Origin of the sequence: Nocardioides panaciterrulae (genome assembly GCF_013409645.1) — a bacterium.
In the GTDB taxonomy this organism is placed as follows: Bacteria; Actinomycetota; Actinomycetes; order Propionibacteriales; family Nocardioidaceae; genus Nocardioides; species Nocardioides panaciterrulae.
The window spans coordinates 619,159-1,519,715 of sequence record NZ_JACCBG010000001.1 but is presented as its reverse complement, the minus strand read 5'-3'; the positions used below and the strand labels follow the sequence as shown (position 1 = coordinate 1,519,715).

Sequence of the window (900,557 nt, the reverse complement as noted above, 5' to 3'; positions counted from 1 at the left end):
GCGAAGCCGCCCTTGGCCGCGCCGCGGTTCAGCGCCTCGATCGCGTTGGCCGACAGCGAGCCGAAGCTCATCGCGGAGACGTTGAGCAGCGCCATGTCGTAGGGCTTGGTGCAGTCCGGGCCGCCGATGCGCACCCGGGGCGGCTCCTCCATCTTCTCCACCGGCGCGGTGGAGTGCACGAGGTACTCGTAGCCGAGGGCGTAGAGGTCCCGCTCGGTGCCGAACGGCTGCTCCTCCTTGATCCCCTTGGCCCGCTGGTAGATCGACGAGCGGGTGTCGCGGTCGTAGGGACGGCCGTCGAAGTTGCGCTCGATGAAGTACTGCTGGAGCTCGGGACGGATCCCCTCCAGCAGGTAGCGCATGTGCCCGAGGACCGGATAGTTGCGCAGGATCGCGTGCTTCTTCTGCAGCAGGTCGTAGACGCCGACCAGCAGCAGCAGCACGAGGACGGCGAGCAGGGCCCACCAGCCGGGGCCGCCGACGGCCGCCGCCAGCGTGGCCAGCGCACCGAGGACGACGAGGACACCGATGATGAAGAATCGCAGCACGACGCATTGATACCCCCGCGCGGGGCTACGGCAAACGGTTCGCAGCAGACCGGTCCGGTGCGTGAGGATGACCCGGTGCTGCCCACGACGATCCCCCACGGCCAGACCGCCCGGCGCCTGGAGTGGGCCCACCTCCCCCCGCACCTGCGCACGCTGGTCGAGCGGCACACCGGCTCGCCCGTGGTCTCGGCGACCTCCCGGACCACGGGGTTCACGCCCGGCCTGGCCTCGGTGCTCGCCTGCGACGACGGCAGCATGCACTTCGTGAAGGCGGCCTCGCGTCGGGCCCAGCGCGCCTTCGCCGAGGCCTACCTCGAGGAGTCCCGCAAGCTCGTGGCGCTCCCCGCCGAGGCGCCCGCCCCCCGGCTGCTCTGGCAGCACGTCGACGAGGACTGGGTGGTCCTCGGCATCGAGCACGTCGAGGCCGGCCATCCCGGACGGCCCTGGCGGCAGGCCGATCTGGACCGGTCCCTGGACATGCTCGAGCTGAGCGCCTCGGTGCTCGACGCGCCCCCGGAAGGGTTGCAGCTGGACGACTTCGCGGCCGAGTTCGCCGAGTGGCCGTCGTACTGGGAGCACCTGCGGACCAGCCGCCCGGACCTGGCGCACCTCGAGGAGGCCGCCGCCCTCGCCGCCGGCTTCGCCGAGGTGACGGCCGGGTCCGCGGTCGTGCACACCGACGTCCGCGACGACAACATCCTGCTCTGCGCCGACGGGCGCACGCTGCTGTGCGACTGGAACTGGCCGGTCGCCGGCGCCCCCTGGATCGACAGCCTGCTGCTGCTGATCGGTCCCCGCGGTGACGGCCTGGACGTCGAGCGGGTGCTGAGCGAGCGCACGCTGCTGCGCGACGTGCCGGCCGAGCACGTCGACGTGCTGCTGGCGCTGGTCGCGGGCTACTTCCTGCGGTCGGCCGAGCTGCCGGTCCCCACGACCTCGCCGTACATCCGGGCCGCGCAGCGGTGGCAGAGTGAGGTGGTCTGGCAGTGGCTGTCCGAACGACGGGGCTGGTCGTGACCGGCGGCCCCGCGCCGGCCCGGATGCTGGCCGCAGCCGCCCGCAGACTCGATTTGGGCGTCTGACGAGCCCGCTGCTAATCTTTCACGTCGCGTGTCTGGCGCCAGCAGTCCTGGCTGGAGCGCCGACTGCACCAAGACTCAGCCGTACACCACCCCATACCTACGACGAAGGTTCAGTAGTGGCGAACATCAAGTCCCAGATCAAGCGGAACACGCAGAACGAGAAGCGTCACGAGCGCAACAAGGCCGTGAAGACCGGCCTGAAGTCGGCCGTGCGCAAGTTCCGCGAGCTGGCCGAGGCCGGCGACAAGGACGCCGCGCTCACCGCCGGCCGCGTCGCTTCGCGCAAGCTCGACAAGGCCGTCTCCAAGGGCGTGATCCACCAGAACCAGGCCGCCAACCGCAAGTCGGCGATCGCCAAGAAGGCCGCCTCGCTCTGAGACCAGCCTTGTCAGGCGCCGTCCCCTCGGGGCGGCGCCTTTCGGCATTTCGGCACCCGGGCGTCCGCCCGGTCCGGCGGGGGCTCAGCGCTGGTCGCGGAGGCCGGTCACGGTGAGGACCAGCCGCTCCAGCGTGTACGCCGGGTCGGTGGCGGCGCCCTTGATGTCGGCGTCGGCGCGGGCCACGGCCCGGATCGCGTGGCCGATCGCCGCGTCGGACCAGCCCCGCGACTGGTCGCGGATGGCGCGCACCTTCCACGGCGGCACCCCCACCTGGCGGGCCAGGTCGGCGTCGCGCATGCCCCGCGGCGCGGCCTTGTAGCGCGCCACCCCGCGCGCTCCCCCGGCGAACGCCGAGGTGACCAGCACCGGCGCCGTGCCGGCGTCCAGGGCCCAGCGCAGCTCCTCCAGCGCGGCCTCGGGGCGGCCCGAGAAGGCGGCGTCGGCGACCGCGAAGGACTTGGCCTCGGCCCGGCCGCCGAAGTACTGCTTGATCTTGGCGTCGGTCAGCGCCTGTCCGGGGAAGTCGCTGGCCAGCTGATCGGCCGCGGCCGCCAGCGACCGCAGGTCCTGGCCGACGGCCTGCACCAGCGACGACGCGGCCTCGTTGTCGATGGTGCAGCCGTGGCTGCGGACCTCGGCGGCGACGAACGCGGGGAACTCCGAGGCCCGCAGCTCCCCGGACTTCGACTCGGTGACGCCCGGAAGCTTGCGGAGCTTGGTCAGCACGCCGCTGCCCTTGGGGCCGCCGCCGTGGACCAGCACCAGCGCGACCTCCTCGGCCGGCGCCCCGGCGTACCGGAGCAGGCCGTCGACGGACTCCTCCGGGAGGTTCTCCAGGCCGCGGACGACCACGCACCGGATGCTGGAGAACAGCGACGGCGCGGCGAGCTCGCCCAAGGTCGCCAGCGACAGCTCCGAGGCGGAGGTCTCCGACAGCTCCGCCTCCGCGTCGTGCTCGCGCACCGCCGCACGGACCGCGACGACGGTGCGCTCGTTGAGGAACTCCTCCTTGCCGGTCACCAGGGTGACCCGACCGAGGACGTCTGCTGCGCGGGGGTGGGAACGGCCTGCCATGGTGCCCACAGCCTCCCACAGCGCACCGACACCCGGTGCGCTGCCCGACCGGGCTCTCAGCGGCGGGTCTGCCAGCCCAGGACCCCCCGGTGGACCACCACCGCCAGGTCCCCGTCGAGGTCGGTGCGCAGCACCCGCGCGCCGGTCCCCGCGAGTGCGGCGATCGTGCTGGCTGCGGGATGGCCGTAGTCGTTGTCCGCGCCCACCGAGACCAGGTCGAGGCGGGCGCCGAGCGAGAGCAGGAACGGCAGGTCCTGGTAGCGACTGCCGTGGTGCGGCACCTTGAGCACGTCGACCTGGAGCCCGGGGAGCATCGCCGCGAGCCGGGCCTGGCCCTCCGGCTCGACGTCACCCGCCAGCAGCAGCCGCATCCCGCGGACCGCGACCAGCAGCACGACACTGGCCTCGTTCGCGGTGCTGCCGTCGCCGGGGCCCGCGACCGGGGAGTCGGGCAGCGGCCACAGCACCTGCAGGGTGACGTCCCCGATCCGCCGGGTCACGCCGTACGGCGCGGCGAGGGGCGTCAGCCCCGCACCGGCGGCCGCGTCCGTCACCTCGCGCACGCCCTGCGGCGGGTCCTGCAGGCGGGTGGTCTCGACCGCACCGACCGGGTGGCCGTCGAGGACGCCGGAGATCCCGTCGACGTGGTCGGCGTGGAAGTGGGTGAGCAGCAGCAGCGGCACCCGGGTGACGCCGAGCCGGTCCAGGCACCGGTCCACGGGCGCGGGGTCGGGTCCGGCGTCGACGACGACCGCCGCCCCGGGGGCGGCGTTCAGCACCAGGGCGTCGCCCTGCCCCACGTCGCACGCGACCAGCACCCACCCCGCCGGCGGCCAGCCCGCCGCCCACGGCGCCGGCAACCGGCCCGCGACCGCCAGCACGAGCACCACGCCGCAGGCCACGCCGGTGGAGCGTCGGCGCAGCAGCACGGGGGCCACCCCGGCCAGCACCAGGCTGCCGACCGAGAGCACCGCCAGGGCCACCGCGCCGGTCCCCCAGTCGACCGTCGCCGACGGCAGGCCAGCGCCGTGATGGGCGACCAGCACGATCCAGGCCACGCACCAGGAGGCGAGGGTGCCGGCGACCCGGCCGAGTGGCGCCCACGCCAGGCCGAGCAGTCCGCCGGCCAGGCCCAGCACGGTGGCCGGGCCGACCGGCGGCGCGGCCGCGAGGTTGGCGGCGACCGCGACGAGGCTGACCTGCCCCGAGATCGCGGCGACCAGCGGGGTGCAGGCGAGCTGCGCCGCCGCGGGCACGGCCACCGCCTCCGCGATCCAGCGCGGGAGCCAACAGGCGAGCGCGTCGCGCCAGCCCGGCGCGAGCAGCAGGATGCCGGCGGTCGCCAGCACCGACAGGGCGAACCCCGGCGCCACCGCCAGGGCCGGATCCACGAGCAACAGCACCACCAGCGCGACGCCGAGCGCCCGGGTCCCGCGCTCGCGGCCGTCGACCCCCATCGCCACGAGACCGATCGAGCCCATCACCGCCGCGCGCAGCACGCTGGGCTCGGTCCGGGCCAGCAGCACGAAGCCTGCGATGCCGAGGGCCGCGACGACCTGCAGCCACCGCCCCCGCACGTGCAGCCAGCGCGCCACCACCAGCACGAACCCCACCAGCAGGGTGAGGTTGGTCCCCGACACCGCCATCAGGTGGGTCAGCCCGGTGGCGCGGAAGTCCGCGGCCAGGTCGGTCGCGACGCCCTGGTCGTCCCCGTCGACGAGCGCGGGCACGAGCGCCCGCTGGTCGGGTGGCCGGCCGGCCACCGAGGCCCGCAGCGAGGCGCGGACCGCCGCCGCGCCGCGCCACCACACGTCCGGGGCGGCCACGACGCTCGGCCGCCCGGCGGCCAGCAGCAGCGCCGCCGTGTCCGGCCCGTCCGACGGTGCCAGCCGCCCGGTCGTCCGGACCTGCGCCCCCAACGGCAGGTCCCGCCAGCCCTCGTGGCCCAGCACGACGACCGGGGCACCCAGCGCGTACGTCGTGCCGCGTCCGGTGATCCGGCGGACCCGCAGCCGGACCAGCACCTGGTCGCCGAACCGGCCCGCGACCACCCGGGCGTCGCTGGTCACGGTCCCCTCGAGCGTGACCACGGCCCCGTCGGCGGCCAGGGCGGCCACCGGGCTGGCACGGACCTGCTCCTGGCGCACCAGCGCCGAGGCCGCGACGGCGGCGGCGACGAGCAGCACGGCCGCACCGGTCCGGACCGGCCGGCGCGACAGCCCGCGACGGACGAGCAGCCAGCCGGCCAGCAGGGCCAGCCCGGCCGCGAGCAGCACCGGCCCCCCGGCGTACCTGCCGAGCAGCCCGCCCGCCCAGGCCGCGAGGCCCAGCAGCGGCATCCGCAGGTCGGGCCGCCGGCGGGACCGCGGGTCGGGGGCCGGCGCCCGCACCTCACACCGTCACCAGCGGCGCGAGCTTGCTCAAGGTGGCCTCGCCGATGCCGTCCACCTCGAGCAGTTCGTCGACCGAGCTGAAGCCGCCGTGCTGGTCGCGCCAGGTCAGGATCGACTGGGCGGTCACGGGCCCGACCTCCGGCAGCGCCTCGAGCTCGGGCTCGGTGGCGGTGTTGAGGTCGACGAGCGGGGTGCCAGGGGCGCCCGGCGTGGGCGCGGGCAGCGGAGCGGCCCCGGCCGGGGCCGCCACCGCTCCCGGCGCGCCGACCAGGATCTGCTCGCCGTCGACCAGCACCCGGGCCAGGTTCAGGCCCGAGAGGTCGACCCCGGGCCGGGCTCCCCCGGCCTTCCGCAGCGCGTCGACCACCCGGGCCCCGGCGTCCAGCACCGCGATGCCCGGACGCCGGACCCGGCCCGCGACGTCCACCGTGACCGTGGCGGGTGAGGCCGTGGTGTCGGCGGCCGGAGACGCCGCAGCTGCGCCGGGGCCGGCGGCCGCGCCGGGGCCGACGGCCAGCGTAGAAGCCGACTGGGACGCCGACAGCGACGCCAGGGCCGCCGGACTCGCGACCAGCGGCGCGACCACCTCGTGCGGTCGCCCGCGCACCACCCACCAGCAGGTCACCGCGAGTCCCAGCGAGACCAGCACGGCCACCACCGCGACCTGCGAGGCGCCGATCGCGACCCGGCCACGCAACGTGTCCGGCAGCACGTCAACGGTCAGCCGGCGCGGTCGCCTCGAAGCGTGTCGGCCGGGCACCGGCACCAGCGACGTCGCGAGCTCGTCCGGGCCGGGGCCAGCGGGTGGCCGGTCGGCGGGTGGCGGGTCGGCGGGTGGCGGGTCGGCGGGTGGCGGGTCGGGGGGCGGGACCGCGTACAGCCCGGGCCGGGGGCGCGCCGAGATCCGGGTGTGCGCCGCGGTCCAGCCGTCGTCGTCCCAGCCGTCGTTGTCCCAGCCGGTGTCCGGACCGTCCGCGAGCCCCGACTCGAGGTCCGACTCGGGCTCCGGTTCGGGCTCACGCACCGCCGCGAGCTCGGCGCTCAGCAGCGCCAGGCGGCGGGAGACGGCTTCCTGGTGGTCGGTGCTTGGGCGACGGCGCATGCCGGGGACGGTAGGCGGGGTCGGCCCCGCCGGTGCCTGGCCCGCAGCCCCTTGTGGAGACCCCTGACGGGAGCCCGGCCTGTGGGTGAGAGCCGGGCCGCAGGCCGGCAGCCGGTGGCGTGGGACGCCGACGGGGGGACACCGGCGCCGCGGGACGCGGGCGCCGAGGGACGCCTGGCATCGAGGGACGCGGGCGCCGAGGGACGCCTGGCATCGAATGGCGGAAGGCTGCAAGCCGGCGGCCCGAATTTCTGCGGTCTGTCGCCATTCCGCAGACCCGTCCCCCAGGCCCCGACCCGGCCCCGCGGGACGCCTGGCATCGAATGGCGGAAGGCTGCAAGCCGGCGGCCCGAATCTCTGCGGTCTGTCGCCATTCCGCAGCACGGTCCCCCCCCAGTCCCCGGACCGGCCCCCACGGGACGCCGGCATCGAATGGCGGAAGACTGCAAGCCGGCGGCCCGAATCTCTGCGGTCTGTCGCCATTCCGCAGACCCGTCCCCCAGGCCCCGGCCCGGCGCCGCTCAGGCCCCCGCAGACCCGCGCCGGGACCTGCCGATGGGTGGGCCCTCAGAGCCGCGGCGCGACACAGACCGCCAGCATGCCCGGGCCGACATGCGCGCCCAGGACGGCCCCGAGCTCGCCGCACCAGATCTCTCTGCCCCCGAGGTTGCCCAGGAGCCGGGCCCCGAGGTGGTCGGCGAGCTGGCCCGCGCGGTCGGGGCTGGCCAGGTGCGCCACGCAGACGTCCACGGACTGATCGCCCGCCGCCTCCACCGCGAGCTCCTCGAGCCGGGCGAGCGCCCGGGCCGAGGTGCGCACCTTCTCCAGCATCGCCACCGACCCGTCCTGGATCTGCAGCAGTGGCTTGACCGCCAGCGCGCCGCCGAAGAGCGCCGCGGCCTTGCCGATCCGGCCGCCGCGACGCAGGTACTCCAACGTGTCGACGTAGAACAGCGACCGCGTGGCCGCAGCCCGGGCCCGCGCCGCCTCCGCCGCGTCGTCGACCGAGCCGCCCGCGTCGAGCGTGTCGGCCGCCGCGAGCACCGCGAAGCCGGTGGCCACGCCCACCTGCCGGCTGTCCACCGGTACGACGGGGACCGACGCCTCGCGGGCCGCCAGCTGGGCGGACTCGAACGTCCCGCTCATCTCGGCCGAGAGGTGGATCGAGAGCACCTCGGTCGCCCCGGCCGCGGCCGCGGCCTCGTAGGCCTCCAACATCCGGGCCGGCGACGGACGCGAGGTGCTGACCGGCTTGAACGAGCGCAGCGCCTCCGCGACCAGCTCCGGGGTGGCGCCGTCGGCGCCCTCGTCGAGCACCTGCGCGCCGATCACGACCTGCAGCGGCACCACGGCGATCCCCCGCTCGGCCGCCACGCCCGCGGGGAGCATGGCGGTGGAGTCGGTGACGATCACGGCCGGCATGGCGCCAGAGGCTACCCGCCGGTCCGCGGGGGTACGGCGTCGCGTCCGCGGGGGCACGGCGTCGCGTTCGCGAGCGCCCGCGCAGGGAGAGTCGTAGGCTGCGCCCACCGCCGGCGCGCCGCCGGCGGACGGGGGAAGGAGTCCGGATGCCGGCGTACCACTCCACGTTGCGTTGGGGCCCCGCACCGGGGGTGCCCGGCGCGGCGGACGACCTGCGGCCCGAGCTGTCCGACGTGCGCCGCTACGGCCGCATGCTGATGCACCGGTTCGTCAGCCAAGCCCGGGCGGCCGAGCAACCGAGCTTCCGGTCGATGATCGGCGAGCACCTCGGCGTCCCCCTCGACGATCTGCCCGTCGTGGAGGAGCACTGGCCGGCCTACGAGCACGTCAACGTCCAGGCGGCGGTCGATGCCTGGCTCGCCGACGCGGGCCGCACCCACCGGCTGGTCGGACTCGCCGACTACCGGCACCGTGGCCCGTTCGGCCTCGCCGACCTGCTCGGGCAGGACGGGTCGGCCCGCTTCAACGCGCCGCGCCCGGGCAACGTCACCCGGACCAGCCTGCCCAGCGGGCCGGCGGGCGAGACCCGCGACTGCCTGCGGGCGGCGCTGGTGCTCGTCGAGGACGGCGCCGACCGCATCGCCTTCCTGTTCCGTGGCGCCGACCCGGACGGCGAGCGCAGCGGCGTCCTCGTCGAGGCGGTGGCCACCCGCCCCGAGGCGGCGCGTGACCTGGTGGCGTCGCTGCGCACGCTCGCCCTCGACCTGAACGTCTATCGCGGCCAGGTCGTGTCCTTCGGCCGGAGCATGTTCGGCGAGCGGTCCTCGCTGCTGCGCTTCCACCCCCGGCCCCGGATGCGCGCCGAGGACCTGATCCTGCCTCCTGACACCTTCGCCGACGTGCGCCGCCAGGTGGTCGGGGTGGCCCGCAACAGCGACCGGCTCCGCGCCGCCGGCCAGCACCTCAAGCGTGGCCTGCTGCTCTACGGCCCGCCGGGCGTCGGGAAGACCCACACCGTGCGCTACCTGGTCGGTGAGCTGGAGGGCACCACCATCGTCGAGCTCACCGGCGAGACCCTGGGCGCGATCCGCGACGCCTGCTCGATCGCCCGCGCGCTCGCCCCGGCGATGATCGTGGTCGAGGACGTCGACCTCATCGCGCAGCAGCGCGACCACTACGGCGGCGAGACGCCGCTGCTGTTCACGCTGCTCAACGAGATGGACGGCCTGGCGGAGGACGCCGACGTGGTCTTCCTGCTGACCACCAACCGGGCCGACCTGCTCGAGCCGGCGCTGGCCTCCCGGCCCGGCCGGGTCGACCAGGCGGTCCACATCGACCTGCCCGACCGCGACGCCCGCCGCCGTCTCGTCGAGCTCTACCGCGGCTCGCTCGACGTCGACCTGGGCCGGGTCGAGGACGTGCTGGACCGCACCGACGGCGTCACCGCCTCGTTCCTCAAGGAGCTGCTCCGGCGCGCCGCCGTCGTCGCGGCGGACCGCGACGCGCAGGCGTCGGCCGACACCGTCCTCGCGGTGTCGGCCGACGACCTGTCCAGCGCGCTCGACGAGCTGCTCGACACCCGCAACCAGATGACCCGGGCCGTGCTCGGCTACCGCGAGGAGCCGCGACGCCGGGACTAGCGGCTCGGTCGCTAGACGACGACGTTGACCAGCTTCGGCGCGCGCACGATCACCTTGCGCACCGGCCGGCCGTCGACGGCCTTCACGACGGCGGGGTCGGCCATGGCCAGCGCCTCCAGGTCGGCCTCGCCGATGTCCGGCGAGACCTCCAGGCGCGCCTTCACCTTGCCCTGGATCTGGACCACGGCGGTGACCGAGTCCTCGACCAGCAGCGCCGGGTCGACGGTCGGCCAGCCGGCCCGGGCGACGGTCGGCTCGTGGCCCAGCCGCTCCCACATCTCCTCGGCGGTGTACGGCGCCACCAGCGACAGCAGGACCGCCACCGCCTCGGCCGCCTCGCGGACCGCGGGGTCGGCGGGACCGCACCCCGCGTCGATCGCCTTGCGGGTGGCGTTCACCAGCTCCATCGTGCGGGCGACCATGACGTTGAACCGGTGGCTCTCCACCAGCACCTCGGCCTCGCGCAGCGTCTTGTGCGTGACCTTGCGCAGCGCCAGGTCACCGCCGGCGGGATCGGTCCCGGGCTCGCTGGTGACGTCGCCGCTCAGCCGCCAGGCGCGCTGCAGGAAGCGCGCCGAGCCGCCCGGCGAGACGTCCGCCCAGTCGATGTTGTCCTCCGGGGGGCTCGCGAACACCAGGGTCAGCCGGACCGCGTCGACCCCGAACTCCGCCAGCTGGTCGCCCAGGTTGACGCCGTTGCCCAGCGACTTGCTCATCTTGCGGCCGTTGTTGATGACCTTGCCCTGGGACAGGTACGCCGAGAACGGCTCGTCCCAGCTCACCAGGCCCATGTCGCGCAGCGCCTTGGTGAAGAACCGGGCGTACAGCAGGTGCAGCACGGCGTGCTCGTCGCCCCCGACGTACAGGTCGACGGGTCCCCACTCGTCGGCCAGCGCGCGGTCGAAGGCCTGGGTGTCGTCGTGCGGGGAGACGTAGCGGAAGAAGTACCAGGACGAGTCCACGAAGGTGTCCATGGTGTCGGTGTCCCGGGTCGCCGGGCCGCCGCACCGGGGGCAGCTGACGTTCACCCAGTCGGTGGCCGCACCCAGCGGCGAGGTGCCCTTGGGCTTCAGGTCGGCGCCGCGCAGCTCCGGCAGCTCGACGGGCAGCTGGTCCTCGGGGACCGGCACCTCCCCGTCGACCGGGCAGTGGATGATCGGGATCGGCGCACCCCAGTAGCGCTGGCGCGACAGCAGCCAGTCGCGCAGCCGGAAGTTGACCGTGCCGCGGCCCAGCCCGCGGCGCTCCAGGAACGCGATGGTCGTGGACTTGGCCTCGGCCACGCCCATGCCGGACAGGTCGATCTCGTCGTTGGCCGAGTTGATCGCCGGGCCGTCGCCGGTGAACGCGTCGCCCTCCCAGCCCTCCGGCGGCTGGACGGTGCGCACGACCGGCAGGTCGAACGCCTTCGCGAAGTCCCAGTCGCGCTGGTCCTGCCCGGGCACCGCCATGATCGCGCCGGTGCCGTAGTCGGCCAGCACGTAGTCGGCGGCGTACACCGGGATCCGGGTGCCGGTCAGCGGGTTGGTGGCGTGCACGCCCAGGAAGACGCCGGTCTTGGGCCGGTCGGTGGCCAGGCGGTTGATCTCGGTCTCCTTGCGGACCTCGACCAGGTAGTCCTCCAGCGCCTGCCGCTGCTCGTCGGCGACCAGCTCGGAGGCCAGCGCCGCGTCGGCCGCGACGACCATGAACGTGGCGCCGAACAGCGTGTCGGGACGGGTCGTGTAGACCGTCAGCGGCTCCTCGCGGCCCTCCACGACGAAGTCGACGTGGGCGCCCTCGGAGCGCCCGATCCAGTTGCGCTGCGCGTTGACGACCTTGTCCGACCAGGTCGGCTGCAGGTCGTCCAGGCAGTCCAGCAGCTCCTGGGCGTACGCCGTGGTGCGGAAGTACCACTGCGTCAGCTCACGCTTGGTGACCTCGGCGCCGCACCGCTCGCAGGCGCCGTCGACGACCTGCTCGTTGGCCAGCACGGTCTGGTCGTTGGGGCACCAGTTGACCGGGCTGTTCTTGCGGTAGGCCAGCCCCCGCTCGTGGAACTTCAGGAACAGCCACTGGGTCCACCGGTAGTACGACGGGTCCGAGGTGTTGAACCGTCGCGACCAGTCGAAGCTCACGGCGTACCGCCGGAAGGACTCCAGCTGGGTGGCGATGTTGCCGTAGGTGTAGTCCGCCGGGTGCGCGTCGTTGCGGATCGCGGCGTTCTCCGCGGGCAGCCCGAAGGAGTCCCACCCCATCGGGTTCAGGACCTCGTAGCCGCGCTGCCACCAGTAGCGGGCGATGACGTCGTGCAGCGCCGTCACCTCGGCGTGACCCATGTGCAGGTCACCGCTGGGGTAGGGGAACATCGTCAGCGCGTACTTCTTCTCGCGCGGGCTGTCGTCGTGGGCCCGGAACGGCTCCAGCTCGTCCCACACCGCACGCCACTTGGTCTCGACGGCCTCGGTGTCGTACGTCGCGCGCTCGTCCCCGGCCCGGCCCTCGTCGGCGTTGCCTGCCTGCTCGCTCATCTGGTTCTCTCCCACGTCTGGTCGGTGATCTGGCTCCGGGCACAAAAAAGCCCCTCGGGCACGAGGGGCAGCCGCGTCGATGTGTGCGTCCCGACGCGGCTAGGTAAGGAGCAGGATCCTCCGCATGGGACCCATGGTACCGCCCCCGTAGGGTGACGGGCATGACCGTCACCGATCTGTTCAGGCTGGACGGCAAGGTCGCCGTCGTCACCGGTGCGTCCAGCGGGCTGGGCGTCGCCTTCGCGCAGGCGCTCGCCGAGGCGGGCGCCGACGTCGTGCTCGGCGCCCGCCGCGTCGACCGCCTCGAGGACACCGCGAAGCTGGTCGAGGCCGCGGGCCGCCGCGCGCTGGCGGTGGCCACCGACGTCGCCGACCCCGACTCGTGCACGGCGCTGGTCGAGGCCGCGGTCGCCGAGTTCGGTCGGGTCGACGTGCTGGTCAACAACGCGGGCATCGGCACCGCGGTGCCCGCGACCCGGGAGACCCCCGAGCAGTTCCGGTCGGTCATCGACGTCAACCTCAACGGCTGCTACTGGATGGCGCAGGCCTGCGGTCGGGTGATGCAGCCCGGGTCGAGCATCATCAACATCAGCTCGGTGCTCGGGCTGACCACCGCCGGGCTGCCGCAGGCGGCGTACGCCGCGTCCAAGGCCGGGCTGATCGGCCTGACCCGCGACCTGGCCCAGCAGTGGACCGGCCGCAAGGGCATCCGGGTCAACGCGATCGCGCCGGGCTTCTTCGAGTCCGAGATGACCGACCAGTACCCGCCCGGCTACCTGGAGTCCCAGGGCCCGCGGATCCCGGTCGGGCGCAAGGGCGACCCCGTCGAGCTCGCCGCGGCCGTGGTGTTCCTGGCCTCGGCGGCCGGCGGCTACGTCACCGGCCAGACCCTCGCCGTCGACGGCGGCATGACCATCACCTGACCGACCCTCCGGTCGAACCGGAACATGTTCTAACGTCGTTCCCATGGGCTCCCCGCGCGTGGTGGTGATCGGTGCCGGCTTCGGCGGCCTCGGCGTCGCCCACGCCCTACGGGAGGCGGGCGTCACCGACGTGACCGTGCTCGAGCGCGCCCCGGAGGTCGGCGGGGTCTGGCGCGACAACACCTACCCCGGCGCCGCGTGCGACGTGCCCACGCCGCTCTACTCCTGGTCGTGGGCGCCGAACCCGGACTGGGGTCGGCGCTACGGCACCCAGCCCGAGATCCTGGCCTACCTGCGCCGGACCGCGGACGAGGCGGGCCTGATCGACCTGGTCCGCACAGGGGTCGAGGTCAAGGCGGCCGAGTACGATGAGTCGCGGCGCAGGTGGCGGGTCACGACCGGCGACGGCGAGACCATCGAGGCCGACGTGGTGGTCTCGGCGGTCGGCCAGCTCTCCAACCCGGTGGTCCCCGACATCCCGGGCGCCGCCACGTTCGCCGGTCCGGCGTTCCACTCGGCGCACTGGCGCCCCGACGTCGACCTCACCGGCAAGCGGGTCGCGGTGGTCGGCACCGGCGCGAGCGCGATCCAGCTCGTGCCCGGGATCGTCGACCGGGTCGCCGGGCTGACGGTCTTCCAGCGCTCGGCGCCGTACGTCGTCCCGAAGCCGGACCAGGCCTACGGGCCTCGCCACCACCAGCTGTTCCGCCGTCGGCCGTGGACCCAGCAGCTCGAGCGCCGCACGGTGTTCTGGCTCTCCGAGCAGCTGAACGCCGCCCTCGGCGGCGACTCGTGGCTCTCGACCCCGCTGACGACGCTGCTGCGCGGCGCCTGGCGGCTGAAGCTGCGCCGGCAGGTCCGCGACCCCGCGCTGCGGCGCCGGCTGGTGCCCGACTACCCGATCGGGTGCAAGCGGCTGCTGTTCTCCAACGACTGGTACCCCGCGCTGGACCGCGACCACGTCGACGTGGTGACCGACCGGGTCACCGGCATCGAGCCGGGCGGGCTGCGCACCGCCGATCGACGGCTGCACGAGGCCGACGTGATCATCTGGGGCACCGGCTTCGCGGCGACCGAGTTCCTCGCCGGCGTCGAGGTGCGCGGGGCCGGCGGCACCGACCTGCACGAGGTGTGGGCCGACGGCGCTCGGGCCCACCTGGGCCTGACCGTGCCCGGCTTCCCCAACCTGTTCTGCGTCTACGGCCCCAACACCAATCTCGGCGGCAGCTCGATCATCGGCATGATGGAGGCGCAGGCCGGCTGGATCGCGCAGGTGGTCCGCCGGGTCGCGGACGGCGGCGCACGCCGGGTCGCCGTCCGCGCCGAGGTCGCGGACGCCTGGGACCGTGAGATGCAGTCGCGGCTGTCCCGCAGCGCGTGGGCCGGCTGCGACAGCTGGTACCGCGACGGCACGCGGATCACCACGAACTGGCCCGGTCTCGTGCAGGAGTACGTCGAGCGCACCGCCGTCGTGGACTGGTCGGAGCTGGAGGAGATCGGCTAGCCGATCAGCACTGTTCCTGGCACCCTCATGGAGCACGCCGCTTCGAGTGCCGCCCCTGACGGGCCGCCGGCCGGATCTGCTCGGTCACGGGGCCGTGCCGTCGGCGGCCGCCAGCGCCTCGTCGAGATGGGCCAACAGGTCGGCGGGGTCGTCGTAGACTGCGACCGCCCCCGCCTCGAGCAGCTCCTGGCGGCTGTAGCCGCCGGTGAGCAGCCCGATCGTGGGCAGGTCGGCACGGCTGGCCGCCTCGACGTCCCAGACCGCGTCGCCCACCATCACCGCCCGGGAGCCGCGCACCTTCTTCAGCGCCTCCTCGATCAGCTCGGGGTCGGGCTTGGACTCCCCCGCGTCCTCGCTGGTGGTCCAGGCGTCGGCATGCTCGCCGGCGTGCAGCAGCCGCAGCGGGTGCTCGGCGTGCTTGGGGATGCTGGAGCTGGCCAGCACCACCTCGGGCCCGGCCGCGCCGATGGCTGCCAGCAGCTCGCGCGCGGCCTCGAAGAGGGTGGTCTCCTCGATGATCTCGTCGTACTCCTGCTCCCACCGGGCCCGGATGTCGTCGCCGTGTGCGGCCTCGACGTCGTCGCCTGCTGCCGCCGCGACCAGCCGGTCGCCGCCCATGCCGAGGCAGCGGTGGATGTCGCGGGTGGGCACGTGCGCGTCGACGTACGCCGCGAACGCCCGCTGCCACGCGATCGTGTGATGGTAGTTGGAGTCGAGCAGGGTGCCGTCGATGTCGAACACCACGGTGTCCAAATGGAGTCATCTCCTTCAGGGTCGTCTGGTCACCCGTGACCATTCGGAGCCGGTCGTATTCCTCTACTGCGCGCCGACCACGGTCCCTAGCGTCGTGCCAACTCCACGACACCGGAAGCCGTGGCGACCAACGGGAGACGAGGAGACCCATGTCCATGACTACTCCAACAGGAACGACTCCGACCACCCAGGCCCCTGACCAGGCCAAGCTGGAGGCCCTCGTCGGCCAGGCCGTGACCGACATCGGGGCCGCGATGAACGGCGCCCTGGTGCTGCTCGGCAACGACCTGGGCTTCTGGTCGGCGCTCGCAGAGTCGGGTCCGACGACGCCGGCGATGCTGGCCGACCGCACCGGCGTGCCGGAGCCGTACGTCGACCAGTGGCTGGCCGCGCAGGCCGCCAGCGGCTACGTCGAGTACGACGCGGCCGCCCGCACGTTCGCGCTCGGCCCCGAGCAGTCGCTGGTGTTCGCCGACACCGAGAGCCCGGCGTACATGAGCGGTGGCTACCACATCGTCCGCTCGATCTACGAGGACCTGCCGAAGATCGAGGACGCCTTCGTCTCGGGCCGCGGGTTCGGCTGGCACGAGCACGACCAGGAGCTCTTCCTCGGCACCGAGCAGTTCTTCCGGCCCGGCTACCGCACCTACCTGACCGAGTCCTGGCTGCCCGCGCTCGAGGGCGTCGACGACAAGCTGCGTCGCGGCGCCAAGGTGGCCGACGTGGGCTGCGGCCACGGGGTCTCGACGGTGCTCATGGCCCAGCAGTACCCGGCGTCGACCTTCCACGGGTTCGACTACCACACCGGCTCGATCGACCGGGCCCGCCAAATCGCCCAGGACGAGGGCGCCGCCGGCAACACCGCGTTCGACGCCGCCTCGGCCGCGGACTACCCCGGCGCCGGCTTCGACCTGATCTGCTTCTTCGACTGCCTGCACGACATGGGCGACCCGGTCGGCGCCCTCCGGCACGCCCACGAGGCGTTGGCCGACGACGGCACCGTGATGCTGGTCGAGCCGATGGCGGCGGACTCGAGGGAGGCCAACATGAACCCGGTCGGGCGGGTCTACTACGCCGCCTCCACCATGATCTGCACCCCGTCCTCGCTCGCCCAGGACAACGGGGCGGCGCTGGGCGCCCAGGCCGGCGAGGCCCGGCTGCGCCACGTGGCCGAGGAGGCCGGCTTCACGCGGTTCCGCCGGGCCACCGAGACACCGGTGAACATGGTGCTCGAGATCCGGCCCTGACCCCGGCGCGCCCAGCTCACCGCCCCTCATCGAGGCCGACACCCCCACGGGTGTCGGCCTCGGTGCTTGACAGGACGGCCGACACCGCCTTTTATTTGAGGTGAATCACCTCTCATATTTCTAGGAGATGCCATGCCCCGCTCACGACTCCTCGCTGCCACCGCCGTCGGTGCCGCGGCCCTGATGGCCCTGGCCGGCTGCGCGAGCAGCTCCGGCAGCAGTGGCGGAGGAGGCGGTAGCGACTCGGCCAAGGTCGCGATCCTGACCTCGAAGACCGGCCCCCTGGCCGAGTACGGCCAGGAGTACATCAACGGCTTCAAGGCCGGCCTCGACTACGCGACCCAGGGCACCGGCAAGGTGGACGGGCGCACGATCGACGTGACCTACGCCGACGACCAGGGCAAGCCCGAGACCGCCGTGTCGCAGTTCAAGGACCTCGTCGGCAAGGGCTACCAGGTCATCGGCGGCACCGCGGACTCCGGCATCGCCCTCCAGCTCGCCCCGCTGGCCGAGCAGAACAAGGTCCTCTACGTCTCCGGCCCCGCGGCCGTCGACTCGCTCACCGGGATCAACGACTACACCTTCCGCAGCGGCCGCCAGACCTACCAGGACGTGGCGACCGCCGGCGCCTCGGTCGGCGACGTGCAGGGCAAGAAGATCGTGGTCTTCGCCCAGGACTACGCCTTCGGCCAGGCCAACGAGGCGGCGGTCAAGAGCGTGCTCGGCGCCCAGGGCGCGGACGTCAGCTCGATCATGGTGCCGCTGTCCGCCACCGACTTCACGCCGTTCGCGCTCAAGGCCAAGCAGGCCGGCGCCGACCTGCTCTTCGTCGCCTGGGCCGGCGACACGACCGGCGCCATGTGGCAGGCCCTCGACCAGCAGGGCGTCCTCGGAAGCACCACGGTCGTGACCGGCCTGGCCACGACCGCGTCGTACCAGATCTACGGCCCGGCGAGCAGCAAGATCGACTTCCTGTCCTACTACTTCAGCGGCGCTCCCGACAACGACGTCAACGCCGCGATGGTGGACGCCCTCCAGAAGCAGGGCGCCCAGGCCGACCTGTTCAGCCCCGACGGCTTCGTGGCCGCGCAGATGATGGTCCACGCGCTGCAGAGCGGCGACGACGTCGACGGGATGATCAAGTCCCTCGAGGGCTGGACCTTCAACGCCCCGAAGGGCCAGGAGACCGTCCGCGCCAGCGACCACGCGATGCTCCAGCCGATGTTCCTCGCGAAGCTGACCAAGAAGGACGGCCAGTGGGCGCCCGAGCTGGTCAAGACGCTGCCGGCCGACCAGGTCGCCCCGCCCGAGGCGGGGAGCTGACCGCGAGCAGCGGCCGCACCGGCACCGCCCTCGAGGTCGAGGGTCTGTGCTTCGCCGTCGGCGGAGCACGGATCCTCGACCAGGTGGAGCTGTCGGTGCCGGCCGGAGAGTTCCTCGGGGTGATCGGCCCCAACGGAGCCGGCAAAACCACCCTGTTCAACTGCGTGTCCGGCCTGGTCTCCCCCACCGGCGGGTCGATCCGCGTCGACGGGCACGACCTGACCCACGCGCCGGTCCACCAGCGGGCCCGGCGCGGCGTCGGCCGCACGTTCCAGACCTCGAGCGTCTTCCCGGCGCTCTCGGCGCTGGAGAACGTCCGGCTCGCGGTCCAGGCCCACAGCGGCGGCAGCCTGCGCCTGTGGGGCTCCACCCGGGGTTCGGTACGCCGGGCCGCCGAGTGCCTCGACCAGGTCCGCCTGGGCCGCCGGGCCGAGCACCCCGCCGGGTCCCTCTCGCACGGTGACAAGCGCAAGCTGGAGCTGGCGATCGTGCTGGCGACCGAGCCCCGCCTGCTGCTGCTCGACGAGCCGATGGCCGGCCTCGGTGTCGAGGACGTGCCCGAGCTGGTCGCGGTGATCCGCGACCTCCACCGGGGCCACGGCATCACCGTGCTCATGGTCGAGCACCACATCGAGGTCGTGCTCGGCCTCGCCGACCGGGTCGCGGTGCTCCACCACGGCCGGATGGTCGGAGTCGACACCCCCAGCGCCGTCATGGAGGACCCCCTCGTGCAGTCCGCCTACCTCGGAGAGGCCCTGTGAACACCCACCGGAGCGCCGACGCTCCCCCGCTGCTGACGCTGCGCGACGTGCACGTCGAGGTGGCCGGCTCGAAGATCCTGCACGGGATCTCCTTCGAGGTGGCCGCGACCGGGGTCACCGCCCTGCTCGGCCGCAACGGGGTCGGCAAGACCAGCACCCTGCTCGCGACCATGGGCCTGCTGCCCCGCACCGGCGAGATCGGCTTCGACGGCCGTCGCATCGACCGGGAGCGCACGCACCGGATCGTCCGGTCCGGGATCGGCTACGTGCCCGAGGACCGGGAGGTGTTCGCCGGCCTGACCGTCACCGAGAACCTCCGGCTCGCCGAGCGTGGCCCGCAGCCGCGCTACGACGTCGTCTACGAGCTCTTCCCCGAGCTGGACAAGCGCGGCCGGCAGGCCGCCGGCACGCTCTCCGGCGGCCAGCAGCAGATGCTGGCGCTCGGCCGGGTGCTGCTGGCCGACAACCGGCTGCTGCTCGTCGACGAGCCCACCAAGGGGCTGGCGCCGCAGGTGGTGCAGCAGGTCGCGGTCGCCCTCGAGCGGGTCGCGGCGCACACGCCGGTGCTGCTGGTCGAGCAGAACCTCGCCGTCGTACGCCGCCTGGCCCTCCGAGCCGTGGTGCTCAACCAGGGCCGCGTCGTCCACGACGGCGACGCCCGCGCCCTGCTCGCCGACGCCGCGCTGACCCAGCGGCTGCTCGGCGTCTCGACCGGAGAGGCGGCCTGAGTCGTGAGCACCGTCATCGTCCTGGCCTTCACCGGTCTCGGCCTGGGAGCGCTCTACTTCCTGATCGCCTCCGGTCTGTCACTGATCTTCGGCCTCATGCACGTGCTGAACTTCGCGCACGGCGCGATCCTCGGCGTGGGAGCCTACGTCGGCTGGTGGGCCGCCAGCCACGTCGGAGGCGGGCCCGGCCTGCGGCTGCTCCTGGCCGTGCTCGTGGGCATGGCCACCTCCACCGTGCTCGCCGCGCTTCTGGAGCTCGTGCTCGTGCGGCGGCTCTACGACCGCGAGATCGCCCAGGTGCTGGTCACCGTCGGCGTCGGCCTCGCGCTGGTCGCCCTGCTCCAGGGCATCTGGGGCACCGACCCGCGCAGCTACCCCGTGCCCGGCTGGATGCGCGAGACCATCCACGTCGGCGGCGCGGCCATCCCCCAGGGCCGGATCGTGGTCATCGTGGTCGGCGCGCTGGTGCTCGCGGCGTTCGTGCTGTTCCTGCGCCACACCCGCTACGGGCTGATCGTCCGCGCCGGCGTGGAGAACCGGGCCATGGTCACCGCGCTCGGCATCGACGTGCGCCGCGCCTTCACGCTGGTCTTCGCGCTCGGCGGCGCCGCCGCCGGCCTGGCCGGCGCCCTGGCCGGGGCCTACTTCGGCACGGTCACCCCGCAGCTGGGCTCCTCGCTGCTGATCTACGCCTTCATCGTCGTGGTGATCGGCGGCCTCGGCTCGGTCACGGGCTCGGCCATCGCCGCGGTGCTGGTCGGCCTGCTCCAGCAGTTCACCAACTACTACGCCGCGAGCGGCCTCGGCGACCTGTCGGTCGTGCTGCTGCTCGCCGTCGTCCTGCTGCTGCGGCCGCAGGGACTTCTCGGGAGGCCGGTGTGATGACACGACTTCGCAACCCGTTGGCGGGACTGGTGCTGGTGGTGCTGCTCGCGGTGGCGCCGTACTCCGTGCTGCAGGTCCCGGGCGTGCTGCCCGGACCGCTCAACTCGCCGGGCACCCTGCAGGTACTGGCCATCTGCCTGGTGTTCGCGGCCCTGGCGCTCTCCTACGACCTGCTGTTCGGGTTCACGGGGCTGCTCTCGTTCGGGCATGCGCTCTACTTCGCGATCGGGGGGTACGTCACCGCGATCGCGGTCAGCCGCTGGCACTGGGGGCTGGTGCCGTCGGTGCTGGCGGCCCTGCTGGTGACGCTGGTCGTCGCCGCGCTGTCGGGCGCGGTCAGCCTGCGCGTGCAGGGCATCGCCTTCGCGATGGTGACCCTGGCGTTCGCCCAGGCCGGCTCGGTGCTGGTCGTGCAGGACCCGCTCGGGGTGACCGGCGGCGAGCAGGGCCTGGGCCTGGACGCCTCCGGCCTGCCGGACCTGTTCGTCGGGGTCGTCAACACCCGCTACCTCTACTGGCTCGCGCTCGCGCTCGCCGTCGTGGTCTACCTGGTCGTCCGGGTGGTGACGCAGTCCCCCGCCGGACACGTCTGGTCCGCCATCCGGGAGAACGAGCTGCGCGCCGGCGTGCTGGGGCTGCGCACCTACGCGTTCAAGCTCGCGGCGTTCGTGATCGGCTCGGTGCTGGCCGCACTGTGCGGCGCGGTCTACGTGATCGTGGTCGGCGGCGCCAGTGCCGGCGTCACCACCGCGGACTTCACGCTGAGCCTGCTGGTGATGGTGGTCCTCGGCGGCTCCGGCGTGCGCAGCGGCGCCATGCTCGGCGGCTTCGCCTACATGCTGCTGGACCAGCGGCTGGGCAGCCTCGCCGGCGCCCAGAGCATCTCCGCGCTGCCGGCGGTGCTGGAGGTGCCGCTCTCCCAGCCGCTCTTCCTGCTCGGCGTCCTGTTCGTGCTGGTCGTGATGTTCCTCCCCGGCGGGCTGGCCTCGCTGCCGCGGCTGCTGCGCCGGGGCGGGGCCCGGGAACGGGGCCGGGTTCGCGAACCGGGGGCCGAGGCGGTGTGATGGAGACCATGGACGTCCCCCTGCTCGCCCCGGTGGGCCATCCGGATGCGGTGGCGCTCACGGACGGCACCACGAGCCTCACCTATGCCGAGCTGGTCCGCCGGTCCGCCGCGCTGGCCGCCGCGCTGGCCGACGCGGGGCTGCGGACCGGCGACCGGGTCGCCACGCTCGGCGCCAACAGCATCGCCCAGGTCGTGCTGTTCCACGCCTGCGCCCGGGCCGGGCTGGTGCTGGCGCCGCTCTCCTGGCGGGCGGCCCCGTCGGAGCTGGCCGCGATGCTCGAGGACGCCGACCCGGCGCTGCTGGTCGCCGACCTGCAGCACCAGGACCTCGCCGCGCGGGCGGCGGCGCTGCTCGACCGGGCGCCCACCCCCGCACTGATGGGCCCCGGCGGCCTGGAGCACGAGGTGCCCCGGGTCCGGCCCACGGGGGCGAGCGGGGCCGAGACCGGCGACGCGGTGCTGCTGCTCTACACCTCCGGCAGCAGCGGCCGGCCCAAGGGCGTGCTCCTCGGCCGGTCCGCCTGCCGGGCCACCACCGAGGCGCTGGCCGCGCGCTTCCCGCTGACCGCCGAGGACGTGGTGCTGCTGGTGCTGCCGCAGTTCCACGTCGCGGCCTGGAACGTCCAGACGCTGCAGGCACTCGGCGTGGGCGCCCGGGTGGTGGTGGTGCCCGACTTCGACGCCGGCACGGTCCTCGCCCTGCTCCAACGAGAGCGCGTCACCGCGATGATGGGCGTCCCGACGACCTACCAGATGCTCGCCGAGCACCCGGCGTTCCCGAGCTGCGACCTCTCCCGGCTGCGCCTCGCGGTCGTCGGTGGCGCACCCGTCGACCACCGGCTCTCCGAGGCGTGGGGCCACCACGGCGTGCGCATCTGGGCCGGCTACGGCCTGACCGAGGCCGGCCCCAACGTGCTGTGCGAGCCCCCGTCGGCGACCGCACCCACGGGCTGGCTGGAGCCCTACCCGGGTGTCTCGGTCCGACTGGACGAGCGTGGCCAGCTGCTGGTGCGCTCGCCGGGGCTCTTCCACGGCTACTGGCGCGACCCCACCGCCACCGCGCGCGCCTTCGTCGACGGCTGGCTGGCGACCGGCGACCTGGCCGACGAGCGCGACGGCCGCTTCCGGCTCCGCGGCCGCAGCAGCGAGAAGTACATCACCGGCGGCGAGAACGTGCACCCCGCCGAGGTGGAGCGGGCGCTGCGGCTGCTCGACGCGGTCGCCGAGGCCGCGGTGGTCGGCGTCCCCGACGAGCGCTGGGGCGAGGCGGGCCTGGCCTTCGTCGTACCCGCGCCGGGGCACGACCCGCGGCCCGAGCAGCTGCGCCGGGAGCTGCGCGAGCACCTGGCCGGCTTCAAGGTGCCCCGCGACATCGTGGTCGTGCCCTCGCTGCCCCAGACTGCCACCGGCAAGATCGACAAGCGATCGCTTCGTGCCCAGGCCGAGGAGCAGCAGTGACCGAGCAGAAGCACGAGCCGCGCACCGACAAGGGCACCCAGACGCGTCGACGGCTGCTCGAGGCGGCCGAGCGGATCTTCGCCGAGCGCGGCTACCACGACGCCTCGATCGTGAAGATCGCCGAGGCGGCGGGCGTCGCCGGCGGCACGTTCTACATCTACTTCAAGACCAAGCAGGAGATCTTCGACGAGGTGGTGATCGACCTCAACCACCGGGTGCGGCAGGCGATGGCCGAGGCCAGCTCGCGGGGCACCACCCGCTCGGAGGCGGAGCGGCTCGGCTTCGAGGCGTTCTTCCGGTTCACCGGCGAGCACCCGGCGCTCTACCGGATCATCCGGCAGGCCGAGTTCGTCTCCCCGCACACGCTGCGGTTGCACTACGAGCGGATCGTCGACGGATACGTCGAGGGCCTGACCCGGGCCACGGCGGCCGGCGAGATCGCCGACCTCGACCCCGACGTGGTCGCCTGGGCGCTGATGGGCGCCGGCGAGCTGATCGGGATGCGCTACGTCCTCTGGGACGACCAGCGGCGCATCCCCGACCACGTCCTGGAGGAGACCATGCGCTTCGTCCGTCGCGGACTCGGGGCGGCGGAGCACGAGCAGGAGGAGAACCCCATCCCATGAGCACACCCACCCCCACGTGGCCGGACCTGACCGGCCGGCGCGCCCTGGTCACCGGCGGCGCCAGCGGCATCGGCCGCGCCTGCGCCGAGCGACTCGCGGCCGCCGGCGCGGACGTCGTGGTCTGCGACCTCGACGGCGACGCCGCCAAGGCCGTGGCCGAGCGGATCGACGGCGAGGCGTGGGTCGCCGACCTCGCCGACCTGGAGTCGCTGGACCGGGAGCTGGCCGAGCGCGACCTCGCGATCGACGTCCTGGTCAACAACGCCGGCGTGCAGCACGTCGCGCCGATCGAGGACTTCCCGCCGGACCGCTTCGACCTGATCACCCGGCTGATGCTGCAGGCCCCCTTCCGGCTCGTCCGCGCGGTGCTGCCGGGGATGTACGCCCGCGGCTGGGGCCGGATCGTCAACATCTCCTCGGCGCACGGGCTCGCCGCGTCGCCCTTCAAGTCGGCCTACGTCTCGGCCAAGCACGGCCTGGAGGGCCTCTCCAAGGTCACCGCGCTCGAGGCCGGCGACAAGGGCGTCACCTCGAACTGCCTCAACCCCGGCTACGTGCGCACCCCGCTGGTGGAGAAGCAGATCGCCGACCAGGCCCGGACCCACGGGATCAGCGAGGCCGACGTCGTGTCGAAGGTGATGCTCGAGCTGCCCTCGGTCAAGCGACTGGTCGAGCCCGAGGAGGTCGCCGAGCTGGTGGCGTTCGTGTGCTCGCCGGCCTCGGCCAGCATCAACGGCGCCTCGCTGACCATGGACGGCGGGTGGACCGCACGATGACCCGCAGCTACGAGCCGTTCGACGTCGCGGTCGCCGGCGGCGACCTGCACGCGGGCCGGTGGGGCCGGGGCTCCGACGGACCGGTGGTGCTGGCGCTGCACGGCGTCACCTCCAACCACCTCGCGTGGTCGGCCGTCGCCCGGCACTCGTCGTACGACGTGGTCGCGCCGGACCTGCGCGGCCGGGGGCGCAGCAACGGCCTGGCCGGCCCGGCCGGGATGCACGCCCACGCCGCCGACCTGGCCCTCCTGCTGGACCACCTCGAGGTCGAGCAGGCCGTGGTCGTCGGGCACTCCATGGGCGGCTTCGTGGCGACCACGTTCGCCGCGGAGCACCCCGACCGGGTGGCCTCGGTGCTGCTCGTCGACGGCGGCCTGTCGCTGCCCCCGATGCCACCGGGCCTCTCCCCCGAGGAGACCGTGGCCGCGGTGATCGGCCCGGCGGCGCAACGGCTGTCGATGACCTTCGCCGACACCGAGGCCTACCTCGACTTCTGGCGCCGGCACCCCGCCCTGGGACCGGACCTGTCGCAGGAGGTCGCGGACTACTTCGCCTACGACCTGGTCGGGGACCCACCGGAGTGCCGTTCCTCGGTGACGGTGGAGTCGGTGCGCGAGGACTCGATCGACCTGCTCGACACCGCCGCGATCGACGCCCGGGTCGGCAAGCTCGCCACGGGCACGGTCTTCCTCCGTGCCCAGAACGGGATGATGGGCGAGCCGGGCGGCCTCTACCCCGCGGAGCTGGCGCGGCAGCACGCCTCGTCGTACCCGAACCTCGACGTGCGCGACGTCGCGGGCGTCAACCACTACACGGTCGTGATGGGCGACCAGGGCGCCGCGGTGGTCGCCGCCGCGATCGAGGAGTCCGCCGGCGGCGCGCGGTGACCGGCGACGGCCTGGTGGTCGAGGTCGCGGACCCCGGTCGCGCCGACACGTTCGTCCGCCACGACGGCAGGGAGACCGGCGAGCCGGTCGTGCTGGTGCACGGCAACATCTCCAGCTCCCTGTTCTGGGCGGGCACGCTGCGGGCGCTGCCCGGGCGCTTCCGCGGGCTGGCCCCGGACCTGCGCGGGTTCGGCGACACCGAGGCGCTGCCGATCGATGCCACCCGCGGCGTGCGGGACTTCTCCGACGACCTGCACGCGGCCCTGGCCGCGCTCGGCATCTCGCGGTGCCACCTGGCCGGCTGGAGCATGGGCGGCGGCGTGGTGATGCAGTACCTCCTCGACCACCCCGGCGAGGTGGCGAGCCTGACTCTGGTCAACCCGGTCTCGCCCTACGGGTACGGCGGGACCCGCGGCGCCGACGGCGCCCTGATCGGCGCCGACGGCCGGGGCGCCGGTGGCGGCACGGTCAACCCCGACTTCGTGCGCGCCCTCGCCGACGGCGACGCCGGCGACTCGCCGTCCTCGCCGCGGTCCGTCATGAACGCGCTCTACTTCGCCTCTCCCCCGCCCGGCGTCGACGAGGACGCCCTGGTCGCGTCGATGCTGACCACCCGCGTCGGCGACGACTTCTACCCCGGCGACTCCGTCGCCGCCGACGGGTGGCCGATGGTCGCACCCGGCCGGCGTGGGGTGCTCAACACGATGGCGCCGACCTGGTTCGACACCAGCGGCATCGTCGGGGTCGACCCGAAGCCGCCCGTGCTGTGGGTGCGCGGCGGCCGGGACCTGATCGTCTCCGACACCGCGGCCCTGGACCTGGCGGTCCTGGGCCGCGGCGGGGCGATCCCCGGATGGCCGGGCGAGGAGGTCTTCCCGGCGCAGCCGATGGTCGCGCAGACCCGCTCGGTGCTGCGCAGCTACGAGGCGGCCGGCGGCGACTTCACCGAGGTCGTGCTCGCCGACTGCGGCCACTCCCCGCACCTGGAGGACCCGGCCGCCTTCCAGGAGCTGTTCTTCGACTTCCTCGCCGCGAGCTCGCGCTAGGGCCCGTCGGACGCGAAGGAGCCGCGGACCGGAATCGGTCCGCGGCTCCTTCTCATCGGTCTCGGTCAGCTCTCGAGGCTGTCCATCACGTCCTGGTGGTCCTTCTCCCAGGCCTGGACGGCCTGCTCCTCCTTGCCCTTGCCGTACTTGTTCACGACGAGGTCCTCGAGGCTGCCGTACTGGGCGTCGTCGAGCTTGAGCCTGCCCATCATCGCCGCGACCTTGGGGAAGTCGTCGCTGAAGCCCTTGCGCCCGAGCTCGTGCAGCCCTTCGGCCTCGCCCAGGGCGCCCTTGGGGTCGTCGAGGGTCTTGACCGGGAAGGCGTTGTTGGCCCAGAAGGGCTTCCACAGCGTGACCACGATGTCCTGGTGGCTGTCGGTGGCCTTCTTCAGCTGGGCGAGCATGGCCGTGGTCGACGAGGTCACCAGCGAGTAGTCGTCGGTGAGCCCGTACTGCGGCATCACCTGCTCCTTGGTGGTCTTCGTGAGGCCGGCGCCGGGCTCGATGCCGATGATCTTGCCGTCGAACTGGTCGGCCTTCCCCGGCAGGTCGGCGATCGAGTCGATGTCGGTGTACTCCGGCACCGCGAAGGTCAGCTTGGCGCCGTCGTAGTAGGTGCCGAGGTCCTCGATGTTGTCGCCGTACCGGTCCATGTAGGACTTGTGCGTGACCTCCGGCCACGCCGAGGGGTAGACGTCGACGTCACCCTTGGCGAGCCCGGCGTACAGCGGCGCCGCGTCCGAGATCTCCTTGATGTCGACGTTGTAGCCCTTCTTCTCCAGCACGTCCTTCCACAGGTACGCCGTGCTGAGGCCGTCGGTCCACGAGGGGATGATCCCCAGCGTGATCGACTTGTCCCCGGCAGCGCTGGCGCTGTCGCTGCTGCTGCCGCATCCGGTGGCCACCATGGCGATGCTGGCCAGGGCCACCAGGGCACTTCCGACTCGTCTCTTGCTCCACGTGCGCGTCATTCGTCGTCCTCTCTCGTCCTTCGTCTCTGTGTTCAGTTGTGCTGCGGCGGTCGGCCGGTGGCCGGGGCGCCGCGGCCCCGAGATCGTGGGGTCAGGCGGCGGCGGGCGCCTTCTCGGCCTGGGCCGGACGGTCCGCTGCCGGGCTGCGGCGTCCGCGCAGCAGCGAGCCCAGGCTCCGGCGGCTGCGCCGGTCGCGGCTGAGGCCGGCGGTCACCCGGTCGAGGTAGATCGCGAGCACCACCACCGAGAGCCCGGCCTCGAACCCGAGCCCGATGTCCAGGGTCGAGATCGAGCTGGTCACCTGGCCGCCGAGCCCGGCGGCGCCGACGAGTCCGGCGATCACGGCCATCGACAGGGCCAGCATGATCACCTGGTTGACGCCCGCCATGACCGTCGGCAGGGCCAGCGGCAGCTGCGTCTCGCGCAGGATCTGGCGCGGGGTGGCGCCGAACGCGTGCCCGGCCTCGACGACCTCCTGGTCGACCTGCCGGATGCCCAGCTCGGTCAGCCGGACGCCGGGTGGCAGCGCGAAGATCACGGTGGCCACCAGGCCCGGCGCCTGGCCGATGCCGAAGAGCATGACCACCGGCACCAGCCACACGAAGGCGGGCATGGTCTGCATCAGGTCCATGACCGGCCGCACGACCCGGCTGAGGCCGTCCCACCGCGCTGCGGCGACGCCCAGGGGCACGCCGATGACCAGGGCCATCAGGGTGGCGAAGAAGACGAGCGCGAGGGTCTGCATGGTCGCCTCCCACTGGTCCATCCCGATCACCAGCGTCAGGCCCACCAGCGAAGCGATCCCGACCTTCCAGTCGGCCACGAGCCACGCCAGCAGCGCCAGGGCCACGACGAGCACCAGCGGGGCGGGCGCGTCGAGCAGGTCGGTCAGCGAGGTCACCGCCGACTCGATGAGCTGCGCGACCCGGTCGAAGAAGCTGCCGAAGCTGTCCAGGATCCAACCGAACGCGGACTCGGTCCAGTCACCGACCGGGATCCTCGGCACCCCGGACACCGTCTCGAAGACCGTCATCGGGCCACCTCCACTCGCTCGTCGTCGACCGGGCCGCGCGGCGCCGGGATCATGGTCACGTCGGGACTGCTCCCCGCGCCGAGTGCGTTGAGCAGCGTCACGCGCGGGATCACCCCGAGCAGCCGGTCCTCCTCGCCGACCACGGCGAGCGGGACCGGGCTGTCGGCCGAGGCCGCGAACAGGTCGGCCACCGCGGTGTCCGGCCCGACGGTCGCGGCGGGCTGCAGGATGCCGGCGAGGTCGTCGCGCCCCGCGCGGACCGCGTCGGCCGTCGCGTCGTCGGTGACGACGCCGCGCAGACGGCGGTCCCGCCCGACGACCATCAGCGACGAGACCTGGTGCTCGCGCATCAGCCGGTGCGCCACCCGCGGCCCCTGGTCGCCGCCGAGCACCGCCACCGGCGGCTCCATCACCGACGACGCCGTGAGCACCCGGCTGCGGTCGACGTCCTGCACGAACTGGGCGACATAGTCGTTGGCCGGGTCGTTGAGGATCTGCTCGGCGCTGCCGACCTGGACGATGCGGCCGTCGCGCATCATCGCGATCCGGTCGCCCAGCCGCATCGCCTCGTTGAGGTCGTGGGTGATGAACAGGATCGTCTTGTCCAGCCGGTGCTGGAGCTCGATGAGCTGGTCCTGCATCTCGCGCCGGATCAGCGGGTCGAGCGCGCTGAACGCCTCGTCCATCAGCAGGATCTCGGTCTCCGAGGCCAGCGCCCGGGCGAGGCCGACGCGCTGGCGCATGCCACCGGACAGCTCGCCGGGCAGGGAGCCTCCCCAGCCGCCGAGTCCGACCAGCTCGAGCGCCCGCTCGGCGCGCTGCTGGCGGTCGGCGCGGTTCACGCCCTGGACCTTGAGCGCGTACGCCGCGTTCTCGCCGACCGTGCGGTGCGGCAGCAGCGCGAAGTGCTGGAAGACCATGCTCACCCGGTCGCGCCGCAGCTCGCGCAGGCCGCGCCGGTCCAGCCCGGTGACCTCGCTCCCCGCGACCCGCATCTGGCCGGCGGTGGGCATCAGCAGGCCGTTGGCCATCCGGATCAGCGTCGACTTGCCGGAGCCCGAGAGCCCCATCACGACGAAGATCTGCCCTGCCTCGACCTGGAACGACGCGTCGATGACCGCCGCGGTCAGGCCCTCCTCGCGGAGGTCCTCGCGGCTCTCTCCTCGCCGGAGCCGCTCGACGGCACGGTCGGGCCGCCTTCCGAACACCTTGTAGATCTCGTGGGCCTCGAGAAGGGCCACACGCCTCACTGCTCCTCGAACCGGGGACGCCGGCCCTGGTGCCGGCATCGCTGTCCGCGGTCGACTCGACCGCGGCACCGAGCGGCGCAGCCAGCCTGTGCAGCACGTCCGGTCAGGAGTGCACGAGGGGCCGCGGAGGGGGACGCCACACGCGTCACTCCCGTCGCCCGGCTTGAGAACCTAACGAAGGTCGGAGTGGGACCTCAAACCGCGCGGTAACGGGACGATCACGATGCCGGTGGACGTGACCGAGGTCATGCTCCGAGCCGCTCCTCGACCCAGTCCCAGTCGAGCCGCTCCTGCTCGAGCCGGACCCGGTCGCCGAGGCGGTCGGTGACCAGGTCGTCGTAGAGCTCGTGCTCCTCGGCCGTGAGCCGACTCAGGAGCGGCCTGGCCGGCCGCTCCTCGACGCCCCACCGGTCGCGGTGACCGAGAAGGGTCTGGCGGTCCATCAGCACCGAACGGGCCTGCGGGAGCCAGGCGCGGAAGCGGTCGAGGATGGCGAACCCGTGGGTGTCGAGGTCCCCCCAGTAGCGGACGTCGACCTCCGCCAGCCAGAGCAGCCGGCCGACGCGGTCCACCTCGAACCCCTTGCCCCACAGCACCACCCCTCCCGGCGGGACCGGCACGCTGAGGTAGCTGATCTCGTTCTCGACGACGAGGGCCGTGGTGGGTCGCAGCTCCAGCGCCGCGAGCTCCTCCGCCCGGACGGCCAGCTCCGTGAGCGACTGCGGGAGCCCCACCAGCTCGGGCGAGGGCCGCAACCGCACCAGCTCCGGCTTGCCTCGCAGCCCCAGGGCCTCCAGGAAGCCGGAGGCCGTGCCGGGGACGCCGAGCAGCGCCGCAAGTGTCCTGCGGTGCCGCTCGGCGAGCTTGGTGTCGACGCCGGGGGCGCTGATCTCGCGCAGGTAGCGGCCGGAGCCACGGTGCTCGTCAAGCCACGAGTACGCCGCGAGCAGCGCCGGCCACTGCTCCGCGACCGCGAGGGCCTTGTGCGGGTTCGCCACGACCCACGCCTCGACCGGCGCCACCGGCGCGACCAAGGCGAGGATCGACGCGAAGCGACGCACGTCATCGGCCACGCCCAGAAGTCCCCACGCCTGCTCGTAGGCGGAGACGATCGCCCGCGCCGGGACCTGGTTGCGGCCGAAGTGCCGGCCCCCGACGGTGGTCCACTCCAGGGTGTAGCGCGCGTCGTCACGGCGACCGGCGTCCAGCCGCGCGGCCCAGCCGCGCACCTCCTCGAGGTCGTCCCCGATCTCGGACGGCCGGGGTCCCCGCAGCGGCACCTCGACCCTCGGGAACGGCTCCCCGGCGGCGTACGCCCTCAGCAGGCTGCCGTCGGCCCACCGCCGGCGGACCTGGGCGGCAACCTGATCGGGCGTGGTCCACCGAGCGCTCACCGGTGCCGCCCGTCGCGCCGCTCGCGGTAGTCATCGATCGTCATCGTCTGCAGCCGCGAGCACGTGCCGGTGGGGTTGTCGACGTAGCCGATCGCCCTCACGTAGGGCTCGATGACGTGCACCTTCTGCAGCGGGGTGACGATGAGCAGCTGCAGGCCGAGCTTGGCGAACAGGCTGAGCGCGAAGCGGGAGGACACGTCCGACCCGCGGCCGAAGGCCTCGTCGATCACGGCGAAGCGGAAGTCCCGGGACTTAGTCGCCCCCCACTCCAGGCCGAACTGGTAGGCGAGCGACGCGGCCAGGATGGTGTAGGCGAGCTTCTCCTTCTGGCCCCCGGACTTGCCGTCGGAGTCGGAGTAATGCTCCCACTCCTCGTCGGTCTCCAGGTCGCGCTCGGAGGCGGAGAAGACGAACCAGTTGCGCACATCGGTCACCCGGCGGGTCCAGGCCCGGTCGGAGTCGGCGTAGCCCTCGCGGCCCCGGAACCGCTCGATCATCCGCTTGACCTCGAGGAACCGCTGCTCGGAGTAGTGGTCGTCGACGCCGGAGATGGTGTCGTCGGTGGCGTTGCGCAGGTCGGCCCGGAACGTGGCGACGTCCTGGTTGTTGGTCGGCTGCTTCTCCAGGCGGATGAACCGACCCGGGTTGTAGGGGATCGCGCCGAGCGCCTCGTTGATCCGTGCGACCCGGTCGCCGATCTCCTCGGCCTGCCGGCGCAACCAGCTGTTGAACTGCGCCAGCTCGCGGATGGTGTTGGTGTTGAGCTGCTGCTTGAACTCCTGTTCGAACTGCGGCAGGTCATCACCGGCGACCCGCTCGTGGAACGCGAGGAAGTCCTGGCGCGAGTCGACGGTCGCGTCCATGTCCGCCCGCAGCTCGGGCCAGCGCCGGAGCACCTCGCTCATGTGGGCCGCGAGGCTCTGCCCGAAGCCACCGAGCTCCCTGGTCAACCGCTCGATGCGCCGGTGCAGGTCCTCGGTCAGGGCGTCGCCAGCGCGGCCGCACTCCGCCGAGCTGGTGGGCACGGCCTTCCCGAGGCGACTGAGGAGCGCGGCGTACGACTCGCGCGCTGCGTTGAGCACCGCCGCCGGGTGGTGGGCCACCGCCTCGTCGTCCCGCGCCTTCTCGTCCACGCAGCGACGCCGCTCGGCGTCCGAGGTGGCCAACCGCCCGGTGAGCAGCTCGATCCTGGCGCCGACCTCGGCGGTGCGCCCGGCATTGTGGTCGAGCGCCTGCTTGATCTCCGCCAGCCTCGAGGACCCGGCCTCGAGCCGAGCCCGCTCGGCGTCGGCGGCGGCGCCACGCTCCTCGGCCCCGGCGACGTCCAGGTCGGCCCAGGACTGGTACCCGTCGAGCCGGGCGAACGCCTCGCTGCGTCGCTGGACGGTCTCCCGCGCCTCGCCGACCCGAGTGAGCTCCTCCTCGCTCGCGTCGCGCGCGGCCTCGAGCTCGGCCAGCTCGACCCGGAGCGCGGCGATCTTGCGCTCGTTGGCCCAGCCGAGCACCCAGCGGCGCGGGTCGTCGACGCGGTGGCGGTCGTCCTTCTCGTGGCGCTCGCCCGAGCGGACCTGCCCCTCGCGGGTCACCGCACGCCGCTCGGCCCGGAACTCCTCCAAGGTCTCGGCGCACCGGAAGCTCGCCCGGTTGGTGACCTCGTCGAGGAGGTAGTCGCGGAACGGCCCCTCTTTGACCTGGAGGCAGTCGGCGAGCATGAGCGCGTCGCTGCCGGCGCGCTGCAGCGGCACCCGCCGCGCGGATACCCGCTCGTGGACGAGCTTCGCCCCCACGGTTCGGCCGTCACGGCGGCTGGAGGTGAGCCGGCGGGCGTTGACCCATCCTGTGACGGCCTCGTAGTGCTCCTGGGGCACCAGCAGGGACAGCGCGAACCCGCGCAGCACCCGCTCCGCGGCGCCGCGCCACTCGGCGTGCTCCTCGGCGACGTCGAGGAGCTCGCCGGGGTAGGGCAGCTGCTCGGGAGACAGCCCGAGATCGGCGCAGAGCTGCGTGCGCAGTTCGACCTGCTCGGTGGGCAGGTTGTTGGTGCGCTGCTCCAGGCTGGCCAGCTCGTCGCTGACCGCGTCCCGTCGTGTGCCGGTCTCCCTGACCTGCCCGATCAGCTCGGCGAAACGGGCGTCCAGCGCCCGCTTGTCGCCGGCCAGCTGCGGTCTCGCGTCGGCGACCAGGGCGGCCAGCGCGCCGAAGCCGACGGCGTCACGCACCTCGCCCAGGTCGGCGTCGGCGACCGCCGCGTCGAAGAGGGCGCGACGACGGCGCCGCTCCTCCGCCAGGCTGCGCGCCTCCCGGGCGATCCGCTCGAGCTCGCCGACCCGGTCGCCGCCTGCGCGCTCGCGCTCGGCAATCAGCGACTCCCGCTCGCCGGCCAGGGCGGCGAGCTGCCGCTTCGCCTCGTCCTGCTCGCCGAGCAGCCGCTCCCCGTCGCCCTCGAGCGAGACGATCTCCTCCCCGAGCAGCCGCGAGCGCGTCTCCGCGATGAAGAGCCGCACGGCGCCCCGTTGGCGTTCCAGGTCCTCGCGCTCGGCCAGCGCGGCGTCGTACCGCTGCGACGTGGCCACGATGGGGGCCAGCGCCTCGAGCTGCTCCCGGGCCCGCTTGACCGCGTCGTGGGCCTTGGTGAGGTCCTCGAAGTGGCCGATGATCTCGCGGACCCGGTCGGTCGCGTCCGACGGCTCGAGCATGTGGTCGCGGACGAAGTCGTTGAGGTTGCCGACCGACTTCATCGACACGGTCTGGTGGAAGAGCTCGAGCGCCTGCTCGGAACGGATGCCGAGGAGCCGCCGCAGGGACGTGGAGTACTTCGGGAAGTCGTCGAACAGCTCCGCTCCGCCGGCCCGCAGCCGCTTGCGCAGGTCGCGCAGGTCGGCCCCGAAGTCGGCGAAGTCCACCGCGACGGTGAGCTCCTTGGTGGCGGTGACGTAGAAGCGGTACGGCTGTCCGCTGCTCTCGCGCTGCTGGAAGACCTGCGCCAGCGTCACGGTCTCGTCGTAGCCGTCGTTGGTGAAGACCCCGAGGACGACGGAGTAGGTCCTCGCGTCCGTGCGCAGGCCGATGGCCCGGGACCGGCCGGAGGCCTCCATCCGCTCGGACTTGTAGTGGCCCTCCACGTAGGAACGCAGCGTGCGCTCCCTGGCCTCGGCGCCGGCGGCCTTGTTGTAGGAGATCTTGTGCGCCGGCATCAGCAGCGTCGTGAGCGCGTCGACGAGCGTGGACTTGCCCGAGCCGATGTCGCCGGTGAGCAGCGAGGTGTCCGCGCCGGGGGTGAGCCGCCACACCTGCCGGTCGAAGGTGCCCCAGTTGAACACCTCGAGGTGGTGCAGCCGGTAGCCCGCACGGCCGGAGTCGGCGAGCTCCACCGCCGAGAAGAGCCCGTCACTCATCGTCGCCTCCGGTCCCGGCGTACTGCCGGAGCTTGCCGGCGAACCCGGAAAGGGTCTCGGCGTCGACGTAGGCCTTGAGGATCCGGCGCACCTCCCAGTGGTCGGCCTGGCCGCGGAGGGCCCGCAGGAAGCCCAGCTCGGCGGCCTTCCCGATGGTGCGCTCGGCCTGGTCGACCAGACGCGCCTCGTTGGAGGAGTCAGTCTGGAACGTGCGCAGCATCTCCACGATCTGGTCGCGGGTGAGGACCAGGCGCCCCTCGCTGCCAGAGGTCTCGAACTCCAGCAGGCGCTTGCGGAGCAGGACGAGAAGGAGGGAGACGTTGTAGGTCAGCGCCCGGCGGCGCACCAGCCGCGGGAGCGCCTCCTCGCCCTCCACCTCCGGGCGCGACCGGAGGTAGGCGTAGCCCTCGGCGTCGTCGACGACGACCTCGACCCCGATGGTCGCGAAGTGGTCGCGTACGCCGCCAGTCGAGCGCTCCAGCGTGAGCCAGGTGTCCTCGTCGGCCTCGCGGTAGACCACGCCCTGCATCAGTCGGATGATCGCCGACCCGACCGCGTGCTCGTCGCTCATGTTCGTCTCACCGTCACCTTCGGCAGCCGGGCCCGCTTGAGCCGGTCGGGGTCGGCCGGGTCCGGGTAGTCGAGGAGGGTCTCCTCGGTGTCGTCCATCTCGATCTTCAGGTCGTCGTCGGCCAGGGCGAGGTAGCCGACGATCTCGGCGGCCCCCTGCTCGATGGGGTACATCTCGAGGATGTCGGACAGCAGGGCCGAGGACCGCTCGGGAAGCACGGCTCGGATGTTGCCGGCCAGCCGGACCTGGTCGACGAAGGCCTGGGTGAAGAGGAGGTCCGCCGCGAGCTCCTCCTCGGTGGCGGGCGGGATCAGGCTCTCGACGTCCGCGGCCGCCGGCGGCTCGTAGAGCGGCCGCTCGAAGGGCAGCACGATCCCGAGCCCGGGCACCTCGACCTCCAGCCCGAAACCCGGGGGGTCGTCGCGGACCTCCAGCGCCGTGGTCTCGACGGCGCGGACCAGATCGAGCACGCGACGGTTCTCCAGCCACACCTGGTCGTCGAGGAAGCGGCGCAGCTGCTCGGAGATCTGCCGCACGGTCCGGTGGGCGCGCTCGGCAGCCTCCGCCCAGTCGTGGTGGATGCTGCGCAGCCGCCGGTCGGCCTCCACCATGCTCAGCCCCGCCACGCGCCCGAGAAGGTCGGACAGCTCGTCCTGGCGCGCCTCGGAGAGCAGGAAGTCGTAGAAGGCCTGGAAGCTGCGGCCCTGGTCGGAGCCGGCGATGTCGGAGCGGGACCCGACCAGGTCGGCGAGCAGCTCGCCCTTGGAGCCGTCCCAGGCGGCGATCCGCTCGCGGGCGGCGCGGTCGAGTAGCCGGAAGTTCTCCTCGACCTCGCGGAAGTCGGAGAGCAGCTCGCGAGCGGTCCCGGCGAACTGCTGGTAGCGGTCGCGCACCCCGGTCTCGTCGAGCACGGCCATCTCACCGGCCTCGACCGCAGCGATCTCGGTGTCGATCTCCTCGCGCCTGCGCCGCAGCTCGGCCAGCCGCGCCTGCGGATCGGCTTCGGTCCCGTGCACGATCTGGCGCAGCAGCTCCACGACCGTTTGCAGCCGTGACTCGGTGCCCACGAAGGCTCGGCCCCGCAGCGACTCCACCCAGGCGTACGCCTTCTCGAACGCCGGCGTCACCTCGTAGTGCACCTCGTCGTCGCCGGCCGGGTAGAAGCGGCGCAGGTAGCCGGCCTCGGTGGCCGACCAGTCCTCCAGGTAGGCGCGTGGAGCCTTCGGGAATCGGGCCTGCTCGCGCCCGTCAGAGAGCGCGGCGTCGAGGGCGTAGAGGTGGTCGTCGAGCGCCGCCGCCACCTCGCTGCCCGGACACGCACCCCGGTTGCCCTCGACGAAGTAGGTCCCGAGGAAGGACAGGATGAGGGTGCCGTTGCCGGCCCGCAGCAGCCGCCAAGCGGGATGCCGCTCCCGCAGCGCGTCGATCGCGTCGTGCTCCACCGCCTCCACCTTTCCCAGGACGGGTCGCCAGCCTAGGCAAGGGCACCGACGCTGCACGCGCGGCCCTGCTGCCCGGCGCGCCGCAGCGACCGCGTTCGGGAGCCAACCGATCGGTTGGGCGTCGACGCGGAACCGTGGGTGAGATGCAGAGAGGCCGGCGCCATCGGCGCCGGCCTCTCATCGGGGTGGAGCTGAGGGGACTCGAACCCCTGACCCTCTGCATGCCATGCAGATGCGCTACCAGCTGCGCCACAGCCCCATTGCGTTCCCCGGCGCTTCCGCCCAGGTGAGCAACGCGCTGAATACTAGCCAAACGTGCTGCCGGAGTGAAATCCGGGGGGCCCTACGGCGTGGCCGGAAGACCGCCGGCGGTCTCGTTGTAGGAGCTCAGCCGCACGCGGCCGCTGCGGTGCTCGGTGAGCGTGGCCCAGCCGCAGTTGTCCATGTGCAGCAGCGCCGCCTCGGCCTCCGGCGGCAGGCCGAGCAGCGCGAGGAGCGACACCTTCAGGCACGCCCCATGCGCCACCACCACCCCGGTCTCCCCGGTCCCGAGGGCGGCGAGGCACTCCCGCAGCGCGGGCACCATCCGGGCGGTCACGTCCGCGTCGGACTCCGCCCCGGGCACCACGTCCCAGGAGAGGTGCGCCTGCCACCGGTCGTGCTCGGCCGGGTGCTTCTCGGCGAACTCGGCCATCGTCAGGCCGGCGCGGAGACCGACGTCGTACTCCCGCAGCCGCGGGTCGGTGGCCGCGACCAGGCCGGTCGCGGCCTCGACGTACGACGCGGTCTGGCGGGCCCGGGTGAGGTCGCTGGTCCACACCGCCGTCGGCCGCAGCGCCGCGACGTAGGGCGCGGCCGCGGCGGCCTGGGCGTGCCCGGCCTCGTCGAGCGGCACGTCGCTGTGGCCCTGGGCGCGGCCCTCGAGGTTCCAGGCGGTCCGGCCGTGGCGCAGCAGCACCAGCCGGCGTGCCCCTCGGGTCTCCGCGATCTCGACCGCGGACCGCTGGTCGGCCGAGCTCACCTCCGGCTGCCCGCGCTCAGCCGCGGCCGCCGGACGTCACGTCCGCCGGCAGCTCGATCACGGGACAGTCGCGCCAGAGCCGCTCGAGGGCGTAGAACTGCCGCTCCTCCTCGTGCTGGACGTGCACCACGACGTCGCCGTAGTCGATGAGGACCCAGCGGCCCTGCCGCTCCCCCTCACGGCGGATCGGCTTGGCGCCGACCTCGCGCAGCTTGGCCTCGATCTCGTCGACGATCGCCTGGACCTGGCGCTCGTTGGAGGCGGAGGCGAGTAGGAAGGCGTCGGTGATGGCGAGCTGCTCGCTGACGTCGAAGGCGACGATGTTCGTCGCCAGCTTGTCGGAGGCGGCGTGCGCGGCGACGCGGACGAGCTCGAGGGCGTGTTCGGTGGCGGTCATTCAGGCTGCTCCGGTTTGGGCGGGTAGAGGTGGTGCTTGGCGATGTACTGGACGACGCCGTCGGGCACGAGGTACCACACCGGCTCGCCTCGGCGGGTCCGGTCGCGGCAGTCGGTCGAGGAGATCGCCAGCGCAGGGATCTCCACCATGGTGACCCGGTCGGCCGGGATCGACGCAACCGTGGCGGCGTCCAGCCCGTAGCCGGGCCGGGTGCAGCCCACGAACTGGGCGAGCTCGAAGAGCTCCTCGGCGTCACGCCAGGTGAAGATCTCGGTCAGCGCGTCGACGCCGGTGATGAAGTAGAGCTCGGCGTCCGGCATGGCCGCATGCAGGTCGCGCAGCGTGTCGATCGTGTACGTCGGACCCGAGCGGTCGATGTCGACGCGGGAGACATTGAACCGGGGGTTGGCCGCGGTGGCGATTACCGTCATCAGGTAGCGGTGCTCGGCCGGGGAGACCTCCCGGTGGGACTTCTGCCAGGGGTCACCGGTGGGCACGAAGACGACCTCGTCGAGGTCGAACCACGCCTGCACCTCCGAGGCGGCCACCAGGTGGCCGTTGTGGATGGGGTCGAACGTGCCGCCCATCACCCCCACTCGGCGCGGGCCGGGAACGCGTGGCTCCTCCACCGGGACCGGTGTCGCGCTCAGCTGTGCTCGCGTCCCGCGCCGAACATCAGGAGTCCGAACAGCATGACGAGGAGGATGAGCAGGGCGATACCGCCGACGAGCCAGTGGTTCATGGCCGACAGCCTACCGGGACGCAGGCACACTCCGGCATCCGCTCGGGCCGCCCGCTCAGCGGCATCGGCTCAGCGCACGTGCCCGTCGCCGGTCACGACGTACTTGGTGGAGGTCATCTCGGGCAGCCCCATGGGGCCGCGGGCGTGCAGCTTCTGGGTGCTGATCCCGATCTCGGCGCCGAAGCCGAACTCGCCGCCGTCGGTGAACCGCGTGGAGGCGTTGACGAGCACCGCCGCCGAGTCGACCTCGGCGACGAACCGCCGGGCGGTCCCCTGGTGCTCGGTGACGATCGCGTCGGAGTGCTGGCTGGAGTAGCGACGGATGTGGCGCAGCGCCTCGTCGAGGTCGGGGACGACCCGGGCGGAGATGTCGAGGGAGAGGTACTCCTCGCCCCAGTCCTGCTCGGTCGCGGGGACCACCCCGTCGTACGCCGTGAACGCGTCGTCGCCGTGGATCCTCACGCCCGCGTCCTGCAGGGCGGCGACCACCCTGGGCAGGAACGCGTCGGCGACCTCCGCGTGCACCAGCAGCGACTCCGCGGCGTTGCAGACGCTGGTGCGCTGGGTCTTGGCGTTCACGACGATCGCCAGCGCCTTGTCGAGGTCGGCGTGCTGGTCGACGTAGACGTGGCAGTTGCCGACGCCGGTCTCGATCACCGGCACCGTGGACTCCTCCACGACGCTCCGGATCAGCCCGGCACCGCCGCGCGGGATCAGCACGTCGACCAGGCCGCGGGCGCGCATCAGCGCCTTGACGCTGTCGTGCGAGTCGCCGGGCACCAGCTGGACCACGTCCGCGTCGAGGCCGGTGGCGACGGCGGCCGCCCGGAGCACCTCGACGATCGCGGCGTTGCTGGACCGGGCACTGGAGCTGCCCCGCAGGAGCACGGCGTTGCCGGACTTCAGGCAGATGCCGGCGGCGTCCGCGGTGACGTTGGGTCGCGCCTCGTAGATCATCCCGACCACGCCGAACGGCACCCGGACCTGGCGCAGCTCCAACCCGTTGGCGAGCGTCCCGCCGCGCACCACCTCCCCGACCGGGTCCGGCAGGCCGGCGACGTCGCGCAGCCCCTGGGCCATGGCGGCCAACCGGTCGGGCGTGAGCCGGAGGCGGTCGACGATGTTGACCGGGGTGCCGGCCTCCTCCGCGCGCCGGACGTCCTCGGCGTTGGCGGCCAGCACCGCCGCCTCGGCGCCCAGCAGGCCGTCGGCCATCGCGTGGAGGGCCGCGTCCTTCCGGGCCCGGGTCGCCAGTGCCAGCCCGTGGCTCGCCCCGCGGGCCCGGCGGGCCGCCTCGAGCACGTCGTTCCGGGTGTCCTCACCTGCCATGCCTGTGAGCCTAGGCGAGCCGGAGGTCACGAGTTGGCGTGTCTTGCGCCGAAGGCAACCATCCGCGCCTCCGCCGCGTCCTAGGCTCCGCAAGCACCTGCTCGCACCCATCGTCTCGAAGGACAAGCCCGTGCCTCGTCACTCATGGCGCAACGCCACTCGCACTCTCGGTCTCGGGCTTGCCGCCTCGCTGACCCTCGCCCCGCTGGCCCTGCTCCCCCAGGCCGCCGACGCCTCCGCGGGCACCTCGCCCGCGGCCGGCACGACCGCCGCGACCGGTTCGCCGCTCCGGCTCTGGGCACCGGACAAGGTGACCGCCTACACCTACGGCAGCAAGCGCGTGTGGACCGACTTCGGACTGCGCGTGATCGCCCAGGGCGTGCCGTTCGAGCTGTGGTCCACCCGCGCCGACACCTACGACGGGCCGATCACGACCGTCTGGCGCTCCGCGGACGGCGACAAGACCCTGGACGCGGGCGTGATGAACAGCTTCAACGGCCTCGCGCACTTCATCCACGTCACGATGACTCCGGTCAAGGGCGGCGACGTGACCACGCTCGACAAGACCGCGTGCCTCAGCGGCTGGTCGGAGCGGGTGCAGCCGGACGCGCCGGCGACCTCGCCGTACCCCAAGTCCTGCTGGTACAACCCGTTCACGCTGGGATCCGTCCAGGGCATCCAGGCGGGCTGGGCGACCCCGATCCTCGGCCAGACCCGGCCGATGCGGCTGCCGCTCGGCAAGTACGACGTGACCGCCAGCATCAACCAGAAGTACGTCGACGCCTTCGGCCTCGACGCGGCCGACGCCTCGACGTCGTTCCGGCTCGTGGTCGACGCCGGCGACGGCGGCAACTACCGCCGCTTGGCCCAGCAGCACGCGCGTCGTACCGCCGGGGACCCGGCCGTCCGGACCACCCAGCACGCCCGGGTCGCCCGCCCGGCGGCCCACCGGCCCACCGGCGCCGCCACCACTCCCGCGGACGGCCCGCGTCCGGACCTGCGGCCGCTCCCGGCCTGGGGCATCCAGGTCTCTCGCAACGGCCACTTCCTGCAGTTCGCCGCGACGGTGTGGAACGCCGGCGACAGCCCGCTGGTCGTCGACGGCTTCCGCAACGGCCAGGAGAACATGGACGCCTACCAGTACTTCTTCGACGGCGACGGCAACCAGGTCGGCTACCAGCCGGTCGGCTCGATGGAGTGGGACGCCCGCCCCTCGCACCACCACTGGCACTTCGAGGACTTCGCCCGCTACACCCTGGTGACCGCGGACGGCGCCGGCGACATCAGCGAGAAGGTGCGCTCCAAGAAGGAGGCCTTCTGCCTGGCCAACACCGACGCCGTCGACCTCACCGTCAAGGACGCCGACTGGAACCCGGAGAACACCGACCTCTCGACGTCCTGCGGTGACCTGAGCTCCCTGTCGATCCGCGAGGTGCTGGCCGCCGGCTGGGGCGACACCTACGCGCAGTACCGCGCCGGCCAGTCGTTCCGGCTCACCGGGCTCCCGTCCGGCAAGTACTTCATCGCGGTGACGGCCAACCCCGACGGTCACCTCATCGAGTCCGACACCTCCAACAACCAGGTGCTGCGCGAGGTGGACCTCACGCGCCACAAGGACGGCACCTACACGGTGACGGTGCCGCAGGTCGGCAACGTCGAGGAGTCGACCCGGGGCTTCTGACCTCTCGTCCCGACTGGGACCAGTCTGCCGGCCGCGACCCTGCCCCCGGGTCGCGGCCGGTGGTGCGTCCGGGCGTGTTCGGGTGGTCGAGGTGCGAGGAGCGCCAGCGACGATCCTCGAGACCGCCGTCGGCGGCTCGCTGGCCGTGGGTGGTTGCTGTCTTGGCAGTTATGCGGGTACGGCGCCGCGTGGGGTCGCGGTCGCTGCCCGGCTCACGGTCGTCCGGGAGGTTCGGCGGCCGGTCCTAGGTCCGCTCCGGGGTGTACGCACGTACGTACAAGACCCCCGCCGCGCCGTTATGGAGAGGCTCTCGAAGCCGTTATCGCTTCGCGACCTGAGGCCTGTGAACAACCGCCTCTGACGGGGTCGGAGTGTCGGTGGCCTCTGGTTGGGTCAAACCATGGAGCAGCTGCCACCCCTCGCACCGACCGGTGCCGCCGGCGTGGTCGCGGCTGCCAACGTACTGGTCGGGCAGCTCGACGCGCGGTTGTGGGCGGCGAGCCCGGCCGAGGAGATCGTGGAGGCGGTCCACGAGGCGGAGCGGCTGCGCGCCCATCTCGCTGCGCTTGAGGCGTCGCTAGTGGCCGAGGTGGAGGCCCGCAAGATCGCCAAGCAGACGCTGGCCTGGGGATCGACCGCCGACTGGTTCACCCACGCCGCCGGCCAGCAGCGCACGATCGGGCACCGCACGGTCCGCCAGGCCCCGGTGCTCGTGGGCGAGCGGACCGCGACCCATGCCGCGTTGAGTCGTGGGGAGGTGTCGCCGGAGCAGGCGGCGGTGATCGTGGACGCGGTCGACGCGCTGCCCCACGACGAGGCGCTGCGCGCTCGCGCCGAGCAGGTGCTGCTGGCGGAGGCCACCCGGCTGGATGCCACCGCGCTGGCCGTGGTGGGCAAGAAGATCGCCGCGGTGGTCGACCCAGACGGCGAGGAACGCCGCCAGCAGCAGAAGCTCGACCGCGAGGAACGTGCCGCCCACCTGCACCGGTTCCTCTCGATCACCGACGACGGTGCGGGTGGGGCGTGGTTGAAGGGCCGCGGGACCGTGGAGGACGCTGCGGTCCTCAAGGCCGCCCTGCTGCCGCTGACCAAGCCCGCCCCCGCCCTCGACCCCGACCACCCCGACGAGCAGGTGCAGACCGACCCGCGTGACCACGGCACCCGGATGTGGGACGCCCTGGTCCAGGTCGCCCAGCACGCGCTGGGCACCGATCTGCCGCCCGAGTGCCACGGCGCCCGGCCCCGGCTGGCGGTCACCACCGACCTGGAGTCCCTACGCACCCAACTGAGACCACCGGCCGGGCGGATCGACTGGACCTGCCTCGGCGAGACCGACCCCACCGCCGCGGTGCTGGCCGGCTACCGGTGCCCCGGCGGGGTCACCGAGGATGGCGGCCACCTCTCACCCGGGGCGGTGCGGCGGCTGGCTTGCGACGCCGACGTGATCCCCGTCGTGCTCGGCACCCGCGGGCAGGTGTTGGACGTGGGCCGGGCCAACCGGCTGGTCACCGCCGCGTTGTGGACCGCCCTGGTCTGCCGCGACGCGCACTGTGCGTTCCCGGGCTGCACCCGGCCACCGGTGATGTGCCAGGCCCACCACATCCACCACTGGGCCGACGGCGGCCCCACCTCCCTGCCCAACCTGGTGCTGCTGTGTGGCCACCACCACCGGGTCCTCCACCACACCCCCTGGCAGGTCCGCCTCGACCCCACCGACCGGCGACCCGAGTTCAGACCCCCACCCAGACACGGCGTCGAACAGGCGTGGATCAGGTCACGACCGCGACGGGAGTGAGTGGGCCGCCCATGCCTGGAACCCGCCCTCGAGATCGGTGGCGTCGACCAGTCCGAGCTGCCGGAGCGTGTGTGCCGCCAGGCTGGAGCTGTAGCCCTCGTTGCACACCACCACGACCTTGCGACCCGCCCGCGCCTCGGGGATCCGGTGGGGGGAAGTCGGGTCCAACCGCCACTCCAGCACGTTCCGGTCGATCACCACGGCCCCTGGCAGCTCGCCGTCGCGCTGGCGCTGCTCGACCGGGCGGGTGTCGACGACCAGCGCGCCCGCGGCGAGCTCGCCCTCCAGCTCCGCCGGCGCGACCCGCTGCATGCCCCGACGACACCGCTCGAGCAGGCGCTCGATGGCTGATCCGTCATCCACGCGTGGACCCTAGCCCGCCCTCCGCGGCCGCCGTTTGCCTGCCTCCCCCGTCGGGTACCCGGACGCCATGGCCGACGACCTCGCGGCGTACCGCCGCAAGCGCGACACCGACCGCTCCGGCGAGCCGTCCGGACGGGGCAGCGGCGGCTCGGAGGACGGCCCGGTGTTCGTCGTCCAGCGCCACGACGCCTCGAGCCTGCACTTCGACTTCCGCCTCGAGATCGGCGGGACGCTGGTCTCGTGGGCGGTGCCCAAGGGGCCCTCGCTGGACCCGCGCGACAAGCGGCTGGCCACCCGCACCGAGGACCACCCACTGGACTACGCCGACTTCGAGGGCCGGATCGACCAGGGGTACGGCGCCGGCACGGTCGTGGTGTGGGACACCGGGCACCTGGAGAACCTCACCGAGAAGGACGGCGCCCCGCTGGCCCTGGAGGACGCGCTCGCCGGCGGCCACCTCAAGGTCGCCCTGCACGGGCAGAAGCTCACCGGGGCCTTCGCGCTGACCCACACCAAGATGGGCGGCGACGACAGCAACTGGCTGCTGGTCAAGGTCGACGACGAGGGCGCGGACCGGCGGCGCAAGCCGGCGAAGACCCAGCCGGAGTCGGTGCTGAGCGGGCGGACCAACGAGGACCTCGAGGAGTAGCAGTCCTCACGTGAGCGCGGCGAGCCGCTCTCGCGCGCGGCCGAGGCCCTGTGCGTGCCGTCGCAGGTCGGCCCACGGGTCCGGGCGCTGCGCCAGCCGGCGGCGCACCGACCCGATCGTGTGCTGGTCGGGCTCGACCCGTGACAGCTCCGACCACTCCAGTGGCGTCGAGACCGGGGCGCCCGGCCGCGCACGCACGGCGTATGCCGGGACCGCCGTCTGCCCGTAGCCGTTGCGCAGCACGTCGACGAACACCCGGTCGCCGCGCCTGTCCTTGCGCTGCTCCAGCGTGAGCAGGTCCGGCTCGCGGGCGACCAGCACCGACGCGACCGACCTCGCGAAGTCGCGCACCTCGTCGAACCCCTCCTGCGCGCGCAGCGGCACCAACACGTGGTAGCCGCGCGAGCCGGTGGTCTTGAGGTACGACGTGAGCCCGAGCTCGTCGAGGATCTCCCCTACCAGCCGGGTCGCCCGGCGGACCTCCGCCAGCCCCTCCACCGAGGGGTCGAGGTCGAAGACCAGCTGGTCGGGCCGGTCCAGGTCGCCGACGCGGCTGAGCCACGTGTGCGGGGTCAGGCACGCCTGCTGGGCCAGGTAGACCAGCGTGCGCACGTCGTCGACCACCACCTGCCGTTGTCGCCGCTCGGCGGTCACGACCTCCACGGTGGCCACCCGGTCCGGGAAGTGCGAGGGGACCTTCTTCTCGTAGAACCCGGGGCCCTCGATGCCGTCGGGGAAGCGCTGCATGTTCACTGGCCGCTCCCGCAGGTGCGGCAGCATCACGGCCGCCATGTCGGCGTAGTACCGGGCCAGGCCCTCCTTCGTGACCGCCGCCCCGCGGTCCCCCGCCGGGAACAGCTCCTTGTCCGCGTGGGTGACCTCGACGCCCTCGACCTCGCCGCTCACCGCGCCTCCCGGACGACGTCGCGCGCCGGCTTGTCGGTCCGCAGCCCAAGGTAGCGGGGGTGCCGCAGCTGGCCCGCCCTGGTCCACTCGGTGAACGCGATCTCCGCGACCAGCTCCGGCTCGGCCCAGTGCACGCCCGCGCGCGGAAGGGCGCCGCGGGTGCAGGGCGGGTCGTCACGCTCGAGCGGGACCAGGCGCTCGTGCAGCTCCCGCAGCACCTTCTGGGAGAAGCCGGTGCCGACCTTGCCGGCGTACACCAGGTCCGTCCCGTCCCAGTGGCCCAGCAGCAGCGCACCCAGCGCCACCCGCGAGCCCTCCGGATCGGTCCAGCCGACCACGACGAGCTCCTGGCCGGCCTCGCACTTGAACTTCAGCCAGCGGTCCGTCCGACCCGTGGCGTACGCCGCGTCCGCGCGCTTGGCGATCAGGCCCTCCCAGCCCCGGCGGCAGATCTCGGAGAACCACTCCTCCCCCGCGTGCACCCGGTGCGGGGTGTAACGCACCGGGTCCTCCCACGTGAGCAGCGCGCGCAGCCGCCGCTTGCGCTCCAGCAGCGGCAACCCGGTCAGGTCCTCCTCGTCGGCCTGCAGCAGGTCGAACGCGTAGAGCCACACGGCCACCCCGCTGCGGCGCGCCTTCGCCGCGGAGCTGACGTGGATCCGCGGCTGCAGCCGCGCGAAGCTGGTCCGCGACCCTTCGAAGGCCACGATCTCGCCGTCGACCACGAAGTCGGTCGCGGCCTGCTGCTCCAGCGCCTCGGCGACCTCGGGGAACGCGACGGTCACGTCGCGTCCGGACCGGGAGTAGAGCCGCGTCCCGCGGGAGTCGCGGACGGCGAGGCACCGCTGGCCGTCCAGCTTGCGCTCGTAGATCCATCCCGGCTCCCAGAACCGGTCGTGGCTCAGCGTCGCCAGCGCGGGCTCGGGCACGGTGCTCATGGGTGTCCCTTACCCACCCGCACCCGAAAATCACCGGGACGTCATGCGGGTCGAGGTCCGAAGACCAAGATCCGCATGACGTCCCGGCGGGTGAGCAGTGGTCAGCCCTTTGCCCCTAGTTCTTGCGCCGCGTGACCTCCTCGGTCAGCGCGGGGAGCACCTTGTGCAGGTCACCGACGACACCGAAGTCGACCAGCTCGAAGATCGGCGCCTCCTCGTCCTTGTTGACCGCGACGATGGTCTTGGAGGTCTGCATGCCGGCGCGGTGCTGGATCGCACCGGAGATGCCGTTGGCGACGTAGAGCTGCGGCGAGACGGTCTTGCCGGTCTGGCCGACCTGGAAGGAGTGCGGCATCCAGCCGGAGTCGACCGCGGCGCGCGAGGCGCCCACGGCCGCGCCGAGCGCGTCGGCCAGGCCCTCGACCGGCTCGAAGTTGCCGCCGGTGCCGCGCCCACCCGAGACCACGATCGCGGCCTCGGTCAGCTCCGGGCGTCCGCTGGCCTTGCGCGGCTGGGAGGCCACGATCTGCGCCCGCTTCGCCGCGTCCGAGACGGTCGCGGCGAACTCCTCGACCGTGCCGGCGCCGTCGGCCTCCTCCGGGGAGGCGGCGTTCGGCTTGACCGTGATGATCGGCGTGCCCTTGGTGACCTTCGCCTTGACCGTGTAGTTGCCCGCGAACACGCTCTGCGTGGTGACCGGCGTGTCACCGTCGGCCTCGACGTCGACGGCGTCGGTGATCAGGCCCGACTCGAGCTTGATCGCCAGCCGGCCCGCGATCTCCTTGCCCTCGTAGGAGGAGGTGATCAGGATCGCGGCGGGCGAGGTCTTCTCCGCGAGCTGTTGGAGCGCCTCGGCCTTGGGGGCGACGAGGTAGCCCTTGATCTGCGCGTCGTCGACGGCGTAGACCTTCTGCGCGCCGTACTTCTTCACCTTCTCGGCGACCTCGCCGGCCTTCTCGGCCGGGCCGAAGAACACCGCGGACGGCTCGCCGAGACGCCCGGCGATCGTGAGGAGCTCGTACGTCGGCTTGCGGACCGCACCGTCGACGTGGTCGACGACAACCAGGACTTCAGACATCTTGCGATCAGCTCCTCAGATGAACTTCTTGGAGGCGAGGAAGTCGGCCAGCGCCTTCGCGCCCGAGCCGTCCTCGTCGGTCACGATCTCCCCGGCGGAGCGCGGCGGCCGGGCGGCGGTGTCCTCGACCTGCGTCCAGGCCACCGACAGGCCCACCTGCTCGGGGTCCACGCCGATGTCGGAGAGCGACCAGGTCTGGACCGGCTTCTTCTTCGCCGCCATGATCCCCTTGAACGAGGGGTAGCGGGCCTCGCCGGTCTGGTCGGTCACCGAGAGCACCAGCGGCATCGTGCCGCCGATCACCTCGGTGGCGGTGTCGCCGTCGCGCTTCACGCGGACCTGGTCGCCCTGGGTCTCGATGACCGAGGCGAAGGTGACCTGCGGCAGGTCGAGGCGCTCGGCCAGCATCGCCGGCACCACCGAGCCCGAGGCGTCGGTGGAGGCCATGCCGCACACGACCAGGTCGACGGGCTTCTCCTCACCGAACTTCTCGATGGCCTTGGCCAGCACCAGCGAGGTCGCGACGTAGTCCGACCCCGCGATCGCCTCGTCGGTGACGTGGACGCCCGCGTCGGCACCCATCTGCAGGGCCTTGCGGACCGCGTCGGTGGCCTTCTCCGGACCCACGGTCAGGGCGGTGACGGTGGTGTCGTCACCGGCCTTCTCCTTGAGCTGGAGCGCCTGCTCGACGGCGTACTCGTCGAGCTCCGACAGCAGCCCGTCCACGCCCTCGCGATCGACGGTGTTGTCCGACTCGAACTGCCGGTCGGCAGTGGAGTCGGGCACGTACTTCACACAGACAACAATGTTCATGGTGGTGTGGCCGCTACGGCCCCTCCTGTGCACTCGGTGTGTGTGGCGAGGTTACTAGTGGGTCAATCTCGGGAGAACCGCCCGGGGCGGTGGGGTCAGTCACAACCGGCCCGGCCCCCGGCCGGCCCCGGCCGGCCCTGGGTGGGGGTCAGGGACGGACCACGCGGTCGAGGATGCGGCCCACGACCAGCCACGCCACGGCCGCGAGCCCCCAGTTGACCAGGGCGTTCTTGGTCGCGGCGTCGTGACCGGTGAAGTGCTTGATGCCGGCGGTGCGGGAGAACACCTCGACGTCGAGCTTGTCGGCGACGTCGAGCACGAACTGCACCAGCGCGTTGTGCGGGTTGGCGTCCACCGCGATCAGCAGCGCCCCGACGGCCAGGAACAGCGCGGCCAGCGCACACAGCAGCCACAGCAGGCGCGCCACCTGGACCCGGACCTTCGCGACCCGCGCCCCGGACGACGACCGCCGATCGGCCCTCTCCGACACCTCGGCCCTCCGCTTCATCAACGCCCCCTGAAGACGGCCTTGCCAGGCCCGTCCTCGACGAAGGATCGCATACCGGTGGCCCGGTCCTCGGTGGCGAACAGGGCGGCGAACTGCTGCCGCTCGATCTCCAGGCCGGTCTCGAGGTCGGTCTCCAGGCCGCGGTCGACGCACTCCTTCGCCGCCCGGATCGCGTACGACGCGGCCCCGCTGAACTGCGTGGCCCACGCCACCGCCTCGTCGTAGACCCGGTCCGCGGGGAGCACCCGGTCCACCATCCCGATCGCGAGCGCCTCCTCGGCCTTCACGAACCGGCCGGTGAAGATGATGTCCTTGGCGCGGCTCGGGCCCACCAACCGGCCCAGCCGCTGGGTGCCGCCGGCGCCGGGGATGATCCCGAGCAGCACCTCGGGCTGGCCGAGCACGGCGTTGTCGGCGACGAACCGCACGTCGGCGGCGAGGGCCAGCTCGCAGCCGCCGCCGAGCGCGTAGCCGGTGACCGCCGCGACGACGGGCTTGGGGATCCGGGCGACCGCGGTGACCGCCGCCTGCAGCGGCCCCGACCGCTTGACCATGTCGATGTGCGACATCGTCGCCATCTCCTTGACGTCGTTGCCGGCGGCGAAGACCCGCTCCCCGCCGTACAGCACGACGGCCTTGACGTCGTCGCGCTCGGCGGCCTCGGCGGCCGCCTCGCGCAGCTCGTCTTGGACCTGGATGCTGATCGCGTTCATCTTCGGCCGGTCGAGCCGGATCGTGCCCACCCCGTCGGCGACCTCGAGCCGCACAAACTCACCCATCGGGTCCTCGCTCCTTCGTCTGACGATCGGGGCCGCCGGCGGGCGGGCCCACCCGGCATTATTCACAGCCACGCCGCGGCCAAACCGGCGGTGCGGCCGGGGGCACCCGATCGTGGAGAATGGGCCGGGTGACCCCAGGGATGTGGAGCCACCTCGGCCAGACGGCCTCGGTGTGGCCGGGCCGGAACTACCCGCTCGGCTCGGACTGGTCGGAGGAGTCGACCAACTTCGCCGTCTATGCGCCGGCGGCGACCCGGGCCTGGGTGTGCCTCTTCGACGAGGACGGTGTGGAGTCCCGGCACCAGCTCACCGAGCGGTCGCTGGGCATCTGGCACGGCGCGCTGCCCGGGGTCGCGGTCGGCACCCGCTACGGCTACCGGGTGGCCGGCCCGTGGGCACCTGCGGAGGGGTTGCGGTTCAACCCCGACAAGCTGCTGCTCGACCCCTACGCCCGGGCGGTGTCGGGCGAGCTCTCCCCGCACCCGTCGGTCTTCGGCTACGTCCCGGACCGGCCGGAGGAGCCCAACCGCGAGGACTCCGCGCCGCACGTGCCGCGCAGCGTGGTGGTCCACGACGACTTCGACTGGGGCGGCGACCGGCCGATGCGCCGCCGGTGGCGCGACACCGTCATCTACGAGATGCACGTCAAGGGCATGACCGCGCTGCACGACCGGGTGCCCGAGCAGCTGCGCGGGACGTACGCCGGCCTCGCCGTCCCCGCGGTGACCGACTACCTGCGCGAGCTGGGCGTGACGGCGGTCGAGCTGCTGCCGGTGCAGCAGTTCGTCCCGGAGACCGCGCTGGTCAGCCGCGGGGCCACCAACTACTGGGGCTACAACTCGATCGGCTACTTCGCCCCCCACCACGCCTACTCCTCCGCCGGGGACCGCGGGGGGCAGGTCACCGAGTTCAAGCAGATGGTCCGGGCGCTGCACGAGGCCGGCCTCGAGGTGATCCTCGACGTGGTCTACAACCACACCGCGGAGGCCGGCCGGGAGGGCCCGACGCTGTGTTTCCGCGGCCTCGACGACCGCGGCTTCTACAAGCGGGTGCAGCCCGCCCTGGACCCGAAGACCGGGACGCCGGTCTTCGACGACACCTACTGGGACGTCACCGGCTGCGGCAACACCGTCAACTCCTCCGACCCGCTCGCGCTCCGAATGATCCTCGACTCGCTGCGCTACTGGGTCACCGAGATGCACGTGGACGGCTTCCGCTTCGACCTGATGTCCGCGCTCACCCGGACCGGCGACGAGGTCGACATGGACTGCGCGCTGCTGATCGCCATCGGCCAGGACCCGATCCTGCGGCACGTGAAGCTGATCGCCGAGGCGTGGGACGCCTCGATGGACGGCTACCTGGTCGGCGGCATGCCGCCGCCGTGGGTGGAGTGGAACGACCAGTACCGCGACACCATCCGCGACTTCTGGCGCGGTCACTCTTCCGGCGTCCACACCGTCGCCACCCGGCTGGCGGGCTCCTCGGACCTCTACGCCGACGACGGCCGCTCGCCGTACAACTCGCTGAACTTCGTGACCGCCCACGACGGCTTCACGCTGCGCGACCTGGTCTCCTACGACCGCAAGCACAACGAGGCCAACGGCGAGCACAACCGCGACGGCGCCGACCACAACCGCTCCTGGAACCACGGTGTCGAGGGCGAGACCGACGACCGGGAGATCGTCGCGCTGCGCCGTCGGCAGGCGGCCAACCTGATGGCCACCCTGTGCCTGTCCAACGGCGTCCCGATGATCACCGCCGGTGACGAGCGCGGCCGCACCCAGCGCGGCAACAACAACGCCTACAGCCAGGACAACGAGATCTCCTGGATCGACTGGAGGCCCGACGACGCCTGGCTGGACGTCTACGAGGTCACCCGGGAGGCCCTGCGGCTGCGCCGCGAGCACCCGGCGCTGCGGCAGCGCCACTGGTTCGAGGGCCGGCCGGCGATCCTGGGCGGCCCGAAGGACCTGACCTGGCTGCACCCGAGCGGCCGGGAGATGACCGCCGACGACTGGCACGACGAGAGCCTGCGGGTCGTCGCGATGTTCGTGTCCGGCAAGCCGCTGCGCTCCCCCGGGCCGCGCGGCGAGCAGCAGGTCGACAAGTCGTTCCTGATCTACCTCAACTCCGCGGCCGACCCGGCGGCGCTCGAGATCCCCGAGAACGTCTGGGTGCAGGCCGGCGAGGTCGTGCTGTCCACCGACCCCGCGCTGCCGGCGGGCACCTCGGTCAAGGCCGGGGACCGGATCACCGTGGCCTCGCGCAGCGTCGTGGTGATCCGCGAGACCTGACCGGCCCCGCCGCACGCAGAAGGCCGGTCCGGACCCTGGGGTCCGGACCGGCCTTCGTGCGTGCTCATCCCGTCGTACGACGGGCCGTGGTCACGGCAGCGCCACCACGCCGAGCTCGGCGGCCGAGGTGAGCAGGTCGTTGCGCGGGATCACGCGGACCGTGTAGCCGAACGGGCCGCTGTGGTCGAGGGTGACGTCCCCGTCGAAGCGGTGCCGTCCGCCCTCGTAGCTCTCGGCGAGCGTCAGCGACTCCGCGACCGTCCCGGTGAGCTGGTCGGCGCTGTCGATGCGCCCGTGCAGCAGCTGCACGTCGACGTCGTCGGCCGAGAGGTCGCCCAGCGCCACGAACGCCCGGGCGCTCATCACGTCGCCGACCTCGGGGGCGTCGCCGACGCCGCTGCTCTCCACGTGCTCGACCCGGACCGCCGGCCAGGCGCCGCGCACCTTCTTCTTCCACGCGGCGAGCTCGGCCGCGCCGTGGAAGTCGGAGTTCAGGCGACGGGCGTTGCCCGCGGCCGGGGCGTAGAGCTCGCGCACGTAGTCACGCACCATCCGGGTCGCCAGCACCTTGGGGCCGAGCGACTTCAGCGTGTGGCGGACCATCTCCAGCCAGCGGGTCGGCACCCCCTCGCCGTCGATGTCGTAGAACCGCGGCGCGATCTCGTTCTCGATCAGGTCGTAGAGCGCGGTCGCCTCGAGGTCGTCGCGACGGTCGGGGTCCTCGACACCGTCGGCGGACGGGATCGCCCAGCCGTTGTTGCCGTCGAACCACTCGTCCCACCAGCCGTCGAGGATCGAGAGGTTCAGCCCGCCGTTCAGGGCGGCCTTCATGCCGGAGGTGCCGCACGCCTCGTAGGGGCGCAGCGGGTTGTTCAGCCAGACGTCGCAGCCCGGGTAGAGCGGCTGGGCCATCGCGATGTCGTAGTTGGGCAGGAAGACGATGCGGTGGCGGACCTCCGGGTCGTCGGCGAAGCGCACCATCTCCTGGATCAGCTTCTTGCCCCCGTCGTCGGCGGGGTGGGACTTGCCGGCGATGACCAGCTGCACCGGGCGCTCGGGGTCGAGCAGCAGGCGCTTCAGGCGCTCCGGGTCGCGCAGCATCAGCGTGAGCCGCTTGTACGACGGGACGCGACGCGCGAACCCGATCGTGAGCACGTCGGGGTCCAGGGCGTTGTCGATCCAGCCCAGCTCGGCCCTCGCGGCGCCGCGCTTCTCCCACGACGCGGTCAGGCGGCGGCGGGCGTCCGCGACCAGGTGCTCACGCAGCCGGCGCTTGACCGCCCAGACCTCCGCGCCGGGGATCTTGTCGACCGTGGCCAGGAAGCTGTCGGGGACGTCGCTCTCGCGGTCGGCACCGTGGGCCACGGCGAGCTCGAAGACCTCGCGCGCCACCCAGGTCGGGGCGTGCACCCCGTTGGTGATCGAGCCGATCGGCACCTCGGCCTCGTCGAAGGCGGGCCACAGGCCGTTGAACATGCCCCGGCTGACGTGGCCGTGGAGCTGCGAGACGCCGTTGGCGCGCTGGGCGAGCCGGAAGCCCATCACGGCCATGTTGAAGACCGACGGGTCGCCGCCCTCGTAGTCCTCGGTGCCGAGCGTGAGGATCCGCTCGACCGGGACACCCGGGGTCGCGCCGGCCTCGCTGAAGTGCTGCGCGACCAGGGTGCGCGGGAAGCGGTCGATGCCCGCCGGCACCGGCGTGTGGGTGGTGAAGACGGTGGAGGCGCGGCTGACCTCGAGCGCGGTGTCGAAGTCGAGGCGGGGCCCGGTCTCCTCCACCGTGAGCTCGCGGATCCGCTCGAGGCCGAGGAACCCGGCGTGGCCCTCGTTGGTGTGGAACACCTCGGGGGCGGGGGCCCCGGTGATGCGCGAGTAGGCGCGGAGCGCCCGCACGCCACCGACGCCGAGCAGCAGCTCCTGGCGCAGCCGGTGCTCGCTGTTGCCGCCGTACAGGCGGTCGGTCACGTCGCGGTAGTGGTCGGGGTTGCCCTCGACGTCGGAGTCGAGCAGCAGCAGGGGCACCCGGCCGACGTGGGCGACCCAGATGCGGGCCAGCAGGTCGGGGCCGTCGGGCAGCGCGATGGCGACCAGGGCCCCCGAGCCGTCCTGCTCGCGCAGCAGCGAGATGGGCAGCCCGTCGGGGTCGAGCACCGGGTAGGTCTCCTGCTGCCAGCCCTCGCGGGAGAGCGACTGCTCGAAGTACCCGTGGCGGTAGAGCAGGCCGACCCCGGTGATCGGGATGCCCAGGTCGCTGGCCGCCTTCAGGTGGTCACCGGCCAGGATGCCGAGGCCGCCGGAGTACTGCGGCAGCACCGCGGTGATGCCGAACTCCGGGGAGAAGTAGCCGATCGCCCGGGGACCGCCCTCGCCGGCCCAGCGCCGCTGGAACCAGCGGTCGCCGGTCAGGTAGCGCTCGAGGTCCTCCCGGGCCTCGCCCAGCCGCCGCAGGAAGCCCTGGTCGCCGGCCAGCTCCTCGAGCCGGGACCGGCCGACCGCACCGAGCAGCTTCACGGGGTCGCGCCCCGTCGTGTCCCACAGGACCGGGTCCACCGCCGCGAAGACGTCCTGCGTCTCCGGGTGCCAGGACCACCTCAGGTTGCCCGCCAGGTCCCCCAGCGCGGCCAGGGCCGGCGGCAGGACGGGGCGGACAGTGAATCGTCGAATTGCGCGCACCGGAGGAAGGTAGCGCGATTTCTTGGATCGATCCAAGGTTTCGCCGCACCTGTGACCCGGCGTGATCCGCACAACATCCCGGCGGCGATCCCCCGAGTCCCTCAGACCGGTGGGCCGCGAGAGGTGTGGCGACCGCCCGCAGCGGGCACGGTGGCGCCAGGTGGACTCGGACGGGCAGCCCACCTGGTGGTCGCCGGTACCTCCCCCGCTTGCGCGGCCGGGAGCGATTCGAAAGTGTGGGGACATGGTCGGACGCATTCCCGTCATGAACGTCATGCCCGTGGTCGATCTGGGTCGTCAGCCGGCCAAGGCGGCGGTCGGCGAGCCGTTCCCGGTCTCGGCGACGGTCTTCCGCGAGGGCCACGACAAGCTCGGCGCCGAGGTGGTCCTGACCGGTCCCGACGGGCGCCGCCGCGACCCCGTTCGGATGGTCAAGCACCCCGAGGTCCCCGACCGCTACGAGGCCTGGGTGACCCCCGACGCCGGTGGTGCGTGGACCTTCGAGGTGCAGGCCTGGTCGGACCCGGTCGCGACCTGGCAGCACGCCGCCGGGCTGAAGATCCCCGCCGGCGTCGACGTCGAGCTGATGTTCACCGAGGGCCGGCTGCTGCTCGAGCGGGTCCGCGACCAGCTCGACCCCGCCGGCCGCGCCGAGGCCCGGCAGGTGCTCGAGGGGGCGCTGGACGCCGCCGCCGACCCCGACCGGCCGACCGGCGCCCGGTTGGCGGTGCTGCAGGACCCCCGGCTCGTCGAGCTGCTCGCGGCGAACCCGCTGCGCGAGCTGGTCACGGTCGAGGGGCCCTACCCGGCGTACGCCGACCGGCCGCGCGCACTGTTCGGCAGCTGGTACGAGTTCTTCCCCCGCTCCGAGGGCGCCACCCTGGACCCGGCGAGCGGCAAGGTCACCAGCGGCAGCTTCCGCACCGCGGCCAAGCGGCTGGACGCCGTGGCCGCGATGGGCTTCGACGTGATCTACCTGCCGCCGGTGCACCCGATCGGCGAGGTCAACCGCAAGGGCCCGAACAACACCCTGACGCCCGGTCCCGAGGACCCCGGCTCGCCCTGGGCGATCGGCTCCCGGCACGGCGGCCACGACGCGATCCACCCCGAGCTCGGCACCTTCGAGGACTTCGACGCGTTCGTGGCGCACGCCCATGAGCTCGGGCTGGAGGTGGCGATCGACCTGGCGCTGCAGGCCGCGCCCGACCACCCCTGGGTGACCTCGCACCCCGAGTGGTTCACCACCCGCGCCGACGGCACCATCGCGCACGCCGAGAACCCGCCCAAGAAGTACCAGGACATCTACCCGGTCAACTTCGACAACGACCCGGTCGGCATCTGCCGCGAGGTGCTGCGGGTGGTCCGGCTGTGGATGTCCCACGGCGTGCGGATCTTCCGCGTCGACAACCCGCACACCAAGCCCGTGGCGTTCTGGGAGTGGCTGCTCAAGGAGGTCCGCCGCACCGACCCCGACGTGCTGTTCCTGTCCGAGGCGTTCACCCGCCCGGCGATGATGCACGCGCTGGGCGCGGTCGGGTTCCACCAGTCCTACACCTACTTCACCTGGCGCAACGCCAAGTGGGAGCTCGAGGACTACCTGCGCGAGCTGGCGAGCGAGTCCGACCACCTGATGCGACCGAACTTCTTCGTCAACACCCCCGACATCCTGCACGCCTACCTGCAGTACGGCGGCCCGGCCGCCTTCAAGATCCGCGCGGCGATCGCGGCGACCGGCTCGCCCAGCTGGGGCGTCTACGCCGGCTACGAGCTCTACGAGCACGTGGCGGTCAAACCGGGCAGCGAGGAGTACCTCGACTCCGAGAAGTACCAGATCCGGATCCGGGACTGGGACGCCGCGGAGCGGGAGGGACGCACGCTCGCGCCGTACCTCACCCGGCTCAACGAGATCCGGCGGCAGCACCCGGCGCTGCAGCTGCTGCGCAACGTGCACGTCCACCACAGCGACGACGAGAACGTCCTGGTGTTCTCCAAGACCCGGCAGCTCGACGACGGCCGGCGCGACACCGTGGTCGTCGTGGTCAACACCGACCCGCACGCCGCCCGCGAGACCACGGTCCACCTCGACCTGCCGGCCCTGGGCCTGGCGTGGGGCGACTCGTTCGTCGTGCACGACGAGCTGACCCACGACGACTGGAGCTGGAGCCAGCACAACTACGTGCGCCTCGACCCGGCGCACGAACCCGCGCACATCCTGACCGTGAGGAGCCCCCGTTGACGGACGTCTCGACCAGCCAGACCCCTGCCGGCGACACCGAGACCGACCCGTTCCCCGACACCGTCGGCAGCACGCCCGACTGGTTCAAGACCGCGGTCTTCTACGAGGTCCTGGTGCGGTCCTTCCGCGACTCCAACGGGGACGGCACCGGTGACTTCCGGGGGCTCACCGAGAAGCTCGACTACCTGCAGTGGCTCGGGGTGGACTGCCTGTGGGTGCCGCCGTTCTTCACCTCGCCGCTGCGCGACGGCGGCTACGACGTCGCCGACTACACCAACATCCTTCCCGAGTGCGGGTCGGTGGAGGACTTCCACCACTTCCTCGACGAGTCCCACAAGCGCGGCATCCGCGTGATCATCGACTTCGTCATGAACCACACCAGCGACCAGCACCCCTGGTTCCAGGCCAGCCGGGAGGACCCCGACGGGCCGTACGGCGACTTCTACGTCTGGTCCGACACCGACGACCTCTACCAGGACGCGCGGATCATCTTCGTCGACACCGAGCCGTCGAACTGGACCTGGGACCCGGTCCGCCAGCAGTACTACTGGCACCGGTTCTTCGCCCACCAGCCCGACCTCAACTTCGACAACCCGAAGGTCCACGACGCGATCTTCGAGGCGCTGGCGTTCTGGCTCGACATGGGCCTCGACGGGTTCCGCCTCGACGCGGTGCCCTACCTCTACGAGCGCCCGGGCACCAACGGCGAGAACCTGCCGGAGACCCACGAGCTGCTGAGGAAGGTCCGTCGCTTCGTCGACGAGAACTACCCGGGCCGGGTGCTGCTGGCGGAGGCCAACCAGTGGCCGGCCGACGTCGTGGACTACTTCGGCGACTTCGAGTCCGGCGGCGACGAGTGCCACATGTGCTTCCACTTCCCGGTGATGCCGCGCATCTTCATGGCGGTGCGCCGGGAGTCCCGCTTCCCGATCTCGGAGATCCTGGAGCAGACCCCGCCGGTCCCCCACGGCTGCCAGTGGGGCATCTTCCTGCGCAACCACGACGAGCTGACCCTGGAGATGGTCGCCGACGAGGACCGCGACTACATGTGGGGCGAGTACGCCAAGGACCCCCGGATGAAGGCCAACATCGGCATCCGCCGGCGGCTGGCGCCGCTGCTCGACAACGACACCAACCAGATGGAGCTGTTCACCGCGCTGCTGCTCTCGCTGCCCGGCTCCCCGGTCCTCTACTACGGCGACGAGATCGGGATGGGCGACAACATCTGGCTCGGTGACCGGGACGGCGTCCGGACCCCGATGCAGTGGACGCCGGACCGCAACGCCGGCTTCTCCTCGGCCACCCCCGGCAAGCTGCACCTGCCGGCGATCCAGGACCCGGTCTACGGCTACCAGGCGGTCAACGTCGAGGCGCAGCTGGAGAACTCCTCCTCGCTGTTGCACTGGACCCGGCGGATGATCCAGGCCCGGCGCCGCCACGACGCCTTCGGGCTCGGCTCGTTCGTCGACCTGGGGGGCTCGAACCCGAGCGTGCTGTCCTACGCCCGCGAGCACGAGGGCGACGACGGGCGCCGCGACGTGATCATCTGCGTGAACAACCTCTCCCGGTTCCCGCAGCCGGTCGAGCTGGACCTGCGCCGCTGGGAGGCGATGGTGCCGGTCGAGCTGCTCGGCGGCGTGCCCTTCCCCCCGATCGGCGAGCTGCCGTATCTCCTCACGCTGGGTGGGTACGGCTTCTACTGGTTCAGACTGACCGCACCGGAGACCGACGAGGGAGCTGCCCTGTGACGCCTGCCGACCAGACACCCGAGGCCCGGCCGCTGGAGCTCCTGGCGGCCTACGTGGGGAAGGCACGCTGGTTCGGCGGCAAGGGACGGCCGTTCCGCGTCACCGGCAGCCGCCGGCTCGGCGAGGTCCCGGGCTGCGTGCCCGAGGGCCCGCGGGTCGCCCTGGAGCTGGTGACGATCGGCTACGACGACGGCGGCCCGGAGGACTACTACCAGCTCCCGCTGGCGTTCTACGCCGAGCCGCAGGAGCGGCTGGAGCACGCGCTGGTCGGGGCCTGGACCGACGAGGAGTTCGGCCCCAGCCACGTCTACGACGCGGTCCACGACCGCGAGGCGATGGCCTGCTGGCTGCGCTCGTTCGCCGACCCGCCCGAGGGTCCCCTGCGGTTCCACCGGATGCCGGGCCACGAGCTCGACCTGGAGAGCCGCTCGACGCTGTTCAGCGGCGAGCAGTCCAACTCCTCGGTCGCGTTCGGCGACGACTCCCTGCTCAAGGTGTTCCGCCGGATCACCCCGGGGGTCAACCCCGACATCGCCGTCCACGAGGTGCTCACCCGCGCCGGCAGCGAGCACGTGCCGGCCCTCTACGGCTGGCTGGAGTGCCCGGCGCTGGGCGCCGAGGGCGAGACCGGCGACGACGTCCTGCACCTGGCCATGCTGCAGCAGTTCCTGCGCACCGCCACCGACGGCTGGGAGCTCGCGCTGGCCAGCGTGCGCAACCTCTTCGCCGAGGGCGACCTGCGTGCCGACGAGGTCGGCGGCGACTTCGCCGGCGAGTCCGCCCGGCTGGGCCAGGCGCTGGCCGAGGTCCACCACAGCCTGGCCGAGCACTTCGGGACCGAGCGGCGCACCCGGGCGGACCTGGTCGGGCTGGCCGACGCCATGGACCGGCGGCTCGACGAGGCGCTCCCCGTCGTACCCGGCCTGGAGCCGCACGCCGCGGACCTGCGCCGCGCCTTCGACGCACTGCGCGGGCTCGACGAGGTCGTGGTCCAGCGCGTGCACGGCGACCTGCACCTGGGCCAGACGCTGCGCACCGTGCGCGGCTGGAAGATCGTCGACTTCGAGGGCGAGCCCGCCAAGCCGCTGACCGAGCGGATGCTGCCCGACTCGCCCTGGCGCGACGTCGCCGGCATGCTGCGCTCCTTCGACTACGCCCCGCGGGTCGTGGAGCGCACCTGGGACGACGACGGCGACGGGGCCACCGAGCAGCGCGCCTACCGGGCCGCGGAGTGGGCCGAGCGCAACCGCACCGCCTTCCTGACCGCCTACGCCTCCGGGCGGGACCTGACGTCGGCCGAGGAGACGCTGCTCGCGGCGTACGTCGCCGACAAGGCCGTCTACGAGACCGTCTACGAAACGCGCAACCGTCCGTCCTGGGTGGGCATCCCACTCGAGGCCGTCGCGAGGATCGGAGTGTCATGACCAGCACCCCCACCGTGAAGCCCGTCCCCGTCGAGGAGCTCGACCTGCTCGTTCGGGGCGCCCACGGCGACCCCCACGGCGTGCTCGGGGCCCACCCCCACGACGGCGGCGTCACCGTCCGTGTCCTCAAGCCGCTCGCCTCGCGCGTCGTCGTGCTCCACGACGGCCCCGAGGGCCGCGTCGAGACCCCGCTGCACCACGAGCACGAGGGCATCTGGTCCGGCGTGCTGCCGATGGCCGAGGTGCCCGACTACCGCCTCTCGGTGGCCTACGACGGGGAGCCGCACGAGCTCGACGACCCCTACCGCTTCCTGCCCACGCTGGGCGAGGTCGACCTGCACCTGATCAACGAGGGCCGGCACGAGCGGCTCTGGGACGTGCTCGGCGCGCACGTGCAGCACTACCGCACGCCGCTGGGCGAGACCATCAGCGGCACGTCGTTCGCGGTCTGGGCGCCGTCGGCGCGCGGCGTGCGGGTGAAGGGCTCGTTCAACAGCTGGGACGGCCGCGAGCACCCGATGCGCCAGCTCGGCAGCTCCGGGGTGTGGGAGCTGTTCGTCCCGGGCGCCGGCAGCGGCACCGGCTACAAGTTCGTGATCCTCGGCGCCGACGGCCAGTGGCGGGAGAAGGCGGACCCGATGGCCTACCACACCGAGGTGCCGCCGGCGACGTCCTCGGTGGTCTTCGAGTCCTCCTACACCTGGGGCGACGAGGAGTGGATGACCGCCCGCCCGACCAGGCAGCCCGTCCACGAGGCGATGTCGGTCTACGAGCTGCACCTGGGCTCGTGGAAGAAGCACCACGGCGGCGGGCTGTACTCCTACGCCGACCTGGCCGACCACCTGGTGCCCTACCTCACCGACCTCGGGTTCACCCACGTGGAGTTCCTGCCGGTGATGGAGCACCCGTTCGGCGGGTCCTGGGGCTACCAGGTCACGTCGTACTTCGCCCCGACCGCGCGGTTCGGCGACCCCGACGGCTTCCGACTGCTGGTCGACCGGCTGCACCAGGCCGGGATCGGCGTGATCGTGGACTGGGTGCCGGCGCACTTCCCCAAGGACGAGTTCGCGCTGGCCCGCTTCGACGGCACGCCGCTCTACGAGGACCCCAACCCCTCGCGCGGGGAGCACCCCGACTGGGGCACCTACGTGTTCAACTTCGGGCGCCGCGAGGTCCGCAACTTCCTGGTCGCCAACGCCCTCTACTGGCTCGAGGAGTTCCACGTCGACGGGCTGCGGGTGGACGCGGTCGCCTCGATGCTCTACCTCGACTACTCCCGCGAGCCCGGCCAGTGGACGCCGAACGTCCACGGCGGGCGGGAGAACCTCGAGGCCATGCAGTTCCTCCAGGAGATGAACGGCACCGTCTACAAGCGGGTCCCCGGCGCGATCACGATCGCCGAGGAGTCGACCTCCTGGGAGGGCGTCACGCGCGCTACCTCCGAGGGCGGCCTCGGGTTCGGCTTCAAGTGGAACATGGGCTGGATGCACGACTCGCTGGCCTACATGCAGCACGAGCCGGTGCACCGCACCTACCACCACGGCGAGCTGACGTTCTCCCTCGTCTACGCGTGGTCGGAGAACTACGTGCTGCCGATCAGCCACGACGAGGTGGTGCACGGCAAGGGGTCCCTGCTGCGCAAGATGCCCGGCGACCGGTGGCAGCAGCTGGCCAACCTGCGTGCCTACTTGGGCTTCATGTGGGCCCACCCGGGCAAGCAGCTGCTGTTCATGGGCGCGGAGATGGGCCAGGAGTCGGAGTGGGCGGAGGCCCGCGAGCTGGACTGGTGGCTGCTCGACCACCCCGAGCACCGCGGCGTGCAGTCGCTGGTGCGCGACCTCAACCGCGTCTACGCCGAGACGCCGGCCGCGTGGTCGCGGGACAACGAGCCCGGCACGTTCCAGTGGATCGACGCCAACGACGCCAACCGCAACGTCTTCTCGTTCATCCGCCGCGGCTCCTCGGGCCCGGACCTGGTCTGCGTGTCGAACTTCGCCGCGGTCCCCCACGAGGGCTACCGGCTGGGGCTGCCCTCCGCCGGGGTCTGGGAGGAGGTCGTCAACACCGACGCCGAGTCCTACACCGGCTCCGGGGTCGGCAACATGGGCGCGGTCACGGCCGTCGAGGGCGACTGGTCGGGACAGCCGGCGTACGCCGAGCTCGTCGTACCGCCGCTGGCCACCGTGTGGCTGCGCCGGCGGGACTGACGCCCGTCCGGCCGGGCGCCCGCGGGCTCGTTAGGGTGGAACCGTGACCGACCAGCCCACCACCGTCTCGACCGTGGCCGACGGCGTCGCGCGGATCGAGTGGGTCCCCGACCTGCACGACGAGGGGTTCACCGCCGCGGTCGACGTCGTGCGCCGAGAGGTCGAGGGGGCGCTGGCCGCGCACCCCCGGGTCGAGGCCCTGGTCTCCCCCGACGACGAGCTCGGCCAGCGGGTGGCCACCTGGGCCGGGCTGCGGCGCGAGGGCGTGATGCGCGGTGTCACCGTGGCCGGCCGGACCGTCGACCGGATCGTCTACGCCCGGCTCGCCACCGACGCCCCCGCGCACGAGCCGGAGGGCTTCCGCGCCCTGCTGAACTCCTTCCTGCCCCGCAAGCGCGCGATCAGCCAGATGCTGCTGCGCGACCACGACGACCGGGTGCTGCTGTGCCAGCTGACCTACAAGCAGGACTGGGACCTGCCCGGGGGCGTGGTCGAGGTCGGCGAGTCACCGCAGCTGGCCGTGGCCCGCGAGGTCGAGGAGGAGCTCGGGCTGGTCATCGAGGCCGGCAACCTGCTGCTCACCGACTGGCTGCCGCCGTGGAGCGGGTGGGACGACGCCCTGTGCCTGGTCTTCGACGGCGGCGTCCACGACCCCGCGCTCCTGGAGCGGGTCGTCAAGCAGACCCGCGAGATCAGCGCCGCCGAGTTCTGCACGATCGAGCAGGTCGAGAAGCGCTGCGCCGACTTCACCGCGCGCCGGATCCGGTCGGCGCTGGGCCGCGTCGCGGGCGGATCCGGGGCCGCGACGTACACCGAGTCCGGGATCTAGTCCCGCAGGCCCCTGCCAAAAACGGCGCGAACCGGGTACAGATGCCCTGTGAGCACCTACGTCTTCGACTTCGCGCAGGGGAACAAGGACCAGAAGGAGCTGCTCGGCGGGAAGGGGGCCAACCTCGCCGAGATGACCAACCTCGGGCTGCCGGTCCCGCCGGGGTTCACGATCACCACCGAGGCGTGCAACGCCTACCTCCGCGCCCAGGACCTGCCCGACGGGCTCGCCGAGGAGATCGACGAGCACCTCGCCCGCCTCGAGGAGGCGATGGGACGCCGGCTCGGTGACCCGACCGACCCGCTGCTGGTCTCGGTCCGCTCGGGGGCGGCGCACTCCATGCCCGGGATGATGGAGACGGTCCTCAACGTCGGCCTGAACGACGAGTCCGTGCACGGCCTGGCCACGCAGAGCGACGACGAGCGGTTCGCCCTGGACTCCTACCGCCGGCTGCTCGGCATGTTCGGCACCACCGTGCTCGGGCTCGACGACGAGCTCTTCTCCGAGGAGCTCGACCGGGCCAAGGACCGCCGCGGCACCACCGACGACCTCGGGCTCGAGGCCGACGACCTGCGTGACCTCGTCGAGGCCTACCAGAAGCTCATCGCGGAGCACGCCGGCCGGCCGTTCCCCCAGGACCCGCGCGAGCAGCTCGAGCTGGCGATGCGCGCGGTGTTCGACTCCTGGAACACCGACCGCGCCGTGCTCTACCGCCGCCAGGAGCGGATCCCGGAGGGCGGCGGCACGGCGGTCAACATCCAGGCGATGGTCTTCGGCAACCGCGGGATGGACTCCGGCTCGGGGGTCGCCTTCACCCGCGACCCCGCGTCCGGCGCCCAGGGCGAGTACGGCGACTACCTGCAGAACGCCCAGGGCGAGGACGTGGTCGCGGGCATCCGCAACACCGTGGCGCTGGCCGACCTCGAGGAGATCGACAAGTCCTCGCACGACGGCCTGCTGGCGATCATGAAGACCCTCGAGGACCACTACCGCGACATGTGCGACATCGAGTTCACCATCGAGCGCGGCAAGCTGTGGATGCTGCAGACCCGGGTCGGCAAGCGCACCCCGGAGGCGGCGTACCGGATCGCGGTCGGCATGGCCGACGAGGGCCTGATCGACATGGACGAGGCGCTGGGCCGGGTCACCGGCGCCCAGCTCGCGCAGCTGCTGTTCCCGCGGTTCGACCCCGCCGCGGAGCGCACCCTGCTCGCCAAGGGCATGAACGCCTCCCCCGGCGCCGCGGTCGGCAAGGCGGTCTTCGACTGGGACACCGCGGTGGAGTGGGCCGAGCAGGGCGAGGACGTGATCCTGGTCCGCAAGGAGACCAGCCCCGACGACCTGCACGGGATGATGGTCGCCAAGGGCATCCTCACCAGCAGGGGCGGCAAGACCTCGCACGCCGCCGTGGTCGCGCGCGGCATGGGCCGCACCTGCGTGTGCGGCGCGGAGGCGCTCGACGTGGACGCCAAGAGCGGCCAGTTCACCGTGCGCGGCGGCAAGACCGTCCGCGAGGGCGACGTGATCTCCATCGACGGCAGCACCGGCGAGGTGTTCGACGGCGCCGTCCCGGTGGCCGACTCCGCGGTGGTGCGCTACTTCGAGGGTGAGCAGCTCGACCACCCGGTCGTGGACGCGGTCCGGCGGCTGATGGAGCACGCCGACGGCGTACGCCGGCTCGCGGTGCGCGCCAACGCCGACACCGCCCCCGACGCCGCCCGGGCGCGCCGGTTCGGCGCCCAGGGCATCGGGCTGTGCCGCACCGAGCACATGTTCCTCGGCGAGCGGCGCGAGCTGGTGGAGAACCTGATCGTCGCCGACGACGCGAAGGGGCAGCACAAGGCGCTGCAGGCGCTGCTCCCCCTGCAGCGGCAGGACTTCACGGAGATCCTCGAGGCGATGGACGGCTTGCCGGTGACGATCCGGCTGATCGACCCGCCGCTGCACGAGTTCCTCCCCGACTTCACCGAGCTCTCGGTGGCCATGGCTCTCGCCGACACCCGCGGCCACCGCAAGAAGCGGGAGCGCAAGCTGCTCGAGGCGGTCCGGCGGCTGCACGAGCAGAACCCGATGCTGGGGCTGCGCGGCGTGCGCCTGGGGATCGTCATCCCCGAGCTGTTCACGATGCAGGCCCGGGCGATCCTGGAGGCGACCGCGGCCCGGCTCGAGCAGGGCGGCGACCCCCGGCCGGAGATCATGATCCCGCTCGTGGCGTCGGTGCGGGAGCTGGAACTGGTCAAGCGCCGGATCGAGGAGGTGGCCGCGGTGGTCGAGGAGGAGACGGGCGTGAACGTGTCCTTCCGGGTCGGCACCATGATCGAGCTGCCGCGGGCCGCGCTCACGGCGGACCAGATCGCCGGCGCGGCCGAGTTCTTCTCCTTCGGCACCAACGACCTGACCCAGATGACCTGGGGCTTCTCGCGCGACGACGTCGAGGCGTCGTTCTTCGGCCCCTACCTCGAGCAGGGGGTCTTCCCGGTCTCGCCGTTCGAGTCTCTCGACGTCGAGGGCGTCGGGGCGCTGGTGCGCACCGCGGTCGAGAAGGGCCGCGAGGTGCGCCCGGACCTGCACCTCGGCATCTGCGGCGAGCACGGCGGCGACCCCGCGTCGATCCACTTCTTCCACGAGGTGGGGCTGGACTACGTCAGCTGCTCGCCGTTCCGGGTGCCGATCGCCCGGCTCGAGGCCGGGCGCGCCGCGCTGGGCGGCGCCAGCTGAGCACGCCCCGGGCACCGGGTTTCGACGCGCACGTCGCGACCTCGCAGGCTCGGTCGCGGTGCTTGCTCAACCTGGTCGAGCCCACGCGGCCGGCTCGTGCCTCGCCGGCCGCTGCTCGCCTCAGAACAGCGCAGAGGCGAGGTTCTGACGGCCGCGGAGGACCCGCGGGTCGTCGTTGCCGACCGCCCCGAAGAGCGCGAGCAGGTGCTCGCGCGCCTGGTCGCGGTCGGCGCCGGAGGTGCGCCGGATCACGTCGACCAGCCGGTCGAACGCGTCGTCGACGTGGCCGCCGAGCATGTCGAGGTCGGCGACCATGGTCTGCGCCGCGACGTCGTCGGGCCGGGCGGCGGCCGCCTCCCGCGCCTGCTGCAGGTCCACGCCGCGGGTGCGCAGGAGCACCTTGGCCATCGCCAGGCCGGCGGCGGCCTCGGTGTCGGCGGGGTTGGCGTCGACGAGCTTCTGGTACTCCGCGACCGCGCGGTCGATGTCGCCGTCGCCGAGCGCGTCCTGCGCCGCGGCGTACCGCGGGTCGACCGCCTCGCCGTCCTCGCCCGCTGCCTCGGGAGCCGCGGACCGGGGCTGGTGGCGCCCGGCCATGCCCTGCGCGGTGAGCTGCTGCAGGACGGTCGTGAGCGCGGTGCGCAGCTCCTCCAGCGGGAGCACGTCCTGGAACAGCGGCGCCGGGCGCCCGTCGAGGACCGCGACCACCAGCGGGATGGAGGGGATCTGCATCGCCTGCGCGATCGAGGGCGCCGCGTCGATGTCGACGAGGCCCGCGAGGAAGCGGCCCTCGAACTCGTCGGAGAGCGAGCGCAGGTCGTCGGCGAGCTGGCCGCTCTCGGGCATCCGGGTGCGCGAGTAGAACACCAGCAGCACCGGCGCGGTCATCGACGCCTCGATGGTGGCCTGGAAGTTCTGCTCGTCGATGTCGACCGAGTACGCCGTACCGCCGCCGGTGGGGGCGGTCCCGGGGGCACCGGTCGGGCCCGCGGCGGGGCCGCCGGCTGAGGGCGGCGACTGGGCGGGGCGCTTGAGGGCCGAGAGGTCGATCGCGCCGGGGCGGCTGAACGGCTGCTGGGTCATGACCGCAATCCTAGAGACCTGGCCGGCGGCCCGCTCCGGGGCGTCGTCCCGACCCCCGGCCGAGCCGTCCTCACTGGGTGTGTCCCTATTGCCGTGGTGGGCTGTGTCGTCACCGTGCGGGGCATGTCCTATCCAAGTGACCTGACCGACGAGCAGTGGGAACTGCTGGAGCCGGTGTTCCACGCGCCGGGCAAGCGGGGCCGCAAGCATGCCGATGATCTGCGTGCCGTGGTGGACGCGATGTTGTACATCGCGCAGACCGGTTGCCAGTGGCGCTATCTCCCGCAGTCGTTCGGGCCGTGGACCCGGGTGTGGTCGCAGTTCCGCCGCTGGTCGCGCAATGGCACGTGGGCGCGTGCGCTGACGGTGTTGCATGCGGCCGCGCGTGAGGCGGGTGGTCGGGCGGAGGAAGTTCCCTCGATGGTGGTGATCGACACGCACCTGGCCCGGGGCGCTTCGAATGGTGGGTTCACCTTCCACGACCGTGGCGGACCGTACGGCCGCACCAACGGTGCCAAGCGCGTCGTGGCCGTGGACGTGACCGGTCTCCCGGTGGGCGCGCTGGTCGTGCCCGCTTCTACCCACGAGAATCGAGCCAGCGAACTGATGCTGGGGCACCTGGCCGAGCAGGGCGTCACTGGCCGGCTCGAGCTTGTTCTGGTGGACCGCGGCGTCACCGCGGCGGCCGCCCGCAATATCGGGAAGCGCCACGACCTCGAGGTCCGCCGCGTCGGGTGGGACGACAAGCAGCCGGTCTTCCGACCCATCCGACACGCCTGGCGCGTCGAGGTCGCGCACGGGCGCCTCGGCCGCTCGCACCGCTTGGCGAAGTCGTTCGAGAACACCACCACCTCGGCGACCGGCTGGCTCCAAGTGGCCTGCATCGCGACAACGTTGCGTCAGCTCGCCCGGTCGAGAGCCCGTGAGCCGCGAGTCGGGGTCGCGGCATGAGGCAGGGGTCGGGCACGACTCGGTGGTGGGTTTCGGCGTGGACGACAGCAACCCGCCTGCACCTTGCCGGCCGGCACCTTAGGCTCCGACCGTGATGGAGGTTAGGGCCGCGTGTGCTCGGGAGCGCGTCGTCGTGGCCGAGACGTTGGCAACGGCGTTCGCGGCCGACCCAGTGGTCCGGTGGCTGCTACCCGCCGGGGACCGCGACGTCCGGATGTTCCGAGCGCTGGCCGCACACGTTCATGCCGCTCCCGGATGCGCGGACCTGGCGTGGGAAGACGGCGAGTTGAGGGGTGCGGCGTTGTGGGACCCACCGGGGCATCGCGTGTCGTACGGTCGGCGGCTGGCGGGGTTGGCGACGTTGTTCCTCGCGATGGGCCCCGGCATCCGCCGTGGTGCCGTGCTCGAGGCGGCCTTCGCGCGGGCCCGGCCACCCTGAGCGTTCTGGTACCTCGCCCAGCTGGGTGCCTCCACGCCCGGACGGGGCGCCGGGTCAGCGCTGCTGGAGCACCGCCTGGCGAAGATCGAGGGGCCGGCCTACCTGGAGAGCAGCAACTTCGCGAACCTGCCCCTCTACCAGCGGTTCGGGTTCGAGGTCGTCGAGGAGATCCGTCTGCCAGACGATGGACCGACGCTGTGGACCATGCTGCGTTCGTGAACCGACACCGGAGACGGATCGCACTGTGGGTCGCCTGCGGTGTCGGTGGTGCGGTGCACCATCGGTCGCATGCCGATCCCCGCTACCGTTGACGAAGCCGTTCTGGTCTCGCGCACCGGTGTGCGGTTGACCCGGTCCACGACGTTCCGCTTCACCCTCGACGTCAACCAGGCCCAGCATCGAGCGCTGCTGGCGCACGCGGGCGCGGCGCGGTTGGCGTTCAACCATCAGCTGGCGCGCGTGCGGGCCAACCTGGACCAACGCGCCGCCGAGCGCAGCTATGGGCTCGCCGAGGGTCAGCTCACGCCGGCGCTGTCGTGGTCGAAGGTCGCGTTGATCAACCACATGAACGCCTGGAAGGACGGCCGCGATGCCTCGGCACCGGTCAACCCCGACGGCACACGGGGGCTGGCCTGGCGGGGCGAGATCTCTGCGGACGTGTTCGAGTGCGCGAGCGTGAACGCAGCGCAGGCCCTGAAGAACTGGGCCGACTCCCGCCAGGGGACCCGGGCCGGGAAGGCCGCTGGGTTTCCCCGGTTCAAGTCTCGACACAAGACCGCCCCGGCGTTCCGGCTCCGCGCCAAGTACACCGAAGGCGCCGCCTCGCCGGTCCGGCCGACCGGTCCGCGGGCCATCCGGTTTCCCAAGCTCGGCGAGCTCCACGTGCGGGAGAGCACCAAGCAGCTGCGGCGGATGTACGACTCGGGCCGGTTCCACGCCTACGCCGCGTCCTTCCGGTTCGAACGCGGCCGCTGGATCGTCGCGGTCACGGGTGTCGCTGCCGACTTCCACCACGCCCGCCGCGACATCCGGGACCGACATCAGGCAACGGTCGGGGTCGATCTCGGCGTCAAGGTCCTGGCGGTGATCGCCGACGAACACGGCCGAGTGCTGGCCGCGGTGGAGGGGGTGAAAGCACTCCAGCACGCCCAGGCACGCCTGAAGCTGGCCAACCAAGCCTTCGCGAGAACCAAGCGAGACTCGGCCGGCCGGCGCAAGGCAGCACGACGCCTGGGACGGGTCCACGCCCGCGTCGCCCACCTGCGCCGCAACCTCCTCCACGAGCTCTCTGCGGCCATCGCCAAGGGGCACGCGGCGGTGGTCATCGAGGACCTCAATGCCGCCGGAATGGTCAGCAACCGCATGCTGGCCCGAGTCGTCTCCGACGCCTCCTTCGGGGAGCTGCGGCGGCAGATCGAGTACAAGACCGCCTGGTACGGCACCACCCTCACGATCGCCGACCGCTGGTACCCCTCGTCCAAGACCTGCTCCGGCTGCGGTCAGGTCAAGACCGACCTGACCCTGACCGACCGGGTCTACACCTGCCCGGACTGCGGCCTGGCCATCGACCGCGACGTCAACGCCGCCATCAACCTCGCCCGCTATACAGGACCAGCCACCGCAGCACCGCCGCTACCTGCGGCCGCCTGACACCCCGCACGGTGTCCGCACCCGGATGGACCGGGACGTAGAGCCGACCGCCACCCCGCACCACCAAGGGGCCCTGGGCCGGAACCGAGACAAGACCCACCACCAAGGAGTGGCAGGCGCTCGGACGGCAACCAACAGCCACCGCGCCCTGTGCGTCGCTGGCCAAGGGAAGCCGGTGAGCCCGAATAGGGACACACCCAGTCACAGCAGCGTGTCGGTGCGCAGCGCCCGCCTCCGGTCCGGCTCGAGCCGGTAGTGCAGCGCGACCGCCTCGGCCGACCATAGCCGGAGCCGGTGGTCGCAGCGGAGCACGCTCTCGGGGTCGACGTACACCTGGAAGTCCTCCCGGATCGGCAGCGTCGCCGCGAACGCGCTGCCGCCGTCCTGGACCACGACGTAGGCGCCGTGGCCGCCGAACCCCTCCCCGGGCGAGCGGAGCCACAGCGAGCCGTTCGCGCCGACCTCCGGGCGCAGGAACACCTGGACGTTGCCGTGCTCCAGCGGGAAGGCCACGTGCACGGCGGGCCGGTCGGCGCCGGGGAGTCGGCGGTGGGAGTAGCAGCCGCTGTAGACGTACTCCCCCGTGGCCCGCAGGGTGCGGAGCCAGGCGGCGGCGACCTGGGCGCCGCGGGCGTCGGTGATCAGCGAGACCCGGCTCTCCATGCCCCGGGCCACGTCCAGCGGGCGCGTCGGCAGCGCGAGCTGCTCGACCCGCCGACCGAAGAGCCGCGAGACCAGCTCACCGCCGGGCCAGAAGGCGGCCCGCCAGCCGGTCCACACCTCCATCCGCCAGTCGGAGGTGTGCTCGTAGAAGTCGCGGACCTCCGGTGCCAGCGCGGCCGAGTCGAAGCCCGGCCCGTCCAGCGCGGCGAAGTGCGGGACCAGCCCCGCGCCCGGGACGTCCTCGTGCACCTGGCCGCCGGAGCGGGCCGCCTCGTCGGCCAGCCACCCGTCGCGGACGACCGGGCCCCGCGAGACGGGTCCCGCCAGCCAGGCGTGCTCGCCGGCGAGGTCGACGCGGCGGCCGACGGCTCGCCACCACTTGCGGGTCAGCAGGTCGATTCCGGGGCGCACCCGGACACCTTAGGAGCCGTTGGCCGGGTCAGAACCGCGCGGGTTCGCGGTACTCCCCCCACTCGGCGCGCAGCGCGTCGCAGATCTCGCCGAGGGTCGCCTCGGCACGGACCGCCTCGAGCATCGAGGAGATCATGTTCTCCTCGGTCCGCGAGACCTCGACCATCCGCTGCACGGCCGCGCGCGCGGCCGCGTCGTCGCGGGACTCGCGGCGCCGGGCCAGCTCGCGGACCTGCTCGACCTCGACCTCGTGGGAGACCCGCAGGATCTCCAGGTCGTGGGTGACGGAGTCCTCGTGGCAGTTGACGCCGACGATGCGCTTCTCGCCCTTCTCCAGCGCGGTCTGGTACTGGAAGGCGGCCTCGGCGATCTCGGACATGAACCACCCGTCCTCGATCCCGCGCAGCAGGCCCTGCGTGACGGGCCACTCGGCCCGGTCGATGGTCGCGCCCGTGGAGCGTCGCATCGTCTCGGCCAGCCGGTCGGTGTCGGCGTGGGTGAGGGTCGAGCCGCCCATGGCCAGGATCTTGTCGAAGATCGCGTTGGCCTCGGCCTCGATGCGGTCGGTGAGCGCCTCGACGTACCACGAGCCGCCGAGCGGGTCCGCGACGTTGACGGCGCCGGTCTCCTCCATGATCACCTGCTGGGTGCGCAGCGCGATCTCGGCGGCCTGCTCGCTGGGCAGCGCAAGGGTCTCGTCGAGCGCGTTGGTGTGCAGCGAGTTGGTGCCGCCGAGCACCGCGGAGAGGGCCTCGATGCCGGTGCGGACCACGTTGTTGTAGGGCTGCTGCGCCGTCAGCGAGACGCCCGCGGTCTGGGTGTGGAAGCGCAGCCACTGGGCCTTCTCGGTCTTCGCGCCGTAGACGTCGCGCATCCAGCGCGCCCAGATGCGGCGGGCGGCACGGAACTTCGCGATCTCCTCGAAGAAGTCCACGTGGGCGTCGAAGAAGAACGACAGGCCGGGTGCGAAGACGTCCACGTCCAGGCCGCGGGAGAGCCCCAGCTCGACGTACCCGAAGCCGTCGGCGAGGGTGAAGGCGAGCTCCTGCGCGGCCGTCGAGCCGGCCTCGCGGATGTGGTAGCCCGACACCGACAGCGGCTTGTACGCCGGGATCTCCGCGGCGCAGTACTCCATCAGGTCGCCGATCAGCCGCAGGTGCGGCTCGGGACCGAAGAGCCACTCCTTCTGTGCGATGTACTCCTTGAAGATGTCGGTCTGCAGGGTGCCGTTGAGCTTGCCGGTGTCGACGCCGGCCCGCTCGGCGGCGACGATCATCATGCAGAAGACCGGGACGGCCGGGCCGCTGATCGTCATCGACGTGGTGACGTCACCGAGGTCGATCCCGTCGAAGAGGACCTCCATGTCGGCGGCACTGTCGATCGCGACGCCGCAGTGGCCGACCTCGCCGAGCGCCTTGGGGTCGTCGGAGTCGCGGCCCATCAGCGTGGGCATGTCGAAGGCCACCGACAGCCCGCCGCCGCCGCGGCCCAGGATCATCTTGTAGCGCTCGTTGGTCTGCTGGGCGTTGCCGAACCCGGCGAACTGACGGATCGTCCAGGTCCGTCCCCGGTAGCCGGTGGGGTACAGGCCGCGGGTGAACGGGAACTCGCCCGGCCACTCCGAGTCCTCGGTGCCGTAGGCCGGCTCGAGCTCGAGCCCGCTCAGCGTGGTGAAGTCCGCCTCGCGGACGCGGGACTTCTCGTAGCGGGACTGCCAGCGCGAGCGGGCGGTGCCGCGGCTCTCCGCGGCGGCGTCGGTCTGGTTCTCGGTCTCGGCCATGTCCTCGATAGTAGGACGTCCTACTAGTTGAGAGAAACCCGCGCCGAGTCGGCGCTCGTTGACACCCCAGGGCACACCGAGTCGGCGCTCGTTGACACCCCGGGGGCACGCCGAGTCGGCGCAGGTTGACGCCGCAGCTCCGCGGCGGCGTCTTCCCCGGAGCCCTGCCCGGCTCAGAAGTCGCCGGCCGCGCGACGCACCGGCGCCAGCAGCGCGGACAACCGGCCCAGCTGCTCCTCGTCGAGCGCGCCCAGCGCGAAGTCGGCGGCGACCAGGTCCGCGGTGGCCCGCTCGACCAGGGCCCGGCCGGCGGCGGTGATCTCGGCGAGCACCGCGCGGCCGTCCTCGGGGTGCGGCAGCCGCTCGACCAGGCCGTCGGCCTCGAGCCGGCGCACGATCGAGGTGACCGAGGTGGGGTGCACCTGCAGCCGCTCCCCCATCTTCCCCAGCGGCAGCGAGCCCCGGGACGAGAAGACCAGCAGCACCAGGGCCTCGTACCTCGCGAACGTCAGTCCGTGCGGCCTGAGGAGCCCGTCGAGCTCGGCCAGCACCAGCTGCTGCACCCGCATCAGCGAGGTGACCGCGTGCATCGCCGGGACCCCCTGCCAGCGCTGGCCCCACTGGCGGGCCGCCTCGTCGATGGGGTCGAACGGCAGCCGGGACATGGGCGGCAGCCTAGTGGTGAGACCGGCGGCCGGGGGGCAGCGAGGCTGCGCGCGGGTGGCTGCAGGAATCCCCGGCCAGCCGGGTGTTCCTACGGTTGATGGGCGTTGCAACGCCCCTCAAGCGAGAGATTCCCCGGTCAGCCGGGGATTCCTGCAGCGGCTCAGTTGAGGTGCCGGGGGCCGCGCAGGCCCGAGCGCTGCACCACCCGCTGGATCGCGAGGTCGCGCTCGTCGGGGCGGCCGACGTACCGGATGTCGCGCAGCCCCTGGTCCTGGGCGGCGGACTCGAAGACGAAGTGGCCGAAGCCCAGCAGCCGGCCGTGCAGCGGCCGGACCACGGTGATGTCGAGGATCCTGTGCAGCGGCATCGTCGCGAGCCGCCGGGAGAGCACCCCGTGCACCCGGAAGACCCGCATGTTCGTGATCACGAACCGGTCCTTGTGCTCGCGGGCGTAGCACCAGGCGGCGTGGGCGAAGAGCGCGAGCGCGAGCACGAACGGCACCGTCGAGAGCGCGGCCGGCACCACCGCGGTGGCGCCGATCAGCAGCACTGCGACAGCGCTCTCGAGGACCGGCAGGGTGTACGCCGCCCAGTGGTGATGCACCACGTCGACGATGACCTCGCCCTCCTCGCGGAGCAGGTGCCGACCGATGTCGAGGTCGGCGGGGCGGGCCAGTCTCACCGGGATCCCATCCGTCGGCCCCTCAGTTCAGCTGGTTGATGAAGCGGATCACGCCGCGGAAGAGCGAGCTGAGCGCTTGCCACGCGCTGCCGCCGGCGGCCTTGGCGGACACCGCGAACCCGTGGGGGTCCTGGAACATCCAGAACCCGAGGAACACCACCACCAGGATGAGGAGCACCTTCTTGGCGTTCATCGCAGACTTCTCCATCGATCGGCCCCCGAGCTGGTCTGGACCTGTGTAACAGGTCTGGACCGGCGGTGGGCCGAGGCGCGCCCGGGCCCGGCGGTGTGACCCGGGCCACGCGGCGTCACGTCACTCGGTGAACGCCTCGAGCAGCTCGTCGGCCGCGGTGTAGGGATCGGACTTGCCGGTCGCGACCGCGGCGGCCAGCTCGTCGAGCTCGGAGCGGCCGTGCACGTCGCCCCACCGGGAGCGCAGCGCGGTCACCGCGATGGCCTCGATCTCGTCGCGCGCCCGGCGGGTACGCCGCTGCTCGAGCTCGCCGGCGGACTGCAGCCAGTCGAAGTGCTCCTCGAGCTTCGCGACGACCTCGTCGAGCCCCTCGGCGCGCTGGGCGACGGTCTTCACGATCGGCGGCCGCCACGCCCCTTCCGGCCGGTCGGCCAGCGCCAGCATCGAGCGCAGGTCGCGGCGCACCTGGTCGGCCCCGTCGCGGTCGGCCTTGTTCACGACGTAGAGGTCGCCGATCTCGAGGATGCCGGCCTTGGCCGCCTGGATCCCGTCGCCCATGCCGGGCGCCAGTAGCACCACGGTGGTGTCGGCGAGCCCGGCGATCTCCACCTCGCTCTGGCCGACCCCGACGGTCTCGATCAGGATCACGTCGCAGCCGGCGGCGTCGAGCACGCGCAGGGCCTGCGGGGTCGTCCAGGACAGCCCGCCGAGGTGGCCGCGCGAGGCCATCGACCTGATGTAGACGTCCCGGTCCAGGGCATGGTCCTGCATCCGCACCCGATCACCGAGCAGCGCCCCGCCGGAGAACGGGGAGGACGGGTCGACCGCGAGCACGCCGACCCGTCGGCCGTGCCGGCGCAGCTCGGTGACCAGCGCGCTGGTCGAGGTGGACTTCCCGACGCCCGGCGAGCCGGTGATGCCGATGATCTGGGCGTGCCCGGTGTGCGGCGCCAGCGCAGCCATCACCTCGCGCAGCAGCGGGGACTCGTCCTCGACGAGCGAGATCAACCGGGCCACGGACCGGGGGTCACCGTCGCGGGCGCGGGCGACCAGGTCGGGGACCGAGGCCGCGGCGCGGCGCCGGCCCCCGCCGGTCGGGGTCGTGGTCGGCACTCAGGCCTTGGGCACGCGCACGATCAGCGCGTCCCCCTGGCCGCCACCGCCGCACAGCGCGGCGGCGCCGACGCCACCGCCGCGGCGCTTGAGCTCCAGCGCGAGGTGCAGCACGATCCGGGCCCCGGACATGCCGACCGGGTGGCCGAGCGCGATCGCGCCGCCGTTGACGTTGACCCTGCCCTCGTCCAGCCCGAGCTCGCGGGCCGAGGCGATGCCGACGGCGGCGAACGCCTCGTTGAACTCGACCAGGTCGAGGTCGGCGGGCTCGATGCCCTCCTTGCGGCAGGCCTTGGCGGTCGCGGCGGCCGGCTGCAGCTGCAGCGTCGAGTCGGGGCCGGCCACCTGGCCGTGGGCGCCCACCTCGGCGAGCCAGGTCAGGCCCAGCTCCTCGGCCTTCGCCCGGCTCATCACCACGACCGCGGCGGCGCCGTCGGAGATCTGCGAGGCGGAGCCGGCCGTGATGGTGCCGTCCTTGCTGAACGCCGGGCGGAGCTTGCCCAGCGACTCCGCGGTGGTCTCACCGCGGATCCCCTCGTCGGTGGAGACGACGACCGGGTCACCCTTGCGCTGCGGGATCGAGACCGGCACGACCTCCTCGTCGAAGACGCCGTTCTTCCACGCCTCGGCGGCCCGCTGGTGGGACCGGGCGGAGAACTCGTCCTGCTCCTGGCGGGTGAGGTTCGCCGCGGCCGCGTTGCACTCCTCGGTGAGCAGGCCCATGGCCTGGGCTGTGGCCTGGTCCCACAGCGCGTCGTAGGCCATCGAGTCGACCAGCTTCACGTCGCCGTACTTGAAGCCCTCGCGCGACTTCGGCAGCAGGTGCGGCGCCTGGGTCATCGACTCCATGCCCCCGGCGACGACGATCTCGCACTCGCCGGCGCGGATCAGCTGGTCGGCCATGGCGATGGCGTTGATGCCGGACAGGCACACCTTGTTGATGGTGATCGAGGGGACGGTCATCGGGATGCCTCCGGCGACCGCCGCGGTGCGCGCGGGGTTCTGGCCGGCGCCGGCCTGGATGACCTGGCCCATGACCACGTAGTCGACCTGGTCGCCGGACACGCCGGCCTTCTCCAGGGCGCCCTTGATGGCGACCCCGCCGAGGTCCGCCGCCGAGAGGTCCTTCAGCCCGCCGAGGAGCCGGCCGATCGGGGTGCGGGCCCCGGCGACGATGACGGTTCCGCCAGTGTTTGCTGACATGGGAGGTGCCTCCAGATCGACGTGCCTGCGGGGTGGCCCGGACGCAGCCCGGGCCTCATGGCGACCTTACCCACGCGGACCGACCCGCCGGGAGTGGGTGGGGGCCTGGGAACCCTGAGGAGAAGGTCACACGTCCTCGCCTCCCGGGCCCCGTCGTACGACGATGTCGGCCATGACGTCCGACACGAGCACGCAGGTCCCCACCCACCTGTTCACCGCCATCGACCACGTCGGCATCGCGGTGGCCGACCTCGACGCGGCGATCGCGTTCTACCGCGACACCTACGGCATGCGGCTGGCGCACGAGGAGACCAACGAGGAGCAGGGCGTCCGCGAGGCGATGATGGCCGTCGGGGACTCGGGCTCCTGCATCCAGCTGCTGGCGCCGCTGACGCCGGAGTCGACGATCGCGAAGTTCCTCGACCGCTCCGGCCCCGGCATCCAGCAGATGGCCTACCGGGTCGCCGACCTCGACGCGGTGTGCACCGTGCTGCGCGAGCGCGGCCTGCGGCTGCTCTACGACGAGCCGCGCCGCGGCACCGCGGGCTCGCGGATCAACTTCGTCCACCCCAAGGACGCCGGCGGGGTGCTCGTCGAGCTGGTGGAGCCGGCCGCCGGGCACTGAGCCCCCGACCCCCACCCCGGCGGCTCGGGCCGTCGCTCAGTCGACCTGGCCGGCGACTCCGCCCGGCGCCGGCATCGTGGCGAGCGCCGTCCAGTGGTGGATGCTGGCCAGGTCGCCCATGACGTCGTGGATGTTCTCGTACGCCGCGCGAAGCTCGGGGTCGTGCGAGTCGCGCAGCGGCGCCAGCAGCAGCATCGCCCGGCACACCCGCCGCGACGCGTCGTGCAGGCTGCTGTCGACCCGCTGCGAGGCCAGGTCCCGCAGCGGCGGGTCGCCCAGCGTGAGCGGCCCGGGCCGCGTCGCCGCGCCGGCCCCCCGGCGGCGCGGGTGGATCTCGATGCTTGTCATGGTCCCCCCTGAGAAGCCATCGCCGTCTCCCTCCAGCGGAACGGCGTACCCGGGAACCGTAGGCGTCGACGGCTCGGAGGGCACAGGGACCAAAGGCCCCTGCCGGGCTGCCCGGAAGGGCAGGTGGCGCCCCGCCCCCGAGGCGCCACCGAGTCCCACCGGGCCGGACCGAGCCAGATAGGTCACACATGCCTGACAGCGCGGGCTACTCCTGAGTAGATTTCCGAGCCATCCGGCCGGCCGACCCCCTCAGGAGCCCCCCGTGCAGCAGATTCTCGACGCGATCCTCGCCGGGGACACCCCGGCGGAGGACTTCGCCGCCCTCCCCCTGCCCGAGTCCTACCGCGCCGTGACGGTGCACAAGGACGAGGTCGACATGTTCGAGGGGGTCCCGACCAAGGACAAGGACCCCCGCCGGTCCCTGCACGTCGAGGACGTGCCGCTGCCCGAGCTCGGGCCGGGCGAGGCCTACGTCGCGGTGATGGCCAGCGCCATCAACTACAACACCGTGTGGACCTCGATCTTCGAGCCGGTCTCGACCTTCGGGTTCCTCGAGCGCTACGGCCGGCTCTCCCCGCTGGCGGCGCGCCACGACCTGCCCTACCACGTCGTCGGCTCCGACCTGTCCGGCGTGGTGCTCAAGACCGGGCCGGGCGTGCACTCCTGGCAGCCCGGCACCGAGGTGGTCGCGCACTGCCTCTCGGTGGAGCTCGAGCACCCCGACGGCCACAACGACACGATGCTCGACCCCGAGCAGCGGATCTGGGGCTTCGAGACCAACTTCGGCGGGCTCGCGCACATCGCGCTGGTCAAGGCCAACCAGCTGATGCCCAAGCCCGCGCACCTCACCTGGGAGGAGGCGGCCTCCCCCGGCCTGGTCAACTGCACCGCCTACCGCCAGCTGGTGTCCAAGAACGGCGGTGACATGAAGCAGGGCGACAACGTGCTGATCTGGGGCGCCTCCGGCGGCCTCGGCGGCTTCGCCACGCAGTACGCCCTCAACGGCGGCGCCACGCCGGTCTGCGTGGTCTCCAGCGACGACAAGGCCGACATCTGCCGGTCGATGGGCGCGGAGCTGATCATCAACCGCTCCGAGGAGGGCTACCGGTTCTGGAACGACGAGGGCACCCAGCAGAACCCGCGCGAGTGGAAGCGGTTCGGTGCCAGGATCCGCGAGCTCACCGGCGGCGAGGACATCGACATCGTCTTCGAGCACCCCGGCCGTGAGACCTTCGGCGCCAGCGTCTACGTCACCCGCAAGGGGGGCACGATCACCACCTGCGCCTCCACGTCGGGCTACATGCACGAGTACGACAACCGGTACCTGTGGATGAACCTCAAGCGGATCATCTCCAGCCACTTCGCCAACTACCGCGAGTCGTGGGAGGCCAACCGCCTGATCGCGAAGGGCCGGATCCACCCGACCCTGTCGAGGACCTACGGCCTCGACGAGGTGGGCCAGGCGGCCCTGGACGTCCACCGCAACGCCCACCAGGGCAAGGTCGGCGTCCTCTGCCTGGCCCCCGAGGAGGGCCTCGGCGTCCGGAATCCGGAGATGCGCGAGCAGCACCTGACGGAGATCAACCGGTTCCGCGGCGTGTGAGAGACCGATCACCTGCCCCATCCACCCCGGTTCGCGGTAAAGCCGCGCGCCGGGGTGGGTTGTTCCGGGGTGATCATGGAGACTGGCCCCCAACCACGATGCTTCATCCCGGGAGAGGTGCCCCCATGAGCGACCAGGGTCTGTCCATCTTCGACGACGAGCCCGAGAAGGCCTCCCACGACGACGACGCCACCCAGGTCATGCCGGCGGTCGGGAAGGCCGACGAGACGACCCCGGAGAAGTCGGCACCGCGGGCCGATGACCGGTCCGGCGGCACTCCGCCTCCGGCCGGCGCGCCCGCGGCCGCCAAGGCCACGCCCGGTCCGGTGGTGCCGCCCGCCGCCCCGCCCGTGGCCCGGGCCACCGCCCCGTCCGCCCCCTCGTCGGCCGCCCCCTCGTCGGCCCCTTCGTCGACCCCGTCCTCCGCCTCGGTCGTGTCGGCGGGTCTGCCGGCCGGCCCCGCCGGCGGCGCGGTCGGCTTCCCCGTCGTACGCCGCGGCGGCTACGACCGCGACGCGGTCGACGCCCGGGTCCGCCAGCTCGCCACCGAGCGCGGCGAGCTGGGCGGGCGCCTCGAGGCCGCCGAGCGGCGCATCGCGGAGCTCGAGCCGCAGATCGAGTCGCTGAAGCAGGAGCTCGAGGAGAACAAGAACCCGTCGTACGCCGGGCTGGGTGGTCGCGCGAGCGCGATGCTGCGACTGGCCGAGGAGGAGGCCGCCGAGGTCCGCGAGACCGCGCAGCGCGAGGCCGCCGACATCCGCACCCAGGCCGCCCGGGACGCCCGGGCGATCCGGGCCGAGGCCTCGAGCGAGGCCGAGGACATGCGCATCGTGCAGCTCAAGGAGCTCGACGAGAACCGCAGCCGGCTGATGGCCGACGCCGAGCAGGAGCGCGCCACCTCGCGCGCCGAGGCCGAGGACCTGCTGGCCTCCGCCAAGCGCGAGGCCGACCAGATCCGGCTGGCCGCCCAGCAGGAGACCAACGAGCTGCGGATCTCGGCGCGGCGCGAGGCCGAGCAGGCGCGCGCGTCGGCCGACCGTGAGGTGCAGGAGGCGCGCCGGGCGCTGGCGGTGGAGAAGGAGCGGCTGGCCCGCGAGGCCACCGACCACCACACCAACGCGGTCGGGGAGACCAAGCGGCTGGTCGAGGAGGCCGAGCAGCGGGCCGGTGCGGCCGAGCAGCGGGCCCGCGACGCCTCGAACCAGGCCAACGAGCTGCGCCACCACACCCAGCAGGAGGCCGAGGCGCTGTTGGTCCGGGCGCGCCGCGAGGCCGAGCAGATCGTCGCCTCCGCACGCACCCAGGCCGAGGCGATCACGTCCACCGGCAACGCCGAGGCCGAGCGCCAGCTCGCCGCCACCCGCGCCGAGCTGGACCGGATGACCCGGCGCCGGGACGCGATCAGCGCCCAGCTCGCCTCGCTGCGCGACGTCTTCTCCGGCTTCGGCGAGGACGAGGAGAACTAGTGAGTCCGGACTCGGCCGCGGCCGCCGACGAAGCGGCCGTGGCCGAGCCCCGGCGCCCCGCTGATGATGCGGCCGGCGGCGTGGTCAATGCCGCAGACGGCGGCGCCGCCGGGGCCGACCCGGCGCCGGGCGCCGACACGTGGAGGTCCGACCCCGACCAGGACCTCGGTGAGCCGGGGGCGCCGTTGTCGAAGCGGTCGCCGTTCCTCATCGGCTTCTTCGCCGGGCTCGGCCTGTTCCTGGCCTGGTGGCTGGGCGGCCTGATCATCTCGATCGGCTCGGTGCTGATCCAGATCCTGGTGGCCCTGTTCCTCGCCGCGGGCCTCAACCCCGCCGTCGAGCTCTTCGAGCGCCGCGGACTCAAGCGCTCGTGGGCGGTACTGACGGTCATCGTGGTCGTGGTGGCGGCGCTGGCGCTGTTCCTCGTCGCGTTCGTCCCGGTCATCAGCGACCAGGTGGCGGCGATCACCGCCAACGCGCCGGACTGGCTGGACTCGCTGCAGCGCAACCGGCAGATCCAGAACTTCGACCAGCGGTACGACGTGATCTCCAAGGTCAAGGCCTACCTCGCCGACGGCAAGTTCGCCAGCAGCCTGTTCGGCGGCGTGCTCGGCATCGGGCTGGCCGTGCTCGGCGTGCTCGCGAACACCTTCGTCGTGACGGTGCTGACCCTCTACTTCCTCTCGTCGCTGGAGAAGACCAAGAACGCGCTCTACCGGCTCGCGCCCGCCTCGCGCCGCGGCCGGGTCAGCAAGCTCGGCGACGAGATCATCCGGGGCGTCGGCGGCTACGTATCCGGCGCCTTCGTGGTCGCGCTGTGCGCCGGGATCAGCTCGCTGGTGTTCCTGTTCGTGGTGGGCCTGGGTCAGTACGCCGTGGCGCTGGCGTTCGTCGTGGCGCTGTTGGACGTGATCCCCATGATCGGCGCCACGCTCGGGGCGGTGATCGTCACCGCCATCGGCTTCGCCACGGACCCGACGATCGGCCTGGTCTGCATCATCTTCTACGTCGTCTACCAGCAGCTCGAGAACTACGTGATCTACCCGCGCGTGATGTCGCGCTCGGTCGACATCCCGGGCGCGATGACCGTCATCGCCGCGCTGATCGGTGCGGCCCTGCTCGGCGTAGTGGGCGCCCTGCTGGCGATCCCCACCGCGGCCGCGATCCTGCTGCTGACCCGCGAGGTGTTCGTCCGGCGCCAGGACGCCCGCTAGCGATCCGTCCCGTCCCTCCGGTCGGCCCAGTCGGTCGGCCCAATCGGTCGGCAGCAGGCCGGCTCAGCCGGCCGCGGCCGCCGTACGCCGCTCCCCCAGCTTGACCACGACCACCCCGACGAGGATGAACGCGCCGCCGACGAACTGGACGCCGCGGGGCAGCTCCCCCAGCAGCAGCCAGGCGAAGACCAGCGCGAAGAGCACCTCGAGCAGCGCCACGAACGACGCCAGCCGGGAGCCGAGCCGGCGCGAGGCCGCGATGCCGCTGACGTAGGAGACGGCCGCGGTCACCACCCCGAGGCCGAGCAGCGGCACCCAGAACGGCACCGACGAGCCCTGGTAGGCGACGGCGGCGGTGGAGACGTGCATCGGCACCACGCCGGCCAGGCCGGCGAGCACCAGCGCGGCCGCCCCCAGCGTCAGGCCCGAGCAGGCCAGCGCCAGCGGCGGCAGACCGTTGGACTCGCTGGCCGAGAGCACGAAGTACGTCGCGGCGCCGACCATCGCGCCCAGCGCCCAGGCCACGCCGACGACGCTGAGGTCGGCGCCGGAGAGCAGGTCGAGCACCAGCACCAGGCCCAGCGCCGCGACCAGCGCGCCGGCGAGCGTGAGGACGCCGGGCCGGTGGCCGTGCCGCAGCCACATCCAGCCGATGACCGCCACGGGGGCGGTGTACTCGATGAGCAGCGCGACGCCCACCTGCATGTGCACGACCGCGTTGAAGTAGGCGAGCTGGCAGCCGGCCACCGCCACCAGTCCGTAGCCGGCGACCAGGCCGGCGTTGCGGCGCAGCAGCCCCCAGCGACCACGCAGCGAGAGTGCCGCCGGCGCCGCGAGCACCGCGGCGGCCACCAGCACCCGGATCGCGACCGCGGCGCCCGCCGACCAGCCGGCGTCGAGCAGCCCCTTGGCCAGCGACCCCGACAGGCCGAACGACGCGGCGGAGAGGACCGCGAACCCCAGCCCCGAGGCGAGCCGGGACCCGGCCGGCCCCGGGGCGAGCCTCCCGACGTCATCGGCCATCGTGGTCATGGCTGATGACACTAGGCCGCAGTCGTGTAATCTGTCAATGTGCCGTTCGCTCATGACACCGAGTCCTCACTGCTGGCCGCGGTCGCACTGGTCAACAGCGCGGTGGCGCCGGACACCCTGACCACGGTCGAGGCGCTCGACGAGTTCTACCGCGAGCACGCCTACACCGGCCGCCACACCGGCGACCGGGCCGAGCTGGAGGAGGTGCGGGCGCTGCGTGCCCCGCTGCGCACGCTGCTGACCAGCGGCCGCGACGACGCCGTACCGCTCGTGAACCGGCTGCTGGCCGCCGCATGCGCGGTCCCGCGCCTCGTCCGCCACGACCAGCAGGACTGGCACCTGCACGCCACGGACCCCGAGGCGCCGCTGGCGACCCGGATCGCGGTCGAGACCGCGATGGCGATGATCGACGTGGTCCGCGCCGACGAGACGTCCCGGCTGGGCGTGTGCGCCGACCCGGACTGCGACGGCCTGGTGCTCGACCTGTCCCGCAACCGGTCGAGGCGGTTCTGCAGCACCGCCTGCGGGAACCGGAACGCGGTCGCGGCCTACCGCGCGCGCCGGACGGGGACGCCTCAGCCCTGAGCGCCCCCGGCGCTGCGCTGCGCCGGACCGGGCACGGGCTTGTCCTGGTAGGCCGCGAGGTTGTGGGCGTTGTAGGCGCTGGTGTCGGCGGTCTCCATCGGGCCGTCCCACTCCGTCGGCAACGGCACGGCGACGTCCGGGGCGACCCGGCGGACGATCTCGTCGAGCACCCGCTCGGCGTCGCCCACCCACAGGTGCTTGCTGCCCTCGAACGGCACCACCTCGGCCTGCGGGATCGCCCGGAAGCGCTCGGCCGCCTCGGCCGGGCGCAGGTAGTCGTCGTGCTCCGGCACGAACGCGCTGACCGGCTTGCCGGAGTCGGCCCACTGGGTGAGGTGCTCGGGGTCGCTGAACCGGAGCGGGGGGCTGAGCAGGATCGCCCCCTGGACCAGCGGGTCGTGGCCGTGCATCAGCGCCAGGTCGGTGCCGAAGGACCAGCCGACCAGCCACACGTTCGGCAGGTCGTGGAACTCGGCGTACTCGATCGCCGCGGCGACGTCGTACTGCTCCCCCACGGCGTTGTCGAAGGACCCCTCGCTGGTGCCCTGCTCGCTCCAGGTGCCACGCGTGTTGAACCGCAGCACCGCGACCCCGGCCAGCGCCGGCAGCCGGAACGCCGCCTTGCGGTAGACGTGGCTGTCCATCATCCCGCCGTGGGTCGGCAGCGGGTGCAGACAGATCAGCGTGGCCACCGGCTCGCGGTCCTGCGGGACGGCCAGCTCGGCGACCAGCTCCAGCCCGTCCGCGGTCTGGAGGGTGACCGGTTCGCGACGGGCCGGCAGCACGGAGTTGGCGCGGATCTTCTGGCTCACGCGAGCAGGCTACCGAGCCGTCCCCAGCGCGCCGAGTCGGCGCTCGTTGACACCCCGCACCACGCCGAGTCAGCGCTCGTTGACGCCCGCGAGGGATGCCGGCGTCAACCTGCGCCGACTCGGCGGGGCACCGGGTCAGAAGTCGAACATGTCCCCGATGTCGCCGAACGCGTCGCCGATGCCGTCCCCGATGTCGCCGATCCCGTCCCCGATGTCGCCCAGGCCGTCGCCGATCCCGTCCCCGAGCGCGCCCAGGCCGTCGCCCATCGCGTCGAAGCCGCCCAGACCCCCCAGGCCGCCGAACATCATGCCCATGAACATCATGTCCATCACGCCGGTCCGGCCGAAGTAGCCGGCGGCGTAGGGCTGGTAGGCACGACCCCCCTGCCAGTACGGCACCCGCTGGGCGCCGACCATCACCTGGCGCACGTCGGGCTCGGCGCCGGCGCGCACCCGCTCGGCGTCCAGGGCGCACGCCGGCACGTCGCGCGGCGCGCCGCCCGCAGGCGCCCACGACACCTCGGCGACCGAGAGGCCGTGGCGCGGGTCGAAGAAGCACGGCGGGCGTCGGGTGGGCAGGGGCTCACCGTCCACCCGGGCCCGCACGCAGGCCATGGCATAGCGGCCGTCCTCGAGGATCTCGGTGACGTGCCGGATGTCGTCGGGCTGGGTGAGGTGCTGGGCCGCGGTCTTCGCCGACTCGTAGGCGTCGAGGGCGCGCTGGTAGTCCGAGTTCGCGCCGGCGTCGAGGGGCCGCCCGGCGAGGTCGAGGTCCAGCGACTGAAGCTCCTCCCCGAGCGCGGTGATGTCCTCGAAGGCCAACTTGCGCACCGGCTCGAGCTCGGCCTGCCGCTGCGCCAGCGCGCGCTCCTTGCCCCGCCGGCTGGAGACCACCGCGGCGATCACCACCGCGACGAGCACGACCAAGACGACCCAACCTGCCATGGGGCCAGGATACGGACCGCGGGTGAGCCGCCTGCCTCGTGGCGGCCGTCGACGCTGCGTGGCAGCCTCGGGGCCATGACCGACTTCCAGGTGACCTTCGACGCGCGTGATCCCCGGGAGCTGTCCCGCTTCTGGGCGGCGGTGCTGGGCTACGTCAACCCACCCCCGCCGGGGCACACGCTGGCCGACGGCGAGGACCCGTTCGACGCCTGGGAGGCGTTCCTGGCGGCGGCCGGTGTCCCCGAGGACCGGCGCAACAGCGCGTCGGCCGCCGAGGACCCCGAGGGCCGGGGGCCGCGGCTCTTCTTCCAGCAGGTGCCGGAGGCCAAGGCGGCCAAGAACCGGGTCCACCTCGACGTACGGGCCGCGCCCGGCCTCCAGGGCGCCGCGCGGATGGCCGCGCTGGAGGCCGAGTGCGAGCGGCTGGTCGGGCTCGGCGCCACCCGGGTCGAGCGGCACGAGCCGGCGCCGCCGATGAGTCTGGGGTTCCTCGTGATGCGCGACCCCGAGGGCAACGAGTTCTGCCTGGACTAGGGCCCCGGGGGGCTCAGGCGTGGCGGTAGTCCCGGAAGCCGCGACCGGTCTTGCGACCGAGGTAGCCCGCGGTGACGAGGTGCTCGAGCAGCGGCGCCGGCGCGAAGCCCGGCTCGCGGAACTCCAGGTAGAGCTCGCGCTCGATCGCCAGCGAGACGTCGTTGCCGACCACGTCGAGCAGCTCGAACGGCCCCATCGGCAGCGCACAGCCCTGCTTCATGGCGACGTCGATGTCGTCGGCCGTGGCGTAGTGCGCCTCGAGCATCTTGACCGCGTCGTTGAGGTAGGGGAACAGCAGCGCGTTGACGATGAAGCCCGCCCGGTCGCCGCAGGAGACCGCCACCTTGCCGACCGCACCGCACAGCGCCTGCACCGTCTCGGTGACCTCGTCGGCGGTCGAGACCGTGGAGACGACCTCCACGAGCTGCATCACCGGCGCCGGGTTGAAGAAGTGCATCCCGATGACGTCCTGGGGCCGCTTGGTGGCGCGGGCGCAGGAGATCACCGGCAGCGAGGAGGTCGTGGTGGCCAGGATCGCGCCGGGCTTGCAGATCTCGTCGAGGTTCTCGAACAGCGTGGTCTTGATGTTGAGGTCCTCGGCGATCGCCTCGACCACGAGGTCGGCCGAGGAGAGGTCGTCGAGCGAGGTGGTCCCGGTCAGCCGCCCCAGCACGTCGGCCTTCGCGGACTCCTCGAGCTTGCCGCGCTGGATCGCCTTGTCCAGGGAGCGCTCGATGGTCGCGCGCACGCCGTCGACCTTGTCGGCGGACCGGCCGACGTAGAGCACGTCGTACCCGGCCTTGGCGAAGACCTCGACGATGCCGGTGGCCATGGTGCCGGTGCCGACCACGCCGACCTGGCGGATGTCGTGGCGCAGCTGCGGGAGCTGGTCGGGCGAGGGCGTCCTGTCGTCGGCGACGACGACCGGGCTGTCGGGGCCCTCGTAGGTGTAGAAGCCGCGGCCGGTCTTGCGGCCGAGCATGCCGGCGGTGACCATCTGCTTGAGGATCGGCGCCGGCGCGTGCAGCCGGTCGCGGCCCTGGCGGTACATCGTCTCGAGGATCTCGTACGCCGTGTCGAGGCCGATCAGGTCGAGCAGCGCCAGCGGGCCCATCGGGTAGCGGCAGCCGAACCGCATCGCGGCGTCGATGTCCTCCCGCGAGGCGTAGTGCCCCTCGAACATCGCCACCGCGTGGTTGAGGTAGCCGAACAGCAGCGTGTTGGCGATGAAGCCGGCCTTGTCCCCGCAGACGACGGGGTTCTTGCCGAGGCTGCGCACGAGCGCGACCACGTCGTCGAGCACGGTGGGCTCGGTGACCACCGTGCGCACGATCTCGACGAGGTTCTGCACCGGCGCCGGGTTGAAGAAGTGAATGCCCACGACGCGACCGGGGTGGGCGTTGGCCGTCGAGATCTCGGTGACCGAGAGCGAGGAGGTGTTCGTCGCGAGCACCGCCTCGGTGGAGACGATCGACTCCAGCTCACGGAAGATGCTCTTCTTGATCTCCAGCGACTCCACGACCGCCTCGACGACCAGGTCGGCGTCGGCGAGGTCCTTCATCTCGGTGGTCAGCGTGATCCGCCCGAGGATCTCGGCCTGCTCGGCCTCGGTGATCTTGCCGCGCTTGACCGCGCGTCCGGTGGAGTGCTCGAGGTGCTCGCGACCGCGCCGCAGCGCGTCCTCGCCGACCTCCACCCCGACCACGGGGACGCCGTTGCGGGCGAACACCTCGGCGATGCCGGCGCCCATGGTGCCGAGGCCGACCACCCCGACGGTGCGGAACTCGCGCCCGGAGACGGGCGCAGCGGAGTCGGTGCCGGGGGCTGGGGAGGGCGCGCTGGAGGTCATGGTCGCATGGTGTCACGCGCCACTTCGCAGCTGCACCGTGAGTTAGTTCACCCGTGGGTAACGGGCCGGGTCACCGGCGTCGCAGGGGGCGCGCCATCACCACACGCACCCCGTTCACGTCCAGGCCGAGCTCGACCTCGTGGTCGTGCAGGCGCTGCTGCCACGGGGCGAGCGGGCCGGCCTCCCGGTAGCCCAGCCGCCGGTAGAACGGCCCGTTCCACGGCACCTCGCGGTAGGTGCAGAGGCTCAGCTCGTCGTACCCGAGCCACCGGGCCTCCTCCTCGGCCGCCGCCACCAGCGCGGCACCGGTGCCGCGGCGCCCGTGCTCGGGCCGCACGGAGAGCTGCTCGAGGTGCGCGTGCCCCTCCACCTCGCGGACGTGCGCGAAGCCCACCACGGTGCCGCTGCCGGTCTCCTCGGCGACCAGCAGGAAGATCCCGTCGAGGTCGCGGTCCCTCCCCGAGCGGGCGGGCTCGACCAGCACCGGCGCGAGCGCCGCCCCGAACAGCTCCTCGAACAGTGGGGCGCCGGAGTCCTCCACCGCCGCCAGGTGGCGCAGGTCGGAGGGCCGCGCGAGGCGGATCCGGACGGCGTACGACGGGGTGCTCACCGCGGGCTCCGGGCCCCGCACGGGCGGTCGTCGGCGTCGTGGCTGATCTGCGGACCGGCGAGCACGAGGGCCACCGTAGACTCCCCGCCCGTGAGACTCGTGGTGGCGCGCTGTCAGGTCGACTACGCGGGACGGCTGACCGCCCACCTGCCGATGGCGAACCGGGTGCTGATGATCAAGGGCGACGGCTCGGTGCTGGTGCACTCCGACGGCGGCTCCTACAAGCCGCTGAACTGGATGTCCCCGCCGTGCACGCTGCGCGAGGGCACCGCCGAGGACGGCCGGATCGAGTGGACGGTCACCAGCCGGAGCTCCTCGAAGGGTCCGGACGACACCCTGCGCATCCTCATCGAGGAGGTGCACCACGACTCCTCGCACGAGCTCGGCGTCGACCCCGGGCTGCAGAAGGACGGCGTGGAGAAGCACCTGCAGGCGCTGCTCGCCGAGCACCCCGCCACCCTGGCCCCGGGGCTGACCCTGGTGCGTCGCGAGTTCCCGACCGCGATCGGCCCGGTCGACCTGATGTGCCGCGACGCCGCGGGCCTCAGCGTCGCCGTCGAGATCAAGCGTCGTGGCGAGATCGACGGCGTCGAGCAGCTGACCCGTTACCTCGACCTGCTCAACCGCGACCCCGCCCTGGTCCGCAAGGGCCCGGTCCGGGGCATCTTCGCCGCCCAGGAGATCAAGCCGCAGGCCCGCGTGCTCGCCACCGACCGGGGCATCGCCTGCGCGGTCGTCGACTACGACGCCCTGCGGGGGCTCGACGATCCGACGACTCGTTTGTTCTGACGGGTGGGGTGGCCGCCGTCTTCCACAGAGCACCCTGGCCGAGGTCGTTCGGCGGCTTCCAGAGTCGTCGTGAGCTTGCGCGTTCGCCGGCGCCTGGCCTCCGCTGACGTGCCGGTCACCAGGCCAGCGCGGCGGCCTCGTCCGGCGCGGACGCCGGCGCCCCGAGGTGGCAGCCGAGCTCCAGCAGCCCCGACTCCCCCGCCGGCGTGAGCCGGAGCGCCCGGGAGTCCGCGGCCCGGCGCACCATCCACCCGGCGTCCAGCAGCGCGCTGGTGACCGAGGCCGCCAGGCTGCCGGCCAGGTGGGGGCGACGCTCGGTCCAGTCCAGGCAGGGCCGGGCGAAGCTCCGCCGGCGGGCGCGGGCGGCCACCACGTCCACGCCGAGGGCCGCCAGGCCGACCTCGCCGGCCGGCGTCACGTCGTACGCCCCGGTGAGCCACTCGCGCTCGACGAGCACGTCGTGCAGCGCGACCCCGCACCGGCCGGCGAGGTGGTCGTAGCAGGTGCGGGCGAAGCCCAGGGCCCGGGCATGGCCGGACTGCCGCAGGCCGGCCGCCGGCCGCGGCGGGGCGACGTGCGAGAGCGCCTCGAGCGCCGCGCCCACCTCCGGCCCCGCGATCCGGTAGTAGCGGTGCCGGCCCTGGGCCACCACCTCGACGAGACCGCCGTCGAGGAGCCGGGCGAGGTGCTCGCTCGCGGTCGACCGGCCGACCCCGGCGATCCGCGCCAGCTCTCCGGCCGCGAGGGCGCGCCCACCCATCAGGCCGTCGAGCATGCGGGCGCGGCTCGGATCCCCGATCAGGGCACCGACGGCAGCGAGGTCGACGTCGTGCATGCGGTGAGGGTACGACGCGCACGCTTCGGCGACCGCCGACATGTCGCGGACCTAGCGTCCTCGCCATGCAGCAGAGCAGCACGATCACCGAGAACCCCGGGGCCCTCGTCGAGTCCGCCGTCGACCACTGCCTGGACGTGGCCGCCACCTGGCTGGCCTGGGACGGGCGGCCGCGGGTCAGCGAGGACGGCGACCGGGTCTACACCCCGCACAAGGCCGTACGACGGATCGCCGACCACCTGATCGACCACCTGGCCGAGGTCGAGGCGCTGCTGGCCGGCGTGGACACGATGCCCGACGGCTGGCACGCGAGCCTGGTGACCCTGGAGTCGGACTGGGCCCGCTTCACCGAGCAGGACCTCACCGAGGCCCGCCAGCGGCTGCGCCGCCTCGCCCGGACCTTCTCGCTGCGGCTGGCCGCCGCCGGCCCGGAGACCTGGGACCGGACCCGCGGCGAGAACTGGTCGCTGCGCCGGATCGCCTAGCACGTCGCCGGCATCGGCTGGTACGCCGACCAGGTCGGCCGGCTCTGATCCGGCCGATGCGACCGGCCGCCTCCGACCGGCCACGTCTGACCGGGCCGATGCGGCACCATGGCCCGGTGAGGATCTTCCACGTGGCCACGGTGTCGGACTGGGAGCAGGCGAGGCGGGAGGGCAGCTACACCACCTCCACGCTGGGCCGGACCCTGGCCGAGGAGGGCTACATCCACGCCAGCCGCTCCGACCAGTGGCAGGGGGTGCTCGCGCGGTTCTACACCGGGGTGGCCGAGCCGCTGGTGCTGCTGGAGATCGAGACCGACCTCCTCGACGTGCCGGTGGTCGAGGAGCCGCCCGCTCCCGGCGTCACCGAGACCTTCCCCCACGTGTACGGCGCGATCCCGGCCGCCGCCGTGACGCGCGTCCGCCCGCTCCCCTGACCCGGTCGGGCGACCGGCGAGGAGCGGGCGGGCGAGGAGCGGGCGAACCCGTCGCGAGGTCAGGCCGCGTCGGCGAAGCTGTCGTGGTGCGGTCGGCCGCCGAGGAACGCCACGGCCACCAGCGCGGCCACCAGGGCGGCGATGCCGCAGACGAGGAACCCGATCGAGTAGGCGTTGGACAGCGCGTGGAAGGCCACGTCCTTGAGCGGGTTGAACGGCTGCGTGGTCCCGTCCGGCAGGACGATGTGGCCGGGCACGCCGTTGGCGCCCAGCGGTCCCGAGTTCACCGCCGCCACGGCGCCCGCGACCTCGGGGCGCTCGGCCGCCGGCACGTGCGACGGCGCCGCGTTGAACGCCTTCAGCGCAGAGGCCAGGGCCGGGTTCGCGGCGACCTTCGCCGAGATCTCGTTGGCCGCGCGGCTCAGGGCGATCGCACCGATGACCGCCGGGCCCAGCGTGAGCCCGAAGTCGCGCAGCATGCTGGTGGCGCCGCTGGCCATGCCCGACTTCGAGGTGGGCACGCTGTTGACCGCCACGACGGTGATCGAGGTGACCGCGAGCTTGAAGCCGATGCCGACGAGCAGCAACGGGACCGCGATCTTCGCGATCGACATGTCGGTGGCCGGGATCCGCGAGAGCCACAGGTCGTCGAGGCCGATCAGCGCCATGCCCGCCGCCAGCGTCCAGCCGGGGTTGTGCCGCTCGATCATCCGCGCGCTCACCGGGAACAGCACGACGCCCATGATGTTGAGGCAGACGAAGCCGATCGACGTCTTCAGCGGCGAGTAGCCCTGGATGGCGGACAGCCGAATGCTGGTCGAGTACGCCGTACCGAGGTAGGCGAACATCCCGATCACCGTGACCACCGCGGTGGCGACGAAGATCCGGTTCGAGAACAGCTCGAGCTGCAGCAGCGGGGCCGCGCTGCGCCGCTCGACCAGCACGAACACCACGAGGAAGACGACGGCCACCACGAAGCCGCCGATGACCTTCGAGGTGCCGAAGCCGGAGTCGGCGCCCTGGATCACGGCGTAGAGCAGCGCGAACAGCGCGATGGCGACCGTGACCTGCCCGGGCCAGTCCAGCGAGCGGCCCACGGGCGAGGAGGACTCCTGGGCCGCGACCAGCGTGACGATCATGCTGACCAGGGACAGCGCCGCGAGCGCGAGGAAGGCGTAGCGCCAGGAGGACTCCGGGCCGCCCGAGTGGTGCAGCTTGGCGAGCAGGCCGCCCAGGACCGGGGAGATGAAGCCGGCCGCGGTCAGCGCGGCGGCCCACACCGAGATGGCGCGGGCGCGCTCGCGGACGTCGTGGGTGCCGGCGGCGAGCATCGCGACCGACGTCGGGAAGATCGCCGCGGCCCCGATGCCGGCGATCGCCTGACCGGTCCACAGCACCGCGATCCGCACGTTGTGCGAGGCCTCCGGGCCGGGGGTGAAGAACGCGATCACGGTGCCGAGCACCATCAGCAGCGCGCCGATGGCGAGCAGCCGCTTGCGGCCGAAGAGGTCACCGACCGCGCCGAAGCTGAGCTCCAACAGCGTGATCGGGACCAGGAACGCATCGGAGATCCAGGTCAGCTGGGTCGAGGAGGTGTTCAGGTCCAGCTGGAACATGCCGTTGAGCACGGCCGGGATCGAGAGCCCGACCTGGGCGACGGCGACGGCCAGCGCGGCCGCGGTGAGGGTTCCGGGCGTGAGCCGGTGCCGGGCACCGCTCCCGCGCGCGGGGTGTTGCTGGGACGTCGAGGTGCTGCTCATCGGGAACCTCCGGGCGGACGGACTCTTCACAAACGAGTGAAGGCAATCACATCCGGAGCGAGATGTACAGGTTTCCTGATGAATATTCCGTCAGGAATCCTGTCCACTCTCGTGGGCGTGCAGCGACTCCCGGCAGGAGATGACGGCCGCCCGGAACCGCGCGACCTCCTCGGGGTCGAGGCCCTCGAGCATCTGCCGCTCGATCAGCCGCACCTGGTCGCGGTAGTCCGCGAGCAGGGTCCGACCCGCCGGGGTCAGCGCGAGCACCAACCGCCGCCGGTCGGCGGGGTCGCGGTGCCGTTCGATGAGGCCGTGCGCGAGCAGCGCGTTGACCATGTCGGCGGCGCTCTGCGCGGTCACGAAGGAGTGCCGGGCGAGCCGGGCGGCGGTGAGCCCGGGGTGCGCCTCGAGCACGGTCATGGCGGTGTACTGCAGGGCGGTCAGCCCGGCCGGCCGGACCATGTCGTCGAGCCGCGCGCGCACCGCCAGCTCGACCTGCTTGATCAGGTAGAGCAGGGTCGGCTCGGTGCGCCGGGCCGCGTCGGGAGCCGTGCGCTCGGGAGTGGGGGTCACCGTCGTCCTCGGGGGTCAGGCAGCCGCGCTGCGGCTCGGACCTGCATGGTACGGCGGGCGCGGGCGCCCGCGGGACCCACCGGCCCCCTCGCGCTCACGGGCCCCCTCGCGCTCACGGGCCACATCGCACTCACCGGCCCCATCGGGCTCACCGGTCCAGGCCGAGGACCCGGACCGCGTTGCCCTTGACGATCCCGGGCAGGACCTCCTCCTTCAGGCCCAGCTCGGCGAAGTCCGACATCCACCGCTCGGGCGTGATCAGCGGGTAGTCGCTGCCGAAGAGCACCTTGTGCCGCAGCTGGCCCCCGGCCGCGCGCACCAGCTCCGGCGGGAAGTACTTCGGCGCCCAGCCGGAGAGGTCGATGTAGACGTTGGCCTTGTGCGTGGCCATCGAGATCGCCTCGGCCTGCCAGGGCACCGAGGGGTGGGCGAGGATCACGGTGAGGCCGGGGTGGTCGGCGGCCACGTCGTCGAGCAGGATCGGGTTCGAGAGCCGCAGCTTCAGGCCCCGCCCGCCGGGCAGCCCGGCGCCGATGCCGTTCTGCCCGGTGTGGAACAGCGCCGGGACGCCGAGCTCCTCCAGCGCCGACCAGAGCGGTGCGAACGCGCGGTCGTCCGGCGCGAAGTCCTGCAGGCTCGGGTGGAACTTGAAGCCGCGGACGCCGTACTCCTTCACCAGCCGCCGCGCCTGCTCGACGGCCGCGCTCCCCCGGTGCGGGTCGACCGAGCCGAACGGGACCAGCACGTCGGCGTGCTCCGCGCACTCGGCCGCGATGTCCTCGCTGGAGAGCGGCCGATGACCGGTGGCGGTGCCGGCGTCGACGGTGAACACCACCGCGGCCATCCCCGCGGCGCGGTAGCGCTCGGCCAGGTCCGCGACCGTCGGGGTCCGGTTGTCGGTGGCGCGGAAGTACGCCGCGGAGGCGTCCATCAGCTCCTGGTCGAGCGAGAGGTGGCCGTGGCCGTCCTGCTCCACGTGCACGTGCATGTCGATGGCGCTGAGGGCGTCCAGGTCCAGCCGCGGCTCGTAGCGGGTCATCGCGGTCCTTCCGTGTGATCGGGGCCGAAGAGGGCGCGCACCCGGGTCCGCACCAGCTTCCCCGAGGCGTTGTGGGGCAGCTCGTCGCACAGCACGACCGAGCGCGGGATCTTGTAGCGGGCCAGCCGGCCGTCGAGGTGGTCGAGCAGCTCGGCCTCGGTCAGCCGGGCCCCGGCCCGGGGCACGACCACGGCGCGGCCGACCTCGCCCCAGGTGGGGTCCGGGACCCCGACCACGGCGCACTCGGCCACGTCGGGGTGGGTGTGCAGCGCCCGCTCGACCTCGGCGGGGTAGACGTTCTCGCCGCCGCTGATGAACATGTCCTTGAGCCGGTCGACGATGTAGAGGTAGCCGTCGTCGTCGACGCGCGCGACGTCGCCGGTGCGCAGCCAACCGTCCTCGTCGAGCGCGGCCCGGGTGGCCTCGGGCTGGTTCCAGTAGCCGGGCGAGACGTTGGGGCCCTGCACCTGCACCTCGCCGGTCCGGTCGTCCGCGTCGGAGGTCGGGACCACCCGGACGTCGCTGAAGAAGCAGGCGGTGCCGGCCGACCCGAGCTTGCGGACGCCGTCCGCGGCCCGCAGCATCGTCGCGCCCGGCGAGGACTCGGTCAGGCCGTAGCCCTGGATGATCATCAGGCCCCGCTCCACCCAGGTGCGCAGCAGCGACTCGGGGATCGGGGCGCCGCCGCTGAGCGCGTGGCGCAGGCTGCCGAGGTCGGCGCCGGCCCAGCGCGGGGCCTGCGCGAGCGCGAGGTACATCGAGGTCACGCCGAACAGCACGCTGACCGCGTGCTGCTCGATGAGCGCCAGGCACCGGTCCGCGTCGAACTTCGCCTCGACCAGTGCGGTGCCGCCCTTGAGCAGGGTCGGCAGCAGCACCTGGTTGAGCGCGGCGGTGTGGAACAGCGGCGCGGTGACCAGCGAGACCTCCTCGCTGCCGAGGTCGACGTCCACGAGCAGGTTCATGACGTTCCACGTCACGTTGCCGTGGGTGAGCATCACACCCTTCGGGCGGCCGCTGGTGCCCGAGGTGTACTGGATCATGAACAGGTCGTCGAGCGTGATCGGCTCGTCGAGCTCGTCGGCCGGCTCCGCCTCGAGCGCGGCCAGCCCGGTCCCGCCGTCGGAGCGGAAGCCGAGACGCTCGACCTCGAGCCCGGCCACCGCGATCTCGGACCCTCCCCCGAGGCCGCCGTCGACCAGCAGCAGGCGGGCGCCGCTGTCGCCGAGGACGTGGGCGAGCTCCGGCGCGGCGAGCCGGGTGTTCAGCGGCAGGAACACCGCGCCGAGCCGGGCGGTGGCGAACATCGCGACGACGAGCTCGACGCTGTTCAGCCCGAGGAAGGCGATCCGGTCACCGCGCTGCACGCCCCGGGACCGCAGCCCCCAGGCCAGCCGGTGCGAGCGGTCGGCCAGCTCGGCGTACGTCGTGGTCCGACCGTGCTGGACCAGCGCGGCCTTGTCGGGGGTCATCCTGGCCCGGCGCGCGGGCCAGGAGCCGAGTCCCTGATCGTGCATGTCCCCGCCTCACTCGCCGGCGGTGCCGACGTCGTCGAGCCCGTGCCGGGCCTTGATGTCCCTCAGCTCGAGCAGCGCCCGGTCCCGGCGCGCGGTCAGCTCCTCGGCCGGTGTGCCGTCGAGCTCCTCGTGCACGCCGGCGACGAGCCGCGCCACCAGCTCCGGGGTCAGCTCCGGGGAGCCGAGGTCGGCCCACCACTCGACCATCGGCGGCCCGAGGTGGGCGAGCACGTGCCCGAGCCCGCCCTCGCCGCCCGAGAGGTGCTGGGTCGCGACCGGGCCGAGCAGCGCCCAGCGCAGCCCCGGGCCGGCGCTGATGGCCGTGTCGAGGTCGGCCACCGAGACCGCACCCTCGGCGACGAGGTGGTAGGCCTCGCGCCACAGCGCGGCCTGGAGCCGGTTGGCGACGTGCCCGGGCAGCTCGCGGCGCAGGTGGATGGGCTGGCGTCCGATCCGCCGCAGGAACGCCATCGCGGCCGCAACGGCCTCGTCCGAGGTCAGCCGGCCGCCGACGACCTCCACGAGCGGCACCAGGTGGGGCGGGTTGAACGGGTGCGCGACCAGCACCCGCTCCGGGTGCCGGCAGGCGTCCTGGAACGAGCTGGGCACCAGGCCCGAGGAGCTGCTGGTGAGCAGCACGCCGGGCCCGGCCGCCGCGTCCATCTCGGCGAACAGCGCGCGCTTGGTGGCCAGCCGCTCGGGGCCGCACTCGATGACCAGGTCCGCCAGGGCGGCGGCCTCGCCGGCCGACCCGGCCAGCCGCAGCGCGTCCTGGTCGACCGTGCGACCGAGGTCGCGGGCGCGGTCGGCGACGGTGCGGCGCAGCCGCTCCTCGGCCCCGGCGGCCGGGTCGGCCGCGACCACGTGCAGCCCGTGGCCGAGCAGCAGCGCGGTCCAGCTGGCGCCGATCGAGCCGGCGCCGACCACCGCGACGGTGCGCACCTCGGCGGCGGGGATCATCGGACCGCGCCGTTCCGGCGCCGGGCGGCCAGCTCGACGAAGGGGTCCAGCGCGTCCGGGTCCGCGAGCGCGTCCCGGCTCGCGACGTCCCCGAGCGGCACGCCCTGCAGGATCCGCTTCACCGGCAGCTCCAGCTTCTTGCCGGTGAGGTTGCGCGGCACCGCCGGGACCCCCACGACGTCGTCGGGGACGTGCCGCGGGGAGAGCGCCGCGCGCAGCGCCCCCGCGACCGTGCGCCGCAGGTCGTCGTCGAGCGCCGCCCCGGGGGCCAGCTGCACGAACAGCAGCAGCTCGCCGTTGCCGCCGTCGGCGTCCTCGAGGTGCACCACCAGGCTGTCGGCGACCTCGTCGAGCTCCTCGACGACCCGGTAGAACTCCGCGGTCCCGAGCCGCACCCCGCCGCGGTTCAGCGTCGCGTCCGAGCGCCCGGCGACGTGGCAGCGGCCCCGGTCGTCGAAGACGATCCAGTCGCCGTGCCGCCAGGTGCCCGGGTAGTGGTCGAAGTACGCCGCCCGCAACCGGCTGCCGTCCGGGTCACCCCAGAAGGCCACCGGCATCGACGGCATCGGCGCGCTGATCACGAGCTCGCCGAGCTCGCCGACCACCTCCCGGCCCCGCTCGTCGAAGGCGTGGGCGTCCACGCCGAGCGCACGACCGGAGATCTCGCCCGCCCACACGGGCAGGAGCGGGTTGTTCTGCACGATCCCCGAGCAGACGTCCGTGCCGCCGCTGCCGACGTTGAGGAACACCTCCTCGCCCAGCTGCCGGCGGACCCAGTCGTAGCCCTCCGGCGGCAGCGGCGCCCCGGCGGAGACGACCGTGCGGATCCGCAGGTCGCGCCCGCGCAGGTCGACCCCCGCGGCCCGGCAGGCCATGAGGAAGCCGGGGCTGGCGCCGAAGAAGGTCACCCCGGTCTCCTCGGCCAGCCGCCACTGCCACTCCAGGTCGGGGTGGGCCGGATCGCCGTCGAGCATCACGATCGAGGATCGCACCAGCAGGCAGGAGACCAGCGCGTTCCACATCATCCAGGCGGTGGTGGAGAACCACAGCATCCGGTCCTCCGGACCCAGGTCCCAGGACAGCGCGTGGTTCTTCAGGTGCTCCAGCAGGATGCCGCCGTGGCCGTGCACGATCGCCTTCGGCTGCCCGGTGGTGCCGGAGGAGAACAGGACCAGCAACGGGTGGTCGAAGGGCACCGGCTCGAAGACCAGCTCGCGCGCGGGCGCCGCGGCCAGCAGGTCGCCCCAGCCGAGGGCGTCCGGCACCCGGTGCCCGCCGTACTCGATGTCGACCACACGGGCGCCGGGCAGCCCGGCGCGCACCTCCGCGACCTGGTCGCGGCGGTCGACCACCTTCGCGCCGTAGCTGTAGCCGCCGGCGACGAGCAGGACGCTCGGCTCCACCTGCGCGAACCGGTCCAGGACGCTGCGCGGACCGAACTCCAGCGCGCAGCTGGCCCAGGTCGCCCCCAGGCTCGCGGTGGCCAGGAACCCGACCAGCGCCTCCGGCACGTTCGGCAGGTAGCCCACCACCCGGTCCCCGCGGCGCACCCCGAGCTCGAGCAGCGCCGAGCGGGCCCGGGCGACCGCGTCGCGCAGCTCGCCGAAGGTCAGGTCGACGTCGGCGCGGGTCTGCGACCGGCCGAGCACCGCGACCCGGTCGCGGTCCTCGTCGGTGCCGAGCGCGTGCTCGGCGTAGTTGAGCAGCGCGCCCGGGAACCAGCGCGCGCCGGGCATCTCGCGGCTCTCGAGCACCGCGCTGGCGGGCGCGTGGGCGCGCACCCCGAAGAACTCCCAGAGCGCGGACCAGAAGCCCTCGAGGTCGTCGACCGACCACTGCCAGAGGTCCTCGTGGCCGGCGAAGGACAGCCCGCGCTCGCGCTCGAGCCAGGCGAGCAGCCCGCCCACGCGAGTGCGCTCGCGCACGTCGGCGGGCGGCGCCCAGACCAGGTCGCCCCGGGCGACCGGCGCCGCCGGGGTGGGCGAGGTGGGCGGGGTGCCTGGCGTCATCGGTCGGTCACCTTCCCGGCGCGGCCCTCGAGGAAGTCGGCCATCCGGCCCTTGGCGTCCTCGGTGCTCTGGGCGAGGGAGGCGATCAGCGCCTCGAGCAGGTAGCCCTCGCGCGGGTTCGCCTCGGCGATCCGCGGCAGCGCCTGGACGACCGCGAAGTTCGTCTGCGGGGCGTTGCCGGCGATCCGCTCGGCGAGCTCGAGCGCCCGCTCGCAGGCGCCGCCGGCGGGCACGACGTACTGCGAGAGCCCGATCGCGGCCCCGTCGCGGGCGTCGTAGCGCCGGCCGGTGAGCATCATGTCGGCCATCCGGGCCACCCCGATCAGCCGCGGCACGCGGACGGCGGCGCCGCCGCCCACGAAGATCCCGCGCTGCCCCTCGGGCAGCGCGTAGAACGTCGTCTCGTCGGCCACCCGGACGTGGGCGGCCGCGGCCAGCTCCAGGCCGCCGCCGACGACCGCGCCGGAGAGCGCGGCCACGACCGGCACCGGGCCGAGCTCGATCTTCTCGAAGACCCGGTGCCACATCCGGGAGTGCAGGACGCCCTCGAACGCGTCCCGGCTGCGCATCTCGTTGAGGTCCAGCCCCGCGCAGAAGTGGTCGCCCTCGGCGCGGATCACCGCGGCCCGCACCTGCGGGCCGAGGCCGTCGAAGAAGGCCTCGATCCCGAGGATCGTCCGGTCGTCGAGCGCGTTGCGCTTCTCGGGCCGGGCCAGCGTGAGCACGGCCACCGCGCCGCGCTGCTCGGCGCGCAGGGTGGGCGGCAGGGTGGGCGGCTGGTTCGACGGCTGGTTCGACGGCTGGTTCGACGGCTGGTCGCCGGTGGATGGAGGCGTGGGCATCGAGCCACCCTTCGTCGCGGCGCGGTCGCACCGCGCTAATCAACAGGTTTCCTGATGATTATACGGCTGGCCTTCCGTGTGGCAAGGCCCCCTCCCCACCGGACGCGGCGGCGCCCTGCGGAGGAGCCCTCAGCCCGGGTCGCCGACCAGCCCCACCACGTCGTCGGCACAGCCCCAGCTCAGCGTGACCCCGGCGCCGCCGTGGCCGTAGCAGTGCACGACGTGGCCGCTGCGCTCCAGCCGCACGGCCGGGCGGACCGGGCGCAGGCCGACCTTGTGCCGCAGCACCCGCGCCCCGCGCAGCGCCGGCACCAGCCGGCCGGCACGCTCGAGGATGTCGCGCGCGTCGTCCGGCGAGGGCGTGCGGCTCCACTCGCCCTCCTGGTCGGTGCCGCCGAGGACGATGTCGCCGGAGCGCGGCACGACGTAGGTCGGCCCGGCCCCGTCCAGCCACCACCGGTCCAGCCCGACCTGCTCGACGTAGAGCACCTGGCCGCGCACCGGCACCACCGAGCGGTCCGAGCCGAGCAACCGGGACCCGAGGCCCGAGCAGTTCACCACCACGTCGGCGCCCTCGGGCAGCGCCGCGAGGTTGAGCCGGGTGAGGGTGCCACCGAGGTCGAGGACCCGCGCGGTGAGCCAGCGCAGGTAGAGCGGCATCTCCACCACCGGCGCGGTGAACGTCCAGCCGTCGCGATAGCCCTCGGGCAGCGAGGTCTCCCGGTCCAGGCCCGGGACCGCGTCGCGCCACCAGGGCTCGGGCCGGTGGTCGGTGAAGACCTCGGTCCCCACCAGCAGGCGGACGCCGGCGTCCGGGGACCCGCCGTACTCCACCGGGGCGCCGAGCGCCTCGAACACGGCGTACGACGTCCGCGCCCAGGCCGTGACCCGGTCCTGCGGAAGCGCCCGGTAGGGGTACCAGAGTGCCGCCGCGACCGCCGAGGTGCTCTCGAGCGGGAGATCCCGGCCGACGACGTCCACCCGGTGCCCGGCCTCCAGCAGCCGCACCGCGCAGGTCAGACCCACGACGCCGGCTCCGACCACGATCACCCTGCCCATGCAGGCAGTCTGGCCGATCGACCCGGGTCAGCACGGACGGTCGGGGGCATAACCCGGACATACCGCGGGTATGACATGCTTCCGACCCACTGTTGACACCAATTCAACAAGGAGCCGACGCGTGCGCCGACCGACCCGTTCCACCCTCCCGGCCCTCACCGCCGCCACCGCGCTGGTCGCCGGCGCGCTGACGGTCCTCTCCCCCGCCGCCGCCACCGCGAGCCCCCGGACCGGCGTGATCAGCCGGCCGGTGCGGATCGCGGTCGAGAACACCAACGCCACCGCGGCCGCCTGCGTCCCCGACGACGGCTCCTACACGCTGCACGCGCGGCTGGTCGGCCCGCGCCGCGAGGTGCTGGGCTCGAACCTGCCCCGCGTGAACGTGCTCGTGCACGACCTCGCCACCGGCTCGTGGTTCTGGAACCTGCGCCGGCACCCGGCGTACGACTACGCGGGCCGACTGGCCGCCCACGGCGAGACCTCGCTGGTGCTGGACCGGCTGGGCTACGGCGCCAGCCGGCTGCCCGACGGCGACGCGACCTGCCTGGGCGCGCAGGCCGACATGCTGCACCAGGTCGTCCAGCACCTGCGCTCGGGGCACTACCGCTTCGCCGGCAGCCGGGCGGCCACGCCGGCCGCCCAGCACGTCGTGCTGCAGGGCCACTCGGTGGGCGCCGCGATCGCCGAGCTCGAGGCGGGCACCTTCGACGACGTCGACGGGCTGGTCCTGATGTCGTGGACCGACGACGGCGCGTCGCAGCGGGCCGTCGACGAGGCCACCCGGCAGTCCAGCGTCTGCGTGCGGGGCGACGACTACGTGCGGGCCGGCCGCAGCCCGCGCGACTACCGCAGGCTGCTGTTCGTCACCGCCCCGGCCGGCGTCCAGCGCAGCGCGCTCGCCCACCGCGGCGCCGAGCCGTGCGGCGACCCGCTCAGCCTCGGGCCGGTGCTGGCCGCCTCTGCCCTGACCACGCGCGAGGTCGAGGCCCCGGTGCTGCTGCTGTTCGGCAGCAGGGACGCGCTGACGCGCCACGGCGCGCCCCGCCGGCAGCGGTTCAGCTCCTCGGCCTCGGTGACCTCGCACGTCGTCCGCGGCGCCGGCAGCGCGCTCCCGCTCGAGCGCTCCGCCGGCCGCACCCGCGCCCTGGTGCGGCACTGGCTGGCCGGCCTGCCCGGCTGAGCTCGCGCCTGCGGGGGGTCGCGGCGCCGACCCTCCCCCGAACAATTGCTCGAACTTCGGGGGTTACCGGCCGGTAGACGGCCTCAACTCCAAACAATTGAACGCGACATGCGGCCTCGGTCCGGACCCCGAGCACACCGGGGCCGGCGTTCAGGGGCCGTCCCAGCGGGTGACCCGCCAGCCGTCGGCGTCGGCGTCGAAGCCGAGCACGGCGCAGTTGGGCAGGCTCACGCCCCAGCCGCGCGAGCGGGGCAGGCCGGCGAGCTGCGGCAGCGTGGCCAGCATCGCGCCGCCGTGGCTGACCACCAGGGCGGTCTCGCCCCGGTGCTCGTCGGCGATCTCCCCGAGCACCGCCTCGACCCGGGCGACCACGTCGGAGATCCGCTCGCCGCCCTCGATCGCGGCGGACTCGTCCCCCTCCACCCAGGCCCGGAAGACGCCCTCGAAGTAGCCCTTCTCGTGCACGGTCGTGCCCGCGAGCGCGCCCACGGAGTACTCCCGCAGCCCCTCGCGCACCACCACGTCGGTCCCGAGCACCCCCGCGACGATCTCCGCGGTCTGCACCGCGCGCGACAGCGGGCTGGTCCACACCCGCGCCACCCGCTCGCCGGCGAGCGACGAGGCGAGCTCACGCGCCTGCTTGCGACCCAGCGGCGTGAGGCTGCCGCCGTGGTCGGAGCAGAGGTCGGTCTCGTACTCCGCGTCACCGTGCCGGGCGACCAGCACCCGGGCCGGGCAGTGCAGCGAGCTCATGCCTCCGACGCTACCGCGCGGGCTCCGCCCGGATCCACGTCAGTCGAGATCGTTGGCGCGGCGGATGACGTCGACGATGCCGCCCATGATCTCGGTGAGCCCGAAGTCCTTGGGGGTGTAGACCGCGGCCACGCCGAGCTCGCGGAGCCGACGCGCGTCGGAGTCGGGGATGATCCCGCCGACGATCACCGGCACGTCCTCGAGCCCGGCCTCGCGGAGCCCGTCGAGCACCGCCGGCACCAGCTCCATGTGCGAGCCGGACAGGATCGAGAGCCCCACGCAGTGCACGTCCTCGGCCACCGCGCCGGAGACGATCTGCTCGGGCGTGAGCCGGATGCCCTGGTAGATCACCTCGAAGCCGGCGTCGCGGGCTCGTACGGCGACCTGCTCGGCGCCGTTGCTGTGCCCGTCGAGGCCGGGCTTGCCGACCAGCAGCCGCAGCCGGCCGCCCAGCTCCTCGCCGGTCGCCCGGACCCGCTCGCGCACGGCCGCCAGCTCGGCCCCCGACTCCCCGGCGGACCGGGCGCCCACCGCGCCGCTGACCCCCGTGGGCGCACGGAACTCGCCGAACACCTCGCGCAGCGTGCCCGCCCACTCGCCGGTGGTGGCGCCGGCCCGGGCGCAGGCCAGCGTCGGGCCCATCAGGTTCGTGTCGGTCTTGGCGGCCGCGGCCAGCGCGGCGAGCGCCGTGGCGACCTCGGTCTCGTCGCGCTGCTCCTTCCACGCGCGCACGCTCTCCAGCGCGGCCCGGGCGGCCTCGGGATCGGCGGCCTGGATCGCGGCATCGAGGTCGGCGGTCAGCGGCGAGGGCTCGGTGGTCTCGAAGCTGTTGAGGCCGATGATCTTCTCCTCGCCGGACTCGATCCGCGCCCGGCGCGCGGCGTGGGCCGAGACCAGCTCCTGCTTCATGTAGCCGGAGTCCACGGCAGCGATCGCGCCCCCCATCGCCTGGACCCGGTCGATCTCCGCCTTCGCCCCCGCGATCAGCTCGGCCACCTTGGCCTCCACGACCGGCGAGCCGTCGAAGAGGTCGTCGTACTCCAACAGGTCGGACTCGAAGGCCAGCACCTGCTGCAGGCGCAGCGACCACTGCTGGTCCCAGGGCCGCGGCAGCCCGAGCGCCTCGTTCCACGCCGGGAGCTGCACCGCCCGGGCGCGGGCGTTCTTCGACAGCGTGACGCCGAGCATCTCCAGCACGATCCGCTGGACGTTGTTCTCCGGCTGCGCCTCGGTCAGCCCGAGGGAGTTGACCTGCACGCCGTAGCGGAAGCGGCGCATCTTGGGGTCCTGGACCCCGTACCGCTCCCGGCTGATCTCGTCCCACAGCTCGACGAAGGCGCGCATCTTGCACATCTCCTCGACGAAGCGCACGCCGGCGTTGACGAAGAAGGAGATCCGGCCGACGACCTTGTCGAAGTCCTCCTCGGCCACCTGGCCGGAGGCCTTGACCGCGTCGAGCACCGCGATCGCCGTGCACATGGCGTAGGCGAGCTCCTGGGTCGGCGTCGCTCCGGCCTCCTGCAGGTGGTAGCTGCAGATGTTGATCGGGTTCCACTTCGGGATCCGGTGGAGGGTGTAGGAGATGACGTCGACGATCAGCCGCATCGAGTGCTCGGGCGGGAACGCGTAGGTCCCGCGGGAGAGGTACTCCTTGATGATGTCGTTCTGGGTGGTGCCGGCCAGCTGCGCCGCCACCTCCTCGGGGGTCGGGCCGCCCTCGTCCGATCGAGCCTGCTCCTCCGCGACGACCTGGTAGAGCGCCAGCAGCCACATGGCGGTGGCGTTGATCGTCATCGAGGTGTTCATCTCGGTCAGCGGGATGTCCTCGAAGAGGCGGCGCATCTCGCCCAGGTGCGGCACCGGTACGCCGACCTTCCCGACCTCCCCGCGCGCCAACGGCGAGTCCGGGTCGTAGCCGGTCTGGGTCGGCAGGTCGAAGGCCACCGACAGGCCGGTCTGGCCCTTGGCGAGGTTGCTCCGATAGAGCGCGTTCGAGGCCGCGGCCGTCGAGTGGCCGGCGTAGGTGCGCATCACCCAGGGACGGTCCTTGGTCGTCATGGGTCGAGACTAGGACCAGATCTACCGGGAAGTAACCGCCCGTCCGTGTGGCATGTCCGACACCCGGCGGCTGCCGGGAACGTCCGATCAGGCCTCAGGCCGGCTGGGCCACGCGCTCGACCTCGACCACCCGGATCAGCCGGGACATGTGCAGCAGGCGGCGCACGGCGGGGCCGCAGCCGCGCAGGGTCAGGTGGTGCCCCGCGCGCGAGGCCTCCAGCGTGGCCGCGCCGAGCACCTTGAGCGCGGTGCAGTCCACGCTGGTCACCTCGGACAGGTCCACGACCACGTCGTCGTCGGTCGCGGAGAGGAGGTCGTAGAGGGCGTTGCGGACCTCCCACGTGCTGCGCACGTCGAAGTCCCCGCTGAGCACGAGCGTCGACCCGTCGGTCATGATGTCCATCGGCTGTCCCTCCCCCGGAGCCCAGAGAAACCCCGGATGTCGGTGGCGACGACCTGCCGCTGCGGCGTCTCTGTACCCACTAAGACGCCGGAGCAGTACGTCAGGTTGCGTGCCGGGGCGAAGTTTCTCGGAGTTTCCTCATGTCACGGCCGCACCTCGCGTCACGGCCCTCCCTCTGTTACCCGCTGCGGCGGGGGTCATGCCTCGCCCGAGCCGCGGTGGCGCAGGTCACCCGCGCCCGGGCGAGGACGTCCGTGGGCCCCGCCCTCTACGCTCGGCCCATGGTCAACCTCACCCGGATCTACACCCGCACCGGCGACCACGGCGAGACCCGCCTGGGCGACATGAGCCTCACCTCCAAGAACGACCTGCGCCTGCACGCCTACGCCGACGTCGACGAGGCGAACGCGCACCTCGGCGTCGCCCTGGCCCAGGGCGGTCTCGAGGACGAGGTGGTCGCGCTCCTGACCCGGGTCCAGAACGACCTCTTCGATGTCGGCGCCGACTTCTGCACGCCGGTGGTGGCGGACCCGGAGTTCCCGCCGCTGCGCATCGAGCAGGCCTACGTCGACCGACTCGAGCAGTGGTGCGACCAGTACAACGCCGACCTGCCGAACCTCCGCTCGTTCATCCTCAACGGCGGGACGTCGGGCGCGGCGCTGCTGCACGTCGCGCGCACCGTCGTACGACGGGCCGAGCGCTCGGCCTGGGCGGCCTTCGCCGAGCACGGCGAGACCATGAACGAGCTGGCGATCACCTACCTCAACCGGCTCTCGGACCTGCTGTTCATCCTCGCCCGGCACGCGAACCGCGAGCAGGGTGACGTGCTTTGGGTACCTGGCGGCGAGCGGTAGCCCCCAGCGGACGCTCGCACCACTAGGGTTGTGCCATGAACAATCGTCGACTTCCCGCCGTTCTCGGAGCCGGCCTCCTCGCCCTGGCCCTCACCGCCTGCGGTGGTGGCGGGGGCAGCACCACCTCGAGCGGGGCCAAGCTGGTCAACAGCGGCACGCTGACCGTCTGCTCCGACGTGCCCTACCCGCCGTTCGAGGACTTCGACAAGTCCGCACCCACCGGCTTCAAGGGCTTCGACGTGGACATCGTCTCCCAGATCGCCAAGGGCCTGAACCTCAAGCTGACGATCAAGGACTCCTCCTTCGACGCGCTCCAGAGCGGCCTCGCGCTGAACTCCGGGCAGTGCGACCTGGCCGCCAGCGCGATGACGATCACCGCGGACCGCAAGAAGAACCTCGACTTCAGCGACGGCTACTACAACTCCAAGCAGTCGCTGCTGGTGCCGGACGGCTCCTCGATCAAGACCATCGACGACCTGTCCGGCAAGAAGGTGGGCGTCCAGCAGGGCACCACCGGCAAGACCTACACCGAGGACAACGCGCCCAGCGACGCGCAGATCGTGACGTTCCCGAGCGACGCCGAGATGTACCAGGCCATCAAGGCCGGCCAGGTCGACGCGCTGCTGCAGGACCTGCCGGTGAACCTCAACCACCAGCAGGCCGGCGGCTACCAGATCGTCCAGACCTACGACACCAACGAGCAGTACGGCCTGGCGATGAAGAAGGGCAACACCCACCTGGTCGACGACGTCGACAAGCAGCTGCAGAAGATGCACGACGACGGCACCTACGACACGCTCTACAACAAGTACTTCTCCACCAAGTGACCCGTCGACCGGCCACGGAGGAGCACTCGTGAAGCGCAGCACCCGGCGCCGCCTCAACCGCGGCGTGTTGTACGCCGTCCTGCTCGCGGTGGTGGTCGGCCTGATCCTCGGCGTCGACTGGCACACGGTCCGGGCGAACTTCTTCAGTCCCGGGGCTCGCGACAACTGGCACGACCTGATCACGGTCGGGGTCAAGAACACCCTGATCTACACCTTCATCGCGTTCGCGGGCGGCCTCGTGCTGGCGCTGGTGCTCGCGATCGCCAAGCTGTCGCCGGTCGCGCCGTACCGCTGGCTGGCCACGGCGTACATCGAGTTCTTCCGTGGCCTGCCGGCGCTCATCGTGATCCTGGCGATGGGCTTCGGCGTGCCGATCGCCTTCCAGTGGACCCCGCCGGGCGGCGTGATCGGCGCCGGCCTGCTCGGCCTGCTCCTCGTCGCCGGCGCCTACATGGCGGAGACGATCCGGGCCGGCATCCAGGCCGTCCCCAAGGGGCAGACCGAGGCGGCCCGCTCCCTGGGCATGGGCGGCGCCCGCACCATGGTGTCGATCGTGCTGCCGCAGGCGTTCCGCATCATCATCCCGCCGCTGACCAACGAGTTCGTGCTGCTGATCAAGGACACGGCGCTGCTGTTCGTGCTCGGCGTCACGTTCCAGCAGCGCGAGCTCACCTCCGTGTCGCGCGACTTCATGACCAGCGGGGCCACGGCGGGCACCGCGACCAGCCTGCTCCAGGCCGCGATCCTGTACCTGATCATCACCCTGCCGCTCACCAGGTTGGTGGCGTGGCTCGAGAAGAAGCAGCAGAGGGCGCGATGAGCATCGACAGTGGACGGGCCGGCGGTCCGGTGATCGAGGTCTCCGGCCTCCACAAGTACTTCGGCGACAACGAGGTCCTCAAGGGCATCGACTTCCACGTCGACCGCGGTCAGGTGGTCTGCGTGATCGGGCCGTCCGGCTCCGGGAAGTCCACCCTGCTCCGGTGCGTGAACCAGCTCGAGGCGGCCACCTCCGGGTCGATCCTGGTCGAGGGGATCGACGTGTGCGACCCCGAGACCGACCTCGACGAGGTCCGCAGCCGGATCGGCATGGTCTTCCAGTCCTTCAACCTGTTCCCGCACATGACCGTGATGCGGAACCTGTGCATCGCCCAGCAGCGGGTCCGCGGCCGGAACAAGGCGCAGGCGGTGGAGGTGGCCCGCGCCAACCTGGCCAAGGTCGGCCTGGCCGGCAAGGAGGACGCCTACCCCGCCCACCTCTCCGGTGGCCAGCAGCAGCGCGTGGCGATCGCCCGGGCGCTGTCGATGGACCCCGACATGATGCTGTTCGACGAGCCGACGTCCGCGTTGGACCCGGAGCTGGTCGGCGACGTGCTCGCGGTGATGAAGAACCTCGCCTCTGAGGGCATGACGATGATGGTCGTGACCCACGAGATGGGCTTCGCGCGCGAGGTCGGGGACAAGCTGGTCTTCATGGACGACGGCGTCATCGTCGAGGAGGGGATCCCCTCCGAGGTCCTCGCCAACCCGCAGCACGAGCGTACCCAGGCGTTCCTCGCCAAGGTGCTCTAGCCGGGCCGAGGTGCCCCAGCCGGGCCAGGGTGCTCTGGCCGGGCCGGGCGCACCGGCGCGGCGGTTGAATGGGGGCATGTGGCCCACCGACGCCGACGCGCTGGTCGACCGCCAGCGGGAGCTCGCGACGCTGACGCCCGCGCCCTGGCGGCCGGGTGTGGGCGCACTGGTCTCCGCCGGCTGCTGGGCGTGCTTCCGGCGCGGGGTCTCGGGGCCGGGCCGCGCCGGTGACCTCGCGTGGGGCGCCGCCGTGCTCCTCGAGGAGCTGCGACCGGTCGCCCGCCGGGTCGCCCCGGGCGCGGCGCGGGCGGGCTACGTCCCGGGGCTGCTGGCGCTGCGGCTGGGCCCGCTGCTGAGCGGCCTGGTCGGCCTGCTCCCCCGGCGCCCCGAGGTGCTGCTGGTCGACGGGACCGGCCGCGACCACCCCCGCCGGGCCGGCCTCGCGGTGCACCTGGGCGCGGAGCTCGACGTCCCGACCGTCGGCGTCACGCACCGGCCGCTGCTCGCCGAGGGCGGGTGGCCACCGGACGTGCGCGGCGCCACCAGCCCCCTGCTGCTCGACGGCGACGTGGTCGCCGCCTGGGTGCGCACCCGCGCCGGGACCCGCCCGCTGGTGGTGCACCCCGGGTGGCGCACCGACCCGGACACCGCGGTGGCGGTGGTGGGGCGATTGGCGGTGCGGCGTACGCCGGAGCCGCTGCGCGCCGCCCGCCAGGCGGCCCGAGAGGCCCGCGCCGCTGCCTCCCTCGGCTGATCCGGCCGGCCGACTCTGCCGCTGGCCCCGGCACCCCCTCCCCGCCGGCGAGCGGCTCGGCCCGGGATCAGGCCTCCACCACGGTCCGGGTCGCCGCCCTGCTCGGCCGGACCGCGGCGACGGTCAGGGCGGCCGGGGCCATCAGCAGGGCCACCGCCAGCAGCGAGTCCAGCGTGCCGACCCGGTCGCCGAGCTGGCCGAGCAGCGGCGGGCCGGCCAGGAACGCGGCGTACCCGATCGTGGAGACCACACTCACTCGCGCCGCGGACCGGGCCGGGTCGTCGGCCGCCGCGCTCATCCCGACCGGGAAGCCCAGGGAGGCGCCCAGCCCCCACACCACGATGCCGAGGCCGACGAGCGCCCAGTTCCCGCCCGCCACGACCAGCACGATGCCGGCCGCGGCCGCGACGGCCGTGGTCCACAGGACGGGGGCGCGCCCCCACCGGTCGAGCAGGACCGGCCCCAGCAGGCGCCCGACGGTCATCGCGGTGACGAAGACCGAGTAGCCGACCACGCCCACCCAGTGGGCCGCGTCGTACCCGTCGATGATCGCCAGCGAGAGCCAGTCGTTGGCCGACCCCTCCACCGTGGCGAAGGCCAGGACCATCACGCCGATCGCGAGCGTGCGCGGCTCCCGCCAGGCCGAGCGCGAGCGGACCGCGTGCTCCTCGACCGGGACCGGGGGCAGGAACGCACGTCCCAGCCGGACCAGCAGCCCCAGCGCGACCACCCCGGCGAGCCCGACGTGCAACGGCAGCGGTACGCCGAGCGCAGCCATCGGGATGCCGAGCGCCGCGCCCGCGATGCTGCCCAGGCTCCAGGCCGCGTGGAAGCGCGGCATGACGGTCCGGGCCATCCGCCGCTCCACCTCGGCGCCCTCGACGTTCATCGCCACGTCCCACACGCCGGTGCCCAGGCCGTAGCCGAAGAACCCCACCGCCGCGGCCGCGACCGACCCCAGGACCGACACGCCCAGGGAGAGGCCCAGCAGCCCCACGGCGGTCGCGAGGCCACCGAGGCGGACGACGTTCACCGCGCCGAAGCGCTCGATCAGCCGGCCGGCCGAGGGCAGCGCCAGCACCGAGCCGGTCGCGATCGCGAGCAGCAGCAGACCCAGCGCGCCGTTGTCCAGCGCCAGGCCGGAGCGCAGGTCGGGGATCCGCGAGACCATCGAGGCGAAGCAGAACCCGTTGAGGGCGAAGGTCAGCGCGACGGCGTTGCGCGCGGCGGTCACCTCAGGCACGCCCCCAGTCCACAGCACCGGCCCCATGCGTGCCAAAGCGCCGCTCCAAGTCGACCTCAAGCCGCCCCGAAGCCCCCGCGCGCACGGTGGACGCGATCCACCGGACCGAGGCGACGAGGAGGCCTCCCATGACCGCGACACCCGACCGGGCACGTCCCGCCCGGGCCACCGCCCGGACCCCCGCCTGGGCCACGGGCCGGACAACGGGCCGGCCCGTCCCCCACCCGGCCTGGCCGCGACAGCTGCAGCTCCCCGGCCAGGCCGCCGCGCCCGAGGGACCCGTCGACCTGGCCACGATGTTCCTGATGCACCACGCGTTCCGCCGCGACCTGGCCGCCTTCGCGCAGGCGGTGCCGCACACCCCGCTCGAGGACCGGGCCGCCTGGCTCGCCCTGCTGCGCCGGTGGGAGGTCTTCGCGGGCGCGCTGCACCACCACCACCGGGGGGAGGACACCTGGCTGTGGCCGGCGCTGCTGGAGCGCGCCGACCGCGACGAGCAGGCGGTACTGGCGGCGATGGAGGCCGAGCACGGCGAGATCGACCCGCTGCTCGAGGCCTCCCGACGTGGGCTGGCGCTGCTGGCCTCGGGCCGGGGGCGACCCGACGACCGGGCGGCGCTCGGGGTGCGGCTGTGCGCCGCCCGCGAGAGCCTGGCGCGCCACCTGGCCCACGAGGAGCGCGACGCCCTGCCGATCCTGCAACGCCGGCTCAGCGCCGAGGAGTGGCGCGACCTCGAGGTCCGCTTCGCCGACGGACTGCGGCCGCGCGACCTCCTGGACCTGGTGCCCTGGGCGGTGCAGGGGCTCCCCGAGGACGGGCTCCGGGAGTTCCGCCGCCGGGCAGGGTGGGCCCACCGGGTGGTGTGGCGGCTGACCCGCCGCCGGTTCGAGCGGCTGGACCGGCGGGCGTTCCGGCACCTGCCGCCGGGCCCTCAGAACGCGTGCCGCTGACGCAGCTCGGTGAACCACGCCGCGAAGACCGGGATCTCCCACCGCTCGGCCAGCGCCGAGGCCGCGTCCGCGTGCCGGGTGGCGATGCCGGTCTCCCCGGTCGCCGCCGCCGCCATCGCGAGGTAGGCGTCGACCGGGCCGTTGGCGAGCGCGGAGCCGGCGCAGCAGGTCATCCCGGCGAACGGTGCCAGGCGGGGATAGGCGCCACCGCCGAGCTCAGCATCGCCGAGGTGCAGCGCCAGCTCGGCCGCATGGCACCAGGCCAGCATCGAGATCTCCGTGTCGTGAGCCAGCGGCGCCCCGTGCTCGGCGTAGTACGCCCGGGCCCGGTCGTGCTCCCCCGCCCGCCACAGGAAGACCGCCACGCTCGCCGCGAAGGGGTACGGCGTGGCGTCGAACTGCTCGAGGGCCGGCACCATCTCCAGCGGCCTGCCCTGCCAGAGCCGCAGCGAGATCAGCGAGCCCACCAGCGTCTCCTCGGCGTTGCTGTGGGCGATCCGCCGTCCGACGGCCCGGATCCGGTCTAGGGCGCGGTCGCACTCCTCGAACCGGCCCGCCATCGCGTCCCACGGCAGCTCCAGCCCGTCGAGCACCAGCTCGCCGAACAGGATCCGCAGCCGGGCCGCCTCGGCGCGGGCCGGCTGCGCCGCCGCCCGCATCTCGTGCGGTCGGCCCAGCTCGCTGAGCACCGCCGCCCGCAGCGTCGCCGAGACGACGAACGCCCGGTCGTCGCCGGTGCTCCGGGCCAGCTCCATCGCCTCCGTGGCGTGCACCAGCCTGGCCTCCGCGGTCTGCGGCACCCACAGCGCGACGAACGCGATCTGGTGGGCGTCGAGCCGCAGGGCGGGCTCGCCGAGCCGGCCGGCCATGGCCAGCGCCTCCTCGACCAGGGCCTGCCGCTCCTCGAAGGACACCTCGTTGAACAGCTCGTTGGCCAGCGCCAGCATCGTGCGGCAGCGCAGCTCGCTGTCCTCGCCCGGCAGCCGCTCCAGGCTGCTCCGCAGGGCGCCCACGACCGTGTCGTTGACCTCGCCCGGGCCCGCGGAGCGCCAGAGCACCCCCTGGCTGGTCGCGATCGCGGCCCGGGCCACCGCCTCGGGGTCGTGCAGCTCAGTGCCGACCTCGATGGCGTCCTCGACCGCCCGCACCAGCGCCGGCAGCTGGGCCGCCCACCGCCAGGCCTCGATCAGGGTCAGCAGCAGGTCGTAGCGGTCCCGGGCGGTCGCCGCGGGGTCCTCCCGCTGCGCCTCGAGGGCCCGGGTGAGCAGCTCGCCGGCCTCGTCGTGGGCGTGCAGCCGCCGGGCCACCTCCGCCGCCGCCAGGGCCGCCCGCCAGGCCCGGTCGGCGTACGCCGGCCCCGCGCCCAGCCAGTGCCGGGCCACCTCGGTCTCGCGGCCCGGCGTGCCACCCAGGACCTCGGCGACCCGGGCGTGCGTGCGGGCCCGCCGGGTCGCCGACGTGCCGGTCAGCAGCGTGTCGCGGACCAGCGCGTGGGCGAACCACCAGCGGTCGACGCCGTCCTCGCGGACCAGCCCGGCCACCTGCGCGGGCTCGACGACGTCGAGCAGGTCGTCCTCGTCGATCCGGGCCGCACGCGCCAGGGTCCGGGACTCGAACTGCCGCCCGATCACCGCCGCGGTGCGCAGCGCGGCGACCGTCTCCTCGGGCAGCCGGGCCAGCCGCCGGCCGAGCACCTCCGAGACCGCCGTGGGCGGGTCCTCCCCGGCCAGCAGCGTGTCGAGGTCGGTGCGCTCGCCGGCGAGCCGGGCGAACTCGACGAGGAAGAAGGGGTTCCCGTCGGTGCGCTCGCGCAGGTCCCGGGCCTGGTCCTCGGTGACCGTGGTGCGGGCCAGGCTGCCCACGACCCGGGCCGCGGACTCCGCTTCCAGCCCCCGGAGCTCCAGCCGGACGGCGTGCCGCCGGGCCAGCGTCTCCACCACGTCGGCCAGTGCGCCGGCCGGCCGGGGGTGGTCGCGCCACGTGGCCAGCACCAGCAGCCGCTCGTCCTCGGCGGTCTCGGCGAGCAGCCGCAGCACCCGCAGCGTCGAGGCGTCGGCCCAGTGCAGGTCGTCCAGGACCACCAGCAACGGCTCCTCGCGCGACGCGTCCCGCACCGCCCGGGTGATCCGCTCCCAGGCCCGGAACTGGCCCCCCTCGTCGGTGTCGGGGCGGTCCCCGACGACGTCCCCGCCCAGGGGCGCCAGGACGCTCGCCCAGGGCCACAGCGGAGGCGCGCCGTCGTCCTGGGTGCACCGCCCGACCAGCACCCGCACCCCGCGGGCCCGCGCCCGTGCGACGAGCTCGGCGGCGAGGCGGCTCTTGCCGATGCCGGGCTCACCGGTCAGCGCGGCGTACGACGGGGTGCCCACCTCGGCGTCGGCCAGCGCGCCCAGCAGCCGGGCGAGCTCCCGGTCGCGGCCCACCATCGGCCACGGCGCGACCTGCTCGGGTGGCTCGCGTGGCTCGGGTGGCTCGGGTGACTCGGCCGGCCCGGCCGCGGCCGGCGCCGGCCCTACGCTCGGCTGCGCCGCCGGCGGGAGGCGGCCCGGAGGCGGGGCGACCCAGTCCAGGGCGGGGTCCTGGCGCAGCACCGCGGTCTGCAGCTCCCGCAGCTCGGCGGACGGCTCCAGGCCGAGCTCGTCGTCGAGGACCTCGCGCAACCGGCGCAGCACGTCGAGGGCCTCGGCCTGCCGGCCGGCCCGGGTCAGCGCCAGGGCGCGCAACGCCCACAGCCGCTCGCGCAGCGGATAGGCCGTGGTCAGTGCCTCCAGCTCACCGGCGACCGTGGCGTGCAGGCCCAGCGCGAGCCGGGCCTGGGCCCGGTCCTCCAGCGCGACCGCGCGCAGCTCCTCCAACCGGGCACGCTCGGCGACCGCGGCGTCGGCGTCGCCGAGCTCGGCGTACGGCGTGCCCCGCCAAGCGGCCAGGGCCCGGTCGAGACGGGCGCTCGCGTCCTCCAGCTCCCCGGCCGTGAGCGCGCCGTCCTCGCGCCGGCCCAGCGGCTGGAGCCGCAGGTGCTGGGCGGTGACCGTCCGTTCGAACCGGGCCGCGTCGACGCACTCCCCCGGCATCCGCAGCGCGTAGCCCGGGGCCACCGTGACCAGCACCGTGGCCGGGGCCCGGCGCGGCCGGTCGGGCTCCAGCACCCGGCGCAGGCCGGACACGTAGGCCTGCAGCGTCGCGGTCACCCCGCCCGGCGGGTGGTCCCCCCAGAGCAGGTCGACGATGCCGTCGACCGAGACCGGCCGGCCCTCCGAGAGCGCCAGCGCCGCGACGAGCGCGCGCTGCTTGGGGGTGCCGAGGTCGACCGGGGCGCCCTGCAGGGTCACCTCGACCGGGCCGAGCACTGCGACCTCCACGGCCGCAGCATAGGGACGCCGGGCCGGGGCTCGCGTCCCCTTTCCGGGGCACGCGGGCGAGGCGTGGCCGGCGCTCCAAGTCGGCCCGAAGTCGGCTCCAAGTGCCGCGCGGCACGGTGTGGTCACCGAGAAGGACCACCCCGAACCAGGAGCCACCATGAGCCTCAGCATCGACCACGACACCGACCGCACCGCCGCCGCCGCCCTGCGCGGGCTGCTGGACGGGCGCGTCCACCTGCCCGGCGACCCCGGCTACGATGCCGCCCGGGTGCCGTGGAACGTCGCCGTCGACCAGCGGCCCGCGGCGGTCGCGTTCCCGCGCACCGCCGACGAGGTCGCCACCGTCGTCCGCGCCGCCGCCGAGAGCGGCCTGCGCGTCGCGCCCCAGAGCACCGGCCACAACGCCGGCCCGCTCGCGGCGCGCGGACTCGACGACGTCGTCGTCCTCCGCACCTCCGAGATGGCCACCGCGGTCGCCGACCCCGCCCGCGGCATCGTCCGCGTAGAGGGCGGCGCGATCTGGGAGCCGGCCGTGGAGGCGGCCGCCGCGCACGGCAAGGCCGTCCTGCACGGCTCCTCCCCTGACGTCGGCATCGCCGGCTACTCCCTCGGAGGCGGCATCGGCTGGTACGCCCGCAAGCTGGGCCTGGCCACGAACAGCCTGACCGCGGTGGAGCTGGTGCTGGCCGACGGCACCTCGGTCCGAGCCGACGAGACCACCGACCGCGAGCTGTTCTGGGCGGTGCGCGGCGGCGGCGGGAGCTTCGGCGTGGTCACCGCGCTGGAGTTCCGCATGTACGACGTGCCCACCGCCTACGCCGGCATGCTGGTCTGGGACCTGACCCGGATCGAGCCGGTGCTGCGGGAGTGGGCGGCCTGGGGTCCGGGGGCGCCGGACGAGGTCACGACCTCGTTCCGGGCGATGCGCATCCCGCCGATGCCGGACGTCCCCGAACCCCTGCGCGGGCGCCGGCTGGTCATCGTCGACGGCGCGGTGCTCGGCTCCGACGAGCGCGGTGAGGAGCTGCTCGCCGGCCTCCGGGCGCTGCGGCCGGAGATCGACACCTTCGCCCGGGTGCCGGCCAAGTCACTGGTCCGCCTGCACATGGACCCCGAGGGCGGCGCCCCGTTCGCGTCGGACTCCGCGATGCTCGGCTCGTTCCCGGACGCCGCGGTCGACGCGTTCGTCGCGGAGGCGGGTCCGGACGCGCAGACCACGCTGCTGCTGGCCGAGCTGCGCCAGCTCGGCGGCGCGCTGGGACGCCCGCACCCGGGCAGCGGGGTGCTCTCGCACCTCGAGGCGGACTTCCTCGCCTTCGCCGGTGGCATCGCCGCCACACCCGAGATGGGTGCGCAGGCCCATGCCGACGCGGTGCGGCTGGTCGGGGCGCTCGCGCCGTTCGCGAACGGCCGGCAGTACCTCAACTTCGCCGAGAACCCGGTCGACCCGCGGTCGGCGTACCGTCCCGAGGCCTGGACCCAGCTCGCCGGCATCCGCAGCGCGGTCGACCCGCACGGTGTCTTCGCCGCCAACCACCCGGTGCCGCGGCTGTTCGAGGACGGCCGCCCGACCGCGTGACCCGCTCGGCCTGCGCCCCCGCGTCAGTACGACGCGCCGGGCGGGCCCGCCTCCAGCCAGGACTGGAAGCCCATCAGCGACGAGGGGTTCATCGCGAGCTCCACCTCGCCGGTGGGCGTCGCGCAACGGATGACGACGTGGTCGGGGTAGAGCGACATCTGCTCGACCCCCTCGGGGTCCCGGCGCCCGGTGTAGCTCAGCGTGGAGCGCTCCCAGACCCGTTTGGGCCGCGGCGACAGCGAGAAGATGCGGAACCACTCCAGGCTCTCCCCGGAGTAGCGACCGAGCCCGAGAAGCCAACCGCGCCCGGCCCTCTCGGGACGGACGCGGTAGCTGACCTCGAAGGTGCCGCCGTTGCGCGACAGCACGCGCCGTCGCGTGATGAGCGCGACCCCGTAGAGCAGGACGAGCACGAGCAGGGCACCGGCAGAGTCGAGCAACCACTGCCAGACCGCCATCCGTGCTCCCTCCTCGAAGGAGCACACCCTATCGGGCGCCGGACGCGCGGAAGGCCCCGGGTCGCCCCGGGGCCTTCCACCTGTCCGCAGTGCTGGGGACGGGTCGTTCAGGAGGCCTTCTCGGCCGCCCGGATCCTCGCCTCGGCACGTTTCGCGCGCGTCGCGGCCTCGTCGTCGTCGCCGTCGGCCTGGGCGGACTCCAGCTCGACCCTCGCCTTCTCGACGTCGATCTCGTGGGAGAGGACCGCGTGCTCGGAGAGCACCGACACCCGGTTCGCCGCGACCGAGATGAAGCCCCCGTCGACGGCGGCGACCAACCGGTCACCGTCCACCGGGGAGATCTCCACGACGCCGGGCACCAGGAGGGACAGCACCGGCGCGTGGTTGCGCAGCACGCCGACGTCCCCCTCCGTGGTCCGTGCGATCACCATCGTCGCCTGGCCCGACCACACGGTGCGGTCGGCGGCGACGAGCTCCACCTGGAGCTGATCGTTCTCTGCCATCTCAGGGACCTCAGAGGTTCTTCTGGATCTCGGACCACTTCTTCTCGACGTCGTCGAGACCGCCGCACATGAAGAAGGCCTGCTCGGCCACGTGGTCGTACTCACCGTCGGCGATCTTGTTGAACGCCTCGATGGTGTCCGAGACCGGGACGGTGGAGCCCTCGATGCCGGTGAACTGCTTGGCCACGTAGGTGTTCTGGGACAGGAACCGCTGGATGCGGCGCGCCCGGGACACGATGATCTTGTCCTCCTCGGAGAGCTCGTCGACACCGAGGATCGCGATGATGTCCTGGAGCTCCTTGTTGCGCTGCAGGATCTGCTTGATCCGGATGGCGCAGTCGTAGTGCGCCTGCCCGATGTACTGGGCGTCGAGGATCCGCGAGGTCGACGTCAGCGGGTCCACCGCGGGGTAGATGCCGAGCGAGGCGATCTCTCGCGAGAGCTCGGTGGTCGCGTCGAGGTGGGCGAACGTCGTGGCCGGGGCCGGGTCGGTGTAGTCGTCGGCGGGCACGTAGATCGCCTGCATCGAGGTGATCGAGTGACCGCGCGTCGAGGTGATCCGCTCCTGCAGCGTGCCCATCTCGTCGGCCAGGTTCGGCTGGTAGCCCACCGCGGACGGCATCCGACCGAGCAGCGTCGAGACCTCCGAACCCGCCTGGGTGAACCGGAAGATGTTGTCGATGAACAGCAGCACGTCCTGGCTCTGCACGTCGCGGAAGTACTCCGCCATGGTCAGCGCCGAGAGGGCGACGCGCAGCCGGGTGCCCGGCGGCTCGTCCATCTGGCCGAACACGAGGGCGGTCTGGCCGATGACGCCGGCCTCCTCCATCTCCACGATCAGGTCGTTGCCCTCACGGGTGCGCTCGCCGACGCCGGCGAACACCGACACGCCGCCGTGGTCCTTGGCGACTCGCGCGATCATCTCCTGGATGAGCACGGTCTTGCCGACGCCCGCACCGCCGAACAGGCCGATCTTGCCGCCCTGGACGTAGGGCGTGAGCAGGTCGATGACCTTGATGCCGGTCTCGAACATCTGGGTCTTGGACTCCAGCTGGTCGAAGGCCGGGGCCTTGCGGTGGATGCCCCACCGCTCCTTGACATCGAGGTGCTCACCCGGCTCGAGGTTCAGGCAGTCACCGGTGGCGTTGAACACGTGGCCCTTGGTCACGTCGCCGACGGGCACGGTGATCGGCGCACCGGTGTCGCTCACCTGCGCGCCGCGGACCAGGCCGTCGGTCGGCTTCAGCGAGATGGCGCGGACCATGCCGTCACCGATGTGCTGGGCGACCTCGAGCGGGAGCGAGGTGGTCTCGCCACCGAGGGTCACCTCGGTCTCGAGCTTGTTGTAGATCGCGGGCATCTGGTCCCTGGGGAACTCGATGTCCACGACGGGGCCGATGACCCGCGCGATCCGACCGACGCCAGCGGAGCCGGTCCCCTGGGTCTCTTCAACAGTGGCAGTCATCTCTCACTCACTCCCGGCTTGGGCGTCGGCCAGCGCGTTGACGCCACCGACGATCTCGCTGATTTCCTGGGTAATGCCGGCCTGACGGGCCTGGTTGGCGATTCGCCTGTACTTCTTGATCAGCTCGTCGGCGTTGTCCGTCGCGGACTTCATCGCCTTCTGGCGCGCGGCGAGCTCGGAGGCGGCCGCCTGCAGCAGGGCGAAGAAGATCCGGCTCTGGACGTACTGCGGCAGCAGTCCGTCGAGCACGTGCTCGGGCGACGGCTCGAACTCGTAGAGCGGCAACACCTCGTCCGACGCGGGCTTCTGCTCGCCCTCGACGACCTCCAGCGGCAGCAGCCGCACGGCGGTCGGCTCCTGGACGAGCATCGAGCGGAACCGCGTGTAGACCAGGTGCACCTCGTCGACGGCCAGCTCGCCCTCCTCGTCGAGGAACGCCTCGATCAGGGACTTGCCGATGTCGTGGGCGACGTCGTACGACGGCTGGTCGGAGAACCCGGTCCACGACTTCACCACGGGGCGCTGACGGAACCGGTAGTACGCCTGGCCCTTGCGGCCGCAGAGGTAGGTCTGGATCTCCTTGCCCTCCTCGCGGAGCTTCTCCGCGAGGCGCTCACCCTCCTTGAGCACGCTGGAGGAGTAGGCACCCGCCAGCCCGCGGTCGCTGGTCACGATGAGCACGGCGGCGCGCTTGGGCTCCTCCGGCTCCCGCGTCAGCGGGTGGTCGACGTTGGAGTACGTCGCCACCGCGGAGACGGCTCGGGTCAGCTCGCGGGCGTACGGCGCGGCCGACTGCGCCCGCTGCTGCGCCTTGATGATGCGGGACGCAGCAATGAGCTCCATGGCGCGCGTGATCTTCTTCATCGACTCCGTCGACTTGATCCGCGCTCGGTACTCACGCAGCGAAACGGCCATGCGTCAGCCCCGCTTCTGCTTGACGATCTGCTCCTGGTCCTCGTCCTCCAGCGCCGCGGCCTCGGGCTCGTGGCCGACCTTGATCGAGCCACCCTCCGAGGTCTCGAACTGGTCGAGGAAGGAGTCGTAGGCGGCCTCGAGCGACGACGCGGTGTCGTCCTCGAACTTCTGCGTCTCGCGGATCGCGGCGAGGATGCCCTCGTGCGAGCGGCGCAGGTAGTCGAGGAACTCCTGCTCGAAGCGGAGCACGTCCTGGGTCGGGACCCGGTCGAGGCGGCCGGTGGTGCCGGTCCACAGGGAGACGGTCATGTCCTCCAGCGGGTACGGCGAGTAGGCCGGCTGCTTGAGCAGCGCCATCAGCCGCTGACCGCGGTCGAGCTGCTGGCGGGAGGCCGCGTCGAGGTCGGAGGCGAACATCGCGAACGCCTCCATCGCGCGGAACTGCGCCAGGTCGACCTTGAGCGAGCCGGTGACGGCCTTCATCGCCTTGGTCATCGCCGAGCCACCCACGCGCGAGACCGACACACCGACGTCGATCGCCGGGCGCTGGTTGGCCGCGAACAGGTCGGACTGCAGGAAGATCTGGCCGTCGGTGATCGAGATGACGTTGGTCGGGATGAACGCCGAGACGTCGTTGGCCTTGGTCTCGATGATCGGCAGGCCGGTCATCGAGCCCGCTCCCAGCTCGTCGTTCAGCTTCGCGCAACGCTCGAGCAGGCGGCTGTGCAGGTAGAACACGTCGCCGGGGAACGCCTCGCGGCCCGGCGGGCGGCGCAGCAGCAGCGACACCGCGCGGTAGGCGTCGGCCTGCTTGGACAGGTCGTCGAAGACGATCAGGACGTGCTTGCCGTCGTACATCCAGTGCTGGCCGATGGCCGAGCCGGTGTACGGCGCGAGGTACTTGAAGCCCGCGCTGTCGGAGGCGGGAGACGCCACGATCGTGGTGTACTCCAGCGCGCCGGCCTCCTCGAGGGCGCCGCGCACCGAGGCGATGGTCGAGCCCTTCTGGCCGATCGCGACGTAGATGCAGCGGACCTGCTTGGTCGGGTCCCCGGAGTCCCAGTTCTGCTTCTGGTTGATGATGGTGTCGATGGCGATCGTCGTCTTGCCGGTCGCCCGGTCACCGATGATCAGCTGGCGCTGGCCGCGACCGATGGGGGTCATGGAGTCGATCGCCTTGATGCCGGTGGCCAGCGGCTCGTGCACCGACTTGCGCTGCACCACGGAGGGAGCCTGCAGCTCCAGCGCGCGCCGCTCGGTGGACTCGATGCTGCCGAGGCCGTCGATCGGGGTGCCGAGCGGGTCGACCACGCGGCCCATGAAGCCGTCACCGACCGGGACCGAGAGGATCTCACCGGTGCGGCGGACCGTCTGGCCCTCCTCGATCTTGTCGAAGTCACCGAGGACGACGACACCGATCTCGCGGGTGTCCAGGTTCAGCGCGATGCCCAGGGTGCCGTCCTCGAACTCGAGCAGCTCGTTGGCCATCGCCGAGGGCAGGCCGGCCACGCGGGCGATGCCGTCGCCGGCCTCGGCGACCGTGCCGACCTCTTCCTTCTTGGCCACGTCGGGCCGGTAGTCCTCGACGTACTTGGCCAACGCGTCGCGGATCTCCTCCGGACGAATCGAAAGCTCCGTCATCTTCTTGTGCCTTCTCTCGATGGGTCTGTGGTGGTGGGTGCGGCCTCAGCCGGCGAGGCGGCGGCGCGCTTCGTGGAGGCGGCTGGCGATCGTGCCGTCGATGAGGTCGTCGCCGACCTCGACCTGCAGACCACCGAGGGTGGAGGGGGCCAGGACGATGTCGAGGTGGACCGGCTTGCCGTACTGCCGGGCGAGCACGTCACGCAGCCGGGACTGGGCCTGCTCGTCCAGGGGGCGGGCCACCCTGACCACGGCCACCGTGCGACCGCGCGACTCGGTCGCGATCCGGGCGAACTCGTCGAACGCCTGGCGGACCGTGCCGTGCTCTCCGAGGACCGCCTGCTCGGCCAGCTTGACGGTGCCGGCGCAGGCCTTGCCGTCGAGCAGCCCACGCAGCAGCGCCTGCTTGTCGGCGGCCGACCGGGCACGGTCGGTCAGCGCCTCCCGCAGCTCCGGGTGCTCGGCGATGACCTGGCCGAACGAGAACAGCTCCCCCTCGAGCCGGTCGGCCTCGCCGTTGCGGTCGGCCGCGCGGGCCACCGCGACGACGCCGAGCCGCTCCAGGGCGACGACGAGGTCGGTGCTCGCTGCCCACCGCATCGCACCCCCGGCGGCCACCAGGTCCGTGGCCGCCTTGTCCAGGTGCTTCTCGAACAGGCCCCGCATCAGGTCCGAGCGCGCCTGCAACGGGGTGGTCGGGTCGGTGGCGGCCCGGCGCAGCGTCGGCCGGACGCGCAGGACCGAGACCGTCGCGAACAGGTCGTCGGCGAGCCTGTCGGCGTCCGCGCCCTCCTCGACGGCGGCCGCGAGCTGCGCACCCAGCCGCTGGTAGGACTCGGCGGAGGAGCCACGCATCAGCTGGCCCCGGCCGTCTGGTCGAGCTCCTCGAGGAACCGGTCGACGACGCGACCCTGGCGGGCCTCGTCCTCCAGCGCCTCCCCCACGATGCGCCCGGCCAGCGAGGTGGCCAGCGAGCCGACCTCGTTGCGCAGGGACACGACCGCGGCCTTGCGGTCGGCCTCGATCTGGGCGTGGGCGTGCTCGACGATCCGCTGGGCCTCGGCCTGGGCCTGCTCGCGCAGCTCGGCGATGATCCCCGCACCCTGCTCACGCGCCTCCTCGCGGATGCGCGCCGCCTCGTGGCGGGCGTCGGCGATCTGCGCCCGGAACTCCTCCTCGGCCTCGTGGGCCTCGGACTTGGCCTGGTCGAGATCCGCGAACTGCTGGCGGATCGCCTCCTGACGAGCCGTCATCGCCTTGTTGATCGGCGGGATGACGAACTTGGCCAGGATCCAGACCATGATCGCGAACGCGAACAGCTCGACGAAGAACGTCCCGTTGGGAACGAGGAAGTTCTGCTGCTCCATAGCGACGATCGCTTGGGTTGCCATCGGTTGGTTCCTTTGCTCTGGGGCGGCGCTACGAGGGGTGCCCGGTGACTCGGCGGATCAGGCGAGGACGAAGACGAACAGCGCCATGAACGCGAGGTTGATGAAGAACATCGCCTCGACCAGGCCGACCGTCAGGAAGAAGATCGTCTGGAGCCGGCCCTGGGCCTCGGGCTGCCGGGCGACGCCCTGGATGTAGGACGAACCGGCCAGACCGTCACCGATACCGGCGCCGATGGCGCCGCCGGCCAGGGCAAGGCCACCACCGACGAACGCGCCGGCGGTCTGGACTGCGGTGTCGCTAACTGCCATTGAACTGCCTCTCTTGGGTGTACGCCGATCCTCGGCGCAACTGGTTACCTCTGGTGCGTGCTGGCCGGCTGGCTCAGCGCGCGGGAACGGGGGTGGGGATGGTCTCGGCCGCGGTCTTCCGGGTGCCGGTGTCGGCCGCGGTGTCGTCGGTGTCGTCGGTGCCGTGCTCGTCGTGGCCCGCACCGGCCATGCCGAAGTACAGCACGGTCAGCAGCGCGAAGATGAACGCCTGGATCCCGCCGATGAACATGTCGAACAGCTTCCAGACCAGGTTCGGAAGCCAGGACGCGTAGAACGGGATCAGCCCGATCAGCGCCAGCATGATGCCGCCGGCGAAGATGTTGCCGAAGAGTCGCAGCGCGAGCGTGATCGGCTTGGTCAGCTCCTCGAGGATGTTCAGCGGCAGCAGCACCGGGAACGGCTCGACGAAGTGCTTGAAGTAGCCCTTCACGCCCTTCTCGCGGATGCCGTAGACCCACACGCCGACCATCGCCATGATCGCCATCGCGTAGGTCAGGTTGGTGTCCGCGGTCGGCGCCGGGAGCAGGTGCAGGTGCTTGTTGATCTCGGTCGGCAGGAGCTCCAGCCAGTTCGCGATCAGGATGAAGAAGAACAGCGCCACGGCCAGCGGCACCACGAAGGGGTGCACCCGACCGAGGTTGTCCTCGACCTGGGTGTTCACCTCGCCGACCACGGCCTCCCAGACCAGCTGGACCTTCGAGGGCACGTGGTCCTCGGGGCGCTTGGTCAGCGCCGCCCGGGCCCAGAAGCCGAGGATCAGCACGATCGCGCCGGCGACCAGCGTGGAGATGATGGTGTCGATGTTGAACGTGATCCCACCCCAGGTCCGGGTGGTGTGCTCACCGATCTTGATGTCGGCGAGCGGCAGCAGCAGGCCGGTCACGGCTTCTTCAACTCCTTCAGCAGCGGGAGCGCCGTCATCACCAGGGCGATGAGGCGGAACAGGGCCAGGCCGAGCAACAGCCCGATGCCGTCCGGCCAGAAGGCCACGGCGATCCCGACCGCGATCACGGTCAGGACCAGGAGGCGGACGAAGGTGGCCGACGCGAGCTTGCCACGCGTCATCTCCTCCCCCGACCGGATGATCTTCAGCAGCCACCGCTCGGTGGCCAGGTGGTTGAGCAGGCCGAGCACGATGCCGGCGGTGATGCAGCCGGCCAGCGTCCAACGGTCGAGCTGCCCGAGGATCCAGTAGCTCGCGACGACCAGGACCAGGGCCACACCGATGGTCTTGCGCTGGTCGCGCAGGACGGTCCCGAGCAGCGAGCCGCGGCCGGCGGAGCCGCTCGTGGCGGCCGTCGTACCTGACGTGGTGTCGGGGGTGGTGTCTGGGGTGGTCATCGTGGTGCTCGTGTCCATGGGGGTTCCGGTGGTGTCGAGGGGGCGGGTCATCGGGGCTCAGCCCCGAAGTGCCGACCTGACGCGCAGCCAGAAGCCGACCGCACCGGCGACGATGCCGAGCGCGATGCCCACGAGGGTGAAGACCGGCGAGGTGCCGGCCGCGTGGTCCACGAGCAGGCCGAGGACCGTGCCCGCCACGACTGCGCCCGCGAGCAGACCCCCGAGCCCTGCGAGGTCGCGACCACGCAGCGTGTTGTCGGAGTGCTCATCGACCATCCACCCAAGTCGCTTTCATCGGCAGGCTTGATGACGCCAGCGCGGGGGGCACCCTGCAGGACCCGATCCGGGACGTCCGACGACGGCGTGAAACTACCACAGCGGGCCCGCCTCACGAACCCGGGGACCGAGGCGGTCCGGGCGTCTCCACCGGGGATCCGGAGGATGTTGGTGCGAGGCGCGGTCGTCATGTTCGGCGGCCGATCTGTCAGGGGTGGTCGGTGCTTGTGAAAACTAGCACAAAGTCCCCACCGGGCAGTAACCGGCGGCCTCGGGGGTGGGGCCTCCGGGGGCGCGGTCGGTGCAGGAATCCCCGGCCAGCCGGGGATTCCCTCGGTTGTCAGCCGTTGCAACGCCCATCCAGCGAGGGAAGGGGCTGACAACCCCGGCCGCCGTCGGCGGGTCAGGGCCGCGCCGCGCTCCCGCCGGCGGGGTCGGGGAGCCGGTGGACGCGCGGCAGGAGGAACGTCACGGTGATCGTGAGCACCGCCAGCGCGGCGAGGCCGCCCCACATCCACGGGCCCGTGTAGAGGCTGACCAGCACGGTGCCGAAGGCCACCAGGCCGGCCCACATCCACATGATCACGACCGCGCGGCGCTGGGAGTGCCCGATCTCCAGCAGCCGGTGGTGCAGGTGTTGCTTGTCGGGGGCGAAGGGTGATCGGCCGGCGCGGGTCCGTCGTACGACGGCGAGGACCAGGTCGAGCAGCGGCACCACCATGATCGAGATCGGCAGCGCCAGCGGCAGCAGGGTGGGCACCAGGCTGGCCCGCGAGCCCGCCGCACCCTGGCTGATCTCGTTGCCGGCGAACTGGCCGGTGAGCGTGACCGCGCTGGCGGAGAGCACCAGCCCGATCAGCATCGAGCCGCTGTCGCCCATGAAGATCCGCGCGGGATGGAAGTTGTGGGCCAGGAACCCGGCGCACGCCCCGGCCAGCGCGACGCTCAGCAGGGCACTGGTGGTCGCTCGCGAGGTGTCGTTGAAGCGCGTGAGCTGGTAGCAGAACAGGAAGAACGCCACCGCGCCGATGCCCACGACCCCCGCCGCGAGCCCGTCGAGGCCGTCGACGAAGTTCACCGCGTTGACCGTCGCCACCACGATGAAGCCGGTCAGCAGCGCCCCCTGGGAGGCGTCGAGGGCGAACTGGGTCCCGTCCGGGGTCGGGAAGAAGACGTACTGGATCCCGAAGACGATGAGGAAGCCGGCGGCGAGCACCTGGCCGCCGAGCTTGGTGAGCGCGTCCAGCTCGAAGAGGTCGTCGAGGACCCCCACGGCGCAGATCAGCGCTCCGGCGATCAGCACCACCCCGGCGTCGCGGAAGACGAACGGGCCGCTGCGCGAGAGGAACGGCAGCTGCCGGGCGACGACGTACGCCGCGACCAGGCCGCCGAGCATCGCCAGCCCGCCGAGGTACGGCACGGGCCGGGCGTGCACGTCGCGGTCACGGACCCTGGCCACCGCGCCCGTGCGCAGCGCGATCTCCCGCGCGATCACGGTCAGCAGATAGGTGACCGTCCCCGCGACCAGGAACACCAGGACGTACTCGCGCACCGGCCCTCGGCCCCTCTCAGCCCTCGTCCGTGAGCGCGGCGCCGAGGGGCTCCAGCACCGCGTTGAGCTGCTCCAGCGACAGGGCGCCGCGGCGCAGGACCCGGCCCCGCTCCCCGGTCACGTCGATGATCGTGGAAGCCTCACCGCCGGGCGACTCCCCGGCGTCGACGACGACCTCGACGGCGTCCCCCAGCATCTGCTCGGCCCGGTCGGCGTCGGTTGCGGCCGGCATCCCGGTGAGGTTGGCAGAGCTGACCGCGAGCGGGCCGGTGCGCTCGAGCACCTGGAGGGCGACCGCGTGGTCCGGCATGCGCACCGCCACCGTGCCCCTGGTGTCCCCCAGGTCCCACTGCAGCGAGCCCTGCTGGTGGCACACGAGCGTGAGCGGTCCCGGCCAGAACTCCTTGATCAGCGCGCGGGCCCACGACGGGATGCGGACCGCGAGCGCGTCCACGGTCGTGGCCGCGCTGACGAGCACCGGAGGCGGCATCTCCCGGCCGCGGCCCTTGGCCGCCAGCAGCGCGCGCACGGCGGCGGGGTCGAAGGCATCGGCGCCGATGCCGTAGACGGTGTCGGTGGGCAGCACCACGAGCTGCCCTTGCTGGACGGCCAGGGAGGCCGCGGCCACCGCCGCCTCCCGCTCGTCGTCGGTGCCCGTGGGGTAACGCTTGCTCACGATCGCCCTTCCTGCCTCGGCTCGGCCCTCGTCCGCAATCTAACGGTCCCGGGTCACGGCGCCTTCGCCGCCTCGGTCGGGCCGGCGAGCCGCGCCGTCGTGAACCGCGGCCGTCCGGCCAGGTCGGGGTGGTCGCGCACCTCGGTCCAGCGCCCGGCCGCCGTGAACACCGCGGGCGCGGAGTCCCCCTGCACGTCGGCGTGCTCGAAGCCCACCACTCCCCCCGGCCGCAGCAGCCGCGCCGCCCGCCGGGCCAGCACCCGGATCGCGTCGAGGCCGTCCTCACCGGAGAACAGCGCGAGGTGCGGGTCGTGGTCGCGTGCCTCCGGCGCCACCGACTCCCAGGCCTCCAGCGGGATGTACGGCGGGTTGCAGGTGATCACGTCGACGGTGCCGGCCAGGTCCTCGAACGCGGTCGCGAAGTCCCCCTGCCGGAGATCCACCCCGGTCCCGGCGAGGTTGCGGACCGCCCAGGCGTGCGCCCGCTCGTCGAGCTCGACGGCGTGCACGCTCGCCCCGGGCACCTCGTCGGCGATCGCCTTGGCGATCGCTCCGGACCCGGTGCACAGGTCCACCACCACGGCGGGCGGCGGGAGGTGGCTCGCGCGCTCGACCGCCCACCCGGCCAACAGCTCGGTCTCGGGGCGGGGTACGAAGACCCCCGGGCCGACCCGGAGCTCGACGTGGCGGAACGCCGCGGTCCCGGTCAGGTGCTGCAGGGGTTCGCGCGCGGCCCGGCGGGCCACCAGCGCGGCGTACTCCTCCCGGCGGCCGGCGGGCACGTCGTCGACCAGCACGAGCCGCCCGCGGGTGGTGCCCAGGACGTGCGCGAGCAGCTCGGCGGCGTCGTGCTCCGGGCTGGGCACGCCCGCCTCGCGCAACCGCTCCACCGCCTCGGCGACCAGCCGGCGGCGGCTGCTCATGCCCGGCTCACTGCTGGGCCGCGTCGAGCGCCGCCGCCAGGTCGGCCTCGAGGCACGAGTCGAGGACCGGCTGGAGGTCGCCGTCGAGGACCTGGTCGAGGTTGTAGGCCTTGTAGCCGGTGCGGTGGTCGGAGATCCGGTTCTCGGGGAAGTTGTAGGTGCGGATCCGTTCGGAGCGGTCCACGGTGCGCACCTGGCTGCGGCGGGCGTCGCTGGCCTCGGAGGCGGCCGCCTCCTGGGCCGCGGCCAGCAGCCGCGCCCGCAGGATCCGCATGGCCTGCTCGCGGTTCTGCAGCTGGCTCTTCTCGTTCTGGCAGCTCACCACGATGCCGGTCGGCAGGTGGGTGATCCGGACCGCGGAGTCGGTCGTGTTCACGCTCTGGCCGCCGGGACCGCTGCTGCGGAAGACGTCGATGCGCAGGTCGTTCTCGTCGACCGCCACCTCGACCTGCTCGGCCTCCGGCAGCACCAGCACGCCCGCCGCGCTGGTGTGCACCCGACCCTGCGACTCGGTCACGGGCACCCGCTGGACCCGGTGCACGCCGCCCTCGAACTTCAGCAGCCCGTACGGCGCCTCCCCGGGCTCGGGCGTCCCCTTGGCCTTGACCGCGACGGTCACCGACTTGTAGCCGCCCAGGTCGGACTCGGTGGCGTCGAGCACCTCGACCTTCCAGCCCCGGCGCTCGGCGTAGCGGGTGTACATGCGCAGCAGGTCGGCGGCGAACAACGCCGACTCCTCACCGCCCTCGCCCGACTTGACCTCGAGCAGCGCGTCCTTCTCGTCGACCGGGTCACGGGGGACCAACAACCGGCGCAGCCGCTCCTCGGCGGCGTCCAGGTCCGAGGCGATCGTCGCGGCCTCCTCGGCGAACGCCGGATCCTCGGTCGCGAGCTCGCGGGCGGCGTCGAGGTCCTCGCCCAGGCCCTGCCACCGGCGCCAGGCGGTGAGCACCGAGGTCAGCTGCGCGTAGCGCTGGTTGAGCTGCTTGGCCAGCCGCGCGTCCGCGTGCGTCTCGGGCGCGGCGAGCCGCTTCTCGAGCTCGGCGTGTTCCGCGGCGAGCCCCTCGACGGCCTCGAACATGAGATCCTCTTCTCCCTCCGGCGGCGCAGGTCCCGAGACGAGCCGAGACAAACGACGAGCGCCGGCCCCCACGACGAGGTGGGGACCGGCGCTCGACGGTGGCTACTTCTTGTTGCCGGCAGCCTTGGCGTAGCGGGCCTCGAAGCGGGCGACGCGGCCGCCGGTGTCGAGGATCTTCTGCTTGCCGGTGTAGAACGGGTGGCACTGCGAGCAGACGTCGGCGTGGATGGAACCGGAGGTCGCGGTGCTGCGGGTGGTGAACGTGCTGCCGCAGGTGCAGGTGACCTGGGTCTCGATGTAGTCCGGGTGGATTTCCTTCTTCATGTGCTGTCCTCTCTCAGGGCCGCCGGGTCGCACGCGGAGGTCGCGGGCGTGAACCGGAGCCGGCAGGTAATTGTGCCACCAGCAGGAACGCGAGGGTAATCGCCGGCATTCCCGGGTCGTGGCCCGCGGGTCAGGCCCGGGAGATGCCGAGCAGCGCCTCGACCCGGGCGCCGAGCTCGCGGGGGCTGAACGGCTTGGTGATGTAGTCGTCGGCGCCACAGTCGAACCCGCTCTCGACGTCGGACTCCTGGGCCCGGGCGGTCAGCAGGATCACCGGGAGGCCGGCGAGCGCAGGGTCGGCCCGGATGGTCCGGATCGCCTCCAGGCCGGAGACCCCCGGCATCATCACGTCGAGCACCGCGAGATCGGGTCGTGAGGCCCGGCAGGCCTCGACGGCCGCTCCCCCGTCGGCCACCGCCACCACGTCGTGGCCCAGGGTCGACAGCTTGAACTCCACGAGCTCGCGGATGTCCACGTCGTCGTCGGCCACCACGATTCTCGCCACACCAGTCCCTCTCCGCGTGCCCTGCCGTGCAGGGGCCAACAGTAGCGCCGGCCCCGCCCCGGCATGCGGGAAGCCGGACGCTCCGTGTCCGGAGTCGCCCGGCTTCCGCGGCCGCGTCGTCCGGGGTCAGTCGCCCTGGCCGGGGGCGGTGGGCGTGGTCTTCTGCACCTGCATCAGGAACTCGATGTTGCTCTGCGACTTCCTGAGCCGCTCGAGCAGCAGCTCCAGCGCCTGTTGCCCGTCGAGCCCGGAGAGCACCCGACGCAGCTTCCAGACGACCGCGAGCTCCTCCTTGCTCATGAGCAGCTCCTCGCGGCGGGTCCCGGACTGGACGGCGTCGATCGCCGGGAACAGCCGCTTGTCGGCGAAGTCCCGACGCAACCGGATCTCCATGTTGCCGGTGCCCTTGAACTCCTCGAAGATCACCTCGTCCATCTTCGAGCCGCTCTCGATGAGCGCGGTCGCGAGGATGGTCAGCGAGCCGCCGTTCTCGATGTTGCGCGCCGCGCCGAAGAACTTCTTCGGCGGGTAGAGCGCCGCCGAGTCGACGCCGCCGGAGAGGATCCGTCCGCTCGCGGGCGCGGACAGGTTGTAGGCCCGACCGAGCCGGGTGATGCCGTCGAGCAGCACCACCACGTCGTGCCCGAGCTCGACGAGCCGCTTCGCGCGCTCGATGGCGAGCTCGGCGACCACCGTGTGGTCCCCGGCCGGACGGTCGAACGTCGAGGAGATGACCTCGCCCTTGACCGAGCGCTCGAAGTCGGTGACCTCCTCCGGACGCTCGTCGACCAGCACCACCATCAGGTGGCACTCGGGGTTGTTGGCGGAGATCGAGTTCGCGATCGACTGCATGATCATCGTCTTGCCGGCCTTGGCCGGGGAGACGATCAGGCCACGCTGGCCCTTGCCGATCGGCGCCGCGATGTCGATGACCCGGCCGATCAGGTTGTCGTGACCGGTCTCGAGACGCAGCCGTTCGGAGGGGTAGAGCGGCGTGAGCCGGGAGAACTCGACCCGGTGCTTGGCGGTCTCGGGATCGGCCCCGTTCACGCTCTCGATGCGCACCATGGGATTGAACTTCTCCTTGCGCTCCCCCTCCCGGGGCTGGCGCACCTCACCGATGATGGCGTCACCACGGCGCAGGCCGTACTTGCGCACCATCGAGAGCGAGACGTAGACGTCGTCCGGGCCCGGCAGGTAGCCGCTGGTCCGCACGAACGCGTAGTTGTCGAGCACGTCGAGGATGCCGGCGGCCGGCACCAGCACGTCGTCCTCGAGGATCGTGGTGTCGGGCTCGCGCTGACCGGTGCTCCCGGTGGGGCGGCCGGCACGGTCGGGCACCCGGTCGCGGTCGCGGCCGCGCCGGCGACGGTTCCGGCGGCTGCCGCCCTCGCCGTCGTCGCCCCGGTGGTCCTCGTCCCGGTTGTCGTCACGACGGTTCTGGTCGCCCCGGTTCTGGTCGGCCCGGTTCTGGTCGGCCCGGTTCTGGTCGGCCCGGTGCTGGTCGCCGCGGTCCTGCTTCTGCTGGTCGGCCCGGTTCTGGTCGCCGCGGTTCTGCTGGCGGTCCGGCTTCTGGTCGGTGCGGTCCTGCTTCTGCTGGTCGCCCCGGTTCTGGTCGCCCCGGTTCTGGTCACCGCGGTCCTGCTTCTGGTCGGCCCGACCCTGCTTCTGCTCGGCGCGGCCCTGCTGGTCGCCGCGCTGCTGGCGCTCGCGGCCCTGCTTCTGGTCCCGGTCCTGCTTGTCGCGGTCCTGCTTGTCCCGGTCCTGCGTGGCACGGTCCTGGTCATCGCGACGCTGGTCGTCGCGGCGCTGCTCGTCGCGCTCCTGGCGGCTGCGTGCCCGGTCCTCGGTCGCCCGCTCGTCACGCTGCTCCCGGCCGGCCTCGCCGCGCCCCTCGGGCGCCTGCGGCGCCCGGCCGTCGCCACCTTCGGCAGGGGCCGGGGCCTTGGCCTCGCGGCCGGCGCTCGTACGCGCCTCCCGAGCGGAGTCCGGTGCCTGGGCGGAGTCCGGTGCCTGGGCGGAGTCCGGGGCCCGGTCGGCGGTCGCCTGGGCTCGGGAGGATCGCCGGGCCGGCGCCGCGCCGCCCTGGGCGGCCTTGATCGCCTCGACGAGCTGGGCCTTCTTCATGCTGCCCGCGCCGGGGATGCCCATGCCGGCGGCCATGGACTTCAGGTCCGCGATCAGCATCGAGCTGAGTCCACCACCGCGCTTCTTCGGAGCAGACGCCCCGGGCTCGGGAGCGGCGGAGGATTCGATGGTTTCCGTCACGTGAGGTCCTTCCCACGTATCAGTGCCGAACCGACCCCACGGGCCGTCGGCTGCTGGTCATGACCCCCTTCCCGCCGGGACTCCACGAGGAGTGCGCTAGGCGGACGTGCGGGACGAGACCCGCACCGGAAGGGGGAGAGATCGCACCGGAGAGCTGGAGTCTGCTGGTGCCACGCCGAGAACTCTGACGCACCCGCAGGTTATCACCCGGGCCGCGCCGATGTGGCATCGGGCACGTTTTCGCGGAGTGTCCCGGGGCGGCCCAGGTCTTCCGAAGGCCCAGAGCTTCCGAAGGCCTAGAGGCTGCGGATCCCGTCCCGGTCGACCGCGAGGTGGTGGGCGTGCCAGCCCTCCGGGCTTCGGGCGAGCAGCCGCTCCGCCGAGACCGGCGCGGCTCCGGGGCCGTCGGTGAACGCCAGCACCGTGGGACCGGCACCGGACACCACGGCCGCGACCTGATCGGCCCGCAGCTCGTCGACCAGCGCGAGCGACGCGGGCATGGCCGCGCGGCGGTACTCCTGGTGCAGGTAGTCCCGGGTCGCGCGCCACAGCTGCTCGGGCTGCCCGGCGAGCGCGGCGACCAGCAGCGCCGTACGTCCGGCGTCGGCCGCCGCGTCGGCGTGCGGCACCCCGCTCGGCAGCAGGCCGCGCGCCACCTCGGTGGAGACCGGCGTCGGGGGCACGAAGACCACGGTGCCGACCCGGGGGTCGACGGCCGAGGCCACCGACCAGAAGCCGTCGTCGTCCCGGCCGGAGATCGTGAACCCGCCGAAGAATGCGGGGGCCACGTTGTCGGGGTGGCCCTCGAGCCGGGCGGCGAGGTCGAACAGCGCGTCGTCGCCCACCAGCAGCGAGCCGCCGGCCACCAGCCCGCGGGCCAGGCTCACCCCGGCCACGATCGCCGCGGAGGAGGACCCCAGCCCACGCGCGTGCGGGATGACGTTGCGGCAGCGCAGCCGCAGCCCGGGCGGCGCAGCGCCCATGACCTCGAAGGCCGCGCGCATCGCCCGCACCACCAGGTGCGACTCGTCGCGCGGCACGTCCTCGGCCCCGGCGCCGCGCACCTCGACCTGCAGGCCGTCGGCGACGACCTCGGCCTCGAGCTCGTCCCTGAGGTCCAGGGCGAGGCCGAGCGAGTCGAAGCCGGGCCCGAGGTTGGCCGAGGTGGCGGGGACCGAGACCCGGACCGGGCCCTCGACGAAGGTGACCATGGTTTCCCCCGGCGGGCTCAGTCGAGGCCGGCCGCGCGCGCGGCGGCCGCGACCTCGGCGTCGACCACGGTGTCCACGATGCTGCCCCCGCCACTGGCGAAGCCCTCGAGGGCCGTGACGGTGTCCTTCAGCCCGTGGCCGGTGACCGTGACCACCACGCTGCTGCCCGCGTAGGACTCCCCCGCCTCCAGCTCGGCGAGCATCCCGGCCACGCCGGCCGCCGAGGCCGGCTCGACGAACACGCCGTCGTGGCTGGCCAGCGCGCGCTGCGCCTCGAGGATCTGCTCGTCGCTCACCGCGGCGAACCGCCCGCCCGACTCGTCGCGCGCCGCCACCGCGAGGTGCCATGAGGCCGGGTTGCCGATCCGGATCGCGGTCGCCTTCGTCTCCGGGTCCGGGAACGGCTCACCGGTCACCAGCGGGGACGCGCCGGCGGCCTGGAAGCCGCGCATCACGGGCCGCCGGGAGGCCAGCCCGAGGTCGGCGTACTGCCGGTAGCCGAGCCAGTACGCCGCGATGTTCCCGGCGTTGCCGACCGGCAGCAGGTGGAAGTCGGGAGCGTCCCCGAGGAAGTCGACGATCTCGAACGCGGCGGTCTTCTGGCCCTCCAGCCGCACCGGGTTCACCGAGTTCACCAGCGCGACCGGGTACTCCTCGGCCAGGCCCTTGGCCAGCCGCAGGCAGTCGTCGAAGTTGCCGCGCACCATGATCACCCGGGCCCCGTGCATGATCGCCTGCGCCATCTTGCCGGCGGCGATCTTGCCCTCCGGGACGAGCACCAGCGGCTTGAGCCGGGCCTTCGCGGCGTAGGCGGCCATCGACGCGGAGGTGTTGCCGGTCGACGCGCACACCACCGCCTCGGCGCCCTGGTGCCGGGCCACCGAGATCGCCGCGGTCATCCCGCGGTCCTTGAAGGACCCGGTGGGGTTGTCGCCCTCCACCTTGAGCCACACCTCGGCGTCGGTGAGGCCCGAGAGCCACTCCGAGTGCACCAACGGGGTGCCGCCCTCCCGCAGGGTGATCGCGGGGGTGCCGGCGGGGATGTCGAGCAGCGCGCGGTACTCCTCGATGACGCCGCGCCACTGGTGGGTGCGCGCCGGCGCCCCGGCCGGGTCGCGCCGGTCGGTGCTGGTACCCGGGCTGGTCCCCGTGCTGGTCGCCGTGCTGGGTTCGGCGTTCACTCCTGCTCCCCCTCCACCCGCATCACCGAGGTGACCTCGCGGACGATGTCCATGTCCCGCAGGTGCGCGACGGTGGCGCTCAGCTGCGCGTCGGTGGCCTCGTGGGAGACCACGACGAGCTGGGCGTCGAGGTCGCGTCCCTCCTGGCGCACGGTCTGGATCGAGACCCCGTGCTCGGCGAAGGCCGTCGCGACCGCGGCCAGCACGCCGGCCCGGTCGTCGACGTCGATCGCGACGTGGTAGCGGGTGCGGGTCTCCCCCATCGGCAGCACCGCCCGGTCGGCGTACGCCGACTCGCCGGCTCCCCGGGCGTCGGCCAGCCGGTTGCGGGCCACCGTCACCAGGTCGCCGAGCACCGCCGAGGCGGTGGGCGCGCCGCCCGCGCCGGGGCCGTAGAACATCAGCTGCCCGGCGGCCTCGGACTCCACGAAGACCGCGTTGTAGGCCTCGCGGACCGAGGCCAGCGGGTGGGACCTCGGGATCATCGCCGGGTGCACCCGGACAGAGACCGCCTGGTCGCCGCTGGCGCCGGTGCGCAGCTCACAGATCGCGAGCAGCTTGACGACGCTGTTCATCTCCCGCGCCGACTGCACGTCGGCGGCGGTCACCTCCGAGATGCCCTCCCGGTAGACGTCGGCGGCGGTGACCCGGCTGTGGAAGGCCAGCGAGGCCAGGATCGCTGCCTTCGCGGCAGCGTCGAAGCCCTCCACGTCGGCGGTCGGGTCCGCCTCGGCGTACCCGAGGTCCTGGGCCTCCTCGAGCGCCTCGGCGAAGCCGGCGCCCGAGGTGTCCATCTTGTCCAGGATGAAGTTCGTGGTGCCGTTGACGATGCCGAGCACCCGGGTCACCCGGTCGCCGGCCAGCGACTCGCGCAGCGGGCGCAGGATCGGGATGGCGCCGGCGACCGCGGCCTCGTAGTACAGGTCGCGCCCGGCCTTCTCGGCGGCCTCGAACAGCGTCGGGCCGTCCTCGGCCAGCAGCGCCTTGTTCGCGGTGACCACCGAGGCGCCGTTCTCCAGGGCGGCCAGGATCAGGCCGCGGGCCGGCTCGATCCCGCCGATCACCTCCACGACGAGGTCCACGTCGGGGCGCGCCACCAGGCCGGCCGCGTCGGTGGTCAGCAGCCCCGCGGGCACCTCGACCTCCCGCGGCGCGTCGAGGCGGCGTACCGCCACGCCGACGAGCTCGACGGGTGCGCCCACGCGGGCGGTGAGGTCGCCGGCCTGCTCGCGCAGCAGCCGCACGACCTGCGAGCCGACCGACCCGCAGCCGAGCACGGCCACCCTCAGTGCCTCACCTGGGAAGGCCTTCGATGCCGCGCTATCCACTGACCACTCCCACGTCCGTCGCCAACAAGTCGTCCACACTCTCCCTCCGCACGACCACGCGCGTCTGCCCGTCCCGCACAGCGATCACCGGCGGGCGCGGCGCATGGTTGTAGTTCGAGGCCATCGACCGGCAGTAGGCGCCGGTGCCGGGCACCGCCACCAGGTCGCCGGGGGCCACATCGGCGGGCAGGAACTCGTCCTTCACCACGATGTCACCGGCCTCGCAGTGCCGACCCACCACCCGGGCCAGCGTCGGCGGCGCGGCAGAGGCACGGGAGGCCAGCGTGCAGGAGTAGTCGGCGTCGTAGAGGGCGGTGCGGATGTTGTCGCTCATGCCGCCGTCGACGCTGACGTAGGTGCGCCGCGCACCGCCGTCGAGCGCGACCTCCTTGACCGTGCCGACCTCGTAGACCGTGCACGTCGAGGGCCCGACGATGGCCCGGCCCGGCTCGATCGAGAGCCGCGGCACCCCGATGTCCAGCGCCCGGCACTCCTGCTCGACGATCTTCGACATCTCCGTCGCCAGCTGCGCGGGGTCCGCGGGGTCGTCCTGGGTGGTGTAGGCGATGCCGAAGCCGCCGCCGAGGTCCATCTCGGGCGGCACCACGCCGAGCTCCGCCGCGATCCGGGCCTGCAGCGCCAGCACCCGGCGCGCGGCGACCTCGAACCCCGAGGAGTCGAAGATCTGCGAGCCGATGTGGGAGTGCAGGCCGAGCAGCTCGAGCCCGTCGGCGGCCAGCACCCGGCTCACGGCCTCCAGCGCGTCGCCGCTGGTGATCGAGAAGCCGAACTTCTGGTCCTCGTGCGCGGTCGCGATGTACTCGTGGGTGTGGGCCTCCACCCCGGCCGTGACCCGCACCATCACGCGGGCGGTCGCGCCGGTCTCGGCGGCGAGCTGCGCGAGCCGGTCGATCTCGACGAACGAGTCCAGGATGATCCGGCCGACGCCCAGCTCCAGGGCGCGCCGCAGCTCGGCGACGGTCTTGTTGTTGCCGTGGAAGCCGATCCGCGCCGGGTCGAAGCCGGCGCGTTCGGCCACCGCCAGCTCACCGCCGGTGCAGACGTCGAGGAACAGGCCCTCCTCGTCCACCCAGCGCGCCACGGTGGTGCACAGGAAGGCCTTGCCGGCGTAGAACACGTCGTACGCCGCGAAGGCGTCGCGGAACGCGCGGGCCCGGTCGCGGAAGTCGGCCTCGTCGAGGACGTACGCCGGGGAGCCGTGCTCGGCCACCAGGTCGGGCAGGGCGACCCCGCCCACCTCGAGGACGCCGTCGACCTTGCGGGCCGTGGACGACCACAGCTGCGGGACCAGCTCGTCGGGGTCGGTGGGCTGGCGCAGCCAGGACGGCGCGCGCAGCGCTCCGTCGGCGTGCGCCCAGCCGGCTTCGTGGGCGTGGGGCATGGTCAGTCCACCTCGTGCATCCGGGTCACATCCGCTCGGGCGCCGAGACCCCGAGCAGGCGCAGGCCGTTGGCGAGCACGATGCGGGTGGCGTCGACCAGCAGCAGGCGCGCCCGGTGCAGGTCGGTGGCCTCCTCGTCACCCATCGGCAGCACGCGGCAGTTGTCGTAGAAGCGGTGGTAGGCGCCGGCGGTGTCCTCGAGGTAGCGGGCCACCCGGTGCGGCTCGCGCAGCGTCGCGGCGCTGGCGACCACGCGCGGGAACTCGGCCAGCGCACGCAGCAGGTCACCCTCCTTCTCGTGCCCGAGCAGCTCGGGGTGGGAGGCGGGCTCGAGGCCGAGGTCGGCGGCGTTGCGCAGGATCGAGGACACCCGGGCGTGGGCGTACTGCACGTAGAAGACCGGGTTGTCGCTGGACTGGCGCGCCCACAGGTCCAGGTCGAGGTCGATCGTGGAGTCGCTGGTGTAGCGGGCCAGGGCGTAGCGGGCGGCGTCGACGCCGATCGCGCCCACCAGGTCGTCGATGGTGACGACGGTGCCGGCACGCTTGGACATCCGGACCGGCTCGCCGTCGCGGAGCAGGTTGACCATCTGGCCGATCAGGATCTCCAGGTTGCGGCCCGGCTCGTCACCGAAGGCCGCGCACATCGCCATCATCCGGCCGACGTAGCCGTGGTGGTCGGCGCCCAGCATGATCAGGCACCGGTCGAAGCCGCGCTCGCGCTTGTCGAGGTAGTAGGCCAGGTCGCCGGACAGGTAGGCACCCTGGCCGTCGGACTTGATGACGACCCGGTCCTTGTCGTCGCCGTACTTCTCGGTGGCGAGCCACAGCGCGCCGTCCTGCCGATAGGTGTTGCCGAGCTCGCCGAGGCGCGCGACCGCGCGGTCGACGGCCCCGCTCCGGTGCAGCTGGTCCTCGTGGAAGTAGACGTCGAAGTCCACGCCGAAGTCGTGCAGGCTGGCCTTGATCTCCGCGAACATCATCTCGACGCCGACGGCGCGGAACGTCTCGAGCGCCTCGTCGGGGTCCTGGTCCAAGACGTCGGGGTGCTGCTCGAGCACGGCCTTGGCGATGTCGTCGATGTACTGCCCGGCGTAGCCGTCCTCGGGGACCGGCTCGCCGTTCGCGGCCGCCCGGAGCGACCTGCTGAACCGGTCGATCTGCGCGCCGTGGTCGTTGAAGTAGTACTCGCGGGTGACCTCGGCGCCCGTCATCGTGAAGATCCGGCCGAGCGCGTCACCGACCGCGGCCCAGCGCACGCCCCCGATGTGGATGGGCCCGGTGGGGTTGGCGGAGACGAACTCGAGGTTGACCCGCTCCCCCGCGAACGCCTCGCTCGCGCCGTACGCCGGGCCGGCCGCCACGACCTGCGCCGCCACCGCGCCCTGGGCGCCGGCCTCGACGGTGATGTTGAGGAAGCCCGGCCCCGCGATCTCGACCGCGGCGATGCCCCCGACCGCCTCGAGCCGCCCGCGGACGAGCTCGGCGAGCGCCCGCGGGTTGGTGCCGGCCCTCTTCGCCAGCTGCAGCGCGACGTTGGTGGCGTAGTCGCCGTGACCCTTCTGCCGCGGGCGCTCCACCGTCACCGTCGCGGGAACCCCGTCCGGCAGGGTGATCGCACCCTCGTCGGACAGGGCCGTCAGGACGTCGACGACCGTGGTGGAGAGCTGCTCGGGAGTCACCGACCCACCCTAATGGCCGGAGCCTTCCCGACCCGAACCGATCTCCCGCCTCGGAACGCGCTGCCCCGGCAGCCGGTTTCGCCCTGCGCCTCCCCGGCCTGTAAGGTCATCCGCACTGAGCCCCCGTAGCTCAGGGGATAGAGCACCGCCCTCCGGAGGCGGGAGCGTAGGTTCGAATCCTACCGGGGGTACCACTGCAGGAGGCCCGGGTCGTCGACCCGGGCCTCTTCGCTTCTCTCGGACCCGGCCGGGACGCGATGCGCGGCACGGGGCCCGGGTCACCCCCGGGTCAGCAGTGCTCGAGGGTGGCGTCCTTGCGGGCCTCGTCGCCGTAGCGACGAGCCTGGGAGGTGTACGGCAGGACGACGCTGGCCCCGCCGATGGTGCCGATCCCGCCCTGGACCACGCAGTTGGTGATCTTCGAGGGCTCGACCTGGGACAGCGCCTGCGCGAGCTCGTACAGCTGGGCCGGGCCGAGGTCGGTGTGCATGTGCTGCATCGCGGTCACCACCCCACGCTCGATGAAGCCCGGCGCCGACGCCCGGGCGCGGACCTTGGCCTGGATGCCGCGGAGCACCCGCTGCTGGTTGGCGGAGCGGTCGAAGTCACCGCGGGGCAGCGAGTGGCGGATCCGGGAGAACGCCATGGCGTCGTAGCCGTTGAGATGGATCCGGCCGGCGTCGAAGCCCTTGGGCCGCAGCGCGGAGTCGCTGAACGCCCGCGGGTTGTTCACCTCGATGCCGCCGATCGACTTGACCATCGCGATGAAGTAGGGGAACCGGGTGACGAAGACGTAGTCCGGCCGGATGCCGACCAGGTTCCCGACCGTCTGGCCGAGCAGCTGCGGGCCGCCGAAGTACAGCGAGGAGTTGATCTTGTTGTAGCCGTGGCCGGGGATGTCCACCCAGGAGTCCCGGGGGATGCCGATGTCGGCGGCCGCATGGGTCCTGGTGTCGATGCCGACCAGCTGCAGCGCGTCACCGCGGCTGTGGGTCATGTCCTCCCCCGGCCGGGCGTCGGAGCCGACCGCGAGCACCCAGACCACGTCGGGGCCGACGTCGGCGCCGTCGGCCTGGTGCACCTTCACCAGCTCGAACCGGGTGGAGTTCACCGCGGAGTCCGGGACCACGAGGGCGGCGATCGCCAGCACCAGGCCGAGGGTGAGCAGCCGCAGCCCCCGGCGGGCCAGGGTACGGGTGCGGGTGCGGGTCGGGGCGGTCATCGGCCGTCTCCCTTCGCGTGGTGGCGGGGCTTCTTCCCCTGGTGCTTGTCCTGGTGCTTGCCGCCGTGCTCACCCCCGGGGGTCCGGTCGTGCCCGCGCGACTTCTCGCGCGACTTCTTCCGGGCCAGCTCGGTGGGCGTGCCCTTGGCCACGTCGTAGCCGAACACCTGCCACCCGTGGGGGCCCGGGGTGAGGAACAGCCGGCCCCGGACCTCGACGTGCCGGCGGGCGTGGCCGCTGGTACTGAAGGCCAGGCGGAACCGCGCCGTGACCGCGGCCGCGTGGTGCCGCGGCGCGAGCACGTCGAGCCAGACCAGCTTCTGGGTCGGGGTCACCGCGTCGATCCGCTGGCCAAGCGGCTGGTTGGTCATCAGCGCCCGGTCGCGGTGCGCCTCGGCGCGCGCCCCGGCGGTGAAGCCGGGGAAGGCGTCGGAGAAGTCGCGGCGCGGGTAGTCGCCACCGACGTACGCCGCGCTGAACCAGCCGTCCACGACCTTCCCGACATGGCGCTGGACCCGCTGGCGCGCCGGAGCGGGGAGCTTCCCGACCACGTTGACCACCGAGACCCTGGTGCGGACCGGGCGGGGGGCCGGCGAGGCGGGGCTCGACGCGCTCGACGACGGTGGCCGCGCCGCCGGCTGGGCGTCGCCGCCGTCGGACGTGCAGCCCGTCGCGAGGCCCGCGAGCAGCATCAGGACGGTCGGCGCCAGGAGGCGTCGCCTGGGGTCGCTCATGGTGGGTCAGGCTCTCATGTCGCGCGGGAGGGGCAACACCCCGTCCATAGGTCGCCCTAGTCTCGGCATTCGCTGGGCGAGGGGACTAGCCTTGTCGACTGGAAAGACCACCACTCCACGCGCGCGCAATCCGGAAGAGGCGAACCAACCCGTGCCGCAGCCCTCAGGCAGCCAGTCCCCCGATCAGCCCACCGCCGACTTCGGCGCGAACGAGTGGCTCGTCGAGGAGATGTACGACCAGTTCCAGAAGGACCCGGGCAGCCTCGATCCGGCGTGGAAGCGATACTTCGAGACGCACGGCAACGGCTCCGCCGGCGCCGCCAACGGGAAGGCGGCCGCGGCGGCCGCGCCCGCCCCGAAGGCCCAGGCCGCGCCGGCGCCCGCCCAGAAGTCGACCGAGAAGCCGGCCCAGAGGTCGACCCAGAAGCCAGCCGAGAAGCCGGCCCCGGCCGAGCAGTCGAAGGCGGACACGAAGACCCCGGCGCCGGTCGCCAAGCCGCGCCCCCAGGCGCAGGCGGCGGAGCCCGCCAAGGGCACCAGCAAGCCGGTCCCCAAGGACTCCAAGCCCGCCGCCCCGGCCGCGGCCAGCGACGAGCCCACGTTCACCGTGCTGCGAGGTGCGCCGGCGCGCACCGTCCAGAACATGGACGCCTCGCTGACGGTGCCGACCGCGACGTCGGTGCGCTCGGTGCCGGTCAAGCTGCTGTGGGACAACCGCACGGTCATCAACAACCACCTCGCCCGCGCGCGCGGCGGCAAGGTCTCCTTCACCCACCTCATCGGCTACGCGCTGGTGCAGGCGGTGAAGTCGATGCCGGAGATGAACGTTGGCTTCGACGTCGTCGACGGCAAGCCGAACCTGATCACGCCGGCCCACATCAACCTCGGCCTGGCCATCGACGTCCCGAAGCCCGACGGCAGCCGGCAGCTGCTGGTGCCGAGCATCAAGGCCGCCGAGACCATGGACTTCGCGGCCTTCTGGACCGCCTACGAGGACATCGTCCGCAAGGCCCGCGACAACAAGCTCGGCGTGACCGACTTCCAGGGCACCTCGATCTCGCTGACCAACCCCGGTGGCATCGGCACCAGCCACTCGGTCCCGCGCCTGATGAAGGGCCAGGGCGCGATCATCGGGGTCGGCGCGATGGAGTTCCCGCCCGAGTGGCAGGGCGCCTCGGCCGACGCGATCGCGCGCAACGCGATCAGCAAGGTCATGACGCTGACCTCGACCTACGACCACCGCGTCATCCAGGGCGCCCAGTCGGGTGAGTTCCTCAAGCGGCTGCACCAGCTGCTGCTCGGCGGGGACGACTTCTACGACGAGATCTTCCGCTCGCTGCGCATCCCCTACGAGCCGATCCGCTGGGCCAGCGACATCGCCACCTCCCACGACGACGAGATCAGCAAGCAGGCCCGGATCCTGGAGCTGATCCACGCCTACCGGGTGCGCGGGCACATGATGGCCGACACCGACCCGCTGGAGTACCGCCAGCGCAGCCACCCCGACCTCGAGGTCGAGTCGCACGGGCTGACCCTGTGGGACCTCGACCGTGAGTTCGCCACCGGCTCGTTCGGGGGCTCCGGCCGGCCGTTCATGAGGCTGCGCGACATCCTGGGGATCCTGCGCGACTCCTACTGCCGCACCACCGGCATCGAGTACATGCACATCATGGATCCCGAGCAGCGCCGCTGGATCCAGGAGAGGGTGGAGCAGCCGCACACCAAGCCGCCGCGCGAGGAGCAGCTCCGGATCCTGCTGAAGCTGAACCAGGCCGAGGCGTTCGAGACCTTCCTGCAGACCAAGTTCGTCGGGCAGAAGCGGTTCTCGCTCGAAGGTGGCGAGACCACGATCCCCGTCATCGACGAGATCTGCGAGGCGGCCGCCGAGGCCGACCTGGACGAGGTCACGATCGGGATGGCCCACCGGGGCCGGCTCAACGTGCTGGCCAACATCGTCGGCAAGAACTACTCCCAGATCTTCCGCGAGTTCGAGGGCAACATCGACCCGCGGACGGTCCAGGGCTCCGGCGACGTGAAGTACCACCTCGGCGCCGAGGGTGCGTTCGAGGCCGGCTCCGGCGACACCATCAAGGTCTCGGTCGCCGCGAACCCCTCGCACCTCGAGGCCGTCGACCCGGTCCTGGAGGGCATCTCCCGCGCCAAGCAGGACGTCCTCAACCGCGGCGCGGCGTACCCGGTGCTGCCGCTCCTGGTGCACGGCGACGCGGCGTTCGCCGGCCAGGGCGTGGTCGCGGAGACGCTGAACCTCTCCCAGCTGCGCGGCTACCGCACCGGTGGCACGATCCACCTGGTCGTCAACAACCAGGTCGGCTTCACCACCTCCCCGGGCTCCTCGCGGTCCTCGCTCTACTGCACCGACGTGGCCCGGATGGTGCAGGCGCCGATCTTCCACGTGAACGGCGACGACCCCGAGGCCTGCATCCGGGTGGCGCGGCTGGCGTTCGAGTACCGCCAGGCGTTCAACAAGGACGTCGTGATCGACCTGGTCTGCTACCGGCGCCGGGGCCACAACGAGGGCGACGACCCGTCGTACACGCAGCCGCTGATGTACGACCTGATCGAGCAGAAGCGCTCGGTCCGCAAGCTCTACACCGAGTCCCTGATCGGTCGTGGCGACATCACGATCGAGGAGGCCGAGCAGGTGCTGCGCGACTACCAGCAGCAGCTGGAGCGGGTCTTCACCGAGGTCCGGGAGGCCAGCAGCCAGCCCTCGGAGTGGACGACGGTGCCGGACTACCCGGAGAAGCCGGCCGGCGAGGCGAAGACCGCCATCTCGCTCGACATCATGAAGCGGATCTCCGACGCCTACGTCACCCCGCCGGAGGGCTTCACGGTCCACCCGAAGGTGATGCCGCAGCTGCAGCGCCGCGCCGCCGCGATCACCGACGGCCCGATCGACTGGGGCACCGGCGAGATCCTCGCGTTCGGCTCCCTGCTCATGGAGGGTCGTCCGGTCCGCCTCGCGGGGCAGGACTCGCGCCGCGGCACGTTCGTCTCGCGGTTCGCGACGATCATCGACCGGGTCAACGCCGACGAGTGGACCCCGCTGGCGAACCTCACCGAGGACCAGGCGAAGTTCTACGTCTACGACTCGCTGCTCTCGGAGTACGCCGCGCTCGGGTTCGAGTACGGCTACTCCGTCGCCCGGCCCGAGGCGCTGGTCCTGTGGGAGGCCCAGTTCGGGGACTTCGTCAACGGCGCGCAGACCGTCATCGACGAGTTCATCACCTCCGGCGAGGCCAAGTGGCGCCAGCAGTCCGGTGTGGTGCTGCTGCTCCCCCACGGCTACGAGGGCCAGGGTCCGGACCACTCCTCGGCGCGGATCGAGCGGTTCATGGCGATGTGCGGCGACGAGGCGTTCACGGTCGCCCAGCCGTCGACGCCGGCGTCGTACTTCCACCTGCTGCGTCAGCACTCGCTCGGCGAGGACCACAAGCCGCTGATCGTGTTCACCCCGAAGTCCATGCTGAAGCGGAAGGAGGCCGCGTCCCGGCCGGACGACTTCACCACCGGCTCGTTCCGTCCCTTCGTCAGCGACGACGGGGCCGACCAGGGCAAGGTCGACACGCTGCTGCTGTGCTCGGGGCGCGTCACCTGGGACCTGATGGTGGAGCGGAGCAAGCGCGAGGACGGCGAGCGGTTCGCGATCGCGCGGGTCGAGCAGCTCTACCCGCAGCCGATCGACGACATCAAGTCCGAGGTCGCCCGCTACCCCCACCTCAAGCAGGTCCGCTGGGTGCAGGACGAGCCGGAGAACATGGGCCCGTGGCCGTACTACGCGCTGAACGTCTGGCCCGGGATCGACGCGCAGGTGCAGGCGATCACCCGCCGGGCCTCGTCCTCGCCCTCGGTCGGCACGGTCAAGCGGCACCAGGAGGAGCAGAAGGACCTGGTCGCCCGCGCGTTTGCCTGAGGGGAGCCGTCCGAGGAACGAGGACGGGTCCCACCTCAGGCAGGTCGAGGGAGCACGCGACCGAGCCTGCGTGGTCGCGACCGCGGGTCGAGACCCAGTGAGAGAGGCAGGGCGGCAACCGATGTACTTCACCGACCGCGGGATCGAGGAGCTCGAGAAGCGCCGGGGTGACGAGGAGGTCACCCTGGCGTGGGTGGCCGAGCGCCTCCAGGAGTTCACCGACACCCACCCGGAGTTCGAGACCGCCGTCGAGCGGTTCGCGACCTGGCTGGCCCGGCTGGACGACCCCGAGGACTGAGCGCGTGCCCTACCCCCCGGCCCCCTGGCCGCTGCAGGGCCAGCTGTGGCTGTCGCTGTTCCGGCTGCCGGTGGCGGTCGACGCCGAGCGTCCGGCCGGCCTGTACGGCGCGGCGTTCGTCAGCTACGAGCCCGACAGCCCGCTGACCTACGCCGAGCTACTGGTGGCGCGCGCCGTGGACAGGCGGATCCGGATCACCGACATCTGGGTCGACTCCCCCGACTCCATGGCCGGCGGCCGGGAGCTGTGGGCCATCCCCAAGGACCTGTGCGACTTCCGGCTGGACTCGGGCCACACCGGACCGGCGTCGCGGACGGAGTGGACCGCCACGCGCGGGCGGCGGCCGATCGCCGAGGCGGCGTTCACCGACCTCGCGCGGGCCGCGCCGCGCGTCCCGTTCCGCGCCGAGCTGCGCCAGCCGCCGCTCGGACCCGGCCGGCCCGAGGGGTGCGCCACGATGCGGGGCACCGCGAAGATGCTGCCGTGCCGGGCCCGGTGGCACTTCCCCTCCGACGGGCCGCTCGGGTGGCTCTCGGGCGCCCGGCGGCTGGCGTCGGTGCGGATGTGTGACTTCCGGATGTCCTTCGGCTGACTGAGGATTCCCTTCGCAGCCGCCCGAGGGCCGCCGCCACCGGGCCGCGAACGAGTACACATGTTCACCGACTACGATCGGAGGCATGGCCGGCCTCGTCGTACCACCTCCCGGACCGGAGGCCGGCGCCCGGGGCGGGACGCGCCTCGAGCGCAAGGGACGCACCCGCCGGGCGATCCTCGACGCGGCGCTGATGCTGTCGGAGGACAGTGGCTTCGGGGCGCTGTCGCTGCGCCAGGTGGCCAAGGAGGTCGGGATCGTGCCGACCGCCTTCTACCGGCACTTCGACTCGCTGGAGGCGCTCGGCCTCGCCCTCGTGGAGGAGTCCTTCGAGTCGCTCCGGGCGATGCTGCGCGACATCCGGCGCGGAGACCCGTCGTACGCCGACGTCGTCGACCTCTCCATCGACACCCTCGTCGAGCACGTGCACCGGCAGCGCACGCACTTCCTCTTCATCGCGCGCGAGCGGGCCGCCGGGCCGCCCGCGGTGCGCGAGGAGGTACGCCGCGACATCGAGCTGTGCGAGCACGACCTGGCCACCGACCTGGCCGCGCTCCCCGGCACCGACGCCTGGTCGGCCGCCGACCTGCGGATCCTGTCGAACCTCATCGTCACCGCGATGGTCGCCACCGCCGAGGCGATCCTGAACGCGACCGACCCCGCCGAGGAGCAACGGGTCGTCGGGACCGCCCGCACCCAGCTGCGGATGGTGCTGATCGGCGCGCTGAACTGGCGCTCGGGCAGCTGACCGCGCCGGCGACCGGGCAGCGCCCGGCCGCCCCGGCGCAGACCGCCCCGCTCAGGGGCCGGGACTGACCTGGACGTCCGGGATGGTGGCGTCGCGGGGCAGGTCGAGGACGTGCAGGATCGTCGCGGCGACGGTGCCGACCTCGATCCAGTCCGACGCGTCGTACTCCTTGCCCTCCTGGGCGTGCACCTTCTGCTGCATGGGCGTGGCGGTGCGCCCCGGGTAGACCGTCGTCACCCGCACGCCCTGCGGCCGCTCCTCCCCGCGCAGCGCGTCGGCGAGCGCCCGCAGCCCGAACTTCGAGGCGGCGTAGCCCGACCAGGTCGGGCTGGCGCTCAGCCCGGCGCCGGAGTTCACGAACACCACCGTCCCACCGGCCGCGCGGAGCGCGGGCAGCAGCGCCCGGGTGAGCAGCGCCGGAGCGGTGAGGTTGACGTCGAGCTGCTGCTGCCAGGCCTGCCGGTCGAACGACGTGACGGGCGCGAGGTCGACCACGCCGGCGGCGTGGACCAGCGAGTCGACCCGCTCCGGCAGCCGACCGGCCGCCAGACCGGCCTCCAGGGCGGACTCCAGGCCGCCGGGGTCGGCCAGGTCGGCGACCAGCGTGCGAGCCCCGGCGAACTGCCCGGCGAGCTCGACGGCCCGCTCCTCGCTGCGCGCGAGCAGCCACAGCTGGTCGCCCCGGGCCTGGAGCCGGGCGGCGAGCTCCGCACCGATGCCGGACCCGGCCCCGGTGAGCACGTGCGTCCGGGGCTGGCCCGCCGTCATCGGGTGAAGACGATCTTGCCGAACACGTCGCCCTCGGCCATCGCCGCGAAGCCCTCGCGGGCCCGGTCCATCGGGAGCACCCGGTCGACCAGCGGCCGGGCGCCGGTGGCGTCCAGCATCGTGACCAGCGAGGCCAGCTCGGCCCGGGTGCCCATCGTCGAGCCGATGACCTGCAGCTGCAGGAAGAAGATCCGGGTGAGCTCGGCGTCGTCGACCTTGGGGCCCGAGGTGGTCCCGGAGATCACGACCTTGCCGCCGGGACGCAGCGAGCGGATCGAGTGCGACCAGGTCGCGCGCCCGACCGTCTCCATCACCGCGTCGGCCTTGACCGGGAGCCGGGCCCCGGACTCGAAGACGTCGTGAGCGCCGATCTCGAGGGCGCGGGCGCGCTTGGCCTCGTCGCGGCTCGTCGCGAGCACCCGCAGGCCGCCGGCCCGGGCGAGGGTGATCAGCGCGGTCGCGACGCCGCCTCCCGCCCCCTGCACCAGCACGGTGTCGCCCGCCTTGAGGCCGCCCTGCACGAACAGCATCCGATAGGCGGTCAGCCACGCCGTGGGCAGGCACGCGGCCTCCTCGAACGACAGCGACTCGGGCTTCGGCACCACGTTCCCCCGGGGCACGACGACCTTGTCGGCGAACGTCCCCTGGAAGCGCTCGGAGAGCAGCGACCGCTTCGGGTCCAGCGTCTCGTCACCCGACCAGGCCGGGTCGCTCACCACGGCGTGGACGACGACCTCGTTGCCGTCCTCGTCGAGGCCGGCCGCGTCGCAGCCGAGGATCATCGGCAGCGCTTCCTCGCGCAGCCCGACGCCGCGCAGCGACCACAGGTCGTGGTGGTTCAGCGAGGCGGCCTTGACCGTGACCGTGGTCCACCCGTCGGGGACGTCCGGGTCGGGGCGCTCACCCACCACCAGGCCGGAGATCGGGTCGTCGGAGGAGAACTTCTCTGCGTAGACGGCGAACATACCCGTCAACGTACCCACTGCGCCCCGGTCGCAGGCGACCGGATCGCCACCGGTCGGGTCGGGTCAGCGCCGGGTCGGGTCGGGTCAGCGCCGGGCGACGCCGCCGCGGCGCGCCGCGTCGGCGACCGCGGTCGCCACCGCCGGCCCGACCCGGGGGTCGAACGGCGAGGGGATCACGTAGTCCTCGGTGAGGTCGTCGCCGACCAGCCGCGCCAGGGCGTCGGCGGCGGCGAGCTTCATGCCCTCGGTGATCGCGGTCGCGTGCACGTCGAAGGCGCCCCGGAAGATGCCCGGGAAGGCCAGCACGTTGTTGATCTGGTTCGGGAAGTCCGAACGCCCGGTGGCGACGACCCGGGCGTGCCGGCGCGCCACGTCGGGATGGACCTCCGGGATCGGGTTGGCGAGCCCGAAGATGATCGCGTCCGGCGCCATCGCCGCCACGTGCTCCTCCGGCACGGTGCCGCCGGAGACCCCGATGTAGACGTCCGCGCCGACCAGCACGTCGGCGAGCGAGCCCGAGCGGCCGTAGTGGTCGGCGGTGTCGACCGCGAGCGCGCGCTTGACCGGGGTCAGGTCCGGGCGGGCGGAGCTCAGCACGCCCTTGCGGTCGGTGACCGCGAGGTCCTTGATCCCGGCCTCGAGCAGGATCCGGGCGACGGCGACGCCGGCGGCACCGGCACCGGAGATGACCACCCGGGTCGTGCCGGGGTCGCGGCCGGTGAGCCGCAGGGCGTTCTGCAGGGCGGCGAGCGCCACCACGGCGGTGCCGTGCTGGTCGTCGTGGAAGACGGGGATGTCGAGCCGCTCCTTGAGCCGCTGCTCGATCTCGAAGCAGCGCGGCGCCGAGATGTCCTCGAGGTTGATCCCCCCGAAGCTGGGCGCGAGCCGGACGACGGTCTCGATGATCTCCTCGGTGTCGGTGGTGTCCAGGCACAGGGGCACCGCGTCCACGCCACCGAACTGCTTGAACAGCACCGCCTTGCCCTCCATCACCGGCATGGCGGCGGCCGGACCGATGTCGCCGAGCCCCAGCACGGCAGTGCCGTCGGTGACGATCGCGACGGTGTTCGGCACCCAGGTGTAGTGCTGGCTCAGGCTGGGGTCCGCGGCGATCGCCTCGCACACCCGCGCGACGCCCGGGGTGTACGCCAGCGACAGGTCGTCCGGACCGGTCAGCGACACCGTCGGGCGCGTCTCCATCTTGCCGCCCGCGTGCAGGTCGAAGACCGGGTCACCGGAGCGCGGGGGCCGGCCGGGCTGCTGTTCCTCGGACGCCATGGTCCGGAGTGTGGCACAGGAGGCGAACCGCCCCGGCTCACCGTCCAGCCGGGAAGACGAGGCGCGGCGCGGGCCAGATCCTGGCGAGCACCACCGCGTCCACCCGGTCCTCCGCGACCGGTCCCCGGTGCCGGGAGTCCACTCCCTCCGCGGGGTTGTCGCTGAGCAGCCACCAGGCCGGCTCGCCGGTGCGGGTCGTACGCCGTTCGACCGCGCGCTTGACCGCGAGCGTGCCGTCGGCGAACCGGGCCACCACCAGCGCACCCGGGCGGACCCGCGCGTCGTACCGCACCAGCAGCAGGTCCCCGGCCGCCAGGGTCGGCGTCATCGAGGCACCGCGCACCCGCGCGAACCCGAATGGCGCGCGCCGGCGTGGGTACGAATCTCCCCCATATGGACGGCTCGGCACGCGGAGTAGTGTCGCAGTCGACCGTCGTACCCCCTCAGAGAGGACACTGGATGTTCGCGCGACTCATCGCTCCCACCGTCGAGGTCTCGGCCCACTGCGACCTGCCGTGCGGTGTCTACGACCCGGCCCAGGCCCGCATCGAGGCCGAGTCGATCAAGGCGATCATCGCCAAGGTCGCCGACAACGACGACCCCGACTTCCGCACCCGGGCGATCGTCATCAAGGAGCAGCGCTCCGAGCTGGTCAAGCACCACCTGTGGGTGCTGTGGACCGACTACTTCAAGCCTCCGCACTTCGAGAAGTACCCGCAGCTGCACACGCTGGTCAACGAGGCCACCAAGCTCGCCGGCGCGAGCGGCACCAAGGGTGAGCTCGACGAGGGCGTGGCCGACCAGCTGCTGGCGAAGATCGACCAGATCGCCGAGATCTTCTGGGAGACCAAGAAGGGCTGAACGAAGCGAAGCCCTTCGATGTCTCAAGGGAGGCTGAGCTTGCGAAGCCTCCACCGCTCGCCGCAACCACCGGCGCGCCAATCGCCGACTGAGCCTGCGAAGTCGGCGTAAGCCGAAAGGCGAAGGTCTGGCAGCGAATGGTCGTGCGGGGATCAAGGGCTGAGCACGGCATCACGCGACACGCGTGTGCGGGGGTCGGTCACCGGGTACACACCCGGTGACCGGCCCCTACTAGTCTTCGCACCGCGACTTGATCCCATGGAGGACGACACGATGTCTATGAGCGGGCCAACCGGACCGGCGACCATGAAGCCGAGCGACCGGGCCGACGTGGAGCTCCGGGTCCCGGCCGACAGCGCCTACGTCTCGGTGCTTCGGACCACCACGGCCGGGCTGGCGGCCCGGCTGGACTTCCCGATCGACGACATCGAGGACCTGCGCATCGCGGTGGGCGAGGCCAGCGCCATGGTGCTGCCCGAGGCCGACGAGGCCGGGGACCTGCTGTGCGGCTTCTACCTGCGCCCCGGTGAGCTGACCGTCAGCGTCGGGGTCTCCACCACCCGCTCGGTGCCCCACCCCGACTACGACAGCTTCGCCTGGCAGGTGCTCACCACGCTGGCGACCGCGGCCACGGCCAGCACCGACAACGGCCGGTTCACCGTCACCCTGACCATGCAGCCTGGGGCGCCGGAGCACACTTACTGACATGGCGCTCGACCATGCGCAGGACGAGAAGCCCGCGGACGCACGGACGTCCGCGGTGGAGGCCACCCGACGCCGCAGCGCGGAGCTCTTCGTGGACCTGCGCGACGAGGAGGCCGCCACCCCCACCCGGGAGCGCGCGCGCGAGGAGCTGGTGCACCTCCACCTGCCGCTCGTCGAGCACTGCGCCCGGCGGTTCCGCAACCGCGGCGAACCGTTCGAGGACCTGGTCCAGGTCGGCACCATCGGCCTGATCAAGTCGATCGACCGCTTCGACTCCGGGCGGGGCGTGGAGTTCTCCACCTACGCCACGCCGACGATCATCGGCGAGATCAAGCGCTACTTCCGCGACAAGGGCTGGGCGATCCGCGTGCCCCGGCGGCTGCAGGAGCTGCGCATGCAGATCGGCACGGCGACCGCCGAGCTGACCCAGAGCCTGGGTCGCTCCCCCACGCCTCGCGAGCTCGCCGAGCGCATCGGCTGCACGGTCGAGGAGATCGTCGAGGGCATCGAGTCCAGCAACGCCTATGCGACGCTGTCGCTGGACGCGAGCGACAACGACGAGGACGGCGCCGCGACCATGCTCGACGCCATCGGCGTCGACGACCACAACCTCGAGCACGTCGAGATCCGCGAGTCGATCAAGCCGCTGCTCGACCGACTCGCACCGCGGGAGAAGAAGATCCTGCTGCTGCGCTTCTTCCGGAACATGACCCAGTCGCAGATCGCCGACGAGATCGGGGTCTCCCAGATGCACGTCTCCCGGCTGCTGAACCGCACGCTGGTGGAGCTGCGGACCTCGCTCGAGGAGTCCTCCCGCTCCTGACGCCCTCCTGACGCCCTGCTGGCACCGGGGCGGCAGGGCCGCGGTCAGTCGCGGGGCCGGTCGGCGAGGGCGTCGATGCTGGCCGGGTGCAGGATGCCCGCCAGCGCGATCACCCCCACCACGCCGACCCCGATCGCCGCCCAGTCCGCGCCGCCACTGTGCAGGCTCCAGGCCATGCCCAGGGCGATCAGCTGGGAGAGCACGATCGGGCTGCGCGCCCAGCTGCGCAGCCGGCTCACCGACCATGCCGACCACAACAGGAACACGCCGTAGAGCAGGAAGAAGGCAGAGGTGGTGAGGCCCAGGCCGATCCGGTCGGTGGAGAAGCTCGCGATCTCCAGCCCCGCCAGCACCAGCAGCATCAGCCCCTCGACCGCCACCAGCGACGCGGCGACGAGGAGGGGCGGGGGCGACTGGTTGAACTGGCTGCCGTCAGGCCGGGGATCCACGGCGCCAGCGTAGGAGACGACCCCCGGCCGACCGGCCCGGGGAGGGCGTCAAGCACCCGCCGCTGTGACGCTTGTGACCAAACAGACCCGGCCCCAGGGCTTGTTTAACGGTCCAAAGATTGCCACGCTAGTCGACGCGCTGCGTGAAGGCCTTCACCCACATCGCCTCACCGCGCTCCCGCAGGGCTGTGATCATTCCTGGCCTGTTCGAACCCACACGGAAAGAGGGATCACCCAGCCATGGATTGGCGCCACCGTTCCGCATGCCTCGACGAGGACCCGGAACTGTTCTTCCCGATCGGCAACACCGGTCCGGCCATTCTCCAGATCGAGGAGGCCAAGCAGGTGTGCCGTCGCTGCGAGGTGCGCGAGCAGTGCCTCGCCTGGGCGCTCGAGGCTGGCCAGGACCACGGCGTGTGGGGCGGGCTCAGCGAGGACGAGCGCCGCGCGCTGAAGCGCCGCAACGCCCGGGCCCGCGTGCGCACCGCCTGATCCCCCGTCCCGGGTCCGGGGCGCGCGGTCACCAGCCTCAGTCGAGGGGGACGTCGAGCGAGGCTCGTGTCCCCCGTCCACCGGGCGCCGGCCCCAGCTCCAGCTGTCCCCCCAGCTCGGACTCCACGAGGGTCCGCACGATGGACAGCCCCAGGTTCGTCGACCCGTCGAGGTCGAACCCCTCCGGCAGCCCCTGTCCGTCGTCCTCGACGCTGACGTGCAGCCGGCCCACCAACCGGCGCGCGGTCACCACGATCTCGCCGCGCCGCGCCTCTCCGGCCCGGTCCTCGGGATAGCCGTGCTCGACCGCGTTCTGGAGCACCTCGGTGAGCACCATCGCCAGCGCGGTCGCGACCTCGGACGGCAGCACGCCGAACGAGCCGACGCGACGGACCAGCACCGGCTTGCCGACCGCGCTGACCTCGGTGACCATCCGTCCGAGCCGGTCGGCGACCTCGTCGAAGTCGACCTGCTCCTCGACGGCCTGGCTCAGCGTCTCGTGGACGAGGGCGATCGAGCCCACGCGGCGCACCGCCTCCTCGAGGGCCGCCCGGGCCGACTCGGAGTCCATCCGCCGCGCCTGCAGCCGCAGCAGTGCCGCCACCGTCTGCAGGTTGTTCTTCACCCGGTGGTGGATCTCGCGGATCGTGGCGTCCTTGGTCACCAGCTCCCGGTCGCGGCGACGCAGGTCGGTGACGTCGCGCACCAGGACCAGCGCACCGATGTGGTCGCCCTGGGGCCGCAGCGGGATCGACCGGACGATCAGCGACACCTCGTCGGAGCCGATCTCGGTGTCGCGGTGCGCGCGCCCGCCCAGCACCGCGCTCAGCGTCTCCTCGTCGGGCCGTCGCCGCGGCGGCACCAGCTGGCGGGTCAGCTCGGCGAGGGACAGCCCGGCCAGGTCGCCGGAGAGCCCCAGCCGGCGGTAGACCGACAGCGCGTTCGGGCTGGCGTAGACCACGCGTCCCTGGGCGTCCACGCGTAGGAAGCCGTCGCCGACCCGCGGGGAGTCCGCGTGGTCGCTGCGTGGTCCCTGATCCGGGAAGTAGCCGTGGGCGATCATCTGGGTCAGGTCGGCCGCGGTCTGCAGGTAGGACAGCTCCAGCCGGCTGGGGGTGCGCACGCCCAGCAGGTTGGTGTTCCGGGCGACCACCGCGATCACCCGGGCGCCGCGGCGCACCGGGATCGTCTCCACCCGCACCGGCACGTCGTCGCGCCACTCGGGGTCGCCCTCGCGGACCAGCCGGCCCTGCGTCCAGGCGGCGTCGAGCATCGGCCGCCGGCCGGCCGGCACGAACGTGCCGACCACGTCGTCGACGTACGCCGTGGGCCCGGTGGTGGGCCGCATCTGGGCGCCCGCCCAGAAGCCCTGCCCCTCCCGGTCCGGCAACCACAGCACGAGGTCGGCGAAGGACAGGTCGGCGATGATCTGCCAGTCGGCCTGGAGCAGCTGCAGCCAGGCGACGTCGTCGACGTCGAGGTCCGTGTGGCTGCGGACCAGCTCGCTCAGGGACGGCACGGACAAGATCTATCACCCGGGACCTCGGGGAGCGGCCGGCGCTCGGGCTTTGGCAGGATGGAGGCCATGTCGGGGTCGTACTGGAGCCAGGTGCACGCGGGCGGCCTCGCAGTCCCGACGGACCGCCCCCTGGACGACCTCACCGCCGAGCTGACCCGGATGCTCGGGTCGGCCGACCCGGCCGACCGCGACGGCACCGCCTACCCCACGCTGGCGACCTGGATCGACCGCGGCGTCTACGACGACCTGCTCGCCGGCCTCGGCGACGGCATGGCCGCCGGCCTGCAGGTGGGCCTCGGGGAGCGGGGCACCGACTCGGTCTTCCGCCGCAGCTTCTCGGTGCTGGTGCTGGCCGAGTGCATCGCCCGCGACAACGGCCGCCCGCTGCTCCCCGGCGGCAAGATCCTCGAGTGGGGCGACCGGATCGCCACCTGGCTGCTGCGCGAGCGCGACCTGCGCGGCCACGTGACCGGCAGCGGCTGGGCGCACGCGGTCGCCCACGGCGCCGACGCGCTCGGCACGCTCGCGGAGTCACCGCACCTCAACACCCCCGAGCTGACCGTGGTGCTCGACGTCATCGCCGACCGGGTGCTGCTGCCCGTCGACACCCTGTTCACCTCCGGCGAGCCCGACCGGCTGGCCCGGGCGACCATGAAGGTGCTGCGCCGCAACCTGGTGCCCGAGCGGGTCCTCGAGCCCTGGATCGCCCGGGTGGCGGCCGCCGCCGGCACCCGGGCGTCCTACGACGATCGCGACCCGTTCCTGGTCGGCGGCAACGCGCAGGCGTTCCTGCGCGCGCTCCACCTGCAGCTCGCGCTCGGCCCCCGGCCGCCCGAGGTCCGCGCGGACCTGCTCCTGGTGCTGGTGCAGGCGCTGAAGGCCACGAACCCCGACTTCCTCCTGCCTACGCCCGGGTAACCACGCCGAGTAACCTGCCCGCATGAGCGACGCCGGAACCCGCACGGACGACGGATCGACCCCCAGCGAGGGCCCGGGCGACTCCCCCGACGGCACCTCGGGCGGCACCTCAAGCGGCAGCGGGGCGTCGGCGGCCGGGACCCTCAGCGGCCATGCCGGGGACCTGGCGGTGGCGGTGGCCCGCGCCCACGGCGTGGAGACGATGTTCACGCTCTCCGGCGCCCACGTCTTCCCGATGTACGACGGGGCCGTGAAGGCCGACCCGCCGCTGCGGCTGCTCGACGTGCGCCACGAGCAGACCGCCGCCTTCGCCGCGGAGGCCACCGGGAAGCTGACCCGGGTCCCCGGGCTGGCGGTGCTGACCGCCGGACCGGGCGTCACCAACGCGGTGAGCGCGATCGCCCAGGCGCAGTTCTCCGGGTCGCCGATGGTGGTCCTCGGCGGGCGCGCCCCGGCCAACCGCTGGGGCAGCGGCAGCCTGCAGGAGCTCGACCAGCCGCCGATCATCGGGCCGGTGGCCAAGCAGGCCCGCACGCTGCACCACGCGGGCGACGTGCTCGCCGGGGTGCACGAGGCCTTCACGCTGGCCGGGTCCGCCCACCGCGGGCCGGTCTTCGTCGACGTGCCCATGGACGAGCTGTTCGCCCCGGCCGCCGGGGTGGTGCCCAGCCCCGGGGCCGACCCAGCGGCCGCCGGGGGCGCGGAGCCGGACCCGGACGCCCTCACCCGGGTCGCCGAGCTGCTGGCCGGCGCCCGGCGCCCGGTGCTGGTGCTCGGCACCGACGTCTGGGCCGACGGCGCGGAGGAGGCCGCGCTGCGCCTCGTCGAGGAGGCGGGCCTGCCCGCGATCACCAACGGGATGGGCCGCGGCGTCGTGCCCGGCGGCCACCCGCTGCTGGTCACCAAGGCGCGTGGCCGGGCGCTCGGCGGCAGCGACCTGGTGGTCGTGGTCGGCACCCCCCTGGACTTCCGGCTCGGCTACGGCACGTTCGGGGGCAAGGACGGAGGCACTCCGGCGCCGGTCGTGCACGTCGCCGACTCCCCCGGCCAGGTCGCGACGCACGCCGACCTCGCGGTGTCGCTGGCGGGCGACCTCAGCCGGTGCCTCGACGGCCTGCTCGCGGCCCTGGACCGGGTCGACCGCCGTCCCGACTGGTCGGCGTGGGTGGACGACCTCCAGGGCGCGGTGGCGGCCGCCACCGCCCGCGACGCCGAGCTGCTCGCCGCCGAGGCCGATCCGATCCACCCGGCCCGGATCTACGGCGAGCTGGTCCCCCGCCTCGCCTACGACGCGGTGGTGATCGGCGACGGGGGCGACTTCGTCAGCTTCGCCGGCAAGTTCGTCGAGCCGCGCCGGCCCGGGTGCTGGCTCGATCCCGGCCCGTACGGGTGCCTGGGCGCCGGGCTGGGCGCCGCGATCGCGGCCCGGCTGGCCCGCCCCTCGGCCCAGGTCGTGCTGCTGCTCGGCGACGGGGCCGCGGGGTTCTCGCTGATGGACGTCGACACGCTGGTCCGCCACGGGCTGCCGGTGGTGATGGTGCTGGGCAACAACTCCGCGTGGGGCCTGGAGAAGGGGCCCATGCAGATGCTCTACGGCTACGACGTGGCCGCCGACCTGGCCCCGCGCACCGCCTACGACGAGGTCGTGCGCGCGCTCGGCGGCGCCGGCGAGACGGTCACCGACCCGCGCGGGATCGGTCCGGCGCTCGATCGGGCCTTCGCCGCCGACGTGCCGTACCTGGTCAACGTGATCACCGACGTGGGGGCCGCCTACCCTCGCGCCACGTTCGGAATCTGAGGGCCCGCACCCGACCGTCGGCCCGCGAAGGAGAGTCATGCGTCTGCGCCGCGCCACCCCCCGCGACTACGAGGCCGTCGGCGAGGTGACCGTCCGGGCGTACGCCGACTTCACCCTCGGCCCCGACGACCCCTACCTCGACCACCTGCGCAACGCCGCCGCACGCGCGCTGGAGGCGGAGCTGTGGTTGGCCACCCCCGACGACGGCGACGAGGTCCTCGGCACCGTCACGCTGTGCCGCGAGGGCTCCCCCTGGCAGGAGCTGGCCGACCACGACGAGGGCGAGTTCCGGATGCTCGCCGTGGCGCCCTCCGCCCGCCGCGCGGGCGTGGGCGAGGCGCTGGTGCGCCTGGTCCTCGACCGGTTCCGCGAGGAGGGCGCCCCCGCGATCGTGATGTCGAGCCTGCCGGAGATGGCCGACGCGCACCGGCTCTACGAGCGGCTGGGCTTCGTGCGGACCCCGGAACGGGACTGGCGGCCGGTGCCCCACGTCTCGCTGGTCGCGTTCCGCAAGGAGCTCGGCGAGTGAGCGGCCCGGAGCCGGCCGAGGCGGTCCTGCGGTTCACCGTGGGCCCGGACGACACGGCCGCCGCGCTCGGCTCGGGCAGCCTGCCGGTGCTCGGCACGCCGCGGCTGCTGGCGTGGTGCGAGGCCGCCACCTGCGCGGCCCTGGAGCCGACCCTCCCGGAGGGCTCCACCAGCGTCGGCACCCGGATCGCGCTGGAGCACACCGGGGCCAGCCCGGTCGGCCGGGAGCTCGAGGTGTCGGCGTCGCTGTCGTACGCCGACGGGCGGCTGCACCGCTTCACCGTGGCCGCCCGGCACGTCGGCGGGAGCGGTGCCGGCCGGGTGGTGGCCACCGGCGAGATCACCCGGGTCGTCGTGGACGCGGAACGGTTCCTCGGCCGGCTGTGACCGAGCCGGATTTCGCCTCGCCCCACAGTTTTGAGAGGATGGCCGACGGACCCTCGTTCGGCACGACCCGCGGGGGGCACAGACCGCGATCGAACCGGAGGACATCATGGGCAAGACCGGCCGCAAGCGCCGCGCTCGCAAGAAGAAGGGCGCGAACCACGGCAAGCGCCCGAACGCCTGAGCGCAGCTGCCCGACCCCTGGTCAGGCAGCAAGCACAGGAGCCCCCGACCGGTCGGTCGGGGGCTCCTGTGCATGTCGGGACCGTCTCCGGGGCCCGGGTCCGGAGACCGGCTCGCGCGGATCCGCGCGCTAGCCCTCGGTGATCCGGACCTGGACCTCACGGATCCGCAGCATCACGCGCTCCCGCAGCTCCCGGGGCGCGGCCTCGGAGCAGGACCGGGCGACCACGGCCTTGACCGTGCGCTGTAGGTCGTACTTCTCCAAGCAGGGGCTGCACTCGTCGAGGTGCAGCCGGACCGCCGAGCAGTCCGCCTCGTCGAGCTCGTTGTCGAGGAGGTAGACGATCCGCTCGAGGAAGTCCACACAGTCCTCGCCGGGGTGCTGATGCTCGCTCACGACTTGCCTCCCTCGTGGCCGGCCGACAGCAGGTCGTTGGTCCGCACGTAGTCCGAGAGCATGTCCCGCAGCTGCCTGCGGCCCCGGTGCAACCGGGACATGACGGTGCCGATGGGGGTCTCCATGATCTCGGCGATCTCCTTGTAGGCGAATCCCTCGACGTCCGCGAGGTAGACCGCCAGCCGGAACTCCTCGGGAAGTCGCTGCAGCGCGTCCTTGACCTGCGAGTCGGGCAGGTGCTCGAGCGCCTCCATCTCCGCCGACCGCAGCCCGGTCGAGGAGTGCGACTCCGCCCGCGCGAGCTGCCAGTCCTCGACGTCCTCGGCCATCGACTGCTGAGGCTGGCGCTGCTTCTTGCGGTAGGTGTTGATGAAGGTGTTGGTCAGGATCCGGTACAGCCACGCCTTGAGGTTGGTGCCCGGGCGGAACTGGTGGAAGGACGAGTAGGCCTTCGCGAAGGTCTCCTGCACCAGGTCCTCGGCGTCCGCGGGGTTGCGGGTCATCCGCATCGCGGCCGAGTAGAGCTGGTCGAGGAACGGCAGCGCGTCACGCTCGAAACGGGCCGAGCGCTGCTCGTCGGTCTCCGTGGCGGGGTCCACGACCTCGTCGGGGATGTTCAGGGAGTCAGTCATCGCATCCCAGTCTAGGGACCCAGCGGGCGTGGGTGCAGGTTCGAGAGTGGCAAGCACGTCGTTCCCAACACGACGCGGGGCCGGGTCATTCCCCGCTCACCCGCGCACCGCTCCGGCGGCGCCGCCGGCCGGGCCCTCACCGACGACCTCGCGCACCAGCCACTCCAGGGTCGCCTCCACCACGATCCCGAGCGCCTCGTGCTGGGTCACCTCGCCGCGCACGGGCACCTTCAGGCCGTGGTCGGCGTTCGGCACGACCGCCAGGTCGACGTCCGACGGGAACTCCTCGGGGCGGCCCATCACGTCGTTCTCCCCCTGCACCACCAGGGTCGGGACCCGGGCGGCCCGCAGCTCCTCGAGGCGCGACTTCTCGGGGTGGCCGACCGGGTGCAGCGGGAACGACAGCGCCAGGCACCCCGCCGCGCCGAGCTGGCGCGCGCAACGGGCGGCCGAGCGGGCGCCGGCCGAGCGGCCGCCGACGACCAGGGGGGTTCGGGTGCGTAGCCGGTTGGCGGCGGCGACCAGGGCGTCGTCGAGCGACGAGGGCCGGGTGGCCACCCGCTTGCCCGCGACCTTCCAGGGCTGCTCGAGGCGGACCACCGTGATCCCGTGCCGCGGCAGGTTCCCGGCGAGCGCCTCGAGGTCCGCGGTGTCGATGCCCGCCCCCGCGCCGTGGCTGAGGAGCAGCGTGGCCACCGGGTGCCGCGAGCGGCTGGTGACCAGCCGCGCCTCGCCGTGCGGGGTGGGGACTCGGAGCTCGGTGGTCACGCCATCGCCTCCTCGGGCGGGATCGGCTCGATCAGCTGGGGGCCGTTGTTGCGCACGTTGCTGACCGCGGTGGACACGGGGAACGCCTCGAGCCGGCCCGGGGCGGCGGGCACGAGCAGGCCGAGCAGGTCGTCGCGGTCCGCGACCGTCGGGTCCAGCCAGCGGTCCCAGCGCTCCCGCTCCACGGCCAGCGGCATCCGGTCGTGGATGCGGCCCACGGCGTCCTCCGCCTGGGTGGTCAGCACGGTGCAGGTCCAGCGGTAGCGCTCCGGGTCGTCGTCCGCCCGGGTGGGGTCGCGCCAGATCTCGTACAGCCCCGCCATCGCCAGCACCCCGCCGTCGGTGGGACGGATGAAGAAGGGCTGCTTGCGCGGCTTGCCGGCCAAGGTGTGCTGCTCGGTCGGGTACCACTCGAAGTAGCCGTCCGCGGGCAGCAGGCAGCGACGCCTGGCGAAGGCCCGCTTGTACGCCGGCTTCTCCGCCACGGTCTCCATCCGGGCGTTGATCAGCCGGTTGCCGATGGACGGGTCCTTCGCCCAGGACGGCACCAGTCCCCAGCGCACCACCCGCAGCTGCCGGGCCGCGGGCTCGGGCGGGCCGTCGCCGGGCGCGCGAGGCGGCCGCTCGACCACGGCGTACACCTCCTTGGTGGGCGCCACGTTGTAGTCCGGCTCCAGCGGCGCGGCGACCCGGTTCTCCTCGATCTCGAACTCCTCGACGAGGTCCTCCGGGCGCCGGCTCGAGGCGTAGCGACCACACATGCCAGGAAGCCTAGGGTGTGGCGGCGACGCGCGTCCCACTTCGCGGTCTCCCGCGGCCGGTGACGCATCGTCGTGAGGGGAACGGGGTAGAACTAGAGCCATGACCCTGAGCCGAACGATCGCCCGCCCGATGCTCGCGTCCATGTTCGTGGTCGGCGGCGTCAACGCCCTGCGCAACGCGACGATGCTGGCCGGCAAGGCCGGACCGATCACCGAGAAGGTGGTGCCCATGGCCCGCAAGGCCGTGCCCCAGCTGCCGATCCCGGAGGACCCGGTGACGCTGGTGCGGATCAACGCGGTGGCCCAGCTCGGCGCCGCCGCCGCCCTGGCCACCGGCCGCGCGCCCCGGCTGTCCGCCCTGGTGCTGGCCGCCTCGCTGGTCCCGACGACCGCCGCCGGCCACCGGTTCTGGGAGGTCGAGGACAAGGGGGACCGCGCCCAGCAGCAGCTGCACTTCTTCAAGAACGTCTCGATGCTGGGCGGCCTGATCATCGCCGCCGGCGACACCGACGGGAAGCCCGGCGTCGCGTGGCGCGCCCGCCGCGCCGCCCGGGACGCCCGCCGCGAGGGCCGGCACTTCGCACAGTCGGCCCGCCGGGAGGCGAAGCTCGCCAAGGCGAAGGTCGGCTGACGCGCCGCGCCCGGCTCGCCCCGCAACCCTCTAGGCTGGCGCGGTGAGCCAGCCCCGGAGTGAGCCCTGCACCGGGTCGGGCGTGCCCGACCCCTGGCCGGCGCCGCGCGTGCGGGAGCCGGTCGACCTGACGGTGGCGCTGCCCGGCAGCAAGTCGCTCACCAACCGTGCGCTGGTGCTGGCCGCGCTGGCCGACGGCCCGTCCACCGTCGGGGGCGCGCTGCGCTCGCGCGACACGACGCTGATGGCCGCCGCCCTGACCGCGCTCGGCTCCTCGGTGGACACCTCGGGCGCGGACTGGCGGGTCACCCCGGGCCGGTTCGACCGGGACGCGGCCGTCGACTGCGGCCTGGCCGGCACGGTCATGCGCTTCGTGCCGCCGGTCGCGGCGCTGTCCACGGCCCGGGTCGCCTTCGACGGCGACCCGCACATGCGCAGCCGCCCGATCGGCGAGGTGCTCGCCGCGCTGCGCGGCCTCGGCGTCCGCATCGAGGACGGCGGTCGCGGCGCGTTGCCCTTCGTCGTGCACGGCAGCGGTTCGGTGGCCGGCGGCACGGTGGTCGTCGACGCCTCGGCCTCCTCGCAGTTCATCTCGGCGCTGCTGCTCGCGGGCGCCCGCTACGAACGCGGCGTCGACGTCCGCCACGACGGCAAGCCGGTGCCGTCGCTGCCCCACATCGACATGACGGTGGCGATGCTGCGCGAGCACGGCGTCCAGGTCGACGATCCCGCCGCCGGCGGCGGCGCGAACCGGTGGGTGGTGGCCCCCGGGCCGATCCGCCCGGTCGACCACCGGATCGAGCCCGACCTGTCCAACGCGGCGCCGTTCCTGGCGCTCGCCGCCGTGTCCGGGGGCTCGGTCGTCGTGCGCGACTGGCCGCGGCACACCACCCAGGCCGGCGACGCCCTGCGCGAGATCCTCGCCCGGATGGGCTGTCGGGTCGACCATGTCGAGGAGGGCCTCCGGGTCACCGGCCCCGACGCCCTGGAGGGCATCGACGTCGACCTGCACGACGTGGGCGAGCTCGCACCCGCGGTGGCCGCGCTCTGCGCGGTGGCCTCCTCCCCCTCCCACCTGCGCGGCATCGCCCACATCCGCGCCCACGAGACCGACCGGCTGGCGGCGCTCGCGGCGGAGCTGGGCGGGCTCGGCGCCGACGTGACCGAGCATCCCGACGGCCTGAGCCTGCGGCCCGCCACCCTGCACGGCGGGGTCTTCCACACCTACGCCGACCACCGGATGGCCCATGCCGGCGTGATCGTCGGCGCGGCCGTCGACGGCGTCGAGGTCGAGAACATCGCCACCACCGGCAAGACCTTCCCCGACTTCGCCGGCCTCTGGTCCCGCCTCGTGGAGCCGGCGGGGGCCCGCGGATGAGCGGCCGGTACACCGAGCACGACCACGAGCACTACGAGCGTCCCCGCCGCCACACCCGCCCCCGCACCAAGGAGCGTCCCAGCTACGAGGACGCCGTCGACGGCGTGGTCGTCACCGTCGACCGCGGCCGCTACACGCTGCTCGTCGACGACGCCACGGTGATGGCGATGAAGGCGCGGCCGCTGGGGCGCAAGGGGGTCGTCGTCGGCGACCGCGTCCGCGCGGTCGGCGACACCTCCGGCGCCGACGGCTCGCTGGCCCGGATCGTGGAGGTGGCCGAGCGCCGGACGGTGCTGCGGCGCACCGCCGACGACGACGACCCGGTCGAGCGGGTCATCGTCTCCAACGCCGACCAGCTCGTGGTCGTCACCGCGCTGGCCGACCCCGAGCCCCGGCCGCGGCTGATCGACCGCGCGCTGGTGGCGGCGTACGACGCGGGCATGCAGCCGCTGCTGTGCCTGACCAAGTCCGACCTGGCCGACCCCGAGACGCTGCTCTCGACGTACCGCTCCCTCGGCGTGCCGTGGGTGGTGACCCGCAAGGGCGGCGACCTCGACGCGCTCCGCGAGCGGCTGCACGGGCGGACCAGCGTGCTGCTGGGCCACAGCGGCGTCGGCAAGTCGACGCTGGTCAACGCGCTGGTGCCGGCGGCCGACCGCCAGGTGGGCGTGGTGAACGCGGTCACCGGGCGAGGCCGGCACACCTCGACCTCGGCGTTCATGCTGGCGCTGCCCGACGGTGCCGGCTGGATCGTCGATACCCCCGGCATCCGGTCCTTCGGGCTCGCCCACGTGCGGCCCGGTCAGCTCATCGGAGCCTTCCCCGATCTCGACGAGCTGACCGGGGAGTGCTCCCGCGGCTGCACGCACGGCGCCGGCGAGCCCGAGTGCGGGCTCGACCTGGCCGTCGCCTCCGGCGCGGCCGACCCGGACCGGGTGGAGTCGTTCCGCCGGCTGCTGGCCGCGCGCAGCGAGCCGGCGTACTGACCCCGCTCCCGGCCGGCTCCTGCGCGCACCCTGAGACCGCCGCCGGACACGCTGCCCGTGGCCGGCGGCTGCCGCACGGTCGTGGGGCATAGCCTGTGGCCCATGCCGACCCCGGGTGCGACCGACTACACCGACGACCTGCGCCTCGCGCACCTCCTGGCCGACGACGCCGACTCCATCACCACCGACCGGTTCAAGGCGCTCGACCTGCACGTCATGACCAAGCCGGACCTGACTCCCGTCACCGACGCCGACCAGGCGGTCGAGCAGAGCATCCGCCGTACGCTCTCGCGGGTGCGGTCGCGCGACGCGGTCACCGGCGAGGAGCAGGGCACCAGCGGGCACAGCCAGCGCCGATGGGTGATCGACCCGATCGACGGCACCAAGAACTTCGTCCGCGGCGTGCCGGTCTGGGCCACGCTGATCTCGCTGGTGGTCGACGAGACGGTGGTGCTCGGCGTGGTGTCGGCGCCGCTGCTGCAGCGCCGCTGGTGGGCCTCCCTCGGCAACGGGGCCTGGACCGGTCGTTCGCTGCTGAAGGCGACCCGCTGCCAGGTCTCCGACGTGCGGCGGCTCGAGGACGCGTCGTTCGCCTACTCCTCGCTGTCGGGGTGGGACGAGCGCGGCCGGCTCGAGGACTTCGTGTCGCTCACCCGGCGCTGCTGGCGCACCCGGGCGTACGGCGACTTCTGGTCCTACATGCTGCTCGCCGAGGGCGCCGTCGACCTGGCCGCCGAGCCCGAGCTCGAGGTCTACGACATGGCCGCGCTCGACGTGATCGTCCGGGAGGCCGGCGGCCGCTTCACCTCGCTGGCGGGGACCGACGGGCCGTTCGGCGGCAACGCGCTGGCCTCCAACGGGCACCTGCACGAGGCTGCGCTCGGCTTCCTCGGCACGCTGCCCCACGACGACGACGACCCCGACTCGCGGCCGCACCGGCCCGGCTCGGTCTCCGACCTGCGCGACCGCCGGCCGCGCTGACCGGCGCGCCCGCGTCCCGGCGACCCTGACCCGTCCCTCGTTCCGGTGAGGCGGGCGTGTTCCTGCGCCTCGGGCCGGCCGCGCGAGTAGCGTCGGAGGCACACCCACTCGCACCTGACCAGGCGGAGGTAGCGCGATGCGGATCGGCGACGTACTCAAGGCCAAGCCCCGTCACGACGTGGTCACGATCGCCCCGGACGCCGGGGTGCGTGAGCTGATCGCCCTACTCCACGAGCACAACGTCGGCGCGCTCATCGTCAGCGGCGACGGCAGCACGGTGGAGGGCATCGTCAGCGAGCGCGACGTGGTGCGCCACCTGCACCAGGACGGCACGGTCGTCAACAACACGGTCCGGGCGATCATGACCGCCGAGGTCGAGACCTGCCACCGGGACACCTCTCTGGAGGACCTGATGAAGACCATGACCGAGCACCGGGTGCGGCATGTGCCGGTCGTCGAGGGCGACCGGCTGGTCGGCATCATCAGCATCGGCGACGTGGTCAAGCACCGGATCGACCAGCTGCAGTTCGAGCGCGACCAGCTCGACAACTACCTGCACCGGGCCTGAGCCGCCCCGCGCCGGCAGCTCCACTCCCCCGGTCGCCGGCGACCGGCCCCTCGTTAGGGTGGCCCGACCAACCCCCTGCGAGAGGACAACATGGACAAGCCCGAGATCGACTTCCCCGACTTCGAGCCGCCCGCCGACCTGGTGGTCACCGAGGTCACCGAGGGTGAGGGCGCCGAGGCCACGGCCGGCAGCACCGTCTCGGTCCACTACGTCGGGGTCGCGCACTCCACCGGCGAGGAGTTCGACGCGTCCTACAACCGGGGCGAGCCGCTGCGGTTCCGGCTCGGGGTCGGCCAGGTCATCGCCGGCTGGGACCAGGGCGTCCAGGGCATGAAGGTCGGCGGCCGCCGCCAGCTGGTCATCCCCCCGCACCTCGGGTACGGCGACCGCGGGGCCGGCGGGGTCATCAAGCCCGGCGAGACGCTGATCTTCGTGGTGGACCTGCTCGGCGTGAGCTGAGCGCCACCCCGCTCCCCGGCCCGCTCGGGCTCCGGCCTGTGGGCCGGGAGAGGGCGCCGGGGCGACGCGCCGGGACGTTATCCGGACCGGGGGCTGCGGCCCCCGATTCCTCTGACGTCCCGGCGTTCGTCGTTCGCGGTGTCGTCGTAGGCGCGGCGTCATTGGCGCCGTCGTCGCGCGGCCGGTCTCACCAGGGCAGGTCGTCGCCCGCGGACTCCTCGGCGACGCGGGCCGCCTGCCCGGCCAGGCCGACCACGTCGCCCAGGACCAGCTGCCGGCCGCGCCGGGTCTCGACCTCGCCGTTGACCGTGACCGCGCCGTCGGCGATCAGCGGCTTGGCCTCCGCCCCGGACTCCACCAGGTTGGCCAGCTTCAGGAACTGGCCGAGCCGGATGGAGTCGTCGCGGATCGGGACGTCGAAGGGGGTGCTCACCCGCCCATTGTCGGTCACGGCACCCGGTCCGGCCCACGGGCCCGCCCGGGCGGTGAGCTGTCCACCGATTCCTCGCCGGCGACGGTGGACCACCCACCGCCCGGGCGGAAACGTCAGCCCAGCAGCACCGAGCCGGTGTGGATGAGCACGCCGACCAGGCCGCCGACGATCGTGCCGTTGATGCGGATGAACTGCAGGTCGCGGCCCACGTGCAGCTCGATCTTCCGGGCCGCCTCGCGGCCGTCCCAGCGCTGCACCGTGTGCGTGATGACCGCGGTGATCTCGCGCCCGTAACGGTCCACCGCGAAGACGGCGACATCGGCGGCGAAGCCGTCCAGCCGGTCGCGCAGCTCCTCCTCGGCGTCCAGACGCGTCGCGAACCGGCTCAGCTCGGTCAGCATCCGCTGCCGCACCGCCCCCTCGGGGTCGCCCAGCGAGGTGAGCAGCACGCGGCGCAGCGCGTTCCACAGCGAGATGCTGGACTCGATGACCTGCGGGTGGTCCAGCAGCCGCTCCTTGAGCCGCTCGGTGCGCTCCTGGGTCCCGGGGTCGGAGAGCAGGTCGTGGGCGAGCTGCGCCAGCACCGAGTCGAACGCCTGGCGGGCGTGGTGGCGGGGGTCGTCGCGGATGTCGCCCACCCACCGGACCAGCTCGAGGTGGATGCGCGCGGTGACCGCCTCGTTGAGGCGGGTCGGGGCCCACCACGGCGCCCGCTCGCCGAGGATCTCGATCACGGTCTCGGGGTTGCGCTCCAGCCAGGCGTGCAGCTCGGCCAGCGTCAGGTCGACCAGGCCGTGGTGCAGGTCGTCGCGGACCACCTCCTGCAGCAGCCCGCCCAGCAGCGGGGCGATCGGCTCCTCGCGGAACCGCGGCACCAGCGCCTCGGTGACCAGCTCCGCGATGTGCTCGTCACGGACCTTCGACAGCCCGATCGACGCCACCTCGGAGGCCTCGTCGACCACGCGACGCGCGTGGGCGGGCTCGGAGAGCCACCGACCGACCCGACGCGAGATGGACGCCGCGGCGATCCGGTCGCGGATGATGTCCTCGGCGAGGAAGTTCTCCCCGACGAAGTCCTCGAGGCTGCGACCGAGCTCGTCCTTGCGCCGCGGGATCAGCGCCGTGTGCGGCACCGGCAGCCCGAGCGGGTGGCGGAACAGCGCGGTCACCGCGAACCAGTCGGCGATCGCACCGACCATGGAGGCCTCCGCGCCGCTGTTGACGAAGCCCCAGAACCCGTCCCGGTCCAGGGTGGCGACGTACACCACCGCCGCCAGCGCCAGCAGCGAGACGGCCAGGGTCCGCATCCGGCGCAGGCCGCGCCGGCGGTCCTCGTCGGCGGCCGAGTCCAGCCGGGGACCGCCGGGCGCGGAGGAGGTGCCGGTCGAGGTGCCGGTCGAGGGGCCGGTGGGCAGCGTCGAGGTCATCGCGGCCAAGTGTCCCCCACCCGGGTGACGGGGTGCCGGACCAGGGACCCGGGCGTGCCACAATCCCCGCATGTCCCGGACCGTCATCACCTTCGGCACCTTCGACGTCTTCCACGTCGGCCACCTGAGGGTCATCGAGCGTGCCGCAGCCCTGGGCGACCGGCTGGTCGTCGGCGTCTCCGCCGATGAGCTGAACCTGCGCAAGAAGGGCCGCGAGCCGGTCTTCAGCCAGGCTGAGCGGCTGGCCATCGTCGCCGCGCTCAAGCCGGTCGACGAGGTCTTCGTCGAGGAGAGCCTCGAGCTCAAGCGCGAGTACATCGTGAAGTACGCCGCGGACGTGCTCGTGATGGGCGACGACTGGTCCGGTCGATTCGACGAGTTCCGGGACGTCTGCGAGGTGGTCTACCTGCCGCGGACGCCGGCGATCTCCACCACCGCGCTCATCGAGAAGATCTCCGCGACGGGCTGAGCCCGGACTGGACGGGGCGGTGCCGGCCCGCACCGTTAGGGTGGTCCGGTCCGGCACACTCGACCCGGCTGGGGGAACCCTCGTCATGCGCCGTCCGATCCTCGCCGCCGTCCTCACGGTGGCCGCCGCCCTGTCCGCGATCCCACCGGGCGCGGCCGAGGCTGCGCCCACCGCTCCGGCGGCCCGCCGGGGTGCCGCGGTGGCCGTGGGCGCGCGACTCCCCGACACCTCCTCCCCCCACGCTCGGGCCGCCCTCGCGAGGGCGCAGCAGGTCCTCGCCGGTACGGCCGCCCCAGCCGCCGGGTCCGCCGCCGGGTCCGCCGCCGGGTCCACCCCGCACCGGATCGAGGGGACCCTGGCCATGCGCGACCTCTTCGCGGCGCTGCCCGGCCTCAGCGGCGGGGACCGGCGCCAGGCGCGCGCGGTGCTCGCCCGGCCGACCAACGGCAGCAACGACATCTACGGCGACGGTTACCGCACCAAGGCCAAGCACCGCTGCGCCGGCCACTTCTGCATCCACTGGGTGACCAGGACCTCCGACCGGGCCAGCAACGCGTGGGTCACGCGGACCCTGCGGACCATGAACGACGTGTGGCGGCTGGAGGTGGGCGAGCTCGGCTACCGCCGCCCGGTCCGCGACGGCCACCACGGCGGCAACAACAAGTTCGACGTCTACCTCAAGGACGTCGGCGCCAACTACCTCTACGGCTACTGCGCCCCCGAGTACCTCAAGCCCCACCACGAGCGGGAGGCCTCGGGCTACTGCGTGCTCGACAACGACTTCGCGCGCAGCCAGTTCCGGGCCAGGCCGGTCGACAGCCTGCGGGTGACCGCGGCCCACGAGTTCTTCCACGCCGTGCAGTTCGCCTACGACTACCAGGAGGACCAGTGGCTGATGGAGGCCACCGCCACCTGGATGGAGGAGCGGTTCGCCGACGGCGTCAACGACAACCGGCAGTACCTCAAGTACGGCCAGGTGAACCGGCCCGCCGGCCCGCTGGACTACTTCGACCCACAGGGCTTCAACCAGTACGGCAACTGGCCGTTCTTCGAGTACCTCAGCAGCCACTACGGGCTCAAGACCGTCCGCCAGATCTGGACGAAGGCCGCCGAGGCCCCCGACCGGCGTGGCGGCGGCCTCTACTCCACCCAGGCCGTGGACGCCGTCCTCGCCCGCCGCGGCGGCTTCCCCGAGGTCTTCACGACGTACGCCGCCGGCAACGTCGAGTCCGGGAGGACCTACGCCGAGGGCAGGCACTGGCCCAAGGCGGCGATCACCCGGACCTGGACCCTGCAGCAGGACGCCCCCACCGCCCAGCACACGTTCACGGTCCGCCACATGGCCTCGCGCAACGCCGTGCTGAAGCCCGGCAGGTCGCTGGACGGCGCCGGCTGGAAGGGCAGGATCACGATCGACGGGCCGATCGCGGACAGCCAGCCGCGCGCGTACGTCGTGATCCGCTGGACCCACGGCAAGGACACCCGCGAGGCCATCCCGCTGGACGCCAGCGGTCACGGCGAGCTGAACTTCCCCTTCGGCACCGAGAACGTGCACCGGGTGGCGCTGAGCCTCGTCAACGCCTCGACCCGGTTCGACTGCCAGCAGCAGACGACCTACTCGTGCAGCGGGGACCCGGTCGACGACCACGACCAGTTCGACGTGACGGTCTCGGCCACCCCCGGTTCCTGACCCGCCCGTCGCCGCCGGCCGGTGACGCGGGGCCGGTCAGTGGCGCTGCGGTCGGTCAGTGGCGCTGCGGCGCCCGGGCGGCGTACAGCTGGTCGGGACTGGCGACCCAGCGCCGGCTGCGGCCGGTCGGCGAGGAGCGCCGGTCGAGCTCGTCGAGCAGGGCGGTGCGCACCCGGACGATCCGGGCCTTGGTGGCCAGGTCGGTCGCCTGCTGCAGCGCGAGGTAGCTGGACTCCCACGCGAGCGAGAGGTCGTGGTCGCTGATCCGGGAGGCGAACGCCGGCCGGCTCGGCAGGCCCTGCGCCGCGAACTCGCCGTACCGGTGCTGGAACCAGGCCACGCACCGGGGCGCGGCGACGAGGAACAGCAGGATCGGCACCAGCCCACCGGGTCCCAGCGGAGCGAGCAGCCCGACCGCGGCCGGGACACCGACCCCGGCCCGGGCCGCCCAGGCGCAGATCCAGGCCGGACCGCCGCCGTCCTCGGCGGCGTAGAGGTACGCGTAGAGCGCGCCGATGCCGGCCATCGGGATCCCGACCGCCAGCACCTGCGCGACGCCCAGCCGGGCCATGGCGAGGGGCAGGCCGATCGCCACCAGGATCAGCGCGGTGGTGCCCCACCACAGGCGATAGGTCCTCATGGCAGCCTCTTCACGACAGGGACAGGGACGACACCAGGTCCAGGACGACCCGGACGGCCTGGACCATGACCTGGCCGACGGCGAAGCTCAGCGACAAGGCGAGCACCACCAGACAGCCCATCGTGAGGACGGTGAGGGCCACGGGACGACGCTCGCCGAAGCTCGGGCGACCCGTCCGGCCGCGTCGGTCCAGCGGGTCGGGCAGGTAACGGGGTCCGGCGGACAGGTCAGCGGTCATGGTCGGCACCTCCTCGAGGCCTACCGTCCTGCCCCCGGGCCGCCCGCGGTCAGGGCCGGAGGTCCCCGCCGCGCGGTGCCGTGGTCCCCGCTGACCCGGGGTCGGCCCCGCGGGCCGCCCGGTTCGTCCCGGTGGTGCGCGCGCACGTGTGTGAGCCCACAAACGTGGCGCAAACATCGCGACGAGGGCCTTTCGTCACTGTGCTGGACCGCGTCCGCCGGGTTGGCTTCTGGCATGGCCGTCCGCCCCCTGTCCGTCGAGCCTCCTGCCCAAGACGCCCGCGCTCCGATCCTCGTCGCCGTCGACGACGAGGCGGTGCCCGCGCTCGCCTACGCCGTGCCGGCGGCGCGCCGAGCCGGTTGCGGGCTCCACCTCCTGCACGTCATCCCTCCCGGCGCATCACCCCAGGCCTGCGACCGCGGCGAGCGGTTGCTCCAGGCCGTCGCCGTGAGCGCCTCGGCCATGGCCGAGGGACTGCGCGTCACCACCGAGCTCGCGCATGCCGCACCGGTCACCGAGGCGATCCTGCGGCGCGCCACCGGCGCTCGACAGCTCGTGCTGCAGTGCCGAGACGAGCGCGAGGACAGCACCTGTGCGCGGCTCGCCTGCCACGCCCCCTGTCCCGTCGTGCTCGTCCCCCGCCCCGGCGCCCGGGAGGTCGCGTCTCCGCCGCCGGCCCGGTTCGAGGTCGCACCCGCGGTGCCGGAGGCCCTGCCGTGACCAGGTCGCGGGCGGTGGGCAGCGACGTCGTGGTCGGGGTCGACGGGTCGCCCGACAGCCTCCGGGCGCTGCGCTGGGCGGTCGAGGTGGCCGCGAGCCGCGGCTGGTCGGTCGAGGTCGTGACCGCCTGGCCCCACGACGCCCCGGTGTTCCTGCACGACGTGCCGGGGCACTACAGCGACGCGCGGGAGCGAGCCCGGAGCGCCCAGCAGCGGGTGGTCGGCGAGGTCACGTCCGGTCGCGCGGCCCCGCCGAGGATGAGCCTCACCCTGGAGAACGCCCGGCCCGAGCGGCTGCTGGCCGAGCGGTCGCACGACAGCCGGCTGCTGGTCCTGGGCGCGACCGGCCGCCACGGCCTGGCCGACCGGTGCCGTGAGCGGGGCACCTGCCCGGTCGCGGTCGTCCGCGAGGCCGGCGAGCCCGAGGTGCTGCCCGCGCTGGCGCCCGCCCGGGGATGATGCGCGCCTGGTCGGTGGCGACCCCGGCCCCCATCACGAGCCGACCGGTCGCGCTGGGCGAGCGCGAGGTGCCGGAGGCGGGCGCCGGTGAGGTGCGGATCCGGGTGCGCGCCTGCGGCGTCTGCCGCACCGACCTGCACCTCGTCGAGGGCGACCTGGCCCCGCGACGTCCCGGGGTCGTCCCGGGGCACCAGGCCGTCGGCGTGGTGGACCGCAGCGGGCCCGGGGCAGCACGGTTCGCGCTCGGTGACCGGGTCGGCGTCGCCTGGCTGCGCCGGACCTGCGGGCGCTGCCGCTGGTGCCGCAGCGGCGCCGAGAACCTGTGCCCCCGCTCGGAGTACACCGGGTGGGACGCCGACGGCGGGTTCGCCGAGTACGTCGTTGCCCCGGAGGCCTTCGTGCACCGGCTTCCCGAGGGCTACGACGACGTCCACGCCGCGCCGCTGCTCTGCGCCGGGATCATCGGCTACCGGGCGCTGGCCCGGGCGGCGCTGCCACCGGGCGGCCGACTCGGGCTCTACGGCTTCGGTTCGAGCGCGCACCTGACCGCCCAGGTCGCCCGGGCCGCTGGCGCCGAGCTCTACGTGATGACCCGCGGCGCCCGGAACCGGGCCCTGGCCGAGGAAGTTGGCGCCAGTTTCGTCGGTGACGCCGCGGCCCGGCCGCCCGTGCCGCTGGACTCGGCGATCGTCTTCGCCCCCGCCGGCGAGCTGGTCCCGGTCGCCCTCGAGGCGCTCGAGCGTGGTGGCACGCTGGCGCTCGCCGGCATCCACATGACCGAGGTGCCGGCGCTCGACTACCAACGGCACCTCTTCGGCGAGCGGGACCTGCGCACGGTCACCGCCAACACCCGTCGCGACGCCGATGAGCTGCTGCGGCTGGCCGACCGGCTGCCGCTGCAGGTGCACGCCACGGCGTATCCGTTCGACCAGACCGACCGCGCTCTGGCCGACCTGGCCGCGGGTGCGGTCAGCGGCTCGCTCGTCGTGACCCTGCCCTGACCGGCTCCGGTCAGAACATCACCATCGACTCGGGCGTCGTGGTGTCGGAGGTGCTGTGGTGGTGCCGGCGTCGGATGCCGTGGGCGTCGGTCGGGTTGGCGAGCAGCACCGGGCACCCGGCGTCGCGCAGCACGGCACGGGCGACGGGACCGAGGTGGGAGCCGAACGGCACCAGCGGGTCGTGCCGTCCGACCACCAGCAGCGTCGACTCCCGCCCCGCGTCCAGCAGCGCGTCGGCCGGATGGGCGTGGCGGGCCTCGATCTCGACGGGGACCCCGCGGACGGCGTCCCCGAGGCCCGCGACCACCGCCTGGATCTCCTCCCGCGCGCGGTCGGCCCACGCGGCGTTCTCGACCCGGCTGGTGATGACGTCGTCGTAGACGCTGGGGAACCACCAGGTGTGCAGCACGTGCAGGGACCCGTCGCGGGACCGGGCCTCGGCGGCGGCCGTGGCGACCACGGGCGCACACCGGCCCGGGACGTCGACGCCGACCGTGACCACCGGCCGCCCATGGTTGCGCTCCACCGCCGCCTCCGACCAGCCGGCCGGCACCGACACCACCGGCACGTGCGCGTGCGAGGCCACCCCGCTGGAGATCGAGCGGGTCACGCTGCGGATCACCCGGGAGACGTCGCGCCGTTGCATGACGACCGCCCGGGCGGTGCCCTCGGTGGCCTCCAGCAGGGTCGACACGACCGGGCCCCGGAGCAGCGCGCTGGTCAGGGGGGCCCGCCCCCCGAGGAGGTCGCCGGCCCGCTCGACCGCCGCCTGCAGCAGGTCGTGCCCGACCTGGTCGACCTCGGTGTAGTCCAGGAGGGCCGACTCCGGGCCCGTGGGACCGGGGTGGAGGACGTGGATCAGGTGCAGCCCGCACCCCTCGCGCAGGGCCTGCTGCGCGGCGTACTCCAGGGCACTGTCGGCGGGCTGGTTGCCGACGGCGACGACGACCGGCCTCGCGGTCGACGGCGTGGCGTCGGGCCCGGACTCGGCCTCGGACTCGGACTGGGCCATGGCAGACCTCCTGAACGGGTGAGAGTGCCCCCACCCTCACCCCGGCCACCCGGATGCCCAAGGGACGAACGTCCGCCGCTGAGCGGTCCGAGGCCCCTGCGTGCACCCCCGCGCACCCGGGAGGCTGGGGGCGACGACGTCCCCGACCGGAGAGGCTGCGATGCGAGCGCTGCGCCTGAAGTCCTGGAAGAGCGAGCCCGTCCTCGAGGACCTGCCGGTCCCCGACCCCGGTCCCGGGGAGGTCCGCGTCCAGGTCGGGGCCGCCGGCGCCTGCCACTCCGACCTGCACCTGATGCACGACTTCGAGGCGGGCCAGCTGCCCTGGGACCCGCCGTTCACGCTGGGTCACGAGAACGCCGGCTGGGTGCACGCGGTGGGCGCCGGCGTCCGGGACCTCGAGCCGGGCCAGCCCGTGGCCGTGGTCGGTGCCTGGGGGTGCGGCACCTGTGCCCGGTGCCGGGACGGGCTCGAGACCTACTGCGAGCGCCCCGACCTCGCCCCGGTCCGCAGCGGTGGCGGTGGCCTCGGGCTGGACGGCGGCATGGCCGAGTTCCTGCTGGTCCCGGCCGCGCGGCACGTGGTCCCGCTGCCGGACGGGCTGGACCCGGTGGCCGCCGCGCCGCTCACCGACGCCGGGCTCACGCCGTACCACGCCATCCGCCGCTCCAACGCCAAGCTGGTCCCGGGCGCGACCGCGGTGGTCATCGGCGTGGGCGGCCTCGGCCACCTGGGGGTGCAGATCCTGCGGGCCACCACCGCCGCGCGGATCGTCGCCGTGGACGCCCGGGAGGCGGCCCGGGACCTCGCGCTGTCCTCGGGAGCCGAGCTGGCCCTCCCGCCCGGCGAGCAGCTCGTCGACCAGGTCCGGGAGTTCACCGGCGGCGTCGGCGCTGACGTCGTCCTCGACTTCGTCGGCTCCGACGACACCCTCGCCGCGGCCGCGCACTGCGTCCGTCAGCTCGGCGACCTCACCCTGGTCGGCATCGCCGGCGGCACGCTGCCGGTCTCGTTCTTCTCGTTGCCCTACGAGGCGAGCGTGCAGACGACGTACTGGGGCAACCGGCGCGAGCTGGCCGAGGTGCTCGACCTGGCCGCCCGCGGACTGCTGCACGCCGAGTCCGAGCTCTACACGCTGGAGGACGCCGCCCAGGCCTACCTCGACCTGCGGCACGGCACCGTGCGCGGCCGGGCCGTGGTGGTGCCGCACGACAGCTACCGCCCGTGACCACACCGCAGACCAGGGCCGCAGTCCAGGGGCCGCAGACCAGGGCCGTGACCGCGCGCAGCCAACCGAGAGGACCGGGAGCATGACCACCAACAAGGCCGTCGTGGTGTTCGAGTCGATGTTCGGCAACACCGAGAAGCTCTCGCGCGAGGTCGGCGACGGGCTCGCCTCCGACGGGTGGCAGGTCGTGCTCGCCGACGTCAGGCACGTGCGCCCGGAGGACCTCGCGGGGTGTCGCCTGCTGGTGCTCGGGGCGCCCACGCACGCGTTCACGCTCAGCAGGCCCAGCACCCGCGCGGACGCCGTACGCCAGGGGGCACCGGAGTCCCGGGCGGAGCTGGGCGTCCGTGAGTGGCTGACCTCCCTCGACGTGCTGTTCCCGGTCGTGGGCGCGCGACCGAGCGTCGCGGTCTTCGACACCCGCGCCGACCGCGCGCAGCACTGGCCGGGCTCGGCGGCGCGCAAGACCGCGCGCGTGCTGCGCTCGCACGGCTTCCCCGTCCTCGACCGCCCGGTCAGCTTCTACGTCAAGGACGTCAAGGGGCCACTCGTCGACGGCGAGCGCGAGCGCGCTCGGGCCTGGTCACAGCACCTGCTCGAGCTGCTGCGCGCCGAGACGGCCCGCTCGGCCTGAGCGGACCGCCGCCGGTCACGGCTCCTCGATGACGTGGACGGCGGCCTCCTCCGCGCTCGCACCGGCGCCGTCGATGCCCTCGTCCTCGGCCACCAGCCCGTCGTGGTCCTCGTGGGTGCCCTCGTCGGGAGCGAGCAGCCGCCCGGCTCGCTCGTCGCCCACCTCACCGCCGACCGGCCCGTCCACGACGTCCGCGTCCCGCTCGTCGTCAGCCTGCTCCCAGACCTCCGGCTCCTCCTGGCGGAGCCGCTCGTCGAGCGTCTCGCCCTCGATCTCCTCCAGGGGCGTCACACCCTTCGCGGTGACCCCGCGTGGCCGCTCGGCGGGCGAGATGCCCTCGTCAAGCACGTCGTCCACCCCCCGGTCGTCGAGGGTGTCCTGGGGCTGCAGCTGGTCTTCGCTCATGTCTCTCCGGTTGCCGCCGGGTGGGCCGTTCAAACCCGTGGGTGGGGTCACGTTGTCCGGGGTCGATGCGGAATGGCGACCAACCGCAGAAATCCGGCCCGCCGTCCTGCAGCCTCCCACCATTCACCACCCCGACCCGCCCACCGGGGCTGAGCCCGACCGCGCGACCCCGGGGGGGGTGGGATCACCTCGTCCCGGGTCGATGCGGAATGGCGACCAACCGCAGAAATCCGGCCCGCCGCCCTGCAGCCTCCCACCATTCACCACCCCGACCCGCCCACCGGGGCTGAGCCCGACCGCGCGACCCCGGGGGGGGGTGGGACCACCTCGTCCCCGGGTCGATGCGGAATGGCGACCAACCGCAGAAATCCGGCCCGCCGCCCTGCAGCCTCCCACCATTCACCACCCCGACCGGCCCCCGGCCGGCCACAGCCCCCTGCCAGCCTCAGGTCACCGCACGACGACGGCGTGCTCGCCGGCCGGCACCAGCTCCCCGATCACGGGGTGGCCGGGCAGCTCGCCGGCGACCAGGAGGCCACCGGAGGTCTGGGCGTCGGCGAGGAGCAGCAGCTCCTCCTCCGTGACCGAGCCGGAGGTGGCGACGTGCGGGCGGACCCAGTCCAGGTTGCGCCGGCTCCCGCCGGGCACGAAGCCCTCGGCCAGCGAGGGGCGCGCGGCTTCGAGGTAGGGCACCGCGGCCGCGTCGAGGACGGCGGAGACGCCGCTGGCCCGGCAGAGCTTGTACAGGTGCCCGAGCAGGCCGAAGCCGGTCACGTCGGTGGCGCAGGTGTGGCCGGCGCGGCGGGCGGCGAGCGAGGCGTCCCGGTTCAGGGCGGTCATCGTGGCGACGGCGTCCGCGAACACCTCGCCGGTCGCCTTGTGCCGGTTGTTGAGGATGCCGAGGCCGAGCGGCTTGGTCAGCGTCAGCGGCACCCCCGCGACGCCCGCGTCGTTGCGCAGCAGCCGGGCGGGATCGGCGATCCCGGTGACCGCGAGCCCGTACTTCGGCTCCGGGTCGTCGATGCTGTGCCCGCCGGCCAGGTGGCAGCCGGCCTCGGCGCACACCGCCGCTCCCCCGCGCAGCACCTCCGCGGCCAGCTCGAACGGGATCCGGTCGCGCGGCCAGGCCAGCAGGTTCACCGCGACCACGGGGTCGCCGCCCATCGCGTAGACGTCGGAGAGCGCGTTCGCCGCGGCGATGCGCCCCCAGTCGTAGGCGTCGTCGACGACCGGGGTGAAGAAGTCCGCGGTCGCCACCACCGCCCGGTCCTCCTGGATGCGTACGACGGCACCGTCGTCGCCGTTCTCGAGCCCCACCAGGAGGTCGTCGCCGGAGGCGCCGCCGAGCCCGGCCAGCACCCGCTCGAGCTCGCCCGGCGGGACCTTGCAGGCGCATCCCCCGCCCGAGGCGTACTGCGTCAGGCGGACCGTCCCGGCCAGGGCCCTCATCTGGTCACTCGTCACGTGCTGCTCCCCTCGCTCGACCCGCTCCAGCATGCCCGCCGGCCGGTGAGGGTATCGACGCGGGGGTGAGGTCCGGCGCTCGGCCGCCGGACCGCCCAGGACCTGCTGAGGGCGGCCCCTCCACCGAACGGTGGCGACCCGCGCCGCCCACCGCCCGGCGGCTCAGGCAGTGGGGCTGCTCGACCCCGTGACCCCGCCCGTGACCTTGCGCTGCTCGGCCGCGCGCTTCTCCAGCCGCTCGCGCTGCGGCACCACGACGTACTTCGGGTCGCGGGCCGAGGCCAGGCCGGCCTCGAAGATCCCGAAGCGGAGCGTCACCGAGCCCGCGACGTAGGCCGCACCGGCGACGGCGCGCGCGAACCGGGACCGGCGTCCCAGCAGCGAGAGCCCGACCCCGGTGACGGTGAGCGCGCGGGCCGTCTTCATCAGCCGGCCGGACTTCCCCTGCTCGTAGGGCTCGGCCAGCATCCCGAGGCGGCGGTTCATCAGCTCCACCCCGGCGAGGTCGATCGCGGCTCCGGCCAGCGCCATCCGCTTCGCCGGCCCGCTCTGCGAGACCGGCGCGAGCGCCATCGCCAGCCCGCCGGCCGCGGCGGCCCCGGAGCCGCCGAAGATGAACGGCATCTCCCGGTGCCCCTCGTGCCAGGCCGGGACGGCGGTGTTCGTGATCAACGCCGCGGTGTAGGTCGCCAGCGGCGGCCCGAACGCAGCGGCGCCGACGCCGGAGAGCCGGCCGAGCCGCGGGAGCCGGCCGGTCAGGTGCGAGCCGAGGGCAGCGGTCGACAGGGCCGAGAACGGCGCGAGGATGAACGACCCGACCGAGAGCGGTGAGGTGATCTTGAAGACCCGCAACATGTTGAGGAACCGCTCGGGACGCCCGAGGTCGTGGACCAGGAAGACCGTGCCGATCCCGGCACCGGCCGCGGCCGCACCGCGGGCGACCCGCTCCAGGGCAGGCAGGTCCTGCAGCGCGGCCCCCTCCGCGAGCAGCGACGAGCCGCCGGCCAGCCCTCCGAGGAAGAGGTAGAGCGGCACGTCGGGCGTCTTCCACGTCGGCGTCTTGAGGATCTGGCGCCCGTAGTAGGACTCGAACTCCGCCTCCGGCACCATCGGCGTCTCGCCGCGGCCACCGCCGCCTCCACCGCGCGGGCTCATCGGCGCCTCACTTCTTCCTCCCGAGGAACGACGCGACCCCGACCCCGACGAGGGTGGCCGCCGCCGCTCCGACGTGCTTCCAGATCGACCCGAGGTCCCGGGTGGTGACCACGGGGTCGGGCGGCAGGCCGTAGACCTCCGGCTCGTCGAGCAGCAGGAAGAACGCCCCGTCGCCGCCGACGCCGTCGTTCGGGTCCGCGCCGTAGAGGCGGGCCACGTCGACGCCCTTGGCGTGCAGCTCCGCGACCCGCTGGTCGGCACGCTCGCGCAGCTCGCTCAGCTCGCCGAACTGGATCGACTCCGTGGGGCACGCCTTCGCACAGGCCGGGGACTCCCCCACCTTGAGCCGGTCGTAGCACAGCGTGCACTTGAACGCCCGACCGTCCTCCTTGCGCAGGTCGATCACGCCGTAGGGGCACGCCGAGACGCAGTAGCCGCACCCGTTGCAGACGTCGGGCTGCACGACCACGGTGCCGAACTCGGTCCGGAACAGCGCACCGGTGGGACACACGTCGAGGCAGGCGGCGTGGGTGCAGTGCTTGCACACGTCCGAGGACATCAGCCAGCGCACGCCGTCCGCACCCGACGCGGTCGCCTGGTCGTCGCCGGCCGGGGCCGGCGGGCCCATGCCGGGCATGCCCAGCTCGGTGGCCGCGCCGCCGCCGGCCGGTGCGGTGACAGGCTGCTCGACGAACGCCACGTGCCGCCAGGTGCTCGCGCCGAGCGCCTCGGTGTTGTCGTAGGACATGCCGGTGAGCAGGTAGCCGTCCTCGGGGACGTCGTTCCACTCCTTGCACGCCACCTCGCAGGCCTTGCAGCCGATGCAGACCGAGGTGTCGGTGAAGAACCCCATCCGGGGCGGGTGCGCGTCGTAGCCGGCGTCGCGCTGGACGTCGTCCAGCGGACCCCACAACGAGCGGTCGAGGGAGCTGGTCACCGGTCGGTCCCTCCGTCGGTCGGATCGGTCATGTCGATGCCTGCACGCCGCCGGTAGTCCTCGACGTACGTCGTGAGCGCCGGCCCGCGCGGACGCCGGCCCGGCCGGATGTCACAGGTGCCCACCTTGTCCTGGATGTAGACGTTGGGGTCCATCGTCACGTTGACCAGGTCGTTGGGCGAGTCGCCCTGCGTGATGCCGTTGCGCCCCCAGTGGTACGGCAGGCCGACCTGCTCGACCCACTGGTCGCCCAGCCGCAGCGAGCGCAGCCGCTCGGTCACCAGCACCCGCGCCTCGATCGCCGTGCGACCGGTCACGATCGTCGCCCAGCCGCCGTGCTCGAGCCCGCGCTCGGCCGCCAGCCGCGGCGAGACCTCGCAGAACGGCTCGGGCTGCAGCTCGGTGAGGTACGGCAGGGTCCGGCTCATGCCGCCCGCGGTGTGGTGCTCGGTCAGCCGGTAGCTGGTGAACACGTACGGGAACACCTCGCTGAAGCTGGGGTTGATCGGGTTCGACGCATCGGACAGCTTGCGCCGCGAGGGGTTGTTCTGCTGCCCGTAGAGCGGGTTGCGCACCGGCGACTCCGGCGGCTCGTAGTGCGTGGGCAGCGGGCCGTCGGCCACCCCCAGCGGCGCGTAGAGCCACGCCTTGCCGTCGGTCTGCATGACGAACGGGTCCTTGCCGCCGATCGCGTCGGGGCCCCGGGCGTCGTCCGGCGGCACGTAGTCCGGAGGACGGTCCACGATGAAGTCGGGCACGTCGGAACCGGTCCACTTGCCGGCCTCCGCGTCCCACCAGACGTACTTCTTCCGCTCGCTCCACGGGGTGCCGTCCGGGGCCGCCGAGGCGCGGTTGTAGATGATCCGGCGGTTCGCCGGCCACACCCACCCCCACTCGGAGGCCACGTAGTCCTGCTCCCAGTGCGGCTTGCGGCGCCGGGCCTGGTTGACCTCGTCGGCGTAGACCCCGCAGTAGATCCAGCAGCCGCAGGCCGTGGACCCGTCGTCCTTGAGCTCGGTGTACGCCGACAGCGCGCTGCCGTCCGGCCCGGTGCCGTTGATCTCGCGCAGCACCGCGTGGCCGTCGGTCTCCCCGTCCTCGGTCATCGGGTAGTCCCAGACCAGGTCGAGCAGCGGCCGGTCCATCTCGTCGGTGGAGCCCGCCAGCTTCGCCCGGATCCGCTTGCCCAGCTCGTGGTAGAAGTCCAGCTCGCTGCGGCAGTCCCCCGGCGGCTCGACGGCCTTGTCGCGCCACTGGAGCATCCGCTGGGTCTGGGTGAACGAGCCCGCCTTCTCCACGTGCGAGGCCGCGGGGAGGAAGAAGATCTCGGTGCCGATCTCCTCGGTGACCAGTTCCCCGGTCTCGATCTCGGGGCCGTCCTTCCAGAACGTCGCCGACTCGATCATCTGCAGATCCCGGACCACCAGCCAGTCGAGGTTGGCCATGCCGAGCCGCTGCATCTTGCCGTTGGCCGAGCCCACCGCCGGGTTCTCCCCGACCACGAAGTAGCCCTTGCAGCCGCCGTCGATCATCGACTTCACCGTGGTGTACGTCGACGCGTCGCCGGTCAGCCGCGGCAGGTAGTCGAAGCAGAACTCGTTCTCCGGCGTGGCCGCGTCGCCCCAGTAGGACTTCAGCAGGCTGACCATGTACGACTTCATGTTCCCCCAGAAGCCGGTCGCGCCGGCGTCGGAGGCGACGTACTCCTCGAGGTCGTGGTGCATTCCCGCATGGGGCATCGGCAGGTAGCCCGGCAGGATGTTGAACAGCGTCGGGATGTCGGTCGAGCCCTGGATGCTGGCGTGCCCGCGCAGCGCCATGATGCCGCCGCCCGGCCGGCCGATGTTGCCCAGCAGCGTCTGCAGGATCGCGGCGGAGCGGATCATCTGCGCGCCGACGGTGTGGTGGGTCCAGCCCACGGCGTAGCAGAACGCACCGGTGCGCTCCCGGCCGCTGTTGGAGGTCAGCGCGTCGGCGACCGCCCGGAACTGCTCGGGGCTGATGCCGCACACCTCCTGCACCATCTCGGGGGTGTAGCGGGCGAAGTGGCGCTTGAGGATCTGGAAGACGCACCGCGGGTGCTGCAGGGTCTCGTCGCGGATCGGCTTGTTGGCCAGGGCGGGGCCGCCGGAGCCGTGCGACTCCGACTTCGCCGCCTCGTGCGCCGACTTGTGGTTGTCCTGTTCGGCCCCCGGGTCCGGCTCCTCGTCCGGGCCGGCGTCCTGGGCGGGGTCTCGCTGGCCGGCCGACGGCGCGGCCTTGGCCCCTTCGTACTGCCAGGTCTTCGGGTCGTAGTGGTTGCGCTCGGAGTCGAACCCGGAGAACAGCCCGTCGAGCTCCTCGGTGTCCTGGAAGTCCTCATCGACGATCGAGGCCGCGTTGGTGTACGCCACGACGTACTCACGGAAGTCGAGGTCGTTGCTGAGCACGTGGTTGATCAGGGCACCCAGGAACGCGATGTCGGACCCGGCCCGGATCGGGACGTGCAGGTCCGCCACCGCCGAGGTCCGGGTGAACCGCGGGTCGACGTGGATGATCGTGGCGCCGCGGCGCTTGGCCTCCATCACCCACTGGAAGCCCACGGGGTGGGCCTCCGCCATGTTGGAGCCCTCGATCAGGATGCAGTCAGCGTTCTGCAGGTCCTGGAGGAAGCTGGTGGCACCACCACGGCCGAACGAGGTTCCCAGACCGGGAACCGTGGAGGAGTGTCAAATACGGGCCTGGTTCTCGATCTGGATCGCACCCATCGCCGTGTAGAGCTTCTTCATGAGGTAGTTCTCCTCGTTGTCGAGGGTCGCTCCTCCGAGGCTGGCGATGCCAGTGGTCCGGCGGGTACGACGGCCTTGGTCGTCCTCCCACTCCCAGAACTGCTTGCGGGTCTCGATGACGCGGTCCGCGATCATGTCCATCGCGGTGTCGAGCTCGAGGTCCTCCCACTCGGTGCCGTGCGGGCGCCGGTAGCGGACCTTGGTGACGCGGGTCGGCGAGGTGACCAGCTGCTTGCTGGCGCTGCCCTTGGGGCACAGCCGGCCGCGCGAGATCGGGCTGGCCGGGTTGCCCTCGATCTGGGTGACCTGGCCGTCCTTGACGTAGACCTTCTGCGCGCAGCCCACGGCGCAGAACGGGCAGACGGAGTCCACGACCTTGTCGGCCTCGACCGTCCGGGGCGAGAGGTGCTCGCTGCGGGGGGACATCGCCGCGCTGCCGCGGCCCAACCGGTCCTCGCCGGTGGCCTGGCGAACCAACGGCCAGGAACCGATGAACGTCTTGACACCCACCTGGTCAGTCCTCCGTCCGATCCAGCCGGGCCGATGTCCGGGCTGCTGGTTCTCACCGTAACCACACCACGGCGATCCAAACCCGACCGGGTCGAGATTTGTCTGCGCCCGCGCAGAAACCCCGCGCAGAGACCCACGCAGAGCCCGGGCAGAACTATGTCGGCGCGCCGTCGGGACGGGCGACCCTACGGCGCTCCCCCGCACCCGCTAGGTTTCTCCGCGGAGGCGTTTCTCGTCTGGTGACGGGCGCGGTCCTCAAAACCGTAGGGGCCCGGTATCCGGGTCCGGCGGGTTCGATTCCCGTCCGCCTCCGCCAACGGATCCTGAGTGCCGAAGGAGTCGCCCATGGGCGCCGGCCACGACCACGGGAGCGTCGGCCTCGCCGATCACCGGGGCCGCCTGGTCACCGTCCTCGCCATCACGATCACCGTGCTGGTGGTCGAGGTCGTCGGGGCGGTCGTCTCCGGGAGCCTCGCGCTGCTCGCGGATGCCGGGCACATGCTCACCGACGTCGCCGGCCTGACGATGGCGGTGCTCGCGGCCGCGCTCGCCCGCCGGCCCGCCACCGACGAGCGGACCTGGGGCTACCGGCGGGCCGAGGTGCTGGCCGCCGCCGCGCAGGCCGCCGTACTCCTCACCGTCGGGCTGTTCGTGCTGGTCGAGGGCGTCAAGCGGCTCCTGGCCCCGCCCGAGGTCGCGCCCACGGCGATGGTCGTCTTCGGCGTCGTCGGGCTGGTCGGCAACCTGATCAGCCTCGTGGTGCTGCTGGGAGGCCGCGGCGCCGACCTGAACATGCGCGCGGCCTTCCTCGAGGTGCTCAACGACGCACTCGGCTCGGTCGCCGTGCTGCTGGCCGCGGCCGTCATCGCCCTCACCGGCTGGCTGCGCGCCGACGCGGTCGCCTCGTTGGTGATCGGCGTGCTGATCATCCCCCGGACGGTGCGGCTGCTGCGCGACAGTGTGGACGTGCTGCTGGAGTCGACGCCCAAGGGACTCGAGCTGACCGAGGTGCGGCAGCGGATGCTCTCCCTGGCCCACGTCCACGACGTGCACGACCTGCACGCCAGCCAGGTCGCGACCGGGCTTCCGGTGCTCACCGCCCATGTCGTCGTCGACGACTCCTGCTTCCTCGACGGCCACCTCGGCCCGATGCTCGACGAGCTGCAGCACGTCCTGGACACCGACTTCGACGTCGAGCACTCGACGATCCAGTTCGAGCCCGCCTCGCACGCCGACCACGAGCACGCCACCCACGCCTGAGCAGTCCACGCCCGAGAAGTCCACGCCCGAGAGGCCCACGTCTGAGAGGGGGGTGAGGCGGACGTACCGAAGGACCCGTCTCCTGGCCGCCCTGGCCCTCGCGGTCGCCGGTGCCGCGGCCGTGGCGACCACGCCCGCGGAAGCCCCCTCCCCCGGCCTGGACTACGTTGCGCTGGGCGACTCCTACAGTGCCGGCCCGCTCATCCCGCGGCAGCGCCTGGAGGCGGGCCTGTGCCTGCGCTCGGACCACAACTACCCCTCCCTGCTGGCCCGGCGGCTGCACGTGACGTCGTTCCGGGACGTGACCTGCACCGGTGCCGAGAGCAAGGACCTGTCCCGGCCGGTGCACACCGGTCTTCCCGGGCCGCCGTCCCCGCCGCAGCTCGCCGCGCTGGACCGCGGCACCGACCTGGTGACGCTGGGCATCGGCGGCAACGACGACGGGTTGTTCTCCGCGCTGTTCCGCACCTGCCCCCGCCTGGCCCGCCGCGACCCCGACGGGGCCCCCTGCCGCGACGCCTACACCGACGACGACGGCACCGACGAGCTCGCCGCGAAGGTGGACCACGTGCGGGCGCACCTGCGGACGCTGCTGCGCCGGATCCGCGCCCGGGCGCCGAAGGCCGAGGTGTGGGTCGTCGGCTACCCGCGGGTGCTGCCGGCCGACGGCACCTGCCGGGCGATCCCGCTCGCCGCCGGGGACTACCGGTGGGCGGACCGGATCGAGCGCACCCTCAACACCGCCCTGCAGTCGACGGCGGCGCTCGACGGCGCCCACTTCGCCGACACCTACGCCGCCTCGACCGGGCACGACGCCTGCGCGGGGCCGGACGCGTGGATCAACGGCTCGGTCGAGAGCCTGCGCCGGGCCGCGGCGTACCATCCGCTGCGCTCCGGCATGGAGGCCGAGGCCCGGTTGCTGCAGGGGCTGATCGGCACCGGCGACGGGGCGGCACCGGCGCTCGGCGCCTCCGGCTAGAGTCCCGGAACGTGACGGGAGCTGGGGCGGCAGAGGATCCGCGACGTCGGACGCCGCGCACCGACGCCGTGCTCGCCGACCCGGCGGTGGCCGCGGCCGCCGAGCGGCTGGGGCGCGCCCGCACCAAGGCGGTCGTGACCGCGGTGCTGGACGCCTGCCGGCGGGGTGAGGTCGCGCCCGAGGACGTCGTCGGCGCCGTCCGTGACGCGCTCCCGGCCGGTGCGTCCTCGCTGCGCCCGGTGATCAACGCGACCGGCGTGGTGGTGCACACCAATCTGGGTCGGGCGCCGCTGTCCGCCGCCGCCGTCGAGGCGCTGGCGGCGGCCGCCGGGACCACCGACGTCGAGCTCGACCTGGCGACCGGGAGCCGCGGGCGCCGGGGCGCGGGCGCGCTGGCCGCGCTGGCCGCGGCCGTCCCCGACGCCGGCGACGTGCACGTCGTGAACAACGGGGCCGCCGCGCTGGCGCTGGCCACCAGCGCCCTGGCCCACGTCGCCGACGGTCCGGGCCGGGAGGTCGTGGTGGCCCGGGGCGAGATGGTCGAGATCGGCGACGGGTTCCGGGTCCCCGACCTGGTCGAGTCCGCGGGCGCACGGCTGCGCGAGGTCGGCACCACCAACCGGGTGCACGCGCGGGACTACGCCGACGCGCTCGGCGAGCGGACCGCGTTCGTGCTCAAGGTGCACCCGTCGAACTTCCGGGTCGAGGGGTTCACCTCCAGCGTCGCCGTCGACGAGCTGGCCACCCTCGCCGCCGCGCGCGGCGTGCCGCTGGTCGTCGACATCGGCTCGGGGCTGCTCGCGCCGCATCCCCGGCTGCCCGAGGAGCCGGACGCGGCGACCGTGCTGCGCGCCGGGGCCGACCTGGTGACCGCCTCGGGCGACAAGCTGCTCGGCGGCCCCCAGGCCGGCCTGCTGCTCGGCCGCGCCGAGCTCGTGCACCGGCTGCGGCGCCACCCGCTGGCGCGGGCCCTGCGGGTCGACAAGCTGACGCTGGCGGCGCTGGAGGCGACGCTCAGCGGCCCGGCCACCCCGGTGGCGACCGCACTCGACGCCGAGCCGGGCGAGCTCCTCGCCCGGGCGGAACGGTTGGCCGCCGCGATCAACGCCGCCATCGACTCCGCCGTCAACCCTGCCGTGGCCGCGGCTCCGGAGCCGGCCCAGGAGCCGGCCTCCGGCGCACCCCGCAGGCGGAGCGCCGAGGCCGTGCGGTCCCAGGCGGCGGTCGGAGGCGGGGGCGCGCCGGGGGTGGTGCTGCCCAGCGCCGCCGTCGCCCTCGACGCCCGCCTGGCCGGGCCGCTGCGCGCCGGACGGGTCCCGGTGCTCGGGCGGGTCCACGAGGGGCGCCTGCTGCTGGACCTGGTGGCCGTGCCGGCCGAGCAGGACGACGCCCTGCTCGCCGCCGTTCTCGCCGCCCTGGGCGCGGCCGGTCCCGACCTGCCCGGCGCGGTGCCCGGCGCGGGGCGGCCCACGGACGGGACCCGCTGAGGTGCACGTCGTCGCCACCGCCGGCCACGTGGACCACGGCAAGTCCACGCTTGTCAGGGCGCTCACGGGCAGCGACCCGGACCGGCTCGAGGAGGAGCGGCGCCGCGGGCTGTCGATCGAGCTCGGCTACTGCTGGACCGAGCTGGTGGCGCCCGACGGCCGGAGCCTGGGCGACGTCGCCTTCGTCGACGTGCCGGGGCACTCCCGCTTCGTCTCCACCGCGCTGGCCGGCGTGGGCCCGGTGCCCGTCGCGATGCTCGTGGTCGCCGCCGACGACCCGTGGATGCCGCAGGCCGCCGAGCACCTCGCCGCGCTCGACGCGCTCGGCGTGCGGCACGGCGTGCTGGTGGTCACCAGGTCCGACCTCGCCGACCCGGCACCTGCCGTGGCGCGCGCCCGCGAGGAGCTGGCCCACACCGGGCTGCGCGACGCCCCGGCGGTCACCGTCAGCGGCCGCACCGGTGCCGGGCTGGACGATCTCCGGGCCGCGCTCGCCGGCGTGCTCGAGTCGGTCCCCCAGCCCGACCCGGAGGCCGCCGTACGACTCTGGATCGACCGGCGGTTCACCGTGCACGGCACCGGCACCGTGGTGACCGGCACCCTCCCGGCCGGCACCATCCGGGTCGGCGACACGCTGTGCGTGGGCGACGAGCCGGTGCGGGTCCGCGGCCTGGAGTCGCTGGGCCGCCCCGTCGAGTCCGTCCGGGGGGTGGCCAGGGTCGCCGTCGACCTCGGCGGCCGGGCGCCCGAGGCGATCAGCCGCGGCACCGTACTGGTCAGCCCCGACGCGTTCGAGGCCGTGACCACGCTCGACGTCCGGCTGACCGGGGACCTCACCCAGCGCCTGCCCGAACGGCCGGTGCTGCACGTCGGCGCGGCGATGACCACGGTGCGCGCGCGGCCGCTCGGCGACCGGCACGCGCGGCTGGCGCTGGAGCACCCGCTCCCGCTCCGGCTGGGCGACCGGGCGCTGCTGCGCGACCCCGGCAGCCGGACCGTGTGGGGGGTCCGGGTGCTCGACCCGGCGCCCCCGCCCCTCGGCCGCCGGGGCTCGGCCCGCACCCGCGCCGCCGCCCTCGCGTCGTACGACGGCGCCCTGGCCGGGCAGCTGGCCGCGCGCGGACTGGTGCGCGCCGACCTGCTGCGCCGCATCGGCGTGCCGACCGAGCCGCTCCCCGCGGGATCGGTGCGCGCGGGCGACTGGCTGCTCTCCCCCGAGCGCGCGGCCCGGCTGCGGGCGGACCTGGTCGCGGCGGTCGACCGACTCGCCACGCCGCTGCAGCCGGGCGTGACCCCGGCCGCGCTGGCCCACGAGCTCGACCTGCCCGACGCCGCCCTGGTGCCGCCGTTGGTCGCACCGCCGCTGCGGATCGAGGAGGCCCGGGTCCGACGGGACCGCGCACCCGGCCTGCCCCCGGCGCTGGCCCGTGCGGTCGAGGGCCTGGCCGCCGACCTGCGTGACGCTCCGTTCGCCGCCCCGGACGCCGGCCGGTTGGCGCAGCTCGGCCTGGACCCGAAGACGGTGGCCGCGCTGCACCGCACCGGCCACGTGCTGCGGGTGGCGGAGGGTGTGGTGCTGCTGCCCGGCGCCGACGAGGAGGCACGGGACGTGCTCCGCGGGCTGCCGCAGCCGTTCACGACCAGCCAGGCCCGTCAGGCGCTCGGCACCAGCCGCCGGGTGGCGCTGCCGCTGCTCGCCCACCTCGACCGGACCGGTCGCACGCTGCGGCTGCCCGACGACCGGCGGCAGGTCCGCGGCTGAGCGGTCGGGCTACGCCGGCGGCGGCCTTGGTGGCCGGTGGCCGCCCGAGGGCTACCCCTTCGCGGTTGAACATACATTTGTTCAACCGGCAGCGGCACCTCCCCCGGAGGGGCCCGGCAGGACGACATCGGTTCCGGCTGCCCGGGCGACCAGGCGCCCAAACGACCGGGCGGTCGGACGGTCGGGCTAGGTCATCACAGCCGCGCCGGGCCAAATTGGCGAGCGAGGTCGTCGAAGCCGCTGACGACGAGGTCCGGCTTCCGGAAGTACGACGGGTAGGGCGTCCCGGTCCGGTCGACCCAGCAGGTCCGTAGCCCGGCCCGCGCGGCTCCGTCGAGGTCCCAGGGGTGCACCGCGACCAGCATCGCGTCGGCGGGTGCGACGCCCATGACGTCGCAGCCGTAGGCGTAGGCGGCCGGGGCCGGCTTCCACACGCCGGCGTCCTCGACCGACAACATCGCCTCGACGTGCCCGTCCAGGCCGGCGCTGCCGAGCAGCTGCCTCGCGACCGTCGCCGCCCCGTTGCTCAGCGTGGCGACCCGCAGTCCGGCCGCGGCCAGGTCCGGCAGCCCCGAGCGGACGTCGGGGTGTACGTCCAGCGAGGTGAAGCTGCTCATCACGTGCTCGACAGCCTCCTCGAGCGGCCGGTCCAGCGTCAGGCCCGCGAGGTGACCGCGCAGGCAGTCGGCGCCGATCCGGGCGAACGGCGCCGAGACCCCGGCGACCGCGAGGGCGAAGCCGTCGCGCAGCACCCCGGCGAACCAGGTCCCCGCCAGCGCCGGAGGCGCCCCCACCTCCGCGAACCTGTCCTCCATCGGTCCGAGGTCGGAGACGGTCTCGTTGACGTCGAGCAGCAGCACGGCCGGGCGCGGGACGGTGGTGGTCATCCGGTCACTGTAGGCAGGCGTCCCAGGGTCACCGCTGCGCGCGGTCCAGGGTCACCGCTCCGCGCGGTCGCGGGCGCCGGCCTCGCCACGCAGGTCGGCGGTGGCGATCACCCGCTCGAGGTCGGTGGTCGAGAGCACGGCCACCGGTTCGTCGCCCGACGGGCCGCCCAGGACCACCCAGGAGGTGGGCGCCTCGCCGCGGTGCGCCACGCCCGGGGCGCCGAGGGCGGCGCTCACCCGCTGTGCGGCCTCGACGACCTCGTCCTCGGGGTGCAGCACCGGCAGCGCATCGGCCGGCACCATCAGCTCGCCGACCCGCACGTCGCCCCGGCGGTGCTCGGGGACCGCGCCGGCCCGGGCCAGCACCAGCGTGCCGAGGTAGCGGCCGTCGGCGACCACGGGGTAGGCCGGGTGGTGGCCCAGCTCGTCGAGGTGGGCCGCGAGGTCGGCGACCGTCCTGTCGGGGCGCAGGCACACCGGCGGCGCGGTCATCAGGTCCCGCACCCGCAGGCCCGTGAACGCCTGGGTCGCCCGCGCGGACATCACCTCCGCCCGGACCGCCTGCAGCAGGAACCAGCCGATCGCGACGAACCACACCCCGCCCACGGTGTCGCCGACCAGGGCCACCGCCACCCCCAGCGAGATCAGCATGATCGCGAAGACCCGGCCGGCGCCGGCCGCCCGGATCGTGGCCCGCTCCCGGTCCCCGGACCGCCGCCACAGCCACGAGTGCAGCAGCCGGCCACCGTCCAGGGGCAGCGCGGGCACCAGGTTGAAGACCAGGAGCAGCCCGTTGATCCGGGCCAGGTAGCCCAGCACCCCCACCCACGGGTCGGCCAGCCCGGCCACGTCGCCGACGAGGGCGAGCAGCCCGAAGAACAGCATCAGCACGAACGAGGCCAGCGGTCCCGCCGCGACGATCCGGAACTCCGCGCCGAAGCTGGGCACCGGCTCGTCGGCCTGGGACACGCCCCCGAAGAGGAACAGCGTGATGTCCTTGACGTGCACGCCCTCACGCATCGACTGCAGCGTGTGGCACAGCTCGTGGACCAGCAGCGAGGCGAACAGCAGCAGGGTGCCGACGGCCGCCATCGCGACGTACTCCCCGGCCGGGCGGCCCGGGTAGGCGTTCGGGAAGAGCACGGCCGCCAACGACCAGAAGACCAGGGCGACGATCGCGAGCCAGCTCCAGCCGATCCTGATCGGGACACCACGGACCCGGAAGACGACCACGCCCCCACGCTAGGAACGCGTGGGGGCGTGGACACGGGTCCACCGACACCACCGCGGGGACCTTGGGCCCGCGGCCGTCCAACCGCCGGTCAACCACCGGTCGAACCACCGGCCGGCCGCTGGTCGGTGCGGCCGCTGCTACGGCTGGAAGACGACCTTGATCGTGCCGTCCTGCTTCTTCTGGAAGTTGTCGTACGCCGTGGGTGCCTCGGCCAGCGGCACCCGGTGGGTGGCGAAGTCCTCGGTGCCCAGCGGATCGGCGTCGTCGGTCAGCAACGGCATGATGTCGTCCACCCACCGCTTGACGTTGGCCTGGCCCATCCGCAGCTGGAGCTGCTTGTCGAACATCGTGAGCATCGGCAGCGGGTCGGACTGGCCGCCGTAGACCCCGATCAGGGAGACGGTGCCGCCGCGCCGGACCGCGTCGATGGCGGTGTAGATCGCGGCCATCCGGTCCAGGCCGGCCTTGTTCATGATCGGGGCGGTGAGCCGCTTGGGCAGCGCGTTGAAGATCCGCTGGCCGAGCTCGGCGACCGGCGAGCCGTGCGCCTCCATGCCGACCGCGTCGATGACCGCGTCGGCGCCTCGGCCCTGGGTGCGCGAGCGCACCTCCTCGCCGACGTCGTCGACCTCACGCATGTCGAGCACCTCGACCCCGCGGCCCGCCGCCCGGGCCAGCCGCTCGGGGACCCGGTCGACCGCGAGCACCCGGTAGCCCTGGTGCCGCGCGATCCGGCAGGCCATCTCCCCGATGGGTCCGAGCCCGAGGACCAGCAGCGTGCCGTCCTTGGGGACGTCGGCGTAGACGAAGGACTGCCACGCGGTCGGCAGCACGTCGGAGAGGAACAGGAACCGATCGTCCGGCGGCCCCTCGGGCACCTTGATCGGCATGAACTGCGCCTGCGGGACCCGCAGGTACTCCGCCTGCGCGCCGGGCACCTCGCCGTAGAGCTTGCTGAAGCCGAAGAGCGCGGCGCCCATGCCCTGGTCGCGCACCTGGGTCGTCTCGCACTGGGTGTGCAGGCCCTGGGCGCACATCCAGCAGTGCCCGCAGCAGATCTGGAAGGGCACCACCACCCGGTCGCCGATCTTCAGGTCGCCGACCTCGGAGCCGACCTCCTCGACGATGCCCATGGGCTCGTGGCCCAGCACGTCGCCCTCCCCCATGAAGGGGCCCAGCGTCTCGTAGAGGTGCAGGTCCGAGCCGCACAGTCCGCTGGAGGTGATCCGGACGATCGCGTCGTTCGACTCCTTCAGGACCGGGTCGGGGACCTCTTCGACGCGGACGTCGCGTCGGCCGTGCCAGGTGACCGCCTTCATGCTCACTCCTCGGTGCCGGGAACGGTGGAGTGGGTCCGTACCCGGTCAGCCGGTGGGCATGTCCCCGCGGTGCCAGCGCGGATAGACGGTCAGCCGGCCCAGCAGCACGGCGAGCCCGGCCAGCACCACGCCGGCGCCGACGTCGGAGACGAAGTGCCAGCCGAGGTAGACGGTCGCGATCATCACCAGGACCAGGTAGACCGTCAGCGCCACCGACAGCCACCGGCGCCGGTAGTAGAGCATCATGAACAGCACCATGCAGGTGAAGCCCACGTGCAGGCTGGCGAAGGCCGAGATGCTCGCGAACGCGTCGGACGCGGACGGGTCGGCCAGCAGGTGCGCGCGCTGCGCGAGGTACTCCGCCTGGGTGCTGGTGATCGAGGTGTGCGGCAGCCCGGCGAACTCGCGCGGCGCGGAGGCGAACGGGCCCAGGGTCGGGATCAGGTAGTAGGAGCCGACCCCCAGCACCCAGACCCACAGGGAGGAGGCCAGGAACACGTAAGCCTCGCGGATCCGCGGGACGAACGCCAGCGAGCCCATCACCGACAGCGGCACCAGGTAGGTGAACGCCTTGTAGACGACCACCAGGACGTACGCCCAGGCGTGCGTGCCCAGCAGGTCGTGCAGCAGCACCGCCGGGCTGTGTCCCCCGAACAGGTCCCGGTCCCAGCGCAGCATCTGCTGGTCGCGGACGGTGTTGAAGGCGTCCCAGCTCTTCAGGTTGCGGTAGCAGATGTAGACCGCGTGGTAGGCGACCAGGCCGGCCAGCGCCAGCGCCAGCCGGCGGTTGGTCCAGCGGGCCCGCCAGACGGCGGGCAGGCCGCGGACCAACCGCGGGAGCGAGGCCTGCGGCCGCTTCGTGCGCCAGCCGCGCCAGGCCGCCTCGAGCACCGAGAGCACCGCCAGCAGCACGACCGCGCTGAGCAGGCGGCCGCGGAACATCTTCCCGTCCGGGTCGCGCAGCGGGATCCCGACGTGGTGGGACCACCAGGCGGTGATGACCGCGAAGACCACCACGATCACCCAGATGCCCGCCGCCCAGCGGACCCCGTCGGACTCCTCGGACCGGTGGCCGGAACCGGTGTCCGACGTCGTGGTGAGCGAGGTCGAGGAGGTCACGAGGCATCGTAACAACGCGATGAGTCGGCCTCCGGTAGGGCTTCGTGACACGATTTGTCCCAGAAACCGGACAGCACGGGACCAGACAGCACGGAACCAGACAGGGGGGTGCACATGGCGGCCAGCCAGCTGCTCACCCGCGAGCCGGCGGCGCCGGCGCCGGAGCGCCGACCGCTGGTGTCGCGCCACCCCGTGCTGGTGACCACGCTCGTCGCCGCCGCCCTGCACGTGCTCTGGTGGGCGCTGCTGGCCACCAGCGGCGGGGACATCGCCGCCCAGGACGCCTGGGCGGAGTTCGCGCGCGCCCATCCCGACAGCGCCTACAACCTCGCGTGGTACGGCGGCATGCACCCGGTGTCCTACAGCGTCCTGTCCCCCTACGTCATGGCGGTGCTGGGCGTCCGCCCCACGATGATGCTCGCCGGCACCGTCTCGTCGGGGCTGCTGGCGCTGCTGCTCGTGCGCAGCCGGGCCGTGGCCCGGCCGCTGTGGCCCGCGCTGTTCGGGGCGGCGGCGTTCGCGGGCAACGCGGTGTCGGGCCGGGTGACCTTCGGCCTGGGGCTGATGTTCGGCCTGGCGGCCGTCGCGGCGGTCTTCGTGTGGCCGCAGCGCTGGCGCACGCCGGCGGCCCGGCACCGGTGGCCGCGGGCCGCGGTCGTGGGCCTGCTCGCCGCCGCGGCGACCACCGGCAGCCCGGTCGCCGGGCTCTTCGTCGGCATCGTCGCGGCCGCGCTCTGGCTGGGGCGGCGCCGGGCGGCGTCGCTCGCGATCGGGCTGCCGCCCGTGGCGGTCGTCGCGCTGTCGGCCTGGCTGTTCCCGTTCTCGGGCCAGCAGCCGATGCCCTGGGCCTCGATGATCCTGCCGCTGGCCTTCGCGGCGGCGGTCTTCCTGCTCTCCCCCTCCTGGTGGCGCACCGTGCGCCTCGGCGCCGTGCTGTACGCCGTGGGCGTGGTCGCGGTGTGGGTGATCCCCTCCCAGATCGGCACCAACATCACCCGGCTGGGGCTGATCTTCGGCGGCGTGCTGGTGGTGGCGGTGGCCGTGCGGCGGCCGGCCGAGCCGTTGCGGGACCGGTGGCCGGCGGCCCTGCACGCCGACCCCCGCCGGGTCGCGGCGGTCCTGGCGGCGGCGGTGCTCACCTCGGCGATCTGGCAGGTCGCCACCGCCACCCGAGACGTGGTCGGTTCGCGCCCGGCCGCCGCCTGGACCGTCGACGTCCACCCGCTGCTGCGCCAGCTCGCGGCCCGGCACGCCGGCGACGCCCGGGTCGAGGTCGTCCCGGCGGCCAGCCACCGGGAGTCGTCCGCGCTGTCGCCGTACGTCAACCTGGCCCGCGGCTGGAACCGGCAGGCCGACGCCGAGCGCAACCCGCTGTTCTACGCCGACGGTGCGCTCACCCCCCGGTCCTACCGGCACTGGCTGCACCGGTGGGCGGTGCACTTCGTCGTGCTGTCCTCCGGCGAGCCGGACCAGGCGGGGCTGGCCGAGAACGCCCTGGTGGCCCGCGGCCTGCCGTACCTGCGCAAGGTGTGGTCCGACCCCAGCTGGAGCCTCTACGCGGTCCGCGAGCCGACGTCGCTGGTGCAGTCGCCGGCGGTGGTGACCTCGTTCGACGCCGCGGAGGTGGTGCTGTTCATGCCCCGCGCCGGCGACGTGCTGGTGCGGGTGCCGGACTCCCCCTGGCTCAGCCTCGTGGACCAGGCGGGCGAGCCGATCCCGGCCCCCGCCGCGACCACGCCCGGCGGCACGCCGGTCAACACCGACGGCTGCCTGAGCCAGGCCGAGCCGATGCGTCCCGACCACGCGGTGCAGTGGACGGTGCTGCACGCCCCGGCGGCGGGGACCTACCGGATCGCGGCGCCGTACAAGCTGCCCCGCGGCACCGCCTGCCCCGACGAGCTGCTCGGCACGTCCGGGTGACCCCGGGCGGCCCCAGGGTGAGCCGCGAGTGAGCCGGGCCCGCGCGGCCTACGCCGCGGGCCGGATGGGACGGAACGGCTGCAGGTCGTCGGCGCCGGGGCGGACCACGCCCCACGACGACTCGGGGACCTCGTGCCACGCGTCGGGCAGGTCCCGCAGCGGCTCGGAGACCACCAGGCGGCTCTCGTCGCCGAGCTCGCGCAGCACCTCCAGCTCCGGGTGCAGGGCCCGCAGCTCGGCCACGCCGGTGGAGTAGAACAGCGATCGGGTGCGGCCCGCGGTCGAGTAGCGGAAGCACCACATCGAGGAGCCGTCGGTGGTGGCCACGGTCATCTGCACCGGGTCGGCCACCCCGTGCCGTGCGGCGACGTCCTCGACCAGCCCCACGGTGCGCTCGACCGCGCGCACCGGGTCCTCGGCCAGCCCGAAGGACAGGGCCAGGAAGAACAGCGTCTCGGAGTCGGTGGACCCCTCGAGGTCCGAGAAGAGCGCCGGCTCGATGGCCAGCACCAGGTCCCGCTTGAGCAGGCCGAAGTCGGCGATCGAGCCATTGTGCATCCACAACCACTGGTCGTGCCGGAACGGGTGGCAGTTGCTGCGCTGGACCGCCGAGCCGGTCGAGGCGCGCACGTGGTCGAAGAAGAGCCGGGTGCTGACCTGGCCGGCCAGCTCCCGCAGGTTCCGGTCGTTCCACGCCGGGTCGATGCTCTTGAACACCGCCGGGCGCGGCCCGTCGCCGTACCAGCCGATCCCGAACCCGTCACCGTTGGTGGTGGTCGCGCCCAGCCGCGAGTGCAGGCTCTGGTCGATCAGCGAGTGCTGCGGCCGGAACAGCAGCTCCTCGACGGGCAACGGGTCACCGAAGTAGGCCATCCACCGACACATGCGACCACGCAACCGCGAGGACGGGACGGCGGCATCATCCCGCGAGGACGATCCGCGCACGGCGGCCGGATCCCTAGCGTGGGAACCGTCAGCATCGCCTGAGGACACCGAGGAGATGGAGCCGTGACCGCGACCGAGACCGAGATCCACGGACCCGTGGACTTCGCGCTGCTGGAGTTCCCCCGCGACCGCCTCACCGGCGAGGCCGCGCAGGCCCTGATGGACCTCGTGGACGCCGGGACGATCCGCCTCTACGATCTCGTGGTCCTGGCCAAGGACGACGACGGGGGCGTCGAGGTGCTCGAGCTGACCGACCCGGCCGGGCCGGCGGCGGGGTTCTCGTACTTCGCCGGCGCCCGGTCCGGCCTCCTGGGCGACGACGACGTCGCCGAGGCCGCCGGCGCCATGGACAGCGGCACCGTCGCGGCGCTGCTGATCTATGAGAACACCTGGGCGGCCCCCTTCGTGGCCGCCGCCCGGCGCAGCGGCGGTGAGCTGATCGCGAGCGCCCGGATCCCGGCGACCGACGTGATCGCCGCCGTGAACGCTCTCGACGCCAGCGCCTGACCCGCACCCGAGGAGGACCGCCATGCCCGGACTCGTCCGAGGAGTCGCCCGAACGGCCGTGGTCGCCGGCACCGCGACCGCCGTCAGCGGCCGGGTGCAGCGCCGGCAGGCCGAACGCTTCGCCGGACGCGACGCCCAGATCGCCGCCGAACGCCAGCAGGCCTACGAGCAGCAGGCCTACCAGCAGGCACCGCCACCGCCACCGCCGCAGGCGCCCGGGCCGGACCTGGTCCAGCAGCTCAAGGACCTCGCTGCCCTGCGCGACCAGGGCGTCCTCACCGAGGAGGAGTTCGCCCAGCAGAAGGCCCGGATCCTCCAGGCGTGAGCGCGAGCTCGCCGAGTGCGATCATGAGCGACGACGTCATCGTGCGCGCCACGGGGGTGCACAAGACGTACGACACCGGACGGGTGCAGGTCGCGGCCCTCAACGGCGTCGACCTGGAGCTGCGGCGCGGCGAGATGGTCGCGGTCATGGGGCCGAGCGGCTGCGGCAAGACCACGTTGCTGAACTGTCTGTCCGGCATCGACGAGATCGACTCCGGCCAGGTGCTCATCGAGGGCGTCAGCCTGGCCGACCTGCGCGACCGCGCACGTACCCGCTACCGCGCGGAGCGGATGGGCTTCGTCTTCCAGTTCTACAACCTGATGCCGGTGCTCTCGGCCGTCGAGAACGTGGAGATGGCGCTCCTGCTCGCCGGACGGCGGCCCGCCGAGGCGCGTCGCCGGTCGCTCGAGGCGCTGGGGCTGGTCGGGCTCGCGGACCGCGCCGACCACGTGCCCGAGGAGATGTCCGGCGGCGAGCGGCAACGGGTCACCATCGCCCGTGCCCTGGTCAACGACCCGGCCATCGTCTGGGCCGACGAGCCGACCGGCGATCTCGACAGCGAGACCGCCGACGACGTCACCACGCTGATGCGGCGGCTCAACCGCGAGCGGGGGCTGACGTTCCTCATCGTCACCCACGACATCGCGGTGGGACGCCGCACCGACCGGATCCTGCGGATGCTCGACGGCCAGGTCGTCGACGAGCAGGTCACGGACGCGCGCTTCAGTGAGGAACCGGCGAGGGAGGAACCGGCGAGGGAGGACCAGGGTGTACGCGCGAGTCACGCAGATTGAGATCGACACGATGCGCATCGACACGAGTACGGCGGTGCGGCTCTACGAGGACGAGGTCGTCCCCGAGCTGAGACGTCAGCCCGGGTACGCCGGCGTGCTGGTGCTGGCCAACCCTGAGGGCACCGGCGCCGTGGTCACGTTCTGGGACACCGCCGAGGCCGCGGAGACCGCCGGCGGCACCGGCTTCTACGCCGAGGTGCTCGAGAAGTTCACGACGATCTTCCGGTCCCCGCCGGGACGCGGGCGCTACGAGGTCGCGTTCGCCGAGCTGCCCACGGCGGGCGTACCGGCGCCCCACCCGTGAGCACGCTCTTCGGTGCCCCGGTCGGCACGCTCGCGGTCGTCCTCGGCGTGCTCGTGGTGCTGGTGCTCGCCGCGGTCGCCGTCCTGGCGAGCCGCCGCGTGGTGCTGCTCAAGCTGGGGGTCCGCAACCTCACCCGGCGCCGCGGCCGGTCGGCGATCATCGTGAGCGGGCTGATGCTCGGCACGATGATCATCGGCGCGGCGCTGGGCTTCGGGGACATCATGGCGAGCACCGTCCGCACCGCGGTGATCAGCCAGCTGGGGCAGACCGACGAGCTGGTCTCGGCCCGCAGCGGGTCCACTCCCGACGTGGCGACGCTGGGCGAGGCGGGCACGCCGCGCTACCTGGGCGCGGGCGAGGCGCGCGCGGTGGTCGCGGCGGCGCGGCGCGTGCCCGGGTGGACGGAGCCGCCCCCGGGATCAGCGAGAGCGTCGCGGTCCAGGACCCGGCCAGCCGCACCAACGAGCCCGCGGTGCGCCTGTTCGCGACCGATCCGAGCGCGATGTCCGGCTTCGGGCACCTCACCGACTCCTCGGGCCGGCAGGTCGGCCTCGGCGACCTGCCGGCCGGCTCGACATGGATCAACGCCGAGGCCGCCGCCGACCTGCACGCGAGCCGGGGCGACCGGCTGCTCGTCTTCGCCCGCGGACGCCAGGTCTCCCTGCGGGTGGCCGGTGTCGTCGGCTACGACGGGACCGGCACGGAGGACTCGGCACTGCTGATGCCGCTGAACCGGGCCCAGGCCGTGCTCGGGGTCGGCGACCGCGTGCAGCACGTGCTGATCTCCAACGACGGCGACGCGGTCAGCGGTGCCGACCTGACCGACCGGGTCCGCTCGGCGCTCGCCCCGACGGCCCGCGCGCTGGGGCTCAGGGTCGAGCCGGTCAAGTCCGACGGGCTCCGGCTGGCGGACCAGCAGGGCGCGACCTTCCTCTCGCTCTTCTCCACCTTCGGCACCTTCACGATCAGCGCCGGCATCCTGCTGATCTTCCTGGTCTTCGTGATGCTCGCCGCCGAGCGCCGGGGGGAGATGGGGACCGCGCGCGCCATCGGCACCCAGCGGCGGCACCTGGTCGAGATGTTCGTCTTCGAGGGGGCGGCGTACGACGTCCTCGCCGCGGCCGTCGGGGCGGTGCTGGGACTGGGCCTGTCCCTGCTGATGGTGCGTGGGATCGCGGGTGCGCTGGCCGACTCCGGAATCGTCGAGATCCGCTATCGGCTCACCTGGACCAGCCTGGTGGTGGCGTTCTCGCTCGGCGCGCTGCTCACGCTCGCGGTGGTCGCACTGGCCGCGTGGCGGGTCAGCCGGCTCAACATCGTGGCCGCGGTGCGGAACCTGCCGCAGCCGCCCCGCCGGCGCCGGCGGCGGTCGGGCTGGCTGCTGGCCGCGCTGCTGCTGCTCCTCGGGGCGGCGCTCGTCGCCGGGGCGTACGCCTCCCACAGCGCGGTCCAGCTGCTGGTCGGCGGCTCGGTCGCCCTGGTCGCCCTGGTGCCGGCGATCCGGTCGCTCGGCGGTGGCGAGCGGCTCGCCTACAGCGTCGCGGGGCTCGGTGTGCTGGCGTGGAACCTGCTGCCGTTCAGCGTCTACAAGGCGCTGGTGCCTGACCTGCGGATGGGCTTCGACGTGTTCGTGCTGGTCGGCCTGCTGCTGGTCGCGGGCGCTACCTGGGTGGTGGTCTACAACCTGCACCCGGTGCTCGACGGGCTGATGTGGGTCTTCGGTCGGTCCCGGCGGGCGGCGCCGGTGCTGCGCACCGCGATCGCGGCGCCGCTGCGCAACCGCTTCCGCACCGGCGCGACGCTCGGGCTGTTCACGCTGGTGGTGTTCACGCTGGTGACCGGCGCCTCGATCTCGGCGTCGTTCCTGGCGACGATCGACGACGCCGCGACCTTCGGGGGCGGGTACGACATCACCGCGCAGACCTCGCCGTCGAGCCCGGTGCACGACATGGGCCGGGCGCTCCGCACCGCGCCGGGGGTGGGCGCCGGCGACCTCACGGCCTACGCCGGACAGTCGTTCGTGCCGGTCGACGCTCGCCAGGGCGGCGCCGGACCCGGGTCGGGCGCCGGATCATGGGAGGGGTACGTCGTCCGCGGGCTGGACGACCGGTTCCTCGCGGACACGACGTACGGCTTCGCCACCCGCGCCGCGGGCTACGACTCGGACCGCGCGGTGTGGAACGCCCTCGCCCGGCACCCGGGCCTGGCCGTCGTCGACTCCTACTCGGTGCCGCGCCGGGCGAACTGGGGCACCGCGGTGGTCTCGGACTTCCGGTTGCACGGCTTCGCCCTCGAGGACCAGGGGTTCACCCCCGTGCCCGTCGAGGCCCGGGACACCCGCACCGGTCGGGTGCTGCGACTGCGGGTGGTCGGAGTGCTGGCCGACTCGGTGCCGCTCGCCATGGTCGGGCTCTCGACCGCACAGCGGACGCTCGCTCCCCTCGGCGCCGCGGCCGCGCCGAGCGTCTGGTACTTCCGGGTGCGGGACGGCGTCGATCCCGTGAGGGCGGCCGACCGGCTGGAGTCGGCGTTCCTCGACAACGGCATGCAGGCCACGGCGGTGAGCCAGTCGCTGCACGACGCGGTCTCGTCCTCGCTCACGTTCCAGTACCTCATCCTCGGCTTCCTCGGGCTCGGCCTGGTGATCGGCGTGGCCGCGCTGGGGGTGATCAGCGCCCGAGCGGTGGTGGAGCGTCGCCAGCAGATCGGGGTGCTGCGCGCGATCGGCTTCCAGGCCCGGATGGTGCAGGCGAGCTTCCTGGTCGAGTCGCTGTTCATCACGCTGCTCGGCGTGGTGATCGGGACCCTGCTGGGACTGTGGGTCGCCTTCAACGTCGTCCGGGACACGGCCGGACAGCCCGGCTGGGAGCGCCTGACCCTCCAGCCGCCCTGGCCGGCGCTCGCGCTGATCCTGTTCGTCGTGGTCGCCTGCTCGGTCCTGACGACCTGGCTGCCCAGCGTCCGGGCCTCGCGCACCTGGCCGGCCGAGGCGCTGCGCTACGAGTGAGCCGCTCCCTGTCCGGAGGGGCGGATCACCCTTCGGGGACGACGCGCCGGACGCGCGAGGTGAGCAGCGTGGAGTCATCACCTCTCCTGCCGAAAGGACCGCACCGTGTCCCCCTCCGCGTCGTCAGCTCCGTCCGACTACCCCCTCATCGCCGACCACGGCCTGATCGGCGACCTCCAGACCTCCGCCCTGGTCGCCACCGACGGGACCATCGACTGGTTCTGCGCGCCCCGGTTCGACTCCCCCAGCATCTTCGGCTGCCTGCTCGACCACGCCAAGGGCGGGCACTTCCGCGTCCGCCCGGCGGTCGAGGAGGTCACCACCAAACAGCTGTACTTCCCCGACACCGCGGTCCTGGTCACCCGGTTCCTCACCGAGGGCGGCGTCGGCGAGGTCGTCGACTTCATGCCGGTCTCCGAGCCGGGCACGGCCACCGACCGGCACCGCCTGGTCCGGATGCTGCGGTGCGTGCGTGGCCGGATGGGCTTCGACATCGAGGTCGCCCCCCGCTTCGACTACGGCCGGGAGGCCCACCACACCCGGCTGCTCGACGACGGGATCGTCTTCCAGGGCCACACCACCGCGATCACGCTGAACCTGGTCCGCCAGCCCGGCGACGAGCAGCTCGGCCAGCTGCAGGTCGACGCCGAGGGCGACGTGCACGCCCACCTCGAGCTCACCGCCGGCCAGGTGCGGGGGGTGGTGCTGGAGACCGGCACCGCGGTGCCCGTGCGCCGGATCCACACCGACGAGGTGCGGGCACTCTTCGACGAGACCGTGCACTTCTGGGAGTCCTGGCTCGCCCAGTCGACCTACGAGGGCCGGTGGCGGGAGACCCTCAACCGCTCGGCCATCACGCTGAAGCTGATGACCTACGCCCCCACCGGCGCGATCGTGGCGGCGCCGACCGCGGGCCTCCCCGAGCAGGTGGGGGGCGAGCGGAACTGGGACTACCGCTACACCTGGGTGCGCGACGCGTCGTTCTCGGTCTACGCCCTGCTGGGGCTGGGATTCACCGACGAGGCGGTGGCCCTCGGGCACTGGCTCGCCGACCGGGTCGAGGAGCAGGCCGGTCGCGACGGCGCCGGACCGCTGAAGATCATGTACCGCGTCGACGGCTCCAGCGACCTCTCCGAGGAGGTCCTCGACCACTGGGAGGGCTACCGCGGGTCCTCCCCGGTGCGCGTCGGCAACGGCGCCGCCGACCAGCTCCAGCTCGACATCTACGGCGAGGCGGTCGACAGCATCTACTTCGCCGCCCGGCGCGGGCTGCAGGCGGGACACCGCGGCTGGCAGAAGCTGTCCGAAGTCATCGACTGGGTCAGCGAGCACTGGGACCAGCCCGAGGAGGGGATCTGGGAGACCCGCGGCGGCCGCCAGGACTTCACCTACGGCCGGCTGATGAGCTGGGTGGCGCTCGACCGCGGCATCCGGCTGGCCCAGGAGAACGGTCGACCGGCGCCGGTCGACCGCTGGCGCACCGAGCGCGACGCGATCTACAACCAGGTGATGGACCGGGGCTTCAGCCCCGAGCGGCAGGCGTTCGTGCAGCACTACAAGACCCAGGTGCTGGACTCCGCGCTGCTGCGGATGACCACGGTCGGCTTCGTGGCCCCGAACGACCCGATGTGGCTGTCCACGCTGGCCGCGATGGACGAGGAGCTGGTCACCGACAGCCTCGTCTACCGCTACGACCCGGAGGCCTCCCCCGACGGCCTGCGCGGCTCGGAGGGCACGTTCTCGCTGTGCACGTTCGCCTACGTCGACTCCCTGGCCCGGGCCGGGCAGGTGGACAAGGCGCGGATCACCTTCGAGAAGATGCTGACCTACGCCAACCACCTCGGGCTCTACTCCGAGGAGATCGCGCTCAACGGCGAGCAGATCGGCAACTTCCCCCAGGCCTTCACCCACCTGTCGCTGATCGACGCCGCGATCACGCTGGACAAGGCGCTCGACCGGGCCCAGGAGCACCACCCGGTGTCGGCGTGAGGCGCCGGGGCCGGTGTGAGGCGGGCCGGGGTCCGCGCTGGACCGGCCGTCAGGTCTCGACGACCTCACCCTTGCGCACGGTCACGCTGACCTGCGGCAGCGGCTTCGGCGCCGGGCCGCCGGTGTTGTCGCCGGTGGCCAGGTCGTACGTCGAGCCGTGGCACGGGCACTTCAGCTCGCCCCCGTCCGGGGCGACCGTGCAGCCCATGTGGGTGCAGATCGCGGAGAACGCGACGATCTGCCCCGCCTTCGGCTGGCACACGAGCACCGGCTTGCCGTCGGGGCCGGTCGCCGAGACCGCTCCCCCGACCGGCACGTCGGCCACCCTGGCCAGCGCGCCGCCCGGGGCGCCCGCGGACCCGCCCGCGGACCCGGTCGCGCCGGCGGAGCCCGTCGTACCGCCGGATCCGGAGCCGCCGCCGCAGGCCACGAGCACCGAGGCACCGAGCGCGGTGCCGGCGCCGGCTGCCAGGACCCGGCGCCGGCAGAGCCCGCCGTGCGCCGCCGGGCCGCCCGGCGCCCGGTCCTGCGGGCCATGCTGGAGGCCGTGCTGCGGGCCGTGCTGGGGGTCGTCCTGCTCCATCGGGATCATCGGCTGGTCTCCTCGTGAACGCGGCCCGCGCCTGCCGCGGGCCGCCTCGTTGCCACTGCATACGGCCCTCTCGACGTTCGGGTTCAGGACGTCGGTGAACCGGGCGGCGCTCCGCGTCGTGAACCTGTCATGAGGACGACACGACTGCTGCTGCGAACGCTCACCGCCGCCGGGGTGCTGACCTCGGCATGGGTGCACTACAAGCTCTGGAACGACGGGTTCCGCGAGCTGCCCCGGATCGGCCCGGCCTTCATGGTCAACGCGGTCGCCGGGCTGGTCATCGGCCTGCTGCTGCTGGCCTGGTGGCGGTGGGTGCCGCCACTGCTGGCGATCGGCTTCGGCCTCTCGACGCTGGGCGCGTTCGTCACCTCGGCGACCGTCGGCCTGTGGGGCGTGCACGAGCTCTGGACCGGCACCTGGGTCACCACGGCCTGGGTCGCGGAGGTCGTGGCCGTGCTCGGCGGCGCGGCGGTGCTCCTGGTGGAGCACCCGTGGCGCTCCGCCGGCTGGCACCAGCGCCGCGCCGGTGGTCGGGCGCAGCACGGGCTCTCGCTGCGACGTGCGCACGTCGAGTGAGGCACGGTGCCCGGGGTCGCGCGGTCCACGATCCGTGCGGACCTGCCGATCCGAGGGCGTTCGAGCGCGAGCACGCGGCTGGTTACTGCGCTTTGGTCTCGTCGGGTTTGCCGAGCGTGCGGCCCGCGTCTCGTACGACGTCGCGTAGGAAGCTGTACTGCGTGGTGACGAGCTTGTCGGCCATGTCCAGCGCGGCGTCGATGACGGTCTGGCGCCGGGACGGGCGGTCCCCGATCGACGGAATCACCTCGTCGACCGTGTCGACGAACCGCCGCACGGCCTCGATCGCGGCCCGCTGACCCTTCTCGACCGACTTGAGCACCTCTTCGGAGAGCTCTGCCGCACTGGCGACCGTCGTGCTCGGCGCGGGTGTCGGGCTCTTCTTCGTTCCGGCGCCGGTGCTCGCTGCGGGTGCACCGGCGCTCTTCGCGGTCTTCGCGCTCTTCGCGCTCTTCGCGGTCTTCTCAGCCATGATCGCCCTCCTTGTGGGTGAGGTAGGCCCCTCGCCACAGGGTGGCCCGCGGCGGAATGCCGGAACACCGGCGTTGGTAGCGGACGGCTGTGACTTCGGACCTGCCGGTCGCGTGCGCCGCGGCGATCCGTCGCTGCTGACGTTCGGCGCAGAAAACGGAATGGAGTCGCTGCGTCCGACGTGCGAGGATCCCTGCAGAGGCGCCGCCCAGCGCCCAGCCCACGCGTCGGCCCCAGTCCGAGCGAAGCGGCGAAGGGGAGCAGATCCTCGGGCGATCACACGGCACACGTCGAACCACACGCGGTGCGGCGGCGGACTGGGGACGCGACGCACGCGAGGTGAAGACAGTGACCAGGCATCGTGACTTCAAGCGGCTCGTCCGCGCGCGGATGGCCCGGACCGGTGAGCCCTACACGGTTGCCCGCGCGGCCATCGAGCAGCAGGCTCCGCCGAGCGGGACGCCGTCACCCGGTTCGGCCGACCAGACGGCGTACGACGCGGCGCGGCGCGACCAGCTGCGGCTCGTCGGCCGCTTGTTCACCGACGGGCGCCTGGCGCAGATCCCGGCCAAGCGCAAGACCAGGGCAGCGGCGCTGCTCGAGGTGCTCTCCCGTTTCGAACCGGGCCGAATCTACACCGAGGCCCAGGTGAACGAGATCCTGCTCAGCGTGCACGAGGACTTCGCGTACCTGCGCCGCGAGCTGGTGAACTACCGCTACCTCGAGCGGGCCGACGGTCGCTACCGCGTGGTCGAGCAGGTCCCCACCCGGGCGCCGATCGAGAGGCAGGAGATCCCGGACTGGGAGGCGTTCTGGTTGCCGGCGTTCCTGGAGGGGCGAGCCGGAGCGGAGTCCGTCGCCGGGCCACTCGGAGGCTCTGCCGTCAGGTGAGGACGCCGGACACCGCAGCTCGCGGGCGTCCGGCCTCCGACCGTTCGCCCATGTCGTCGTCTGGAGCGCGGGCTCAGGTGGCCAGCCGCAGCACGGGTTGCCCCTGCGCCGTGCGCACCTCGACCGAGGCGATGTCCGCGGCCGCGGCCGAGGTGGCCGCGGCCAGCCGCATGGTCCGGCCCGGCAGCGCGTGCCAGGTCGCGATCTGCTCGGTGCGCCCGTCGCGCGTGTGGACGACCAGGGAGTACGTCGTCCGGGCCCCGGAGCCGCGCTGGCCGCCCGCCTGCTCGGCGTAGCTGCAGGTCAGGTCCAGGCGGGTGCCCCACGGCACGGGGGTGAACGCGACGTCGGCCTGCATGCCGGTGTAGGCGACCGGCTGCATGGGCCGGCCAGCCGCGGCGCTGACCGTCGGCGTCGGCCCCGGTGTGCCACCGCCGCCCTGGGTGGCGTCGACCGCGACCGCTCCCAGCGTCACCACCACGGCCGCAGCGGCGGCGGCCAGGACGCCGGCGGTCATCGTGCGGCGACGCCGGGAGCGGCGTACCTCGCCCACCAGGGCGGGCAGCAGCGTCTCGGGCACCTGCTCCTCGTCGTACGGCTCCTCGAGCACCGAGGGGTCCACCCGGGCCAGCAGGCCGGGCAGGCCGGCCAGCTCCTGGACCGCGTGGGCGCAGGTGGGGCAGGTGTCGAGGTGCTCCTCGTACTCCCGGCGCTCGATCGGCGACAGCGCGCCCAGCACGTAGGAGCCGTCGAGGTGGCCGAAGTCGCAGCTCATGCCCCCACCCCCATCTCCTCCAGCGCCAGCTTCAACGCCCGCAGCGCGTAGTGGGTGCGGGACTTCACGGTGCCCTCGGGGATCCCGAGCCGCCGGGCGGCCTCCGAGACCGGGGCACCACGGTAGTAGCACTCCTGCAGGACGGCGCGGTGCTCCGGGGAGAGCCGGGTGAGCGCCTCGGCGACCAGCCAGGACTGCAGCAGCTGGTCGGTCCGGTCGACCGGGTCCCCCACCTCGGGCACCTCGGCGACGCTGAGCTCGCCGTGGGCCTTCCGCGATCGCCAGTCGTCGATCACGATGTTGCGCGCGACCGTGAACAGCCAGGCCCGCACCGAGCCGCGGCTCTGGTCGAGCACCGGGAAGTGTCGCCAGGCGCGCAGCATCGTCTCCTGCACGACGTCCTCGGCCCGGGCCCGGTCGTGGCCGGTCAGGCGCACGCAGTAGCCCCACAGCGCCCCGGCGTGCTCGTCGTGGAGCTGCTGCATCAGTGCGACCTGGTTGCCTGCCACCGGACCTCCGGTTCCATTCTGCGCCTCGACGAGGCTCAGCGGTCCTGTCCTGCCTGGATCGCCGAGAAGCGGTCGGCGCGGTCGTCGCGGCCGTGGTGGTGGCCGTGGTGATGGCCGTGGTGATGGTGGTGGTGCGGCTCGCGGTGGTGGCCGTGGTCGTCCGCGGCCGCAGCGCTGGTGGTCGTCGCGGCGGAGAGAGCCAGCGCCAGCGCCGCCCCGAGGCCGAGCATCTTCTTCGTCATGGTGTGCCTCCTTGCCGGAGACACGGAGCCGGGGGCGCACCGGTTCAACCGCCCCGCCATCTGTCGCGGGAACGAGCCCGACGGCGCCCCGGGCCCTCAGCGGCAGATCCGGTGAACGCGGTTGCCCGGCGCCCGGCCGATCAACAGGGACGTCCGGTCAGGACGGGGAGGGACCCGCGCGCAGGACGCCGACGAGCGCGACCAGCGCCGCGGTGAGACCGGCGTCGTCGACCTCGGCGTTCAGCCCCAGGCGTACGCCGAACGCGGCCTCGCTGCGTTCGGTCACGAAGTCGTCGCCGGGCGCGACCAGCACCTCGGCCTCGCGCGCCGCGGCGACGAACGACCCGGTCGACCACGGCTCCGGCAGTGGCAGCCACAGGTGCGGGGACGACGGCTCGCCGACGACGTCGAGGTCGGCGAGCAGCTGCCGGGCGAGTCCGTGCCGCGCCCGGGTGGCCTCGACCCGCGCCCGCACGACCCGGTCGGCGGTCCCGTCGCGGACCCACCGGGCCAGCACCTCGCCCAGCAGCGGCGCGGTGAGCCACGTCGAGGACCGCAGCGCGGCGGCCAGTCGGGGGTAGGCGGCCTCGGGGGCGCTCAGCACCCCCACCCGCAGGCCGAGCGCGAGCACCTTCGCGGCACTGGCGACGTGGCAGGTGCGCTCGGGGGCGAGCGCGGCCACCGGGTCCGGCCGGTCGGGCGCGAGGAACGCGAGCGGGTCGTCCTCCAGGATCCAGACGTCGCGGCGCCGGCAGGCCTCGGCCAGCTCCGCGCGGCGCGGCGCGGGCGTGGTCCGGCCGGTCGGGTTGGCCAGCGTGGTCTGCAGGTGCACCACGGCCACGTCCCGCTCCGCGCAGGCCTGCTCGAGGAGGTCCGGGCGCATGCCCTCCTCGTCGTCCGGCACGACGACCAGGCGCACGCCGAGCTGTCGCGCGGCCGCCACCAGACCCGGGTTGGTCAGCGGGGTCGTGGCGACCGCACCGCCCGAGGGCACCAGCGCCAGCAGCGCCAGGCTCAGGGCGTGCTGCGCCCCCGCGGTCAGCAGCACCCGGTCGGGGTCGGGCGCGAACGACCCGTGTGCCACCCAGCGGGCGGCGGCGGCCCGATGGGCGGGTGCGTCCGCGCTGCGCTCGGTGTCGGTGACCGCCGCGAGCGCGAGGGGGTCCGCGGCCAGCTCCCCGAGGGTGGCCCCGAGCAGCTCGGCGGGCACGAGACCACCTCCGATCGGCGGGTGCAGCGCGGCCAGGTCCGCGGGTCCGGAGCCCGTCGTACCGATGCCGAAGCCACCGCGGACGAACGTGCCGCGCCCCACCTCCCCGCTGACCAGACCGCGACGCTCGGCCTCGGCGTAGCCGCGGGCCACCGTGCCGATCGTGACCCCGAGGGCCCGGGCCAGCGCGCGGTGCGTGGGCAGCCGGTCGCCGACCGCCAGTCGGTCGCGGGCCAGGTCGGCGGCGATCGCGTCGGCGAGCGCGACGTAGGCCGGTCGGTCCGGCGTCAGCGGTCCCGGCTGCCAGGCGTTGTCCATGCTCACACCCTCGCGTCATTCAATCGCCTTATTGACACCCTCATTGTTGCATGTCTTAGGGTATCAATCTAGAGGAGCGACCAGGAGGCGGCGTCATGGAGGACCGGATGGAGCAAGTGGCACGACTGAGGTGGCGAGGCGGGTTCGGCCGCGTGTGGGGCTCGATCGCGGTGAGCCTGTTCGGCACCCAGGTCTCGCTGCTGGCACTGCCGCTGACCGCGCTGGCGGCGCTGGACGCCTCCCCCAGCCAGGTGGCGCTGCTCGCGGCCGCGGGGACCGCGCCGTTCCTGCTGTTCGGGCTGCCCGCCGGCGCCTGGGTGGACCGCTTCTCGCGGCGGGGGCTGATGGTGACCACCGACCTGCTCCGCGGTGCCCTGCTGGCCAGCGTGCCGCTGGCCTGGCTGGCGGGAGTGCTCACGCTCGCCCAGCTCTACGCGGTCGCGTTCGGGGTGGGGTCGCTGAGCGTGTTCTTCGACGTGGCCGCGCTCTCGGTGCTGCCCGCGCTGGTGCCGCACGGCTCGATCGCGACCGCGAACGGCCGGCTCGAGGGTGCGCGCGCCCTGTCCCAGACCTCGGGCCCCGGCTTGGGCGGCCTGCTCGTCCAGGTGCTCACCGCGCCGCTGGCCGTCGCGGTGGACGCGGTGAGCTACCTGGGCTCCGCGCTGCTGCTGCGCGGGCTGCCGCACCTGCCCCCGGTCGCGGCACCGGTGCGCGAGCGACTGGTCTCGCAGGTCTTCTCGGGCCTGCGGTTCTGCCTGGCCCACCGGTTCATCCGACCGCTGGCGCTGGGCGCGGCGTGGATGAACTTCTGGGTGGAGGGGCTGCTCGCGGTCCTGGTGACCTGGGCCGTCCGCGACCTCGAGCTCGGTGCCGCGACGGTCGGGCTGGTGCTCGCCGGCAGCAACGTCGGCTACCTGCTCGGCTCGATGGCGGTCCCCCGGCTCAACGCACGGATCGGCGTCGGCCCGACCATCGTCGTCGGCGCCGCCCTGCAGGCGGGCTTCGCGCTCACGGCGTTCGCACCGCACCCGTACACCCTGCTGTGGCTCACCCTGGGTCTCGCAATCAGCGCCGCCGGCACCGGGCTGTGGAACGTCGACGCGGTCAGCCTGCGCCAGGCCACGACCCCACCGGCGATGCAGGCGCGGATGAACGCCAGCAACCGGTTCCTCATCTGGGGCACCATGCCGCTCGGCGCCGCCGCGGGGGCCACGATGGCCGGCGCGATCGGGTTGCACGCGACGGTCGCCGTCTGCGCGGTCCTCGCCCCGACCAGTGCGCTGCCGGTGCTGTTCTCCGCGGTCCGGGGCGTGCGGTCGATGCCGTCGTACGACGACCTCCCGACCCCGCTCGCTCCGCCGGCGAACGACATGCCCGGAGCGCCGGTCGTGGCCTCGTTGGTCGACTAGCCTCGGGGCCGGGCGTGAGGGGTCGCCGGCGGCGGCGCCCCTCCGGACCCGATCAGCCCCTCGCCAGTCGACCAACGGCCCTGTGCCTCGGTGAGCCCGTCCCGGAGCCTGACGCCATGACCGAGCGCACCGCACCGTCCGGCGTGAGCACGCTGGAGGACCCCATCGCCTGGTTCGCGGACCTGGCCCTCACCGACGTCCCCCGGGTCGGCGGCAAGGGCGCCAACCTCGGTGAGCTCACCCGGGCCGGAGTGCCCGTGCCGCCCGGCTTCGTGATCACCGCCGGGGCCTACCTCGACGCCATGGACGCGGGCGAGGTGCGGGCGCGGCTGCTGGACCGCTCGTCGACCGCGGACGTCGACGACCTCGCGGCCCTGACCGAGGCCGCGGCCGAGCTGCAGGAGCTCGTGCACCAGGCCGGGCTGCCGGCGACGCTGCACGAGCGGCTCCTCGCGGCGTACGACGGCCTGGGGCGACCACTGGTCGCGGTCCGGTCCTCGGCGACCGCGGAGGACTCCGCGTCGACCTCGTTCGCCGGCATGAACGAGACCTACACCGACGTCCGCGACGGCGATGAGCTGGCGCGGCGGGTCGTGGACTGCTGGGCGTCCCTGTGGTCCCCGCGCGTGGTGGCCTACCGGAGCACCCAGGGGCTGGACGTGGAGCCCGCGATCGCGGTGATCGTGCAGCGGATGGTGCCCTCCGACGTCTCCGGCGTCATGTTCACCGCCGACCCCGCCACCGGCGACCGGGACAAGCTGGTGATCGAGGCCGCCTACGGGTTGGGCGAGGTGGTGGTCGGCGGCCAGGTCGAGCCGGACACCTACGTGTTGTCGAAGGCCACCCGGGCGGTCCTCCAGACCCACGTGGGCACCAAGGCCGAGAAGGTGGAGCGCGGTCCCGACGGTCGCGACCGGCGGCTCGTCGTACCCCTGGAGGAGCAGGCCCGCCGGGTGCTCGACGACGACGTCCTCCAGCAGCTCGCCGACCTCGCGATGGACATCGAGCGGCACTACGGCTCGCCGCAGGACGTGGAGTTCGCGCGCGCCGACGGCCAGACCTGGATCGTCCAGTCGCGCCCGATCACGACGCTGGGGCCGACCCCCGAGACGGCCGTGGGCGAACCGGCCGGGGCGTCCGGCGACCTGCTGCTGACCGGGCTGGCCGCGGCGCCGGGCGTCCGGTCCGGGCCGGTGCGGATCCTGCGCAGCGTGGCCGACGGGGCGCGGCTGCAGCCGGGCGACGTGCTGGTCGCGACGATGACCAGCCCCGACTGGGTCCCGACCATGCGGCGGGCGGCGGCCCTGGTCACCGACGGCGGCGGGGTCACCTGCCACGCCGCGATCGTCGGGCGCGAGCTGCACCTGCCGACGGTGGTTGCCACGCGGACCGCGACCACCACGCTCCGCGACGGCGAGGTCGTGACCGTCGACGGCGCGCGCGGCGTCGTCCTCGCCGGCCGGACCGCGGCCGCGACGGCGGTGGCCCACGGGCCCGCCGCCACGGCCCCGGTCGCGGCGGCCGCCGGCGAGCCCACCGGCACGCTGCTCTACGTGAACCTGGCGATCGCCGACCACGCCGAGGAGGTGGCCGCGATGCCGGTCGACGGGGTCGGGCTGCTCCGCGCGGAGTTCCTGATCACCGACGCGCTGGCCGGCGAGCACCCCAAGCAGCTGCTGGCGGCCGGGCGCCGCGAGGAGTACGTCGAGAAGCTGGCGGCCTCGGTGCTGCGGATCACCCGGGCCTTCGTGCCCCGGCCGGTCGTCTACCGGGCCGTGGACTTCCGCACCAACGAGTTCCGCGGCCTGGCCGGCGGTGAGCAGTTCGAGCCGGTCGAGGCGAACCCGATGATCGGCTACCGGGGCGCGTACCGCTATCTGCGCGACCCGGAGATCTTCGGCCTCGACCTCGACGTGATCTCGCGGGTGCGCGAGCAGACGCCGAACCTGCACCTGATGATCCCGTTCGTGCGCACCCGCTGGGAGCTCGAGGCCTGCCTCGAGGCGGTCGAGGCGCACCCGCTCGGCCGCGACCGGGGCCTGCACCGGTGGGTGATGGCGGAGGTCCCCTCGGTCGCCTACCGGATCCCGGAGTACGCCGCGCTCGGGATCGACGGGGTCTCGATCGGCTCCAACGACCTCACCCAGCTGGTGCTGGGGGTGGACCGCGACTCCGAGATCTGCGCCGAGCTGTTCGACGAGTCCGACGAGGCCGTGCTCGACACGATCAGCCGGATCATCGGCGCCGCGCGCGACGCCGGTCTCACGTCCTCGCTGTGCGGGCAGGCCCCCTCGAACCGGCCGGAGTTCGCCGAGTTCCTCGTCCGCGCCGGCATCACCTCGATCTCGGTGAACCCCGACGCGGTCGAGCGGGCGCACCGGGCCGTCGCCCGGGCCGAGCGGCGGCTGCTGCTCGACCAGGTGCGCCGCTGACGAGCCGCCGAGTCGGCGCAGGTTGACGCCCGCGGGCGTCAACCTGCGCCGACTCGGCGTGTCTCCTGGGACTCGGCGGACTCCTGGGTCAGGGCACGAACGGGACCAGCGCGACCGCGACGAACAGCAGGCTCAGGTACAGGTTCGAGAAGTGGAACAACCGCATCGGACGCAGCACCGCCAGCGCGTCGGACCCGCGCGAGCGCCGGAGCAGCAGGAGCGCCTCGCCCACGAAGGCGGCGCCGAGCACCAGCGCGATCACCGGGTACACGAATCCCGTGTGCGCGACCGGCCACAGCTCCACGGACGTCGCCACGGTGAGGACGGCGTACCCGACGACCTGCCGGGCGACCGCGCGCGCGGGCGCCACCACCGGCAGCATCGGCACCTGCGCCGCGGCATAGTCCTCGCGGTAGCGCAGTGCGAGCGCCCAGAAGTGCGGGGGCGTCCAGAAGAACACCACGACGAACAGCACCACCGGCGGCCAGGCCAGGCCGTCGCGCACCGCGGTCCAGGCGATGAGCGTGGGCACGCAGCCGGCGGCCCCGCCCCAGACGATGTTCTGGCTCGTGCGGGGCTTGAGCCAGATCGTGTAGCCCACGACGTAGAAGGCATTGGCCGCCAGGGCGAGCAGTGCCGACCACCAGTTGACCAGGACCGCGAGCACGGCGGTCGACACGACCCCGAGCGCGAGCCCGAACACCAGGGCCGAGCGTCGGGTCACGACGTCGCGCGCCAGCGGCCGCCGCCGGGTCCGCCTCATCCGCGCGTCGATGTCCGCGTCGACCACGCAGTTGAGGGCGTTGGCGCTGCCCGCCGACAGGGTGCCGCCGACCAGGGTCGCGACCACCAGCCCCAGGGGCGGCACCCCGTCGCTCGCCAGGAACATCACCGGCAGCGTCGTGAGGAGCAACAGCTCGATGATGCGCGGCTTGGTCAGCGCCACGTAGGCGCCGACCACCTCGTGCAGGCGACCTGCTCCGGACGTCCCGGCGGCCAGCGACAGCGTCATGAGGAGCCCCCCAACCGGCGGAGGACCCGCCGCAGCACGTCGGCGTCCACCGGCCCCACCACCCGCGCGGCGACGCGTCCCCGCTCGTCGAGGAAGAGCGTGCTCGGGACAGCGTTCTGCGGCAGCATTGCCAGGCTCGCCAGCAGGGTGCCGTCGGCGTCGGACAGGCTCGGGTACGCCGCGCCCCGGGAGGCAGCGAACGCCCGCGCGGCGCCGCGATCGTCGCGCTCGTCGATCCCGAGCACCCTCACCCGCGAGCTGGCCCGCGCGAGGACCGGCATCTCCCGCCGGCAGGGATCGCACCAGGAGGCCCAGACGTTCACCGCCACCGGACCGTGCCCGAGCAGGTCCGCGAGGTCGAGCTCGTCCCCGGTCAGCGTGGTGCCGCGCAGCTGCGGAGCCGCGGCCCGCTCGCCGGCCGGGAACACCTCCGCCCCCGCCCCGAGCGCCGAGTGCGACGCCGGCGTCTCGAGCCCGGCCGAGCAGGCGGTGCCCCCGGCGAGGGCTGCGGCGAGGGCTCCCGCGAGCACCGTCACGCGCACGAGCCGTCTCATGACGCTCCTCCGAGCAGCCAGTCGACCACCTCGGTCACCTGGTCCGGTGTCCAGGCGCCGGGGTCGGTGGCCGAGACGTTGCGATGGCCGAGCCGGTCCATGAAGCGGTAGATCCGGCCCGGAATCGCCGAGGCCGGCACGTTCCCGTAGCCGTCCATCTCGTAGCGGAAGCGCTGGTCCCCGTCGATGAAGATCAGCTCGTCCGTGTGCGCGATGTCGGTGGTCAGCGGGACGCCGGTGACCCAGTCCCGCGGAAAGGGACGCTCGATCGGGGTCCGGTGGCGCCAGACCCCGAGCGTGTCCCACAGGCCGTCGACGACCCGGCGCGATCCGGTGAGCAGGGTCCAGTTGGGCAGCGCGCCGAACTGCCGCTCGTAGGCCCGCAGATGACGCACGTCGTCCCGGCCCGGGTCGACGGTGAGGCTGAGGAACTGCACCCGGTCCCCGCGCAGCGAGGCCTCGAGCCGGCGCGCCGCCGTCACCATGCTGGCGGTGACGATGGGGCAGGACTCCTGGCAGAGGGTCATCACGTCGGTGAGCACCAGCACCTTGCCGCGGAAGGCGTCCAGCGTGGTCGGGCGACCGCGGCTGTCGGTCAGCGGCGCGGTGAGCACGCTCGCGGGCACCGGTGCGTCGAGCGAGGTGCCGGCGTCCGGCATCGCGCCTGCGGCGGCGGCCGGCGCACCCTCCTTCGCCGAGCAGGACGCCAGGCCGAGCACCAGGATCGCGGCCAGCAGCATCGTCAATGTGGGCGTTACGCGGAGCCTGGAAGCCGCGTAGCGTCGATGGACGTGAGCGAAGCGCTGCACCTGGCCCGGAGCTGGGAGCCCGCGCCCCTTCCGTGGCTGCTCGTGGTCCTCACGGCCGTGGCGTACGTCGTCGCCGCGCGCGGTGTCACCCGCCGGGTTCCGCAGCACCCCTGGCCGGCGCACCGGACCGCCTGCTTCCTGGCCGGCCTCGGCGCCGCCGCGCTCGCCGTGGTCGGTCCGCCCGGCGCCTGGGACGACGTCTTCTTCTTCGCCCACATGACCCAGCACCTGCTGCTGACCATGCTGGCTGCGCCACTGCTGGTCCTGGGGGACCCGGTGCTGCTGACGATGCGCGCCAGCCCCGGCCCCGTGCGCCGCGGCCGGTTGGTGCCGATCCTGCGCAGCGACGCGGTCCGGGTGCTGACCCATCCGGTCGTCGGTTGGTGCTGCTTCGTGGGGGTCATGGCGCTCAGCCACGTGCCCCGCGTGTACGACGTGTTCCTCGCCCACCCGGTGCTCCACGACTACGTCGAGCACCCGCTCTACCTGGCCGCCGGGCTCGTGTTCTTCCAGCCGCTCCTGTCCCCCACGATCGGCGGTCGCCTCGTGCCGCACTGGGTGCGGCTGGTCTCGCTGTTCACCGTCATGGTGCCGATGGCGATGACCGGCTTCTTCATCTTCGCGGCGCCACACCTGAGCTACCCGTTCTACGCCCACGTGGCACGCCCCTTCGGGCCCGGCCCGCTGGCGGACCAGCACCTCGGCGGGATCCTGATGTGGTCCACGTCGATGGTCCTGAGCGCCGCGTGGCTGGTGGTGGCCGGCAACGGCTGGCTCGCGGCCGAGGACCGACGTACGCGGCGCGCCGACACCGGCCACGCCGCGCTGGCCCGGGGTATGAGCCCGTGAGTGGCCCCCCGGGCACCTCGTCGAGGCTGCGGTCCAGGGCCGCGGTGCGCTACCACCTGGTGTTTCTGCCGGCGGTCTGTCTCTGTCTCGCGGCCGGCTGGTTCGAGCTGACCCGTGCCCGGCACGGCCACCAGATCGCCTGGGCCTACTGCGTGGAGTGGCCGATGTTCGCGGTCGTCTTCGGCGTCATGTGGTGGCACGTGGTGAGCGAGCGCGAGAGCCGCCGCCCGAGCCCTCCCCGGCCGCACACCGAGCGCGACATCCCCGCCGACGACCCCGGCCTGCAGGCCTGGCGCGACTACCTCGACGCGTTCGAGCATGACGACGACGGCACCGACCGTGCCCCGGGGTCGGGCTGATCCGGGGCGAGCGGGCAGCCGACGGTGCCGTTGGCGACGGTCACCGTCAACGCCCCGACGAGGGAGGCGACGCTCACCCAGGCGAACCAGATCCCGACGATCCGGACGTGCCAGTCGCGGGCCCCGCGCGTCACCCGCCGATGCACCCGGATCACGATCCCCAGGCCCAGGAACACCGTGGCCAGCAGGTGGAAGACGTTGGCGGCGGCGAGCACCCACACGGCCGAGGAGTAGGCGTTGTCGCTGACGTGGAACGGGAACCGGAGCATCTGCACGACGCTCAGGACCAGTGCGACCGCCATGCCGACCAGCGCGGCGACGCCACCGTTGAGGAAGTGCCGCCGTCCGGGCTCGTGCGCCTCGAGACCTGCGCGGTAGGCCAGGTACGACGCGATCATCACGACCGTCACCACCCACGGCCACCACAGCGACGCCACCCCGGTCCCGCCCGGGTGGAACGAGGCCTGGGTGTCGACTCCCCGCAGGTACAGGAACGCGAAGGACAGCGCGACGACGAACGAGGCGTCCGCGACGATCAGCAGCAGCGCGCCGGTGCGCCACCGCTCCCCGAAGTCCTCCGGCTCCTCGGGGGCGAAGGCTTCCTTGTTGACCAGGGACTCGGTGCTCACGTCCTCGCCTCCTCGCCAGTACCGCCGCCCTGCCCGGGGCCCTGCCCGGGGCCGGCGCCGGCCGCGACCGGCGCCGGCGCGCGGGCGGGGGCGTCGCGGACCGGCTCGCCGTACCCGTAGGCGTCCTCGGTGACCACCGGGAGCACCGCGAAGTTCTCCAGCGGGATCGGGTTGGGCACGGTCCACTCGAGGGTCTTGGCCCCCCAGGGGTTCATCGAGGCGGGCTTGCCGTGCCGCCAGGAGGCGACCACGTCGTACAGCAGGACCAGCATGCCGACGCCGATGAAGTAGGCGCCGATCGTCGAGATCAGGTTGCCCGTGTGGAGCGACGCGCCGTAGTGGACCACCCGCCGCGGCTGGCCCTCCAGGCCGACCATGAACATCCCCAGGAACGTGACGTTGAAGCCGATCTGCACCAGCCAGAAGGACACCAGGCCGGGGGTGTCACCGAGCATCCGGCCGGTCATCTTCGGGAACCAGTAGGCCAGGGCACCGATGGCGCCCGTCAGCCCCGCCCCCATCAGCGTGTAGTGGAAGTGCGCCGTCACGAACATCGAGCCGTGCAGCTGGTAGTCCAGCGGCACGTCCGAGAGGTAGATGCCCGTGATCCCGCCGATGATGAAGTTCCAGAGCATCGCGTAGGTGCACATCATCGGGAACGTGGCCCAGATGCGACCGCGCCACAGGGTGCCCAGGATCACCAGGAACAGACCACCGGTCGGGATGGAGATCAGCTCCGTGGTCAGCATGAACGGGCCGTTGAGGTCCGGGGCCCAGCCCGAGGCGAACATGTGGTGGGCCCACACGGTGACGCTCAGACCGACGATGGCGATGATGGACAGCACCGCGATCCGGAAGCTGTACAAGGGCTTCCGGGCGAAGACCGCCGTCAGCTCCATCAACGCCGTGACCGCCGGGATGAGGATCACGTAGACCTCGGGGTGGCCCATCAGCCAGAAGAGGTTCTGGTAGAGCCAGGGCTGGCCGCCGAGGCTGGGGATGTAGAACCCGCCGCCCATCAACCGGTCCACCAGGAGCAGGATCTCGGCGGCCATGAACATCGGGAACGCCGGGAGCGCCAGCACGACGCTGGCCAGCACGCCGTACACGAAGATGGGGGTGCGGGTCCAGGTCATGCCCCGGGCCCGCATCGTGAGGATGGTCGTGGTGATGTTCGCGCCCGCCACGGCCGTGGAGACCGCGAAGATCAAGATCGCGACCATGTAGGAGTCCACGCCGGCCGGCCCCTGGTCCGCGATCGGCGTGTAGCCCACCCACCCCATCGGGATGCCGCCGAGGAACGCGGCCGAGTACAGCACCGGCAGCATCGCGAAGAGCAGCCACAGGCTGAGCGCGTTCAGGCGGGGGAACGCCATGTCCCGGGCGCCGATCATCAGCGGCACCACGAAGTTCCCGAACGGCCCGGTCACCATGATGATCGTGGCCAGGATCATCGTCAGCCCGTGCAGCCCGACCAGCGAGTTGTAGGTCTGGGGCCCGAGGAAGCCCGAGTTCGGCGAGATCAGGTCGGTGCGGATCAGCATGGCCATCGTGCCGCCGGCCCCGAGCATCACCATGGTCAGCACGAGGTACTGGATGCCGACGACCTTGTGGTCGGTGGTGAAGCGGAAGTAGCGGCCCTCGCCCTGGTCCTTGCCGGCGAGGAACAGCTCGTCGGCATGGGTCAGGTCGCGGCCGAGCAGCCAGCGCACCGGCCCGGTGAACGCGCCCAGCCCCGCCATGAACCCGACCGCCCAGCCGACCATGGTCGCGGTCGCCCGCACGTCGACCTCGTGCACGGCGTCGCCCGCGAGCCAGTCGGCGAGCAGGTTGGCGGCCAGCGCGAGCACCACGCCGCCGAGGATCCCGGTCCCGACGTTGAGACGACGCATGATCCCGCCGTCGGGGCCGCCGGTGACCGGGTCGGTCTGGTAGGTGTCGGCGACGGTCATGAGCTGCCCCCTCGGGTCGCGGCCCACGTGGCGAAGTCGTCGGACGAGACGACATGGGCATCGGTCTCCATGTCGGCGTGGAGCAGGCCGCAGAGCTCCGCGCACTTCACCTGGTAGACCCCGATCCGGTCCGGCGTGGTCCGGGTCGTGGTGGTCATCCCCGGGTTGGCGTCGACCTTGATGCCCATCGACGGCACCCAGAAGGAGTGGATCACGTCGTCGCTGGTCACCTTGAACACCACCGGGCGGTCGACGGGCAGGTAGAGCTGGTCGGTCTCGAAGCCGCCGTTCTCGGGGTAGGTGAAGGTCCACACCCACTGCTGGCCGGTCACGTCGATCTCCATCGGCGTGGCCGCACTGGCGCTGGCGGGTGAGTCGACGCTGCTGAGCGCGGCGAGGCCCCAGATCAGCAGGAACAGGCACAGCGCGGACGAGACGAACATCCACAGGCCGGTCGACCAGCCGTGACCGCGCAGCGGCGGCCCGTCGGGGTCGCCGGCCGACCAGGGACCCCTGCGGCGCCAGCGCCACAGGCTGTAGCCCGCGAGCGCCCAGACCAGGGCCGCCACCGGCGCGGAGGCGACGGAGAACACCACGAACGTGCGCTCGACCTCGGTCATGGTGTCGGAGGCGGCGACGCCCATCAGGTGGCGGGGCACGATCAGCGCGAAGACCACGCCCAGGATCGTGAAGACGGCCCACAGCAGGGCGATGACGCGGACGTCGCGGTGGTTCCACCAGCGCGGTCGCTTCTGGATCTCTTCGGTGCTTGACACGCGGCGCCCTCCCTTGCGACCCGTCTCGCACGAACTGCGTGGATGAGGCTCAGGTCACGGTCAAGGTCCCCGACATGTAGCCACGGGTGGACATCGGTCCGCCGAACTTGGCGTAGGTGCCGTCCCCGCACGGGAACTCGCAGTTCCACACGTACTTCCCGGGGCCCTTCGTGCGGAACGAGAACGTCACCTCGATCGGCTTCGGGTAGTCGCTGCCGGCTGCCGGTGGCGCCTCGTCCGGCACCGCGGGCAGGGGCACGCTCACGAAGAGCGGGTCCTGGGCGGTCGGGGCGGCGTGGATCGTGAAGGTGTGGCCGACGGCCTCGGGATCCACCCCGGTCACGGTCTTGCCGTCGACGGTCTCGCTCCCGCCGACGGTGCCGTGCACCCGGGCGAACCAGGGATTGGTGATGGCCTCCCCGCCGTCGTACTGGCTGATCGTGACGGTCACCAGCGAGTGCCGCGGCACGTTCAGGGTCGTCGTCGGCCCGTAGCTGACCCAGTCCGGCTCGGCGCCGCCGTCCTTGCCGTGCTCACCGGCCATGCTGTCCGGGTAGGTGGCCAGGTGCAGGTAGACGTGGTGGCTGTCCGCGGCCCCCTGGTGCGGGACCGCGACGGCCGCGGGCGACGGCTGCTGGTGCAGCAGCCAGCCGATCAGCGCCACGAACGCGGCACCGAGCAGAATCGTCAGCGCAGGACCGAGCAAGCGTCTCATGGTGACCCACCCTCGGGACCTCGGCACGAGGTCCCCACTGCTCGGTCTAGGGCGCACCTGCCCCGACTGTCAACGCAATTGCGAGCCGCTCCCCAATTTCGGTCGCCCGGACGCGACCTCACGTGCGGCGCGCGCCGGCGGGTGGATCGTCCAGCGCCCGAGACGGACCGACAGCCAGCCGATGAACAGCCCGGCGATGTCGTCGACCGCGAAGTGCCAGCCCAGGTAAATGGTGGCCACGATCGTGCCGATCAGGAAGACCGTCATGGCCCGGGTGGACCGGCGCATCCCGTAGTAGCGGAACATCAGCAGGATCGTGGTCGTGACGCCCACGTGCAGGCTGGCGAACGCCGAGATCTGCGCGAACGCGTCCGGGGCGTGCGGGTGCGCCAGCAGGTCGTTGCGCTGCGCGAGGTACCTCGCCTGGGTGTCCTGGATCATCATGTGGGGCAGGCCGCTGAAGTCGCGCGGCGCCGCGTTGAACGGCCCGAGCGTCGGGATCGCGTAGTACGACGCGGTGCCGAGGATCCAGATCCACAGCCCCGACGCGACCCCGACGTACGCCTCCCGCATCCGCGGGGCGAAGACCAGGGCCGCCGGGATCGCCAGCTGCTCGAGCGTGGGGAACGACTCGTACCAGACCATCAGCACCCAGGCCGCCGCGTGCTGCCCGAGCAGGTCGTGGAGGAGGACGGCCGGGCTGTGGCCCAGGAAGAGCCAGTGGTCCACGGATTCGAGCATCTGGTCGTGGGGCGCGATGAAGACGTCCCAGCTCTTCAGGTTGTGGTAGCAGAAGTAGACGAGGTGGTACGCGAGCACGGCGAGACCGGCCAGGAGGAGCCGTCGGCGCGTCCACCGCTCGCGCACGGCCGTCACCAGCGCGGTCGCGCTCCAGCCGCGACGGGGCACCCGGGTGGCGGCCTCGATGAGGACGAACGCGGTGAAGGCCACCAGCGTGTAGGCGATCTTCGACCGCAGGATGTGCCCGTGCGGGTCCTTCAGCGGGATGCCGACGGCGGAGGACCGGACCAGCGTGATGACCCCGAACACGACCATGACCGCCCAGACCCGGAGCACCCAGGAGGGCAGCGCCTCGCGGTGGGTGGCCTCGGTGTCGGGGTCCGGCTGCGTGCGCGTCGCGGTGTCCGGGTGCAGGTCGGGCATGCGGTGGTCGTCTCCGTTCGGGCGGGTGAGGTGCCCGTCGATTCTGCCGAGCCGCCATGAAGGCTGGGTGAAGCCCCCCGAGTCGGCGCAGGTTGACCGCTCCGGGTGTCAACGAGCGCCGACTCGGCGGGCTCCGGGTGTCAACGAGCGCCGACTCGGCGGGGGCCCGGTGTCAACGAGCGCCGACTCGGCGGGCTCAGGCGTCGGTGAGGGCGTGGATCGCCGACAGGTGGGTCTCGGGGTGCTTCGTGATGACCAGCAGCGCGTCCATGTGCGGCTCGAGCCCGGTGACCTTGTCCAGCGGGACCCCGATGACGAGCTGGAAGCCGAGCCCCTTCCAGGCCCGTACGGCACGGCCCGCGAACTCCGAGTCGGCCTTGACGAAGCCCTCGTCCAGGAACACCGGGGCGAAGCGGGGCCGGGAGCGCATCTCGTCGCCGAGCCGGAACCGCAGCGCCGAGCCCACGATGAACGCGACCAGCTCCTGGGACTCCCCGCCACTCTTCTCGCCGAGGGTGCGGTAGGTCGCCTTCAGCTCGCCGGTGAGCCGGTCGTAGCGCTCGGCACTGATCTCGACGTGCCGGCGCACGTCGAGCAGCCGGTCGCGGTCGGAGCCGCGCTCACCGTCGTACCCGTGCTCAGGGCGCCGCAGCTGCTCCATGAACCGCCGCAGCTGGGCGAAGCGGGCCTCCATCTGCTCCTCGGTGAGGTCGCGACCGGTGCCCCTCGAGAGCTCGCGCAGCTCACGGACGAACACCTGCACGTGGGCGGGCGCCAGACGCCGCAGCCGGATCCGCAGCCGGTCCTTCGCGGCACCGAACTCCAGCCGGCGCAGGATCGCGTTGATCGGCTCGAGCCGGTCCTCGATCTCCTCGACCGACGCCGACATCGCGCCGGCCAGCGGCACCAGGTCCTGGCCGCTCCACTCGGTGAGCCGGCGGCGCCACTCGCTGCGGCGCTGGGCCAGGCCGGTGGCCTCGATCTCGGCGAGGATCCGCGCGTAGTCGGCCACGGAGTCCGAGGTGGTGCCGAGGTTCGGGTCCTCCCACTGGAACTGGTAGCTGCGGAAGATGTTGCCCAGCTCCCGGTCCACCTGCTCCACCTCGACCTGGGCGCCGGCGACCGCCTCGTTGAGCCGGACCTGCAGACGGCCCGCGTTCTCGTGGAAGCGGCCGAGGTCCTCGGGGTCGTCCGGAGCGGCCGCGACCGCGAACTCCTCGTCGAGCCGGGCGGCCTGCTCCTCGGTGAGCACGACCCGGACCGTGCCGATCCGCTCCAGCTCGTCGTTGACCTGGTCCTCGGCCTCGACCAGCTCGCCGTGCTCGGCGTCCAGCCGGCGCCGCTCCTCGTCGAGCTGGTAGCGCTGGCGGCGGGCGGTCTCGAGGGCGGCCTCGAGCCCCGCGATCTGCTGCTCGATCGTCTCGAGCCGGTCGTCGGCGGAGAGGAGGTCCTCGCGCCGCCGCTCCAGCTCGGCGATCCGGGTGTCGCAGCTGACCACGTCGAGGTCGTCGAAGCCCTGGCTGCGCACCGCGTCGTACGCCGTCCGCCGCTGCTCCAGCACCCGGGTCGCGGCCTCGACCTCGGCCAGCCGCCGGTCGAGCCCGGTCAGCGCCTCCTCGATCCCGGCGAGCTCCTGGTCGAGCTCGGCGAGCGCGTCGGCGTTGCTGAAGCCGATGATGTTGCGCTGCTCGCCGCGGCCGTGCGAGCCCCGCCGGCCCGACCGGGTCTGGCCCGCCGCGGTGACCCGGTAGCCGCCGTCGCCGAGCTCGTCGGCGGACTCCACGCACAGCGCGTTGCGGGCCGGCTCGGCGACGTGCCGCTGCACCCAGCCCCGGAACGGCGAGTCGCGGAACAGCAGCTTGCCGGCCACCCGGTCCGGGTCGGTCGTCGTCGGCCCGTCCAGCTCCAGCTCGGCGCCCTCGAAGGTCAGCCGGCCCCGCAGCCGCAGCGAGTCGATCGCCGCCGAGAAGTGCTCGAGCCGGTCGGCCGGCACCAGCAGCAGCCGCGCCGACCCGGCGAGCACGGTCTCGATCGCGAGCCGCCACCGGGACTCGGCCGGGGCGACGTCGATCAGCTCGGCGACGAACGGCAGCTCCTCCAGCGACAGCCCGCTCGCCCGCGCCACCTCGGCGCGCAGCGCGTGCAGCCGCTCGGGCACCCGGCCGGCGCGGCCCTCGAGCGAGCCCCGCTCGGCCTCCAGCTCCTTGCGCCGCGCGAGCAGCGGGTAGCGCTCGCCCATCACCTGATCGCGGCGGGCGACCAGGTCGGCCGCCTCCTGCGCGTGGGCCGCGAGCCAGGCCTCGGCCCGCGCCCGCAGGGCGGCGAACTCCTCGCGCGACGCCAGCGCCTCCTCGGCCCCGCCGTCGGCGAGCGGGGCGAGCCGCTCCAGCAACGAGTCGCGGCGGGCGGCCCGCTCCTCGCGCAGCACCCGCTCCCGCTCGGCGTCGACGCCGAGCCGCTCGAGGCTGGCACCGCCGGCGGCCCGGTGCTCCTGCTTGGCGGCCTCGAGGTCGGCGGCCAGCGCGGTCTCGGCGCGGGCGCTCGCCTGCAGCTCGTCGGCCACCCGCAGCCGGCCCCGTCGGTTGGTGTCGACCGCGGCGCCCAGCAGCCGGGCATGGGTGCGCAGCAGCCAGAGCCGCACCGGCGTGTCACCCGTCGAGGTCACCCCGAAGGCGTCGAGCTCGCGGGTCCGGGCCTGCGCCACCGTCTTGCGCTGCTGCAGCCCGGTGATCGGCGCCAGCAGGTCGAGCTTCTGCTCCTCGGTGCGCATCGCGGTGTACGCCGACTCGAGGTCGTCGAAGTGCTCGATCGCACGGTCGGCGGCCGCGAACGTCGCCGGCCGCTCGAGCACCATCTCCTTGTAGAGCTCGTCGACGCTGCGCACCTGGTTGCCGGCCTGGATCCGGGCCAGCAGCCGCAGCGCCTTGGCGCCGTCACCGTTGGCGCCGATGCCGAGCCGGGCGTGCAGGACGGCCGCGAACTCGGCGTACGTGCGGTGCACGCGGAGGCCCGGGTAGAGCTTCTTGAGGGTGTTGGCGTGGAACCGGTCGGGTACGGCGGCCTCGAGTCCGGCGAGGTCCACCAGCGCGTCCAGGGTGGCCAGCTGCATCTGCACGTCGCCCGAGCGGGTGGCCCGGCGCGGCACGTAGTAGGTGCGCAGCACGGTGAAGCGGCGCTGCTGGTCGTTGACGAAGGTCATCGCGACCGCGCCCCAGGTGTCGACGTTGCGCCCGCGCAGCAGCCGCTCGACCGGTCGCCCGGTGCGGGGGTCGTCGACCACGTCGACCGCGCCGCGCAGGTAGGACAGCAGGTTGCGCTGGCCGACGCCCCGGGCCCGGCCGGCGACCGCGTCGTTGGAGGCCCCGTTGAACTTGGTGTCCGAGGGCATCATCAGCGCCGTGTAGGCGTCGAGCACGGTGCTCTTGCCGACCCCGGACGCGCCGGACATCATCGTCGCGTCGCCGTGCAGGTCCACGCGCGCGCTCCCGGAGAACCCACCCCAGTTGACCAGCTGCAGCAGCTCGGCCCGCCACTGCAGGGTGTCGTCGGCCGGCGTCGTCACGCTGCCGTGGTCGAACAGGCCCTCCCCCGGCGCGGCGTCGCCGTCCGGGTCCGGGGCGGTCTCCGCGCCGTCGGACGGCCCGGACGGCCCGAACGGCCCGGTCTCGAGGTCGGTGCTCACGGCTGCTCCTCCGGGTCGTTCTCGTGCGGCTCGACCTCGCCCTCGAAGCCGGCGAAGAGTGGGTCCTCGGCCGCCTGGGCGGCGGGGTCGTTGGTGCGCCGCAGCCCGTCGAGCAGCTCGCGCAGCAGCTCCAGCGGCAGCAGCGACTCGATCGCCTCGGAGACCTCGAACCGGTCGTCGGTCGGCGACCCGATGAGCAGGCCGGCCTTGTTGATGCTGCTCACGGCGTTGCGGGCCCGTTTCTCGTCCCCGGCGACGTCGGTGGCGTGCGTGGGACGGAAGCCGGCCACGTGGCGGACCACGTCCTCCCGGTCGACGTGGACGCGCTGCTCGCCCGCGGCCGTCGCCGCGCGGAACCGGTCGCGCAGGTGCACCAGCACGATCGTCTCCTCCCGGCTCCACGCGGTGTCGTGCAGCAGCGTGGGGAACCGCGGTCCGGTCTCAGGGGTCGCCTGCCGCTTCCAGGCGACCTCGCGGACCGGGTCGACCTGCAGCTCGAGGAACAGGTCGTTGAGGCGTGAGCGGAGCACCCGCTCGTTGGCGACCAGCGCCTGCCAGTCGCGGGGGTGGGTGCGCGCGCTGATGAAGCGCTGCTTGAGCAGGGCGACCAAGGCCCGGCGCTCGGCGAGCTCCAGGCTGCCCTCGTCGCCCTCGAACAGCGAGACCGAGGCGGTGGCCTCGCGGGTGGGGTCGTCGTCGTCGAGCGCGGTGAACTCCCCCGCGACCGGCTCCCCCTGGATCGGCTCGGTCTCGGTCAGGTCGGTGCTCATCGGGTCTCCTCCGGCGCGAGCTCGGGGTCGGACGGGTCCGGGACGGGCGGGTCCGGCAGGGCGAACCGGGGCACCGCGAAGCTCCGCGCGGAGCCGTCGGCGCGCACCGCGCGGTAGTGCTCCAGCGCCGGCTCCGCGGTCAGGTCGTGGTCGGCGGCGAGGTGCAGCAGGCCGAGGATCTCCACGGGCCGCCGCAGGGACGAGTCGAGGCTGTCGAACAGCTCGCCCAGCGAGCTGGCCGCGTCGGGCGAGCGCAGCGCGGCGTCCAGCCGCTCCCGCAGCGCCGGGAGGGACGGGCCGCCCTGCGCCAGGAGCTCGGCGTACGACGGGCTCTCGGACTCCGCCCGGGGAGTGTCGGCGAGCCGGGCCGGCCCGAGGTCGTCGGCAGGGTCGTGGAACCGCTCGCGCAGGTGGTCGACGTCGACGCGCGCCGGCAGCAGCGGCAGGCCGATCGTGGAGCGCGGGCCGGAGGCGGCCATCCAGGTGGTCAGCTCCGACTCGATCTGGCGCAGCGTCTGCTCGAGCTCGCGGTCGCGGGCCCCGTCGTGGGAGACGATGTACTCCTTGAGCGTCGAGGTCACCCGGGACCGCTGGGAGAGCACCCGGTCCAGGCCGTCGCGCACCAGCCGTACGGTGCCGCGCAGCTCGGCGCGGTCGGCGTCGGCGAGGATCGCCTCGGCGAGCGGGTGGTCGAGCAGCGCGTTCATGTCCTCGCGCAGCTGGGCGACCATCGCGTCGTCGCGGAGCAGCGCGAACGCACCCTCGAACGCGCGCCCCTCCGGGGTGGCCGTCATCAGCGCGTCGGCGCGGGCGAGGTAGTCGTCGATGACCTCGCCCGCGGGACGGTCCTCGGCACGGAAGGACGCCAGGATCTCCGAGCGGATCTCGGCGAACCGCTCCTCCACCCGCGCGAAGTCGCTGGGCAGCGCCGAGATCAGCGACTGCAGCTCGGTGAAGCCCTCGAGCATGTAGTCCTCGCTCAGCAGCGCGAGCTCCTCGCCGTCGACCAACCGGTCCCGCTCGGCCGTGAGCCGGCCGATCTCGGCGTTGAGGATCGCCACCCGGGTGCCGCGGTCGGGGTTGGCCTCGCCGTTGAACCGGCGGACCGTGGTCAGGATCGTCGCGATCCGGTGCTCGCTGAGCGTCGCCCGGTCCCGGGAGAGCGTCTTGACCAGCTCGAGGGCCTGCTGCGCGTGCGAGGTGAGCGTGTAGACCTCCTGGCCGCGCTCGTCGAGCGCCCGCACCAGCCACTGACCGCGCATCCAGCGCTGGCACAGCTCGCGTCCGGTGCCGGAGGGCAGCTCCTTCTCCCCCGCCAGCCGGAGCTCGGCCAGGTGGTCGTCGACGACCGCGTGCAGCCGCGCGGTGGGGATCGGCCGGTTGTCGCGACCGAACGCGGACCGGAAGACCGCGATCACCACCGGCGCCTGACGCTGGTGCAGCAGCGTCAGCGTGGGCTGCTCGAACGCGCCGCGCACGCGCGCGAGCTCGCCCGCCACGTCGCTCATCGCTTCCCTCCCACCACGCCGGCCGCCCTCCGGGCACAGCGGCCAGACAGCATGCCACCGACCGCCCGGCCCGCTCGCGGCCGGGTGGTCGCTGGGGCGGGCGAGGCTGCGGGAATCCCCGGCCAGCCGGGGATTCCCTCGGTTGGGGGCCGTTGCAACGCCCCCCAACCGAGAGAACACCCTGACAACCCCCAGCGGATCGACAGGGCAAACCGAATCCGGCTCGGGCCCGACCGCCGCGGCGAGGGGCGGGGTCAGGGCGAGGTCAGGGCGTCAGGGTGGCAGGGCCGGGCTCGTGGCCGGGGAGCACGGCGGTGCGCAGGGCCGGCGGCACCGCGAACAGGGTGTACCCCTCCCCCTGGTGCAGCACCGGCAGCCGGCGCAGCACCGAGCGGGTCCGCGGGCTCAACCGGTCGGCCCCGGGCCGGGCGACCACCGTCGTGCCGCCTGAGAGGAGGTAGCGGCGCAGGGCCCGCTGCCAGACCCCGTTGTGCGCGCGCGGCACGTGGTGGCCGTCGCGCTGGATGCTCGCGGAGTCGTAGGTGATCCCGCTGACGTCGACCGGCACCGGGCAGTCCCGCGACAGGTTGCGTCCGAGCCGGTCGAGCAGCACCAGCATCCCCGGGGAGTCCGAGGTCACGCACCGGCTGGTGGCGGTGAGCGCCTGCAGCTCTCCGCCCGGCAGGGGTACGCCGGGGGCCGCCCGCGCGTCGACGAGCACCAGCGGCAGCAGGCCGACGCCGAGCACCGCCAGCGCACCCGCCCGGGCGGTCGGCGCGACCGCGGGGCGGGCGAGGCGGAGCCACCCCAGGGCGTCGCCGACGGTCGCGACCGCCGCCGCGACCACGAGCGCGAGCGCGGGGACGACGTACGCGGCGTAGAAGGAGAAGAACGGCGGTCCGGCGAGCAGCACCGCCAGCTGGAGGCCGAGCAGGCCGACCGCCCACCGCCCCAGCGGTCGTCGCCCGACCAGCGCCAGCGCCACCAGCAGCAGCATGACGACCTCGGTCAGCGCGGTCGTCGCGGACGACGAGGTGCCGCCCAGCACCTCGGCCAGCCGCTCGGTCACGGGCACCGGTGCGCGGGTGCGGCCCAGCTGGTCGAGGACCACCATCCGGGTCATCGGTCCGGGCGCCGCCAGCCAGAACGGGAGGTAGAGCGCGAGCGCGGTCCCGACGGCCGCCAGCCCCACCCGCCGCGCGGCGACCGGCCCGAGGCTCCGGCGGCACCACCACCAGATCACCGCCACCGGCACCACCGCCCAGATCTTCACTGCCAGCGCGAACCCGAGCGCGCCCCCGGCGACCAGGTGCCCTGGCCGGGACCTCGCGCCGAGCGGGCCGGCCAGCAGCGCCAGCGCCAGCAGCACCCCCAGGCTCAGCAGCGGCTCGAGCCGGGTGGTCGTCTCGGTCTGCGCGGCCGCGGGCCACAGCGCGTAGAAGAACCCCGCCGCCCCCGCCGCGACCAGCCCGAACCGGCGCGCGGCGACCACGACCAGCCCGGCGTTGAGCGCGCCGAGCAGCATCCAGGCCAGCCGGGCGACCTCGAAGCCGAGCAGGTCGCTGGTCAGCCGTCCGAAGGCCGCGAACGGGGTGAGCGCGACGACGATGCCCGGCGGGTGCAGCAGCAGGAAGTCGCGGTACGGCAGCCGTCCCCAGACCAGGGACCCCGCGGCGGAGTAGTAGACCCCGTCGTCGTAGGACAGCATCCCGCCCAGCCCCGCGCCGCGCAGCACCATGAGCAGCCGGACCACGACGGCGGTGGTCGCGACGACCAGCGACAACAGCAACCACCACCGTGCACCCGCTCCCACCTCTTCAGTGGACGCATCGGACCGGGCGTGGTCTCAGGGTCCAAGGTCACGCCGCGGGTCCCCCGGGCGGTTCTCACAGCCGGCACACAGGCGGGCTTCATGGTCCGCCAAGTCCGTCCCGCGAATGTCTACCTCAGACACAGACCCTGGGAGAGACCATGAACGACACGACGTCCGGCCCGGCGCCGGTGCTGCCTCCGGAGGCGCCGCGCGATCCGGCTCGCGGTGTCGGCAGGGGCCACGGTACGTCGTTGCGCAGCTGGCTCGCCGGCGGCGCCGCCGCGCTGGTGGTGGCGGGACTCGGTGGCCTCTGGGTGAGGCCGCGACCCCCGAGGGTGACGGCCTCCCGGCGTACGTCCACCAGGACGGGCAGCGCGACTTCTCGCCCCAGGTCCGGCAGGACCCGACCCAGCAGCAAGGCCCGCAGGAGGGTCAGGACCAGCAGCAGGCGCCGGGCGTCGGCGAGGGCAGCGACACGTGACGGCGGTGGTGTCGGGCACCACCGCGTCCCGGGCCCGGCCGGTCCCCACCGGCCTGCGGGCCCGGCGCGACGCGACCGTCCGGCTCGCCGCCGGCAGCCTGCTGTGGCTGGCGCTGCTGCTGGTGACCTACTGGTGGGTCGCCGGCGGCGGGGTGCAGGGCCTGGGCGGCCGGGCCGACCGCCTCACGTCCGTGGGCCGGATCACCGGCCTGGTGGCGTCGGTGCTGCTGCTCGCGCAGGTCCTGCTGATGGCGCGGGTCCCGGTGCTGGAGTCCGCGTTCGGCCAGGACCGGCTGGCCGCGATCCACCGGGTGGTCGGCTTCACCTCGTTCAACCTGATGCTCGCCCACCTGGTCGCCATCACCTGGGGGTACGCCGGCGGCCGACTGGCCGGGACCCCTGCGACCGCGTGGGACCTGACCATCAACTACCCCGGCATGCTGCTCGCGGTCGCCGGCACCGGCTGCCTGGTGATGGTGGTGGCCACCAGCGTCCGGCTCGCGCGCCGGCGGCTGCGCTACGAGTCCTGGCACCTGCTCCACCTCTACGCCTACCTCGGCGTCGGGCTGGCCCTGCCGCACCAGCTCTGGACCGGCAAGGAGCTGATGTCCTCCCCCGCCCGGTCGCTCTTCTGGTGGTCGGCGTGGGGGGCCACCGCGGCCGCCGTGCTCGTGTGGCGGGTGGCGCTGCCCGGCTGGCGCAACCTGCGGCACCGGCTGCGGGTGGCGTCGGTGGTCGCCGAGGGGCCGGGCGTCGCCTCGGTCTACCTCACCGGGCACCGCCTCGACCGGCTGCCCGTGGAGGCCGGCCAGTTCCTCGGCTTCCGCTTCCTGGGCCGCCCCGGCTGGACCCGCGCCAACCCGTACTCCCTCTCCGCGGCCCCGGACGGACGCAGCCTGCGCATCACCGTGCAGGCGGTCGGCGACGGCAGCGCGGCGAGCTTCCGCCTGCGGCCGGGCACCCGGGTCCTCTTCGAGGGGCCGTACGGCCGGCTCGGCGCCCGCGCCCGCACCCGGCACAAGGTCGCGCTGATCGGTGCCGGCGTCGGCATCACCCCGCTGCGCGCCCTGGCCGAGGGGCTGGCCTACCGGCCCGGCGAGGCCGTGCTGCTCAAGCGCTACACCACCGAGGCGCTCTTCTTCGACGAGCTCGAGCACCTGGCCCGCGAGCGCGGGCTGCGGGTGCTGTACCTGCCCGGCCACCGCCGCGGGCCCCACTCGTGGCTGCCGCACGGCGTCGGCGAGGTCTCCGACCTCGACGCGCTGCGCTACTGGGTCCCCGACATCCACGAGCGCGACGCGTTCGTGTGCGGCCCGGCGGCCTGGACCGAGCTGGTCCGCCGGGACCTGCTCGCGGCCGGCCTCTCCCCCGACCAGATCCATCTCGAGACCTTTGCGTGGTGACCCCTTGAAGCGAATCGTCCTGTGGTTCCTGTCCACCGCCTCCCTCGTGGTGCTGCTCTTCGGCTATCACACCTCCACCTCCTCCACGCTGGCCACCGGCGCGTCGACGTCGATCGTGACGGGCGGCAGCGGCTCGACCGGTACGACGAGCTCGGGCGGCGCGGGCGGCACGGGCGGCGGCTCCGGCGGCGGCGCGGGCGGCACGGGCGGCGGCTCCGGCGGCGGCTCGGGCGGCGGCTCGGGGTCGGGCGGCTCCGGCTCCGGCTCCGCGACCAGGGCACCCTCCACGACCCCCACCACGACCAAGGCCACCGGCGGCGTGGCGATGACCGCCTGGGGCCCGGTCCAGGTGCAGCTCACGCTGCGGGGCGGCACGATCACCCGGGTCGGCGTCCTGCAGCACCCGACCGGCAACCCGCGATCCGACGAGATCAACGCCTACGCCCTGCCGATCCTCATCCAGGAGACCACCGAGGCCCAGAGCGCCGACATCGACATGGTCAGCGGCGCGACCTACACCAGCACCGGCTACCTGCAGTCGCTGCAGAGCGCGCTCGACCAGGTGGGCGCGTGACCGAGGTGACCGGCTCCCGGCCCCTGGTGCGCCGGGTCGAGCACGTGATGGGGATACCGGTCAGCCTCGCGGTGCGCGGTCGGTCGGCCGACGACCCCGCGCTGGCCGACGCCTGGCAGCAGGCGGTCGCGACGCTGCATGACGTGGACCGCGTGTTCAGCACCTACCGGCCCGCGTCGTACGTCTCCCGGCTCGGCCGCGGCGAGATCGGCGTGGAGGAGTGCCCGCCCGAGGTGGCGGAGGTGCTCGCCCTCGCCGAGCGCACCCGGGTGGAGTCCGGCGGCGCCTTCGACGTACGCCGTCGTGACGCCGAGGGGCGCCCGGTGCTCGACACCGACGGCGTCGTCAAGGGCTGGGCGGTGGAGCAGGCGGCCCGGGCGCTCGAGACGCTGGCCGGCGACTTCTGCCTGTCCGCCGGGGGTGACCTGGTCTGCCGGGTCGCCGACCCGGCGCGGCCGCCGTGGCGGATCGGCGTGGAGGACCCCGCCGACCCCAGGCGGCTGGTCGCCCGGATCCCGGTCCGCAACGGCGGCGTGGCGACCTCGGGGTTCACCCACCGGGGCACGCACATCGTCGATGCGCGCACCGGGCTGGTGCCGGTCGGTGTCGCGTCGGTGACCGTGGTCACCGCCTCGCTCACCGACGCCGACCTCGACGCGACCGCGGCGTTCGCGCTCGGCCCGGAGGCCACCGGCTGGCTCAGCTCCCGGCCGGGCCGCACCGGGCTCGTGGTGGGCACCGACGGCAGCCGGACCGTGGTCGGTCAGGCGGACGGCCAGACCGGCCCCATCTCGTAGGCCGGTCTCGTAGGCCTGGCTCGGCGCAGCTCGGCGCAGCTCATGGTGCTCGCGGGGCGTCCGGCCGAACCCGGGTCCGGGCGAACCTGGGTCCGGGCCACCTGCGCCGGCGCTTCGCGGTCGATCCGACCTGCCAGGCGGGTCCGACCGCAGACCGCTCAGTGCGTCGCGGCCGCCGGCGGCACGACGCAGCTCGCCGTCACGGGCGCCCCCTCGCAACACGGGCGGATGTGCCCGCACCGGTCGCAGCGCGAGTGCGAGGTCTCCCACCGCATCGTCGCGCCGCAGTTGTCGCACTGCATGTCGGGAGTCGCCACGGGTCTTGCCCCTTCGGGTCGGGTGCGGCCCAGCCTAGGAGCCGTGGGCCGGCCCCGGGGCGCAGAAACGCCGCCGGAGTCCTCACGCCCCCGACGACACCTCCCCACGCGCCGGTGCGGCAGGGTTGACCGCATGCAGTCCCCTGCCTACTTCTTCCGGCTCGACGGCAGCCGCTTCCGGGCGACCCCGCACACCAGCGGCGCCTGGTCGGAGACCGAGCAGCACATCGCGCCGATGACCGGCCTGTTGGTGCACGAGATCGAACGCGCCGTCGGCGACGACGGCCTGGTGCTCGGCCGGCTCACCCTCGACATCCTCGGCGTGGTGGAGGTCGACGAGTTCGAGGTGGCCGTCGAGCTGATCCGGCCCGGCCGCACGATCGCGCTGGTCGAGGCGCGGGCCACCCGGGCGGGGCGCACCGTGGCGATCGCGCGGGCGTGGCGGCTGGTCCCCGGGGACACCACGGCCGTCACCGGAGGCGAGCCGGTCGCGACACCCTCGCCGGCACAGGTGCCGCCGTGGGACATGACCTCGGTGTGGCCCGGCGGCTACATCGCCTCCCTGGAGGTACGACGCGAGCCGGACGCCGAGCCGGGCCGGGCGCTGGCCTGGGTGCGCAGCCCGGTCGAGCTCGTGGCCGGGGAGCCGGTCAGCGACCTGGCCCGCTGGGTCGGGCTGATCGACACCGCCAACGGGCTCTCGGTGCGGGAGTCGCCGCAGAAGTGGCTGTTCCCCAACGTCGACCTGACCCTGCACCTGCACCGCCAGCCGGTCGGGCGCTGGGTCGGCTTCGACGCCGCGGTCGTCTTCGGAGCGCAGGGCCTGGGGCTCACCGAGACGGTCCTCCACGACGAGACCGGCCCGGTGGGCCGGCTGGCGCAGCTGCTCACCGTGCGCGCCCGGACGGACGGGCCCGGGTGACCGGCCGGCCGGCCGGGACGGGCCGCGAGGACGAGGCGATCCTGGCCGCCGAGGGGCGCCGCCTGCTCGGGTTCGCCGCAGGCTCGGTGCTCGAACCGGCCGGGTTCGGCTGGCTCGACGAGCGCGGCACGCCGGTCCCGGGATCGCCGCTCCCGACCTGGATCGCGGCCCGGATGACCTACGTGTTCACGCTCGGCGCCCAGCTCGGGGTGCCCGGTGCCCGGGAGACGGCGGAGCACGGGGTGCGGTCGCTGCTGACGGCGTACCGCGACCCGGTGCACGACGGCTGGTTCGAGTCGCTGCGGCCCGACGCCGCTGCCGCGGCGGATGCCCGCAAGACCGCCTACACCCATGCCTTCGTGGCGCTCGCGGCCGGCTCCGCCACGGCGGCCGGCGTGCCCGGCGGACGCGACCTCCTCGACGGCGTCGCCGGCGTGCTGCGCACCCGCTTCCTGGACGCGCGAGGCCGGGTGGTCGAGGAGTACGACGAGGCGTTCACGGCGAGCGAGTCCTACCGGGGCGCGAACGCCAGCATGCACATGGTGGAGGCGCTGCTCGTGCTGGGCGACGTCGAGCCGGACGCCGAGTGGCACCGGCTCGCGCTCGGCCTCGCCGAGCACCTGGTGCACGGGGTCGCCCGGGCGCACGGCTACCTGCTGCCCGAGCACTTCTCGGCGCAGTGGCAGCCGCTTCCCGACTACAACGCCGATCACCGCGACGACCCGTTCCGGCCCTACGGCTGCACCCCCGGCCACCTCCTGGAGTGGTCACGGCTGCTGGTGCAGCTCGAGGCGTCGGTCGCCGGGGCGCCGGGCTGGCTGCTCGAGGACGCGCGGGCGCTGTTCGACACCGCCGTGCGGGTGGGCTGGCAGGTCGACGGGCGGCCGGGGTTCGTCTACACCGTCGACTGGGAGGGCCGCCCGGTGGTCCGCACCCGGATGCACTGGGTGGTCGCCGAGGCGATCGCTGCGGCGGCCGCGCTGCACCGGCGCACCGGCGAGCCCGGCTTCGGGCGCTGGTACGACGAGTGGTGGCGGTTCGCCCGGGAGCACCTGGTCGACCTCGAGCACGGCAGCTGGCACCACGAGCTCGACCCGGCCAACCGGCCCGCGGCCACGGTGTGGCGGGGCAAGCCGGACGTCTACCACGCCTTCCAGGCCACCCTGCTCCCCCGCCTGCCGGCGGCGCCGGCGGCCGCGGCCGCGTTGGGACCGCTCCCGGACTGACCCCGCCCGGCCCGGCCCTGACGCGGCCCGGCCGGGTGATCAGCGCCAGCCGAGCTCCGGGGCGAGGTGGCGCAGCACGCTGTCGAGGACGTGGACGTTGTAGTCGACCCCGAGCTGGTTCGGGATCGTCAGGAGCAGGGTGTCGGCCGCGGCCACGGCCTCGTCCTCGGCCAGCTCCGCGACCAGCCGGTCGGGCTCCCCGGCGTAGGACTTGCCGAAGCGGGCGAGGCCGCCCTCGAGCCGGCCGACCTGGTCCTGGCTGTGGGTGTCGTGCCCGAAGTAGGCGCGGTCGGCGTCGCTGAGGATCGGGAAGATGCTGCGGCTGACCGAGACCCGCGGCTCGCGGGCGTGACCGGCCTCCTTCCACGCGTCCCGGAACCGCTGGATCTGCTCGGCCTGCAGCTGGTGGAACGGCACGCCCGTGTCCTCGGTGAGCAGCGTGGAGCTCATCAGGTTCATGCCCTGCTGCGCGGTCCACTCGGCGGTCGCCCGGGTGCCCGCTCCCCACCAGATCCGCTCACGCAGCCCGGGTGAGTGCGGCTCCAGCCGCAGCAGCCCCGGCGGGTTGGGGAACATCGGGCGTGGGTTGGGCTCGGCGAACCCCTCCCCCTCGAGCAGCCGCAGGAACAGCGCCGCGTGGTCGCGGGCCAGGGCGGCGTGGTCGGAGCCCTCGGCCGGCACGTAGCCGAAGTGGCGGAAGCCGTCGACCACCTGTTCCGGTGACCCGCGGCTGATGCCGAGCTGGAGCCGGCCGCCGGCGATCAGGTCCGCGGACCCGGCGTCCTCGGTCATGTAGAGCGGGTTCTCGTAGCGCATGTCGATGACGCCGGTCCCGATCTCGATCCGGCTGGTGCGCGCACCGACCGCGGCCAGGAGCGGGAACGGCGAGGCGAGCTGGCGCGCGAAATGGTGCACCCGGAAGTACGCCCCGTCGACGCCGATCTCCTCGGCGGCGACGGCGAGGTCGATCGACTGCAGCAGCGCATCGGACGCCGAACGCGTCTGCGAGTGCGGCGACGGCGACCAATGGCCGAACGAGAGGAACCCGATCTTCTTCATGCCTTCTCCAACAATCATGCCGCCCGATCCTTCCCGAGGGCCGCTCACGCGGCCCACGGACGCCGGCGCCAGCACGGCCGGGCCCCACCGGTGTCCCCACCTGTCGAGAGTTGTGCGGCGGTGCGATGAGTTCGGGGCGCCAACCGGGTCGAAGCGACATGAGCCTCACGACCGCGCATGTCTCGATCTCCCTCGACGGCTTCGTCGCCGGCCCCGACCAGAGCCGGGACGACCCGCTCGGTCGTGGCGGGATGTTGCTGCACCAGTGGCACTTCGACGCCGACCTGCCCGGCCACGAGGTCGACGCGCGGTGGACGGCACGCCTGTTGCGGCCGCGCGGCGCCTACGTCATGGGCCGCAACATGTTCGGTCCGGTGCGCGGGCCGTGGACCTCCTGGGCCCGCGAGCACGGCGGTGACTGGCGCGGCTGGTGGGGCGAGGAGCCGCCGTACCACGCCCCGGTGTTCGTGCTGACCCACCACGCACACGAGCCGATCCAGATGGCGGGCGGCACGACGTTCCACTTCGTCACCGACGGGTTCGCCGCGGCGCTGGCGCTGGCCCGGGAGGCGGGCGGCGGCGACGTCGACATCGCCGGCGGGGCCTCGGCCGTCCGGCAGGGGCTGGCGAGCGGCGAGCTCGACGAGCTCACCCTCGACATCGCCCCGGTGCTGCTCGGCTCCGGGGAACGGATCTTCGACGGCCCCGCCGACGTCGCGCTCGAACCCCTCGAGGCCGAGCACTCCCGCTGGGCCACGCACGTGCGCTACCGCGTCCGTCGCGCCGGCCCGGTCACTGACCGCTGAAGAGGTCCAGGTCCTCCCACACCGGGACGGACCGCTCCTCGGGATGGCTCGTCACAGCGCCCGCGAAGCCCGGCCCGGCGTCGGGGGTGATGCGCTGCTTCCAGGACGCGGCGGCGGCATTGGCCAGGCGGTCGGCCGCCTCGTTCAGCGGGTGCCCGGAGTGTCCCTTCACCCACTTCAGCTCGACGCGGCGACCGGTCATCGCCGCGTCCAGCGCCTGCATGATCTCCACGTTGAGCACCGGCTGGCCGTCGCCCTTGCGCCACCCGCGGCGCTTCCACCCGGCCATCCACTTGGTGACCGAGTTGATGACATAGGTGCTGTCGCAGTAGACGAGGAGGTCCTCGGCGAGGTGGGCGGTCTGCTGCAGCAGGTCGAGGAGGGCGGTCAGCTCGGCCTTGTTGTTCGTGCCGTGCGCCCAGCCACCGCTCGCCCAGCAGCCGTCGTCGACGAACCACGCCCACCCTGCGGGCCCCGGGTTGCCGAGCGCTGAACCGTCCGCCGCCGCGATGATCGTCACGCACCGCATCCTTCCATCCCGCCCACCCGGGTCGCTCCTCGGCGAGCCTCAGGCCGGCGGCAGGGGTCCGGGGTCGGGCGCCGGGTCCGGGATGCCGGCCCGGGGCACGGCCGGGTCGGCGGCGTGCGCCGCCGCCTCGAAGTAACGCAGCAGCTCGACCGGGAACGGCAGCACCAGCGTCGAGTTCCGCTCGGCCGCGACCTCGACCATCGTCTGCATCAGGCGCAGCTGCAGGGCGCCCGGGGTGGCGGTCATCGCCGCCGCCGCCTCCGACAGCTTCTTCGACGCCTGGAACTCGCCGTCGGCGGTGATCACCCGGGACCGGCGCTCCCGCTCCGCCTCGGCCTGGCGCGACATCGACCGCTTCATCGACTCGGGCAGCGCCACGTCCTTGATCTCGACCCGGTCGATCTCGATCCCCCAGGGCGCGGCGGGGCTGTCGAGCATCACCTCGAGGCCCTGGTTGAGGCGCTCCCGGTTGGACAACAGGTCGTCGAGCTGGCTCTTGCCGATGATGGAGCGGAGCGAGGTCTGGGCCACCTGGGAGATCGCGTACTGGTAGTCCTGCACCTCGACGACCGCGCGGACCGGGTCGGTCACTCTGAAGTAGACGACCGCGTCGACCCGGACCGTCACGTTGTCGCAGGTGATGCCGTCCTGGGCGGGGACCGGCATGGTCACGACCTGCATGTTGACCCGCCGCATCCGGTCCGCGAACGGCACCAGCAGCGTGGGACCCGGCCGCCTCACCTGCTGCTGGGCGCGGCCCAGCCGGAACACGACCCCGCGCTCGACCTGCTTGACCACCCGGAAGCTCGACGCCGCGCCCGCGACGACGAGCGCGACCAGGACCAGCAGCACGACGAGCAGGACGCCCATGACGACCTCCGGCGAGGAAGGAGCCCCCGACGACATCGAGCGTACGCCCCGCCAGCGGCCGGTGCGGCCGGCCGCGGACCGAGCGGCGGCCGGGACGCTCAGCGGCCCGGCACGACCAGGCGCTCGTCGGGGACGACCGCGACGCCGAGGATCTCGATCATCGCCTCGGGCTGCCACAGCGCGGTCGTCCCGATGCCGGCCATCGCCGGGTAGACCGGACCGGCCAGCTCGCGCCAGACGGCACCGATCTCCCGGCCGTGCGCCTGGTAGTCGGGGATGTCGGTCAGGTAGATCGTGAGGCTGACCAGGTCCTCCGGGACGCCGCCGACCTCGGCGAGCGTCGTCAGCACGTTGCCGAACGCCTGCCGGAACTGCTCGACGATGCCGCCCGCCACGATCCGCATGTCCGCATCCAGCGCGGTCTGGCCGCCGAGGAAGAGCGTGTTGCCGCTCAGGGTGCCGTGGGAGTACCCGCTCGGGGCCGGGAGCGAGGGCGGGTTGACGGGGATCGGGGCGGTGTCGACGGCCATGGGAAACGGACTCCTCGGGGACGGGCTGCGGGGTCCGGCTCAACGTAACATCTATTGACATATCCCGCACGAACGTGAAAGTTATGCAATATCCAACGTCGGCCCCGAGGAGAGTGCGATGCAGTTCGCGACCGTGACGACCGAGGGCGGCGGCCGGTCCGCAGCCGTCCTGGACGGCTCGGACTGGCGGGCGCTCCCCGCCCCGGACCTCTCGGCGCTGCTGGCCACCACCGCCCTGCGCGACGCGGCCGGTCTCGCCGGCGAGGTGCTCGCGGGCGCCGAGCCGACGCTGCCGCTCCCCGCTCCCGGCAAGGTCATCTGCTGCGGGCTCAACTACGCCGACCACATCGCGGAGACCGGCCGGGAGCTCCCCCGCCACCCCACGCTGTTCCCCAAGTACGCCGACACCTTGGTCGGCCCGGCCGACGACCTCGAGCTGCGTGAGGGGCTGCAGGTCGACTGGGAGGTCGAGCTCGCCGTGGTCGTGGGGGCGACCCTGCGCGAGGCCGACCGCGACGCCGCCCTGGCGGCGATCGCCGGCTACTCGGTCGCCAACGACATCTCCGTGCGTGACTGGCAGTACCGCACGATCGCCTGGTTCCAGGGCAAGGCCTGGGACCGCTCCACGCCGGTCGGGCCGGTCGTCGTCACGCCCGACGAGCTGGACCCCTTCGCCGGGGTCGAGGTCATCTGCCGCGTCAACGGCGAGGAGGTCCAGCGCGCCAGCACGAAGACCCTGGTCTTCGACGCGGCCGACCTGCTGGCCTACATCTCCACGTTCACCACGCTCCGGCCCGGCGACCTCGTGCTGACCGGGACCCCCGGTGGCGTGGGCATCGCCCGCGACCCCCAGCGCTTCCTCGAGGACGGCGACGTCGTCGAGACCGAGATCCCCGGCATCGGGGTCCTGCGCAACACCGTCCGTCTCGCGCCCGCGCGACACACCCCTGTCCACCCCTGAGCAGCACCGACCTGCCCCGAGCCAGCACCGAGCCAGCACCGAGCCAGCACCGAGCCACGGACCCCGTCCGGAGGAGTGACCATGGAGCCCGACCTCAGCAAGTACGCCCTCGAGGGCGACAACTCGATGTACGCCACCGGCAGCGGCCTGGTGGTCCCGGTCGTCACCCGCGGCGGGCACGAGCCGGACACGACCGGGCAGTCCGGGGGCGCGACGCGCATCTCCGGCGTGAGCGTGCAGCACACGCCCGCGACCAGGCTCTGGTTCGGCAAGGTCAGCAACGAGGCCGGCTACCGCTCGGTCCCCCACCACCACGGCGAGGCCGAGACCGGCGGCTATGTGCTCTCCGGACGGGCCCGCATCTACTTCGGTGAGAGGTTCGAGGACTACCTCGACATGGAGGAGGGCGACTGGGTCTTCGTCCCGCCGTTCATGCCCCACGTCGAGTGCAACCTCGACCGCAACCGGCCGCTCACCTGGATGACGGCCCGCACCCCGGAGAACATCGTGGTCAACCTCCCGCAGGTCGACGACACGGTGCTGCCCGACTGGCTCGGCCGCGCATGAGCGCCGCGACCAGCAGCGTCTTCACCGACGCGGTCACGCTCAAGCCGGTCGACGCCGAGCACCACGACCTCGCCTTCACCGCGGTCACGCAGCCGTGCCCGTGGCCGAAGGCGTACGGCGGGGACCTGGTCGCCCAGGCGGCCGCCGCGGCGATGCGCTCGGTGACCGACGGCAAGCACCTGCACTCGATGCACTCCTACTTCATGCGGCCCGCCGACATCGGCGCCGAGGTCCGCTACGAGGTCGAGCTGCTGCGCGACGGCCGGGGCTACAGCACGCGCCAGGTGCGGGGCTACCAGAACGGCAAGACCGTCTACGTCTGCCTGGCGAGCTTCGCCGCCGGCGAGGCCGGGGGCAGCTTCGCCCCGGGGCCGCCCCGGGACCTGCCCGGCCCCGACGAGCTGCCGAGCGCGGAGTCCTACCTCGCGGACCGCACCGGCGGGACGATGACCGAGCAGTCGAAGGCCTACTGGTCGCACGGGCGCAGCTTCGACATGCGGCACGTGCCCGGACCGGTCTACCTCGAGGTCGAGGGCGGGGCGGTGCCCCACCAGGCCCTGTGGGTGCGCCCGTTCGACGCGCTGCGGCCGGTGGACGGGCTCACCGACGCCCAGCGCGACCTCGCCGCGCTCGCCTACGTCTGCGACTACACGATCCTCGAGCCGGTGCTGCGCACCCTCGGCCTGCCGTGGGCCGCGGAGGGCCTGATGACCGCCAGCCTGGACCACGCCATGTGGTTCCACCGCACCCCGGCGCCGGGCGCACTCGACGGCTGGCTGCTCTACCTCCAGGAGGCGGTCGCCGCCGCCGACGGTCGCGGCACCGGCCTCGGCCACTTCTTCACCCCCGACCACACCCACCTGGCCACGGTGGTCCAGGAGGGCCTGGTCCGCCACACCGACGGAGCCGGGGGACGACGATGAACCTCTCCCCCACCGGCTACGCCGACACCTTCGCCCGCGACAACCTGCCCCCGGCCGACCAGTGGCCGGTGCTGGAGTTCACCACCCCGGACCTGCAGTACCCCGACCGGCTCAACGCCGCCACCGAGCTCATCGACGTGCCGGTCGCGACCTTCGGCGCCGACCGGCCGGCGCTGCGCACGCCGGACGGCGAGGTGTGGACCTACGGCGAGCTGCGGCGGCGCGCCAACCAGGTCGCGCAGGTGCTGGTCGAGGACCTCGGCCTGGTCCCGGGCAACCGGGTCCTGCTGCGCTCCCCCAACAACCCGTGGACCGTGGCCGCCTGGCTCGGCGTGCTCAAGGCGGGCGGCATCGCGGCCACCACGTTCGCCGCGCTGCGGGCCCGGGAGCTCGGCCCGATCGTGGCGAAGACCGCCCCGAGGTTCGCGCTTGTCGACCATCGGTGCGCCGCCGACGTCGAGGCGCTGCGCACCACGGTCGCCCCGGGGCTGGAGATCGTCTGCTTCGGCGGCGGCGGCGAGGCCGACCTGGTCGTGCGCGCGGCCGCCAAGTCCGGCGAGTTCACCAACGTGGAGACCGCCGCCGACGACGTCGCCCTGTTCTGCCCGACCTCGGGGAGCACCGGGATCCCCAAGATCACGACCCACTTCCACCGCGACGTCCTGTCCATCGACAACACCTTCGGCAAGCACGTGCTGCGCCTCGAGCCGGACGACCTCGTCGCGTGCACGGCGCCGTTCGCCTTCACCTTCGGCCTCGGGATGCTCGTCGTGTTCCCGTTGCGGGCCGGGGCGTGCGCGCTGCTGACCGAGGCGGCGACGCCGGCGCAGATGGCCGACGTCGTCGCCGCCTCCGGCGTGACGGTGCTGGCGACCGCGCCCACGGCGTACAAGCAGGTCATCGCCGGCGGCAAGACGCACCAGCTCGCGGGCCTGCGGGCCGCGGTCAGCGCCGGCGAGCACATCCCTCGGCAGACCTGGACCCGGTTGCGCGACGAGATCGGCCTGCGGGTCATCGACGGCATCGGCGGCACCGAGGTGCTGCACATCTACATCTCCGCCGCCGGGGACGACATCCGGCCGGGCGCCACGGGCCGGCCGGTGCCCGGCTACCGGGCCACGATCCTCGACCCCGACGGGGAGGAGCTCCCGCCCGGCGCGGAGGGCCGGCTCGCGGTGATCGGGCCCGTCGGCTGCCGCTACCTCGACGACGAACGCCAGCGCAGCTACGTCGTGAACGGCTGGAACGTCACCGGAGACACCTTCACCCGCGACGAGGACGGCTACTTCTACTACGCCGCGCGCACCGACAACATGATCGTCTCCTCCGGCTACAACATCGGCGGCCCGGAGGTCGAGGCCGCGATCGACGAGCACCCCGACGTGGTGGAGTCGGCCGTCGTCGGCGAGCCGCACCCGGAGCGCGGATCGATCGTGTGCGCGTTCGTGGTGCTGCGCGACGGGGTGACCGGCGACCAGACCAAGGCCAAGGAGATCCAGGACTTCGTCAAGCGCACGCTGGCCCCCTACAAGTACCCGCGCGACGTGCGCTTCGTCGACGCGCTGCCGCGCAACTCCAGCGGCAAGCTGCAGCACTTCCAGCTCCGCAAGCAGGTCGAGGGCGAGTCCGCCCGCGCCGCCGGCGCCTGAGAGAACCCGAGAGAAGAGGACGTCCGATGAGGATCGCGATCGCCGGCGGCGGGCCCGGTGGGCTCTACCTCGCCGCCCTGATGAAGGGGCTCGACCCGAGCCACGAGGTCACCGTGTGGGAGCGCAACGCCCCCGACGACACCTTCGGCTTCGGGGTGGTGTTCTCCGACGAGACCCTCGGTGGCATCGAGAACGCCGACCAGATCGTCCACCGGCAGATGGAGGCCGGCTTCGCCCGCTGGACCGACATCGACGTGGAGTTCAACGGCCAGCCGTTCACCATCGGCGGCCAGGGCTTCGCCGCGATGAGCCGCAAGGAGCTGCTGCGCATCCTGCAGCGGCGGGCCGCCGACCTGGGCGTCACGGTGCACTACCGCACCGAGGCCCCCGACCCCGAGCACCTGCAGGCGGCCTACGACCTGGTGGTCGCCGCCGACGGCCTGAACTCGACGATCCGGTCGCGCTACGCCGAGGCGTTCGGGCCGTCGCTGGACCGGCGCCGCAACAAGTACATCTGGTTCGGCACCGACCTGGTCTTCGAGGCGTTCCAGTTCTTCGTCAAGCAGACGCAGTGGGGCACCATGCAGATCCACGGCTACCCCTACTCCGACTCCGGCTCGACCTTCATCGTCGAGATGCACGAGGACGTGTGGCGTCGCGCCGGCCTGGACCGCACCGAGGACGAGGTGTTCCCGCCGGGCGTCTCCGACCAGTACGCCGTGGAGCGGGTCCAGGAGATCTTCGCCGCCGAGCTGCGGGGACACCAGATCCTCACCAACAACTCCAAGTGGCTCAGCTTCAGCACCGTCCGCAACCAGCGCTGGCACCACCGCAACCTGGTGCTGCTCGGCGACGCCGCGCACACCGCCCACTTCTCGATCGGCTCCGGCACCAAGCTGGCCATGGAGGACGCCCTGGCGCTCGCGGCCTGCCTGCACGAGCAGCCGACCGTCGAGGCCGCGCTGGACGCCTACGAGGCCGAGCGCCGGCCGGTGGTCGAGTCGACGCAGCGGGCCGCCCAGGCGTCGCTGGAGTGGTTCGAGAACATCGGCATGTACGCCGAGCAGGACCCGGCCCAGTTCGTCTTCAACCTGCTCACCCGCTCCCGCCGGATCACCTCGGCGAACCTCAGCGAGCGCGACCCCGGCTTCGCAGCGCTGATGGAGGCGGAGTTCGCCCGCCACCAGGGCGCGGCCGAGGTCGCGCCGGCGATGTTCCAGCCGGTCTCGATCGGCGAGCTGGCGCTGCGGAACCGGATCATCGTCTCCCCGATGGACATGTACAGCGCCGAGGACGGGGTGCCCGACGATTTCCACCTGGTCCACCTCGGCTCCAAGGCGCTCGGCGGGGCCGGGCTGGTGATGACCGAGATGGTCTGCGTCTCCCCCGAGGGCCGGATCACGCCCGGCTGCACCGGCCTGTGGAACGACGAGCAGCGCGACGCCTACCGGTCGATCACCGACTTCGTGCACCACCGCAGCGACGCGCGGATCGGGCTCCAGCTCGGCCACTCCGGGCGCAAGGGCTCGACCCGGTTGATGTGGGAGGGGATGGACCAGCCGCTGCCCGAGGGCAACTGGGAGGTGATCGGGCCCTCGGCGATCCCCTACGGCGAGGGCTGCCACGTGCCGCGGGAGGCGACCCGTGCCGACCTGGACCGGGTCGTCGCGGAGTTCGTGGCCGCGGCCCGGCGCGGCGTCGAGGCCGGCTTCGACCTGATCGAGGTGCACGCGGCCCACGGCTACCTGCTGTCCTCGTTCCTCTCCCCGGTCTCCAACCGGCGCACCGACGAGTACGGCGGCCCGCTGGAGCACCGGCTGCGCTTCCCGCTGGAGGTCTTCGACGCGGTCCGGGCCGCGGTGCCGGCGTCGATCCCGGTGACGGTCCGCATCTCGGCGACCGACTGGGTGCCCGACGGCAACACCGAGGACGACGCGGTCGAGATCGCGCGCGCGTTCGTCGAGCACGGCGCCGCGGCGATCGACGTCTCCTCGGGACAGGTGACCAAGGACGAGAAGCCCGCGTTCGGCCGCTCCTACCAGACCCCGTTCGCGGACAAGATCCGGCACCTGGTGGCGCAGCCCGCCGGGGTGAAGGTGATCGCGGTCGGCGCGATCTCGTCGTACGACGACGTGAACTCGATCCTGCTCGCCGGCCGGGCCGACCTGTGCGCGCTCGGCCGGACCCACCTCTACAACCCCCAGTGGACCCTGCAGGCGGCGGCCGAGCAGGACTACCGCGGCCCCGGCGCGCCGTGGCCGGACCAGTGGGCCGCCGGACGACGCAAGCCCCCGAGCTCGCGCACCGACAAGGTCCCGCCGCGGCTCTCGCTGCTGCGGGAGGGCACCACCGACGAGGTGCACCTGCGCTGGTCGCCGGGCCGGGCCGCGGTGACGGCGTGAGCGAGGCCGGCGGCCCGGTCGGCGTCTTCCGCACCCGGGTCGAGTGGGTCGACACCGACGCCGCCGGGATCTACCACAACAGCGCGGTGCTGCGCTTCGTGGAGGCGGCCGAGGCGACGCTGATGCGCGAGCGCGGCCTCGACGACTACTTCCCCGGGGCGCCGCGGGTGCGCTATGAGGTGGACTACCGGGCGCCGCTGTTCTTCGGCCAGCAGGTCACCGCGACGGTCGAGCTGAGCCGACTGGGCGGCTCCTCGATGACCTTCGACTTCGAGGTCTGGGGCGAGGAGTTCGGGGGCCGGCCGCGGGTGCGTGCGGCGGCGGGACGCTATGTCACCGTGCACGTCGAGGGCGCCCACGCGGGCGGGGACACCCGCAGCCGGCCCTGGCCGCAGGCGTGGCGGCAGGCCCTGTCCGCGGCGGGTTCGCCGGCCAGCGGTCGCTAGGGACTCCGGCACAATGGGCGGGGTGACCAAGCCCCCGGAGGAGCGGAGCCCCCAGAGCTCGCAGCGCTCGCAGCGCACGCGGACGGCGCTGGTCACCTTCCTCGGCGCGGTCGTACGCCGGATGGGCGACTGGATGCCGATCGCCGGCACCGTGGAGCTGATGTCGCAGGCCGGGCTCGACGCCCCGAGCGTGCGGACCGCGGTCTTCCGCCTCAAGCAGCGCGGGTGGCTGGCGTCCGAGGCGCGTGGCGGCCTGCGCGGCTACGCGCTGACCCCGGTCGCACTCCGGGCGCTGGCGGCCGGCGACGAGATCATCTGGCACGCCCGCCAGCCCGCCGACCTCGCCGACGGCTGGTGCGTGGTGAACTTCTCGGTCCCCGAGTCCGACCGCGCCAAGCGCTACCAGCTGCGCTCGCACCTCGCCTCGCTGGGCTTCGGCAACATCGGCACCGCGATGTGGATCGCGCCGGTTCGCATGCGGGCCGCGGCCGAGCAGGCCGTCGCGGAGCTCGGCCTCGACAAGTACGCCGCGATCTTCGTCGGCGACTACGTCGGGGGGCAGGACCTCAGCACGCTGCTCTACGGCAGCTGGGACCTGGCCGCGATCGACGGACGCTACCGGGACTTCCTGACCCGGTTCGGTCCCGAGGCGGACCGGTGGGAGGGCGGCGTACGCGTCGATCCCGAGCGGGCCTTCGTCACCTACCTCGAGGCGGTCGACCACTGGCGCAAGCTGCCGTTCCGGGACCCCGGCCTGCCGCGCGAGCTGCTGGCCGAGGACTGGAGCGCCCCGGAGGCCGGCGCGCTGTTCGAGCGGCTGGTGGCGCGGCTCGAGGGCCCCGCCCTGGCGCACGCCGCGAGCTGCTGGACCCCCTGACCTGCCCGGACAGGCGCAGCAGATCACGATCGCCAGCGTTCGTGCGCCGTTCACCGATCCCACACTCCTCGGCCTCCTGGCTCCAGCACGGTGCGCATGCAGCACCGACAACTCGGAGAGAGGAACCAGATGCGCACCATCTCGCGCAGGGCCCGGTGGACGACCGCCGTGCTCGCGGCCACCGGCACCGTGGCCGCACTGGCGGGGGTCACGACGGCCCCCGCCGACGCCCACGCCGACCAGCGCCACGGGGGCGGCCGGTCGGCCCACGGGGCGACCACCACGCCGATCAAGCACCTCGTGGTGATCTTCGGGGAGAACGTCTCCTTCGACCACTACTTCGGCACCTACCCGCAGGCCGCCAACACCGACGGCACGCCGTTCCACGCCCGCCGCGGCACCCCGCAGGTCAACGGCCTGCGGCAGCACGGGCTGCTGACCCACAACCCGAACCACTTCGACGACGGCAGCACCGCCAACCCCGACCGGCTCGGCCCGGCCCAGGCGGTCACCTGCGACCAGGACCACGGCTACTCCGACGAGCAGAAGGCCTACGACGGCGGTGCGATGGACCTCTTCGTCCAGCACACCGACAAGGAGACCTGCGACTCCTCGATGTACACCGAGCCCGGCCTGGTCATGGACTACTACGACGGCAACACCGTCACCGGCCTGTGGAACTACGCCCAGCGGTTCGCGATGAGCGACAACTCCTACAACACGACCTTCGGGCCCTCCACGCCCGGCGCCCTGAACCTGGTCTCCGGCCAGACCGGCGACGCGGTCAACCACGCGACCGCGGGCCGTCCGGCCGGCACCGTGCCCGAGGGACCGGTCACCACCTCCGAGACGTACGGCGTGCGCAACCCCGACGCCACCGGGACCGGCACCGTCGTCAACGACCCCGACCCGTACTTCGACAAGTGCTCGAACGCCAAGTACGACACCGTCGAGATGAAGGGCCGCAACGTCGGCGACCTGCTCAACGACAAGGGCGTGAGCTGGGGCTGGTTCGAGGGCGGCTTCCGTGACTGCACCGCCCAGCACGCCAACGTGGCGGGCGTGACCAGCACCGACTACATCCCCCACCACGAGCCGTTCCAGTACTACGCGAGCACGGCCAACCCCGAGCACCTGCCGCCGGCGTCGGCCGCGGAGATCGGCCACGACGGCCAGGCCAACCACCAGTACGACATGTCGGACTTCTACACCGCGCTGGACGACCACCGGCTGCCGGCGGTGAGCTTCCTGAAGGCCCCCGGCTACCAGGACGGGCACGCGGCGTACTCCGACCCGCTGGACGAGCAGCGCTACGTCGTCCACGTGATGAACCGACTCCAGCACTCGCCGCAGTGGCGCTCCACCGCGGTCGTGCTGGCCTACGACGACAGCGACGGCTGGTACGACCACCAGCCCTCGCCGATCGTGAACATGTCCTCCTACGCCGACGACGCGCTCAACGGCCCCTCGGCGTGCACCGGTACCCCGGCCGGCAGCACCGACGCGATGCTCGACGGCTTCCAGGACCGCTGCGGCTACGGCCCGCGCCTGCCGCTGCTGGTGCTCTCGCCGTACGCCCGCCGCAACGCCGTCGACCACCAGGTGACCGACCAGTCCTCGATCCTGCGCTTCGTCGAGGACAACTGGCTCGGCGGCATGCGCATCGACGGGTCCTACGACCGGCTCGCCGGCTCGCTGGACGGGATGTTCGACTACCGGCACCCGGTGGTCAAGCCACTGCTGCTGGACCCGCGCACCGGCGCCCCGCGGAACCAGGGCCACCACGGCCACCGGCATCGCCACTGACCGCCGCGCCGGACAGACCGACGGGCGCCACCCACTCGGGGGTGGCGCCCGTCGCCGTTCGCGGGCCGGGGCCGCCGGTCACAACAGGTCGGGGTGCTCGCGCAGCCAGGCGTCGAGCACCCGGTAGGCCTGCCGCCGCGGCTCGGACAGCGACAGGAAGACGTCGTGGCGCGCGTCGGCGATCGGCACCACGCTGGTGCGGTCGCCCAGGCAGCCGGACCAACGCGCGATCTGGCGCACGTCGAGGACGGTGTCGGCGCGGTCGCTGGCCGGACTGTGGGTCCGCGAGTAGTGCGTCTTGTCCGAGCGCAGCACCAGCGAGGGCACGCCGACGTCGAGCCCGCGGTGCAGCCGGGCGTGGCCACGGCGTACGGCGGCCAGCCAGCCGATCGTGACCGGGAAGCCGGTCAACGGCTTGAGGTCGAGGTCGTAGTCCCACTCGCCCTTCGCGCTGACATGGAGCGAGTCGCCGTAGACGGTGGACTCGGGCAGGTCGAGCGGCCGCAGCGGCCGGACCCGGGAGAGGCCGCGCACCGCCCAGGTGCCGGGGCCGCGCATCATCGGCTTGCCCTGCAGGTCGAACCACGGGCTGTTGAGCACCAGTCCGGCCACCGGCCCGACCCGGCCGCCGCGGCGCCGCCGGTCCAGCCACAGCGGGGTGACCAGCCCGCCGGTCGAGTGGGCCGCCACGACCACCGGCGTGTCCGGGTGGTCGGCCGCGAGCGCGCCCAGCGCGAGCTCCAGCTCCTCGTCGTACAGGCCGAGGTCGGAGACGTAGTGCGCGGTCTGGCCGGGCTGCCGCGCGCGGCCGCACTTGCGCAGGTCCAGGGCGTAGAACGCGAGCCCGCGCTCGGCGAAGAAGTCGGCGAGATCGGTCTGGAAGAAGTAGTCGGAGAAGCCGTGCACGTAGAGCACCGCGCCGGTGACCTGCTCGCCCTCGCGCACCGTGCGCCGGACGAGCACGGCACGGGCGTCGCCCTCGCCGTCCGGGTCCGGGCCCAGGTCGAAGGTGAGCTGCTCGTAGCCGTCGCCGAGCCGGTCGGGCTCCCAGGCGGCCGCGGGGCGCGAGCCGGAACCGGAGCCGGCGGTGGAGGTGGAGGTGGAGGTCGTCACAGCGGCCACTATCGCACCGAGGGCCAGCGGCGCCCGGCCTCGCCCGGGCATGCCCCCTCGCCGGTCGGGTACCGGACCTGCCCCGGCCAGGCCGCTCCCCGGCCACGCCGGAGCACGACCGGAAGCCAACCGGAAGGAGCCATCATGCCCGGCGAGAAGAAGCCCGGTCCCTCGGTGAAGGACGACGAGCTCTACGAGAAGCTCCGCGACGAGGGCGAGAGCAAGGAGAAGGCGGCGCGCATCGCCAACTCGGCCGCCAACCGCTCTCGCACCCAGGTCGGCCGGGAGGGTGGCGAGTCGCGGTCCTACGAGAAGTGGACCGTCGAGGAGCTCCACGAACGGGCCGCCGAGCTGGACATCGAGGGCCGCTCCTCGATGAACAAGGACGAGCTCATCGAGGCACTGCGCGATCATTGACCGGGGCGGGAGGCACCCGCCCTGAGTCCATCGGGGTCCATCGGGCGCGGCCCGCCGGAGGAGGCATCGACATGGCCCGGCTGATCTACTCCGCGCTCACCTCGCTCGACGGCTACGTCGAGGACGCGGACGGGGGCTTCGACTGGGCGGCCCCGGACGAGGAGGTGCACACGTTCGTGAACGACCTCGAGCGCGGGGTCGGGACCTATCTCTACGGGCGCCGGATGTACGACGTGATGCGGGTCTGGCAGGACCTCGGGACCCCCGACCGGTCCGCCCCGGTCCGGGACTTCGCCGAGATCTGGCGAGCTGCGGACAAGGTCGTGTACTCCCGGAGCCTCTCGGCTCCGTCGACTCCGCGGACCCGGCTCGAGCGGGACTTCGACCCGGCCGTGGTGCGACGGCTCAAGGAGGCCGCGTCCCACGACCTCTCGATCGGCGGCGCCCGGCTCGCCGGCCAGGCGATCGCCGCGGGCCTGGTCGACGAGTGCCACCTCTTCCTGAACCCGGTGCTGGTCGGCGGCGGCGAGCGGGCCCTCCCGGACGGCGTGCGTGCCCGCCTCGAGCTGGTGGACGAACACCGCTTCGACAGCGGTGTCGTCCACCTCCACTACGCCCTGGTGCCCTGACGGGGCTCAGGGCACCAGCAGGGTGCTGTCGCGCAGGTCGGTGATCGCCATCGATCCGGGGGCATGGCTGATCGCGAACGGCGGCCGGGAGGCCATCACCGCGGCCTGCGGGGTGACCCCACAGGCCCAGAACACCGGGACCTCGCCGTCCCGGACCTCGACCGGGTCGCCGAAGTCCGGCGCCCCGAGGTCGGTGATGCCCAGCGCGGCCGGGTTCCCCACGTGCACGGGCGCACCGTGCACGGCGGGGTAGCGCGAGGACACCCGGACGGCCGTCGCCACCTGCTCCGCGGGCACCGGCCGCATCGACACGACCAGCGGACCGCCGAGCGCGCCGGCGTCACGACAGGGCACCGACGTGCGGTACATCGGCACGTTGCAGCCGGCCTCCACGTGGCGCACCGGCACCTCGGCCTCCAGCAGCGCGGCCTCGAAGGAGAAGCTGCAGCCGATCAGGAACGCCACGAGGTCGTCGCGCCACCAGCCGGTCACGTCGGTGGTCTCCTCGACGAGCTCGCCGTGCTCGAAGACCCGGTAGGCGGGCAGGTCGGTGCGCAGGTCACCACCGAAGATGCTGGAGGCGAACTCGCCGGGCTCGGTCACGTCCAGCACCGGGCACGGCTTGGGGTTGCGCTGGGCGAACAGCAGCACGTCGTAGGCCTGCTCACGCGGCACCGCGATCAGGTTCGCCTGCGCCCAGCCGGCCGACCAGCCGGCCGTCGGGACGTTCAGGCCGGCCCGGAAGCGTTCCCGCGCCTCGGACGGGAGGAGCTCGGAAGGGTTCATCTCATCTCCTTGAAGTGGATCGTCTGGCCGGGTCGGACCTGTGCGGCCCGCCCGAGGTCGGTGGTCACGACCACGCCGAGGACCGGGTAGCCCCCGGTCACGGGGTGGTCGACGAGAAACAGGGTGGGTTGACCGGTCGGCGGCACCTGCAGCGCGCCCGGGACCATGCCCTCGCTGGGCAGCTCCTCGGAGCGGACCCGCTCGAGCGCCGCGCCGCGCAGCCGCATCCCGACCCGGTCGCTCTCGTTGGTCACCTCGTACGGCGCGGCCGTGAGCCGGTCGAACGCCTCGTCGGTGAACCAGTCCGCACGCGGACCGCGGACGACCCGCAGCTGCACCTCGCCCGAGGGCGGGTCGGGGACGGGCGCGAGGTCCACGGTGGGCTGGCGGCGTGGACACGGCCCCACCGGCAGCTCGCTGCCCGGCGCCAGCACCTCCGGGCCCAGGCCGGCGAGCACGTCGGTGGACCGTGACCCCAGCACCGGGGCGACGTCGACGCCGCCGCGGACGGTCAGGTAGGTGCGCAGCCCGGTCGCCGGCGCGCCGAGGCGCAGCTCGGCCCCGTCGGGCAGCAGCACGGGGCTGTTGCTGCCCACGCACCGGCCGGCGACGGTGGCCGGACAGCGGGCGCCGGTGAGTGCCACCAGCAGGTCGCCGTGCGCTCGCACCGCGAGCCCGCCGTAGGTCACCTCGATGCCGGCGCTGTCGTCGTCGTTGCGGAGCAGCCGGTTGCCGAGCCGGAGCGACGCGGCGTCCGCGGCGCCCGAGCGCCCGACCCCGAGCGCGGCCTGTCCCGGCCGGCCCAGGTCCTGCACGGTGGCCAGTGGGCCGGTCTCCAGCACCTCGAGGCTCTTCATCGCGCCTCCCGGAACCGGACCCGGACGCCTGCGGTGAGCACCGCCGGCGGCGTGCGCCGCAGGTCCCAGACCGGGTCCAGCGCGTGGCCGATGAGCTGCCAGCCGCCGGGCGACTCCCGGGGGTAGACCCCGGTGAACTCCCCGGCGAGGCCGAGGGCGCCCGCGGGGACCCGGGTGCGCGGGTCCTCCCGCCGCGGCACGTGCAGCCGGTCGTCCTCGCCGACCAGGTAGCCGAACCCCGGCGCGAACCCGCAGAAGGCGACCGTCCACTCCTGGCTCGTGTGCGCCTCCACCACGCCGCGCTCCCCCAGGCCGGTCAGCTCCCCGACCTCGGCGAGGTCGGCGCCGTCGTAGCGCACCGCGACCTCGACGTGGCCGGCGTCCGGCCGCGCACCGGGCCGGGGGGTGGTCGCGCGGACGGCCGCCGCGACCGGCGCGAGGTCGGTCCCGGGGTCGACGCGCAGCAGCACGGTGCGGGCCGCGGGCACGATCTCGGTCACGCCGGCGGGCGGCCGCTCGACGAACGCGGCGTACGCCGCGAGCACCTCCTCGAGGCTGGCCACCTCGACGAGGAGCCCGGCGTCCCCGCAGGGCAGCACCCTCATCCGGCGCCGCCGGTGAAGGGTGACACGGCCACGCCCGCGGACTCCAGCGCCGACCGGACCGCCCGCGCGACCTCGACCGCGCCGGGGGTGTCGCCGTGCACGCACAGCGAGCCCGCCCGCGCCGCCACGACGCTGCCGTCGACCGCCACTACGTCCCCGGTGGTGGCCATCCGCACGCACCGGGCCGCGATCTCCTCCGCGTCGTGGAGCACCGCGCCCTTCTCCCGCCGGGAGACCAGCGTCCCCTCCGGGGTGTAGGCCCGGTCGGCGAACGCCTCGGCCACGGCCGCGAGCCCGGCCTCGCCGGCGAGCGCCAGCCACCTCGAGCCGGGCAGCCCCAGCACCGGCAGCGCGGGGTCGTAGCGGACCACCGCCTCGACCACCGCGGCCGCCTGCTCCTCGTGGTGGACGATCGCGTTGTAGAGCGCGCCGTGGGGCTTGACGTAGGCCACCGAGGTGCCGGCGACCCGCGCGAACGCCTCCAGCGCGCCGATCTGGTAGAGCACGTCGTTGGTCAGGTCCTCGGCCGGCATGTCGATGAACCGGCGACCGAAGCCGTGCAGGTCGCGGTAGCCGACCTGGGCGCCGATCGCGACGCCGCGCTCGGCGGCCATCTCGCAGACACGGCGCAGCACCGTGGGGTCACCGGCGTGGAAGCCGCAGGCGACGTTCGCGCTGGTGACCACCTCCAGCAGCGCCTCGTCGTCGCCGAGGCTCCACTGTCCGAGGCCCTCGCCCAGGTCGGCGTTCAGGTCGATGCGCATCTCAGCTCCAGAGGGCCGCGATGCCGCCGAGCGACCTCCAGCCCAGGTAGACGGTCAGAACCCAGGCCGCGACACCCAGCACGAGCAGCCAGCGGGGGTAACGGTAGCCCCCGAGCAGGTCGGGGCGGCGCGCCGCCACCCACATCAGCACGCCGAGGCCGACCGGGAGGATCAGCCCGTTCAGCGCGCCGGCGAGCACCAGCAGGGTCACCGGAGTCTGGCCGACGATGAGGAAGACCGCGAGCGAGAAGATGATGAAGCCGACCACGACCAGGTTGCGCCGGCGCGCGAGGCCCTCGGAGAAGGTGGTCAGGAACGACACCGAGGTGTAGGAGGCGCCGATCACCGAGGTGATGCTGGCCGCCCAGAGGATCACGCCGAACAGGTGCAGGCCGGCCTGGCCGAGGGCGTGCTGGAAGGCCGAGGCGGGCGGGTTGCTCTGGGCGAGCGTGACGCCGCCGGCGACGACACCGAGGACGGCGAGGAAGAGCAGCGCGCGCATCACCCCGGTGACCACGACCCCGGTGGTCGAGGTGCGGGTGATCTCGCGGACGTGTTCGCGTCCGGAGATGCCGGAGTCGACCAGCCGGTGGGCACCCGCGTAGGTGATGTAGCCACCGACCGTGCCGCCGATCAGGGTCGTGATGATCAGGAAGTCGGCGTGGTCGGGCAGCACCGTCTGGCGCAACGCCTCGCCCACCGGGGGCTGGGACTTGAACGCGACGAACGTGACCATCACGATCATCAGCAGGCCCAGGACCACCACGATCCGGTCCACCGCGACGCCGGCGCGCTTGCTGAGGAAGATCCCGATCGCGATCAGCGCGGAGACCGCGCCGCCGATCTTGACGTCGGCGCCCATCATCGCCTGGGCCCCCAGCGCGGTGCCGCCGATGTTCCCGACGTTGAAGACGAGCCCGCCGAAGACGACCAGCGCGGCCAGCACGTAGCCACCGCCGGGCACCACCCGGTTCGCCAGGTCCTGGGCGCGCAGGCCGGACACGCCGATCACCCGCCAGACGTTGAGCTGGACGGCGACGTCCACGAGCACCGAGATCAGGATCGCGAAGGCGAAGGCCGCCCCGAGCTTGGCGGTGAACACGGTGGTCTGGGTGATGAAGCCGGGCCCGATGGCGCTGGTCGCCATGAGGAACATCGCGCCCAGCAGCGCGCCGCGGCGGTGGCTCCTGCCCCGGTCCGACCGTGACCCGGCCGGGTCCTCACCCCCGTCGGGGGCGACCCCGTCGGCGACCTGTGGTGCGGCCGATTCGCTCATTTCCTGCTCCTCCTGGATGTGGCCCCGCTCACAGCACCCTAGGGATTGTTCAACAATCCCGCAATACCCTGTTCCCCTAGGATGGGGGCAGACCTGGGAGGACGGGGGCCGCGTGATGACGCAGTGGCTGGAGGGGCTCGCCGCCCGGCGGGCGGACATGGGCCGGTCGAGCACCGCCGGCCGGGTCGCGGACGCGCTCCGCGAGGACGTCATCGAGGGCCGGCTGCTGCCCGGGGTCCGGTTGTCGGAGGAGGACATCGGCGCCGCGCTCGGCATCTCTCGCAACACCCTGCGCGAGGCGTTCCGGCTGCTCACCCACGAGCGACTGCTGGTCCACGAGTTCAACCGCGGGGTGTTCGTGCGCCGGCTGACCACCGAGGACGTGCGCGACCTCTACCGGGTGCGCCGGGCGTTGGAGGCGGCCGCGTTGCGTGCCGCCCCGGGCGCGCCGCCGGAACGGCTCGAGGCGGTACGCCGGGCCGTGGAGGACGGCGAGCGGGCGGCGGTCGCCGGCGACTGGACCCTCGTGGGGTCCGCCAACATGCACTTCCACCAGGCGCTGGCCGGCCTGCTCGACAGCCCTCGCCTCGACGAGACCATGCGCCAGCTGCTCGCCGAGCTGCGCCTGGTCTTCCACGTCATGGCCGACCCCCGGGCCTTCCACGAGCCCTACCTGCAGGGGAACCGCGAGATCCTCCGGCTGCTGGAGGAGGGCGACACCGCCGCCGCGGAGCGGGCGCTCGCCCACTACTTCGACGTCGCCGAGAAGCAGCTGCTCGACGCCATGGGCTGAACCGGGCCCGGAAACGCCGCGGAGGCCCCCGCAGCCGGGCTGCGAGGACCTCCGGGGCTGGGCGGGGCCGGTCAGCCCAGCGTGGCGGTGTCGATCACGAACCGGTAGCGGACGTCGGAGGCCAGCACCCGCTCGTAGGCGTCGTTGATCTTGTCGGCGCCGATCAGCTCGATCTCGGCGCCGAGGTGGTGCTCGGCGCAGAAGTCGAGCATCTCCTGGGTCTCCGGGATGCCGCCGATCATCGACCCGGCGTACGAGCGCCGGGCCCCGATGAGCGAGAACACGTTCAGGCTCAGCGGCTCCCCCGGGGCGCCGACGTTGACCATCGTGCCGTCCACGGCGAGCAGGCCGAGGTAGGCGTCGACGTCGATGCTGGCGCTGACGGTGTTCAGCACCAGGTCGAAGCTGCCGGCGAGCTGCTCGAAGGTGGCCGGGTCGCTGGTCGCGAAGTAGTGGTCGGCGCCCAGCCGCAGCCCGTCCTCCTGCTTCTTCAGCGACTGCGAGAGCACCGTGACCTCGGCGCCCAGCGCGTGCGCGATCTTGACCGCCATGTGGCCGAGCCCGCCGAGGCCGACGATCGCGACCCTCTTGCCCGGGCCCGCGCCCCAGCGGCGCAGCGGCGAGTAGGTGGTGATGCCGGCGCACAGCAGCGGCGCGGCGGCCGCCAGGTCGACGCCCTCGGGGACCGAGAGGACGTAGTCGGCGTCGACCACGACGTGGGTGGAGTAGCCGCCCTGGGTGATGGTGCCGTCGCGGTCGACGGCGCCGTAGGTGCCGACCATCCCCTCCGCGCAGTACTGCTGGTCGCCGTTGCGGCAGTTGGTGCACTGCCCGCACGAGTTGACCATGCAGCCGACGCCGACCCGGTCGCCGACCTGGTGGCCGGTCACGCCGGACCCGACCTCGGCGACCAGGCCGACGATCTCGTGGCCGGGGACCAGCGGGTAGGACTGCGGTCCCCAGTCGCCGCGCACGGTGTGGATGTCGGAGTGGCAGATCCCGGCGTACTTGACCTCGATCAGCACGTCGTTGGCACCGACCTCGCGGCGCTCGATGACGGTGGGGACGAGGGGCTCGCCGGCGGCGGGGGCGGCGTAGGCATGGACGGGCATGGGGACGGGCATGGAGGTGCTCCTTGCGTTTGGGGATCCGTGTCAGGTCAGGCGTACGCGCCGCGCACCCTGCGCGGGCCGCCCACGTGGCCGGGGGCCGTTGGCGGGGGCCCGGGTGGCCCTTCGGGCCGGGCGCGGGGCCGGCGGACCGGCGCGTACCCATCCGGTCGGACAACACCGCGAGCCCGGCAACGATTCCCACGGTCGGCGGCGGCCGGGCACGGTTTCCGGTGGCGGTCGAGCGGGTACCTGCCAGCCACCCCCGAGTGCAGAGGAACCGCCATGTCCACCGACGCGATCGTGCTGCTGAAGCAGGACCACCAGGAGATCAAGAAGGTCTTCACCGCCTTCGAGAAGGCCGGCGAGAACGCCCACGCCGAGAAGGGCCGGCTCGTGAACAAGATGATCGAGCTGCTCACGGTGCACACCTACATCGAGAACGAGGTGATGTACCCCCGCGTGCGCGAGCTGCTCCCCGAGGTCGAGGACGACGTGCTGGAGTCCTACGAGGAGCACCACGTCGCCGACGTGCTGGTCATGGAGCTGGCGGCGATGAAGCCGGACGCCGAACGGTTCACCGCGAAGACCACCGTGCTCATCGAGAACGTCCGCCACCACATCGACGAGGAGGAGGACGAGTGGTTCCCGAAGGTGCGCTCCGGTCTGGGCCGCAAGGCCCTGCAGGAGATCGGCGCGGAGATGGAGGAGGCCCGCAAGAAGGCGCCCCGCTCCCCTGCGCAGCCCAGCGCCCTGAAGAAGACCATCGACGCCGTCATCTCCTGACGACCGGGGAGCCGGCGTGGTCGACCGCTACCCGCCCCGCCGGTGGGTGAGCCAGAAGGCGACCACCACGGCGATGGCCACGATCGTGAGCGCGATCGGGTTGGCGACGAAGGGCGGGTGAGCGCCGGGCAGGTGATGCATGTGGACGCCTCCGGGGAGGGCAGGCAGTGCGCCTTGCCCGAGGACCGCAACGTACTGGAGCCCCGGCCCCCCACCCCGGCCGGCCCGGCCCAGCCCCGTCCGCACCACTCCGGTCTCCTGTGAATGTGCGAGCCACGGCGGATCGGGTACAAAGCGGGAATGCCTGACGATGCGACCGACCACTTCGTGCGCGTCCGGGGCGCCAGCGAGCACAACCTGCGCAACGTCGACGTGGACATCCCCCGCGACGCGATGGTCGCCTTCACCGGCGTCTCCGGGTCCGGCAAGTCCTCGCTCGCGTTCGGGACGCTCTACGCCGAGGCGCAGCGACGCTACTTCGAGTCGGTCGCGCCCTACGCCCGCCGGCTGCTGCAGCAGGTCGGGGCACCTCACGTGCAGGAGATCACCGGGCTGCCGCCGGCGGTCGCCCTGCAGCAGCGCCGCGGGGCGGCCACGTCCCGATCCTCGGTCGGCACCATCACGACGCTGTCCAACCTGCTGCGGATGCTCTACTCGCGGGCGGGCGACTACCCCACCGGGGCCGGCCACCTCGCGGCCGAGGCCTTCTCACCCAACACCGTGGCCGGCGCCTGCCCGCGCTGCCACGGCCTGGGCGTCGTGCACGACGTCACCGAGGAGCTGCTCGTCCCGGACCCGTCGCTGAGCATCCGCGAGGGCGCGATCGCGGCCTGGCCGGGAGCCTGGCAGGGCGTCAACCTGCGCAGCATCGTCGCGGGCCTCGGCATCGACGTCGACAAGCCCTGGCGCGGGCTCAGGAAGAAGGACCGCGACTGGCTGCTCTTCACCGACGAGCAGCCGTCGGTCCTCATCAAGCCCGAGCGTGATCGCATCGACTACGGCTACTACGGGAAGTTCTGGAGCGCCCGCAAGCACGTCATGCACGTCCTCGCGGACTCCAAGAGCGAGCGGATGCGCGAGCGGGCCCTGCGGTTCGTCGAGGACGCGCCCTGCCCCCAGTGCCACGGCAGCGGGCTGCGACCCGAGGCTCTCGCGGTGACCTTCGCCGGTCGCTCGATCGCGGAGGTCAACGACCTGCCGCTGGCCGAGGTCGTCGCGCTGCTGCGACCGGTCGCCGACCTGCCCGAGGAGACCAACGAGGTCGCGGTGCGGATCTGTGCCGACCTGGCCGCCCGGATCGAGGTGCTCCTCGACCTGGGCCTGGGCTACCTCAGCCTCGGGCGGAGCTCGACCACGCTGTCCCCCGGTGAGGCGCAGCGGCTGCGGATCGCCACGCAGCTGCGCTCCGGGCTGTTCGGCGTCGTCTACGTCCTGGACGAGCCCTCCGCGGGCCTGCACCCGGCCGACGCGGAGCCGCTGCTCGACGTGCTGGACCGCCTGAAGGCGTCCGGCAACTCGCTGTTCGTCGTGGAGCACGACCTCGACGTCGTACGCCGCGCCGACTGGGTCGTCGACATCGGCCCGGGGGCGGGCGAGGGCGGCGGGCAGGTGCTCTACAGCGGTCCGGTCGCCGGTCTCGCGGAGGTCGAGGCGTCGGCCACCGGGCGCTACCTCTCCGGCCGCGCCGAGCCGATCGAGCACCGCGGCCGCACCCCGCAGGGCTGGCTGCATCTGCGGGGCGTCACCCGTCACAACCTGCGCGAGGTCTCGGTCGACGTGCCCCTCTGCGTCATGACCGCGGTGACGGGAGTCTCCGGCTCCGGCAAGTCGACGCTGGTCACCCAGGTGCTGGCCGAGGTCGTGGGCCGACACCTCGGGCAGACCGGCGACGACCCGGACGAGGCGCAGCTCGAGGTCGACGTCCAGGACGCCTCCGGTCTCGAGGCCTTCGACCGGCTCGTCCGGGTCGACCAGCGGCCGATCGGTCGCACGCCACGGTCCAACCTGGCGACGTACACCGGGATGTTCGACACGGTGCGCAAGCTGTTCGCGGCGACGGAGGAGGCCCGGGCGCGCGGCTACACCGCCGGCCGGTTCTCCTTCAACGTCGCGGAGGGCAGGTGCGAGACCTGCCAGGGCGAGGGGTTCGTCGCGGTCGAGCTGCTGTTCCTCCCCGGCGCCTCCGCGACGTGCCCGACCTGCCACGGCTCTCGCTACAACGCCGAGACGCTCGAGGTGGCCTACCGCGGCAAGGACATCGCGGAGGTGCTGGCGATGTCGGTCGACGAGGCCGCGAAGTTCCTCCTCGACGTGCCGGCCGCCGTGCGGAGCCTCGAGACGCTCCGCGAGGTGGGGCTGGGGTACCTGCGCCTGGGCCAGCCCGCGACCGAGCTCAGCGGTGGCGAGGCCCAGCGCATCAAGCTCGCCACCGAGCTGCAGCGCGCGCGACGTGGCCATGCGCTCTACCTGCTCGACGAGCCGACCACCGGGTTGCACCCGGCCGACACCGCGCTGCTGCTCCACCAGCTGCACCGACTCGTCGACGCGGGCAACACGGTCGTCCTGGTCGAGCACGATCTCGACACGATCGCCTCCGCGGACTGGGTCGTCGACCTCGGCCCGGGCGGCGGTGACGCCGGCGGGCGCGTGGTCGCCGCCGGTCCCCCGGCCGAGGTCGCCCGGGCCGCGGACAGCGCCACCGCGCCCTACCTCGCCCGGCGGCTCGACCGGGGCTGACCTACACCCCGCTCACCGCCGGGGGCGCAGTCACTGGTTCTGGGCCACGTAGCGCTCCGGATCCTTGTCGGAGGAGTCGATGCCGCCGGCGTGCTTGGCCTCGAAGACCAGGAACTTCACCGCGAGCTCGTGCCGCATCCCCAGGTCCGCGTGACGACGGAAGTCCGCCAGGTCCTCCCGCTCCTCCTCCGCCATGTGGTCGCTGTTGGCCAGGCGGGCGTCGATCACCGCCTTCCACCACGCATCCGTGCCCGGCCGCTCGGCGTTCGCCCGCGCCACGGCGTCGCGGATGTCGTTGTGGTCCCCGATGGCGTCCTCGGTCTCCTCCGCTGCGCTCTCCGCGCCGCCGGCGCCGCGGCCGACCCGCAGGACCTCCGGGTAGAAGATCTCCTCCTCGGCCGCCGCATGCACCTCCAGGAACCTCGCCAGCTGGGTCCAGACGGCGCCGAGCGAATCCGAGTCCCCGGGATCGATCTCGTCGAGCAGCGCGAACATGCGCCGCTGCTGATGGTGCTGGGACAAGATGTGCTCGGTGATGTCCATGACGCTCCCTTGCTCTTCGAGTGAGTCGCTCCAGCACCAGTGGTTCCCCGGTTCGACGACCGCCACACCGGGGAGGGCCGGTGGTCCCAAGGTGAGCGGACCGACACGCTGATCTACGGGTCGAATCGGAGGCCGGTTCAGGCCCGGGCTGCCGGCCACGCGGTCTCGCCCAGCCGTTCAGGATCGCGGAGCCTGCGCCGCCGGATCATGTGCACGAGCACCAGCACCGACACGAGCGCGGCGTACACGCACCACAGGGAGGCGAACACGCTCTGGTACAACACCGCCGCACCCACCAGGCCCACCAGGTTCAGCACTCCGAAGACCACGATCGAGCGGTAGCCCGAGAGCAGGGCGGGGCCGATGACCGCCACGACATAGAGCACTGCCCACCACAGCCCGTGGGTCACGCCCGTCTGGTACTCCACGGCGTGGGGATGGGGGGCCACTCCCACGGGTTGCGCGAGCAACCCGAGCAGCAGCGCGACCGAGACCACCAGGCCGAGCAGGACGAACGGCGAGATCCTCAAGCGCCCGCGGCGCGGCTCCAACAGCAGGAGCGACAGCGGCACGAGGGTCGGGAGCACCACCAGCGCGTAGCCGAGATAGACCAGAGCGGCGGCATGCGCCCAGCCGGCGCCGACGTCCCCGTCGATACCCGCCCACACCACCGCCTCCACGAGCTGGTGGAGCGCGAACAGCAACGGCAGCGCGGCGAACGGCAGCTCATCGAGCCGCTTCACCTCACGCAGCGACAGGACTCCCACCGGGACGAGCGCCGCCCCGGCCACCAGGTCGGCCTGAACCGAGAAACACACGGACCGATCCCCCTCACACCTCGCGCGCACAGCAGCGGGCGGCCCGACGCCACCCGCTGCGGTTCAGCATCTCAGTCGCGGCCAGGGAGCGGTCACCGACCTCCGGCGGAGGCGTTGCCGGGCGCGGTTCGCGCCCACCGGCCGGGGTCTGCGATCTCCTCAGCCGGTGGATCCGACGAGTTCCGGTCGACTTCCGAGCAGGTCGGACAGCTCGAGTCCTGCTGACTCGAGGGCGGGGAGCAGGTGGGTGTTCTCCTGCGCGATGCGCACCTGGCACAGGGCCACCAGGGCGCCCGCCGCGATGGCGGCGTCCACGCTGGTGACGGCTTGTTCCACCTGATGGATCGATGCGGCGATCACCCGATGCTCGTCCTGCATCGCTCGCGCCAGCAGGGCGGTCTTGTCGGTACGCACGGCCCGGTAGAGCAAGTCGGCCTCGATCCGGAGATGCGGCACGAGCTCGGCTCGCAGGAAACCGAGAAGTGCACTCCGGGACGGCCCCGGGGCCGAGCCGGACCTGACCGCATCGAGCAACGCTTCGACCCGCTCGGTCAACTGTTCCAGGAGCTCGTCGTGGTGGGCCGTCGCGGCCCTGAGCGTGGCGGACGGGAGGCGGACTGTAGCGGTCATGGGCGTTTCCTGATCTCCAGAGCAAGGGATCTCACCTTATTGTGACAATTATGTTCGTGTCAATGAACGACCAGGTCGTCTCAGCAACGAGCCGATGGGCTGGTTGCCCAGCCGATGCGGCGATGTTATACATGAACTAACTAGTTTCAATTCTCCGTCAGGAGCGCGACCATGAGACGACCGCCAGCCGTGTCCACGTTGTTGGTTGACCAGATCGACGAGGCACTGACCGCCCTCGACGACGCCCGTGCGGAGCTGGCACGCGTGGTCGCAGCGCGCTCACCGCTTCGAGACCACCGCGAAGCGCACGCAAGAGTCAGGCGCGCGTTCGACGAGGCGGACGCGCTGCTGCGTCAGGCGACCGCCACGGCCAGGCAACACTCCTACCGCGAGTGGGCGCTGTGGCGACACCGCCTCTCGAGCCTTGACGTCGCCCGTCAGATCCATCTCTTCGCCGAGCAGGACGAGCCGGGCCTGCTTCAGATCGGCAGCGTGCGCGCCATCGACACCGGCATGTCCGGCCCCGACATCGGCGATCTCCAACACGGTCGGTCTCGCGCTCCCGGAGCGCTGCCCACCTACGGGCTGGACCTCGAGGAGCTGCTGACCGCGCCCGCCGGGGTCGGGTCAACGACCGGGGACCCACCCGAGCAGCCCCGCACCGAGCCGCCGGCACGGCAGGCCGCGGCCGACCCGCCGAAGGCCGCGGGGCCCACGTCGCCAGTCCAGGCAGCCTGAGGGCGCACGGACGCGACGAAGCCGGTCATCTCGAGCCCGAAGCCTTGGCGCCGGTCCGCTCGCTCGCCGATTGTTATTGACAACCCGGCATGTGACAATCCTTGCGTGACGAGCGCGAGGCTGGCGGATCCCGCACCGCAGTTCCCCCCGGGCAGCCGGCGAGCGGCGGCGCTCGCCCTGCTGCGCGACACCGACCAGCCGCTGTCAGTGGCCGAGGTCGCGGAGGCCATGGACCTCCACGTGAACACCGCCCGCTTCCACCTGGACGGCCTCGTGGACGACGGCCTGGCCGTCCGGACGACCGAGCCGCGCGAGACGCCCGGGCGGCCGAGGATCCTCTACTCCTCCGAGGGCCTGTCGCCGGGTCCGCGCAGCTACGAGCTGTTGGCGCAGATGCTCACCGGCTTCGTCTCCTCCCTGGAGGGCGCCGACACCGCGACCGTCGAGCTCGGCAAGGCCTGGGGCAGGCACCTGGTCGAGCGCGCCGCGCCCTCCGAGCGTGTCGACGCCGAGGAAGCCCTGTCCCGGCTCGATCGAATGCTGGACGCGGTCGGGTTCCAGCCCGAGACCCAGGCGACGGAGGGGGGCGCGGAGGTGCGGCTGCGCCATTGCCCGTTCCGGGAGGTCGCGAAGCAACACCCCGACGTCGTGTGCGCGATCCATCTGGGTCTCATGCAGGGCGCGCTGGACGAGCTCGACGCGCCCCTGGCGACGACCTCGCTGGAGCCCTTCGCCACCCCCCACGCGTGCCTCGCCCGCCTCGCAACCACGCGGGCCGCGGGCCGACCGGAGTGACCGCGCCACGACCGCACCCTCATGACGACGAGGATCGATCGCCGTACATCCGATGACCCATGTTTCTACAAGGTGGCCCCGCGGTGCCGACCGATCCTGGTGACGGTCAGCCCTCTCTGCGCGCCTTGACGCAGCACTGGCCGGGCTCGGGCTCCAGACAGGCCGCGACCCGCTCGCACCCCAGGCCGTCGGCCACTCCCTGGACGAAGTCCCGGTTGAGCCCGCACACGAGCCGGGTGTGCTTCTTGGCGAGCGTGTCGAACGGGCAGTTGCTCAGCACCACGACGTCGGCCTCGACGTGCGGCTCGTAGCCCTGGCTCGCCAACACCTGTGCCATCGCCGCCAGCGGCTGCGCGGCGTCGACCCCGCTCGCGGCTCCGCCGACGTCGCGCCCCTCCGCGAAGGCGACCTCGTGGAGCGCGTCCTCCAGCGGCATGCCCTCGGCGCTGCGGGTGACCGCGGCGGCGAGGATGTCGCCGACCAGGTCGTAGCGCCTCGGCGGCAGCGAGACGGCGAACTCGCGGTCGGCCCGCCGGTAGAGCTTGCTCGGGCGTCCGGCGCCCGGACCGGACTTGCCGCTGAGCCGGCGGTACTCCACCGCGAGCAGACCCTCGGACACGAGCCGGTCGAGGTGGAAGTTCACGTTGTGCTGGGCGATGTCCAGGGCCGCGGCGGCCCGCTCGCGGCCGACCGGCTCCGGCTGCGCCACGACGTACTCGTAGAGCGCGCGACGCGTGTCGTCGGCGAGGGCGCCGATGCCGGCCGCCTGCGATGCCAGGTCCATGCCTCCACTCTAAAACACAATCTTCTTGACACAACAGATCCAGCGGTCTAGTTTCAAGGAAGTTACCTTTTAGAACCGGGAGAGCCCATGACTGCCACCCCGACCCACACCTCCCCGATCGCCTCCGGGCCCGACGAGCTCCGCGAGGCGACGGCGTGAGCACGGCTGCGGTCATCCCCACCGCGTGGCCCGAGCCTGCGCCGTGGCGGCCGCGCATCACGCATGCGCGGCCGGAGGCCGATCCCGAGGCGGCTGAGCAGGCAGCCGCCGCCCTGCTCACCGCGCTGGGGCTGGACCTCACCGACGAGCACCTGGCTGACACCCCGCGACGCATGGCGCAGGCGCTGATCGAGATGACCACGGCAGCAGACTTCGAGCTCACCACCTTCCCCAACGAGGAGGAGTACGACGAGCTCGTCCTGGTCCAAGACCTCCCGGTGCAGTCACTGTGCGAGCACCACATGCTGCCGTTCGTCGGCGTCGCCCACGTGGGCTACCTGCCGGGCGGCCGGATCCTGGGGTTGTCGAAGTTCGCCCGCATGGTCGACTTCCACGCCCGGCAGCCCCAGACCCAGGAGCGGCTCACCAAACGCATCGCCGACCACCTCCAGCGAAGCCTGCAACCCAAGGGCGTCGGCGTGGTGATCGAAGCCGAGCACACCTGCATGAGCCTGCGCGGGGCACGCGCCGTCGGCGCTCGCACCACCACCTCCACCCTGTTCGGGCAGCTCCGCGACGATCAGCGGAGCCGCGCGGAGTTCCTCGAGCTGACCCGGAGCAAGCCATGAACATCGTGGTGGTCGGCGGCGGCCTGGCCGGCGCCCACGCCGTCCAGGAGCTGCGCGAGCAGGGCTACCCCGGCGACATCACGCTCCTCGGCGAGGAGCGTCACCTGCCCTACGAGCGGCCTCCCCTGTCCAAGGGCCTGCTCCTCGGCACCGAAGAGGTGCAGTCGATCTTCGTCCACGACCAGGAGTGGTACGCCGACCAGCAGGTCGACCTCCGCGTCGGTACGTCGGTCACGGCACTCGACCTCGACCGCGGAAGGGTCCACGTCGGCGATCACCCCATCGCCTACGACCGACTCCTCCTGGCCACCGGCGCCGAGCCGCGGCGCCTGCCGATCTTGGACGCGCTCGAGGTGCCCGTGCTCTGCCTCCGCACCCTCGACGACGCCACGGCCCTGAAGAGCCACCTCGCCGGTCGCGTGCTGATCGTCGGTGCCGGCTGGATCGGCCTCGAGGTCGCCGCGGCAGCGCGCCGGGCCGGGGCCGACGTGACGGTGCTCGACACCGCCGCACTCCCGCTGCTCGCGGTGCTCGGGGTCGAGCTCGCGGCGCTGTTCGCCGACCTGCATCGCGAACACGGCGTCGACCTGCGCCTCGAGACCTCCGTGGTCGAGGCGGACGGATCCACGGTCACGCTGTCCGACGGCACTCGCCTCAACCCCGACGTCGTCGTCGCCGGGATCGGCGCCACGCCTCGCGACACCCTCGCCGCCCGCGCCGGGCTGGCCACCGGCAACGGGGTGCTGGTCGACGCGCGGCTGCGCACCCTCGACCCGCACGTCTACGCGGCCGGCGACGTCGCCAACCACGACCACCCGACGCTCGGCCGGCTGCGCGTCGAGCACTGGGACAACGCCATCGAGCAGGGCAAGCACGCCGCCCGCGCGATGCTCGGCGACGACCAGCCATACGACCGCCTGCCCTACTTCTTCACCGACCAGTACGACCTCGGCATGGAGTACGTCGGCCACGTCGGACCGGACGGCTATGACGAGGTCGTCGTCCGGGGAGACCGCGAACGGCGCATCCTCACCGCCTTCTGGGTCAGGAACGACCGGGTCGTCGCCGGCATGCACCTCAACGACTGGGACGCCATGGACTCGATCCGGCAGGTCGTGGGCTCGCCTCGTAGCCAGGCCCAGGAGACCACCGCGCGTCCCTAGCGGGACCCGCGCCCCCGACGGGACTCCCCCGTCCCCTATGCGGTGCGGGCGTTCCGCGGACACCGGCGGGGCCCGGGCCTATCGTGTCGTCGGGACTGTCGCCAGGCATTGCGGACGTGTGCGCACCTTCGTGCCCAGAGTCGTCGGACGACCGGATGGAGCACGTCGATGCTGAGAGTTCGAGCGGTGGCTGCGGTCGCGGTCCTGTCCATGGCCGCGGTCCCGGTGGGGCTGCTCGCGTCCCCAGCCGCGGCGTCGAGCGCGGGGGTCCTGAGGATCACCGCCGCCTCGTCCAGCACCAACGTGACGTTCTCCGGCTCGACGTCGGGCAGCACGGTGGTCACGGTCACCGACGGCACCCGAGGCGAGCTGAGCATCGCCGACCTCGACCAGCGGCTTCAGGATTCCGATGTGGTCCTGGACTCCGCCACGGTGTCCCTCGCCACGTCGATCATGGCCGACGGCCCGCACAGGCTCGACCTTCACGGGGCCGCGCTGCTCGAGGCGGATGTCGCGGTGTCGACGCAAGGGAGCGTCGACTTCGCCGGCACGGTCGACGGCAGCCACGCACTGAGCGTGAACGCAGTCCGAGGCGTGAGGTTCGCAGGGAGCATCGGGTCGGTGGCGCCGCCGACCTCCGTGACCATCGGTGCTCCCACCCCCACCTCGCTCGCAGCGGATGTCACCACCGCGGGCGGCCAGTGGTACGGCGGCCCGGTCGCCCTGGACGCGGACTCGACCCTGGCCTCGGTCGGAGGCGGGACTGTCGGGCTCAACGACGTCGGGCTCGACGGACACCGGCTGGGACTGCCCGGAGACTCCCTCCTCCAGGCTCGGGTCGGGGGGCCCGGCACCACACACGTGTTCGGGGGCGGCACCACCACCATCGCGGGGAGCGCGACAGTGGAGAGCCCGACCGTTGTCGAAGGGGACGCGACCCTGAGGGTGGACGGGGTGGCGGGAGAAGTCACGTTCACCGGCAACGGGACCCTGGCCGGCAACGGACGCACCGGCGACGTCCGCGGCATCGCCGGGATGCAGACGATCCGGCCCGGCACCGACGGCCGGGGGACGTTGAGCACCCACAGCATCGCCATGACCGCGGCGAGCGACGACCTCCGCGTGACGCTGGGCCCCGACGGGACGAGCGGCAGGGTGATCAGCCAGGGCAGCACCGCGTTGGCGGGCCACTTGACGGTGCACCTCGCCGACGGGTTCCTCCCCGCGGTCGGAAGCACGTTCACGATCGTGGAATCACCGGCCACCGCGACCCCGATCCAGGCTGCTTTCACGAACATGCCCGACGGATCCGAGCTGCCGATCGACGGTGTCGACCTGCGCATCGACTACGGCAGCCACGCGGTGACCCTGACCGTGATCGGGCCGCCGGAGGCGCCGACCTCGGTGACAGCGGCGCCAGGAGCAGGCCAGGCGCGCGTGAGCTTCTCAGCACCTGCAGCGGACGGCGGCAGCCCCGTGACCGGCTACACCGTCACCGCCGTCGACCTGACCACGCCGGCCGAGGGCGGTCAGGTGGCGCACGGCACGAGCAGCCCGATCACGGTCGACGGCCTGACCGACGGTGACCTCTATGTCTTCACCGTCACGGCCGAGAACGCCGCCGGGTCGTCGGCGCCCTCCCAGGACAGTCCGGCGGTGACGCCACGCCACGCCAGCACGACGACGCTGACTCCGCCGACCTCGACCATGGTCGGCGTGGCGGTCACCCTGACCGCCACGGTCGCCCCTGCTCCCAGCGCGGGCACCGTGACCTTCACCGATGACGGGCACCCGGTGGCCGGTTGCGCGGCCCGACCGGTGTCGACCACCGACGGCCGCGCGACGTGCACGACCTCGTTCGAGGCTGCCGGCTCCCACAGCATCCAGGCCACGTTCAGTGGCAGTCCGCAAGCCGAAGGCTCGAGCGGCAGCACGACGATCGGCGTCGACCCGGCCCAGCCTCCGGTCGCCGACGCGGGCCCCGACCAGGACCTGAAACTCGCCGGAGCTCCGACGCTGCGGGCCCGGCTCGATGGCGCCGGTCCGACCGACGACGGGGAGCCGAACGCGCTGACCTACACCTGGCGCGAGCGGAACGTGACCCTGGCCACCGGCGTCACCGCAACCGTCCCGCTCGGTGCCGGCACCCACCACATCACGCTCACCGTCGACGACGGCCAGTTCACCTCCACCGACGAGGTGGTCGTCACGGTGCTCGACCCGACGCCCCCGGTGGTCACCCCCACGACCGCCGGTCCGGTCGGTCTGAACGGTTGGTACGTCGGGGACGCCACCGTGACCTGGTCGGTCACCGATCCGGAGAGCGACGTCGACGCCAGCGTCGGCTGTGGTGCGACCGTGGTGGACGCGGACACCGTGGCCACGACCATCACCTGCCGGGCGACCTCTGCCGGGGGCACCACGACCGTCGACCAGACGGTGCATCGCGATGCCACTCCCCCCACCGTCGACTACGCCGGCAACACGGGCGGCTACGCCCTGACCGACACCGTCCACATCACCTGCTCCGCCACCGACCTCGTCTCGCGCGTCGCCAGCGACAGCTGCACCTCGGTGGACAGCCCGGCGTACCTGCTCCCTGGCGGCCCCCAGACCCTGACCGCCTCGGCCACCGACAACGCAGGGAACATCGGGCACGGGTCCACCAGCTTCACGGTCGTGGTCGACGCCGGGACGATGTGTGACCTGATCGGTTCGTGGACCGACAAGGGCACCGCGAACTCCCTGTGCACCAAGCTGCACCACCGGTCCTACACGTCCTTCGACAATGAAGTGCGCGCGCAGACCGGCAAGAGGCTCACCGTCGACCAGGCCGCTGCGCTGCTCCGTCTCCGCCGGGAGCTGTGAGCGCCGCCGGCGACCGGCTCGGTGGAGGCTGTTGCCCGGCTCAGCCGCGATGGACCGTCACGCGCAGGTCCTCGCGGCTGACCTCGAGCACCATGCCGTTGTAGATCCGCTCCCAGCGCGGGCCCTCGGGCTCCCAGCCGTCCGAGGCCACCGTGACCGCGTCGGCGGTGACCCGGAACATCAGCTCGTAGGTCGCTGTCCCGGCCTCGGGGCTGGGCGGGACCGACTCGTCCCAGAAGGCGAAGGCGAACAAGGACCGCTGGGTCAGCAGCAGGGCGTTCAGCGACACCAGGTGGTCGCTGGCCGCGGTGATCCTGCGGGCCACGGTCTGCAGCGCGTCGACGGGCCCGACGTCGCGCATGGCGGCCAGCACGAGGTTGAAGTAGCGCTCGCTGTCGGTGTCGCCCTCCGGCGTCCGGGCGCCGCACTCCTCGAGCAGGCGGTCGGCGGCCGACAGCGGGGTGAAGAAGCCGTTGTGCGCGAACGCCGCGCCGCCGGCGACGAACGGGTGGGTGTTCGCCGGGTTCGGATCCATCCCCGCCGAGGCCTTGCGCAGGTGCAGGATGGCGGCGTCGGTGTCGGCCTGCTTGGCCGCGGACCAGAAGTCCTCGCTGCCCTGCGCCGCCTCGGGCGACTTGGCCACGACGAGGTCGTCGTCCTGGTTCCAGTAGGACATGCCCCACCCGTCGCAGTGGATCGAGGACAGCGCCGCGAACGGCGTCAGGTCGGTCGCGAGGGTTTCGGTGAGCGGGGCCGGGGCGTGCGAGACCACGCCGAGCAGGCGGCACATGCGTTCGATGTCCTTGTCTGTCGTCCAAAGGCCCGGGCCGTTCGCCGGTCCGGGGTGGTGCGGGTCGGGTCAGGCCGTGGGGGCCAGGCCGGCTTGGGACGTGGGGTCGAGCTGGCTCGGGCGCCGCCCGCCGGTGGCGGGTCGCCGGCCGAGCCGCCGGTCGACCAGGCCGGCGAGCTGTCCGAGCAGGTAGTTGATGGCCACGTAGACCAGGGCGATGATCACGTAGGTCTGGAAGAGCAGGTGGGTCCGCGCGGTGAGGAAGTCGGCCTGCTTCATCAGCTCGGGGTAGCTGACGGCATAGCCGAGTGTGCTCTCCTTGAGCAGCGTGACGAGCTGCGCGATCAGGGTCGGCAGCACCAGCCGGATCGCCTGCGGCAGGATCACCAGGCGCAGCGACTGCCAGTAGGTGAGCCCGATCGCCTGCGCCGCCTCGCTCTGACCGCGGTCGAGCGCCCTGACGCCGGCCCGGAAGACCTCGGCGATGACGGCCGAGCAGACCATCACGATGGGGACCACGAGCTTCCAGAAGATCGGCAGGTTGATGTTGTAGCGAGGCAGGGCCAGGAGGAAGACGTAGATCAGCAGCAGCAGGGGGATCGAGCGGAACAGCTCGATGTAGCCGGTCGCGAGCCACCGCAGCGGGCCCCGGGGCGAGAGCCGCATCAGCGCGAGCAGCGCTCCCAGGGGGAAGGCCAGCAGTGCGCTTATCGCGGTCGCCTTGAGGGTGCCCTCCAGTCCCGCCCACAGCACCCGCAGGTACGGCCCGGTCGTGAACGCCTGCCAGCGGTACGCCTCCAGCTGGCCGTGGCCCGCGAGCGCGGCCAGGGCCAGGCCGATCAGGAGCAGTGCCGCCAGCACGGAGGCGATGGTGAACATGACGATCCGGCGCTGGGCGCGGGGACCCGGGGCGTCGAAGAGGACGCGGTTCGCGGTGCTCATCGCTTGATCGCCAGCCTTCGCTCGAGCCGGCCCCCGACCGCTCCGGCGCTCAGCGCGACCAGCAGGTAGACGGCGCCGGCGAACAGGAAGCAGACGACGGCCTCGGCGTACTGCAGGTTGAGCTGCTGGGTCCGGTTGGTCAGCTCGGGCACCCCGACCGCGGCGGCGAGCGCCGAGCTGAGCAGCACCCCGATGAAGACGTTCACCAACGGCTGCACCATCGCGCGGAAGGCCTGCGGCAAGATGACGTGGCCGAGCACCTGGTTGAAGGACAGCCCGATCGCCCGGGCGGCCTCCGCCTGGCCGACCGAGACCGAGTTGATCCCGCCGCGCATCGCCTCGCACACGAAGGCCGAGCCCGACAGGGCCAGGCACACCGCGGCGGAGGCGAAGAGCGGGATCGTGACGCCCGCGTCGGGGAGCCCGAAGATGACCAGCACCAGCAGGGCCAGCAGCGGGATGTTGCGGAAGAACTCGACGTAGATCGAGCCGATCACCCGCAGCGGGGTGATCGGCCCGACCCGGAACACCGCGAACATCGTGCCCAGCAGCAGGGCGCCGACGTAGCCGAGCACCGTCAGCTCGATGGTCACCACGACTCCCTGAAGCAGGAAGCCGATGTTGTCGATGATCACGTGCATGGCAGTGCGCCGTCTCCGTCCGAGAGGATGTGCGGGTGGGATGTGTCGGTCAGGAGCCGGGGACCGACCCGATCGTCGGCGGCTTCGGCGCGTCGCCGCTCACGACCGTGCCGATCGTGGCCTTCCAGAGCTTGGCCCAGTCGCCGCTGGCGTAGATCTTCTTCAGGAACGCGTTGACGAAGGGCTTGGCGTCGGTGTCCTTGTTGAGTCCGACGCCGTAGGGGTCGACGGTGAAGGGGTCTCCACCGACGAGCTTGACGGAGTCGTTGCTGAGCGCGTCGCCGAGCAGGATGCCCTGGTCCAGCACGTAGGCGTCGGCGCGCCCCTGCTGGACGGCCGCGACGCACTGCTGGTCCTCCTTGAAGAGCAGCACCTTGGCCTTCGGCGCGAGCTTCTTGACGGCGAGGGCCGCAGTGGAGCTGCTCTCGGTCGCCACGGTCTTGCCGTTGAGGTCGTCGACGCCCTTGATCGAGGTGTTGTCCTTCTGCACCATGATCGCGTCACCGGACTGGTAGTACGGGCCGGCGAAGTCGACCTTCTGGGCGCGCTCGGGGGTGATCGAGTAGGTCGCGAACACCGCGTCCACGGTGTTGTTCTGCAGCATCGTCTCGCGGGTGTCGACCGAGGTGATGGTCAGCTGGGTGAGCGCCTTCACGTCGTCCTTGCCGGTGATGTAGTGCGCCAGCATCTGGGAGAGCCCGGCGTCGAAGCCGGTCAGCTCGCCCGTGTTGATGTCCTTGATCGAGAACAGCGGGCCCGAGTCGGTGCCGCCCACCTTCAGATAGCCCTGGGCCTTGATCTTCTTCGCCCACGCGTTCTGGTCCACGTCAGCGGCGCTGGCGACCGGTGCCGAGGTGATGATCTTGTCGTACGACGCGCCCGCCTTGGCGCCGATGCCGTCGATCGAGGGGGCGTCCGACGAGTTGCCGCACGCGGCCAGGACCGTGATCGAGGCGGCGGCGACGGTGGCGAGAGCAACCGCCCGTCGTCCGCGTCCCGAGATAAGCAGGGCCATTCTTCCTCCTGAGTGGGGTGGAGCGCTGGTTGGGGTGAAGCGGGGTCGGCGCGTCAGTGCGCCAGGATCTTGGACAAGAAGTCGCGGGCCCGTTCGGTCCGGGGGTTGCTGAAGAACTCGTCGGGAGTCGCCTCCTCGGCGATCTGCCCGGCGTCCATGAAGATCACGCGGTCGGCGGCCTGCCGGGCGAAACCCATCTCGTGGGTGACGACGAGCATCGTCATGCCGTCGCGGGCCAGCTCGGTCATCACATCGAGGACCTCGCTGATCATCTCCGGGTCGAGGGCCGAGGTCGGCTCGTCGAAGAGCATCACCTTCGGCCGCATCGCCAGCGCCCGCGCGATCGCCACCCGCTGCTGCTGGCCGCCGGACAGCTCACTGGGGTAGCTGTCCTCCTTGTTCTCGACGCCCACCCGCCGCAGCAGCGCGCGGGCCTCCGCGAGAGCCGCCTCCTTGCTCTGTCGCCGCACCTTCAGCGGCCCGAGCATGATGTTCTGCAGGACGGTCCGGTGCCCGAAGAGGTTGAAGGACTGGAAGACCATGCCGACGTCGGAGCGGAGTGCCGCCAGGGCCTTGCCCTCGTCGGGCAGCGGCTGTCCGTCGATGGTGATGGTCCCGGTCGTCACCGTCTCGAGCCGGTTGATGCACCGGCAGAGCGTGGACTTGCCCGAGCCCGAGGCGCCCACCACGACGACGACCTCGCCGCGGGCGATGTCGAGGTCGACGTCGCGCAGCGCCTGGAAGCCGCCGAACGACTTGCCGACGCCGGAGAGCCGGACCAGGGGTGCACCCTCACGGGCGGAGGGCGGCACCACGGTGGAGGACGAGGCGGGCAGGTCGGTCATGACAGCCGAAGGTAGGACCTCGAGGGCCCCAAAGGCCAATAGAGATCTCAGAGGGGACACCATCGATCTGTTTATGATGCCGGGTGCTCGACCCCCAACAGCTCCGCCTCCTCCAAGAAGTCGCCCACACCGGTTCCTACTCGGCGGCCGGGCGGTCGCTAGGGTTCACCCAGCCGGCGATCAGCTATCAGATGAAGGCCCTCGAGAAGGCCGTCGGCACCCCGTTGACGGTCCGGATGGGCCGCACCATGAGGCTCACGCCGGCCGGCACCAGCCTGCTCATGCACAGCCAGCGGATCCTGGCCGCGATCCGCGCCGCGGAGAGCGACCTCGCGGCGTTGACCAGCTCCGGCACCAGCGTCGTGCGGTTGGCGGCCTTCCCGTCCTCGTGCGCGACGGTCGTGCCGGCGGCGATGGCCGGGATGCGGCGGGCGTTCCCGAACATCGAGATCCAGCTGGTGCAGGCCGAACCCCCCGAAGCCCGGGCCCTGGTCCGCCGGGGTGACGTCGAGGTCGCGTTGAGCTACCGCTTCTCCGACGCCCCGGAACGGGTGCCGGACGGCGAGGGCGGGGCCGGGCTGCACCAGCGTGAGGTGCTCGTGGAGGACATGCACCTGATCGTGCCGCTGGACGACCCCGCCGCCTCCCACCGCCTGGTGGACCTCGCCCAGCTCGCGGAGGCCACCTTCCTGCTGGCCAGCCCGAACTTCGAGGACCGCCTCCGCAGGGCCGCAGCCGCAGCCGGCTTCACGCCCAAGGTCGTGAGGATGGCCGACGACTACGTGGCCATGCAGGCGCTGGTCGCTTCCGGATTCGGGGTCGCCTGGGTCCCGGACCTCGCGTTGCGCGCCCACCGTGACCCGCGCGTCGTGTCGCGCAGCCTGGTCGGTTGGCCGCAGCGGCACATCGGTGTCGAGGCCTGGCCGGACCTCCTCCGCGTCGAGCCGGTTCGGGCGATGGTCGACCACCTCAGCGCTGCCGGCGCGGCTCTGCGACGTCGCTAGTGCGGCGTCACGTCGCCGCCTCCTACTCGCCCGGGTGCACGAGCCCGCACTCGTAGGCGGTGACCACGGCGTGGACCCGGTCGCGGAGGTCCAGTTTTCGGGTCAGGTGCGCCAGGTGCGTCTTCACCGTGGCCTCGGAGAGGAACAGGGCGGCGCTGATCTCGGCGTTGGTCGCGCCGCGGGCCACTTGCTCGAGGACCTGGCGTTCGCGGTCGGTGAGACATCTCAGTCGTTCGGGGACGCCGTGGGGGGCCGGTCCGCGGCCGAACCGGTCCAGCAGCCGGCGCGTGAGCTCGGGGTGCAGCACCGCGTCGCCCGCGGCCACGGTCCGGATGGCGCCGACCAGCTGCTCCCGGCGGGAGTCCTTGAGCAGGAACCCGCTGGCGCCGGCGCGGATCGCTTCGTAGAGGTAGGCGTCCTCGTCGTACGTCGTCAGCATCAGCACGCGCGTGGCCGACCACGAGGCGACGATCTCCCGGGTCGCGGCCAGGCCGTCGAGCATCGGCATCCGCACGTCCATCAGCACGACGTGGGGGGCGAGTTCGGCGGCGACGCGTACGGCCTCGCGACCGTTGCTGGCCTCGCCGACGACCTCGATGCCGTCCTCCACGTCGAGGATCAGCCGCAGCCCGTCGCGTACGAGCGCTTGGTCGTCGGCGATCACAACCGTGGTCACGCCGGCTCCAGCGGCAGCATCGCGCACACCCGGAAACCGCCGAGCACGGTCGGTCCGGTCTCCACCCGGCCGCCGAACAGCGCCGCCCGCTCAGTCATGCCGACGAGTCCGTGCCCCGCACCCGACTGCGCTGGCTCCGGCAGGCCCGGGCCGTTCACCACCTCCAGCTCGACGGCCGACGGAGTACGCCGTACCGCGACCTCGGCGGCGGCGCCGCGGGCGTGCTTCATCGCGTTGGTCAACGCCTCCTGGGCGATCCTGAAGAGCACCATGCCCATGCCGTCCGGCAGCTCGCCGACGGCCTCGTCGACCTGGCAGGAGACCTGCAGGCCGGCGCCGCGCAGGGACTCGGCCAGGCGCGGGATGTCGCCGACCCCGGGCTGCGGGGTGAGCAGCGCGTCGTCCTCCTCGCGCAGTACGCCGAGCATCCGGCGCATCTCCGCGAGCGCCTCCCGGCCGCTGCTCTCGATGGCCTCCAGCGGCGCCCGCACCCGGGTGGGATCGCTGTCCAGCACCCCGTTGGCGGCCATCGCCTGCATCACCACGACGTTGACGTTGTGCGTGACGACGTCGTGCAGCTCGCGCGCGATCTTGGCGCGCTCCGAGGCGACCGCCTCCCGGCGCCTCGCCTCCGCCTCGGCCTCGGTCACCCGCGAGCGCCGGGCGCGGCGTACGGCGCCGACCGCGACACCGAGAAGCACGGTCGCGACCAGCACCAGCTGCCAGAACAGGTAGGCCATGACGGACAGCTGGCCGTCACTGGAGATGCCCGGGTCGTTGAGGTCGTGCACGGCCACCAGGCCCGTGGTCGCGAGCGTGCCGACGACCAGCTGGCGCCACGAGCCGTAGGCGCCCAGCGAGTAGAGCGCGACGTTGACGGGAACCACCGCGAGCAGGCCCTCGGCGCCGTGCCCGGTGAGGGCCGCGTGCAGCGCGAACGGTGCCGTCGCCCCCACCACGCAGGCCACCGGCCGAGTCCGTCGCCACAGCAGCGCCGCGGCGGGCACCAGCAGGAGCGGCACGGTCCAGGCCGGGCTCCCGGCGATGTCGGTCGTGGTGTCCCACCCGATCAACACCCGGTCGACCGTGAGCGCGGCGACCACCAGCGCCACCGCGCCGTCGAGCAGCAGCGGCCGGCCCTGCGGGAGACCCAACCGGGTGGTCACGTTGCTGATGCTAGGGCCGCACCCGCACCGCCGCCTCCACTTCGGGATGGACCGTCCTCATCCCCGGAGATGACGTGGGCCGGTCGACGGCCTGATGTGCGGGACCGGAGTCCGGCACACGCTGGCCACGACCATCCCCTCGGCCAACCAAGGAGTTCCCATGTCCCGTCGTACCGCGCTCGTCGGCAACCGGCTCGTGCTCGTCGGTGCCGTCCTCTATCTGCTCGAGTGGGTGGCCATCATCGGCGCCGGCGTCGGCGTACCCCTCGGGGCGACGGCCAGTGCCCACGACGTCCTCGCCGGGTATGCCGGCCACGCCGACGCCCTGGGCTGGGCGGCCGGCTGGTTCGCGGTCGTCGAGCTCGGCCGGGTGCTGCTCATGGTGGGGCTCCGATCCGCCCTCGCCGAGTCCGAGCGTCCGCACCGGCTGATGGACGTCGCCGTGGCCGCCATGGCGGTCAGCGTCGCCCTCGAAGTGGTGGTGTACGCCGTCTCGGCCGGCGCCTCCTGGAGCCTCGCGCACGGTGGCTCGCTCGCCACCACCCGGGCCCTGGACGCGGTCGCGTTCCAGACGAACCTGACCGTCTACGGACCCATTGGCGTCTCCCTGCTCTGTGCCGGCGTCGCCATGTGGTGCTCCGGTCTCTTCGCCCGCGCGCTGTCCGGGCTGGGCCTGGTCGCCGGCCTCCTCTTCACCGTGATGGGTCTCGCCCTGGAGGCGCCGCGGTTCGCCCAGGCCGTCCAGGCGATCAGCGCCGCGGCACTGATCATGTGGATCTGGATGGTGTGGACCGGCGTCGTGACCTGGCGCGCCCGGCCTCGGGTCGCCCGCCCCCGCGGCGCAGACGACACGTCGACGTACGACCTCACGACGGCCTAGGTTCGGCAACAAGGGTGACAGTGAAGCTTGTCCCGCGAGTCGATCGGTGACATAGCCGGGGTTCAGCAGGTCTCGGGAGGAGCCACCGGCGCCGGTCACGCCGATGGAGCACAGCAGCGCCACCGGGACCACTCGGCCGTCGAGCGCCTCCAGCAGCGCCAGGATGACACCGAACGAGCAGGGCGGGAGCCCAACGTCAGGTGCCACCCTGGCCAGGCCGGACCTCAGCCCTTCGTGATCAGCAACTGCACCGTGCGGGGCAGGTCGCCGAGCTTCTCCGTTCCGTCACCGGGAACGTAGATCACGTCTTCGTACCCCTGCCCCACGCGGAAGAGAGCCTGATGCGCTGAGATTCCACGGATGTGCCGCAGGGTGACCTGACCCTCATCGATCGGGTCACCGGCCCCGTCGTCGCAACTGACGGGCTGGCCCTTGAGCGCCGGCCCGACCAGAGGACGATGCAGGCGCTTCGACATGGTGAAAGCACCCCATCTGTCACCTCGCACCGTGAGCACATCCGCGCACTGCGCTGATGCCAGAGAAGCGCCGCTTCCGTCAGCGCCTGACGACTTGCCCTCCGAATGCGAGGCGCATCCAACTGTCAACAGCGAGACAAACGCCAGAACCACCATCTTGGTCATGCCCGAGTCCCATCCACGGTAGAGGTAGCGTCCAGTTCAGGCGCGACCAGTCGGCCCTCGTATTGCCAGCGAGCGAGACCGCCCGCGGACGTGCGTCGGACATCTGGGAGCGACGTCGCCAGGTCGTTGAGGCTGTCCAGGTCCACCCTCGGCAGTTTGGCACTCGACAACATCGAACATCCGCAGGTTCGATCATGTTCGTAAATGCTTTCAGGCCCGGAATCCGTAGATTCCGGGCCTGAACTTTGTAGCGGGGGCAGGATTTGAACCTGCGACCTCTGGACCTCCAGCGCGTGCTCGTCTCGCAACGGGCTTGTTTGACCACACTTGCCGGCGTGTGCTCTGACCTGCGCAGACGCGCACAAGCCAGCGGCCCGACCCTGCACCGTCTTGATGCTGTCTGCTCGTAATAGAGGGCTTGCGCTGGCGTTTTCGGTACATAAGCGCGGCATGACTCGAATCGCAAGTGGGTTCGGAGAGCCAGGCTCACTACCCGCGTCTATCCATCGCCACGATGCTGGGCAACCAGCTGCCCAAGGTCGAGCAGATGTTTCGCAACGCCCAAAGGCGCGAGCTCCTCACCCACGGTTCAAGCCAGCCCCCACACGAGGTAGAGAAGGCCCGCATCCAGCGTCAGTGCTCAAGCGACGAGTCCCCGGATCGCCCACGTGCGCGCCACGGGCGACCAGGCCAGAATGAGCCGCCCAGCGAAAGCGTCACCCCGGCACCCTCAGCGGGCGAGGGGAGAGCCGAGACTCCCAGGGCGCAGAGGCCGACGGCCCGTGGCCGTCGCGGCGACGTGCACGATCGACCGGGCCTCCTGCCCGTGTTCGTCCCCGTGGTGCACTGTGAAGACCAGCACCGTGTCAGGCGCCAACGGCACCGCGGCGAGCAGCGCGAGGCCGACCGAAACCGTCACGGGTGGCACTTCCCCGGGTGTGGCGGCTCCGGAGTAGGCATCCCTTGCCCGAGGAACATGAGGGGCACGTCAGAGCGCGGCTACGTCACCGACCACAATGATCGCCGGCGGCTGTACCTCTTCGTTGTCGATCGACTCCCCGAGTTGACTCAAGGTCGTGCGGATGACGCGTTCGCTCGCCATTGATCCGTCCACGACGATGGCCGCGGGCTGACCGGTGTGGCGTCCGCCATCGATGAGGGTCTGGGCGATCACAGCGGCGTTGTGGACGGCCATCATCAGAACGATCGTGCCTCTTGATGCGGCCAGGGCGTCCCAGTTGACGAGGCTGTCAGGGTGGCGGGGCGGTACGTGTCCTGAGACGACGGTGAAGTCGTGGACGACACCTCGGTGTGTGACGGGGATTCCCGCCAGCGCTGGTACGGAGATGGACGAGGAGAGGCCGGGGATGACACGGACCGGGACCCCGGCTTGTTGCAGGTGAAGCACCTCCTCGAACCCTCGTCCGAAGACGTGGCTGTCGCCTCCCTTGAGGCGGACGACCCTCTTTCCGGCTCGTGCCCGGTCGAGCAGGACGGCGTTGATGTCTTTTTGGGCGGTGAACCGGCTGCGCGGGAACTTGGCGACGTCGATGAGCTCCACATCTGGAGCGAGCCCCGCAAGCAACTCATGAGGCACCAGCCGATCGGTCACGACGACATCCGCGCCGAGCAGCGCCTTGAGGCCGGCGATCGTGATGAGGTCCGGGTCGCCTGGGCCGGCGCCGACGAGTGTGACTCCGGCGAAGGAGGCTGGGTCAAGGCAAAGGGCTTGGTCAGGCATGAGCGTCATTGTCCAAGCCAGGTGAGGTGGTCGCCGATGCGGGCCACGGCGCCGTTGGGGACGTCGACCCACGGTGCTTCGTGTGGCTTCATGCCTTGGAGGTACGCGACGGCGGACCGTATCGCGTCCCCGTGCGACACGAGGACGGATACGTAGCCGCGGTCGAGGTCGCTGAGCACAGCACCCATGCGGTCGTACACGTCCATGAGCGACTCGCCACCCGCGATCGGCTGCGTTGGGTCCGACCAGTCGAAGGCCTCCGCTGCGGCCCAGGTCTCCTCGTACGTTCGGCCCTCCAGGTCACCCAGATGTTGCTCGCGCAGGCGGGGGTCCGACTCCGGAGTCAGCTGCAGCCGGCGGCCGATGACCGCGGCGGTCTCCGCCGCGCGGGTCAGGTCGCTGCTGACGAGACGGTCAGCGGCCAGTCCCACGTCCTTGAGGTCTTCTGCGATCAGCTCTGCCGCTGCGGCCGACTGCGAGCGCCCGAGATCGGTCAGCGGCGGATGAGGGGTCTGTCCCTGGGTCAGGCGGCGGACGTTCCACTGCGACTGGCCGTGGCGGACGAGATAGACCGGGTGAGGCATGGGGGTGATTCTCCCGTAGGCTGCGGACTGCTCGTGGTGCAGGAACCCGGTGAGATTCCGGGGCGGTTCCGCCACTGTGACGTCGACAAGACGCAGCCAGACACTGGCCATGGGCTGATCCGACCGATTGACGGGGCGAGAACCCCGGAGGAGGAAAACGGCCCATGGCTGCGCCTACCCGCATCGCACTGTTGTCGACTTCCGACACGGACCTGCTGTCTGCTCGCGCCAGTGTCGCCGGCTATGTCTGGGGGAACCCTGCCCGCAGCACCGACGCCGAGCTCACGGCACTCGCCACCGGCGCGAACCTCGTCGTCGTGCGCCTGCTCGGATCGCCTCACGACCTGTGGCCCGGCCTCGCCGCCGTGCGCGAGGCCGGCACCCCGCTGGTGATCCTGGGCGGCGAGCAGCAGCCGAACGCCGAGCTGATGGAGCTCTCCACCGTGCCGATGGGGACGGCCGCCGAAGCACACCGCTACCTGGCCGAGGGCGGTCCGGCCAACCTCGCCCAATTGCACGCGTTCCTCTCCGACACCGTGCTGCTGACCGGCGAGGGGTTCGAGCCGCCCGTGGCGATCCCGGCGTGGGGGTACGCCGACCGGCCGTCCGGCCACGATGGCGACCTGCCTCGCGTGGGCGTGCTCTACTACCGCGCGCACGAGGCCAGCGGCAACAACGCGTTCGCGCACGCCCTCGCCGACGCGATCGACGCGACCGGCCGAGCGGTCGGCGTCCCGATCTTCGCCGGGTCGCTCCGCTCGGCGCCCGATGACCTCTACGAGGCGCTCGGGACGCTCGACGCCCTCGTCGTGACGGTGCTCGCGGCAGGCGGTAGCGCCCCGGCCACGGCCAGTGCCGGCGGCGACGACGAAGCGTGGGACGTGGAGCGGATGGCAGCCCTCGACATCCCGGTGCTACAGGGCTTGTGCCTGACCAACAGCCGCGACGAGTGGGAGGCCTCGGACGACGGGATCAGCCCGCTCGACTACGCCAGCCAGATCGCCATCCCCGAGTTCGACGGCCGGATCACGACCGCGCCGTTCTCGTTCAAGGAGATCGACGCCGAGGGTCTCCCGTCCTACGTCGCCGACCCCGAGCGCTGCGACCGCGTCGCCGGCATCGCGGTCGCACACGCCGTCCTGCGCCGGGTGCCCACCGGCGAGAAGCGGATCGCGCTGATGCTCAGCGCCTATCCCACGAAGCACGCGCGGATCGGCAACGCGGTCGGCCTCGACACGCCGGTCTCGGCCATCCGGCTGCTGCGCCGCCTGCGTGAGGACGGCTACGACCTCGGCACCGACAACCCGGTGCTGCCGCTCCTCGACCTGCCCGACGACACCGAGGCCGGCGACGCGCTGATCCATGCCCTCATCGCCGCCGGTGGGCAGGACGAGGAGTGGCTCACCAACGCACACCTCACCGACGCGCACGTGCGCATCGGCAAGGCGGCGTACGACGCCTGGTCGGCCGACCTTCCGGTGTCTCTGCGTGACGCCATGGTCGAGGCGTGGGGCGAGTCACCGGGCGGCCTGTTCGTGAACGATGACGGCGAGATCGTTCTCGCCACCCTGCAGGCCGGCAACGTCGTGATCCTGATCCAGCCTCCGCGCGGCTTCGGCGAGAACCCGGTCGCGATCTACCACGACCCCGACCTTGCGCCCAGCCACCACTACCTCGCGGCCTACCGCTGGCTCGGGGCGGATGTCCAGGCCGGGGGCTTCGGGGCACACGCGGTGGTGCACCTGGGCAAGCACGGCTCGATGGAGTGGCTGCCCGGCAAGAACGCCGCACTGTCCGCCGCCTGCGGCCCCGACGCCGCCATCGCGAACCTGCCGCTGATCTACCCGTTCCTGGTCAACGACCCCGGCGAGGGGGCGCAGGCCAAGCGACGCGCGCACGCCACGATCGTCGACCACCTCGTGCCGCCCATGGCGCGCGCGGAGTCCTACGGCGACATCGCACGACTCGAGGGCCTGCTCGAGGAGTACGACAAGATCTCAGCGATGGACCCCGCCAAGCTGGCGGCCATCCGGGGTGAGATTTGGCAGCTCATGCACGCCGCCCAACTGCACCGTGACCTCGGCCTGGAGGAACGCCCCGACGACGAGGAGTTCGACGACTTCCTGCTCCACGTCGACGGTTGGCTGTGCGAGATCAAGGACGCCCAGATCCGCGACGGCCTCCACGTCCTGGGCGCGGCGCCGACCGGCGAGGCCCGGGTCAACCTGGTGCTCTCCATCCTGCGCGCCGCGCAGGTGTGGGGCGGCGTCGACAACGCGGTCCCCGGCCTGCGGGCCGCGCTCGGCCTCAAGGATGGCGCCGATCTCCGGGCCGTCGACGAGACGGAGGCGCGGGCCCGGACGCTGGTCGAGGCAATGGAGGCGGCTGACTGGGACCCGACGGTCGCGACCACGCTGCATGACGCGCCGGAGGTCCAGCAGGTGCTGAGGTTCGCGGCCGAGCAGGTCGTCCCCCGCCTGGCCGGGACAACCGGCGAGCTCGACGCGGTCCTCCACGCGCTCGCTGGCGGGTTCGTGCCGGCCGGGCCCTCCGGCTCTCCCCTGCGTGGCCTGGTGAACGTGCTGCCGACGGGCCGCAACTTCTACACCGTCGACCCGCGGGCCGTCCCCAGCAGGCTGGCCTGGCAGACCGGCCAGGCGATGGCCGACTCACTGGTGCAGAAGTACCTCGACGAGACCGGCACCTATCCCACGTCGGTCGGACTGTCGGTGTGGGGCACCAGCGCCATGCGGACCTCCGGGGACGACGTCGCCGAGGTGCTGGCGCTGCTCGGGGTGCGTCCGGAGTGGGACGCCGAGTCCCGTCGGGTCCGCGAGCTGGTCGTCGTCCCGCTCGAGGAGCTCGGCCGCCCGCGCATCGACGTCACCGTCCGGATCTCGGGCTTCTTCCGCGACGCGTTCCCCCACGTCGTGGCGATGCTCGACGACTCGGTGCGGATGGTGGCCGAACTCGACGAGCCGGCCGAGGCGAACTACGTGCGCGCCCACTTCGCCACCGACCTGGCCGAGCACGGCGACGCCCGCCGCGCGAGGACCCGCATCTTCGGGTCCAAGCCCGGGTCGTACGGCGCCGGCATCCTGCAGGTCATCGAGTCCGGCACCTGGCGCGACGACAACGACCTCGCCGAGGTCTACACCGCCTGGGGCGGCTTCGCCTACGGCCGCGACCTCGACGGTGCCCCGGCCGCCGACGACATGCGCGCCAACTACCGCCGCATCAAGGTCGCCGCCAAGAACGTCGACTCCGCCGAGCACGACATCGCGGACTCCGACGACTACTTCCAGTACCACGGCGGCATGGTCGCCACGGTCCGCGCGCTGACCGGTGCCGATCCGAAGGCGTACGTCGGCGACTCCACCTCGCCGGACGCGATCCGCACCCGCACCCTGTCGGAGGAGACCGCCCGCGTCTTCCGGGCTCGGGTGGTCAACCCGCGCTGGATCGCCGCCATGCAGCGGCACGGCTACAAGGGCGCCTTCGAGCTGGCCGCCACCGTCGACTACCTCTTCGGCTTCGACGCCACCGCCGGGGTGGTACACGACTGGATGTACGACAAGCTCGCTCAGGAGTACGTCCTCAACGAGCGGAACCAGGAGTTCCTGCGCAAGTCGAACCCGTGGGCACTGCGCGGCATTGTCGAGCGACTTCACGAGGCCGCCGAGCGCGGACTGTGGGCCGAGCCCGACGCCGACACCCTGGCCGCGATGCAGCAGGTCTACCTCGAGGTCGAGGGTGACCTCGAAGACCGCGAGTGAACGCCCGGTGAGGGTCCGCGTTCTCGGCGTCGGCATGGGGCCGCAGCACATCACCCCGGAGGTGGCCGACGCGCTCCGGTCGTGTGACTACGTCCTCGCCGCCGAGAAGCGCGAGGACGACGGCCTGCTCTCGGTCCGCCGAGCCATTGCGGCCGAGCATCGTCTCGAGGTGGTCGCGGTCCCCGATCCCGAGCGGGATCGGACGGATCGGGCCGACTACGCCACGGCGGTGCAGGACTGGCACGAGGCTCGGGTGGCGGCCTACGAGCGGGTCCTGCGCGAGCGGGGTGGCACGGCGGCGTTCCTCGTGTGGGGCGATCCCTCGCTGTACGACTCGACGATCCGGGTCGTGGACCGGCTGGCCGAGCGGATGCCGGTCGAGTACGACGTGCTGCCGGGCATCAGCGCACCGCAGCTGTTGGCCGCCCGCCATCGGATCGTGCTGCACCCTGTCGGGCAGCCCGTCCACATCACCACCGGCCGCCGGCTCCGCGAGGACCTTGCCGCCGGCCAGACCAACCTGTGCGTCATGCTGACCGGCACCCTCGACCTGGCCGGCCTCGACGACTGCTCGATCTGGTGGGGTGCCAACCTCGGCACCGACTCTGAGGAGCTCGTCGCGGGGCGGGTCGCCGACGTGCTGCCGTCGCTCGAAGCGGCGCGCGAGCGTGCGAAGACAGCGGCCGGCTGGGTGATGGACGTCTATCTGCTGCGGGCTCGGGAGGCGCAGCCGTGAGCGGTCTCCTGGTCGCCGGGACGACGTCCGACGCGGGCAAGTCGGTCGTTACCACCGGCCTGTGCCGAGCCTTCGCGCGGCGCGGCGTGAAGGTGGCGCCGTACAAGGCCCAGAACATGTCGAACAACTCGATGGTCTGCTCCGCCGGCGACGGCACGACCGCCGAGATCGGCCGGGCACAATGGGTCCAGGCACTGGCTGCCCGCGTTGCCCCGGAACCGGCGATGAACCCGGTGCTGCTCAAGCCCGGCAGCGACAGGCGCAGCCACGTCGTGCTCATGGGCCACCCCGCGGGCGAGGTCTCGTCGGCGGACTGGGAGACCGGCCGACGTCACCTGGCCACGGCCGCACACACCGCGTACGACGACCTGGCGGCGCGTTTCGACGTGGTCGTGGCCGAGGGAGCAGGGAGCCCGGCGGAGATCAACCTGCGCGCCGGCGACTACGTCAACATGGGGCTGGCCCGGCACGCATCGCTGCCGACGGTGGTTGTGGGCGACATCGACCGGGGCGGCGTCTTCGCGGCGATGTACGGCACGGTCGCGCTCCTGAACCCGAAGGACCAGCGACTGGTGGCGGGCTTCGTGGTCAACAAGTTCCGTGGCGAACTGGCGCTCCTCTCCCCCGGCCTGGGCTCCATGGAGCGGCTGACGGGCCGTCGGGTGTTTGGCGTGCTGCCGTGGGATCCGAGCCTGTGGCTGGACTCCGAGGACGCTCTCGACCTCGAGGGTCGTCGCTCGCGCGGTGAGGCCGCCTTCCGGATCGCGGTCGTGCGGTTGCCGCGGATCAGCAACTTCACCGATGTCGACGCGCTCGGGTTGGAGCCCGACCTCGACGTCGTCTTCGTCTCCAATCCCCGCGACGTCGCCGATGCCGATCTGCTCGTGGTGCCGGGGACCCGCTCGACGATCAGCGACCTGGCCTGGCTGCGCGCACGGGGCCTGGACGCCGCGATCCTCGACCACGCCCGCCGAGGTCGCCCGGTGCTCGGCATCTGCGGCGGTTTCCAGATGCTCGGTCGCACCATCAGCGACCCTTCCGGTGTCGAGGGCGTGCCGGGTGCCGAGGTCGAGGGGCTGGGGCTGCTCGACGTCCGCACCGACTTCGCCGCCGAGAAGGTGCTGCGATTGCCCGCCGGCGCCGCCCTGGGCGCACCTGCCTCGGGCTACGAGATCCACCACGGCCGGGTCACCCGCGGCGGTGGCGAGGAGTTCCTCGGCGGAGCCCGTGCGGGCAAGGTCTTCGGCACGATGTGGCACGGCAGCCTCGAGGGCGACGCGCTGCGGGGTGCGCTGTTGTCCGAGCTGTTGGGCCGAGAGCCGTCCGCGGTGAGCTTCGGTGCCGCCCGCGACGCCCGGCTCGACCGGCTGGGCGACTTGGTCGAGGAGCACCTCGACGTCGACGCACTGCTGACACTCGCCCGCGACGGCACACCCGCCGGCCTGCCCGTCCTACCCCCAGGAGGTTCCCCGTGAGGCTGCTGCTCCTGGGAGGCACCAGCGAGGCCCGCGACCTCGCCGCCCGGCTCGTCGACGATCGCGACAGCGGCATCGAGGTGACCAGTTCCCTGGCCGGCCGGGTTGCCGAGCCGCGTCTGCCGGTCGGGAGGGTGCGCATCGGCGGCTTCGGCGGGGTCGAGGGTCTGCGGGCCGCGCTTGCCGAGTACGACGCCGTGGTCGATGCGACGCATCCCTTCGCCCTCGGCATGAGCGCCAACGCCGTAGCCGCCTGTCGCCTCGAAGACGTCCCCCTGCTGCGGCTCGAGCGGCCCGGTTGGGAGCCAGACCCGAGGTGGCACTACGTCGACGACCACGAACGGGCGAGCACGCTGGCTGCCTCTCTCGGTGCGCGGCCGTTCCTCACAGTCGGCCGCCAGGAGCTGGCTCGCTTCGTCCCCGCGCTGTCCGGCCACGCCGTGCTCGCCCGGGTCGTCGACCGTCCCGCCCTCGACCTGCCCGAGGCGTGGTCGCTGCTGACCAGCCGTGGCCCCTACACCCTCGATGGCGAGCTCGCCCTGATGCGGCAGCACGCCATCGACGTCCTCGTCACCAAGGACTCAGGCGGCAGCTACACGTGGCCCAAGATTCAGGCCGCAGCCGAGCTCGACGTCGCCGTGGTCGTCGTACGGCGTCCCGCGTGCCCGGTCGGGGTGCCGATCGTGCACGACGTGGACGATGCCGTCGCCTGGGTCAGGGAGCAGTCGTGAGAGTGCTCGTCACCGGCGGAGTCCGCTCCGGCAAGTCCTGTCACGCGGAGTCGCTCCTGACCGGACCGGTCACCTACCTCGCCCCAGGGCCGGTCCAGGACGACGCCGACTGGGCCGCGCGGATCGCCGTCCATCGGGCGCGGCGGCCTGTCGACTGGACGACTGTCGAGTCCCACGACCTCGTCGGAGTGCTCGCGCGCACGGACGGGCACGTCATGGTCGATTGCCTGGGCACGTGGCTCACGGCGGTGCTCGACGAGCGTGGCCTCTGGGGTGCGCCGGCGGACGAGATCACCGACGTGATCGGACACGTGGCGCAGGAGACAGCGGACGTCCTCGCTGTTCGCGACCAGGGAGAGGACACCGTTCTCGTCACCAACGAGGTCGGCCTGGGCGTCGTCCCCGAGCACCGGTCCGGTCGGCTCTTCCGGGACCTGCTCGGACTGGTCAACCAGCGCATCGCGGCGGCCTGCGACGAGGTGCACCTGGTGATCGCAGGCAGGGTGATCCGGCTATGACCCAGCCAGGCACCGCGCTGCTTCTCGTTGGCATGTCCGTCTCCGATGTCGACCGTCGCGACGAGCTGCTCGCGGCGGCCGACCGCCACCATGCGGGCGTCGCCTTCTTGCAGATGGGCGACCCATCGCTCTCGCGCGAGCTCACCCGGCTCGCGGACGCCGGCGCCACCACGATCAGCCTCGCCGGCATCAGCCTCGGCCCGCTCGCCCCTGGGCAGTCATGGCTACGGAGGATCGCCTCCCACTGGTGGCGCGAGCGCGCCGGGCACCGGCCGGTGATCGAGGTTGCGACCCGGCTGGCCTCTACGATCGAGGAGATCGAGGTCGCGCTGTTCGACCTGAAGCCGATCTCCGGCGCCGAGCCGGGCCTGACCTCGACCGCCTGGGAGGACGTGACCCGCCACCGGCGCCAGGTGCTCATCTGCCGCGGCCCGCGGTGCACGGCCCGCGGATCCGACGAGACGGCCCGCGCGCTGATCCTCGGACTGATGGAGGCCGGGCTCGGCGACCATGACGTGCTGGTCACCCACACTGGTTGTCAGTTCCCCTGCAACCAGGCCCCGGTCGTCAGCGTGCAGCCCGACGACGTCTGGTACGGCGGCGTCGATCCCGGCGCGGCCCGCCGGATCGTGTCCGACCACCTGCTGGCCGACACTCCCGTGGAAAGCCGCCGGCTCCCGCGCTGAGCGCAGGAGCCGACAGGTTGGTTCGCGGGGCGGGCCGTCAGAGGCTCGCGGCGAGCGCGCGCCGCTGCGCCCGCGCCGTGTGCGCGGCGTAGAGCCGACCGACCAGTCCGGTGAGCACCACGCCGATCACGCCCCACATCGTGGCCAGCGTGAACAGTGACGCCCGGCGGAAGAACCAGAGCGTGTCGGCCGGGAAGTCGCCGACCTCGTTGACGGTGGCGAAGAGCTGGCCGGCGACGGCCATGACGGCCAGGTAGCCGGCTGCACCGGCGACGACGCCACCGTAGGTGCCGAGGCGGTTGCGCAGCCGCAGCGCGACGTACGTCGCGGCGACGGCCGTCAGGACCGAGACGGCCACGAAGCCGAAGTAGAGCGCAGTCCTGTCGCCGATGGTGTCACCACTTCCGACCGCCGGCGGGTTCGCCGGATACTTCAGGAACGGCACCAGGGCGAAGGCGACGAAGCCGAGCAGAGTGATCAGGGCGGTGGACTGGCCGGGCTGGAGCCGGCCCATGCGGCCGATGGTGCCGGCCGCGACGAGGGCGACGATGCCGCCGAGCGCGAGTCCGACGGCGAGGCTGCCGGTGAGCAGGCCCCAGGTCCGCTGGTTGTCCCGGGAGACTTCGGTATCCTCGCCCTCGTCACCGTGAGAGTGGCTGTGCGTGTGGCTGTGGCCTCCGGAGGCCTCGTCGCCATGGTCGTGGGACGCGTCGGTCGGCGCCTCCTCGGCGGCGGTGCCTGACTCCTCGAGGGCGATGGCAGTCTCGACGTGGGGCTCCCCCACCGAGTACGCGACGAAGAAGGTGGCGATGCCGGCAACCAGGCCGGCGATCAGACCACGGATGAGAAATGCACGTGCGGTCATGCTGGTTTCCGTTCAGGAAGCAGCGCGGCGCCGACGCCGGCGCCGCGCGCGAGAAGTGTCGTCAACAGCCCCGCCGCGCTTGTTCGGGGTCGCTATCGCGCCGAAGAGCGCTCAGAGCTCGGCCGGGATCCCGGGCTCAGGCCTGGATCCGGGCCGGAATCAGGCTCAGTGGCAGGGGTAGCCGAGGAGGTGGCGTCCGTCGTGGACCCACTCGTGGATGGCCGTGCCGGACAGGAGGGAGACGGCACCCTGGTCGGTGCTGACGAAGAAGAGCACCAGCGTTCCGAGGAGACCGAAGAACAGCGCCCATGACGCCAGCTGGCCGAACGGGATGGTGGGAACGGAAGGTGCGCCGGCGACCGGCGCCGCAGAGACCTGCGACATGTGTCCTCCTCAGGGATACGTGCGTCCCTGTTCGATGGGATGGATGACGGACACTCGGGTCTGACTCCACCGCCCGGAGGCGATGTCACAGTAGCGCGACTGTGCCGGATTCTCACCGGCTTCCTCGTGCCCGTTAGCCGGATGCTATCGCACTCCGGCCCGCTGTGCGCCGAGCCACGAGCAACGCGCCGGATGCCGACACGACCGCACCGATGATGCCAACCCTGCGTGCGAGTCGGGCGGCCCGACCGATGTCCTCGGGTCGTACGGCGCGCCCGTCGCCCATGACGGAACGGTGCTCGAGCCGGCTGCCGTAGTAGCGGTTCGTGCCGCCCAGCCGGATGCCGAGAGCGCCGGCGAAAGTGGCCTCGACGACTCCGGCGTTGGGGCTGGGATGGGCGGCGGCGTCACGGCGCCATGCCTTGGCGGCGGACCGCGCCGTTCCTGGCGAGGCAAGGAGCGTGGCGGCACCGGCGATCCGCGAGCCGGGCAGGTTGACCAGATCGTCGAAGCGGGCGGCGGCCCAGCCGAACCGCTCATAGCGGTCGTTGTGGTGGCCGACCATCGCGTCGAGGGTGTTGGCCGCCCGGTAGCCGAGCAGCCCGGGCATCCCGGCCACGGCTCCGCACAGCAGCGGTGCAACGACGGCGTCCGAGGTGTTCTCCGCGACGGACTCCACGACCGCGCGCGCGACCTCCGACTCCTCCAGCGCCGAGGTGTCGCGGCCCACCAGATGGGTGAGGCGTTCACGGGCGGCCGGGAGGTCGCCTGCTCTCAGGAGCGCGTCGACCGCGAGTGCCTCGCGCTCCAGCGAGCGCCCACCGAGCACCGTCCAGGCCACCACCGCGGTGGCCACCGCCTGGGCGACGGGGTTCCGCGCCGCTGCCCGCTCCGCTACGACTCCCACCACGATCGCCGCCCCGACGAGTGCCGCCGTGTGTGCCGCACCCCGCGGCCGCGAGTCGGCGTACAGCCGACGCTCCAGCGCCGCGGCCGCGTTGCCGAAGCCGGCAACGGGATGGAGATGCTGCGGGTCTCCGAGCACGCGGTCCGCGGCGAACCCGAGCAGAAGACCGACGGCTCGGGCGCTCACGAGAGGGCCACCAGCAGGGCGGCGAGCGCCAGCTCGATCGCGGCGCCGAAGACGTCGCCGGTGACGCCGCCGAGCCGCCGCACCGCTCGCGCGACGAAGACGGCGACCACGGCGAGTGCCATCGCGCTGGCCAGCGCTCCGCGCCACCAGGTGAGTCCGGACCAAGCGCCGGCGAGCGAGAGAACGGCGGCGCACGTCAGCCACATGAGCACGACGACCGGCCGGGCCACGGTGCCGGTGTAGGTGTCGCCGAGTCCCCCGGGTCGTGCGGACGGCACGCCCCGGGCGCAGCAGGTGGCGAGCGCGGCGCGGGAGACGCAGAGCGCGCAGCCGGCGAGGACGGCGGCGCGCACAGGGTGCGGTGAGGCCAATACTGCGACCAGGCCTGTGGCCTGCAGGCCGAGGACCAGGACCACCGCCACGACGCCGGCCGGACCCGACGTGCCGCTCTTCATCACCGCCAATGACCGCTCACGGTCGTAGGAGGCCGCCACGCCGTCGACGGTGTCGGAGAGCCCGTCGAGGTGGAAGGCGCGGTTGCCGAGGATGGTTGCGCCCAGCGCCAGCAGAGCCGCCACGGGGATCGGCACGTCGAGGCCATGCCCGGCCAGGGCCACCAGAGTCACCGCCACCGCGAGCGGCAGGACTGCCAGCGGTGCGAGCACCATGGCCATGCCGGCCCGGCGTCGGTCGACGAGGGCCGGTGGGGCGACGGGGATAGCGGTGAGTGTGCCGAGGGCCAGCCGCCACGCGTCGAGCAGCATCACGCCCGTAGCTCGGACAGCAACGCCACCTCGCGGAGCACGGCGGAGGCGCTGCGGACCACCGGAACGGCCGCGACAGCACCTGCCCCCTCCCCCAGCCGCATGCCGAGGTCGAGCAGCGGTTCTCGGCCCATCTTGGCGAGCGCGAGGGACTGGGCAGGCTCGGTGGAGCGGTGCCCGGCGGCGTACCAGGCGGCGGCGCCGGGCTCGATCCGGTCGGCGGTGAGGGCACAGGCCACGCTCATGAGTCCGTCGAGCAGCACCGGTACGCCGTCCTGGGCTGCGGCAAGGAGGTAGCCGGTGGTGGCGGCCAAGTCTGCGCTTCCCAAGGCTGTCAGTGTCTCGACCGGGTCGCCGGCCCGGGTGCCGGCACGCTGGAGGGCGATGTCGATCACCTCGGTCTTGTGCGCAAGCGCGACATCGTCGATCCCCGTGCCGCGCCCGACCACCTCGGCTGCGGGAAGCCCGAGGCCGGCGGCGACCAGGGACGCGGCGGGCGTGGTGTTGCCGATGCCCATGTCTCCGCCGAGGAGCAGCTGAGCACCGGCCCGGATCTCCTCTCGCGCGATCGCCGCCCCTGCGTCGAGGGCCTGCCGGGTCTGCTCCGGCGTGAGCGCGTCCTCGAGATGAATGGCGCCGCTGGACCGACGGACTTTGTGGACGGTCAGCGCCGCGCGAGTCGCCTCGTCGAGATCGGCGAAGTCGTCGTCGACACCGAGGTCTAGCACGCGGACCGCGACGCCGTGGGTGGCTGCCAAGGCATTCACAGCCGCCTTGCCGGCTAGGAAGGTGCGGACCATCGCACCGGTGATCGCGGGCGGGAACGCGGAGACACCGTGCGAGGCGACGCCATGGTCGCCGGCAAAGATGACCAGCCGGACGTCATTCACCGGCTTCGGAGGTACATGGCCCTGGCAGGACGCGAGCCAGATGCCCAGCTCGCCGAGGCGGCCGAGGGCACCGGGCGGGGTGGCCAGCGCGGCCAAGCGCTTGGCCGCATGATCGCGGGCGATGTCGGACGGGGCGGAGACGTAGGGCATGGCGGACCTCACAAGGTGGGCTGGAGAAGGCGGACCGCGTCGAGCGCGGTGAAGAACTGGTTCGTCATCCCCGGTGGACGCACGGCGATGCGGACCCAAGTGGAGTCGAGCCCCGGGAACGTGTCGGCCCGGCGTACAGCGACGCCGCGCTCCCTCAGCGCCGCATGAGCGCCCCGTCCCAGCCGCGCCAGGACGAAGGGCGCCGCCGATGGCGCGTAGTCAATCCCGCGTCCGCGAAGACCGCCTTCGAGGAAGTCGCGCCAACGCGCCAGCGTGGCCGCACGCTCGCGGACCTCGGGGGTCGCTGTCCGGCTGGTGCACGCGATCGTTGCGGCAATGGCCGGTGCCGAGACCGACCAGGGCGTTTGCCGGTCGGCCAACCAGCGGACATGGGCGCGGTCGCCGACGACGTAGCCGGCACGGATGCCCGGGATGGACCAGTGCTTGGTGAGACTCCGGACGACCACCAAGTCCCTGAGTCGCTCGCGGGCCAGGGAGCCGGTCTCGCCGGGCACCGCGTCCATGAACGCCTCGTCGACCACGACGAGACGGCCGCGTCGGCGCAGTCGGCGGAGCGTGTCTTCCAGGTGCAGGACACCGGTCGGATTGGTGGGATTGCCGATGACGACGAGGTCGGCGTCATCAGGGATCGCGTCGGGGTCGAGCGCGAAGCCATTCTCCGGTCGGCACAGGACCGTCGTCACGGTGTGTCCGGCCTGCTCCAGCGCCGCATGCGGCTCGGTGAACTGGGGGTGTACGACGACGGGGCGCCGCCATGGGCGCAGCTGGGCGATCAACGTGAACGCCTCCGCGGCGCCGGCGGTCGGAAGGACCTCCTCGAGCTCTCGGCCGTGCCGCTGGGCGATCGCGGCGCGGGCCGGCTCGGCGTCGGGGTACGCCGCCGCCGCGGTGAGGCTCTCGCGCAGGGCGCGCTCCAACCAGGCCGGCCGGCCGCCGTCGTAGACGTTGACGGCGAAGTCCAAGAGCCCCTCCCCCGTCTCGACGTCGCCGTGATGGCGCAAAGGGTCGGCCACACGGTCACGGGGTCGCGTGACGGGCACCGCAGGCGGAGCGGGCGAGACCACGTGCATCGGCGCGGCGTAGACGGCGTCGGCGAACCGCTGGGCGAGCTGAGGGTGGCCGGCCCAATGGACGTGGAGGTACGACGCGTGGAGGTTCCCGCTGGCATAGCCGACTGGTTCGTGGTCGATCGCCCAGGCCGCGCTCTCGCCGGCCGCCGGGGAGGTACGGGTGCGGTGGAACTCATGGCCGGTGACCTCCTCCCCTGCCTTGGTGAGGAGCGAATCGGTCGCGGCGACCGAAGCCGGGTAACGCAGCACGAGCCGCCCTGCCATCGCAGCCGTGGCCGGGAGGATGCCCGCCATGGGTGCGCCGTCGAGCGACTCGGCCAGGTAGAGCAACCCGGCGCACTCGGCGACCGTCGGGATCCCGGCTGCCACGGCGCTACGCAGATCGTCCAGCAGACCACGGTTGGCGGCGAGCTCGGCGGCGTACACCTCGGGGAACCCGCCGCCGAGGTAGATGCCCTGCGTGCCAGCCGGAAGGGCCGGATCGACGAGCGGATCGAAGGTGACGACCTCGCAGCCGGCAGCGGTCAGGAGCTCTTCGGTCTCCGCGTAGCGGAACGTGAAGGCGCGCCCGCCGGCCATCGCGACGACTGGCCGGTGGTCGCTGGCGCCGACCGACATCACCTCTCGTGCGGGGCTCCACGACTCGGCGTCCAGATGCGGCGCCGAGCGGGCGACCTCGAGGATCGCGTCGAGGTCCAGGTGGCGGGCCACCTGCTCCCCGAGCTGTTCGATCATCCGGATGGAACCGTCCCGTTCGGCGGCGGGGACGAGCCCCAGGTGGCGTGAGGGTGTGGAGAGCCGGACGTCGCGCGGCATCACGCCAAGGACCGGCAGGCCCGTTTGCTCGAGCGAGCCGATGATCTCGGCGGTGTTGCGGTCCGATCCCGCCTGGTTGAGGACGACACCGGCCACCCGGACTCCGGCGTCGAACGTCGCCATGCCGAGGGCGATCGCCCCCGCGGAGCGGGACAGCTTGGCGACGTCGATCACGAGCACTACTGGCGTCCGGGTGAGGGTGGCGACGTGCGCGGTGGAGGCGAATCCGTCGGTGCCCAGTCGTCCGTCGTACAGGCCCATGACGCCCTCGATCACCGCGATGTCCGCGCCGGACGCACCGTGCAGCAACATCGGGACGAGCCGCTCCTCGCCCACGAGGTGCGGGTCGAGGTTGCGGCCGGGGCGGCCGGTCGCCAAGGCGTGGTAGCCGGGGTCGATGTAGTCCGGACCGACCTTGTGGCCGCTCACCTCGTGGCCGGCGATCCGCAGTGCCGCCATCAGGCCGGTGGCGATCGTGGTCTTCCCCTGTCCGGTCGACGGTGCTGCAACGACGAGCCGGGGCAGGGCTACCACTCGATGCCCCTCTGGCCCTTCTGGCCGACGTCCATCGGATGCTTGACCTTGCTCATCTCCGTGACTAGGTCGGCAGCCTCGACGAGTAGGGGATCGGCATTGCGGCCCGTGATGATCACGTGCTGGAAGCCCGGGCGGTTGGTCAGCGTCTCTACGACGTCCTGGACGTCCACCCAGCCCCACTTCATCGGGTAGGTGAACTCGTCGAGGATCAGCAGGTCGTGGCTCTCGTCGGCCAGGCGGCGCTTGATCTCCTGCCATCCCTGCAGAGCCGCGGTCTCGTGGTCTTCGGCGTCACCCTGCTTTCGGGTCCACGACCAGCCGGAACCCATCTTGTGCCACTCGACCGGGCCGCCCTCGCCCGTCTCCTCGTGCAGCCGGCCCAGTCGCTCCAGAACGGTCTGCTCGCCGATGCGCCATTTGGCCGACTTCACGAACTGGAAGACACCGATCTTCCAGCCCTGGTTCCACCCGCGGAGCGCGAGCCCGAAGGCGGCGGTGGACTTCCCCTTGCCGTCGCCGGTGTGCACCACCAGCAGTGGTCGGTTGCGACGCTGCTTCGTCGTCAGGCCGTCGTCGGGGACGACGGCGGGCTTGCCCTGGGGCATCAGGCCGCTCCCTTCTGCGTGCGGGATCGGACCGTGCCGGCCAGCGCCTCAGCACTGACCTCGGCCACGGGGAGGTGTTCGGCACGCAGCAGCTCGGCGAGTCGCAGTGCGAGGCCAAGACGCAGGGGGCCGCTCTCGCCGTCGATGACGACCGTCGTCACGCCGAGCCCGGCGACGTACTCCGCAGCCTGCTGTGACCGCGCGACAGCGTCTTTTCCGCCCGTCGCGCGACCGTCCGTGACCAGGACCAGGAGTGGTCGCAGTCGTGGATCGCGCATTCGCTCGCGGGTCAGCACGCGAGCGGCTTCGAGCAGCCCTTCGGCCAGCGGCGTACGTCCCCCTGCCGGAACTTCGTCGAGCCGCGCTGCAGCGATGTCGACGGAGCGTGTGGGCGGCAGCGCGACCGTCGCCTCGGCGCCTCGGAAGGTGACCAGGCCGACCTTGTCACGGCGGCGGTAGGCGTCGAGCAGCAGCGAGAGGATCGCGGTCTTCACCTGGGACATCCGCTTACGCGCGGCCATAGAGCCGGAGGCGTCAACGCAGAAGAGCACAAGATTGGCCTCCCGACCCTCCCGCACGGCGACCCGGAGGTCCTCGTTGCGCAGCTCCACGCGTCCGGTCGTGCGGCCGCGCGAGGACTGCTTGCCAGCGGCCGCCAGCAGGGTCTCCACCAGGTGGAGCGAGCCGGTGGGCCCGTCCGGCAGCCGGGCGCCGACGCGGCGACCGGTGCTCGCGAGGGCTCGGCTGCGTCGTCCGGCCGCGCCCTCGCCGAGCCCGTGCACCTTCAGCAGTCGCGGTCGGTACGGCGCGGTGGCACGAACCGTCGAACCGGCCTCGGTGCCTGCGGGAGGCGTCATCGGCTGCTCGACGTCAGACTCGGCCGGAGTCTCCGCCAGAGTGTCGTCGGTCGGCGCCTGATCACTGTCGCCCTCACCGGCCTCGTCCCGCGGTCCGGCAGCCTGCGCCTGATCTGGTGTGTCGTCCTCGGGTGGGCTCTGCGGCTCATCGGGGGCCGGACCCTCCGGCGGCTCGGGCGGTAGCTCGTCGTCGCCGCCCAGGACCTGGTCGAGTAGGTCATCGTCGAGACCGGGAGCATCGAAGGGGTTGCGGCGGCGCCGGTGCGGCAGCGCCAGCAGCGCGGCGCGTCGGATATCGGCGCGGGTGACCTCGTCGCGACCCTCCCAGGCGGCGTGGGCGACCGCGGTGCGGGCGGTGACGATGTCGGCGCGAAGCCCGTCGACCTCGAACGTGGCACAGACTTCGGCGATCTTCATGAGCGCAGACTCGGTGAGCCGCACCTTGGCAAGACGCTCGCGGGCGGTCTCGACTCGCTCGGTCAGGGCGCGGTCCGCGTCGCGGTAGCGCGCGGTGAACGCGACCGGATCGGCGTCGTAGGCCATCCGGCGCCGCACGACCTCGGCGCGTAGCGCCGGCTCCCGGGGGGCGGCAACCTCGACGGTGAGCCCGAAGCGGTCCAGCAGCTGTGGACGCAGTTCCCCCTCCTCGGGGTTCATCGTGCCGATCAGCACGAACCGGGCCGCGTGCTCGACCGAGACGCCGTCGCGCTCGACGGTGACCTGACCCATCGCCGCGGCATCGAGGAGCAGGTCGACGAGGTGGTCGTGCAGCAGGTTGACCTCGTCGACGTAGAGGATGCCGCGGTGTGCTCTCGCGAGCAGTCCGGGCTCGTACTCCACCTTGCCGTGTGACAGCGCCCGCTCGAGGTGTAGGGAGCCGAGGACTCGGTCCTCGGTCGCGCCAACGGGTAGTTCGACGAGCCGCACCGGACGGACGATGGTCTCCGTCTCGGTGCCGAACGGGCCGTCGGGCGACGTGGCTGCCGGGTCGGCAGGGTCCACGGAGAACCTGTCGCCCGCGTACACATCGATGGGCGGCAGCACGGCGGCCAGCGCCCGCACCGTCGTCGACTTCGCGGTGCCCTTCTCGCCCCGCACGAGCACGCCACCGATCTCCGGCGAGATCGTCGTGAGGACGAGCGCGAGGCCCATGTCGTCCAGGGCGTCGGTCTCGCAACCGAGGACGGCTGAAAATGGGTAGTGCTGTGGCATGTGAGGCTCCCGCTCTGTTCGCCAGCAGTGACTGGTCGGGCGGGAGGCCGGTCTTCGGACTTGCCGAGTCCTCCGCTCAACTCATGAGTGGAGGCTCGGTTCACCGCAGCGGGCCTGTGCCGGAATCTCACCGGCTTCCCAGATTCTCCCCGTCCGCCGTCCCCACCGTTTCCGATGGCTGGGCCGTTGGGGCACCTCTCGCCTTGCGGGGCTCACGATAGCGTCTGCTCGCGTGATCACTGTGGTGGGTATCGGCGCCGACGGCTGGGACGGTGTGTCGGAGGTCGGCCGGGCCTGGGTCGAGCGAGCCCGCGTGGTGCTCGGTGGGCGCCGGCACCTCGACCTCCTGCCCGACGTGCCGGGGCAGCGCCGCGAGCCCTGGCCCTCTCCGCTGCGTGACCGGTTGCCGGCGCTGCTCGCGTCCCTGGCGGACGAGGCGGCAGGCGGGCATGTCGTCGCCCTGGCGTCCGGCGACCCGCTGGTGTCGGGGATCGCCACGACCTTCATGCACCTGCTCGGGCCTGACGAGGTGACCGTCGTCCCGGGGATCTCCTCAGTCGCCCTCGCACGGGCGGCGATGCGCTGGTCGGCGGAGAGCCATGCGGTCGTGAGCGTGGTGGGTCGCGACGTCGCGCTGGTGCGCCGCGAGCTCGCCCCTGGCCGTCGGATCCTGGTCCTCTCGTCCGATGAACACACGCCGAGGGATGTGGCGGCGCTGCTGGTCGCGGAGGGGTACGGCGACAGTGAGCTCACCGTCCTCGGCGACCTGGGCGGACGCGAGCAGAGCTCTTTCCTGTTCGACAAGGCCGTCATCCTCACCGGCAAGGAGTTCGACCTCCCTCGGCTCAACGTCGTCGCGATTGACTGCGTCGGCCCGAGCCTCGGCGGCTGGGTCGCCGGTCTGCCCGACGACGCCTTCGAGCACGACGGCCAGCTCACCAAGCGCGACCTGCGCGCCAGCGCTCTCGCCCGGCTCTCCCCGACCCCGGGCGAGCACCTGTGGGATGTCGGCGCCGGAGCCGGCTCGGTCGGGATCGAGTGGATGCGCGCCCACCCGTCCTGCACGACGACGGCGGTCGAGGCGGACGCCGACCGTGCTGCGCGGATCAGCCGCAACGCCACGAGTCTCGGTGTGCCGGGGCTTGAGGTCGTGCACGGACGGGCCCCCGGCGCGCTCGCCGGGCTCCGCCCGCCGGACGCCATCTTCGTCGGCGGCGGCGCCACCCGCGACGGGGTGATCGACGCCTGCCTGACGGCGCTGCGACGGGCCGGCCGGCTGGTCGTGCACGGCGTGACGCTCGAGACCGAGATGCTGCTCGGTCGGCTCTACCGGAAGCACGGCGGCGAGCTGACCCGAGTCTCGGTCGAGACCAGTGCACCGGTCGGCGCCTTCACCGGGTGGACCCCGGCCCGTACCGTCACGCAGTGGGCACTGACGCGCTGACGCCGTACCTCTCCTCATGCAGGACGCTCGCCAACGGCGAGCGGTGCCGCCAGCCGTAGCGCTCCAGGTCAGGCACGTCCGGTAGCTCCGAGACGGCGCCGACGCAGAGCCACGCCACCGGCCGTACGTGCTCCGGCATGCCGACGAGGTCGCGCAGGAACTCCTCGCGGTAGAAACTGACCCACCCCACCCCGAGGCCCTCGGCGGTCGCGGCGAGCCAGAGGTTCTGGATGGCGCAGACCACCGAGTAGAGCCCGGCGTCGGCGATGGCATGCCGCCCGAGCACCCTCGGCCCGCCGCGGGTCGGGTCGTAGCCGACCACGATCCCGAGCCGCGACTCGCGGATCCCTTCGACCTTGATCCGCGAGAACGTCTCGGCGCGCTCACCGCTGAGCGTCGCCGCGAACGTGTCCCGCTCGAGCGCGACGTGGTCGGCGAAAGCGCTGAGCGCGTCCGGCGAGCGGACCAGCACGAAGTCCCACGGTTGGCTCATCCCGACACTCGGTGCACAGTGAGCCGCCGACAGCAGCCGCTCCAGCACCTCGGCGGCCAACGGCTCACCTGTGAATTCTCGGCGAGTGTCACGACGACGGTTGATGACGTCGTAGAGCTCCATCAGAGCCCCCGATCGCCGCGTCGCTTCGAGCTCCGGTCGCGGGCCGCGTCGTAGAGATAAGACTCGCCGCCCTCGCGGGCCAGCGCCCAGCCGACCAGGATCACGGCCGCCTGGCGCAGCCCTGCCGCCTCCACCACCTCCGAGATGGTCGCCACCGTGCCACGCAGCACCTGCTCCCCGGGCTGGCTGGCGCGGTAGACGACGGCCACCGGGCAGTCCTCGCCGTACTCCGGTTCGACCTCGGCCATCAGCGCCCGCACTCGCGTGATCGCCAGATGCAGCACGAGCGTCGAGCGGGTCGCAGCGAACGCCGCCAGCGACTCGGACTCCGGCATCGCGGTAGAGCGGGCCTGGGTGCGGGTCAGCACCACCGACTGCGCCACCAGCGGCACCGTCAGCTCGCTCCCGACCAGCGCAGCAGCGGCAGCATAGGCGGGCACCCCGGGCGTCACCGACCAGGCAACCCCGGCAGCATCGAGCCGGCGGGTCTGCTCGTGCAGCGCGGAATAGAGAGACGGGTCGCCGGACGTCAATCGCACCACCGTCTGCCCCGCGCCAGCTGCGCCGACCATCCACGCGACCATCGTGTCGAGGTCGAGGTCATGGGTGTCGACGAGCTCTGCGCTCGGGCCGACGTGGGCGAGCACGTCGGGATCGAGGTAGGTGCCGGGATAGAGCACCAGGTCCGCCTGCGCCAGCAGGTGCGTCGCGCGCACGGTCAGCAGGTCGGCCGCGCCCGGTCCGGCGCCGACGAAGTGGACGGCAGCACTCACCGCACGTACCTCGGCGTCCACACGCCGGCGCGGCTCACCCGCGTGCTCTCGGCACCCACGATCAGCAGGCACTTCATGTCGATCGTCTCCGGGTCCAGGTCGGCCAGCGTCGTGACTGTCAGCGACTCCTCGTCGCGCCCGATGTCGCGCCCGACGATGACGACGGTCTCTGGCTTGCGGTGTTCCAGCAGGACACGGTGGGCGGTGGCTATCTGCTCGGTCCGGGAGCGGGAGGCCGGGTTGTAGATCGCTAGCACGAGGTCGGCGTCGGCGATGGCGCGGAGGCGCCGTTCCACGACCTCCCACGCCTTGAGCCTGTCGGAGAGCGAGACGACGGCGAAGTCTGCCCCGATGGGCGCACCGGCACGGGCGGCCACCGCCTGCACGGCGCTGACCCCTGGCAGCACCCGGATCGGCACGCCCGCGTACGCCGGGTCCTCGGCCGCCTCGAAGACGGCTGCTGCCATCCCGAAGACGCCAGCGTCGCCGCCTGAGACGACCGCGACCCTCTCCCCCGCTTTGGCCAGGTCGAGCGCGACACGAGCCCGGTCGACCTCGACGGTGTTGCCCGACGCGTGGCGGGTCAGTCCGGCACGCGGCGGGACGCGAGCCACGTACGGGGCGTAGCCGACCACGTGGTCGACCTCGCCCAACGCCGCCGAGGCTTCTGGCGTGAGCCAGTGGTCGGGGCCGGGACCGAGGCCGACGACCAGGAGTTCAGCGGTCCGCCCGTCGTGTGTCGCGGCGGATCCACTGGGCTCCGCGTCGCGAGCGCGCAGCCGGTCAGCGGTCGGCCGGTTGGCCGTGTCGCCGGGGACGACGATCAGGGAGAAGTAGGGCACGGAGTCCGGGTCGACCTCGGCGACGGGCAGCCACCGCTCCTCGGACTGCGACGCCCGCTCGACGTACCAAGCGCCCTCGAGCCGCCCGGCCTGCGCCAGCGCTGAGCGCACGGCCGGAAACGTCCGGCCGAGCTTCATGATGACGGCGGCTTCCGTGTCCGCCAGCCGTCTCGCAAGCTCCGGCTCGGGCAGGGTTCCGGGGAGGACGGTCAGGACGTCTGTCTGTCGAACCAGCGGGCCAGAGCTACCAGAGATCGCCGCTGTCGCCGCCGCGAAGGCGGGCACGCCCGGCACCACCTCGGTCGGGTAGATCTCCTTGAACCGGTCGTGGAGGTACATCGACGAGCCGTAGAAGAGGGGATCGCCCTCCGAGAGCAGAACCACGTCGCGACCGGCGTCGAGGTGATCCGAGAGCCGCACCGCGCAGGACTCGTAGAAGTCGGCCATCGCCCCGACATACCCACCGGGGTGGTCCGTGGTGCCGGTGGTGACCGGGTAGCGCAGCTCCTCCTCGATGGCGTCGGCCGGAATGACGCCGTCGGCGATGCGGCGTGCGTGGGACTTCTTCTTCACGCCAGCGTGGTACGCGACGACGTCGGACGCGCCGATGATCCGAGCGGCTCTCAGCGTCATGAGCTCCGGGTCGCCGGGGCCGATGCCGACAACCGTGAAACGGCCGGTCATTCTGCCTCCTGCGCGAGAGCGTTGAGTGCTGACGAGGTCATCGCCGATCCACCGCGACGGCCGCGGACGGTCGCGTAGGGGATGTCGATGCCGTGCTCGGCGTGGAGGTCCACGAGAGCCTGCTTGGACTCGGCAGCACCGATGAAGCCGACCGGGCAGCCCACGATCGCCGCGGGTCGTGGGCCCCCGTCGAGAATCATCTCCAGTAGGTGGAACAGTGCAGTCGGAGCGTTGCCGATGGCGACAACGGCACCGTCTAGTCGCGGCCTCCACAGTGAGACGGCGGCGGCGGTACGGGTGGTACGCCACTCGCGGGCCAGCCCGGGCACCCGCGGGTCGTTGAGCAGGCAGACGACGTCGTTGTCCTTCGGCAGTCGGCTCCGGGTGACGCCGGTCGCGACCATGGTCGCATCGCACAGGATCGGCGCGCCCGACTCCAGCGCGGCCCGGGCAGTCGACACCATCTGCGGATGCACGATCAAGTCATCAGCGAGGTCGACCTGCCCGCTGCCGTGGATCATGCGGACGGCGAGCTTCTCGGCATCGGCCGGCACGGCCCGCAGGTCGGCCTCTCGCCGGATGGTGGCGAAGGAGTCGACATAGATGGCGGGTCCGGAGTCGACGTACTCGTAGTGGCGCGTTGGCCTGCGCAGGTTGGTCATCTGCTCTCCTCGGGAATGAGCACGCCACGCCACGGTGTGACAATCACGTGATCAACTGCTGCGGTCAGGTCTTCGATGACCTGTTGGTCGAGACCGGTCTCGGAAACCTCGACATGACGCCCACCGGGCACTGCCCCGAATGGCAACGGTTCCGCCGGGTCAGGGAGGCCTGGATCGGACGCTCTCTGTACGGCGAGGGCCTCGGCCAGCTCCGACACGTGCCAGGCCGCTCCCGGCCCGCGCCCTCGGCGTACGACGAACTCATGCGCCAGCTCCGCGATCCGCCCTGCCGCCTCCGCGAGCTCCACGGTCGCCCCCCACCCGGTCCCGATCCGTAGCTGAGCCCAGGTCGAGTCCAGCGCGACCAGCCCCAGGTCGCAGCTGCGAGCCAGTAGATCGCCGCGTCCGTCGTCGAGCACGAACAGGAACCGGCCCGACAGGGCCGCGAGATCCGGGTCAGCGCACAACCGGTCGTCCAGCTCACGTGCAACCGCTCGGAGGTCGGCGCGACCCCCGGCCAAACCGGTTTGCGGCGACACCATCACATTGCGGACCAGTTCATGGGTCCTGCTCGGCAGGAGGCCCGTTCGCTCGAGGGCGGCGAGCGCCTCGGATGACAACCGGCCTTCGAAGCCGGGGAAGGCGCGCACCTGAAGATTCGCCCGCGACGTCGTGTGCACGCGTCCGTCGCCGTACTCCTCAGCGACCTCGACGAGCGACCTCAGCGCTCTCGCGGGAACCCTGCCCCCGATCAGCCGAAGCCGTACGAGAAGGCCGTCCGCAGCCCGCCACGGCCGGAGGGCGCCAGGACACCGGTCGGCGCGAGTGCGGGAGGCTGACACTGCCAGGACCTATCTGGTCAGGGACCCTGTCGCGGAGTCCACGTACGACCTGGCGACGGTTGTCACCAGTGCCAGCAGGTCTTCGGACTCGGGATCAACCGGTGCGAGGCACCTTCCCAGAGCATCGCTCCAGTGGCGTGTTGCCTCGCCCGTCACCCTCACCGCTGCGCGTCAGTCCCGGAATCTCACCGGGTTCCCTGACTCCACGAGTGGAGTACGACTGGCGCCCACACACTAGCGCCTCCCACTCACGCGACCGATAGGGCGAACCCGCGGAGACCTCCGCCCCGCTTGCTGCAGGGCTGTCAGTGTGCGGATCGGCCATCGCCGGGACCGCTCTGACCAGGCAATGGAAGAGGTTGGAAGACAACGAGAGCCAACGAGAACTACGACATCTGATCCCGCGCGGGCTAAGTCCGCCGCGCCTCCAACGGCCCGGGACATCGGCGCCATTCCGGTCACGCCTCGGTTCGCTGGCTATGGACCGCGTCGTCACTCGGGCCCCGTCGGGCCGCGCCTCGCTTCGCGACCAACGGGGTTTCTGGGTCACGAAAGGGCGACACAAGCCGTAATGGTTCAAATGACCAGTGGCCCGTGACCTGCGTTTCCGCAGGTCACGGGCCAGTTTTCAGTAGCGGGGGCAGGATTTGAACCTGCGACCTCTGGGCGCCGTCGGAGGCGTCGCAACTACTGTGGTCTCAAGCCGGAAGCTACCGATTCGCTCGGTGTGGTGAGGGATTCGCCCTCGCTTCCTGTCTCAGGATACCCGTCTAACACGGAGTGGTACCGGCCCAATGTGGACCGTTTTCGGACACAGCTCGAATCCCTGCTCCTTGACTCAGCAGCAGTCGCAGCCTGTCTCGCAGCCATCGTGGTCGTGGTCGAAGAAGACCTCGGCCGGGGAGCAGCACAGGTCGCCGCGCCTAGCGTTGATGCCCTCGCGGACCGCAAGAGCGGCGATGAACAGTGCCGCGGTCGAGTCGGCCCACCACCAGCCCAGGACGCTGTTCGCCACGAGCCCCAGCAGCAGTGCGGCAGACATGTACGTGCACAGCAGGGTCTGCTTGGAGTCCGCGACCGCGGAGTGGGAGCCGAGTTCGTTGCCGGTGCGGCGCTGGATCAACGAAGCGACCGGCATGACCAGCAGGCTCAGCGCGGCGATCCCGATGCCGAGCGACGAGTGTTCGGCGGCGTGTCCCGTGATCAGGCTGCTGCCGGCGTCGTAGGTCACGAACGCCGCGAGCCCGAAGAACGAGAACGCGATGACCCGGAGCGCGACCTTCTCGCGGGCCTCGTGGTCGCCGCCTGCGAACTGCCACGCGACGGCGAGCGCCGAGGAGACCTCGATGACCGAGTCGAGGCCGAATCCAAGGAGTGCGGCCGACCCGGCGATCGAGCCGGCGGTCAGGGCGACGACGGCTTCGATGACGTTGTAGGCGATGGTGAAGGCGACCAGGAACCGGACGCGGCTGATCAACAGCGCCTTGTGCTCGGGGCTCGGCGCCGGACCGTGCAGGCCAGCGGGCGCGACCGAAGCCGTCGTGTCGATGGAGTGAACGGGCAGCTCGGTGCTCATCAACAGCACCCTTGCTCATCGGCGTCAGCGCATGCGTCCGGGTCGGTGACGAGGATGACCTGGTGCAGGTCGGCCAGGGCATGCCCGAGACGCGCGTCGGCAAGCTCGTAGCGGGTGCGCCGCCCCTCAGGGACCGCCACGACCAGCCCGCAGCCGCGCAGGCACGCGAGGTGGTTCGACATCGACTGCCGGGTCACCCCCAAGGCGTCCGCCAGGTCGGCCGGGTAGGACGGAGCCTCGCTCAGCGCCATGAGGATCCGGGACCGGGTGGCGTCGGACAGGGCGTGCCCGAACCGGGCGAGCGCGTCGAGTGAAGCGGCGGTGGTGGCACTCATGAAGGCGAGAATACATCAGACGCTGTATTCAGAGTTACGTGAACTCTCGCCGTGGCTTTGTGCGATTCGGCTACAGGTAGCGGCAGACCTGGTCGGGGCTGCAGGTCTCCGGTTCGACCGTGGCTGCCTGGTCGCGGAGCTGAGTGATGGTCTCTCGGAGCGCGACGAGCTGCGCGATCTGCTCGTCGAGGTCTGCCAGTCGAGAGTCGAGCAGGTCCTGCACGTGTCCGCAGGGCGCCTGTCCGTCGTCACGTATGTCGAGGATCTGGCGGACCTGGGCAAGGGTGAGCCCGGCAGCCTGGCCGCGGTGGATGAAGTCGATGCGCCCGACGGCGTCGGGGGTGTAGTCGCGGTAGCCAGCCGGGGTGCGCTCGGCGGCTGGCAGCAGCCCCTGCTCCTCGTAGAACCTCAGCGTCTTGGCAGTGGTTCCCGATGCCTCGGCGAGCTCCCCGATCCGCATCCCGACTCCCTTGTGTCGCAGGTCTCACTTGACCTTCCACCTTACTGGAAGGTCCATTCTGAGCACATCAGGAGCGTTTCCCAACCGTCGGGGAGGAATCGGGATGCAGTCGAAGTTTGATCTGGCAGTGATCGGGTCGGGTGGCGGGGCATTCGCCGCCGCCATCCGGGCCACGACGATCGGCAAGTCCGTTGTGATGATCGAGCGCGGCACGTTCGGCGGCACCTGTGTGAACACGGGCTGCGTGCCGTCCAAGGCGCTGATCGCGGCGGCCGAGGCCCGGCACGTCGCGGCCGACGCTGGCGACCGGTTCCCGGGCATCGCGACCGACGCGGGCGCGGTGGACATGCCCGCCCTGATCGCAGGGAAGGAGGACCTCGTCGAGGCGCTGCGGGGTGAGAAGTACGTCGACGTCGCGGACTCCTACGGGTGGAAGGTCCGACGTGGTGAGGCCATCTTCGCCGGCACTCCGGAGTCCCCCCTCCTGGAGGTCACCGGCACCGACGGAACGGTCGAGGTGATCGAGGCCGCGCACTACCTTGTTGCGACCGGCGCGCGCGCCTGGGCTCCGCCCATCGATGGTCTCGACGACGTCGGGTATCTGACGTCGACGACCGCAATGGAGCTGGCCGAGGTCCCCGAGTCACTGCTGGTGCTCGGTGGCGGCTACGTGGCGCTGGAGCAGGCGCAGCTCTTCGCCCGTCTCGGAGCGAAGGTCACCCTGCTGGTGCGCTCGCGGCTGGCGTCGAAGGAGGAGCCGGAGGTCTCCCAGGCGCTGCAGGAGGTGTTCGCCGATGAGGGCATCCGGGTGGTTCGCCGCGCCACGCCTGTCCACGTGGCTCGCGACGCGGGGACCGGGCAGGTCGTCGTCCGCGCCGAGATCTCCGGGGGCGAGCAGGAGTTCCGCGCGGACGAGATCCTGGTCGCTCTGGGCCGCCGCCCGGTCACCGACCGGCTCAACCTCGACGCGGTGGAGGTCAAGACCGGCGAGTCCGGGGAGATCGTGGTCACCGACCAGATGCAGTCTTCCAACCCGCGGATCTGGGCCGCCGGTGACGTCACCGGGCACCCGGAGTTCGTCTATGTCGCCGCTCACCACGGCACGATGGTCGCCGAGAACGCCTTCGCCGCCGCGGACCGGTCGGTCGACTACACCAGGCTCCCCCGGGTGACCTTCACCAGCCCCGCGATCGGTGCGGTCGGGCTGACCGAGGAGGACGTCGTCGCCGCAGGGATCCGCTGCGACTGCCGGGTTCTGCCGCTGACCTATGTGACCCGCGCGTTGGTCAACCGCGACACCCGCGGCTTCATCAAGATGGTCGCCAATGCCGACACCGGCGAGATCCTCGGCCTGACCGCGGTCGCGAAGGACGCCGGCGAGCTCGCAGCCGCCGGTGTGCACATCCTCGGCAAGACCATCGCCGAGGTCGCCGACGCCTGGGCGCCCTACCTGACCATGGCCGAAGGCATCCGGATCGTCGCCAAGTCCTTCACCGCCGACGTCTCGAAACTGTCCTGCTGCGCCTGAAAGGAATCACCGTGCCGAATCTCATCACCGACCTGACCAACCGGCTCGCCGACCCCGGGGAGTCGGGCCTGGACGCCGGCCTGCTGGTCCCGCTGCTGCGACTGCTCGTCGATGGCGACCCCGTCAGCATCGAGGAGCTCGCCGCTGCTGCGGGCCGCACGGTCGACGACGTACGTCGTGGTCTGGCCGCTGTGCCGGACACCGAGTACGACGCCCAGGGTCGGATCCTCGGCCAGGGTCTGACCCTGCGCCCGACCAATCACCGGTTCACCGTGGCCGGCGAGGAGCTCTACACCTGGTGCGCTCTGGACACCCTGATCTTCCCCGCGCTGGTGGAGCGGGCGGCACACGTCGAGTCGGTTTCACCGGCCAGCGGCGCAACGATCCGCGTCACCATCGACCCTGCGACCGGCGTCACCAGCGTCGAACCAGCCACCGCAGTGGTGTCCCTGGTGAATCCCGAGCGGATGACGTCGATCCGCCCTTCCTTCTGCAACCAGGTGCACTTCTTCACCTCGCCCGAGGACGCCGCCGGCTGGCTCGTCGGGAACCCCGGGGCCGAGGTCGTCCCGGTCGCCGAGGCCCACCGGATCGGCGCCGACCTCACCGCCGCCCTCCTCGCGGGCACCCAGCCGACCACCGACGACACCTCGACCGACCGCACCCACTGCTGCTGACCCAGCCTCAACGACAGGACCGAAGGACACCGATGACCTCCAACCATGACGGCCAACCCGGCGGCGTCGGCCTGCTGCTGACCGCAGCAGGTGCCGCCGTGCTCATGGTCGCCTGCTGCGCCCTCCTCCCGCTTCTGGTCACCGGCGGCGCCATTGCTGGGATCGGCGCGTTCCTGCGCAATCCCTGGGTCATCGGGGCCGGGATCGGCGTCGTGGTCCTCGCCGTCGTCGGGAGCGCGAGGCGGCACCGTCGCACGGACAGCCCTGACTGCTGTCCGCCCACCCCGCCCACTCGTACCGACCAGACCACTGACACGAGGGACGAACAGACCCGATGACGCGCACCCGAACCGGACTGAAGGCCGTCTCGATCGCCGCGGCCCTCGCCGCCGGATCGCTGGCGCTGACCGGATGCGGGACCACTGCCCCCGCGAGCCCAGTGGCCGACGGTGGTCCGGTGACGGTGACCAGCATCGACGGCCACCAGATCAGCCTGCCCGCAACCGGGGAACCCACAGCCGTGTTCTTCTTCTCGGTCGGTTGCGGCGAATGCGTCAACGGCGTCCGGTCCCTCGGCAGGGCGGCGACCGCCGCCGAGGAAGCGGGCGACAACGCAAGCTTCCTCGCCATCGACATGGACCCCGGCGAGTCCAAGGAGACCATCGGAGGCTTTATGGACTCCGTCGACGCGGAGCACGTCCCGGCGGCCATCGACACCGGCGCGGCCCTGTCTCTGCGCTTCCAGGTCGCCGCGCTCTCCACCCTGATCGTGGTCGACGCCGAGGGCAAGGTGACCTTCCGGGCCACCGACCCCAGCGCCGAGACCATCACCGCTGAACTGGTGAAGGCGGGAGCCTGAGCCATGGGCGGGTTGCTCACGCTCGCCTTCGCCGCCGGCATGGTCGCCCCGGTCAACCCGTGCGGCTTCGCGCTACTGCCGGCCTGGATCAGCCACACCATCGGCGACGGCGACACCTCCCCGGCACCCGTGCGGCTGCTCCATGCGCTGCGGGCCGGCGCCGCGCTGACCCTCGGGTTCGCCGGCACGCTGGCCGCCGCCGGGCTGGTGGTCAGCGCCGGCGCCCGCGGCCTGATCGAGGCCGCACCGGCGCTCGGCCTCGCCGTCGGCGTACTGCTGGTGCTGCTCGGTGGGGCGATGCTGGCCGGTCGCTCGTTCTCCCTTCGGCTGCCCCGGATCCCCGGCCGGGCAACCGCGGGGCTTGCCCCGACCGCTCAGATGGTGGTCTTCGGCGTCGGCTACGCGATCGCCTCGCTCGCGTGCACCTTCGGGGTGCTGCTCGCGGTCATCGCGCAGGCCCAGGCCACCGCCAGCTACGCCGGCCTGCTCGTGGTGTTCGGGGTCTACGCGGCCGGGTCGGCCACCGTCCTGCTGCTGCTGGCCCTGGCCACCGCAGCCGCGGGCACCGCGCTCACCCACCGGGTGGCCACGCTGGCTCGCTACGGCCCCAAGGTCACCGCGGTGGTCCTCGTGCTCACCGGCGCTTACCTCGCCTGGTACTGGTATCCGGCCGCCACCGGTGACGCGACGTCGGCGGGTCGAGCCGGCGCACTCGCCGGACTGTCCGCGACCATCTCGCAGTGGATCCAGGGTCGGACGACCCTCATCAGTGTCCTCGCCGTGACGGCGGTGCTGGGAGCAGCCACACTTGCCCTCGTCGAACGTCGACGCCGAGGACGCATGGCTCCGGTGCCCGGCGCCTGCTGCCCGCCGGACACCGCCCCGGGACCCGGCGGCGGGACGCTGGGACGGGATGTCGGCAAGTCCGTGTGAGCGGGTTGCCCAACTGGGTCGGGTGGCCTGAGCGGTCGCGGGCGCGAGGTTCAGGGCAGGCGACGGTCCAGGCCGCGCAGCAGCCGGCCGAGGACAGGCAGGTTGTGCACCTCGTGCTGGATGACCCAGGACCGGGTCGCGGCGAAGGCTCCGCGATACCGCGCGGGGAGCCCGCCCCGTCGGGCAGCGGCCTGCTCGGCGGCGCGGCGGTGCACCCAATGGGCGCAGTCCGCGCACAGGCCCACCTCCGGGTGCGACCCGAGGTGGACCAACTCCGGTTCGGCGAACGAGCCGCCGCAACACCAGCACTGCGGCAGGCTGTTGTCTGATTCGGCGGTCTCGGCCTGCGCGCTCACGGTTCGATCATGGTCGTGGCGGCAGGCCGTGTCGAGCGCTCGGACGTCCACCCGCCGTTCCGGCGAGCTGGTCTGCCACGATCGGCGGTGAACCGTGCCAACTGTCGCGGAGCTCAGAGGTCTCCGAGGTTGAGTCGGCGGGCCTCGGTGGCGGCGCGTTCGGAGGCGCGGGCTCGGGTGTAGCGGACGAGCATGTCGCTGCGGGTCCAGCCGGCGATGGCCATCAGGCCGGATTCGGAGCCGCCGGCCGCGAGCCATCGGTGGGCGGCGGTGTGCCGGAGCCGGTGGGGCCGGAAGCCCTGCACTCCGGCGCGCTTGGCGCGGCGGCGCAGGGCACGGCTGAGTCCTTCGCGGCCGAACCGCTGGCCGCGATTGCCGAGCCACAGGTCGGGGCTCGCAGCCAGCGGGTGTTGCTCACGCTGGTCGAGATACACCAGCAGCGCCTCGGTGGTCACAGGGCCGACAGGAATCACTCGGCCGCGCCCACCCTTGCCACGACGGATCGTGATCAGCCGCGCGATGAGGTCTACGTCGTCGAGCTGGAGGTCGACGAGCTCCCCGGACCGGATCGCGGTCTCGAACATGAGCCGGATGATCGCTTCGTCGCGTCGGTCGTTGAGGGTGGCTTCCAGCCGCGCGTGGTCGTCGGAGACAGCGCAGGTGGCGAGGAGCGCGCGGAGCTCGGCGTCGGTGAGCGGCTCGACCAGCGGCGGTTCGTAGCGGGGTGCCTTGACTCCGGGGAACGGGTCGGCGGCGATCTCACCGCCGGCGGTCAGCCAGGCCGCAAAGCGGCGCACGGCGAGCTGGCGGATGCGGGCGGTGCCCGGCGAGGATCCGCCGTCGAGCAGGCCGGCGATCCAGGAGTTGAGCGCGGCGCGGCTCATCGGCAGGTGGTCGCCGTCGGCGCACCAGGTCAGGTAACGAGTGGCTCCGTCGGCGTAGATGAAGATCGTGCCCGGGCTCTTGTTCTCGGCCCGCAGGGCGATCCGCCAGTCGGTGATCCGATCGAGGGCGTGGCTGGCGGGCATGGCTGTCAGGTGGGTCATGTCGGACCCGCATAGCCAACCGCTGTCCCGGGCCGTCGCGGGGGCGGTCGCGGTGTAGGTCACCCGGGGGCGCACTGCGACCGCCGGCCAGCGGGTTGTCCGGGAAACCCGTCACTAAGTGGACACTCGATCAAGTCTCTAAATGCTTTCAGGCTCGGAATCCGTAGATTCCGAGCCTGAACTTTGTAGCGGGGGCAGGATTTGAACCTGCGACCTCTGGGTTATGAGCCCAGCGAGCTACCGAGCTGCTCCACCCCGCGTCGGTGAGACCAACCTTACGGGATGGCCCGAGGGCCGACAAATCGGGGTCCCCTCCCCCGGTGTCCTTCGGCCCTGCCGGCGCCGTGGGCCGGCGTACGAGCGTTTCCTCGTGACCAGCCAGCTCCGCCCCGAGATGCCCGTGGACGCCGCGGACGGCCACGTCGGGAGGCTCGCGGACGTGGTGGTCGACCCGGTGGCCCGCACCGTGACCCACCTGGTCGTACGACGGGCCCACGCGCTCCATCCCCGCTCGCACCTGGTGCCGGTGGCGGTGGCCACGGTCGAGGGCGAGGCCGAGCGCCTGCGACTCACCTGGACGCGGCAGCAGCTCGAGGACAGCGAGCCGATCGACGAGACCGACTTCGTCGAGCTCGGTGGCTGGCCGCGCCGCACCGAGGAGTGGGACGTGGGCGTCGTGCGGGTGCTGTCCTGGCCACACTTCCCCGCCACCGGTCGTCTCGTCGAGACCGCCGGCCCCGAGGACACCGACACCCTGGTCGAGTTCGACCACCTCCCCCGCGGCACCGTGGAGCTCCGCCGGGAGAGCGAGGTCTTCTCCAGCGACCACACGGTGCTCGGCCACGTCCAGGGCCTGCTCGTCGACGATCGCCACGCGATCACCCACCTGGTGGTCCGGCGGCACACCCACGGCCTCGGCCACCACGAGCTGCGCGTGCCGGTCCAGCACGTCCGGCGGATCGCCACCGACGCGGTCTACCTCGACCTGGGCCACGACGCGGCGACCGCGCTGGGCCCCGGGCAGGACCGGCCGGGCTAGTTCTTCTGCTGGTTGGCCAGCGCGACCGCCTGGGCGATCAGGTTGCGGGCCTGCTCGACCTTCTTGGCATAGGTCACCGGGTCGTGCCGGCTCAGCGCCGCGTCGGCCTGGCGGAACGCCCGGTCGGCGCGGTCCAGCAGCCCCCGGATCCGCTGCTCGGCCGTTCCGGTCGGGGCCGAGCCGCCCTGCTTGCCACCGTTGCCGGTCTTGCCGCCGCCCTGGCTGCCGGTGTTGCCGCCGCCCTGGGTGGTCCCGGTCGAGCCACCGGTGACGCCGAGGGCGTCCGCCAGCGACTCCCCGAGGGTCCGGCCGATACCCGTCTCCCCGCCGTACGACGTCAGCACGTACTGCAGGATCGGGTAGCTCGAGCTCGACCCCGCCCGCACGGCGTACACCGGCTCGACGTAGATCAGCCCGTCCTTGATCGGCAGCGTCAGCAGGTTGCCGGGGATCGTCTCCCCGCCGGACCGGTTGAACTGCGCGAGCTCGTTGGCCACCTCGCTGTTGGAGGTGAACTGGTTGGCGATCAGGCCGGGGCCGGGGGTCTGCTGGTCCGGCATCTGCAGCACCCGGAAGTGGCCGTAGTCCTGGGGATCGGTGGCGTCGGAGTCCACCGACACGAACGCCGCGAGGTTGTTCTTCTGGTACGGGGTGAACACCGACGTCAGCGAGAACACGCTCTGCGGGGCGCCGTTCTTGCCGGTGGGCTGGTCGACGAACATCCGGTACGGCGGCTGCAGGTGCCCGCGCACGTTCGGGTCCTCGGGCACCTCCCAGCGGTTGTTGCCCTGGTAGAAGTCCTTGGCGTCGGTGACGTGGTAGCGCGCGAACTGGTAGCGCTGCACCTTGAACAGGTCCTCGGGGTAGCGCAGGTGGTCCATCAGCGCCGGCGGGATCGCCGCCTTGGGCTCCACGGTGCCCGGGAACGCCGACTCCCAGGCCCGCAGGATCGGGTCGGTCTGGTCCCACGCGTAGAGGTGGACGGTGCCGTCGTAGGCGTCGACGGTCGCCTTCACCGCGTTGCGCATGTAGTTGATCTCGTCGGTGGGGATCGTCCGCAGCCCGGTGTTGTTCTGCAGCGAGTCGTCGGTCATCGTCGAGAACGACTCGCTCTCCGAGGAGGGGTAGCGGTCGGTGGTGGTGTAGCCGTCGAGGATCCACTGGATCCGGCCGTCGACCACCGCCGGGTAGGGGTCGGAGTCGACGGTCAGCCACGGCGCGACCCGCTCGACCCGGTCCCGCGGGTTGCGGTCGTAGAGCACCTTGCTGTCGGAGTTGACCCGCTCGGAGAGCAGGAAGTTCGGGTCGCCGAACTTGATCGCGTACATGAGCTTGTTGACGAAGCCCCCGACCGAGACGCCGCCCTTGCCGGTGTAGGTGGTGGTGTCGTCCTGGGCGGAGCCCGAGGCGGTGTTGCCCAGGTCGAGCTCGACGTCGGGCTGGCCCGGTTGCTTGCCCACGATCGAGTAGTCGGGGCTCTGCTCGCCGAAGTAGACCCGGCTCTCGTACTGGCCCAGGTCGTGCTGCGCCTGCCCCTCCGCCCACTGGATGTCGGTGGACTCCGAGGAGTTCGAGGCCGGCCGCTGGTTGGCGAAGGCGGCGATGATGCCGTTGCCGTGGGTGTAGACGGTGTGCAGGTTGGACCAGTTCCGGTCCCCCGCGTTGATGCCGTTCTGGTCGAGCTCGCGCACGCCCAGCACCAGCGCCCGGTCCACGCCCTGGATCCGGTAGCGGTCCACGTCGAGCACGTCCGCGACCGAGTAGTAGGCCCGGATCTGCTGGTTCTGCTCGAAGGTGTCGCGCACCAGGTGCGGGTCGACCAGCGGCACGGTCGAGGTCTGCGACTCCAGGTCCGCGAGCCTCGCGCTGGCCGCCGAGGCGCGGCTGGAGTACACCTGCGGCTTGACGTCCTGGATGCCGTAGGCCTCGCGGGTGGCCCGGATGTTGGTGTCGATGTACGGCGCCTCCTTGTCGGCCTCGGAGGGCTTGACCTGGAACTGCTGCACGATGCCGGGCCAGATCAGCCCGAGCAGCACCGCCGAGAGCGCCAGCAGCGCGAGGCCCACCGACGGCAGCACCCAGGTGCGTCGCCAGACGTTGAGGAAGAACAGCACCGCGCAGATCAGCGCGATGAACATCAAGATGTTCTTCGCCGGCCACACCGCCTGGTCGTCGGTGTAGGTCATGCCGGTGATCAGCCCGCCGCCCCCGGTCACCAGGTCGAACCGGTCCAGGTAGTAGTCGGCGGCCTTGGCCAGCACGAACACCCCGAGCAGCAGCGAGAGCTGGCCCTGCGCGGCGCCGGAGAGCCGGTCGTGGGCGGTCTGCAGCCGGACCCCGCCGTACAGGTAGTGCACGACGGCGGCCGTGAGCAGCGCGACCACGGTCGCGGCCATCACGAAGTTCACCAGGTAGTGCAGCCACGGCAGGTCGAAGACGTAGAAGCCGATGTCCTTGTGGAAGAAGTGGTCGTTGCTGCCGAACGGCACTCCGTGGCGCCACAGCAGGTAGTGCCGCCACTGGCCCAGCGCGGAGGAGCCCGCGAACAGCCCGACGACCACCGAGACGCCGACCAGCAGCCAGGTCCGGATCGGGGTGACCACCTCGCGGTAGCGGTCCAGGCCGGTCTGCTCCGGGGAGCTGGGCCGGAACAGCGGCCGCATCCGGTAGGCCAGCGCCATGTTGGCGCCGACCACGACCGCCATCAGCACGCCGAAGAACAAGAAGAGCCCGGTCTTGGTCCAGAACAGCTTCGTGAAGACGCCGCCGAACCCGACCGAGCGGTACCACAACCGGTCGGTGTACCAGCCGGCGAACGTGGTCAGGACGAAGAACGCGAGCACCACCGCGACCGCGGTGATGACCAGGGCCCGGGACCGGCCCGGCCGCGAGCGCGTCGGCGGCGGGGTGTCGCGCGGGTCCTCGTCGAACAGCTCGCTCATCCCTGCGCCTCCGGCTCGTCGGCCAGCGTCGCCCGCAGCAGCTCCAGCAGCCCCGGCACCAGATCGGCGCCGCCGACCACCGACGCGGCGTCGTCGTGGGCGCGCAGCCGCAGCGCGCAGTACGACGAGCCGCCGCGCGTGGCCCCGGCCACGATGCGCACCTCCTGGCGGTCCGGGTGCTCCCGGGCGAACTCCGCGGCCGCGGCCGCGTCCTCGGGGATCTCGGCGTCCGCGCCCGGAGGCAGCACCAGCCGCTCCACGACCGCCGCGCACCCGGCGACGTCGGGCGGCCAGATGATCGAGGCCAGCACCGTCTCCAGCGGCCGGTCCGGCGCCAGCTGGTCCTGCTCGACCGGGGTCAGCGACCCGGCGGCGTCGGCGGAGTCCAGGCCCATCGCCGCGGCCAGCCCCGGCTCGTGCTCGACCAGCGCCGCAGTGTCGACCAGCGCGTAGAGCCGGGCCGGCTGGTCCCAGCCGCCCTCGGCGATGTGGGACTCGATCTCCAGCACCGCCGAGGCCAGCGCCGGGTCGGCGTCCAGGTCGGCGGTCAGCTCGGGGCTGAGCTCAGGCTCGAGGCTGGGCGCGGGGCTGAGCTCGGGGTCGGGCCCCGGCTCCAGGTCGGGGCCGAGGTCGTCGTCGGGACCGGTCACGAGTCCTCCTTGCAGGACGGCAGGGGTGCATCGGGGTCGGCGTCCCACGCCTTGAGGGCCTGCAGCGCGTCGGGCATGGTCTCCGCCTTCACCAGCCGCATGTCGCCGTTCTGCGCGCCGAGCGCGTCCTTGCAGTTGTCGGGGGGCACGAGGAACAGCTGCGCGCCGTCGCGGCGCGCCGCCGCGATCTTCTGCTGGATGCCGCCGATCGGCCCGACCTTGCCGGACTCGTCGATGGTGCCGGTGCCGGCCACCGACCGGCCGTCGGTGAGCGAGCCGGGCGTGAGCGTGTCGTAGATGCCCAGCGAGAACATCAGCCCGGCGCTGGGGCCGCCGATCGCCTGGTCGAGGTTGACCCTCACCTTGAACGGGAACCGGTAGCCGAGCCCCAGCTGGATCCCGATCACCGGCGTGCCGTCCTTCACCCGCGGGGTCACCGTCACCGGGGTCGGCTTCCGGTCCCGGCGTACGACGAAGTGCACGGGCTGCCCGGCCTGCGCCGACTGCACGGCCTTGACCACCTGGTCGCTGGAGGTGACCGGCTTGCCGTCGATCTTCAAGAAGATGTCGCGGACCTGCAGCCGGCCGTCGGCCGGGGTGCCGGGCAGCACGCTGAGCACCTCCACGGCCGGCTTGACCTGGTAGCCCAGCTGGTCGAGCGCCACCGCGGCCGCGGTGTCCTGGGAGGAGACCATCTCCACCGCGCCCTGCTGCCGGCTCTGCGCGTTGGTCTCGTTCTCCCGGTAGATCGCCTTGTAGGGGTAGACGGCGGCGTCCTTGCTGATCCAGTCCTTCATCAGCTCGGCCAGCGTCACCCGCGCCGGGCGGGGCTGGGAGACGTAGACGGTGGTCATCCGCAGCTCGCCCTGATCGGGGTAGGTGCGGTGCCCGGCCACCTCGATGATCGGCTCGCCGTCGTGGGAGCCGAGCACGTTGACGGTCAGCCCGGGCTCGTAGGTGACGTAGGGCAGCGGCTCGGACGCGGCGACCACCCACAGCGCGATTAGCAGCGGCGCCGCGATGATCCCGGCCAGAGTGCGCTGCGTCATGGCGCCAAGCCTCTCAAACGCCGGCAACTGGGTCCGCGCCCGGTCGCACCCGCGCTGCTCCGGACCTCAGGAGACGCGGCGCGAGGGCCGCACCGCGATGCCGGTGCTGCGGTCCCGGGCCGGGGTCCGGGCGGAGTACGCCGCGGGCTGCTTCGGCTCGCGCTGCATCGCCTCGGCCAGGCGGCGGACGGCGACCTCCCGGTCGATCTCGCCCCGGCCGGCGCGGCCCAGCCAGCTCACCCAAACCATCGCCACCACGGTGACGACGACCGGGGGCACCAGCCACAGCAGGATCTCCACTGGCCCAGCCTAGGCGGCCGCGAGCCCCGGAGCCGGCAGAAACGCGGGCCCGGCCGGACTTACGGGGTGCCGACCCACTCCTCGCCGCCGTCGCCGAAGCGCTGGTGCTTCCAGATCGGCACCTCCGCCTTGAGCGTGTCGATCAGCGCCCGGGAGGCGTCGAACGCCTCGCCCCGGTGGGCGGCGGTGGTGGCGATCACGACCGCGGCGTCGCCGATCGCCAGGGTGCCGGTGCGGTGCACCGCAGCGACCCCGTGCACGTCGTACTCCTCGGCGACCCGCTCGCAGACCTCGCGCAGCCGGGCCTCGGCGGTGGGGTGGGCGGTGTAGTCCAGCCCGTCCACGTCCCGGCCGCCGTCGTGGTCGCGCACCCGGCCGATGAACAGCGTCAGTCCGCCGCTGGCGTCGTCGTCGAGCGCCGCGATCACCTCGCCGACGTCGAGCGGGGTCTCGCGGAGCTCGGCAAGGCGTACGACGGGCCGCGCGGCGGCGGCCCCGGTGGCGTCGGTCACGTCCCGACCCTAGCGGCCACGGCCGTCGGCCACAGGGGTCGGTCTGCTTCCGCGGCCGCGTACGGTTGTCCCATGAGCACCAACCCCGGCGACACCCCCGACGAGCCGGACGAGCACGGCCAGAACCCGTTCAAGGGCACGCCCTTCGAGCAGCTCTTCGGCGGCCAGACGTTCGGCGCCGGCGGCCAGATGCCCGACCTGTCGGCGCTGTTCGGCCAGATCCAGTCGATGCTGCAGCCCTCCGACGACGGGCCGATCAACTGGGACGTCGCGCTGGACACCGCCCGCAAGCTGGTCGCCCAGCAGCCCGACCCGTCGCCCTCGCAGCGGCAGAAGGACGCGGTGGCCGACGCGGTGCGGCTCGCGGACCACTGGCTCGACGACACCGCGACGTTCGCCTCCGGCGTCACCTCGACCGCGGCCTGGAGCCGCGCCGAGTGGATCGTCGGCACCACCGACGTGTGGAAGGTCCTGGTCGAGCCGATCGCCGAGGGCTCGGTGCAGGCGCTGTCCAGCGCGCTGCCCGAGGAGGCGCGCGCGATGTCCGGGCCGGTGCTGGGGATCCTGGGCCGGGCGGTCGGCGCGATGCTCGCCGGGCAGATCGGCTCCGGCCTCGGCGGCCTGGCCGGCGAGGTGCTGAGCGTCTCCGACACCGGGCTCCCCCTGGCCCCGGCCGGCAAGGCCGCGCTGCTGCCGACCAACGTCGAGAAGTTCGCCGAGGGGCTCGACGTCTCCGGCGACGACGTGCTGCTCTACCTGGCGCTGCGCGAGGCCGCCCACCAGCGGCTGTTCGCCCACGTGCCGTGGCTGCGCGAGCACCTCATCGGCGCGGTCGCCGACTACGCCCGCGGCATCGAGATCAACGTCGAGGGCATCCAGGGCCGCGTCGAGGAGCAGATGCGCGGCCTGGACCCGATGAACCCCGAGTCGATGCAGCAGATCCTCGACGGCGGGCTCTTCGACCTGCCCCAGTCCCCGGCCCAGAAGGCCGCCCTCGAGCGCCTCGAGATCACCCTGGCGCTGGTCGAGGGCTGGGTCGACGAGGTGGTCCACGAGGCCACCGCCGAGCGGATGCCGTCGGCCGGCAAGCTGCAGGAGGCGTTCCGCCGCCGGCGCGCCGCGGGCGGTCCCGCCGAGCAGACCTTCGCCTCGCTGGTCGGGCTCGAGCTGCGCCCCCGTCGGCTCCGCGACGCCTCGACGCTGTGGGGCTCGCTGCGCACCCGTCAGGGGATCGAGGCCCGCGACGGGGTCTGGATGCACCCCGACCTGCTCCCCACCGCCGCCGACCTCGACGACCCGCTGGGCTTCCGCGAGGGCGCCACCGCGCCGGAGGAGCTCAGCGAGGACGACTTCGACGCCGCGCTGCGCCAGCTGCTCGAGGGCGAGGGCGGGGACACGCCGGACGGCCCCGGCTCGCCGGACTCCCCCGGCGCGTGAGCCTGCACGCCGACGCCCTGGCCACGCTCGAGGCCTGGGCGGCGCCCTCGCCCGCCCAGGACCGGCTGCGCCGGCGGTACGCCGAGCACCTGCGCGCACACCCGGACGCGATGACCCGGGCGTGCTTCCCCGACCACCTGACCGCCGGCGTGCTGGTGCTGCACCCGGACCGCGACCGGGTCCTGTTGAACCTGCACCGCAAGGCCCGCCGATGGTTCGCCTTCGGCGGGCACTGCGAACCGGCCGACCGCACCCTGGCCGGCGTGGCGCTCCGTGAGGGGACCGAGGAGTCCGGCCTGGCCGACCTGGCCCTGGACCCCGTCCCCGCCCAGCTCGACGTACACCCGGTGTCGTTCTGCGACCGCCGCGGCACCGTGCACCACCTCGACGTCCGCTACGTCGCGCTGGCACCCGCCGGCGCCGATCACGCGACCAGCGCGGAGTCCCTCGACGTCCGCTGGTGGCCGCTGGACGACCTGCCCGAGCTCGAGCCCGAGATGCACCAGCTCATCGGCCTCGCCCGGGAGCGCTTCCGCTGAATCCTCCGGCCGCCTCGGGCGCGGCCCGAGAGTCGGCTCAGTCGGCGTCGCCGCTGGGCGGCGGCTCGAGGTGCGCGGCGGCCGACCAGCCGAGCAGGTAGCCCTTGGCCCGTTCGGCCTGGGGATAGCGGTCCACCCAGGCCCAGAACCGGTCGTCGTGGCCGGGTTCGAGCAGATGCGCCAGCTCGTGGACGATCACGTAGTCGATCACCCACGCGGGCATCCCGCGCAGCCGCGCCGAGAGCCGGATCGTGCGGTCCCCGGGGGTGCAGGAGCCCCACCGGGACTTCTGATTGTCGACCCAGCGCACCGACTCCGGAGTCGCCAGCCCGCCCAGGTACTTGTCGCTGAGCGCCCGCGCCCGCTGGCGCAGATCGGCGTCCGAGGGGCGGCTGCGCTGCTCGGAGCGCTCCAGCCGGGTGAGCATCGTCTGCACCCACTCGGCCTCCTCGGCGCGGCTCAGCGACGCCGGGATCATCACCACGATGCGGTCGCCGTCGCGGTAGGCGGAGACGGTACGACGCCGCCGCTTGCTGCGGCGTACCTCCACCTCCGGGCGTCCCATGGACCGAAACCTAGCCGTTCGCCCAGCCCAGGAGCCGCTCGCGCGACCAGGTGTTGACGACCCGGTCCGGGTCGATGCCGGCGGCCTCGGCGCGTTCACAGCCGTAGGCCAGGAAGTCCAGCTGGCCCGGCGCGTGGGCGTCGCTGTCGATCGAGAACAGGCAGCCGACGTCCCGGGCGAGCTCCAGCAGCCGGGTCGGCGGGTCGCGTCGTTCGGGCCGGGAGTTGATCTCCACCGCCACGTCGTGCTCGACGCAGGCCTCGAACACCGCCCGGGCGTCGAACTCCGAGCCCGGCCGGGTGCCGCGCCCGCCGGTGACCAGGCGGCCGGTGCAGTGGCCGAGCACGTTCGTGCGGGGGTGCCCGACCGCCGCCACCATCCGCCGGGTCATCGCGTCCTTGGCCATCGCCAGCTTGGAGTGCACGCTGGCGACCCGGACGTCGAGCCGGGCGAGCATCTCCTCGCTCTGGTCGAGGCCGCCGTCGTCGAGGATGTCGACCTCGATGCCCTTGAGCAGCGCGAACCCCGAGCCGCCGAGGTGGTCGTTGACCGCGTCGACGACGTCGAGCTGCCGCGCGAGCCGCTCGGCGCTCAGGCCGTGGGCGACCTTCAGCCGGGGCGAGTGGTCGGTCAGCACGAGGTACTCGTGGCCGAGCTCGATCGCGGTGAACGCCATCTCCTCGATCGGCGAGCCGCCGTCGGACCAGTCCGAGTGGGAGTGCAGGTCGCCGCGCAGCGCCGCGCGCAGCTCGCGGCCGCCCGTCGCCAGCGGGCCGGCCTCCCGCTCCAGCCGGGCCAGCCGGTCGGGGGTCTCGCCGCGCACCGCGGCCTCGATCACCTTCGCGGTGCTGGCCCCGATGCCGGGGATCCCGGTCAGCGTGCCGTCCTCGACCGCGGCCGCCACCGCCTCGGCACCCAGCGGCAGGATCGCGGCGGCGGCGCCGCGGTAGGCCTTGACCTTGTACGTGTCCTCCCGGGCGCGCTCGAGCAGGAACGCGATCCGGCGCAGCGCCGCGACCGGCCCCCCGTCGTACGCCGGGGACCCGTCGGTCTCCCGGCCGCCGTCCCCGCCGTCCCCACGCTGCGACACGCCGGTGACCTCCGAACTGTTCTTCGTCCACAACCAGTGGATCAGCATCACCGCTGGTCAGCGCACTGTACGCCGGACTCCCGGGCGTGTCGCGCACAGGGTTGTCCCGGGATCGGGGCCCGCTGTCCACCGGTCAGCGCGTGTCGCACACAGCGTTCTCCACAGGTTGTCCACAGGCTGTGGCAATCGGGCGTTGACCGCGGTCGCGTGCGCCTCCTAGGTTGTGCCCAGACAGGCCCCCGGGGCTGCCGAGCGACACTCGCAAGGGGAAGGCGAGCGTCGCGACGCGAGCCGGGGGCCTTCTGCTCGCCCCGGACCTGCTCGCCCGATCAGCTCCGGCCGGGTCCGGGGGCGCTCACCGTCCGGTGAAGACCGGCGGCCGCTTCTCCCGGGCCGCGCGGATCCCCTCCTGCAGGTCCTCGGTCGCCATCGTCACGGGCTGGGCCAGCGCCTCCCACTGCAGGCAGCTCTCCAGGTCGGCGTGTCCGCCGCCGGCCAGCGCGAGCTTGGTGAGCCGGCTCGCGACCGGCGCCGTGCGCGCGATCCCCTCCGCGGTGGCGAGCACCTCCTCCTGGAACGTCGCGGCCTCGATCACCCGGGAGACCAGGCCGAGCCGCAGTGCCTCGTCGGCGTCCACCGTGCGGCCGGTGAGCAGCAGGTCACGGGCGTGCGCCTCCCCCACCACGCGGGGCAGCAGGTAGGTGCCGGCCATGCCCGCGTGGACCCCGAGCCTGACGAACGGCGCCGCCAGCCGGGCGCCGACCGCGGCGTACCTGAGGTCGCACGCGAGCGCGAGGCAGAGCCCCGCGCCGATCGCCGGACCGTTGACCGCCGCGATGGTCGGCACCTCCAACCGGCGGATCGAGAGCCAGGCCCGGTAGAACGGCATCATCCGCTCGCGCAGGTCGTCGACGCTGGCCTCGGGTTCGCTGGCGATCCACGAGGTGTCGCCGCCGGAGCAGAAGGCGCTGCCCTCGCCGGTCACCACCACCGCACGCACCGACCGGTCCGCGGCCAGCTCGTCGACGGCGGCGACCCACGAGCGGGTCATCTCGCCGGACATCGCGTTGCGCTGGTCGGGGTTGTCGAGGGTGAGCACGGCGACGCCGTCGCGGGGGCGCTCGAGGCGCAGGTGGCTGAGTTCAGGCATGGGGACAACGTAGTGACCCCGCTCCCAGGCCGCCGTGACGCGGTCCACGGCTCCGGTGCGCCTGCCGCGCGCCGCGGCGGGGGTGTCGTAGGGTCGAGACGGCTCGGCGGCGCCCGCCGTCGGGCTCCGACGGGCTTCCCCCGGGGTACCCCGTCGCGACGACCAGTCTGAGACAGAAGCAAGGAGGCCGTCATGGCGGAGACCTGGAACGGCGAGTTCTACTGCGTGAAGTGCAAGGAGAAGCGCGAGGCCGAGGGCGAGGTCAAGGTCAACGACAAGGGCACCCGCATGGCCAAGGCCGTGTGCCCCGTGTGCGGGACCAACCTCAACCGCATCCTCGGCAAGGCGTGATCACCGGCTGATCGCCCCCACGAACACGTACGGCGGCGTCGCCCCGGTCAGATGACCGGCGCGGCGCCGTCGTCGTATCCCGGCCGCGCTCCCTCCCCCGGCCTGTGGACGGGCGCCTGCGCGGCGGGCGCCGGCTGTGCGAGCCTGCGGCCATGCCCGCCGTCCGTGCCGTCGCCCGCCCCGTCCTGAGGCCCGGCGTGCACGTGGTGCGTCGCGACGACCGGCACCTCCAGGTCGGCCTGGACCCACCCCACGCCGTGGTGCTCCCCGACGTGGCCCCCGTCCGGCGGCTGCTCGAGCGGCTGCGGTCCGGCGAGACCGCCGAGCTCGCTCCCGAGCTCGCCCCGGAGCATGCCCGGATCCTCGCGACCCTCGAGGAGCGCGGGCTGCTCGTCGACGCCGGCGCTCGGGAGCGGGTGCTGCGCGGTGTCGCCGACCCGCACGCGGCCGCGGCCGTGCTGGCGAGCGCCGGGTCCGCGGCCGAGGAGCGGATGGCCGGCCGCTCGGCCGCCCGGGTCGAGGTGACCGCGCCCGTGGACCTGCGCTCGGACGCGGTGCGGCTGCTGCGCTCCTCGGGGGTCACGCTCGCGGCTCCGGGCGCCGGGTCCGTGCTGACGCTGGTGGTCAGCGACGTGGTGCTGCCGCGTGCCGACCTCGACCCGCTGGTCCGGGCCGGCCGACCCCACCTGGTGGTCGGGCCCCACGACGAGGGGTTCGAGGTCGGGCCGCTGGTGGTCCCCGGGGCCACCGCCTGCCTGCGCTGCGTCGACGCCCACCGCGCCGAGCGGGACCCGCGCCGCTCGGTGGTGCTCGAGCAGTACGCCGAGGCGACCCGCGCGGTGGCGCCGGTGCCGCGCGACCCGGCGCTGCTCGCGGCCGCGGTCGCGATGGCCGTGCGCGACGTCGTCTGCTGGGCCGACGGCGAGGCCCCGCTCAGCTGGTCGGCCAGCCTGGTCCTGCGCCCCGGCGTGGCTCCGGAGCGACGTGAGTGGCGGCGCCACCCGCACTGCGGGTGCGCCTGGGACCAGCTGGCGGTCTGATCACCAGTGCTCGCTGTCGAGCTTGCCCTCCATCGCCCGCAGGTGCTCACGCGAGCAACGCTCGCAGAAGTCCTTGGGCCGGCCGTTCTCCACGGCGGTCGACCAGGTCAGCGTGCTGGCCTCGTCGCTCTCCTGGCGCCCGCAGAAGTCACAGGTCCTCACGGGTCGACCCTAGCCGCCGAACCATGACCGCCCCGGAGACGGCGGGAGCCGGGTACGACGACGGCGGTCGTCGTACCCGGCTCCCTGTCCACACCCGCGATCAGGTGCTCCGGAGAGGTGCTCCGGGGGTCACAGCGCGCGAGCGAGGGCGAGTCGCGCCTGCTGCGCTGCCTCCTCGGCCTTGCGGCTGAGACGACGGGCCCGGACCAGCTGGTGGCCCCGGCGCTGCTGGTGCGCCTCTCCCAGGCGCTCGGACATTTGTGCGCGTGCCAGGTTCTCCTGCATGAGATTCATGGTGGTGCTCCGCTTCCGGTGGGTCTTCATGGCTTGATCGGTGGTCCTTCTTCGAAATGCGCTGCCGACGGGTGTCGGCGACTCAGAGCGCTCGGGCGAGGGCGTAGCGGGCCTGCTGGGCGGCCTGCTCGGCCCTCCGGTTCAGGCGGCGGGTGCGGGCGAGACGGTGCCCGAGCCGCATCTGCTGCGCCTCTCCCAGGCGCGCGGTCATCTGTGCGCGTGCCAGGTTCTCCGGCATCAGGTTCATCGTGGTGCTCCAGTTCTGCTCGGTGTGCTCATCGGTGGTGGTTTCGTGGATCGATGCTCGAGACCTGCCGGTCCCGGGCGGCTCAGGCGGCCGCCTCGTTCTTGCGGGGACGGCCGCGGGGCCGCTTGCGCGGGATCACCACGCCCTGCAGGAAGAGCTCGCCGCCCCAGACTCCCCAGGGCTCGCGGCGCTCGAGGGCGCCGTCGAGGCACAGGGCCTGGACCGGACAGCCCTGGCAGAGGGCCTTGGCGTGCTCCACGTCGGCGGGCGACTCGGCGAACCACAGCTCGGGGTTGTTGGCCCGGCAGGGCAGCAGCTCGTCGTCCACCCGGCTGGCCTCGTCGTGCAGGACCCCCAGGCTGGGCGCCTCGGCAGTGCCATCGGTGCGGTCGAGAACGCTGATGGTCATGTTTTCACCTCCTTACTTCTGACCTGATCGCGGTTGGTGGTGCGGGCTGGAACGCGGCCTGGGAAACAGAAAGGCCGCGGATCCCGGTTCGGGTTCCGCGGCCTGGAGGCTGCCGATGCTGTCGTGGTGTCAACAGCTGGGCGGTCTCCAGGCACTGGTCCCCGGGAAGTAGGCCTGGGCCGGGCTCACGATGGAGCCGGCGCCGGCGACGAACTTGCGATCGCGCACGACGGGCGTGACGAGGGCGCACTTGTCCGCGGCACCGACGACGGTGCGACCCAGGGTCGAACCGGAGGCGTGGCCAGAGATGGGCATGCCGAAGGTCGACGCGATCTGGGTCGTCGTCGTGGTCATGGTGCTGTTCATCTGGTCCACCTCCTTCGATGCTCGGGCGCCGGCGTTGTCAGGGCCGTGGTGCGCTGGCTGTTGTGATGCGGGAAAACTATCGCGTGCCCCAGGTAAGGGGCAAACGATTTTGTGGGTATTTCTCGATTTTTTTCAGATCTCGTCCTGGACCAGCGCCAGGACCGCATCGCCGTACCGCTCGAGCTTCGACCGGCCGACCCCGCTGATCCGGAGCAGGGCGTCCGGGGTCCGGGGGCGGTGCTCGGCGACCAGCTGCAGCGTGGCGTCGGTGAAGATCACGAACGCCGGCACGCTCTCCTCCCCCGCCTGGGCCTTGCGCCACTCGCGCAGCCGCTCGAACAGCCCCTCGTCGTAGGACGCGGGGCAGTCCTCGCACCGGCCGCGCTTCTTCTCCGCACCGGTGGACAGCGGCCGGCCGCACTCGCGGCAGCTGGCGACCTTGCGCTGGCGGGGCGCCTTCGGCTCGGGCCGGGCGTGGTCGGGCAGCAGCGGGTCGAGGAAGCGCGAGGGCTTGCGCGAGGCCCGGCCGCCCGGGTTGCGGGCCTGCGCCCACGACAGCGAGAGGTCCAGGCGGGCCCGGGTCATGCCGACGTAGAGCAGCCGGCGCTCCTCCTCGATCGCCGCCGGCGACTCGGCGTAGGTGATCGGCAGCGTGCCGTCCTGCAGCCCGCACAGGAAGACCGAGTCCCACTCCAGGCCCTTGGCGGCGTGGAAGGTCGCCAGCGTGACCCCGTCGGCGACCGGGGCGTGCTGCTCGGCGGCCCGGCGGTCGAGGTCGTCGACGAACCCGTTGAGGTCGGCGCCCGGGGCGCGGGCGAACTCGGTCGCCTGGTCGACCAGTGCCTGCCAGGACTCCCAGCGATCCCGGGTCTGGCCGCGCGCGGTGGGCGCCTGCGAGGTCCAGCCCATCCCGGAGAGCGTGGCGCGCACGGTCTCCACGACGTCCTCGCCCTCACCGGAGCGGGCCGCGCCACGCAGCCGGGTCACCGCCTCGCGCACCTCCGGGCGGTCGAAGAAGCGGGCGGCGCCGCGCACGACGTACGGCAGCGCCCGGCTGGCCAGCGCCTCCTCGAAGGCCTCGGACTGGGCGTTGATGCGGAACAGCACCGCGACCTCGCCGAGCGGGCGGCCCTGGTCACGCAGCCGCTTGATCGCGGCCGCCGCCGCCTCGGCCTCGGCCACCTCGTCGGGGTACCCCGTGTAGGTGACCGCCGGCCCCGAGGGCCGCTGCGCCCGCAGCTCCACGCTGCGGCTGGTGGTGCCGGCCAGCAGCGTGTTCGCGGCGGCGACCACCTCCGGCGAGGAGCGGTAGTTGCGCACCAGCTCGATCGAGGTGGTGTTCGGGTGCTTGGTGGCGAAGTCGCGCAGGTAGGCGGCGTTGGCGCCCGCGAAGGAGTAGATCGTCTGGGCGGGGTCGCCGACCACGCAGAGCTCGTCGCGACCCCCCAGCCACAGCTCGAGCAGCGCGGACTGAAGCGGCGAGACGTCCTGGAACTCGTCGACGACGAACCACTTGTACTGCCGGCGCACCTGGGCCGCCACCCGCTCGTCGTCCGCGAGCATCCCGGCGGTCAGCAGCAGCACGTCCTCCATGTCCATCCGGCCCTGGGCGCGCTTGGTCTCCTCGTAGGCCGCGAACACCCGGGCCACGGTCTCCGGGTCCTGCCCGGAGACCGACCGGCCGCGTCGGGTCGCCAACCGGGCGTAGTCGTCGGGGTGGACGTTGCTGACCTTGGACCACTCGATCTCCGAGGCCAGGTCGCGCAGCAGCGCCTGGTCGGCGTTCAGCCGCTGCCGGCGCGCGGCGGTGGCCAGCAGGCCGATCTTCGACTCGATCAGGGTCGGCAGCTCGGTGCCGTGCACCCGGGGCCAGAAGAACCGCAGCTGGCGCAGCGCCGCGGAGTGGAACGTGCGGGCCTGGACCGGGCCCGCCCCGAGCGTCCGCAGCCGCGACCGCATCTCGCCGGCCGCGCGGGTCGTGAAGGTGACCGCGAGCACCTCGGTGGGGGCGTAGACCCCGGTGGCCACCCCGTGGGCGATCCGGTGGGTGATCGCCCGGGTCTTGCCGGTGCCGGCGCCGGCCAGCACCCGCACCGGACCCCGCAGCGCCTCGGCCACCCGCCGCTGCTCGGGGTCGAGCGCGGCCAGCAGGTCGTCGGGCCCGGGGGCGGGGGGCATGGGAACAACTCCTCGGTGGAACTAGTTACTTCTGATGGTCCGCAAAACCCTAGACGGACCCGATGACAGTCCGAGCAGAGGAGATGCCTGCTTTGTTCACGATGTACACCACCCCCTGGTGCGGCTACTGCCACCGGCTCAAGGGCCAGCTGGACCGCGAAGGCATCACCTACGACATCGTGGACATCGAGCAGGACCCGGCCGCCGCCAGCATCGTCGAGTCCGCCAACGGCGGCAACCAGACCGTCCCCACCCTCGTGTACGCCGACGGCACCGCGCAGACCAACCCCTCGCTGGTGCAGGTCAAGGAGAAGCTGGCCGCGCTGGCCTGAGCCCGCCGGTCACCACGAGCCGGGCAGCGGCCCGCCGTACCAGTGCTCGACCAGCGACCGGGAGATCGAGACGCCGCCGGGCAGCAGCAGCGTGCCCGCCTCGGCCTCGGCCTTCATCGCGGTGCGGGTGAACCAGCGGGCCTCGGCGATCTCCTGCTCGTCCACCGAGATCGCGGTCGACTCGGCCCTGGCCACGAACCCCAGCATCAGGCTGGCGGGGAGCGGCCAGGGCTGGTTGCCGAAGTAGGTGACCTCGCCGACCCGCACGCCGGTCTCCTCGACGACCTCGCGGCGCACGGCGTCCTCGAGGGTCTCCCCCGGCTCGCAGAAGCCCGCGAGCGTGGAGTAGCGGCCCTCGGGCCAGCTCGCCTGGTGGCCCAGCAGGCACCGCTCGTCCTCCGAGCCCGGGTCGCCGGCGGTGACCAGCATGATCACCGCCGGGTCCGAGCGCGGGAACTGCACGCGACCGCACTCGGCGCACCGCAGCTCGTGGCCCGCGGCCCGCGGCTCCAGGGGTCCGCCGCAGCGGGGGCAGTGGCGGGTGGCGCGCAGCCACTCGGCCAGACCGATCGCGTGCAGCACCAGCGGCGCCTCGTCCACGCCCTCGCTCGCCAGGTGCGGCAGCACCTCGCGCAGCCCGACCCAGTCGCCGGCCTCGCCGGGCGCGTCGTCGGGGTCGACCACGACCGCGAAGTACGTCGTGCCCTGCTGCTCCCCGAGCAGGATCCGCAGCCCCTGCGGCGCGTCCACCGGGGCCACCCAGTCCAGCCGGCCCCCGACCGGGCGCACCCGCGCCCCGGCCAGCACCAGGACCCGGCTCTGCGGGGAGCTCCAGCGCTCCTCCAGCCAGGGATCGTCGGTGCGACGGACCCCCGTCCGATCGTGCGGGTTGGCGGCCAGGCGGAGGTGCGGGTAGGTCACGTTGCCGAGGCTAGTCCGGCTTGGGTGGGCGCCGCGGTTGGCCCTAGGCTCCACGCGAGTGAGCACCCACATCGGCGCCGAGCCCGGCGAGATCGCCCCTGTCGTCCTCATGCCCGGCGACCCGCTGCGCGCGCGGTGGATCGCCGAGACCTTCCTCGAGGACGCCCGGTGCTACTCCGAGGTCCGCGGCATGCTCGGCTACACCGGCACCTGGCGCGGCCGGCGCGTCTCGGTCCAGGGCTCGGGCATGGGCCAGCCCTCGCTGGCCATCTACGCCAACGAGCTGTTCCGGGAGTACGGCGTCGAGTCCATCGTCCGGGTCGGCTCCTGCGGCGCGCTGACCGACCGGCTGGCGGTGCGTGACATCGTCCTCGCCTCCGGCGCGTGCACCGACTCCTCGATGAACCGGATCCGCTTCGAGGGCCTCGACTACGCCCCGGTCGCCGACTTCGGCCTGCTGCACCGGGCCTACGAGGCCGCCCGGACCCGTGCCGGCGGGGCGGACGTGCACGTGGGGCTGCTCCTCAGCAGCGACTCGTTCTACAGCCCCCGCCCCGAGCTCACCGCGCGGATGGTGGAGTACGGCGTGCTCGCGGTCGAGATGGAGGCCAGCGCGCTCTACACCCTGGCCGCCGGTCACGGACGCAAGGCGCTCGCGGTCTGCACCGTCTCCGACCACATCGTCACCGGCGAGGAGACGACCGCGGCCGAGCGGGAGAAGACGTTCGGCGCCATGGTCGACATCGCCCTCGAAGCGGCCCTGGGCGCGTGACCGCCCCGCGGGTCGTCCTGACCCGGAGCAGGTGGTCACTGCTGCTGCCCATCGCGGCATGCGGCTTCCTGGACGCGGGCCTGGTCCCGGCACTGCTGGACGGCGTGCGCGGCGGCGTCACCGTGGACGGCGAGCCGGTCTCCACCGGCACCGCGGTCCTGGTGCTCCTGCTCGTCGGCCTCCTCGCCCTCCTGCTCGGGGTCGGCCTGGTCGCCCTCGTGCGGCGGCTCGTCGCACCGCCCGCCGCCTTGGTCGTCGAGCCCGGTGAGGTCCGGCGGGAGGCGGCCGGCCGGGTCGACCTGCGCATCACCCGCGAGCAGGCCACCGGCCTGGTCTACCGGCCGGCCCTGTCGACCACGTGGAAGCGGTCGACGCCCGGGGACCCGGCCGTGCGCGGCGTCAGCAGCCGCCGGCTGCACGGCCGCCTGGAGGTGCGCGCTCCGCAGGGCATCCTGGAGATCTCCGACGAGCGTCGCTGGGCCGACGTGGTGGACATGCTGCGCGAGTGGGCGCGAGCGCGCCCCGAGCTCGTCGGCGACGACGTGACCGGGCAGCTGCTGCTCCCCACCGGGCCGACGGCCGGGGAGAGCGCGGCGGGCACCACCGGCGCGCACCTGCGGGCCGACCCGCCGCGGACCTCCTGGGGCCTGGTCTGGCGGGCCCTGCGCACCCGGGACCCGTGGTCGCCGTTCCTCCCGGACGGCTACGGAAGGTACAGCCGCGTCCTCAGCGGCCGGATGTCCTCGGGCCGGGCCGCCGTGCGCGGTCGGGTGATCTGGCTCCTGCCGCGGTGGATGCTCCTGCTCTGCCTGTGCGCGGGGTGGCTGATCGTGCCCGGCTTCCTGGTGTGGGGCACCGTGAACCTCACTCACATCTGAACGCCGGAAACCCCGCTCCGCTCGGTCTCAGCTCACCAGCCGCTCCAGCTCGACGCGGTCGGGCAGGCCCGCGGGCTCGACGACCTCACCGGTGCGGACGTAGTAGAACGCCACCGTGACCTGCTCGACGGGGACGCCGGCGAGCTCGGCCCAGGCGGTCCGGTAGATCGCGAGCTGGAGCGGGTCGGCGGTCGCCTCACGGTTGGTCTTCCAGTCCACCAGGAGGTAGCCGGGCCGGCCGGCGACGACCTGCTCGTAGACCGCGTCGATCCGGCCGCGGACGACCTGGCCGCCGAGCACCAGCGCGAACGGCGCCTCCACGGCGTGCGGCACCCGGTCGGCGAACGGACCCTCCTCGAACCGCTTGACCAGCTCCTGCAGCTCGGAGTCGTCGTCGATGCCCTCGTCGCCGCGGCCCGGCAGCTCGTCGGGGTCCAGCAGCAGCTGCTGGCCGAACCGCGCCTCCACCCAGGCGTGGAACCTGGTGCCGAACCGGGCCGCGGACGAGGGACGGCGCGGCATCGGCCGGGCCAGGTCGCGGGCGAAGCCGTCGGGGTCGTCGCGCAGCCGGGCCAGCGAGGTCGCCGACAGGCTCGAGGGCAGCGGCACCTGCACCTGCGGCGAGCGGTCGCGGCGTGCCTCCTCCAGGAGCCGGCCGATCTCGTCGTCCCACTGCGCGATCCGGTCGAGGTGCAACACGTCCTCCACGGTCTGCTCGTCGACCGGGCGCGCGGCCCGGACCCGGGCGGCGGCCTCGATCCGCCGCTCCACCTCGGCGGTGCGGTGCGAGATCGGCCACGGCAGGTCGGGCGAGACCTCGGCGTACGGGCTCGTCGCGCCCTTCGGCGGCGCGTCGAGCCAGTGGTCGGGCGCCCCGCCCCAGGCCTCCATCGCCTCGCGGGTGGCGCGGAGGTACGCCGAGGGCCCGCGGGCGGACTTCAGGTGCGAGGCCCAGCACCAGGCGGAGACGAACAGCCGGTGCCGGGCGCGCGTCCAGGCGACGTACCCGAGCCGCAGCTCCTCCTCGGCCTCGTGGGCCTTGGCGGCGGCCGCGTGCGCGGCGATGTCCTCCGGCGTGTGGCCCCCGAGCACCGGCAGGTCCCGGGCGTCGCCGCGCAGCGCCGCCGGCATCACCGACGGCACCGTGAGCCAGCTGGACCGGCCGCGGTTGGTGGGGAACTTCTGCTCGGTGACGCCGACCAGGAAGACCGCGTCCCACTCCAGGCCCTTGGCCCGGTGCACGGTCAGCAGCTTCACCGAGTCGGCCTCCGACGGCGTGGCCACGTCGAGGCCCTGGCCGAACTCGTCCTCGGCCTCCAGCCAGGCCAGCAGCGCCGCCAGCGTCACCTGCCCGTCGACGGCCTGGAACTCCGCCACCGCCTGCACGAACAGGTCGAGGTTGTCGCGGCGGGCCGCCGCCGCGGGGCTGACCGAGGAGGCCAGCTCGAGGTCGATGCCGGTGACGTCGACGATCCGCCGGACCAGGTCGAGGATCGGCTCGCCCACTGCCGCCCGCAGCCGCCGCAGCTCCTCGGCCAGCAACGTGAACCGCGCGCGCGCCTCCGCGGAGTAGGCGTGGTCGCCGGGATCCTCCAGCGCGTCGCACAGCGACGCGATCTCGGTCGGGTCGGCTCCCTCGACCGCGGCCCGCAGCTGCGCCTGCAGGTCGGGCGCCCCGGGCCCGGCCGCGCCGCGCTGGTCGCCGGCGAGCTCGGCGGCCCGCCGGCCGAGCAGCGCCAGGTCGCGCGGGCCGATCGCCCAGCGGGGGCCGGCGAGCAGGGTCAGCAGCGCGGCGTTGGCGGTGACGTCCTGCACCAGGGTCAGCGTGGCGACCACCTCGGCCACCTCGGGCAGCCGGAGCAGCCCCTTGAGGCCGACGATCTCCACCGGGATCTCGCGCTCGCTCAACGCGTCGAAGACCTTCGCCGCGTGGGCGTTGTCGCGGGTCAGGACGCCGATCTCCTTCCAGGCCGGCCCCGCGCCGGCGGCGGCAAGCTCGGCGTGCACCTCCACGACCCGGTCGGCGAGCCAGGCCAGCTCGTCGTCGTAGGTCTCGTGCACCGCGACCCGGACCTCACCCGGCGCCGCGCCGGGCTTGGCCTCCAGCGGCCGCAGCCCCGGGCGCGCGGCGTACAGGTCGGCCGCGAGGTGGTTGGCGGTGGCCAGGATCCGCTCGTCGCTGCGCCGGTTGACCGTCAGCGGGTAGGTGCGGGGCTCGCCGTCGCCGGCCGGGAAGTCCTGGCCGAACTCGAGGATGTTGGACACCGAGGCGCCCCGCCAGCCGTAGATCGCCTGGTTGGGATCGCCGACCGCGGTGACCGGGTGGCCCCGGCCGTGGTCGGGGTCCGGGCCGGAGAAGAGCCGGCTGAGCATCAGCGCCTGGGCGACCGAGGTGTCCTGGTACTCGTCGAGCAGCACGATGCGGTACTTCCCGCGCTCCAGCGCGCCCACCTCCGGGCACTGCGCGGCGAGCCGCGCGGCCAGCGCGATCTGGTCGGAGAAGTCCATCAGGCCCAGGTGGGCCTTCAGGTCCCGGTAGGCCTCGACCAGGCCCAGCAGCTCGGCGCGGCGGTCGATGGCCGAGATCGCCTTCTCGTTGCGGGCGCGGTAGGTCTTGCGCGACTCCGCGGCCATGCCGTCGACGAACCGCTGCCGCTCCGCCGCGTCGTACGCCCGGACCGTGGCGGGATCGACGAGGTGCTCGCTCATCTCGGCGTCGAGCGCGAGGAGGTACTGCACGACGTGGCGCGGTGAGTCCGACAGGTGCTCGACCGGCCGGGTGTAGCGCTGCACGACCCGGGCCGCGAGCTGGTAGCGGCTGGCGTCGGCGATCAGCCGGGTGTCGGGCTCGTGGCCGATCCGCAGGCCGTGCTCGGAGAGCAGCGCCGAGGCGTAGGAGTGGTACGTCGAGACCGTGGGCTCCTCGACCTCCCCTTCAGCCACAGTCTCGCCGTCGGGCCCGGGCAGCGGGCGCAGCTCGCGGTCCGGCAGCAGCCCGGCCTGCCGCAGGCTGGCCCGGATCCGGGACGCGAGCTCCGCGGTGGCCTTGGTCGTGAAGGTCAGGCCGAGGACCTCCGCGGGGGCGACCCGGCCGGTGGCCACCAGCCACACCACCCGGGCGGCCATCACCGTGGTCTTGCCCGAGCCCGCGCCCGCGATCACCACCGCCGGCTCGAGCGGCGCGGTGATCGCCGCGAACTGCTGGGGGCTGAAGGTCCAGCTCTCCCCCAGCAGGTCGCGCAGCTGCTCGGGGGTGTCGAGGCGCAGGCTCACGACAGCACCGTCCCCGCGGCCTTGGACGGGCAGAGCGCCTGGAAGGCGCACCGGTCGCAGTGGCCGCCCGGCCGGGCCACGAACTCCTCCGCGCGCAGCGCGCTCACCGCCTGCATCAGCTGCTCCTCGATCGGTCGGGGCCGGCCCTCGGCGGCCGGCTGGGGCGACTGCAGCTGCACCTTGGGCAGCTCGCCGCCCACGCGCAGCTGGACCAGCTCGGCGCCCCCGGGCTCGGCGGGGCGGCCGAGGACCTCGTCGGCCGCGCCGTGCTCGACGGCGAGCTGGTAGAGCCCGAGCTGCGCGTGCCGCTCCACCTCGGGCCCGGTGGGTGGGTACTTGCCGGTCTTGAGGTCGACCACCACGACCCGGCCGGCCTCGTCGAGCTCGAGCCGGTCGGCGTACCCGTGCAGGCGCACCACCCGCCCGTCGGGGAGGCGCACCTCGGCCCGCACCTTCGGCTCGGTGGCCAACAGCGTGCGCGCCCCCGGCCGCCGGCTCCAGGCGAGGAACCGGCGGATCGCGTCGGCCACCGCCACGCGCTCCCGCGAGCGCGACCACGGGGTGCGGAACTCCATCCGCTCCCACACCTCGTCGATCATCGAGTCGACCAGGGCCAGCACCCCGGCCTCGTCGCCGGCACCGGCGGACCCGGGGTCGGCCCCGACGTCGCCGGAGGCGATCCGCTCGGCGACCGCGTGCACGATCTTGCCGAACCCCTGGCTGGCCGAGCTGACGACCGCGCCCCCCGCCTCGCGCTGCAGGAACCACTGGGCCGGGCAGGTGAGCAGGCCCTCCAGCGCGCTCGCCGAGATCGTGAGCGGCTCCTCCGACGGCCGGACCGGGCGGTCCGAGCGGCTCGGCGCCCGCAGCCCCCACCAGGTGGCGGGGTCGGCGCCGGGCGCCACCGGGCGGCCGTGCACGTCGGTCTCGGCGAGCATCCGCAGCCGGGAGGCGGCCGCGGCGCGCAGCGGCTCCGGCTGGTCGGGGTCGGCGAGGGTCCGCCGCAGCTCGGCGACCAGGCCGGGCATCGACAGCGGGCGGCGGGGCCGGCCGATCCGGTGCACGGGCGCGTGGCCGAGCTCGTCGACGAACCGGGACGGCTGCTCGCCCTCGTCGTCCGGCGAGCGGACCGCGGTGACCACCAGCCGCTGCCGGGCGCGCGTGACGGCGACGTAGAACAGCCGGCGCTCCTCGGCGAGCACCGCGCCCCGGGTCAGCGGGGGTAGCAGCCCGTCGCGCCCGATCCGGTCGGCGCCCAGCAGCGAGTCGCGGCGGCGCAGGTCGGGCCAGGCCCCCTCCTGGACGTGGGCGACCACGACCAGCCGCCACTCCAGGCCCTTGGAGCGGTGCGCGGTGAGCAGCCGGACCGCCTCCCCCCGCACCCCCCGGTCGGCGAGGGTGTCCGCGGGGATCTCCTGGGCCCGAAGCGTGCCGAGGAAGCTGGCGATGCTGGCGTGGCCCTGCTGCTCCTCGGCCCGGGCCGCGGTCTCGAAGAGCGCGCAGATCGCGTCGAGGTCGCGGTGGGCCAGGCGGGCACCGGTCCCGCCGGCCTGGGTCCCGATCCGCAGCCGGCGGCCCCAATCGGAGCCGTCCCAGAGCACCCACAGGACCTGTTCGATCGTCGCGCCGTCGTCGAGCTCCTGCCGGGCGCGGGCGATGAGGTCGGCCAGCCGGAGCGCCCGCCGGGCGGGCTCGCCCTCGATCCCGGCCAGGGCGCCGGGCTCGAGCAGGGCACCGCGCAGCAGCTCGCGGGCGGGCGTCTCCGGCTCGCGGCGCCGCAGCGCCCGGGTCAGCGCCCGCACGTCGGTGGCGTCCAGGCCCCCCAGCGGCGAGGTGAGCGCGGCCTCCACCCGGTCGGCCCCGACGAAGTCGTCGGCGGCGGGGTCCTCGACGCCGGCGTCGACCACGAGGGCGAGCGTCGCCAGGAGCGGGACCACGGCCGGCTCGCGCACCAGCGGCGTCTCGTCGCTCGCGACCTCGACCGGCACCCCCGCCGCGGCCAGCGACCGGCGCAGCCCGGGGATGCTGGACCGGCCGGACCGCACCAGCACCGCCATCTCCGACCAGGGCACGCCGTCCTCCAGGTGGGCGCGGCGCAGCAGGTCGGCGACGTTCTCGGTCTCGGCCCGGGCCGTATCGAAGGTCAGCACCTCCACCGAGCCCGCGCCGTAGGAGTTGGGGGCCGGCTCGGGCGAGCGGAACGCGGCGTACTGCTCGGCGGGGATCGCGCCCCGCACCGCGATCCCCGCGGCGACCGTGCGCGAGGCGCGCAGCAGCCGGGACCCGAAGCGGCGGGTGGTGCCGAGCGCGACCACGGGCGCGGGCTCGCCGGTGGCGGCGCGGAACTCGTGGGGGAAGTCGAGGATGCCGCGCACGTCGGCCCCGCGGAAGCCGTAGATCGACTGGTCGGGGTCGCCGACCACCGTCAGGTCGCGGCCGTCGCCGGCGAGCGCGCGCAGCAGCGCGACCTGGCTGGGATCGGTGTCCTGGTACTCGTCGACGAAGACGTGGCGGAACCGCGCCCGCAGCTCGTGGCGGTGGGCCTCGGCCTCGACCACCGCCCGCGCGATCAGGTCGGGGTAGTCGATGGCGCTCTGGTTGCCGAGCACGTCGAGGTACTGCCGCAGGAAGTGGCCGGCGGCCTCGAACTCGGGCACCCGCTCCCGGCGGCCGAGCTCGACGAGGTCGTCGGGGTCGAGGCCGCGCTCGCGGGCGCGGGCCAGCACCGCGTGCACCTCGCGGGCGAAGCCGCGGGTGCCGACCGCGGCCCGCAACGCGTCCGGCCAGCGCACCGACTCGGGGTGGTCGGTGAGCAGCTCGGTGAGCACCACGTCCTGCTCGGGCGCGCTGAGCAGCCGCAGCGGCGCGGCGTACAGCTCCGAGGGGGCGTAGAGCCGCACCAGGCCGTAGGCGAAGGAGTGGAAGGTCGAGCTCAGCGTCGTGCTCATCGTGCGGCCCAGCCGCGCGGTCACCCGGTCGCGCAGCTGCTCGGCGGCCTTGCGGGAGAACGTGAGCGCGAGCACCTGGTCGGGGCGCGCGCCCTCCTCGACCCTCCGCACGATCGCCTCGACCATCGTGGTGGTCTTGCCGGTGCCGGGGCCGGCCAGCACCAGCAGCGGCCCGCCCGGGTGGTCGACCACCCGCTGTTGGTGCTCGTCGAGCGTGGGGACGTCCGTCACGGTGGGCGGGCGCACCAGCTGGTACGTCGTCGCGGCGGCCGGGGAGCTCATGACGGCCACTCTCGCACTCGGCTCCGACAGTCGCCGGGATCAGGGCCGCGAGCCTGTGGAGACCTGCCATACGCCGCCGTCCGCGGGAGGTGGTTGAGTGTCCGCCATGACCGAGCCCACGACCGCGTCCCCTGACCAGGGACCGCTCTGCGACCTGCTCGTCCTCGACCTGACCCGCGCCCTGGCCGGCCCGCACGCCGCGATGATGCTCGGCGACATGGGCGCCCGGGTGATCAAGGTCGAGTCCCCCGCCGGCGACGACACGCGCGGCTGGGGGCCGCCGTTCCTCGGCGAGGACGACGAGCGGGAGTCGACGTACTTCCTCTCCGCGAACCGCAACAAGGAGTCGCTGGTCCTGGACCTGAAGACCGAGGAGGACCGTGAGCTCCTCGCCCGCCTCGTGCGCCGCGCCGACGTGCTGATGGAGAACTTCCGCACCGGCGTGCTGGACCGGCTGGGGTTCCCGGTCAGCCGGCTGCACGAGCTCAACCCCGGCCTGGTGGTCCTCTCGATCACCGGCTTCGGGCACGACGGCCCCGAGGCGAAGCGGGCCGGCTACGACCAGATCGCCCAGGGCGAGGGCGGCCTGATGTCGCTGACCGGCACCGAGGCGCCCACCAAGGTGGGCGTCCCGATCGCGGACCTGCTGGCCGGCATGAACGGCGCGTTCGGCGTGCTCGCCGCGCTGCACGAGCGGACGCGGACCGGCCGGGGTCGCGTCGTCCGCACCTCGCTGCTGGCCGGCATGGTCGGCGTGCACGCCTTCCAGGGCACCCGCTGGACGGTCGCCGGGGAGGTGCCGGGGCTGGCCGGCGACCACCACCCCTCGATCGCCCCCTACGGCCTCTTCGAGACCGGCTCGGCCCCCATCCAGATCGCCTGCGGCTCGGAGAACCTGTGGCGGGCGCTGTGCGCCGCGCTCGACCTCGACCCGGCCGACCCGCGGTTCGCCACCAACTCCGACCGGGTCGCCGACCGCGACGAGCTGATCGCGCTGCTGGAGTCGCACTTCGCCACCGACCCCGCCGAGCACTGGCTGGCGCTGCTCGCCGAGGCGGGCGTCCCGTCGGGGAAGGTGCGCACGCTCGACGACGTCTACGCGTGGGAGCAGACGCGCTCGCAGGGGTTGCTGCTGGACGTCGAGCACGCCACCCAGGGGCACCTGCAGCTGCCCGGCTCGCCGGTCCGGTTCGACGACAACCCGTTCTCCGGCGGCCGGTCGACCCACGCCGCTCCCCCGACGCTGGGCCAGCACGACTCCTCGATCCGGGAGTGGCTGGACGCCGAGGACTGACCGCCCGCCGCGGGTGACGTCCGGAGCGGTTCCGGGCCCTTGGTCCCTCCTCGGGGCGGTGCCGGCTGCCTACCGTGACGGCATGACCGACACCAGGCGCGACGCACGGAGCGAGAGTGCGGCCGGGACCGCCGGCGGGACCCAGGCGGCGAAGGCGGCGCAGTCGGCCGGCACGGGAGCCGCGCCGGGATCCGCCCCGAGCCACGCCGTCGTCGTGCTCTCCCGGGCGCTCGACCAGGCCGGGGACGTGCTCGCGCGGGTGCACTCCGACCAGCTGCGGCGTCCGACCCCCTGCCGGGACTGGGACGTCGCCCGGCTGATCGCCCACCTCGTGGCCGCGCCCACCCGCTTCCTGACCGCCGTGCGCGGCGAGGAGCCGGACTGGTCGGCCGAGCCACCGCCGATCGGCACCGAGTGGGCGCAGGTCTTCCGCAACGAGGCCGACGACCTGATCCACGCCTGGCACCAGCAGGGCGACCGCGCCGAGGTCCGGATGGTGGACTGGCAGACCGCGGAGTTCGCGGTGCACACCTGGGACCTCGCCCAGGCCACCGGCCAGTCCACCCGGCTGGACCAGGAGGTCGCCGAGCGGGCGCTGGCGTTCATGGCCGCCGGGCTCACCCCCGAGAACAGGGGCGACGCGTTCGCCCACGAGGTCGAGGTCGAGGACGACGCCCCGCTCTACCACCGGCTCGCGGCGTACGCCGGCCGCCAGCTCGACGACGCCTGGGCGGACGGGACCGCCTGACGCCCGGCGCCACGACGTACGCCCGGCGACGTCGAGCCGGCGGCCCCCCGCGCCTAGCCGAGGTCGACGATCGCGGCGACCGGGCCGCCGCCGTCGGGACCCTGGTGGGCCGCCGAGACCGACACGAAGACCGCCGGGTCGCCGGTCACCGCGGCGGTGACGCCGCCGACGCAGGACTTGATCTGCCGGTGCCAGTGCACGTCGGAGTCGTCCAGCATCGCGTTGCGGCGGCCGCGGACCTCGCCGTCCTGCGAGACCTCGCACTTGAGGAAGACGTTGACCAGCCGGCCGTCGAGGTCGGAGGTGTGGGGGCGCTCGGGCAGGTCGAGGCCGGCGTCCTTGATCGCCGCCCAGATGCCGTCCTGGTCGAGCGCGTCCTTCATCACCGAGTGGCCGATGCGGTAGCGGCCGCCGACGCCCGGCGCGTTGCCGACGACGACCACCTGGGCCTGGTCGAGCTCGACGCCGGAGGAGCAGGAGGCGACCGAGGAGTAGAGCGAGCGGTCGTGCATGACGTCCTCGTCGGAGGGCATGTCGATCTCGCCGAGCGCGACGGCGACGCCGAGCGCGGTGCAGCCGTTGGAGAGGTCCATCGACTCGTGCGTGTGCTCGGTCCACACGGTCTTGCCGCGGCTCTTGGCGTCGCGGATGGTGTGGATGGTCAGCAGCGGGGTCTTGGTCTGGACGTAGTGCACGTCCTTCGGGTCGGTGATGCCGGCGCGCTCCATCGCCACCTTCACCGCGTCGGCGACCTTCTCGATCATCGCGGTGCGGCCGATGTCCTCGGGCAGCAGCTGCTCGCTCATCGCGAAGCCGACGGTCAGCCGCGGCTCGTCGGTGGGCTCGGCGTCCACGGTGGCGAAGATCGTCGCGTGGGGGCTGATCACGCCGTCGGTGCCCCCGGACCAGACGATCGGGACCTGCTTGACCTGCTCGGCCGGGGCGCCCTTCTCGACCAGGACCTCGCGGAAGGCGCGGTCGGCGATGATCCGGGTGTAGTCGTTGACACCGCCGTTGCCCTCGGTCTTGCCGATGATGGCGATCACGCGCGAGGCCTCGAACACCTTGTCGTCGATGAGCTTCGCGAGCTCGGAGGCGTCGGCGACCGAGTGGATCGGGACCTTGCGTACTTCGATGGCGTTGGGCACTGTCAGTTCTCTCCCTGGTCGAGTGGGTCGGGTACGACGACGGTTCCGCCGTCGGCGGTGATGGCTTCCACGATGTGGTCGAGGCTCGTGATGACCGCCCGGCTGCCGCCCTGCTCCACGAAGCGGCACGCGGCGTCCACCTTGGGGCCCATGGAGCCGCTGGCGAAGTGGCCCTCGGCGGCGTACCCCCGCAGCTCGGAGGCGGTGACCTCACCGAGCGGGCGCGCCTCGGGCGTGCCGTAGCGCAGGACGGCGTTGGGCACGTCGGTGGCGATCACCAGCACGTCGGCACCGAGGTCGCGGGCCAGCAGCGCCGCGCCGAGGTCCTTGTCGATGACCGCCTCCACCCCGTGCAGGGTGCCGTCGGCGTCGCGGACCACGGGGATCCCGCCGCCGCCGTTGGCGACGACGACGAACCCGGCCTCCACGAGCGCCCGTACGGCGGGGGCGTCGACGACCTCGAGCGGCTCCGGGGAGGCGACCACCCGGCGCCAGCCCTTCACACCGCGGTCCTCCCAGGTCTCGCCGTGCTCGACGAGCACCCGGGCCTCCTCGGCCGGCAGGAACCGGCCGATCGGCTTGGTCGGGCGGAGGAAGCCGGGGTCGTCGGCGTCGACCCGGGCACGGGTGACGACCGCGGCGGTGCGCCGCGCCACGCCACGGCCCGCCAGCGCCGCGTCCAGGGCGTTCATCAGGACGAACCCGAGCGTCGCCTGGGTCTGGGCGCCGCACCAGTCCAACGGGACCGGCGGCACGACCGAGGCGGCGAGCTCGTTCTTCACCAGCAGATTGCCGACCTGGGGCCCGTTGCCGTGGGTGATCACGACGTCGACGTCGTGCTGGAGCAGGTCCGCGACCGCCTCCATCGCCACGTGGGCGGCCGAGATCTGATCCTCCGGCCGCGCCCGCCCGTCAGCGTTGGTCATGGCGTTGCCGCCGAGCGCGAGGAGCACCTTCATGCGTCGAACCTAGTGACCCGGGACACCCCTCAGCACCGTGCCGCGCGACCAACCGGCGCCGGTTCCGCTGGCAAGACTTGCCAACCGGGTGACCGGCTCAGCGGCCGCCGGCGACCCGCAGCGTGGTCCCGGTGACGTACGACGCCTCCTCGCTCATCAGCCAGGCGATCGCGCCGGCGACCTCCGCGGGCTCGCCCGCCCGGCCGAGCGGGACCTTCGCGCCCACCCGCTCGAGCCGGCCGGCGTCGCCGGCGTCCTGGTGGATCCGGGTGCGCACCAGCCCCGGCGCCACGCCGACCACCCGGATGCCCTGGTCGGCGACCTCCTGGGCCAGCCCGACGGTCAGCGCGTCGACGCCGGCCTTCGCGGCGGCGTAGTGGACGTACTCCCCCGGCGAGCCCAGGGTCGCCGCCCCCGAGCTGACGTTGACGAGCACCCCGCCGGACCCGCCGTACGACGTCGAGAGCGCGCGCACCGCGGCCCGGGCGACCAGCAGCGCGGCGGTCAGGTTGAGGTCGACGACCCGGCGTACGACGTCGACCGGTGTCTCGGCCAGCGTACCGAGGTGCAGCGTAGCGCCGGCGTTGTTGACCACGCCGGTGAGCCGGCCGTGGGCGGCGGCGCGGGTGAAGAGATGGTCCACGCCGGCCGGGTCGGTGAGGTCCGCGCGCACCACCAGGCAGCGCGCGCCGGCGTCCTCCACCGCCAGCCGGCACTCCTCGGCGGCCGGGCCGTCACGGACGTGGCCGAGCACCAGGTCGTGCCCGTCGGCGGCCAGCCGCAGCGCCGTCGCGGCCCCGATGCCGCGGGTGCCGCCGGTCACCAGGGTCAGCGGTCGCTTCATGCCGGGCAGTCAACCAGCCCGGGTGGCGCCCGCCGCGACGACCCCTGGGGCCGCTGGGGCCGAGCTGTCGGGGACTCCTGGGCGGCCCGCTCACTCCTCGTCGAACCGCGGGTCGGCCAGCAGGTACTGCGTCATCCGGCCGCGCGGGCCGTGCGGGGGCCGGACCGGCTCGGGCACCATCCGGCTCTCGGTGGTGTCCCAGAACGAGTCGACGAGGTGCAGCACCCGGCGGGCGACCATGCCGGGCAGGCCGGTGTGCGGGGCGTAGGGGTGGGGTCGCGAGGGCGCGGCCAGCTCGGCGGCGTGCAGCCGGTCGGACAGCCGGCCGAGCGCGGCCGGGTCGAGGCCCACCGCCAGCCGGTCGACGAGCGCGTGCTCGGCCTCGCGCTGGCGGGCCAGCGCGACGGCGACGTCGTTCCAGACCGCCTTCCAGGAACGGCCCACGTCGTACACCGAGCCGTACTCGCGCGCCTTGACGTGGGCCAGGGCGAGCTCGAGGTCCCGGGCGGTGTGCAGGTAGTCGTGCACCACCCGGCCGCCGTCGGCCGCCGCGTGCCGCACCCGCGGGAGCAGCACGGCGTCCACGCCCGCGAGGTGCTGGGCGGTGGCGGCCAGCAGGCTGTCGATGTGCTCGGCCGCCTTGCGCGGCTGGCCGGGGGTGTGCGGCATGGCGCTGGCCCGGTCGAGGCGGGCGGCCAGGTGGTCGTGGGTGAAGAGGATGTGGCTGTGCAGGGCGTCCGGCATGGATTTCACCTCGGTGGCGACCGCGCGAGAGGCGGCCTGCTTCCATTGAATCCCGGCGGTCAGCGTCCCTCAAGCAGGTCGCGCAGCGACCGCGGCGGCCGCCCGAGCAGCGTGCGCATCGGCAGCGTGCCGACCGGCAGCCCGTGTCGGTCGTAGTAGCCGAACATCCGCAGCAGCCAGTCCCGCACCCGGGGCTCCAGCCCGGCGCCGGCGGAGCGGGCCCAGTCCCGGGGATCCACCTGTCGCAGTGGCGAGCCGAGGGCGGCGGCGAGCTCGGCGACGGTGGCGCGGAACGACGCGAGCTCGTAGGTCGCCCCCTCGTGCCCGTCCTCGAGCAGCATCCGGGCCGCCACCGCCGCGACGTCGCCGAGGTCGGCGAACCCGAAGGAGGCGCCGGGCCGGTAGGGCAGCACGATCTCCTCGCCGGGCGCGAAGTTCTGGACGTAGGCGCCCGGCTGCAGGATCGTCCACGCGACGCCCGAGCACCGCACGACGTCCTCGGCCCGCGCCTTGCCGAGGTGGTGCGGCATCGCGGGTGCGTAGGGCGAGGCCACCGAGTGCAGCACGAGCCGGCCCACGCCCGCCCGGCGGGCGGCCTCGACGACGGCCCCGGCGTACGCCTCCTCGTCGGCGTGCATGTTCGGGGCCACGACGTACGCCGAGCCGCAGCCGGCCAGCGCCCCCGCCAGGTCGGTCCACGCGGCCCGGCCCAGCGGGACCGCCTCGGCGCCGCGGGCACGCACGGCCGCCGCCACCGCGCGACCGGTCTTCCCGGTCCCGCCGAGGACGGCGACCCGGGCCGGGGTCACGGCGCTCACGGGCCGCTCAGACCCGGTCGACCTCGGCCGCGGCCGCCCCGCCCGCGAGCCGGGCGTAGCCGGGTCCGCGGTCGAAGAACGCCCCGGCGGGGGCCGGCCGGGAGGCCCGTGCGGCCGCCGTCGCGTCGGCGTCGTAGGACAGCGAGTCGTCCTCCGGCGAGCCGGTCAGCACCACGCCGTAGTCGGCCAGCGCCGCCTCCGGCGAGACCTTGCGCCACACCACGTCGCGCACCACCAGCTCGGGATCGCGCTCGAGCGGATTGCCCCAGCCGCCGCCACCCGTGGTGCGGATCCGGATCACCTCGCCGGCCCGGACCGGCTCGGAGTCGGCCAGCGCGTCGACCTCGCGCTCGTGCGGCCCGCCCGGGTCGATGGTGACCTGGAACGGCCGGCCGGCGAGACCGCCCTTGACGCCCCAGCAGGCCAGGATCGACCGGTCGGCGATCGACATGAAGTGGGCGTCCTTGAGCATCCGGATCTGCTTCTCGTAGCCGAGGCCGCCGCGGAACTTCCCCGCCCCGCCGGAGTCCATCGCCAGCGACAGCGCCTCGACACGGAACGGGAAGCGGGCCTCGGTGAACTCCGTGGGCAGGTTGCGGGAGTCGGGCACCACGTGGATGGTGTCCTCGCCGTCGGCGTAGTAGCGGCCGCCGGAGCCGCCGCCGAGCACCTCGCGCATCAGGTACGGCCGGCCGTCGTGGTCCTCGCCGTACACGCCGGTGTAGCGGATCGTCTCCTGGTCGGCCGGCATCCGCCCGTCCACCGCCTTCGCGACCACGCCCGCGAGCACGCCGAGCAGCCGGAGGATGACGAACGTCCGGGCGTTGGTCGGCGCCGGGAAGACCGGCGTCAGCAACGTGCCGGGCGGCGGGAACCGCATCTCGATCAGCGGCACGATGCCCTCGTTGACGTCGAACTCGGCCATCCGCTCCGGGGTGTCGGCGAGGTTGCGCAGGATCGGCGCCAGCCACTTCTTGAGGAAGACGCCGTCGCTGTAGTCGCCACAGTGGTTGATCGGCCCCTTGGCCTGCGGGCTGGTCCCGTCGAAGTCGAGCACCAGCCGCTCGCCGTCGGGGTCGTCGGCGGCGGTCCGCGTCAGCGTGATCCGCTGGGTGTGCAGCTGTGGCTCGTCGACGCCGTCGTGCTCGGCGTAGTCCTCCCAGACCCAGCTGCCGACCGGGATCTTGGCGAGGATCTCGCGGCGGTACGTCGTGGTCGTGCGGTCGATGATCGCGTCGAAGCAGGACTCGACCGTGTCCACGCCGTACCGGTCGAACAGCTCGCCCAGCCGGCGGGCGCCCATCAGGCAGGCCGAGCACTCCGCGTCGAGGTCGGCCGCGAGGCTCTCCGGCATCCGCGAGTTGCGGGTCATGATCGACAGCGCGGCCCGGTTCGGGACGCCCGCGTCCCACAACCGGATCGGCGGGACCATCAGGCCCTCCTCGAACACGCTGGTCGCGTGCGAGGGCATCGAGCCGGGCACCGCGCCGCCGATGTCGTCGTGGTGGCCGAAGGCCTGGACGAACGCCACCACCTGGCGCTCCCCCTCGGGGCCGGCGAACACCGGCACGGTCACGCACAGGTCCGGCAGGTGGCCGATGCCGCCCTCGGACCGGTAGACGTCGTTGTGGAAGAAGACGTCACCCTCGCGCATCTGCTCGATCGGGAAGTCCCGGGCGACCGGGTGCACCAGCGCGGAGTACGAGCGGCCGGTCAGCTTGCGCAGCAGCCGGTCGTGGATGCCGGCGCGGAAGTCGTGGGCGTCGCGGATCATCGGGCTGCGGCTGGTGCGGGCGATGGCGGTCTCGACCTCCATCTCGACGCTGGCCAGGTAGCCCTTCACGATCTCGACCAGCACGGGGGCGGCGCTCGCCCCGGCGTCCGCGGTGAGGCTGCCGAACGGGAACTGGGTGGGCGCGCGACGGCTGCCGGTGTGCGGCGCGCCGGTCAGCGGCGCGGTGCTGATGTCGACCGGGATCACTTCTCCCCCTCGCGGGTCACGATGATGTTGAGGTACTCGTCGATGCGGGCGGTGAACCCGGGGTGCAGCGGCACCGTGGAGCCGAACTCCTCGATGATCGCGGGGCCGGTCACGGTGGTGCCGGGCCGCAGGTCGGGCCGCCAGTAGACGGGGCTGTCGACGTACTTGTCCTCGGGGTCGAAGCAGACCGGGCGGTGGCCCTTCGCCACCGGCTCGGCGCCGGCGGTCGCACCGCCGTCGTGCCGGCGGATCTCGGGGCGCTGGATCGGGCCGATGCCCGAGACCCGGAGGTTGACCCACTCGACCTGCTGGGAGGGGTCGCCGGAGAAGTCGTAGCCGTAGAGGGCCCGGTGCTCGGCGTGGAAGCGCCGCCCGACCTCGTCGAGCACCGCGGCGTCGACCGGCCCGTCGGGCACCGGCACCCGGACCTCGAAGGCCTGCCCGAAGTAGCGCAGGTCGGCGGTGCGGGCGAAGACGTGCCGGTCCTCCTCGAAGCCCTCCTTGGCCAGCGCCTCGGCGGCCTGCGCGGTGAGCGCGTCGAGGACGCCGGCCACCGTGTCCGGCTCGAGGGCGTCGGCGAGCGCGACGTGGGTCTGCACGTAGTCGTTCTTCACGTCCACGGTCAGCAGGCCGAAGGCCGAGACGTTGCCGGGGTTCGGCGGCACCAGCACCGTCGGGAGGCCGAGCACGTCCACGAGCCGGCACAGCAGCAGCGAGCCGGAGCCGCCGAACGTGGTGAGGGTGAAGTCGCGGACGTCGAGGCCGCGCTTGACGGTGACCTGGCGCAGCGCGTTGGCCTGGTTCCAGGCCGAGATCTCCAGGATGCCGGCGGCGCACGCCTCGGGGGTCAGGCCGAGGTGGTCGGCCAGCTCCTCGATGCCGCGCCGGGCCGCCTCGACGTCGAGCGGGATCTCGCCGCCGAGCAGGTGCGGCGGGATCCGGCCCAGGAACACGTGGGCGTCGGTGATGGTGACGTCGGTGCCGCCCTTGCCGTAGCAGAGCGGTCCCGGGTCGGCGCCCGCCGACTGCGGACCGACCTTGAGGGTGCCCTCGGGCGAGAGCCAGGCGATCGAGCCGCCGCCGGCACCGACGGTCACGACGTCGATCATGGGGATCTTCGACGGGAACGCGCCGACGCTGCCCTCGGTGGTCAGGGTCGGCTCGCCGTCGATGACCACCGACACGTCGGTCGAGGTGCCCCCGCCGTCGGAGGTGAGCACCTTGTCGAAGCCCGCGACCTTCGCGATCAGCGCGGCGCCCAGGGCGCCGGCGGCCGGGCCGGAGAGCACGGTGGTGATCGGCTGGTGCACGACCTCGTCGGCGGAGAGCACGCCCCCGTTGGACTTCATGACGTAGAACGGGACGGTCCTCGCGGCGGTCGGGCCCGCCCCGGCGTACGCCGCCAGTCGCGCCTTGATGTTGTTGACGTACGCCGAGAGCCGGGGCTTGACCGCGGCGTCGACCAGCGTGGTCATCGCCCGCTCGTACTCGCGGTACTCGCGCAGCACCTGGCTGGACAGCGACACGACCGCGTCGGGGTGCTCCTCGGCGAGCACCGCCCGCATCCGCTCCTCGTGCTCGGGGTTGGCGTAGGCGTGCAGGAAGCACACGCCCAGCGTGAGGATGCCCTGCGCCCGGAACCAGCGGGCCACCGCGCGGGCGCCGTCCTCGTCGAACGGCCGCACCTCGGCGCCGGTGAAGTCCAGCCGGCCGCCGACGCCCTTGACCAGATGGCGGGGCACGATCCGCTCGGGCTTGACCCAGAAGTAGGAGTTGCCGTAGCCGTCCGGCACCGACTGGCGGGCGATCTCGAGCATCGCCTCGTAGCCCTCGGTGGTGATGAACCCGAGCCGGTCGACCTTGCCCTCGAGCAGCTGGTTGGTCGCGACCGTGGTGCCGTGGCTGACGGCCGTGATCGCCTCGGCTCCCCCAGCCACGTCAGCGCCCTGCGAGTGGCCCATCAGCCCGAGCACCTTGTCGATGCCGGCCATGAAGCCGTCGGCGGGGTTGCCCGGCGTGGACGGGGTCTTGGTCGTGACCAGCTCCCCCGACTCCTCGTCGAAGGCCACCACGTCGGTGAAGGTGCCTCCGGTGTCGATGCCGATCCTGATCCGTCGCCGCGCCTCGGGCGAGCTGTTCGTCATGCCGGACATTCAAGTCGCTCGCGACCGGTCCGGACCACGGCAGCATCTGCCGACGGAACGCCAGATTGCGGGCAACCCCTGCCAACCGAGGACGGCAGGTGGCCCAACTCAACGCGGCGGGGGGCCCAACTCAACGCGGCGGGGGGCCCAACTCAACCCGGCGCGGGGCCCAACTCAACGGGGCGGGGGGCCCAACTCAACGGATCAGGGTTCGGTGGGTCGTTCGTTGTAGATGCCGGCGGGCTCCTGGCCGGAGAGGTGTCCTATGGCGGCCATGATCTCGTCGGTGACCTGGCGGCGGGCGCGGCCGAGGGGGACGCCGTCGTAGCGGCCGGCGACCTCGATCGGGGTCCCGAAGCGCACGGTGACGGGGACGACGCGCGGCCGGGAGGAGCCCACCGGCTGGAGCTTCTCGGTGCCGGTCAGGCCGACCGGGACGACCGGGACGCGCGCGGTCAGCGCCAGGTGCGCGACGCCGGTGCGGCCACGGTAGAGCCGGCCGTCGCGGGAGCGGGTGCCCTCGGGGTAGATGCCGAACGCCTCCCCGCGCGTGAGCACCTCCAGGGCGGTGTCGAGGCTCGCCAGCGCGGCCTTCTTGTCGTCGCGGTCGACCGGCAGCATGCCGATCCCCTCGAACCACAGGCGGGAGGCGGTGCCCTTCACGCCCCGGCCGGTGAAGTAGTCGGACTTGGCCAGGAAGACCACCTTGCGCGGCACCACCACCGGGATCACCACGGAGTCCGCGAAGCTGAGGTGGTTGCTGGCGAGGATCACGCCGCCGGTGCGCGGCACGTTCTCCAGCCCGATCACCGTGGGTCGCCAGATCGCCTTGACCAGGGGCGGTATCACCCGGTGCAGCACCTCGTAGAACCCCGAGTCGGACGTCACGACAGGCATTGTCGCGCACGTCGGGCGCGGACGCGGCGAAGGGCCCTCGCAAGTATGAGTCGCAAGGGCCCCTCTGGTGACCGGTGCAGGTGGCGCTCCCGGTCGGTGGTCCGCAGGTCCCGGCCCCGATGACTCGCCACCCGGTCGTCGCGACGTCTCACCCGTCGAGCGGGCCCTCGCCTGCGGTCCATCGCGCTCTTCTGTGAGGAAGTGGCGCACCTCCATGGTGCCGTCCGGCGGGCCGCCCCCGGCAGGGACCAACGTCCCCTCATCGGCCCAGCCGGTCAGCCCGATCGGTCAGCCCCGATCGGTCAGCCCGGATCGGTCAGCAGGGCGCGATGCGTACGACGAGCAGCGCGATGTCGTCCTCCGCGCGGCCGTCGAGCTGCCCGAGCACGTGGTCACCGAGCTGCTCGGCGGTGAGGTCGGCCCGGTCGCGCACCTGGTCGAGCAGCCAGGACAGCCCGTCCTCCAGGGGTGCGCCGCGGCGCTCGACCAGCCCGTCGGTGTAGAGCAGCAGGGACGAGCCGGGCAGCAGGTCGAGCCGGTGGTCGTGGCGGTCGGTGCCGACCTCCAGGCCGAGCAGCAGGTCCGGCTCGGTCTCGAGCAGCCGGGTGCTCCCGTCGGGCTCCAGCAGCACCGGCGGCGGGTGCCCGGCGTTCGACCAGCGCAGGTGCATCGACCCGTCGGCGTCCGCGGTCTCGAGCTCGCCCAGCACCGCGGTCGCGACGCCGGGCAGCTCCACGCCCGCGATCGCGCTGTCGAGCTGCGACAGCACCACGGACGGGTCGCCCTGCCGGGTGTGCGCGACCCCGCGCAGCATGTTCCGGATCTGGCCCATGGACGCCGCCGCGCGCTCGTCGTGGCCCGCGACGTCGCCCACGACCAGCGCCAGCGAGCCGTCGGGGGCGCGGAACGCGTCGTACCAGTCGCCCCCGACCTGGACGATCTCGGCCGCGGGCTGGTAGCACGCCGCGATCTCCACGCCCGGGTAGCTGGTCGGGCGGGCGAGCAGGCTGCGCTGGAGCTCCTCGGACCACATCCGCTCGGCCTCCCGGATCCGCACGGACTCCAGGGCCTGGGTCAGCGCGGCCGCGAGCAGCCGCAGGAAGTCGAAGTAGCCGTCGTCGCGCCGCAGCATCGGGCTCAGGCGGACCACGAGCATCGCGTCGAGCCGGTCGTCCTCGGGCGCCAGCGGGAGCCAGCCGACCAGCCCGTCGTCGAGCGCCTCCAGCGAGAGGTCTCCGGTCAGCGGGGCCACCGGCGCCTCCGGCAGCGACGGGTCCCGGTCCGGTGCCACCCCGGCGACGCGCACCTCCGCCGCCTCGACGTCGGCCGGATGCGAGCGCAGCACCTCGAGGGCGCGCACCGGGACGTCCTCGACCCGCTCCACCGGCGCCAGCGCGTCGCGCAGCTGGGCCAGCATCTGCAGCCGCCGCCCGATGATCATCTGCGCGGTGGTCTCGGTCGTGATGTCGATGATGCCCTCGACCGTGCCGTCCGCGCCGCGCACGGCCGAGTAGGAGTAGCTGAACCAGCATTCCTCCAGGAAGCCCGAGCGGCGCATCGGCAGGTACTGGTTCTCGAGCCAGTTCGCCCGACCGGTGGCGATCACCTGCGCCATCAGCGGGCCGATGGTGTCCCACGCCTCCGGGAACACCCGGTCCGCGGGGCGTCCCAGCGCGCGGGGGTGCTTCTCGGCGATGAGCTCGACGTAGGCCTCGTTGTAGAGCAGCACGAACTCCGGGCCCCACAGCAGCGTGATCGGGAAGCGCGTGTTCAGCGCCATGGCGAGCGAGGTGCGCAGCGCGGGGCTCCAGCCCTCGACCGGTCCGAGCGAGGTGGCCGACCAGTCCACGGCTTCGTAGAGCTCCCGCAGGACGCCTGCGTCGTCGAAGGGTCCGGGCACCGGCGCAGCATTCCACGATAGGGACCGCGACGCGGCATCCTTCGCAGACTCGGCGGTGCCAGACTCGATCCATGAACGACGACCCCGACCTCCGGCATCGGATCCACGACCTCGTCGAGGAGGAGCACCGCCTGCGCGAGACCCTCGCCCGGGGCGAGATCTCGGCCACCGAGGAGCACCAGCGGCTCCGCCGGCTCGAGGTCGAGCTCGACCAGTGCTGGGACCTGCTGCGGCAGCGCCGGGCACGACGGGAGTTCGGCCAGGACCCGAACGCGGCCGAGGTCCGGCCCGAGGGCACGGTCGAGGGCTACCTGGAGTGAGCCCGGGCGTCGGTCCTAGCTGACCGCGACCGCCTCGACCTCGACCAGCTGGTCCTCGTAGCCCAGCAGCGGGACCGCGAGCAGCGTGCTGGGCGCGTCGTGCTCGCCGAACACCGCTCGCACGACCTCCCAGGCCGCGAGCAGGTCCTCGCGGCGGTCGGTCGCGACGTAGACCGTCGTCTTCGCGACGTCCTCGAGCCGGGCGCCCGCGCTCGCCAGCGCGGCCACCAGGTTGTCCATGACCAGCCTCGCCTGGCCGGCGACGTCGCCCACCGGGCCGATCCGGCCCTCGGCGTCGAGCGGGCAGGCGCCGGCGGTGAAGACCACGCCGCCGCCCGAGATCCGCGCGGCGTAGGCGTAGGGCGCGCGGTCGGAGAGGGCCTCGGTGCGCAGCAGCTCGACAGGCATGGGCCGAACCTACCCGCGGACGACGCCCGCGGCCTCCTCGAACGCCGCGGCGACCTCCAGCAGGAACCGGTCGCGCCCGTGCGGGGCCACGATCTGGACGCCGACCGGAAGCCCGTCGGCGGTCGTCCCGCACGGCACCGAGATCGCCGGGCAACCGGTGACGGTGATGAAGTACGCCGAGCGCATCCAGTCCAGGTAGCTCGCCATCGGCCGGCCGTTGATCGCGGTCGGGAACTCCTGGTCCGCGGGGAACGGCGGCACCTGCGAGACCGGCAGCACCAGCACGTCGTACGCCGGGCCGTCGACGCCGGCGAAGAACTCGCGCATCGTCTCGGCCAGGGCCGTGCGCTCCGTGTACGCGCGGGCGACGTCGGCGCCGGTCAGCGGCTCCCCCGCCCGGATGTTGTCCGCGAGCGACTGCTTGAAGGAGTCGGGGTGCTCGGCCAGCAGGCGGCCGAACTTCGCCTGGAAGTGCCAGGCGCGCAGGGTGCGGAACGTGTCGTCGGCCAGGCCGAGGTCGGGGTGGGCGTCGGCGACGGACGCACCGGCCCCGGTGAACACCGACGCCGAGGACGAGACCACCGCGGCGACCTCGTCGTCGACCTCGAACGCGCCGCCGAGGTCGACCGACAGCGCGACCCGGAGGCCGGCCAGCGACCCGCGCACCGGCGGCGCGAACGTCCGGCCCGGGTCGCCCAGCGCCAGCGGCGCCCGCGGGTCCGGCCCGGCCAGCACCGACAGCAGCAGCGCCAGGTCGCCGACGTTGCGGGCCATCGGCCCGCCCACCGACGTGGCCTCCCACTGGTTGTAGAGCGGCCACTCCGGGACCCGGCCCAGCGAGGGCCGCAGGCCGACCACCCCGCAGAACGACGCCGGGTTGCGCAGCGAGCCGCCCATGTCGGAGCCGTCCGCGAGCGGCACCATGCCGGCGGCCAGCGCACACGCCGCGCCCCCGCTGGAGCCGCCGGCCGACCGGGTCGGGTCGACCGGGTTCAGCGTGGTGCCGAAGACCGTGTTGAAGGTGTGGGACCCGGCGGCGAACTCGGGCACGTTGGTCTTGCCGAGCACCACCGCCCCGGCGCCGCGGACCCGCTCGACGAGCAGCTCGTCCCGGTCCGGCACGTGCTCGGCGTAGAGCGGCGAGCCGTACGTCGTGCGCCAGCCGGCCACCGCGTGGGTGTCCTTGAACGCGAACGGCAGCCCGTGCAGCGCCCCCACCTCGGCCCCCACCTCGGCGCCGTCGCGACCGGCCGTCGCGAGCGCCGCGTCGGCGGCGGCGGCGCCCGCCCGGGCGCGCTCCTCGTCGAGCGAGACGATCGCGTTCAGCTGCGGGTTGCGCTCGGCGATCCGCTCGAGGTGCAGGTCGAGCAGCTCGCGCGCGGAGATCGCGCGGCTGCGGACCGCAGCGGCCTGGTCGCGCGCGGTCGAGTCGACGGAGAGGTCGGTCATCGCGGTCAGCGCCGCCGTCCGAGGACGCCGCCGACGAACCCGCCGACGACCACGCCGGCCAGCACCAGTCCCGCGCCGAGCGCGACGCCCTTGAGGAAGTCGTCGTACGACGGGGCGGCGGCGGTCTTCGGCGGGGCGACGAACACCCCCGGCTGCGCCTCCACGGGGGCGCCGGCGGCGGCCGCCGCCTCGGCGACCGCGACCGGGGCCGGCACCGCCGGCACGCCGCCGAGCACCGCGTCGACGTTGCCGAAGAACTCCCCGGCCATCCGCCGCGAGACCGAGGTCAGCATCCGCTGGCCGACGCCGCCGACCATGCCGCCGACGACCGCGTCGGCGTCGTAGGTGATCGTGGTGGTGCCGTCGCCGCCGTCCTGGAACAGCACGTTCACGTCCGCGCCGATGGTGCCCGGGGTGCCCGCGCCCTGGAGCCTCATCACCAGCGAGCTGTGCGGGTCGAGGTCGGAGAGCTCGCACGAGCCGGAGTAGGTGCCCTTGATCGCCGCGACCCCGGCGGTGACCGTCATCGCGTAGGCGTTCTCGCCCTTGGCCTCGAGGCGCTCGCAGCCCGGGATCGTGCGCACGAGCACGGCCGGGTCGAGCAGCGCCTGCCAGACGCGGTCGACGGGGGCGTTGAGGGTGGCGTCGCCGGTGAACTTCACGAACGGGTCCCTTCGGGGGTGGAGCCGGCCGACGAGCGCTGGCGCAGCTCGAACAGCTCGGACGGGGAGATGGGCATGGCGGTGATCGTGAACCCCGGTGCGGACTGGGCCTCGGCGTCCTCGATCGCCGCGGCGAAGACCGCCGACGTGGGGATCACCCCGGCCTCGCCCGCACCCTTGATGCCCAGGGGGTTGAGCGGCGAGGGCGTCTCGAGGTGGTCGATCTCGATGGAGTCTGGCACCTCGGTGACGTAGGGCATCAGGAAGTCCATGAACGAGGCGTTGAGCAGCTGCCCGGACTCGTCGTAGACCATCCGCTCGTAGAGCGCGCCGCCGATGCCCTGGGCCACCCCGCCGTGGATCTGGCCCTCGACGATCATCGGGTTGATCAGGTGGCCGCAGTCGTGCACCACGGCGTACCTCAGGATCGTGATCTCCGCGGTCAGCGGGTCGGTCTCCACGATCGCGGCGTGCATGCCGGAGGCGAAGGTGGCCCGCTCGGGCGAGTAGAAGTCCCGGCCCTCCAGGCCGGGCTCCTCGTCCTCGGGGACCGGCGGCTTGCCGGGGTCGCCGACCGAGAACTGGGTCGCGGCCTTCGACGCCTCGTCGAAGGCGTAGCGCAGCGGGTTGGACAGCACCGAGACCGTGCCGAGGTCCAGCGCGGCGTCCGGGGAGCCCTTGACCGAGACCACGCCGTCGACGATCTGCAGGTCCTGCTCGTCGACCTCGAGCGCGTCGGCGGCGATCTTGAGCACCTTCTCCTTGGCCCGCTTGGCGGCCAGGTGGATCGCCGAGCCGCTCATCACCGCGGCCCGGGAGGCGAAGGTGCCCACGGCGTACGGCATCCGCCGCGTGTCGCCGGTGACGACCTCGACGTCCTCGAACCGCACGCCGAGCTCGTCGGCGACCAGCTGGGCGAACACGGTCGCGTGCCCCTGCCCCTGGGTGGTCAGGCCGGTGGCCACCTTGACCTTGCCGGTGGTCTCGATGTGCACGTGCGCGCCCTCGTAGGGGCCGACGCCGGTGCCCTCGACGTAGCAGGCCAGGCCGATGCCGACCCGGCGCCCCTGTGCGGCCAGCTCCCGCTGGTAGGCCGGGAAGTCGTCCCAGCCGATGAGCTCCTTGAGTTTCACCAGGGACGCGGGGTAGTCGCCGGAGTCGTACTCCAGCTCGCGGCCGTCCTGGAAGATGAGCCCCTGGTCGTAGGGGAACTCGTCGGGCTGGATGAAGTTCACGGCCCGCACCTCGGTGCGGTCCCGGCCGAGGTACGCCGCGATCGCGTCCATGGTCCGCTCCATGACGTAGCAGCCCTGCGGGCGGCCAGCGCCGCGGTAGGGCGTGACGATCACGGTGTTGGTGTAGAGCGACTCGAAGGTGACCCGGTAGGCGCCCGGCTTGTAGGGGCCCAGCAGCTGGGTGGAGGTGATGATCGGGACGATCAGGCCGTAGGGCGTGTAGGCGCCGTGGTCGTGCCAGAACTCCACGTCGAGGCCGAGCAGCCGGCCGTCGTCGTCGAAGCCGACCGTGACGTGGTGGACCTGGCCGCGCTCGTGGGCGGAGGAGATGAAGTGCTCGCGCCGGTCCTCGGTGAACTTCACCGTGCGCCCCAGCACGCGGGCCGCCATCGGCACCAGCAGCTCCTCGGGCCACGGGTGGTTGATCTTCACGCCGAAGCCGCCGCCGACGTCGGGGGTGATGACGTCGACCTGGCCGAGGTCGAGTCCGAGCTTGACCGCCACCGCGGCGCGGACGCCGGTCGAGCTCTGGGTGGAGGTCCACAGCTGGAGCCGGCCGAGGTCGGCGTCCCACCGGGCGACGGTGCCGCGGCCCTCCATCGGCATGCAGGCGCTGCGCTCGATGGTGAGGTCCAGCTCGAGCCGGTGCGGCGCCTTCGCGATGGCGGCCGGCGCGTCGCCGACGTTCTGCTCCAGGCGGGCGCCGACGTTGCCGGGCACGTCGTCGTGGACCAGGTTCCGCGCCGCGCGGGCGGTCTCGATGCCGACCACCGCCGGGAGCAGGTCGTACTCGACCCGGATCCGCGAGACCGCGTCCTCGGCGACGTAGCGGTCCTCGGCGACCACGAAGGCGATCGCCTCGCCGACGTAGTTCACCTCGTCCTTGGCCAGGGCGTACTGGGTGCGGCCGTGGGTCAACGCGGGGTGCGGGATCAGCAGCGGCAGCGGCTCCCCCATCAGGGGGGTCGCCAGCGGGGACCCCAGCGGGCCGGTGAGGTCGTCGTAGGTCCACACGGCGTGGACGCCCGCGACGTCGAGGACGTCGCTGACGTCGATGTCGACGATCCGGGCGTGCGCGTGCGGGGACCGCAGCACCGCGGCGTGCAGGGTGCCGGCCTCGGAGTCGACGGCGACGTCGTCGACGTAGCGCCCCCGGCCGCGCAGGAACCGCTGGTCCTCCACCCGCTGGACCGGCTGGCCCATCAGCTTCGTGGTCATGCGCGCTCCTCCACCAGCTCGGCGGCCCGCTCGACCGCCTTGACGATGTTCTGGTAGCCGGTGCAGCGGCACAGGTTGCCGGCGATCATGTCGCGGCACTCCTCCCGGGTCGGGCGGGGGTTCTCGCGCAGCCCGGCGGTGATGGTGGTCAGGAACCCCGGCGTGCAGAAGCCGCACTGGAGGCCGTGGCACTCTGCGAACGCCTGCTGCACCGGGCCGAGCGAGCCGTCCTCCTCGGCCAGACCCTCGACGGTGGTCAGCTCGGCACCCTCCGCGGAGACCGCGAACATCAGGCAGGAGCGCATCGGCCGGCCGTCGACCAGCACCGTGCACGCCCCGCACACGCCGTGCTCGCAGCCGACGTGGGTGCCGGTCAGGCCGAGGTCGTGGCGCAACGCGTCGGACAGCAGCCGCCGCGCCGGCACCTGCACCTCGTGGGTCAGGCCGTTGACGCACAGGCGGACCTGGTGGAGCTCGTCGGTCATCACTCGTCCTCGTCGGGGGTGCTGCTCCGGGCGACCGCGTGGTCGAACGCCGAGCGCAGCACCCGGCTGGTCAGCACGCGCACCAGCTGGGCCCGGTAGGCCGCGGTGGCGTGGATGTCGTCGGCGGGGTCGAGGGCGGCCAGCGCCCGCTCCCCCGCCGCGGCCAGGGCGGCGTCGGTGACGCCGCCGGCCAGCTCGGCCGTCAGGTCCACGACGCTGGGGACCTCGGCGACCGACAGGTAGCCCGCCCGCGCTTCGGCGACGGTCCCGCTGCCGGGCTCGTCGACGAGGCGGACCAGGGCCGCCACGCCGCACAGCGCGTAGTCGCCGTGCCGGCGGGCGATCTCGTCGAAGGCCACGCCCGCGCGGGGCGCGAGCGCGGGGAAGAACGCCGACACCGCGATCTCGTCGTGGTGCAGCGAGGACTCCAGCGGGCCGAGGTAGAGGTCGTGGGCGGCGATCCGGCGGCGGCCCGCGGGCCCCTCGGCCTCGACGTGGCCGCCGAGCAGCTTGAGCACGACCGGCATCTCGGCGGCCGCGTCGGCGTGCACGATCGAGCCCACCGTGGTGCCGCGGTTGCGGATCGTGGCGTGGGCGACGTGGGAGAGCGCCATGCCCAGCAGCGGCTGGACCCGGCGGGCGTCCTCGTGGGCGAGGACGTCGGTGTGCCGGGCGAGGGCACCGACCGTGACCCCGGGGTCACGGCCGGTGCTCCCGCCCTCGACCACCTCGATGGTGTCCAGGCCCGGGACCGCGTTGATGTCGACCAGCAGCGTCGGGGCCGCCAGACGCATCGACAGCAGCGGGACCAGGCTCTGGCCACCGGCCAGCACCTTGGCGTTCGGTTCGCCGGCCAGGGCTGCCAGTGCTTCCGGGAGCGACCCGGGTCGGCGATAGGCGAACGGTGCTGGTTTCACAGTGCCCTCGTCACCTCGTCGGCGCCAAGGTGCTGGGGACCGGTCGCGGTGGGGTGGCCCCCGGTGCGGTGGGGCCGGTTGACCATGTGGAAGTAGACGATCACCAGGATCGTGCCGAGCGCGATGCCGCTCAGCGAGAAGTTGTCGGTGAAGGTCAGCGTGACCCCGCCGATGCCCGCGATCAGGCCGGCCGCGAGGCCGACCATGTTCACCGGGTCGCCGAAGTCGACATGGTTCTCGACCCAGATCTTCGCGCCGACCAGGCCGATCATGCCGTAGAGCACGACGGTGATGCCACCGAGCACGCCACCGGGGGTGGCGCTGACGACGGCGCCGAACTTCGGGCAGAGGCCGAGCAGGATCGCCACGGCGGCGGCCACGTAGTAGGCGGCGGTGGAGTAGACCCGGGTGGCCCCCATGACGCCGATGTTCTCGGCGTACGTCGTGGTGGGCGACCCGCCGAAGAGGCTGGCCAGCGCCGTCGCGGCACCGTCGGCGGCGATGGCCCGACCCATGAACGGGTCGAGGTTCTCACCGGTCATCTCGGCGACCGCCTTGACGTGGCCGGTGTTCTCCGCGATCAGCGCGATGACACCGGGCAGCACGAGCAGGATGAAGGTCAGCGAGAAGCTGGGCCCGTGCACGACCGAGACGCCGTCGGCGAGCTTGCCGCTCGGGAAGCCGATCCAGTCGGCGGTCTTGACCAGGCTCCAGCTCAGGCGGTCGTGGTCGATCTGCTGGCCGTTGCTGGACCCGGTGATGGAGTGGATCTGGCCGAAGATCCCGTCGAAGAGCCACGAGACCACGTAGCCGAAGATCAGCGCGAGGAACACCGCGATGCGCGACCAGAAGCCGGGGAACAGCACCGCCGCGCAGACCATGAAGGTGGCGGTGAGCAGCGCCACCCACTGGTCCTGCGGCCAGTAGATGCCGGCCACCACGGGCGCCAGGTTGAAGCCGATCAGCATGACGACCGCGCCGGTCACGGCCGGCGGCAGGATCTTGTGGATGACCCCGGCCCCCGAGAAGTGCACGAGCAGGCCGACCAGGGCCAGCACCACGCCGGCGACCAGGATGCTGCCGGTCACGTCGGCGGAGTCGCCGTGCTGGGCGCGGATGGCGGCCACACCGGCCACGAAGGAGGCGCTGGTGCCGAGGTAGCTCGGGACCCGGTTCTGGCAGACGAGCAGGAACAGCACCGTGCAGATGCCCGAGAACATGATCGCCAGGTTGGGGTCGAGCCCCATGACGAGGGGGAAGACGAACGTGGCACCGAACATCGCGACCACGTGCTGGGCACCGAGGCCCACCGTCTTGCCCCAAGGGAGGCGCTGGCGCGGACCGACGGCCTCGCCCGGCGCGGGATGGACGAGATCCCACTTGAACATCGACATGGAACAGGACCCTTTCGCTTGCAGTGTTGGCCCCGAGGTGCTCTCAAGTTAGTGATCCACATGACACACCCTCGACGGCGAGGAGTGCTGAAGGAACACCGATTTCGATGGCATGTCTTGTGGGCGCGCCCGCCGGAGGCGGCGGCCCCGGTGCGGCCCCGGTGCGGGGCCGGTGCGGGGCCGCGGGAGGCGGCGCCGCTAGCGGGCGATCTCCAGCACCCGCAGCGCGACCGCGACGTCGAGGCGCAGGTGCGGGTCGCTCGAGAGCGGCCCGAGCAGCCGCTCGAGCTTGGAGACCCGGTAGCGCATCGTGTTGTAGTGGAAGAACTGCAGGCGGGCCGCCTCGGCGACGTTGAAGTTCGTGTCCAGCAGCACCTGCAGGGTGTCGCGCAGGTCGGCCGCCTCGGTGGTCGCCTCGGCGAGCGGACCGAGCACGTCGCGGGTGAAGGCCCGCAGCTCGCCGGTGTCGGGGATCAGCGCGATCAGCCGGTGCAGCCCGAGCTGGTCGAAGAACGTCGTCGACCCGCCGCCGGAGACGCGGCGGCCGATCTCGACCGCCCGGCGCGCCTGCGCGTAGGCCTCGGGCAGCGCCTCGAGCGAGGAGGCGACCCGGCTCACCCCCACCGAGAACGGCCGCCGGCCGCCGCCCTTGTCCCCGGTGACCGCGGTGACCGCACGTCGTACGACGTCGTGCCCGGCGACCGCGGCCTCGGCGCCGGACCCGAGCTCACCGACCGGGAGCAGCGTGACCACCTCGGAGGAGAAGTCCACGCTGGGGGTGGCGGGGTCGAGGGCCCGGGTCACCTGACGCCAGGCCGCGGAGAACCGCTCCTGCCACTGGCGGCGCTGCGCCCGGGACGGAGCCGGCTCCTCGGGCCCGGGCGGGTCGATCTCGGCGCAGACCACGACCACCGGGCGCCCCAGGTCCCACCCGAAGGTGTCGGCGTGCTCGGCGACGTAGTCGTCGTCGGAGGTGCGGCGCAGCAGCAGGTCGCGCAGGAAGTCGCCGCGGTACTTGTTCTCGACCGCGGTGACGGCCTCCTCGCGCGTGATCAGCAGCGCCGCCACCGCGGCGGCCCGCTCGAGGGCGTGCACGTCGTCGGCGTCGATCGGCCCGTTGCCGCGCAGGCAGACCAGCCGGGCCAGGTCCACGCCGCCGGCGGCCACCCGCAGGCTGCGCACCTCGCCCGCGCCCGCCCGCGCCGACTCGCCGATCCGCTCGGTGCGCAACCGGCCGGTCGGGTCGAGCAGCCCGTGCTCCTCGAGCAGCCCGCGGTGCTCCTCGGAGAACGCCGCGGCCCGTTCGCGGCCGTCGGTGGAGCTGAACGCGACGCCCACGTCGAGCACCCGCGCCACCTCCGCGGCGATGCCGTCGAGGTTGCCGCCCTCCAGCACGATCTGGGTCAGCCCGGTGTGCAGGGCGTCCACCCGGGCGAGCGCCACCGCAGCCCCACGCTCATTCGGTGTCAAGGTTTGCGCTCCCTCCGGACGATCGTTGGCACAACCTCACATCGGCAAACCGTAACCTGCGCCACTAGCGTCGGGGACCGTGGCTCCCGACTCTCCCGCTCCGGGCTCCCCCGCCCCGGGCTCGCTGGCGGTCAGCGCGCCGCCACGGGTGCGTGAGCGGCTGCGCCGGGCCCCCGACGGACCCCGGCCGGTGCTGCACCGGGGACGGCACGCGGTCTACATCGACCTCGACGGCTGGTGCCTCGGCGTGGTCGGTCGGGCCGCGGCCCAGGTCCCGAACGCGCTGCGCCTGGTCAGCGAGGACCTCGGCGCGCTCGAGGGGCGCACGGCCCACGTCGCCGACGGGCTCCTGCACCTCGACGGGGTCCGGCTGCACCCCGGCCGCCTGGTCGACACCGGCGTACCCGGTCTGCCGGCGGCCGCGCTGTGCCTCGACGCACCCCCGGCCGCGGAGCCGGCGCTGCCCGCCGAGGTGGTCGCCTTCGCCGCGGCCGCGGACCTGGCCGGTGACCCGGCGCGCCCGCTGGCGGCCGCCCAGGTGGCCCACCTCGTGGGCCGGGGTGGTGGCCTGACCCCGCTCGGCGACGACGTGCTCTGCGGCTGGCTGGCCACGCACCGCGCCGCCGGTCGGCCCACCCCGGTGGTGGACGCCGCGGTCCGCTCGCTGGCCGCCCGCACCACCCTGCTGTCCGCGACGCTGCTGGACTGCGCGCTCCACGGCGAGGTGCTGCCGGAGTTCGCCTCCTACCTGACCGCCGTCGGCACCCCCGACGAGCCCGCCCGGGCGGCCCGCCTCGCCGCCGTGGGCCACACCTCCGGCGGCGGCCTGCTCTACGGCGCGCTGCTGGCCCGGACCCAGCTCCACCACACGAACGGAGTCGCTGCATGACCGACCTGACCCACGTCGAGCTGCGCGCCGGCGCCTACGCCGACTCGGTGACGCTGCTCCAGGTGAGCCGCACCGTGCAGGGCGTCGACGGCGTCGCTGCGGCGCAGGTGGCGATGGCCACCGCCCTGAACCTCGACGTGCTGACCCAGATGGGCTTCGCCGTCCCGGCCGAGGCGGGCACCAACGACATGGTGGTCGCCGTGCGGGTGACCGACCAGGAGGCGCTGGACCGGGCGCTCGCGGCGGTGGACCAGGCGCTGCGCGACGCGAGCCGGCGCGACACCGGGCCCAGCGAGCTCGCGCCGCCCCGCACCACCGGCGCGGCCCTGCGGCACGCCACCGACGGGCTCGCGCTGGTCTCCGTGCCCGGCGCCAGCGCGCTGGTCGAGGCGATGGACGCCCTCGACGCGGGCCGGGACGTGATGATCTTCAGCGACAACGTGCCGCTGGACCAGGAGATCGCCCTGAAGCGCACCGCCACCGCCCGCGGGCTGCTGGTGATGGGCCCGGACTGCGGCACCGCGGTCGTGGGCGGTCTCGGCCTGGGCTTCGCCAACACCGTCGCCCCCGGCCCGGTGGGCCTGGTCGCCGCCTCCGGCACCGGCTGCCAGCAGCTGCTGGCGCTGCTCGACCACGCCGGGGTGGGCGTGACCTCCGCGCTCGGGGTCGGCGGGCGCGACCTGTCCTCCGACGTCCGCGGGCTGTCCACCCGGGAGGCGATGCGCCGGCTCGACGCCGACCCCGCGGTCGAGCTCGTCGTCGTGGTGTCCAAGCCACCGGCCGAGGCGGTGGCCGCGGAGATCCAGGAGTACGCCGCCACGCTGGACACCCCGGTCGAGCTCGCCCTGCTCGGGGCCGGCCGGCCGGACCTCACCGCGGCCGCGGAGGCGGTGCTGCGCCGGCTCGGCCACGCCGTACCGTCCTGGCCCGCCAGCGGCGAGGCCGCCCCCGCCACCCGCGGCACCGCGCTGCGCGGGCTGTTCGTCGGCGGCACGCTGTGCGACGAGGCGATGCTGATCGCCACCGAGGCCCTCGGCCCGGTGCACAGCAACATCCCGCTCTCCCCCGGGCTCGAGCTCGACGCCGACCTCGCGGCCCCGGCCGGCGGGCCGGGCCACACGTTCGTCGACTTCGGCGACGACGCGCTGACCGCCGGCCGCGCCCACCCGATGATCGACCCGACCCTGCGCCTGGACCACCTGGCCCGGGTGGCCGCCGACGAGCGCACCGCCGTGGTGCTGCTCGACGTGGTCCTCGGTCACGGGTCCGAGCCCGACCCGGCGGCCCTGCTCGCCCCGGCGGTCTCGGCCGTCACGGCGGCCGGCGTACCCGTCGTGGTGGCGGTGGTCGGCACCGACGCCGACCCGCAGGGGCTGGATCGCCAGGTGCGCGCCCTGGTGGCGGCCGGCGCCGAGGTCCACCTGTCCAACGCCCGCGCGGCCCACCGCGCGCTGGAGCTCCTCCCCTCGACCGGAAAGGCCCGCTGATGAGCACGCCGACCACCGTGGTGTCCGCCGGCGCGGACCTGTTCGCCGACGCCGTGGCCGCCCAGGCCGTGGCCGTCACCCGCGTCGACTGGCGCCCGCCGATGACCGGCACCGAGGCCGACCTGGCCACGGTGGCGGCCGACCCGCTGCGGCACGAGGCCAACCAGCGGGCGCTGGCCGCGATGCTGGGCACGACCGCCCACCTGGTCGACGTGGCCCCGGCCTCGGAGGTGCTGGGCCTCGAGCCCGGCCAGTTCCTGCACGCCGGGCCGCCGATCACCTGGGACCGGGCCTCCGGCCCGCTGCGCGGCGCGCTGATGGGCGGCGCGGCGCTGGAGGGCCTGGTGGCGGACCCGGAGGACGCCGTACGCCTGTTCGAGCGCGGCACCGACGTCTCGCTCGACCCCTGCCACCACCACCGGGCGGTCGGCCCGATGGCCGGCGTGGTCACGCCGAGCATGTGGATGTTCGTGCTCGAGGACCTCGCCACCGGGGCCCGCACCCACTGCTCGCTCAACGAGGGCCTGGGCAAGGTGCTGCGCTACGGCGCCTACGGGCCGGAGGTGCTGACCCGGCTGCGCTGGATGCGCGAGGTGCTCGGCCCGCTGCTGCAGGGCGCGGTCCGCACCACCGTCGACTTGAGCGGCCCGGTCGACGTCACCGGCATCCTCACCCAGATGCTGCAGATGGGCGACGAGGCGCACAACCGCAACCGGGCCGGCACGCTGATGCTGCTGCGCGACCTCGCACCGGCGTTGGTGACCAGCGGCGCGGACGCCGGCGACGTGGCCGAGGTGCTGCGCTTCGTCGGCGGCAACGACCACTTCTTCCTCAACCTCGCGATGCCGGCCTGCAAGCTGGCCCTCGACGCCGCCCGCGGCACCGAGGGCTCGACGATGGTGGTCGCGATGTCCCGCAACGGCACCGACTTCGGCGTCCAGGTGGCCGGCACCGGCGACGAGTGGTTCACCGGGCCCGCGCAGCTCGCCGACGGGCTCTTCCTCGGCGACTACGGGCCCGACGACGCCAACCCCGACATCGGCGACTCGGCGATCACCGAGACCGCCGGCATCGGCGGCTTCGCGATGGCCACCGCGCCCGCGATCGTGCGGCTGGTCGGTGGCTCGGTGCCCGACGCGCTGGCCACCACCCGCCGGATGCACGAGATCACGCTGGGCGAGAACCCGCGCTGGTCGGTGCCGGTCCTGGAGTTCCAGGGCGTGCCCAGCGGCATCGACGTGACCCGGGTCTGCCGGACCGGCATCCTTCCCCAGATCAACACGGGAATGGCCGGCAAGGTCGCGGGCGTGGGCCAGGTCGGCGCCGGCCTGGTCACCCCGCCGGCGGAGATCTTCCCGAAGGCGCTCGCCCGGCTCGCCGAGCTCACCCGCGCCCGCGGCTGAGCCCGCGCTCGGCGGGACGTCATCCGAGGCGGTCGTCCCCGCGACCGCCCCGGACGACGTCCGGGGTGGGTCGCCAGAGCGCGCGGGCCAGGTCGACCTTGCCGGAGGGGCGCAGCGGGGTGCCCTCCTCGAGGTGGTGCTGGTGCGCCTCGCCGTCGTGGCAGTCCGGGGGCGAGCCGTCGGCCCGGACCACCCGCCACCACGGCACCGGGCCGCCGTACGCCGACATCACCGACCCGACCTGGCGGGGTCCGCCCCCGCCGAGCACGGCCCCGACCGCCTCGGCGATCGCGCCGTACGTCGTGACCCGGCCGCGCGGCACCTGCTCGACGCAGACCAGCACCAGCTCGGCGTACTCCTCGGGGTCCAGCCGCGCCATCAGTCCTCCCGCGCCAGGGCCAGCGAGGCGACGACCATCGCCACCAGTGCGACCGAGAGGCCGGCGACCCAGACGCCCGGGAGGTCCGACCGGGCCCGGACGACGAGCGCGGCCCCGAAGACCGCCGGCGCCACCAGCCAGGCACCGGCGCCGCGCCCGACCCAGCGCCGGACGGTCGCCGGGTCGACCCCGAGCCGATCGGGGCCGTAGGACGCCAGCAGGCCGGCGACGTGGGCGGCCAGCAGCAGCGCGACCGACGGCAGCGCCCAGGCGTGCAGCCCGTCGCGGAACGCGACCCCCCACCAGACCAGCACCGCGCCCAGGGCCCCCGTGCCGACCCCGGACTCGGGCACCCGGGCGTAGCACAGGGACAGCACCAGCACCAGCACGACCAGCCAGGGCCGCGGCCACGCGCCGGCCGGCCCGGTGCACAACAGCGCCAGCACCGGGGCCACGGCCGCCACCAGCCGCAGCGCCCACTGGCCGGGGCTCCACTCGGCGATCATCGGGCGGGCACCTGGGGCAGCTGGGCGCGCCGGGCGAGCCGGCGCAGCACGTCGTCGAGGGTGCCCGGGCCGCGCCACGGCACGACCGGGCAGCCGAGGGCGGCCAGCCGGTCCAGCACCTCCCGGCGCTCGACCCGGCGCATCCGCCACGCCAGCGCGGCGATCGCGGGCTCGGTGCCCTCCACCACCGCCGGCGCGGCGTCCTCCGGCAGCGTGTCCACGACCAGCACCGGCAGGCCGCGACGCACCAGCGTCGCGGTCACCGAGGCCATCACCTCCGAGAGCATCGGGGAGAGCACGATCACCACGGTCCCGGCCTCCGCCCGCAGCTGCACCCGGTCGGCCTCCATGGCCCGGGGGGTGCCGACCTGCAGCCCCGCCAGTCGCCCCAGCAGGACCTGCAGGTGCCGCTGCCCGGTGCCGTAGCCCACCGACTCCCCGCCGGTGCCCACGACCCGCAGGCCGACCCGGTCACCGACCCGGACGTGGTGCTCGGCCACCGCCGCCGCGGCCCGCACCGACACGTCGAGGCTGCTCGCCTCGCCGCCGAGGCCGCCGGAGCGACCGTGGTCGGCCAGCGCGTCGACCAGCAGCAGCACGGCGCTGTCCTCCTCGCCCCGGGTGCTGACCACGTGCAGCGCGTCGCTGCGCAGTGAGACCCGCCAGTGGATCCGTCGCAGCCGGTCGCCGGTCTGGAACGGCCGGATCGACGCGAGCTCGGTCCCCTCGCCCGGCCGGCGGGAGCGGTGCGCGCCGACCAGGCCCAGCGGCTGCGGCGCCTCGGCCCGCGAGTCGAACGGCGCCCGCACGGGCAGCGCCTGCAGCTGGCTGCCGACCAGGATCACCGGCCCCCACCGGTAGCCCGCCCAGCGGCTGGTCAGCGCGACGGCGTCGGCGCCCAGCTGCCGCCGTCCGAACCGGCGGGGGCCGACCTCGAGGGCGGGCAGCTCGCCGTCACTCCCCACCAGCCGGCCGACCCGCCCCGAGGACGGCTGCAGCGCCACGTGCGGCACCGCCGCGGCCAGCCGGGTCGCGTGCTCGACGCCGGCCAGGTCCTCGCCGTGCAGCCGGGACGTCGTGCCCTGCCCCTCGTGCAGCAGCACGTGGTCCAGCGAGGTGCTCAGCCGCGGCGCGGACCGGGGCCGGTGCACCAGGCCGAGCGCGCCGAGCAGCAGGAACGGCGCGGTCAGCACCATGATCACCGGCTCGCCGAACAGCACGGCGACCGCGGTGCCGAGGCCGCCCAGGCCCAGGGCCCGGCCGAGCGCCGCCGTCGGTCGCCAGCCGTCCATCAGTACGACGCGCCCTCGACGGGGCCGCCGAGGGGGCCACCGACGGCGCCCTCCAGGGTGGGCGGGGTCGGCACCGCCGCCAGCACCTCGTCGACGACCCGCCGGCCACTGGCCTCGGTCATCCACAGCTCCGGGCGCACCGTGATCCGGTGCGCCAGCACCGACCGCGCGACCGACTTCACGTCCTCGGGCACCACGTAGTCCCGGCCCCGGAGCACCGCGAACGCGCGCGCGGTGAGCACCAGCGCCAGCGAGCCGCGCGGGCTGGAGCCGGTGAGCACCTCGGCGTGCTCGCGGGTCGCCGCCGCGAGCGCCACGCAGTACTCCCCCACGCTCGGGTCCACCCGCACCGTCTCGACCGCGGCCTGGAGCCCGGCCAGCCCGACGGCGTCGGTCACCCGGTCCAGGACCACCTCCTCGCGGCGGCGGTCGAGCCGGCGCGCGATCACGTCGTACTCCTCCGACGCCGTCGGGTAGCCGAAGCCCACCCGGAGCAGGAACCGGTCCAGCTGCGCCTCGGGCAGCGGGTAGGTGCCTTCGTACTCGATCGGGTTGGCGGTCGCGAGCACGTGGAACGGCTCGGGCAACCGGAACGTCTCGCCCTCCACCGTCACCTGGCGCTCCTGCATCGCCTCGAGCAGGGCCGACTGGGTCTTCGGCGGAGTCCGGTTGATCTCGTCGGCGAGCAGCAGCCCGGTGAACAGCGGGCCCCGGCGGAACTGGAACTCACCGCGGCGCTGGTCGTAGAGGAACGAGCCGGTCAGGTCGGCGGGCAGCAGGTCGGGGGTGAACTGGGCGCGGCGGAAGTCCAGCCCCAGCGCTTGGGCGAACGAGCGGGCCGCGAGGGTCTTGCCGAGCCCCGGGAAGTCCTCGAGCAGCACGTGCCCCTTGGCGAGGAGCGCCGCCAGCACCAGCGAGAGCGCCTGCCGCTTGCCGACCACGGCGCGCTCGACCTCGTCGAGCACCTGCCCGGCCACGCGGGAGGCCTCCTCGACGGTCGGCACCCTCTCGATCTGGTTCGTCACTGCTCCTCGATCCTCCTCAGGTAGTCGTCGATCTCGGCCCGGCTCAGTCGACGCGGGGGCCCCGCGAGCTCCTCGGCGAGGCGGCCGCCGGACAGCTCGACGAGCCGGTCGCGCAGGCCGGCGTCGGGCGTGCGCGCGGTCAGGTGGTCCTCGACGAGCCGGACGTAGGACGACAGCCGCGCATCCGACCCGCGCGGGACCACCGGCCGGCTCCCCGGGGCCGGCCACGGCGGCCCGCCCTCGTCGACGCTGTCGAGCAGCAGGCCCACGGCGGCACCGCAGACCAGCACGAGCAGCGCGAGCCGGGGCGCGTCCGGCTCGAAGTCGACGACGGCGAAGACCACGTCGAGCACCGCGAAGAGCAGCAGCGCGACCAGCGCGCGCAGCAGCAGCGTCCGCACGCCCGGGGCGCGGCGCCTCACCGGCGGGCCCCCGCGACGGCCTGCAGCCCCGCGTGGACGGCGTCGAGTGCGGCGAGCGCCTCGGCGCGCGCGGGCTCGCCCAGGGCGTGCTCGGAGAACCGGGCCTCCCGGAAGAGCGCGGCGAGCCGGGCCACCTGGGCGCTGTCGGCGTCGACGAGGTCGAGGACCCGCAGCGTGAACTCCGCCGAGGTCTCCCACGGCCGGCGTCGTAGGCCGGCCTCGGCCGCCTGCTCCTCGAACCGGTGCCAGGCGGCCACGATCGCGTTGCGCGGATCGCCCTCCTCGAGCAGCTCACGCTGCCGGGCCGCGTCGCGGACCATCTCGGCGGCGAGCCGCCGCGGGGTCTCGATCGCGTCGAAGTCGGCCTGCTCCGGCTCGGGCGGGGGCCGGCGCCGCAGCGTCCACGCCTCCCACAACCGGCGCAGCACCAGCATCAGCAGGCCGGCGAGCGCCACGACGACCACCACGAGGAGCACGCCCAGCAGCGCGCCGACCACCGGGTGGTGGCCCGCCGGCCGCTGCTGCGGCGGCCGCGACGACCGCGCGGCGGTGGGAGTCCCGGACGGCGTGGCGGTCCGGGTCGGCGTCACGCTCGCCCGGTGGGTCGCCGGTCCGGCGCCACGCAGCACGGCATCGGGCCCGATCGAGGCGGCCCAGGTGACCAGCAGCGACACCAGCAGCACCGTGCCGGCCACCGCCGCCACGGCGGTGACCGATGCCCGTCGTGCCCCCATGGGCGGTCAACCTAGCCCACGGGCTCCCACTGCCCCGCCCGCGCCGCGGGCGGGGCAGTGGTGGGGGTCAGTACGACGGCTGGCTCGGGTCCACCTGGTTGACCCAGGCGACCACGCCACCGCCCACGTGCACGGCGTCGGCGTAGCCGGCGCCCTTGAGCACCGCCAGCGCCTCCGCGGAGCGGACGCCGCTCTTGCAGTGCAGCACGACCTGCTTGTCGCTGGGCAGCTGACCCAGCGCGTTGCCGTTGAGGAACTCGCCCTTGGGGATCAGCACCGAGCCGGGGATCTTGTTGATCTCGTACTCGTTGGGCTCTCGGACGTCGACGAGCACGAAGTCGCGCTCGCCGTTCTCCCGCTCCTTGAGCATGTGCTCGAGCTGGGTCACCGAGATGGTCGAGCCGGCGGCCGCGTCGGCGGCGTCCTCGGAGATCGCCCCGCAGAAGGCGTCGTAGTCGATGAGCCCGGTGACCGTGGGGTTCGCACCGCAGAGCGCGCAGTTGGGGTCCTTGCGGACCTTCAGCTTGCGGTACTCCATCTCCAGGGCGTCGTAGATCATCAGCTTGCCGACCAGCGGGTCGCCGACGCCGGTGAGCAGCTTGATGGCCTCGTTGACCTGGATCGCGCCGACGCTGGCGCACAGCACGCCCAGCACGCCGCCCTCGGCGCAGCTGGGGACCATGCCCGGCGGCGGGGGCTCGGGGTAGAGGCAGCGGTAGCACGGCGCCTCGTCGCCGAGCGTCGGCGCGAACACCGAGGCCTGGCCGTCGAAGCGGTAGATCGAGCCCCACACGTAGGGGATGCCGAGGAAGTACGCCGCGTCGTTGACCATGTAGCGGGTCGCGAAGTTGTCGGTCCCGTCGACGATCAGGTCGTAGCCGCGGAAGACGTCCATGACGTTGTCGTTGTCCAGGCGCTGCTCGTGCAGCACCACCTCGACGTAGGGGTTGGCCTCGGCGATCGACTCCTTGGCCGACACCGCCTTGGACTTCCCGATGTCGGACTGGCCGTGGATGATCTGGCGCTGCAGGTTCGACTCGTCGACCTCGTCGAACTCCGCGATACCGAGCGTGCCCACGCCGGCCGCGGCCAGGTAGAGCAGCGCCGGGCTGCCGAGGCCTCCGGCCCCGATCACGAGGACCTTGGCGTTCTTCAGCCGCTTCTGGCCGGCCATCCCGACGTCGGGGATGATCAGGTGCCGGCTGTAGCGCCGCACCTCGTCGATGGTCAGCTCGTCGGCCGGCTCCACGAGTGGGGGAAAGGGCACAGCACGCTCCTCGAACTTGTTCTCGGTCTCCGGGTCTGCTCGGCACAACAGCCTCGGCACCTGCCATGTTCCCGGCGGCGCCGTGTCCCGCCGCACGCGGTCCGCCATCCGGACCGAGGTGACCAGCGGGTAGGCTGCGACCTCGCGGGGCGACCCGCACCGAGCCGAGGTCGAGGAGCATGCGTTGAGCGCCGGTCACTACGACACCGCCACCTCGCGGCCCCGCGGCGGCCGCATGCCGCGGCGTGAGCGTCGCGCCCAGCTGCTCGAGTCCGCCCTGGAGGTGTTCGTCGCGCAGGGCTACCACGCCGCGGCGATGGACGACATCGCCGAGCGCGCCGGCGTCTCGAAGCCGGTGCTCTACCAGCACTTCCCCGGCAAGCTCGACCTCTACCTCGCGCTGCTCGACGCCTCCTGCGACCTGATCATTGACCACTGCCGCCAGGCGCTGGAGTCCACCCAGGACAACAAGCAGCGGGTCGCGGCCACGATGGACGCGTTCTTCGAGTACGTCGCCGGCGACACCGGCGCGTTCCGCCTGGTGTTCGAGTCCGACCTCACCAACGAGACGGCCGTGCGCGCCCAGGTCGACCGGGTGACCAGCGAGTGCGCCTCGATGATCGCGCACGTCATCCACGACGACACCGGGCTGCCCGACCACCCCTCGCGCCTGCTGGCGGTCTCGCTCGTGGGAATGGCCCAGGTCAGCGCCCGGTTCTGGCTGTCGGAGGGCGGGGGCGGCATCTCCAAGGCCGACGCGGCCGCACTCGTGGCCGGGCTCGCCTGGCGCGGCATCCGCGGCTACCCGCTCACCGACGAACACTGAACCCGGCCCGGACCCAGTCCCGGACACCAGCCGGGCCCGCGTGGTCCGGACCCAGCCGACCCGAAAGGATCCGACCGTGGAGGTCAAGATCGGCGTCCAGCACGCCCCCCGAGAGCTCGTCGTCGACACCGACGAGAGCGCCGAGAGCGTCGAGAAGACCGTGACCGAGGCGGTCGCCTCCGGCGGCGTCCTCGTGCTCACCGACAGCAAGCACCGCAAGGTCGTGGTTCCGGCCGACAAGCTGGCCTACGTCGAGATCGGCGGCGGCGTCGTCGGGGCGGTCGGCTTCCGCAGCTGAGACGTCGCCCGCTGCGGCCGGCGGCGTACGTCAGAGGCGGGGCGGACCGCCGGCCGACATCTCGTCCACGACTTCGCGTGCCAGGTCGCCCAGCTCCATGTGCCGGGCGCTGCTGAGGTCCAACAGGTGCCGCAACGCCGCGTCCGCGTCACAGCGCCGCTCGGCCATGACGATGCCCCTGGCCTGCTCGATCTCCGGACGGGCCTCCAGCGCCGTCTGCAGCTGCTGGGCCATCTCCTGCAGCTCGTCGCGGGCCCGGAGCTCGTGAAGAGCGGTGCCGATCGCCGAGGCCAGCAGCACCACCTGCTCCACCAGCGGCGCCGACAGGCCGTGCCGGGCGGCGTAGACGCTCAGCACACCCACCTCACCGGTCCCGAACTCGAACGGCGCGCTCGCGGCGGCTCGAAGCTCACCGTGGATCCGGCCGCGCAGCGCCGGCCACCGCGGGTCGTCGGACATGTCGTCGGTCGTGATGAGGACTCCGGACGCGTGTGCCGCCAGCTGCGGCCCGGCAGCAGCGGACACCTGCCCCTCGTCGAGCTCTCGCGACTCCTGTGACGAGGTCAGCACGAGCAGGGGCGCCCCCGGGTCCCCCAGCGCGACGCTGACCTCGATCTCGTCCCCGAGGAGCTGCCGGCACACGCCCACGGCCTCCCTGAGGAGCTCGGGGGCCTCGGTGTGCCGGGCCGGCAGTGAGGCGAGGTCGATCACGGCCTGCGGCAGCCCCGCCCCGGACCCGGTGCTCGCCACGTCGGCGTCCAGCAGCATCCACACGAGCTCGACCGGGTGCCCCGGGAGCGCCGAGGCGAAGGCCTCGACGTCGACCGTGTCCCCGTCTCGGCGCCGCACCGCGAGCCGGCAGCGAGCGGTCTCCCCCTCGGCGGGGACCCGGCTGAGGAGGTCGCGCAGTGCCTGCCGACCCTCGGGGGCGACCAGGACGGCGAGCGGCTTCCGGACCAGGTCGGCGATCCCGGCGCCGACCAGCGTGGCGGCCGCGGAGTTGACGGCGCGGATGACACCGAAGCGGTCGGTGGAGACCACTGGCACCGGGACCAGCGAGATCGTGCGCTCGTGCTGGAGCGCGACCGCACGCTGGTCCCGCAGCAGCCCGACGATGTGCTCCTGCTGGGCGCGCAGGTCCGCGTCGGCGACCCGCAGCTCCTCGTAGGCCGTGTCGAGATCCTCGACCAACAGGCGCGAGTCACCGGCGCCCGCCAGCCTGGCCTCGTCGACACGTCGACGGAGAGCGCTCAGCTCGCTCGCGAAGGTCGCCGACCTCCAGATCGGGTCGTGCTCGGTGTGGTCCGCCATGACAGAATCTCCCTAGTGGAGCTCGCGGCGCCGCCGCGCCGCTGACGGCCCCGACTCTTCGCATCGTACAAGCCCGAGGAGGCGACGTCCGGTGACCGAGGTCTCGCGTCCCACCGTCGTCGTGGTCGGTGCCTCGGCCGGAGGTGTCGAGGCGTTGCGCGAGCTCGCCGCCGCGCTGCCGGCCGACTTCCCGGGTTGCGTCCTCGTGGTGCTCCACGTGCCGCCGAGCGGCGCCAGCGCCCTGCCGGCCATCCTGGCGCGTGCCGGCCCGCTGCCCGCGCGGCACGCGGTCGAGGGCGAGCCGCTCGCCGGGGGCACGATCCTCGTCGCGCCCCCCGACCGCCACCTCGTCGTCGCGGACGGCGTGGTCACGCTGACCCGAGGGCCCCAGGAGAACGGTCACCGTCCCGCCATCGACGTCCTGTTCCGGTCCGCCGCGAGGGCGCAGGGCCCCCGCGTGGTCGCGGTCGTGCTCTCGGGCTCCCTCGACGACGGGGCCGCCGGCATGGTGGCGGTCAGGCAGCAGGGCGGGGTCGGCCTCGTGCAGGACTTCGACGAGGCGCTGTTCGACGCCATGCCGCGCGCGGCGGCGACCGCCGCCGCCGTCGACCAGGTGTTGCCGGCGGCGGCGATCGCCACCGAGCTGGCCCGACTGGTGAAGGCGCCACCGGAGCCGGTCCCCGCCCCGACACCGCTGATGAACATGGAGACCGCCATGGCTGACCTGGCCCCCGGGGCCATGCACGACCCCGACCGTCCCGGCACGCCCTCGGGCTTCGCCTGCCCGGACTGCCACGGCGCGCTCTTCGAGATCACCGAGGGCCCGCTCGTGCGCTACCGGTGCCGGGTGGGGCACGCCTGGTCCCCCGAGAGCCTGGTCGCGCGCCAGACCGTGTCGCTCGAGAGCGCGCTGTGGATGGCGTTGCGGAGCCTGGAGGAGAAGGCCGCCCTCAACAGGGACCTCAGCGCCCGCGCCTCGGCCGGTGGACACGACCTGACGGCGACCCGGTTCCGCCGGACCGAGGAGGACGCGATCCGCGCAGCCGAGCTGGTGCGCGAGCTGATCGACAACATCGGTGGCACGATCTCTGCTCAGTCGTCGGTCTGAGCACAGGAGGAAGCCGTCCATGTCCAACGCCCGTGTCGACCCGGGCCTCGAGTCACTCCTCGAGCACATCAAGGAACAGCGCGGATTCGACTTCACCGGGTACAAGCGCGCCAGCCTGGAGCGCCGCATCCGACGCCGCATGGCCGTCGTCGGCCTCACCGACTTCGACGAGTACCAGGACCACCTCCTCGTGCACCCGGACGAGTTCACGGCCCTGTTCAACACGATCCTGATCAACGTGACCAGCTTCTTCCGAGACCCCGACGCGTGGGACTTCCTGCGGGAGAAGGTCATCCCGGAGCTGCTGGCCGTGCGTGAGGGCCAGCCGATCCGGGCGTGGAGCGCCGGTTGCGCCTCGGGCCAGGAGGCCTTCACCCTCGGCATGGTCTTCGCCGAGGCCCTCGGCGTGGAGGAGTACCGCGAGCGGGTGAAGATCTACGCCACGGACGTCGACGAGGAGGCGCTGGCTCAGGCCCGCCAGGCCACCTTCTCCGCCCAGGAGCTCGAGTCGGTGCCTGCGGGGCTGCGGGAGAAGTACTTCGAGAGCGCCGCGGGCCGGTTCGCGTTCCGCAAGGAGCTGCGCCGCTCGGTGATCTTCGGGCGCAACGACCTGATCCAGGACGCACCGATCTCGAACGTGGACATCCTCGCGTGCCGCAACACGCTGATGTACTTCAACGCCGAGACCCAGGCGCAGATCCTCGGCCGTCTCCACTTCGGTCTCAAGCCGGACGGCATCTTGTTCCTCGGCAAGGCCGAGATGCTGCTCGGCCACTCGGGAAGCTTTCGCCCGGTCGACCTGAAGCGACGGTTCTTCCGCAAGGTGCCCACCGGGCGCCGCGACCGCCGGGCCCTCACCACGCTCGCCGCGTCGGACGGGCCCGAGCTGAGCAAGGGCGAGCAGACCCGGCTCCAGCGCGCCGCCTTCATGTCGTCGGCAGCCGCCCAGATCGTCCTGGACTCCCAGGGCAGGCTCACGCTGGCCAACCACCGGGCGAACCACCTGTTCGGGCTCGGGGCCCGGGACCTCGGCCGCCCCATCCAGGACCTCGAGGTCTCCTACCGACCGACCGAGCTGCGCGGCCACCTCGACCAGGCCGCCGCCGAACGTCGCCCGGTCTGGCTGCGCGACGTCGAGTGGGTGAGAGGGACCGAGACGACGTCGTTCGACGTCCAGTTCCTGCCGATGAGCGACGAGAACGGCGCCGATCTCGGGGCGACGATCATCTTCAACGACGTCACGCAGTACCGCCAGCTCCAGCGGGACCTCCAGTACGCCAACCGCCAGCTCGCGACGGCCTACGAGGAGCTGCAGAGCACCAACGAGGAGCTCGAGACCACCAACGAGGAGCTCCAGAGCACGGTCGAGGAGCTGGAGACCACCAACGAGGAGCTCCAGAGCACCAACGAGGAGCTGGAGACGATGAACGAGGAGCTGCAGTCGATGAACGACGAGCTCCAGTACAGCAACGAGGCCCTGCAGGACCAGCAGGACCAGGTGGACCGGATGAACAAGTTCATGACCGCGGTCCTGGGCAGTCTCAGCTCCGGGGTGGTGGTGGTCGACCGAGACCTACGCGTCCTGGCCTGGAACGCCCGGGCCGAGGACCTCTGGGGGGTCCGTTCCGAGGAGGCGATCGGGGAGCCACTGCTCAGCCTGGACATCGGGCTGCCGCTCGACTCGCTCCGCCAGCCCATCCGCACGCGGTTGGGCGATCACGACGCGGAGCCCGAGTCCCAGGTGTTGCGGGCGGTGAACCGGCGCGGCCGGCCCATCGACGTGCGGGTCACGATCGCGATGATCCGGGACGCCGGGACGTCCTCGCCCGCCGTGATGCTGGCCATGGACGTGGTCGGCGAGGCCTGAGCCCGGGCTGTCGGTGCCTGACGCCGTCAGGAGTACGCGGTCAGGAGTCGAGGCCGAGCTCGGCCATCCGCTCGGCGTGCCGCTCGGTCAGCCGGGCGAACATCCGGCCGATCGCGGCCAGGTCGAGTCCGGGCCGGTCCACTCCCCCGGCCAGCAGCGCCGAGAGGGCGTCGCGCTCCGCGACGACCCGCTGCCCCTGGGTGAGCGCCTCGCCCATCAGCCGCCGGCCCCACAGGGCGAGCCGTCCCCCCAGCCGGGGCTCGGCGGCGATGGCCGCGCGGACCCGGTCGACGACGAACGCCGAGTGCCCGCTGTCCTCCAGCGAGGCCACCACCAGGTCACGGGTGTCGGCGTCGAGGTAGGCCGCGATCTCGCGGTAGAAGTCGTTGGCCAGGTTGTCGCCGACGAAGGCCTTGACCAGGCCCTCGTACCAGTCGGCCGGCGCGGTGTGCTCGTGGAAGAGGTCGATCGCGGAGCGGAACGGCGCCATCGCCGCGTACGGGTCGGCGCCGAGCTCGGCCAGCCGGTCCAGCAGCGGGCCGATGTGCCCGAACTCGGCGGTGGCCATCGCCCCGATCGCCACCTTGTCCTGCAGGTCGGGGGCCAGCTTGGCGTCCTCGCCGAGGCGCTCGAAGGCCGAGATCTCGCCGTACGCGATGGCGCCGAGCAGGTCCACCACGGCTTCGCGGTACTCGGCGTCCTGGAGGGCCGGCGGCCAGTCGGGCTGGGCGGCGCGCGCCGACGATTCGGGCGATTCGGGCATGCGCGCACCCTACCGATACAGTGCAGAGGAACCATCGTCGCGCCCGCCACCGGCGGGAAGCGTGCCAGGCATGTGCGCGGCAGGCCCTTGAGAGCGCTTGAGTGAGTCTTCCGCCCGGATGAAGTCCTTCCGCAGCAGCTACTCACGAAAGCAGAAGACGTGACCACGTTCCGAGAGCTCGGGGTCCTTCCCGAGATTTGCGACGCGCTCGAGCGCGCCGGCATCACGACCCCCTTCGCCATCCAGGAGATGACCCTGTCGGTCGCCCTGATGGGCACCGACCTGATCGGCCAGGCCCGCACCGGCACCGGCAAGACGCTGGCGTTCGGCATCCCGGTCCTGCAGCGCAGCGTCTCCCCCAAGGACCCCGACTACGCCGAGCTGCCGCAGGGCAAGCCCCAGGCCCTGGTCGTCGCCCCGACCCGTGAGCTGGCGCTGCAGGTCTCCAGCGACCTCGCGCTGGCCGGCAAGGACCGCGGCCTGCGCGTCCTCACCGTCTACGGCGGCGTTGGCTACGAGTCCCAGCTCGAGGCGCTCGAGTCGGGCGTCGACGTCGTCGTCGGCACCCCCGGCCGGCTCATCGACCTGGCCAACCGCCGGGCCCTCGACATCTCCCACGTGCACGCGCTGGTGCTCGACGAGGCCGACGAGATGCTGGACCTGGGCTTCCTGCCCGACGTCGAGCGGATCTTGAAGATGACCCCCGAGACCCGGCAGACCATGCTGTTCTCGGCCACGATGCCCGCCGCGATCGTGTCGCTGGCCCGCATCCACATGCGGCACCCGATGAACATCCGCGCGGAGTCGTCCTACGAGAACGCGACCGTACCCGCCACCGCGCAGTTCATCTTCCAGGCCCACGACCTCGACAAGCCCGAGATCGTCGGCCGGATCCTGCAGGCCGACGACGCCGGCAAGGTCATCGTCTTCACCCGCACCAAGCGCCAGGCGCAGCGAATCGCCGACGACCTGGCCGAGCGCGGCTTCAAGTCCAGCCCGCTGCACGGCGACATGCAGCAGGCGGCCCGCGAGCGGGCGATGGCGCGGTTCCGCGAGGACAAGATCCAGGTCCTCGTCGCCACCGACGTCGCGGCCCGCGGCATCGACGTGGCCGGCGTCTCCCACGTCATCAACTACACCTGCCCCGAGGACGACAAGACCTACGTCCACCGGATCGGCCGCACCGGCCGGGCCGGCGCGACCGGCGTCGCGGTGACCTTCGTCGACTGGGCGGACCTGCACCGCTGGAAGATGATCAACAAGGCCCTCGACCTGCCCTTCGACGAGCCGCAGGAGACCTACTCCACCTCCGAGCACCTCTTCCACGACCTCGGCATCGCGCCCGGCACGAAGGGCCGGCTCGTCGAGGCGCCCCCGCGCGAGCGCTCGCCGCGGCCCGAGCGCTCCGACCGCTCCGAGCGCACGGAGCGCTCCGGCGACCGCCCGTCCCGCAGCCGCAACCGGAGCCGCACCCGCAGCCGCAGTGGCCAGACCGTCGAGGGCGCGGAGGCCACCGCCAGTGCGGCCAGCGGCCCCGAGGGCCAGGACTCCGAGGGCGGCCAGCGCCCCGAGGGCGCCGGACGCAGCCGCAACCGTCGGCGCCGCCGCCCGTCCGGCTCGGGCTCCGGCGCGGCGGACGCCGCGCCCGCCTCGTCCGACTGAGCTCTCGGCCCCGGGGGCCGGGCCGCGCGAGCTGCGCGGCCGCCGGGGTCACACCACGACGACGGTGGTGCCCACCGGGGCGAAGCGCCACAGCGCGATCGCGTCGGTGCGCCGCTGGCGGATGCAGCCGTGGGACTGCGGCGTGCCCAGGTCGGCGACCGACTGGAGCAGGTGACCGTCCTTGATCGGGATGTCGTGGAACCCGATCGCGGCGTTCTGCCCGTGGGCGAAGCGGACGAAGTACTTCATCGTGCCGGAGTCGTCGATGCCCCACGCCTGCTCGGAGCGCGAGTAGACCGCGTAGGTGCCCGGCGCGAGGTTGTCGGTGACGCTGCCGCTGACCGGGTAGGTCCGCCGCACCCGGTCGTGCGCGCCGACCAGCCACACCCGCTGGCGGTTCTGGCTGAACACGATCCGCCGGCCCTCGCCGGAGCGCAGCGGCAGCGCGGCGTCCCGCGTGGTCCGGTCGCGCACCTCGACGGCGTCGGGGCTGCCCGGGCTGCTGATCCCGCTGTGGGCGCGCCCGGGGCGCAGCGCCACGGCGGCCGGCCGGTCGGCCGCCCGGTCCGGGCCCTGCGGTCCCCGGGTGGTCGCGCTCGGCGGGGTCGTCGGGCTCGGCGCCGCGATCAGGTGGCCCGCCCGCGCGGCGGCCGGGTGGTCGGTGGCGGCGGAGGGCAGGATGCCGGTCCCGCCGAGCACGGCGACCAGCGTGACGGTCGCCGAGGAGCCGAGCACGGCCATCCGCCCGTAGCGGGCCCGGGTCTGCTGCTCACGGTGACGCCCCACGGCTCAGCTCCTCCTCGTCGACGCCTTGCGCGCGGCGCGGCGCGGCCGCGTGCTCCGCTCGACCAGGTTGGCGGCCACCTCGCGGTAGGCCTGGGCGCCCTTGTTGCTGCGGTTGGTGGCCAGGATGGACCGGCCCGCGGCGGGCGCCTCGGCGAACTTGATCGTCTTGGGGATCGGCGGCTCCACGACCTCGAGGTCGTAGGTGTCGCTGATCGTCTCCAGCACCGTGCGCGCGTGGTTGGTGCGGCCGTCGTACAGCGTCGGCAGCACGCCCCACACCTCGAGCCGGCGGTTGGTGAACCGGCGTACGTCGTGGACCGTGTCGAGGAGCTGGCCCACCCCACGGTGCGAGAGGGTCTCGCACTGCAGCGGCACCAGGACGCCGTCGGCGGCGGTGAGCGCCGCGACGGTCAGCACGCCGAGCGAGGGCGGGCAGTCCAGCAGCACCCAGTCGTAGAACTCGTCGGCGAGGTCCTCCTCCAGCCCCTCGAGCACCGACTTCACGACATGCTCGCGCCCGGTGCGGGTCAGCAGCTCCGCCTCCGCGCGGGCCAGCTCGATGGTCGCCGGCAGCAGGTCGACCCCGTCCTCGGTCTCGATGATCACCTCGGTGGGGTCGAGGCCCTTGGTGAGCACGTGGTGGACCGAGAGCTCGAGGTCCTCCGGGTCGATGCCCAGGGAGAAGGTCAGGCAGGCCTGCGGGTCGAGGTCGACGAGCAGCACCCGGTGGCCCAGCTCGGCGAGCGCGGCGCCCAGCGACGCGACCGTGGTCGTCTTGGCGACGCCGCCCTTCTGGTTGGCGACCGCGAGTGTGGTGGTCATCGGTCGACATCATGCCCGACCGGCTTGCCCGAATCGCGGCGACACCTGTTTGCTTGGCCACATGTCTGAGACGCGACCCCTCCCCGGCACCGCCCTGGTGACCGGCCCGACCGCGGGCATCGGCCACGCCTTCGCGGTGCAGCTGGCTCGCCGCGGGCACGACCTGGTCCTCGTCGCCCGCGACGAGGAGCGGCTCGAGGCGGTCGCCGCCGAGCTGCGGTCGGCCTACGGCGTGGCCGTCGAGGTGCTCGCCGCCGACCTGGTCGACCGCGCCTCGCTGGCCCGGGTCGAGGCCCGGCTGGCCGACCCCGACCGACCGGTCGACCTGCTGGTCAACAACGCCGGCTTCGGGCTGAGGAAGCGCTTCCTCGACAACACCGTGGACGCGGAGAACGCGATGCTCGACGTCCTGGTGACCGCGGTGCTGCGGCTCAGCCACGCCGCGCTCGGCCCGATGGTCCGGCGCGGTCACGGCGGGATCATCAACGTCTCCAGCGTCGCGGCGTTCCTCCCCCGCGGCACCTACAGCGCCGCCAAGGCCTGGGTGAACAGCTTCGGCTCCTGGGCCGCCGCGGAGTACCGCCCCCGCGGTGTGCGCGTGATGACGCTGTGCCCCGGCTTCACCCGCACCGAGTTCCACGAGCGGATGGACGTCCGCCGCGACTCCGCGCCGTCCTTCATGTGGCTCGACGTCGACGACCTGGTCGCCGAGGCGCTCGCCGACTTCGACCGCGGCCGGGCGCTGTCGATCCCGAGCAAGCGCTACAAGGCGGTCGCCACGGTCGCCCGGCTGGTCCCGCGCGGCCTCCTGCAGCGGTTCCAGGCCGTCGGCCGGAAGTAGGCCGGCAGCGCGAGAGGGCGCCCCGGGGCGCTCCCGGGTGCCCGGTCAGCCCTCGCCGGCGATGAACGCGCGGACCGCGTCGGCGACGAGCTGGACCGCGATCGCGGAGAGCAGCAGGCCGGAGATCCTGGTGACCAGCAGCACCCCGCCCTCGCGGATCAGGCGCAGGATCGGCAGCGAGAAGCGCATCGCGGCCCACAGGCACACGTGCACGGCGACGACCCCGAGGCCGACCGCCAGGAACTCCGGCCCGCTGTGGACCTGCCGGGAGAACACCATCGTGGCCACGATGGCGCCGGGGCCGGCCAGCAGCGGCGTGCCCAGTGGCACCAGGGCGACGTTGGAGCCGACGGACGCGGTGGGCTCCTTCTCCTGGTCGGTCAGCAGCTCGAGCGCCACCAGCAGCAGCAGCAGGCCGCCGGCGCACTGCAGCGCGGGCAGCGAGATGTCGAGGTAGCCCAGGATCTGCTGGCCGAAGAACGCGAAGATCGCGATCACCAGGAAGGACACCGCGACCGCCTGCCAGGCGTACTTCCGCGCCGTGGCCGCGGACCGCCCGGAGGTGAGGGACAAGAAGATCGGGATGGTGCCGATCGGGTCCATGATCACGAACAGCGTCACGAAGACCTCGGTGAGCAGCAACGTGTCGATCACCGCGCTCACCCGCCCACCACCTGCGGGGTCTCCCGGCCGGAGCGGGCGGCCGCCCGGCCGGCGAGCTCCAGCAGCCGCTCGAGCTGGTCGGGGGCGGTGGTGTTGCAGCCCAGCTCGTGGTCGACCTTGCCGGTGCCGTGGTGGTCGCTGGAGCCGGTGGCCACCAGGTCGAGGTTGCGGGCGATGGCCCGCAGCCGCTCGCGCGCGTCCTGGTCGTGGTCCTGGTGGTCCACCTCGATCCCGGTCAGGCCGACCTCGGCGAGGCCGGCGATCGTGGCCTCGTCGGGCTCCTGCCGACCGTGCCGTCCCCACGGGTGCGCGATCACGCTGACCCCGCCCGCGGCGTCGATGATCGAGAGCATCCGCTCCAGGGGCGCGGCGTACCGGTTGGCATAGGCGGGCCGACCCGCGCTCAGGTAGCGGCGGAACGCCTCGGAGCGGTCCGCGACCACCCCCAGCTCGACCAGGGCGTCGGCGACGTGCGGCCGCCCCGCGGCGACCGCGTCGCCCGCGACCCGGTCCACGTCCTCGTCGCCGATGTCGATGCCGAGCTCGCGCAACCGCTCCAGCATCACCGGCAGCCGCGAGCTGCGGCCCTCCAGGATCCGGTCGAGCTCGGCGACCAGCGCCGGATGGGTGGGGTCGGGCAGGTAGGCGAGCAGGTGCACCCCGCGCCCGTCGTGACGGGTGCTGATCTCCATCCCCGGCACCAGCGCGATCCCGCACCGGGTGGCGGCCGCGGCGGCCTCGGCCCAGCCCTCGGCGGTGTCGTGGTCGGTGAGCGCCAGCACGTCCAGGCCCGCGGCCGACGCCGCCCGGACGAGCTCCTCCGGGCTCTGCGTGCCGTCGCTGGCCCGCGAGTGGGTGTGGAGGTCGATACGCACGGTCCGAATGCTAGGAGGTGGAGGGGGCTCCCGCGGATTCCGCGGGGGTGCCAGACTCGCCACATGAGCGCCGGTTGGGGTCGCGTCGAGCGCGCCGACGCGGAGATCTGGTACTACGACACCGCCGAGGACAAGCCCATCGTGGTGCTCCTGCACGGGCTCGGCGGCTACGCCCTGGAGTGGGGCGCGACCATCGAGGCGCTGCGCGCCGACTGGTGCGTGATCTCGGTCGAGCAGCGCGGCCACGGCAGCAGCACCCGCCGCCCCGACGACGTCTCCCGGCGGGCGTACGTCGCGGACGTGCTCGCGGTCCTCGACGACCTGCAGGTCGACCAGGTGCCGGTGGTGGGCCAGTCGATGGGCGCCCACACCGCGATGCTGCTCGCCGCGTGGGAGCCGGCGCGGGTCGACCGGCTGGTCATGGTCGAGGGCGGGCTGGGCGGCGACACCGTCGCCGGGACCGGGGGGATCGGCGACTGGCTGGCCTCGTGGCCGGTGCCGTTCGCCGACCGCGAGGAGTTCCTCGCGTTCTTCGGCGCCACGCGGATGGTCGCCGAGGCCTGGGCCGACGGGCTCGAGGAACGCGCCGACGGGCTGTGGCCGCAGTGGGACGCGGCGACGCTGACCCGGGCGGTCGCGACGGTGCACGAGCGGGCCTTCCTCGAGGAGTGGTCCCAGGTGCGGGTGCCGACGCTGCTGGTGCGTGGCGAGCACGGCTCGCTCAGCGAGCGTGAGGTCGAGAGCATGTGCGCGCTGCGGCCGGACACCGAGGTGGTGACGGTGGCCGGCGCCGGCCACGACCTGCACCTCGAGGCCCCCGACGCGTTCCTGCGGGTGCTGACCCGCTTCCTCGTCCCCACCTCCTGACCCGGCGGCCTCACCAGAGCGGCGCGGCGCCCCCGAACGGCGTCTCCAGCAGCGGGGCACCGATCCGCGAGACGTCGCGCAGGATCCAGTCCTCGCGCAGCATCAGGATCGCCGAGGCGGGCCGCAGCACCAGCCAGAGCCAGCGCCCCTGGGCCTCCCCCGCGAGCACCGAGCGGTCCTGCTCGCCGTCGCCGGCGCTGATCGAGACCAGCCACAGCGGGACCACCTGGCTCTCGATCCGGATCCGCACGCTGGGCGATCCCTGGCCCACCTCGGGGCCGGGGTCGTCGTGGTCGATGCCCGCCAGCCGGGCGCCCAGCCCGGTGCCGGTCTCCTCGGCGACCACCACCACGTCCACCGGTCCGTCGAGCTCGCTGGGGCCCGCGGCGCAGGTCAGCGTCGCGGTGACCCGGCCGTCCTCGCCGACGACCGCGAAGTCGCTGACGCTCCAGCCCGGGCTCAGCGGCCAGGGCAGGTAGGTCGGGAAGCCGTCGGCGGCCAGCAGGTGCTCGGCGAACGCGTCGTACGACGCCTCCCGGGGTCGGCGCATCGGCTCGATCGGTCCGTGCTCGGGACACGACCAGCCGGCCGACCCACTGCGCGCGACCGGGGTCGAGCAGCGCGGACAGCCCACCTCGAGCGACATGCGACAACCGTGGAGGTGCGCGCGGCCGTCGTCAAGAGTTCCAGCGCAGGACCACCGGGGCCTCCCGCTCGTGGCCGAGCACCGACACGGTCGCGGTGTCGAGCCGGAACAACCGGCCGTCGGTGACCGGCAGGCCCAGCCACCGCGCGGCCAGCGCGCGCAGCGCGTGGCCGTGCCCGAAGACGAGCACCGGTCCGGCGGCACCGCCGACCCGCGCCACGACGCGGTCCAGCCGGGCGGCGACCTGCTCGGGGCTCTCGCCCCCCGGGGACGGGTGGGTCCACACCGTCCAGCCGGGCACGGTGCGCCGGATCTCCTCGGTGGTCACGCCCTCGTAGTCGCCGTAGGCCCACTCCACCAGGTCCTCGTCCACCTCGGCGTCCGGGAAGCCGGCGAGCTCGGCGGTGCGCTGCGCCCGCTGCCGCGGGCTGGTGAGCACCAGGGCGAACTCGGTGCCGGCCAGCCGCTCGGCCAGCGCCTTGGCGACCCGCTCACCGTCCGGGAGCAGCGGCAGGTCGGTCGTCGACGTGTGCCGGTGGTCCCGGCTCCACTCGGTCTCGCCGTGCCTGACCAGCCACACCTGCACCTCGCCCATGGTCGCGAGTCTGGCACGGGCGGCGGTGGAGGTCGTGCCACGATCGGCCCATGAGCACGCCTTCGGCCGCGGCGCCGGGCCGGGCCGGGCCGCTGCGCCGCGCCCGAGCCGCGACCGCGGCCGCCTTCGCGACCCAGGGGCTGGTCTTCATCAGCCTGACCACGCGGCTGCCGGACTTCTCCGACCGCTGGGCGCTCTCCGAGCTCGTGCTCTCCGGCCTGCTGCTGATGATGGTGCTGCTGGCCGGGGCCGGCTCGGTGGTCGCCGAGACCGTGGCCGCGCGCCGCGACAGCGCCACCCTGCTGCGCACCGGCCTGGGCCTGCTGGCGGTCTCGGTGCCGGTGCTCGCCACCGCGCCCGACCGGGCGGTCTTCGTCGCGGGCCTGGCGGTCTACGGCGTGGGGCTGGGCGTCGTCGACGCCTCCACCAACATGCAGGCGGTGGCCCTGGAGCACCGCTACGCGCGACCGATCCTGCCGTCGTTCCACGGCGCCTGGACGCTGGGCGGCGTGGTGGGGGCGGCCCTGGCGCTGGCCACCGCCTCGTTGCCGCTCCCGGCGCTCGCCGCGCTCGCGGCGGTCCCGGTGGCGGTGCTGCTGGCGCCGTTCCTGCGCCGCGACCACGGACCGACCCAGGCCGCGGCGGCGGTCGCGGTGCCGTGGCGTCCGATCCTGCTCGTCGGCCTGGGGATGGTGCTCTTCTACATGGTCGACACCGCGACCCAGACCTGGGGACCGCTGATGCTCGACCACACCTTCGCGACGCCCTCGGGGCTGGTGGCGCTGGCGACGTTCCCCTACCTGCTGGCCAGCGGCGCGGTGCGGCTCGCCGGCGACGGCCTGGTCGGGAGGTACGGCGCGGTGCCGGTGCTGCGGGTCGGCGCGGTGGTGGCGTCGGCCTCGCTCGCCGTGGTCGTCTTCGCGCCCACCTGGCCGGTCGCCGTGGTGGGGTTCACGGTGCTGGGTGCCGGCGTCGCCGTGATCGCGCCGCTGAGCTTCTCCGCCGCCGCCCGGCTGGCCGGTGGCCAGGACCTCGACCCGGCCCTGCGACAGGCCCGGGTCGACGCCGTGATCGCGCGGTTCAACCAGTTCAACTACGCCGGCGCGCTGCTCGGTGCGGTGCTCACCGGAGTGGTGGGCGCGGGCTCGTTGCGCCTCGGCTTCGCCGTACCGATGGTGCTGGTGCTGGGGATCCTGCCGCTGGCCCGCGCCTTCGCGCCCGAGGTCAGTGCACCCCGGCCATCAGGCGCCGGATCGGCTTCGTGAACGCGAGCAGGACGAGGCCGACGGCGATGGCGACCAGGCCGATGAAGAGGAAGTAGCCGCTCTCGTCGGTCGGGTCGTAGTAGCCCGCGAGCTTGCCCGCCATGGCCGTGCCGAGGGCCACCGAGAGGAAGTACAACGCCACCATCTGGGTGTGGAAGCGGCCGGGCGCCAGCTTGGTCGACAGCGACAGGCCGACCGGCGAGATCAGCAGCTCCGCGATGGTGAACAGCAGCAGGATGCCGACGATCGCCAGCAGCGGGGCGGCGTGCGCGCCGCTGGGGATGAGCAGGAAGGGCAGGAACGCCACCCCCATCACGACGGTGGCGACGCCGAACTTCACCGGCGTCGACGGCTGCCGCGACCCCCACTTGGTCCACAGCGCCGCGAACAGCGGCGCGAGGATGATGATGAAGACGGGGTTGATCGACTGCACCCACGAGACCGGCATCTGCCAGCCGAAGAGGTTCCGGTCCAGGCGCTTGTCGGAGTAGATCGCCACGACCGTGAACTGCTGCTGGTAGAGCGACCAGAAGACGGCGTTGGCGATGAACATCGGCACGAACGACCACACCCGGCTGCGCTCGACCCGGGTGATCTGCCGGCTGGAGAGGATCACGGCGAAGTAGGCGACCGAGGCCACGATCACGACCCCGACCACGATGCCGGCGAGGTGGGCGGCGGTGATCACACCGACGATGACCAGCACGGTGACGACGACCACCGCGACGACGGCGACGGCGGCGTAGCGGACCCGGGCGGCCGGCTCCAGCGGGTGCGGGACGTGGTGGGTCTCCTCGGGGAGGTTCTTGCGGCCGAGGGAGTACTGCACCAGGCCGACGAACATGCCGACGGCGGCCAGGCCGAAGCCGTAGTGGAAGCCCCAGCCCTTCTGCAGCAGGCCGGTCAGCAGCGGACCGACGAGCGCCCCGACGTTGATGCCCATGTAGAAGATGGAGAAGCCCGCGTCGCGCCGGCCGTCACCCTCGGCGTAGAGCGAACCGACCAGCGAGGTCGCGTTGGCCTTGACCCCCCCGGAGCCGAGGGCGATCAGGCCCAGGCCGACCCCGACCCCCGTGAGCCCGGGCAGCAGCGCGAGCGCGATGTGCCCGCACATGACCACGACCGCGGAGTAGAACAGCGTCCGCTCCGGCCCCATGACCCGGTCGGCGAACCAGGCGCCGAGGATGGTCGAGAGGTAGACGGCGCCGCCGTACGCCCCGACGATGCCGGTCGCCACCGAGGTGGTGATGCCGAGCCCGCCCTGGCTGGCGGAGTAGTACAGGTAGATCGCGAGGATGCCCTGCATGCCGTAGAAGCTGAAGCGCTCCCACATCTCCACGCCGAAGAGGTTGGCGAGGACACGCGGCTGGCCGAAGAAGCCGGAGTCGGCCGACCGCCGGGTGCGGGTCTCCCGCGTAGGGGTCTGCGTCGTCTCATTCTCGGAACTCACCCGCCGGACCGTGCCACAAAGCACGGGACGACACCAAAATCAACCCCCCGCTTGGGGGATGGACTCCTAGTCCTTCCGGGGGTCCCCCTGGGGGGTCTCCCCCGGCCAGTTCTTGTCCGGCTGCGGCACGGGACGACCGGGCTGCTCGCCCCCGCGCTGCTCGAGGTAGTTCTGCTTCGGCACCATCACCTTGCGGCGGAACACGCAGACGACCTTGCCGTCCTGGTTGTAGCCGATGGTCTCTACGTGGACCACGCCGCGGTCGTCCTTCGAGGTGCTCTCCCACTTGTCCAGCACCCGGGTCTCGCCGTAGAGCGTGTCGCCGTGGAAGGTCGGCGCGACGTGGCGCAGCGACTCGATCTCGAGGTTCGCGATCGCCTTGCCGGAGATGTCCGGCACGCTCATGCCGAGCAGGATCGAGTAGACGTAGTTGCCGACCACGACGTTCTTCTCGAACTGCGTGGTCTCCTCGGCGTAGTGGGAGTCCAGGTGCAGCGGGTGGTGGTTCATCGTCAGCAGGCAGAACAGGTGGTCGTCGTACTCGGTGACCGTCTTGCCCGGCCAGTGCTTGTACGTCGCCCCGACCTCGAACTCCTCGTAGCTGCGACCGAACTGCATGCTCACTCCTCGATCCCTGGACGTTGCCCCGGACGGCTCGCGCCCATCGTGGCGGAAGTCGGCGGCGAGCGGGGGCGCGCGTGGGAAACCTCACGGTCGGCGTGCGGGACACGTCCCGGCGGGTCGCGCAGATCGCCTCGGAAGATCTGCGGCAGCTGCTGAGGCAGGCCCTCCGAGCTGTTCTGCGCCCTGCGCCTGCCCTCAGGAACCCCCGCCGCCGGCCTTGCGCCGGTGCATCTTCGGGGCGCCGCCCACGACCTCGGAGCCATGCGCCTTCTCCGGTGCCGGGGCGCCGTGAGGCACACCCTGGTCGTTCGACTTCTTCCGGTCCAGCGCCTCCTTCATCCGGGCCTTGAGGTCGTCGTTGGAGCCGTTCGTGCCACTGCTCTCGGGCATGTCTTCCTCCTCAGGTCTGTCCTGCCAGCCTCGCAGCCCGGCCCGGCTCGCGTCGAGGCAATTGTGCGAGGATGAGCCGTCCACGACCGTCGTCAGGAAGGCAGGCCGGTGGCCGAACGGCTGGTGCTGCACGTGGGGCTGATGAAGTCCGGCACGACCTTCGTCCAGGGCCGGTGCAACGCCAACCGGGAACGGCTCGCGGCGCAGGGCATCCTCTTCCCCGGCCCCAGCTGGGCCCGGCAGGTCCACGCCGTGCAGGACTTCCTGGAGATGGCGCACGCCCGTCCCGGCAAGTGGGCGGCCCTGCGCGAGGAGATCCAGGCTCATCCCGGGACCGCGATCTTGTCCATGGAGTACCTCGGGCCGATCCGGCCGGTGCGCATCCAGCAGCTGGTCGAGGAGTTCCCGGGGACCGAGCTGACCGTGGTCGTCACGCTGCGCGACCTCGGCCGCAACGTGCCCGCGATGTGGCAGGAGAGCGTCAAGAACCGCAAGACGTGGACCTGGGCGGAGTACGTCCACGGCGTCGAGCACGAGGACGACGAGGCCGGCCGGCACTTCTGGAACCAGCAGGGCGCCGCGCGGGTCCTGCGGCGCTGGGCCGAGAGCATCGGCGTCGACCACGTCGTCGTGGTCTCCGTGCCGCCCCCGGGCGCGCCGCCGGAGCTGCTGTGGGAGCGCTTCTCGGAGGCGGCCGGGATCAAGCCCGACACCTGGGACGACGCGCCGCGCGCGAACGAGTCCCTGGGCGCGGCCTCCGCGGTGCTGATGCGCCGGCTCAACACCGAGCTCGCCGGCCTGTCCCGCCGGGACTACACCCGCCGGGTGAAGGCGTTCGCCAAGCACACGCTGGTCCGGCACAAGGGCGAGGAGGAGCCGATCGGCTTCGCCGTTCCCCGGTGGCTGCGCAAGCGCTCCGGCGACGAGAGCAGGAGGATCGCCAAGCTCGGCGTCCCCGTCATCGGCGACCTCGCCGACCTCGAGCCCCTCGACGTCCGTGGTGTCGACCCGATGGCGGTCACGGCGGAGCAGGAGCGGGAGGCCGCCCTCGCCGGGCTGACGGTGCTGCTCCGCGACGGCGACCGGGCGCTCAAGCGTCGCGACCGCGCGGGAGCCGGCCAGAAGAACGGCCAGGGCAACGGCCCGAAGAACGGCAAGAAGGCGGGCAAGCGCAAGGGCGGGAAGAAACAGCCCTGAGGCTGCCGCTTCCCGCCCTGGCGCGGCGTCGCGTGGTGGTCCCGCCCGGTCAGCCGAGCTTGTAGTCCTCGAGCAGCCGGCGGCCGATGATCATCTTCTGGATGTCGCTGGTGCCCTCGCCGATCAGCATGAACGCCGCCTCGCGGTAGAGCCGCTCGATCTCGTACTCCTTGGAGTAGCCGTAGCCGCCGTGGATGCGGAAGGAGTCCTCGACGACCTCGTTGCAGTACTCCGCGGCCAGCATCTTCGCCATGCCGGCCTCGACGTCGTTGCGCTCGCCCTTGTCCTTGAGCCGGGCGGCCTTGACCGTCATCGCGTGCGCGGCCTCGACCTTGGTCGCCATCTCCGCGAGCCGGAACATGATCGCCTGGTGCTGCGCGATCGGCTTGCCGAAGGTCTCCCGCTGCTGGGCGTAGGCGATGCCCAGCTCGAAGGCCCGCAGGGCGATGCCGCAGGCGCGGGCCGCGACGTTCACGCGGCCGACCTCCACGCCGTCCATCATCTGGTAGAAGCCCTTGCCGGGCTCCCCGCCGAGGATCTGGTCCGCCGAGATCCGGTGGCCCTCGAAGACCGCCTCGGTCGTGTCGACGCCCTTGTAGCCCATCTTGTCGATCTTGCCCGGGATGGTCAGGCCGGGAGCGGTCTCCCCGAAGCCCGGCTCCTTCTCGACGAGGAACGTCGTCATGTTCTTGTAGACCGAGTCGGCGCCCTCGTCGGTCTTCACCAAGGTGGCGACCAGCGTCGAGGTGGCCCCGTTGGTGAGCCACATCTTCTGGCCGGTGATCTCGTAGCCGTCGTCGAGCCGGGTGGCCTTGGTCTTGATCGCCGACACGTCCGACCCCAGCCCGGGCTCGGACATCGAGAACGCGCCGCGCACCTCACCGGTCGCCATCCGCGGGAGGTACTTGCGCTTCTGCTCCTCCGTGCCGTGGTGCATCAGCATGTACGCCACGATGAAGTGGGTGTTGATCACGCCGGAGACGCTCATCCAGCCCCGGGCGATCTCCTCCACGCACAGCGCGTAGGTCAGCAGCGACTCACCGAGCCCGTCGTACTCCTCGGGGATCATCAGCCCGAAGATGCCGAGCTCCTTGAGGCCGTCGACGATCTCCTGGGGATAGGTGTCGGCGTGCTCGAGCTCCGTCGCGACCGGAAGGATCTCCTTCTCGACGAAGCTCCGCACCGCCTTCAGGATCTCGTTCTGGTCCTCGGAGAGGCCCTCGGTCTCGCACAAGCGCATGGACGCCGCCTTCCGTCGGTCTGCGGGATGCGAGGGAGTCTAGGGCCGCCTCCGGCCCTCAGTGCCTGCTCGTGACGATCGTCACCGGGGAGGCTTGGTGGTGGGGTGCACGTCCATCGGGTGCGTCTCGCTCTTCCACAGGTGGTTGAACTGCGCGATGTACTGCCGGTAGGTCTTCGTGCTCGCGATGTGCAGGATCATCTCGTCGTTGCGGAACGACATCCGCGACCAGTTCTCCGAGCCCGTCCAGATCGAGTGGGTCGGCTTGCGGGCGTAGGTGCCGTTGATCGCCAGCACCTTCAGGTGCGAGTAGAAGTTGACGCCGCCCTCGTCGTTGTACTGCCAGTCGGCGCTGCGCATCGGGATGTGTGCGGCGGCGAGGATCTTGCGGACGCCGGCACCCGACCTGCTCAGGACCGCCTTGACGTCGCAGCCGTGCCGCTGCATCGCGGCGACCCGGTCGGCGAGGTACTTGCCCCGGTCGTTCTGCCAGGCGTACATCATGATCCGCACGACCGTGTGGCCCTTGATGCCCGCGCCCTTGACCGCCTGGCAGCGGACCCTCTTCAGCCGCTGGTTGACCGGGTCGTCCTCGGGAGCCGGCGCCTTCATGGCGGGCTGGGACCGCACGCTGGAGCGCTGCTGGGCGGACTTGCGGTAGAACGTCGCGTCCATGCCGGTGCCGTTGTACTCCACCCAGCGCGGCGTGACCTTCTTGTCCAGCTTCAGCTGGTTGAACACGCCCACGAAGGTCGAGAACAGGTCCTTGTTGCCGATCTCGGTGAACAGGTCGTTCCACTGCAGGTTGACCGCGCGGTTGGTGGGGTTCGTGGAGCCGGTCATCAGCACGTCGCTGGCGGCGCCGGTCTTGGTGAAGGCGAAGACCTTCATGTGCAGGTTGCCCGGGCCACCGCGGCAGGAGCCCTGGCAGATCACCACGAAGTGCTTCTTGTGCGGGTTGTGGCCGAGCACGTGGCGCAGGTGCGTGGTGGCCCTCGACGTCCAGTTGTCGTTGACGACCATCTGGACGTGCACGCCGCGGTGGTGCGCCTTGATGAGGAGGTTCGCGATGTCCTTGCGGTCGAAGGAGTACGTCGCGATCCGGATCGTCTGGCCCTTGTGCGTGTGCCTGATCGCCAGGCCGAGACGGTGCATCAGGTTCGCCCGCTCGGCGGGCGACCCGACCGGGTTGTTGAACGCCGCGCCGGCCGCCGGCCGCCACGGGCTGGCCGACCGGGAGGCCACGGACGTGCCCGAGGCCGCGACACCGGGCTGGGCCGCGGTGACCGGGATCAGGATCGACAGGCCGACGGCGAGCGCCAGACCGAAACGTCGGAGCATGTGACAGGGCCTTCCCCAGATAACTGCAAAACGGCATCCATTGGAACACACGCGACACGAACATCACCCAGCCGCAGGCATCCCGGGCGTTTCAGCTGCGCTGCAGCAGCCTTCTCGCCCGGCGCGCGGCCCGACGCGGCAGCGAGGCCCGGGCCGGAGCGGCCTGCGCGGCGGCCCGCCGGCTGCGGAGTCGGTCCATCTGACCGGTGAGCACGGTGGCCAGCGCCGCGCTGGCGGCGTCGGCCACCTCGTCCCCGGAGGGCTCCGGCGACCGGTCCGCGAACGCCGAGCCCGTCGGCAGCAGGTCGGCGAGGTCACCGACGACGTCGTACCCGCCCTCGGCGATGTGGTCGACGTAGCGCCGGGAGACCGCGGTGCACCAGGGCTCCAGCGACCGGGGCATCTTCACCTTCTCGCCGCCGCCGTCGCCGAGCACGCGGACGGCCAGGTAGCGCTTGCCGATGTCGCCGTAGACGTCACGACGGCGGTGGCTGCGGTCGAGGTTGGCGTTGACGCGGCGCAGCACCTCGGCGTGCACGTGGCGGAGGGCGGAGTTGCTCTTGGCGACCTCGCGGTCCAGCTTCGCGGCGTCGACGCCGAGGACGCTGCAGAACCGCTCCAGCAGCAGCTCGGGGTCGCTGCCCGACGGCGGGACCGTCACCACGTGGATCCGCTCGGGCGGCACGAACTCGCGCCAGCGCTCGAGCACCGCGGCGACGTCCTTGTTGCGCCACAGCCGGCCGTTCGGCTTCCCCTCGTTCGCGCGAAGGCGGTCGAGGTAGTCGGGGAAGGTCTCCGACCCGCCACCCTGCAGCGTCTGCTGCCACGCCGAGGGGATCTGTCGGGCCAGGTCGCGCACGGTGACGACCACGTGGACCTCACGCCCCGCGCAGGCCTCCAGCAGCTCCCGGATCTGGCCTCGGTCGGCGGGCGCCAGCGACTCCTCGCTGATCAGCGCGCGGCCGGAGGTGGCCCGCGCGAGCGCCGCGGGCAGCCGGTCCAGCGCCGCGGCCACGGCCGGCGGGTCGAACTCCGCGTTGTAGCGGCCCCGGACGCGCAGCATCAGCCAGAACGTGTCGCGCTTGGACCGCGGCACCATGTCCAGGCCCTGCTCGCGCAGCGCGTCCTGGCTCTGCCAGAAGATGCTCTGGAGGTACGACGTGCCCGTCTTCTGCAGGCCGATGTGGAGGAACAGCGGGTCGCCGGGCATGCGCGCCATCCTAGAGGTCACGGGCGGGGCGGACGGAGCCGGCGTACGGCGTCCCCGAGCCGGCCGCGCAGGCCGCCGTCCCGGGCCGCCGCGACCTCCCGGGCCGCCGCGGCCACCCGGGCCGCCTCCTGCTTGCGCAGCTCGGTGTTCTCCCGGCGGAAGCGGCGCACGTCGGTCATCAGCCCGGCGATCGTCCCGACCGCCGCGTCGAGCAGCTCGGCGTCGGTGACCGACGCCGGGTGGCGCAGCTCGGGCAGCTCCTCGGGCACCAGCAGCCGCTCGAGGTCGCCGTGGACGGTGAACCCGGCGTCGCGGACGTGGGCCACGGCCCGTTCGGCGCTCGCGCGCAGCTCGGCGACCCGCTCCCCCGACGGCAGGAACCGTTCACCCCGGCGCGGCACCAGCTTGCCCTGGCTCAGGTAGCTGCGGATCCAAACGCCCCGGTCGATCGCGGCGGTGAACCCGTCGAGCTCTCGCCCGATCCGGCGCAGCAGCTCGACCTCGACCACGCCCAGCGAGCCGTTCTCCCGCGCCCGGGTCGTGGTGAAGCCGGTCGCGTCGACGCCCAGGATCGCGGCGAACTCGTGCAGCAGCGCCTCCCGCGGCGCGTCGGAGCCGGGGACCACCAGGACGTGCACCCGCTCCGGGGGCAGCCCGGGGGCCCAGCGCCGGAGCACGCCCTCGAGGTCGATGGCCGGCCAGCCCCACTCGTCCCAGGGGTCGGTCGGGGGCGGGAACTCGTCGAGGTCGGCGCCCGCGAAGCCGTGCTTGACGTACTCCTGCCAGTAGCTGGTCGCGACCGTCAGCACGTCGCGCGCGGTGACCACGAGGTGCACCTCGACCTCGCCGCCCGCCTCGATCGCCGCGAGCGCCGCGGACGCCTGCGCGGCGGTGGCGGCGCCGAAGAACTCGTGGCTGACCAGGCCGGTCCCGGCCCAGTCCCCGAGCTGCGCCAGCAGCTGCGACCACGAGGACGCGACCGCCGGCTGGCGGTTGGCGACACCGGGGTGCTCCCGCACCACCATGCTCGCCCACATGTGCTGCCGCGGCGACCGCCCGGGGTAGAGCAGGTCCTGCTCGGCGAGCGCGGCCCGGTTCGCCCAGAGCAGCGACTGCAGGTAGGTGGTCCCGGTCTTGGGCAGTCCCGGGTGGACGAAGACCCGACGCGCCACCGGTTCAGAGGCTCCCGTGGTAGCGCTCGAGGAGCGCCTGCACCTTCTCGTCGTCACCCTGGGCGAGCGGCACCAGCAGCTCGGTGACCACGTCGGTCAGCTCCGCGACCCGCAGGTTGACCGCGCGGCACTCCTGGACCTCGGCCTCGAGCTCCTCGACCCGGCGGCGGAGGTCGGCCACCGAGGACGAGCCGATCCGGCCCCTGACCGCGTTCAACAGGCTGTTGCTTGGCATGGTGCTCACCGACTCCACTGGGCGACGATCCGACAGACCCGGGACGAGTCCGGGCCGGAGCCTACGGGCAGGACCTCCTGCTCGACGACCTCGGCCCCGTGCGCCTCCAGCTCGGTCCTGACCTTGCGCGGCGACCGGACCTCGAGGTGCCGCTCCTGGGCGTACCCGTCCCGGCCCTCGCGGCACAGGAACTCCAGGTAGAGGCGCCCGTCCGCGGCGTCGCCGTCTTTCAGCGCCATCTTCGCGAGCAGCCACAGCTGGTCGCGGCCGGCGCGCGTCAGCACGTCCACGACGTGGCGCGCGACGACCACCCGGTCGCCGGGCATCCGGGCGATGCGGGCGCCGGTGACCGCCACGTGGCGCAGCTCGTAGAGGTTGCAGGTCCAGAAGCTCGCGGGGTTCGCGGACCCCAGCTCCGCGTCCAGCGCCCGCGCCTGGGCCCGGAAGGCCCGCGGGTGCACGTCGACGCCGAGCGAGGGCACGCCGCGGCGGGCCATCAGCGCCACGTCGCGCCCGCGACCGCAGCCGATGTCGACGAACGCGCCGGGAGCGCGCTCCCGGTCCGAGACCCACTGCGCGAACGGCGAGGCCTTGCCCCGGGGCTTCCCGGGCGTCGCGTAGAGGCGGTCCCAGGTGGGGCGGCCCACGCGGATGCCGCGGAACCAGCCGTTCAGCCGGCGGTAGGTCGAGGACGGGGTGGCGAAGTGGAAGGCCGGGTCGGGGGTGCGCCAGGAGTCGCCGTACGTCGCGGCGAGGAGCCGGTCGGGATTCGCCGGCGCCGGGTACTCGCGCCCCTCGAGCGTGGTGGTGCCGAGCGGGAAGACCCAGTCGCGCTGGAACGGCGTACGGATCTCCCCCATCAGGTGGAGGTGGCCCTCGCGCATGAACCCGCCGAACACGTCGAGGCCGCGGACCGTCCCGTCGCTCTCCTGCACGTCGACCTTGAAGGCCGCGCCGGAGTAGCGGGTGATCGGGTAGCCCTCCTCGGCCAGCCGGCGCTGGATGCGGAAGGACTCCAGCATGACGTCCGCCGGGTGCTCGTGGACGGAGACGTATCCCAGGTCGGCGTCGCTGTCGTGGCCGATGAGGCGACCGTCCCGGACCGCGCCCAGCAGCGTGCCGTAGGCCAGGAACGCGTCCACGCCCACCCGGCGCAGGGCCTCGAGCACGTCGTCGATCGCGTCGAGCAGCGGCCCGACGTGCTCGGCACTGCGGGTGTCGAAGGACTGCACGCGGCGCAGGTACTTGTCGAGGCTCAGCGGCTTGCCCTGCTTGGTGGCCACCGCGATCCGGTCCTCGCCGGCGCCGAGGTGGACCTCGTCGGCGAAGATCGCCTCCTCGCTGCCGTGCTCGGTCAGGGTCAGCTCGGTCCAGCCGTTGAGGAAGTCCCGCAGCGTCTCGGGCCAGGCGACGTGGAAGCCGGTCCCCCGCCGCTCGGCGTCCCTCGGCAGCCAGAACGACCAGATCCGCCGGCCGTCGAACAGGGCGTCGATGACGACCTCTCGGCCGGGGTCGCCGAGCAGGATCCCCTCGTCGTCGACGACGACCTCACTGGCCAGCACCGGGGCATCCTAGCCCAGCGCGGACCGGTCTCAGCCGCCTGCCGAGCCGGCGCCGACCACCTTGCCCCGGTCCCACATCCGCAGGAACCCGGCCCGGTAGCGCAGGCCGACCCGCTCGTCGGTGATCCGGACGATCAGGTCGTCGCGGCGCAGCGCCCGGCTGCTCCAGTTGTGCGAGCCGGTCCAGGCCCAGGTGGTGCGCGCGTGGTCGCCCACGGCCCCGTGCACGATCATCAGCTTCTCGTGCGTGGTGACCTTGCCGTCGGCGCTCTCCCGCAGCGCCACGCCGTGGTGGGCGAGGATCGAGCGCACCGCCCCGCCGATGCCGTCGCCGAAGAACACCTTGGTCCGGCAGCCGGCGGCCTGCATGTGGGCGACCTTCCAGGCGATCTGCTTGCCGCGGTCGCCGTTCCACGCGTAGGCGCCGATGAGCAGCCGGGTCGCCACGACCCGGTCGGGGTGCTTGGCCCCCGGGTCGATGTCCGCCTTGGTCACCTCGCACCTGACGTTGTCCAGCGCGCGCAGGACCGGGTCGGGGCGCGCGGTCGAGACCGCCAGCGGGGTGAAGTCGATCTGGTTGCCCGGCACCGACCGGCGGACGTAGGGCTCGTCGAGCGGCACGTCCTCCTTGAGCTGCTTGAACCAGGGCAGGTAGGCCCGGTAGTACCTCCGGTCGTCGGCCACCGTGTAGAGGTCGGACCACTGCTGCTCGGCGTTGTGGCGGGTCACGTTGACCGAGCCGACCATCGTGACCCAGCGCCGCTCGCCGGTGTGCCCGAAGGAGAAGTACTTCGCGTGCATCTGGCCGCGGCTGCCCCGGCAGCTCGCGTCGCACTGGACGGCGAACGACCGCGCGGAGGTGTCCGAGCCGAGCGCGTCCATGATCCGCGCCATCGCGGGGTAGGTGTGGTTGCCCGCGAAGACGATCTTCACCCGCACCCCGCGGCGGTGGGCGGCGATCACGGCGTCGGCGGTCTCGGGGTCCCCGAACGAGAACACCGCCATCCGCAGGGTCGAGCGGGCCGGGGCCCGGTCGACCGCCCGGATCAGCTGGGTGAGCAGCCGGCGCTGCTCGGCCGAGGAGCCGAGCGGGTTGTTGAAGTGCACGTTGGCGGTGGGCTGCCGCTCGGGGGCGGCCGCGTCGGCCCGGCTCGACGGCGCGAGTCCCTGGACCGAGGACAGCGCCAGGGCCGCGGCCAGGGCGAGGCCCAGGCGCCGCAGCAGCCGGGCCGGCCGGGTGCCGGGCGGACGGTCGAGGTGCGTGTGGTCGTGTGCGAGTCTCACGGTCCCGGGTCCCATCGACGGCCTGCGATGACGGACCGGCGTACGACGGCGGGTCACCCCGCGGCGTCCGTCACTTTCGTCACGACACTTTCACTGGTCCCACCGGGCACTCAAGCCCCTCTCGTGAATTACAGGCGGGTAGTTCGTGAGAACCTCTGGCGGGTCGCCGCATCACCAGTAACACTGGCCACGCTGGTCACCCTCGGAGACGTGTCTCCGGGCCCGACCCGGACCCGATCCCGAGACGAGCAGGAACCTTCGCATGACTCTCAGCCGCTTCCCGGGCAGCCGCCGGACCCCCCGCCGTACGGCCGCCGCTGCCGTGGTCGCCCTCGCGCTCGGTGGCGGGGCGCTGCTCCCCGCCGCGAGCCAGGCCTCCTCCACCGGGACCTCGGACGTGCCGCCGGCCTCCACCGACTTCGTCGTCAGCTCCTTCAACCTGCTGGGCGCCAGCCACACCGGCCCCGGCGGCGAGCGCAAGGGCTGGGCCGTCGGCGCCCAACGGATGGTGTGGGCCTCCGACCTGCTCGACCAGCACCAGATCGACGTCGTGGGCTTCCAGGAGATGCAGCTGCCGCAGTACCGCAAGTTCCAGGAGCTCGACGGGGCCACCTGGGGGATGTTCCCCGGCCGGTCGCTGGGCACCGCCGCGATGGCCAACAACATCGCCTGGCGCAAGGCCGACTGGGCGCTGGTGGAGTCGCGCACGGTCGTGGTGCCGTACTTCCACGGCAACCCGATCCGCAAGCCGCTGGTGCTGCTGCAGAACCTGCACACCGGCCAGCAGGCGTGGTTCCTCAACACCCACAACCCCGCCAACAAGAAGGGCCCCGCGCAGAAGTGGCGCAACCGGGCCGTCCGGATCGAGGCCGCCACCGTCAACGCGTTGAACCAGGAGACCCCCGACGTCCCGGTGTTCTTCACCGGCGACATGAACGACCGGGAGAAGTTCTTCTGCCCGATCACCGCGGCGACGACCCTGCAGTCGGCCAACGGCGGCAGCAACGTGGACGGCACCTGCACGGTGCCGCGCCCGACCCAGATCGACTGGATCATGGGCAGCCCCCAGGTCTCCTTCTCCGGCTACACCGCGCTGAAGGACGCGCTGGTCCGCAAGACCACCGACCACCCGCTGGTCTACGCGACCGCGTCCCTCCCGCCGGTCCCGGTGGTCAGTCCGGTCCAGCACGTGGTCGTGCTCGACGTGGAGGGCCTGCGCTCCCGGGGCCTGGCCCAGGAGATGGCCGCCGGCCGCCTCCCGGCCCTGGCCCAGATGATGAGCGAGGGCGCCTCGACGCTCGACGCGCGCAGCGAGGTCGAGAGCACGACCCGGCTGCCCAACGTGATCGGCATGCTGACCGGCCGGCCGGTCGACGTGGCGGCCGGCGGCCACGGCTACGCCGCCGCCGAGGACAGCGGGTCGACGGTGCGGGCGGCCCACGGGGGCAGGTACGTCTCCAGCGTCTTCGACCTGGTCCACAACCTCGGCCGCAGCACCGCCCTGTTCGGCAGCCGGGACGAGCTCGACGTGGTCGCCCGCAGCTGGGACGGGACCAACGGCGGGACCGACCCCTACCTCCCCGACGACGGCCGGGACAAGATCGACACCTACAGCAACGGCAAGGACGACGTGGCCGTGGTCCGCGACCTCACCGCGCAGCTGACCACCGACCCCGCCGCGTTCAGCTTCGCCCACCTCTCCGGCCCGGCCCGCAAGGGCGTCCGGAAGGGCTGGATGCGTCCCGGCTGGTTCGCGTCGCTCCCCCGGACCGACAAGATGATCGGCAAGGTGCTGACCGCGGTGCGGACCGACCCGGACCTCGCCGAGAACACCGTGGTGATCCTGACCTCCGACTACGGCGGCCGCGGCCACGACGGCAGCGACGCCACCCGCCGCGCCAACTACACCGTCCCGCTGGTGGTCTGGGGCACCGGGATCGCGCAGGGCGCGGACCTCTACGCGCTCAACCCGGCGTACGCCGCGACCCACCGCCTGCAGGCCTACGACGAGGCCACCCAGCCGCTGCGCAACGGCGACGTCGCCAACCTGGCCCTGGACCTGCTCGGGCTGCCCCCGGTGACCGGGAGCCGGTTCGACCTCGGCCAGGAGCTCACGGCGCTGGCCCCGGTCACCGACCCCACGACCCCCTGAGGCTCACCGGCCCCTGAGGCTCACCGGCCCGGCCGGTGCTCAGCGGACCGACGCCGCGGAGGCACCCACCGTGGCGTCGGTCCACAGGAAGTGGTGGTCGCTGGTGCGGTAGACCAGGCCGCCGCGGACCGAGTGGTAGTTGCTGAACGCGACGTCCGGAGAGCCCATGATCCAGTCCACGGTCATGTCCCCGGGGGGCGCGCAGCTGGGACCGGTCGACCCGCCCAGCGCCGCATGCATGCCGGTCCGGGTGGTCATCGGGCAGAAGTAGGCCTCGCGGTCGTTCATGTCCCCGGTCATGACCAGGGGCGTGCCCGAGGCGGTCAGCTGGTTGGCGAGCGCGACCTCCCGAGCCACCGCGACGCTCCGGAACCGGGCCGCGGGCCCGTGCACGTCGGCGGGGTTGTGGAAGTTGGCGAACCACACCTTCCGCCCGGTCCTGCGGTCCCTGAGCTCGAGGTAGGGCATCGGGGTGGAGCGCCCGTGGAAGTACGGGATCGCGATCGTGTGCGCCTCGACCAGGGTCCACACCGAGGTGTCCCAGACGATCGAGTTCGCGGTCGACTTGCGCACCAGCCGGGAGCCCGGGTAGGCGTCCCAGCCGGGCGTGGCCGCCCGGAAGGCGGCGTACTGCGAGGGCTCGAGCTCCTGCAGCCCGGCCACCGACACCCCGGCGCCACGCAGCAGCTGGGAGCCCCACCGGGCGCGGACCGGACCGGGGGCGCGGTCGGCGTGCTCACCGCCGGGCACGGTGTGGGAGGCGCCGAGCATGTTGAAGGAGCTGACCCGGAACGTCAGCGGGGGCAGCACGTCGAGGTCGGGCAGCACCACGACCGGCGCGCGCTTGATCGGCTCGGTGCGGGCCACGACGTCCTGGGCCGGCGGTGGGGCCGAGGTCGTCGCCGCCGGGGCCGGCCCCGCGCTGGACGGCCCCGCGCTCGCGGACGGTGTGGCCGACGCGCCCGTGGACGCGGTGGCGGTGGTGGTGGGCCCGGTGGTGGGCCCGGTGGTGGACGTGGCGGTCCCCCCGGGCGGCGGCACGTCGGCCGCCGAGGTCCGGGCCGGGCCCATGACGTGGCCCCAGGCGAGGAAGACCCCCGAGAGGGCCAGCAGCAGCACGGCGAGGGCCACGGTGCCGACGGTGGCCGGCTCCCAGCGTCGTCGTCGTGGACCCGGCCTGGCGGGCCGTTGCGGCCCGGGGGCACGGCGGGGCATGGACACCTCCGAGGGGCGACACGACGGACACGCGGAATCGGCACCATGCTATCCCGCCGTTACGCCGGCCCCGCCCGGCGATGCTGCGCGCGCCGGCACGCGGCAGGCCGGTAGCGTCAGGGCCGTGAGCACGACCCCCACCCGCGTCTTCGCGGCCCGCCTCGTCGGGCTGCCGATCTTCGACCCCCTGGGCGACCAGGTGGGCAAGGTCCGCGACCTGGTGGTGGCCGTGCGCTCCGAGGTCAACCAGCCGCGGGTCCTCGGCCTGGTCGCCGAGGTCTTCGGCCGGCGCCGGATCTTCGTGCCGATGACCCGGGTCACCAACATCGACAGCGGGCAGGTCTACACGACCGGCCTGTTGAACATGCGCCGCTTCGAGCAGCGCTCCACCGAGACCCTGGTGATCGGCCAGATGCTCGACCGCACCGTGCACATCCCCAGCCTCGGCGTGACCGGCACCGTCTACGACGTCGGCATGGAGCAGGCGCGCAACCGCGACTGGGTGCTGTCCCGGGTCGCGGTCCAGGAGCCCGCCAAAGGACTGCGTCGCCGCGGCCAGACCCACGTCGCGGAGTGGCGCGACGTCGAGGGCCTGACCCGGCGCGAGGAGACCCAGGGCGCCACCCACCTGATCGCCGCGCTCAACGAGATGCGTCCCGCCGACGCGGCGAACATGATCCACGACCTGCCCGTCGAGCGCCGGACGGCCGTCGTGGCCGCCCTCGACGACGAGCGGCTCGCCGACGTGCTGGAGGAGCTGCCGGAGGAGGACCAGGTCGAGATCCTCGAGCACCTCGACTCCGAGCGCGCCGCCGACATCCTCGAGGAGATGTCCCCCGACGACGCGGCCGACCTGATCGCGGACCTCCCCCCAGAGACGGCCGCGACGCTGCTGCAGCTGATGGAGCCCGACGAGGCCGAGGACGTCAGGCGGCTGATGTCCTACGCCGAGCACACCGCCGGCGCGATGATGACCCCAGAGCCGGTGATCCTCGGCCCCGACGCCACCATCGCCGACGCGCTGGCCCACGTGCGCAACCCGGACCTGCCGGTCTCCCTGGCGGCCATGGTGTTCGTGTGCCGGCAGCCGCTGGAGCCGCCGACCGGCAGGTTCCTCGGCGTCGCCCACATCCAGCGGCTGCTGCGCGAGCCGCCCTCGACGCTGGTGGCGGGCTCGATCGACGACACGATGGACCCGCTGCGCCCCGAGGCCAGCATCGAGCAGGTCGCCGCCCACCTCGCGACCTACAACCTGGTCGCCGCGCCGGTGGTCGACGACAACGGCCGCCTGCTGGGTGCGGTGACCGTGGACGACCTGCTCGACCACATGCTGCCCGAGAACTGGCGCGACACCCCGCTGCGTCCCGGCGACGTCCGCCCGGGAGGCAACCGTGGCTGACTCGACCCGCACCGCGGGCGGTCGCCTCGACACGCCCCGCGAGGCCCGGCGCCGCCCGCTGGTCCGGCGCCCGGCGTACAACGCCGACGCGTTCGGCGTCTTCGCCGAGCAGTTCGCCCGCTTCATGGGCACGGCGAGGTTCCTGATCTACATGACGGCCTTCGTGGCCATCTGGCTCGGCTGGAACCTGCTCGCCCCCCGCGACCTGCGCTTCGACGACTACCCGTTCATCTTCCTCACGCTGATGCTGAGCCTCCAGGCGTCGTACGCCGCGCCGCTGATCCTGCTCGCGCAGAACCGGCAGGAGGCCCGCGACCGCGTGATCGCCGAGTCCGACCGCCAGGCCGACGCCCGGGCGCACGCCGACATGGAGTTCCTGGCCCGCGAGGTCGCCTCGCTGCGGATGTCGGTCGGCGAGGTCGCGACCCGCGACTTCCTGCGCTCGGAGCTCCGCTCGCTGCTGGCCGACCTCGAGGAGCTGAACCGCCCCGGCGAGGACGAGCCGGAGCCGGCCACCCGGCCCGTGCAGTAGGGCGCCCCCTCACCACCTAGACTGGAGAATCATGAGCACGCCCTCCCTGGAGCAGGTCAACGCCGCCTTGGCGACCGTCAACGACCCGGAGATCAAGCGCCCGATCACCGACCTCGGCATGGTCGAGTCCGTGGAGGTCGACGACGCGGGCGTCGTGCACCTCACCGTGCTGCTGACCGTCGCCGGCTGCCCGATGAAGGACACCATCAACCGCGACGTCACCGCGGCCGTGACCCGGGTCCCCGGCGTGGCCGGTGTGGACCTCCGGCTCGGCGTGATGTCCGCCGAGCAGCGCTCGCAGCTGCAGCAGACGCTGCGGGGCGGCCAGGCCCAGCGCGAGATCCCCTTCTCCCAGCCGGGGAACCTGACGAAGGTCTTCGCGATCGCCAGCGGCAAGGGCGGGGTCGGCAAGTCCTCGGTCACCGTGAACCTCGCGCTGGCGATGGCCGCGCAGGGCCTGCGGGTCGGCCTCGTCGACGCCGACATCTACGGCCACTCGGTCCCGGCGATGCTCGGCGTGGCCGATTCCCGCCCGACCCAGGTCGACGACCTGATCATGCCGGTCCCGACGCCCAGCGGCGTCTCGGTGATCTCCATCGGCATGCTCAAGCCCCGCCGCGACCAGGTCGTCGCCTGGCGCGGCCCGATGCTCGACCGGGCGCTGGTGCAGATGCTCGCGGACGTCTACTGGGGCGACCTCGACGTGCTGCTGCTCGACCTCCCGCCCGGCACCGGTGACGTGGCCATCTCGCTCGGCCAGCACCTTCCCGGCGCGGAGGTCGTGGTCGTGACCACGCCGCAGGAGGCGGCCGCCGAGGTCGCCGAGCGCGCCGGCACGATGGCCTCGATGATGCACCAGCGGGTCGTGGGCGTCGTCGAGAACATGAGCTTCCTCCCCTGCCCGCACTGCACTGCGGAGGGCAGGGAGCACCGCCTCGAGGTCTTCGGCAGCGGCGGCGGCGACCGGGTGGCGGGCACGCTGTCGCAGCGCTTCGGCTACGACGTGCCGGTGCTCGGCCGGGTGCCGCTGGACACCTCGCTGCGCGAGGGCGGCGACATCGGCAAGCCGATCGTGGAGTCCGACCCGACCGCGCCCGCCGCCACCGTGCTGCGCGAGATCGCCGGCGTGCTCTCCGGGCGCAGCCGCGGACTCGCGGGCATGCAGCTCGGGCTCACCCCGACCAGCAAGCTCTGAGCCGTGTTCGGGGTCGGACTGCCGGAGATGGCGGTGATCGCGTTCGTCGCCGTGCTGGTGTTCGGCCCCGACAAGCTGCCCGAGCTCGCCCGGCAGGCGGCCCAGCTGGTGCGCAAGGCCAAGGTGCTCGCCAACTCCGCGCGCGACGAGCTGCGCTCCGAGCTCGGGCCCGAGTACGCCGACCTCGAGCTGCGCGACCTCGACCCGCGCACGATCGTGCGCAAGCACATCGCCGAGGCGATGGAGGAGGCCGACCGCGAGGCGGCGCTGCCGGTCCGGCGCGGGTTGCGGCCGCTCGAGGTCGGCGAGCTGCCGCCGTACGACGCCGACGCGACCTGACGGTCCCGTTGGTCAACGGCGGCTCTGCACCGCCACCAGCGCACTGAAGGGCACCAGCTCGAGGCGCCCCTCCCCCGCGACGACCTCGACGAAGTCGGCGCCGACCCGGTGCAGCACGCCCTCCTGGCGGCCGCCGTCCCGCAGGTGCAGCACGCACCGCTCCCCGGCGTCGGCCAGCCGGCGCAACGCCGAGCCGAGGCCCAGCCTCGCCACCGGCGACCAGGCGACCTCGGGCACCGAGCGGGGCGACGCGCCGAGGACGCGGAGCACCGCGCCGGTGCGGAACACCCAGTCCTGGCCCTGGCCGCGCAGCAGCCCCCACCCGCTGGCCAGCCGCTCGAGCACACCGGGCACCGGACCGATCCCCGGCAGGTCGAGGACCAGCTCCTGGCCCACCGAGGCCATCAGCCGGCTGGCGAGCGTCACGTGGTGGTACTCCGCCCGGCTGCGGTCGGCCAGCTCGAGCTGCCGGTCGGCGTCATAGAGCGACTCGGCCTGCTGCTCCAGGTCGTCGAGGAGGGCGAAGAGCTCCTCCTCCCAGGTCATGGCGGCCAGCCTGCCACAGGCCACCGCAGGCCTGTGGACGAACCGTTGACCCCGCGAGTAAAGACGCGTTGACTGAAGCAAACGCAAGCAAACGCAAAGGTCTCGCGATGAGCACACGGATCACCGCCTCGCCGTGGCGATGCCTGGCGGTCGCCCTCGCCGGCACCGCGGCGCTCGCCGGACTGGCGGCCGCCCTGGGGCCCGACCTGGCGGCCGCGGCCGCGGCCGCGCGCGGCGGGCGCCTCGCCACCGCGCCCTTCGCCGACCTGCTGGAGTGGCTGTGCGCCGGGGTCTCGCTCGCGGTCGCGGCCTGGCTGTGGTGCGGCACCGTCCTGCTCGCGGCCACGGCGGCCGGCGGGCAGCGCCGGCCCCGGACGGGCGGGCTGCCGGCGCCGGTGCGCCGCCTGGTGCTGGTCGCCTGTGGCGCCGCCGTCGCCGGCGGCCTCGCGCTCCCGGCGCACGCCCAGCCCGCGCAGCAGGCCCCGCACTCGCACCAGGAGCACGGCCGGGGCACCGCGGCCGCCTCGCTGGACGGCCTCCCGCTGCCCGAGCGGGCGACCGGCGCCGCCCCCCGCCGGTCCGCCGCTTCTCGACCCGCGATGGCACTCGCCCCGGTGCACCGGTCCGGCACGGTGGTCGTGCGCCCCGGGGACACCTTGTGGGCGCTCGCCGGCCGGGCGCTGCCCGGAGCCGCCACCGACCGCACGCTGACGCTGCGCTGGCAGCGCCTCTATGCGCTCAACCGCGCCGTCATCGGGCCCGATCCCGACCTGATCAGACCCGGCGAGCGGCTGCGCGTCCCGCGCTCCTGAGTCGACCCCGCCCACCACGAGAGGAGTCAGCCATGTCCCCGACCGACCGCCAGACCCGCCCGCAACCCGACCAGCCGGCCGGCGCCCGGAGCAACCAGGTGCTGCCGTTCCCGTCGCCCGTCCCCGTCGCCAGCGTGCAGGGCACCCTCGCGCTCGACCTGCAACCCCGGCACGAGCCGCCGCCTCGGGCGCACCGCCACGGGCGCCCCCCGGGCGAGGTCATCACGCTGGACCGGGCCGCCCGCCGGGACCTCGAGCAGTGGTCGCGCCGCTACGCCCAGGCCGCCGTCGAGATCGTCGGCGGGGACCGCCCCGCCTCCCAGCTGCTGCGCTGGTCGAGCCGCCGCGTCTACACCGACCTCCAGCGCCGGGCACAGCTGGTGGCCCGCGCCGGCCACCACCTGCCCGGCCAGGGGCGGGTCCAGCCGGTTCGACCCCAGGTGCGCGGCGTGCACACCAGCTTCGTCTCCCCCGACGTCGCCGAGGTCAGCGTGCACGTGCGCTACGGCCATCGCTCCCGGGCGCTGGCCGCCCGGTTCGAGCGACGCGGCGACCGGTGGCTGTGCACCGCCCTCGAGTTCGCGTGACCGAGGACGCGCCGGCGGACCCGCTCGTCGGGGGTCGGGTCAGGAGACCCGCGCGGTCAACCCGGTGGGGCCACCGGGACGACCGTGGCACTGCTTGAACTTCTTGCCCGAGCCGCAGGGACACTTGTCGTTGCGGCCGATCCCGGCGTACTCGTCGTCCGCGCTCGCGGCGGCCGCGGCCCGGACCTCGGCCTCCCCGTCCTCGGAGGGCGCGGAGTAGGACAGGTTCGCGGGCTGCTGCGGGAGGTCGAGCCCCTTGGCGTGGATGTGCGGCGCCTCGCGGCCGGGGGCGACACCCGGCAGCGGCTGGCGCATCGGCTCCACGACCTCCTCCTCGACCGGCTCGCCCTCCACCTCGACCTCGGGCTCGACCTGGACCTCGAGGTTGAACAGGAAGCCGACGGCCTCCTCCTTGATGCCGTCCATCATCGCGGCGAACATGTCGAAGCCCTCGCGCTGGTACTCCACGAGCGGGTCGCGCTGGGAGTAGGCGCGCAGGTAGATGCCCTCGCGGAGGTAGTCCATCTCGTAGAGGTGCTCGCGCCACTTGCGGTCGAGCACCGAGAGGATCACGCGCCGCTCGAGCTCGCGCATGACCTCCTCGCCGACCTCCTGCTCACGCCGGTCGTAGGCCTCGTGGGCGTCCTGGCGGATCGCCTCGACGAGGTCCTCGGCCTCCAGGTTGGCCCGGCCACCGGCCTGCTTGACCAGCACCTCGGGGTCGAGGGAGATCGGGAAGAGCTGGCGCAGCGCGGTCCACAGCGCCTCGAGGTCCCACTCCTCGGCGAACTCCTGGGTGAAGCCGTTGACGTAGCCGGTGACGACGTCGTCGACGAAGGTCCGGATCTGCTCGCGCAGGTCGGCACCCTCCAGGACGCGGCGGCGCTCGGTGTAGATCACCTTGCGCTGCCGGTCCATCACGTCGTCGTACTTCAAGACGTTCTTGCGGGACTCGAAGTTCTGCGACTCCACCTGGCCCTGGGCGTTGGCGATCGCGTTCGTGACCCTCTTGTTCTCGATCGGGACGTCGTCGGGGATCTTCAGCACCTGGAGCACCCGGTCGACCCAGTCGGACTTGAACAGCCGCATCAGCTCGTCCTGCAGCGACAGGTAGAACCGGGACGCGCCCGGGTCGCCCTGGCGGCCGGAGCGACCACGCAGCTGGTTGTCGATGCGCCGGGACTCGTGGCGCTCGGTGCCGACGACGTAGAGCCCGCCGACCTCCTTGACCGCGTCGTGCTCGGCCGCGACCTGCGCCTTGATCCTCTCGACCATCGCGGGCCACGCGGCGTCGTACTGCTCGGCGGTCTCGCCCGCGGGCTCCAGGCCCTGCTTGCGGAGCTCCTGGTCGGCGAGGAAATCCACCGAGCCACCGAGCATGATGTCGGTGCCTCGACCGGCCATGTTCGTGGCGACCGTGACCGCACCCTTGTGGCCGGCGAGCGCGACGATCTTGGCCTCGTCGGCGTGCACCTTGGCGTTCAGCACCGTGTGCGGCACCCCGCGCTGGCGCAGCAGCTGGGAGAGGTGCTCGGACTTCTCCACCGAGACCGTGCCGACCAGCACCGGCTGGCCCTTGGCGTTCCGCTCGGCGATGTCCTCGACGACCGCGAGGTACTTCGCCTCCTCGGTGCGGTAGACCAGGTCGGACTCGTCGACCCGCGCGACCGGCTTGTTGGTCGGGATCGGCACCACGCCGAGCTTGTAGATCTTGTCGAACTCCGCGGCCTCGGTCATGGCCGTGCCGGTCATGCCGGAGAGCTTCTCGTAGAGGCGGAAGTAGTTCTGCAGGGTGACCGTCGCGAGGGTCTGGTACTCCTCGCGGACCTGCACGCCCTCCTTGGCCTCGATGGCCTGGTGCAGGCCGTCGTTGTAGCGGCGGCCGGCGAGCATGCGGCCGGTGTGCTCGTCGACGATGAGCACCTCGCCGTCCATGACGACGTACTCCTTGTCGTTGCGGAACAGCTCCTTGGCCTTGATGGAGTTGTTCAGGAACGAGATGAGCGGGGTGTTCGCCGACTCGTAGAGGTTCTCGATGCCGAGGTGGTCCTCGACCTTGGTGATGCCGGGCTCGAGCACCGAGATCGTGCGCTTCTTCTCGTCGACCTCGTAGTCGACGTCCTTGACCAGGGTGCGGGCGAGCCGCGCGAACTCGCCGTACCAGCGCACCTCGTCCTGGGTGGGGCCACTGATGATCAGCGGGGTGCGGGCCTCGTCGATCAGGATCGAGTCGACCTCGTCGACGATCGCGAAGTGGTGGCCGCGCTGGACGCACTCGTCGATCGAGCCGGCCATGTTGTCGCGCAGGTAGTCGAAGCCGAGCTCGTTGTTGGTGCCGTAGGTGATGTCGCAGCCGTAGGCCACGCGCCGCTCGGCCGGGGTCATCTCCGGCAGGATCACGCCGGTCTCCAGGCCCAGGAAGTGGTGGATGCGGCCCATCATCTCCGACTGGTACTTGGCCAGGTAGTCGTTGACCGTGACGACGTGGACGCCCTTGCCGGCCAGCGCGTTGAGGTACGACGGCATCGTCGCCACCAGCGTCTTGCCCTCACCGGTCTTCATCTCGGCGATGTTGCCCAGGTGCAGCGCGGCGCCACCCATCACCTGCACGTCGTAGGGGCGCTGGCCGATGACCCGCTTGGCCGCCTCGCGCACGGTCGCGAAGGCCTCCGGCATCAGGTCGTCGAGGTCCTCGCCGTTGGCGAGGCGCTCCTTGAACTCCGCGGTCATGCCGCGCAGCTCGTCGTCGCTCATCGCCACGAAGTCGTCCTCGATGGCGTTGACGGCCTGCGCGATCGCCTCGAGCTGGCGCAGGATCTTGCCCTCGCCGATGCGGAGGATCTTGTCAAGAATGGCAGGCACGACGGCGTTACTCCCTGATCAGTTGAGTGCTGCGCCACTCTACCCAGCGCACCGGGCGCACCCTAACCGAACGCGCGGTCGGGGCCAGATTTCACGTTGATCGCCATTGACGCCAATATCGGTCCGGCGTTCAATGGAGGGACCATGACGAGCGCACGCAGCTACACGATGACCAGCCGGGCCCGGTCGGTCGAGGGGACCCGTCGGCGGATCCTCGACGCCAGCGTCGCCCTGCACCACGAGCGGCTGGTCGCCGACATCTCGCTGGACGACGTCGCCGCGCGGGCCGGCGTCAGCGTGCAGACCGTGCTGCGCCACTTCGGCAGCCGGGCCCGCCTGGTCGAGGCCACCGTCGAGCACGGCCGGGCCGCGGTCGTGGCGGAGCGGCGGACCCCGGTCGGCGACGTGGACGCCGCCGTGCGCACGATCGTCGACCACTACGAGCAGCGCGGGGACGGCGTGCTGGTGATGCTCGCCCAGGAGTCGCACCAGGAGCTGATGGCCAGGGTCACCACGGACGGCCGGCGCCTGCATCGCACCTGGGTCGAGGAGGTCTTCGCGCCGTACCTCGACGCCTCCGACGACCGGGTGGCGCTGACCGACCTGCTCGTGGTCGCCACCGACGTCTACACGTGGAAGCTGCTGCGCCGCGACCGCGGCCTGAGCCGCGACCTCACCGAGAACCGGATCCACCACCTGGTCCGCTCGCTGCTCGGGACGGCCGGACCCGCCCACCCCTAGGAGTCCCCGTGCCCGAGATCCTCTTCGTCACCTGGGACGGCGGTGGCAACCTGCCGCCCGCGCTCGGCCTCGCCACCGAGCTCGCCCGCCGCGGCCACCAGGTCCGCTTCCTCGGGCACGAGGCCAACCGTCGCCCGGTGCAGGCGGCCGGCTTCGAGCACGAGGCCTACGCCACGGCTCGCCCCTTCTCGTCCCTCGCGCCGGGATCACCGCTCGCCCAGCTGGCGATGTTCGGCGACCGCGGGATGGGCCGGGACCTGCTCGACTCGCTGCGCCGCTCCCCCGCCGACCTCGTCGTCGTGGACTGCCTGCTCTTCGGCGCCATGGAGGCCCTGCGCGAGTCCGGCACCCGGTACGTCGTCCTGGAGCACCTCTACGACGCCTACCTGCGCGGCCCGTGGCTGCGCGGCCCGCTCGGCGTGGGGATGCGGGTCCGCCGCCTCCGGCCGACCCGCTCGCTGGCCGGTGCGGCGGCCACCCTCGTGGCCACCCTGCCCGAGCTGGACGCCGGCAGCCGCGCCCCGCACGCGACGGCCCTCGACTTCATCGGCCCGGTGGTCCCGCCGTTGGGCCCTCGGCCGGAGGCCCGGGAGCCCGCCGTGCTGATCAGCCTGAGCACCTACGCCTTCCCCGGCATGACCGGGCGCCTGCAGTCCCTGCTCGACGCGGCCGGCGACCTCGAGGCCCGGGTCGTCGCCACCACCGGTCCGGCGATCGACCCGGCCGGGCTGCGTCCGGCGGCCAACACCGAGGTGCACCGCTACGTCCCCCATGCCGAGGTGATGCCGGCCATGTCGCTGGTGGTGGGCCACGGCGGTCACGGCACGACCATGCAGGCGCTGGCCCACGACCTGCCGGTGCTCGTCATGCCGATGCACCCGTTCCTGGACCAGCCGATGGTGGGCGCCAGCGTCGCCGCGGCGGGTGCCGGCGCGGTGGTCGGGCGCTCCGCGAAGCCGGCCGAGCTGGCGCCGGCGCTGGCCGGCCTGCTCGCCCCGGGCCCGCACCGCGAGGCGGCCGCCCGGCTGGGTGCCGCGATCCGCGCCAGGCCCGGTGCGGCGAACGGGGCGGACCGGATCGAGGCGCTGCTCAGGCCAGGGCTGCGAGGGCCGGGGCCAGGTCGCCCCTCGGCTCGACGCTGACCTCGGACAGGCCGAGCCAGCCGGCCAGGTCGCGCAGTTCGGCGGCCAGCTCCTCCGCGGTCTCGCCCGGGGCACCCGGCTCGGCGTACGCCGCCTTGACCAGCAGCCGGCCGGCCCGGCGGTCGGCCTTGAGGTCGACCCTGCCGACGATGCGCTCGCCGAGCAGGAACGGCAGCACGTAGTAGCCGTGCACCCGCTGCGCAGCAGGCACGTAGATCTCGATCCGGTAGCGGAAGTCGAAGAGCCGCTCGGTGCGCTCCCGCTCCCACACCAGCGGGTCGAAGGGACTCAGCAGCGCTCGGGCGTGGGCCCGGCGCGGCAGCCGCGCGTCGCGGTGGAGGTACGCCGGCCGCCTCCACCCGTCGATCCGCACCGGCACCAGCTCCCCCTCCTCGACCAGCTCCTCGATCGCGGGGCCGACGTGCCGGTTGTGCATCCGGTAGTAGTCGCGCAGGCACTGCGCGGTGGCCACGCCGTGGGACCGGGCCGCCCGGCGGACCAGCTCCCGGTTCGCCTCGGCGGCCGAGGGGGTGGGCCGGTCCAGGACCGCGCGCGGGATCACCCGCTCCGGCAGGTCGTAGAGCACCTCGAACTGGCCGTTGCGGCCCGCGATCGCCAGGTCGCCGACGGTGTAGAGGAAGTCCAGGACCCGGCGGGTGTTGGACCAGTTCCAGCCCCAGTGCTCCTTGGCCCGGGGCAGGCCGTCGTCGAGGTCGCGCGCGGTCGAGGCACCCCGGTCGCGGACCTCCTCCAGGAGGCTCTTCTCCAGCTCCGGGTCCTCGTCGACGATCCCCCACTTGCCGCGGCGGGTGCGGTACTCCGCCATCCGGTGCTGCATCACCGGCCACAGCTCGACCGGCATGAACGCCTGGACGTGGGCCCAGTACTCCACCACCCGCCGGGGGCGGCGCTCGGCGGCCCGGTGCAGCAGGTCGACGTCGTAGGGGCCCATCCGCGAGTAGAGCGGCATGTAGTGCGCGCGCTGCAGCACGTTGACCGAGTCGACCTGGAGCACGCCGGTGCGCTCGAGGGTGCGCGCGAAGGTCCGCATCGTCGGCACCGCGTGCCGCTTGTCCAGGAACCCCTGGGCGGCCAGGGCCACGCGGCGCGCCTGGGCGGTGGACAGACGCTCGGTCAAGGCAGATCGAGCAGCTTCTCGCGGACGGCGTACATGACCGCCTCCATGCGCGAGTGCAGCTGCAGCTTCTCCAGGATGTTGCGCACGTGGTTCTTGACGGTGTTCTCGCTGATGAACAGCTGCTTGGCGATCTCGCGGTTGTTCAGCCCCTTGGCGACCAGCCGCAGCACCTCGAGCTCGCGCTCGGTGAGCCGCAACCCGGGCACGTGCTCGCGCTCGGGGCGGGACATCTGCTTGAACTCGTCGATGAGCTTGACCGCCATCGAGGGGCTGATCAGCGACTGGCCGTCCGCGACCACCCGCACCGCCTGCGCGACCTCCTCGATCGAGGAGTCCTTGAGCAGGTAGCCCGAGGCCCCGCTCTTGACCGCCTCGTAGAGGTCGGCCTCCTCGTCGGAGACGGTCAGCATGATGATCTTGGCCGACGGGACGGCGTCCTTGATGGCCAGGCAGGCCTCGATGCCCGACCGCTTGGGCATCCGGATGTCCAGCAGGATCACGTCGGGCGCCGCGCTCGCGGCCAGGGTCGTCCCCTCGATGCCGTCGCCGGCCTCGCCGACCACCTCGATGCCGGGCTCGACGGCCAGCAGCATCGTCAGCCCACGACGGAACAGCTCCTGGTCGTCGACGACCAGGACCCGGATGGGCTCGGGCTCTGACTCGGTCTCGTGATCGGCCACGTGCGCATCATGGCACGGACGGGACCCGGACGGGACCCGCATGTGGCCCGAACAGCAGGGAGGGATGGCCCGGACGGACCATCCCTCCCTTCCCGCCGGGACCGCGGCGGGGTGCGGCGGGGCTAGGCCTGGCTGTCCAGGTCCAGCGAGATCACGCCGTAGTCGTAGCCGCGCCGGCGGTAGACCACCGCCGGTCGCTCGCTCTCCTTGTCCACGAACAGGTAGAAGTCGTGGCCGACCAGCTCCATCTCGTAGAGCGCCTGGTCGAGGGTCATCGGGACGGCCGAGTGCGTCTTCTCGCGCACCACCAACGGGCCGTCGCCGGTGACGGCGATGGGGCCCACCTGGCGTTCGGTCACCGACTCGTCGCGGGGCGCGGGGACCTCGACCGGACTGTCCGCGAGAGCCTGCCCGACCGACACGGGGGCGTGGCGGCCCCGGTGGATGCGCTTGCGGTCGGCCGCGCGGCGCATCTGCGCGGCCATCTTGTCCAGGGCGATGTCGAGCGCACCCATCTTGTCCTCGGCCGCGGCCTCGGCCCGGATCACCGGCCCCTTGGAGAAGGCCGTCAGCTCCAGCCGGACCGCCCGGTCGTGCTGGCGCGGATTGGGTTCGCAGTCCACCTCCACATGGACCCGGATGATGCGGTGGTCGTGCTTCTCGAGCCGCGTCAGCTTCTCGTTGACATGACTGCGGAACCGATCCGACACCTCGCAGTGCCGACCCGTGACCACAACTTCCATGTGAACCTCCCGGTGCTTGGTTGGTTTCTCAGGACCCGCTCCGCTTCGTGCGCGCAGGATTCGCGGGCACGGGAGTGGGAGGAGTCCGCCCGGCCGACCTGGTCTTCGACCCCACAACCGCCTGCTGAGGGGTTCGCAGCTTCTCTGCCACTACTACCCTTCTCCCGCCCGGCGCCGTGTCTGACGACGAGGACGAGGCAGGACTTACCTCTAAGCCGCACCGTGATCGCCCCGCGGACGCGCCGCGGGACTTACGTGGGCCGCTTCGCCTGCGACTGGCATCGGCTAGCCGACGGGGCGCCCCGGGCCGGGGCACCTCGACGACGCAACCACGGACCCGGACGGACTCCATGCACCGACGCTAGTGGACCACCGGGCGCGACGAAAGGTCGGGCCCGAAATCACCGGCGCGACGGCGGCAACCGGCGCCGGGTGGCCGCCACGGCGGCCACGGCAGCCACCTGCAGGCCCACCGACTCCAGCGCGCGCTGGGCCTCCCGGGCCGTGGCGCCGGTGGTGAGCACGTCGTCGCAGAGCACCACCCGCACGCGGCGGCCGCGACGGGCGAGCCGGCGCAGGCCGCTGTCCGGGCAGGCCATCGAGCCCGCGAGGTTCGCCGCCCGGGCGGCCGCGCCGAGCCCCGCCTGGTCCACCACGCCGGGTCGGCTGCGCAGCAGCCGCGCCACCGAGACCTCCGTCCCGGGCCGCACCAGTCGCGCGGCCACCGTCGTCAGGGCGTACGTCGGGTCGTAGCCGCGGGCCCGCACGCTGCCGGGGCGGGAGGGCACCGGCACCAGCACCACCCGCTCCCCCTCGCCAGCCCCGTCGCCGGCCCCGGCCAGGGCGGCGGCCACGGCCTGCGCGAGCAGCCGACCCAGCGGCCCGCGCAGGCCGACCAGGCGTCGCTCCTTGTGGCCGACCACGAGCGCCTTCACGGTCCCGGCGTACTCCGCGGCCGCCCAGGGTGGGGCCAGCCCCGGCGGCGGCGGGGAGGGCCAGGACGGGCGCGCGCCGCCCGGCAGCTCGGCGGCGCAGCCCGCGCACAGCAACCGCCCCGGCCGGGCGCACGCCAGGCACCGGCCGCCGAGCAGCAGGTCGGCGGCCGCGTCGCGCAGTGGCGGCGGCAGGGCCTCGGGCACCTCCCGATCGGACCAGAGCACCGCCGTCCCCACAAGCGCCGGCGGCGCACCTGTGGACGCCGGCCGGCCGGGCGGGACCGGCCCGGACCGGGGTCAGCCCACGTAGCCCAGCGCGGTGGTCCCCGACTCGAGGTTCTGCAGCCCGCTCCCCGAGCTGGACAGGTCGCGCAGGCTGGACCGGGTCCGGGCGTAGAGGTCCTCGCTGGGAGCCGGCGAGCCGACCAGGCCCTCGATGTTGCCGGGGAGCGTCGTCGACAGGCTGCCGATCGCCGGCGGCGACCCGTCGAGCGGCAGCGCGCGGACCTGGGCGAGCTGGTCGCCCACCAGGTTCAGCACGGCGATGCTGGTGGTGGTGCGCCAGGCAAGGTCCCGGATCCGCAGCCGCCCGCTGCCCTCCCAGACCAGGCGCTGGGCCCGTTCGGCGCCGAGCACCCGGCCCTGGTCGTCGTGCTTGATCCGGCTGACCATGATCGCGTCCCCGGCCCGCCCGCGGTGGACCACCGCGACCAGCCGCGAGCCGTCACGCGAGACGAGGAAGCCACGGACCTGGCGCCCCGTGATGCCGGAGACCTGCAGGGCGGTCAGCCGGTCGTGCCACACGTAGGAGATCCGGGCGCCCCCGGGCGTGCGGTCCACCAGCCAGAGCCGGTCGGCGAAGTCCCAGGCCGGCCGTAGCAGGTCACTGGCCCCGCTGGCCTCCTGGCGCACCTCCGTCCCCGGCGCGTGCACGGGGGCCACGACCACCGCGCTGCCGTCGTCGGTGACCCCGGCGGCCCGGGTCGCGTCGAGGTTCACCGCGAGGGAGCGGATCCCCTCGCGGTCCTGGCCGAGCGGGCCGTCGACGGGGTCGAGCCCCGAGGCGGTCCCGGAGACCAGCAGCCCGTCGCGCAGGCCGTAGAGCAGCGAGCTGGAGCGGAAGCCCGTGGGGTCGTAGGCCGCACCCTCCTCGACGCTGACCTCGCTCACGCCGCCGGGCAGCTGGATCTGCTGGCCCCCGACGGTGACCTGGAAGGCTCGCACCGCGGGGTCCTGCCGCAGCGTCCAGGCGAACTGGGCCATCATCAGGTCCACCGCCTGGGAGTTCTCGGGGCTCACGTCGCCCTTGAGGGAGATGTCCGCGACGCCGGCGTCCGAGACCGTCACCGAGACGCCGTAGTCGAGGCCCGGCGGGATGAAGCTGCGCGAGACCCGGTCCAGCTCGGTGCCCGGACCGCGGAGCAGGCCCTTGACCAGGGCGGTGGTCAACTGGTCGCCCCGGGGCACGAAGACCGGCTCGGGGACCAGGATGGTGGCGGTGGGGTCGAAGAAGTACAGCGAGACCTCGCGGAACCGCTGCTCGAACCACGTCTCCGGCACGATCAGCGCGTTCGGGGCATCCTCGATGCGGTACTCCCCGTTCTCCATGGTCACCGGGAAGTCCACGACCCGCTTCGACCGCGGCAGCCGGCCCTGCCAGGCCAGCCGGGCGTCGAGCTGGTCGGCACTGGTGAGCGTGACCGCCACCTTGCTCGGCCCGCGCAGCCGCGGTGGGGACGCGTCGGCGTAGGTGATCAGCCGGCGCTGCGGGTTCCACGAGGTGCGCAGGTCCTTGGCCAGGAACTCGCGCGCAACCGTGGTCTGGATGGGCGTGGCGGTCATCGCGTCGAGGAAGCCCTTGACCACCTCGGTGGCCGAGGCGCCCGGCTGCGGGGGCCGCGGGTCGATGTTGATGATCGGCTGGTCGTCCAGCGAGCCGGCCGACCTGGTCTCGACGACCGGTCCGCTCTCCGGCAGCCGCACGCAGCCGGACAGGACGAGCGTCACCGCGGTGACGACCACGGCCAGGGCCCACGGGCGGCGGCGGCTCACGAGACCACCTCCTCGGCGTCGCTGGGCACCAGCGGCAGCGGGCTCTGCCGCAGCGGCGTCCCGGCCCGCCGGGGCAGGGTCAGCCGGAACTGCGCGCCCCGCCCGGGCCGCCCCCAGGCCTGCAGCCAGCCGCCGTGCAGGTGGGTGTCCTCCAGCGAGATCGCCAGCCCCAGGCCGGTGCCGCCGCTGGTCCGCGCCCGGGCCGGGTCGGCCCGCCAGAACCGGTTGAACACCATGGCCGCCTCCCCCGGCGCCAGGCCGACGCCGTAGTCGCGCACCGCCACCGCGGCGGCGTGGTCGTCCCCGGCCACCTGGATCACCACCTCGGGCTCGGGTCCCCGGGACTCGGCATGGTCGATGGCGTTGGTGACCAGGTTGCGCACGATCCGCTCGACCCGGCGTACGTCGGCCTCCGCCAGGCACGGGTGGCTCGGCGCCTGGACCACGACGTGGACGCCGCGCTGCTCGGCCAGCGGCCGGGTCATGTCCACGACCCGGTGGGCGACGTCGACGAGGTTGACGTCCTCGGCGTCGAGGACCGCCGCGCCGGCGTCGAACCGGCTGATCTCGAGCAGGTCCACCAGCAGCGTCTCGAAGCGGTCCAGCTCGGTCTGCAGCAGCTCGGCGGCGCGCGCGGTGACCGGGTCGAAATCGTGGCGCGCGTCATGCAGCACGTCGCTGGCCATCCGCACGGTCGTCAGCGGGGTGCGCAGCTCGTGGGACACGTCGGAGACGAACCGCCGCTGGACCCGGCTGAGCTCCTCGAGCTGACGGATCTGCCGCTGCAGGTTGCTGGCCATCTGGTTGAACGACGTGGCCAGGCGGGCCAGGTCGTCCTCGCCGGCGACCCGGAGCCGCTCCTGCAGCTGCCCGGACGCCAGCCGCTCGGCGACCTGGCGGGCCATCCGGATCGGGGTGACCACCTGCCGGGTGACCAGCCAGGTCATCCCGGCGACCAGCACCAGCAGGAGCACCGCGGCGGTCAGCAGGGCGCGGGTCACCAGGGCCAGCGTCTGCCGCTCCTCGTCGAGCGGGAAGAGGTAGTAGAGCGTGTAGGTCCCGCCGTCCGCGCGCAGGGTGACCTGGGAGCCGACGACCACGCCGGGGGTGTCGGTCTCCACACCGCTGTTGCCGGTGCTGCGGATGCGCGTGTAGGTCCAGGCCGTCCCGGCGATCCGGTCGAAGTGGGCCTCCAGCGAGGTCGGGACGCTGGCGAGGTCGAGCCCGGGGGTCGACTCGGCGCCGCCGTCGGCGATCCGGCCGCCCTCCCCCACCGGTCCGGCCAGCACCACGTCGAACCCGCGGGTCAGGCCGCGCTCGATGATCGGCTCGACCAGCTCGCGCTGCTGGGAGGCGGCATCGATGTCGGTGCCCGGCGCGGCGGCGAGCCGGTTGCGGGCCTCGGTGGTCTCGTTGTTGGCCTCCGCCACGACCGCGGCGACCCGGTGGTCGAGCAGCCCCTGGCGGGTCTGCTGGAGCAGGTACCAGCCGACGATGCTGACCACGACCGCCGAGAGCACGAGCGTGCTCGCGACGACCCGCGCCTGGATGGAGCGGCGCCAGAAGGTCAGGGCCCGGCGCAGCCCCGAAGGGATGCCGCGCGGGGGCAGCGCACCGGGAGACACGGACTAGGGGTTCCCCGCCTTGTACCCGACGCCACGCACGGTCACGACGATCTCGGGGTTCTCCGGGTCGTGCTCGACCTTGGAGCGCAGCCGCTGCACGTGCACGTTCACCAGCCGGGTGTCGGCCGCGTGCCGGTAGCCCCACACCTGCTCGAGCAGCACCTCGCGGGTGAAGACCTGCCACGGCTTGCGCGCCAGGCAGACCAGCAGGTCGAACTCGAGCGGGGTCAGGTTGATGGGGGCGCGGTCCCGGGTCACCGAGTGCCCGGCCACGTCGATGCTCAGGTCACCGATCGTCAGCGACTCCGGCGCCGGCGTCTCGAACCGGCGGACCCGGGCCCGGATGCGGGCGACCAGCTCCTTGGGCTTGAACGGCTTGACGACGTAGTCGTCGGCACCGGACTCCAGGCCGACCACGACGTCGACGGTGTCGCCCTTGGCGGTGAGCATCACGATGGGGACGCCGGACTCCGCGCGGATCTCCTTGCACACGTCGATGCCGTCCTTGCCCGGCAGCATCAGGTCCAGCAGCACCAGGTCGGGCCGGTAGTCGCGGAACTCCTCCACGGCCAGGTCGCCGCGGGTGCACATGCGGCTGTCGAAACCCTCCTGCCGCAGCACGATCGTGAGCATCTCCGCGAGGGAGGCGTCGTCGTCGACGACGAGGATGCGTCCCTTCCAGGAGTTCTCGACCTGCGGTACGGCGGGCTGCGTCATGGTCCGATTCTGCCAGTCGGGCGTCCGCACCGTGGGAGGTGAGGCACGAGGGCCGCCCGGACCAGGTCCGGACGGCCCTCGAGGAGCTCGACTCAGTAGCGGTAGTGCTCGGACTTGTAGGGTCCGGACACGTCGATGCCGAGGTAGGCGGCCTGGTCGTCGGTGAGCGTCGTGAGCCGCACGCCCAGGGCCGCCAGGTGCAGCCGGGCGACCTCCTCGTCGAGGTGCTTGGGCAGCACGTAGACGCCGACCGGGTACTCCTCGGGCTTGGTGAACAGCTCCACCTGGGCCAGGACCTGGTTGGTGAAGGAGTTGGACATGACGAACGACGGGTGGCCGGTCGCGTTGCCGAGGTTCATCAGGCGGCCCTCGGAGAGCACGATGATCGAGTGCCCCTCGCGCTCGCCGGCGGCCGGGAAGGTCCACACGTCGACCTGGGGCTTGACGGTCTTGCGCTCCACGCCGGGGTAGCTCTCGAGGCCGGCCATGTCGATCTCGTTGTCGAAGTGGCCGATGTTGCCCAGGATCGCCTGGTGCTTCATCCGGGCCATCTGCTCGACGGTGACCACGTCGCGGTTGCCGGTCGCGGTGATGACCAGGTCGGCGACCTCGAGCACGTCGTCGAGGGTGGCCACCTGGTAGCCGTCCATCGCGGCCTGCAGGGCGCAGATGGGGTCGATCTCGGTGACGATGACGCGCGCGCCCTGGCCCCGCAGCGACTCCGCGCAGCCCTTGCCGACGTCGCCGTAGCCGCACACGACCGCGACCTTGCCGCCGATCAGCACGTCGGTGGCCCGGTTGATGCCGTCGATCAGGGAGTGGCGGCAGCCGTACTTGTTGTCGAACTTCGACTTGGTCACCGAGTCGTTGACGTTGATGGCGGGGAAGAGCAGCGAGCCCTCCTTCATCATGTCGTAGAGCCGGTGCACGCCGGTGGTGGTCTCCTCGGTGACGCCGCGGATCTCGTTGGCGATCTTGGTCCAGCGGTCGTCGCTCTGCGCGAGCGAGGCCTGCAGCGTCTCGAAGACGACCTTCTGCTCGTGGCTCTTCGCGGTCGCCGGGTCCGGCGCCTGGCCGGACTTCTCGGCCTCGACCCCGAGGTGGACCAGCAGCGTCGCGTCACCGCCGTCGTCGAGGATCATGTTGGCGAACTCGCCGCCGGGCCACTGCAGGATCTGCTGGGTGCACCACCAGTACTCCTCCAGCGTCTCGCCCTTCCAGGCGAACACCGGGACGCCCCGGGGGTTCTCCGCCGTGCCCTCGGGGCCGACGACGACCGCGGCCGCGGCGTGGTCCTGGGTGGAGAAGATGTTGCACGACGCCCAGCGGACCTCGGCGCCCAGCGCGACCAGGGTCTCGATCAGGACGGCGGTCTGGATGGTCATGTGCAGCGAGCCGGCGATCCGGGCCCCTGCCAGCGGCTTGGTGTCGCCGTAGCGCGCGCGCATGGCCATCAGGCCCGGCATCTCGTGCTCGGCGAGGGTGATCTCGGTCCGGCCGTAGTCGGCCAGGCTCAGGTCGGCGACCTTGTGGTCCATCAGTTGTCTCCTCGGAAAATGTGGAGCCAGCGTCTGCGTCGCGCATCTGCGCGTCCTCGGGATCTCCCGCGCGGACCCCGCCAGACTAGAACGCGGGGTCACCCCGCGCAGAATTTCCGGCGCAGCCTCACCCGGTCCGGGGATGCCGGCGGATCAGTGCCCGGCGGATCAGTGCCCGGCGGGCGCCGGCGGCTCGGGGCGCTCGGCGGGCACGTAGTCGCTGCGGTAGATGTCCGGCTCGAGGTAGATGACCTGCGCCGTGGCCTCGGCCTCGCGGATCGCCACCTCGGCGGCGTCGATGGCGTCGGCGACCTCGACGGACGTCGCGCCGGACCGCACGCCGATCTTCGCGGCCACCAGCAGCTCCTCGGGGCCGAGGTGCATCGTCTTCATGTGGATGATCCGCTCGACGCCGGGCGTGCCGGCGAGCGCGTCGGTGATGCGCTGCTGGGCCGGCAGGCTGGCCGACTCCCCGAGCAGCAGGCTCTTGGTCTCGGTGGCCAGCACGACAGCGACCACGACCAGCAGCACCCCGATCAGCGCTGTTCCGGCCACGTCGAAGTAGAGGTTCTGCGTCAGCAGCGCCAGCACCACCGCGACCAGGGCCAGCCCGAGACCGATGAGGGCGGCGAAGTCCTCGAGCAGGATGACCGGCAGCTCGGGCTGCTTGGCCCGCCGGATGAACTGCGCGAAGGTGGCGCCGCCCTTGATCTTGCGGGCCTCTCCGATCGCGGTCCGGAAGGACATGCCCTCGAGCACGATCGCGACGCCGAGCACGAGCGGGGGCACCCACCACCACCGGCTGTCGAGGATCGAGTCGGCCGGGTGCCCGTGGGCGGCGTGCACCTCGTGGTACTTGTGCCACGCCTCGTAGAGGGCGAACAGGCCCCCGAGGGAGAACAGCACGATCGAGACGATGAAGGAGTAGACGTAGCGCTCGCGGCCGTAGCCGAAGGGGTGCTCGGGGGTCGCCCCCTTCTGCGCCCTCTTGCCGCCGCGCAGCAGCAGGAGCTGGTTGCCGGAGTCGGCGACCGAGTGGATCGCCTCGGCCAGCATCGAGCTCACCCCGGTGAGGAAGAACGCCACGAACTTGGTCACCGCGATGCCCAGGTTGGCCATCAGCGCCGCGATGACCGCCCGGTTCCCGCCCTCTGCCGACATGCGCGGAAGGCTATCGGGTCGCGCGGCACGCGACCGCGCTCGCGGGGGCCTACTCCTCGACCAGCCCCAGCCGGAGGTACGCCGCGGCGTAGGTGCCGCTGAGCAGCAGCGAGGCGTAGCGCGCGACCTCGGTGGGCGCGTCGGTGGTCACGGTCTCCACCCGGATGTCGCGGCCGCGCGCGGCGCCCTCGAGGCGTCCGCGCTGCTCGACCACCACCGGGTCCTCGGCGCCGTCGTCGAGCACCAGGAGCATCGGCCGGAGCTCGCCGCCGCCGTCGGCCACCGGGTCGTCGAAGACGTTGCGGGCCCGGGCCGCCTCGAGCACCGGCAACAGGTGCTCGGCGTCGCCGGCGAGCGCGGTGCGACCGCTGGCCCGCCGGATCGACTCGGCGACGCGCCGGGCCGCGCGGGCGGCCAGCACCGAGCCGCCCCACACCAACGGGGTGGCGTCGGCGAGCGCGATCGCGAGCATCTTGGCGGGGTTGACCGCGAGGTCCCGGTGCGGCGAGCAGGCGATCGCGACCGCGTCGAGGGCCTCGGCGACCACGCCGGCGTCCGCGCGGGGACCGAGCCCGACCCGGTCGAGGTACTCCAGCATCACCACCGCGGTGGCCAGCTGGTCCCGGGTGACCGTCGGCAGCAGCGTGGCCCAGCGCCCGACCGCGTGCCGGGCCACCAGCGAGTCCGGCGGGCAGGCGGCCACGACCTGGCAGCCGCGACGGATCGCCTCCGCGACCGCCGAGGCGGTGCCGGTGTCACCACCGTCCGGCGCCAGGACCACGACCAGGTCCAGGCTCCCGGCCCACCCGGGCAGCATCGGTCCGGGCCAGGCGACGAACGGCACCGGGCACCAGGGCTCGAGGACCGCGCGCAGCAGCCGTGAGTCCGGACCCGCGGCGATGACCGCGCGCGGCCGGGACTGGTCCTGGCTGCGGGCCACCGCCTCCGCGGCGGCCGCCGAGGCGTCGATCGACTCCCGGCGCACCCGGGCGCCGGCCTCGGCGAGCGGGCGCAGCAGCGGGTCGTCGTGGGCGAGGACCGCCTCGTCGTCGAGGCGGGACTCGTCGAACCAGGTCGCCATGGCCGCTGCTCCTCAGGCCGGCTTGCGGGCCTCGTCGACCAGCAGCACGGGGATGTCGTCCCGCACCGGGTACGCGAGGCCGCAGCCGGTGCAGACGAGCTCCTCGGCCACGGGCTCGAGCCCGGACCGGCACTGCGGGCAGACGATGATCTCCAGCAGCCGGGGGTCGATGTTCACGGGCGTTCCCTCCTGATGATCGCGAGCACGGCGTCGCGGACCTCGGTCATGGTGGCCTCGTCCCGGCCCTCGGCGTTGAGCCGGAGCAGCGGCTCGGTGTTCGACGGCCGGACGTTGAACCACCAGTCTGGGTGGCTGACGGTCAGCCCGTCGAGCCGGTCGACGGAGACGCCGTCCCTCCCGGCGTACGCCGCCTCGACCTCGGCCGTCACGGCGGCCTGGTCGGCGACGGTGGAGTTGATCTCCCCGGAGAGCACGTAGCGCTCGTGCTCGACGAGCAGCTCCGAGAGCGGGCGCTCGGTCTCCGCCAGGGCGGCCAGCGTGTGCAGCGCCGCGAGCATCCCCGAGTCGGCCCGCCAGAAGTCCCGGAAGTAGAAGTGGCCGCTGTGCTCGCCGCCGAAGATCGCCCCGGTCTCCGCCATCGTGGCCTTGATGTAGGAGTGCCCCACCCGGGTGCGCACCGGCCGGCCGCCGAGCTCGGTCACCAGCTCGGGGACGGCGCGGCTGGTGATCAGGTTGTGGATCACGGCCGCACCCGGCTCCTTGGCCAGCTCGCGGGCGGCGATCAGCGCGGTCAGCGTCGACGGCGAGACCGCCCGGCCGCGCTCGTCGACGACGAAGCAGCGGTCGGCGTCACCGTCGAAGGCCAGGCCTATGTCGGCCCCCTCGGCGAGCACCCGCCGCTGCAGGTCGACGAGGTTGGCGGGCTCGATGGGGTTCGCCTCGTGGTGGGGGAAGGTGCCGTCGAGCTCGAAGTACAGGGGCACCAGCTCGACCCGGTCCTCCCCGAGCCGGCCGAAGACGGCCGGCGCGGTGTGTCCGGCCATCCCGTTGCCGGCGTCGACCACGACCTTGAGCCGACGGCCGCGCACCGGCGCGAGGCGCAGCAGGTGGGCGGCGTAGGCCTCGAGCACGTCGTGCTCGCTGATCGTGCCCTGCGGTCCCGCGGTCGGCGGGCCGCCCTGCCGCACCGCGTCGCGGATCTCGGCGAGCCCGGTCTCCATGCCCACCGGCTGGGCCCCGGCCCGGCACATCTTGATCCCGTTGTACTGCGCGGGGTTGTGGCTGGCGGTGAACATCACGCCGGGGTGGTCGAGGTGGCCCGAGGCGAAGTAGAGCTGGTCGGTGGAGGCCAGCCCCACCATGACCACGTCGGCGCCCGCCTCGCTGGCACCGGACGCGAAGGCGCCGGCCATGCCGGGCGAGCTCGGCCGCATGTCGTGCCCGACCACCACGGTGCCCGCCTTGACGACCTCCACGAACGCCCGGCCGATCGCCCGGGCCAGGTGCTCGTCGATCTGGTCGGGGACCACGCCGCGCACGTCGTAGGCCTTGAAGACGGCGTCGAGGTTCGCGGGATCGAGCGTGTCGGGCATGCCCGGAGCCTAGGGGACCCGCGGGACTACTCGGTGCGCAGCACCTGACTACTCGGTGCGCAGCACCCGCAGGTGGCCCCGCCGACCGGTCTCGCGACCGGTCTCTGCGGCGGGCGGCGGACGCAGCGGCTGGGGCGCCGGGCGGGCCGCCTCGCGGACCGCGTCGGCGAGCGCGAGCAGGTCGTCGCTGCTGGGGCCCTGCGCGCTGGGGTCCGGGGCCAGCCGCAGCACCTCCCACCCGCGGGGGGCCGAGAGGCGCTCGCTGTGGACCTCGCAGAGGTCGTAGGCATGGGGCTCCGCGTAGGTCGCCAGCGGACCGAGCACGGCCGTCTGGTCGGCGTACACGTAGGTCAGCGTGCTGACCGCGGTGCGACCACAGGCGGCGCGCGAGCAGCGGCGGACGGAACTCACGGGCCGACGGTACCCCCCGGGACCCGGCGCCCGGATTAGGCTCGCGGCGTGGACGACGTCAGCCGCCAGGGACGACCCCGCCGCCGGGACCGGCGCGGCCGCGGCATGCGCGGGCCGGGGGTGCTGCCCCGGATCCCCGGCCAGCCCGAGCTGCGCACCCGGCGCGAGCGGTTCGACGACCTCGCACTGGGCATCGTGACCGAGATCGACGACCGCTGGCAGCAGCGGCTCGGCCTGGTGGAGTACGCGGTCGAGGACACCCCGCAGCTCCCCGACGACTGGACCACCGGCACCGTCCCGCTGTCCTCGCTCGTCCGCGGTACCGCCGGCCGGCCGACCCGGCTGGTGCTCTTCCGCCGTCCGATCGAGCACCGGTGCGAGGACCGCTCCGAGCTGGAGGCGATGGTCCTCACCGTGGTCGTGGAGCAGGTCGCCGAGCTGCTCGGGATGGACGCCGAGGACGTGGACCCGCGCTACGAGCGCGACGACCGGGACTGACGCTAGCGGGGCAGGCCCGGGCCGACGTCGGGCACCAGCCCGTTCAACACCGGGTCCTCGAGCGGGATCACCGCGGCGCCGGCGCCGCTCACCACCACGGCGGCGTGCACGGCCGTCCCCTGGGGGGTGACCTGGAGCAGGGCGGCGCGCGCGGGGACCTTCACGACCGCGCCGCGACCCGGGCGTACGCCGGTGCGGGTGCTGGCCAGCTGCCTGCCCGAGGCGGAGCGGGCCACGACGGTGACCGCGCCGACGCCCCGGGCGCCGGCGACCACCACCTGCTTGCTGCCGGACGGCACGATCACCGAGGTCCCGCTGCGCAGGGCGGGACCCGCCACCGAGTGCGAGAGGTCCCCACCGACCAGGGTGCGGAGCGTCGCGGTCACCGGTGCGCTGGAGGTGATCTCGAGCCCCACGACGCCGTCGGCGCTCCGGGCGCCGAGCGCCGAGGCCAGCGAGACCCGGGTCGCCGACTGCGGCGGGACCCGCACCTCGTCGACGCCCTCGGGGGCGAAGACGGAGTCCTCGGTGACGAAGCGGATGCTGGCCCGGACCTCGTCCTCGGAGTCGTTGGCCAGGGTCAGGATCCGGGTGCCGGAGCCGGGGGCGAGGCCCAGCACGTAGTTGTCGGTGGTCGGCGCCGGCTGGGGCGCGAGCCAGTCCTGGCTGGCTGCGCCGCCGCCCAGCTGGTCGGACCCGTCGAGCACCGAGGCCGCGATCCGGCCCCGCTCGCTGACGACGTGCAACGCGAGGTCCCCGCGCCTCGGCGCGACCTCGGAGAGGTCGAGCTGCACGCTGAAGTGACCGGCCACGGACACGCCGTGCAGCTTCGCGACGTCGACCTGGCCGGTGCCGCCGAGCACCGTGACGTCGGCGACCGCGGGCCCCGCGTCGGGGTTCACGAGCTCGAGCACCGAGCTGTGCGTCGCCGCTCCCCCGACCCCGGTGAACCACTGGTCGGGCGAGGTGGGGCGGCAGGCCGTCACCGCGAGGTGGTCGGAGGGACCGAAGCGGGCGCCGACCAGCCCGGGGGCGAGGTCGCCGGTGCCGGTCGCGATCAGGGGCCCGGACCCGCCGCGCACGGTGGTCACCTCGCCCTCGGCGAGGTGCGCCGAGGAGCGGCCGTCGTCGCTGCGCAGCGCGACCTTCCCCTCCACCCCCGCGCGGGTGGTGGACAGGTAGGCCGCCGGGGCACCCGTCAGCGGCGCCGGGCACACGATCGACGCGCTGGTCAGCGGGGTCCGGGTGGGCTGCGCGGCCCTGCGGTGGACACCGTCGACGTGCAGCAGCAGCGCCGCGCCCAGGGTCACCAGCGGCAGCACGATCGCGAGCACCCCCACCAGGTCGAGGGACAGGCGGCCGCGCGCCGAGCGCCGAGCGCGGTTGCCCGAGGTCGGGCCGGGAGTCGGGCTCGGAGTCGGGCCGGGATTCTGGCCGCTCATCGGGGCCGCCTCCTCTCGCTGGTGGGCGCGCAGAGCACCGCGACCACCACGATCGCCAGCCCCTGCAGGACCAGCAGCCCGATCCGCAGCCACGAGCGGGGGCCCTCCACGGCCGACGCCGACAGCGGGCGGGCCACTCGCCACGCCCGGGTGGAGCGGTTCTCGGCACTGGCCTGGACCAGCCCGCCGGTGGCGTCCAGGGTCGCGGCGACGTCACCGTCGGCGGGAGCCGGCAGCACGACGTACTCGATGCCGTCCGCGCCGAGCGCGTTGACCACCGACGGGGTGGGCCGGGAGACCAGCGTGCGCACGGTGCGGGTGAAGCCTGTGTCCTCGGGGGTCAGGTCGACGATCTCGTCCTCGCCGAGGGTCACGCCGTCACCCCGGCGCACGGAGTAGGTCAGGCCGTGCCGGACGTCGCCGCGCAGCACCAGGATGCCGTGCGCGGGCCCCTCCTTGGAGCTCAGGACCATGTACGCCGGGATCCCCTCGCCCGCGGTCTCGTCGAGCCGGTCGTGACCGCCGGCCACGAACCAGCCCAGCCCGACGACCGGCACCACGGTGGCGGCCACGGCGAGGACCGCCGCCGCTCCCCGGCGCCAGGCCGGGAAGGCCGGAGCGAGCTGGCGGGCCAGCGCCTGGCCGCCGAGGGACGCGGCCACGACGAAGGCGCCCTGGAGGACCACGACGAGGAACCCGAGCCCCGCCGGCGTCGAGGTGGCGGCCAGGTCGAGCGTGAACCCGCCCCACACGGCGGCGGTCACCGCGGCGACCGCCGCGACGATCCAGCACACCAGCACCGGGATGCGGGTGGCGCGCGGCACCAGGGCCAGGAGCGCCAGGACGGCCAGCACGGCGCCGAGCCAGGTCGGCCCGCCGAGGTCGCCGACCCGGCCGGTCAGCAGGCCCCAGGAGTCCACGGCCGCGACCGGCAGCCGACCGGTCTCCAGCACCAGCGCGCGCCCGGCACCGTTGAGCAGGGCCGGCAGCCACCAGGGCAGCAGCAGCAGCGGGACCAGGGCCAGCGCCGTGGCCGGCGGCCCCCAGGCGGAACGGTCCCGCAGGGCCGAGCGCACCACCACCGCGGCGGCGCCGGTGACGACGAGCCCCAGCAGCAGCGCGAAGAACCACAGTCCGGGCGCGAACGCCGAGCCCACCGCGAGCAGCAGGCCGGTCCGGAACGCCGCGCGCCACCGGCGGTCGGGATCGGGGTCGGCGAAGCCGAGCGCGGCGTGCGCCAGCCACGGCAGCAGCGCGGCCACCACGACGGTGCCGAGACGGCCGTCGCCCCAGGCGCCGCTGACGACCGGGACGAGCGCGTAGGTCGCCGCGCCCCACAGCAGCAGCAGCCGCGGGGAGCCGGCGCGGGAGGCCAGCCGGCCCGCGACCCGCAGGAAGCGCCACGCTCCCCACAGGCCGAGGGGGACGACCAGCACGAAGATCGCGGTCACCACCGCGGACGGGCTGCCCAGCAGGGTCGCGGCGAGCGCGAGCGGCAGCACGTACGCCGGCGCCGGCACGTCGGTGCCCTGGCCCAGCGGGTGCCAGGACTCGGCCCACAGCCGCCACCAGTCCCCCGCCTGCCCGGGCACCGGGGAGAGACCGCCGCCGGCGAGGCTGGCGAAGGCGGGGCGCGCACCGATCAGCGCCAGCACGACGAACAGCCCGATCGCGAGGGCGACCGGGCTGGTCACGAACCGCGCCACCAGGCCGGTGTCGTCGCCGATGACGTCCTCGTCCCGCGCGACCGGGCGCCGCACCACCGGCGGCGGCTCGTTCTCGGCGGCGGCCGCCCGGCGCCGCTCCGCGACGTCCTGCGCCTGCAGGGTGACCGCGGTGACCACGTCGCCGAGGAAGTCCAGCCCGTGCCGGTAGGGCACCCAGGCCGGCGCGAGCAGCCCGCGCAACGTGGCGGGGTCGGTCACCTGCCGGCCCTGCCGCGACCGGCGCGCGGCGAGGATCTGGCGCGGGCTGGAGCAGAGCGAGACCAGCGCGGCGAGCTCGTCGAGCGCCTCGCCGACCGAGCGGACGAGGAGGAAGCCGATCATCCGCAGCAGCGTGCCCAGGCCCAGGCGGAGCAGCTGGAACGGCAGCGCACGGGCCCGCGAGTTCGCCAGCAGCGTGAACAGCGCGGCCCGGCGCTCCTGGTAGTGCGTGTGCCGGCCGGTGAGCGGCGTCCGCCGGACGCCCCGGTGGGCGGCCTCGGCGTGGAACACCACCGCCTGCGGCACCACGATCGTGCGGTGCCCGGCGGCCGCGGCCCGCCACCCGAAGTCGATGTCGTTGCCGAAGATCGGCAGCTGGTCGTCGAAGCCGCCCAGCTCCTCGAGCAGCCGGCGCCGCACCAGCATGCCGGCGGTGTTGACCGCCAGCACGGTGCGGACCTGGTCGTGCTGGCCCTGGTCGTACTCGCCGCGCTCGAGGCCGGTCTCCCGGCGGCCGGTGCCGGAGATCGTCACGCCCAGCTCGAGCAGCCGGCGCAGGGAGGGCCACTCCCGCAGCTTGGGGCCGAGCACGTCGGCGTCCGGATGCTCTTCGGCGGCCTCCAGCAGCGCCGCGAGCGCATCCGGGTCGGGGTTGGCGTCGTCATGGAGGATCCAGACCCACTCGCCCGGGCCCGCGTCGGGGCTGTCGTCGAGGCCGGCGACCACCGCCTGAGGGAAGGACGTGGAGCCGGGCAGCCGGAGCACCGCGCCGAAGGCGCTCTCCACGAGCTCGGCGCTGCCGTCCTTGCTGCCGGTGTCGACCGCCACCACGCGATCCACCGGCCGGGTCTGCGCCCGGAGTCCCGCGATCACCGCGGGGAGCCAGCGCGCCCCGTCGTGGCTGACCAGCAGCGCTGTGACCGTCGTGGGCATGACCAAGAACCCTAACGGGCCCCGGCCCTGCCCGGGGGCCGGGTGACCCCCCGGTCAGCCGGGTGTGCGCCCCGTCACCGGGGCACACCCGACCACCGTCAGACCGCGCGCTTCTTGAGCTTGCGCCGCTCCCGCTCGGAGAGGCCGCCCCAGATCCCGAAGCGCTCGTCGTTCATCAGTGCGGCTTCGAGGCACTCGTCACGCACCTCGCACGTCAGGCAGACCTTCTTGGCCTCCCTTGTCGATCCACCCTTTTCGGGGAAGAAAGCCTCGGGGTCCGTCTGCGCGCACAGCGCGCGCTCCTGCCACCCCGTTGCTTCGGCGTCCCCGTCGAGGAGAAAGAGTTCTCTCACGGCCCTCGCCCTTTCGACCCGGTACTGCATTCATCCCGCTAGCCCCTCGCGAGCCGCTCTCCTTATCGGAAGGACCGGCTCGATCCTGCGAAGAACACTGTGGGAATTACATGCCTGTCGTGCACCGGAAGTCAAGCGGGGATCTGGTATAGGGGGAGCAACCACCCGAACGGGCCATGCCACTGGGGTCTCCCGGCCCTGCCGCCGGGCAGGGGGCACCCCGTGGTGGGTAAAGATATGCCCCATGCGCAACATCACGGTGCTTTCCGGCGGAATCGGTGGTGCCCGGTTCCTGCAGGGCCTCCTGCACGGCCTCACGACCGGGGCGCTCCCCGGGATCGACGCGGGGGCCGAGGTCACTGTCGTCGCCAACACCGCCGACGACCTGTGGGTCCACGGGCTGAAGGTCTGCCCCGACCTGGACACGGTGATGTACACCCTCGGGGACGGCATCGACCCCGAGCGCGGCTGGGGCCGGCGCGAGGAGACCTGGAGCGTGCGCACCGAGCTCGCCGAGTACGGCGTGGAGCCGACCTGGTTCGGGCTCGGCGACCGGGACGTGGCCACCCACCTGGTGCGCACCCAGATGCTCGACGCCGGCTTCTCCCTCTCCCAGGTGACCGAGGCGCTGTGCCGGCGCTGGCTGGCCCCGACCTGGGGCGACCGGGTCCGGCTGCTGCCGATGAGCGACGACCGGATCGAGACCCACGTGGCGATCGCGGACGCCGAGGCGCCGAGCGGGCGCCGCGTCGTGCACTTCCAGGAGTACTGGGTGCGGCTGCGCGCCCAGGTGCCGGCCGAGGCACTGGTCTTCGTCGGCCTCGACCGGTCCGCCCCCGCGGCCGGCGTCATCGACGCCATCACCGACGCCGACCTGGTGGTGCTGCCACCCTCGAACCCGGTGGTGTCGATCGGCACCATCCTCGGGGTGCCCCGGGTCCGCGAGGCGCTCGCCGCGACCACCGCCCCGGTGGTCGGCCTCTCCCCCATCGTCGGCGGCACCCACGTGCGCGGCATGGCCGAGCAGGTGCTCACCGCGATCGGCGTCGAGGTCAGCGCCGCCGGCGTCGGGCTGCACTACGGCAGCCGCGCCGAGGGCGGGATCCTCGACGGCTGGCTCATCGACGAGCGGGACGCCGACCAGGTCCCGCGGCTGACCGGCGCCGGCATCGCCTGCGAGGCCGTGCCGCTGATGATGACCGACCACGACGCCACGGCCGCGATGGCCCGGGCCGCCGTACGCCTGGTCGAGGGCGGCTCGGGGCGGTGAGCCTCGAGGTCCACGCCCCCGACGGCGTCCCCGAGGTGCACGCCGGCGACGACCTGGCCGCGCTGCTCCTCCCGCTGGTCGACCCGGTCGACGGCGACGTCGTGGTGGTCACCAGCAAGGTGGTGAGCAAGGCCGAGGGACGGGTCCGGCCCGGCACCCGCGAGGAGGCGCTGCCCGGTGAAACCGCCCGGGTGGTGGCACGACGCGGCCCGACCACGATCGCGCGCACCCGCCACGGGCTGACCATGGCCGCCGCGGGCATCGACGCCTCGAACACGGTCGCCGGCACCGTCGTGCTGCTCCCCGAGGACCCCGACGGGTCCGCGCGCGCCCTGCGCCGCGCGCTGCGGGAGCGGGCCGGCGTCAACGTCGGCGTGGTCGTGACCGACACCGCGGGGCGCGCCTGGCGCGAGGGCCAGACCGACATCGCGATCGGCGCCGCGGGCGTCCGGGTGCTGGAGGACTTCGCCGGGCGCACCGACGCCCACGGCAACACCCTGGCGGTCACCGCACCGGCGATCGCCGACGAGATCGCGGGCGCGGCCGAGCTCGCCTCCGGCAAGCTCGGCGGGCGGCCCTTCGCCGTCGTCCGCGGCCTGGCGCGCCACGTGCTGCCCCCGGAGCAGGACGGCCCGGGCGCGGCCGCGCTGGTGCGCCGCGAGGGGGCCGACCTGTTCGGGTACGGCGCCCGCGAGGCCGTCGTCCGAGCGCTGGCCGGCGACCCGGCCGACCGGGTCTGCTTCGGCGCCGCCGCGTCCGCCGGGGAGCTGGTCGAGGCGCTGCGCACGGTGCTCGGGAGCGGGCTGGACGTCGTGCCCGAGGGCCCGGACGCGGTCAGCCTGGCCGGGCGCGACGTGGACGCATGCGCGGTCACCGCGGTCGCGTTCGCCCACGGCTGGCGGGCCGACGACGCTCCGGCGGGCGGCCGGCTCCGATTGCGTCCCGTCCGTACGTAGACTCTGCCCCCGAACCTGCGCGTCCGCGCGCCCGCACGACCCGAGGAAGCCGCCCCGTGGCCAAGAAGCCCGCCAAGTCCGACCGCCAGGCGGTCATCGCGCAGACCCTCAAGAAGCAGCGCAGCGGCGAGCAGCGCCGCGGGCTGATGATCGTGCTGGTGTGCGTGGTCGTCGCGGTGCTGATCGTGGGCGCCGCCGCCTTCAAGCCGGTCAAGGACTGGTGGGACCAGCGGGCCTACGCCAGCAAGACCCTGGCCGAGATCGGCGCCCCGGCGTCGGTGTGCCAGAAGCCGTTCACCAAGCCGGCCGACGGCAACCAGGACCACGTGCCGCAGGGCACCCATGTCGACTACAAGACCGCGCCGCCCGCGTTCGGTCCGCACTGGAACGTCGCCGGCCTGGCGCCCGCGCCGATGGCCCGCAAGCTCTACACCAGCGACCGGCCGCCGCTGGAGGCGCTGGTGCACAACCTCGAGCACGGCTACACGATCCTGTGGTACGACCAGACCATCGCCCAGGACAGCAAGGCGATGGACCAGCTCCGCGCGATCGCCGACAAGCTGGGCGGCACCACCAACTGGCGCCACAAGTTCATCGCCGCGCCCTGGAAGCCCTCCGACGAGGGCGGCAAGAAGTTCCCGGACGGCCAGCACGTCGCCTTCACGCACTGGTCGGCGGGCGGGTCGGGCAACACCGACCCGAAGAAGCAGAAGGGCGTCTTCGAGTACTGCTCCGACGTCTCCGGCGCGGCGCTGTCCTCCTTCATGCTGCAGTACCCCTACACCGACTCCCCGGAGCCGCAGTCGATGTGACGTCAGACGAGGTCGCCGCGGTCGGCCTCGCGCAGGTCGGCGACGACCTGCTTGACCCGCTGGGCGTGCGCCCGGGTGGTCACCAGCAGCGCATCCGGGGTGTCGACGACCACGACGTCCTCCAGCCCGATCACGGCCACGACCCGACCGGAGCCCGGCACCACCAGCCCCGTGGCGTCGACCGGGCGCACCAGGGTCTCGTCCCCGAGCACGGTGGGACCCGCCGCCGGCTCCCGGTCGGCCCCGAGCAGCGCGGCCAGCGAGTCGAAGTCCCCGATGTCCTCCCAGCCGAAGTCCGCGGGTACGACGGCCACGCGGCCCGCCTCGGCGGCCGGCTCGGCCACGGCGTGGTCCAGCGCGATCCGCGGCAGCGTGGGCCAGACCTCCTCCAGGAGCTCGGGGGCGGCGGCGATCTCCCGCAGGCGGGCCGCGAACTCCGGGTGCCAGCGGCCGAGCAGGTCCAGCAGCACCCCGGGCCGGACCACGAACATGCCGGCGTTCCAACGGTGGACCCCGGTCGCGACGTACTCCTCGGCGACCTCGCGCGACGGCTTCTCCACGAACGCGCGGACCTCCCGGGCGCCGGTGAGGCCGGGCAGGGCGTCGCCGAGGTGGATGTAGCCGAAGGCGGTGGACGGGAACGTCGGCCGGATGCCGAGCGTGACCAGCCAGCCCTCCCGGGCGGCCTCGACCGCGGTGCGCACCGAGTCGGCGAAGACGTCGGGGTCGCTGATCACGTGGTCGGCCGCGAAGGAGCCCATCACCGCGGTCGGGTCGCGCCGCTCGAGGATCGCCGCCGCGAGCCCGATGGCGGCCATCGAGTCGCGGGGCGAGGGCTCGGCGAGCACCGCCTCGGCGGGCAGCTCGGGCAGCTGCGCCGCCACGGCGTCCCGGTGCGCCCGGCCGGTCACCACGAGGAAGCGGTCCTCGGCCAGCGGGGCGAGCCGGGCCCTGGTCTGCTGCAGCAGCGAGTGCCCGCTGCCGGTCAGGTCGTGGAGGAACTTCGGCGAGGCGGACCGCGACAGCGGCCACAGGCGGGTCCCGGCACCACCGGCGGGGATCACGGCCCAGAAGCCCTCGAGGGGATGTGCAGGCATGGGCGCAGCATAGGTGGGGCGAGCGCCGCTCCCCCGCCCTGCCTCTGGGGTCCTGCCTCTAGGGTGCGGGGAGTGACGACCTTCGCCGCCCTGCTCGAACGCCAGCTCCGCACCGATCCCGGCCGCCCCCTGGTCACGTGGTACGACCACGCGAGCGGCGAGCGGGTCGAGCTGTCGGTCACGACCTACGCCAACTGGGTGGCGAAGGCGGCGTCGCTGCTGGCCGACGAGCACGACCTCGAGCGCGGCCAGGTGCTCCACCTCGACCTGCCGTCGCACTGGCTCGGCCCGGTCTTCCTGGGGGCGGCGTGGACGGTGGGGCTGGTCGTAGGACCGGCCGACCACCCCGACGCGGTCGTGTGCGGACCGGACGGTCTGGCCACCTGGGCCGCGCGGGCGGGCGAGCTCCCGGTGCTGGCGTGCTCCCTGCTGCCGCTGGGGGTGCGCTTCGCGGACCCGCTGCCGCCGGGCGTGCACGACGTGGGCGTGGAGATCTGGGGCCAGCCCGACGCGTTCGTCCCGTTCGACCCACCCGCGCCCGAGGACCTCGCGCTCCCCGGTGTCCCCCAGGCGGAGCTGTGGCGGACGGCCGCCGCCGGGAGTCTCCTCACCGACGGCGGCCGTCTCCTCACGGAGGCGAACCCGGCTTCCCCACCGGAGATCGCCTCCTTCGCGGAGCCGCTCGCGCGCGGCGGCTCCGTGGTCCTGGTGTCCCACTCCGAACCGGGGCGCCTCGAGGCGACGTACGTCGCCGAGCGCGCCACGGCTCGCTTCCCTTGAGCGGGCCAGGATCGTGACCGGTCACCCGGCCAGGTCGTAGGCCCCCATCCCGCCGCCGAGGTACCGCCTCTTGCCGAACCCGTCGGTGGTGCCCGGGATCAGCCAGAGGCGCCCGTTCCGCTTCGAGCGGACCAGCAGGTCGGGGTGCCCGGTCAGGTTCTCGTCGCTGATCCCGACCACCCAGTCGTAGTGGGACAGGTCCAGCCCGAGCGCCTCGGGGTTGGTCAGCCCACCCGGCCCGTTGCCGGGGTAGAGCGCCAGCTTGTCGCCGCTCCGGAACAGGCTGTCGGGTGCCCCGTCGCCGTCCCACCGGCCGACCGCGACCTGGCTGCCGGCGGAGATCGCGCCGTGCGCCACGTAGCTCGCCTGGAGCCCGTCGGTGCCGTTGCCCGGGTAGATGCGCATCGCGTCACCGCGCGGCTGGCCCATCAGGTCCGGCCACCCGTCCCCGGTCATGTCGCCGACCGCGGCGAGCAGGCTCACCCGGCCGAAGCCCTTGCCGATCGTCTCCGGCCGGCCGAAGTGGCCCTGGCCGTCCCCGAGCCGCAGCTTCAGCGTCCCGGTCCTGCGGATCCGCACGATCACGTCGCCGAAGCCGTCGCGGTTCCAGTCGCCCGCGTTCAGCACCAGGTCGTCGGCCTTCAGGTTCATGCCGGTCTCGATCGGACGGCCGAGCTCGGTGCGTCCGGTGTTGGGCAGCAGCTGCAGGCTGCTCCCGGTCGTGGCCACCAGGTCGGGCGCCGCGCTGCCGGTCAGGTCGACCGCGGTCACCGAGGTCGCCCGCGCGACCTGGGTCACCGACCCGGTCCCGGGAGCGAAGGTCCCGTTGGCCCGGCCCGTCCGGATCCGCCCGGCCTTCCCCTTCGGCGCGACGAACAGGTCGCCGTGGCCGTCGCCGTTGAAGTCGCCGTAGCCGGTGAGGGTCGCGTACTGCCCCCACCTGCCGGGGACCTGGACGGGCGTGCCGAGCTTGCGACCGCCGAGTCCGGGGAACCGCCACAGGCGGCCGGAGTCGTCGCGCGCCAACAGGTCCGCGTGGCCGTTGCCGTCGAGGTCGCCGGTGGCGGCGAGCGCGTCGTACGACGACCCGTCGACGGCCAGCAGTCGGCGCGAGAAGGCGCCGTGGCCGTTGCCGCGGTAGATCTCGAGGCGTCCGTCCTTGGGGCGCCGGGCGACCAGGTCGTTGTGACCGTCCCCGTCGAGGTCGCCGACCGCCGTGACCAGGTCCCGCCGGGCGAGCCGGTGGGTGGGCGCGACGGGGTCACCGAAGGCGCCGGCACCGTTGCCGGGGTAGACCTGCGAGGTCCCGTCCGAGGTGCGCACGACCAGGTCGCCGTAGCCGTCTCCGGTCAGGTCCGGGGACGCCACCACGCGGTCGGTGTCGGCGATGTCGAGCGTCTCGGGTGCCTCGAAGGCGGTCAGGCCCCCGGTGGGCAGGACGACGCCCTGTCCGTCGCTGGCGCGCCGGACGATCAGGTCGGGGTACGGCGTGGCGGCGAGGTCGGACTCCAGCTCGCGGCCCGACCAGCCCTGCTGGGCGGCCGCGGCGAGCCTCCGGATCCGGGGGATCTTCGCGTAGAGGTAGCGGCCGGGGCACGCGGTGGAGGCCGCGTCCCGGTGCCCGTTGATCGCCTCGAAGTACCTCGAGCCCACCCACTGCTTGGTCGACGCGGCGTCGACGCCGTGCAGCGAGAGCTTCCAGGCGAAGAGCGCGCCGTAGGCCTGCACCATCGCCTTGGACGGCCGGTGGATGTCGTAGTTGCCGATCGCGGACATCGCGAAGGCGTAGTCGTTGTAGTTCAGCGTGTGGGCGCCGACGACCGGGCGGTCGACCCCGCCGTACCGGCCCTCCCAGATGCGGCCGAACCGGTCGACGACGAAGTTGTAGCCGATGTCGCTCCACCCCCGGGACTGGGTGTGGTAGGCGTAGATCGACCGGATGATCCCCGGCACCTCGGCTCGGGTGTAGTCGTTGGCGTTCACCGTGTGGTGGACGAAGCCCGCGTGCACCTCGTAGTAGTGCAGCGAGCTCTTGTCGCGCATCCGCTCGTCGGCGCCCCACTGCGCACGGGAGTAGATCACCGGCTTGGGGGTGTAGACGGCCGCGGACAGCGAGGCGGCGTCGGAGCCGCCGGCGGCCTCGGAGGAGGCGGAGCTGTCGGCGCCGGCGGAGGAGGAGGCCGGCGTCGACGCGGCGGGCTCCGTGCTGCCGTCCATGGCGCCGGTGTCCAGCGCCGCGTGCTCGGTCGCCGAGTGGGCCGCCTTGCCCGGGTCGACCACCGCGAGCCGCATGTCGACCGGCATGGCCCGGCCGTGGGCGGCCCGCGCCCGGACCTGGACCTGGTCGACCTTGCCGATCAGCAGGACGTCGGTGCCGGGGCGGGCGCGCTTCGCCTCCGCGCTGCCCGGGTCGGGACCGTGGTCGGCGTCGTAGGACAGGTCCAGCCACTTCGACCACTGCCCGTCGGTGCGGGTGCGGGCCTGGAAGCCCAGCTGGTCCTGGGGCACCTGGACGCCGTGCGCCCAGGTGACGCCGACGGCGCCGTAGCCGGTCACCGGCTCCGGCGTGCTGGTCAGCCAGGTCGAGCCCCCGGTGACCCGCACCCGGCCGGCCAGCTGCGAGGGGCTGACCCGGGCACCCAGGGGGGCGGTCAGCGAGTAGGAGTGCACCTTGGGGTCCACGGTCGTGGTCGGCACCCGGGACGGCCTGGCCGACGCGCGGGTGTACGCCGCGAACGCGGCCACCGGGCTCGGCTGGGCCCCGCCTCGCGCGGCCGCGGGGTGCTCGCCGACCACGTCGAGGTTGATGACGCTGGCGGCGGGGGTGAGGGCGGCGAGGACGACACCGAGGGCCAGGATCTGCTGGCAGGCGGTGACGAAACGCGACTTGCTAGGGGGCATCGGCGGCAGCTCCAGTGCGGGGGAAGTTTCACACGTGGCGCAACTTTCACATGAGTCACACGCTGCCGGGAAGAGAACCCGAGTAACTACAACAGTGTAATTTCCACTCGACACGCCGCTGGATCTGGGATTTGTCAAGTCCAGACTGCCCCACCAGCCCCAAAAACCCCATCCGACACGCGCGCAGCCCCTGTCGGCCCGACCGGGCCCGGAACGGACTAGACGTCGGCGCCGAGCTCGTCGTCCTCGGTCGTCTCCTCGTCCTCGGGGTTCTCGCTGTCCTTGTCGGAGTCGTACTTGAGGTAGCGGATGCCCTCGTCGACGTCGCCGTCGAAGCCGACCCGGCCCTGCTCGAGCACGATGACGCGGTCGCACATCTTGCGGACCGACCCCGCGGCGTGGCTGACGTAGAAGAGGGTCCGGCCGCTGTGGCGGACCTCCGCCATCTTCTCCATGCACTTCTTCTTGAAGGGCTTGTCCCCCACCGCCAGCACCTCGTCGGCGAGGAAGATGTCGGAGTCGACGTGGATCGCCACGGAGAAGCCCAGCCGCGCGAACATGCCCGAGGAGTAGTTGCCGACGGGCGCGTCGAGGTGCCGGCCGATGTCGGCGAAGTCCACGATCTCGTCGAACTTCCGCCTCGTCTCGGCCTCGGTCATGCCCAGGATGGCGGCGTTGAGGTAGACGTTCTCCCGGCCGGTGAGCTGCGGGTGGAAGCCGGCGCCGGTGGCGATCAGGCCGGCGATCCGGCCCCGGGTGAGCACCGACCCCGAGTCGGGCTTCATGATCCCGTTGATCAGCTTCAGCAGCGTGCTCTTGCCGGAGCCGTTGAGGCCCATCAGGCCGATCGACTCGCCCTGCTGGACCTTGAACGAGACCCCGTCGAGGGCGTTGAAGTCGTCACTGATGTCGTGGCCCTTGAGCATGGCCACGGTCATCTGCTTGAAGGTGCGGTGGTAGCGCAGGGTGAACGTCTTGACCACGTCCTGCACCACGATCGACTCGGTCACTGGAGACGCTCCGGGATGCGGTTCTGCAGGCGGGAGAAGATCAGCTGCCCGAACAGCAGGATCACGACCGAGACGCCCACGGCGTAGAGGCCCAACCCGAACAGGTTCGACGGCAGGTCGACCCTGGCCGTCTGCGCCGGGTTCTCCGTCGTCCCCACCCAGAAGGCCCGCTGCATCAGCAGCACCGCGTCCGCGATCGGGTTCGAGAGGTAGACGTCGACGTACTGCGGGAAGTTCGTGGTGATCTTGGTGTAGGGGTAGATCATCGGCACGCCGAACCGCACGAAGTTGGTCAGGATGTTCACGGCGCTGGAGAAGTCGCGGAAGAACACGTTCGCGGCGGCGAAGAGCAGGGCCATGCCCGTGCCGAGCAGCATGATCACCAGGACCGCGAGCAGCGCCGCGACCATGCCCATCGGGTCAGGGGTCCACCCGAAGCACAGGCAGGCGATCACGAGGATCAACAGCTGCGGCCCCACGTGGTAGAGCGAGACCAGCATCGAGGCCACCGGGAAGGTCTCCCGGGGCAGCGCCATCTTCTTGACCAGCGACTTGTTGCGCACGATCGAGCGGGTGCCGGCGTTGAAGGTCTCGGTGAAGAAGTGCACCACGATCAGGCCCGCGAAGATGTGGACCGGGAAGTTCTCCACATTCTTGTGCGTGCCCATGATGTAGCCGATCACGAACCAGTAGATGAAGAACTGGCTGAGCGGGTTGATGTAGGACCACAGCAGGCCCAGGAACGACCCCTGGTAGCGCGCGGCGATCTCGCGGCGGACCAGCAGCTTGAGCAGGTAGCGGCGCCGGAAGACCTCGAACAGCCCCTGGTTGGCGGACGGAGGGGCCAGGGGTTCGTCGACGACGTGGACCGCGCGAGCGGTCTGGCTCATCGATCACCCTCCCCGGGGGTGTCGTCCCCCTGCGTCCACGGCCGGAACGTCTGCTCCCAGGCCTCCGGCGAGGTGATCTCGCCGAGCTTGGCGCGGTACTCCTGCGCCAGCCTGGGCCACTCGCGCCGGAGCCGCTCGTGGATCTCGATGGTCTTCGCGGCGAGCTCGCGGAACTTCTCCGGGTCGCGCTGGTAGAGCGCGGCGGAGGCGCCGTCGTTCATCGACACGATCGCCGAGTCGAAGCGGGTGAGGTGGTACCACTTGGCGTCCATCGCCTTGATCTCCACCTCGGGGTGCTCGCGCGAGAGCTCCCGGGCGCGGGTGAGCTGGCGGACCGGCGCCAGGCCGGCGGTGACCAGCTGCGACCAGCGGCCGGGAAGGCCGGTGTCCTCGCGCCCCTTGCGCGGCGGCTTCTTGCGACGCACGGGCGGGAACGCGTCCGGGTCGGCCTCGAGCCGGGCGTCGGAGAACTGCTTGCGGAACGCGTTGACCTCGGCCAGCTTCGTGCCGAGCACCTCGTGCAGGTGGTCGGGGCCGGCGAGGACGTCCTCCAGGGCCTGGTGACGCAGCTCGACGGTGGAGTACTGCATCGAGACCAGGTGCTTGATCTGGTGGTTGCGGCTCTCCCGGATCATCCGGCCACCCTTGGGGTACCGCGAGTGCAGCAGGGCGGCGATGAACCGGTTGCGCTGGTGGAAGTAGGCCTGCCAGTCCAGGGCGTCGTTCTTGTCGGTCCACGGCACGTGCCACACCGCGGCCCCCGGGAAGGTCACCGTCGGGTAGCCCGCCTCCTTGGCGCGCAGCCCGAACTCGGAGTCGTCCCACTTGATGAAGACCGGCAGCGAGAGCCCGATCTCGGCCAGCACCTGGCGCGGGATCAGGCACATGAACCAGCCGTTGAAGTCGACGTCGATGCGCTGGTGCAGCCAGCGCGCCGAGCGGAGGTTGCGGGCCGCGAAGTCCCAGTCGCCGAAGACTCCCGGCGCCGACTCCCACCAGAACCGCCACGGCTGCACGATCTCGCCGAAGCTGTGCAGCCGCGAGCGCGAGAACAGGCTGAACATGTGCCCGCCCACGATCGTGGGGCGGCGGGCGAGGTCGCCGAAGGTGACGGCACGGATGACGCCCTCGGGCTCGCAGACGACGTCGTCGTCCATCATCATCGCGTAGGTCGCGGTGCCCTTGCGGACCGACTCCAGCTGGCCGCGGGCGTAGCCGCCCGAGCCCCCGAGGTTGCCCTGCTCGATGACCCGCAGGACGGAGCCGAGCAGCCCCTCGGCCTTGGCGAAGTCCGGGGAGTCCACGACCTTCTTGGTGCCCTGCTCCATCACGAAGACCGTGTCGAGGTAGGGCCGCAGCACCTCGTCCTCGCCGAGCTGGGTGAGCAGCTTGGCGCAGAAGTCCGGGCGGTTCATCGTGGTGATGGCGATGTCGACGGTCCCGTGAGCCGCCCGGTCCTCGGGCACCTCCGCCGACCACTCGGCGGACTCGACGAGGACCTCCTCGTCGCCGGCGGTCACGTCGTACCAGTACCAGCCGCCGTCGACGAAGGGCTTCAGCGAGAGCTCGAACTCGAAGGTCCCCTCGACCTGGCTGCCCGTGGAGGCGGAGTCGACACGCTGGGAGCGGCCGTTGGCCATCGACTTGTAGACGACCACGGACGCGCCACGGCCGACGACCTTGACCCTCAGGGTGACCGCCGAGACGACCGTCCACCGGCGCCAGTAGCTCGCGGGGAACGCGTTGAAGTAGGTGCCGAACGAGAGCCGCTGCCCCGCCTTGACCCGCAGGGCGGTGCGCGACTCGATCTGGTCGAGGTGGATCCCCTCGCCGGAGGCGATCGACTGGCGCATCGCCACCGCGTTCAGGTCGCGGGCGTTGCGGTTGGTGCCGACCTCGTACTTGTCCGCATCCAGGATCGCGGGGTCGGGGTCGACGTACAGCGCGAAGACGTCGCTGTCACGGTCGGTGGGCAGGATCTGCCGCTGGAGCAGCCGGGTCGAGGGGCTCATTCGTCCACTCCTCCGCTCGTCAGGGCGGCTCCGTCGGCGAAGTGCGGCCTGAGCTTGTTCTCGAACATCGACAGCGCCGAGCCGATCGCCATGTGCATGTCGAGGTACTTGTAGGTGCCCAGCCGGCCCCCGAACAGCACCATCGGCTCCTTCTTGGCCAGCTCGCGGTACTTCAGCAGCTTCTCCCGGTCCTCGGCGGTGTTGATGGGGTAGTACGGCTCGTCGCCGACCTCCGCGGCGCGGGAGTACTCCCGCACGACGACGGTCTTCCCCTTCGCGTCGGGGTACTCCCGCTCGGGGTGGAAGTGCTTGAACTCGTGGATCCGCGTGAACGGGACCTCACGGTCGTTGTAGTTCATCACGGACGTGCCCTGGAAGTCGTCGACCTGCATCACCTCGGGCTCGAGGTCGACGGTGCGCCACGACAGCCGGCCCTCGGAGTTGCCGAAGTACTCGTCGACTGGTCCGGTGTAGACGATCGGGACCTTGCCCTTGAACTCCTCGGCGACATCGAAGAAGTCGGTCTCGAGGCGGACCTCGAGGTTCGGGTGGTCGGCCATCCGCTGCAGCCACGCGGTATAGCCGTCGGTGGGCAGGCCCTCGTACTTGTCGTTGAAGTAGCGGTTGTTGAACGTGTAGCGGACCGGGAGCCGGGTGATGATCTCGGCGCTCAGCTCGGTCGGATCGGTCTGCCACTGCTTGGCGGTGTAGCCCTTGACGAACGCCTCGTAGAGCGGGCGGCCGATCAGGCTGATCGCCTTCTCCTCGAGGTTGGTGGCGTCCTCGGTCGCGATCTCGCTGGCCTGCTCGGCGATCAGCGCTCGGGCCTCGTCGGGGGTGTGGCTCTTGCCGAAGAACTGGTTGATCAGGCCCAGGTTCATCGGGAAGGAGTAGACCTGGCCCTGGTAGCGCGCGAAGACCCGGTGCCGGTAGTTCGTGAACGTCGTGAACCGGTTGACGTACTCCCAGACCTTCTCGTTGGAGGTGTGGAAGAGGTGCGCGCCGTAGACGTGCACCTCGATGCCGGTCTCGGGCTCCGCCTCGCTGTAGGCGTTGCCGCCGAGGTGGTGGCGCCGCTCGAGGACCAGGACCTTGAGTCCGAGCTCGGTGGCGCAGCGCTCGGCGACGGTCAGGCCGAAGAAGCCGGAGCCGACGACGACCAGGTCGGGGACGGACTCGGGGACGGACGACTCGGAGAGGGGCAAGGGGAGAGCTCCTGACGGTTGTGACGCGGCGGCAAGTCTAGCGACGCGGGGGGCCGGGGTCGGGCACGCGACGCATGCTGCGGGCGGAGGTGATGGCCCGGATCACGTTGCCGGCCTCGGCCCGTCCCCCGCGGATCGGGCTCAACGCGACCACGGCGGCCGCGATGAGGTACGGCTTGAGGCGCACCAGCCTGTTCTCGCCGTACCGGAAGTGAACCACGAAGAGGTTCCGGAACATGTAGAACCCCTTCCAGCCGGCGAGGTCGTGCTGCTGGTCGAAGTCGAGCTGGCGCACCAGGACCGCGTCGCGGACGCCCCAGATCCGGAAGCCGGCGCGCCGGCTCCGCAGGGCGAAGTCGACGTCGTCGTAGAAGATGAAGAACGACGGGTCCGGCAGCCCGATCGTGTCGACGACCTCGCGGCGGACCATGAAGCCCTCGAAGGCGACATTCTGGATCTCGACCCGCTCGGGCATGGCCGCCCGGGTGCCCCAGTCGGTCTCGACCGTCCGGGTCTTGGGCTTGATCGCCAGCGGGTTGCGCAGGTCGAAGTGGGTGGCTGCCTTCTCGACCAGGTGGCCGGCACGGTCCTCGCGGACCGAGAGCAGGCAGGCCTCGTCCTGCGCCATCAGCACCTCGAGGCAGTCGGGCGCCGGGACCACGTCGTCGTCGACCAGCCAGATCCGGTCGAATCCGGCCTCGTGCGCCTGGGAGACGCCGAGGTGGAAGCCGCCGGCGCCGCCGAGGTTCTCGGGCGTGGTCGTCACGTGCAGCGGGAGGTCGGTCCGGGCGTCGAGGACGGCCCGGGTGTGGTCGGTCGAGGCGTTGTCGACGACGTAGACGGCGTCCGGGCGGCGCGTCTGGGCCGCCAGCGCGTCGAGCATCCCGACGAGCAGCGCGGCCCGGTTGAAGGTCACGATGACGACCGCGACGCTCTCCCGACTGCCGGCGCTCACCGCAGGAACCTCTCGTGGCCGGTGAAGTCGCCGCGCAACCCGGCGAGCATGGCCCGCGCGCTCAGCCACAGCCGCGACGCGGACGGCCGGGTGAGCGTGTAGAACCACACGGTCTTCACGACGAAGGCGAGGGCGTGCGGCCAGCCGCGGTAGTCGCGCAGGTTGAGCAGGTTGTTGCGCGCCATGCAGTAGTGCTTGAGGTCGCTGGGGCTGTGGTTGTAGGTGGTCCGTCCGAGCATCATCGGGGTGCCGAGGTCGCCGACCCGCGGATGGCGCACGCGCGCGCCCACCACGGTGGCGGTGCGGGCGCCGGCGCGCTCGGCCCGCAGGCGGTACTCGTGGTCGTCGCCCCAGATGAAGAACTCCTCGCGGACCAGCCCGATCCGCTCGACCAGCTCGCGGGTGACCAGGACCCCGTTGAAGGGGATCACCACGTCGCGGACCACTCCGTCGGCCGCCGCGCCCACCACCTCGTCGATGCGGTGCACGACCCTGGTGCCGCCGGGCAGCCGGATCGGGAAGACCAGCCGCGTGGGGTCGTCCTCGGCGACCACCACCGGGCCCCAGAAGTCGAGCTCGTCGCGCCGCTGGAGCAGCGTCGCCAGGCAGTCGGGGTCCGGCAGCCCGTCGTCGTCCATCAGCCACGCGAGGTCGGCGCCCCGCTCCATCGCCCAGGCCAGGCCGTCGTGGAAGCCCCCGGCGCCCCCTCGGTTGCGGTCCAGCGTGCGCCCGAGGACCGGCGTCACCGCGGCCATCTGCACCTCGGAGGGATCCACCTGCCCCTCCAGCCCGGCGAGCCACTCACCGGTGCCGTCCGTGGAGGCGTTGTCCACCACCAGGACCTCGTCGACCTGCGGCACCTCGCGCAGCCGGGCCACGAGGCGTTGCAGCAGCGGGAGCCGGTTGAACGTCACCACCACCGCCACCACGCGGGGAGACGTCGTCGGCTCGGTCACGGCTCACACCCTAGGGGCCGCGCGAGCGACTCCACGAAACCACCCGCCCTCGGGTCGATCGGTCAGCAGGAGGCGGCGAGGTCCTCGGAGTGGTTGGCGGCGTAGCCGGTGCTCAGCGAGCCGAGGGAGCCGCCGGTGACCTGCTGGGGCGCCTGCTTGTGCCGGTGGTGGCCCGCCGACTTCGGCGTGCCGGTCCCCGCGGAGGGGTCGACCGCCTCCGCGACCTTGCGCTGGATCAGCGCGATGTCCGGGTGGGCGGTGTTCACCAGCGGCGGCACCAGCGAGAGCGTGGCGATCTTCTGGCTCTTGGCCTTGAGGGCGAGCGAGATGAACCGGTCGACCTCGCTGGCCGGGACGTCGGTGGAGATCATCGCCGAGCTCGCCTTGGCGATCTTCTCGAAGTTGCGCACCGCCACCTGCGGGCTGATCTGGCTCAGCATCGCGCTCATCACGCACTTCTGCCGGGCCATCCGCGAGTAGTCGTCCGAGCCGTCGCGCGACCGGGCGAACCAGAGGGTGTCGTGCCCGTCGAGCTTGCGCACGCCCGGCTGGATGTAGCCCACGACGTCGTCCCCGAGGCCACCGACCGGGATGGGCTGGCGGACGTTGAGCGTGACACCGCCGACGGCGTCCACCAGGTCCTTGAAGCCCTGGAGGTTCACCATCGCCCAGTAGTTGATCTTCAGCCCGGTGATGCCCTCGATCGCCGAGATCGTGGCGGTCACACCGGGGTCCTTCACGCCCTTGAACTTGTCCAGGTTGTCGCCGACCCAGGTGTTGACGCCGTTGAGCTCGCACGCCGGGTAGCCGCAGTTGAAGCCCTTGGGCCAGTACTTCGCCATCTGCGAGTGCGGTGCGAACGGGAAGTTGGTCATGTTGCGCGGCACGCCGATCAGCACGGTCTTGCCGGTCTGCTCGTCGATGCTGGCGACCGTCATCGAGTCGGTGCGCAGCCCCCATCGGCCGGCGCCGGAGTCGCCGCCCATCAGCAGCACGTTGAAGCGACCGTCGTGGGCGCCGCTGACCGTGCCGCTGCCGAACATGCTCAGCATGAAGTCGCGCTGCACGCCCACCAGGTGCGCCCCGAACAGCAGGCTCCCGGCGACCGACAGGCACAGCACGCCGTTGAGGCCCACGGCCGCGCGCCGGTGGCCCATCGACAGCGTCAGCGGCTGACCGATCCGCCAGGCGTCGACGAACAGCAGGGCCCACCCGATCGCGCCGGCCATCAGGGCGATCCGCAGCAGCCCCAGCAGCAGGGTGTTGGACACCAGCCAGAAGACCAGCTCGTGCCAGGCGACGCCCACGACCAGGGTCGCGAGGAAGCCGACGACCAGGACCAACCAGATGCGCAGGGCGATGCGGCCGACCTTCCGGTTGCCCGCCACCAGCTGCGCGGAGCCCGGGACGATCAGGGTCATCAACATCAACGCCATGGCGCGACGGAACCGGACCCGGGCGGCGCGCTCGTCGGCGCGGGAGCTCGCGGCGCCCTGGCGGTCGTGCAACCCGGGGGAAGAGACGGGCGGCATCGGGTGCCTCTCTGCTGGTGGTGCGTGGGGAAGGGTGGTGCCCGCCCAGTATCACCAGCAACAGGGGCCACATCCGGTCACGACGCGCCGGACGTCCTGCCCGTCTCGATCTCACGTCGCTTCGCGAGCCGGTGGGCGCGCCGGATCTCGGCCTCCCGGTGCCGGCGGACCTCGTCGGGTGTCTCGGGCTGCAGGCCCGGGACCGGCCGCGCCCGGCCGTTGGGGTCGATCGCGACGAAGACGAAGTACGCCGAGGCGACGTGCAGGGTGTGCTCGGTCGGGTCGTTCCACGGCTGGGTCTCCACCCGCACCCCGATCTCCATCGAGGACCGGCCCGCCCAGTTCACCTGGGCGAAGGTGCGGACGATGTCACCCACGTGCACGGGCTCCAGGAACGCCATCTCGTCCATCGCCGCGGTGACCGCGGGGCCGCCGCTGTGCCGCTGGGCCACCGCCCCGGCCGTCGAGTCGGCGAGCTTCATCACCTCGCCGCCGTGGATGTTGCCGAGCAGGTTCGCCTCGCGGTTGGAGGTGATCATCGCCAGCGAGACACGGGCGTACGACGGAGGCAGGGAACCCAGGGTGCCGGACATACCCAGCAACCTAGTCGACACCGCTCAGTCGGCCGGCCCGGTCCCCTCGCCCGTGGGCAGCGCGTCGGTGAGCGACCGGCGCAGCCGGTTCCACTGCCGGCTCCACGCCACCACCGGCCGCAGCGACCGCTCGAGGATCTCGAGCTGCTCGTCGAGGGTGGCCAGCTCGGCCTGCAACGCCTCGATGCTCAGCCGCTTCGCGTGCAGCTCGCGGACCACCACGTCGATCTCCGCCGTCAGCGGCGGCATCTGGTCGACCAGGCCGCGCAGGGAGACCAGCATCCGGGTGACGCTGGTCGGCACCGGCGTCGGCAGGGTGCCGAGCGCCTCGCCGCCGGCGGTGGCCACCGCCTCGACCAGGGCGCGGGTGCTGTCGACGAAGGCGTCGACCGTCGCGTGCACCAGGCCCCGTGGCGCGGCTGGGGCGCCCTCCGCGGCGGGGCTGTGCCCCTCCCCGCTCATACGGCTCGGGCGAGGCCGAGCAACGCCTCGATCTCGGCCGTGAAGGCGGTCAGCAGCTCCTCGGGGTGGGTGACGGTGTCGGCGTCGACCTTGAAGCCCACGTGCACGTGACCGTCGTAGGTGAAGATGCAGGTGCCCAGCGTCTGGTCCCCGGACTGGGGCGCCCAGCCCAGCATCGAGGTGATCCGGGCACCCGCCAGGTAGCGCGCCGCCCGCGGACCCGGCACGTTGGTGGTCACCCCGCTGGCCTTGGCGGCGAAGAAGTCCACGAGGTAGCGCTCGATGTCCCGACCGGTCCGGCCGATCCCGCGGATCAGTCCGAAGGTCAGCACGGCTTCGGGCGAGTGCTTGATCTGGTCCATCCGCCGCTTGGTCTCGGCGAGCCGCGCGAACGGCGTGTCCAGTCCGGACGGCAGCGTGAACAACACGAGGGCGAGCCGGTTGCCGAGCTCCCGCGGCAGCGGCTCGTCGGGTGGGCGCAGGTTGACCGGCACCATCGTCGGCAGGTCCACCGCCACCCCGTCGTGGTCGCGCAGGTAGGTCGAGACCGCGCCGGCCAGCGCGGCCGTGAGCACGTCGTTGACGGTCGTGCCCGTCCGGTGACCCGCGGCGACCACGTCGGCGAGCGGGAGCGGCGGCGCCCAGACCAGGTGCTTGCGTTGGCCGGGCACCCCGGTCAGGGCGCACCTGGGCAGCCGGCCGAGGGTCAGCTTGGCGGCGATCCCGGTGGTCTGCCGGGCCAGCGTCACGGCATCGGCGACGCCGGTCGGCGAGAGCAGGTGCGGCAGGTCCAGCAGGGCGGATCCGGCCGTGCCCGCCGCCGACTCCACGGCGTGCACGGCCGTGCCCACGGGGCCGGAGCTGCGGTGCTCGCCCAGCTGGGGCTCCCACGGCGGCGCGTCCGGCGTGGGGTCGGTCATCGACAGCAGCACGTTCATCAGCGCGATGCCGTCGGCCATTGCGTGGTGCAGACGGGAGTGCACCGCCGAGCCCCCGTCGTACCCGTGGATCAGGTGCATCTGCCACAGCGGACGGTCGCGGGGCAGCGGGACACTGACATACCGGTTGACGTGCCGCTGCAGCGCGCGGACGTCGCCCGGCGCCGCGAGGCGCAGCGTCCGCACGTGGGTGGCCGGGTCGAAGTCCGGCACGTCCTCCCAGCGCGGCATCCCCAGCGGCGTGCGCGGCGGGACCGGACGCTGCCCGAAGACCGGGTAGCGGTCGCACACCCGGGTGCGGAGCACCTCCAGGAAGCGCGCGGGGTCGATCGGCTCGGCGGTGGTCATCAGGGACTCGATCACCATCAGGTTGTTCGCCCGGTCCATGTTCAACCAGATGGTGTCGACCGGGGCGACCGTCCTGCGCACGTCGGTGCCCGTCAGTCCCGTCGCCGGTCGGACTCGTCCCGACCGGCCGCGCGCTCCTCCTCGGCGACCCGGTGGGCGTGCCGCCCCTCCGAGGCCAGGTACTTGTTGAGGCTCGCCCACAGCCGCGCCCGGTCGGCGCTGGAGCGCCGTCCGGCCGTCTCGCGGGCCTCTGCCTCGGTGCGCCGGCGCTCCAGGTCACTCATGTCGCGGGTCGTCCTCCTTATGCCGTGGGCTGCTCGGCTCCACGCTCCCCCCGGCGCCCCGTGGCCCCACAGGGCCCAAGGGCCCGAGGGGCGGGTACGTCCGCCCCCGGCGGCGGCCCGGGCCCGCGACGAGGCTGGTCGGGTGGAGCGACTGACCCCGCTGGCCGACGCCTTCCTCGAGGCCGAGGACGTGGACCCGTACGCCTCGCTGGCGATCGGGTCGCTCGCGGTCTTCGCCGGGCCGGCGCCCGCCTACGAGGAGCTCGTGGAGACGATCGTGGGACGGCTCCCGCTCATCCCCCGCTACCGGCAGAAGCTGCGGCCGGTGCCGCTGGGGCTGGCCGCGCCCGCCTGGGTCGACGACGAGCACTTCGACATCCACCACCACCTGCGCCCGATCACGGTGCCCGCGCCCGGCGGCCGGCGCCAGGTCGAGGAGCTGCTCAGCAGGCTGATGACCACCCGCATGGACCGGGCCCGCCCGCTGTGGGAGTACTGGTTCTGGACCGGCCTGGCCGACGGACGCTGGGCGTTGCTCTCCAAGGTCCACCACAGCGTGGTGGACGGCGTCTCCGGCACCGACCTCTACCGGCTGCTGCTGGACCCCAGCCCGGAGCGTCGACCCGGCGTCCCCGACACCTGGCTCCCCGAGTCCTCCGCCTCCACCGCCGAGGTCACCGTCGGCGCGCTCCGCGAGCTGCTCGCCTCCCCGGTCCACCTCGCCGGCACCCTCGCCCACGCGGCCCGGACACCGCGACGGCTGGTGCGGACGACCGCGCGGACCACCAGCGGGCTGCTGACCCTCGGGGGCGCGGTCCGGCCCGTGCACCGCAGCTCGCTGTCCGGGCCGCTCGGCGGCGACCGGCGCTACACGTGGACCACAGTGCCGATGGACGACCTGCTCACCGTCCGCTCGGCGTACGACGCCACCGTGAACGACGTCGCCCTCGCGGCGGTGACCGGTGGGTTCCGGCGCCTCCTGCTCGCCCGGGGGGAGCCCACCGATGCCCACACCCTGCGCTCGCTGGTCCCCGTCTCGACCCGCCACCCCGGCGAGGAGTCGGTGCTGGAGAACCGGGTGTCGCTGATGCTGCCCTTCCTGCCCGTGGACGTGGCCGACCCGGTCGCCCGGCTGGCCACGATCCGCCGCCGGATCCGCGGCCTGCGCGGCCACCACGAGCCGGAGGCCGGCGAGAGCATCACCGAGGCCGCGGAGCTCAGCCCGTTCCCCTCGGTGTCCTGGGGGCTGCGACTGGGCTGGCGGCTGCCCCAGCACCAGATCACGACCGTCACCACGAACGTGCCCGGCCCCCGGACCCCGCTCTACGCACTGGGCCGCGAGGCGCTGGAGATGCTGCCCTACGTGCCGATCGCGGACCGCGTGCGCATCGGGGTGGCCATGTTCTCCTACCGGGACACCCTCACCTTCGGGATCACCGGCGACCGGGACAGCACCGCCGACCTCGACGTGCTGGCCGTGGGCATCGCCGGGTCGCTGGCCGAGCTGGTCGCGACCACCCGGCGCACCGGCTGACCCCTCGGGGCCTCGCGGTAGCGTTCCCGCATGGCTGACCGACCGCGCGGCGAGGGCGCGCCCGACGACGGCACTCCCAAGTTCGACTGGCTCTACGGCGGCGGGGGTGCGCCGCCGCCGGACGACGACGCGACCCGGCCCGTGCCCCGGCGGCCTCGCCCCGAGGAGACCCGGGTGATGCCGACGGTCCCCCGCCCGGGCGCGGGCGACCGTCCCTCGCGCCCGCCGGCCGCACCCCCGCCGGGCCGGCCGCCGGGTCGTTCGCCGGCGCCCGCGCGCGGGCGTCCCTCCGGCCGGTCCCGCCGGCCGCGCTACTGGCTGCGCTGGCTGATGGTGCTGGTGCTGTTGTGGGTGGTGTGGCTGGTGGCGGTGCCGCTGTTCGCCTGGTCGAAGGTGCACAAGGTCGACTTCGAGCCCAGCGGGTCGCGGCCGGCCGACCAGCCCGGCACGACGTACCTCATGGTCGGCAGCGACTCGCGGGCCGGGCTGAGCCCCGAGGAGCGCAAGAAGCTCGGCACCGGCAACGCGGTCGGCCAGCGCACCGACACGATCATGCTGCTGCACACCGGCTCCGGCCCGAACCTGCTGATGTCGATCCCCCGGGACTCGCTGGTCGACGTCCCCGGCCACGGCAACACCAAGATCAACGCGGCCTTCGCCTACGCCCACGGCAAGCCCGGCCTGCTGGTGAAGACCATCGAGAACAACACCGGGATCCGCATCGACGACTACGTCGAGATCGGCTTCGGCGGCGTCGTCGACGTGGTCAACGCCGTCGGCGGCGTGCAGATCTGCCCCAAGCAGGACATGGTGGACAAGCTCGCCAACCTCGACGTGAAGAAGGGCTGCCAGGAGGCCGACGGCGCGACCGCGCTGGCCTACGCCCGCTCGCGCCACGTCGACAAGTACGGCGACCTCGGCCGGGCCGCCCACCAGCGGGAGGTGGTCTCCGCGGTCGGCAAGAAGGTCGTCTCGCCGTGGTCGTTCCTGAACCCGGTCCGCTACTGGCGCCTGAACATGGCCGCCCCCGACTCCTTCGCGTTCGGCTCGGGCACCAGCCCGCTCCGGGCGGCGATGTGGGCGATGGCGATGACCCGGGTCAACGGCGACCAGGGGCTGACCTGCGGGGTCCCGATCTCCGACTTCGCGGTGCACTGGGACCCGCAGCGCTCGAAGCAGATGTTCGACTACATCATCAAGGACGACACCGCCGACATCCCGAAGAGCCTGTGCACGCCCACCGGCCTCGCGGGCCAGACGGGCGACTGAGCCGTGACCGACTACGAGACCCTGTCGCTCGAGGTCGACCCCGACGGCGTCGCCACCCTGACGCTGAACCGTCCCGACGCGCTGAACGCCTTCGACCTCACCATGGCGCGGGAGCTGGAGCGGTTCTTCCTCACCGACGCGCGTGACGACGCGGTCCGCGCGGTCGTGGTGACCGGAGCGGGCCGGGCGTTCTGCGCCGGGATGGACCTCTCGGCCGAGGGCAACGTCTTCGGGCTCGACGAGACCCTCTCCCCCACCCCGGAGGAGCTGCGCGCCCATCTCGACGAGGCCCCCTGGCACGACGGCGTGCGTGACACCGGTGGCCGGGTGACGCTCGCGATCCATGCGCTGCCCAAGCCCGTCATCGCGGCGATCAACGGCGCGGCGGTCGGGATCGGGGCGACGATGACCCTGGCCATGGACCTGCGGCTGGCCTCGACCAGGGCGCGGATCGGGTTCGTGTTCGGCCGGCTCGGCATCGTGCCGGAGGCGGCGTCGAGCTGGTTCCTCCCGCGGATCGTCGGCATCCAGCAGGCGCTGGAGTGGGTCTACTCCGCCGACGTCCTCGACGCGCAGGCGGCGTACGACGGCCGCCTGGTCCGCTCGCTGCACGAGCCCGACGACCTGCTCCCCGCCGCCCGCGAGCTGGCGCGGTCCTTCGTGGTCGACCGGTCCCCCGTGGCCCTCGGCCTGGCCAAGCGGCTGCTCTACCGCAACAGCGCGGCGGCCGAGCCGCTCGAGGCGCACCTCTCGGACTCGCTGGCGATGTTCTGGACCTCGCTCGGGGACGGCAAGGAGGGCGTGGCGGCCTTCCGGGAGAAGCGCGCCCCTCGGTTCACCGGACGCGCGGCGGACCTGCCCCGCATCTTCCCGGGCTGACCGCGGGCGGAGCGGCTCAGGCCGCCGGGACCTGATCCTCGAGGCGCCGGCGCATCCGGGTCAGGAGCCGGGAGAGCAGGCGGGACACCTGCATCTGGGTCACGCCGACCTCGGCGCCGATCTCGGCCTGGGTGCAGCCGCCGAAGAACCGCATCTCGAGGATGCGGCGCTCGCGCTGCGTGAGCCCCCGCATCGCGCTGCGCAGGGCGACCCTCGCCTCGGCGCTCGCGAACGCCGGGTCGAGCCCGCCCAGCCGGTCGACGGGACCACGCTCCCCCTCGGCCACCGGGGTGTCCAGGGAGACCGGCGAGAAGCAGCCACTGGCGCCCAGCGAGTCCAGCACCTGCTCCAGGTCGACCCCGAGGTGCTCGGCGATCTCGGTGGGGCGCGGCGACCGGCCCAGGGACTGGAACAGCTCGCCCTCGGCGGCGGTGATCTTCGACTGCAGCTCCTGGATCGAGCGCGGCGGACGGATGGTCCAGCCGAAGTCGCGGAAGTAGCGCCGGATCTCGCCGCGGATCGTGGGGACCGCGAAGCTGAGGAAGTCCGAGCCCTGCGCCGGGTCGAAGCCCTGGGCGGCCTTCACCAGGCCCAGGTTCGCGACCTGGTCGATGTCGTCGGACGGGACGCCGCGGTTGTGGTAGCGACGCGCGATCTCACCGGCCACCTGCATGTTCAGCCGGATCACGTCCTCCAGGAGGGACGCGCGCTCCTGCTCCGAGGCCGCGAGGGCCGCGTCCTCGAGGAGCCGCGCGGTCTCGGCGCGCCTGGTCGCCCTGGCGTCGGCCCGGCGGTCGGTGACCGCGGTCCGGCTACGGGATGTCGCGACGTGCCCCATGGGGGAACACCTCCATGATCTCGGAGTTGTTCGGAGTGGCTCGTCTTCTCGACCACCTGGTCCCCAGCGTGGCACGCCGTCCACAACCCCAACCACACCCGGCGGGGTGAGGACAGGCCACCACGGCGCGAGGACCGACCTCCTCCTACCCGCCGAGGGCGGCCGCAAACCCCGGGCGGCTCAGGAGTCGCACACGTCGCGAGCCGCCGCCCCGCTGGTGGCGTAGACCAGCGCCCGCGCCACCTCGACCACCCGGACGTTGCTGTCGTTGGACATCCTCACGAGCCGGCTGAACGCCTCGTCGGCATCGCAGCCGTGACGCGCCATCACGATGCCCTTGGCCTGGTCGATCACGGCCCGCGACGTCAGCGCCTCGCGCAGCTGGTCGATCTCCTCCGCCATCGCCTCGAGATCGCGTGCCGCGATGATCATCGAGTCGGCCACGTCGTCCTCGTCCCGCCCGGACGCCCCGGTGCGCCCCGCGGCGCGCGACATCGCGTCGCGGCGGGCCTCCAGCACCCGCAGGGCGCTGGGACGCAGCCGGGTCACGTCGTCGACCCGGTGCAGGATCCCCACCACGTCGTCGCCGTCGTAGATCGGTGAGCTCACGGGCACCCAGTAGCGGGTGTCGTAGCGCCGGCGCTGGCCCGGCTCGAGCAGGTCGTAGCGGTGAACAACCATGTGGTCGGTGCGTCGCCCGCGCAGCACCCGTTCGAAGGACTCGACGAACCTGGCGCGACCCGTGCCTGCGAGCTCGGGGTTGTCGGGGAAGGCCTCGAACAGGTTGACCGCGAGGATCTCGTCCTCCTCGCGCCCCACCGCGCGTAGGTAGGCCCGGTTGGCGGCCCGGATCACGAGGTCCGCGTCGAGCAGGACCGTGGGCGAGGCGAGCGCGTGGAAGGCGGCGTCGCCCACCAGGCGGGCGGCGGTCCGGCTCATTCGGGCAGCCTCCGGGTCGCGATCAGCCGCTCGGCCACGTGGTGCAGCTTGAGGTTGCGATCCTGGGAGTAGCGGCGCAGCACGGCGAAGGCCTGGTCGGCGTCGATCGCGAAGCGCTCCATCAAGATGCCCTGGGCCTGCCCGATGAGCCGGCGCGCGTCGATCGCGCGCCACAGGTTCGCGGTCTCGCGCGCCGCCGAGAGGGCCACCGCGGCGTGTCGCGCGAAGATGTTGGCGACGTCGACGTCCTCGGGGGTGAAGTGGTCGGCGGCGGCGGCATAGAAGTTGAGGCTCCCGATCGCCGCCGAGCTCGTGTAGAGGCGGATCCCGAGCATGCTGCGGAAGCCCGCCTGCGCGACCTCACGCGTCCAGGCCGGCCACCGCTCCTCGGTGCGCGTGTCCGAGACGACCACCCAGTCCGCGGGGCGGCGCAGGACCTCCAGGTCCGGCCCCTGCTGGTGCTCGACCTGCACCCGGTCCAGGCGCGCGACCGTGTCGTGCGTGGCCGCGACGGTCTCGACCTGCGACTTGGCGTGGACGAACAGCACACCGGCGTGATCGCACGCGACCGCCTTCGTGGCGAAGTCCAGGACGCGGTCGACGGTCTCGTCGAGGGTGGACTCCTCGTGCAGCGACAGCGCCATGCTGGCGAAGTCCTCGGCGTCCTTGTGCGACACGATCACCTTCCGGGGCAGGGCAGTCGGACCGACACCTTCGCGACTATAGCCAGCGCCACCGCACGGGCGACCACCGCAGCAGGCTGCGTGAGCACTGCAGTGGTCGCCCGAGGTCGGCAGTGCCGACAAGTGGTCGGGCCCGGGAGTCGAGGCCGCCCCCGTTGGTGACGACTCCGGCCGGGCCCGTGGCGACCAGGTACCCGACCGCCGCGCCTTCATGCCCCCACGGGGTACCCGAATCTCACAGGGTGCGCTCGAACAACCCCTGCAGGGTCTCGAAGTGCCGCTCGGCCGCCGCCGCGTGGTACGCCGCGGTGTCGGCCATCGTGTAGCCGTGCTGAGCACCCTCGTAGATCTCGTTGGTGTGGCTCAGCCCGGCCGCCTCGAGCGCCTTGCCGAGCTGCTCGACCGCCTCGACGGGCATCGAGTGGTCGCCGTCGGCGTGGCCGTAGGCGAACTCCGCCCGCGCCCCGGCCACCATCAGGTGGGGGCTGTCCGGCCCGTCGACGACCAGTCCGCCGCCGTGGAAGCCGCCCACCGCGGCCACGAGGTCGGGCCGCAGGCCCGCCGCCCGGGTGGCCAGGCGGGCGCCCATGCAGTAGCCGGTGACCCCGAGGGGCGCCCGGGCGTGCTCGAGCAGGGTCTCGATCCACCGCAGGGTGTCCGGGTCCGACCGGTCGGGGGTGTAGGCCTGCACGCGCTCCATCACGCCGCCGGTGGCGAAGAACCTCTCGCGGTTCTCGGCGATCGTCAGGTCCCCGGGCGGCGCCAGCTCCGCCGCGGAGCCGTCCCGGTAGAACACGTTCGGCGCGAGCACGACGTACCCCCACGAGGCGATCCGGTCCGCCATCTCCATGATCCGCGGGCGCAGCCCGATGGCGTCGATGAAGAACAGCACGCCGGGGCGGGGGCCCGCGTCGCCCTCGGGACGGGTCAGGTAGGCCTCGGCGACGCCGTCGTCGGTCTTGATCTCGATGGTCTCTCCCATGCCGGCGACGCTACCGAGGCACGGGTCGAGGAATACCCCGGCGGGTGTTTTGCTTGAGGTCTACATACCCCCTAGGGTATTCAAGGAAGTTGACACATCTCGGCGAAAGGACGCTCGGCATGCCCGACGAGACACCGGAGATCGACCTCTCGACCTACGCCGCCCGCCGCGCCGCCGGCGTGACCGTGGACGTGCGGGAGCGCGGGGAGTACGCCGACGGGCACGTGCCGGGCGCTCGGCTGATCCCCATGGGCCAGCTGGCCTCCCGCCTCGGCGAGCTGGACCCCAGCACCCCGGTCCACGTCATCTGCGCGTCCGGCAACCGGTCGCGCGCCATGACCGACCTGCTCAACGCTGTTGACTTCGACGCCGTCTCGGTGGCCGGCGGCACCCGCGGCTGGATCACCGCGGGCCACCCGGTGGAGGTGGGCCTGTGACCACGACCGGCACCAGCCGCCACGGCCTGACCATCGTCTCGCTCGAGACGCCCACCCTGGGCGACCGCAGCTACCTTGTCCACGACGGCGAGGTCGCCTTCGTGGTCGACCCGCAGCGCGACATCGACCGGGTGCTGGCCCTGCTCGAGCAGCACGGCGTGCGGCTCACGCACGTCTTCGAGACCCACCTCCACAACGACTACGTCACCGGCGGGCTGACGCTGGCCCGGCACACCGGCGCGGCGTACCTCGTCAACGCCGAGGACCAGGTCTCCTTCGACCGCACCCCGGTTCGCGACGACGAGGTCGTCGAGGTCGGCAGCAGGATGCGCGTCACTGCCCTCGCCACGCCCGGCCACACCTTCACCCACCTCAGCTACGCGCTCAGCGCCGCCGACGGCGGCCTCGAGTCGGCGGTCGGCGTGTTCTCCGGCGGCTCACTGCTGTACGGCGCCACCGGACGCCCGGACCTGCTCGGCGAGGAGCACACGCACGACCTGGTCCGCCACCAGCACGCCTCCGCGCACCGGCTGGCCGACCTGCTCCCCGACGACGCCGGCGTCTTCCCGACCCACGGCTTCGGCTCCTTCTGCTCGGCGACCCAGTCCGAGGCCGACGAGTCGACGATCGGTCAGGAGAAGGAGACCAACCCCGCCCTGACCCAGGACGAGGAGACCTACGTCAAGGAGCTGCTGGACGGTCTGGGCGCCTGGCCGGCGTACTACGCCCACATGGCGCCGGCCAACGCCGCCGGCCCGGCCGCGCCGGACCTCAGCCCGCCGTCGCTCGCCGACGCCGGCGAGCTGCGCAAGCGCATCGAGGCCGGCGAGTGGGTGGTCGACCTGCGCAACCGCACCGCGTTCGCCGCCGGCCACGCGCCCGGGACCCTGAACTTCGGCCTGGACGGCGGCTTCGCCACCTACCTCGGCTGGCTGATCACCTGGGGCACCCCCGTCACGCTGCTCGGCGAGACCGCCGAGCAGGTGGCCGAGGCCCAGCGCGAGCTGGTCCGGATCGGCATCGACCGGCCGGCCGCGCATGCCACGGGCGGTCCCGAGGACTGGAGCGACCGCGAGCTGGGCTCGTTCCCCACCGGCACGTTCGCCGACCTGGCCCAGGTCCGCCACCACCGCGAGGTGGTCGTCCTCGACGTCCGGCGCACCGAGGAGCACCACTCCGCCCGGATCGCCGGCGCCGTCAACATCCCGCTGCACGAGCTGTGGGGACGCCTCGAGGAGGTCCCGGACGGCGAGGTCTGGGTGCACTGCGCGGGCGGCTACCGCGCCTCGGTCGCGGCCTCGATGCTCGCCGCGGCGGACCGGAGGCTGGTCGCGGTCGACGACTCCTTCGACAACGCCGAGCAGGTCGGCCTGCACCTCGTGGGGCCGCAGGCGTGACGCTCACGCTCATCGCCCTCGTCGCCGGCGCGCTGATCGGGCTCAGCCTGGGCGCGCTCGGCGGCGGCGGCTCCATCCTCGCCGTCCCGGTGCTGGTCTACCTGCTGGGCCAGGACCCGTCGGCGGCGACCACGGGCTCGCTGGTCATCGTCGGCGTGACCTCGCTGCTCGGCGCGGCGACGGCCTACCGCGCCGGCAACGTGCTGCTCGGCCGGGGCGTGGCCTTCGGCCTGGTCGCGGTGGGCGGTGCGGTCCTCGGGGCCACGCTCTCCACCGCCGTGCCGGAGCCGGTGCTGATGGCCGCCTTCGCGGTCCTGATGCTCGTGGTGGGCGGCCTGATGGTCCTCCGCCAGGTGCGGCGCGGCGGCAGCACCCCGGCCGGCGACGCCCGGCTCGACGACCCGATCATCACGTTCAGCCCCACCTTCGCCTGCCAGTGCCCCCGCGCCCTGAAGGTGCTGGTGACGGCCACCGTGGTCGGGCTGCTGACCGGCTTCCTCGGCGTCGGTGGCGGCTTCCTGGTGGTCCCCGCGCTCACCCTCGCGCTCGCCCTGCCCATGGGGTACGCCGCCGGCACGTCGCTGGTCGTCATCACGATCACCAGCGCCGTCGCCCTCGTCGTCCGGGCGGGAGCGGGTGCCCACCCCGACTGGTCCCTGGTCCTGGTGCTCACCGCGGCCTCAGCGGTCGGCGGAGTCCTGGGCGCCCGGTTGTCGGCCCGGACGGACACGCGCCGGCTGGCGGCGGCCTTCTCCGGGCTGGTCGTCCTCGTCGCGGCCGCCACCGCCGTCCAGGCCATCCCCGCTCTCGCCTGACCCGCACTCCCTCCCGTCCCTCACGAAAGAGAAGACACATGTCCACGTCGACCACCGGCCGACACGTCTCGTCGGTCGATCCCGACCTCGGCTACCGGCCCGGCCCCCTCGGCCGCCTGGGCGTCACGGTCACCCGGCACGCCCGCCTGACCACGGTCGTGTGGCTGCTGGTCATCGTCGGTCTGGGCGTCTTCGCCCCGAAGGTGGAGGCGCAGCTCTCCGGCGCCGGCTGGCAGGCCGACGGCTCGGAGTCCGTCGCCGCCCGGGAGCTGGCCCAGCAGCACTTCGGCGGCAACGCCAGCTCGGCGATCCAGGTCGTCGTGCACTCCACCGCCGGCCCGGTCGACCGGGGCGACGGCAAGCAGGTGCTGGCCGAGGCCACGAAGATCCTGCAGCACGACCCCCGGATCGCCGACGTCGTCCAGCCCCAGCCCGGGGCCACGCTGAGCAAGGACGGTTCGACCGCGGTGCTGCTCGCCGGCGCCGGCGTGGACACCAACGAGATGGTCAAGGTCGCCGACGACCTCAAGGGCGAGCTCCAGGGCCTGTCCACCGACACCGTGCAGGTCGATCCCACGGGCGCCTCGCTGCTGTGGTCGGACTTCAACGCCGCGAACCTCTCGGCCATGATGAAGTCGGAGCTGTACTCCTGGCCGGCGACGCTGGCGATCCTCGTCCTCGCGTTCGGCGCCCTGGTCGCCGCCGGGCTCCCGCTGGTGCTGACCCTCTCGGGCCTGGTGGCCTCCGCCGGGTCGCTGGTGCTGATCAACCACCTGGTGCCGGTCTCCATCTGGGCGATGAACTTCGCGATGATGTTCGCGCTCGCGCTGGGCATCGACTACGCGCTGTTCCTGGTCGTCCGCTTCCGGGCCGCGCGGATGGGCGACCACGACTCGCCGCGGCGCGCGGTCGCCGAGACCATGGACACCGCCGGCAAGGCGGTCCTGCTCTCGGGCGCGACCGTGCTGATCTCGCTGTCGGCGGTGATGCTGGTGCCCTCGCCCTCGTTCCGGTCGATGGCCGGCGGCATCATGCTCTCGGTCGTCTTCGTGCTGGCGGCCACGCTCACCCTGCTGCCGCTGGTGCTCTTCAAGCTCGACCAGCGGATCAACAAGCTCTCGCTGCCCTGGGTGCACTCCGGCGAGCACGCCTCGCCGCGGTTCCGCGCCTGGGGCGAGCGGCTGTGGCGCCGACCCGCCCTCTTCGGCCTGGCGTCGCTCGTGGTGCTGCTGGCCCTCGCCGCACCGATCCTCGGTCTCCGGACCGCCATGCCGTCGATCAAGGTGCTGCCCGACGGCGCCTCCGCCCGGGTCGGCTACGACCAGGTGCAGAGGAGCTTCGGCGAGGGCGCGCCCGGCACGCTGCAGGTCGTCGTCGACCGGGCCCAGGCCGACCGGGCGTCCGCGGTGCTCTCGCACGACCCCGGGGTCGCCGGCACGATGCCCGCGATGCCGGCCGCCGACGGCTCGGCGTACGCGCTGATCCAGGCCGTCCCGACCGTCGACCCCTCCGACCCGGCGCTGTCGACGACCGTCGACCGGCTCCGCGCCGACCTGCCCTCCACCGCGAAGGTCGGCGGGGCCGCGGTCGAGAACCTCGACCTGAAGTCCCAGCTGGACGCCTCGGCCCCGCTGGTCATCGGCGTCATCCTGGCGCTCGGGTTCCTGCTGCTGCTGGTCGCCCTCCAGGCGCCCCTGATCGCACTGCTCGGCACCCTGGCCAGCCTGCTCTCGACCGCCGCCGCCTTCGGCGTGGCCCGACTGGTCTTCCAGGAGGGCTGGGGCTCGGGGTTCCTGGGGTTCGAGCCCCAGGGCTTCCTCGACGCGTGGGCGCCGGTGTTCTTCTTCGCGATGATCTTCGCGATCGCGATGGACTACACCGTCTTCCTGCTCGCCTCCGCCAAGGAGCACTACGAGCACAGCCGGGACCCCAAGGACGCCATGGTCGGCGCCCTGGCACACTCGGGCCGGGTCATCTTCGCGGCCGGCGCGGTCATGGTCGCGGTGTTCTTCACCTTCTCCCTCTCCGGCCCGTTGCCGCCGAAGGAGATGGGCGTGATCCTCGGCATCGCGGTGCTGCTCGACGCCTTCCTGGTCCGGCTGGTCCTGCTGCCGGTGCTGCTCCGCCTCACCGGGCGGGCCGCCTGGTACGTGCCCCGCTGGCTGGGCCGGCTGCTGCCCGACATCCGTTTCTCGCACGACTGATCGACCCGAGACCCCCACCACCGAAGGAGATTCCCCATGTGTCGTCCCGTTGTCTGCAAGACCTGTGGCAAGACCGGCTGGGCCGGTTGCGGCATGCACGTCGACCAGGTGCTCGCCGGCGTGCCCGCCTCGCAGCGCTGCCCGGGCCACCCCAAGGCCCAGAAGCAGGGCCAGAAGCAGGGTGGCTTCCTCGGCAAGCTGTTCGGCCGCTGAACGCCGACCGCGCGCGCTGCCCCCCCGGGTCCTTGGACCTTCGACGCGGACCGCGACCGGCCCTAGGGTCGGGGCATGGATGGCGCCCCGCCGGTCCCGGCCGACACCCCGCTGCTGCGGCGCGTCCGGGAGTCCCTGATCGGCGACGACCAGCTGATGCACGGACCCTTCGGGCCGCGGCGGGTCACCTACGCCGACTACACCGCGTCGGGGCGGGCGCTGGGCTTCCTCGAGGACTTCATCCGTGACGAGGTGCTCCCCCGCTACGCCAACACCCACACCGAGTCCAGCGGCACCGGCCTGCAGACCACCCGGCTCCGGGAGGACGCGCGGGACCTGATCCGGGAGGCGGTCGGGGGTGACGAGGACACGCTGGTGATCTTCGCCGGCTCCGGCTGCACCGGTGCCATCGACAAGCTCGTCGGCATCCTCGGCCTGCGCATCCCGTCCGCGCTGGAGGACCGCTACCACCTCTCCGACGCGATCCCGCAGGGCGAGCGGCCGGTCGTCTTCATCGGCCCGTTCGAGCACCACTCCAACGAGCTGCCGTGGCGGGAGTCGATCGCCGACGTCGTGGCGATCCCGGCCGATGGCGACGGCCACATCGACCTGGCCCGGCTCGAGGCCGAGCTGGTCCGCCACGCGGACCGACCGCTGCGGATCGGCAGCTTCTCCGCGGCCAGCAACGTGACCGGGATCCTCAGCGACACCGCCGCGATCTCCTCCCTGTTGCACCGGCACGGCGCCCTGTCGTTCTGGGACTTCGCCGCCGCGGGACCCTACGTCGACATCGAGATGTACGGACCCGAGCGCGACGACCCGCAGTGCTACAAGGACGCGGTCTTCCTCAGCCCGCACAAGTTCATCGGCGGACCGGGCACCCCCGGCGTGCTGCTCGTGCGTCGGGAGCTGCTGGCCAACCGGGTGCCGGTGGTGCCGGGCGGGGGGACGGTGGCCTACGTGAACCCCGAGGGGCACCGCTACCTCGACGACCCGGTGCACCGCGAGGAGGGCGGCACGCCCGCGATCGTCGGCTCGATCCGCGCCGGTCTGGTCTTCCAGCTCAAGCAGGCCGTGGGCACCGACGTGATCCGGGCGCACGAGGAGAGCTACGTGCACCGGGCGCTGCGGGCCTGGGGCGCCGAGCCCGCCCTCGAGGTGCTGGGCAACCCCGACGCCGAGCGGCTGTCGATCGTCTCGTTCGTGGTGCGCGGCCCGCGCGGCACCTACCTGCACCACAACTACGTGGTGGCGCTGCTCAACGACCTCTTCGGCATCCAGTCCCGCGGCGGGTGCTCCTGCGCCGGCCCGTACGGGCACCGGCTGCTGGGCATCGACCTCGAGCGCTCCCACGCCTTCGAGCGGGAGATCACCCACGGCTGCGAGGGCATCAAGCCCGGCTGGGTCCGGGTGAGCTTCAACTACTTCATCTCCGAGGCCGTCTTCGACTACCTCGTCGAGGCGGTCCGGCTGGTCGGCAGGGAGGGCTGGCGGCTGCTCGAGCGCTACCGCTTCGACCCTGCCCGGGGACTGTGGACCCATCGGGCCGGCCCGGTCGAGCCCCCGCTGCGGCTGCGCCAGGTCGGGTACGACGAGGCCGGCCGGCTCACCTACCCCCGCCACGACGACACGGCGCCGGAGTCCGCGCTGGCCGAGCACCTCGCCGAGGCCGCCTCGATCCTGGCGGCCGCCACTCCCCCGGACCTCGAACGGAACGCCGCGAGCACGTCCGCGGGGTTCGAGGAGCTGCGCTGGTTCGAGCTGCCGGCCGCCTGCCTGGACCCCACCCCGGTGCCCGTGGGCGAGGGCTCACGCTGACCGGACGCCGCTGAACACGTCGGGGCAGCGGGTCCCGGGGGCGGCGCCCTGCTGGGCGAACCACTCGGTGCCCAGCGCCAGCGCGAAGACCGGCCGGGGCAGCCGCAGCAGGCTCTCGAGGACCCGCGTCCCGCCGCGCCGCTGGCTGGCGTGCGCGGCGAGCGCCCTGCGCTTGGCGTCGAGGTGGGCGCGCACGACGACGCGGTGGGTGATCCGGGCCCGGGCGGTGAAGACGTCGCGCTCACCCAGCGGGGCGGAGCGACCCAGGGCCCGGCCGGCCAGGCGCAGCCCCCGCAGCGCCAGCCGGAACGCGGTCGCCGGGACGGTGGCCTCGAGCACGACCGGGGTGCCGGCCAGCTGCGCGGCGCGCGTCCCGACCCGGTGCACCTGCACGTGGTCGGGGTGGCCGTAGCCACCGTTGGCGTCGTAGATCGTGAGCACGTCGGCCCGCTCCTCGAGCAGCACCTCGGCGAGCCGGCCCGCGGCCTCCTCGACGTCGGCACGAGCGAAGGCCGCTGCGTGGTCGCTCTCCCCGTGCAGGCCGGAGTCGGCGTAGCCCAGCACCACCACCCGGGCGCAGCCCAGCGCGTCGGCGGCCGCGTGCAGCTCGGCGAGCCGGACCGCGGCCAGGTCCCGGCCCCGCCCGTCCTCCTCGCCGGCCAGGCCGAGGGCGCCGTCGGTCGCGGTCACCAGCACGACGCGGTGCCCCTCGGCGGCGGCCCTCGCCAGCGTGCCGCCGGTCAGCAGCGCCTCGTCGTCGGGGTGGGCGTGGAAGGCCACCAGCGTGTACGACGGCCTCACGGCGACCCGTCCCGCTCCGCGACCAGCGCCCCGACCCGGGTCCGGGTCCGGGCGTAGAGCTCGTCGGTGCGCACGAGCGCGTGGCCCCACGTGAAGCCGGCCGGGGTGGACCGGTTGTGCTCGGCCACCCGCAGCCGCACCGCGGGCTGGTCGACCAGGATCCGCAACCGCTCGACCAGGGCGGTCCGGTCGGGCACCAGCCAGCCCTCGACGTCCTCCCGGACGAAGTCCTGCACGCCGCTGCCGGACCGGGCCACGACCGGCAGCCCGACGCAGCGGGCCTCGAGCGCGGCCAGCCCGAAGGACTCCAGCGGTGCCGGCGCGACGTACACGTCGGAGTCTCGCAGCACCTGCTGGACCTCGACCGGCTCCAGGCGGCCGACGAGGTCGACCGCGCCGCGGAGGTCCGCACGGCGGACCCGCCGTGCGACCCGGCCCATCAGCGGGCCGTCCCCCACCACCGTGAGCGTCACCGGCAGGTCGGTGCGGCGGCGCAGGAGAGCGAACGCCTCGAGCAGCTGCAGGGGCTGCTTGCGGCGGGCCAGCCGCATGGTGCTGACCAGCCGGACCGGTCGGCCGAGGCCGTCCGGCGTGTGCTCCCGGGCCGGGACGTCGACCGCGTTGGGCAGCACCGCCACCTCCACGCCGCCCGGCAGCCGGCGCGCCACCTGGGCGGCCGCGACCCCGCTGACCGCGCTCCACCCCACCGGCGCGGAGCGCAGGCCCGCGACGTCCGCGGCCAGCGTCGCCACCGGTCCCCAGCCGTCCCAGAACGAGTGCACGGTCACGACGGTGGGCACGCCCCGGCGCGCCGCGACCGCGGCCACCCGCGAGGTGAACGGCGCGAGCACGGAGATGTGGGCGTGGACCACGTCGTGGTCGTCGAAGTCGAAGGGGAACACCTCCGAGGTGCTGCGCGCCCGCCGCACCCGGACCCCGTCGGGGTCCACGGCCCGGCGGCCGTCGACGACGGTGTCCGGCGTCGAGGTCAGGACGGTGACCTCGTCGCCGCGCGCCGCCTGGTGGGCGGCCAGCTGGGCCACGTGGGTCTCGATGCCGCCCAGCACCGGCGGGAAGTGGTCGGTGACGTGCAGGATCCTCACGACAGGGCCTCCCGTCGCGCCGGCGCGGCGACCCGCTGGAGCAGCGCCCAGGCGCCGAGCAGGGCGCCGCCCACCGGCACCTCCATCGCGATCAGGAACACCCGGTAGAGCAGAACCCCCGCGACCGCACGGCCCGGGTCGAGCCCGGCGGCCACCAGCCAGGCGATCGTGCCGGCCTCGGCGATGCCGGTCCCGCCGGGGGTGATCGGCACCAGCGTGCCGAGCCGTTCGACGGCGGCGGCGGTGACCACGACGGCGAGCCCCGGGCCCAGCCCCACCGCGTGCAACGCGCACCACAACAGCGCCACCTGCGCGGCCACGTAGGCCACCGACGCCGGGAGCAGCCGAGCCCAGCCTCGCCGGACCAGGCCGACGATCTGGACCGTCGTGTCCCGCAGTCCCTCGCGCAGCGCCTGCGCCCGGCCTCCGAGCCGGCCCGCGCGCTCGGGCCCGACCCGGCGCAGGACCGCCCAGGCCACTCCGGCGAGCACCACGGCGCCCGCGCCCGCTCCGGCCAGCACCCACAGCAGCGGCGGCACCTGCTGGGACAGTGCGACGAGGCCGAGCACCGCGAGCAGCGGCAGCAGCAGCTTGACCAGCACGTCGAGGAGGTTGGTGAGCACGCAGTACGCCGCGAACGCGCCGTTGGAGTGACCCCAGGACCGCACCATCCGCCAGTTCATCGCGGTCGCGACCGCGCCGCCGAGCGGCACCACGTTCGCGACCGCGCTGCCGCTGAGGTTGAGCAGCAGGCTGCGGCGCAGGCCGAGCCCGGGGAGCGACGCGGCCAGCACCAGCGAGTAGATGCCGAGCCCCCCGAGCCAGACGACCGCGAGCACGGCGAGCCAGTGCCACGAGACCCCGCCCAGCACGGCCAGCACGGCCGACCAGCCGACGCCGGCGATGCCATGGGTGGCTGCCCAGAGACCGGCGCCTGCGACGCCGGCGACCAGCGCCGCGCGGCCCGCGAACCGGAGCGAGGTAACCGTGCTCATGGTTGCTCCCGGGGGGCTTCCGCGGGGCCGCTCGCGGGCCCCGTCCTTTGGTCCACCGTGCTGTGTCGTCATGAAGGATAAGTGAAGGCGCACCGGCGCGGGGACGGCTTCATCAATGCTTCAGGTGGGTGCGTCAGCGTTCCCCCATGCCCGTCCCCGTCGCGTCTCGCCGTCGCAGCCTCCGCCCGGTCGAGGTGCTGGTCACCGCCACCGTCGTCTTCGCGGTGGGATACGCCGTGGATCTCTCCTCCTCCGACCTTCTCCAGGACACCGGCGCGGCCGGGCACGACCCGGTCGTGGCCAGGCTCCTCGCCCTGGTGCTGGCGCTGGTCGTCACGGTGGCCGGGCTGGCCGCCGGCACGTCGTTCCGGGCCGCGGCTCCGAGGCGCTCCCTGCACGCTCCGTCCGGTCTGCGGGTTCCGCTGGCACAGATCGACGGGCACCCGGCGGTCGCGGTCCACCTCCCGGCCGGGCCGCTGGGCGTGCACGTGATCTCCGGCAGCTTCGGCGCCGGCCACGACTCCGCGGCCCAGGAGATCTCCTGGCGCCTGGTCGAGGCCGGCCACCGGGTGCAGGTCTGGGACGTCGTGGACTTCTTCCCCGCCCGGGTCGGCCCGCTGGTGCGCTGGCTCTACCTCGAGCAGCTCGACCTCAGCCCGCGGTCGTGGGGGCTGCTGCTGCGCCACCTCCAGCCCGGCACCCTGCTGCACCGCTGCGTGGTGGGAGCGGTCTCCGCGCTCCCGGCGCGGCGGATCCGTCGCCTCACCGGGACCGGCACCGACCTCGTGGTCTCCACGCACCCCTTCGCGAGCCAGGCGCTCGGCCGGCTGCGCCGGCGTGGTCAGCTCGGCGCGCCGGCGCTGACCTACCTCACCGACGCCTCGGTCCACCCGCTGTGGGTCCACCCGGGCATCGACCTGCACCTCGCCCACCAGGAGGTGGCGGCCGCGCAGGCCCGCGCGCTGGGCGCCCGGGTCGAGCTGGTGACCGCCCTGGTGCCGAAGGGCTGCGACGTGCCGCTGACCGCCGCCGAGCGGGCCGCCGTGCGCGCCCGGGCCGGACTGCCCCTCGACGCCCCGGTCGTGCTCGTGGTGGGTGGGTCCCTGGGCATCGGGGAGCTGACGGAGTCGGCGCGGGACATCGCCGCCACCGGGCTCGCCGTACCCGTCGTGGTCACGGGGCGCAACGAGGCCCTGCACGAGAGGCTCCGGTCGGTGCCCGGGATCGTCTCGCTCGGTTGGCGCGACGACCTGGAGGAGCTGATCAAGGCCGCCGACGTCGTCGTGCAGAACTCCGGCGGCTTCACCAGCCTGCAGACCCTCGCCGCCGGCACGCCGCTGATCAGCTACCGCGATCTGCCCGGCCACGGCACCACCAACGCGGAGGCGCTCGCCGCCGCCGGTGCCGCCACCTTCGTTCGCGACCCCGCCGACCTGGCGCCGGCGCTGGAGGCGGCGCTGGCCCGGGGTCGGGCGGGCGGCTCGGAGACCCCCGTGCACCGGGCGCTGCTCGAGGTGCTGTTCCCGCCCGCGCGGACCCCGGTCGGCGCCGCGTGACCGTGGCCCGCCGGGCGGCGGCCCTCGCCGGGGCCGCGGTGGCCGCGGACGCGCTGCCGCTGCTGGCCTCCGTGGGCCCGCTGCGCCGCCGGGCCACCCCCGGCCTGGCCGGCATCACCGCCGGGCCGCACGTGGCGCTGACCTTCGACGACGGGCCCGACCCGGGTTCGACGCCGAGGTTCCTGGAGCTGCTCGCCCGCCACGACCGCACCGCGACCTTCTTCCTGCTCGGCGCGTTCGTAGCCCAGAACGCCGGGCTGGTGCGCGAGATGGCGGCCGCCGGGCACGAGCTCGCGGTCCATGGCTGGGACCACCGGTGCGTCGCGCTGAAGCGGCCGGGCCGCCTGGCCGCGGAGCTGCGCCGCACCGCCGGGCTGCTGGAGGACCTCACCGGCGGGGCGGTGCGCTTCTACCGGACGCCGTACGGCGTGACCACCGCCGAGGCCCTGCTCGCCGCCCGGTCGACCGAGCTGCGTCCGGTGCTCTGGTCGGCCTGGGGCCGTGACTGGGAGCGCACCGCCACGCCGCAGCGGATCGTGCGCAGCATCGACAGGACGCTCGCGCCCGGCGGCACCCTGCTGCTGCACGACACCGACCGCACCGCCGCTCCCGGCTCCTGGCGCCGCACCCTCGCCGCCACCGAGGTGCTGCTCGAGCGCTGGCGCTCCGAGGGGTGGCAGGTGGGGCCGCTTCGCGACCACGGGCTGGGCGGCGGGGCGACCACTGCCTGGGCGGGGCGACGGGCACCGTTGACCTGACGGGCCGTCCGGCGCAGGGTGGAGGCAGAGGCACCCGGGGTGCCTCGTCCCCGATCGGCGAGGAGAACCAGATGGATCAGGTCGGACGGCCTCCCGGCGTGGTGCGCGGGACCCTGTGGCTCGAGCAGGTCGACGCCCTCGACCGGCCGGTGCGGGTGCTGGAGCCGTGGATCCGGACCGTGTTCGGGACCGGGACCCGGGGCGCGCTGCTGCGCGGGGAGTGGTTCGGCCATGCCCTCCACCCCCTGCTCACCGACCTCGCGGTCGGCACCTGGACCTCGGCCAGCCTGCTGGACGTGCTCGGTGGTCCGGAGTCCTCACTCCCGGCGCAGCGTCTCGTCGGCGCCGGCCTGGTCGCGGCCGCCCCCACGGCCTGGACCGGGTGGGCCGAGTGGACGGCGCTCTCGTCGAGGGACAAGCGCGTCGGACTCGTCCACGCGGTCACCAACGGCGTGGCGATCGGCGCCTACGCCGGCTCCTGGCTGGCCCGCCGCCGGGGCGACCACGGCACCGGCGCACGGCTCGCCCTCGCCGGTGCGGCGGTGGCCTCGTTCGGCGCCTACCTGGGCGGTCACCTCACCGAGGGTCGCCGGGTGGCCAGCCACCATCCGGCGTACGACGAGCCGGGGACCAACGGGGGGTGGTCCCACGAGGGGTGGTCCCACGAGGAGGGCTGAGCGCCCGCTGGCCGGGCGGGTCGTCAGAGCTCGCTCTGGACGCCCGCGAGCAGCTGGCGGGCCATCACGATGCGCTGCACCTGGTTGGTGCCCTCGTAGATCTGGGTGATCTTGGCGTCGCGCATCATCCGCTCGACCGGGTAGTCGCGGGTGTAGCCGTAACCGCCGAGCACCTGCACGGCGTTGGTGGTGACCTCCATGGCCACGTCGGAGGCGAAGCACTTCGCGGCCGCGCCGAAGAAGGTCAGGTCCGCGTCGCCGCGCTCGGAGCGGCCGGCGGCGGCGTAGGTCATCTGGCGCGCGGCCTCCACCTTCATGCCCATGTCGGCGAGCATGAACTGCAGCCCCTGGAAGTCGGCGATCGGCCTCCCGAACTGCTGGCGCTCCTTGGCGTAGGCCAGCGCGTGGTCCAAGGCACCCTGCGCGACGCCGACCGCCTGCGCGGCGATCGTGACCCGGGTGTGGTCGAGCGTCTTCATCGCGGTCTCGAAGCCGGTGCCCTCGGCGCCGATCATCCGGTCGGCGGGGATGCGGACGTTGTCGAGGTAGACCTCGCGGGTCGGGCTGCCCTTGATGCCGAGCTTCTTCTCCGGCGCGCCGAACGAGACGCCTTCGTCGGACTTCTCCACCACGAAGGCGCTGATGCCCTTGCTGCGCTTCTCGGCGTCGGTCACGGCCATGACCGTGTAGTACTCGCTCTCGCCGGCGTTGGTGATCCAGCGCTTCACGCCGTCGAGCACCCAGGTGTCGCCGTCGCGGACCGCGCGGGTCTTCATGTGGACCGCGTCGGAGCCGGCGTCGGGCTCGGAGAGGCAGTAGGAGAAGCCGCCCTCGCCCGCGGCCAGCTTGCCGAGGTACTTCTTCTTCAGCTCCTCGCTGCCCGCGATCTGCACCGGCAGGCTGCCCAGCTTGTTGACCGCCGGGATCAGGCTGCTGGACACGCACGCGCGCGCGACCTCCTCGATCACCAGCACCGTCGCGAGCGCGTCGGCCCCGGCCCCGCCGTACTGCTCGGGCACGTGCGGCGCGTGGAAGTCCGACGCCACCAGCGCGTCGTGTGCCTCCTGCGGGAAGCGGGCGTTCTCGTCCACGTCGGCGGCGAACGGCGCGACCTTGGCGTCACAGACCGCGCGCACCGCTTCACGGATGGCCTGGTGCTCCTCCGAGAGGGCGTACATCGGGTAGTCGGCGCTCATGGGCGCGATGGTACTTCCGGGTAACCGTCGGGCGCGCGGGAGGTCGGCACCAGGTAGCACCGGGCGGGCACCCTTTGCGGCGCATCCGAGGCACCAGGGAGGTGGGATCCGCCGCGGACCGATGGGCGTCGGGTGGGCCGCGAAATGCCGGACGCCCGGCCGGTGCGCGAGGCACCGACCGGGCGTCCGGGACGAACGGGACGATCAGGCGTTCGGACCAGGGGTCACTTGACGACCCGGACGACGACGGCCTTGGACTTGCCGGCGTTGCGGAACGCGTCACCGGCGTAGCGGACGGTGATCTTGTGCTTGCCGACCTTGAGGCCCTTGGCCTTGTAGACGGCGTTGCCGGCGCTGCTGAGCTTCGCGGTGCCGAGCTTCTTCCTGCCGTCCAGGACGGTGACCTTGCCGCTGAAGGGGGTCACACCGCCGGCCACCGTCGTGACGATCTTGGCGACCTTGCCCTTCCTCACCTTCGCGGGCGCCTTCGTGGTGACCATCGAGTCGTTCTTGACGACGGTGAGGGTGTCGAGCACCGCGGCGTCGGAGGTGGTGCAGGGCACCGCGACCGGGCCGAGCGCGCTGGTGCCGGTCAGCGTGAACGCCTTCGGCATCGTGAGGTCGTAGACGCCCGCACCCGGCACCGAGAAGTCGGAGTTGGTGGCGGTGGCAGGGATGTCCAGGCTGCCGGGGTCGGTGCCCGCGGTGGGCGCGCCGAGCGTGAGGTTCGCGACCTTCACGACGGTGCTGCCGAGCAGGAGGGACAGGTCGTCCGAACCCAGGCCGGAGACGGACGGGAGCAGCGCCGCGACCGTCGGGTTGGCGTGGAAGATGTAGCTGGCGTTGAGCGAGCCCTGGCTCAGCGGCAGGCCGGCCGGGATCGTCGGGAACCCGGCACTGATGTTCGGGATGGTCATGTCGACCGGGACCTGCTGGTCCCCGATGACCGGGAACGTGCAGGTGTAGGTGCTGGTGCCGGTCTTCGTCGCGTCGGCGGCGGTGGCGGCGCCGGTCGACGCGCCGACCAGGCCGGCGGCGGCGACCGCGGTGGCGACGCCGGACACGACCAGGCGACGACCCGTGCGAGAAACGTTCATGTGGATGCTCCTCCCGAGCAACTCAGGTGCGCTACCTCCCAGTAGCAAGACGCTGAACGCTAGCGCCGGGCGGTGCAGGACGTGCAGGGAATCGCGGAACTCATGACATGGTTTCTCCTGACATGGCTGACTGGCAGGACCCCGGGTGGGTCAGGTTCATGCTCGAGGACTGCGAGACCTGGGCGGTGGTGGGGCTCTCGGGCGATCCGACGCGGACGGCGTACTCCATCGCGCAGCTGCTCCAGCGGCGCGGCAAGCGGATCGTCCCGATCCACCCGAGCGCGCCGACGGTGCTCGGCGAGCAGGGCTACGCCTCGCTCGCCGACGTCCCGTTCCCGGTCGACGTGGTCGACGTCTTCCGCCGCTCGGAGGCGGCGGGTGAGTTCGCCGACCAGGCCGTGGCGATCGGCGCCAGGGGCGTGTGGCTCCAGCTCGGCGTGGTCGACGAGGACGCGTTCTCGCGCACGACCGAGGCGGGGGTGCCGATGGTGATGGACACCTGCCCCGCGATCGAGTGGCGCCGGCTGGGATGAGCCGTCCGGGCGAGGACCTCGTCGTACCCTCCGGCCCCGGGATCCCGCAGGGCCTGCGGATCCCGGCGGCCGAGCTCGTCGAGCGCTTCTCCCGCTCCCCCGGCCCCGGCGGCCAGTCGGTGAACACCACCGACAGCCGGGTCGAGCTCGGGTACGACGTGCTCCGGTCGACCGCCCTGACCGAGCCCCGGCGCGAACGGGCCCTGGCCAGGCTGGCCGGCCAGCTCGTCGACGGCACCCTGGTGGTCGCCGCCTCCGAGCACCGCTCCCAGCACCGCAACCGGGTCGCGGCCCGCGAGCGGCTCGCCACCACGCTGCGCGAGGCCCTCGCGCCTCCGCCGCCGACTCGGCGACCGACCAAGCCGACGAAGGGGTCCAAGCGCCGCCGCCTGGAGGCCAAGCGCCAGCGCGGCGAGACCAAGTCCCTGCGCGGCCGGGTGCGTGGCGCCGACCCGCACTGAGGGTGAGCCGCCCCAGACCATCAAGAGCCGGGACCATCAAGATTGGGGTGTCGATCCCCCGGAGGCGGATCTAGCGTCGAACTACGCGCCCGCCCCCGAGCTGAGCTGGACCATGCACCTGACTGGACGGACCCGCTTCACCCTCGCGGCCGTGGCCACCGCGGTCGGGGTGGCGACGGCCTCGACGATCGCGGGCCAGGGCGAGCCGGCGGTCCCCGGGGTCGGCTCCGCGACCTTCGTCCGGGGCGCCGACGACACGACCGGCACGCCGGGGAACCCGGTGATCCACGTGCCGGCCGTCCGGGTCGGCCAGGCGTCGGTCCGGGAGCCGAAGGCCACCCCGCCGCTGCCGACCTCGGCGCTGGCCCACCTCGACATCCCCCCGACCGCCCAGCTCGCCTACCAGCGGGCCGCCGCGGTGATGGCCGCGGCCGACCGCTCCTGCCGGCTGTCCTGGACCCTGCTCGCCGCGATCGGCCGGGTCGAGTCCGACCACGGCCGGTACGCCGGGGCGCTGCTCGGCTCGGACGGGGTCTCCCGCCCGGTGATCCGCGGCGTGGCGCTCGACGGCCGGGGGCCGGTCGCCCGGATCCCGGACACCGACGGCGGCCGCCTGGACGGCGACCCGGTGTGGGACCACGCGGTCGGGCCGATGCAGTTCCTCCCGTCGACCTGGGCGGTCGTCGCGGTCGACGGCGATGGCGACGGCGTCCGCTCGCCCGACGACATCGACGACGCCGCCCTGGCCGCCGCGGTGTTCCTCTGCTCCGGCCAGGAGGACCTCGGCACCGAGGCCGGCCGCCAGGCGGCCGTGCACCGCTACAACCCCTCCGACGCCTACGTCGCGAGCGTGCTGGCCGTCGAGCGCGCCTACCGCACCGGCGACTACGAGCTGCTGGGCTGGCCGGTCCTCGGCGGACCGATCCGGGTCGCCGTCACCCAGGGCGACCAGCAGGCGACCGCGGCAGCCCCGATGCCGACCAGCCCCACCGGCCCGACCCGCTCGAGCAGCCCGGCCGGCCCGACCGGCCCCGCCAGCCCCAGCAGCCACCAGGGCGGCGGCCGGTCCCCCCACCCCGCGAACCAGCAGTCCGGGGGCCGGAGCGGTCCGCGGCACCAGCAGACCCAGGCGGCGACCGGCAGCCAGGACCACTCGACCACCTCCCCGCACCACGGCACCTCCAGCGCCCCCGGCGACCCGCTCACCCCCTCCGACCCGGTCGATCCGGTCGATCCCACGGATCCGAGCACGATGGACCCGGGCACGATTGACCCGGTCGACCCCACCGACCCGGGCACGCCGGACCCGCCCGATCCCCAACCCGATCCCCAACCCGATCCCCGGCCGGATCCGGGCCCGCAGCAGGTCACGCTGACCGGCGTGCTGGCCCCCTGCGACGCCGATCCCGCCGCCACCTGCCTCGACGAGACCGCGCTCGACGTCGGCGACCCGGCCTTCCTGGCCACCCCGGCGGGGGCGGACCTCGACGGCGACGGGGTCGTGGAGTCCAACGCCGACGAGCTCGACGGCCTCTCCGGCACCCCGGTGAGCGTGCAGGTGCTCCCCGACACGAGCCCGGCCGTGGTGCTGAGCGTCAACGGGACGAGCTACCGCTCACTTCCCTGATCAGCCCCCGAAGCCGATCCGTCGCGGCTGGTCGCCGCGGACGGCCTTGCCCTTCTCCTGCGCGGTGGCGCGCAGCTCGGCCTGGAAGTCCACCATCCGCTGCCGCAGGGCGGGGTCCGAGGCGCCGAGGATCCGCGCGGCCAGCAGCCCGGCGTTGCGGGCGTTGCCGATGGCGACCGTGGCCACCGGCACGCCGGCCGGCATCTGGACGATCGAGAGCAGGGAGTCCATCCCGTCGAGGTACTTCAGCGGCACCGGCACGCCGATGACCGGCAGCGGGGTCACCGCGGCGAGCATGCCGGGCAGGTGCGCGGCGCCGCCGGCCCCGGCGATGATCACCGAGAGCCCCCGGTCGGCCGCCCCGCGGCCGTAGTCGAGCATCTCCTCGGGCATCCGGTGCGCCGAGACCACGTCGGCCTCCCAGGCGACCCCCAGCTCGGTGAGGGCCTCGCCGGCCGCCTTCATCACCGGCCAGTCGGAGTCCGACCCCATCACGATGCCGACCGACGCGTCCATGCTCACTCGCTCTCGTTGCCGAGGTCGCCACGGAACCAGGCTGCGGCGTGCCGCGCCCGCTCCAGGCAGTCCTCGAGGTCGTCGCCGTAGGCGTTGACGTGCCCGACCTTGCGGCCGGGGCGCAGCTCCTTGCCGTAGAGGTGCACGCGCAGCCGCGGATCACGGGCGAGCGCGTGCGGGAACCCGTCGTACAGGCGACCCACCTGCGCGTCCGGGCCGCCGAGGATGTTCACCATCACCGTCCACCGGGCCCGCGGCGCCGGCGAGCCGAGCGGGAGGTCGAGCACCGCACGCAGGTGGTTCTCGAACTGGGAGGTGACCGCGCCGTCCTGGCTCCAGTGGCCGGTGTTGTGCGGGCGCATCGCAAGCTCGTTGACCAGGACCCGCCCGTCGGTGGTCTCGAACATCTCGACCGCGAGGATGCCGGTCACGCCGAGCTCGCCGGCGATGCCGAGCGCGATCTCCTGCGCCCGCGCGGCGAGGTCGGGCTCGAGGTCGGGCGCCGGGGCCACGACCTCCTTGCAGATGCCGTCCTCCTGCAGCGAGGCGACGACCGGGTACGCCGCGGCCTGGCCGCTGGGCGAACGGGCCACGAGTGCCGACAGCTCGCGGCGGAAGTCGACGAGCTCCTCGGCCAGCAGCTGCACGTCGGTCTCCCGGGCGGCCCGGAACGCCTCGTCGACGTCGTCGACGGACCGGACGAACCAGACACCCTTGCCGTCGTAGCCGCCGCGGGTGGTCTTCAGCACGCACGGGAACCCGAACGCCACCACGTCGTCGACGGAGTGCACCAGGGCGTTGCGCGGGCAGGGGACGCCCAGGTCCGCGAGCCTGGCGCGCATCACGCCCTTGTCCTGGGCGTGCACCAGCGCCTCCGGCCCGGGGCGTACGGCGAGGCCGCCGTCCTCGAGCGCGTGCAGGTGCGCGGTGGGGACGTGCTCGTGGTCGAAGGTGACCACGGCACAGCCCTCGGTGACCTTCCGCAGCGTCTCGAGGTCGGTGTAGTCGCCGACCACGTGGTCGGGGATGACCTGGGCCGCGGAGACCCCCTCGCCCTCGGCGAGCAGGCGCAGCGGGAGGCCCAGCGCGATGGCCGGCTGCGCCATCATCCGCGCGAGCTGGCCGCCGCCGATGATGGCGAGAGTGGGTGCTGGCTCGGACACGCAGGCCAGCGTAGTGACTCGTTCAGTCGGTCGCGTCGCCGGTCTCGAAGCGCAGTCCCTTGCCCCGGACCGTGGAGATCAGCCGCGGCTCCCGGCTGTCGTCACCGAGCTTGCGGCGGACCCAGCCGAGGTGCACGTCGATGGTCTTCGACGACGTCCAGAACGTGGTGCCCCAGACCTCCCGCATCAGCTCGTCGCGGGTCACGAGCCGCCCGGCCCGCGAGATCAGCGCGTGCACCAGGTCGAACTCCTTGCGGGACAGCACGATCTCCTCGACCCCGCGCCAGGCCCGGCGGTTCTCGGGGTCGAGCCGCACGTCCTGCACCTCGAACACCCACCACACGGTAGGAACCCGGAGCCCGCCGCGCGGGGAATCGGCGGAAATTCCCCCGCCGCGCTGGACCGCCGGCTCAGTGCCGGCGCACCGCCACCGGCTCGACGATGCCGAAGCCCCGGACCGGTCGCGCGGGCAGCCGCCGGGCCTCGAACTGGTCGCCCGGCAGCAGCGCCGCGGTGGTGGCGTCGACGATGATCCGGTTGCGCCGGGCCACCGCGGTCAGCCGCGCGGCCATGTTCACCGGCGGCCCGAAGACGTCGCCGAGCCGCATCACCACCGAGCCGCTGGCGAGCCCGACCCGGACGTCGGGCATCCGGGAGTCCCGTCCGATCACGTTGATGATCCCCTCGGCGGTGTCGTAGGACCGGATCGGGTCGTCGTTGACGAAGAGCACCGCGTCGCCGAGGCTCTTGATGACCCGGCCGCGCTGGGCCGCGACCACGTCGGCGCAGCGCGACTCGAAGAGCTCCACGAGGTCGCCGATCTTGGCCTCGGTCAGCTGGTTGGACAGCGCCGTGAAGCTGACGATGTCGGCGAACCCGACGGTCAGCTGGCTGGTGTGCAGGTCCTCCTCCTCGCCGCCGCCCAGCGCCTCGACCCGCGCGACCGCGGCCGCGAGGTGGCGCCGCCAGGCATAGATGATCAGCTGCTCGAACGGCGCGTTGAACTCCTCCACGATCCGCATCGCCGACCCCAGCCGGCCGCCGGTCCCCGGGTCGGCCTCCGAGCCGCGCTCCTCGACCCGCTGGACCAGCGCGGTCACCTCCCAGTCCGCCAGCCGGGCCACGGTCTGCCCGACCGCGCGGGTGAGGTTCACCGCCAGGTCGAAGTCGATCAGCCCGGACGCCACGACGTTGCTCATCGTCGAGACCGCGTCGACGTCCGCCCGGGTGAACGCGGTCTCCCCGGCGTGCTCGGGGAAGCCGAGCGCGCGCCACAGGCGGCGGATCTCGTCGAGGGTCACCCCGGTCTCCTCGGAGACCTCCTGGGCGTTGAAGACGACGTCCTCGCCGAGGATCGCGCGCTCGAGGAGCTCCTCGCGCGTCTGCTCCGCCGGCAGCTCAGGTCCGCTCATGCGCACCCCGCTGGGGAGCCGTCGAACAGCTGTTGGTGCGAGGGGGCCACGACCGGATCATGTCACTACCGGACGCACGTGCACGACGTCGCCGGCGCCGACCACCACCTCACCGCCCGGCCCCTGCACCACCAGCCGGCCACCGGCGTCGAGGCCGGTGGCCCGGCCCAGCAGCGGCGCGCTCCCGGGCAGCTCCACGCGCACGTCCTGGCCGACGGTGACGCAGGAGCGCAGGTACGCCGTCCTCAGGTCCTCGCCCGCCCGGCTGCCGCCCGACTGCCACGCGTCGTACTCCTCGCGCACCGTCTGCAGGATCGCGAGCAGCAGCTCGGTCCGGTCCGGCTCGGTGCCGGAGCCGATCATCAACGAGGTGGCGGTCTCGACGGGCAGTTCGCCGGGGGCGGTGCTGACGTTGAGCCCGACGCCCGCGAGGGCCGCGGGCCCGCCCGGCGTGTCGATCCGCTCGACGAGGATCCCGGCGACCTTCTTCTCGTCGGTGCCGAGCAGCACGTCGTTGGGCCACTTCAGCCGGGCGTCGTGCCCGGCCGCCCGCAGCGCCCGCGCCACGGCGTGGCCGACCAGCAGCGGCAGCCAGGGCCACCGGGCGGCGTCCAGGCGGGGCCGCAGCAGCACCGTGAAGGTCAGCGCCGCCCGGTCCGGGGTCTCCCAGGTGCGGTCGAGCCGGCCGCGACCCGCGGTCTGGTGCTCGGCGACCACCACCAGGCCCTCCGCGGCACCGGCGCGGGCCCGCTGCGCCGCGAGCGCGTTGGTGGAGGGCGCGGCGTCGACGACCTCGACCGTATTCCCGGCGGGGGCGGCGGCCAGCCGGGCGCGGTCCAGGGGTGGGCGAGCGGGCAGGTCGGAGGTCATGGGCACTACATTGGCCCACGGACTGATGAGGTCGACAGGAGGCCACCACACGTGAGCGCACAGCCGGGCGAGGGCACCGACGTCCCTGAGGGCCCCGATGCTCCAGACATCCACACCACCGCGGGCAAGCTCGCCGACCTCGACCGCCGGCTCGACGAGGCGGTGCACGCCGGCTCGGCGAAGGCGGTCGAGAAGCAGCACGCCAAGGGCCGCAAGACGGCCCGGGAGCGGATCGAGATGCTCTTCGACGAGGGCTCCTTCGTGGAGCTCGACGAGCTGGCCCGGCACCGGTCCACGGCGTTCGGGCTGCAGAAGAAGCGCCCCTACGGGGACGGCGTGATCACCGGCTACGGCACCATCGACGGCCGCCAGGTGTGCGTGTTCTCCCAGGACTTCACCGTCTTCGGCGGCTCGCTGGGCGAGGTCTACGGCGAGAAGATCACCAAGGTCATGGACCTCGCGATCAAGACCGGCTGCCCGATCATCGGCATCAACGAGGGCGCCGGGGCCCGCATCCAGGAGGGCGTGGTCTCCCTCGGCCTCTACGGGGAGATCTTCCGCCGCAACGTGCACGCCTCCGGGGTGATCCCGCAGATCAGCCTGATCATGGGCTCGTGCGCGGGCGGGCACGTCTACTCCCCCGCGGTCACCGACTTCACGGTCATGGTCGACGGCACCTCCAACATGTTCATCACCGGCCCCGACGTGATCAAGACCGTCACCGGCGAGGACGTCTCGATGGAGGAGCTCGGCGGCGCGCGGACCCACAACACCAAGTCCGGCAACGCCCACTACATGGGTTCGGACGAGGAGGACGCGATCGAGTACGTCAAGGCGCTGCTCTCCTTCCTCCCGCAGAACAACCTCGACGAGCCCCCGGCGTACGACGAGCGGGCGGACTTGGACTTCAGCGACCTCGACAAGACCCTGGACGCGCTGATCCCGGACTCCCCGAACCAGCCCTACGACATGCACGAGGTCATCACCGCGGTGGTGGACGACGAGGAGTTCCTCGAGGTGCAGTCGATGTTCGCGCCGAACATCGTGGTCGGCTTCGGCCGCGTCGAGGGCCACCCGGTCGGCGTGGTGGCCAACCAGCCGATGCAGTTCGCCGGCACCCTCGACATCGACGCCTCCGAGAAGGCCGCCCGGTTCGTGCGCACCTGCGACGCGTTCAACATCCCGGTGCTCACCTTCGTCGACGTGCCCGGCTTCCTGCCCGGCACCGACCAGGAGTGGAACGGCATCATCCGCCGCGGCGCCAAGCTGATCTACGCCTACGCCGAGGCCACCGTCCCGCTGGTCACCGTGATCACCCGCAAGGCCTACGGCGGCGCCTACGACGTGATGGGCTCCAAGCACCTCGGCGCCGACATCAACCTCGCCTGGCCCACCGCCCAGATCGCGGTGATGGGCGCCCAGGGTGCGGTCAACATCCTCTACCGGTCCGAGCTCAAGCACGCCGAGGACGCCGACGCCAAGCGCGCCGAGCTGATCACCGAGTACGAGGACACCCTGGCCAACCCCTACGTCGCCGCCGAGCGCGGCTACGTCGACGCGGTGATCACCCCGCACGAGACCCGCGTCGAGATCGTCCGCGCCCTGCGGCTGCTCCGCTCCAAGCGCGAGACGCTTCCGCCCAAGAAGCACGGGAACATCCCCCTGTGAGTGGGGGCGCGCAGCGTCCCCCGAGCAGGGGGATATCGCCGAGTCGGCGCAGGTTGACCGGAGGAGCGAAGCGGGGGAGGTCAACGTGCGCCGACTCGGCGCACGTGGCACCCACCTGGAGACGAAAGGCCACGGTGACCACGGATGACTGAAGAACCCACGAACCCGCAGGCTGACCGCCCCCTGCTCAAGGTCGTCTCCCCGAACGCCACGCCGGAGGAGGTCGCCGCCCTGGTGGCGGTCCTGGCCTCCCTCGGCGGGGAGCCGGCACCCGCTCCGCGGCGTACGCCGGAGTGGCGGGCCAACCACCGCAAGGTGCGTCGCCCGCACGCCCATGGGCCGGGCGGCTGGCGCTCCAGCGGCCTGCCCCGCTAGGGCGGCCCGGCTGCGCGGACGTGCCCGTGTGGGCTGTCATGGCGTAGGGCATGCTCTTCGTTGTGCTGCTCGTCCTCGCCTCCGCCTCCCCCGCCCGCCTGCAGACCCTGCGCAACGCCGGCGTCGAGCCCGTGGTGATCGTCTCGGGGGTCGACGAGTCGCAGCTCGACGGCCTCCCGCCGGCCGAGCTGGCGCTGCAGCTCGCCGAGCTGAAGTGTGCGGCGGTGGCCGCCCGCGACGACCTGCCGGAGGACGCGCTCGTGCTCGGCTGCGACTCGGTGCTCGAGCTCGACGGCGAGGCGCTCGGCAAGCCCCTGGAGCCCTCGGAGGCGGAGCGCCGCTGGAAGGCCATGCGCGGCCGCACCGGGGTGCTGCGCACCGGTCACTGCCTGCGCGAGACGGCCTCCGGCCGGGTCGCGGCGGCCACGGCCTCCACGACCGTGCACTTCGCCGAGGTGTCCGACGCCGAGATCGCGGCGTACGTCGCGACCGGTGAGCCGCTGCACGTGGCGGGGGCGTTCACCGTCGACGGCCTCGGCGGCGCGTTCGTCACCGGCATCGAGGGCGACCACCACAACGTGGTCGGGGTCAGCCTGCCGCTGGTCAGGGAACTGGTCGCCGAGCTGGGGCGTGAGTGGACGAGCCTGTGGTCTCGCTGACCTCGTGCTCGTCCCCGGGGTGGGGCAGGTGCGGCACCGGCAGATGCGGCAGGTGCGGCGGGCGCCGGAACACCACGGTCCGGAACAGGTAGAACCGGGCGATCAGCCCCAGGAACAGCCCGATCACGTTCGCGGAGATGTTGTCGCTGATCGGGTCGTCGAGCCCGAGCGCGTTGCGGCTGATCGCCAGGCAGCCGATCGGCAGCGCCATCGTGGCGACGTTGATGACGACGTACGCCGTCCGGCCACCGTCGGCGTGCCTCGGCGGCCGGTCGCGGAAGGCCCAGTTGCGGCTGCCGCGGTAGCTGATCGCCATGCCGACGGTGTTGGCGATGACGTAGGCCCAGATGACGTGGTCGGCCAGTGGCGCGCGGTGCGCGGTGTTGAAGCCGTGCACCAGCCCGTTGAAGATGATCAGCGCGACGAGCGTGGCCACGCCGCCCACGGCGAGGAACCGGCCGGCCTCAGCGAGGACTCGCTGCCACCGGCTACCCATGAGGCAAGGCTAACCGGTGCGGACGCCCCGACGGAGGCGCGGTGGGCGCGTCGCCGGGGCGATCCTCACTCGACCGGCAGGCCCAGACCACGCGCGATCAGCATCCGCTGCACCTCGCTGGTGCCCTCGCCGATCTCGAGCACCTTGGCGTCGCGGTAGAACCGGGTGACCGGGTACTCCTCCATGAAGCCGTAGCCGCCGAAGACCTGGGTGGCGATCCGGGTGGCGGTCACGGCGGACTCGGTGGCGTAGAGCTTGGCGACCGCAGCGGCCTGCTTGAACGCGCTCGTCGAGCCGCCGGTGCCACGCTCCATGGCGTCCTTCATCGCGGCCGCGCGGTAGGTCAGCAGGCGGCTGGCGTGCAGCATCACCTCGAGGTCGGCGATCTGGAAGGCGACGCCCTGCTTGCGCCCGATCGGGCCGCCGAAGGTCTGGCGCTCCCCGGCGTACGCCAGGCTCATGTCCAGGCAGGCCTGGATGCAGCCGACCGCCAGGGCGGCGATCGCGACCCGGCCGTCGTCCAGGGTGGCGAGGAACTGGGCGTAGCCGCGGCCGCGCTCACCGAGCAGGTTGGCCTCGGGGACGCGGACGTCCTCGAAGGTCAGCGGGTGCGTGTCGGAGGCGTGCCAGCCGAGCTTGTCGTAGGCCTTCTCCGCGGTGAAGCCGGGCGTCCCGCTCGGCACGATGATCGTGGAGATCTCGGGCTTGCCGTTCTCGCGCAGGCCGGTGCGGGCGGTGACCGTGACCACCGAGGTGATCTGCGAGCCGGAGTTGGTGATGAACTGCTTGGCGCCGTTGACGACCCACTCGCCGTTGTCCAGCTCCGCGCGGGTGCGGGTGGCACCGGCGTCGGAGCCGGCGCCCGGCTCGGTCAGGCCGAACCCGGCGAGCCGGTCGCCGGCGACCAGGTCGGGCAGCCAGGCCCGCTTCTGCTCCTCGGTGCCGTAGGTCAGGATCGGGTTGATGCCGAGCCCGACCGCGGCCTCGAGCGTGATGCCCATCGACTGGTCGACCCGGCCGATCTCCTCGATCGCCACGCAGAGGCTGGTGAAGTCGCCGTCCTCCCCGGCCCCGCCGTACTCCTCGGGGGCGGTGAGCCCGAAGAGCCCGAGCTTGCCCATCTTGCCCACCACATCTACCGGGAAGTGGTGCTCGCGGTCCCATTGCGCGGCGTGCGGCGCGATCTCGGCCTCCGCGAACTCGCGGACGCTGCGACGGAACTCCTCGTGCTCACGGCTCAGCTCGAACGTCATGCGGCCATGCTAGCGGGATCGGTTAGCGGTTGTTAACCAACGCGGTCAGGAGGTGTACGGCACCCGCTGCCAGCTCAGCAGCGGCGCCCCGGTGGCGCCCGGAGCCCCGACCGTGACGCGCAGGTAGTCGCCGTTGTTGGAGGAGCCGTCCACGGTGACCCGGGTCAGGTTGTCCGCCGCGCCGCTCACGCCGTACGTCGACAGCCAGGGCGAGCCGGTCGCCAGCGGCTGGTCGCTGTTGTAGGCGTGGCTGTCCCCGTCGAAGAGGTAGACCGGGCCGTCGAAGCGCGAGGCCTCGTCGACCAGCGCCTGGACCCACGGCTTGAACGCGCTGATGTCGTCCCAGGTGGGCGTGTACGTCGGGTCGAACATGTCGGCCTGCTGGGCGACCACCACCCCGCGGTCGTGGTGCTGGCGCGCCGCGGCGAACGCGGCGTGCAGCTCGTCGATGTCGGCGGCGGTCCGCTCCTCGACGGCGTGGCGCTGCTCGGGGATCGGCTCGGTCTTCCCCAGGCCGGTCCACGGCTTGAGACCGTTGTCGCTGCCAGGCACGTTCGCGGTCAGGAACGTGACACCCGCACGGCGCCAGGTGACGTTCTCGGGGTAGCCCCGCTGCGCCTGCGAGGTCACCGGCATCGCGTGCTCACCGAGGGTGCGCCCCGGGTGGTCGAAGAACGTCGAGCGCAGCTGCGCCAGCCGCTCCAGCGGGTTGTAGGCGCCGTCGTCGGCTCGGTGGCAGTCGGTCCACTCGTTGTCGCCGGGCGTGTAGACGAGCGGGTCCTCGAAGGTGTCGAAGTCGGCGCGGATCATCGAGAAGTACTCGTCGCTGCACACCGAGGAGCCGTTCTTGATGTCCCCGAGGTGCACGACGGAGCGGACGGCCGGATCGGCGTTGATCTGCTGGATCCAGCCCGGGAAGGCCGCGATCTGGTCCGCGCCGTAGGGCACGTCACCGATCATCGCGAAGGAGTAGCCCCGGGCGGCCCCGCCGGACGGGCCGTCGGCCGGGGCGGCCGTGGCAGCGGGACCCACCGTGACTCCGGCCGCGGCGATCGCGAGGGAGGTCAGGGCGGTGGCGGTGCGGGTGCGGTTTCGGCTCATGCGCCGCAGCCTGGCCGGGCGCGGTGAACGCCGCCCGATCGAGGCGTGAACTCCGAGGCATCCCCGGTCGACGACCAGGAGCGCCGGCAGCGACCGAGGGCCTGGGGGCGGCCCCGCCCGCGTTGGCGATACCCTGCGCAACGGAGTTGGAGAAGGTAGGACCCCCGAGAGCAGGAGTGCCCAGGTGCCGGAGAGCAAGCCCCTTCAGAAGGTCCTCATCGCGAACCGTGGCGAGATCGCGGTCCGGGTCATCCGCGCCTGCAAGGACGCGGGCATCGGGAGCGTGGCGGTCTACGCCGAGCCCGACCGGGACGCACTGTTCGTGCGGCTGGCCGACGAGGCCCACTCGCTGGAGGGCGCGACCCCCGCGGACTCCTACCTCGACATCGCCAAGATCATCGCGGTCGCCGAGAAGTCCGGCGCCGACTCGGTCCACCCGGGTTACGGCTTCCTGGCCGAGAACGCCGACTTCGCCCAGGCCGTGATCGACGCCGGCCTGGTCTGGATCGGCCCGCCCCCGGCGGCGATCGAGGCGCTGGGCGACAAGGCCAAGGCCAAGCACATCGCCGAGCGGGCCGACGCCCCGCTCGCGCCGGGCACCAAGGACCCCGTCAAGGACGCCGACGAGGTCGTCGCCTTCGCCGAGGCCAACGGGCTGCCGGTCGCGATCAAGGCGGTCTTCGGCGGCGGCGGCCGCGGCCTGAAGGTCGCCCGCACCCTCGAGGAGATCCCCGACGCCTACGAGTCGGCCGTCCGCGAGGCCGTCACCGCGTTCGGTCGCGGCGAGTGCCTGGTGGAGAAGTTCCTCGACAAGCCGCGCCACGTCGAGACCCAGTGCCTCGCCGACTCCCACGGCAACGTCGTGGTGGTCTCCACCCGTGACTGCTCGTTGCAGCGCCGCCACCAGAAGCTGGTCGAGGAGGCGCCCGCGCCGTTCCTCAGCGACGAGCAGATGACCCGCCTCTACGAGTCCTCCAAGGCGATCCTGCGCGAGGCGGGCTACGTCGGCGCCGGCACCTGCGAGTTCCTCGTCGCCAAGGACGGCACGATCTCCTTCCTCGAGGTCAACACCCGCCTGCAGGTCGAGCACTGCGTCTCCGAGGAGGTCACCGGCATCGACCTGGTCCGCGAGATGTTCCGCATCGCCGCGGGCGACGAGCTCGGCTACGACGACCCCGAGATCCGTGGCCACGCCATCGAGTTCCGCATCAACGCGGAGGACGGCGGACGCAACTTCATGCCCGCCCCCGGCACGCTCTCGGCCTGGTCCCCGCCGCAGGGCCCCGGCATCCGCGTGGACGGCGGCTACGAGAACGGCGAGACCGTCCCCGGCTCGTTCGACTCGCTGATCGCCAAGCTCATCGTCACCGGCCGCGACCGCACCCAGGCCCTCGAGCGGTCCCGCCGCGCGCTCGACGAGTTCGTCGTCGACGGCATGCCGACCGTCATCCCGTTCCACCAGGCGGTCGTCCGCGACCCGGCGTACGTCGGCGCGTCGACCCCCTCCGGCGAGGGCGAGTTCACCGTCTACACCACCTGGATCGAGACCGACTTCGACAACCAGATCACGCCGTACGCCGGCGACTCGGCCGAGGCCGAGGAGGCCGGTGAGCGTCAGCGGGTCGTGGTCGAGGTCGGTGGCAAGCGGCTCGAGGTCGTCCTCCCCGCTGGTCTCGGCGGCCTCGCCGCGGGTGGCCCGGCTGCGGGCGGCAAGAAGCCGAAGCGGTCCGCCGGCAAGAAGGCCGGCGCCGCCGTCTCCGGCGACGCGGTGGCCAGCCCCATGCAGGGCACCATCGTCAAGGTCGTCGTCGAGGAGGGCCAGGAGGTCGCCGAGGGCGACACCGTGGTCGTCATCGAGGCCATGAAGATGGAGCAGCCGCTCAAGGCCCACAAGTCCGGCACCGTCACCGGCCTGCAGGTCGAGGTCGGCGCCACCGTCTCCAACGGCGCCGTCATCTGCGAGCTGAAGGACTGACCGCCGCGCCTCCGCCGCCGGGGTTGGTCACGATCGACCCCGGCGGCGGCGCCGCGTCCCCGTCGGTCGGCGCGACCGACCCGGTCAGCTGCTGGTAGGTCGCGCGCGCCATCTCCCGCTCCCCCGCCTGGAACGGGTGGAAGTTGAGCGCGAGGCCGATCTTCACCTGCGAACCGTTGATCCAGGCCTGGTCGCCGGCGCAGGCGTCGTGCCGCAGGAAGGCCGGGTAGAGGTCGACGTACGTCGCGTGGTGGCCGGCCGCGGCGTTGCGGATCGACCGGTTCAGCCGGCGCTCGACGTGGCGCGCCCAGCCGTAGTCGCCGGTCGCGAACGGCACCGCCGCGCAGGTGCCGGTGACCGGCAGCAGCCGCGGGTAGCCGAGGACGACCACCCGCGCGTTCGGCGCGTGCCGGTGCACCAGGGCCAGCGCGTGGCCCACGGTGTGCTGGACGCGCCGCGCGTCGCGGAGCTTGGTGTCGACCCGGTGCCCGTGCACCCGCGCGGTGAAGGCGGCCCGGCACGGGCGGCCCTCGGGGTCCTGCTCCCGCACCCGCTGGCAGGTGTCGATCATCGAGCCGAAGAGGCCGAAGTCGTTGCCCCCGATGCCCACGGTGACCAGGTCGGTCTCCGCGGAGAGCGCGTCGAGCTGCGGTGGCGCGGGCGTCCCGACCACCAGCGACTGCCGCTGCTCGAAGTCCGAGCTCCGCGCGCCCGAGCAGGTGACGTCCCGGTAGGTCGCGACGTCGAGGTAGCCGGCGAGGTACGCCGGGTAGTTGTTCGTCGAGCGCAGGCAGCCGTCCGGGTCCCGGCGCGCGGTGGGGATCAGCGGGCCCGCGCTGTAGGAGTCGCCCAGCGCGACGTAGTCCACCCCGGCCGCCGGGTCGGCGACCCGCGCCGTCGCCGGTGCCACGCCTCCCGCAGCCACGACCGAGAGCACGAGCAGCGCGGTGACGAGTGCACGCCGGAGCATGAGGGGTACCTCCCGTGGTGGTGACACCCGGCGGGCGTCTCGCGGAAGAGTACGGCCTCTCACGGGCGCCGCGCCGCCGCTAGCCTCGTCGGCATGTTCAACAAGGTGCTGGTAGCCAACCGCGGCGAGATCGCGATCCGGGCGTTCCGTGCCGCCTTCGAGGTGGGCGCGCGGACGGTCGCCGTCTTCCCCCACGAGGACCGCTGGTCGGAGCACCGGCTGAAGGCGGACGAGGCCTACGAGATCGGCGAGCGCGGCCACCCGGTCCGCGCCTACCTGGACCCGCAGGCGATCGTCGAGACGGCCGTGCGCGCGGGCGCCGACGCCGTCTACCCCGGCTACGGCTTCCTGTCGGAGAACCCGGCGCTGGCCGAGGCGTGCGCGAACGCCGGCCTCACCTTCGTCGGTCCGAGCGCCGAGGTGCTGACGCTGACCGGCAACAAGGCCCGGGCGATCGCGGCCGCGAAGGCCGCGGGCGTGCCGACGCTGGCCTCGGTGGCCCCCTCCACCGACGTCGACGAGCTGGTCGCGTCCGCCGAGGCGCTGCCCTACCCGCTGTTCGTGAAGGCGGTCGCCGGCGGCGGCGGTCGCGGCATGCGACGGGTCGACGACCCGGCCGGCCTGCGCGAGGCCGTCGAGACCTGCATGCGCGAGGCCGACGGCGCGTTCGGCGACCCCACGGTCTTCATCGAGCAGGCGGTCGTCGACCCCCGGCACATCGAGGTGCAGATCCTCGCCGACGCCGAGGGCAACGTGATCCACCTCTTCGAGCGCGACTGCTCGGTGCAGCGGCGCCACCAGAAGGTCGTCGAGATCGCCCCGGCCCCGAACCTGGACCCGGAGCTGCGGGACCGGATCTGCGCCGACGCCGTGCGGTTCGCCACCGAGATCGGCTACCGCAACGCCGGCACCGTGGAGTTCCTGCTCGACCCGCAGGGCAACTACGTGTTCATCGAGATGAACCCGCGGATCCAGGTCGAGCACACGGTGACCGAGGAGGTCACCGACGTCGACCTGGTGCAGTCCCAGCTGCGGATCGCCTCGGGCGAGACGCTGGCCGACCTGGGGCTCTCCCAGGAGACCGTGACGCTGCGCGGCGCGGCCCTGCAGTGCCGGATCACCACCGAGGACCCGGCCAACAGCTTCCGCCCCGACACCGGCAAGATCACCACCTACCGCTCCCCCGGTGGCGCCGGGATCCGGGTGGACGGCGGGACGACGTACACCGGTGCCGAGGTCTCCGCCCACTTCGACTCGATGCTGGCCAAGCTGACCTGCCGCGGCCGCACCTTCGACCACGCCGTGCAGCGCGCGCGGCGCGCGGTCGCGGAGTTCCGCATCCGGGGCGTGACGACCAACATCGCGTTCCTCCAGGCGGTGCTCGAGGACCCGGACTTCGCGGCGGGCCGGGTCACCACGTCGTTCATCGAGACCCACCCTCAGCTGCTCGCGGCCCGGGGCCAGGGCGACCGCGGCAGCAAGCTGCTGCGCTACCTCGCCGACGTGACCGTGAACCGGCCGCACGGCGAGGCACCGGTCAGCGTGGACCCGGTCAGCAAGCTGCCCGAGGTCGACCTCACCGTGCCGGCGCCGGACGGCACCCGCCAGCTGCTGCTGGCGGTCGGCCCGGAGGAGTTCGCGCGCCGGCTGCGGGCCCAGGACCGGGTGGCGGTCACCGACACCACCTTCCGCGACGCCCACCAGTCGCTGCTGGCCACCCGGGTCCGCACCCGGGACCTGGTCGCGGTCGCCGGCCACGTCGCCCGGACCACGCCCGAGCTGTGGTCGCTGGAGGCGTGGGGCGGGGCGACGTACGACGTGGGGCTGCGCTTCCTGGCCGAGGACCCGTGGGAGCGGCTCGCCGCGCTGCGCCAGGCCGTGCCGAACATCTGCCTGCAGATGCTGCTGCGGGGGCGCAACACCGTCGGCTACACGCCGTACCCGAGCGAGGTCACCGACGCGTTCGTCGCCGAGGCCGCCGAGACCGGCATCGACGTGTTCCGGATCTTCGACGCGCTCAACGACGTCAACCAGATGCGGCCCGCGATCGACGCGGTCCGGGCCACCGGGAGGGGCGTCGCCGAGGTCGCACTGTGCTACACCGGCGACCTCTCGGACCCCGCCGAGCGGCTCTACACGCTCGACTACTACCTGCGGCTGGCCGAGCGCATCGTCGACGCCGGCGCCCACGTGCTCGCGATCAAGGACATGGCCGGCCTGCTGCGGGTCCCGGCGGCCCGGCAGCTGGTCACGGCGCTGCGCGAGCGCTTCGACCTCCCCGTGCACCTGCACACCCACGACACCACCGGCGGCCAGCTCGCGACGCTGGTCGCCGCGATCGATGCGGGCGTCGACGCCGTCGACGCCGCGACCGCCTCGATGGCCGGCACCACCTCCCAGCCGCCGCTGTCGGCGCTCATCTCGGCGACCGACCACGGCGAGCGCGAGACCGGGTTGTCGCTGCAGGCGGCGTGTGCGCTGGAGCCCTACTGGGAGGCGACGCGGCGGGTCTACGCGCCGTTCGAGTCCGGGCTGCCCTCGCCCACCGGCCGGGTCTACACCCACGAGATCCCCGGCGGCCAGCTGTCCAACCTGCGCCAGCAGGCGATCGCGCTCGGCCTCGGCGAGAAGTTCGAGCAGATCGAGGACATGTACGCCGCGGCGGACCGGATCCTCGGCCACGTGGTCAAGGTGACCCCGTCCTCGAAGGTGGTCGGCGACCTCGCCCTGCACCTGGTGGCGGTCGGCGCCGACCCGGACGAGTTCGAGGAGGACCCGGGCAGGTTCGACATTCCGGACTCGGTGGTCGGCTTCCTCAACGGCGAGCTGGGTGACCCGCCCGGCGGCTGGCCCGAGCCGTTCCGCACCAAGGCGCTGGCGGGACGCACCTGGAAGGCGCCGGCGGAGAAGCTGGAGCCCGAGCAGGCCGAGCGGCTCCAGCACGGCGGTCCCGGGCGGCAGCGGCTGCTCAACGAGCTGCTCTTCCCCGGACCCACCCGGGAGTTCACGGAGTCCCGGGAGACCTACGGCGACATCTCGGTGCTGCCGACGACCGACTACCTCTACGGGCTCCAGCACGGCGAGGAGCACGAGGTGTCGATCGAGGAGGGCAAGACGCTCATCCTCGGCGTGCAGGCGATCGGCGAGCCGGACGAGCGCGGCTACCGGACGGTGATGGCCACCATCAACGGCCAGCTGCGCCCGATCAGCGTGCGCGACCGCGCGGTGGCCTCGGAGGTGGCGGCCGCGGAGAAGGCGGATGCCGGCAAGCCGGGCCAGGTCGCGGCGCCGTTCCAGGGCGTGGTGACGATCGTGGTCGCCGAGGGCGACCGGGTCGCCGCGGGTGACACGGTCGCGACCATCGAGGCGATGAAGATGGAGGCCGCGATCACCGCGCCGGTCGCCGGCACCGTGCAGCGGTTGGCGCTCCCGGGCACCCAGGCCGTGGACGGTGGCGACCTGGTGCTGGTGATCGGGTAGCGCTCAGCGGCCGCCGGCGAGGTCGGCGGCGAGCAGGCTCCAGTCGACGCCGGCAGAGCCCCGGGCGGGACGCGCGACGCTCGTCCGGTTCACCTTGAAGGTCGCCCAGGTCGAGCGAAGCCCCAGCACCGCGCGGAAGGTGTCACCGGAGACCGGGACGCGCCCGTCGCTGCCCACCAGCACCAGCGACTGCAGCCGCCCGCCCCAGTCGCCGTTGCCGTCGCGGGAGGTCACCACGATCCTGCGTAGGTTGCCGATCGCCGGCCAGGCCTGCTCGAGGGTGGCGTCGCTCAGCGAGACCTTCCACGAGTGCACCGGGTTGCCGCCCCAGCCGTCGTAGGGGTCCTGCCGGGCCCCGAGGTAGGGCACCGAGCCGGCGGAGGTCCAGCCGCCGGAGCTCGCGCCGAACTGGGTGAACGCGGGCTCGCCGTCCGCGGTCAGCACTTCGTGGCGGGTGGCGTCGACCGCCGCGTTGGAGGCCGGGTGCTCGGCCGCCACCCCGCCGTACACCTGACAGGCGCCGGTGTCGCAGATCTGGTAGTCGTCGGAGATCGGGTGGTCGCGCTCGTAGGCCGCGTAGGTGCGGGCGGCGACCGCCTGCGTGCGGACCGCGTCGGCGCTCCACAGCGCCGGCATCTCGAGGGGCACCACGCCCTTGACGTAGTTCTCCATCGACAGCAGGTTCACGGTGTCGCGGCTGTTGGTGCCCGGGTCGGGCGCGACCGAGCGCAGCCGGCCGCGGTAGGGCCGCTCGCCCAGCGAGGTCATCAGCGTGATCGGCTGACCGTGGGCGGCGAACTGGGCCGCACCCTTCGCGGTCGCGAAGGCGTGCCACTTGCCGCCCGCCCGGTAGCCGATCCGGGTGCCGCCCTTCGGGCCCGGCGCGAGGCGCCAGCGGGTGGCACCGTTGTCCGGCAGCACCGTGCGCTGCCTCGCGACGAGGTCGCGGACCGCGAGGCCCTGGCGCGGCAGCACCACGACGGCGTTGGAGGTGTTGACGCTGAGGTGCACGCTCACCGCGCCCTTGGTCTCCCCCCAGCTGGTGCCCTGGTAGTAGAACTTCGCGATGTCGCGGTAGCCCAGGCCCTGCCGCGCGGCGCCCTCGGCGCCGTACTGCGACATGCCGTGGCCGTGCCCGTAGCCGTGGCCCTTGACCACCACGGTCGCCTTCGCGGGCACCTTGAAGGTGTCGCCGGCGGCGTACGACGGGGCCGTGAGCCCGACCGTCGTGGCGGCGACGGCGAGCAGGACGGCGGCAGGGGTCAGGCGCCGACGGGTCGACCTCATCAGTGGCTCCGGGGGTCCGAGTGGCAGGTGTGAACGCTGTGAACGTCTCATCGCACCACGAGTCCCAACAGCCCCGCAATTCAGATCGAAGAACTACAGATATGTAGTTCTCGAGGGCCCCGGTTACGCCACGAAGCGCTCGGGCAGGAGGCCGTGCTCCCACGCCAGGATCCGGTCGCGCTCGAGGTCCTCGGCGCGTTCCTGGTCGCGCCGGTCGCGGAGCTCGGCCAGCGCATCGAGGAGCTCAGTCGCCGAGAACTGGACCTCACCCGCGACGGGGGCGCACATCTCGGGCCACGCGCTCGTGGCCGGCCGGGCGGGTGGGGCGATCGGGTGCTCGAAGCCGGCGCGGGTGCGCAGCACGAACGAGCCGTCGGTCGTGGTCTGGACGCTGAAGCCGGGCGCGTGCTTGGCGGTGTGGCCCCGCTTGCAGCCCGGCCACAGGTTGCCCGGGGTGGTCTCGCCCCGTGGCCACTCGATCCGGTGGTCCAGCTCGGCCTCTGCCGCCGGCGCCGTGCACGTCGGCTCGAAACACGACTCCCAGGTCGCCACGACCTCCCGCCAGATCGGCGCGGTGGGTTTGTAGGAGGTCGTGGACAGCTCCACCACCCCGCCCGCGGGGTCGGTCAGCATCCGGTACCACGTCGACCCCGGCTGCAGCGCGATTGCGCGCGCATGGCCGGCGGTGATCGGTGTGCCGCCCGAGAGCAGCCCCGGGTCGTCGGAGACCCCCATCAGGGTCTGCACCGGCACCGTCGCCACGATCACCGGCCGGGCGTACCGCGGCACCGGCACGCCCTCCTCCCGCCCGCACAGCAGGTCCATCGCCAGGTCGGACCTCAGCTGCGCCAGCGTCCGCTCATCACCCTGCTCGCGCTGCTGCTTGGCGGCCAGCGTCAGCCGCCGCTCCGCGATCCGCACCTGGTCCACCGTCGCGGTGACGCCGAGGTGGGCCATCCCGTCGGGCAGCTCGGTGGTCTGCACCGACCGCCTCGCCTTCGCCTCCCGGTGCCGCCGGTCCGCCTCCGCCGGCTGCAAGCGACGGACCTCGTAGTCCAGCTTGTTGCGCAGCTGCTTGGACGTGCACACCACCACCGGCGGCACCCCCTCCACCCCGTGGGCGTCCGAGAGGTGCCGCTCCAAGAACTCCGTCAGGCGCTGCGCCACCTGCTTCAGCTGCACCGGATCGGAGACCGCGTGCCGGACGTGGTCGGCGATCACCCCGGCCCGGTAGGCATCGAGCTGCCCGGCCAGACACAACGCCCACACCACCGGGAAGTGCTGCTCCAGGAACAACGCCACGTTCAGCTCGTGGCGGACCCGCTTCTCCTCCAGTCCCCACAGCAGCGACACCTCGGTCGCGGTCTCCGCCCGCGGTGTCAGGCTGTGGTTCGGCGAGACCGCCGTACGCGCCTCGAAGTCCAGCCCGCACCGCCGGTGGAACTCCACCAACCGCGCCCACCGTCGAGCATCCGCCCGCGCCGCCACCGCCCCATCGGCCACCCCACCCGCCAACAGGTCGTGGTCATCGAGCGTCGCCAGCTCCGTCTCGTCATGGTCCACCGCATGCCCCCTCGCACCGAACGATCGACCCTTCGATAAAGACGCTAGACCCGACCGCCGACACCCCGGCCGACCCGGCCGCACAGGCCACGAGGGGAAGACGCCGGGGAACAGTTACGGAGTCGGGCTCCCATCGGAACCCCTGCAACTGGTCGTGGTTCCCCCAGGGTGAACCAACGCTTGCTGAGTTCGGCAAACAGTTGGGATGGCGGTCGCCGTACTAGTCGCTCGGCCGCCGGCTGCGCCGCCGGACCGCCCGGTCGCCGACATCAGGGAGCGGAATCGGGATCTGCCAGGCGCGTCCCCCGGGCCTCAGCAGCCACATTCGGGCCGCCATCAGGCGCAGCATTTGGAGCGCCCCGGTGATGAGCAGCGCCGCCAGCGGCAGCTCGATCGCGATGGCCGTCACAACCGACCATGTCCGGTCGTCTCCGTGAGCCGTCAGCACGTCGAACCACGCGTCGCAGACCAGCAGGACTCCGGCTGCGAAGGCAGTGAGCACGAACAGCTGCCGACGCAGGTAGCCCAGCACAGCCGTCGAGGTGATCAGGCCCAGCAGCATGAGGTCGAACCCCACCCACGCCACGTCCCAGTGCCGGGCGACGTAGACCCGCGGCAGGGTTGCCGCCAGGTAGCCGATCCACGGGACCAGGACGGCTGCGCTCAGCACCATCAGAGCCACGCGCGACTCCCGCGTACGACGCAGCCAGCGCCGGGAGGGCACGACGTCGTCGACCGGTCGGACCAGGCGAGCCACCAGCTGTCGGCGCTCGGTCGGCGATAGGGCGGCAATCTGCTCGTCGGTCAGCACCCGACCTATCGTGCCCGACCCGTCACGACGGCAGCAGCCGGCGCAGCCACGTCGGCGCAACGAGGAAGGCTTCGGCCCGCAGCGCGGCCACACCCACCCGGGGCAGGTCGGTCGAGGATCGGAAGCACACGAAGCGGGGCCGCCACTCCGGCCGGTACTTCGCGTTGGCACGGTAGAGCGACTCGATCTGCCAGAACCGTGACGCCCAGAGCAGGAGCCCTCGCCACAACCGCAGCACGGGCCCTGCGCCCAGCCGCTCCCCGCGGGCGAAGACGCTGCGGAACACCGCGAAGTTCAGCGAGACGCGGCGTACGCCTCGCCCAGCAGCCCACCGCACCAGCTCGGTGACCATCAGCTCGACCATGCCGTTCTCGGCGTCCCGGTCGCGGCGCATCAGGTCGAGGCTCAGGCCGTCGCCACCCCAGGGCACCAGGTGGAGCATCCCCCGCAGGGTCCCGGCGGCGTCGCGGCACAGCACCATCACGGCGTCGCGGTCGCGCGGGTCGCCGAGCCGGCCCAGGGCCATGGAGAAGCCTCGCTCGACCGCGCCGTCGCGCCACTCCTCCGCCCGGGCATGGACGAGCTCGGTGGTGGACGCGTCCAGGTCAGCGACCCGGTGGCAGGTGGCGACCAGACCGGCGCGGGTGCACCGTGACACGGCCTGCCGCACCACACGCATGCTGCGCCCCTCGAGCGTGAACTCGCTCGTGTGCACGATGGCCTCGTCCCCGAGCTCCAGGGCGTCGAGACCGGCGCGTACGAAGGTCTCGGCACCGCGCTCGCTCGCGGCGAGCACCGCCGGCACCCAGCCGAACGCGCGGGCCTCGTCGAGCCATGCGGTCACGGCACCGGGCCAGGCCTCCGGGTCCCCGATCGGGTCGCCGGCCGCGAGCGAGACAGTGCCGACCACCTGGTAGGTGATGGCTGCCTTGCCGGTTGGAGAGAAGAGCACCGACCGGTCGTCGCGGAGGGCGAAGTACGACAACGAGTCGATGTGACCCCACCGACCGAGCAGGCCCAGCAGCGGCTCGCGGTCCTCCTCGTCGAGGGGGTGCGGACCGTCTGCAGGCTGCAGGGCGACGAGGACGGCCAGGAAGAGCACCGCCGCGCCGAGGACGACGAGGGCCACCGCGGCCCGGTCGCCCTGCTCCGGCCGGACGAACTGGACCGGGCCCGGGATCCCCAGCAGCCCGAGGAGCGCATGCGATGCCCGGTCTCCGGTCGACGTGCCCGCAGCCTCGCCGCTGGCGTCGAGCTCCAGCCAGATCCAGCCGAGCCCGCCGGCTACGACCGGTCCGGCCAGCAGCACGGTGACGAGCTTGCGGGTCGACCGCGGGTCCGGGCGGGCGGTGAACCTCTCCCGCGCGGTTGCCAGCAGCACGAACAGGGCGAGGGAGAGCATCGCCTCCTCGAAGTCGAAGCCCTTGACGAGGTGCAGCACGGCCCCGACCAGCGCGAGGACGGTCGCCAGCAACCAGGCGCGGAACTTCCCGCGTCGCAGCGCCCGAGACAGGAGGAGGAGGATCACCCCGACCGCCGCGGCCCCGGTCGTGGCCGCGGCCGGGAACACGTCGGGCACCAGCCGGTAGACCATCTCAGTCCGCCCCCGCAAGGCGGGCAGCAGCGAGGAGGCCAGCGTGACCGCTCCGACCAGAGCCACGATCCGGGCCGCCCAGGACGGGGTACGGAGGGTGTCCCAGAGGCGGGCGAGCATCTCCGGTTCGCCCCTTCCTGTCGGCAGCCAGAGCCGCAGGGGAGCCTAGTACCGCGGCCTGGACCCTTTGCCTGGCCCCGGTACTACTCGTATCGCACGTCACCATGAGCTCGTTGACAGCGTGGGGCCACCACGTCTCCAGGCCGACGCACCGAGAGACCTGAGCTTGAAGACCCCGCCGCCTGTCGCACCTGACAGCCTGGGCGCACAGGCGGCGCTAGGGTCCCCACATGTTTGGTATCGGGGTTTCGGAATTGATGATCCTCTCTGTGCTGTGGCTGCTCTTGCCGTTGGTCGTCGGGTACTGGGTGATCAGGCTGGCCGTCCGTCATGGCGTCATGGACGCGCAGCGGAGACTCGCCGACGGCACCAGGCTCGATCATGGAGGCGTCGCACCGGCGCCGTGAACCTCGCTCGCCACCGCCCACCCCCGGCCGGTCAGCCGTCAGGCGCGGTCCCGGTCAGTCGTCTGAGGCTGAACCTGCAGACGGAGGGTTCGCACCAGCTCGGGCCACACGGCAGCGCCCAAGGCCGCGTCGGCTTCGGGCGTCCCTCCCCTGGCCATCTGGTGGCCACCGACGGCGGGCGGCTCACCCGGCAGCGTGACCCGGTGCCCGGAGTCCGGATGGCACACCACCGTCGTGGACAGGCCGTGCTCGATCCGACGCCGCTCGATCAACCGCGCGAACCGGAGGCTCGGCCAGACCCGGTCGCCCGCACCCGCCGCGAGGACGACGTCACCCGAGATCCGCTCGACCGGAATCGACGCCGCGGCCGTGCGGACCGGGTCCGCATCGAGGCTCGACTCGTAGAGCTCCCGGTAGGCAGGTGGCTCGGTGGCGGCGTTCCAGTCCTCGACGAAGGGGGACGTACGGGAGCGGGTGCCCTCCCAGGGTCCAGTGCGACGACCACCGCTCCTCGGCGTACGCACCCCAGACCACCGACGTCGGTGCCAGCCCCACGACGGCGGCCACCCGGGCATCGTGGACCGCGGTGAGCAGTGCAGCCTCGGCGCCGAAGGAGGCGCCGATGATCGCCACGCGCTCGCAGTCGGCGGCCAGCCGGTCGACCGCACCGACGAACAGCTCCAGTGGCACCTCGTGCGGCGCCGGCCGCTGCCCCGCTCCCCCGAACCACCGCATCGCCATCGCCGCGGCCCCGTGGCGAGCGAGGAGCTCGGCGCGATCCTGTTCGATCCGTCCGCTGGACCCGGCCAGGACGAGGACGCCGGTCCCGCACGGCGTGAGCGGCCTGGCGAGGAAGGTGTCGGCCGTGACCCGTTCAGACATGGGCTACTGAATCCCCGGCAGCATCAGCTGGGGCAGTCCGGGGTCGCCTGATCGGGCGCGCACGCGACGACCGTGAAGAGCGTCGACCGCAGCCCGAAGCGTCGCTGGAAGGTCGCCGCGTCGACGTCGACCGAGCCCGCGTCCCCCGTGAGCGTCAGGGTCAGGGCCCGCCCACCCCGGCTGGCGTCACGGTCGTGGCCGTCGCGCTGATCGACGGTGAGCGAGGTCAGGTTGCCGATGGCCGGCCACTGCGCCTCGACGTCGGCGTCGGAGAGCGTCTTGGTCCAGCCGTAGTAGTCCGTCGAGGTGCCCTCCCAGTCGTCCTCGCGCGCCTGGAGGTAGGGGAACCGGTCGTCGGCGACGGTCCAGCCGCCGTTGCTGGCGGAGAACTGCGCGTAGGCGAGCTCGCCGTCGTCCGTCAGCACCTGGTGAGCCGTGGCGCGGGCCGCCTTCGTGCCGCCGGAGGACTCCCCCGCGACGCCCCGATAGGCCTGGCAGGAGGCGGTGTCGCACAGGTCGTAGGCCGCGCGGGCGGTGTGCGCACGCTCGTACGCCGCGTAGGTGCGCGAGGCCACCGCCTGCGCGCGCAGCGCCTGTTGCGGCCAGTTGGAGTACATCTCGCTCGTCACCACGCCGCGCACGTAGGCCTCCATCGGCAGCACGTCCACGGTGACCCGGTGACCGTCGTACGACGCCGAGCGCAGCGCGCCGCGGTAGTCCCGCACCCCGCCCGCCACGAGCAGCGACAGCGGGCCGTGCGCCTGCAGCTCGACGTCGCCCCGGATCGTGCGCAGCACGTGCCAGCCCCTCGACCTGTACGCCACCTCGCTGCGGTCGTCTCCCACCGCCCGGACCCGCCAGCGCTTGGCCCTCTTCACGCCGTCCAGGTGAAAGGTCCGGCCGGAGTCGACCCGCCGGACCACCAGGCCCGGAGCGTCCCGCACGATCAGCGTGCTGTTGTCAGCCGAGACGAGCACCTTCATCCGGCCCCTGGCCTCACCGAACCGCTTGTCGATCCCGCGGTAGTAGAAGCGCAGGATCTTCTTGTAGCCCGCCAGGCCGTTGTACGCGGCGCTGTACGCGCCGTACTGGGACATGCCGACGCCGTGCCCGTAACCGTCGCCGGTCAGCGTGATCGCCCCGGGGTCGGGGACCGGGACCGGCTCGTCGGCACGGGCGGCGGCCGCCGGACCCATCGTGGCGGCAAGACCTCCCGCGGCGACGGCGGCGAGCAGGCGGCGGAGACGCAGTGCAGGCAAGACGGGACCCCCGAGGTCGAGCGAGACGTGGACGAGCATCCGAACACGCCGAGCGGGAAGCCGCAAGCGAGCGGCGCACGGATCCAGGCCGCGTAGGGTCCTGCCATGGCGTCGTACTTCAGGGCCCGCCAGGAGCGCAGGCTGGCCGCGCTCGAGGAGTTCCGGCAGGCGCGGAAGCTGATCGAGGAGGACGTCACCGTCTTCGGTGAGCAGCTCACCGACCTGCACGTCGAGACGCTGACCACCGAGCTCGACCAGGCCATGCGCGAGGACTACCAGCGCGCGCTCGACCTCTACGAACGTTCCAAGACCGGGCTCCGGGACGCCCAGGAGACCAGCGAGGTCACCGCCGTCGAGGACGTGCTCCACGACGGCCGCTTCCACCTCGCCTGCGTGCTCGCCCGCCGCGACGGCGAGGCTCTTCCCGAGCGGCGCGAGCCCTGCTTCTTCAACCCGCAGCACGGCCCGTCGGTCCAGGACGTCGCCTGGACCCCGCCCGGCGGCGTGGAGCGCGAGGTCCCCGTCTGCCGCTCCGACCTGCGTCGCATCACCGGCGGCGAGGACCCCGAGATCCGCCTGGTCCGCGTCGGCGACCGCTACGTCCCCTGGTACGCCGCGGTGCGGGAGCGCGGACTGCTCGACTCCACCCTGCGCCCCGCCGCCACCGACGGCGTGCCGAAGTACGTGATGTTGGAGGCCGACATCGGCCGCGCCCGGAACAGCCAGGCCGGCCAGGGCGGCTACCCGTTCTGAGCCCTGGGGCCCGGGGTCAGACCCCGTGCAGGCGGCGCGCCGCCTCGGCGACCGACCCGCTCATCGACGGGTAGACCGTGAAGACCTGAGCGAGCTGGTCGGCGGTCAGCGACTCGGCCACCGCGATCGAGATCGGGTGGATCAGTTCGCTCGCCCGCGGCGCCACGACGACGCCACCGACGACGATGCCCGAGCCGGGGCGACAGAACAGCTTCACGAAGCCGTCGTGGACGCCCTGCATCTTCGCCCGCGGGTTGCCCGACATCCCGAGCGTCACGGTCTCGGCCTGTATCTCGCCGCTGTCGACGACCTGCTGGGAGACGCCGACGGTGGCGATCTCGGGAGCGGTGAAGACGTTCGAGGCGACCTTGGTCAGGTCCAGCGGGTGCACCGCGTCACCGAGGAAGTGCCACATCGCGATCCGGCCCTGCATCGCGGCGACCGAGGCGAGCATCAGCACGCCGGTGCAGTCGCCGGCGGCGTAGACGCCCCGGGCGGAGGTGCGCGAGACCCGGTCCACCTCGATGAAGCCACCCTGGTCGAGGGTGACCCCGGCCTCCTCCAGGCCCATGTCGGCGGTGTTCGGCACCGACCCGATCGCGAGGATGCAGTGTGAGCCCTCGATGGTGCGGCCGTCGGTGAGCGCCACGGTCACCTTGTCGCCCTCGCGCACCACCGACTCCATGCGCGACTTCGACAGCACGTTCATGCCACGGCGGGTGAGCACGTCCTCGAGCACGGCGGCCGCGTCGGCGTCCTCACCGGGCAGCACCCGGTCGCGCGAGGACACCAGCGTCACGTCGACACCGAGGGCGAGGTAGGCGCTGGCGAACTCCGCTCCGGTGACCCCGGAACCGACCACGATCAGCTTCTCGGGCACCTCGCTCAGGTCGTAGACCTGCTCCCAGGTCAAGATCCGCTCGCCGTCGGGCTGCGCCGAGGGCGAGGTCCGCGGCGCCGCGCCGGTGGCGACGAGGATCGCGTCGGCCTCCAGCGTCTCCTCCGAGCCGTCCGGGCGGGTCACCGCGACGCGCCCGGGGCCGTCGAGCCGGCCGCGGCCCTCGACGATCGTGACGTCCTCGCGGGCCAGCCGCCGCGCGATGTCCGCGGACTGGTCGGCCGCGAGCTGCTTGACGCGCTGGTTGACCCGGGCCAGGTTGACGCTGACGCTGGTGGCCGCGTCCCCCTCGCCGTCGTGCAGGCACACGCCGAGCTCCGCCGCGCCCTCGACCTCGGTCATCAGCTCGGCGGTGGCGATCAGGGTCTTGCTCGGGACGCAGTCGGTGAGCACCGCCGAGCCGCCCAGGCCGTCGGTGTCCACGACCGTCACCCGGGCGCCGAGCTGGGCCGCGACCAGGGCGGACTCGTAGCCGCCCGGGCCGCCGCCGACGATGACGATGTGTTCGTTGCCCGCCATCACAGATTGATCATGTGGCCGGCGATGCCCTCGACGGCCTCCTTCATCGCCTCCGACAGGGTCGGGTGCGCGAAGATGTTGCGGGCCACCTCGTCGGCGGTCAGGTCCCACTGCTGGGCCAGGGTCAGCGCCGGCAGCAGCTCGGTGACCTCGGGGCCGATCATGTGGGCGCCGATGATCTCGTTGTACTCCGCGTCCGCGACGATCTTGACGAAGCCGACGCCCTCGGCCATGCCGCGGGCCTTGCCGTTGGCGGAGAACGGGAACTGCGCGGTCTTGACGTCGTAGCCCTTCTCCTTGGCCTGCGCCTCGGAGTAGCCGAAGGAGGCGATCTGCGGCTGGCAGAACGTCGCCCGCGGGATCATGTCGAAGTCGATCTCCATCGTCTCCGCGCCGGCGATCGTCTCGGCGGCCACGACGCCCATCGCCTCGGCGGTGTGAGCGAGCATCAGCTTCCCGGTCACGTCGCCGATCGCGTAGACGCCCTCGACGCTGGTGCGGCCCCGGCCGTCGACGGCGATCGCGCCGCGCTCGGTGAGCTCCACGCCGGTGCTCTCCAGGCCGTAGCCCTTCGTCCGCGGGGCGAAGCCGAAGGCCGCCAGGAACTTGTCGGCCTCGAGCACCTGCTCGTCGCCGCCCCCGGCGGGCGCGACGGTGACCTTCACGCCGCTGCCGGTGTCCTCGACGCCCTTGACGGCGGTCGAGAGGAGCACCTTCACACCGAGCTTCTTGTACTGCTTGAGCAGCTCCTTGGAGACGTCCGCGTCCTCGGTGGGCACCATCCGGTCGAGGAACTCCACGATGGTGACGTCGACGCCGAAGTTCTTCATCACGTAGGCGAACTCGACGCCGATCGCGCCGGAGCCGCCGATGATGATCGAGCCCGGCAGCGAGTCGGTGAGGATCTGCTCCTCGTAGGTGACCACGTTGTCCGAGAGCTCCACGCCGGGCACCAGCCGGACCGTGGCGCCGGTCCCGATGATCAGGTTGTCGCCGGAGTACGACGTGACGTTGCCGTCGGCGTCCTTCACGTCGACCGACTTCGGGCCGGTGAGCGTGCCCCAGCCGTTGATCTCGGTGATCTTGTTCTTCTTCATCAGGTAGTGCACGCCCTTGGCGCTGGCGTCGGCGACGCCGCGGCTGCGCTTGTGGGTGGTGCCGAAGTCCATCGTGGCGTCCCCGGAGATGCCGAAGACGTCCTTCTCGTGGGTGATGATGTGCGCGATCTCGGCGTTGCGCAGCAGCGCCTTGGAGGGGATGCACCCCACGTTGAGGCAGACTCCGCCCCAGTACTTCTCCTCGATCACGGCCACCGACTGGCCGAGCTGGGCTGCACGGATGGCCGCCACGTAACCACCGGGGCCGGCACCAAGGACGAGAACGTTGAAGTGGGTCACGGCCGCCAGCCTATGAGTTGAGCCCGTGCGCCACCAAGGCAGGGACTAGTCTGCGGTCCTGTGACGCTCTATGCCGCCTACGGGACCAACCTCGATCCCGCCCGGATGAGCGCCCGCTGTCCCCACTCCCCGCTGCGGACCACGGGCTGGCTCACCGGCTGGCGGCTGACCTTCGGTGGCGAGGAGCACGGCTGGGACGGCGCGCTGTCCACGATCGTCCAGGACCCCCTCGAGCAGGTGTTCGTCGCGATCTACGACGTCACCAAGGACGACGTACAGCTGCTCGACGGCTGGGAGTCCGCCGACTCGGGGCTCTACCGCAAGACCAAGGTGCGGGTCTCGACGCTGGCCGGTGAGGTCGTGGCGTGGACCTACGTGCTCGACGCCTACGAGGGCGGCCTCCCGTCGGCGCTCCACCTCGGCGTGCTGGCCGACGCGGCCGAGGCCGCCGACGCCCCGGCGGACTACGTGGCCGCGTTGCGCCGCAGGCCCTGCCGCTCGACGGGGCTGTAGGCCGGCCGCACCGACCAGCAAAGCGGCGCGTACATCGCCACGGTCACCAGCAGCCCGAGCACACCGGCTGCGACACCGCCGGCGTTGGCCGTGGCCAGCAGGACCACGCACGCGACCAGCGACCACACCGGCACCCGCCGCGCGCGGCGCAGGCCCGCGAAGAGCACGAGCGTGCCGACGACGTTGCCCAGGATGAACAGGACGATGAGGCCGATGAGCAACGGGGAGTGCTCCGAGGCCCGGTCCAGCGCGTCGTACGACGAGGCGCTCAGTCCCGCGTGGGTGCCGATCGTCGGCAACCCGTAGAAGGCCGCCGCGTGCCCCACGGCGGCCAGCTGGCCGAGCGCGAGCAGCGCGGCGCCGAGGCGGGTCGCTCGCTCACCCCGCCCCCGGGTGGTCGCGACCAGCCAGGCCAGCCCGGGCAGCATCAGCACGGGAGCGAGGACGGACAGGCCGCCGGCCACGAGCCAGAAGCCTTCGTGGGCGTCGACGGCTCGCATCAGCTCGACCGGCGTGGCGGCGGAGCCGTCGACCGTGCGGCGCAACAGGTCGCCGGTCGCGAAGCACAGGGCACCGACGAGCAGCGCGAGCGCAGGGGCCGGGGCAGGAGTGGGAGTGGGAGCGGGGATGCGGGAGGTGGGTTCGCTTGCGGTCATGGCCCCACCCTCGGCCGCGACGGACCCCGCCGGCGTCCCGAGAGCGAGCGATCCGGGTCCCCCTCGCGACGGACGACGATCCGCCCGAAGACGGACGTGCGGAGCCTCGCCGGACCCTACGATCGAGCGGTGACCTCGCCGTTGGCCCCTGGCCGGCCCCGGGCCCGGGACGTGTGGCTCGGGGCCGCGGTCGGGCTGGTGTCGCTCGGAGGGATCCTGACCGGCGATGTCGAGGAGGGCCCCCGGGCGCTGACCGTGGCCGTCGCCCTCGTGGGGGCGGTGGCCCTGGCCTGGCGAGTGGCCGCGCCGCTGGCGGCGGTCACCGCGGTCGGGCTGGCCGGGATCCTGCAGGCACAGGTCGGTACCTCCCCCGGCTCGCTGTGGGCACTGATGACCGACCTCGTCCTGACCTACACGGTCGCCGTCGAGTGCGCGGAGTCCGTGGCGACCGCCGGACTCGTGGTCATCATCGGGTCGCTGTGGATCCAGGAGTGGCTGGACCACGGCCAGGACTACCCCTTCATCGCTCTCGTGTACGGCGGGGCCTGGCTGCTCGGCCGGGGCACCCGGTCCTGGCGGGAGCGGGCGACCCTGGCCGAGCAGCACCAGCGCGACCTGGCCCGCCTGGCGGTCGCCGAGGAACGCACGCGGATCGCCCGCGAGCTGCACGACGTGGTCGCCCACGCCCTGAGCGTGATCGCGGTCCAGGCCGACGCCGCCGAGGCGGCGCTGGACCGCGAGCCCCGGCTGGCGGGCCCACCGCTGCGGGCCATCCGCTCGAGCGCGACGGAGGCCCTCGACGACATGCGCACGCTGCTGCACCTGCTGCGCCGCGACGACCCCGATACCGACGAACCCGGCACCGACGACCCCGGCACCGACGACCCCGGCCTGGGCGAGCTCCGGCCGGCTCGCGGCGTGTCCGACCTCCCGGCGCTGCTGGCCGGCATGGAGCAGGCGGGCCTGCCGCTCGACGCCTCGATCGGCCCGCTGCCCGACCTGCCGACGGGCACCCAGCTCGCGGTCTACCGGATCGTCCAGGAGTGCCTCACGAACGTCGTCAAGCACGCCGGGCGGGTCCCCACCTGCCTGACCATCACCCCCGAGGGGGACGGCGTCCGCGTCGTGGTGCGCAACGGCCCGGGTGCCGGGACAGCCGGCAGCGGCGCGCCGTCGGGCCACGGACTCGTCGGTGTGCGCGAGCGGGTGCGCGCGACCGGCGGCACGGTCAGCGCCACCCCGACCCCGGACGGCGGCTTCGAGGTCGTCGCCCGGCTCGTCCCGACGGAGGCCTCGTGATCCGCGTCCTGCTGTGCGACGACCAGGAGCTGGTGCGAGCCGGCTTCCGCCTGATCCTCGACCTCGAGGACGACATGGAGGTGGTGGGCGAGGCCGGCGACGGACGCGAGTGCCTCGCCGCGGTCGCCCGGACCTCGCCGGACGTGGTGCTGATGGACATCCGGATGCCGGTCATGGACGGGATCGAGACCACCCGCAGGCTGGTCGCCGCGTCCTCCGCCACCCGGGTTCTGGTGCTCACCACCTTCGGGCTCGACTCCTACGTCTACGAGGCCGTGCGGGCCGGCGCGAGCGGCTTCCTGCTCAAGGACGTGCCGCGCGACCAGCTCGTCGCGGGCATCCGGGTGATCGCCCGCGGGGAGACGCTGCTCGCGCCGCGACTGACCCGCCGCCTCCTGGAACGGTTCGTGGCGGCGCCCCCGCCGGCCACCGGCGTGCCGGAGCAGCTCACCCGGCTCAGCGCCCGCGAGCTGGAGGTGCTCGGGCTGCTGGCCGAGGGACTGTCGAACGCCGAGATCGCGGCGCGGCTCGTGCTGGGCGAGGCGACGGTGAAGACCCACGTCGCGCGCATCCTGACCAAGCTCGGGCTGCGCGACCGGGTGCAGGCGGTGGTGCTCGCCTACGAGTCGGGCTTCGTCAGCCCGGGGGTGCCGCACGCCGAGTGACCGCCACGGCTCACTCGCCACCCGTGTGGCAGACCGCCTCGACGTTGTTGCCGTCGGGGTCGCGGACGAAGGCGCCGTAGTAGCCGGGGTGATACTCCGGCCATAGCCGCGGCTCGTGCAGCACCTCGGCGCCGACCGAGGTCGCCGCCTCGAAGAAGGCACGCACGGTGGCGGCGTCCCGGGCGGTGAAGGCGATGTGCACCTCCCGGTTGGGGCCGGACGCGGGACCCTGGGCCGGCTGCGCGCTGATCCAGAAGACCGGCTGCTCGGTGCCGTAGCCGACGGCCTCCTCGAAGTCCATCACCCGGGAGTGTCCGAGAACGCCGAGCACCTTGTCGTAGAAGGCCCTCGCGGCCGGCATGTCGGCGCAGTTGATGCCGAAGTGATCGATCATGCGCGCATCGTGCCCGGGGCGCCGCCGGCGGACCACGGACTTTCGACCCCCCGACCACTAGAGTCCCGGCACGTGAGCACAGAGCAGACCCCCCAGCAGCCGGATCCCAAGCGGCAAGCCCGCGAGGCCGCCGACCGACTCGCGGAGCTGACCGGCGTCGAGAAGCACGACGTGGCCCTGGTCCTCGGCTCCGGGTGGCTGCCCGCGGTCGACGCGCTGGGCGAGGTCACCGCGGAGGTCGCGACCACCGACCTGCCGGGCTTCTCCGCCGCGGCCGTGGCCGGCCACTCCGGCCGGATCCGCTCGGTCCGCTCGGGCGACAAGGACCTGCTGGTCTTCCTCAGCCGCACCCACTACTACGAGGGCAAGGGGGTGCGCGCCGTCGTCCACGGCGTGCGTACGGCGGCCGCGGCCGGCTGCCGCGCGATCGTGCTGACCAACGGCTGCGGCGGCCTGAAGCCGACCTGGGAGCCGGGCACCCCGGTGCTGATCAGCGACCACATCAACCTGACCGGCAAGAGCCCGATCGAGGGCGCGAACTTCGTCGACCTGACCGACCTCTACTCCAGCCGGCTGCGCGCGATGTGCCGCGAGGTCGACCCGTCGCTGGACGAGGGCGTCTACGTGCAGTTCCCCGGCCCGCACTACGAGACGCCTGCCGAGGTCCGGATGGCCGGCGTGCTGGGCGGTCACCTGGTCGGCATGAGCACCACCCTGGAGGCGATCGCCGCCCGCGAGGCCGGCATGGAGGTGCTGGGCCTGAGCCTGGTCACCAACCTGGCCGCCGGCATCAGCGACCAGCCGCTCAACCACGAGGAGGTCCTCGAGGCCGGCCGCGCGGCGGCTAGCCGGATGGGATCACTGTTGGGCCGGGTCGTTCCGCTGATCTGAGGTCCTCGCGGGGCTCGGTCCACCACTTCGCCACCGTGACGTCGGTGCTGCTGTGGGCCAGGACCGAGACCAGCACCACGACCGCGGTCAGCGCCAGCACCTCCCCGGCGTACGGCATGCCGCTGAACGCGATGATCAGTCCGTAGGCGACGCTGGCGAAGCCCTTCGGGCCGAACCACGCCGCGGCGATCCGTTCCCGCCGGGAGAGGTTGCTGCCCAGCAGGCACAGCCAGACCGGCAGCGGGCGCGACAGCAGCACCACCGCGACCGCCAGCAGCAGCCCGCTCCAGCCCGCCGTGCCGAAGACGTCGCCGTCGAGCAGCGCGGCGAACGCCAGCAGCGCGGCCCCCTTCACCATCTCGCTGATCAGCTCGCCGGTGTGCCGGAAGCTGTCCGAGGCGCCGGGCCGGATCGTCGCGATGGTCGCGCCCGCGATGAAGGCGGCGAGGAACCGGTTGGCATCCAGCACGTCGCACAGCGCGAAGAGCAGCACCGCCAGTGAGAGCGGGCCGAGCGGCTGCAGGGTGTCGATGACGCCGATGCCGGGCAGCCGCAGCAGCTGGACGACGACCACGGGCACGACCACCCCGAGCACCACACCGAGGGCGAGCTCGAGCAGGAGCGAGGGCCAGTCCGTGGCGTAGCCGTGCGGGTGGGCGCCCACGGTGCCGGCGATGATCAGCACCGCGGGCAGCGCCAGGCCGTCGTTGAGGCCGCTCTCGATGTTCAGCACCTCGCGCACTCCGCGCGGCACGTCCTCACGCCCCACCAGGGCCGAGGCGAAGACCGGGTCCGTCGGGGCGAGGATCGCGCCGAGCACGCACGCCGGCCCCCAGGGGAGCCCGGTCAGGTAGTGGGCGAGCACCGCGACCAGGGCGAACGTCAGCGGCATCGCGACCACCAGCGGCCGCGCCGCCGACCGCCCCGAGCGCCGGAACACGCCGAGGGAGGCGTGCTGGCCGTCGGTGAACAGGACCGCGAACAGCGCCACCTCGGCCACGCTCTCCACCGTGTCCCTCGGGACCGAGACCACGTCGAGGAGGAGCGGTCCGGCCACGACCCCGGCGACCAGGAACACCGCCGAGGTCGACAGCGGACTGCGCGACGCGAGGGCCGAGAACAGCACGGCCGCGAGCAGCCCGAGGCCGAAGGTCATCAGGAACGCCGTCACCCGATCACCCTAGGGGCGCCCCCATGGCGGAGTGCGCCGGTAGCCTCGCGCCGTGAACATCCTCGTGACCGGCGCGGCCGGTGCCATCGGACGTGTCGTGACCGTCGGCCTGCAGGACCGCGGCCACGAGATCGTGGGCCTGGACCGGGTGCCGCCGCCGGACGGGTACGACGGGCCCTGGCACCTGCTCGACTGCGCCGACCCCGACGCGGTGGCCGCGGCGTTCGCCGAGCAGCCGCTGGACGCCGTGGTGCACCTGGCCGGCAACCCGACCGAGGGCAGCCTGCCGGAGTCGTTCACCTCCCACGTGGTCACCACCGCCGCGCTGCTCGACGCGATGGTCGAGCACGACGTGAGCCGGTTGGTCTACGCCTCGTCCAACCACGCGGTCGGCCGCACGCCGCACCGCGACCTGCTGACCGTGGAGGCGCGACCGCGCCCGGACACCTTCTACGGGGTCGGCAAGGTCGCCGCCGAGGCCGTGATGAGCCTCTACGCCGACCGCGACGGCCTCGACGCGGTCGCCTGCCGGATCGGTTCGTTCCTGCCCGAGCCGGAGACCGTGCGCCACCTGGCCACCTGGCTCTCCCACGACGACTGCGTGCGGATGGTCGAGGCGTCGCTCACCGCGACCGCCCCGGGCTTCGCGGTGCTCTACGGCATCTCGGCCAACACCCGGGCCTGGTGGGACCTCGAGCCCGGCCGGGCGCTGGGCTACCACCCGCACGACGACGCCGAGGAGTTCGCGGGCCGGATCGGCCCGCGCGCCGAGGACGAGACCGAGGCCGCGCACGTCGGCGGCCCGTTCGCCACGCCGGAGTTCGAGCGGCCGGCCCTCGACCGCGGGACGAGCATCGCTTGAACGCCGGGGTTGACTCGGGACCATGACGCTTCCTACCCGAACCCTTGGCACCACCTCTCCCCTGACCGTCTCGTCCATGGGCCTCGGCTGCATGGGCATGTCCGAGTTCTACGGGACCGGCGACGAGCAGCAGGGCATCGAGACGATCCACCGGGCGCTCGACCTCGGCGTGACGTTCCTGGACACCGCCGACATGTACGGCCCGTTCACCAACGAGCGCCTGGTCGGCAAGGCCATCGCCGGGCGCCGCGACGAGGTGCAGCTCGCCACCAAGTTCGGCAACCAGCGCGCCGAGGACGGCACCCGGCTGGGCATCAACGGGCGGCCGGAGTACGTCCGCGCCGCGTGTGACGCCTCGCTGCAGCGGCTCGGTGTCGACCACATCGATCTCTACTACCAGCACCGGGTCGACAAGACCGTGCCGATCGAGGAGACGGTCGGCGCGATGGCCGAGCTCGTCGAGGCCGGCAAGGTGCGCCACCTCGGGCTGTCGGAGGCCTCCGCCGCCAACATCCGCAAGGCCCACGGCACCCACCCGATCACCGCGCTGCAGACGGAGTACTCGCTGTTCACCCGCGACCTCGAGGACGAGGTGCTCCCCACGATCCGGGAGCTCGGCATCGGCCTGGTCCCCTACTCCCCGCTCGGGCGCGGTCTGCTGACCGGCGCGATCACCGACGAGGCGTCGCTGGCCGAGGGCGACTCGCGGCGCACGGCGTACTTCCCGCGCTTCCAGGGCGAGGCGCTCGACACCAACCTGAGCCTGGTCGCGCGGATCCGCGAGATCGCCGACGCCAAGGGCTGCACGCCCGGCCAGCTCGCGCTGGCGTGGGTGCTCGCCCAGGGCGACGACGTCGCTCCCATCCCGGGGACGAAGCGGGTGAAGTACCTCGAGGAGAACGCGGCGGCGGCCGAGGTGCGGCTCACCGACGACGACCTTGCGGCGCTGCAGCGCGCGGTGCCGCGCGAGTCGGTGGCCGGCGCCCGGTACGGCGACATGAGCTCGATCGACGCCTGAGGGGTCGCGTCCGGGCCGTCACCACGCGGATGACGCGGAACGCGTCGGTCGCAGTAGCGTGCCGCCATGACCGACGTTGCCGCCCTGCTCGACCGTGCCCGCGCCTGGCTCGCCGAGGACCCCGACGACCAGACCCGCGCCGAGCTCGAGCAGCTCGTCGCCGACGTCGACGCCGGTGCCGACCCGGCGGACCTGGCCGACCGGTTCGACGGGACGCTGGAGTTCGGGACGGCGGGGCTGCGGGGCGCGCTCGGCGCCGGGCCCAACCGGATGAACCGCGTGGTCGTCACCCGGGCCGCGGCCGGCCTGGCGGCCTACCTGCGCGACCAGGGCACGACGCCGGGCAGCAGCGTCGTCATCGGGTACGACGCCCGCCGCAACTCCGACGTGTTCGCGCGAGACACCGCCGAGGTGATGACCGGCGCCGGGCTCAAGGCGCTGCTGCTCCCCCGGCCGCTGCCGACGCCGGTGCTGGCCTTCGCGATCCGCGAGCTCGGCTGCGTGGCCGGCGTGATGGTGACCGCGAGCCACAACCCGCCGCAGGACAACGGCTACAAGGTCTACCTCGGCGACGGCAGCCAGATCGTGCCGCCCGCGGATGCCGGCATCGCCGAGCGCATCGCCGCGGTCGGCCCGCTGGGTGAGGTCCCCCGCGGCCCGGCCGGGACGGTCCTGAGCGAGGACGTCGTGAACCGCTACCTCGACACGGTCGCCGGCCTGGCCGAGGACGGACCCCGCGACCTCGACCTCGTCTACACCCCGCTGCACGGCGTGGGCGGCGCCTCGGCCGTGCAGGTCCTCGAGACCGCCGGCTTCGCCGCGCCGCGGGTGGTGACCGAGCAGGAGCAGCCCGACCCGGCGTTCCCGACCGTCGCCTTCCCCAACCCCGAGGAGCCCGGCGCCATGGACCTGGCCCTCGCCCTCGCCGAGCGCGTCGGGGCCGACCTGGTCGTGGCCAACGACCCCGACGCCGACCGGTGCGCGGCGGCCGTGCCCGGCCCGCACGGCTGGCGGATGCTCCGCGGCGACGAGGTGGGCGCGCTCCTGGCCGACCACCTGCTGCGCCGCGGCACCAAGGGCACCTACGCCACCTCCATCGTCTCCTCGTCCCTGCTCGGGCGGATGGCACAGGCGGCCGGCCAGCCCTACGCCGAGACCCTCACCGGCTTCAAGTGGATCGGCCGCGTCGACGGGCTCGCGTTCGGCTACGAGGAGGCGCTCGGCTACTGCGTCGACCCCGAGCACGTGCGGGACAAGGACGGCATCTCGGCACTGCTGCTGCTCTGCGAGCTGGCGGCCGGCGCCAAGGCCGAGGGCCGCACGCTGATCGACCTGCTCGACGACATCGCCGTCGAGCACGGGCTGCACGCCACCGACCAGCTCTCGGTGCGGGTCACCGACGTCGGGCAGATCGCCGCCGCCATGGACCGGCTGCGCGCGACGCCACCGACCAGCCTCGGCGGCCTCGCCGTGGAGCAGGTCGACGACCTCGCCCAGGGCTCCGCCGAGCTGCCGCCCACCGAGGGCCTGCGCTACCGGCTGGCCGAGGGCGGCCGGGTCGTGGTCCGCCCGAGCGGCACCGAGCCGAAGCTCAAGTGCTACCTCGAGGTCGTGGTCCCGGTGAGCGGACCGGACGGCGTGGAGGCCGCCCGGATCTCGGCCGCCGGCCGGCTCGACGCGCTGCGCAACGACATCAAAGCCGCCGCCGGCATCTGAGCCAGGGGGCCCTCAGGCGACCAGCGTGACGACGAGGCCGACCGCCGCGACCACCAGCCCGGCGATCTCGGGCCAGGCGGGCCGGCGGCGTACGCCCTTGGCGAGCTCGAGCTGCTCGTCGGAGAGCAGGCCGATGCCCCGCTGCGCGCGCGCGTCCTCCGCGAGCCGGGAGATGCGCTCCTCCACGAACACCGCGTAGGAGTCCGCCGGGCCGGGCTGGTCGGCGTCACGACGGTTGGCCTTCATGGCCTGGCGGCGGCTGCGTCCCACCGCCGGCGAGACGTAGCGCCGCTCCCCCACGCTGACCGCGAGCACCTGCCGGACCGCGACCCGCTCGATCGCGGCCAGGGGGATCCGCACGGTCTCGAGCATGTTGCGCAGCACCAGCTCCTCCCCGGCGACCCACACCCCCGGGCGCAGCATGGCGGCCCAGGCGACGATCCCGAGGAACAGCGCCGCGAACACCACCGGGACGGAGAAGCCGTGCTCGCGGTCGACCACGCCGATGACGACGACGGCGGTGGCCAGCAGGACCGCCAGCACGCCCATCACCCGTCCACTGGTCGGACGGAACCGCTCCACGGGACCTCCGGTGCGGGAGTCTTGCTCGGGCACTGCGGAAGCTCCTGTCCTCGATTTTGCCATCCTCCGGCGAGGCAACCCTATGCTTAGCCGGTGACGAGCACCCCCTCCACTGCCATGCCCACGGGGCAGCAGTCGGCGGACTTCTCCGACCTCACCCGGTCCGACGAGTCCCTGCGACGGTTCCTGCACGGCCTGCCGGGCGTCGACCAGGTCGGCGCCGAGGCACGGGCCGCGGGACTCGGCACCCGCTCGATCAAGACCACGGCCAAGGAGTTCGCGCTCGACCTCGCGATCCGGATGGTCGACCTGACCACCCTCGAGGGCCAGGACACCCCGGGCAAGGTCCGCGCTCTGTCGTCCAAGGCGATGCACCCGGACCCCGCCGACCCGAGCTGCCCGATGACCGCGGCGGTGTGCGTCTACCCCGACATGGTGGCGACCGCCCGCGAGGTGCTCGGCGACAGCGGCGTGCACGTCGCCGCCGTGGCCACCGCGTTCCCGAGCGGCCGCGCGGCCCTCGACATCAAGCTCGCCGACACCCGCGACGCCGTCGAGGCCGGCGCCGACGAGATCGACATGGTCATCGACCGCGGCGCCTTCCTGGCCGGTCGCTACAAGCACGTGCACGACGAGATCGTCGCGGTCCGCGAGGCCTGCCGTCGGGCGGACGGGACGAGCGCGCACCTCAAGGTCATCTTCGAGACCGGCGAGCTGCAGACCTACGACAACGTCCGCCGCGCCAGCTGGCTGGCGATGATGGCCGGCGCCCACTTCATCAAGACCTCCACCGGCAAGGTGCAGCCCGCCGCGACCCTCCCGGTCACGCTGGTGATGCTGGAGGCCGTCCGCGACTTCCGCGAGGCCACCGGCCGGATGGTCGGCGTGAAGCCCGCCGGCGGCATCCGCACCGCCAAGGACGCCATCAAGTACCTGGTGACGGTCAACGAGGTGGCCGGGCCCGACTGGCTCGACCCCGACTGGTTCCGGTTCGGCGCCTCCACGCTGCTCAACGACCTGCTGATGCAGCGCACCAAGATGAAGACCGGGCGCTACTCCGGTCCCGACTACTTCACGCTGGACTGACCATGACTGCATTCGAGTACGCCCCCGCGCCCGAGTCGCGCGGCATCGTCGACCTCAGGCCGTCGTACGGCCTCTTCATCGGCGGCGAGTTCGTCGAGGGCCACGGCACCCCGTTCAAGTCGATCAGCCCGGCGACCGAGGAGGTCCTCGCCGAGGTCGCCGAGGCCGACGAGGCCGACGTCGACAAGGCCGTCGCCGCCGCCCGCAGGGCCTACGACAAGGTCTGGGGGCGGATGCCCGGCCGCGAGCGCGCCAAGTACCTCTACCGGATCGCCCGGATCATCCAGGAGCGCGGCCGCGAGCTCGCCGTCCTGGAGTCCCTCGACAACGGCAAGCCGATCAAGGAGACCCGCGACGTCGACATCCCCACCGTCGCCGCGCACTTCTTCTACTACGCCGGCTGGGCCGACAAGCTGGAGTACGCCGGCTACGGCAGCACCCCGCTCGGCGTCGCCGGCCAGGTGATCCCCTGGAACTTCCCGCTGCTGATGCTGGCCTGGAAGATCGCCCCCGCCCTGGCATGCGGCAACACTGTCGTGCTCAAGCCGGCCGAGACCACCCCGCTGACCGCACTGCTGTTCGCCGAGATCTGCCAGCAGGCCGACCTCCCGGCGGGCGTGGTCAACATCGTGACCGGCGCCGGCGACACCGGCCGGGCCCTGGTCGCGCACCCGGGCGTGGACAAGGTCGCGTTCACCGGCTCCACCGAGGTCGGCAAGGCGATCGCCCGCACGGTGGCCGGAACCGACAAGAAGGTCACGCTGGAGCTGGGCGGCAAGGCCGCCAACATCGTCTTCGACGACGCCCCGCTCGACCAGGCGATCGAGGGCATCGTCAACGGCATCTTCTTCAACCAGGGCCACGTGTGCTGCGCCGGCTCCCGGCTGCTGGTCCAGGAGTCGGTGGCCGAGGAGGTGCTCACCCGGCTCAAGCGCCGCATGTCCACGCTGCGCCTGGGCGACCCGCTGGACAAGAACACCGACATCGGCGCGATCAACTCCGCCGAGCAGCTGGCCAAGATCAAGGAGCTCTCGCAGATCGGCGAGGACGAGGGCGCGGAGCGCTGGTCGCCGGCCTGCGAGCTGCCGAGCACCGGCTTCTGGTTCCCGCCGACGCTGTTCACCGGCGTCTCCCAGGCGCACCGGATCGCCCGCGAGGAGATCTTCGGCCCGGTGCTGTCGGTGCTGACCTTCCGGACGCCCTCGGAGGCCGTCGAGAAGGCCAACAACACGCCGTTCGGCCTCTCCGCCGGCGTGTGGACCGACAAGGGCTCGCGCATCCTGCACATGGCCAACGCGCTGCGCGCCGGCGTGGTCTGGGCCAACACGTTCAACAAGTTCGATCCGACCAGCCCGTTCGGTGGCTACAAGGAGTCGGGCTACGGCCGCGAGGGTGGCCGGCACGGCCTCGGGGCCTACCTGAAGGGAGCCGAGTGATGAGCCCTGCGCCGCGCATCGACGTCAGGAAGACCTACAAGCTCTACATCGGTGGCGCCTTCCCCCGCTCGGAGTCGGGCCACTCCTACGTCGTGAACGACACGAAGGGGACGTTCGTGGCCAACGCCGCCCTCGCCTCGCGCAAGGACGCCCGCGACGCGGTCGGCGCCGCCCGCAAGGCTTTCGCCGGCTGGTCCGCGCGCACCGCCTACAACCGGGCGCAGATCCTCTACCGGGTCGCGGAGGTCATGGAGGACCGTCGCCCGCAGTTCGTGCAGGCCGTCGTGCAGTCCGAGGGCCTCGCGACCGGCCGCGCGGACAAGGTCGTCGACGAGGCGATCGACCGGCTGGTCTGGTACGCCGGCTGGGCCGACAAGATCACCCAGGTCGTCGGCAACGCCAACCCGGTCGCCGGGCCGTACTTCAACCTCTCCACCCCCGAGCCGACCGGCGTGGTCGCGGTGCTGGCGCCGCAGCGGTCCTCGCTGCTCGGCCTGGTCAGCGTGGTCGCGCCCGCGATCGTCACCGGCAACACGGTGGTCGTGGTCTCCTCCTACGACCGTCCGCTGCCCGCGGTGACGTTCTCCGAGGTGCTGGCCACCTCCGACGTCCCCGGCGGCGTGGTCAACATCCTGACCGGCTCCGCGGCGACGATCGGCCCCTGGCTGGCCTCGCACATGGACGTCAACGCCCTCGACCTCACCGGCATCGCCGGTGACGCCGCGCTCGCGGCGTCCCTCGAGGTGGCGGCCGCCGACAACCTCAAGCGGGTGCGCCGGGCTCCGGCGGCCGAGCCGGACTGGACGCTGGAGCCGGGCCTGGCGGCCATGACGGCGTTCCTGGAGACCAAGACCGTCTGGCACCCGATCGGCGTCTGACGCGGGCCCTGGGCGTAGTCCGTGACGTTCCGGCCCTCCTACTGGCCAGTAGGGGGCCCAAACGTCACGGACTATCGCACCGCGCGCTGACCGCCCCCAGCCGAGGCCCTACCGCAGGGACAGCCGGACCACCCGGTCGGTGAGCGACGGCGACTCGCCGCCGACCAGCCAGGCGGTCAGCCCGTCGGTCAGCCCGTCGGTCAGCACCGCGGTGTCGGCGAGCGGCCTCGGCAGCCGGCCGGCCGGGGTGAAGCGGCGGCTCGAGGGGTCGAACCACCACATCCTCGCCGTGACCCGATCGGCCGACGGCCGACCGCCCACGAGGAGGATGCGGTCGCCGAGCCGCACCGCCGCGGCGTGGCCGAGCGGGTGCGGCAGCCGGGCGACCACCCGGGCGTGCCCGTCCGCGCCGACCAGCTGGACGGCGCGCTGCTCGACGCCGGCACGCTCGCCGCCGAACAGCCAGACCGACCGGCCGTCCACGACGCTCGCGGCGTAGCGGACCGGGAGCGGGAGCCGTCCCACCTGCTGCCAGTGCCGCCCGTCCTCGCTGGCGAGGATCGCCGACATCGCGGTGGTGGTGCCGTCGTAGCCGCCGAGCACGAGCACCCGGCCGCCGATCGTCGCCGCGATGAGGTCCGAGCGGGGCTGCGGCAGGTGCCCGGCGACGGTCCACGCGCCGCCGTGGCGCACCTGCACGGTCCCCTGCTCGCTGGCGTTGCCACCCCCGACCACGAGCAGTTGTCCGCCCAGCCGGGCCCCCGCCGTGTCGTGCACCGGCACCGGCAGCCGCCCGGCCCGGATGACCGTCCCGGCCGCCGGGTCGAGGTCGAGCACCCGGTCGGTGGAGCTGTCGCCGGCCAGGAGCCCCCCGGCGAGGGTGTAGCGGCCGTCCCCGGCGGGCCCCACGGCGGCGCGGGCCACGGCGTACGGCAGCCGCCAGCGCACGGTGTGCACCACCAGGTGGCGCGGTGGCCGGGGCTGCCCCGGCGTGCCCGCCGTCGCGCCCGCGGTCGTGCCCGCCGTCGCCGAGCTCGCCGCGCTCGGGGAGGGAGCGGGGGCCGGGGTGCCACCGGAGCAGGCGCTCGCGGCCAGGGCCGGGAGCGCCACCAGCAGGGTGAGCAGCCGCCTCACCGCAGGTTGCCGGTGTGGCCGAGGGAGTAGCGGCCCGGCTGCGGCCAGACCAGCAGCCCGTGCGGGCTGCCCCCGACCCGGATCTTGGCCACCAGCCGACCGGTGCGGGTGTTCCAGCCGTAGACGTAGCCGGAGTAGCGGCCCGAGAGCCACAGCGTCCGGCCGTCCGCGGAGATCCCGCCCATGTCCGGCGTGCCGCCGCCGGGGATCGGCCAGGTGTCGACCACGCGGCGCTTCGCCAGCGAGAAGACGCTCACCTTGCCCGCCATCCGGTCCGAGACGTAGAGGAACCGGCCGTCCCGGCTCGGGTAGATGCCGTGCGGCATCATCGGCAGTCGGGTGCTGCCGACCACGCGCAGCCGGTCCCACGGCACCCGCAGCAGCAGGTTGCGGCCCATGTCGGCGACGTAGAAGGTGCGCCCGTCCGGGGAGAGCCGGACGTCCTGCGGCTTGGCGCCCGCCGGCAGGTGGAGCCGGCCGGTGACCCGCTCGCGCAGCGTCGAGATGCGCAGCAGCGACCCGCTGAACTCGCAGCTGACCAGGAACCACCGTCCGTTCGCGGAGAAGTCCGCGTGGTTCGGACCCTTGCACGAACGGTCGCTGACCGCCTTCTGGGGCTTGAACGTGTGCGGGTCGGCGAACACGATCCGCTGGTGCTCCTCGTCCATCACCACCGCGTGCCGGCCGTCGGGGGTGAAGTAGAGGTTGTAGGGCCGGTCGACCGGGTAGCGGTGGGTGATCCGGCCGGTGCGCGGGTCGAGTGCGACGATCCGGTTGTCCTCGCTCGCCTCGACGTAGAGCGTGCGCAGGTCGTAGGACGGCGTCACATGCTGGCTCAGCGTCCCCGTGTGCAGCACCCGGACGACCTTGCGGCTGCGCTGGTCGATCACCGTGGTGATCGGGGCGCCGAAGGAGTTCGGGACGTAGAGGTACGCCGGGTCGTGGCGGACCCTCGACCGCTCCTGGGACGGGGTCCTGGTCGAGGCGTAGACGTCCCCGTCCTGCACCGCCGGCATCCCGGGGATCGGGTGCCGGAACGGCGGCGCCACCCGCGGCGTGGGCGCCGCCGCCCCGGTGGTGGCCGGGTCGCCGGCCGCGCTCGCGGGGCCGCTGGCCGGATCACCGGAGGGATTGCCGGAGGGATCGCCGGACGAGCTGCCGGTGCAGCCGGTGAGCGCGGGGGCCAGCAGCAGGAGGGCGGGAAGGACGGCGGCGGCCCACCGGCGAACGGCCAACGTGTGCACCACCAGACCTCCTCCGCACGGCCCTTGCCCCGACCAGCCAAGCACCTGCTGCCAAACCGGGGGCGGCGACACGGCAGAATGGGTGGGTGCGCGCGCAGGTCATCGTCCTGGCCGGCCCCTCGGGGGCCGGCAAGTCGCGGCTCGCCGAACGCCTCGGCCTGCCGGTGCTCCGGCTCGACGACTTCTACAAGAACGGCGACGACCCCACCCTCCCCCGGCTCACCGAGGGCGCCAACGCCGGCCTGGTCGACTGGGACCACCCGGACTCCTGGCTGCCCCAGGACGCGCTGGCGGCCGTCGAGCGGCTCTGCCGGGAGGGGCGGGCGGAGGTGCCGGTCTACGAGATCTCCCGGGACGGCCGCTGCGGGTGGAGCACGCTCGAGCTCGGCGAGCACGCGCTGTTCGTGGCCGAGGGGATCTTCGCCCAGCACGTCGTGCAGCCCGCGAGGGAGGCGGCGCTGCTGGCGGCGGCGTACTGCGTCCGCCAGCACCCGCTGGTGACGTTCTGGCGGCGGCTGACCCGCGACCTGCGCGAGCGCCGCAAGCCGCCCCTGGTGCTGGTGCGCCGGGGGCTCGCGCTGATGCGCGACCAGCGCCGGGTCGTCGCCGGCGCGGTCGCTCACGGGTGCGTCCCCGTCACGCCCGAGCAGGCCCGGGAGGAGATCGGCCGGCTCAGCCCAGCAGCGCGGCGTACCCGGGCTTGATCACCCCGTCGATGATCGCCAGCCGCTCGTCGAACGGCAGGAACGACGACTTCATCGCGTTGATCGTGAACCAGCGCAGGTCGTCGAGCGTGTAGCCGAACGCCTGCACCAGCGACCACATCTCCGCGGTCATCGAGGTCTGGCTCATCAGCCGGTTGTCGGTGTTGACCGTGACCCGGAAGCGCAGCCGGGTGAGCAGCCCGATCGGGTGCTCGGCGATCGAGGTGGCCGCGCCGGTCTGCACGTTGGAGGCGGGGCACATCTCCAGCGGGATGCGCTTGTCGCGGACGTACGCCGCGAGCCGGCCCAGCTCGACCGACCCGTCCTCGGCGACCTTGACGTCGTCGATGATCCGCACGCCGTGGCCGAGCCGGTCGGCGCCGCACCACTGGATCGCCTGCCAGATCGACGGCAGGCCGAACGCCTCGCCGGCGTGGATGGTGAAGTGGAAGTTCTCGCGCTGGAGGTACTCGAACGCGTCGAGGTGGCGGGTGGGCGGGAAGCCCGCCTCGGCACCCGCGATGTCGAACCCGGCGACCCCGCGGTCGCGCCACGCGACGGCCAGCTCGGCGATCTCCATCGAGCGGGCCTGGTGGCGCATCGCGGTGAGCAGCTGGCGCACCACGATCCGGCCCCCGGCCGCGGCCATGCCGGCCTCGAAGCCCTCCTGGACGGCGGCCACGACCTCGTCGAGGCTCAGGCCCTGCGACACGTGCTGCTCGGGGGCGTAGCGGATCTCGGCGTACACGACCCCGTCGGCGGCGAGGTCCTCGACGCACTCCCGGGCCACCCGGGCGATGGCGGGGGCCGTCTGCATGACCGCGACCGTGTGGTCGAAGGTCTCCAGGTAGCGCACCAGCGAGCCCGAGTCGGCGGACTCGGCGAACCAGCGGGCCAGCGAGTCGGCGTCCCCGGCCGGGAGCTCGTGGCCGATCTCGGCGGCCAGCTCGAGGATGGTGGCGGGCCGCAGCCCGCCGTCCAGGTGGTCGTGCAGCAGCACCTTCGGCGCCCGCAGCACCTGGTCGCGGGTGGGGACGGTAGGTTCCGGTGAGGCGGCGGTCATGCCCGCCATCCAACCACCAGACACCCCCCTCCCGAGGCGGACACGAGGAGCCCCCATGCGCGTCTTCACCACGCTGGACGAGGTCGCGGCCGCGGCCGGCGAGGAGATCGGCACCAGCGACTGGGTCACGATCGACCAGGAGCGGGTGAACAGGTTCGCGGAGGCCACCGACGACTTCCAGTGGATCCACGTCGACGTGGAGCGCGCGAAGGCGGGGCCGTTCGGCGGCACCATCGCCCACGGCTACCTGACGCTGTCGCTGCTGCCGCTCTTCGGCAGCCAGATCTTCCAGCTGGAGACGCCCGGCGCGAAGCTCAACTACGGGCTGAACAAGGTGCGCTTCCCCGCGCCGGTGCCGGTCGGCTCGCGGCTGCGGGCCACCTGCACCTTCACCGCCGTGACCGACGTGCCCGCGGGCAAGCAGGTCACGATGAGCTACGTGGTCGAGATCGAGGGCGGGGCCAGGCCGGCCCTGGTCGCGGAGTTCCTGGTGCTGCTGCTGCCCTAGGGTCCCGGCCTCAGCTGATGCGGTCGATCACCAGGGGCTCGGGCTGGTACGACGCCGCGTCCGCCGCGATGTCGTAGCCGCCCTCGAGCGAGGCCAACGCCCGCTCGAACCGCTCCGGGTCGTCGGTGTGCAGGCTGAACAGCGGCTGCCCGGCGGTGACCGCGTCGCCGGGACGCGCGTGCCAGACCACGCCGGCGCCGGCCTGGACCGCCTCGCCGGCCCGGGCCCGCCCGGCACCGAGGCGCCACGAGGCCAGGCCGACCGCCATGGCGTCGAGCCGGGTCAGGGTGCCGGAGGCCGGCGCGTCGACGACGTGGGTCTCGCGGGCCCGCGGCAGCGGCGCCTCCGGGTCCCCGTCCTGGGCGCGGACCATCTGCCGCCACACGTCCATCGCGGAGCCGTCGGCGAGCCTGTCGGCGGGGTCGACATCGGTGACGCCCGCGCCGGCCAGCATCTCCCGGGCCAGCGCCAGCGTCAGCTCGACCACGTCGGCGGGGCCCCCGCCCGCGAGCACCTCGACCGACTCGGCGACCTCCACGGCGTTGCCGGCGCTCCGGCCCAGCGGGGTCGACATGTCGGTGAGCAGCGCGACGGTGTGGACGCCGGCGTCCTGACCGAGTCCCACCATGGTCTCGGCCAGCTCACGGGCGTCGTCGACGTGCTTCATGAACGCGCCGGTGCCGACCTTGACGTCGAGCACCAGCGAGCCGGTGCCCTCGGCGATCTTCTTCGACATGATCGAGGACGCGATCAGCGGGATCGCCTCCACGGTGCCGGTGACGTCGCGCAGCGCGTAGAGCTTCTTGTCCGCCGGCGCCAGCCCGTCGCCGGCCGCGCAGATCACCGCACCGACCTTCTCCAGCTGCGCCATCATCTCCTCGTTGGACAGCGCGGCCCGCCAGCCCGGGATCGACTCCAGCTTGTCGAGCGTGCCACCGGTGTGGCCCAGGCCCCGGCCGGAGAGCTGCGGCACGGCGACGCCGCAGGCGGCGACCAGCGGCGCCAGCGGCAGGGTGATCTTGTCCCCCACGCCGCCGGTGGAGTGCTTGTCGGCGGTGCGCCGCGAGAGCCGGGAGAAGTCCATCCGCTCCCCCGAGGCGATCATCGCGGCGGTCCAGCGGGAGATCTCCCGCCGGTCCATCCCGTTGAGCAGGATCGCCATCGCGAGCGCGGACATCTGCGCGTCGTCGACCGCCCCCCGGGTGTAGGCGTCGATCACCCAGTCGATCTGGCTGTCGCTGAGCTCGGCCTTGTCGCGCTTGGCCGAGATGACCTCGACGGCGTCGTGCTGCGCCATGGCAGTCCTTCCTGCGTGGGTGCCCGGGAGGTGGCCCGGGCGGTGGTTCAGTGGAGGAGGTCGTCGGGGCCGAAGGCCTGGGGCAGCACCTCGGCCATCGTGCGCAGCCCGCGCGGCGTCATCAGCTGCAGCTCCTCGCCGCCCTGCTCGAAGAGCAGCTGGCGGCAGCGGCCGCACGGCATGATCAGCTCGCCGTCGCCGTTGACGCAGAGGAAGTGGGTCAGCCGGCCGCCGCCGGTGGCGTGCAGCTGGGACACCAGCCCGCACTCGGCGCACAGGACCACGCCGTACGCCGCGTTCTCGACGTTGCAGCCCACCAGCAGGCGGCCGTCGTCGGCGAGGGCGGCGGCGCCCACGTGGTAGTTGCTGTACGGCGCGTAGGCGCGCCCGGCCACCTCGACCGCGGCCGCCCTCAACGACTCCCAGTCGACCTCGACCGGTCGGGACTCCTGGACCATCCGTCAGCTCTTCACGTAGGGCTCGCCGTCGGCGGCCGGCGGGCGGACCCGGCCGACGAAACCGGCGACCGCGATGATCGTGGCCAGGTAGGGCGAGGCGCGCAGCAGCTCCGGCGGGATCTTGCCGAGGAAGGCGAGCTGGCTCTGCAGGGTCCACATGAAGCCGAAGAACACCGCCGACAGCGACGCCCAGACCGGGTGCCAGCGGCCCATGATCACCGCGGCCAGCGCGATGAAGCCGTTGCCCGCGGACGCGTCCTGGTCGAAGGAGCCGGTCGAGCCGACGGTGAACCAGGCGCCGCCGAGCCCGGCGAACACGCCGCCCAGCAGCACGGCCTGCCAGCGGATCCGGTTCACCTTGATGCCGACAGTGTCGGCGGCCATCGGGTGCTCCCCGACCGAGCGGACCCGCAGCCCCCACTTGGTCTGGAAGAGCAGCACGGTCACGACCACGACCGAGGCGTACATCAGGTAGGACAGCAGCGTCTGGTTGAACAGCGTGGGCCCGATCACCGGGATGTCGGCCAGCCCGGGGATCGCGATCGGCGCGAGGATGAGCGGATCGTTGAGGTACTGCTTGATGCTCGGGTCGTCGGGGATCTGGCTGAGCAGGAAGCTGGTCAGGCCGGTGGCGAGCGCGATCAGCACGACGCCGAGCACGACCTGGTTGACGTGGTAGCGCATCGCGAAGACCGCCAGCAGCGCGGCGATCGCCACGCCGGCGAGGATGCCGCCGACCAGGCCCATCTCGGCGCTGTAGAACGCGCTGGAGAACACCGAGGCGAGGAACGCCCCGGTGAGGAACTGGCCCTCGATCGCGATGTTGATGACCCCGGCCCGCTCGCACAGGCAGCCGGCCAGCGCACCGAAGACCAGCGGGGTGGCGAGCTTGACCGTGCCGGGCAGCGGGTTGGCGATCACCAGCGTGGTCTGGTCGGCGTAGGACCAGACGATGAACCCGACGAAGAACGCGATGCCGACGACCATCGAGACGAGGGTGCCGACGATCCCCCGGCGGACCCGGTTGGCCGCGGCCGCCCCCAGGGCGAGCACCGCGAGCGCGAAGCAGATCCAGACGATCCGCAGGCCGTTGATCTCGGTGCCGAGGTCGTCGGCGGTGACCCGCTCGCCGGTGATGTACTTGACCGTCGGGTCCTTGATGTCGAGCGCGAACCACAGCAGCAGCACCGCCACGATCGCGAAGACCACGACCAGCTTGACCTGCCGGTGCACGTCGGCCCGGTCCCGGACCTGTGCGACGCCCACCTGCTCGACGTCGCTCGCCACTGCGGCGCTCATCCGCCCCATCCCTTCGCCATCACGGTCTTGTTCTCGTCGGTCGCCCGCATCCGCAGCATCCCCTGCACCAGCGCCGGGGCGGCGACGAAGAGCACGATGAGGGCCTGCAGCACCTCGGTGAGCTCCTTGGGGGTGCTCGCGGCGCTCGCCTGCATCGCCACGCCGCCGACGCTCAGCGCGCCGAACAGCAGCCCGGCCAGCACGGTGCCCAGCGGCGTCGCCCGGCCCAGCAGCGCCACGGTGATCGCGTCGAACCCGATGCTGCCGGCCATCGTCGGGCTCAGCGAGTCGTGGTGCCCCAGGATGCCCATGGTCGCGGCCAGCCCGGCCAGGCCACCGGCGACCACCATGGCCGTCGTGTAGACGACCGGGACGTTCATGCCCGCGGTGCGCGAGGCGTCGGCGTTCGCACCGACCGCGCGCATCTCGAAGCCCAGCGTGGACCGGTTGAGGATCCACCAGACCAACACGGCCGCCAGGAAGGCGACGATCACGCCCAGGTGCAGGTTGCCGACCTGCGGGAAGGTCGCGGAGTCCGCGACCGGGGGCGACTGGGTGTTGTCGCTGCCTGGCCGCTGGAAGGCGTCCTTGCCGAGGCAGTAGATCAGCAGCGCCGCGGCGAGGTAGTTCATCATGATCGTGGTGATGACCTCGTGGGCGCCGGTGCGGGCCTTGAGGAAGCCGGCCACGCCGCCCCAGAGCGCGCCGCCGAGGATGCCGGCCACGAGCGCCACCAGCAGGTGCAGCCCCGGGGGCAGGTCCCAGGAGAAGCCGACGTAGCCGCAGGCCAGCGCGCCGAGGACCAGCTGGCCCTGGGCACCGATGTTGAACAGGCCGGCGCGGAACGCCAGGGTGACGCCCAGGCCGGCGCAGATCAGCGGCGCCGCGCGGACCAGCGTGGTCGCGATCGCGTGCCACGAGCCCACCGAGCCGGTGATCAGCGCCCAGTAGGACGTGCCGATCGCGTGCGCGGCCTCGGAGAAGAAGTCCCAGGGGTAGGAGAAGAAGTAGGGCAGCGTCTCGATGACGCTGCGCGTGGAGAACGCGATCAGGATCGCGCCGATCACCAGCGCGATGAGGATCGCGGCCACGGTGGTCTTGACCGACGGGATCCAGTCGGCCGCCGCGAGCGACCGGCGGGCGGGGGCCCCCTCCTCCGGCGCCGGCTCCGGCGTCGGCTTCTCGGTCTCGATGTCCGTGCTCATGCCGTCGCCTCTGCTGTCGCGGCCGGGCCGTGGGCGCCGGCCATCATCAGTCCGATGTCCTCGCGGGCGATGTCGGGAGACACGGTGCCCACGATCCGGCCGTCGTACATGACGGCGATGCGGTCCGCGAGCGCGAAGATCTCGTCGAGCTCGGTGGAGACGATGACCACCGCGACCCCTTTGTCCCGCTCGGCGATGATCCGCTTGTGGATGAACTCGATCGAGCCCACGTCCACGCCTCGCGTCGGCTGCGAGGCGATCAGCAGCTTCAGCGGGCGGGAGAACTCCCGGGCCACGACGACCTTCTGCTGGTTGCCGCCGGAGAGCGAGGCGACCGGGGTCTCCATCGACTCGGTGCGGATGTCGAACTCCTCGATCCGGTGCGCGGCGTTCTGCTCCAGCGCGTCGAGGCGCAGCGCGAGGCCCTTGGAGTACTCGGAGTTGCGGTAGAGGTCGAGCACCAGGTTCTCCCGGACGCTGAACGCGCCGACGTAGCCGTCGTGCGAGCGGTCCTCGGGGATGTAGCCGATGCCCTCGGCGAGGCTCTCCCGCGGGCCGTGCTTGCGGAGGTCCTTGCCGTCGATCGTGATGCTGCCGGCGTCCGGCCGGACCAGGCCGAGCAGGCTCTTGATCAGCTCGGTCTGGCCGTTGCCCTGGACGCCCGCGATGCCGAGCACCTCGCCGGCGCGGGCCTCGAACGACACGTCCTTGACGACCTGCACGCCGCGCTGGTCGATGACCGTGACGTCCTTGACCTCGAGCACCGGCTCGCCGGCCTTCGCGGGCGCCTTGTCCACCACGAGCTTCACCGAACGACCGACCATCATCTCGGCGAGCTCGGTCTCGCTGGTGGTGGGCTCGGCGGTGCCGACGACCTTGCCGCGGCGGATCACGCTGATCCGGTCGCCGATCGCCTTGACCTCGCGCAGCTTGTGGGTGATGAAGATGATCGAGGTGCCCTGGTTCTTCAGCTCGCGCATGATGGCCATCAGCTCGTCGATCTCCTGCGGCGTGAGCACCGCGGTCGGCTCGTCGAGGATCAGCACCTTGGCGTGGTTGGCCAGGGCCTTGATGATCTCCACCCGCTGCTGCACGCCGACCGGGATCTGCTCGACCAGCACGTCCGGGTCGACGGCCAGCTTGTAGGTCGAGGACAGCTCGCGCACCAGGTTCGCGGCGGCGGCGCGGTTGAGGAAGCCCAGGCCGCGGGTCTGCTCGCGGCCGAGCATGACGTTCTCGGCGACGGTGAAGACCGGCACCAGCATGAAGTGCTGGTGCACCATGCCGATGCCGGCGGCGATCGCGTCCCCCGGGGAGCCGAACCTGACCGGCTCGCCGTCGACGAGGATCTCGCCCTCGGTCGGCTCGAGCAGGCCGTAGAGCATGTTCATCAGCGTGGACTTGCCCGCGCCGTTCTCCCCGAGGAGGCAGTGGATCTCGCCCGGCTCGATCGTGAGGTCGATCTGGTCGTTCGCGGTGAAGGACCCGAACCTCTTCGTCAGCCCCCGGATCTCCAGCTTCATCGTTCTCCTTTGAACGTGCGGCCTCCGGCCCGTGCGACGACGAGCGGAACCCGAAGAGCCTAGAACGCACGGGGCCGGGTCGGTAACCCGACCCGGCCTCGCGCTGTGTCGATCGGTGAGAGGTCAGCCGACCTTGATCGACCCGTCGATGATCTGCTGCTTGAGCTCGTCGATCTTGTCCTTGACGTCCTGGCTGATGTCGGAGTCGGCGTCGTGGTACGGCGCGAGCCCGACCCCGCCGTTGGCGAGGGTGCCGACGAACGGCTCGTTGGTGAAGGTGCCGTCCACCGCGTCCTTGATGGACTGCTCGACCGCGACGTCCATGCCCTTCATGACCGAGGTCAGCAGCACGTCGCAGTACTCCGAGGCCGAGACGCAGCCGTCGGTGTCGACCCAGATCGCCTTGACGCCCTTGTCCTTGGCGGCCTGCAGGCCACCCAGGCCGGCGGGACCGGCGACCGGGAAGATGACGTCGGCGCCCTGCTGGATCATGCCCTCGGCCACCGACTGGCCCTTGGACTTGTCGTCGAAGGTGTTGAGGAAGGAGCCGTCCTTGCCGTTCCAACCCAGCAGCTTGACGTTGGCGTTGTTGTCGGTGTTGTACTTCTCGACGCCCTGGCGGAAGCCCTCCATGAAGATGGAGACCGTCGGGATGTTCAGGCCGCCGAAGGTGCCGACGATGCCGGACTTCGACTCGGCCGCGGCGAGGTAGCCGGCCAGGTAGGAGGGCTCGGCGGTGTTGAAGGTGAGGCCCTTGAGGTTCTTGGGCGCCTTGTCGTAGGCGAAGTCCACGATCGAGAAGTCGATCTTCGGGTTCTTCTTCGCGGCCGCCAGGGTCGCGTCGCCGAGCAGGAAGCCCACCGTGGTGATGGAGTTGCAGCCCTGCTTGACCAGCGCGTCGATGTTGTCGGCGTACTCGGAGTCGGAGTTGGACTCGACCTGCGCGGTCTGCACGCCGAGGTCGGTCTTGGCGTCGGTCAGGCCCTTGAGCGAGGTCTGGTTGAACGACTTGTCGTCGAAGCCGCCGGAGTCGGAGACCTCGCACGCCTTGAAGTCGGGGTGGCTCTCCGCCGGGGCGGAGCTGCTCGCCGGGGACGACGGGGTCTCGTTGGAGCTGGCCTTGGTGTCCGACGGACGGCCGCCACAACCGGCAAGAACAAGGGCAGCGATGCCAACCACCGCTGCGGTGCGTGCCGTCTTCTTCACGGCGCCCTCCTGAAGGTTTTCCACTGGTCCCGTGCGCCAACCGGATGTGCGCACGCCGGGTCACCCTAGACCGCGGAAGGGATCCCGTGTGGGCAACCGGCCCACAAAGACCGGGTTTGTTATCTGTCGTTATCTGTCGGTGACCAACGCGCCGACAGCAGCATTGGCCAGGACCCGGGCGCCGACGCCGGTGGCGCGCTCGTCGACGCGCAGGTTGCCCTGGTGCAGGTCGTAGCTCGGACCGCCGGGGGTGCGGGTGCCGAGCCGGCCCATGGCGCCGGGGACCCGGTCCAGCAGCCACCCGAAGTCCTCACCCCCGAGGCTCTGGTGGGCGGTCGCCCGACCCGGGTCGCCCAGGGCGCGCTGGACGGCGCCGGCCAGCACCCGGTGCGAGACCGGGTCGTTGACCACCGGCGGCACGCCCTGCTGGTAGATCACGTGCGCCTCGACGCCGTAGGGCCGGACGATGTCGTGGACCAGCTCGCTCACGAGCGTCTCGCAGTCGGCCCAGGCCACCGCGTCGAGGATGCGGACCGTGCCGGCGGCCAGGCCCCGGTCGGGGATCACGTTGGCCGCGGCGCCGGCGTTGACGATGCCCCAGACCAGGCTCACCCCCGAGCGCGGGTCGAGCCGCCGGGAGAGCATCGCGGGCAGCTCGGTGGTGACCTTGGCCAGCGCGAAGGTCAGGTCGCCGGTCAGGTGCGGGCGCGAGGTGTGGCCGCCGGTGCCCTCCAGCCGGACCTCGAGGCGGTCGGCGGCGCTGGTCAACGGTCCCGGGCGCAGGCCGACCTGGCCCAGGTCGACGCCCGGGTCGCAGTGCAGCGCGAAGACCCGGCGTACCTCCTCCAGCGCGCCGAGCTCCACCAGGTGCAGCGCCCCACCCGGCATCACCTCCTCGGCCGGCTGGAAGAGCAGCCGCACCCGGCCGGGCAGCAGGCCCTGCTCGTGCACCTCGGCCAGCGCGAGGGCGGCGCCCACGAGCGCGGAGGTGTGCACGTCGTGGCCACAGGCGTGGGCGACGCCGGGGACCGTGCTGGTCCACGGGTCGGTCGTCGCGTCCTGCACCGGGAGCGCGTCGAGGTCGGCGCGCAGCGCGACCAGGGGGTCGCCCTCGCCGAGGTCGGCCAGTAGGCCCGACTGCGGCAGCCGGGTCACCCGCCAGCCCGCCTTCTCGACCCGGGCGGCGACGAGGTCACTGGTCCTGGACTCCGCCCAGGACAGCTCGGGATGCGCGTGCAGGTCTCGGCGCAGCTCCACCAGCTCGGCGTCGCTGGTGGCGACGGCGGAGTCGATGAGGGCGGCGGCTGGGTCCAGGGAGGCGTCGGCGGGCATCGGGACGAGGTTAGTCCCTGCGTCCCGGTGCCCGCCGGTCAGCCTCCGCCGCTCCCCCGGTCAGCCCGGGAAGCGCAGCAGCCTGCCCATCGGCTTCTTGGCCAGGACCCGGGACGTGACGTAGACCTTCCCGCCGACCCGCTCGACCGCAGCCGGCTGGCTCACGTTGCGGACGTGGCTCACCCCGCCGGTGCTCGCGTCCACCCGCGACAGCTCGTTGCCGAACAGCTGGGAGACCAGGTAGTCGCCGCCCGTGGTGATGGCCAGGCCCACCGCTCCGGCGAGGCCCCTCGTCACCAGGCTCGCCCGTCCGGTGGCGGGGTCGACCCGGTAGACGCGCGACTGTCCACCGAAGCCGGGCGCCTCGGTCGCACCGGTCAGCGTCGTCACCACGAGCCCGCCGGACGGGGCGACCTCCACGTCGGTCGGCACCGGCTCGAACCAGTACCGGTGGCCGACCGCGCAGGCGGGCATCCCGTTGGCCTTCGCCCGGTGCTTGGTGACCCGCAGCGGCACCGGCGGCAGCACGCTGACCAGGCGGATGTGCCCGTTGCCGTTGACGCGCAGGATGTCGTTGCCCGCGGCGTCCCCGACGTAGGTCGTGCCGCCGGTCGTGGCCGTGCTGTAGGGGTGGCTGTCGACGATCCCGGAGTAGCGCGCCGGGACCCGCTTGGGGACCTTGGCCAGGCAGCGCTTGTTCAGGTGCCGGAACCCGTAGGTCACCCCCGCGTCGGGGTTGTTGTTGCGCTCGAAGGCGCCGGTGTTGGCGAACCTCGTGGCCTTGCCGTGGCTCAGGTGCATGACCAGGCTGCGCTTGACCGGCGCCTCCTGCCCGGAGCCGAACGTGAGACTGAAGGTCACGGTGCCGGGATCGACGGTCACCCCGCCCACCTCGACGCCCTTCTTCGCCTGGAAGACCGGCCGGGGCTTGTGGCCGGGGCGGATCTTGACCAGGAGCCCGGCGAAGTTCTCCGAGACGTAGGCGGTGCCGTTGTCGGCCACGCCCGCGGTGAGCGGGCTGACCAGGCCCCGGGCGAGCACGCCCCGCGCCGCCACCTCGCCCGACGCGCTGCCGGTCGTCGCCCCGACGCCCGCCGCGGCCAGGGATGCCACTGCTAGGACGCTGGTCAAACGGGTCATGTGGTTCATCAGAGGGTCCTCCCAACCGATCCGAATACTCCGGATCCTCGCCGGGCGGGCGACGGGCCGGGCCGGGACACCGGTTCTTTACCCGGGATCAGGGAAGTGCCGGCGCCCCGTCAGCGGTCGGCGTCGTACGCCGCGATGATCCGGTCGGCGGCGGTCGTGGCCGGCAGCTCACCGGCCAGCACGGCGCGGCGCACCTCCGCGCGCAGGGCGGCGACCCCCGGGGAGCGCCGCAACCGCTCGGCCAGCTCGTCGCGCACCAGCGCCCACACGAAGTCCAGCTGCTGGGCGGCCCGCTTGTCGACCAGTCCCTGCCCCCCGAGGTGCTCGCGGTGCGCCAGCACCCGCGCCCACACCTCGTCGACGCCCACGTCCGCCAGCGCCGAGCAGGTCACCACCGGCGGGGCCCACTCCCCCTTGCCCCGGACCATGCGCAGCGCGCCGGCGAGCTCGCGGGCCGCGGACCGGGCCTCGCCCTCACGGTCGCCGTCGGCCTTGTTGACCGCGATGACGTCGGCGATCTCCAGGATGCCCTTCTTGATCCCCTGCAGCTGGTCGCCGGTGCGGGCCAGGGTGAGGAACAGGAACGTGTCCACCATGCCGGCCACGGTCACCTCGGACTGGCCCACGCCCACGGTCTCGACCAGGACCACGTCGTACGCCGCGGCCTCGAGGACCGCCATCGCCTGGACAGTGGCCCGGGCGACGCCGCCGAGGGTGCCGGCGGACGGCGAGGGCCGGATGTAGGCGGCCGGGTCGTGCGCGAGCCGGGCCATCCGGGTCTTGTCGCCGAGCACCGACCCGCCGGTGCGCACCGAGCTCGGGTCGACGGCCAGCACGCCCACGCGGTGGCCGGCCGCGGTCAGCCGGGTGCCGAGCGCCTCGATGAACGTCGACTTCCCGACGCCGGGGACGCCAGAGATGCCCACCCGCACCACCGGGGCGCGGGCCCCGGTCACCTCGGGGTCGCTGAGCCGGGCCAGCAGCTCCCGGGCCTGGCCGCGGTGGGCCGGGCGCGAGGACTCCACGAGCGTGATCGCGCGGGAGACCGCGGCCCGCTGCTGGGCACGGACCCCGTCGACGAGCGCGTCGAGGTCGACCGGTCGGGCCGGCACGCTCGCCCGCGTCAGTGCCCGAGCTGCTCGCGCAGCCGGGCCAGCAGGTCGAGGGCCGACTGGGCGATCACGGTGCCCGGGAGGAAGACCGCGGCCGCGCCCATCTCCCGCAGCGCGGGGACGTCGTCGGGCGGGATGACGCCGCCGATGACCACCATGATGTCCGGACGGCCCTGGTCCTCCAGCGCCTGCTTCAGCGCCGGCAAGAGGGCCAGGTGGCCGGCGGCCAGCGACGAGACCCCGACGATGTGCACGTCGGCGTCGACGGCCTGCTGGGCGACCTCCTCCGGGGTGGAGAACAGCGGCCCCACGTCGACGTCGAAGCCCATGTCGGCGAAGGCGCTGACCACGACCTTCTGGCCGCGGTCGTGCCCGTCCTGGCCCATCTTGGCGACCAGGATGCGGGGGCGGCGGCCCTCGGCCTCCTCGAACTCCTCGGTGGCCTCGACGACCTGCTGCACGAGCTCGCCGCCGGCCGACGCGGCCTCGTCCCTGAACACGCCGCTGATCGTACGGATCACCGCCTGGTGGCGGCCGTAGACCTTCTCGAGCGCCTCGGAGATCTCCCCGACCGTCGCCTTGGCGCGGGCCGCGTCGACGGCCAGCTCGAGCAGGTTGCCTCCCGCCGCGTCGCCGGGGCCCCGGTCGGCCGCGTTGGTGAGCGCCTCGAGGGTACGGCGCACCTCGTCGGCGTCCCGCTCGGCGCGCAGCCGCTCGAGCTTGGCGAGCTGCTGGCGGTAGACGTCGTCGTTGTCGACCCGGAGCACGTCGATGCCCAGAGAATCGGCGCCAGTCTCCGCGGCGAGGCGGTAGGTGTTGACGCCGATGACCTTCTGGGCACCGGAGTCGATCCGGGCCTGGGTGCGGGCGGCGGCCTCCTCGATGCGCATCTTCGGGATGCCCTGCTCGATGGCCTTGGCCATGCCGCCGGCGCGCTCGGCCTCCTGGATGTGCGCCCACGCGCGCTCGGCGAGGTCGTGGGTGAGCCGCTCGACGTAGTAGGAGCCGCCCCAGGGGTCGATGGTGCCGGTCGTGCCGCTCTCCTGCTGGAGCAGCAGCTGGGTGTTGCGGGCGATGCGGGCCGAGAAGTCGGTCGGCAGCGCGATCGCCTCGTCGAGGGCGTTGGTGTGCAGCGACTGGGTGTGCCCCTGGGTGGCGGCCATCGCCTCGATGCAGGTGCGCTGGACGTTGTTGAAGACGTCCTGCGCGGTGAGCGACCAGCCGCTGGTCTGGCTGTGGGTGCGCAGGCTCAGGGACTTGGGGTTCTGCGGGTCGAACTCGCGCACCAGCCGCGCCCACAGCGCCCGGGCCGCGCGCATCTTGGCGACCTCCATGAAGAAGTTCATGCCGATCGCCCAGAAGAACGACAGCCGCGGCGCGAACCGGTCGATGTCGAGGCCGGCGTCGAGGCCGGCGCGGAGGTACTCCACGCCGTCGGCCAAGGTGTAGGCCAGCTCCAGGTCGGCCGTCGCCCCGGCCTCCTGGATGTGGTAGCCGGAGATCGAGATCGAGTTGAAGCGCGGCATCCGCTCGGCGGTGTAGCGGAAGATGTCGGAGATGATCCGCATGCTCGGGGCCGGCGGGTAGATGTAGGTGTTGCGGACCATGAACTCCTTGAGGATGTCGTTCTGGATGGTCCCCGCGAGCTGCTCCGGCTTCACCCCCTGCTCCTCGGCGGCGGCGATGTAGAGCGCCATGATCGGCAGCACCGCGCCGTTCATGGTCATGCTCACCGACATCTGGTCCAGCGGGATGCCGTCGAAGAGCGTGCGCGCGTCATAGATCGAGTCGATCGCCACGCCGGCCATGCCGACGTCGCCGCGCACCCGCGGGTGGTCGGAGTCGTAGCCGCGGTGCGTGGCCAGGTCGAAGGCCACGCTGAGGCCCTTCTGGCCCGCGGCCAGGTTGCGCCGGTAGAACGCGTTGGACTGCTCGGCCGTCGAGAACCCGGCGTACTGCCGGATGGTCCACGGCTGGGTGGTGTACATCGTCGGGTAGGGCCCGCGCAGGAACGGGCTCAGGCCCGGCAGCGTGTCGAGCGCGTCGAGGCCCGCCACGTCGGCCTCGGAGTACGTCGGCTTGATCTCGATGCCCTCGGGGGACAGCCAGGGCTCGCCGGCGGCGCCGCCCGTCGACCCGCTCGCACTGCCGGCGAGCGGCAGGCCGCTGAAGCTCTTCGGAACGCTCATGCCAGCTTGCTCCTCGTCCGGGTCAGGAAGTCCAGGGCGTCGACGCCCGTCGCGCACGACGCGTCGGCGTAGTCCACCGGCCTGCCCGCGATGATCACGTGGGTGGCGCCCGCCTCGCGCAGGGCGGCCGCGGCCTGCGCCCCCCACTCGGCGTAGGCCGGGTCGCTGCCGGCGAGGCAGACGACCGGCTGCCCGGCGTACGCCGCGACCAGCTCGCCGGTGTCCTTCGTCGGCCCGGCGACGTCGACCGCGATCCCCCCGGCGGCGAACAGGTTGGTGGCGAAGGTCGCGCGGGCGGTGTGCGCCGCGACCGGGCCGAGGGTGGCGAGGAAGACGTGCTGGGTCGCCGGCTCGTCGCGCAGCGCCTCGAAGCTGGCGCCCCAGCGCCGGACCTCGCGCGCCGCCGGGTCCGGCTCACGCTCGGGGAGCGTCTCGGCGAGGTTCGGGAACTCGGTGAGGCCGGTCAGCGGCCGCTTGCGGGTGGCCACCTCCCGCTCGCGCCGGGCCGCGACGTCGGCGATCGCCTCGTCGAGCAGCCGCCGGGGGTCGGCCGCGTCCTCGAGCCGGCCGAACAGCTCCCAGCCGGCGCGGGCTAGGTCGTCGGTCAGCCTCTCGACGGCGTAGGCGCCGCCGGCCGGGTCGCTCACGCGGGCGACGTGCGACTCGGAGATGAGCAGCGCGGAGGTGTTGCGCGCGATCCGCCGCCCGAACGCGTCGGGCACGCCCAGCGGCGTGTCGAACGGCAGCACGGTGACCGCGTCGGCGCCCCCGACCCCGGCCGCGAACGCCGCGACCGTGGTGCGCAGCATGTTCACCCAGGGGTCGTACCTGCTCATCATCGGCCGGCTGGTGACGGCGTGCTGGCGCTGTGTCCAGCCCTCGGTCTCCTGGAAGGAGGCCTCGCTGAGCTCCAGGACGCGCGCCCACAGCCGGCGGGCGGCCCGCAGCTTGGCGATCGTCGTGAACTGCTCGTCGGTGGCGGCGTAGCGGAACTCCAGGAGTCGGGCCGCCTCCTCGACCGAGAGCCCGGACCCGGTGAGCACCCGCAGCGCCCGGGCCCCCAGGGCCATCGAGTGCGCGAGCTCCTGGACGTCGGAGGCGCCCCGGTCGTGGACGGTGGTGGCGTCGACGACCACGCCGAGCACCCCGGCCTCCCGCGCCAGCCCGGCGACCGCGACCAGCTCGTCGTCCGCCGCCTCGGCGCCGACCCCGAGGTTGGTGCCGGGGTGCAGCTCGCGACCGGCAGCGTGTGCCAGGAACGCCCGGGCGACCTCGAGCGCGCCGTCGCGGGCGTCGAGCACGACCGGGGCGAGGTCCAGCAGGACGCCCTCGAGCACCTGCCCGAGGTCGTCACCGGGGCTCGCCTCGAGCCAGAGGGAGCTGACGCCGCCGTCGAGGTCGACCAGCGCCTCCTCGTTGGCGGTGCGGCCGCGGCCGGCGACCACCCGCGACCGGATGTCCCACTCGCCGGCGCGGGTAGGACGGCCGTGCGTCGCCAGTCCCTCCACGGACGCGGGGGTCCCGAGCGGGGCGATGTCGATGCCGTCGAGCGTGGTGCGGGTCAGCCGCTCCTGGACCAGGGCGTCGGGCTCGTCCTCGCCGAGCCGCTTCGCCTTGCGCAGCACGGCGGCCGCGGCCGCCTCCCAGTCGGTGACGGACCAACGGTCCGCGGGGTCGGCGAGGCCGAGCGTGCCCTGGTCGGGCTCCAGCTCGGTGGGCTCCTCGAGCGGGCCGGAGACAGTCATGAAGCGAACACTAGGAGGCGTCGGCGAGCTGGTTCCAGCGGGTGTGACCTTTTCGATCCCCGGGTCAGGGGACCCGGCTGTCGGTGAGGTAGGACTCCACCGCCGCGGCCACGACCTCCCCGGTCGACCGGCCGGTGGCGTCCGCCCGCTCGCGGGCCCGGGCCAGCAGGTCCGGCGGCAGCGCCACCGTGGTCCGCACCGGCACCGGCCGCGGGGCCCGGCCGGCGGCACCGAAGCGGGCGAGGGCCGCCACCACGACCGTGCCCAGCACGTCGAGGATCGCGACCACGCCCATCAGGCGCAGGTAGGGGGCGTGCGGCTCCTGGCCGAGGATCAGCGCGGACACCTGGAGCGCGAGCACGGCGGCCAGCGCGAGGGTCGTGAACAGGATCCGGCGTACGACCGGGCCGGCGGCCGCGCCGACCGCGAGCAGCAGGCTGGCCTGGGCGAGCGTGACCGCGACGGTCGCACCGACCCCGAAGGTGCGGCCGAGCGCCGCGGGCACGTCGTTCTCGTAGTCGTACCAGACCAGGAAGAGCCCGCTGACCAGCGGCACCAGCGCCGCGACGATCCCCGCGATGCCGACCGCCCGGTAGCGGGTGCCGACGCTCAGCAGGTGGCAGAGCACGGCCACGCTGACCACGCCGACCAGCAGCGTGGTCAGCAGGATCCGCCCCTCGATCGACCCGAAGGCCCCGCCGCCGAGCAGCGCGACCACGCCGAGCAGGGCGGCCAGGGAGAAGGAGCCGATGGTGAGCCTGACGATCAGGGTTCGCAGCGATCCGACCTCGGGAGGCACGTCATCCATGGCTCATGATGCACCGTTCCGCCGCCACTGCGGGGCGGTCGTTGGTCCCGTCCTCCCCACCGTCCCGGGTGGACGCCGGGACGAGCCCGCTCTAGAGTGACTTGCGTCACAGGGGGCTCAGATGTTCACTCACGCACGCCCAGCCATCGCCGTCCTGGCGGCGATCGCCACCGTCTCCGTGGTGCCGGCGCTGTCGGAGGGCGCCGCAGCCGCCGTACCGACGTGCCACGGCAAGCGCGCGACGATCGTCGGGCACGACCACGCGCACGGCCGGCGGATCACCGGGACGCGCGGTGACGACGTCATCGTCGGCACCCAGGGACCCGACGTCATCCACGCCCGGGGCGGCGACGACGTGGTGTGTGCCCTGGGCGACAAGGACCTCCTCGTCGGCGGACGCGGCGACGACCGGTTGTACGGCGGGCACGACCGCACCGGCTACCACGCCGACCCGGACTCGCCGATCGCCGTGGGCGACACCATCAACGGGGGCCCCGGCGACGACCTCATCGACCTCGGGTTCGACCCCGGCCAGGCCGACCCCGCGCTCGGGCACCACGTCGAGCGCGACACCGTCAGCTTCGCCGGGTCCGCGCACGGCGTCCACCTCGACCTCCAGGCGGGACGGGCCACCGGCGACGGACACGACACGATCGTCGCCCACCCCGGGTTCGTGTGGTTCGAGGCCACCGCCCACGACGACCGGGTGCTCGGCACCACCGGTGACGACCAGGGCAGCCTGGGCCGCGGGGACGACGTCTTCCGCGGCCGGGAGGGGGACGACAGGACCTCGGACGACTCGGGGGGCGGCTCCGGCACCGACCGGATGTACGGCGGGCCGGGTGACGACGAGTTCGCGACCCACTCGGGAGGCGACACGCTCGTCGGCGGGTCCGGCGACGAGCTGTTCTACAGCTTCGCGGGCCCGGCGGACCCGCACCCCGCCGACCTGCGGGGCGGCCCGGGCGACGACGTGATGCACGTCGACTGGATCCGGGACGACGACCGCGCCTCCGGCGGCGACGGCCACGACCAGCTGGACGTCATCTTCGGCAACCCCACCGAGGACACCTCGGCGCTGGCCGACCTGGCCGGCGGCCTGCTGAGGCAGGGGCAGAAGCGCGCCCGGATCGGGCTGTTCGAGGCCTACGACCTCAACGCGTTCGTGCCGCTCACGTTGCACGGCAGCGACGGACCGGACCGGATCGTCTACTCCGCCCCCGGGCTGACCGCGGACCTGCGCGGCGGTGACGACACGTTGACGGTGGGCCGCGACGACGCCAGCGACGACCGGGTCGACGGCGGGGCGGGCGCCGACACCGTCGACGTCGGCGCGGGCGAGGACACCTGCACGAACGTCGAGGCCGGACCCTGCTGAGCCGCCGGGCCCGTCCGGCGGCGCTCGTCAGACCTCGGTGCGCCCGTCGTTGTCCTTGTTGCGGATGCCGATCCTGTTCCCGAGCCAGACCAGCGGGTCGAACTTCCGGTCCGCCACCCGCTCCTTCATCGGGATGATCGCGTTGTCCGTGATCTTGATGTTCTCCGGACACACCTCGGTGCAGCACTTGGTGATGTTGCACATCCCGAGCCCGGCCGCCCCCTGAGCGAGCTGGCGCCGGTCGTGGGTGTCGAGGGGGTGCATGTCGAGCTCGGCGTAGCGCAGGAAGAAGCGCGGGCCGGCGAAGGCCGGCTTGTTCTCCTCGTGGTCACGCACGACGTGGCAGGTGTTCTGGCACAGGAAGCACTCGATGCACTTGCGGAACTCCTGGCCGCGCTCGACGTCGACCTGGGCCATCCGCCGCTTGCCGTCGGCGTCGCGCGGCGGCGGGGCGAACGACGGGAGCTCGCGGGCCTTCTCGTAGTTGAACGACACGTCGGTGACCAGGTCGCGGATCACCGGGAAGGTCCGCATCGGCGTGACCGTGATCGTCTCGGCCGGGTCGAAGTCGGAGAGCCGGGTCATGCACATCAGCGCCGGCCGGCCGTTGACCTCGGCGCTGCACGAGCCGCACTTGCCGGCCTTGCAGTTCCAGCGCACGGCGAGGTCGCCGGCCTGGGTGGCCTGGACCCGGTGGATGGCGTCGAGGACCACCTCGCCCTCGGAGACCTCGACGGCGTAGTCGCCGAGGTCACCACCGGACCGGTCGCCGCGCCAGATCCGCATCTTCAGCTCGTATCCCATGACCATCCCCTACTCGAACAGCGACTTCAGCTCGTCGGGCATGACGGGCAGCGGCTGGTGACTAAGGTCGACGCCGGTCCCCTCGGCGTCGATGCGGAGCACCAGGTTCTTCGTGCCCCAGTCCGGGTCGGCCTGCGGGAAGTCGTCGCGGGTGTGCCCACCCCGCGACTCCTGGCGCTCGAGGGCGGCCTTCGCGATGCACTCCGAGACCAGCAGCATGTTGCGCAGGTCCAGCGCGAGGTGCCAGCCGGGGTTGTACTGGCGGTGCCCCTCGACCACCAGGTGGCGGGCCCGCTCCTTGAGCCGCTCGATCTCCTCCAGCGACCGCTGCAGCTCCGGCGCGGTCCGGATGATGCCGACCAGGTCGTTCATCGTCTGCTGCAGGTCCTGCTGGATGGCGTACGGGTTCTCGGCGCCGCCCTCCATCTCGAACGGCGCCAGCGCAGTCGCCTGGGCGATCTTGACGTCGGCCTCGCTCACCGCCGGGCGGCCGCCGCCCAGGCCGTGGGAGTACGACGCCGCGCTCTCCCCCGCCCGGCGCCCGAAGACCAGCAGGTCGGACAGCGAGTTGCCGCCGAGCCGGTTGGACCCGTGCATCCCGCCCGAGCACTCGCCCACGGCGTACAGCCCCTCGATCGCCGACAGCTCGGTGTCCGCGTCGACCTCGATCCCGCCCATCACGTAGTGGCAGGTGGGGCCGATCTCCATCGCCTCGGCGGTGATGTCGACGTCGGCCAGCTCCTTGAACTGGTGGTACATCGAGGGCAGCCGCTTGCGGATGAACTCCGGGCTGCGGCGGGAGGCGATGTCGAGGTAGATGCCGCCGTGCGGTGACCCCCGGCCGGCCTTGATCTCGGAGTTGATCGCGCGGGCCACCTCGTCTCGGGGCAGCAGCTCGGGCGGTCGGCGGTTGTTCTTCTTGTCCTCGTACCAGCGGTCGGCCTCCGCCTCGTTGTCGGCCGTCTCCGCCTTGAAGAACTCCGGGATGTAGTCGAACATGAACCGCTTGCCCTCGGAGTTCTTGAGGATCCCGCCGTCGCCGCGCACCGACTCGGTGACCAGCAGCCCCTTCACCGACGGCGGCCACACCATGCCGGTGGGGTGGAACTGCACGAACTCCATGTTCACCAGGCTCGCGCCGGCCCGCAGCGCGAGCGCGTGGCCGTCGCCGGTGTACTCCCAGGAGTTCGAGGTCACCCTGAACGACTTGCCGATGCCGCCGGTGGCCAGCACCACCGCCGGCGCCTCGAAGACGACGAACCGGCCGGTCTCGCGCCAGTAGGCGAACGCGCCGGAGACCCGGCCGGTCGTCGACCCGGAGACGTCCTTGAGCAGCTCGGTCACCGTGCACTCCATGAACACGTCGATGCCGAGCGCGACCGCACGCTGCTGGAGGGTCCGGATCATCTCGAGGCCGGTGCGGTCCCCCACGTGCGCCAGCCGCGCGTAGCGGTGGCCGCCGAAGTCGCGCTGGGAGATCAGCCCGTCCTCGGTGCGGTCGAACAGCGCGCCCCAGTCCTCGAGCTCCAGCACCCGCTCGGGCGCCTCCTGGGCGTGCAGCTGGGCCATCCGCCAGTTGTTGAGCATCTTGCCGCCGCGCATGGTGTCGCGGAAGTGCACCTGCCAGTTGTCCTCCGGCCACCGGTTGCCCATCGCCGCGGCGATGCCCCCCTCGGCCATCACCGTGTGGGCCTTGCCGAGCAGCGACTTGCAGACGATGGCGGTCCGGGCGCCGGCGTCGTGGGCGGCGATCGCCGCGCGCAGCCCCGCGCCGCCCGCGCCCACGACGACCACGTCGTAGGAGTGGCGCTCGAGACCGCCGGGCTCGGCGGCCGACATCTCGTTGCCGGTCATGTCATGGCGTGTCATCGCAAAGGCTCTGTTCCTAGAAGAAGCGCGGGTCGTCGAAGACGTTCGTGGCGAGCAGGTAGATGTAGAGGTCGACCAGGGCCACCGAGAACAGCGAGTACCACGCGTAGCGGCCGTGGTCGGCGTTCAACCGGGACACGAAGGTCCACATCCGGTAGCGCACCGGGTGCTTGGAGAAGTGCCGCAACCGGCCACCGGTGATGTGCCGGCAGGAGTGGCACGAGAGCGTGTAGAGCCAGATCAGCACCACGTTGGCGAGCATCAGCAGCGTGCCGAGGCCCATGTGGCCCCAGTCGCCGTGCTCGTCGCGGAAGGCCAGCACCACGTCCCAGGTCAGCACCAGCGCGACCAGCACCGCGGCGTACCAGAACCACCGGTGGGCGTTCTGCAGGATCAGCGGGAAGCGGGTCTCCCCGGTGTAGGTGCGGTGCGGCTCGGCCACCGCGCACGCCGGCGGGGAGAGCCAGAACGCCCGGTAGTAGGCCTTGCGGTAGTAGTAGCAGCTGAGCCGGAAGCCCAGCGGAAAGATCAGGATCAGCAGCGCCGGCGAGAGGCTCCACCAGCCGAACGGCGTGCCGAAGTCGGCCGCGCCGGCCTGCTCGCAGGAGTCGGTGAGGCAGGGCGAGTAGAACGGCGAGAGGTAGGGCGCCGCGTAGAAGTGGCTGTTGGCGAAGGCCCGGACCGTGGCGTAGACGATGAACGCCAGGAAGACGACGAACGTGGCCAGCGGGTAGGCCCACCACCGGTCCGATCGCAGGGTCCGGGCACCGATCCGGGCCCGGGTCGGCCCGTCGACCCCTCCCGGTGCGCCGGGCGCGCCGGCGCCCTGGCTCGCTGCCGGTCGCTGTGCCTCCGTCGACGCCATGGCCACCTCCGCAGGTCCCGTGCTGGGTCTGGGCCCGAGTCTGCACACTCGGGGCGCGATGTGAAAGAGGCCACACCGCAACTGAGCGAAGCCTGAACGAAACCGACCGGTAACCGGACCTATCTCACACTCCCCTCAGGTCCGGCGCGGGAACTGTGCGCGGTACCGTGACGTCTCGTGGCAACCACGACCCTCGTCAAGGGAGCGCGCTCGACGCGCTCGACCATCGCCCTCAAGCTCCTGATGGCAGTGAGCGGGCTCATCTTCATCCTGTTCGTGCTGCTGCACATGTACGGCAACCTCAAGGCCTTCGCCGGCCACGACGCCTACAACGAGTACGCCGCGCACCTGCGCACCATCGGCGAGCCGATGCTGCCGCGGTCGGGGCTGCTGTGGGTGATCCGTGCCGTGCTGATCGTCTCGGTCGTCGTGCACGTCTACGCGGCCGCGAAGCTGTGGCGCCGGGCCAACCACGCCCGCTCGGTGAAGTACCAGGTGAAGAAGAACCAGAGCTCGACGTTCGCCTCGCGCTTCATGCGCTGGGGCGGCCTGACGCTGCTGGTGTTCATCATCTGGCACCTGCTGAACTTCACCGTCGGCAAGGTCAACGTGCAGGGCGGGCCGACCAACGACCCCTACAACCTGCTGGTCGACTCCTTCCAGACCTGGTGGCTCACGCTGATCTACCTGCTGGCGATGGCGGCGCTCGGGCTGCACATCCGCCACGGCGTCTGGAGCGCCGCGCAGACGCTCGGCATGACCAACAACGCCCGCGCCCGCCGCAACGCCAACGGCCTCGGCGTCATCCTCGCCGTGGTGATCGCCGGCGGCTTCTCCCTCGTCCCGATCTTCGTCCTCGCGGGCGTCATCAACTAAGGCGGCCAGAACCTGATGAACGACTACCCCCAGCAGGAGTTCCACTCCGACGTCGACGGCCGCGCGGACGCGCAGAGCGCCGGCGAGTACGACGACGCCGCCGGCTACTACGTCGCCGGCGAGCCGGTCGCCGACACCAAAGCGCCCCGGGACGTGCCGATCGCCGAGCGCTGGAACCAGCGCAAGTTCGACGCCCGCCTGGTCAACCCGGCCAACCGGCGCAAGCTCTCGATCATCATCGTCGGCACCGGCCTGGCCGGCGCCTCCGCCGCGGCGACGCTCGGCGAGGCCGGCTACAACGTGAAGTCCTTCTGCTACCAGGACTCCCCGCGCCGGGCGCACTCGATCGCCGCGCAGGGCGGCATCAACGCCGCGAAGAACTACAAGGAGGACGGCGACTCCGCCTACCGCCTCTTCTACGACACGGTCAAGGGTGGCGACTACCGCTCGCGGGAGGACAACGTCTACCGGCTGGCCGAGGTCAGCGTGAACATCATCGACCAGTGCGTCGCGCAGGGCGTCCCGTTCGCGCGGGAGTACGGCGGCCTGCTCGACAACCGCTCCTTCGGCGGCGTCCAGGTCTCCCGCACGTTCTACGCCCGCGGCCAGACCGGCCAGCAGCTGCTCCTCGGCGCCTACCAAGCACTGGAGCGGCAGGTGCACGCCGGCACGGTCGAGACCTTCACCCGGCACGAGATGCTCGAGCTGGTCGTCGTCGACGGCAAGGCCCGCGGCATCATCGCCCGCGACATGGTCACCGGCGAGATCGAGACCCACCTCGCCGACGTGGTCGTGCTGGCCAGCGGCGGCTTCGGCAACGTCTTCTACCTCTCGACCAACGCGATGGGCTGCAACGTGACGGCCTCGTGGCGTGCGCACCGCAAGGGCGCCTACATGGCCAACCCCTGCTACACGCAGATCCACCCGACCTGCATCCCGGTCTCCGGCTCCCACCAGTCGAAGCTGACGCTGATGTCGGAGTCGCTGCGCAACGACGGCCGGATCTGGGTCCCGAAGAAGCAGTCCGACTGCACCAAGGACCCGCGCGAGATCCCCGAGGAGGACCGCGACTACTACCTGGAGCGGATCTACCCCTCCTACGGCAACCTGGTCCCCCGCGACATCGCCTCGCGCGCCGCGAAGTACGTCTGCGACGAGGGCCGCGGGGTCGGCCCCGAGGTCGACGGCGTCCGGCGCGGCGTCTACCTCGACTTCAACGACGCCATCAGCCGCATGGGCCTCGAGGGCATCAAGGAGAAGTACGACAACCTCTTCGACATGTACAAGCGGATCACCGGTGAGGACCCCTACCAGGTCCCCATGCGGATCTACCCCGCGGTGCACTACGTCATGGGCGGCCTGTGGGTCGACTACGACCTGGAGTCGTCGATCCCCGGCCTGTTCGTGACCGGCGAGGCGAACTTCTCCGACCACGGCGCGAACCGGCTCGGCGCCTCGGCGCTGATGCAGGGCCTGGCCGACGGCTACTTCGTGCTGCCGCACACGATCCGCGACTACCTCGCGGGCGGTCCGTTCGAGAAGATCTCCGAGGACCACCCCGCGGTCGTGGAGGCGCGGCAGGCGGTCGAGTCCCGGATCGACCACTTCATGAACAACAACGGCACCCGCAGCGTCGACTCCTACCACCGGGAGCTCGGCAACATCATGTGGGAGTACTGCGGCATGGAGCGGACCGAGGACGGCCTGAAGAAGGCGATCGACCTGATCCGCACCCTGAAGGACGACTTCTACCGCAACGTCAAGGTGCTCGGCACCGCCGACGGGCTCAACCAGTCCTTGGAGAAGGCCGGCCGGGTGGCCGACTTCTTCGAGCTCGGCGAGCTGATGTGCATCGACGCGCTCAACCGGCGCGAGTCCTGCGGCGGCCACTTCCGGGCGGAGTCGCAGACCGAGGACGGCGAGGCGCTGCGTCACGACGACCGCTACGCCTACGTGGCCGCATGGGAGTTCGCCGGTGACGGCGAGCTGCCGATCCTGCACAAGGAAGACCTGGTCTACACGGCCATCGAGATGAAGCAGCGGAGCTACAAGTGAGCGCGGGAACCATGAAGCTGACCCTCAAGATCTGGCGGCAGGCCAACGCCACCGCCCAGGGTGCGATGCACACCTACGACATCGACGGCGTCTCCGGGGACATGTCGTTCCTCGAGATGCTCGATGTCCTCAACGAGGACCTGATCGCCAAGGGCGAGGAGCCGGTCGCCTTCGACTCCGACTGCCGCGAGGGCATCTGCGGCACGTGCGGCCTGATGATCAACGGTCAGGCCCACGGCCCGGAGGTCACGACGACCTGCCAGCTGCACATGCGCTCGTTCAAGGACGGCGACGAGATCGTGATCGAGCCCTGGCGCTCGGACGCGTTCCCGGTCATCAAGGACCTCTGCGTGGACCGCGGCGCCTTCGACCGGATCATCCAGGCCGGCGGCTACATCTCGGTCAACACCGGTTCGGCGCCGGAGGCGCACTCGGTGCCGGTCCCCCGCGACGACGCGATGCGGGCGTTCAACGTCGCGACCTGCATCGGCTGCGGCGCCTGCGTGGCGGCCTGCCCCAACGGCTCCGCGTCGCTGTTCATGGGTGCGAAGGTCACCCACCTCGGCGAGCTCCCCCAGGGCCAGCCCGAGCGCGACAACCGTGTCGTCAACATGGTCGCCCAGCACGACGCCGAGGGCTTCGGCGGCTGCACGAACATCGGCGAGTGCACCGCGGCCTGCCCCAAGGAGATCCCGCTCGACGTGATCTCCCGCCTCAACTGGGACCTGCACGCCGCGATGCGCCACGGTCTCTGACCCACCCCCGATCGCCCCTCTGATCGCCGAGTCGGCGCAGGTTGACGCCTCCGGGCGTCAACCAGCGCCGACTCGGCGGCATTTTCGGGGACGTGCGGCGAATCAGCGGCGGCCGGCCGGCTCCGCGGCGTCAACCTGCGCCGACTCGGCGGACCGCGGGGCGCGCAGGATGCGCACGCTCCACCAGGCGAGGGCCACGGCGATCGCGAGGTCGACCACGATCAGCACCGTGTGGGCCACCCAGTAGCCGGTGGGCCGGTCCTGCCCGGCCGCGTGCGCGGCGGAGAGGTTCTTGGCGAAGGTCAGCCAGATGAAGGCGTTCCAGACGGCCAGGGCCATCAACAGCCAGCCGTGCCGGCGCTCGAGCTTCATGTCTCTCCTCGGGTCGTTGGCGGCAGCGTCAGGGGGTTGCGAGGGAGAAGTCGCGGGTCGGCTGCCAGCCGATCTGGTCGTCGTGCACGTAGAGGTGGAACTGGTCCACGTCGAAGCGGCACTCGAAGTCGTCGAGCTCCTCGAAGGCGCGGTCCAGGGCCGCGTCGTCGAGGTGGTGCGCCACCGTCACGTGCGGGTGGTAGGGGAAGGCGATGTCCACGTCGAGCGGACCCCGGCGTACGGCGTTGGCGAGCTGCTCGCAGGAGGAGATGCCCTCCGCGACCGTCACGAACACCACCGGTGAGACCGGGCGGAAGGTGCCCGTGCCGCGCAGGTGCACGACGAACCGCCGGGTGTCGGCGGCCACCTCGGCGAGGTGCTTCTCGACGTCGACGACGTCGTCCTCGCCGATCTCGGTCGGGGGGACCAGCGTGATGTGGGTGGGGATCATCGTGGCGGTGGTGTCGCCGATGGAGGTGCGGTAGTCCTGGAGCTCGCTCGCCCAGGGCTCGGGGATGGCAAGCGCGACGCCGATGGTGGGCATGGGTGCCTCCTCGTTCGTACCGTGCCGACCCTACTCGCCGGCCGTGACGAAGCCGACGCGCTCGTAGACGTCGCGCAGGGTGGCCTCGGCGACCTCGTTCGCCAGGTCCGCCCCGCGGCGCAGGACCTCGGTGAGGTGGGTGCGGTCCTCGAGCAGCGCGAGCGTCCGCTCACGGAACGGGGTCACGAAGTCGACTACCACCTCGGCGAGCTCCTTCTTCAGGTCGCCGTACCCGCGCCCGGAGTAGTCCTCCTCCAGCGCCTCCACGGACCGGCCGGTGAGCGCCGCGTAGATCGTGAGCAGGTTGCTCACCCCGGGCTTCTCCTCGGGGTCGAAGCGGATGACGGTGTCGGAGTCGGTGACCGCGGAGCGGATCTTCTTGGCGCTGGCCCGCGGCTCGTCGAGCATCTCGACGATGCCGGCGGGCGAGGACGCCGACTTCGACATCTTCGCGGTCGGGTCCTGCAGGTCCGCGATCTTCGCCGTCGCCTTGAGGATGTAGGGCTCGGGCAGCCGGAAGGTCTTCTTGTAGCGGTGGTTGAACCGCTGGGCCAGGTCGCGGGTCAGCTCGAGGTGCTGGCGCTGGTCCTCCCCCACCGGCACGTAGTGCGGTCGGTAGAGCAGGATGTCGGCGGCTTGGAGCACCGGGTAGGTGAACAGCCCGACGCTGGCCGAGCCCTCGCCGCCCTTGGCGGACTTGTCCTTGAACTGGGTCATCCGGCGGGCCTCGCCGAAGCCGGTCAGGCACTGCAGCACCCAGCCGAGCTGGGCGTGCGCCGGCACCTGGCTCTGGATGAAGATCGCCGAGCGCTCCGGGTCGATGCCCATCGCCAGCAGCTGGGCGGCCGCCCGCAGGCACCGGTCGCGCAGCACCTTGGGGTCCTGCTCGACGGTGATCGCGTGCAGGTCGGCGATGAAGAAGAACGGCTGGTGGTCCTCCTGCAGGTCCACCCACTGCCGCAGCGCCCCCAGGTAGTTGCCGAAGTGGAACGAGTCGGCCGTGGGCTGGATGCCGGAGAGCACGCGCGGCCGGGCGGGGGCGGTCGGGGTGGGCATGGGCCCATTCTCCCAAACCGCCGCCGCCGGCCGCGCATCGGCTCGGCGCTCGGCCGGGGCGGTCAGGTGAGCGTGACCGGCGTCGGCGTCTCCGCCACCCGACCCCGCTCGCGCAGCGGGGGGATGTTCTGGTTGTGGCGGAAGACGTTGTGGGGGTCCCAGACCTCCTTGATCGCCCGCAGCCGGCCGAACTTCGCCGGCCCGAAGGCGGCCTCGACGCGGGTGAGGCCCTCGTCACCGATGAAGTTCAGGTAGGCGTTGCCGGCCGCCCACGGCTTCATCGCCGCGACCAGGCCGCGGATGTGGCCGATGTTGCGGGCGTCCTCGGCGTGGTCGGGCGGCCACATCCCGAGGAAGTGCAGGTTGAACGGCGTGCGCCGCTGGCCGAACGCGGTCTCCTCCTCCCCCACCCGGGCCACCGCGCCGCCGCCGTGCATCAGGATCACCTGCGTGAAGGGCGAGGGCGCGGGCTGGGCCTCGGCCACCAGCGTCTCCACGGCGCGGTCGGGCAGGTCGGTGAGGAAGTCGGCGCTCCAGTAGTTGTGCAGACCCGGCGGGTTGGCCTGGTCCAGCAGCTGCTGGACCGCGGTGTACGGCATCGGCTGGACCAGGTCGGCGGCCGGGCCCAGCGCCCGCAGCGGCGCGAGCAGCCGTCGGCCGCGCTCGAGGTCGCCGGTCCAGCAGACCACCACGCCCACGGCGGGGTGGCCGCGGGCCGGCTCGGGCACGAAGTCCGCGGGCGGGGCGGTGATCAGGGCGACGGCCGAGCCGAGCTCCTCGGGGGCGCCGTCGACCAGCTCGCGCCAGGTCGTGATCACGTCGGCGGCCTGGGTACCCGGGTAGAGCAGCATGCCGCCGAGCACGATCGGGCCGATCTCGTGCAGCCGGAAGATGAACTCGGTGACGATGCCGAAGTTGCCCCCGCCGCCGCGCAGCGCCCAGAACAGGTCGGGGTTCTGCTCGCTGGAGGCGGTCACCCGGCGACCGTCGGCGGTCACCACTCGGGCCTCCACGAGGTTGTCGCAGGTGAGCCCGCAGCGCCGCTCGAGCCAGCCGCTGCCCGAGCCGAGCGCGAGCCCGGCCACGCCGGTGGTGGAGACCCGACCGCCCGTGACCGCGAGCCCGTGGGCCTGGGTGGCCGCGTCCACGGCGCCCCAGCGGGCGCCGCCACCGACCTTGAGCAGTCGCTCCTGCGGCCACACCTCCACCGTGTCGAGCGCGCGGAGGTCGAGGCAGGTGCCGCCGTCGACGACGGCGGAGCCGGTGACGCCGTGGCCCCCGCCGTACACCGAGACCGGCCGCCCCTCGCCGACGGCCGACTCGACCGCCGCGGCCACCTCGTCGGTGTCACGTGGTCTGAGGATCCGCTCCGGCGATCTGTCGATCAGCCCGTTGAAGACCCGGCGCGCCTCGTCATAGCCGGGCTCCCCGGGTCGGATGGTGGTTCCGGTGTAGGGCTGGGTCATCAGGACCCCCTCGTCTCCCCCGTTTTGAATTACACAGGTCACTCCATTGGAGTGCGCGCGCACCGCTGCGGTCCATGACCCGTTCGGGCCAAACGGTTTGCCCGGGCGGACCGGCCTTGGCAGGGTTCGGCCATGACGACGGCCCCCACCCTCACCGATGGCACCGTGACGCTGCGCGCGCACCGCGACAGCGACCTGCCCGGCGTCCTCGCGCAGTCGCAGGACCCGGCGTCGCAGGCGTGGACGGTGGTCCCGGCGCCCTACACCCACGACGATGCCCGCGAGTTCGTCTCGGGGATCGTCCCCGCCGGCTGGGCGGCGGGCTCGGAGTGGGCGTTCGCGGTCGAGGTCGAGGGCCGCTTCGCCGGCACGGTCGGGCTGCGCGACCTCGGCGGCGGCCGGGCCGAGATCGGCTACGGGTCGCACCCGTGGGTGCGCGGCCGGGGGGCGATGGAGCGGGCGCTGCGCCTGCTGCTGGCCTGGGGCTTCGACCAGCAGGGCCTGCGGACGGTGGTCTGGTACGCCCATGTCGGCAACTGGGCCTCGCGCCGGCTGGCCTGGCGGGTCGGCTTCTCCTACGACGGGCTGGTGCGCCGCTGGCAGCCGCAGCGTGGCGAGCTGCGCGACGCCTGGGTCGGCACGCTGCTGGCCGAGGACCCCCGGGAGCCACGGACGACCTGGCTGGAGAACCCGGTGGTGGACGGCGACGGGGTGCGGCTGCGGCCGTTCAGCGAGGCCGACGTGCCGCGGATCGTCGAGGGGCTCGGAGACGCGGAGGTCCAGCACTGGCTGGCGTTCATGCCCCGCGACCCGGGCGCGCACGAGGGCCGCGAGTACCTCGAGAAGGTCCGAGAGCGGCTGGCCACCGCCCACACGATCACCTGGGGGTTCTGCACCCCCGACGACGACCGGCTGCTGGGGGTCGTCGGTCTCTACCGGCTGACGGAGGAGGCCGAGCTCGGCTACTGGACCCACCCCGAGGGCCGGGGCCGCGGGCTGACCACGCGCGCGGCCGGGGTGGCCGCCGACCACGCCTTCACCACCCTCGGCCTGGACCGGCTGGCGGCCTACGCCTCGGTCCCCAACACCGCCTCCCGCAGGGTGCTGGAGGCCCTCGGGTTCCGGCCGGCCGGCGTGCGTCGCCGGGCCGCCCGCACCGGCGACGGGCAGGTCGTCGACCTGGCCGCCTACGACCTGCTGGCCTCGGAGAGAGCGCCCGGCCGAGCCCACGAGAGGATCCGCGCATGACCGCCGCGCCCACCCTGACCGACGGGACCGTCACGATCCGCGGCCATCGCGACAGCGACGCCGAGGGCTCCTACGAGCAGTGCCTGGACCCGCTGTCCCGGCGGTGGACGACGGTGCCGCTGGACAACACGCTCGAGGACTCCCGCAGGTTCGTCACCGAGGTGATGCCCCAGGGCTGGGCCGACGACTCCGAGTGGGGTTTCGCCGTCGAGGTCGCGGGGAGGTACGCCGGCACGATCTCGCTGCGCAACGAGGGCCACGACCGCGCCGAGATCGCCTACGGCTCTCACCCGTGGGTCCGCGGCAGCGGCGCGATGGAGCGGGCGCTGCGGCTGCTGCTGGAGTGGGGGTTCGCCGAGCGCGGGCTGCACACGGTCGTCTGGCGCGCGAACAAGGGCAACTGGGCCTCCCGCAAGGTGGCGTGGCGGCTCGGCTTCTCCTTCGAGGGCACGCTGCGCAGCTGGCTGCCGCAGCGCGGCGAGCTCCGCGACGCCTGGGTGGGCACGCTGCTGCGCGACGACCCGCGCGCGCCGCGGACCACCTGGCTGACGGTGCCGGTCCTGGAGGCCGACGGCCTGCGGCTGCGGCCCTGGCGCGAGGCCGACGTGCCACGCATCGTCGAGGCCTGCTCCGACGCCGAGACGCAGCGCTGGCTGGGCGACCTGCCCTCGCCGTACGACGAGGGCTCGGCGCGCTGGTGGCTCGAGCACAGCACCGAACGTCGCGCCCGCGGCGAGGCGATGGGGTGGGCCGTGGTGGACCCCACCGACGACCTGGCGCTGGCCTCGGTCAGCGTCTTCGACTGGACGCCGGGCGTCGAGCTCGAGGTCGGCTACTGGGCGCACCCGGCCGCGCGCGGCCGCCGGGTGACCACGCGCGCGGTCGCCGAGGTGGTCCGGCACGCGTTCGAGGAGCTGAAGGTGAACCGGGTCAAGCTCTTCGCGGCGACCGACAACCTGGCCTCGCGCCGGGTGATCGAGCACAACGGCTTCCGATTCACCGGCATCGAGCGGCTGGGGACCGTCGTCCGCGACGGGTACGCCGACGTCGCGCTCTACGACCTGCTGGCCGGGGAGTACGCCGCCGCCCGGCGGTGAGCCAGCGCCGACCAGACGAGGACCGCGATCCCCGCGGTCGAGAGCCCCGCGCCCACGAGCGCCGGGGAGCGGTAGCCGTAGCCGGCGGCGATGACCACGCCGCCGAGCCAGGCGCCGAGCGCGTTGGCGACGTTGAGCGAGGCGTGGTTCATCGCGGCGCCGAGGGTCTGGGCCTCGCCGGCGACGTCCATCAACCGCAGCTGCAGGTTGACCACGAGCACCGACCCCAGCGCGGTGATCAGGAAGACCACCGGCAGGGCCCACCAGCCGTGCGGGGCCGCGAGGAAGAACAGCAGCATGACCAGCGCCGAGCCGAGGGCCGAGCCCAGCAGCGAGCGGAACACCGACCAGTCGGCCAGCGCCCCCGCCACCCAGGTCCCGACCACCATGCCGAGGCCGAAGGACAGCAGGAAGACCGGCACCGCCGCCTGCGGCAGGCCACCGACGTGGGTCAGCGTGGGGGCGATGTAGGAGTAGACCGCGAACATGCCGCCGAACCCGATCGCGCCCGCGAGCAGCGTGAGCCAGACCTGCAGGCTGGAGAACGCGCGCAGCTCGCTGCGGCCGTCGGCGCCCGGCTCGGGCGGGTGCGCGGGCACGTAGGCCAGCACCAGCACCGCCGTGACGAGGGCGAGCACCGCGACACTCACGTAGGCCGAACGCCAGCCGACGCTCTGGCCCAGCCAGGTCGCGGCCGGGACGCCGACGACGTTGGCGACCGAGAGCCCCAGCATCACCATGGCCACGGCCCGGCCCTTGCGCCCCGGGGCGGCCAGGCTCGCGGCCACCAGCGAGGCGACCCCGAAGTAGGCGCCGTGCGGCAGGCCGTCGAGGAACCGGGCGACCATCAACACGTGGTAGCCCGTGGCGAGGGCGCTGAGCGCGTTGAACAGCGCGTAGGCCGCCATCAGCGCGAGCAGCAGCCCGCGGCGCGGCCAGCGGGCCCCGAAGAACGCGAGCACGGGGGCACCGACCACGACGCCCAGGGCGTACGCCGAGATCAGGTGCCCGGCCTGCGGGATCGACACGCCGACGCCGTCGGCCACCTGCGGCAGCAGCCCCATCGTGACGAACTCGGTCGTGCCGATGGTGAAGCCGCCCATCGCGAGCGCGAGCACGGCGAAGGTGACGTGCCGGGTGCCGGTGGCTCCGGTCGGGTCGGGCGCGGTCGTCGTCATGACGGAAGGGTGGACTTCCTGTTGGGTGGCAGGGCGGGCTGACGGCGTGCGCAGCGCTCCCAGTGTCCAACCCGGACGGCCCGACGCGCTATTCCGTGACGCGCACCTCGAGGTCGCTGTCCGCGGGCAGGTCCAGGCGGACGTTGCCCTCCCGGTCGACGTGCACGTCGAAGGGCCGGTCGCCGACCCGGAGGCCGCGGACGCTGAACGCGCCCAGCGCGGTCGACGTCCGTCTCGGGTGCTGGATCGTGCCGGTCGCCGCGTCGGCGCTCACGCCGGCCACCGCGACGAGGGCGGCGAGCGGGGCCGCCGCGGACCAGGCCTGGGGCCGGCAGGCCGCCGGGTAGGCAGCCGGGAAGGACACGTCGGCGGCCGCGTCCCCGCCGTACAGCTCCGGCAACCGGTAGGCCACGCCCTCGGCGGCGGCGAAGACGCCTTCGGCCAGGCGGGCGGCCTCCTCCCGGCGCCCCTCGGCGGCCAGGCCCCGGACCGCGACCGCGGTGTCGTGCGGCCAGACGGTGCCCCCGTGGTAGGAGAGCCGCGAGAAGCGTGGGGAGTCGGCGGACAAGGTGCGCAGCCCGAACCCGGAGGCCAGCCGCGGATCCGCGAGCACCGCGGCGACGCGGTCCGCGCGGCCGGGCTCCAGCACGCCGGTGCCGAGCAGGTGGCCGAGGTTCGAGGTCACCGAGTCCACCCGGCGCCCGTCCCGGTCGAGGGCGATCGCGACGTGACCGCCCTCGTCGGTGTCCACCCAGAACTCCAGGTCGAACCGCTTGCGCAGCGCCGCCGCCCACTCCGCGAGCCCCGCCACCGGCTCCTCGCCGAACGCCTCCAGCAGCGCGACGCCCTGGACCGCGGCCTCGTAGGCGTAGGCCTGGACCTCGCTCAGCGCGATCGGCGGGTCCGCGAGCCGGCCGTCGGCGAACTGCACGGAGTCGTGGCTGTCCTTCCAGCCCTGGTTCGACAGGCCGCGGCCGGTGTGGTCGACGTAGCGGAGCCAGCCGGACTCGCGCGACTGCGCCAGCATCCAGCCCAGGCAGGCCCGAGCGGCGGGCAGCAGCGCGCGCACCTCGGCCTCGTCGGCACCCCAGCGCCACGCCTCGGCGAGCGTGCAGACGAAGAGCGGCGTCGCATCCACGCTCCCGTAGTAGACCGGCGGCAGCACCTGGTCGCCCAGGTCGAGGTCGCCGCCGCGGACCTCGTGCAGGATCTTGCCCGGCTGCTCCTCGGTGGCCGGGTCCTCCGCGCTGCCCTGCCGACGCGCGAGCGTGCGCAGCGTGGAGAGCGCGAGGCCGCTGTCGAACGGCACGAGCATCCGGGCGGCCCACAACGAGTCACGGCCGAAGAGCGTGAGGAACCAGGGGCTGCCCGCGGCCAGGAACCGGTCGCCGCCGTCGGCGAGCAGCAGGCCCGCGAGGTCGGCCAGGCTCTGGGAGGCGGTACGCCGCACCCGCGTGTCCTCGGCGTCCACGCGGGCGCTCCACGGTGCCGGACGCCCCGGGCCGAACGGGCCCTGCTGGTCGGTCCGGGCCAGCAGCCGCACCCGCAGCGTCTCGCCCCGGGCGAGCCCGGCCCGCCAGGTGAACCGGCCGCCGGGGTCCACCTCGGCGCCCGGCTCGGCGACGACCTCGCAGCCGCCGTGCTCGGAGCGCCAGGCGAGGCCGCCCGGGACCGGCCGGGCGGCGGCACGCGGGGGCACTGCCCCCTGCTTCACCTCCGACATCGGCGCCAGATCGCTGCCGAGGTCGACGTGCAGCACGATCTCGACGGGCTCCTGGGCCGCCGAGGTGACCGTGAAGGTCTCCACCAGGGAGTCGGCGTCGAGCTCGCGGCAGTGGTCGACGGTCACCGTCGGGTCGGGGATGCGGTCCCCCAGGGACCGCGCCACGTGGGTGAACTCGTGGCGCTCCGCGCCGGCGGTGTCGGCGCGGACGAGCTCCAGCGCGGACCCGTCGACGGACACCTCCAGCCGGTCGAGCAGGCGCAGGTCACCGGCGTACCAGCCGCTCACCCCGCCGGGCCGCACCTGCCCGTCGGCCGAGGCCAGGACCAGGCCCGGCGCTGCGACACAGGAGGACAGGTCGTGCAGCAGCGGCTGCAGCCGGGGGCTTGTGGTGGGCCGATCGGGCTGGGTAATGTCCGTCACAGGACGAGATTTTAACGCTAAACATCCATCCGTGCGCAAGGCCGGGAAGGGGCTCCGATGACCGAGGACGAGACCGTCCAGGCCTCCGCCCGCGGCCCGCACCCCCACGGCCACGTGACCCTCGAGGACGTGGCCCGGCACGTCGGCGTCTCCGCGCAGTCGGTGTCGAACGCGCTGAACAACCCCGCCCGGGTGGCACCCGCCACCCGGGACCGGATCCTGGCCGCGGTCACCGAGCTCGGCTACCGGCCGAACCGCTCGGCCCGGGCGCTGCGCAACCAGCGCTCGCGGCTGATCGGGGTGAAGGTGGAGGCCTCGCGCGGCGACCGGGCCGCGCTGCTGCTCGACCAGTTCCTGCACGCGCTGGCCGAGTCCGCGGGAGCCGCCGGCTGCCACCTGATCCTCTGCCAGTCCGACGACGAGGCGGGCGAGATCGCGGCGTACCGCGAACTGCTCGACACCACGTCCGTGGACGCCTTCGTCCTGACCAGCACCCATGCCGGGGACGGCCGGGTGGAGGCGCTGCGACGCTGGGGCGTCCCGGTGGCCGCCTTCGGCCGGTCCTGGGACGGCGACGAGGACCTGGCCTGGGTCGACGTCGACGGCCGGGCCGGCATCCGGGCGGCCACCGAGCACGTCGCCGCCCAGGGCCATCGCAGGATCGCCCACGTGGGCTGGCCGCTCTCCTCCGAGACCGGCCGCGACCGGCGGGCGGGGTGGCGGGACGCCTGCACGGACCTCGGCCTGGACACCGTCCGGCACGCCGAGGTGCCCGACGACTTCGCCGCCGGCCGGGCCGCCACCCATCGCCTCCTCGACGCGCCGGATCCCGCGACCGCGCTGATCTGCGCCTCCGACACCATCGCCCTGGGTGCCTTGCGGGCACTGTCCGAGCGCGGGCTGCGGGCCGGCGCCGACGTGGCCGTCACCGGCTTCGACAACTCCCCCGCCGCCGCCCTCACGACCCCGGGCCTGACCAGCCTGCACCAGCCCCTCGAGCAGGTCGCCCACGACCTGATCGCCACCGTCGAGGAGATCCTCGGCGGCACCCCGTCCCGCCGGCAGACGCTGCTCCGTCCGGAGCTCGTCATCCGCGAGTCGAGCCTGCGCGGCGCAACCGCGCAAGACGCCACCCCCACGAAGGAGACCCGATGAACCACCGCCGCACCCTGTCCCTGCTCTCCCTCACCGCCGTCGGTGCGCTGGCGCTGAGCGCCTGCGGCGGCTCGGGCTTCAACGACAGCTCGTCGGCCAAGAGCGACGGCCAGGTCTCCGTGCTGATCGGCTCCTCCGGCGACGCCGAGACCCAGGCGGTCACCGACGCGGTCGCCGCCTGGTCGAAGTCCAGCGGCGTCAAGGCCAAGGTCACCGTCGCCTCCGACCTGGCCCAGCAGCTCAGCCAGGGCTTCGCCAGCAACAACCCGCCGGACGTCTTCTACGTCTCCACCGACAACCTCGCCGGCTACGCCGCGAACGGCTCCCTCTACGCCTACGGCGACCAGCTCTCCAACAAGGACCAGTTCTTCCCGAACCTCGTCGACGCGTTCACCGTCGGCGACACGTTCTACTGCGCCCCCAAGGACTTCTCGACGCTCGCCCTGGTCATCAACACCAAGCTGTGGAAGCAGGCGGGGCTCACCGACGCCGACATCCCCACCACCTGGGACCAGCTCGACGCCGTGGCCAAGAAGCTCACGAACGGCAAGGTCGTCGGCCTGACGTTCAGCCCGGAGTACGCCCGCGTCGGCGCGTTCTTCCCGCAGGCGGGCGGCTCGATGACCAACGAGGCCGGCACCCAGGCGACCGTGGACAGCCCCCCGAACCTGCAGGCGCTGGAGTACGTCCAGAAGCTCCTCAAGGAGGGCGTCGCGAAGTACTCCTCCGACCTCGGCACCGGCTGGGGCGGCGAGGCGTTCGGCAAGCAGCTGGCCGCGATGACGATCGAGGGCAACTGGATCGCCGGCGCGATGACCAACGACTACCCGGACGTCGACTACACCGTCGCCGAGCTCCCGAAGGGACCGGCCGGGCCGGGGACGCTCGCCTTCACCAACTGCTGGGGCGTGGCCCAGGACAGCGGCGACAAGGCCGACGCGGTCAAGCTCGTCGAGTCGCTGACCAGCGAGGACCAGCAGCTCAAGTTCGCGAAGGCCTTCGGCGTGATCCCGTCGCTGGAGTCGGCCGCCAGCAAGTACGCCGCCGAGGAGCCGCAGCTCGCCCCGTTCATCAAGGGGGCCGACTACGCCCAGAACCCGCCCTCGGAGCAGGGCGCGGCCGACGTGATCTCCGACTTCAACGCCCAGCTCGAGACCCTCAAGAGCAGCGACCCGAAGCAGATCCTGTCCACGGTGCAGGACGAGCTCCAGGCCGCCCTCGACTCCGACCAGTGAGCACGATCCTCCGCGGCCGCACGATCGACGGCTGGCTCTTCGTGGCGCCGGCCGTCGTCGTGCTCGGCCTGTTCCTCGCCTTCCCCGTGGTGATGGCCGCGTGGGTCAGCGTGTCGGACTGGCACGGGCACGGCAGCCCGTTCTCCTCCGACGTCGGCTTCGTCGGGCTCGACAACTACCGGGCGATCCTGTCCGGTGGCGGCCTGGCGGAGCGTGACTTCGGAACGGCGCTGCGCAACAACTTCTACTACGTCCTGATCGTGGTCCCGCTGCAGACCGTGCTGGCCCTGGCGCTGGCGGTGCTGGTCAACGCCAGGGCCCTGAAGCTCCGGGGCTTCTTCCGGACCGCGTTCTACTTCCCCTCGGTGACCAGTGCGGTCGCGATCACGGTGCTGTGGCTGTTCCTCTTCAGCACCACCGGACCGGTCAACCGGGTGCTCGGCTGGGTCGGCCTGCACGGACCGAACTGGTTCAACGACCCGCGGGGCGTGCTGCACCTGCTGCTCGGAGCAGTGGGCGTGGACCAGCCGCCGGCGGCGCTGGTCTCGCACGGCTTCCTCGGCGTCACCTGGTGGGACTGGTTCGCCGGGCCCTCCGTGGGCATGTCGGCGTTGATCCTGCTGGCGGCCTTCACCACCTCGGGCACGTTCATGCTGCTGTTCATCGCGGCCCTGCGCAGCATCGGCGACGAGATCGACGAGGCCGGGATGGTCGACGGCGCCAACGCCTGGCAGCGGTTCCGCCATCTCACGCTCCCGCTGCTGCGGCCGACGATGTTCACGGTGCTCACCCTCGGCCTGATCGGGACCTGGCAGGTCTTCGACCAGATCTACACCGGCACCCAGGGCGGGCCCGCGAAGACCACCGTGACCCCGGCGTACCTCTCCTTCCACACCGCGTTCGAGAACCAGCAGTGGGGCCAGGGCGCGGCGATCGCGTTCATCCTGTTCGCGATCATCGTGGTGATGACGCTGGCACAGCGGGCGATCCTGCGGGGCCGGTCATGAGCGCCACCGAGACCGACCTCGCCCTGGGCGGGGTCCGGCCCGGCGCAAAGAAGGCGTCCGGTCGTGGCGCGCCGGCCCGGCGGGCGGGCCGCGGGCCCGAGCTCGTGCTGTACGCCGTGCTGGTGCTGCTCGCGGTCGTCTACATCTTCCCGTTCCTGATCGACGTCGCGACCTCGTTCAAGAGCGAGGCCGACGCCGCCGACGACCCGCTCTCGCTGATCCCGCAGACCGCGACGACCGCGGCCTACCGGGAGCTCTTCCTCAACTCCGACTTCCCGCTCTGGTTCAAGAACTCCGCGATCGTGACCGTCCTCGTCACGCTCGGCCGGGTGCTCTTCGACTCTTACCGGCTACGCGCTGGCTCGGATCCCGTTCCGCGGGCGCTCAGGGCTGTTCGCGGCGATGATCGCGGTGATGGCGGTGCCGAACGTCGTGCTGCTGATCCCGAAGTTCCTGGTGATCAACCAGCTCGGGATGTACAACTCCTACAGCGGCTTGGTGGTCCCGCTGCTCGCCGACGCCGCCGGGGTCTTCATCATGAAGAACTTCTTCGAGTCGATCCCGGTCAGCGTCGAGGAGCAGGCCCGCATCGACGGCGCCGGGACGTTCCGGATCTTCTGGTCGATCGTGCTGCCGATGGCCCGGCCGGCCGTCATCACGATCTTCATCCTGTCCTTCCAGGGCTCCTGGAACGAGCTGAACCACTTCATCGTCGCCAGCAACGACCCGCGGCTGATGACGCTGACCAAGGGCGTCGCCCAGCTGGCGTCGGGCGCGCTCAGCGCCGGCACGCAGTACCCCGTCAAGCTGGCCGCCGCGGCGGTGATGACCATCCCCGTCGCGATCGTCTTCTTCGTCTTCCAGCGCAAGATCATGAACGTCAGTGCTGGTGCGGTGAAGGAGTAGGGCTCCCGGCGGCGTCTTCTCAGCGGTGTGGGGCGCCGCCGGGTACGACGAGGGCCGGGTCCCCACGGGGGGCCCGGCCCTCGCACATCTGCGCCGGCTCGGCGGTGTCTCAGAGCGAGGCGATGGCCTCGTTGAGGGTCCGCGACGGGCGCATCACCTTGTCGGCCAACTCGTCGTCGGGGCGGTAGTAGCCCCCGACGTCGGCCGGGCTGCCCTGGACGGCGCCCAGCTCCTCGACGATCTTCTGCTCGTTGGCGGCGAGCGTCTCCGCGAGGGGCTTGAACGCGGCGGCGAGGTCGGCGTCCTCGGTCTGGTTCGCCAGCTCCTGGGCCCAGTACATCGCCAGGTAGAAGTGCGAGCCGCGGTTGTCGATGCCACCGACCTTGCGGGTCGGGGACTTGTCCTCGTTCAGGAGGGTCTCGGTCGCCCGGTCCAGCGCGGCGGCCAGCACCTTCGCGGCGGGCGTGCCCGCCTGCTCGGCGTACAGCTCCAGCGAGGGGACCAGCGCGAAGAACTCGCCCAGGCTGTCCCAGCGCAGGTAGTTCTCCTTGAGCAGCTGCTGCACGTGCTTGGGCGCCGAGCCGCCGGCGCCGGTCTCGAAGAGGCCGCCGCCGTTCATCAGCGGGACCACCGAGAGCATCTTCGCGCTGGTGCCGAGCTCGAGGATCGGGAACAGGTCGGTGTTGTAGTCGCGCAGCACGTTGCCGGTCACCGAGATGGTGTCCTCGCCGCGACGGATCCGCTCCAGGGAGTACGCCGTGGCCTCGGCCGGCGCCATGATCTCGATGGTGAGGCCCTCGGTGTCGTGCTCGGGGAGGTACTCCTCGACCTTCGCGATCAGGTTCGCGTCGTGGGCGCGGGTCTCGTCGAGCCAGAAGATCGCCGGCGAGCCGGTCGCCCGGGCGCGGGTGACGGCGAGCTTGACCCAGTCGCGGATCGGCTCGTCCTTGGTCTGGCAGGCGCGCCAGATGTCGCCCGGCTGGACGTCGTGCTCGATGAGGACGTCGCCGTTCGAGGCCACGACCTGCACGCTGCCGGCCGCGGGGATCTCGAAGGTCTTGTCGTGGGAGCCGTACTCCTCGGCGGCCTTGGCCATCAGCCCGACGTTCGGGACCGAGCCCATGGTCGCCGGGTCGAACGCGCCGTGGGCGCGGCAGTCGTCCAGGACGGTCTGGTAGACGCCGGCGTAGGAGGAGTCCGGGATCACCGCGAGGGTGTCGTGCTCCTCGCCGTCCGGGCCCCACATGTGGCCGGAGGTGCGGATCATCGCCGGCATCGAGGCGTCGATGATGATGTCGCTCGGCACGTGCAGGTTGGTGATGCCCTTGTCGGAGTCGACCATCGCCATCGCCGGGCCGTCGGCCAGGCCGGCCTCGACGGCGGACTTGATGGCGTCGCCCTCGGGGAGGTCCTTGACCGCGCCGAGCAGCGCGCCCAGGCCGTCGTTGGGCGAGATGCCCGCCGCGGCCAGCGCCTCGCCGTACTGCTCGAAGAGCGTGGGGAAGAAGGCCTGGACCACGTGGCCGAAGATGATCGGGTCGGAGACCTTCATCATCGTGGCCTTCAGGTGCACCGAGAACAGCACGTCCTCGGCCTTGGCGCGGGCGATCTGCTCGGTGAGGAAGCGGCGCAGCGCGGCGACGTCCATGAACGTGGCGTCGACGACCTCGCCCGGCAGGACCTTGATCCCGTCCTTGAGCACGGTCTCGGTCCCGTCGGCGGCCACGTGCTTGATGGTCAGGACGTCGTCGGCCCCGAGCACGACCGACTTCTCGTTGCTGCGGAAGTCGTCGTGGCCCATGGTGGCGACGTTGGTCCTGCTGGCCGAGTCCCACGCGCCCATCCGGTGCGGGTGGGCCTTGGCGTAGTTCTTGACCGACGCGGGGGCGCGGCGGTCGGAGTTGCCCTCGCGGAGCACCGGGTTGACCGCGGAGCCCTTGACCTTGTCGAACTTGGCCCGGATCTCCTTCTCCCGGTCGTCCTTGGGGCTCTCCGGGTAGCTGGGGACGTCGAAGCCCTGCTCCTGCAGCTCCTTGACCGCGGCCTTGAGCTGCGGGAGGGAGGCGGAGATGTTGGGCAGCTTGATGATGTTCGCTTCCGGCGTGGTCGCCAGGTCGCCGAGCTCGGTGAGCGCGTCGTCGGCGAGCCCGAACTGGGCGAGGATGCGCCCGGACAGCGAGATGTCCCGGGTCTCGACCTCGACACCGGCCTTCGCGGCGTACGCCTGGACGATCGGCAGGAACGAGTACGTCGCCAGCAGCGGCGCCTCGTCCGTGTGCGTGTAGATGATCTTGGCCATGGGCTTCGGCGACTCCTGCGCATCGGGAATTATTTCTTGACGTCAAGATACCTGACGGGCTGAACCCGGCCAGCCTCGCACCCTCCCGTACCCCGATCAACGCCCCGGCCAACTCCCCGGTCAACGCCCCCGTCAACGCCCCGGCCGGGGCCCATAAACTGGTGCCGACCTCACCGGGGGGTCGCAGGAACGAGAGGCGCGCCGATGGCGGAGACGTCCACCACCACCCAGAAGCTGCTCGCGGAGGGGCTCGGCACGTTCGTGCTGGTCTTCTTCGGCTGCGGCGCCGCGCTGATCAGCGGCGGCGACTACGTCGCGACCGCGCTCGCCTTCGGGCTCACCGTGCTGGTGATGGTCTACGCCTTCGGCCGGGTCTCCGGCGGCCACTTCAACCCCGCCATCTCGGTCGGGGCCGCCCTCGGCGGTCGGATGGCGTGGAACGAGGTGGTCACCTACGTCGCGGCCCAGCTCGCGGGCGCGCTGGCCGCCGGGCTCGCGCTGTTCATCCTCATGCACGGCTTCCCGGGCTACTCCGCCGCGGGCAACATGGCCCAGAACTCGTACGGCGACGCCGGCACCGGCTTCGCCTGGTGGGCGGCGTTCCTGCTGGAGATGCTGCTGACCGCGGTGTTCTTGTGGGTGGTCCTCGCCGTCACCGACACCCGCAACGAGCACCCGGTGATGGCGCCGCTGGCGATCGGCCTCGCGTACACGATGATCCTGCTGGCCTCGATCGGCGCGACCGGCGGCTCGGCGAACCCGGCCCGATCGATCGGCGTCGGGGTCTTCGCCGGCACCGACGCGTTCGTCCAGCTCTGGCTGTTCATCCTGGCCCCGCTGCTCGGCGGCGCGATCGCGGGCGCGACGTACGCCCTGATGTTCGGCGAGGGCAGCGAGCCGGTCCCCGGGTCGGGCTTCAACCTCCCCTGGCCGCCCTCGGCCGCGGTGGCCGGCCACGGCGCTCCCGACCAGTACCAGGCCGAGTGGAACCAGGAGAACCCCACTGTCCAGGCCGAGGCGGCGGCCGCCCGGTCCGAGCCCTACACCCAGGCGCAGCAGTACACGGAGGCCCAGCTGGCCGGGCACGAGCCGATCATCGAGAACGGCTGGCAGTGGGACCCGCACTCCCAGGAGTGGATCCCCGCCCCCCAGCAGCAGGCCCAGCAGCACGCCCCCCAGCAGCCGCAGCAGGCCCAGCCGCCCGCGCAGCAGACGTGGCCCGACCAGGGCACGCACGCCCACCCGGAGGAGTAGGCCGCCCTCCGGCGTCTACCCGCGGCGCGACTGCCCGGTTGCCCGGCTGCCCGGTTGCGGAATGGCGACAGACCGCAACAATCCAGCCCCCGGACCTGCGGTCTCCCACCATTCGCCACCCCCGGCCGAACGCCGACCACCCCCGCCGGCCACCCCGCCCCACACCCCCGAGCCGGCGGTGAGACACCCCCCGATCCCGCGAGCAGACCGGTGGACAGCTCACCGCCGCCCGGCGTCGCCCCCCGGCCCGGCTGCGGAATGGCGACAGACCGCAACAATCCAGCCCCCGGACCTGCGGTCTCCCACCATTCGCCACCCCCGAGCCGAACCCCGACCACCCCCGCCGCTCACCCCCGGGCCGGCGGTGAGACACCCCCCGATCCCGCGAGCAGACCGGTGGACAGCTCACCGCCGCCCCGCGTCGCCACCGGCCCGGCTGCGGAATGGCGACAGACCGCAACAATCCAGCCCCCGGACCTGCGGTCTCCCACCATTCGCCACCCCCGAGCCGAACGCCGACCACCCCCGCCGCTCACCCCCGGGCCGGCGGTGAGACACCCCCCGATCCCGCGAGCAGACCGGTGGACAGCTCACCGCCGCCCCGCGTCGCCACCGGCCCGGCTGCGGAATGGCGACAGACCGCAACAATCCAGCCCCCGGACCTGCGGTCTCCCACCATTCGCCACCCCCGAGCCGAACGCCGACCACCCCCGCCGGCCGCGACCTCAGCCGCGCACGAACGACACCAGCACCTTGGCCGGCCGCACCCCCGCGCCCTCGGCCGGCTCGTCGAAGACGAGGCCGAGCCCGCGGGCGTAGTAGCGGTGGCGGACCGTGCCGGGTGAGGCGGTCGAGGTGACCTCCAGTTCGACCAGGTGGGTGTAGAAGCCGGACGGGACCGCGCGCTGCTCGTCGACCGAGAGCACCGTGGCGCGCTCCTCGGCGCCGCCGCCGCGCCGCGCGACGACGTACCCGTCGCCCAGCCGCGGGTGCGCCGCCATCACCAGGCCCGCCTCGGCACCGCCGACACCGGCCTCCCACGACGACCCGGCGACCCGCTGCCCGCGCCGGTCGTAGGACGTGGTCCGCCCGCCGAAGGTCCACACGTTGCCGGCGGTGTCCTGGGCGTACCAGTCCCATGCCTCGCTCACGACCCGCCGGTGCGCGTCCCGGGCGACCGAGTGGACCCCGGTGCACGTGACCCCGTCGACGACCCGGCGCCGCTCGCCGGCGGTCGCGACCGTGGTCGCCACCCGCGAGCCGCCGGTGGACCGATAGCTCCAGCGGCTGCCCGGTTCGAGCGGGAACCACGGGTTGTCCACGGCCCCGGCGAAGTCGGCGGGGTCGGGCGACGGGGTCGGGATCGTGAGCCCGTCCACTCCCGACGGCGCGATCGTCGGCGGGCCACCGGCGCAGGCGGAGGCCGACAGCGACAGCAGCAGTACGCCGCCCACGGCGGCGAGCGCGCGTCGTACGCCTCGGGCTGTCACGGGCGCCAGCATGGCGCACCCGCCCGCGGCCCGCGCGACCGGGAGCGCCAGGCCCGGAGCGCCAGGCCCGGAGCGCCAGGCCCGGAGTGCCCGGCCCGGAGCGTCCGGCCGTTCGCCGGCTCCGGGACCGTGCGCCGGGGGGCTGCTAGCGTCGGTGCGAATCCACCCGTCCGCCCGGTCCCACGGGCACGAGGTCCGACAAGGAGTCCACGTGAGCTCTACTCCCCTCAAGGTGGCCGTCACCGGCGCCGCCGGCCAGATCGGCTACAGCCTGCTCTTCCGTCTCGCCAGCGGGGCGCTGCTCGGCGCCGACCGGCCGATCGAGCTGCGGCTGCTGGAGATCACCCCGGCGCTGAAGGCACTCGAGGGTGTGGTCATGGAGCTGGACGACTGCGCGTTCCCCACCCTCGCCGGGGTGGAGATCGGCGACGACGCCAACACCGTCTTCGACGGCGTCAACCTCGCGCTGCTGGTCGGCGCCCGGCCGCGCACCAAGGGCATGGAGCGCGGCGAGCTGCTCTCGGCCAACGGCGCGATCTTCACCGCCCAGGGCAAGGCGCTCAACGAGGTGGCCGCCGACGACGTCCGCATCGGCGTGACCGGCAACCCGGCCAACACCAACGCGCTGATCGCGATGACCAACGCCCCCGACATCCCGCGCGAACGGTTCTCCGCGCTGACCCGGCTCGACCACAACCGGGCGATCTCGCAGCTGGCCGCCAGGACCGGCGCGCCGGTGACCGACATCCGGCGGATGACGATCTGGGGCAACCACTCCGCGACCCAGTACCCCGACCTGTTCCACGCCGAGGTCGGCGGCCGCAACGCCGCCGAGGTGGTCGGCGACCAGAGCTGGATCGAGAACGACTTCATCCCCACCGTCGCCAAGCGCGGCGCGGCGATCATCGAGGCCCGGGGCTCCTCCTCGGCCGCCTCCGCGGCCTCGGCCACCATCGACGCGGCCCACGACTGGCTGCTCGGCTCCGCCGACGACGACTGGGTGTCGATGGCGGTGGCCTCCGACGGGTCCTACGGCGTGCCCGAGGGCCTGATCTCGTCGTTCCCGGTCACGACCAAGGACGGCAGCTGGGAGATCGTCCAGGGCCTCGACATCGACGAGTTCTCCCGCGGCCGGATCAACGCCTCGGTCGCCGAGCTCGAGGAGGAGCGCGCCGCGGTCACCGAGCTGGGCCTCATCTGAGCCGCTGCCCCACGACGTACGACGGCCCGCCGGACTGCTCCGGCGGGCCGTCGTGCGTCGCGGGCTGAACTTCACACGGCCGTCACACGGGCTGGTTGGGGATGGTCCCGGCGAGCACGATCAGCACCACGCCGACCCCCGCCAGCAGCACGCAGTCGAACGCCCGGTGCCGCACCGCCAGCATCCCGGCGTCCCGGGTGGGCAGCACCAGCCGCGCCAGTGAGGCCAGCAGCAGCGCGCCGCCCATCCAGCGCACGCCGGCCCGCCAGTCCCCCGACCACACCACGCCGATGCCCACGGCGGTGAGCGCGAGCACGACCAGGTAGAACATGCCGCCGACCGTCGAGGGGTGGCGCCGCGGCGCCGCCGGGTCGTCGTCGACGGGGAGCTGGGGATCGGCCACGGTTCCTCCGACCATCAGCCCCTGGCCTTCTCGGCCATCGTGACGATGTTGGACAGCAGCATGGCGCGGGTCATCGGACCCACCCCGCCGGGGTTCGGGGACACCCAGCCGGCCACGTCCCAGACGTCGTCGGCGAGGTCGCCGGCGATCTTGCCGTCGACCCGCGAGACGCCGACGTCCAGCAGCGCCGCACCCGGCTTGACCATGTCGGCGGTGATGATGCCGGGCACGCCGGCCGCCGCCACCACGATGTCGGCCTGCCGGGTGTGGGCCGCCAGGTCGCGGGTGCCGGTGTGGCAGAGCGTGACCGTGGCGTTCTCCGAGCGGCGGGTCAGCAGCAGCCCGAGCGGTCGTCCGACCGTGAGCCCGCGGCCCACCACGCACACCTCGGCGCCGGCGATCTGCACGCCGTGCCGGCGCAGCAGCTCGATGACGCCCATCGGGGTGCAGGGCAGCGAGCCCTCCTCGCCGAGCACCAGCTTGCCGAGGTTGACCGGGTGCAGCCCGTCGACGTCCTTGTCGGGGTCGACCCGCGAGAGCAGCGCGAACTCGTCGAGGCCGGTCGGCTGCTGCACCAGGAAGCCCGTGCACCCCGGGTCGGCGTTCAGCTCGTCGATCCGGGTCTCGACCTCGGCCTGGGTCGCGGTGGCGGGCAGGTCGACGCGCAGCGAGGCGATCCCGATCTCGGCGCAGTCCTTGTGCTTGGCGTTGACGTACCAGTGCGAGCCCGGGTCGTCGCCGACCAGCACCGTGCCCAGCCCGGGCACGACCCCCTGCTCACGCAGCTTGGCCACCCGCTCGGCGAGCTCGGCCTTGATCACCTTCAAGGTGGCGGTGCCGTCCAGCTTCTGTGCGGTCATGTCCTCATCCTGTCATCGGTGGCACGAGAAGCGCCGAGTCGGCGCATGTTGACGCCCGGGGCACGCCGAGTCGGCGCATGTTGACGCCCGGGGCACGCCGAGTCGGCGCATGTTGACGCCGTACGGCGGGGTGGTGGCGGTCGGCGGGCACGTCGCCGGGTCTCGACACGCGCCGTCGCGACCTCCTTCGTCGGTCGCGGGCGCTGCTCGACCTGCGCACCTACGCCCCGGCTTCGCCGTGGCTAGTGCGCAAAGTGGCGGGTGCCGGTGAGGTACATGGTCACCCCGGCCTTCCGGCACGCCTCGACGGTCAGCTCGTCGCGGACCGAGCCGCCGGGCTGGACGATCGCGGCCACGCCGGCGTCGAGGAGGATCTGCGGCCCGTCCTCGAACGGGAAGAACGCGTCGGAGGCGGCGACCGAGCCGGCGGCCCGGTCCCCCGCCCGCTCCACGGCCAGCCGGCACGAGTCCACCCGGTTGACCTGCCCCATGCCGACGCCGACCGAGGCGCCGTCCTTGGCCAGCAGGATCGCGTTGGACTTCACCGCGCGGCAGGCCTGCCAGGCGAAGGCGAGGTCGGCGAGCAGCTCGGGCGAGGCGGCCTCGCCGGTGGCCAGCGTCCAGGTCGACGGGTCGTCGCCCGGCGCGTCGACCCGGTCGACCTGCTGGACCAGCAGCCCCCCGGAGATCGCCCGGGTCTCGACCGGAGCGGGCTGCTCGTCGGGGGCGCACACGAGGATCCGGATGTTCTTCTTGCCCTGGAGCACCTCGACCGCACCCTCCTCGTAGCCCGGCGCGACGATCACCTCGGTGAACACCTCGGCGACCTGGCGGGCCATCTCGACCGAGACCGGCCGGTTGACCGCGATCACGCCGCCGAACGCGGAGACCGGGTCGCACTCGTGGGCCTTGCGGTGCGCCTCGGCGACGTCGGCGCCGACCGCGATGCCGCACGGGTTGGCGTGCTTGATGATCGCGACCGCCGGCGCGGCGAAGTCGTTGGCGGCGCGCCGGGCCGCGTCGGTGTCGACGTAGTTGTTGTAGGACATCTCCTTGCCGTGCAGCTGCTCCGCGGCCGCCAGCCCGCCGCCTCCGGGCGCTGCGTCGGCCCGGTAGAGCGCGGCGCCCTGGTGCGGGTTCTCGCCGTAGCGCAGGTCGGCGGCCTTCTCGAAGGTGGCGCCGGTGAAGGCCGGGAAGCCCCCGCCGGCGCCGGGCGCGCTGCCGGAGGTGTCGGTCAGCACGGTGCCCATCCACGAGGCCACGGCCACGTCGTACGACGCGGTGTGCGCGAACGCCTCCGCGGCCAGCAGCCGGCGCTGCTCGAGGGTGAACCCGCCGGCGACGACCGCCGCGAGCACCTCGTCGTAGCGGGCCGGGGAGGTGACGATGGCGACCGAGGGGTGGTTCTTGGCCGCGGCGCGGACCATCGAGGGGCCGCCGATGTCGATCTGCTCGACGCACTCGTCGGGGCTCGCGCCGGAGGCGACGGTCTGGCGGAACGGGTAGAGGTTGGAGACCACGAGGTCGAAGGGCTCCACGCCCAGGTCCGCGAGCTGCGCGACGTGGGTGTCCAGGCGCCGGTCGGCGAGGATCCCTGCGTGCACGCGCGGGTGCAGGGTCTTCACCCGGCCGTCGAGGCACTCGGGGAACCCGGTCAGCTCCTCGACCCGGGTCACCGGCAGGCCCAGGCCCTCGATCAGGGCGGCGGAGCCGCCGGTCGAGACCAGCGTGACGCCGGCCTGGTGGAGGCCGCGGGCCAGCTGCTCGAGGCCGGTCTTGTCATAGACCGAGACCAGGGCCCGGCGGACCGGGACTCGCGCGTCGGTGGCTTCGGGGGCCGCGTGGGACATGCACTGCTCCTCATCGAATCGGGACGTTGCTTCGATGAGGGCACCCAGGCGGTCGATGCGCTCTCCTCCCCTGCTGGGGACACTCCCCGGTGGTGAACCACCCGCGCCAGTCGTGTGCCTCCAGACTAGGGCACGGCCGGCCGGCGGCCGAACTGCACGGTGCGCCCGGTGACCGTCCAGCCCTCGCGGGCCATCCGGCCCACGCAGTCCACCAGCATCTGCCGCTCGGCGGCCTTGATCCGCTCGTGCAGCGTCTCCACGCTGTCCTCGGCCTCGACCGGCACCACCACCTGGTCCACGATCGGGCCGGTGTCGACGCCGGCGTCGACGATGAAGAGCGTCGCCCCGGTGACTTTCACCCCGTACGCCAGCGCGTCGGCCGCGCCGTGCATCCCGGGGAACGACGGCAGCAGCGCCGGGTGGGTGTTGACGAAGCGGCCGCCGAACCGCTCGAGGAACGACTCCCCGGCGAGCTTCATGAAGCCGGCCGAGACCACGAGGTCCGGCTCGAAGCCCGCCACCGTCTCGGCCATCGCGCGGTCCCAGTGGTCGCGGCTGCTGAACTGGCCGACCTTCTTGACGAACGTCGGGATGCCCGCGCGCTCGGCCCGGGCGAGGCCCACGATGTCGTCGCGGTCGGCGCCGACGGCGACGACGCGGGCGCCGTACGCCGGGTCGGCGGTGGCGTCGATCAGCGCCTGCAGGTTGGTGCCCGCCCCGGAGACGAGCACGACCAGCCGGGCGGGGGTGGGGGTCGACACGCGGCGCAGTCTAGCGACGGCGCCGCCGCCACCTCACTCCGTCTCGGCCCACCCGTCACCGGAGCGGCGCGCGGCCCGGCGCTGGAGGAAGGTCATCACCAGGCCACCCACCAGGCCCCCCAGCCCGAACGCGGTGATCGCGTGCACGAGCACGTCGAACCCGGCCGGGCCGACGTGGGTCATCCGCCCGGGACCGACCGCGCCGCCGGCGACCGCCGCGAACGCCCCGAACAGCACGCCCGCCATCAGCCCACCCGCGCAGCCCCGCAGCGCCCCCTGGTCCCAGCGCAGGGCGGGCAACCGGCGCTGGACCCGCGCGGCGGCCCAGGCCGCGACGAGGGCGGGGACCACCGTCACCGCCGACAGCCAGGGCGCCGGGGTGCCGGCGTCGGGCAGCGCGGCCAGCAGCGGGAACATCGGCAGCGGGCCGAGCACCACCACGCTCGGCGCGACCAGGGTGTGGGTGCCGACCGCGAAGCCCGGGCCGAGCATCCAGGACCCGGCGTACGCCGCCGCGTTGGGCACCACGACCAGCGTGAGCACGACGAAGAGCACGGTGTCGCCGGCGTCGGTGTGCAGCCGGGACAGCACGTTGGCGGCCTGCCCGAGGTCGGCGACCAGGGCGCCGAGCAGCAGCAGGGTGGACACCACCGCCCAGGTCGTCAGGATCCGGCGGCAGGCGGTGGCGGCGGCGCGCACCGACATCGGGAGGTACGACGTCCAGATCGCCGCCCGGCCCGAGCCGACCGCGATCCCCGGAGCACCGAGCGCCAGGCACAGCAGCAGCGACCACCGCAGCACGCCACCGGCCGAGGCGCCGGTCGACGCCCCGGTGGCCAGGTGCAGGGTCACCAGGGCCACCAGGAGGTAGCCGAGGGTGAAGAAGAGGGACGCGCTCGCCACGGTCCAGTCCCGCTCGCCGTCCGCGATCCGCTCGGCGTCGGGCCCGTGCCCCGAGACCGCGGCACCGACCCGCAGGCCGAACCGCCACGCCGACCAGGCGCACAGCAGGGTGACGCCGAGCGGCAGCAGGGTCACCGGGGTGCCGTGCACCGACACACCGGAGCCGTGGCCCAGCAGCCAGCCGAGCGCGCCGGTGCGCAGCCCGTCCCGCGGGGTGCCGTGGGCGCCGGCGTCGGTGAGGAACCAGCCGATCACGCCCAGCGCCACGCAGACCACCAGCGTGGTGGCCGCCGCGGCGGCGCCGCCGAGGGCGGCGACCACCACCAGCGGCCGCCGGCGCCCGAGGCCGGTGGCCTGATCGCGGTCCCCGCGCAGCGGGCTGGTCGGGCGGTCGCGGGTCAGCAGCGAAGTCATGGCCCGGCCATCATCACCCGTGCGGGGGCTCGATCCGCGGCTCCCACGCCGGTTGGCCCGGGGCCACGGACCTCCTCTACCGTGGTGGCGGCCATGAGGAATCCGGAGCAGTTCGACGCGTTCTACAACGACGCCCGCGACCGCCTGCTTCTCCAGACCTACGCGTTCACCGGCGACCTGACCGCGGCCCGGGGGGCCGTGCGGGACTCCTTCGTCGCCGCCTGGCACCACTGGCGCAAGGTCTCGCGGCTCGAGGACCCCGAGGCGTGGGTGCGGCCCCGCGCCTGGGCGCACGCCCAGCGCCGCCACACCGCCCGGCCGTGGCACCGGGACAAGTCGCTGGACCCGGGGCTGCGCGCCACGCTCGACGCGCTGGCGAAGCTGAGCCCGCTGCAGCGGCGCACGCTGCTGTTGACGCACCTGGCGACGATCTCGCTGGCGGACCTGGCCCGCGAGGTCGGCCTGCCGCAGTCCGAGGCGGAGCGCGAGCTGCAGACGGCGACCTCGCGGTTCGCGATGCACCGTGACGTCGCGACGACGGCCATCCGCCCGCTGTTCGAGCCGCTGCGCGCCCACGCGGGCGGCGCCCGGTTGCCGCGCGCCACCATCATCCGCCGGGCCGGCGCCGCGCGGCGCCGTACCCACACCCTGGCCGGCGTGGCCGCGGCCGTGGCCACCATGCTCGTCGCCGGTGTGCTGGTCACCGACGCCGACGGCGTGCACCCGACCCTGGCCCGCGAGCAGGTCTCGGCGAGCGGTCCCCGCAGCGCCGCCGCCCGGGCCGCCGAGAAGACCCCCGACCCGGCCACGCTGCCCGCGGGCGCGATGCTCACCAGCGAGGAGATCACCGCCGACCTGCCCCCCACCGGACCCAGGGACCGGGCCCACGACCGGGCCCACAATCGGGCCGGTCGTCGGGCCGCTCGCCCGGCGGCCGCGTGGACCGAGGGCGAGACCAGCGACAACACCTCCGGCGACGGACTGGTGCTGCCCTGCCAGCAGGAGCGGTACGCCGACCCGCACGGCACGGCGGCCCTGGTCCGGACCTTCGAGGGACCCGCGACCGGCGGCGGCCGTGCTGCGACCGCGTTCCAGGCCACCGAGGTCTCCGCCACCGACCGGGCGGCCGGGCGGACCTTCGACCGCACGCTGGGCTGGTACGCCGGCTGCACCGAGCCGCGGGCCCAGCTGGTCTCGACCCAGCGGGTGACCGGGGTCGGCGACCGCGCGACGCTGGTCGCGCTGCGCTGGTGGCGCGGGTCCGGGTCCACCCTGCTCGTCGGCGTGGCCCGCACCGGCCGGGTGACGACCACGACCCTGACCCGGCTCCCGGGCACCGGCCCGCTCGCCCTGGACTCCGGGACCGCGCTGCTGGCCGGCGCCGTCGACGACCTGTGCGGGCTGCCGGACGCGGGTGCCTGCGCCCAGCACCCGCGGCACCGGCCGGCCGCGCCGGTGCCGGTCGGGGAGGTGCCCGGCATGCTCGTCGAGGTGGACCTGCCCCCGGTGACGGGGGTGACCCGGCCCTGGGTCGGCACCGAGCCCCGCAAGGCGGTGACCAACGTCGCCGCGACCCGCTGCGACCGGACCGACTTCGACGTCCCCGGCGTCACCGCCGCCCTCACCCGCTCGTTCGTGATCCCCGGCGCCCACGTGCCGGACACCTTCGGGCTCACCGAGACGGTGGGTTCGATGTCCACCCACCGGGCCCGGGCGCTGGTGCAGCGGGTGCGCCACCGGATGGCCGGCTGCTCCCACCAGGACCCCGGCACCGAGGTGCAGCGGCTCCTGCAGTCCCAGAGCCGCCGCACCGACCTCAGCGTCTGGCAGGTCACGACCGAGATCAGCGACAAGTCCTCGGTGCGGTTCCTCATGGGGATCGTCCGCGACGGCCCGCACGTCGCCCAGGTCGGCTTCGTGCCGGACCACCGGATGACGATGCGGCGGGGCGACTTCCCCACGCTCGTCCGGCGGGCCCTGGACCGGTTGCCCGCCCTGCCCGCTCCACACCAGGGTTAGCGGCTGCACGGAATTCCTCCCCCGCCGTGCAACCGTGAGCTGCCCCGGGGCGTATCACCCCCGACAGACACCACATACGAGACGGGGACGGGTCGATGGACGAACGCGAGTTCGACGACTTCTACCAGGCCTCGTTCCGGCGGATCACCGCGCAGATCTACGCGATGATCGGCAACCGGGACGAGGCGGAGGAGTGCGTCCAGGAGGCGTTCGTCCGCGCCTGGGCACACCGACGCAAGCTGGACCGGGCCGAGTACCCGGAGGCCTGGGTCCGCACCACGGCGTACCGCCTCGCGGTCAGCCGCTGGCGGCGTACGACGCGGGGCCGGCGCCCCGCGGACCGCGCCGTCGGCGCCGCGACCGAGACCGCGGCGCCGAGCGAGAACCACGTCGCCCTGGTGGCTGCCCTCAAGCGGCTGCCCGAGGCGCAGCGCCAGGCCCTGGTCCTGCACCACCTCGCCGACCTGCCGGTCCACCAGGTGGCCCGGGAGGTGGGCGTCCCCGAGGGCACCATCAAGGCCCGGCTCAGCCGCGGTCGCGCCGCGCTCGCGGCCCTGCTCTCCGACGACACCAACGGCGGACTCCAGGAGGGAGCAAGCCATGTCTGACCCGATCCGCGACCTCGAGAACCTCATGCACGAAGGGATCGACGTGAACCCGCTGCCCGCCTCCGAGGTGCGCCGCCGCGGCACCCGGCTGCGCCGGCGCAACAACGCCCTCATCGGCGCCGGCGCCCTGGCCGTCGCGCTGGTCGTCGCCACCCCGATCGCGGTGGTGGCCGGCGGCGGCGACCACGCCGACGACGTGCCGGTGGCGCCCTCGCCGAGCCCCAGCCGGACGGCGGACGTCGGGTGGCGCCAGACCATCCCCGGCAGCTCCGACGACTTCGACCTGACCGCCCTGCCCGACAGCGCGACGTTCAGATTCACGGTGCGCCCGCTCCCGGTGGTCGACGACCTGACGCTCTGCGGGAGCCCGACGTTCTCCACGGGCGCCCCGACGGGTCCGGACGCCCCCGTCGCCCCGGCCGTCGACGTCCTCGGGGCCGCCCACGGCGAGGCGGGGACGGACGGCAACGCCGGCCGCACCCTGGCGCTCTACCGCGACGACCGGGTCGCCGCGAAGGTCCTCGACGCGGTCCGGCACGGTGTCGAGGCCTGCCCCACCGACCCCAACGGCAAGGGCGCCCCTCTGGTGTACGCCGCGGTCGACACCGGGCTGCCCGTCGACGAGTCCTTCGTGTTCACCCAGCAGGCCCAGATGGACAAGGACCTGCTGGCCGACCTCACGGTCTTCCAGGTCGCCCGGGTCGGCAACGCGATCTACCTCGCCACCGACCACACCAGCGCCGGCGGCGCCCAGGTCGTCGACGCCGAGGTGCGGCGGCTCGCCGAGTGGTCGGCACCGGTGCTCAGCGACATGTGCATCTTCGCCGCCGAGCCGTGCCGGTCACCGTCGGACGGCAGCTCGGCGAGCGCCTCCCCGGTGATCGGCGAGGGTGCGGTCAGCGCGATCCCCGCGGACTTCCCGCTGGACTGGAACATCGCCGCCCCCGAGGGACCGCTGGACGGCCCCTCGGCGAAGGCCGAGGGGGTGCCCGCGCCGGACCTGTGCGGCCGCTCCCCCTGGCCGGCCGCGGACACCGTGGAGCGGCTGGCCGTCACCTCCACGATGCCGCAGTTCCGCGAGAGCCGGGAGCTGGTGACCTTCGCCCGCACCGACGACGCGACCGCCACGCTCGCGCAGATCCGGGAGGCCGTGCAGGGCTGCCCGGTCATCCCGGGCGACAAGGCGACCGACGACAAGCTGGTCGACGTGCAGCCGGTCGACGACGCCGACCTCGGCGGCGCCGATGACTCCGTGACGTTCTCGATCGTCTACCGCGAGGGGCTCGGCGGCGGCATCTTCCAGTTCGCCCGGGTCGGGCGCGCCGTCTACGGCACCTACGTCGAGGGCGAGTACGCCCGGGACAGCATCGGACAGGCGGTGACCGGGCTCAGCGGGAAGACCAAGTCGATCGTCACGCAGATGTGCCTCTGGACCGAGCAGGGCTGCTGACCCCGGCCGGGCAGGACGACGCAGGGCGGTGACCGAGGTGGTCACCGCCCTGCGTCACTTCCTGGGCCTCGAGGCTCGCTTCGCTCTCGCCCCGACCTGCGCGATCAGAGGTCGCGCAGGATCTCCCGCATCAGCTCGGCGGTCTCGGACGGCGTCTTGCCGACCTTGACGCCGACGGCCTCGAGGGCCTCCTTCTTCGCCTGGGCGGTGCCGGACGAGCCGGACACGATCGCACCGGCGTGGCCCATGGTCTTGCCCTCGGGGGCGGTGAAGCCCGCGACGTAGCCGACCACCGGCTTGGTGACGTGCTCCTTGATGTACGCCGCGGCGCGCTCCTCGGCGTCGCCACCGATCTCGCCGATCATCACGATCGCCTTGGTCTCGGGGTCGTTCTCGAACGCCTCGAGCGCGTCGATGTGCGTCGTACCGATGACCGGGTCGCCGCCGATGCCGATGGCCGTCGAGAAGCCGAAGTCCCGCAGCTCGTACATCATCTGGTAGGTCAGCGTGCCCGACTTCGACACCAGCCCGACCGGCCCCTTGCCCGCGATGGTGTGCGGGGTGATGCCGGCCAGCGACTCCTCGGGCGTGATGATGCCCGGGCAGTTCGGGCCGACCATCCGGGTCTGCTTGCCCTGCAGGTAGGACCACACCTCGGCGGTGTCCTGGACCGGCACGCCCTCGGTGATGACCACCAGCAGGCCGATGCCGGCGTCGATGGCCTCGAGGCAGGCGTCCTTGGTGAAGGCCGGCGGCACGAAGACGACCGACACGTCGGCGCCGGTCTCGGCCATCGCCTCCTTGACGCTGCCGTAGACCGGCAGGTCCTTGCCGCCGAGCTCGACGCTGGTGCCGGCCTTGCGGGCGTTCACGCCGCCGACGATGTTGCTGCCGGCCTCGAGCATCAAGGTGGTGTGCTTGGAGCCCATCCCACCCGTCATGCCCTGGACGATGATCTTGGAGTCCTTGTTCAGGTAGATCGACATTGTTCTTCTCGCTCCGTCTCAGGCGTTGGCCAGCTCGGCGGCCTTGTCGGCCGCACCGTCCATCGTGTCGACCAGGGTGACCAGCGGGTGGTCCAGCTCGGTCAGGATGGCACGACCCGCGTCGACGTTGTTGCCGTCGAGGCGGACGACCAGCGGCTTGGAGGCCTCGTCGCCGAGGATCTCCAGCGCACCCTTGATGCCGTTGGCGACCTCGTCGCAGGCGGTGATGCCGCCGAAGACGTTCACGAAGACGCTCTTGACCTGCGCGTCGTTCAGGATCACGTCGAGGCCGTCGGCCATGACCTGCGCGTTGGCGCCGCCACCGATGTCGAGGAAGTTGGCGGGCTTGACGCCGCCGTGCTTCTCGCCGGCGTAGGCGACCACGTCGAGGGTGGACATGACCAGGCCCGCGCCGTTGCCGATGATGCCGACCTGGCCGTCGAGCTTGACGTAGTTCAGGCCCTTGTCCTTGGCCTTCGCCTCGAGCGGGTCGGTCTCGTCCTTGATCTCGAACGCCGCGTGGTCGGGGTGACGGATCTCCGAGGCGTTGTCGTCCAGCGACACCTTGCCGTCGAGCGCCTCGAGCTTGTCGCCGGCCAGCCGCGCGAGCGGGTTGACCTCGACCAGCGTCGCGTCCTCCTCGACGAAGACCCGGTACAGCGCCTGGATCATCTCCACGGCCTGCTCGAAGACGGCCTCGGGGAACTTGGCCTCGGACGCGATCGCGCGGGCCTTCTCCTCGTCGACACCGGCACCGGGGTCGATCGCGATCTGCTTGACCGCGTCGGGGTTGGTCTTGGCGACCTCCTCGATCTCGACGCCGCCCTCGACGCTGGCGATGCACAGGTAGCGGCGGTTCGCCCGGTCGAGCAGGAAGGAGAAGTAGTACTCGTCCTCCGGCGGGGTCGCCGGCGTGACCAGCACCCGGTTGACCGTGAGGCCCTTGATCTCCATGCCCAGGATGTTCGAGGCGTGCTCGTAGGCCTCGTCGGCGGTCTTGGCGAGCTTCACGCCGCCGGCCTTGCCCCGGCCACCGGCCTTGACCTGCGCCTTGACGACGGTCACGCCACCCATCTTCTCGGCGGCGGCCCTCGCGTCCTCGGCGGTCTCGACGACGACGCCCACCGTGGTGGCCACGCCGTGCTTGGCGAAGAGCTCCTTCGCCTGGTACTCCATCAGGTCCACGATCTACCCAGTCCTTCTTCAGTTGACAGTCCAGGGATTCCCTTCGGCACCCTAGTCCCGCCCGAGCGCGGGGCACGAGTCCGGGTCGCCCGACGTGACGGACGCAACGCGAGTGACCTCGAGGGACAGGGCGTGCCCCTGAGCGGCCCGAGTGGCGCCCCGGGTGGCGCCCCGGCGACCGGTGCGCGCTCAGCTGCGCGGCGTACGCCAGACGTAGTAGTCGACCCGCAGGCCGACCCCGTCCCGGTCAGGCCTGGGGCTGCTCGGCGAAGTGCGCGGCGACCCAGCCGGTGATCTCGCCGGTCGTGGCGCCGGGGGTGAAGACCTTCGCGATCCCGATCTCCTCGAGGACCGGGATGTCCTCCTCGGGGATGATCCCGCCGCCGAAGACGACGATGTCGGAGGCGTCGCGCTCGGCGAGCAGCTCGACGAGCCGGCGGAAGAGCGTCATGTGCGCCCCGGAGAGCACCGAGAGGCCGATCAGGTCGGCGTCCTCCTGGATCGCGGTCTCCACGATCTGCTCGGGAGTCTGGTGCAGGCCGGTGTAGATGACCTCGTGCCCGGCGTCGCGCAAGGCGCGTGCGACGATCTTCGCGCCCCGGTCGTGGCCGTCCAGGCCGGGCTTGGCCACCACGATGCGGATGCGGGGGGTCACACCAGGCGTGCTCATGGCCGCAGGCTATCGGAGGCGTGACCCGAGCCACGTGTCGAGGGGCGGGGCCGTGGGCATGATGCTGAGTTTGCACAGATTCCCGGGTTCCGGTTTCCCGCCCACCGAGCCCTCCGTTACAGTCAGGCCCGCTGTCTCACCCCCGAGCACCTTGCGGAGACCTCTTCATGGGCAACCACCGAGCGGACCGTCGCGGCCTGCGCCGCGAACCCTCGGAGTCGCCGACCCCTGCGGCGGGAGGCCGGCGCAAGGCCGAAAGGCCGGCCCGCCACTCGGGCTCGCGCGGCTCGCTCTTCCGCTCGCTGCCCTCCACCCCGGTGCTCGTCGGCGTCGCCGCCCTCGCGGTCTCGGCCGGCGGCGCGGTCACCGCGGCCGGCACGAACCTGAGCGCCCCCGAGCCGGCCCGGTTCTCGCAGGCGAGCGCGCTCAGCGGCGCGAGCGACGTGTCCCAGGTGAGCCTCGTGGAGGCGCGGCACGCCGCGATCAGCCGCGACTCGCGTCGCGACGCCCTCGCCGACGCCGCCGACTCCCAGCTGGTCGCGCAGGCCGAGCAGCAGGCCGAGCAGCACGACGCCGCGCTCGCCCAACTGGCCCAGCAGGCCGAGACCCAGGCGAAGAAGATCGCGCGCAACGCCTGGGTGCTGCCGCTGGACAGCTACCACCTCACCGCGCGCTTCGGCGAGTACAGCGGCCTGTGGTCGCACTACCACACCGGTCTGGACTTCGCCGCGCCCACCGGCACGCCGATCCACGCGGTCGCCGGTGGCACCGTCACCTCGACCGGGTACGACGGCTCCTACGGCAACAAGACCGTGGTGACGCTCGACGACGGCACCGAGCTCTGGTACTGCCACCAGAACCAGTTCGGCGTCAGCGTCGGCGACGTGGTCCGCTCCGGTGACCTGATCGGCTACGTCGGCGCCACCGGCAACGTGACCGGCCCCCACCTCCACCTCGAGGTCCGCCCCGGCGGCGGCGACCCGGTCGACCCCTACGAGGCGCTGGTCCACCACGGGCTCCAGCCCTGACCTGATCGGCGAAGCCGATCACGTCGTCGGTGGTCGAGTAGTCCGTCGCGACTGAGGAACGAAGTCGCGGCGGGCGTATCGAGACCCGGCGAGACGAACGACGACCGCAGCCACGGTCCGGCGTACACCCGCCCGCCCCCACTCCGAGCGGGCGGACGGGCGATGGCGTGGTTTCCCCACATTTCGTCTCGCGGCCACGTCGTGGCGGCTCCTACGATCGAGCGCCATGGGGGCGGGGCATCCACGGGGGCATGAACGGGCGAAGCGCGATCCGCTCATTGATGTGCTCCGGGGAGTGTGCTTCGTCTTCATGACCGTCGACCACCTCCCCGGAAGCCCCTTTGCCCGCTTCAGCAATCCCAACTACGGTCCTTTCGGCTTCTTCACCGCCGCTCAGGGCTTCGTCCTCATCTCCGGCTTCGTGTCGGGCTTCGTCTACGAGGAAAGCCGGGTGCGCGACGGCTTCGGGGCGATGACGCGGCGCGTGTTCGCGCGGGTCCGCGTCCTCTACGTCACGCAGCTGGTGCTCTATGCGACGCTCGCAGTCGCCGTCGTGGCCGGTCTCCCAGGTGTCAGCGGATGGAACCTCGACGTGTACGTCCACGAGCCCTGGAAGGGGGTGTTCCTCACCGCGTCGCTGCTCTACGAACCGGCGTATCTCGGGATCCTCCCGATGTACTGCATGTTCCTCCTCGCGACGCCCTTCCTGATCTGGCAGTTCGCCAGGGGCCGGCTGGCGTACGTCCTCGCTGCCAGCGCGTGCGTGTGGATCGCCGCCGGACTGTTGGTCAGGCTGCCCGCGAACCCGGACGGAGTCGACTTCGGAGCCTTCGACCCGCTCAGCTACCAGGTGGTGTTCGTTGTCGGTCTGGCCTTCGGCGCCAAGAGGCTCAGCCTTTCGCAGATACCGCCCAGGATTCGGCAGTGGATGGTCGTGGGCGCTGCGGGCGTGACGACGCTCTTCTTCGCGCTGCGGCTAGATTATGCGTTCGACGGCCCGGTCAAGCCGATGATCGATCGATTCAGCATGGCGTTCAGCGTCGTCCAGCTCGGGCCGCTCCGGCTGCTGGACTTCGCCGCCTTCGCATTCCTTCCGCTCATGGCCGTTCCGCGCCTCATACGACCGGGACGGACGACTGCGGCAAGTCGTTGGCTCGGGTTCATCGGAGGGCACGCGCTGCCGGTGTTCGCCTGGTCGATCCTGACTACCTACGCGGCCATGGCTCTGCTCCCTTCCCCTCCGAACACGCTCATCGGCCTCGCCGCGGCGCTCGTCGCCGTCGCGAGCCTCACGATCCCGGCGACGGCGAGAGCGGCACTTCTCCGACGACGTGCGGCCGGGCACGCTGTAGCTGTCGCCAGCCGCTCGGTTCGCCCGCCGTTCGACGAGGACCTCGGGCAGGGTCCCTTGGTGGTCCACGATGCGCCACCGGCCGTTGCGCGCCTCGGTGTCCCGGAGGGCTTGCCGAGGCCGGCGAGGGTGACGGAGCCCGGGAAGCCGATCAGATCGTCGGTGGTCGAGTAGTCCGTCGCGACTGAGGGACGAAGTCGCCGCGGGCGTATCGAGACGCGGCGACGTGCCCGCTCATGGTGGTCGAGTAGTCCGTCGCGACTGAGGAACGAAGTCGCGGCGGGCGTATCGAGACCCGGCGAGACGAACGACGACCGCAGCCACGGTCCGGCGTACACCCGCCCGCCCCGTCCCTGCTGTTAGCGGGCATCTCACCGGGTCTCGACACGCTCTTCGCGACCTCGCAGGCTCGGTCGCGGACGCTGCTCGACCACCATCAGCGGATCCGCTGGCGCGTCTCCGCTAGAGCTTCTCCACCGGCGCGTAGCGGAGCAGGAGGCGCTTGACGCCCTCGGAGCCGAAGTCGATCGAGGCGACCGACTTCTCGGCCGCGCCCTCGACGGTGACGACCGTGCCCATGCCGAAGGAGTCGTGCAGCACCCGGTCCCCGGGCTCCAGCGACGGGATCGCCCGGGCCGGCTTGGCCTTCTTCGCCGCATCCACGCGCAGCGCGGCCGAGGAGAAGTTGCGGCGACCCGCGGCGGTCGGCTGGCCCAGGCGGGCCGGCGAACCCGCGGCGAGGTCGGGCCGGCCCCACCTGGTCTGCGCGGCCTCGGTGCGGCGCCAGTCGACCAGGTCGACCGGCAGCTCGTCGAGGAAGCGGGACCCCGGGTTGTGCGACGGGGCGCCCCAGGCGGAGCGGACCACGGCTCGGGAGAGGTAGAGGCGCTGCTGGGCGCGGGTCACCCCGACGTACGCCAGCCGTCGCTCCTCCTCCAGCTCCGGCTGGTCCCCCAGGGAGCGCGCGTGCGGGAAGACGCCGTCCTCGAGACCGGTCAGGAACACCACCGGGAACTCCAGGCCCTTGGCGGTGTGCAGGGTCATCAGCGTGACGACCCCGTCGTCCCGGCCCTCCGGGGTGTCGGGGATCTGGTCGGTGTCGGCCACCAGCGCCACCCGCTCCAGGAAGTCGCGAAGGCCCGGTGCGACGGTCCCCGCGTCCACGTCGGCGGGGTCCGCGGACGGGCCCGCGACCGGGTCGTCGGAGAACTCACGCGCCACCGCCACGAGCTCGGCGAGGTTCTCCACGCGGGTCTCGTCCTGGGGGTCGTCGGAGGCCTCCAGCTCGGCGAGGTAGCCGGACCGGGCCAGCACGGTCTCGAGGATCACGTCGGCCCGCTCCCCCGCCTCGACCATCGACTGGAGCTCCTCGACGATCGCGACGAAGCCCCGGATCGCGGTCAGCGACCGGGTGGCCAGGCCGGGCGCGTCCTCGGCCCGGCGCAGCGCCTCCCAGAAGGTGATCCGCTCCCGCTCGGCGAGCGCCTCGACGCAGGCCACCGCCCGGTCGCCGATGCCGCGCTTGGGGGTGTTCAGGATCCGGCGCAGGGAGACCTGGTCGGCCGGGTTCACCAGCATCCGCAGGTAGGCCAGGGCGTCGCGCACCTCGCGGCGCTCGTAGAAGCGCACCCCGCCGACCACCTTGTACGGCTGGCCGGTGCGGATGAACACCTCCTCAAAGACCCGGGACTGGGCGTTGGTGCGGTAGAAGACCGCCACGTCGGCGGGGCGGACGCCGTGCTCGTCGACGAGCTTGTCGATCTCCTCCGAGACGAACCGGGCCTCGTCGTGCTCGTCGTCGGCGACGTAGCCGACGATCCGGGCGCCGTCGCCGGCCTCGGACCACAGCCGCTTGGGCTTGCGCCCCTTGTTGTGGCCGATCACGGAGTTGGCGGCGGTGAGGATCGTCTGGGTGGAGCGGTAGTTCTGCTCGAGCAGGATCGAGGTCGCGTCGGGGAAGTCCTGCTCGAAGTCGAGGATGTTGCGGATGTTGGCGCCCCGGAAGGCGTAGATGGACTGGTCGGCGTCGCCGACCACCATCAGCTCGGCCGGCTCCACCCGCTCCGCGTCGGGCTCGGTGGCCTCGGGGTCGTCGGCGCAGAGCTGGTGGATCAGTGCGTACTGCGCGTGGTTGGTGTCCTGGTACTCGTCGACGAGGACGTGGCGGAAGCGGCGCCGGTAGGTCTCGCGCACCTCGGGGAACTGCTGGAACAAGTGCACGGTGGTCATGATCAGGTCGTCGAAGTCGAGCGCGTTGGCCTGTCGCAGCCGCCGCTGGTAGAGCGCGTACGCCGCGGCGTAGGTCTCCTCCTGGCCGTTGCGGGCGTCCTTGGCCGCCTCCTCGGCGTCGCGCAGCTCGTTCTTCTGCGCCGAGACCCAGTGCAGCACCGCGTTCGGCTGGTAGCGCTTCGGGTCGAGGTCGAGGTCCTTGCAGACCAGCGCCATCAGCCGCTTCTGGTCGGCGGCGTCGTAGATCGAGAAGTTCGACTTGTAGTCGAGCTCGCCGCCGTTGAGCACGGCGATCTCCTTGCGCAGGATCCGCACGCAGGCCGAGTGGAACGTCGAGACCCACATGATCCGCGCGCGCCGGCCGACCAGCTCCTCCACGCGCTCCTTCATCTCCGCGGCCGCCTTGTTGGTGAAGGTGATCGCGAGGATCGAGCCGGGGTGCGCCTTGCGCTCGGAGATCAGCCAGGCGATCCGCCGGGTGAGCACCCGGGTCTTGCCGGAGCCGGCCCCGGCGACCACCAGCAGCGGCGCCCCGGCGTGCACCACGGCGGCACGCTGAGGCTCGTTGAGGCCCTCGAGCAGCTCCTGGGGGGAGGGTCCCCGGCGGGTGGTGCGGGGCTCCTCGGCGGGCGCGAGGGACTCCAGGCCGGGGATCGGGATCGAGGTGCTCATCTCCCGCCCAACCCTACGTGCCGCCACCCCCGCCCCGGCCGGCGGCGGCGTGCGCGCACCGGCCGGCCGGGGGCCCGCAGCGTCAGGCGACCCCGTCGGCGAGCCGCAGGTACTCCAGGTGCCGTTCGTACTGGTCGAGCACGTCGTCGATCAGCTGGGTGCGGGTGTAGCCCATCACGTCGTAGCCCTGGCCCCCGTCGCGCAGGTGCACCTCGAGCCGGTAGTACCTGTCGTCGTGCCGAGGGACCCGGCCGCCGTACGTCGGGGTGACGGCCCCCGTGCGCTGCACCCGGTAGACGAACGGCTGCTCACCGATGCCGGCCATCAGCTCGGCCGCGGGCTCGGCGTCCTCGTCGACGACGGACGCGACGACGACCTCGACCTGCTGCGCGCGCAGCTCGGCCGCGACCTCCTCCAGGGCTGGCGCCGCCACCGACGCCAGGTAGTCGTCGGCACGCTGCTCGTCGGGGAAGTCCATCGTCCGCCGCAGCCGGGACTGCCAGGACGCGTGGCTGCGCTCCCGGTCGCCGTAGACGCTGCTGCGGCCGGAGAGCGCGCCCTGCAGGGTGCCGCGCCTGCTGTCGGCCAGGTGCCCCTCGGCGGAGAGCGCCTTCCACAGCCCCCACATCACGCCGACCATCACGAACGCGAACGGCAGGCCGACGATGACGGTGGCGTACTGCAGCGCGTAGATGTTGCCCGCGACGAGGATCGCCAGGGTGAGCGCCCCGGTGGCGACCGCCCAGAAGATCCGCAGCTGCGGTCCGGCGTCGTGGTTCGCGGTCTTGAGCGTGCAGGACAGGTTCGCCATCACCAGCGCCCCCGAGTCGGCCGAGGTGACGTAGAAGAGCAGGCCGATGAGGATGAAGAGGCCGGCGACGAAGGTGAAGCCGGGGTACTGCTGGAGCAGCGACCACAGGGCGGTGTCGGGGCCGCTGGCGTCGTTGACGATCTGCTTCAGGTCGGTGTTGCCGCTGCGGATCTGGTTGAGCGCGGCGTTGCCGAAGATCGCGACCCACATCACGATGTAGCTGAACGGGATGATCATGGTGCCGGCGACGAACTGGCGGATGGTGCGTCCCCGCGAGATGCGCGCCAGGAACAGGCCCACGAAGGCCGCCCAGGCGATCCACCAGGCCCAGAAGAACAGCGTCCACAGGCTCATCCAGTCGCCGGTGTCCTGGTAGGCGAACGTCTGGTTGGTCATCCCGGGGAACATCCGGACGTAGTCGCCGACGTTCTGGACCAGCGCGTTGAGCAGGAACGCCGTCTTGCCGGTGACCAGCACGAAACCCGCGAGCAGGATCGCGAGCAGCACGTTGAACTGCGAGATCAGCTTGATGCCCTTGTCCACGCCGGTGACCGCCGAGAGCGTCGCGATGGTGATGGCCAGCACGACCAGCCCGATCTGCACCGGCAGCCCGACCGAGAGTCCGAAGACGACCTCGAGGCCGACGTTGAGGCTGACCACGCCGATGCCGAGCGAGGTGGCGACCCCGAAGATGGTGCCGAGGATCGCGGCCGTGTCGGCGGCCGTGCCGATGCCGCCGTTGATGCGGGTGCCGAAGATCGGGAAGAGCGCCGAGCGCACCGCCAGCGGCAGCCCCCGCCGGTAGGCGAAGTACGCCAGGGCCATGCCCATCAGCGAGTACATCCCCCACCCCGACAGGCCGTAGTGGAACAGCGTCCACACGGTGCCCTCCCGGGCCGCCTCCACGGTCCCGCCCTGGATGCTCGGCGGGTGCAGGTACTGGTAGGCCGGCTCGTAGACGGCGTAGAAGATCAGGTCGGTGCCGATGCCGGCGGCGAACAGCATCGCCGACCAGGCGCCCGTCGAGAACTCCGGGCGCGAGTGCTCGGGGCCGAGCCGCACCTTCCCGTAGCGCGAGACGCCGAGGTAGATCACGAACGCCAGCACCGTGGTGGTCAGGGCGATGTAGTACCAACCGAACCAGGTGCAGACCCACCCGACGACCGACTCGAGCGTGGAGTAGGCGTTGTCGGGCAGGATCACGCACCACAGGGTCACCGCCAAGGTGATGGCCGCGGAGGTGAGGAACACCGGCTTGTTGAGGACCCAGTCGGGCTGATCGTCCGGTGGCGCGGACGTCGCGGGGGAAACGGTCTGTTCCGTGGCTGTCATCCAGTCCTCCTGGCTCAGCTGCCGGCCCGGACGGTGCCCGGGCGGGAGTCGTTGCGGGGGTCACCGTCCGGGTAGAGCGGCATGTCGGCACCGTGCCGGTAGAAGGGCACGTCGAGGGGCGCGAGCGGCTCGTTCCCGGCGATCAGGTCGGCCGCCTTCTCCGCCAGCATCATCACCGGGGCGTAGATGTTGCCGTTGGTGACGTAGGGCATCACCGACGCGTCGACCACGCGCAGCCCCTCGACGCCGTGCACGCGCATCGAGGACGGGTCGACGACCGACTGCTCGTCGGTGCCCATCTTGGCGGTGCAGGACGGGTGCAGCGCGGTCTCGGCGTCCTTGGCGACCCAGTCCAGGATCTCCTGGTCGGTGCGCACCGAGGGCCCGGGTGAGATCTCCCCGGCCGAGAACGCGGCGAACGCCGGCTGCTCGAGGATCTCCCGCGCGGCCCGGACCATCTCGATCCACTCCCGGCGGTCGTTCCCAGTCGAGAGGTAGTTGAACTGCAGCGCCGGGTGCTCGAGCGGGTCGCGGCTCTTGATCTTCACGGTGCCGCGCACGTCGGAGTACATCGGGCCGATGTGCACCTGGTAGCCGTGCTCCGCGGCCGGCTGCGACCCGTCGTACCGGATCGCGATCGGCAGGAAGTGGAACATCAGGTTCGGGTAGGCGACGTCGTCGTTGCTGCGGATGAAGCCGCCCGCCTCGAAGTGGTTGGAGGCGCCCACGCCGCGGCGGCCGAAGAGCCACTCCGCGCCGATCCGCGGCTTGTGCCGGTGCTTGAGCCACGGCGCGATCGACACCGGCTGCTTGGCGGCGTGCTGGATGTAGACCTCGAGGTGGTCCTGCATGTTCGCGCCCACGCCGGGCAGGTCGGCGAGCACGTCGATGCCCAGGCCGCGCAGGAAGGACGCCTCGCCGATGCCGGCGAGCTGCAACAGCTGCGGGGAGTTGATCGCGCCGCCGCAGAGGATGACCTCGCCGGCCTCGACGCTGCGACGGGCGCGTCCGGCGCGCAGGTAGTCCACCCCGGTGACCCGCTTGCCCCGCACCCGCAGCCCGGTGACCTGGGCCAGGGTGCGGACCGTCAGGTTCTTCCGGCTCCGGACGGGGTGCAGGTAGGCGCGAGCGGCCGAGAGCCGCCGACCGCGGTGCACGTTCCGGTCGAACTTCGCGAAGCCCTCCTGGCGGTAGCCGTTCACGTCATCGGTCAGCGGGTGGCCGGCCTGCTGCACGGCCTCGAAGAACGCGCCGAACAACGGGCTGGTCGCGGGGCCGCGCTCGAGCACCAGCGGGCCGGAGCCCCCGCGCCAGGCGTCCGCGCCGGCGGTGCAGGTCTCCATCCGCTTGAAGTAGGGCAGGCAGTGGGCGTAGTCCCACTGCTCCAGGCCCGGGTCGGCGGCCCAGCGCTCGTAGTCCATCGGGTTGCCCCGCTGGAAGATCATCCCGTTGATGCTCGACGACCCGCCCAGCACCTTGCCGCGGGCGTGGAAGACCCGACGGCCGCCCATGTGCGGCTCCGGCTCGGACTCGTACTTCCAGTCGTAGAGCCGGTTCCCGATCGGGTACGGGAGCGCCGCGGGCATGTGGATGAACGGGTCCAGCCGGCTGTCGCTGCGGCCGGCCTCGAGGACCAGCACGCTGGTGCCCGGATCGGCGGAGAGCCGGTTGGCCAGCGCCGATCCCGCCGAGCCTCCGCCGACGATGACGTAGTCGAAGCGTTCCTGCGTGGAGCTCATGCATCCCTCCTTGCGTCGAACCAGCCCTGCGGCTCCGGACGCGTCCGGTGCCAGATGTGCTTGGTCTCGCGGTATTCGTCGAGCCCGGCGAGGCCGAGCTCGCGGCCGATGCCGCTCTGCTTGTAGCCGCCCCACTCGGCCTGCGGCACGTAGGGGTGGTAGTCGTTGATCCAGACCGTGCCGTGCCGCAGCGCGGCCGCGACCCGCTCGGCCCGGCCGGCGTCGCGGGTCCACACCGCTCCGGCGAGCCCGTAGATGGTGTCGTTGGCGGTGGAGACCGCGGCCTGCTCGAGCGCCTCGGCGTCCTCGCCGGTGAAGGTCTCCACCGTCAGGACCGGTCCGAAGGACTCCTCCTGCACGCACGACATGTCGGCGGCGCAGCGGTCCAGGACCGTGGGCAGGTAGTAGAAGCCGTCGTCGTACGTCGGCCCCTCCGGGCGGGCGCCACCCACCCGGAGCGTCGCGCCCTCGGCGAGCCCGGCCGCGACGTACGCCTCGACCTTGGCCCGGTGGGCGGCGCTGATCAGCGGACCCGCCTCGGCGTCCTCGTCGAAGGGGCCGCCCAGCCGGATCCGGCCGGCGCGGCGAACCAGCTCGTCGACGAAGTCGTCGTGGATCGACTCCTCCACGATCAGCCGGGCCCCGGCTGAGCAGACCTGGCCGGAGTCCAGGAAGACGGCCGTGAGCGCCATGTCGAGCGCGGTCTCGAGGTCGGCGTCGGCGAAGACGATGTTCGGGTTCTTGCCGCCGAGCTCGAGGGCGACCTTCTTCACGGTGCCGGCCGCCGCGGCCATCACCCCGCGACCGGTGACCAGGCCCCCGGTGAAGGAGACCAGGTCGACCTCGGGCGCCTCGGTCAGCGTCGGCCCGACCCGGTCACCCGCGCCCAGCACCAGGTTGGCGACGCCCGCGGGCAGCCCCTCCTCGGCCAGGGCCCGGCACAGCCAGATGGCCGTCGACGGCGTGAGCTCGCTGGGCTTGAGCACGAAGGTGTTGCCTGCGGCGAGCGCCGGCGCGACCTTCCAGGAGGTCTGCAGCAGCGGATAGTTCCACGGGGTGATCAGCGTGCAGACACCGACGGGCTCGTGCACGACCCGGCTGACCACGTCAGGGTCCCCGGTGTCGACCACCCGCCCCGCCTCGGACTGGGCGAGGTCGGCGAAGTGGCGGAAGACGCTGACGACGTCGTCGACGTCGAGGCGCGCCTCCAGCAGGCGCTTGCCGGTGTCCAGCGCCTCCAGCCTCGCCACGTCCTCCTTCTCCTCGACCAGCCGGTCGGCCAGGCGACGCAGGAGCGCGGCGCGCTCGGGGCTGGGTGTGCGGGGCCAGGGCCCGTTGTCGAAGGCGCTGCGGGCGGCGACGACGGCGGCCACGGCATCGGACGCGGTGGCTTCGTCGACGGTCGCGACGGGGCGGCCGTCGGCGGGACAGCGGATCTGCCGCGTCGCGCCGTCGGAGGCCGCGCGCCACGTCCCGCCGATGAGCAGGTCAGGCATGAGTGTCCTCAAGATCGGGAACAGGGGTTCGCGGTCGACTAGGGGTGCCGACCGTATTTCCCTTCCCCGGCTGCCGTGGTCCTACACGCGACGCGTGCGCGGAAGGCCGTTGGCCGCGACGAGGCAGAGCAGCGCGGTCAGCACGAAGACCAGCGCACTGCCCAGGAACAGCTCGGTCGCGTGCGGGACGAAGCTCGGGGCGTCCGCGCGGCCGGCGGCGACGGCGAAGATCGCCACCCCCAGCGCGCCGCCGGCCTGTCTGCTGGTGTTGCTCGCTCCGGAGGCCATGCCCGGCGAGCCGGGTGCGGCTTCGAGCGCGGCCGTGACGATCGCCGGCGTGAGGACGCCCAGTCCCCCACCCCACAGGGCGAGGAAGAGCAGCAGGCTGAGGTGTCCGGCGCCCCCGATGCTGGTCGCGAGGCCGGCGAAGCCACCAGCGGCGGCGAGCAGGCCGAGGGCGCTGGTCCGCCACACGCCGAGGCGGCCCGTGAGCCATCCGGCCGGAGCACCGAGCAGCGGGAGGGGCAGCATCGCCGGCAGGGTGGCGAGTCCGGCCAGCAGCGGACTGAGTCCGTGCACGCCCTGGAGGATCCGGGTCAGCAGGAACAGGCTGCCCAGCACGCACAGGTTCATCAGCCCGGCCACCAGGCACGCCGCGGCCACCGGTCGGCGCGCGCCGGGCGGAATCGTGAACAGCGGCTGCTCGGCGCGCCGCTCCACGCGGACGAACGCCACCGCGGTCGCCGCCGCGGCCAGCGCGAGCAGGGCTGTCAGCCACGGCGCGTCCGCCGATCGGATGATCGCGGTGACCACGCACGTCATCCCTGCCACCAGCAGGGCGGCGCCCACCCAGTCCACGGGCGCCTCCCGCCCCGCCGGGGCACCCGGGCCGGGAAGCCGGAGCACGGGGACGAGGGCCCAGGCGATCACCGGCACGCCCAGCCAGAAGACGGCTCGCCATCCCGCGGCCTGCACCAGCAGGCCGCCGACCACCGGACCGGCGGGAAGGGCCGCCCCGCCGATCGCCGCCCATCTGCCGACCAGCCGCGCCCGAGCGCTCGGCTCCGCAGCGTTCTCCAGAAGCAGCGCGAGCGTGCCCGGCAGCATCAGCGCCGCCCCGGCCCCCTGGACGGCACGAGCGGCGATCAGGGCGCCCATCGTCGGAGCCGTCGCGCACATCGCCGACGCCGCCCCGAACACCAGGAAGCCGAGCAGCACGACCCGGCGGTGGCCGAGCCGGTCTCCGATCGCGCCCGCCGCGAGCAGCAACGCGGCCAGCGGCACCGAGTAGGCATCCACCGCCCAGGCCAGCCCGGACGCGTCAACGCCCAGGCCGGAGCCGATCTGCGGCAGCGCGACGTTCACGACGGTCACGTCCAGCAGCACGAGGAAGTAGCCACCGCACAGCGCGATCGTCAGCGGCCATTCCGAGCGATTCGGTCCCATGCCGGCGATCCTCGGCCCGGGACACTTCGAGCCAGGTCGAAGCGTCCGGCTCCCTCCGCGTCGAGAAGCGGCCGCCCCGACCGGCGTCGACCCCGGGACGGCGGGACAGTCAGCTGTGCGCGACGGCGGGACGGTCAGCTGTGCGCGGAGGACCAGGCGACCGCGACCGCGACGTCGGCGACGCTCAGCAGCAGCAGACCCGCCCACAGCCCCTGGGGGATGCGCTCCTTGCGCAGGTTCGCGATCACCAGCACCAGGATCACCAGGCCGATCGCGAACTTCACCGCGACCTTGGCGTGGTCGAGCGGGTCGCCGTCCGCCTCCAGCACGCCGACCAGCAGCATGCCGGCCACGAACGCGGTGCCGATCCCGTCGCGCATCAGCGGGGTCACGACCTTCTCCGGCAGCTGCGCCTGGACCAGCAGGCCGCCCAGCAACGCCGCGAATCCGAGGATGTGGACGACGAGGAGGATCAGGCGGGCGGTCTCCATGGCGCTGATCGTAGGGCGCCCCCCGCCCACTTGTTGCACATTGTTTGCAACAACGACGGGTGCGCTCCTAGGATCGCCGCGTGACTCCGACGACCATCGACCGGCCCGCCCGGCGAGCGCTCACCCGCGGGGAGCGGCACACGCTCGCGCGGACGCTGGGGTTCGTCGTGCTGCTGCACGTCGTCGGCTGGGGCCTGCTGCTGGGCGTGGTGGCGCCGCACGGCTGGATGGTCGGCAACGACGTGCTCGGCGTCGGGCTCGGCTTCACGGCCTACACCCTCGGGATGCGGCACGCCTTCGACGCCGACCACATCGCGGCGATCGACAACACCACCCGCAAGCTGCTCGCCGAGGGCAAGCGGCCGCTCAGCACCGGCTTCTGGTTCAGCCTGGGCCACTCCTCGGTGGTGTTCGTGATGGTCCTCGGGCTGGCCCTCGGCGTCCGGGCGCTGGCGAGCGGGATCGGCAGCCAGGACTCCACGCTGCAGCAGGCGACCGGCGTGTGGGGCACGTCGATCAGCGGCGTCTTCCTGCTCGCGATCGGCTTGCTCAACCTGGCCGCCCTGGTCGGCATCGTGCGGGTCTTCCGCGGCATGCGCCGGGGTCGCTACGACGAGGCGGAGCTGGAGCGCCAGCTCGACAAGCGCGGGTTCCTCAACCGCATCCTCGGCCGGGTCACCCGCGCGGTCAGCAAGCCCTGGCACATGTATCCCACCGGCTTCCTCTTCGGGCTGGGCTTCGACACGGTCTCCGAGATCGGCCTGCTGGTCATCGCCGGTGGCGCGGTCGCCTCGAGCCTGCCGTGGTGGGCGGTGCTGCCGCTGCCGGTGATCTTCGCCGCCGGCATGTCGCTGCTCGACACCCTGGACGGTGCGTTCATGACCGTCGCCTACGGCTGGGCCTTCTCCCGCCCGGTCCGCAAGATCTACTACAACATCACGGTCACCGCGCTCTCGGTCGCCGTCGCGCTGATCATCGGCGGCATCGAGCTGACCGGCCTGATCGCCCAGGAGGCGGGCATCACCAGCGGTCCCGTCGCGGCCGTCGCGGACCTCGACCTCAACCACGTCGGCTACGGCATCGTGGCGCTCTTCGTCGTGACCTGGGCGGTCTCGGTCACGGTGTGGCGGGTCGGCCGGATCGACGAGCGCTGGGGCGCCGGCCTGCGCTGAGGCGCCCTACTGGTGTCCGGCTGGTGCCCGGCGCACCGGCGTCGTACCCGGCGGCGGCTCGCGAGGGGCACTTCTGCCCTTCCGTGCGCCGTGCGCGGCCGCCGAGGATCGGGGACGACGGCCGAGGAGGGAGTCCCCCATGCAGTGGGACCTGGGACCCCAGGGACTGGCAGTGCTCGGCGCCATGTCGCTCGGCTTCGGCGTGGTCGCCGGAGCGGTGGTCGGCGGGGGCCTGACCCACCGGCTGAGGGCGTGCGCCGTCACGACCCTCGCGTGCGTCGTCGTCGGGTTGCTGACGAGCGAGGTGCTGTTCGGCTGGGCCACCGCGGAGGAGCTGCAGCCGAACGTCGACGGGTTGTCCCGTGACGAGGTGCTGCTCTCCAGCGTCCTGACCACCGCCGCGGTGGTCCTGGTGATGCGCCAGCTCGCCCGACGGCGCAAGGAGCGACCGGAGGGGACCGGCGAGGACGGGGCACCACGGGTCGGCCTGCCGCCGCGTTGGTTCATGCTGCTCTTCTGGCACGCCCACCGCGCCCTGCTCCGGGTGACCCACGGCCGGTTGGGGCTGTGGCGGCCCCGGCCGAACCGCTGGGGGGCACTGCGGCTCACCACGACCGGTCGACGCACCGGCCGGCCGCGGCAGGTCGTCGTCGGCTACTTCGAGGACGGCCGCAACCTGGTCACCATGGCCATGAACGGCTGGGGTGCGGCCGAGCCCGCCTGGTGGTTGAACCTGCAGGATCATCCCGACGCGGTCGCCCAAACCCGCGACGGGGCACGCCCGGTGCACGCGCGTCGCGCGCGCGGCGAGGAACGCGACCGGCTGTGGGCGCGCTGGGCCGAGATCGACGACAACCTCGACGCCTACGCCGCGCGCCGCCCGGCGGAGACCGCCGTGGTCGTGCTCGAGCCCCGCGAGACCGCCGCGACCGACATCTGACGTCTGGCATCTGACGTCGTCACGCCGGGTCGGCACCCGTGAGCTCCGCCAGCCGCTCGACCAGGTGCGCCCGCTCGGTGTCGTTGCGACACGCCGCGATCGCCTCCTCGTAGGCGGCGCTGGCCCCGAGGGTGTCCCCACGCCGGGACAGCAGCTCGGCGCGGACGGCGGCGACCCGGTGACTCCCGGGGATCTCGACCGCGGCGAGCGCGGCGAGACCCGCCTCGGGCCCGGACGCCTCGGCGACGGCGACCGCGCGGGCGAGTCGGGCGCTGGGCGAGGGGAACAGGGTGAGCAGCAGGTCGTAGTGCTCGACGATGCGGTCCCACCGGGTCCGCCCGGGCGTGGCGGCGGTGGCGTGCTCCGCGGCGATGCGTGCCTGGACGACGTAGGACGCGGCGAGCGGGCTGAGCGGCCCGGCCAGCACCGGGGAGTCCAGCAGGGCCAGGGCCTGGTCGATCTCGTCGCGCCGCCACCGCCGCCGGTCCTGGTCGGCGAGCAGCACCAGCCGGCCGTCGTCGCCGACCCGCGCGTCGCGGCGCGAGTGCTGCAGCAGGGTCAGCGCCAGCAGGGCCACCGGGGCCGGCGCGTCCGGGCAGAGGCCCACCACGACACGGACCAGCCGGATCGCCTCGCCGGCCAGGTCGGCGCGGACCAGGTCGGGCCCACTGCCCGGGGTGTAGCCGGCGGTGAAGGCCAGGTACGCCGTCTGGGCGACCGACTCCAGCCGCAGCGGGACCACGTCGGCGGCCGGGACCGCGAACGGGATGCCGGCGGCGACGATCTTCTTCTTGGCCCGGGTGATCCGCGCGGCCGCGGTGGGCTCGCTGACGAGGAACAGCCGGGCGATGTCGTGGGTGCTGACCCCCAGCACCAGCCGCAGCGCCAGCGCGCTGGCCGACTCCGGCGCGAGGGCCGGGTGGGTGCACATCAGCACCAGGCGGAGCAGGTCGTCCTCCACCAGGCCCCCGGGGTCCGCCATCGCCGCCTGCCCCTCCTGGCGGTGCTCGGCATCGGTCACCAGCAGCGGCGCCTTGCGCTGGGCCATCGACTCCGCACGGAGCCGGTCGATCACCCGCCGCCGGGCCGCGGTGAGCAGCCACGCGGCCGGGCGGTCGGGCGCCCCGTCCGCCGGCCATCGGCGCAGCGCCGCCGCCACCGCGTCGGCGAGCGCGTCCTCGACCAGGTCGAGTCGGCGGTACTGCGCCAGGAGCAGGGACGTGAGCCGTCCCCACTCCTCGCGCACGACCGTCTCCAGGACGATCTCGGCCGGCTCGGTCACACCGGCCCGGCAGGCGCGATCGTCACGACCGGGCGGATCTCGACGGCGTACGACGCCGGCAGCAGCGCCCCGGCGGCGATCGCGGTGTCGAGGTCGGGCAGCTCGAGGTCGTAGTAGCCACCGACCTGCTCCGCGGACTCGACGAACGGCCCGTCCGTGACGCTCACCGTTCCGCCGACGTGCCGGAGGGTGGTCGCCGTGTCGGCACCCGCCAGCGGCGCCGAGCTGATCCTGCGGCCGTGCGCGTCGACGTACTCCTCGAAGGCGTGGTGCGCCGCGAAGTACTCCTGCCGGGTCGCCTCCGACGCCGACTCCCAGCTGCCCGGCTCGTAGGCGACCAGCACCACGTAGCGCCTCACGAGAGCCGCTCCGCGGGATCTTCGACCCCGATGCTCACCAGGTACTCGGTCATGTCGTGTCCCTCCTGCGTCCTCACTGGGCCAGGCGGCGGAACTCGATGTGCTCGCCGCGGGCGGCGAAGCGCTCGCACGCGGCCCGGAGATCGGCCTCGTCGCTGCTCTCCAGCAGGTAGAACCCCACGATCTGCTCGGCGGACTCGGTGAACGGGCCGTCGGTGACCAGCGCCCCGCCGTGCCCGTCCGGGCGCATGGACGTGGCCTGCGCCGACGGCTCCAGCGGGCTGACCGCGATGATCTCGTGCCCACCGGCCGCCAGGTCCTCGTGGAACCGGCCGTGCGACCTCATGCCCTTCTCGTGCTCGGACTCGGGCAGCTGTGCCCACTCCGCCTCGGGGGCGGGCAGCAGCACAAGGTAGCGACTCATCGAACTCTTCCTCCTGAATGTGGGGCCGCGGGTGCGACCTCACCACGATGACGAACCGGCTCGCCGCGATTCGACAGCGCCGCTCGGACATTCTCCGCGCAATTGCGCGGCGGCGGCACCGAACCGGACGCCATCCGTCCGGGATCGGTGGGAGGCTGCGGGCATGGCTGCGGGCAGGGTTGGGGGCATCGTTGCGGGCATGAGCGGACCGGCGGAAGCATCGGTCACGTGGGCACAGGCGCTGGCCTGGCGGATGGGGCGACAACTGCTCGATCCCGTCGGGTCCAAGTCGGTCGCGGACGTCGTACGTCGCCTCGGTGCGGTGCTCTCGATGGACGAGTCGCTGGCCGAGCTGACCGTCCGCACCCGCCGGACCACCTCGCGGACCGGCGAGCTGGCTGCGGCCCTGGCCGCGGGCGAGGTGGTCCAGGCCTTCGCGTTCCGCGGGTCGATGCACTACCTCTCGCCCGAGGACGGCGGCAGCTACCTCGCCCTCCGAGCGGCCGGCCGGCAGTGGGAGCTGCCGAGCTGGGTGGAGTACTACCGGCTCACGCCCTCGGACTGGCCCGGCTTCCGGGCCGCCGTGCGCGCGGCGCTGGGCGACGGACCGCTGACGATCCCCGAGCTCGGCCGGGCACTCGCGACGCACCGTGCCTACCGACACCTCGAGCCGGTGTTCGAGGAGGGCGCGGGCACGCTGATCAAGCCGCTCTCCTGGCAGGGGGACCTGAGCCTGGGGCCGCGGCGAGACGGGCAGCGCACCGTCCAGCGGCTCGACACCAACCCTCGGTGGCGGGGCGTCCCCGACCTCGAGGCCGCGGGCCCGCGCGCCGTCCTGGCGTACTTCCGGAACTATGGGCCGGCGACGCTCGACCACCTGCTCTACTGGCTCGCCGACGGCCTGAGCGCCGGCCGCAAACGGGTCACGACCTGGTTCTCCGGGCTCGAGGACCAGCTGGCCGCCGTCGACGTCGAGGGCACGGCCGCCCACGTCGCGCGCGAGGACCTCGAGAGCCTCCGGGCCACACCTCCTTCGGAGGTGGTGCGGTTCCTCCCAGGGCACGACCCATGGGTGATGGGCCCCGGCACCAAGGACGTGCACGTCACACCGTCGTCCCGCCGGGACCCGGTCACCCGCAAGGCCAATCCGGTGATCGCCGGCGGGGTGGTGTGCGGCACCTGGTCGCACAAGGGCGACGAGCTCACCGTCGCGTGGCTCGACGAACGACGACCTCCTCGAGGGGCCATCGAACTGGAGGCCGATCGAGTGGCCGCAATCCTCGGCCGGGAGCTGCGGCTGCGTGTGACGTCGTAGCCGGCCGCCGGCATCCGGCTGCGACCCGGCCGGCGACAGCGGCCCGGCCTGGCGAACGGCGGTCAGATCGCCGACAGGGTCGGCCGCTTGGGGGCGACGTCGTCCCCCAGCGAGCGGCCGGTCAGCCGCCGGCCGACCCAGGGAGCGGCGAACTCCCTGGCCCAGGCGAGCTCGGCGAGCGCTCGCTCCCTGCGCGTCGGCGGCGTCAGCTCGGGCAGCGGAAGCGGCTGCAGGCGGTGCTCGATCCCGAGGGCGTCGAGCACATGCATGGCGGCGCGATGGTGGCCCGCCGGTGACAGGTGCACCCGGTCGGAGTCCCAGTAGCGCGGGTCGCGTGCCTCCCGCAGCCGCCAGTTGTCGACGAGCACGACGCCATGCGCGTCGACGGCCTCGCGCAGCAGCTCGTTGAAGATCGCGATCCTGCCTCGGAGCGCCCGGAACGGCCCCGAGGCCGCGGCGCCGTGGGTGAAGAGCACGACCTCGGCCCCGGCCCGTACCGACTCCGCGACCGCCGCATCGATCGCCTCGACGAGCGCATCGATGTCGACCCCGGCGCGGAGGAAGTCGTTGCCGCCTCCCTGGATGCTGATGAGGTCCGGGCCCAACGCCAGCGCCGGAGCGAGCTGCTCGTCGAGGATCTCGGTGATCCGTCGCCCCCGGATCGCGAGGTTCGCGTACCCGAAGTCGTCGCGCCCGGTCGCCAGGACCTCGGCGACGCGGTCGGCCCAGCCGCGCAGCCCGTTGGGTCGGCTCGGCTCCGGGTCTCCCAGGCCTTCGGTCCAGGAGTCGCCGATGGCCACGTATCGGCGGTACGCCGGCGCCCTGGTCGCCGACGGCTCCGCCCCCGTGCTCTCGTCGCGCTGGACGTTGGTCACGGGCGACTCCCTGCCGATGTGCTGCGTCGATGCCAGGCCCGCACCGGAACGGCGCGGGGGTCCGCCTGAGGACGTGCGCGTGCGGCGGGCCTTGGGGGGATCCTATGAGGAGCGCCGGGTCTCGCCGAGACCACCCCGACGGGGTCCGGCGCCGAGGTCGATGCCGATTGCGGGAGGCCCCGGTGGAGATGATCTTCCGCATCGCGCTGGGCACCCTGCTCGTCGCCCACGGTCTGGTGCACCTGCTCTGGCTCGCACCCGACAAGGACGCCGGATGGCCGTTCCACCTGGGTCGCTCCTGGCTGGTGCCCGAGCGGGCGCGCCGGCCGGTGGGGGTCGCGCTCATCGCGCTCGTGGTCGCCGGTTTCGTGCTCGCCGGGCCGGCCATCTGGGGCGTCCCGGTCCTGGTGCCGATGTGGGCCGCGCTGACCATCGCGGGCGCCGTGGCCTCGCTCGCCCTGCTGATCGGCTTCTGGGACCGCCAGCTCGTCTGGGGGGTCGCGATCGACTCCGCGGTCCTCGTGCTCGCGGTGTGGCAACCGGGTTGGATCGAGCGGCCGGGTTGAGCGGTCAGGTTGAACGGCCGGGCCCGGTTCGGTCCAGGATCGCCGGCCTCGGTGTGCCGCCGAATCAGAGCAGGCGGCGGTCCGAGGCCCAGCGGGTGAGCTCGTGGCGCGAGGACAGCTGGAGCTTGCGCAGCACGTTGGACATGTGGGTCTCGACGGTCTTGATGGAGATGAACAGCTCCTTCGCGACCTCCTTGTAGGCGTAGCCGCGGGCGATCAGCCGCATCACCTCCCGCTCCCGCTCGGTGAGCCGGTCGAGGTCCTCGTCGACGGCCGCCACGTCGATGGTGCCGGCGAAGGCGTCCAGCACGAAGCCCGCCAGGCGCGGCGAGAACACCGCGTCGCCGTCGGCGACCCGGCCGATCGCCCGGACCAGCTCGGGCCCGGTGATGGTCTTGGTGACATAGCCGCGGGCGCCGCCCCGGATCGTGCCGATCACGTCCTCGGCGGCGTCGCTGACCGAGAGCGCCAGGAAGCGGGTCCCCGGGACCGAGGTCGCGGTCCGGCGCATGACCTCCGCCCCGCCGCCGCCGGGCAGGTGGACGTCGAGCAGCACGACGTCGGGACGCTGGGCCTCGACCGCCGCCACCGCCTCGTCGACGTCGGCGGCCTCGGCCACCACGTCGACCTGGCCGGCCCCGCTCGCCGCGAGCTCGGCGCGCACGCCGCTGCGGAACATCGCGTGGTCGTCGACGACCACCACGCGCACCGGCACTCCGGGCTGGTTCATCCCTGGTCCTCCTGTCGGGTGCGGGCCGGGCGGGGCAGGTGCAGGCGCACCTCGGTGCCCTCGCCGACCGCGGACCGGATCTCGGCCGCGCCACCGTGGCGGGCCATCCGGTCGATGATGCTGTGGCGTACGCCGAGCCGGTCGTCGGGCACCGCCCCGGGGTCGAACCCGCGGCCGCGGTCGCGCACGAAGACGTCGACCGCGTCGGGTGCGACCTCGGCGTAGACGTCGACGCGCCCGGTGCCCGCGTGCTTGGCGGCGTTGGTGAGCGCCTCCCGGGTCGCCGCGACCAGCGGGCGCAGCGGCTCCTCGAGGTCGCAGTCGCCGACCGCGACCACGTCGACGGAGATGCCGTGGGCGTCCTCGGTCGCGGCCGCCGCCCGGCGCAGGGCGCTCGCCAGCGTGCTCTCGTCGGCGGACTCGCCCGCATAGAGCCACGAGCGCAGGTCGCGCTCCTGGGCGCGGGCCAGCCGGGCGACGGTCGGGCCGTCCTGGGCGTTCTTCTGGATCAGCGCGAGCGTCTGCAGCACCGAGTCGTGCAGGTGGGCGGCGACGTCCGCGCGCTCCTGGGTCCGCACCCGCTCGCCGCGCTCGGCGCTGAGGTCCGAGGCGAGCCGGTAGATCCACGGGCCGACCACGATCGCGATGCCCACCACGCCGAGCAGCGCCGACACGGCGACGTCGCGGGCGACCGCGACCGACCCCCCGCGATAGGCGAACAGGCTGAGCGAGGTGACCACCAGCGCGACGCCGGCGGCGAGCCGGCCGTAGGCGGCCCAGCCGCCGCTGCCGAGGACCACCCGGACCGGGTCGACCCGGCCGGTGGTGTCCCGCCAGCGCTCCCGCTGCGCCTCGTCGGCCTGGCGCCACAGCAGGGCGATGCCGACGACCCCGATGAACACCGGCCAGAAGATCGCGGCCCGCCCGAAGACCGCCTCGAGCGCCAGCACCGCGCCCAGCGCCAGCGCGGCCAGCGCGACCGCCGGGCCCACGTCGCCCAGCCGGCGGCCGCGGGCCGGCCGGCGGCCGCCGCGCGCGGCGCTCTCGAGGCCGGGCGCGTCCGCCTCGAACCGGGAGTCGGCCGGCAGCACCAGCCAGAGCCCGGCGTACAGCGCGACGCCCATCCCGCCGAGCAGCGCGGTCAGCACGAACCCGCCGCGGACCCACAGCACGGGGACGCCCAGGTGGCGGGCCAGGCCGGCGGCGACGCCGCCGATCACCGGCTCCTGCGCGTCGCGCGTGGCGCGGCGGACGCCGGCCGGTCCGGTCGCGGGTGCGCTGCTCATCTCGGCTCCATCGTCACACAGCAGGCGCCCGCTCCCCATGAGGACGAACCCTGAGCCGACCCCGAGACGTCGCCGCAGGCCCCGACCCCGGATCAGGGGCGTCCCCGATGGTGCGCGGGCGTCCGGGGCCGCAGGCTGGTGCCATGACCACCACACCACCCGAGGCGCCGGCCGCAGGACCCACCGGGGAGCCGCCCCGCGACGAGGGCCCCCGGGTCACCGCGGAGGAGGTCCGGGACCTGGGCCGCCTGCGCCGCAGCCGGACCGACCGGAAGGTGGCAGGCGTCGCCGGCGGCCTCGCCCGCCACCTCGACATCGACCCGGTGATCCTGCGGGTCGCCTTCGTGGTGCTGGTGTTCTTCGGCGGCGCCGGCCTGATCCTCTACGGCGCCTGCTGGCTGCTGGTGCCCGAGGAGGGCGCGGCCGCCGCTCCCCTGCACCTCGACGACCGCAGCCGCACGGTGGCGCTGGTCATCGCGGGCCTGGTCGCGGTGGCGGCACTGGTGGGCAACTCCTTCGGCCGCTTCGGCTTCCCGTGGCCCCTGGCCGTGGTGGCGCTGGTCGCGGTGCTGTTCCTGACTCGGCGCGACGCCAGGCGCGCGGGCGCGCCGGCTCCCCCGCCGCCGCCCGACGCGCCGGCGTTCGGCACTCCGGCCGGAGCGGCCTGGACGCCACCCCCGGCTCGGCCGCCGCGCCGCCGCGGCCCGGTGCTGTTCTGGTTCACGCTGGCGCTGATCGTCCTCGCCGAGGGCGCGCTCGGCACCGTCGACCTCGCCGGCGTCCACGTCGCCGGCTCGGCGTACCCCGCCCTGGCCCTCGGTCTGACCGCGGCGATGCTGCTGCTCGGCGCGTTCTGGGGGCGGGCCGGCGGCCTGATCCTCCTCGGGCTGGTCTCGGCCGTGGGCCTGGGCCTGACCAGCGGCGCCGAGCACTGGAGCGGCACCACGGTGCGGGCGCACCCGGGCACGGCGGCCGCCGTGCACGACAGCTACGCCGTCGACGCCGGCGAGGTCGTCCTGGACCTGACCGGCGTCTCGGACCTCGACGCCCTCGACGGCCGCACGGTGCGGGTCCGCGGCGACGTCGGTCACCTGGAGGTGATCGTGCCCGACGGTCTCGCCGTCCGCGCCCACGCCGAGGTGCACGGCCCCGGCGACATCCGGCTGTTCGGCGGCGACGACGGCGGCGTCGACATCTCGCGGACCGCCCGTGTGCCCGCCGGCACCGGCGCCCCCCACCTGACCATCGACGCCGACCTCTCCGTGGGCCAGATCGAGGTGCACCAGCGATGACCGACACGACGACGTACGACGACCAGCGACCCTCGGGCCGCCACCCCGTGAACGTGGGCCAGCTCGTGATGGGCCTGGCGTTCCTCGGCCTGGTCGCGGTCTGGGCGCTGGTCGAGACCGGCGTGGCCCAGGGCCACGACGTGCGCTGGCTGCTGCCGGTGCCGTGGGTGGTCGCCGGCGCCACCGGCCTGGTCGCGGCGACCCGGAGCAACCGCAACCGCCGGGCCAGCCACGAGACCGGCTGGGTCCGGCCCACCACCGACACCACCACCGAGGAGACCCGATGAGCAACGCCCACCCCACCCCCCACCCGCGCCGGCTGGCGCGCTCCCGCGAGGACCGGATGGTCGCCGGGGTCTGCGCCGGCGTGGCCGACCACCTCGGCGTCGACGTCACCCTGGTCCGGGTGCTGACCGTGGTCGCGACGGTCCTCGGCTTCGGCAGCGTGCTGGTCGCCTACCTGGCCGCGTGGGTGCTGATGCCGGAGGCCTGAGCCACCCACCGGTCCCGGGCCGCGAGCACCCGGTCGGGGTGGTCGGTGATCAGCCCGTCGACTCCGAGCGCGAGCAGGTGTCCGGCCTCGCCGGCCAGGTCACCGGCTCGGTGGGCCCCGGCGGGCGTGCGGAAGGCGGGCGCGAGGAACCGGTTCTCCGCGGCCAGCGTCCAGGCCCGGACCGTCAGCCAGTGCCGGTGCGCGTCGCGGACGACCTGGTCGCCGCGGCCGCCCAGCAGCAGGTGCTTGGCCGCCCCGATCCCGTCGGCGTAGTCCGCCACCGCGGCCAGCGCCTCGCGCGTGACCTGCTCGGGCCGGTCGAGCAGGCGCACGAGCGGCACGCGCGTGACGTCGGCCAGCCGGCGCAGCGGCTCCTCCTCCAGCGCCATCACGCTGACGCGGGACCGGGCGTGGTCGAGCCCGTGCCGCCGCAGGGCGTCGAGGACCAGCTCCTCCGGGGCGAGCCCGGCCCGGCGGAGGTGCCCGACGTGCTTGAGCTCCAGCAGCAGCCCGGCGTCGCGACCGGTGGCGGCCCGCCAGTCCGAGACCAGCGCCACGACGTCGGCCAGGGTGGCGACCGGGAAGCGCCCGTCGTAGGCCGCGCTGCCGGGGCGCAGCAGGATCATCCGCTCACGCGCCCGGAGCGTGCGCACCTCGGCCAGCGTGAGGTCCTCGACGAACCAGCCCGCGACCCGCGCCCCGTCCACCTCCCGGACCCGGCGCAGGTGCGCCAGGTCGGGCCGGTCGGCGACATCGGTCGTGAGGCTCAGCTCGAGGTCGTGGCGGACCACCAGGTGGCCGTCCCGGGTCGGCACCAGGTCGAGCTCGAGGTCGTCGACACCCGAGGCCAGCGCGAGCCGGAAGGCCTCCAGCGTGTGCTCGGGACGGTAGCCGCTCGCGCCCCGGTGCCCGGCGACCGACGGCGTGACGACCAGCGAGGAGGGCCGGGCGATGGGCGCGGCTCCGGGTCCGGGGACGGTCGGCGACAGCGGGATCGTGGTCACGGGCCCCAGCAGACCGGGCCGAGGTGTCACCGGCACGGTCACCACGTGAACCCCGGGTGACCGTCCGTCGACGACCGCGTCAGGATGGGGCGATGAGCCTGCCCACCCTCGGCGCCCTGACGTCGCTGCCCGCCACCGACCACCCGCAGCTGCTGGCGCCCCCGGTCGCCCGGTTCCTCGGCGAGTGGAAGCACGCCGCCGACGTGGCCGTGGTCGAGATCGACCCCGAGCTGGCCGACACGGCGGCGATGACCGAGGCCTACCAGGTCTCGCTGCTGGCGAGCGCGAACTGCGTGGTGGTCGCCGGCCGCCGCGGCGGCGAGGAGCGCACCGCGGCCTGCGTGGTCCGCGCCGACACCCGGGCGGACGTCAACAACCTGGTCAAGCGGTCACTCGACGTGCGCAAGGCGTCCTTCCTGGCCATGGAGCGGGCGGTCGAGGAGTCCGGGATGGAGTACGGCGGCATCACCCCGCTCGGCCTCCCGGAGGGCTGGCGGCTGCTCGTCGACGCGCGGGTCGCCGCCATCGACGTGGCGATCGTCGGCTCCGGCGTACGCCGCTCCAAGCTGCTGCTCCCCGGTCGGCTGCTCGCGGAGGTCCCCGGCGCCGAGGTCGTCGACGGGCTTGGCCTCGCCGCCTCCTGAGCCCGGCCGGGCTCGGGCGCCGCGAGCCGCGCGGCCAGGGGGCGCGGCGCTGCCATACTGGCGCCCGTGACGCAGGACGACGACTCCCCCGAGGCCCGCTCGGGACGCAACGAGACCGAGGAGGAGCGCCTCGACCGGAAGTGGGACGACCTGCTCCAAGAGCTGCGGGTCATGCAGACCAGCGCCCAGCTGACCGCGGGCTTCCTGCTGACGCTGCCGTTCCAGTCGGGGTTCGCCAAGCTCGACGACTTCCAGCGCGGCCTCTACCTGGCGCTGGTGCTGCTCGCCGCCCTCACAACCGCGATGGTGATGACGCCGGTCGCGGTGCACCGGCGGCTCTCCGGTGCGCACATCAAGGAGCGGGTCGTCGACAGCGGGCACCGCATCGTGCAGGCGGTGATCGGCATGCTCTCGCTGATGATCCTCGGGATCGTCACGCTGGTCTTCGACGTCGTGATCGACCGCACCATCTCGGTGCTGGTCGCCGCGTGCGTCGGGGTGATCCTCCTGCTGCTGCTGGTCGTGCTGCCCCGCCGGCTGATGCGCGCCTACAGCTGAGCACGCGTCCCCCTCCATCCCCGGGCGATCGCGCCCCCGGACCCCGTCGTACGACGGGAAAACCGGTGGCCCGGGAGGGCTGCGATCCGTAGCGTGGCCAGGTGCGCCCGCTCCCCCTCGACCACCCCGGGACGCCGGACCACCGCTCCCCGGGACGCCTCCTGTGGTGGATGGCCCGGCAGCAGTGGCGCACCCTGGTCGTGGGCATGGTCTTCGGCATCGTCTGGATGAGCGCGCAGGCGGTGATGCCGGCCGTGATCGGCCGCGCGATCGACCGCGGCGTGGCCGCCCGCGACGGCCGGGAGCTCCTGCTGTGGTCCGGGGTGCTGCTCGCGGTCGGCCTGCTGCAGGCGGCGAGCGGGATCATGCGGCACCGGTTCGCGGTGACGAACTGGCTCACCGCGGCCTACACCACCGTCCAGCTGGTGACCCGGCAGGCGGTGCGTCTCGGCGGCACCCTGCCCCGCAAGGTCTCCACCGGCGAGGTGATCGCGATCGGCACCAGCGACCTGTCCCACCTCGGGCAGGTCATGGACGTCTCGGCCCGGTTCGCGGGCGCGATCGTGTCGTTCCTGCTGGTCGCGGTGATCCTGCTGCACACCTCGGTCACCCTCGGCCTGGTGGTGCTGCTCGGCGTACCGGCGCTGATGCTGCTCGTCGGCCCGCTGCTGCGCCCCCTGCAGGAGCGCACCGCCCGGCACCGCGGCCTGATGGGCGAGCTGTCCAACACCGCCAGCGACATCGTCGCCGGGCTCCGGGTGCTGCGCGGGATCGGCGGCGAGCAGGTCTTCCACGACCGCTACCGCCGCGAGTCGCAGGCGACCCGGCGCGCCGGCGTGGAGGTGGCCCGGGTGCAGTCCCTGCTCGACGCGCTGCAGGTCTTCCTGCCGGGGGTCTTCGTGGTCGTGGTGGTCTGGCTGGGCGCGCGGTACGCCGTCGAGGGCCGGATCAGTCCCGGCGAGCTGGTGGCGTTCTACGGCTACTCGGCGTTCCTGATGATCCCGCTGCGCACCGCGACGGAGTACGCCAACAAGCTGATCCGCGGCCGGGTCTCGGCCCGCCGCGTGTGCCACGTGCTCGCGCTCGACCCCGACCACGCCGACCCGGCGGTCCCCGCGCCGTCGCCGCCCCTCGGCTCGGACCTGCACGACGTGCGGTCCGGGCTGCACGTCGGCGCCGGCCGGCTGGTCGCGATCGTCTCCGAGCAGCCCGACGAGTCCGCGCTGCTCGCCGACCGGCTGGGCCTGTGCGCGGCCGAGGTCGACGACGACGTCCGGCTCGGCGGGGTGCCGCTGACCGCGCTGCGGCACGCCGAGGTCCGCGCCCGGATCCTGGTCTCCGACACCGGCGCGACGTGGTTCTCCGGCCGCCTCGGGGACCGGCTCGACCTCACCGGCGCCGGCGACGTCGCCGCCGCGCTGGACACCGCCTCGGCCGCCGACGTGCTCGAGGCGCTGCCCGAGGGCCTGGACACGCACGTCGCCGAGCGCGGGCGCACCTTCTCCGGCGGCCAGCGCCAGCGGCTGGTGCTGGCCCGCGCCCTGGCGGCCGACCCCGAGGTGCTGGTGCTGGTCGAGCCCACCTCGGCGGTCGACGCGCACACCGAGGCCCGGATCGCCGCGCGGCTGCGCCGGCACCGCACCGGCCGGACCACCGTCGTGACCACGACCAGCCCGCTGGTGCTCGACGCCGTCGACGAGGTGGCGTTCCTGCGCGCCGGACGGGTGGTCGCGGTGGGCCGGCACGGCGACCTGCTCGACCAGGACCCGGCGTACCGCGCCGTGGTCACCCGGGAGAACGCACCCGACCCGGGCCGACCCGCGACCGGCCTTCCCGAGGAGGTGCACCGGTGAGCGCGCCCGACACCCGGCTGCCGGTGGCCGACACCCCCGCGGTGCGCAGGTACGCCGCCTCGATCGCGCGCCGCCACCCGCGGCTGCTGTGGACCGCGGTGGCGCTGCACGTGCTGGCCGCGCTCGCGGGGCTGGCCGCGCCGCGGCTGCTCGGCGACCTGGTGCAGTCGGTCGACGAGGGCACCACGGTCGGCCACGTGGACCGGGTGGTGCTGCTCCTGGCCGCGTTCCTGGTCGTGCAGACCGTGCTCACCCGCTACGCGCGCTACGTCAGCCAGGCGCTGGGCGAGCAGGTGCTCGCCGAGCTGCGCGAGGACTTCGTCGGCAACACCCTCGCGCTGCCCCTGGGGGTGGTGGAGTCCGCGGGCTCCGGTGACCTGCTGACCCGGACCGGCCGCGACGTGGACCAGCTCGGCTGGTCGGTGCGGATGGCGCTGCCGGAGTGGACCATCGCGGTGATCACCGCGGTCGTCACGTTCGTCGCCGCGGTCGGGGTCGGCTGGTGGGTGGCGCTCCCGTGCCTGCTCGGCGTGCCGCCGCTGGTGGCCGGGCTGCGGTGGTACCTCGCCCGCGCCAAGGCCGGCTACCTGCGCGAGAGCGCGTCGTACTCGCGGATCAACGCGACGCTCACCGAGACCGTCGAGGGCGCGCGCACCGTCGAGGCGCTCGGCACCGCCGGCGAGCGGATCCGCACCATGGACGACGACATCGGCGAGTCCTACCGCGCCGAGCGCTACACGCTGCACCTGCGCACGGTCTTCTTCCCGAGCATGGAGATCTCCTACCTGCTGCCGACGGTCGCCACCCTGCTGTTCGGCGGCTGGCTCTACACCCGCGGGCAGGTCTCGCTCGGCGACGTCACCGCTGCGACGCTCTACGTGCAGATGCTCATCGACCCCGTCGACCGGGTGGTCTCGATCCTCGACGAGCTCCAGCTCGGCGCCGCCTCGCTGGCGCGGCTGCTCGGCGTCGCGCAGGTGCCCGAGGACCGGGTGGCGACCGGTGCAACGCCGACCGGCGAGCAGCTGCGGGCCGAGGACGTGCGGTTCTCCTACGTCGAAGGCCGCGACGTGCTGCACGGCGTCGACCTCGAGGTCGGCGTGGGTGAGCGGATCGCGATGGTCGGTCCCTCCGGCGCCGGCAAGTCGACCCTGGGCCGGCTGCTGGCCGGCATCCACCCGCCGCGGACCGGCGCGGTGACCGTCGGCGGGGTCGGGCTGACCGAGCTGCCGCTGGACGACCTGCGCGGCCACGTGGCGCTGGTGACCCAGGAGCACCACGTCTTCGTCGGCACACTGCGCGAGAACCTCGTGCTCGCCCGGCCCGGCGCCTCCGACGCGACCGTGCGCGAGGCGCTGGACGCCGTCGACGCCCTCGACTGGGCCGACGCGCTACCCGAGGGGCTGGACACCCTGGTCGGCTCCGGCGGCCGGGCGCTCACCGCCGCCCAGGCCCAGCAGGTCGCGCTGGCGCGGCTGGTGCTCGCCGATCCGCACACGCTGGTGCTCGACGAGGCCACCTCGCTGATCGACCCGCGCGCCGCCCGGCACCTCGAACGGTCGCTGGCCGCGGTGCTCGAGGGCCGCACGGTGATCGCGATCGCCCACCGGCTGTTCTCCGCCCACGACGCCGACCGGGTCGCGGTGGTCGAGGACGGCCGAATCGCCGAGCTCGGCTCCCACGACGAGCTGGTCGCCGCCGGCGGCTCCTACGCCGCGCTGTGGGACTCCTGGCACGGCCGCGCCTGACGCGAGTCGGCGCTCGTTGACACCCCCAGCCCCGCCGAGTCGGCGCTCGTTGACACCCTCAGCCGCCGAGTCGGCGCTCGTTGACACCCCCAGCCCCGCCGAGTCGGCGCTCGTTGACACCCCCACCCGCCGAGTCGGCGCTCATTGACACCCCCAGACCCGTCGAGTCGGCGCTCGTTGACACCCCCAGACCCAGACCCGTCGAGTCGGCGCTCGTTGACACCCCCGGACCGTCGTACGGCGTCAACATGCGCCGACTCGGCGTACCCACGCGTCAACCAGCGCCGACTCGACGCACCCACGCGTCAACCAGCGCCGACTCGGCGTACCCACGGCGTCAACATGCGCCGACTCGGCGTACCCACCGCGTCAACCTGCGCCGACTCGGCGTCCTTGTGTCCGTGACAGTGGTTCTGTCAGGGTTGGCGGCATGAAGCTCTCGATGCCGCTGGTGTACGCCGGGAACCCGCGCCAGGCCGCCGACCAGGTCGCCGGGCTGGAGAAGGCGGGGCTGGACACGGTCTGGGTGGCCGAGCCGTACGGCTTCGACTCCCCCACGCTGATGGGCTACCTGGCCGCGAAGACCGAGCGGGTCGAGATCGGCGCCGGCATCCTCAACGTCTACTCCCGCACCCCCGGCGCGCTGCTGCAGACCGCCGCCGGGCTCGACAACGTCTCCGGCGGCCGGGCGGTGATCGGCCTGGGCGCCTCGGGGCCGCAGGTGATCGAGGGCTTCCACGGGGCGCCCTACGACAAGCCGCTGGGCCGCACCCGCGAGGTGATCCGGATCATCCGGATGGGCCTGCGCCGCGAGTCGCTGCGCAGCGACGGCATCTTCACGATCCCGCTGCCGGCCGACCAGGGGCTCGGCCTCGGCAAGCCGCTGAAGCTGCTCAACAAGCCCGAGCGCCCCGCCGTCCCGCTCTGGGTGGCCGCGCTCGGCGACAAGAACGTCGCGATGACCGCCGAGATCGCCGACGGCTGGCTGCCGTTCCTCTTCCATCCCGAGAAGGCCAAGGACGTGTGGGGCGCGTCGCTGGAGAAGGGGCTCGCGAAGCGCGACCCCGCGCTCGGTCCGCTCGAGACCAGCGCCGGTGGCATGGTCGCGATCGGCGAAGGCCCCGAGACCAAGGCGCTGCTGGACCTCATGCGCCCGATGTACGCGCTCTACGTCGGCGGCATGGGCGCCCGGGGCAAGAACTTCTACAACGACCTGGCCTGCCAGTACGGCTACGAGCAGGAGGCCAAGGAGATCCAGGACCTCTACCTCGACGGCCACAAGCGCGACGCGGAGGCGAAGGTGCCGCTGGAGTGGCTCGAGGCCGGCAACCTGGTCGGCCCCGCGTCGTACGTCCGCGAGCGGATCGCCGCCTTCCGCGAGGCCGGCGTGACCAGCCTGCAGGTCTCCCCCGCCACCGAGGACCCCGCGGCGACCATCGCCCAGGTCAAGGAATGGGTCTCCTGAGCAGGCTCCACCACCCCCGCAGGTACGACGTCCTGCGGGAGATCCGCACGCTGGACCCCGAGCACGACACCGACCGGATCGTGTGGCTGACCAGCCGGCTCGAGTTCCCGTGGGACTACACCCAGGGCACCGGCATCGCGTTCCTGCGCGACTACGGCGTCCCGTCGATCTCCCGGCTGCTGCAGCGCACCGCGCAGTTCGAGCGCGACGGCGTGAAGCGCTACGACGACACGCTGCTCTTCGCCGAGGAGGCCTCGGTCGAGGGCATCGACTCGGCCCGCTCCCACGCGGCGCTGCGCCGGCTGAACCGGATCCACGGGCACTACGACATCCCGAACGACGAGTTCCGCTACGTGCTGGCGACCACGATCGTCGGCCCGGTCCGGTGGATCGAGCAGTTCGGCTGGCGGCGGCTGGACCCCGTCGAGCTCGCGGCACTGGCCCGGTTCACCACCCGGTTCGGGCAGCTGATGGGGATCCGGGACCTGCCGGACACCTACGCCGGCTACCTCGACCTGCTCGCCTCCTACGAGCGGGAGCGGTTCGCCTACGACCCGGCCAACCGGCACGTCACCGAGGCCACGCTGCGGATCGCCCGGGCGACCGCGCCGGGGCCGCTCAGGCCCGTCGTACGGCGGGTCACGGTCGCACTGATGGACGAGCCGCTGCGCACCGCGCTGGGACTGCCCGGCCAGCCCCGCTGGCTCGAGGCGGCGTGCGCGCGGGGCTGCGCGCCCGGGCGCGGCTGCTGCGCCTGGCCCCGCCGCGGCGGACGGCGTACCACCACCGGCCCTCCACCTACCCGCAGGGCTACCGGCTCGGCGACCTCGGCCCCGCCTCGATGCTGGCGGACCTCAACCGGACCCGGTGACGCAGCTCCCCCGGGCCGGGCCTCACTCGACCCGCAGCACGAAGCCACCGCTGCCGAGGTCGAAGCCCCCGCCGACCGGGTCCGCACCCGGCGGGACCAGGTCGGTCGGCCCGGGCAGGACCCGCAGCTCGACGTCGTAGCGGTGCCCGCGCTCCAACCCCAGCGACCTGCCCTTGAGGTTGGCGTGCAGCTCGTGCGCGCGCTCGTCGTAGCGGGTCACGTCGGTGTCGGCGCGCCACGCTCCGGTGCCGCCGACCTCGCGCCACCGCACCTGGACGCGGCCGGCGCGCACCAGCGCGGCGGCCGCGGCGTCGGAGAGCCGCGACCCGTCCGCGAGCCGGAGCGTGGTCCTGACCGGCAGCGTCGCGTCGAGCTTCCGGGTCGTCGGTCCGTCGCCCGCGATGGGGTCGTCGAACGGCGCGACGTCGTACTGTCCGGCCATCGCCACCACCGCGTCGGTGGCGCCGTCCGCCGACACGGTGGCGGGGAAGGTGCCGACGGCGGGGCCGGCCGTGGCGGCCGGCGCGGTCGCGACGCCCTCCTCGTCGGTGAGGACGCTCGCCCGGGTGGCGCCGCCGGGGAACGTGGCCCCCGGGGTCCCCGGGCCCGGGGCGGGCAGCGTGAAGGTCACCGGTACGCCGGCCACCGGGCCACGCGCGTCGGTCAGCGTGGCGGTGAGCGGGTGCTCGGCCGGGTACGCCGTGCCGGCGGGCGTCGTCAGGTACGCCGGGCCGGTGTCGATCCCGACCCCGGCGAGGACCACCTCGGTGCTCGCCGAGGACGTCACGGCGCCGGCGTCGTCGACGAGGTCGGCCCGCACCTGCAGCCGGCCGGACGGCGGCTGCTGGTCCGGCGGCAGCGCCAGCTCGACGCTGCCGTCGGCGGCCGTGGCCGCGGCGTACTCGAACAGCCCGGTGCCGGCGCGGGAGACGGTGAAGCGGACGGTGCGGTCGGCGACGCCCTGGCCGGCGGCGTCGGTGACCACGCCGGTCACGCCGAGCGGCGAGCCGACGCCCGGGTCACCGGTGCGCAGCGCGACCGTGGCGTCGTCCGCCCGGGCCGCCGTCACCCGGTAGCCGTCGCCGTCGGCCGTGTCCAGGCCCACGGCGCCGACGCCGTTGGCGGCCTGGACGAGGAACCGGATCCCCTGCCACGACTGACCGGACGGGAGCGGCAGCGTCCCGGACCAGTGCGTCGAGTCGGCCGGGTCCTGCACCAGGTCGACCGAGCGCCACTGCCCGTGGTCGGAGTCGTCGCCGCTGCCGGTCCAGGTCACCCACACCTCCTGCACGCCCGCGGAGGGGTCGCCGGTGACCGTCGCGGAGAACGTGACGACCCCGCCGTCGACGGTCCCGTGCACGCCGCCGATGGCCGGGGCCGCGGCGAGCGAGGGCCGGTTCCGGCCGTACGACGTGGTCGCGGCGTCGCTGTAGAACAGCCGCAGGTCGAGCCCGGAGTAGTCCCGCTCGGTGTCGGTGAGGGCCCCGCCGGGATCGCTGCGGTACTGCGCCGGGCTGAGGATCAGCGAGGTGCGGCCGCTCGCCCCGAGCGCACCGAAGTAGTTGGGGGCGGCCAGCCGTTGGGGGAAGAACGCGTCGGACTCGAAGGTCGTGTTGGGCGTCGAGCCCTCGATCGCCGGCGCTCCGGTCAGTGGCAGCACCCCCGTGGTGTCGGTGTAGTCGCCACCGCGGAACCCGACCCCGCGCAGCACCTGGCCCGCGACGGTGACGTCCTCGACCTGCTTGGGCAGCGCGGGAGCGCCCGGCTGCACGCTGACCCCATCGGCGCCGTTGCGCCAGGTGAGCTGTCCGGGCAGGCCCGGGCCCGCTCCGGACGGCTTGGCGCCGGGGTCGGTGCGGGTCGAGACCTGGAGGTCGTCGACGCCCAGGCCGAGCGTCCGGCCCGGGCCACCGGTGACCGGGTCGGGCGAGACGTGGGAGGCGTCGGTGCCGAGCGGGCTGCGCCCCGGTGCGTCGAAGCCGGTCATCGGCAGGCCGTAGAGCGTCGCCTCGAGCATCGCCTTCTGGTCGATCCCCGTCACCGTGCCGAGGCTGGCCAGGTAGTCCTGCTTGGCCAGCGCGAGGGCCGAGCCGACGGCGACCGGCGCGGCGGTGCCGGCGGCCGGTCCCTCGTGCAGGCGCCGGGCCAGGTCGAGGTAGACCCGCTCGCTGTACTCGAGGAAGTCGGAGTCGCCGTACTGGTAGCCGGTGCCGCCCACGAGGACGGTGTGCTGCTGGGCCATCCGCTCGGTCCAGTCGTAGGTGTTGGTCCGGTCCGGCACGGCCGCCCCGTCGACGATGTTGTAGCCGGAGTGGCAGCCGGCGCTGAGCACGACCGTGTCGGCCAGCTTCTCGGCGCGGACGCCGCCGTCGGCGGTCGGGTCGAGCAGCGACGCGTCGAAGGTGGTCTCGAAGTCAGCCGCGAGGGTGTCGTTCGCGCTGAAGTGGCCGGCCAGGTAGACCAGGTCGTGGTGCTGGTCGAGCAGCGCGTGCTCGAGGTCGGTGCCGGTCCACGACGTGCTGCGCGGGGCACCGGACTCGGCGATCAGCTGGTCGTTCGTGCCACCCGGCAGCGCCGCCCGGAACTCGTCGCCGACCCGGTGGGCGGCGTCGGCGAGGAAGTCGTAGCCGGTGACCAGCGAGGCCGTGGGAGCGGGCAGCTTCCCGCCTGACAGGCCCAGGTAGTGCTGGACCGTCGACTCGATCTCGTCGGGGGTCTTGACCAGGCGGCCGACCGCGAGGTCGGGCACCGGCAGCGTGACCCCGCCGATGGTCACCTCGGTGTCGGTGCCGTAGGCGTCCTGGCTCAGGACCTGGTCCTGGACCAGGCTCTGCCCGGCGGTCGAGTTGTCCTGCAGCGGCGGCTCGAACAGGCTCTCCTCGCCCAGCCCGGAGACGTCGGGGTAGCGGAAGAACGGGATCACGTCGTCCCCGCCCGCGATCACGACGTAGCGGCTGCCGGCGTTGCGGTAGGAGTCGACGACGTCCTTGATCGCCGAGGCGACCAGGTCGACCGCGTAGGGGCAGTCGACGTGGGCGGCCGCCTGGGTCTGCAGCGCCTGGACCCGCGCGGAGTCCGCCACGTCGACCACGACGCCGTCCGTGGCACCGGCCAGGCTGCCGAGGGAGTCCAGGAACGCGGCCGTGTCGGTGCCGTCGGTCAGGCCCAGGCGCGTGGTGTCGGTGACGATCACCGTGCGGGCGTCGTCCCGGGTCGGCGCCAGGGTGGGGGTCGTGGCGTGGTCCTGCAGGCCGGCGCAGTCCTCGCCGCCGCTCACCGTGCGGCCGAGGTGGAAGGCGTGGTCGGGGTCGGCCACCCGGTCGGTGTGGCCCTGCACGCGGACGTAGAAGTAGCCGTCGGTGTTGCCGGTGCCGGCCGACACGGTCTCCTCGCCGGTGCCGGTGTTGGCGGAGACCGCGAGCAGCGCCTGGTCCTGGGCCGCTGAGAACGCGTCGCGGAACGCGGCGTCGGAGTCCAGCGACGGCACGAACGAGTCGGGCGCGTAGATGCGGGGCGCGTAGATCCGGGGCGCGTAGATCCGGGGCGCGTAGATCCGCGGGGCGTAGATCCGCGGGGCATAGATCCGGGGCGCGTAGATGCGCGGCGCGAACGTGGTCGAGGGCAGCTCGGAGGCGTTGGTGGGCACCGTGGTGACCGCGTCCGGGTACGACGGCACCTGGCTCCCCGGCCCGGGCGCGCCCGCGGCCGAGGTCGCCGCGAGCCTGGTGACGTCGTCGCCGCCGGTGAGCGACTGGAACGCCGCGCCGATGTCCCCGTAGAGCGCGACGTCGTAGTCGGCCGGCAGGTGGCCCAGGTCCACGCTGACGTGCTGGCCGGGGACGACCGGGAACCGGAACCAGCGGGCCTCACCGGGCTCGGCCAGGGTGCCGTCCACGCCCCCCTCGGGCAGGTCGGCCGCGCCCAGCCACTGCCGGTTGTCGGTGCCGATGGTGGCGTCGACGTACGGCTTGGTGCTCAGCGTGAACGTGCCGCGCAGGAAGTTGTTGAGGTCGCCGTTGGAGCCGGAGAGCCGGAAGCCGTAGGTGTCGCCGGCGCTGACGTGGAAGGTGGCCGCCCCGCCGTAGAGGAAGCCGTTGGACGGGCTCGAGCAGCAGCTCGTGGGGCCGGCGCTCACCAGCGTGCCCACCATCTGGCCGTTGACGACCATCTGGAGCCCCGCGGTGACCTGGAACCAGGCGTGCAGCCCCTGCCAGGTCCACGGCACGGTCACGGGCCCGTCGGCGCTGGCGGGGGTGGCGGTCGTGGTGAACTCCCACGACCGCGGGGACTGGCCGGCCGTTTCGAGGTCGTAGGTCATCGAGGCGGCCGCGCGGGACCCGTCCGAGACGGTGGTGACGGTGCCGGGGCCGCTGGCCGTCCAGCCCGCGTCGACCGGCCCGGCGAGCGCCGGGGGCGCGAGGAGGACCAGCAGGCCCGCCAGCATGGCGAGCACCGGCGCCAACGCCGGGAGAGCTGCGCCGCGCCCGAGTCCACGGAAGCCCCGACCGGCGCACGATGACGGATGAGAAGACGTGTGCATGCGCAACCTCGTGGTCCGCGCCGCCGAAGGGCCCTGCTCACCGGTCGACAGCCTTCGCAGGCTAGCGGCGCCGCCCGGGGCTGTCAGGGGTTCCGGCCGACATTTGTCCTGGCGCACTCTTCGGCGGTCAGCGCTCCCGCGCCGGCCCGGCGCCGCCCGGAGCCGCCGCCAGCACCCGATCGGCCAGCCGGACCACGTCCGCGAGGCCGGCGCCCCGCCCCTCGGCCTCGGCCCGGTCGAGCACCTCGCCGGGTGTCCGGGCCTGTGCCGGCGCCAGCGCGGCCTCGAGCGCGGCCCGGGTGGGCGGGAACCGCGGGGCACCGATCTCCTCGCGCAGGCGCCCGGCGGCGGCGAGCAGCGCCACCGCGTCGGCGTCCCGGTCCGCGCCCTGGGCCAGCAGCCACAGCGCGACGTCCTCGAACAGGTGGGCCAGGGACCACCGGTCGTCGTGCTCGGCGTAGGCCCGCAGCACCGGCGCGAAGTGGCTGCCCGCCTCGACCAGGTCGCCGAGGTCGCGCGCGGTGTTGCCGAGGTTGTGCCGGCCCACCGCCACCACCCACGGGTCCCCCACCTCCTCCGCGAGGGCCTGGGCCTCGAGGAACCGTTCGCGGGCCTGCGCCAGGTCCCCGCGGGCGGTGGCCAGCATGCCCATGTCGGTCAGCGACACGCTGACCGCGCGCCGGTCGTCGAGGGCCCGCCGGCGCGCCAGGCCCTCCTGTCCCAGCCGCTCGGCCGCCTCCAGGTCGCCCTCGTCCTCGGCGACCAGCGCCAGGTTGGTCAGCAGCGCCGCCACCCCGGCCTCGTCCCCCAGCCGCTCGCGCAGCACGAGCGAGGCTTCGTACGCCGCCCGCGCGCGGTCGGGACGCCCCTGCTGCGACTCCAGGGTCCCCCGCAGGTGCAGCACCCGGGCCCGGCCCGCGTCGTCGCCGGCGGCGGTGAACGCCGAGTCCGCGGCGGTGAGCTCGGCCTCCGCCTCGGCGTACCGGCCCTGCTTGCGGGCGAGCTCGGCGCGCGCGGTCCGCGCCCGGGCCGCCCCGGCCCGGTCGCCGACCTGCTCGGCCGCGTCGCGGGCCAGCGCGACCCGGGTCTCGGCCCCGGCCCAGTCGCCGGTCACCTCCAGCGACTCCGCGAGCTCCAGCAGCACCTGGCCGCGCTCGTCGGGCCCCACCAGCGGCAGCACCTGCTCCAGGTGGGCGATCGCGGCCTCGTTGGCATAGACGGCCCGCGCGGCGGCGGCCGCGGCCAGCAGGTAGTGGCGCTTCTTCGGCAGGTCGTCGCTGAGCGCGTAGTGATGGGCGAGCAGGGACAGGTGCCGGCGGGGGCCGTCGGGCTCGCCCTCCAGCGCGTCCGCGACCCGCCCGTGCAGCACGGTCCTGATGCTCAGCGGCAGGCTGTCGTAGGCCACGTCCCGGGTGACCGCGTGCCCGAAGGCGAAGGCCCGGACGTCGGGGTCCTCGAGGTCGATCAGCCGAGTGGCCGCGACCGCCAGCAGGTCGCCGTCGACGCGGTCCTCGGTGCCGAGCTCGGGGTAGGCGGCACCGACCAGGGCGGTGCGGAAGGTCCGGCCGATCACGCTGGCGACCTTCACGGCGCGCCGGGCGCCCTCGGGCTGCGCGTCGATCCGGCTCAGCACCAGGGTGTGCAGGCTGGGCGGCAGCTCGAGCGCCTCCACGTCGAGGGCGCCGTCCGCGTCCGCCGCGCGGGCCAGGACGTAGTCGACCAGCTGCTCCAGGTAGAACGGGTTGCCCTCGGCCCGCCCGACGACCCTGTCGACCAGCTCGGGCTCGGCGTCGCGGCCGGTCAGGGCCCGGTGCCGCTCCGCCACCAGCGACGCCGAGGCGGCCGCGTCCAGCGACGCCAGCACCAGGGCGGCGACGTGCTCGGCGCGCTCGAGCGGCAGCCCGGCCAGCAGGGCGTCGTCGGGCCGGCTCGCGACCACCAGCAGCACCGGCAGCCGGGCGGCGGCCCGCCCCAGCGAGTCGAGGAGCTCGCGCGAGAGGGGGTCGAGCCAGTGCGCGTCCTCGAGGACGAGCAGCAGCGGGCCGGTCGACGCCCGGGCCGCGAGCAGCCGCCCGAGCAGGTCCGCCAGCGAGGTCTTGCGGAGCTCCTCGCCGAACGCCGCGGTCAGCTCGCTGTCCGGGAGCGACAGGCCCAGGACCGGGCCCAGGAGCGGTGCCCGCGCGACCAGGCCGGGGTCGAGTCGCGCGACGGCGGTGGCCACCGCGCCCGGGTCGGTCCCGTCCGGGTCGGTCCCGCCCGGGTCGGTCCCGCCCGGGTCGGTCCCGTCGGGCTCCAGGCCGAGCAGGTCCTGCCAGAGGCCGCGCCACCCGGCGTACGACGTCTGCGTGGCGAGCGGCGACGCCTCGCCGACCGCGACGGTCACGCCGGCCGCCCCCAGCGCGACCGTGAGCTCGGCGACCAACCGGGACTTGCCGGTGCCGGCCTCCCCCTGCACCACCACGACCTGCCCGCGGCCCGAAGCGGCCGCCCGCCACCGGTCCCGGAGCCGGCCCAGCTCGTCGTCGCGGCCGATCATCGGCCCCAGGGCGCCGGCCCGGCCGACCGACCGCCGGTGCCGGGTCCGGCCGAGCAGGGCCCGGACGCGGACCTGCTGCTCGCGGCCCTTGACCGCGATCGGGGCCAGCTCCTCCCAGGCGAAGCGCTCCCCGGTCGCCTCGGCGACCTCGGCGTGCACCCAGACCCGGCCGGCCGGCGCGCGGCCCATCAGCCGGGCGGCGAGGTTGACCGCGTCGCCGAGGCAGCAGAAGGTGCGCCGCTCGATGTGCCCGTAGGTCCCGCTGCGCAGCCGCCCGGTCGCGACCCCGACCCGGACGTCGGTGACCGGCAGCGCCGCGGCCACCTCGAGCAGGGCGAGGGCGCCCTCGCAGGCGCGCACCGCGTCGTCCTCGTGCGCGACGGGGGCGCCGAAGACCGCGTAGAGGTAGGCGCCCTTGTCGCCGATGGTCAGCTGCAGGACGCAGCCGCCCAGCGCGTCCAGCGCCCGCTGCGCGCCCGTCACGAGCGCGTCGAGGGTCGCCGGGGCGCCGGGGTCGCCCTCGAAGTCCAGCCCGCCGAAGTGCACGAAGACCGGCACCGCGGGTCGCAGGTCGGCGAGGAACTCACCCCGGCCGGCCACCATCCGCTCCCAGACCGGCGGGAGCAGCCACCGGCGCGCGGTCTCGACGGGCAGCCGCGGCCACTCCGGGGGGCTCGCGGGAGCGGGGGGCGGGTCGGTCAGCCCGGCGACGACCCCGACCGGCCCCTCCGTGCCCGCGCGCTGCTCGCGGAGCACCACGCGCCCGGACAGCGCGTCGAGCGCGCCTGCGTCGAGGACCACCTCACCGCTGCGCGACGCCTGCTCGGCGGCCGCCAGGGAGTCCATCAGCCGTCCGGCCAGCACGTCGATCAGCTGCACCCGCGGATCGCCGACGACGAACCGGTGCACCTCCCCGACGGCGACGGCGACCTTGACCCCCAGCCGGGTCACCACCCCCGCGGGCGTGGTGACGGTCCCGATCCGGGACATCACCTCCTGCATCTGCAGGGCGCAGGCGGTGGCCCGGCTGCCGTCGTCACCGTCCAGCCAGGCCGTGACCGCGTCGCCGCTGAAGTAGACGATCGCCCCCCGCCACCGGTGCAGGTGCTCCACCAGCTCGCCGAAGAGCCGGTGCAGGGTGGCCGCGAGCTCCTCCGCGCCCCGGCGGCCGCCGAGCTCGCGGGCCAGCGCCTCGGTGAGGGGGGTGAAGCCGGAGATGTCCACGAACACCGCGGCGCCGTGCGCCCGCCGCGGCAGGTCCTCTCCGCGGGCGAGCGCCCGCCGGCGGTCACCGGGGAGGTAGGCCTGCGGATTGTCCCCGGGCAGCAGCTGCGACATCGGCGCCCTCCTGACGCGGTGGTCCCGCGCCATCCTGCCACCGCGGACGCGACCCGGTGGGGGACTTCGGGAGGGACGTCCGGGGCTCCTTGAACTGTGACAGCGCTACTGTCACAGTGGTCCGGTCACGTGCCGCCGACCCCGTGAGGACCCCCATGAGCGCTGCCTTCTACGAGCAGGAGCACGACGACTTCCGCGGCGTGGTCCGCTCCTTCCTCGAGCGCGAGGTGGTGCCCTTCCACGCCCAGTGGGAGAAGGACGGCCAGGTCGACCGCGAGGTCTGGCGCAAGGCGGGCACGGCCGGCCTGCTCTGCATGGACGTCGAGGAGGAGTACGGCGGGCTCGGGATCAGGGACTTCCGCTACAACATGGTGGTCGCCGAGGAGATCAGCAAGGTCGGTGCCTCCGGGCTCGGCTTCCCGGTGCACACCGACATCATCGTCCCGTACCTCAGCAGCCTCGGGACCGAGGAGCAGAAGCGGCGCTGGCTGCCCGGGCTGGTCAGCGGCGAGCTGATCTCGGCGATCGCGATGACCGAGCCGGGCGCGGGCAGCGACCTGCAGGGCATCCGCACCACCGCGGTGGACAAGGGCGACCACTACCTGCTGAACGGCTCGAAGACCTTCATCAGCAACGGGATCCTGTCCGACGTCGTGATCGTGGTCTGCCGCACCGACGCGGACGCCGGCCACCTGGGCATCAGCCTGCTGGTCGTGGAGCGCGGCATGGCCGGCTTCGAGCGCGGCCGCAACCTGGAGAAGATGGGCCTGAAGGCACAGGACACCGCCGAGCTGTTCTTCGACGACGTCGAGGTGCCGAAGGCCAACCTGCTCGGCGAGGAGGGCTCCGGCTTCGTCGCCCTGATGCAGAACCTGCCGCAGGAGCGGATCTCGATCGCCGCGATCGCGGTCGCGGCCTGCGAGCGGGTCCTCGAGCTGTGCCTGGACTACGCCCGCGAGCGCGAGGCCTTCGGCCGTCCGATCGGCAAGTTCCAGCACAACCGGTTCCTGCTCGCCGAGATGGCCACCGAGGTCCGGATCGCGCGGGTCTTCGTGGAGGACTGCGTGCGCAAGCTCAACGCCGGCGAGGTCGACACCTCCCTGGCGTCGATGGCCAAGTGGTGGACCACCGAGCTGCAGAAGAAGGTCGTCGACCAGGGCGTGCAGCTGCACGGCGGCTACGGCTACATGATGGAGTACCCGATCGCGAAGGCCTACCTCGACAGCCGGATCCAGACGATCTACGGCGGCACCACCGAGATCCAGAAGGAGATCATCGGGCGCAGCCTGGGGATCTGAGCCCGGCCGGGTCAACCGCCGGCGTACTCCTCGCGGAGCCGGCCCTTGACCATCTTCCCGGTCGGCGTGCGCGGCAGCCCGTCCCGGAAGAGGATCTCCCCCGGGACCTTGAAGTGCGCGATCCGCTCCCGGGCGTACGCCGTGAGCTCCGCCGCCAGCGCCGCGCCCGGCTCGGCGCCGGGGGCGGGCTGCACGAACGCGACGACCCGCTCCCCCATCTCCTCGTCGGGCACCCCGATCACCGCGATGTCGGCGACCGCGGGGTGCAGCGAGAACAGGTCCTCGACCTCCTGGGGGTAGATGTTGACGCCGCCGCTGATGATCATGAACGCCTTGCGGTCGGTGAGGAAGAGGAAGCCCTCGTCGTCGACGTACCCGAGGTCGCCCACCGTGGTCCACGTCGGGTGCTCGGGGTGCTGCGCGCTCGCGGTCTTCGCCGGGTCGTTGTGGTAGGCGAAGGGCACCTCGTCGCGCTCGAACCAGATCGTGCCGACCTCGCCCGCCCCCAGCTCGCCGCCGTCCGGGCCGCAGACGTGCACGACCCCGAGCAGCGCCCGGCCCACCGACCCCGGGTGCGCCAGCCAGGTCTCGCTGTCGATCATCGTGGCGCCGTTGGCCTCGGTGGAGGCGTAGTACTCGTGCACGATCGGCCCGAGCCAGTCGATCATCCGCCGCTTCACCTGGACCGGGCACGGCGCGGCCGCGTGGATCACGCAGCGCAGCGAGGACACGTCGTACGCCGTGCGCACCTCCTCGGGCAGCTTGAGCAGCCGGACGAACATCGTCGGCACCATCTGCGTGTGTGTGACCCGGTGCTGCTCGATCGCGCGCAGGGCGGCCTCCGCGTCGAAGCGCTCCATCATCACCAGCGTGCCGCCGGTGGCGTGCACGACGCCACCGAAGCGCAGCGGCGCGGCGTGGTAGACCGGCGCCGGGGAGAGGTAGACGGTGTCCCGGTCGAAGCCGTAGAGGGTGCCGAAGATCCGCACGTAGACGTAGCCCGGCTCGTCGACCTGCATCCGCGGCAGGCTGACCTTGACGCCCTTGGGCCGCCCGGTGGTGCCCGAGGAGTAGAGGAAGTCGTCGCCGTGCGGCTGGTCGGCGAGCGGCTGGTCGCCGGCGGCGGCGAGCGCGGCCTCGTAGTCGTCGTACGCCGCGACCGGGCCGCCGAAGGCCAGCCGCTCCGGCACGTCCACGTCGAGGGCGCCCACCAGCTCCGCCGTGGCCGCCGAGACGACCAGCGCCCGGGCACCGCAGTCGTGGACGATGTAGGACGTCTCCTCCGCCGAGAGGTGGTGGTTGACCGCGGTGATGTAGAGGCCCGAGCGCAGGCAGGCCCAGTAGACCTCGTACGCCTCGGGCGTGTTGTCGCTGACCAGCGCGACCACGTCGCCGGGGCCGAGCCCCCGCGCCCGCAGGTGCCGGGCCAGGCGCAGGCTGCGGCCGTCGAGCTCGGCGTACGTCAGCGTCCGTCCCGAGCCGGCCATCACCAGCGCCGGCCGGTCCGGGGTGATCGCGGCCCACGTCCCGGGGTACATGCCCCGAGAGTAGGGGACGCCGCGCCCGGGCGAGGCAGGTCGTGGTCGCCCGACGTGACCCCCTCGGGCGATGAATTCGCGCGCGGAATGGGGTCTGATCGGGGGAAACCCCGATGCCGGGTGTCCCCCGTCTCTGCTGGAGTAGTCCCATGCACCGTCAGATCGCCGGCAAGCTGACCGGCCGCGTCACCAAGTGGATCGTGCTCGTCGCGTGGCTCGTCATCCTGGTCGCGGTCAGCGGGTTCGCCGCCAAGCTCACCGACGTCCAGAACAACGAGTCCTCGTCCTGGCTGCCCGCCAGCGCCGAGTCCACGCGCGCGCTGGACAAGCTCGGCGCCTTCCAGGACCCCGAGGCCATCCCGACCGTCGTCGTCTACGGGCGCGCGGCCGGGCTGACCCCGGCCGACCTGGCCGCCGCGAAGCAGCAGGTCGCGGAGTTCCAGGACATGAAGGGGGTCGAGGGCAAGGTCGTCGGCCCGATCGTCTCGAAGGACGGGAAGGCCGCCCAGACGCTGGTCACGTTCAACTTCGGCAAGAACGGCTGGAACCAGATGCCGGACACCGCCGCCGCGCTGCGCGACATCGCGACGATCCCGGGCGTCGCCGTGCACATCGCCGGGCAGGGTGGTCAGGCCGCGGACTCCGCCAAGGCCTTCGAGGGCCTCGACAGCACCCTGCTGTTCGCCGCCGGCGGGGTCGTGATCCTCATCCTGCTCCTGACCTACCGGAGCCCGGTGCTGTGGATCCTGCCGGTGTTCTCCGCCGTCGTCGCGCTGTTCACGGCCCAAGCGGTCATCTACTTCCTGGCGAAGTACGCCGACCTCACCGTCAACGGCCAGAGCCAGGGCATCCTCACCGTGCTGGTCTTCGGCGCCGGCACGGACTACGCGCTGCTGCTCGTCGCCCGCTACCGCGAGGAGTTGCGCCGCCACGAGGACCGGCACGAGGCGATGGCGTTCGCACTGCACCGTGCGGCCCCCGCGATCGTCGCGAGCGCGGCCACGGTGATCCTCGGCATGCTCTGCCTGCTGTTCGCCGAGATGAACTCCACCGCCGGCCTGGGCCCGGTGGCCGCGATCGGCATCGCCGTCGCCCTGCTGGTCATGATCACGCTGCTGCCGGCGCTGCTCGTGATCACCGGCCGCTGGGTGTTCTGGCCCCAGCGCCCGCGGTTCGGCTCGGTCGAGCCGACGGCCTCGGGCCTGTGGGCCAAGGTGGGCCGGCGGATCGCCGTGCGCCCCCGCGCCGTGTGGGTCGGCACCGCCGCGGCGCTCGCCGTCTCCTGCCTCGGCATCCTCAGCCTCAACGCCAGCGGCCTCACGACCGAGGACTCCTACACCAAGGACTTCGACTCGATCGTCGGCCAGCGGGTGCTCACCGCCCACGGGCTGGTCGACCAGTCGAGCCCGATGATGGTCGTCGCGAACGCCGACCGGGGGGAGGCGGTGAGCCGGTCCCTGGCGGCGGTGAGCGGGCTGACCGACGTCACGCCGCCCACGGTCAAGGACGGGGTCGCCTACGTGCAGGCCACGATCACCAGCGACGCCCTCTCGCAGAGCGCGTTCGACACCGTGGCGGCCGCGCGTGACGCCGTGCACGCCGTGCCCGGCGCGGACGCCCTGGTCGGCGGCTACTCCGCGATCTCGCTCGACGTCGAGAACGCCTCGAGCCGCGACAACACCGTGATCATCCCGATCGTGCTCGTCGTGGTGCTGCTCATCTTGATGGTGCTCCTGAGGGCGGTCCTCTCACCGCTGCTGCTCATCGGCACCGTCGTGCTGTCGTTCGGCGCCGCGCTCGGGCTCTCCTCGCTGCTGTTCAAGTACGTCTTCGGCTTCGCCGGTGCCGACGCGTCGCTCCCGCTGTTCGTGTTCGTGTTCCTCGTCGCCCTCGGCATCGACTACAACATCTTCTTGATGACCCGGGTGCGCGAGGAGACCCAGACCCGCGGCACGCGCCAGGGCTCGCTGGTCGCGCTGTCGGCCACCGGCGGTGTGATCACCTCCGCCGGGCTGGTGCTGGCCTCGACGTTCCTGGTGCTCGGCACGCTGCCGCTGGTGGCCTTCGTGGAGATCGGGGTCGCGGTGGCGCTGGGCGTCATCCTCGACACGATGGTCGTCCGCTCGGTGCTGGTCACCGCGCTCAACCTCGACCTGGGCAGCCGGATCTGGTGGCCGAGCAGCCTCGACCGCGGCGAGCACCGGATCGCCCCGCCCGACGCGGAGCCCCGGCCGGAGCCGGTGGCGACCCGCTGAGCCGCCGTCCCGACCGGACCGCACAGGTCTTGCGTCGAGGCAGGTTTGGGGAGATCCTCATCCGTCCCGGCTGGAACAGTAGACTCACCGGGGATCACGGGGCGGCCTGCGGGCGGCATGACGAGGGCGGCTATGGCGGGTTTTCCGAAGGCGGGCGACGAGTACGGCGGCCGCTACCGCATCCTGCGCCAGATCGGCCACGGCGGGATGGGCATCGTCTATGAGGCCCTCGACACCGTGCTCAACCGCTCGGTGGCGCTGAAGATCGTGCTGCCCTCGCTGCCGGACCGCGAGGACTACCAGGCGAGGTTCGCCCGCGAGGCCAACGTGCTGGCCCGGATCCGATCCCGCAACATCGTCGGGATCCACGAGTACGGCGAGCACGAGGACACCGTCTTCTTCGTGACCGAGTACTTCCCCGACGGTGACCTGCAGACCTGGATCGGCACCCACGGGCCGCTGGAGCGGCGGGTGGCGCTGGCCCTGGTCGCCCAGGTGTGCGAGGCGCTGGCCGACGCCCACGCGGCCGGCGTGATCCACCGCGACGTCAAGCCCGGCAACGTGCTGCTGTGGAGCCGGCCCGAGGGGCTGATCCCCTACCTGTGCGACTTCGGCATCGCCCTCGACGGCGGCAGCGACGGCCGGGGCAGCCTGACCCGCACCGGCACGCTGGTCGGCAGCCCGGCGTACATGGCTCCGGAGCGGCACTTCGGCCACGCCGCCGACGAGCGCGGCGACATCTACTCCGTCGGCTGCCTGCTGTGGGCGATCCTCACCGGCGACGCGCCGTACTCCGGCACGGACTTCCAGATGATGAACTCCCACATCAACTCGCCGGTGCCGCAGCTGGCCACCGGTCACCCGGTCGACGACCGGATCGACGAGGTGCTGGCCGAGGCGATGAACAAGGACCCGGAGCGCCGTACGCCGTCCGCGTCCGCGCTGCGGTCCTCGCTGCTGGCGGTGGTCCGGGAGCTCGACGCGGCCGCGGCCCCGCCGCACTCGTCCCCGGCGGGGGCCGTCGAGCCGCCGGTCCCGATCGAGCCCGCCACCGACCCCGCGCCCGTCCGGCACACGGTGATCCGCAGCCTGTCCGCGTCCGCCGACGTGCTGCCGACCGGTGAGCAGCCGGCCGGGTCCGGGCCGGGCGGATCCGGGCCGGGCGGATCCGGGCCGGGCGGATCCGGGCCGGACGGGACCGAGCCGGACGGGACCGCGGTGCCGCCCCACTCCTGGCGGCCCTCGTCCCCCCCGACCCACACGCAGCCGCGCGGCCGGCGTCGCTGGTTGCCGGCCACCGTGCTCGCCGCCGCCGCGGTGGTGGCGGTCGCCGTCACGGCCGTGGCCGTCGGTGCCGGCGGCGGGGACGACCGGGCGCCCGCGGCCACGCCCACCCGGAGCTCGGTCGGGGCCACCGGGTCACCGAGCCCGACGTCGACGCCCACCGAGACGGTCGAGACGATCAGGCCGCTGGCCGACCCCGGCCCGCCGCGGGTGCACGCGCACGCCGGCTACCGCTCGGTGCGCTTCACGATCGACCCGCCGCGCAAGCAGCGCCACGGCATCGAGCGCACGATGCAGGTGGACGCCGGCCACGGCTGGCGGACCGCCCGTCGGGTCGTCTCCGTCCCGACCCGCGAGGGCGGCGCGCGCGCCTGCGTGCGGGTGCGCACGCTCGACGTCGACGGTTCCCTCCAGCAGGCCACCAGCAAGCCGGTGCGCAGCTGCGGCACGGCGCAGCCCCGGGCCGTACGGTTCGTCCGGACCGCCGACGCCTGCACCAACGGCGCCAACTGCCACTGGTACGACGTCTACGCCGTCGGCTTCACCCCCGGGACCGCGCCGACGGCGTACGTCTACAACAGCGCCGGCCAGCCCTGGTGCGACTGCACCTTCCACCGCATCCGGATCGGCAAGGACGGCCGCGGGGCCCAGGTGCACGAGTGGCAGGTGCCCGAGGGCTACCGCACCAACGTCACCCTCGACATCGACGGCGTGAGGCAGACCGTCTACCTGCCCTGACCGCAGGGACCACCCGGGGTTGTCAGGGCGTTCCCCCGCTTGATGGGCGTTGCAACGGCCCCCCACCGAGGGAATCCCCGGCTGGCCGGGGACTCCTGCAGCCACCACGACCGAGGCCCCCCGCGGACTGATCCGGCGGGAGGCCTCGGTGCCATGGGCGAGGGCGGCTGGGTCAGCCGCGCCCGCTGGAGGAGCGCATCCGGCGGGAGACCGAGTCGATGGCGACGGCGAGCAGCAGCACCGCGCCGGTGACCATGAACCGCACCGAGGAGTCCACCCCGACCAGGTTCAGGCCGGTCTGGATCGCCTGCAGCACCACGATGCCGAGCAGGGCGGAGTACGCCGTGCCGCGGCCGCCGAAGAGGCTGGTGCCACCGATCACGGCCGCCGCGATCGCGGTCAGGTTGGTGTCCGTCGTACCACTGGCCTGGGAGACCGACGTCTGGTAGCCGGCGGCGAGCAGACCACCGACCGCCGCGAACACCGAGGTCAGCGCGAACACCGAGAAGTAGATCCGGTTGACGTTGATGCCCGACCGACGAGCCGCCTCGACGTTGCCGCCGACCGCATAGAGGTGCCGGCCCCAGCGGGTCCGCCGCAGCAGGAAGTCCATGGCGACCACCAGCAGCACGAAGAACAGCCAGAGGTAGCTCCAGCCGCGGTCGATGTTGACGTAGTAGGTCAGGAAGCCCAGGCCCACGGCCAGCAGCGCCGCCTTGAGGGCGATCATCGGCATCCACGTGGTGCTCAGCCCGGCCCGGCGGCGCGAGGCGGCGCCCCACAGCTGCGCGGCCAGGTAGAGCGCCACGATGACCGCGACCAGGACGTACGACGCCGCGTCTCCGACGAACTTGAACCGGGTCCACTGCACGAGGAACGAGTCCGAGGGGAGGTTGATCGTGCCGTTCTTGCCGAGCACGTAGAGCAGCATCCCCTGGAAGCTGAGCAGCCCGGCGAGGGAGAACACGAACGACGGGACCCCGAGTCGCGTGTACAGGAACGCGTAGAACGCACCGATGACCAGGCCGACGAGCAGCGCGGCGACGATCCCGAAGAACACCGAGTGGCCCTTGTCCACGGTGAGCACCGCCATCGACGCCGCGGCCAGGCCGCTCACCGAGCCGACCGACAGGTCGATCTCGCCCAGCAGCAGGCTCAGCACGATGCCCAGCGCGATGATGCCGATCGGGGCCGCGAACTGGCTGATCGAGACCAGGTTCCGCGAGGACAGGAAGACCGGCTCGGCGGAGTAGAAGCCGATGCTGATCACGATCAGGCCCAGGATCACCGGCAGGCTGCCGAGGTCACCGCCGCGCAGGCGGTTCAAGAACAGCTTCGCGTAGCCGGCCGCCCCCTCGGTGCGGATCAGTCGCTCGTCGCTCAGGTCGGCGGCGACGGCGGGTGCGGTTGCGGTTGCGGTTGCGGTTGCCTCCTCAGCCATGCTGCTCCCCTCCCTGGCGCCGCTCGGCGCGCGCGGCGACGACGTTGTCGGAGGCGCCGGTGATCGCGGCCACCAGCTCCTCGGTCGTGGCCTCTTCGACCTTGAACTCCGCGGCGTTGCGGCCCAGCCGCAGTACGACGATCCGGTCGGCGACCGCCTGCACGTCGGCCATGTTGTGGCTGACCAGGATCACGCCCAGGCCGGTCTCGCGCAGCCGCTCCACGAGGTTGAGGACCTCGGCCGTCTGCGCCACGCCGAGGGCCGCGGTGGGCTCGTCGAGCATGACGATCTTGGGCTTGCCGACCAGGCTGCGGGCGATCGCGACGGTCTGTCGCTGGCCGCCGGAGAGGGCGGCGATCGGGATCCGGACCGACGGGATCTTGGCGGACAGGGTGCGCAGCAGCCGCCACGCCTCCTGCTCCATCTCGACCTCGTTGAGCACGCTGCCGTGGTGCTTCTCCTGGCCGAGGAACAGGTTCGCGACCACGTCGAGGTTGTCGCAGAGCGCGAGGTCCTGGAAGACCGTCGCGATCCCGAGCTCCTGGGCCTCGGAGGGACCACCCACGGACACCTTCCGGCCGGCGAAGATGATGTCGCCGCCGTCGGGCTGGTAGACGCCCGAGATGATCTTGACGAGGGTGGACTTGCCGGCACCGTTGTCGCCGACGAGGGCGACCACCTCACCGGCGCCCACCTGGAGGTGGACGTCGGTGAGGGCCTGGACGGCGCCGAATCGCTTCGTGACGCCGGCCAGGGACAAGACCACGTCCCCGGCCGGCGACTGCGTCGTGGAGGTCGACATCAGCTGAGGCCAGCCGCCTTGCAGGCGTCGGCGTACTGGGCGGTGCAGATGTCGGACACCTGGTAGAAGTTGTCCTTGACGACCGTGTCGGCCACGTTGTCCTTGGTGACGACGATCGGCTTGAAGATGAACGACTTCACGCCGTTGTAGTCGGTCTGGTCGATGCCGGTCTCGGAGCTGGTGCCCACGTCCTCGCCCTTGGCCAGCTTGACGGCGACCTCGGCCGCGGTGTTCGCCTCGATCGGGATCGGCTTGTAGATCGTCATGGCCTGCTCACCCGCGAGGATCCGCTGGATGGCGGCGAGCTCGGCGTCCTGCCCGGTGATCGGCGGGAGGGCGTCGGGCTTCACACCGGCGCCGGTCAGGGCCGCGACCACGCCACCGGCCTGGCCGTCGTTGGCGGCGTACACGCCCTGGATCTGCGAGGGCTGGTACTTGCTCAGCTGGTCGGTGACGAACTGCTGGGCGTTCTCGGGGCTCCAGTCGGGGTTGTCGTACTCCTCGAGGATCTTGATGTTGCTGCTGTCGAGGACGCTGTGGGCGCCCTTCTTGAACTGGGCCGCGTTCGGGTCGCTCGGGGCGCCGTTGAGCATCAGGATGTTGCCCTTGTTGCCCATCGCCTTGACCAGCGCGTCGGCCTGCATCTTGCCGACGGTCTCGTTGTCGAAGGACATGTAGTAGTCGGCGCCGTCGATGAACCGGTCGTAGGCGATGACCTTGGCGTCCGCGCTGTGCGCGGTCTGGACCATGCCCCCGGCGCCGGCACCGTTGACCGGGTCGAGCACGACGACGCTGGCGCCGGCGTTGATGGCGGTGTCGACCTGCTGGGTCTGCTTCGCCTCGTCCTGGTCGGCGTTGTAGTAGTTGACCTTGCAGTCCGGGCAGAGCTCCTTGACCTTGGCCTCGAACAGCGGCTTGTCGAAGGTCTCGTAGCGGGTGGTCTTGGACTCCGGCAGCAGCAGGGCGATGGTCGCCGCCTTGCTGCTGGCGCCGGAACCGTTGCCGGACGCCGCGTCGTTGGCGCCGCAGGCGGCCAGGGCGGCGGACCCGACGATGACCGCAGCGCCGAAGGCTGCGATTCGGTGCAGAGGTGTGGACACGTATCTCTCCTCGACAAGGGGCGGCCCGGTGGCAACGCCCGAATGGACTGAGATGAGTGTCGACGGTCACACGTTTGTCGTCAAGACGTGAACACTAAATCGATATCTTCTCTCCCAACTCGCGAGTAATCGCCACATCTTGATCTTTAACGTGACCTGAGGCACAGTTCCCCCGTGCCTCACCACCGCCATGACCCCGCCCCGGGGTCCACCGCCTCGCTGCGGACCGCCAACCAGCAGCGGGTGCTGGACGTGCTGCGCGGCGGCTCGACGGGCGAGTCGAGCGAGGAGACCTGCACGTTCACGCAGGCCGAGCTCGCCCGCACGACCGGGCTGGCGCCGGCGACGGTGTCCAACATCGTCCGCGAGCTCGCCACCGTCGGCCTGGTCCAGACCGACCGGGGCAGCGGCCGCCGCGGTTCGTCGGTCCGGCTGGCCCGCGGCGCGGGCCTGGTGGCTGGTGTCGACTTCGGGCACAGCCACGTGGCGGTCGCGGTCGGCGACCTCACCGGCGCGGTGCTCGTCGAGGAGCGGCGCGGCTTCGAGTCCGCCCGGCACGACCACGGCGAGGCGCTGCGCCTGGCCCGGTCGATGATGCTGGCGATGTCCGCGGGCCAGGGCACGATCCGTCACGTCGGCATGGGCCTGCCGGCCCCGGTGACCAACGACGTCGTCCGATCCTCGGCGATCTTCCCCGGCTGGGAGGGCGTGGACGCCCGCGCCGTCGCGGAGTCGGTCCTCGGCCTCCCCGTCCACGTGGAGAACGACGCGAACCTCGGCGCGCTCGCCGAGCACCGTCAGGGGGTGGGCCGCGGCCACGACAGCTCGGTGTTCGTGAAGATCTCCTCGGGTGTGGGTGCCGGCATCATCATCGACAACCAGCTCTTCCACGGCTCGGGCGGCACCGCCGGCGAGATCGGGCACCTGACCCTCGACGCCCAGGGGCCGCTGTGCCGGTGCGGGAGCCGCGGCTGCCTGGAGGCCTACACCTCCTCCAGCACCGTGGTCTCGATGGTCGCGGCCCAGCTGCCCGGCGCCACGCTCGATGGGGTCGTCCGCGCGGCCCAGCAGGGCAGCCTGGGCGCCCGGCGCGCCCTGGAGGACGCCGGCCTGCACCTGGGCTGGGGCCTGGCCAGCATCGTGAACCTGTTGAACCCCGCCATCGTGGTGGTCGGCGGCGACATGGCCCGGGCCGGCGACCTGCTGCTGGAGTCGGCGCGCACCGGCCTGCGCCGTCACGCGCTGGACTCGGTGGCGCTCACCCCGGTCCTGGCCAGCGAGCTGGGCGAGCGGGCCAGCCTCGTCGGCGCCCTGCTGCTCGCCGCCGAGCTGACCGAGCTGGTGGTCGACCAGGCGTGAGCGGGACCCCGGCCCGGGGACAACCGGTGATTGAACCGCCCCCGATCGGGTAAGTCTCCAGCAGGGAGCGGATCGTCCGGGGGACCGGACGCTGAGCGCTGCCCCATGCACCAGTGCCGGCGCCGCCGGCACGTCACCCCTGAACGGAGACTCCCATGGCCTTCCTGCTGTGGATCCTCGCCGTGATCCTCGTGATCGCCGGCATCATCCAGTTGTTCAAGCGAAACATCCTGTGGGGCGTCGTCCTCATCATCGTCGGTTTCGCCGTCGGCCCGGGTGGGTACAGCATCTTCCACAATTGATGGTGGTGCGGCGCGGGGCAGAGGAGTCATCCTCTGCCCCGCGTCTTCATTTCCGGCCTCCCCGAGTCGGCGCACGTTGACACCCCCGGCGCCCGCGAGTCGGCGCTCGTTGACACGCCCACACGCCCGAGTCGGCGTTCGTTGACGGGCTGAGCGTCAAGCAGCGCCGACTCGACGTACCCCGGGCGTCAAGCAGCGCCGACTCGGCGTACCCCCGGCGTCAAGCAGCGCCGACTCGACGTACCCCGGACGTCAAGCAGCGCCGACTCGGCATGTCCGGGGGGTCACTCCCACTCGATGGTGCCCGGGGGCTTGGAGGTGATGTCGACGGTGACCCGGTTGACCTCGGCCACCTCGTTGGTGATCCGGGTCGAGATCCGCTCGAGGACGTCGTACGGCAGCCGCGCCCAGTCGGCGGTCATGGCGTCCTCGGAGGTCACCGGACGCAGCACGACCGGGTGACCGTAGGTGCGACTGTCGCCCTGGACCCCCACGGAGCGGACGTCGGCGAGCAGCACCACCGGGAACTGCCAGATGTCGCGGTCCAGGCCCGCGTGAGTGAGCTCCTCGCGGGCGATCGCGTCGGCCTCTCGCAGCAGGTCGAGCCGCTCCCGGGTGACCTCGCCGATGATCCGGATGCCGAGCCCGGGGCCGGGGAAGGGGTGCCGCCAGACGATCTCGGCGGGCAGGCCGAGCTGCTCCCCCACCAGCCGGACCTCGTCCTTGAACAGCGTGCGCAACGGCTCCACGAGCTCGAACTCGAGGTCGTCGGGCAGGCCGCCCACGTTGTGGTGGGACTTGATGTTCGAGGTGCCCGCGCCGCCCCCGGACTCGACCACGTCGGGGTAGAGCGTGCCCTGGACGAGGAACGCGACCTTCGCGCCCGCCTCCGTCTGAGCGGTTCGGGCCAGTACGTCGGCCTCGGCGGCCTCGAAGACCCGGATGAACTCGCGGCCGATGATCTTCCGCTTCTGCTCGGGGTCGGACACCCCGGCCAGGGCGTCGAGGAACCGCTTCTCGGCGTCGACGACGTGCAGGTCGACGCCGGTGGCGGCGACGAAGTCGCGCTCGACCTGCTCGGCCTCCCCCTTGCGCAGCAGCCCGTGGTCGACGAAGACACAGGTCAGCCGGTCGCCGATCGCGCGCTGCACCAGGGCGGCGGCGACCGCGGAGTCGACCCCGCCGGAGAGCCCGCAGATGGCGCGACCGCGGTCGCCGATCTGCTCGCGGATCCGCTCGATCTGCTCCTCGACGATGTTCACCATCGTCCAGGTGGGCCGGCAGCCGGCGATCTGGTGCAGGAAGTGCTCGAGGACCTTCTGGCCGTGCTCGGTGTGCAGCACCTCGGGGTGCCACTGCACGCCGGCGAGCCCACGCGCGACGTCCTCGAACGCCGCGACCGGCGTCACGGCCGTCGACGCCAGCACCGTGAAGCCGTCGGGGGCGGCGACGACGGAGTCGCCGTGGGACATCCACACGGTGTGCGCGGCCGGGAGGTCGGCCAGCAGCGTGCCGGACTCGGTCACGCTCACGGCGGTGCGGCCGTACTCGCGGGCACCGGTGTGGGCCACCTCGCCGCCGAGCCCGCGCGCCATCAGCTGGAACCCGTAGCACATGCCGAAGACCGGGGTGCCGGCCGTGAACAGCGCGGGGTCGATCGACGGCGCGCCCTCGGCGTACACGCTCGAGGGGCCGCCGGACAGGATGATCGCCTTCGGGCGGCGCGCCAGCATCTCGTCCACCGGCATCGTGTGCGGGACGATCTCGGAGTAGACGCGTGCCTCGCGCACCCGCCGGGCGATCAGCTGGGCGTACTGCGCCCCGAAGTCGACCACCAGGACCAGGTCGTGGTCCGTCACCTGAGTCATGAGATCCCTTCGCGGGGTGGAGAGCGCCGGCGGACCTCAGCGTACCGAGACCGGAGGTGCCGCCGCGAAACGCGGCTGCCGCGCCGCCGACCGGGCGGCGGTGCGGAAAATGCGACCAGGGCCCGACCGGGGAGGGAGGATGGTCGAGCCCTGGTTCGTCCACGCATCTGCTGCACAGTGCCTGGACCGCGGGATCCGGCGCTTGGGAGGGAGCATGACTGCCGGATCCGCTGGCTCAACGAGGTGGGGTACGCCGGGTTACGGGATTTCCTGAAGAGTTTTCCCGGGACCCATGGGGGTCGCCCGGGAGGCCCGGAACAGCAGCACCAGGAAGCAGACCAGCACGACCAGGGCCGCGACCCCCGCCAGAACGGCGAGCACGGTGAGGTCGGGCTCCTGGATCGCCAGCGCGACGAGCACGGCCGAGGCGACGGTCAGCCCGAGGTCCCACCACCGGATGGCGTCGGCGCCGCGCCGGTGCCCCGGCGCGAGGACCATCACCGCGGTGCAGGTCGCGAACACCAGGACGGTCTCGGCGATCGAGAAGGCCCACGTCAGCAGCGTCCCCTGCGCGCCGAGCCAGTCCGGGAGCGAGGCGACCAGGCCCACGCCGGACGCCCACGCGGCCACCACGAACCCGCGGTGCAGCGGGGCCAGGCGCAGGGTCCCCACCAGCAGCACGGCCCAGCCGATCGGGTCGGGCACCAGGTCGAGGCCCTGCACCCGCAGGTCGACGACCACCAGCAGCAGGCCCCAGGCCATGGTCCGCAACGGCGCCAGCGCGGGCACGAAACCCGAGAACGACTCCCCCATGGCCGACATCATTCACCAAGGCGGCCGCGCCGCTCGTACGACGGGCCGCGGTCGTCAGCCGATCTCGACGATGGGCAGCCGCAGCGCCGCCGGCGCGTGCGGGGGCACCGCGGGCCGGGCCGGCGTGACCGGCGCGAGCCGGCGGTAGTCCGACCCGACGGGCGGGCGCGGGTCCGCCTCGCCCTTGTTGGGCCAGAACGACATGGCGCGCTCGGCCTGGGCGGTGATCGTCAGCGACGGGTTGACCCCCAGGTTGGCGGTGACCGCCGACCCGTCGGCCACGTGCAGGCCGGGGTGCCCGAAGACGCGCTGGTAGGGGTCGATGACGCCGTCCTCCGGGCCCGCACCGATCGGGCAGCCGCCGATGAAGTGCGCGGTCAGCGGCCGGTTGAAGGGCTCGCCGATCGAGCCGCCCGGGGTGCCGCCCATGATCCGCGCCATCAATCGGACCGCGACGTTGCCCGCGGGGATCCAGGTCGGGTTCGGGACGCCGTGTCCCTGCTTCGAGGTGAGGTAGCGCCGGCGGGTGCCGGGGATCGGCTTGGTGTAGGTCGTGATCGAGTTGTCCAGGCTCTGCATCACCAGCGCGATGATCGTGCGCTCCGACCAGTGCTTGAGGTCGTAGAGGTCCCCGACGCGACGCCGCTGGGACCACATCTCGCGCAGCCAAGTCCGCCAGCGCGGCTGGGCGCCGTCACCGTCGGTGAGCACGGTCTGCATCAGCGACATGAAGTTGCTGCCCTTGCCGTAGCGCACCGGTTCGATGTGGGTGTCGGGGTCGGGGTGGAAGCTCGAGGTGATCGCGATGCCCTGGCTGTAGTCGACGCTCAGGTCCGGCGCGATCGCGCCCATGATCGACTCGGAGTTGGTGCGGGCGAGGTGGCCCAGGCGGTCGGAGAGCCGGGGCAGGTGTCCCTCGTCGCGCATCCGGTGCAGCAGCCGTTGCGTGCCGAGCGAGGAGGCGGCGAACACCACCTGCTCGGCGGTCAGCACCCGGCGCGCCGAGCGGCGCCCGGTCTTGGCCTTGGTGAACCGCACGTGCACCTCGTAGCCGCCCCGGGACCTCGGCGCCACACGGGTGACCGTGGTCAGCGGCAGCACCCGGGCGCCGTTCTGCTCGGCCAGGTGGAGGTAGTTCTTGACCAGGGTGTTCTTGGCGTTGTGGCGGCAGCCGCTCATGCACTCTCCGCAGGCGATGCAGCTGGTGCGGGCGGGGCCGGCGCCGCCGAAGTAGGGGTCCGGGACGGTGCGGCCCGGCGGGTCGTCGGGACCGCCGAAGAACACCCCGACCGGGGTCGGGTGGAAGGTGTCCGCCACGCCCATCTCGGTGGCGACCTGCTCCATCACCTCGTCGGCGGGTGTGCGCAGCGGGTTCTCGACGACGCCGAGCATCCGCTTGGCCTGGTCGTAGTACGGCGCCAGCTCGGCGCGCCAGTCGGTCAGATGGCTCCACTGCGGGTCGTCGTAGAACGCCGGCAGCGGCTCGTACAGGGTGTTCGCGTAGACCAGCGACCCGCCGCCGACGCCTGCACCCGAGACGATCAGGCAGTCGCGGAGCGCGTCGATGCGCTGGATGCCGTAGCAGCCGACCTCCGGTCGGAACAGGTAGCGCTTGACGTCCCACGAGGTGTCGGCGAAGTCCTCGTCGCGGAACCGGACGCCCGCCTCCAGGACGCCGACCCGGTAGCCCTTCTCGGTCAGCCGGAGCGCGGTGACCGAGCCGCCGAACCCCGAGCCGATGACCAGTACGTCGTAGTCGTAGTCGTTCATGTGCGACCCAGCTTCTTCATCAGCCGGAGGTTCGCGGTCATCACCCTCGCGTGGGCCTCCTCGGACATCCCGAGCATGGGCGCGAACCGCACCACGCGCTGGGTGGCCACCGACTGCGGCTCGGTGTAGCGGTGGATGCCGTCGGCGCCCTGTCGGCGGCCCATCCCGGACTGGCGCATCCCGCCCATGGGGGCGTCGATGCTGGCGAAGGTCGCCGCGAACGCCTCGTTGACGTTCACGGTCCCGCAGCGCAGCTGACGGGCGAGCGCGCGGGCGCGGCGGCCGTCCCGGCTGTAGACCGAGGCGTTGAGGCCGTAGTCGCCCTCGTTGGCGCGGGCCACCGCGTCGGCCTCGTCGTGGAAGCGGTAGACCGAGACGACCGGGCCGAAGGTCTCCTGGCCGAAGCAGGTCATCTCCGGGGTCACGCCCTCGAGCACGGTCGGCTCGAAGAAGTACGGCGCCAGGTCGGGCCGGGCCCGGCCCCCGGTGAGCACCCGCGCGCCCTTGGCCACCGCGTCCTCGACGTGCGCGGTGACCGTGTCGAGCTGCCGCTGGGAGACCAGCGAGCCCATGTCGTTGTCCCAGTCCAGCGTCGCGCCGAGGGTCATCGCCTCGGTGCGGGCCACGAACCGGTCGACGAACCGGTCGTAGACCTGGTCGGCGACGAACAGCCGCTCGGCGGAGACGCAGAGCTGGCCGGCGTTGGAGAACGCCGCCCGCACCGCGCCCTCGGCGGCCCGCTCCGGGTCGGCGTCGCGCAGCACCAGCATGGGGTTCTTGCCGCCCAGCTCCAGCGAGCAGCCGATCAGTCGCTCGGCGCAGCCCCGGGCCACGATCCGGCCGGTCGCGGTGCTGCCGGTGAAGCAGACGTGGTCAGCGTGCTCGACGATCGCCGCGCCCACCCGGGGGCCGGGGCCGGCGACCACCTGCCACAGGTCGCGCGGGAGGCCGGCCTGCTCCAGCAGCTCGGCGCCGAGCAGGGCGGTGAGCATCGACTGCGCGTCGGGCTTGGCGACCACCGCGTTGCCGGCCAGCAGTGCCGGCAGCCCGTCGCACAGTGCCATCGTGAACGGGTAGTTCCACGGCGAGATCACGCCGACGACGCCCTTCGGGACCCGGTGCAGGTCGACCCGGGTCAGGCCGGGGACCACCCCGCGCCGGCGCCGTGGGCCGAGGTGCCCGGCGGCGGTGCGCGCGTAGTAGCGGGCGGTCAGCGCAATGTGCAGCGGCTCGTCGAAGGCGTGCTTGCGGGCCTTGCCGGACTCCCGCACGATCAGGTCGAGGATCTCGTCCTGGCGGTCGAGCACGACGTCGTGCAGGCGCAGCAGCAGGGCGGCCCGCTCGTCCAGCGGGGTGCGTGCCCAGGCCTGCTGGGCCCGGCGGGCCCGCGCGAAGGCCTCCGCGACATCGGCGTCGCTCGACTGGGGGAGGTGCGCCAGCGGCGCCCCGTCGAGCGGCGAGCGGAGCTCGACGCTCTCCCCCGAGGTGGCGAACACCCGGGCGGTCAGCCGGGCGGTGTACCGGGGCTCGAGGGCGTACGACGCGGTCGGGTCGAGCTCGGGGTCGGACGGGCCGTCGACCACCGGCTCGCCGGACGGCGGGTGCTGGGCACTCATGTACCGAGAGTATGTGACGCCGGTCTCGCTCACTACCCGCAGGTAGGCGATGAGACGCTCGACACAGGCCCGGTCCGTGCCCAGGCGCGGTCCGGCACACTGGTGGGCATGGTCGACCTGCTCACCGGTCAGGCGCTGCGGGCGGCCGGGGTCCGCTGGACGCCGGCGCGCGGCGACCGGTTCGCGGTGCCGGACCGCGACCTGGACGACCACGTGTTCGTGCTCAGCGACATGGTCGTGGAGCTGCTGGAGGTGCCCGACGGCGACCGGATCCTCGCCTTCAACGGCACCACGGAGTGGGCGCTGGACGCGCTCGAGGCGAGCGAGGCGGTGTGGCTGCCCCGCGAGGACCAGCTGCGCGCGCTGCTGGGCGACGCGTTCGTCTCGCTCGAGCGACTGCCCGGGCCGACCGGCGGCTGGGCGGTCACCCTCGACCTGGCCGGCACGCCGAGCCGGCACCTGGACGTGGACCCGGAGGCGGCGTACGTCCGCGCGCTGCTGGCGCTGCTCGCTGCCCCCGCCTGACCGCTCGGCCTACTCGACGACGACCTCGACCCGCTGGAACTCCTTGAGGTCGGTGTAGCCGGTGGTGGCCATCGACCGGCGCAGCGCGCCGATCAGGTTCATCGTGCCGTCCGCGACCCGGGAGGGGCCGAAGAGGATCTCCTCGAGCGTGCCGACCGGCTCGAACCCGACCCGCTGGCCCCGGGGCAGCTCGGCGTGGTGCGCCTCGGCGCCCCAGTGGAAGCCGCGGCCGGGGGCGTCGGAGGCCCGGGCGAACGGCGAGCCGACCATCACCGCGTCGGCACCGCAGGCGATCGCCTTGGCGACGTCGCCGGACCGGCCGATGGAGCCGTCGGCGATGACGTGGACGTAGCGGCCACCGGACTCGTCGAGGTAGTCGCGGCGGGCGGCGGCGACGTCTGCCACCGCGGAGGCCATCGGCACCGCGACGCCCAGGACGGTGCGGGTGGTGTGCGCCGCTCCCCCGCCGAAGCCGACCAGGACGCCGGCGGCGCCGGTGCGCATCAGGTGCAGCGCGGCCTGGTAGGTCGCGCAGCCGCCGACGATCACCGGCACGTCGAGCTCGTAGATGAACTCCTTGAGGTTCAGTGGCTCGGCCTGGGAGGAGACGTGCTCGGCCGAGACGGTGGTGCCGCGGATGACGAACATGTCCACGCCCGCGTCCACCACGGCCTTGGCGAACTCCTTGGTCCGCTGCGGCGAGAGGGAGCCGGCGACGGTCACCCCGGCCTCGCGGATCTGGTGCAGCCGCTCGGTGATCAGCTCGGCGCGGATCGGTGCGGCGTAGATCTCCTGCATCCGGCGGGTGGCCTCGGGGCCGTCGAGCCCGGCCACCTCCTCCAGCAGCGGGGTCGGGTCGTCGTAGCGGGTCCACAGGCCCTCGAGGTCGAGCACCCCGAGGCCGCCGTACCGTCCGAAGGCGACCGCGGTCTCCGGGGACATCACCGAGTCCATGGGGGCCGCGATGACCGGCAGCTCGAAGCGGTAGGCGTCGATCTGCCAGGCGACGCTCACCTCCTCGGGGTCGCGGGTGCGGCGCGACGGCACGATCGCGACGTCGTCGAAGGAGTACGCGCGCCGGGCGCGCTTGGCGCGGCCGATCTCGATCTCGGTCATGTCCCTCTTCTCGGTGGTCGGCCGCTCAGAAGCCGGTGTAGTTGGGGGCCTCGACGGTCATCTGCACGCCGTGCGGGTGGCTCTCCTTGAGCGAGGCGGAGGTGATCCGCACGAAGCGGCCCTTCTCCTGCAGCTCGCCGACGGTGCGCGCGCCGACGTAGAACATCGACTGGTTCAGCCCGCCGATGAGCTGGTGGGCGACCGAGGCGAGCGGCCCGCGGTAGGCGACCTGGCCCTCGATGCCCTCGGGCACGATCTTGTCGTCGCTGGTGACCTCGGCCTGGAAGTAGCGGTCCTTGGAGTAGGACTTCTTCCCCCGGCTCGACAGCGCGCCGAGCGAGCCCATGCCGCGGTAGGACTTGTACTGCTTGCCGTTGACGAAGACCAGCTCGCCCGGGGACTCCTCGCAGCCGGCGAGCAGCGAGCCGAGCATCACCGTGTCCGCCCCCGCCACGATCGCCTTGGCGATCTCGCCGGAGTGCTTCATGCCGCCGTCGGCGATCACCGGGACGCCGGCCGGCTTGGCCGCCAGGCTCGCCTCGTAGACGGCGGTGACCTGCGGGACCCCGACGCCGGTGACGACGCGGGTGGTGCAGATCGAGCCCGGCCCGACCCCGACCTTGATCGCGTCGGAGCCGGCGTCGACGAACGCCTGCGCACCCTCGCGGGTCGCGACGTTGCCGCCGACGACCTGCACGTGCCGGGTCGCGGGGTCGTCCTTGAGCCGGCGGACCATGTCGAGCAGCATCCGGACGTTGCCGTGGGCGGTGTCGGCCACCAACACGTCGGCGCCGGCCTCGATCAGGGTCGTGGCCCGCTGCCAGGCGTCGCCGAAGTAGCCGATCGCGGCGCCGACCAGCAGCCGCCCGTCCGCGTCGTACGACGCGTGCGGGAACTGCTCGCCCTTGACGAAGTCCTTGACGGTGATCAGCCCGGCCAGGCGGCCCTGGTCGTCGACCAGTGGCAGCCGCTCGCGCTTGTGCTGACGCAGCAGGACCGTGGCCTCCTCGCGGCTGATCCCGACCTGGCCGGTGACCAGCGGCATCGGGGTCATCACCTCGTCGACCTTGGTGGTCGCCCACTCCGCGACCGGGGTGAAGCGCAGGTCGCGGTTGGTGCAGATGCCGAGCAGCCGGTTGTCGCCGTCGACGACCGGGAGGCCGGAGACGCGGTACTCGCCGCAGACCCGGTCGAGCTCCTCCAGCGTCGCGTCGGGGCCGATCGTGACCGGGTTGGAGATGATGCCGGTCTGGGTCCGCTTGACCAGGTCGACCTGGTAGGCCTGGTCCTCGATCGAGAGGTTGCGGTGCAGCACGCCCATGCCGCCCTGGCGGGCCATCGCGATCGCCATCCGGGACTCGGTCACGGTGTCCATCGCGGCGCTGACCAACGGCACCCGCAGCGAGATCTCCCGGGTCAGCCGGGTGGTGGTGTCGATGTCGGCGGGCGCGAGGTCGGAGTGACCCGGCAGCAGCAGGACGTCGTCGTAGGTGAGGCCCAGGGCGGCGAACTTCTCGGGGATCTCCACCCGCCCATCGTACGGCGCGGCCGTTGCCCCGCCCGACCGGGCCGCCGGCCCCGGACGGCCGCCCTCGGACCGCCGCCCCGGGCCGCCCCGGGGCGCTCCGGGCCGCCCCGCGCCGGGTTGCGGCGGTCGTCGGCGTCCTGGGGACATGACAAGGGCCCCGTCCTTGCGGACGGGGCCCTTGCGGGGGGTCGAGCTAGTGGCCGTGCCCGTGGCCGTGGCCGTGGCCGCCTGCCGCCGCGGGCTCCTCGTCCTCGGGCTTCTCGACGATCAGCGTCTCGGTCGTGAGCAGCATGCCCGCGATCGAGGTCGCGTTCACCAGCGCGGAGCGGGTGACCTTGACCGGGTCCAGGACGCCCTGGGCGACCAGGTCGCCGTACTCCTCGGTGGCGGCGTTGTAGCCGTTGCCGACGCCGAGCTCGCGGACCTTGGTGGTCACGACGTAGCCGTTCTGGCCGCCGTTCTCGGCGATCCAGCGCAGCGGCTCGTCCGCGGACTTGCGGACGATCCGGACGCCGATGGCCTCGTCGCCGGTGAGGCCGAGGTCGTCGGAGAGGACCGAGACGGCGTGGATCAGCGCGGACCCGCCGCCGGGGACGATGCCCTCCTCGATCGCGGCGCGCGTCGCGGAGACGGCGTCCTCGATGCGGTGCTTCTTCTCCTTCAGCTCCACCTCGGTGGCGGCGCCGACCTTGATCACGCACACGCCGCCGGCGAGCTTGGCGAGGCGCTCCTGGAGCTTCTCGCGGTCCCAGTCGGAGTCGGTGGACTCGATCTCGGCCTTGATCTGGTTCACGCGGCCCGCGACCTCGGCGGTGTCACCGGCGCCGTCGACGATCGTGGTGTTGTCCTTGGTGATGACGACGCGGCGCGCCTGGCCCAGGACCTCGAGGCCGACCTGGTCGAGCTTGAGCCCGACCTCGGGGGCCACGACCTGACCACCGGTCAGGGTCGCGATGTCCTGCATCATCGCCTTGCGGCGGTCACCGAACGCCGGGCTCTTGACCGCGACCGCGTTGAAGGTGCCGCGGATCTTGTTCACGACCAGGGTCGAGAGCGCCTCGCCCTCGACGTCCTCGGCGAGGATGAACAGCGGCTTGCCGGCCTGGATGACCTTCTCCAGCAGCGGCAGCAGGTCGGCGACCGCCGAGATCTTGCCCTGGTGCAGCAGGATGTAGGGATCGTCGAGGACGGCCTCCATCCGCTCGGGGTCGGAGACGAAGTACTGCGAGATGTAGCCCTTGTCGAACTGCATCCCCTCGGTGAACTCCAGCTCGGTGCCCATGGTGTTGGACTCCTCGACGGTGATCACGCCGTCCTTGCCGACCTTGTCGAAGGCCTCGGCGAGCAGCTCGCCGATGTGGCTGTCCCGGCTGGAGATCGTGGCGACCGAGGCCATGTCCTCCTTGGACTCGACCTCGCGGGCCGCCTCGCGCAGCGCGTCACCGACGGCCTCGGCCGCGGCGTCCATGCCCCGCTTGAGACCCATCGGGTTCGCACCGGCCACGACCGCGCGCAGGCCCTCGTGGACCATCGCCTGGGCGAGCACGGTGGCGGTGGTGGTGCCGTCACCCGCGACGTCGTTGGTCTTGGTGGCGACCTCCTTGGTCAGCTGCGCCCCGAGGTTCTCGAAGGGGTCGTCCAGCTCGATCTCACGCGCGACGGTGACACCGTCGTTGGTGATGGTCGGCGCGCCCCACTTCTTGTCCAGGACGACGTAGCGGCCCTTGGGGCCCAGCGTCACCTTGACGGCGTTGGCGAGCGCGTCCACACCGCGCTCGAGGGCCCGGCGGGCACCCTCGTCGAACTCAAGAATCTTCGGCATTGCTCTCCTTAACGAGGTCGGGCCGTGTCCCTGACCGGGCGTCGTTGCGCACGGTCAGGGACACGACCCGTTGAGATCAGGAAACGACGGCCAGCACGTCGCGGGCGGAGAGGATGAGGTACTCCGCACCGGCGTACTTGACCTCGGTGCCGCCGTACTTGCTGTAGATGACCTTGTCGCCGACGTTCACGTCGAGCGGGACACGGTTCCCGTTGTCGTCGATGCGACCGGGGCCGATCGCCAGGACCTCGCCCTCCTGGGGCTTCTCCTTGGCGGTGTCGGGGATGACCAGGCCGGACGCCGTGGTCTGCTCCGCGTCGAGCGGCTTGACGACGATGCGGTCCTCGAGGGGCTTGATGTTGACCGACACGATGTCGACCTCCACTTTCTCCACTTGGCTGACTGAGGGGGTGGAGCACTCCCTCCTCCCCCTCAGGGGCTGGTGGAGTCCTCCGGACGTGTGGGCTTGCTGCTCGGTACGCCGTCGCGGGGGTCGCACGTCGCTGGCAAGCGCTGGCACCCTCATGGCGAGAGTGCCAGTTCAGACGTTAGCACTCACCACGCAGGAGTGCCAGCGATGGTCCGGACGTCCCCGCCCCGCACCGTCTGCGAGGATCGCCCGGTGGACCTCGACGACTTCCGGTGGCTGCTGACCGACGACGGGCAGCGGCTGCTCGGGACGGCCGGCGAGCTGGCCGGCCAGGACCCGCTGCGCGCCCAGACCACGCTGCGGTCCGCCGCGCCAGGGTCGTCCGCGGAGCAGGCGGGCCGGGCCGCCGCCGCGCTGACCCAGGCCACCCTGCGCCGGCGCGCGGAGGCCAAGTTCGGCGACCTCGCGCCGCGGATGTACTTCACCCCCGACGGGCTGGAGCAGGCGACCCGGCTGCCGGTCGCCACGCACCGCGCCGCCCGGCTGGCCGCCGCCTCGACGCGGACGCTGATCGACCTCGGCTGCGGCATCGGCGGCGACCTGCTGGCCGCCGCCCGGGCCGGCCTGACCTGCGCCGGCGTCGACCTCGACCCGGTCCGGGTCGAGGTGGCCCGGGCCAACCTGGCCGCGCTCGACCTGCCCGGCGCGGTGACCGTGGCCGACGCGACCACGGTCGACCCCACGCCGTTCGACGTCGCGTTCGCCGACCCGGCCCGGCGTACCGGCCGGGGCCGCACGTTCGACGTCGACGACTGGACCCCGCCGTGGTCGTTCGTCGAGGGGCTGCTGCGTCGCGACTCGTGCGTCAAGGTGGCGCCCGGGATCCCGCACGAGATCGTCCCCGCCGGCGTCGAGGCCGAGTGGGTCAGCGACCATGGCGAGGTCAAGGAGGCGGCGCTGTGGTCCGGGCGGCTGGCCACGACCGCGCGGCGGGCCACCGTGATCGGCCGCGGCGGGCTGGCCACGGTCACCGACGAGGACGACCCGGGCGCCGGCGTCGTGCCGGTCGGCCGCTACCTCTACGAGCCGGACGGCGCGGTCATCCGGGCCGGCCTGGTCACGGCGGTCGCGGCCGCCGCGGACGGCGGCCTGGTCGACGAGCACCTCGCCTACGTCACCTCCGACCAGGCGCTCAGCACCCCCTTCGCCCGCGGCTACGAGGTCCTCGAGGAGCTGCCGTACCGCGAGAAGGCGCTGCGCGCCGCGCTCCGCGAGCGCAGGGTCGGCACGCTGACGATCAAGAAGCGCGGCGTCGACGTGGTGCCCGACCAGCTGCGCAAGCGGCTCGCCCTCACCGGCGACGAGGCGGCCACCATCGTGCTCACCCGCGCCGCCGGTCACGGTGTCGCGCTGCTGGTCCGCCCCCTCTGACAGGTTGAGTTGGGCCCCCCACCGGGTTGAGTTGGGCCCCCTCCCGGGTTGAGTTGGCCCTCCCACCCGGTTGAGTTGGGCCCCCCACCGGGTTGAGTTGGGCCTCCGACCGGGGTGGGGCGGCGGGAGGCCCAACTGGAGGCGGCGGGGGGCCCAACTCAACGATTCAGAGGTTGGCCTTCTCCGCGCCGATCGTGGTGTCGTCGCCGTGCCCGGTGTGGACGACCGTGTCGTCGGGGAGCGTGAACAGCCGGGTCCGGATGGAGTCCTTGATCTGGTCCTCGTCGCTGTAGGACCGGCCGGTCGCCCCGGGTCCGCCCTGGAAGAGCGTGTCGCCGGTGAAGACGCAGCCCAGCTCGGGGGCGTGGAAGCACACCGCCCCCGGCGCGTGGCCGGGCGTGTGGATCGCGCGCAGCGTCGTACCGCCCACACCGATCTCGAACCCGTCGGCCAGGTCGACGTCCCACAGGTGGCCCTCACCGTCGTGCACGTGCGTGAGCTCCCACAGCGGCCGGTCGTCGGGGTGCAGCAGGATCGGCGCCCCCGATCCGCCGTTGACCGCCTCGCGCAGCGCGGGCGCCACCCGGCAGTGGTCGTCGTGGGCGTGGGTCAGCAGGATCGCCCGTACGGCGCGGTCCCCGACCACCGCCAGGATGTCCTCGACCGAGTGCGGTGCGTCGATCACGACGCACTCGCGGTCGTCACCCACGACCCAGATGTTGTTGTCGACCTCGAAGGTCTGCCCGTCGAGGCTGAACGTGCCGCTGGAGACCGCGTGGTCGACCCGCACCCCCTGCGGCGCGGTCATCCGAGCACCACCACCGAGCGCAGCACCGGCGCCTGGCCGGGACCGCCGTGCATCTTGTCGAAGGCGGCCTCGACGTCGTCGATCCCGATCTCCTCGGTGACGAACGCGTCGAGGTCGAGGCGGCCCTGGCGGTAGAGGTCGACCAGCATCGGGAAGTCCCGGCTGGGCAGGCAGTCGCCGTACCAGCTGGACTTCAGCGCCCCGCCGCGGCCGAAGACGTCGATCAGCGGCAGGTCGGGCACCTTCATGTCCGGGGTCGGTACGCCGACCAGCACGACCGTGCCCGCGAGGTCCCGGGCGTAGAACGCCTGCTTCCACGTCTCCGGACGTCCCACGGCCTCGATCACCACGTCGGCCCCGAAGCCGCCGGTCAGCTCCTGGATCGCGGTCACCGGGTCGGTGCTCGAGGAGTCGACCGTGTGGGTGGCGCCGAGCCCGCGGGCGATCTCGAGCTTCTCGGGGTCGAGGTCGACCGCGATGATCGTGCCCGCGCCCGCCAGCGCCGCGCCGGCGACCGCCGCCACGCCCACGCCGCCGCAGCCGATCACGGCGACCGACTGGCCACGCGTGACGCCGCCGGTGTTGATCGCGGCGCCGATGCCCGCCATCACCCCGCAGCCCAGCAGGCCCACCGCCGCCGGACGCGCCGACGGGTCCACCTTCGTGCACTGCCCCGCCGCGACCAGCGTCTTCTCGGCGAACGCCCCGATGCCCAGCGCCGGGGTCAGCTCGGTGCCGGCCCCCTCCCCCTCGGCGAGCGTCATCTTCTGGGTGGCGTTGTGGGTGGCGAAGCAGTACCACGGCTCCCCACGCTTGCAGGCCCGGCACTCCCCGCACACCGCGCGCCAGTTCAGCACCACGAAGTCACCCGGTGCGACGTCGGTGACGCCCTCGCCGACGGCCTCCACCACGCCCGCGGCCTCGTGGCCGAGCAGGAACGGGAAGTCGTCGTTGATGCCACCCTCGCGGTAGTGCAGGTCGGTGTGGCAGACCCCGCAGGCCTGCACCTTCACCAGCGCCTCCCCCGGCCCGGGGTCCGGCACGTTGATCGTCACGACCTCCACCGGCGCGCCCTTGGCGCGCGCGACGACCGCCTTCACCTGCTGCATGCGTAGTCCTCTCCTCACGGCCCGGTCCCGGGCCCGACACGTCTCCCCCACACCCTAGGGAGGCAGTGGTCGGCGGCCGGCCGGTCGGATGCAACCTCCCGAGGCGCGCCCGCGTCCTTCCCCCGTGAGGACGGAGGAGACAATGCAGACCACAGCACACTCGGGTGCGGGACGGGGGGACGGTGCGACGGTGCGCCAGCTCGACCGCGACGCCGACTTCACGGCCTACCTGGAGGCACGGCAGCCGCGCCTGCTGCGCACGGCGTACCTGCTGACCGGCGACCGGCACCAGGCCGAGGACCTGCTGCAGACCTCGCTGGCCAAGCTCTACCTCGCCTGGGACCGGGTGCGCGACCGCGACCACGTGGACGCCTACGTCCGCCGGATCATGGTCAACGAGAACAACTCGCTGTGGCGGCGCCCCTGGAAGCGTCGCGAGCACGCCACCGACCGGGTCCCGGAGGGTGCGCCCGTCCTCGACGCGTACGACGAGGGGCTCGGCGCCGCCGTGTGGGCGGTCGTGCAGACCCTGCCGCCGAAGGCTCGTGCCGTGGTCGTGCTCCGCTACTACGAGCAGCTGTCCGAGGCCGAGACCGCCGAGGTGCTCGGCATCTCGGTCGGCACCGTGAAGTCCCAGACCAGCCGGGCGCTGGCGTCCCTGCGACTGCGGACCCCTGCCGACCTCGACCCCAGGCACCGACCCCACGACCACGACGCCACGACTGACACGGAGGAGGAGCGATGACCGAGGAGACCTTCGTCCGGGAGCTGGAGCGCCACGCGGAGCACATCCACGGCGCCCCGCTCTCCTTCGAGGACGTGCGCGGCAAGGCGCGCTCGATCCGACGCCGCCGCCGGGCAGCGGCCGTCGGTGCGCTCGCCGCGGCCGTGGCGGTGGTCGCGGTGGTGCCCGCGGCGCTGTCCGGCCGGCTGGACCGGGCCGACCCGCCGCAGCCCGCTCCCTCACTTCCCCGCACCGCGCACACCGCGGTCCTGCACGACGGCGAGGTCACGATGCCGGACGGCAGGACCGTCCGGGTGGGTGTCGACAACTCCGACGTGGCGAACTACGGCGTACTCACCGACGGCCGGATCGTCATGGGCCTGTCGAAGCCCTACGCGGTCCGCGTCTACTCGGCCGACGGGACCCTGGACGAGCAGTACCCGGTGCAGAGCAACGCGATCACCATGAGCGCCGACGACCACGCCGTGGCATGGGTCGCGAAGGACTTCACCGTCCGGGTGCTCGCGACCGGGGCGGCGGTGCCGACCGAGCTGCCCGGCATCCCCATGCCCGGCGAGGCCGCGGGCAGCATCGACGCCGTCCTCGACGCCCAGCACCTGCTGGTCGGCGACGGCACCTCGACCAGCGGGGAGCTGACCCCCGAGGGATTCCACGACCTGCACACGAGCGAACCGCTGCGGGTGGAGGACGTCAGCCCCGACGGGCACCTCTGGGCGGCCACGTTCCCGGCGACCCAGGGCCACGACCTGGGCTGCTCCGGCCTCTACGACCCGGTCGCCGAGAAGGTGGTGGCGCGCAACTGCGACGTCTACTCGCTGGCGTTCGCCCCGGACGGCGCTCACCTGCTCGGCGGGTACTACGAGAACAACATGGTGGCCGGCGTGTCCGTGCTGGACCTGAACCTGCAGCAGGTCACCGGCTTCGAGCCCGCCGGGCCGGACGCTGCGGTGAGCCGGGTGGCGTGGTCGGACGCGGAGCACCTCGTCGCGGGGGTGGTGGACACGAAGAGCAACGCCTGGTCGCTGGAGAAGGTGGGCCTGGACGGTCACGACCCCCAGGTCGTGGCCGGGCCGGCCCCGGGCGGGAACCCCGAGATGCGGGCCGAGTACGTCTTCTCCGAGTGATCGCCGAGTCGGCGCTCGTTGACGCCCGGCACCGCCGTACGGCGTCAACCAGCGCCGACTCGGCGTCGCCCCGGCGTCAACCAGCGCCGACTCGGCGTGGCCCCGGCGTCAACCAGCGCCGACTCGGCGCGGCCCGGGCGTCAGACCAGGACGCTGGTGACCGGCTGGGAGGAGTCCGCGGGCAGGTCGAGCGCGGAGGGGGTGCGGCCGCGGGCCACCATCTCGGCGCCGAGGGCGGCGACCATCGCGCCGTTGTCGGTGCACAGCCCCGGCCGGGGCACCCGCACCCGCAGCCCCCGGGCGGTGGCGCGTTCCTCGGCCATCGAGCGGAGCCGGGAGTTCGCGGCCACGCCCCCGCCGATGAGGATGTGGTCGATGCCCTCGGTGACCGCGGCGTCGACGGCCTTGCGGGTCAGCACGTCGCAGACCGCCTCCTGGAACGAGGCGGCCACGTCGTTCACCGGGACCGGCTCCCCGGCCCGCTCGCGGGCCTCGACCCAGCGGGCCACCGCGGTCTTCAGGCCGGAGAACGAGAAGTCGAAGCGGTGCCGCTCGAGGTCGCGCCGCGAGGTCAGCCCGCGCGGGAAGTCGATGTAGACGCTGCTGCCCTCGCGGGCGGCGCGGTCGATGTGCGGCCCGCCGGGGAACGGCAGTCCGAGCAGCCGGGCGACCTTGTCGAAGGCCTCCCCCGCCGCGTCGTCGATGGTGGAGCCCAGCGGGTCGACGCCCGTGGTGACGTCCTCGACCCGCAGCAGGCTGGAGTGACCGCCGCTGACCAGCATCGCCAGGCAGGGCTCCGGGAGCGGTCCGTGCTCGAGCTGGTCGACGGCGACGTGGGAGGCGAGGTGGTTGACGCCGTAGAGCGGCTTGCCGAGCCCGATCGCCAGCGCCTTGGCGGCGGCGACGCCGACGAGCAGCGCGCCGGCCAGGCCGGGACCGCTGGTCACCGCGACCGCGTCGACGTCGTGCAGTCGCACGCCGGCGGTCTCGCAGGCCCGCTCGATGGTCGGGACCATTGCCTCGAGGTGGGCCCGGCTCGCGACCTCCGGCACCACGCCGCCGAAGCGGGCGTGCTCCTCGACGCTGCTCGCGACCGCGTCGGCGAGCAGGGTGTGCCCGCGCACGAGGCCGACGCCGGTCTCGTCGCACGACGTCTCGATGCCGAGGACCAGGGGTTCGCTCACGGGCCCATTGTGCGGGGCGGGGCCGCGTCCTGCCGAGACGGGGGCGAGGATGTCCGCTGTGACGGGGGTGCGGGAGGTGCCGGCGGACCGGCTGGCGGCGACGTCCACCACGCCGTTCGTGCGCCACCAGGTCGACCCGGCGGCCACCGATCGGGCCTGGGTCTCCGGTCGGGCGGTGGTGGTGCAGAACCACCGGGGGCGGCCCGGCGAGGTGCTGTCCGGCCCGGTGCTGACCTGCCTGGGACCGCCCGAGGACCTGGTGCCGCTGATGGCGGCGCTGGCCGAGGCCGGGGTGCGCCCGGGCCGGCTGAGCGTCGAGGACCCGTCGTACGACGGGGTGCCGGCGGCCTGGTCGTTCACCCGGCAGGGCCACTGGCACTGGATGCTCAGCGACCGCCCGGTCGTCGGGCCGGTCGTCGGGCCGGGCGCCGGGCCGGTCGTCGGGCCGGGCGGCGGGCCGACCGTGCGTGTCGAGGAGGCCGACGACCCGGCCGAGGTCGACGCCGTCCTCGACGTCGCCAACCCGGGCTCGTTCGCCCGACCGGGCACGCCGGGCATCGAGTGCTGGCTCGGCATCCGCGAGGCGGGGCGACTGGTCGCGGTCGGCGCGCTGCGCCGCGAGGCCGACGGGACCGGCCACCTGCGCGGCGTGTCGGTGCTGCCGTCGCACACCGGCCGCGGGCTGGGCGGGGCGCTGTCCGCGGCCCTCACCCGGCGGGCGCAGGCCGGCGCCTCGGGAGTGGCGACGCTGGGGGTGTACGTCGACAACCTGCCGGCGCTGGCGATCTATCGACGGCTCGGCTACGTCGTCGAGCACACCTTCTCGTCGGGCCCGCTCGCATCAGGCGAGCTCGCATCAGGCCCGGCCGGATCAGGCGAGCTCGGATCGGGCCCGGCCCGCTCAGGCCAGCTCGGTGCGGGGCAGCCCCAGGGCTAGGACGACCGCGGTGGCGCCGTCCTTGTAGTAGCGCCGGCGCCGGCCCACCTCGCCGAAGCCCTGCGTCTCGTAGAACGCGATCGCGCCGGCGTTGTCCTCGCGCACCTCCAGCAGCAGCCGGTCGGCGCCTCCGTCCACGGCGAGCTCGCGCACGCGGGCGAGCAGCGCCCCGGCCAGGCCGGATCGCCGGTGGGCGCGGTCGACCGCGATCCGCTGCAGCTCGGCGGTGCCGGCCACGATGCTGGCGACCGCGAAGCCGACCACCTGCTCCTCGGCCTCCGCGACCAGCACCCGCAGGGTGGGCAGCCGGTTCGCCACCGCCTCGGCCACCAGCCCCTCGGACCAGGCGTCGATGCCGAGGTTGCGCTGCTCGAGGCCGGCGACGGCGGCGGCGTCAGCGGGCGCGGCGTCGCGGACGCGGGCGGTGCCGGGGGCCGTGCCGGGGGTCATGGCGGGGTCTCGGCGGCGGTTAGGAGACGAGCTTGCGGGCGCCCGGCGCGACCGCGTCCGGACGGCGCAGGTAGAGCGGCTCGGGGTCGCGGAGCTCGGCCCGCTCGTCGGTGACCACCCGGGCCAGCCAGCCGGCGCCCGGCCGGACCGGGCCGACCGCGTGCGGGAACGCCTCGGGGTAGAGCACCGCGCCCTCGCCCACGACCGGGGCGTCGGTCGCCACGACCGCCGGCCGGTCGACCACGGGTCCGTCGAGGCGGACCCCGTCGGCGTCGTACGACGCGAGGTAGACCTCCTTGCGCCGGGCGTCGGTGGCGACCACGAACTCGCGGTCCACCGCGCCGGTGTCGACGGCCTCGACCGCGAGCACGTCGAGCGAGCACACGCCGTAGACGGGGATCTCCAGCACGAACGCCAGCGTCCGCGCGGTCACCAGCCCGACGCGCAGCCCGGTGAACGGACCGGGCCCCACGCCCACGGCGATCGCGGTCAGGTCCTGCCGGACGATCCCGGCCCGATCCATCGCCGCGTCGATCAGCGGGGCGAGCTGCTCGCCGTGCTTCATCGGGCGCTCGGCGGTCAGCTCCGCCACGACGTCCTCACCGTCGTGCAGGGCGACCGAGACGTACGGCGTGGCGGTGTCGAAGGCGAGCAGCACGGGTCGAGGCTACTGCCCGGTGGCTACTCGGCCGCCGCGACCCGTTCCTCGTCGGGGAGCGGCTCGACCGCGAGCACCGCGAGATGGGCGTCGATGGCCGACAGCCCGGGCAGCCCGGGCAGCCCGGTGTCGGCGTGCCAGGCGCGGACCCCGTCGAACTCCTCGCCCGGGGCGAACTCGACCGGGCCGCCCAGCGCGGCGCGGTAGACCGCGACCAGCTCGATGCGCCGCTCGTGGCCCACCTGCACCGTGCCCACGCCGACGAACTCGACCGCGCCCGGCTCGACCCCCGTCTCCTCGCGGAACTCGCGGATCGCGGCCTCCCGCGCGGTCTCGTCGTCTCCGATCCGGCCGCCGGGCAGCTCCCACTCGTCGCGCCAGGCGTGGTGGACCATCACCACGCCGCCCTCGTGCTCGGCCGCCAGCAGCGCCAGCGGCAGCGGCAGCGACGGGTCGAGGTCGGCGAGGTCGTCCTCCTCGCAGCGCCGGAAGTCCAGCAGCAGGTTCTCGTTGAGCTTCTCGGCCAGCGGCGCGCGCTGCAGGGACAGCTCCTCCATCTCGTACCAGCGGGGCCCGATCGGGGTCATCAGCACCCGGCGCGGGTCGAGCTCGGAGTCGGGCTCCTCGTCGGCCAGCGCGCGGATGATCCGCACCTCCAGCCGCGACTCCGCGAGCCCCTCGGCGACGCCCTCGCCCCACTCCACCACGGTCACGCAGTCGTCGAGGGAGGTGTCGAGGTCGAGGTCGTCGAGCTCCTCGATCCCGCCGAGCCGGTAGGCGTCGACGTGCACCAGCGCGGGCCCGCCCACCAGGGACGGGTGCTCCCGGGCGATCACGAACGTCGGCGAGGTGATGTCGCCGCGCACCTGCAGGCCCGCACCGATGCCCTGCGTGAACGTGGTCTTGCCGGCACCGAGCTCGCCGCTGAGCACGAGCAGGTCGCCGGCGACCAGCTGGCCGGCGAGCGCCTCGCCGATCTCGCGCATGGTCGCGGCGTCGGGGGCGTCGAAGAGGAAGGTGCGCAGCGGTCGCCGCAGCTCGACGTTCGGCGAGAAGCGCCGGATCTCCCGGAAGCCCTGGCGCTCCCAGAAGCGGATCGTCTTCGGGAGCTCCTCGCGGGCCACCACGGTGAGGTCGTCGAAGCCGTGGGAGGCGTCGACGGCGGCGTCGATCAGCGCCTTGGCGATCCCGTGGCCCTGAGCGGTGGGCAGCACACCGAACCGCCGCAGGTACATCGTGCTGCCCACCGGGTCGAGCACGAGCGCCCCGACGTCCTGGCCCTCGAACCGGGCCACCAGGCCGCCGGCGCCGTTGGCCAGCATCGCCGCCAGCTCGGTGAGGCTCTCGCTGAGCGCTGCCGCGGGCGGGTCCAGCCGCTGGCGCGCCTCGAAGGCGGGCAGCACCACCGCGCGGACCGCCTCGGCCTCACCCGGTCCCACCTGACGGATCTCCAGGCTCACTTGCGGTCCACCACCTCGGCCGCCGCGGCCAGCAGCTGGTCGAGCTCTGCGTTGACCTGGTCGTGTCGTTCGAGGATCACCATGTGTCCGGCCTTCTCGCACTCCAGCAGCGTGGATCCGGGGATGTGGGCGTGCAGCTTGCGGCTGTGACCGACCGAGGTGAGCCGGTCGGCGGTGCCGCAGATGATCGCGGTGGGCACGTGGGCGAGGGCGGCCACCGCGTGGAACTTGTCGAGCGTGCGGAAGGACGGGAAGAACTCCGCCACCACCTCGAACGGTGTGTGGGAGAGCATCTGGTCCACGCAGTCGACGTACGACGCCGGCACCGCGTCCCCGAAGGCCCACACGTCGGTGGCCACCATCGCCACGCCCCGGCCCAGCCGCCGCAGCCGGTCGACGCTGCGGTGACCGCGAGCGAGGATCGCGACCGCCCTGTGGGTCAGCGCGCTGCCGACCGCCATCGGCAGCACCGGCAGCAGCACCCGGCTGGGGTCGAGGCCGCCGGCGGTGGTGGAGATCAGCGCGGCGCCGGCGACCCGGTCGCCGAACAGTCCGGGGAACTCCTCGGCGAGCGCCACGATGCTCATCCCGCCCATCGAGTGCCCGACGAGCACCACCGGCCCCTCGGGCACGACCTCGTCGAGGATGCGCTTGAGGTCGCGACCGAGCTGGTCGATGGTGGCGTGGCCGAGCGTGGACCGGCCGGAGCGGCCGTGGCTGCGCTGGTCGTAGTAGACGGCGCGGACCAGCCCGCGGTAGGCGGCGCGCTGGAAGTGCCAGCAGTCCAGGTTCAGCGCGTAGCCGTGGCAGAAGACCACGGTCAGGAGCGGGTGCCCGCCCCCCTCGTCGGAGCCGGAGCCGTCGGCCGCCTCGGCCGCCTCGGCCGCGTCGACCTCGTCGACCTCGACGTGCAGGGGTACGCCGTCGTCGGCGACGACCGTGACCGGGCGGGAGCGCAGCGAGCCGAACGCGACCCGGTCCCCCGCGCCTCGTCGCGCGACGATCCGGCGGCGCCGGCGCGCGACCTCGACGGCGGTGCCGGCCGCCGCCAGCCCGGCCGCACCCGCGGCCAGGCCGAGGATCCTGCGACGCATGCTCATGCCTCGATTCGTTGGTCACGGTCGACGTGGCGGCGGGCCATCCGGCCGCCGATCCGGGTGACGATCTCGTAGGAGATGGTGCCGCAGGCGGCGGCCCAGTCCTGGGCGGTGGGCTCCCCCCCGGTGCCGGGGCCGAACAGCAGCACCTCGTCCCCCGCCCGGGCGTCGTCCCCGCCCAGGTCGACGACGAACTGGTCCATGCAGATCCGGCCGCGCACCGGCCGGCGCTTCCCGTCGACCCAGGCCTCGGCGGCGTTGGAGGCGTGCCGGGGGACGCCGTCGCCGTAGCCGACCGGGACCAGCCCGAGCGTGGTCGCGGTCGGGGCGGTCCAGGTGTGGCCGTAGGAGACGCCGGCGCCGGCCGCGACGGGCTTGACCAGCGCCAGCCGGGCGCGGACGGTCATGGCGGGCACCAGGCCGAGGTCGGGCCAGAGGTGGGCGGTGTGGCCGGGCGCGGGATCCAGGCCGTACGACGCCAGCCCGCAACGGACCAGGTCGAAGCGGGCCGAGGGGCGCAGCAGCGCGCCCGCCGAGTTGGCCAGGTGGCGCACCTCGGGCCGCAGGCCGGCCGCCTCGGCGACCTGCAGGGCGTCGCGGAACGCGCGCTCCTGCGCCTCGTTGGCGCGATGGCCCGGCTCGTCGCTGCACGCGAAGTGCGACCAGAGGCCGGTCACGACGACGTCACCGTGCTGCTCGCACCGCCGGGCGGCCGCGACCAGCGCCGGCCAGTCCTCGAGCGTGGCGCCGCCCCGGGACAGGCCGGTGTCCACCTTGAGCTGGACCCGCGCCACCCGGCCGACGGCCCGGGCGGCCGCGGCGATCTCGGCCAGCCCGGTCTCGGTGTAGGCGGTGAGGTCGACGTCGGCCTCCACCGCGGGCCGGTAGTCCTCGCCGGGCACGGTCAGCCAGCACAGCACCCGGCCCGGGTCGCCGGCCGCACGCAGCACCATCGCCTCGTCGAGGGTGGCGACACCGAGCCAGTCCGCGCCCGCCGCCCGCGCCGCGCGCGCCGACTCGACCATCCCGTGGCCGTAGCCGTCGGCCTTCACGACCGTCATCATCTGCACCGGCCGCTCGGCCGAGACCGCCCGGCGCAGCGCCGCGACGTTGTGCCGGATCGCCGCCACGTCGACCACGATCTCGGCGCGGGCGGCGGGGCTCATGGGCGCGATTCTCCCATCACCGGGCCGGCCCCGGTCGCCGCCCCGTCATCCGCGGGACGGCAGTCCCCTGACCACGGCCGGCACGGCGCCGGCCACCTCGCCCGCGACGATCGGCCCGCCGGCCGAGGCGAGCGTGGCCGCCGCCCCGTGCAGCCACGAGCCGACCGAGGCCGCGTCGTACGCCTCGAGGCCGGCGGCGAGCAGCGCGCCGACGAGGCCGCCGAGCACGTCCCCGGCGCCGGCGGTCGCCAGCCAGGGCACGCCGGTCGTGGTGACGCGCACGGGACCCTCGGGGGACGCGACCAGGGTGTGCCGGCCCTTGAGCAGGACCACGGCCTCGAACCGGTCCGCCGCCAGCCGGGCATGGTGCAGCGGGCGCGCCTCGACCCCGGCCCGGTCCACCCCGAGCATGGCCGCCAGCTCGCCGGCGTGCGGGGTGAGCACGGCCGGCACCTCGAGCGGACCACGCACGTGGGCGAGGGCGTCGGCGTCGACGACGAGCGGTACGCCGTCCTCGGCCGCGTCGGCCAGCGACCGGCCGGCGTCGTCGCCGCCGCCGGAGCCCACGACCCAGGCCTGGACCCGGCCCGCGCCGACCACCTCGGGGTGCGCCTCGCGCACCCGGTCGGCCACCTCCCGGTCCCCGACGTACCGCACCATCCCGCACAGGCCGGTCGCCGCCCCGGCCACGCTGAGCAGCCCCGCCCCGGGGTACTCGGCCGAGCCGCAGCGGACGCCGACCACCCCGCGGGTGTACTTCTGCGCGTGCGGCGCCGGTCGCGGCACCAGCCGCGCGACGTCGCCGGGCTGCAGCGCCTCGACCGCGGCGGGCGGCAGGTCGAGGCCGAGGTCGACCAGCTGCACCGCGCCGCAGGCCGCGGCGGCCGGGTCGACGAGGTGGGCGACCTTGTGGGTGCCGAAGGTGACGGTCAGCGCCGCGCGGACGTGCTCGCCGGCCAGCTCGCCGGTGTCGACCTCGACGCCGGAGGGCGTGTCGACCGCGACGATGGGAACGCCCGCGACCGCCCGCAGCGCCGCCACCGCCTCCTCGCGCAGGCCGCCGCGGCCGCCGATGCCGACGATCCCGTCCACGACCACCTCGGGTGCCTCGGCGCGGGTGGTGGCGGGGGCGCCCGGGGGCCCGCTGAACCGCGCGACGCGGCCGCCGGCGGCCCGCAGCGCGGCGACGCCGCCCTCGTGGGCGCGGTCCGCGAGCAGCCACGCCTCGACCCGGCAGCCGCGGCGGGCGAGCACCGCCCCGGCGTACAACGCGTCGCCGCCGTTGTCGCCGGAGCCGACCAGCAGCAGCACCCGTCGGCCGTACGCCGAGCCGAGCAGGTCGAGCACGGCGTACGCCAGCCCGGCGGCGGCCCGCTGCATCAGCGCCCCCTCGGGCAGCCGGGCCATCAGCGCCGCCTCGGCCTCCCGCACCTGCTCCACCGTGTGCGCGCTCCTCATGCCGCCAACCTAACCGGGTGGTGCGCCCCCGCACGCGCCCCGGCGCCAGGACCGAGGCGCCAGGAGCCGAGGAGCTAGGACTCGAGGACGACGACGGCGGAGGCGATGCCCGCGTCGTGGGAGAGCGAGAGGTGGACCGAGGCCACGCCGAGCTGGTCGGCGCGCGCGCGGACGGTGCCGCGCAGGTCGAAGCGGGGCCGGCCGGAGTCCTCCGTAACCACCTCCGCGTCGTGCCAGGCCATGCCGACCGGGGCGCCGAGGGCCTTGGCGAGCGCCTCCTTCGCGGCGAACCGGGCGGCCAGGGACGCCGGCGGCCGGTCCCGCTCGTGCGGGGTGAACAGTCGTTCCAGCAGACCCGGGGTGCGGGACAGCGACGCCTCGAACCGGGCGATGTCGCAGACGTCGATGCCGACGCCGAGCACGGCCACCTTCTACTCGACCGTGACGGACTTGGCGAGGTTCCGCGGCTGGTCCACGTCGTGGCCGAGCGCCGTGGCCAGCTCGCACGCGAACAGCTGCAGCGGCACGACGGCGACCAGCGGCTGCAGCAGCACCGGCACCTGCGGGAGCCGCACCAGCACGTCGGCGTACGGCGCGATCGTGTCGTCGCCGTGCTCGGCCAGGCAGATCGTGCGGGCGCCGCGGGCTCGCACCTCCTGGATCCCGCTGAGCATCTTGGCGTGCAGCTGGTCCCGGCCCCGCGGGGGCACCACGCAGAGCACCGGCAGCCCCTCCTCCACCAGCGCGATCGGGCCGTGCTTGAGCTCGCCGGCCGCGAACCCCTCGGCGTGCAGGTAGGCCAGCTCCTTGAGCTTGAGCGCGCCCTCCAGCGCGACCGGGTAGCCGGCGTGCCGGCCCAGGAACAGCACGGACCGCGAGTCGACGTGCTCGCGGGCCAGCGCGTAGACGCTCTCGGCGTCGTCCAGCACCTGCTGGAGGTGCCCGGGGATCGAGTCCAGCTGGTCGACGACCTCGGTGATCTCGTCGCCGAACCGGGTGCCCTTGACCTGCGCGAGGTAGAGCGCCAGCAGGTAGCAGGCCACCAGCTGGGTCAGGAAGCCCTTGGTCGAGGCGACGCCGATCTCCGGGCCGGCGTGGGTGTAGATCACCGCGTCGGACTCGCGCGGGATCGTGGAGCCGTTGGTGTTGCAGATCGCCAGCACCCGCGAGCGCTGCAGCCGGGCGTGCCGGATCGCCTGCAGGGTGTCGGCGGTCTCGCCGGACTGGCTGATCGCCACGACCAGCGTGGAGGCGGTCAGGATCGGGTCGCGGTAGCGGAACTCCGAGGCCAGCTCGACCTCGACCGGGATCCGGGTCCAGTGCTCGATGGCGTACTTGGCCACCATGCCCGCGTAGAACGAGGTGCCGCAGGCGATGATGATGATCTTGTCGGTCTCGCGCAGCTCGTCGTCGGAGAGCCGCATCTCGTCGAGCTGCAACAGGCCCGCAGAGGTACGCCGGCCCAGCAGCGAGTCCGCCACCGCGCGCGGCTGCTCGAAGATCTCCTTGCGCATGAACCAGTCGTGCCCGTCCTTCTCGGCCGCCGAGAGGTCCCAGTCCACGTGGTAGCGCCGGCCCTCGGCCGGGCGGCCGTCGAACCCGGTCACGCCGACCCCCTCGCGGGTGATCGTGACGACCTGGTCCTGGCCCAGCTCCATCGCCTCGCGGGTGTGCTCGATGAACGCGGCCACGTCGGAGCCGAGGAAGTTCTCGCCCTCGCCGAGGCCGACCACCAGCGGCGAGTTCCGCCGCGCGGCCACCACCCGGGCCGGGTCCGCGGCGTCGAGCGCCACCAGCGTGAACGCCCCCTCCAGGCGGGAGCAGACCCGCTGCATCGCGGTGGTCAGGTCGGCGCCGGCGTCGAGCTCCCGCTCGACCAGGTGCGCGGCGACCTCGGTGTCGGTCTCGGAGACGAGCTCGTGCCCGGCGTCCTCCAGCTCGGTGCGCAGCTCGACGAAGTTCTCGATGATGCCGTTGTGCACCAGCGCCAGCCGGCCGCGGGCGCCCAGGTGCGGGTGGGCGTTGACGTCGTTGGGGGCGCCGTGGGTGGCCCAGCGGGTGTGCCCGATGCCGGTGGTCGACGCCGCCAGCGGCCGGTCGGCGATCGCCTTCTCGAGGTTCGCCAGCTTGCCGGCCCGCTTGGCCCAGGAGATGGTCCCGCCGTCGACCAGCGCGATCCCGGCGGAGTCGTAGCCGCGGTACTCCAGACGGCGCAGTCCCTCGATGACGACGTCTCGCGCCTGCTTCTCGCCGACGTAGCCCACGATTCCGCACATGGGCGCCACTCTACGAGAGCCGGCGCCGGCGCCGGGCCCGCCGCCTCCGGACGGGCGCGGGGCCCCGACCGCCGCCCCGGCCGGGGTGCAAGAATCCCCCGCATGTCTGGCAACGGTGGGCACCACCACGGCTCCGAGGACCTGGGCCGCGAGACCTCGCCGTACATCGAGCTGGACCGCTCGGCGTGGGCGGCGCTCGCCCAGGAGACCGAGAGCCCGCTGACCGCCGACGAGGTCCGGCGGCTGCGCGGCCTCGGCGACCAGCTCGACCTCGAGGAGGTCGAGGAGGTCTACCTGCCGCTCTCCCGCCTGCTCAGCCTGTACGTCGAGTCCGCGGGCCGGCTGCACCGCCAGCAGGAGGACTTCCTGCACCGCCGGGTCCCGCCGCGCACCCCGTTCGTGATCGGCCTGGCCGGCTCGGTGGCCGTGGGCAAGTCGACCACCGCGCGCGTGCTGCAACAGATGCTCGCCCACTGGCCCGAGCACCCCAACGTCGCGCTGGTGACCACCGACGGCTTCCTCTACCCCAACGCCGAGCTGGAGCGCCGGGGGCTGCTGCAGCGCAAGGGCTTCCCGGAGTCCTACGACCGCCGCGCGCTGCTGCGGTTCGTCGTGGACATCAAGTCCGGCAAGGACGAGGTCGAGGCCCCGACGTACTCCCACCTCGTCTACGACGTGGTCCCCGACCAGAAGGTCGTGATCAACCGGCCGGACATCGTCATCATCGAGGGCCTCAACGTGCTGCAGCCCGCGCGGACCCGCGACGACGGCCGCACCGGGCTGACGCTGAGCGACTTCTTCGACTTCAGCGTGTACGTCGACGCCGGCACCGGCCACATCCGCAGCTGGTACGTCGACCGCTTCCTGCGGCTGCGGGAGACCGCGTTCCGCGACCCGGGGTCGTACTTCTCCAAGTACGCCGGGCTCACCGAGGAGGAGGCCGTCGCGGAGGCGGAGCGGATCTGGGACACCATCAACGGGCCCAACCTGAGCCAGAACATCCTGCCCACCCGGTCTCGCGCCACGCTGGTGCTGCGCAAGGACCGCGACCACTCGGTGCGCTACGTCCGGGTCCGCAAGCTGTGACCCGGACCGGGGTCACAGCCGCTTCTGCAGGTCGAGCGCGCGCTCGACGACCCGGTAGCCCAGCTGCTCGTTGACCGCGTTCATCGCGGCGTTGACCCCCGCGTTGCCCGTCTCGGCGCGCTCGCAGCCCGGGAACAGCTCGACCACCCGCCGGTGCGTGCCGAGCTTCATCGCCAGGCCGAGCCGGTGGCCGCGGTGGCCGGGCAGCACCAGGGTCCCCCCGACGGTGGCGTGGCGCGGGTCCTCGCGCGACACGCGGAGGTCGGAGAAGCCGCACAGGTGGCCGTCCGGCGCCACCGCCAGCCCGTAGACGTTGACGATCCCCTCGCGACGGAACCGCTCCTCGGTGTCCCTGACCCGCCGGCGCGACCAGCTGACCGGCGTCAGGTCCAGGTCCCCGGTGGGTACCTCGCCCAGGAACGCCGAGAGCAGCCCGCAGAAGTCCCCGACGTACTGCTCGGGCACGGCCTCCTCGGCGACCACGACCCGGTAGTGGCCGAGCGCGGCCGCGACCTGCTCGTCCAGCGCAGCCCAGCCGGCCGGCGCCCTCCGCAGGTCGACCAGCTTGGTCTGCTCGTGGCTGGCGACCGCGTAGCCGCGCGCGCCCGCGAACAGCGACCCCGGGCTCTCGGCGCCGACCGGCGCGAACGCGGTGGCCACCATGGTGGTGCGTCCCTCGCGGCGGACCCGGGCCTCGGCGTCCGCGAGCAGCGCGGAGCCGACCCCGCGCCGGCGCGCGTCGGGATGGACCCAGATCTCGATCTGGGCGAGGTGGGTGTTGTCGAGGTCGAAGCACCACAGGCTGGAGGCGCCGGCCACCCGGCCGTCGAGCAGCGCGGCGAGTCGTACGGCGTGGCCGTCGTGGCGCTGCGTCGCGAACTTCTTGCGGATCGCCTCCCAGCTCGGCCAGGCGTCGAAGGGCCGCTCCACGCTCGCCGCCCGGCCCACCGCCCACCAGTCGCGCAGCGTCGCCTCGTCGGTCGGCCCGCAGGCCCGCAGCTCGATCCCGGTCACGCCGCTGAGCCTAGGAAGGCCGGGCCTGGCGACGGAAAGGGTTTTCGTCGGCGTCGGCCGGCTCGCCGGCCAGGGCCAGGGGCTTCAGAGGGCCAGCTGGGCCCGGACGACCTCGGCGAGCCGGCCGGCGACGAGGTGGGCCTCGTCGTACGTCGCGGCCTCGACCATCACCCGCACCAGCGGCTCGGTGCCCGAGGGCCGCAGCAGGATCCGGCCGGAGTCGCCGAGCGCGGCCTCCTCCTCGGCCAGCGCCGCGGCCAGCACGGCGTCCTCGTCGGCGCGCGCCTTGTCCACGTCCGGCACGTTCACCAGCACCTGCGGCAGCCGGCTCACGACCCCCGCGAGGTCCTGCAGCGTCCGGCCGGTCGAGGCCATCCGCGCCAGCACCTGCAGGGCGGTGAGGATCCCGTCGCCGGTGGTGGCGTGCTCGCTCATGATCACGTGGCCGGACTGCTCACCGCCGAGGGTGTAGCCGGAGACCTTCATCGCCTCGAGCACATAACGGTCGCCGACCTTGGTCTGGCGTACGCCGACCCCGGCGGCCCGCATCGCCTTGACGAAGCCGAGGTTGCTCATCACGGTCGCCACCACGGTGTTGCGGGCCAGCGTGCCGGCCTCGGACATGCCCAGCGCGAGGACCGCGAGGATCTGGTCGCCGTCGACGACCTCCCCGTCGTGGTCGACGGCCAGGCAGCGGTCGGCGTCGCCGTCCAGGGCGAAGCCGGCGTCGGCGCCGTGCTCGAGGACCGCCTTGCGCAGCGGCTCGAGGTGGGTCGAGCCGCAGCCGTCGTTGATGTTCAGGCCGTCGGGCTGGGCGTGGATCGGGATGACCGTGGCGCCCGCCTCGCGCAGGGCGCGCGGACCGGCGTCGTAGGCCGCGCCCTCGGCGCAGTCGAGCACGATCGTGAGCCCGGCGAGCGAGTGCTCCACCGTGGAGTCGAGGTGGGCGGCGTAGTCCTCCACGGCCGTGGGGTGGACGTTCACGCGGCCCACGCCGCCGCCGGTCGGCCGCTGCCAGGGCTCGCGCATCCGGGCCTCGATGGCCACCTCGACGGCGTCGTCGAGCTTCTTGCCGCCCCGGGCCAGGAACTTGATGCCGTTGTCGGGCATCGCGTTGTGGGAGGCCGAGAGCATCACACCGAGGTCGGCGCCGAGGGCGCCGGTCAGGTACGCCACCCCGGGGGTCGGCAGCACGCCGAGCAGGAGGACGTCGACGCCGGCGGAGGCCAGGCCGGCGACGACCGCGGCCTCGAGGAACTGACCCGAGACCCGGGTGTCCCGGCCGACGACCGCGAGCGGGCGGCCCGGGTGCGCCGAGGCCTCGAAGGCACCGGACTCCCCCAGGACGTGGGCGGCGGCAACGGAAAGGTCCAGGGCCAGCTCAGCGGTGAGATCACCGTTGGCCAGGCCCCGGACCCCGTCCGTGCCGAAGAGTCTGGGCGACATGCGTCCCAAACTATCCGGAATCAGCGCTTGCTGAACTGCGGCGCCTTGCGGGCCTTCTTCAGACCGGCCTTCTTGCGCTCGATCACGCGGGCGTCGCGGGTCAGCAGCCCGGCCTTCTTCAGCGTCGGGCGGTTGGACTCGACGTCGATGGCGTTGAGCGCGCGGGCCACGCCCAGGCGCAGCGCGCCGGCCTGGCCGGTGATGCCGCCGCCGTGGATGCGGGCGATGACGTCGAAGCGGCCCTCGAGCTGCAGGGCAGCGAAGGGCTCGTTGACGACCTGCTGGTGCAGCTTGTTCGGGAAGTAGGAGTCCAGGGTGCGGCCGTTGACGGTCCACACGCCGGTGCCCGGCACGATGCGCACGCGGGCCACGGCCTCCTTGCGACGGCCGGTGGCCGCGGCCGGGGCGATCGTGGCCGGACGCTGGGCGGTGTCGGCGGACGGGGCGCTCTCCGAGCTGTAGGCGACGCCCTGCTCGTTGACCTCGTAGGTCTCCTCGACGGTGTTCTCAGACACTGTGTTCCTCACTCAGGCTTTCTGGGATTACTGGGAGATCTGCGAGATCTCGAACGGCTTGGCCTGCTGGGCCTGGTGCGGGTGGGTCGGACCCGAGTAGACCTTCAGCTTCTTCAGCGTCTGACGGCCGAGCCGGTTCTTGGGGAGCATGCCCCAGACGGCCTTCTCGATCGCCTTGCGCGCGTCCTTCTCCAGCAGCTCACCGATCGGGGTGGCGCTCAGGCCGCCCGGGTAGCCGGAGTGGCGGTAGGCCATCTTCGTGGTCTTCTTGGTGCCCGAGAGCGCGACCTTCTCCGCGTTGACGATGATGACGAAGTCACCGGTGTCGACGTGGGGCGCGAACATGGGCTTGTGCTTGCCACGCAGGAGGTTGGCGGTCTGGACGGCGAGGCGGCCCAGGACCACGTCGGTGGCGTCGATGACGTGCCAGTCGCGCTGGATGTCACCGGGCTTGGGGCTGTACGTGCGCACGGCGGATCTGCTTTCTTCGTTCGTAGATCCCGTCCCGGGTCTGCCCGGGCGGGTGGTGCTGCGGCGGCTTCTGACGAACACGGCCCGGCTCGCCCGGTCGCGGTGGACCGGGCCTCCGGGACTGCACCCCGACCGCACAGCAGGCGGGCGGGACGCGGCAGGAGTCGCGACCGTCAAGAGTACGGGGACGCGTCCCCGCGGGTCAAAACCTCACGGACCCTGGATTCGCCCCGCTGGAGGCATGGGACTAGGTTGACGGGGTGACTGATTCTCTCACCGTCCGTGACAACCGCACCGGACAGGAGTACGACGTCCCGATCACCGACGGCACCGTCCGGGCTGCCGACCTCGGCAAGATCAAGGCGGGAGAGGACGGTGGCGGCCTGGCGGTCTACGACCCGGGCTTCGTCAACACCGCCTCGTGCCGCAGCGCCGTGACCTACATCGACGGCGACAACGGGATCCTCGAGTACCGCGGCTACCCCATCGAGCAGCTCGCGGAGAAGTCCAACTTCCTCGAGGTGGCGTACCTCCTGATCCACGGCAGCCTGCCCTCGAAGGCGGAGTACGACTCGTGGGTCCACGAGATCACGTACCACACCTTCGTGCACGAGAACATCAAGACCTTCATGGAGGGCTTCCGCTACGACGCCCACCCCATGGGGATGCTGATGGCCTCGGTCGGCGCGCTCTCGACCTTCTACCCCGACGCCCGCAACATCTCCGACGCCGACAACCGGCACATGCAGATCGTCCGGATGATCGCGAAGATGCCCACGCTCGGCGCCTGGTCGTTCCGCCACGCGCAGGGCAAGCCGTTCGTCTACCCCGACAACGAGCTGTCCTACACGGCCAACTTCCTCTCGATGCTGTTCAAGATGAGCGAGAAGAAGTTCGAGGCCGACGAGCGCCTGGTCAAGGCCCTCGACGTGCTGTTCATCCTGCACGCCGACCACGAGCAGAACTGCTCGACCAACGCCGTGCGGTCGGTCGGCTCCTCGCAGGTCGACCCGTACTCCGCGGTGGCCGCGGGCGTCGCCGCGCTCTACGGCCCGCTGCACGGTGGCGCCAACGAGGCGGTGCTGCGGATGCTGCGCCGGATCGGGTCGAAGGAGAACATCCCCGCCTTCATCCAGGGCGTCAAGGACGGCAACGAGCGGCTGATGGGCTTCGGCCACCGGGTCTACAAGAACTACGACCCGCGCGCGAAGATCATCAAGAAGGCCTGCGACGACGTCTTCGAGGTCACCGGCGTCAACCCGTTGCTGGAGATCGCCCAGGAGCTGGAGAAGATCGCGCTGGAGGACGAGTACTTCGTCAGCCGCAAGCTCTACCCGAACGTCGACTTCTACTCCGGCCTGATCTACGAGGCGTTCCAGTTCCCGCCGGAGATGTTCACGGTCCTCTTCGGCATCGGCCGTACGCCGGGCTGGCTGGCCCAGTGGCTGGAGCTGACCCAGGACAAGGAGCAGAAGATCGCTCGTCCGAAGCAGATCTACACCGGCGACCGGAAGCTGGACTTCGTGCCCGCCTCCGAGCGGTGGAAGTGACCGACCCGAGCAACCACCCCACGACCCCGGACGGCTCGCCGTCCGGGGTCGTGTGGGATTTGGGCAACGTCCTGATCGACTGGGACCCGTTCGGCGCGATCGCCGCCGGCGTCGGCGTCGAGGAGGCGCGAGCGTTCCTGGAGGCCGAGGACTTCGACTTCCACGCCTGGAACCACGGCCCCGACTCCGGGCAGCCGTGGGAGGAGGCCGAGGCGCAGGTGCGCCGTACGCACCCGCACTGGGCGCCGCACGCGCTGGCCTACCGCGCCCACTTCCCCGCCTCGCTGCGCGGGGAGGTGCCGGGCAGCGTGGCGCTGGTGCGCGAGCTGCACGCGGCCGGGGTGCCGATGTGGGGCCTGACCAACTGGTCCGACGAGCTCTACCACGCCCACGCTCCCCGGCTCTTCGACTTCCTTGCGCTGCTCGAGGACGTCGTCGTCTCCGGCACCGAGGGCCTGGCCAAGCCGGACCCGCGGATCTTCGAGGTGGTGCGCGCCCGCACCGGCCGGGACCTGGGCCGGCTGGTCTTCGTCGACGACCGGGCCGCCAACGTCGAGGCCGCCGTGGCCGCCGGCATGGACGGGATCGTCTTCACCGACGCCACGCAGCTGCGACTCGCGCTGCGCAAGCGCGGCCTGCCGGTCTGAGCCGCCGCGCGGGCTCACACGACGGCGCGGTCGTGCCCCTGCCAGTACGGCGCCCGCAGCTCGCGCTTGAGGATCTTGCCGGTGGGGTTGCGCGGCAGCGCCTCGAGGACGTCCACCGACCGCGGGCACTTGAAGTGGCCCAGGTGCTCGCGGCAGTGGGCGATCAGCTCCTCGGAGGTGGCCGCGGCCCCCGGCTTCAGCGCCACGACCGCCTTGACCACCTCGCCCCAGCGGTCGTCGGGCACGCCGATCACCGCGACCTCCATGACCGCGGGGTGCTCGGCGAGGACGCGCTCGATCTCGGGTGAGTAGATGTTCTCGCCGCCGCTGATGATCATGTCCTTGAGCCGGTCCTCGATGAAGACGAAGCCCCCCTCGTCGACCCGGCCGATGTCGCCGGTGCGGAACCAGCCGTCCTCGGTCACCACCCGCGCGGTCTCCTCGGGCTTGCCGAGGAACCCCCGCATCAGCTGCCGGGTCCGCAGCCAGATCTCACCGTGCTCGCCGGCCGGCACGTCCTCGAGGCTGGCCGGGTCGACCACGCGGACCTCGACCCCGGGGATCGGCTGCCCGGCCGACTGGAGCCGCTCGGGGTGCGCGGCGTCCCGGTGCGCCTCGGGCATCAGGTGGGTGGCGACGCCGGCCACCTCGGTCAGCCCGTAGACCTGGATGAACTCGGTGTCCGGCCAGGCCTCCATGGCGGCGCGCAGCAGCGGCAGCGGCATCGGCGCCGCGCCGTAGGTGTAGGTCTTGAGGCGGCCGAACAGCGCGACCGCCTCCGGGCCGGCCTGCAGGACCTGGGCGAGCACGGCCGGCACGAGGAACGTGCGGTTCGCGCCGGCGAGGATCGCGGCGGCCAGCGACGGCCCGTCGGGGTCGCGGGTCATGACGCTCGGCACGCCGTCGTGCAGCCCGAAGAGGATGTACGACGAGCCGCCGACGTGGAACAGCGGCATCGAGACCATGTTCTTGTCGCCCGGCTCGAACTCCCACCCGTCGTGGGCGTTGAGCGTGTGCTCGACCATGTTGGTGTGGCTGAGCAGCACCCCCTTGGGGTGGCCGGTCGTGCCCGAGGAGTACATCACCAGGCAGGGGTCGTCGGGGTCCACCTCACTGCCGCGGCCGACGGGCGTCGACGCGGCGAGCCAGGCCTCGTACTCGTCGCCGTCCCCGCCGTCGGGGGTCACGACGAGGACCCGCTCCACCCGGGGCAGCCGGTCCCGCAGGCGCTCGACCAGCGGCGCCAGCTCGGCGCCGACGACCAGCACCCGGGCCCCGCTGTCGTTGACGGCGTAGTCGACCTCGTCCCCGGCCAGCCGCCAGTTGATGATCGCGTTGGCCGCACCGAGCGAGCCGGCCGCGAGCGTGGTCTCGACGCAGGCGGGGTGGTTCCGGTCGAGGAACGCCACCACGTCGCCCCGCCCGATGCCCAGCGCCTGCAGGCCGCCGGCGTTGCGGCGCACCCGGTCGTGCCACTCCGCCCAGCTCCAGGTCCGGCCGAGGTAGGTGAGGCACTCCCCGTCGGGGTTCGCCTCCGCCCAGTGGGCCAGCCGGTCGTCGACGAAGCGGGGCGCGGGGGCGGCGGTCATGGGCCGATTGTGACGCAGGCCACCGCCCACGACAACGCGCGGCCGGGTTCTTCACTTGCGTGCAGCCCAGTCTCAGGAATGTCACAGGAGCGCACGGCAATCTCGTACTCATGACCGACACTCCCTCCGTCCCGTCCTCGAACGAAAGGCCGACCCCCACTCCGCCGTACGGCGCGCGTCCCGCTGGGCCTCCCCCGGGACAGCCGCCCTACGTCCCCCCGGGCGGCTCCCCCCTGCCGCCCGCCGGCGGCGCGCCGCGCGGTCGGAGCGGCCGGACGCTCGCCGCCTCGATGGTCGCGGCGTCCCTGTTCGTGGGCGGGGCGGCGGGAGTGGCCGGCGCCGCCGCCTGGGACCAGTGGGGCGGCAACGGCTCCGGCCCGGGCGGTGGCACCACGACGGCCGCCACCTCGCAGGTGGTGTCCGCGCCGACCCAGCCGGCGCCCGACGGCTCGGTGCAGCAGGTCGCCCAGGAGGTGCTGCCCTCGGTGGTGAAGATCGACGTGGCCGGCCCCCAGGCGGCGGGCTCGGGCTCCGGGATCATCCTGTCCGCCGACGGCAAGATCCTCACCAACAACCACGTGGTCGCGATCGCCGGCCAGTCCGGGCAGATCGAGGTCTCGTTCAACGACGGCTCGACCGCCCCGGCCAAGATCCTCGGCACCGACCCGCTCACCGACACCGCGGTGATCCAGGCCCAGGGCGTCAGCGGCCTGACCCCGGCCACGATCGGCAACTCCGGCGACCTGGCCGTGGGCCAGGTCGTGGTGGCGGTCGGCTCGCCGTTCGGGCTGGAGTCCACCGTGACCAGCGGGATCGTCAGCGCCCTGAACCGGCCCGTCGACGTGGGCTCGGACAGCCAGGGCAACAGCACCGTCTACCCCGCGATCCAGACCGACGCCGCGATCAACCCGGGCAACAGCGGTGGCCCGCTGGCCGACCTCAGCGGCCGCGTCGTCGGCATCAACTCCTCGATCCGCACCGCCGGCCAGACCACCGCCTCCGGCGAGTCGGGCTCGATCGGGCTCGGCTTCGCGATCCCGATCGACGAGGTGATGCCGATCGTGCAGCAGATGGAGAACGGCGAGACCCCGACGCACGCGCGGCTGGGCATCTCGGTCTCCGACGCGGCGACCACCGGCCGGCTCGACCTCGGCGAGGGCGCCCAGGTCCGCGCGGTCAGCACCGCCTCCACCGCCCAGAAGGCGGGGCTGCACACCGGGGACGTGATCACCAAGGTGGACGACCACCAGATCACCGGCGCCGACTCGCTGGTCGCGACGATCCGCGCCTACCGCCCCGGCGACAAGGTGACGCTCACCTACCAGCGCGGCGGCAGCAGCCACACCGTCCAGCTCACGCTGGGCTCCGACGCCACCGCCTCCTGACGGGAGACCGAGCGCGTCACGACGCCGCCAGCCCGGCGTCCGCCCCTGGAGAGGGGAAGCGGGACCCACTCGTCCGACCGGACGGGGCGGGTCCCGCTTCTCGTGGCCGCCCCGCCGAGCCGGGCACCGCGGGGCTCGGCGGGCGCGCGCGATCCTCGGTCGCTCAGGCGTCGCGGCGGACGAGCTGCAGCCGCCAGGCCTCCGGCCCCCGCTCGAGGTAGGAGACCTCGAAGGCCCCGGGGGCACGCTGCTCCACCTGCGCCAGCAGCGGCAGCGGGTCGTGGGGCGCGACCAGCACCAACCCGCCGCCGGGGTGGACGGCGTCGAGCGCGCCGAAGATCGTGGCGTGCCGGATCGCGTGCGGCACGGCCCGGGCGTCGAGCTCGGGATAGCCGGCCGCATCGACCTCACCGCACGTGCACGTGTGACCCGCCCCGGCGCCCGCGCCCTCCCCACCCGCATGCTCGCGCGCGTCGCCGCCCAGCAGGTCGTGCATCCCTTCGAGCAGCCCCGCGAGCGAGACGTCCGCGGCGGCGACCAGCAGCGGCAGCACGAGCTCGTTCTCCTTGGCCAGGTGCGACTCGAAGAGCTCGAGCAGCGCCCGCGCGACGGCGGCGGCGCGCACCGGCTCGGTCGCCGCGGCCAGCTCCTCGACGAGCCGGACGATCACCTCGTGCTCACCGACCATCCCGTCGACCAGCAGCCGGCCCTCGGTCAGGCCGTGGGCCGCGGGGTACATCGTCTTCTCCTCCGCCAGGGCGTGCGGGACCAGCTCCTCGCGGCACCAGCGCACCAGCGCGGCCCGCGCGGGTTCCGCGCCGTCCCCGCCGCTCACCGCCGCCGCCACCACCCGCTCCACGGCCAGGCGCAGCGCGCCGGCCAGCTGCGCGTGGTGCTGCTCGACCGCCTCGGCTGCGGCGGCGTCGGCCCGGCTCGTGGCGATGATCAGGTTGTCCATGTCGACCTCCGTACCTCGAGCCGCCGCCTTGGCGGCCCATCAACAATTTACTACACTCTATCCCGTGGAAAATAAACTGGTCCCCCCCTCGGACCTCGGCCCTCGTCCGGCCCGGCCGGCCAGCCGACCGGGGCGGACCACCCGGAGCCGCACCGCGCTGCTGGAGCTGCTCGAGGCGCAGCCCGAGCCGACGACGCTGGCGGCCCTGGCCGCCAGCACCCGACTGCACCCCAACACCGTGCGCGAGCACCTCGAGGGCCTCGAGGCCGAGGGGTTCGTCGAGCGCCACCGGGCGGCGCCGGACGGCCGGGGTCGCCCGGCCTGGCTCTACGCGGCGACCGCCGCGCCCGCCTCCCCGGAGTACGCCGGCCTCGCCGTCACCCTCGCCTCGGCGATCCACCGCACGAGCCCCGACCCGGCCGAGGACGCCGCGGTGGCCGGCGCCGCGTGGGGGCACGACCTGGCCCGCGACCACGGCCGGCCCGACCGCACCGGCGCCGTGGCCGCCCGCCGCGAGGTGGTGGCGCTGCTCGACGAGGTCGGCTTCGCCCCCGAGGCGGACGCCCGGGCCAACCAGGTGCGTCTCACCCGGTGCCCCCTGCTCGAGGCGGCGCACCGGCACCCGGACGTCGTCTGCAACGTCCACCTCGGCCTGGTCCGCGGGGCGCTGGACGAGTACGACGCCCCCGGGGCGGAGGTGACCCTGGTGCCGTTCGCCGAGCCCGGCGCCTGCCGCCTCGCGATGCACCACCGCCGCGGGGAGCGGGGGTGAACCTCCGCGGGTTCCTGCTCGTCCCCGCGGGTGCGGCCATGCTGGCCGGCCTCGACGCAGCACTGCAGATGCTCGACCTGCCCGCCCCGGTCGCCACCGACCGCCTGCCGCAGGTGCACGGGATGCTGATGGTGCTGGCCTTCGTGGGCACGCTGATCAGCCTCGAGCGAGCGGTCGCGCTGCGCCGCCGCGCCGCCCTTGCCGCTCCCGCGCTGCTGGGCACGGGCGGGCTGCTCCTGCTCAGCCCCGCTCCCCTCGTCTGCGGGAGGATCGCGCTGGTGCTCGGTGCCGCCGCCCTGGTCGGGGTCTACGTGCCCCTGTGGCGGCGCCAGCGCGACGACGCGGTGCTGGTGCAGGCGCTGGGCGCGGTGCTCGCGACCGGCGCCGCCGCCCTGTGGCTCGGCGGCGTCGCGATGCCGCTGCTCGTCCCCTGGCTCGTGGGGTTCGTCGTCCTCACCATCGGCGGCAAGAGGCTCGAGCTGGCCCGCATCGCGATGGGGCCGGCCGCCGGCTCGACGCTCGTGCTGCTGTCCTCGATGATCGCCGCGGCCGTCGGCCTGGCGCTGCTCGTGCCCCGCGCGGGGTCGGTCCTGCTCGGCGTCGCCCTGCTCGCGCTCACGGGCTGGCTGGCTCGGCACGACGTCGCCCGGCACACCGTCCGGGGCGACGGGGCCGCCCGCTTCATGGCCCTGGGCATGCTGGGTGGCTACTTCTGGCTCGCCGTCGCCGCTGGCACGTGGCTGTTGGGCGGTCCCGCGACCTCAGGGGCTCGCTACGACGCGGTGCTGCACGCGGTGTTCCTCGGCTTCACCATCTCGATGGTGATGGCGCACGCGCCGGTCATCCTGCCGGCGGTCCTGCGCCGGCCGCTCCCCTACCGCCCGCACCTGCTGGCGCCCCTCGCGCTGCTGCACGCGTCGCTCGTCGTCCGGGTGTGGTGGGGCGACGCGCTCGGCTCGACCCTCGCCTGGCGCGCCGGCGCCGCGATCAACGTCGCGGCGCTGCTGGGTTTCGTCGGGGTCGCCGCCTGGGCGGCCACGCGCGGTGCGGCGCGTCCACCCCAGAGGGTCGCGCGCGAGGTCGCCGCGTGAGCACCTCGGTACGCCGCTTCCGCCCGCTGCGCGACCTGCCGGCCCTGGGGTGGCTGCTCGCGGTGCTCGGGGTGGCGTTGGCGCACCCGGTCGTGCCCGCGCCCCGCTGGCTGATGATCCACCTGCTGCTCCTCGGGGCAGCCACCCACTCGATCCTGGTGTGGAGCCAGTACTTCGCCGAGGCGCTGCTCCACACCAGGGCGACCGAGGCGGCGGTGCGGGCGCAGGACCGGCGGCTGGTGCTGCTCAACCTCGGCGCGCTCCTGGTCGTCGCCGGCGTGGTGTCGGCGCACTGGCCGGTGACGATCATCGGCGCCACCGCAGTGGTCACCGCCGTCGCCTGGCACGGGGCGGCGCTGCTGCGGCGGCTGCACCGGGCGCTGGGATCGCGCTTCGCGGTCACCGTGCACTACTACCTCGCCGCCACGTCCCTGCTGCCGGTCGGCGCCCTGCTCGGTGTGCTCCTGGCCCACGGGCCGGGCGAGGAGTGGCACGCCCGACTGATGCTGGCCCACACGGCCGTCAACGTCCTCGGCTGGCTGGGCCTCACCGTCCTCGGCACGCTCGTCACGCTGTGGCCCACGATGCTGCGCACCCGGATCGCCGAGGGCGCCGAGCGCGCCACGCGCCGGGCGCTGCCCGTGCTGGTGCTCGGCGTCGTGGTCACCGCCGGGGCGGCGCTCCTCGGCCTGCGCCCGCTGGTCCCGGTGGGCCTGGCCGGCTTCCTCGCGGGCCTGGGCGTCCTGGCCGTGCCCTTCGTGGACGCCGCGCGCCGCAAGCCTCCCGCCGGTTTCGCGACCTGGTCGGTGCTGGCAGCCGTCTCCTGGCTGGCCGGGTCGCTGGCCTTCCTCACCGTCGCGACCGCGACCTCCGACTCCTGGGGGGCGCTGCACGAGCGTCTCGGCTGGACCACCCCGGCGCTGGCCGCGGGCTTCGCCGCGCAGGTGCTGCTCGGCGCGCTGTCCTACCTCGTCCCGGTCGCACTCGGAGGCGGCCCGACGCCGGTGCGAGCCGCCAGCGCCGAGCTCGACCGGGGCTGGCCGCTGCGGATCGTGGTCACGAACGCCGGTCTGCTGCTCTGCTTCCTGCCCGTGCCTCCCGTGGTGCGCGTCGCCTCCTCGGCCCTGGCCCTGGCCGCGCTGGCGTCGTTCGTCCCGCTGCTCCTCCGCGGCCTCCGGGCCAGCCGGCGGCAGCGCGACACCCCGGCCACCGAGCGCCCACCCACGGGGCAGCCGTCCCGGCCCCGCGGTCAGGTCGGCGGCCTGGCCGTCACCGGACTCGCCGCCACCCTGCTCGCGGTGGCGACGGGGGTGGCGGTCGATCCGTCGGCGCTGGGACGCGCCGGCCTGCCCGCGTCCGCCGCGGCGGGCGTCGCCCCGACCGGGCACACCACACATGTCGTGGTCCGGGCCGCCGACATGCGCTTCACCCCCGATTCACTCGACGTGCCCGCCGGGGACCGGCTCGAGATCGAGGTCCGCAACACCGACGACTCCGACGTCCACGACCTCGTGCTCGACTCGGGCCAGGACTCCGGGCGGCTCCTCCCCGGCGAGTCGGCGCGGGTGGTCGTGCCCGTGGTCGGCCGCGACGTCGCCGGCTGGTGCTCGGTGCTGGGCCACCGCCAGATGGGCATGGTGCTCGCCGTGCACGTGCGTGGCCAGCAGCGGGCCCCGGACCGGGCCGTGCCCGCGATGCCCGGCATGCCCGCGTCCGCCCCGAGTGACGGCGGCCCGCCGGCCGATGGCCGGGGCGACGCCCGGATGGATCCGAACGCCGACCCGGGCCCGGGCTTCCGGGCGCACGACGCCGCGCTCGCACCCCTCGGTCCCGGCCGCGTGCACCGGCGGACCCTCCGGATCTCCGACGTGGTCACCCCGGTGGCGGCGGGGGTGACCCAGCGGTTGTGGACCTACGGCGGCTCGGCGCCGGGGCCGGTGCTGCACGGACGGGTCGGCGACCGGTTCGTGATCACGCTCGTGAACGACGCCTCGATCGGCCACTCGATCGACTTCCACGCCGGGTCGGTGGCACCCGACGCGGCCATGCGCACGATCCCGCCCGGCGGCCGGCTGGTCTACCGGTTCACCGCGCACCGCTCGGGGATCTGGCTCTACCACTGCGCCACGATGCCGATGTCGGCCCACATCGCCAACGGCCTCTTCGGCGCGGTGGTCATCGACCCTCCCGGACTGGACCCGGTGGATCGCAGCTACCTGCTGGTGCAGTCCGAGCTCTACCTCGGCCCGCAGGGCCGGGAGCTCGACCTCGGGAAGCTCGCGGCCGAAGAGCCCGACGCGGTGGTCTTCAACGGCTACGCCGACCAGTACGACCACGACCCGCTGCGCGCGAGCGTGGGTGACCGGGTGCGGTTCTGGGTGCTGGACGCCGGGCCGGACCGGCCCAGCTACTTCCACGTCGTGGGTGGCCAGTTCGACACGGTCTTCCGCGAGGGGGCCTACGCGCTGCGGCGCGGCAACGCCGAGCACGGCGGGTCCCAGGTGCTCGACCTGGGGCCGGCGCAGGGCGGGTTCGTGGAGCTGACCTTCCACCGGCCGGGCCACTACCCGTTCGTCTCGCACCTCATGACCGACGCCGAGCGCGGCGGGCACGGGGTGGTGGAGGTCAGTCGCCGAGCCGCTTCTGCAGCTCGCCCAGGCGGGCCACCGGCCGGTAGCCCATCAGCTCGTTGACCGCGATCATCGGGGTGTTCACCTCGGCGTTGTAGGTCATCACCTGGCGCACGGCCGGCCAGCCCTGCTGGAGCAGCGTCAGCGTGGCGAGCTTGAGCGCCAGCCCCAGCCGGTGCCCGCGGTGGTCGCGCCGGACGAGCGTGCCCCACTGATAGGCCCGCTCGGGCTCGTGCACGGTCGTCGCCAGGTCGCTGTAGGCGACCACCTCGGCGGCCCGCGTCAGCGCGACGGCGTTGATCTTGGTGCGCCCCTGCCGGGCGGTCAGCGTCTCGTCCTCGCGGTAGGCCGCCAGGTCGGCGGCGCGCGGCTCCAGGTCGAGCCCGCCCACCGGCGCCTCGGTGTCGATCGACGCCTCCAGCTCGACCCACCCGCGGACCAGGTCGTCCGGCACCGGCCCCACCCAGGCGCGCACCTCGTAGTCCGCGTGGTGCGGGGCCGCCGCGTCCCGCAGCGCCGCCAGCCGGTCCTCCGCGACCGGCAGCTCGAGCATCCGCTGCACGTCGGAGATGCCCAGGTGGTAGCCGTGCCGCCGGGCGAACTCGGGGCCCGCCCGACCGGCCCCCTGCGGGCCGGCCGTCCAGGGCCAGGACGCCTCGGCGGACATGACCGTGCGGCCGGCCTCCCGGGCCCGGCCCTCCAGGTGCGCGAGCAGCTGCGACCCCAGGCCGGTGCGGCGCAGCGCCGGGTGCACGTGGACGTCGAGCTCGGCGCGGTGCCGGTTGTCGAGCAACGGCAGCGTGAGCAGGCCGGCCGCCACCACCTCGCCGTCGCGCAGCCCGGCGTACGCCGTGAGCGCCTGCCGGCGGCCGCGCTCCTGCACCATCACGCGCAGCTCCTCGTGCTGCCACGGGACCGCGACCGGGCCCAGCTCTTGGCGCGCCGAGGCGGCGTAGACCGCGTGCCAGGCGGCGATCGTGGCGTCGTCGGCGGGGTCGACCTCGACGACCTGCAGCTGACTCCTCGGGTTCATCGGGCGCGGACCACCCGCCCCTCGTCCCACACCGGCTCGGGGGTCTCGTAGACCTCGCCGTCGGCGCCGTAGACGAGGAAGCGGTCGAAGCCGCGGGCGAACCACCGATCGTGGGTCACCGCGATGACCGTCCCCTCGAAGGACTCCAGGCCCTCCTCCAGCGCCTCGGCCGACTGCACGTCGAGGTTGTCGGTGGGCTCGTCGAGCAGCAGCAGCGTGGCGCCGGAGAGCTCCAGCAGCAGGATCTGGAACCGCGCCTGCTGGCCGCCGGAGAGCGACTCGAAGCGCTGCTCGGCCGCGTGCGCGAGCTCGTAGCGGTCCAGCACCCGGCTGGCCTGCTCCCGGCCCATCCCGGCTCGATGCTCGTCGCCGCGGTGCAGGATCTCCAGCAGGGTGCGGCCGACCAGCTCGGGGTGCTCGTGGGTCTGCACGAACCAGCCCGGTCGCACCCGTGCGCCCAGCTTGGCCTTGCCGGTGTGGCGCACCGGCGCGATCGTCGCGTCGGACGGGCCCTCCGGGCCCCCCACCGGCCGGTGCTCGACGTCCGGGTCGGAGCCACCCGCGGCCAGCAGCCGCAGGAAGTGGGACTTCCCCGAGCCGTTGGAGCCGAGCACGGCGACGCGCTCGCCGTACCAGACCTCGAGGTCGAACGGCTTCATCAGCGCCGTCGGCGCCGCCTCACCGCCCGGCCCGTCGGCGGACCCGCCGGCGGAGATCTCGAGGTGCTCGCAGACGACCGCCCGCTTGCCGGTGCGGCCGCCGGTGAGCCGCATCCGCACCTGCTGCTCGCGCGGCTGCTCGGTGGGCGGCCCGGCCTCCTCGAACTTGCGCAGCCGGGTCTGCGCGGCCTGGTAGCGGCTGGCCAGCCCGTCGTTGTACGCCGCCTTCTGCTTGTACATCAGCACCAGCGCCTTGAGCTTGGCGTGCTCCTCGTCCCAGCGCCGGCGCAGCTCCTCGAAGCGGGCGAACCGGTCGCGGCGCGCCTCGTGGTAGGACGCGAACCCGCCCGGGTGCGTCCACACCTGGTTGCCCGCGCTCCCGAGCTCGACCGTCACGACCCGGGTGGCGGTGTTGTTCAGCAGCTCGCGGTCGTGGCTGATGTAGAGGATCGTCTTGTCCGACTCCCGGATCCGCTGCTCGAGCCAGATCTTGCCGGGCACGTCGAGGTAGTTGTCCGGCTCGTCGAGGATCAGCACCTGGTCGGGCCCCTGCAGGAGGTACTCCAGCACCAGCCGCTTCTGCTCACCCCCGGAGAGCGTGGGCAGGGCGCGGTACTTCGCCCGGTCGAAGCGCACGCCCAGGGCCGCGGTCGTGACCTTGTCCCAGATCACCTCGAGGTCGTAGCCACCGGCGTCGGCGTACTGCGAGAGCGCCTCGGCGTAGGCCATCTGGATCGGCTCGCTGTCGTCGTCCATCAGCCGCAGCTCCTGGGTCGCGACCTCGTGCGCCCACGTGCGCACGGACATCGGCGCCACCGAGAGCAGCAGGTCGGCCACGGTCTCGTCGGCACCCCCGTGCCCCACGAACTGCCGCATCACGCCGAGGCCGCCGCTGCGGGTCACCACGCCGGCGTGCGGCTGGAGCTCGCCGGCGATGATCCGGAGCAGGGTGGTCTTGCCGGCGCCGTTGGCGCCGACCAGCGCCACCTTGGCGCCCTCCCCGACCCGGAACGACACGTCGTCGAGCAGCACCCGCCCGTCCGGCAGCTCGAACCGGACCCCGGCCACGTCCACATGTCCCACGTCGCACGATTGTCCGTCATCACCCCCGCCCCCGGCATCCCGTTTACCCGTGGTGCGCATGTTGAGTTGGGCCGAACCCCGGGTTGAGTTGGGCCCCGTCCCGGGTTGAGTTGGGCCCCGCCCCGGGTTGAGTTGGGCCAAAACCCCGGGTTTGGGCACCCGGGCGGGCAGTAAGGGAACGCGAACCGGGTTCACAGGGAGGGCACAGGGACCGGGGTCAACCTGGAAGCACGCCCAACCCGAGGAGTGAGGCACCCATGACCTCCGACCGCAACGACCGCATCCGCCGCATCCGCACCGTACGACGCTCCCTCGTCGTCGGCGCCGTCACGGCGTCCCTGGGCGTGACGGCGGCCTGTGGCCTGGCGACCCAGACGACCAGCGCCTCGTCCGGCACCGGCACCGGGACCCAGTCCGGGCAGTCGGGCCTGGCCGGGACCAACCACCGGGCCGGCAAGCAGGGCGTCCGGCAGGGCACGAACCTGCAGCGCAGCCAGCAGCCCCAGCAGACCCAGTCCTTCCAGCAGGTCCCGGCGCCGCAGCCGGGCTCCGGGTCCGCACCGCAGGCGCAGTCGAGCGGCTCCTGAGATGGCCGCGCCGTCCCTCGGCCACGCGCCGGTCGCGGCCCGCGACTGGGAGCTGTGGAGCACCCGCGCCCGCCTGGTGGTGACCGACCGGGCCGCGCTGGAGCCGGCCCTGCTGCTGGTCGACGACCTGCTCGCGGAGATCGAGCTGGCCGCCAGCCGGTTCCGCCCCGACGCGGAGGTACGCCGGCTCCGGCCGGGCGCCGACGGCTCGGTGCTGGTCTCCCCCGTGCTGGCCGACCTGCTCGCCGCCGCGCTCGAGGACGCCGACCGCACCGGCGGGGCGGTCGACCCGACCGTGGGCGCCGCCCTGTCGGGCCTCGGCTACGACCGCGACATCCGCCTGGTCGAGAGCGGTCCGCGGCTCGTCGCGGTCGTCCGGCCGGTCCCCGGCTGGCGGGTGCTGCGGCTGGACGGCCGCCGGCTGCGCCTGCCCGAGGGCCTCGAGATCGACCTCGGCGCCACCGCCAAAGCGGTCGCCGCGGACCGCGCCGCAACCCTGGTGGCCGAGCGGCTCGGCGTGGGCGTGCTGGTCAGCCTGGGCGGCGACATCGCCACCGCAGGGCCGGCCCCGGCCGGCGGCTGGCAGGTGCGCGTCCAGGACACCGACCGCGACCCCGCCAGCCAGATCGCCCTGGCCGCCGGCACCGCCCTCGCCACCTCGAGCACGGCCCGGCGCACCTGGCGCCGGGGCTCCGAGCAGCTGCACCACATCGTTGACCCGCGCACGGGTCGCAGCGCCGACCCGGTGTGGCGGACCGTCAGCGTCGTCGCGGCCAGCTGCCGCGACGCGAACGCCGCCGCCACCGCCACGATCGTCAAGGGCCGACACGGGCTGGCCTGGCTGGAGGCCCAGGGCCTGCCCGCCCGGCTGGTCGACCGCGACGGCACCGTCCACCTGTGCCACGGGTGGCCGGTCGAACCCGAGGGAGACGCGGCATGAGCGCGCTCGGCAACCAGGCCCTGTGGGACCTCGGCCGGGGCACCGGCATCGTCGCGCTGGTGATGTTCACGATCACGCTGGTCCTCGGCGTCCTCACCCGGTCCGGACGTCCGGTGCCCGGCCTGGGCCGGTTCGGCGCCAGCGACGTGCACCGCACCGCCGCCCTCACCGGCACCGCGCTGGTCGCCGTGCACGTCGGCTGCCTCTACCTGGACCCCTACGCCCAGCTGCGGCTGGTCGACCTGTTCCTGCCCTTCCTCGGCGCCTACCGGCCGCTGTGGCAGGGCCTCGGCACCCTCGGCGTCGAGCTGCTCGGCATCATCACGGTCGTCAGCCTGCTGCGGCACCGGGTGGGGCCCCGGGTCTTCCGGGCCGTCCACTGGCTGACCTACGCGTTCTGGCCGGTGGCCCTGCTGCACGCGCTGGGCAACGGCACCGACGCGGCCACCCCCTGGTTCCGAGGCGCCGCCGTCGTCTGCATCGCCGCCGTCGGGCTGGCGGTGGCCTGGCGCGTCGCCCCGTCGTACGCCGGCCGCGGCTGGCACCGCACTCCCCGGAAGGTCGCCCGATGAGCACCATGGCCACGCCCGACACGCACCGGCTGCTCGCCGCCACGCCGGCCGAGCACCCGCCCCGGTTGACCCTGGAGCAGCTGCTCGGCCTGGTCGAGGACGCCGGGCTGACCGGTCGCGGCGGCGCCGGCTTCCCGACCGCGATCAAGGTGCGGTCGGTGGCGGAGGGGCGCCGCCGGCCGGTGCTCGTCGGCAACGCCATGGAGGGCGAGCCGCTGAGCAAGAAGGACGCCGTGCTGCTCACCCGGGTGCCGCACCTGGTGGTCGAGGGCCTGGCGGTGGTCGGCCGCGCGATCGGCGCCCGCCGCCTGGTGCTGGCGATCGGTCCCGACGTGCACCCGGCGGCGGCCGAGGAGGCCGCCCGGGGCCGCGGCGTGGAGGTCGCCCGCCTCGACGGAGGCTTCGTCGCCGGCCAGGAGTCCGCGCTCGTCAACCAGCTCGGCGGCCGGCCCGCGGTGCCGAGCGACCCGCTCGTCCGGGTCACGACCCGCGGGCTCGACGGGCGCCCCACCCTGGTCCTCAACGCGGAGACGCTGGCCCAGGTGGCGCTGCTGGCCAGGCACGGCGCGGACTGGTTCCGCCGGGTGGGGACCGAGGAGGACCCCGGGACCTCGCTGTTCTCGATCAGCGGCGCCGTCGCGCACCCGGGCGTGGTCGAGGCCGGGCGCGGCACCCCGCTGTCCCGGGTGCTCGCCCCTGCCGAGCCGGATGCTCCCGTCGCGGTGCTGGTCGGCGGCTACCACGGCGCGTGGGTGCCGGGCTGGGCCCTCGACACCCCGCTCACCGGGTCGGCGCTGAAGGAGTACGGCGCCACCGTCGGCGCCGGCGTCCTGCACGTGCTGGGCCCGAACACCTGCCCGATCCGGGTCGCCGCCGACATCGCGGCCTACCTGGCCGGTGAGTCGGCCCAGCAGTGCGGCCCGTGCCTGAACGGGCTGCCCCGGATGGCCGAGGGGCTGCGCCGGCTCGCCCGCCGGGCCCCCGACCCCGGCCTGCCGGCCGAGATCGACCGGATGCGGCTGCTGGTGACCGGCCGCGGCGCCTGCGCCCACCCCGACGGGACCGCCCGGATGGTCGCGAGCACCATGCGGGTCTTCGCCCCCCACGTGGACCGGCACCTGGCCGGCCACTGCGGGCTGGAGGGACATCGATGAGCCGACTCCACGTGGACTGGACCCGCTGCGACGGCCACGGCGCCTGCGCCGAGCTGGTGCCGGAGCTGCTGACCAGTGACGAGTGGGGCTTCCCCCTCAGCCGGACCGGCGAACGCGACCCCGTCGTACCTCCCCACCTCGAGGAGCTCGCCGAGCACGCGGTGCGCACCTGCCCCCTGATGGCGCTGCGCCGGGTCTGAGCCCGGACCACCCGGTCCTCCCACATATGGGGGGTGAACGGCGGCCCCGCGTCTGCCTAGCGTCGAAGCATGGCGTCGGCGTCGCCGGAGGTCGCACGGCGGGGACGGGCCCGGGCACCCGCCACGCCGGCGTGGCTGCGAGGCACGACGATGTCGGCGTACCTCGGCCTGCTCGTGCTCTGGACCGTCGAGCTCGGCGTCCCCCGCCAGGTCTTCGTGGTGTTCGGCTGGCTGTGGCTGGCCACGGTCGCCTGGAACGCCCGTGCCCGGCCCAGCTACCACCTCGCGTTCCTGCGCGACTGGTGGCTGCCGCTGGTCGCGCTCACGGCCTACATGTACAGCCGCGGGGTCACCGACGACCTCGGGATCGCGCCGCACTTCTCGATGCCGGTCGTCGTCGACCGCTGGCTCGGCGCCGGCGTCACCCCCACCCAGCGGCTCCAGGAGGCCTGGTGCGGGACGCCGTGCCACCGCCACCTGCCGCCGCGGTGGTACGACGTGGTGCTCACCAGCGTCTACCTCTCGCACTTCCTGACCGGGCTGACGCTGGCGACGGTGCTGTGGGTCCGCAACCGGGTCGAGTGGGTGCGCTGGATGCGCCGCTACCTCACGATCAGCTTCGCGGCGCTGGCGATCTACGTCGTCTACCCGATGGCGCCGCCGTGGCTGGCCGCCCGCGACGGCTACCTCCCCGACGGGGTGCACCGGCTGACCGGGCGCGGCTGGTCCGACCTCGGGCTCGGCCACCTTGACCTCGCGCTGCGGGGCATCGGCAACCCGGTCGCGGCGATGCCCTCCCTGCACGCGGGCATGGCGTTCCTGCTGGCCCTCTACGGCATCCAGCGGCTCCGGTCCCGGGCGCGCTGGCTGCTGCTCGCCTATCCCGTCGTCATGGCGGTCGCCCTCGTCTACGACGGGGAGCACTACGTCGTCGACGTGCTGGCCGGGGCGCTGCTGGCCGTGCTGGTGCTGCTCGGCGCCGGGCTGTGGGAGACCGCCCGCGGCGACTGAGACCGGCCGCCGGCGGCCCCCCCCGGGCGGGGTCAGTCCTCGGTCTGCTTGGCCCAGAGGTTGACGCCCGAGTCGACCGCGTCCTTGTCGATCGCGGCCAGCTCCTCGTCGGTGAGCGGGGGCCCGGCGAGCGCGTCGAGGTTGGTGTCGAGCTGCTCGACCGAGCTCGCGCCGATGACCGCCGAGGTCACCCGCTGGTCGCGCAGCACCCACTGCAGCGCCAGCTGGGCCAGCTTCTGGCCGCGCTCCTCGGCGATCTGGTTGAGCCGCCGGACGTGGCCGAGCACGGTCTCGTCGAGGTGCTCGCCGGGGATCGTGGACCCCTGGCGCGCGGCGCGCGAGTCCTCGGGCACGCCGCCGAGGTACTTGTCGGTCAGCAGCCCCTGCGCCAGCGCCGTGAACACGATGCAGCCCATCCCCTGCTGCTCGAGCTCGTCGAGCAGCTCCTCCTCGATCCAGCGGTTCAGCAGCGAGTAGGACGGCTGGTGGATCAGCAGCGGCGTGCCCAGCTCGCGGGCGATCCGCGCCGCCTCTCGGGTCTTCGAGGCGGAGTACGACGAGATCCCGACGTACAGCGCCTTGCCCTGCCGGACCGCGTGGTCCAGCGCCATCATCGTCTCCTCGATCGGCGTCTCGGCGTCGAAGCGGTGGCTGTAGAAGATGTCGACGTAGTCCAGGCCGAGCCGCGTCAGCGACTGGTCCAGCGAGGCGAGGACGTACTTGCGGGAGCCGCCGCCCTGGCCGTAGGGGCCCGGCCACATGTCGTAGCCGGCCTTGGTGGAGACGACGAGCTCGTCGCGGTAGGGCTTGAAGTCGTCGCGGAGGTAGCGCCCGAAGTTCTCCTCGGCGCGGCCGTACGGCGGGCCGTAGTTGTTGGCGAGGTCGAAGTGGGTCACGCCCCGGTCGAAGGCGCGGCGCAGGATCGCGCGCTGGGTCTCCTCGGGCCGGTCGGTGCCGAAGTTCTGCCACAGGCCGAGCGACAGGGCGGGCAGCTTCAGGCCACTGCGCCCGGTGAAGCGGTACTGCATGCCGGTGGCGTCAGTGTCGTAACGGTTGTCGGCGGCTTCGAAGGTCATGGCGCCATCCTGCCCGTGGGGCCGCGACGGTGAACCTGCGCGGTCCCCCGGCGGAGCCGGACGGTGACGCGCGCCTCGGTCACTCCCGACGGCTCTCCAGCACCCGGAAGCCCTTGGCGCTGGCGAGCCGTTCGGTCGGGTAGCCCTGCTCGCCCAGCCAGCGCTGCAGGGAGTCGGCGCCGAGGTTCTTGCCGACCACCAGCACCGCGCGGCCGCCGGGCACCAGCCGCGGCAGCCAGGTCAGCAGCAGGTCGTGCAGCGCCTGCTTGCCGATCCGGATCGGCGGGTTGGACCAGATCTCGTCGTACGTCGCGCCCGGGTCGACGCCGGCGGCCGTGGTGGCGGTGAACCGGTCGGCGACGCCGAGCGCCGCGGCGTTCTCGTTGGCCAGCAGCACCGCGCGCTCGTTGACGTCGAGGCCGGTGACCACCGTGTGGGGGGCGGCGACAGCGATCGCCAGGCCGATCACGCCGTACCCGCAGCCGAGGTCGAGGACCCGGCCGGCCGCCGGCGGCTCGGTCTCCCGGAGGAGCACGGCCGTCGCGTGGTCGAGGTGCCCGCGGCTGAACACGCCCGCGCCGCTGGTGAGCCCGAGCTGGTGCCCCCAGGCCTCGCAGGTGAAGGACTCCCGCGCGAACGGCGTCTCCGGGTCGGCGGTGAAGTAGTGCTCGTTCACGGCGCTCCTGTCTCCTCGACCGCTCCCACTGGGGTTCTCCTCGCCCGGGTCCGGTCGGCACGGGCGGCGAGCTCCTCGTCCGCGGGGTAGGCGACCTCCTCGAGCGTGAGGCCGTGCGCGTGCGCCACGCTCACCGCGGGGTCGCGCTCGCGGGCGCTCAGCTGCTCGCCGGCCCACGTGACCGGGCGGCGGCCCTCCCCGATCGCGAGCAGGCAGCCGACCAGGGCCCGCACCATGCTGTGGCAGAACGCGTCGGCGCGGACGGTGGCCACGGCGACGCCGGTCGCGTCCCGGGACCAGTCGAGGCCCAGCAGGGTGCGGATCGTGGTGGCGCCCTCGCGCCGCTTGCAGAAGGAGGCGAAGTCGTGGTGGCCGACCAGGTCGGCGGAGGCCGCGTTCATCAGGCTCAGGTCCAGCGGTCGCGACCAGGCCAGCACGTGGCGCCGGGCCAACGGGTCGACGACGGCGGCGTCGTCGGCGACGCGGTAGGCGTAGCGGCGCCACAGCGCCGAGAACCGGGCGTCGAAGCCCTCGGGGACCGTCTCCGCACGGCGGGCCCGGACGTCGGGCGGCAGGATCCCGTTCAGCCGGCGCAGCAGCGCGGTCAGCGGCGGGTCCTGCGAGCGCCCGGCCGAGGCGGCCAGCTGCTCGGCGGCGACGTCGAGGTGGACCACCTGACCGCGCGCATGCACACCGGTGTCGGTGCGCCCGGCGCACACGACCGAGACCTCCGGCACGCGCAGCGCCGTCGCCAGCGCCGCCTCGACCTCACCCTGCACGGTCCTCAGCCGTGGCTGGGCCGCCCAGCCGTGGAAGTCGGTGCCGTCGTAGGCCAGGTCGATCCGGATCCGCACGCCCGCATCCTCCCATCGCGGTCGTCACCGCCGCACCCGCCTCGGAACCGGGGGGTGGATGGGCAGTTCCTGCGGTTGATGGGCGTTGCAACGGCCCCCAACCGAGGGAGTCCCCGGCTGGCCGGGGATTCCCGCAGCCCACAGCCCCGCTACGGCAGGCCGGGCAGCTCGTGGCGGTACGGCGGGTCCGCGCCGGGACGGGAGACCGTGACGGCCGCGGCGTGGGCGGCGTGGGCGAGCAGGCCCTCGATCTCGGCGGGTCGGAGCTCGCGCAGCTCCTCGCGGTGGTCGGCGCCGAGCCTGCCGGCCTCCCAGAGCGCGTCGAGGAGGGCGGCGCCGAAGGTGTCGCCGGCGCCGATCGTGTCGGCCACCTCGACCTCGTGGGGCCCGATCTCGACGACGTCGTCGGGCCCGACCCACATCGCGCCGTCCGCGCCCCGGGTGACGACCACGGCGGCCGGACCGAGCGAGAGCAGGCGGCGGGCCACCTTCACCAGCCCGAGCCGCGGGTAGAGCGCCTCGAGGTCCTCGTCGGAGGCCTTGACCAGGTCGGCGAGGCGCGCCATCCGCTCGACCCGGTCGACCAGGTCGGGCCCGGTGCCGGTGATCGCCGGGCGGGCGTTGACGTCGTAGCTCACGGTCGCGTGCTCGCGCAGCTTCTCCAGCAGGGCGACCACCTCGTCGGCGCCCGGCTCGAGCACGGCACCGAGCGAGCAGGTGTGCACGACCAGCGGGTGCGGCTCCACGGGGACGGCGTTGAGGTGCCACTCGAGGTCGAACTCGTACTCCGCGGCTCCGTCGACCCCGATCGTGGCCTCGGCGGTCGACGTCCGCGCGACCGCGTGGGGGTCGCACGCCAGCGCCACGCCGGCCCGCTCCAGGTGGTCGGCGATCAGCCGCCCGTGGGGGTCGTCGGCGTAGCTGGTGGCGAACCGGACCGGGCGCCCCAGCCGGGCCAGCGCGACGGCCACGTTGGCGGCGCTGCCCCCGGCGTACTCCTTGGTCTCGCCGTCGGCGGCGTTGACGATGTCGACCAGGGCCTCGCCGACCACGAGCACGTCAGGTTCCATGGGGAGACTCTGCCGCACAGCGCAAGGCGCGGCAGCGGCGGGCCCACCTCGATCCACGCCCGGGCGATCCTTGGCAGACCACCGGACAACTGCTGCCGCGGGCGGCGCGTGGCAGGGCGTGTCGTGCCGCGGCCTCCTAGGCTGCGGGCATGGAGCTCGAGCCCCTGGACCCCGCTGCCTCCGAGCCACCGTTCGAGCAGCTGCGTCGTCAGATCGCGTCGCGCGCGGCCCGCGGGGAGCTCGCTCCCGGCACCCGGCTGCCGACCGTCCGCGCGCTGGCGGCCGAGGCGCACCTCGCGGTGAACACCGTGGCCCGGGTCTACCGCGAGCTGGAGGCGGACGGCGTCGTGGTCACCGAGGGCCGGCGGGGCACCTTCGTGGCCGGCACCGCCGCCGCGGGCTCGGCCGACGCCCGCCGGGCCGCGGAGGAGTACGCCGCCGGCCTGCGCCGGATCGGCGCCTCCCTGGCCGAGGCGCACAAGCTGCTCGACGCGTGCTGGCCCGGTGCCTTGCAAGGAGGGGGCTCCTGACCCGGCCACGTCGGCGCCCGGACCGTTACTCGGCTGTCCCCGGGGGCTGCAAGGGTGACGCCCTGACCAGACGGAGGCCCCGATGACCCACCCCGACCCGATCCTTGCCAAGGTCCGCAAGCTGCTGGCCCTGGCCGAGGACCCCGCAGCCACCGAGCACGAGGCGGTCACCTACACCGCCAAGGCGGCCCAGCTCATCGCCGACTACGGCATCGACCAAGTCCTGCTCGCACAGGCGGATCCCACCCGCGACCCGGTGGGTGACCGGGTGCTGACCATGGACGCGCCGTACGCCGCGGACAAGGCCGACCTGCTCTCGACCGTCGCCGGGCGGCTGCGCTGCCAGACGGTGCAGCGGACCCGCTGGCGCGACGGACGCAAGGAGCTCTCGCTGCACCTGTTCGGCCACCACTGCGACCTCGAGCGCACCGAGCTGCTCTTCACCAGCCTGCTTCTCCAGGCCGCCACCGGCCTGTCCCGGACCCACGTCCCGCCCGGCGAGCACAAGGCTGCCTTCCGCCGGTCCTGGCTCGCCGGCTTCCGGATGGCGATCGGCGACCGCCTCAAGGCCGCGGAGCAGCGAGCCCGGGCAGAGTCCTCCGACAGGTTCCGCGAGGCCGGGAGCTCCACGGAGCTGGTCCTCGCCGATCGGTCCGCCCTCGTCGAGGCCGCCCTCAACCAGGCCTACCCCTACCTCACCACCGCGCCACCCCGGCAGCTGTCCGGCTCGGGTGGGGCCGAGGGGTGGGCCGCGGGCCGCCGCGCCGACCTCGGCGAACGGCGGGTCGGGAGTGCCCGGCGGGCACTGCCCCGCGGAGCCTGACCGCGCGAGGGCGCGAGAGGGGCGCGAGAGGGGCGCGAGAGGGGCGCGAAAAATCGAGGAAGGCCCGCCACCCTCGCGGGTGACGGGCCTTCGCTGACCTGAGCAGGCTCAGGCCTTGTCCTCGGTCTCCTCGGCCTCGGCGACGGTGCTCTCCGGCACGGTCTCCTCGGTCATCTCGACCGGGGCGTCCTCGGCGGGAGCGTCCTCGGCGGGGGCGTCCTCGGCGGGGGCCTCGGTGGCCTCGTCCTCGGCCGGGGTCTCCTCGACCGGAGCGGCCTTCGGCGCCACGGCCGTCTTCGCCTTCGACGCGGCCGGCTTCGGCGAGTACGCCTCGGTCACCAGCTCGATGACCGCCATGGGGGCGTTGTCGCCCTTGCGGGGGCCGATCTTGGTGATCCGGGTGTAGCCACCCGGACGCTCGGCGAAGGTCGGCGCGATCTCGGTGAACAGCACGTGCACGACACCCTTGTCGCGGATGGTCTTGAGGACCTCGCGACGGTTGTGCAGGTCGCCCTTCTTCGCCTTGGTGATCAGCTTCTCCGCGACCGGGCGCAGCACGCGCGCCTTGGCCTCGGTGGTGGTGATCCGGCCGTGCTCGAACAGGGCCGTGGCCAGGTTCGAGAGGATCAGGCGCTGGTGGGCCGGGCTGCCGCCGAGGCGGGCGCCCTTCTTGGGAGTGGGCATTGCGTCTCTCTTTTCTCTCCGGCCGTGTCAGGTACCGGGGTAGACGACCCGAACGGGTCGGTTTGGGTGGTGGTGGGGGCCGGTCACCGGCCCCCACCGACCCGGGATCAGTACTGCTCGTCCTCGACGAACGCGTCGTCGTCGTCGTCGCCGTACGCCGCCAGGGCCGCGTGCGGGTCGAAGCCGGGCGCGCTGTCCTTCAGGGACAGGCCCATCTCGACCAGCTTGGCCTTGACCTCGTCGATCGACTTCGCACCGAAGTTGCGGATGTCGAGCAGGTCCTGCTCCGAGCGCGAGATGAGCTCACCCACGGTGTGGATGCCCTCGCGCTTGAGGCAGTTGTAGGAGCGGACGGTCAGCTGCAGGTCCTCGACCGGGAGGGCGAGGTCCGCGGCCAGCTGCTCGTCGACCGGCGAGGGGCCGATGTCGATGCCCTCGGCCTCGACGTTCAGCTCGCGGGCCAGGCCGAACAGCTCGACGAGGGTCTTGCCGGCCGAGGCGATCGCGTCACGGGGACGGATCGACGGCTTGGTCTCGACGTCGATGACCAGCTTGTCGAAGTCGGTGCGCTGCTCGACACGGGTGGCCTCGACCTTGTAGGTGACCTTGAGGACCGGGCTATAGATCGAGTCGACCGGCATCCGGCCGATCTCGTTGTCGGCGCCCTTGTTCTGCACGGCCGAGACGTAGCCCCGACCGCGCTCGACGACGAGCTCCATCTCCAGCTTGCCCTTGTCGGACAGGGTGGCGATCTTCAGGTCCGGGTTGTGCACCTCGACACCGGCCGGGGGCGCGATGTCGGCGGCGGTGACGTCACCGGCGCCGGACTTGCGGAGGTACATGGTGACCGGCTCGTCGTGCTCGGAGGAGACGACGAGGCCCTTGAGGTTGAGGATGATCTCGGTGACGTCTTCCTTGACGCCCTCGATGGTCGAGAACTCGTGCAGGACGGTGTCGACCTTGATGCTGGTGACGGATGCGCCGGGAATCGACGACAGCAGGGTGCGCCGCAGCGAGTTGCCGAGGGTGTAGCCGAAGCCAGGCTCCAGCGGCTCGATGACGAAGCGCGAACGGAACTCGTCGACGGACTCTTCCGACAGGGTGGGGCGCTGTGCGATGAGCACTGATTCTTTCCTTTCCGGGCCCGACCGCTATTTGAGGGGCCCGAACTGCGTTGGTGAAAAGGAAGTGGGTGCCCGCGCCGGCTCCCGACCTGGGTCGGGGGCCGGCGCGTGGCGATTACTTCTTCGAGTAGTACTCCACGATCAGCTGCTCCTGGACCGGCACGTCGATCTGTGCGCGGACCGGGAGCTGGTGCACCAGGATGCGCATGCGCGACGGGATGGCCTCGAGCCACGCCGGGACGACGCGCTCACCGTGGGTCTCGCGAGCCACGATGAACGGGGTCATCTCGAGGGACTTCTCGCGGACGTCGATGACGTCGTGGGCGGTCACCTGGAAGGACGGGATGTCGACCTTCCTGCCGTTGACCCGGAAGTGCCCGTGCACGACGAGCTGGCGGGCGTGGCGGCGCGTGCGGGCGAAGCCGGCACGGTAGACCACGTTGTCGAGACGGCACTCGAGCAGCTGCAGCAGGTTGTCGCCGGTCTTGCCGGCACGGCGGGAGGCCTCGACGTAGTAGTTGTGGAACTGACGCTCGAGGATGCCGTAGGAGATGCGCGCCTTCTGCTTCTCACGAAGCTGGAGGAGGTACTCGCTCTCCTTGATGCGGCCGCGGCCGTGCTGGCCGGGCGGGTAGGGACGACGCTCGTACGCCGCGTCGCCACCAACGAGGTCGACGCCGAGACGACGCGACTTCTTGGTCATGGGGCCGGTGTAGCGGGCCATGGTTCAGACTCCTTGGATTCGCTGGGTGCGGGCGATCAGACGCGACGGCGCTTGGGCGGCCGGCATCCGTTGTGGGGCGTGGGGGTGACGTCCTGGATGGTGCCGACCTCGAGGCCGATCGCACCCAGCGAACGGATCGCCGTCTCGCGGCCCGAACCCGGGCCCTTCACGAAGACGTCGATCTTCTTCATCCCGTGCTCCATCGCCCGACGCCCGGCAGCCTCGGCGGCCATCTGCGCAGCGAACGGAGTGGACTTGCGCGAGCCCTTGAAGCCGACGGTGCCGGCGGAGGCCCACGAGATCACCGCCCCGGTGGGGTCGGTGATCGTGACGATGGTGTTGTTGAACGTGCTCTTGATGTGGGCTTCGCCCTGAGCGACGTTCTTCTTCTCCTTGCGGCGCACCTTCTTCGCGCCGGCCGCGGTGCGGCTCTTGGGAGGCATACGGGAGCTCCTCTTAGGGTTCTCTCCGGGCTTCGCCCGGTGACCCGAGGTGGGTCAGGTCAACAGATCGGATCGGTTCGGTGGCCCGAACCCGAAGCACGCTTCGGGTTACTTGGCCTTCTTCTTGCCGGCAACCGTGCGCTTGGGGCCCTTGCGGGTACGCGCGTTGGTCTTGGTGCGCTGACCGCGGACCGGGAGGCCCATGCGGTGGCGGCGACCCTGGTAGCTGCCGATCTCGATCTTGCGGCGGATGTCGGCCTGGACCTCGCGACGGAGGTCACCCTCGATCTTGAAGTTGGCTTCGATCTCGTCACGCAGCTTGACCAGCTCCTCGTCACCCAGCTCGTGGACGCGGAGGTCGGGGTTGACCCCGGTGGCCTCCAACAGCTGCTGGGCGCGGGTACGGCCGATGCCGTAGATGTAGGTGAGTGCGACCTCGATGCGCTTGTCGCGCGGGAGGTCGACACCAACAAGGCGTGCCATGTTCTGGCGGTGTCCCTTCGATTCGCACAGGGGTTTTCGGTCGTGTCGCGTCCCGGGTCGTCGACCCGGGCTCCGGCCCCTGCTCCGGAGGTGTTTCGGCCTCGCGGCCTAAGCGATCACGTTGCGGTGTTCAGTTCTCGTCGTGCTGGGTGTCGATCCGTCCGCGCCTGGCGGCACGGACCGGTCGACCCTGAGTCGCTGTCGACTCAGCCCTGGCGCTGCTTGTGACGGGGGTTCTCGCAGATCACCATCACGCGCCCGTGGCGGCGGATGACCTTGCACTTGTCACAGATGGCCTTGACGCTCGGCTTGACCTTCACTTCAGGCCCTTTCAGTTATCGGCTGTCACTTGTACCGATAGACGATCCGACCTCGGGTGAGGTCGTACGGCGAGAGCTCCACCACGACCCGGTCCTCGGGGAGGATCCGGATGTAGTGCTGGCGCATCTTGCCGCTGATGTGGGCGAGAACCTTGTGCCCGTTGCTCAGCTCGACGCGGAACATGGCATTCGGCAGGGCCTCCACGACGGTGCCCTCGATCTCGATCACGCCTTCTTTCTTCGGCATGTCCTCCACAATCTGTTGGTCGGTTGTCTACCGTGTCGTGCACCGGAGCCGGTGTGGACCGGAGCCGGGTGGCCCGGGAACCTCCCCCACCCGGGGGTGGAGGTGGACCTCGCGCAGCCGCTCGTGGACCTCATCCCGAGCACGCACGAGCTCACTGAAGAAGTGATTTCGCCACGATCCGGGCAGCCGCGAGGCACCACGAAGCAGACCCACGTTGGGCCGACACGCCAGTTTAGTCGAAATGAGCGGTCGAAGACCAATCGCGCGGCGGTCAGCCGGCCAGCAGCCGCAGCGTCTCCACGCGCGCCGGGCCGGTCGCGGCCTCGGTGCCGACATGGGCGCCGGCCACCGGGTGCACCATCACCTCGTCGACGCCGTAGGTCGCGGCGAGCTCCTGGATCCGGGCGCGCGCCCGCGCCGGCGAGCCGATCACCCAGCGCCCGCGCATCCCGTCGACCAGGTCGCGGTGGGCGGGGGCCAGCTCCACCTTCTCGGCCTCCTCGACGAGCTGCTGCGGGGCCAGCGGCTGGCCGGTGCGCAGCGCCAGCATCGAGAGCAGCTGCGGGAGCGCGAGCCGCTCGGCCTCCTCGTCGGTCTCGGCCACGACCGCGTTCACGGTCAGGAAGGTGCGAGGCTCGGCCGCCTCCGGGCCGAGCTCGGCGGACGGCCGGAAGTTGTCCCGGTAGAGCGCGAGGGCCTCGGCGGTGCCGGTGCCGGAGAAGTGGTGCGCGAACACGTAGGGCAACCCCTTCTGGGCCGCGAGCCGGGCCGAGTAGTCCGAGGAGCCCAACAGCCAGATGTCCGGCGTCGAGGTCGCCGCCGGCGTGGCCCGCAGCGGGTAGGTTCGGCCGTTGATCCCGAGCGCGGCCCCCTGCGGGGACATCATCGCCAGGACGTTGTCGACGTACTCCGGGAACCGCGAGACCGCCTCGTCGTCGACGCCCCCCGCGCCGTGGCGCAGCGCGTAGGTGGTGACCGGGTCGCTGCCCGGGGCGCGGCCGATGCCGAGGTCGATCCGCCCCGGGAAGGCCGCCTCGAGGAGCGCGAACTGCTCGGCGACGACCAGCGGGGCGTGGTTGGGCAGCATCACCCCGCCCGAGCCCACCCGGATCCGCTCGGTCGCCCCGGCCACCAGGCCGATCAGCACGGGCGGGTTGGTGGCGGCGACCGCCGGCATGTTGTGGTGCTCGGCCACCCAGTAGCGCCGGTAGCCCAGCGAGTCCGCCGCCCGCGCGAGGTCCAGGGTCGCGGACAGCGCGTCGGCGGTGGCCTGGTCGCTGCGGACCGGGACGAGGTCGAGGACGGACAGGGTCGGGTGTCGCTCACTCACCTCGGACTCAACCCGCACCGGCGCTCACCTATTCCACCGGTGTCACTTCTGCTCGGGCTCCCCCAGCGAGATCGTGCGCTGCTCGATTTCCTCCTGTGACATGTTCCGGGACGCCGCCAGGCTCACCACCGCGGTCACCGCCAGCGTGCCCACGATCACGACCAGCGAGAGCCAGATCGGGATGTCGGGCGCCCAGTCGACCGGCTCCCCGCCGTTGAGGAACGGCAGCTCGTTCTCGTGCAGCGCGTGGAGCACCAGCTTGACCCCGATGAAGCCGAGGAGCACGGCCAGCCCGTAGGAGAGGTAGATCAGCCGCTGCAGCAGGCCGCCGATGAGGAAGTACAGCTGGCGCAGCCCCATCAGCGCGAAGACGTTGGCGGTGAGCACCAGGTAGGGGTCGGAGGTCAGCCCGTAGATCGCGGGGATCGAGTCGAGCGCGAAGAGCAGGTCGGTGGTGCCGAGCGTGAGCACGACCAGGAACATCGGCGTGACCAGTCGCTTCCCGTCCGCACGGGTGAAGAGCCGGGTGCCGTCGTACTCGCTCGTCGCCGGCAGGTGCCGCTCGGCGAACCGCACGACCCGGTTCTCCTGGTAGTCCTCCTCGTCGTCGCGGTTGCGCCCCTCCCGGGCCAGCTTGGTCGCGGTCCAGAGCAGGAAGGCCCCGAAGACGTAGAAGATCCAGCTGAACTGGTTGATCGCGGCGGCGCCCACGAGGATGAAGGCCCCGCGCATCACCAGCGCCAGCACGATCCCGATCATCAGCGCGGCCTGCTGGTACTGCCGGGGCACCGAGAAGTTGGCCATGATGATGATGAAGATGAACAGGTTGTCGATCGAGAGGGAGTACTCGGTCAACCAGCCCGCGAAGAACTCGGGGCCCGGGTGGGAGGACAGCGCGTTCGGCTCGGCGAACAGCCACACCCCGGCCCCGAACAGCACGGCGAGCCCGATGAAGAACGCCAGGTGACGGGTGGCCTCGGCCATCGTCGGCTCGTGGGGACGTCGCGCGATGACCACGAGGTCGACGAACAGCAGCACGATCGTGACGACGAGGGTCAGCACCCACACCAGCGGGGAGGCGACGGAGTCACCCAGCACGGAAAGCATCGAGACGGCTCTCTTCCGGAGTCAGCGGCGCCGCGGCGCCGACAGGTCGGTTCTCCGGAGGTCTCTTCCGCTCGACGGGCGAGCCGGTGGCACCGGGTCCGGGCGAGCCCGGGCCGTACTGACGACACCACCGTGACGGGAATACTCCCCTCCTACGTGGCCATCCTCCCATGGCGGGGCAAACCCCCGCTCCCGGCGGCGGCCAGCACCGGGCTCGGCCACCGGCCTCGGGCACGCCCGGGGCGCTGGGTTGCTCAGGCGCCGCCGTACGGCACGCCGAGCCGGCCGAGCATCTCCTCGCCACCGTCGAGGGCGGTCAGCACCCACGCGCCCGCCGGCGTGAGCGTGAAGGTGTGCTCGAAGTGCGCGGACCAGGAGCCGTCCTCGGAGAGCACGGTCCAGTCGTCGTCGAGCACCACGGTCTCCTTGGAGCCAAGCGTGATCATCGGCTCGACGGCCAGCGCCAGGCCCCGGACCAGCTTGGGTCCCCGCCCCGGGCGACCGTAGTTCGGGACGTTCGGCGGCTGGTGCATGGCCGAGCCGATGCCGTGCCCGACGTAGTCCTCGAGGATGCCGTAGTCGCCCTGCGAGCGGACGTGGGACTCCACCGCGTGCGAGATGTCGGTGACCCGGCCGCCGAGGCGGGCGGCCGCGATCCCGCGCCACATGGCCTCCTCGGTCACCCGCATCAGCTCGGTGACCTCGGCGGGCACGGTCCCGACCGCGACCGTGATGGCGGCGTCGCCGTGCCAGCCCTGCCCGGAGTCGTCGAGCGTGATCGCGCCGCAGTCGATCGAGACGACGTCGCCCTCCGCGAGCACCCGCTCCCCCGGGATCCCGTGCACGACCTCGTCGTTGACCGAGGCGCAGATCGAGCCCGGGAAGCCGTGGTAGCCCTTGAAGGACGGGGTCGCCCCGCTGCTGCGGATGTGGTCCTCGGCGATCGCGTCGAGCTCCCCGGTGGTGATGCCGGGGCGGACCGAGGCCCGCAACAGCTCCAGGGTCCTGCCGACCACCAGCCCGGCGGCGCGCATGCCCTCGATCTGCTCGGGGGTCTTGATCTCGACCCCGCGGTCGCGGAAGCCCATCGGCTCGACCCGCCCCTCAGCTCTGGGCGATCTGGTCCAGCGCGTCGAAGATGCGCTGGGTCACGTCGGAGACCTCGCCCATGCCGTCGACCTCGACGAGGATGCCCCGGTCGCGGTAGACCCCGATGAGCGGCTCGGTCTGCTCGGCGTAGATCTCCTGCCGGCGCCGGATCACGTCCTCGGTGTCGTCGGCGCGACCCTCGACCTGGGCGCGCTGGAGCAGCCGGGCGACGATCTCGTCCTCGTCGACGGTCAGCACGACGACGGAGTCGAGGCGGTGACCGGTGAACCGGATCATGCCGTCGAGCTCTTCGACCTGGGCCAGGGTGCGGGGGTAGCCGTCGAGCAGGAAGCCGGGCTCTGCGTCCTGCTCGTCGATGCGGTTGCGCACCATGTGGTTGGTGACCTCATCGGGGACGTACTCCCCGGCGTCCATGTAGCGCTTCGCCTCGAGGCCGAGCTCGGTGCCCTCCGAGACGTTCGCCCGGAAGATGTCCCCGGTCGAGATCGCCGGGATGCCGAAGTGCTCCGCGACGAACTTCGCCTGCGTGCCCTTCCCCGCGCCGGGCGGGCCCATCAAGATCAGTCGCATCGTCGAGGTGTCTCCTTCTCCGTGCCGAACGGGTTCCCCCGCGGGCGCCTGCCGGCGTTCTGGTCTTGTCTCGATGCTGGTGGCATCGTCTCGCCCCGCCGCTCCGCCCGCCACCGCTTGAGACCGACGGCACAGCCGGGCAGAGACGGCTACCGCAGGAAGCCTTCGTAGTTGCGCTGCTGGAGCTGGCTCTCGATCTGCTTCACGGTGTCGAGCGCGACGCCGACCATGATCAGGATCGAGGTGCCGCCGAAGGGGAAGTTCTGGTTCGCGTTGATGAACACGAACGCGATCAGCGGGATCAGCGCGACGATGCCGAGGTAGAGCGCGCCGGGGGCGGTGATGCGCGAGAGCACGTAGGACAGGTAGTCCTCGGTCGGCTTGCCGGCGCGGATCCCGGGGATGAACCCGCCGTACTTCTTCATGTTGTCGGCGACCTCCGCGGGATCGAAGGTGATCGAGACGTAGAAGTAGGTGAAGAAGACGATCAGCAGGAAGAACATCAACATGTAGAGCGGGTGGTCGCCCTTGACCAGGTAGGTGTTGATGAAGCCGACCCAGCCCGAGGTGCTGTCCTGGTTGAACTGGGCCGCCATCGCGGGCAGATAGAGCAGCGACGAGGCGAAGATGACCGGGATGACGCCGGCCTGGTTCACCTTCAGCGGGATGTAGGTCGAGCTGCCGCCGAACATCTTGCGCCCGACCATCCGGCGGGCGTACTGCACCGGGATCCGCCGCTGCGCCTGTTCGATGAAGATGACCGCCGCGATGATCAGCAGGCCGATCACGACCACGACGCCGAAGACCCACCAGCCCTTCTCCTTGCCGACCGCCCACAGCGAGGTCGGGAAGCGGGAGACGACCTGGGTGAAGATCAGGATCGACATGCCGTTGCCGATGCCGCGCTCGGTGATCTGCTCACCGAGCCACATGATCACCGCGGTGCCCGCGGTCATGGTGACGACCATGACCAGGAAGGTCTCGGTGCCGTTGCTGTGCAGCAGCGGCTTGGTGCAGCCGTTCAGCAGCCGGCCGGACCGGGCCAGCGCCACGATGCCGGTGGCCTGCAGCAGCGCCAGCCCCAGGGTGAGGTAGCGGGTGTACTGCGTGATCTTGGTCTGCCCCTGCTGCCCCTCCTTCTTCAGCGCCTCGAGTCGTGGGATGACCACGACGAGCAGCTGGAGGATGATGCTGGCGGTGATGTAGGGCATGATCCCCAGCGCGAACACCGTCAGCTGGAGCAGCGCGCCCCCGGAGAACAGGTTGATCAGGCTGTAGACGCCGGAGTTGCCGACGTCGGCGATGCAGCTCTGCACGTTGCCGACGTTCACGCCGGGGGTCGGGATCTGGGATCCGAGCCGGAAGATCGCGATGATCATCAGGACGAACAGCAGCTTGCGCCGCAGGTCCGGGGTTCGGAAAGCGTTCGCGAACGCGCCTAGCACTGGATCCTCTTTCTCCGAGCGGGGTACGGGCCTCGGAACTCGACGGCTCGACCACCGGGTCGAGGGCCCGCGCAACCCTAACAGGCGTCACGCGGGTCCTAGTTGTGCGTCGGGGCGCGGCCGGTTCCGAACGGAACCTTCCGCGCCCCAGCGCTTCGTACGAGCGGGTCTCAGACCACCGTGGTGGTGCCGCCCGCGGCCTCGATCTTCTCCTTGGCCGAGCCGGAGAACGCGTTCGCGCTCACCTGGACGGCCACCGACAGGTCACCCTGGCCGAGGACCTTGACCGGCAGGCTGTCGCGCACGGCGCCCTTCGCGACCAGGTCCTCGACGGTGACGGTGCCACCCTCGGGGAACAGGTCGCCCAGCTTGTCCAGGTTGACGACCTGGAACTCGACCTTGAAGGGGTTCTTGAAGCCCTTGAGCTTCGGCAGCCGCATGTGCAGCGGCATCTGGCCACCCTCGAAGGCGGCCGGGACCTGGTAGCGGGCCTTGGTGCCCTTGGTGCCGCGACCGGCGGTCTTGCCCTTGGAGCCCTCACCACGACCCACACGGGTCTTGGCGGTCTTGGCCCCGGGGGCCGGGCGCAGGTGATGAAGCTTCAGCGTCATCTCAGTCGACCTCCTCGACCGTCACGAGGTGACGGACGGTCTGGACCATGCCCCGGATCTCCGGGCGGTCCTCCTTGACGACCACGTCGCCGATCCGCTTGAGACCGAGCGTGCGCAGGGTCTCGCGCTGGTTGGCCTTGCAGCCGATCGTGGACTTCTTCTGCTGGACCTTGAGCTGTGCCATCAGGACGAGACCTCCTCGGAGACCCCGGCCGGGACCTCGACGCGCGCCTTGAGCAGCGCGGCGGGGGCGACGTCCTCGACGGGCAGCCCACGACGTGCGGCCACGCTCTCCGGCTGCTCCAGCATCCGCAGCGCCTCGACGGTCGCGTGCACGATGTTGATCTGGTTCGACGACCCGAGCGACTTGCTCAGGATGTCGTGGATGCCGGCGCACTCCAGCACCGCACGGACCGGCCCACCGGCGATGACACCGGTACCGGGCGCGGCCGGGCGCAGCATGACCACGCCGGCGGCCTTCTCGCCCTGGACGGGGTGCGGGATGGTGCCCTGGATGCGGGGGACGCGGAAGAAGTTCTTCTTCGCCTCCTCGACACCCTTGGCGATCGCCGCCGGAACTTCCTTCGCCTTGCCGTAGCCGACGCCGACGAGACCGTCACCGTCACCGACGACCACGAGGGCGGTGAAGCTGAAGCGACGACCACCCTTCACGACCTTGGCGACACGGTTGATCGCAACGACGCGCTCGATGTAGGCGGTCTTGTCAGCACCCTGGCCGCGACGGTCGTCGCGTCCACCACGGCGCTCGCCACCGCGCTGTCCGCGCTGGGCTCCGCTCATGAGACTCTTCCTCTTCTCTCTGTTGCCTGTGTTGCGATCAGAACGTCAGGCCGCCCTCACGGGCGCCGTCGGCCAGGGCCGCGACGCGACCGTGGTACTTGTTGCCGGCGCGGTCGAAGACCACGCCGTCCACACCGGCCGCCTTCGCCCGCTCGGCGACGAGCTCGCCGACGCGCTTGGCCTTGGCGGTCTTGTCGCCGTCGAGGACACGCAGGTCGGCCTCCATCGTCGAGGCCGACGCCAGCGTCTTGCCGACCAGGTCGTCCACGACCTGCACGGTCATGTGCTTCGAGGAGCGGGTGACCACCAGGCGCGGGCGCTCGGCGGTGCCGGCGACCCTCTTGCGGCCACGAGCCTGTCGGCGCAGGCGCGACTTCACGCGGCCCGCCGTGTGCTTGCGGTTCTTGAGCGAGATCGCCATCGTCACTTACCAGCCTTTCCGACCTTGCGGCGGATGTGCTCACCCGCGTAGCGAACGCCCTTGCCCTTGTAGGGCTCGGGCTTGCGAAGCTTGCGGATCTTCGCAGCGACCTCGCCGACCAACTGCTTGTCGATGCCCTGGACACCGAGCCTGGTCGGGCCGTCGACGGTGAACGTGATGCCCTCGGGGGCGTCGAACGTGATCGAGTGGGAGTAACCGAGCTGGAACTCCAGCTGGGTCGGGCCCTTGGACAGGACGCGGTAACCCACGCCCACGATCTCGAGCTTCTTCTCGTAGCCCTCGGTCACGCCCACGACCATGTTGTTGATCAGGGTGCGGGTCAGCCCGTGCAGCGAGCGGCTCTCCCGCTCGTCGTTGGGGCGCGTGACCGCCAGCGTGCCGTCCTCGGACCTCTGGACGGCGATCGGCCTCGCCACGGTGTGGGACAGGGTGCCCTTGGGGCCCTTGACCGTCACCAGCGCGTCGTCGATCGCGACGTCGACACCCGACGGGACCGCGATGGGCAGCTTGCCAATGCGCGACATGCTTTTACTCTCCTTCGCGAGTTCTCGTCGTCACCAGACGTAGGCGAGGACTTCCCCACCCACGCCCTTCTGGTTGGCCTGGCGGTCGGTCAGCAGGCCCTGGCTGGTCGAGATGATCGCCACGCCCAGGCCGCCGAGCACCTTCGGGAGACCCGTGTGCTTGGCGTAGACCCGGAGGCCGGGCTTGCTGATCCGGCGCACGCCCGCGATGGAGCGCTCCCGGTTGCGGCCGTACTTCAGCGTGATGGTCAGCGTCTTGCCGACCTCGCCCTCGGCCGGCTCCTTCACCTCGAACGAGGTGATGTAGCCCTCCTGCTTGAGGATCTCGGCGACCCCCTGCTTGAGCTTGCTGTAGGGCATCGAGACAGCGTCGTGGTACGCCTGGTTGGCGTTGCGCAGACGGGTGAGCATGTCTGCGATCGGGTCAGTCATCGTCATGATGGGTTCTTTCTCGTCGTGGTTTCGCCTCGACCGTGCTCATTGCTGGCAGGCGACGCGACCTTCAACGTGGGTGAGGTGATTACCAGGAGGACTTGGTGACGCCGGGCAGCTCGCCGCGGTGCGCCATCTCCCGGAGGCAGATGCGGCACAGGCCGAACTTGCGGTAGACGGCCTTGGGCCGGCCGCAGCGCTGGCAGCGCGTGTAGCCCCGGACCGCGAACTTGGGCTTGCGGGCGGCCTTGACCTTCAGAGCGGTCTTCGCCATGTCAGTTCTCCTTGAAGGGGAAGCCGAGCTGCTTGAGCAGCGCACGACCCTGGTCGTCGGTGGTGGCCGTGGTCACGACCGTGATGTCCATGCCGCGCGACCGGTCGATCCTGTCCTGGTTGATCTCGTGGAACATGACCTGCTCGGTGAGGCCGAACGTGTAGTTGCCACGGCCGTCGAACTGGTTCGGGTTCAATCCACGGAAGTCGCGGATGCGCGGCAGCGCGAGCGACAGCAGGCGGTCCAGGAACTCCCACATCCGGTCGCCGCGCAGCGTGGTGTGCGCACCGATCGGCATGCCCTCGCGCAGCTTGAACTGCGCGATGGACTTGCGGGCCTTGGTCACCAGCGGCTTCTGGCCGGTGATCGCGGTCAGGTCGCGGACGGCGCCCTCGATCAGCTTCGAGTCGCGGGCCGCCTCGCCGACGCCCATGTTGACGACGATCTTGACCAGGCCGGGGACCTGCATGACGTTCTTGATGTCGAACTCGGACTGCAGCGCGGGGAGGATCTCCTCGCGGTAGCGCGTCTTCAGCCGCGGCGTGGTGGTCGCCGAGGCCTGGGGCTGTGCGGTCTCAGTCATCAGATTTCCTTGCCGGTCTTGCGCGAGATACGGACGCTGCGCGTCGTGGTGTACGTCGAGCCGTCCGGGCGGCGCTTGGTGACCTCGTCACGGCGGAAGCCGATCCGGGTCACGCCGTCACCCTCGACGAGCATCACGTTCGAGACGTGGATCGGGGCCTCGGCGGTGATGATCCCGCCGGTCGTCCCGGCGTTCCCACCCTGGTTCACGACCTTGGTGTGACGCTTGATCCGGTTGACGCCCTCGACGATCACCCGGTGCTCCTCGCGGAGCACCGAGATGACCTTGCCCTCGGCACCCTTGTCCTTGCCGGCGATGACCTTGACGGTGTCGCCCTTCTTGATGTTCACAGAGTTCTTCTTCGCCATGTCAGAGCACCTCCGGCGCAAGCGAGACGATGCGCATGAACTTCTTCTCGCGCAGCTCACGGCCCACGGGGCCGAAGATGCGGGTGCCTCGCGGCTCGCCGTCGTTCTTGAGGATGACGGCGGCGTTCTCGTCGAAGCGGATGTAGGAACCGTCGGGACGACGACGCTCCTTGACGGTGCGCACGATGACGGCCTTGACGACGTCACCCTTCTTCACGTTGCCGCCGGGGATCGCGTCCTTGACGGTGGCCACGATCACGTCGCCGATACCGGCGTAGCGTCGACCCGAGCCACCGAGAACACGGATGCAGAGGATCTCCTTCGCACCGGTGTTGTCGGCGACCTTGAGTCGCGACTCCTGCTGGATCATCAGTTTCTCCTGGTTGTCGAGCTGGTTCTCGCCGCCTCAGGGACGGCGAGCCTGGCCGAACTGGATGGGATTGTCCTCGCCGGAAGGCGAGAGGGACTACTTCGCCTTCTCGAGGATCTGCACGACGCGCCACCGCTTGGTGGCGGACAGCGGCCGGGTCTCCATGAGGAGGACGCGGTCGCCGACGCCGCACTCGTTCTGCTCGTCGTGCGCCTTGAGCTTGCTGGTCCGGCGCAGGACCTTGCCGTACAGCGCGTGCTTGACGCGGTCCTCGACGGACACGACCACGGTCTTGTCCATCTTGTCGCTGACGACCAGGCCCTCGCGGACCTTGCGAGCGCTGCGCTCGACCTTGTTCTCGCTGGTCTGCTCGCTCATGCGGCACCATCCTCGTTGCTGGAGCCCGGCGCGGTCCGGATGCCGAGCTCGCGCTCGCGCACCACGGTGTAGATCCGGGCGATGTCCTTCTTGACCGTGCGGAGCCGGCCGTGGCTCTCCAGCTGGCCGGTGGCCGCCTGGAAGCGGAGGTTGAAGAGCTCCTCCTTGGCCTCGCGCAGCTTCGCCTCGAGGTCGATGTCGGTCATCTCGTCGAGCTCGTGAGCAGTCGTAGCCATCAGAATTCACCTGCCTCACGGGAGACGAAGCGGCACTTCATCGGGAGCTTGTGCATCGCGCGGCGCATGGCCTCGCGAGCGATCTCCTCCGAAACGCCGGACAGTTCGAACATGACGCGGCCGGCCTTGACGTTCGCGACCCACCACTCCGGGGAGCCCTTACCGGAACCCATCCGGGTCTCGGCGGGCTTCTTGGTCAGCGGGCGGTCGGGGTAGATGTTGATCCACACCTTGCCACCACGCTTGATGTGACGGGTCATCGCGATACGCGCCGACTCGATCTGGCGGTTGGTCACGTAGTGGCTCTCGACCGCCTGGATGCCGAAGTCGCCGAAGGCGAGCTTCGTGCCACCCTTGGCCGCACCGGTCCGCTTGGGGTGGTGCTGCTTGCGGTGCTTGACACGACGGGGCATCAGCATGACGGTCAGCCCTCCTGGGGTGCGTCGGTGGTGGCGGGCGCCGCGGCCTGGGCCGGAGCCTCGGTCGCGGGCGCGTCAGCAGCGCGGTCCGAGCGGGACGGGCGGTCGCCGCGGGTGCCACGGGACGGACGGTCCCCACCGCGCGTCGGACGGCCGCCGCGACCGGGGACGCCGGCGCGGGCAGCGGCCTGGGCCTGGCGCTCGGCGCGCGACCCGGAGACCTCGCCCTTGTAGATCCAGACCTTCACGCCGATCCGGCCGAAGGTCGTCTTGGCCTCGTAGAAGCCGTAGTCGATGTCGGCACGCAGCGTGTGCAGCGGGACGCGGCCCTCGCGGTAGAACTCGGTGCGCGACATCTCGGCGCCGTTGAGGCGGCCCGAGCACTGGATCCGGATGCCCTTGGCACCGGAACGCATCGAGGTCTGCATCGCCTTGCGCATGGCGCGACGGAACTGCACGCGGCCGGCGAGCTGCTCGGCGACGCCCTGGGCGACCAGCTGCGCGTCGATCTCGGGCTGCTTGACCTCGAGGATGTTCAGCTGCACCTGCTTGCCGGTGAGCTTCTCCAGCTCGCCGCGGATGCGGTCGGCCTCGGCGCCACGGCGACCGATGACGATGCCCGGACGCGCGGTGTGGATGTCCACCCGCACGCGGTCACGGGTGCGCTCGATCTCGACCTTGGCGATGCCGGCCCGCTCCATGCCCTTGGAGAGCAGCTTGCGGATCGCGACGTCCTCGCCGACGTATGACTTGTACAGCTTGTCGGCGTACCAACGGGACTTGTGGTCCGTCGAGATGCCGAGGCGGAAGCCGTTCGGGTTGATCTTCTGGCCCATTACTTGGAACCGCCCTTCTTGCTGTCGGCGACCACGTCGGCCGGCTGGACCGCCAGCGTGATGTGGCTCGTGCGCTTGTTGATCCGCGTGGCGCGGCCCTGCGCACGCGGACGCCAGCGCTTCATCGTCGGCCCCTCGTCCACACGGCCGACGCTGACGACCAGGTCACCGCGGTCGAGACTCTCGGTGGTCTCGGCGTTGGCGACGGCACTCTCCAGCACCTTGTAGACGGTCTCCGAGGCGGCCTGCGGCGCGAACTGCAGCAGGGCCAGCGCATCGTCGACGGGAAGGCCGCGGACCATGTCGACGACGCGACGGGCCTTCATCGGCGAGATCCGCACGAAGCGGGCGCTCGCGAAGGCTCCCGGCTGGTCGCCGAGCAGCGACTCGCGGCGGGCGCTGACGCGCCTACGCTCGGTAACGCTCATTAGCTCGTTTCTCCAGTTTCCTTATGGGTCCACCGCCTCAGCGGCGGCGGCCCTTCCGGTCTTCCTTCACGTGCCCGCGGTAGGTGCGGGTGGGGGCAAACTCGCCGAGCTTGTGACCGACCATCGAGTCGGTGACGAACACGGGAACGTGCTTACGGCCGTCGTGCACGGCGATCGTGTGGCCGATCATGGCCGGCACGATCATCGAGCGGCGCGACCACGTCTTGATGACGTTGTGGCTGCCCTTGTCGTTCTCCGCGTCCACCTTCTTCATCAGGTGGCCGTCGACGAAGGGGCCCTTCTTCAGGCTGCGAGGCATCTCGTTACTTCCCTACTCAGCGCTTCTTGCCGGTCTTGCGGCGACGGATGATCTGGGAGTCGGAGGCCTTGCGCTTGCGCGTGCGGCCCTCGGGCTTGCCCCAGGGGGAGACCGGGTGGCGACCACCGGAGGTCTTGCCCTCACCACCACCGTGCGGGTGGTCGACCGGGTTCATGACGACGCCGCGGACGGTCGGGCGCTTGCCCTTCCAGCGCATGCGGCCGGCCTTGCCCCAGTTGATGTTCGACTGCTCGGCGTTGCCGACCTCGCCGACCGTCGCGCGGCAGCGCACGTCGACGAAGCGCATCTCGCCCGAGGGCATGCGCAGCGTGGCGCGGGAGCCCTCGCGGGCCACCAGCTGGGCGCTCATGCCGGCGGAGCGGGCGATCTTCGCACCGCCACCGGGACGCAGCTCCACGCAGTGGATCGTCGTACCGACCGGGATGTTGCGCAGCGGGAGGTTGTTGCCCGGCTTGATGTCGGCCGTCGGGCCCGACTCCACCGCCACGCCCTGCGCCAGGTCCCGAGGCGCGATGATGTAGCGCTTCTCGCCGTCGGCGTAGTGCAGCAGCGCGATGCGCGCGGTGCGGTTCGGGTCGTACTCGATGTGCGCGACCTTCGCCGGGACGCCGTCCTTGTCGTAGCGACGGAAGTCGATGATGCGGTAGGCGCGCTTGTGACCGCCACCCTGGTGCCGGGTGGTGATCCGGCCCTGGTTGTTGCGGCCGCCCTTCTTGGGCAGCGGACGCGTCAGCGACTTCTCCGGCGTGGTCCGGGTCACCTCGACGAAGTCGGCGACCGACGAACCCCGGCGACCCGGGGTGGTCGGCTTGTACTTGCGGATAGCCATTTCTCAGTCCTCTTGTCCAGGCCCGGTCAGGAGACGGAGCTGCCGAAGATGTCGATGCGGTGGCCCTCGGCGAGGCTGACGATCGCGCGCTTGGTGTTCGAGCGCTTGCCCAAGCCGTTGCGCGTCCGACGCGTCTTGCCCTGACGGTTGATCGTGTTGACCGAGGTGACCTTGACGTTGAACACCTTCTCGACCGCGATCTTGATCTCGGTCTTGTTGGCGTCCGGGCGCACGATGAACGTGTACTTGTTCGCGTCGAGCAGGCCGTAGCTCTTCTCGGACACGACCGGCGCGATCAGCACGTCGCGGTGGTCCTTGTGCAGGGTGCTCACTTGTCAGCCTCCTTCGCCGACGCGGTGCCGTTCACGAACGCGTCGTACGCGCCCTGGGTGAAGACGACGTCGTCGGACGCCAGCACGTCGTAGGTGTTGAGCTGGTCGACGGCCACGATGTGAACCTCGGGCGCGTTGCGCAGCGACAGCCAGGTGAGGGAGTCGGTGCGCTCGAGGACCAGCAGGAAGCGCGAGCGCTCCGAGAGGCCGGTCAGTGCGGCGAGGGCGGCCTTCGTCGACGGCTTGTCACCGGAGACGAGCGAGTCCACGACGTGGATGCGGTCGTTGCGGGCCCGGTCGGAGAGGGCGCCACGCAGAGCGGCGGCCTTCATCTTCTTGGGCGTGCGCTGGTCGTAGCTGCGGGGCTGCGGGCCGTGGACGGTGCCACCGCCGGCGAACTGCGGCGCGCGGGTCGAGCCCTGGCGCGCGCGGCCGGTCCCCTTCTGCTTGTAGGGCTTCTTGCCACCGCCGCGGACCTCGCCGCGGGTCTTGGTGGAGTGCGTGCCCTGGCGGGCAGCCGCCTGCTGGGCGACCACGACCTGGTGGATCAGCGGGACGTTGACCGCCACGTCGAAGATCTCGGCGGGCAGGTCGACCTTGACGGTCCCGACCTTGGCTGCGTTATCGGTGGCCATGCTCACGCCTCCTGGATCTTCTTGGCGGCCGAGCGCAGGACCACGAGACCACCCTTGGGGCCGGGAACGGCGCCCTTGAGCAGGATCAGGCCCTTGTCGGCGTCGACCGCGTGGACGGTGACGTTCTGGGTGGTGACGGTGTCGGCACCCATGCGCCCGGCCATCCGCACACCCTTGAAGACACGGCCCGGCGTGGCGCAGGCGCCGATCGAACCGGGCTTGCGGTGGTTGCGGTGGGCACCGTGCGAGGCGGACACGCCGGAGAAGCCGTGACGCTTCATCGTTCCGGCGAAGCCCTTGCCCTTGCTGGTGCCGGTCACGTCGATCTCGTCGCCGGCGGCGAAGGTGTCGACGGCCAGCTCCTGGCCGACCTCGTAGGCCGAGGCGTCAGCGGTGCGGATCTCCACCAGGTGCCGGCGCACGGTGGTGCCGGCCTTGGCGAAGTGTCCGGCGCGCGGCTTGTTGACCTTGCGGCCGTCGATCTCGCCGAAGCCGACCTGGACGGCGTTGTAGCCGTCGGTGGTGGGCTGGCGGACCTGGGTGACCACGTTGGTGCGCGCGTCGATCACGGTCACGGGGACGATGCGGTTGTTGTCGTCCCACACCTGGGTCATGCCGAGCTTGGTGCCCAGCAGGCCCTTCACGTTGCGTTCGAAAGTCATCTCGTCAGACCTCAGAGCTTGATCTCGATGTCGACACCGGCGGGAAGGTCGAGCCGCATCAGCGAGTCGACGGTCTTCGGCGTGGGGTCGATGATGTCGATGAGGCGCTTGTGGGTGCGCATCTCGAAGTGCTCGCGGGAGTCCTTGTACTTGTGGGGCGAGCGGATGACGCAGTACACGTTCTTCTCGGTCGGCAGCGGCACGGGGCCGGCGACCTTGGCACCCGTACGGGTGACGGTGTCCACGATCTTGCGCGCCGAGGTGTCGATCACCTCGTGGTCATAGGCCTTGAGCCTGATGCGGATCTTCTGTCCCGCCATAGGTCTCTCTCGTCCTTAGTCATCTCGTACCAGCCCTTGCGAGCCGGAACCGCGTGCCTTGGTTTCTCGACCAGGCCCCGGGTGAGGCCCTGCCGCCCTGCTCCACCACCCGCTTCACCGACCCCCGCGGTCGGGCGTGTCGCCTGGACTGAGCGCGACACAAGACCGGGGTCTCGCTGTGTTGTTTGGTGGCGCCCGACGGGTTCGTCGGGCTGAACCGGGTCTCCTTCTCGCATCACTGCGAGACCGGTGCGACCGCACGCCAGGCACCGGAAGACGATCTCGAAAGGGAGACGCGATTCAGGAATCAAGGTGTTGTGGCCGCACCCCGGCAACCCGCCGGAGCAACCGGACTATCTTGGCAGAGATCCCGGACAGCGCCAAATCGAGTCCGCCGGGGACGACTCAGGCGGGGTCTCACCCCCCGTCGGGGCCCGCGTCTGGCCCCGCGTCTGGTCCCGTGTCCGGCCGACCCAGGACCAGGCCCTGGGCGGTGTCGGGTCAGGCCGGCTCGGACTCGCGGAGGCGACCGCAGAGCACCTTGAGCAGCTCGAGGGCGAAGCCGGCGTCATCGCGCAGCAGCCTCTCGAACACCGCGTGCGGCACCGCCAGCGTGGTCAGCTCGGTGCTCGCGGTGACCGTCGCGGAGCGGCGGCGGCCGTCGATCATGCTGATCTCGCCGAAGTAGTCGCCCTCACCGAGGGTGCGCACCGCCTTGCCGTGCCGCGTCACCTCAGCCTTGCCCGACAGGATCAGGTGCAGCGCGAGCGCGCCCTCCCCCTCGGTGGCCACCTCCCGGCCGGCCGGGTGCGGCACCCGCTTGGACTGGTCGACCAGCTTGCCGAGCTGGCGCCGGGACAGCCCCGCGAAGATCGGGAGCGCGGCGAGCCTGTTCTCCAGCTCGGACTTCTCGCTCATCGGGGCCTCCCTCTCACGGACCGCCGGGCCCCCGCTCCCCCTCGGGGAGCGCGCGGCTCACGGTGCGGCGCGAACCTACCCGTCGCGCGCGGACGGGGTCCAGAGAATCGCCGAACCCCCACGTTGAGTTGGGCCCCCCGCCGGGTCGAGTTGGGCCTCCCACCGGGTTGAGTTGGGCCTCCCGCCGGACCTGCCCACGGGAGACCCGGCTCGAGGTCCGGGCGGCTCACCGCTCAGACGCGGGTGTAGCGCAGGTCGGTGATGGCGCGGCCGGCGGTGAGGCCCTTGCGCTCGAACCGGGTCACCGGACGGTCCGCCCAGCGTTCCACGACGCCGCCGCGGAGGGCGGGCTCGGCGTCGAGCACCTCGACCATCTGCCGGGCGTAGTCGGCCCAGTCGGTCGCCAGCCGCCAGCAGGCTCCCGGGGCCAGGCGCGAGGCGGCGAGGGCCGCGAACTCGGGCGTGACCAGCCGGCGCTTGTGGTGGCGCGTCTTGTGCCACGGGTCCGGGAAGAACGTCCACAGCTCGGCGAGGCTGCCGGGAGCGACCAGGTGCTCCATCGACCAGACCGCGTCGACCGAGCAGAACCGGACGTTGGTGGCCCCGGCCTCCCCCACCCGGCCGAGGGCGTCGGCCACCCCTGGCCGCCAGACCTCGAAGGCGAGCACGTCGTACGACGGGCGGGCGGCGGCCAACGCCGCGGTGGCCTCACCGATCCCCGAGCCGATCTCGACGACCAGCGGGGCCTCGCGGCCGAACCAGTCGCGCCAGGCGAACCCGGGCCGGTCGACCGCCTCGTCGGGCACCACCCACGCCTCGTGGTGGGCGTCCCAGCCGGCCTGCTGGCGGGGGGTGAACCGGTTCCCGCGACGCGAGTAGGACAGCACCTCCCGCATCCGGCGGCCGTCCTCGGTCAGCTTGTGGTGCGGGCGCGCGGGCCGCACGCCCTGGGCGTCGTTCATCGGCGTCATTCTCCCGTGACCATGGCCGTGGCCCTAACCGTGACCGGACATGCAGCACGGCCCCGGACCGAGGTCCGGGGCCGTGCTGGTGAAAAGCAGCTGGTCAGCGACCAGCGGGGATCACTTGGTGATCTTGGTGACCCGGCCGGCGCCGACGGTGCGGCCACCCTCACGGATCGCGAACCGCAGGCCCTCGTCCATGGCGATGGGCTGGATGAGCTCGACCGCCATCTCCGTGTTGTCGCCCGGCATGACCATCTCGGTGCCCTCGGGGAGGGTCACCACGCCGGTCACGTCCGTCGTCCGGAAGTAGAACTGCGGGCGGTAGTTGTTGAAGAACGGCGTGTGACGGCCGCCCTCCTCCTTCGAGAGGATGTAGACCGAGGCCTCGAAGTTGGTGTGCGGGGTGGTGGTGCCCGGCTTCACGACGACCATGCCGCGCTCGACGTCCTCGCGCTTGGTGCCGCGGAGCAGCAGACCGACGTTCTCACCGGCCTGGCCCTCGTCGAGGAGCTTGCGGAACATCTCGACGCCGGTGACCGTCGACTTCTGCGACTTGTCGCGGATGCCGACGATCTCGACCTCCTCGTTCACCTTGACGATGCCGCGCTCGATGCGGCCGGTGATCACGGTGCCACGACCGGTGATCGTGAAGACGTCCTCGACCGGCATCAGGAACGGCTTGTCGGTGTCGCGGTCCGGGGTCGGGATCGCCTCGTCGACAGCGTTCATGAGCTCGAGGATCGACTCGCCCCACTTGGCGTCGCCCTGCAGCGCCGGGAAGGCGGCCACGCGAACGACCGGGATGTCGTCGCCCGGGAACTCGTACTCGGAGAGGAGCTCGCGCACCTCCATCTCGACGAGCTCGATGAGCTCCTCGTCGTCGACCATGTCGCACTTGTTGAGCGCCACGACCAGGGCCGGCACGCCGACCTGGCGGGCGAGCAGCACGTGCTCGCGGGTCTGCGGCATCGGGCCGTCGGTCGCGGCCACCACCAGGATGGCGCCGTCCATCTGGGCCGCGCCGGTGATCATGTTCTTGATGTAGTCGGCGTGACCCGGGCAGTCGACGTGCGCGTAGTGACGGTTCTCCGTCTGGTACTCGACGTGCGCGATCGAGATGGTGATACCGCGCTGACGCTCCTCGGGGGCCTTGTCGATCTCGTCGAACGCCGAGGCGGCGTTCAGCTCCGGGTACTTGTCGTGCAGCACCTTGGTGATCGCTGCCGTCAGCGTCGTCTTCCCGTGGTCGATGTGACCGATGGTGCCGATGTTGACGTGCGGCTTGGTCCGCTCGAACTTCGCCTTAGCCACGGTGGGCTCCTCCTGGTGTGTTGGTACTTGACTCGTACTGAAAAGGGGTGGTGCCGAGGGTCACGGGCGACTACTCGCCGCGGACCTTCTTGATGATCTCGTCGGCGATGTTCGTGGGAACCTCGGCGTACGAGTCGAACTCCATCGAGTACGAAGCCTGGCCGGAGGTCTTGGACCTCAGGTCGCCAACGTACCCGAACATCTCGGACAGCGGCACGAGGGCGTTGACGACCATGTCGCCGTGACGCTCCTCCTGGGCCTGGATCTGGCCGCGGCGGCTGTTGATGTCGCCGATGACCGTGCCGAGGAAGCTCTCCGGCGTGGTCACCTCCACGGCGAACATCGGCTCGAGCAGCACCGGCTTGGCCATGCGGGCGGCCTCCTTGAAGGCCTGGTTGCCGGCGATCTTGAACGCGAGCTCGGAGGAGTCCACGTCGTGGTAGGCGCCGTCCTCGAGGGTGAACTTCACGTCCACCATCGGGAAGCCGGCGAGGATGCCGAACTCCATGGCCTCCTGGCCACCCTGGTCGACCGACGGGATGTACTCGCGCGGCACGCGACCACCGCTGACGTTGTTCGCGAACTCGTAGCCCGCGCCGACGCCGGTCTCGGGGTCGATGTTCGGCCCGAGGGAGACGACGACCTTCGCGAACTGACCCGAACCACCGGTCTGCTTCTTGTGGGTGTAGCTGTGGTTCGTGACCTCCTTGCGGAGGGTCTCGCGGTAGGCCACCTGCGGCTTGCCGACGGTCGCTTCGACGCGGAACTCGCGCTTCATCCGGTCGACGAGGATCTCCAGGTGGAGCTCGCCCATGCCGGCGATGATCGTCTGGCCGGTCTCCTCGTCGGTCTTGACCGTGAAGGTCGGGTCCTCGTCGGAGAGCCGCTGGATCGCGATCGAGAGCTTCTCCTGGTCGCTCTTGGTCTTGGGCTCGATGGCGACCTCGATCACCGGGGCCGGGAAGGTCATCGACTCCAGGACCACCGGGTTGGCCTGGTCGCACAGCGTGTGACCGGTCTTGGTGTCCTTCAGGCCCATCACGGCCACGATCTGGCCGGCGCCGACCGACGCGATCTCCTCACGCTTGTTGGCGTGCATCTGGTAGACCTTGCCGATCCGCTCCTTGCGGCCGGTGACCGAGTTGAGCACGGTCGAACCCGCCTCGAGCTTGCCCGAGTAGACCCGGACGTAGATCAGCTTGCCGAGGTGCGGGTCCGAGGCGATCTTGTAGGCCAGGCCGGAGAACGGCTCGTCGTCGGACGGCTTGCGGATGATCGCCTCGTCCTCGTTGTTGACCGCGTGACCCTTGATGCCGTCGACGTCGAGCGGCGAGGGGAGGTACTTCACGACCGCGTCGAGCAGGGGCTGGACGCCCTTGTTCTTGAACGCGGTGCCGCACAGCACCGGGTTGACCTTGTCGGCCAGGGTCGCGCGACGGATCGCGGCCTCGAGCTCGGCGACCGAGAGGTCCTCGCCCTCGAGGTACTTCTCCATGATCGCGTCGTCGGCCTCGGAGAGGGTCTCGAGGAACTTCTCGCGCCACTCGGCGGCCTGGTCGGCCATCTCGGCGGGGATCTCCTCGACCTCGTAGTCCTCGCCCATCTTGGTCTCGCCGCGCCAGGTCAGCGCGCGCATGCCGACCAGGTCGATGACACCGAGGAAGTCGGACTCGGCACCGATCGGGAGCTGCAGGACCAGCGGGGTGGAGTTGAGGCGCTCGATCATCATGTCCACGCAGCGGAAGAAGTCCGCGCCGGTGCGGTCCAGCTTGTTCACGAAGCACATCCGCGGCACGGAGTACTTGTTCGCCTGGCGCCACACGGTCATGGTCTGCGGCTCGACACCCGCGACACCGTCGAAGACCGCGACGGAGCCGTCGAGGACGCGCAGCGAGCGCTCGACCTCGGCGGTGAAGTCCACGTGGCCGGGGGTGTCGATGATGTTGATCTGGTGGTCCTTCCACCAGCAGGTGGTCGCGGCGGAGGTGATGGTGATGCCGCGCTCCTGCTCCTGCTCCATCCAGTCCATCGTGGCGGCGCCCTCGTGGACCTCACCGATCTTGTAGGTGATGCCGGTGTAGAACAGGATCCGCTCGGTGGTGGTGGTCTTACCGGCATCGATGTGCGCCATGATGCCGATGTTGCGGACCTTGTTGAGGTCAGTGGTGATGTCGACGGCCACGGTTAGTCGTGATCCCCTCGGTGGAAGTGTTGATGGTCTGGCGACCGGCGGCGCCCGCCCGCGGTGGCGGGCCGGCACCGCCGTACGGTCACCAGCGGTAGTGGGAGAAGGCCTTGTTGGACTCGGCCATCTTGTGGGTGTCCTCGCGACGCTTCACGGCCGCACCGAGGCCGTTGGAGGCATCGAGGATCTCGTTCATCAGGCGCTCGGACATGGTCTTCTCGCGACGGTCCTGGGCGTAGCCGACCAGCCAGCGCAGCGCCAGCGTGGTGCCGCGCGTGCCCTTGACCTCGATCGGCACCTGGTAGGTGGCGCCGCCGACGCGGCGGGGCTTGACCTCGATGGCCGGCTTGACGTTGTCGAGAGCACGCTTGAGCGTCAGCACCGGGTCGGTGCCGGTCTTCTCCCGGCAGCCCTCGAGGGCGCTGTAGACGATGCGCTGCGCGACCTGCTTCTTGCCGTCCTGGAGGATCTTGCTGACGAGCTGGGAGACCAGCTGCGAGCCGTAGACGGGGTCGATGTCGATCGGGCGCTTCGGCGCGGGACCCTTGCGCGGCATATCAGCTCTTCTCCTTCTTGGCGCCGTAGCGGCTGCGAGCCTGCTTACGGTTCTTCACGCCCTGGGTGTCGAGCGTGCCGCGGATGATCTTGTAACGGACACCGGGAAGGTCCTTCACACGGCCACCGCGGACGAGCACGATCGAGTGCTCCTGGAGGTTGTGGCCCACACCCGGGATGTAAGCGGTGACCTCGACGCCGCTGCTCAGGCGCACACGGGCGACCTTGCGGAGGGCGGAGTTCGGCTTCTTCGGGGTGGTGGTGTAGACGCGCGTGCAGACGCCTCGGCGCTGCGGCGATCCCTTGAGGGCAGGTGTCTTGTTCTTCGACACCTTGTCCTGGCGGCCCTTGCGGACCAGCTGCTGAATGGTGGGCACCGGGTGGTTCCCCTTCTTTTTCGCTAGTCAGAACCCGACGCCTTGCCGGGCACGATGATGTTGCCTGTCCTGCCTGTGCCTGTTGGATGAGTGCTGGCGCCGCTCGCGGCCGAGCCGGGGGGCTTCGGACGCGGGCTATTTCCGAGCACGCGCAACGGTCTGGTCGTCCCAGACACGAGGAATGAGATTACTCGGTCGCCGAACACGGGTCAAAACGGTGCGGAGCCCGCCCTGCAGGTGTGCTAGTACGGCGACCGCGAGCAGCACCCCGACGATGGTCAGCGCGCCCCCCGAGATCAGGGTCCAGCGGGGTCCGACGTGCTCCCCGATCCAGCCGATGATCGGCGAGCCGATCGGCGTCCCACCCATCACGATGGTCATGTAGAGCGCCATCACCCGCCCGCGCAGCGCCGGGTCGGACTCCAGCTGCATGGTGGCGTTGGCCGAGTTGAGCAGGGTCAGCGTGCACAGCCCGATCAGCGGCACGAAGGCCGCGAAGGCGAGGTACGACGGGAGCAGGCCGGCGACGATGTTGGCCACGCCGAAGCCGAGGGCGGCGAGCACGAGCAGCCGCAACCGGATCCGGGTGCGGCGGGCCGCCAGCAGCGCGCCGACCAGCGAGCCGACCGCCATCGCCGAGCCGAGGATGCCGAACTCACCGGCCCCCATGCCGAACACCTTGGTGGCCATCAGCGCCGAGGTGATCTGGAAGTTCATGCCGAAGGTGCCCGCGAAGAACACCATGATCAAGATCATCACCATCTTGGGCTGGCTGCGGACGTAGCGCACGCCCTCGATCAGCATCCCCGGCGTCCGGGGGCGCAGCTCGGCGGTGTGCAGCAGGGCCGGGTCCATCCGCCGCAGCTGGTAGATCACCGCGGCGTAGGACAGCGCGTTGATCAGGATCACCCAGCCGGTCGCGCGCGCTCCCCCGCCGAGCGCACCGATCATCAGCCCCGCGAGGCCGGGGCCCGCGATCCGGGCGACGTTGAAGGTCGCGGAGTTCAGGCCGACCGCGTTGGTGAGGTCGTCGGGCCCGACCATCTCGGAGACGAACGACTGGCGGGCCGGTGCGTCGAAGGCCGAGCCGATGCCGAAGACGAAGGCGAGCACGTAGACGTGCCAGGTCTGGGCCACCCCGGCCACGGCGATCACGCCGAGCAGCAGGGAGGTCGCCGCCATCGCCAGCTGGGTCAGCTGCAGCAGCCGCCGCTTGGGCATCCGGTCGGCGATCACGCCGGCGTACGGCGAGAGCAGCAGCACCGGGAGGAACTGCAGGCCGGTGGTGATGCCGATCGCCGTACCGCTCTGCCCGGACAGCTCCAGCACCAGCCAGTCCTGCGCCACCCGCTGCATCCAGGTGCCGGTGTTCGACACCACGCTCCCGAGGAGGTAGCGGCGGTAGTTCGGGTTGGCGAGGGCGCGGAACGTGGGGCTCAAGGGTGTCGATCGGTCCTTAGGTCAGTCGCGTTGGGCGAGGCGGTCGAGGATCGGGGCGGCCTGCCGGAGCACGGCACGCTCCTCGGGCGCGAGGTCGCGCAGCTGCCGGGCCAGCCAGGCGTCGCGGCGGGCGCGGTCGGCCAGGAGGGTCTCGCGGCCGGTGTCGGTGAGGGTCACCAGCACCTGGCGCCGGTCGGTCTCGTGGGGGCGGCGGGCGACGTACCCGTCCTCCTCGAGGCAGTTGACGGTCCGGGTCATGCTCGGCGGCTGCACCCGCTCCTGGGCGGCGAGCTCACCGATGGGCAGGTCCCCGTTGCGGTAGAGGCAGCCGAGCACGGCCATCTGGTTCATGCTCAGCTCGTTGCCGGGGTGACGCTCGTTGGCGAGCCGCCGGCGCAGGCGCATGACCGACAGCCGGAGCTCGGCGGCGAGCCCGGCGTCGGTCCTCGAAACCTTCTCCACGGTCGGCATGTCGTTAGCGTAACTCATTACCTGTGCTAACTATTCCGTTGAGTTGGGCCCCCCGCCGGAACGAGTTGGGCCCCGTGCCGCCGGGCGGCGGCACGGGGCCCAACTCATGCGGGCGCGGGGCCCAACTCATGCGGGCGCGGGGCCCAACTCATGCGGGCGCGGGGCCCAACTCATGCGGGCGCGGGGCCCAACTCAACTCAGGTGTGCAGCCAGGCGCTGATCGGGTGGATCGCGAAGTAGACGACGAACAGGGCGGCGATCACCCAGAGCAGCGCGTGCACCTCCGCCGCCTTGCCGCGCACGAACTTGATCAGCGCGTAGCTGACGAAGCCGGCCCCGATGCCGACGGTGATCGAGTAGGTGAACGGCATCAGCGCGATCGTCAGGAACGCCGGGATCGCGATCTCCATGTCGTCCCAGTCGATGCCCTTGACCTGCCGCATCATCAGGAAGCCGACCAGCACCAGGGCGGGCACGGCGGCCTCGCTCGGGATGATGTCGACCAGCGTCGCGAACGGCATCGCCAGCAGGAAGAGCACGCCGGTGACCACCGGGGCGAGACCCGTGCGCGCCCCCTCCCCCACGCCGGCCGCCGACTCGATGAACGCGGTGTTGGACGAGACGCCGCCCACACCACCGGCACTCGCGGCCAGCGCGTCGACCACGAGGATGTTCCGCGACCGCGGGGGCATGCCCTCGTCGTCGAGCAGACCGGCCTCCGCGCCGATCGCGGTCATCGTGCCGAGCAGGTCGAAGAAGTCGGCGAGGACCAGCGTGAACAGCAGCAGCACCGCCGTGACCACGCCGGCGGACTGGAACGAGCCGAGCAGGTCGAAGTGGCCGAGCGTGCCGAGGTCCGGGGAGCTCACGATGGTGCTCGGCAGCTTGGGGACGTTGAGGCCCCAACCGCCGAGGTTCGTCGCCGACTTCACGCCCTGGTGACCGATGGCCTCGACGATGATCGCGACGATCGTGGTGGCGACGATCGAGATCAGGATCGCGCCCTTGACCCGCAGCACCCACAGCGCGATCACGAGGACCAGCCCGATCAGGAAGACGAACACCGGCCAGCCCGACAGGGTCCCGTTGGCGCCGAGCTGGACCGGCGTACCGGCACCCGTGCCGACGAAGCCGGCGTCGGCGAAGCCGATGAGCGCGATGAACAGGCCGATGCCGACCGAGATCGCGACCTTCAGCTGGGCGGGCACCGCGCGGAAGACGGCCGTCCGGAAGCCGGTCAGGACCAGCACCAGGATGATCAGGCCCTCGATCACCACCAGGCCCATCGCGTCGGCCCAGGTCATCTGGCTCGCCACGGAGTAGGCGACGAAGGCGTTGAGGCCGAGGCCGGTCGCGATCGACAGGGGGAAGTTCGCGACCAACCCCATGACGATCGACATGACGCCCGCGACCAGCGCGGTGCCCGCCGCGATCATCGCGAAGTTGTCGCTCGTGCCCCCCAGGAACCCGCCGTGCGCGTCCTTGACGCCCGACAGGATGATCGGGTTGAGCACGATGATGTAGGCCATCGTGAAGAAGGTGACCAGGCCGCCGCGCACCTCACGCCCGACGGTCGAGCCACGCTCGGAGATCCGGAAGAAACCGTCGAGGCCGCCGGCGGCACGCCGGCTGCTGGTCGGGGTCTCGCTGGCAGCTCTGCGCTGGTTGCTCACGGGCGGACATTGTGGCAGAGCCGAGCCGCGCCGACTACGACACTCCCGGCGACACTCCCGGGGGCGGCCGGTGGACTAGCGTGGCGGCGTGGACTTCCGCGACGAGCAGCCGAGGCAGCACGAGATCGGCAACCGCACCTACTTCGTGGCCGACGTCGAGCCGCTCGACGTCGACGGGGTGCGCACGGTCGAGGTGGGGACCGCCCTCTGGCTGCTCGGGTTCCTCGCCCTGCTGCCGTTCTACGGCCGCCTGCAGGACTCGGGGAACCTGTGGTGGCTGTGGACCTGTCTGGCCGGCTTCGGGCTCGGCCTGTTCGGCCTGGAGTACTGCCGCCGCCGGCGCCGGACCCGCGCGGAGGCCGAGGTCTCCGAGCCCGGGCCCGCCTGAGGGCGGCGCCGCGACCCGGCGTACGGCGGGGCCTGCGGCTACAGCGCCTCGAGGTCGTCGGGCGTGAGGGTGTCCACGACCGGCTCGGGCAGCGGCTGCGGCTCGTGCTTCTTGGCCAGCCGCACCTCGGAGTGGGCCCCGCAGCCGTGGTCGAAGGACACGATGCGGCCGTCGTCGTTGGCGTCGCCGTTGGCGCACACCCCGAACATCTCCGAGAGCGGACCGGCGATCCGGAGCAGGAACCCGCAGGTGGTGCAGCTGTCCGGCGCCGACTGCGCCAGGGGCGAGCCCGGGCCTCCGTCCCCGTCGTACCAGCGCTGGGCCGCCTCCTCGCGGCCCTCGGGCGAGAGCGTGCGGACCCGGCCGAGGCCGAGGTCCTGGGCCACCTGGCGCACCTGCGCCTTGTCATCGGCGTCGAGCGGGTCGTCGCCGAAGGAGTAGGTGGGCACGAGCCGGGGGTCGTCATCGGCGACCGGCAGCAGGTCGCCCGGGGACAGGTCGCCGGGCTTGAGACGCTCGCGGTAGGGGACCCACTCCGGGGCGACGATCGCCTCCGCGCCCGGGATCAGCACGACCTCGTCGACGGTGACCTTCTTCTGTCGCGACGCCCGGGTCACCGTGACCGACCAGCGCCAGCCGACGTAGCCGGGGCGCTCGCAGGCGAAGAGGTGGGTGACCAGCCGCTCGCCCTCCACGACGTGACCGAGGTGCTCGCCCACGTCGGCGGCGTCGACCTCGTCGATCAGCGCGGCGCGGGCAGCGTCGACCGCCGCGACGGTGGCGGCATCGGGCTTGGTGCGCACGGAGGTGGTCATCACAGACGAAATCATGACCCATCGCCCCAGCCGCTGTCAGGTCGACCCCGGCGCGCGGGTCCGTGTCGTCCCACCCGGTGGTCCGCCGCAGCAGGCAGGATGGAGGTATGAGCGGCCCCCGCCCCGACTCCTCGACCGGGAGCCGGCGCGCCCAGGACCCGGCGGTCGGCGCCCCGGGCCCCGGGTCCGGCGCCGGCCGTGGCGGCAGCCTCGGGCGCGGGCTCGGGTCGACCGCCCGGTTCACGGGCCGCGGCGTGCGTGGCGCCGCCCGGGCCACCGGCCGTGCCGGGCGCTGGACGGTCGGGCAGGCCCGCCGGGCCGCTCGCGCCGAGGGCGCCGGCGACTCCGGACTGTCCCGGCTGATCGAGATGCACGCGTTCAACACCGCCGGCGACGCCGCGGTCGCGATCTCCCTCGCCGGCACCCTCTTCTTCCAGGTCCCGACCGGGGAGGCGCGGGGCCAGGTCGCCCTGTTCCTGGGGCTGACCATGCTGCCGTTCGCGATCGTCGCGCCGCTGATCGGGCCGTTCCTCGACCGGTTCAGCCACGGCCGTCGCTGGGCGATCGGCGCCACCATGGCGATCCGCGGGTTCCTCTGCTGGGTGCTCGCCACGGCCGTCGTGGACCAGTCGATCTGGCTCTTCCCGGCGGCGCTGGGCGTGCTGGTCGCGTCCAAGGCGTACGGCGTGACCCGCGCGGCCGCCGTACCCCGGCTGACCCCTCGCAGCCTGACCCTGGTGAAGGCCAACGCCCGCATCTCGCTGGCCGGGATCATCGGGGCAGCGGTCTCGGCGCCGATCGCCGCGCTGGCCTCGACCGTGGGACCGGAGTGGTCGCTGCGCTACGCGTTCGCGCTCTTCGTGGTCGCCACCGTCCTGGCCATCCTGCTGCCGGCGAAGGTCGACTCGAGCGTGGGCGAGGTCCGGCTGGCGCTGCCGTCGGGCCCCTCCGCCGCCTCCGCCGCCTCCGCCGCCTCGTCGTCGGGGGCCCCGGCGGTCTCACCGCGGATGCCTCCGGCCGTCGCGTTCGCGCTGCGGGCCAACGCCGGCCCGCGGTGGCTCTCGGGGTTCCTGGTGATGTTCATGGCGTTCCTGCTGCGCGAGAACCCCATCAACGGCTGGGATCCCAAGGTGCTGCTCGCGATCGTGGTCGGCGCCGCGGGCGCCGGCAACACCGCCGGGATCGCGATCGGCTCGCTCATGCGCCGGGTCGACCCGGCCGTCACCGTGGTGCTCGTGCTGGTCGCGGACGCCGTGATGGTGCTGCTGGCCGCGTTGTTCTACGGGGTCGTCACGGTCGCCCTGCTCGGTCTCACCGCGGGACTCGCCCAGGCGCTGGCCAAGCTCTCGCTCGACGCGACGATCCAGCGCGACGTGCCCGAGCGGGTGCAGTCGAGCGCGTTCGCCCGCTCCGACACCACGCTCCAGCTCGCCTGGGTGATCGGCGGGTTCCTCGGCATCGCGCTCCCGCTGATCCCCCGGCTCGGCCTCGGCGTCGCGAGCGCGGTCCTGGTCGCCTGGACGGTCTACGTGCTCGCGACCCGCCCGGCCGTCGTGCGAGCGGCCGGCTGAGCTCGGCTTCGGCTGCCCGGCGGGTTGGGCGGGCGGCTGGGTCGTCGGCCGGGCCGGCGGGTGACCCGCGGCCCGTCGTACGCCCGGGGTTGTCAGGGCGTTCCCTCGCTTGATGGGCGTTGCAACGGCTGACAACCGCAGCAATCCCCGGCCAACCGGGGATTCCTGCAACCGCCCCGGCCCCCGGGACGGCCCGCACCCGGCCCGTGAGCAGCACCGGCGTCCCGTCCCACGGACGCCCGGGGTTGTCAGGGCGTTCCCTCGCTTGATGGGCGTTGCAACGGCTGACAACCGCAGCAATCCCCGGCCAGCCGGGGATTCCTGCAACCGCCCCGGCCCCCGGGACGGCCCGCACCCGGCCCGTGAGCAGCACCGGCGTCCCGTCCCACGGACGCCCGGGGTTGTCAGGGCGTTCCCTCGCTTGATGGGCGTTGCAACGCCCATCAAGCGCGAGTTTCCCCGGCCAGCCGGGGATTCCTGCAGCGGCGCGCCTCAGAGCTCCAGCTCGTTGGCCAGCGCACGGAGCAGCTTGGCGGTGGGCCGGGCGGTGCGGGCGTCGGGGTGGCGGCCGTGGCGGTAGCCCTCACCGACGTCGTCGAGCAGCCGGATCAGGTCCTCGACGATCGACACCATCTCCTCGGGGCGCTTGCGCCGGGAGGCGGCCTGGCTGCGGGAGACCGAGGCGGGCTTGTCGAGGATGCGGACCTGGAGGGCCTGGTCGCCGCGGCGGCCCTGGGCGATGCCGAACTCGACACGGGTGCCGGCCTTCAGGCTCGGGGTCCCGGGAGGCAGTGCCTCGGCGCGCACGTAGACATCGGGGCCCTCGTCCTGGGACAGGAAGCCGAAGCCCTTCTCGGCGTCGAACCACTTCACCTTGCCAGTGGGCACGGTCTGACCTCTCGTGTGCGGGACCACGACGCGGCGCCGTGGATAGGCAAGCCTATGTCGGCGGCTCCGGGCGTCGCCAACCAGTTCAGCGGCGCAGCGCCTCGTTCAGCGAGCCGGAGCGGAACCCCCGCGGGTCGAGCTCGGCCCGGGGGAAGCCCGCGTCCCGCGCCTGGGCCTCCAGCGCGCCCACGAGCGGCGAGCCCGGGCGCAGCGGCCCGGCCAGCAGCTCGCGGTCGAGCTCCACCGAGGCCCGGTCGCCGAGGTCGCGGACCCGCAGGTCGCGCAGGGGCACGCCGTGCTGCGCGAGGAACGAGCGTACGGCGGCCTCCGCCCGCTCCACCCGGGCCAGCCGGTGGGGGGTCACCTCGATCCCGTAGGCCACCCGGCTCGACAGGCAGGCGGCGGCGGGCTTGTCCCATGTGGGCAGCCCCCAGCGCCGGGACGCCTCCCGCACCTGGGCCTTGGTCAGGCCGGCGTCGCGCAGCGGGGTGAGCGCGCCCCGCTCGGCGGCGGCACGGATCCCGGGGCGGAAGCCGGCGACCGCGTCGTCGGCGTTGGTGCCGGTGGCCACGTGGCCGAGCCCGCGCTCGGCCGCGAGCGGGGTCAGCACGTCGAGGAGCTCGGCCTTGCAGAAGAAGCAGCGGTCGGCGCCGTTGGCGCGGTAGCCCTCGCGCTCCATCTCCCGGGTCCGCGGGGTCAGCACCGGCACCCCGAGGGACTCGGCGAACTCCCGGGCCGGGTCGCGCTCGGCCTGCGGCAGCGAGTCGGAGTAGCCGGTCGCGGCGGCCACCCGCTCCGGGCCCAGTGCCCGCACGGCGGCGGCCAGCAGGAAGGCGCTGTCGGCTCCGCCGCTGTAGGCGACGAGGACCGAGCCGCGCTCCCGGAGGTCGGCCTCCAGGGCCGCGAGGCGGCTGGTGAGCAGGTGCTCGGCCAGCCAGCCCGGGAACTCCTCGAGACTCTCGAGCACCACGTGCGTGCCGGCCTCGAGCAGCTCCTCGCGGCCGCAGCCCCCGGTCAGCACCGAGACGCTCAGCGCGCCGGCGGCCAGCGCGCCCTCGACGTCGTGGACGTGGTCGCCGACATAGATGCTCGCCCCCTCCCGGGCCAGCGCGTCGGCCTTGCCCACGCCCCACACCCAGCCCTCGAGGTGGTCGACCTCGAGCGCGAGGTGGTCGAGGTGCCGCCGGGCGTTCTCCGGGAACTTGCCGGTCACGACCACCACCCGACCGCGCTCCCGGCGGACCGCCTCGAGCGCCTCGCGGGCGCCGGGCAGCACCGGGACCGAGGCGATCGCGTGGGCGGGGTAGAGCGCCCGGAACCGGTCCCCCGCCGGGCCGACGGCCTCCTCGGCCAGGTGCGGGGCGAGCAGGTGGTCCAGCGGCGGGCCGAGACGGGCGGTCATCTCCGCCACGGGGAAGTCCACGCCGAGCTCGGCGCCCAGCGCGGTGAGGACCGCGGCGAAGCCCGGCGTCGTGTCGATCAGCGTCATGTCGAGGTCGAAGCCGACCACGAGCGGCGCCGGCGTGCTGAACGTCGGGGGCGGGCTGGTCATGGGCCAAGGGTAGGTGGCCGGGCGCTCCCGCAGCCCGCCCCGGGGTGGCAACGGTGGAGAACGGCTGCGACCCTGGGCGGTCCGGGGCCACAATGTCGGCTTCGCGACCAGCCGGTCGCGACCACAGCGATGGGAGTGAGGGACGGTGCGTCGAGCGAGGGCCGCGGCGACCAGCCTGCTGGCGGGGCTGTGCGCCCTGACCGGGCTGGCCGGGCCGGCCGCGCTGCCCGCGGCGGCCGCGCCCGCACCCACGACGCTCTACCTGGTCACCCTCGAGGGCCCGGGCACGACCGGCTCCCACGGGTCCGCGCCGGCGGCGCTGCGCCGGCTGCAGCTCGAGCACCGCCAGGACCGGGTGCTCGCCGCCGTCGGCTCCCCGACGCCGGTCTACCGGTGGACCACCGCGCTCGACGGCGTCGCGGTGCCGCTGACCCCCCGGCAGGCCGACGAGCTGCGCGGCGACCCGCGGGTGGCGCTGGTCGAGGCGAACACGGTCCGTCCGGTCGCGAGCAGCGGCAACTCCGCCGACGCCTCCGGCGTCCCCCTCACCGGGCACCGGCGCGGTGGCGCCGGCACCGTGATCGGGATCGTGGACACCGGGATCTGGCCGGAGAGTCCGGTGTTCGCCGCGCTGCCCGGGCTGGGCCGCGCGCCCGCCCGGTTCCACGGCGCCTGCGAGAGCGGCGAGGGCTGGAGCGCCGACACCTGCAACGGCAAGGTCGTCGGGGCACGGTGGTTCGTCGACGGCTTCGGCGCCGACCGGCTCCGGAGCACCGCTTCGCTCTCCCCCCGCGACGAGGACGGCCACGGCAGCGAGATGGCCTCGATCGCGGCGGGCGACGCCGGCACCACCGTCGAGGTCCGCGACCAGCGGCTCGGCCGCTACGGCGGGGTGGCCCCCCAGGCCCGGCTGGCGGTCTACAAGGCGTGCTGGACGGCGCCGGACCCCGCCGACGACGGCTGCGCCACCGCCGACCTGGTCACCGCCATCGACCAGGCCACCCGCGACGGCGTCGACGTCCTCAACCTCTCGGTCGGTGGCCCCAGCCAGCTCGACACGGTGGAGCGGGCCCTGCTGGGCGCCGCCGAGGCCGACGTCGTGGTGGTCGGCGCGGCCGGCAACCGGACCGGGCGCGCCTACGCCGCGCACCCGGCCCCCTGGGTGACCACCGTGGGCAGCACCACCGGAGTGGTACGCCGCGGCCGGGTGGTCGCCGGCGACCTGCGCCTGACCGGAGCGATGGCCGCCACCCACAGCATCGGCCCGGCCAGGCTGGTGCGCGGTGCCGACGTCGCCGCCCCCGACGCCACCCGGGCCCAGGCCCGGGTCTGCTCGCCGGGCAGCCTGGACGCCGGCCGGGTCCGCGGCGCGATCGTGCTGTGCGAGCGCGGTGCGATCGGCCGGGTGGACAAGTCCGCCGCGGTGCTGACCGCCGACGGCGCGGGCATGGTGCTGCTCAACCGCACCGGCCGCGACGTGGCCGCCGACTTCCACAGCGTCCCGACCGTCCACCTCGACGCCCACGACGCCGCGGCGCTGCGCCGGTGGGCGGCGCGGCACCCGGACACCCAGGTGGCGCTGCGGCCGGTCGGTGTGAGCCGGCCGCCGGCCCGGGTCACCGCCTGGTCACCGACCGGCGACCCGACCTCGGCGACCCTCAAGCCCGACCTCGTCGCCCCCGGGTCCGGGCTGCTGGGCGCGGTCCCGCCCTCGGTGCGCGACACCCGCTGGGACTTCGTGTCCGGCTCCTCGGCGGCCACCGCGTACACCAGTGGCACCGCCGCCCTGCTGCGCGCCGCGCACCGGTCGTGGTCGGCCCCGGTCGTCCGCTCCGCCCTCGCCACGAGCGCCGTCCCGCTGGCCGGCGACCCCACCGCGCTGCGCGCCGGCGCCGGCCGGGTCCGCCCGCACCCGGCGGCCCGGGCCGGCGTCGCCTACGACGTCGCCCCCGGCGACTACCGCGCCTGGCTCGACGGCCGGCTCCCCTCGGACCGGCTCAACGTGCCCTCGCTGCTGCTCCGGGGCGATCAGGACCTCGCCCACCGCACGATCACCAACACCGGCCACCGGCCGCTGTACTTCTCCTCGCACGCCTACGGGTTCGCCCGGCACACGGTGTCCGTGACGCCCGCCGCGGTGCGGCTGGCGCCCGGGGAGAGCGTGCGGTTCACGGTGCACGTGGCTCGGGGCTCGGGCGCGCAGCCCGCCGACGACGGCTGGGTCTCCTGGCGGGGCGGCAACGGCAGCCGGTCCCGGATCCCGGTGCTGATCAGCCGCTGACCGCCCAACGGCCCGACCGGCTCAGCCGGCGGCCGGCGCTCACAGGCCGAGCCGGGCCGCGGACTCCTCGCGCATCTGCACCTTGCGGATCTTGCCGGTGACGGTCATCGGGAACTCCTCGACCACCATCACGTAGCGCGGGATCTTGTAGTGCGCGAGCCGGCCGGCGGCGAAGTCGCGCACCGCGTCGGCGTCCAGCGGGGGCGCGCCGGCCTTCATCTTGACCCAGGCGCACAGCTCCTCGCCGTACTTCTCGTCGGGGACCCCGACGACCTGGACGTCCTCGATCTGGGGGTGGGCGTAGAGGAACTCCTCGATCTCGCGGGGGTAGATGTTCTCCCCGCCTCGGATCACCATGTCCTTGATCCGGCCGACGATGTTGCAGTAGCCGTCCTCGCGCATCTCGGCCAGGTCCCCGGTGTGCATCCAGCCGTCGGCGTCGATCGCCTCGGCGGTCTTCTCCGGGTCGTCCCAGTAGCCGAGCATCACCGAGTAGCCGCGGGTGCAGAACTCCCCGGGCCGGCCGCGCTCGACGGTCTCCCCCGTCACCGGGTCGACGATCTTGATCTCCACGTGCGGGTGCACCCGCCCGATCGTGGCGGTGCGGCGCTCCAGGTCGTCGTCGGCCCGGGTCTGGCAGGAGACCGGGGAGGTCTCGGTCATGCCGTAGGCGATGGAGACCTCGGCCATGTGCATGTCGTTGACGCAGCGCTTCATCACCTCCACCGGGCAGATCGAGCCGGCCATGATCCCGGTGCGCAGCGTGGAGAGGTCGTGCTCGGCGAACGACGGGTGGTTCTGCATGGCGATGAACATCGTCGGCACGCCGTACACGCCGGTGCACCGCTCCGCCGCGATCGTGCGCAGCGTGGTCGCGGGGTCGAAGCCGGGCGCGGGGATCACCATCGTCGTGCCGTGCGAGGTGCAGCCGAGGTTGGCCATCACCATCCCGAAGCAGTGGTAGAAGGGCACCGGGATGCACAGCCGGTCCTCCGGGCCGAGGTTGATCAGCTCGGTCGTGAAGTAGCCGTTGTTGAGGATGTTGCGGTGGCTGAGCGTGGCGCCCTTCGGGTAGCCGGTGGTGCCGGAGGTGTACTGGATGTTGATCGGGTCGTCCGGGTCCAGCGAGGCCATCCGCTCCGCGAGCGCCTCCGCGGGGACCGCCTCGCCGCCGGCGACCAGCGCCGCCCAGTCGTCGGTGTCGATGTAGACCACCCGCTCCAGGGCCGGGCACTGGTCGCGCACCTCCTCGACCATGCCGCGGTAGTCGCTGGTCTTGAAGCTCGAGGCCGCCAGCAGCAGGCGCATCCCGCTCTGGTTGACCGCGTAGGCGAACTCGTGGGTGCGGTACGCCGGGTTGACGTTGACCAGGATCGCCCCGGCCTTGGCGCAGGCGTACTGGGTCAGCGTCCACTCCGCGCAGTTGGGGGCCCAGATCCCGACCCGCTGGCCCTTCTCCACGCCGGCGGCCATCAGCCCGCGGGCGAGCGCGTCGACGTCGCGGTCGAGCTCGGCCCAGGTCCAGCGCCGGCCGCTGGCCACCTCCACCAGGGCCTCGCGGTCCGGGTTGGCCGCCACGGTCCGCTCGAAGTTGGCGCCGATGGTCTCCTCGAGCAGCGGCGGCGTGGTCTCGCCCTGGGCGTACGACGGGTTCGCGGCATCCATGGCGGAAAACTACGCCGCCGGCCGTGACCTCCGCCACGCACCCGCGTGACCTGGCCCACGTCGCGTCGTTGGAGGGGTGAGGACCACCCGGGTCCGCCTGCGATGGAAGGAACGTCCGTGACCTCTCGGCGCCGTAGCCCCTCATCCCTCGTCCCGGCCGGGCTCGCGGCCGGCGTGCTGGCGGCCGGCGCCGTCGGCTACGCGGTCGTGCCGGCCGACGCCGCGGCGACCGGCGCGCCCGCGCCCAGCTTCACGTCGTACGCCGCCCCGGCGTCGCTCACCGACCACGACAACTCCGGGGAGCCGTCGATCGGCGACGACTGGCGCACCGGCACCACGATGTACCAGTCGAGCCTCTCGACCTACGCCGTCAGCTGGGACGACTCCACCAGCCCCTCGACCGCGCACTGGTCCGACGTGTCGGCGAACGCCGGCAACGGCTGCCCGCAGGGGTCGACGGTCAGCCTCGACCCGATCCTGTTCACCGACCACGCCACCGGCCGGACCTTCGAGTCGCAGCTCTCCGGCGTGGACTCGCTGACCTGCTGGACCGACGACGACGGCCGGACCTGGAGCCCGAGCACCGGCGGCGGCATCCCCAGCGGCGTCGACCACCAGACCGTCGGCGGTGGCCCGTTCTCCAGCACCGGGATCGGAGGGCTGCCGCTGGGCTACCCGAACGCCGTCTACTACTGCAGCCAGGACATCGCCACCGCGTTCTGCGCGGTCTCGCGCGACGGCGGCACCACCTTCGGCGCCGGCGTCCCGACGTACTCCCTGCTGGACTGCGACGGCCTGCACGGGCACGTCAAGGTCGCCCCCGACGGCACCGCCTACCTGCCGAACAAGTCCTGCGGCGGCAGCCAGGCCGTGGTCACCTCCACCGACAACGGCACCTCGTGGACCGTCGACCGGGTCCCGGGGACGACGCCGAGCGACGCCGACCCGAGCGTCGGCGTCGGCGCCGACGGCACGCTCTACTTCGGCTACGTCGACGGCAGCGGCACGCCGGGGGTCGCCGTGAGCCGGGACCGGGGCAGGACCTGGACCGACCGGCAGACGGTGGGCCGGCAGTTCGGCATCCAGAACGCGGTCTTCCCGACGATGGTCGCCGGTGACGGCGACCGGGCGGCGCTGGCCTACCTCGGCACGCCGACCGGCGGCGACTACCAGGACGAGGCGAACTTCCACGGCGAGTGGCACCTCTACGTCGACACCACCTACGACGGCGGGAAGACCTGGACGACCACCGACGCCACGCCGAACGACCCGGTGCAGGTCGGCTCGATCTGCACCGGCGGCACCACCTGCGGCAACGACCGCAACCTGCTGGACTTCATCGACGTCACCACCGACTCGCGGGGCCGCATCGAGGTGGCCTTCGCCGACGGGTGCGTGGCCGGCTGTGTCACCGACCCCCAGCACCAGGGCCGCGACGCCTGGGCGACGATCTCCCGGCAGAGCGGCGGGCTCGGCCTGTTCGCGGCGTACGACCCGGTGAGCTGAGCCCCGCGGCCCGCGACCACGCGGCCGCGTGGCCGCGGGGTCGGGCCGGGTTCAGCGCTGCGGGCGGTAGACGAGGTACTGCACGCCGTTGGCGTAGGTGGTGTGGTCGACCAGGGTCAGCTTGACCTTGTCCTCGGCGGCGTCGGGGTAGAGCCGCCGGCCGCTGCCGAGGATCACCGGGAAGACCGCGAGCCGCATCTCGTCGACCAGGCCCGCGGCCAGCAGGGACCGGGTCAGCGCCAGGCTGCCGTTGACGATGATCGGCCCGCCGTCGCCCTCGCCGTCGCCCTCGCGGAGCCGGGCCACGTCGTCGAAGGAGATGACCGAGGTGTTGGTCCACTGCGGGTCGGTCACGGTCGAGGAGACGACGTACTTGGGCATCGCGTTGAACCCGGCGAAGTAGTCCATCTGCGGCCAGACCGGGGCGAACGCCTCGTAGGAGCGCGCCCCCATCAGGAAGGCGGTCGCCTCCTCCTGCTCGCGGGCCTTCGCCTCGTAGAGCGCCGGGTCGGGTTCGACGTCGAAGGTCCAACCGGCGTGCTTGTAGCCGGGCTCGCCGCCGGGCGCCTCGGCGACGCCGTCGAGGGAGACGAAGTGGGTGGTGAAGATGGTGCGCATCGCGGGCTCCTGGGATCGGCGGGGGTCATCTGTCACGACCGGCGCCGACCCGCGCACTCATCGCCGCAGGCTCACCCGGGGGTCACGGCGTCGACGTACGCCTCGATGCGGTCCTCGTCCCAGAGGCGGGACTCGCGCAGGCCCTCGGCGATCGTGGCGAGGTACGGCGGGGCGGGGTGGCTGTGGTCGACCGCCTCGGCGCCGTGGGGCGCGGTGAACGTGAGCAGCGGCAGGCCCTCGTGCCTGCCGACCTCGACCAGCGTCTCGTAGCGACCGGGGCCGGCCGTGTGCCGGCCGCCGGCCAGCGGTTCGAGGACCACCTGCTCGAGCGGGTCGCCGTCCTCCGGCACCCGGTGCATCTCCTGGGCGGCGATGTCGGCGAACTGCTCGGCCGTCACCAGGTAGCCGCGGGCCGCGGTCCAGCCGGGCGTGTCGTGGTCGTAGAAGGCGACGCCGCCGCCGCCCCACTGCGGGGACTCACCGGCGAAGTAGAGCGTGCCGGGCAGGTCGACGGGCACGCTGCGGCGCGGTGGCGTGGCGTCGCGGGCCCCCGGGTGGCTGCGCGATCCGCCGGGCGGACGACCGCCCTCGAGATAGCAGGCGAGCCGGGTCGAGGACATGTTGGAGCCGTAGCTGACGTACCAGACGTGGGACATGACCCCCGGGCTTCTACCCGCCCGCCCGGCTCCCCACACCTCGGCCGCTCGACCGCGGGCGTGAGCCTGGACACCCTGCTGTGGGTGGGCGGCTGCGGTCGGTCAGGCTCGCAGGGCCTGGTCCAGGTCCGCCCAGAGGTCCTCGACGTCCTCGAGCCCGACCGAGAGCCGGAGCAGGGCGTCGCCTGGTCGGGCGTCGGCCGCGACCGGCCGGTGGGTCAGCCCGGCCGGGTGCTGGATCAGCGTGTCGACCCCGCCCAGGGAGACCGCGTGGGTGATCAGCCGGCACCGCTGGGCGGTCGTCGCGGCGACCTCGAAGCCGCCGCGGAGCTCGATGGCGAGCAGGCTGCCGGGGCCGGCCATCTGGGTGCCGACCAGACCGGCCGGGTCGCACTCCTTGAGGCCGGGGTAGAGCACCCGGGCGATCCGCGGGTGCTCGGCGAGCCGGCCGGCGAGGGTCGCGGCGGTCTCCTGCTGGGCGCGGACCCGCAGCGGGAGGGTCTGCAGCCCGCGGTGCAGCTCGTAGGCGGCCATCGGGTGCAGCAACGCGCCGGTGACCGCGCGGACCTGGCGCAGCCGGACGGCCCACTCGGCGTCGCCGGCCACCACGCCGCCCATCACGTCACCGTGGCCGCCGATGAACTTGGTCGCGGAGTGCAGCACCAGCGCGGCTCCGTGGCGGGCGGGCCGCTGCAGCACCGGGGTCGCGAAGGTGTTGTCGACCAGGACCGGCACGTCGCCGGCCTGCGCCACGACCGCGTCGAGGTCGACGAGGTCGACGGTCGGGTTCGCCGGGGTCTCGACCACGACCAGCCCGGTGTCCGGCGCGATCGCCTCCGCGATCCGGTCGGCGGTGGCCCAGCTGACCCGGGTGCCGAGCAGGCCGGAGGCGAGCACGTGGTCGGTGCCGCCGTACAGCGGGCGCACCCCGACGACGTGGGGCCGGCCCGCCGCGACCGTCGCCACGAGCGCGGCGGCCAGCGCTGCCATCCCCGAGCCGAACGCGACCGCACCCGCGCAGCCCTCCAGGGCCGCGACCGAGCGCTCCAGCCGGTCGACGTTGGGGTTCCAGAGCCGCTGGTAGACCAGCGACGCCCCGTCGACCGGGCGGCCGCCCGTCGCGAGGTTCTCGTAGGCCAGGCCGCCGGTCTCGATCGTCGGCAGCGGGTACGTCGTGGAGAGGTCGATCGGCGGGACGTGCACGCCCAGCTCGCCGAGGTCCTCGCGACCGAGGTGGACGGCGTCGGTGTCCAGGTGGCTCATGCCGACCAGACTGGACTTTCCACGCCGGGAGGGCAATCGTCCCGAAGATCCCGTCGAGATGGCTGCTTCTGGCGCATTTCCTGCGGTGGCGGCGGCGTACCCTTCCCCCATGCCGAAGAATCCTCCCCGGCCGCCCGGGCCGCCGCCCCGGCCCCGCCCGGCCCTCGACGAGGTGGACCGGCTCCTGGTGGCCGAGCTGCTCCGCGACGGGCGCGCGCCCAACACCGCGCTCGCCCGCGCCGCCGGCATCGCCGAGTCCACCTGCCTGGCGCGGGTCCGGGCGCTGCGCGAGCGGGGCATCGTCACCGGGGTGTCGGCCGAGGTCGACCTGGCGCGGCTGGGGCTGCCCGTGCAGGCGATGGTCGCGGTCCGGTTCTCCGGCCACCTCCGCGCCGACGTCGACGCGTTCGCCGAGGAGGTCTCCGCCCTGCCCGGCGTCGTCGCGACCTACAACATCAGCGGCGCGAACGACTTCCTGGTGCACGTCGCTGCCCCCAGTCCCGAGCATTTGCGCGACTTCGTGCTCGACAACCTCACCGGACGGCCCGGCGTGGTCCAGGCGGAGACCAGCCTGGTCTTCCACGTCCGCCGCGGCACCGACGTGCTCTCGACGTGAGCCCGCCCGCGTGGGCGGTGCTCCCGCGGGGCGGCTGCTAGTCCTCGCGGGCGACGGTCATCTCGCGGTCGCCGAACCGGATCCGGTCCCCGTCGAGCAGCGTCGCCGGTCGGCCCGCGGCGAGCTCGCGGCCGACCCCCTGGCGGATCAGGATCGAGCCGTTGGTCGAGCCCCGGTCCATGACGACCAGGACCCCGTCCGGCGCCACCTGGAACTGGGCGTGGGTCTTGGACAGCGACATGTCCTCCGAGCGCAACGGCACCAGGTGCCGGACCGGCTCCCCGGGCCGCGGCTCGGGACGGCGGCCGACGAGCGCGAGACCCTCGACGAGGAAGGACTCCCCGGAGTCGAAGGAGACCCGCCACCGGGCCAGTCGCCGGCGTCCCTCGGGGCCGCCCGTGGCGGAGCGCGCGACGGTCGCGTGGCCCGGGGCGGGCGCCGGGGGCGCCGGCGGAGTGGGGCCGGGGGCAGCGGGTACGCCGGGGGCCTCGGCCGGAGCGCCCAGCGGCGCGCCCAGCGGCGCGCCGAGGCTGCGCCGACGGGCCGGCGGGGGCGTGCCGGGCACCGGGGAGGTGCCGACCGGCTCCGTGACCGGCTCCGGGACCGGCTGCGCCGGTACCGGCGCCTCCGCAATCAACGGCTCCGACGGCTGGGGCGGCGACGGCTCGGCCGGAAGCCGCGCCGGCGCCGGGCGGGGGCTGCGCGCCGGGGCCGACACCGGCTCGGCACGCGGCGCGGGCACCAGTCGCATCGCGGTGAGGTTGACGATCTGGCGCGGCGCCTCGACGACCTCCTCGGGCTCGACCGGCACCGGACGGACGTCGACGACCACCGAGTCGGCGACGTGGTCGTGCCAGCCGCGCCGCTGTCGCCCGCGGTCCATGACCGCGGTCCACGCCAGCGTCGCCACCCCGAGGCCGAAGGTCGGCAACGTCGCGGCGCCCAGCACCAGGCCGCGCAGCAGCGCGGGCCCGGCGCCGATCGGCAGGCCGGTGCCGGGGCGGACCACGCGCAGGCCGAGCGCCGCCTTGCCCGGGGAGGTGCCGCGCAGCCCGAGCAGCAGGGCGAAGCCCAGGCCCACGACCAGGACCGCCGCGACGACCAGCCCGACCACGACCCAGGGGTGCCCCGGCCCGACCAGGAAGTGCGCGGCCGTCGCCACCAGCACCGCCTCGAGGGTCCAGGCGATCAGCCGGTCCAGGGTGAACGCATAGAGACGACGCTCCAACCCGGCGGGCGGGAACGTCGAGGCGTCGGCGGGAGCGGTCATCGGGGCGTCGTCCACGGGGGTCAGGGGTTGGTGACGCGGATGGTCACCCCGTCGCCGAGGTCGAGCACCGCGCCGGGGATCAGCTGGACCGCGATGCCGGGCTGGAGGTCCTCCGGCGGCAGCCCGGGCTGGACCAGCACGGTGCCGTTGGTCGAGCCGAGGTCGGTCACGACCGCCGAACCATGGTCGGCACCCGAGCCGGGCCGGATCTCCAGGTGGGTCGAGGAGATCTCCTGCTGAGGGCTCGGCACGGTGACCAGCCGCGGCTGGTCGGTCGAGCTGAAGCGGCGGGCCTCGGGGGCGCGGCCGACCAGCACGGCCCGGTCGACGTCCACGCGCTCACCGTGGGAGAGATGCAACCGGGCGACGGGCCGCGCGGTCACGCTGGGCGCCGGCGGCTGGCCGGCGAGCCAGGGCTCGGGGCGGTCGAACTGGGCCGGGTCCCAGCCACCGGTGCGGGTGTGACCGTCGTGGTCCCCCGTCTCGTCGCCGTCGGTGTCCGGGCCGGCCGGGGTGGCGGCGTGGGCGCCCGGCCGCACCGGGGGTGGCGGCGGGGGCGGCGGCGGGATCGGGGCGCCGTACGGCGGGGCGCCGGGGGCGGGCGGCGGCATGACCGGCGAGGGCTCGGCGGCGCGCGGCTCGTCCCGGTCGCCGAAGACCTCGGAGAGGAACGGCACCGCCTGGGTGGGCTCCTCGTCCGCCGCGTTCGTCCAGGACGGCTCGAGCGGCTGGACGGGCGCCTCCTCGACGACACCGATGGCCGGCTCCGGCTCGGGCTCGGGCTCGGGCTCGGGGGCGGCCGCGGCGTACGACGACACCGGGGCGGCGCCGCCCAGCGGCTGCTCGCCCCACTCCTCCACCGGCTGCTCGACCGGCTCCTCGCCCCGCTCCCCGACGTGCTGCTCGACCGGCGGCCGCTCGATCAGGGCGACCCGGGCCAGGCCGGCGGCGGTGCTCAGCACCGTCGCCGAGCGGGGCTCGGCGACCTCGATCCGCACGCTGCTGACCTCGGCGAGGGTGCGCTCGATCCAGGTGCTGGCCTGCGAGCCGTCCAGCTCGACGACCTGCCCGCCGGCGGTGAAGATCGCCCGCCCGGCGCCGCGCACGACCACCCGGGTGACGTCGTCGGCCTCGCTGACCAGGACGAAGCCGGGCAGCTGCCGCAGCCCCGAGGAGATCAGCGCGTCCAGCGCCTCGTCGAAGCCGGCCCCCGCGTCCACCATCTCCCACAGGGCGCCCGCCCGGTGCTTCTCGGTGGGCGGCAGGACCACGATGGCGTGCTCGCCGACGATCGCGATCCAGTCGCCGGGGCGGTAGGACCAGGTGGTCGGGTCGTGCTCGCTCACGGCAAGGCCCCCAGCTTCTGTTCGAGACTCACCCGCTGGCGCTCGGAGTCGTAGGAGTGCTCGTTCGTCCATCCCACCACATCGACGACGAGGGCGGTCGCGTTGTCCCGGCCCCCCGCGCGCAGCGCCGCCGCGACCACCTCGTCGGCGGCGTCGCGCGGGTCCGCCGTCCCGCCGAGGATGGCGCCGATCTCGGCGTCGTCGATCATGCCGCTCACCCCGTCCGAGCACAGCAGCAGCCGCTCCACCGACGGCAGCGGCAGCAGGAAGTAGTCGGCCTCCACCCGGTCGCCACCCCCCAGCGCGCGGGTCACCACGTGCCGCTCGGGGTGCACGGCGGCGTCCTCGGGGGTGATCACGCCGGCGTCGACCAGCTCCTGGACCACGCTGTGGTCGACGCTGACCTGCTCCAGGGCCCCGTCGTGGAAGCGGTAGGCGCGGGAGTCGCCGAGGTTGGCCAGCAGCCACTTCGGCACCCCGTCGTCCTCGACCAGCAGCGCCGCCACCGCCGTCGTACCGGCGTGGAAGCCGTGCGCGCCGCGGGCCCGCTGCTCGGCGCCGAACCGCTCGATCCGGTCCTGGCACTCCCGCAGCGTCGCGGCGACCGCATCGGCGCCCCGACTCGGGTCGTAGCCCTCCTCGGCGAGGCGGGCGAACTCCTCGACCACGATCGTCGAGGCGACGTCGCCGCCGTCGTGGCCGCCCATGCCGTCGGCCACCACGAACACCGGCGGCGCGGCGAGGTAGGCGTCCTCGTTGACCTCGCGCACCCGCCCCACGTCGGTGGCCGCACCGTGATGGAGCTCCACCCCGCGCATCTGCTCTGTCATCCCACCTCCCGGGTGGGCAGGAGCGTACGGCGTCGCGCGCGGCCGTGCGCGCGACGCCGAGCCGATAGCGTGGGAGGGATGTCCCGATCACCCGCCCGGCCACCCGGGTTCCGCACGGTCGCCGACCAGCTGCGCAGCTGGCCGGACGACCGGCTGTCCCGGTTGCTGGTCGCGCGCCCCGATCTCGCCACTCCTGCCCCTCACGACTTCAGCCAGCTGGCGTCCCGCGTCGCCACCCGAGCCTCGCTGCTGCGTGCGCTCGACCACCTCAACCGGCTCGAGCTCTGCACACTGGATGCCCTCGTGGTGCTCGGCCAAACCAGCCGGGAGCGACTGGTGGCGAGCGTGCGCGCCGCCCCCGCCGCGGTCGAGGCCGCGCTGGACCGGTTGGTGGACCTCGCCCTGGTCTGGGAGTCCGACCAGGGCCTGCGGGCGCTCTCCGGCGTCGCCGACGGCCTCACCGGCGGGGCCGGGCACGGCCACAGCGGTCTGCGGCCGGTCTCCGCGGAGCCGCCACCGCCGGCCGAGGTCGAGCGCCGGCTGGCCGAGCTGTCCGAGCCGGCCCGGACGCTGCTCGAGCACGTCGCCGACAACGGCGGCGAGGCGACCACCGGCACCGCCCGGCACACGGTGCTCCCCGAGGAGGCCGCCACCCCGGCCGAGGAGCTGCTGGCGCGGCGGCTGCTGGTGCCCCGCGGCGGCGGGGTCGTGGTGCTGCCCGGCGAGGTCGGCCTGGCGCTGCGCGGCGGTCGCACCACCCGGGAGCCCGTCGACGACCTGCCCGCGCTGGCGGCCTCCTCGCGCGCCGAGGCCCTCGTCGACCGGGCCGCGGCGGGCGCCGCCTTCGAGGCGGTCCGCCGCCTCGAGCTGCTGCTGGACCAGTGGGGCACCCGGCCGCCCGGCGCGCTGCGCACCGGCGGCCTCGGCGTCCGCGACCTGAAGGCCGCCGCCGCCACCATGCACGTCGACGAGCCGACCGCGGCGCTGGTGGTGGAGGTGGCCCACGCCGCCGGCCTGCTGGCCACCGGCCAGGACGCCGACGGCAACCCCGCCTGGCTGCCGACCGACGCGTTCGACCAGTGGGTGGACCGTCCGGTCGCCGAGCGCTGGCTCGCGGTCGTGTCCGCCTGGCTGGAGAGCCCGCGGCTGCCGGGGCTGGTGGGGGCCCGCGACACCAAGGGCAAGGCGTGGAACGCGCTCGCCCCGGAGCTGGCCGCCAGCACCCAGGTCGAGACCCGGCGGATGACGCTCGACGCGTTGGCCGGCCTGCCGCCCGGGCAGGTGCTGGCCACCGGCACCGGGGTGCCCTCGCTGGTCGCCCACCTCACCTGGTTGCGCCCCCGCCGGCCGCGCACCCGGGCCGACCAGGTCGCCTGGACGGTCAGCGAGTCGGCCGTCCTCGGGCTCACCGGGCTGGGCGGGCTGGCGTCCTACGCACGCCCGCTGCTGGCCGGGGACGCGGCCGCGGCCGTGGCCGGGCTCGCCGACCTGCTGCCCGCGCCGGTCGACCACGTGCTGGTGCAGGCCGACCTGACCGCGGTGGCGCCCGGCCCGCTGGAGACCGCCCTGGCCCGCAGCCTCCAGCTGCTGGCCGACGTGGAGTCGCGCGGCGGCGCGACCGTCTACCGGTTCACGCCGGGCTCGGTGCGCCGGGCGCTCGACTCCGGGTGGTCGGCCGCGGAGATCCACGACTTCCTCGGCTCGGTCTCGCGCACCCCGCTCCCCCAGCCGCTGACCTATCTCGTCGACGACACCGCGCGGACCTTCGGGACCGTGCGGGTCGGCTACGCCGAGGCGTTCCTGCGGGCCGACGACGAGGCGGCGCTGACCGAGCTGGTGCACCATCCACAGGCCGCCTCGCTCGGTCTGCGACGGATCGCCCCCACCGTGGTCATCACCGACACCCCGATCGACGTGCTGCTCCCCCGGCTCCGCGAGCTCGGGGCGGCCCCGGTGGTGGAGGCGGCCGACGGCACGGTCCGGGTGGCCCGGCCCGACGCGCTGCGGGCCCGCACCCCGCGGGACCGGCGCGGCCCCGCCGTGCGCGCGGCGCACCAGAGCGCCCAGGTCGCCCAGGTCGTGGGAGCGGTGCGCGCCGGCGACCGGGCCGCCGCCCCCGCCTCGACGCCGGCCGCGCCGGCGGCCGCGCTCACCCCCAGCGGCTCGCTCACCGCGCTGCGCGAGGCGGTCGAGACCGGCACCACCGTGGTCATCTCCTACGTCGACAACCACGGCACCCGCTCGGACCGGGTGGTCGAGCCGATCCGGGTCGAGGGCGGCTGGCTCACCGCCCACGACCAGCGCAGCGACGACGAGCGGACCTTCGCGGTGCACCGGATCACCGCCGTACGCCCCCTCGACGCCCGCTGAGACCGGCGCACCGGGCCGCACATCGGGGCCGTCCGTAGACTCGACGGGTGGACTTCCTGAGGTACGCCGAACAATCGGCCGCCCTGCTCAACGCGGAGATCCCCGACGTCGAGGCGCTTGTGGACCACCTCGCCGGGCGGGAGTGGCTGCACGAGCAGTGCAGCGACCGCGACTGCATGTTGCTGCGCAAGTTCCAGCGCGAGCTGCGCCCGGTCTTCGAGGCCGGCCAGCAGGGCGATGTCCAGGGCGTCGTCGACGGCCTGAACGAGCTGATGGTCCGGCACCCGATCACCCCGCGGATCGCCCACCACGACCACCAGGAGCTGCACCTGCACGTCGCCACCAAGTCCGCGAGCGTCGCGGAGCTGTTGGTCGGGGAGTCCCTGCTCGGGCTGGCCACGCTGGTCTGCGACCTCGGCCCGACCCGGCTGGGGGTGTGCTCGGCGTCCCCGTGCACCCACGTCTTCGTGGACACCTCGCCGAACCAGTCGCGCCGCTACTGCTCGGACCGGTGCTCCTCGCGCGCCAACGTCGCGGCCTACCGCGCCCGGCAGAAGGCCGTCGACAAGGTGGTCCCGGCTTGAACGACGGGCCCCTGATCGTCCAGTCCGACAAGACCCTGCTGCTGGAGATCGACCACGAGCGCGCCGCCGACTGCCGCAAGGCGATCGCGCCGTTCGCCGAGCTCGAGCGGTCGCCGGAGCACATCCACACCTACCGGCTGACCCCGTTGGGGCTGTGGAACGCCCGGGCCGCCGGGCACGACGCCGAGCAGGTCGTCGACACGCTGCTGGAGTACAGCCGCTACGCGGTGCCGCACGCGCTGCTCGTCGACGTCGCCGAGACCATGGCCCGCTACGGGCGGCTGCGGCTGGAGAAGCACCCCACCCACGGCCTGGTGCTGGTCTCCAACGACCGCCCGGTGCTCGAGGAGGTGCTGCGCGCCAAGAAGATCGCGGGCATGCTCGGCGCGCGCGTCGACGGCGCCGACGGGGACACCGTGGTGGTGCATGCCTCCGAGCGCGGCAACCTCAAGCAGGCGCTGCTCAAGCTCGGCTGGCCGGCGGAGGACTTCGCCGGCTACGTCGACGGCGAGGCGCACCCGATCTCGCTGGCCGAGGAGGACTGGCAGCTGCGCGACTACCAGCGCGACGCCGCCGAGTCGTTCTGGCACGGCGGGTCCGGCGTGGTGGTGCTCCCCTGCGGCGCCGGCAAGACCCTGGTCGGCGCGGCCGCGATGGCGCACGCGCAGGCGACCACGCTGATCCTGGTCACCAACACGGTCTCGGCCCGCCAGTGGAAGGACGAGCTGGTCCGGCGTACCTCGCTGACCGAGGACGAGATCGGCGAGTACTCCGGCTCGGTCAAGGAGGTCCGGCCGGTCACGATCGCGACGTACCAGGTCCTGACCACCCGCCGGAAGGGCGTCTACCCGCACCTGGAGCTGCTCGACGCCCGGGACTGGGGCCTGATCGTCTACGACGAGGTGCACCTGCTGCCGGCGCCGATCTTCCGGATGACCGCGAACCTGCAGGCCCGGCGACGGATCGGGCTGACCGCCACGCTGGTGCGCGAGGACGGCCGCGAGGGCGACGTCTTCTCGCTGATCGGGCCGAAGCGGTACGACGCGCCCTGGAAGGACATCGAGGCCCAGGGCTGGATCGCGCCGGCGGACTGCGTCGAGGTGCGGGTGACGCTGCCGACCGCCGAGCGGCTGGTCTACGCGACCGCGGAGGCCGACGAGCGCTACCGGCTGGCGTCGTGCACCCACCACAAGATCGACGTGGTCCGCGACCTCGTCGCCGCGCACCCGGGCCAGCCGACGCTGGTGATCGGGCAGTACATCGACCAGCTCGACGAGATCGCCGCGGCCCTCGATGCTCCCGTGATCAAGGGCGAGACGTCGGTCAAGGAGCGGCAACGGCTCTTCGAGGCGTTCCGGTCCGGCGAGGTCGGCCTGCTGGTGGTCTCGAAGGTCGCGAACTTCTCCATCGACCTGCCCTCGGCCGAGGTGGCGATCCAGGTGTCCGGCTCGTTCGGCTCCCGCCAGGAGGAGGCCCAGCGGCTGGGCCGGCTGCTGCGGCCCAAGTCCGAGGGCAAGACCGCGCACTTCTACACGATCGTCTCCCGCGACACCGTGGACGCCGACTTCGCCCAGAACCGGCAGCGCTTCCTCGCCGAGCAGGGCTACGCCTACCGGATCGTCGACGCGGAGGACCTCCCCGCCTGAGCGTTGAGTTGGGCCCCGCGCCGCGTTGAGTTGGGCCCCGCGCCGGGTTGAGTTGGGCCTCGCGCCGGGTTGAGTTGGGCCCCGTGCCGGGTTGAGTTGGGCCCCGCGTACGGCGGGGGCGCCATGCGGCCCCGGAGGTCCGGCGGCCTCGAGTCCCCTGACGTCCCGGGACGCCCTCGGCGTCCACGCTTCGTCGCCGAATCGGCGCGGCCGGGGATCCCTCCTACGCTGGAGCCGTGAAGGTGCTGCTGCTCGAAAACATCCATCCGGTCGCCGTGGAGATCCTCCAGGGCCACGGCTTCGAGGTCGAGCTCCGCTCCAGCTCGATGAGCGAGGACGAGCTGGTCGCGTCCCTGGCCGACGTCCAGCTGCTCGGCATCCGCTCCAACACCCACATCACCGAGCGAGTGCTCGACAACGCGCCGAACCTGCTGGCGGTCGGCTGCTTCTGCATCGGCACCAACCAGGTCGACCTGGCCGCCGCTGCCGACCGCGGGGTCGCGGTCTTCAACGCGCCGTACTCCAACACCCGCAGCGTCGTGGAGCTGGTGATCGCCGAGATCATCATGCTGGCGCGCCGGCTGGCCGAGAAGACCCAGCGCATGCACGACGGGGTCTGGGACAAGTCGGCGAAGGGCAGCCACGAGGTGCGCGGCCGGACGCTGGGGATCGTGGGCTACGGCAACATCGGCACCCAGCTGTCCAACGTGGCCGAGTCGCTCGGCCTGCGGGTCATCTTCTACGACACCGCCGACCGGCTCGCGCACGGCAATGCCCACCGGGTCAGCACCCTCGACGAGCTGCTTGCCGAGGCCGACGTGGTCAGCATCCACGTCGACGGCCGGCCGGGGAACGCCGGCCTGTTCGGCGCCGAGCAGTTCGCGAAGATGAAGCCGCGCTCGCTGTTCATCAACGCCTCGCGCGGCATGGTCGTCGACGACGTGGCGCTGCGCGACAACATCCTGTCCGGCCACATCGCGGGCGCGGCGCTGGACGTGTTCCCGGTCGAGCCGAAGGCGCAGGGAGAGCCGTTCGAGTCGGTGCTGCGCGGCCTCGACAACGTCATCCTGACGCCGCACGTCGGCGGGTCGACCCAGGAGGCGCAGGAGGAGATCGGCTACTTCGTGGCGGGCAAGCTCGCGCACTTCGCCAAGGAGGGCCAGACCGCGCTGTCGGTCAACCTCCCGGCCGTGCAGTCGCCCGACCTCGAGGCCGGCTTCCGGGTGGGCTACCTGCACGTGAACGTGCCCGGCGTGCTCGCCGCGGTCAACAACGCGCTGGCCGACCAGGGCGACAACGTCATCGGCCAATACCTGTCGACCCGGGGCCAGCAGGGCTACGTCGTCACCGACGTCGTGGACGCGGTCTCCGACGACGCGCTGAAGAAGCTGATCGACAACCCGCACACGATCTGGCTGCGGACCTGGCAGGCCTAGGAGCCGTACGCCGAGTCGCCGCTCGTTGACGTCCCCGGGCGTCAACCAGCGCCGACTCGGCGCACCCCCGGGCGTCAACCAGCGCCGACTCGGCGCACCCCCGGGCGTCAACCAGCGCCGACTCGACGTAGCCACGGCGTCAACAAGCGCCGACTCGGCGAACCCACGGGCGTCAACCAGCGCCGACTCGACGTACCCACGGGCGTCAACCAGCGCCGACTCGGCGTAGTCACGGCGTCAACGAGCGCCGACTCGGCGGGGGCCGGGCTTGGGTGAGCGGGGCACCATGGCGAGGTGACTCCTCCCGGATCCGCGAGGGTCCGAGCCGCGCGACGGCGGCTCGGCGAGGCCCTGTTCCTGCGCGTCGCCGGCCCCGACGGCGCGCGGCACCGCGCCCGCATCCACGACCGGCCCGGGCCCCGGTGGTTCGAGCCGGGGAGCCCGATCACCGTCGTGCACGGCGACGCCTCGATGTTCATCGGCGGCATCCGGGCGCTCCTGCTGCAGACCCTGCACCCGGCGGCCATGCGGGCGGTCTCGGAGCACTCCGGCTTCCGCGGCGACATGTGGGGCCGCCTCGCGCGCACCAGCCGGTTCCTGGCGGTCACCACGTTCGGCCACGCCGAGGACGCCCAGCAGGCGGTCGACGTGGTCCGCGCGATCCACGAGCGGGTCACCGGCACGATGGACGACGGCACGGCGTACGCCGCCTCCGACCCGCACCTGCTGGCCTGGGTGCACGTCGCCGAGGTCGACAGCTTCCTGCTGGCCCACACCGTCTACGGCAAGGAGCCGCTGGACCAGGCCGGCCGGGACACCTACGTCGCGCAGGCGGCCGAGGTCGCGCGGCGGCTCGGGGTGGTCGACCCGCCCACCACTGAGGCCGAGCTGCGGGCGGCCCTGGCGGCGTACCGGCCCGAGCTGCGCGGCACCCCGGAGGCCCGGGAGGCGATCTCCTTCCTGCTGCTGCGGCCGCCGCTGCCGCTCGCAGCCCGGGCGCCGTACGGCGTGCTGGTGGCGGCCGCGGTCGGGCTGATGCCCCGGTGGACTCGGCGACCGCTGCGGCTGCCCTGGCTGCCGGTCTCGGAGCGGACCGTGGTCCGCGCGCTCGGCACCGCCGCGACCGAGACGATCCGCTGGGCGATGACGCCGCCCCCGCCGGACGCCGAGACCGCGCCCGCGACCGCCTAGCGGACGATCTCCCCACCCGAGGAGTCCCGGCCCACCCCGGGGAATCCGGTGGCCGCCGGCGCGCGCGACTGTTAGCGTCGCCGTCCCCTCCCACCAGCCGCGACCGCGGAGGTCTCGTCGTGCCCCCAGCCCAGTCCGCCACAGACCACCCTCCGGATCCCGAGCTCGCCGCCGAGCAGGAGCACCTCGCCGAGTCCCGGCGACAGCTGGCCCGGATGCGCGAGCGCACCGCCGCCCTGGACGCCGCCGCGGCGGGCGACTGGGTGAGCAGGGAGTACCTGGAGTCGGCGTTCGCGCTGCGGATGAAGCAGCTCGCCGACGACCCGGGCGTGCCGCTGTTCTTCGGCCGGCTCGACACCGCCGCCGGCCCGGACGGCCCGGACGGCCCTGCGGGCGAGAGCTGGCACATCGGCCGGCGCCACGTCTCCGGGCCGGACGGCGAGCCGCTGGTCATCGACTGGCGCGCGCCGGTCAGCCTGCCGTTCTACCGCGCGAGCCGCACCGAGCCGATGGGCGTGGCGCGGCGGCGCCGCTACGGCTTCCAGCACGGCCGGCTGACCGCGTTCGAAGACGAGGACCTCGCCGCCGGCGACCGGGCCGGGCAGGCCGGGCAGGGTGGGCAGGGGCACGGCGGCCACTCGGCCATCCTCGAGTCCGAGATCGAACGCCCCCGGGTCGGCCCGATGCGCGACATCGTCGCCACCATCCAGCCCGAGCAGGACGTCATCGTCCGCGCCGAGCTGTCCCGCTCGGTCTGCGTCCAGGGCGCGCCGGGCACCGGCAAGACCGCGGTCGGCCTGCACCGCGCGGCGTACCTGCTCTACGTGCACCGCGAGCAGCTGACCCGTCAGGGCGTCCTGGTCGTGGGGCCGAACGCCAGCTTCCTGCGCTACATCCGCGACGTGCTGCCGGCGCTCGGCGAGATCGACGCGACCCAGTCCACGATCGAGGAGCTGGTCGCGCGCAGCCTGCGCGAGCAGAACCCCCGCTGGCAGATCCGCGGCGAGGACAGCGCCGCGGTCGCCACGCTCAAGGGCGACGCCCGGATGGCCGAGGTGCTGCGTCGCGCGCTGTGGTCGCACCTGCAGGCGCCGGACGAGGCGCTGGTGGTCCCCCGGGGCGCGCGGCGGTGGCGGGTCCCGGCGTACGAGGTCGAGGAGGTCGTGGCCTCGCTGCGCGAGCGCGGGGTCCGGTACGGCGCGGCGCGGGCGATGGTCCCGCAGTCCCTCGCGCACCGGGTGCTGGTGAAGATGGAGCTCGCCGGCGACTCCCCCGACGACCGGGTGCAGGACGCGGTCGCGCGCAGCAAGCCGGTGAAGGACTACGCCAAGGTGCTGTGGCCGGTGGTCGAACCGGCCCGCCTGGTGTGGCGGCTGCTCTCCGAGCCGGCGCTCCTCGCCGCCGCCGCGGACGGCCTCCTCACCGTCGAGGAGCAGGAGCGGCTGCGCTGGGAGCGGCCCGCGAAGAGCCCCGCCGCCACCCGCTGGTCGCTCGCCGACGCGGTGCTCGTCGACGAGGCCGCCGACCTGGTCGAGCGCACCGCCTCGATGGCGCACATCGTCGCCGACGAGGCGCAGGACCTCTCGCCGATGATGCTGCGGGCCCTCGCGCGCCGCTCGTCCACCGGATCGCTGACCGTGCTCGGCGACCTCGCCCAGGCCACCACGCCGTGGGCGACCCGGTCGTGGGCGGAGGCGCTGGCCCACCTCGGCAAGCCCGACGCGCACGTCGAGCAGCTCACCCGAGGGTTCCGGGTGCCCGGGGAGGTCATCGAGTACGCCGCCCGGCTGCTCCCCCACATCGCCCCGGACCTCGAGCCGCCCACCTCGGTGCGGCGTACCCGCGGTGAGCTGTCCGTACGGGCGGCCGGCGAGGACCCCGCCGCGCTGGTCGACGCGGTCCGGGCCGCGGTCCGGGACGCGGTGGCCCGCGAGGGCTCGGTGGGGCTGATCGCTCCGGACGCCGCGGTCGGCGGGCTCGCGGCCGCCCTCGAGGAGGCCGGATTCGGCTTCGCGCTGCTCGGCGACGAGCCCGAGGACGAGCGACTGACCGAGTTCGACGCGCAGCTCGACCTGGTGCCGGCGAGCCTGGCGAAGGGCCTGGAGTTCGACCACGTGGTGCTCGCCGAACCCGCCGGCATCGTGGCCGGTGAGCCCGACCGGGTCACCGGCCTGCGCCGGCTCTACGTCTGCCTCACCCGGGCGGTCACTTCGCTGGTCGTGGTCCACAGCGAGCCGATGCCGCCGGAGCTCGGCACCCCCGGGCCCTAGGATGAGAGCCCGACCGGGTGCTGTGGGGCCCCCGACCACTCCCGCGGAGCGCCGATGCTGGCCGTGATCCATGGCTGACCTCCTCGACATGTGGCCGCTGAGCGACGCGCGCGAGCTGCGCGACCGGCTGCTGGCGGCCTACGACGACCCCGCCCGGAGCTACCACGACCGCCGCCACCTGACCGAGGTCTGCGACCGCATCGTCGAGCTGCTCGACGCCGGGGACGATCGCGATGGCGCCGGCGTCCGCGTCGATCGTGGCACGGTGCTGCTCGCGGCGTGGTTCCACGACGCGGTCTACGACGGCGAACGGGACGCCGAGGAGCGTTCGGCGGTGTGGGCCGAGCTCGAGCTCCCGGACGCCGGAGTGCCCGCGTCCGTCGTGGCCGAGGTCGCGCGGCTGGTGCGGCTCACCGAGACCCACCGCCCCGAGGACGACGACCCCGCCGGGTGCGTGCTCTCCGACGCGGACCTGGCGATCCTGGCCGCCCCGGCCGGGCGGTACGCCGAGTACGCCGCCGACGTGCGCCGGGAGTTCGCGCACGTGCCCGACCCGGACTTCCGCGCCGGTCGTGCGGCGGTGCTGCGCGACCTGCTCGCCAAGCCGCGGCTGTTCCACACGGCCCACGCCCGCGAGCACTGGGAGGCCGCCGCCCGCGCCAACGTCGAGCACGAGCTCGCCGAGCGGACCGGGCCGTCCCCGGCGCGCTGAGCGCGACCCCACCGGTCCGCGGCGGATCCGTCCCACCAGGCACGTCGGATCCGCCGCAGAGGATCGGAGCCGGCCGGACCCCGGCGCAGGACCGAGGGATCCCGGCCCCCGCCGAGACGCGCGGACGACGGCGGGCGTGCCGCTAGGCGCCGTCTCGGCGCTTGCGGCGGCGCAGGCCGGCGGCGATCAGCCGACGCACCAGCTCACGGGAGGAGACCGGCAGCGCGCCGGCGGCGACCACGTCGTCGTACCACTCCGAGGGGACGTCGTAGTGGTCCCGGTCGAACCCGCGCTCGGGGATGCCCACGGTGCGGGCGAAGGCGTGCAGCTCCTCGTAGGAGTCGTCGCTGGCCAGGTGCGACCACATCCGGCCGTGGCCGGCGGTGAGGGGCGGGTCGACCAGGACCGTCATCGGGCCGGGGACGCGGAGTGCCGCCGGGCCAGGTCCAGCGCGTCGTCGGCCAGCAGCCGCCAGGAGCGGACGTGGGAGGCGTCGACGTACGCCTTCCGGCTGCCGCCCGGACGGGCCTGCGGGCCGAGGTGCAGCTGCCGGACACCGGCGCGCACCAGCCACGGCACGTGCTCGGCGAGCAGGCCGCCCCCGGGCAGCAGCAGCCGGGCGATCCCGGGGGCGGAGGCGGCGGTGGCCAGCAGGTCGTCGTACCCCACCGACATGCCCTGGGGCGAGCCGGCCGAGCGGACCGCGACCAGGTCGGGCAGCGTGAGCAGCTGGCGCCAGGCGCGGGCCGGCTCCAGCGAGCTGTCGACGGCGTCCGGGAACGTCCACGGGACCCCGGGGAGCGCCTGGACGAGGTGGCCGCAGACCTCGGTGTCGACCAGCAGGTCGGCGTCGAGGAAGCCGAAGCACAACCCGGTGGCGCCGCGGGCGAGGTAGTCCTCGGCCAGGCCCACCAGCCGGGTCAGCTCACCCCCGGTGGTGGTCCAGGAGTCGTTGAGCCGCAGCACCACGAAGACCGGGAGGTCGGTCTCGCGGCACACCTCGGTGACCGCGGCCAGTTCCGGGGAGAGCCCCCCGGCCTCACTCGGCGCGACCAGGTGCAGCCGGTCGGCGCCGCCCTCCTGCGCACCGGGCACGTCGCGCCCGTGCTCGACGGCGACCTCGAGCAGCACCCTGCCGTCCGGACCCATGCTCCGACTCTAGGGCGCGACCGCCGCGATCCGGCGGCGACGCACAGCCGTCCCCGCGGCGACTTGCCCGCCGGGCATGATGGGGAGGTGGACGAAGCCCTGCTGTTCGACGCCCGGGCCCGGGTGCTCGCCGACCTCGAGGCCCGCGCCCATGCGACCCCCGCGGCCGTCTCGGTCCTCGAGGACGCCGTGTCCACCCGGCGGTGGTGGGCCGAGCAGTGGCCCGAGGGCGAGGTGTACGTCGCCGGGCTGGTCGCCCAGGACGTGCAGGACGCCCTGCTGGAGTCCGTCGGCCGGTGGCCGCTGTGCCTGTCCTGCGGCGAGGCCCCCCAGCACGCGCTCTACATCCAGCCCGACCTCGGCGGGCCGGACCCGGTCTGGGTGTGCGAGGAGTCGGGCCGACCGGTGGCCGAGCTCGGCCAGCTGAACGGCGCTAGCCCTCACGACCCAGCTGGACCCACATCGTGAACCGGTCCGCGCGGTAGACCGAGCGGGAGACCTCGACGCTCTTCTCACCGACCAGGGCGCGCCGGGAGTGCCGCAGCACCGCGGCGGCCGGCCCGGCCTCGAGCAGGGCCGCCTCCTCGTCGGTGGCCACGTCGGCGGCGATCGAGTCCTCGGCCCAGGTCGGGCGCAGGCCGCGGCCACCGAGCGCGTCGTACAGGCTCGTGGGCATCCCGGCCTGCAGGAAACCCGGGATCAGGACCTCGTTGAGGTAGGCGTCCTCGACGCACATCGGCACCCCGTCGGCGCGGCGCAGCCGGCGCCAGTGGATCACCGCGTCGCCCTCGGTGACGTTCAGCGCCCGGGCGACGCCGGGGCCGGCCTGCTCGCGGCGGGCCAGCAGCGTCTGCGACTCCGGGAGCAGGCCGCGGCGGGTCATCTCCTCGGTGTACGACGTGGGCCCGCTGGTCACCCGGCGCGGCTGGGCCACGAACGTCCCGCGGCCGGGGATCCGCTCGAGCAGGCCCTCGGCGACCAGCGCATCCATCGCCTGGCGCACGGTCATCCGCGCGACGCCGAACATGTGCACCAGCACCCGCTCGGACGGCGCGGCCGACCCGGGCGCGGCGCCGGCCACCAGCGACCGGACGTACTCGCGCACCTGCACGTGCTTGAGCGCCCTGCCCTCGGTGACCACCGCTTCCTCCACGGCGGTCACTGTAGGGGCGGCACCGCGCCCCCGTCCTCGGATCGGCTCAGGTCGTCACATCCCGCACCACCCGTCACTCGGTGGCGATCGCGCGCAGCACGTCGAGCCGGGCCGCCCGGCGCGCCGGGAGCACCGCGGCCAGCACGCCGATCAGCAGCGCCAGCACGAGGAACACGCCGAGCTGCCCCCACGGCACGCTGATGACCTCCAGGCCCTGGTCGCGCAGCGCATACATCAGCGCCACCCCGAAGCCGATCCCCAGCACCAGCCCCAAGGCCGTGCCGAGAACCGCGATCACCACCGACTCCAGCGTGATCATCCAGCGCAGCTGCCGGCGGCTGGTCCCGATCGCGCGCAGCAGCCCGACCTCCCGGGTCCGCTCGATGACCGAGAGCGCCAGGGTGTTGACGATGCCGAGCACCGCGATCACCAGCGCCAGCCCGAGCAGCGCGTAGATCATCTGCACCAGCTGGTCGATCGGGCCGCGCTGCTCGGCCGCGAAGCCCGCCTCGTCCTTGACGGTCACGACCGGCAACCGCTGCACCACCCGGTCGAGGCGGGCCTGGACGCCGGTCGCGCCCGAGGCGGTGAAGACCACCAGCGCGTTGTCCTGGCGCGGGATCCCGGCCCGGGCGAGGGTGTCCAGGGTGGTGAGCACCGGGAAGAACACCACCGGGTTGTCGGCGAACGTGCCGGCCACCCGCCAGTGCCGGGTCCCGGTCGGCATCACGACGGTGAGCGCGTCGCCGACCGCGAGGTGGTGGTCGGCGGCCCAAGAGTCCTGCAGCAGCACGGTGCCGTCGCGCAGCGCGGCCCGCGAGCCGGAGGTCATCCGCAGGCCCAGCGCGGAGGTGTCGTGGGCGCCGGTCGCGGCGATGCCCTGGTCCTGGCCGTCGCGGGTGCCGAACCCGTAGCGCTCCCGCACCACGTCGGCCACGCCCGGCACCCGCGCCATCCGGTCGGCGATGCCGGTGGGGAAGCCGCCCCCGAAGACGTTGCTGACGATGTAGTCGCCGACGAAGTTCTCGGCCACCGACCGGTCCACCGAGGCCTTCGCGGAGTCGCCGACGATCGCCATCGTGCAGGCCAGGGTGAGCCCGATCATCAGCGCCGACGCGGTGGCCGTCGTACGACGGGGGTGGCGCAGCGCGTTCTGGCCGGCCAGGTTGCCGACGCTGCCGAAGAGGCGCGCGTAGGTGACCCGGGCGGCGACCAGGAACGGTCGGCTGATCACCGGGCTGGCCGAGGAGACCCCGAGCAGCACCGCCAGCACGCCGCCGCCCACGAACCAGCCGGCGTGCGGCACGCCCGCGAACAGGCCCGCGGCCAGCGCGCCCATGCCGGCGCCGAGCAGCACCAGGCCGAGCAGCAGCCGGCGTCGCAGCGACGACTCCGGCATCGCGACCTCGTCGCGCAGCGCCTGGACCGGCGCCAGCCGGCCGGTGCGCCGGGCCGGCAGCCACGCCGCGGCCATCGTCACGACCACGCCCACGGCGTACGCCGCCAGCACGGTCCGCGGCTCGAAGACCAGCGACTGCCCGGACAGGTCCAGCCCGAAGCGCGCGAACAGCGCCCTGATCGCCACGGCCAGCACCACCCCGAGGCCGAGCCCGGCCGTGGAGCCGAGCAGCCCGAGCGTGAGCGCCTCGAGCTGGACCGAGCCGGCGACCTGGCGGCGCGAGGCGCCCAGCGCGCGGAGCAGCGCGAGCTCCCGGCTGCGCTGCGCGACCAGGATCGAGAAGGTGTTGACGATCAGGAACGCGCCGACCACCAGCGAGATGCCGGCGAAGATCAGCAGGAACGTGGTGAGGAACGAGACCGCCTTCAGCAGGTCCGAGGCGGACTCGTCGGCCGCGGTGTCGCCGGTCACCACGTCGTACCTCGCCGGGAGGGCCCGGTCGACCTGGTCGCGCAGCTGCCCCTCGGAGACGCCGCTCCGGGCGGTCACCCACACGTCGTTGAACGCGTCCCGGCCGTGGAGGAACAGCCGCTGGGCGGTCGAGGTGTCGAAGACCGCGAGGGTGGCGCCGTTGAGCGACCCGCCGCCGGGGAAGCCGGCGACCCCCACCAGCCTCGGGTGCAGCGAGAGCCTGCCGGAGCTGATCAGGCGGACCCGGTCGCCGAGGGCGTAGCCGCCGCGCTCGGCCGTCTTGTCGTCGAGCACCACCTGGTCGGGGCCGTGCGGTGGCCGGCCGCGCAGGATCTCCAGGCCCGGCAGGTCGTGCCCGGCGGGCGCGCCGGTCCAGTTGGCGCCCAGCGCGGGCGGCCCGAAGCCGCCGACGACCTTGCCGTCGGTGCCGACCACGAACGTGCCGACCGCGCTGACGTTGCCGTCCACCCTGGCCGCCTCGGGCAGGCCGCGCAGCCGCGCCACCACCGATGCCGGGACGGTCTTGGTCGACGGCTGGCCGTTGACGGTGGTGCCGCCCTCGGGGCGCACGACGACATCGCCGACCGTGGAGGCGAAGATCGCGGTGAAGCTCCGGTTCAGGGTGTCGGAGAAGACCAGCGAGCCGACCACGAACGCCACGCCCAACACGATCGCGAAGGTGCTCATCAGCAGCCGCACCTTGCGGGCCAGCAGGCTCTTGAGCGAGGCCCGGATCATGGCGCCGACTCGGGCAGGGCCAGCCGGGCCATGACCGCGAGCACCTGTTCGCGGGTGGGGTCGCGCAGCCCGTCGACCACGCGACCGTCACCGAGGAACACGACCCGGTCGGTGTACCCGGCGGCCACCGGGTCGTGGGTCACCATCACCACGGTCTGGCCGAACTCGTCGACGCTGCGCCGCAGCAGCTGCAGCACCTCGGCCCCGGACCGGGAGTCCAGGTTGCCGGTCGGCTCGTCGGCGAACACGATCCGCGGCCGGCTCACCAGCGCCCGGGCCACCGCGACCCGCTGCTGCTGGCCCCCGGAGAGCTCCTCGGGCTTGTGCCGGAGCCGGTCGCCGAGCCGCACGGCCCCGATCACACTCGCGAACCACTCCCGGTCCGGACGCCGGCCGGCGATCGCCAGCGGGAGCAGGATGTTCTCCTCGGCGGTCAGCGTCGGCACCAGGTTGTAGGACTGGAAGACGAACCCGATCTCGTCGCGGCGCAGCCGGGTCAGCGCCGCGTCCCGGAGCCGCCCGAGCTCCCGCTCACCGATCCAGACCTCGCCGGAGTCGCCGCGGTCGAGCGCGGCGCAGCAGTGCATCAGCGTCGACTTGCCCGAGCCGCTGGGACCCATCACCGCGGTGAACTCCCCCGCGAGCAGGTCCAGCGACACGTCGTCCAGCGCGCGGACCAGGGCCGCGCCCGCGCCGTACGTCTTGGTGAGGTGCCGCACCCGCGCGGCGACCGGGGCCGGGGCCGGGGCCGGCTCGGCGGCCGGCAGCGACGAGGTCATGCCTGCACGATCCCGCGGCCGGGCACGCGCCGCCACGGATGGAGGTCCCCTCCTGTCCCGGGGAACACCCCGACCCGACCCGGACCGACTCCACGCCCCGAGATCGAACACGCGTTCGACTTTCCGCGCTAGCATCGGGGCCATGGACTTCCAGGGCACCCTCTTCGCGGCCGAGGACACCACGCTCTCCTTCGCCGGGCTCCAGCGGCGCCCGCTCGGCCGGGGCGCGTGGATCGACGTCCGGCGCGGCTGGCTGCCCGAGGCCGACGACGCCTTCGCCACGCTGGTCGCCGCGGTGCCGTGGCGCGCCGAGCGCCGGGAGATGTACGAGCGGGTCGTCGACGTGCCCCGACTGCTGCACACCTACGGCGTCGGCGAGGCGCTGCCGCACCCGGTGCTGGACCGCGCGCGCGACGCGCTGTCGGCGCACTACCTGCCGGAGCTGGGCGAGCCGTTCGTCACCGCGGGCTGCTGCTACTACCGCGACGGCCGCGACAGCGTCGCCTGGCACGGCGACCGGATCGGGCGGGGCCGCAGCCGCGACACCATGGTCGCGATCGTCTCAGTCGGCGACCCGCGCCGGCTGGCGCTGCGGCCGCGCGGCGGCGGGGAGTCGATCTCGGTGGCGATGGGCCACGGCGACCTGTTGGTGATGGGCGGCTCCTGCCAGCGGACCTGGGAGCACGCGGTGCCCAAGGTGGCGCATGCCGGCCCGCGGATCTCGGTGCAGTTCCGCCCGCTCAACGTCTTCTAGGAATCCCGCCGCGCGCGACGTCGTACGCCGGCGGCAGAAACCCGCGTGACCGGTGTCGGCGGGCACTGAGAGGATGCGCGGCGATGAGCACCGCCACCGCCCCGCGCCCCAGCCTCGCCTCGTTCTGGCACGACCTGCCCCGAGAGGGCCGGCTGCTGCTGTCGGTGGTGGTCTTCGAGTTCCTCGGCACCGGCCTGGTGCTGCCGTTCCACGTGGTCTACCTGCACGAGGTCCGCGGCTTCTCGCTCAGCGACGTGGGGCTGCTGCTCGGGCTGTCACCGCTGGTCGGGTTCCTGCTGGTCGGCCCCGGCGGCCACCTGATCGACCGGGTCGGCGCCCGCCGGGTGGTGATCGGCACGCTGCTGCTGCTGATCGCCGGCGACCTGGTCCTGATGACCTCCTCGACGGTCTGGATGGCCGCGGTCGGGCTCGGGCTGAGCGGACTCGCGTTCGGCGTCTCGTGGCCGGCGTCGCAGAGCCTGGTGGCGGCCGCGGTGCCCTCGGAGCTTCGGCAGCGCTACTTCGGCGTGAACTTCACCCTGCTCAACCTCGGCATCGGGATCGGCGGCATGCTCGGCGGCGCCTTCGTCGACGTGCACCGGCTGGTGACCTTCCAGGCGATCTACGCCGTCGACGCGGTCAGCTTCGTGCCGGGCCTGGTGCTGATGCTGGTGCCGCTGCGGCACGTGGCGGGACGGCCGGTGGCCACCGGGCACCACGAGGACGCCGGTGTCAGCTACATCGCGATGCTCCGCCGCCCCGGGGTGGCCTCGCTGACGCTGCTCGGCTTCGCCTCCTCGTTCGTCGGCTACTCCCAGCTCAACACCGGCATGCCGGCGTTCGCCCGGGCGGTCGGCCGGGTCTCCACCCAGGGCCTGGGGCTGGCCTTCGCCGCGAACACCCTGGTCATCGTGCTGCTGCAGCTGGTGGTGCTGCAGCGGATCGAGGGTCACCGGCGCACCCGCATCATCGGGGTGATGGGGGTGCTGTGGTCCCTGTCCTGGGTGCTGCTCGGCGCCGCGGGGCTGGTGCCCGGCACCCTCGGGGCGACGATGCTCGTGGCCTCGTGCGCCTCGGTCTTCGCGCTGGGCGAGACGCTGCTCCAGCCGACCATCCCGGCGCTGGTCAACGACCTCGCGCCCGACCACCTGCGCGGCCGCTACAACGCGCTGAGCTCGGCCGGCTTCCAGCTGGCGGCGATCATCGCGCCGCCGGTCTCCGGCGCGCTGGTCGGCCACCACCTCGGCTCGCTCTACATCGGCGTCCTGGTCGCCGGCTCGCTGGGCGTGGGCCTGCTGGCGATCCTGCACCTCGAGCGGCAGCTGCCGCCGGCGGTCAACGGCCTGCGCGGGGCGCCGGCCACCGGTGCCCCGGCCGTCGTCGTGGAGCCGGTGCCGGGCGCGCCCGCGGTCGGCGCCCCGGCCCCCGGCCAGCCGGTCGGCGCCGACACCCGCGACTGACCCGGCGACCCGGCCCCGGTCGGAGCCTGGTCGCCGAGTCCCGGTCACCCAGTCTCAGTCGCGGCGCGAGACCAGCCACCAGATCAGCGCCACGACGGCGAGGACCGCCGCCCCCTGCTTCCAGTACGCCTTGGCCAGCACCGGGAGCACGGTCGCGCCCAGGTCGAGCGCCTCCCCCGGCTGCGGGCCGGCATGGCGTGGCCCGCCGGCGGCGGCCGCGGTCGGCAACGGTCGGGTCGGGGCCGGCCCCGCGGCCGCGGGTGCCTCCCCCGCCGACGTCGCCTCCGCGGCCGGCGCACCGCCCCCCGCCGGGGCCACGGCGGCCGCGCCCGCCGGCGCCGCGGCGGGCGCCGTCGGAGTCTCGGCCGGCGCCTCCGCGGGCGGCCCGGTGAGCCGGGCCTCCAGGCAGGCGACGAACTGGCCGAGCAGCTTGTCCGAGACGTCCTGCATCACGCCCCGGCCGAACTGGGCCGGCTTGCCGGTGATCGACAGGTCGGTCAGCACCTCGACGTCCGTGGCGGGCGTCTCGTCGCCGGAGCCGCCGTCGGTCATGGTCAACGTGACGGTGGCGCCCGCGGTGCCGTTGCCGCGCTTGTCCTTGCCCTTGGCCTCGACCACGAAGCGGTGCGCCGACTCGTCCTTCTCCAGGAACGTGCCGGTGCCGTTGTACTGCAGGGCGATCGGGCCGAGCTTGACCTTGACCGACCCGGCGAACGAATCGGACTCGACCGCGCTCACCGTGGCTCCGGGGAAGCACTCGGCCACCGTGGCGATGTCCTGGAAGTGCGCCCAGGTCTGCTCGATCGTGGTCGGGACGGTGAAGCGGTGCTGCAGATCCACGGGCTCAGCCTCCTGCGGCCGCGAGGACCGCGCGACGGGTCAGGACGGTTGCCAGGTGCCGACGGTAGTCGGCGTCGCCGTTGAGGTCCGAGGGCGGGTTGGCGCCCTCGGCGGCGCGGGCGGCGGCGGCTCGTACGGCGTCGTCCGTGGCGGGCTGGCCGGCCAGCGCCTGCTCGACCGCACGGGCCCGCAGCGGCGTGGAGCCCATGTTGGTCAGGCCGACCCGGGCCTCGGCGATCACGCCGCCCTCGACCCGGACCGCGGCCGCGACCGCGACGATCGGCCACTGGTGCGCCACCCGCACGAACTTCTCGTAGTGCGCGCCCCAGCCGGTGTGCTTCGGGATCCGGACCTCGGTGAGGATCTCGTCCTCGCCGATCGCGGTCTCGAAGAGGTCGACGAAGAAGTCGTCGGCCGCCACCGTGCGGGTGCCGCCGCTGCCGGCGATCACGAACTGCGCGCCGAGCGCCAGCGTCGGGGCACCCAGGTCGCCGGCCGGGTCGGCGTGCGCGAGCGCGCCGCCGAAGGTGCCCCGGTGCCGGATCTGGGCGTCGGCGAGGTGCTCGACGGCCCGGCTGATCAGCGCGGCGTGCTCGGCCACCAGCGGGTCGGAGCCGACCACCGCGTGCTGGGTCATCGCGCCGATCACGATCGCGTCGCCCTCGTCGCGGATCCCGCGCAGGGCGTCGATCCGGCCGAGGTCGATGACCACCTCGGGCGCGTTCAGCCGCATCCGCAGCACCGGCAGCAGGCTCTGCCCGCCGGCCAGGATCTTGGCGTCGTCGCCGTGCTCGGCCAGCGCGGCGAGCGCTTCCTCGACCGAGGTCGGCGCGATGTAGTCGAACTGTGCGGGGATCATGCGTCCGCTCCTCCGGTCGTGCGGTCCACGGTGCCCTCCATGCCCGTCGAGGCGTCGAAGTGGGGTGCGGCGGCACCCTCGGTGTCGGCGTGCCCACCACCGTGGGCGCCGTTGATCGCCTTCCACACCCGTTCGGGCGTGCAGGGCATCTGGATGTCGTTGACGCCGAGGTGGCGCACCGCGTCCACCACCGCGTTCACCACGGCCGGGGTCGAGGCGATCGTGCCCGCCTCGCCGACGCCCTTGGTGCCGAGGGTGTTGGTCGTCGACGGCGAGGTGGTGTGGTCGACGTCGAAGCTGATCGTGTCGGCGGCGGTGGGCAGCAGGTAGTCGACGAACGACCCGGAGACCAGCGTCCCGGACTCGTCGTACACCGCCTCCTCCCACAGCGCCTGGGCGATGCCCTGGACCAGCCCGCCGTGGACCTGCCCGGCGACGATCAGCGGGTTGATGATGTTGCCGATGTCGTCGACGCAGACGTACTTGCGCATCTTCAGGGCGCCGGTCTCCGTGTCCACCTCCATCGCGCACAGGTGGGTGCCGTGCGGATAGTTGAAGTTCACCGGGTCGTAGGTCGCCTCCGAGTCGATGCTCGGCTCGACCCCGTCGGGCAGGTTGTGGGCCGCGAACGCCGCGGTGGCGATCTCCCCGATCGCCATCCCCTGGTCGGTGCCCCGGACCGAGAACCGGCCGCCGGTGAACTCCAGGTCGTCGACCGAGGCCTCCAGCAGGTGCGCGGCGATCGGCTTGGCCTTCTCGATCACCTTGTCGACGGCCTTGACCAGCGCCTCACCGCCGACGACCAGCGAGCGGGACCCGTAGGTGTCCAGGCCCTTGTGGGAGATCTGCGTGTCGCCGTGCAGGATCTCCACGTCCTCGAACGCCACCCCGAGCCGGTCGGCCACGATCTGGCTGAACGCCGTCTCGTGGCCCTGCCCGTGGGCGGAGGCGCCGGTGACGACCTCGACCTTGCCGGTGGGCAGCATCCGCACCTCGGCGTGTTCCCAGCCGCCCGCGCCGTAGTTGAGCTGGCCGAGCACCCGCGAGGGCGCCAGCCCGCACATCTCGGTGAACGTCGAGACCCCGATACCGAGCTGGACCGGGTCACCGGACTCCCGCCGGCGCCGCTGCTCGGCCCGCAGCTCGTCGTACCCGAAGAGCTCCCGGGCCTTCGCGGTGGCCGCCTCGTAGTTGCCGGAGTCGTACTCCAGGCCGGCGACCGTGGTGAACGGGAACTCCTCGTGCTTGATCCAGTTCTTCTCCCGGACCGCCAGCGGGTCGACGCCCACCTCGGCGGCGAGCTCGTTCATCAGCCGCTCGATGGCGTACGTCGCCTCCGGGCGCCCGGCGCCGCGGTAGGCGTCGGTCCAGGTCTTGTTGGTCAGGACCGTCTGGCAGTTGAACCGGTAGGCGGGGAACTTGTAGATCGCGTTGAACATGAACGCGCCGAGCACCGGCACCCCACCGCCGACGATCGCGACGTAGGAGCCGAGGTCGGCCAGCAGGTCGACCTTGAGGCCGGTGACCGTGCCGTCCTTGGTCGCGGCCAGGGTCAGCCTCTGCCACTGGTCGCGGCCGTGGTGGCCGCTCATCAGCGACTCCGAGCGGGTCTCGGTGTACTTCACCGGCTTGCCGAGCCGGCGGGCCACCGCGAACGCGATCATCTCCTCCGGCGTCTGCTGCAGCTTGCCCCCGAACCCGCCGCCCACGTCGGGGGCGATCACCCGGATCTTCGACTCCGGCACGCCGGTCGTGGCCGCGAGCGCGAACCGCAGGATGTGCGGGATCTGGGTGGCCGACCACATCGTGATCTGCTCCCCGGTGGGGTCGACGACCACCGAGCGGGGCTCCATGAACGCCGGGATCAGCCGCTGCTGGCGGTACTCCCGCTCGATCAGGATGCCGTCGGTGCGGGCCTTCTCGATCGCCTCGTCGACGTTCCCGCCGGTGCCGGCCTCGGCCGAGTCGAACGTCCACAGCGCCGACTTGTTGGTGCCGAGGTCGGGGTGGGCCAGGGCGCCCCCGTTCTCGGGCGTGGCCTCGGCGGCCTCCTTGAGGTCGAGCGCGGCCGGCAGCTCGTCGTACTCCACGTCGACGAGCTCGGCGGCGTCGCGCGCCTCCGCCGCGCTGCGGGCCACGACCACCGCGACGATCTCGCCGGCGAAGGTCACCCGGTCCGCGGGCATCGGCGGGTGCGCCGGGGTGACCTGGTCGGTGGTGATCGCCCAGGCGTTGATGCACGCGCCCAGCGACTCGCCGAGGTCGGCGGCGGTGAACACCGCGACCACGTTGGTGGCCTTCTCGGCCTCGCTCTTGTCGATCGAGGCGATGGTGGCGTGCGCGAACGGGCTGCGGATCATCGCCAGGTGCAGCATGCCCGGCAGCTGCAGGTTGTCGGTCCAGCGGGTCCGGCCGGTGATCAGGCGCTGGTCCTCCTTGCGCCGCCGGTCCCGGCCGATCTCGGCGCCGGGGCGCTCCTGTACGGCGGTCACGACGTGGCCCCGGCGGTCTCGGCCTGGCCGGAGGCGTGCTGCACGGCCCGGACGATGTTGTGGTAGCCGGTGCAGCGGCACAGGTTGCCCTCGAGCCCGAGCCGGATCTCCTCCTCGGACGGCTTCGGGTTCTCCTGCAGCAGCGCGACGCTCTGCATGATCATCCCCGGGGTGCAGAAGCCGCACTGCAGGCCGTGGCACTCCCGGAAGGCCTCCTGGACCGGGTGCAGCTCGCCGTCGCGGGCCAGCCCCTCGATCGTGGTCACCTCGGCCCCGTCGGCCTGCACGGCGAGCACGTTGCACGACTTCACGCTGGTGCCGTTGAGGTGGACGGTGCAGGCGCCGCAGTTGCTGGTGTCGCAGCCGATCACGGTCCCGGTCTTGCCGAGCTTCTCTCGCAGGTAGTGCACCAGCAGCATGCGGGGTTCGACGTCGTCGGAGACCGACGCTCCGTCGACGGTGAGACTGATCCGGGTCATGGACGACTCTCCTGGGGTCGGGGTGGTGCTGTGACGCCGCTCACGGTAGGACCGTCCGGTTGGGGAAAGGTTGGGGCGAAGGTCCCTTCTCTCCGGCGCGGGTGCGTGCCCGGGCTGACCTTCGGACGTGTGCGCCGACTTGCCCGGGAACTTAGGGGAACCTAATCTCGAGGGGTACGGCGCTCTCACCCCCGATCGGAGTATCCGTGAGCCTGTCCTCGACGCTCGTCCTCGGCCTCATCGCCGGCGCGACCATCGTGCTCGGCCTGCCGGTCGGGCGGATCCGCCGGCCTGCGGCCTCGCTGCGGCTGTTCCTCAACGCCACCGCCGTCGGCGTGCTGCTGTTCCTGGTCTGGGACGTGCTCTCCGCGGCCTGGGAGCCGATCGACGCGGCGCTCGGCTCCGTGCACGACGGCAACGGCGGCCTCGGCACCGCGGCCGGCTACGGGCTGATCTTCGTCGGCGGGCTGGCGGTCGGGCTGCTCGCGCTGGTCTGGTACGAGCGCTGGATGGGACGCCAGGTCGCCGCCCGCCCCGCGGGCGCCCCGGCCCGGCCGCAGGGTCCCGGCGCGATGACCATGGGCGAGGTGCAGCCGCCCCGCGGGCTCGCGTCCTGGTCGGCCGCGCGGCGGCTCTCGCTGATGATCGCGGTCGGCATCGGCCTGCACAACTTCGCCGAGGGCCTGGCCATCGGCCAGTCCGCGGCCAGCAACGAGATCGCGCTGGCGCTGATGCTGGTGATCGGGTTCGGGCTGCACAACGCCACCGAGGGGTTCGGCATCGTCGCCCCCCTGGCCGCGGACGTGGACGGCGACGGGGTGCCGCGGACGCCGTCCTGGGCGTTCCTGCTCACCCTCGGCGCGATCGCCGGTGGCCCGACCTTCGTCGGCACCCTGATCGGGCACACCTTCACCAGCGAGCCGCTCAGCGTCGCGTTCCTGACCCTGGCCGCCGGGTCGCTGATCTACGTCATCACCCAGCTGATCGGCGTCGCCGCCCGGGCCCGGCGCAGCGACCTGCTCGCCTACGGCATCCTGGTCGGCCTGGTCGCCGGCTTCCTCACCGACGCGATCGTCACCGCGGCCGGCGTCTGACCGCCGAGTCGGCGCTCGTTGACGCCCCCGAACCGCCGACTCGGCGCTCGTTGACGCGCTTCCGCGTCAACCTGCGCCGACTCGAGGTGGTGTGGGCGTCAACCTGCGCCGACTCGCGGGGGACGCGGGCGTCAGGTGCGGGCGACGGCGAGCCGGCCCTTGAGGAGGGGTACGGCGGGGTGCGGGCGCCCGGCCAGCTGGTCCAGGCACACCTCGAGCACCTCGGAGTCGTACGGCGCCCGCTCGCTGTAGCGGACCACCGCGTCGGGCTGCGGGTCGGCCAGCAGCGCCTCGCGGACCGCGACCGCGACGTACTCGGCGAGCTCCACGAGCGCCGGGGAGTTGGTGCCGGGCAGCAGGTCCCCGCCGTACGCCTCGACCGCGGCGGCGACCTGGCCGGCGCGCAGCAGGCCGAGCACCTGGTCGACGTCGGTGGTGACCGGCATCGTCAGCCGGTAGGGCCGCGAGGCGAGCTGGCCACCGAGCGCGGCGCGCAGGTGGCTCACCTCGGCCTTGAGCGTGGACAGCGTGACCGCCTGGTCGCCGTAGACCAGCGCGTGCAGGTGCTCCAGCGAGAGGCCCTCGGGGTGCATCGCGAGCAGCGCCAGCACCTCGGTCTGGCGGCGGTTCAGCAGCAGCCGCTGCCCGTCGAAGCGGACCTCGACGGTGCCGAGCAGGCGCAGCCACAGCCCGGGCTCGTCCTGCTCCTCCGACGGGTCCACGCCGGCCCGGGCGGTGCGCGGGAGCGCGGTCTCGATCAGCCGGGCCAGCACCCGGGCGGTGGCCAGCCCGATCGGGTGGGTGCGGTCCCAGGTGGTGGAGAGGTCGATGACGCCGAGCTTGGCGCCGCTCACCGGGTCGTGCACGGGCGCGGCCCAGCAGACCCAGTTGTGCACGATCGAGGCGTAGTGCTCGGCGCTGAAGACCATCGCGGGGGTGGCGAGCCGGTTGGCCAGGTCGAGGGCGTTGGTGCCGACGCTCTGGTCGTCCCACCGGCCGCCGGGCACGAAGTTCACGGTCTCGGCCTTGCGGCGCATCACCCGGCCGCCGTAGGTCCACAGGATCCGGGTGTCGGGGTCGGTCACCGCGACGACGAGGTCGCCGTCCTCGGCGGTGCGCCGCAGCTCGGCCTCGACCCGCTGGACCGCGGTCTGCAGCGGCGAGTCGCGCCAGAACGCGGCGGTCTCGGTCTCGTCGGCCAGCGGGGCCATGGTCACGTCCGGAGGGATCGCGGCCTCCGAGCGCGCCCAGCTGCTCAGGATCTCGGGGCGTACGACGTGCTCGGCACCGTCCCCGCGCTCGACGAAGCTGGTCCAGGCGCGCACGGCGGCGACCCTGCGCTCGTGCAGCTCGCTGCGCGGCATGGCGGACCCCCGGGCTCGACGTGTGCCGTCAACGTAACACCGGCCGGGGAACGGCCCGGGTCGCGGCGGGCTCAGGCCCCGGGGTGGAGGGCGACCGTGAGCAGCACGGCGCAGTCGGTGAGCGCGGACAGGTCGTGCCGCTCGGGCGGGATCACCAGGAAGTCCGACGCCTCCCCCTCCCACGTGTCGCCGGCGGTGGCGACCCGCACCCGGCCCCGCAGCACCTGCAGGGTCGCCTCCCGCGGGCTCTCGTGCTCGCCCAGCACGTGACCCTCGGCGAGCGCGATCAGGGTCTGCCGCAGGCTGTGCTCGTGCCCGCCGTGCACGGTGGAGGCGCTCCGGCCGCTGTGGTGGTCACGGGCCTCGGCCAGCCGCTCCTCGATGAGCTCGGTCAGGGATGTGCCGTGCATGTGTCCTCCTCGGTCGGGTCGGGCCAACCTAGCGGCGGCCCGGCCGGCTCGCCATCGTCCGCAGTCTCAGGTCGACGCGGCGGCGGGCGACCGCCCCGGGTACGCGTCCGGGTCTGTGTCCGTGTCCGCGTCCGGGCCCGGGGAGCGGGTCTGCTCCCGGTGGATCCTGCCGTCGGTGGTGGCGAGCCGCTCACCGGAGCCGCCCCAGCGGCCGGCGATGATCTCGGCGGCGATGCTGATCGCGGTCTCCTCCGGGGTGCGCGCGCCGAGGTCCAGGCCGATCGGCGAGGAGAGCCGCTCGAGCTCGGCGTCGGTGAAGCCGGCCTCGCGCAGCCGCGCCAGCCGGTCGTCGTGGGTGCGGCGCGAGCCCATCGCCCCGACGTAGGCGACCTCGGGCAGTCGCAAGGCGACCTCGAGCAGGGGTACGTCGAACTTCGGGTCGTGGGTGAGCACCGCCAGGACCGTGCGCTGGTCGATCCGGCCGGCGTCCCGCTCGGCGGCGAGGTAGCGGTGCGGCCAGTCCACGACGACCTCGTCGGCTTCGGGGAACCGGCTGTTCGTGGCGAACACCGGCCGGGCGTCGCACACCGTCACGTGGTAGCCGAGGAAGCTGCCCACCCGGGCGACCGCGGCGGCGAAGTCGATCGCACCGAAGACCAGCATCCGGGGCTTGGGCGCGAACGCCCACACGAACACCCGCATCCCCTCGCCGCGGCGCTCGCCGTCGGGCCCGTAGGTCAGGGTGGCGTTGTGGCCGGCGGCGAGCAGCCCGAGCACGTCGTCGTGGACCGCGGCGTCGGCGCGGTCCGAGCCGAGCGATCCGAGCGCGTCGGTGTCGGGTCGCACGACCATCCGGCGGCCCAGCCGGGAGGGGTCGGGGTGCTCGATGACGGTGGCCAGCGCGACGGGGCGACCGGCCTCGATGTCGTCGGCGATCTCGCCGAGCTCCGGGAACGACTGGCGGTCGACCCGCTCGACGTAGACGTCGAGGATGCCCCCGCAGGTCAGCCCGACCGCGAACGCGTCGTCGTCGGAGACGCCGTACCGCTCCAGCACCGGGGTGCCGGACGCCACCACCGACTGGGCCAGCTCGTAGACCGCGCCCTCGACGCACCCGCCGGAGACCGAGCCGACGGCCGACTCGTCGGGGCCGACCAGCATCGAGGCGCCGGCCGGGCGGGGCGCGGAGCGGAAGGTCGCGACGACGGTGCCGACGCCGACGGTCTCGCCGGCCCGCCACCAGGTCATCAGCTCGGGAAGGACATCACGCACGGGAGACCACCTCCGCCAGCTCGGCGTACGTCGCCAGCGAGTGGCCGGCGATGAACTCGTCGCAGTGGGGCAGCGCCGCGAGCACGCCCTGCTGCACCGGCTCGTAGCCGGCCTTGCCACGGTGCGGGTTCACCCAGATCACCCGGTGGGCGATCCGCCGCAGCCGCTCCATCTGCTCGGCCAGCAGCGACGGGTCGCCGCGCTCCCAGCCGTCGCTGAAGACCACCACCACCGCGCCGCGGGCCAGGCCGCGCTGGCCCCACCGGTCCAGGAAGAACCGCAGCGTCTCCCCGAGCCGGGTGCCGCCGGACCAGTCCGGAACGGTCTCCCCCGCGGCCACCAGGGCCCGCTCGGGGTCGCGCAGCCGCAGCGCTCGGGTCAGGTGGGTCAGCCGGGTGCCGACGGTGAACGTCTCGACCACCCCGCCGGTCTCGCGGCCGACCTGGGTGAACCGGTGGGCCAGCCGCAGCAGCGGGTCGGCGTACCCGCTCATCGAGCCGGAGACGTCGACGAGCAGCACCACGCGCCGCGGCCGGGTGCCGCGCCGCCGCCAGGCGATGTCGCCGGGCTCGCCCATCCGGCGCAGGCTGCCGCGCAGGGTGCGGGACGCGTCGACCTCGCCGCGGTGCCAGGCCTGGTGCCGGGCGGTACGCCGCCGCGGCGGCCGCGGCCGGATCGTGGCGAACATGCCGGCCAGCCGGGCCCGCTCCGCCGGGGACATCCCGGCCACGTCACGGTGCCGGAGCACCTCGGTGTCGCTGGCCATGGCGCGGACCACCTCGTCGGAGGCCTCGCCGTCGCCGGCGCCGCCGTCGGTGGCGGGCAGCTCGGAGAAGGTCGGCGCCCCCGGCTGGGCCGGCCGGCTGCGGGGCAGGCCGTCGCGGGCGTTGAACCAGGCCTCGAAGACCTGGTCGTAGCGCTCGAGGTCGTCGGGGCCGGCGCACAGGGTGGCGCGGCCGGCCAGGTAGGTCGCGCGCTGGTCGTCGAGGCCGAGCAGCGCGACCGCGGAGAGGAACCCGTGGGCGCGGTCCTGGGTCACGCCCACGCCGGCCGCCCGGAGCGCGCGGGTGAACCCGAGCAGCACCTCGTCGGCGCCGCGGAGCAGCTGGTCGGCCGGGGCCATCACGCCCTCAGCATCTGGTCCAGCGCCTGCCGGACCCGGTCGGCGTCCTCGCGGTACTTCACCAGCGCGCCGAGCGTCACCGAGGCGGTGGCGAGGTCGAGCTCGGTGGTGCCGAGGTGGTGCAGCGCCCGCGCCCAGTCGAGGGTCTCGGCGACGCCGGGCGGCTTCTGCAGGTCGTGCCGGTCGCGCAGCTGCTGGACCAGGGTGACCACCTGGCGGCCGAGCGCCTCGGACACCTCGGGCGCGCGGGAGCGGACGATCTCGACCTCGCGCTCGAGGCCGGGGTGGTCGATCCAGTGGTAGAGGCAGCGGCGCTTGAGCGCGTCGTGCAGCTCGCGGGTGCGGTTGGAGGTCAGCACGACCAGCGGCGGGGTGGCCGCCTTGACGGTGCCGAGCTCGGGGATGGTGACCTGGTAGGTCGAGAGCACCTCCAGCAGGAACGCCTCGAACTCGTCGTCGGCACGGTCGACCTCGTCGACGAGCAGCACCGCGGGGCTGTCCTGCAGCGCGCGGAGCACGGGGCGGGCGAGCAGGAAGCGGGCGTCGTAGAGGCTCTTCTCGGCCTCCTCGACCTCCACGTCGCCGCGGCCGGCCGCCTCGAGGGCGCGCAGGTGCAGGATCTGCCGGGGGAAGTCCCAGTCGTAGAGCGCCTGGGTGGCGTCGATCCCCTCGTAGCACTGCAGCCGGATCAGTGGCAGGTCCAGGCTCTCGGCGAGGGCCTCGGCCAGCGCGGTCTTGCCGGTGCCGGGCTCGCCCTCGAGCAGGAGCGGCCGCTGCATCCGCAGGGCGAGGTAGGTGACGGTCGCCAGCGCCTCGTCGCACAGGTAGCCCGTCTCCTGCAGACGGGCCGCCACGTCCCGGGTGCTCTCCAGCTCCATGGGTCGAGGCTACTTCGCCGGGTGTTGGCATCAGGTTGGCTTCCGGATGGCGAGGCCGGGCAGGTGCTCCGGCCGAGGTGGTCGACCGGCGGTTGGAGGAGGCGGGCCGCGGGCCGGCCGGTGGAGTCGAGGGCGGAGGACCCCCGGTTGGTGGACGAACGTTCGACCACCACCGGACCGGTCAGGGGGTGTCCCGGTCCTCCCCGGTCGCGAGGTCGCCGCACTCGACGAGCGTGACCGACTCGCCGGCGAGGTAGTCGCGCGCGCCCTTGTCCCCGGTCGCCGAGGCGGTGACCCCGGGCCAGTGGCCGCGGCCGAGGAGCACGGGGTGGCCGGGGACGCCGTGGTAGCCGGCGCGCCGCAGGCTGCGGTCGTCGACGTCGCCCCGGACCACCCGGGCGACCACCGCGGCGGAGAGGTCGGTCAGGTCGACCAGCGACACCAGGACCGCGTCGACCTCGGGGCCGAGCGCGGCCAGGCCCGCCCGCAGCGAGGCCCCCATCCCCTCGGCCCAGTCCTCGGCGACGGTGACCGCCACCTCCTGTCCCTCCAGCAGCGCGGCCGCCTCGTCCGCGGCGGCGCCGAGCACCACGGTGACCGCGTCGCAGCCCCCCTCGCGGAGCACCTCGACACCCCGGACCAGCCAGGGCTCACCCGCCTCGTCGCGGACCAGTGCCTTCGGCCGTCCCATCCGGCGGCCGGCGCCGGCGGCCAGCAGCAGCCCGGCGAGCATCACTTGCCCTCGAACGCGCGGGTGTAGAGGGTCGCGAGACCGCGCGACCAGGGTGCGCTGAACCCGCAGATCGTGACGGTCCCGTTGCTCGCTGAGACCAGGTAGCGCTGGCCCTGCTGGAACCGTATGGCGGTCAGCAGCGGATCCAGGCTCCCGTGCGGCGCCGCGACCTCGACCACGTCGGTGGCGTCGCCGGCGTAGAAGTGGGTGGGGACCAGCGTGACCACGTGGTCGGTGATGCTGCGGACCGTGCCGTCGAAGGCCAGGGTCTGCTGCGCCAGCGCTGCGGCCGTCGGCACCATGCAGCGCGCGTGGTACGCCGAGGCGGCGGGCGCGTTCAGCTCGGTGACGGTCCCGGTCGTCCCGGTGCTGCCTGTCCCGGCGCCCGGGCCGCCGGCGACCGGAGGGTGCCCAGTGGTGGTGGTGGTGGTCGTGTGGTCTCGGCCGACGAGTCCGAAGACCGCCGCGCCCGCGATCAGCAGCACCGCCGCCGCGGCGACCAGCCAGGTCAGCGGGTTGCGGCCGCGGGTGCCGGTCTCGCGGGTCGGCGGCTCCTCGGCGGTGGCGGGGGCCGCGGGGCTGCGGTCGGTGTCCATGGTCTCCTCCAGGAGTCGGGCCACGCGGCCCGGGTCGGCGGGTGGCAGGGAGAGCGCGGGGTCGGCGGCCCGCAGGCGGCCCCGCAGCGCGGCGTCACCCCCGTCGTCGTGCCGGCCGTCGTCGTGCCGGTCGTCGTGCCGGTCGTCGTGCCGGCCGTCGTCGTCGGTCATGGCGCCCTCCCCTCCTGTACCCCGTCATGTCCGGCAGGCAGGTCGCTCTTTCGCAGCTCCTCGCGCAGCCGCTGCCGCGCGCGGTGCAGCCGGATGCCGGCGGCGTTCGGGGTGAGGTCGAGGACCGTGGCGATCTCCGCGGCCCCCAGCTGCTCCCAGGCCCACAGCCGCAGCAGCTCCGCGTCCTGCTCCCGGAGCCGGCCCAGCGCCTCGACGACCTCGGCGTCGCGGCCGGCGCCGTCCCGCTCCCCGGGGCCGGGCTGGACCGCGGCGGGCGGGTCGACCACGGCGATCCGGGCGGCCAGCCGCTGCTGCCGGCGGGCGCCCCGCTCGGCGTTGGCCAGGCAGTTGCGGGCGACGGCGTACGCCCAGGGCAGCGGCCGCTCCGGCAGCTCCGCCACCCGCCGCCAGCACACCAGCAGCGTCTCGGCGAGGACGTCCTCGGCGGTCGCGGCGTCGGTACGACGGGCCAGGAACCGTCGCAGCGGCTCGATCAGCGCCGGAGCGATCTCCTCGAAGCGGGCCCTGCGGGTCTGCTCGTCCACGCCCCCAGCCTCACACAGGCGCCGGGGGGACGATCAAGGGCAGTCCCAGCACCCGGAGGCGGCGGTCAGGGGGACGGTTCGCGGGTCAGGAAGGTGGGCGTCGCCTCGTGGGCCCGGGCGACCCGGTCCCATCCGGCGGCCCCGAGCGTGACGACCGAGACCGGGAAGATCCCGAGGTTCTCGCGCTCGACGTGCTCGTCGAGGTCGCCGAGCAGGGTGAGCACCGCACGCTCGAACGCGTCGCCGTCCCCGTCGCCGTCGCCGTCCAGCGCGGCCGCCGCCGAGTCGAAGCCACGGTGCTCGGCCTCGAGCGCGTCGACCTCGGCGACGAACTCGCCGTCCGCGCGCAGCGCGCTGAAGATGCCCCGCTCCTCGCGCCGGACGTGGCGCTCGAGGTGCGCGCGCAGCCGCCCGAGCTCGCGGACCGCGGCGGCCCGGTCCCCCCGGCCCAGGGCGGCGCGGACCCGGTGGGCCTCGTCGAGGAGGGCGAGGTGCTCGTCCATCAGCTCCGCGACCGGCGGGACACCGCGGCAGCCGCAGTGCTCACACATCAGCCGACCCGGTCCCAGCCCCGCCGCGGCCGGTGCGAGCCCAGCTGCACGTCCCGGCTGCGGTAGACGATGTAGGGCCGGGTCAGGTAGCCCAGCGGTGCGCTGAACACGTGCACCAGCCGGGTGAACGGCCACAGTGCGAACAGCGCCATCGCGACCAGCCCGTGCAGCTGGAAGCTCCACGGCGCGTCGGCCATCAGCCCGGGGTGCAGCTGGAAGCGGAAGATCCCGCGGAACCAGATCGAGACGCCCTCGCGGTAGTTGTAGTCACCGGCGATGTTGGCGGCCACGGTGTTGTAGAGCCCGAGCAGGATCACCACCGCCAGGAAGACGTACATCACCTTGTCCATCCGGGTCGTGACCGAGAAGACCGGACCGACGGTGCGTCGCCGGTAGATCAGGATGCCCAGGCCGACGACGGTCGCGAGGCCCGCCAGCGCCCCGACCGAGACCGCCAGGAAGTGGTAGAGCCCTTCCGAGATCCCCACGGCCGAGGTCCACGACTCGGGGATGCCGAGGCCGACCACGTGGCCGAAGAAGACCCCGATGATGCCGAAGTGGAACAGCGGGCTACCGATCCGCAGCAGCCGGTTCTCGTAGAGCTGGGAGGAGCGGGTGGTCCAGCCGAACTTGTCGTAGCGGTAGCGCCACAGGTGCCCGACCACGAACGTCGTCAGGCAGATGTAGGGGACGACCACGAACAGGAACTCATTCATCAGCGGGCTCCCGGGAACGAGGGCATGGGCAACAGGGTCTGCTCGGGCGACGCGCCGGCCGCCGCGCCGGCCGCCGAGTCCGGGCTGAACGACGGGGCGGCGAACGGGGCGAGCCCCACCTCCTCCTCGGGCGGACCCTCGGCGGCGAGGCGGCGTACGGCGTCCAGCTCGCCGCCGCGCAGCGGCGGCAGCGTGGCGGTCACGGCGTCGACCGCCGGGCCCCACACCGAGTCCCGGTCCCGCAGCGAGAGCCGCAGCAGCTCCAGGCCCGCCCGGTGGTCGAGGATGAGCTGGCGGCCGAGGTCCTGGTCGACGGTCGCGGCGTACTCGAGCACCACGCACAGGTGGTCGGGCAGCTCGCTGTCGTCGAGCACGAACCCCGAGCCAAGGTAGGTCTGCTTGAACCTCAGCAGCGCCATCCCCCGCTTGCGGGTGTCCCCGTGGGCGAAGTAGGTCAGGAAGAGGTTGCAGCGGCGCCGGTTGTCGAACGTCTCGACGTAGTCGGCCTGGAGCTCCCCCAGCGGGGTGGACCGCAGCCGGTCGGCGGTCGCGCGGAGGGGGCCACCCACCGGCGCCGGCAGCCGCTCCGACGCGCGCCGGATCAGGTCGAGCCGGTCGAGCAGCTCCTCGTCGGGGTAGCCCAGCAGCAGCGAGGCCGACTGCCAGGCGATCAGCAGCTGCTCGGCCGGGAGGGCCGGGGCCGGCGGCTTGCGGCTCACTGCTCCGACTCCTCGTGCTGCTCGGGCTTGGGCGGGAACAGCCCGGGCGGCGAGCCCTTGCCGTCCCAGTTCAGCAGGTTGACCCGCGAGGCCTTGCCCGCGGGCGCGGCGACGGTGTCGGCGGTCTGCCGGCCCTGGAGCATCTGGAAGTTCTCGACCGCGATCGGCGTCGGCGCCCCGGACCCCTCGCCGAACGGTCCCGAGCCGCCCATGCCGGGGCCGCCCTCGTAGTCCAGGGAGCACTCGGTGGCCAGCTCCTCGAGTGAGTGCGCCTGCTCGGCGTGGGCCGGCGGGATGACGTAGCGCTCGTCGTACTTGGCGATCGCGAGCAGCCGGTACATGTCGTACATGTCCTCCTCGCTCATCCCGACCGCCGCCGGGATCGAGCCGTCCGGGTCGCGGCCCATGTTGATGTCGCGCATGTAGGAGCGCATCGCGGCGAGCTTCTTGAGCACGGCGTCGACCGGCGCCACGTCGCCGGCGGTGAACAGCTCGGCGAGGTACTCGATCGGGATCCGCAGCGCGTCGATCGCGGCGAACAGGTTGCCCTGGTCCTCGGCGTCCTCACCGGTGTCGCGCACCACGTCGACGACCGGCGACAGCGGCGGGATGTACCAGACCATCGGCATCGTGCGGTACTCCGGATGCAGCGGCAGCGCGACCTTGTACTTGTTGATCAGGGCGTGGATCGGCGAGCGCTGCGCGGCGTCCACCCAGTCCCGCGGGATCCCGGCGTGCTCGGCCGCCCGGATGACCGCCGGGTCGTGCGGGTCGAGGAACACCTCGCGCTGCGCCTCGTACAGGCCGTGCTCGTCGGTGGTCGACGCGGCCTCGAGCACCTTGTCGGCGTCGTACAGCATCAGGCCGATGTAGCGCAGCCGGCCCACGCACGTCTCCGAGCAGACCGTCGGCAGCCCGACCTCGATCCGCGGGAAGCAGAACGTGCACTTCTCGGCCTTGCCGGTGCGGTGGTTGAAGTAGACCTTCTTGTACGGGCAGCCCGAGACGCACATCCGCCAGCCCCGGCACTTGTCCTGGTCGACCAGCACGATCCCGTCCTCCGCGCGCTTGTAGATCGCACCGCTGGGGCACGACGCCGCGCAGGAGGGGTTCAGGCAGTGCTCGCAGATCCGCGGCAGGTAGAACATGAACGTCTGCTCGAACTCGAACTTCACCTTGTCGCCGATCTTCTTCAGCATCGGGTCGCGGCTGGTGTTCGCGGTCGAGCCGCCGAGGTCGTCGTCCCAGTTGGCCGACCACTCGATCTTCATGTCCTTGCCGGAGATCAGCGACTTGGGCCGTGCGACCGGGGTGTGCTCCTGGGCGGGCGCCTCGGTGAGCGTGGCGTAGTCGTAGGTCCACGGCTCGTAGTACTCGCCGATCGAGGGCAGCTTGGGGTTGGAGAAGATCGTCAGCAGCTTCTTGAACCGGCCGCCGCCCTTGAGCGCGAGCCGGCCGCGCTTGTTGAGCGTCCAGCCCCCTCGCCACTTCTCCTGGTCCTCGTAGGTGCGCGGGTAGCCGAGGCCGGGCCGCGTCTCCACGTTGTTGAACCAGACGTACTCGGTGCCGGAGCGGTTGGTCCACGCCTGCTTGCAGGTCACCGAGCAGGTGTGGCAGCCGATGCACTTGTCGAGGTTCATCACCATCGCCATCTGGGCCATGACGCGCATCAGTACTGGACCTCCTGGGAGCGCTTGCGGATGATCGTGACCTCGTCGCGCTGGTTGCCGGTGGGACCGAGGTAGTTGAACGCGAAGCTCAGCTGGGCGTAGCCGCCGATCAGGTGCGACGGCTTGACCAGCAGGCGGGTGAGCGAGTTGTGGATGCCGCCGCGCTTGCCCGACGTCTCCGCGAGCGGGACGTCGATCAGCCGGTCCTGGGCGTGGTACATGTACACCGTCCCCTCGGGCATCCGGTGCGAGACGATCGCCCGGGCGACCACGACACCGTTGCGGTTGACCGCCTCGATCCAGTCGTTGTCCTCGATCCCGACCTTGGCGGCGTCGCGGTCGCTCATCCAGATGTTCTGGCCGCCGCGCGAGAGCGACAGCATGAACAGGTTGTCCTGGTACTCCGAGTGGATCGACCACTTGTTGTGCGGGGTGAGGTAGCGCACCGTCAGGCCCTCCACGCCGGCCGAGCCGCCGGAGCCGTCGGGGCCCCCGGACCCGTCGGAGACCGTGCCGAGCGCGGGCTCGGCGAACAGCGCCGCCATGTTCAGCGGCGGCCGGTAGACCGGCAGCCCCTCACCGAGCTCGGTCATCCAGTCGTGGTCGAGGTAGAAGTGCATGCGCCCGGTGAGCGTGTGCCAGGGCTTCTTGCGCTCCACGTTGATCGTGAACGGCGAGTAGCGCCGCCCGCCGGTCTCGGAGCCCGACCACTCCGGCGAGGTGATCACCGGCACCGGGGGGCCCTGGGTGTCCGTGAAGGTGATCTGCTTGCCCTCGTGCTCCTCGGCCAGGTCGGCCAGCTTCACCCCGGTGCGCTTCTCGAGCGTCTTGAACCCCTGGGTGGCCAGGTGCCCGTTGGTGGTGCCGGACAGCGCCAGGATCGTCTCGCACACGTGCACGTCGCGCTGGAGCGAGGGCCGGCCGTCGGCCACGCCACCGCGCACGGCGCCGTTCTTGTGCCGCAGGTACTCGACCTGCTCCGAGAGCTCGAAGGTGACGCCCTTCGTGGTCGCGCCCAGGGTGTCCATCAGCGGCCCGAGCGCGTTCATCTTCTCGGCGATCGCGCCGAAGTCGCGCTCGACCTCGACGATCCTCGGCATCGTCACGCCCGGGACCGGCTCGCACTCGCCCTTCTTCCAGTCGCGGACCACGCCGTGCGGGTTGGCCATCGCGTCCGGGGTGTCGTGCATCAGCGGGACCGCCACCACGTCCTTGCGGACCCCGAGGTGGGTGGCCGCGAGCTCGCTGAACTTCGCCGCGATCGTCTGCCAGGCGTCCCAGTCGGTGCGGGTCTGCCACGGCGGCGCGATCGCCGGGTTGAAGGAGTGCACGAACGGGTGCATGTCGGTGGTGTTGAGGTCGTGCTTCTCGTACCAGGTGGCGGCGGGCAGCACGACGTCGGAGAAGATCGTGGTGCTGGTCTGGCGGAAGTCCAGGGTCAACAGCAGGTCGAGCTTCCCCTCGGGGGCCCGGTCGCGCCACGTCACGTCGACGGGGCGCTGGGCCGGCGGCGTCTCGGTCGCCCGCAGCGAGGAGTCCGCCCCGAGCAGGTGCTTGAGGAAGTACTCGTTGCCCTTGCCCGAGGAGCCGAGCAGGTTCGCCCGCCAGATCGACAGGATCCGCGGAAAGTTCTCGGGGGCGTCCGGGTCCTCGCCGGCGAAGTCGAGCTCGCCCGACCGGAGCTGCTCCACGACGTACTCGCCGGCCGGCTTGCCGGCCGCGGCCGCGTCGTCGCTCAGCGTGAGCGGGTTGCGGTTGAAGGTGGGGTACGACGGCATCCAGCCCATCCGGGCGCTCTGCGCGATCACGTCGGCGGTGGACTTGCCGGCGAGCTGGCCGCTGCCCGTGGTGGCCGAGAGCGTGTCCGCGCCGAACTGGTCGTAGCGGAACTGGTTGGTGTGGAGATACCAGTAGGCGGTCTGGATCATGTTGCGCGGCGGCCGGTTCCAGTCCAGCGCGTTGGCCACCTGGGTGTAGCCGGTGAGCGGCCGCACCTTCTCCTGGCCGACGTAGTGCGCCCAGCCGCCCCCGTTGACGCCCTGGCAGCCGGTCAGCGTGGTCAGCGTCAGGAACGCCCGGTAGATCGTGTCGGAGTGGAACCAGTGGTTGGTGCCCGCGCCCATCACGATCATCGACCGGCCGTGCGAGTCCTCGGCGTTCTGCGCGAACTCGCGGCCGATCCGGGCGGCCGCCGCGGCCGGCACGCCGGTGATCGACTCCTGCCAGGCGGGCGTGTACGGCGACTCGGGGTCGTCGTACGAGGTGGCCCACTCCCCCGGCAGGCTCGGCCCGCCCATGGTGCGGCCGACGCCGTACTGGGCGAGCAGCAGGTCGAAGACCGTCGTCACCAGGTGGCCGCCGACCCGCCGCACCGGCACGCCGCGGGGCAGGTCGGCCGCGGCGCCGTCGGGGGTGTCGAAGCGCGGCAGCCGCACCAGCACCGAGTCGGCCGAGGTGTCGATCAGCGACAGCTTGGGGTCGACCTCCCCCAGGTCGAGGTTCCAGCGCCCGGCCCCGGTGTCGCCGAAGCGGTGCCCGAGGGACCCGTTGGGGACCGTGGGCTGGTCGGTGCGCGCGTCGATCAGGACCGTCTTGAACGCGGCGTTCTCGTCGTGCTCGTGCGCCGGGAGGTCCGCGGCGGTCAGGAACTTGCCCGCCGTGAAGACCCTGTCGCTCCCGGCCGATCCGCCGCTCCCGCTCGCCGCGCCGGTCGGGACCTCGTCGAGCTTCACCAGGTAGGGCAGGTCGGTGTGGCGCTTGACGTAGTCGGAGAAGTACGGCGTGGTCCGGTCGACGAAGAACTCCTTGAGCACGACGTGGCCCATCGCCATCGCCAGCGCGGCGTCGGTGCCCGGCTTGGCCGCCAACCACTCGTCGGCGAACTTCACGTTGTCGGCGTAGTCGGGGGCCACCGCGATCACCTTCTGGCCGCGGTAGCGGGCCTCGGTCATCCAGTGCGCGTCGGGCGTGCGGGTGACCGGCAGGTTCGAGCCCCACATGATCAGGTAGCCGGCGTTCCACCAGTCGCCGGACTCCGGGACGTCGGTCTGGTCGCCGAAGACCTGCGGGGAGGCGACCGGCAGGTCGGCGTACCAGTCGTAGAAGCTCAGCATCGAGCCGCCGATGAGGTTGACGAACCGCGCGCCCGAGGCGTGGGAGACCATCGACATCGCGGGGATCGGCGAGAAGCCGGCGACCCGGTCGGGGCCGTACTTCTTGATCGTGTGCACGTGCGCGGCCGCGACGATCTCGACGGCCTCCTCCCAGGTGGCGCGGACCAGCCCGCCCTTGCCGCGCGCGGACTTGTAGGCCTTCGCGCGCAGCGGGTTCTCGACGATGTGCTCCCACGCGCGGACCGGGTCACCGTCGTGCTGGCGCTTGGCCTCGCGGAACATCTGCAGCAGCACGCCGCGGACGTAGGGGTAGCGCACCCGGGTCGGGCTATAGGTGTACCAGGAGAACGCCGCGCCGCGGGGGCAGCCGCGGGGCTCGTACTCCGGGGAGTCCGGCCCGACCGAGGGGTAGTCGGTCTGCTGGGTCTCCCAGGTGATGATCCCGTCCTTGACGTAGACCTTCCACGAGCACGACCCGGTGCAGTTCACCCCGTGGGTGGAGCGCACCACCTTGTCGTGGCTCCACCGGTCCCGGTAGAAGTCGTCGGCGGCGCGCCCGCCCTGCTTGGTCAGCGTCCGCAGGTCCTCGGACACCTCCCCGCGGGTGAAGTAGCGCCGGCTGCGGACCAGCGCCTCGGCCAGGCCCCCGTCCAGGCCCACCTGCGGGTCCCGCTTCTCGCCTGCTCGCACCTCGTTCACTGAGCCACCTTCCCGGTCTCGCGTCGTGTGGGGCGGCGGCTTCCCTCGAAGCCCGCCGGAACTGTTCGTCGGATGGTTAACCTGCTGTGGTGCCGGAGTCCCTCGGTGACCGCCTGGCCCGTGCCGTCGAGGGCCTCACGCCGGGCTACTTCGCGCTGGTCATGGCGACCGGGATCCTGTCGGTGGGCACCGCCCTCGAGGGCGTCGAGGTGCTGTCCGAGCTGCTGCTGGCGGTCTGCGTGGTGGCGTTCGTGGTGCTGGTGGCGCTCACCGCCTGGCGGCTCGTGGCCTACCGCCGCGCGATGGTGGAGGACCTCCTCGACCCGCGCCGGGCCTTCGGCTTCTTCACCACGATCGCGGGCGCCGACGTGCTGGGGGTGCGGTTGGGCATGACCGGGCACCAGGGGGCCACGGCGGTGCTGCTGGCCCTCGCGGTCGCGGGCTGGCTCGCCCTGGGCTACGTGGTGCCGTGGACCGCCGTGCTCGGTCCGCAGCCGCGACCGGTGCTCGCCACCGCCAACGGCACCTGGTTCATCTGGGTGGTGGCCAGCGAGTCGGTCGCCGCGGCCGCGGCCAGCCTCGAGCCGGCCGTGGCGCAGGGCCGGCGCGAGCTGGCCCTGCTGGCGGTCGTCTCCTGGTCGGTCGGCGTCTTCCTCTACGCCGCCACGGGGGTGTGCGTGGCCCTGCGGCTGATGCTCTACGAGCTCGGCCCCGAGGACCTGACCCCGCCGTACTGGGTCTCCATGGGCGCGCTGTCGATCACCGTGCTGGCGGGCGCCCGCATCGTCGAGATGGCCGACGCCCCCATGGTCGACGCGACGCGTGGGCTGATCGCCGGGCTGGCCGTGGTGTTCTGGGCGTTCGCCACCTGGCTGATCCCGGCCCTGGTCGCGGCGGGCTGGTGGCGACACGTGAGCCGGCGCGTCCCGCTGCGCTACGAGCCGACGCTGTGGAGCATCGTCTTCCCGCTGGGGATGTACGCCGTGGCCGGGATCTACCTCGGCGAGGCCGACCACCTGCCGGTGGTCCACGCCGTCGGCCGCGCGGAGCTGTGGGTGGCCCTCACGGTGTGGCTGGTCGTGCTCGTCAGCATGCTGGGTCATCTCACGCGCTCCGTGCTCCGCCCGGGGAGGCCGAGCGAGCGCTGATCGCGGCGGCGTGCTCGCGCTCGGTGCGCCGCACGACGGTCAGCGTGAGCAGCAGTGTCAGCGCGGCCGTGGCCGCGAGCAGCCACAGGCCGATGGCGTAGGAGTCGGTGCGGCCGTAGACGTAGCCCATGACCAGCGGCGGCACGAAGCCGCCGAGGCCGCCGGCGGCGCCGACCAGGCCGGTCACCCCACCGACCCGCGAGGGCTCGGTGACCCGGGCGATCAGCGCGAACGTCGCGCCGCTGCCCGAGCCGAGCGCGGCGGCCATCGCGAGGAACGCGACGGTGCCGACGTGCTCGAGGATCGGGTGGGTCGCGGCCACCCCGGCGCCGACGACGACCACGGCGTACCCGGCCGCGAGCACCGGCACCGGGCCGATGCGGTCGGAGAGCCAGCCGCCGACCGGGCGCATCACCACCGCGACCACGACGAAGCCGGCCATCCGGTTCGCGGCGTCGGCGGGGGTGAGCCCGTAGTCGGTCTTGAGGTAGGCGGGCAGGTAGACCGAGAACGCGACGTACCCGCCGAAGGCGACGGCGTAGAGCAGGCAGGCCTGCCAGGAGATCGGCAGCCGGGCGTTGGCGACCACCCGCTGGACGAGCGAGGTGGTGGGCGGGGTGCGGCCCGGCGCGTCGCGCAGCACCACCCAGGCGACCACCGCGTAGATCGCGAGCGCCGCGGCGGTGAGGAGGAACGGCGCCTTCTCGCCGACGTTGGTGTAGAGCTTCACGGTGGTGAGCGCGCTGATGGCGGTCCCGCCCATGCCGGCGCCGAAGATGCCGACCGCGAGGCCGCGCCGCTCGGGCGGGAACCACGCGTTCACGAACGGCACGCCGACCGCGAACGAGGTGCCGGCGATGCCGAGGAAGAAGCCGCCGACCAGGATCAGCGTGTAGGAGTCCAGCGCGAAGAACGCCAGGAACAGGATCGGCACGATCGTGGCCGCCGAGACCAGCGGGAACATCACCCGGCCGCCGAGCCGGTCGGTGAGCGCCCCGACGACGATCCGGCCCAGCGACCCGACGATCACCGGGACGGCGACCATCAGGGCGACGTCGGACTCGCTCAGGCTCCCGAGGGTGCCCTGCTCGCGGAACAGCGGTCCGAGCGGGCTGATCAGGGCCCAGGCCCAGAAGTTGAGGGCGAACCCGAGCGTGGCGACGGCCAGCATCAGCCAGGGCCCCCCGGACCGGCCTGCCCCGTCCACGGACCCCGTGGCGTGACGGGCGCCTGCGCGCCCCGGCTCAGCCGAGCTCATGATGCGACCACTGTGACGGACGTTACTGTCGTTGCCAACCGTGCCACGCCGGTGCCTCATCATCGCTCCTCCCCCGGGGACCCACGGCCGGGCCCCGCGTCATCCCATCCCCCGGGAGTCCGCACCATCAGGGCCGGAGGTCCCCACTCCCCGCCACCCGGCCCGTCCACGGGCCCGACCCGGTCGGCGCTCTGCTCGTCCACGGGGACCTCCTCGGGCCCACCGCTCGGTGGGCCTGATCTGAGTTTTACTACCATTGCGACCGTGGAAAATGAGTCTTTCGGCATGGCGTCGGTCACTCCCCCGCGAGACCGGCCGCCCGGCCCGCGGCCCGGCCGGCCGGACCGCCGCCCACTGTCGGCCTCCGCGACGGCGATCCACGAGACGCTGCGCGGCCAGCCCGAGCCGCTGGCGCTGGCGGCACTGGTGCGGACCACCGGCCTGCACGGCAACACGGTGCGCGAGCACCTCGACGTGCTGGTGCGCCGCGGCCTGGTCGCGCGCCGGCGGGCCGCGCCGAACGGCCGCGGGCGCCCGGCGTGGCTCTACGAGGCGACCGGGACCGAGGAGGAGACCCCGGAGTACGCCGGGCTCGCGACCGCGCTGGCCGGCGCCATCGTGCGGGGCAGCGCCGACCCGGCGGCGGCCGCCGCGGCCGCGGGCGAGGAGTGGGGCCACGGGCTCGCCCGGGACCGTGGCGCGACGCCCGCCGCCCCGGCGGACTCGGCGGGCGCGGGCGGCGCAACAGAGGGGGCCGCGGCGGGCGCCCGCGAGGAGGTCGTGGCGCTGCTGGCGGACCTCGGGTTCCGGCCGGAGCCGGCCGGGACCGACCCCGCGACCCTGCTGCTCACCCGCTGTCCGCTGCTCCAGGCCGCCCACCAGCACCCGGAGGTCGTGTGCGCGGTGCACCTCGGCATCGTCCGGGGCGCCCTCGCGGAGTACGGCGCGGATCCGACCGGCAGCGAACTCGAGCCGTTCGCGCAACCCGGCGCCTGCCGGCTCGTCGTACCGCCGCGCTGACCCGCCCGATTTTTCACGTCGGCGGGGTCACGTGGGTCGTAATTGGTATCCGCGATGCCAGTTCTCCTACGGTCGAGCCGTGCAGCTCAGCGGCTTCACCGACCTGGCCCTCCGACTCGTGATGCGCCTGGCGGTCCAGGACTCGACGACCACGACCCGGGCCGTCTCCGAGGAGCTCGAGATCCGCTACACCCACGCCGCCAAGGCGGTCGCGGCGCTGCAGCGCCTCGGCGTCGTCGAGACCCGGCGCGGGCGCGCGGGCGGCCTGAGCCTGCGCGAGGAGGCCCGGTCGTTCTCCGTGGGACGGCTCGTGCGCGACCTGGAGCGACCCGCCGAGGTCGTCCAGTGCGAGGGCCCGACCCCCTGCCCGCTGCGCGGCGGCTGCCGGCTGCGGACCGCGCTCCGCGACGCCCAGGAGGCGTTCTTCGCGGCGCTGGACCCGCTGACGATCGCCGACCTGACGGCACCCCCGACCCGGACGCTCCTGCTCACTCTCGGGACCCGTCCGTCCACCTGACCCACCCGCCACACCCTGAGGAGCAACCCATGCTGTCCCCCTCGTCCACCGAGGTCGTCCGGGCCACCCTGCCCGTGATCGGCGCCGCCATCGACGACATCACGCCGGTCTTCTACCGACGCATGTTCGCGGCGCACCCGGACCTCGAGCGGGACCTGTTCAACCGCGGCAACCAGGCGCAGGGCGACCAGCAGCGCGCGCTGGCCGGCGCGATCGCGGCGTACGCGACCCTCCTGGTCGCCGACGGCGGCCCCGACCCGCAGCAGGTGCTGGCCCGGATCGCGCACAAGCACGCGTCGCTCGGGATCACCGAGGACCAGTACCCGATCGTCCACGAGCACCTGTTCGCCGCGATCGTCGAGGTCCTCGGCGACGCGGTCACCGCCGAGGTCGCGGCCGCGTGGGACGAGGTCTACTGGCACCTGGCGAACGCGCTGATCGCGATCGAGAGGGAGCTCTACGCGGCGACCGGCGTCGCGGACGGCGAGGTGTGGCGCACGCTCGTCGTACGCCGGCGGGTGCAGGAGTCGCCCGACACGGTGTCGTTCGTGCTGGGCTCCCCCGACGGCGGGCCGCTGCCGCCGTGGCGGCCCGGCCAGTACGTCTCGGTCGCGGTGCGGCTGCCCGACGGGGCCCGCCAGATCCGGCAGTACAGCCTCACCGGCGGCCAGGCACCCGACGAGTGGGCGATCACGGTCAAGGCGGTCCCGGGCCACCGCGACGGCGACTCGATCGCGCCGGCGGGTGAGGTGTCCAACTTCGTGCACCTCAACCTCTTCGAGGGCGACGAGCTCGCGGTGTCCGCGCCGTTCGGCGACATGGTCCTCGACACCTCCGACGCACCCCTGGTGCTGATCTCGGCCGGCATCGGCGTCACCCCGATGCTCGGCATGCTGCGCCACCTGCGCGAGGAGGGCTCGACCCGCGAGGTGCTGGTGATCCACGCCGACCGGTCCCCCGCCCGGCACGCCCACCGGCAGGAGCTCAAGGAGCTGGTGGCCGCCCTGCCCGGCGCCCGGCTGCAGCGGTGGTACGAGGACCTGGGCCTGCGCGCCCCCGAGGACGTGCTCGCGCTCGGCCGCGTCGACCTCGCCGCCGTCGAGCTCCCCGCCGGCGCCCGGGTCTACCTCTGCGGCCCGCAGCCGTTCATGGCCTCCACCCGCGACGCGCTGGTCGAGCGCGGGGTCGACTCCGACCGGATCCACTACGAGGTGTTCGGCCCGGACACGTGGCTGGCGTCGGCCTGAGCGAGAAGTTGTAACGCCCGGTTAGGGGCACTCCGGCGCCGTTCGACCGGTGCGGTGGAGCCCCTAACCGGGCGTTACATGCGGAGTGGCCCCCCCTCATGCTCGCGGATGGGCGCGATACCACTGCCGCCAGACCAGCCGGTGCACGGGGATCCAGCGCGGGATCGACCGCAGTCCGGGGATCCAGGGCAGCAGCGCGAGCACCAGGGTCAGCGCCATCATCAGCGCCCAGACCTGGGCGTCGGCGTTGGGCGAGGTGGAGAACGGCTTGACCTGGTACCAGAACGTGTAGAGCCACATCCACGGCTGGCCCGGGTAGTTGCCGGTCTCGTTCATCATCCCCCACTGGTCCCCGCCGAGGTGCTGGGCCACGGCCTGGTCCTCGAGGTAGGCGCCGTCCGCCAGCAGCAGCATCGTGCGGGTCTGGTCGCCGCCGTAGAAGTTGCCCGACGAGGTGAGGGAGCCCTCGAGCCCGCCGGTCCGGGCCAGCTGCAGGAACGACGAGGCCAGGAGCGGCACCGGGCCGTAGCCGCCCACCGGGACCGCCGCCGGGTTCCCGCCGGCCTTGGCCAGCGCGTCGGCGTACGACGTGGCCCAGGTCTGCTGCTGCTGCGGCGACGCGCTGCGCCACAGCTGGAGCGAGGCGGCGAGCCGGGGGTCGCCGGCGAAGCCGGAGAGCGGCTGGAGCACCAGCTCCTGACTGTCGACGGGGATCCGGACGCCACCCCACTTCTGCAGCGGCAGCCCGAGCAGCTTCTGGCCCTCGCTGGCGTGGTTGTACGGCGCGCCGTAGGTCGCGCTGGTCGTGGTGCCGGCCAGCTCGCCGACCGCGGTGGCCACCACGTCGTCGGGGGCGGCGGCCGCCCAGCGCTGCATGGTGATCGCCTTGTCGTCCGGGGAGGAGAAGACGGCGGCGAGCACGGTGGTCAGCACCGCCACGACCGCGAGGGCGATCACGAACTCCTTGACCAGGTCGTAGGGCCGGGTCTCGAACGCGTGCGAGTCGGGGGTCGTGGTCCGGGTCCGGGTCAGCGTGGCCACCTCAGTCCGCCTCCGTCCGGGAGACCGGGGCGCCCGGCTCGGCAGCGTCCAGCGGCGGGACGACGCCGTGCCGCCGCACCAGGACGACGTGGACGACGACGATGAACCCGACCGCGAGCGGCAGCAGCACGATGTGCCACATCAGCATCTGTCCGGGGTTGAGCACGTTGAACCAGGCGCCGGCGCCGAGCGAGTTGATCCCGTCCTTGCCCTCCGAGCCGATCCACTGGGAGTCGAAGTTGGACTGGGAGAGGTAGCCGGTGAAGGCGGTCCCGATCGAGGTCACGAACGCCACCACCCCGGTCACCCAGGTCAGCCCGCGCTTGCCGCGCCAGGCCGCCATCCAGAACTTGCCCCACAGGTGGATCACCATCGCCGCGAAGAAGATCTCCACGCTCCACAGGTGCAGCGAGTTCACGAAGTGGCCGAGCGACGAGTCGTGCCACCACGCCACCCCGCCCATCGACAGCACCAGGCCGGTGCCGATCACGACGACCAGCGCCGCGAGGCTGAGCACCCCGAAGACGTAGATCCAGGAGGCGACGTACGCCGGCTGCCGGTCCGGCAGCGCCTGGCCCGGCGGCAGCACTCCCGTGATCCGGGTCCGCAGCGAGGCGGTCCAGCTGCGCGTGGGCGCCGGCCCGGGGGCCGGCACCTGCCCGGCCGTCACCGCTGCTCCTCCTCGACCTGCTGGCGCTCCTCCCGCGGTCGCGGGAAGGGCAGCAGCAGCGCGAGCACGAAGACGACGACCATCAGGCCGATGATCGCCGCGTTCGTCACGCTGATGCTGATGACGCCCCAGTCGATGTAGTGCCCGGCGGCGAGCGCTGCGCTGTCGTGAACGGCCATGCCGGCCTCCTCCTGCGCGAGACCCCGGGGCGGGTGGCTCCTGCCGCCACCCTCGGACGCGCCCCGCCGGCGGCTCCAGAGCCGCTGGTCACCCGGCCCGATGCCCTTCGACCGGCCGGCACCCGCCGGGTGCGCCGCTGCGCACCGGTTCACGCGGCGAGGGCGGAGGCGGCCGGTCCGGCCGCCCCCGCCCCGGCGGAGCCGTTCAGCGCTGCCGATCAGCCGGCGTCCGGCGCCACGATCGCGGGCAGCTCCTTCTCGAACATGTCGGCGAAGGTCAGCGAGGGCAGGATCTTGCCCTGCGGCCGGGCGGCGTTCGCGACGTCGGCGGCCCAGGTGGAGGCCCGCAGCCGCTGGTTGGGCGTCCCGTGGTGGCCGGGGTCGGTGTAGTAGCAGTCGCCCACCTCGTAGAAGCTCTTCTCGACCTGCAGCACGCGCTTGGTGTTCAGCGCCAGACCGCGCGCGTGGGTCGCGAAGTAGGTGCCGAACGCGTCGGCCATCAGCTCGGTACGACGGGTCGCCTCGGCGCCGGTCAGCGGCGAGTCGAAGAGGTTGTCCTCGTACTGCACGTGGTGACCGAACTCATGGCCCATGACCGCGCGCGGACCCACGTCGCCGATGCCCATGGCCTGCAGCGCGTCGAGGATGCCGTCACCGAAGATCAGCTTGTCCGGGACACCCTGCACCAGCGGGTCCGGGTCGCCCTGGGCGGTGAAGGCGAACGCGTTCAGCGTGAACAGCGGGTTGTCGCCGCCGTCGAACCCGGTCGAGACCGCGTTCGCGACGTCCTGGGCGCGCGCCGCGGCGGCGGTGGGGCTGAGGCCGTAGACCTCGCGGTAGACCCGGGCGACCCGCTCGGGGTCCTGCATCACGCTGCCGTGCATGGCGTGCAGCTCGATGTCGGAGGAGTTGATGTCCCAGAACCGCTTGACGTCGCGGAACGTCTGGGTGAGCGACTGGCGGTAGTCCGGGCGCAGCGCGTAGCGCGGATCGGTGTCGCTGCCGTGGAGCAGCGCGTCGTACGTCGGGATGTCGAGCATCTCGGTGTGCCGGATGAGGAAGTTCCACTCGGTGTCCGAGAAGCCGTTGATGAGGCTTCCCACGTAGGCGTCGAGGTCGGTGGAGGCGCACTGGTAGTCGCCGGGGTTGATGGCGCGTGCCAGGGCACCGTGGGCGAGCGAGGCCTCGATGCCGAAGCGGGCGGCGATGCTGTCGGCCTGGGCCGGTGACGGGGTGGTGTCGGTGCCCGAGGTGGCGGCCGCGCCGGTGCTGGTGGACGCGGCGGCGGTGCCGGTGTCGGCCAGGGCGCTCGGAGCGGCGCCGAGGGCGAGTGCCGCGCTCGCGCCGAGGACGGCGAGCCAGCGGGTGGAGAGGTTCATCTGTGAACTCCTTCGAGCCGCGCGGCACTGTGGCCGGAGCGCGAAGACGTGTGCGCGATGCGCACTTCCTCCCCGAGCCGCCGCCCCCGAGACCGGTGCCTCGAGCCGTACGCGGTGTGATCCTAGGCACCATCCGTCACGCCGGTATCACCCGAAAAGGGGAAACGCTCCCCGTCCCTCCCGGTCCGGTCCCCGCGGACGGCACGAGGCCCCGGTCCATCGGACCGGGGCCTCGCGTGTTGCTCTGTGCTTGGTTGCTCTGTGCCGAGCGGGCTGGACTCAGGTGCTCAGAAGTCCATGCCGCCCATGCCGCCGTCGCCACCCGGCATCGGGGCAGCCTTCTCGGGCTTGTCCGCGACGACCGCCTCGGTGGTGAGGAAGAGCGCCGCGATGGAGGCGGCGTTCTGCAGCGCCGACCGGGTCACCTTGGCCGGGTCGATGATGCCCTCGGCGAGCATGTCGACGTACTCGCCGGTGGCCGCGTTCAGGCCGTGGCCCGGGGTCAGGTTCCTGACCTTCTCCGCCACGACGCCGCCCTCGAGGCCGGCGTTGATCGCGATCTGCTTCAGCGGGGCCTCGGTGGCGACCCGGACGATGTTGGCACCGACCGCCTCGTCGCCCACCAGATCGAGCTTGTCGAACGCCGTGGCCGACGCCTGCACCAGGGCCACGCCACCGCCGGCGACGATGCCCTCCTCGACGGCCGCCTTCGCGTTGCGCACGGCGTCCTCGATGCGGTGCTTGCGCTCCTTGAGCTCGACCTCGGTGGCCGCGCCGACCTTGATCACCGCGACACCGCCGGCCAGCTTGGCCAGGCGCTCCTGCAGCTTCTCGCGGTCGTAGTCGGAGTCGGACTTCTCGATCTCGGCGCGGATCTGGTTCACCCGGCCGGCGATCTGGTCGGCGTCGCCGGCACCCTCGACGATGGTGGTCTCGTCCTTGGTGATGACGACCTTGCGGGCCTGGCCGAGCAGCTCGATGCCGGCCGACTCGAGCTTGAGGCCGACCTCCTCGGAGATGACCTGGCCGCCGGTCAGGATCGCGATGTCCTGCAGCATGGCCTTGCGACGGTCACCGAAGCCCGGAGCCTTGACGGCGACGGACTTGAAGGTGCCGCGGATCTTGTTGACGACCAGCGTGGACAGGGCCTCGCCGTCGACGTCCTCGGCGATGATCATCAGCGGCTTGCCCGACTGCATGACCTTCTCCAGCAGCGGCAGCAGGTCCTTGACCGAGCTGACCTTGGAGTTGGCGATCAGGATGTAGGGGTCCTCGAGGACCGTCTCCATCCGCTCGGGGTCGGTGACGAAGTACGCCGAGATGTAGCCCTTGTCGAAGCGCATGCCCTCGGTGAGCTCGAGGTCGAGCCCGAAGGTGTTCGACTCCTCGACGGTGATGACGCCTTCCTTGCCGACCTTGTCCATCGCCTCGGCGATGATCTCGCCGACGGTGGTGTCAGCAGCGGAGATCGAGGCCGTCGAAGCGATCTGCTCCTTGGTCTCGACGTCCTTGGCCATCGCGAGCAGCTGCTCGGACACCGCGGCCACGGCGGCCTCGATGCCGCGCTTGAGGCCCATCGGGTTCGCACCCGCGGCCACGTTGCGCAGGCCCTCCCGGACCATGGCCTGGGCGAGCACGGTCGCGGTCGTCGTGCCGTCACCGGCGACGTCGTCGGTCTTCTTCGCGACCTCCTTGACCAGCTCGGCACCGATCTTCTCGTAGGGGTCCTCGAGCTCGATCTCCTTGGCGATGCTCACACCATCGTTGGTGATGGTGGGGGCGCCCCACTTCTTCTCGAGCACGACGTTGCGGCCCTTGGGGCCGAGAGTGACCTTGACGGCGTCGGCGAGCGTGTTCATGCCACGCTCGAGACCGCGCCGGGCCTCCTCGTCGAATGCAATCAGCTTCGGCATAACTCCTGCGATCCTTCGCATTGAAGCGTTCGTGGACGGTCCGGATCGTTGCCCGCGACGGACGACCTGCCGGACCCGGCGGACCCTTCCCGCCGGCGCTGCAGGCCTCAACTCCCCGGCCCGTGTGGCACTCTCACGGGGAGAGTGCCAGTCACATGTTTAGCACTCGGGTGGTGCGAGTGCAAACACTTCCTACCGGTCCCAGACCCGGGCGTAGCTCGACACCAGGCTCACCCGGCTCGGGTCGTACCCGACGATCCGGGTCACCACACCCAGCGCGTGCGTCCCGACCCGCCAGGCGACCAGCCGGCGCGGCGCGGCGCCGCTCTCGTAGACCACCGTGCGGTCGTCCAGCCAGAAGTCCACGTCGCAGCAGCGGGCGGGGCGCGGTTGCGCCGCCGAGGCGCCGAGGACCAGCAGCGCGTCGGGCGCCGGCGGGTCCCCCTGCACCAGCAGCACCTGCGCGGGGGTCGCCTCGCCGGCGGGCCCGGGCAGCCCGGTCACTCCCGCCCAGCTCTGCGCGGTCCCTCCGGGTCCCATCCGCCACCGGCCGTACGGCGCCGCCCCGGCCCCGAACGGACCGGCCGGTGCCTGGAGGTTCGTGGCCCCGGACCGGGTGCCGTCCAGCACCGAGTACATCGGCCCGGGCCCGCCCTGGGTCGTGGGCGGCAGCCAGAGGTCGGTGTCCCCCATCCAGTGCAGGGTCGCCGTCCGGTCGCTGCCGGTGTGCACCGTGCGCCACTCCCCGGTGGCCAGCGTCAGCACCCGCACCTCGCCGGCGGCCTGGGGGAAGGCGAGGTACTCCCCCGTCGGCGAGAGCAGCGACTCGTGGGCCACCGAGACGTCCTGGCCGCTGCCGTCGTCGTACGCCGCGACGGCAGCGGTGTCGACGCTGCGCAACGAGCCGTCGGGAGCAAGCAGCAGGAGCCGCCGCCCCCCGCCGGCATCGGTCAGCACGTAGGCGGCCAGCGCCTCCCGGATCGGCTGGTCCGCCAGGTCCGGGGCGGGCGCGGAGAGGTCGACGGTCGCGGGGAACGGGGAGTCGACCCCGGGCAGCGTCGCCTCCTGCGAGACCAGCGGTCCCCGGTAGACCGGCAGGCCCCGGTAGCGGCCGTCGGGTCGCGTGGCCCCGGACCCCGGCCACGGGGCCGTCCGGCCCGGATCGCCGGGCCCGCTCGGCCCGGTGGGCGCGGGCTGGTGGGTCGCCGGGCCCGGCCCGGGGCCGTCGGAGCGGTTGACCCCGGGCACTCCCGCCAGCGCCGCGGCGACCACGGCCACCGAGGCGACCGCCCCGACGACGACGCCGGTCGCGCGGCGGCGGCGGATGCGGCCGGCCCGCTCCCAGGCACGGCCGCTCAGGTCCGGCACCGCGACGTCGGAGACCCGCTCCGCCAGCAGGTCGCGCAACTCGTGGTCGGTCATCGCAGGTCCTCCAGCATCTCGGCGAGGTGGGGCGAGCCCTCCCGCAGACGGCGCAGCGCCAGGTGGGTCTGGCTCTTGACGGTCCCCGTGCTGACCCCGAGCGTCTCGGCGGTCTCGCGCTCGGGCAGGTCCTCGTAGAACCGGAGCACGATCACCGCTCGCTGTCGTGCGGTGAGCCGGGCCAGGGCCGCGTCGAGGGCCATCCGGCGGTCGGCCCCCCGCTCGGCGCCGGTCGTCGTCAGGCCGTGCTCCGGCACGTCGGCGACCACCTCGCGCCGGTGCTTGCGCCACCACGAGATGTTGCGGCGCACGATCACCTGCCGGGCGTAGGCCTCCGGGTGGCCGTCCGCGAGCCGGCTCCAGCGCAGCGCGACCTGGGTCAGCGCCTCCTGGACCAGGTCCTCGGCGCGATGGTGGTCGCCACTCACCAGCAGGGCGGTCCGGAACAGCGCGAGCTGCCGATGGCTCGCCCAGCGGGTGAACGATTCACGGTCAGCCGCCGACACGCCGCCCCCTCGTGGATCCCATGCCATGCAAACGCCCGGCCCCCCGAGTTGGTTGGAGGATCCGTCACGTTGTCCCGTCACGTTGTCACGTCTCGGGCACCGCCGCCCCGCGCTGCGGGCGCCGGCGGGGCTAGCGTGGCGGGATGCAGCTCCCCACCGCGCTCCGCACCCGCGTCCCCCTGATCGGCGCCCCGATGGCCGGACCCGGCGGCGGCCGGCTGGCCCACGCGGTGAGCCGCGCGGGCGGGCTGGGCATGGTCGGCGTGAGCCACACCCGGGACGCCGGCTGGATCCGCGACCAGGCCGGGGTCGCCGGCGCCGACGGCACGGCGTACGGCGTGGGCCTGATGGCCTGGGCGCTCGAGAGCAACCCCGCGCAGCTCGACGCCGTGCTCGACCTGCGGCCGGCGCTGGTGTCGGTGAGCTTCGGGGAGTACGCCGGGCCGGTGCGCCGGCTGCGCGAGGCCGGCCTCACCACCGCCACCCAGGTCGGCTCGCTCGACGACCTGGCACGGGCCGAGGCCGCCGGCGTCGACGTGATCGTGGCCCGGGGCGGCGAGGGCGGCGGCCACGGCCGCAACGACCTCGCGACCCTGCCGCTGCTGCAGCTGGTGCTCGAGCGCACCGACCGGCCGGTCTACGCCGCCGGCGGCCTGCTCAACCACCGCGGCCTCGCGGCGGTGCTCGCCGCGGGCGCGGCCGGCGGCTGGGTCGGCACCGCCTTCCTCGGCTGCGTGGAGGCCGACAACCGGCCCGCGGCCCGGGAGGCGCTGCTCGCGGCCGACCGGACCGGCTACGGCCGGGTCTTCGACGTCGCCCAGCAGGCGCCCTGGCCGCGGGAGTTCGGCGGCCGGGCCGTGGCGAACGCCTACTTCGAGGACTGGGTCGGCCGGGAGGACGAGCTGGACGAGGCGGCACGGGGCCGGTTCCGCGCGGCGGTCGAGGCGGGCGACCACTCCGTCGCCCACGTCTACGCCGGCGAGGGCGTCGTCGACATCACCCGCGAGCGGACCGCCGCCGAGGTCGTCGCGGAGTTCGCCCGGGCGCTGCCGCCGGGCTCATGAGAGCCGGCTGACGACCAGGTCGGCGAACGGCTCGGCGTTGCCGGGCACGACGTCGAGGTAGAGCCCGGGCTCGATCAGCTCGATCTCGCTGACCACCGGCTCCCCGTCGAGCTCCATCAGGTCGACCCGCCCGTAGTCCAGCGGGCGGCCGATCAGCTCGCCGGCGGCCGCCAGCGCGCGGACGGCCGCCGCCGCCGCCCGGTCGTCCAGCGGCACGGCTCGCGAGACCCCGCCGTACTCCTCGTGGACCCGGATCTCGCCGGGCGCCGGCCGCTTGTCGACCTGTGAGACCGCGCGGCCGTCGAGCACGAACACCGAGGTCTCGCCCCGCGTGCGCACCGACTCCACCAGCGGCTGCGCGATCCACGGGCCGGCGGTGAGCCCGGCGAGCCGGTGGTCGTCGGGGGACTCGGCGACCACGACGCCGACCCCGCTGGCGCCGGTGCGCGGCTTGACCACCACGACGCCGAACCGGTCCAGCGCCCGCTCGAGCCCGCCGCGCAGCCCGCCGCCGGGGCCGCTGTCGGGGTCACGGTCGGGGTCACGGTCGTCGAGCAGCACCGAGGGCACCACCGGCACCCGACCCTCGAGCCCGGTCAGGTAGGCCTTGTCGGCGTTCCAGGCGAAGACGTCGGCGCCGTTGAGCAGGCGCGTCTCCTTGCCCACCGCACTCGCCCAGCCGAGGAAGTCCGCGCAGCGCCGGTGGTAGTCCCACGTCGCCCTCACCGCCACCAGGTCGGCGTCGGCCCAGCGGACCCGGCCGTCCCAGGCCACCCAGGCCGCCTCGATCCCGCGGTCGGCGAGGGCACGGACCAGCAGCTCCCCGCCGGGCTCACCGTCGGGCAGCAGGGAGAAGGTCGCGAGCAGCACCCGCGGCACGGAGTGGGGGGTCACCGGGCGAGGGTAAGGTGCGCCGGACCCACGCCCAAGGAAGTTTCCGGCCCGTTGTCGATCGGGTCGCCGCTCGCCCGTCATCGCGATGACAGATCGACAGCGACGAGAGGAGACCACCATGACCGAGTACATCGTGCTGCTGCCGGACGACGAGGCCGCCTGGGAGCGGGCCACCGAGGAGGAGCGGTCGGCCACCTACGCCCGGCACGCGGAGTTCGCCCGGTTGCTCGCCGAGCGCGGACACAAGATCACCGGCGGCACCGAGCTCGCCCCCTCGCGCGAGGCGCGCACGGTCCGTCGCCGCGGCGGCGAGGTCGTCGTGACCGACGGGCCGTTCGCCGAGACCGCCGAGCAGCTGGGCGGCTACTACTGCGTCGAGACCGACGACCTCGACGACCTGCTGCAGGTCTGCGCGATCCTGGCCACCGAGCGCGGCCCGGTCGAGGTCCGGCCGACGGTGGACCACTCCGGGACCGTCTGAGCGGACCGGTCGGCGGACCGCCCGGCGGCCCGCCCGATCGCTCAGCCGGTCGCTCAGCCGCCGGCGACGGCCGGGATCACCGAGATCTGGGTGCCCTCGGGGGTGGGGGTGGCGAGGTTGTCGAGGAACCGCACGTCGTCGTTGCCGACGTAGACGTTGACGAACCGGCGCAGGTCACCGGCCTCGTCGAGGATCCGGCCCTTGATGCCGGCGTAGTTGCCGTCGAGGTCGTCGAGGACCTCGGCGAGGGTGGTGCCCGAGGCGGACACCTCGGACTCGCCGCCGGTGTAGGTGCGCAGGATGGTGGGGATCCGGACCGAGACGCTCATGGCTGCATGCTCCTGTAGTGGGGGGCGGTCACGCCAGACCCGTGGCGGTGAAGGCGGCGTACGACGGGTCGATGGTCGCCGCGGGGCCGACCGAGTCGGCGACCGCGTCGAGGGTCTTCAGCCCCATGCCGGTGTTGATGATGACGGTGTCGAGCGTGGGGTCGAGCTGGCCGGTCTCGACGAGCTTCTTCAGCACGCCGGTCGTCGTACCGCCGGCGGTCTCGGTGAAGATGCCCTCGGTGCGGGCCAGCAGCAGGATGCCCTCGCGCACCTCGTCGTCGGTGACGTCCTCGACCGCGCCGCCGGTGCGGCGGCAGATGTCGAGGACGTAGACGCCGTCGGCGGGGTTGCCGATCGCCAGGCTCTTCGCGATCGTGTTCGGCCGCACCGGGCGGACCACCTGGTGGCCGTCCTTGAACGCGGCGGAGACGGGCGAGCAGCCGGTGGCCTGCGCGCCGAAGATCCTGTACGGCTTGTCCTCGACCAGGCCCAGCGTGATCAGCTCCTGGAACGCCTTGTCGACCTTGGTCAGCTGGGAGCCGGAGGCGACCGGGATCACGACCTGGTCGGGCAGCCGCCAGCCGAGCTGCTCGGCGATCTCGTAGCCGAGGGTCTTGGAGCCCTCGGCGTAGAAGGGGCGGACGTTGACGTTGACGAACGCCCAGCCCTCCTCCTCGCCGGCGATCTCGGAGGCCAGCCGGTTCACGTCGTCGTAGTTGCCGTTCACCGCGACCAGCGAGTCGGTGTAGACCGCGGAGTTGACCTGCTTGGGCTTCTCGAGGTCCGCCGGGATGAAGACCACGGTCTTGATGCCGGCCCGGGCACCGGCGGCGGCCACCGCGTTGGCGAGGTTGCCGGTCGAGGGGCAGGCGAAGACCTTGGCGTGCAGCTCGCGGGCGGCGCTGAGCGCGCAGGCGACCACGCGGTCCTTGAAGGAGTTCGTGGGGTTCGTGGAGTCGTCCTTGACCCACAGGTTGGTCAGGCCGAGCTCGCGGGCCAGGTTGTCGGCCTTGAGCAGCCGGGTGAAGCCGGGCTCGGTGTTGGGGCTCTGCTCGATGTCGGTGGGCACCGGCAGCAGGGCCTTGTAGCGCCAGATGTTGGCGGGGCCGGCCGCGATCTGCTCGCGGGTGACGGCGGGGAAGTCGTAGGCGACCTCGAGGGGTCCGAAGCACTCCGGACAGGCGTAGAACGGGCCCAGGGCGACCTGGTGGCCGCACTCGCGACACGACAGGGCCGTGGCGTTCCCGAAGGCACCGGGACGCAGGCCGGCTACGGCCTCCGGGGTGCTCGGGGTGGTGGAACCCTGCTCGGCGACGACGGCGCTCATGAAGTCCTCCTTCTCATCTTCCCCGGGCGTCTCTCGCTACCGGGCCGGAATTGGCACCGTTTCCGCGACCGCGGCCGCACGGGCGGCAGCGGGGGGTTCGCGGCGGTTGCCGGGACGTCACAGGGCCGTTCCCTCAGTCCCTCTCGATGAGCAGGCACGACTCTACGACAGTCGTCTCACCATGCGTACCTCGGGTCCGCATAGTGGTCACGGGCCGCCGCAGCGCGTCGTACGCCGGGCCGGTCGCCTCAGGCGTGCAGGGCCGCCGCGTCGGCGGCCAGCTGCCGCAGCAGCTGCAGGACCCCCTCGGGCCCCTTGACCACGACGTCGGAGAGCGGCTCCAGCGAGCCCTCCTCCTCCGAGCCCGCGCAGACCAGCAGCGTGGGCAGGCCCTGCTCGCGCAGCGCCCGGACCGCGTGGAAGGCCTCGACGTCACCGAGGTCGTCGCCGGCGAAGAGGAACGCGCGGGCGTCCAGCTCGCGCGCCAGCGTCTCGACCGCGACGCCCTTGTGCATCCCCGGCGAGCGCACCTCCACGACGTTGCGACCGGGCTCGACGGTGAGCTCGTGCCGCTCGGCCCGCTCCCGGACCAGCGGCAGCAACCGGCCGAACGCCTCGTGCGCGTCGGGCAGCCGGCGGGTGTGCACCGCGACCGCGAGCCCCTTCTCCTCGATCCAGGCGTCGGCGGCGTCGGCCTGCCGCAGCAGCTCGGGCAGCTCGTCGAGGAAGGTCGCCAGCCCGCGCGGAGGGCGCGGCGAGATGATCCGCCGGTTGGCGGAGGACCAGCGCTCGTTGCCGTACTGGCCGAAGACGTAGAGCTCCTTGCCGGCCTCGGCCACCGCGCCGCCGACCTCCTCGAGCCCGCCCAGGGCCAGCACCTGCCGGGCCGGCCGACCGGTCACGACCGCGACCGCCAGCACCTGACGGGCCAGCGCGACCAGCACGTCACCGGCGTCGGGATGGATGTAGGCCTGGGTCGGGTCGTCGACGATCGGCGAGAGCGTCCCGTCGAAGTCCAGCGCGACCACGCACCCGGACGCCGCCCGCACCAGCTCGGCGTACCGCTGCTCGCCCTCGGCAGAGGTGAACTCCATGGAGGACAGCCAACCACGATCCGGCCACCTCGCACGCCGGGGGCCGGTCCTCTCCCCCGGGGGTTGTCAGCCCGTTCCTGCGGTTGACGGGCGTTGCAACGCCCCCCAACCGAGGGGTTCCCCGGCCAGCCGGGGATTCCTGCAGCCGGCCAGCCAGGCCGCCGGCCGGGGGCTCAGCCCAGCGCGCCGGTCAGGATCACGGTGAGCCGGTCCAGCCGCATGGGGTCGACGGCCGGCTTGGTCCGGTGGATGCCGAGGTCGAGCGCGAGCAGCTTGGCGGCCTTCTCGAGCCGCTGCGGGTAGTAGACGGTCGAGGCGGGCACCGAGCCGTACCAGTTGTCGGAGCCGACGACGTTCCAGCCCGCGTTGGTGGCGCGGCCGGCGACCTGGCCGGCGAGCCCGGTGATGCCGGAGTTGTTGTAGACCTCGACGTAGACCTTGCCGCGCTGGACGGCGGGCTTCTTCTTGTGGTCGCGCGACTTGTGCGCGTCGGCCTTCGAGGCGTCCTTGCCGTCCTGGGACTTCTTGGTGCCAGGTCCGTCGGTCTTGGCCGGGGCGGGGTGCTGCTCGGCCCCGGCGACCGTGGTGATGTCCCGCTCGCCGGCGTCCGGGGCGCGGGTCGCGAAGAACGCGATCCCGGCCATCGCCACGGCGATGACGCTGAGCATCACCACTGGCGAGGGGAAGACCACGCCGCGCTCGTCTCGGACGCGGCTGCCGCTGCGCAGCACGGCCTCAGACCTCGAACCCGAGCCGGCGCGCCGAGCGCTGCCGCTGCCGGGCGGCGCGCAGGCGGCGCAGTCGGCGGACGAGCAGCGGGTCGGCCTCGAGGGCCTCGGGACGATCGATCAGGGCGTTGAGGACCTGGTAGTACCGCGTCGAGGACATGTCGAACTTCTCGCGGACCGCGGTCTCCTTGGCGCCGGCGTACTTCCACCACTGGCGCTCGAACTCGAGGATCTCGCGGTCGCGGTCGCTCAGCCGCGGCGCGGCGTCGGCCGCGTCCGGGTCGTGGAAAGCGTTCGCGGCATCCATGCGCAGTCTCCCCGGGGGTACGTGTCTTGCCAGGCTCTGGATCGTCAGTGTAGGCGATCGAACGACAACGATGTGATTCGTCGTCCGCGAGTCGCGGAACGCCCGCCGAGCGCCACCGGAGCCTCCCACGGAGCGCTCCGGAGAGGCTCCGCGGCCCCCCTCGGCGCCTCACCGGGGCGCCTCCCCGAGGCCGCGCCCGGCCCCACACGCCAGCGGCCCTCACTCTAGGGTCGTGGCCGTGGACGACATCGGATGGGGCATCCTCGCGACCGGCAAGATCGCGCACACCTTCGCCCGGGACCTCGCGATGGTCCCCGGTGCGCGGCTGGCGGCGGTGGGCTCGCGGCGCCGGGAGTCGGCGGAGGCCTTCGCGGCCGCGCACGGCGCGGCGGCGGCGCACGGCTCGTACGCCGAGCTGGTCGCCGACCCGGCCGTGGACGTGGTCTACGTGGCGAGCCCGCACGCGTTGCACCTCGAGCACGCGCGGCTGGCCTTCGAGGCCGGCAAGCACGTGCTCTGCGAGAAGCCGCTGACCCTCAACGTCGCCGAGGCCGAGGAGATGGTGGCGCTGGCGCGCCGCCACGACCGCTTCCTGATGGAGGCGATGAAGACCGCGTGCCACCCGATGGTCCGCCGGCTGTCGGCCGACCTGGCCGCGGGGCGGTTCGGCCGCCCGCAGCACCTGCACGCCGAGCTCGGGTTCCGCGTGGACGCGCCGCCGGAGGACCGGATGCTCGACCCCGTCCTCGGCGCCGGCGCGCTGCTGGACATGGGGATCTATCCGCTCACGTTCGCCCACCTGCTGCTCGGCGAGGCCGAGCACCTCGCCGGGGTCGCGCACCTCTCGCCCGGCGGCATCGACCTCGCGGTCGCGGTGACCGGCCGCTACCCGGGCGGGGCGCTGGCCACGATGTCGGCGTCGATGACCTCGTGGTCCTCGCGCGCCGGGTCGGTGGCCACCGACCTGGGCCGGATCGAGGTCGACGACTTCCACCACCCCACCCGGGCCCGGTTCACGCCGTACGCCCCGGACGGCTCCAACGACCTCGACGCCCGGCAGCAGCCGGTGGAGGTCGAGCCCGACGAGCCGGTGCTGGGCCGCGGCTACGGCAACGAGGCGGCCGAGGTGCAGCGCTGCCTGCGCGCGGGGCTGCGGGAGAGCCCGCTGGTCCCGCACGCCCAGACGCTGACGCTGATGCGGCAGATGGACGCGCTGCGCGCGCAGATCGGCGTGGCGTACGCCGTGGACACTCGCCCCTGAGGGGGAGGACCGGTTAGCCCGCCACCCCTAGGGTTGGGCACGTGACTTCCTCCGGTTCCGACCTCGTCATCGTCGCCAACCGCCTGCCGGTGGACCGGGTGACGCTGCCCGACGGCAGCAGCGACTGGCGGCCCTCGCCGGGCGGCCTGGTCAGCGCGCTGGAGCCGGTGATGCGCGCCAACGACGGCGCCTGGATCGGCTGGCCCGGCGGCGCCGACTCCGACGACGAGCCGTTCGACGCCGACGGGCTCTCCCTGGTGCCGATCTCGCTGAGCCAGCAGGAGATCGAGTACTTCTACGAGGGCTTCTCCAACGCCACCCTGTGGCCGCTCTACCACGACCTGGTGGCCAAGCCGGAGTTCCACCGGGAGTGGTGGGACGCCTACGTCACCGTGAACCGCCGGTTCGCCGAGCGCGCCGCGCAGGAGGCCGCCGAGGGCGGCACGGTCTGGGTGCACGACTACCAGCTCCAGCTGGTGCCCCAGATGCTGCGCGAGCTGCGCCCCGACCTGCGCATCGGCTTCTACCTGCACATCCCGTTCCCGCCGGCCGAGCTGTTCCAGCAGCTGCCGTGGCGCCGGCAGATCCTCGAGGGGCTGCTCGGCGCCGACCTGGTCGGCTTCCAGCTCAGCGGCGGCGCGCAGAACTTCGTGCGGCTGGTGCGCCAGCGGGTGGGGCACAAGACCCACCGCGACCTGGTGTACCTGCCCGACGGGCACACACTGCGGGCCGCGGCGTTCCCGATCTCGATCGACACCGCGGGCTACGAGGAGCTGGCCCGCTCCGAGCGCGTCGAGAAGCGCGCGGCCGAGATCCGCGAGGCGCTCGGCAACCCCCGCCGGGTGTTCCTCGGGGTGGACCGGCTGGACTACACCAAGGGCATCTACGCCCGGCTGCGCGCGTTCAGCGAGCTGATCATCGACGGGAACTTCGACGTCGAGGACGCCTGCTTCGTGCAGGTGGCCACCCCCTCGCGGGAGCAGGTCGAGCAGTACCGCATCCTCCGCGACGACATCGACCGGCTGGTCGGGCACATCAACGGCGACCTCGGCCAGATCGGCCGCCCGGCCATCCACTACCTGCACTCCTCCTACCCGCGCGAGGAGATGGCCGCCTTCTACCGGGCCGCCGACATCATGGTGGTGACGCCGTTCCGCGACGGCATGAACCTGGTCGCCAAGGAGTACGTCGCCTGCCGCTACGACGACGACGGCGCGCTGGTGCTCTCGGAGTTCGCGGGCGCGGCCGACGAGCTGCGGCAGGCGTGGCTGATCAACCCCTACGACATCAACGGCATGAAGAGCGCCCTGCTCGAGGCCTACCGGGCCGACGACAAGGACCGCACGCGCCGGATGAAGGCGATGCGCAAGACCGTGCTGCAGCACGACGTGGCCGCCTGGGCGGACAGCTTCCTCACCGAGCTGGCCGCGGCGCGTCCCACGCACGGCAAGACCGTGCGGCCGGCCAAGCGGTCCTGACGTGACCGCCCCGCCCTCCGGCCGGCCCGATCCGGTCGTCTCCACCGACCCCGCACTGCTCGACGTGGACACCGTGCACCGCTGGCTGTCCACCGACGCCTACTGGGCGCTCGGCCGCTCCCGTGAGGTCGTCGAGCGGGCGATCGCCGGCTCGGTGAACTTCGGCGCGTACGACGGGGACCGGCTGGTGGGGTACGCCCGACTGGTGACCGACCGGGCGACGTTCGCCTGGCTGTGCGACGTCTACGTCGCGCCCGAGAGCCGCGGCCGGGGGGTCGGCACCGCGATGCTCGCGGCGGTGCACGAGCAGCTCGCCGCCTGGCAGGTCAAGCGGGCGCTGCTGGCGACCGAGGACGCCCACGAGGTCTACGCGCGCTTCGGCTTCGGTCCGCTGGAGGAGCCCGGACGCTGGATGGCGCGCGGCTACCTGGCGGACTGACCCCGGCGTACCCGACCGGGTGGCCGAGCCCACCTGCCGCGACCCTGCCCCCGGTGCCGGGTCGTCGGGTACGTTTCGCCGCATGGATCTGGTCCCGAAGCCCGATCAGGTCGTCACCGCCGCCAGCAACGTCGCGCACAAGGTGCTGTACGGCGGGCTGGCCGATCTCCGCCCGATGCCCCGCACGCTCATCGACGAGGGCACCCTCCGCGAGGTCTACCACTACCGGCCCTCCGGCAAGGTCAAGGAGCAGGGCGACCCCGTACTGCTGGTCACCCCGCTGGCCGCGCCCGCACTGTGCTACGACCTGCGCCGCGGCTGCTCGCTGGTCGAGCACCTGGTCACGCTGGGCCGGCCGACCTACCTGGTGGAGTACGGTCAGGTGTCGTTCCGCGATCGCGCGCTGGGCATGGAGCACTGGATCGACGAGGTCGTGCCGACCGCCATCCGCGAGGTCTCCGAGCACGCCGGCGGCCGGCCGGTGCACGTGGTCGGCTGGAGCCTCGGCGGCATCTTCGCGATGCTCACCGCCGCCGACTCCCCCGACCTGCCGATCGCCTCGCTGACCGTGGTCGGGTCCCCCGTCGACGTCAAGCAGGTGCCGCTGGTCGCGCCGTTGCGGCCGCTGCTGAACCTCACCGCCGGCCGCGGGATGATCACCCGCACCTACCAGGCGCTGGGCGGCGCCCCGAGGCCGCTGGTGCGGTGGGCCTTCCAACTCTCGTCGTTCCAGAAGCTGGTGACCAAGCCGGTCGCCGTCGCCACGCACCTCGACGACACCGAGTTCCTGGCCCAGCTCGAGGCGGTGGACCGGTTCACCGCCAACATGATCGCCTACCCGGGCCGCACGTTCGGGCAGCTCTACCACCGGTTCATCAAGGGCAACGCGCTCGTGACCGGGTCGATGGAGCTCGGCGACCGCACCATCTCGCTGGCCGACATCTCGGTGCCGGTGCTGGTCTTCGGCGGCGCCACCGACGGCATCGCGCCGGCGCCCGCGGTCAAGTCGGTCGTGCCGCTGCTCACCGGCGCCCCGGAGGTCCGCTTCGAGATCGTCCCGGGCGGCCACCTCGGCATGCTCACCGGCCGTCGCGCCCGGACCAGCACCTGGCAGGTGCTCGACGAGTGGGTCGCCCAGTGGTCGAGCCCGGCCGAGGGCGTCCCCACCCCCACCGCGCGGAAGAAGGCCGCCTCGGCGACGAAGACGGCCGCCCGCAAGACGGCCGCCACGAAGGCCTCGGCGCCGAAGAAGGCCCCGGCCGCCAAGAAGACGGCGTCCAAGAAGGCGGCACCGAAGAAGGCTGCGTCCAAGAAGGCAGCGGCGAAGAAGGCGGCACCGAAGAAGGGAGCCTCCCCCGAGGCGATCGGCGCCAACCCCCGCCGCCGCTACGGCTCCGGCGGCTCGCGCGCACTGTCGAAGTAGCCCCACCCCGCACCCGCCGAGTCGGCGCTCGTTGACACCCCGCGCACGCCGAGTCGGCGCTCGTTGACACCCTGCGCACGCCGAGTCGGCGCTCGTTGACACCCCTGCGCACGCCGAGTCGGCGCTCGTTGACGGGCCCGCGACGCGCCGGTGTTGACTCTGCCCCAACGGCAAGCCCCAGCGTGGGCCCGCCGGCGCACCCCGCGCCGGCGACGAGGAGGCGACGATGGGCCTGGTCACGATCAGCGAGTTCGCGCGTGCCAGCGGGCTGACCCCCAAGGCGCTGCGGCTCTACGCCGAGATGGGGCTGCTCACGCCGATGGAGATCGACACCGCCAGCGGCTACCGGCGCTACGCAGAGCACCAGCTCGGCCGGGCGCGGCTGGTCGCCCGGCTGCGGCTCGCGGGCATGCCGCTTGCCCGGATCCGGGAGGTCGCCGACCTGCCCAGTCCGGCCGCGGCTGCCGCGCTGACGTCGTACTGGCGCCAGGTGGAGGCGGACACCGCCACCGCCCGGAAGATCGTCGCCCTGCTCGTCGAGGAGCTCACCCACGAGGAGCAGCACATGACCGATCACCCGGCTGGGCAGACCGCCCGCATCGAACACGCCGTACGTTCCGGCATCGGCCGGCGGGACGCGCAGCTCGACGCGGCGCGCGCCGCACCGACACTGTTCGCCGTCGCCGACGGCTTCGGCGGCGCCGCGAAGGCCACCGGTGTCGCCGACGCCGCCCTCGACGCCCTCTGCTCGGCCGCCACCGGGGCACCGCGGACGGTGGCAGAGCTCGACGAGGCGGTACGCCGGGCCGCGACCGCCGCTCTCGCCGCGGCCGACGGAGACCCCGGATCCGGCACCACGCTCACGTCGGTGGTGCTCTCCGACGGTCAGGCGCTGGTCGCCCACATCGGCGACTCCCGGGGCCACCTGGTCCGCGAGGGCCGGCTAGAGCGGCTCACCCGGGACCACACGGTGGTGCAGACGCTCGTCGACGAGGGCCGGCTCACCGCCGAGGAGGCCCGCACCGACGGGCGACGGCTGCTGATCAACCGCGCCCTGGCCGCCGGAGCGCCGCCCGAGCCGGACCTCGCGGTTCGAGCCACCCGGCCCGGTGACCGCCTCGTGCTGACCACCGACGGCGTGCACGCGGTGCTCGAGGCCGGACAGCTCGCCGAGCTGCTGGTCTCCGCCGAGCCTCCGACCGTGGTCGCCGACGCCGTCGCCGAAGCGGTCGAGGCCGCGGGGGCGCCCGACAACTGGGCCGTGGTGGTCGTCGACCTGGCGGGGGGAACCGGCGGGGGGAACCGGCGGGCGGACGGCGGGGGCGACGCCGGTCCCGCTCCCGAACCCGGACTAGCCTGACCGGCCATGAGCGCACTGGCAGGACTGGTCGAGCAGGGGCTGGTGGCGCCGGACTGGGCCGCGGCCCTGGCGCCGGTCGACGAGCGGATCGAGGCGATGGGTCGGTTCCTGCGCGAGGAGCTGGCCGCCGGACGGCCCTACCTGCCTACCGGCGAGCGGGTCTTCCGCGCGTTCCAGCGACCGCTCGCCGACGTGCGGGTGCTGGTCGTGGGCCAGGACCCCTACCCGACCCCGGGGCACCCGATCGGGCTGAGCTTCGCGGTCGACGCCCACGTGCGGCCGGTGCCGCGCAGCCTGGCCAACATCTACGCCGAGCTGCGCACCGACCTCGGGATCGAGACGCCCGCGCACGGCGACCTGACCGCGTGGGCGGACCAGGGCGTGATGCTGCTCAACCGGGCTCTCACCGTGCGCCCCGGCGAGGCGGCCTCGCACCGCGGTCGGGGCTGGGAGGAGGTCACCGAGTGCGCGATCCATGCCCTGGCCCGACGCGGCGGTCCGCTGGCCGCGATCCTGTGGGGCCGCGACGCCCAGGGGCTCAAGCCGATGCTCGGGCCGGTGCCGTGGGTCGAGTCGTCGCACCCGTCGCCGCTCTCGGCGTCGCGCGGTTTCTTCGGCTCCCGGCCGTTCAGCCGGGTCAACCGGTTGCTCGTCGAGCAGGGCGGCTCCGAGGTGGACTGGCGACTGCCGGCCTGAGTCCGGCTCGCCCGTCAGCGGTAGGCCGGCTGCTCGGCGCTGGGGTCGTCGCGAACGACGTCGAGGCCGGGCTGGCCGAGCAGCGCGGCGACCGCCGCCTGCGTGCCCCCGATGCCCGCGTAGTGGGGGTCCACGTCGTGCGCGACGCACCAGGCACGGTCGGCGGGCCACACGAACGCCGGATCCGGCAGCTCCTGCCCCGGCCGGCGGGGCGCCGCGCCCGCCAGCGCCCAGCTCCCGAAGTCGGCGAGCGTTCCGCGCAGCAGATAGTAGGAGCGGTACGGGATGGGCAGCCGGTCCTCGCCGAAGACATCGACGCGGCCCTGGCGGTCCGGGGCCAGGTCCGCGGCGGACGGCGACCAGCCCCAGCCGTCCCAGACGCAGTAGTAGACCTCCTCCGGGGTGGTGGTGTGGTCGCGCAACACCTCCAGAGCGGCGTGCAGACGCGCGTGCTCGGAGGGCCCCTCCGGCCGGGTCTGGACGTCGTTCTCCGACTGGCCGGGGTGGTCCGGGTCCGGGATGAACCGCAGCCGGGCGTACGCCTCGAAGCCTGGCGGCCCCAGGCAGACCAGGCGCCCCCAGGGCACCTCGCTATCCGCGATCCAGTCGGCTGGTGACAGGTCAGCGCACAGCTGCAGCGGCATCGCGGCGATTCCTCTCTCCGAGCCGGAACGGTACGCCGCCGCTCATTCTCGTCGGGGTCTCCACCGGATCCAGGCCTGTTCGACCGCCGTGTTTGGGTGGGGTCTGAACTCGGGGCGTCCGTCGGGGCGCCCGTCGGGGCGCCCGTCGGCGGGGTCGAGCCGGACCTGCCACGGGGTGTGGTGGAGGACCCGGTGGTGATGGCCACACAGCAGCACCTGCTTCTGATGGCCTCGGTGAGAGCTGCCGTACTAGTGCGGCAGCCAGCGTCGTCGCATGCGCACGCGCTTCTCGTGCCGCTCGTCGACACTCATGTCCATCTGTGCGCGCTTGATAGCGCTCCGGTCGGCGGCTGAGTATCCGCCGAGACCGCCGCCCTTCATGCTCCAGCGCAGGACGCCCGCGACCGCGAGGATCGCGACGGCGATGATCAGCCATCCGATCACCGGATCACCCCTCTCGATGAAAGTGCGGATTCGGACTCTACTTGTGGCGAGTACCCGCGGGGGCGCTTCCACCGTTCGCAGGTCGCTGACCCGCCGTCACTGCCAACCAGCAACCACGGCCAGCGCGCCGTCAGCGGGGGTCTCGATACGCTCGCTGGCGCTCGCTACTCGACCACCGAGGGAAGCCGGGGTCTCGATACGCTCGCTGGCGCTCGCTACTCGACCACCGAGAGGGAAGCGGGGTCTCGATACGCTCGCTGGCGCTCGCTACTCGACCACCGAGAGCCGGGCCGCACTCGACCACCGGGCCGCCGACTCGACGACCGGGCCGCCGACTCGACCACCGGCGGCGGCTCGGGGCGCTACCGTCACGACGTGGGCAGCGTACGTCGCCTGGTGGTCGCGCTGGCCGCGCTCGTCGCGGTCACGATCTTCGGCACGGTCGGCTACGTGTTGCTCGGCTTCAGCACGCTCGAGGCCGTCTACCAGACGGTCACCACGGTCTCGACCGTCGGCTTCCGCGAGGTCCGGCCGCTCGGCACCGCCGGGCAGGCCTTCACCATCGCGCTGATCATCGTCGGGGTCGGCACCGTCCTCTACAACCTCGGCGTGGCCCTGGAGATCCTCACCGAGGGCCAGCTCCGCCAGCACCTGGAAAGGCGACGCATGGACGCCCGGATCGCCGCACTGCGCGGCCACGTGATCATCTGCGGCTACGGCCGGGTCGGTCGGGCCGCGACCGACTTCCTCACCTCGGCCGGCCACGAGGTCGTGGTCGTCGACACCGATGCCGACCGGCTGGGCGACCTCCCGGCCGGTGTGTCGCACCTGGTCGGCGACGTGACCGAGGACCGGGTGCTGCGCGAGGCCGGGCTCGAGCACGCCCGGGCGGTCGTGGTGGCGCTCGACAACGACGCGGACACCGTCTACGCGACCCTCTCCGCGCGCGCGATGCGCCCGAACGTGGTGATCGTCGCGCGCGCCCGCACCACGGACTCCAAGGCCAAGCTGCGGCTCGCCGGCGCCACCCGCGCGGTCAACCCGCAGCGGATCGGGGGGCGCCGGCTGGCGGTGTTCGCGCTGCAGCCGGACGTGGCGGAGTTCTTCGACGTGGTGATGCACGACGAGAACGTCGACTGGCGGGTGCAGCAGGTCCCGGTCGCGGCCGGCTCGGAGGTGGCCGGCCGGTCGCTCGGCGAGCTGCGCATCCGCGCCCGGACCGGCGCGCTGCTCCTCGCCGTACGACGCTCCGCCGGCGACGGGCTCGAGCCGAACCCGTCCGACGCGCTGGTCGTCCCCGCCGGTGCCGTGCTGATCGCGCTCGGCACCCCGCCGGAGCTCGAGGCCCTGGCCGCCCTGGCCCGCTGAGGCGCCGGCTGGCGCGATCGGCTCCTGAGGAATAAAGTTTAATCCTCAACCATTGGAGCAGATGTGAACGACCGCATGCCCGCCCTCTACCTCGGCCACGGCGCACCCCCGCTGCTCGACGACCCGACCTGGTCCGGCCAGCTCGCCGCCTGGGCCGCCGACCTACCGCGCCCCCGGGCGATCCTCATCGTGAGCGCGCACTGGGAGTCCGCCCCGGTGAGCCTGTCCGCGAGCAGCGCCCCGCTCGTCTACGACTTCGGCGGCTTCGCGGAGAAGTACTACCGGATGACCTACGAGACCCCCGACGCCACCGCGCTCGCCCGGCGGATCGCCGCGCTGATGCCGGCCACCGAGCCGGTCCACCAGCACGCCAGTCGCGGGCTCGACCACGGCGCGTGGGTGCCGCTGAAGATCATGTACCCCGACGCCGACATCCCGGTGCTGCAGCTGTCGCTGCCCACCCAGGACCCGGCCCGGCTGATGAGGCTCGGCGAGCGGCTCCGGCCGCTGCGCGACGAGGGCGTGCTCATCATCGGGTCGGGCTTCCTCACCCACGGGCTGCCGTTCCTGACCTCGTGGCGCCTCGACGCCGCCGCCCCCGGCTGGTCGACCGACTTCGACGCCTGGGCCGCCGACGCGCTGGCCCGCGGCGACGTCGACGAGCTCGCCGGCTACCGCGCGCACGCCCCCGGGATGCCCTACGCGCATCCCACCGTCGAGCACTACACCCCGCTCTTCGTCACCCTCGGCGCGGCCACCGACCCCGAGGCCCCCGGCCTGCAGGTCATCGACGGGTTCTGGATGGGGCTGTCCAAGCGGTCGCTGCAGGTCGCCTGAGCAGCGGTCCGGACAGCACGGCGGCGCCGAGGACGGCGGTGGCGCGGGTCAGCTCAGCCGGACCGGGCGAGACCGCAGGCGCTCTGCGCGCCGGTCGCGGACGTACCAGAGCACCCACGTCACCGGGAACAGCAGACCGCTCGCCCCCGCGAGCGCCCAGCCGTTCCCGCGACGCCGCGCACCCGCTCCCGTGAGCACGCCGAGGGCGGCCACGACGAGCGCCGCGGATGCGACGAGGAGAACGACCACGCTCGACAGTGTCCCCCGAAGACGGACCCGCCGCACGCAGGAAGGCGACCCCGGAACCCCGCCGGCTACCCGGTGATCGCGTCCAGCTCGACCAGATCCTCGGCCGTCGGCTCCCAGCGCATCGCGGCCGCATTGGTACGGACCTGGTCGCCCGAGGTCGCGCCGGAGATGACCGAGGCGACCGCCGGCTGGGCGGCCAGCCCGGCGATCGCGACGTCGAGCATCGAGAGGTCGCGGACCTCGGCGTACTTGCCGACCGCCTCGATGCGGTCCCAGTCCGCGCTCTCCAGCCACTGCGCCCGGCTCGGGTCGAGCGCCGCGCGGGAGCCGGACGGCGCGCCCTCGCCGCGGCGGTACTTGCCGGTGAGCAGGCCGTACTCCAGCGGGAAGTAGGGCAGCACGCCGAGCCCGAACGTCTCACAGGCCGGCACCACCTCCTCCTCGATGGTGCGGTCGAGCAGGGAGTAGCGGTTCTGCACCGAGACGAATCGCTCCAGCCCCGCGGAACGCGCGGTCCAGTCGGCGTCGGCGACCTGCCAGCCGGCGAAGTTCGAGCAGCCGAGGTAGCCGATCTTGCCCTCGCGCACGAGGTCGGTGAGAACCGAGAGGGTCTCCTCGATCGGCGTCACCGGGTCGGGGGCGTGCAGCTGGTAGAGGTCGATGTGGTCGGTCCCCAGCCGGCGCAGCGAGGCCTCCACGGCCCGGCGTACGTAGCGACGCGCGCCGCGCACCCCGCGGTCCGCGCCGTTGGCGCCGCCCATGTCCATGCCGAACTTCGTGGCGAGCACGAACTCCTCGCGCTGCCCCTTCAGCGCCTCGCCGAGCAGCTCCTCCGAGCCGCCCGCGGGGTCGCCGTACACGTCGGCGGTGTCGAGCAGCGTGACGCCGGTGTCGCGGGCGGCCGTGAGGATGTCTCGCACGCCGGCGAGGTCCACGCGCCGGCTGAACGCGTTGCAGCCGATCCCGACCGCGCTCACCATCAGTCCCGAGTCGCCCAGCGGGCGATAGCTCATCTCCATGCCCCCGACCCTACGCAAGCGGGAGCAAGCGAGCCTTCCCTAGGATGCCCCGGTGAAGATCCTGTCGATCCAGTCCTCGGTGGCCTACGGCCACGTCGGCAACTCCGCCGCCGTCTTCCCGTTGCAGCGCCTGGGCCACGAGGTCTGGCCGGTCCTCACTGTGCACTTCTCCAACCACACCGGGTACGGCGAGTGGCGCGGTCCGCTGCTGGCGCCCGACGACGTGCGCGACGTGATCACCGGCATCGAGGAGCGCGGGGTGCTCGGCGAGGCCGACGCGGTGCTGTCGGGCTACCAGGGCGACCCGGCGGTCGGCGCGGTCATCCTCGACGCGGTCGCCCGGGTCAAGGAGCTGAACCCCGACGCGGTCTACTGCTGCGACCCGGTGATGGGTGACGTCGGGCGCGGGATGTTCGTGCGCCCCGGGATCCCGGAGTTCATGCGCGACACCGTGGTGCCGAGCGCCGACATCATCACGCCGAACCAGTTCGAGCTCGACTTCCTCGCCGGGCGCACCACGAGCACGCTGGCCGAGGTGCTCGACGCGGTCGACGTCGTACGCGAGGGCGGGCCGCGCGACGTGCTGGTCACCAGCGTGCTGCACGCCGACATCCCCGAGGGCACCCTCGACCTGGTCGCGGTCTCCGACGAGGGCGCCTGGGCGGTGAACACGCCGCTGCTCCCGATCACGCCGAACGGCTGCGGCGACGTCACCGCCGCGCTCTACCTCGCCCACCTGCGCACGTCCGGGTCGCCCGAGGCGGCGCTGGCCAGCACCGCCTCCTCCGTCTTCGCCGTGCTCGAGCGGACGATCGCCGCCGGCACCCGGGAGATCCAGCTGGTCGCCGCGCAGGACGCGCTGGCCGTGCCGCCGCTGAACTTCGAGGTGCGCCGGCTGCGCTGACCCGGCCGTCCGGCCGGCGTGACCCCTGGGGCTGGCGGTGAGCCTGCCACCGATCCGGCCCCGCAGACGGTGGATGGTGCACCGCTCCGACCGGGTGCGGGCCGCGGGTGGCGGGTATGTTGGAGACCGTGAGGGCCCACGGCTGGCGCCCTGGGTGGGACGGGCACCTGCTGCTGTTCTACGACCAGGAGGCGCAGCGACGCGCCGGTGTCGCTGCGTGGGTGGGGCGCGGCCTCGACCTGGGGTCGAAGATCATCTACACCGAGCCCGGCGACGCCCCCGCCGACCGGTCGCTGCGGGGGATGCTCGAGGGCGACCCGCACGCCCTCGAGGCGCTCGACCGCGGTCAGATCCAGGTCGTCCCGGCCGAGCGGACGTCGTACGAGCTGAGCTTCATGGAGACCGTCGTCGACGAGGCGCTCTCCGAGGGCTACCCGTCGGTCCGGTGGTCCGCGGACGCCTCCGCGGCCTGGCAGGTGATGCCACGCCGTCGTCACGAGCAGCTCGAGCAGGCGACCGACCGGCTCTGCCTGTCCCGTCCGCTGTCGGCGATGTGCCAGTACCGGACCCCGGAGTCCGGGGAGGCGGCCTGGTCCCTGAGCCGGTCGCACCGCGCCGGGCTGCGGGAGCAGCTGTTCCAGGCCGCGACGGTGGAGGGTGGCCTGGCGCTGGCCGGCGAGCTCGACATCGCCAGCCAGGACACCCTGCGCTCGCTGCTGGCCACCGCGACCACGGGGCTCGGGCAGGATCCCTTCGTGCTCGATCTGAGCTGGGTGGACTTCCTCGACCTGCCTGGCGCCCGGGCACTGATGCTGGGGACCGGCGCTCACCGCGACCGCGGCGGCCAGGTCCTGCTGCAGGCCCCGCGGCCCCACGTCGAGCACCTCATCCACCTGCTCGGCATCGACCAGAAGGACGGGATCCAGCTAGGAGGCCGGCCGCGATGACGACACACCCCGACTACAGGCACAGCGTGATGGTCCACGACACCGACGAGGAGCTCGTCTCGGTGACGGAGGCCTTCGTCGCCCGGGGGCTGGCGTCGGGCGCCGAGGTGCTGGTGCACAGCAGCAGCGACCGGGTCGAGCTGGTGCGCGGGGTGATCGGCGCGCACCCCGGGCTCGAGTACGCGCTGGACGAGGATCTGTACGACGCCCCCGCGCGCACCCTGTTCGACTACCAGCGCGTGCTGGCCGAGCGGGCGGGGACCCGCCCCCTCTGGGTGACCGGCACCGTCCCGCTCGGCCGGGACGCCGCGGAGCAGGCCTCCTGGCACCGCTACGAGTCGGCCGTGGACCAGGCCCTCGGCGCCTTCGCGTTCGCCGCGCTGTGCACCTACGACACCCGCACCCGTCCGCCGTGGGTGATCGCCGCCGCCCGGGCCACGCACCGCACCGTCAACGTCGACCTCACCGACCGGCACAACCAGCGCTACGTCGAGCCGACGACGTTCCTGTCCAGCCCGCTCGCGGGGCGCCCCGAAGCGCCGACCACCCCGCCGTCGGCCGCCACCGTCGTCCTGGACCTCTCGCAGCTCTCGGTCGCCCGGGAGCTGGTCCAGGACGGTGCCGTCCGGCACAGCGCCCTGTCGCGAGGGGCGATCGAGGGGCTCCGGGTCGCGGTCAACGAGGTCGCCACGAACGGCCTCGTCCACGGGCGGCCCCCGGTGCGGCTGACCCTCTGGGCGGAGGTGGGGCGCCTGACCTGCCTGGTCGAGGACTCCGGGCCCGGCCTCCTCGACGCCATGACCGGCTACCGGCGGCCCGAGGGATCGCGCTCGCTGGGGATGTGGGCCGCGCGCCAGCTGGTCGACGACCTGCAGATCGGTCGCTCGTCCTCGGGCGGCTGCAGCGTGCTGCTCACGATCACCGAGGCACTCTGAGCAGCCTCGGCGAGCGGCGGAGCCGGTGACAGGAGTCGAACCCGCGACATTTCGCTTACAAGGCGAACGCTCTACCAACTGAGCTACACCGGCGGCGCCGCGACCCGGGCCACGGCGAGGCCACATGCTAGTCGGCGCTTCGGCGGGTCGCGTGGGCCAGGGTGCGCCGGGGCGCACCCCGGCCCGCCCGCCTCCGGTCCCGCCTCGGGTCCTCAGGTCGCCGCCCCCAGGAAGCCGTCGAGCGAACGGCGCAGGCCGGCCGCGTCGAGGCCGTGGGCGCGGACGTGGTCCTCGGGCGACCCGTAGCGGCGCAGCTCCTCCCGGCCCACCCCCAGCGCGAGCAGCCGGTGCGGGACGTCGTGCAGCGCCTCGGCGACCACGCGCGAGGAGGTGCCGGCGAGCCAGGGCTCGACCAGCACGACCTCCGGGGTGCCGAGCACCGCGCGCAGGCCGCGGCCGTCGAACGGCCGGACCGTGCTCGAGTAGAGCACCGTCACGTCCAGCCCCTCGGTCGCCGCGAGCGCGGCGTCGAGGACCGGGCCGAGCGCGATCACGGTCGCCCCCGACCCCCGGCGTACGACGTGCAGACGGCCCCGCGCCTCGGGGAAGGAGCGGGTGTTGACCTGCTCGACGACCCGCACGTAGTGCAGCCCCGCGCCCGCGACCGTGCGCCGCAGCACCGCGTCGACCTCCTGCGGCGTCGACGGCGCATGGATCGAGACGCCGGGCAGCGTGTCGAGCAGCGCCACGTCGCCGGGCGTCTGGTGGGTGCGACCGCCCTCGGCGACGTCGAACGAGCCGCCCGAGCCGACCAGCACGCCACCGACGCCCTGGTGTCCGAAGCCGAGCTTGACCTGCTCGAAGGCCCGCTCGACGAGGAACGAGCCGAACGTGTGCACGATCGGGCGCAGGCCCGTCAAGGCCATCCCCGCGCCCACGTTGACCAGCAGCTGCTCCCGGATGCCGACGTTGACCACCCGGTCGGGGTGCCGCGCCTCCACCGGGCCGAAGAACTGGCCGGAGATCTCGGCGTACACGAGGGCGACCGACAGGTCGGCGTCGACCAGGCCGGCGGCGGTGCGGGTGAACTGGACCCGGTTCGAGCCGGGGTTCGAGGTGCTCACTTCTTCTCCTCCACGACGGCGACGACCGCGTTCGGGCGGCCGACCTCACGGTGCGACAGGGCCTTCTCCAGGACGTCGTGGTCCCGCCCGTCGACGGTCACGGCGTGCCAGCCCTCGACGGCGAAGCGCTGCTCGATCCGGCCCGGCACGGCGTACGACGAGGACCGGTTGTCGACCACGACCACCGTCAGCGCGTCCAGCTCCAGCGCGGACGCGAGCTCGAGCGCCTCGTGGTTGCTGCCCTCGTCCAGCTCCGCGTCGCCGACCAGCACCACGACCCGGGAGCCGATGCCCTGGGCCCGCAGCCCGAGCGCCGTCCCCACCGCCAGCGGCAGGCCGTGCCCGAGCGAGCCGGACGCGATCTCGACCCCGGGCACCAGGTTGCGGTCGGGGTGGCGGCCCAGCGGGGAGTCCCACGACGCCCAGCCGGTCAGCCAGTCCTCGGGGAAGAAGCCCTGCGCGCACAGGATCGCGTAGTAGGCCATCGGCCCGTGCCCCTTCGAGAGCAGGAACCGGTCCCGGTGGGCGTCCCCCGCGCGCTGCGGGCTCACGTCGAGCACCCGCTCGTAGAGCACCTGGATCACGTCCAGCGTCGAGGTCGCGGCGGCCGAGTGCTTCTCGTCCCCGGTCATCAGGCTCATCAGTCTCTTGATCTCGCTCACGGAACCGATCCTGTGACTTGAAGTTCACTTCAAGTCAAGGCATGGTGGCGACGTGCACCAGCTCACGATCGGCCAGCTCTCCGAGCGCGCGGGGGTCGCGACCTCGGCGATCCGGTTCTACGAGTCCCGCGGCCTCGTCCACTCCGTGCGCACCACCGGCAACCAACGCCGGTTCGAACAGCCCACGCTGCGGCGGCTGGCGTTCATCCGCGCCGCCCAGCGCGTCGGCCTCACGCTCGAGGAGGTCGCCGACGCGCTCGCGACCCTGCCGGAGCACCGCACGCCCACCAAGGCCGACTGGAGGCGGCTGAGCCGCGACTGGCGGCCGCGCCTCGACGAGCAGATCGAGCGGCTGGAGCGGCTGCGCGACAAGCTCGACGGCTGCATCGGCTGCGGCTGCCTGAGCCTGCGCACCTGCGCCCTGAACAACCCGCACGACGAGGTGGCCGACCGGGGACCGGGCGCGGTCTTCCTCGAGCCCAGCGCGGGGGGCCGCGGAGTGTCCGGACGCCGCCGTACCCCCTAGCCTGAGGCCCATGGCGCTGCGCATCGTGACGGCCCGTCCCGACCCGGCGATGATCACCCTCCCCTGGTCGACCCCGCTCGAGGAGTGGACCGACGAGCACGTCGTCCCCCTCCCCCGCGGCCTGTCCCGGCACGTGGTGCGCATCGTCCGGCTCGGCGACCGGACCTACGCGATCAAGGAGACCCAGGAGGAGATCGCCTACCGGGAGTACCGCCTGCTCCGCGACCTGCAGCGGCTGGGCCTGCCGGCCGTCGTCCCCCAGGGCGTGGTGACCGGCCGGGTCGACGAGCACGGCGAGGAGCTGCCCGCGGCGTTGCTGACCCAGCACCTGCAGTTCTCGCTGCCGTACCGCAGCCTGTTCAGCCACGGCCTCACCGCCGACAACCTGCCCTCGCTGGTCGACGCGATGGTGGTGCTGCTGGTGCGGCTGCACCTGGCCGACTTCTTCTGGGGCGACGTGTCCCTGTCCAACGTGCTCTTCCGGCGCGACGCCGGCGGCTTCGCGGCGTACCTCGTCGACGCCGAGACCGGCGAGCTCAAGCCGAGCCTGTCCAAGCAGATGCGGGAGTACGACGTCACGGTGGCGACCGAGAACGTCTTCGCCGAGCTGCTCGACCTGCAGGCCAGCGACTCCCTCGACCACGAGGTGCAGGCCCACGAGATCATCGAGATGCTGGCCGACCGCTACCAGGCGCTGTGGTGCGAGCTGACCGCCGAGGAGCAGTTCTCCTCCGACGAGGTGTGGCGGATCGAGCGCCGCATCGAGCGGCTCAACGACCTCGGGTTCGACGTCGACGAGCTGGACATCATCACGGACTTCGACGGCGACCAGGTGCGGATCCAGCCCAAGGTCGTGGAGCTCGGCCACCACCGCCGCGAGCTCCAGGGGCTGACCGGGCTCAACGTCGAGGACGCTCAGGCCCGACGGCTGCTCAACGACATCGCGTCGTTCACCGCGACCTTCGACCTCGGGCGCGAGGACCGGTCGCTGGTGGCGAACCGGTGGCTGACCCAGGTCTACGACCCGGTCGTCGCGATGATCCCCCGCGAGGCCCGCGGCAAGCTCGAGCCGGCCGAGGTGTTCCACGAGATCCTCGTGCACCGGTGGTACCTCTCCGAGCGCGCCGGCCACGAGGTCTCGATCCTCGACACCGCCCGCGACTACATCGACACCGTCCTGGCCCAGAAGCCGGACGAGGCGATCACCACGTTGCCCGACTGACACCCGCCCCCGCCGAGTCGGCGCTCGTTGACACCCCAGCGCACGCCGAGTCGGCGCACGTTGACACCCCAGCGCACGCCGAGTCGGCGCTCGTCGACACCCCAGGGCACGCCGAGTCGGCGCTCGTTGACACCCCAGGGCACGCCGAGTCGGCGCTCGTTGACACCCGACCCCCGTCGTACGGCGTCAACCTGCGCCGAGTCGGCGAGACCAGCCCCCGCCGTACGGCGTCAACCTGCGCCGACTCGGCGTCACCAACCCCCGTCGTACGGCGTCAACCTGCGCCGACTCGGCGAGACCAGCCCCCGCCGTACGGCGTCAACCTGCGCCGACTCGGCGTCACCGGCCCCGGTCGTACGGCGTCAACCTGCGCCGACTCGGCGAGACCAACCCCCGCCACACCGGCGTCAACCTGCGCGACTCGGCGTCACCAACCCCCGCCGTACGGCGTCAACCTGCGCCGCCTCGGCGAGACCAACCCCCGCCACACCGGCGTCAACCTGCGCCGACTCGGCGTCACCAACCCCCGCCGTACGGCGTCAACCTGCGCCGACTCGGCGTCACCAGCGCCCGCCACCCCGTCAACGTGCGCCGGCTCGGCGACCTCCCACCCGTCAACCTGCGCCGACTCGGCGGGTCAGCGCAACAGGTCGCGGCCGATGACCATCCGCTGGATCTGGTTGGTGCCCTCGAAGATCTGGGTGACCTTGGCGTCGCGGAAGAGCCGTTCGACCGGGTAGTCGCGGGTGTAGCCGTTGCCGCCGAGCACCTGCACGGCGTCGGTGGTGACCCGCATGGCGGCGTCGGTGGCGCTCACCTTGGCGATCGAGGCCTGCCGGGAGAACGGGCGGCCGGCGTCCTTGAGCCGGGCGGCGTGGAGGTACGTCGCCCGCGCCCGCTCGACCTCGGCGGCCATGTCGGCGAGCAGGAACTGCAGCCCCTGCTGCTCCCCGATCGGCCGGCCGAACTGGACCCGCTCGCCGGCGTACGCGACCGCGTGGGCCAGCGCGGCCTGGGCGATCCCGGTGGCGACCGCAGCGATGCCGAGCCGGCCGGCGTCCAGCGCGGAGAGCGCGACCCGCATGCCGGCGCCCTCCTCCCCGACCAGCCGATCGGCGGGGATCCGGGCGCCGTCGAAGAGCACCTGGGTGGTGACGTCGCAGGCCAGGCCCATCTTCCTCTCGGGGGCGCCGAAGGCCATCCCCGCGGTGTCGGCCGGGACCACGAACGCCGACAGGCCCCGCTTGGGGTCCTCGGCGGTGCGGGCGAAGAGGATGTAGTAGTCGGCGCAGGAGCCATTGCTGATCCACTGCTTGGTGCCGTGCACGACGTACTCCTCCCCCTCGCGGACCGCGCGGGTGCGGATCCCGGAGACGTCGGAGCCGGCCTGCGGCTCGGAGAGGCAGTAGGCGCCGAGCCAGTCGCCGGAGAGCATCTGCGGCAGCCACCGGGCGCGCAGCTCGTCGCTGCCGTTGTGGTCCACGACCGAGGCGGTCAGCGTGTGCACGCTGGTGCCGACCGCGACGCTGGGCCAGGCGGTGGCGATCTCCTCGACCACCTGCAGGTAGACCTCGTAGGGCTGCCCGCCGCCGCCGTGCTCCTCGGCGAACGGCAGGCTCAACAGCCCGGACTTCCCCAGCAGCCGGTAGGCCTCGACGGGGAACACCCCGGCCTCCTCGGCCTCGGCCACCTGGGGCGCGAGCTCCCGGGTCGCGATCTCGCGAGTGAGCTCGAGGAGGGCCTCGGCCTCCTCGGTGGGCAGCAGACGCTCGAAACTCGCGGGCATGCCGTCGATCCTAGGACCGGACCGCGGTCCTCCCGAATCTCGGTGGGCGAGACCCCGGCGCCCGATCAGCGCGACCCGGCCGCCGACGTGTCCCCGTGCGCCGTCGGCGACTCGGTCACGAACTCGTGACCGTCCAGCCGGGGCGGCGAGGAGAGGTCGGCGGTGACGTGCAGCGGCAGGTAGTCGCGCACGTGGAAGACGCCGTTGGTCTGCAGGATCACCGGCTGCAGGCCGACCGGTCGGCCGTCGCGGTAGGTCACCAGCGTCACCTCGGCCTCACGGCGCAGCTTGCTGCCGACGGCGATGGCGTACGCCGCGCCGCCGGTCGTGCCGTTGGTGTAGGTGTAGCCGGCCTCGCCGTGCTGGCCGACCACCCGCGTGGGGCCGACCTGGACGTGCAGGTGGCCGGCCAGCACCAGGTCGGTGCAGCCGCGCTGCAGCGCCTCGCGGGCCAGGTCGGCGTCGTGCACGAGCATCGTGGTGACCCGCTGCGGTGCCTCGCAGGCGACGTCGGCCAGCCGGTGGCCGACCTCGTCGAAGCTCAGCCCGGTCTCGTCGCGCCAGTCGCCCAGCCCGCTCGAGCGCGGGTCGTCGACACCGAGCAGGGTCGTGCCCGCCGGGCCGTCCACGACCTCGCCCTCCAGCATCGTCCAGCCGTGGTCGTCGAGGTAGGAGTGCACGAACGGCCCGTGGTCGTGGTTGCCGGCGACGCCCCAGCGCGGGAGGTCGTCGAACGCCGCGTTCAACGAGTCCAGCGAGAACGCCTCCCAGCTGTTGCCGGTCGAGGTGTCGTCGCCGGCGTCGAAGACCGCCGTCGCCCCGCCGGCGTCACCGATCGCCCGGGCGACCTTGTCCATGCCGATGTTGTCGTGCCGGTCCGAGACCAGCAGCACCACCGTCTCGCCGTCCTCCGGCCGGCGCAGGTCCAGCTGCCGGGCGGCGGTCACGGCCCGGGCGTAGAAGGCCTTGCTCTTGTCATAGGTGCTGATCGCGCTCTCGATCAGCCGCCGGGTCTGGTTGGTGGTCACGTCCCCGCGCACCTCGATGCCCGCGGCCTCCGCCGGCAGCGGCACCTCGGGCCCGAGGAACTCGCCCAGCGGCATCCATCCGCGCCCGGACTCCACCGGGTCGTCGCTGCTCTGCCACGGCTGCCAGAACGCGAGCACCAGCACCGCGCATCCCAGGCCGCTCAGCGCGCCGGCCGGGGAGCGGGTACGCCGGTAGAGCTCGAGCCGCCGCGGCCGGCCGAGCAGCAGCCACACCACGATCGGGACCGAGCCGACGACCGCGCCGCGCAGCAGCGCCGACCAGAGCATGTCGACGAGCGCCTCGCGCACCTTGGCCACCTGGCCCTCGGGCTGGCTGGCGATGTAGGCGTAGCGCCGGACCAGCTCCTGGGTGGACTTCGCGTCGGTCTTGCCGAGCCGGATGTCCACGCCGAGCCGGTGGCCGCTGTCCATCCGCAGGTCCGGCAGCACCGGGCCGGTGCGCAGGACGACCTCGCCCTGCAGGTTCGGCCGCAGCACCGCGTCGTGGCTGGCCAGCACGATCGTGCGGCTGCTCAGCAGGAAGAACGCCAGCGACGCGAGCAGGGTCACCACCAGCCACACGGCGACGTACGCCACCACGCGACCGGCCCGCGACACCCGCACCCCCGTCCCCCTCAGGCCACGTCAGCCAGGTCAGCCACGTCAGCCACGGGCTCGCGCGATCGCGTACAGGGCCACCGAGGCGGCCACGCCGGCGTTCAGCGACTCCAGCTGGTTGGACATCGGGATCGACACCAGCTGGTCGCAGGTCTCCGCGACCAGTCGACCCAGGCCCTTGCCCTCCGAGCCGACCACGACCACCAGCGGACCGTCGGCGAGGTCGAGGTCGGGCAGCGACACGTCGCCGTCGGCGGCCAGGCCGACCACCATGCAGCCCGCGTCCTGGTAGGCCTTGAGCTGGCGCACCAGGTTGACCGTCTGCGCCACCGGCACCCGGGCCGCCGCGCCCGCGCTGGTCTTCCACGCCGAGGCGGTCATACCGGCCGCCCGCCGCTCGGGGATCAGCACGCCGTGGGCGCCGAATCCGGCGGCGCTGCGCACGATCGCACCGAGGTTGCGCGGGTCGGTCACCGAGTCGAGCGCCACGACCAGCGGCGGCTCGCCCGCCTCCCGGGCGCGCTCGAGCAGGTCGTCGGGGTGGGCGTACTCGTACGCCGGGAGCCGCGCCGCCAGGCCCTGGTGCACGGCGCCGCCGGTCATCCGGTCCATCTCGCCGCGGCTGACCTCGGCCAGGCTCAGGCCGCGCTCGGCCGCCAGCGCGAACGCCTCGCGGAGCCGGCCGTCGCGCTCGGCGCCCTCGGCGACGTAGACCCCGGTGACCGGGACGCCCTCGCGCAGCACCTCCACGACCGAGTTGCGGCCCGCGACCCACTCGGCCTCGGAACCGGCCTGCTTGCGCCGGGGGCGCGCCTGGCTCTCCTTCTGGGCGCGCTGGACGGCCTTGTACGCCTTGTGGTTGGGGCGGTCCTTGGCCTTCGGGGTGGGGCCCTTGCCCTCGAGCCCACGCTTGACCCGGCCGCCGGAGCCGACGGTCGCGCCCTTGCTGGACTTGCGGATCGCGCCCCTGCGCTGCGAATTGCCAGCCATCAGTTGTTGCCTTCCAGGGCCCACTTGGGGCCGGTCGGGGTGTCCTCGATCTCGATGCCCGCGGCCTTGAGCCGGTCGCGGATCGCGTCGGCGGCCACGAAGTCCCTGGCCGCCCGTGCCTCGGCGCGCTGCTCGAGCAGGCCGGCCACCAGCGCGTCGACCGCCTGGGTGAGCCGCTCGTCCCCGCGGCCCGCCCGCCCGGCCCACGCGGCGTCGTACGGCGAGAGCCCGAGCACGTCGAGCATCGCGAGCACCGACCCCAGGTTGCCACGCAGGGCCGCCCGGTCCGCGCCGGAGCCGCTCGCGCCGGCGTCGGCCGCGAGCAGCCTGTTGCCCTCGCGGACCACGTCGTGGATCGCCGCCATCGCCGCCGGCGTGCCGAGGTCGTCATCCATCGCCTCGACGAACGAGGCGCACGGGATGCCGTCGGCCGGGACCTCGCCGACCAGCTCGACCGCGCGGGCGACGTACCCCTCGATCCGCCGGAAGCCGACCGCGGCCTCCTCCAGCGCCTCGAAGCTGAACTCCACGTGGCTGCGGTAGTGCGCGGAGACCAGGTAGTAGCGCAGCTCGATGCCGCGGAACCGCTGCAGCACGGCCGGGATGGTGAGGCTGTTGCCCAGCGACTTGCTCATCTTCTCGCCGGCGGTGGTGATCCAGGCGTTGTGCATCCAGTACGACGCGAACGGCCTGCCCGCCGCGCGGGACTGGGCCTGCTCGTTCTCGTGGTGGGGGAAGCGCAGGTCGACGCCGCCGCCGTGGATGTCGAAGGCCGGGCCGAGGTACTTCCCGGCCATCGCCGAGCACTCGATGTGCCAGCCCGGACGCCCCGGGCCCCACGGGCTGGACCAGGCGGCGGTCTCCGGCTCGGTGGCCTTCTTCCAGCCCTTCCACAGCGCGAAGTCGCGGGGGTCCCGCTTGCCGCGCGGGTCGGCGTCCTCGGCGGCCTCCATGTCGTCGATCCTCTGGTGGGTCAGCTCGCCGTACGCCGGCCAGGACCGCACGTCGAAGTAGACGTCGCCGGAGCCGTCCTCGGCGGCGTAGGCGTGGCCCCGGGCGATCAGCGCGGAGATCAGCTCGATCATCTCGGGCACGTGCCCGGTCGCGGCCGGCTCATAGGTCGGCGGCGCGACGTTGAGCGCGGCGTACGCCTTGTCGAGCTCGCGGTGCATGCGGTAGCCGAGCTCGTACCAGGCCAGGCCCTGCTCGACGGACTTGACCAGGATCTTGTCGTCGATGTCGGTGACGTTGCGGATGAACGTCACGTCGTAGCCGACGTGGCGCAGCCAGCGCTGCAGCACGTCGAAGTTGACCCCGGAGCGGACGTGGCCGACGTGCGGCTCGCTCTGCACGGTCAGGCCACACACGTAGAGACCCGCCCTCCCCTCCTCGAGGGGGACGAAGTCACGGACTTCGCGGGTCGCGGTGTCGTACAGCCTGAAGCTCACCCGCCTCATTCTAGGAGTACGGCGGGGCGCGCCCCGCATCCTCGAACCCTGGGACGGGTGGGGCTGAAGTGACCTATCGTCGACGGGTGCGCCCCCTCCGCTGCCCCCGCCCCGTCCGCACCCTGCTCCCCGGCCTGCTTGCGGGCCTGCTCGTCGGGGGGCTGCCCGGCCTCGGCCCGGCCGCCCCGGCGGTGGCCGCGGGGCGCTGGCCACCGCCGCGGGAGATCTCCTACACCGAGTGGCAGCCCGGGCTCGCCCTGGACGGGGCGTCGGTGCGGCACCGCCGCTACGACGGCCGGCAGTACGACGTGGCCCGGTGGGTCGGCCCGTGGGTCTCCCCCGGCTTCGGGCCGACCCAGCTCGTGGCGTCGTGGTCGGCGCGCACCCCCGGCGACAGCTGGATCGAGGTGCGCGTGCGCGGCCGGGCCGCCGACGGCACCCGGTCCTCGTGGGACGTGCTCGGGCGCTGGACCTCCGGTGACCGGTTCACCCGGCGCACGTCGGTCTCGGGGCAGGCCGACGACCTGGCCTCGGTCGACACCGACACCTGGCAGGTGCACGCCGACAGCGGGCTGACGTCGTACCGGCTCGACGTGCGGGTGATGCGCCGCAGCGGCGCGCACACGAGGAGCCCGGTGGTCTCGACGATCGGCGCGATGGCCTCGCGGGTGCCGTCGGGCACCGTGCCGACCTCCGCGCCGGGCCGCGCCAGCCGCGCGGGGATCGTGCTGGACGTGCCGCGCTACTCGCAGATGGCGCACCGCGGCCACTACCCCGCCTGGGGTGGCGGCGGCGAGGCGTGGTGCTCGCCGACGTCGACCTCGATGGTGCTGGGCTACTACGGCGACCTGCCCCGGCCCCGGTCCTACGACTGGATCCCGGCCGGCCACACCGACCCGTGGGTCGACGAGGCCGCGCGGTCGACGTACGACGCGGCCTACCAGGGCACCGGCAACTGGCCGTTCAACGCCGCCTTCGCCGCCCCGCTGGCCGGCCACGCGTTCGTGACCCGGCTGCGCTCGCTGCACGAGGCCGAGCGGTTCATCGCGGTCGGCATCCCGCTGGTCGCCTCGATCTCCTTCGGCGCCGGGCAGCTCTCGAACGCCCCGATCTCCTCCACCAACGGGCACCTGGTGGTGATCCGCGGCTTCACCACCGCCGGCGACGTGGTGGTCAACGACCCGGCCGCCGGGCACCGCCGGGGCGTGCGCCGCACCTACGACCGCGCCCAGTTCGAGGACGCCTGGCTGGCCCGCTCCGGCGGCCTGGTCTACGTCATCCGCGACGACGCCCACCCGCTCCCCGGCGGCCACCACAGCAACTGGTGACCGTCGAGTTGGGCCTTCCGCCGGGTTGAGTTGGGCCCCCCGCCGGGTTCAGTCGGGCCCCCCGCCGCGTTCAGTCGGGCCTCCCGCCGCGGGACGCCCGACTGAACAGCGGGGGCGCGGGGCTCAGCCGCGGTGGACCCGCCGCGCGCCGGCCACCAGCAGCAGCGCACCGGAGACCAGCAGCAGGGCCGGGACAACGGGCTCCTGCGACCGACGACCCGGGGTCGCCCCCGCCGGGGCCGGCCGGGCGCCGGCAGGGGCCGCGGCCAGGCCGGCGTCGATGACGGTCGGCACCGGCGAACCGGACCCGTGCGCCCACGAGGGGCCGGACGAGGGGCCGGACGACGGCGTGGACGCCTGGGCGGAGTCCACCTCGATGTCGGAGCACGCGCCCGACTTCACCGGGGACTCGTGCGTGGTCCGGTGCTTGACCGTCGGGCCGGGCACCCAGGTGTCGGTCCCGTCGTCCCAGACGTAGGGCGTGGTGGTGGTCACCGTCGTCGTCACCCGCACCCGGTCCTGGCAGTCCAGGTGCGTCCAGGTGTGCGTCGAGTGCTGGGCCGGCGGGTGGTGCGGCTTCGGCGCACAGCCGTGGTCGGCCTGCTCCTGGGTCGTCCACGGCGTGAACGCCCCGTGGGTGACGGTGGCGGTCGTGTCGGTGACCAGGTCCCAGGTGTCGGTCTGGTCGTTGAAGACGTAGGTGTCGGTGTACTCCTCGTCGTAGGCCAGCGAGCCGGCGCCGTACGTCGTGCCCTGGAACGTCACGTCGCAGCCGTCGAGCAGCTGCTGGTCGGAGCGCTCGACGTCGGGCGGCGGCGTGCACGGCGTCCCCCCGGGTTGCGAGCCCGGCAGGTCCGGGCAGGCGTCGGGCGGCGGCGTCCCGCAGGGACCGACCGTGCCGGCGTCCTCGCCGTGGTAGCTCCCGTCGGCCGCCTCGACGAAGGCCGACCAGTCGACGGCCGTCCCGTCCTGGGGGACCGGGAAGGTCCGGTCGAAGGACGACCCGAAGGTGCCGTCCTGGGTCACGCCGTCGATGGTCACCGACCAGCGGTTCGGCATGTTCGCGTCATAGGCGGTGGCGCCCACGTGGACGCCGCCGCAGTCGGCGCTGATCTCGGGCGTGTGCGCCGAGGCCGGCAAGGTTGTCAGCACGGTCGCCCCCAGCGACAGCACCGGCACGGTCAAGGCCGCGATGATTCTCATGATCGATCCCCCCAGATCTCGGATGTCCGCTGCCAGATCCGAGATGCTGCGGTGCCGAAGCAGTACCCCGGCGCGTCCGTGGCCGAAACAGCCCTCTAGACCTGTCCCTCCCACCGGCAGACGTGCGGCGCGACCCGGGTGCGGCCGGACGTCTTCCGTCCAGGGCGCGCGGTGGCGTGGTTGCCCGCGCCGGGACCTAGGCCCCGTAGCCCCCGTCGACGTCGAGCTTCTGGCCCGAGATGAACGCGGCCCGGTCCGAGGCGAGGAAGCAGACGGCCTCGGCGACGTCGGTGGCGGTGCCGAACCGGTTGAGCGGGACCCGGGCCCGGTTGTGGTTCAGGTCGGTCGGCGAGAGCTCCCCGGAGGAGATCAGCCGACCCGCGAGCCCGTCGGTCAGCATGCCCGGCCCGACGGCGTTCACCCGGACGCCGAAGCGGCCCTCCTCGACCGCCAGGCTCCGCACCAGTGCCTCCACCGCGGCCTTGGGCGCCGCCGAGAGCCCGGCGCGGGCCGAGTGGCGGTGGGTGGCCGCCGAGGTCACCGCCACGATCGCGCCCTGGGCGTGTCGCAGGTGCGGCAGCGCTGGCTGGACCACCGCGAAGAACCCGGCGGCGTCCGCGGACAGCTGGCCGGTCATCGTCTCCGGGGCGACCGCCGCGAGGTGGCTGAGCGGCACGTGCGGCCCGGCGGCGTACACGACGGTGTGCAGGCCACCGAAGTCCTCGGCGGCGGCCGCCACCACATCGGCAGCGGCCTCGGCGAAGGTCAGGTCGAGCTCGTACGCCGTGGCGCGCACGCCCCACTCGCGGGCCGACGCCGCGACGGACTCGCCGACGTCCTTGCGGCTGCGGTAGGTCAGCGCGACGTCGGACCCGCGCCGGGCCAGCATCCGGGCGATCGCGGTCCCGAGCCCGCCGCTGCCGCCGACGACCAGCGCGGCGCCGGTCCGGCCGCCGAAGTCGGTCACGAGCCGGTCACCGTGAAGCCCACGGTGTGCCAGCCGGTGGCGCCGTCGGGGAGCACGTCACGCTCGACGCCGGTCTGCACGAGCCCGTGGCGGTCGGTGCAGCGCACCTTGACCCGGTGCTCCCCCGGGTCGAGCCGGGCCGAGGCGACCCACTGCACCCACGCATCGGTCGTGGGCGGGTGCGAGATCTCCGCCCGTTGCCAGCCGCCGCCGTCCACCGCCACCTCCACGGACTCGATGCCCACGTGCTGGGCCCAGGCCACGCCGCCCATCCGGACGGTTCCCGCGGCCACCTCCGCCCCCTCGCGCGGCACGTCGATCCGCGAGGACAGCTTCACCGGACCGCGCTCGGACCAGCCCCGCTGGGTCCAGTACGCCGAGATCCGGGAGAACTGGGTGACCTCGAGGTCCACCACCCACTTGCAGGCCGAGACGTACCCGTAGAGCCCCGGCACAATCGTCCGCACCGGGAACCCGTGGTCGATCGGGAGCGGTCGACCGTTCATGGCCAGGGCCAGCATCGCGGGCCGGTCGTCGGTCAGCGCGGCCAGCGGGGTGCCGCAGGTCCAGCCGTCCTGCGAGGTCTGCAGCACCGCGTCGGCGTCGGCGTGCACGCCCGCCTCCCGGAGCAGATCGGCCAGCCGGATGCCGCTCCACCAGGCGTTGCCGATCAACGGTCCGCCGACCGGGTTGGACACGCAGTTGAGGGTGATCCAGTCCTCGGTGTGCTGCCGCGCCAGCAGGTCGCGGTAGCTCAGCTCGAGCTCGCGGTCGACCATGCCGTGCAAGCGCAGCGTCCAGTCGTCGGGCGCGATGGCCGGCACCACGATCGCGGTGTGGACCAGGTAGAAGTCGTCGGCCGGCGTCTCCCAGGGCGAGAGCCCGTCGAGGTCGAGGGTCGCGCGTCTCGGCACCACCGGCGCCGAGACGTCGGCCAGCCGCAGCAGCCGGCGGGTCTGCTCCACCTGCCGGCGGCCCTGGCCCACGACCCGTCCGGCGAGGCCGACCGCGACCGAGACGCCGGCGACCAGCAGGCCGCCGAGGAGGAAGCCCCGCCGCGAGCCGTCGGGGGCCCGTACGCCGGGGGCCGTCGCCTCCTCGCTCGGGGCGCCCGCGCGCAGCGGTGCGGTCAGCACCTCGAGCAGGCCGGCCCAGGTGAGCAGGCCGACCACGACCGGGACCTGGTCGACGAACCCGGCCCCGCGCTGGTCGGCCACGGCGTAGGAGCCGACGGCGGCGAGCCCGGCGTACACCAGCAGCGGCTGCCACCACGACCGGGACCGCAACCGGCCGGCCCACGCGAACAGCAGGCCGGTCACCACGAGCACGCCGATGACCAGCAGCGGCTTGTCCTGGTGCCCGACGGTCGCGATCGCCTTCTCCACCAGCGCGCCGGGGGCGAGCCGGATGACGAGCTCCGCGACCGCGAGCACCGGCGAGTCCCGCAGCGTCATCGCCATCGCCAGGAAGTAGCTGGTGGCCAGGCCGGCTCCTCCGGCGAGCACCCCGGCCAGTGACCACGACGCCCACCGGGCAGCCGAGGCGGCCGGGGCAGCGCGGAAGGTCCTCACAGCCACCGATTGTCGCTCAGGCATGATCGGGGGGTGCAGCCCACCCACCTGCCCCGAATCGGCCTCGGCACCGACGTCCACCGGCTCGTCGACGGCGCGCCCATGCACCTCGCCGGGCTCGGCTGGCCGGACGAGCCGCAGGGCCTCGAGGGTCACTCCGACGCCGACGTCGCCGCGCACGCCGCCTGCGACGCGCTGCTCTCGGCCGCCGGCCTCGGTGACCTCGGCTCGAACTTCGGCACCGCCGAGCCCGAGTGGGCCGGCGCCGCCGGCTGCGCGATGCTCGCCGAGACCGCGCGCCGGGTGCGGGCCGCCGGCTACGAGATCGGGAACGTCTCGGTGCAGGTGATCGGCAACCGACCCCGGCTCGGCCCGCGCAAGGCCGAGGCGGAGCGGGCGCTCGGCGACGCCGTGGGCGCCCCGGTCTCGGTCTCGGCCACCACCACCGACGGGCTCGGGCTCACCGGCCGCGGCGAGGGTGTCGCCGCGATCGCCACCGCCCTCATCGTCCCCACCTAGCCCGCCGAGTCGGCGCTCGTCGACACCCCAGGCCCGCCGAGTCGGCGCTCGTTGACGCCCCACAGCCCGCCGAGTCGGCGCTCGTTGACACCCCAGGCCCGCCGAGTCGGCGCTCGTTGACACCCCCCAGCGCGACCGGGCCCCGCACCTCGAGGACGCTCCCGCGACGGGCTCCGTAGGATCGCGCCCGTGCCCGCCGCTGCCGTGATCCTCGCCGCCGGTTCCGGCAGCCGGGTCGGTGCGGACGTCAACAAGGTGCTGCTGCCGCTCGGTGACGCCGCCGTGCTGGCCTGGTCGGTGCGCACCGCGCTGCGGGTCGCCGACGTGGTCCGGGTGGTGCTGGTGGTCCGGCCCGGCGAGGAGCAGGCGGTGGCCGACGCGGTCACCCCGTGGCTGGGCGAGCGGGAGGTGCTCGTGGTGCCCGGCGGGTCCTCGCGGCACGGCTCGGAGTGGCGCGCGCTGCGGGCGCTGGCCGGCGACGTCGAGTCCGGCGCGGTCGACGTGGTGGCCATCCACGACGGCGCCCGGCCGCTCGCGGACCAGCAGCTGTGGGAGCGGACGATCGCGGCCGCCCGGGAGCACGGCGGCGCGATCCCCGTCGTACCCCTCCCGGGATTGCTCACCGCCGGTGGCGTCGCCGTGTCGGGTGCGTTGGCGGGGGTGCAGACGCCGCAGGCCTTCCGGGGCGCGGAGCTGCTCGCGGCCTACCGGCGTGCGGCGGCCGACGGGTTCGAGGGCACCGACACCGCGGCCTGCCTCGAGCGGTACGCCGACCTCACGGTCGTCGCGGTCCCGAGCAGCCCGTTGAACCTGAAGCTCACCTTCCCCGAGGACGTCGCCCTGGCCGATCGGCTGCGGTGAGCTGCCGGGACGTCCCGCGCTAGCCGGCGGAGGGGGCGGTGAGCGCCTCCAACAGCCGTACGTCGTCCTCCGAGGCGACCCGGCGGCCCTCCGGCGGGGCCGGGACCAGCTCCACCGCGAACCGCTCGCGCAGCGCGGCCACCAACGCGGCGAAGTCCGTGCCCGGGGGCCGGTCGAGCGCGGCGACCACCGACGGCGGCAGCACCACCGGGGAGGCGACCGCGACCAGGCCGTCGCGGTCCACCGTGGCTCCGACCACGCCACCCTCGACGTGCTTGACCGTGTCGGTGACCGGGCGGACCCCGGCGACCACGGTGTCCGCCTCGACCGCGCGGGCGACACAGGCGGCCAGGAAGGTCGCGGGGGTCATCGGGCAGAGCGCGTCGTGGAGCACGAGCGGCTCGCCGGACTCGACGAGCTCGGCCCACTCGGTGCCGACGTCGACCGGGGTGACGCCGGCGTCGCCCAGCGCCCACGCGGCACAGGCCACCAGCGCCTCCCCGTGGATCAGCGCGAACGGCAGCGAGCCCCGGTCGGCCTCGACCACGGTGCCCAGCGCGGGCGTGGGCTCCTCCGGGAGGTCATACGGATCGAGAGTCATAGCCCTCAGAACCTATGACCTCCGGGGCGGGTTGGGAACCGGAGGAGCCGCTCAACGGTCCTACCGAGCGGGGCCGGGGACGCGACAGGGCCCCGGGTCGATGACCCGGGGCCCTGTCGGCTGGCTCGCACGAGACTGCGCGCGACGAGCTCAGGCGTCGTTCAGGAGGCGAGGACCTCGTCGAGGAGCGCCTCGGCCTTGTCCTCGTTGGTGTGCTCGGCCAGCGCCAGCTCGGAGACGAGGATCTGCCGCGCCTTGGCGAGCATCCGCTTCTCGCCCGCGGACAGGCCGCGGTCCCGCTCGCGGCGCCACAGGTCGCGCACGACCTCGGCGACCTTCATGACGTCGCCGCTGTGCAGCTTCTCCAGGTTGGCCTTGTAGCGTCGCGACCAGTTGGTCGGCTCCTCCACATGCGCCGCACGGAGGACGTCGAACACACGGTCGAGTCCCTCCTTGTCGACGACGTCGCGGACCCCGACCAGGTCCAGGTTGCACGCGGGGACACGCACGACCAGGTCCTGCTGGGCGACGATCCGCAGCACCAGGTACTTCCGGTCCTCTCCCTTGATCTTCCGCGTCTCGATGTCCTCGATGACCGCGGCCCCGTGATTTGGATAGACGACCGTTTCGCCGACAGTGAACGTCATATGTCAGGTACCCCTTCCTCGGTGACCAGTCTAACACGTTCCACTCGGCGCGCTTTCCACGTTTGTGCAGGTCAGGCCCACAATCCCGGCTTGACAGATTGTGGATCCGTGTGGTGGCGAGGCGTCACGACCCGCCCAGGGCCGCCCCGTGGGAGAGGAATCCGCCCTCCGGGAGGCGCGGCGGGCGATACTTCCCGGCATGGCCCTCCTCAAGCGCAGACGACCGGGACGCGACGCCGCCGGCGCCACCGCTGGGGACGCCTCCGAGCCGGCTTCCGAAGCGGCTGCAGGACCGGCCGCCGAACCGGCCGACGGGCCGACGGGTCCGCCCTCTGACAGCAGCCCCGCCGGGGCCGGCCGCACCCCGCGGGACCCGGGCGCGAACGGGCCGCCCCGGCGGCGCGCCCCGCGCCGTACCGCCCTGGCCACCGCCTGGCCGGTGCTCCTGGCCCGGACCGCCCACCCCCGGCAGGGCCTGCTGACCGCGCTCGGCGTGGCCGCCGCCGCCGCGCTGGCCGGCCGGGAGACTCGCGAGGTGGGCCTGGTGCTGGTCACCGTCCTGGTCGGCCAGGCGGTGCTCGGCTGGCACAACGACCTGGTCGACCGCGACCGGGACCGGCGCCACCAGCGGGGCGCCAAGCCGATCGCCGAGGGGCGGCTCGAGGCCGGCACCGTGTGGTTCGCGCTCGGCTGCGGCGTGCTGCTGGTGATCCCGCTGGCGATCTCGAGCGGGGTGACGGCCGGCAGCGCGTACCTGCTCTCCCTCGTCCTCGGCCTGCTCGGCAACGTGGTGCTGCGCAAGGGCCGGCTGTCCTGGCTGACCTGGGCGGCGTCCTACGCGCTGCTGCCGGCGTACGTCTCGTACGGCGGCTGGGGCGGCGCGGCCACCGGCGCACCTCCCACGATCCTGATGACCGTGCTCGCGGGCCTGCTCGGGCTCGGCGTGCACGTCCTCGCCGCCCTGCCCGGCCTGGTCCCCGACAACGAGGACGGGTGGCGCACCCTGCCGCTGCGCCTGGCCCTGCGCACCGGCGCCCCGCGGTTGCTGGTGATCGCGCTCGCGTGGACCGCGCTCGTGCTGGCCGCGATGCTCGTCACGGGGAGCCAGTTCGGCCTGGGCCGGTGACCCGCACCGGCGGCGTGTCGACCGACCGCTAGGCTGTGCGCGAAACCGTGCACCCCGCACCGCCGTACCCGGCGCCGCGCAACGGCCGCCGATGACCTGCGAAGGCCCTGAAGATGCACCTGCGACGCAACCCTCGCCGCACGATCCGCCGTTCCACGGCGCTGGCCCTGGGCGGCCTCGTGCTCGCCGCACCGCTGCTGACGTCGTGCGGCTTCGACTACGCCACCGACCGCCCCTACACGGCGGCGAACGGGGTCAACGAGCGTGACGCCTCCGTCGACGTGCTCGGCGCCGTCATCGTGTCCGGTCAGCCCAACTCCGGCACCTTCATCGCGACCTTCTCCAACAACAACCACGAGCAGTCCAACACCGTGGAGTCGCTCCAGGGTGCCGACGGGACCACCCTGCAGGCCGAGTCGTTCCCCCCGATCACCGTCGACAAGGGCGGGCTGGTGAACCTCGCCGAGCAGGGCGGCATCCCGGTCTCCGGGTCGTTCAGGGCCGGCGACTTCGTCCCGGTCACGATCGGTTTCGGCTCCGGCGAACAGGTGTCCCTGCACGTGCTGGTGGTCGTCGAGGACGGCATCTACGCCGGCCTTGACTCCTCCGGGTCCGGGTCCGGGTCCGGGTCCAGCGCCTACGAGAGCCCCTCGGTCTCCCCGGCGGAGGTCTCCGGGTCGCCCTCGGGCGGCGTCCAGCCGGCCGAGCCCCCGAGCCCCTCCCCGACGGAGTGACCGTGACCCACACCCTGGTGCTGCTCCGCCACGGCGAGAGCGAATGGAACGCCGAGAACCTGTTCACCGGCTGGGTCGACGTCCCGCTGAGCGACAAGGGTCGCGCCGAGGGACTGCACGCCGGTGAGCTGATCCGCGACGCCGGAGTGCTGCCCGACGTGGTGCACACCTCGCTGCTGCGCCGCGCGATCAACACCGCGGCGGTGGCGCTCGACGTCGCCGACCGGCACTGGATCCCGGTGCGCCGCTCCTGGCGGCTCAACGAGCGCCACTACGGCGCGCTGCAGGGCAAGAACAAGAAGCAGACCCTCGAGCAGTACGGCGAGGAGCAGTTCATGCTCTGGCGCCGCAGCTTCGACGTCCCGCCGCCGGCGCTGGACGACGACAGCGAGTTCTCCCAGGTCGGGCTCCCGCAGTACGACGGGCTCGGCGACGAGATGCCGCGCACCGAGTGCCTCAAGGACGTGATCGCCCGGTTCCTGCCGTACTGGGAGTCCTCGATCGTCCCGGACCTGCGGGCCGGCCACACGGTCCTGGTGGCCGCGCACGGCAACAGCCTGCGGGCGCTGGTCAAGCACCTCGACCAGATCGGCGACGAGGACATCGCGGGCCTGAACATCCCGACCGGCATGCCGCTGGTCTACCGGCTCGACGAGCAGCTGCGCCCCCCCGTCGCCGGCGGGGAGTACCTCGATCCCGGGGCGGCCGCCGAGGCCGCCGCCGCGGTCGCCAACCAGGGTCGCTGACCGGGGTCGCTGGCCGGGCCCGAGCTCGAGCAGCCGGGGACGCGGGGGGGTTGTCAGCCTCTCCCCTCGGTTGATGGGCGTTGCAGAGGCTGACAACCGAGGGAGTCCCCGGCTGGCCGGGGATTCCTGCAGCCCGCAGCCAACCCGGCCCGGCCCGGCCCGGCCCCGAGGCGCCTCTCAGGCGCCCACGGTCCGGGGGTTCTGGCCGGTGACGACGAAGACCACCCGGTTGGCGACCGAGACCGCGTGGTCGGCGATCCGCTCGTAGTAGCGGCCGAGCAGGGCGACGTCGACGGCGGCCTCGACGCCGTGCGCCCAGTCGTCGGAGAGCAGCTGGGTGAAGCTGCTGCGGCGCAGCTGGTCCATCTCCTCGTCGTCGCGGCCGAGCGCGATCGCGGACTCCACGTCGCGGCCGGTGATGATCGCCAGGACCCGGGCCACCATGTCCTCTGCGACGTCGGCCATCCGCGCGACCACGGGGCGGATCTCCTCCGGCACGGCGATGTTGGGGGCGCGCAGCCGGGCCACCTTGGCCACGTGCACCGACAGGTCCCCCATCCGCTCGAGCTCGCTGACCATCCGCAGCGCGGCCACGATCGTGCGCAGGTCGCCGGCCACCGGCTGCTGCAGCGAGAGCAGCGCGAACGCCTTCTCCTCCACCCGCTCCCGGGCCCGGTCGATCTCGATGTCGGCGCTGATCACCTGCTCGGCGAGCTCCACGTCGCCGCGGAGCAGGGCGGCGGTGCCGAGGCGTACGGCGTCCTCGACCCGCTTGCCGATCTCGGACAGGTCGTCGAACACGGAGTCGAGCTGCTCATGGAACACGTCGCGCATGTCCCGGAGCGTAGGGGGCCCAGGTGACCAGCCGGGGCGGTGGAGTGAACGCGCGGTGAACGTTGCGAAGCCGCCACTTCCCGCGCGGAGCCCGGCGGGATCCCTGCGTACTCTTGGGCCGTGGATCCCACGACGCAGGCGTTCCTCGCCGCGCTGATCGGTGCGGTCGTGGCAGGCGGCGGCGTGCTGGCCTGGCACGTGAGCGAGCGGCAGCAGCGACACCTGGTCCCGGTCGAGGAGCCCGTCGTCCCGACCGGCGTGGCGGGCGTGCTGTCGGTGCTGCGCAGCAGCGCGGTGGTCGTCGACGACAACGACACGGTCCTGAAGGCCTCGGCCCCGGCGTACGCCCTGGGGTTGGTCCGCGGCACCGCCCTGGTCCCCGACGACCTCGCCGAGCTGGTGCGCCAGGTCCGCCGCGACGGGCAGATCCGCGACACCGAGCTCGAGATGGTCCGCCGCGGGCTGCCCTCGCGCCACGTCACGGCCCGGGTGGCGCCGCTGGGCTCGCGGCTGGTGCTGGTGCTGGTCGAGGACCGGACCCGCGAGCGCCGGGTGGAGTCGGTACGACGGGACTTCGTGGCCAACGTGAGCCACGAGCTGAAGACGCCGGTCGGAGCGATCCGGCTGCTGGCCGAGGCCGTCTCCGACGCGGCCGAGGACCCCGAGGCGGTCAAGCGGTTCGCCGGCCGGATGCTGACCGAGAGCGACCGGCTGTCCCGGCTGGTCCAGCAGGTCATCGAGCTGTCGCGGCTGCAGGGCGACGAGCCGTTGGAGACGCCGCTGGCCGTCGACCTCGACGAGGTCATCCGGGTGGCCGTGGACACCTCCGCGATCGACGCCGAGGCCAAGCGGATCTCGATCGTCACCGGGGGCACCCACGGGCTGCAGCTGCTCGGGAACCCCGAGCAGGTGACCGCGGCCGTCGCGAACCTGGTCGCCAACGCGGTGTCGTACTCCGACTGCGACTCCACGGTGCTGGTGACCTCCAAGGCCGAGGAGGACACCGTGGAGATTTCGGTCGTCGACCAGGGCATCGGCATCCCCGAGCGCGAGATCGACCGCATCTTCGAGCGCTTCTACCGGGTCGACCCGGCCCGACACCGCTCCACCGGCGGCACCGGCCTCGGCCTGTCCATCGTCAAGCACGTCGCGGCCACCCACGGCGGCGACGTCCGGGTGTGGTCCGCGGAGGGGCAGGGCTCCACCTTCACGCTGGTGCTCCCCGGCAACACCGACACCTCGCGGGCCGAGGCCCGCACCGAAGACCCCGACCAGGAGGAACACCGATGACCCGCGTACTCGTCGTCGAGGACGAGGAGAGCTACAGCGAGGCCCTCTCCTACATGCTGCGCAAGGAGGGCTTCGAGGTGGCGGTCGCGGCCACCGGCCCCGACGCGCTCACGGAGTTCGAGCGCAACGGCGCCGACATCGTGCTGCTCGACCTGATGCTGCCGGGGATCCCCGGCACCGAGGTGTGCCGGCAGATCCGGCAGACCTCCACCGTCCCGGTGATCATGGTCAGCGCCAAGGACGACGAGGTCGACAAGGTGGTCGGTCTCGAGCTCGGCGCCGACGACTACGTCACCAAGCCCTACTCCCCCCGTGAGCTGGTCGCCCGGATCCGTGCGGTGCTGCGCCGCGGCCAGGAGCCCGAGCTCGAGCCCGCCGCCCTCGAGGCCGGGCCGGTGCGGATGGACGTCGAGCGGCACGTCGTGACCGTCGACGGTGAGGAGCAGCGGCTGCCGCTCAAGGAGTTCGAGCTGCTGGAGATGTTCCTGCGCAACCCCGGCCGGGTGCTCACCCGCGGGCAGCTGATCGACCGGGTCTGGGGCTCGGACTACGTGGGCGACACCAAGACCCTCGACGTGCACGTGAAGCGGCTGCGGGCCAAGCTCGAGCCCGACCCCGCCGAGCCGAAGTTCCTCGTCACCGTGCGGGGGCTGGGCTACAAGCTGGACCTGTAGGCCGGCCCCCCGTCGTCGGCGTGGGGCCCGCCTGGCGGCGGCGCCTCCAGGCGTGGGGCCTCGCCTGGCGGGGGGCGTCCGCGGTTTGAACAAATGTATGTTCAAACCGCGCGGCCCCCCTCGGACGGGGGCCCACTGGCCCCCGCCGAGCACCGCCGAGCACCGCCGGTCGAGGAGCACGCCGGCCTCGCCGGCCGGTGGCGCGAAGTCGCGCATCGACGTCCGGAATCCGCGTGTCCGCGGTCGGTGGCGCCACCTAGGCTGGTCCGGTGAGTACGACGACGCCCGCCCGCCCGCGCAGCACCGGGCCCGCCGCTGCCCCGGCCGCGTGGTTGCCCGTCACCGCGGTCGCGGTCACGCTGCTGCTGTGGGCCTCGGCGTTCGTGGCGATCCGCTACCTCGGCGACGACTTCTCCCCCGGTGCGCTGTCGCTGGGCCGGCTGCTGGTGGGCGCGGTCTGCCTCGGTGTCGCGGCGCTCGGCAGCCGGGGCGTGCCGCGGCCGAGCCGCGGCGACCTGCTGCGGATCGCGGCCATCGGCGTGCTGTGGTTCGGCATCTACAACATCGCCCTCAACGACGGTGAGCGCCGGGTGGACGCCGGCACCGCCGCGATGCTGATCCAGGTCTCGCCGGTGCTGATCGCGCTGCTCGCGGCGCTGTTCCTCTCCGAGCGGTTCACCGTCTTCCTCGGCGTCGGCCTGGCGCTGGCCTTCGGCGGCGTCGCGCTGATCGGACTCTCCACCTCCCCCGGCGGCAGCCGCGACCTGCTCGGGGTGCTGCTCTGCGTGGTCAGCGCGGTCGTCTACGCGGTCAGCGTGATCCTGCAGAAGCCGCTACTGGCCCGCAACGCCGCGGTGCACGTGACCTGGCTGGCCTGCACCGTCGGCGCGGTGGTGTGCCTGCCGTTCGCCGGGCAGCTGGTCCACGAGACCGCCGCCGCGCCGGTCTCCTCGATCCTGTGGGTGGTCTATCTCGGGGTCTTCCCGACCGCGATCGCGTTCACGACCTACGCGTATGCGCTCACCCACATGAGCGCCAGCAACCTCGGCGTCACGACCTACCTCGTGCCGCCGCTGACGATCGTGATGGGCCTGCTGTTCCTCGGCGAGGCCCCTCCGGCGATGGCGTACGCCGGGGGCGCGCTCGCGCTCGTCGGCGTGGCCGTTGCCCGGCGCAAGAAGCGGACCCCCGCCCCGTCTTGAGTTGGGCCCCGTGCCGGGTTGAGTTGGGCCGCGCCCCGGGTTGAGTTGGGCCTCGGGCCGGGTTGAGTTGGGCCTCGGGCCGGGTTGAGTTGGGCCGCGCCCCGGGTTGAGTTGGGCCTCGCCCCGGGTTGAGTTGGGCCTCGAGAGCGGGCCGACGCCTCTCAAGAGGGCGCGAGCCCGAACCACGGGAGGCAGGGCTCGAGTCCCTCGACCACCACGCGATGCCCGGCTGCCCGCCACCCCTCGGCGGTCAGGCGCAGGTGGCGCAGCTCGACCACCCCGTGCGGGGAGTCGCTGCGGCTGATGCCGTTGTCGAGATATCCCAGCCGGCGCGACACCCCCAACGACGCCGCGTTGCCCGGCACCGCCGAACTGACGGCCGCGACCGCGCCGAGGTGGTCGAACGCGAGACCGAGGGCGGCCGTGCGCATCGCGACGCCGAGGCCCCGACCGCGGACGGCGGGCGCCAACCACGACGCCGAGTCCACGGTCCGCAGCACCGGGAAGTCGTCGCCCTCCAGCGACTGCAGGCCGACCAGCCGCGCGTCGTGCTCCACCGCCAGGTCGAGGCACCACGAGGCCGGCGACCAGGTCCCGCGCGACCGCCAGATCCCCTGCGCGAACAGCCGCCGCCGATCCCGGCGTACGTCGAGACCGCGGAACCGCTCGGCCCTCGGGTCGAGGTCGAAGTCGTCCGGGAAGAGGCCGACGAGGACCTCGAGGTCGGCGTCGGTGACCGGCCGCAGCGTCACCGACCCGGCCTTCACCCGCAGGTCGAACAGCGGCCACTCCATGGCGCGACCCTAAGGCGTCATCCTTGCCAGACACGCCGGAATTCGGGCCCGCGGGGCCCAACTCGACGCGGCGCGGGGCCCAACTCACCACGGCGCGGGGCCCAACTCACCACGGCGCGGGGCCCAACTCACCCCGGCGCGGGGCCCAACTCACCCCGGCGCGGGGCCCAACTCACCCCGGCGCGGGGCCCAACTCAACCCTCGGGGGTGGGCTCCTGGCCGTCCTCGAGCCAGCCGCGGAACGCCTCGAGGTTCTGCGTGGACTCCCCGCGCAGCTTGCGCCACTCCCACTCCTTGCGGATCGAGGAGGCGAAGCCGAGCTCGAGGATCGCGTTGAACGACTCGTCGGCGTTCGAGAGCACCGAGCCCAGGAGCCGGTCGAGCTCCTCGGCCGACACCGCGCAGAGCGGCAGCCGGGCGTCGAGGTAGATGTCGCCGAGCCGGTCGAGGGCGAAGGAGACGGCGTACATCCTCAGGTTGCGCTCGAGCAGCCAGCGGTGCACCCGCTCGTGGTTCTCGTCGGGGCGGCGGCACACGAACGCGTGCACGCCGAGCGCGTGCTCGCCGACGTCGAGCCGGACCGCGGTCTGCAGCTTCTTCTCCCCCGGCAGCGAGAACGAGAAGACCCCGTCGCCGGGCTCGGTGAACTCCAGCTCGCTGGCCGCGAGGTAGTCGCGGATGGTCGCGACGGCCTCGGGGTCGGCCGCGGCCCGGGTGGGGGTGTCGGTCATGAGACCGACTCTCGCATGAGCGCCCGGGCCCGCGCATAGACGTCGAGGGTGCGCTCGGCGGTCCGCTCCCAGGCGAACTGGCGCGCCTGCTCCAGCGCCCCCACCTCCAGCCGCACCCGCAGCTCGTCGTCCTCGATGACCCGACGCAGCGCGGCCGCCCAGTCGCGGGGCTCGTGGCCCTCGACCAGCAGGCCGCTGTGCCCGTCGCGGACCACGGTGGTCAGCCCACCCACCGCGGCGGCGACGACGGGGGTGCCGGTGGCCTGCGCCTCGGCGGCGACCAGGCCGAAGGACTCGTTGTACGACGGCACCGCGACCAGCGTCGCGGCCGCGCACCACCGGGCCAGGTCGGCCTGGGCGACCGGCGGCACGAACCGCACCACCCCGTCCGGCCCGTCGAGGCCGAGCTCGGTGGAGAGCTGGGCGAGCGACTCGGGGTGCTCCAGGCCGCTGCCCGAGGGGCCACCGACCACCGGCACCACCAGCCGTGAGCGCAGCGCGGGCACCTGGCGGAGCAGCTCGGCGACCGCCCGCAGGAGTACGTCGGGGGCCTTGAGCGGCTGGATCCGGCCGGCGAACAGCAGCACGACCGCGTCCCGCGGCAGTCCGAGCTCGTCACGCACGCGCGCCTGGTCGTGCGGCCGGAACACCGAGAGGTCCACACCGGGGTGGATCACCTCGACCCGGGACGCGCAGGCGTCGTACAGGTTGATCAGCTGCTTGGCCTCGAGGTCGGTGTTCGCGACGAGCATGTCGGCGGCCTGCACGACCTGCTCCTCGCCGATGATCCGGGCCGCGGGCTCGGGGGTGTCACCGATGGCCAGCGCCTCGTTCTTGACCTTGGCCATCGTGTGCATCGTGTGCACCAGCGGCACGCCCCAGCGGTCGCGGGCCAGGGCCCCGACCTGCCCGGAGAGCCAGTAGTGAGAGTGCACCGCGTCGTAGTGGCCGACCGGCTGGGCGGCCTCGGCCCGCAGCACCTCGCGCGCGAACACGCACAGCTGCCCGGGCAGCTCGTCCTTGCCGAGACCCTCGTACGGGCCCGCGTGGATGTGCCGGACCAGGACGCCGTCGGCGGCCTCCACGACCGGCTCGAGCGCGGAGCTGGTCGCGCGCGTGAAGATGTCGACCTCGATGCCCTGCCGGGCCAGGCGGCGGGCCAGCTCGATCACGTAGACGTTCATGCCTCCGGCGTCGCCGATGCCGGGCTGGTCGAGCGGGGAGGTGTGCAGGCTGATCATCGCCAGGCGCCTGAGCCGGTCCCTGTTGTCCTCCACGTGGCCCCTTCCGTCGACTCCTCAGCACAACCTGAACCGCGGCCGAGCGCCGGGCATTCCCGTGGCGGGTCAGCGGGCGTGCGCCCCACGGGAGGAACGGGTACGCCGGCCGTCGGCCCGGCGCTGTCCGGGGTGGACCGGGGTGGGCCGCCCGCCCGGGTCCGCCGGACCACTCGGGTCCACCGGGCCACCCGGGTCCGCCGGGCCTCGGCCGGGGCGGTCGGCGTTCCGGTCCGGCCGGGACCGGGCCAGCCCGGCGGCCGCCGTACCGGCGACGAGCAGGCCGGCGACGCCGTCGATCGTCTGCGGGTGGCCGGCGTTGTGCAGCACGCCGAGCACCGACCACACCAGCAGCGGGAACGCGACCCCGACGATGGCGCGCAGCCAGCTGGCGCTGCTGCTGACCAGGGCGGCGCCGGCGCCGATCAGCGCGACCGCCACCAGCAGCGACCCGGTCCAGTAGAGCGCCCCCGCCGCGGCACCGGCGCCGTGGCCCGCGAGGTCGAGCAGCAGGCGGGCCAGCCAGCACAGGCCGCCGACGAGGCCGGCGAGTCGGGTCAGGGTGTGCGGATCCATGGTCTCCAGCTCCGAGAGGGCGGTGGACGACCAGCCAGTCTGCCACCGGCTGCCGACCTGCCGCCACGGCGGCGTCGGGCCGGTTCCGCCCCCTTCAGCCCACCGGGCACAATCGGCGCATGAGCACCCCACGCACCGCCGTCGTCACCGGAGCGAGCAGCGGGATCGGCGCCGCGACCGCCCGCGCCCTGGCCGCCGACGGGTTCCATGTCGTCTGCGCGGCCCGCCGCCGGGACCGCGTCGAGGCCCTCGCCGCCGAGATCGGCGGCGAGGCGGTGGCGTGCGACGTCACCGACCGGGCCTCGGTCGCCGGCCTGGCCGCCGCGGTCGGCGATCGGCTGCACGTGCTGGTGAACAACGCCGGCGGCGCGTTCGGCTCCGAACCCGTCGAGTCGGCCGACCCCGACGACTGGCGGGCGATGTACGAGGTCAACGTGCTCGGCCTGCTCAACGTCACCCAGGCCCTGCTGCCGGCGCTGCGCGCCGGCGGCGACGGGCTGATCGTGAACATGGGGTCGACCGCCGGCCGGGTCGCCTACGAGGGCGGAGGCGGCTACACCGCCGCCAAGCACGGCACCCAGGTCGTCACCGAGACCCTGCGCCTGGAGCTGTGCGGCGAGCCGATCCGGATCTCCGAGATCGCGCCGGGGATGGTCCGCACCGAGGAGTTCTCGGTGGTGCGGTTCGGCGGGGACCAGGCGAAGGCCGATGCGGTGTACGCCGGCGTCCCCGAGCCGCTGGTCGCCGAGGACGTCGCCGAGGCCGTGCGGTGGATCGCCTCGCTGCCGTCCCACTACAACGTCGACGAGCTGGTCATCCGCCCGCGCGCCCAGGCCGCCCAGCACAAGGTGCACCGGGTCAGCGACAGCGACTCCTGAGCGCCGAGTCGGCGCTCGTTGACAGCTCGCGCGTCAACATGCGCCGACTCGGCGGCGCGGGCGTCAACAAGCGCCGACTCGACGCGGCGCGGGCGTCAACATGCGCCGACTCGGCGGAGCGCGGGCGTCAACATGCGCCGACTCGGCGGGCGGCGTCCGGGTGCTGGCCGGCTCCCCGTCGTACGGCGGGCTCCGTGCCAGACTGCCGTGCGTGCAGACCATCGGAATGATCGGCGGGATGAGCTGGGAGAGCAGCGCGGTGTACTACCGCGACCTCAACCTCGGCGTGCAGGAGCGACTGGGCGGGTTGAGCTCACCGCGGCTGGTGCTGAGCAGCGTCGACTTCGCCGAGCTCACCGAGCTCGAGGGCGAGGAGCGCTGGCAGCAGATCGGCGAGCTGCTCGCCGACGCGGCGCGGGGCGTGGAGCGCGCCGGGGCCGACTTCCTGCTGCTGTGCACGACCACCTTCCACAAGGTCGCCGACCAGGTCGAGGCCGCGGTCGGGATCCCGCTGATCCACCTCGCCGACGTCGTCGCGCAGGCCTGCCAGGAGCAGGGGGTCGCCAAGGTCGGCTTCATCGGCACCAAGGTCGCCATGGAGGACGGCTTCTTCACCGACCGGCTCGCCACCCACGGCGTCACCACGGTGGTACCGGCGCAGCAGCACCACGACTGGCTCAACGCCGCCATCTACGAGGAGCTGGTGCACGGGTCGGTGCTGCCCCGCACCCGGCGGCGCGTCGTCGAGATCATCGAGGAGCTCTGGGACGCCGGCGCCGGCGGGGTACTGCTCGGCTGCACGGAGCTGGAGCTGCTGATCAAGCAGGCCGACGTCGAGCTCCCGGTCTTCCCGTGCACCACGCTGCACGTCCAGGCCGCGTTGGACCGCGCGCTCGCCTGACCCCCAACGGCCCCCTGGGGCCGGCCGTCCGGGTAGTCCGTGACGTTTGGGCCCCTCCCGGGCCTGGATCGGGGCCCGGACGTCACGGACTACCCCTGGGGTCAGCTCGAGCCGTCGCCGAGGACCAGCTCCACGAGCCGGCGCAGCTCGGCGGTGAGGTGCTGCTCGGGCACCACGGCCCGGTGCCCGGCCAGGTCGAACTCGTAGCTGAACATGTCCGGATGCGGGCTCCCCGCGCGCAGCGTCGCGCGGTCGATGCGGGACAGCAGCGAGCGCACCTCCGCCGAGCGCGGGTCGCCGTCCAGCTCGATCTCCCCCGCGGCCACCAGCCCCGCGAAGCCACCGGTACGACGCACCGCGACCCGCTCCCCCGTTCCCGGCGCCGAGCCCGACGCGGATCCGGCCCCCGCGGCGCCCGACGAGGCGACCGACGGGGTCACCCCCACCTGCTCCCAGGCCGAGCCCACCGCGTCGGCGTGCGGCCCCGCGGCCGCCACGGTGGCGGCCGCGAAGCCGGCGAAGTCGCTCTGCGCCCCGACCAGCCCGCCGGTCAGCGCGGCGTACCAGATCTGCCCGGCGCCCTCCCAGGACGTGCCGCCGATCGCGGTCGCGGCGAGCTGGAAGGCCCGGTTGGGGATCCCGGAGTTCAGGTGCACCCCGCCGTTGTCGTCGGTGGTGTCGACGTAGTCCGACATCGAGCCCACCTGGGGGTCCCTGCCGAGCGCCGGGTCGTCGTACGCCGTGCCGGGCGCGGCCATGTCGCGCAGCGCCCGGGCCCGCACGCCGGGCAGGAAGATGCCCTCGCCGATCAGCCAGTCGGCCTCGAGCGCGGTCTGGCCGAGCAGCCGCTGCTTGAGGCAGGAGGCGAACACGTCGGAGACCGACTCGTTGAGCGCGCCCGACTGGCCGGCGTACTCCAGTCCTGCCGTGTGCTGGGTGACCGCGTGGGTGAGCTCGTGGCCGAGCACGTCGACCGGCCGGGTGAACCGCCCGAAGACCCGGCCGTCGCCGTCGCCGAACACCAGCTGGGTGCCGTCCCAGAACGCGTTGTCATAGCCCTGCTGGTAGTGCACGGTCAGGCTCACCGGGGCCCCGCGGCCGTCGTACGACGAGCGTCCGTAGATCTCCGCGAACAGTGCCAGCGCGCCGGTGATCCCGGTCGCCGCCTCGTCGACGGCGAGATCGCCGGAGGCCGGGTCGCCGGCCGCCCGCACCGCGCGGCCGGGCAGCGCGGAGCCGTGGTCGGCGGTGTGCACCGTCCACGCCGGCCCGGTGGCCACCGCCGCCTCCTCGGGCGTCGCGGCGGGCGGTCGGAGCATCCGGGCGGTGCGCAGCCGGGCGTCCGCGTCGAGGGTCGCGCGGCCGTGGTCGGCGGCGGGGTGGGCGGAGGCGGCGAGCGCCTCGAGGAGGTACGGCGGCACGAACCGGCAGGTCCCGAGGGTGGTCATGGGACCAGACAAGACCACGGCACCGACACCCGGCAAGGGTCGGGCCGGGCCGGCCTCACTGCGGCGCGCGGTCCGGCGGGAAGCCGCCGGTGGCGATCGGGCCCCAGGACTCGGGGGTGATCCGGATCAGCGACTTGCCCTGGGCGCGCATCGCCTGGCGGTACTCCGCCCAGTCCGGGTGCTCCCCGGAGATGCAGCGGAAGTAGTCCACCAGCGCGTCCTCGGCCTCCTGCGCGGGCATGTCGAGCACCTCGGCGGTGCCGTCGACCTGCACGTAGGCGCCGTTCCACTCCTCGGAGTGCACCAGGACCGTGGCCCGGGCGTCGCGGCGCAGGTTCACGGCCTTGGCGCGGTCGGGGTAGGTGGAGATGACGAGCCGGCCCTCGGCGTCCACGCCGCCGGTGACCGGTGAGACCTGGGGACGGCCGTCGCGGCGCGTGGTGATCAGCGTCATCCGGTGTCGGGGCCGGACGAACTCCAGCAGCTCGGCGCGCTCGACCCGGGTGGTGGTGGCGATCGTGACCATGGCGTCGAGCGTACGGCGGGCCGCCCAGACCGCGCGGTCCGAGGCCGGTCGCCGTTCAATTGTTCCGACTTCCGGGCGCTGAGCCGCCCACCCGCCCCGACTTCGGAACAATTGAACGCGATCCCGACGATGTGGGGACCCGTGCAGGGGCGCCGTAGACTTCCCGGGGGCCCGCTCGGCCTCCCCCCACTCCCGACGGAAGCGACGACGTACCCCCATGCCTGGAACCACCGCCCGCACCGACCTGCGCAACGTCGCGATCGTCGCCCACGTCGACCACGGCAAGACCACGCTGGTCGACGCGATGCTCCGCCAGGCCGGCGCCTTCACCGCGCACCAGGCCGAGAGCGTCGCCGAGCGCGTCATGGACTCCGGTGACCTGGAGCGCGAGAAGGGCATCACGATCCTCGCGAAGAACACCGCGGTCCACTACGCCGGCCCGGCGGCCGACGGCAAGCCGATGACGATCAACATCATCGACACCCCCGGCCACGCGGACTTCGGCGGCGAGGTCGAGCGCGGCCTGTCCATGGTCGACGGCATCGTGCTGCTGGTCGACGCCTCCGAGGGGCCGCTGCCGCAGACCCGGTTCGTGCTGCGCAAGGCGCTCAACGCCGACATGCCGGTGATCCTCGTGGTCAACAAGACCGACCGCGCCGACGCCCGGATCGCCGAGGTCGTCGACGAGACCTACGAGCTGTTCATGGACCTGCTCGACGACCACCACAGCCAGGACGCGCTGGACTTCCCGGTCGTCTACGCCTCCGGCCGCGCCGGCGTCGCCGGCCTCGACCAGCCCGAGAACGGCGCGCTGCCGGACTCCCCCGACCTCGAGCCGCTGTTCAAGACGATCCTGGAGACGATCCCGGCCCCGACGTACGACGAGGGCGCGCCGCTGCAGGCCCACGTCACGAACCTCGACGCCTCGCCGTTCCTCGGCCGGCTGGCCCTGGTCCGCATCCACCAGGGCTACCTGAAGAAGGGCCAGAACGTCACCTGGATGAAGCGCGACGGCACGCACAAGAATGTCCGGATCACCGAGCTGCTGGTCACCGAGGGCCTCGAGCGCAAGCCCGGCGAGTCCGCCGGTCCGGGTGACATCGTCGCGATCGCGGGCATCCCCGACATCACCATCGGCGAGACGCTGGCCGACCCGGAGAACCCGGTCGCGCTGCCGCTCATCCACGTGGACGAGCCGGCGATCTCGATGACGATCGGCACCAACACCTCGCCGCTGGTCGGCCGGGGCATGAAGGGCGCGAAGGTCACCGCCCGCCTGGTCAAGGACCGGCTCGACGCCGAGCTCGTCGGCAACGTGTCGCTGAAGGTCCTCCCGACCGAGCGCCCGGACGCCTGGGAGGTGCAGGGCCGCGGCGAGCTGGCGCTGGCGATCCTGGTCGAGCAGATGCGCCGCGAGGGCTTCGAGCTGACCGTCGGCAAGCCGCAGGTGGTCACCAAGGAGATCGACGGCAAGGTCCACGAGCCCGTCGAGCGGCTGACCATCGACGCGCCCGAGGAGTACCTCGGCGCGATCACCGAGCTGCTCGCCGCCCGCAAGGGCCGGATGGAGCAGATGACCAACCACGGCACCGGCTGGGTCCGCATGGAGTTCCTGGTCCCCGCCCGCGGCCTGATCGGCTTCCGCACCGAGTTCCTCACCGACACCCGCGGCACCGGCATCGCCCACCACATCTCCGAAGGCTACGAGCCGTGGGCCGGCGAGATCCGCAGCCGCAACAACGGCTCGCTGGTCGCCGACCGCAAGGGCGCCGCGACGGCGTACGCGATGACCTCGCTGCAGGAGCGCGGCGTGCTGTTCGTCGAGCCGACCACCGAGGTCTACGAGGGCATGATCGTCGGCGAGAACTCCCGCGCCGACGACATGGACGTCAACATCACCAAGGAGAAGCAGCAGACCAACATCCGGTCCGCCACCTCCGACAACTTCGAGAAGCTGGTCCCGCCGAAGAAGCTGTCGCTGGAGCAGTGCCTGGAGTTCTGCCGCGACGACGAGTGCGTCGAGGTCACGCCCGAGACGGTCCGGATCCGCAAGGTCATCCTCGACCAGAACGAGCGCGCCAAGATCGCCAGCCGCGCCCGCAAGTCCCGCTGACCGCTGGCGCCCGCTGACCGTCGACCGCTCGCGGTCGGGTCCGCGGGCGCGCGGCGGGCGGCCGGCCGGTCGCGGTCAGCTGGTGGCGAGCAGCAGCTCCTCGCGCCGGGTGCGCAGCCGCGCCTCGGACCCGGCCAGCGCCTCGGCTCGGGCGGTCAGCCGGCCGCGGACCTGGTGCACGGCGGCCGCCGCGTCGTCGGTACGCCGGGCCGCCTCGGTGATCCGGTTCCGCACCGACCAGTCGCTGAAGATGTTGTCGAACCACACGTCGAAGGCGCGGACCATCCCGGTGACCTCGACGCCGCCCACCGGCCCCATCCCGACGTCGGCCAGCTCGGTGGACAGCCGACGCAGCGCCCGGTCGGCCTCGCGCATCAGGGCCGCGGCCTGGTCGACCCGGTCGTACTTCATCATGTCGCCGATCACCCCGCCGTCGAAGAAGGTGTCGTAGGTCGACCAGCTCCTGGCCTTGCCCAGCTCGGTCGCGGCCTGCGCAAGCCGGTCGGCGGCGGCCGCGGCGGCCCCGAGCGCCTCCCGCACCTCGGTGAGCTGCGAGCGGACCGAGCCCAGCTCGGTCGCGATCGACTCCAGCTCGGCGCCGTCGGCGCCCCCTGCGCCGGTGAGCAGCCGCTCCTTGGCCGCCAGCGCCCGCTCCCGCCGGGCCGGGACGTCGCCGAGCGCGGCCAGGGCGCCCTGGACCGCGGCCAGCTCGGCGTCGGCCGCCTGCACGCGGGCCTGGGCCCGGGACACGGCGTACGCCGCGGCCTGCTCCTCGGCCTGCTCGCGGGCCAGATCGGTCTCCCGGCTGCCGCGCAGGCCGGCCCAGATCCGGGTCGGGCTGAACGACTCCAGCCGGGCCACGTCCTGGCTCTCCAGCCGGTGTGTCGCCCGCGCCTCGGCCAGCGCCCGGGCGGCGGCGTCGGCCTCCGTCCGCGCTCGCTCGCGGCGGGCCGTCAGCCGCCGCTGCTCGGCGTCCGCCTCCAGCGCCGCCTCGAGCTCGTCCTGGACCTGCCGCGCCTGCACCCCGTCGACCACGCCGTCACCCTAGGGCACGACACCGGCGCCGACCCCCCGAAACCGACCGGCCCCCGCCACCGGCCGAGCCCCCCGCTCAGCTCAGCCGAACTGCCGGGACAGCACGGCGTGCCGGTTCACGTCCTTGTAGAGCAGGTAGCGGAACCGGCCGGGGCCGCCGGCGTAGCAGGCCTGCGGACAGAACGCCCGCAGCCACATGAAGTCCCCCTCCTGCACCTCGACCCAGTCCTTGTTGAGCAGGTAGACCGCCTTGCCCTCCAGCACGTAGAGCCCGTGCTCCATCACATGGGTCTCCGGGAACGGGATCGCGCCGCCGGGCTCGAAGCTGACGATGTTGACGTGCATGTCGTGGCGCACGTCGAGCGGGTCGACGAACCGCTGGGTCCACCACGCGCCGTTCGTGCCCGGCATCTGCGCGCCCTCGACGTCGACCTCGTTGGTGACGAACGGCGCGGGCACCTCGATCCCGTCGACGGCCTGGTAGGCCTTGCGGATCCAGTGGAACCGCGCCACCGCGTCGCCGGTGTTCCACAGCCGCCAGGCGCAGCCCGGCGGCAGGAACGCGTAGCCGCCGGGCGCCAGCTCGTGCTGCTCCCCCTCGACCGAGAGCGTCAGGTCGCCCTCGACGACGAACAGCACGCCCTCGGCGGCGGGGTCGAGCTCGGGCCGGTCGCTGCCGCCGCCGGGCTGCACCTCCATGACGTACTGCGAGAACGTCTCGGCGAACCCCGACAGCGGTCGGGCGATCACCCACAGCCGGGTGCCCTCCCAGAACGGCAGGTTGCTGGTGACGATGTCGCGCATGGTGCCGCGCGGGAGCACGGCGTACGCCTCGGTGAACACCGCGCGGTCCGTGGTCAGCTCGGTCTGGGCGGGGTGGCCGCCGGTGGGTGCGTAGTAGCGCGGCCGATCGGGGGTGCTCATGCCTCTCCTCTGGTCAGGAGCCGGCCGCGCGGCTCGGCGGCGGGGTCTCGGTGGTCGTGCCGGTCGTGCCGGTCGTGCCCGTCGTGGATGCGTACGCCGCGCAGCCAGGTGCTGCGCACCACGCCGGTCAGCGTCCGGCCGTGGTACGGCGTGATCGCGTTCTTGTGGTGCAGCCGGGTCTCGTCGACGACGAAGGCCTCCTCCGGCGCGAGCACGCAGAAGTCGGCGTCGCGGCCCACGGCGATCGCGCCCTTGGCCGGCAGCCCGGCCTGGCGGGCGGGGGCGGCGGACATCCACCGGGCGACGTCGGTGAGGCCGAACCCGCGCGCCCGGGCGCCGGACCACACCGCGGCCAGCCCGAGCTGGAGGGAGGAGATCCCGCCCCAGGCGGCCGCGAAGTCGCCGGTGTCGAGGCACTTCAGGTCGATCGTCGAGGGCGAGTGGTCGGTGACGACCAGGTCGATCACACCGTCGCGCAGCCCGGCCCACAGCCGCTCGCGGTTGTCCTGCTCGCGGATCGGCGGACAGCACTTGAACTGGGTCGCACCGGACGGCACCTCCTCGGCGCTGAAGGTCAGGTAGTGCGGGCAGGTCTCGGCGGTGATGCGTACGCCGTCCGCCCGCGCGGCCGCCAGCAGCGGCAGCACGTCGGAGCTGGACACGTGCAGCACGTGCACCCGGCAGCCGGTCTCCCGCGCCAGCCCGATCAGCCGCCGCACCGCCCGGTCCTCCGCGTCGCGGGGCCGCGAGCCGAGGAACGAGGCGTAGTCCGCGCCGGCCGGCGGCGGCGCGGCGTCGATCGCGTGCGCGTCCTCGGCGTGCACGATCAGGAGCCCGTCGAACGAGGCGATCTCGCGCATCGCGGCGGCCAGCTCCTCCTCGTCCAGCGGCGGGAACTCCTCGACCCCGGAGTGCACCAGGAAGCACTTGAACCCGCTCACGCCGGCCGCGTGCAGCGGGCGCAGGTCCGCGAGGTTGCCCGGCACCGCGCCGCCCCAGAACCCGACGTCGACGAACGCCTGGCCGGCCGCGGCCTTCCGCTTCACCTCCAGCGCCGCGACGTCGACGGTCGGCGGGATGCTGTTGAGCGGCATGTCGACGATCGTCGTGACGCCACCGGCGGCGGCCGCCCGGGTCGCGGAGGTGAAGCCCTCCCACTCGGTGCGGCCGGGATCGTTGACGTGGACGTGGGAGTCGACCAGCCCGGGCAGCAGCACCTCGTCCTCGGCGAGCTCCACCGTCTCGGGCGCCGTCATCCCGGCGTCCAGCGGCTCGACCGCCACGATCCGCCCGTCCCTCACGCCGACGGCGGCGGCCACCTCGCCGTCGGGTGTCACCACCCGGCGGGCCCGCAGCACCAGGTCCAGCGCGCCCCGTCCCTCGCTCACCGGCGGGCTCCTCTCGCTCGTGCCGACGTGCCCACGTGCCGGCATCGGCCATCCTGCACCCGGCCGGGCCGCGGTGCCGGTTCATCGGTCGGTCCCGGCGGGGCACCGCTCGCGACGTACGCCGCCCCTTCAGCAGAAGCCGGGCACGCCGTGCCAGGCGTTGCCGGGATCGGGCGCGTCGTCGCGCTGGACGGTGAGCTCGATCAGCCCGTAGGGCCGGTCGGCGGCGTGGAACACCTCGCCGGGGTTGTCCACCCCGAACGGGGAGAGGTCCACCAGGAAGTGGTGCTTGTTGGGCGCGGAGAACTTGATCTCGGCGACCTCCGGGTGCTGCTCGAGGACCGACTCGCCCATGCCGTAGAGCGTCTGCTGCAGGGCGTAGCTGTGGATCTCCGCGAACCGCCGCAGCAGCAGCGCCTTGATCGCGTCGTAGGACTTGTCCCACGCGACGTCGGTGTGGGCGTAGCGCCAGCGGACGACCAGCGAGGTGGCCAGGATCCGGTCGGTGGTCTCCTGCAGGGTCGTGTACTCGTCCTTGAGGAACCCGTGGAACTCCGAGCCGGTGGACTTCAGCACGGTGAGGTCCTCGATGCCGGAGACCACGTGGGCGGTGCGGTCCGGGCCGGAGCCGTCGATGTTCACGACGGTGGTGCGCACGCCGGCCCCGGAGCGGACGAAGGAGTGGTCGTGGCCGGCGCCGTCGACCTCGATGCGCTCCCAGGGGTACTCCTGGACCGCGACCCGGGCGCCCTCGGCGGCCGGGGCGGCGGCGATGAAGTGGTCGCCGAGGGTCAGCGCGAACTCCTCGATCGAGGTCACGCCCTTGTCCTTGGCGAAGGCGAAGGCGGTGTTCTTCTGGGTGTCGGTGGGCAGCACGTCCCTCTGGTCGCCGGAGACGTGGGCGTCCTCGAACCGGCCGCGCAGGGCGGAGGAGACGTTGAGGTCGCGGATCCGGTGCCGGGGGGTGTCGCGGTAGATGCGCACGACGCGGCTCTCGGCCTTGCCGTACTGATTGGGGCCCAGACGGATGGGCATGGGGATCAGCTCCCTCGGTAGGTGGAGTAGGCGAACGGGCTCAGCAGCAGCGGCACGTGGTGGTGCGTGCTGGGGTCGGTCAGCGCGAACGTGAGGCTGACCTCGGGGAAGAAGCAGGCCTGGCCGGTCGCGGCGGCGTACGCCGCGACGTCGAAGACCAGCCGGTAGGTGCCGGGCTCGGCCCGGTCGGGGCCGAGCTCGCGGACGCGGCCGTCGGCGTCGGTGGTCGACTCCGCGAGCACCTGGGTCGGGTGGCCGGTGGTCTCGGGGTCGGTCTGCGAGGTGGGGCCGGCCAGCCGCTCGAGCCGGACGCGTACGCCGGCGGCCGGGCGGCCCAGCGCGGTGTCCAGGACGTGGGTGGTGATCGCGCTCATCGACTGACTCCTCCGGCTTGGCCGGCCTGGCCGGCGTCCTCGACGAGCTTCGCCAGGCGCAGCAGCGCGATCTTGCGCAGCTCCCCGGCGACGACCGCGTCCTCGGTGGTCGCGTCGTGGTCGAGCCGCTCGCGCAGCGAGGCGAGGATCTGCTCGCCGGAGAGCCCGGTGGCGCAGATCAGGAACACCCGGCCGAAGCGCTCCTCGTAGGCGCGGTTGCCCTCGAGCAGCGCGGCCTGGGTGTCCTGGTCGCGGGAGACCCCGGCCTGCTCGCCGCGCGACCAGGCCGCCTCGGTGCCCGGGCCCTGGGCGCGCTCCCCGATCCGGGGGTGGGCGGCCAGGGCCCGGTCGACGTCGGCGCGGGCGAAGGTGCGGGCGGCCTTGTCGGCGACCGCCTCCAGCTCGCCGCGGTCGGAGTACGGCCGGCCGGCCAGGACCGCGTCGGCCCAGGCCGGCACGTCGCAGCAGGCGAGCAGCGCGGGACGGAGCCGCTCCTCGGCGGTGGTGTTCAGCTCGGTCAGGTCCACGGGCCGTTCCTCCGGAAAGTTCTTCTCGCATCGCGGAAATCGCGTTGACGTCGAGAAGAGCGTGACACCGGGACCTGGATCGCGTCAACAGTTTGTTGAAGATGACTTCGCGGGCCCGGGCGGCGGGGACCAGCGGCGGGACCAGCCGTGGGATCAGCGGGCGCGGTTGAGGTAGTTGTAGACGGTGAAGCGGCTCACGCCGATGGCCTCGGCGATGGTCTCCGCGGACTTGCGGTAGGCGAAGGCGCCGCGCTCCTCCAGCAGCCGCACCGCACGCTGCTTGTCCGCGCGCGGGAGGTCGGCGAGCCCGCCGCCCAGCTCCCGGGCGACCTCCTCGATCAAGGCCTCCAGGCTCCCGGCGGCCTCGCCCGCGGGCGCAGAGTCGACGGCCGCGCCCGGTCCGGCGGCGGCCGGAGCCGCCGCGGCCGGCAGGCGTACGCCGGCCACGGTGCGGCCGTCCCACACCAGCGGCACGTCGTCGGGGCGCAGCGCGTCCGCGGCGACGACCCGGGCGTCGAGGCGCTCCAGCAGCGGCGCCACCGCCTGCAGCAGCGGGTGGGGCTCAGACATCCGCGGCCCCGCCGGCCGGCTCCCCGGAGACGTCCTCGCGCTCAACCTGGAGCGTCACCCGGGTGGCGCCGTGGGCCAGCGCGGCGCGCAGCACCTCGGTCAGCGCGGGCAGCACGTCCTCGTCCTCGCCGCGCACGGTCGTGCCGAGCGGGCCGAAGTCGCAGTCGAGCTCGGCGCGCTCAACCGCCCCCAGCGCGGCCCGGGCGTGCTCGGGCGCCTCCCCCTCCCCGTGGAAGGGCTCGGTGGTGAACTCCGCGACCAGGCGCATGCCCCGAGGCTAGCGCCCGGGCCACCGTACGACGGACCTCCCGGCCGCGAGCCCGGCCCGCGACCCAGCCGCGACCCCCCGTGAGCCCCGTCGTGAGCCCGGGTCAGCCCGTGGCCGCGACCCTGCGCCGGGCCAACACAGCCAGCCGGTCGACGTCGACGCCGATCCGCTCCTCGAGCTCGGCCGGCGTCACGGCCCCGCAGTCGACGCCGCGCATCACGAACCCGGCCAGCGCCGCGGCGGTGGCCGGCTCGTCGAGGTAGCCGGAGTCCCCGCCGTGCACGTAGGCGTGCAGCCGCGCCGCAGCGCCGGGCAGCCCCTCGCGGTAGAACGCGTCGGTCGCGACGTAGCGGCTCGGCAGCTGGGCCGGATGCAGGTCCCAACCCTGGTAGAAGCCGCGCTCGAGCGAGCGGCGGACCAGCCGGCCGTGCAGCCGCCACGCGGCCAGCACCGAGGCGTGGTCGCCGACCGGCAGCACGTTGGTCGACCCGTCGGACACGAACACGCCCGTCCCGGCGGCGGCGACCTGCATGATCGCCTTCGCGTGGTCGGCCGCCGGGTGCTCCATGGACTGGTACGCCGCGGCGATCCCGCACGAGGCCGAGTAGTCGTAGGTGCCGTAGTGCAGCCCGGTCACCCGCCCCTGCCCCGCGTGGATCATCCGCGCGACCAGCAGCGTGCCGTCCGCGCCCAGGATCGACTGCGGCGTCTCGACCTGGATCTCGAAGCGCAGGCTGCCCGGCGCCAGGCCGTGCTCCTGCTCCAGCCGGCCGCACGCGACGACCATCGCCTCGACCTGGGCCACCGAGGTGACCTTGGGCAGCGTGACGACCAGTCCCCCAAGATCTCCGAGACCCCCGACACCCTCGCCGGCCGCGACCAGCTCGCCGACGAAGAGCGCGAGCGTGCGCAGCCCCCGGGCGCGGGTGGGCGCCTCGAGGCTCTTGAACCGGATGCCGTGGAAGGGCGCCGCCGCGCCGGCCCTTACCGACGCGGCCAGGGCCCGCGCGGCCGCGACCACGACCGCGTCCTCCTCCTCGTCGGGCCGGACGCCGAAGCCGTCCTCGAGGTCGATGCGCAGGTCCTCGATCGGCTGCTCGGCGAGCTTGCGGCGCACCGCCGCGTGCACCTCGACGGCCAGCGCCGGGTCCAGGCCCCAGGCCGCGGCCACCGCGGCGGCGTCGGGCGCGTGCTCGTCGAGCGCCGCGAGACCGGCGCGGCCCCAGTCGGCCACGGTGGTCGCGGCGTACCGGTCGGCCGGGACGTAGACCGTGTGCACCGGCTGGCGCACGCCGCGATCACCCGGGTACGCCGCGGCGAGGTGCGCGTCGTCCTCGGCCAGCAGCCGGTCGAGCTCCTCGCCGAGGCCGGCGGGCACGATGACCCGATTGTCCACGTTGTCGCTCACTTCTCTCCTCGGTGCTCGTGCTGGGGTGCTGGTCGACCGCGCGGCCCCCAGCGGCCGTCGGGGCGGAGGAGGTCCGGACATCATCCACCTTCAACAGACTGTTGATTTCGTGATGCGGACAGTAATATCTGTTCCGCGGAAGCCGCGCAAGGCCCCGGCGGCGCCGGCCACGACCGCCTACCCGGATCAACGGCCACCCGGAGGGACGGCCACCCGGCTGCATAGGGTTTCGGCATACGGAAAGCAGGAGGACCCATGGCGACCAGCGCCGAGGCGGCCACGCCGGACGAAGCGGCCGGGCGCGGCCGCACGGGCGGCGTCCAGTCCGTCGAGCGCGCCTTCGGGCTGTTGGAGTCCATGGCCGACCACGGCGGCGTCCTGGGCCTCTCCCAGCTGGCGGCGGAGTCGGGGCTGCCGCTGCCGACCATCCACCGGCTGCTGCGCACCCTGGTCGACCTGGGCTACCTGCGTCAGGACGAGTCGCGCCGCTACGCCCTCGGCCCGCGGCTGATCCGCCTCGGGGAGAGCTCCTCGCACATGCTCGGCGTCTGGGCCAGGCCGCACCTGGCCCGCCTGGCCCGCGAGCTCGGCGAGTCCGCCAACCTGGCGATGCTCGACGGCGACGAGGTCGTCTACGTCGCCCAGCAGCAGTCGCGGCACTCGATGCGGATGTTCACCGAGGTCGGGCGCCGGGTGCTGCCCCACTGCACCGCGGTGGGCAAGGCGATGATGGCCACGATGCCGCCGGAGCAGGTGCGCGAGATCCTGGCCCGCACCGGCATGCCGCATCACACCGCGAACACCGTCACCGACGTTGAGGAGTTCGCCCGCCAGCTCGTCTGGGCCGCGGAGCACGGCTACGCCCTCGACGAGGGCGAGCAGGAGGTGGGGGTGCGCTGCGTCGCCGTACCCGTCCCCGACGTGCCCACCCGGCTGGCGCTGTCGGTCTCGGGGCCGGCCACCCGCATGACCGAGGAACTGGTCGCCCGGGCCGTGCCGCTGCTGCAGGAGGTCGGCGCCGCCCTCGCCGCCGACCTGGGCTGACCGCTACCCGCCGGTCCGGGTTCAGACCGGTCCGGGTTCAGAGCAGGATCGGCGTCGCCCGGCGCCGGTTGTTGTCGCGGGTGACCGCCTCGATGGCCACCCCGGCGAAGCCGACGGCGACCAGCAGCACCAGCGCGGAGGACACCGCGTGCGGGAGCACCGGGTTCAGCACGATCGACGCGACGTGCGCGATCAGGGCCGCCGGCACCCAGCGCGGGGTGACGCGGGCGCGCAGCAGCGCCACGGCCAGCAGCAGCTCGCCGAGGTAGAAGCCGGCGATCCAGCCGTAGAGGAAGATCGTCAGGCCCTGGTCGTGGACGATGTCCTCGAGCCGGGGCCCCCTCAGCCCGCCGTGGAGCGCGATCGCGCGGAAGAACACGATCAGCATCGAGTAGCCGGCCGTGCCCAGGAAGCCCACGGCCAGCACCACGGTGCCGACCATCGCCAGGCCGCGGCCGCGCCGCTCGAACAGGCTCATCACCGCCGGCAGGCCCAGGGTCAGGGCCACGGCGGCGATGAAGAAGATGACCGCGGCGGCCAGCCAACGGCCGTCCTGGGTGCGCGCGACCTGCAGTGTGTCCGAGGTGGAGCCCCCCGCGGGCATCAGCAGCGAGCCGAAGGTCAGCGCCATGGCGCCGGTCACGAAGGCGGCGGCCGAGGCGGGGATCCAGTCGAGTCGCATGGCCTCACGGTAGTGCCGCCGGCAGCCCCCGGAGGCATTCCCAGGTCGAGGACGGAGGCCACTCGAGGAGGCGCGCGAGCCGCGGGTGCCGGCCCGACCGCGCACCCGCAGCGCCCGGGGGGCCGGAACCGACCCACCGCCAACCCGACCGCACTACGGTGACGGCCAGCACACCCACGCCCCGGAGGGAGATCGCGATGCCGGTCGAGGAGCTCGTCACCCACGCCCGCCAGCAGTCGCTCGGCGACCTGCCCCGGCGTACGGCGCGCCGCACCCCGGACCGGCTCGCGATCGTCGATGGGTCGACCCGGCTGACCTTCGCCGAGCTCGACGCGGTGGTGGACCGGACCGCGGCCGCGATCGCCGCGGCGGGGCTGGCCAAGGGCGACCGGCTGGCGCTGCTGTGCCACAACTGCTGGCAGTTCGCGGTGCTGAACTTCGCCGCCGCCCGGGTCGGCGTGGTGCTGGTGCCGGTGAACTTCATGCTGGGCGCGGAGGAGATCGCGTTCATCCTCGACCACTCCGGCGCGGCCGCGTTCGTCGTGGAGGACGCGCTGGTGCCCACGGCCGAGCGGGCGCTCGCGGCCGCCGGTGGCGGCGTGGCCACGCGGGTCGTCGTACGCCTGCAGGACGCGGCCGCCGCCCCCGCCGGCTGGACCGACCTCGCGGGCTGGCTCGAGCACGACGGCCCTGCCCCGGAGGTCCCGGTCGCCGACGACGACCCGGTGCGGATGATGTTCACCTCCGGCACCGAGTCCCGACCCAAGGGCGCGCTGCTGTCGAGCCGGTCGCTGCTGTGGCAGTACGTCTCCTGCGCCGTCGACGGCAACATGACCGCCGACGACGTCGAGCTGCACACGCTGCCGCTCTACCACTGCGCGCAGCTGGACTGCTTCCTCGGCACCGACGTCTACCTCGGCGCGACCAGCGTGATCCTGCCCGCCCCCGAGCCGCGGGCGATCCTGCGCGCGATCGCGGAGCACCGGGTGACGAAGTTCTTCGCCCCGCCGACGGTGTGGATCGGGCTGCTGCGCTGCCCCGACTTCGACGGCACCGACCTCTCCAGCCTGCGCAAGGGCTACTACGGCGCCTCGCCGATGCCGGTCGAGGTGCTCAAGGAGATCCAGCGCCGGCTGCCCGACGTGGACCTGTGGAACTTCTACGGCCAGACCGAGATGGCGCCGCTGGCCACGATCCTGGGCCCCGACGAGCAGCTGGAGTACGCCGGATCCGCCGGCCGCGCCGCGCTCAACGTCGAGACCCGGATCGTCGACGACCTCGACCGGCCGGTGCCCGTCGGCACGGTCGGCGAGATCGTGCACCGCTCCCCGCACGCGACGCTCGGCTACTACCGCGACGAGGCGAAGACCGCCGAGGCGTTCCGGGGCGGCTGGTTCCACTCCGGCGACCTCGGCTACGTCGACGACGCCGGCCGCCTCTACGTCGTGGACCGCAAGAAGGACATGATCAAGTCCGGCGGGGAGAACGTCGCCAGCCGCGAGGTCGAGGAGGCGATCTACCGGCTCGAGGGGGTCGCCGAGGTCGCGGTCTTCGGGATCAGCCACCCGCACTGGGTCGAGGCGGTCACCGCGGTGGTCGTCCCCAAGGAGGGCAGCACGCTGACGGCCGAGCAGGTCATCGAGCACAGCCGGTCGGTGCTGGCCCACTTCAAGGCGCCCAAGTACGTCGTGGTCGCCGACGCGCTGCCGAAGAACCCGAGCGGCAAGATCCTCAAGCGCCAGCTGCGCGAGGCGCACGCCGACCTGGGTCGCGACGGCTGACCGGCCAGCGCAGGACCACCGGACCCCGGCGTACCCGGACCTCCGGCCCTGCCCGGTCCCGCCCGCGATCCTCACGCTGAGGGGCATGGGGCTCCCTGCCGACCAGCTCTCGCCGGGCGAGCGCGTGGTGCTCGAGACGCGCGAGCACTGGAAGCACCTGCTCGGCGCGATGCTGATCTGCGCCGCCGCCGTGGTCGGGCTGCTGGTGGTGGTGGCGATCTCCCCCGACAGCGGCTTCCTGGCCTGGCTGGACCAGGCCGGCTGGATCGCGTTCGTCGTGGTGGTGGCGATCTTCGGGCTCTGGCCGGCGGTGGCCTGGTGGAACCGCACCTACACGCTCACCACCGAACGGCTGGCCACCCGCTCAGGGGTGCTCCGCCGGTCCGGCCGGGACATCCCGCTCAGCCGGATCAACGACGTCGCCTTCGACCAGGGCCTGCTCGACCGGCTGGTCGGGTGCGGCACGCTGCGGGTCTCGGCCGCGAGCGAGGAGGGCACGGTCGTGCTCAAGGACATCCCCCACGTCCACGCGGTCTCGCTGCGGATGAACGAGCTGGTCCGCGCGCTCGGCCACCCCGGCCAGGACTGACGCGGGCGGGACCGGCCGGCCGGCGCGCCGTACGGCCCGGGTCGACCAGCGGCGCGGACCCCGGCGTACCGCCAGCACCTGGAGGCCGTGGGCCCACACCCGGTGCAGGAACCCGTGCAGCGCGGCCTGGTCGGGGAAGTCCGCCTCGACCACCGTGCACACCTCCTGCGCGACGATCTCGCCGCCGGCCAGCAGCCCCCGCGGATCCGCCCCGTCACCGTCGCGCAGCGGACCGGTCAGCTCCTCGGCCGGGACCAGCCCCGCCACCCGCACTTCGTACCGCACCCTGACCTCCGAGCACCTCGAGCTCCCCGAAACCCCCACGCAACCTCCACGCAACCCCGCAACGACCCCGGGCGCATCACCCGCGGGGGACCACTCCGGCCCCGGGCGGGGGGTGCGGGAATCCCCGGCCAGCCGGGGAAACTCTCGGTTGATGGGCGTTGCAACGCCCATCAACCGAGGGGATCACCGGTCAGCCGGGGATTCCTGCAGGCGCCCGGCCGCCGGGATCGTCCGCTCCGGACGAGGCGCGCGGGGCGGCTGCGCACGCACACTGCGACTGCAGCCGTTGACCAGAGAAAGGACGCTGCCATGTCGTTCTGGGACATCGTGTGGTTCATCATCATCAGCTTCGCGTTCGTCGCCTACCTCATGGTGATGTTCTCGATCCTGGTCGACCTCTTCCGCGACCGCGAGGAGACCGGCCTGATGAAGGCGGTCTGGGTCGTCGCCCTGATCGTCTTCCCCCTGCTGACCGCGCTGGTCTACCTGATCGTGCGGGGTCGCGGCATGGCCGAGCGGCAGATGCGCGACACCGCCGCGGCCCAGGCCCAGCAGGAGCAGTACATCCGTGAGGTCGCGGCCAAGAGCAGCCCCGCCGACCAGATCGCGCAGGCCCGCAAGATGCTCGACGACGGCATGATCTCGCAGCCGGAGTTCGAACGGCTCAAGGAGAAGGCGCTGGTCTGAGCCGCGCCGGGCCCAGACGCCATGCCCCCCATGCTGCTGTCGGCCCCGCGGTCGGTCGTCCGGACCGTCGCGAGGCCGGCAGCCGCGTCCGCCCAGGCGCTGCTCGGGCCGGTGCTCGGGCCGGTGCTCGGCTACGCGGTGCGTACGACGGGCTCCGCGGCCGACCGGCTGCTGGACCGGGTGATCGCCGAGGTGGTCGCCCGCGTCGACGTCGACGCCGTGCTGGACCGGGTGGACCTCGATGCGGTCGCGGCCCGGCTCGACGTGGATGCGGTCGCGGCCCGGCTCGACGTGGATGCGGTCGCGGCTCGGCTCGACGTGGACTCGGTCCTCGACCGGCTCGACCTGACCGGGCTGGTGCTCCAGCGGGTGGACCTGCGCCCGGTGCTCTCCGAGGTGCTGGCCCTGCTCGACGGCTCCGACGTGGACGGCCTGGTGGCGCTCGCCGACCTGGACCGGGCCGCGAGCCGGCTCGACGTGGACGCGGTCGCGGCCCGCCTCGACCTCGACGCCGTCCTCGACCGCCTCGACCTCACCGAGACCGTGCTGCGCCGGGTCGAGCTCGGCACCCTGGTCGACGCCGTGCTGGCCCGGGTCGACCTGGTGGGCCTGGCCGAGCAGGTCATCGACGGCGTCGACCTCCCCGAGATCATCCGCGAGTCGACCGGGTCGATGGCCTCCGACACGGTCCGCGGCGTACGCATGCAGGGCATCGGGGCCGACGAGGCGGTCGACCACGCGGTCGGCCGGGCCGTGGACCGGCTGCTGCTGCGCCGCGCGCACGGCACCGGACCGGCCGACGGACCCACTGGCGGACCGACTGGCGGCCCGGCCGGCGGACCGGCCCGCTGAGCCCGGCGCCGGGAGGCCCGGGTGTCCGGGGGCACGGGCGGTGACGGAGTCTCGCCCGTCCCGCGGGAGGCCCGGCCGTGGCAGGGCCGGCGGGCGGGGGTCGTCACCCGGCTGGCGGCTGCCGCCCTCGACGCCGCGGTCGTCGGGCTGGTGCTGCTCGCGGGGTACTTCGGGCTCGCGGCCGTGATGTTCATGGTCGACCCCCGCGGCTTCGAGCTGCCGCACGCCGGGTTGTTCCTCAGCCTGACCTCGGCCTTCGTGGTCGCGTTCTGCTACCTCGCGCTGGCCTGGTCGGTCAGCGGCCGCAGCTACGGCGGCCTGGTCCTCGGCCTGCGCGTGCAGCGCCACGACGGCCGCCCGCTGGGCCTGGTCCTCGCGGTCCTGCGCTCGGCCGCCTGCGTGGTGCTGCCGGTGGGGCTGCTCTGGGTGGCGATCAGCCGGCACCGGTGCTCGCTGCAGGACCTGCTGCTGGGCACCCGGGTGGTCTACGACTGGCAACCCCGCGGGGTCCACCGGCCCAACGGCGACCGGTGAGCCGACCGCTGTCCGGGCCGACCCGTCCGCGCGGACCCGTGTCGGCGGTGGACCAGCCACCGTTTCCTGAGTGAAACGGTGGCCAGGTCACCGCCGACCATGCTCGAGACGAACCAGCGGTGGCTCCGGACGTCGACCGGCGAGCACCTCGCGCCGCGGCGGCGCAGGCGCGGCGCCGAGCTCGGGACGCCGCAACCGAGGGAGACCCCCGGTCAGATCGGCGGGTGCCCGCCGCCCGGCCGCGACCCGCCGCCCGGGGGGCCGCCGGCCTCGCCGGCCGCGGCCCGGTCCGGGCCGAGCCGGGCACCGACCGGTCGCCCGAGGAACTCCACGACCGCCAGGCCGAGCAGCACCAGCACGGCCACGAGCACCACGTCCCAGGCGGTCGGCTGGTTCCAGAACGCCAGCGCGAGCCCGCCGAGGCCCGCCAGCGTCCAGCGCAGCGCCCGGCGGTGCGTCCAGGTCCAGGTGCCGACCCGGCCGGTCTGCCAGCCGGCCGCCTCGGCGCTGCCGCGCATCGCGCCGATGCCGCGGACGAAGCCCCGCCGGGTGCCGACCGCGGCGCTCGACGGGCCCGAGAGGAACGCCGCCACCGCGATCAGCAGGAACAGCACCGCGACCGCCCGCAGCCCGGTCCGCAGGAAGCGCACCAGGGTGTCGAACACGTCGCCCGCGGCGGTCGGGGTGAGGACGTTCCCGGGCGTCTGCCCGACGTACCACGACCGGGCCAGCGCGAGCAGGATCCCCAGCACCAGCATCGCCGCGACCACCCCCAGCGAGCCGCGCAGCAGCGCGCGTCGCCGGTCGCGGGCCAGGGCCACGCCGCCGGCGAGGCAGGCGAGCGCGATCACCGGCAGCCAGGTGCCGAGCGTGTCCAGCGCCTTGTAGGCCCACTGCGCCTTGGTGATCGACGAGGACTGCACGAGCACGAACGACCGGTCGGTCGTCGGCACCCGGTTGGCCAGGCTGAAGCCCTGGGCGACCAGGCGCTGCTTCACCTCGGCGACGACCGGCCCGAGGTTGAGCGTGACCGTGTCGCCCTGCGCGGTGACCAGCGTGCCCTGTTTGCCCTCCAGCAGCCGCAGCACCTGCTCGTGGGCGAGCCGGTTCACCTGCTCCCACACCTGCTTGAACTGGTCGCTGGCCAGCACCGTCGTGACCTGGTCGCGGACGAAGCTGTCGATGCCGTTGACCAGCGCGGTCTGCAGGCCGGGGATCGCGAGCGCGACCGCCGGCGGCACGTTCGGCTGGGCGGCCAGCGCCTTGAGCGCCTCGGAGGTGACCTGGTCGACGTTGATGCTGTCCAGCACCGCCGCGGTCACCTCGTCGGCGACCGCGGACCGCACGGCCGCCGAGTCCGCGAGCGGGGCCACGGTGGCGACGTACTGGTCGGTGTCGGAGATCTGGCGGTTCGCCCACACCGCCGAGACCGACAGCGGCGCCAGCACGACGGCGAGCACCACCAGGATCCCGGCGATCACGCTCAGGCCCCGGACGTGGCGCTGCTCGGGCGGAGCCGGGCGGGCGCCCGCGCCCACCTGCTGGGCGGCCCGGTGCTCGGCCGCCAGCTGGGCCTCCAGCTCGGCGATCCTGTCCTGGAGCGCCCTGACGTCCTGCAGATCGCTCACCCGGCCTCCTCCGGTGTACGACTCCGGTGTACGACGGGGGCACGCCCGTCGCGGCCACCCCTGCGTCGTCCCAGCCTCCGACGTACGCCGGGGCCCGCGCCTCGCCCGTCGCGGATGAGAACAGCCGCCGGCCCACCTCGCCGGGCCCACCTCGCCGGGGCCGGCCGCCGTCCCCTCGAAGTCCCGAGCCCCGTGGGGCCGGACGCCCCGGAGGTCCTCCGCGGAACTGCCATCGTTCTCTGCTGACCGGTCACGCGCCTCCCTAGCGTGCAGAAGGGGTAGTCGAGGGCAGGAGCACAGGTGTCGTGAACAGCGCGAATCCCCGACTGGTGGACCGCCCGCGGCTCACCGGCCGGCTGTCCGGGGTCCGCGAGGTCCCGCTGACCCTGGTCAGCGGGCCGGCCGGCGCCGGCAAGTCCACGCTGCTGGCGCAGTGGGCTCGCGAGGTCGGTGGGCCGATCGGTTGGATCGGGGCCGACGAGGTCGGCCAGCTGTCGTGGCCGTCGCTGCTGCGGACGCTCGACGACCTCGGGCTCGAGCTGCCCGCCCCGGTGGCGGCCCTGCTGCCCGGCCCGGGAGCCAGCGCAGGAGCCGGCACGGGAGCCGCCGGCACCGCGGGCCGGCTGCCCGCCGCCGCCCTGCGCGCGCTCGCCGCCGCCATCGCCGGCTCGGGCCGCGACCTGGTGCTGGTCCTCGACGGCTTCGAGCTGCGCTCAGGCGACCAGGCCGGTGAGCTGGCCCACCTGCTCGACCACACCTGGGGGCGGCTGCACCTGGTCCTGGCCAGCCGGGTCGACCCCGTGCTGCCGCTCTACCGCTACCGGCTCGAGGGTCGGGTGCTCGAGGTCCGCGCGGCCGACCTCGCCTTCACCGATGCCGAGGCCGACCAGCTGCTCCGCCTGGACCGGGTCGCGCTGCCGCCGGAGTCCGTGCACGAGCTGACCGCCCGGCTGGGCGGGTGGGCCGCCGGGCTCAGGTTCGCCGCCCGGGCGCTCGCCCACCGCGACCGGGACGGCGCGCGCGACACCGGACCCGACCCGGTGGCCGCCCTGGTCGCCCAGGACGCCGACATCACCGGCTTCCTGCTCGGCGAGGTGCTGGCCGGGCAGGACGACGCCACCCGGCAGCTGCTGCTGCGCACCGCCGTGCCCGACACCCTCTACCCCGGGCTCGCCGAGGAGCTGGCCGGCGCCACCGCGACCCGCGGGCTGCAGGAGCTGGCCCGCGCCAACATGTTCCTCGAGCCGGTGGCCGACCAGCCCGGGGCCCACCGCTACCCGCCGTTCTTCCGCGACCTGCTCCGCGCCCAGCTCGCCTGGGAGCAGCCCGAGCTGGCCGAGGAGCTGCACCGGCGCGCGGCCTCCTGGCTGCGGCGCAACGAGATGGCCGACCGGTCGCTGGACCAGCTGGCCGTCGGCGGCCTGTGGGCCGACCTCGCGACCCAGCTGCTCAGCGACCGGGGCGTGGCACCGCTGCTGCTCGGGACCGACCCGCATGTCTCCGAGGTGGCCCACCGCATCCCGTTCCGGGTCGGTGAGCCGGCGGCCTGCGTCGTACGCGCCACCCTCGCGCTCGCGGGCTCCGATCCCGCCGCCTGCGCGGTCGAGCTCGACTCCGCGCGTGGAGGACTGCGCCGCCGGCCGCACCGCCACGGCGACCCGGTGGAGACCGCGGTGCTGCTCGTCGACGCGCTGCGGGCCAGCAGCGCCGAGGAGGCCGGCGCCGCCCGGGCCGCCGTCCAGCAGGCCGACCGGGCCGTGGCGACGCTCGCGGGCACGCCGTCCGGACCCGGCTCGATCGCGCTGGTGGCGCTCGCCCGGGCGGCGGTCGCGCTGCGGTGCGGCGACCTCGACGAGGCCCGCGCCGGGCTCGCCGAGGCCCGCACGGCCCCCGGGCTGCCGCCGCGCCTGCACGTGGCGCTGCTCGGCCACGAGGCACTGGCCGACGCGCTGGCCGGCCGGCTCACCCGGGCATCCGACCAGGCCACGCGCGCCCTGGCGATCGCCGACGCCGCCCGGATCCCGGCCGAACGGCGACCGGCGGCCCCCGCCGTCGCGCTCGCGCTGGTCGCGCTGGAGCGCGACGACCAGGCCGCCGCCCGCCGCCACCTCGCCGCCGCCCAGGCCTGCGCGTCGCTACCCAACGACCCGGTGAGCAGGGTCCTCGCCACCGGCATCCTCGGCCACCTCGACGTCGCCACCCACGGCGCGCGCCGGGCGGCCGATCGGCTCGGCCAGGCCGGCGAGCGCACCGAGCCGCACGACCCGTGGCTCACCGACTGGCTGCGGCTGCAGGTCGCCGAGCTGTGGATGGCCCAGGGCCAGCCCGACCTGGCGCTCCGAGAGCTCGAGGGGATCAGCCACGAGGACCACCTCGGCGGCGCGGTGCTCGCGGCGGCGGCGTACGCCGAGCAGGGCCACCGGGCCGCGGTCGAGGAGTCGCTCAGCCGGGCCCGCAGCGCCGCCCGGCCGCTGCCCGCCGAGGTGACCCTGCTGCTGGTCGAGGGCGTCCACGAGTCCCGCCGGCGCGCCCCGCAGCAGGCGGTCGCACTGGTCGAACGGGCGCTCCGGCTGGCCGCCGAGGAGGAGCTGCGGCGGCCGTTCCGCGAGGCCGCGCCCACGGTACGCCGGCTGCTGGCCGGCAACCCGCAGCTGCTCGACCGCCACCGCTGGCTCAGCACCGTGCCGTCGTCCGGTGCCGCTCGCCCGCACCACGCGGCCAGGACCCCGACCCCCGCCAGGACCCCGACGCCGGCCAGGACCCCGGTCAGGACCCCGGTCAGGACGCCGGCCAGGCCTCCGGCCAGCACGCCGGCCGCGGCCAGGACTCTGGCTCCGACCAGGACCCCCGCCCCCACCGGCGAGGACCACCTCCACCTCAGCGACGTCGTCGTCGAGCCGCTGACCGCCCGGGAGACCGAGGTGCTCGGCCACCTCGAGGAGCTGCTGACCACCGAGGAGATCGCCGCGCGGATGTTCGTGTCGGTCAACACCGTCCGCACCCACGTGCGCAGCATCCTGCGCAAGCTGGGCGTGAACCGACGCAACAGCGCGGTGCGCCGGGCCCGCGAGCTCGGCCTGCTCGAGCGCCCGGAGCGCCCGGCCGGCTGACCCTCATCCTCACCGGGTGAGGACACCACCTTGCGGTCGGAGTGTGCTGGGAGGGCCGGCTGACCGCAGCCGGGCGCCCGCGGCCCGACCGAGCCGACCTCCCGCCTCCCGAGCTGATGACGAGCCGATGACCGAGCCGACGTCCCCCCGCACCTACGAGATCCGTCTCAACGGGTCGGTGGCCGGCGACACCGTCGCCGAGGAGCTGCTCGAGGAGCTCGGGGACGTCGAGGTGACCGGCCAGGACGTGACCACGGTGCTGTCGGGGTGGTTCCCCGACCAGCAGGCGCTGGCGGAGTTCCTGCGGCGGCTGCGCGCCTACGGGCTCGAGGTCGTGGAGATCCGCCGGGTGGCCGAACAGGACGCCCCTCCGCCGGAGCCGCAGCCGTGAACCGGCTCGTGCACTACGAGGTGGTGGTCCGCGGCGGGGTCGGCCCGGCGGTCCGGCTGGCCCTCGAGCCCACGGTGGCCGGCGCCACCAGGATCCAGACGGTCATCTGTGCGCGGCTGGGCCAGGACCGCGACCTCGTCGACCTGGTGCGCGTGCTGCGCGAGCACGGCTTCTCGGTCGCCGGCGTCACCGCGCTCGCCTGAGCCCCTTCGCGAGCCGGCGATGGCCGGCGCCCGCGCATGCGCACGCGACAGTCCCCGCCGGTCGGCCCCCCGCCCGGGACGGGTCGGGATGCCGGTCGACGGGGACCGTGCGGACAGCGGCGTCAGCGCGCCTCCTTGAGCCCCTTCATCTCCGCGCCGTGGGCGGTGAGCGCCCAGATCACCAGCACGTCGAAGGTGATCATCAGGGCCGACCACCACGGGTAGGCCGCGAAGAAGGCCATGTTCACCACGGCGCTGAGCACCGCGAGGCCCACGCCGACGATCCGGGCCCACATCTGGCCGGCGAGCAGGCCGACACCGGCGAGCACGATCACGATGCCGCCGATCAGGTGCACCCAGCCCCAGGTCGTGTAGTTCACGTGCACGACCAGGTCGTTCTTCGTGACCAGGTAGTAGGAGTCCTGGAAGAGCGCCACCAGCCCGGCGATGGCGTGGAACATCCCGAGCATCAGCATCATCACCGCGGCGAACATGATCCAGCCGACCCAGCCGGTCGGCTCGGGGCCCCGGTGGACCGGCTCCGCGGTGGCCGCCGGGGGCATCTGGGTCGACGGGCCCGCAGTGGGGTTCGTCGAGGGGGTCGTGGATCCCATCTGGGTCTCGGACATGACGAGCTCCTGTCGTCTGCGCACACACTCGGACACCCCTAGCGTCCGGCGGCACGCTCCCGGTCACATCACCCGCTGCGGGTGAGACCACCCCGGCGTACGACGGCGTCTACTCGGACCATGCACCCCGGTACGACGGTGACCGGCACCGGTCCGGTGGCGCCGCCCGCGGCCCGGCGTGCGGCGGTGATCTCGCTGGCCAGGTCCTCGGCGGTCGCGCTCGCCATCGGCGCGGCGTACTTCCTGCTGCCGATGACCCGGCTCGACGGCCGGTCGTGGCTGGCCCTCGGGGCCGGGCTGGTGCTGGTCGCCGTGGTGCTGGGCTGGCAGCTGCGCGAGATCACCCGCTCGCCGTTCCCGCGGGTGCGTGGGGTGGAGGCGCTGGTGCTCGGGCTGATCCTGTTCTTCGTCGTCTTCGCCACGGTCTACTACGTGATGGGCCGCGCCGACCCGGCGGACTTCACCGAGCCGCTGACCCGGCTGGACTCGATGTACTTCACCGTGACGGTCTTCGCCACCGTCGGCTTCGGCGACATCGCCGCGGTCTCCGAGGCGGCCCGGGCGGTCGCGACCATCCAGATGCTCGGCGACCTGGTGCTGGTGGGGTTCGTGGCCCGGATGCTCGTCAACGCCGTCCAGGTGGGCCTCGGCGGCTCCGACGACCGGTCGTGACCGGCCCGGGCGCTACAGCCGCAGCCCGAGCTCGACGATCGCCTCGGAGAGCTCGCGGACGGTCACGTGATGGGTGCGGGCGTGCCGCCGGATCAGCTCGAAGGCCTCGTCCACACCCACACCGTTGCTGGCGGCGACCACGCCCTTGGCCTGCTCGATCACGGTCCGCGCGTCCAGGGCGTGCTGCAGCTGCTCGGTCAGCTGCTCCTGCTGGCGCAGCTTCGAGCCGGTGACCAGGTAGCCGGTGATCAGGTCGGCGAGCACCTGCGCGGCCTCGAGGTCCTCGGCCGGCCAGTCCCGGTGCTCACCGGAGTAGAGGTTGACGGCCCCGACCTGGTGGCCGGCCAGCTGCAACGGCAGGCCGACCACGGTGGTCATGCCCAGGCGGGCCGCGACCGCGGCGTACGCCGGCCACCGGTCGGCGTACGCCGTGAGGTCGTCGACCACGACCACCCGTCCCTCGCGGAACGCCGCCATGCACGGACCGACCTGGTGCTGATGCTGGACGTCCTCCAGCGCCGAGATCTGCTCCGGGACGCCGGTGGTGGTGCGCATCGTCCCGTCCTCGGCCAGCCCCATCCCCGCCCCGGCCAGGTCGAAGATCGCCACGAAGCTGCCCATCAGGTCCCGGAGCACGGCGTCCACGTCGATGTCGGAGTCGTAGGACTCCAGCAGCCGGCCGCTGAACGTGGCGACGGTCTTGACGAACAGCGCGTGGTCGTACATCAGGTCCCCCTGGCCCCTGGAGCCTGGCGCCCTGCCCGAGCGCGCGACCCCGGGGTCGCGCCAGTTCACCGCCTGCCGGCTGCAGCAGGTCTCAGTCATTCTGCCTTCACCGGCGCGATTCCGGGGAGTACTGTCACCACTAGCCTCCCCGGACCCCGGAGGGACACGGTCGCCCCTGCTCCTGGCGGCTCCATCGCACGCCGGGAGGGAGCTCGGGAATGGGCATGCGAGCAGGGAACAGTCCGTCGGGGCGGGGTTGTCGACCGCCGCGGGGGTGGGGACGATGATGACCGATCACGAGCCACGGGTCGCGGACGTGGCACACGCGCCGCCGGTCCCCGCCGCGCCGCCGGTCCAGACCGCGGTACTCGACCACGACGGCCGGATCGTCGCGGTCAACGAGGCGTGGCTGGACTTCTGCCGCGGCAACGGCGGCGCGGTCGATCGCAGCGGGCCCGGGGTCTCCTACCTGGAGGTCTGCGCGCGGGCCGGTGAGGACCCGGTCGCCCGGCGCGCCGGCGAGCTCGTGAGACGCGCCCTGCGCGGTGAGCTGACGACTCCCGCCACCCTGCTCACGCCGTGCGCGGCGCCGGGCACCTCGGGCTGGTTCGACATGACGGTGCGCCCGCGCGAGGACGCCACCGGGCACAGCCGCGGCGCGGTCGTCTCGTTCCGCGAGCGCACCGACCTGGGGACGGTGCCGACGCACCCGGCCTCCCCCCGGTTCGCCCACGACCTGCCCACCACGGACCTCTCGGCGGTGGACGAGCGGGTGGTGGATCCGACCCGGCCGGGGCCGCGGGAGCTACTCACCTTCCCCGACGTGCCCCGCCTCGAGCTCGAGGAGACCCTCGTCCAGCTCACCGAGCGCGCCGCCGACGTGCTCAAGGCCCAGGGCCGGCTGCGGGCCCTGCTGCGGGCCAACGCGCTGGTCACCGCCGACCTGAAGCTCGACGTGGTGCTGCACCGGACGGTGCGCGCCGCGCGGGACCTGATCGGCGCGCGGTACGCCGCGCTGGGGGTGCTCAGCGAGGACGGCTCGCTGTCGCAGTTCGTGCACACCGGCATGGACGGCGAGCAGGTGGCCATGCTCGAGGGTGCGCCCGACGGCGCCGCGCTCCTCGACCTGCTCGTCGACGCGCCGGGGCCGATCCGGATCGACGACGTGCGCCGCGTCGGCCGGACGCTCGCCGCCGCGGTCGAGGACGGCGCCGACCTGCCCGCCGATCTGCCCGCCGATCTGCCTGCGGACGACCCCGCGGGCAGCCGCCACCCGACACCCGGTCTGCTGGGCACGCCGATCCGGGTGCGCGGCAGCGTCTACGGCACGCTCTACCTGGTCGAGAGCCTCCGCGGCGCCTTCTCCGAGGAGGACGAGCAGCTGCTCACCAGCCTGGCCCGGACCGCCGCGGTCGCGATCGAGAACGCCCGGCTCTACGAGGACTCCGAGCGCCGCCGGCGGTGGCAGACGCTGACCACCGAGGCCAGCCAGGAGGTGTTCTCGGGGCAGCAGGACCGGCCCATCGACGTGCTGCTGCAGGCCGCCTTGCAGGCCGGCGAGGGCGACGTGGCGATCCTCGCCGAGCTCGACGGCGAGGACATGGTCGTCGCGGCCGCGGTCGGGCCGCTCGCCGACCAGGTGCTCGGCGTCCACGTGCCGATCGCGCAGAGCGTGCTCGCGCCGACCCTGCGCACCGGCGACCCGGTGCTCCTCGGCGGCTACCACCGCCGCAACGTCAAGGTGGTCACCGACCCCCAGCTCGCCTCGCTGATCGCGGGCCCGCTGTGCCGGGGCAAGACCGTGGTCGGTGCGCTGATGGTGGGCCGGACCAACGGTCGCCACCCCTTCGACCAGACCGACCTCGACCAGCTCGACGCGTACGTCGGGCACCTCGGCGTCGCCCTCGAGCTGAACCAGACCCGCGCCGACCAGGCGGCGCTGGCGGTGCTGCGCGAGCACCAGCGGATCGCCGCGGACCTGCACGACCACGTCATCCAGGAGCTGTTCGCGACCGGGATGGGGCTGCAGGCGATGGTCCACCGGATCGACGACGAGGCGAACCGCCAGCACCTCAGCGACTTCGTCGACGCCGTCGACAGCACCATCCGGCGGATCCGGACCACGATCTTCCAGCTCAACCGGGCCCCGCACGGGGGCGGCGGGCTCAAGGAGCGGCTGCTGGCCGTCGTGGAGGAGGCGCGCCCGACGCTCGGCTTCGCCCCGCACGCGGAGTTCTCCGGCCCGCTGGACCAGGCGGTCTCCCCCGACCTGGCCGACGACGTGGTGGCGGTGGCCCGCGAGGCTCTGGCCAACGCCGCCCGGCACGCGAAGGCCCGCAGTGTCCGGCTGCGCGTGACCCTCGCCGCCGCCCAGCTGAGCGTCGAGGCGATCGACGACGGCTGCGGCCTGGGCGACACGACGCGCGCCAGCGGGCTGGCCAACCTCCGCAGCCGGGCGACCCGCCACCACGGCGACCTCCAGGTCACCGCGGGCCCCGGCGGCGGCACCCACCTGATCTGGACCGCGGTCGCCCGCTCCGACACCTGACCCCCACCCCACGCCGAGTCGGCGCTCGTTGACACTCCCCACGCCACCTGTCGGACCACACCGGCCTCTCCCGGCGCACCCGCCCCGTCTGCCAAGGTTGCCCCGGGACGTCGGTTCGACCATGAGCCGGCGGGGAGGAGCACGGACGTGGGAGCGATCGGTCGGTTCGGACGACGGGCCTGGCAGGACCTGGGTGAGGACCCCGCCCAGCTGGCCGGGGTGGCCGACCCCGGGGCCGAGGTGCCGCTGCGCTCGTCACTGGCGGTCGGCGAGCTCGCCTTCGACAGCGTCGCGCTGGCCTCGGTCGCGGCGGGGCTGGTGTCCGAGGCTCGTACGACGGGGCGCGGCGAGCCGCCCGTCGTCCGGCTGGACCCGGCGCGCGTCGCGGCGTCGTACCGCAGCGACCGGCTGTTCCGCTGGAACGGCGAGGCGCCGTCGGTGTGGGGCGAGCTGTCCGGGTTCTGGCGGGCGGGTGACGGGTGGGTGCGCACGCACGGCAACTACCCGCACCACGACGCCCGGCTGCGCCGGTTGCTGGGGCTCGCCGAGGGCGCCGGCAAGGACGCGATGCGCGCCGCCGTGGCCGGTCGGGGGGCCGAGGAGCTGGAGGAGGCGGCCGCGGTCGCGGGCGCGATCCTCGTGAAGGTCCGCGACGTCGAGGAGTGGCGGGCGCACCCGCAGGGGCAGGCCGTCGCTCGCCGGCCGCTGCTGGGGTTCGCCGGACTCGGCGAGGCGGCGCCCCGGCCGTGGCGCGAGGCGGCGGCCGGCGACGGGCGGCCGCTCGCCGGCGTCCGGGTGCTCGACCTGACCCGGGTGATCGCCGGGCCGGTCGCGACCCGCGACCTGGCCTTCGCCGGCGCGGACGTGCTGCGGCTGGACTCCCCGCGCCCGCCCGAGATCGAGTGGCAGCACCTCGACACCGGCCAGGGCAAGCGCTGCGCGGTCGTCGACCTCGCCACGCGCGCCGGGGACGAGGTGCTCGAGCGGCTGCTGGCGTCGGCCGACGTGGTGGTGACCGGCTACCGGCCCGGCTCGCTGGACCGCTTCGGCCTCGAGGCGGAGCAGCTCGCCGCCCGGTTCCCGGGCCTGGTCGTGGGCCGGGTCAGCGCGTGGGACACCGGCGGGCCGTGGTCGGCGCGGCGCGGGTTCGACAGCATCGTGCAGGCCACCAGCGGGATCGCCGTGCGCGAGAGCGGCGGCGCCGCGACCCCCGGCGCGCTGCCCGCCCAGGCCCTCGACCACTCGGCCGGGCACCTGCTCGCGGCCGGGGTGATGAGCGCGCTGCGGCGCCAGCGCGCCGGCGGCGGCAGCCACCTGGTCTCGATCTCGCTGGCCCGGGTCGCCCACGAGCTGCTCGCCCAGCCCGGTGGGACCGAGCCTGCCGTGGACGAGGCGGCCCTGCCGGCGGTCGAGGCCGATGGGCCCGCGGGACGGATCCGGTCTGCCCCGCCGGCGCTCGACTGGGCCGGCGCGCCCCCGGCGTACTCCTGGGTCGGGCGGCCTTGGGGCGCCGACGAGCCGGCCTGGGCCTGACCGGCGCGGGATGGCAGCGGGGCGGATGGGTACCGCCCCGGCCCGAGCACCCGTCCCCGAGGAGGCCCCGTGCACATCACGATCCCCGACCGCGCGCCCGCCGTGACTCCCGCCGGCGAGGGCAAGGGCGCGTGGCTCGCGGCGCTGGAGCAGGGCGCACACCTGCTGCAGTCGACCACGCCGCTGCGCGGCTTCGACGTCTACGTGGTGGGTTTCCACTGTCCGAAGGACGAGCCGCACGAGCAGATGGAGGCCCACCACTACTGCAAGGTCGTGAACGACGACCTGCTGCAGTGCGTGCTGTTCGACGGCAACACCAAGGAGGCGAACCTGATCGGGATCGAGTACATCGTCTCCGGCCGGCTCTTCGACACCCTCCCGGAGTCCGAGAAGGACTACTGGCACCCGCACAACTACGAGGTGTTCTCCGGCGAGCTGGTCGCCCCCGGGCTGCCGGACGCCGCCGAGACGGCGTTCATGAAGCAGCTGGTCAACTCCTACGGCAAGACCTGGCACACCTGGCACACCGGCCGCCACGACGGCGCGCCCGGGCACGACCTGCCGCTCGGCGACCCGATGCTGATGTGGTCGTTCAACCGCGAGGGCGAGTGCGAGGAGTCGCTGAAGGACGACCGGAACCGACTCTTCGGCATCGACCCGGAGAAGAAGGCCGAGCAGCGGCAGGCGGCCTACCTCGACCTGGCCCGCCCGCAGCGCGGGGTGGACGCGATGGCCGACCAGTTCACCGGGACCACCCCGATCCCCGGCGTCGTCGACGTCGACGCCGCTCGGTGAGCACCGGGGCGGCTTCGGGGCTCGCCGCGGGGAGGCCCAACTCAACCCGGCGGGAGGCCCAACTCAACCCGGCGCGGGGCCCAACTCAACCCGGCGGGAGGCCCAACTCAACCCGGCGCGGGGCCCAACTCAACCCGGCGGTGGGCCCAACTCAACCTCTAGTCGTGGGACCAGCGCTCGGACTGGGTGAGCCAGAAGAGGTACGCCAGCGCCGGCACCACGATCACCGCCGCGAGCGCGACCACGATCAGCAGCCCGGTCAGCGTGGCCGGTGCGCCCGCCGCCTCACTGATCGTGATCTGGTCGACCAGCAGCCAGGGGTACTGCGCGACGCCCCAGCCCAGCACCACCGTCCCGACCGCCAGCACCGCGGTCAGCCGACCGAGCGCCGCCCGGCCCCGGGCCACCAGCACCAGGGTCGCGAGGCCGGCCAGGAACGACACCACGATCAGCGGCGCGGCCCGGGTCTCCAGGCCGTGCGCGAGCGTCGGCGCGTCGTGCTGGATCGGGACCAGCGCGGCGAACACCACGGCCCCGGTGACCAGCCCGACGCCGAGGGTACGGCGGCGCAGGGTCCGCGCGAGGTCGCGCTGGCCCGCGCGGCCGGCGTCCGCGGTGAGGAACACACCGGCCAGGAACGAGCAGGTGCCGACCGCGATCAGCCCGCCGAAGACCGACGTCGGCGTCAGCCACGACGAGAACAGCGGGCCGTGCCCGTCGGCCGGGACCCGGCCCGAGGCGACCGCGCCCGCGACGCACCCGAAGAAGAACGGCGTGATCAGCGAGGAGCCCGCGAAGACCACGCCGAAGAGCCGCGCCTGGGCCAGCGAGCCGGAGTACTTGCGGAACGCGAACGCCGCGCCCCGGAGCACGATCCCGAGCAGCGCGAGCATCAGCGGCACGAACAGCGTGTTCATCGCCGCCGCGAACGCGGTCGGGAATCCGGTCCACCACATCACCAGCACATAGATCAGCCAGACGTGGTTGGCCTCCCAGACCGGCCCGATGCTGTGGTCGACCAGCGTGCGCAGCCCGCGCCCGGCCGCCGTACCCCCGGCGGTGAGGTCGAAGAAGCCGGAGCCGAAGTCCGCGCCGGCGAACAACGCGTAGAGCACGACGCCGGCGAACAACGCGGCGGCGACCGCCATCTCCTGGGTCATCCGCGGGCCCCCTTCCCGGGTGCGGCGTCGCCGGCGTCCCCCGCCCCGGCGCTCTCGGCGAGCGGCAGCGGCTCGGGCGCGTACGGGCTGGGCAGGTCGGTCTCCCCCGCCCGCCAGCGCCGGGCCATCGAGCGCAGCACGACCCAGGCGCCGACGGTCATGCCGAGGTAGACGATCGCGACGCCGGTGAAGCTCCACCAGAGCCCGGCGTTGCCGGAGGCGGCGTCGACGGTGCGGAGTACGCCGAAGACCGTCCACGGCTGGCGGCCGACCTCGGTGGCGACCCACCCCGACTCCAGCGCGAGCACCGCGAGCGGGCCGGCCACGACCGCGAACCGGAGGAACCAGCGGTTCTCGCGCAGGTCGTGACCCCGCCAGCGGGCCAGCCAGTAGACGGTCACCGCGAGCGCGAGCAGCGTGCCGATCCCGATCATCGACTGGAACGCGACGTGGGTGACGTTGACCGGCGGCCGGTCGGCGGGCGGGAACGTGTCGAGCCCGCGCACCGGCTTGTCGAAGGAGCCGCGGGCGATGAACGAGCCCCACTTGGGGATCTCGAGGAACCACTTCGCGGTGCCGTCGATCAGCAGGCCGCCGATCCTCAGCGGCGCCGGCTGCTCGGTGTGGACGGCGAGCTCGAACGCGGCCAGCTTCGAGGGCTGGGTGGTGCCCAGCCGCATGCCGAGCACGTGACCGATCACCGGCTGCGCCAGCGCCGCCACGGTCGCGAACACGAACGGCACGCTGAACCCGAGCCGGTGGTGCTCGTCGCGGCGGCCGCGGAGCATGCCGGCGGCGTACACCCCGGCGACGACGAACCCGACCAGCATGAACGCGCCCACCCACATGTGGGCGAACTGCAGGAACGCGCCGCTGTTGAACAGCACCCGCCACGGCTGTACGTCGGTGACCTTGCCGTCGACGATGCGGAAGCCGGTCGGCATGTTCATCCACGCGTTGACCGCGATCACGCAGTAGGTGCCGACCACCCCGGCGGTGGCCATCGGCAGCAGCATCAGCAGGTGCCGGCGCGGGGGCATCCGGCCCCAGCCGTAGAGGTAGATGCCGAGGAAGATCGCCTCGACGAAGAACGAGAGGCCCTCGAACGCGAACGGCAGCCCGAGCACGTCGCCGAAGCGCCCCATCAGGCCCGGCCAGAGCAGGCCCATCTCGAAGCTGAGCACGGTCCCGGAGACCGCGCCGATCGCGAACAGCACCGCCGAGACCTTGGCCCACCGCTGGGCCAGGCCGAGCGCGACCGGGTCGTCGCGGCGGATGCCACGGCGGTGGACGACGTAGATCATCGCCGGGAACGCCACCCCGAAGCAGGCCAGCACGATGTGCCAGCCGAGGCTGACCGCCATCTGCTCGCGGGCGGGCATCAGCCCCGGCGGCTCGGCGGCCATCGGGAGGAGCATGGACATTGCGTGCGTGGCTCGGGGAAGCACGACCTCGACGCTACGCGCGGGCCGGGCGCCCGTCCGCCTGGGTCGTCCCTCGCCCCGCGACTTTGTGAATGCAATCACAAGCCATGTTGAGTTGGGCCCCGCACCGGATTGAGTTGGGCCCCACGCCGCATTCAGTTGGGCCCCGCACCGGGTTGAGTTGGGCCCCGCACCACGTTCAGTTGGGCCCCGCACCGGGTTGAGTTGGGCCCCGCACCGCCGGCGGACTACGCCGGCGCCCGGCCCACGACGTACAACCGCTCGGTGGTCTCGCCGCGGTGCGTGAGTGGGCCGCGTCGGTACCACTCGATGTCGACCAGCCCGGCCGCCCGGACCGCGGCGGTCACGTCGCCGGGCTCGTGCAGCACCACGTCGAGGTCGACGGGGAGGTCGAACCAGCAGCCGTTGTGCCGTACGCCGGCCCCCGCGTGCAGCGCGAGCACCAGCCAGCCGCCGGGGGCGAGCGGCCGGGCGAGCGCGGCGACCGCGACGGGCAGCTCGGAGCCGGCCAGGTGGATCAGGGAGTACCACCCCAGCACGGCCGCCCACCCCGGCGCGCTGGTCGGGCGCATCAGCCGACGCAGGTCACCGACCTCGTAGGCACCGTCCGGGAACCGCCGCCGAGCCTCGGCGACCATCCCCGGCGACAGGTCGAGGCCGGTGGCGTCGGCGCCGGCCTCGGCGAGGTACGCCGTGACGTGGCCGGGCCCGCAGCCGACCTCGACGACCGGGCGGCCGTCGGCGTGACCAGTGACCCGGTCGAGCAGCCAGGTCTCGAAGGGCTGGCCGTCGAGCAGCTCGTCGACCAGCGCGTCGGCGTACGCCGTGGCGATGGCGTCGTACGACGTGCGCACCCGCTCGTCGCGCGCGGCGGCCCCATCCGCGAGCACGCTCTCCCGGTCCACCGCATTCACCGCACCCGCCGACCCGGGTGCCCCGGGCGAGGCGATCGGGGCCGCCGGGACGGGTGCCGTGGCCGCCTCGCCCAGGCAGTGCACCCAGCGCGCGTCGTGCTGCCCGGGCTGCCGGGCGAGCTCCCTGGCCAGGCCCCGCTCGGCCATCCGCCCCAGCAGCTCCTCGACGTCGCGGCGCTCGGCGAAGGCGTGCAGCCGCTCGCTGCGGGTCCGCAGCTCGCCGGGCGTCTGGGCGCCGCGCAGCAGCAGCACCGTCAGCAGGGCCCGCTCGTCCTCGGCGAGCCCGAGTGCCTCGGCGAGGACCTGGTGGTACTTCAGCGTGCGCCGCCCGGTGTCGGACCACACGATGCGCAGCAACCCGCGGTCCTTGAGCCGCTTGGCGGTCGCCTCGACGGTGCGCTCGTCGTAGTCGACGACCGGGTCCCGGCTGCTGGACTGGTTGCAGGCGGTGCGCAGCGCGCTCAGCGTGAGCGGGTACGACGCGGGCACGGTCACCTGCTTCTCCAGCAGGCACCCGAGGACCCGTTGCTCCTCGGCGTCCAGCACCGGCAGCTCGGACCCGGCTCCGGACAGGGGTTCGACAGCCATGGGGCGACCCTAGGCCAGCGGGGCCACGCCCGGGAGGCCCACCTCACGCCGGCGGCGGGCCCAACTCAACCCAGCGCGGGGCCCAACTCAACCCGGCGCGGGGCCCAACTCACGCCGGCGGGTGGCCCAACTCAACCCGGTGCCGGGCCCAACTCAACCCGGTGCGGGGCCCAACTCAACGATGGGGGTGGTGCAGGAACCAGCGGGCGAGGAGGGTGCCGTCCTGTTCGAGGAGCGTGTGCAGCTCGAGCGGTACGTCGACGGGCGGGCCGTCGGTGATCCGGGGGTGCTCGCCGGCGACCAGGTGCGGCACGGTGGTGCAGCAGATCTCGTCGGCGACCCCCTCGGCGACCAGGTCGCGCAGCAGGTGCGGGCCGCCCTCGCAGAGGATCCGGCCCCAGCCCCGGTCGACCAGCCGGTCGCGCAGCAGCGGCAGGTCGACCCGGTGCGAGCCGAGCACCAGCACCTGCTCCTCCCCCAGCAGCGCCCGCGTCTCGTCGAGGTGCTCGGCCTGCTCGCAGGTCGCCATCAGCACCCGGCCGGGCTCGGCGCCGCGCAGCCGCGGCGGCACCGCGCCGCCGCGGCTGACCAGCACCAGCGGCAGGTCCAGCGCCGTGTAGCCCTCCGCGCGGGCGGTGCCGGCGCCGACCACGACCACGTCGGCCTGCCGGCGCAGCAGGTCGAAGACCCGGTGGTCGGGCTCGTTGTTGATCGCGCCGGTCAGCCCGCCCTCGCCGGTGGCGGAGCCGTCGACGGTGCTCACCATGTTGACCCGGACCCACGGGGTCCGCGGCGCGGCGTACAGCTCGGCGAGCCGCTCGTCGTCCACCTCGCCGGCACCCACGCCCACGCCCGTGCCAGCTTCCGGCGCCGCTCCGATCAGGACCCGCATGTCCACCTCATCACCCAGTACTGCACGCCGAAGGGGTCGTCGGCGAGGTCCACCTCGGCCGGCCCGGCGCCGGCGAGCAGCCCGCCGAGCGCGCGGAACGTCCGCGCCCCGGTGACCCACAGCTCGGCGGCGAGCCGCTGGTCCAGGTCAGCCAGCGCGGCGGGGTCGGGAGCGCTCAGCGCGGCGCCGAGCCGCGCGTCGAACCCGGTCGCCCGGTCGTCGACGTAGCCGGGCGAGCCCTCGCGCCGCCGCGCGCTCCCCGAGGCCAGCGCGAGGACCGCGTCGGTCTCCGGCAGCTCGCCGGGCAGCTCGGCGGACCGCGCAGTCGACAGCTCGGCGGGCAGCGCGCACTCGCGCACCTCCCCGGTGAAGCCGTACGCCGCCAGCAGCGACCGACCCACCCGCAGCCCGGCCGGGTCGACCACCCCCCGCGCCCGGTCGGCCTCGCCGACGTCGTCGGTCAGCAGCAGCACCGACCCGGCGCCCGCGACCGCCCACGCGACCGCCCGCCGGACCGCGGCCCGCAGCTCGGCGACCGGGTCGACCAGCGACACCCGCTCGGGCAGCAGCGCGGGCGCCCCCGGCACCAGCACCACCCGCCGGCCGGTCACGCCAGCCCCCGGATCGCCCGCGCCGGCGGCCGGCGGCCGGCGATCGACCAGGCCATGTCCACCACCTGCCGGGTCTCGCGCACGTTGTGCACCCGGTAGATCCGCGCCCCGGCCATCGCGCAGACCGCGGTCGCGGCGAGGGTGCCGAGCAGCCGCTCGCCGGGGGGCAGGTCGAGGGTCTCGCCGACGAAGTCCTTGTTGGACAGCGAGACCAGTACCGGCCAGCCGGTGGCGACCATCTCGCCGAGGCGGCGGGTGACCTCGAGGGAGTCGAAGGTGGACTTGCCGAAGTCGTGGGCCGGGTCGATCACGAGGCTCTCCCGGGCGACCCCCGCCGCCAGCGCACGGGCCGCGAGCGCGGTGGTGCGGTCGATGCAGTCGCGCACGACGTCGTCGTACTCGATCCGGTAGGGGTCGGTCCGCGGCGCCAACCCGCCGGTGTGGGTGCAGATCAGCGCGGCGTCGTACTCCCCGGCGACCTCGGCGAGCGCCGGGTCGTGCCCGCCCCACGCGTCGTTGAGCACGTCGGCGCCCTCCGCGCAGACCGCCCGGCCGACCGAGGCCCGCCAGGTGTCGACGCTGATCACGAGCTCGGGGTAGGCCGCCCGCACCCGCCCGACGAAGCCCGCCACCCGGCGGATCTCCTCGGCGGCGTCGACGTCGGGCCCGTAGCCGGCCCGCACCCCGCCGATGTCGACGAGGTCCGCGCCCTCCTCGACCACCTGGGCGACCCGGTCGTACGCCGCGTCCTCGGCCCAGGTCGCGCCCCGGTCGTAGAACGAGTCGGGGGTCCGGTTCACGATCGCCATCACCAGCGGCACGTCGTCGCCGAACGTGCGCGAGCGCAGCCTGAGCACCACCGCTCAGCCCCGCGGCTCGGCCGAGCGCGGGCTCGACGCCGGGTGGGCGGGGTGGATCTCGGTCATGGCCGGCCCCTCAGACGTCGGTGATGCGCAGCCCGGAGTGGGCCTTGTAGCGGCGGTTGATGCTGATCAGGTTGGCCGTGAACGCCTCGACCTGGTGGGCGTTGCGCAGCCGGCCGCCGTACACCCCACGCACCCCCGGGATCGTGCCCGCGAGGTCGCGCACCAGGTCGGTGGCCTCGCGGACGTCGCCGAGCACGAGCACGTCGGTGTCGACACTCTCGACCTCGGGGTCGTCGAGCAGCACGGCGCTGACGTTGTGGAAGGCGCCGACGACGGTGGCGTCGGGGAGCAGTACGGCGGCCTGCTGGGCGGCCGACCCCTCGGCCACCGGCAGCGCGTAGACCCCCTGCTTGTCGAAGCCCAGCGGGTTGACGCAGTCGACGACGACCTTGCCGGCGAGCCGGTCGGCGAGCCCCTCGAGCAGCTCGGCGTGCCCCTCCCACGGGACCGCGACCACCACGATGTCGCCGGCCGCGGCGGCGCCGGCGTTGTCCTGGCCGCTCACCGGACCCCCCGTCGGCCCGCCCGTCGCCCCGCCCACTGCCTGGGACAGCTCGGCCGCGGTCTGCTCGGCGCGCTCGGCGCTGCGGCTGCCGATCACCACCGGCAGCCCGGCCGCGGCGAACCGCCGGGCCAGCCCGCGGCCCTGCGGACCGGTGCCGCCGAGCACCGCGATCGTGCGTCCGGCGAGGGAGTCGGCCAGGGGCGGGGACTGGGTCATCGGGGCTCCTCGGGCGTCGACTGGGGCGGCGGTCACAGGCTAGTGGGGCCCGGGTAACCCGCCTCGGCCCGGACCGCGCCGCGCCGCTTGCGACGGGTGGGCCGGGTGGGTCGCAAGGGCGGCTACGGTCGCCCCATGGAGGAGACCTACGGCGACACCACGTGCGAGCAGGTCGAGAAGCACCTGGCGCGGACGCTGGCCGACCTGGGCGTGAACGAGTTCGTGATCGTCGGCGAGCCGCAGCCGCCCGCCCCGCCGCGCACCGGCCTGCTGCGCCGTCGGCCGGCGCCGCCGCCGAGCCGCTACGTGCAGTTCCGGCGCGACGACGAGACCGCGTGGTACGGCGAGTGCGTCGGCGCGACCCGGTTCGGGGGCGACTGGGAGGTGCCGGAGGAGGTCCACGACCGGCTCCGGAGCCTCGGCTGGCTCGCGCCGGGCGACCCCGACCCGACCGGCACGCAGCCGTCGTACCCGCACTACTGGCAGTGCGTGACCACCGACCCGGACCGGCCCTCCGGCCACGAGCCCGGGACCGACCCCGCGACCGAGCTCGCGCGGCTCGGCGCCGCCGCACTGGACCTGCTCGGCGTCGACCCCTGGTCGTTGACCTGGCGGCGCGAGCTGAACTACTGACCCGGGCCCGACGCAGGGGCGGCGTCCAGCTCGGCGTCGGTCGGCAGCAGCGTCGACAGCACCCGGTAGCCGAACGTGTTCGAGACCCGCCCCAACCGCCCCGAGGCGTCGGCGAGATGCAGGCCGTGGGCGCCGTCGACCGCGTGCAGCAGCCGCTCCCCGCCCGGCCAGGTCGCGCGCAGCCGCCACGCGAAGTCGGCCCCGAGCCCGTCCAGCGCCGCCCGCCGAGCGGACTCCTCGGCCGCCACCAGGTCGTCGTGCCAGGCCCCGGCCAGCGGCTCGCCGACGTCGCGGCGCGGCCGGATCCGGGTGAGGCGCACCAGCCCCGCGGTCAGGAACGCCGGCGGCATCGACAGCAGCCGCCACTCCCCCTCCTGGCCGCCCTCCTGACCCCCGCCCTCCGCATGCACCCCGGCCAGCAGGACCGCGAGCTCCGGGCCCACCCAGCCGCGGTGCGCCAGCCGCACGGACCCACCGGCGACCACCAGCTCCAGCGCCACCAGCGGGTCACCCAGCAGCGCCAGCTCGGCGTCCAGCCGGCCGCTCGCCAGCGCCACGGTCGCCTCCGGGGCCGCCGGCTCGCCCCGGGCCGCCCCGAGCAGCGCGGCCACGCCGGCGGCGTCCAGGCGGGCGGCGCCACCGGCCGGATCGGTCTCGAGCAGCATCACGCCCCCTCCCCGGCCGGCCGCCAGGACGCGGCCACCCCGGCGAGCGAGTCGGCGAGCTCGTCGTACCGCCAGGTCTCGACGGTCGCGGTCAGCGTGTGCCCGACCCCGTCCACGAGCACGAACCACTGCTCCATGGTCAGCGCCTCGCCCGCGGGCCCGGCGTGGTGCGCGAGCCGGCGACCGGCGGGGTGGCCGTCGAGCTCGAGCCGCTCGAGGTCGACGAGCAGGTAGTCCGGCAGCGTCCGCGGCAGCAGCTCGTCGGTGCCGGCCTGCCAGTCGCGGAACCCCAGGCCGCCGGTCGGCTGCTCGGTCACCACGACGTTGCTGCGGAACCGTCCCGACGCGGGCTCGAGCGCCGCGAAGGTGACCTCGATGGGGAGGTCCGGGGTGCCCGCGGGGACCGGTTCGAGGTACGCCGGGAGTCGCAGCCCGGGACCGTCCCCGGCGGGATCGCGGGGGTCAGCCACGGCGGGCCGCCCGTCCCGAGACGTGCCGCTGCTGCGAGCGGAACCACCGGGGCTTGGCCCAGCGCGGGATCGGCAGCGGCAGCACCATGTAGCCGAACGCGACCAGCAGCGCGATCACCAGCGGGAACGAGATCCACAGCTTGGTGCCGTCCGCGCCGGCGGTGGGCCCGACCAGGGCGGCGGCGATCAGCACCACCGCGAGCATCGGCCGGATCACCAGCACGCTGCGGACCTTCAGCTCGCCCTGGATGTCGTCGCTCCAGGCCCGCGCCGCGCGCGAGCGGCCGAGGTGCTGCCAGGTGTTCCAGACCGCCAGGACCACCCCGGCGAGCAGCACCAGCACGTGCGTGAGATCCATGCCCGGACCCTCTCAGTCCCAGAAGGTGAGCGCGTCACCGACGTCGGAGGCGACGTCCCCGACGGCCGAGCCGGCGTCGCCGAGGAAGTCCGCGGTCGCGTCGACCACGTCGGTCGCGCCGTCCATGGCCCAGTCGCCGAGCTCGCTGCCGGCGAAGGCGCCCACCGCGCCGCCGATCACGCCGCCCACCACGCCGCCGACGACGGTGCCGACGCCGGGACAGATCGCGGTGCCGATCGCGCCACCCGCCCAGGCGCCGGCCTCGCCGCCGGCCCACGCGGCGGCGCCGGTGCTCACGCCCTTGGTGACCGCGCGGGTGCCGCGGTCCAGGTCGGACAGCGAGGGGTCGTCGGCGTCGGACTGCCACTGGTCCCAGCCCGCGGTGAGCGCGGTGACCGCGCCACCGGCGTACCCGCCGAACTTGCCTGCCTTCGCCCACGCGCCGCGCTCGGCGGCCATCCCCGGGCGGGCGTGGAAGCTGCTGCCGCGCCGGCCCGCGTCGAGCCGCTGCCAGAAGCTCAGCCCGCGGGGGCTGCCGAACCGGCCGCCGGTGCGCGGCTGGAACACGCCGTACCGGCCGTTGACCAGGATCGAGGCCGTGGCGCCGAAGGCCAGGCCGCCCAGGCCGAAGGCGTAGCCGCCGAGGTCGACGCCGTCGGCGAAGTCCGGCGGCAGGAAGCCCAGCCGCTGCATCAGGTCCGCCAGCCAGCCGTCGCCGGTGGAGGCGGTGATCCCGTCGGCGAGGTTCTGGTGGGCCTCGCGCTCCTTGGCGCGGGCGCCGTCGACGATCTCGACCGCCTCGTTCCACGCCGCGGCGCGGCGGTTGAACGCGTCGACCTCGCCCTGGCTGGTCGCGTCGGGCGGTGCCGGCCGGGTGATCTGCGTGCCGGCGACGCTCACGCCGCCGGCGGCGGCGACCTGCCGGGCGTGCGCCAGCCGGCTCTGCACCACGGTCAGCTCGCCCGCGAAGTCGGTGAGCGCGTGCTCCAGCGTCTGCACCCGGGTGCCGAGCTCGTGCAGGTCGCGGGCGGTGTCGGAGGCCTGGCCCTCGAACGCCGCCCCGGCCAGGCCGTGCCAGCTGCCGGCCAGCGAGCGGGCGCGGTCCACCTCCGAGCCGGCCTCCTGCAGGGCGGTGCGGACCGTCCCGCACTGGCCCGCGGCCCGGGTGCAGGACGCGGGGTCGCCGTACGCCTCGGTGTCGAGCACGCTCACGGCGCCGTCGTCCCCGGGTACGCCGGCCCGCCCGGCCGCAGCGCGTCGGAGACCGCCCCGTCGGTCGCGGTGAAGTCGGCGTTCGCGGTGCCGACGTTGGTGCTGAGCGTGCCGAGGTGCTGGGCCAGCCCGGCCACGGCGCTGCTCAGCGCGGCCAGCGCGTTCCCGACCTCGCCCGAGGAGACCCCGGCGTCCGGCGCGGTGTCCAGGTCGTGGGCGTGGCCGAAGAGCGTCCGGCCGGCGTCGTCCAGCGTCGTGCGGATCTGCTCGAGGTCGTCGGCGTGCACCTCGAGGCCTGGAGGCGTGCTCACGGGCCACACGCTACCCAGCCGCCACCCCCTCCAATCCAGGAACGGCGTGGGTTGAGTGGACGACGTCGGTTCAGTGCAGGAAGTGCCGCGCGCCGGAGGCGAGCGCCCGGGCGTAGGCCGCCCGGCCGCGGGCGCTGGTCATCCGGCCGGCGTCGCGCCGGTTGCGCATGTTGCCGAGCTCGACCATCACGGTCGGCTCGTCGGCGAGGTTGAGCGTGGCGAGGTCGCCGCGGAAGTCCAGCCCGTCGCCGCCGGCGATGTAGTTGGCGACCGGCACCCCGGCGTGCCGCAGCGCCGCGCGGGTGGCCAGCGCGAGCCGGCGCGAGGAGCGGTAGATGTCGTGGGTCCACGGCCGGCGGTCGGTGGGGGCGATGACGTGGAAGCCGTGCGCGCCCGCGGCGTAGTTGCCGTCGCCGTGGATGCTGATCTTCAGGTCGGCGCCGGCCTTGTTGCCGGCCCGGCCGCGCCGGTCGACGCACGGGCCCCAGCGGTCCTGCCGGTTGCTGTGCCGGGTCATCCGGACGGTGGCGCCGAGGTGCTGGAGCCGCGTCCGCAGCCGCTTCGCGACCTGCCAGGCGAACGTCGCCTCCGGGTAGCCGCCGTCGGTCGAGGTGCCGGTGGTGTTGCACGGCTTGCGGAACCCGCCCGCGGGCACCTGCCGGTTGATCTTGCGCGGGTAGTTGTGGTTGCCGAGCTGGTGCCCCGGGTCGACCACGATCGTGCGGCCGGCCAGCGGCCCCTCGGCGAGCGCGGTGCGATCCAGCGAGCGCGAGAGGGTGGCCGTGCGGTGGGTCGGCCCCGCGGAGAGGTCGACGTCGGCGACCGAGACGTGCTGGGACCACGCGACCTCGCCGACCACGCCCGCGACCAGCAGGACGAGGGCGAGCAGGGCAGTGGGGATCTTCCAGGTCACAACCGGGCGAGTGTAGGTCCGCGACCGGGGTCGATGCACGTCGCCGTACGGGCGGGTCCTCGACCGTTCGCGGGCCACTACGCTCGGGGTTCCGCACCCCCGAGCGTCCGAGACGCCCGAGAAGACCCGAGACAGAGGAGTACGACGTGGCCTGGTTGGTGACCGGAGGAGCCGGCTACATCGGCGCCCACGTGGTGCGAGCGCTGCAGAAGGCCGACCTGGCGCCGGTGGTGATCGACGACCTGTCCTCGGGGATCGCGGCGTTCGTGCCCGAGGGGGTGCCGTTCGTCCGCGCGAACCTGCTCGACCGCGCCGCGGTCGGCGCCGCCCTCGACGAGCACGACGTGGCGGGCGTCATCCACATCGCCGGCTTCAAGTACGCCGGGGTCTCGGTCACCCGCCCGCTGCACACCTACGCCCAGAACGTCTCCGCGATGGTGGTGCTGCTGGAGGAGCTGGCCGCGCGCGGGATCGACAAGGTGGTGTTCTCCTCCAGCGCGGCCACCTACGGCACGCCCGACGTCGACCTGGTCACCGAGGACACCGGGCTGCACCCGGAGTCGCCGTACGGCGAGACGAAGCTGATCGGCGAGTGGCTGCTGCGGGACGCGGAGGTGGCGCACGGGCTGCGGCACACCTCGCTGCGCTACTTCAACGTCGTCGGCTCCGGCTCGACCGACCTGTTCGACGCGAGCCCGCACAACCTGTTCCCGCTGGTCTTCGACATGCTCTACCGGGGCGCGACGCCGCGGATCAACGGCGAGGACTACCCCACGCCGGACGGCACTTGCGTGCGCGACTACATCCATGTCGCCGACCTCGCGCTCGCGCACGTCGCCGCCGCGCGACGGCTGGCGGCCGGCGAGCCGCTCGAGCGGGTCTACAACCTGGGCAGCGGCGACGGGCACTCGGTCCGCCAGATCATGGACACGATCCGCGAGGTCACCGGCATCGACTTCACCCCCGAGGTGCACGAGCGCCGCCCCGGCGACCCGGCCCGGATCGTGGCCAGCGGCGAGCTCGCCGCCCGCGACCTGGACTGGCGGATGCGCCACGACCTGCGCGAGATGGTCGCCAGCGCGTGGGCGGCCCGGCAGCAGGCCGGCGACACCTACCCGCGCTGAGCGGGTTTGCCGGCGAGGTCCATCGGGCACCGTGGGTTCATGTTCGCCCTGATCGCGCCGGCGCTGGTCGCCTTCGCCGCCCTGAACCCGTTCGACTCCGAGGACGGCGACGAGGCGCTCGACGCCTGACCCGGCTCGGCGCGGGCCGGGGGTGTCAACGAGCGCCGACTCGGCGTACCTGCGGCGTCAACGAGCGCCGACTCGGCGTGCCTCGTGGGTCACCAGACGTTGGTGACCCAGTCCTGGTCCGCGCGCTCGCTGGCCGCCTCGGCGAAGGACTCCAGGGCCGCGAGCACCGCCGACCGCTCGTCGACCGGCATCTCCTCGATCAGCCGGGCGATCTCCTGGCGACGGGCGTCGGAGACGGCGTCGACGACCCGCCGGCCGGCCTCGGTGAGCGCGACCTGCACCACCCGGCCGTCCTCGGTGGAGCGCTGGCGGGCGAGCAGGCCGAGCTTCTGCAGCCGGTCGCAGTGCCGGGTGGCGTTGGAGGGGTTGATCCGCAGCTCCGCGGCGATGTCCCCGATCTGCTGGCGCCCGTGGGAGGCCAGCAGCACCAGCACCCGGTGCTGGGCGAGGGTGATCTCCACCGGGGCGGCGGCGAGGGACTGCACCGCCAGGCCGACGAACACCCGGCTCGCGGTCAGGTACGCCTCGGCCAGCTCGTCGGTGGAGCGGGAGGTCCGGGTCACCGACGGATCCTCTACCGGCGGTCCCACGCGGGTCAAACGGCCGCGCCAGCCGGCCCGCAATTGCTCGAGCAGATTCCGGGCCGTTTGTCGAATCTGTGCGCTGAAGCATAGATCCGCGCCGTTCCGGGTATGTCTACGACAACAGACCGCCACAGGAGGGAGGCCGACTATGCAGACACGCGCCGAGGACGGGACGCCATGACGAGGACGATCGGAGCGCCGGTGCCGCTGCGGCAGTACGCGGTGCTCGCCGACGGCGAACGCGGGGCGCTGATCGGGCCGCGCGGCGACGTGGCGTTCCTGTGCGCCCCCCAGTGGCACGACGACGCGGTGTTCTCCTCGCTGTTCGGTGGCGCGGGCGGCTACGCGGTGACCCCGCGCGCGGACCGGTTCGTCTGGGGCGGCTCCTACGACCAGGACACGCTGATCTGGCGCAGCCGCTGGGTCGCCACCGACGCGGTGATCGAGTGCCGCGAGGCACTGGCCTTCCCGGGCGAGCGGGACCGCGTGGTGCTGCTGCGCCGGGTCGAGGCGACCCTCGGTGACGCCCACGTGCGCATCGAGCTGGACTGCCGGGCCGGGTTCGGCACGCACCCGATGACGGTGCGTCGCAGCGCGGACGGCGTGTGGGAGGGCCACACCGGCGACCTGCGCTACCGCTGGTCCGGCGCCCCCGGGCACGCCCGGCTGCAGGACGGCCACCTCACCCTCGACCTCGACGTCGCCGAGGGCGGCCACCACGACCTGGTGCTGGAGATCAGCCGCGAGCCGCTGCCGGCCCAGCCGCCGCACGCCCCCGACGCCTGGGCGCGCACCGAGCGGGCCTGGGAGGAGACGGTCCCCGACCTGTCGGCCTCGGTCGCGCCCGGCGAGTCCCACCACTCGTACGCCGTGCTGCGCGGGCTGACCGCCAGCAGCGGCGCGATGGTCGCCGCGGCCACGACCGCGCTGCCCGAGCGGGCCGACCAGGGCCGCAACTACGACTACCGCTACGCGTGGATCCGCGACCAGTGCTTCGCCGGACAGGCCGCCGCGGCCGTGGGCGGGCACGACCTGCTCGACTCCGCGACCCGGTTCGTCTCCGCGCGGGTGCTCGCCGACGGCGCGCAGCTGAGGCCGGCGTACACCGTGGACGGCGACCCCGTGCCCGACGAGCGGCGGGTGCCGCTGCCCGGCTACCCGGGCGCGCCGGTGCGGGTGGGCAACCGCGCCAACAAGCAGTTCCAGCTCGACGCGTTCGGCGAGAGCCTGCTGCTGCTCAGCGCCGCCGACCGGGCCGGCCGGCTGGACGGCGACGGCACCAAGGCCATCGAGGTGCTCGTCGGCGCGATCGAGCAGCGCCGCGGCGACGCCGACGCCGGCATCTGGGAGCTGGACGACCGGCGCTGGGCGCACTCCCGGCTGATCTGCGCCGCCGGGCTGCGCGCGGCCGCCGAACAACGCGGTGGCGCCCGGGCCCAGGACTGGCAGGCGCTGGCCGACCAGCTGGTGGCCTCGGTCGACCGGGACTGCCTGAACTCCGACGGCTACTGGCAGCGCTCCCCCCACGATCCCGAGGTGGACGCCTCGCTGCTGCTGCCCGGGATCCGCGGCGCGGTGCCGGCGCAGGACCCGCGGAACCTGCGCACGGTCGAGGAGATCGTGGACCGGCTCACCGACGACGGCTTCGTCTACCGGTTCCGTCAGGACCCCGACCGGCCGCTGCACGAGTGCGAGGGCGCGTTCCTGCTGTGCGGGTTCCACCTCTCGCTCGCCGCGCTCGTCCAGGGCGACGTGGCCGCCGCGCTGCGGTGGTTCGAGCGCAACCGGGGGGCGCTCGGCCCGCCCGGGCTCTTCACCGAGGAGTACGACGTGATCCAGCGCCAGCTGCGCGGCAACCTGCCGCAGGCGTTCGTGCACGCCTCGCTCCTCGAGGCCGCGCAGCGCCTCGGCGAGGCCGGAGTGAGCTCGCGAGGGTTCCAGGCCCGCGGACGCTGAGCCGGGCCGGACCGACACCAGACGACAGACCATGAACCAGACAGCAGGAGGACCAGGCATGAGCAGCAAACGAGTGGTCGTAGTGACCGGCGCCAGCGGAGGAATCGGTCGTGCGGCGGCCCGGATGTTCGCCCAGCGGGGTGACTCCGTGGCGCTGCTGGCCCGCGGCACCACCGGCCTCGACGGCGTGACGGCCGAGGTCGAGAAGGCGGGCGCCCGGGCGCTGCCGATCAGCGTGGACACCTCCGACCACCAGGCGGTGGAGAAGGCCGCCCAGCAGATCGAGGACGAGCTCGGCCCGATCGACGTGTGGGTGAACGTCGCGTTCACCTCGGTGTTCTCGCCGTTCATGGACATCGAGCCCGAGGAGTTCGAGCGGGTCACCGAGGTGACCTACCTGGGCTTCGTCAACTGCACCCGGGCCGCGCTGAAGCGGATGCAGCAGCGCGACCGGGGCGCGATCGTGCAGGTCGGCTCGGCGCTGGGTCGCCGGGGCATCCCGCTGCAGTCGGCGTACTGCGGCGCGAAGCACGCGCTGCAGGGCTTCCACGAGTCGCTGCGCACCGAGCTGATGCACGACCACAGCAACGTCAAGGTGACGCTGGTGCAGATGCCGGCGGTGAACACCCCGCAGTTCAGCTGGGTGCTCTCGCGGCTGCCGCACCAGGCGCAGCCGGTGCCGCCGATCTACCAGCCGGAGGTGGCCGCACGGGCGATCGTGCACGCCGCGGACCACCCGAACCGCCGGGAGTACTGGGTCGGCGCCTCCACCGTCGGCACGATCCTCGGCAACCACTTCGCGGGCGGGCTGCTGGACCGCTACCTCGCGAAGACCGGCTACTCCTCCCAGCAGACCTCGGAGCCGAAGCCGAAGGACCAGCCGGCCAACCTGTGGGAGCCGGCCGACGGGCCCGACGGCCACGACTTCGGCGCGCACGGCCAGTTCGACTCCAAGGCCCACGCCCGGTCCCCGCAGCTGTGGTGCTCCCAGCACCACGGCACGCTCGGGGTGGCGGCCGCGGCCGTGACCGCGGGTGCGGTCGCCTGGGCTGCTCGGCGGGCCGCATGAGGGGCCCGGACGTCGCCCGGCTGGTCCTCGGCGGGCTCTGCCTGACCCGGCCCGGGCTGCCGCTCCGGCTCACCGGCGCCACTAACGGCAAGGGCACCCGGGCCGTCGTACGGATCCTCGGCGCGAGGTACCTCGTGCAGGGGGCCGGCGGACCCTGGCTGCACCGCAGGTGGGTGCCGGAGGCCGACGCGGCGGTGGACGCGATCCACGCCGCCTCGATGCTCGGGCTGGCCGCGGTCGCGCCCGGCCACCGGCGGGCGGCGCTGGTCAGCGCCGCGCTGGCCAGCGGGTTCGCGGTGGCCGACCTGACGCACCCCGAGTCCGGCACCAACGACCGGCACGCCTCGTGAGAGCCCTCACCGTCCAGCCGGGCAGCAAAGGCTCGGCCCGGGTCGAGGACGTCCCCGACCCGCAGGCCGGCGCCGGCGAGCTGCTGGTGCAGGGCCTGGCGCTCGGGGTCTGCGGCACCGACAAGGAGATCGTGCGCGGTGAGTACGGCTGGTCGCCGTCCGGCCGCGACCGGCTGGTGCTCGGCCACGAGTCGCTCGGACGGGTGCTGCAGGCGCCCGAGGGCAGCGGGTTCTCCGCCGGCGACCTGGTCGCCGGCGTGGTCCGCCGCCCGGACCCGGAGCCGTGCGGCGCCTGCGCCCACGGCGAGTGGGACATGTGCCGCAACGGCCGCTACACCGAGCGCGGCATCAAGGAGATCGACGGGTTCGGCAGCGAGCAGTGGACGGTGCCGACCGAGTACGCCGTCCGCGTCGCCGAGCACCTCGGCCTGGCCGGCGTGCTCACCGAGCCGACCAGCGTGGTGGCCAAGGCGTGGGAGCAGGTGGAGCGGGTCGGCTCGCGCGCCTGGTTCGACCCCGAGACGGTGCTGGTCACCGGCGCCGGCCCGATCGGGCTGCTCGCCGCGATGATCGGCGTGCAGAAGGGCCTCGACGTGCACGTGCTGGACCGGGTCACCGACGGTCCCAAGCCCGGACTGGTCGAGTCGCTCGGCGCGACGTACCACCACGAGCCGCTCGACAAGGCCCTCGAGGCGCTCACCCCCGACGTGGTGATCGAGGGCACGGGCGTACCGGACCTGGTCTTCGACGCGATCGGCGGCACCGGCCGCTACGGCATCGTCTGCCTGACCGGCGTCTCCCCCACCGGCCGGTCGCTGTCGGTCGACGGCGGCGGGCTGAGCCGGGAGATCGTGCTCGAGAACGATGCGGTCGTAGGCTCGGTCAACGCCAACCTGCGCCACTACCAGGCCGCCGCCGACGCGCTCGCCGCCGCCGACACCGACTGGCTGCGTCGGCTGATCACCACCCAGATCCCCCTCGCCGACGCCCCGGCCGCCTTCGAGCAGCCCGGGTCGCAGGAGGTGAAGGTCGTCGTCACGCTGACCGACGACCTGCCCTGAGCCGCCCGCCGTGCCCCCCGGTGTGCTGGTCTGCCCGGGTGTCAACGAGAGCCGAGTCGGCGCTCGTTGACACCCGGGAGTACGCCGAGTCGGCGCTCGTTGACACCCGGGCGTACGCCGGGGCGGGGGCCGAACGACCCGGGACCCTCAGCCCTACCGCGGGCCGCCGCCCGAGCCGACGCTGGACTCGTCCCGTCGAGCAGGAGGCGGCGCCATGGCGCGCACCCACACCCATCCCCTCATCCGGGGCCGGCACCGGAAGACCGACCCGGCCCCCGACACAGCGGCACCCGCAGCGACAGCCCCAGCCGCGCCGGCTGCCCCGGCCGCGCCGGCCGCGCCGGCAGTGCCGCAGCCGACCGCTCAGCCGACCGCCCAGCCGACCGTGCCGGCCACCCGGCCCACCGCGGAGCTGTTCCACTACGACGACCGGGCCCGGCTCGCGTCGTACCGCCGGACCGCGCCGCGCCCACCCACGGCCCCGGCCGGCGCCTGGCTGGCGCTCGTGGTGTCGCTGACGGTGATGTACGCCGAGTGGGCGTTCTTCCCCCAGGACCTCCAGGGACAGTCCGACGCCAACTGGGCGCTGGGCTTCATGATGATCTCCCTCGCCGGCGCACTGCGGATCCTGGTCGGCAACCCGGGACGGCACCTGGTCGCGGTGGCCGCGATCCTGGTCGCGGGCGTCGGGTTCCTGCTCCGTGCCTTCCTGTTCACCGCCGACCCGACCTGGGTGCTGGTCTACGAGGGGCTCTGCGGGGCGCTGCTGCTGCTCGGCGGCCTGATGTCGCTGGCCGCCCCCACCCTGGAGGCCGCCCCACCCCCGCCCGAGCGCTGGGACTGACCCCGGGCGCCGGCACTGACCCCGAGCGCTGAGCTCGGCCCCCACCCCACCCCCGCACAAATCTGTGCGCCAGCGCATGTACCTCGAGACCTCGGGTACCACCCCCGCAATTCATCGAGCACGTCGATGCGTCAGCGAGGGGAGACGGCCGTGCCGGCAGAGGGGAAGAACCAGGACACCAGCGCCACGTCGTTCGTGGGCGGGATGCGCGAGAGCGGCAACGGGCTGCTGGTCCGCGTCAGCGTGATCGCCGCGATCGGCGGGCTGCTGTTCGGCTACGACACCGGCGTCATCTCCGGGGCGCTGCTGTTCATCAAGGACGACCTGCACGCGGGCACCCTGGAGCAGCAGGCGATCGTCTCGGTGCTGCTGATCGGCGCGATGATCGGCGCGATCGCCTCGGGCTACCTCGCCGACCGGATCAGCCGCCGGTGGACCAAGGTGCTCTCCGGGGTCGTGTACGTCGTGGGCGCGCTCGGCTGCGCGTTCTCGGTGAACGCCGAGATGCTGATCGCGTTCCGGTTCGTGCTCGGCCTCTCGGTCGGTACGGCGTCGTTCGTGGCGCCGCTCTACATCTCCGAGGTCGCGCCGCCGAAGGTCCGCGGCGGCCTGGTCTCGTTCAACCAGCTCGCGGTCACCTCCGGGATCCTGATCGCCTACGTCGTGGACTTCCTGTTCAAGGACGTCACCGACAACTGGCGCTGGATGCTCGGCCTCGCCGCGATGCCCGGCGCGGTGCTGGCGGTCGGGATGCTGACCGTCCCGCACACCCCGCGCTGGCTGGTCAGCGACGGCCAGCGCGACCGCGCCCGCGACACCCTGGAGAAGCTGCGGGCCGGCGACGAGGACGCCGACATCGACCAGGAGCTCGAGGACATCGAGGAGGCTAACCGCCGCGAGGGCGACACCAAGGTCCGCGAGCTGCTCAAGCCCCGGATCCGGCCGCTGCTGCTGGTCGGGCTGGCGCTGGCGGTCTTCCAGCAGTTCGTCGGCGTCAACACCGTCATCTACTACGCGCCGACGATCCTGGCCGACACCGGGCTGACCAACTCCTCCTCGATCACCCAGACGGTCTTCGTGGGCGTGACCAACGTGGTGTTCACGGTCGTCGCGGTGCTGCTGCTCGACAAGGTTGGGCGCCGCAAGCTGCTGTTGACCGGGGTCGCGGGCCTGACGGTCGCGCTCGCGGTGCTCACGGCGTACTTCTGGTCCAGCACCCTGCAGCAGCACGCCCCCTACCTCGCGCTCGGCGGCCTGCTGCTCTACATCGCGGCGTTCGCGGTCGGCCTGGGCCCGGTGTTCTGGCTGATGATCGCCGAGATCTTCCCGATCGGCGTCCGCTCCGCGGCGATGTCGGTCTCCACCGTCGCCAACTGGGGCGCGAACTTCCTGGTCGCCGCGACCTTCCTGACCCTCTCCGGCGCGATCACCCGCCAGGGCACGTTCCTGCTGTACGCCGGGATCGCGGTCGTGGCCTTCCTGGTCTTCGCGGCCCGGGTGCCCGAGACCAAGGGCCGCTCGCTGGAGGAGATCCAGGCCGAGGTCGCCGACGACAGCCCCGCGCACCACTGACAACTAGACCGAATGACCGCTGACCGGTCATCGGTGCCCGAAAATCTGTGCGTCGACGCATACATGCTCCAGCGCACGGGTACCGGTCCGATCACGCGACCAGAGAGAGGGAGGGTGACGTGTCGATCGCCAGCGACCAGCGGGGCCGGGACCACCAGGGCCAGAATCAGAACCAGGACCAGGATCAGGACGACCGCCTGCAGCGGGCCGAGCAGCTGCTGAAGGAGCGCGTCGACGGCGAGGTGGCCTTCGACGCCGGCACCCGCGCGGCGTACTCCACCGACGCCTCGAACTTCCGCCAGGTCCCCCTCGGCGTGGTCACGCCCCGGACCACGGACGCGGCCGCCGAGGCGGTCCGGGTCTGCCACGAGCTCGGCCTGCCGCTGGTCAGCCGGGGCGGCGGCACCAGCCTGGCCGGCCAGTGCTGCAACGAGGCGATCGTCATCGACTTCACCCAGCACTGCCACCGGCTGCTCGAGGTCGACACCGAGAACCGGACCGCCTGGGTCGAGCCCGGCATCGTGCTCGACGAGCTCAACCGCCAGCTCGCCGACACCGGGCTGCGCTACGGCCCGGAGCCCTCGACCCACCCGAACTGCACGATCGGCGGGATGATCGGCAACAACTCCTGCGGCGCCACCGCGCAGCGCACCGGCAAGGTCGTCGACAACCTGGTCGCGCTCGACGTGATGCTCCACGACGGCACCCGGTTCACCGCCCGGAAGCTGGACGACGACCAGTACGCCGCGGTCGCGACCCAGGGCGGCCGGGTCGCCGAGCTGCACCGAGAGCTCCGGAGGCTCCGCGACGACCACGGCGACCTGATCCGCGAGCGCTACCCCGACATCCCGCGCCGGGTCTCGGGCTACAACCTGGACTCGCTGCTGCCCGAGTTCGGCTTCGACATCCCCGGCTTCCTGGTCGGCAGCGAGGCCACCCTGGTCACGGTGCTGCGTGCCCAGCTGACCCTGGTGCCGGTGGTCAAGGCCAAGACGCTGATCGTGCTGGGCTACCCCGACATCGCGACCGCCGCCGACGCGGTGCCGGCGATCGTCGAGCACCAGCCGGTCACGCTGGAGGGCGTGGACCACTACCTGGTCCACGACCAGCAGCTCAAGGGCATGAACGGCGAGGCGCTCGACGAGCTGCCCGAGGGCACCGGCTTCCTGCTGGTGCAGTTCGGCGGGGAGGACACCGAGGAGTCCGACCGCTACGCCCGGGAGTGCATCAAGGACCTCGAGCAGCAGGGCAAGGCCCCCGACGTCGCGTTCTACGACGACCCGGACAAGGAGCACGAGCTCTGGATGGTCCGCGAGTCCGGGCTGGGCGCCACCGCGCACGTGCCGCACCGGCCCGACACCTTCGAGGGCTGGGAGGACTCCGCGGTCCCGATCGACCGGCTCGGCGACTACCTGCGCGACGTGCGCAAGCTCTTCGAGGAGTTCGGCTACGCCAGCGACACCGGCCCCTCCCTCTACGGCCACTTCGGGCAGGGCTGCGTGCACACCCGGATCCCGTTCGACCTGACCTCCGCCGAGGGCGTCGCGACCTACCGCCGGTTCATGGAGTCCGCCGCCGACCTGTGCGTGGCGTACGGCGGGTCGCTGTCCGGCGAGCACGGCGACGGGCAGAGCCGCGGCGAGCTGCTGCCGAAGATGTTCGGCGAGGAGGTCGTCGACCTGTTCGGGCAGGTCAAGGCGCTCTTCGACCCCCGCGACCTGATGAACCCCGGCAAGGTGATCCGGCCCAAGAACGACACCCCGCCGTACGGGCTCGACGAGAACCTGCGCCTCGGCGGGCACTGGGCGCCCCGGCAGCCGCTGCCGCTGTTCTTCGACTACCCCGAGGACGACCACTCCTTCACCAACGCCGCGAACCGGTGCGTGGGCGTCGGCAAGTGCCGCCAGCTCACCCACGACGGCGGGTCGGTGATGTGCCCGTCCTACCAGGCGACCGGCGAGGAGCAGAACGCCACCCGCGGCCGCGCCCGGCTGCTGTTCGAGATGCTCGACGGGCACGGCGACGGGCCGATCAAGGACGGCTGGCGCTCCGAGGAGGTCAAGGAGGCGCTCGACCTGTGCCTGGCCTGCAAGGGCTGCAAGTCCGACTGCCCGGCCAATGTCGACATGGCGACCTACAAGGCGGAGTTCCTCGCCCACCACTTCGCCGGCCGGCTGCGGCCGCGCGCGGACTACGCGACCGGCTACCTGCCGATCGCGGCCCGGGCGATCGAGAAGGCCCGGCTGGCCCCGGCGGTCAACCGGGCCGCGTCGATCACCCCGCTGCGCAAGCTCGCCTCGAAGGCGGCCGGACTGGAGGACCGCGACCCGCCGGAGTTCGCGGCCAAGTCGCTGCAGCGCTGGTGGCAGGAGCGCACCGACAGGCCCGCGCCGGGCAAGCGGGGCCGGGTGCTGCTGTGGCCGGACACCTTCACCAACTACTTCCACCCGCACGTCGGGCAGGCCGCGGTCACGGTGCTCGAGGACGCCGGCTGGGAGGTCGACATCCCGACCGAGCCGCTGTGCTGCGGGCTGACCTGGATCTCCACCGGCCAGCTGAAGACCGCGAAGAAGCAGCTGCGCAAGACCGTGGCCGCGCTCGCGCCGCACGTCCGCGACGGCGGGTTCGTGGTCGGGCTCGAGCCGAGCTGCACGACGGTGTTCCGCTCCGACGCCCCCGACCTGCTGGGCGACGACGACCCCGACGTACGCCGGCTCCGCGACCACACCGTGACCTTCGCCGAGCTGCTGACCCAGCACACCGACGGGTGGGAGCCGCCCCGCCTCGACCCGGAGCAGGAGCGCAAGGCGGTCGCGCAGGTGCACTGCCACCAGCACGCGGTGCTCGGCTGGGACGCCGACACCCAGCTGCTGGAGAAGGCCGGCGTGGACTGCACCCGGCTGGAGTCCGGCTGCTGCGGCCTGGCCGGCAACTTCGGCTTCACCGCCGGCCACGGCGAGGTCTCCGAGGCCTGCGCCGAGCAGGTGCTGCTGCCCGCGTTGCGGGAGGCCGACGACGACACGCTGGTGCTCGCCGACGGGTTCTCCTGCCGCACCCAGATCCACCAGCTCGACTCCGGGGGCAAGGAGGGCCGGCACCTCGCCGAGGTGCTCGCCGAGGCCGTCCGCGGCCGGGCCCGGTCCTGATCACTCCCCACCCTCGACACCGCACGATCCCTACCGAAGGAGGCACCACATGACCACCGTCGCCGACCAACTGCTCTCCCGCTTGCGGGAATGGGGCGTGGACCAGGTCTTCGGCTATCCCGGGGACGGCATCAACGGCCTCCTCGGCGCGTTCAGCCGGGCCGATGACGAGCCGCGGTTCATCCAGTCCCGGCACGAGGAGATGAGCGCCTTCGAGGCGGTCGGCTACGCCAAGTTCTCCGGGAAGCCGGCCATCTGCATGGCCACCTCCGGCCCGGGTGCCGTGCACCTGCTCAACGGTCTCTACGACGCCAAGCTCGACCACGTGCCGGTGGTCGCGATCGTCGGCCAGACCAACCGGACCGCGATGGGCGGGTCCTACCAGCAGGAGGTCGACCTGCTGACGCTGTTCAAGGACGTGGCCAGCGACTACGTGCAGATGGTGACGGTCCCCGAGCAGCTGCCCAACGTGCTGGACCGGGCGATCCGGACCGCGATGACCCGGCACGCGCCGACCGCGATCATCATCCCCAACGACGTGCAGGAGCTGGACTACTCCCCGCCGCAGCACGAGTTCAAGATGGTGCCCTCCAGCCTGGGGATCAGCTGGCCGACCGCGGCCCCCGACGGCCAGGCGCTGCGGCAGGCCGCGGAGATCCTGAACGCGGGCAAGCGGGTCGCGCTGCTGGTCGGCCAGGGTGCCCGGGGTGCCGCCGGCGAGATCACCGAGGTGGCCGACCTGCTCGGCGCCGGGGTGGCCAAGGCGCTGCTCGGCAAGGACGTGCTCAGCGACGAGCTGCCCTGGGTGACCGGGTCGATCGGGCTGCTCGGCACCCGGCCGAGCTACGAGATGATGCAGGGCTGCGACACGCTGCTCACGATCGGGTCGAGCTTCCCCTACACCCAGTTCATGCCTGACCTCGACCAGGCCCGCGCCGTACAGATCGACATCGACGGCACGATGATCGGGATGCGCTACCCCTACGAGGTCAACCTCGTCGGCGACGCGGCCACCACCCTGCGTGCGCTCATCCCGATGCTGGAGCGCAAGACCGACCGGTCCTGGCACGAGGACATCTGTGCCGGCGTGGAGAAGTGGTGGGACACGATGGAGGACGAGGCGCACGTCTCGGCCGACCCGGTGAACCCGATGCGGATCTTCTGGGAGTTCTCCAAGCAGGCGCCCCAGGACGCGATCATCGCCGCGGACAGCGGCTCCTCGGCGAACTGGTACGCCCGCCACATCAAGTTCCGCGGTGCGATGCGCGGCTCGCTCTCGGGCAACCTCGCGACGATGGGCCCGGGCGTGCCGTACGCGATCGGCGCGAAGTTCGCCCACCCCGACCGCCCGGCGATCGCCTTCGAGGGCGACGGCGCGATGCAGATGAACGGTCTGGCCGAGCTGGTCACCATCTCCCGCTACTGGCAGACCTGGGACGACCCGCGGCTGGTGGTCTGCGTGCTGCACAACAACGACCTCAACCAGGTCACCTGGGAGCTGCGGGCGATGGGCGGCACGCCGAAGTTCGTGGAGAGCCAGGCGCTGCCGGACATCTCGTACGCCGGGTTCGCCGGCTCGATCGGCCTGGGCGCGATCGAGGTGAAGGACCCCGAGGACCTGGCCGCCGCGTGGGAGACCGCCCTGAACGCCGACCGCCCCTACGTCCTCGACGTGCACTGCGACGCGGACATCCCGCCGATCCCCCCGCACGCCACCCTCGACCAGATGACCAACTCCGCGAAGGCGCTGATCAAGGGCGACGCCAGCCGCTGGGGCGTGATGAAGGAGGGCATCAAGACCAAGGCCCAGGAGTTCCTCCCCCACCACGACCACGACTGACCGCCGCGCTCGGTGGTCGAGTAGCGAGCGCCAGCGAGCGTATCGAGACCCGCGCTCGGTGGTCGAGTAGCGAGCGCCAGCGAGCGTATCGAGACCCCAGAACGGGCTCGGTGGTCGAGTAGCGAGCGCCAGCGAGCGTATCGAGACCCCGAAGCTGTCGCTGGTCGAGTAGCGAGCGTATCGAGACCCCGTAACGAAAGGCAGGGCAGCAGCCACGGACACCCCGATCACCACCCTCAGGACCTGGACCGAGACGATCCCGACCGACGCCCCGGAGGGCGACGGCACCCTGACCTGGGACAGCACCACGATCGTGCTGGTCCAGGCGGAGGCCGGTGGCCGGACCGGGCTGGGCTGGACCTACGCCCCGGCCGCGGCGGCCCAGGTCGTGGACGGCCTGCTGGCCGACGTGGTGACCGGCCGCGACGCCCTCGCCCCGGAGTCCGCGAACGACGCGATGGTCCGGGCGGTCCGCAACGCGGGCCGCCCGGGCCTGGTCGCGATGGCGATCTCCGCGGTCGACATCGCGCTGTGGGACCTGGCGGCCCGGCTCCAGGACGTGCCGCTGCACCGCCTCTGGGGCGTCGACCCCGACCCGGTGGAGGTCTACGGCAGCGGCGGCTTCACGACGTACGACGACGACCGGCTCCGGACCCAGGTCGAGGGCTGGTGCGAGCTCGGGCTGCGCCGGGTGAAGATCAAGATCGGCGAGTCCTGGGGCAGCCGGGTGGACCGTGACCTGGAGCGGGCCGCGCTGGCCCGCAAGGTCGCCGGCGATCCCCGCGACGACGGGGCGGACCTGTTCGTGGACGCGAACGGCGGCTACTCCGCCGGCGAGGCGATCCGGGTCGGCCGGGCGCTGGAGGACCTGGGCGTGGTCTGGTTCGAGGAGCCGGTCACCTCCGACGACCTGCCCGGGCTGGCGCGGGTGCGTGACGGGGTGACCGCCGACGTCACGGCCGGTGAGTACGGCTACGACCTCACCTACTTCCAGCGGATGGCGCCCTCGGTCGACTGCCTGCAGGTCGACGTCACCCGGTGCGGCGGGTACACCGAGTGGCGCCGGATCGCCGCGGCCGCGCACGCGCAGCACGTGCCGCTGAGCGGCCACTGCGCGCCGTACGTCTCCCTCCCGGTCGCCGCCGCCTCCCCCGGGCTGCGCCACCTGGAGTGGTTCCACGACCACGTGCGGATCGAGCAGCGGCTCTTCGACGGCTGCCCCGACCCCATCGACGCGCACCTGACCCCGAGCGACGCCCCCGGCCACGGCCTGACCCTCAAGCAGCCCCGCTGATCGAGGTGCGAGAAGCGACGAGCCTCGAGATCCCGACACAGGACGTGAGAACCCGGCCCCAACTGGGTAGGTAACTGATTGCCCCGTAGCACAGAAAGGCTTCCCTCATGTCTGACCACAAGCAGCCCACCGTCAAGCCCCGCGGTGTCTGGCTAGGCCTGATCCTCGCGCTGGCCGGTGCCGTCCTGATCGGCCTCGGCGTCGCGTTCACCTCGTGGATCTGGGCGATCGCCGGCGTGGTCGTGCTGCTGGTCGGCGGCACGGTGGGCGTCCGCGGCGGGGTGATGTACGACGCGCACCGGGTCGCGCCCAAGGACGAGGTCAAGCAGGCGGTCCACGGCGAGCAGCGCGAGGGCGTGAAGCCGGGCGCGATGCTCGAGGACCCGAAGGTGCGGCGGAAGTCCCGGGAGCTCGACCGGGTCCGGCTGCTCGAGGAGTACAGCTCGAGGAACGCGCCGCGCCCGCCGCTGGCCAACGCGGCCGCGATGGTGGCGGCGCTGGTGGGGCTGTTCCTGCTGGTCGCCCAGTGGGGGCTCTACCCGATCGGCTACGTCTCCCAGACCAACGCGAACTGGTCCTTGGGCTTCTCGATTCTCTGCTCGGCCGGCGCGCTGCGGATCCTGTTCGGCCAGCCCGGCCGGCACCTGCTCTCGACCCTGGTCATCCTGCTCTGCGGGGTCGGGCTGGTCCTGCGCGGGTTCCTCGCCAACCACGAGATCGGGGGCACCGTGGGCGCCGAGGTGGCGTGCGGCGTGCTGCTGCTGCTCAGCGGCGTGGTGGCGCTGGCCTCCCCCGGCAAGCGGCTGGAGGACCTGCCCACCCAGCGCGAGCCCGACCGGGTCGACCTCGCGGCCGGCAGCCACGCGCACTGACGACAGCCGACTAGGACGCCGCCCGCGGCGCCGGGAGGCCCACCGCGTGGGGCCCCGGCTCGAGCGCGTCCGCGGCCACCGGCAGCTCGGCCATCACGGTCATGTCCTCGCCGGAGGACGGATCGATCCACACGTGCGCGGCACCGGCGCCGAGCAGGGCGCCCTCGATCGCGGTGAGCACCTCGTCGACGACGTGCGGCCGCTGGGGCACGTGCAGGGTCAGGATGCGGCGTTCGGCCACCTGGCGGCTCTGAGTACTTGCGGGGATCATGCCCGGTTCAACGAGTCCGGCCCCGGTCGGTGACGCCGTCGGCTCAGCCGATCTCCGTGAGCTGCATCTCCGCAGGCTCCTCTTCGCCGGCCGCGGCGAAGGCGCGACCCACGAGGACCGCCAACGGGAGCGGCACCACGAGCCACCACAGGCCCGCGCCCACCAGGAGCCACCACATGTGGGGAGTTTGCCCCTCGCGCGATCGCGCGAACCGCGACGCGCCGGAGATACCGAAAATCGGGTAAGGCTCGAGCCAGCGCTGGACGGCGGCCGCGGGTCCGGCTAGCGGCCGACGCACTTGCGGCCCTCGGCCTCCTCGACGGCCCGCGGAGCCGGCACCGCGTGCTCGTTCGTGGCCGGCTCGGGGAAGTCCGCCAGCACGGTCAGGTCGTCCGCGGAGGTGGGATCGATCCAGACCCGCTCCGCGCCGACATCGACCAGCGTCTGCTCGAGCGAGGTCAGCACGCCGTCCAGCACCGACTTCCCGACCGGCGCATGGAGCGTGAGGATCCTGCGAGTCGTCATGGCCGCCGCCTCTTTCGTGGTCATCGAGCTTCTCGACACACGCACATCCCGGGCCCGAGAAGCCGCGCTCAGCGTACTCCTCCCCGACCCGCCGCGGGAGGACGCACACCTCCGGGCTACGGACGCTCCTCGCCCGGACCGCCGGTGCGCGGGGCGAAGTCGGCCATCACCACCATGTCGGGGCTCCCGGTCCCGTCGATCCAGACCCGCGACGCGCCACTGCTGTGGAGTGCGTCCTCGATCCCGGTCAGCAGCGCATTGAGCGCCGCCTCCGGGACGGGCGAATGCACGGTGACGATCTTGCGGGTTCCGGCCACGGACAGAGTCCACCTCTCCAGTCGTACGGTCCGCCCGGGCGTGGGCGGCGCCGCGTGGGGTCGCCCCTCGAGCGCCCGTCCCCGTGCAACTGCGGCACTCTAGCCACCACCGTCCACGTGGCCCACCATCCGGGGATGTGACGCACGTCTCATCCATTGGATGGGGGTGCGGAACGACTTGGCCGAACCGCCTGCCCTGGCGCACACTGTGTGATGCAGTGGGGTTGATGTGTCTTGCGTGGTTCGGGTCCGTGAGCGCGTGTTAAGGATCGGACAACAGGTGGCGACGGGGGCGGCCGTGAGTCAGGATGGACTCTTGACGGCGACAACTATCTACCCGGCACTCACCTTCCTCACGGGTGACAGGACTGAACTGGCATGACCCTGATCTCGGATCGTCGGGAGCGCCTCGCGACCGCGGCGCCCACCCGGCACCTGCGGATGCTGCCGGCCACCGCCCTCACCCTCGACCTCGTGGTCATCGCCGGGATCGGCGGCCTCGCCGCGCTCGGTCGGGAGCAGCTCGACATCTTCGCTCGCTCGGCGAACGTCGTCGGCACCCTCGGGATGGCAGGCCCCGCCATCCTGTTCTGCTGGTTGCTGGCGATCGTGGTGGCCGGCGGCTACCGGCGCAACGTCTTCGGCGCCGGCACCGAGGAGTTCAAGCGGGTCAGCAACGCGACGCTGGCAACCGCCGGCGTGATCGGCATCGCCTGCTACCTGACTAAGTTCGACCTGGCGCGCGGCTTCTTCGTCCCGACCTTCGCCCTCGGACTGCCGTCGCTGATCCTGGGCCGCTACTTCCTGCGTAAGGCCATCCACGGGCTGCGTCGACGCGGCGCGCTGCAGCAGCGGGTGCTGATCGCCGGGTCGGAGCCGCACATCGACGAGATCGCCTCCGTGCTGAGACGCGAGCCCTGGCTCGGCTACCAGGTCGCCGGCGCGCTGACACCCGAGCACGACCTGCGCGAGGAGACCGCCAGCGGCATCCCGGTCTACGGCAACATCGACGAGGCCGCCTCGATCGCTGCGCTCACCGACGTCGACGTGATCTTCTTCGCGGGCGGCTCGATGGGCTCCAGCAACCAGATGCGGAAGATGATCTGGCAGCTCGAGCACGAGGACGTCCAGGTGGTCGTCGCTCCAAGCGTCACCGACATCTCCAGCGACCGGATCAAGGTCCGTCCCGTGGGCGGCCTGCCGTTGATGCACATCGACCCGCCGACCGCCACGGACGCCTCCCGGTGGGGCAAGCGGCTCTTCGACATCGTCGGGTCGGCGGCGCTCCTCTCGCTCTTCGCTCCCCTACTCCTGGCGATCAGCCTGCGGATCCGCACCCACGACGGTGGCCCGGTCACTTTCAAGCAGACCCGGGTCGGACTCGACGGCCGGAAGTTCGAGTGCCTGAAGTTCCGCACGATGGTGGTCGACGCCGAGCAGCTGCTCGCCAAGCTCCACGAGGAGCAGGGCTACGAGAGCGGCCTCTTCAAGATGAAGGACGACCCCCGGGTCACCACGCCGGGTCGCCTGCTGCGCCGCTTCTCCCTCGACGAGTTGCCGCAGCTGATCAACGTCCTGCGCGGCGACATGAGCCTGGTGGGCCCCCGCCCGCCGCTGCCCCACGAGGTGGCGACGTACGACCGCGACGCCCAACGCCGGCTGCGCGTGCGGCCGGGCATGACCGGTCTGTGGCAGGTCTCCGGCCGCTCGGACCTGTCCTGGCCGGAGGCGATCCGACTCGACCTCTACTACGTCGACAACTGGTCGATGATGCAGGACCTGTCGATCCTCGCGAAGACCTTCAGCGCCGTCGTCGGCTCACGCGGCGCCTACTGAGAGCGACTGGTTCCGGCCACGATGTTGGCGGCCGTTGCATCCGCACAACTGGTCCGCCCATACCGGAGACGGATCGACCACGTGGCGACACCGTGAGCCCCAGACACACCGGGTCCACAGGACGCGCACCAGAGGCTGGGGAGCGCCCAGAGCGTGTCCACAGGCAGTGCAACGGTCTCCAGGCGACGGAGCGGCGCTCATGATCGAGACGTTAGGAGCCGTTCTCGGTCCCCTTGGGTGCGGTCAACGATGTTCCTCAACTTGAGGTAGGAGGAGCGTCCTGGGACGCTCGTGCCACTCAGCCGGCGATCTCCACCAGCATCTGCTCGTACCGGTCGGCTACCTCGTCCCACCGGTAGGCCTTTTCGACGTGACGTTGTCCCAGGGTGCCCCTCGAGCGCGCCGCCTCAAGGTCCGCGTCGTCCGCTCGAATGGCCGTGGCAGCTGACTTTGCGTCGCTGAAGAAGCGGGCGTGCTCCGCAGTGACCTCGTGGTTGAAGTTCACATCGAAGGCGGTGACTGGGGCGCCGCAACCGAGGGCGCGCAACAGCGAGGGATTCGTCCCGCCCACCGAATGGCCGTGCAAGTAGGACCGAGCATGAGCGTAGAGCTGGTTCAAGAGGTCCTGATCCCAGACCGAGCCGACGAACCTGACGTCGTGACCCTTGGCCAACTCCTTCAGGCTCGCGATGTACTCGTCCTGGTAGGGAGCGGAACCGACCACCACTAGGGGTCGTGACGAACCCGCCTGACAGTACCCTTCGACAATCAGGTCGACGTGGTTCTCCGGCTCCATCCGGGCCACAACGAGGTGGAACTCCCGGCTCTGAAGGTTGAGATCGCCCAGCTTGTCGAGTCCGGGATCCAGGATCTCGGCGCCGTAGGCGATGAGGTAACTCGGAGCGTTGTACTCGACCTGGAGGTAGTCGGCGATGCCCTGGGCATCCGCGATCAGGGCAGTCTCGGACCGGGCACAAACACCCTCGGCCCACTTGTAGTACTTGGCGCCCAGACCCTGCCACTTCGCGCGCTTCCACTCCAGCCCGTCCACATGCACTGCCGTCGGGATACCACGCGCCCGGAGCACCGGGATGAAGGGCGCGTTGCCCGCATTGAACAGGACCGCGACGTCAGGCTTGCGGCCGAAGCTGTGCAGGGCCGACAACCCCGTGTGGCTCAAGGTTTCGAGGGACGATCGCCGCACCGCAGGAAGGTTGAGGAGCTCCATGCCCTTGTGGGTCTTCTGAGTCTGGCCCTGGTTGCGGCAGTAGACGCGCACCCGGTGGCCCTTGGCTGCCAGACGACTGCCGATCTCCTCAATCGCGGTCTCAAAGCCACCGTATCGAGCGGGCACGCCCCGTGTGCCGAGCATCGCGATCTCCATGCCAGCCTCTCTCGCAGCTCCTCAAGCCGCCTCAACATCTTTGCGAACCAGCAAAGCCGAATCCGCGCGGATCGCCTGCCCACCCCGGGGGACAATCTGTCAGACAGTCAGAACGCTCGCACCCCGGCCACGGACCTCCGTATAGATGCTTTGGTCACTCGGTCGACTCTATTGCACGGATCCAACGCCGGCGGCCTCGCCAGGAGGTGTTATAGGCGAACGCTGCGGGTGCTTGTCACCGCGCCCCGCGTGTCGAATAGCACCCCAGCCGCATCTGCAATGGCATCCAGATCAAACTGCGAGTGCGCCTGCAGGAGGATTGTTAGGTCCGCCTCGCGCACGGCCTCCAGTAGATCCCCCTCGACTGGACTCACGCCATCCACGTTCCAAACGTCAACGTGCGGATCGCAGAATCGAACACTGGCTCCACTCGCAACGAGCTTCTCGGCAACGGCGACCGCCGGCGATTCCCGCACATCAGCAATATCAGCCTTATAGGTTACACCAAGCAGAATGACCCTACTGCCCCTCAATGCCTTGGCCGAATCATTGAGCAATTCTGCGGCCCGGAAGACCACGTACGCAGGCATCGAAGCGTTCACTTCCTGAGCGAGCTCAACGAACCGGAATCCGTAACCAAGTTGCGAACGCACCCTGTGACTCAAGTAATTCGGATCAATGGGAATGCAATGACCACCCACGCCAGGGCCCGGACGGAAGGCGTGAAAGCCAAATGGCTTTGTTGACGCAAGTTCAATCACATTCCAGAAGTCGATTGAGAGTTCATGGAAAAATCGTGCCATCTCATTGACCAATGCTATATTCACATGGCGATAAGTATTTTCAAGCAGTTTTGCAGACTCTGCCTCGCGAGAGCCGCGCGCCAGAACAACCTCATCAACAACTCGAGAATAGAACTCAGCCGCAAGGGCCCGAGCAGTGTCCCCGTCTGCACCGACAATCTTCGGAGTGTTTCGAAGACCGTATTGGTGGTTACCCGGATCAATCCGCTCTGGAGAATATGCAACGAAGAAATCAACATCCACCCTGAGCCCCGACACCTGCTCAAGTAGTGGCGTGACAAACTCTGCAGTAGTTCCGGGGTAGGTAGTTGATTCCAGTACCACCAGCGTCCCAACCGCCATGTGCGGCGCAATGGACCGGCACGCAAACTCGACCGCCGCGAGATCGGGGCCGCCGTCGGCGCTAAGGGGCGTCGGGACACAGATCACAACCGTCTCAGCAGCCGCAACGACGGCGGCGTCAGTCGTAGCGCGAAAACCTAGCTGAATAAGTTCGGCAACGCGGTCATCGCCGAGATCATCCACATGGGACTTACCACTATTGAGTGTTGCCACTACATCCGAATTTATGTCAAATCCAGTAACTTGCAGTCCCGAGCGGCAAGCTTCGTCGACAAGGGGGAGACCGACATACCCCAAACCGACAACAACAACGTGGCTCACGCCCGTTCCCTTCGTGTTAGGTTAAGTGTCCTGCTGCGATCTAGCCTAGGCCCGACCTCTTGCGAAATATATAAGTACTCGTATCCAGCAGTCCCGTCCGAGCCCCCACAATCCTAGCAAGAGGCGGCAATTGACGCGAGACATGCCCACCCCGATGCGACCCTATAGCGCTTCAACCAAGACCCGCGGAATCATCTGACCTGAATTTGGTCGCTGCAGACAGCCCCGCGTCCGCCTGAGGCCGGCCGTGTGGGGCCCGGCCCCGCTTGCTGAGAGTCGTCGACTCGACGGCAGAAGCCGCCACACCAGCGGCTGCTAGACCTCGCTTGCTCAGCCGGGAATGCGCTGATCTGTCGCCCCAACTGGGTCGCCAGCTCAGCGGCTGCTGCGCCAGTGGCCTGGTCACGGTGCCGCGCGGGACGCCGTGGCATCCGCTGCGACGCCACCGATCGGATCCGTCACCGGGCCCGAGGATCGGCGAAGCGAGGACAGCCCGACCGGGTTCCAGCCGCTGGCCGGAAACCTCGGGGCCGAACTCGTCGAGCCGACAGAACTTGGTCAGGCCAGGGCATACGAAGGCAGCGTCGGACAAGTCGAGGTCTGCTGCATGGTCGGCGTGGGAACCTCCATCTTCAGGGGACCCCGGCCCCCATCCAGCCACCCCCAGAGGCCGCGGCACAACCTCAACTGCGAAGTGCCGTGAAACGGGCCAGCATAGATACCTTGGGTCGAGCACACCCAGCAGACAGACCTGTATTTGTCAGCTGCCCAAACGATCGACGGTTCAACTTCTTGAATCCTGAGATACAGAAGCAAGGGGACATTCCGGCCGCAACCAATGAAAACGCTAACCGCCTGAGCACCAGCGCATGACGCACGCACGCAAGCTCACTTGCGCCCGCCACAAATACCCAATGTCGATTTAGAGGTACCCATGGCCGCCTGCAACGATGGCACGCCAGTATTGACCCCAAGCAACGTCCACGCCCCCGTCATGAAGTAAGCATAATCCCCCCAGTGGGCGGGCTTGAGGATCGCTAATCCTTACACCTACCCCGGTCGTCGCGATAATGACGCTGAGCTGCCCAAACAGGGCTGGCCACAAAGACAAGGCCGAGCGCAGCGAGAAGGTTGCGGTCTGGCCATTGGCGGGCTTTCACAACGGCGGAATCGCTGACGCTGACGAATAATAACGAGTAGGGCGCCAGAACTGAACGCTTCTCCCAGCTCGCTTACGTGTTCCCGCACGCAGCCGAACGTGTCTTTGCAAGCAGCAGAGATAATTGCTTAGATACCTCACCCGGACTGAGACGTTCTCGCCAAACAACCTCCATCCGCACTTTCGAGTAATCGCTGACCGCTTCCCGCATGACCCGCTGGACCTGAGTAATATCGGTCCAATCGTCCAGATAAGTGATGGCAGTGCCAGCTATCTCGGTGATGGCCGGCGTTGGCGTGGCCACGACAGGCACTCCCGCAGAAAACGCGTCAACCAATTTAGCCGGAAGCTGCCGGAGACTTGCTGGGTCGGTGGACATCGGCAGAGCTAGGACGTCGATCCGCGAGTAAGCGGCCGACAACGGAGTTGAGGGGTCAAGAACTTCCAAACCCGGGGCGGCGACAACGCCCTTCTGAGAAAACGTGACCAGCTTGAACCCTTTTGTCTCGGCTAGCCGCATGAGGGCATCACCTCCCTTGTGGGCACGCCAGGTTCCCAGGAATCCGACTCTAATCGGGCGATCTCTGGAGAAGGAGGGGTGCCCGACCAGCATGCGGTGCCGCACGTGGGGAATTCGCACGGACGGCAGATGATTTCCGGGCACGTGTGGCCCGAGGGCCCACGTAGCGACCGAACGAGCGTTTGCGACCCTGACTGCCCTTCGCTGCGCCCGCCGAATCCTGGTCGCGGACCCCGAGCGCAGTCGGTTCAGCTTCACAGCATTTCGCACGGAACGAGCCACAAACATTTCCGCAAGACCCGCGTCGTCATCGTCGAAGTCGACGACCACACACAAACGGTCCTCCGGGACAGCCCGACGCAACGCTCTTAGATATCTCGGCAAGGGTGAGATTGACTTGCAGGACCATACCACAATGCGTCTGTCGTGACTCCAATCGCGAACCCGCTTACCGAATAGGTTGGGCGAAGGCAGATCGTCAACGGCTACCGGAAACTGCGCTGCGGGTAGCCATCGACTGCTCGACTCTGGGGCAAACAGGCGGCACTCCCCCAGTTCACGTGCAACCAACGCCATGCTCAACGCTCGCCCTAACGCATTACCGGACGCGGTGGGCGACAGGATGATGAACAAATCATCCATCGCCCGACGACCCGACGTAGTCATGAATATCCAGCAAGTCCAGCATCACCTGCGCTTTGGATTTCCAGGTAAGCCCCGCTGGAATATCTTCAGCGCGGCGGATACGAAATGTACTTTGTGATGCACGCTCATGAATCCAGTCCGCGTGCTGACGCGCTGAATCCCGTATCGTCACGTCGCGCAAGCCCCGCTCAGCCACACCAGAGATCGGCGTGGATAGGACGGGGAGCCCGCATGCCCTGTACTCATAGAGTTTTATGGCATCGCCACCAACTTCGCCCTCCCCGACCCTGTGGGGAATCCAGCCTATATCGAGACGCTGGAGAAATTCAGGCACCCTGGGGTACGGCACGTCTCCGACATGAACTGCGTTACTAGGCAGGGACCTCATGAAAGACCGGGCCCGGCGGTCCATCGTCGGGCCAGCAAAGACGAAATCGCAGTCTTGACACAGGGACATGACCTCCGCGATCAAGTCAAAGTGCAGTCGCGAACCAATTTTGCCCAAGTACCCAACTGTGAGGGGCCCAGTAGCGATCGAGGTAGTAGAGAACCGCTCGGGATCGCAGCCGTTGGGAATCAGAATGGCGTCATCCCGCCCGAATCGCCGAGCGAGGTCCAGCGTGCCCTCGGCGTTGGCAACCACGTTGTCCGCCTCGCCAAAAATCCGCTCGTACGCAGGCCGCACTGAAGACTGAATGCCTCCGAAGGCCGGGTGAATGGTCCAATCGTCAAGGAGATCGACCGTCAGTAAACGGGGACGGATCGAGTCGTCGGCTAGAAGTTTCGCGGCGACCAAGGGATTCCAAGCGATCGCCGGAAGTGCGGCCGACTGACGAGGGAACTCATAATGCCGAACGGATCGTACCCACCATCGCTGACGATCACGAAGCGGAGGAACGGCAATGACGCTCCTCCGGTTGTCCTGCACGCCGGCCAGGGGCCTAGAGTGGCGGAACCACGTCGTGAATTCTTGCCGAGGAAAAGGTTCCGGCCTGGAACGAACATCAACGTGACGGCCACCCTGAAGCAGCTTGACAAACCACTCCAATAGGTGGGCGTCGCGCGTTCGATAACCTTCCGTCACCATTTTGTGGGTCCCGTGCATGGGATACAGGACCAGAGCGGGCCGGCTCCCAAATTCACTTTTCGGGGTCAACGCAGACTCCTGCACAACAATATCGGTTGATGAATAGGGATAGACGCCTGAGGATCGACTTCAGAAACTTTGCCGAAGCCCCCGACGTTCAGGAAGCACCAGCTGTCTGCGACAGGCTATCACTAAAGCATTTTTCGCGCCCAGATCCATGAATTGGCGTACCACGTCCTTGAGGTTACGCACCGCCTCACTTCGGCCCTCAACGACGACCCGAAGCGGTGGCGCGTGCTCGCTAGGAACACTGACGGAGACGAATCGCAACAATGAACGCACCGGTTAACTAAAAGTTCACCTGCAGCATTCCCAAGAGGATCCATCCAACCGCGAGACGCTTCGGATGGGGCGAGCTGAAGGTTCGGGCAGTCAACTCACACACCGTGATCGGCCGCATCACGTCCGGGCCGGGTGCCGAAAGGGAACTCAGAATATGTGTCGGCATTTGCCGGATTCACCGCGGAAGCCGTCCCACAGACCCAAGCCCGCCGCTCGAACTTTTCCGCGGCGATGATCTTCGAGAAGGCATGCCAAAAGATTGCGAATCATAACGCGGCGGACGATCAGTGCAGCCCATCTCGGCTCCCGCAGGCCATATCGCCTCAGCGTGTGGACAAGATTTCTATTGATGTAGTAACGGCGAGCTGCCGAATGGAACGTTGCCGTCGGTCGAAACGGCCCGATTCTGATCTGCCTGGACCCGTCGCCCGCGCCCAGCCTGTGTTCGAGACTAAGCTCAGGGTCGGCCAACACTTGAAGACCGGCTCTACGCATGCGCAGACAGTAGTCAGTGTCAACAGCGTCGATGAATAAGTCTTCGTCAAACAGTCCGATGCGCTGGACCGTTGATTTAGGGATGACCATTCCACTCTGAATGATTTGTGTTGTAGTGACTAGGTCGCTGCCGAGAAAGATGCCCCTAACCTTCCGACCCGAGACGACCCCTGGACCAATGCACCCAAGATTATTCAGATTGGTCCGTCGGAGCGCTCGCATGATTTCGACAACGTACTTATCGCTCGGACTCGAATCTTGGTCGAACGTCATCACGAATTCGGCGCCGCGGCGAATGCAATCTACAACCCCTAAATTCAGGGCCGCCGCAATGCCGGAGTTTATCGGCAAGGAAAGTAAGTGAACTCCCGGAAGTGCGGCAATTTCGCTAAGATACGCCGATCCACCCGGAGGGCTGCCGTCGTCGACGACCACCGTAGGCGCCATACGACCCATGCGAGCGATATTCTCGATTGCGTAAGCATCTGGACAGTAGGTAGGAACGACGATTTCGACGCCAAGCAGCTCGTGACTCATAGAAATCTACGGGCGATTAATCCCGTGCCTCCGTTCCAACTAGTTCTTGGTCCGCATTTTCACGATACAGAGACTTGAGGACTCGAGCCGTTGGATATGCCAACGTCGCGCATACAACGACTTGACTAACCGCCAGTCCAAACGCCGCTCCAGCAGCTCCAGCCATACCCGCACCCAAGGCAATCGCCGGCACGCCAGTCGCTGCACCGGCGAAAGTCCCGATCATCAGTTCCCTCGTCCTGCCAGACGGCGCTAGGACAAATCGCGCCTGCCCTGTGTTGACGGCAACAGCAAAGAAGCAAATGCCAAATGCCAAGGAGGTCGAAGGTTTAATGAAGTGAGGCCCAAAAATCAGATGCGAGGCGGGTGTTCCAATCCAAGCGAGTGTGATCATGCCCATAGCTCCAGCGAGGCTGAGAGCTACCATCGATCTAAGTGCCCGTCGCCCCCGCGTCGCACCCGTAGTCTCCGCTATCCAACTTTGATTAGCATTGCTTACGGCGGACAAACCGCTTAGGCCGATCCTATACAGTCGATCCCCACTACTGTACGAAGATACGCTGGCAGGCGCCGCTTGTGTACTTACTATCGCTGCCGCCGCCGACGCATATAGTCCCGCTGCTCCCTCGACAACCATGGCGGGAAAGCCCCGGACGAGAAGCGAACCAAGACGCTTCGGAAGGTGACCACGCGGGTGAGCCGACTCCCGCCGAAGGGTCATGCCTGCATGCGTTCCCACACCAGCGGCGACAGCGACGAATTGTGTCGCCGGGAAGAGTTCGACTGGCCCACCGAGCCCTATGCATCCTGCAGCCACAACCGCTGCCAAGATACGCGGGAAGAGTTCGAAAATAGCGATTGCTGCTGGCTCGCCCATCCCGATGCAATACCAAGCGATGGACATGCCGTTAAATGTCGATCCCGCCGCGGCTATCGCACTAAGGCTTCGGCCTGCCGCCGGCGCGAGGAATGTCGCCAGCAGTATCGCTGGTGGCGCCACCAGCGCAAAGACAAGAGAGCGAACGGCCAAACTGTCTGCGTAGAGCCGCCGACGTTCATCCCAATCCGATTGCGCAACGGCAGATGGTCCCGTCAGCGACCATCCGTAGTTGACGAAGATAGCCGCGCACGCGCCTACCGAGAGACCGATCGCCAGGCCTGCCCACTGCTGAGAGCCACAATGACGCGCTACAACCGGAATTGCCCCGAAGGAAGCAATCATTCCAAAGAAAGGAAGTGTCGAGAACCCGACAAATCTGCCAATCAGGGAGGATTTCCCTGTCAATCGCTTCTCGACATCCACGACGCAGCGCCAATTGCTGATCCATGGTCCCATCCGAACTGCCGACGACCGAAGATGGCCATGACCTCACGCCTAAATACTTCCCGTTCGGCTGCAACAGACTTTCTGTACTGCGATTGCGCATGCCGAGCAGCCGCGAGATTGGATTGTAGAGATAAGAGGACGTCGGCAGCATTTCGGGAAATGTCACCGTTGGGATTGACTTTATGTTCTGCTGGGATGGGGGTGTCCTGACTGTATGCCCCTGCACCCCGCCGCATCAGCACAACGACCGCGCCCGCCGCGGCAGCTTCTCGTGGCAAACGGTCTTTGCCTGGTTGGTGGCCGAGATCGAGATAGATGTCGCTACGACCGAGAGCACCGTGTACCTCTTCCGTGGACATGCCTTCGATGGCCACCCACTCAATGGTTCCCGCCAATAGCGACTTTACCCCTTCGACATATTCTCCGCCCTTAGCGGGATTGAACGAGATGACGACGCGATCGGCGCGGCGGGGAGTCCCGATCGAGACAAGGGGGGTGTAGTCAGAAAGAGCTGAAGGTAGAATGTCGAAACGGCTGTTTAGATAGCTCCACGCGTACTGCGATTGTGTCAGGTGCTGCACCGCGCCCAGGCCCCTAATTCGCCACTCCAGGGCTGGTGTCCGATGCCCGAGCCAGCGGCGCATGAAATTGGCGAACCCGGGGTCACTGCGGTACGCGCGCTTCTGGCGGTAGGCTCGCTCCGCTTGGAATATTCGAGCGTTGTCGATGCTCAGCCACCAACAGAACTTTTGGGCATTCCGAGATTCGCGCAATTGCCCGACAAGTCTTTCAGGCACTACAACACAGTTGTCCGCGTGGTCGACGACCTCTTGCGCCTCGGGGGCATCGTAAGAGCGGTATTCGGGAACTCGACGCTCGCTGCGCGACCATTCCGTGGGGACCAGATAGGCGGCTATGTCTTGCTCACGCAGTGTGTGGACGAGTTGATGTAAAGCTTCCGGCCCGCCAGTGCGAGAGCCCCTTGGGTAATAAACATAGACGTTTTGAAACGCCCTCTGAACCGGTTCCCGATGCGGCATCGACTCACGCCCCGCATCGTTGGAATATTTGCTCATTGAAGTTCCAATTTGTCAGTAAGAGTTATCACGCCAAGGAGCTATTTCTTCTTACAGGTTAGGCGCATGCCGTTTCAAGGTTTGAGTTGCCGCGTAACACCCTGATACGAGCTCAACTTTTGCACTTGCAGAATTAGCAAGTATCTCGCTTAGGTTCGCATCCGGTCGGGCGCTGCGAAGACGTTCCCACTGTCGACTTGTTGATGCGGACCTCAGTTCCCACTATTTATCATGCCGGCGCCGACGGTGACGCCGGTCGCCTCGTCGATGAGGATGAAGGAGCCGGTGGTGCGGTTCTTCGAATAGGCGTCGCACAGCAGCGGCACGGTGGTGCGCAGCTGGACGCGGCCGATCTCGTTGAGGCCGAGCTCCTTGGTCTCCTGGTCGCGGTGCAGGGTGTTGACGTCCAGGCGGTACTGGATGTCCTTCACCAGCGCGCGGGCGCTGCGGGTGGTGTGCTTGATGGCGAGCTTCTGGCGCGGGCGCAGCGGCTCGTTGGTCATCCAGCAGACCATCGCGTCGATGTCCTGGCTCGGCTTCGGCGCGTTCTTCACCCGGGCGATCATGTCGCCGCGGGAGACGTCAACGTCGTCCTCGAGGCGGACCGTGACCGACATCGGCGGGTACGCCTCGTCGAGGTCGGTGTCGAAGAGGTCGATGGCCTGGATCTTCGAGGTCATGCCCGAGGGCAGCACGACGACCTCGTCGCCCGGCTTCAGCACGCCGCCGGCCACCTGGCCGCCGTAGCCGCGGTAGTCGTGGTGCTCGTCGGACTTCGGGCGCACGACGTACTGCACCGGGAAGCGGACGTCGACCAGGTCGCGGTCGGAGGCCACGTGCACATGCTCGAGGTGGTGCATCAGCGTGGGACCGGAGTACCACGGCATGCTCTCCGAGCGCGTGACCACGTTGTCGCCCTTGAGCGCGGAGATCGGGATGACCTCGAGGTCAGGGATCGCCAGCTTGGTGGCGAACTGGGTGAACTCGGCGTGGATCTTCTCGTAGACCTCCTGGGAGTAGTCCACGAGGTCCATCTTGTTCACCGCGAGCACCAGGTGCGGGACCCGCAAAAGCGAGAGGATCACCGCGTGCCGACGGGACTGCTCGGTCAGGCCCTGGCGGGCGTCGACCAGCACCAGGCCCAGGTCGGCGGTGGAGGCGCCGGTGACCATGTTGCGGGTGTACTGCACGTGGCCCGGGGTGTCGGCGATGATGAACTTGCGGTTCGGGGTCGCGAAGTAGCGGTACGCCACGTCGATCGTGATGCCCTGCTCGCGCTCGGAGCGCAGGCCGTCGGTCAGCAGCGCGAGGTCGGTGTAGTCGTAGCCGCGGGACTGGCTGGTGGCCTCGACGGCCTCGAGCTGGTCCTCGAAGATCGACTTGGAGTCCAGCAGCAGCCGACCGATCAGGGTCGACTTGCCGTCGTCCACGGAGCCTGCGGTGGCGAAGCGCAGCAGGTCCATGTTCGTGGTGACCATCTCGACGGCCTGCTCGCCGGCGCTCGGGTTCGCTGTGTTGGTTTCCTGGGAAGCCATCAGAAGTAGCCCTCCTTCTTGCGGTCCTCCATGGCAGCCTCGGAGAACTTGTCGTCGCCGCGGGTGGCGCCACGCTCGGTCACTCGGGCGACCGCGATCTCCTCGATGACCTCCTCGACGGTGCTCGCCGTGGACTCCACGCAGCCGGTCAGGGAGATGTCGCCGCAGGTGCGGAAGCGCACGGTGCGCTCCTCGGCGACCTCGCCCTCGCGGCAGGGGTTCAGCGGGGTCTCGGTCATCAGCATGCCGTCACGCTCGAAGACCCGGCGCTGGTGGGCGAAGTAGATCGACGGGATCTCGATGCCCTCGCGGGCGATGTAGGCCCACACGTCGAGCTCGGTCCAGTTCGAGATCGGGAAGATCCGCATGTGCTCGCCGGCGTGCAGGCGGCCGTTGAACAGGCTCCACAGCTCGGGGCGCTGGTTCTTCGGGTCCCACTGGCCGAACTCGTCGCGGTGGGAGTAGACGCGCTCCTTGGCGCGGGCCTTCTCCTCGTCGCGGCGACCGCCACCGAAGGCGGCGGTGAAGCCGTTCTCCTCGATCGCGTTCAGCAGCGTGCCGATCTGCAAGCGGTTGCGGGAGGTCTTCCCGTCGTCAACGACGATGCCGTTCTTGATCGCGTCGTCGATGCTCGCGACCACCAGCCGCACGCCGAGGCGGCTGACCCAGCGTTCGCGGGTCTCCATCACCTCGGGGAAGTCCAGGCCGGTCTCGACCTGCATGATCGGGAACGGGATCTTCGCGGGGTAGAACGCCTTCTCCGCGAGGCGGAGCATCACGATGGAGTCCTTGCCCCCCGAGAACATCAGGACGGGCTTCTCGAACTCGGCGGCGACCTCACGGAAGATGTGGATCGACTCCGCCTCCAGCTGGTCGAGCTGACTCAGCCGGTAGTCGGCGTGCGTTTCGGTCATGACAGAAAGGGGACCTCTCCTCGGGACAGCAGCCAGCATCGTATCGGGCTGTGGCCCGGCGGGGACAACCGTGGCGACCGGAGGGTGCGGCGAGTCACTCCGCGGGCTCGTGGTTCCGGCGCTTCCAGCCCGGGCGCTCGAGCTCCGCCACGGTCGGCGCGCCCATGAACGGCAGGCCCTGCTCCTTGCGCAGGAAACCCCAGATGAGCGGCACCACGACCACCATCGCGATCCCGACCAGCCCGATCAGCACCGGGTGGGTCTGGTCCTCGCCGGCACCCAGTGGCGCCCAGCCGGACTTGTCCAGCAGCGCGATGCCCGACATGGTCAGCACGATCACGATGCCGCGGCGGATGAACGACTGCGGCACCTTGGGCGCGATCCTGGCGCCCAGGATCGTGCCCGGGGTGGAGCCGAGCACCAGCGGGATGAGGATCGTCCAGTCCAGGCCGTTGAGGATGATGTTGGAGATCGCGGCGGCGAGCACGAGCGGCACGGCCTGCACCAGGTCGGTGCCGACCAGCTTCACCGCGGACAGGCCCGGGTAGAGCATGAGCAGGGCGATCATGATCACCGAGCCCGAGCCGACGCTGGTGATCCCGACCAGCAGGCCGCCCAGGGCGCCGACGAGCAGGGTGGGGATCGGGCGGACCGGCGGGTTCGGATCGGCGTCACCGACCCCGCTGCGCACCCGGCGCAGGTTGATGTAGAGCCGCAGGGCGTAGGTGGTGGCGGCGAGCAGGAGCGCGAAGCCGATGGCCTCCTTGAGCAGCGTGTCCAGGCTGCCCGGCTCCGGGCCCGCGACCGCGTGGATCAGCCACGGCCCGAGCAGCGCGAACGGCACCGACCCGAGCACCAGCCACTTCGCCAGCGCGAGGTTGGGCGACCCCTCGCGGGCGTGGGTGACGGCGCCGCCGGCCTTGTAGATCGCCGCCGCGGTCACGTCGGCGGTCACCACGGTCGCCGCGCCGCCCACGCCGAGGAAGATCAGCGCCGGGGTCATCAGCGCCCCGCCGCCCATGCCGGTCAGGCCGACCACGATCCCGACCACGAAGCCCGCGGCCAGGATCGAGAAGAACGTGGTCGTGATCAGGTCACCCATAGTGAGTGACCATACTCTATCCAACTAGTGCAGTTAAGATGGCGCGCAGCCGGTCGGTGAGCAGGTCCGCGGCGGCCCGCGCGCCCTCGGGACCGCGTCGGTAGGGGTCCGGCACGTCGAGCGAGGGGTCGGCGCTGCCGCGCCGCTGCGCGACCGCGGCCAGCAGTTCGTGGCCGGTCAGGCCGGTGGCGGAAGTCGTCGCCTCGGCGAACTGGCCCAGCGTGAACACCTTGCGGAAGGCGCCCGGGTGGTCCTCGAGGATGAACGTGCGGTGGGCCGCCTCCGCGGTCAGGACCAGGTCGGCCTCCTCGACCATCGCGGCCGTGAGCGGGCGGCTGCGGAAGCCGTCCGGGGCGACGCCGCCCGGCAGGGTGTCGGCCATGACCGGGTCCATCTCGCTGTCGCGGAAGCCGTGGGTGCCGGCGCTGGCGAACTCGAGGCCGGTCCGGTCGCCCAGCTCGTGGCGGGCGACCAGCTCCATGAACGGGGAGCGGCAGATGTTGGCGGTGCAGACGAAGAGGACCTTGAGGGGCGTCGCGCCGGGTGCGGGGGTCTCGATACGCTCGCTGGCGCTCGCTACTCGACCACCGGAGGACGCGTCGGCGCTCGCTCCTCGACCACCGAATTCGGCGGTGGTGGGCTCTTCGGCGGTGAGGTCGAGGTAGCCGGCATCGCGCAGCGCGACCAGGACGTCGTCGAGGGCGTCATCGATCGTGCGGCCGGTGGTGTCGACGCGGACGTCGGCGTCGTCGGGCTCCTCGTAGGGCGACGAGATGCCGGTGAACTCGGGGATCTCGCCGCGGCGGGCCTTGGCGTAGAGGCCCTTGCGGTCCCGTCGCTCGCACTCCTCCAACGGGGTGGCCACGTGGACCAGGAAGAACGCGCCGCCGGCCTCGTCGACCATCGCCCGCACGTCCTGGCGGGTCGCGTCGAAGGGGGCGATCGGGCTGCAGACCGCGACGCCGCCGTGCCGGGAGATCTCCGCGGCCACCCAGCCGATCCGGCGGATGTTGGTCTCCCGGTCCTCCTTGGA

846 protein-coding genes, 5 tRNA genes, 5 pseudogenes and 6 riboswitches (2 of these 862 only partly in view) are annotated in these 900,557 nt (G+C 73.0%); of the genes and pseudogenes, 327 read left to right on the top strand and 529 right to left on the bottom strand.

Annotated elements, in window-relative coordinates:
- Positions 1–548, bottom strand: the 5' end (the start) of a protein-coding gene (locus BJZ21_RS07130; RefSeq protein WP_179663107.1) for a glutamate synthase-related protein. It extends 1,033 nt beyond the left edge of the window; only the first 548 of its 1,581 coding nucleotides appear in the window; it begins with the start codon at positions 546–548; its stop codon lies off the left edge, out of view.
- A 57-nt stretch (positions 549–605) separates the two neighbouring features.
- On the opposite strand from BJZ21_RS07130, the gene BJZ21_RS07125 reads away from it, so the two are divergent.
- The gene (locus tag BJZ21_RS07125) at positions 606–1,565 is read left to right on the top strand and encodes a hypothetical protein (RefSeq protein WP_343052007.1); all 960 of its coding nucleotides are present in this window, start codon (positions 606–608) and stop codon (positions 1,563–1,565) included.
- A gap of 181 nt (positions 1,566–1,746) precedes the next feature.
- On the top strand, positions 1,747–2,007 hold the full coding sequence (gene rpsT / locus BJZ21_RS07120; protein ID WP_179663105.1) for a 30S ribosomal protein S20: 261 nt from the start codon (positions 1,747–1,749) through the stop codon (positions 2,005–2,007).
- A gap of 84 nt (positions 2,008–2,091) precedes the next feature.
- Here rpsT and holA read toward each other — a convergent pair whose 3' ends face one another.
- The 4 genes from holA to BJZ21_RS07100 form a co-directional block, all read right to left on the bottom strand.
- Entirely contained in the window at positions 2,092–3,084 is a 993-nt protein-coding gene (gene holA / locus BJZ21_RS07115; protein WP_179663104.1) for a DNA polymerase III subunit delta, read from the bottom strand.
- Positions 3,085–3,140: 56 nt separating this feature from the next.
- Complete coding sequence (locus BJZ21_RS07110; protein ID WP_343052006.1) at positions 3,141–5,474, bottom strand: ComEC/Rec2 family competence protein; 2,334 nt, start codon at positions 5,472–5,474, stop codon at positions 3,141–3,143.
- A 1-nt stretch (position 5,475) separates the two neighbouring features.
- Positions 5,476–6,579 (bottom strand): ComEA family DNA-binding protein, encoded by a 1,104-nt coding sequence (locus BJZ21_RS07105; protein ID WP_179663103.1) that lies wholly within the window; start codon positions 6,577–6,579, stop codon positions 5,476–5,478.
- 567 nt (positions 6,580–7,146) lie between these two features.
- Positions 7,147–8,001 carry a DegV family protein gene (locus tag BJZ21_RS07100; protein WP_179663102.1) on the bottom strand — a complete coding sequence of 285 codons (855 nt, stop codon included), beginning with the start codon at positions 7,999–8,001 and terminating at the stop codon, positions 7,147–7,149.
- 146 nt (positions 8,002–8,147) lie between these two features.
- Between BJZ21_RS07100 and BJZ21_RS07095 the strand changes: the two genes are divergently transcribed.
- The gene (locus BJZ21_RS07095; RefSeq protein WP_179663101.1) at positions 8,148–9,641 is read left to right on the top strand and encodes an AAA family ATPase; all 1,494 of its coding nucleotides are present in this window, start codon (positions 8,148–8,150) and stop codon (positions 9,639–9,641) included.
- 11 nt (positions 9,642–9,652) lie between these two features.
- On the opposite strand, the gene leuS is transcribed toward BJZ21_RS07095, so the two are convergent.
- Positions 9,653–12,151 (bottom strand): leucine--tRNA ligase, encoded by a 2,499-nt coding sequence (leuS, locus tag BJZ21_RS07090; RefSeq protein ID WP_179663100.1) that lies wholly within the window; start codon positions 12,149–12,151, stop codon positions 9,653–9,655.
- A gap of 161 nt (positions 12,152–12,312) precedes the next feature.
- Here leuS and BJZ21_RS07085 point away from each other — a divergent pair, with 161 nt between their 5' ends.
- Both BJZ21_RS07085 and BJZ21_RS07080 read left to right on the top strand, forming a co-directional pair.
- Positions 12,313–13,074 carry an SDR family NAD(P)-dependent oxidoreductase gene (locus BJZ21_RS07085; RefSeq protein WP_179663099.1) on the top strand — a complete coding sequence of 254 codons (762 nt, stop codon included), beginning with the start codon at positions 12,313–12,315 and terminating at the stop codon, positions 13,072–13,074.
- 43 nt (positions 13,075–13,117) lie between these two features.
- Positions 13,118–14,578 (top strand): flavin-containing monooxygenase, encoded by a 1,461-nt coding sequence (locus BJZ21_RS07080; protein WP_179663098.1) that lies wholly within the window; start codon positions 13,118–13,120, stop codon positions 14,576–14,578.
- A gap of 84 nt (positions 14,579–14,662) precedes the next feature.
- Here the strand turns inward: BJZ21_RS07080 and BJZ21_RS07075 are convergent, their stop codons facing one another.
- Complete coding sequence (locus BJZ21_RS07075; RefSeq protein ID WP_343052258.1) at positions 14,663–15,322, bottom strand: HAD family hydrolase; 660 nt, start codon at positions 15,320–15,322, stop codon at positions 14,663–14,665.
- 158 nt (positions 15,323–15,480) lie between these two features.
- Between BJZ21_RS07075 and BJZ21_RS07070 the strand changes: the two genes are divergently transcribed.
- From BJZ21_RS07070 to BJZ21_RS07020, 11 genes are all read left to right on the top strand, one after another.
- Entirely contained in the window at positions 15,481–16,578 is a 1,098-nt protein-coding gene (locus BJZ21_RS07070; protein ID WP_246298464.1) for a class I SAM-dependent methyltransferase, read from the top strand.
- Between the two features lie 132 nt (positions 16,579–16,710).
- Complete coding sequence (locus BJZ21_RS07065; RefSeq protein WP_179663096.1) at positions 16,711–17,901, top strand: substrate-binding domain-containing protein; 1,191 nt, start codon at positions 16,711–16,713, stop codon at positions 17,899–17,901.
- Positions 17,902–17,984: 83 nt separating this feature from the next.
- Positions 17,985–18,662 (top strand): ABC transporter ATP-binding protein, encoded by a 678-nt coding sequence (locus tag BJZ21_RS07060; protein ID WP_218851365.1) that lies wholly within the window; start codon positions 17,985–17,987, stop codon positions 18,660–18,662.
- Positions 18,659–19,390 carry an ATP-binding cassette domain-containing protein gene (locus BJZ21_RS07055; RefSeq protein ID WP_179663095.1) on the top strand — a complete coding sequence of 244 codons (732 nt, stop codon included), beginning with the start codon at positions 18,659–18,661 and terminating at the stop codon, positions 19,388–19,390. The genes BJZ21_RS07060 and BJZ21_RS07055 overlap by 4 nt, the downstream gene beginning before the upstream one ends.
- A gap of 3 nt (positions 19,391–19,393) precedes the next feature.
- Entirely contained in the window at positions 19,394–20,272 is an 879-nt protein-coding gene (locus tag BJZ21_RS07050; protein WP_179663094.1) for an ABC transporter permease subunit, read from the top strand.
- Positions 20,272–21,339: a branched-chain amino acid ABC transporter permease gene (locus BJZ21_RS07045; protein ID WP_179663093.1), complete on the top strand. Its 1,068-nt coding sequence runs from the start codon at positions 20,272–20,274 to the stop codon at positions 21,337–21,339. Before BJZ21_RS07050 ends, BJZ21_RS07045 begins: the two co-directional genes overlap by 1 nt.
- Positions 21,339–22,799, top strand: coding sequence for a class I adenylate-forming enzyme family protein (locus BJZ21_RS07040; protein WP_179663092.1), 1,461 nt, complete (start codon positions 21,339–21,341; stop codon positions 22,797–22,799). The genes BJZ21_RS07045 and BJZ21_RS07040 overlap by 1 nt, the downstream gene beginning before the upstream one ends.
- On the top strand, positions 22,796–23,425 hold the full coding sequence (locus BJZ21_RS07035; RefSeq protein WP_179663091.1) for a TetR family transcriptional regulator: 630 nt from the start codon (positions 22,796–22,798) through the stop codon (positions 23,423–23,425). Before BJZ21_RS07040 ends, BJZ21_RS07035 begins: the two co-directional genes overlap by 4 nt.
- Positions 23,422–24,201, top strand: a complete 780-nt coding sequence (locus tag BJZ21_RS07030; RefSeq protein WP_179663090.1) for a 3-hydroxybutyrate dehydrogenase — start codon at positions 23,422–23,424, stop codon at positions 24,199–24,201. The genes BJZ21_RS07035 and BJZ21_RS07030 overlap by 4 nt, the downstream gene beginning before the upstream one ends.
- Positions 24,198–25,088, top strand: coding sequence for an alpha/beta fold hydrolase (locus BJZ21_RS07025; RefSeq protein WP_179665561.1), 891 nt, complete (start codon positions 24,198–24,200; stop codon positions 25,086–25,088). Before BJZ21_RS07030 ends, BJZ21_RS07025 begins: the two co-directional genes overlap by 4 nt.
- Complete coding sequence (locus BJZ21_RS07020; protein WP_218851363.1) at positions 25,085–26,134, top strand: alpha/beta fold hydrolase; 1,050 nt, start codon at positions 25,085–25,087, stop codon at positions 26,132–26,134. Before BJZ21_RS07025 ends, BJZ21_RS07020 begins: the two co-directional genes overlap by 4 nt.
- A 65-nt stretch (positions 26,135–26,199) precedes the next feature.
- On the opposite strand, the gene BJZ21_RS07015 is transcribed toward BJZ21_RS07020, so the two are convergent.
- The 12 genes from BJZ21_RS07015 to BJZ21_RS06960 all read right to left on the bottom strand — a co-directional run bounded on the left by BJZ21_RS07015 (position 26,200) and on the right by BJZ21_RS06960 (position 39,679).
- Positions 26,200–27,105, bottom strand: a complete 906-nt coding sequence (locus BJZ21_RS07015) for a glycine betaine ABC transporter substrate-binding protein (protein WP_179663089.1) — start codon at positions 27,103–27,105, stop codon at positions 26,200–26,202.
- A gap of 91 nt (positions 27,106–27,196) precedes the next feature.
- Complete coding sequence (locus BJZ21_RS07010) at positions 27,197–28,138, bottom strand: ABC transporter permease (protein ID WP_179663088.1); 942 nt, start codon at positions 28,136–28,138, stop codon at positions 27,197–27,199.
- Entirely contained in the window at positions 28,135–29,379 is a 1,245-nt protein-coding gene (locus BJZ21_RS07005; RefSeq protein WP_343052005.1) for a quaternary amine ABC transporter ATP-binding protein, read from the bottom strand. The genes BJZ21_RS07010 and BJZ21_RS07005 overlap by 4 nt, the downstream gene beginning before the upstream one ends.
- 254 nt (positions 29,380–29,633) lie before the next feature.
- A complete protein-coding gene (locus BJZ21_RS21695) occupies positions 29,634–30,782 on the bottom strand; it encodes a Wadjet anti-phage system protein JetD domain-containing protein (protein ID WP_179663086.1) in 1,149 nt (382 codons plus the stop codon).
- Entirely contained in the window at positions 30,779–34,177 is a 3,399-nt protein-coding gene (locus BJZ21_RS06995) for an ATP-binding protein (protein WP_179663085.1), read from the bottom strand. Before BJZ21_RS06995 ends, BJZ21_RS21695 begins: the two co-directional genes overlap by 4 nt.
- A complete protein-coding gene (locus BJZ21_RS06990; RefSeq protein ID WP_179663084.1) occupies positions 34,170–34,748 on the bottom strand; it encodes a DUF4194 domain-containing protein in 579 nt (192 codons plus the stop codon). Before BJZ21_RS06990 ends, BJZ21_RS06995 begins: the two co-directional genes overlap by 8 nt.
- On the bottom strand, positions 34,745–36,190 hold the full coding sequence (locus BJZ21_RS06985; RefSeq protein ID WP_179663083.1) for a DUF3375 family protein: 1,446 nt from the start codon (positions 36,188–36,190) through the stop codon (positions 34,745–34,747). Before BJZ21_RS06985 ends, BJZ21_RS06990 begins: the two co-directional genes overlap by 4 nt.
- 186 nt (positions 36,191–36,376) lie before the next feature.
- A tRNA-Ala gene (locus tag BJZ21_RS06980) sits at positions 36,377–36,449 on the bottom strand.
- Positions 36,450–36,533: 84 nt separating this feature from the next.
- Positions 36,534–37,211 (bottom strand): histidine phosphatase family protein, encoded by a 678-nt coding sequence (locus BJZ21_RS06975; RefSeq protein WP_179663082.1) that lies wholly within the window; start codon positions 37,209–37,211, stop codon positions 36,534–36,536.
- A 16-nt stretch (positions 37,212–37,227) separates the two neighbouring features.
- Positions 37,228–37,608, bottom strand: a complete 381-nt coding sequence (gene rsfS / locus BJZ21_RS06970) for a ribosome silencing factor (RefSeq protein WP_179663081.1) — start codon at positions 37,606–37,608, stop codon at positions 37,228–37,230.
- Positions 37,605–38,237, bottom strand: a complete 633-nt coding sequence (gene nadD / locus BJZ21_RS06965) for a nicotinate-nucleotide adenylyltransferase (RefSeq protein ID WP_343052004.1) — start codon at positions 38,235–38,237, stop codon at positions 37,605–37,607. The genes rsfS and nadD overlap by 4 nt, the downstream gene beginning before the upstream one ends.
- Positions 38,238–38,419: 182 nt before the next feature.
- Positions 38,420–39,679: a glutamate-5-semialdehyde dehydrogenase gene (locus BJZ21_RS06960; protein ID WP_179663079.1), complete on the bottom strand. Its 1,260-nt coding sequence runs from the start codon at positions 39,677–39,679 to the stop codon at positions 38,420–38,422.
- A 130-nt stretch (positions 39,680–39,809) separates the two neighbouring features.
- On the opposite strand from BJZ21_RS06960, the gene BJZ21_RS21690 reads away from it, so the two are divergent.
- Together BJZ21_RS21690 and BJZ21_RS06950 are read left to right on the top strand one after the other, a co-directional pair.
- The gene (locus BJZ21_RS21690) at positions 39,810–41,360 is read left to right on the top strand and encodes a lysyl oxidase family protein (protein WP_179663078.1); all 1,551 of its coding nucleotides are present in this window, start codon (positions 39,810–39,812) and stop codon (positions 41,358–41,360) included.
- Positions 41,361–41,760: 400 nt separating this feature from the next.
- Positions 41,761–43,155, top strand: coding sequence for an HNH endonuclease signature motif containing protein (locus BJZ21_RS06950; RefSeq protein ID WP_179663077.1), 1,395 nt, complete (start codon positions 41,761–41,763; stop codon positions 43,153–43,155).
- On the opposite strand, the gene BJZ21_RS06945 is transcribed toward BJZ21_RS06950, so the two are convergent.
- Positions 43,135–43,518: a rhodanese-like domain-containing protein gene (locus BJZ21_RS06945; RefSeq protein WP_343052003.1), complete on the bottom strand. Its 384-nt coding sequence runs from the start codon at positions 43,516–43,518 to the stop codon at positions 43,135–43,137. The two genes, BJZ21_RS06950 and BJZ21_RS06945, sit on opposite strands and share 21 nt — an antisense overlap.
- Positions 43,519–43,585: 67 nt before the next feature.
- Here BJZ21_RS06945 and BJZ21_RS06940 point away from each other — a divergent pair, with 67 nt between their 5' ends.
- A complete protein-coding gene (locus BJZ21_RS06940) occupies positions 43,586–44,167 on the top strand; it encodes a DNA polymerase ligase N-terminal domain-containing protein (RefSeq protein WP_179663076.1) in 582 nt (193 codons plus the stop codon).
- 6 nt (positions 44,168–44,173) lie between these two features.
- Here the strand turns inward: BJZ21_RS06940 and ligD (BJZ21_RS06935) are convergent, their stop codons facing one another.
- From ligD (BJZ21_RS06935) to BJZ21_RS06910, 6 genes are all read right to left on the bottom strand, one after another.
- Positions 44,174–45,073, bottom strand: a complete 900-nt coding sequence (ligD, locus tag BJZ21_RS06935; protein ID WP_179663075.1) for a non-homologous end-joining DNA ligase — start codon at positions 45,071–45,073, stop codon at positions 44,174–44,176.
- Entirely contained in the window at positions 45,070–46,011 is a 942-nt protein-coding gene (gene ligD, locus BJZ21_RS06930; protein WP_179663074.1) for a non-homologous end-joining DNA ligase, read from the bottom strand. Before ligD (BJZ21_RS06930) ends, ligD (BJZ21_RS06935) begins: the two co-directional genes overlap by 4 nt.
- Positions 46,012–46,126: 115 nt before the next feature.
- Complete coding sequence (locus BJZ21_RS06925; RefSeq protein ID WP_179663073.1) at positions 46,127–47,089, bottom strand: electron transfer flavoprotein subunit alpha/FixB family protein; 963 nt, start codon at positions 47,087–47,089, stop codon at positions 46,127–46,129.
- Positions 47,090–47,104: 15 nt separating this feature from the next.
- On the bottom strand, positions 47,105–47,884 hold the full coding sequence (locus tag BJZ21_RS06920; RefSeq protein ID WP_343052002.1) for an electron transfer flavoprotein subunit beta/FixA family protein: 780 nt from the start codon (positions 47,882–47,884) through the stop codon (positions 47,105–47,107).
- Between the two features lie 166 nt (positions 47,885–48,050).
- Positions 48,051–48,410: a hypothetical protein gene (locus BJZ21_RS06915; RefSeq protein WP_179663071.1), complete on the bottom strand. Its 360-nt coding sequence runs from the start codon at positions 48,408–48,410 to the stop codon at positions 48,051–48,053.
- The gene (locus BJZ21_RS06910; RefSeq protein WP_179663070.1) at positions 48,410–49,189 is read right to left on the bottom strand and encodes an enoyl-CoA hydratase/isomerase family protein; all 780 of its coding nucleotides are present in this window, start codon (positions 49,187–49,189) and stop codon (positions 48,410–48,412) included. The genes BJZ21_RS06915 and BJZ21_RS06910 overlap by 1 nt, the downstream gene beginning before the upstream one ends.
- A 128-nt stretch (positions 49,190–49,317) precedes the next feature.
- Here BJZ21_RS06910 and glgX point away from each other — a divergent pair, with 128 nt between their 5' ends.
- Positions 49,318–51,483, top strand: a complete 2,166-nt coding sequence (gene glgX, locus BJZ21_RS06905; protein WP_179663069.1) for a glycogen debranching protein GlgX — start codon at positions 49,318–49,320, stop codon at positions 51,481–51,483.
- 90 nt (positions 51,484–51,573) lie between these two features.
- Here glgX and glgP read toward each other — a convergent pair whose 3' ends face one another.
- The gene (gene glgP / locus BJZ21_RS06900; protein WP_179663068.1) at positions 51,574–54,156 is read right to left on the bottom strand and encodes an alpha-glucan family phosphorylase; all 2,583 of its coding nucleotides are present in this window, start codon (positions 54,154–54,156) and stop codon (positions 51,574–51,576) included.
- 244 nt (positions 54,157–54,400) lie between these two features.
- Here glgP and BJZ21_RS06895 point away from each other — a divergent pair, with 244 nt between their 5' ends.
- Genes BJZ21_RS06895 through ppdK form a run of 6 tightly spaced genes read left to right on the top strand, consistent with a single transcriptional unit; the run spans position 54,401 to position 65,318 of the window.
- Positions 54,401–56,392, top strand: a complete 1,992-nt coding sequence (locus BJZ21_RS06895) for an alpha-1,4-glucan--maltose-1-phosphate maltosyltransferase (RefSeq protein WP_179663067.1) — start codon at positions 54,401–54,403, stop codon at positions 56,390–56,392.
- A complete protein-coding gene (gene treS / locus BJZ21_RS06890; protein ID WP_218851358.1) occupies positions 56,389–58,140 on the top strand; it encodes a maltose alpha-D-glucosyltransferase in 1,752 nt (583 codons plus the stop codon). Before BJZ21_RS06895 ends, treS begins: the two co-directional genes overlap by 4 nt.
- Positions 58,137–59,564 carry a maltokinase N-terminal cap-like domain-containing protein gene (locus tag BJZ21_RS06885; RefSeq protein WP_179663066.1) on the top strand — a complete coding sequence of 476 codons (1,428 nt, stop codon included), beginning with the start codon at positions 58,137–58,139 and terminating at the stop codon, positions 59,562–59,564. The genes treS and BJZ21_RS06885 overlap by 4 nt, the downstream gene beginning before the upstream one ends.
- Complete coding sequence (gene glgB / locus BJZ21_RS06880; protein ID WP_179663065.1) at positions 59,561–61,771, top strand: 1,4-alpha-glucan branching protein GlgB; 2,211 nt, start codon at positions 59,561–59,563, stop codon at positions 61,769–61,771. Before BJZ21_RS06885 ends, glgB begins: the two co-directional genes overlap by 4 nt.
- Positions 61,772–61,814: 43 nt before the next feature.
- On the top strand, positions 61,815–62,600 hold the full coding sequence (locus BJZ21_RS20875) for an NUDIX domain-containing protein (protein ID WP_179663064.1): 786 nt from the start codon (positions 61,815–61,817) through the stop codon (positions 62,598–62,600).
- A gap of 48 nt (positions 62,601–62,648) precedes the next feature.
- Positions 62,649–65,318 (top strand): pyruvate, phosphate dikinase, encoded by a 2,670-nt coding sequence (gene ppdK, locus BJZ21_RS06870; protein WP_179663063.1) that lies wholly within the window; start codon positions 62,649–62,651, stop codon positions 65,316–65,318.
- Positions 65,319–65,438: 120 nt separating this feature from the next.
- Here ppdK and BJZ21_RS06865 read toward each other — a convergent pair whose 3' ends face one another.
- Complete coding sequence (locus tag BJZ21_RS06865) at positions 65,439–66,401, bottom strand: tetratricopeptide repeat protein (protein ID WP_179663062.1); 963 nt, start codon at positions 66,399–66,401, stop codon at positions 65,439–65,441.
- A gap of 123 nt (positions 66,402–66,524) precedes the next feature.
- Here BJZ21_RS06865 and BJZ21_RS06860 point away from each other — a divergent pair, with 123 nt between their 5' ends.
- Together BJZ21_RS06860 and tnpB are read left to right on the top strand one after the other, a co-directional pair.
- A complete protein-coding gene (locus BJZ21_RS06860; RefSeq protein ID WP_179663061.1) occupies positions 66,525–67,352 on the top strand; it encodes an IS5 family transposase in 828 nt (275 codons plus the stop codon).
- 697 nt (positions 67,353–68,049) lie between these two features.
- Positions 68,050–69,441, top strand: coding sequence for an IS607 family element RNA-guided endonuclease TnpB (gene tnpB, locus BJZ21_RS06855; protein ID WP_179663060.1), 1,392 nt, complete (start codon positions 68,050–68,052; stop codon positions 69,439–69,441).
- Positions 69,442–69,642: 201 nt separating this feature from the next.
- Here the strand turns inward: tnpB and BJZ21_RS06850 are convergent, their stop codons facing one another.
- From BJZ21_RS06850 to BJZ21_RS06820, 7 genes are all read right to left on the bottom strand, one after another.
- Positions 69,643–70,515, bottom strand: a complete 873-nt coding sequence (locus tag BJZ21_RS06850) for a hypothetical protein (RefSeq protein WP_179663059.1) — start codon at positions 70,513–70,515, stop codon at positions 69,643–69,645.
- A 28-nt stretch (positions 70,516–70,543) separates the two neighbouring features.
- A complete protein-coding gene (gene icmA / locus BJZ21_RS06845; protein WP_179663058.1) occupies positions 70,544–72,295 on the bottom strand; it encodes a coenzyme B12-dependent isobutyryl-CoA mutase large subunit in 1,752 nt (583 codons plus the stop codon).
- Positions 72,296–72,468: 173 nt separating this feature from the next.
- Positions 72,469–72,960: a MarR family winged helix-turn-helix transcriptional regulator gene (locus BJZ21_RS06840; RefSeq protein WP_179663057.1), complete on the bottom strand. Its 492-nt coding sequence runs from the start codon at positions 72,958–72,960 to the stop codon at positions 72,469–72,471.
- A 161-nt stretch (positions 72,961–73,121) separates the two neighbouring features.
- A complete protein-coding gene (locus BJZ21_RS06835) occupies positions 73,122–73,643 on the bottom strand; it encodes a PH domain-containing protein (protein WP_343052001.1) in 522 nt (173 codons plus the stop codon).
- Between the two features lie 22 nt (positions 73,644–73,665).
- Positions 73,666–73,836 (bottom strand): hypothetical protein, encoded by a 171-nt coding sequence (locus BJZ21_RS06830; protein WP_179663056.1) that lies wholly within the window; start codon positions 73,834–73,836, stop codon positions 73,666–73,668.
- Positions 73,837–73,956: 120 nt separating this feature from the next.
- A complete protein-coding gene (gene meaB / locus BJZ21_RS06825) occupies positions 73,957–74,949 on the bottom strand; it encodes a methylmalonyl Co-A mutase-associated GTPase MeaB (RefSeq protein ID WP_179663055.1) in 993 nt (330 codons plus the stop codon).
- Positions 74,950–76,152, bottom strand: coding sequence for an acetyl-CoA C-acetyltransferase (locus BJZ21_RS06820; protein ID WP_179663054.1), 1,203 nt, complete (start codon positions 76,150–76,152; stop codon positions 74,950–74,952).
- Positions 76,153–76,324: 172 nt separating this feature from the next.
- Between BJZ21_RS06820 and mce the strand changes: the two genes are divergently transcribed.
- Positions 76,325–76,777 (top strand): methylmalonyl-CoA epimerase, encoded by a 453-nt coding sequence (gene mce, locus BJZ21_RS06815; protein ID WP_179663053.1) that lies wholly within the window; start codon positions 76,325–76,327, stop codon positions 76,775–76,777.
- A 36-nt stretch (positions 76,778–76,813) separates the two neighbouring features.
- Here the strand turns inward: mce and BJZ21_RS06810 are convergent, their stop codons facing one another.
- Positions 76,814–77,125 carry a hypothetical protein gene (locus BJZ21_RS06810; protein ID WP_179663052.1) on the bottom strand — a complete coding sequence of 104 codons (312 nt, stop codon included), beginning with the start codon at positions 77,123–77,125 and terminating at the stop codon, positions 76,814–76,816.
- A gap of 262 nt (positions 77,126–77,387) precedes the next feature.
- Here BJZ21_RS06810 and ccrA point away from each other — a divergent pair, with 262 nt between their 5' ends.
- The 3 genes from ccrA (at position 77,388) to BJZ21_RS06795 (ending at position 81,408) form a co-directional block, all read left to right on the top strand.
- Entirely contained in the window at positions 77,388–78,728 is a 1,341-nt protein-coding gene (ccrA, locus tag BJZ21_RS06805; RefSeq protein WP_179663051.1) for a crotonyl-CoA carboxylase/reductase, read from the top strand.
- A gap of 125 nt (positions 78,729–78,853) precedes the next feature.
- Entirely contained in the window at positions 78,854–80,194 is a 1,341-nt protein-coding gene (locus tag BJZ21_RS06800) for a coiled-coil domain-containing protein (RefSeq protein ID WP_179663050.1), read from the top strand.
- Positions 80,194–81,408 (top strand): AI-2E family transporter, encoded by a 1,215-nt coding sequence (locus BJZ21_RS06795; RefSeq protein ID WP_343052000.1) that lies wholly within the window; start codon positions 80,194–80,196, stop codon positions 81,406–81,408. Before BJZ21_RS06800 ends, BJZ21_RS06795 begins: the two co-directional genes overlap by 1 nt.
- 63 nt (positions 81,409–81,471) lie before the next feature.
- Here BJZ21_RS06795 and BJZ21_RS06790 read toward each other — a convergent pair whose 3' ends face one another.
- Positions 81,472–82,440: an EamA family transporter gene (locus tag BJZ21_RS06790; protein ID WP_246298462.1), complete on the bottom strand. Its 969-nt coding sequence runs from the start codon at positions 82,438–82,440 to the stop codon at positions 81,472–81,474.
- A 39-nt stretch (positions 82,441–82,479) separates the two neighbouring features.
- On the opposite strand from BJZ21_RS06790, the gene BJZ21_RS06785 reads away from it, so the two are divergent.
- Positions 82,480–83,025 (top strand): CGNR zinc finger domain-containing protein, encoded by a 546-nt coding sequence (locus BJZ21_RS06785; RefSeq protein ID WP_179663049.1) that lies wholly within the window; start codon positions 82,480–82,482, stop codon positions 83,023–83,025.
- Here the strand turns inward: BJZ21_RS06785 and BJZ21_RS06780 are convergent.
- Together BJZ21_RS06780 and BJZ21_RS06775 are read right to left on the bottom strand one after the other, a co-directional pair.
- Complete coding sequence (locus BJZ21_RS06780) at positions 83,016–83,837, bottom strand: alpha/beta hydrolase (protein ID WP_179663048.1); 822 nt, start codon at positions 83,835–83,837, stop codon at positions 83,016–83,018. The genes BJZ21_RS06785 and BJZ21_RS06780 overlap by 10 nt on opposite strands.
- 135 nt (positions 83,838–83,972) lie before the next feature.
- Complete coding sequence (locus BJZ21_RS06775; protein WP_179663047.1) at positions 83,973–84,782, bottom strand: hypothetical protein; 810 nt, start codon at positions 84,780–84,782, stop codon at positions 83,973–83,975.
- Positions 84,783–84,857: 75 nt separating this feature from the next.
- Between BJZ21_RS06775 and BJZ21_RS06770 the strand changes: the two genes are divergently transcribed.
- Positions 84,858–85,316: a VOC family protein gene (locus tag BJZ21_RS06770; RefSeq protein ID WP_179663046.1), complete on the top strand. Its 459-nt coding sequence runs from the start codon at positions 84,858–84,860 to the stop codon at positions 85,314–85,316.
- A 13-nt stretch (positions 85,317–85,329) separates the two neighbouring features.
- On the opposite strand, the gene BJZ21_RS06765 is transcribed toward BJZ21_RS06770, so the two are convergent.
- Both BJZ21_RS06765 and BJZ21_RS06760 read right to left on the bottom strand, forming a co-directional pair.
- Positions 85,330–87,165 (bottom strand): 3-hydroxyacyl-CoA dehydrogenase family protein, encoded by a 1,836-nt coding sequence (locus tag BJZ21_RS06765; RefSeq protein ID WP_179663045.1) that lies wholly within the window; start codon positions 87,163–87,165, stop codon positions 85,330–85,332.
- Positions 87,166–87,235: 70 nt separating this feature from the next.
- On the bottom strand, positions 87,236–87,775 hold the full coding sequence (locus BJZ21_RS06760) for a GNAT family N-acetyltransferase (protein WP_179663044.1): 540 nt from the start codon (positions 87,773–87,775) through the stop codon (positions 87,236–87,238).
- A 90-nt stretch (positions 87,776–87,865) separates the two neighbouring features.
- Here BJZ21_RS06760 and nucS point away from each other — a divergent pair, with 90 nt between their 5' ends.
- On the top strand, positions 87,866–88,564 hold the full coding sequence (gene nucS / locus BJZ21_RS06755) for an endonuclease NucS (protein WP_179663043.1): 699 nt from the start codon (positions 87,866–87,868) through the stop codon (positions 88,562–88,564).
- A 115-nt stretch (positions 88,565–88,679) separates the two neighbouring features.
- On the opposite strand, the gene BJZ21_RS06750 is transcribed toward nucS, so the two are convergent.
- Entirely contained in the window at positions 88,680–89,399 is a 720-nt protein-coding gene (locus BJZ21_RS06750) for an ArsR/SmtB family transcription factor (protein ID WP_179663042.1), read from the bottom strand.
- Positions 89,400–89,464: 65 nt separating this feature from the next.
- Here BJZ21_RS06750 and BJZ21_RS06745 point away from each other — a divergent pair, with 65 nt between their 5' ends.
- Entirely contained in the window at positions 89,465–89,884 is a 420-nt protein-coding gene (locus tag BJZ21_RS06745; RefSeq protein ID WP_179663041.1) for a hypothetical protein, read from the top strand.
- Between the two features lie 116 nt (positions 89,885–90,000).
- A complete protein-coding gene (locus BJZ21_RS06740) occupies positions 90,001–90,318 on the top strand; it encodes a DUF952 domain-containing protein (protein WP_218851353.1) in 318 nt (105 codons plus the stop codon).
- A 59-nt stretch (positions 90,319–90,377) separates the two neighbouring features.
- Here BJZ21_RS06740 and BJZ21_RS06735 read toward each other — a convergent pair whose 3' ends face one another.
- The 8 genes from BJZ21_RS06735 to BJZ21_RS06700 form a co-directional block, all read right to left on the bottom strand.
- The gene (locus tag BJZ21_RS06735) at positions 90,378–92,078 is read right to left on the bottom strand and encodes an MFS transporter (RefSeq protein ID WP_179663040.1); all 1,701 of its coding nucleotides are present in this window, start codon (positions 92,076–92,078) and stop codon (positions 90,378–90,380) included.
- A gap of 90 nt (positions 92,079–92,168) precedes the next feature.
- Entirely contained in the window at positions 92,169–92,651 is a 483-nt protein-coding gene (locus tag BJZ21_RS06730) for a MarR family winged helix-turn-helix transcriptional regulator (protein ID WP_343051999.1), read from the bottom strand.
- Between the two features lie 148 nt (positions 92,652–92,799).
- Positions 92,800–93,669, bottom strand: coding sequence for an amidohydrolase family protein (locus BJZ21_RS06725; RefSeq protein WP_281380906.1), 870 nt, complete (start codon positions 93,667–93,669; stop codon positions 92,800–92,802).
- A 17-nt stretch (positions 93,670–93,686) separates the two neighbouring features.
- Positions 93,687–95,207: an acyl-CoA synthetase gene (locus tag BJZ21_RS06720; RefSeq protein ID WP_179663038.1), complete on the bottom strand. Its 1,521-nt coding sequence runs from the start codon at positions 95,205–95,207 to the stop codon at positions 93,687–93,689.
- A 9-nt stretch (positions 95,208–95,216) separates the two neighbouring features.
- A complete protein-coding gene (locus tag BJZ21_RS06715; RefSeq protein ID WP_179663037.1) occupies positions 95,217–96,167 on the bottom strand; it encodes a 3-hydroxyacyl-CoA dehydrogenase NAD-binding domain-containing protein in 951 nt (316 codons plus the stop codon).
- Positions 96,164–98,176 carry an acetoacetate--CoA ligase gene (locus BJZ21_RS06710; protein ID WP_179663036.1) on the bottom strand — a complete coding sequence of 671 codons (2,013 nt, stop codon included), beginning with the start codon at positions 98,174–98,176 and terminating at the stop codon, positions 96,164–96,166. Before BJZ21_RS06710 ends, BJZ21_RS06715 begins: the two co-directional genes overlap by 4 nt.
- Positions 98,173–99,018: a crotonase/enoyl-CoA hydratase family protein gene (locus tag BJZ21_RS06705; RefSeq protein WP_179663035.1), complete on the bottom strand. Its 846-nt coding sequence runs from the start codon at positions 99,016–99,018 to the stop codon at positions 98,173–98,175. The genes BJZ21_RS06710 and BJZ21_RS06705 overlap by 4 nt, the downstream gene beginning before the upstream one ends.
- Positions 99,019–99,147: 129 nt before the next feature.
- Entirely contained in the window at positions 99,148–100,077 is a 930-nt protein-coding gene (locus tag BJZ21_RS06700; protein ID WP_179663034.1) for an FAD-dependent oxidoreductase, read from the bottom strand.
- Between the two features lie 121 nt (positions 100,078–100,198).
- On the opposite strand from BJZ21_RS06700, the gene BJZ21_RS06695 reads away from it, so the two are divergent.
- Entirely contained in the window at positions 100,199–101,257 is a 1,059-nt protein-coding gene (locus BJZ21_RS06695; RefSeq protein WP_179663033.1) for an alpha/beta fold hydrolase, read from the top strand.
- A 150-nt stretch (positions 101,258–101,407) separates the two neighbouring features.
- Here the strand turns inward: BJZ21_RS06695 and BJZ21_RS06690 are convergent, their stop codons facing one another.
- From BJZ21_RS06690 to BJZ21_RS06680, 3 genes are all read right to left on the bottom strand, one after another.
- A complete protein-coding gene (locus tag BJZ21_RS06690) occupies positions 101,408–102,010 on the bottom strand; it encodes a histidine phosphatase family protein (RefSeq protein WP_179663032.1) in 603 nt (200 codons plus the stop codon).
- Positions 102,011–102,049: 39 nt separating this feature from the next.
- Positions 102,050–104,068 carry a protein meaA gene (locus BJZ21_RS06685; protein ID WP_179663031.1) on the bottom strand — a complete coding sequence of 673 codons (2,019 nt, stop codon included), beginning with the start codon at positions 104,066–104,068 and terminating at the stop codon, positions 102,050–102,052.
- 94 nt (positions 104,069–104,162) lie between these two features.
- Positions 104,163–104,471 carry an STAS domain-containing protein gene (locus BJZ21_RS06680; protein ID WP_179663030.1) on the bottom strand — a complete coding sequence of 103 codons (309 nt, stop codon included), beginning with the start codon at positions 104,469–104,471 and terminating at the stop codon, positions 104,163–104,165.
- A 281-nt stretch (positions 104,472–104,752) separates the two neighbouring features.
- Here BJZ21_RS06680 and BJZ21_RS06675 point away from each other — a divergent pair, with 281 nt between their 5' ends.
- The 5 genes from BJZ21_RS06675 to BJZ21_RS06655 all read left to right on the top strand — a co-directional run bounded on the left by BJZ21_RS06675 (position 104,753) and on the right by BJZ21_RS06655 (position 108,478).
- On the top strand, positions 104,753–105,325 hold the full coding sequence (locus BJZ21_RS06675; RefSeq protein ID WP_179663029.1) for a cob(I)yrinic acid a,c-diamide adenosyltransferase: 573 nt from the start codon (positions 104,753–104,755) through the stop codon (positions 105,323–105,325).
- A gap of 35 nt (positions 105,326–105,360) precedes the next feature.
- Positions 105,361–106,152 (top strand): ABC transporter substrate-binding protein, encoded by a 792-nt coding sequence (locus tag BJZ21_RS06670; RefSeq protein ID WP_179663028.1) that lies wholly within the window; start codon positions 105,361–105,363, stop codon positions 106,150–106,152.
- 28 nt (positions 106,153–106,180) lie between these two features.
- Positions 106,181–106,972, top strand: coding sequence for an ABC transporter permease subunit (locus tag BJZ21_RS06665; RefSeq protein WP_179663027.1), 792 nt, complete (start codon positions 106,181–106,183; stop codon positions 106,970–106,972).
- On the top strand, positions 106,969–107,724 hold the full coding sequence (locus tag BJZ21_RS06660; protein WP_218851351.1) for an amino acid ABC transporter ATP-binding protein: 756 nt from the start codon (positions 106,969–106,971) through the stop codon (positions 107,722–107,724). The genes BJZ21_RS06665 and BJZ21_RS06660 overlap by 4 nt, the downstream gene beginning before the upstream one ends.
- Before the next feature lie 76 nt (positions 107,725–107,800).
- Entirely contained in the window at positions 107,801–108,478 is a 678-nt protein-coding gene (locus BJZ21_RS06655; protein WP_179663026.1) for an endonuclease V, read from the top strand.
- A gap of 67 nt (positions 108,479–108,545) precedes the next feature.
- Here the strand turns inward: BJZ21_RS06655 and BJZ21_RS06650 are convergent, their stop codons facing one another.
- Positions 108,546–109,721: an MFS transporter gene (locus BJZ21_RS06650; protein ID WP_343051998.1), complete on the bottom strand. Its 1,176-nt coding sequence runs from the start codon at positions 109,719–109,721 to the stop codon at positions 108,546–108,548.
- A gap of 128 nt (positions 109,722–109,849) precedes the next feature.
- Here BJZ21_RS06650 and BJZ21_RS06645 point away from each other — a divergent pair, with 128 nt between their 5' ends.
- The gene (locus tag BJZ21_RS06645) at positions 109,850–110,671 is read left to right on the top strand and encodes a hemerythrin domain-containing protein (RefSeq protein ID WP_179663025.1); all 822 of its coding nucleotides are present in this window, start codon (positions 109,850–109,852) and stop codon (positions 110,669–110,671) included.
- Here the strand turns inward: BJZ21_RS06645 and BJZ21_RS06640 are convergent.
- Complete coding sequence (locus tag BJZ21_RS06640; RefSeq protein ID WP_179663024.1) at positions 110,653–114,030, bottom strand: BTAD domain-containing putative transcriptional regulator; 3,378 nt, start codon at positions 114,028–114,030, stop codon at positions 110,653–110,655. The two genes, BJZ21_RS06645 and BJZ21_RS06640, sit on opposite strands and share 19 nt — an antisense overlap.
- Positions 114,031–114,187: 157 nt before the next feature.
- On the opposite strand from BJZ21_RS06640, the gene BJZ21_RS06635 reads away from it, so the two are divergent.
- The gene (locus BJZ21_RS06635) at positions 114,188–115,609 is read left to right on the top strand and encodes an FAD-binding oxidoreductase (RefSeq protein ID WP_179663023.1); all 1,422 of its coding nucleotides are present in this window, start codon (positions 114,188–114,190) and stop codon (positions 115,607–115,609) included.
- Positions 115,610–115,632: 23 nt separating this feature from the next.
- On the opposite strand, the gene BJZ21_RS06630 is transcribed toward BJZ21_RS06635, so the two are convergent.
- The 23 genes from BJZ21_RS06630 to argS form a co-directional block, all read right to left on the bottom strand.
- Positions 115,633–116,067, bottom strand: coding sequence for a DUF2550 domain-containing protein (locus BJZ21_RS06630; protein ID WP_179663022.1), 435 nt, complete (start codon positions 116,065–116,067; stop codon positions 115,633–115,635).
- Positions 116,068–116,174: 107 nt separating this feature from the next.
- Positions 116,175–116,570 carry a F0F1 ATP synthase subunit epsilon gene (locus BJZ21_RS06625; RefSeq protein ID WP_179663021.1) on the bottom strand — a complete coding sequence of 132 codons (396 nt, stop codon included), beginning with the start codon at positions 116,568–116,570 and terminating at the stop codon, positions 116,175–116,177.
- Positions 116,571–116,580: 10 nt separating this feature from the next.
- Positions 116,581–118,035, bottom strand: a complete 1,455-nt coding sequence (gene atpD, locus BJZ21_RS06620; RefSeq protein ID WP_179663020.1) for a F0F1 ATP synthase subunit beta — start codon at positions 118,033–118,035, stop codon at positions 116,581–116,583.
- Between the two features lie 3 nt (positions 118,036–118,038).
- A complete protein-coding gene (locus BJZ21_RS06615) occupies positions 118,039–118,950 on the bottom strand; it encodes a F0F1 ATP synthase subunit gamma (RefSeq protein ID WP_179663019.1) in 912 nt (303 codons plus the stop codon).
- Positions 118,951–118,953: 3 nt separating this feature from the next.
- Positions 118,954–120,591, bottom strand: coding sequence for a F0F1 ATP synthase subunit alpha (gene atpA, locus BJZ21_RS06610; RefSeq protein ID WP_179663018.1), 1,638 nt, complete (start codon positions 120,589–120,591; stop codon positions 118,954–118,956).
- A gap of 45 nt (positions 120,592–120,636) precedes the next feature.
- Positions 120,637–121,446: a F0F1 ATP synthase subunit delta gene (locus BJZ21_RS06605; protein WP_179663017.1), complete on the bottom strand. Its 810-nt coding sequence runs from the start codon at positions 121,444–121,446 to the stop codon at positions 120,637–120,639.
- Positions 121,446–121,982 carry a F0F1 ATP synthase subunit B gene (locus BJZ21_RS06600; protein WP_179663016.1) on the bottom strand — a complete coding sequence of 179 codons (537 nt, stop codon included), beginning with the start codon at positions 121,980–121,982 and terminating at the stop codon, positions 121,446–121,448. Before BJZ21_RS06600 ends, BJZ21_RS06605 begins: the two co-directional genes overlap by 1 nt.
- A 57-nt stretch (positions 121,983–122,039) precedes the next feature.
- Positions 122,040–122,291 carry a F0F1 ATP synthase subunit C gene (locus BJZ21_RS06595; protein WP_179663015.1) on the bottom strand — a complete coding sequence of 84 codons (252 nt, stop codon included), beginning with the start codon at positions 122,289–122,291 and terminating at the stop codon, positions 122,040–122,042.
- A 73-nt stretch (positions 122,292–122,364) separates the two neighbouring features.
- Complete coding sequence (gene atpB / locus BJZ21_RS06590) at positions 122,365–123,195, bottom strand: F0F1 ATP synthase subunit A (RefSeq protein ID WP_179663014.1); 831 nt, start codon at positions 123,193–123,195, stop codon at positions 122,365–122,367.
- The gene (locus tag BJZ21_RS06585; protein WP_179663013.1) at positions 123,192–123,653 is read right to left on the bottom strand and encodes a hypothetical protein; all 462 of its coding nucleotides are present in this window, start codon (positions 123,651–123,653) and stop codon (positions 123,192–123,194) included. Before BJZ21_RS06585 ends, atpB begins: the two co-directional genes overlap by 4 nt.
- Before the next feature lie 57 nt (positions 123,654–123,710).
- Positions 123,711–123,929 carry an AtpZ/AtpI family protein gene (locus tag BJZ21_RS06580; protein WP_179663012.1) on the bottom strand — a complete coding sequence of 73 codons (219 nt, stop codon included), beginning with the start codon at positions 123,927–123,929 and terminating at the stop codon, positions 123,711–123,713.
- Positions 123,930–124,332: 403 nt separating this feature from the next.
- On the bottom strand, positions 124,333–125,481 hold the full coding sequence (locus tag BJZ21_RS06575; RefSeq protein WP_179663011.1) for an MraY family glycosyltransferase: 1,149 nt from the start codon (positions 125,479–125,481) through the stop codon (positions 124,333–124,335).
- Positions 125,482–125,497: 16 nt separating this feature from the next.
- Complete coding sequence (locus tag BJZ21_RS06570; protein WP_179663010.1) at positions 125,498–126,157, bottom strand: L-threonylcarbamoyladenylate synthase; 660 nt, start codon at positions 126,155–126,157, stop codon at positions 125,498–125,500.
- 53 nt (positions 126,158–126,210) lie between these two features.
- Positions 126,211–127,080 carry a peptide chain release factor N(5)-glutamine methyltransferase gene (gene prmC / locus BJZ21_RS06565; RefSeq protein ID WP_179663009.1) on the bottom strand — a complete coding sequence of 290 codons (870 nt, stop codon included), beginning with the start codon at positions 127,078–127,080 and terminating at the stop codon, positions 126,211–126,213.
- 7 nt (positions 127,081–127,087) lie between these two features.
- A complete protein-coding gene (gene prfA, locus BJZ21_RS06560; protein WP_179663008.1) occupies positions 127,088–128,161 on the bottom strand; it encodes a peptide chain release factor 1 in 1,074 nt (357 codons plus the stop codon).
- Between the two features lie 102 nt (positions 128,162–128,263).
- Positions 128,264–128,485 (bottom strand): 50S ribosomal protein L31, encoded by a 222-nt coding sequence (gene rpmE / locus BJZ21_RS06555; protein ID WP_179663007.1) that lies wholly within the window; start codon positions 128,483–128,485, stop codon positions 128,264–128,266.
- 130 nt (positions 128,486–128,615) lie between these two features.
- Positions 128,616–128,990: a response regulator gene (locus BJZ21_RS06550; RefSeq protein WP_179663006.1), complete on the bottom strand. Its 375-nt coding sequence runs from the start codon at positions 128,988–128,990 to the stop codon at positions 128,616–128,618.
- 126 nt (positions 128,991–129,116) lie between these two features.
- Positions 129,117–131,177 carry a transcription termination factor Rho gene (gene rho, locus BJZ21_RS06545; protein ID WP_218851348.1) on the bottom strand — a complete coding sequence of 687 codons (2,061 nt, stop codon included), beginning with the start codon at positions 131,175–131,177 and terminating at the stop codon, positions 129,117–129,119.
- A 377-nt stretch (positions 131,178–131,554) separates the two neighbouring features.
- The gene (gene thrB, locus BJZ21_RS06540; RefSeq protein WP_179663004.1) at positions 131,555–132,469 is read right to left on the bottom strand and encodes a homoserine kinase; all 915 of its coding nucleotides are present in this window, start codon (positions 132,467–132,469) and stop codon (positions 131,555–131,557) included.
- Positions 132,470–132,486: 17 nt separating this feature from the next.
- A complete protein-coding gene (gene thrC, locus BJZ21_RS06535) occupies positions 132,487–133,539 on the bottom strand; it encodes a threonine synthase (protein ID WP_343052257.1) in 1,053 nt (350 codons plus the stop codon).
- Positions 133,540–133,646: 107 nt separating this feature from the next.
- Positions 133,647–134,939: a homoserine dehydrogenase gene (locus BJZ21_RS06530; RefSeq protein ID WP_218851750.1), complete on the bottom strand. Its 1,293-nt coding sequence runs from the start codon at positions 134,937–134,939 to the stop codon at positions 133,647–133,649.
- Positions 134,940–134,970: 31 nt separating this feature from the next.
- On the bottom strand, positions 134,971–136,380 hold the full coding sequence (gene lysA / locus BJZ21_RS06525) for a diaminopimelate decarboxylase (protein WP_179663001.1): 1,410 nt from the start codon (positions 136,378–136,380) through the stop codon (positions 134,971–134,973).
- 25 nt (positions 136,381–136,405) lie between these two features.
- Entirely contained in the window at positions 136,406–138,061 is a 1,656-nt protein-coding gene (argS, locus tag BJZ21_RS06520; RefSeq protein WP_179663000.1) for an arginine--tRNA ligase, read from the bottom strand.
- Positions 138,062–138,180: 119 nt separating this feature from the next.
- Here argS and BJZ21_RS06515 point away from each other — a divergent pair.
- A tRNA-Arg gene (locus tag BJZ21_RS06515) sits at positions 138,181–138,255 on the top strand.
- Between the two features lie 95 nt (positions 138,256–138,350).
- Here BJZ21_RS06515 and BJZ21_RS06510 read toward each other — a convergent pair.
- Together BJZ21_RS06510 and BJZ21_RS06505 are read right to left on the bottom strand one after the other, a co-directional pair.
- Positions 138,351–139,283: an LCP family protein gene (locus BJZ21_RS06510; RefSeq protein WP_179662999.1), complete on the bottom strand. Its 933-nt coding sequence runs from the start codon at positions 139,281–139,283 to the stop codon at positions 138,351–138,353.
- Positions 139,280–140,017, bottom strand: coding sequence for a hypothetical protein (locus BJZ21_RS06505; RefSeq protein WP_179662998.1), 738 nt, complete (start codon positions 140,015–140,017; stop codon positions 139,280–139,282). Before BJZ21_RS06505 ends, BJZ21_RS06510 begins: the two co-directional genes overlap by 4 nt.
- Before the next feature lie 151 nt (positions 140,018–140,168).
- Between BJZ21_RS06505 and BJZ21_RS06500 the strand changes: the two genes are divergently transcribed.
- The 4 genes from BJZ21_RS06500 (at position 140,169) to BJZ21_RS06485 (ending at position 145,589) form a co-directional block, all read left to right on the top strand.
- Positions 140,169–143,951 (top strand): multifunctional oxoglutarate decarboxylase/oxoglutarate dehydrogenase thiamine pyrophosphate-binding subunit/dihydrolipoyllysine-residue succinyltransferase subunit, encoded by a 3,783-nt coding sequence (locus BJZ21_RS06500; protein ID WP_343051995.1) that lies wholly within the window; start codon positions 140,169–140,171, stop codon positions 143,949–143,951.
- A 121-nt stretch (positions 143,952–144,072) separates the two neighbouring features.
- The gene (locus BJZ21_RS06495) at positions 144,073–144,249 is read left to right on the top strand and encodes a DUF6104 family protein (RefSeq protein WP_179662996.1); all 177 of its coding nucleotides are present in this window, start codon (positions 144,073–144,075) and stop codon (positions 144,247–144,249) included.
- 4 nt (positions 144,250–144,253) lie between these two features.
- Complete coding sequence (locus BJZ21_RS20870) at positions 144,254–144,841, top strand: acetoacetate decarboxylase family protein (protein ID WP_179662995.1); 588 nt, start codon at positions 144,254–144,256, stop codon at positions 144,839–144,841.
- 85 nt (positions 144,842–144,926) lie between these two features.
- Entirely contained in the window at positions 144,927–145,589 is a 663-nt protein-coding gene (locus BJZ21_RS06485) for a TetR family transcriptional regulator (protein ID WP_179662994.1), read from the top strand.
- 51 nt (positions 145,590–145,640) lie between these two features.
- On the opposite strand, the gene BJZ21_RS06480 is transcribed toward BJZ21_RS06485, so the two are convergent.
- From BJZ21_RS06480 to BJZ21_RS06465, 4 genes are all read right to left on the bottom strand, one after another.
- Positions 145,641–146,357: an SDR family oxidoreductase gene (locus BJZ21_RS06480; RefSeq protein WP_179662993.1), complete on the bottom strand. Its 717-nt coding sequence runs from the start codon at positions 146,355–146,357 to the stop codon at positions 145,641–145,643.
- Positions 146,354–147,322: a zinc-binding dehydrogenase gene (locus BJZ21_RS06475; protein WP_179662992.1), complete on the bottom strand. Its 969-nt coding sequence runs from the start codon at positions 147,320–147,322 to the stop codon at positions 146,354–146,356. The genes BJZ21_RS06480 and BJZ21_RS06475 overlap by 4 nt, the downstream gene beginning before the upstream one ends.
- Positions 147,323–147,406: 84 nt before the next feature.
- Positions 147,407–148,600: an NAD(P)-dependent malic enzyme gene (locus tag BJZ21_RS06470; RefSeq protein WP_179662991.1), complete on the bottom strand. Its 1,194-nt coding sequence runs from the start codon at positions 148,598–148,600 to the stop codon at positions 147,407–147,409.
- 37 nt (positions 148,601–148,637) lie between these two features.
- Entirely contained in the window at positions 148,638–149,009 is a 372-nt protein-coding gene (locus BJZ21_RS06465; RefSeq protein ID WP_343051994.1) for a S24/S26 family peptidase, read from the bottom strand.
- 50 nt (positions 149,010–149,059) lie between these two features.
- Here BJZ21_RS06465 and sodN point away from each other — a divergent pair, with 50 nt between their 5' ends.
- The 3 genes from sodN to BJZ21_RS06450 all read left to right on the top strand — a co-directional run bounded on the left by sodN (position 149,060) and on the right by BJZ21_RS06450 (position 150,989).
- Positions 149,060–149,461, top strand: a complete 402-nt coding sequence (gene sodN, locus BJZ21_RS06460) for a superoxide dismutase, Ni (RefSeq protein WP_179662989.1) — start codon at positions 149,060–149,062, stop codon at positions 149,459–149,461.
- A 306-nt stretch (positions 149,462–149,767) separates the two neighbouring features.
- The gene (locus BJZ21_RS06455) at positions 149,768–150,166 is read left to right on the top strand and encodes an ATP-binding protein (protein ID WP_218851346.1); all 399 of its coding nucleotides are present in this window, start codon (positions 149,768–149,770) and stop codon (positions 150,164–150,166) included.
- A 1-nt stretch (position 150,167) separates the two neighbouring features.
- The gene (locus BJZ21_RS06450) at positions 150,168–150,989 is read left to right on the top strand and encodes an RNA polymerase sigma factor SigF (RefSeq protein ID WP_179662987.1); all 822 of its coding nucleotides are present in this window, start codon (positions 150,168–150,170) and stop codon (positions 150,987–150,989) included.
- A gap of 44 nt (positions 150,990–151,033) precedes the next feature.
- On the opposite strand, the gene BJZ21_RS06445 is transcribed toward BJZ21_RS06450, so the two are convergent.
- Positions 151,034–151,438 (bottom strand): hypothetical protein, encoded by a 405-nt coding sequence (locus BJZ21_RS06445; protein WP_179662986.1) that lies wholly within the window; start codon positions 151,436–151,438, stop codon positions 151,034–151,036.
- Between the two features lie 240 nt (positions 151,439–151,678).
- Here BJZ21_RS06445 and BJZ21_RS06440 point away from each other — a divergent pair, with 240 nt between their 5' ends.
- Complete coding sequence (locus BJZ21_RS06440; RefSeq protein ID WP_011755173.1) at positions 151,679–151,930, top strand: WhiB family transcriptional regulator; 252 nt, start codon at positions 151,679–151,681, stop codon at positions 151,928–151,930.
- Positions 151,931–151,967: 37 nt separating this feature from the next.
- Here BJZ21_RS06440 and BJZ21_RS06435 read toward each other — a convergent pair whose 3' ends face one another.
- Positions 151,968–153,449, bottom strand: coding sequence for a histidine kinase N-terminal domain-containing protein (locus tag BJZ21_RS06435; protein WP_179662985.1), 1,482 nt, complete (start codon positions 153,447–153,449; stop codon positions 151,968–151,970).
- 66 nt (positions 153,450–153,515) lie between these two features.
- Between BJZ21_RS06435 and BJZ21_RS06430 the strand changes: the two genes are divergently transcribed.
- The 5 genes from BJZ21_RS06430 to BJZ21_RS21930 all read left to right on the top strand — a co-directional run bounded on the left by BJZ21_RS06430 (position 153,516) and on the right by BJZ21_RS21930 (position 157,261).
- Positions 153,516–154,367, top strand: a complete 852-nt coding sequence (locus BJZ21_RS06430) for a DUF2785 domain-containing protein (protein WP_179662984.1) — start codon at positions 153,516–153,518, stop codon at positions 154,365–154,367.
- Positions 154,368–154,389: 22 nt separating this feature from the next.
- The gene (locus BJZ21_RS06425; RefSeq protein WP_179662983.1) at positions 154,390–156,165 is read left to right on the top strand and encodes an acetolactate synthase; all 1,776 of its coding nucleotides are present in this window, start codon (positions 154,390–154,392) and stop codon (positions 156,163–156,165) included.
- Positions 156,166–156,202: 37 nt separating this feature from the next.
- Positions 156,203–156,694 carry a GNAT family N-acetyltransferase gene (locus BJZ21_RS06420; protein WP_179662982.1) on the top strand — a complete coding sequence of 164 codons (492 nt, stop codon included), beginning with the start codon at positions 156,203–156,205 and terminating at the stop codon, positions 156,692–156,694.
- Entirely contained in the window at positions 156,691–157,080 is a 390-nt protein-coding gene (locus BJZ21_RS06415) for a thioesterase, FlK family (protein WP_179662981.1), read from the top strand. Before BJZ21_RS06420 ends, BJZ21_RS06415 begins: the two co-directional genes overlap by 4 nt.
- A 106-nt stretch (positions 157,081–157,186) precedes the next feature.
- Positions 157,187–157,261, top strand: coding sequence for a 50S ribosomal protein bL37 (locus BJZ21_RS21930; RefSeq protein ID WP_369759046.1), 75 nt, complete (start codon positions 157,187–157,189; stop codon positions 157,259–157,261).
- 129 nt (positions 157,262–157,390) lie between these two features.
- Here the strand turns inward: BJZ21_RS21930 and rsrA are convergent, their stop codons facing one another.
- The 4 genes from rsrA to BJZ21_RS06395 all read right to left on the bottom strand — a co-directional run bounded on the left by rsrA (position 157,391) and on the right by BJZ21_RS06395 (position 159,818).
- A complete protein-coding gene (gene rsrA / locus BJZ21_RS06410; RefSeq protein ID WP_179662980.1) occupies positions 157,391–157,657 on the bottom strand; it encodes a mycothiol system anti-sigma-R factor in 267 nt (88 codons plus the stop codon).
- Positions 157,654–158,289, bottom strand: coding sequence for a sigma-70 family RNA polymerase sigma factor (locus tag BJZ21_RS06405; RefSeq protein WP_179662979.1), 636 nt, complete (start codon positions 158,287–158,289; stop codon positions 157,654–157,656). Before BJZ21_RS06405 ends, rsrA begins: the two co-directional genes overlap by 4 nt.
- Before the next feature lie 96 nt (positions 158,290–158,385).
- Positions 158,386–159,057 (bottom strand): alpha/beta family hydrolase, encoded by a 672-nt coding sequence (locus BJZ21_RS06400; protein WP_179662978.1) that lies wholly within the window; start codon positions 159,055–159,057, stop codon positions 158,386–158,388.
- Complete coding sequence (locus BJZ21_RS06395) at positions 159,054–159,818, bottom strand: SOS response-associated peptidase (RefSeq protein ID WP_179662977.1); 765 nt, start codon at positions 159,816–159,818, stop codon at positions 159,054–159,056. Before BJZ21_RS06395 ends, BJZ21_RS06400 begins: the two co-directional genes overlap by 4 nt.
- Positions 159,819–159,918: 100 nt before the next feature.
- Here BJZ21_RS06395 and BJZ21_RS06390 point away from each other — a divergent pair, with 100 nt between their 5' ends.
- The 6 genes from BJZ21_RS06390 (at position 159,919) to BJZ21_RS06365 (ending at position 164,821) form a co-directional block, all read left to right on the top strand.
- Positions 159,919–160,449, top strand: coding sequence for a DoxX family membrane protein (locus BJZ21_RS06390; RefSeq protein ID WP_179662976.1), 531 nt, complete (start codon positions 159,919–159,921; stop codon positions 160,447–160,449).
- A gap of 43 nt (positions 160,450–160,492) precedes the next feature.
- Positions 160,493–161,827: a 3-phosphoshikimate 1-carboxyvinyltransferase gene (aroA, locus tag BJZ21_RS06385; RefSeq protein WP_343051993.1), complete on the top strand. Its 1,335-nt coding sequence runs from the start codon at positions 160,493–160,495 to the stop codon at positions 161,825–161,827.
- Positions 161,824–162,813, top strand: a complete 990-nt coding sequence (gene rsgA / locus BJZ21_RS06380) for a ribosome small subunit-dependent GTPase A (protein WP_179662975.1) — start codon at positions 161,824–161,826, stop codon at positions 162,811–162,813. The genes aroA and rsgA overlap by 4 nt, the downstream gene beginning before the upstream one ends.
- 102 nt (positions 162,814–162,915) lie before the next feature.
- Positions 162,916–163,794 carry a histidinol-phosphatase gene (gene hisN / locus BJZ21_RS06375; protein ID WP_179662974.1) on the top strand — a complete coding sequence of 293 codons (879 nt, stop codon included), beginning with the start codon at positions 162,916–162,918 and terminating at the stop codon, positions 163,792–163,794.
- Positions 163,795–163,930: 136 nt separating this feature from the next.
- Entirely contained in the window at positions 163,931–164,362 is a 432-nt protein-coding gene (locus BJZ21_RS06370; RefSeq protein WP_179662973.1) for a CBS domain-containing protein, read from the top strand.
- A gap of 90 nt (positions 164,363–164,452) precedes the next feature.
- Positions 164,453–164,821 (top strand): FKBP-type peptidyl-prolyl cis-trans isomerase, encoded by a 369-nt coding sequence (locus tag BJZ21_RS06365; RefSeq protein WP_179662972.1) that lies wholly within the window; start codon positions 164,453–164,455, stop codon positions 164,819–164,821.
- Positions 164,822–165,008: 187 nt separating this feature from the next.
- Here the strand turns inward: BJZ21_RS06365 and BJZ21_RS20865 are convergent, their stop codons facing one another.
- Together BJZ21_RS20865 and BJZ21_RS06355 are read right to left on the bottom strand one after the other, a co-directional pair.
- On the bottom strand, positions 165,009–165,254 hold the full coding sequence (locus tag BJZ21_RS20865) for an RNA-binding S4 domain-containing protein (RefSeq protein WP_179662971.1): 246 nt from the start codon (positions 165,252–165,254) through the stop codon (positions 165,009–165,011).
- 113 nt (positions 165,255–165,367) lie between these two features.
- Positions 165,368–166,681 carry a DUF445 domain-containing protein gene (locus BJZ21_RS06355; protein ID WP_218851343.1) on the bottom strand — a complete coding sequence of 438 codons (1,314 nt, stop codon included), beginning with the start codon at positions 166,679–166,681 and terminating at the stop codon, positions 165,368–165,370.
- A gap of 70 nt (positions 166,682–166,751) precedes the next feature.
- On the opposite strand from BJZ21_RS06355, the gene BJZ21_RS06350 reads away from it, so the two are divergent.
- Positions 166,752–167,150, top strand: coding sequence for an FAD synthase family protein (locus BJZ21_RS06350; protein WP_179662970.1), 399 nt, complete (start codon positions 166,752–166,754; stop codon positions 167,148–167,150).
- Between the two features lie 85 nt (positions 167,151–167,235).
- Positions 167,236–168,840: an MXAN_6640 family putative metalloprotease gene (locus tag BJZ21_RS06345; RefSeq protein ID WP_179662969.1), complete on the top strand. Its 1,605-nt coding sequence runs from the start codon at positions 167,236–167,238 to the stop codon at positions 168,838–168,840.
- Positions 168,841–168,895: 55 nt separating this feature from the next.
- Here BJZ21_RS06345 and BJZ21_RS06340 read toward each other — a convergent pair whose 3' ends face one another.
- Both BJZ21_RS06340 and BJZ21_RS06335 read right to left on the bottom strand, forming a co-directional pair.
- Positions 168,896–169,480 (bottom strand): hypothetical protein, encoded by a 585-nt coding sequence (locus tag BJZ21_RS06340; RefSeq protein ID WP_179662968.1) that lies wholly within the window; start codon positions 169,478–169,480, stop codon positions 168,896–168,898.
- A 10-nt stretch (positions 169,481–169,490) separates the two neighbouring features.
- Positions 169,491–169,718: a hypothetical protein gene (locus BJZ21_RS06335; RefSeq protein ID WP_179662967.1), complete on the bottom strand. Its 228-nt coding sequence runs from the start codon at positions 169,716–169,718 to the stop codon at positions 169,491–169,493.
- A 234-nt stretch (positions 169,719–169,952) separates the two neighbouring features.
- Between BJZ21_RS06335 and BJZ21_RS06330 the strand changes: the two genes are divergently transcribed.
- The 3 genes from BJZ21_RS06330 to BJZ21_RS06320 are packed head-to-tail and all read left to right on the top strand — an operon-like array spanning position 169,953 to position 171,897.
- Positions 169,953–170,438 carry a universal stress protein gene (locus BJZ21_RS06330; RefSeq protein ID WP_179662966.1) on the top strand — a complete coding sequence of 162 codons (486 nt, stop codon included), beginning with the start codon at positions 169,953–169,955 and terminating at the stop codon, positions 170,436–170,438.
- Positions 170,435–170,896, top strand: coding sequence for a universal stress protein (locus tag BJZ21_RS06325; protein WP_179662965.1), 462 nt, complete (start codon positions 170,435–170,437; stop codon positions 170,894–170,896). The genes BJZ21_RS06330 and BJZ21_RS06325 overlap by 4 nt, the downstream gene beginning before the upstream one ends.
- A gap of 14 nt (positions 170,897–170,910) precedes the next feature.
- Entirely contained in the window at positions 170,911–171,897 is a 987-nt protein-coding gene (locus BJZ21_RS06320) for a zinc-dependent alcohol dehydrogenase family protein (protein WP_343051992.1), read from the top strand.
- A gap of 10 nt (positions 171,898–171,907) precedes the next feature.
- Here the strand turns inward: BJZ21_RS06320 and BJZ21_RS06315 are convergent, their stop codons facing one another.
- On the bottom strand, positions 171,908–172,909 hold the full coding sequence (locus BJZ21_RS06315; RefSeq protein ID WP_179662964.1) for a universal stress protein: 1,002 nt from the start codon (positions 172,907–172,909) through the stop codon (positions 171,908–171,910).
- A 160-nt stretch (positions 172,910–173,069) separates the two neighbouring features.
- Between BJZ21_RS06315 and BJZ21_RS06310 the strand changes: the two genes are divergently transcribed.
- Positions 173,070–174,134, top strand: a complete 1,065-nt coding sequence (locus tag BJZ21_RS06310) for an NAD(P)-dependent alcohol dehydrogenase (protein ID WP_179662963.1) — start codon at positions 173,070–173,072, stop codon at positions 174,132–174,134.
- A gap of 82 nt (positions 174,135–174,216) precedes the next feature.
- Positions 174,217–174,768: a flavodoxin family protein gene (locus BJZ21_RS06305; RefSeq protein ID WP_179662962.1), complete on the top strand. Its 552-nt coding sequence runs from the start codon at positions 174,217–174,219 to the stop codon at positions 174,766–174,768.
- Positions 174,769–174,783: 15 nt separating this feature from the next.
- Here the strand turns inward: BJZ21_RS06305 and BJZ21_RS06300 are convergent, their stop codons facing one another.
- The 6 genes and pseudogenes from BJZ21_RS06300 to BJZ21_RS21960 all read right to left on the bottom strand — a co-directional run bounded on the left by BJZ21_RS06300 (position 174,784) and on the right by BJZ21_RS21960 (position 182,007).
- Complete coding sequence (locus BJZ21_RS06300; protein WP_179662961.1) at positions 174,784–175,173, bottom strand: DUF5709 domain-containing protein; 390 nt, start codon at positions 175,171–175,173, stop codon at positions 174,784–174,786.
- 450 nt (positions 175,174–175,623) lie between these two features.
- Positions 175,624–176,622 carry a selenide, water dikinase SelD gene (gene selD, locus BJZ21_RS06295; RefSeq protein ID WP_179665547.1) on the bottom strand — a complete coding sequence of 333 codons (999 nt, stop codon included), beginning with the start codon at positions 176,620–176,622 and terminating at the stop codon, positions 175,624–175,626.
- Positions 176,623–176,799: 177 nt separating this feature from the next.
- Positions 176,800–177,792 (bottom strand): NrfD/PsrC family molybdoenzyme membrane anchor subunit, encoded by a 993-nt coding sequence (gene nrfD, locus BJZ21_RS06290; protein WP_179662960.1) that lies wholly within the window; start codon positions 177,790–177,792, stop codon positions 176,800–176,802.
- A gap of 7 nt (positions 177,793–177,799) precedes the next feature.
- Positions 177,800–178,729 carry a 4Fe-4S dicluster domain-containing protein gene (locus tag BJZ21_RS06285; RefSeq protein ID WP_343051991.1) on the bottom strand — a complete coding sequence of 310 codons (930 nt, stop codon included), beginning with the start codon at positions 178,727–178,729 and terminating at the stop codon, positions 177,800–177,802.
- A pseudogene (gene fdh / locus BJZ21_RS06280) lies at positions 178,726–181,425 on the bottom strand (formate dehydrogenase); the annotation flags it as partial. The pseudogene fdh and the gene BJZ21_RS06285, both read right to left, overlap by 4 nt.
- A gap of 12 nt (positions 181,426–181,437) precedes the next feature.
- Positions 181,438–182,007, bottom strand: a complete 570-nt coding sequence (locus BJZ21_RS21960; RefSeq protein ID WP_484549382.1) for a hypothetical protein — start codon at positions 182,005–182,007, stop codon at positions 181,438–181,440.
- Positions 182,008–182,228: 221 nt separating this feature from the next.
- On the opposite strand from BJZ21_RS21960, the gene BJZ21_RS06270 reads away from it, so the two are divergent.
- From BJZ21_RS06270 to selB, 5 genes are all read left to right on the top strand, one after another.
- Positions 182,229–182,323 (top strand) — tRNA-Sec (locus BJZ21_RS06270).
- Between the two features lie 29 nt (positions 182,324–182,352).
- The gene (locus BJZ21_RS06265) at positions 182,353–183,267 is read left to right on the top strand and encodes a cation diffusion facilitator family transporter (RefSeq protein WP_179662959.1); all 915 of its coding nucleotides are present in this window, start codon (positions 182,353–182,355) and stop codon (positions 183,265–183,267) included.
- A gap of 52 nt (positions 183,268–183,319) precedes the next feature.
- Positions 183,320–184,246, top strand: coding sequence for an SGNH/GDSL hydrolase family protein (locus tag BJZ21_RS20860; RefSeq protein ID WP_343051989.1), 927 nt, complete (start codon positions 183,320–183,322; stop codon positions 184,244–184,246).
- An 11-nt stretch (positions 184,247–184,257) separates the two neighbouring features.
- Positions 184,258–185,733 carry an L-seryl-tRNA(Sec) selenium transferase gene (gene selA, locus BJZ21_RS06255; protein ID WP_343051988.1) on the top strand — a complete coding sequence of 492 codons (1,476 nt, stop codon included), beginning with the start codon at positions 184,258–184,260 and terminating at the stop codon, positions 185,731–185,733.
- A gap of 1 nt (position 185,734) precedes the next feature.
- Positions 185,735–187,495, top strand: coding sequence for a SelB domain-containing protein (gene selB / locus BJZ21_RS21685; protein WP_179662957.1), 1,761 nt, complete (start codon positions 185,735–185,737; stop codon positions 187,493–187,495).
- Between the two features lie 194 nt (positions 187,496–187,689).
- On the opposite strand, the gene BJZ21_RS06245 is transcribed toward selB, so the two are convergent.
- From BJZ21_RS06245 to BJZ21_RS21680, 4 genes are all read right to left on the bottom strand, one after another.
- The gene (locus tag BJZ21_RS06245; protein ID WP_179662956.1) at positions 187,690–188,382 is read right to left on the bottom strand and encodes a haloacid dehalogenase type II; all 693 of its coding nucleotides are present in this window, start codon (positions 188,380–188,382) and stop codon (positions 187,690–187,692) included.
- Between the two features lie 51 nt (positions 188,383–188,433).
- Positions 188,434–189,615: a site-2 protease family protein gene (locus BJZ21_RS06240; protein ID WP_179662955.1), complete on the bottom strand. Its 1,182-nt coding sequence runs from the start codon at positions 189,613–189,615 to the stop codon at positions 188,434–188,436.
- Positions 189,616–189,753: 138 nt separating this feature from the next.
- Entirely contained in the window at positions 189,754–190,935 is a 1,182-nt protein-coding gene (locus BJZ21_RS06235; protein ID WP_179662954.1) for a zinc-dependent alcohol dehydrogenase, read from the bottom strand.
- A 45-nt stretch (positions 190,936–190,980) separates the two neighbouring features.
- The gene (locus tag BJZ21_RS21680) at positions 190,981–192,054 is read right to left on the bottom strand and encodes a phosphatase PAP2 family protein (RefSeq protein WP_179662953.1); all 1,074 of its coding nucleotides are present in this window, start codon (positions 192,052–192,054) and stop codon (positions 190,981–190,983) included.
- A 114-nt stretch (positions 192,055–192,168) separates the two neighbouring features.
- Between BJZ21_RS21680 and BJZ21_RS06225 the strand changes: the two genes are divergently transcribed.
- Positions 192,169–193,974 carry an MFS transporter gene (locus BJZ21_RS06225; protein ID WP_218851342.1) on the top strand — a complete coding sequence of 602 codons (1,806 nt, stop codon included), beginning with the start codon at positions 192,169–192,171 and terminating at the stop codon, positions 193,972–193,974.
- A gap of 48 nt (positions 193,975–194,022) precedes the next feature.
- Here the strand turns inward: BJZ21_RS06225 and BJZ21_RS06220 are convergent, their stop codons facing one another.
- Positions 194,023–194,859, bottom strand: coding sequence for a class II glutamine amidotransferase (locus tag BJZ21_RS06220; RefSeq protein ID WP_218851337.1), 837 nt, complete (start codon positions 194,857–194,859; stop codon positions 194,023–194,025).
- Between the two features lie 123 nt (positions 194,860–194,982).
- On the opposite strand from BJZ21_RS06220, the gene BJZ21_RS06215 reads away from it, so the two are divergent.
- The 6 genes from BJZ21_RS06215 to BJZ21_RS06190 all read left to right on the top strand — a co-directional run bounded on the left by BJZ21_RS06215 (position 194,983) and on the right by BJZ21_RS06190 (position 201,845).
- A complete protein-coding gene (locus BJZ21_RS06215; protein WP_179662952.1) occupies positions 194,983–195,426 on the top strand; it encodes a DUF6325 family protein in 444 nt (147 codons plus the stop codon).
- Positions 195,427–195,448: 22 nt separating this feature from the next.
- Entirely contained in the window at positions 195,449–195,751 is a 303-nt protein-coding gene (locus tag BJZ21_RS06210; protein WP_179662951.1) for an SHOCT domain-containing protein, read from the top strand.
- A 23-nt stretch (positions 195,752–195,774) separates the two neighbouring features.
- Positions 195,775–196,545: an ABC transporter ATP-binding protein gene (locus BJZ21_RS06205; RefSeq protein ID WP_179662950.1), complete on the top strand. Its 771-nt coding sequence runs from the start codon at positions 195,775–195,777 to the stop codon at positions 196,543–196,545.
- A 10-nt stretch (positions 196,546–196,555) separates the two neighbouring features.
- Complete coding sequence (locus BJZ21_RS06200) at positions 196,556–196,849, top strand: hypothetical protein (RefSeq protein WP_179662949.1); 294 nt, start codon at positions 196,556–196,558, stop codon at positions 196,847–196,849.
- 397 nt (positions 196,850–197,246) lie between these two features.
- Positions 197,247–199,856, top strand: a complete 2,610-nt coding sequence (locus BJZ21_RS06195) for an FtsX-like permease family protein (protein ID WP_179662948.1) — start codon at positions 197,247–197,249, stop codon at positions 199,854–199,856.
- Between the two features lie 105 nt (positions 199,857–199,961).
- The gene (locus BJZ21_RS06190; RefSeq protein WP_179662947.1) at positions 199,962–201,845 is read left to right on the top strand and encodes a glycoside hydrolase family 15 protein; all 1,884 of its coding nucleotides are present in this window, start codon (positions 199,962–199,964) and stop codon (positions 201,843–201,845) included.
- A 49-nt stretch (positions 201,846–201,894) separates the two neighbouring features.
- On the opposite strand, the gene BJZ21_RS06185 is transcribed toward BJZ21_RS06190, so the two are convergent.
- On the bottom strand, positions 201,895–202,437 hold the full coding sequence (locus BJZ21_RS06185; RefSeq protein WP_218851336.1) for a Rieske (2Fe-2S) protein: 543 nt from the start codon (positions 202,435–202,437) through the stop codon (positions 201,895–201,897).
- A 129-nt stretch (positions 202,438–202,566) separates the two neighbouring features.
- Between BJZ21_RS06185 and BJZ21_RS06180 the strand changes: the two genes are divergently transcribed.
- Positions 202,567–203,013, top strand: a complete 447-nt coding sequence (locus BJZ21_RS06180; RefSeq protein ID WP_218851334.1) for a hypothetical protein — start codon at positions 202,567–202,569, stop codon at positions 203,011–203,013.
- A gap of 82 nt (positions 203,014–203,095) precedes the next feature.
- On the opposite strand, the gene BJZ21_RS20580 is transcribed toward BJZ21_RS06180, so the two are convergent.
- Complete coding sequence (locus BJZ21_RS20580; protein ID WP_218851333.1) at positions 203,096–203,485, bottom strand: hypothetical protein; 390 nt, start codon at positions 203,483–203,485, stop codon at positions 203,096–203,098.
- A gap of 347 nt (positions 203,486–203,832) precedes the next feature.
- On the opposite strand from BJZ21_RS20580, the gene BJZ21_RS06170 reads away from it, so the two are divergent.
- Positions 203,833–204,375, top strand: coding sequence for a DUF2087 domain-containing protein (locus tag BJZ21_RS06170; protein ID WP_218851328.1), 543 nt, complete (start codon positions 203,833–203,835; stop codon positions 204,373–204,375).
- A gap of 73 nt (positions 204,376–204,448) precedes the next feature.
- On the opposite strand, the gene BJZ21_RS06165 is transcribed toward BJZ21_RS06170, so the two are convergent.
- The 4 genes from BJZ21_RS06165 to BJZ21_RS06150 form a co-directional block, all read right to left on the bottom strand.
- Positions 204,449–205,150 (bottom strand): anti-sigma factor family protein, encoded by a 702-nt coding sequence (locus BJZ21_RS06165; RefSeq protein ID WP_179662946.1) that lies wholly within the window; start codon positions 205,148–205,150, stop codon positions 204,449–204,451.
- Positions 205,147–205,635 carry a sigma-70 family RNA polymerase sigma factor gene (locus tag BJZ21_RS06160; protein ID WP_179662945.1) on the bottom strand — a complete coding sequence of 163 codons (489 nt, stop codon included), beginning with the start codon at positions 205,633–205,635 and terminating at the stop codon, positions 205,147–205,149. The genes BJZ21_RS06165 and BJZ21_RS06160 overlap by 4 nt, the downstream gene beginning before the upstream one ends.
- Positions 205,636–205,694: 59 nt before the next feature.
- Positions 205,695–205,901: a hypothetical protein gene (locus BJZ21_RS06155; RefSeq protein ID WP_179662944.1), complete on the bottom strand. Its 207-nt coding sequence runs from the start codon at positions 205,899–205,901 to the stop codon at positions 205,695–205,697.
- A gap of 157 nt (positions 205,902–206,058) precedes the next feature.
- On the bottom strand, positions 206,059–207,429 hold the full coding sequence (locus BJZ21_RS06150) for an aminotransferase-like domain-containing protein (RefSeq protein WP_179662943.1): 1,371 nt from the start codon (positions 207,427–207,429) through the stop codon (positions 206,059–206,061).
- Positions 207,430–207,545: 116 nt separating this feature from the next.
- Here BJZ21_RS06150 and BJZ21_RS06145 point away from each other — a divergent pair, with 116 nt between their 5' ends.
- Positions 207,546–208,838, top strand: coding sequence for an MFS transporter (locus BJZ21_RS06145; protein WP_179662942.1), 1,293 nt, complete (start codon positions 207,546–207,548; stop codon positions 208,836–208,838).
- Between the two features lie 116 nt (positions 208,839–208,954).
- Complete coding sequence (gene ppsA / locus BJZ21_RS06140; protein ID WP_179662941.1) at positions 208,955–211,270, top strand: phosphoenolpyruvate synthase; 2,316 nt, start codon at positions 208,955–208,957, stop codon at positions 211,268–211,270.
- A gap of 88 nt (positions 211,271–211,358) precedes the next feature.
- Here the strand turns inward: ppsA and BJZ21_RS06135 are convergent, their stop codons facing one another.
- From BJZ21_RS06135 to BJZ21_RS06125, 3 genes are read right to left on the bottom strand one after another with little or no spacing between them, the layout of a single operon-like run.
- The gene (locus BJZ21_RS06135; RefSeq protein WP_179662940.1) at positions 211,359–212,282 is read right to left on the bottom strand and encodes a heme o synthase; all 924 of its coding nucleotides are present in this window, start codon (positions 212,280–212,282) and stop codon (positions 211,359–211,361) included.
- A complete protein-coding gene (locus tag BJZ21_RS06130; protein WP_179662939.1) occupies positions 212,279–212,836 on the bottom strand; it encodes a TlpA family protein disulfide reductase in 558 nt (185 codons plus the stop codon). The genes BJZ21_RS06135 and BJZ21_RS06130 overlap by 4 nt, the downstream gene beginning before the upstream one ends.
- Positions 212,833–213,576 (bottom strand): SCO family protein, encoded by a 744-nt coding sequence (locus BJZ21_RS06125; protein ID WP_179662938.1) that lies wholly within the window; start codon positions 213,574–213,576, stop codon positions 212,833–212,835. The genes BJZ21_RS06130 and BJZ21_RS06125 overlap by 4 nt, the downstream gene beginning before the upstream one ends.
- A gap of 51 nt (positions 213,577–213,627) precedes the next feature.
- Between BJZ21_RS06125 and BJZ21_RS06120 the strand changes: the two genes are divergently transcribed.
- The gene (locus tag BJZ21_RS06120) at positions 213,628–214,494 is read left to right on the top strand and encodes a cytochrome c oxidase assembly protein (RefSeq protein ID WP_179662937.1); all 867 of its coding nucleotides are present in this window, start codon (positions 213,628–213,630) and stop codon (positions 214,492–214,494) included.
- Complete coding sequence (locus BJZ21_RS06115) at positions 214,491–214,853, top strand: hypothetical protein (protein ID WP_179662936.1); 363 nt, start codon at positions 214,491–214,493, stop codon at positions 214,851–214,853. The genes BJZ21_RS06120 and BJZ21_RS06115 overlap by 4 nt, the downstream gene beginning before the upstream one ends.
- On the opposite strand, the gene BJZ21_RS06110 is transcribed toward BJZ21_RS06115, so the two are convergent.
- From BJZ21_RS06110 to BJZ21_RS06070, 9 genes are all read right to left on the bottom strand, one after another.
- Positions 214,793–215,482 carry a hypothetical protein gene (locus BJZ21_RS06110; RefSeq protein ID WP_179662935.1) on the bottom strand — a complete coding sequence of 230 codons (690 nt, stop codon included), beginning with the start codon at positions 215,480–215,482 and terminating at the stop codon, positions 214,793–214,795. The genes BJZ21_RS06115 and BJZ21_RS06110 overlap by 61 nt on opposite strands.
- On the bottom strand, positions 215,479–217,434 hold the full coding sequence (locus tag BJZ21_RS06105) for a cytochrome c oxidase subunit I (RefSeq protein ID WP_179662934.1): 1,956 nt from the start codon (positions 217,432–217,434) through the stop codon (positions 215,479–215,481). Before BJZ21_RS06105 ends, BJZ21_RS06110 begins: the two co-directional genes overlap by 4 nt.
- Positions 217,431–218,210, bottom strand: a complete 780-nt coding sequence (coxB, locus tag BJZ21_RS06100) for a cytochrome c oxidase subunit II (protein WP_179662933.1) — start codon at positions 218,208–218,210, stop codon at positions 217,431–217,433. The genes BJZ21_RS06105 and coxB overlap by 4 nt, the downstream gene beginning before the upstream one ends.
- A 49-nt stretch (positions 218,211–218,259) precedes the next feature.
- Complete coding sequence (locus tag BJZ21_RS06095; protein WP_179662932.1) at positions 218,260–218,925, bottom strand: hypothetical protein; 666 nt, start codon at positions 218,923–218,925, stop codon at positions 218,260–218,262.
- Positions 218,926–218,994: 69 nt separating this feature from the next.
- Positions 218,995–220,089, bottom strand: coding sequence for a phosphatase PAP2 family protein (locus tag BJZ21_RS06090; RefSeq protein ID WP_179662931.1), 1,095 nt, complete (start codon positions 220,087–220,089; stop codon positions 218,995–218,997).
- Between the two features lie 196 nt (positions 220,090–220,285).
- Entirely contained in the window at positions 220,286–223,771 is a 3,486-nt protein-coding gene (locus tag BJZ21_RS06085) for an SbcC/MukB-like Walker B domain-containing protein (protein WP_179662930.1), read from the bottom strand.
- Positions 223,768–224,541: a DUF4194 domain-containing protein gene (locus BJZ21_RS06080; protein ID WP_179662929.1), complete on the bottom strand. Its 774-nt coding sequence runs from the start codon at positions 224,539–224,541 to the stop codon at positions 223,768–223,770. Before BJZ21_RS06080 ends, BJZ21_RS06085 begins: the two co-directional genes overlap by 4 nt.
- A complete protein-coding gene (locus BJZ21_RS06075; RefSeq protein WP_179662928.1) occupies positions 224,538–226,049 on the bottom strand; it encodes a DUF3375 domain-containing protein in 1,512 nt (503 codons plus the stop codon). The genes BJZ21_RS06080 and BJZ21_RS06075 overlap by 4 nt, the downstream gene beginning before the upstream one ends.
- Positions 226,050–226,314: 265 nt before the next feature.
- Positions 226,315–227,862 carry a hypothetical protein gene (locus BJZ21_RS06070; RefSeq protein WP_179662927.1) on the bottom strand — a complete coding sequence of 516 codons (1,548 nt, stop codon included), beginning with the start codon at positions 227,860–227,862 and terminating at the stop codon, positions 226,315–226,317.
- A gap of 477 nt (positions 227,863–228,339) precedes the next feature.
- Between BJZ21_RS06070 and BJZ21_RS06065 the strand changes: the two genes are divergently transcribed.
- The 5 genes from BJZ21_RS06065 to BJZ21_RS06045 all read left to right on the top strand — a co-directional run bounded on the left by BJZ21_RS06065 (position 228,340) and on the right by BJZ21_RS06045 (position 233,582).
- Positions 228,340–229,746, top strand: a complete 1,407-nt coding sequence (locus BJZ21_RS06065) for a ferredoxin reductase family protein (protein ID WP_343051983.1) — start codon at positions 228,340–228,342, stop codon at positions 229,744–229,746.
- 4 nt (positions 229,747–229,750) lie between these two features.
- The gene (locus BJZ21_RS06060) at positions 229,751–230,320 is read left to right on the top strand and encodes an FMN-binding protein (RefSeq protein ID WP_179662926.1); all 570 of its coding nucleotides are present in this window, start codon (positions 229,751–229,753) and stop codon (positions 230,318–230,320) included.
- Positions 230,317–231,117 (top strand): FAD:protein FMN transferase, encoded by an 801-nt coding sequence (locus BJZ21_RS06055; protein ID WP_343051982.1) that lies wholly within the window; start codon positions 230,317–230,319, stop codon positions 231,115–231,117. Before BJZ21_RS06060 ends, BJZ21_RS06055 begins: the two co-directional genes overlap by 4 nt.
- 450 nt (positions 231,118–231,567) lie before the next feature.
- Positions 231,568–232,356, top strand: coding sequence for a thioesterase family protein (locus BJZ21_RS06050; RefSeq protein ID WP_179662925.1), 789 nt, complete (start codon positions 231,568–231,570; stop codon positions 232,354–232,356).
- A complete protein-coding gene (locus BJZ21_RS06045; RefSeq protein ID WP_179662924.1) occupies positions 232,353–233,582 on the top strand; it encodes an AGE family epimerase/isomerase in 1,230 nt (409 codons plus the stop codon). Before BJZ21_RS06050 ends, BJZ21_RS06045 begins: the two co-directional genes overlap by 4 nt.
- A 39-nt stretch (positions 233,583–233,621) precedes the next feature.
- Here the strand turns inward: BJZ21_RS06045 and BJZ21_RS06040 are convergent, their stop codons facing one another.
- Positions 233,622–234,659: an LLM class flavin-dependent oxidoreductase gene (locus tag BJZ21_RS06040; RefSeq protein WP_246298458.1), complete on the bottom strand. Its 1,038-nt coding sequence runs from the start codon at positions 234,657–234,659 to the stop codon at positions 233,622–233,624.
- Positions 234,660–234,799: 140 nt separating this feature from the next.
- Here BJZ21_RS06040 and BJZ21_RS06035 point away from each other — a divergent pair, with 140 nt between their 5' ends.
- The gene (locus BJZ21_RS06035) at positions 234,800–235,447 is read left to right on the top strand and encodes a dihydrofolate reductase family protein (RefSeq protein ID WP_179662923.1); all 648 of its coding nucleotides are present in this window, start codon (positions 234,800–234,802) and stop codon (positions 235,445–235,447) included.
- Here the strand turns inward: BJZ21_RS06035 and BJZ21_RS06030 are convergent.
- The 3 genes from BJZ21_RS06030 to BJZ21_RS06020 form a co-directional block, all read right to left on the bottom strand.
- Positions 235,434–235,967, bottom strand: coding sequence for an RNase H family protein (locus BJZ21_RS06030; RefSeq protein WP_179662922.1), 534 nt, complete (start codon positions 235,965–235,967; stop codon positions 235,434–235,436). The genes BJZ21_RS06035 and BJZ21_RS06030 overlap by 14 nt on opposite strands.
- 48 nt (positions 235,968–236,015) lie before the next feature.
- Positions 236,016–236,846: a slipin family protein gene (locus tag BJZ21_RS06025; protein ID WP_179662921.1), complete on the bottom strand. Its 831-nt coding sequence runs from the start codon at positions 236,844–236,846 to the stop codon at positions 236,016–236,018.
- 98 nt (positions 236,847–236,944) lie between these two features.
- Complete coding sequence (locus BJZ21_RS06020; protein ID WP_179662920.1) at positions 236,945–237,376, bottom strand: RidA family protein; 432 nt, start codon at positions 237,374–237,376, stop codon at positions 236,945–236,947.
- Positions 237,377–237,494: 118 nt separating this feature from the next.
- On the opposite strand from BJZ21_RS06020, the gene BJZ21_RS06015 reads away from it, so the two are divergent.
- From BJZ21_RS06015 to BJZ21_RS05980, 8 genes are all read left to right on the top strand, one after another.
- Positions 237,495–238,337 carry a fumarylacetoacetate hydrolase family protein gene (locus BJZ21_RS06015; protein WP_179662919.1) on the top strand — a complete coding sequence of 281 codons (843 nt, stop codon included), beginning with the start codon at positions 237,495–237,497 and terminating at the stop codon, positions 238,335–238,337.
- An 81-nt stretch (positions 238,338–238,418) separates the two neighbouring features.
- Positions 238,419–238,904, top strand: coding sequence for a cupin domain-containing protein (locus BJZ21_RS06010; RefSeq protein WP_179662918.1), 486 nt, complete (start codon positions 238,419–238,421; stop codon positions 238,902–238,904).
- Complete coding sequence (locus BJZ21_RS06005) at positions 238,901–239,827, top strand: acyl-CoA thioesterase (protein ID WP_179662917.1); 927 nt, start codon at positions 238,901–238,903, stop codon at positions 239,825–239,827. The genes BJZ21_RS06010 and BJZ21_RS06005 overlap by 4 nt, the downstream gene beginning before the upstream one ends.
- Positions 239,824–241,476: an AMP-binding protein gene (locus BJZ21_RS06000; protein ID WP_179662916.1), complete on the top strand. Its 1,653-nt coding sequence runs from the start codon at positions 239,824–239,826 to the stop codon at positions 241,474–241,476. Before BJZ21_RS06005 ends, BJZ21_RS06000 begins: the two co-directional genes overlap by 4 nt.
- A 26-nt stretch (positions 241,477–241,502) precedes the next feature.
- On the top strand, positions 241,503–243,878 hold the full coding sequence (locus BJZ21_RS05995; RefSeq protein WP_179662915.1) for a bifunctional salicylyl-CoA 5-hydroxylase/oxidoreductase: 2,376 nt from the start codon (positions 241,503–241,505) through the stop codon (positions 243,876–243,878).
- A complete protein-coding gene (locus BJZ21_RS05990; RefSeq protein WP_179662914.1) occupies positions 243,875–244,324 on the top strand; it encodes a hotdog domain-containing protein in 450 nt (149 codons plus the stop codon). The genes BJZ21_RS05995 and BJZ21_RS05990 overlap by 4 nt, the downstream gene beginning before the upstream one ends.
- 22 nt (positions 244,325–244,346) lie before the next feature.
- On the top strand, positions 244,347–245,201 hold the full coding sequence (locus tag BJZ21_RS05985) for a PaaX family transcriptional regulator (RefSeq protein WP_343051980.1): 855 nt from the start codon (positions 244,347–244,349) through the stop codon (positions 245,199–245,201).
- A gap of 129 nt (positions 245,202–245,330) precedes the next feature.
- Positions 245,331–247,007, top strand: coding sequence for a phospholipase C (locus BJZ21_RS05980; RefSeq protein ID WP_179662912.1), 1,677 nt, complete (start codon positions 245,331–245,333; stop codon positions 247,005–247,007).
- Positions 247,008–247,085: 78 nt separating this feature from the next.
- Here BJZ21_RS05980 and BJZ21_RS05975 read toward each other — a convergent pair whose 3' ends face one another.
- Positions 247,086–248,120, bottom strand: coding sequence for an alpha/beta hydrolase (locus BJZ21_RS05975; protein ID WP_343051979.1), 1,035 nt, complete (start codon positions 248,118–248,120; stop codon positions 247,086–247,088).
- A gap of 144 nt (positions 248,121–248,264) precedes the next feature.
- Between BJZ21_RS05975 and BJZ21_RS05970 the strand changes: the two genes are divergently transcribed.
- Both BJZ21_RS05970 and BJZ21_RS05965 read left to right on the top strand, forming a co-directional pair.
- Positions 248,265–248,537: a DUF7218 family protein gene (locus BJZ21_RS05970; RefSeq protein WP_179662910.1), complete on the top strand. Its 273-nt coding sequence runs from the start codon at positions 248,265–248,267 to the stop codon at positions 248,535–248,537.
- A gap of 71 nt (positions 248,538–248,608) precedes the next feature.
- The gene (locus tag BJZ21_RS05965) at positions 248,609–249,166 is read left to right on the top strand and encodes a dihydrofolate reductase family protein (RefSeq protein WP_179662909.1); all 558 of its coding nucleotides are present in this window, start codon (positions 248,609–248,611) and stop codon (positions 249,164–249,166) included.
- A 6-nt stretch (positions 249,167–249,172) separates the two neighbouring features.
- Here BJZ21_RS05965 and BJZ21_RS05960 read toward each other — a convergent pair whose 3' ends face one another.
- The 5 genes from BJZ21_RS05960 to BJZ21_RS05940 are packed head-to-tail and all read right to left on the bottom strand — an operon-like array spanning position 249,173 to position 253,454.
- On the bottom strand, positions 249,173–249,952 hold the full coding sequence (locus tag BJZ21_RS05960) for a putative hydro-lyase (protein WP_179662908.1): 780 nt from the start codon (positions 249,950–249,952) through the stop codon (positions 249,173–249,175).
- Entirely contained in the window at positions 249,949–250,809 is an 861-nt protein-coding gene (locus BJZ21_RS05955) for a 5-oxoprolinase subunit C family protein (RefSeq protein ID WP_179662907.1), read from the bottom strand. The genes BJZ21_RS05960 and BJZ21_RS05955 overlap by 4 nt, the downstream gene beginning before the upstream one ends.
- On the bottom strand, positions 250,806–251,414 hold the full coding sequence (locus BJZ21_RS05950) for a 5-oxoprolinase subunit B family protein (protein ID WP_179662906.1): 609 nt from the start codon (positions 251,412–251,414) through the stop codon (positions 250,806–250,808). The genes BJZ21_RS05955 and BJZ21_RS05950 overlap by 4 nt, the downstream gene beginning before the upstream one ends.
- Entirely contained in the window at positions 251,411–252,178 is a 768-nt protein-coding gene (locus BJZ21_RS05945) for a LamB/YcsF family protein (protein ID WP_179662905.1), read from the bottom strand. Before BJZ21_RS05945 ends, BJZ21_RS05950 begins: the two co-directional genes overlap by 4 nt.
- Before the next feature lies 1 nt (position 252,179).
- Complete coding sequence (locus tag BJZ21_RS05940) at positions 252,180–253,454, bottom strand: NRAMP family divalent metal transporter (protein ID WP_179662904.1); 1,275 nt, start codon at positions 253,452–253,454, stop codon at positions 252,180–252,182.
- 115 nt (positions 253,455–253,569) lie between these two features.
- On the opposite strand from BJZ21_RS05940, the gene BJZ21_RS05935 reads away from it, so the two are divergent.
- Positions 253,570–254,247 carry a GntR family transcriptional regulator gene (locus BJZ21_RS05935; protein ID WP_179662903.1) on the top strand — a complete coding sequence of 226 codons (678 nt, stop codon included), beginning with the start codon at positions 253,570–253,572 and terminating at the stop codon, positions 254,245–254,247.
- Between the two features lie 71 nt (positions 254,248–254,318).
- Here BJZ21_RS05935 and BJZ21_RS05930 read toward each other — a convergent pair whose 3' ends face one another.
- Positions 254,319–255,371, bottom strand: coding sequence for an NAD(P)-dependent alcohol dehydrogenase (locus tag BJZ21_RS05930; protein ID WP_281380829.1), 1,053 nt, complete (start codon positions 255,369–255,371; stop codon positions 254,319–254,321).
- A gap of 270 nt (positions 255,372–255,641) precedes the next feature.
- Between BJZ21_RS05930 and BJZ21_RS05925 the strand changes: the two genes are divergently transcribed.
- Together BJZ21_RS05925 and uvrA are read left to right on the top strand one after the other, a co-directional pair.
- Entirely contained in the window at positions 255,642–256,142 is a 501-nt protein-coding gene (locus BJZ21_RS05925) for a hemerythrin domain-containing protein (RefSeq protein WP_179662902.1), read from the top strand.
- 300 nt (positions 256,143–256,442) lie between these two features.
- The gene (uvrA, locus tag BJZ21_RS05920) at positions 256,443–258,878 is read left to right on the top strand and encodes an excinuclease ABC subunit UvrA (protein ID WP_179662901.1); all 2,436 of its coding nucleotides are present in this window, start codon (positions 256,443–256,445) and stop codon (positions 258,876–258,878) included.
- A 30-nt stretch (positions 258,879–258,908) separates the two neighbouring features.
- On the opposite strand, the gene BJZ21_RS05915 is transcribed toward uvrA, so the two are convergent.
- From BJZ21_RS05915 to BJZ21_RS05905, 3 genes are all read right to left on the bottom strand, one after another.
- Positions 258,909–259,421 carry a hemerythrin domain-containing protein gene (locus BJZ21_RS05915; RefSeq protein ID WP_179662900.1) on the bottom strand — a complete coding sequence of 171 codons (513 nt, stop codon included), beginning with the start codon at positions 259,419–259,421 and terminating at the stop codon, positions 258,909–258,911.
- 137 nt (positions 259,422–259,558) lie between these two features.
- Positions 259,559–260,239: a DUF6629 family protein gene (locus BJZ21_RS05910; protein WP_179662899.1), complete on the bottom strand. Its 681-nt coding sequence runs from the start codon at positions 260,237–260,239 to the stop codon at positions 259,559–259,561.
- A 159-nt stretch (positions 260,240–260,398) separates the two neighbouring features.
- Complete coding sequence (locus tag BJZ21_RS05905; protein ID WP_179662898.1) at positions 260,399–260,869, bottom strand: hemerythrin domain-containing protein; 471 nt, start codon at positions 260,867–260,869, stop codon at positions 260,399–260,401.
- A 171-nt stretch (positions 260,870–261,040) separates the two neighbouring features.
- Here BJZ21_RS05905 and BJZ21_RS05900 point away from each other — a divergent pair, with 171 nt between their 5' ends.
- On the top strand, positions 261,041–261,607 hold the full coding sequence (locus tag BJZ21_RS05900) for a hypothetical protein (protein ID WP_179662897.1): 567 nt from the start codon (positions 261,041–261,043) through the stop codon (positions 261,605–261,607).
- A 105-nt stretch (positions 261,608–261,712) separates the two neighbouring features.
- Entirely contained in the window at positions 261,713–262,402 is a 690-nt protein-coding gene (locus tag BJZ21_RS05895) for a helix-turn-helix transcriptional regulator (RefSeq protein ID WP_343051978.1), read from the top strand.
- 106 nt (positions 262,403–262,508) lie between these two features.
- Here BJZ21_RS05895 and BJZ21_RS05890 read toward each other — a convergent pair whose 3' ends face one another.
- Positions 262,509–263,186, bottom strand: a complete 678-nt coding sequence (locus BJZ21_RS05890; protein ID WP_179662896.1) for a helix-turn-helix transcriptional regulator — start codon at positions 263,184–263,186, stop codon at positions 262,509–262,511.
- A gap of 155 nt (positions 263,187–263,341) precedes the next feature.
- On the opposite strand from BJZ21_RS05890, the gene folE reads away from it, so the two are divergent.
- From folE to BJZ21_RS21675, 3 genes are all read left to right on the top strand, one after another.
- Entirely contained in the window at positions 263,342–263,974 is a 633-nt protein-coding gene (folE, locus tag BJZ21_RS05885; RefSeq protein ID WP_179662895.1) for a GTP cyclohydrolase I FolE, read from the top strand.
- Positions 263,971–265,137, top strand: a complete 1,167-nt coding sequence (locus tag BJZ21_RS05880) for an NAD(P)/FAD-dependent oxidoreductase (RefSeq protein WP_179662894.1) — start codon at positions 263,971–263,973, stop codon at positions 265,135–265,137. The genes folE and BJZ21_RS05880 overlap by 4 nt, the downstream gene beginning before the upstream one ends.
- A 186-nt stretch (positions 265,138–265,323) precedes the next feature.
- Complete coding sequence (locus BJZ21_RS21675; protein ID WP_179662893.1) at positions 265,324–268,005, top strand: Ig-like domain repeat protein; 2,682 nt, start codon at positions 265,324–265,326, stop codon at positions 268,003–268,005.
- Positions 268,006–268,045: 40 nt separating this feature from the next.
- On the opposite strand, the gene BJZ21_RS05870 is transcribed toward BJZ21_RS21675, so the two are convergent.
- The 5 genes from BJZ21_RS05870 to BJZ21_RS05850 form a co-directional block, all read right to left on the bottom strand.
- The gene (locus tag BJZ21_RS05870; RefSeq protein WP_179662892.1) at positions 268,046–268,795 is read right to left on the bottom strand and encodes a class II glutamine amidotransferase; all 750 of its coding nucleotides are present in this window, start codon (positions 268,793–268,795) and stop codon (positions 268,046–268,048) included.
- 69 nt (positions 268,796–268,864) lie between these two features.
- Positions 268,865–269,737 (bottom strand): amino acid ABC transporter permease, encoded by an 873-nt coding sequence (locus BJZ21_RS05865; protein ID WP_179662891.1) that lies wholly within the window; start codon positions 269,735–269,737, stop codon positions 268,865–268,867.
- Complete coding sequence (locus tag BJZ21_RS05860; protein ID WP_179662890.1) at positions 269,734–270,378, bottom strand: amino acid ABC transporter permease; 645 nt, start codon at positions 270,376–270,378, stop codon at positions 269,734–269,736. Before BJZ21_RS05860 ends, BJZ21_RS05865 begins: the two co-directional genes overlap by 4 nt.
- A gap of 49 nt (positions 270,379–270,427) precedes the next feature.
- A complete protein-coding gene (locus BJZ21_RS05855) occupies positions 270,428–271,393 on the bottom strand; it encodes a glutamate ABC transporter substrate-binding protein (RefSeq protein WP_179662889.1) in 966 nt (321 codons plus the stop codon).
- Positions 271,394–271,446: 53 nt separating this feature from the next.
- Positions 271,447–272,238, bottom strand: coding sequence for an amino acid ABC transporter ATP-binding protein (locus BJZ21_RS05850; RefSeq protein WP_179662888.1), 792 nt, complete (start codon positions 272,236–272,238; stop codon positions 271,447–271,449).
- Between the two features lie 83 nt (positions 272,239–272,321).
- Between BJZ21_RS05850 and BJZ21_RS20830 the strand changes: the two genes are divergently transcribed.
- A complete protein-coding gene (locus tag BJZ21_RS20830; RefSeq protein ID WP_179662887.1) occupies positions 272,322–273,242 on the top strand; it encodes a LysR substrate-binding domain-containing protein in 921 nt (306 codons plus the stop codon).
- Positions 273,243–273,264: 22 nt separating this feature from the next.
- Here the strand turns inward: BJZ21_RS20830 and BJZ21_RS05840 are convergent, their stop codons facing one another.
- Together BJZ21_RS05840 and BJZ21_RS21670 are read right to left on the bottom strand one after the other, a co-directional pair.
- Complete coding sequence (locus tag BJZ21_RS05840; RefSeq protein WP_179662886.1) at positions 273,265–273,918, bottom strand: response regulator; 654 nt, start codon at positions 273,916–273,918, stop codon at positions 273,265–273,267.
- Positions 273,915–275,084, bottom strand: coding sequence for a histidine kinase (locus BJZ21_RS21670; RefSeq protein ID WP_179662885.1), 1,170 nt, complete (start codon positions 275,082–275,084; stop codon positions 273,915–273,917). The genes BJZ21_RS05840 and BJZ21_RS21670 overlap by 4 nt, the downstream gene beginning before the upstream one ends.
- 160 nt (positions 275,085–275,244) lie before the next feature.
- On the opposite strand from BJZ21_RS21670, the gene BJZ21_RS05830 reads away from it, so the two are divergent.
- Positions 275,245–275,964: a hypothetical protein gene (locus BJZ21_RS05830; protein WP_179662884.1), complete on the top strand. Its 720-nt coding sequence runs from the start codon at positions 275,245–275,247 to the stop codon at positions 275,962–275,964.
- A gap of 224 nt (positions 275,965–276,188) precedes the next feature.
- On the opposite strand, the gene BJZ21_RS05825 is transcribed toward BJZ21_RS05830, so the two are convergent.
- From BJZ21_RS05825 to BJZ21_RS05815, 3 genes are all read right to left on the bottom strand, one after another.
- Positions 276,189–276,605, bottom strand: a complete 417-nt coding sequence (locus BJZ21_RS05825; protein WP_179662883.1) for a hypothetical protein — start codon at positions 276,603–276,605, stop codon at positions 276,189–276,191.
- Between the two features lie 988 nt (positions 276,606–277,593).
- Positions 277,594–278,346, bottom strand: a complete 753-nt coding sequence (gene cobA / locus BJZ21_RS05820; protein WP_246298457.1) for a uroporphyrinogen-III C-methyltransferase — start codon at positions 278,344–278,346, stop codon at positions 277,594–277,596.
- 5 nt (positions 278,347–278,351) lie between these two features.
- The gene (locus BJZ21_RS05815; protein ID WP_179662881.1) at positions 278,352–278,930 is read right to left on the bottom strand and encodes a histidine phosphatase family protein; all 579 of its coding nucleotides are present in this window, start codon (positions 278,928–278,930) and stop codon (positions 278,352–278,354) included.
- Between the two features lie 17 nt (positions 278,931–278,947).
- Positions 278,948–279,056: riboswitch (cobalamin riboswitch) on the top strand.
- A 38-nt stretch (positions 279,057–279,094) separates the two neighbouring features.
- Here BJZ21_RS05815 and cobN point away from each other — a divergent pair.
- The 6 genes from cobN to BJZ21_RS05785 are packed head-to-tail and all read left to right on the top strand — an operon-like array spanning position 279,095 to position 286,852.
- On the top strand, positions 279,095–282,706 hold the full coding sequence (gene cobN / locus BJZ21_RS05810) for a cobaltochelatase subunit CobN (protein WP_179662880.1): 3,612 nt from the start codon (positions 279,095–279,097) through the stop codon (positions 282,704–282,706).
- A gap of 7 nt (positions 282,707–282,713) precedes the next feature.
- Positions 282,714–283,442, top strand: a complete 729-nt coding sequence (gene cobF / locus BJZ21_RS05805; protein ID WP_179662879.1) for a precorrin-6A synthase (deacetylating) — start codon at positions 282,714–282,716, stop codon at positions 283,440–283,442.
- Positions 283,439–284,917, top strand: a complete 1,479-nt coding sequence (locus BJZ21_RS05800) for a cobyric acid synthase (RefSeq protein ID WP_179662878.1) — start codon at positions 283,439–283,441, stop codon at positions 284,915–284,917. The genes cobF and BJZ21_RS05800 overlap by 4 nt, the downstream gene beginning before the upstream one ends.
- A complete protein-coding gene (locus BJZ21_RS05795) occupies positions 284,914–285,648 on the top strand; it encodes a cobalt-precorrin-6A reductase (RefSeq protein ID WP_179662877.1) in 735 nt (244 codons plus the stop codon). The genes BJZ21_RS05800 and BJZ21_RS05795 overlap by 4 nt, the downstream gene beginning before the upstream one ends.
- A complete protein-coding gene (locus BJZ21_RS05790; RefSeq protein ID WP_179662876.1) occupies positions 285,645–286,166 on the top strand; it encodes a bifunctional adenosylcobinamide kinase/adenosylcobinamide-phosphate guanylyltransferase in 522 nt (173 codons plus the stop codon). Before BJZ21_RS05795 ends, BJZ21_RS05790 begins: the two co-directional genes overlap by 4 nt.
- A 32-nt stretch (positions 286,167–286,198) precedes the next feature.
- A complete protein-coding gene (locus BJZ21_RS05785; protein WP_246298456.1) occupies positions 286,199–286,852 on the top strand; it encodes a (2Fe-2S) ferredoxin domain-containing protein in 654 nt (217 codons plus the stop codon).
- Between the two features lie 37 nt (positions 286,853–286,889).
- Here BJZ21_RS05785 and BJZ21_RS05780 read toward each other — a convergent pair whose 3' ends face one another.
- From BJZ21_RS05780 to BJZ21_RS05750, 8 genes are all read right to left on the bottom strand, one after another.
- A complete protein-coding gene (locus BJZ21_RS05780) occupies positions 286,890–287,717 on the bottom strand; it encodes a CbtA family protein (RefSeq protein WP_179662874.1) in 828 nt (275 codons plus the stop codon).
- Between the two features lie 165 nt (positions 287,718–287,882).
- Entirely contained in the window at positions 287,883–288,101 is a 219-nt protein-coding gene (locus BJZ21_RS05775; protein WP_179662872.1) for a CbtB domain-containing protein, read from the bottom strand.
- A gap of 1 nt (position 288,102) precedes the next feature.
- Positions 288,103–288,252, bottom strand: a riboswitch (adenosylcobalamin (AdoCbl) riboswitch).
- Positions 288,235–289,194 (bottom strand): cobalamin biosynthesis protein, encoded by a 960-nt coding sequence (locus tag BJZ21_RS05770; protein ID WP_179662870.1) that lies wholly within the window; start codon positions 289,192–289,194, stop codon positions 288,235–288,237. (Overlaps the previous riboswitch by 18 nt.)
- Complete coding sequence (locus BJZ21_RS05765; protein WP_179665533.1) at positions 289,191–289,958, bottom strand: adenosylcobinamide-GDP ribazoletransferase; 768 nt, start codon at positions 289,956–289,958, stop codon at positions 289,191–289,193. Before BJZ21_RS05765 ends, BJZ21_RS05770 begins: the two co-directional genes overlap by 4 nt.
- Positions 289,958–290,998 carry a nicotinate-nucleotide--dimethylbenzimidazole phosphoribosyltransferase gene (gene cobT / locus BJZ21_RS05760; protein ID WP_179662869.1) on the bottom strand — a complete coding sequence of 347 codons (1,041 nt, stop codon included), beginning with the start codon at positions 290,996–290,998 and terminating at the stop codon, positions 289,958–289,960. Before cobT ends, BJZ21_RS05765 begins: the two co-directional genes overlap by 1 nt.
- Before the next feature lie 8 nt (positions 290,999–291,006).
- Positions 291,007–293,439: a bifunctional hydrogenobyrinic acid a,c-diamide synthase/histidinol phosphate aminotransferase CobBC gene (gene cobBC / locus BJZ21_RS05755; RefSeq protein WP_343051977.1), complete on the bottom strand. Its 2,433-nt coding sequence runs from the start codon at positions 293,437–293,439 to the stop codon at positions 291,007–291,009.
- Positions 293,433–294,047 (bottom strand): cob(I)yrinic acid a,c-diamide adenosyltransferase, encoded by a 615-nt coding sequence (gene cobO / locus BJZ21_RS20820; protein WP_246298455.1) that lies wholly within the window; start codon positions 294,045–294,047, stop codon positions 293,433–293,435. Before cobO ends, cobBC begins: the two co-directional genes overlap by 7 nt.
- The gene (locus BJZ21_RS05750) at positions 294,047–296,116 is read right to left on the bottom strand and encodes a VWA domain-containing protein (RefSeq protein WP_179662866.1); all 2,070 of its coding nucleotides are present in this window, start codon (positions 296,114–296,116) and stop codon (positions 294,047–294,049) included. The genes cobO and BJZ21_RS05750 overlap by 1 nt, the downstream gene beginning before the upstream one ends.
- Positions 296,117–296,145: 29 nt before the next feature.
- Positions 296,146–296,292, bottom strand: a riboswitch (cobalamin riboswitch).
- Positions 296,293–296,348: 56 nt separating this feature from the next.
- Between BJZ21_RS05750 and cbiE the strand changes: the two genes are divergently transcribed.
- Complete coding sequence (gene cbiE, locus BJZ21_RS05745; protein ID WP_179662865.1) at positions 296,349–297,560, top strand: precorrin-6y C5,15-methyltransferase (decarboxylating) subunit CbiE; 1,212 nt, start codon at positions 296,349–296,351, stop codon at positions 297,558–297,560.
- Here cbiE and bluB read toward each other — a convergent pair.
- From bluB to BJZ21_RS05705, 8 genes are all read right to left on the bottom strand, one after another.
- Positions 297,535–298,176, bottom strand: a complete 642-nt coding sequence (bluB, locus tag BJZ21_RS05740; protein WP_179662864.1) for a 5,6-dimethylbenzimidazole synthase — start codon at positions 298,174–298,176, stop codon at positions 297,535–297,537. The two genes, cbiE and bluB, sit on opposite strands and share 26 nt — an antisense overlap.
- Complete coding sequence (gene cobM, locus BJZ21_RS05735; protein WP_179662863.1) at positions 298,176–298,949, bottom strand: precorrin-4 C(11)-methyltransferase; 774 nt, start codon at positions 298,947–298,949, stop codon at positions 298,176–298,178. The genes bluB and cobM overlap by 1 nt, the downstream gene beginning before the upstream one ends.
- Complete coding sequence (cobJ, locus tag BJZ21_RS05730; protein WP_179662862.1) at positions 298,946–300,475, bottom strand: precorrin-3B C(17)-methyltransferase; 1,530 nt, start codon at positions 300,473–300,475, stop codon at positions 298,946–298,948. The genes cobM and cobJ overlap by 4 nt, the downstream gene beginning before the upstream one ends.
- Complete coding sequence (locus BJZ21_RS05725; protein WP_179662861.1) at positions 300,472–301,137, bottom strand: precorrin-8X methylmutase; 666 nt, start codon at positions 301,135–301,137, stop codon at positions 300,472–300,474. Before BJZ21_RS05725 ends, cobJ begins: the two co-directional genes overlap by 4 nt.
- The gene (locus tag BJZ21_RS05720; RefSeq protein ID WP_343051974.1) at positions 301,134–301,979 is read right to left on the bottom strand and encodes a nitrite reductase; all 846 of its coding nucleotides are present in this window, start codon (positions 301,977–301,979) and stop codon (positions 301,134–301,136) included. The genes BJZ21_RS05725 and BJZ21_RS05720 overlap by 4 nt, the downstream gene beginning before the upstream one ends.
- Positions 301,980–302,035: 56 nt before the next feature.
- A riboswitch (cobalamin riboswitch) is annotated at positions 302,036–302,219 on the bottom strand.
- Between the two features lie 598 nt (positions 302,220–302,817).
- The gene (locus tag BJZ21_RS05715; protein ID WP_139624261.1) at positions 302,818–303,555 is read right to left on the bottom strand and encodes a cation diffusion facilitator family transporter; all 738 of its coding nucleotides are present in this window, start codon (positions 303,553–303,555) and stop codon (positions 302,818–302,820) included.
- A complete protein-coding gene (locus tag BJZ21_RS05710; RefSeq protein WP_139624260.1) occupies positions 303,555–303,890 on the bottom strand; it encodes an ArsR/SmtB family transcription factor in 336 nt (111 codons plus the stop codon). Before BJZ21_RS05710 ends, BJZ21_RS05715 begins: the two co-directional genes overlap by 1 nt.
- A gap of 70 nt (positions 303,891–303,960) precedes the next feature.
- Positions 303,961–304,350: a heavy metal-responsive transcriptional regulator gene (locus tag BJZ21_RS05705; protein WP_139624259.1), complete on the bottom strand. Its 390-nt coding sequence runs from the start codon at positions 304,348–304,350 to the stop codon at positions 303,961–303,963.
- Positions 304,351–304,453: 103 nt separating this feature from the next.
- On the opposite strand from BJZ21_RS05705, the gene merA reads away from it, so the two are divergent.
- From merA to BJZ21_RS05680, 5 genes are read left to right on the top strand one after another with little or no spacing between them, the layout of a single operon-like run.
- Positions 304,454–305,878 (top strand): mercury(II) reductase, encoded by a 1,425-nt coding sequence (gene merA / locus BJZ21_RS05700; protein ID WP_139624258.1) that lies wholly within the window; start codon positions 304,454–304,456, stop codon positions 305,876–305,878.
- A gap of 11 nt (positions 305,879–305,889) precedes the next feature.
- A complete protein-coding gene (gene merB, locus BJZ21_RS05695) occupies positions 305,890–306,555 on the top strand; it encodes an organomercurial lyase MerB (RefSeq protein ID WP_139624257.1) in 666 nt (221 codons plus the stop codon).
- Positions 306,556–306,587: 32 nt separating this feature from the next.
- Positions 306,588–306,893 (top strand): MerC domain-containing protein, encoded by a 306-nt coding sequence (locus BJZ21_RS05690; protein ID WP_139624256.1) that lies wholly within the window; start codon positions 306,588–306,590, stop codon positions 306,891–306,893.
- Positions 306,890–307,414, top strand: a complete 525-nt coding sequence (locus BJZ21_RS05685) for a TlpA family protein disulfide reductase (protein WP_179662860.1) — start codon at positions 306,890–306,892, stop codon at positions 307,412–307,414. Before BJZ21_RS05690 ends, BJZ21_RS05685 begins: the two co-directional genes overlap by 4 nt.
- 3 nt (positions 307,415–307,417) lie before the next feature.
- Positions 307,418–308,347: a cytochrome c biogenesis CcdA family protein gene (locus BJZ21_RS05680; protein ID WP_139624254.1), complete on the top strand. Its 930-nt coding sequence runs from the start codon at positions 307,418–307,420 to the stop codon at positions 308,345–308,347.
- 50 nt (positions 308,348–308,397) lie between these two features.
- Here the strand turns inward: BJZ21_RS05680 and BJZ21_RS05675 are convergent, their stop codons facing one another.
- The 3 genes from BJZ21_RS05675 to BJZ21_RS05665 all read right to left on the bottom strand — a co-directional run bounded on the left by BJZ21_RS05675 (position 308,398) and on the right by BJZ21_RS05665 (position 310,009).
- Entirely contained in the window at positions 308,398–308,703 is a 306-nt protein-coding gene (locus BJZ21_RS05675) for a hypothetical protein (protein ID WP_139624253.1), read from the bottom strand.
- A gap of 113 nt (positions 308,704–308,816) precedes the next feature.
- Positions 308,817–309,749 carry a tyrosine-type recombinase/integrase gene (locus tag BJZ21_RS05670; RefSeq protein WP_240044588.1) on the bottom strand — a complete coding sequence of 311 codons (933 nt, stop codon included), beginning with the start codon at positions 309,747–309,749 and terminating at the stop codon, positions 308,817–308,819.
- A 186-nt stretch (positions 309,750–309,935) separates the two neighbouring features.
- Positions 309,936–310,009, bottom strand: a tRNA-Met gene (locus BJZ21_RS05665).
- A 110-nt stretch (positions 310,010–310,119) separates the two neighbouring features.
- Between BJZ21_RS05665 and BJZ21_RS05660 the strand changes: the two genes are divergently transcribed.
- A complete protein-coding gene (locus tag BJZ21_RS05660) occupies positions 310,120–310,788 on the top strand; it encodes a hypothetical protein (RefSeq protein ID WP_179662859.1) in 669 nt (222 codons plus the stop codon).
- Here the strand turns inward: BJZ21_RS05660 and BJZ21_RS05655 are convergent.
- From BJZ21_RS05655 to BJZ21_RS05635, 5 genes are all read right to left on the bottom strand, one after another.
- Complete coding sequence (locus BJZ21_RS05655) at positions 310,785–313,730, bottom strand: UPF0182 family membrane protein (RefSeq protein ID WP_179662858.1); 2,946 nt, start codon at positions 313,728–313,730, stop codon at positions 310,785–310,787. The genes BJZ21_RS05660 and BJZ21_RS05655 overlap by 4 nt on opposite strands.
- Positions 313,727–314,380, bottom strand: coding sequence for a PPA1309 family protein (locus BJZ21_RS05650; RefSeq protein ID WP_343051973.1), 654 nt, complete (start codon positions 314,378–314,380; stop codon positions 313,727–313,729). Before BJZ21_RS05650 ends, BJZ21_RS05655 begins: the two co-directional genes overlap by 4 nt.
- Positions 314,377–315,429, bottom strand: a complete 1,053-nt coding sequence (locus BJZ21_RS05645; RefSeq protein WP_179662857.1) for a YlbL family protein — start codon at positions 315,427–315,429, stop codon at positions 314,377–314,379. Before BJZ21_RS05645 ends, BJZ21_RS05650 begins: the two co-directional genes overlap by 4 nt.
- Before the next feature lie 66 nt (positions 315,430–315,495).
- Positions 315,496–315,729, bottom strand: coding sequence for a hypothetical protein (locus tag BJZ21_RS05640; protein ID WP_179662856.1), 234 nt, complete (start codon positions 315,727–315,729; stop codon positions 315,496–315,498).
- 59 nt (positions 315,730–315,788) lie between these two features.
- On the bottom strand, positions 315,789–316,241 hold the full coding sequence (locus tag BJZ21_RS05635; protein WP_179662855.1) for a molybdenum cofactor biosynthesis protein MoaE: 453 nt from the start codon (positions 316,239–316,241) through the stop codon (positions 315,789–315,791).
- A gap of 72 nt (positions 316,242–316,313) precedes the next feature.
- On the opposite strand from BJZ21_RS05635, the gene BJZ21_RS05630 reads away from it, so the two are divergent.
- Both BJZ21_RS05630 and BJZ21_RS05625 read left to right on the top strand, forming a co-directional pair.
- Positions 316,314–317,678: a zinc-dependent metalloprotease gene (locus BJZ21_RS05630; protein ID WP_179662854.1), complete on the top strand. Its 1,365-nt coding sequence runs from the start codon at positions 316,314–316,316 to the stop codon at positions 317,676–317,678.
- Positions 317,675–318,217, top strand: coding sequence for an NUDIX domain-containing protein (locus BJZ21_RS05625; RefSeq protein WP_179662853.1), 543 nt, complete (start codon positions 317,675–317,677; stop codon positions 318,215–318,217). The genes BJZ21_RS05630 and BJZ21_RS05625 overlap by 4 nt, the downstream gene beginning before the upstream one ends.
- Positions 318,218–318,254: 37 nt before the next feature.
- Here BJZ21_RS05625 and BJZ21_RS05620 read toward each other — a convergent pair whose 3' ends face one another.
- From BJZ21_RS05620 to BJZ21_RS05610, 3 genes are all read right to left on the bottom strand, one after another.
- Positions 318,255–318,782 carry a M48 metallopeptidase family protein gene (locus BJZ21_RS05620; protein WP_179662852.1) on the bottom strand — a complete coding sequence of 176 codons (528 nt, stop codon included), beginning with the start codon at positions 318,780–318,782 and terminating at the stop codon, positions 318,255–318,257.
- 10 nt (positions 318,783–318,792) lie between these two features.
- A complete protein-coding gene (locus tag BJZ21_RS05615) occupies positions 318,793–319,872 on the bottom strand; it encodes a PHP domain-containing protein (RefSeq protein WP_343051972.1) in 1,080 nt (359 codons plus the stop codon).
- Between the two features lie 355 nt (positions 319,873–320,227).
- Entirely contained in the window at positions 320,228–321,022 is a 795-nt protein-coding gene (locus tag BJZ21_RS05610) for an enoyl-CoA hydratase/isomerase family protein (protein WP_179662851.1), read from the bottom strand.
- Positions 321,023–321,214: 192 nt separating this feature from the next.
- Between BJZ21_RS05610 and BJZ21_RS05605 the strand changes: the two genes are divergently transcribed.
- Together BJZ21_RS05605 and BJZ21_RS05600 are read left to right on the top strand one after the other, a co-directional pair.
- Complete coding sequence (locus BJZ21_RS05605; RefSeq protein WP_179662850.1) at positions 321,215–321,373, top strand: DUF5679 domain-containing protein; 159 nt, start codon at positions 321,215–321,217, stop codon at positions 321,371–321,373.
- 152 nt (positions 321,374–321,525) lie between these two features.
- Positions 321,526–322,413 carry a hypothetical protein gene (locus BJZ21_RS05600; RefSeq protein WP_179662849.1) on the top strand — a complete coding sequence of 296 codons (888 nt, stop codon included), beginning with the start codon at positions 321,526–321,528 and terminating at the stop codon, positions 322,411–322,413.
- Here the strand turns inward: BJZ21_RS05600 and BJZ21_RS05595 are convergent, their stop codons facing one another.
- From BJZ21_RS05595 to BJZ21_RS05570, 6 genes are all read right to left on the bottom strand, one after another.
- Complete coding sequence (locus BJZ21_RS05595) at positions 322,414–322,575, bottom strand: hypothetical protein (RefSeq protein ID WP_179662848.1); 162 nt, start codon at positions 322,573–322,575, stop codon at positions 322,414–322,416.
- Positions 322,576–322,704: 129 nt separating this feature from the next.
- Positions 322,705–322,860: a hypothetical protein gene (locus BJZ21_RS05590; RefSeq protein ID WP_246298454.1), complete on the bottom strand. Its 156-nt coding sequence runs from the start codon at positions 322,858–322,860 to the stop codon at positions 322,705–322,707.
- Positions 322,861–322,951: 91 nt separating this feature from the next.
- A complete protein-coding gene (locus BJZ21_RS05585; RefSeq protein ID WP_179661871.1) occupies positions 322,952–323,107 on the bottom strand; it encodes a hypothetical protein in 156 nt (51 codons plus the stop codon).
- Positions 323,108–323,198: 91 nt separating this feature from the next.
- Positions 323,199–323,525, bottom strand: coding sequence for a WhiB family transcriptional regulator (locus tag BJZ21_RS05580; protein WP_179662846.1), 327 nt, complete (start codon positions 323,523–323,525; stop codon positions 323,199–323,201).
- A 129-nt stretch (positions 323,526–323,654) separates the two neighbouring features.
- Positions 323,655–323,891 carry a hypothetical protein gene (locus tag BJZ21_RS05575; RefSeq protein ID WP_179662845.1) on the bottom strand — a complete coding sequence of 79 codons (237 nt, stop codon included), beginning with the start codon at positions 323,889–323,891 and terminating at the stop codon, positions 323,655–323,657.
- Positions 323,892–324,023: 132 nt separating this feature from the next.
- Entirely contained in the window at positions 324,024–326,069 is a 2,046-nt protein-coding gene (locus tag BJZ21_RS05570) for an ATP-dependent helicase (protein WP_179662844.1), read from the bottom strand.
- A gap of 62 nt (positions 326,070–326,131) precedes the next feature.
- Here BJZ21_RS05570 and BJZ21_RS05565 point away from each other — a divergent pair, with 62 nt between their 5' ends.
- Positions 326,132–326,401: a mycoredoxin gene (locus tag BJZ21_RS05565; protein WP_281380828.1), complete on the top strand. Its 270-nt coding sequence runs from the start codon at positions 326,132–326,134 to the stop codon at positions 326,399–326,401.
- Positions 326,402–326,410: 9 nt separating this feature from the next.
- Here BJZ21_RS05565 and nudC read toward each other — a convergent pair whose 3' ends face one another.
- Entirely contained in the window at positions 326,411–327,322 is a 912-nt protein-coding gene (gene nudC / locus BJZ21_RS05560; protein WP_179662843.1) for an NAD(+) diphosphatase, read from the bottom strand.
- A gap of 58 nt (positions 327,323–327,380) precedes the next feature.
- On the opposite strand from nudC, the gene deoD reads away from it, so the two are divergent.
- The gene (gene deoD, locus BJZ21_RS05555; protein WP_179662842.1) at positions 327,381–328,094 is read left to right on the top strand and encodes a purine-nucleoside phosphorylase; all 714 of its coding nucleotides are present in this window, start codon (positions 327,381–327,383) and stop codon (positions 328,092–328,094) included.
- Positions 328,091–328,972, top strand: a complete 882-nt coding sequence (locus tag BJZ21_RS05550) for a hypothetical protein (protein WP_179662841.1) — start codon at positions 328,091–328,093, stop codon at positions 328,970–328,972. Before deoD ends, BJZ21_RS05550 begins: the two co-directional genes overlap by 4 nt.
- A 27-nt stretch (positions 328,973–328,999) precedes the next feature.
- Here BJZ21_RS05550 and BJZ21_RS20815 read toward each other — a convergent pair whose 3' ends face one another.
- Together BJZ21_RS20815 and BJZ21_RS20810 are read right to left on the bottom strand one after the other, a co-directional pair.
- On the bottom strand, positions 329,000–332,239 hold the full coding sequence (locus tag BJZ21_RS20815; protein ID WP_246298715.1) for an ATP-dependent helicase: 3,240 nt from the start codon (positions 332,237–332,239) through the stop codon (positions 329,000–329,002).
- 2 nt (positions 332,240–332,241) lie between these two features.
- Positions 332,242–335,475 (bottom strand): ATP-dependent helicase, encoded by a 3,234-nt coding sequence (locus BJZ21_RS20810; protein WP_179662839.1) that lies wholly within the window; start codon positions 335,473–335,475, stop codon positions 332,242–332,244.
- A gap of 106 nt (positions 335,476–335,581) precedes the next feature.
- Here BJZ21_RS20810 and BJZ21_RS05535 point away from each other — a divergent pair, with 106 nt between their 5' ends.
- Complete coding sequence (locus BJZ21_RS05535; RefSeq protein ID WP_179662838.1) at positions 335,582–336,769, top strand: CaiB/BaiF CoA transferase family protein; 1,188 nt, start codon at positions 335,582–335,584, stop codon at positions 336,767–336,769.
- A gap of 82 nt (positions 336,770–336,851) precedes the next feature.
- A complete protein-coding gene (locus BJZ21_RS05530; RefSeq protein WP_179662837.1) occupies positions 336,852–337,517 on the top strand; it encodes a TIGR03086 family metal-binding protein in 666 nt (221 codons plus the stop codon).
- A 53-nt stretch (positions 337,518–337,570) separates the two neighbouring features.
- Here BJZ21_RS05530 and bar read toward each other — a convergent pair whose 3' ends face one another.
- The 9 genes from bar to BJZ21_RS05485 form a co-directional block, all read right to left on the bottom strand.
- Entirely contained in the window at positions 337,571–338,665 is a 1,095-nt protein-coding gene (gene bar, locus BJZ21_RS05525) for a barbiturase (RefSeq protein WP_179662836.1), read from the bottom strand.
- A gap of 2 nt (positions 338,666–338,667) precedes the next feature.
- Positions 338,668–339,624, bottom strand: a complete 957-nt coding sequence (locus BJZ21_RS05520; protein ID WP_179662835.1) for a carbamate kinase — start codon at positions 339,622–339,624, stop codon at positions 338,668–338,670.
- Between the two features lie 97 nt (positions 339,625–339,721).
- On the bottom strand, positions 339,722–340,468 hold the full coding sequence (locus tag BJZ21_RS05515) for an SDR family oxidoreductase (protein WP_179662834.1): 747 nt from the start codon (positions 340,466–340,468) through the stop codon (positions 339,722–339,724).
- A gap of 90 nt (positions 340,469–340,558) precedes the next feature.
- Positions 340,559–341,212 (bottom strand): hypothetical protein, encoded by a 654-nt coding sequence (locus tag BJZ21_RS05510; RefSeq protein ID WP_179662833.1) that lies wholly within the window; start codon positions 341,210–341,212, stop codon positions 340,559–340,561.
- Positions 341,213–341,271: 59 nt separating this feature from the next.
- Positions 341,272–342,030 (bottom strand): NAD(P)H-binding protein, encoded by a 759-nt coding sequence (locus tag BJZ21_RS05505; protein WP_179662832.1) that lies wholly within the window; start codon positions 342,028–342,030, stop codon positions 341,272–341,274.
- A gap of 7 nt (positions 342,031–342,037) precedes the next feature.
- Positions 342,038–344,011 carry a hydantoinase B/oxoprolinase family protein gene (locus BJZ21_RS05500; protein ID WP_343051971.1) on the bottom strand — a complete coding sequence of 658 codons (1,974 nt, stop codon included), beginning with the start codon at positions 344,009–344,011 and terminating at the stop codon, positions 342,038–342,040.
- Positions 344,008–346,155, bottom strand: coding sequence for a hydantoinase/oxoprolinase family protein (locus tag BJZ21_RS05495; protein ID WP_179662831.1), 2,148 nt, complete (start codon positions 346,153–346,155; stop codon positions 344,008–344,010). The genes BJZ21_RS05500 and BJZ21_RS05495 overlap by 4 nt, the downstream gene beginning before the upstream one ends.
- A 204-nt stretch (positions 346,156–346,359) precedes the next feature.
- Positions 346,360–347,043 (bottom strand): lysophospholipid acyltransferase family protein, encoded by a 684-nt coding sequence (locus tag BJZ21_RS05490; RefSeq protein WP_343051970.1) that lies wholly within the window; start codon positions 347,041–347,043, stop codon positions 346,360–346,362.
- 325 nt (positions 347,044–347,368) lie between these two features.
- The gene (locus BJZ21_RS05485; RefSeq protein ID WP_179662829.1) at positions 347,369–348,952 is read right to left on the bottom strand and encodes a SpoIIE family protein phosphatase; all 1,584 of its coding nucleotides are present in this window, start codon (positions 348,950–348,952) and stop codon (positions 347,369–347,371) included.
- A 71-nt stretch (positions 348,953–349,023) separates the two neighbouring features.
- Between BJZ21_RS05485 and BJZ21_RS05480 the strand changes: the two genes are divergently transcribed.
- Positions 349,024–349,272, top strand: a complete 249-nt coding sequence (locus BJZ21_RS05480) for a DUF2630 family protein (RefSeq protein ID WP_179662828.1) — start codon at positions 349,024–349,026, stop codon at positions 349,270–349,272.
- A gap of 15 nt (positions 349,273–349,287) precedes the next feature.
- Here the strand turns inward: BJZ21_RS05480 and BJZ21_RS05475 are convergent, their stop codons facing one another.
- From BJZ21_RS05475 to BJZ21_RS05440, 8 genes are all read right to left on the bottom strand, one after another.
- The gene (locus BJZ21_RS05475; protein ID WP_179662827.1) at positions 349,288–349,680 is read right to left on the bottom strand and encodes a RidA family protein; all 393 of its coding nucleotides are present in this window, start codon (positions 349,678–349,680) and stop codon (positions 349,288–349,290) included.
- 9 nt (positions 349,681–349,689) lie between these two features.
- Entirely contained in the window at positions 349,690–351,129 is a 1,440-nt protein-coding gene (locus BJZ21_RS05470) for an amidase (protein ID WP_179662826.1), read from the bottom strand.
- A 5-nt stretch (positions 351,130–351,134) separates the two neighbouring features.
- Positions 351,135–351,791, bottom strand: a complete 657-nt coding sequence (locus BJZ21_RS05465) for an SRPBCC domain-containing protein (RefSeq protein ID WP_179662825.1) — start codon at positions 351,789–351,791, stop codon at positions 351,135–351,137.
- Positions 351,788–354,244 (bottom strand): aerobic carbon-monoxide dehydrogenase large subunit, encoded by a 2,457-nt coding sequence (gene cutA, locus BJZ21_RS05460; protein ID WP_179662824.1) that lies wholly within the window; start codon positions 354,242–354,244, stop codon positions 351,788–351,790. Before cutA ends, BJZ21_RS05465 begins: the two co-directional genes overlap by 4 nt.
- Positions 354,241–354,729 (bottom strand): (2Fe-2S)-binding protein, encoded by a 489-nt coding sequence (locus tag BJZ21_RS05455; RefSeq protein WP_179662823.1) that lies wholly within the window; start codon positions 354,727–354,729, stop codon positions 354,241–354,243. The genes cutA and BJZ21_RS05455 overlap by 4 nt, the downstream gene beginning before the upstream one ends.
- Positions 354,729–355,646: an FAD binding domain-containing protein gene (locus BJZ21_RS05450; protein ID WP_179662822.1), complete on the bottom strand. Its 918-nt coding sequence runs from the start codon at positions 355,644–355,646 to the stop codon at positions 354,729–354,731. The genes BJZ21_RS05455 and BJZ21_RS05450 overlap by 1 nt, the downstream gene beginning before the upstream one ends.
- Positions 355,643–357,040 (bottom strand): uracil-xanthine permease family protein, encoded by a 1,398-nt coding sequence (locus BJZ21_RS05445; RefSeq protein ID WP_218851317.1) that lies wholly within the window; start codon positions 357,038–357,040, stop codon positions 355,643–355,645. Before BJZ21_RS05445 ends, BJZ21_RS05450 begins: the two co-directional genes overlap by 4 nt.
- 198 nt (positions 357,041–357,238) lie before the next feature.
- On the bottom strand, positions 357,239–358,510 hold the full coding sequence (locus tag BJZ21_RS05440; RefSeq protein ID WP_179662821.1) for a PucR family transcriptional regulator: 1,272 nt from the start codon (positions 358,508–358,510) through the stop codon (positions 357,239–357,241).
- 79 nt (positions 358,511–358,589) lie between these two features.
- Between BJZ21_RS05440 and BJZ21_RS21665 the strand changes: the two genes are divergently transcribed.
- Genes BJZ21_RS21665 through BJZ21_RS05425 form a run of 3 tightly spaced genes read left to right on the top strand, consistent with a single transcriptional unit; the run spans position 358,590 to position 362,289 of the window.
- Positions 358,590–359,399, top strand: coding sequence for an oxamate carbamoyltransferase subunit AllH family protein (locus BJZ21_RS21665; protein ID WP_179662820.1), 810 nt, complete (start codon positions 358,590–358,592; stop codon positions 359,397–359,399).
- Entirely contained in the window at positions 359,396–360,886 is a 1,491-nt protein-coding gene (locus tag BJZ21_RS05430; protein ID WP_179662819.1) for an AllF/FdrA family protein, read from the top strand. Before BJZ21_RS21665 ends, BJZ21_RS05430 begins: the two co-directional genes overlap by 4 nt.
- Complete coding sequence (locus BJZ21_RS05425; protein ID WP_179662818.1) at positions 360,886–362,289, top strand: YlbE family protein; 1,404 nt, start codon at positions 360,886–360,888, stop codon at positions 362,287–362,289. The genes BJZ21_RS05430 and BJZ21_RS05425 overlap by 1 nt, the downstream gene beginning before the upstream one ends.
- Before the next feature lie 19 nt (positions 362,290–362,308).
- Here BJZ21_RS05425 and BJZ21_RS05420 read toward each other — a convergent pair whose 3' ends face one another.
- The 7 genes from BJZ21_RS05420 to moeZ all read right to left on the bottom strand — a co-directional run bounded on the left by BJZ21_RS05420 (position 362,309) and on the right by moeZ (position 367,914).
- The gene (locus tag BJZ21_RS05420; RefSeq protein ID WP_179662817.1) at positions 362,309–362,668 is read right to left on the bottom strand and encodes an MGMT family protein; all 360 of its coding nucleotides are present in this window, start codon (positions 362,666–362,668) and stop codon (positions 362,309–362,311) included.
- Complete coding sequence (locus BJZ21_RS05415) at positions 362,668–363,174, bottom strand: hypothetical protein (RefSeq protein ID WP_179662816.1); 507 nt, start codon at positions 363,172–363,174, stop codon at positions 362,668–362,670. The genes BJZ21_RS05420 and BJZ21_RS05415 overlap by 1 nt, the downstream gene beginning before the upstream one ends.
- On the bottom strand, positions 363,171–364,466 hold the full coding sequence (locus tag BJZ21_RS05410) for a DUF58 domain-containing protein (RefSeq protein WP_179662815.1): 1,296 nt from the start codon (positions 364,464–364,466) through the stop codon (positions 363,171–363,173). Before BJZ21_RS05410 ends, BJZ21_RS05415 begins: the two co-directional genes overlap by 4 nt.
- On the bottom strand, positions 364,466–365,491 hold the full coding sequence (locus tag BJZ21_RS05405; protein WP_179662814.1) for an AAA family ATPase: 1,026 nt from the start codon (positions 365,489–365,491) through the stop codon (positions 364,466–364,468). Before BJZ21_RS05405 ends, BJZ21_RS05410 begins: the two co-directional genes overlap by 1 nt.
- On the bottom strand, positions 365,488–365,913 hold the full coding sequence (locus BJZ21_RS05400; RefSeq protein WP_179662813.1) for a hypothetical protein: 426 nt from the start codon (positions 365,911–365,913) through the stop codon (positions 365,488–365,490). The genes BJZ21_RS05405 and BJZ21_RS05400 overlap by 4 nt, the downstream gene beginning before the upstream one ends.
- Entirely contained in the window at positions 365,910–366,647 is a 738-nt protein-coding gene (locus BJZ21_RS05395; RefSeq protein ID WP_179662812.1) for a DUF4129 domain-containing protein, read from the bottom strand. The genes BJZ21_RS05400 and BJZ21_RS05395 overlap by 4 nt, the downstream gene beginning before the upstream one ends.
- Positions 366,648–366,714: 67 nt before the next feature.
- Entirely contained in the window at positions 366,715–367,914 is a 1,200-nt protein-coding gene (gene moeZ / locus BJZ21_RS05390) for an adenylyltransferase/sulfurtransferase MoeZ (protein WP_179662811.1), read from the bottom strand.
- 184 nt (positions 367,915–368,098) lie between these two features.
- Between moeZ and BJZ21_RS05385 the strand changes: the two genes are divergently transcribed.
- Positions 368,099–368,740: a TetR/AcrR family transcriptional regulator gene (locus BJZ21_RS05385; protein WP_425490501.1), complete on the top strand. Its 642-nt coding sequence runs from the start codon at positions 368,099–368,101 to the stop codon at positions 368,738–368,740.
- A gap of 76 nt (positions 368,741–368,816) precedes the next feature.
- Positions 368,817–369,038, top strand: a complete 222-nt coding sequence (locus BJZ21_RS05380; protein WP_179662810.1) for a DUF3107 family protein — start codon at positions 368,817–368,819, stop codon at positions 369,036–369,038.
- Between the two features lie 30 nt (positions 369,039–369,068).
- Here BJZ21_RS05380 and BJZ21_RS05375 read toward each other — a convergent pair whose 3' ends face one another.
- Entirely contained in the window at positions 369,069–370,349 is a 1,281-nt protein-coding gene (locus tag BJZ21_RS05375; RefSeq protein ID WP_179662809.1) for an ANTAR domain-containing protein, read from the bottom strand.
- A gap of 91 nt (positions 370,350–370,440) precedes the next feature.
- Between BJZ21_RS05375 and BJZ21_RS05370 the strand changes: the two genes are divergently transcribed.
- Entirely contained in the window at positions 370,441–371,457 is a 1,017-nt protein-coding gene (locus tag BJZ21_RS05370) for a chemotaxis protein CheB (RefSeq protein ID WP_179662808.1), read from the top strand.
- Positions 371,458–371,476: 19 nt separating this feature from the next.
- Positions 371,477–373,324, top strand: coding sequence for a CheR family methyltransferase (locus BJZ21_RS05365; RefSeq protein WP_179662807.1), 1,848 nt, complete (start codon positions 371,477–371,479; stop codon positions 373,322–373,324).
- Between the two features lie 40 nt (positions 373,325–373,364).
- Here the strand turns inward: BJZ21_RS05365 and BJZ21_RS05360 are convergent, their stop codons facing one another.
- Positions 373,365–374,087 (bottom strand): ferritin-like fold-containing protein, encoded by a 723-nt coding sequence (locus tag BJZ21_RS05360; RefSeq protein WP_179662806.1) that lies wholly within the window; start codon positions 374,085–374,087, stop codon positions 373,365–373,367.
- Between the two features lie 159 nt (positions 374,088–374,246).
- Here BJZ21_RS05360 and BJZ21_RS05355 point away from each other — a divergent pair, with 159 nt between their 5' ends.
- Positions 374,247–375,749, top strand: coding sequence for a DEAD/DEAH box helicase (locus BJZ21_RS05355; protein WP_179662805.1), 1,503 nt, complete (start codon positions 374,247–374,249; stop codon positions 375,747–375,749).
- Positions 375,750–375,797: 48 nt separating this feature from the next.
- Here BJZ21_RS05355 and BJZ21_RS05350 read toward each other — a convergent pair whose 3' ends face one another.
- Positions 375,798–376,535, bottom strand: a complete 738-nt coding sequence (locus BJZ21_RS05350; RefSeq protein ID WP_179662804.1) for a L,D-transpeptidase family protein — start codon at positions 376,533–376,535, stop codon at positions 375,798–375,800.
- A 3-nt stretch (positions 376,536–376,538) separates the two neighbouring features.
- Entirely contained in the window at positions 376,539–377,357 is an 819-nt protein-coding gene (locus BJZ21_RS05345; protein WP_179662803.1) for a ParA family protein, read from the bottom strand.
- Positions 377,358–377,418: 61 nt separating this feature from the next.
- Between BJZ21_RS05345 and BJZ21_RS05340 the strand changes: the two genes are divergently transcribed.
- Positions 377,419–378,198 carry an SDR family NAD(P)-dependent oxidoreductase gene (locus BJZ21_RS05340; protein WP_179662802.1) on the top strand — a complete coding sequence of 260 codons (780 nt, stop codon included), beginning with the start codon at positions 377,419–377,421 and terminating at the stop codon, positions 378,196–378,198.
- Between the two features lie 45 nt (positions 378,199–378,243).
- On the opposite strand, the gene BJZ21_RS05335 is transcribed toward BJZ21_RS05340, so the two are convergent.
- Positions 378,244–378,861 carry a MarC family protein gene (locus BJZ21_RS05335; RefSeq protein ID WP_179662801.1) on the bottom strand — a complete coding sequence of 206 codons (618 nt, stop codon included), beginning with the start codon at positions 378,859–378,861 and terminating at the stop codon, positions 378,244–378,246.
- Positions 378,858–379,736, bottom strand: coding sequence for a PHP domain-containing protein (locus BJZ21_RS05330; RefSeq protein ID WP_179662800.1), 879 nt, complete (start codon positions 379,734–379,736; stop codon positions 378,858–378,860). Before BJZ21_RS05330 ends, BJZ21_RS05335 begins: the two co-directional genes overlap by 4 nt.
- 63 nt (positions 379,737–379,799) lie before the next feature.
- On the opposite strand from BJZ21_RS05330, the gene BJZ21_RS05325 reads away from it, so the two are divergent.
- A complete protein-coding gene (locus BJZ21_RS05325) occupies positions 379,800–380,603 on the top strand; it encodes an alpha/beta fold hydrolase (protein ID WP_179662799.1) in 804 nt (267 codons plus the stop codon).
- A gap of 10 nt (positions 380,604–380,613) precedes the next feature.
- Here the strand turns inward: BJZ21_RS05325 and BJZ21_RS05320 are convergent, their stop codons facing one another.
- Both BJZ21_RS05320 and BJZ21_RS05315 read right to left on the bottom strand, forming a co-directional pair.
- Positions 380,614–381,249 carry a DUF6758 family protein gene (locus tag BJZ21_RS05320; RefSeq protein WP_246298453.1) on the bottom strand — a complete coding sequence of 212 codons (636 nt, stop codon included), beginning with the start codon at positions 381,247–381,249 and terminating at the stop codon, positions 380,614–380,616.
- 31 nt (positions 381,250–381,280) lie between these two features.
- A complete protein-coding gene (locus tag BJZ21_RS05315; protein ID WP_179662798.1) occupies positions 381,281–381,844 on the bottom strand; it encodes a histidine phosphatase family protein in 564 nt (187 codons plus the stop codon).
- Between the two features lie 50 nt (positions 381,845–381,894).
- Here BJZ21_RS05315 and BJZ21_RS05310 point away from each other — a divergent pair, with 50 nt between their 5' ends.
- A complete protein-coding gene (locus tag BJZ21_RS05310) occupies positions 381,895–383,109 on the top strand; it encodes an MFS transporter (protein WP_179662797.1) in 1,215 nt (404 codons plus the stop codon).
- On the opposite strand, the gene BJZ21_RS05305 is transcribed toward BJZ21_RS05310, so the two are convergent.
- The 3 genes from BJZ21_RS05305 to BJZ21_RS05295 form a co-directional block, all read right to left on the bottom strand.
- A complete protein-coding gene (locus BJZ21_RS05305; protein WP_179662796.1) occupies positions 383,069–384,559 on the bottom strand; it encodes an oligopeptide:H+ symporter in 1,491 nt (496 codons plus the stop codon). The genes BJZ21_RS05310 and BJZ21_RS05305 overlap by 41 nt on opposite strands.
- Positions 384,560–384,625: 66 nt before the next feature.
- Positions 384,626–385,183 carry a MaoC family dehydratase gene (locus tag BJZ21_RS05300; protein WP_343051969.1) on the bottom strand — a complete coding sequence of 186 codons (558 nt, stop codon included), beginning with the start codon at positions 385,181–385,183 and terminating at the stop codon, positions 384,626–384,628.
- A 195-nt stretch (positions 385,184–385,378) separates the two neighbouring features.
- Entirely contained in the window at positions 385,379–385,573 is a 195-nt protein-coding gene (locus BJZ21_RS05295) for a DUF5302 domain-containing protein (protein WP_179662795.1), read from the bottom strand.
- 108 nt (positions 385,574–385,681) lie between these two features.
- Here BJZ21_RS05295 and BJZ21_RS05290 point away from each other — a divergent pair, with 108 nt between their 5' ends.
- Positions 385,682–386,770, top strand: a complete 1,089-nt coding sequence (locus BJZ21_RS05290) for a hypothetical protein (protein ID WP_179662794.1) — start codon at positions 385,682–385,684, stop codon at positions 386,768–386,770.
- A gap of 49 nt (positions 386,771–386,819) precedes the next feature.
- Here the strand turns inward: BJZ21_RS05290 and BJZ21_RS05285 are convergent, their stop codons facing one another.
- The 7 genes from BJZ21_RS05285 to BJZ21_RS05255 form a co-directional block, all read right to left on the bottom strand.
- On the bottom strand, positions 386,820–388,010 hold the full coding sequence (locus BJZ21_RS05285) for an acyl-CoA dehydrogenase family protein (RefSeq protein WP_179662793.1): 1,191 nt from the start codon (positions 388,008–388,010) through the stop codon (positions 386,820–386,822).
- A gap of 81 nt (positions 388,011–388,091) precedes the next feature.
- Positions 388,092–389,351, bottom strand: coding sequence for a phospholipase D-like domain-containing protein (locus BJZ21_RS05280; RefSeq protein ID WP_179662792.1), 1,260 nt, complete (start codon positions 389,349–389,351; stop codon positions 388,092–388,094).
- A 91-nt stretch (positions 389,352–389,442) separates the two neighbouring features.
- A complete protein-coding gene (locus BJZ21_RS05275) occupies positions 389,443–390,561 on the bottom strand; it encodes a hypothetical protein (protein WP_179662791.1) in 1,119 nt (372 codons plus the stop codon).
- A 17-nt stretch (positions 390,562–390,578) separates the two neighbouring features.
- Positions 390,579–391,733: a hypothetical protein gene (locus tag BJZ21_RS05270; RefSeq protein WP_179662790.1), complete on the bottom strand. Its 1,155-nt coding sequence runs from the start codon at positions 391,731–391,733 to the stop codon at positions 390,579–390,581.
- Positions 391,734–391,737: 4 nt separating this feature from the next.
- Positions 391,738–391,968 carry a DUF6752 domain-containing protein gene (locus BJZ21_RS05265; protein WP_179665523.1) on the bottom strand — a complete coding sequence of 77 codons (231 nt, stop codon included), beginning with the start codon at positions 391,966–391,968 and terminating at the stop codon, positions 391,738–391,740.
- Between the two features lie 5 nt (positions 391,969–391,973).
- A complete protein-coding gene (locus BJZ21_RS05260) occupies positions 391,974–393,530 on the bottom strand; it encodes a class I SAM-dependent methyltransferase (RefSeq protein ID WP_179662789.1) in 1,557 nt (518 codons plus the stop codon).
- 30 nt (positions 393,531–393,560) lie between these two features.
- Positions 393,561–394,814, bottom strand: coding sequence for a phospholipase D-like domain-containing protein (locus BJZ21_RS05255; protein ID WP_179662788.1), 1,254 nt, complete (start codon positions 394,812–394,814; stop codon positions 393,561–393,563).
- Between the two features lie 262 nt (positions 394,815–395,076).
- Between BJZ21_RS05255 and BJZ21_RS05250 the strand changes: the two genes are divergently transcribed.
- Positions 395,077–396,966 carry an alkaline phosphatase family protein gene (locus tag BJZ21_RS05250; RefSeq protein WP_179662787.1) on the top strand — a complete coding sequence of 630 codons (1,890 nt, stop codon included), beginning with the start codon at positions 395,077–395,079 and terminating at the stop codon, positions 396,964–396,966.
- Between the two features lie 39 nt (positions 396,967–397,005).
- Here BJZ21_RS05250 and BJZ21_RS05245 read toward each other — a convergent pair whose 3' ends face one another.
- On the bottom strand, positions 397,006–398,097 hold the full coding sequence (locus tag BJZ21_RS05245) for an endonuclease/exonuclease/phosphatase family protein (protein WP_179662786.1): 1,092 nt from the start codon (positions 398,095–398,097) through the stop codon (positions 397,006–397,008).
- A 208-nt stretch (positions 398,098–398,305) separates the two neighbouring features.
- Here BJZ21_RS05245 and BJZ21_RS05240 point away from each other — a divergent pair, with 208 nt between their 5' ends.
- The 4 genes from BJZ21_RS05240 to BJZ21_RS05225 are packed head-to-tail and all read left to right on the top strand — an operon-like array spanning position 398,306 to position 401,646.
- Positions 398,306–399,580 carry a magnesium transporter MgtE N-terminal domain-containing protein gene (locus BJZ21_RS05240; RefSeq protein ID WP_179662785.1) on the top strand — a complete coding sequence of 425 codons (1,275 nt, stop codon included), beginning with the start codon at positions 398,306–398,308 and terminating at the stop codon, positions 399,578–399,580.
- A complete protein-coding gene (locus BJZ21_RS05235; RefSeq protein WP_179662784.1) occupies positions 399,573–400,112 on the top strand; it encodes a DUF1003 domain-containing protein in 540 nt (179 codons plus the stop codon). The genes BJZ21_RS05240 and BJZ21_RS05235 overlap by 8 nt, the downstream gene beginning before the upstream one ends.
- Positions 400,113–400,143: 31 nt before the next feature.
- Entirely contained in the window at positions 400,144–401,307 is a 1,164-nt protein-coding gene (locus tag BJZ21_RS05230) for an Mrp/NBP35 family ATP-binding protein (protein WP_179662783.1), read from the top strand.
- A 3-nt stretch (positions 401,308–401,310) separates the two neighbouring features.
- Positions 401,311–401,646 carry a sec-independent translocase gene (locus BJZ21_RS05225; protein WP_179662782.1) on the top strand — a complete coding sequence of 112 codons (336 nt, stop codon included), beginning with the start codon at positions 401,311–401,313 and terminating at the stop codon, positions 401,644–401,646.
- 12 nt (positions 401,647–401,658) lie between these two features.
- On the opposite strand, the gene BJZ21_RS05220 is transcribed toward BJZ21_RS05225, so the two are convergent.
- Complete coding sequence (locus tag BJZ21_RS05220) at positions 401,659–402,192, bottom strand: hypothetical protein (protein ID WP_179662781.1); 534 nt, start codon at positions 402,190–402,192, stop codon at positions 401,659–401,661.
- A gap of 107 nt (positions 402,193–402,299) precedes the next feature.
- Here BJZ21_RS05220 and BJZ21_RS05215 point away from each other — a divergent pair, with 107 nt between their 5' ends.
- Positions 402,300–403,004: a LysM peptidoglycan-binding domain-containing protein gene (locus BJZ21_RS05215; RefSeq protein ID WP_179662780.1), complete on the top strand. Its 705-nt coding sequence runs from the start codon at positions 402,300–402,302 to the stop codon at positions 403,002–403,004.
- Between the two features lie 32 nt (positions 403,005–403,036).
- Positions 403,037–403,591, top strand: a complete 555-nt coding sequence (locus BJZ21_RS05210) for an Rv3235 family protein (protein WP_179662779.1) — start codon at positions 403,037–403,039, stop codon at positions 403,589–403,591.
- A gap of 39 nt (positions 403,592–403,630) precedes the next feature.
- Here the strand turns inward: BJZ21_RS05210 and secA are convergent, their stop codons facing one another.
- Positions 403,631–406,453 (bottom strand): preprotein translocase subunit SecA, encoded by a 2,823-nt coding sequence (gene secA, locus BJZ21_RS05205; protein ID WP_179662778.1) that lies wholly within the window; start codon positions 406,451–406,453, stop codon positions 403,631–403,633.
- A 144-nt stretch (positions 406,454–406,597) separates the two neighbouring features.
- On the opposite strand from secA, the gene BJZ21_RS05200 reads away from it, so the two are divergent.
- Together BJZ21_RS05200 and BJZ21_RS21660 are read left to right on the top strand one after the other, a co-directional pair.
- Positions 406,598–407,194 carry a TetR/AcrR family transcriptional regulator gene (locus BJZ21_RS05200; RefSeq protein WP_179662777.1) on the top strand — a complete coding sequence of 199 codons (597 nt, stop codon included), beginning with the start codon at positions 406,598–406,600 and terminating at the stop codon, positions 407,192–407,194.
- A gap of 8 nt (positions 407,195–407,202) precedes the next feature.
- On the top strand, positions 407,203–408,336 hold the full coding sequence (locus BJZ21_RS21660; RefSeq protein ID WP_179662776.1) for a nucleotide disphospho-sugar-binding domain-containing protein: 1,134 nt from the start codon (positions 407,203–407,205) through the stop codon (positions 408,334–408,336).
- On the opposite strand, the gene BJZ21_RS05190 is transcribed toward BJZ21_RS21660, so the two are convergent.
- The 13 genes from BJZ21_RS05190 to BJZ21_RS05130 all read right to left on the bottom strand — a co-directional run bounded on the left by BJZ21_RS05190 (position 408,284) and on the right by BJZ21_RS05130 (position 421,970).
- The gene (locus BJZ21_RS05190; protein WP_246298452.1) at positions 408,284–409,474 is read right to left on the bottom strand and encodes a winged helix-turn-helix domain-containing protein; all 1,191 of its coding nucleotides are present in this window, start codon (positions 409,472–409,474) and stop codon (positions 408,284–408,286) included. The two genes, BJZ21_RS21660 and BJZ21_RS05190, sit on opposite strands and share 53 nt — an antisense overlap.
- Positions 409,471–410,154 (bottom strand): response regulator, encoded by a 684-nt coding sequence (locus tag BJZ21_RS05185; protein WP_343051968.1) that lies wholly within the window; start codon positions 410,152–410,154, stop codon positions 409,471–409,473. The genes BJZ21_RS05190 and BJZ21_RS05185 overlap by 4 nt, the downstream gene beginning before the upstream one ends.
- Positions 410,155–410,276: 122 nt before the next feature.
- Entirely contained in the window at positions 410,277–410,897 is a 621-nt protein-coding gene (gene hpf, locus BJZ21_RS05180; RefSeq protein WP_179662775.1) for a ribosome hibernation-promoting factor, HPF/YfiA family, read from the bottom strand.
- Positions 410,898–411,298: 401 nt separating this feature from the next.
- A complete protein-coding gene (locus BJZ21_RS05175; protein WP_179662774.1) occupies positions 411,299–412,036 on the bottom strand; it encodes a phosphoribosyltransferase family protein in 738 nt (245 codons plus the stop codon).
- Between the two features lie 93 nt (positions 412,037–412,129).
- Positions 412,130–413,884 (bottom strand): LpqB family beta-propeller domain-containing protein, encoded by a 1,755-nt coding sequence (locus BJZ21_RS05170; protein ID WP_179662773.1) that lies wholly within the window; start codon positions 413,882–413,884, stop codon positions 412,130–412,132.
- Complete coding sequence (gene mtrB / locus BJZ21_RS05165) at positions 413,881–415,509, bottom strand: MtrAB system histidine kinase MtrB (RefSeq protein WP_179662772.1); 1,629 nt, start codon at positions 415,507–415,509, stop codon at positions 413,881–413,883. Before mtrB ends, BJZ21_RS05170 begins: the two co-directional genes overlap by 4 nt.
- A 3-nt stretch (positions 415,510–415,512) precedes the next feature.
- A complete protein-coding gene (gene mtrA / locus BJZ21_RS05160) occupies positions 415,513–416,226 on the bottom strand; it encodes an MtrAB system response regulator MtrA (protein WP_179662771.1) in 714 nt (237 codons plus the stop codon).
- Positions 416,227–416,318: 92 nt separating this feature from the next.
- Positions 416,319–417,764, bottom strand: a complete 1,446-nt coding sequence (ahcY, locus tag BJZ21_RS05155; protein ID WP_179662770.1) for an adenosylhomocysteinase — start codon at positions 417,762–417,764, stop codon at positions 416,319–416,321.
- 168 nt (positions 417,765–417,932) lie between these two features.
- A complete protein-coding gene (locus BJZ21_RS05150) occupies positions 417,933–418,925 on the bottom strand; it encodes a cation diffusion facilitator family transporter (protein WP_179662769.1) in 993 nt (330 codons plus the stop codon).
- A 49-nt stretch (positions 418,926–418,974) separates the two neighbouring features.
- Entirely contained in the window at positions 418,975–420,006 is a 1,032-nt protein-coding gene (locus BJZ21_RS05145; RefSeq protein WP_179662768.1) for an SIS domain-containing protein, read from the bottom strand.
- 12 nt (positions 420,007–420,018) lie between these two features.
- The gene (locus BJZ21_RS05140; RefSeq protein ID WP_179662767.1) at positions 420,019–420,183 is read right to left on the bottom strand and encodes a Trm112 family protein; all 165 of its coding nucleotides are present in this window, start codon (positions 420,181–420,183) and stop codon (positions 420,019–420,021) included.
- Complete coding sequence (locus BJZ21_RS05135; RefSeq protein ID WP_179662766.1) at positions 420,180–421,559, bottom strand: phosphomannomutase/phosphoglucomutase; 1,380 nt, start codon at positions 421,557–421,559, stop codon at positions 420,180–420,182. Before BJZ21_RS05135 ends, BJZ21_RS05140 begins: the two co-directional genes overlap by 4 nt.
- A 48-nt stretch (positions 421,560–421,607) precedes the next feature.
- Positions 421,608–421,970 carry a DUF3499 family protein gene (locus BJZ21_RS05130; RefSeq protein ID WP_179662765.1) on the bottom strand — a complete coding sequence of 121 codons (363 nt, stop codon included), beginning with the start codon at positions 421,968–421,970 and terminating at the stop codon, positions 421,608–421,610.
- 48 nt (positions 421,971–422,018) lie between these two features.
- On the opposite strand from BJZ21_RS05130, the gene BJZ21_RS05125 reads away from it, so the two are divergent.
- On the top strand, positions 422,019–422,468 hold the full coding sequence (locus BJZ21_RS05125; protein WP_343051967.1) for a metallopeptidase family protein: 450 nt from the start codon (positions 422,019–422,021) through the stop codon (positions 422,466–422,468).
- Positions 422,469–422,470: 2 nt separating this feature from the next.
- Here the strand turns inward: BJZ21_RS05125 and BJZ21_RS05120 are convergent, their stop codons facing one another.
- The 3 genes from BJZ21_RS05120 to BJZ21_RS05110 form a co-directional block, all read right to left on the bottom strand.
- Complete coding sequence (locus tag BJZ21_RS05120; RefSeq protein ID WP_179662764.1) at positions 422,471–423,910, bottom strand: DUF5719 family protein; 1,440 nt, start codon at positions 423,908–423,910, stop codon at positions 422,471–422,473.
- On the bottom strand, positions 423,907–426,768 hold the full coding sequence (locus BJZ21_RS05115) for a glycosyltransferase family 2 protein (protein WP_179662763.1): 2,862 nt from the start codon (positions 426,766–426,768) through the stop codon (positions 423,907–423,909). The genes BJZ21_RS05120 and BJZ21_RS05115 overlap by 4 nt, the downstream gene beginning before the upstream one ends.
- Positions 426,769–426,866: 98 nt before the next feature.
- Entirely contained in the window at positions 426,867–427,151 is a 285-nt protein-coding gene (locus BJZ21_RS05110) for a WhiB family transcriptional regulator (RefSeq protein ID WP_218851312.1), read from the bottom strand.
- A 214-nt stretch (positions 427,152–427,365) separates the two neighbouring features.
- On the opposite strand from BJZ21_RS05110, the gene cofD reads away from it, so the two are divergent.
- From cofD to BJZ21_RS05095, 3 genes are read left to right on the top strand one after another with little or no spacing between them, the layout of a single operon-like run.
- Positions 427,366–428,391 (top strand): 2-phospho-L-lactate transferase, encoded by a 1,026-nt coding sequence (gene cofD / locus BJZ21_RS05105; RefSeq protein ID WP_179662762.1) that lies wholly within the window; start codon positions 427,366–427,368, stop codon positions 428,389–428,391.
- Entirely contained in the window at positions 428,388–429,347 is a 960-nt protein-coding gene (gene cofE / locus BJZ21_RS05100) for a coenzyme F420-0:L-glutamate ligase (protein ID WP_179662761.1), read from the top strand. Before cofD ends, cofE begins: the two co-directional genes overlap by 4 nt.
- Before the next feature lie 56 nt (positions 429,348–429,403).
- Positions 429,404–430,159, top strand: a complete 756-nt coding sequence (locus BJZ21_RS05095) for a DUF3105 domain-containing protein (protein ID WP_343051966.1) — start codon at positions 429,404–429,406, stop codon at positions 430,157–430,159.
- Positions 430,160–430,161: 2 nt separating this feature from the next.
- On the opposite strand, the gene BJZ21_RS05090 is transcribed toward BJZ21_RS05095, so the two are convergent.
- On the bottom strand, positions 430,162–431,256 hold the full coding sequence (locus BJZ21_RS05090; RefSeq protein WP_179662759.1) for a mannose-1-phosphate guanylyltransferase: 1,095 nt from the start codon (positions 431,254–431,256) through the stop codon (positions 430,162–430,164).
- Positions 431,257–431,328: 72 nt separating this feature from the next.
- Between BJZ21_RS05090 and BJZ21_RS05085 the strand changes: the two genes are divergently transcribed.
- The gene (locus BJZ21_RS05085; protein WP_179662758.1) at positions 431,329–432,036 is read left to right on the top strand and encodes a TIGR03089 family protein; all 708 of its coding nucleotides are present in this window, start codon (positions 431,329–431,331) and stop codon (positions 432,034–432,036) included.
- Between the two features lie 21 nt (positions 432,037–432,057).
- Here BJZ21_RS05085 and BJZ21_RS05080 read toward each other — a convergent pair whose 3' ends face one another.
- From BJZ21_RS05080 to BJZ21_RS05025, 12 genes are all read right to left on the bottom strand, one after another.
- On the bottom strand, positions 432,058–434,937 hold the full coding sequence (locus BJZ21_RS05080; RefSeq protein ID WP_179662757.1) for an FG-GAP-like repeat-containing protein: 2,880 nt from the start codon (positions 434,935–434,937) through the stop codon (positions 432,058–432,060).
- Positions 434,938–435,155: 218 nt separating this feature from the next.
- Positions 435,156–435,947, bottom strand: coding sequence for an ABC transporter ATP-binding protein (locus BJZ21_RS05075; protein WP_343051965.1), 792 nt, complete (start codon positions 435,945–435,947; stop codon positions 435,156–435,158).
- Positions 435,944–436,837, bottom strand: a complete 894-nt coding sequence (locus tag BJZ21_RS05070) for an ABC transporter permease (protein WP_179662756.1) — start codon at positions 436,835–436,837, stop codon at positions 435,944–435,946. The genes BJZ21_RS05075 and BJZ21_RS05070 overlap by 4 nt, the downstream gene beginning before the upstream one ends.
- A complete protein-coding gene (locus tag BJZ21_RS05065; RefSeq protein WP_179662755.1) occupies positions 436,834–438,849 on the bottom strand; it encodes a glycosyltransferase in 2,016 nt (671 codons plus the stop codon). The genes BJZ21_RS05070 and BJZ21_RS05065 overlap by 4 nt, the downstream gene beginning before the upstream one ends.
- Positions 438,846–440,054, bottom strand: a complete 1,209-nt coding sequence (glf, locus tag BJZ21_RS05060; RefSeq protein WP_179662754.1) for a UDP-galactopyranose mutase — start codon at positions 440,052–440,054, stop codon at positions 438,846–438,848. The genes BJZ21_RS05065 and glf overlap by 4 nt, the downstream gene beginning before the upstream one ends.
- Positions 440,055–440,091: 37 nt before the next feature.
- Complete coding sequence (locus BJZ21_RS05055; RefSeq protein ID WP_179662753.1) at positions 440,092–441,009, bottom strand: glycosyltransferase; 918 nt, start codon at positions 441,007–441,009, stop codon at positions 440,092–440,094.
- A complete protein-coding gene (locus tag BJZ21_RS05050) occupies positions 441,006–441,965 on the bottom strand; it encodes a glycosyltransferase (RefSeq protein ID WP_179662752.1) in 960 nt (319 codons plus the stop codon). The genes BJZ21_RS05055 and BJZ21_RS05050 overlap by 4 nt, the downstream gene beginning before the upstream one ends.
- A gap of 62 nt (positions 441,966–442,027) precedes the next feature.
- Positions 442,028–443,497: an LCP family protein gene (locus tag BJZ21_RS05045; protein ID WP_179662751.1), complete on the bottom strand. Its 1,470-nt coding sequence runs from the start codon at positions 443,495–443,497 to the stop codon at positions 442,028–442,030.
- 77 nt (positions 443,498–443,574) lie between these two features.
- Positions 443,575–444,090 (bottom strand): acyl-CoA thioesterase, encoded by a 516-nt coding sequence (locus BJZ21_RS05040; RefSeq protein WP_179662750.1) that lies wholly within the window; start codon positions 444,088–444,090, stop codon positions 443,575–443,577.
- Between the two features lie 24 nt (positions 444,091–444,114).
- Positions 444,115–444,492, bottom strand: a complete 378-nt coding sequence (locus BJZ21_RS05035) for a hypothetical protein (RefSeq protein ID WP_218851310.1) — start codon at positions 444,490–444,492, stop codon at positions 444,115–444,117.
- A 56-nt stretch (positions 444,493–444,548) separates the two neighbouring features.
- Positions 444,549–445,919, bottom strand: coding sequence for a wax ester/triacylglycerol synthase family O-acyltransferase (locus BJZ21_RS05030; protein ID WP_218851305.1), 1,371 nt, complete (start codon positions 445,917–445,919; stop codon positions 444,549–444,551).
- Between the two features lie 11 nt (positions 445,920–445,930).
- A complete protein-coding gene (locus BJZ21_RS05025) occupies positions 445,931–446,122 on the bottom strand; it encodes a hypothetical protein (protein WP_179662748.1) in 192 nt (63 codons plus the stop codon).
- Between the two features lie 142 nt (positions 446,123–446,264).
- Between BJZ21_RS05025 and BJZ21_RS05020 the strand changes: the two genes are divergently transcribed.
- Genes BJZ21_RS05020 through BJZ21_RS05010 form a run of 3 tightly spaced genes read left to right on the top strand, consistent with a single transcriptional unit; the run spans position 446,265 to position 449,804 of the window.
- Positions 446,265–447,656: a wax ester/triacylglycerol synthase family O-acyltransferase gene (locus BJZ21_RS05020; protein ID WP_179662747.1), complete on the top strand. Its 1,392-nt coding sequence runs from the start codon at positions 446,265–446,267 to the stop codon at positions 447,654–447,656.
- A gap of 30 nt (positions 447,657–447,686) precedes the next feature.
- The gene (locus tag BJZ21_RS05015) at positions 447,687–448,925 is read left to right on the top strand and encodes an LCP family protein (RefSeq protein WP_179662746.1); all 1,239 of its coding nucleotides are present in this window, start codon (positions 447,687–447,689) and stop codon (positions 448,923–448,925) included.
- A 3-nt stretch (positions 448,926–448,928) separates the two neighbouring features.
- Complete coding sequence (locus BJZ21_RS05010) at positions 448,929–449,804, top strand: enoyl-CoA hydratase-related protein (protein WP_179662745.1); 876 nt, start codon at positions 448,929–448,931, stop codon at positions 449,802–449,804.
- 16 nt (positions 449,805–449,820) lie between these two features.
- Here the strand turns inward: BJZ21_RS05010 and BJZ21_RS05005 are convergent, their stop codons facing one another.
- The 4 genes from BJZ21_RS05005 to BJZ21_RS04990 all read right to left on the bottom strand — a co-directional run bounded on the left by BJZ21_RS05005 (position 449,821) and on the right by BJZ21_RS04990 (position 453,246).
- Positions 449,821–450,642 carry a sigma-70 family RNA polymerase sigma factor gene (locus tag BJZ21_RS05005; protein ID WP_179662744.1) on the bottom strand — a complete coding sequence of 274 codons (822 nt, stop codon included), beginning with the start codon at positions 450,640–450,642 and terminating at the stop codon, positions 449,821–449,823.
- A 180-nt stretch (positions 450,643–450,822) separates the two neighbouring features.
- A complete protein-coding gene (locus tag BJZ21_RS05000; protein WP_179662743.1) occupies positions 450,823–451,581 on the bottom strand; it encodes an ANTAR domain-containing protein in 759 nt (252 codons plus the stop codon).
- Positions 451,578–452,264, bottom strand: coding sequence for a GAF and ANTAR domain-containing protein (locus BJZ21_RS04995; RefSeq protein WP_343051964.1), 687 nt, complete (start codon positions 452,262–452,264; stop codon positions 451,578–451,580). Before BJZ21_RS04995 ends, BJZ21_RS05000 begins: the two co-directional genes overlap by 4 nt.
- Positions 452,265–452,499: 235 nt before the next feature.
- Positions 452,500–453,246 (bottom strand): dienelactone hydrolase family protein, encoded by a 747-nt coding sequence (locus BJZ21_RS04990; protein ID WP_179662742.1) that lies wholly within the window; start codon positions 453,244–453,246, stop codon positions 452,500–452,502.
- A 119-nt stretch (positions 453,247–453,365) separates the two neighbouring features.
- On the opposite strand from BJZ21_RS04990, the gene BJZ21_RS04985 reads away from it, so the two are divergent.
- The 6 genes from BJZ21_RS04985 to BJZ21_RS04960 all read left to right on the top strand — a co-directional run bounded on the left by BJZ21_RS04985 (position 453,366) and on the right by BJZ21_RS04960 (position 460,130).
- Positions 453,366–453,683 (top strand): rhodanese-like domain-containing protein, encoded by a 318-nt coding sequence (locus tag BJZ21_RS04985; RefSeq protein WP_179662741.1) that lies wholly within the window; start codon positions 453,366–453,368, stop codon positions 453,681–453,683.
- A complete protein-coding gene (locus BJZ21_RS04980) occupies positions 453,680–455,080 on the top strand; it encodes a rhodanese-like domain-containing protein (RefSeq protein ID WP_179662740.1) in 1,401 nt (466 codons plus the stop codon). Before BJZ21_RS04985 ends, BJZ21_RS04980 begins: the two co-directional genes overlap by 4 nt.
- Positions 455,077–455,895 carry a TSUP family transporter gene (locus BJZ21_RS04975; RefSeq protein ID WP_179662739.1) on the top strand — a complete coding sequence of 273 codons (819 nt, stop codon included), beginning with the start codon at positions 455,077–455,079 and terminating at the stop codon, positions 455,893–455,895. The genes BJZ21_RS04980 and BJZ21_RS04975 overlap by 4 nt, the downstream gene beginning before the upstream one ends.
- 38 nt (positions 455,896–455,933) lie before the next feature.
- Positions 455,934–458,099 carry an MMPL family transporter gene (locus BJZ21_RS04970; RefSeq protein WP_179662738.1) on the top strand — a complete coding sequence of 722 codons (2,166 nt, stop codon included), beginning with the start codon at positions 455,934–455,936 and terminating at the stop codon, positions 458,097–458,099.
- Positions 458,100–458,135: 36 nt separating this feature from the next.
- Complete coding sequence (locus BJZ21_RS04965) at positions 458,136–458,312, top strand: hypothetical protein (protein ID WP_179662737.1); 177 nt, start codon at positions 458,136–458,138, stop codon at positions 458,310–458,312.
- A 75-nt stretch (positions 458,313–458,387) separates the two neighbouring features.
- A complete protein-coding gene (locus tag BJZ21_RS04960) occupies positions 458,388–460,130 on the top strand; it encodes an aminotransferase class V-fold PLP-dependent enzyme (RefSeq protein WP_179662736.1) in 1,743 nt (580 codons plus the stop codon).
- Here the strand turns inward: BJZ21_RS04960 and BJZ21_RS04955 are convergent.
- From BJZ21_RS04955 to BJZ21_RS04945, 3 genes are read right to left on the bottom strand one after another with little or no spacing between them, the layout of a single operon-like run.
- Positions 460,122–460,931 carry a PIG-L family deacetylase gene (locus BJZ21_RS04955; protein WP_343051961.1) on the bottom strand — a complete coding sequence of 270 codons (810 nt, stop codon included), beginning with the start codon at positions 460,929–460,931 and terminating at the stop codon, positions 460,122–460,124. The two genes, BJZ21_RS04960 and BJZ21_RS04955, sit on opposite strands and share 9 nt — an antisense overlap.
- Complete coding sequence (locus tag BJZ21_RS04950; RefSeq protein ID WP_179662735.1) at positions 460,928–462,034, bottom strand: glycosyltransferase; 1,107 nt, start codon at positions 462,032–462,034, stop codon at positions 460,928–460,930. The genes BJZ21_RS04955 and BJZ21_RS04950 overlap by 4 nt, the downstream gene beginning before the upstream one ends.
- Positions 462,031–463,029 (bottom strand): lysylphosphatidylglycerol synthase transmembrane domain-containing protein, encoded by a 999-nt coding sequence (locus tag BJZ21_RS04945; RefSeq protein ID WP_179662734.1) that lies wholly within the window; start codon positions 463,027–463,029, stop codon positions 462,031–462,033. Before BJZ21_RS04945 ends, BJZ21_RS04950 begins: the two co-directional genes overlap by 4 nt.
- 146 nt (positions 463,030–463,175) lie before the next feature.
- On the opposite strand from BJZ21_RS04945, the gene BJZ21_RS04940 reads away from it, so the two are divergent.
- From BJZ21_RS04940 to BJZ21_RS04930, 3 genes are all read left to right on the top strand, one after another.
- The gene (locus tag BJZ21_RS04940) at positions 463,176–464,585 is read left to right on the top strand and encodes an MGDG synthase family glycosyltransferase (RefSeq protein ID WP_179662733.1); all 1,410 of its coding nucleotides are present in this window, start codon (positions 463,176–463,178) and stop codon (positions 464,583–464,585) included.
- A complete protein-coding gene (locus BJZ21_RS04935; RefSeq protein ID WP_179662732.1) occupies positions 464,582–465,343 on the top strand; it encodes a polysaccharide deacetylase family protein in 762 nt (253 codons plus the stop codon). The genes BJZ21_RS04940 and BJZ21_RS04935 overlap by 4 nt, the downstream gene beginning before the upstream one ends.
- A gap of 71 nt (positions 465,344–465,414) precedes the next feature.
- Positions 465,415–466,020 (top strand): DUF2231 domain-containing protein, encoded by a 606-nt coding sequence (locus BJZ21_RS04930; RefSeq protein ID WP_179662731.1) that lies wholly within the window; start codon positions 465,415–465,417, stop codon positions 466,018–466,020.
- Positions 466,021–466,043: 23 nt separating this feature from the next.
- On the opposite strand, the gene BJZ21_RS04925 is transcribed toward BJZ21_RS04930, so the two are convergent.
- The gene (locus BJZ21_RS04925) at positions 466,044–467,216 is read right to left on the bottom strand and encodes an acyl-CoA dehydrogenase family protein (protein ID WP_179662730.1); all 1,173 of its coding nucleotides are present in this window, start codon (positions 467,214–467,216) and stop codon (positions 466,044–466,046) included.
- A gap of 224 nt (positions 467,217–467,440) precedes the next feature.
- On the bottom strand, positions 467,441–468,313 hold the full coding sequence (locus BJZ21_RS04920) for an Ig-like domain-containing protein (RefSeq protein WP_179662729.1): 873 nt from the start codon (positions 468,311–468,313) through the stop codon (positions 467,441–467,443).
- Positions 468,314–468,435: 122 nt separating this feature from the next.
- Between BJZ21_RS04920 and BJZ21_RS04915 the strand changes: the two genes are divergently transcribed.
- From BJZ21_RS04915 to BJZ21_RS21340, 3 genes are all read left to right on the top strand, one after another.
- Positions 468,436–468,846, top strand: coding sequence for a CoA-binding protein (locus BJZ21_RS04915; RefSeq protein WP_179662728.1), 411 nt, complete (start codon positions 468,436–468,438; stop codon positions 468,844–468,846).
- Positions 468,843–469,307: an alternative ribosome rescue aminoacyl-tRNA hydrolase ArfB gene (gene arfB / locus BJZ21_RS04910; protein WP_179662727.1), complete on the top strand. Its 465-nt coding sequence runs from the start codon at positions 468,843–468,845 to the stop codon at positions 469,305–469,307. The genes BJZ21_RS04915 and arfB overlap by 4 nt, the downstream gene beginning before the upstream one ends.
- Before the next feature lie 112 nt (positions 469,308–469,419).
- Positions 469,420–470,934 carry a lytic murein transglycosylase gene (locus BJZ21_RS21340; RefSeq protein ID WP_281380822.1) on the top strand — a complete coding sequence of 505 codons (1,515 nt, stop codon included), beginning with the start codon at positions 469,420–469,422 and terminating at the stop codon, positions 470,932–470,934.
- Here the strand turns inward: BJZ21_RS21340 and purE are convergent, their stop codons facing one another.
- From purE to BJZ21_RS04880, 5 genes are all read right to left on the bottom strand, one after another.
- Positions 470,935–471,450, bottom strand: a complete 516-nt coding sequence (gene purE / locus BJZ21_RS04900) for a 5-(carboxyamino)imidazole ribonucleotide mutase (protein ID WP_179665514.1) — start codon at positions 471,448–471,450, stop codon at positions 470,935–470,937. It abuts the gene before it with no gap.
- Between the two features lie 2 nt (positions 471,451–471,452).
- On the bottom strand, positions 471,453–472,613 hold the full coding sequence (locus BJZ21_RS04895) for a 5-(carboxyamino)imidazole ribonucleotide synthase (RefSeq protein ID WP_179662726.1): 1,161 nt from the start codon (positions 472,611–472,613) through the stop codon (positions 471,453–471,455).
- Positions 472,614–472,635: 22 nt separating this feature from the next.
- Positions 472,636–472,947, bottom strand: coding sequence for a winged helix-turn-helix domain-containing protein (locus tag BJZ21_RS04890; RefSeq protein ID WP_179662725.1), 312 nt, complete (start codon positions 472,945–472,947; stop codon positions 472,636–472,638).
- A gap of 76 nt (positions 472,948–473,023) precedes the next feature.
- Positions 473,024–474,025 carry an adenylate/guanylate cyclase domain-containing protein gene (locus BJZ21_RS04885; protein ID WP_179662724.1) on the bottom strand — a complete coding sequence of 334 codons (1,002 nt, stop codon included), beginning with the start codon at positions 474,023–474,025 and terminating at the stop codon, positions 473,024–473,026.
- A 57-nt stretch (positions 474,026–474,082) separates the two neighbouring features.
- Entirely contained in the window at positions 474,083–474,895 is an 813-nt protein-coding gene (locus tag BJZ21_RS04880; protein ID WP_179662723.1) for a biotin--[acetyl-CoA-carboxylase] ligase, read from the bottom strand.
- Between the two features lie 51 nt (positions 474,896–474,946).
- Here BJZ21_RS04880 and BJZ21_RS04875 point away from each other — a divergent pair, with 51 nt between their 5' ends.
- The 3 genes from BJZ21_RS04875 to BJZ21_RS04865 all read left to right on the top strand — a co-directional run bounded on the left by BJZ21_RS04875 (position 474,947) and on the right by BJZ21_RS04865 (position 477,597).
- Positions 474,947–476,563, top strand: a complete 1,617-nt coding sequence (locus tag BJZ21_RS04875) for a carboxyl transferase domain-containing protein (RefSeq protein WP_179662722.1) — start codon at positions 474,947–474,949, stop codon at positions 476,561–476,563.
- A 144-nt stretch (positions 476,564–476,707) separates the two neighbouring features.
- On the top strand, positions 476,708–476,938 hold the full coding sequence (locus tag BJZ21_RS04870) for an acyl-CoA carboxylase subunit epsilon (protein WP_179662721.1): 231 nt from the start codon (positions 476,708–476,710) through the stop codon (positions 476,936–476,938).
- A 50-nt stretch (positions 476,939–476,988) separates the two neighbouring features.
- Positions 476,989–477,597, top strand: a complete 609-nt coding sequence (locus BJZ21_RS04865) for a Maf family protein (RefSeq protein WP_179662720.1) — start codon at positions 476,989–476,991, stop codon at positions 477,595–477,597.
- On the opposite strand, the gene BJZ21_RS04860 is transcribed toward BJZ21_RS04865, so the two are convergent.
- The 3 genes from BJZ21_RS04860 to BJZ21_RS04850 all read right to left on the bottom strand — a co-directional run bounded on the left by BJZ21_RS04860 (position 477,542) and on the right by BJZ21_RS04850 (position 480,447).
- Entirely contained in the window at positions 477,542–478,093 is a 552-nt protein-coding gene (locus BJZ21_RS04860) for a GtrA family protein (RefSeq protein WP_179662719.1), read from the bottom strand. The genes BJZ21_RS04865 and BJZ21_RS04860 overlap by 56 nt on opposite strands.
- A 65-nt stretch (positions 478,094–478,158) precedes the next feature.
- A complete protein-coding gene (locus BJZ21_RS04855) occupies positions 478,159–479,346 on the bottom strand; it encodes an acyl-CoA dehydrogenase family protein (RefSeq protein ID WP_179662718.1) in 1,188 nt (395 codons plus the stop codon).
- Between the two features lie 45 nt (positions 479,347–479,391).
- On the bottom strand, positions 479,392–480,447 hold the full coding sequence (locus tag BJZ21_RS04850; RefSeq protein WP_179662717.1) for a hypothetical protein: 1,056 nt from the start codon (positions 480,445–480,447) through the stop codon (positions 479,392–479,394).
- Positions 480,448–480,631: 184 nt separating this feature from the next.
- On the opposite strand from BJZ21_RS04850, the gene BJZ21_RS04845 reads away from it, so the two are divergent.
- Entirely contained in the window at positions 480,632–482,422 is a 1,791-nt protein-coding gene (locus tag BJZ21_RS04845) for an ATP-binding protein (protein WP_179662716.1), read from the top strand.
- Here the strand turns inward: BJZ21_RS04845 and BJZ21_RS04840 are convergent.
- Positions 482,400–483,392: an SGNH/GDSL hydrolase family protein gene (locus BJZ21_RS04840; protein ID WP_179662715.1), complete on the bottom strand. Its 993-nt coding sequence runs from the start codon at positions 483,390–483,392 to the stop codon at positions 482,400–482,402. The genes BJZ21_RS04845 and BJZ21_RS04840 overlap by 23 nt on opposite strands.
- A gap of 93 nt (positions 483,393–483,485) precedes the next feature.
- Between BJZ21_RS04840 and BJZ21_RS04835 the strand changes: the two genes are divergently transcribed.
- Positions 483,486–486,872, top strand: a complete 3,387-nt coding sequence (locus tag BJZ21_RS04835; protein WP_179662714.1) for a pyruvate carboxylase — start codon at positions 483,486–483,488, stop codon at positions 486,870–486,872.
- A gap of 3 nt (positions 486,873–486,875) precedes the next feature.
- On the opposite strand, the gene BJZ21_RS04830 is transcribed toward BJZ21_RS04835, so the two are convergent.
- The 4 genes from BJZ21_RS04830 to BJZ21_RS04815 all read right to left on the bottom strand — a co-directional run bounded on the left by BJZ21_RS04830 (position 486,876) and on the right by BJZ21_RS04815 (position 492,247).
- On the bottom strand, positions 486,876–488,159 hold the full coding sequence (locus tag BJZ21_RS04830; RefSeq protein ID WP_179662713.1) for a SpoIID/LytB domain-containing protein: 1,284 nt from the start codon (positions 488,157–488,159) through the stop codon (positions 486,876–486,878).
- Positions 488,160–488,282: 123 nt separating this feature from the next.
- Positions 488,283–489,722 (bottom strand): HNH endonuclease signature motif containing protein, encoded by a 1,440-nt coding sequence (locus tag BJZ21_RS04825; protein ID WP_179662712.1) that lies wholly within the window; start codon positions 489,720–489,722, stop codon positions 488,283–488,285.
- 220 nt (positions 489,723–489,942) lie between these two features.
- Positions 489,943–490,533 (bottom strand): hypothetical protein, encoded by a 591-nt coding sequence (locus tag BJZ21_RS04820; protein WP_218851303.1) that lies wholly within the window; start codon positions 490,531–490,533, stop codon positions 489,943–489,945.
- 22 nt (positions 490,534–490,555) lie between these two features.
- Positions 490,556–492,247, bottom strand: coding sequence for a phosphatidylglycerol lysyltransferase domain-containing protein (locus tag BJZ21_RS04815; RefSeq protein WP_179662711.1), 1,692 nt, complete (start codon positions 492,245–492,247; stop codon positions 490,556–490,558).
- Between the two features lie 230 nt (positions 492,248–492,477).
- Between BJZ21_RS04815 and BJZ21_RS04810 the strand changes: the two genes are divergently transcribed.
- A complete protein-coding gene (locus BJZ21_RS04810; protein WP_179661870.1) occupies positions 492,478–492,654 on the top strand; it encodes a hypothetical protein in 177 nt (58 codons plus the stop codon).
- A gap of 38 nt (positions 492,655–492,692) precedes the next feature.
- Here the strand turns inward: BJZ21_RS04810 and BJZ21_RS21925 are convergent, their stop codons facing one another.
- The 3 genes from BJZ21_RS21925 to BJZ21_RS04800 are packed head-to-tail and all read right to left on the bottom strand — an operon-like array spanning position 492,693 to position 494,795.
- Complete coding sequence (locus tag BJZ21_RS21925) at positions 492,693–492,995, bottom strand: acyl-CoA thioester hydrolase/BAAT C-terminal domain-containing protein (protein WP_425490533.1); 303 nt, start codon at positions 492,993–492,995, stop codon at positions 492,693–492,695.
- Entirely contained in the window at positions 492,985–493,536 is a 552-nt protein-coding gene (locus tag BJZ21_RS04805) for a dienelactone hydrolase family protein (protein WP_179662710.1), read from the bottom strand. Before BJZ21_RS04805 ends, BJZ21_RS21925 begins: the two co-directional genes overlap by 11 nt.
- Positions 493,537–493,559: 23 nt before the next feature.
- The gene (locus BJZ21_RS04800) at positions 493,560–494,795 is read right to left on the bottom strand and encodes a SpoIID/LytB domain-containing protein (protein WP_179662709.1); all 1,236 of its coding nucleotides are present in this window, start codon (positions 494,793–494,795) and stop codon (positions 493,560–493,562) included.
- 105 nt (positions 494,796–494,900) lie between these two features.
- Here BJZ21_RS04800 and BJZ21_RS04795 point away from each other — a divergent pair, with 105 nt between their 5' ends.
- Positions 494,901–495,548: a hypothetical protein gene (locus BJZ21_RS04795; protein ID WP_179662708.1), complete on the top strand. Its 648-nt coding sequence runs from the start codon at positions 494,901–494,903 to the stop codon at positions 495,546–495,548.
- A gap of 16 nt (positions 495,549–495,564) precedes the next feature.
- Here BJZ21_RS04795 and BJZ21_RS04790 read toward each other — a convergent pair whose 3' ends face one another.
- Positions 495,565–496,965 (bottom strand): NAD(P)H-quinone dehydrogenase, encoded by a 1,401-nt coding sequence (locus BJZ21_RS04790; protein WP_179662707.1) that lies wholly within the window; start codon positions 496,963–496,965, stop codon positions 495,565–495,567.
- Positions 496,965–498,362: a dihydrolipoyl dehydrogenase gene (gene lpdA, locus BJZ21_RS04785; RefSeq protein ID WP_179662706.1), complete on the bottom strand. Its 1,398-nt coding sequence runs from the start codon at positions 498,360–498,362 to the stop codon at positions 496,965–496,967. Before lpdA ends, BJZ21_RS04790 begins: the two co-directional genes overlap by 1 nt.
- Before the next feature lie 60 nt (positions 498,363–498,422).
- On the opposite strand from lpdA, the gene BJZ21_RS04780 reads away from it, so the two are divergent.
- Positions 498,423–498,875 carry a gamma-glutamylcyclotransferase gene (locus tag BJZ21_RS04780; protein WP_179662705.1) on the top strand — a complete coding sequence of 151 codons (453 nt, stop codon included), beginning with the start codon at positions 498,423–498,425 and terminating at the stop codon, positions 498,873–498,875.
- On the opposite strand, the gene BJZ21_RS04775 is transcribed toward BJZ21_RS04780, so the two are convergent.
- Positions 498,827–499,531, bottom strand: coding sequence for a hypothetical protein (locus BJZ21_RS04775; protein WP_179662704.1), 705 nt, complete (start codon positions 499,529–499,531; stop codon positions 498,827–498,829). The two genes, BJZ21_RS04780 and BJZ21_RS04775, sit on opposite strands and share 49 nt — an antisense overlap.
- Before the next feature lie 129 nt (positions 499,532–499,660).
- On the opposite strand from BJZ21_RS04775, the gene BJZ21_RS04770 reads away from it, so the two are divergent.
- Positions 499,661–500,830 (top strand): histidine kinase, encoded by a 1,170-nt coding sequence (locus BJZ21_RS04770; RefSeq protein ID WP_179662703.1) that lies wholly within the window; start codon positions 499,661–499,663, stop codon positions 500,828–500,830.
- A complete protein-coding gene (locus BJZ21_RS04765) occupies positions 500,827–501,495 on the top strand; it encodes a response regulator (protein WP_179662702.1) in 669 nt (222 codons plus the stop codon). The genes BJZ21_RS04770 and BJZ21_RS04765 overlap by 4 nt, the downstream gene beginning before the upstream one ends.
- A gap of 10 nt (positions 501,496–501,505) precedes the next feature.
- Here BJZ21_RS04765 and BJZ21_RS04760 read toward each other — a convergent pair whose 3' ends face one another.
- Positions 501,506–501,889 carry a VOC family protein gene (locus BJZ21_RS04760; RefSeq protein ID WP_179662701.1) on the bottom strand — a complete coding sequence of 128 codons (384 nt, stop codon included), beginning with the start codon at positions 501,887–501,889 and terminating at the stop codon, positions 501,506–501,508.
- A 72-nt stretch (positions 501,890–501,961) separates the two neighbouring features.
- Between BJZ21_RS04760 and BJZ21_RS04755 the strand changes: the two genes are divergently transcribed.
- On the top strand, positions 501,962–502,780 hold the full coding sequence (locus tag BJZ21_RS04755; RefSeq protein WP_179662700.1) for a purine-nucleoside phosphorylase: 819 nt from the start codon (positions 501,962–501,964) through the stop codon (positions 502,778–502,780).
- Here BJZ21_RS04755 and BJZ21_RS04750 read toward each other — a convergent pair.
- The gene (locus BJZ21_RS04750) at positions 502,734–503,951 is read right to left on the bottom strand and encodes a cation:proton antiporter domain-containing protein (protein WP_179662699.1); all 1,218 of its coding nucleotides are present in this window, start codon (positions 503,949–503,951) and stop codon (positions 502,734–502,736) included. The genes BJZ21_RS04755 and BJZ21_RS04750 overlap by 47 nt on opposite strands.
- A gap of 52 nt (positions 503,952–504,003) precedes the next feature.
- Between BJZ21_RS04750 and BJZ21_RS04745 the strand changes: the two genes are divergently transcribed.
- The 3 genes from BJZ21_RS04745 (at position 504,004) to BJZ21_RS04735 (ending at position 507,547) form a co-directional block, all read left to right on the top strand.
- A complete protein-coding gene (locus BJZ21_RS04745) occupies positions 504,004–504,813 on the top strand; it encodes an NAD-dependent epimerase/dehydratase family protein (protein WP_179662698.1) in 810 nt (269 codons plus the stop codon).
- A gap of 22 nt (positions 504,814–504,835) precedes the next feature.
- Positions 504,836–505,831 (top strand): aldo/keto reductase, encoded by a 996-nt coding sequence (locus BJZ21_RS04740; RefSeq protein ID WP_179662697.1) that lies wholly within the window; start codon positions 504,836–504,838, stop codon positions 505,829–505,831.
- Positions 505,832–505,897: 66 nt separating this feature from the next.
- Positions 505,898–507,547: a phospho-sugar mutase gene (locus tag BJZ21_RS04735; RefSeq protein ID WP_179662696.1), complete on the top strand. Its 1,650-nt coding sequence runs from the start codon at positions 505,898–505,900 to the stop codon at positions 507,545–507,547.
- Positions 507,548–507,559: 12 nt separating this feature from the next.
- On the opposite strand, the gene BJZ21_RS04730 is transcribed toward BJZ21_RS04735, so the two are convergent.
- Positions 507,560–508,162, bottom strand: coding sequence for a hypothetical protein (locus BJZ21_RS04730; protein WP_179662695.1), 603 nt, complete (start codon positions 508,160–508,162; stop codon positions 507,560–507,562).
- 60 nt (positions 508,163–508,222) lie between these two features.
- Here BJZ21_RS04730 and deoC point away from each other — a divergent pair, with 60 nt between their 5' ends.
- The 3 genes from deoC to BJZ21_RS04715 are packed head-to-tail and all read left to right on the top strand — an operon-like array spanning position 508,223 to position 511,529.
- Positions 508,223–509,215: a deoxyribose-phosphate aldolase gene (gene deoC / locus BJZ21_RS04725; protein WP_343051960.1), complete on the top strand. Its 993-nt coding sequence runs from the start codon at positions 508,223–508,225 to the stop codon at positions 509,213–509,215.
- A gap of 2 nt (positions 509,216–509,217) precedes the next feature.
- Complete coding sequence (locus BJZ21_RS04720; protein WP_179662694.1) at positions 509,218–510,651, top strand: aldehyde dehydrogenase family protein; 1,434 nt, start codon at positions 509,218–509,220, stop codon at positions 510,649–510,651.
- Positions 510,651–511,529, top strand: coding sequence for an aldehyde dehydrogenase family protein (locus BJZ21_RS04715; protein ID WP_179662693.1), 879 nt, complete (start codon positions 510,651–510,653; stop codon positions 511,527–511,529). Before BJZ21_RS04720 ends, BJZ21_RS04715 begins: the two co-directional genes overlap by 1 nt.
- 108 nt (positions 511,530–511,637) lie before the next feature.
- Here the strand turns inward: BJZ21_RS04715 and BJZ21_RS04710 are convergent, their stop codons facing one another.
- Together BJZ21_RS04710 and BJZ21_RS20790 are read right to left on the bottom strand one after the other, a co-directional pair.
- Positions 511,638–512,663, bottom strand: a complete 1,026-nt coding sequence (locus BJZ21_RS04710) for a Kelch repeat-containing protein (RefSeq protein WP_179662692.1) — start codon at positions 512,661–512,663, stop codon at positions 511,638–511,640.
- The gene (locus BJZ21_RS20790; protein WP_218851302.1) at positions 512,660–513,910 is read right to left on the bottom strand and encodes a YncE family protein; all 1,251 of its coding nucleotides are present in this window, start codon (positions 513,908–513,910) and stop codon (positions 512,660–512,662) included. Before BJZ21_RS20790 ends, BJZ21_RS04710 begins: the two co-directional genes overlap by 4 nt.
- Before the next feature lie 83 nt (positions 513,911–513,993).
- Between BJZ21_RS20790 and BJZ21_RS04700 the strand changes: the two genes are divergently transcribed.
- Entirely contained in the window at positions 513,994–514,611 is a 618-nt protein-coding gene (locus BJZ21_RS04700) for an ATP-binding protein (RefSeq protein WP_179662691.1), read from the top strand.
- On the opposite strand, the gene BJZ21_RS04695 is transcribed toward BJZ21_RS04700, so the two are convergent.
- Entirely contained in the window at positions 514,580–515,674 is a 1,095-nt protein-coding gene (locus BJZ21_RS04695) for an adenosine deaminase (protein WP_179662690.1), read from the bottom strand. The genes BJZ21_RS04700 and BJZ21_RS04695 overlap by 32 nt on opposite strands.
- Before the next feature lie 55 nt (positions 515,675–515,729).
- On the opposite strand from BJZ21_RS04695, the gene BJZ21_RS04690 reads away from it, so the two are divergent.
- Entirely contained in the window at positions 515,730–516,182 is a 453-nt protein-coding gene (locus tag BJZ21_RS04690; RefSeq protein WP_179662689.1) for a MaoC family dehydratase, read from the top strand.
- Positions 516,183–516,192: 10 nt separating this feature from the next.
- Here the strand turns inward: BJZ21_RS04690 and BJZ21_RS04685 are convergent, their stop codons facing one another.
- From BJZ21_RS04685 to BJZ21_RS04630, 12 genes are all read right to left on the bottom strand, one after another.
- Positions 516,193–517,479: a thymidine phosphorylase gene (locus BJZ21_RS04685; RefSeq protein WP_179662688.1), complete on the bottom strand. Its 1,287-nt coding sequence runs from the start codon at positions 517,477–517,479 to the stop codon at positions 516,193–516,195.
- A gap of 47 nt (positions 517,480–517,526) precedes the next feature.
- The gene (locus BJZ21_RS04680) at positions 517,527–517,937 is read right to left on the bottom strand and encodes a cytidine deaminase (RefSeq protein ID WP_179662687.1); all 411 of its coding nucleotides are present in this window, start codon (positions 517,935–517,937) and stop codon (positions 517,527–517,529) included.
- Between the two features lie 3 nt (positions 517,938–517,940).
- Complete coding sequence (locus tag BJZ21_RS04675; RefSeq protein WP_179662686.1) at positions 517,941–519,236, bottom strand: ABC transporter permease; 1,296 nt, start codon at positions 519,234–519,236, stop codon at positions 517,941–517,943.
- Positions 519,233–520,441, bottom strand: coding sequence for an ABC transporter permease (locus tag BJZ21_RS04670; protein ID WP_179662685.1), 1,209 nt, complete (start codon positions 520,439–520,441; stop codon positions 519,233–519,235). Before BJZ21_RS04670 ends, BJZ21_RS04675 begins: the two co-directional genes overlap by 4 nt.
- The gene (locus BJZ21_RS04665; protein WP_179662684.1) at positions 520,438–521,964 is read right to left on the bottom strand and encodes an ABC transporter ATP-binding protein; all 1,527 of its coding nucleotides are present in this window, start codon (positions 521,962–521,964) and stop codon (positions 520,438–520,440) included. Before BJZ21_RS04665 ends, BJZ21_RS04670 begins: the two co-directional genes overlap by 4 nt.
- A gap of 123 nt (positions 521,965–522,087) precedes the next feature.
- The gene (locus BJZ21_RS04660; protein ID WP_179662683.1) at positions 522,088–523,170 is read right to left on the bottom strand and encodes a BMP family ABC transporter substrate-binding protein; all 1,083 of its coding nucleotides are present in this window, start codon (positions 523,168–523,170) and stop codon (positions 522,088–522,090) included.
- Between the two features lie 129 nt (positions 523,171–523,299).
- Positions 523,300–524,502 carry an amidohydrolase gene (locus BJZ21_RS04655; protein ID WP_179662682.1) on the bottom strand — a complete coding sequence of 401 codons (1,203 nt, stop codon included), beginning with the start codon at positions 524,500–524,502 and terminating at the stop codon, positions 523,300–523,302.
- A 60-nt stretch (positions 524,503–524,562) separates the two neighbouring features.
- Complete coding sequence (locus BJZ21_RS04650; RefSeq protein ID WP_179662681.1) at positions 524,563–525,615, bottom strand: ScyD/ScyE family protein; 1,053 nt, start codon at positions 525,613–525,615, stop codon at positions 524,563–524,565.
- Positions 525,616–525,761: 146 nt separating this feature from the next.
- Positions 525,762–526,763 (bottom strand): methylmalonyl Co-A mutase-associated GTPase MeaB, encoded by a 1,002-nt coding sequence (gene meaB, locus BJZ21_RS04645; RefSeq protein ID WP_179662680.1) that lies wholly within the window; start codon positions 526,761–526,763, stop codon positions 525,762–525,764.
- A gap of 11 nt (positions 526,764–526,774) precedes the next feature.
- On the bottom strand, positions 526,775–528,952 hold the full coding sequence (gene scpA, locus BJZ21_RS04640; RefSeq protein ID WP_179662679.1) for a methylmalonyl-CoA mutase: 2,178 nt from the start codon (positions 528,950–528,952) through the stop codon (positions 526,775–526,777).
- Positions 528,949–530,697, bottom strand: coding sequence for a methylmalonyl-CoA mutase family protein (locus BJZ21_RS04635; RefSeq protein WP_179662678.1), 1,749 nt, complete (start codon positions 530,695–530,697; stop codon positions 528,949–528,951). The genes scpA and BJZ21_RS04635 overlap by 4 nt, the downstream gene beginning before the upstream one ends.
- A 64-nt stretch (positions 530,698–530,761) precedes the next feature.
- Positions 530,762–531,505, bottom strand: coding sequence for a ribbon-helix-helix domain-containing protein (locus tag BJZ21_RS04630; RefSeq protein ID WP_179662677.1), 744 nt, complete (start codon positions 531,503–531,505; stop codon positions 530,762–530,764).
- 121 nt (positions 531,506–531,626) lie between these two features.
- Between BJZ21_RS04630 and BJZ21_RS04625 the strand changes: the two genes are divergently transcribed.
- A complete protein-coding gene (locus tag BJZ21_RS04625) occupies positions 531,627–532,883 on the top strand; it encodes a calcium-binding protein (RefSeq protein ID WP_179662676.1) in 1,257 nt (418 codons plus the stop codon).
- A 27-nt stretch (positions 532,884–532,910) separates the two neighbouring features.
- Here BJZ21_RS04625 and BJZ21_RS04620 read toward each other — a convergent pair whose 3' ends face one another.
- The 3 genes from BJZ21_RS04620 to BJZ21_RS04610 are packed head-to-tail and all read right to left on the bottom strand — an operon-like array spanning position 532,911 to position 536,421.
- Positions 532,911–533,687 carry a succinate dehydrogenase/fumarate reductase iron-sulfur subunit gene (locus BJZ21_RS04620; RefSeq protein WP_179662675.1) on the bottom strand — a complete coding sequence of 259 codons (777 nt, stop codon included), beginning with the start codon at positions 533,685–533,687 and terminating at the stop codon, positions 532,911–532,913.
- Positions 533,688–533,696: 9 nt separating this feature from the next.
- A complete protein-coding gene (locus BJZ21_RS04615; protein ID WP_246298451.1) occupies positions 533,697–535,556 on the bottom strand; it encodes a fumarate reductase/succinate dehydrogenase flavoprotein subunit in 1,860 nt (619 codons plus the stop codon).
- Between the two features lie 16 nt (positions 535,557–535,572).
- Positions 535,573–536,421, bottom strand: a complete 849-nt coding sequence (locus BJZ21_RS04610) for a hypothetical protein (protein ID WP_179662674.1) — start codon at positions 536,419–536,421, stop codon at positions 535,573–535,575.
- 177 nt (positions 536,422–536,598) lie between these two features.
- On the opposite strand from BJZ21_RS04610, the gene BJZ21_RS04605 reads away from it, so the two are divergent.
- From BJZ21_RS04605 to BJZ21_RS04595, 3 genes are read left to right on the top strand one after another with little or no spacing between them, the layout of a single operon-like run.
- Complete coding sequence (locus BJZ21_RS04605; protein ID WP_179662673.1) at positions 536,599–537,297, top strand: succinate dehydrogenase/fumarate reductase transmembrane subunit; 699 nt, start codon at positions 536,599–536,601, stop codon at positions 537,295–537,297.
- Between the two features lie 15 nt (positions 537,298–537,312).
- Positions 537,313–539,352, top strand: a complete 2,040-nt coding sequence (locus tag BJZ21_RS04600; protein WP_179662672.1) for a fumarate reductase/succinate dehydrogenase flavoprotein subunit — start codon at positions 537,313–537,315, stop codon at positions 539,350–539,352.
- An 11-nt stretch (positions 539,353–539,363) separates the two neighbouring features.
- Positions 539,364–540,107, top strand: a complete 744-nt coding sequence (locus BJZ21_RS04595; RefSeq protein WP_179662671.1) for a succinate dehydrogenase/fumarate reductase iron-sulfur subunit — start codon at positions 539,364–539,366, stop codon at positions 540,105–540,107.
- Positions 540,108–540,209: 102 nt separating this feature from the next.
- Here the strand turns inward: BJZ21_RS04595 and BJZ21_RS04590 are convergent, their stop codons facing one another.
- From BJZ21_RS04590 to BJZ21_RS04575, 4 genes are all read right to left on the bottom strand, one after another.
- Positions 540,210–540,479, bottom strand: a complete 270-nt coding sequence (locus BJZ21_RS04590; RefSeq protein WP_179662670.1) for an SCO4848 family membrane protein — start codon at positions 540,477–540,479, stop codon at positions 540,210–540,212.
- A 28-nt stretch (positions 540,480–540,507) separates the two neighbouring features.
- A complete protein-coding gene (locus tag BJZ21_RS04585; protein ID WP_179662669.1) occupies positions 540,508–541,023 on the bottom strand; it encodes a 2'-5' RNA ligase family protein in 516 nt (171 codons plus the stop codon).
- Between the two features lie 30 nt (positions 541,024–541,053).
- A complete protein-coding gene (gene trpS / locus BJZ21_RS04580) occupies positions 541,054–542,079 on the bottom strand; it encodes a tryptophan--tRNA ligase (protein ID WP_179662668.1) in 1,026 nt (341 codons plus the stop codon).
- 62 nt (positions 542,080–542,141) lie between these two features.
- Positions 542,142–543,545, bottom strand: a complete 1,404-nt coding sequence (locus BJZ21_RS04575) for an FAD-binding oxidoreductase (protein WP_179662667.1) — start codon at positions 543,543–543,545, stop codon at positions 542,142–542,144.
- Between the two features lie 132 nt (positions 543,546–543,677).
- Here BJZ21_RS04575 and BJZ21_RS04570 point away from each other — a divergent pair, with 132 nt between their 5' ends.
- Both BJZ21_RS04570 and BJZ21_RS04565 read left to right on the top strand, forming a co-directional pair.
- Complete coding sequence (locus BJZ21_RS04570) at positions 543,678–544,793, top strand: GNAT family N-acetyltransferase (RefSeq protein ID WP_179662666.1); 1,116 nt, start codon at positions 543,678–543,680, stop codon at positions 544,791–544,793.
- Positions 544,790–545,890, top strand: a complete 1,101-nt coding sequence (locus BJZ21_RS04565) for a GNAT family N-acetyltransferase (RefSeq protein ID WP_179662665.1) — start codon at positions 544,790–544,792, stop codon at positions 545,888–545,890. The genes BJZ21_RS04570 and BJZ21_RS04565 overlap by 4 nt, the downstream gene beginning before the upstream one ends.
- On the opposite strand, the gene BJZ21_RS04560 is transcribed toward BJZ21_RS04565, so the two are convergent.
- The gene (locus BJZ21_RS04560; RefSeq protein WP_179662664.1) at positions 545,848–547,068 is read right to left on the bottom strand and encodes an MFS transporter; all 1,221 of its coding nucleotides are present in this window, start codon (positions 547,066–547,068) and stop codon (positions 545,848–545,850) included. The two genes, BJZ21_RS04565 and BJZ21_RS04560, sit on opposite strands and share 43 nt — an antisense overlap.
- An 88-nt stretch (positions 547,069–547,156) precedes the next feature.
- The gene (locus BJZ21_RS04555) at positions 547,157–549,214 is read right to left on the bottom strand and encodes a glycogen debranching N-terminal domain-containing protein (protein ID WP_179662663.1); all 2,058 of its coding nucleotides are present in this window, start codon (positions 549,212–549,214) and stop codon (positions 547,157–547,159) included.
- A gap of 57 nt (positions 549,215–549,271) precedes the next feature.
- Between BJZ21_RS04555 and BJZ21_RS04550 the strand changes: the two genes are divergently transcribed.
- From BJZ21_RS04550 to BJZ21_RS20570, 4 genes and pseudogenes are all read left to right on the top strand, one after another.
- Entirely contained in the window at positions 549,272–550,369 is a 1,098-nt protein-coding gene (locus tag BJZ21_RS04550; protein WP_179662662.1) for a LacI family DNA-binding transcriptional regulator, read from the top strand.
- Positions 550,366–551,604, top strand: a complete 1,239-nt coding sequence (locus tag BJZ21_RS04545; protein ID WP_179662661.1) for a sugar ABC transporter substrate-binding protein — start codon at positions 550,366–550,368, stop codon at positions 551,602–551,604. The genes BJZ21_RS04550 and BJZ21_RS04545 overlap by 4 nt, the downstream gene beginning before the upstream one ends.
- A complete protein-coding gene (locus tag BJZ21_RS04540; RefSeq protein WP_218851300.1) occupies positions 551,601–552,611 on the top strand; it encodes an ABC transporter permease subunit in 1,011 nt (336 codons plus the stop codon). The genes BJZ21_RS04545 and BJZ21_RS04540 overlap by 4 nt, the downstream gene beginning before the upstream one ends.
- A gap of 351 nt (positions 552,612–552,962) precedes the next feature.
- Positions 552,963–553,517, top strand: a pseudogene (locus tag BJZ21_RS20570) (carbohydrate ABC transporter permease); the annotation flags it as partial.
- Between the two features lie 109 nt (positions 553,518–553,626).
- Here BJZ21_RS20570 and BJZ21_RS04530 read toward each other — a convergent pair.
- Positions 553,627–555,816, bottom strand: coding sequence for an NADP-dependent isocitrate dehydrogenase (locus BJZ21_RS04530; protein WP_179662660.1), 2,190 nt, complete (start codon positions 555,814–555,816; stop codon positions 553,627–553,629).
- Between the two features lie 204 nt (positions 555,817–556,020).
- On the opposite strand from BJZ21_RS04530, the gene BJZ21_RS04525 reads away from it, so the two are divergent.
- The gene (locus tag BJZ21_RS04525) at positions 556,021–557,070 is read left to right on the top strand and encodes an aquaporin (RefSeq protein ID WP_179662659.1); all 1,050 of its coding nucleotides are present in this window, start codon (positions 556,021–556,023) and stop codon (positions 557,068–557,070) included.
- A 725-nt stretch (positions 557,071–557,795) separates the two neighbouring features.
- Here BJZ21_RS04525 and BJZ21_RS04520 read toward each other — a convergent pair.
- Entirely contained in the window at positions 557,796–558,560 is a 765-nt protein-coding gene (locus BJZ21_RS04520; RefSeq protein WP_179662658.1) for a hypothetical protein, read from the bottom strand.
- Between the two features lie 211 nt (positions 558,561–558,771).
- Between BJZ21_RS04520 and BJZ21_RS04515 the strand changes: the two genes are divergently transcribed.
- Positions 558,772–559,761 (top strand): malate dehydrogenase, encoded by a 990-nt coding sequence (locus tag BJZ21_RS04515; RefSeq protein ID WP_179662657.1) that lies wholly within the window; start codon positions 558,772–558,774, stop codon positions 559,759–559,761.
- 82 nt (positions 559,762–559,843) lie between these two features.
- Here BJZ21_RS04515 and BJZ21_RS04510 read toward each other — a convergent pair whose 3' ends face one another.
- The 5 genes from BJZ21_RS04510 to BJZ21_RS04490 form a co-directional block, all read right to left on the bottom strand.
- Positions 559,844–560,179: a DUF3017 domain-containing protein gene (locus BJZ21_RS04510; RefSeq protein WP_179662656.1), complete on the bottom strand. Its 336-nt coding sequence runs from the start codon at positions 560,177–560,179 to the stop codon at positions 559,844–559,846.
- Positions 560,179–561,024, bottom strand: coding sequence for a bifunctional methylenetetrahydrofolate dehydrogenase/methenyltetrahydrofolate cyclohydrolase (locus BJZ21_RS04505; RefSeq protein ID WP_179662655.1), 846 nt, complete (start codon positions 561,022–561,024; stop codon positions 560,179–560,181). The genes BJZ21_RS04510 and BJZ21_RS04505 overlap by 1 nt, the downstream gene beginning before the upstream one ends.
- A gap of 242 nt (positions 561,025–561,266) precedes the next feature.
- Positions 561,267–562,874 carry a bifunctional phosphoribosylaminoimidazolecarboxamide formyltransferase/IMP cyclohydrolase gene (gene purH / locus BJZ21_RS04500; RefSeq protein WP_179662654.1) on the bottom strand — a complete coding sequence of 536 codons (1,608 nt, stop codon included), beginning with the start codon at positions 562,872–562,874 and terminating at the stop codon, positions 561,267–561,269.
- A gap of 35 nt (positions 562,875–562,909) precedes the next feature.
- A riboswitch (ZMP/ZTP riboswitch) is annotated at positions 562,910–562,998 on the bottom strand.
- Position 562,999: 1 nt separating this feature from the next.
- Positions 563,000–563,635, bottom strand: a complete 636-nt coding sequence (purN, locus tag BJZ21_RS04495) for a phosphoribosylglycinamide formyltransferase (RefSeq protein WP_179662653.1) — start codon at positions 563,633–563,635, stop codon at positions 563,000–563,002.
- A 33-nt stretch (positions 563,636–563,668) separates the two neighbouring features.
- The gene (locus BJZ21_RS04490) at positions 563,669–564,952 is read right to left on the bottom strand and encodes a cell division protein PerM (RefSeq protein WP_179662652.1); all 1,284 of its coding nucleotides are present in this window, start codon (positions 564,950–564,952) and stop codon (positions 563,669–563,671) included.
- A gap of 93 nt (positions 564,953–565,045) precedes the next feature.
- On the opposite strand from BJZ21_RS04490, the gene BJZ21_RS04485 reads away from it, so the two are divergent.
- From BJZ21_RS04485 to BJZ21_RS04475, 3 genes are all read left to right on the top strand, one after another.
- Positions 565,046–566,971 (top strand): SigE family RNA polymerase sigma factor, encoded by a 1,926-nt coding sequence (locus tag BJZ21_RS04485; protein ID WP_179662651.1) that lies wholly within the window; start codon positions 565,046–565,048, stop codon positions 566,969–566,971.
- A gap of 95 nt (positions 566,972–567,066) precedes the next feature.
- Positions 567,067–567,579 carry an RNA polymerase sigma factor gene (locus BJZ21_RS04480; RefSeq protein ID WP_179662650.1) on the top strand — a complete coding sequence of 171 codons (513 nt, stop codon included), beginning with the start codon at positions 567,067–567,069 and terminating at the stop codon, positions 567,577–567,579.
- A complete protein-coding gene (locus BJZ21_RS04475; RefSeq protein ID WP_179662649.1) occupies positions 567,572–569,029 on the top strand; it encodes a hypothetical protein in 1,458 nt (485 codons plus the stop codon). The genes BJZ21_RS04480 and BJZ21_RS04475 overlap by 8 nt, the downstream gene beginning before the upstream one ends.
- Before the next feature lie 104 nt (positions 569,030–569,133).
- Here BJZ21_RS04475 and sucD read toward each other — a convergent pair whose 3' ends face one another.
- The 3 genes from sucD to BJZ21_RS04460 all read right to left on the bottom strand — a co-directional run bounded on the left by sucD (position 569,134) and on the right by BJZ21_RS04460 (position 571,870).
- Positions 569,134–570,015: a succinate--CoA ligase subunit alpha gene (sucD, locus tag BJZ21_RS04470; RefSeq protein WP_179662648.1), complete on the bottom strand. Its 882-nt coding sequence runs from the start codon at positions 570,013–570,015 to the stop codon at positions 569,134–569,136.
- An 18-nt stretch (positions 570,016–570,033) separates the two neighbouring features.
- Positions 570,034–571,200 (bottom strand): ADP-forming succinate--CoA ligase subunit beta, encoded by a 1,167-nt coding sequence (gene sucC / locus BJZ21_RS04465; RefSeq protein ID WP_179662647.1) that lies wholly within the window; start codon positions 571,198–571,200, stop codon positions 570,034–570,036.
- 247 nt (positions 571,201–571,447) lie between these two features.
- A complete protein-coding gene (locus tag BJZ21_RS04460) occupies positions 571,448–571,870 on the bottom strand; it encodes a cobalamin B12-binding domain-containing protein (RefSeq protein WP_218851295.1) in 423 nt (140 codons plus the stop codon).
- A gap of 167 nt (positions 571,871–572,037) precedes the next feature.
- Between BJZ21_RS04460 and BJZ21_RS04455 the strand changes: the two genes are divergently transcribed.
- The gene (locus BJZ21_RS04455; protein WP_179662646.1) at positions 572,038–572,898 is read left to right on the top strand and encodes a M23 family metallopeptidase; all 861 of its coding nucleotides are present in this window, start codon (positions 572,038–572,040) and stop codon (positions 572,896–572,898) included.
- 226 nt (positions 572,899–573,124) lie between these two features.
- Positions 573,125–574,423, top strand: a complete 1,299-nt coding sequence (locus BJZ21_RS04450; protein ID WP_281380820.1) for an OpgC family protein — start codon at positions 573,125–573,127, stop codon at positions 574,421–574,423.
- Between the two features lie 288 nt (positions 574,424–574,711).
- On the opposite strand, the gene pcrA is transcribed toward BJZ21_RS04450, so the two are convergent.
- The 6 genes from pcrA to BJZ21_RS04420 all read right to left on the bottom strand — a co-directional run bounded on the left by pcrA (position 574,712) and on the right by BJZ21_RS04420 (position 584,465).
- The gene (gene pcrA / locus BJZ21_RS04445; protein ID WP_179662644.1) at positions 574,712–577,150 is read right to left on the bottom strand and encodes a DNA helicase PcrA; all 2,439 of its coding nucleotides are present in this window, start codon (positions 577,148–577,150) and stop codon (positions 574,712–574,714) included.
- 82 nt (positions 577,151–577,232) lie between these two features.
- Positions 577,233–579,293: a choline BCCT transporter BetT gene (gene betT / locus BJZ21_RS04440; protein ID WP_179662643.1), complete on the bottom strand. Its 2,061-nt coding sequence runs from the start codon at positions 579,291–579,293 to the stop codon at positions 577,233–577,235.
- Positions 579,294–579,307: 14 nt separating this feature from the next.
- Complete coding sequence (betA, locus tag BJZ21_RS04435; RefSeq protein WP_179662642.1) at positions 579,308–581,032, bottom strand: choline dehydrogenase; 1,725 nt, start codon at positions 581,030–581,032, stop codon at positions 579,308–579,310.
- Complete coding sequence (locus BJZ21_RS04430) at positions 581,029–582,528, bottom strand: aldehyde dehydrogenase family protein (RefSeq protein ID WP_179662641.1); 1,500 nt, start codon at positions 582,526–582,528, stop codon at positions 581,029–581,031. The genes betA and BJZ21_RS04430 overlap by 4 nt, the downstream gene beginning before the upstream one ends.
- Positions 582,529–582,609: 81 nt before the next feature.
- Positions 582,610–583,974, bottom strand: coding sequence for an MFS transporter (locus BJZ21_RS04425; protein ID WP_179662640.1), 1,365 nt, complete (start codon positions 583,972–583,974; stop codon positions 582,610–582,612).
- A gap of 134 nt (positions 583,975–584,108) precedes the next feature.
- Positions 584,109–584,465, bottom strand: a complete 357-nt coding sequence (locus tag BJZ21_RS04420) for a hypothetical protein (RefSeq protein ID WP_179662639.1) — start codon at positions 584,463–584,465, stop codon at positions 584,109–584,111.
- An 80-nt stretch (positions 584,466–584,545) separates the two neighbouring features.
- On the opposite strand from BJZ21_RS04420, the gene nicT reads away from it, so the two are divergent.
- Positions 584,546–585,637: a Nickel transporter NicT gene (gene nicT, locus BJZ21_RS04415; RefSeq protein ID WP_179662638.1), complete on the top strand. Its 1,092-nt coding sequence runs from the start codon at positions 584,546–584,548 to the stop codon at positions 585,635–585,637.
- Between the two features lie 139 nt (positions 585,638–585,776).
- Entirely contained in the window at positions 585,777–586,577 is an 801-nt protein-coding gene (locus BJZ21_RS04410; protein ID WP_218851294.1) for a nitroreductase/quinone reductase family protein, read from the top strand.
- A gap of 19 nt (positions 586,578–586,596) precedes the next feature.
- Here BJZ21_RS04410 and BJZ21_RS04405 read toward each other — a convergent pair whose 3' ends face one another.
- From BJZ21_RS04405 to BJZ21_RS04395, 3 genes are all read right to left on the bottom strand, one after another.
- The gene (locus BJZ21_RS04405) at positions 586,597–587,859 is read right to left on the bottom strand and encodes an RNA polymerase sigma factor (RefSeq protein WP_343051959.1); all 1,263 of its coding nucleotides are present in this window, start codon (positions 587,857–587,859) and stop codon (positions 586,597–586,599) included.
- Positions 587,856–588,218 (bottom strand): YciI family protein, encoded by a 363-nt coding sequence (locus BJZ21_RS04400; protein ID WP_179662637.1) that lies wholly within the window; start codon positions 588,216–588,218, stop codon positions 587,856–587,858. Before BJZ21_RS04400 ends, BJZ21_RS04405 begins: the two co-directional genes overlap by 4 nt.
- A gap of 73 nt (positions 588,219–588,291) precedes the next feature.
- Entirely contained in the window at positions 588,292–588,642 is a 351-nt protein-coding gene (locus BJZ21_RS04395) for a YciI family protein (protein ID WP_179662636.1), read from the bottom strand.
- A gap of 199 nt (positions 588,643–588,841) precedes the next feature.
- On the opposite strand from BJZ21_RS04395, the gene BJZ21_RS04390 reads away from it, so the two are divergent.
- Positions 588,842–589,957, top strand: coding sequence for a DNA glycosylase AlkZ-like family protein (locus BJZ21_RS04390; protein WP_179662635.1), 1,116 nt, complete (start codon positions 588,842–588,844; stop codon positions 589,955–589,957).
- Positions 589,958–590,019: 62 nt separating this feature from the next.
- Here BJZ21_RS04390 and BJZ21_RS04385 read toward each other — a convergent pair whose 3' ends face one another.
- On the bottom strand, positions 590,020–590,832 hold the full coding sequence (locus BJZ21_RS04385) for a GDSL-type esterase/lipase family protein (RefSeq protein WP_179662634.1): 813 nt from the start codon (positions 590,830–590,832) through the stop codon (positions 590,020–590,022).
- A gap of 182 nt (positions 590,833–591,014) precedes the next feature.
- Here BJZ21_RS04385 and BJZ21_RS04380 point away from each other — a divergent pair, with 182 nt between their 5' ends.
- Positions 591,015–591,398, top strand: a complete 384-nt coding sequence (locus tag BJZ21_RS04380; protein ID WP_179662633.1) for a hypothetical protein — start codon at positions 591,015–591,017, stop codon at positions 591,396–591,398.
- A gap of 64 nt (positions 591,399–591,462) precedes the next feature.
- On the opposite strand, the gene BJZ21_RS04375 is transcribed toward BJZ21_RS04380, so the two are convergent.
- Both BJZ21_RS04375 and BJZ21_RS04370 read right to left on the bottom strand, forming a co-directional pair.
- A complete protein-coding gene (locus BJZ21_RS04375; protein ID WP_179662632.1) occupies positions 591,463–592,128 on the bottom strand; it encodes a LuxR C-terminal-related transcriptional regulator in 666 nt (221 codons plus the stop codon).
- A complete protein-coding gene (locus BJZ21_RS04370) occupies positions 592,125–593,414 on the bottom strand; it encodes an ATP-binding protein (RefSeq protein WP_179662631.1) in 1,290 nt (429 codons plus the stop codon). Before BJZ21_RS04370 ends, BJZ21_RS04375 begins: the two co-directional genes overlap by 4 nt.
- A gap of 143 nt (positions 593,415–593,557) precedes the next feature.
- Here BJZ21_RS04370 and BJZ21_RS04365 point away from each other — a divergent pair, with 143 nt between their 5' ends.
- The 3 genes from BJZ21_RS04365 to BJZ21_RS04355 are packed head-to-tail and all read left to right on the top strand — an operon-like array spanning position 593,558 to position 595,199.
- Complete coding sequence (locus BJZ21_RS04365) at positions 593,558–594,706, top strand: PspC domain-containing protein (protein WP_179662630.1); 1,149 nt, start codon at positions 593,558–593,560, stop codon at positions 594,704–594,706.
- Positions 594,703–594,993, top strand: coding sequence for a hypothetical protein (locus tag BJZ21_RS04360; protein ID WP_179662629.1), 291 nt, complete (start codon positions 594,703–594,705; stop codon positions 594,991–594,993). The genes BJZ21_RS04365 and BJZ21_RS04360 overlap by 4 nt, the downstream gene beginning before the upstream one ends.
- On the top strand, positions 594,990–595,199 hold the full coding sequence (locus BJZ21_RS04355; RefSeq protein ID WP_179662628.1) for a PspC domain-containing protein: 210 nt from the start codon (positions 594,990–594,992) through the stop codon (positions 595,197–595,199). Before BJZ21_RS04360 ends, BJZ21_RS04355 begins: the two co-directional genes overlap by 4 nt.
- On the opposite strand, the gene BJZ21_RS04350 is transcribed toward BJZ21_RS04355, so the two are convergent.
- Entirely contained in the window at positions 595,163–596,203 is a 1,041-nt protein-coding gene (locus tag BJZ21_RS04350) for a glycerophosphodiester phosphodiesterase family protein (RefSeq protein WP_179662627.1), read from the bottom strand. The genes BJZ21_RS04355 and BJZ21_RS04350 overlap by 37 nt on opposite strands.
- 92 nt (positions 596,204–596,295) lie before the next feature.
- Between BJZ21_RS04350 and BJZ21_RS04345 the strand changes: the two genes are divergently transcribed.
- The 6 genes from BJZ21_RS04345 to BJZ21_RS20565 all read left to right on the top strand — a co-directional run bounded on the left by BJZ21_RS04345 (position 596,296) and on the right by BJZ21_RS20565 (position 603,342).
- A complete protein-coding gene (locus BJZ21_RS04345) occupies positions 596,296–596,847 on the top strand; it encodes a YbaK/EbsC family protein (protein ID WP_179662626.1) in 552 nt (183 codons plus the stop codon).
- A 66-nt stretch (positions 596,848–596,913) separates the two neighbouring features.
- Positions 596,914–597,405, top strand: coding sequence for a DUF6328 family protein (locus tag BJZ21_RS04340; RefSeq protein WP_179662625.1), 492 nt, complete (start codon positions 596,914–596,916; stop codon positions 597,403–597,405).
- A gap of 101 nt (positions 597,406–597,506) precedes the next feature.
- Positions 597,507–599,258 (top strand): ABC transporter ATP-binding protein, encoded by a 1,752-nt coding sequence (locus BJZ21_RS04335; RefSeq protein ID WP_343051957.1) that lies wholly within the window; start codon positions 597,507–597,509, stop codon positions 599,256–599,258.
- Positions 599,255–601,006, top strand: a complete 1,752-nt coding sequence (locus tag BJZ21_RS04330; RefSeq protein ID WP_179662624.1) for an ABC transporter transmembrane domain-containing protein — start codon at positions 599,255–599,257, stop codon at positions 601,004–601,006. Before BJZ21_RS04335 ends, BJZ21_RS04330 begins: the two co-directional genes overlap by 4 nt.
- 430 nt (positions 601,007–601,436) lie before the next feature.
- On the top strand, positions 601,437–602,471 hold the full coding sequence (locus BJZ21_RS04325; protein WP_179662623.1) for an LLM class F420-dependent oxidoreductase: 1,035 nt from the start codon (positions 601,437–601,439) through the stop codon (positions 602,469–602,471).
- A gap of 715 nt (positions 602,472–603,186) precedes the next feature.
- Positions 603,187–603,342: a hypothetical protein gene (locus tag BJZ21_RS20565; RefSeq protein WP_218851292.1), complete on the top strand. Its 156-nt coding sequence runs from the start codon at positions 603,187–603,189 to the stop codon at positions 603,340–603,342.
- Between the two features lie 22 nt (positions 603,343–603,364).
- Here the strand turns inward: BJZ21_RS20565 and BJZ21_RS04315 are convergent, their stop codons facing one another.
- Positions 603,365–607,795, bottom strand: coding sequence for a hypothetical protein (locus tag BJZ21_RS04315; RefSeq protein WP_179662622.1), 4,431 nt, complete (start codon positions 607,793–607,795; stop codon positions 603,365–603,367).
- A gap of 214 nt (positions 607,796–608,009) precedes the next feature.
- Positions 608,010–611,756 carry an AAA family ATPase gene (locus BJZ21_RS04310; protein ID WP_179662621.1) on the bottom strand — a complete coding sequence of 1,249 codons (3,747 nt, stop codon included), beginning with the start codon at positions 611,754–611,756 and terminating at the stop codon, positions 608,010–608,012.
- A gap of 155 nt (positions 611,757–611,911) precedes the next feature.
- Between BJZ21_RS04310 and BJZ21_RS04305 the strand changes: the two genes are divergently transcribed.
- Positions 611,912–613,054, top strand: coding sequence for an acyl-CoA dehydrogenase family protein (locus BJZ21_RS04305; protein WP_179662620.1), 1,143 nt, complete (start codon positions 611,912–611,914; stop codon positions 613,052–613,054).
- 11 nt (positions 613,055–613,065) lie between these two features.
- Here the strand turns inward: BJZ21_RS04305 and BJZ21_RS04300 are convergent, their stop codons facing one another.
- Positions 613,066–614,592 (bottom strand): acyl-CoA synthetase, encoded by a 1,527-nt coding sequence (locus tag BJZ21_RS04300; RefSeq protein WP_179662619.1) that lies wholly within the window; start codon positions 614,590–614,592, stop codon positions 613,066–613,068.
- A gap of 149 nt (positions 614,593–614,741) precedes the next feature.
- Between BJZ21_RS04300 and BJZ21_RS04295 the strand changes: the two genes are divergently transcribed.
- Together BJZ21_RS04295 and BJZ21_RS04290 are read left to right on the top strand one after the other, a co-directional pair.
- The gene (locus BJZ21_RS04295) at positions 614,742–616,847 is read left to right on the top strand and encodes an MMPL family transporter (protein WP_179662618.1); all 2,106 of its coding nucleotides are present in this window, start codon (positions 614,742–614,744) and stop codon (positions 616,845–616,847) included.
- A 132-nt stretch (positions 616,848–616,979) separates the two neighbouring features.
- Positions 616,980–618,869 carry a serine/threonine-protein kinase gene (locus tag BJZ21_RS04290; protein ID WP_179662617.1) on the top strand — a complete coding sequence of 630 codons (1,890 nt, stop codon included), beginning with the start codon at positions 616,980–616,982 and terminating at the stop codon, positions 618,867–618,869.
- Positions 618,870–619,041: 172 nt separating this feature from the next.
- Here the strand turns inward: BJZ21_RS04290 and BJZ21_RS04285 are convergent, their stop codons facing one another.
- The 3 genes from BJZ21_RS04285 to BJZ21_RS04275 are packed head-to-tail and all read right to left on the bottom strand — an operon-like array spanning position 619,042 to position 622,212.
- Positions 619,042–620,310: a sugar ABC transporter permease gene (locus BJZ21_RS04285; protein ID WP_179662616.1), complete on the bottom strand. Its 1,269-nt coding sequence runs from the start codon at positions 620,308–620,310 to the stop codon at positions 619,042–619,044.
- The gene (locus tag BJZ21_RS04280) at positions 620,303–621,112 is read right to left on the bottom strand and encodes an ATP-binding cassette domain-containing protein (RefSeq protein ID WP_179662615.1); all 810 of its coding nucleotides are present in this window, start codon (positions 621,110–621,112) and stop codon (positions 620,303–620,305) included. The genes BJZ21_RS04285 and BJZ21_RS04280 overlap by 8 nt, the downstream gene beginning before the upstream one ends.
- Positions 621,112–622,212, bottom strand: a complete 1,101-nt coding sequence (locus BJZ21_RS04275) for an ABC transporter substrate-binding protein (RefSeq protein WP_343051955.1) — start codon at positions 622,210–622,212, stop codon at positions 621,112–621,114. The genes BJZ21_RS04280 and BJZ21_RS04275 overlap by 1 nt, the downstream gene beginning before the upstream one ends.
- Positions 622,213–622,386: 174 nt before the next feature.
- Between BJZ21_RS04275 and BJZ21_RS04270 the strand changes: the two genes are divergently transcribed.
- Both BJZ21_RS04270 and BJZ21_RS04265 read left to right on the top strand, forming a co-directional pair.
- Positions 622,387–623,571 (top strand): ROK family protein, encoded by a 1,185-nt coding sequence (locus tag BJZ21_RS04270; protein WP_179662614.1) that lies wholly within the window; start codon positions 622,387–622,389, stop codon positions 623,569–623,571.
- Positions 623,572–623,726: 155 nt separating this feature from the next.
- Positions 623,727–623,873 carry a GPGG-motif small membrane protein gene (locus BJZ21_RS04265; protein ID WP_179662613.1) on the top strand — a complete coding sequence of 49 codons (147 nt, stop codon included), beginning with the start codon at positions 623,727–623,729 and terminating at the stop codon, positions 623,871–623,873.
- 284 nt (positions 623,874–624,157) lie between these two features.
- Here the strand turns inward: BJZ21_RS04265 and guaA are convergent, their stop codons facing one another.
- From guaA to BJZ21_RS04245, 4 genes are all read right to left on the bottom strand, one after another.
- Positions 624,158–625,741, bottom strand: coding sequence for a glutamine-hydrolyzing GMP synthase (gene guaA, locus BJZ21_RS04260; protein WP_179662612.1), 1,584 nt, complete (start codon positions 625,739–625,741; stop codon positions 624,158–624,160).
- A 258-nt stretch (positions 625,742–625,999) separates the two neighbouring features.
- Entirely contained in the window at positions 626,000–626,554 is a 555-nt protein-coding gene (locus tag BJZ21_RS04255) for a hypothetical protein (RefSeq protein WP_179662611.1), read from the bottom strand.
- A gap of 54 nt (positions 626,555–626,608) precedes the next feature.
- On the bottom strand, positions 626,609–628,324 hold the full coding sequence (locus tag BJZ21_RS04250) for a GMC family oxidoreductase N-terminal domain-containing protein (RefSeq protein WP_179662610.1): 1,716 nt from the start codon (positions 628,322–628,324) through the stop codon (positions 626,609–626,611).
- A complete protein-coding gene (locus tag BJZ21_RS04245; RefSeq protein ID WP_179662609.1) occupies positions 628,321–629,940 on the bottom strand; it encodes a succinic semialdehyde dehydrogenase in 1,620 nt (539 codons plus the stop codon). Before BJZ21_RS04245 ends, BJZ21_RS04250 begins: the two co-directional genes overlap by 4 nt.
- Before the next feature lie 108 nt (positions 629,941–630,048).
- Between BJZ21_RS04245 and BJZ21_RS04240 the strand changes: the two genes are divergently transcribed.
- Positions 630,049–630,465, top strand: a complete 417-nt coding sequence (locus BJZ21_RS04240; protein ID WP_179662608.1) for a pilus assembly protein CpaE — start codon at positions 630,049–630,051, stop codon at positions 630,463–630,465.
- A 9-nt stretch (positions 630,466–630,474) separates the two neighbouring features.
- Here BJZ21_RS04240 and BJZ21_RS04235 read toward each other — a convergent pair whose 3' ends face one another.
- From BJZ21_RS04235 to groES, 4 genes are all read right to left on the bottom strand, one after another.
- Entirely contained in the window at positions 630,475–631,581 is a 1,107-nt protein-coding gene (locus BJZ21_RS04235; RefSeq protein ID WP_179662607.1) for a GuaB3 family IMP dehydrogenase-related protein, read from the bottom strand.
- Positions 631,582–631,606: 25 nt separating this feature from the next.
- Positions 631,607–633,109, bottom strand: coding sequence for an IMP dehydrogenase (guaB, locus tag BJZ21_RS04230; RefSeq protein WP_343051953.1), 1,503 nt, complete (start codon positions 633,107–633,109; stop codon positions 631,607–631,609).
- 193 nt (positions 633,110–633,302) lie between these two features.
- The gene (groL, locus tag BJZ21_RS04225) at positions 633,303–634,931 is read right to left on the bottom strand and encodes a chaperonin GroEL (RefSeq protein WP_179662605.1); all 1,629 of its coding nucleotides are present in this window, start codon (positions 634,929–634,931) and stop codon (positions 633,303–633,305) included.
- A gap of 76 nt (positions 634,932–635,007) precedes the next feature.
- Positions 635,008–635,301, bottom strand: coding sequence for a co-chaperone GroES (groES, locus tag BJZ21_RS20785; RefSeq protein ID WP_179665503.1), 294 nt, complete (start codon positions 635,299–635,301; stop codon positions 635,008–635,010).
- 252 nt (positions 635,302–635,553) lie between these two features.
- On the opposite strand from groES, the gene BJZ21_RS04215 reads away from it, so the two are divergent.
- A complete protein-coding gene (locus BJZ21_RS04215) occupies positions 635,554–636,732 on the top strand; it encodes a THUMP-like domain-containing protein (protein ID WP_179662604.1) in 1,179 nt (392 codons plus the stop codon).
- A 166-nt stretch (positions 636,733–636,898) separates the two neighbouring features.
- Here BJZ21_RS04215 and BJZ21_RS04210 read toward each other — a convergent pair whose 3' ends face one another.
- Both BJZ21_RS04210 and BJZ21_RS04205 read right to left on the bottom strand, forming a co-directional pair.
- Positions 636,899–637,540: an MBL fold metallo-hydrolase gene (locus BJZ21_RS04210; protein ID WP_179662603.1), complete on the bottom strand. Its 642-nt coding sequence runs from the start codon at positions 637,538–637,540 to the stop codon at positions 636,899–636,901.
- Positions 637,537–638,649 carry an S-(hydroxymethyl)mycothiol dehydrogenase gene (locus tag BJZ21_RS04205; RefSeq protein WP_179662602.1) on the bottom strand — a complete coding sequence of 371 codons (1,113 nt, stop codon included), beginning with the start codon at positions 638,647–638,649 and terminating at the stop codon, positions 637,537–637,539. The genes BJZ21_RS04210 and BJZ21_RS04205 overlap by 4 nt, the downstream gene beginning before the upstream one ends.
- 190 nt (positions 638,650–638,839) lie before the next feature.
- Between BJZ21_RS04205 and BJZ21_RS04200 the strand changes: the two genes are divergently transcribed.
- Both BJZ21_RS04200 and BJZ21_RS04195 read left to right on the top strand, forming a co-directional pair.
- On the top strand, positions 638,840–639,394 hold the full coding sequence (locus tag BJZ21_RS04200) for a SigE family RNA polymerase sigma factor (protein ID WP_343051952.1): 555 nt from the start codon (positions 638,840–638,842) through the stop codon (positions 639,392–639,394).
- The gene (locus tag BJZ21_RS04195) at positions 639,391–640,518 is read left to right on the top strand and encodes a WD40 repeat domain-containing protein (protein WP_179662600.1); all 1,128 of its coding nucleotides are present in this window, start codon (positions 639,391–639,393) and stop codon (positions 640,516–640,518) included. The genes BJZ21_RS04200 and BJZ21_RS04195 overlap by 4 nt, the downstream gene beginning before the upstream one ends.
- Before the next feature lie 140 nt (positions 640,519–640,658).
- On the opposite strand, the gene tsaD is transcribed toward BJZ21_RS04195, so the two are convergent.
- Complete coding sequence (tsaD, locus tag BJZ21_RS04190) at positions 640,659–641,702, bottom strand: tRNA (adenosine(37)-N6)-threonylcarbamoyltransferase complex transferase subunit TsaD (protein ID WP_179662599.1); 1,044 nt, start codon at positions 641,700–641,702, stop codon at positions 640,659–640,661.
- Positions 641,703–641,760: 58 nt separating this feature from the next.
- Here tsaD and BJZ21_RS21655 point away from each other — a divergent pair, with 58 nt between their 5' ends.
- Positions 641,761–642,639, top strand: coding sequence for a GNAT family N-acetyltransferase (locus tag BJZ21_RS21655; RefSeq protein WP_179662598.1), 879 nt, complete (start codon positions 641,761–641,763; stop codon positions 642,637–642,639).
- On the opposite strand, the gene rimI is transcribed toward BJZ21_RS21655, so the two are convergent.
- The 8 genes from rimI to glmS all read right to left on the bottom strand — a co-directional run bounded on the left by rimI (position 642,604) and on the right by glmS (position 651,204).
- A complete protein-coding gene (rimI, locus tag BJZ21_RS04180) occupies positions 642,604–643,089 on the bottom strand; it encodes a ribosomal protein S18-alanine N-acetyltransferase (RefSeq protein WP_179662597.1) in 486 nt (161 codons plus the stop codon). The two genes, BJZ21_RS21655 and rimI, sit on opposite strands and share 36 nt — an antisense overlap.
- A 19-nt stretch (positions 643,090–643,108) precedes the next feature.
- On the bottom strand, positions 643,109–643,747 hold the full coding sequence (gene tsaB / locus BJZ21_RS04175; protein ID WP_179662596.1) for a tRNA (adenosine(37)-N6)-threonylcarbamoyltransferase complex dimerization subunit type 1 TsaB: 639 nt from the start codon (positions 643,745–643,747) through the stop codon (positions 643,109–643,111).
- Positions 643,748–643,770: 23 nt separating this feature from the next.
- Complete coding sequence (gene tsaE, locus BJZ21_RS21920) at positions 643,771–645,207, bottom strand: tRNA (adenosine(37)-N6)-threonylcarbamoyltransferase complex ATPase subunit type 1 TsaE (RefSeq protein ID WP_179662595.1); 1,437 nt, start codon at positions 645,205–645,207, stop codon at positions 643,771–643,773.
- On the bottom strand, positions 645,204–646,307 hold the full coding sequence (locus tag BJZ21_RS04165; protein WP_179662594.1) for an alpha/beta fold hydrolase: 1,104 nt from the start codon (positions 646,305–646,307) through the stop codon (positions 645,204–645,206). The genes tsaE and BJZ21_RS04165 overlap by 4 nt, the downstream gene beginning before the upstream one ends.
- On the bottom strand, positions 646,304–647,470 hold the full coding sequence (gene alr, locus BJZ21_RS04160) for an alanine racemase (RefSeq protein ID WP_179662593.1): 1,167 nt from the start codon (positions 647,468–647,470) through the stop codon (positions 646,304–646,306). Before alr ends, BJZ21_RS04165 begins: the two co-directional genes overlap by 4 nt.
- Positions 647,471–647,515: 45 nt before the next feature.
- Positions 647,516–648,928, bottom strand: a complete 1,413-nt coding sequence (locus BJZ21_RS04155) for a bifunctional ADP-dependent NAD(P)H-hydrate dehydratase/NAD(P)H-hydrate epimerase (protein ID WP_179662592.1) — start codon at positions 648,926–648,928, stop codon at positions 647,516–647,518.
- 74 nt (positions 648,929–649,002) lie between these two features.
- A complete protein-coding gene (locus tag BJZ21_RS04150) occupies positions 649,003–649,356 on the bottom strand; it encodes a holo-ACP synthase (protein ID WP_179662591.1) in 354 nt (117 codons plus the stop codon).
- Positions 649,357–649,359: 3 nt separating this feature from the next.
- The gene (glmS, locus tag BJZ21_RS04145) at positions 649,360–651,204 is read right to left on the bottom strand and encodes a glutamine--fructose-6-phosphate transaminase (isomerizing) (protein ID WP_179662590.1); all 1,845 of its coding nucleotides are present in this window, start codon (positions 651,202–651,204) and stop codon (positions 649,360–649,362) included.
- A gap of 102 nt (positions 651,205–651,306) precedes the next feature.
- Here glmS and coaA point away from each other — a divergent pair, with 102 nt between their 5' ends.
- Positions 651,307–652,290, top strand: a complete 984-nt coding sequence (coaA, locus tag BJZ21_RS04140; RefSeq protein WP_179662589.1) for a type I pantothenate kinase — start codon at positions 651,307–651,309, stop codon at positions 652,288–652,290.
- A gap of 12 nt (positions 652,291–652,302) precedes the next feature.
- On the opposite strand, the gene BJZ21_RS04135 is transcribed toward coaA, so the two are convergent.
- The 4 genes from BJZ21_RS04135 to rplM all read right to left on the bottom strand — a co-directional run bounded on the left by BJZ21_RS04135 (position 652,303) and on the right by rplM (position 655,736).
- Positions 652,303–653,304 carry a GNAT family N-acetyltransferase gene (locus tag BJZ21_RS04135; RefSeq protein ID WP_179662588.1) on the bottom strand — a complete coding sequence of 334 codons (1,002 nt, stop codon included), beginning with the start codon at positions 653,302–653,304 and terminating at the stop codon, positions 652,303–652,305.
- A gap of 84 nt (positions 653,305–653,388) precedes the next feature.
- Positions 653,389–654,750: a phosphoglucosamine mutase gene (gene glmM, locus BJZ21_RS04130; RefSeq protein WP_179662587.1), complete on the bottom strand. Its 1,362-nt coding sequence runs from the start codon at positions 654,748–654,750 to the stop codon at positions 653,389–653,391.
- A gap of 20 nt (positions 654,751–654,770) precedes the next feature.
- Positions 654,771–655,265: a 30S ribosomal protein S9 gene (gene rpsI, locus BJZ21_RS04125; protein WP_179662586.1), complete on the bottom strand. Its 495-nt coding sequence runs from the start codon at positions 655,263–655,265 to the stop codon at positions 654,771–654,773.
- 27 nt (positions 655,266–655,292) lie between these two features.
- Positions 655,293–655,736, bottom strand: coding sequence for a 50S ribosomal protein L13 (rplM, locus tag BJZ21_RS04120; protein WP_179662585.1), 444 nt, complete (start codon positions 655,734–655,736; stop codon positions 655,293–655,295).
- Positions 655,737–655,996: 260 nt separating this feature from the next.
- Between rplM and BJZ21_RS04115 the strand changes: the two genes are divergently transcribed.
- Positions 655,997–657,286 (top strand): citrate synthase, encoded by a 1,290-nt coding sequence (locus tag BJZ21_RS04115; protein WP_179662584.1) that lies wholly within the window; start codon positions 655,997–655,999, stop codon positions 657,284–657,286.
- Entirely contained in the window at positions 657,283–657,933 is a 651-nt protein-coding gene (locus BJZ21_RS04110; protein WP_179662583.1) for an HAD-IA family hydrolase, read from the top strand. Before BJZ21_RS04115 ends, BJZ21_RS04110 begins: the two co-directional genes overlap by 4 nt.
- A gap of 14 nt (positions 657,934–657,947) precedes the next feature.
- Here BJZ21_RS04110 and BJZ21_RS04105 read toward each other — a convergent pair whose 3' ends face one another.
- Positions 657,948–659,522, bottom strand: coding sequence for a long-chain-fatty-acid--CoA ligase (locus tag BJZ21_RS04105; protein ID WP_179662582.1), 1,575 nt, complete (start codon positions 659,520–659,522; stop codon positions 657,948–657,950).
- 290 nt (positions 659,523–659,812) lie between these two features.
- On the opposite strand from BJZ21_RS04105, the gene BJZ21_RS04100 reads away from it, so the two are divergent.
- Positions 659,813–660,907, top strand: a complete 1,095-nt coding sequence (locus tag BJZ21_RS04100) for a S1C family serine protease (protein ID WP_246298447.1) — start codon at positions 659,813–659,815, stop codon at positions 660,905–660,907.
- 163 nt (positions 660,908–661,070) lie between these two features.
- Here BJZ21_RS04100 and BJZ21_RS20775 read toward each other — a convergent pair whose 3' ends face one another.
- A complete protein-coding gene (locus tag BJZ21_RS20775; protein WP_246298660.1) occupies positions 661,071–661,391 on the bottom strand; it encodes a DUF2249 domain-containing protein in 321 nt (106 codons plus the stop codon).
- Between the two features lie 66 nt (positions 661,392–661,457).
- Positions 661,458–661,865: pseudogene (locus tag BJZ21_RS20770) on the bottom strand (hemerythrin domain-containing protein); the annotation flags it as partial.
- 64 nt (positions 661,866–661,929) lie between these two features.
- On the opposite strand from BJZ21_RS20770, the gene BJZ21_RS04090 reads away from it, so the two are divergent.
- From BJZ21_RS04090 to BJZ21_RS04080, 3 genes are read left to right on the top strand one after another with little or no spacing between them, the layout of a single operon-like run.
- A complete protein-coding gene (locus BJZ21_RS04090; RefSeq protein WP_343051951.1) occupies positions 661,930–662,637 on the top strand; it encodes a helix-turn-helix transcriptional regulator in 708 nt (235 codons plus the stop codon).
- Positions 662,634–663,728 carry a hypothetical protein gene (locus BJZ21_RS04085; RefSeq protein WP_343051950.1) on the top strand — a complete coding sequence of 365 codons (1,095 nt, stop codon included), beginning with the start codon at positions 662,634–662,636 and terminating at the stop codon, positions 663,726–663,728. The genes BJZ21_RS04090 and BJZ21_RS04085 overlap by 4 nt, the downstream gene beginning before the upstream one ends.
- Positions 663,725–666,421 (top strand): multicopper oxidase domain-containing protein, encoded by a 2,697-nt coding sequence (locus tag BJZ21_RS04080; protein WP_343051949.1) that lies wholly within the window; start codon positions 663,725–663,727, stop codon positions 666,419–666,421. The genes BJZ21_RS04085 and BJZ21_RS04080 overlap by 4 nt, the downstream gene beginning before the upstream one ends.
- Here the strand turns inward: BJZ21_RS04080 and BJZ21_RS04075 are convergent.
- Complete coding sequence (locus BJZ21_RS04075; protein ID WP_179662578.1) at positions 666,354–667,391, bottom strand: GNAT family N-acetyltransferase; 1,038 nt, start codon at positions 667,389–667,391, stop codon at positions 666,354–666,356. The genes BJZ21_RS04080 and BJZ21_RS04075 overlap by 68 nt on opposite strands.
- Positions 667,388–669,133: an ATP-binding cassette domain-containing protein gene (locus BJZ21_RS04070; protein ID WP_179662577.1), complete on the bottom strand. Its 1,746-nt coding sequence runs from the start codon at positions 669,131–669,133 to the stop codon at positions 667,388–667,390. Before BJZ21_RS04070 ends, BJZ21_RS04075 begins: the two co-directional genes overlap by 4 nt.
- A 257-nt stretch (positions 669,134–669,390) precedes the next feature.
- Between BJZ21_RS04070 and BJZ21_RS04065 the strand changes: the two genes are divergently transcribed.
- From BJZ21_RS04065 to BJZ21_RS04040, 6 genes are all read left to right on the top strand, one after another.
- Entirely contained in the window at positions 669,391–669,720 is a 330-nt protein-coding gene (locus BJZ21_RS04065) for a hypothetical protein (RefSeq protein WP_179662576.1), read from the top strand.
- A 1-nt stretch (position 669,721) separates the two neighbouring features.
- Entirely contained in the window at positions 669,722–670,660 is a 939-nt protein-coding gene (locus tag BJZ21_RS04060) for an FAD:protein FMN transferase (RefSeq protein WP_179662575.1), read from the top strand.
- Positions 670,657–671,232 (top strand): ferric reductase-like transmembrane domain-containing protein, encoded by a 576-nt coding sequence (locus BJZ21_RS04055; RefSeq protein WP_179662574.1) that lies wholly within the window; start codon positions 670,657–670,659, stop codon positions 671,230–671,232. Before BJZ21_RS04060 ends, BJZ21_RS04055 begins: the two co-directional genes overlap by 4 nt.
- Positions 671,229–672,386: an NADH-ubiquinone oxidoreductase-F iron-sulfur binding region domain-containing protein gene (locus BJZ21_RS04050; RefSeq protein ID WP_179662573.1), complete on the top strand. Its 1,158-nt coding sequence runs from the start codon at positions 671,229–671,231 to the stop codon at positions 672,384–672,386. The genes BJZ21_RS04055 and BJZ21_RS04050 overlap by 4 nt, the downstream gene beginning before the upstream one ends.
- Positions 672,383–672,586, top strand: coding sequence for a ferredoxin (locus BJZ21_RS04045; protein ID WP_179662572.1), 204 nt, complete (start codon positions 672,383–672,385; stop codon positions 672,584–672,586). The genes BJZ21_RS04050 and BJZ21_RS04045 overlap by 4 nt, the downstream gene beginning before the upstream one ends.
- 69 nt (positions 672,587–672,655) lie before the next feature.
- A complete protein-coding gene (locus BJZ21_RS04040; RefSeq protein ID WP_179662571.1) occupies positions 672,656–673,597 on the top strand; it encodes a phosphatase PAP2 family protein in 942 nt (313 codons plus the stop codon).
- Positions 673,598–673,629: 32 nt separating this feature from the next.
- Here BJZ21_RS04040 and mgrA read toward each other — a convergent pair whose 3' ends face one another.
- The 4 genes from mgrA to BJZ21_RS04020 all read right to left on the bottom strand — a co-directional run bounded on the left by mgrA (position 673,630) and on the right by BJZ21_RS04020 (position 677,273).
- The gene (gene mgrA / locus BJZ21_RS04035; RefSeq protein WP_179662570.1) at positions 673,630–674,673 is read right to left on the bottom strand and encodes an L-glyceraldehyde 3-phosphate reductase; all 1,044 of its coding nucleotides are present in this window, start codon (positions 674,671–674,673) and stop codon (positions 673,630–673,632) included.
- A 79-nt stretch (positions 674,674–674,752) separates the two neighbouring features.
- On the bottom strand, positions 674,753–675,349 hold the full coding sequence (locus BJZ21_RS04030) for a methyltransferase (protein WP_179662569.1): 597 nt from the start codon (positions 675,347–675,349) through the stop codon (positions 674,753–674,755).
- Complete coding sequence (gene truA, locus BJZ21_RS04025) at positions 675,346–676,203, bottom strand: tRNA pseudouridine(38-40) synthase TruA (RefSeq protein WP_179662568.1); 858 nt, start codon at positions 676,201–676,203, stop codon at positions 675,346–675,348. The genes BJZ21_RS04030 and truA overlap by 4 nt, the downstream gene beginning before the upstream one ends.
- A gap of 149 nt (positions 676,204–676,352) precedes the next feature.
- Positions 676,353–677,273 (bottom strand): carbohydrate kinase family protein, encoded by a 921-nt coding sequence (locus tag BJZ21_RS04020; protein WP_179662567.1) that lies wholly within the window; start codon positions 677,271–677,273, stop codon positions 676,353–676,355.
- Between the two features lie 149 nt (positions 677,274–677,422).
- Between BJZ21_RS04020 and BJZ21_RS04015 the strand changes: the two genes are divergently transcribed.
- Both BJZ21_RS04015 and BJZ21_RS04010 read left to right on the top strand, forming a co-directional pair.
- Positions 677,423–677,803: a GntR family transcriptional regulator gene (locus tag BJZ21_RS04015; RefSeq protein WP_179662566.1), complete on the top strand. Its 381-nt coding sequence runs from the start codon at positions 677,423–677,425 to the stop codon at positions 677,801–677,803.
- Between the two features lie 82 nt (positions 677,804–677,885).
- A complete protein-coding gene (locus tag BJZ21_RS04010; RefSeq protein ID WP_179662565.1) occupies positions 677,886–678,626 on the top strand; it encodes a DUF2786 domain-containing protein in 741 nt (246 codons plus the stop codon).
- A 108-nt stretch (positions 678,627–678,734) separates the two neighbouring features.
- On the opposite strand, the gene rplQ is transcribed toward BJZ21_RS04010, so the two are convergent.
- The 42 genes and pseudogenes from rplQ to BJZ21_RS03800 form a co-directional block, all read right to left on the bottom strand.
- Positions 678,735–679,310 carry a 50S ribosomal protein L17 gene (rplQ, locus tag BJZ21_RS04005; RefSeq protein WP_179662564.1) on the bottom strand — a complete coding sequence of 192 codons (576 nt, stop codon included), beginning with the start codon at positions 679,308–679,310 and terminating at the stop codon, positions 678,735–678,737.
- 107 nt (positions 679,311–679,417) lie between these two features.
- Positions 679,418–680,434, bottom strand: coding sequence for a DNA-directed RNA polymerase subunit alpha (locus BJZ21_RS04000; protein ID WP_179662563.1), 1,017 nt, complete (start codon positions 680,432–680,434; stop codon positions 679,418–679,420).
- Positions 680,435–680,549: 115 nt separating this feature from the next.
- Complete coding sequence (rpsD, locus tag BJZ21_RS03995; protein ID WP_179662562.1) at positions 680,550–681,158, bottom strand: 30S ribosomal protein S4; 609 nt, start codon at positions 681,156–681,158, stop codon at positions 680,550–680,552.
- Between the two features lie 35 nt (positions 681,159–681,193).
- Positions 681,194–681,601 (bottom strand): 30S ribosomal protein S11, encoded by a 408-nt coding sequence (gene rpsK, locus BJZ21_RS03990; RefSeq protein ID WP_090849777.1) that lies wholly within the window; start codon positions 681,599–681,601, stop codon positions 681,194–681,196.
- 108 nt (positions 681,602–681,709) lie between these two features.
- Positions 681,710–682,084, bottom strand: a complete 375-nt coding sequence (gene rpsM / locus BJZ21_RS03985) for a 30S ribosomal protein S13 (protein ID WP_179662561.1) — start codon at positions 682,082–682,084, stop codon at positions 681,710–681,712.
- Between the two features lie 206 nt (positions 682,085–682,290).
- Positions 682,291–682,404 carry a 50S ribosomal protein L36 gene (gene rpmJ, locus BJZ21_RS03980; protein WP_028644817.1) on the bottom strand — a complete coding sequence of 38 codons (114 nt, stop codon included), beginning with the start codon at positions 682,402–682,404 and terminating at the stop codon, positions 682,291–682,293.
- A 25-nt stretch (positions 682,405–682,429) separates the two neighbouring features.
- On the bottom strand, positions 682,430–682,651 hold the full coding sequence (gene infA / locus BJZ21_RS03975; RefSeq protein WP_011757309.1) for a translation initiation factor IF-1: 222 nt from the start codon (positions 682,649–682,651) through the stop codon (positions 682,430–682,432).
- Positions 682,652–682,922: 271 nt separating this feature from the next.
- Positions 682,923–683,981 carry an LLM class flavin-dependent oxidoreductase gene (locus BJZ21_RS03970; RefSeq protein WP_343051948.1) on the bottom strand — a complete coding sequence of 353 codons (1,059 nt, stop codon included), beginning with the start codon at positions 683,979–683,981 and terminating at the stop codon, positions 682,923–682,925.
- Between the two features lie 42 nt (positions 683,982–684,023).
- On the bottom strand, positions 684,024–685,088 hold the full coding sequence (locus tag BJZ21_RS03965; protein ID WP_179662560.1) for a TerC family protein: 1,065 nt from the start codon (positions 685,086–685,088) through the stop codon (positions 684,024–684,026).
- Between the two features lie 254 nt (positions 685,089–685,342).
- Positions 685,343–686,176: a type I methionyl aminopeptidase gene (gene map / locus BJZ21_RS03960; RefSeq protein WP_179662559.1), complete on the bottom strand. Its 834-nt coding sequence runs from the start codon at positions 686,174–686,176 to the stop codon at positions 685,343–685,345.
- Positions 686,177–686,192: 16 nt separating this feature from the next.
- Positions 686,193–686,768 (bottom strand): adenylate kinase, encoded by a 576-nt coding sequence (locus BJZ21_RS03955; RefSeq protein WP_179662558.1) that lies wholly within the window; start codon positions 686,766–686,768, stop codon positions 686,193–686,195.
- Positions 686,769–686,917: 149 nt separating this feature from the next.
- A complete protein-coding gene (gene secY, locus BJZ21_RS03950) occupies positions 686,918–688,213 on the bottom strand; it encodes a preprotein translocase subunit SecY (protein WP_179662557.1) in 1,296 nt (431 codons plus the stop codon).
- A 170-nt stretch (positions 688,214–688,383) separates the two neighbouring features.
- Complete coding sequence (gene rplO, locus BJZ21_RS03945; RefSeq protein ID WP_179662556.1) at positions 688,384–688,824, bottom strand: 50S ribosomal protein L15; 441 nt, start codon at positions 688,822–688,824, stop codon at positions 688,384–688,386.
- Between the two features lies 1 nt (position 688,825).
- Complete coding sequence (gene rpmD / locus BJZ21_RS03940; RefSeq protein WP_135079075.1) at positions 688,826–689,008, bottom strand: 50S ribosomal protein L30; 183 nt, start codon at positions 689,006–689,008, stop codon at positions 688,826–688,828.
- Positions 689,008–689,625 carry a 30S ribosomal protein S5 gene (gene rpsE, locus BJZ21_RS03935; protein WP_179662555.1) on the bottom strand — a complete coding sequence of 206 codons (618 nt, stop codon included), beginning with the start codon at positions 689,623–689,625 and terminating at the stop codon, positions 689,008–689,010. The genes rpmD and rpsE overlap by 1 nt, the downstream gene beginning before the upstream one ends.
- A gap of 37 nt (positions 689,626–689,662) precedes the next feature.
- Complete coding sequence (rplR, locus tag BJZ21_RS03930) at positions 689,663–690,046, bottom strand: 50S ribosomal protein L18 (protein WP_179665499.1); 384 nt, start codon at positions 690,044–690,046, stop codon at positions 689,663–689,665.
- A 2-nt stretch (positions 690,047–690,048) separates the two neighbouring features.
- Positions 690,049–690,591 (bottom strand): 50S ribosomal protein L6, encoded by a 543-nt coding sequence (rplF, locus tag BJZ21_RS03925; protein ID WP_179662554.1) that lies wholly within the window; start codon positions 690,589–690,591, stop codon positions 690,049–690,051.
- A gap of 30 nt (positions 690,592–690,621) precedes the next feature.
- Positions 690,622–691,029, bottom strand: coding sequence for a 30S ribosomal protein S8 (gene rpsH, locus BJZ21_RS03920; RefSeq protein WP_179662553.1), 408 nt, complete (start codon positions 691,027–691,029; stop codon positions 690,622–690,624).
- A gap of 82 nt (positions 691,030–691,111) precedes the next feature.
- The gene (locus BJZ21_RS03915; RefSeq protein WP_011757321.1) at positions 691,112–691,297 is read right to left on the bottom strand and encodes a type Z 30S ribosomal protein S14; all 186 of its coding nucleotides are present in this window, start codon (positions 691,295–691,297) and stop codon (positions 691,112–691,114) included.
- 1 nt (position 691,298) lies between these two features.
- Complete coding sequence (gene rplE, locus BJZ21_RS03910) at positions 691,299–691,880, bottom strand: 50S ribosomal protein L5 (RefSeq protein ID WP_179662552.1); 582 nt, start codon at positions 691,878–691,880, stop codon at positions 691,299–691,301.
- Positions 691,880–692,248, bottom strand: a complete 369-nt coding sequence (rplX, locus tag BJZ21_RS03905; protein WP_218851283.1) for a 50S ribosomal protein L24 — start codon at positions 692,246–692,248, stop codon at positions 691,880–691,882. The genes rplE and rplX overlap by 1 nt, the downstream gene beginning before the upstream one ends.
- Position 692,249: 1 nt before the next feature.
- The gene (rplN, locus tag BJZ21_RS03900) at positions 692,250–692,618 is read right to left on the bottom strand and encodes a 50S ribosomal protein L14 (protein WP_179662551.1); all 369 of its coding nucleotides are present in this window, start codon (positions 692,616–692,618) and stop codon (positions 692,250–692,252) included.
- A 96-nt stretch (positions 692,619–692,714) separates the two neighbouring features.
- Positions 692,715–692,996 carry a 30S ribosomal protein S17 gene (gene rpsQ, locus BJZ21_RS03895; RefSeq protein WP_179662550.1) on the bottom strand — a complete coding sequence of 94 codons (282 nt, stop codon included), beginning with the start codon at positions 692,994–692,996 and terminating at the stop codon, positions 692,715–692,717.
- On the bottom strand, positions 692,993–693,232 hold the full coding sequence (gene rpmC, locus BJZ21_RS03890; RefSeq protein WP_179662549.1) for a 50S ribosomal protein L29: 240 nt from the start codon (positions 693,230–693,232) through the stop codon (positions 692,993–692,995). Before rpmC ends, rpsQ begins: the two co-directional genes overlap by 4 nt.
- Positions 693,232–693,651 carry a 50S ribosomal protein L16 gene (gene rplP / locus BJZ21_RS03885; RefSeq protein ID WP_179662548.1) on the bottom strand — a complete coding sequence of 140 codons (420 nt, stop codon included), beginning with the start codon at positions 693,649–693,651 and terminating at the stop codon, positions 693,232–693,234. Before rplP ends, rpmC begins: the two co-directional genes overlap by 1 nt.
- Before the next feature lie 5 nt (positions 693,652–693,656).
- Complete coding sequence (gene rpsC / locus BJZ21_RS03880; RefSeq protein ID WP_179662547.1) at positions 693,657–694,487, bottom strand: 30S ribosomal protein S3; 831 nt, start codon at positions 694,485–694,487, stop codon at positions 693,657–693,659.
- Positions 694,487–694,915 (bottom strand): 50S ribosomal protein L22, encoded by a 429-nt coding sequence (gene rplV, locus BJZ21_RS03875; RefSeq protein ID WP_179662546.1) that lies wholly within the window; start codon positions 694,913–694,915, stop codon positions 694,487–694,489. The genes rpsC and rplV overlap by 1 nt, the downstream gene beginning before the upstream one ends.
- A gap of 37 nt (positions 694,916–694,952) precedes the next feature.
- Positions 694,953–695,234, bottom strand: coding sequence for a 30S ribosomal protein S19 (gene rpsS, locus BJZ21_RS03870; RefSeq protein ID WP_101525247.1), 282 nt, complete (start codon positions 695,232–695,234; stop codon positions 694,953–694,955).
- Between the two features lie 16 nt (positions 695,235–695,250).
- Complete coding sequence (rplB, locus tag BJZ21_RS03865) at positions 695,251–696,084, bottom strand: 50S ribosomal protein L2 (RefSeq protein ID WP_179662545.1); 834 nt, start codon at positions 696,082–696,084, stop codon at positions 695,251–695,253.
- Positions 696,085–696,110: 26 nt separating this feature from the next.
- The gene (gene rplW / locus BJZ21_RS03860) at positions 696,111–696,416 is read right to left on the bottom strand and encodes a 50S ribosomal protein L23 (protein WP_179662544.1); all 306 of its coding nucleotides are present in this window, start codon (positions 696,414–696,416) and stop codon (positions 696,111–696,113) included.
- 5 nt (positions 696,417–696,421) lie between these two features.
- Positions 696,422–697,051 (bottom strand): annotated as a pseudogene (gene rplD / locus BJZ21_RS03855) (50S ribosomal protein L4, sunset domain variant); the annotation flags it as partial.
- A gap of 2 nt (positions 697,052–697,053) precedes the next feature.
- On the bottom strand, positions 697,054–697,713 hold the full coding sequence (gene rplC, locus BJZ21_RS03850; RefSeq protein WP_179662542.1) for a 50S ribosomal protein L3: 660 nt from the start codon (positions 697,711–697,713) through the stop codon (positions 697,054–697,056).
- An 11-nt stretch (positions 697,714–697,724) separates the two neighbouring features.
- Positions 697,725–698,033: a 30S ribosomal protein S10 gene (rpsJ, locus tag BJZ21_RS03845; protein WP_008360994.1), complete on the bottom strand. Its 309-nt coding sequence runs from the start codon at positions 698,031–698,033 to the stop codon at positions 697,725–697,727.
- A gap of 501 nt (positions 698,034–698,534) precedes the next feature.
- A complete protein-coding gene (locus BJZ21_RS03840; protein WP_179662541.1) occupies positions 698,535–698,951 on the bottom strand; it encodes a cyclic nucleotide-binding domain-containing protein in 417 nt (138 codons plus the stop codon).
- Between the two features lie 233 nt (positions 698,952–699,184).
- Positions 699,185–699,913, bottom strand: coding sequence for a tRNA (guanosine(46)-N7)-methyltransferase TrmB (trmB, locus tag BJZ21_RS03835; protein WP_179662540.1), 729 nt, complete (start codon positions 699,911–699,913; stop codon positions 699,185–699,187).
- A gap of 120 nt (positions 699,914–700,033) precedes the next feature.
- Complete coding sequence (gene tuf / locus BJZ21_RS03830) at positions 700,034–701,227, bottom strand: elongation factor Tu (protein WP_179662539.1); 1,194 nt, start codon at positions 701,225–701,227, stop codon at positions 700,034–700,036.
- A 70-nt stretch (positions 701,228–701,297) separates the two neighbouring features.
- Positions 701,298–703,409, bottom strand: coding sequence for an elongation factor G (fusA, locus tag BJZ21_RS03825; RefSeq protein WP_179662538.1), 2,112 nt, complete (start codon positions 703,407–703,409; stop codon positions 701,298–701,300).
- Positions 703,410–703,497: 88 nt separating this feature from the next.
- The gene (gene rpsG, locus BJZ21_RS03820; RefSeq protein WP_179662537.1) at positions 703,498–703,968 is read right to left on the bottom strand and encodes a 30S ribosomal protein S7; all 471 of its coding nucleotides are present in this window, start codon (positions 703,966–703,968) and stop codon (positions 703,498–703,500) included.
- Position 703,969: 1 nt separating this feature from the next.
- Positions 703,970–704,344: a 30S ribosomal protein S12 gene (gene rpsL / locus BJZ21_RS03815; protein WP_011757353.1), complete on the bottom strand. Its 375-nt coding sequence runs from the start codon at positions 704,342–704,344 to the stop codon at positions 703,970–703,972.
- A 135-nt stretch (positions 704,345–704,479) separates the two neighbouring features.
- Positions 704,480–705,784, bottom strand: coding sequence for an MFS transporter (locus BJZ21_RS03810; RefSeq protein ID WP_179662536.1), 1,305 nt, complete (start codon positions 705,782–705,784; stop codon positions 704,480–704,482).
- A gap of 21 nt (positions 705,785–705,805) precedes the next feature.
- Positions 705,806–706,255 carry a MarR family winged helix-turn-helix transcriptional regulator gene (locus BJZ21_RS03805; RefSeq protein ID WP_246298446.1) on the bottom strand — a complete coding sequence of 150 codons (450 nt, stop codon included), beginning with the start codon at positions 706,253–706,255 and terminating at the stop codon, positions 705,806–705,808.
- A gap of 197 nt (positions 706,256–706,452) precedes the next feature.
- Positions 706,453–707,928, bottom strand: coding sequence for an NCS2 family permease (locus BJZ21_RS03800; protein WP_343051946.1), 1,476 nt, complete (start codon positions 707,926–707,928; stop codon positions 706,453–706,455).
- An 88-nt stretch (positions 707,929–708,016) separates the two neighbouring features.
- On the opposite strand from BJZ21_RS03800, the gene BJZ21_RS03795 reads away from it, so the two are divergent.
- Entirely contained in the window at positions 708,017–708,316 is a 300-nt protein-coding gene (locus BJZ21_RS03795) for a DUF2530 domain-containing protein (protein WP_343051945.1), read from the top strand.
- Positions 708,317–708,354: 38 nt separating this feature from the next.
- Here the strand turns inward: BJZ21_RS03795 and BJZ21_RS03790 are convergent, their stop codons facing one another.
- Complete coding sequence (locus tag BJZ21_RS03790) at positions 708,355–709,131, bottom strand: DUF3027 domain-containing protein (protein ID WP_179662534.1); 777 nt, start codon at positions 709,129–709,131, stop codon at positions 708,355–708,357.
- Between the two features lie 107 nt (positions 709,132–709,238).
- Between BJZ21_RS03790 and BJZ21_RS03785 the strand changes: the two genes are divergently transcribed.
- Positions 709,239–710,702, top strand: a complete 1,464-nt coding sequence (locus BJZ21_RS03785; RefSeq protein WP_179662533.1) for an MFS transporter — start codon at positions 709,239–709,241, stop codon at positions 710,700–710,702.
- A 492-nt stretch (positions 710,703–711,194) separates the two neighbouring features.
- Here BJZ21_RS03785 and BJZ21_RS03780 read toward each other — a convergent pair whose 3' ends face one another.
- Together BJZ21_RS03780 and larE are read right to left on the bottom strand one after the other, a co-directional pair.
- Complete coding sequence (locus BJZ21_RS03780; RefSeq protein WP_179662532.1) at positions 711,195–711,590, bottom strand: cold shock domain-containing protein; 396 nt, start codon at positions 711,588–711,590, stop codon at positions 711,195–711,197.
- A gap of 85 nt (positions 711,591–711,675) precedes the next feature.
- A complete protein-coding gene (larE, locus tag BJZ21_RS03775; RefSeq protein WP_218851278.1) occupies positions 711,676–713,142 on the bottom strand; it encodes an ATP-dependent sacrificial sulfur transferase LarE in 1,467 nt (488 codons plus the stop codon).
- 145 nt (positions 713,143–713,287) lie between these two features.
- Between larE and BJZ21_RS03770 the strand changes: the two genes are divergently transcribed.
- A complete protein-coding gene (locus BJZ21_RS03770) occupies positions 713,288–715,423 on the top strand; it encodes a S8 family serine peptidase (RefSeq protein ID WP_179662531.1) in 2,136 nt (711 codons plus the stop codon).
- A gap of 39 nt (positions 715,424–715,462) precedes the next feature.
- Here the strand turns inward: BJZ21_RS03770 and BJZ21_RS03765 are convergent, their stop codons facing one another.
- Positions 715,463–717,088, bottom strand: a complete 1,626-nt coding sequence (locus BJZ21_RS03765; RefSeq protein WP_179662530.1) for an AMP-binding protein — start codon at positions 717,086–717,088, stop codon at positions 715,463–715,465.
- A 117-nt stretch (positions 717,089–717,205) separates the two neighbouring features.
- Here BJZ21_RS03765 and BJZ21_RS03760 point away from each other — a divergent pair, with 117 nt between their 5' ends.
- Positions 717,206–718,594, top strand: coding sequence for a sialidase family protein (locus BJZ21_RS03760; protein WP_179662529.1), 1,389 nt, complete (start codon positions 717,206–717,208; stop codon positions 718,592–718,594).
- Between the two features lie 51 nt (positions 718,595–718,645).
- Here BJZ21_RS03760 and BJZ21_RS03755 read toward each other — a convergent pair whose 3' ends face one another.
- The 3 genes from BJZ21_RS03755 to BJZ21_RS03745 form a co-directional block, all read right to left on the bottom strand.
- A complete protein-coding gene (locus tag BJZ21_RS03755) occupies positions 718,646–719,212 on the bottom strand; it encodes a dihydrofolate reductase family protein (RefSeq protein WP_179662528.1) in 567 nt (188 codons plus the stop codon).
- 71 nt (positions 719,213–719,283) lie between these two features.
- Positions 719,284–719,868, bottom strand: a complete 585-nt coding sequence (locus tag BJZ21_RS03750; RefSeq protein WP_179662527.1) for a histone deacetylase — start codon at positions 719,866–719,868, stop codon at positions 719,284–719,286.
- Positions 719,869–719,970: 102 nt separating this feature from the next.
- Positions 719,971–721,131 (bottom strand): trans-sulfuration enzyme family protein, encoded by a 1,161-nt coding sequence (locus BJZ21_RS03745; RefSeq protein ID WP_179662526.1) that lies wholly within the window; start codon positions 721,129–721,131, stop codon positions 719,971–719,973.
- Positions 721,132–721,240: 109 nt separating this feature from the next.
- On the opposite strand from BJZ21_RS03745, the gene BJZ21_RS03740 reads away from it, so the two are divergent.
- Complete coding sequence (locus BJZ21_RS03740) at positions 721,241–721,747, top strand: Lrp/AsnC family transcriptional regulator (protein ID WP_179662525.1); 507 nt, start codon at positions 721,241–721,243, stop codon at positions 721,745–721,747.
- Positions 721,748–721,784: 37 nt separating this feature from the next.
- Here the strand turns inward: BJZ21_RS03740 and BJZ21_RS03735 are convergent, their stop codons facing one another.
- Genes BJZ21_RS03735 through BJZ21_RS03725 form a run of 3 tightly spaced genes read right to left on the bottom strand, consistent with a single transcriptional unit; the run spans position 721,785 to position 725,193 of the window.
- Entirely contained in the window at positions 721,785–723,017 is a 1,233-nt protein-coding gene (locus BJZ21_RS03735) for an RDD family protein (RefSeq protein WP_179662524.1), read from the bottom strand.
- Between the two features lie 20 nt (positions 723,018–723,037).
- Positions 723,038–724,363: an FHA domain-containing protein gene (locus BJZ21_RS03730; protein WP_179662523.1), complete on the bottom strand. Its 1,326-nt coding sequence runs from the start codon at positions 724,361–724,363 to the stop codon at positions 723,038–723,040.
- A complete protein-coding gene (locus tag BJZ21_RS03725) occupies positions 724,360–725,193 on the bottom strand; it encodes a PP2C family protein-serine/threonine phosphatase (RefSeq protein ID WP_246298445.1) in 834 nt (277 codons plus the stop codon). Before BJZ21_RS03725 ends, BJZ21_RS03730 begins: the two co-directional genes overlap by 4 nt.
- A 78-nt stretch (positions 725,194–725,271) precedes the next feature.
- Here BJZ21_RS03725 and BJZ21_RS03720 point away from each other — a divergent pair, with 78 nt between their 5' ends.
- The 7 genes from BJZ21_RS03720 to BJZ21_RS03690 all read left to right on the top strand — a co-directional run bounded on the left by BJZ21_RS03720 (position 725,272) and on the right by BJZ21_RS03690 (position 735,402).
- A complete protein-coding gene (locus BJZ21_RS03720) occupies positions 725,272–727,563 on the top strand; it encodes a helicase C-terminal domain-containing protein (RefSeq protein ID WP_179662522.1) in 2,292 nt (763 codons plus the stop codon).
- 47 nt (positions 727,564–727,610) lie between these two features.
- Positions 727,611–728,147, top strand: a complete 537-nt coding sequence (locus BJZ21_RS03715) for a CGNR zinc finger domain-containing protein (protein ID WP_179662521.1) — start codon at positions 727,611–727,613, stop codon at positions 728,145–728,147.
- The gene (locus tag BJZ21_RS03710; RefSeq protein WP_179662520.1) at positions 728,144–729,793 is read left to right on the top strand and encodes a DNA repair helicase XPB; all 1,650 of its coding nucleotides are present in this window, start codon (positions 728,144–728,146) and stop codon (positions 729,791–729,793) included. Before BJZ21_RS03715 ends, BJZ21_RS03710 begins: the two co-directional genes overlap by 4 nt.
- A gap of 236 nt (positions 729,794–730,029) precedes the next feature.
- Positions 730,030–731,229 (top strand): phosphoglycerate dehydrogenase, encoded by a 1,200-nt coding sequence (serA, locus tag BJZ21_RS03705; RefSeq protein WP_179662519.1) that lies wholly within the window; start codon positions 730,030–730,032, stop codon positions 731,227–731,229.
- Between the two features lie 294 nt (positions 731,230–731,523).
- Entirely contained in the window at positions 731,524–732,420 is an 897-nt protein-coding gene (locus tag BJZ21_RS03700; RefSeq protein WP_179662518.1) for an oxygenase MpaB family protein, read from the top strand.
- Between the two features lie 119 nt (positions 732,421–732,539).
- Entirely contained in the window at positions 732,540–734,690 is a 2,151-nt protein-coding gene (locus tag BJZ21_RS03695) for a HelD family protein (protein ID WP_343051944.1), read from the top strand.
- Positions 734,691–734,760: 70 nt separating this feature from the next.
- Positions 734,761–735,402 (top strand): HD domain-containing protein, encoded by a 642-nt coding sequence (locus tag BJZ21_RS03690; protein ID WP_179662517.1) that lies wholly within the window; start codon positions 734,761–734,763, stop codon positions 735,400–735,402.
- Between the two features lie 142 nt (positions 735,403–735,544).
- On the opposite strand, the gene BJZ21_RS03685 is transcribed toward BJZ21_RS03690, so the two are convergent.
- Complete coding sequence (locus BJZ21_RS03685) at positions 735,545–735,814, bottom strand: DUF4031 domain-containing protein (RefSeq protein ID WP_179662516.1); 270 nt, start codon at positions 735,812–735,814, stop codon at positions 735,545–735,547.
- Positions 735,811–736,551 carry a copper homeostasis protein CutC gene (locus BJZ21_RS03680; RefSeq protein WP_179662515.1) on the bottom strand — a complete coding sequence of 247 codons (741 nt, stop codon included), beginning with the start codon at positions 736,549–736,551 and terminating at the stop codon, positions 735,811–735,813. Before BJZ21_RS03680 ends, BJZ21_RS03685 begins: the two co-directional genes overlap by 4 nt.
- An 87-nt stretch (positions 736,552–736,638) precedes the next feature.
- Here BJZ21_RS03680 and BJZ21_RS03675 point away from each other — a divergent pair, with 87 nt between their 5' ends.
- On the top strand, positions 736,639–737,019 hold the full coding sequence (locus BJZ21_RS03675; protein WP_179662514.1) for a hypothetical protein: 381 nt from the start codon (positions 736,639–736,641) through the stop codon (positions 737,017–737,019).
- Here BJZ21_RS03675 and BJZ21_RS03670 read toward each other — a convergent pair.
- The 3 genes from BJZ21_RS03670 to BJZ21_RS03660 form a co-directional block, all read right to left on the bottom strand.
- Positions 736,985–737,704 carry a UTRA domain-containing protein gene (locus BJZ21_RS03670; protein ID WP_179662513.1) on the bottom strand — a complete coding sequence of 240 codons (720 nt, stop codon included), beginning with the start codon at positions 737,702–737,704 and terminating at the stop codon, positions 736,985–736,987. The two genes, BJZ21_RS03675 and BJZ21_RS03670, sit on opposite strands and share 35 nt — an antisense overlap.
- Before the next feature lie 73 nt (positions 737,705–737,777).
- Complete coding sequence (locus BJZ21_RS03665) at positions 737,778–740,312, bottom strand: ABC transporter permease (protein ID WP_179662512.1); 2,535 nt, start codon at positions 740,310–740,312, stop codon at positions 737,778–737,780.
- Positions 740,309–741,091: an ABC transporter ATP-binding protein gene (locus tag BJZ21_RS03660; RefSeq protein ID WP_179662511.1), complete on the bottom strand. Its 783-nt coding sequence runs from the start codon at positions 741,089–741,091 to the stop codon at positions 740,309–740,311. Before BJZ21_RS03660 ends, BJZ21_RS03665 begins: the two co-directional genes overlap by 4 nt.
- A 142-nt stretch (positions 741,092–741,233) precedes the next feature.
- On the opposite strand from BJZ21_RS03660, the gene BJZ21_RS03655 reads away from it, so the two are divergent.
- Both BJZ21_RS03655 and BJZ21_RS03650 read left to right on the top strand, forming a co-directional pair.
- Positions 741,234–741,845 carry an alpha-ketoglutarate-dependent dioxygenase AlkB gene (locus tag BJZ21_RS03655; protein WP_179662510.1) on the top strand — a complete coding sequence of 204 codons (612 nt, stop codon included), beginning with the start codon at positions 741,234–741,236 and terminating at the stop codon, positions 741,843–741,845.
- Positions 741,846–741,928: 83 nt separating this feature from the next.
- A complete protein-coding gene (locus tag BJZ21_RS03650; RefSeq protein ID WP_179662509.1) occupies positions 741,929–743,305 on the top strand; it encodes an MFS transporter in 1,377 nt (458 codons plus the stop codon).
- A gap of 54 nt (positions 743,306–743,359) precedes the next feature.
- Here BJZ21_RS03650 and BJZ21_RS03645 read toward each other — a convergent pair whose 3' ends face one another.
- From BJZ21_RS03645 to BJZ21_RS03630, 4 genes are read right to left on the bottom strand one after another with little or no spacing between them, the layout of a single operon-like run.
- Positions 743,360–744,145, bottom strand: a complete 786-nt coding sequence (locus BJZ21_RS03645; protein WP_179662508.1) for an SRPBCC domain-containing protein — start codon at positions 744,143–744,145, stop codon at positions 743,360–743,362.
- Between the two features lie 4 nt (positions 744,146–744,149).
- Positions 744,150–745,004 carry an FAD binding domain-containing protein gene (locus BJZ21_RS03640; protein WP_179662507.1) on the bottom strand — a complete coding sequence of 285 codons (855 nt, stop codon included), beginning with the start codon at positions 745,002–745,004 and terminating at the stop codon, positions 744,150–744,152.
- Complete coding sequence (locus tag BJZ21_RS03635; RefSeq protein ID WP_179662506.1) at positions 745,001–747,496, bottom strand: molybdopterin cofactor-binding domain-containing protein; 2,496 nt, start codon at positions 747,494–747,496, stop codon at positions 745,001–745,003. The genes BJZ21_RS03640 and BJZ21_RS03635 overlap by 4 nt, the downstream gene beginning before the upstream one ends.
- Positions 747,493–747,975 carry a (2Fe-2S)-binding protein gene (locus tag BJZ21_RS03630; protein ID WP_179662505.1) on the bottom strand — a complete coding sequence of 161 codons (483 nt, stop codon included), beginning with the start codon at positions 747,973–747,975 and terminating at the stop codon, positions 747,493–747,495. The genes BJZ21_RS03635 and BJZ21_RS03630 overlap by 4 nt, the downstream gene beginning before the upstream one ends.
- A gap of 206 nt (positions 747,976–748,181) precedes the next feature.
- Between BJZ21_RS03630 and BJZ21_RS03625 the strand changes: the two genes are divergently transcribed.
- A complete protein-coding gene (locus BJZ21_RS03625; RefSeq protein ID WP_179662504.1) occupies positions 748,182–749,069 on the top strand; it encodes a ZIP family metal transporter in 888 nt (295 codons plus the stop codon).
- A 131-nt stretch (positions 749,070–749,200) separates the two neighbouring features.
- On the opposite strand, the gene BJZ21_RS03620 is transcribed toward BJZ21_RS03625, so the two are convergent.
- From BJZ21_RS03620 to BJZ21_RS03560, 13 genes are all read right to left on the bottom strand, one after another.
- Positions 749,201–750,433 (bottom strand): sigma-54-dependent transcriptional regulator family protein, encoded by a 1,233-nt coding sequence (locus tag BJZ21_RS03620; protein WP_179662503.1) that lies wholly within the window; start codon positions 750,431–750,433, stop codon positions 749,201–749,203.
- A 71-nt stretch (positions 750,434–750,504) separates the two neighbouring features.
- On the bottom strand, positions 750,505–750,843 hold the full coding sequence (locus BJZ21_RS03615) for a cupin domain-containing protein (protein WP_179662502.1): 339 nt from the start codon (positions 750,841–750,843) through the stop codon (positions 750,505–750,507).
- A gap of 66 nt (positions 750,844–750,909) precedes the next feature.
- The gene (locus tag BJZ21_RS03610; protein ID WP_179662501.1) at positions 750,910–752,115 is read right to left on the bottom strand and encodes an XdhC family protein; all 1,206 of its coding nucleotides are present in this window, start codon (positions 752,113–752,115) and stop codon (positions 750,910–750,912) included.
- A complete protein-coding gene (locus BJZ21_RS03605) occupies positions 752,108–753,238 on the bottom strand; it encodes a vWA domain-containing protein (protein ID WP_179665492.1) in 1,131 nt (376 codons plus the stop codon). The genes BJZ21_RS03610 and BJZ21_RS03605 overlap by 8 nt, the downstream gene beginning before the upstream one ends.
- Positions 753,238–754,116, bottom strand: coding sequence for an AAA family ATPase (locus tag BJZ21_RS03600; RefSeq protein WP_179662500.1), 879 nt, complete (start codon positions 754,114–754,116; stop codon positions 753,238–753,240). Before BJZ21_RS03600 ends, BJZ21_RS03605 begins: the two co-directional genes overlap by 1 nt.
- A gap of 181 nt (positions 754,117–754,297) precedes the next feature.
- On the bottom strand, positions 754,298–754,849 hold the full coding sequence (locus BJZ21_RS03595; protein ID WP_179662499.1) for a nucleotidyltransferase family protein: 552 nt from the start codon (positions 754,847–754,849) through the stop codon (positions 754,298–754,300).
- Positions 754,849–755,616, bottom strand: coding sequence for a hypothetical protein (locus BJZ21_RS03590; RefSeq protein ID WP_179662498.1), 768 nt, complete (start codon positions 755,614–755,616; stop codon positions 754,849–754,851). The genes BJZ21_RS03595 and BJZ21_RS03590 overlap by 1 nt, the downstream gene beginning before the upstream one ends.
- Positions 755,613–756,161 (bottom strand): sigma-70 family RNA polymerase sigma factor, encoded by a 549-nt coding sequence (locus tag BJZ21_RS03585; RefSeq protein ID WP_179662497.1) that lies wholly within the window; start codon positions 756,159–756,161, stop codon positions 755,613–755,615. Before BJZ21_RS03585 ends, BJZ21_RS03590 begins: the two co-directional genes overlap by 4 nt.
- A 65-nt stretch (positions 756,162–756,226) precedes the next feature.
- Positions 756,227–756,712 (bottom strand): hemerythrin domain-containing protein, encoded by a 486-nt coding sequence (locus BJZ21_RS03580; protein WP_179662496.1) that lies wholly within the window; start codon positions 756,710–756,712, stop codon positions 756,227–756,229.
- Positions 756,712–757,428, bottom strand: a complete 717-nt coding sequence (narI, locus tag BJZ21_RS03575; RefSeq protein WP_179662495.1) for a respiratory nitrate reductase subunit gamma — start codon at positions 757,426–757,428, stop codon at positions 756,712–756,714. Before narI ends, BJZ21_RS03580 begins: the two co-directional genes overlap by 1 nt.
- A complete protein-coding gene (gene narJ / locus BJZ21_RS03570; protein ID WP_179662494.1) occupies positions 757,428–758,147 on the bottom strand; it encodes a nitrate reductase molybdenum cofactor assembly chaperone in 720 nt (239 codons plus the stop codon). The genes narI and narJ overlap by 1 nt, the downstream gene beginning before the upstream one ends.
- The gene (gene narH / locus BJZ21_RS03565) at positions 758,144–759,817 is read right to left on the bottom strand and encodes a nitrate reductase subunit beta (protein ID WP_179662493.1); all 1,674 of its coding nucleotides are present in this window, start codon (positions 759,815–759,817) and stop codon (positions 758,144–758,146) included. Before narH ends, narJ begins: the two co-directional genes overlap by 4 nt.
- Complete coding sequence (locus BJZ21_RS03560) at positions 759,817–763,620, bottom strand: nitrate reductase subunit alpha (RefSeq protein WP_179665491.1); 3,804 nt, start codon at positions 763,618–763,620, stop codon at positions 759,817–759,819. The genes narH and BJZ21_RS03560 overlap by 1 nt, the downstream gene beginning before the upstream one ends.
- A gap of 98 nt (positions 763,621–763,718) precedes the next feature.
- Here BJZ21_RS03560 and BJZ21_RS03555 point away from each other — a divergent pair, with 98 nt between their 5' ends.
- Positions 763,719–764,777 carry a tellurite resistance/C4-dicarboxylate transporter family protein gene (locus BJZ21_RS03555; protein ID WP_343051939.1) on the top strand — a complete coding sequence of 353 codons (1,059 nt, stop codon included), beginning with the start codon at positions 763,719–763,721 and terminating at the stop codon, positions 764,775–764,777.
- On the opposite strand, the gene BJZ21_RS03550 is transcribed toward BJZ21_RS03555, so the two are convergent.
- Entirely contained in the window at positions 764,734–765,948 is a 1,215-nt protein-coding gene (locus BJZ21_RS03550; protein WP_246298444.1) for an MFS transporter, read from the bottom strand. The two genes, BJZ21_RS03555 and BJZ21_RS03550, sit on opposite strands and share 44 nt — an antisense overlap.
- A gap of 351 nt (positions 765,949–766,299) precedes the next feature.
- Here BJZ21_RS03550 and BJZ21_RS03545 point away from each other — a divergent pair, with 351 nt between their 5' ends.
- The 3 genes from BJZ21_RS03545 (at position 766,300) to BJZ21_RS03535 (ending at position 768,819) form a co-directional block, all read left to right on the top strand.
- Positions 766,300–767,055: a helix-turn-helix transcriptional regulator gene (locus BJZ21_RS03545; protein ID WP_343051937.1), complete on the top strand. Its 756-nt coding sequence runs from the start codon at positions 766,300–766,302 to the stop codon at positions 767,053–767,055.
- Between the two features lie 79 nt (positions 767,056–767,134).
- Positions 767,135–767,572, top strand: a complete 438-nt coding sequence (locus tag BJZ21_RS03540) for an Rrf2 family transcriptional regulator (protein ID WP_179662490.1) — start codon at positions 767,135–767,137, stop codon at positions 767,570–767,572.
- A gap of 29 nt (positions 767,573–767,601) precedes the next feature.
- The gene (locus BJZ21_RS03535; RefSeq protein WP_179662489.1) at positions 767,602–768,819 is read left to right on the top strand and encodes a globin domain-containing protein; all 1,218 of its coding nucleotides are present in this window, start codon (positions 767,602–767,604) and stop codon (positions 768,817–768,819) included.
- A gap of 96 nt (positions 768,820–768,915) precedes the next feature.
- Here the strand turns inward: BJZ21_RS03535 and BJZ21_RS03530 are convergent, their stop codons facing one another.
- The 7 genes from BJZ21_RS03530 to BJZ21_RS03500 form a co-directional block, all read right to left on the bottom strand.
- Complete coding sequence (locus BJZ21_RS03530; protein ID WP_179662488.1) at positions 768,916–769,860, bottom strand: hypothetical protein; 945 nt, start codon at positions 769,858–769,860, stop codon at positions 768,916–768,918.
- A gap of 1 nt (position 769,861) precedes the next feature.
- Entirely contained in the window at positions 769,862–770,530 is a 669-nt protein-coding gene (locus BJZ21_RS20765; RefSeq protein WP_218851274.1) for a cytochrome b N-terminal domain-containing protein, read from the bottom strand.
- Entirely contained in the window at positions 770,527–770,709 is a 183-nt protein-coding gene (locus tag BJZ21_RS03520; RefSeq protein ID WP_179662487.1) for a hypothetical protein, read from the bottom strand. The genes BJZ21_RS20765 and BJZ21_RS03520 overlap by 4 nt, the downstream gene beginning before the upstream one ends.
- Positions 770,710–770,927: 218 nt before the next feature.
- Positions 770,928–772,088, bottom strand: a complete 1,161-nt coding sequence (locus BJZ21_RS03515; protein WP_179662486.1) for a hypothetical protein — start codon at positions 772,086–772,088, stop codon at positions 770,928–770,930.
- 287 nt (positions 772,089–772,375) lie between these two features.
- Positions 772,376–774,001, bottom strand: coding sequence for a chaperonin GroEL (gene groL, locus BJZ21_RS03510; RefSeq protein WP_179662485.1), 1,626 nt, complete (start codon positions 773,999–774,001; stop codon positions 772,376–772,378).
- Positions 774,002–774,193: 192 nt separating this feature from the next.
- Positions 774,194–775,423: a hypothetical protein gene (locus BJZ21_RS03505; RefSeq protein WP_179662484.1), complete on the bottom strand. Its 1,230-nt coding sequence runs from the start codon at positions 775,421–775,423 to the stop codon at positions 774,194–774,196.
- A complete protein-coding gene (locus tag BJZ21_RS03500) occupies positions 775,420–775,929 on the bottom strand; it encodes a SigE family RNA polymerase sigma factor (RefSeq protein WP_343051936.1) in 510 nt (169 codons plus the stop codon). Before BJZ21_RS03500 ends, BJZ21_RS03505 begins: the two co-directional genes overlap by 4 nt.
- 143 nt (positions 775,930–776,072) lie before the next feature.
- On the opposite strand from BJZ21_RS03500, the gene BJZ21_RS03495 reads away from it, so the two are divergent.
- On the top strand, positions 776,073–776,993 hold the full coding sequence (locus tag BJZ21_RS03495; protein ID WP_179662482.1) for an NAD(P)H-dependent flavin oxidoreductase: 921 nt from the start codon (positions 776,073–776,075) through the stop codon (positions 776,991–776,993).
- Here the strand turns inward: BJZ21_RS03495 and BJZ21_RS03490 are convergent.
- Positions 776,988–777,887, bottom strand: coding sequence for an ATP-grasp domain-containing protein (locus BJZ21_RS03490; RefSeq protein ID WP_179662481.1), 900 nt, complete (start codon positions 777,885–777,887; stop codon positions 776,988–776,990). The genes BJZ21_RS03495 and BJZ21_RS03490 overlap by 6 nt on opposite strands.
- 118 nt (positions 777,888–778,005) lie before the next feature.
- On the opposite strand from BJZ21_RS03490, the gene BJZ21_RS03485 reads away from it, so the two are divergent.
- Positions 778,006–778,368, top strand: coding sequence for a YciI family protein (locus tag BJZ21_RS03485; RefSeq protein ID WP_179662480.1), 363 nt, complete (start codon positions 778,006–778,008; stop codon positions 778,366–778,368).
- 53 nt (positions 778,369–778,421) lie between these two features.
- On the opposite strand, the gene BJZ21_RS03480 is transcribed toward BJZ21_RS03485, so the two are convergent.
- The 5 genes from BJZ21_RS03480 to BJZ21_RS03460 form a co-directional block, all read right to left on the bottom strand.
- Positions 778,422–778,697, bottom strand: a complete 276-nt coding sequence (locus BJZ21_RS03480) for a MoaD/ThiS family protein (RefSeq protein WP_179662479.1) — start codon at positions 778,695–778,697, stop codon at positions 778,422–778,424.
- A 28-nt stretch (positions 778,698–778,725) separates the two neighbouring features.
- Positions 778,726–780,024 carry a threonine synthase gene (thrC, locus tag BJZ21_RS03475; RefSeq protein WP_179662478.1) on the bottom strand — a complete coding sequence of 433 codons (1,299 nt, stop codon included), beginning with the start codon at positions 780,022–780,024 and terminating at the stop codon, positions 778,726–778,728.
- Between the two features lie 10 nt (positions 780,025–780,034).
- A riboswitch (SAM riboswitch) is annotated at positions 780,035–780,177 on the bottom strand.
- Positions 780,178–780,272: 95 nt separating this feature from the next.
- Positions 780,273–781,118, bottom strand: coding sequence for a trehalose-phosphatase (gene otsB, locus BJZ21_RS03470; RefSeq protein WP_179662477.1), 846 nt, complete (start codon positions 781,116–781,118; stop codon positions 780,273–780,275).
- 173 nt (positions 781,119–781,291) lie between these two features.
- On the bottom strand, positions 781,292–781,849 hold the full coding sequence (locus BJZ21_RS03465; RefSeq protein ID WP_343051935.1) for a LytR C-terminal domain-containing protein: 558 nt from the start codon (positions 781,847–781,849) through the stop codon (positions 781,292–781,294).
- A gap of 4 nt (positions 781,850–781,853) precedes the next feature.
- The gene (locus BJZ21_RS03460) at positions 781,854–782,153 is read right to left on the bottom strand and encodes a DUF3263 domain-containing protein (protein WP_179662476.1); all 300 of its coding nucleotides are present in this window, start codon (positions 782,151–782,153) and stop codon (positions 781,854–781,856) included.
- A gap of 238 nt (positions 782,154–782,391) precedes the next feature.
- On the opposite strand from BJZ21_RS03460, the gene BJZ21_RS03455 reads away from it, so the two are divergent.
- From BJZ21_RS03455 to BJZ21_RS03430, 6 genes are all read left to right on the top strand, one after another.
- The gene (locus tag BJZ21_RS03455; RefSeq protein ID WP_179662475.1) at positions 782,392–783,414 is read left to right on the top strand and encodes a Gfo/Idh/MocA family oxidoreductase; all 1,023 of its coding nucleotides are present in this window, start codon (positions 782,392–782,394) and stop codon (positions 783,412–783,414) included.
- Positions 783,415–783,455: 41 nt separating this feature from the next.
- Positions 783,456–784,892: a trehalose-6-phosphate synthase gene (locus tag BJZ21_RS03450; protein ID WP_179662474.1), complete on the top strand. Its 1,437-nt coding sequence runs from the start codon at positions 783,456–783,458 to the stop codon at positions 784,890–784,892.
- Position 784,893: 1 nt separating this feature from the next.
- Positions 784,894–785,331 carry a GNAT family N-acetyltransferase gene (locus BJZ21_RS03445; protein WP_179662473.1) on the top strand — a complete coding sequence of 146 codons (438 nt, stop codon included), beginning with the start codon at positions 784,894–784,896 and terminating at the stop codon, positions 785,329–785,331.
- 82 nt (positions 785,332–785,413) lie between these two features.
- Entirely contained in the window at positions 785,414–786,754 is a 1,341-nt protein-coding gene (locus BJZ21_RS03440) for an alpha/beta fold hydrolase (RefSeq protein WP_218851272.1), read from the top strand.
- 226 nt (positions 786,755–786,980) lie between these two features.
- Positions 786,981–788,114, top strand: coding sequence for a MerR family transcriptional regulator (locus tag BJZ21_RS03435; protein ID WP_179662472.1), 1,134 nt, complete (start codon positions 786,981–786,983; stop codon positions 788,112–788,114).
- 6 nt (positions 788,115–788,120) lie between these two features.
- On the top strand, positions 788,121–788,810 hold the full coding sequence (locus BJZ21_RS03430) for a uracil-DNA glycosylase (RefSeq protein WP_179662471.1): 690 nt from the start codon (positions 788,121–788,123) through the stop codon (positions 788,808–788,810).
- A gap of 14 nt (positions 788,811–788,824) precedes the next feature.
- Here the strand turns inward: BJZ21_RS03430 and BJZ21_RS20560 are convergent, their stop codons facing one another.
- On the bottom strand, positions 788,825–789,454 hold the full coding sequence (locus tag BJZ21_RS20560; protein WP_218851267.1) for a hypothetical protein: 630 nt from the start codon (positions 789,452–789,454) through the stop codon (positions 788,825–788,827).
- Positions 789,455–789,703: 249 nt separating this feature from the next.
- Entirely contained in the window at positions 789,704–789,898 is a 195-nt protein-coding gene (locus BJZ21_RS03420; RefSeq protein WP_179662470.1) for a hypothetical protein, read from the bottom strand.
- Positions 789,899–790,273: 375 nt separating this feature from the next.
- Between BJZ21_RS03420 and BJZ21_RS03415 the strand changes: the two genes are divergently transcribed.
- Both BJZ21_RS03415 and BJZ21_RS03410 read left to right on the top strand, forming a co-directional pair.
- Positions 790,274–791,266, top strand: coding sequence for an NAD-binding protein (locus tag BJZ21_RS03415; RefSeq protein WP_179662469.1), 993 nt, complete (start codon positions 790,274–790,276; stop codon positions 791,264–791,266).
- Between the two features lie 75 nt (positions 791,267–791,341).
- On the top strand, positions 791,342–792,103 hold the full coding sequence (locus BJZ21_RS03410; RefSeq protein ID WP_179662468.1) for a dioxygenase family protein: 762 nt from the start codon (positions 791,342–791,344) through the stop codon (positions 792,101–792,103).
- A gap of 48 nt (positions 792,104–792,151) precedes the next feature.
- Here BJZ21_RS03410 and BJZ21_RS03405 read toward each other — a convergent pair whose 3' ends face one another.
- Both BJZ21_RS03405 and BJZ21_RS03400 read right to left on the bottom strand, forming a co-directional pair.
- Positions 792,152–792,352 carry a hypothetical protein gene (locus BJZ21_RS03405; RefSeq protein WP_179662467.1) on the bottom strand — a complete coding sequence of 67 codons (201 nt, stop codon included), beginning with the start codon at positions 792,350–792,352 and terminating at the stop codon, positions 792,152–792,154.
- 65 nt (positions 792,353–792,417) lie between these two features.
- Positions 792,418–793,371, bottom strand: coding sequence for an aldo/keto reductase (locus BJZ21_RS03400; RefSeq protein ID WP_343051934.1), 954 nt, complete (start codon positions 793,369–793,371; stop codon positions 792,418–792,420).
- Between the two features lie 52 nt (positions 793,372–793,423).
- On the opposite strand from BJZ21_RS03400, the gene pdxY reads away from it, so the two are divergent.
- From pdxY to BJZ21_RS03385, 3 genes are all read left to right on the top strand, one after another.
- Positions 793,424–794,275, top strand: coding sequence for a pyridoxal kinase PdxY (gene pdxY, locus BJZ21_RS03395; RefSeq protein ID WP_179662466.1), 852 nt, complete (start codon positions 793,424–793,426; stop codon positions 794,273–794,275).
- 128 nt (positions 794,276–794,403) lie between these two features.
- On the top strand, positions 794,404–795,222 hold the full coding sequence (locus tag BJZ21_RS03390; RefSeq protein ID WP_179662465.1) for an MEDS domain-containing protein: 819 nt from the start codon (positions 794,404–794,406) through the stop codon (positions 795,220–795,222).
- Positions 795,219–796,157 carry a sensor histidine kinase gene (locus tag BJZ21_RS03385; RefSeq protein WP_179662464.1) on the top strand — a complete coding sequence of 313 codons (939 nt, stop codon included), beginning with the start codon at positions 795,219–795,221 and terminating at the stop codon, positions 796,155–796,157. Before BJZ21_RS03390 ends, BJZ21_RS03385 begins: the two co-directional genes overlap by 4 nt.
- Before the next feature lie 20 nt (positions 796,158–796,177).
- Here the strand turns inward: BJZ21_RS03385 and BJZ21_RS03380 are convergent.
- From BJZ21_RS03380 to BJZ21_RS03370, 3 genes are all read right to left on the bottom strand, one after another.
- Positions 796,178–796,250: transfer RNA gene (locus BJZ21_RS03380), tRNA-Thr, on the bottom strand.
- 119 nt (positions 796,251–796,369) lie between these two features.
- A complete protein-coding gene (locus tag BJZ21_RS03375) occupies positions 796,370–797,281 on the bottom strand; it encodes a transketolase family protein (protein ID WP_179662463.1) in 912 nt (303 codons plus the stop codon).
- On the bottom strand, positions 797,278–797,943 hold the full coding sequence (locus BJZ21_RS03370; RefSeq protein ID WP_218851265.1) for a thiamine pyrophosphate-dependent enzyme: 666 nt from the start codon (positions 797,941–797,943) through the stop codon (positions 797,278–797,280). The genes BJZ21_RS03375 and BJZ21_RS03370 overlap by 4 nt, the downstream gene beginning before the upstream one ends.
- Positions 797,944–797,995: 52 nt before the next feature.
- Here BJZ21_RS03370 and soxR point away from each other — a divergent pair, with 52 nt between their 5' ends.
- On the top strand, positions 797,996–798,469 hold the full coding sequence (gene soxR / locus BJZ21_RS03365; RefSeq protein ID WP_179662462.1) for a redox-sensitive transcriptional activator SoxR: 474 nt from the start codon (positions 797,996–797,998) through the stop codon (positions 798,467–798,469).
- 10 nt (positions 798,470–798,479) lie between these two features.
- Entirely contained in the window at positions 798,480–799,691 is a 1,212-nt protein-coding gene (locus BJZ21_RS03360; protein WP_179662461.1) for a DUF4032 domain-containing protein, read from the top strand.
- A gap of 637 nt (positions 799,692–800,328) precedes the next feature.
- On the opposite strand, the gene BJZ21_RS03355 is transcribed toward BJZ21_RS03360, so the two are convergent.
- The 4 genes from BJZ21_RS03355 to cysS form a co-directional block, all read right to left on the bottom strand.
- The gene (locus tag BJZ21_RS03355) at positions 800,329–801,477 is read right to left on the bottom strand and encodes an acyl-CoA dehydrogenase family protein (RefSeq protein WP_179662460.1); all 1,149 of its coding nucleotides are present in this window, start codon (positions 801,475–801,477) and stop codon (positions 800,329–800,331) included.
- Positions 801,478–801,542: 65 nt separating this feature from the next.
- Complete coding sequence (locus BJZ21_RS03350) at positions 801,543–803,129, bottom strand: metallophosphoesterase family protein (RefSeq protein WP_343051933.1); 1,587 nt, start codon at positions 803,127–803,129, stop codon at positions 801,543–801,545.
- Positions 803,130–803,168: 39 nt separating this feature from the next.
- Positions 803,169–804,113, bottom strand: coding sequence for a 23S rRNA (guanosine(2251)-2'-O)-methyltransferase RlmB (gene rlmB, locus BJZ21_RS03345; protein WP_179662459.1), 945 nt, complete (start codon positions 804,111–804,113; stop codon positions 803,169–803,171).
- Positions 804,113–805,561: a cysteine--tRNA ligase gene (cysS, locus tag BJZ21_RS03340; protein WP_179662458.1), complete on the bottom strand. Its 1,449-nt coding sequence runs from the start codon at positions 805,559–805,561 to the stop codon at positions 804,113–804,115. Before cysS ends, rlmB begins: the two co-directional genes overlap by 1 nt.
- A gap of 86 nt (positions 805,562–805,647) precedes the next feature.
- On the opposite strand from cysS, the gene BJZ21_RS21640 reads away from it, so the two are divergent.
- A complete protein-coding gene (locus BJZ21_RS21640) occupies positions 805,648–806,889 on the top strand; it encodes a C39 family peptidase (protein ID WP_179662457.1) in 1,242 nt (413 codons plus the stop codon).
- A gap of 123 nt (positions 806,890–807,012) precedes the next feature.
- Here the strand turns inward: BJZ21_RS21640 and BJZ21_RS03330 are convergent, their stop codons facing one another.
- The 3 genes from BJZ21_RS03330 to BJZ21_RS03320 all read right to left on the bottom strand — a co-directional run bounded on the left by BJZ21_RS03330 (position 807,013) and on the right by BJZ21_RS03320 (position 810,630).
- Positions 807,013–808,092 carry a hypothetical protein gene (locus BJZ21_RS03330; RefSeq protein WP_179662456.1) on the bottom strand — a complete coding sequence of 360 codons (1,080 nt, stop codon included), beginning with the start codon at positions 808,090–808,092 and terminating at the stop codon, positions 807,013–807,015.
- Between the two features lie 196 nt (positions 808,093–808,288).
- On the bottom strand, positions 808,289–809,059 hold the full coding sequence (locus BJZ21_RS03325) for an SDR family oxidoreductase (protein WP_179662455.1): 771 nt from the start codon (positions 809,057–809,059) through the stop codon (positions 808,289–808,291).
- On the bottom strand, positions 809,056–810,630 hold the full coding sequence (locus BJZ21_RS03320) for a molybdopterin-dependent oxidoreductase (RefSeq protein ID WP_343051932.1): 1,575 nt from the start codon (positions 810,628–810,630) through the stop codon (positions 809,056–809,058). Before BJZ21_RS03320 ends, BJZ21_RS03325 begins: the two co-directional genes overlap by 4 nt.
- Before the next feature lie 33 nt (positions 810,631–810,663).
- On the opposite strand from BJZ21_RS03320, the gene ispF reads away from it, so the two are divergent.
- Together ispF and BJZ21_RS03310 are read left to right on the top strand one after the other, a co-directional pair.
- Positions 810,664–811,149, top strand: coding sequence for a 2-C-methyl-D-erythritol 2,4-cyclodiphosphate synthase (gene ispF / locus BJZ21_RS03315; RefSeq protein WP_343051931.1), 486 nt, complete (start codon positions 810,664–810,666; stop codon positions 811,147–811,149).
- Positions 811,150–811,338: 189 nt separating this feature from the next.
- A complete protein-coding gene (locus tag BJZ21_RS03310; protein ID WP_179662454.1) occupies positions 811,339–812,010 on the top strand; it encodes a 2-C-methyl-D-erythritol 4-phosphate cytidylyltransferase in 672 nt (223 codons plus the stop codon).
- A 19-nt stretch (positions 812,011–812,029) separates the two neighbouring features.
- On the opposite strand, the gene BJZ21_RS03305 is transcribed toward BJZ21_RS03310, so the two are convergent.
- Entirely contained in the window at positions 812,030–812,611 is a 582-nt protein-coding gene (locus BJZ21_RS03305; RefSeq protein ID WP_179662453.1) for a 2-C-methyl-D-erythritol 4-phosphate cytidylyltransferase, read from the bottom strand.
- 161 nt (positions 812,612–812,772) lie between these two features.
- The gene (locus BJZ21_RS03300) at positions 812,773–813,258 is read right to left on the bottom strand and encodes a CarD family transcriptional regulator (protein WP_179662452.1); all 486 of its coding nucleotides are present in this window, start codon (positions 813,256–813,258) and stop codon (positions 812,773–812,775) included.
- Positions 813,259–813,457: 199 nt separating this feature from the next.
- Here BJZ21_RS03300 and BJZ21_RS03295 point away from each other — a divergent pair, with 199 nt between their 5' ends.
- The 3 genes from BJZ21_RS03295 (at position 813,458) to BJZ21_RS03285 (ending at position 815,864) form a co-directional block, all read left to right on the top strand.
- Positions 813,458–814,384 carry a UbiA family prenyltransferase gene (locus BJZ21_RS03295; protein ID WP_179662451.1) on the top strand — a complete coding sequence of 309 codons (927 nt, stop codon included), beginning with the start codon at positions 813,458–813,460 and terminating at the stop codon, positions 814,382–814,384.
- Between the two features lie 113 nt (positions 814,385–814,497).
- Complete coding sequence (locus BJZ21_RS03290) at positions 814,498–815,118, top strand: hypothetical protein (protein ID WP_179662450.1); 621 nt, start codon at positions 814,498–814,500, stop codon at positions 815,116–815,118.
- Between the two features lie 2 nt (positions 815,119–815,120).
- Entirely contained in the window at positions 815,121–815,864 is a 744-nt protein-coding gene (locus tag BJZ21_RS03285) for a phosphoglyceromutase (RefSeq protein WP_179662449.1), read from the top strand.
- 177 nt (positions 815,865–816,041) lie between these two features.
- Here BJZ21_RS03285 and phoU read toward each other — a convergent pair whose 3' ends face one another.
- On the bottom strand, positions 816,042–816,698 hold the full coding sequence (gene phoU / locus BJZ21_RS03280; protein ID WP_179662448.1) for a phosphate signaling complex protein PhoU: 657 nt from the start codon (positions 816,696–816,698) through the stop codon (positions 816,042–816,044).
- A gap of 120 nt (positions 816,699–816,818) precedes the next feature.
- On the opposite strand from phoU, the gene BJZ21_RS03275 reads away from it, so the two are divergent.
- The 3 genes from BJZ21_RS03275 (at position 816,819) to BJZ21_RS03265 (ending at position 819,864) form a co-directional block, all read left to right on the top strand.
- Positions 816,819–817,988: an ATP-binding protein gene (locus BJZ21_RS03275; RefSeq protein ID WP_179662447.1), complete on the top strand. Its 1,170-nt coding sequence runs from the start codon at positions 816,819–816,821 to the stop codon at positions 817,986–817,988.
- A complete protein-coding gene (locus BJZ21_RS03270) occupies positions 817,985–818,662 on the top strand; it encodes a response regulator transcription factor (protein ID WP_179662446.1) in 678 nt (225 codons plus the stop codon). The genes BJZ21_RS03275 and BJZ21_RS03270 overlap by 4 nt, the downstream gene beginning before the upstream one ends.
- A gap of 269 nt (positions 818,663–818,931) precedes the next feature.
- Positions 818,932–819,864: a DMT family transporter gene (locus tag BJZ21_RS03265; protein WP_343051930.1), complete on the top strand. Its 933-nt coding sequence runs from the start codon at positions 818,932–818,934 to the stop codon at positions 819,862–819,864.
- 161 nt (positions 819,865–820,025) lie between these two features.
- On the opposite strand, the gene BJZ21_RS03260 is transcribed toward BJZ21_RS03265, so the two are convergent.
- The 4 genes from BJZ21_RS03260 to BJZ21_RS03245 all read right to left on the bottom strand — a co-directional run bounded on the left by BJZ21_RS03260 (position 820,026) and on the right by BJZ21_RS03245 (position 823,242).
- Positions 820,026–820,658 (bottom strand): GNAT family N-acetyltransferase, encoded by a 633-nt coding sequence (locus BJZ21_RS03260; protein ID WP_179662445.1) that lies wholly within the window; start codon positions 820,656–820,658, stop codon positions 820,026–820,028.
- Between the two features lie 194 nt (positions 820,659–820,852).
- Complete coding sequence (locus BJZ21_RS03255) at positions 820,853–821,389, bottom strand: type III secretion system chaperone family protein (protein ID WP_179662444.1); 537 nt, start codon at positions 821,387–821,389, stop codon at positions 820,853–820,855.
- Positions 821,386–822,666: a D-inositol-3-phosphate glycosyltransferase gene (mshA, locus tag BJZ21_RS03250; protein ID WP_425490500.1), complete on the bottom strand. Its 1,281-nt coding sequence runs from the start codon at positions 822,664–822,666 to the stop codon at positions 821,386–821,388. Before mshA ends, BJZ21_RS03255 begins: the two co-directional genes overlap by 4 nt.
- Positions 822,667–822,735: 69 nt before the next feature.
- Positions 822,736–823,242, bottom strand: a complete 507-nt coding sequence (locus BJZ21_RS03245; RefSeq protein WP_179662443.1) for a hypothetical protein — start codon at positions 823,240–823,242, stop codon at positions 822,736–822,738.
- A gap of 119 nt (positions 823,243–823,361) precedes the next feature.
- Here BJZ21_RS03245 and BJZ21_RS03240 point away from each other — a divergent pair, with 119 nt between their 5' ends.
- Together BJZ21_RS03240 and BJZ21_RS03235 are read left to right on the top strand one after the other, a co-directional pair.
- Entirely contained in the window at positions 823,362–824,120 is a 759-nt protein-coding gene (locus BJZ21_RS03240) for an SDR family NAD(P)-dependent oxidoreductase (protein WP_179662442.1), read from the top strand.
- Positions 824,121–824,331: 211 nt separating this feature from the next.
- A complete protein-coding gene (locus BJZ21_RS03235; protein WP_179662441.1) occupies positions 824,332–825,021 on the top strand; it encodes an amino acid racemase in 690 nt (229 codons plus the stop codon).
- A gap of 101 nt (positions 825,022–825,122) precedes the next feature.
- On the opposite strand, the gene BJZ21_RS03230 is transcribed toward BJZ21_RS03235, so the two are convergent.
- Together BJZ21_RS03230 and BJZ21_RS03225 are read right to left on the bottom strand one after the other, a co-directional pair.
- The gene (locus tag BJZ21_RS03230) at positions 825,123–826,469 is read right to left on the bottom strand and encodes a protealysin inhibitor emfourin (protein WP_179662440.1); all 1,347 of its coding nucleotides are present in this window, start codon (positions 826,467–826,469) and stop codon (positions 825,123–825,125) included.
- A 55-nt stretch (positions 826,470–826,524) separates the two neighbouring features.
- Positions 826,525–826,995 carry a PPOX class F420-dependent oxidoreductase gene (locus tag BJZ21_RS03225; protein WP_179662439.1) on the bottom strand — a complete coding sequence of 157 codons (471 nt, stop codon included), beginning with the start codon at positions 826,993–826,995 and terminating at the stop codon, positions 826,525–826,527.
- A gap of 217 nt (positions 826,996–827,212) precedes the next feature.
- Between BJZ21_RS03225 and typA the strand changes: the two genes are divergently transcribed.
- A complete protein-coding gene (gene typA / locus BJZ21_RS03220) occupies positions 827,213–829,108 on the top strand; it encodes a translational GTPase TypA (protein ID WP_179662438.1) in 1,896 nt (631 codons plus the stop codon).
- 75 nt (positions 829,109–829,183) lie between these two features.
- Here typA and BJZ21_RS03215 read toward each other — a convergent pair whose 3' ends face one another.
- From BJZ21_RS03215 to BJZ21_RS03175, 9 genes are all read right to left on the bottom strand, one after another.
- Entirely contained in the window at positions 829,184–830,143 is a 960-nt protein-coding gene (locus tag BJZ21_RS03215; protein WP_179662437.1) for a hypothetical protein, read from the bottom strand.
- 81 nt (positions 830,144–830,224) lie between these two features.
- Positions 830,225–831,067, bottom strand: coding sequence for a bifunctional allantoicase/(S)-ureidoglycine aminohydrolase (locus tag BJZ21_RS03210; protein ID WP_179662436.1), 843 nt, complete (start codon positions 831,065–831,067; stop codon positions 830,225–830,227).
- Positions 831,064–832,455 carry an allantoinase AllB gene (allB, locus tag BJZ21_RS03205; protein ID WP_343051929.1) on the bottom strand — a complete coding sequence of 464 codons (1,392 nt, stop codon included), beginning with the start codon at positions 832,453–832,455 and terminating at the stop codon, positions 831,064–831,066. The genes BJZ21_RS03210 and allB overlap by 4 nt, the downstream gene beginning before the upstream one ends.
- Positions 832,456–832,584: 129 nt before the next feature.
- Positions 832,585–833,490, bottom strand: a complete 906-nt coding sequence (pucL, locus tag BJZ21_RS03200) for a factor-independent urate hydroxylase (protein ID WP_179662434.1) — start codon at positions 833,488–833,490, stop codon at positions 832,585–832,587.
- Positions 833,491–833,495: 5 nt separating this feature from the next.
- The gene (uraH, locus tag BJZ21_RS03195; RefSeq protein WP_179662433.1) at positions 833,496–833,864 is read right to left on the bottom strand and encodes a hydroxyisourate hydrolase; all 369 of its coding nucleotides are present in this window, start codon (positions 833,862–833,864) and stop codon (positions 833,496–833,498) included.
- Positions 833,861–834,391: a 2-oxo-4-hydroxy-4-carboxy-5-ureidoimidazoline decarboxylase gene (uraD, locus tag BJZ21_RS03190; RefSeq protein ID WP_343051928.1), complete on the bottom strand. Its 531-nt coding sequence runs from the start codon at positions 834,389–834,391 to the stop codon at positions 833,861–833,863. Before uraD ends, uraH begins: the two co-directional genes overlap by 4 nt.
- 153 nt (positions 834,392–834,544) lie before the next feature.
- Complete coding sequence (locus BJZ21_RS03185) at positions 834,545–834,961, bottom strand: helix-turn-helix domain-containing protein (RefSeq protein WP_179662432.1); 417 nt, start codon at positions 834,959–834,961, stop codon at positions 834,545–834,547.
- The gene (locus tag BJZ21_RS03180) at positions 834,954–835,229 is read right to left on the bottom strand and encodes a thiamine-binding protein (protein ID WP_179662431.1); all 276 of its coding nucleotides are present in this window, start codon (positions 835,227–835,229) and stop codon (positions 834,954–834,956) included. The genes BJZ21_RS03185 and BJZ21_RS03180 overlap by 8 nt, the downstream gene beginning before the upstream one ends.
- A 103-nt stretch (positions 835,230–835,332) precedes the next feature.
- Positions 835,333–836,637: a DUF6986 family protein gene (locus BJZ21_RS03175; protein ID WP_343051927.1), complete on the bottom strand. Its 1,305-nt coding sequence runs from the start codon at positions 836,635–836,637 to the stop codon at positions 835,333–835,335.
- Between the two features lie 255 nt (positions 836,638–836,892).
- On the opposite strand from BJZ21_RS03175, the gene BJZ21_RS03170 reads away from it, so the two are divergent.
- The gene (locus BJZ21_RS03170; protein ID WP_179662429.1) at positions 836,893–837,681 is read left to right on the top strand and encodes an IclR family transcriptional regulator; all 789 of its coding nucleotides are present in this window, start codon (positions 836,893–836,895) and stop codon (positions 837,679–837,681) included.
- A gap of 37 nt (positions 837,682–837,718) precedes the next feature.
- Here the strand turns inward: BJZ21_RS03170 and BJZ21_RS03165 are convergent, their stop codons facing one another.
- Complete coding sequence (locus BJZ21_RS03165; RefSeq protein WP_179662428.1) at positions 837,719–838,363, bottom strand: hypothetical protein; 645 nt, start codon at positions 838,361–838,363, stop codon at positions 837,719–837,721.
- 197 nt (positions 838,364–838,560) lie between these two features.
- On the opposite strand from BJZ21_RS03165, the gene BJZ21_RS03160 reads away from it, so the two are divergent.
- From BJZ21_RS03160 to BJZ21_RS03140, 5 genes are all read left to right on the top strand, one after another.
- A complete protein-coding gene (locus BJZ21_RS03160; RefSeq protein ID WP_179662427.1) occupies positions 838,561–840,144 on the top strand; it encodes an acyl-CoA synthetase in 1,584 nt (527 codons plus the stop codon).
- A gap of 85 nt (positions 840,145–840,229) precedes the next feature.
- Entirely contained in the window at positions 840,230–840,733 is a 504-nt protein-coding gene (locus tag BJZ21_RS03155; protein ID WP_179662426.1) for a PH domain-containing protein, read from the top strand.
- A 594-nt stretch (positions 840,734–841,327) separates the two neighbouring features.
- Positions 841,328–841,705, top strand: coding sequence for an SHOCT domain-containing protein (locus BJZ21_RS03150; RefSeq protein ID WP_179662425.1), 378 nt, complete (start codon positions 841,328–841,330; stop codon positions 841,703–841,705).
- A gap of 30 nt (positions 841,706–841,735) precedes the next feature.
- A complete protein-coding gene (locus BJZ21_RS03145; RefSeq protein ID WP_179662424.1) occupies positions 841,736–842,557 on the top strand; it encodes a hypothetical protein in 822 nt (273 codons plus the stop codon).
- A gap of 21 nt (positions 842,558–842,578) precedes the next feature.
- The gene (locus BJZ21_RS03140) at positions 842,579–843,091 is read left to right on the top strand and encodes an RDD family protein (RefSeq protein ID WP_179662423.1); all 513 of its coding nucleotides are present in this window, start codon (positions 842,579–842,581) and stop codon (positions 843,089–843,091) included.
- 212 nt (positions 843,092–843,303) lie between these two features.
- Here the strand turns inward: BJZ21_RS03140 and BJZ21_RS03135 are convergent, their stop codons facing one another.
- Positions 843,304–844,719, bottom strand: a complete 1,416-nt coding sequence (locus BJZ21_RS03135; protein ID WP_179662422.1) for a hypothetical protein — start codon at positions 844,717–844,719, stop codon at positions 843,304–843,306.
- A gap of 305 nt (positions 844,720–845,024) precedes the next feature.
- On the opposite strand from BJZ21_RS03135, the gene BJZ21_RS03130 reads away from it, so the two are divergent.
- The 3 genes from BJZ21_RS03130 to BJZ21_RS03120 all read left to right on the top strand — a co-directional run bounded on the left by BJZ21_RS03130 (position 845,025) and on the right by BJZ21_RS03120 (position 848,423).
- Complete coding sequence (locus BJZ21_RS03130) at positions 845,025–847,829, top strand: winged helix-turn-helix domain-containing protein (protein ID WP_179662421.1); 2,805 nt, start codon at positions 845,025–845,027, stop codon at positions 847,827–847,829.
- A gap of 127 nt (positions 847,830–847,956) precedes the next feature.
- Positions 847,957–848,220 carry a hypothetical protein gene (locus BJZ21_RS03125; protein ID WP_179662420.1) on the top strand — a complete coding sequence of 88 codons (264 nt, stop codon included), beginning with the start codon at positions 847,957–847,959 and terminating at the stop codon, positions 848,218–848,220.
- Positions 848,217–848,423 carry a hypothetical protein gene (locus tag BJZ21_RS03120; protein ID WP_179662419.1) on the top strand — a complete coding sequence of 69 codons (207 nt, stop codon included), beginning with the start codon at positions 848,217–848,219 and terminating at the stop codon, positions 848,421–848,423. The genes BJZ21_RS03125 and BJZ21_RS03120 overlap by 4 nt, the downstream gene beginning before the upstream one ends.
- Before the next feature lie 122 nt (positions 848,424–848,545).
- On the opposite strand, the gene BJZ21_RS03115 is transcribed toward BJZ21_RS03120, so the two are convergent.
- Positions 848,546–849,052, bottom strand: coding sequence for a DUF7144 family membrane protein (locus BJZ21_RS03115; RefSeq protein WP_218851262.1), 507 nt, complete (start codon positions 849,050–849,052; stop codon positions 848,546–848,548).
- Between the two features lie 120 nt (positions 849,053–849,172).
- Between BJZ21_RS03115 and BJZ21_RS03110 the strand changes: the two genes are divergently transcribed.
- Positions 849,173–849,724 carry a potassium channel family protein gene (locus tag BJZ21_RS03110; protein ID WP_179662418.1) on the top strand — a complete coding sequence of 184 codons (552 nt, stop codon included), beginning with the start codon at positions 849,173–849,175 and terminating at the stop codon, positions 849,722–849,724.
- Between the two features lie 12 nt (positions 849,725–849,736).
- Here the strand turns inward: BJZ21_RS03110 and BJZ21_RS03105 are convergent, their stop codons facing one another.
- A complete protein-coding gene (locus tag BJZ21_RS03105; protein WP_179662417.1) occupies positions 849,737–850,549 on the bottom strand; it encodes a GAF and ANTAR domain-containing protein in 813 nt (270 codons plus the stop codon).
- 184 nt (positions 850,550–850,733) lie between these two features.
- On the opposite strand from BJZ21_RS03105, the gene BJZ21_RS03100 reads away from it, so the two are divergent.
- From BJZ21_RS03100 to BJZ21_RS03090, 3 genes are all read left to right on the top strand, one after another.
- Complete coding sequence (locus tag BJZ21_RS03100; protein WP_179662416.1) at positions 850,734–852,998, top strand: GAF domain-containing sensor histidine kinase; 2,265 nt, start codon at positions 850,734–850,736, stop codon at positions 852,996–852,998.
- A 147-nt stretch (positions 852,999–853,145) separates the two neighbouring features.
- The gene (locus BJZ21_RS03095) at positions 853,146–854,531 is read left to right on the top strand and encodes a CoA transferase (protein WP_218851259.1); all 1,386 of its coding nucleotides are present in this window, start codon (positions 853,146–853,148) and stop codon (positions 854,529–854,531) included.
- Between the two features lie 69 nt (positions 854,532–854,600).
- Entirely contained in the window at positions 854,601–855,326 is a 726-nt protein-coding gene (locus BJZ21_RS03090) for a DUF1264 domain-containing protein (RefSeq protein ID WP_179662415.1), read from the top strand.
- A gap of 158 nt (positions 855,327–855,484) precedes the next feature.
- Here BJZ21_RS03090 and BJZ21_RS03085 read toward each other — a convergent pair whose 3' ends face one another.
- From BJZ21_RS03085 to npdG, 7 genes are all read right to left on the bottom strand, one after another.
- Positions 855,485–856,486, bottom strand: coding sequence for a cytochrome d ubiquinol oxidase subunit II (locus tag BJZ21_RS03085; protein ID WP_179662414.1), 1,002 nt, complete (start codon positions 856,484–856,486; stop codon positions 855,485–855,487).
- Positions 856,483–857,892, bottom strand: a complete 1,410-nt coding sequence (locus tag BJZ21_RS03080) for a cytochrome ubiquinol oxidase subunit I (protein ID WP_246298441.1) — start codon at positions 857,890–857,892, stop codon at positions 856,483–856,485. The genes BJZ21_RS03085 and BJZ21_RS03080 overlap by 4 nt, the downstream gene beginning before the upstream one ends.
- Before the next feature lie 266 nt (positions 857,893–858,158).
- On the bottom strand, positions 858,159–859,433 hold the full coding sequence (locus BJZ21_RS03075; protein ID WP_218851256.1) for a DUF480 domain-containing protein: 1,275 nt from the start codon (positions 859,431–859,433) through the stop codon (positions 858,159–858,161).
- 175 nt (positions 859,434–859,608) lie between these two features.
- Positions 859,609–860,325, bottom strand: coding sequence for a dihydrofolate reductase family protein (locus tag BJZ21_RS03070; protein WP_179662413.1), 717 nt, complete (start codon positions 860,323–860,325; stop codon positions 859,609–859,611).
- Positions 860,313–860,936 (bottom strand): class III extradiol ring-cleavage dioxygenase family protein, encoded by a 624-nt coding sequence (locus tag BJZ21_RS03065; RefSeq protein ID WP_179662412.1) that lies wholly within the window; start codon positions 860,934–860,936, stop codon positions 860,313–860,315. Before BJZ21_RS03065 ends, BJZ21_RS03070 begins: the two co-directional genes overlap by 13 nt.
- On the bottom strand, positions 860,933–861,796 hold the full coding sequence (folP, locus tag BJZ21_RS03060) for a dihydropteroate synthase (protein ID WP_343051926.1): 864 nt from the start codon (positions 861,794–861,796) through the stop codon (positions 860,933–860,935). The genes BJZ21_RS03065 and folP overlap by 4 nt, the downstream gene beginning before the upstream one ends.
- A gap of 76 nt (positions 861,797–861,872) precedes the next feature.
- A complete protein-coding gene (gene npdG / locus BJZ21_RS03055; protein ID WP_179662411.1) occupies positions 861,873–862,583 on the bottom strand; it encodes an NADPH-dependent F420 reductase in 711 nt (236 codons plus the stop codon).
- Positions 862,584–862,718: 135 nt separating this feature from the next.
- On the opposite strand from npdG, the gene BJZ21_RS03050 reads away from it, so the two are divergent.
- On the top strand, positions 862,719–863,216 hold the full coding sequence (locus BJZ21_RS03050) for a TY-Chap domain-containing protein (protein WP_179662410.1): 498 nt from the start codon (positions 862,719–862,721) through the stop codon (positions 863,214–863,216).
- Here the strand turns inward: BJZ21_RS03050 and BJZ21_RS03045 are convergent.
- From BJZ21_RS03045 to BJZ21_RS03020, 6 genes are all read right to left on the bottom strand, one after another.
- Positions 863,210–863,881 (bottom strand): hypothetical protein, encoded by a 672-nt coding sequence (locus BJZ21_RS03045; RefSeq protein ID WP_179662409.1) that lies wholly within the window; start codon positions 863,879–863,881, stop codon positions 863,210–863,212. The genes BJZ21_RS03050 and BJZ21_RS03045 overlap by 7 nt on opposite strands.
- Entirely contained in the window at positions 863,881–864,351 is a 471-nt protein-coding gene (locus tag BJZ21_RS03040; RefSeq protein WP_179662408.1) for a hypothetical protein, read from the bottom strand. Before BJZ21_RS03040 ends, BJZ21_RS03045 begins: the two co-directional genes overlap by 1 nt.
- Complete coding sequence (locus BJZ21_RS03035) at positions 864,344–864,709, bottom strand: hypothetical protein (RefSeq protein ID WP_179662407.1); 366 nt, start codon at positions 864,707–864,709, stop codon at positions 864,344–864,346. The genes BJZ21_RS03040 and BJZ21_RS03035 overlap by 8 nt, the downstream gene beginning before the upstream one ends.
- Before the next feature lie 12 nt (positions 864,710–864,721).
- Positions 864,722–865,921, bottom strand: a complete 1,200-nt coding sequence (locus BJZ21_RS03030) for a hypothetical protein (RefSeq protein ID WP_179662406.1) — start codon at positions 865,919–865,921, stop codon at positions 864,722–864,724.
- Positions 865,918–866,232 carry a hypothetical protein gene (locus tag BJZ21_RS03025; RefSeq protein ID WP_179662405.1) on the bottom strand — a complete coding sequence of 105 codons (315 nt, stop codon included), beginning with the start codon at positions 866,230–866,232 and terminating at the stop codon, positions 865,918–865,920. The genes BJZ21_RS03030 and BJZ21_RS03025 overlap by 4 nt, the downstream gene beginning before the upstream one ends.
- Positions 866,233–866,302: 70 nt before the next feature.
- Positions 866,303–867,145 (bottom strand): N-acetylmuramoyl-L-alanine amidase family protein, encoded by an 843-nt coding sequence (locus BJZ21_RS03020; RefSeq protein ID WP_343051925.1) that lies wholly within the window; start codon positions 867,143–867,145, stop codon positions 866,303–866,305.
- 146 nt (positions 867,146–867,291) lie between these two features.
- On the opposite strand from BJZ21_RS03020, the gene galE reads away from it, so the two are divergent.
- Complete coding sequence (galE, locus tag BJZ21_RS03015) at positions 867,292–868,269, top strand: UDP-glucose 4-epimerase GalE (protein WP_179662404.1); 978 nt, start codon at positions 867,292–867,294, stop codon at positions 868,267–868,269.
- A gap of 218 nt (positions 868,270–868,487) precedes the next feature.
- Here the strand turns inward: galE and BJZ21_RS03010 are convergent, their stop codons facing one another.
- Complete coding sequence (locus BJZ21_RS03010) at positions 868,488–868,961, bottom strand: MarR family transcriptional regulator (RefSeq protein WP_179662403.1); 474 nt, start codon at positions 868,959–868,961, stop codon at positions 868,488–868,490.
- A gap of 198 nt (positions 868,962–869,159) precedes the next feature.
- On the opposite strand from BJZ21_RS03010, the gene BJZ21_RS03005 reads away from it, so the two are divergent.
- The 10 genes from BJZ21_RS03005 (at position 869,160) to BJZ21_RS02960 (ending at position 882,986) form a co-directional block, all read left to right on the top strand.
- Positions 869,160–870,938: a glycoside hydrolase family 15 protein gene (locus BJZ21_RS03005; RefSeq protein WP_179662402.1), complete on the top strand. Its 1,779-nt coding sequence runs from the start codon at positions 869,160–869,162 to the stop codon at positions 870,936–870,938.
- 58 nt (positions 870,939–870,996) lie between these two features.
- A complete protein-coding gene (locus tag BJZ21_RS03000; protein WP_179662401.1) occupies positions 870,997–872,007 on the top strand; it encodes an SDR family oxidoreductase in 1,011 nt (336 codons plus the stop codon).
- Complete coding sequence (locus BJZ21_RS02995) at positions 872,004–872,357, top strand: hypothetical protein (RefSeq protein WP_179662400.1); 354 nt, start codon at positions 872,004–872,006, stop codon at positions 872,355–872,357. The genes BJZ21_RS03000 and BJZ21_RS02995 overlap by 4 nt, the downstream gene beginning before the upstream one ends.
- Entirely contained in the window at positions 872,354–873,418 is a 1,065-nt protein-coding gene (locus BJZ21_RS02990; protein WP_179662399.1) for an alcohol dehydrogenase catalytic domain-containing protein, read from the top strand. The genes BJZ21_RS02995 and BJZ21_RS02990 overlap by 4 nt, the downstream gene beginning before the upstream one ends.
- Positions 873,419–873,764: 346 nt before the next feature.
- Positions 873,765–874,262, top strand: coding sequence for a hypothetical protein (locus tag BJZ21_RS02985; RefSeq protein ID WP_179662398.1), 498 nt, complete (start codon positions 873,765–873,767; stop codon positions 874,260–874,262).
- A gap of 150 nt (positions 874,263–874,412) precedes the next feature.
- Positions 874,413–875,834, top strand: coding sequence for a sugar porter family MFS transporter (locus BJZ21_RS02980; protein WP_218851255.1), 1,422 nt, complete (start codon positions 874,413–874,415; stop codon positions 875,832–875,834).
- A gap of 119 nt (positions 875,835–875,953) precedes the next feature.
- Positions 875,954–878,980 carry an FAD-binding and (Fe-S)-binding domain-containing protein gene (locus BJZ21_RS02975; RefSeq protein WP_343051924.1) on the top strand — a complete coding sequence of 1,009 codons (3,027 nt, stop codon included), beginning with the start codon at positions 875,954–875,956 and terminating at the stop codon, positions 878,978–878,980.
- Positions 878,981–879,029: 49 nt separating this feature from the next.
- Entirely contained in the window at positions 879,030–880,820 is a 1,791-nt protein-coding gene (locus tag BJZ21_RS02970) for a thiamine pyrophosphate-requiring protein (RefSeq protein ID WP_179662396.1), read from the top strand.
- A 226-nt stretch (positions 880,821–881,046) separates the two neighbouring features.
- Positions 881,047–882,114, top strand: a complete 1,068-nt coding sequence (locus BJZ21_RS02965; protein WP_179665470.1) for an enolase C-terminal domain-like protein — start codon at positions 881,047–881,049, stop codon at positions 882,112–882,114.
- Positions 882,115–882,221: 107 nt separating this feature from the next.
- On the top strand, positions 882,222–882,986 hold the full coding sequence (locus BJZ21_RS02960) for a hypothetical protein (RefSeq protein WP_179662395.1): 765 nt from the start codon (positions 882,222–882,224) through the stop codon (positions 882,984–882,986).
- A gap of 10 nt (positions 882,987–882,996) precedes the next feature.
- Here BJZ21_RS02960 and BJZ21_RS02955 read toward each other — a convergent pair whose 3' ends face one another.
- From BJZ21_RS02955 to BJZ21_RS02945, 4 genes are all read right to left on the bottom strand, one after another.
- Positions 882,997–883,227, bottom strand: coding sequence for a hypothetical protein (locus BJZ21_RS02955; RefSeq protein WP_179662394.1), 231 nt, complete (start codon positions 883,225–883,227; stop codon positions 882,997–882,999).
- 73 nt (positions 883,228–883,300) lie between these two features.
- Positions 883,301–883,435, bottom strand: a complete 135-nt coding sequence (locus BJZ21_RS21335) for a hypothetical protein (protein ID WP_281380815.1) — start codon at positions 883,433–883,435, stop codon at positions 883,301–883,303.
- Between the two features lie 104 nt (positions 883,436–883,539).
- Positions 883,540–883,782 (bottom strand): hypothetical protein, encoded by a 243-nt coding sequence (locus tag BJZ21_RS02950; protein WP_179662393.1) that lies wholly within the window; start codon positions 883,780–883,782, stop codon positions 883,540–883,542.
- A gap of 116 nt (positions 883,783–883,898) precedes the next feature.
- On the bottom strand, positions 883,899–884,099 hold the full coding sequence (locus BJZ21_RS02945) for a hypothetical protein (RefSeq protein ID WP_179662392.1): 201 nt from the start codon (positions 884,097–884,099) through the stop codon (positions 883,899–883,901).
- A 378-nt stretch (positions 884,100–884,477) separates the two neighbouring features.
- On the opposite strand from BJZ21_RS02945, the gene BJZ21_RS02940 reads away from it, so the two are divergent.
- Positions 884,478–885,935, top strand: a complete 1,458-nt coding sequence (locus BJZ21_RS02940) for a sugar transferase (RefSeq protein WP_179662391.1) — start codon at positions 884,478–884,480, stop codon at positions 885,933–885,935.
- Between the two features lie 298 nt (positions 885,936–886,233).
- On the opposite strand, the gene BJZ21_RS02935 is transcribed toward BJZ21_RS02940, so the two are convergent.
- From BJZ21_RS02935 to cysC, 12 genes and pseudogenes are all read right to left on the bottom strand, one after another.
- Positions 886,234–887,319, bottom strand: coding sequence for a DUF1972 domain-containing protein (locus tag BJZ21_RS02935; protein ID WP_179662390.1), 1,086 nt, complete (start codon positions 887,317–887,319; stop codon positions 886,234–886,236).
- Positions 887,320–887,528: 209 nt separating this feature from the next.
- Positions 887,529–888,785, bottom strand: coding sequence for a nucleotide sugar dehydrogenase (locus tag BJZ21_RS02930; protein ID WP_179662389.1), 1,257 nt, complete (start codon positions 888,783–888,785; stop codon positions 887,529–887,531).
- 361 nt (positions 888,786–889,146) lie between these two features.
- A pseudogene (locus tag BJZ21_RS20755) lies at positions 889,147–889,377 on the bottom strand (ISL3 family transposase); the annotation flags it as partial.
- Positions 889,378–890,017: 640 nt separating this feature from the next.
- Positions 890,018–890,464, bottom strand: a complete 447-nt coding sequence (locus BJZ21_RS21915; protein ID WP_179662388.1) for a glycosyltransferase — start codon at positions 890,462–890,464, stop codon at positions 890,018–890,020.
- Positions 890,465–891,098: 634 nt separating this feature from the next.
- The gene (locus BJZ21_RS21330; protein WP_218851254.1) at positions 891,099–892,037 is read right to left on the bottom strand and encodes a glycosyltransferase; all 939 of its coding nucleotides are present in this window, start codon (positions 892,035–892,037) and stop codon (positions 891,099–891,101) included.
- Positions 892,038–892,685: 648 nt separating this feature from the next.
- A complete protein-coding gene (locus BJZ21_RS02915; RefSeq protein ID WP_179662386.1) occupies positions 892,686–893,570 on the bottom strand; it encodes a glycosyltransferase in 885 nt (294 codons plus the stop codon).
- 16 nt (positions 893,571–893,586) lie between these two features.
- Positions 893,587–894,792: an oligosaccharide flippase family protein gene (locus BJZ21_RS21910; protein WP_425490532.1), complete on the bottom strand. Its 1,206-nt coding sequence runs from the start codon at positions 894,790–894,792 to the stop codon at positions 893,587–893,589.
- A 59-nt stretch (positions 894,793–894,851) separates the two neighbouring features.
- Positions 894,852–895,973, bottom strand: a complete 1,122-nt coding sequence (locus BJZ21_RS02910; protein ID WP_179662385.1) for a hypothetical protein — start codon at positions 895,971–895,973, stop codon at positions 894,852–894,854.
- A 212-nt stretch (positions 895,974–896,185) separates the two neighbouring features.
- The gene (gene cysN, locus BJZ21_RS02905) at positions 896,186–897,508 is read right to left on the bottom strand and encodes a sulfate adenylyltransferase subunit CysN (protein ID WP_179662384.1); all 1,323 of its coding nucleotides are present in this window, start codon (positions 897,506–897,508) and stop codon (positions 896,186–896,188) included.
- Entirely contained in the window at positions 897,508–898,422 is a 915-nt protein-coding gene (cysD, locus tag BJZ21_RS02900) for a sulfate adenylyltransferase subunit CysD (protein ID WP_179662383.1), read from the bottom strand. The genes cysN and cysD overlap by 1 nt, the downstream gene beginning before the upstream one ends.
- Positions 898,423–898,516: 94 nt before the next feature.
- Positions 898,517–899,524, bottom strand: coding sequence for a sulfite exporter TauE/SafE family protein (locus BJZ21_RS02895; protein WP_179662382.1), 1,008 nt, complete (start codon positions 899,522–899,524; stop codon positions 898,517–898,519).
- Positions 899,525–899,540: 16 nt separating this feature from the next.
- Positions 899,541–900,557: the 3' portion of an adenylyl-sulfate kinase gene (gene cysC, locus BJZ21_RS02890; protein ID WP_343051923.1), read on the bottom strand. The gene runs 834 nt beyond the window's last position; 1,017 of the gene's 1,851 nt are visible here — the last part of the coding sequence; its start codon lies beyond the right edge, outside the window; the stop codon is at positions 899,541–899,543.

What these genes read in the sequence shown, in the direction of transcription:
- BJZ21_RS05455 (WP_179662823.1), bottom strand. Translation starts at nt 354,729, where the DNA reads ATGACCGACGAGCTCCACCAGGTCCGCCTGTGCGTCAACGGCCTGACC.
- BJZ21_RS02950 (WP_179662393.1), bottom strand. Translation starts at nt 883,782, where the DNA reads ATGACGACTCGCAGGATCCTCACGCTCCATGCGCCGGTCGGGAAGTCG.
- rpsK (WP_090849777.1), bottom strand. Translation starts at nt 681,601, where the DNA reads ATGCCTCCCAAGAGCCGCACCGCGGCCGGCGCGAAGAAGGTGCGCCGC.
- BJZ21_RS03110 (WP_179662418.1), top strand. Translation starts at nt 849,173, where the DNA reads ATGCACCCCGGTACGACGGTGACCGGCACCGGTCCGGTGGCGCCGCCC.
- BJZ21_RS03165 (WP_179662428.1), bottom strand. Translation starts at nt 838,363, where the DNA reads ATGCGACTCGACTGGATCCCCGCCTCGGCCGCCGCCTTCGTGACCGGC.
- infA (WP_011757309.1), bottom strand. Translation starts at nt 682,651, where the DNA reads ATGCCGAAGAAAGAAGGCGTGATCGAGATCGAGGGCACCGTCGTGGAG.
- uvrA (WP_179662901.1), top strand. Translation starts at nt 256,443, where the DNA reads ATGCCTGACGATGCGACCGACCACTTCGTGCGCGTCCGGGGCGCCAGC.
- BJZ21_RS05345 (WP_179662803.1), bottom strand. Translation starts at nt 377,357, where the DNA reads ATGACCACCACACTCGCGGTCGCCAACCAGAAGGGCGGCGTCGCCAAG.
- BJZ21_RS04460 (WP_218851295.1), bottom strand. Translation starts at nt 571,870, where the DNA reads ATGAGCACGCCTGGTGTGACCCCCCGCATCCGCATCGTGGTGGCCAAG.
- narI (WP_179662495.1), bottom strand. Translation starts at nt 757,428, where the DNA reads ATGAATGAGTTCCTGTTCGTGGTCGTCCCCTACATCTGCCTGACGACG.
- BJZ21_RS06165 (WP_179662946.1), bottom strand. Translation starts at nt 205,150, where the DNA reads ATGAGCTGCGACTTCGGCCACCTCGACGGCTCCTACGTGCTGGGCGCG.
- BJZ21_RS07045 (WP_179663093.1), top strand. Translation starts at nt 20,272, where the DNA reads ATGACACGACTTCGCAACCCGTTGGCGGGACTGGTGCTGGTGGTGCTG.
- BJZ21_RS04020 (WP_179662567.1), bottom strand. Translation starts at nt 677,273, where the DNA reads ATGGAACCTGACGTGCTCGTGGTCGGCGAGGCCCTGGTCGACATCGTC.
- BJZ21_RS05340 (WP_179662802.1), top strand. Translation starts at nt 377,419, where the DNA reads ATGTCTGAGACGCGACCCCTCCCCGGCACCGCCCTGGTGACCGGCCCG.
- BJZ21_RS03600 (WP_179662500.1), bottom strand. Translation starts at nt 754,116, where the DNA reads ATGGAGCTGGAGAGCACCCGGGACGTGGCGGCCCGTCTGCAGGAGACG.
- BJZ21_RS04420 (WP_179662639.1), bottom strand. Translation starts at nt 584,465, where the DNA reads ATGGAGACCGCCCGCCTGATCCTCCTCGTCGTCCACATCCTCGGATTC.
- BJZ21_RS04545 (WP_179662661.1), top strand. Translation starts at nt 550,366, where the DNA reads ATGAACCACCGCCGCACCCTGTCCCTGCTCTCCCTCACCGCCGTCGGT.
- BJZ21_RS05445 (WP_218851317.1), bottom strand. Translation starts at nt 357,040, where the DNA reads ATGTCGATGTTCAAGTGGGATCTCGTCCATCCCGCGCCGGGCGAGGCC.
- BJZ21_RS04585 (WP_179662669.1), bottom strand. Translation starts at nt 541,023, where the DNA reads ATGCCCACCATCGGCGTCGCGCTTGCCATCCCCGAGCCCTGGGCGAGC.
- rplE (WP_179662552.1), bottom strand. Translation starts at nt 691,880, where the DNA reads ATGACTGAGACCGCACAGCCCCAGGCCTCGGCGACCACCACGCCGCGG.
- BJZ21_RS06750 (WP_179663042.1), bottom strand. Translation starts at nt 89,399, where the DNA reads ATGCACGACGTCGACCTCGCTGCCGTCGGTGCCCTGATCGGGGATCCG.
- BJZ21_RS06745 (WP_179663041.1), top strand. Translation starts at nt 89,465, where the DNA reads ATGCAGCAGAGCAGCACGATCACCGAGAACCCCGGGGCCCTCGTCGAG.
- BJZ21_RS04100 (WP_246298447.1), top strand. Translation starts at nt 659,813, where the DNA reads ATGGTCGCGGCGTCCCTGTTCGTGGGCGGGGCGGCGGGAGTGGCCGGC.
- mtrA (WP_179662771.1), bottom strand. Translation starts at nt 416,226, where the DNA reads ATGACGCAGCCCGCCGTACCGCAGGTCGAGAACTCCTGGAAGGGACGC.
- BJZ21_RS06895 (WP_179663067.1), top strand. Translation starts at nt 54,401, where the DNA reads ATGGTCGGACGCATTCCCGTCATGAACGTCATGCCCGTGGTCGATCTG.
- BJZ21_RS07015 (WP_179663089.1), bottom strand. Translation starts at nt 27,105, where the DNA reads ATGACGCGCACGTGGAGCAAGAGACGAGTCGGAAGTGCCCTGGTGGCC.
- BJZ21_RS04670 (WP_179662685.1), bottom strand. Translation starts at nt 520,441, where the DNA reads ATGAGCACGGACATCGAGACCGAGAAGCCGACGCCGGAGCCGGCGCCG.
- BJZ21_RS03480 (WP_179662479.1), bottom strand. Translation starts at nt 778,697, where the DNA reads ATGAGCGTCTCGGTCCGGATCCCCACCATCCTGCGCACCTACACCGGC.
- BJZ21_RS04255 (WP_179662611.1), bottom strand. Translation starts at nt 626,554, where the DNA reads ATGGGGGAGTCGTTCTCGGGTTTCGTGCCCGCGCTGGCGCCGTTGCGG.
- BJZ21_RS03735 (WP_179662524.1), bottom strand. Translation starts at nt 723,017, where the DNA reads ATGACCGCTCCCGCCGACGCCTCGACGTTCCCGCCCGCCGGGTTGGAG.
- BJZ21_RS04375 (WP_179662632.1), bottom strand. Translation starts at nt 592,128, where the DNA reads ATGAACCAGCCCGGAGTGCCGGTGCGCGTGGTGGTCGTCGACGACCAC.
- BJZ21_RS05265 (WP_179665523.1), bottom strand. Translation starts at nt 391,968, where the DNA reads ATGCCAAGCAACAGCCTGTTGAACGCGGTCAGGGGCCGGATCGGCTCG.
- BJZ21_RS06775 (WP_179663047.1), bottom strand. Translation starts at nt 84,782, where the DNA reads ATGGCAGGTTGGGTCGTCTTGGTCGTGCTCGTCGCGGTGGTGATCGCC.
- BJZ21_RS06365 (WP_179662972.1), top strand. Translation starts at nt 164,453, where the DNA reads ATGGACAAGCCCGAGATCGACTTCCCCGACTTCGAGCCGCCCGCCGAC.
- BJZ21_RS06130 (WP_179662939.1), bottom strand. Translation starts at nt 212,836, where the DNA reads ATGAGACGGCTCGTGCGCGTGACGGTGCTCGCGGGAGCCCTCGCCGCA.
- npdG (WP_179662411.1), bottom strand. Translation starts at nt 862,583, where the DNA reads ATGACCCAGTCCCCGCCCCTGGCCGACTCCCTCGCCGGACGCACGATC.
- BJZ21_RS04655 (WP_179662682.1), bottom strand. Translation starts at nt 524,502, where the DNA reads ATGCCCGCCGACGCCTCCCTGGACCCAGCCGCCGCCCTCATCGACTCC.
- BJZ21_RS05285 (WP_179662793.1), bottom strand. Translation starts at nt 388,010, where the DNA reads ATGCGCTTGTGCGAGACCGAGGGCCTCTCCGAGGACCAGAACGAGATC.
- BJZ21_RS06645 (WP_179663025.1), top strand. Translation starts at nt 109,850, where the DNA reads ATGACCGCGACACCCGACCGGGCACGTCCCGCCCGGGCCACCGCCCGG.
- BJZ21_RS05905 (WP_179662898.1), bottom strand. Translation starts at nt 260,869, where the DNA reads ATGACCGCTACAGTCCGCCTCCCGTCCGCCACGCTCAGGGCCGCGACG.
- BJZ21_RS06210 (WP_179662951.1), top strand. Translation starts at nt 195,449, where the DNA reads ATGCCCGGACTCGTCCGAGGAGTCGCCCGAACGGCCGTGGTCGCCGGC.
- BJZ21_RS04575 (WP_179662667.1), bottom strand. Translation starts at nt 543,545, where the DNA reads ATGACCCAGCCCTACACCGGAACCACCATCCGACCCGGGGAGCCCGGC.
- rplN (WP_179662551.1), bottom strand. Translation starts at nt 692,618, where the DNA reads ATGATCCAGCAGGAGTCGCGACTCAAGGTCGCCGACAACACCGGTGCG.
- BJZ21_RS05950 (WP_179662906.1), bottom strand. Translation starts at nt 251,414, where the DNA reads ATGAGGGTGCTGCCCTGCGGGGACGCCGGGCTCCTCGTCGAGGTGGCC.
- BJZ21_RS04430 (WP_179662641.1), bottom strand. Translation starts at nt 582,528, where the DNA reads ATGCCTGACCTGCTCATCGGCGGGACGTGGCGCGCGGCCTCCGACGGC.
- rpsC (WP_179662547.1), bottom strand. Translation starts at nt 694,487, where the DNA reads ATGGGCCAGAAGATCAACCCGAACGGCTTCCGCCTCGGCATCTCGACG.
- narH (WP_179662493.1), bottom strand. Translation starts at nt 759,817, where the DNA reads ATGCGCGTCATGGCCCAGATGGCGATGGTGATGAACCTCGACAAGTGC.
- BJZ21_RS04615 (WP_246298451.1), bottom strand. Translation starts at nt 535,556, where the DNA reads ATGACACGCCATGACATGACCGGCAACGAGATGTCGGCCGCCGAGCCC.
- BJZ21_RS05830 (WP_179662884.1), top strand. Translation starts at nt 275,245, where the DNA reads ATGTCCCGTCGTACCGCGCTCGTCGGCAACCGGCTCGTGCTCGTCGGT.
- lysA (WP_179663001.1), bottom strand. Translation starts at nt 136,380, where the DNA reads ATGCCCCACGCCCACGAAGCCGGCTGGGCGCACGCCGACGGAGCGCTG.
- cobA (WP_246298457.1), bottom strand. Translation starts at nt 278,346, where the DNA reads ATGCCTGACCAAGCCCTTTGCCTTGACCCAGCCTCCTTCGCCGGAGTC.
- BJZ21_RS04370 (WP_179662631.1), bottom strand. Translation starts at nt 593,414, where the DNA reads ATGAGCAGCGCACCCGCGACCGGACCGGCCGGCGTCCGCCGCGCCACG.
- BJZ21_RS05045 (WP_179662751.1), bottom strand. Translation starts at nt 443,497, where the DNA reads ATGCCGCCCGTCTCTTCCCCCGGGTTGCACGACCGCCAGGGCGCCGCG.
- BJZ21_RS06585 (WP_179663013.1), bottom strand. Translation starts at nt 123,653, where the DNA reads ATGACCACCCCAGACACCACCCCCGACACCACGTCAGGTACGACGGCC.
- BJZ21_RS05200 (WP_179662777.1), top strand. Translation starts at nt 406,598, where the DNA reads ATGACGAGCGCACGCAGCTACACGATGACCAGCCGGGCCCGGTCGGTC.
- BJZ21_RS07070 (WP_246298464.1), top strand. Translation starts at nt 15,481, where the DNA reads ATGTCCATGACTACTCCAACAGGAACGACTCCGACCACCCAGGCCCCT.
- BJZ21_RS04105 (WP_179662582.1), bottom strand. Translation starts at nt 659,522, where the DNA reads ATGACCGCCGCCCCCGCGCCCCGCTTCGTCGACGACCGGCTGGCCCAC.
- rpsS (WP_101525247.1), bottom strand. Translation starts at nt 695,234, where the DNA reads ATGCCTCGCAGCCTGAAGAAGGGCCCCTTCGTCGACGGCCACCTGATG.
- BJZ21_RS06370 (WP_179662973.1), top strand. Translation starts at nt 163,931, where the DNA reads ATGCGGATCGGCGACGTACTCAAGGCCAAGCCCCGTCACGACGTGGTC.
- BJZ21_RS05815 (WP_179662881.1), bottom strand. Translation starts at nt 278,930, where the DNA reads ATGCCTCACCCGGTCTATCTCGTCCGCCACGGCCAGTCGCAGTGGAAC.
- BJZ21_RS04915 (WP_179662728.1), top strand. Translation starts at nt 468,436, where the DNA reads ATGGCTGACTGGCAGGACCCCGGGTGGGTCAGGTTCATGCTCGAGGAC.
- cysN (WP_179662384.1), bottom strand. Translation starts at nt 897,508, where the DNA reads ATGGCTTCCCAGGAAACCAACACAGCGAACCCGAGCGCCGGCGAGCAG.
- rimI (WP_179662597.1), bottom strand. Translation starts at nt 643,089, where the DNA reads ATGACCCCCGGCACGGCCCCCGGCACCGCCCGCGTCCGCGACGCCGCG.
- BJZ21_RS05945 (WP_179662905.1), bottom strand. Translation starts at nt 252,178, where the DNA reads ATGCGCATCGACCTGAACGCCGACCTGGGCGAGGGCCTCGGACAGTGG.
- BJZ21_RS06010 (WP_179662918.1), top strand. Translation starts at nt 238,419, where the DNA reads ATGGAGCCCGACCTCAGCAAGTACGCCCTCGAGGGCGACAACTCGATG.
- BJZ21_RS03355 (WP_179662460.1), bottom strand. Translation starts at nt 801,477, where the DNA reads ATGCCCGCGAGTTTCGAGCGTCTGCTGCCCACCGAGGAGGCCGAGGCC.
- BJZ21_RS03075 (WP_218851256.1), bottom strand. Translation starts at nt 859,433, where the DNA reads ATGGCTGTCGAACCCCTGTCCGGAGCCGGGTCCGAGCTGCCGGTGCTG.
- BJZ21_RS06635 (WP_179663023.1), top strand. Translation starts at nt 114,188, where the DNA reads ATGAGCCTCAGCATCGACCACGACACCGACCGCACCGCCGCCGCCGCC.
- BJZ21_RS03665 (WP_179662512.1), bottom strand. Translation starts at nt 740,312, where the DNA reads ATGATCCGGGCCTCGCTCAAGAGCCTGCTGGCCCGCAAGGTGCGGCTG.
- BJZ21_RS03100 (WP_179662416.1), top strand. Translation starts at nt 850,734, where the DNA reads ATGATGACCGATCACGAGCCACGGGTCGCGGACGTGGCACACGCGCCG.
- BJZ21_RS05325 (WP_179662799.1), top strand. Translation starts at nt 379,800, where the DNA reads ATGAGCGCCGGTTGGGGTCGCGTCGAGCGCGCCGACGCGGAGATCTGG.
- BJZ21_RS05570 (WP_179662844.1), bottom strand. Translation starts at nt 326,069, where the DNA reads ATGCCCCCCGCCCCCGGGCCCGACGACCTGCTGGCCGCGCTCGACCCC.
- BJZ21_RS03115 (WP_218851262.1), bottom strand. Translation starts at nt 849,052, where the DNA reads ATGTCCGAGACCCAGATGGGATCCACGACCCCCTCGACGAACCCCACT.
- BJZ21_RS06205 (WP_179662950.1), top strand. Translation starts at nt 195,775, where the DNA reads ATGAGCGACGACGTCATCGTGCGCGCCACGGGGGTGCACAAGACGTAC.
- sucD (WP_179662648.1), bottom strand. Translation starts at nt 570,015, where the DNA reads ATGTCGATCTACCTGAACAAGGACTCCAAGATCATCGTCCAGGGCATG.
- BJZ21_RS06180 (WP_218851334.1), top strand. Translation starts at nt 202,567, where the DNA reads ATGAGGACGACACGACTGCTGCTGCGAACGCTCACCGCCGCCGGGGTG.
- BJZ21_RS05510 (WP_179662833.1), bottom strand. Translation starts at nt 341,212, where the DNA reads ATGCCGGACGCCCTGCACAGCCACATCCTCTTCACCCACGACCACCTG.
- BJZ21_RS04195 (WP_179662600.1), top strand. Translation starts at nt 639,391, where the DNA reads ATGACCGAGGAGACCTTCGTCCGGGAGCTGGAGCGCCACGCGGAGCAC.
- BJZ21_RS04480 (WP_179662650.1), top strand. Translation starts at nt 567,067, where the DNA reads ATGGACGAACGCGAGTTCGACGACTTCTACCAGGCCTCGTTCCGGCGG.
- scpA (WP_179662679.1), bottom strand. Translation starts at nt 528,952, where the DNA reads ATGAGCGTTCCGAAGAGCTTCAGCGGCCTGCCGCTCGCCGGCAGTGCG.
- BJZ21_RS03725 (WP_246298445.1), bottom strand. Translation starts at nt 725,193, where the DNA reads ATGACAGAGCAGATGCGCGGGGTGGAGCTCCATCACGGTGCGGCCACC.
- BJZ21_RS04715 (WP_179662693.1), top strand. Translation starts at nt 510,651, where the DNA reads ATGAGCCCTGCGCCGCGCATCGACGTCAGGAAGACCTACAAGCTCTAC.
- BJZ21_RS05995 (WP_179662915.1), top strand. Translation starts at nt 241,503, where the DNA reads ATGAGGATCGCGATCGCCGGCGGCGGGCCCGGTGGGCTCTACCTCGCC.
- BJZ21_RS06390 (WP_179662976.1), top strand. Translation starts at nt 159,919, where the DNA reads ATGACCCTGAGCCGAACGATCGCCCGCCCGATGCTCGCGTCCATGTTC.
- BJZ21_RS03720 (WP_179662522.1), top strand. Translation starts at nt 725,272, where the DNA reads ATGTCCCGATCACCCGCCCGGCCACCCGGGTTCCGCACGGTCGCCGAC.
- ligD (WP_179663074.1), bottom strand. Translation starts at nt 46,011, where the DNA reads ATGAGCACCGTGCCCGAGCCCGCGCTGGCGACGCTGAGCCACGACCGG.
- BJZ21_RS04155 (WP_179662592.1), bottom strand. Translation starts at nt 648,928, where the DNA reads ATGAGGAGCGCGCACACGGTGGAGCAGGTGCGGGAGGCCGAGGCGGCG.
- BJZ21_RS04795 (WP_179662708.1), top strand. Translation starts at nt 494,901, where the DNA reads ATGGCGTCGTACTTCAGGGCCCGCCAGGAGCGCAGGCTGGCCGCGCTC.
- BJZ21_RS07025 (WP_179665561.1), top strand. Translation starts at nt 24,198, where the DNA reads ATGACCCGCAGCTACGAGCCGTTCGACGTCGCGGTCGCCGGCGGCGAC.
- BJZ21_RS04625 (WP_179662676.1), top strand. Translation starts at nt 531,627, where the DNA reads ATGTTCACTCACGCACGCCCAGCCATCGCCGTCCTGGCGGCGATCGCC.
- BJZ21_RS06050 (WP_179662925.1), top strand. Translation starts at nt 231,568, where the DNA reads ATGCAGTCCCCTGCCTACTTCTTCCGGCTCGACGGCAGCCGCTTCCGG.
- BJZ21_RS04015 (WP_179662566.1), top strand. Translation starts at nt 677,423, where the DNA reads ATGGAGCTCGAGCCCCTGGACCCCGCTGCCTCCGAGCCACCGTTCGAG.
- cofD (WP_179662762.1), top strand. Translation starts at nt 427,366, where the DNA reads ATGCGCAACATCACGGTGCTTTCCGGCGGAATCGGTGGTGCCCGGTTC.
- BJZ21_RS05015 (WP_179662746.1), top strand. Translation starts at nt 447,687, where the DNA reads ATGGCTGACCGACCGCGCGGCGAGGGCGCGCCCGACGACGGCACTCCC.
- leuS (WP_179663100.1), bottom strand. Translation starts at nt 12,151, where the DNA reads ATGAGCGAGCAGGCAGGCAACGCCGACGAGGGCCGGGCCGGGGACGAG.
- BJZ21_RS05775 (WP_179662872.1), bottom strand. Translation starts at nt 288,101, where the DNA reads ATGTCGCAGGTCTCTGCGGCGCCGGTCGCCGGCGCACCTTCCGTTCCC.
- typA (WP_179662438.1), top strand. Translation starts at nt 827,213, where the DNA reads ATGCCTGGAACCACCGCCCGCACCGACCTGCGCAACGTCGCGATCGTC.
- BJZ21_RS03550 (WP_246298444.1), bottom strand. Translation starts at nt 765,948, where the DNA reads ATGCTGGCCGTCGCCACGCTCGGGTTCGCCCTCAACTTCTGGGCCTGG.
- BJZ21_RS06040 (WP_246298458.1), bottom strand. Translation starts at nt 234,659, where the DNA reads ATGATTGTTGGAGAAGGCATGAAGAAGATCGGGTTCCTCTCGTTCGGC.
- BJZ21_RS06480 (WP_179662993.1), bottom strand. Translation starts at nt 146,357, where the DNA reads ATGACGGCGGGCCAGCCCCGGACGCACGTGCTCACCGGGGCCGGGTCC.
- BJZ21_RS04815 (WP_179662711.1), bottom strand. Translation starts at nt 492,247, where the DNA reads ATGCTCGCCCGCCTCTGGGACACCCTCCGTACCCCGTCCTGGGCGGCC.
- BJZ21_RS06840 (WP_179663057.1), bottom strand. Translation starts at nt 72,960, where the DNA reads ATGTCCCGGCTGCCGTTCGACCCCATCGACGAGGCGGCCCGCCAGTGG.
- BJZ21_RS06025 (WP_179662921.1), bottom strand. Translation starts at nt 236,846, where the DNA reads ATGGGCGTCCTGCTCGTCGTGCTGCTGGTCCTGGTCGCGCTCGTCGTC.
- purE (WP_179665514.1), bottom strand. Translation starts at nt 471,450, where the DNA reads ATGGACGCGTCGGTCGGCATCGTGATGGGGTCGGACTCCGACTGGCCG.
- BJZ21_RS05620 (WP_179662852.1), bottom strand. Translation starts at nt 318,782, where the DNA reads ATGGGACGCCCGGAGGTGGAGGTACGCCGCAGCAAGCGGCGGCGTCGT.
- BJZ21_RS03070 (WP_179662413.1), bottom strand. Translation starts at nt 860,325, where the DNA reads ATGCGGGTCCTGATCGGAGCGGCGCCGGAAGCTGGCACGGGCGTGGGC.
- BJZ21_RS04760 (WP_179662701.1), bottom strand. Translation starts at nt 501,889, where the DNA reads ATGATCGATCACTTCGGCATCAACTGCGCCGACATGCCGGCCGCGAGG.
- rpmE (WP_179663007.1), bottom strand. Translation starts at nt 128,485, where the DNA reads ATGAAGAAGGAAATCCACCCGGACTACATCGAGACCCAGGTCACCTGC.
- BJZ21_RS06960 (WP_179663079.1), bottom strand. Translation starts at nt 39,679, where the DNA reads ATGGCAGGTGAGGACACCCGGAACGACGTGCTCGAGGCGGCCCGCCGG.
- BJZ21_RS03330 (WP_179662456.1), bottom strand. Translation starts at nt 808,092, where the DNA reads ATGAGAATCATCGCGGCCTTGACCGTGCCGGTGCTGTCGCTGGGGGCG.
- BJZ21_RS05890 (WP_179662896.1), bottom strand. Translation starts at nt 263,186, where the DNA reads ATGGACCTGGCATCGCAGGCGGCCGGCATCGGCGCCCTCGCCGACGAC.
- BJZ21_RS06160 (WP_179662945.1), bottom strand. Translation starts at nt 205,635, where the DNA reads ATGCAGCAGCTCCACGACGAGCACGCCGGGGCGCTGTGGGGCTACTGC.
- BJZ21_RS06675 (WP_179663029.1), top strand. Translation starts at nt 104,753, where the DNA reads ATGGTCAACCTCACCCGGATCTACACCCGCACCGGCGACCACGGCGAG.
- BJZ21_RS05425 (WP_179662818.1), top strand. Translation starts at nt 360,886, where the DNA reads ATGAGCACGCCGACCACCGTGGTGTCCGCCGGCGCGGACCTGTTCGCC.
- BJZ21_RS03485 (WP_179662480.1), top strand. Translation starts at nt 778,006, where the DNA reads ATGACCGAGTACATCGTGCTGCTGCCGGACGACGAGGCCGCCTGGGAG.
- BJZ21_RS05630 (WP_179662854.1), top strand. Translation starts at nt 316,314, where the DNA reads ATGAGCACCAACCCCGGCGACACCCCCGACGAGCCGGACGAGCACGGC.
- BJZ21_RS03225 (WP_179662439.1), bottom strand. Translation starts at nt 826,995, where the DNA reads ATGGTCACGATCGCCACCACCACCCGGGTCGAGCGCGCCGAGCTGCTG.
- BJZ21_RS05005 (WP_179662744.1), bottom strand. Translation starts at nt 450,642, where the DNA reads ATGGGGCACGTCGCGACATCCCGTAGCCGGACCGCGGTCACCGACCGC.
- BJZ21_RS04285 (WP_179662616.1), bottom strand. Translation starts at nt 620,310, where the DNA reads ATGGCTGAGGAGGCAACCGCAACCGCAACCGCAACCGCACCCGCCGTC.
- BJZ21_RS04675 (WP_179662686.1), bottom strand. Translation starts at nt 519,236, where the DNA reads ATGAGCGCCGCAGTGGCGAGCGACGTCGAGCAGGTGGGCGTCGCACAG.
- BJZ21_RS04490 (WP_179662652.1), bottom strand. Translation starts at nt 564,952, where the DNA reads ATGACTTCGCTGCTGACCCGCGACCGCCCGACCAGCCCGCTGCGCGGG.
- BJZ21_RS06155 (WP_179662944.1), bottom strand. Translation starts at nt 205,901, where the DNA reads ATGACGAAGAAGATGCTCGGCCTCGGGGCGGCGCTGGCGCTGGCTCTC.
- BJZ21_RS03955 (WP_179662558.1), bottom strand. Translation starts at nt 686,768, where the DNA reads ATGCGACTGATCTTGATGGGCCCGCCCGGCGCGGGGAAGGGCACGCAG.
- BJZ21_RS05780 (WP_179662874.1), bottom strand. Translation starts at nt 287,717, where the DNA reads ATGACCGCACGTGCATTTCTCATCCGTGGTCTGATCGCCGGCCTGGTT.
- BJZ21_RS06075 (WP_179662928.1), bottom strand. Translation starts at nt 226,049, where the DNA reads ATGAGCGACGTGGCGGGCGAGCTCGCGCGCGTGCGCGGCGCGTTCGAG.
- BJZ21_RS06185 (WP_218851336.1), bottom strand. Translation starts at nt 202,437, where the DNA reads ATGATCCCGATGGAGCAGGACGACCCCCAGCACGGCCCGCAGCACGGC.
- BJZ21_RS03660 (WP_179662511.1), bottom strand. Translation starts at nt 741,091, where the DNA reads ATGACCTCGTCGCTGCCGGCCGCCGAGCCGGCCCCGGCCCCGGCCCCG.
- BJZ21_RS04720 (WP_179662694.1), top strand. Translation starts at nt 509,218, where the DNA reads ATGACTGCATTCGAGTACGCCCCCGCGCCCGAGTCGCGCGGCATCGTC.
- BJZ21_RS04635 (WP_179662678.1), bottom strand. Translation starts at nt 530,697, where the DNA reads ATGACTGTCTCCGGCCCGCTCGAGGAGCCCACCGAGCTGGAGCCCGAC.
- rpsG (WP_179662537.1), bottom strand. Translation starts at nt 703,968, where the DNA reads ATGCCGCGCAAGGGTCCCGCGCCGAAGCGCCCGATCGACATCGACCCC.
- BJZ21_RS04985 (WP_179662741.1), top strand. Translation starts at nt 453,366, where the DNA reads ATGCCCGACGAGACACCGGAGATCGACCTCTCGACCTACGCCGCCCGC.
- BJZ21_RS06350 (WP_179662970.1), top strand. Translation starts at nt 166,752, where the DNA reads ATGTCCCGGACCGTCATCACCTTCGGCACCTTCGACGTCTTCCACGTC.
- BJZ21_RS03640 (WP_179662507.1), bottom strand. Translation starts at nt 745,004, where the DNA reads ATGATCCCCGCACAGTTCGACTACATCGCGCCGACCTCGGTCGAGGAA.
- BJZ21_RS04870 (WP_179662721.1), top strand. Translation starts at nt 476,708, where the DNA reads ATGACTGAAGAACCCACGAACCCGCAGGCTGACCGCCCCCTGCTCAAG.
- BJZ21_RS06495 (WP_179662996.1), top strand. Translation starts at nt 144,073, where the DNA reads ATGTACTTCACCGACCGCGGGATCGAGGAGCTCGAGAAGCGCCGGGGT.
- BJZ21_RS05605 (WP_179662850.1), top strand. Translation starts at nt 321,215, where the DNA reads ATGGCGGAGACCTGGAACGGCGAGTTCTACTGCGTGAAGTGCAAGGAG.
- BJZ21_RS04805 (WP_179662710.1), bottom strand. Translation starts at nt 493,536, where the DNA reads ATGTCTGAACGGGTCACGGCCGACACCTTCCTCGCCAGGCCGCTCACG.
- BJZ21_RS06425 (WP_179662983.1), top strand. Translation starts at nt 154,390, where the DNA reads ATGAGCGACGCCGGAACCCGCACGGACGACGGATCGACCCCCAGCGAG.
- BJZ21_RS04250 (WP_179662610.1), bottom strand. Translation starts at nt 628,324, where the DNA reads ATGAACGACTACGACTACGACGTACTGGTCATCGGCTCGGGGTTCGGC.
- BJZ21_RS04735 (WP_179662696.1), top strand. Translation starts at nt 505,898, where the DNA reads ATGACCGACGTTGCCGCCCTGCTCGACCGTGCCCGCGCCTGGCTCGCC.
- BJZ21_RS06015 (WP_179662919.1), top strand. Translation starts at nt 237,495, where the DNA reads ATGCAGTTCGCGACCGTGACGACCGAGGGCGGCGGCCGGTCCGCAGCC.
- BJZ21_RS03180 (WP_179662431.1), bottom strand. Translation starts at nt 835,229, where the DNA reads ATGCGCCTGGTCGCGGAGTTCACCACCGAGCCCTTCCACGGGGAGGGG.
- BJZ21_RS04045 (WP_179662572.1), top strand. Translation starts at nt 672,383, where the DNA reads ATGAGCCGACTCCACGTGGACTGGACCCGCTGCGACGGCCACGGCGCC.
- BJZ21_RS05295 (WP_179662795.1), bottom strand. Translation starts at nt 385,573, where the DNA reads ATGCCCGAGAGCAGTGGCACGAACGGCTCCAACGACGACCTCAAGGCC.
- BJZ21_RS04560 (WP_179662664.1), bottom strand. Translation starts at nt 547,068, where the DNA reads ATGACGACGACCGCGCCCGACCCGACCGGAGCCACCGGCACCCGGCAC.
- BJZ21_RS03385 (WP_179662464.1), top strand. Translation starts at nt 795,219, where the DNA reads ATGACGACACACCCCGACTACAGGCACAGCGTGATGGTCCACGACACC.
- BJZ21_RS04065 (WP_179662576.1), top strand. Translation starts at nt 669,391, where the DNA reads ATGACCTCCGACCGCAACGACCGCATCCGCCGCATCCGCACCGTACGA.
- BJZ21_RS07010 (WP_179663088.1), bottom strand. Translation starts at nt 28,138, where the DNA reads ATGACGGTCTTCGAGACGGTGTCCGGGGTGCCGAGGATCCCGGTCGGT.
- BJZ21_RS06080 (WP_179662929.1), bottom strand. Translation starts at nt 224,541, where the DNA reads ATGAGCACCGACCTGACCGAGACCGAGCCGATCCAGGGGGAGCCGGTC.
- BJZ21_RS06860 (WP_179663061.1), top strand. Translation starts at nt 66,525, where the DNA reads ATGTCCTATCCAAGTGACCTGACCGACGAGCAGTGGGAACTGCTGGAG.
- BJZ21_RS04790 (WP_179662707.1), bottom strand. Translation starts at nt 496,965, where the DNA reads ATGGCGGGCAACGAACACATCGTCATCGTCGGCGGCGGCCCGGGCGGC.
- BJZ21_RS03535 (WP_179662489.1), top strand. Translation starts at nt 767,602, where the DNA reads ATGCTGTCCCCCTCGTCCACCGAGGTCGTCCGGGCCACCCTGCCCGTG.
- BJZ21_RS06940 (WP_179663076.1), top strand. Translation starts at nt 43,586, where the DNA reads ATGGCCGACGACCTCGCGGCGTACCGCCGCAAGCGCGACACCGACCGC.
- BJZ21_RS03145 (WP_179662424.1), top strand. Translation starts at nt 841,736, where the DNA reads ATGCTGCTGTCGGCCCCGCGGTCGGTCGTCCGGACCGTCGCGAGGCCG.
- BJZ21_RS04390 (WP_179662635.1), top strand. Translation starts at nt 588,842, where the DNA reads ATGAGCGGACCGGCGGAAGCATCGGTCACGTGGGCACAGGCGCTGGCC.
- BJZ21_RS04680 (WP_179662687.1), bottom strand. Translation starts at nt 517,937, where the DNA reads ATGGTCCAGGAGTCCCGACCGGTCGAGGTCGACTGGGAGTCGTTGAGG.
- BJZ21_RS03690 (WP_179662517.1), top strand. Translation starts at nt 734,761, where the DNA reads ATGGCTGACCTCCTCGACATGTGGCCGCTGAGCGACGCGCGCGAGCTG.
- thrC (WP_179662478.1), bottom strand. Translation starts at nt 780,024, where the DNA reads ATGAGCGCCGTCGTCGCCGAGCAGGGTTCCACCACCCCGAGCACCCCG.
- BJZ21_RS05025 (WP_179662748.1), bottom strand. Translation starts at nt 446,122, where the DNA reads ATGAGTGACCTGGAGCGCCGGCGCACCGAGGCAGAGGCCCGCGAGACG.
- BJZ21_RS03595 (WP_179662499.1), bottom strand. Translation starts at nt 754,849, where the DNA reads ATGCTCGCCGGGCTGCTGCTGGCCGCCGGCGCCGGCCGCCGGATGGGA.
- BJZ21_RS05280 (WP_179662792.1), bottom strand. Translation starts at nt 389,351, where the DNA reads ATGCTCCGACGTTTCGGTCTGGCGCTCGCCGTCGGCCTGTCGATCCTG.
- BJZ21_RS05710 (WP_139624260.1), bottom strand. Translation starts at nt 303,890, where the DNA reads ATGAGTGCCACCACCGCCGCTTCACTCGACGCGCTCGCCCGGTTCGGG.
- betA (WP_179662642.1), bottom strand. Translation starts at nt 581,032, where the DNA reads ATGAGCTCCACGCAGGAACGCTTCGACTACGTCATCGTCGGCGGAGGC.
- BJZ21_RS07085 (WP_179663099.1), top strand. Translation starts at nt 12,313, where the DNA reads ATGACCGTCACCGATCTGTTCAGGCTGGACGGCAAGGTCGCCGTCGTC.
- rplR (WP_179665499.1), bottom strand. Translation starts at nt 690,046, where the DNA reads ATGGCGATCTCGCTCAAGAACCGCAAGCACACGGCGGGCCGCGTGAAG.
- BJZ21_RS20810 (WP_179662839.1), bottom strand. Translation starts at nt 335,475, where the DNA reads ATGAGCTCCCCGGCCGCCGCGACGACGTACCAGCTGGTGCGCCCGCCC.
- BJZ21_RS07105 (WP_179663103.1), bottom strand. Translation starts at nt 6,579, where the DNA reads ATGCGCCGTCGCCCAAGCACCGACCACCAGGAAGCCGTCTCCCGCCGC.
- rsfS (WP_179663081.1), bottom strand. Translation starts at nt 37,608, where the DNA reads ATGACCGCCACCGAACACGCCCTCGAGCTCGTCCGCGTCGCCGCGCAC.
- BJZ21_RS05470 (WP_179662826.1), bottom strand. Translation starts at nt 351,129, where the DNA reads ATGACCGACCTCTCCGTCGACTCGACCGCGCGCGACCAGGCCGCTGCG.
- BJZ21_RS03400 (WP_343051934.1), bottom strand. Translation starts at nt 793,371, where the DNA reads ATGGAGATGAGCTATCGCCCGCTGGGCGACTCGGGACTGATGGTGAGC.
- BJZ21_RS06720 (WP_179663038.1), bottom strand. Translation starts at nt 95,207, where the DNA reads ATGCACGATCAGGGACTCGGCTCCTGGCCCGCGCGCCGGGCCAGGATG.
- BJZ21_RS05110 (WP_218851312.1), bottom strand. Translation starts at nt 427,151, where the DNA reads ATGCAGTACCGGGTCGAAAGGGCGAGGGCCGTGAGAGAACTCTTTCTC.
- BJZ21_RS05040 (WP_179662750.1), bottom strand. Translation starts at nt 444,090, where the DNA reads ATGTCCGGCACCCTGGGTTCCCTGCCTCCGTCGTACGCCCGTGTCTCG.
- BJZ21_RS04740 (WP_179662697.1), top strand. Translation starts at nt 504,836, where the DNA reads ATGACGCTTCCTACCCGAACCCTTGGCACCACCTCTCCCCTGACCGTC.
- BJZ21_RS06330 (WP_179662966.1), top strand. Translation starts at nt 169,953, where the DNA reads ATGGCCGTCCGCCCCCTGTCCGTCGAGCCTCCTGCCCAAGACGCCCGC.
- BJZ21_RS06685 (WP_179663031.1), bottom strand. Translation starts at nt 104,068, where the DNA reads ATGACGACCAAGGACCGTCCCTGGGTGATGCGCACCTACGCCGGCCAC.
- rpmC (WP_179662549.1), bottom strand. Translation starts at nt 693,232, where the DNA reads ATGGCTACGACTGCTCACGAGCTCGACGAGATGACCGACATCGACCTC.
- cobO (WP_246298455.1), bottom strand. Translation starts at nt 294,047, where the DNA reads ATGCCCCAGGGCAAGCCCGCCGTCGTCCCCGACGACGGCCTGACGACG.
- BJZ21_RS05065 (WP_179662755.1), bottom strand. Translation starts at nt 438,849, where the DNA reads ATGAGCCCCTCGACCCGGCTGCTCCAGCGGCAGATCCTGCCCACCGAC.
- BJZ21_RS03360 (WP_179662461.1), top strand. Translation starts at nt 798,480, where the DNA reads ATGGCGCTGCGCATCGTGACGGCCCGTCCCGACCCGGCGATGATCACC.
- BJZ21_RS05145 (WP_179662768.1), bottom strand. Translation starts at nt 420,006, where the DNA reads ATGGCGACCTGGTTCGACGAGTCCCGCCTCGACGACGAGGCGGTCCTC.
- BJZ21_RS03515 (WP_179662486.1), bottom strand. Translation starts at nt 772,088, where the DNA reads ATGAACCTCTCCACCCGCTGGCTCGCCGTCCTCGGCGCGAGCGCGGCA.
- BJZ21_RS02970 (WP_179662396.1), top strand. Translation starts at nt 879,030, where the DNA reads ATGACCACCGTCGCCGACCAACTGCTCTCCCGCTTGCGGGAATGGGGC.
- rpsM (WP_179662561.1), bottom strand. Translation starts at nt 682,084, where the DNA reads ATGGCACGCCTTGTTGGTGTCGACCTCCCGCGCGACAAGCGCATCGAG.
- BJZ21_RS06995 (WP_179663085.1), bottom strand. Translation starts at nt 34,177, where the DNA reads ATGAGTGACGGGCTCTTCTCGGCGGTGGAGCTCGCCGACTCCGGCCGT.
- BJZ21_RS06990 (WP_179663084.1), bottom strand. Translation starts at nt 34,748, where the DNA reads ATGAGCGACGAGCACGCGGTCGGGTCGGCGATCATCCGACTGATGCAG.
- nrfD (WP_179662960.1), bottom strand. Translation starts at nt 177,792, where the DNA reads ATGAGCCCGCGCGGTGGAGGCGGCGGTGGCCGCGGCGAGACGCCGATG.
- BJZ21_RS04570 (WP_179662666.1), top strand. Translation starts at nt 543,678, where the DNA reads ATGACGACGGCCCCCACCCTCACCGATGGCACCGTGACGCTGCGCGCG.
- BJZ21_RS05580 (WP_179662846.1), bottom strand. Translation starts at nt 323,525, where the DNA reads ATGACCATCAGCGTTCTCGACCGCACCGATGGCACTGCCGAGGCGCCC.
- BJZ21_RS03170 (WP_179662429.1), top strand. Translation starts at nt 836,893, where the DNA reads ATGGCGACCAGCGCCGAGGCGGCCACGCCGGACGAAGCGGCCGGGCGC.
- BJZ21_RS06005 (WP_179662917.1), top strand. Translation starts at nt 238,901, where the DNA reads ATGAGCGCCGCGACCAGCAGCGTCTTCACCGACGCGGTCACGCTCAAG.
- rplO (WP_179662556.1), bottom strand. Translation starts at nt 688,824, where the DNA reads ATGACGCTGAAGCTTCATCACCTGCGCCCGGCCCCCGGGGCCAAGACC.
- BJZ21_RS05850 (WP_179662888.1), bottom strand. Translation starts at nt 272,238, where the DNA reads ATGACCGACCTGCCCGCCTCGTCCTCCACCGTGGTGCCGCCCTCCGCC.
- cutA (WP_179662824.1), bottom strand. Translation starts at nt 354,244, where the DNA reads ATGACCACGAAGCTGATGGGCCAGCCGGTCCAGCGGGTGGAGGACCAG.
- BJZ21_RS06925 (WP_179663073.1), bottom strand. Translation starts at nt 47,089, where the DNA reads ATGTCTGAAGTCCTGGTTGTCGTCGACCACGTCGACGGTGCGGTCCGC.
- BJZ21_RS05090 (WP_179662759.1), bottom strand. Translation starts at nt 431,256, where the DNA reads ATGCCTGCACATCCCCTCGAGGGCTTCTGGGCCGTGATCCCCGCCGGT.
- BJZ21_RS04510 (WP_179662656.1), bottom strand. Translation starts at nt 560,179, where the DNA reads ATGGTCGGAGGAACCGTGGCCGATCCCCAGCTCCCCGTCGACGACGAC.
- BJZ21_RS04525 (WP_179662659.1), top strand. Translation starts at nt 556,021, where the DNA reads ATGGCGGAGACGTCCACCACCACCCAGAAGCTGCTCGCGGAGGGGCTC.
- BJZ21_RS05870 (WP_179662892.1), bottom strand. Translation starts at nt 268,795, where the DNA reads ATGTGCCGCCTGCTCGGCGTGGTCTCGCACGCCCCGGCCCCGCTCACC.
- BJZ21_RS04630 (WP_179662677.1), bottom strand. Translation starts at nt 531,505, where the DNA reads ATGGATGACGTGCCTCCCGAGGTCGGATCGCTGCGAACCCTGATCGTC.
- BJZ21_RS03440 (WP_218851272.1), top strand. Translation starts at nt 785,414, where the DNA reads ATGGATCTGGTCCCGAAGCCCGATCAGGTCGTCACCGCCGCCAGCAAC.
- BJZ21_RS03270 (WP_179662446.1), top strand. Translation starts at nt 817,985, where the DNA reads ATGACCCGCGTACTCGTCGTCGAGGACGAGGAGAGCTACAGCGAGGCC.
- BJZ21_RS07040 (WP_179663092.1), top strand. Translation starts at nt 21,339, where the DNA reads ATGGAGACCATGGACGTCCCCCTGCTCGCCCCGGTGGGCCATCCGGAT.
- BJZ21_RS05965 (WP_179662909.1), top strand. Translation starts at nt 248,609, where the DNA reads ATGGCCCGGCTGATCTACTCCGCGCTCACCTCGCTCGACGGCTACGTC.
- BJZ21_RS07030 (WP_179663090.1), top strand. Translation starts at nt 23,422, where the DNA reads ATGAGCACACCCACCCCCACGTGGCCGGACCTGACCGGCCGGCGCGCC.
- BJZ21_RS06690 (WP_179663032.1), bottom strand. Translation starts at nt 102,010, where the DNA reads ATGAGCTCGCTGCACTGCCCGGCCCGGGTGCTGGTCGCCCGGCACGGT.
- BJZ21_RS05320 (WP_246298453.1), bottom strand. Translation starts at nt 381,249, where the DNA reads ATGTCGCTCGAGGTGGGCTGTCCGCGCTGCTCGACCCCGGTCGCGCGC.
- BJZ21_RS03680 (WP_179662515.1), bottom strand. Translation starts at nt 736,551, where the DNA reads ATGGGTCCGGACGGCAGGGTGCTGCTCGAGGTCGCCGTCGAGCACGGG.
- BJZ21_RS04295 (WP_179662618.1), top strand. Translation starts at nt 614,742, where the DNA reads ATGCACCGTCAGATCGCCGGCAAGCTGACCGGCCGCGTCACCAAGTGG.
- BJZ21_RS04425 (WP_179662640.1), bottom strand. Translation starts at nt 583,974, where the DNA reads ATGGGACCGAATCGCTCGGAATGGCCGCTGACGATCGCGCTGTGCGGT.
- icmA (WP_179663058.1), bottom strand. Translation starts at nt 72,295, where the DNA reads ATGGCCGAGACCGAGAACCAGACCGACGCCGCCGCGGAGAGCCGCGGC.
- BJZ21_RS06765 (WP_179663045.1), bottom strand. Translation starts at nt 87,165, where the DNA reads ATGACCTCCAGCGCGCCCTCCCCAGCCCCCGGCACCGACTCCGCTGCG.
- BJZ21_RS03045 (WP_179662409.1), bottom strand. Translation starts at nt 863,881, where the DNA reads ATGCTGCTCGAGACCGATCCGGCCGGTGGCGCCGCCCGCCTGGACGCC.
- BJZ21_RS03155 (WP_179662426.1), top strand. Translation starts at nt 840,230, where the DNA reads ATGGGGCTCCCTGCCGACCAGCTCTCGCCGGGCGAGCGCGTGGTGCTC.
- BJZ21_RS06235 (WP_179662954.1), bottom strand. Translation starts at nt 190,935, where the DNA reads ATGAAGGCGGTCACCTGGCACGGCCGACGCGACGTCCGCGTCGAAGAG.
- BJZ21_RS06455 (WP_218851346.1), top strand. Translation starts at nt 149,768, where the DNA reads ATGAAGCCGAGCGACCGGGCCGACGTGGAGCTCCGGGTCCCGGCCGAC.
- BJZ21_RS03005 (WP_179662402.1), top strand. Translation starts at nt 869,160, where the DNA reads ATGACGAGGACGATCGGAGCGCCGGTGCCGCTGCGGCAGTACGCGGTG.
- BJZ21_RS04610 (WP_179662674.1), bottom strand. Translation starts at nt 536,421, where the DNA reads ATGGCGTCGACGGAGGCACAGCGACCGGCAGCGAGCCAGGGCGCCGGC.
- BJZ21_RS05230 (WP_179662783.1), top strand. Translation starts at nt 400,144, where the DNA reads ATGAGCACGCCCTCCCTGGAGCAGGTCAACGCCGCCTTGGCGACCGTC.
- BJZ21_RS04165 (WP_179662594.1), bottom strand. Translation starts at nt 646,307, where the DNA reads ATGAGCATGCGTCGCAGGATCCTCGGCCTGGCCGCGGGTGCGGCCGGG.
- BJZ21_RS06830 (WP_179663056.1), bottom strand. Translation starts at nt 73,836, where the DNA reads ATGAACGCCAAGAAGGTGCTCCTCATCCTGGTGGTGGTGTTCCTCGGG.
- BJZ21_RS06265 (WP_179662959.1), top strand. Translation starts at nt 182,353, where the DNA reads ATGGGCGCCGGCCACGACCACGGGAGCGTCGGCCTCGCCGATCACCGG.
- BJZ21_RS06315 (WP_179662964.1), bottom strand. Translation starts at nt 172,909, where the DNA reads ATGGCCCAGTCCGAGTCCGAGGCCGAGTCCGGGCCCGACGCCACGCCG.
- bluB (WP_179662864.1), bottom strand. Translation starts at nt 298,176, where the DNA reads ATGGAGCTCTACGACGTCATCAACCGTCGTCGTGACACTCGCCGAGAA.
- BJZ21_RS21910 (WP_425490532.1), bottom strand. Translation starts at nt 894,792, where the DNA reads ATGATTGCTTCCTTCGGGGCAATTCCGGTTGTAGCGCGTCATTGTGGC.
- BJZ21_RS04620 (WP_179662675.1), bottom strand. Translation starts at nt 533,687, where the DNA reads ATGGGATACGAGCTGAAGATGCGGATCTGGCGCGGCGACCGGTCCGGT.
- BJZ21_RS03230 (WP_179662440.1), bottom strand. Translation starts at nt 826,469, where the DNA reads ATGACCACCCTCGGGACCTGCCGGTTCGTGCCGCCGTACCTCCTCGAG.
- BJZ21_RS03125 (WP_179662420.1), top strand. Translation starts at nt 847,957, where the DNA reads ATGACCGAGCCGACGTCCCCCCGCACCTACGAGATCCGTCTCAACGGG.
- BJZ21_RS04665 (WP_179662684.1), bottom strand. Translation starts at nt 521,964, where the DNA reads ATGAAGCTGGAGATCCGGGGGCTGACGAAGAGGTTCGGGTCCTTCACC.
- BJZ21_RS06615 (WP_179663019.1), bottom strand. Translation starts at nt 118,950, where the DNA reads ATGGCCGTTTCGCTGCGTGAGTACCGAGCGCGGATCAAGTCGACGGAG.
- ppsA (WP_179662941.1), top strand. Translation starts at nt 208,955, where the DNA reads ATGACCGAGCGCACCGCACCGTCCGGCGTGAGCACGCTGGAGGACCCC.
- BJZ21_RS06220 (WP_218851337.1), bottom strand. Translation starts at nt 194,859, where the DNA reads ATGTGTCGGTGGATGGCCTACTTCGGTGACCCGTTGCCCGTCGAGGAG.
- BJZ21_RS03080 (WP_246298441.1), bottom strand. Translation starts at nt 857,892, where the DNA reads ATGGCCGCCGAGCCGCCGGGGCTGATGCCCGCCCGCGAGCAGATGGCG.
- BJZ21_RS06150 (WP_179662943.1), bottom strand. Translation starts at nt 207,429, where the DNA reads ATGGACAACGCCTGGCAGCCGGGACCGCTGACGCCGGACCGACCGGCC.
- mgrA (WP_179662570.1), bottom strand. Translation starts at nt 674,673, where the DNA reads ATGACCTTCGAAGCCGCCGACAACCGTTACGACACTGACGCCACCGGC.
- BJZ21_RS06245 (WP_179662956.1), bottom strand. Translation starts at nt 188,382, where the DNA reads ATGACCACCACCGTCCCGCGCCCGGCCGTGCTGCTGCTCGACGTCAAC.
- phoU (WP_179662448.1), bottom strand. Translation starts at nt 816,698, where the DNA reads ATGCGCGACGTGTTCCATGAGCAGCTCGACTCCGTGTTCGACGACCTG.
- BJZ21_RS04695 (WP_179662690.1), bottom strand. Translation starts at nt 515,674, where the DNA reads ATGACCGCCGCCTCACCGGAACCTACCGTCCCCACCCGCGACCAGGTG.
- BJZ21_RS02935 (WP_179662390.1), bottom strand. Translation starts at nt 887,319, where the DNA reads ATGGAGATCGCGATGCTCGGCACACGGGGCGTGCCCGCTCGATACGGT.
- BJZ21_RS03160 (WP_179662427.1), top strand. Translation starts at nt 838,561, where the DNA reads ATGCCGGTCGAGGAGCTCGTCACCCACGCCCGCCAGCAGTCGCTCGGC.
- rpsH (WP_179662553.1), bottom strand. Translation starts at nt 691,029, where the DNA reads ATGACGATGACTGACCCGATCGCAGACATGCTCACCCGTCTGCGCAAC.
- hisN (WP_179662974.1), top strand. Translation starts at nt 162,916, where the DNA reads ATGCCGACCCCGGGTGCGACCGACTACACCGACGACCTGCGCCTCGCG.
- BJZ21_RS04685 (WP_179662688.1), bottom strand. Translation starts at nt 517,479, where the DNA reads ATGGCGCAGCACGACGCCGTCGAGGTCATCTCGGCCAAGCGCGACAAG.
- BJZ21_RS05395 (WP_179662812.1), bottom strand. Translation starts at nt 366,647, where the DNA reads ATGGGGGCACGACGGGCATCGGTCACCGCCGTGGCGGCGGTGGCCGGC.
- BJZ21_RS02895 (WP_179662382.1), bottom strand. Translation starts at nt 899,524, where the DNA reads ATGGGTGACCTGATCACGACCACGTTCTTCTCGATCCTGGCCGCGGGC.
- BJZ21_RS03785 (WP_179662533.1), top strand. Translation starts at nt 709,239, where the DNA reads ATGAGCGGCCCCCGCCCCGACTCCTCGACCGGGAGCCGGCGCGCCCAG.
- otsB (WP_179662477.1), bottom strand. Translation starts at nt 781,118, where the DNA reads ATGGAGTTCACCTCTGCCGAGGGCGAGCAGCGGTACGCCGAGCTGGTG.
- BJZ21_RS06335 (WP_179662967.1), bottom strand. Translation starts at nt 169,718, where the DNA reads ATGACCGCTGACCTGTCCGCCGGACCCCGTTACCTGCCCGACCCGCTG.
- BJZ21_RS06095 (WP_179662932.1), bottom strand. Translation starts at nt 218,925, where the DNA reads ATGAGACGCTTGCTCGGTCCTGCGCTGACGATTCTGCTCGGTGCCGCG.
- BJZ21_RS06770 (WP_179663046.1), top strand. Translation starts at nt 84,858, where the DNA reads ATGACCGACTTCCAGGTGACCTTCGACGCGCGTGATCCCCGGGAGCTG.
- BJZ21_RS02910 (WP_179662385.1), bottom strand. Translation starts at nt 895,973, where the DNA reads ATGAGCAAATATTCCAACGATGCGGGGCGTGAGTCGATGCCGCATCGG.
- BJZ21_RS04205 (WP_179662602.1), bottom strand. Translation starts at nt 638,649, where the DNA reads ATGCAGCAGGTGAAGGCGGTCGTCGCGCGCGCCAAGGGCGCGCCGGTG.
- BJZ21_RS06200 (WP_179662949.1), top strand. Translation starts at nt 196,556, where the DNA reads ATGCGCATCGACACGAGTACGGCGGTGCGGCTCTACGAGGACGAGGTC.
- rho (WP_218851348.1), bottom strand. Translation starts at nt 131,177, where the DNA reads ATGCTGATCGCGGACCTGAAGTCCATGGCCGCCGGCATGGGCATCCCC.
- BJZ21_RS04965 (WP_179662737.1), top strand. Translation starts at nt 458,136, where the DNA reads ATGTGTCGTCCCGTTGTCTGCAAGACCTGTGGCAAGACCGGCTGGGCC.
- BJZ21_RS04050 (WP_179662573.1), top strand. Translation starts at nt 671,229, where the DNA reads ATGAGCACCATGGCCACGCCCGACACGCACCGGCTGCTCGCCGCCACG.
- BJZ21_RS04210 (WP_179662603.1), bottom strand. Translation starts at nt 637,540, where the DNA reads ATGACCGCGCCGCAGGGGGTGCGGGTCGACCACGCGGTCTCCAGCGGC.
- BJZ21_RS04280 (WP_179662615.1), bottom strand. Translation starts at nt 621,112, where the DNA reads ATGTCGACCTCCACGACGCAGTCGCCGGCCGGGGACGTGGTCTTGTCC.
- BJZ21_RS05935 (WP_179662903.1), top strand. Translation starts at nt 253,570, where the DNA reads ATGACGCAGTGGCTGGAGGGGCTCGCCGCCCGGCGGGCGGACATGGGC.
- BJZ21_RS07065 (WP_179663096.1), top strand. Translation starts at nt 16,711, where the DNA reads ATGCCCCGCTCACGACTCCTCGCTGCCACCGCCGTCGGTGCCGCGGCC.
- BJZ21_RS04550 (WP_179662662.1), top strand. Translation starts at nt 549,272, where the DNA reads ATGACCGAGGACGAGACCGTCCAGGCCTCCGCCCGCGGCCCGCACCCC.
- BJZ21_RS04365 (WP_179662630.1), top strand. Translation starts at nt 593,558, where the DNA reads ATGACCACCACACCACCCGAGGCGCCGGCCGCAGGACCCACCGGGGAG.
- BJZ21_RS03300 (WP_179662452.1), bottom strand. Translation starts at nt 813,258, where the DNA reads ATGACGTTCACTGTCGGCGAAACGGTCGTCTATCCAAATCACGGGGCC.
- BJZ21_RS03615 (WP_179662502.1), bottom strand. Translation starts at nt 750,843, where the DNA reads ATGCACGGCACATCCCTGACCGAGCTCATCGAGGAGCGGCTGGCCGAG.
- BJZ21_RS04235 (WP_179662607.1), bottom strand. Translation starts at nt 631,581, where the DNA reads ATGACCGAGATCGAGATCGGCCGCGCCAAGCGCGCCCGGCGCGCGTAC.
- BJZ21_RS04010 (WP_179662565.1), top strand. Translation starts at nt 677,886, where the DNA reads ATGACCCACCCCGACCCGATCCTTGCCAAGGTCCGCAAGCTGCTGGCC.
- BJZ21_RS03150 (WP_179662425.1), top strand. Translation starts at nt 841,328, where the DNA reads ATGTCGTTCTGGGACATCGTGTGGTTCATCATCATCAGCTTCGCGTTC.
- BJZ21_RS06915 (WP_179663071.1), bottom strand. Translation starts at nt 48,410, where the DNA reads ATGAAGCGGAGGGCCGAGGTGTCGGAGAGGGCCGATCGGCGGTCGTCG.
- BJZ21_RS06810 (WP_179663052.1), bottom strand. Translation starts at nt 77,125, where the DNA reads ATGACAAGCATCGAGATCCACCCGCGCCGCCGGGGGGCCGGCGCGGCG.
- BJZ21_RS03505 (WP_179662484.1), bottom strand. Translation starts at nt 775,423, where the DNA reads ATGACCGACCACGAGTTGCGCGACCTGCTGGCGGAGCGGGTCTCCGAC.
- BJZ21_RS04265 (WP_179662613.1), top strand. Translation starts at nt 623,727, where the DNA reads ATGGCCTTCCTGCTGTGGATCCTCGCCGTGATCCTCGTGATCGCCGGC.
- BJZ21_RS04960 (WP_179662736.1), top strand. Translation starts at nt 458,388, where the DNA reads ATGGATGGCGCCCCGCCGGTCCCGGCCGACACCCCGCTGCTGCGGCGC.
- BJZ21_RS06405 (WP_179662979.1), bottom strand. Translation starts at nt 158,289, where the DNA reads ATGACTGACTCCCTGAACATCCCCGACGAGGTCGTGGACCCCGCCACG.
- BJZ21_RS04835 (WP_179662714.1), top strand. Translation starts at nt 483,486, where the DNA reads ATGTTCAACAAGGTGCTGGTAGCCAACCGCGGCGAGATCGCGATCCGG.
- rplV (WP_179662546.1), bottom strand. Translation starts at nt 694,915, where the DNA reads ATGAGCGTTACCGAGCGTAGGCGCGTCAGCGCCCGCCGCGAGTCGCTG.
- cobT (WP_179662869.1), bottom strand. Translation starts at nt 290,998, where the DNA reads ATGCCCTACGTCTCCGCCCCGTCCGACATCGCCCGCGATCATGCGGCC.
- larE (WP_218851278.1), bottom strand. Translation starts at nt 713,142, where the DNA reads ATGACCAGCCCGCCCCCGACGTTCAGCACGCCGGCGCCGCTCGTGGTC.
- BJZ21_RS06310 (WP_179662963.1), top strand. Translation starts at nt 173,070, where the DNA reads ATGCGAGCGCTGCGCCTGAAGTCCTGGAAGAGCGAGCCCGTCCTCGAG.
- BJZ21_RS04355 (WP_179662628.1), top strand. Translation starts at nt 594,990, where the DNA reads ATGAGCAACGCCCACCCCACCCCCCACCCGCGCCGGCTGGCGCGCTCC.
- prfA (WP_179663008.1), bottom strand. Translation starts at nt 128,161, where the DNA reads ATGTTCGAGGCCGTCGAGGGGCTCGCCGCGGAACACGCCGAGCTCGAG.
- BJZ21_RS05855 (WP_179662889.1), bottom strand. Translation starts at nt 271,393, where the DNA reads ATGGCCCTGCTTATCTCGGGACGCGGACGACGGGCGGTTGCTCTCGCC.
- BJZ21_RS03840 (WP_179662541.1), bottom strand. Translation starts at nt 698,951, where the DNA reads ATGAGCGAGAAGTCCGAGCTGGAGAACAGGCTCGCCGCGCTCCCGATC.
- BJZ21_RS04290 (WP_179662617.1), top strand. Translation starts at nt 616,980, where the DNA reads ATGGCGGGTTTTCCGAAGGCGGGCGACGAGTACGGCGGCCGCTACCGC.
- glmM (WP_179662587.1), bottom strand. Translation starts at nt 654,750, where the DNA reads ATGTCGCCCAGACTCTTCGGCACGGACGGGGTCCGGGGCCTGGCCAAC.
- BJZ21_RS05915 (WP_179662900.1), bottom strand. Translation starts at nt 259,421, where the DNA reads ATGGACATCACCGAGCACATCTTGTCCCAGCACCATCAGCAGCGGCGC.
- BJZ21_RS05410 (WP_179662815.1), bottom strand. Translation starts at nt 364,466, where the DNA reads ATGGACGGCTGGCGACCGACGGCGGCGCTCGGCCGGGCCCTGGGCCTG.
- BJZ21_RS03580 (WP_179662496.1), bottom strand. Translation starts at nt 756,712, where the DNA reads ATGTGTGAGCACTGCGGCTGCCGCGGTGTCCCGCCGGTCGCGGAGCTG.
- BJZ21_RS06305 (WP_179662962.1), top strand. Translation starts at nt 174,217, where the DNA reads ATGACCACCAACAAGGCCGTCGTGGTGTTCGAGTCGATGTTCGGCAAC.
- rplC (WP_179662542.1), bottom strand. Translation starts at nt 697,713, where the DNA reads ATGACTTTCGAACGCAACGTGAAGGGCCTGCTGGGCACCAAGCTCGGC.
- BJZ21_RS21340 (WP_281380822.1), top strand. Translation starts at nt 469,420, where the DNA reads ATGCACCTGACTGGACGGACCCGCTTCACCCTCGCGGCCGTGGCCACC.
- BJZ21_RS03790 (WP_179662534.1), bottom strand. Translation starts at nt 709,131, where the DNA reads ATGACCACCTCCGTGCGCACCAAGCCCGATGCCGCCACCGTCGCGGCG.
- BJZ21_RS06035 (WP_179662923.1), top strand. Translation starts at nt 234,800, where the DNA reads ATGAGCCTCACGACCGCGCATGTCTCGATCTCCCTCGACGGCTTCGTC.
- BJZ21_RS03050 (WP_179662410.1), top strand. Translation starts at nt 862,719, where the DNA reads ATGGAGGAGACCTACGGCGACACCACGTGCGAGCAGGTCGAGAAGCAC.
- BJZ21_RS05480 (WP_179662828.1), top strand. Translation starts at nt 349,024, where the DNA reads ATGAACGACGACCCCGACCTCCGGCATCGGATCCACGACCTCGTCGAG.
- BJZ21_RS05690 (WP_139624256.1), top strand. Translation starts at nt 306,588, where the DNA reads ATGACCTCCAACCATGACGGCCAACCCGGCGGCGTCGGCCTGCTGCTG.
- BJZ21_RS03035 (WP_179662407.1), bottom strand. Translation starts at nt 864,709, where the DNA reads ATGGATCTCACGCACGTGCTGGTGCTGCTCGCCGGGGTGGTCCTGGCG.
- rsgA (WP_179662975.1), top strand. Translation starts at nt 161,824, where the DNA reads ATGAGCGGCCGGTACACCGAGCACGACCACGAGCACTACGAGCGTCCC.
- BJZ21_RS06800 (WP_179663050.1), top strand. Translation starts at nt 78,854, where the DNA reads ATGAGCGACCAGGGTCTGTCCATCTTCGACGACGAGCCCGAGAAGGCC.
- BJZ21_RS05610 (WP_179662851.1), bottom strand. Translation starts at nt 321,022, where the DNA reads ATGCCTGAACTCAGCCACCTGCGCCTCGAGCGCCCCCGCGACGGCGTC.
- BJZ21_RS02915 (WP_179662386.1), bottom strand. Translation starts at nt 893,570, where the DNA reads ATGAGTCACGAGCTGCTTGGCGTCGAAATCGTCGTTCCTACCTACTGT.
- alr (WP_179662593.1), bottom strand. Translation starts at nt 647,470, where the DNA reads ATGAGCCCCGCCGCCCGCGCCGAGATCGTGGTCGACGTGGCGGCGATC.
- BJZ21_RS05825 (WP_179662883.1), bottom strand. Translation starts at nt 276,605, where the DNA reads ATGACCAAGATGGTGGTTCTGGCGTTTGTCTCGCTGTTGACAGTTGGA.
- BJZ21_RS04475 (WP_179662649.1), top strand. Translation starts at nt 567,572, where the DNA reads ATGTCTGACCCGATCCGCGACCTCGAGAACCTCATGCACGAAGGGATC.
- BJZ21_RS05930 (WP_281380829.1), bottom strand. Translation starts at nt 255,371, where the DNA reads ATGCCCGTCCCCATGCCCGTCCATGCCTACGCCGCCCCCGCCGCCGGC.
- BJZ21_RS06710 (WP_179663036.1), bottom strand. Translation starts at nt 98,176, where the DNA reads ATGACGCCAGGCACCCCGCCCACCTCGCCCACCCCGGCGGCGCCGGTC.
- BJZ21_RS06300 (WP_179662961.1), bottom strand. Translation starts at nt 175,173, where the DNA reads ATGAGCGAAGACCAGCTGCAGCCCCAGGACACCCTCGACGACCGGGGG.
- BJZ21_RS04360 (WP_179662629.1), top strand. Translation starts at nt 594,703, where the DNA reads ATGACCGACACGACGACGTACGACGACCAGCGACCCTCGGGCCGCCAC.
- arfB (WP_179662727.1), top strand. Translation starts at nt 468,843, where the DNA reads ATGAGCCGTCCGGGCGAGGACCTCGTCGTACCCTCCGGCCCCGGGATC.
- BJZ21_RS04310 (WP_179662621.1), bottom strand. Translation starts at nt 611,756, where the DNA reads ATGTCGCAGCTGCTGCCCGGGGACAATCCGCAGGCCTACCTCCCCGGT.
- atpD (WP_179663020.1), bottom strand. Translation starts at nt 118,035, where the DNA reads ATGACTGCCACTGTTGAAGAGACCCAGGGGACCGGCTCCGCTGGCGTC.
- BJZ21_RS05765 (WP_179665533.1), bottom strand. Translation starts at nt 289,958, where the DNA reads ATGCTGCTCGACGCGTGGCGGCTGGCCCTCGGCACACTCACCGCTATC.
- BJZ21_RS06910 (WP_179663070.1), bottom strand. Translation starts at nt 49,189, where the DNA reads ATGGGTGAGTTTGTGCGGCTCGAGGTCGCCGACGGGGTGGGCACGATC.
- BJZ21_RS06340 (WP_179662968.1), bottom strand. Translation starts at nt 169,480, where the DNA reads ATGAGGACCTATCGCCTGTGGTGGGGCACCACCGCGCTGATCCTGGTG.
- BJZ21_RS06680 (WP_179663030.1), bottom strand. Translation starts at nt 104,471, where the DNA reads ATGGACATCATGACCGACGGGTCGACGCTCGTGCTCAGCGGGGACTTC.
- BJZ21_RS03590 (WP_179662498.1), bottom strand. Translation starts at nt 755,616, where the DNA reads ATGACCGACGACGACGGCCGGCACGACGACCGGCACGACGACCGGCAC.
- BJZ21_RS04930 (WP_179662731.1), top strand. Translation starts at nt 465,415, where the DNA reads ATGGATCAGGTCGGACGGCCTCCCGGCGTGGTGCGCGGGACCCTGTGG.
- BJZ21_RS04885 (WP_179662724.1), bottom strand. Translation starts at nt 474,025, where the DNA reads ATGAGCGGACCTGAGCTGCCGGCGGAGCAGACGCGCGAGGAGCTCCTC.
- thrB (WP_179663004.1), bottom strand. Translation starts at nt 132,469, where the DNA reads ATGGTCACCTTCGTCGAGGGCCCGGTCCGGGTCTCGGTCCCCGCCACC.
- BJZ21_RS07095 (WP_179663101.1), top strand. Translation starts at nt 8,148, where the DNA reads ATGCCGGCGTACCACTCCACGTTGCGTTGGGGCCCCGCACCGGGGGTG.
- BJZ21_RS05000 (WP_179662743.1), bottom strand. Translation starts at nt 451,581, where the DNA reads ATGAGCCGGACCGCCGCCCGCCTGGTGGGCGACGCCGCCTTCCACGCG.
- BJZ21_RS06700 (WP_179663034.1), bottom strand. Translation starts at nt 100,077, where the DNA reads ATGGGCAGGGTGATCGTGGTCGGAGCCGGCGTCGTGGGTCTGACCTGC.
- BJZ21_RS04840 (WP_179662715.1), bottom strand. Translation starts at nt 483,392, where the DNA reads ATGCTCCGGCGTGCACTCGTCACCGCGCTGCTCGTGCTCTCGGTCGTG.
- BJZ21_RS05725 (WP_179662861.1), bottom strand. Translation starts at nt 301,137, where the DNA reads ATGACCAACCTGCGCAGGCCAACGCGCCACTACGAGTACGTCGACTCC.
- glgB (WP_179663065.1), top strand. Translation starts at nt 59,561, where the DNA reads ATGACCAGCACCCCCACCGTGAAGCCCGTCCCCGTCGAGGAGCTCGAC.
- BJZ21_RS04300 (WP_179662619.1), bottom strand. Translation starts at nt 614,592, where the DNA reads ATGTACCCCGGGACGTGGGCCGCGATCACCCCGGACCGGCCGGCGCTG.
- BJZ21_RS05960 (WP_179662908.1), bottom strand. Translation starts at nt 249,952, where the DNA reads ATGAACCCTTCCGAGCTCCTCCCGTCCGAGGCGCGGGAACGCTTCCGG.
- BJZ21_RS03655 (WP_179662510.1), top strand. Translation starts at nt 741,234, where the DNA reads ATGGACTTCCAGGGCACCCTCTTCGCGGCCGAGGACACCACGCTCTCC.
- BJZ21_RS03105 (WP_179662417.1), bottom strand. Translation starts at nt 850,549, where the DNA reads ATGACTGAGACCTGCTGCAGCCGGCAGGCGGTGAACTGGCGCGACCCC.
- BJZ21_RS04240 (WP_179662608.1), top strand. Translation starts at nt 630,049, where the DNA reads ATGGTCGACCTGCTCACCGGTCAGGCGCTGCGGGCGGCCGGGGTCCGC.
- BJZ21_RS06820 (WP_179663054.1), bottom strand. Translation starts at nt 76,152, where the DNA reads ATGTCAGCAAACACTGGCGGAACCGTCATCGTCGCCGGGGCCCGCACC.
- BJZ21_RS04940 (WP_179662733.1), top strand. Translation starts at nt 463,176, where the DNA reads ATGCCCGTCCCCGTCGCGTCTCGCCGTCGCAGCCTCCGCCCGGTCGAG.
- BJZ21_RS04970 (WP_179662738.1), top strand. Translation starts at nt 455,934, where the DNA reads ATGTCCACGTCGACCACCGGCCGACACGTCTCGTCGGTCGATCCCGAC.
- BJZ21_RS04990 (WP_179662742.1), bottom strand. Translation starts at nt 453,246, where the DNA reads ATGGGAGAGACCATCGAGATCAAGACCGACGACGGCGTCGCCGAGGCC.
- BJZ21_RS05880 (WP_179662894.1), top strand. Translation starts at nt 263,971, where the DNA reads ATGAACATCGTGGTGGTCGGCGGCGGCCTGGCCGGCGCCCACGCCGTC.
- BJZ21_RS04055 (WP_179662574.1), top strand. Translation starts at nt 670,657, where the DNA reads ATGAGCGCGCTCGGCAACCAGGCCCTGTGGGACCTCGGCCGGGGCACC.
- BJZ21_RS05210 (WP_179662779.1), top strand. Translation starts at nt 403,037, where the DNA reads ATGTCCCCGACCGACCGCCAGACCCGCCCGCAACCCGACCAGCCGGCC.
- BJZ21_RS03295 (WP_179662451.1), top strand. Translation starts at nt 813,458, where the DNA reads ATGGCCCTCCTCAAGCGCAGACGACCGGGACGCGACGCCGCCGGCGCC.
- betT (WP_179662643.1), bottom strand. Translation starts at nt 579,293, where the DNA reads ATGACAGCCACGGAACAGACCGTTTCCCCCGCGACGTCCGCGCCACCG.
- BJZ21_RS06020 (WP_179662920.1), bottom strand. Translation starts at nt 237,376, where the DNA reads ATGGCCGTCGACACCGCCCCGATCCCCGTCAACCCGCCCTCGCTCCCG.
- BJZ21_RS05785 (WP_246298456.1), top strand. Translation starts at nt 286,199, where the DNA reads ATGTCCGTCTCCGATGTCGACCGTCGCGACGAGCTGCTCGCGGCGGCC.
- hpf (WP_179662775.1), bottom strand. Translation starts at nt 410,897, where the DNA reads ATGGAAGTTGTGGTCACGGGTCGGCACTGCGAGGTGTCGGATCGGTTC.
- glmS (WP_179662590.1), bottom strand. Translation starts at nt 651,204, where the DNA reads ATGTGCGGAATCGTGGGCTACGTCGGCGAGAAGCAGGCGCGAGACGTC.
- BJZ21_RS05940 (WP_179662904.1), bottom strand. Translation starts at nt 253,454, where the DNA reads ATGAGCGAATCGGCCGCACCACAGGTCGCCGACGGGGTCGCCCCCGAC.
- BJZ21_RS04810 (WP_179661870.1), top strand. Translation starts at nt 492,478, where the DNA reads ATGTTTGGTATCGGGGTTTCGGAATTGATGATCCTCTCTGTGCTGTGG.
- BJZ21_RS04040 (WP_179662571.1), top strand. Translation starts at nt 672,656, where the DNA reads ATGGCGTCGGCGTCGCCGGAGGTCGCACGGCGGGGACGGGCCCGGGCA.
- rpsQ (WP_179662550.1), bottom strand. Translation starts at nt 692,996, where the DNA reads ATGAGCGAGCAGACCAGCGAGAACAAGGTCGAGCGCAGCGCTCGCAAG.
- BJZ21_RS06475 (WP_179662992.1), bottom strand. Translation starts at nt 147,322, where the DNA reads ATGTTCGCCGTCTACGCAGAGAAGTTCTCCTCCGACGACCCGATCTCC.
- BJZ21_RS03745 (WP_179662526.1), bottom strand. Translation starts at nt 721,131, where the DNA reads ATGAGCCACCTGGACACCGACGCCGTCCACCTCGGTCGCGAGGACCTC.
- BJZ21_RS03520 (WP_179662487.1), bottom strand. Translation starts at nt 770,709, where the DNA reads ATGGCCGTTCACGACAGCGCAGCGCTCGCCGCCGGGCACTACATCGAC.
- rlmB (WP_179662459.1), bottom strand. Translation starts at nt 804,113, where the DNA reads ATGGCTGGCAATTCGCAGCGCAGGGGCGCGATCCGCAAGTCCAGCAAG.
- BJZ21_RS03240 (WP_179662442.1), top strand. Translation starts at nt 823,362, where the DNA reads ATGAGCACCCCACGCACCGCCGTCGTCACCGGAGCGAGCAGCGGGATC.
- BJZ21_RS05925 (WP_179662902.1), top strand. Translation starts at nt 255,642, where the DNA reads ATGTCCACCGACGCGATCGTGCTGCTGAAGCAGGACCACCAGGAGATC.
- BJZ21_RS04245 (WP_179662609.1), bottom strand. Translation starts at nt 629,940, where the DNA reads ATGAGTGCCCAGCACCCGCCGTCCGGCGAGCCGGTGGTCGACGGCCCG.
- BJZ21_RS03495 (WP_179662482.1), top strand. Translation starts at nt 776,073, where the DNA reads ATGCAGCTCCCCACCGCGCTCCGCACCCGCGTCCCCCTGATCGGCGCC.
- rpsJ (WP_008360994.1), bottom strand. Translation starts at nt 698,033, where the DNA reads ATGGCGGGACAGAAGATCCGCATCAGGCTCAAGGCCTATGACCACGAG.
- BJZ21_RS06505 (WP_179662998.1), bottom strand. Translation starts at nt 140,017, where the DNA reads ATGAGCGACCCCAGGCGACGCCTCCTGGCGCCGACCGTCCTGATGCTG.
- BJZ21_RS06865 (WP_179663062.1), bottom strand. Translation starts at nt 66,401, where the DNA reads ATGACCCAGCAGCCGTTCAGCCGCCCCGGCGCGATCGACCTCTCGGCC.
- BJZ21_RS06485 (WP_179662994.1), top strand. Translation starts at nt 144,927, where the DNA reads ATGGCCGGCCTCGTCGTACCACCTCCCGGACCGGAGGCCGGCGCCCGG.
- rplQ (WP_179662564.1), bottom strand. Translation starts at nt 679,310, where the DNA reads ATGCCCACTCCCAAGAAGGGCGCCCGCCTCGGCGGCAGCCCGGCCCAC.
- BJZ21_RS05315 (WP_179662798.1), bottom strand. Translation starts at nt 381,844, where the DNA reads ATGGGCGAGGTGCAGGTGTGGCTGGTCAGGCACGGCGAGACCGAGTGG.
- BJZ21_RS04860 (WP_179662719.1), bottom strand. Translation starts at nt 478,093, where the DNA reads ATGGGTAGCCGGTGGCAGCGAGTCCTCGCTGAGGCCGGCCGGTTCCTC.
- BJZ21_RS05120 (WP_179662764.1), bottom strand. Translation starts at nt 423,910, where the DNA reads ATGAGCGGCCAGAATCCCGGCCCGACTCCGAGCCCGACTCCCGGCCCG.
- BJZ21_RS03435 (WP_179662472.1), top strand. Translation starts at nt 786,981, where the DNA reads ATGGGCCTGGTCACGATCAGCGAGTTCGCGCGTGCCAGCGGGCTGACC.
- BJZ21_RS06395 (WP_179662977.1), bottom strand. Translation starts at nt 159,818, where the DNA reads ATGTGTGGTCGCTACGCCTCGAGCCGGCGCCCGGAGGACCTCGTCGAG.
- BJZ21_RS03740 (WP_179662525.1), top strand. Translation starts at nt 721,241, where the DNA reads ATGCCGAAGAATCCTCCCCGGCCGCCCGGGCCGCCGCCCCGGCCCCGC.
- BJZ21_RS05655 (WP_179662858.1), bottom strand. Translation starts at nt 313,730, where the DNA reads ATGAGCGAGCTGTTCGACGAGGACCCGCGCGACACCCCGCCGCCGACG.
- BJZ21_RS20580 (WP_218851333.1), bottom strand. Translation starts at nt 203,485, where the DNA reads ATGGCTGAGAAGACCGCGAAGAGCGCGAAGAGCGCGAAGACCGCGAAG.
- BJZ21_RS05220 (WP_179662781.1), bottom strand. Translation starts at nt 402,192, where the DNA reads ATGACCTGGGAGGAGGAGCTCTTCGCCCTCCTCGACGACCTGGAGCAG.
- BJZ21_RS04945 (WP_179662734.1), bottom strand. Translation starts at nt 463,029, where the DNA reads ATGAGCACGGTTACCTCGCTCCGGTTCGCGGGCCGCGCGGCGCTGGTC.
- BJZ21_RS05310 (WP_179662797.1), top strand. Translation starts at nt 381,895, where the DNA reads ATGAGCACGCCTTCGGCCGCGGCGCCGGGCCGGGCCGGGCCGCTGCGC.
- BJZ21_RS05375 (WP_179662809.1), bottom strand. Translation starts at nt 370,349, where the DNA reads ATGGCGGACCACACCGAGCACGACCCGATCTGGAGGTCGGCGACCTTC.
- BJZ21_RS07100 (WP_179663102.1), bottom strand. Translation starts at nt 8,001, where the DNA reads ATGCCGGCCGTGATCGTCACCGACTCCACCGCCATGCTCCCCGCGGGC.
- uraH (WP_179662433.1), bottom strand. Translation starts at nt 833,864, where the DNA reads ATGAGCGCGATCACCACCCACGTCCTGGACACCGCGCTGGGCCGCCCG.
- BJZ21_RS05365 (WP_179662807.1), top strand. Translation starts at nt 371,477, where the DNA reads ATGTCCAACGCCCGTGTCGACCCGGGCCTCGAGTCACTCCTCGAGCAC.
- BJZ21_RS05135 (WP_179662766.1), bottom strand. Translation starts at nt 421,559, where the DNA reads ATGCCCGACACGCTCGATCCCGCGAACCTCGACGCCGTCTTCAAGGCC.
- BJZ21_RS03765 (WP_179662530.1), bottom strand. Translation starts at nt 717,088, where the DNA reads ATGGATGCCGCGAACCCGTCGTACGCCCAGGGCGAGACCACGCCGCCG.
- pucL (WP_179662434.1), bottom strand. Translation starts at nt 833,490, where the DNA reads ATGCCCATCCGTCTGGGCCCCAATCAGTACGGCAAGGCCGAGAGCCGC.
- rplX (WP_218851283.1), bottom strand. Translation starts at nt 692,248, where the DNA reads ATGGCGAAGAAGAACTCTGTGAACATCAAGAAGGGCGACACCGTCAAG.
- BJZ21_RS04395 (WP_179662636.1), bottom strand. Translation starts at nt 588,642, where the DNA reads ATGAGTCGCTACCTTGTGCTGCTGCCCGCCCCCGAGGCGGAGTGGGCA.
- cobJ (WP_179662862.1), bottom strand. Translation starts at nt 300,475, where the DNA reads ATGACCGGCCGTTTCACGGTTGTCGGCATCGGCCCCGGCGACCCGGAG.
- BJZ21_RS05585 (WP_179661871.1), bottom strand. Translation starts at nt 323,107, where the DNA reads ATGCCGGAGAACCTGGCACGCGCACAGATGACCGCGCGCCTGGGAGAG.
- BJZ21_RS05590 (WP_246298454.1), bottom strand. Translation starts at nt 322,860, where the DNA reads ATGCAGGAGAACCTGGCACGCGCACAAATGTCCGAGCGCCTGGGAGAG.
- coaA (WP_179662589.1), top strand. Translation starts at nt 651,307, where the DNA reads ATGTCTGGCAACGGTGGGCACCACCACGGCTCCGAGGACCTGGGCCGC.
- BJZ21_RS04060 (WP_179662575.1), top strand. Translation starts at nt 669,722, where the DNA reads ATGGCCGCGCCGTCCCTCGGCCACGCGCCGGTCGCGGCCCGCGACTGG.
- BJZ21_RS03620 (WP_179662503.1), bottom strand. Translation starts at nt 750,433, where the DNA reads ATGCCGCGCAGCGAGCTGCACGAGCGCAGGGTCGCCGCCGTGCGCGCC.
- BJZ21_RS06625 (WP_179663021.1), bottom strand. Translation starts at nt 116,570, where the DNA reads ATGGCAGAGAACGATCAGCTCCAGGTGGAGCTCGTCGCCGCCGACCGC.
- BJZ21_RS03750 (WP_179662527.1), bottom strand. Translation starts at nt 719,868, where the DNA reads ATGTCCCACGTCTGGTACGTCAGCTACGGCTCCAACATGTCCTCGACC.
- BJZ21_RS06000 (WP_179662916.1), top strand. Translation starts at nt 239,824, where the DNA reads ATGAACCTCTCCCCCACCGGCTACGCCGACACCTTCGCCCGCGACAAC.
- BJZ21_RS05705 (WP_139624259.1), bottom strand. Translation starts at nt 304,350, where the DNA reads ATGCGGATCGGGGAGCTCGCCGAGGCATCGGGAACCACTGCCAAGACG.
- atpA (WP_179663018.1), bottom strand. Translation starts at nt 120,591, where the DNA reads ATGACGGAGCTTTCGATTCGTCCGGAGGAGATCCGCGACGCGTTGGCC.
- BJZ21_RS03605 (WP_179665492.1), bottom strand. Translation starts at nt 753,238, where the DNA reads ATGGCCCCGGCCGACCAGCTGCTCCGCGGCGCCGACGAGGTGCTGCTC.
- BJZ21_RS05565 (WP_281380828.1), top strand. Translation starts at nt 326,132, where the DNA reads ATGACAGTCCGAGCAGAGGAGATGCCTGCTTTGTTCACGATGTACACC.
- BJZ21_RS06600 (WP_179663016.1), bottom strand. Translation starts at nt 121,982, where the DNA reads ATGGCAACCCAAGCGATCGTCGCTATGGAGCAGCAGAACTTCCTCGTT.
- BJZ21_RS05420 (WP_179662817.1), bottom strand. Translation starts at nt 362,668, where the DNA reads ATGGCGCGGCTGGACCCCGAGGAGTACGCCGAGCTGGTGCTGGTCTGC.
- BJZ21_RS03210 (WP_179662436.1), bottom strand. Translation starts at nt 831,067, where the DNA reads ATGAGCACCCCCGATCGGCCGCGCTACTACGCACCCACCGGCGGCCAC.
- trpS (WP_179662668.1), bottom strand. Translation starts at nt 542,079, where the DNA reads ATGCCCACCCCGACCGCCCCCGCCCGGCCGCGCGTGCTCTCCGGCATC.
- mce (WP_179663053.1), top strand. Translation starts at nt 76,325, where the DNA reads ATGACGTCCGACACGAGCACGCAGGTCCCCACCCACCTGTTCACCGCC.
- BJZ21_RS05600 (WP_179662849.1), top strand. Translation starts at nt 321,526, where the DNA reads ATGCCCGCCGTCCGTGCCGTCGCCCGCCCCGTCCTGAGGCCCGGCGTG.
- BJZ21_RS06105 (WP_179662934.1), bottom strand. Translation starts at nt 217,434, where the DNA reads ATGACCGTCGCCGACACCTACCAGACCGACCCGGTCACCGGCGGCCCC.
- BJZ21_RS06790 (WP_246298462.1), bottom strand. Translation starts at nt 82,440, where the DNA reads ATGACCACGATGGCCGATGACGTCGGGAGGCTCGCCCCGGGGCCGGCC.
- BJZ21_RS06345 (WP_179662969.1), top strand. Translation starts at nt 167,236, where the DNA reads ATGCGCCGTCCGATCCTCGCCGCCGTCCTCACGGTGGCCGCCGCCCTG.
- BJZ21_RS05900 (WP_179662897.1), top strand. Translation starts at nt 261,041, where the DNA reads ATGAGACGACCGCCAGCCGTGTCCACGTTGTTGGTTGACCAGATCGAC.
- selD (WP_179665547.1), bottom strand. Translation starts at nt 176,622, where the DNA reads ATGAGGGCCCTGGCCGGGACGGTCCGCCTGACGCAGTACGCCTCGGGC.
- BJZ21_RS06670 (WP_179663028.1), top strand. Translation starts at nt 105,361, where the DNA reads ATGAACAATCGTCGACTTCCCGCCGTTCTCGGAGCCGGCCTCCTCGCC.
- BJZ21_RS03755 (WP_179662528.1), bottom strand. Translation starts at nt 719,212, where the DNA reads ATGCGCACCATCTTCACCACCCACTTCGTCTCCCTCGACGGCGTCGCC.
- BJZ21_RS04865 (WP_179662720.1), top strand. Translation starts at nt 476,989, where the DNA reads ATGCTCTTCGTTGTGCTGCTCGTCCTCGCCTCCGCCTCCCCCGCCCGC.
- BJZ21_RS21915 (WP_179662388.1), bottom strand. Translation starts at nt 890,464, where the DNA reads ATGCGGCTAGCCGAGACAAAAGGGTTCAAGCTGGTCACGTTTTCTCAG.
- cysD (WP_179662383.1), bottom strand. Translation starts at nt 898,422, where the DNA reads ATGACCGAAACGCACGCCGACTACCGGCTGAGTCAGCTCGACCAGCTG.
- BJZ21_RS03245 (WP_179662443.1), bottom strand. Translation starts at nt 823,242, where the DNA reads ATGGATCCGCACACCCTGACCCGACTCGCCGGCCTCGTCGGCGGCCTG.
- ahcY (WP_179662770.1), bottom strand. Translation starts at nt 417,764, where the DNA reads ATGGACCACAAGGTCGCCGACCTGAGCCTGGCCGACTACGGCCGGACC.
- BJZ21_RS05645 (WP_179662857.1), bottom strand. Translation starts at nt 315,429, where the DNA reads ATGACGCAGCGCACTCTGGCCGGGATCATCGCGGCGCCGCTGCTAATC.
- BJZ21_RS04485 (WP_179662651.1), top strand. Translation starts at nt 565,046, where the DNA reads ATGAGGAATCCGGAGCAGTTCGACGCGTTCTACAACGACGCCCGCGAC.
- BJZ21_RS06595 (WP_179663015.1), bottom strand. Translation starts at nt 122,291, where the DNA reads ATGGCAGTTAGCGACACCGCAGTCCAGACCGCCGGCGCGTTCGTCGGT.
- BJZ21_RS05070 (WP_179662756.1), bottom strand. Translation starts at nt 436,837, where the DNA reads ATGAGCCAGACCGCTCGCGCGGTCCACGTCGTCGACGAACCCCTGGCC.
- BJZ21_RS03630 (WP_179662505.1), bottom strand. Translation starts at nt 747,975, where the DNA reads ATGACCCGGATCAGTCTCACCGTCGACGGAGCGTCGGTCTCCGACGAC.
- BJZ21_RS04505 (WP_179662655.1), bottom strand. Translation starts at nt 561,024, where the DNA reads ATGACCGCACAGAAGCTGGACGGCACCGCCACCTTGAAGGTGATCAAG.
- BJZ21_RS03290 (WP_179662450.1), top strand. Translation starts at nt 814,498, where the DNA reads ATGCACCTGCGACGCAACCCTCGCCGCACGATCCGCCGTTCCACGGCG.
- BJZ21_RS04565 (WP_179662665.1), top strand. Translation starts at nt 544,790, where the DNA reads ATGACCGCCGCGCCCACCCTGACCGACGGGACCGTCACGATCCGCGGC.
- BJZ21_RS06660 (WP_218851351.1), top strand. Translation starts at nt 106,969, where the DNA reads ATGAGCATCGACAGTGGACGGGCCGGCGGTCCGGTGATCGAGGTCTCC.
- BJZ21_RS05515 (WP_179662834.1), bottom strand. Translation starts at nt 340,468, where the DNA reads ATGAAGCGACCGCTGACCCTGGTGACCGGCGGCACCCGCGGCATCGGG.
- BJZ21_RS04530 (WP_179662660.1), bottom strand. Translation starts at nt 555,816, where the DNA reads ATGGCCAAGATCATCTACACGCACACGGACGAGGCGCCGCTGCTGGCG.
- BJZ21_RS05080 (WP_179662757.1), bottom strand. Translation starts at nt 434,937, where the DNA reads ATGCCCCCTAGCAAGTCGCGTTTCGTCACCGCCTGCCAGCAGATCCTG.
- BJZ21_RS05415 (WP_179662816.1), bottom strand. Translation starts at nt 363,174, where the DNA reads ATGATCGCCGAGTGGAGCCCCGGCCAGTGGGCGCTGCGGCTGGTGGCG.
- trmB (WP_179662540.1), bottom strand. Translation starts at nt 699,913, where the DNA reads ATGAACGACGCCCAGGGCGTGCGGCCCGCGCGCCCGCACCACAAGCTG.
- sodN (WP_179662989.1), top strand. Translation starts at nt 149,060, where the DNA reads ATGTTCGCGCGACTCATCGCTCCCACCGTCGAGGTCTCGGCCCACTGC.
- pcrA (WP_179662644.1), bottom strand. Translation starts at nt 577,150, where the DNA reads ATGAGCACCTCGATCCCGATCCCCGGCCTGGAGTCCCTCGCGCCCGCC.
- BJZ21_RS06580 (WP_179663012.1), bottom strand. Translation starts at nt 123,929, where the DNA reads ATGGTCGATGAGCACTCCGACAACACGCTGCGTGGTCGCGACCTCGCA.
- rpmD (WP_135079075.1), bottom strand. Translation starts at nt 689,008, where the DNA reads ATGGCACAGCTCAAGGTCCAGCAGAAGAAGTCCACGATCGGCTGCAAG.
- BJZ21_RS04920 (WP_179662729.1), bottom strand. Translation starts at nt 468,313, where the DNA reads ATGAACGTTTCTCGCACGGGTCGTCGCCTGGTCGTGTCCGGCGTCGCC.
- BJZ21_RS06450 (WP_179662987.1), top strand. Translation starts at nt 150,168, where the DNA reads ATGGCGCTCGACCATGCGCAGGACGAGAAGCCCGCGGACGCACGGACG.
- BJZ21_RS05955 (WP_179662907.1), bottom strand. Translation starts at nt 250,809, where the DNA reads ATGAAGAGCCTCGAGGTGCTGGAGACCGGCCCACTGGCCACCGTGCAG.
- BJZ21_RS03430 (WP_179662471.1), top strand. Translation starts at nt 788,121, where the DNA reads ATGAGCGCACTGGCAGGACTGGTCGAGCAGGGGCTGGTGGCGCCGGAC.
- BJZ21_RS05360 (WP_179662806.1), bottom strand. Translation starts at nt 374,087, where the DNA reads ATGCCCGAATCGCCCGAATCGTCGGCGCGCGCCGCCCAGCCCGACTGG.
- BJZ21_RS06655 (WP_179663026.1), top strand. Translation starts at nt 107,801, where the DNA reads ATGTGGCCCACCGACGCCGACGCGCTGGTCGACCGCCAGCGGGAGCTC.
- BJZ21_RS03185 (WP_179662432.1), bottom strand. Translation starts at nt 834,961, where the DNA reads ATGTCTGAGCCCCACCCGCTGCTGCAGGCGGTGGCGCCGCTGCTGGAG.
- BJZ21_RS03305 (WP_179662453.1), bottom strand. Translation starts at nt 812,611, where the DNA reads ATGACTCTCGATCCGTATGACCTCCCGGAGGAGCCCACGCCCGCGCTG.
- BJZ21_RS04410 (WP_218851294.1), top strand. Translation starts at nt 585,777, where the DNA reads ATGCAGTGGGACCTGGGACCCCAGGGACTGGCAGTGCTCGGCGCCATG.
- BJZ21_RS04925 (WP_179662730.1), bottom strand. Translation starts at nt 467,216, where the DNA reads ATGAGCGCCGACTACCCGATGTACGCCCTCTCGGAGGAGCACCAGGCC.
- BJZ21_RS06715 (WP_179663037.1), bottom strand. Translation starts at nt 96,167, where the DNA reads ATGATCCCCGCCGCCGAGGTGCGCACCGTCGCGGTGGTCGGCGCCGGC.
- BJZ21_RS03255 (WP_179662444.1), bottom strand. Translation starts at nt 821,389, where the DNA reads ATGACCGACACCCCCACCCGGGCCGCGGCCGACCCCGAGGCCGTCGCG.
- BJZ21_RS05685 (WP_179662860.1), top strand. Translation starts at nt 306,890, where the DNA reads ATGACGCGCACCCGAACCGGACTGAAGGCCGTCTCGATCGCCGCGGCC.
- BJZ21_RS02940 (WP_179662391.1), top strand. Translation starts at nt 884,478, where the DNA reads ATGACCCTGATCTCGGATCGTCGGGAGCGCCTCGCGACCGCGGCGCCC.
- BJZ21_RS04775 (WP_179662704.1), bottom strand. Translation starts at nt 499,531, where the DNA reads ATGACCGCAAGCGAACCCACCTCCCGCATCCCCGCTCCCACTCCCACT.
- rplB (WP_179662545.1), bottom strand. Translation starts at nt 696,084, where the DNA reads ATGGCTATCCGCAAGTACAAGCCGACCACCCCGGGTCGCCGGGGTTCG.
- BJZ21_RS05275 (WP_179662791.1), bottom strand. Translation starts at nt 390,561, where the DNA reads ATGCCCGGCGACCCGCTGTTCCTCCACATCGGCCTGCAGAAGACGGGC.
- BJZ21_RS05150 (WP_179662769.1), bottom strand. Translation starts at nt 418,925, where the DNA reads ATGTCGGCAGAGGGCGGGAACCGGGCGGTCATCGCGGCGCTGATGGCC.
- BJZ21_RS04455 (WP_179662646.1), top strand. Translation starts at nt 572,038, where the DNA reads ATGGGCAACCACCGAGCGGACCGTCGCGGCCTGCGCCGCGAACCCTCG.
- cobN (WP_179662880.1), top strand. Translation starts at nt 279,095, where the DNA reads ATGGCTGCGCCTACCCGCATCGCACTGTTGTCGACTTCCGACACGGAC.
- BJZ21_RS04850 (WP_179662717.1), bottom strand. Translation starts at nt 480,447, where the DNA reads ATGAGCCGAAACCGCACCCGCACCGCCACCGCCCTGACCTCCCTCGCG.
- rplP (WP_179662548.1), bottom strand. Translation starts at nt 693,651, where the DNA reads ATGCTGATGCCCCGTCGTGTCAAGCACCGCAAGCAGCACCACCCCAAG.
- BJZ21_RS06355 (WP_218851343.1), bottom strand. Translation starts at nt 166,681, where the DNA reads ATGACCTCGACGCTGCCCACCGGCCCCTCGACCGGCACCTCGACCGGC.
- BJZ21_RS02995 (WP_179662400.1), top strand. Translation starts at nt 872,004, where the DNA reads ATGAGGGGCCCGGACGTCGCCCGGCTGGTCCTCGGCGGGCTCTGCCTG.
- BJZ21_RS06430 (WP_179662984.1), top strand. Translation starts at nt 153,516, where the DNA reads ATGTCGGGGTCGTACTGGAGCCAGGTGCACGCGGGCGGCCTCGCAGTC.
- BJZ21_RS04325 (WP_179662623.1), top strand. Translation starts at nt 601,437, where the DNA reads ATGAAGCTCTCGATGCCGCTGGTGTACGCCGGGAACCCGCGCCAGGCC.
- BJZ21_RS06440 (WP_011755173.1), top strand. Translation starts at nt 151,679, where the DNA reads ATGGATTGGCGCCACCGTTCCGCATGCCTCGACGAGGACCCGGAACTG.
- BJZ21_RS05535 (WP_179662838.1), top strand. Translation starts at nt 335,582, where the DNA reads ATGACCGAGCCCACGACCGCGTCCCCTGACCAGGGACCGCTCTGCGAC.
- BJZ21_RS20560 (WP_218851267.1), bottom strand. Translation starts at nt 789,454, where the DNA reads ATGCCGCTGCAGCTGTGCGCTGACCTGTCACCAGCCGACTGGATCGCG.
- BJZ21_RS05475 (WP_179662827.1), bottom strand. Translation starts at nt 349,680, where the DNA reads ATGCCTGTCGAGCTGCTGCGCACCGAGGCCCTCTCCGACCGCGCGCCC.
- BJZ21_RS04690 (WP_179662689.1), top strand. Translation starts at nt 515,730, where the DNA reads ATGCGCGTCTTCACCACGCTGGACGAGGTCGCGGCCGCGGCCGGCGAG.
- BJZ21_RS04595 (WP_179662671.1), top strand. Translation starts at nt 539,364, where the DNA reads ATGAAGCTGACCCTCAAGATCTGGCGGCAGGCCAACGCCACCGCCCAG.
- BJZ21_RS06630 (WP_179663022.1), bottom strand. Translation starts at nt 116,067, where the DNA reads ATGGCGGTCTGGCAGTGGTTGCTCGACTCTGCCGGTGCCCTGCTCGTG.
- guaA (WP_179662612.1), bottom strand. Translation starts at nt 625,741, where the DNA reads ATGACTCAGGTGACGGACCACGACCTGGTCCTGGTGGTCGACTTCGGG.
- BJZ21_RS04830 (WP_179662713.1), bottom strand. Translation starts at nt 488,159, where the DNA reads ATGAGGTCGACCCGTCGGCGCCTGACCCCTGCCGCCGTCCTGCTCGCC.
- BJZ21_RS05250 (WP_179662787.1), top strand. Translation starts at nt 395,077, where the DNA reads ATGACTCTCAGCCGCTTCCCGGGCAGCCGCCGGACCCCCCGCCGTACG.
- BJZ21_RS05670 (WP_240044588.1), bottom strand. Translation starts at nt 309,749, where the DNA reads ATGACCCACCTGACAGCCATGCCCGCCAGCCACGCCCTCGATCGGATC.
- BJZ21_RS05680 (WP_139624254.1), top strand. Translation starts at nt 307,418, where the DNA reads ATGGGCGGGTTGCTCACGCTCGCCTTCGCCGCCGGCATGGTCGCCCCG.
- BJZ21_RS05520 (WP_179662835.1), bottom strand. Translation starts at nt 339,624, where the DNA reads ATGAAGGTGCTCCTCGCGCTCGGCGGCAACGCCATGACCAACGCTGAC.
- merA (WP_139624258.1), top strand. Translation starts at nt 304,454, where the DNA reads ATGCAGTCGAAGTTTGATCTGGCAGTGATCGGGTCGGGTGGCGGGGCA.
- BJZ21_RS04450 (WP_281380820.1), top strand. Translation starts at nt 573,125, where the DNA reads ATGGGGGCGGGGCATCCACGGGGGCATGAACGGGCGAAGCGCGATCCG.
- BJZ21_RS06705 (WP_179663035.1), bottom strand. Translation starts at nt 99,018, where the DNA reads ATGCCCACGCCTCCATCCACCGGCGACCAGCCGTCGAACCAGCCGTCG.
- BJZ21_RS02960 (WP_179662395.1), top strand. Translation starts at nt 882,222, where the DNA reads ATGTCTGACCACAAGCAGCCCACCGTCAAGCCCCGCGGTGTCTGGCTA.
- BJZ21_RS05530 (WP_179662837.1), top strand. Translation starts at nt 336,852, where the DNA reads ATGACCGACACCAGGCGCGACGCACGGAGCGAGAGTGCGGCCGGGACC.
- map (WP_179662559.1), bottom strand. Translation starts at nt 686,176, where the DNA reads ATGGGCTTCCGCGACCGCGGGGTCGAGATCAAGACCCCCGAGCAGATC.
- BJZ21_RS03685 (WP_179662516.1), bottom strand. Translation starts at nt 735,814, where the DNA reads ATGACGGTCCTGGTCGACCCGCCCCTCACCGCCGGCCACGGCCGGATG.
- BJZ21_RS05430 (WP_179662819.1), top strand. Translation starts at nt 359,396, where the DNA reads ATGACCGACCTGACCCACGTCGAGCTGCGCGCCGGCGCCTACGCCGAC.
- BJZ21_RS05980 (WP_179662912.1), top strand. Translation starts at nt 245,331, where the DNA reads ATGCGCACCATCTCGCGCAGGGCCCGGTGGACGACCGCCGTGCTCGCG.
- BJZ21_RS06135 (WP_179662940.1), bottom strand. Translation starts at nt 212,282, where the DNA reads ATGACGCTGTCGCTGGCCGCCGGGACGTCCGGAGCAGGTCGCCTGCAC.
- BJZ21_RS06225 (WP_218851342.1), top strand. Translation starts at nt 192,169, where the DNA reads ATGGCGGCCAGCCAGCTGCTCACCCGCGAGCCGGCGGCGCCGGCGCCG.
- BJZ21_RS05715 (WP_139624261.1), bottom strand. Translation starts at nt 303,555, where the DNA reads ATGAGCACCGAGCTGCCCGTTCACTCCATCGACACGACGGCTTCGGTC.
- BJZ21_RS04305 (WP_179662620.1), top strand. Translation starts at nt 611,912, where the DNA reads ATGAGCGCTGCCTTCTACGAGCAGGAGCACGACGACTTCCGCGGCGTG.
- BJZ21_RS03410 (WP_179662468.1), top strand. Translation starts at nt 791,342, where the DNA reads ATGCCCGCCCTCTACCTCGGCCACGGCGCACCCCCGCTGCTCGACGAC.
- BJZ21_RS05865 (WP_179662891.1), bottom strand. Translation starts at nt 269,737, where the DNA reads ATGAGCACCGCGAACCGCGTCCTCTTCGACGCCCCGGGTCCCCGCGCC.
- BJZ21_RS05750 (WP_179662866.1), bottom strand. Translation starts at nt 296,116, where the DNA reads ATGCCACAGCACTACCCATTTTCAGCCGTCCTCGGTTGCGAGACCGAC.
- BJZ21_RS04590 (WP_179662670.1), bottom strand. Translation starts at nt 540,479, where the DNA reads ATGAAGCTCGAGCGCCGGCACGGCTGGCTGTTGATGGCCCTGGCCGTC.
- BJZ21_RS05115 (WP_179662763.1), bottom strand. Translation starts at nt 426,768, where the DNA reads ATGCCCACGACGGTCACAGCGCTGCTGGTCAGCCACGACGGGGCGCGC.
- BJZ21_RS07080 (WP_179663098.1), top strand. Translation starts at nt 13,118, where the DNA reads ATGGGCTCCCCGCGCGTGGTGGTGATCGGTGCCGGCTTCGGCGGCCTC.
- BJZ21_RS06510 (WP_179662999.1), bottom strand. Translation starts at nt 139,283, where the DNA reads ATGACCGCCCCGACCCGCACCCGCACCCGTACCCTGGCCCGCCGGGGG.
- BJZ21_RS03000 (WP_179662401.1), top strand. Translation starts at nt 870,997, where the DNA reads ATGAGCAGCAAACGAGTGGTCGTAGTGACCGGCGCCAGCGGAGGAATC.
- BJZ21_RS05970 (WP_179662910.1), top strand. Translation starts at nt 248,265, where the DNA reads ATGCCCGGCGAGAAGAAGCCCGGTCCCTCGGTGAAGGACGACGAGCTC.
- BJZ21_RS04600 (WP_179662672.1), top strand. Translation starts at nt 537,313, where the DNA reads ATGAACGACTACCCCCAGCAGGAGTTCCACTCCGACGTCGACGGCCGC.
- BJZ21_RS06090 (WP_179662931.1), bottom strand. Translation starts at nt 220,089, where the DNA reads ATGCCCGACCTGCACCCGGACACCGCGACGCGCACGCAGCCGGACCCC.
- BJZ21_RS06605 (WP_179663017.1), bottom strand. Translation starts at nt 121,446, where the DNA reads ATGCGTGGCTCCTCCGCCGAGTCCTACCAGCGGCTGGGTGCGCAGCTC.
- BJZ21_RS05860 (WP_179662890.1), bottom strand. Translation starts at nt 270,378, where the DNA reads ATGCACGTGATCATCGACAACATCGGCTTCCTGCTTCAGGGAGTCGTG.
- BJZ21_RS04075 (WP_179662578.1), bottom strand. Translation starts at nt 667,391, where the DNA reads ATGAACCCGAGGAGTCAGCTGCAGGTCGTCGAGGTCGACCCCGCCGAC.
- BJZ21_RS03650 (WP_179662509.1), top strand. Translation starts at nt 741,929, where the DNA reads ATGAGCACCGCCACCGCCCCGCGCCCCAGCCTCGCCTCGTTCTGGCAC.
- BJZ21_RS06950 (WP_179663077.1), top strand. Translation starts at nt 41,761, where the DNA reads ATGGAGCAGCTGCCACCCCTCGCACCGACCGGTGCCGCCGGCGTGGTC.
- BJZ21_RS04345 (WP_179662626.1), top strand. Translation starts at nt 596,296, where the DNA reads ATGAGCCTGCCCACCCTCGGCGCCCTGACGTCGCTGCCCGCCACCGAC.
- groL (WP_179662485.1), bottom strand. Translation starts at nt 774,001, where the DNA reads ATGCCGAAGCTGATTGCATTCGACGAGGAGGCCCGGCGCGGTCTCGAG.
- rpsD (WP_179662562.1), bottom strand. Translation starts at nt 681,158, where the DNA reads ATGGCCCGCTACACCGGCCCCATGACCAAGAAGTCGCGTCGTCTCGGC.
- BJZ21_RS05495 (WP_179662831.1), bottom strand. Translation starts at nt 346,155, where the DNA reads ATGACGAACAGCTCGCCCGAGGCGCGGCGACGGATCAGGATCGGCATC.
- BJZ21_RS06470 (WP_179662991.1), bottom strand. Translation starts at nt 148,600, where the DNA reads ATGGCGTCCGAGGAACAGCAGCCCGGCCGGCCCCCGCGCTCCGGTGAC.
- BJZ21_RS05215 (WP_179662780.1), top strand. Translation starts at nt 402,300, where the DNA reads ATGAGCACACGGATCACCGCCTCGCCGTGGCGATGCCTGGCGGTCGCC.
- BJZ21_RS05575 (WP_179662845.1), bottom strand. Translation starts at nt 323,891, where the DNA reads ATGAACAGCACCATGACCACGACGACGACCCAGATCGCGTCGACCTTC.
- BJZ21_RS06125 (WP_179662938.1), bottom strand. Translation starts at nt 213,576, where the DNA reads ATGCTGCTGGCCGCGATCCTGGTGCTCGGCCTGGCGTCCTGCTCGGCG.
- BJZ21_RS03965 (WP_179662560.1), bottom strand. Translation starts at nt 685,088, where the DNA reads ATGCTTTCCGTGCTGGGTGACTCCGTCGCCTCCCCGCTGGTGTGGGTG.
- rplF (WP_179662554.1), bottom strand. Translation starts at nt 690,591, where the DNA reads ATGTCGCGCATTGGCAAGCTGCCCATCGCGGTCCCGTCGGGTGTCGAC.
- BJZ21_RS21335 (WP_281380815.1), bottom strand. Translation starts at nt 883,435, where the DNA reads ATGTGGTGGCTCCTGGTGGGCGCGGGCCTGTGGTGGCTCGTGGTGCCG.
- BJZ21_RS04855 (WP_179662718.1), bottom strand. Translation starts at nt 479,346, where the DNA reads ATGACGTTCGAGCTGAGCCGTGAGCACGAGGAGTTCCGTCGCAGCGTC.
- BJZ21_RS06735 (WP_179663040.1), bottom strand. Translation starts at nt 92,078, where the DNA reads ATGAGCAGCACCTCGACGTCCCAGCAACACCCCGCGCGCGGGAGCGGT.
- purH (WP_179662654.1), bottom strand. Translation starts at nt 562,874, where the DNA reads ATGTCCCACGCGGCCCCCGAAGCCACCGACGCGCGAGTCCCGGTCCGC.
- BJZ21_RS06420 (WP_179662982.1), top strand. Translation starts at nt 156,203, where the DNA reads ATGCGTCTGCGCCGCGCCACCCCCCGCGACTACGAGGCCGTCGGCGAG.
- BJZ21_RS03460 (WP_179662476.1), bottom strand. Translation starts at nt 782,153, where the DNA reads ATGGATGCCGCGAACGCTTTCCACGACCCGGACGCGGCCGACGCCGCG.
- BJZ21_RS03805 (WP_246298446.1), bottom strand. Translation starts at nt 706,255, where the DNA reads ATGCCGACCGTGGAGAAGGTTTCGAGGACCGACGCCGGGCTCGCCGCC.
- BJZ21_RS03260 (WP_179662445.1), bottom strand. Translation starts at nt 820,658, where the DNA reads ATGGAGTGGCCGCTGTTCGACCTGCGGGTGAAGGCCGGGTCGGTGACG.
- groL (WP_179662605.1), bottom strand. Translation starts at nt 634,931, where the DNA reads ATGCCGAAGATTCTTGAGTTCGACGAGGGTGCCCGCCGGGCCCTCGAG.
- rpsE (WP_179662555.1), bottom strand. Translation starts at nt 689,625, where the DNA reads ATGAGCGGAGCCCAGCGCGGACAGCGCGGTGGCGAGCGCCGTGGTGGA.
- BJZ21_RS04880 (WP_179662723.1), bottom strand. Translation starts at nt 474,895, where the DNA reads ATGACCTCCGACCTGCCCGCTCGCCCACCCCTGGACCGCGCCCGGCTG.
- prmC (WP_179663009.1), bottom strand. Translation starts at nt 127,080, where the DNA reads ATGAGCAGCCGCCGCCGGCTGGTCGCCGAGGCGGTGGAGCGGTTGCGC.
- BJZ21_RS03915 (WP_011757321.1), bottom strand. Translation starts at nt 691,297, where the DNA reads ATGGCGAAGACCGCTCTGAAGGTCAAGGCCGCCCGCAAGCCCAAGTTC.
- BJZ21_RS03085 (WP_179662414.1), bottom strand. Translation starts at nt 856,486, where the DNA reads ATGACCCAGGAGATGGCGGTCGCCGCCGCGTTGTTCGCCGGCGTCGTG.
- holA (WP_179663104.1), bottom strand. Translation starts at nt 3,084, where the DNA reads ATGGCAGGCCGTTCCCACCCCCGCGCAGCAGACGTCCTCGGTCGGGTC.